Source organism: Pantoea sp. X-Soil-TKNS-1207 (genome assembly GCF_059730485.1).
Map to the genome: position 1 here is coordinate 746765 of NZ_AP035958.1, position 920216 is coordinate 1666980.

General features: G+C 56.4%; 836 protein-coding genes, 20 tRNA genes, 3 rRNA genes, 1 other RNA gene, 5 pseudogenes, 2 riboswitches and 1 other annotated feature (2 of these 868 running past the window's edge). Of the genes and pseudogenes, 503 read left to right on the plus strand and 362 right to left on the minus strand.

Going from position 1 to position 920216, the window contains the following annotated elements; translation table 11 throughout:
- The 3 genes from carB to folA form a co-directional block, all read left to right on the plus strand.
- Positions 1 to 2620, plus strand: the 3' portion of a protein-coding gene (gene carB / locus AC6I8V_RS03360; protein WP_497844514.1) for a carbamoyl-phosphate synthase large subunit. Its footprint begins 605 nt before the window's first position; only the last 2620 of its 3225 coding nucleotides appear in the window; the start codon falls outside the window, past its left edge; it ends in the stop codon at positions 2618 to 2620.
- A gap of 237 nt (positions 2621 to 2857) precedes the next feature.
- Positions 2858 to 4000: a porin gene (locus AC6I8V_RS03365; protein WP_497844515.1), complete on the plus strand. Its 1143-nt coding sequence runs from the start codon at positions 2858 to 2860 to the stop codon at positions 3998 to 4000.
- 285 nt (positions 4001 to 4285) lie between these two features.
- Positions 4286 to 4768, plus strand: a complete 483-nt coding sequence (gene folA / locus AC6I8V_RS03370) for a type 3 dihydrofolate reductase (RefSeq protein ID WP_497844516.1) — start codon at positions 4286 to 4288, stop codon at positions 4766 to 4768.
- 125 nt (positions 4769 to 4893) lie between these two features.
- Here folA and apaH read toward each other — a convergent pair whose 3' ends face one another.
- The 6 genes from apaH to lptD are packed head-to-tail and all read right to left on the minus strand — an operon-like array spanning position 4894 to position 11732.
- Complete coding sequence (gene apaH, locus AC6I8V_RS03375; protein ID WP_497844517.1) at positions 4894 to 5763, minus strand: bis(5'-nucleosyl)-tetraphosphatase (symmetrical) ApaH; 870 nt, start codon at positions 5761 to 5763, stop codon at positions 4894 to 4896.
- A gap of 50 nt (positions 5764 to 5813) precedes the next feature.
- A complete protein-coding gene (gene apaG / locus AC6I8V_RS03380; RefSeq protein WP_497844518.1) occupies positions 5814 to 6191 on the minus strand; it encodes a Co2+/Mg2+ efflux facilitator ApaG/CorD in 378 nt (125 codons plus the stop codon).
- Positions 6192 to 6195: 4 nt separating this feature from the next.
- A complete protein-coding gene (gene rsmA, locus AC6I8V_RS03385) occupies positions 6196 to 7020 on the minus strand; it encodes a 16S rRNA (adenine(1518)-N(6)/adenine(1519)-N(6))-dimethyltransferase RsmA (protein WP_497844519.1) in 825 nt (274 codons plus the stop codon).
- Positions 7013 to 8005, minus strand: a complete 993-nt coding sequence (gene pdxA / locus AC6I8V_RS03390) for a 4-hydroxythreonine-4-phosphate dehydrogenase PdxA (RefSeq protein ID WP_497844520.1) — start codon at positions 8003 to 8005, stop codon at positions 7013 to 7015. Before pdxA ends, rsmA begins: the two co-directional genes overlap by 8 nt.
- Entirely contained in the window at positions 7995 to 9290 is a 1296-nt protein-coding gene (gene surA, locus AC6I8V_RS03395) for a peptidylprolyl isomerase SurA (protein ID WP_497844521.1), read from the minus strand. The genes pdxA and surA overlap by 11 nt, the downstream gene beginning before the upstream one ends.
- 54 nt (positions 9291 to 9344) lie before the next feature.
- Complete coding sequence (gene lptD, locus AC6I8V_RS03400; protein ID WP_497844522.1) at positions 9345 to 11732, minus strand: LPS assembly protein LptD; 2388 nt, start codon at positions 11730 to 11732, stop codon at positions 9345 to 9347.
- A 182-nt stretch (positions 11733 to 11914) separates the two neighbouring features.
- Here lptD and djlA point away from each other — a divergent pair, with 182 nt between their 5' ends.
- On the plus strand, positions 11915 to 12730 hold the full coding sequence (gene djlA / locus AC6I8V_RS03405; protein WP_497844523.1) for a co-chaperone DjlA: 816 nt from the start codon (positions 11915 to 11917) through the stop codon (positions 12728 to 12730).
- Positions 12731 to 12812: 82 nt separating this feature from the next.
- Here the strand turns inward: djlA and rluA are convergent, their stop codons facing one another.
- The 3 genes from rluA to polB form a co-directional block, all read right to left on the minus strand.
- Positions 12813 to 13472, minus strand: coding sequence for a bifunctional tRNA pseudouridine(32) synthase/23S rRNA pseudouridine(746) synthase RluA (rluA, locus tag AC6I8V_RS03410; protein ID WP_497845754.1), 660 nt, complete (start codon positions 13470 to 13472; stop codon positions 12813 to 12815).
- A gap of 31 nt (positions 13473 to 13503) precedes the next feature.
- Complete coding sequence (rapA, locus tag AC6I8V_RS03415; RefSeq protein ID WP_497844524.1) at positions 13504 to 16410, minus strand: RNA polymerase-associated protein RapA; 2907 nt, start codon at positions 16408 to 16410, stop codon at positions 13504 to 13506.
- Positions 16411 to 16564: 154 nt separating this feature from the next.
- Complete coding sequence (gene polB, locus AC6I8V_RS03420) at positions 16565 to 18925, minus strand: DNA polymerase II (protein ID WP_497844525.1); 2361 nt, start codon at positions 18923 to 18925, stop codon at positions 16565 to 16567.
- Positions 18926 to 19100: 175 nt separating this feature from the next.
- Between polB and AC6I8V_RS03425 the strand changes: the two genes are divergently transcribed.
- Positions 19101 to 19862: a DedA family protein gene (locus AC6I8V_RS03425; RefSeq protein WP_497844526.1), complete on the plus strand. Its 762-nt coding sequence runs from the start codon at positions 19101 to 19103 to the stop codon at positions 19860 to 19862.
- Here AC6I8V_RS03425 and thiQ read toward each other — a convergent pair.
- The 4 genes from thiQ to sgrR form a co-directional block, all read right to left on the minus strand.
- Positions 19859 to 20560 carry a thiamine ABC transporter ATP-binding protein ThiQ gene (gene thiQ, locus AC6I8V_RS03430; protein ID WP_497844527.1) on the minus strand — a complete coding sequence of 234 codons (702 nt, stop codon included), beginning with the start codon at positions 20558 to 20560 and terminating at the stop codon, positions 19859 to 19861. The genes AC6I8V_RS03425 and thiQ overlap by 4 nt on opposite strands.
- Positions 20544 to 22154, minus strand: coding sequence for a thiamine/thiamine pyrophosphate ABC transporter permease ThiP (gene thiP / locus AC6I8V_RS03435; protein ID WP_497844528.1), 1611 nt, complete (start codon positions 22152 to 22154; stop codon positions 20544 to 20546). Before thiP ends, thiQ begins: the two co-directional genes overlap by 17 nt.
- Positions 22130 to 23116: a thiamine ABC transporter substrate binding subunit gene (gene thiB / locus AC6I8V_RS03440; protein WP_497844529.1), complete on the minus strand. Its 987-nt coding sequence runs from the start codon at positions 23114 to 23116 to the stop codon at positions 22130 to 22132. Before thiB ends, thiP begins: the two co-directional genes overlap by 25 nt.
- 47 nt (positions 23117 to 23163) lie before the next feature.
- Positions 23164 to 23261: riboswitch (TPP riboswitch) on the minus strand.
- Between the two features lie 35 nt (positions 23262 to 23296).
- A complete protein-coding gene (sgrR, locus tag AC6I8V_RS03445) occupies positions 23297 to 24958 on the minus strand; it encodes an HTH-type transcriptional regulator SgrR (RefSeq protein ID WP_497844531.1) in 1662 nt (553 codons plus the stop codon).
- Positions 24959 to 25213: 255 nt separating this feature from the next.
- Here sgrR and AC6I8V_RS03450 point away from each other — a divergent pair, with 255 nt between their 5' ends.
- Positions 25214 to 26392 carry an MFS transporter gene (locus AC6I8V_RS03450; RefSeq protein ID WP_497844532.1) on the plus strand — a complete coding sequence of 393 codons (1179 nt, stop codon included), beginning with the start codon at positions 25214 to 25216 and terminating at the stop codon, positions 26390 to 26392.
- 81 nt (positions 26393 to 26473) lie between these two features.
- Here AC6I8V_RS03450 and leuD read toward each other — a convergent pair whose 3' ends face one another.
- The 4 genes from leuD to leuA are packed head-to-tail and all read right to left on the minus strand — an operon-like array spanning position 26474 to position 31153.
- A complete protein-coding gene (gene leuD / locus AC6I8V_RS03455) occupies positions 26474 to 27079 on the minus strand; it encodes a 3-isopropylmalate dehydratase small subunit (RefSeq protein ID WP_497844533.1) in 606 nt (201 codons plus the stop codon).
- A gap of 3 nt (positions 27080 to 27082) precedes the next feature.
- A complete protein-coding gene (gene leuC / locus AC6I8V_RS03460; RefSeq protein WP_497844534.1) occupies positions 27083 to 28489 on the minus strand; it encodes a 3-isopropylmalate dehydratase large subunit in 1407 nt (468 codons plus the stop codon).
- 4 nt (positions 28490 to 28493) lie between these two features.
- The gene (gene leuB, locus AC6I8V_RS03465) at positions 28494 to 29585 is read right to left on the minus strand and encodes a 3-isopropylmalate dehydrogenase (protein WP_497844535.1); all 1092 of its coding nucleotides are present in this window, start codon (positions 29583 to 29585) and stop codon (positions 28494 to 28496) included.
- 2 nt (positions 29586 to 29587) lie between these two features.
- A complete protein-coding gene (gene leuA / locus AC6I8V_RS03470; protein WP_497844536.1) occupies positions 29588 to 31153 on the minus strand; it encodes a 2-isopropylmalate synthase in 1566 nt (521 codons plus the stop codon).
- 914 nt (positions 31154 to 32067) lie between these two features.
- On the opposite strand from leuA, the gene ilvI reads away from it, so the two are divergent.
- The 22 genes from ilvI to mutT all read left to right on the plus strand — a co-directional run bounded on the left by ilvI (position 32068) and on the right by mutT (position 57832).
- On the plus strand, positions 32068 to 33792 hold the full coding sequence (gene ilvI / locus AC6I8V_RS03475) for an acetolactate synthase 3 large subunit (protein WP_497844537.1): 1725 nt from the start codon (positions 32068 to 32070) through the stop codon (positions 33790 to 33792).
- Between the two features lie 2 nt (positions 33793 to 33794).
- Positions 33795 to 34286, plus strand: a complete 492-nt coding sequence (gene ilvN, locus AC6I8V_RS03480) for an acetolactate synthase small subunit (RefSeq protein WP_497844538.1) — start codon at positions 33795 to 33797, stop codon at positions 34284 to 34286.
- 197 nt (positions 34287 to 34483) lie between these two features.
- The gene (cra, locus tag AC6I8V_RS03485) at positions 34484 to 35494 is read left to right on the plus strand and encodes a catabolite repressor/activator (protein WP_497844539.1); all 1011 of its coding nucleotides are present in this window, start codon (positions 34484 to 34486) and stop codon (positions 35492 to 35494) included.
- A 491-nt stretch (positions 35495 to 35985) separates the two neighbouring features.
- Complete coding sequence (mraZ, locus tag AC6I8V_RS03490) at positions 35986 to 36444, plus strand: division/cell wall cluster transcriptional repressor MraZ (RefSeq protein WP_497844540.1); 459 nt, start codon at positions 35986 to 35988, stop codon at positions 36442 to 36444.
- Between the two features lie 2 nt (positions 36445 to 36446).
- Positions 36447 to 37388 carry a 16S rRNA (cytosine(1402)-N(4))-methyltransferase RsmH gene (gene rsmH / locus AC6I8V_RS03495; protein ID WP_497844541.1) on the plus strand — a complete coding sequence of 314 codons (942 nt, stop codon included), beginning with the start codon at positions 36447 to 36449 and terminating at the stop codon, positions 37386 to 37388.
- A complete protein-coding gene (gene ftsL, locus AC6I8V_RS03500) occupies positions 37385 to 37705 on the plus strand; it encodes a cell division protein FtsL (protein WP_497844542.1) in 321 nt (106 codons plus the stop codon). The genes rsmH and ftsL overlap by 4 nt, the downstream gene beginning before the upstream one ends.
- A gap of 16 nt (positions 37706 to 37721) precedes the next feature.
- Positions 37722 to 39488, plus strand: coding sequence for a peptidoglycan glycosyltransferase FtsI (locus AC6I8V_RS03505; protein ID WP_497844543.1), 1767 nt, complete (start codon positions 37722 to 37724; stop codon positions 39486 to 39488).
- The gene (murE, locus tag AC6I8V_RS03510) at positions 39475 to 40962 is read left to right on the plus strand and encodes a UDP-N-acetylmuramoyl-L-alanyl-D-glutamate--2,6-diaminopimelate ligase (RefSeq protein ID WP_497844544.1); all 1488 of its coding nucleotides are present in this window, start codon (positions 39475 to 39477) and stop codon (positions 40960 to 40962) included. Before AC6I8V_RS03505 ends, murE begins: the two co-directional genes overlap by 14 nt.
- The gene (gene murF, locus AC6I8V_RS03515; RefSeq protein WP_497844545.1) at positions 40959 to 42320 is read left to right on the plus strand and encodes a UDP-N-acetylmuramoyl-tripeptide--D-alanyl-D-alanine ligase; all 1362 of its coding nucleotides are present in this window, start codon (positions 40959 to 40961) and stop codon (positions 42318 to 42320) included. Before murE ends, murF begins: the two co-directional genes overlap by 4 nt.
- On the plus strand, positions 42314 to 43396 hold the full coding sequence (mraY, locus tag AC6I8V_RS03520) for a phospho-N-acetylmuramoyl-pentapeptide-transferase (protein ID WP_497844546.1): 1083 nt from the start codon (positions 42314 to 42316) through the stop codon (positions 43394 to 43396). The genes murF and mraY overlap by 7 nt, the downstream gene beginning before the upstream one ends.
- Positions 43397 to 43398: 2 nt before the next feature.
- Positions 43399 to 44715 (plus strand): UDP-N-acetylmuramoyl-L-alanine--D-glutamate ligase, encoded by a 1317-nt coding sequence (gene murD / locus AC6I8V_RS03525; RefSeq protein ID WP_497844547.1) that lies wholly within the window; start codon positions 43399 to 43401, stop codon positions 44713 to 44715.
- On the plus strand, positions 44715 to 45929 hold the full coding sequence (gene ftsW / locus AC6I8V_RS03530) for a cell division protein FtsW (RefSeq protein WP_497844548.1): 1215 nt from the start codon (positions 44715 to 44717) through the stop codon (positions 45927 to 45929). Before murD ends, ftsW begins: the two co-directional genes overlap by 1 nt.
- On the plus strand, positions 45926 to 46984 hold the full coding sequence (gene murG, locus AC6I8V_RS03535; RefSeq protein ID WP_497844549.1) for an undecaprenyldiphospho-muramoylpentapeptide beta-N-acetylglucosaminyltransferase: 1059 nt from the start codon (positions 45926 to 45928) through the stop codon (positions 46982 to 46984). The genes ftsW and murG overlap by 4 nt, the downstream gene beginning before the upstream one ends.
- 71 nt (positions 46985 to 47055) lie before the next feature.
- The gene (murC, locus tag AC6I8V_RS03540; protein ID WP_497844550.1) at positions 47056 to 48531 is read left to right on the plus strand and encodes a UDP-N-acetylmuramate--L-alanine ligase; all 1476 of its coding nucleotides are present in this window, start codon (positions 47056 to 47058) and stop codon (positions 48529 to 48531) included.
- A complete protein-coding gene (locus AC6I8V_RS03545; protein WP_497844551.1) occupies positions 48524 to 49444 on the plus strand; it encodes a D-alanine--D-alanine ligase in 921 nt (306 codons plus the stop codon). The genes murC and AC6I8V_RS03545 overlap by 8 nt, the downstream gene beginning before the upstream one ends.
- 1 nt (position 49445) lies before the next feature.
- Positions 49446 to 50285, plus strand: a complete 840-nt coding sequence (ftsQ, locus tag AC6I8V_RS03550) for a cell division protein FtsQ (protein ID WP_497844552.1) — start codon at positions 49446 to 49448, stop codon at positions 50283 to 50285.
- Positions 50282 to 51538, plus strand: a complete 1257-nt coding sequence (ftsA, locus tag AC6I8V_RS03555; RefSeq protein ID WP_013507861.1) for a cell division protein FtsA — start codon at positions 50282 to 50284, stop codon at positions 51536 to 51538. Before ftsQ ends, ftsA begins: the two co-directional genes overlap by 4 nt.
- Before the next feature lie 71 nt (positions 51539 to 51609).
- Complete coding sequence (gene ftsZ, locus AC6I8V_RS03560) at positions 51610 to 52764, plus strand: cell division protein FtsZ (RefSeq protein ID WP_497844553.1); 1155 nt, start codon at positions 51610 to 51612, stop codon at positions 52762 to 52764.
- Between the two features lie 101 nt (positions 52765 to 52865).
- Positions 52866 to 53783, plus strand: coding sequence for a UDP-3-O-acyl-N-acetylglucosamine deacetylase (gene lpxC, locus AC6I8V_RS03565; RefSeq protein WP_497844554.1), 918 nt, complete (start codon positions 52866 to 52868; stop codon positions 53781 to 53783).
- 272 nt (positions 53784 to 54055) lie between these two features.
- A complete protein-coding gene (gene secM, locus AC6I8V_RS03570) occupies positions 54056 to 54562 on the plus strand; it encodes a secA translation cis-regulator SecM (protein ID WP_497844555.1) in 507 nt (168 codons plus the stop codon).
- Between the two features lie 71 nt (positions 54563 to 54633).
- Positions 54634 to 57339 (plus strand): preprotein translocase subunit SecA, encoded by a 2706-nt coding sequence (secA, locus tag AC6I8V_RS03575; RefSeq protein WP_497844556.1) that lies wholly within the window; start codon positions 54634 to 54636, stop codon positions 57337 to 57339.
- A 97-nt stretch (positions 57340 to 57436) separates the two neighbouring features.
- Entirely contained in the window at positions 57437 to 57832 is a 396-nt protein-coding gene (mutT, locus tag AC6I8V_RS03580) for an 8-oxo-dGTP diphosphatase MutT (RefSeq protein WP_497844557.1), read from the plus strand.
- A 25-nt stretch (positions 57833 to 57857) separates the two neighbouring features.
- Here mutT and yacG read toward each other — a convergent pair whose 3' ends face one another.
- The 3 genes from yacG to coaE are packed head-to-tail and all read right to left on the minus strand — an operon-like array spanning position 57858 to position 59420.
- Positions 57858 to 58055: a DNA gyrase inhibitor YacG gene (yacG, locus tag AC6I8V_RS03585; protein WP_497844558.1), complete on the minus strand. Its 198-nt coding sequence runs from the start codon at positions 58053 to 58055 to the stop codon at positions 57858 to 57860.
- 8 nt (positions 58056 to 58063) lie between these two features.
- Complete coding sequence (gene zapD, locus AC6I8V_RS03590; protein ID WP_497844559.1) at positions 58064 to 58807, minus strand: cell division protein ZapD; 744 nt, start codon at positions 58805 to 58807, stop codon at positions 58064 to 58066.
- Between the two features lie 4 nt (positions 58808 to 58811).
- Positions 58812 to 59420 (minus strand): dephospho-CoA kinase, encoded by a 609-nt coding sequence (gene coaE / locus AC6I8V_RS03595; RefSeq protein WP_497844560.1) that lies wholly within the window; start codon positions 59418 to 59420, stop codon positions 58812 to 58814.
- A gap of 229 nt (positions 59421 to 59649) precedes the next feature.
- On the opposite strand from coaE, the gene AC6I8V_RS03600 reads away from it, so the two are divergent.
- Positions 59650 to 60690: a GMP reductase gene (locus tag AC6I8V_RS03600; protein WP_497844561.1), complete on the plus strand. Its 1041-nt coding sequence runs from the start codon at positions 59650 to 59652 to the stop codon at positions 60688 to 60690.
- Between the two features lie 33 nt (positions 60691 to 60723).
- Here AC6I8V_RS03600 and hofC read toward each other — a convergent pair whose 3' ends face one another.
- The 4 genes from hofC to nadC all read right to left on the minus strand — a co-directional run bounded on the left by hofC (position 60724) and on the right by nadC (position 64819).
- Complete coding sequence (hofC, locus tag AC6I8V_RS03605) at positions 60724 to 61923, minus strand: protein transport protein HofC (protein WP_497844562.1); 1200 nt, start codon at positions 61921 to 61923, stop codon at positions 60724 to 60726.
- Positions 61916 to 63304, minus strand: a complete 1389-nt coding sequence (gene gspE, locus AC6I8V_RS03610) for a type II secretion system protein GspE (RefSeq protein WP_497844563.1) — start codon at positions 63302 to 63304, stop codon at positions 61916 to 61918. Before gspE ends, hofC begins: the two co-directional genes overlap by 8 nt.
- A complete protein-coding gene (ppdD, locus tag AC6I8V_RS03615; RefSeq protein WP_497844564.1) occupies positions 63291 to 63746 on the minus strand; it encodes a prepilin peptidase-dependent pilin in 456 nt (151 codons plus the stop codon). Before ppdD ends, gspE begins: the two co-directional genes overlap by 14 nt.
- Before the next feature lie 176 nt (positions 63747 to 63922).
- Positions 63923 to 64819, minus strand: coding sequence for a carboxylating nicotinate-nucleotide diphosphorylase (gene nadC, locus AC6I8V_RS03620; RefSeq protein WP_497844565.1), 897 nt, complete (start codon positions 64817 to 64819; stop codon positions 63923 to 63925).
- Positions 64820 to 65001: 182 nt separating this feature from the next.
- Here nadC and ampD point away from each other — a divergent pair, with 182 nt between their 5' ends.
- Together ampD and ampE are read left to right on the plus strand one after the other, a co-directional pair.
- The gene (gene ampD / locus AC6I8V_RS03625; RefSeq protein ID WP_497844566.1) at positions 65002 to 65553 is read left to right on the plus strand and encodes a 1,6-anhydro-N-acetylmuramyl-L-alanine amidase AmpD; all 552 of its coding nucleotides are present in this window, start codon (positions 65002 to 65004) and stop codon (positions 65551 to 65553) included.
- Positions 65554 to 65569: 16 nt separating this feature from the next.
- The gene (gene ampE / locus AC6I8V_RS03630; RefSeq protein ID WP_497844567.1) at positions 65570 to 66424 is read left to right on the plus strand and encodes a beta-lactamase regulator AmpE; all 855 of its coding nucleotides are present in this window, start codon (positions 65570 to 65572) and stop codon (positions 66422 to 66424) included.
- Here ampE and AC6I8V_RS03635 read toward each other — a convergent pair.
- The 3 genes from AC6I8V_RS03635 to aroP all read right to left on the minus strand — a co-directional run bounded on the left by AC6I8V_RS03635 (position 66406) and on the right by aroP (position 70302).
- Positions 66406 to 67365, minus strand: a complete 960-nt coding sequence (locus AC6I8V_RS03635) for a glycoside hydrolase family 43 protein (protein WP_497844568.1) — start codon at positions 67363 to 67365, stop codon at positions 66406 to 66408. The two genes, ampE and AC6I8V_RS03635, sit on opposite strands and share 19 nt — an antisense overlap.
- Positions 67362 to 68774, minus strand: coding sequence for a glycoside-pentoside-hexuronide (GPH):cation symporter (locus AC6I8V_RS03640; RefSeq protein WP_497844569.1), 1413 nt, complete (start codon positions 68772 to 68774; stop codon positions 67362 to 67364). The genes AC6I8V_RS03635 and AC6I8V_RS03640 overlap by 4 nt, the downstream gene beginning before the upstream one ends.
- Before the next feature lie 172 nt (positions 68775 to 68946).
- Complete coding sequence (gene aroP, locus AC6I8V_RS03645) at positions 68947 to 70302, minus strand: aromatic amino acid transporter AroP (RefSeq protein WP_497844570.1); 1356 nt, start codon at positions 70300 to 70302, stop codon at positions 68947 to 68949.
- A 516-nt stretch (positions 70303 to 70818) separates the two neighbouring features.
- Here aroP and pdhR point away from each other — a divergent pair.
- The 4 genes from pdhR to lpdA all read left to right on the plus strand — a co-directional run bounded on the left by pdhR (position 70819) and on the right by lpdA (position 77878).
- Positions 70819 to 71583, plus strand: coding sequence for a pyruvate dehydrogenase complex transcriptional repressor PdhR (pdhR, locus tag AC6I8V_RS03650; protein ID WP_497844571.1), 765 nt, complete (start codon positions 70819 to 70821; stop codon positions 71581 to 71583).
- A 127-nt stretch (positions 71584 to 71710) separates the two neighbouring features.
- Positions 71711 to 74377, plus strand: a complete 2667-nt coding sequence (aceE, locus tag AC6I8V_RS03655) for a pyruvate dehydrogenase (acetyl-transferring), homodimeric type (protein WP_497844572.1) — start codon at positions 71711 to 71713, stop codon at positions 74375 to 74377.
- Positions 74378 to 74391: 14 nt separating this feature from the next.
- A complete protein-coding gene (gene aceF / locus AC6I8V_RS03660) occupies positions 74392 to 76278 on the plus strand; it encodes a pyruvate dehydrogenase complex dihydrolipoyllysine-residue acetyltransferase (protein ID WP_497844573.1) in 1887 nt (628 codons plus the stop codon).
- 175 nt (positions 76279 to 76453) lie between these two features.
- Positions 76454 to 77878, plus strand: coding sequence for a dihydrolipoyl dehydrogenase (gene lpdA / locus AC6I8V_RS03665; protein WP_497845755.1), 1425 nt, complete (start codon positions 76454 to 76456; stop codon positions 77876 to 77878).
- Positions 77879 to 78018: 140 nt separating this feature from the next.
- Here lpdA and AC6I8V_RS03670 read toward each other — a convergent pair whose 3' ends face one another.
- From AC6I8V_RS03670 to AC6I8V_RS03680, 3 genes are all read right to left on the minus strand, one after another.
- Positions 78019 to 78165 (minus strand): Hok/Gef family protein, encoded by a 147-nt coding sequence (locus tag AC6I8V_RS03670; RefSeq protein WP_497844574.1) that lies wholly within the window; start codon positions 78163 to 78165, stop codon positions 78019 to 78021.
- A gap of 470 nt (positions 78166 to 78635) precedes the next feature.
- Complete coding sequence (locus AC6I8V_RS03675; protein ID WP_497844575.1) at positions 78636 to 78782, minus strand: Hok/Gef family protein; 147 nt, start codon at positions 78780 to 78782, stop codon at positions 78636 to 78638.
- Between the two features lie 289 nt (positions 78783 to 79071).
- The gene (locus tag AC6I8V_RS03680; protein ID WP_497844576.1) at positions 79072 to 79971 is read right to left on the minus strand and encodes a LysR family transcriptional regulator; all 900 of its coding nucleotides are present in this window, start codon (positions 79969 to 79971) and stop codon (positions 79072 to 79074) included.
- 98 nt (positions 79972 to 80069) lie between these two features.
- Here AC6I8V_RS03680 and AC6I8V_RS03685 point away from each other — a divergent pair, with 98 nt between their 5' ends.
- The 6 genes from AC6I8V_RS03685 to yacL all read left to right on the plus strand — a co-directional run bounded on the left by AC6I8V_RS03685 (position 80070) and on the right by yacL (position 87191).
- Positions 80070 to 81065, plus strand: a complete 996-nt coding sequence (locus AC6I8V_RS03685; RefSeq protein WP_497844577.1) for an aldo/keto reductase — start codon at positions 80070 to 80072, stop codon at positions 81063 to 81065.
- Positions 81066 to 81303: 238 nt separating this feature from the next.
- The gene (gene acnB, locus AC6I8V_RS03690; protein WP_497844578.1) at positions 81304 to 83901 is read left to right on the plus strand and encodes a bifunctional aconitate hydratase 2/2-methylisocitrate dehydratase; all 2598 of its coding nucleotides are present in this window, start codon (positions 81304 to 81306) and stop codon (positions 83899 to 83901) included.
- 588 nt (positions 83902 to 84489) lie between these two features.
- Positions 84490 to 84732: a hypothetical protein gene (locus AC6I8V_RS03695; protein WP_497844579.1), complete on the plus strand. Its 243-nt coding sequence runs from the start codon at positions 84490 to 84492 to the stop codon at positions 84730 to 84732.
- A complete protein-coding gene (locus AC6I8V_RS03700; protein ID WP_497844580.1) occupies positions 84675 to 85760 on the plus strand; it encodes a fimbria/pilus outer membrane usher protein in 1086 nt (361 codons plus the stop codon). Before AC6I8V_RS03695 ends, AC6I8V_RS03700 begins: the two co-directional genes overlap by 58 nt.
- On the plus strand, positions 85757 to 86704 hold the full coding sequence (locus tag AC6I8V_RS03705) for a Csu type fimbrial protein (protein WP_497844581.1): 948 nt from the start codon (positions 85757 to 85759) through the stop codon (positions 86702 to 86704). The genes AC6I8V_RS03700 and AC6I8V_RS03705 overlap by 4 nt, the downstream gene beginning before the upstream one ends.
- A 124-nt stretch (positions 86705 to 86828) precedes the next feature.
- Positions 86829 to 87191, plus strand: coding sequence for a protein YacL (yacL, locus tag AC6I8V_RS03710; RefSeq protein ID WP_497844582.1), 363 nt, complete (start codon positions 86829 to 86831; stop codon positions 87189 to 87191).
- Positions 87192 to 87230: 39 nt separating this feature from the next.
- Here yacL and AC6I8V_RS03715 read toward each other — a convergent pair whose 3' ends face one another.
- The 6 genes from AC6I8V_RS03715 to AC6I8V_RS03740 all read right to left on the minus strand — a co-directional run bounded on the left by AC6I8V_RS03715 (position 87231) and on the right by AC6I8V_RS03740 (position 94106).
- Positions 87231 to 88274, minus strand: coding sequence for a cyclase family protein (locus tag AC6I8V_RS03715; protein ID WP_497844583.1), 1044 nt, complete (start codon positions 88272 to 88274; stop codon positions 87231 to 87233).
- Positions 88271 to 89608: an MFS transporter gene (locus AC6I8V_RS03720; protein ID WP_497845756.1), complete on the minus strand. Its 1338-nt coding sequence runs from the start codon at positions 89606 to 89608 to the stop codon at positions 88271 to 88273. Before AC6I8V_RS03720 ends, AC6I8V_RS03715 begins: the two co-directional genes overlap by 4 nt.
- Before the next feature lie 70 nt (positions 89609 to 89678).
- Positions 89679 to 90998, minus strand: coding sequence for an MFS transporter (locus AC6I8V_RS03725; protein ID WP_497844584.1), 1320 nt, complete (start codon positions 90996 to 90998; stop codon positions 89679 to 89681).
- 43 nt (positions 90999 to 91041) lie between these two features.
- The gene (locus AC6I8V_RS03730; RefSeq protein WP_497844585.1) at positions 91042 to 91995 is read right to left on the minus strand and encodes a phosphoglycerate dehydrogenase; all 954 of its coding nucleotides are present in this window, start codon (positions 91993 to 91995) and stop codon (positions 91042 to 91044) included.
- A gap of 60 nt (positions 91996 to 92055) precedes the next feature.
- Entirely contained in the window at positions 92056 to 92940 is an 885-nt protein-coding gene (locus AC6I8V_RS03735) for a dihydrodipicolinate synthase family protein (RefSeq protein WP_497844586.1), read from the minus strand.
- Positions 92941 to 92957: 17 nt separating this feature from the next.
- Positions 92958 to 94106 (minus strand): iron-containing alcohol dehydrogenase, encoded by a 1149-nt coding sequence (locus tag AC6I8V_RS03740; RefSeq protein WP_497844587.1) that lies wholly within the window; start codon positions 94104 to 94106, stop codon positions 92958 to 92960.
- 193 nt (positions 94107 to 94299) lie between these two features.
- Between AC6I8V_RS03740 and dtnK the strand changes: the two genes are divergently transcribed.
- From dtnK to AC6I8V_RS03755, 3 genes are read left to right on the plus strand one after another with little or no spacing between them, the layout of a single operon-like run.
- The gene (gene dtnK, locus AC6I8V_RS03745; RefSeq protein WP_497844588.1) at positions 94300 to 95571 is read left to right on the plus strand and encodes a D-threonate kinase; all 1272 of its coding nucleotides are present in this window, start codon (positions 94300 to 94302) and stop codon (positions 95569 to 95571) included.
- The gene (locus AC6I8V_RS03750; RefSeq protein WP_497844589.1) at positions 95564 to 96544 is read left to right on the plus strand and encodes a D-threonate 4-phosphate dehydrogenase; all 981 of its coding nucleotides are present in this window, start codon (positions 95564 to 95566) and stop codon (positions 96542 to 96544) included. The genes dtnK and AC6I8V_RS03750 overlap by 8 nt, the downstream gene beginning before the upstream one ends.
- 6 nt (positions 96545 to 96550) lie before the next feature.
- Positions 96551 to 97312 carry a DeoR/GlpR family DNA-binding transcription regulator gene (locus AC6I8V_RS03755; RefSeq protein WP_497844590.1) on the plus strand — a complete coding sequence of 254 codons (762 nt, stop codon included), beginning with the start codon at positions 96551 to 96553 and terminating at the stop codon, positions 97310 to 97312.
- Between the two features lie 149 nt (positions 97313 to 97461).
- Here the strand turns inward: AC6I8V_RS03755 and speD are convergent, their stop codons facing one another.
- The 3 genes from speD to AC6I8V_RS03770 form a co-directional block, all read right to left on the minus strand.
- Positions 97462 to 98271, minus strand: coding sequence for an adenosylmethionine decarboxylase (speD, locus tag AC6I8V_RS03760; protein WP_497844591.1), 810 nt, complete (start codon positions 98269 to 98271; stop codon positions 97462 to 97464).
- A 28-nt stretch (positions 98272 to 98299) separates the two neighbouring features.
- Positions 98300 to 99163 carry a polyamine aminopropyltransferase gene (gene speE, locus AC6I8V_RS03765; protein WP_497844592.1) on the minus strand — a complete coding sequence of 288 codons (864 nt, stop codon included), beginning with the start codon at positions 99161 to 99163 and terminating at the stop codon, positions 98300 to 98302.
- Between the two features lie 107 nt (positions 99164 to 99270).
- Positions 99271 to 99618 carry a YacC family pilotin-like protein gene (locus AC6I8V_RS03770; protein WP_497844593.1) on the minus strand — a complete coding sequence of 116 codons (348 nt, stop codon included), beginning with the start codon at positions 99616 to 99618 and terminating at the stop codon, positions 99271 to 99273.
- A 177-nt stretch (positions 99619 to 99795) separates the two neighbouring features.
- On the opposite strand from AC6I8V_RS03770, the gene cueO reads away from it, so the two are divergent.
- Entirely contained in the window at positions 99796 to 101415 is a 1620-nt protein-coding gene (cueO, locus tag AC6I8V_RS03775) for a multicopper oxidase CueO (RefSeq protein ID WP_497844594.1), read from the plus strand.
- On the opposite strand, the gene AC6I8V_RS03780 is transcribed toward cueO, so the two are convergent.
- Positions 101412 to 102692: a cystathionine gamma-synthase family protein gene (locus tag AC6I8V_RS03780; protein ID WP_497844595.1), complete on the minus strand. Its 1281-nt coding sequence runs from the start codon at positions 102690 to 102692 to the stop codon at positions 101412 to 101414. The genes cueO and AC6I8V_RS03780 overlap by 4 nt on opposite strands.
- Before the next feature lie 156 nt (positions 102693 to 102848).
- Between AC6I8V_RS03780 and hpt the strand changes: the two genes are divergently transcribed.
- From hpt to AC6I8V_RS03795, 3 genes are all read left to right on the plus strand, one after another.
- Positions 102849 to 103385 (plus strand): hypoxanthine phosphoribosyltransferase, encoded by a 537-nt coding sequence (gene hpt, locus AC6I8V_RS03785; RefSeq protein ID WP_497844596.1) that lies wholly within the window; start codon positions 102849 to 102851, stop codon positions 103383 to 103385.
- Positions 103386 to 103632: 247 nt separating this feature from the next.
- Positions 103633 to 104559: an ABC transporter ATP-binding protein gene (locus tag AC6I8V_RS03790; RefSeq protein ID WP_497844597.1), complete on the plus strand. Its 927-nt coding sequence runs from the start codon at positions 103633 to 103635 to the stop codon at positions 104557 to 104559.
- Positions 104556 to 105326, plus strand: coding sequence for an ABC transporter permease (locus tag AC6I8V_RS03795; RefSeq protein ID WP_497844598.1), 771 nt, complete (start codon positions 104556 to 104558; stop codon positions 105324 to 105326). Before AC6I8V_RS03790 ends, AC6I8V_RS03795 begins: the two co-directional genes overlap by 4 nt.
- Positions 105327 to 105397: 71 nt before the next feature.
- On the opposite strand, the gene panD is transcribed toward AC6I8V_RS03795, so the two are convergent.
- The 9 genes from panD to thpR all read right to left on the minus strand — a co-directional run bounded on the left by panD (position 105398) and on the right by thpR (position 112499).
- Positions 105398 to 105778, minus strand: coding sequence for an aspartate 1-decarboxylase (panD, locus tag AC6I8V_RS03800; protein WP_497844599.1), 381 nt, complete (start codon positions 105776 to 105778; stop codon positions 105398 to 105400).
- Between the two features lie 34 nt (positions 105779 to 105812).
- Positions 105813 to 106667, minus strand: coding sequence for a pantoate--beta-alanine ligase (gene panC, locus AC6I8V_RS03805; protein WP_497844600.1), 855 nt, complete (start codon positions 106665 to 106667; stop codon positions 105813 to 105815).
- Positions 106668 to 106682: 15 nt separating this feature from the next.
- Positions 106683 to 107477, minus strand: coding sequence for a 3-methyl-2-oxobutanoate hydroxymethyltransferase (gene panB, locus AC6I8V_RS03810; protein ID WP_497844601.1), 795 nt, complete (start codon positions 107475 to 107477; stop codon positions 106683 to 106685).
- An 83-nt stretch (positions 107478 to 107560) separates the two neighbouring features.
- Positions 107561 to 108046 (minus strand): 2-amino-4-hydroxy-6-hydroxymethyldihydropteridine diphosphokinase, encoded by a 486-nt coding sequence (gene folK, locus AC6I8V_RS03815; protein ID WP_497844602.1) that lies wholly within the window; start codon positions 108044 to 108046, stop codon positions 107561 to 107563.
- Positions 108043 to 109455, minus strand: coding sequence for a polynucleotide adenylyltransferase PcnB (pcnB, locus tag AC6I8V_RS03820; protein ID WP_497845757.1), 1413 nt, complete (start codon positions 109453 to 109455; stop codon positions 108043 to 108045). Before pcnB ends, folK begins: the two co-directional genes overlap by 4 nt.
- A gap of 38 nt (positions 109456 to 109493) precedes the next feature.
- Positions 109494 to 110423, minus strand: coding sequence for a tRNA glutamyl-Q(34) synthetase GluQRS (gluQRS, locus tag AC6I8V_RS03825; RefSeq protein ID WP_497845758.1), 930 nt, complete (start codon positions 110421 to 110423; stop codon positions 109494 to 109496).
- Between the two features lie 73 nt (positions 110424 to 110496).
- Positions 110497 to 110952, minus strand: a complete 456-nt coding sequence (gene dksA / locus AC6I8V_RS03830) for an RNA polymerase-binding protein DksA (RefSeq protein ID WP_013507920.1) — start codon at positions 110950 to 110952, stop codon at positions 110497 to 110499.
- A 302-nt stretch (positions 110953 to 111254) separates the two neighbouring features.
- Positions 111255 to 111959, minus strand: a complete 705-nt coding sequence (sfsA, locus tag AC6I8V_RS03835; RefSeq protein WP_497844603.1) for a DNA/RNA nuclease SfsA — start codon at positions 111957 to 111959, stop codon at positions 111255 to 111257.
- Entirely contained in the window at positions 111960 to 112499 is a 540-nt protein-coding gene (gene thpR, locus AC6I8V_RS03840; protein ID WP_497844604.1) for an RNA 2',3'-cyclic phosphodiesterase, read from the minus strand.
- Positions 112500 to 112535: 36 nt separating this feature from the next.
- Here thpR and hrpB point away from each other — a divergent pair, with 36 nt between their 5' ends.
- The 6 genes from hrpB to fhuB all read left to right on the plus strand — a co-directional run bounded on the left by hrpB (position 112536) and on the right by fhuB (position 123729).
- Positions 112536 to 115013, plus strand: coding sequence for an ATP-dependent helicase HrpB (gene hrpB / locus AC6I8V_RS03845; protein WP_497844605.1), 2478 nt, complete (start codon positions 112536 to 112538; stop codon positions 115011 to 115013).
- 97 nt (positions 115014 to 115110) lie between these two features.
- Positions 115111 to 117612 carry a bifunctional glycosyl transferase/transpeptidase gene (gene mrcB / locus AC6I8V_RS03850; RefSeq protein ID WP_497844606.1) on the plus strand — a complete coding sequence of 834 codons (2502 nt, stop codon included), beginning with the start codon at positions 115111 to 115113 and terminating at the stop codon, positions 117610 to 117612.
- A 206-nt stretch (positions 117613 to 117818) separates the two neighbouring features.
- On the plus strand, positions 117819 to 120029 hold the full coding sequence (fhuA, locus tag AC6I8V_RS03855; RefSeq protein WP_497844607.1) for a ferrichrome porin FhuA: 2211 nt from the start codon (positions 117819 to 117821) through the stop codon (positions 120027 to 120029).
- 42 nt (positions 120030 to 120071) lie between these two features.
- Complete coding sequence (gene fhuC, locus AC6I8V_RS03860) at positions 120072 to 120866, plus strand: Fe3+-hydroxamate ABC transporter ATP-binding protein FhuC (protein ID WP_497844608.1); 795 nt, start codon at positions 120072 to 120074, stop codon at positions 120864 to 120866.
- Between the two features lie 8 nt (positions 120867 to 120874).
- Complete coding sequence (gene fhuD / locus AC6I8V_RS03865) at positions 120875 to 121750, plus strand: Fe(3+)-hydroxamate ABC transporter substrate-binding protein FhuD (RefSeq protein WP_497844609.1); 876 nt, start codon at positions 120875 to 120877, stop codon at positions 121748 to 121750.
- A complete protein-coding gene (gene fhuB, locus AC6I8V_RS03870) occupies positions 121750 to 123729 on the plus strand; it encodes a Fe(3+)-hydroxamate ABC transporter permease FhuB (protein ID WP_497844610.1) in 1980 nt (659 codons plus the stop codon). Before fhuD ends, fhuB begins: the two co-directional genes overlap by 1 nt.
- A gap of 137 nt (positions 123730 to 123866) precedes the next feature.
- On the opposite strand, the gene hemL is transcribed toward fhuB, so the two are convergent.
- Positions 123867 to 125147 carry a glutamate-1-semialdehyde 2,1-aminomutase gene (gene hemL, locus AC6I8V_RS03875; protein WP_497844611.1) on the minus strand — a complete coding sequence of 427 codons (1281 nt, stop codon included), beginning with the start codon at positions 125145 to 125147 and terminating at the stop codon, positions 123867 to 123869.
- Positions 125148 to 125368: 221 nt separating this feature from the next.
- Between hemL and erpA the strand changes: the two genes are divergently transcribed.
- Complete coding sequence (gene erpA / locus AC6I8V_RS03880; protein ID WP_497844612.1) at positions 125369 to 125716, plus strand: iron-sulfur cluster insertion protein ErpA; 348 nt, start codon at positions 125369 to 125371, stop codon at positions 125714 to 125716.
- 36 nt (positions 125717 to 125752) lie between these two features.
- Here the strand turns inward: erpA and AC6I8V_RS03885 are convergent, their stop codons facing one another.
- The 3 genes from AC6I8V_RS03885 to mtnN all read right to left on the minus strand — a co-directional run bounded on the left by AC6I8V_RS03885 (position 125753) and on the right by mtnN (position 127614).
- Positions 125753 to 126004, minus strand: a complete 252-nt coding sequence (locus tag AC6I8V_RS03885; protein WP_497844613.1) for a hypothetical protein — start codon at positions 126002 to 126004, stop codon at positions 125753 to 125755.
- Positions 126005 to 126110: 106 nt separating this feature from the next.
- A complete protein-coding gene (btuF, locus tag AC6I8V_RS03890) occupies positions 126111 to 126923 on the minus strand; it encodes a vitamin B12 ABC transporter substrate-binding protein BtuF (RefSeq protein WP_497844614.1) in 813 nt (270 codons plus the stop codon).
- Positions 126916 to 127614, minus strand: a complete 699-nt coding sequence (gene mtnN / locus AC6I8V_RS03895) for a 5'-methylthioadenosine/S-adenosylhomocysteine nucleosidase (RefSeq protein ID WP_497844615.1) — start codon at positions 127612 to 127614, stop codon at positions 126916 to 126918. The genes btuF and mtnN overlap by 8 nt, the downstream gene beginning before the upstream one ends.
- Positions 127615 to 127713: 99 nt before the next feature.
- Between mtnN and dgt the strand changes: the two genes are divergently transcribed.
- The 4 genes from dgt (at position 127714) to AC6I8V_RS03915 (ending at position 133455) form a co-directional block, all read left to right on the plus strand.
- Positions 127714 to 129207, plus strand: coding sequence for a dGTPase (dgt, locus tag AC6I8V_RS03900; protein ID WP_497844616.1), 1494 nt, complete (start codon positions 127714 to 127716; stop codon positions 129205 to 129207).
- 137 nt (positions 129208 to 129344) lie between these two features.
- Positions 129345 to 130793 carry a serine endoprotease DegP gene (gene degP / locus AC6I8V_RS03905; protein ID WP_497844617.1) on the plus strand — a complete coding sequence of 483 codons (1449 nt, stop codon included), beginning with the start codon at positions 129345 to 129347 and terminating at the stop codon, positions 130791 to 130793.
- Between the two features lie 238 nt (positions 130794 to 131031).
- Positions 131032 to 132189: a CdaR family transcriptional regulator gene (locus AC6I8V_RS03910; RefSeq protein ID WP_497844618.1), complete on the plus strand. Its 1158-nt coding sequence runs from the start codon at positions 131032 to 131034 to the stop codon at positions 132187 to 132189.
- 18 nt (positions 132190 to 132207) lie between these two features.
- Positions 132208 to 133455: an alginate lyase family protein gene (locus AC6I8V_RS03915; protein WP_497844619.1), complete on the plus strand. Its 1248-nt coding sequence runs from the start codon at positions 132208 to 132210 to the stop codon at positions 133453 to 133455.
- A gap of 28 nt (positions 133456 to 133483) precedes the next feature.
- Here AC6I8V_RS03915 and AC6I8V_RS03920 read toward each other — a convergent pair whose 3' ends face one another.
- The 4 genes from AC6I8V_RS03920 to map form a co-directional block, all read right to left on the minus strand.
- The gene (locus AC6I8V_RS03920; RefSeq protein ID WP_497844620.1) at positions 133484 to 133876 is read right to left on the minus strand and encodes a DUF3461 family protein; all 393 of its coding nucleotides are present in this window, start codon (positions 133874 to 133876) and stop codon (positions 133484 to 133486) included.
- Between the two features lie 293 nt (positions 133877 to 134169).
- Positions 134170 to 134994, minus strand: a complete 825-nt coding sequence (gene dapD, locus AC6I8V_RS03925) for a 2,3,4,5-tetrahydropyridine-2,6-dicarboxylate N-succinyltransferase (protein ID WP_497844621.1) — start codon at positions 134992 to 134994, stop codon at positions 134170 to 134172.
- Between the two features lie 186 nt (positions 134995 to 135180).
- Complete coding sequence (gene glnD / locus AC6I8V_RS03930; protein WP_497845759.1) at positions 135181 to 137835, minus strand: bifunctional uridylyltransferase/uridylyl-removing protein GlnD; 2655 nt, start codon at positions 137833 to 137835, stop codon at positions 135181 to 135183.
- 75 nt (positions 137836 to 137910) lie between these two features.
- The gene (map, locus tag AC6I8V_RS03935; protein ID WP_497844622.1) at positions 137911 to 138705 is read right to left on the minus strand and encodes a type I methionyl aminopeptidase; all 795 of its coding nucleotides are present in this window, start codon (positions 138703 to 138705) and stop codon (positions 137911 to 137913) included.
- 315 nt (positions 138706 to 139020) lie between these two features.
- On the opposite strand from map, the gene rpsB reads away from it, so the two are divergent.
- From rpsB to AC6I8V_RS04045, 22 genes are all read left to right on the plus strand, one after another.
- A complete protein-coding gene (gene rpsB / locus AC6I8V_RS03940) occupies positions 139021 to 139746 on the plus strand; it encodes a 30S ribosomal protein S2 (RefSeq protein ID WP_497844623.1) in 726 nt (241 codons plus the stop codon).
- 183 nt (positions 139747 to 139929) lie between these two features.
- On the plus strand, positions 139930 to 140781 hold the full coding sequence (gene tsf, locus AC6I8V_RS03945) for a translation elongation factor Ts (RefSeq protein ID WP_497844624.1): 852 nt from the start codon (positions 139930 to 139932) through the stop codon (positions 140779 to 140781).
- A gap of 157 nt (positions 140782 to 140938) precedes the next feature.
- Positions 140939 to 141664: a UMP kinase gene (gene pyrH, locus AC6I8V_RS03950; protein ID WP_497844625.1), complete on the plus strand. Its 726-nt coding sequence runs from the start codon at positions 140939 to 140941 to the stop codon at positions 141662 to 141664.
- Between the two features lie 143 nt (positions 141665 to 141807).
- Positions 141808 to 142365: a ribosome recycling factor gene (gene frr / locus AC6I8V_RS03955; RefSeq protein ID WP_497844626.1), complete on the plus strand. Its 558-nt coding sequence runs from the start codon at positions 141808 to 141810 to the stop codon at positions 142363 to 142365.
- 126 nt (positions 142366 to 142491) lie between these two features.
- Positions 142492 to 143694 carry a 1-deoxy-D-xylulose-5-phosphate reductoisomerase gene (gene ispC / locus AC6I8V_RS03960; RefSeq protein ID WP_497844627.1) on the plus strand — a complete coding sequence of 401 codons (1203 nt, stop codon included), beginning with the start codon at positions 142492 to 142494 and terminating at the stop codon, positions 143692 to 143694.
- 166 nt (positions 143695 to 143860) lie between these two features.
- Entirely contained in the window at positions 143861 to 144613 is a 753-nt protein-coding gene (ispU, locus tag AC6I8V_RS03965; RefSeq protein WP_497844628.1) for a (2E,6E)-farnesyl-diphosphate-specific ditrans,polycis-undecaprenyl-diphosphate synthase, read from the plus strand.
- 18 nt (positions 144614 to 144631) lie between these two features.
- Positions 144632 to 145489 carry a phosphatidate cytidylyltransferase gene (cdsA, locus tag AC6I8V_RS03970; RefSeq protein WP_497844629.1) on the plus strand — a complete coding sequence of 286 codons (858 nt, stop codon included), beginning with the start codon at positions 144632 to 144634 and terminating at the stop codon, positions 145487 to 145489.
- A gap of 12 nt (positions 145490 to 145501) precedes the next feature.
- Positions 145502 to 146851: a sigma E protease regulator RseP gene (gene rseP / locus AC6I8V_RS03975; protein ID WP_497844630.1), complete on the plus strand. Its 1350-nt coding sequence runs from the start codon at positions 145502 to 145504 to the stop codon at positions 146849 to 146851.
- A gap of 51 nt (positions 146852 to 146902) precedes the next feature.
- Positions 146903 to 149314 (plus strand): outer membrane protein assembly factor BamA, encoded by a 2412-nt coding sequence (gene bamA / locus AC6I8V_RS03980; protein ID WP_497844631.1) that lies wholly within the window; start codon positions 146903 to 146905, stop codon positions 149312 to 149314.
- 96 nt (positions 149315 to 149410) lie between these two features.
- Positions 149411 to 149911 carry an OmpH family outer membrane protein gene (locus tag AC6I8V_RS03985; protein ID WP_497844632.1) on the plus strand — a complete coding sequence of 167 codons (501 nt, stop codon included), beginning with the start codon at positions 149411 to 149413 and terminating at the stop codon, positions 149909 to 149911.
- A 3-nt stretch (positions 149912 to 149914) separates the two neighbouring features.
- The gene (lpxD, locus tag AC6I8V_RS03990) at positions 149915 to 150940 is read left to right on the plus strand and encodes a UDP-3-O-(3-hydroxymyristoyl)glucosamine N-acyltransferase (protein ID WP_497844633.1); all 1026 of its coding nucleotides are present in this window, start codon (positions 149915 to 149917) and stop codon (positions 150938 to 150940) included.
- Positions 150941 to 151136: 196 nt separating this feature from the next.
- Positions 151137 to 151592 (plus strand): 3-hydroxyacyl-ACP dehydratase FabZ, encoded by a 456-nt coding sequence (gene fabZ / locus AC6I8V_RS03995; protein ID WP_013507953.1) that lies wholly within the window; start codon positions 151137 to 151139, stop codon positions 151590 to 151592.
- 3 nt (positions 151593 to 151595) lie between these two features.
- On the plus strand, positions 151596 to 152384 hold the full coding sequence (gene lpxA, locus AC6I8V_RS04000; RefSeq protein ID WP_497844634.1) for an acyl-ACP--UDP-N-acetylglucosamine O-acyltransferase: 789 nt from the start codon (positions 151596 to 151598) through the stop codon (positions 152382 to 152384).
- A 3-nt stretch (positions 152385 to 152387) separates the two neighbouring features.
- Positions 152388 to 153536: a lipid-A-disaccharide synthase gene (gene lpxB, locus AC6I8V_RS04005; protein WP_497844635.1), complete on the plus strand. Its 1149-nt coding sequence runs from the start codon at positions 152388 to 152390 to the stop codon at positions 153534 to 153536.
- Entirely contained in the window at positions 153529 to 154155 is a 627-nt protein-coding gene (gene rnhB / locus AC6I8V_RS04010; protein ID WP_497844637.1) for a ribonuclease HII, read from the plus strand. The genes lpxB and rnhB overlap by 8 nt, the downstream gene beginning before the upstream one ends.
- A gap of 31 nt (positions 154156 to 154186) precedes the next feature.
- A complete protein-coding gene (dnaE, locus tag AC6I8V_RS04015) occupies positions 154187 to 157669 on the plus strand; it encodes a DNA polymerase III subunit alpha (protein WP_497844638.1) in 3483 nt (1160 codons plus the stop codon).
- A 12-nt stretch (positions 157670 to 157681) separates the two neighbouring features.
- On the plus strand, positions 157682 to 158641 hold the full coding sequence (accA, locus tag AC6I8V_RS04020; RefSeq protein WP_497844639.1) for an acetyl-CoA carboxylase carboxyl transferase subunit alpha: 960 nt from the start codon (positions 157682 to 157684) through the stop codon (positions 158639 to 158641).
- A 261-nt stretch (positions 158642 to 158902) separates the two neighbouring features.
- Complete coding sequence (locus AC6I8V_RS04025) at positions 158903 to 161101, plus strand: hypothetical protein (RefSeq protein WP_497844640.1); 2199 nt, start codon at positions 158903 to 158905, stop codon at positions 161099 to 161101.
- A gap of 119 nt (positions 161102 to 161220) precedes the next feature.
- On the plus strand, positions 161221 to 163371 hold the full coding sequence (locus tag AC6I8V_RS04030; RefSeq protein WP_497844641.1) for a lysine decarboxylase LdcC: 2151 nt from the start codon (positions 161221 to 161223) through the stop codon (positions 163369 to 163371).
- A gap of 75 nt (positions 163372 to 163446) precedes the next feature.
- Positions 163447 to 163836, plus strand: coding sequence for a VOC family protein (locus tag AC6I8V_RS04035; RefSeq protein WP_497844642.1), 390 nt, complete (start codon positions 163447 to 163449; stop codon positions 163834 to 163836).
- Positions 163837 to 163889: 53 nt separating this feature from the next.
- A complete protein-coding gene (tilS, locus tag AC6I8V_RS04040; protein WP_497844643.1) occupies positions 163890 to 165191 on the plus strand; it encodes a tRNA lysidine(34) synthetase TilS in 1302 nt (433 codons plus the stop codon).
- A 14-nt stretch (positions 165192 to 165205) separates the two neighbouring features.
- Positions 165206 to 165514, plus strand: coding sequence for a c-type cytochrome (locus AC6I8V_RS04045; protein ID WP_497845760.1), 309 nt, complete (start codon positions 165206 to 165208; stop codon positions 165512 to 165514).
- A 40-nt stretch (positions 165515 to 165554) separates the two neighbouring features.
- Here the strand turns inward: AC6I8V_RS04045 and rof are convergent, their stop codons facing one another.
- Together rof and AC6I8V_RS04055 are read right to left on the minus strand one after the other, a co-directional pair.
- Positions 165555 to 165818: a Rho-binding antiterminator gene (gene rof, locus AC6I8V_RS04050; protein WP_497844644.1), complete on the minus strand. Its 264-nt coding sequence runs from the start codon at positions 165816 to 165818 to the stop codon at positions 165555 to 165557.
- The gene (locus tag AC6I8V_RS04055) at positions 165805 to 166005 is read right to left on the minus strand and encodes a YaeP family protein (protein ID WP_497844645.1); all 201 of its coding nucleotides are present in this window, start codon (positions 166003 to 166005) and stop codon (positions 165805 to 165807) included. Before AC6I8V_RS04055 ends, rof begins: the two co-directional genes overlap by 14 nt.
- A 216-nt stretch (positions 166006 to 166221) precedes the next feature.
- Here AC6I8V_RS04055 and arfB point away from each other — a divergent pair, with 216 nt between their 5' ends.
- Positions 166222 to 166632: an alternative ribosome rescue aminoacyl-tRNA hydrolase ArfB gene (arfB, locus tag AC6I8V_RS04060; protein WP_497844646.1), complete on the plus strand. Its 411-nt coding sequence runs from the start codon at positions 166222 to 166224 to the stop codon at positions 166630 to 166632.
- A gap of 33 nt (positions 166633 to 166665) precedes the next feature.
- On the opposite strand, the gene proS is transcribed toward arfB, so the two are convergent.
- From proS to metN, 6 genes are all read right to left on the minus strand, one after another.
- Positions 166666 to 168384 (minus strand): proline--tRNA ligase, encoded by a 1719-nt coding sequence (proS, locus tag AC6I8V_RS04065; protein ID WP_497844648.1) that lies wholly within the window; start codon positions 168382 to 168384, stop codon positions 166666 to 166668.
- 89 nt (positions 168385 to 168473) lie between these two features.
- On the minus strand, positions 168474 to 169181 hold the full coding sequence (gene tsaA / locus AC6I8V_RS04070) for a tRNA (N6-threonylcarbamoyladenosine(37)-N6)-methyltransferase TrmO (RefSeq protein WP_497844649.1): 708 nt from the start codon (positions 169179 to 169181) through the stop codon (positions 168474 to 168476).
- The gene (gene rcsF / locus AC6I8V_RS04075; RefSeq protein ID WP_497844650.1) at positions 169178 to 169579 is read right to left on the minus strand and encodes an envelope stress sensor lipoprotein RcsF; all 402 of its coding nucleotides are present in this window, start codon (positions 169577 to 169579) and stop codon (positions 169178 to 169180) included. Before rcsF ends, tsaA begins: the two co-directional genes overlap by 4 nt.
- 129 nt (positions 169580 to 169708) lie before the next feature.
- Positions 169709 to 170524 (minus strand): MetQ/NlpA family lipoprotein, encoded by an 816-nt coding sequence (locus tag AC6I8V_RS04080; protein WP_497844651.1) that lies wholly within the window; start codon positions 170522 to 170524, stop codon positions 169709 to 169711.
- 36 nt (positions 170525 to 170560) lie between these two features.
- Positions 170561 to 171214 (minus strand): methionine ABC transporter permease MetI, encoded by a 654-nt coding sequence (locus tag AC6I8V_RS04085; RefSeq protein WP_497844652.1) that lies wholly within the window; start codon positions 171212 to 171214, stop codon positions 170561 to 170563.
- Positions 171207 to 172238 (minus strand): methionine ABC transporter ATP-binding protein MetN, encoded by a 1032-nt coding sequence (gene metN, locus AC6I8V_RS04090; RefSeq protein WP_497844653.1) that lies wholly within the window; start codon positions 172236 to 172238, stop codon positions 171207 to 171209. The genes AC6I8V_RS04085 and metN overlap by 8 nt, the downstream gene beginning before the upstream one ends.
- A gap of 188 nt (positions 172239 to 172426) precedes the next feature.
- Between metN and gmhB the strand changes: the two genes are divergently transcribed.
- From gmhB to dkgB, 7 genes are all read left to right on the plus strand, one after another.
- Complete coding sequence (gene gmhB / locus AC6I8V_RS04095) at positions 172427 to 172987, plus strand: D-glycero-beta-D-manno-heptose 1,7-bisphosphate 7-phosphatase (protein ID WP_497844654.1); 561 nt, start codon at positions 172427 to 172429, stop codon at positions 172985 to 172987.
- A gap of 382 nt (positions 172988 to 173369) precedes the next feature.
- A 16S ribosomal RNA gene (locus AC6I8V_RS04100) occupies positions 173370 to 174911 on the plus strand.
- An 89-nt stretch (positions 174912 to 175000) separates the two neighbouring features.
- Positions 175001 to 175075: transfer RNA gene (locus AC6I8V_RS04105), tRNA-Glu, on the plus strand.
- 217 nt (positions 175076 to 175292) lie between these two features.
- Positions 175293 to 178197: ribosomal RNA gene (locus tag AC6I8V_RS04110) — 23S ribosomal RNA — on the plus strand.
- 104 nt (positions 178198 to 178301) lie between these two features.
- Positions 178302 to 178417: ribosomal RNA gene (gene rrf, locus AC6I8V_RS04115) — 5S ribosomal RNA — on the plus strand.
- Together the 16S, 23S and 5S rRNA genes with 2 tRNA genes alongside form the textbook arrangement of a ribosomal RNA operon.
- 72 nt (positions 178418 to 178489) lie before the next feature.
- Positions 178490 to 178566, plus strand: a tRNA-Asp gene (locus AC6I8V_RS04120).
- 170 nt (positions 178567 to 178736) lie between these two features.
- A complete protein-coding gene (gene dkgB, locus AC6I8V_RS04125; protein ID WP_497844655.1) occupies positions 178737 to 179540 on the plus strand; it encodes a 2,5-didehydrogluconate reductase DkgB in 804 nt (267 codons plus the stop codon).
- An 11-nt stretch (positions 179541 to 179551) separates the two neighbouring features.
- Here the strand turns inward: dkgB and yafC are convergent, their stop codons facing one another.
- Positions 179552 to 180460: a DNA-binding transcriptional regulator YafC gene (gene yafC, locus AC6I8V_RS04130; protein WP_497844656.1), complete on the minus strand. Its 909-nt coding sequence runs from the start codon at positions 180458 to 180460 to the stop codon at positions 179552 to 179554.
- A gap of 99 nt (positions 180461 to 180559) precedes the next feature.
- On the opposite strand from yafC, the gene AC6I8V_RS04135 reads away from it, so the two are divergent.
- Together AC6I8V_RS04135 and AC6I8V_RS04140 are read left to right on the plus strand one after the other, a co-directional pair.
- A complete protein-coding gene (locus AC6I8V_RS04135; RefSeq protein WP_497844657.1) occupies positions 180560 to 181738 on the plus strand; it encodes an MFS transporter in 1179 nt (392 codons plus the stop codon).
- Between the two features lie 146 nt (positions 181739 to 181884).
- Entirely contained in the window at positions 181885 to 182688 is an 804-nt protein-coding gene (locus AC6I8V_RS04140) for an endonuclease/exonuclease/phosphatase family protein (RefSeq protein ID WP_497844658.1), read from the plus strand.
- Between the two features lie 176 nt (positions 182689 to 182864).
- On the opposite strand, the gene mltD is transcribed toward AC6I8V_RS04140, so the two are convergent.
- Positions 182865 to 184247: a murein transglycosylase D gene (gene mltD, locus AC6I8V_RS04145; protein WP_497844659.1), complete on the minus strand. Its 1383-nt coding sequence runs from the start codon at positions 184245 to 184247 to the stop codon at positions 182865 to 182867.
- A 71-nt stretch (positions 184248 to 184318) separates the two neighbouring features.
- Entirely contained in the window at positions 184319 to 185074 is a 756-nt protein-coding gene (gene gloB / locus AC6I8V_RS04150) for a hydroxyacylglutathione hydrolase (RefSeq protein WP_497844660.1), read from the minus strand.
- Between the two features lie 40 nt (positions 185075 to 185114).
- On the opposite strand from gloB, the gene AC6I8V_RS04155 reads away from it, so the two are divergent.
- Positions 185115 to 185849: a class I SAM-dependent methyltransferase gene (locus AC6I8V_RS04155; RefSeq protein ID WP_497844661.1), complete on the plus strand. Its 735-nt coding sequence runs from the start codon at positions 185115 to 185117 to the stop codon at positions 185847 to 185849.
- Here the strand turns inward: AC6I8V_RS04155 and rnhA are convergent.
- Positions 185834 to 186301, minus strand: coding sequence for a ribonuclease HI (rnhA, locus tag AC6I8V_RS04160; RefSeq protein WP_497844663.1), 468 nt, complete (start codon positions 186299 to 186301; stop codon positions 185834 to 185836). The two genes, AC6I8V_RS04155 and rnhA, sit on opposite strands and share 16 nt — an antisense overlap.
- Positions 186302 to 186354: 53 nt before the next feature.
- Here rnhA and dnaQ point away from each other — a divergent pair, with 53 nt between their 5' ends.
- Both dnaQ and AC6I8V_RS04170 read left to right on the plus strand, forming a co-directional pair.
- A complete protein-coding gene (dnaQ, locus tag AC6I8V_RS04165) occupies positions 186355 to 187086 on the plus strand; it encodes a DNA polymerase III subunit epsilon (protein WP_497844664.1) in 732 nt (243 codons plus the stop codon).
- A gap of 134 nt (positions 187087 to 187220) precedes the next feature.
- Positions 187221 to 187297: transfer RNA gene (locus AC6I8V_RS04170), tRNA-Asp, on the plus strand.
- Between the two features lie 61 nt (positions 187298 to 187358).
- Here AC6I8V_RS04170 and AC6I8V_RS04175 read toward each other — a convergent pair.
- Positions 187359 to 188855 (minus strand): NCS1 family nucleobase:cation symporter-1, encoded by a 1497-nt coding sequence (locus AC6I8V_RS04175; protein ID WP_497844665.1) that lies wholly within the window; start codon positions 188853 to 188855, stop codon positions 187359 to 187361.
- Positions 188856 to 189000: 145 nt separating this feature from the next.
- On the opposite strand from AC6I8V_RS04175, the gene AC6I8V_RS04180 reads away from it, so the two are divergent.
- Genes AC6I8V_RS04180 through puuE form a run of 3 tightly spaced genes read left to right on the plus strand, consistent with a single transcriptional unit; the run spans position 189001 to position 191442 of the window.
- The gene (locus AC6I8V_RS04180) at positions 189001 to 189720 is read left to right on the plus strand and encodes a GntR family transcriptional regulator (protein WP_497844666.1); all 720 of its coding nucleotides are present in this window, start codon (positions 189001 to 189003) and stop codon (positions 189718 to 189720) included.
- Complete coding sequence (gene hpxA, locus AC6I8V_RS04185) at positions 189717 to 190448, plus strand: allantoin racemase (RefSeq protein ID WP_497844667.1); 732 nt, start codon at positions 189717 to 189719, stop codon at positions 190446 to 190448. The genes AC6I8V_RS04180 and hpxA overlap by 4 nt, the downstream gene beginning before the upstream one ends.
- 34 nt (positions 190449 to 190482) lie before the next feature.
- Positions 190483 to 191442, plus strand: a complete 960-nt coding sequence (puuE, locus tag AC6I8V_RS04190) for an allantoinase PuuE (protein ID WP_497844668.1) — start codon at positions 190483 to 190485, stop codon at positions 191440 to 191442.
- Between the two features lie 89 nt (positions 191443 to 191531).
- On the opposite strand, the gene hpxZ is transcribed toward puuE, so the two are convergent.
- Genes hpxZ through AC6I8V_RS04210 form a run of 4 tightly spaced genes read right to left on the minus strand, consistent with a single transcriptional unit; the run spans position 191532 to position 195095 of the window.
- Positions 191532 to 191915 carry an oxalurate catabolism protein HpxZ gene (hpxZ, locus tag AC6I8V_RS04195; RefSeq protein WP_497844669.1) on the minus strand — a complete coding sequence of 128 codons (384 nt, stop codon included), beginning with the start codon at positions 191913 to 191915 and terminating at the stop codon, positions 191532 to 191534.
- Positions 191916 to 191917: 2 nt separating this feature from the next.
- Positions 191918 to 193315 (minus strand): AtzE family amidohydrolase, encoded by a 1398-nt coding sequence (locus AC6I8V_RS04200; protein ID WP_497844670.1) that lies wholly within the window; start codon positions 193313 to 193315, stop codon positions 191918 to 191920.
- Positions 193312 to 193497: an oxalurate catabolism protein HpxX gene (gene hpxX / locus AC6I8V_RS04205; protein ID WP_497844671.1), complete on the minus strand. Its 186-nt coding sequence runs from the start codon at positions 193495 to 193497 to the stop codon at positions 193312 to 193314. The genes AC6I8V_RS04200 and hpxX overlap by 4 nt, the downstream gene beginning before the upstream one ends.
- An 11-nt stretch (positions 193498 to 193508) precedes the next feature.
- Positions 193509 to 195095 carry a gamma-glutamyltransferase family protein gene (locus AC6I8V_RS04210; RefSeq protein WP_497844672.1) on the minus strand — a complete coding sequence of 529 codons (1587 nt, stop codon included), beginning with the start codon at positions 195093 to 195095 and terminating at the stop codon, positions 193509 to 193511.
- Between the two features lie 121 nt (positions 195096 to 195216).
- On the opposite strand from AC6I8V_RS04210, the gene hpxU reads away from it, so the two are divergent.
- The 9 genes from hpxU (at position 195217) to uraH (ending at position 202432) form a co-directional block, all read left to right on the plus strand.
- A complete protein-coding gene (gene hpxU / locus AC6I8V_RS04215) occupies positions 195217 to 196056 on the plus strand; it encodes a MurR/RpiR family transcriptional regulator HpxU (protein WP_497845761.1) in 840 nt (279 codons plus the stop codon).
- Between the two features lie 192 nt (positions 196057 to 196248).
- Complete coding sequence (locus tag AC6I8V_RS04220; protein WP_497844673.1) at positions 196249 to 197034, plus strand: transporter substrate-binding domain-containing protein; 786 nt, start codon at positions 196249 to 196251, stop codon at positions 197032 to 197034.
- Between the two features lie 12 nt (positions 197035 to 197046).
- Complete coding sequence (locus tag AC6I8V_RS04225) at positions 197047 to 197715, plus strand: amino acid ABC transporter permease (protein ID WP_497844674.1); 669 nt, start codon at positions 197047 to 197049, stop codon at positions 197713 to 197715.
- A complete protein-coding gene (locus tag AC6I8V_RS04230; RefSeq protein WP_497844675.1) occupies positions 197712 to 198368 on the plus strand; it encodes an amino acid ABC transporter permease in 657 nt (218 codons plus the stop codon). The genes AC6I8V_RS04225 and AC6I8V_RS04230 overlap by 4 nt, the downstream gene beginning before the upstream one ends.
- Positions 198349 to 199080: an amino acid ABC transporter ATP-binding protein gene (locus tag AC6I8V_RS04235; RefSeq protein ID WP_497844676.1), complete on the plus strand. Its 732-nt coding sequence runs from the start codon at positions 198349 to 198351 to the stop codon at positions 199078 to 199080. Before AC6I8V_RS04230 ends, AC6I8V_RS04235 begins: the two co-directional genes overlap by 20 nt.
- Positions 199081 to 199101: 21 nt before the next feature.
- Positions 199102 to 200337, plus strand: coding sequence for a pyridoxal-phosphate-dependent aminotransferase family protein (locus tag AC6I8V_RS04240; RefSeq protein ID WP_497844677.1), 1236 nt, complete (start codon positions 199102 to 199104; stop codon positions 200335 to 200337).
- A complete protein-coding gene (gene hpxK, locus AC6I8V_RS04245; protein WP_497844678.1) occupies positions 200334 to 201593 on the plus strand; it encodes an allantoate amidohydrolase in 1260 nt (419 codons plus the stop codon). The genes AC6I8V_RS04240 and hpxK overlap by 4 nt, the downstream gene beginning before the upstream one ends.
- Positions 201594 to 201605: 12 nt before the next feature.
- Positions 201606 to 202100 carry a 2-oxo-4-hydroxy-4-carboxy-5-ureidoimidazoline decarboxylase gene (gene uraD, locus AC6I8V_RS04250; protein ID WP_497844679.1) on the plus strand — a complete coding sequence of 165 codons (495 nt, stop codon included), beginning with the start codon at positions 201606 to 201608 and terminating at the stop codon, positions 202098 to 202100.
- The gene (uraH, locus tag AC6I8V_RS04255) at positions 202097 to 202432 is read left to right on the plus strand and encodes a hydroxyisourate hydrolase (RefSeq protein WP_497844680.1); all 336 of its coding nucleotides are present in this window, start codon (positions 202097 to 202099) and stop codon (positions 202430 to 202432) included. The genes uraD and uraH overlap by 4 nt, the downstream gene beginning before the upstream one ends.
- Before the next feature lie 73 nt (positions 202433 to 202505).
- Here the strand turns inward: uraH and AC6I8V_RS04260 are convergent, their stop codons facing one another.
- A complete protein-coding gene (locus AC6I8V_RS04260) occupies positions 202506 to 203273 on the minus strand; it encodes an amidohydrolase (RefSeq protein WP_497844681.1) in 768 nt (255 codons plus the stop codon).
- A complete protein-coding gene (locus tag AC6I8V_RS04265; protein ID WP_497844682.1) occupies positions 203261 to 204421 on the minus strand; it encodes a pyridoxal phosphate-dependent aminotransferase in 1161 nt (386 codons plus the stop codon). Before AC6I8V_RS04265 ends, AC6I8V_RS04260 begins: the two co-directional genes overlap by 13 nt.
- A gap of 132 nt (positions 204422 to 204553) precedes the next feature.
- Between AC6I8V_RS04265 and AC6I8V_RS04270 the strand changes: the two genes are divergently transcribed.
- The 3 genes from AC6I8V_RS04270 to AC6I8V_RS04280 are packed head-to-tail and all read left to right on the plus strand — an operon-like array spanning position 204554 to position 206392.
- On the plus strand, positions 204554 to 205168 hold the full coding sequence (locus AC6I8V_RS04270) for a methylthioribulose 1-phosphate dehydratase (protein WP_497844683.1): 615 nt from the start codon (positions 204554 to 204556) through the stop codon (positions 205166 to 205168).
- Positions 205165 to 205848: an acireductone synthase gene (gene mtnC, locus AC6I8V_RS04275; RefSeq protein ID WP_497844684.1), complete on the plus strand. Its 684-nt coding sequence runs from the start codon at positions 205165 to 205167 to the stop codon at positions 205846 to 205848. The genes AC6I8V_RS04270 and mtnC overlap by 4 nt, the downstream gene beginning before the upstream one ends.
- A gap of 1 nt (position 205849) precedes the next feature.
- Positions 205850 to 206392 carry a 1,2-dihydroxy-3-keto-5-methylthiopentene dioxygenase gene (locus AC6I8V_RS04280; protein ID WP_497844685.1) on the plus strand — a complete coding sequence of 181 codons (543 nt, stop codon included), beginning with the start codon at positions 205850 to 205852 and terminating at the stop codon, positions 206390 to 206392.
- A gap of 40 nt (positions 206393 to 206432) precedes the next feature.
- Here AC6I8V_RS04280 and mtnA read toward each other — a convergent pair whose 3' ends face one another.
- Positions 206433 to 207452 (minus strand): S-methyl-5-thioribose-1-phosphate isomerase, encoded by a 1020-nt coding sequence (mtnA, locus tag AC6I8V_RS04285; RefSeq protein ID WP_497844686.1) that lies wholly within the window; start codon positions 207450 to 207452, stop codon positions 206433 to 206435.
- Positions 207453 to 207557: 105 nt separating this feature from the next.
- Here mtnA and mtnK point away from each other — a divergent pair, with 105 nt between their 5' ends.
- The gene (mtnK, locus tag AC6I8V_RS04290; protein ID WP_497844687.1) at positions 207558 to 208757 is read left to right on the plus strand and encodes an S-methyl-5-thioribose kinase; all 1200 of its coding nucleotides are present in this window, start codon (positions 207558 to 207560) and stop codon (positions 208755 to 208757) included.
- 94 nt (positions 208758 to 208851) lie between these two features.
- Here mtnK and fadE read toward each other — a convergent pair whose 3' ends face one another.
- Complete coding sequence (gene fadE / locus AC6I8V_RS04295; protein ID WP_497844688.1) at positions 208852 to 211296, minus strand: acyl-CoA dehydrogenase FadE; 2445 nt, start codon at positions 211294 to 211296, stop codon at positions 208852 to 208854.
- Positions 211297 to 211550: 254 nt separating this feature from the next.
- Here fadE and lpcA point away from each other — a divergent pair, with 254 nt between their 5' ends.
- Together lpcA and AC6I8V_RS04305 are read left to right on the plus strand one after the other, a co-directional pair.
- On the plus strand, positions 211551 to 212129 hold the full coding sequence (lpcA, locus tag AC6I8V_RS04300; protein WP_497844689.1) for a D-sedoheptulose 7-phosphate isomerase: 579 nt from the start codon (positions 211551 to 211553) through the stop codon (positions 212127 to 212129).
- A gap of 52 nt (positions 212130 to 212181) precedes the next feature.
- Positions 212182 to 212949, plus strand: a complete 768-nt coding sequence (locus tag AC6I8V_RS04305) for a class II glutamine amidotransferase (protein ID WP_497844690.1) — start codon at positions 212182 to 212184, stop codon at positions 212947 to 212949.
- Here the strand turns inward: AC6I8V_RS04305 and dpaA are convergent.
- Positions 212920 to 213666, minus strand: coding sequence for a peptidoglycan meso-diaminopimelic acid protein amidase (dpaA, locus tag AC6I8V_RS04310; protein ID WP_497844691.1), 747 nt, complete (start codon positions 213664 to 213666; stop codon positions 212920 to 212922). The two genes, AC6I8V_RS04305 and dpaA, sit on opposite strands and share 30 nt — an antisense overlap.
- Before the next feature lie 243 nt (positions 213667 to 213909).
- On the opposite strand from dpaA, the gene dinB reads away from it, so the two are divergent.
- Positions 213910 to 214965, plus strand: a complete 1056-nt coding sequence (gene dinB / locus AC6I8V_RS04315; protein WP_497844692.1) for a DNA polymerase IV — start codon at positions 213910 to 213912, stop codon at positions 214963 to 214965.
- A 69-nt stretch (positions 214966 to 215034) separates the two neighbouring features.
- On the opposite strand, the gene AC6I8V_RS04320 is transcribed toward dinB, so the two are convergent.
- The 4 genes from AC6I8V_RS04320 to pepD all read right to left on the minus strand — a co-directional run bounded on the left by AC6I8V_RS04320 (position 215035) and on the right by pepD (position 220353).
- On the minus strand, positions 215035 to 216105 hold the full coding sequence (locus AC6I8V_RS04320; RefSeq protein ID WP_497844693.1) for a sugar ABC transporter substrate-binding protein: 1071 nt from the start codon (positions 216103 to 216105) through the stop codon (positions 215035 to 215037).
- A 26-nt stretch (positions 216106 to 216131) separates the two neighbouring features.
- Complete coding sequence (locus AC6I8V_RS04325; protein WP_497844694.1) at positions 216132 to 217130, minus strand: ABC transporter permease; 999 nt, start codon at positions 217128 to 217130, stop codon at positions 216132 to 216134.
- On the minus strand, positions 217127 to 218632 hold the full coding sequence (locus tag AC6I8V_RS04330; RefSeq protein ID WP_497844695.1) for a sugar ABC transporter ATP-binding protein: 1506 nt from the start codon (positions 218630 to 218632) through the stop codon (positions 217127 to 217129). The genes AC6I8V_RS04325 and AC6I8V_RS04330 overlap by 4 nt, the downstream gene beginning before the upstream one ends.
- Positions 218633 to 218892: 260 nt before the next feature.
- Positions 218893 to 220353: a beta-Ala-His dipeptidase gene (gene pepD / locus AC6I8V_RS04335; RefSeq protein ID WP_497844696.1), complete on the minus strand. Its 1461-nt coding sequence runs from the start codon at positions 220351 to 220353 to the stop codon at positions 218893 to 218895.
- Between the two features lie 254 nt (positions 220354 to 220607).
- On the opposite strand from pepD, the gene gpt reads away from it, so the two are divergent.
- The 3 genes from gpt (at position 220608) to crl (ending at position 222894) form a co-directional block, all read left to right on the plus strand.
- Entirely contained in the window at positions 220608 to 221066 is a 459-nt protein-coding gene (gene gpt / locus AC6I8V_RS04340) for a xanthine phosphoribosyltransferase (protein WP_497844697.1), read from the plus strand.
- 121 nt (positions 221067 to 221187) lie between these two features.
- Positions 221188 to 222435, plus strand: a complete 1248-nt coding sequence (gene frsA / locus AC6I8V_RS04345; RefSeq protein WP_497844698.1) for an esterase FrsA — start codon at positions 221188 to 221190, stop codon at positions 222433 to 222435.
- A gap of 57 nt (positions 222436 to 222492) precedes the next feature.
- Positions 222493 to 222894, plus strand: a complete 402-nt coding sequence (gene crl / locus AC6I8V_RS04350) for a sigma factor-binding protein Crl (RefSeq protein ID WP_497844699.1) — start codon at positions 222493 to 222495, stop codon at positions 222892 to 222894.
- A gap of 63 nt (positions 222895 to 222957) precedes the next feature.
- Here the strand turns inward: crl and AC6I8V_RS04355 are convergent, their stop codons facing one another.
- Complete coding sequence (locus AC6I8V_RS04355; RefSeq protein WP_497844700.1) at positions 222958 to 224073, minus strand: porin; 1116 nt, start codon at positions 224071 to 224073, stop codon at positions 222958 to 222960.
- A 248-nt stretch (positions 224074 to 224321) separates the two neighbouring features.
- Between AC6I8V_RS04355 and proB the strand changes: the two genes are divergently transcribed.
- From proB to AC6I8V_RS04415, 12 genes are all read left to right on the plus strand, one after another.
- A complete protein-coding gene (proB, locus tag AC6I8V_RS04360; RefSeq protein WP_497844701.1) occupies positions 224322 to 225425 on the plus strand; it encodes a glutamate 5-kinase in 1104 nt (367 codons plus the stop codon).
- A 10-nt stretch (positions 225426 to 225435) separates the two neighbouring features.
- Positions 225436 to 226689: a glutamate-5-semialdehyde dehydrogenase gene (gene proA, locus AC6I8V_RS04365; protein WP_497845762.1), complete on the plus strand. Its 1254-nt coding sequence runs from the start codon at positions 225436 to 225438 to the stop codon at positions 226687 to 226689.
- Positions 226690 to 227042: 353 nt separating this feature from the next.
- On the plus strand, positions 227043 to 227774 hold the full coding sequence (locus tag AC6I8V_RS04370) for a S24 family peptidase (RefSeq protein ID WP_497844702.1): 732 nt from the start codon (positions 227043 to 227045) through the stop codon (positions 227772 to 227774).
- A gap of 411 nt (positions 227775 to 228185) precedes the next feature.
- Positions 228186 to 228464 carry a transcriptional antitermination N peptide gene (locus AC6I8V_RS04375; RefSeq protein WP_497844703.1) on the plus strand — a complete coding sequence of 93 codons (279 nt, stop codon included), beginning with the start codon at positions 228186 to 228188 and terminating at the stop codon, positions 228462 to 228464.
- 182 nt (positions 228465 to 228646) lie between these two features.
- Positions 228647 to 229114, plus strand: a complete 468-nt coding sequence (locus AC6I8V_RS04380; protein ID WP_497844704.1) for a glycoside hydrolase family protein — start codon at positions 228647 to 228649, stop codon at positions 229112 to 229114.
- Positions 229111 to 229452 carry a DUF7940 domain-containing protein gene (locus AC6I8V_RS04385; RefSeq protein ID WP_497844705.1) on the plus strand — a complete coding sequence of 114 codons (342 nt, stop codon included), beginning with the start codon at positions 229111 to 229113 and terminating at the stop codon, positions 229450 to 229452. Before AC6I8V_RS04380 ends, AC6I8V_RS04385 begins: the two co-directional genes overlap by 4 nt.
- Complete coding sequence (locus AC6I8V_RS04390) at positions 229449 to 229742, plus strand: hypothetical protein (RefSeq protein ID WP_497844706.1); 294 nt, start codon at positions 229449 to 229451, stop codon at positions 229740 to 229742. Before AC6I8V_RS04385 ends, AC6I8V_RS04390 begins: the two co-directional genes overlap by 4 nt.
- Positions 229743 to 229746: 4 nt before the next feature.
- Positions 229747 to 229887 (plus strand): hypothetical protein, encoded by a 141-nt coding sequence (locus AC6I8V_RS04395; RefSeq protein ID WP_497844707.1) that lies wholly within the window; start codon positions 229747 to 229749, stop codon positions 229885 to 229887.
- Between the two features lie 42 nt (positions 229888 to 229929).
- Complete coding sequence (locus AC6I8V_RS04400; RefSeq protein WP_497845763.1) at positions 229930 to 231678, plus strand: putative phage tail protein; 1749 nt, start codon at positions 229930 to 229932, stop codon at positions 231676 to 231678.
- 161 nt (positions 231679 to 231839) lie between these two features.
- Positions 231840 to 231915, plus strand: a tRNA-Thr gene (locus AC6I8V_RS04405).
- 120 nt (positions 231916 to 232035) lie between these two features.
- On the plus strand, positions 232036 to 232266 hold the full coding sequence (locus AC6I8V_RS04410; RefSeq protein WP_497844708.1) for a hypothetical protein: 231 nt from the start codon (positions 232036 to 232038) through the stop codon (positions 232264 to 232266).
- Between the two features lie 177 nt (positions 232267 to 232443).
- Entirely contained in the window at positions 232444 to 234399 is a 1956-nt protein-coding gene (locus tag AC6I8V_RS04415) for a putative phage tail protein (RefSeq protein ID WP_497844709.1), read from the plus strand.
- Positions 234400 to 234512: 113 nt separating this feature from the next.
- Here the strand turns inward: AC6I8V_RS04415 and AC6I8V_RS04420 are convergent, their stop codons facing one another.
- Positions 234513 to 235130: a YiiX/YebB-like N1pC/P60 family cysteine hydrolase gene (locus tag AC6I8V_RS04420; protein ID WP_497844710.1), complete on the minus strand. Its 618-nt coding sequence runs from the start codon at positions 235128 to 235130 to the stop codon at positions 234513 to 234515.
- Positions 235131 to 235389: 259 nt separating this feature from the next.
- Here AC6I8V_RS04420 and AC6I8V_RS04425 point away from each other — a divergent pair, with 259 nt between their 5' ends.
- The 5 genes from AC6I8V_RS04425 (at position 235390) to AC6I8V_RS04445 (ending at position 242084) form a co-directional block, all read left to right on the plus strand.
- The gene (locus AC6I8V_RS04425) at positions 235390 to 235854 is read left to right on the plus strand and encodes a DUF6130 family protein (RefSeq protein WP_497844711.1); all 465 of its coding nucleotides are present in this window, start codon (positions 235390 to 235392) and stop codon (positions 235852 to 235854) included.
- A 1183-nt stretch (positions 235855 to 237037) separates the two neighbouring features.
- A complete protein-coding gene (locus AC6I8V_RS04430; RefSeq protein ID WP_497844712.1) occupies positions 237038 to 238015 on the plus strand; it encodes a glycosyltransferase family 2 protein in 978 nt (325 codons plus the stop codon).
- A 19-nt stretch (positions 238016 to 238034) separates the two neighbouring features.
- Positions 238035 to 239342 carry an oligosaccharide flippase family protein gene (locus tag AC6I8V_RS04435; protein ID WP_497844713.1) on the plus strand — a complete coding sequence of 436 codons (1308 nt, stop codon included), beginning with the start codon at positions 238035 to 238037 and terminating at the stop codon, positions 239340 to 239342.
- The gene (locus tag AC6I8V_RS04440; RefSeq protein ID WP_497844714.1) at positions 239339 to 240334 is read left to right on the plus strand and encodes a glycosyltransferase family 2 protein; all 996 of its coding nucleotides are present in this window, start codon (positions 239339 to 239341) and stop codon (positions 240332 to 240334) included. Before AC6I8V_RS04435 ends, AC6I8V_RS04440 begins: the two co-directional genes overlap by 4 nt.
- Positions 240335 to 240794: 460 nt before the next feature.
- A complete protein-coding gene (locus tag AC6I8V_RS04445) occupies positions 240795 to 242084 on the plus strand; it encodes an HAAAP family serine/threonine permease (protein WP_497844715.1) in 1290 nt (429 codons plus the stop codon).
- Positions 242085 to 242119: 35 nt separating this feature from the next.
- Here the strand turns inward: AC6I8V_RS04445 and AC6I8V_RS04450 are convergent, their stop codons facing one another.
- The 3 genes from AC6I8V_RS04450 to dbpA form a co-directional block, all read right to left on the minus strand.
- Positions 242120 to 243694: a methyl-accepting chemotaxis protein gene (locus AC6I8V_RS04450; RefSeq protein WP_497844716.1), complete on the minus strand. Its 1575-nt coding sequence runs from the start codon at positions 243692 to 243694 to the stop codon at positions 242120 to 242122.
- Between the two features lie 468 nt (positions 243695 to 244162).
- Positions 244163 to 245125: a chemotaxis protein gene (locus AC6I8V_RS04455; RefSeq protein WP_497844717.1), complete on the minus strand. Its 963-nt coding sequence runs from the start codon at positions 245123 to 245125 to the stop codon at positions 244163 to 244165.
- A gap of 133 nt (positions 245126 to 245258) precedes the next feature.
- Positions 245259 to 246638, minus strand: coding sequence for an ATP-dependent RNA helicase DbpA (gene dbpA, locus AC6I8V_RS04460; RefSeq protein WP_497844718.1), 1380 nt, complete (start codon positions 246636 to 246638; stop codon positions 245259 to 245261).
- A 391-nt stretch (positions 246639 to 247029) separates the two neighbouring features.
- On the opposite strand from dbpA, the gene AC6I8V_RS04465 reads away from it, so the two are divergent.
- A complete protein-coding gene (locus tag AC6I8V_RS04465) occupies positions 247030 to 247227 on the plus strand; it encodes a hypothetical protein (protein WP_497844719.1) in 198 nt (65 codons plus the stop codon).
- Between the two features lie 77 nt (positions 247228 to 247304).
- On the opposite strand, the gene AC6I8V_RS04470 is transcribed toward AC6I8V_RS04465, so the two are convergent.
- Positions 247305 to 248666 carry an amidohydrolase family protein gene (locus AC6I8V_RS04470; RefSeq protein ID WP_497844720.1) on the minus strand — a complete coding sequence of 454 codons (1362 nt, stop codon included), beginning with the start codon at positions 248664 to 248666 and terminating at the stop codon, positions 247305 to 247307.
- 89 nt (positions 248667 to 248755) lie between these two features.
- Positions 248756 to 249616, minus strand: a complete 861-nt coding sequence (locus AC6I8V_RS04475; protein WP_497844721.1) for a LysR substrate-binding domain-containing protein — start codon at positions 249614 to 249616, stop codon at positions 248756 to 248758.
- Between the two features lie 87 nt (positions 249617 to 249703).
- On the opposite strand from AC6I8V_RS04475, the gene AC6I8V_RS04480 reads away from it, so the two are divergent.
- The 5 genes from AC6I8V_RS04480 to yniD all read left to right on the plus strand — a co-directional run bounded on the left by AC6I8V_RS04480 (position 249704) and on the right by yniD (position 253710).
- Positions 249704 to 250876, plus strand: coding sequence for a cyanate transporter (locus AC6I8V_RS04480; protein ID WP_497844722.1), 1173 nt, complete (start codon positions 249704 to 249706; stop codon positions 250874 to 250876).
- A 180-nt stretch (positions 250877 to 251056) separates the two neighbouring features.
- Positions 251057 to 251842 (plus strand): transcriptional regulator LldR, encoded by a 786-nt coding sequence (gene lldR / locus AC6I8V_RS04485; protein WP_497844723.1) that lies wholly within the window; start codon positions 251057 to 251059, stop codon positions 251840 to 251842.
- Positions 251842 to 253032: an FMN-dependent L-lactate dehydrogenase LldD gene (gene lldD / locus AC6I8V_RS04490; protein WP_497844724.1), complete on the plus strand. Its 1191-nt coding sequence runs from the start codon at positions 251842 to 251844 to the stop codon at positions 253030 to 253032. The genes lldR and lldD overlap by 1 nt, the downstream gene beginning before the upstream one ends.
- Before the next feature lie 61 nt (positions 253033 to 253093).
- Positions 253094 to 253522, plus strand: a complete 429-nt coding sequence (locus AC6I8V_RS04495) for an OsmC family protein (protein WP_497844725.1) — start codon at positions 253094 to 253096, stop codon at positions 253520 to 253522.
- 80 nt (positions 253523 to 253602) lie between these two features.
- On the plus strand, positions 253603 to 253710 hold the full coding sequence (gene yniD / locus AC6I8V_RS04500; protein WP_223300457.1) for a small membrane protein YniD: 108 nt from the start codon (positions 253603 to 253605) through the stop codon (positions 253708 to 253710).
- A 114-nt stretch (positions 253711 to 253824) separates the two neighbouring features.
- Here the strand turns inward: yniD and AC6I8V_RS04505 are convergent, their stop codons facing one another.
- Both AC6I8V_RS04505 and AC6I8V_RS04510 read right to left on the minus strand, forming a co-directional pair.
- Positions 253825 to 254055, minus strand: a complete 231-nt coding sequence (locus tag AC6I8V_RS04505; protein WP_497844726.1) for a hypothetical protein — start codon at positions 254053 to 254055, stop codon at positions 253825 to 253827.
- Between the two features lie 112 nt (positions 254056 to 254167).
- A complete protein-coding gene (locus AC6I8V_RS04510; protein WP_497845902.1) occupies positions 254168 to 254341 on the minus strand; it encodes a hypothetical protein in 174 nt (57 codons plus the stop codon).
- 212 nt (positions 254342 to 254553) lie between these two features.
- Here AC6I8V_RS04510 and AC6I8V_RS04515 point away from each other — a divergent pair, with 212 nt between their 5' ends.
- Complete coding sequence (locus tag AC6I8V_RS04515; protein ID WP_497844727.1) at positions 254554 to 254721, plus strand: hypothetical protein; 168 nt, start codon at positions 254554 to 254556, stop codon at positions 254719 to 254721.
- 57 nt (positions 254722 to 254778) lie between these two features.
- Here AC6I8V_RS04515 and AC6I8V_RS04520 read toward each other — a convergent pair whose 3' ends face one another.
- Complete coding sequence (locus AC6I8V_RS04520) at positions 254779 to 255429, minus strand: CPBP family intramembrane glutamic endopeptidase (RefSeq protein ID WP_497844728.1); 651 nt, start codon at positions 255427 to 255429, stop codon at positions 254779 to 254781.
- Between the two features lie 253 nt (positions 255430 to 255682).
- Between AC6I8V_RS04520 and AC6I8V_RS04525 the strand changes: the two genes are divergently transcribed.
- Positions 255683 to 258217 carry a bifunctional diguanylate cyclase/phosphodiesterase gene (locus AC6I8V_RS04525; RefSeq protein ID WP_497844729.1) on the plus strand — a complete coding sequence of 845 codons (2535 nt, stop codon included), beginning with the start codon at positions 255683 to 255685 and terminating at the stop codon, positions 258215 to 258217.
- Positions 258218 to 258504: 287 nt separating this feature from the next.
- Positions 258505 to 258804, plus strand: a complete 300-nt coding sequence (locus AC6I8V_RS04530; protein ID WP_497844730.1) for an I78 family peptidase inhibitor — start codon at positions 258505 to 258507, stop codon at positions 258802 to 258804.
- 134 nt (positions 258805 to 258938) lie between these two features.
- On the opposite strand, the gene AC6I8V_RS04535 is transcribed toward AC6I8V_RS04530, so the two are convergent.
- The gene (locus AC6I8V_RS04535; protein ID WP_497844731.1) at positions 258939 to 259190 is read right to left on the minus strand and encodes a biofilm development regulator YmgB/AriR family protein; all 252 of its coding nucleotides are present in this window, start codon (positions 259188 to 259190) and stop codon (positions 258939 to 258941) included.
- A 390-nt stretch (positions 259191 to 259580) separates the two neighbouring features.
- Between AC6I8V_RS04535 and AC6I8V_RS04540 the strand changes: the two genes are divergently transcribed.
- Positions 259581 to 260885: a multidrug efflux MFS transporter gene (locus AC6I8V_RS04540; protein ID WP_497844732.1), complete on the plus strand. Its 1305-nt coding sequence runs from the start codon at positions 259581 to 259583 to the stop codon at positions 260883 to 260885.
- Here the strand turns inward: AC6I8V_RS04540 and AC6I8V_RS04545 are convergent.
- Complete coding sequence (locus AC6I8V_RS04545; RefSeq protein WP_497844733.1) at positions 260824 to 263904, minus strand: beta-galactosidase; 3081 nt, start codon at positions 263902 to 263904, stop codon at positions 260824 to 260826. The two genes, AC6I8V_RS04540 and AC6I8V_RS04545, sit on opposite strands and share 62 nt — an antisense overlap.
- Before the next feature lie 633 nt (positions 263905 to 264537).
- Between AC6I8V_RS04545 and iraP the strand changes: the two genes are divergently transcribed.
- From iraP to AC6I8V_RS04560, 3 genes are all read left to right on the plus strand, one after another.
- Positions 264538 to 264792 carry an anti-adapter protein IraP gene (gene iraP / locus AC6I8V_RS04550; RefSeq protein ID WP_497844734.1) on the plus strand — a complete coding sequence of 85 codons (255 nt, stop codon included), beginning with the start codon at positions 264538 to 264540 and terminating at the stop codon, positions 264790 to 264792.
- 106 nt (positions 264793 to 264898) lie between these two features.
- Positions 264899 to 265201, plus strand: a complete 303-nt coding sequence (locus tag AC6I8V_RS04555) for a PsiF family protein (protein ID WP_497844735.1) — start codon at positions 264899 to 264901, stop codon at positions 265199 to 265201.
- A gap of 204 nt (positions 265202 to 265405) precedes the next feature.
- A complete protein-coding gene (locus tag AC6I8V_RS04560) occupies positions 265406 to 266932 on the plus strand; it encodes an FAD-dependent oxidoreductase (RefSeq protein ID WP_497844736.1) in 1527 nt (508 codons plus the stop codon).
- Between the two features lie 45 nt (positions 266933 to 266977).
- Here the strand turns inward: AC6I8V_RS04560 and AC6I8V_RS04565 are convergent, their stop codons facing one another.
- Complete coding sequence (locus AC6I8V_RS04565) at positions 266978 to 267736, minus strand: hypothetical protein (RefSeq protein ID WP_497844738.1); 759 nt, start codon at positions 267734 to 267736, stop codon at positions 266978 to 266980.
- Between the two features lie 192 nt (positions 267737 to 267928).
- Positions 267929 to 268741, minus strand: a complete 813-nt coding sequence (gene proC / locus AC6I8V_RS04570; protein ID WP_497844739.1) for a pyrroline-5-carboxylate reductase — start codon at positions 268739 to 268741, stop codon at positions 267929 to 267931.
- Positions 268742 to 268894: 153 nt separating this feature from the next.
- Here proC and AC6I8V_RS04575 point away from each other — a divergent pair, with 153 nt between their 5' ends.
- Entirely contained in the window at positions 268895 to 269338 is a 444-nt protein-coding gene (locus AC6I8V_RS04575; protein ID WP_497844740.1) for a YaiI/YqxD family protein, read from the plus strand.
- A gap of 1 nt (position 269339) precedes the next feature.
- Here the strand turns inward: AC6I8V_RS04575 and AC6I8V_RS04580 are convergent, their stop codons facing one another.
- Positions 269340 to 270041, minus strand: coding sequence for a DUF2076 domain-containing protein (locus AC6I8V_RS04580; protein ID WP_497844741.1), 702 nt, complete (start codon positions 270039 to 270041; stop codon positions 269340 to 269342).
- 284 nt (positions 270042 to 270325) lie between these two features.
- Between AC6I8V_RS04580 and aroL the strand changes: the two genes are divergently transcribed.
- From aroL to AC6I8V_RS04620, 8 genes are all read left to right on the plus strand, one after another.
- Positions 270326 to 270850, plus strand: a complete 525-nt coding sequence (gene aroL / locus AC6I8V_RS04585) for a shikimate kinase AroL (protein ID WP_497844742.1) — start codon at positions 270326 to 270328, stop codon at positions 270848 to 270850.
- Between the two features lie 114 nt (positions 270851 to 270964).
- Positions 270965 to 271156, plus strand: coding sequence for a YaiA family protein (locus AC6I8V_RS04590; protein WP_497844743.1), 192 nt, complete (start codon positions 270965 to 270967; stop codon positions 271154 to 271156).
- Between the two features lie 282 nt (positions 271157 to 271438).
- A complete protein-coding gene (locus AC6I8V_RS04595; RefSeq protein ID WP_497844744.1) occupies positions 271439 to 272191 on the plus strand; it encodes an IclR family transcriptional regulator in 753 nt (250 codons plus the stop codon).
- A 169-nt stretch (positions 272192 to 272360) separates the two neighbouring features.
- Positions 272361 to 273920, plus strand: a complete 1560-nt coding sequence (locus AC6I8V_RS04600) for an OPT/YSL family transporter (RefSeq protein WP_497844745.1) — start codon at positions 272361 to 272363, stop codon at positions 273918 to 273920.
- Between the two features lie 14 nt (positions 273921 to 273934).
- Entirely contained in the window at positions 273935 to 274867 is a 933-nt protein-coding gene (locus tag AC6I8V_RS04605) for a DUF1177 domain-containing protein (protein ID WP_497844746.1), read from the plus strand.
- 2 nt (positions 274868 to 274869) lie between these two features.
- Positions 274870 to 275547 (plus strand): AroM family protein, encoded by a 678-nt coding sequence (locus tag AC6I8V_RS04610; protein WP_497844747.1) that lies wholly within the window; start codon positions 274870 to 274872, stop codon positions 275545 to 275547.
- A gap of 105 nt (positions 275548 to 275652) precedes the next feature.
- Complete coding sequence (gene ppnP / locus AC6I8V_RS04615) at positions 275653 to 275937, plus strand: pyrimidine/purine nucleoside phosphorylase (RefSeq protein WP_034830521.1); 285 nt, start codon at positions 275653 to 275655, stop codon at positions 275935 to 275937.
- 225 nt (positions 275938 to 276162) lie between these two features.
- A complete protein-coding gene (locus AC6I8V_RS04620) occupies positions 276163 to 277395 on the plus strand; it encodes a hypothetical protein (protein ID WP_497844748.1) in 1233 nt (410 codons plus the stop codon).
- 54 nt (positions 277396 to 277449) lie between these two features.
- Here AC6I8V_RS04620 and rdgC read toward each other — a convergent pair whose 3' ends face one another.
- On the minus strand, positions 277450 to 278361 hold the full coding sequence (rdgC, locus tag AC6I8V_RS04625; RefSeq protein WP_497844749.1) for a recombination-associated protein RdgC: 912 nt from the start codon (positions 278359 to 278361) through the stop codon (positions 277450 to 277452).
- A 145-nt stretch (positions 278362 to 278506) separates the two neighbouring features.
- Between rdgC and mak the strand changes: the two genes are divergently transcribed.
- Positions 278507 to 279412, plus strand: coding sequence for a fructokinase (gene mak, locus AC6I8V_RS04630; protein ID WP_497844750.1), 906 nt, complete (start codon positions 278507 to 278509; stop codon positions 279410 to 279412).
- A gap of 79 nt (positions 279413 to 279491) precedes the next feature.
- On the opposite strand, the gene eat is transcribed toward mak, so the two are convergent.
- A complete protein-coding gene (eat, locus tag AC6I8V_RS04635; RefSeq protein WP_497844751.1) occupies positions 279492 to 280856 on the minus strand; it encodes an ethanolamine permease in 1365 nt (454 codons plus the stop codon).
- A gap of 263 nt (positions 280857 to 281119) precedes the next feature.
- Here eat and AC6I8V_RS04640 point away from each other — a divergent pair, with 263 nt between their 5' ends.
- Positions 281120 to 282124, plus strand: a complete 1005-nt coding sequence (locus AC6I8V_RS04640) for a phosphotransferase enzyme family protein (protein WP_497844752.1) — start codon at positions 281120 to 281122, stop codon at positions 282122 to 282124.
- Between the two features lie 161 nt (positions 282125 to 282285).
- The gene (qhpR, locus tag AC6I8V_RS04645; RefSeq protein WP_497844753.1) at positions 282286 to 283341 is read left to right on the plus strand and encodes an AraC-like transcriptional regulator QhpR; all 1056 of its coding nucleotides are present in this window, start codon (positions 282286 to 282288) and stop codon (positions 283339 to 283341) included.
- Here the strand turns inward: qhpR and AC6I8V_RS04650 are convergent.
- The 3 genes from AC6I8V_RS04650 to sbcD all read right to left on the minus strand — a co-directional run bounded on the left by AC6I8V_RS04650 (position 283301) and on the right by sbcD (position 288774).
- Positions 283301 to 283705: a cell envelope integrity TolA C-terminal domain-containing protein gene (locus tag AC6I8V_RS04650; RefSeq protein WP_497844754.1), complete on the minus strand. Its 405-nt coding sequence runs from the start codon at positions 283703 to 283705 to the stop codon at positions 283301 to 283303. The two genes, qhpR and AC6I8V_RS04650, sit on opposite strands and share 41 nt — an antisense overlap.
- A gap of 180 nt (positions 283706 to 283885) precedes the next feature.
- Positions 283886 to 287560 (minus strand): AAA family ATPase, encoded by a 3675-nt coding sequence (locus AC6I8V_RS04655; RefSeq protein ID WP_497844755.1) that lies wholly within the window; start codon positions 287558 to 287560, stop codon positions 283886 to 283888.
- Positions 287557 to 288774 (minus strand): exonuclease subunit SbcD, encoded by a 1218-nt coding sequence (gene sbcD, locus AC6I8V_RS04660; RefSeq protein ID WP_497844756.1) that lies wholly within the window; start codon positions 288772 to 288774, stop codon positions 287557 to 287559. Before sbcD ends, AC6I8V_RS04655 begins: the two co-directional genes overlap by 4 nt.
- A gap of 179 nt (positions 288775 to 288953) precedes the next feature.
- Here sbcD and AC6I8V_RS04665 point away from each other — a divergent pair, with 179 nt between their 5' ends.
- From AC6I8V_RS04665 to AC6I8V_RS04710, 10 genes are all read left to right on the plus strand, one after another.
- A complete protein-coding gene (locus AC6I8V_RS04665; RefSeq protein WP_497844757.1) occupies positions 288954 to 289859 on the plus strand; it encodes a hypothetical protein in 906 nt (301 codons plus the stop codon).
- A 238-nt stretch (positions 289860 to 290097) separates the two neighbouring features.
- The gene (gene phoB / locus AC6I8V_RS04670) at positions 290098 to 290787 is read left to right on the plus strand and encodes a phosphate response regulator transcription factor PhoB (protein ID WP_003852491.1); all 690 of its coding nucleotides are present in this window, start codon (positions 290098 to 290100) and stop codon (positions 290785 to 290787) included.
- A 14-nt stretch (positions 290788 to 290801) separates the two neighbouring features.
- Positions 290802 to 292115: a phosphate regulon sensor histidine kinase PhoR gene (phoR, locus tag AC6I8V_RS04675; protein ID WP_497844758.1), complete on the plus strand. Its 1314-nt coding sequence runs from the start codon at positions 290802 to 290804 to the stop codon at positions 292113 to 292115.
- Between the two features lie 121 nt (positions 292116 to 292236).
- Entirely contained in the window at positions 292237 to 293163 is a 927-nt protein-coding gene (locus AC6I8V_RS04680; RefSeq protein WP_497844759.1) for a PstS family phosphate ABC transporter substrate-binding protein, read from the plus strand.
- A 175-nt stretch (positions 293164 to 293338) separates the two neighbouring features.
- Positions 293339 to 294445 (plus strand): cobalamin-independent methionine synthase II family protein, encoded by a 1107-nt coding sequence (locus AC6I8V_RS04685; RefSeq protein WP_497844760.1) that lies wholly within the window; start codon positions 293339 to 293341, stop codon positions 294443 to 294445.
- Positions 294446 to 294847: 402 nt separating this feature from the next.
- A complete protein-coding gene (gene brnQ, locus AC6I8V_RS04690) occupies positions 294848 to 296167 on the plus strand; it encodes a branched-chain amino acid transporter carrier protein BrnQ (RefSeq protein WP_497844761.1) in 1320 nt (439 codons plus the stop codon).
- A gap of 67 nt (positions 296168 to 296234) precedes the next feature.
- Positions 296235 to 297587: a proline-specific permease ProY gene (proY, locus tag AC6I8V_RS04695; protein WP_497844762.1), complete on the plus strand. Its 1353-nt coding sequence runs from the start codon at positions 296235 to 296237 to the stop codon at positions 297585 to 297587.
- Between the two features lie 166 nt (positions 297588 to 297753).
- Positions 297754 to 298359, plus strand: coding sequence for a TetR/AcrR family transcriptional regulator (locus AC6I8V_RS04700; protein ID WP_497844763.1), 606 nt, complete (start codon positions 297754 to 297756; stop codon positions 298357 to 298359).
- Between the two features lie 111 nt (positions 298360 to 298470).
- Positions 298471 to 299151 carry a type 1 glutamine amidotransferase domain-containing protein gene (locus AC6I8V_RS04705; RefSeq protein WP_497844764.1) on the plus strand — a complete coding sequence of 227 codons (681 nt, stop codon included), beginning with the start codon at positions 298471 to 298473 and terminating at the stop codon, positions 299149 to 299151.
- A gap of 98 nt (positions 299152 to 299249) precedes the next feature.
- A complete protein-coding gene (locus tag AC6I8V_RS04710; RefSeq protein WP_497844765.1) occupies positions 299250 to 300017 on the plus strand; it encodes an alpha/beta fold hydrolase in 768 nt (255 codons plus the stop codon).
- Positions 300018 to 300065: 48 nt separating this feature from the next.
- Here AC6I8V_RS04710 and AC6I8V_RS04715 read toward each other — a convergent pair whose 3' ends face one another.
- The 4 genes from AC6I8V_RS04715 to AC6I8V_RS04730 form a co-directional block, all read right to left on the minus strand.
- Positions 300066 to 302018, minus strand: a complete 1953-nt coding sequence (locus tag AC6I8V_RS04715) for an acyltransferase family protein (protein WP_497844766.1) — start codon at positions 302016 to 302018, stop codon at positions 300066 to 300068.
- Between the two features lie 289 nt (positions 302019 to 302307).
- Complete coding sequence (locus AC6I8V_RS04720) at positions 302308 to 303576, minus strand: histidine-type phosphatase (protein WP_497844767.1); 1269 nt, start codon at positions 303574 to 303576, stop codon at positions 302308 to 302310.
- Between the two features lie 15 nt (positions 303577 to 303591).
- A complete protein-coding gene (locus AC6I8V_RS04725; protein ID WP_497844768.1) occupies positions 303592 to 304404 on the minus strand; it encodes an inositol monophosphatase family protein in 813 nt (270 codons plus the stop codon).
- 199 nt (positions 304405 to 304603) lie between these two features.
- Positions 304604 to 305185, minus strand: coding sequence for an ACP phosphodiesterase (locus tag AC6I8V_RS04730; protein WP_497844769.1), 582 nt, complete (start codon positions 305183 to 305185; stop codon positions 304604 to 304606).
- A 103-nt stretch (positions 305186 to 305288) separates the two neighbouring features.
- Between AC6I8V_RS04730 and queA the strand changes: the two genes are divergently transcribed.
- The 5 genes from queA to secF are packed head-to-tail and all read left to right on the plus strand — an operon-like array spanning position 305289 to position 310726.
- Positions 305289 to 306359: a tRNA preQ1(34) S-adenosylmethionine ribosyltransferase-isomerase QueA gene (gene queA / locus AC6I8V_RS04735; protein WP_497844770.1), complete on the plus strand. Its 1071-nt coding sequence runs from the start codon at positions 305289 to 305291 to the stop codon at positions 306357 to 306359.
- A gap of 33 nt (positions 306360 to 306392) precedes the next feature.
- Positions 306393 to 307517 (plus strand): tRNA guanosine(34) transglycosylase Tgt, encoded by a 1125-nt coding sequence (tgt, locus tag AC6I8V_RS04740; RefSeq protein ID WP_497844771.1) that lies wholly within the window; start codon positions 306393 to 306395, stop codon positions 307515 to 307517.
- A gap of 24 nt (positions 307518 to 307541) precedes the next feature.
- Positions 307542 to 307874, plus strand: a complete 333-nt coding sequence (gene yajC / locus AC6I8V_RS04745; RefSeq protein WP_497844772.1) for a preprotein translocase subunit YajC — start codon at positions 307542 to 307544, stop codon at positions 307872 to 307874.
- A 25-nt stretch (positions 307875 to 307899) separates the two neighbouring features.
- Positions 307900 to 309747, plus strand: a complete 1848-nt coding sequence (gene secD / locus AC6I8V_RS04750; RefSeq protein ID WP_497844773.1) for a protein translocase subunit SecD — start codon at positions 307900 to 307902, stop codon at positions 309745 to 309747.
- Positions 309748 to 309757: 10 nt separating this feature from the next.
- Positions 309758 to 310726, plus strand: coding sequence for a protein translocase subunit SecF (gene secF / locus AC6I8V_RS04755; protein WP_497844774.1), 969 nt, complete (start codon positions 309758 to 309760; stop codon positions 310724 to 310726).
- 58 nt (positions 310727 to 310784) lie between these two features.
- Here secF and AC6I8V_RS04760 read toward each other — a convergent pair whose 3' ends face one another.
- A complete protein-coding gene (locus tag AC6I8V_RS04760) occupies positions 310785 to 311348 on the minus strand; it encodes a SadB/YajI family lipoprotein (RefSeq protein WP_497844775.1) in 564 nt (187 codons plus the stop codon).
- 188 nt (positions 311349 to 311536) lie between these two features.
- Between AC6I8V_RS04760 and nrdR the strand changes: the two genes are divergently transcribed.
- The 6 genes from nrdR to pgpA all read left to right on the plus strand — a co-directional run bounded on the left by nrdR (position 311537) and on the right by pgpA (position 315584).
- Positions 311537 to 311986, plus strand: a complete 450-nt coding sequence (gene nrdR, locus AC6I8V_RS04765; RefSeq protein WP_013508107.1) for a transcriptional regulator NrdR — start codon at positions 311537 to 311539, stop codon at positions 311984 to 311986.
- A 3-nt stretch (positions 311987 to 311989) separates the two neighbouring features.
- The gene (ribD, locus tag AC6I8V_RS04770) at positions 311990 to 313093 is read left to right on the plus strand and encodes a bifunctional diaminohydroxyphosphoribosylaminopyrimidine deaminase/5-amino-6-(5-phosphoribosylamino)uracil reductase RibD (RefSeq protein ID WP_497844776.1); all 1104 of its coding nucleotides are present in this window, start codon (positions 311990 to 311992) and stop codon (positions 313091 to 313093) included.
- A 77-nt stretch (positions 313094 to 313170) separates the two neighbouring features.
- Positions 313171 to 313641 (plus strand): 6,7-dimethyl-8-ribityllumazine synthase, encoded by a 471-nt coding sequence (gene ribH, locus AC6I8V_RS04775; protein ID WP_497844777.1) that lies wholly within the window; start codon positions 313171 to 313173, stop codon positions 313639 to 313641.
- A 19-nt stretch (positions 313642 to 313660) separates the two neighbouring features.
- Positions 313661 to 314080, plus strand: coding sequence for a transcription antitermination factor NusB (gene nusB / locus AC6I8V_RS04780; protein ID WP_497844778.1), 420 nt, complete (start codon positions 313661 to 313663; stop codon positions 314078 to 314080).
- A gap of 45 nt (positions 314081 to 314125) precedes the next feature.
- A complete protein-coding gene (thiL, locus tag AC6I8V_RS04785; protein WP_497844779.1) occupies positions 314126 to 315103 on the plus strand; it encodes a thiamine-phosphate kinase in 978 nt (325 codons plus the stop codon).
- Positions 315090 to 315584 carry a phosphatidylglycerophosphatase A gene (gene pgpA, locus AC6I8V_RS04790; RefSeq protein WP_497844780.1) on the plus strand — a complete coding sequence of 165 codons (495 nt, stop codon included), beginning with the start codon at positions 315090 to 315092 and terminating at the stop codon, positions 315582 to 315584. The genes thiL and pgpA overlap by 14 nt, the downstream gene beginning before the upstream one ends.
- 35 nt (positions 315585 to 315619) lie before the next feature.
- Here the strand turns inward: pgpA and AC6I8V_RS04795 are convergent, their stop codons facing one another.
- From AC6I8V_RS04795 to xseB, 4 genes are all read right to left on the minus strand, one after another.
- Entirely contained in the window at positions 315620 to 316594 is a 975-nt protein-coding gene (locus AC6I8V_RS04795; RefSeq protein ID WP_497844781.1) for an aldo/keto reductase, read from the minus strand.
- An 87-nt stretch (positions 316595 to 316681) separates the two neighbouring features.
- On the minus strand, positions 316682 to 318547 hold the full coding sequence (gene dxs / locus AC6I8V_RS04800) for a 1-deoxy-D-xylulose-5-phosphate synthase (protein WP_497844782.1): 1866 nt from the start codon (positions 318545 to 318547) through the stop codon (positions 316682 to 316684).
- Between the two features lie 19 nt (positions 318548 to 318566).
- The gene (gene ispA / locus AC6I8V_RS04805) at positions 318567 to 319466 is read right to left on the minus strand and encodes a (2E,6E)-farnesyl diphosphate synthase (protein WP_497844783.1); all 900 of its coding nucleotides are present in this window, start codon (positions 319464 to 319466) and stop codon (positions 318567 to 318569) included.
- Entirely contained in the window at positions 319466 to 319708 is a 243-nt protein-coding gene (gene xseB, locus AC6I8V_RS04810) for an exodeoxyribonuclease VII small subunit (RefSeq protein WP_084873123.1), read from the minus strand. Before xseB ends, ispA begins: the two co-directional genes overlap by 1 nt.
- A 235-nt stretch (positions 319709 to 319943) precedes the next feature.
- Here xseB and thiI point away from each other — a divergent pair, with 235 nt between their 5' ends.
- Positions 319944 to 321392, plus strand: a complete 1449-nt coding sequence (gene thiI, locus AC6I8V_RS04815) for a tRNA uracil 4-sulfurtransferase ThiI (protein WP_497844784.1) — start codon at positions 319944 to 319946, stop codon at positions 321390 to 321392.
- 98 nt (positions 321393 to 321490) lie between these two features.
- On the opposite strand, the gene yajL is transcribed toward thiI, so the two are convergent.
- Positions 321491 to 322090 (minus strand): protein deglycase YajL, encoded by a 600-nt coding sequence (gene yajL / locus AC6I8V_RS04820; protein ID WP_497844785.1) that lies wholly within the window; start codon positions 322088 to 322090, stop codon positions 321491 to 321493.
- Entirely contained in the window at positions 322044 to 322964 is a 921-nt protein-coding gene (gene panE, locus AC6I8V_RS04825; protein WP_497844787.1) for a 2-dehydropantoate 2-reductase, read from the minus strand. The genes yajL and panE overlap by 47 nt, the downstream gene beginning before the upstream one ends.
- 126 nt (positions 322965 to 323090) lie before the next feature.
- Here panE and AC6I8V_RS04830 point away from each other — a divergent pair, with 126 nt between their 5' ends.
- Positions 323091 to 323582: a YajQ family cyclic di-GMP-binding protein gene (locus tag AC6I8V_RS04830; RefSeq protein WP_497844788.1), complete on the plus strand. Its 492-nt coding sequence runs from the start codon at positions 323091 to 323093 to the stop codon at positions 323580 to 323582.
- Here AC6I8V_RS04830 and AC6I8V_RS04835 read toward each other — a convergent pair.
- Positions 323579 to 325363: a sigma-54-dependent Fis family transcriptional regulator gene (locus AC6I8V_RS04835; protein WP_497844789.1), complete on the minus strand. Its 1785-nt coding sequence runs from the start codon at positions 325361 to 325363 to the stop codon at positions 323579 to 323581. The genes AC6I8V_RS04830 and AC6I8V_RS04835 overlap by 4 nt on opposite strands.
- A 291-nt stretch (positions 325364 to 325654) precedes the next feature.
- Here AC6I8V_RS04835 and exaC point away from each other — a divergent pair, with 291 nt between their 5' ends.
- The gene (exaC, locus tag AC6I8V_RS04840) at positions 325655 to 327175 is read left to right on the plus strand and encodes an acetaldehyde dehydrogenase ExaC (protein WP_497844790.1); all 1521 of its coding nucleotides are present in this window, start codon (positions 325655 to 325657) and stop codon (positions 327173 to 327175) included.
- A gap of 32 nt (positions 327176 to 327207) precedes the next feature.
- The gene (adhP, locus tag AC6I8V_RS04845) at positions 327208 to 328248 is read left to right on the plus strand and encodes an alcohol dehydrogenase AdhP (RefSeq protein WP_497844791.1); all 1041 of its coding nucleotides are present in this window, start codon (positions 327208 to 327210) and stop codon (positions 328246 to 328248) included.
- A 34-nt stretch (positions 328249 to 328282) separates the two neighbouring features.
- Here the strand turns inward: adhP and AC6I8V_RS04850 are convergent, their stop codons facing one another.
- The 8 genes from AC6I8V_RS04850 to AC6I8V_RS04885 form a co-directional block, all read right to left on the minus strand.
- Entirely contained in the window at positions 328283 to 329647 is a 1365-nt protein-coding gene (locus AC6I8V_RS04850; protein ID WP_497844792.1) for an MFS transporter, read from the minus strand.
- A gap of 132 nt (positions 329648 to 329779) precedes the next feature.
- A complete protein-coding gene (gene cyoE / locus AC6I8V_RS04855) occupies positions 329780 to 330667 on the minus strand; it encodes a heme o synthase (RefSeq protein WP_497845764.1) in 888 nt (295 codons plus the stop codon).
- A gap of 13 nt (positions 330668 to 330680) precedes the next feature.
- Positions 330681 to 331013 carry a cytochrome o ubiquinol oxidase subunit IV gene (locus AC6I8V_RS04860; RefSeq protein WP_497844793.1) on the minus strand — a complete coding sequence of 111 codons (333 nt, stop codon included), beginning with the start codon at positions 331011 to 331013 and terminating at the stop codon, positions 330681 to 330683.
- Complete coding sequence (locus AC6I8V_RS04865) at positions 331013 to 331630, minus strand: cytochrome o ubiquinol oxidase subunit III (protein ID WP_497844794.1); 618 nt, start codon at positions 331628 to 331630, stop codon at positions 331013 to 331015. Before AC6I8V_RS04865 ends, AC6I8V_RS04860 begins: the two co-directional genes overlap by 1 nt.
- Entirely contained in the window at positions 331630 to 333612 is a 1983-nt protein-coding gene (gene cyoB, locus AC6I8V_RS04870; protein WP_497844795.1) for a cytochrome o ubiquinol oxidase subunit I, read from the minus strand. Before cyoB ends, AC6I8V_RS04865 begins: the two co-directional genes overlap by 1 nt.
- A 4-nt stretch (positions 333613 to 333616) precedes the next feature.
- On the minus strand, positions 333617 to 334543 hold the full coding sequence (cyoA, locus tag AC6I8V_RS04875; protein WP_497844796.1) for a cytochrome o ubiquinol oxidase subunit II: 927 nt from the start codon (positions 334541 to 334543) through the stop codon (positions 333617 to 333619).
- Positions 334544 to 334980: 437 nt separating this feature from the next.
- The gene (gene ampG, locus AC6I8V_RS04880; RefSeq protein ID WP_497844797.1) at positions 334981 to 336474 is read right to left on the minus strand and encodes a muropeptide MFS transporter AmpG; all 1494 of its coding nucleotides are present in this window, start codon (positions 336472 to 336474) and stop codon (positions 334981 to 334983) included.
- 53 nt (positions 336475 to 336527) lie between these two features.
- Positions 336528 to 337106, minus strand: coding sequence for a lipoprotein (locus tag AC6I8V_RS04885; protein WP_497844798.1), 579 nt, complete (start codon positions 337104 to 337106; stop codon positions 336528 to 336530).
- Between the two features lie 267 nt (positions 337107 to 337373).
- Between AC6I8V_RS04885 and bolA the strand changes: the two genes are divergently transcribed.
- The 9 genes from bolA to AC6I8V_RS04930 all read left to right on the plus strand — a co-directional run bounded on the left by bolA (position 337374) and on the right by AC6I8V_RS04930 (position 347758).
- Positions 337374 to 337688 carry a transcriptional regulator BolA gene (gene bolA / locus AC6I8V_RS04890; protein ID WP_497844799.1) on the plus strand — a complete coding sequence of 105 codons (315 nt, stop codon included), beginning with the start codon at positions 337374 to 337376 and terminating at the stop codon, positions 337686 to 337688.
- A 304-nt stretch (positions 337689 to 337992) separates the two neighbouring features.
- On the plus strand, positions 337993 to 339297 hold the full coding sequence (gene tig / locus AC6I8V_RS04895) for a trigger factor (RefSeq protein ID WP_497844800.1): 1305 nt from the start codon (positions 337993 to 337995) through the stop codon (positions 339295 to 339297).
- A gap of 338 nt (positions 339298 to 339635) precedes the next feature.
- Positions 339636 to 340259: an ATP-dependent Clp endopeptidase proteolytic subunit ClpP gene (gene clpP / locus AC6I8V_RS04900; RefSeq protein WP_084873160.1), complete on the plus strand. Its 624-nt coding sequence runs from the start codon at positions 339636 to 339638 to the stop codon at positions 340257 to 340259.
- A gap of 129 nt (positions 340260 to 340388) precedes the next feature.
- Positions 340389 to 341660: an ATP-dependent protease ATP-binding subunit ClpX gene (gene clpX / locus AC6I8V_RS04905; RefSeq protein WP_084873162.1), complete on the plus strand. Its 1272-nt coding sequence runs from the start codon at positions 340389 to 340391 to the stop codon at positions 341658 to 341660.
- Positions 341661 to 341847: 187 nt separating this feature from the next.
- Positions 341848 to 344202 carry an endopeptidase La gene (gene lon, locus AC6I8V_RS04910; protein ID WP_497844801.1) on the plus strand — a complete coding sequence of 785 codons (2355 nt, stop codon included), beginning with the start codon at positions 341848 to 341850 and terminating at the stop codon, positions 344200 to 344202.
- Positions 344203 to 344415: 213 nt separating this feature from the next.
- Complete coding sequence (gene hupB / locus AC6I8V_RS04915) at positions 344416 to 344688, plus strand: nucleoid-associated protein HU-beta (protein WP_014606441.1); 273 nt, start codon at positions 344416 to 344418, stop codon at positions 344686 to 344688.
- Positions 344689 to 344926: 238 nt separating this feature from the next.
- Complete coding sequence (gene ppiD / locus AC6I8V_RS04920; RefSeq protein WP_497844802.1) at positions 344927 to 346795, plus strand: peptidylprolyl isomerase; 1869 nt, start codon at positions 344927 to 344929, stop codon at positions 346793 to 346795.
- A 139-nt stretch (positions 346796 to 346934) separates the two neighbouring features.
- Positions 346935 to 347258, plus strand: a complete 324-nt coding sequence (locus AC6I8V_RS04925) for a ComEA family DNA-binding protein (protein WP_497844803.1) — start codon at positions 346935 to 346937, stop codon at positions 347256 to 347258.
- 101 nt (positions 347259 to 347359) lie between these two features.
- On the plus strand, positions 347360 to 347758 hold the full coding sequence (locus AC6I8V_RS04930) for an acyl-CoA thioesterase (protein WP_497844804.1): 399 nt from the start codon (positions 347360 to 347362) through the stop codon (positions 347756 to 347758).
- Positions 347759 to 347799: 41 nt separating this feature from the next.
- On the opposite strand, the gene queC is transcribed toward AC6I8V_RS04930, so the two are convergent.
- Positions 347800 to 348495, minus strand: a complete 696-nt coding sequence (queC, locus tag AC6I8V_RS04935; protein ID WP_497844805.1) for a 7-cyano-7-deazaguanine synthase QueC — start codon at positions 348493 to 348495, stop codon at positions 347800 to 347802.
- A gap of 26 nt (positions 348496 to 348521) precedes the next feature.
- Positions 348522 to 350249 carry an SgrR family transcriptional regulator gene (locus tag AC6I8V_RS04940; protein WP_497844806.1) on the minus strand — a complete coding sequence of 576 codons (1728 nt, stop codon included), beginning with the start codon at positions 350247 to 350249 and terminating at the stop codon, positions 348522 to 348524.
- Between the two features lie 93 nt (positions 350250 to 350342).
- Between AC6I8V_RS04940 and cof the strand changes: the two genes are divergently transcribed.
- Positions 350343 to 351164 (plus strand): HMP-PP phosphatase, encoded by an 822-nt coding sequence (gene cof / locus AC6I8V_RS04945; RefSeq protein WP_497844807.1) that lies wholly within the window; start codon positions 350343 to 350345, stop codon positions 351162 to 351164.
- A gap of 34 nt (positions 351165 to 351198) precedes the next feature.
- Here cof and AC6I8V_RS04950 read toward each other — a convergent pair whose 3' ends face one another.
- A complete protein-coding gene (locus AC6I8V_RS04950) occupies positions 351199 to 352233 on the minus strand; it encodes a PLP-dependent cysteine synthase family protein (protein WP_497844808.1) in 1035 nt (344 codons plus the stop codon).
- Positions 352234 to 352348: 115 nt separating this feature from the next.
- Here AC6I8V_RS04950 and AC6I8V_RS04955 point away from each other — a divergent pair, with 115 nt between their 5' ends.
- The 5 genes from AC6I8V_RS04955 (at position 352349) to amtB (ending at position 358290) form a co-directional block, all read left to right on the plus strand.
- Positions 352349 to 352810, plus strand: coding sequence for an Lrp/AsnC family transcriptional regulator (locus tag AC6I8V_RS04955; protein WP_497844809.1), 462 nt, complete (start codon positions 352349 to 352351; stop codon positions 352808 to 352810).
- A gap of 22 nt (positions 352811 to 352832) precedes the next feature.
- Complete coding sequence (locus tag AC6I8V_RS04960; RefSeq protein WP_497844810.1) at positions 352833 to 354602, plus strand: SmdA family multidrug ABC transporter permease/ATP-binding protein; 1770 nt, start codon at positions 352833 to 352835, stop codon at positions 354600 to 354602.
- Entirely contained in the window at positions 354595 to 356370 is a 1776-nt protein-coding gene (locus AC6I8V_RS04965) for a SmdB family multidrug efflux ABC transporter permease/ATP-binding protein (RefSeq protein WP_497844811.1), read from the plus strand. Before AC6I8V_RS04960 ends, AC6I8V_RS04965 begins: the two co-directional genes overlap by 8 nt.
- 258 nt (positions 356371 to 356628) lie before the next feature.
- A complete protein-coding gene (gene glnK / locus AC6I8V_RS04970) occupies positions 356629 to 356967 on the plus strand; it encodes a P-II family nitrogen regulator (protein ID WP_007886947.1) in 339 nt (112 codons plus the stop codon).
- A 33-nt stretch (positions 356968 to 357000) separates the two neighbouring features.
- Complete coding sequence (gene amtB, locus AC6I8V_RS04975) at positions 357001 to 358290, plus strand: ammonium transporter AmtB (RefSeq protein ID WP_497844812.1); 1290 nt, start codon at positions 357001 to 357003, stop codon at positions 358288 to 358290.
- A gap of 72 nt (positions 358291 to 358362) precedes the next feature.
- On the opposite strand, the gene tesB is transcribed toward amtB, so the two are convergent.
- The gene (gene tesB / locus AC6I8V_RS04980; RefSeq protein ID WP_497844813.1) at positions 358363 to 359226 is read right to left on the minus strand and encodes an acyl-CoA thioesterase II; all 864 of its coding nucleotides are present in this window, start codon (positions 359224 to 359226) and stop codon (positions 358363 to 358365) included.
- A gap of 205 nt (positions 359227 to 359431) precedes the next feature.
- Here tesB and AC6I8V_RS04985 point away from each other — a divergent pair, with 205 nt between their 5' ends.
- On the plus strand, positions 359432 to 359989 hold the full coding sequence (locus AC6I8V_RS04985; RefSeq protein ID WP_497844814.1) for a YbaY family lipoprotein: 558 nt from the start codon (positions 359432 to 359434) through the stop codon (positions 359987 to 359989).
- A 56-nt stretch (positions 359990 to 360045) separates the two neighbouring features.
- Here the strand turns inward: AC6I8V_RS04985 and AC6I8V_RS04990 are convergent, their stop codons facing one another.
- The gene (locus AC6I8V_RS04990; protein WP_497844815.1) at positions 360046 to 360360 is read right to left on the minus strand and encodes an MGMT family protein; all 315 of its coding nucleotides are present in this window, start codon (positions 360358 to 360360) and stop codon (positions 360046 to 360048) included.
- A gap of 178 nt (positions 360361 to 360538) precedes the next feature.
- On the opposite strand from AC6I8V_RS04990, the gene ffs reads away from it, so the two are divergent.
- Positions 360539 to 360635: signal recognition particle sRNA small type (ffs, locus tag AC6I8V_RS04995), an RNA gene on the plus strand.
- 135 nt (positions 360636 to 360770) lie between these two features.
- On the opposite strand, the gene hha is transcribed toward ffs, so the two are convergent.
- From hha to AC6I8V_RS05010, 3 genes are all read right to left on the minus strand, one after another.
- A complete protein-coding gene (hha, locus tag AC6I8V_RS05000; protein ID WP_013508151.1) occupies positions 360771 to 360989 on the minus strand; it encodes a hemolysin expression-modulating protein Hha in 219 nt (72 codons plus the stop codon).
- A gap of 24 nt (positions 360990 to 361013) precedes the next feature.
- Positions 361014 to 361391 (minus strand): Hha toxicity modulator TomB, encoded by a 378-nt coding sequence (tomB, locus tag AC6I8V_RS05005; RefSeq protein WP_021185827.1) that lies wholly within the window; start codon positions 361389 to 361391, stop codon positions 361014 to 361016.
- 147 nt (positions 361392 to 361538) lie between these two features.
- Positions 361539 to 361892, minus strand: a complete 354-nt coding sequence (locus tag AC6I8V_RS05010; protein WP_497844816.1) for a hypothetical protein — start codon at positions 361890 to 361892, stop codon at positions 361539 to 361541.
- A gap of 351 nt (positions 361893 to 362243) precedes the next feature.
- On the opposite strand from AC6I8V_RS05010, the gene AC6I8V_RS05015 reads away from it, so the two are divergent.
- Genes AC6I8V_RS05015 through AC6I8V_RS05025 form a run of 3 tightly spaced genes read left to right on the plus strand, consistent with a single transcriptional unit; the run spans position 362244 to position 364637 of the window.
- Complete coding sequence (locus AC6I8V_RS05015; protein WP_497844817.1) at positions 362244 to 362900, plus strand: metal ABC transporter ATP-binding protein; 657 nt, start codon at positions 362244 to 362246, stop codon at positions 362898 to 362900.
- Positions 362897 to 363736, plus strand: a complete 840-nt coding sequence (locus AC6I8V_RS05020) for a metal ABC transporter permease (RefSeq protein WP_497844818.1) — start codon at positions 362897 to 362899, stop codon at positions 363734 to 363736. The genes AC6I8V_RS05015 and AC6I8V_RS05020 overlap by 4 nt, the downstream gene beginning before the upstream one ends.
- 22 nt (positions 363737 to 363758) lie before the next feature.
- Positions 363759 to 364637, plus strand: a complete 879-nt coding sequence (locus tag AC6I8V_RS05025; protein WP_497844819.1) for a metal ABC transporter substrate-binding protein — start codon at positions 363759 to 363761, stop codon at positions 364635 to 364637.
- Positions 364638 to 364680: 43 nt separating this feature from the next.
- On the opposite strand, the gene ykgO is transcribed toward AC6I8V_RS05025, so the two are convergent.
- The 4 genes from ykgO to AC6I8V_RS05045 all read right to left on the minus strand — a co-directional run bounded on the left by ykgO (position 364681) and on the right by AC6I8V_RS05045 (position 369629).
- Entirely contained in the window at positions 364681 to 364821 is a 141-nt protein-coding gene (ykgO, locus tag AC6I8V_RS05030; protein WP_008103894.1) for a type B 50S ribosomal protein L36, read from the minus strand.
- Between the two features lie 11 nt (positions 364822 to 364832).
- Positions 364833 to 365093, minus strand: a complete 261-nt coding sequence (locus tag AC6I8V_RS05035) for a type B 50S ribosomal protein L31 (RefSeq protein WP_497844820.1) — start codon at positions 365091 to 365093, stop codon at positions 364833 to 364835.
- 166 nt (positions 365094 to 365259) lie between these two features.
- The gene (locus AC6I8V_RS05040) at positions 365260 to 368409 is read right to left on the minus strand and encodes an efflux RND transporter permease subunit (RefSeq protein WP_497844821.1); all 3150 of its coding nucleotides are present in this window, start codon (positions 368407 to 368409) and stop codon (positions 365260 to 365262) included.
- Positions 368410 to 368426: 17 nt separating this feature from the next.
- Positions 368427 to 369629, minus strand: a complete 1203-nt coding sequence (locus tag AC6I8V_RS05045) for an efflux RND transporter periplasmic adaptor subunit (protein WP_497844822.1) — start codon at positions 369627 to 369629, stop codon at positions 368427 to 368429.
- A 141-nt stretch (positions 369630 to 369770) separates the two neighbouring features.
- Between AC6I8V_RS05045 and acrR the strand changes: the two genes are divergently transcribed.
- Positions 369771 to 370409, plus strand: a complete 639-nt coding sequence (gene acrR / locus AC6I8V_RS05050) for a multidrug efflux transporter transcriptional repressor AcrR (RefSeq protein WP_497844823.1) — start codon at positions 369771 to 369773, stop codon at positions 370407 to 370409.
- 25 nt (positions 370410 to 370434) lie between these two features.
- Here acrR and rsmS read toward each other — a convergent pair whose 3' ends face one another.
- The 3 genes from rsmS to priC are packed head-to-tail and all read right to left on the minus strand — an operon-like array spanning position 370435 to position 371408.
- Positions 370435 to 370590, minus strand: a complete 156-nt coding sequence (gene rsmS / locus AC6I8V_RS05055) for a pleiotropic regulatory protein RsmS (RefSeq protein WP_497844824.1) — start codon at positions 370588 to 370590, stop codon at positions 370435 to 370437.
- 8 nt (positions 370591 to 370598) lie between these two features.
- Positions 370599 to 370844 carry a GlsB/YeaQ/YmgE family stress response membrane protein gene (locus AC6I8V_RS05060; RefSeq protein WP_497844825.1) on the minus strand — a complete coding sequence of 82 codons (246 nt, stop codon included), beginning with the start codon at positions 370842 to 370844 and terminating at the stop codon, positions 370599 to 370601.
- A 51-nt stretch (positions 370845 to 370895) separates the two neighbouring features.
- A complete protein-coding gene (priC, locus tag AC6I8V_RS05065) occupies positions 370896 to 371408 on the minus strand; it encodes a primosomal replication protein PriC (protein WP_497844826.1) in 513 nt (170 codons plus the stop codon).
- 57 nt (positions 371409 to 371465) lie between these two features.
- On the opposite strand from priC, the gene AC6I8V_RS05070 reads away from it, so the two are divergent.
- From AC6I8V_RS05070 to htpG, 6 genes are all read left to right on the plus strand, one after another.
- On the plus strand, positions 371466 to 371852 hold the full coding sequence (locus AC6I8V_RS05070; protein WP_497844827.1) for a DUF454 family protein: 387 nt from the start codon (positions 371466 to 371468) through the stop codon (positions 371850 to 371852).
- A gap of 146 nt (positions 371853 to 371998) precedes the next feature.
- Positions 371999 to 372550: an adenine phosphoribosyltransferase gene (apt, locus tag AC6I8V_RS05075; RefSeq protein ID WP_497844828.1), complete on the plus strand. Its 552-nt coding sequence runs from the start codon at positions 371999 to 372001 to the stop codon at positions 372548 to 372550.
- Between the two features lie 194 nt (positions 372551 to 372744).
- The gene (gene dnaX / locus AC6I8V_RS05080; protein ID WP_497844829.1) at positions 372745 to 374697 is read left to right on the plus strand and encodes a DNA polymerase III subunit gamma/tau; all 1953 of its coding nucleotides are present in this window, start codon (positions 372745 to 372747) and stop codon (positions 374695 to 374697) included.
- Positions 374039 to 374100 (plus strand) — a sequence feature (DnaX frameshifting element). (Overlaps the previous gene by 62 nt.)
- Before the next feature lie 53 nt (positions 374698 to 374750).
- Positions 374751 to 375080, plus strand: a complete 330-nt coding sequence (locus AC6I8V_RS05085) for a YbaB/EbfC family nucleoid-associated protein (protein ID WP_031377860.1) — start codon at positions 374751 to 374753, stop codon at positions 375078 to 375080.
- On the plus strand, positions 375080 to 375685 hold the full coding sequence (recR, locus tag AC6I8V_RS05090; protein ID WP_497844830.1) for a recombination mediator RecR: 606 nt from the start codon (positions 375080 to 375082) through the stop codon (positions 375683 to 375685). Before AC6I8V_RS05085 ends, recR begins: the two co-directional genes overlap by 1 nt.
- A 99-nt stretch (positions 375686 to 375784) precedes the next feature.
- Positions 375785 to 377659 (plus strand): molecular chaperone HtpG, encoded by a 1875-nt coding sequence (gene htpG, locus AC6I8V_RS05095; RefSeq protein WP_497844831.1) that lies wholly within the window; start codon positions 375785 to 375787, stop codon positions 377657 to 377659.
- A gap of 111 nt (positions 377660 to 377770) precedes the next feature.
- On the opposite strand, the gene AC6I8V_RS05100 is transcribed toward htpG, so the two are convergent.
- Positions 377771 to 378640 (minus strand): LysR substrate-binding domain-containing protein, encoded by an 870-nt coding sequence (locus AC6I8V_RS05100; RefSeq protein ID WP_497844832.1) that lies wholly within the window; start codon positions 378638 to 378640, stop codon positions 377771 to 377773.
- Positions 378641 to 378826: 186 nt separating this feature from the next.
- Between AC6I8V_RS05100 and AC6I8V_RS05105 the strand changes: the two genes are divergently transcribed.
- From AC6I8V_RS05105 to AC6I8V_RS05120, 4 genes are all read left to right on the plus strand, one after another.
- Positions 378827 to 379717 (plus strand): DUF6024 family protein, encoded by an 891-nt coding sequence (locus tag AC6I8V_RS05105; RefSeq protein ID WP_497844833.1) that lies wholly within the window; start codon positions 378827 to 378829, stop codon positions 379715 to 379717.
- Positions 379718 to 379815: 98 nt separating this feature from the next.
- The gene (adk, locus tag AC6I8V_RS05110; protein WP_497844834.1) at positions 379816 to 380460 is read left to right on the plus strand and encodes an adenylate kinase; all 645 of its coding nucleotides are present in this window, start codon (positions 379816 to 379818) and stop codon (positions 380458 to 380460) included.
- A gap of 113 nt (positions 380461 to 380573) precedes the next feature.
- Complete coding sequence (gene hemH, locus AC6I8V_RS05115; protein ID WP_497844835.1) at positions 380574 to 381533, plus strand: ferrochelatase; 960 nt, start codon at positions 380574 to 380576, stop codon at positions 381531 to 381533.
- A gap of 57 nt (positions 381534 to 381590) precedes the next feature.
- Entirely contained in the window at positions 381591 to 382892 is a 1302-nt protein-coding gene (locus tag AC6I8V_RS05120) for an inosine/guanosine kinase (protein ID WP_497844836.1), read from the plus strand.
- A 131-nt stretch (positions 382893 to 383023) separates the two neighbouring features.
- Here AC6I8V_RS05120 and ybaL read toward each other — a convergent pair whose 3' ends face one another.
- Complete coding sequence (gene ybaL, locus AC6I8V_RS05125; RefSeq protein ID WP_497844837.1) at positions 383024 to 384712, minus strand: YbaL family putative K(+) efflux transporter; 1689 nt, start codon at positions 384710 to 384712, stop codon at positions 383024 to 383026.
- Between the two features lie 218 nt (positions 384713 to 384930).
- On the minus strand, positions 384931 to 386133 hold the full coding sequence (locus AC6I8V_RS05130; protein WP_497844838.1) for an MFS transporter: 1203 nt from the start codon (positions 386131 to 386133) through the stop codon (positions 384931 to 384933).
- Positions 386134 to 386338: 205 nt separating this feature from the next.
- Here AC6I8V_RS05130 and ushA point away from each other — a divergent pair, with 205 nt between their 5' ends.
- The gene (gene ushA / locus AC6I8V_RS05135; RefSeq protein ID WP_497845765.1) at positions 386339 to 388081 is read left to right on the plus strand and encodes a bifunctional UDP-sugar hydrolase/5'-nucleotidase UshA; all 1743 of its coding nucleotides are present in this window, start codon (positions 386339 to 386341) and stop codon (positions 388079 to 388081) included.
- 53 nt (positions 388082 to 388134) lie between these two features.
- On the opposite strand, the gene AC6I8V_RS05140 is transcribed toward ushA, so the two are convergent.
- On the minus strand, positions 388135 to 388569 hold the full coding sequence (locus AC6I8V_RS05140; RefSeq protein WP_497844840.1) for a multidrug/biocide efflux PACE transporter: 435 nt from the start codon (positions 388567 to 388569) through the stop codon (positions 388135 to 388137).
- Between the two features lie 90 nt (positions 388570 to 388659).
- On the opposite strand from AC6I8V_RS05140, the gene AC6I8V_RS05145 reads away from it, so the two are divergent.
- Positions 388660 to 389529: a LysR family transcriptional regulator gene (locus AC6I8V_RS05145; RefSeq protein ID WP_497844841.1), complete on the plus strand. Its 870-nt coding sequence runs from the start codon at positions 388660 to 388662 to the stop codon at positions 389527 to 389529.
- Here the strand turns inward: AC6I8V_RS05145 and ybaK are convergent.
- The 3 genes from ybaK to copA form a co-directional block, all read right to left on the minus strand.
- Positions 389526 to 390005 carry a Cys-tRNA(Pro)/Cys-tRNA(Cys) deacylase YbaK gene (gene ybaK / locus AC6I8V_RS05150; RefSeq protein ID WP_497844842.1) on the minus strand — a complete coding sequence of 160 codons (480 nt, stop codon included), beginning with the start codon at positions 390003 to 390005 and terminating at the stop codon, positions 389526 to 389528. The two genes, AC6I8V_RS05145 and ybaK, sit on opposite strands and share 4 nt — an antisense overlap.
- Positions 390006 to 390178: 173 nt before the next feature.
- On the minus strand, positions 390179 to 390982 hold the full coding sequence (locus AC6I8V_RS05155; protein ID WP_497844843.1) for a TraB/GumN family protein: 804 nt from the start codon (positions 390980 to 390982) through the stop codon (positions 390179 to 390181).
- A gap of 68 nt (positions 390983 to 391050) precedes the next feature.
- The gene (copA, locus tag AC6I8V_RS05160; RefSeq protein ID WP_497844844.1) at positions 391051 to 393558 is read right to left on the minus strand and encodes a copper-exporting P-type ATPase CopA; all 2508 of its coding nucleotides are present in this window, start codon (positions 393556 to 393558) and stop codon (positions 391051 to 391053) included.
- 96 nt (positions 393559 to 393654) lie between these two features.
- On the opposite strand from copA, the gene cueR reads away from it, so the two are divergent.
- Positions 393655 to 394071: a Cu(I)-responsive transcriptional regulator gene (gene cueR, locus AC6I8V_RS05165; protein WP_497844845.1), complete on the plus strand. Its 417-nt coding sequence runs from the start codon at positions 393655 to 393657 to the stop codon at positions 394069 to 394071.
- Here the strand turns inward: cueR and AC6I8V_RS05170 are convergent.
- From AC6I8V_RS05170 to tesA, 6 genes are all read right to left on the minus strand, one after another.
- Positions 394047 to 394505 (minus strand): NfeD family protein, encoded by a 459-nt coding sequence (locus AC6I8V_RS05170; RefSeq protein ID WP_497845766.1) that lies wholly within the window; start codon positions 394503 to 394505, stop codon positions 394047 to 394049. The two genes, cueR and AC6I8V_RS05170, sit on opposite strands and share 25 nt — an antisense overlap.
- Positions 394505 to 395419: an SPFH domain-containing protein gene (locus AC6I8V_RS05175; RefSeq protein ID WP_497844846.1), complete on the minus strand. Its 915-nt coding sequence runs from the start codon at positions 395417 to 395419 to the stop codon at positions 394505 to 394507. Before AC6I8V_RS05175 ends, AC6I8V_RS05170 begins: the two co-directional genes overlap by 1 nt.
- Before the next feature lie 121 nt (positions 395420 to 395540).
- Positions 395541 to 396395, minus strand: a complete 855-nt coding sequence (locus tag AC6I8V_RS05180; RefSeq protein ID WP_497844847.1) for a tetratricopeptide repeat protein — start codon at positions 396393 to 396395, stop codon at positions 395541 to 395543.
- A gap of 79 nt (positions 396396 to 396474) precedes the next feature.
- Positions 396475 to 397248, minus strand: coding sequence for an SDR family oxidoreductase (locus AC6I8V_RS05185; protein WP_497845767.1), 774 nt, complete (start codon positions 397246 to 397248; stop codon positions 396475 to 396477).
- 59 nt (positions 397249 to 397307) lie between these two features.
- Positions 397308 to 398399, minus strand: a complete 1092-nt coding sequence (locus AC6I8V_RS05190; RefSeq protein ID WP_497844848.1) for an acyltransferase family protein — start codon at positions 398397 to 398399, stop codon at positions 397308 to 397310.
- Positions 398400 to 398620: 221 nt separating this feature from the next.
- Positions 398621 to 399247 carry a multifunctional acyl-CoA thioesterase I/protease I/lysophospholipase L1 gene (gene tesA / locus AC6I8V_RS05195; protein WP_497844849.1) on the minus strand — a complete coding sequence of 209 codons (627 nt, stop codon included), beginning with the start codon at positions 399245 to 399247 and terminating at the stop codon, positions 398621 to 398623.
- Between tesA and ybbA the strand changes: the two genes are divergently transcribed.
- Together ybbA and ybbP are read left to right on the plus strand one after the other, a co-directional pair.
- The gene (gene ybbA, locus AC6I8V_RS05200; RefSeq protein WP_497844850.1) at positions 399215 to 399901 is read left to right on the plus strand and encodes a putative ABC transporter ATP-binding protein YbbA; all 687 of its coding nucleotides are present in this window, start codon (positions 399215 to 399217) and stop codon (positions 399899 to 399901) included. The two genes, tesA and ybbA, sit on opposite strands and share 33 nt — an antisense overlap.
- Positions 399898 to 402315, plus strand: coding sequence for a putative ABC transporter permease subunit YbbP (ybbP, locus tag AC6I8V_RS05205; protein ID WP_497844851.1), 2418 nt, complete (start codon positions 399898 to 399900; stop codon positions 402313 to 402315). The genes ybbA and ybbP overlap by 4 nt, the downstream gene beginning before the upstream one ends.
- A gap of 66 nt (positions 402316 to 402381) precedes the next feature.
- Here the strand turns inward: ybbP and purK are convergent, their stop codons facing one another.
- From purK to ppiB, 4 genes are all read right to left on the minus strand, one after another.
- Positions 402382 to 403446 (minus strand): 5-(carboxyamino)imidazole ribonucleotide synthase, encoded by a 1065-nt coding sequence (purK, locus tag AC6I8V_RS05210; RefSeq protein WP_497844852.1) that lies wholly within the window; start codon positions 403444 to 403446, stop codon positions 402382 to 402384.
- Complete coding sequence (purE, locus tag AC6I8V_RS05215) at positions 403443 to 403952, minus strand: 5-(carboxyamino)imidazole ribonucleotide mutase (protein ID WP_497844853.1); 510 nt, start codon at positions 403950 to 403952, stop codon at positions 403443 to 403445. Before purE ends, purK begins: the two co-directional genes overlap by 4 nt.
- 131 nt (positions 403953 to 404083) lie before the next feature.
- Positions 404084 to 404800, minus strand: a complete 717-nt coding sequence (locus AC6I8V_RS05220) for a UDP-2,3-diacylglucosamine diphosphatase (protein WP_497844854.1) — start codon at positions 404798 to 404800, stop codon at positions 404084 to 404086.
- Positions 404800 to 405294, minus strand: a complete 495-nt coding sequence (gene ppiB / locus AC6I8V_RS05225) for a peptidylprolyl isomerase B (RefSeq protein ID WP_497845768.1) — start codon at positions 405292 to 405294, stop codon at positions 404800 to 404802. Before ppiB ends, AC6I8V_RS05220 begins: the two co-directional genes overlap by 1 nt.
- A gap of 218 nt (positions 405295 to 405512) precedes the next feature.
- On the opposite strand from ppiB, the gene cysS reads away from it, so the two are divergent.
- Positions 405513 to 406898 (plus strand): cysteine--tRNA ligase, encoded by a 1386-nt coding sequence (gene cysS / locus AC6I8V_RS05230; protein ID WP_497844855.1) that lies wholly within the window; start codon positions 405513 to 405515, stop codon positions 406896 to 406898.
- Positions 406899 to 406932: 34 nt separating this feature from the next.
- On the opposite strand, the gene ybcJ is transcribed toward cysS, so the two are convergent.
- Together ybcJ and folD are read right to left on the minus strand one after the other, a co-directional pair.
- Entirely contained in the window at positions 406933 to 407145 is a 213-nt protein-coding gene (ybcJ, locus tag AC6I8V_RS05235; RefSeq protein WP_497844856.1) for a ribosome-associated protein YbcJ, read from the minus strand.
- A complete protein-coding gene (gene folD / locus AC6I8V_RS05240) occupies positions 407145 to 408011 on the minus strand; it encodes a bifunctional methylenetetrahydrofolate dehydrogenase/methenyltetrahydrofolate cyclohydrolase FolD (protein ID WP_497844857.1) in 867 nt (288 codons plus the stop codon). The genes ybcJ and folD overlap by 1 nt, the downstream gene beginning before the upstream one ends.
- A 179-nt stretch (positions 408012 to 408190) precedes the next feature.
- Here folD and AC6I8V_RS05245 point away from each other — a divergent pair, with 179 nt between their 5' ends.
- From AC6I8V_RS05245 to AC6I8V_RS05255, 3 genes are all read left to right on the plus strand, one after another.
- Complete coding sequence (locus AC6I8V_RS05245; protein WP_497844858.1) at positions 408191 to 408691, plus strand: DUF1198 family protein; 501 nt, start codon at positions 408191 to 408193, stop codon at positions 408689 to 408691.
- A 96-nt stretch (positions 408692 to 408787) separates the two neighbouring features.
- Positions 408788 to 408864: transfer RNA gene (locus tag AC6I8V_RS05250), tRNA-Arg, on the plus strand.
- Positions 408865 to 409029: 165 nt separating this feature from the next.
- A complete protein-coding gene (locus AC6I8V_RS05255) occupies positions 409030 to 410214 on the plus strand; it encodes a tyrosine-type recombinase/integrase (protein ID WP_497844859.1) in 1185 nt (394 codons plus the stop codon).
- Between the two features lie 132 nt (positions 410215 to 410346).
- On the opposite strand, the gene AC6I8V_RS05260 is transcribed toward AC6I8V_RS05255, so the two are convergent.
- The 8 genes and pseudogenes from AC6I8V_RS05260 to AC6I8V_RS05295 all read right to left on the minus strand — a co-directional run bounded on the left by AC6I8V_RS05260 (position 410347) and on the right by AC6I8V_RS05295 (position 415966).
- Positions 410347 to 410682 (minus strand): NIPSNAP family protein, encoded by a 336-nt coding sequence (locus AC6I8V_RS05260; RefSeq protein WP_497844860.1) that lies wholly within the window; start codon positions 410680 to 410682, stop codon positions 410347 to 410349.
- A 129-nt stretch (positions 410683 to 410811) separates the two neighbouring features.
- Complete coding sequence (locus tag AC6I8V_RS05265; RefSeq protein WP_497844861.1) at positions 410812 to 411423, minus strand: hypothetical protein; 612 nt, start codon at positions 411421 to 411423, stop codon at positions 410812 to 410814.
- 407 nt (positions 411424 to 411830) lie between these two features.
- Positions 411831 to 412868, minus strand: coding sequence for a helicase RepA family protein (locus AC6I8V_RS05270; protein WP_497845769.1), 1038 nt, complete (start codon positions 412866 to 412868; stop codon positions 411831 to 411833).
- A gap of 96 nt (positions 412869 to 412964) precedes the next feature.
- Positions 412965 to 413879 (minus strand): annotated as a pseudogene (locus AC6I8V_RS05275) (primase-helicase zinc-binding domain-containing protein); the annotation flags it as partial.
- Positions 413842 to 414333 carry an ash family protein gene (locus AC6I8V_RS05280; RefSeq protein WP_497844862.1) on the minus strand — a complete coding sequence of 164 codons (492 nt, stop codon included), beginning with the start codon at positions 414331 to 414333 and terminating at the stop codon, positions 413842 to 413844. The pseudogene AC6I8V_RS05275 and the gene AC6I8V_RS05280, both read right to left, overlap by 38 nt.
- 63 nt (positions 414334 to 414396) lie before the next feature.
- Positions 414397 to 414888, minus strand: a complete 492-nt coding sequence (locus tag AC6I8V_RS05285) for an ash family protein (RefSeq protein WP_497844863.1) — start codon at positions 414886 to 414888, stop codon at positions 414397 to 414399.
- The gene (locus AC6I8V_RS05290) at positions 414888 to 415085 is read right to left on the minus strand and encodes an AlpA family transcriptional regulator (RefSeq protein WP_416412991.1); all 198 of its coding nucleotides are present in this window, start codon (positions 415083 to 415085) and stop codon (positions 414888 to 414890) included. The genes AC6I8V_RS05285 and AC6I8V_RS05290 overlap by 1 nt, the downstream gene beginning before the upstream one ends.
- Positions 415082 to 415966, minus strand: coding sequence for an integrase domain-containing protein (locus AC6I8V_RS05295; protein ID WP_497844864.1), 885 nt, complete (start codon positions 415964 to 415966; stop codon positions 415082 to 415084). Before AC6I8V_RS05295 ends, AC6I8V_RS05290 begins: the two co-directional genes overlap by 4 nt.
- Positions 415967 to 417046: 1080 nt before the next feature.
- On the opposite strand from AC6I8V_RS05295, the gene AC6I8V_RS05300 reads away from it, so the two are divergent.
- A complete protein-coding gene (locus tag AC6I8V_RS05300) occupies positions 417047 to 417220 on the plus strand; it encodes a hypothetical protein (RefSeq protein WP_497844865.1) in 174 nt (57 codons plus the stop codon).
- 652 nt (positions 417221 to 417872) lie between these two features.
- On the opposite strand, the gene AC6I8V_RS05305 is transcribed toward AC6I8V_RS05300, so the two are convergent.
- The 4 genes from AC6I8V_RS05305 to AC6I8V_RS05320 form a co-directional block, all read right to left on the minus strand.
- A complete protein-coding gene (locus tag AC6I8V_RS05305) occupies positions 417873 to 419630 on the minus strand; it encodes an ATP-binding protein (protein ID WP_497844866.1) in 1758 nt (585 codons plus the stop codon).
- Positions 419627 to 420751, minus strand: a complete 1125-nt coding sequence (locus tag AC6I8V_RS05310) for a DNA cytosine methyltransferase (RefSeq protein ID WP_497844867.1) — start codon at positions 420749 to 420751, stop codon at positions 419627 to 419629. The genes AC6I8V_RS05305 and AC6I8V_RS05310 overlap by 4 nt, the downstream gene beginning before the upstream one ends.
- Positions 420752 to 420819: 68 nt before the next feature.
- Positions 420820 to 421815, minus strand: coding sequence for an O-methyltransferase (locus AC6I8V_RS05315; protein WP_497844868.1), 996 nt, complete (start codon positions 421813 to 421815; stop codon positions 420820 to 420822).
- The gene (locus AC6I8V_RS05320) at positions 421812 to 423218 is read right to left on the minus strand and encodes an ATP-binding protein (RefSeq protein WP_497844869.1); all 1407 of its coding nucleotides are present in this window, start codon (positions 423216 to 423218) and stop codon (positions 421812 to 421814) included. The genes AC6I8V_RS05315 and AC6I8V_RS05320 overlap by 4 nt, the downstream gene beginning before the upstream one ends.
- Positions 423219 to 423332: 114 nt before the next feature.
- On the opposite strand from AC6I8V_RS05320, the pseudogene AC6I8V_RS05325 reads away from it, so the two are divergent.
- Positions 423333 to 423738, plus strand: a pseudogene (locus AC6I8V_RS05325) (CatB-related O-acetyltransferase); the annotation flags it as partial.
- 150 nt (positions 423739 to 423888) lie between these two features.
- Here the strand turns inward: AC6I8V_RS05325 and AC6I8V_RS05330 are convergent.
- Positions 423889 to 424089, minus strand: a pseudogene (locus AC6I8V_RS05330) (tyrosine-type recombinase/integrase); the annotation flags it as partial.
- A gap of 79 nt (positions 424090 to 424168) precedes the next feature.
- On the opposite strand from AC6I8V_RS05330, the pseudogene AC6I8V_RS05335 reads away from it, so the two are divergent.
- Positions 424169 to 425008: pseudogene (locus AC6I8V_RS05335) on the plus strand (tyrosine-type recombinase/integrase); the annotation flags it as partial.
- 91 nt (positions 425009 to 425099) lie between these two features.
- Here the strand turns inward: AC6I8V_RS05335 and AC6I8V_RS05340 are convergent.
- From AC6I8V_RS05340 to AC6I8V_RS05355, 4 genes are all read right to left on the minus strand, one after another.
- Positions 425100 to 425711: a hypothetical protein gene (locus tag AC6I8V_RS05340; RefSeq protein WP_497844870.1), complete on the minus strand. Its 612-nt coding sequence runs from the start codon at positions 425709 to 425711 to the stop codon at positions 425100 to 425102.
- A gap of 628 nt (positions 425712 to 426339) precedes the next feature.
- Positions 426340 to 426723: a hypothetical protein gene (locus AC6I8V_RS05345; RefSeq protein WP_497844871.1), complete on the minus strand. Its 384-nt coding sequence runs from the start codon at positions 426721 to 426723 to the stop codon at positions 426340 to 426342.
- A gap of 213 nt (positions 426724 to 426936) precedes the next feature.
- Positions 426937 to 427068 (minus strand): hypothetical protein, encoded by a 132-nt coding sequence (locus AC6I8V_RS05350; RefSeq protein WP_497844872.1) that lies wholly within the window; start codon positions 427066 to 427068, stop codon positions 426937 to 426939.
- Between the two features lie 621 nt (positions 427069 to 427689).
- Positions 427690 to 429138, minus strand: coding sequence for an MFS transporter (locus AC6I8V_RS05355; protein ID WP_497844873.1), 1449 nt, complete (start codon positions 429136 to 429138; stop codon positions 427690 to 427692).
- A gap of 161 nt (positions 429139 to 429299) precedes the next feature.
- Here AC6I8V_RS05355 and AC6I8V_RS05360 point away from each other — a divergent pair, with 161 nt between their 5' ends.
- Positions 429300 to 429650, plus strand: a complete 351-nt coding sequence (locus AC6I8V_RS05360; RefSeq protein ID WP_497844874.1) for a gamma-glutamylcyclotransferase family protein — start codon at positions 429300 to 429302, stop codon at positions 429648 to 429650.
- 68 nt (positions 429651 to 429718) lie between these two features.
- On the opposite strand, the gene AC6I8V_RS05365 is transcribed toward AC6I8V_RS05360, so the two are convergent.
- Positions 429719 to 431113, minus strand: a complete 1395-nt coding sequence (locus AC6I8V_RS05365; protein WP_497844875.1) for an MFS transporter — start codon at positions 431111 to 431113, stop codon at positions 429719 to 429721.
- Between the two features lie 61 nt (positions 431114 to 431174).
- Positions 431175 to 432263, minus strand: a complete 1089-nt coding sequence (locus AC6I8V_RS05370) for a cellulase family glycosylhydrolase (RefSeq protein WP_497844876.1) — start codon at positions 432261 to 432263, stop codon at positions 431175 to 431177.
- Positions 432264 to 432463: 200 nt separating this feature from the next.
- Here AC6I8V_RS05370 and AC6I8V_RS05375 point away from each other — a divergent pair, with 200 nt between their 5' ends.
- Entirely contained in the window at positions 432464 to 433489 is a 1026-nt protein-coding gene (locus AC6I8V_RS05375) for a LacI family DNA-binding transcriptional regulator (protein ID WP_497844877.1), read from the plus strand.
- Positions 433490 to 433521: 32 nt separating this feature from the next.
- Here the strand turns inward: AC6I8V_RS05375 and AC6I8V_RS05380 are convergent, their stop codons facing one another.
- From AC6I8V_RS05380 to AC6I8V_RS05400, 5 genes are all read right to left on the minus strand, one after another.
- Positions 433522 to 434382 (minus strand): ketose-bisphosphate aldolase, encoded by an 861-nt coding sequence (locus tag AC6I8V_RS05380; protein WP_497844878.1) that lies wholly within the window; start codon positions 434380 to 434382, stop codon positions 433522 to 433524.
- Positions 434383 to 434385: 3 nt separating this feature from the next.
- On the minus strand, positions 434386 to 435798 hold the full coding sequence (locus tag AC6I8V_RS05385; protein WP_497844879.1) for a PTS fructose transporter subunit IIC: 1413 nt from the start codon (positions 435796 to 435798) through the stop codon (positions 434386 to 434388).
- A 22-nt stretch (positions 435799 to 435820) separates the two neighbouring features.
- Complete coding sequence (locus tag AC6I8V_RS05390; protein ID WP_497844880.1) at positions 435821 to 436294, minus strand: PTS sugar transporter subunit IIA; 474 nt, start codon at positions 436292 to 436294, stop codon at positions 435821 to 435823.
- A complete protein-coding gene (locus tag AC6I8V_RS05395) occupies positions 436284 to 437801 on the minus strand; it encodes a BglG family transcription antiterminator (protein ID WP_497844881.1) in 1518 nt (505 codons plus the stop codon). The genes AC6I8V_RS05390 and AC6I8V_RS05395 overlap by 11 nt, the downstream gene beginning before the upstream one ends.
- A gap of 384 nt (positions 437802 to 438185) precedes the next feature.
- Complete coding sequence (locus AC6I8V_RS05400) at positions 438186 to 438494, minus strand: hypothetical protein (protein ID WP_497844882.1); 309 nt, start codon at positions 438492 to 438494, stop codon at positions 438186 to 438188.
- Positions 438495 to 438994: 500 nt separating this feature from the next.
- Here AC6I8V_RS05400 and AC6I8V_RS05405 point away from each other — a divergent pair, with 500 nt between their 5' ends.
- The gene (locus tag AC6I8V_RS05405; RefSeq protein ID WP_497844883.1) at positions 438995 to 441727 is read left to right on the plus strand and encodes a cation-transporting P-type ATPase; all 2733 of its coding nucleotides are present in this window, start codon (positions 438995 to 438997) and stop codon (positions 441725 to 441727) included.
- Positions 441728 to 441759: 32 nt separating this feature from the next.
- Here AC6I8V_RS05405 and AC6I8V_RS05410 read toward each other — a convergent pair whose 3' ends face one another.
- Complete coding sequence (locus AC6I8V_RS05410) at positions 441760 to 442863, minus strand: AI-2E family transporter (RefSeq protein ID WP_497844884.1); 1104 nt, start codon at positions 442861 to 442863, stop codon at positions 441760 to 441762.
- A 184-nt stretch (positions 442864 to 443047) separates the two neighbouring features.
- Here AC6I8V_RS05410 and AC6I8V_RS05415 point away from each other — a divergent pair, with 184 nt between their 5' ends.
- Positions 443048 to 443287: a DUF1272 domain-containing protein gene (locus AC6I8V_RS05415; protein ID WP_497844885.1), complete on the plus strand. Its 240-nt coding sequence runs from the start codon at positions 443048 to 443050 to the stop codon at positions 443285 to 443287.
- Here the strand turns inward: AC6I8V_RS05415 and AC6I8V_RS05420 are convergent.
- Positions 443239 to 443751, minus strand: coding sequence for a 2-thiouracil desulfurase family protein (locus AC6I8V_RS05420; protein WP_497844886.1), 513 nt, complete (start codon positions 443749 to 443751; stop codon positions 443239 to 443241). The two genes, AC6I8V_RS05415 and AC6I8V_RS05420, sit on opposite strands and share 49 nt — an antisense overlap.
- Positions 443752 to 444621: 870 nt before the next feature.
- Between AC6I8V_RS05420 and AC6I8V_RS05425 the strand changes: the two genes are divergently transcribed.
- The 3 genes from AC6I8V_RS05425 to AC6I8V_RS05435 all read left to right on the plus strand — a co-directional run bounded on the left by AC6I8V_RS05425 (position 444622) and on the right by AC6I8V_RS05435 (position 448073).
- A complete protein-coding gene (locus tag AC6I8V_RS05425; protein ID WP_497844887.1) occupies positions 444622 to 445086 on the plus strand; it encodes an RcnB family protein in 465 nt (154 codons plus the stop codon).
- Positions 445087 to 445196: 110 nt separating this feature from the next.
- Positions 445197 to 446024, plus strand: a complete 828-nt coding sequence (locus tag AC6I8V_RS05430) for a Cof-type HAD-IIB family hydrolase (protein ID WP_497845770.1) — start codon at positions 445197 to 445199, stop codon at positions 446022 to 446024.
- A 120-nt stretch (positions 446025 to 446144) separates the two neighbouring features.
- A complete protein-coding gene (locus AC6I8V_RS05435) occupies positions 446145 to 448073 on the plus strand; it encodes a methyl-accepting chemotaxis protein (protein ID WP_497844888.1) in 1929 nt (642 codons plus the stop codon).
- Positions 448074 to 448104: 31 nt separating this feature from the next.
- Here AC6I8V_RS05435 and AC6I8V_RS05440 read toward each other — a convergent pair whose 3' ends face one another.
- The gene (locus AC6I8V_RS05440; protein WP_497845771.1) at positions 448105 to 449415 is read right to left on the minus strand and encodes an iron-containing alcohol dehydrogenase; all 1311 of its coding nucleotides are present in this window, start codon (positions 449413 to 449415) and stop codon (positions 448105 to 448107) included.
- A gap of 125 nt (positions 449416 to 449540) precedes the next feature.
- Here AC6I8V_RS05440 and gntT point away from each other — a divergent pair, with 125 nt between their 5' ends.
- Positions 449541 to 450857, plus strand: coding sequence for a gluconate transporter (gene gntT / locus AC6I8V_RS05445; protein ID WP_497844889.1), 1317 nt, complete (start codon positions 449541 to 449543; stop codon positions 450855 to 450857).
- Between the two features lie 39 nt (positions 450858 to 450896).
- Here the strand turns inward: gntT and AC6I8V_RS05450 are convergent, their stop codons facing one another.
- Together AC6I8V_RS05450 and AC6I8V_RS05455 are read right to left on the minus strand one after the other, a co-directional pair.
- Positions 450897 to 451979, minus strand: coding sequence for a malate/lactate/ureidoglycolate dehydrogenase (locus AC6I8V_RS05450; RefSeq protein ID WP_497844890.1), 1083 nt, complete (start codon positions 451977 to 451979; stop codon positions 450897 to 450899).
- A gap of 106 nt (positions 451980 to 452085) precedes the next feature.
- A complete protein-coding gene (locus AC6I8V_RS05455) occupies positions 452086 to 452331 on the minus strand; it encodes a hypothetical protein (RefSeq protein ID WP_084873357.1) in 246 nt (81 codons plus the stop codon).
- 259 nt (positions 452332 to 452590) lie between these two features.
- On the opposite strand from AC6I8V_RS05455, the gene AC6I8V_RS05460 reads away from it, so the two are divergent.
- From AC6I8V_RS05460 to AC6I8V_RS05475, 4 genes are all read left to right on the plus strand, one after another.
- Positions 452591 to 452674, plus strand: a complete 84-nt coding sequence (locus tag AC6I8V_RS05460; RefSeq protein ID WP_019105993.1) for a small membrane protein YohP — start codon at positions 452591 to 452593, stop codon at positions 452672 to 452674.
- A gap of 620 nt (positions 452675 to 453294) precedes the next feature.
- Positions 453295 to 453867, plus strand: a complete 573-nt coding sequence (gene pagP, locus AC6I8V_RS05465) for a lipid IV(A) palmitoyltransferase PagP (protein WP_497844891.1) — start codon at positions 453295 to 453297, stop codon at positions 453865 to 453867.
- Between the two features lie 150 nt (positions 453868 to 454017).
- Entirely contained in the window at positions 454018 to 454227 is a 210-nt protein-coding gene (gene cspE, locus AC6I8V_RS05470) for a transcription antiterminator/RNA stability regulator CspE (RefSeq protein ID WP_006118399.1), read from the plus strand.
- 347 nt (positions 454228 to 454574) lie between these two features.
- Entirely contained in the window at positions 454575 to 455000 is a 426-nt protein-coding gene (locus tag AC6I8V_RS05475) for a GNAT family N-acetyltransferase (RefSeq protein ID WP_497844892.1), read from the plus strand.
- On the opposite strand, the gene AC6I8V_RS05480 is transcribed toward AC6I8V_RS05475, so the two are convergent.
- Positions 454984 to 456339 (minus strand): aminotransferase-like domain-containing protein, encoded by a 1356-nt coding sequence (locus AC6I8V_RS05480; protein ID WP_497844893.1) that lies wholly within the window; start codon positions 456337 to 456339, stop codon positions 454984 to 454986. The two genes, AC6I8V_RS05475 and AC6I8V_RS05480, sit on opposite strands and share 17 nt — an antisense overlap.
- 137 nt (positions 456340 to 456476) lie before the next feature.
- Here AC6I8V_RS05480 and AC6I8V_RS05485 point away from each other — a divergent pair, with 137 nt between their 5' ends.
- From AC6I8V_RS05485 to tatE, 6 genes are all read left to right on the plus strand, one after another.
- Positions 456477 to 457436 carry an ABC transporter substrate-binding protein gene (locus AC6I8V_RS05485; protein WP_497844894.1) on the plus strand — a complete coding sequence of 320 codons (960 nt, stop codon included), beginning with the start codon at positions 456477 to 456479 and terminating at the stop codon, positions 457434 to 457436.
- Positions 457437 to 457438: 2 nt separating this feature from the next.
- On the plus strand, positions 457439 to 458233 hold the full coding sequence (locus AC6I8V_RS05490) for a deaminated glutathione amidase (RefSeq protein WP_497845772.1): 795 nt from the start codon (positions 457439 to 457441) through the stop codon (positions 458231 to 458233).
- Between the two features lie 21 nt (positions 458234 to 458254).
- Positions 458255 to 459142 carry an ABC transporter substrate-binding protein gene (locus AC6I8V_RS05495; RefSeq protein ID WP_497844895.1) on the plus strand — a complete coding sequence of 296 codons (888 nt, stop codon included), beginning with the start codon at positions 458255 to 458257 and terminating at the stop codon, positions 459140 to 459142.
- Positions 459139 to 460107 carry an amino acid ABC transporter permease gene (locus AC6I8V_RS05500; protein ID WP_497844896.1) on the plus strand — a complete coding sequence of 323 codons (969 nt, stop codon included), beginning with the start codon at positions 459139 to 459141 and terminating at the stop codon, positions 460105 to 460107. The genes AC6I8V_RS05495 and AC6I8V_RS05500 overlap by 4 nt, the downstream gene beginning before the upstream one ends.
- On the plus strand, positions 460104 to 460874 hold the full coding sequence (locus AC6I8V_RS05505) for an amino acid ABC transporter ATP-binding protein (protein WP_497844897.1): 771 nt from the start codon (positions 460104 to 460106) through the stop codon (positions 460872 to 460874). Before AC6I8V_RS05500 ends, AC6I8V_RS05505 begins: the two co-directional genes overlap by 4 nt.
- A gap of 118 nt (positions 460875 to 460992) precedes the next feature.
- Positions 460993 to 461196, plus strand: a complete 204-nt coding sequence (gene tatE, locus AC6I8V_RS05510) for a twin-arginine translocase subunit TatE (RefSeq protein WP_497844898.1) — start codon at positions 460993 to 460995, stop codon at positions 461194 to 461196.
- A 117-nt stretch (positions 461197 to 461313) separates the two neighbouring features.
- Here tatE and lipA read toward each other — a convergent pair whose 3' ends face one another.
- The 13 genes from lipA to leuS all read right to left on the minus strand — a co-directional run bounded on the left by lipA (position 461314) and on the right by leuS (position 474876).
- Entirely contained in the window at positions 461314 to 462279 is a 966-nt protein-coding gene (lipA, locus tag AC6I8V_RS05515) for a lipoyl synthase (RefSeq protein WP_497844899.1), read from the minus strand.
- 176 nt (positions 462280 to 462455) lie between these two features.
- Complete coding sequence (gene lipB, locus AC6I8V_RS05520; protein WP_497844900.1) at positions 462456 to 463109, minus strand: lipoyl(octanoyl) transferase LipB; 654 nt, start codon at positions 463107 to 463109, stop codon at positions 462456 to 462458.
- A gap of 69 nt (positions 463110 to 463178) precedes the next feature.
- Positions 463179 to 463442: a DUF493 family protein YbeD gene (ybeD, locus tag AC6I8V_RS05525; RefSeq protein ID WP_497844901.1), complete on the minus strand. Its 264-nt coding sequence runs from the start codon at positions 463440 to 463442 to the stop codon at positions 463179 to 463181.
- A gap of 98 nt (positions 463443 to 463540) precedes the next feature.
- Complete coding sequence (gene dacA / locus AC6I8V_RS05530) at positions 463541 to 464752, minus strand: D-alanyl-D-alanine carboxypeptidase DacA (protein WP_497844902.1); 1212 nt, start codon at positions 464750 to 464752, stop codon at positions 463541 to 463543.
- A 127-nt stretch (positions 464753 to 464879) separates the two neighbouring features.
- The gene (rlpA, locus tag AC6I8V_RS05535; RefSeq protein ID WP_497844903.1) at positions 464880 to 465989 is read right to left on the minus strand and encodes an endolytic peptidoglycan transglycosylase RlpA; all 1110 of its coding nucleotides are present in this window, start codon (positions 465987 to 465989) and stop codon (positions 464880 to 464882) included.
- A gap of 10 nt (positions 465990 to 465999) precedes the next feature.
- Positions 466000 to 467112, minus strand: coding sequence for a peptidoglycan glycosyltransferase MrdB (gene mrdB, locus AC6I8V_RS05540; RefSeq protein ID WP_497845773.1), 1113 nt, complete (start codon positions 467110 to 467112; stop codon positions 466000 to 466002).
- Positions 467113 to 467121: 9 nt separating this feature from the next.
- Positions 467122 to 469026, minus strand: a complete 1905-nt coding sequence (gene mrdA / locus AC6I8V_RS05545) for a peptidoglycan DD-transpeptidase MrdA (RefSeq protein ID WP_497844904.1) — start codon at positions 469024 to 469026, stop codon at positions 467122 to 467124.
- Between the two features lie 34 nt (positions 469027 to 469060).
- Positions 469061 to 469531 (minus strand): 23S rRNA (pseudouridine(1915)-N(3))-methyltransferase RlmH, encoded by a 471-nt coding sequence (rlmH, locus tag AC6I8V_RS05550; protein ID WP_013508252.1) that lies wholly within the window; start codon positions 469529 to 469531, stop codon positions 469061 to 469063.
- A 3-nt stretch (positions 469532 to 469534) separates the two neighbouring features.
- Positions 469535 to 469852, minus strand: coding sequence for a ribosome silencing factor (rsfS, locus tag AC6I8V_RS05555; RefSeq protein ID WP_497844905.1), 318 nt, complete (start codon positions 469850 to 469852; stop codon positions 469535 to 469537).
- 162 nt (positions 469853 to 470014) lie between these two features.
- Entirely contained in the window at positions 470015 to 470659 is a 645-nt protein-coding gene (gene nadD, locus AC6I8V_RS05560) for a nicotinate-nucleotide adenylyltransferase (protein ID WP_497844906.1), read from the minus strand.
- Positions 470652 to 471683: a DNA polymerase III subunit delta gene (gene holA / locus AC6I8V_RS05565; RefSeq protein ID WP_497844907.1), complete on the minus strand. Its 1032-nt coding sequence runs from the start codon at positions 471681 to 471683 to the stop codon at positions 470652 to 470654. Before holA ends, nadD begins: the two co-directional genes overlap by 8 nt.
- Positions 471680 to 472279 carry an LPS assembly lipoprotein LptE gene (lptE, locus tag AC6I8V_RS05570; RefSeq protein WP_497844908.1) on the minus strand — a complete coding sequence of 200 codons (600 nt, stop codon included), beginning with the start codon at positions 472277 to 472279 and terminating at the stop codon, positions 471680 to 471682. Before lptE ends, holA begins: the two co-directional genes overlap by 4 nt.
- Positions 472280 to 472293: 14 nt before the next feature.
- Complete coding sequence (gene leuS / locus AC6I8V_RS05575) at positions 472294 to 474876, minus strand: leucine--tRNA ligase (RefSeq protein WP_497844909.1); 2583 nt, start codon at positions 474874 to 474876, stop codon at positions 472294 to 472296.
- Positions 474877 to 475100: 224 nt separating this feature from the next.
- Here leuS and AC6I8V_RS05580 point away from each other — a divergent pair, with 224 nt between their 5' ends.
- Complete coding sequence (locus AC6I8V_RS05580; RefSeq protein WP_497844910.1) at positions 475101 to 475583, plus strand: zinc ribbon-containing protein; 483 nt, start codon at positions 475101 to 475103, stop codon at positions 475581 to 475583.
- A gap of 67 nt (positions 475584 to 475650) precedes the next feature.
- Here AC6I8V_RS05580 and AC6I8V_RS05585 read toward each other — a convergent pair whose 3' ends face one another.
- The 9 genes from AC6I8V_RS05585 to miaB all read right to left on the minus strand — a co-directional run bounded on the left by AC6I8V_RS05585 (position 475651) and on the right by miaB (position 484961).
- Positions 475651 to 476376 carry an amino acid ABC transporter ATP-binding protein gene (locus AC6I8V_RS05585; RefSeq protein ID WP_497844911.1) on the minus strand — a complete coding sequence of 242 codons (726 nt, stop codon included), beginning with the start codon at positions 476374 to 476376 and terminating at the stop codon, positions 475651 to 475653.
- Positions 476377 to 477054, minus strand: a complete 678-nt coding sequence (gene gltK / locus AC6I8V_RS05590; protein WP_497844912.1) for a glutamate/aspartate ABC transporter permease GltK — start codon at positions 477052 to 477054, stop codon at positions 476377 to 476379.
- Entirely contained in the window at positions 477055 to 477795 is a 741-nt protein-coding gene (locus AC6I8V_RS05595) for an amino acid ABC transporter permease (protein ID WP_497844913.1), read from the minus strand.
- Between the two features lie 157 nt (positions 477796 to 477952).
- A complete protein-coding gene (locus AC6I8V_RS05600) occupies positions 477953 to 478849 on the minus strand; it encodes an amino acid ABC transporter substrate-binding protein (RefSeq protein ID WP_497844914.1) in 897 nt (298 codons plus the stop codon).
- Between the two features lie 438 nt (positions 478850 to 479287).
- A complete protein-coding gene (gene lnt, locus AC6I8V_RS05605) occupies positions 479288 to 480814 on the minus strand; it encodes an apolipoprotein N-acyltransferase (protein WP_497844915.1) in 1527 nt (508 codons plus the stop codon).
- A 4-nt stretch (positions 480815 to 480818) separates the two neighbouring features.
- Complete coding sequence (corC, locus tag AC6I8V_RS05610; protein ID WP_497844916.1) at positions 480819 to 481703, minus strand: CNNM family magnesium/cobalt transport protein CorC; 885 nt, start codon at positions 481701 to 481703, stop codon at positions 480819 to 480821.
- 82 nt (positions 481704 to 481785) lie between these two features.
- Positions 481786 to 482259 carry an rRNA maturation RNase YbeY gene (ybeY, locus tag AC6I8V_RS05615; protein ID WP_497844917.1) on the minus strand — a complete coding sequence of 158 codons (474 nt, stop codon included), beginning with the start codon at positions 482257 to 482259 and terminating at the stop codon, positions 481786 to 481788.
- Positions 482256 to 483329 (minus strand): PhoH family protein, encoded by a 1074-nt coding sequence (locus AC6I8V_RS05620; RefSeq protein WP_497844918.1) that lies wholly within the window; start codon positions 483327 to 483329, stop codon positions 482256 to 482258. Before AC6I8V_RS05620 ends, ybeY begins: the two co-directional genes overlap by 4 nt.
- 207 nt (positions 483330 to 483536) lie before the next feature.
- The gene (gene miaB, locus AC6I8V_RS05625; protein WP_497844919.1) at positions 483537 to 484961 is read right to left on the minus strand and encodes a tRNA (N6-isopentenyl adenosine(37)-C2)-methylthiotransferase MiaB; all 1425 of its coding nucleotides are present in this window, start codon (positions 484959 to 484961) and stop codon (positions 483537 to 483539) included.
- A 161-nt stretch (positions 484962 to 485122) separates the two neighbouring features.
- Here miaB and ubiF point away from each other — a divergent pair, with 161 nt between their 5' ends.
- Positions 485123 to 486295, plus strand: coding sequence for a 3-demethoxyubiquinol 3-hydroxylase (ubiF, locus tag AC6I8V_RS05630; protein WP_497844920.1), 1173 nt, complete (start codon positions 485123 to 485125; stop codon positions 486293 to 486295).
- A gap of 91 nt (positions 486296 to 486386) precedes the next feature.
- Here ubiF and AC6I8V_RS05635 read toward each other — a convergent pair.
- The 12 genes from AC6I8V_RS05635 to nagB all read right to left on the minus strand — a co-directional run bounded on the left by AC6I8V_RS05635 (position 486387) and on the right by nagB (position 493292).
- A tRNA-Gln gene (locus AC6I8V_RS05635) sits at positions 486387 to 486461 on the minus strand.
- Positions 486462 to 486489: 28 nt separating this feature from the next.
- Positions 486490 to 486564 (minus strand) — tRNA-Gln (locus AC6I8V_RS05640).
- A 6-nt stretch (positions 486565 to 486570) separates the two neighbouring features.
- A tRNA-Met gene (locus AC6I8V_RS05645) sits at positions 486571 to 486647 on the minus strand.
- A 33-nt stretch (positions 486648 to 486680) separates the two neighbouring features.
- Positions 486681 to 486755: transfer RNA gene (locus AC6I8V_RS05650), tRNA-Gln, on the minus strand.
- A 34-nt stretch (positions 486756 to 486789) separates the two neighbouring features.
- Positions 486790 to 486864, minus strand: a tRNA-Gln gene (locus AC6I8V_RS05655).
- A gap of 21 nt (positions 486865 to 486885) precedes the next feature.
- A tRNA-Leu gene (locus AC6I8V_RS05660) sits at positions 486886 to 486970 on the minus strand.
- A gap of 7 nt (positions 486971 to 486977) precedes the next feature.
- Positions 486978 to 487054 (minus strand) — tRNA-Met (locus tag AC6I8V_RS05665).
- 216 nt (positions 487055 to 487270) lie between these two features.
- Positions 487271 to 488938, minus strand: a complete 1668-nt coding sequence (gene asnB, locus AC6I8V_RS05670) for an asparagine synthase B (RefSeq protein ID WP_497844921.1) — start codon at positions 488936 to 488938, stop codon at positions 487271 to 487273.
- A 323-nt stretch (positions 488939 to 489261) separates the two neighbouring features.
- Positions 489262 to 490014, minus strand: a complete 753-nt coding sequence (locus AC6I8V_RS05675) for an HAD-IIA family hydrolase (protein ID WP_497844922.1) — start codon at positions 490012 to 490014, stop codon at positions 489262 to 489264.
- 40 nt (positions 490015 to 490054) lie between these two features.
- Positions 490055 to 491275, minus strand: coding sequence for a DNA-binding transcriptional regulator NagC (gene nagC, locus AC6I8V_RS05680; RefSeq protein ID WP_497844923.1), 1221 nt, complete (start codon positions 491273 to 491275; stop codon positions 490055 to 490057).
- A 7-nt stretch (positions 491276 to 491282) separates the two neighbouring features.
- Positions 491283 to 492431, minus strand: a complete 1149-nt coding sequence (gene nagA, locus AC6I8V_RS05685; protein ID WP_497844924.1) for an N-acetylglucosamine-6-phosphate deacetylase — start codon at positions 492429 to 492431, stop codon at positions 491283 to 491285.
- Positions 492432 to 492491: 60 nt separating this feature from the next.
- Complete coding sequence (gene nagB, locus AC6I8V_RS05690) at positions 492492 to 493292, minus strand: glucosamine-6-phosphate deaminase (protein ID WP_497844925.1); 801 nt, start codon at positions 493290 to 493292, stop codon at positions 492492 to 492494.
- A 341-nt stretch (positions 493293 to 493633) separates the two neighbouring features.
- On the opposite strand from nagB, the gene nagE reads away from it, so the two are divergent.
- The 3 genes from nagE (at position 493634) to AC6I8V_RS05705 (ending at position 498118) form a co-directional block, all read left to right on the plus strand.
- Positions 493634 to 495667 carry an N-acetylglucosamine-specific PTS transporter subunit IIBC gene (gene nagE / locus AC6I8V_RS05695; RefSeq protein WP_497845774.1) on the plus strand — a complete coding sequence of 678 codons (2034 nt, stop codon included), beginning with the start codon at positions 493634 to 493636 and terminating at the stop codon, positions 495665 to 495667.
- Positions 495668 to 495818: 151 nt separating this feature from the next.
- A complete protein-coding gene (gene glnS, locus AC6I8V_RS05700) occupies positions 495819 to 497486 on the plus strand; it encodes a glutamine--tRNA ligase (RefSeq protein ID WP_497844926.1) in 1668 nt (555 codons plus the stop codon).
- 236 nt (positions 497487 to 497722) lie between these two features.
- Complete coding sequence (locus AC6I8V_RS05705; RefSeq protein ID WP_497844927.1) at positions 497723 to 498118, plus strand: hypothetical protein; 396 nt, start codon at positions 497723 to 497725, stop codon at positions 498116 to 498118.
- 62 nt (positions 498119 to 498180) lie between these two features.
- Here the strand turns inward: AC6I8V_RS05705 and fur are convergent, their stop codons facing one another.
- The 4 genes from fur to ybfF all read right to left on the minus strand — a co-directional run bounded on the left by fur (position 498181) and on the right by ybfF (position 500855).
- Positions 498181 to 498624 carry a ferric iron uptake transcriptional regulator gene (gene fur / locus AC6I8V_RS05710; RefSeq protein WP_497844928.1) on the minus strand — a complete coding sequence of 148 codons (444 nt, stop codon included), beginning with the start codon at positions 498622 to 498624 and terminating at the stop codon, positions 498181 to 498183.
- 355 nt (positions 498625 to 498979) lie between these two features.
- Positions 498980 to 499510: a flavodoxin FldA gene (gene fldA, locus AC6I8V_RS05715; RefSeq protein ID WP_497844929.1), complete on the minus strand. Its 531-nt coding sequence runs from the start codon at positions 499508 to 499510 to the stop codon at positions 498980 to 498982.
- Between the two features lie 136 nt (positions 499511 to 499646).
- Positions 499647 to 499922 (minus strand): LexA regulated protein, encoded by a 276-nt coding sequence (gene ybfE / locus AC6I8V_RS05720; RefSeq protein WP_128601335.1) that lies wholly within the window; start codon positions 499920 to 499922, stop codon positions 499647 to 499649.
- A gap of 168 nt (positions 499923 to 500090) precedes the next feature.
- On the minus strand, positions 500091 to 500855 hold the full coding sequence (ybfF, locus tag AC6I8V_RS05725) for an esterase (RefSeq protein WP_497844930.1): 765 nt from the start codon (positions 500853 to 500855) through the stop codon (positions 500091 to 500093).
- A gap of 247 nt (positions 500856 to 501102) precedes the next feature.
- Here ybfF and seqA point away from each other — a divergent pair, with 247 nt between their 5' ends.
- Positions 501103 to 501645 (plus strand): replication initiation negative regulator SeqA, encoded by a 543-nt coding sequence (gene seqA / locus AC6I8V_RS05730; RefSeq protein WP_497844931.1) that lies wholly within the window; start codon positions 501103 to 501105, stop codon positions 501643 to 501645.
- 25 nt (positions 501646 to 501670) lie between these two features.
- Positions 501671 to 503311 (plus strand): phosphoglucomutase (alpha-D-glucose-1,6-bisphosphate-dependent), encoded by a 1641-nt coding sequence (pgm, locus tag AC6I8V_RS05735; RefSeq protein WP_497844932.1) that lies wholly within the window; start codon positions 501671 to 501673, stop codon positions 503309 to 503311.
- A gap of 38 nt (positions 503312 to 503349) precedes the next feature.
- Here pgm and kdpE read toward each other — a convergent pair whose 3' ends face one another.
- Positions 503350 to 504024 (minus strand): two-component system response regulator KdpE, encoded by a 675-nt coding sequence (kdpE, locus tag AC6I8V_RS05740; RefSeq protein ID WP_497844933.1) that lies wholly within the window; start codon positions 504022 to 504024, stop codon positions 503350 to 503352.
- A 242-nt stretch (positions 504025 to 504266) separates the two neighbouring features.
- On the opposite strand from kdpE, the gene AC6I8V_RS05745 reads away from it, so the two are divergent.
- From AC6I8V_RS05745 to nei, 11 genes are all read left to right on the plus strand, one after another.
- Entirely contained in the window at positions 504267 to 504467 is a 201-nt protein-coding gene (locus AC6I8V_RS05745) for a DUF2517 family protein (protein ID WP_497844934.1), read from the plus strand.
- Between the two features lie 151 nt (positions 504468 to 504618).
- A complete protein-coding gene (locus AC6I8V_RS05750; protein ID WP_497844935.1) occupies positions 504619 to 505575 on the plus strand; it encodes a YbgA family protein in 957 nt (318 codons plus the stop codon).
- A gap of 13 nt (positions 505576 to 505588) precedes the next feature.
- Positions 505589 to 507016: a deoxyribodipyrimidine photo-lyase gene (phrB, locus tag AC6I8V_RS05755; protein ID WP_497844936.1), complete on the plus strand. Its 1428-nt coding sequence runs from the start codon at positions 505589 to 505591 to the stop codon at positions 507014 to 507016.
- 17 nt (positions 507017 to 507033) lie between these two features.
- Entirely contained in the window at positions 507034 to 507777 is a 744-nt protein-coding gene (locus AC6I8V_RS05760; protein ID WP_497844937.1) for a type 2 GTP cyclohydrolase I, read from the plus strand.
- 162 nt (positions 507778 to 507939) lie between these two features.
- Positions 507940 to 508596: a 5-oxoprolinase subunit PxpB gene (pxpB, locus tag AC6I8V_RS05765; RefSeq protein WP_497844938.1), complete on the plus strand. Its 657-nt coding sequence runs from the start codon at positions 507940 to 507942 to the stop codon at positions 508594 to 508596.
- Positions 508590 to 509522 (plus strand): 5-oxoprolinase subunit PxpC, encoded by a 933-nt coding sequence (gene pxpC / locus AC6I8V_RS05770; RefSeq protein ID WP_497844939.1) that lies wholly within the window; start codon positions 508590 to 508592, stop codon positions 509520 to 509522. The genes pxpB and pxpC overlap by 7 nt, the downstream gene beginning before the upstream one ends.
- Positions 509512 to 510249, plus strand: a complete 738-nt coding sequence (gene pxpA / locus AC6I8V_RS05775) for a 5-oxoprolinase subunit PxpA (protein WP_497844940.1) — start codon at positions 509512 to 509514, stop codon at positions 510247 to 510249. The genes pxpC and pxpA overlap by 11 nt, the downstream gene beginning before the upstream one ends.
- A 58-nt stretch (positions 510250 to 510307) precedes the next feature.
- Entirely contained in the window at positions 510308 to 511036 is a 729-nt protein-coding gene (locus AC6I8V_RS05780) for a DUF969 domain-containing protein (protein ID WP_497844941.1), read from the plus strand.
- A complete protein-coding gene (locus AC6I8V_RS05785) occupies positions 511036 to 512052 on the plus strand; it encodes a DUF979 domain-containing protein (protein WP_497844942.1) in 1017 nt (338 codons plus the stop codon). Before AC6I8V_RS05780 ends, AC6I8V_RS05785 begins: the two co-directional genes overlap by 1 nt.
- Before the next feature lie 7 nt (positions 512053 to 512059).
- Positions 512060 to 512707, plus strand: coding sequence for a pyroglutamyl-peptidase I (pcp, locus tag AC6I8V_RS05790; RefSeq protein WP_497844943.1), 648 nt, complete (start codon positions 512060 to 512062; stop codon positions 512705 to 512707).
- 11 nt (positions 512708 to 512718) lie between these two features.
- The gene (nei, locus tag AC6I8V_RS05795) at positions 512719 to 513507 is read left to right on the plus strand and encodes an endonuclease VIII (protein WP_497844944.1); all 789 of its coding nucleotides are present in this window, start codon (positions 512719 to 512721) and stop codon (positions 513505 to 513507) included.
- 95 nt (positions 513508 to 513602) lie between these two features.
- Here nei and AC6I8V_RS05800 read toward each other — a convergent pair whose 3' ends face one another.
- Positions 513603 to 514886 carry a citrate synthase gene (locus tag AC6I8V_RS05800; RefSeq protein WP_497844945.1) on the minus strand — a complete coding sequence of 428 codons (1284 nt, stop codon included), beginning with the start codon at positions 514884 to 514886 and terminating at the stop codon, positions 513603 to 513605.
- 594 nt (positions 514887 to 515480) lie between these two features.
- Between AC6I8V_RS05800 and sdhC the strand changes: the two genes are divergently transcribed.
- The 22 genes from sdhC (at position 515481) to AC6I8V_RS05910 (ending at position 535279) form a co-directional block, all read left to right on the plus strand.
- On the plus strand, positions 515481 to 515912 hold the full coding sequence (gene sdhC / locus AC6I8V_RS05805; protein ID WP_497844946.1) for a succinate dehydrogenase cytochrome b556 subunit: 432 nt from the start codon (positions 515481 to 515483) through the stop codon (positions 515910 to 515912).
- Positions 515906 to 516253, plus strand: a complete 348-nt coding sequence (gene sdhD, locus AC6I8V_RS05810; protein WP_497844947.1) for a succinate dehydrogenase membrane anchor subunit — start codon at positions 515906 to 515908, stop codon at positions 516251 to 516253. Before sdhC ends, sdhD begins: the two co-directional genes overlap by 7 nt.
- Positions 516254 to 518020 (plus strand): succinate dehydrogenase flavoprotein subunit, encoded by a 1767-nt coding sequence (gene sdhA, locus AC6I8V_RS05815; protein WP_497844948.1) that lies wholly within the window; start codon positions 516254 to 516256, stop codon positions 518018 to 518020. It abuts the gene before it with no gap.
- Positions 518021 to 518034: 14 nt separating this feature from the next.
- Entirely contained in the window at positions 518035 to 518751 is a 717-nt protein-coding gene (locus tag AC6I8V_RS05820; RefSeq protein WP_497844949.1) for a succinate dehydrogenase iron-sulfur subunit, read from the plus strand.
- Positions 518752 to 518955: 204 nt separating this feature from the next.
- Complete coding sequence (gene sucA / locus AC6I8V_RS05825) at positions 518956 to 521763, plus strand: 2-oxoglutarate dehydrogenase E1 component (RefSeq protein WP_497844950.1); 2808 nt, start codon at positions 518956 to 518958, stop codon at positions 521761 to 521763.
- Positions 521764 to 521778: 15 nt separating this feature from the next.
- A complete protein-coding gene (gene odhB / locus AC6I8V_RS05830; RefSeq protein ID WP_497844951.1) occupies positions 521779 to 522999 on the plus strand; it encodes a 2-oxoglutarate dehydrogenase complex dihydrolipoyllysine-residue succinyltransferase in 1221 nt (406 codons plus the stop codon).
- 76 nt (positions 523000 to 523075) lie between these two features.
- On the plus strand, positions 523076 to 524242 hold the full coding sequence (gene sucC / locus AC6I8V_RS05835) for an ADP-forming succinate--CoA ligase subunit beta (RefSeq protein ID WP_497844952.1): 1167 nt from the start codon (positions 523076 to 523078) through the stop codon (positions 524240 to 524242).
- Positions 524242 to 525117 (plus strand): succinate--CoA ligase subunit alpha, encoded by an 876-nt coding sequence (gene sucD / locus AC6I8V_RS05840; protein WP_003853148.1) that lies wholly within the window; start codon positions 524242 to 524244, stop codon positions 525115 to 525117. Before sucC ends, sucD begins: the two co-directional genes overlap by 1 nt.
- 659 nt (positions 525118 to 525776) lie before the next feature.
- On the plus strand, positions 525777 to 527348 hold the full coding sequence (gene cydA / locus AC6I8V_RS05845; RefSeq protein ID WP_497844953.1) for a cytochrome ubiquinol oxidase subunit I: 1572 nt from the start codon (positions 525777 to 525779) through the stop codon (positions 527346 to 527348).
- Positions 527349 to 527359: 11 nt separating this feature from the next.
- Positions 527360 to 528499 carry a cytochrome d ubiquinol oxidase subunit II gene (gene cydB, locus AC6I8V_RS05850; protein WP_497844954.1) on the plus strand — a complete coding sequence of 380 codons (1140 nt, stop codon included), beginning with the start codon at positions 527360 to 527362 and terminating at the stop codon, positions 528497 to 528499.
- 15 nt (positions 528500 to 528514) lie between these two features.
- Positions 528515 to 528628: a cytochrome bd-I oxidase subunit CydX gene (gene cydX, locus AC6I8V_RS05855; RefSeq protein ID WP_497844955.1), complete on the plus strand. Its 114-nt coding sequence runs from the start codon at positions 528515 to 528517 to the stop codon at positions 528626 to 528628.
- Positions 528628 to 528921 (plus strand): cyd operon protein YbgE, encoded by a 294-nt coding sequence (gene ybgE, locus AC6I8V_RS05860; RefSeq protein ID WP_497844956.1) that lies wholly within the window; start codon positions 528628 to 528630, stop codon positions 528919 to 528921. The genes cydX and ybgE overlap by 1 nt, the downstream gene beginning before the upstream one ends.
- Before the next feature lie 183 nt (positions 528922 to 529104).
- Positions 529105 to 529527, plus strand: coding sequence for a tol-pal system-associated acyl-CoA thioesterase (ybgC, locus tag AC6I8V_RS05865; protein WP_244989061.1), 423 nt, complete (start codon positions 529105 to 529107; stop codon positions 529525 to 529527).
- Positions 529524 to 530210, plus strand: coding sequence for a Tol-Pal system protein TolQ (gene tolQ / locus AC6I8V_RS05870; protein WP_480369466.1), 687 nt, complete (start codon positions 529524 to 529526; stop codon positions 530208 to 530210). The genes ybgC and tolQ overlap by 4 nt, the downstream gene beginning before the upstream one ends.
- Before the next feature lie 13 nt (positions 530211 to 530223).
- On the plus strand, positions 530224 to 530652 hold the full coding sequence (tolR, locus tag AC6I8V_RS05875; RefSeq protein WP_013508310.1) for a colicin uptake protein TolR: 429 nt from the start codon (positions 530224 to 530226) through the stop codon (positions 530650 to 530652).
- Between the two features lie 25 nt (positions 530653 to 530677).
- The gene (gene tolA, locus AC6I8V_RS05880; protein WP_497844957.1) at positions 530678 to 531991 is read left to right on the plus strand and encodes a cell envelope integrity protein TolA; all 1314 of its coding nucleotides are present in this window, start codon (positions 530678 to 530680) and stop codon (positions 531989 to 531991) included.
- 116 nt (positions 531992 to 532107) lie between these two features.
- Complete coding sequence (gene tolB / locus AC6I8V_RS05885; protein ID WP_497844958.1) at positions 532108 to 533403, plus strand: Tol-Pal system beta propeller repeat protein TolB; 1296 nt, start codon at positions 532108 to 532110, stop codon at positions 533401 to 533403.
- 62 nt (positions 533404 to 533465) lie between these two features.
- Complete coding sequence (gene pal, locus AC6I8V_RS05890) at positions 533466 to 533978, plus strand: peptidoglycan-associated lipoprotein Pal (protein WP_497844959.1); 513 nt, start codon at positions 533466 to 533468, stop codon at positions 533976 to 533978.
- A 9-nt stretch (positions 533979 to 533987) separates the two neighbouring features.
- Positions 533988 to 534800: a cell division protein CpoB gene (cpoB, locus tag AC6I8V_RS05895; protein ID WP_497844960.1), complete on the plus strand. Its 813-nt coding sequence runs from the start codon at positions 533988 to 533990 to the stop codon at positions 534798 to 534800.
- Between the two features lie 166 nt (positions 534801 to 534966).
- Positions 534967 to 535042, plus strand: a tRNA-Lys gene (locus AC6I8V_RS05900).
- Between the two features lie 53 nt (positions 535043 to 535095).
- Positions 535096 to 535171: transfer RNA gene (locus tag AC6I8V_RS05905), tRNA-Lys, on the plus strand.
- A 32-nt stretch (positions 535172 to 535203) separates the two neighbouring features.
- Positions 535204 to 535279, plus strand: a tRNA-Lys gene (locus AC6I8V_RS05910).
- A 102-nt stretch (positions 535280 to 535381) separates the two neighbouring features.
- Here AC6I8V_RS05910 and AC6I8V_RS05915 read toward each other — a convergent pair.
- On the minus strand, positions 535382 to 536839 hold the full coding sequence (locus AC6I8V_RS05915; protein WP_497845775.1) for an AlkA N-terminal domain-containing protein: 1458 nt from the start codon (positions 536837 to 536839) through the stop codon (positions 535382 to 535384).
- Between the two features lie 158 nt (positions 536840 to 536997).
- Here AC6I8V_RS05915 and AC6I8V_RS05920 point away from each other — a divergent pair, with 158 nt between their 5' ends.
- From AC6I8V_RS05920 to pnuC, 3 genes are all read left to right on the plus strand, one after another.
- The gene (locus AC6I8V_RS05920; RefSeq protein ID WP_497844961.1) at positions 536998 to 537483 is read left to right on the plus strand and encodes a methylated-DNA--[protein]-cysteine S-methyltransferase; all 486 of its coding nucleotides are present in this window, start codon (positions 536998 to 537000) and stop codon (positions 537481 to 537483) included.
- Between the two features lie 146 nt (positions 537484 to 537629).
- Positions 537630 to 538691, plus strand: a complete 1062-nt coding sequence (gene nadA / locus AC6I8V_RS05925; RefSeq protein ID WP_497844962.1) for a quinolinate synthase NadA — start codon at positions 537630 to 537632, stop codon at positions 538689 to 538691.
- 27 nt (positions 538692 to 538718) lie between these two features.
- The gene (gene pnuC / locus AC6I8V_RS05930; RefSeq protein ID WP_497844963.1) at positions 538719 to 539441 is read left to right on the plus strand and encodes a nicotinamide riboside transporter PnuC; all 723 of its coding nucleotides are present in this window, start codon (positions 538719 to 538721) and stop codon (positions 539439 to 539441) included.
- On the opposite strand, the gene zitB is transcribed toward pnuC, so the two are convergent.
- Genes zitB through AC6I8V_RS05945 form a run of 3 tightly spaced genes read right to left on the minus strand, consistent with a single transcriptional unit; the run spans position 539435 to position 543985 of the window.
- Positions 539435 to 540364: a CDF family zinc transporter ZitB gene (zitB, locus tag AC6I8V_RS05935; RefSeq protein ID WP_497844964.1), complete on the minus strand. Its 930-nt coding sequence runs from the start codon at positions 540362 to 540364 to the stop codon at positions 539435 to 539437. The genes pnuC and zitB overlap by 7 nt on opposite strands.
- On the minus strand, positions 540333 to 543419 hold the full coding sequence (locus tag AC6I8V_RS05940) for an ATP-binding protein (protein WP_497844965.1): 3087 nt from the start codon (positions 543417 to 543419) through the stop codon (positions 540333 to 540335). The genes zitB and AC6I8V_RS05940 overlap by 32 nt, the downstream gene beginning before the upstream one ends.
- Positions 543401 to 543985 (minus strand): response regulator, encoded by a 585-nt coding sequence (locus AC6I8V_RS05945; protein WP_497844966.1) that lies wholly within the window; start codon positions 543983 to 543985, stop codon positions 543401 to 543403. The genes AC6I8V_RS05940 and AC6I8V_RS05945 overlap by 19 nt, the downstream gene beginning before the upstream one ends.
- A gap of 140 nt (positions 543986 to 544125) precedes the next feature.
- On the opposite strand from AC6I8V_RS05945, the gene AC6I8V_RS05950 reads away from it, so the two are divergent.
- Positions 544126 to 544983, plus strand: coding sequence for a MurR/RpiR family transcriptional regulator (locus tag AC6I8V_RS05950; protein ID WP_497844967.1), 858 nt, complete (start codon positions 544126 to 544128; stop codon positions 544981 to 544983).
- A 166-nt stretch (positions 544984 to 545149) separates the two neighbouring features.
- Here AC6I8V_RS05950 and AC6I8V_RS05955 read toward each other — a convergent pair whose 3' ends face one another.
- Entirely contained in the window at positions 545150 to 545509 is a 360-nt protein-coding gene (locus AC6I8V_RS05955) for a YbgS-like family protein (protein ID WP_497844968.1), read from the minus strand.
- A gap of 292 nt (positions 545510 to 545801) precedes the next feature.
- Between AC6I8V_RS05955 and aroG the strand changes: the two genes are divergently transcribed.
- Positions 545802 to 546854, plus strand: a complete 1053-nt coding sequence (gene aroG / locus AC6I8V_RS05960) for a 3-deoxy-7-phosphoheptulonate synthase AroG (protein WP_497844969.1) — start codon at positions 545802 to 545804, stop codon at positions 546852 to 546854.
- Between the two features lie 63 nt (positions 546855 to 546917).
- Here the strand turns inward: aroG and gpmA are convergent, their stop codons facing one another.
- The 6 genes from gpmA to modE all read right to left on the minus strand — a co-directional run bounded on the left by gpmA (position 546918) and on the right by modE (position 553769).
- Entirely contained in the window at positions 546918 to 547670 is a 753-nt protein-coding gene (gene gpmA / locus AC6I8V_RS05965) for a 2,3-diphosphoglycerate-dependent phosphoglycerate mutase (RefSeq protein WP_497844970.1), read from the minus strand.
- 146 nt (positions 547671 to 547816) lie between these two features.
- On the minus strand, positions 547817 to 548851 hold the full coding sequence (gene galM / locus AC6I8V_RS05970) for a galactose-1-epimerase (RefSeq protein WP_497844971.1): 1035 nt from the start codon (positions 548849 to 548851) through the stop codon (positions 547817 to 547819).
- A complete protein-coding gene (gene galK / locus AC6I8V_RS05975; protein ID WP_497844972.1) occupies positions 548845 to 549993 on the minus strand; it encodes a galactokinase in 1149 nt (382 codons plus the stop codon). The genes galM and galK overlap by 7 nt, the downstream gene beginning before the upstream one ends.
- Entirely contained in the window at positions 549994 to 551037 is a 1044-nt protein-coding gene (galT, locus tag AC6I8V_RS05980; RefSeq protein WP_497844973.1) for a galactose-1-phosphate uridylyltransferase, read from the minus strand. It lies immediately after the preceding gene.
- Between the two features lie 391 nt (positions 551038 to 551428).
- Entirely contained in the window at positions 551429 to 552904 is a 1476-nt protein-coding gene (gene modF / locus AC6I8V_RS05985; RefSeq protein ID WP_497844974.1) for a molybdate ABC transporter ATP-binding protein ModF, read from the minus strand.
- Positions 552905 to 552980: 76 nt separating this feature from the next.
- Positions 552981 to 553769, minus strand: coding sequence for a molybdenum-dependent transcriptional regulator (gene modE, locus AC6I8V_RS05990; RefSeq protein WP_497844975.1), 789 nt, complete (start codon positions 553767 to 553769; stop codon positions 552981 to 552983).
- 121 nt (positions 553770 to 553890) lie between these two features.
- Here modE and AC6I8V_RS05995 point away from each other — a divergent pair, with 121 nt between their 5' ends.
- The 4 genes from AC6I8V_RS05995 to modC all read left to right on the plus strand — a co-directional run bounded on the left by AC6I8V_RS05995 (position 553891) and on the right by modC (position 556696).
- Positions 553891 to 554049, plus strand: coding sequence for an AcrZ family multidrug efflux pump-associated protein (locus tag AC6I8V_RS05995; RefSeq protein WP_497844976.1), 159 nt, complete (start codon positions 553891 to 553893; stop codon positions 554047 to 554049).
- Between the two features lie 129 nt (positions 554050 to 554178).
- On the plus strand, positions 554179 to 554952 hold the full coding sequence (gene modA, locus AC6I8V_RS06000) for a molybdate ABC transporter substrate-binding protein (protein ID WP_497844977.1): 774 nt from the start codon (positions 554179 to 554181) through the stop codon (positions 554950 to 554952).
- The gene (gene modB, locus AC6I8V_RS06005; protein ID WP_497844978.1) at positions 554949 to 555638 is read left to right on the plus strand and encodes a molybdate ABC transporter permease subunit; all 690 of its coding nucleotides are present in this window, start codon (positions 554949 to 554951) and stop codon (positions 555636 to 555638) included. The genes modA and modB overlap by 4 nt, the downstream gene beginning before the upstream one ends.
- Positions 555638 to 556696 (plus strand): molybdenum ABC transporter ATP-binding protein ModC, encoded by a 1059-nt coding sequence (gene modC / locus AC6I8V_RS06010; RefSeq protein ID WP_497844979.1) that lies wholly within the window; start codon positions 555638 to 555640, stop codon positions 556694 to 556696. Before modB ends, modC begins: the two co-directional genes overlap by 1 nt.
- On the opposite strand, the gene AC6I8V_RS06015 is transcribed toward modC, so the two are convergent.
- Positions 556697 to 557515: a pyridoxal phosphatase gene (locus tag AC6I8V_RS06015; RefSeq protein ID WP_497844980.1), complete on the minus strand. Its 819-nt coding sequence runs from the start codon at positions 557513 to 557515 to the stop codon at positions 556697 to 556699.
- A 144-nt stretch (positions 557516 to 557659) separates the two neighbouring features.
- Between AC6I8V_RS06015 and pgl the strand changes: the two genes are divergently transcribed.
- Positions 557660 to 558658: a 6-phosphogluconolactonase gene (pgl, locus tag AC6I8V_RS06020; RefSeq protein ID WP_497844981.1), complete on the plus strand. Its 999-nt coding sequence runs from the start codon at positions 557660 to 557662 to the stop codon at positions 558656 to 558658.
- 56 nt (positions 558659 to 558714) lie between these two features.
- On the opposite strand, the gene bioA is transcribed toward pgl, so the two are convergent.
- Positions 558715 to 560007: an adenosylmethionine--8-amino-7-oxononanoate transaminase gene (bioA, locus tag AC6I8V_RS06025; RefSeq protein WP_497844982.1), complete on the minus strand. Its 1293-nt coding sequence runs from the start codon at positions 560005 to 560007 to the stop codon at positions 558715 to 558717.
- An 86-nt stretch (positions 560008 to 560093) separates the two neighbouring features.
- Here bioA and bioB point away from each other — a divergent pair, with 86 nt between their 5' ends.
- From bioB to bioD, 4 genes are read left to right on the plus strand one after another with little or no spacing between them, the layout of a single operon-like run.
- Positions 560094 to 561125, plus strand: coding sequence for a biotin synthase BioB (gene bioB / locus AC6I8V_RS06030; RefSeq protein ID WP_497844983.1), 1032 nt, complete (start codon positions 560094 to 560096; stop codon positions 561123 to 561125).
- Positions 561125 to 562279, plus strand: coding sequence for an 8-amino-7-oxononanoate synthase (bioF, locus tag AC6I8V_RS06035; protein ID WP_497844984.1), 1155 nt, complete (start codon positions 561125 to 561127; stop codon positions 562277 to 562279). The genes bioB and bioF overlap by 1 nt, the downstream gene beginning before the upstream one ends.
- Positions 562260 to 563015, plus strand: coding sequence for a malonyl-ACP O-methyltransferase BioC (gene bioC, locus AC6I8V_RS06040; RefSeq protein ID WP_497844985.1), 756 nt, complete (start codon positions 562260 to 562262; stop codon positions 563013 to 563015). The genes bioF and bioC overlap by 20 nt, the downstream gene beginning before the upstream one ends.
- The gene (gene bioD / locus AC6I8V_RS06045; RefSeq protein WP_497844986.1) at positions 563012 to 563683 is read left to right on the plus strand and encodes a dethiobiotin synthase; all 672 of its coding nucleotides are present in this window, start codon (positions 563012 to 563014) and stop codon (positions 563681 to 563683) included. Before bioC ends, bioD begins: the two co-directional genes overlap by 4 nt.
- A gap of 120 nt (positions 563684 to 563803) precedes the next feature.
- Here the strand turns inward: bioD and AC6I8V_RS06050 are convergent, their stop codons facing one another.
- Entirely contained in the window at positions 563804 to 564520 is a 717-nt protein-coding gene (locus tag AC6I8V_RS06050) for an ABC transporter ATP-binding protein (RefSeq protein ID WP_497844987.1), read from the minus strand.
- A gap of 895 nt (positions 564521 to 565415) precedes the next feature.
- Between AC6I8V_RS06050 and uvrB the strand changes: the two genes are divergently transcribed.
- Positions 565416 to 567437, plus strand: coding sequence for an excinuclease ABC subunit UvrB (gene uvrB, locus AC6I8V_RS06055; RefSeq protein WP_497844988.1), 2022 nt, complete (start codon positions 565416 to 565418; stop codon positions 567435 to 567437).
- 79 nt (positions 567438 to 567516) lie between these two features.
- On the opposite strand, the gene AC6I8V_RS06060 is transcribed toward uvrB, so the two are convergent.
- Entirely contained in the window at positions 567517 to 568419 is a 903-nt protein-coding gene (locus AC6I8V_RS06060) for a gluconeogenesis factor YvcK family protein (RefSeq protein WP_497844989.1), read from the minus strand.
- 193 nt (positions 568420 to 568612) lie between these two features.
- A riboswitch (molybdenum cofactor riboswitch) is annotated at positions 568613 to 568746 on the plus strand.
- Here AC6I8V_RS06060 and moaA point away from each other — a divergent pair.
- The 7 genes from moaA to AC6I8V_RS06095 all read left to right on the plus strand — a co-directional run bounded on the left by moaA (position 568736) and on the right by AC6I8V_RS06095 (position 573369).
- On the plus strand, positions 568736 to 569722 hold the full coding sequence (gene moaA / locus AC6I8V_RS06065; protein ID WP_497844990.1) for a GTP 3',8-cyclase MoaA: 987 nt from the start codon (positions 568736 to 568738) through the stop codon (positions 569720 to 569722). Its footprint overlaps the riboswitch before it by 11 nt.
- Positions 569723 to 569738: 16 nt before the next feature.
- The gene (moaB, locus tag AC6I8V_RS06070; RefSeq protein WP_497844991.1) at positions 569739 to 570254 is read left to right on the plus strand and encodes a molybdenum cofactor biosynthesis protein B; all 516 of its coding nucleotides are present in this window, start codon (positions 569739 to 569741) and stop codon (positions 570252 to 570254) included.
- Between the two features lie 2 nt (positions 570255 to 570256).
- Entirely contained in the window at positions 570257 to 570742 is a 486-nt protein-coding gene (moaC, locus tag AC6I8V_RS06075) for a cyclic pyranopterin monophosphate synthase MoaC (protein WP_497844992.1), read from the plus strand.
- Complete coding sequence (gene moaD, locus AC6I8V_RS06080; protein WP_497844993.1) at positions 570735 to 570980, plus strand: molybdopterin synthase sulfur carrier subunit; 246 nt, start codon at positions 570735 to 570737, stop codon at positions 570978 to 570980. Before moaC ends, moaD begins: the two co-directional genes overlap by 8 nt.
- Complete coding sequence (gene moaE / locus AC6I8V_RS06085; protein ID WP_497844994.1) at positions 570980 to 571435, plus strand: molybdopterin synthase catalytic subunit MoaE; 456 nt, start codon at positions 570980 to 570982, stop codon at positions 571433 to 571435. Before moaD ends, moaE begins: the two co-directional genes overlap by 1 nt.
- A 73-nt stretch (positions 571436 to 571508) precedes the next feature.
- Complete coding sequence (locus tag AC6I8V_RS06090) at positions 571509 to 572603, plus strand: DUF1615 domain-containing protein (protein ID WP_497844995.1); 1095 nt, start codon at positions 571509 to 571511, stop codon at positions 572601 to 572603.
- A gap of 58 nt (positions 572604 to 572661) precedes the next feature.
- Positions 572662 to 573369: a Bax inhibitor-1/YccA family protein gene (locus tag AC6I8V_RS06095; RefSeq protein WP_497844996.1), complete on the plus strand. Its 708-nt coding sequence runs from the start codon at positions 572662 to 572664 to the stop codon at positions 573367 to 573369.
- 67 nt (positions 573370 to 573436) lie between these two features.
- Here the strand turns inward: AC6I8V_RS06095 and AC6I8V_RS06100 are convergent, their stop codons facing one another.
- The 3 genes from AC6I8V_RS06100 to AC6I8V_RS06110 are packed head-to-tail and all read right to left on the minus strand — an operon-like array spanning position 573437 to position 576413.
- A complete protein-coding gene (locus AC6I8V_RS06100; protein WP_497844997.1) occupies positions 573437 to 574411 on the minus strand; it encodes a lysylphosphatidylglycerol synthase domain-containing protein in 975 nt (324 codons plus the stop codon).
- Positions 574411 to 575655 carry a cardiolipin synthase ClsB gene (clsB, locus tag AC6I8V_RS06105; RefSeq protein ID WP_497844998.1) on the minus strand — a complete coding sequence of 415 codons (1245 nt, stop codon included), beginning with the start codon at positions 575653 to 575655 and terminating at the stop codon, positions 574411 to 574413. The genes AC6I8V_RS06100 and clsB overlap by 1 nt, the downstream gene beginning before the upstream one ends.
- The gene (locus AC6I8V_RS06110; protein WP_497844999.1) at positions 575652 to 576413 is read right to left on the minus strand and encodes an endonuclease/exonuclease/phosphatase family protein; all 762 of its coding nucleotides are present in this window, start codon (positions 576411 to 576413) and stop codon (positions 575652 to 575654) included. The genes clsB and AC6I8V_RS06110 overlap by 4 nt, the downstream gene beginning before the upstream one ends.
- A gap of 176 nt (positions 576414 to 576589) precedes the next feature.
- Between AC6I8V_RS06110 and AC6I8V_RS06115 the strand changes: the two genes are divergently transcribed.
- The 4 genes from AC6I8V_RS06115 to AC6I8V_RS06130 all read left to right on the plus strand — a co-directional run bounded on the left by AC6I8V_RS06115 (position 576590) and on the right by AC6I8V_RS06130 (position 580839).
- On the plus strand, positions 576590 to 576982 hold the full coding sequence (locus tag AC6I8V_RS06115) for a YbhQ family protein (protein WP_497845000.1): 393 nt from the start codon (positions 576590 to 576592) through the stop codon (positions 576980 to 576982).
- A gap of 226 nt (positions 576983 to 577208) precedes the next feature.
- Complete coding sequence (rhlE, locus tag AC6I8V_RS06120) at positions 577209 to 578588, plus strand: ATP-dependent RNA helicase RhlE (RefSeq protein ID WP_497845001.1); 1380 nt, start codon at positions 577209 to 577211, stop codon at positions 578586 to 578588.
- Between the two features lie 4 nt (positions 578589 to 578592).
- On the plus strand, positions 578593 to 579549 hold the full coding sequence (gene dusC / locus AC6I8V_RS06125) for a tRNA dihydrouridine(16) synthase DusC (protein WP_497845002.1): 957 nt from the start codon (positions 578593 to 578595) through the stop codon (positions 579547 to 579549).
- 75 nt (positions 579550 to 579624) lie between these two features.
- Positions 579625 to 580839 (plus strand): MFS transporter, encoded by a 1215-nt coding sequence (locus AC6I8V_RS06130; RefSeq protein WP_497845003.1) that lies wholly within the window; start codon positions 579625 to 579627, stop codon positions 580837 to 580839.
- Here AC6I8V_RS06130 and ppk2 read toward each other — a convergent pair.
- Together ppk2 and AC6I8V_RS06140 are read right to left on the minus strand one after the other, a co-directional pair.
- Positions 580836 to 581753: a polyphosphate kinase 2 gene (gene ppk2, locus AC6I8V_RS06135; protein ID WP_497845004.1), complete on the minus strand. Its 918-nt coding sequence runs from the start codon at positions 581751 to 581753 to the stop codon at positions 580836 to 580838. The two genes, AC6I8V_RS06130 and ppk2, sit on opposite strands and share 4 nt — an antisense overlap.
- A 12-nt stretch (positions 581754 to 581765) precedes the next feature.
- On the minus strand, positions 581766 to 583376 hold the full coding sequence (locus tag AC6I8V_RS06140; RefSeq protein ID WP_497845005.1) for an inorganic phosphate transporter: 1611 nt from the start codon (positions 583374 to 583376) through the stop codon (positions 581766 to 581768).
- 163 nt (positions 583377 to 583539) lie between these two features.
- Between AC6I8V_RS06140 and AC6I8V_RS06145 the strand changes: the two genes are divergently transcribed.
- Positions 583540 to 584565 (plus strand): CorA family divalent cation transporter, encoded by a 1026-nt coding sequence (locus AC6I8V_RS06145; RefSeq protein ID WP_497845006.1) that lies wholly within the window; start codon positions 583540 to 583542, stop codon positions 584563 to 584565.
- A gap of 59 nt (positions 584566 to 584624) precedes the next feature.
- Here the strand turns inward: AC6I8V_RS06145 and AC6I8V_RS06150 are convergent, their stop codons facing one another.
- Together AC6I8V_RS06150 and AC6I8V_RS06155 are read right to left on the minus strand one after the other, a co-directional pair.
- Positions 584625 to 585695, minus strand: a complete 1071-nt coding sequence (locus tag AC6I8V_RS06150) for a L,D-transpeptidase family protein (protein WP_497845007.1) — start codon at positions 585693 to 585695, stop codon at positions 584625 to 584627.
- Between the two features lie 198 nt (positions 585696 to 585893).
- The gene (locus AC6I8V_RS06155; protein WP_497845008.1) at positions 585894 to 587708 is read right to left on the minus strand and encodes a glycoside hydrolase family 15 protein; all 1815 of its coding nucleotides are present in this window, start codon (positions 587706 to 587708) and stop codon (positions 585894 to 585896) included.
- A gap of 118 nt (positions 587709 to 587826) precedes the next feature.
- Here AC6I8V_RS06155 and AC6I8V_RS06160 point away from each other — a divergent pair, with 118 nt between their 5' ends.
- Positions 587827 to 588609 carry an SDR family oxidoreductase gene (locus AC6I8V_RS06160; RefSeq protein ID WP_497845009.1) on the plus strand — a complete coding sequence of 261 codons (783 nt, stop codon included), beginning with the start codon at positions 587827 to 587829 and terminating at the stop codon, positions 588607 to 588609.
- Here AC6I8V_RS06160 and AC6I8V_RS06165 read toward each other — a convergent pair.
- Positions 588606 to 589181: a DedA family protein gene (locus AC6I8V_RS06165; RefSeq protein WP_497845010.1), complete on the minus strand. Its 576-nt coding sequence runs from the start codon at positions 589179 to 589181 to the stop codon at positions 588606 to 588608. The genes AC6I8V_RS06160 and AC6I8V_RS06165 overlap by 4 nt on opposite strands.
- 167 nt (positions 589182 to 589348) lie before the next feature.
- On the opposite strand from AC6I8V_RS06165, the gene AC6I8V_RS06170 reads away from it, so the two are divergent.
- The 3 genes from AC6I8V_RS06170 (at position 589349) to AC6I8V_RS06180 (ending at position 593707) form a co-directional block, all read left to right on the plus strand.
- Complete coding sequence (locus tag AC6I8V_RS06170) at positions 589349 to 589936, plus strand: Yip1 family protein (protein WP_036624497.1); 588 nt, start codon at positions 589349 to 589351, stop codon at positions 589934 to 589936.
- 218 nt (positions 589937 to 590154) lie between these two features.
- Entirely contained in the window at positions 590155 to 591105 is a 951-nt protein-coding gene (gene pbpG / locus AC6I8V_RS06175; protein WP_497845011.1) for a D-alanyl-D-alanine endopeptidase, read from the plus strand.
- A 160-nt stretch (positions 591106 to 591265) separates the two neighbouring features.
- Entirely contained in the window at positions 591266 to 593707 is a 2442-nt protein-coding gene (locus AC6I8V_RS06180; RefSeq protein WP_497845012.1) for a DUF3772 domain-containing protein, read from the plus strand.
- 90 nt (positions 593708 to 593797) lie between these two features.
- Here AC6I8V_RS06180 and dld read toward each other — a convergent pair whose 3' ends face one another.
- On the minus strand, positions 593798 to 595507 hold the full coding sequence (gene dld, locus AC6I8V_RS06185; RefSeq protein ID WP_497845776.1) for a D-lactate dehydrogenase: 1710 nt from the start codon (positions 595505 to 595507) through the stop codon (positions 593798 to 593800).
- A gap of 156 nt (positions 595508 to 595663) precedes the next feature.
- Here dld and bglX point away from each other — a divergent pair, with 156 nt between their 5' ends.
- Both bglX and AC6I8V_RS06195 read left to right on the plus strand, forming a co-directional pair.
- Complete coding sequence (bglX, locus tag AC6I8V_RS06190) at positions 595664 to 597961, plus strand: beta-glucosidase BglX (protein ID WP_497845013.1); 2298 nt, start codon at positions 595664 to 595666, stop codon at positions 597959 to 597961.
- 167 nt (positions 597962 to 598128) lie between these two features.
- Positions 598129 to 598992 carry an oxygenase MpaB family protein gene (locus tag AC6I8V_RS06195; RefSeq protein ID WP_497845014.1) on the plus strand — a complete coding sequence of 288 codons (864 nt, stop codon included), beginning with the start codon at positions 598129 to 598131 and terminating at the stop codon, positions 598990 to 598992.
- Between the two features lie 3 nt (positions 598993 to 598995).
- Here AC6I8V_RS06195 and AC6I8V_RS06200 read toward each other — a convergent pair whose 3' ends face one another.
- A complete protein-coding gene (locus tag AC6I8V_RS06200; RefSeq protein WP_497845015.1) occupies positions 598996 to 599289 on the minus strand; it encodes a hypothetical protein in 294 nt (97 codons plus the stop codon).
- 225 nt (positions 599290 to 599514) lie between these two features.
- Here AC6I8V_RS06200 and AC6I8V_RS06205 point away from each other — a divergent pair, with 225 nt between their 5' ends.
- From AC6I8V_RS06205 to idi, 3 genes are all read left to right on the plus strand, one after another.
- Positions 599515 to 600627 (plus strand): suppressor of fused domain protein, encoded by a 1113-nt coding sequence (locus tag AC6I8V_RS06205; RefSeq protein ID WP_497845016.1) that lies wholly within the window; start codon positions 599515 to 599517, stop codon positions 600625 to 600627.
- A gap of 188 nt (positions 600628 to 600815) precedes the next feature.
- Positions 600816 to 602711: a methyl-accepting chemotaxis protein gene (locus AC6I8V_RS06210; protein WP_497845017.1), complete on the plus strand. Its 1896-nt coding sequence runs from the start codon at positions 600816 to 600818 to the stop codon at positions 602709 to 602711.
- 197 nt (positions 602712 to 602908) lie between these two features.
- Entirely contained in the window at positions 602909 to 603442 is a 534-nt protein-coding gene (gene idi / locus AC6I8V_RS06215; protein WP_497845018.1) for an isopentenyl-diphosphate Delta-isomerase, read from the plus strand.
- 173 nt (positions 603443 to 603615) lie between these two features.
- Here the strand turns inward: idi and AC6I8V_RS06220 are convergent, their stop codons facing one another.
- Entirely contained in the window at positions 603616 to 605082 is a 1467-nt protein-coding gene (locus AC6I8V_RS06220; RefSeq protein ID WP_497845019.1) for an MFS transporter, read from the minus strand.
- A 230-nt stretch (positions 605083 to 605312) separates the two neighbouring features.
- Between AC6I8V_RS06220 and osmF the strand changes: the two genes are divergently transcribed.
- From osmF to AC6I8V_RS06240, 4 genes are read left to right on the plus strand one after another with little or no spacing between them, the layout of a single operon-like run.
- Entirely contained in the window at positions 605313 to 606221 is a 909-nt protein-coding gene (gene osmF, locus AC6I8V_RS06225; protein WP_497845020.1) for a glycine betaine ABC transporter substrate-binding protein OsmF, read from the plus strand.
- A gap of 42 nt (positions 606222 to 606263) precedes the next feature.
- Positions 606264 to 607391 carry an ABC transporter permease gene (locus AC6I8V_RS06230; protein ID WP_497845777.1) on the plus strand — a complete coding sequence of 376 codons (1128 nt, stop codon included), beginning with the start codon at positions 606264 to 606266 and terminating at the stop codon, positions 607389 to 607391.
- Positions 607384 to 608319, plus strand: coding sequence for an ABC transporter ATP-binding protein (locus AC6I8V_RS06235; protein WP_497845021.1), 936 nt, complete (start codon positions 607384 to 607386; stop codon positions 608317 to 608319). The genes AC6I8V_RS06230 and AC6I8V_RS06235 overlap by 8 nt, the downstream gene beginning before the upstream one ends.
- Positions 608319 to 609050: an ABC transporter permease gene (locus tag AC6I8V_RS06240; RefSeq protein ID WP_497845022.1), complete on the plus strand. Its 732-nt coding sequence runs from the start codon at positions 608319 to 608321 to the stop codon at positions 609048 to 609050. Before AC6I8V_RS06235 ends, AC6I8V_RS06240 begins: the two co-directional genes overlap by 1 nt.
- Here AC6I8V_RS06240 and AC6I8V_RS06245 read toward each other — a convergent pair.
- Both AC6I8V_RS06245 and AC6I8V_RS06250 read right to left on the minus strand, forming a co-directional pair.
- Positions 609031 to 609138: a YohO family small membrane protein gene (locus tag AC6I8V_RS06245; protein ID WP_497845023.1), complete on the minus strand. Its 108-nt coding sequence runs from the start codon at positions 609136 to 609138 to the stop codon at positions 609031 to 609033. The genes AC6I8V_RS06240 and AC6I8V_RS06245 overlap by 20 nt on opposite strands.
- Positions 609139 to 609221: 83 nt before the next feature.
- Positions 609222 to 609956, minus strand: coding sequence for a MerR family transcriptional regulator (locus AC6I8V_RS06250; protein ID WP_497845024.1), 735 nt, complete (start codon positions 609954 to 609956; stop codon positions 609222 to 609224).
- 150 nt (positions 609957 to 610106) lie between these two features.
- On the opposite strand from AC6I8V_RS06250, the gene AC6I8V_RS06255 reads away from it, so the two are divergent.
- Genes AC6I8V_RS06255 through AC6I8V_RS06265 form a run of 3 tightly spaced genes read left to right on the plus strand, consistent with a single transcriptional unit; the run spans position 610107 to position 611643 of the window.
- Positions 610107 to 610670, plus strand: coding sequence for a helix-turn-helix domain-containing protein (locus AC6I8V_RS06255; RefSeq protein ID WP_497845025.1), 564 nt, complete (start codon positions 610107 to 610109; stop codon positions 610668 to 610670).
- Positions 610667 to 611194, plus strand: coding sequence for a GNAT family N-acetyltransferase (locus AC6I8V_RS06260; RefSeq protein WP_497845026.1), 528 nt, complete (start codon positions 610667 to 610669; stop codon positions 611192 to 611194). Before AC6I8V_RS06255 ends, AC6I8V_RS06260 begins: the two co-directional genes overlap by 4 nt.
- A complete protein-coding gene (locus tag AC6I8V_RS06265; protein WP_497845027.1) occupies positions 611191 to 611643 on the plus strand; it encodes a GNAT family N-acetyltransferase in 453 nt (150 codons plus the stop codon). Before AC6I8V_RS06260 ends, AC6I8V_RS06265 begins: the two co-directional genes overlap by 4 nt.
- Before the next feature lie 728 nt (positions 611644 to 612371).
- Here the strand turns inward: AC6I8V_RS06265 and AC6I8V_RS06270 are convergent.
- On the minus strand, positions 612372 to 613343 hold the full coding sequence (locus tag AC6I8V_RS06270; RefSeq protein ID WP_497845028.1) for a LysR family transcriptional regulator: 972 nt from the start codon (positions 613341 to 613343) through the stop codon (positions 612372 to 612374).
- A 145-nt stretch (positions 613344 to 613488) separates the two neighbouring features.
- Between AC6I8V_RS06270 and argH the strand changes: the two genes are divergently transcribed.
- Genes argH through AC6I8V_RS06305 form a run of 7 tightly spaced genes read left to right on the plus strand, consistent with a single transcriptional unit; the run spans position 613489 to position 620498 of the window.
- Positions 613489 to 614916, plus strand: a complete 1428-nt coding sequence (gene argH / locus AC6I8V_RS06275) for an argininosuccinate lyase (RefSeq protein ID WP_497845029.1) — start codon at positions 613489 to 613491, stop codon at positions 614914 to 614916.
- 10 nt (positions 614917 to 614926) lie between these two features.
- Complete coding sequence (locus AC6I8V_RS06280; protein WP_497845030.1) at positions 614927 to 615799, plus strand: amino acid ABC transporter permease; 873 nt, start codon at positions 614927 to 614929, stop codon at positions 615797 to 615799.
- A 13-nt stretch (positions 615800 to 615812) separates the two neighbouring features.
- A complete protein-coding gene (locus AC6I8V_RS06285) occupies positions 615813 to 616577 on the plus strand; it encodes an amino acid ABC transporter ATP-binding protein (protein ID WP_497845031.1) in 765 nt (254 codons plus the stop codon).
- An 18-nt stretch (positions 616578 to 616595) separates the two neighbouring features.
- Positions 616596 to 617417 (plus strand): ABC transporter substrate-binding protein, encoded by an 822-nt coding sequence (locus AC6I8V_RS06290; protein WP_497845032.1) that lies wholly within the window; start codon positions 616596 to 616598, stop codon positions 617415 to 617417.
- A 13-nt stretch (positions 617418 to 617430) separates the two neighbouring features.
- Positions 617431 to 618276 carry a polysaccharide deacetylase family protein gene (locus tag AC6I8V_RS06295; RefSeq protein WP_497845033.1) on the plus strand — a complete coding sequence of 282 codons (846 nt, stop codon included), beginning with the start codon at positions 617431 to 617433 and terminating at the stop codon, positions 618274 to 618276.
- Positions 618269 to 619147: a polysaccharide deacetylase family protein gene (locus AC6I8V_RS06300; protein WP_497845034.1), complete on the plus strand. Its 879-nt coding sequence runs from the start codon at positions 618269 to 618271 to the stop codon at positions 619145 to 619147. Before AC6I8V_RS06295 ends, AC6I8V_RS06300 begins: the two co-directional genes overlap by 8 nt.
- Positions 619140 to 620498 (plus strand): MmgE/PrpD family protein, encoded by a 1359-nt coding sequence (locus AC6I8V_RS06305; RefSeq protein ID WP_497845035.1) that lies wholly within the window; start codon positions 619140 to 619142, stop codon positions 620496 to 620498. Before AC6I8V_RS06300 ends, AC6I8V_RS06305 begins: the two co-directional genes overlap by 8 nt.
- A gap of 9 nt (positions 620499 to 620507) precedes the next feature.
- On the opposite strand, the gene AC6I8V_RS06310 is transcribed toward AC6I8V_RS06305, so the two are convergent.
- The 3 genes from AC6I8V_RS06310 to speB form a co-directional block, all read right to left on the minus strand.
- Complete coding sequence (locus AC6I8V_RS06310) at positions 620508 to 621815, minus strand: trypsin-like serine protease (protein WP_497845036.1); 1308 nt, start codon at positions 621813 to 621815, stop codon at positions 620508 to 620510.
- 246 nt (positions 621816 to 622061) lie between these two features.
- Positions 622062 to 623150: an iron-containing alcohol dehydrogenase family protein gene (locus tag AC6I8V_RS06315; RefSeq protein WP_497845037.1), complete on the minus strand. Its 1089-nt coding sequence runs from the start codon at positions 623148 to 623150 to the stop codon at positions 622062 to 622064.
- Positions 623147 to 624106: an agmatinase gene (gene speB, locus AC6I8V_RS06320; protein WP_497845038.1), complete on the minus strand. Its 960-nt coding sequence runs from the start codon at positions 624104 to 624106 to the stop codon at positions 623147 to 623149. Before speB ends, AC6I8V_RS06315 begins: the two co-directional genes overlap by 4 nt.
- Positions 624107 to 624229: 123 nt before the next feature.
- Between speB and AC6I8V_RS06325 the strand changes: the two genes are divergently transcribed.
- Genes AC6I8V_RS06325 through ybiB form a run of 4 tightly spaced genes read left to right on the plus strand, consistent with a single transcriptional unit; the run spans position 624230 to position 628944 of the window.
- Positions 624230 to 625126 carry a LysR family transcriptional regulator gene (locus AC6I8V_RS06325; RefSeq protein WP_497845039.1) on the plus strand — a complete coding sequence of 299 codons (897 nt, stop codon included), beginning with the start codon at positions 624230 to 624232 and terminating at the stop codon, positions 625124 to 625126.
- Positions 625127 to 625182: 56 nt separating this feature from the next.
- On the plus strand, positions 625183 to 627333 hold the full coding sequence (gene dinG / locus AC6I8V_RS06330) for an ATP-dependent DNA helicase DinG (protein WP_497845040.1): 2151 nt from the start codon (positions 625183 to 625185) through the stop codon (positions 627331 to 627333).
- A gap of 2 nt (positions 627334 to 627335) precedes the next feature.
- Complete coding sequence (locus AC6I8V_RS06335) at positions 627336 to 627989, plus strand: FMN-binding negative transcriptional regulator (protein WP_497845041.1); 654 nt, start codon at positions 627336 to 627338, stop codon at positions 627987 to 627989.
- Entirely contained in the window at positions 627976 to 628944 is a 969-nt protein-coding gene (gene ybiB / locus AC6I8V_RS06340) for a DNA-binding protein YbiB (protein ID WP_497845042.1), read from the plus strand. The genes AC6I8V_RS06335 and ybiB overlap by 14 nt, the downstream gene beginning before the upstream one ends.
- A gap of 4 nt (positions 628945 to 628948) precedes the next feature.
- Here the strand turns inward: ybiB and AC6I8V_RS06345 are convergent, their stop codons facing one another.
- From AC6I8V_RS06345 to hutH, 3 genes are all read right to left on the minus strand, one after another.
- Positions 628949 to 630106, minus strand: a complete 1158-nt coding sequence (locus tag AC6I8V_RS06345; RefSeq protein WP_497845043.1) for a M20 aminoacylase family protein — start codon at positions 630104 to 630106, stop codon at positions 628949 to 628951.
- Positions 630107 to 630620: 514 nt separating this feature from the next.
- On the minus strand, positions 630621 to 632306 hold the full coding sequence (gene hutU, locus AC6I8V_RS06350; protein WP_497845778.1) for a urocanate hydratase: 1686 nt from the start codon (positions 632304 to 632306) through the stop codon (positions 630621 to 630623).
- A gap of 15 nt (positions 632307 to 632321) precedes the next feature.
- Positions 632322 to 633875, minus strand: coding sequence for a histidine ammonia-lyase (gene hutH / locus AC6I8V_RS06355; protein ID WP_497845044.1), 1554 nt, complete (start codon positions 633873 to 633875; stop codon positions 632322 to 632324).
- 318 nt (positions 633876 to 634193) lie between these two features.
- On the opposite strand from hutH, the gene hutC reads away from it, so the two are divergent.
- Positions 634194 to 634949, plus strand: coding sequence for a histidine utilization transcriptional repressor HutC (hutC, locus tag AC6I8V_RS06360; protein ID WP_497845045.1), 756 nt, complete (start codon positions 634194 to 634196; stop codon positions 634947 to 634949).
- Here the strand turns inward: hutC and AC6I8V_RS06365 are convergent.
- Both AC6I8V_RS06365 and AC6I8V_RS06370 read right to left on the minus strand, forming a co-directional pair.
- The gene (locus AC6I8V_RS06365) at positions 634933 to 635475 is read right to left on the minus strand and encodes a HutD/Ves family protein (RefSeq protein WP_497845046.1); all 543 of its coding nucleotides are present in this window, start codon (positions 635473 to 635475) and stop codon (positions 634933 to 634935) included. The two genes, hutC and AC6I8V_RS06365, sit on opposite strands and share 17 nt — an antisense overlap.
- Positions 635472 to 636827 (minus strand): formimidoylglutamate deiminase, encoded by a 1356-nt coding sequence (locus AC6I8V_RS06370; RefSeq protein ID WP_497845047.1) that lies wholly within the window; start codon positions 636825 to 636827, stop codon positions 635472 to 635474. The genes AC6I8V_RS06365 and AC6I8V_RS06370 overlap by 4 nt, the downstream gene beginning before the upstream one ends.
- Before the next feature lie 88 nt (positions 636828 to 636915).
- On the opposite strand from AC6I8V_RS06370, the gene hutI reads away from it, so the two are divergent.
- The 7 genes from hutI to AC6I8V_RS06405 all read left to right on the plus strand — a co-directional run bounded on the left by hutI (position 636916) and on the right by AC6I8V_RS06405 (position 643991).
- A complete protein-coding gene (hutI, locus tag AC6I8V_RS06375; protein WP_497845048.1) occupies positions 636916 to 638133 on the plus strand; it encodes an imidazolonepropionase in 1218 nt (405 codons plus the stop codon).
- A complete protein-coding gene (gene hutG, locus AC6I8V_RS06380; RefSeq protein ID WP_497845049.1) occupies positions 638130 to 638921 on the plus strand; it encodes an N-formylglutamate deformylase in 792 nt (263 codons plus the stop codon). Before hutI ends, hutG begins: the two co-directional genes overlap by 4 nt.
- A gap of 466 nt (positions 638922 to 639387) precedes the next feature.
- Positions 639388 to 640236, plus strand: a complete 849-nt coding sequence (locus tag AC6I8V_RS06385) for a transporter substrate-binding domain-containing protein (RefSeq protein WP_497845051.1) — start codon at positions 639388 to 639390, stop codon at positions 640234 to 640236.
- A gap of 12 nt (positions 640237 to 640248) precedes the next feature.
- The gene (locus tag AC6I8V_RS06390; RefSeq protein ID WP_497845052.1) at positions 640249 to 640968 is read left to right on the plus strand and encodes an ABC transporter permease; all 720 of its coding nucleotides are present in this window, start codon (positions 640249 to 640251) and stop codon (positions 640966 to 640968) included.
- Between the two features lie 11 nt (positions 640969 to 640979).
- Positions 640980 to 641708, plus strand: coding sequence for an ABC transporter permease (locus tag AC6I8V_RS06395; protein WP_497845053.1), 729 nt, complete (start codon positions 640980 to 640982; stop codon positions 641706 to 641708).
- Position 641709: 1 nt separating this feature from the next.
- Positions 641710 to 642504 carry an ABC transporter ATP-binding protein gene (locus AC6I8V_RS06400; RefSeq protein ID WP_497845054.1) on the plus strand — a complete coding sequence of 265 codons (795 nt, stop codon included), beginning with the start codon at positions 641710 to 641712 and terminating at the stop codon, positions 642502 to 642504.
- Positions 642501 to 643991 carry an HAL/PAL/TAL family ammonia-lyase gene (locus tag AC6I8V_RS06405; protein ID WP_497845055.1) on the plus strand — a complete coding sequence of 497 codons (1491 nt, stop codon included), beginning with the start codon at positions 642501 to 642503 and terminating at the stop codon, positions 643989 to 643991. Before AC6I8V_RS06400 ends, AC6I8V_RS06405 begins: the two co-directional genes overlap by 4 nt.
- Here AC6I8V_RS06405 and AC6I8V_RS06410 read toward each other — a convergent pair.
- Positions 643988 to 644620 (minus strand): flavin reductase family protein, encoded by a 633-nt coding sequence (locus tag AC6I8V_RS06410; RefSeq protein WP_497845056.1) that lies wholly within the window; start codon positions 644618 to 644620, stop codon positions 643988 to 643990. The genes AC6I8V_RS06405 and AC6I8V_RS06410 overlap by 4 nt on opposite strands.
- 123 nt (positions 644621 to 644743) lie before the next feature.
- On the minus strand, positions 644744 to 646855 hold the full coding sequence (locus tag AC6I8V_RS06415) for a TonB-dependent siderophore receptor (protein WP_497845057.1): 2112 nt from the start codon (positions 646853 to 646855) through the stop codon (positions 644744 to 644746).
- A 201-nt stretch (positions 646856 to 647056) separates the two neighbouring features.
- Between AC6I8V_RS06415 and AC6I8V_RS06420 the strand changes: the two genes are divergently transcribed.
- The 6 genes from AC6I8V_RS06420 to rlmF all read left to right on the plus strand — a co-directional run bounded on the left by AC6I8V_RS06420 (position 647057) and on the right by rlmF (position 652471).
- Entirely contained in the window at positions 647057 to 647962 is a 906-nt protein-coding gene (locus tag AC6I8V_RS06420; protein WP_497845058.1) for a LysR family transcriptional regulator, read from the plus strand.
- A 111-nt stretch (positions 647963 to 648073) separates the two neighbouring features.
- Positions 648074 to 649933: an FUSC family protein gene (locus tag AC6I8V_RS06425; protein ID WP_497845059.1), complete on the plus strand. Its 1860-nt coding sequence runs from the start codon at positions 648074 to 648076 to the stop codon at positions 649931 to 649933.
- A complete protein-coding gene (locus tag AC6I8V_RS06430; protein WP_497845060.1) occupies positions 649923 to 650117 on the plus strand; it encodes a DUF1656 domain-containing protein in 195 nt (64 codons plus the stop codon). The genes AC6I8V_RS06425 and AC6I8V_RS06430 overlap by 11 nt, the downstream gene beginning before the upstream one ends.
- A complete protein-coding gene (locus tag AC6I8V_RS06435) occupies positions 650110 to 651039 on the plus strand; it encodes an efflux RND transporter periplasmic adaptor subunit (protein ID WP_497845061.1) in 930 nt (309 codons plus the stop codon). The genes AC6I8V_RS06430 and AC6I8V_RS06435 overlap by 8 nt, the downstream gene beginning before the upstream one ends.
- Positions 651040 to 651069: 30 nt before the next feature.
- Positions 651070 to 651465 (plus strand): hypothetical protein, encoded by a 396-nt coding sequence (locus AC6I8V_RS06440; protein WP_497845062.1) that lies wholly within the window; start codon positions 651070 to 651072, stop codon positions 651463 to 651465.
- Positions 651466 to 651544: 79 nt separating this feature from the next.
- Positions 651545 to 652471, plus strand: a complete 927-nt coding sequence (gene rlmF, locus AC6I8V_RS06445; RefSeq protein WP_497845063.1) for a 23S rRNA (adenine(1618)-N(6))-methyltransferase RlmF — start codon at positions 651545 to 651547, stop codon at positions 652469 to 652471.
- On the opposite strand, the gene ybiO is transcribed toward rlmF, so the two are convergent.
- From ybiO to rhtA, 6 genes are all read right to left on the minus strand, one after another.
- Positions 652468 to 654735: a mechanosensitive channel protein gene (gene ybiO, locus AC6I8V_RS06450; protein WP_497845064.1), complete on the minus strand. Its 2268-nt coding sequence runs from the start codon at positions 654733 to 654735 to the stop codon at positions 652468 to 652470. The two genes, rlmF and ybiO, sit on opposite strands and share 4 nt — an antisense overlap.
- Positions 654736 to 654889: 154 nt before the next feature.
- Positions 654890 to 655612, minus strand: a complete 723-nt coding sequence (gene glnQ, locus AC6I8V_RS06455) for a glutamine ABC transporter ATP-binding protein GlnQ (RefSeq protein WP_497845065.1) — start codon at positions 655610 to 655612, stop codon at positions 654890 to 654892.
- Positions 655609 to 656268, minus strand: coding sequence for a glutamine ABC transporter permease GlnP (glnP, locus tag AC6I8V_RS06460; RefSeq protein WP_497845066.1), 660 nt, complete (start codon positions 656266 to 656268; stop codon positions 655609 to 655611). Before glnP ends, glnQ begins: the two co-directional genes overlap by 4 nt.
- A 74-nt stretch (positions 656269 to 656342) precedes the next feature.
- A complete protein-coding gene (gene glnH, locus AC6I8V_RS06465; RefSeq protein WP_497845779.1) occupies positions 656343 to 657089 on the minus strand; it encodes a glutamine ABC transporter substrate-binding protein GlnH in 747 nt (248 codons plus the stop codon).
- A 325-nt stretch (positions 657090 to 657414) separates the two neighbouring features.
- On the minus strand, positions 657415 to 657918 hold the full coding sequence (gene dps, locus AC6I8V_RS06470) for a DNA starvation/stationary phase protection protein Dps (RefSeq protein ID WP_036624544.1): 504 nt from the start codon (positions 657916 to 657918) through the stop codon (positions 657415 to 657417).
- 316 nt (positions 657919 to 658234) lie between these two features.
- Complete coding sequence (gene rhtA, locus AC6I8V_RS06475) at positions 658235 to 659143, minus strand: threonine/homoserine exporter RhtA (protein WP_497845067.1); 909 nt, start codon at positions 659141 to 659143, stop codon at positions 658235 to 658237.
- Between the two features lie 375 nt (positions 659144 to 659518).
- Between rhtA and ompX the strand changes: the two genes are divergently transcribed.
- A complete protein-coding gene (gene ompX / locus AC6I8V_RS06480; RefSeq protein ID WP_497845068.1) occupies positions 659519 to 660028 on the plus strand; it encodes an outer membrane protein OmpX in 510 nt (169 codons plus the stop codon).
- A 361-nt stretch (positions 660029 to 660389) separates the two neighbouring features.
- On the opposite strand, the gene AC6I8V_RS06485 is transcribed toward ompX, so the two are convergent.
- Entirely contained in the window at positions 660390 to 660584 is a 195-nt protein-coding gene (locus tag AC6I8V_RS06485) for a hypothetical protein (RefSeq protein ID WP_497845069.1), read from the minus strand.
- 265 nt (positions 660585 to 660849) lie between these two features.
- On the opposite strand from AC6I8V_RS06485, the gene mntR reads away from it, so the two are divergent.
- From mntR to AC6I8V_RS06525, 8 genes are all read left to right on the plus strand, one after another.
- Positions 660850 to 661308: a manganese-binding transcriptional regulator MntR gene (gene mntR / locus AC6I8V_RS06490; protein ID WP_497845070.1), complete on the plus strand. Its 459-nt coding sequence runs from the start codon at positions 660850 to 660852 to the stop codon at positions 661306 to 661308.
- Between the two features lie 21 nt (positions 661309 to 661329).
- The gene (locus AC6I8V_RS06495; RefSeq protein ID WP_497845071.1) at positions 661330 to 662439 is read left to right on the plus strand and encodes an SLC13 family permease; all 1110 of its coding nucleotides are present in this window, start codon (positions 661330 to 661332) and stop codon (positions 662437 to 662439) included.
- 185 nt (positions 662440 to 662624) lie between these two features.
- The gene (locus AC6I8V_RS06500) at positions 662625 to 663767 is read left to right on the plus strand and encodes an HlyD family secretion protein (RefSeq protein WP_497845072.1); all 1143 of its coding nucleotides are present in this window, start codon (positions 662625 to 662627) and stop codon (positions 663765 to 663767) included.
- Positions 663764 to 665332, plus strand: a complete 1569-nt coding sequence (locus tag AC6I8V_RS06505) for a DHA2 family efflux MFS transporter permease subunit (protein ID WP_497845073.1) — start codon at positions 663764 to 663766, stop codon at positions 665330 to 665332. The genes AC6I8V_RS06500 and AC6I8V_RS06505 overlap by 4 nt, the downstream gene beginning before the upstream one ends.
- Position 665333: 1 nt before the next feature.
- Positions 665334 to 666863 (plus strand): efflux transporter outer membrane subunit, encoded by a 1530-nt coding sequence (locus tag AC6I8V_RS06510; protein ID WP_497845074.1) that lies wholly within the window; start codon positions 665334 to 665336, stop codon positions 666861 to 666863.
- Between the two features lie 243 nt (positions 666864 to 667106).
- Positions 667107 to 668588, plus strand: coding sequence for a sugar porter family MFS transporter (locus tag AC6I8V_RS06515; protein ID WP_497845075.1), 1482 nt, complete (start codon positions 667107 to 667109; stop codon positions 668586 to 668588).
- Between the two features lie 379 nt (positions 668589 to 668967).
- On the plus strand, positions 668968 to 669369 hold the full coding sequence (locus AC6I8V_RS06520) for an H-NS family histone-like protein (RefSeq protein WP_497845076.1): 402 nt from the start codon (positions 668968 to 668970) through the stop codon (positions 669367 to 669369).
- A 186-nt stretch (positions 669370 to 669555) separates the two neighbouring features.
- The gene (locus AC6I8V_RS06525; RefSeq protein ID WP_497845077.1) at positions 669556 to 671148 is read left to right on the plus strand and encodes an ABC-F family ATPase; all 1593 of its coding nucleotides are present in this window, start codon (positions 669556 to 669558) and stop codon (positions 671146 to 671148) included.
- Between the two features lie 113 nt (positions 671149 to 671261).
- Here the strand turns inward: AC6I8V_RS06525 and moeB are convergent, their stop codons facing one another.
- The 3 genes from moeB to AC6I8V_RS06540 form a co-directional block, all read right to left on the minus strand.
- Positions 671262 to 672017, minus strand: a complete 756-nt coding sequence (gene moeB, locus AC6I8V_RS06530) for a molybdopterin-synthase adenylyltransferase MoeB (RefSeq protein ID WP_497845078.1) — start codon at positions 672015 to 672017, stop codon at positions 671262 to 671264.
- Positions 672018 to 673253, minus strand: coding sequence for a molybdopterin molybdotransferase MoeA (gene moeA, locus AC6I8V_RS06535; RefSeq protein ID WP_497845079.1), 1236 nt, complete (start codon positions 673251 to 673253; stop codon positions 672018 to 672020). It lies immediately after the preceding gene.
- Positions 673254 to 673338: 85 nt separating this feature from the next.
- The gene (locus tag AC6I8V_RS06540; protein ID WP_497845080.1) at positions 673339 to 673767 is read right to left on the minus strand and encodes a universal stress protein; all 429 of its coding nucleotides are present in this window, start codon (positions 673765 to 673767) and stop codon (positions 673339 to 673341) included.
- Between the two features lie 238 nt (positions 673768 to 674005).
- On the opposite strand from AC6I8V_RS06540, the gene AC6I8V_RS06545 reads away from it, so the two are divergent.
- From AC6I8V_RS06545 to gsiD, 5 genes are all read left to right on the plus strand, one after another.
- The gene (locus AC6I8V_RS06545) at positions 674006 to 674965 is read left to right on the plus strand and encodes an isoaspartyl peptidase/L-asparaginase family protein (protein WP_497845081.1); all 960 of its coding nucleotides are present in this window, start codon (positions 674006 to 674008) and stop codon (positions 674963 to 674965) included.
- A 9-nt stretch (positions 674966 to 674974) separates the two neighbouring features.
- Positions 674975 to 676831 (plus strand): glutathione ABC transporter ATP-binding protein GsiA, encoded by a 1857-nt coding sequence (gene gsiA, locus AC6I8V_RS06550; protein ID WP_497845082.1) that lies wholly within the window; start codon positions 674975 to 674977, stop codon positions 676829 to 676831.
- Positions 676832 to 676900: 69 nt separating this feature from the next.
- Positions 676901 to 678436, plus strand: coding sequence for a glutathione ABC transporter substrate-binding protein GsiB (gene gsiB / locus AC6I8V_RS06555; protein ID WP_497845083.1), 1536 nt, complete (start codon positions 676901 to 676903; stop codon positions 678434 to 678436).
- 71 nt (positions 678437 to 678507) lie between these two features.
- Positions 678508 to 679428: a glutathione ABC transporter permease GsiC gene (gene gsiC / locus AC6I8V_RS06560; RefSeq protein ID WP_497845084.1), complete on the plus strand. Its 921-nt coding sequence runs from the start codon at positions 678508 to 678510 to the stop codon at positions 679426 to 679428.
- Between the two features lie 9 nt (positions 679429 to 679437).
- The gene (gsiD, locus tag AC6I8V_RS06565; RefSeq protein ID WP_497845085.1) at positions 679438 to 680343 is read left to right on the plus strand and encodes a glutathione ABC transporter permease GsiD; all 906 of its coding nucleotides are present in this window, start codon (positions 679438 to 679440) and stop codon (positions 680341 to 680343) included.
- Between the two features lie 167 nt (positions 680344 to 680510).
- Here gsiD and AC6I8V_RS06570 read toward each other — a convergent pair whose 3' ends face one another.
- Positions 680511 to 682169: a methyl-accepting chemotaxis protein gene (locus AC6I8V_RS06570; protein WP_497845086.1), complete on the minus strand. Its 1659-nt coding sequence runs from the start codon at positions 682167 to 682169 to the stop codon at positions 680511 to 680513.
- Between the two features lie 137 nt (positions 682170 to 682306).
- Entirely contained in the window at positions 682307 to 683632 is a 1326-nt protein-coding gene (gene rimO / locus AC6I8V_RS06575) for a 30S ribosomal protein S12 methylthiotransferase RimO (RefSeq protein ID WP_497845087.1), read from the minus strand.
- A 306-nt stretch (positions 683633 to 683938) separates the two neighbouring features.
- On the opposite strand from rimO, the gene AC6I8V_RS06580 reads away from it, so the two are divergent.
- The 3 genes from AC6I8V_RS06580 (at position 683939) to AC6I8V_RS06590 (ending at position 686569) form a co-directional block, all read left to right on the plus strand.
- The gene (locus tag AC6I8V_RS06580; RefSeq protein WP_497845088.1) at positions 683939 to 684574 is read left to right on the plus strand and encodes a carbonic anhydrase; all 636 of its coding nucleotides are present in this window, start codon (positions 683939 to 683941) and stop codon (positions 684572 to 684574) included.
- A gap of 118 nt (positions 684575 to 684692) precedes the next feature.
- Positions 684693 to 685349 (plus strand): DUF3313 domain-containing protein, encoded by a 657-nt coding sequence (locus tag AC6I8V_RS06585; protein WP_497845089.1) that lies wholly within the window; start codon positions 684693 to 684695, stop codon positions 685347 to 685349.
- A gap of 83 nt (positions 685350 to 685432) precedes the next feature.
- A complete protein-coding gene (locus AC6I8V_RS06590) occupies positions 685433 to 686569 on the plus strand; it encodes a PQQ-dependent sugar dehydrogenase (protein WP_497845090.1) in 1137 nt (378 codons plus the stop codon).
- On the opposite strand, the gene AC6I8V_RS06595 is transcribed toward AC6I8V_RS06590, so the two are convergent.
- Positions 686570 to 687226, minus strand: a complete 657-nt coding sequence (locus tag AC6I8V_RS06595) for an HAD family hydrolase (protein ID WP_497845780.1) — start codon at positions 687224 to 687226, stop codon at positions 686570 to 686572.
- A gap of 278 nt (positions 687227 to 687504) precedes the next feature.
- Here AC6I8V_RS06595 and AC6I8V_RS06600 point away from each other — a divergent pair, with 278 nt between their 5' ends.
- Complete coding sequence (locus tag AC6I8V_RS06600; RefSeq protein WP_497845091.1) at positions 687505 to 688710, plus strand: serine hydrolase; 1206 nt, start codon at positions 687505 to 687507, stop codon at positions 688708 to 688710.
- 48 nt (positions 688711 to 688758) lie between these two features.
- On the opposite strand, the gene ybjG is transcribed toward AC6I8V_RS06600, so the two are convergent.
- The 3 genes from ybjG to AC6I8V_RS06615 all read right to left on the minus strand — a co-directional run bounded on the left by ybjG (position 688759) and on the right by AC6I8V_RS06615 (position 691996).
- Entirely contained in the window at positions 688759 to 689364 is a 606-nt protein-coding gene (ybjG, locus tag AC6I8V_RS06605; RefSeq protein WP_497845092.1) for an undecaprenyl-diphosphate phosphatase, read from the minus strand.
- A complete protein-coding gene (locus AC6I8V_RS06610; RefSeq protein WP_497845093.1) occupies positions 689364 to 690107 on the minus strand; it encodes a phosphatase PAP2 family protein in 744 nt (247 codons plus the stop codon). Before AC6I8V_RS06610 ends, ybjG begins: the two co-directional genes overlap by 1 nt.
- Positions 690108 to 690307: 200 nt before the next feature.
- Positions 690308 to 691996 (minus strand): aspartate:alanine antiporter, encoded by a 1689-nt coding sequence (locus AC6I8V_RS06615; protein WP_497845094.1) that lies wholly within the window; start codon positions 691994 to 691996, stop codon positions 690308 to 690310.
- Between the two features lie 255 nt (positions 691997 to 692251).
- Between AC6I8V_RS06615 and ybjM the strand changes: the two genes are divergently transcribed.
- The gene (gene ybjM / locus AC6I8V_RS06620) at positions 692252 to 692620 is read left to right on the plus strand and encodes an inner membrane protein YbjM (protein WP_497845095.1); all 369 of its coding nucleotides are present in this window, start codon (positions 692252 to 692254) and stop codon (positions 692618 to 692620) included.
- A gap of 41 nt (positions 692621 to 692661) precedes the next feature.
- On the opposite strand, the gene AC6I8V_RS06625 is transcribed toward ybjM, so the two are convergent.
- A complete protein-coding gene (locus tag AC6I8V_RS06625; protein WP_497845096.1) occupies positions 692662 to 692925 on the minus strand; it encodes a GrxA family glutaredoxin in 264 nt (87 codons plus the stop codon).
- 195 nt (positions 692926 to 693120) lie between these two features.
- Here AC6I8V_RS06625 and AC6I8V_RS06630 point away from each other — a divergent pair, with 195 nt between their 5' ends.
- The 10 genes from AC6I8V_RS06630 to rlmC all read left to right on the plus strand — a co-directional run bounded on the left by AC6I8V_RS06630 (position 693121) and on the right by rlmC (position 701843).
- Entirely contained in the window at positions 693121 to 693372 is a 252-nt protein-coding gene (locus tag AC6I8V_RS06630; RefSeq protein WP_497845097.1) for a DUF1418 family protein, read from the plus strand.
- Positions 693373 to 693384: 12 nt separating this feature from the next.
- Positions 693385 to 694107 (plus strand): oxygen-insensitive NADPH nitroreductase, encoded by a 723-nt coding sequence (gene nfsA / locus AC6I8V_RS06635; RefSeq protein ID WP_497845098.1) that lies wholly within the window; start codon positions 693385 to 693387, stop codon positions 694105 to 694107.
- A gap of 17 nt (positions 694108 to 694124) precedes the next feature.
- Positions 694125 to 695027, plus strand: coding sequence for a 30S ribosomal protein S6--L-glutamate ligase (gene rimK, locus AC6I8V_RS06640; protein WP_497845099.1), 903 nt, complete (start codon positions 694125 to 694127; stop codon positions 695025 to 695027).
- Between the two features lie 86 nt (positions 695028 to 695113).
- Positions 695114 to 695593: a YbjN domain-containing protein gene (locus AC6I8V_RS06645; RefSeq protein ID WP_497845100.1), complete on the plus strand. Its 480-nt coding sequence runs from the start codon at positions 695114 to 695116 to the stop codon at positions 695591 to 695593.
- Positions 695594 to 695964: 371 nt separating this feature from the next.
- Positions 695965 to 697074 (plus strand): spermidine/putrescine ABC transporter substrate-binding protein PotF, encoded by a 1110-nt coding sequence (gene potF / locus AC6I8V_RS06650; RefSeq protein WP_497845101.1) that lies wholly within the window; start codon positions 695965 to 695967, stop codon positions 697072 to 697074.
- Between the two features lie 119 nt (positions 697075 to 697193).
- Positions 697194 to 698327, plus strand: a complete 1134-nt coding sequence (gene potG / locus AC6I8V_RS06655) for a putrescine ABC transporter ATP-binding subunit PotG (RefSeq protein WP_497845102.1) — start codon at positions 697194 to 697196, stop codon at positions 698325 to 698327.
- Positions 698328 to 698336: 9 nt separating this feature from the next.
- Positions 698337 to 699299: a putrescine ABC transporter permease PotH gene (gene potH, locus AC6I8V_RS06660; RefSeq protein ID WP_497845103.1), complete on the plus strand. Its 963-nt coding sequence runs from the start codon at positions 698337 to 698339 to the stop codon at positions 699297 to 699299.
- The gene (gene potI / locus AC6I8V_RS06665) at positions 699296 to 700141 is read left to right on the plus strand and encodes a putrescine ABC transporter permease PotI (RefSeq protein ID WP_497845104.1); all 846 of its coding nucleotides are present in this window, start codon (positions 699296 to 699298) and stop codon (positions 700139 to 700141) included. The genes potH and potI overlap by 4 nt, the downstream gene beginning before the upstream one ends.
- A 66-nt stretch (positions 700142 to 700207) precedes the next feature.
- Positions 700208 to 700669 (plus strand): YbjO family protein, encoded by a 462-nt coding sequence (locus AC6I8V_RS06670; RefSeq protein ID WP_497845105.1) that lies wholly within the window; start codon positions 700208 to 700210, stop codon positions 700667 to 700669.
- Between the two features lie 49 nt (positions 700670 to 700718).
- Positions 700719 to 701843 (plus strand): 23S rRNA (uracil(747)-C(5))-methyltransferase RlmC, encoded by a 1125-nt coding sequence (gene rlmC / locus AC6I8V_RS06675; protein WP_497845106.1) that lies wholly within the window; start codon positions 700719 to 700721, stop codon positions 701841 to 701843.
- A gap of 84 nt (positions 701844 to 701927) precedes the next feature.
- Here the strand turns inward: rlmC and artJ (AC6I8V_RS06680) are convergent, their stop codons facing one another.
- The 6 genes from artJ (AC6I8V_RS06680) to AC6I8V_RS06705 all read right to left on the minus strand — a co-directional run bounded on the left by artJ (AC6I8V_RS06680) (position 701928) and on the right by AC6I8V_RS06705 (position 706438).
- Positions 701928 to 702659, minus strand: a complete 732-nt coding sequence (artJ, locus tag AC6I8V_RS06680) for an arginine ABC transporter substrate-binding protein (RefSeq protein WP_497845107.1) — start codon at positions 702657 to 702659, stop codon at positions 701928 to 701930.
- 124 nt (positions 702660 to 702783) lie between these two features.
- The gene (artM, locus tag AC6I8V_RS06685; RefSeq protein WP_497845108.1) at positions 702784 to 703452 is read right to left on the minus strand and encodes an arginine ABC transporter permease ArtM; all 669 of its coding nucleotides are present in this window, start codon (positions 703450 to 703452) and stop codon (positions 702784 to 702786) included.
- 1 nt (position 703453) lies between these two features.
- Positions 703454 to 704167, minus strand: a complete 714-nt coding sequence (gene artQ, locus AC6I8V_RS06690) for an arginine ABC transporter permease ArtQ (RefSeq protein WP_497845109.1) — start codon at positions 704165 to 704167, stop codon at positions 703454 to 703456.
- Positions 704168 to 704173: 6 nt separating this feature from the next.
- Positions 704174 to 704905, minus strand: a complete 732-nt coding sequence (artJ, locus tag AC6I8V_RS06695; RefSeq protein ID WP_497845110.1) for an arginine ABC transporter substrate-binding protein — start codon at positions 704903 to 704905, stop codon at positions 704174 to 704176.
- 15 nt (positions 704906 to 704920) lie between these two features.
- Entirely contained in the window at positions 704921 to 705649 is a 729-nt protein-coding gene (artP, locus tag AC6I8V_RS06700) for an arginine ABC transporter ATP-binding protein ArtP (protein ID WP_497845111.1), read from the minus strand.
- Between the two features lie 249 nt (positions 705650 to 705898).
- Positions 705899 to 706438 carry a lipoprotein gene (locus AC6I8V_RS06705; protein ID WP_497845112.1) on the minus strand — a complete coding sequence of 180 codons (540 nt, stop codon included), beginning with the start codon at positions 706436 to 706438 and terminating at the stop codon, positions 705899 to 705901.
- A gap of 108 nt (positions 706439 to 706546) precedes the next feature.
- Between AC6I8V_RS06705 and AC6I8V_RS06710 the strand changes: the two genes are divergently transcribed.
- Positions 706547 to 707386, plus strand: coding sequence for an N-acetylmuramoyl-L-alanine amidase (locus AC6I8V_RS06710; protein WP_497845113.1), 840 nt, complete (start codon positions 706547 to 706549; stop codon positions 707384 to 707386).
- Here AC6I8V_RS06710 and ltaE read toward each other — a convergent pair whose 3' ends face one another.
- From ltaE to AC6I8V_RS06725, 3 genes are all read right to left on the minus strand, one after another.
- Positions 707387 to 708388, minus strand: coding sequence for a low-specificity L-threonine aldolase (gene ltaE / locus AC6I8V_RS06715; RefSeq protein ID WP_497845114.1), 1002 nt, complete (start codon positions 708386 to 708388; stop codon positions 707387 to 707389).
- A gap of 68 nt (positions 708389 to 708456) precedes the next feature.
- Positions 708457 to 710178, minus strand: a complete 1722-nt coding sequence (gene poxB / locus AC6I8V_RS06720; RefSeq protein ID WP_497845115.1) for a ubiquinone-dependent pyruvate dehydrogenase — start codon at positions 710176 to 710178, stop codon at positions 708457 to 708459.
- An 87-nt stretch (positions 710179 to 710265) separates the two neighbouring features.
- On the minus strand, positions 710266 to 711165 hold the full coding sequence (locus AC6I8V_RS06725; RefSeq protein ID WP_497845116.1) for a LysO family transporter: 900 nt from the start codon (positions 711163 to 711165) through the stop codon (positions 710266 to 710268).
- Positions 711166 to 711303: 138 nt separating this feature from the next.
- Between AC6I8V_RS06725 and AC6I8V_RS06730 the strand changes: the two genes are divergently transcribed.
- A complete protein-coding gene (locus AC6I8V_RS06730; RefSeq protein WP_497845117.1) occupies positions 711304 to 712944 on the plus strand; it encodes a DUF2813 domain-containing protein in 1641 nt (546 codons plus the stop codon).
- 113 nt (positions 712945 to 713057) lie between these two features.
- On the opposite strand, the gene cspD is transcribed toward AC6I8V_RS06730, so the two are convergent.
- Complete coding sequence (gene cspD, locus AC6I8V_RS06735; protein WP_497845118.1) at positions 713058 to 713279, minus strand: cold shock-like protein CspD; 222 nt, start codon at positions 713277 to 713279, stop codon at positions 713058 to 713060.
- 323 nt (positions 713280 to 713602) lie between these two features.
- On the opposite strand from cspD, the gene clpS reads away from it, so the two are divergent.
- Together clpS and clpA are read left to right on the plus strand one after the other, a co-directional pair.
- Positions 713603 to 713923 (plus strand): ATP-dependent Clp protease adapter ClpS, encoded by a 321-nt coding sequence (clpS, locus tag AC6I8V_RS06740; protein ID WP_497845119.1) that lies wholly within the window; start codon positions 713603 to 713605, stop codon positions 713921 to 713923.
- A gap of 55 nt (positions 713924 to 713978) precedes the next feature.
- On the plus strand, positions 713979 to 716255 hold the full coding sequence (gene clpA / locus AC6I8V_RS06745) for an ATP-dependent Clp protease ATP-binding subunit ClpA (RefSeq protein WP_497845120.1): 2277 nt from the start codon (positions 713979 to 713981) through the stop codon (positions 716253 to 716255).
- A gap of 193 nt (positions 716256 to 716448) precedes the next feature.
- On the opposite strand, the gene infA is transcribed toward clpA, so the two are convergent.
- The 5 genes from infA to trxB form a co-directional block, all read right to left on the minus strand.
- Entirely contained in the window at positions 716449 to 716667 is a 219-nt protein-coding gene (infA, locus tag AC6I8V_RS06750; RefSeq protein ID WP_002211347.1) for a translation initiation factor IF-1, read from the minus strand.
- Positions 716668 to 717014: 347 nt separating this feature from the next.
- Positions 717015 to 717707, minus strand: a complete 693-nt coding sequence (aat, locus tag AC6I8V_RS06755; protein WP_497845121.1) for a leucyl/phenylalanyl-tRNA--protein transferase — start codon at positions 717705 to 717707, stop codon at positions 717015 to 717017.
- 33 nt (positions 717708 to 717740) lie between these two features.
- Entirely contained in the window at positions 717741 to 719471 is a 1731-nt protein-coding gene (gene cydC, locus AC6I8V_RS06760; protein ID WP_497845781.1) for a heme ABC transporter ATP-binding protein/permease CydC, read from the minus strand.
- Entirely contained in the window at positions 719471 to 721240 is a 1770-nt protein-coding gene (gene cydD, locus AC6I8V_RS06765; protein WP_497845122.1) for a heme ABC transporter permease/ATP-binding protein CydD, read from the minus strand. The genes cydC and cydD overlap by 1 nt, the downstream gene beginning before the upstream one ends.
- A 146-nt stretch (positions 721241 to 721386) precedes the next feature.
- Positions 721387 to 722352 (minus strand): thioredoxin-disulfide reductase, encoded by a 966-nt coding sequence (gene trxB, locus AC6I8V_RS06770; protein ID WP_497845123.1) that lies wholly within the window; start codon positions 722350 to 722352, stop codon positions 721387 to 721389.
- Between the two features lie 521 nt (positions 722353 to 722873).
- On the opposite strand from trxB, the gene lrp reads away from it, so the two are divergent.
- The 6 genes from lrp (at position 722874) to AC6I8V_RS06800 (ending at position 731842) form a co-directional block, all read left to right on the plus strand.
- Positions 722874 to 723368, plus strand: coding sequence for a leucine-responsive transcriptional regulator Lrp (lrp, locus tag AC6I8V_RS06775; RefSeq protein ID WP_006118610.1), 495 nt, complete (start codon positions 722874 to 722876; stop codon positions 723366 to 723368).
- 119 nt (positions 723369 to 723487) lie between these two features.
- Positions 723488 to 726844 (plus strand): DNA translocase FtsK 4TM domain-containing protein, encoded by a 3357-nt coding sequence (locus AC6I8V_RS06780; protein WP_497845124.1) that lies wholly within the window; start codon positions 723488 to 723490, stop codon positions 726842 to 726844.
- Positions 726845 to 727019: 175 nt separating this feature from the next.
- Positions 727020 to 727631, plus strand: coding sequence for an outer membrane lipoprotein periplasmic chaperone LolA (lolA, locus tag AC6I8V_RS06785; protein WP_497845125.1), 612 nt, complete (start codon positions 727020 to 727022; stop codon positions 727629 to 727631).
- A gap of 7 nt (positions 727632 to 727638) precedes the next feature.
- The gene (locus AC6I8V_RS06790) at positions 727639 to 728988 is read left to right on the plus strand and encodes a replication-associated recombination protein A (RefSeq protein WP_497845126.1); all 1350 of its coding nucleotides are present in this window, start codon (positions 727639 to 727641) and stop codon (positions 728986 to 728988) included.
- 94 nt (positions 728989 to 729082) lie between these two features.
- The gene (gene serS, locus AC6I8V_RS06795) at positions 729083 to 730375 is read left to right on the plus strand and encodes a serine--tRNA ligase (RefSeq protein ID WP_497845127.1); all 1293 of its coding nucleotides are present in this window, start codon (positions 729083 to 729085) and stop codon (positions 730373 to 730375) included.
- 315 nt (positions 730376 to 730690) lie between these two features.
- Positions 730691 to 731842, plus strand: coding sequence for an MFS transporter (locus AC6I8V_RS06800; protein ID WP_497845128.1), 1152 nt, complete (start codon positions 730691 to 730693; stop codon positions 731840 to 731842).
- 33 nt (positions 731843 to 731875) lie between these two features.
- On the opposite strand, the gene pflA is transcribed toward AC6I8V_RS06800, so the two are convergent.
- From pflA to ycaO, 4 genes are all read right to left on the minus strand, one after another.
- Positions 731876 to 732616, minus strand: a complete 741-nt coding sequence (pflA, locus tag AC6I8V_RS06805) for a pyruvate formate lyase 1-activating protein (protein WP_497845129.1) — start codon at positions 732614 to 732616, stop codon at positions 731876 to 731878.
- Positions 732617 to 732774: 158 nt separating this feature from the next.
- A complete protein-coding gene (gene pflB / locus AC6I8V_RS06810) occupies positions 732775 to 735060 on the minus strand; it encodes a formate C-acetyltransferase (RefSeq protein ID WP_497845130.1) in 2286 nt (761 codons plus the stop codon).
- A 68-nt stretch (positions 735061 to 735128) separates the two neighbouring features.
- Positions 735129 to 735989, minus strand: a complete 861-nt coding sequence (focA, locus tag AC6I8V_RS06815; protein WP_497845131.1) for a formate transporter FocA — start codon at positions 735987 to 735989, stop codon at positions 735129 to 735131.
- 350 nt (positions 735990 to 736339) lie between these two features.
- Positions 736340 to 738103 (minus strand): 30S ribosomal protein S12 methylthiotransferase accessory factor YcaO, encoded by a 1764-nt coding sequence (gene ycaO / locus AC6I8V_RS06820; protein ID WP_497845132.1) that lies wholly within the window; start codon positions 738101 to 738103, stop codon positions 736340 to 736342.
- Between the two features lie 347 nt (positions 738104 to 738450).
- Here ycaO and serC point away from each other — a divergent pair, with 347 nt between their 5' ends.
- From serC to AC6I8V_RS06880, 12 genes are all read left to right on the plus strand, one after another.
- Complete coding sequence (serC, locus tag AC6I8V_RS06825; protein WP_497845133.1) at positions 738451 to 739536, plus strand: 3-phosphoserine/phosphohydroxythreonine transaminase; 1086 nt, start codon at positions 738451 to 738453, stop codon at positions 739534 to 739536.
- Positions 739537 to 739730: 194 nt separating this feature from the next.
- Positions 739731 to 741017 (plus strand): 3-phosphoshikimate 1-carboxyvinyltransferase, encoded by a 1287-nt coding sequence (gene aroA / locus AC6I8V_RS06830; RefSeq protein ID WP_497845134.1) that lies wholly within the window; start codon positions 739731 to 739733, stop codon positions 741015 to 741017.
- A 198-nt stretch (positions 741018 to 741215) separates the two neighbouring features.
- Complete coding sequence (gene cmk, locus AC6I8V_RS06835; RefSeq protein ID WP_497845135.1) at positions 741216 to 741896, plus strand: (d)CMP kinase; 681 nt, start codon at positions 741216 to 741218, stop codon at positions 741894 to 741896.
- A gap of 123 nt (positions 741897 to 742019) precedes the next feature.
- Positions 742020 to 743693, plus strand: a complete 1674-nt coding sequence (gene rpsA / locus AC6I8V_RS06840) for a 30S ribosomal protein S1 (RefSeq protein ID WP_208714512.1) — start codon at positions 742020 to 742022, stop codon at positions 743691 to 743693.
- An 86-nt stretch (positions 743694 to 743779) separates the two neighbouring features.
- On the plus strand, positions 743780 to 744064 hold the full coding sequence (gene ihfB, locus AC6I8V_RS06845; RefSeq protein ID WP_497845136.1) for an integration host factor subunit beta: 285 nt from the start codon (positions 743780 to 743782) through the stop codon (positions 744062 to 744064).
- 201 nt (positions 744065 to 744265) lie between these two features.
- Positions 744266 to 746524, plus strand: coding sequence for a DNA internalization-related competence protein ComEC/Rec2 (locus tag AC6I8V_RS06850; protein ID WP_497845137.1), 2259 nt, complete (start codon positions 744266 to 744268; stop codon positions 746522 to 746524).
- A gap of 34 nt (positions 746525 to 746558) precedes the next feature.
- Entirely contained in the window at positions 746559 to 748307 is a 1749-nt protein-coding gene (msbA, locus tag AC6I8V_RS06855; protein ID WP_497845138.1) for a lipid A ABC transporter ATP-binding protein/permease MsbA, read from the plus strand.
- The gene (gene lpxK, locus AC6I8V_RS06860; RefSeq protein ID WP_497845139.1) at positions 748304 to 749305 is read left to right on the plus strand and encodes a tetraacyldisaccharide 4'-kinase; all 1002 of its coding nucleotides are present in this window, start codon (positions 748304 to 748306) and stop codon (positions 749303 to 749305) included. The genes msbA and lpxK overlap by 4 nt, the downstream gene beginning before the upstream one ends.
- A gap of 21 nt (positions 749306 to 749326) precedes the next feature.
- Entirely contained in the window at positions 749327 to 750544 is a 1218-nt protein-coding gene (locus AC6I8V_RS06865; protein WP_497845140.1) for a winged helix-turn-helix domain-containing protein, read from the plus strand.
- Positions 750545 to 750621: 77 nt separating this feature from the next.
- Entirely contained in the window at positions 750622 to 750804 is a 183-nt protein-coding gene (locus AC6I8V_RS06870; RefSeq protein ID WP_013508517.1) for a Trm112 family protein, read from the plus strand.
- Positions 750801 to 751550, plus strand: a complete 750-nt coding sequence (gene kdsB / locus AC6I8V_RS06875; RefSeq protein ID WP_497845141.1) for a 3-deoxy-manno-octulosonate cytidylyltransferase — start codon at positions 750801 to 750803, stop codon at positions 751548 to 751550. Before AC6I8V_RS06870 ends, kdsB begins: the two co-directional genes overlap by 4 nt.
- A 112-nt stretch (positions 751551 to 751662) precedes the next feature.
- Entirely contained in the window at positions 751663 to 752556 is an 894-nt protein-coding gene (locus AC6I8V_RS06880; protein ID WP_497845142.1) for a YcbJ family phosphotransferase, read from the plus strand.
- On the opposite strand, the gene elyC is transcribed toward AC6I8V_RS06880, so the two are convergent.
- Positions 752536 to 753321: an envelope biogenesis factor ElyC gene (elyC, locus tag AC6I8V_RS06885; RefSeq protein WP_497845143.1), complete on the minus strand. Its 786-nt coding sequence runs from the start codon at positions 753319 to 753321 to the stop codon at positions 752536 to 752538. The genes AC6I8V_RS06880 and elyC overlap by 21 nt on opposite strands.
- A 124-nt stretch (positions 753322 to 753445) precedes the next feature.
- Here elyC and cmoM point away from each other — a divergent pair, with 124 nt between their 5' ends.
- The 7 genes from cmoM to AC6I8V_RS06920 all read left to right on the plus strand — a co-directional run bounded on the left by cmoM (position 753446) and on the right by AC6I8V_RS06920 (position 764100).
- A complete protein-coding gene (gene cmoM / locus AC6I8V_RS06890; protein ID WP_497845144.1) occupies positions 753446 to 754216 on the plus strand; it encodes a tRNA uridine 5-oxyacetic acid(34) methyltransferase CmoM in 771 nt (256 codons plus the stop codon).
- Positions 754217 to 754227: 11 nt separating this feature from the next.
- Positions 754228 to 755550, plus strand: coding sequence for a chromosome partition protein MukF (mukF, locus tag AC6I8V_RS06895; RefSeq protein ID WP_497845145.1), 1323 nt, complete (start codon positions 754228 to 754230; stop codon positions 755548 to 755550).
- Positions 755531 to 756265, plus strand: coding sequence for a chromosome partition protein MukE (gene mukE, locus AC6I8V_RS06900; protein ID WP_497845146.1), 735 nt, complete (start codon positions 755531 to 755533; stop codon positions 756263 to 756265). Before mukF ends, mukE begins: the two co-directional genes overlap by 20 nt.
- Positions 756262 to 760728, plus strand: a complete 4467-nt coding sequence (gene mukB, locus AC6I8V_RS06905) for a chromosome partition protein MukB (RefSeq protein ID WP_497845147.1) — start codon at positions 756262 to 756264, stop codon at positions 760726 to 760728. Before mukE ends, mukB begins: the two co-directional genes overlap by 4 nt.
- Positions 760729 to 760884: 156 nt before the next feature.
- Positions 760885 to 762693: a L,D-transpeptidase gene (gene ldtD / locus AC6I8V_RS06910; protein WP_497845148.1), complete on the plus strand. Its 1809-nt coding sequence runs from the start codon at positions 760885 to 760887 to the stop codon at positions 762691 to 762693.
- 189 nt (positions 762694 to 762882) lie between these two features.
- Positions 762883 to 763434: a peptidoglycan L,D-endopeptidase MepK gene (gene mepK / locus AC6I8V_RS06915; protein WP_497845149.1), complete on the plus strand. Its 552-nt coding sequence runs from the start codon at positions 762883 to 762885 to the stop codon at positions 763432 to 763434.
- 36 nt (positions 763435 to 763470) lie between these two features.
- Positions 763471 to 764100 (plus strand): MBL fold metallo-hydrolase, encoded by a 630-nt coding sequence (locus tag AC6I8V_RS06920; RefSeq protein ID WP_497845150.1) that lies wholly within the window; start codon positions 763471 to 763473, stop codon positions 764098 to 764100.
- A 44-nt stretch (positions 764101 to 764144) separates the two neighbouring features.
- Here AC6I8V_RS06920 and AC6I8V_RS06925 read toward each other — a convergent pair whose 3' ends face one another.
- The 4 genes from AC6I8V_RS06925 to pncB all read right to left on the minus strand — a co-directional run bounded on the left by AC6I8V_RS06925 (position 764145) and on the right by pncB (position 769682).
- A complete protein-coding gene (locus AC6I8V_RS06925; RefSeq protein WP_497845151.1) occupies positions 764145 to 765335 on the minus strand; it encodes an amino acid aminotransferase in 1191 nt (396 codons plus the stop codon).
- Between the two features lie 200 nt (positions 765336 to 765535).
- On the minus strand, positions 765536 to 766618 hold the full coding sequence (ompF, locus tag AC6I8V_RS06930; protein ID WP_497845152.1) for a porin OmpF: 1083 nt from the start codon (positions 766616 to 766618) through the stop codon (positions 765536 to 765538).
- A 300-nt stretch (positions 766619 to 766918) separates the two neighbouring features.
- Positions 766919 to 768319 carry an asparagine--tRNA ligase gene (asnS, locus tag AC6I8V_RS06935; protein ID WP_497845153.1) on the minus strand — a complete coding sequence of 467 codons (1401 nt, stop codon included), beginning with the start codon at positions 768317 to 768319 and terminating at the stop codon, positions 766919 to 766921.
- Positions 768320 to 768476: 157 nt separating this feature from the next.
- A complete protein-coding gene (gene pncB / locus AC6I8V_RS06940) occupies positions 768477 to 769682 on the minus strand; it encodes a nicotinate phosphoribosyltransferase (protein WP_497845154.1) in 1206 nt (401 codons plus the stop codon).
- A 254-nt stretch (positions 769683 to 769936) separates the two neighbouring features.
- On the opposite strand from pncB, the gene pepN reads away from it, so the two are divergent.
- Positions 769937 to 772552 (plus strand): aminopeptidase N, encoded by a 2616-nt coding sequence (gene pepN / locus AC6I8V_RS06945; RefSeq protein WP_497845155.1) that lies wholly within the window; start codon positions 769937 to 769939, stop codon positions 772550 to 772552.
- Positions 772553 to 772639: 87 nt separating this feature from the next.
- Here the strand turns inward: pepN and ssuB are convergent, their stop codons facing one another.
- Genes ssuB through ssuE form a run of 5 tightly spaced genes read right to left on the minus strand, consistent with a single transcriptional unit; the run spans position 772640 to position 776903 of the window.
- On the minus strand, positions 772640 to 773431 hold the full coding sequence (gene ssuB, locus AC6I8V_RS06950; RefSeq protein WP_497845156.1) for an aliphatic sulfonates ABC transporter ATP-binding protein: 792 nt from the start codon (positions 773429 to 773431) through the stop codon (positions 772640 to 772642).
- Complete coding sequence (gene ssuC / locus AC6I8V_RS06955; RefSeq protein ID WP_497845157.1) at positions 773428 to 774213, minus strand: aliphatic sulfonate ABC transporter permease SsuC; 786 nt, start codon at positions 774211 to 774213, stop codon at positions 773428 to 773430. Before ssuC ends, ssuB begins: the two co-directional genes overlap by 4 nt.
- An 11-nt stretch (positions 774214 to 774224) precedes the next feature.
- Positions 774225 to 775370: an FMNH2-dependent alkanesulfonate monooxygenase gene (ssuD, locus tag AC6I8V_RS06960; protein ID WP_497845158.1), complete on the minus strand. Its 1146-nt coding sequence runs from the start codon at positions 775368 to 775370 to the stop codon at positions 774225 to 774227.
- Positions 775371 to 775380: 10 nt separating this feature from the next.
- Positions 775381 to 776340, minus strand: a complete 960-nt coding sequence (locus AC6I8V_RS06965; RefSeq protein WP_497845159.1) for a sulfonate ABC transporter substrate-binding protein — start codon at positions 776338 to 776340, stop codon at positions 775381 to 775383.
- A gap of 11 nt (positions 776341 to 776351) precedes the next feature.
- Positions 776352 to 776903: an NADPH-dependent FMN reductase gene (gene ssuE, locus AC6I8V_RS06970; RefSeq protein WP_497845160.1), complete on the minus strand. Its 552-nt coding sequence runs from the start codon at positions 776901 to 776903 to the stop codon at positions 776352 to 776354.
- Between the two features lie 768 nt (positions 776904 to 777671).
- On the opposite strand from ssuE, the gene AC6I8V_RS06975 reads away from it, so the two are divergent.
- The 4 genes from AC6I8V_RS06975 (at position 777672) to AC6I8V_RS06990 (ending at position 781879) form a co-directional block, all read left to right on the plus strand.
- Entirely contained in the window at positions 777672 to 778706 is a 1035-nt protein-coding gene (locus AC6I8V_RS06975; protein ID WP_497845161.1) for a glycosyltransferase family 2 protein, read from the plus strand.
- Positions 778707 to 778737: 31 nt separating this feature from the next.
- On the plus strand, positions 778738 to 780039 hold the full coding sequence (locus tag AC6I8V_RS06980; protein WP_497845162.1) for a flippase: 1302 nt from the start codon (positions 778738 to 778740) through the stop codon (positions 780037 to 780039).
- A gap of 133 nt (positions 780040 to 780172) precedes the next feature.
- The gene (gene pyrD / locus AC6I8V_RS06985; protein WP_497845163.1) at positions 780173 to 781183 is read left to right on the plus strand and encodes a quinone-dependent dihydroorotate dehydrogenase; all 1011 of its coding nucleotides are present in this window, start codon (positions 780173 to 780175) and stop codon (positions 781181 to 781183) included.
- A gap of 153 nt (positions 781184 to 781336) precedes the next feature.
- Positions 781337 to 781879 carry a cell division protein ZapC gene (locus AC6I8V_RS06990; protein ID WP_497845164.1) on the plus strand — a complete coding sequence of 181 codons (543 nt, stop codon included), beginning with the start codon at positions 781337 to 781339 and terminating at the stop codon, positions 781877 to 781879.
- Positions 781880 to 781883: 4 nt separating this feature from the next.
- On the opposite strand, the gene AC6I8V_RS06995 is transcribed toward AC6I8V_RS06990, so the two are convergent.
- Positions 781884 to 782993, minus strand: coding sequence for a YcbX family protein (locus tag AC6I8V_RS06995; RefSeq protein ID WP_497845165.1), 1110 nt, complete (start codon positions 782991 to 782993; stop codon positions 781884 to 781886).
- Positions 782994 to 783089: 96 nt separating this feature from the next.
- Between AC6I8V_RS06995 and rlmKL the strand changes: the two genes are divergently transcribed.
- The 6 genes from rlmKL (at position 783090) to rmf (ending at position 791048) form a co-directional block, all read left to right on the plus strand.
- Positions 783090 to 785204, plus strand: coding sequence for a bifunctional 23S rRNA (guanine(2069)-N(7))-methyltransferase RlmK/23S rRNA (guanine(2445)-N(2))-methyltransferase RlmL (gene rlmKL / locus AC6I8V_RS07000; RefSeq protein WP_497845166.1), 2115 nt, complete (start codon positions 783090 to 783092; stop codon positions 785202 to 785204).
- 5 nt (positions 785205 to 785209) lie between these two features.
- Positions 785210 to 787123 (plus strand): ABC transporter ATP-binding protein, encoded by a 1914-nt coding sequence (locus AC6I8V_RS07005; protein ID WP_497845167.1) that lies wholly within the window; start codon positions 785210 to 785212, stop codon positions 787121 to 787123.
- 17 nt (positions 787124 to 787140) lie between these two features.
- Positions 787141 to 788424 (plus strand): membrane integrity-associated transporter subunit PqiA, encoded by a 1284-nt coding sequence (gene pqiA / locus AC6I8V_RS07010; protein ID WP_497845168.1) that lies wholly within the window; start codon positions 787141 to 787143, stop codon positions 788422 to 788424.
- Positions 788396 to 790039: an intermembrane transport protein PqiB gene (pqiB, locus tag AC6I8V_RS07015; protein WP_497845169.1), complete on the plus strand. Its 1644-nt coding sequence runs from the start codon at positions 788396 to 788398 to the stop codon at positions 790037 to 790039. The genes pqiA and pqiB overlap by 29 nt, the downstream gene beginning before the upstream one ends.
- Positions 790036 to 790602, plus strand: coding sequence for a membrane integrity-associated transporter subunit PqiC (gene pqiC / locus AC6I8V_RS07020; protein WP_497845170.1), 567 nt, complete (start codon positions 790036 to 790038; stop codon positions 790600 to 790602). Before pqiB ends, pqiC begins: the two co-directional genes overlap by 4 nt.
- A gap of 278 nt (positions 790603 to 790880) precedes the next feature.
- Positions 790881 to 791048 (plus strand): ribosome modulation factor, encoded by a 168-nt coding sequence (rmf, locus tag AC6I8V_RS07025; protein WP_013508548.1) that lies wholly within the window; start codon positions 790881 to 790883, stop codon positions 791046 to 791048.
- Between the two features lie 132 nt (positions 791049 to 791180).
- On the opposite strand, the gene fabA is transcribed toward rmf, so the two are convergent.
- Positions 791181 to 791699: a bifunctional 3-hydroxydecanoyl-ACP dehydratase/trans-2-decenoyl-ACP isomerase gene (gene fabA / locus AC6I8V_RS07030; protein WP_497845171.1), complete on the minus strand. Its 519-nt coding sequence runs from the start codon at positions 791697 to 791699 to the stop codon at positions 791181 to 791183.
- 67 nt (positions 791700 to 791766) lie between these two features.
- Positions 791767 to 793628, minus strand: a pseudogene (locus tag AC6I8V_RS07035) (AAA family ATPase).
- Positions 793629 to 793681: 53 nt separating this feature from the next.
- Here AC6I8V_RS07035 and matP point away from each other — a divergent pair.
- The gene (matP, locus tag AC6I8V_RS07040) at positions 793682 to 794149 is read left to right on the plus strand and encodes a macrodomain Ter protein MatP (protein WP_497845172.1); all 468 of its coding nucleotides are present in this window, start codon (positions 793682 to 793684) and stop codon (positions 794147 to 794149) included.
- 69 nt (positions 794150 to 794218) lie between these two features.
- Here the strand turns inward: matP and ompA are convergent, their stop codons facing one another.
- Both ompA and sulA read right to left on the minus strand, forming a co-directional pair.
- The gene (gene ompA / locus AC6I8V_RS07045) at positions 794219 to 795289 is read right to left on the minus strand and encodes a porin OmpA (RefSeq protein WP_497845173.1); all 1071 of its coding nucleotides are present in this window, start codon (positions 795287 to 795289) and stop codon (positions 794219 to 794221) included.
- Between the two features lie 349 nt (positions 795290 to 795638).
- A complete protein-coding gene (gene sulA / locus AC6I8V_RS07050; protein WP_497845174.1) occupies positions 795639 to 796130 on the minus strand; it encodes an SOS-induced cell division inhibitor SulA in 492 nt (163 codons plus the stop codon).
- Between the two features lie 222 nt (positions 796131 to 796352).
- On the opposite strand from sulA, the gene AC6I8V_RS07055 reads away from it, so the two are divergent.
- Positions 796353 to 796952 (plus strand): TfoX/Sxy family DNA transformation protein, encoded by a 600-nt coding sequence (locus AC6I8V_RS07055; RefSeq protein ID WP_497845782.1) that lies wholly within the window; start codon positions 796353 to 796355, stop codon positions 796950 to 796952.
- Between the two features lie 24 nt (positions 796953 to 796976).
- Here the strand turns inward: AC6I8V_RS07055 and yccS are convergent, their stop codons facing one another.
- Both yccS and AC6I8V_RS07065 read right to left on the minus strand, forming a co-directional pair.
- Positions 796977 to 799115 (minus strand): YccS family putative transporter, encoded by a 2139-nt coding sequence (gene yccS / locus AC6I8V_RS07060; protein ID WP_497845175.1) that lies wholly within the window; start codon positions 799113 to 799115, stop codon positions 796977 to 796979.
- Positions 799116 to 799124: 9 nt separating this feature from the next.
- Positions 799125 to 799568: a YccF domain-containing protein gene (locus AC6I8V_RS07065; RefSeq protein ID WP_497845176.1), complete on the minus strand. Its 444-nt coding sequence runs from the start codon at positions 799566 to 799568 to the stop codon at positions 799125 to 799127.
- 122 nt (positions 799569 to 799690) lie between these two features.
- Here AC6I8V_RS07065 and helD point away from each other — a divergent pair, with 122 nt between their 5' ends.
- Positions 799691 to 801745 (plus strand): DNA helicase IV, encoded by a 2055-nt coding sequence (helD, locus tag AC6I8V_RS07070; RefSeq protein WP_497845177.1) that lies wholly within the window; start codon positions 799691 to 799693, stop codon positions 801743 to 801745.
- 4 nt (positions 801746 to 801749) lie between these two features.
- On the opposite strand, the gene AC6I8V_RS07075 is transcribed toward helD, so the two are convergent.
- Both AC6I8V_RS07075 and AC6I8V_RS07080 read right to left on the minus strand, forming a co-directional pair.
- Positions 801750 to 802211, minus strand: a complete 462-nt coding sequence (locus AC6I8V_RS07075; RefSeq protein ID WP_497845178.1) for a methylglyoxal synthase — start codon at positions 802209 to 802211, stop codon at positions 801750 to 801752.
- 68 nt (positions 802212 to 802279) lie between these two features.
- Positions 802280 to 802918 (minus strand): YccT family protein, encoded by a 639-nt coding sequence (locus AC6I8V_RS07080; RefSeq protein WP_497845179.1) that lies wholly within the window; start codon positions 802916 to 802918, stop codon positions 802280 to 802282.
- A 167-nt stretch (positions 802919 to 803085) separates the two neighbouring features.
- Between AC6I8V_RS07080 and AC6I8V_RS07085 the strand changes: the two genes are divergently transcribed.
- On the plus strand, positions 803086 to 803508 hold the full coding sequence (locus tag AC6I8V_RS07085; RefSeq protein ID WP_497845180.1) for a CoA-binding protein: 423 nt from the start codon (positions 803086 to 803088) through the stop codon (positions 803506 to 803508).
- A 33-nt stretch (positions 803509 to 803541) separates the two neighbouring features.
- On the opposite strand, the gene hspQ is transcribed toward AC6I8V_RS07085, so the two are convergent.
- Both hspQ and rlmI read right to left on the minus strand, forming a co-directional pair.
- Entirely contained in the window at positions 803542 to 803859 is a 318-nt protein-coding gene (hspQ, locus tag AC6I8V_RS07090) for a heat shock protein HspQ (RefSeq protein ID WP_497845181.1), read from the minus strand.
- A gap of 59 nt (positions 803860 to 803918) precedes the next feature.
- Positions 803919 to 805109, minus strand: a complete 1191-nt coding sequence (gene rlmI, locus AC6I8V_RS07095) for a 23S rRNA (cytosine(1962)-C(5))-methyltransferase RlmI (protein ID WP_497845182.1) — start codon at positions 805107 to 805109, stop codon at positions 803919 to 803921.
- An 85-nt stretch (positions 805110 to 805194) separates the two neighbouring features.
- On the opposite strand from rlmI, the gene yccX reads away from it, so the two are divergent.
- Positions 805195 to 805473 (plus strand): acylphosphatase, encoded by a 279-nt coding sequence (yccX, locus tag AC6I8V_RS07100; RefSeq protein ID WP_497845183.1) that lies wholly within the window; start codon positions 805195 to 805197, stop codon positions 805471 to 805473.
- On the opposite strand, the gene tusE is transcribed toward yccX, so the two are convergent.
- Together tusE and yccA are read right to left on the minus strand one after the other, a co-directional pair.
- Complete coding sequence (gene tusE, locus AC6I8V_RS07105; RefSeq protein WP_497845184.1) at positions 805474 to 805800, minus strand: sulfurtransferase TusE; 327 nt, start codon at positions 805798 to 805800, stop codon at positions 805474 to 805476.
- 99 nt (positions 805801 to 805899) lie between these two features.
- Positions 805900 to 806556, minus strand: coding sequence for an FtsH protease modulator YccA (gene yccA / locus AC6I8V_RS07110; RefSeq protein ID WP_497845185.1), 657 nt, complete (start codon positions 806554 to 806556; stop codon positions 805900 to 805902).
- Positions 806557 to 806779: 223 nt separating this feature from the next.
- On the opposite strand from yccA, the gene AC6I8V_RS07115 reads away from it, so the two are divergent.
- From AC6I8V_RS07115 to agp, 3 genes are all read left to right on the plus strand, one after another.
- Positions 806780 to 806867: transfer RNA gene (locus AC6I8V_RS07115), tRNA-Ser, on the plus strand.
- A gap of 36 nt (positions 806868 to 806903) precedes the next feature.
- Positions 806904 to 806991 (plus strand) — tRNA-Ser (locus AC6I8V_RS07120).
- A gap of 256 nt (positions 806992 to 807247) precedes the next feature.
- A complete protein-coding gene (agp, locus tag AC6I8V_RS07125; RefSeq protein ID WP_497845186.1) occupies positions 807248 to 808858 on the plus strand; it encodes a bifunctional glucose-1-phosphatase/inositol phosphatase in 1611 nt (536 codons plus the stop codon).
- 46 nt (positions 808859 to 808904) lie between these two features.
- Here the strand turns inward: agp and AC6I8V_RS07130 are convergent, their stop codons facing one another.
- Genes AC6I8V_RS07130 through wrbA form a run of 3 tightly spaced genes read right to left on the minus strand, consistent with a single transcriptional unit; the run spans position 808905 to position 811184 of the window.
- Positions 808905 to 810278, minus strand: coding sequence for an NAD-dependent succinate-semialdehyde dehydrogenase (locus tag AC6I8V_RS07130; protein ID WP_497845187.1), 1374 nt, complete (start codon positions 810276 to 810278; stop codon positions 808905 to 808907).
- A gap of 54 nt (positions 810279 to 810332) precedes the next feature.
- Positions 810333 to 810563: a YccJ family protein gene (locus tag AC6I8V_RS07135; protein ID WP_497845188.1), complete on the minus strand. Its 231-nt coding sequence runs from the start codon at positions 810561 to 810563 to the stop codon at positions 810333 to 810335.
- 21 nt (positions 810564 to 810584) lie between these two features.
- Positions 810585 to 811184 (minus strand): NAD(P)H:quinone oxidoreductase, encoded by a 600-nt coding sequence (wrbA, locus tag AC6I8V_RS07140; protein ID WP_497845189.1) that lies wholly within the window; start codon positions 811182 to 811184, stop codon positions 810585 to 810587.
- Between the two features lie 313 nt (positions 811185 to 811497).
- Between wrbA and AC6I8V_RS07145 the strand changes: the two genes are divergently transcribed.
- Positions 811498 to 811662 (plus strand): con-10 family general stress protein, encoded by a 165-nt coding sequence (locus AC6I8V_RS07145; protein ID WP_013508570.1) that lies wholly within the window; start codon positions 811498 to 811500, stop codon positions 811660 to 811662.
- A 111-nt stretch (positions 811663 to 811773) separates the two neighbouring features.
- The gene (locus AC6I8V_RS07150; RefSeq protein ID WP_497845190.1) at positions 811774 to 812691 is read left to right on the plus strand and encodes a DMT family transporter; all 918 of its coding nucleotides are present in this window, start codon (positions 811774 to 811776) and stop codon (positions 812689 to 812691) included.
- On the opposite strand, the gene rutG is transcribed toward AC6I8V_RS07150, so the two are convergent.
- The 5 genes from rutG to rutA form a co-directional block, all read right to left on the minus strand.
- The gene (gene rutG, locus AC6I8V_RS07155) at positions 812688 to 814016 is read right to left on the minus strand and encodes a pyrimidine utilization transport protein G (protein WP_497845191.1); all 1329 of its coding nucleotides are present in this window, start codon (positions 814014 to 814016) and stop codon (positions 812688 to 812690) included. The genes AC6I8V_RS07150 and rutG overlap by 4 nt on opposite strands.
- Positions 814017 to 814159: 143 nt before the next feature.
- On the minus strand, positions 814160 to 814945 hold the full coding sequence (gene rutD, locus AC6I8V_RS07160; protein ID WP_497845192.1) for a pyrimidine utilization protein D: 786 nt from the start codon (positions 814943 to 814945) through the stop codon (positions 814160 to 814162).
- Entirely contained in the window at positions 814945 to 815340 is a 396-nt protein-coding gene (gene rutC, locus AC6I8V_RS07165) for a pyrimidine utilization protein C (RefSeq protein ID WP_497845193.1), read from the minus strand. The genes rutD and rutC overlap by 1 nt, the downstream gene beginning before the upstream one ends.
- A gap of 50 nt (positions 815341 to 815390) precedes the next feature.
- Complete coding sequence (gene rutB / locus AC6I8V_RS07170) at positions 815391 to 816101, minus strand: pyrimidine utilization protein B (RefSeq protein WP_497845194.1); 711 nt, start codon at positions 816099 to 816101, stop codon at positions 815391 to 815393.
- Positions 816101 to 817192 (minus strand): pyrimidine utilization protein A, encoded by a 1092-nt coding sequence (gene rutA, locus AC6I8V_RS07175; protein WP_497845195.1) that lies wholly within the window; start codon positions 817190 to 817192, stop codon positions 816101 to 816103. Before rutA ends, rutB begins: the two co-directional genes overlap by 1 nt.
- A 308-nt stretch (positions 817193 to 817500) precedes the next feature.
- On the opposite strand from rutA, the gene rutR reads away from it, so the two are divergent.
- Positions 817501 to 818136 (plus strand): HTH-type transcriptional regulator RutR, encoded by a 636-nt coding sequence (rutR, locus tag AC6I8V_RS07180; protein WP_497845196.1) that lies wholly within the window; start codon positions 817501 to 817503, stop codon positions 818134 to 818136.
- A gap of 76 nt (positions 818137 to 818212) precedes the next feature.
- Here rutR and cycA read toward each other — a convergent pair whose 3' ends face one another.
- Positions 818213 to 819604 carry a D-serine/D-alanine/glycine transporter gene (gene cycA, locus AC6I8V_RS07185; protein WP_497845197.1) on the minus strand — a complete coding sequence of 464 codons (1392 nt, stop codon included), beginning with the start codon at positions 819602 to 819604 and terminating at the stop codon, positions 818213 to 818215.
- Positions 819605 to 819889: 285 nt separating this feature from the next.
- Here cycA and AC6I8V_RS07190 point away from each other — a divergent pair, with 285 nt between their 5' ends.
- A complete protein-coding gene (locus AC6I8V_RS07190) occupies positions 819890 to 820588 on the plus strand; it encodes an extensin-like domain-containing protein (protein ID WP_497845198.1) in 699 nt (232 codons plus the stop codon).
- Between the two features lie 2 nt (positions 820589 to 820590).
- Here AC6I8V_RS07190 and AC6I8V_RS07195 read toward each other — a convergent pair whose 3' ends face one another.
- The gene (locus AC6I8V_RS07195) at positions 820591 to 821265 is read right to left on the minus strand and encodes a DUF4396 domain-containing protein (protein ID WP_497845199.1); all 675 of its coding nucleotides are present in this window, start codon (positions 821263 to 821265) and stop codon (positions 820591 to 820593) included.
- 564 nt (positions 821266 to 821829) lie between these two features.
- Here AC6I8V_RS07195 and AC6I8V_RS07200 point away from each other — a divergent pair.
- Both AC6I8V_RS07200 and AC6I8V_RS07205 read left to right on the plus strand, forming a co-directional pair.
- Entirely contained in the window at positions 821830 to 822552 is a 723-nt protein-coding gene (locus AC6I8V_RS07200) for an autoinducer binding domain-containing protein (protein WP_497845200.1), read from the plus strand.
- A 122-nt stretch (positions 822553 to 822674) separates the two neighbouring features.
- Positions 822675 to 823286 (plus strand): autoinducer synthase, encoded by a 612-nt coding sequence (locus AC6I8V_RS07205; protein WP_497845783.1) that lies wholly within the window; start codon positions 822675 to 822677, stop codon positions 823284 to 823286.
- A 31-nt stretch (positions 823287 to 823317) separates the two neighbouring features.
- Here the strand turns inward: AC6I8V_RS07205 and AC6I8V_RS07210 are convergent, their stop codons facing one another.
- Complete coding sequence (locus AC6I8V_RS07210) at positions 823318 to 823542, minus strand: DUF2594 family protein (protein ID WP_497845201.1); 225 nt, start codon at positions 823540 to 823542, stop codon at positions 823318 to 823320.
- Positions 823543 to 823974: 432 nt separating this feature from the next.
- On the opposite strand from AC6I8V_RS07210, the gene uvrY reads away from it, so the two are divergent.
- The 8 genes from uvrY (at position 823975) to AC6I8V_RS07250 (ending at position 830355) form a co-directional block, all read left to right on the plus strand.
- Entirely contained in the window at positions 823975 to 824634 is a 660-nt protein-coding gene (uvrY, locus tag AC6I8V_RS07215) for a UvrY/SirA/GacA family response regulator transcription factor (protein ID WP_497845202.1), read from the plus strand.
- Complete coding sequence (gene uvrC / locus AC6I8V_RS07220) at positions 824627 to 826459, plus strand: excinuclease ABC subunit UvrC (protein WP_497845203.1); 1833 nt, start codon at positions 824627 to 824629, stop codon at positions 826457 to 826459. Before uvrY ends, uvrC begins: the two co-directional genes overlap by 8 nt.
- Before the next feature lie 68 nt (positions 826460 to 826527).
- A complete protein-coding gene (gene pgsA / locus AC6I8V_RS07225) occupies positions 826528 to 827076 on the plus strand; it encodes a CDP-diacylglycerol--glycerol-3-phosphate 3-phosphatidyltransferase (protein ID WP_497845204.1) in 549 nt (182 codons plus the stop codon).
- Positions 827077 to 827228: 152 nt separating this feature from the next.
- Positions 827229 to 827304 (plus strand) — tRNA-Gly (locus tag AC6I8V_RS07230).
- A 43-nt stretch (positions 827305 to 827347) separates the two neighbouring features.
- Positions 827348 to 827421 (plus strand) — tRNA-Cys (locus AC6I8V_RS07235).
- 11 nt (positions 827422 to 827432) lie between these two features.
- Positions 827433 to 827519 (plus strand) — tRNA-Leu (locus AC6I8V_RS07240).
- Between the two features lie 840 nt (positions 827520 to 828359).
- The gene (locus AC6I8V_RS07245; RefSeq protein ID WP_497845205.1) at positions 828360 to 829184 is read left to right on the plus strand and encodes a hypothetical protein; all 825 of its coding nucleotides are present in this window, start codon (positions 828360 to 828362) and stop codon (positions 829182 to 829184) included.
- 343 nt (positions 829185 to 829527) lie between these two features.
- Positions 829528 to 830355 carry a hypothetical protein gene (locus AC6I8V_RS07250; protein ID WP_497845206.1) on the plus strand — a complete coding sequence of 276 codons (828 nt, stop codon included), beginning with the start codon at positions 829528 to 829530 and terminating at the stop codon, positions 830353 to 830355.
- A gap of 462 nt (positions 830356 to 830817) precedes the next feature.
- Here AC6I8V_RS07250 and AC6I8V_RS07255 read toward each other — a convergent pair whose 3' ends face one another.
- From AC6I8V_RS07255 to AC6I8V_RS07265, 3 genes are read right to left on the minus strand one after another with little or no spacing between them, the layout of a single operon-like run.
- Complete coding sequence (locus AC6I8V_RS07255) at positions 830818 to 832116, minus strand: TolC family protein (protein WP_497845207.1); 1299 nt, start codon at positions 832114 to 832116, stop codon at positions 830818 to 830820.
- Positions 832117 to 832141: 25 nt separating this feature from the next.
- Entirely contained in the window at positions 832142 to 833371 is a 1230-nt protein-coding gene (locus AC6I8V_RS07260) for a beta-barrel domain-containing protein (RefSeq protein ID WP_497845208.1), read from the minus strand.
- Positions 833364 to 835565, minus strand: coding sequence for a type I secretion system permease/ATPase (locus tag AC6I8V_RS07265; protein ID WP_497845209.1), 2202 nt, complete (start codon positions 835563 to 835565; stop codon positions 833364 to 833366). Before AC6I8V_RS07265 ends, AC6I8V_RS07260 begins: the two co-directional genes overlap by 8 nt.
- Positions 835566 to 836225: 660 nt before the next feature.
- Between AC6I8V_RS07265 and AC6I8V_RS07270 the strand changes: the two genes are divergently transcribed.
- Positions 836226 to 841901, plus strand: coding sequence for an Ig-like domain-containing protein (locus tag AC6I8V_RS07270; RefSeq protein ID WP_497845210.1), 5676 nt, complete (start codon positions 836226 to 836228; stop codon positions 841899 to 841901).
- Positions 841902 to 841959: 58 nt separating this feature from the next.
- Here AC6I8V_RS07270 and AC6I8V_RS07275 read toward each other — a convergent pair whose 3' ends face one another.
- Complete coding sequence (locus AC6I8V_RS07275; protein ID WP_497845212.1) at positions 841960 to 843459, minus strand: SulP family inorganic anion transporter; 1500 nt, start codon at positions 843457 to 843459, stop codon at positions 841960 to 841962.
- A gap of 157 nt (positions 843460 to 843616) precedes the next feature.
- The gene (locus AC6I8V_RS07280) at positions 843617 to 843877 is read right to left on the minus strand and encodes a biofilm/acid-resistance regulator YmgB/AriR (RefSeq protein WP_497845213.1); all 261 of its coding nucleotides are present in this window, start codon (positions 843875 to 843877) and stop codon (positions 843617 to 843619) included.
- A gap of 478 nt (positions 843878 to 844355) precedes the next feature.
- Between AC6I8V_RS07280 and AC6I8V_RS07285 the strand changes: the two genes are divergently transcribed.
- The 24 genes from AC6I8V_RS07285 (at position 844356) to AC6I8V_RS07400 (ending at position 866100) form a co-directional block, all read left to right on the plus strand.
- Positions 844356 to 844787, plus strand: coding sequence for a MarR family winged helix-turn-helix transcriptional regulator (locus AC6I8V_RS07285; RefSeq protein ID WP_497845214.1), 432 nt, complete (start codon positions 844356 to 844358; stop codon positions 844785 to 844787).
- Between the two features lies 1 nt (position 844788).
- Positions 844789 to 846474, plus strand: coding sequence for an MFS transporter (locus AC6I8V_RS07290; RefSeq protein ID WP_497845215.1), 1686 nt, complete (start codon positions 844789 to 844791; stop codon positions 846472 to 846474).
- Positions 846471 to 847562, plus strand: coding sequence for an HlyD family secretion protein (locus AC6I8V_RS07295; protein WP_497845216.1), 1092 nt, complete (start codon positions 846471 to 846473; stop codon positions 847560 to 847562). The genes AC6I8V_RS07290 and AC6I8V_RS07295 overlap by 4 nt, the downstream gene beginning before the upstream one ends.
- Positions 847559 to 848929, plus strand: a complete 1371-nt coding sequence (locus AC6I8V_RS07300) for an efflux transporter outer membrane subunit (protein ID WP_497845217.1) — start codon at positions 847559 to 847561, stop codon at positions 848927 to 848929. The genes AC6I8V_RS07295 and AC6I8V_RS07300 overlap by 4 nt, the downstream gene beginning before the upstream one ends.
- Before the next feature lie 229 nt (positions 848930 to 849158).
- Positions 849159 to 849551, plus strand: coding sequence for a hypothetical protein (locus AC6I8V_RS07305; protein ID WP_497845218.1), 393 nt, complete (start codon positions 849159 to 849161; stop codon positions 849549 to 849551).
- A 192-nt stretch (positions 849552 to 849743) separates the two neighbouring features.
- Positions 849744 to 850472: a beta-ketoacyl synthase chain length factor gene (locus AC6I8V_RS07310; protein WP_497845219.1), complete on the plus strand. Its 729-nt coding sequence runs from the start codon at positions 849744 to 849746 to the stop codon at positions 850470 to 850472.
- Entirely contained in the window at positions 850465 to 851262 is a 798-nt protein-coding gene (locus AC6I8V_RS07315; RefSeq protein WP_497845220.1) for a lysophospholipid acyltransferase family protein, read from the plus strand. The genes AC6I8V_RS07310 and AC6I8V_RS07315 overlap by 8 nt, the downstream gene beginning before the upstream one ends.
- 2 nt (positions 851263 to 851264) lie before the next feature.
- The gene (locus tag AC6I8V_RS07320) at positions 851265 to 851522 is read left to right on the plus strand and encodes a phosphopantetheine-binding protein (RefSeq protein WP_497845221.1); all 258 of its coding nucleotides are present in this window, start codon (positions 851265 to 851267) and stop codon (positions 851520 to 851522) included.
- An 11-nt stretch (positions 851523 to 851533) separates the two neighbouring features.
- Positions 851534 to 851785, plus strand: a complete 252-nt coding sequence (locus AC6I8V_RS07325) for an acyl carrier protein (protein ID WP_497845222.1) — start codon at positions 851534 to 851536, stop codon at positions 851783 to 851785.
- 7 nt (positions 851786 to 851792) lie between these two features.
- The gene (locus AC6I8V_RS07330; RefSeq protein WP_497845223.1) at positions 851793 to 852353 is read left to right on the plus strand and encodes a COG4648 family protein; all 561 of its coding nucleotides are present in this window, start codon (positions 851793 to 851795) and stop codon (positions 852351 to 852353) included.
- The gene (locus AC6I8V_RS07335) at positions 852350 to 853678 is read left to right on the plus strand and encodes an AMP-binding protein (RefSeq protein WP_497845224.1); all 1329 of its coding nucleotides are present in this window, start codon (positions 852350 to 852352) and stop codon (positions 853676 to 853678) included. Before AC6I8V_RS07330 ends, AC6I8V_RS07335 begins: the two co-directional genes overlap by 4 nt.
- The gene (locus tag AC6I8V_RS07340; protein WP_497845225.1) at positions 853665 to 854012 is read left to right on the plus strand and encodes a 3-hydroxyacyl-ACP dehydratase FabZ family protein; all 348 of its coding nucleotides are present in this window, start codon (positions 853665 to 853667) and stop codon (positions 854010 to 854012) included. Before AC6I8V_RS07335 ends, AC6I8V_RS07340 begins: the two co-directional genes overlap by 14 nt.
- A complete protein-coding gene (locus tag AC6I8V_RS07345; RefSeq protein ID WP_497845226.1) occupies positions 854006 to 855700 on the plus strand; it encodes a glycosyltransferase family 2 protein in 1695 nt (564 codons plus the stop codon). The genes AC6I8V_RS07340 and AC6I8V_RS07345 overlap by 7 nt, the downstream gene beginning before the upstream one ends.
- On the plus strand, positions 855693 to 856109 hold the full coding sequence (locus tag AC6I8V_RS07350; protein WP_497845227.1) for an acyl-CoA thioesterase: 417 nt from the start codon (positions 855693 to 855695) through the stop codon (positions 856107 to 856109). The genes AC6I8V_RS07345 and AC6I8V_RS07350 overlap by 8 nt, the downstream gene beginning before the upstream one ends.
- A complete protein-coding gene (locus AC6I8V_RS07355) occupies positions 856106 to 856717 on the plus strand; it encodes a LolA family protein (protein WP_497845228.1) in 612 nt (203 codons plus the stop codon). The genes AC6I8V_RS07350 and AC6I8V_RS07355 overlap by 4 nt, the downstream gene beginning before the upstream one ends.
- The gene (locus tag AC6I8V_RS07360) at positions 856701 to 859001 is read left to right on the plus strand and encodes an MMPL family transporter (RefSeq protein WP_497845229.1); all 2301 of its coding nucleotides are present in this window, start codon (positions 856701 to 856703) and stop codon (positions 858999 to 859001) included. The genes AC6I8V_RS07355 and AC6I8V_RS07360 overlap by 17 nt, the downstream gene beginning before the upstream one ends.
- On the plus strand, positions 858998 to 859570 hold the full coding sequence (locus tag AC6I8V_RS07365) for a DUF3261 domain-containing protein (protein ID WP_497845230.1): 573 nt from the start codon (positions 858998 to 859000) through the stop codon (positions 859568 to 859570). The genes AC6I8V_RS07360 and AC6I8V_RS07365 overlap by 4 nt, the downstream gene beginning before the upstream one ends.
- Positions 859567 to 860724, plus strand: coding sequence for a beta-ketoacyl-[acyl-carrier-protein] synthase family protein (locus AC6I8V_RS07370; protein ID WP_497845231.1), 1158 nt, complete (start codon positions 859567 to 859569; stop codon positions 860722 to 860724). The genes AC6I8V_RS07365 and AC6I8V_RS07370 overlap by 4 nt, the downstream gene beginning before the upstream one ends.
- A complete protein-coding gene (locus tag AC6I8V_RS07375; protein WP_497845232.1) occupies positions 860717 to 861193 on the plus strand; it encodes a hotdog family protein in 477 nt (158 codons plus the stop codon). The genes AC6I8V_RS07370 and AC6I8V_RS07375 overlap by 8 nt, the downstream gene beginning before the upstream one ends.
- A complete protein-coding gene (locus AC6I8V_RS07380) occupies positions 861190 to 861921 on the plus strand; it encodes a 3-ketoacyl-ACP reductase FabG2 (RefSeq protein WP_497845233.1) in 732 nt (243 codons plus the stop codon). Before AC6I8V_RS07375 ends, AC6I8V_RS07380 begins: the two co-directional genes overlap by 4 nt.
- The gene (locus AC6I8V_RS07385) at positions 861918 to 863153 is read left to right on the plus strand and encodes a beta-ketoacyl-ACP synthase (RefSeq protein WP_497845234.1); all 1236 of its coding nucleotides are present in this window, start codon (positions 861918 to 861920) and stop codon (positions 863151 to 863153) included. The genes AC6I8V_RS07380 and AC6I8V_RS07385 overlap by 4 nt, the downstream gene beginning before the upstream one ends.
- A gap of 243 nt (positions 863154 to 863396) precedes the next feature.
- On the plus strand, positions 863397 to 865610 hold the full coding sequence (locus AC6I8V_RS07390; RefSeq protein ID WP_497845235.1) for a TonB-dependent receptor: 2214 nt from the start codon (positions 863397 to 863399) through the stop codon (positions 865608 to 865610).
- Between the two features lie 130 nt (positions 865611 to 865740).
- A complete protein-coding gene (locus tag AC6I8V_RS07395) occupies positions 865741 to 865884 on the plus strand; it encodes a hypothetical protein (protein ID WP_497845236.1) in 144 nt (47 codons plus the stop codon).
- A 42-nt stretch (positions 865885 to 865926) separates the two neighbouring features.
- A complete protein-coding gene (locus AC6I8V_RS07400) occupies positions 865927 to 866100 on the plus strand; it encodes a hypothetical protein (RefSeq protein ID WP_497845237.1) in 174 nt (57 codons plus the stop codon).
- Here AC6I8V_RS07400 and AC6I8V_RS07405 read toward each other — a convergent pair.
- On the minus strand, positions 866097 to 867257 hold the full coding sequence (locus tag AC6I8V_RS07405; RefSeq protein ID WP_497845238.1) for a glycoside hydrolase family 1 protein: 1161 nt from the start codon (positions 867255 to 867257) through the stop codon (positions 866097 to 866099). The two genes, AC6I8V_RS07400 and AC6I8V_RS07405, sit on opposite strands and share 4 nt — an antisense overlap.
- A gap of 153 nt (positions 867258 to 867410) precedes the next feature.
- Between AC6I8V_RS07405 and AC6I8V_RS07410 the strand changes: the two genes are divergently transcribed.
- Entirely contained in the window at positions 867411 to 868871 is a 1461-nt protein-coding gene (locus AC6I8V_RS07410; RefSeq protein ID WP_497845239.1) for a phospholipase D family protein, read from the plus strand.
- Between the two features lie 31 nt (positions 868872 to 868902).
- On the opposite strand, the gene mdoC is transcribed toward AC6I8V_RS07410, so the two are convergent.
- Positions 868903 to 870027, minus strand: coding sequence for a glucans biosynthesis protein MdoC (mdoC, locus tag AC6I8V_RS07415; RefSeq protein WP_497845240.1), 1125 nt, complete (start codon positions 870025 to 870027; stop codon positions 868903 to 868905).
- 266 nt (positions 870028 to 870293) lie between these two features.
- Here mdoC and AC6I8V_RS07420 point away from each other — a divergent pair, with 266 nt between their 5' ends.
- From AC6I8V_RS07420 to AC6I8V_RS07430, 3 genes are all read left to right on the plus strand, one after another.
- Entirely contained in the window at positions 870294 to 871829 is a 1536-nt protein-coding gene (locus AC6I8V_RS07420; protein ID WP_497845784.1) for a glucan biosynthesis protein G, read from the plus strand.
- Entirely contained in the window at positions 871822 to 874374 is a 2553-nt protein-coding gene (gene mdoH / locus AC6I8V_RS07425) for a glucans biosynthesis glucosyltransferase MdoH (RefSeq protein WP_497845241.1), read from the plus strand. Before AC6I8V_RS07420 ends, mdoH begins: the two co-directional genes overlap by 8 nt.
- A 430-nt stretch (positions 874375 to 874804) precedes the next feature.
- Entirely contained in the window at positions 874805 to 875044 is a 240-nt protein-coding gene (locus AC6I8V_RS07430) for a YceK/YidQ family lipoprotein (RefSeq protein WP_497845242.1), read from the plus strand.
- A 3-nt stretch (positions 875045 to 875047) separates the two neighbouring features.
- On the opposite strand, the gene AC6I8V_RS07435 is transcribed toward AC6I8V_RS07430, so the two are convergent.
- The 3 genes from AC6I8V_RS07435 to AC6I8V_RS07445 form a co-directional block, all read right to left on the minus strand.
- Positions 875048 to 875446 (minus strand): MysB family protein, encoded by a 399-nt coding sequence (locus AC6I8V_RS07435; protein ID WP_497845243.1) that lies wholly within the window; start codon positions 875444 to 875446, stop codon positions 875048 to 875050.
- A gap of 118 nt (positions 875447 to 875564) precedes the next feature.
- Positions 875565 to 875831 carry a hypothetical protein gene (locus AC6I8V_RS07440; protein ID WP_013508621.1) on the minus strand — a complete coding sequence of 89 codons (267 nt, stop codon included), beginning with the start codon at positions 875829 to 875831 and terminating at the stop codon, positions 875565 to 875567.
- A 562-nt stretch (positions 875832 to 876393) separates the two neighbouring features.
- Complete coding sequence (locus AC6I8V_RS07445) at positions 876394 to 877317, minus strand: Kdo(2)-lipid IV(A) acyltransferase (protein WP_497845244.1); 924 nt, start codon at positions 877315 to 877317, stop codon at positions 876394 to 876396.
- A 266-nt stretch (positions 877318 to 877583) separates the two neighbouring features.
- On the opposite strand from AC6I8V_RS07445, the gene trhO reads away from it, so the two are divergent.
- On the plus strand, positions 877584 to 878639 hold the full coding sequence (gene trhO / locus AC6I8V_RS07450) for an oxygen-dependent tRNA uridine(34) hydroxylase TrhO (protein ID WP_497845245.1): 1056 nt from the start codon (positions 877584 to 877586) through the stop codon (positions 878637 to 878639).
- A 40-nt stretch (positions 878640 to 878679) separates the two neighbouring features.
- On the opposite strand, the gene AC6I8V_RS07455 is transcribed toward trhO, so the two are convergent.
- From AC6I8V_RS07455 to mdtH, 10 genes are all read right to left on the minus strand, one after another.
- Positions 878680 to 879255: a YceI family protein gene (locus AC6I8V_RS07455; protein WP_497845246.1), complete on the minus strand. Its 576-nt coding sequence runs from the start codon at positions 879253 to 879255 to the stop codon at positions 878680 to 878682.
- Between the two features lies 1 nt (position 879256).
- Positions 879257 to 879829, minus strand: coding sequence for a cytochrome b (locus AC6I8V_RS07460; protein ID WP_497845247.1), 573 nt, complete (start codon positions 879827 to 879829; stop codon positions 879257 to 879259).
- A 295-nt stretch (positions 879830 to 880124) separates the two neighbouring features.
- Positions 880125 to 881240 carry an N-methyl-L-tryptophan oxidase gene (gene solA / locus AC6I8V_RS07465; protein WP_497845248.1) on the minus strand — a complete coding sequence of 372 codons (1116 nt, stop codon included), beginning with the start codon at positions 881238 to 881240 and terminating at the stop codon, positions 880125 to 880127.
- Between the two features lie 105 nt (positions 881241 to 881345).
- The gene (gene bssS / locus AC6I8V_RS07470) at positions 881346 to 881600 is read right to left on the minus strand and encodes a biofilm formation regulator BssS (RefSeq protein ID WP_497845250.1); all 255 of its coding nucleotides are present in this window, start codon (positions 881598 to 881600) and stop codon (positions 881346 to 881348) included.
- 288 nt (positions 881601 to 881888) lie between these two features.
- Positions 881889 to 882158: a hypothetical protein gene (locus tag AC6I8V_RS07475; RefSeq protein WP_497845251.1), complete on the minus strand. Its 270-nt coding sequence runs from the start codon at positions 882156 to 882158 to the stop codon at positions 881889 to 881891.
- Between the two features lie 146 nt (positions 882159 to 882304).
- Complete coding sequence (dinI, locus tag AC6I8V_RS07480) at positions 882305 to 882550, minus strand: DNA damage-inducible protein I (protein ID WP_497845252.1); 246 nt, start codon at positions 882548 to 882550, stop codon at positions 882305 to 882307.
- 68 nt (positions 882551 to 882618) lie between these two features.
- Complete coding sequence (gene pyrC / locus AC6I8V_RS07485; RefSeq protein WP_497845253.1) at positions 882619 to 883665, minus strand: dihydroorotase; 1047 nt, start codon at positions 883663 to 883665, stop codon at positions 882619 to 882621.
- Between the two features lie 136 nt (positions 883666 to 883801).
- Positions 883802 to 884365 (minus strand): lipoprotein, encoded by a 564-nt coding sequence (locus tag AC6I8V_RS07490; RefSeq protein WP_497845785.1) that lies wholly within the window; start codon positions 884363 to 884365, stop codon positions 883802 to 883804.
- Positions 884366 to 884478: 113 nt separating this feature from the next.
- Positions 884479 to 885126, minus strand: a complete 648-nt coding sequence (gene grxB / locus AC6I8V_RS07495; protein WP_497845254.1) for a glutaredoxin 2 — start codon at positions 885124 to 885126, stop codon at positions 884479 to 884481.
- 89 nt (positions 885127 to 885215) lie between these two features.
- Positions 885216 to 886418 carry a multidrug efflux MFS transporter MdtH gene (gene mdtH / locus AC6I8V_RS07500; RefSeq protein ID WP_497845255.1) on the minus strand — a complete coding sequence of 401 codons (1203 nt, stop codon included), beginning with the start codon at positions 886416 to 886418 and terminating at the stop codon, positions 885216 to 885218.
- A 248-nt stretch (positions 886419 to 886666) separates the two neighbouring features.
- Here mdtH and rimJ point away from each other — a divergent pair, with 248 nt between their 5' ends.
- The 4 genes from rimJ (at position 886667) to murJ (ending at position 890496) form a co-directional block, all read left to right on the plus strand.
- Positions 886667 to 887257 (plus strand): ribosomal protein S5-alanine N-acetyltransferase, encoded by a 591-nt coding sequence (gene rimJ, locus AC6I8V_RS07505; protein WP_497845256.1) that lies wholly within the window; start codon positions 886667 to 886669, stop codon positions 887255 to 887257.
- 18 nt (positions 887258 to 887275) lie between these two features.
- Positions 887276 to 887914: a DUF480 domain-containing protein gene (locus AC6I8V_RS07510; RefSeq protein ID WP_497845257.1), complete on the plus strand. Its 639-nt coding sequence runs from the start codon at positions 887276 to 887278 to the stop codon at positions 887912 to 887914.
- A gap of 1 nt (position 887915) precedes the next feature.
- Positions 887916 to 888836 (plus strand): Gfo/Idh/MocA family protein, encoded by a 921-nt coding sequence (locus AC6I8V_RS07515; protein WP_497845258.1) that lies wholly within the window; start codon positions 887916 to 887918, stop codon positions 888834 to 888836.
- A gap of 121 nt (positions 888837 to 888957) precedes the next feature.
- Entirely contained in the window at positions 888958 to 890496 is a 1539-nt protein-coding gene (gene murJ, locus AC6I8V_RS07520) for a murein biosynthesis integral membrane protein MurJ (RefSeq protein ID WP_497845259.1), read from the plus strand.
- A gap of 70 nt (positions 890497 to 890566) precedes the next feature.
- On the opposite strand, the gene AC6I8V_RS07525 is transcribed toward murJ, so the two are convergent.
- The 3 genes from AC6I8V_RS07525 to flgA all read right to left on the minus strand — a co-directional run bounded on the left by AC6I8V_RS07525 (position 890567) and on the right by flgA (position 892074).
- Positions 890567 to 890998, minus strand: coding sequence for a flagella synthesis protein FlgN (locus AC6I8V_RS07525; protein ID WP_497845260.1), 432 nt, complete (start codon positions 890996 to 890998; stop codon positions 890567 to 890569).
- Positions 890999 to 891003: 5 nt separating this feature from the next.
- Positions 891004 to 891309, minus strand: coding sequence for a flagellar biosynthesis anti-sigma factor FlgM (gene flgM / locus AC6I8V_RS07530; protein WP_497845261.1), 306 nt, complete (start codon positions 891307 to 891309; stop codon positions 891004 to 891006).
- Between the two features lie 105 nt (positions 891310 to 891414).
- A complete protein-coding gene (flgA, locus tag AC6I8V_RS07535; protein WP_497845262.1) occupies positions 891415 to 892074 on the minus strand; it encodes a flagellar basal body P-ring formation chaperone FlgA in 660 nt (219 codons plus the stop codon).
- Positions 892075 to 892228: 154 nt separating this feature from the next.
- Here flgA and flgB point away from each other — a divergent pair, with 154 nt between their 5' ends.
- The 11 genes from flgB to flgL all read left to right on the plus strand — a co-directional run bounded on the left by flgB (position 892229) and on the right by flgL (position 902138).
- On the plus strand, positions 892229 to 892642 hold the full coding sequence (gene flgB / locus AC6I8V_RS07540) for a flagellar basal body rod protein FlgB (protein ID WP_497845263.1): 414 nt from the start codon (positions 892229 to 892231) through the stop codon (positions 892640 to 892642).
- Between the two features lie 2 nt (positions 892643 to 892644).
- Positions 892645 to 893049, plus strand: a complete 405-nt coding sequence (flgC, locus tag AC6I8V_RS07545) for a flagellar basal body rod protein FlgC (protein WP_497845264.1) — start codon at positions 892645 to 892647, stop codon at positions 893047 to 893049.
- Between the two features lie 12 nt (positions 893050 to 893061).
- Positions 893062 to 893733, plus strand: a complete 672-nt coding sequence (flgD, locus tag AC6I8V_RS07550) for a flagellar hook assembly protein FlgD (RefSeq protein ID WP_497845265.1) — start codon at positions 893062 to 893064, stop codon at positions 893731 to 893733.
- A gap of 26 nt (positions 893734 to 893759) precedes the next feature.
- Positions 893760 to 894980: a flagellar hook protein FlgE gene (gene flgE / locus AC6I8V_RS07555; RefSeq protein ID WP_497845266.1), complete on the plus strand. Its 1221-nt coding sequence runs from the start codon at positions 893760 to 893762 to the stop codon at positions 894978 to 894980.
- A gap of 20 nt (positions 894981 to 895000) precedes the next feature.
- Positions 895001 to 895759 carry a flagellar basal body rod protein FlgF gene (locus tag AC6I8V_RS07560; protein WP_497845267.1) on the plus strand — a complete coding sequence of 253 codons (759 nt, stop codon included), beginning with the start codon at positions 895001 to 895003 and terminating at the stop codon, positions 895757 to 895759.
- Between the two features lie 16 nt (positions 895760 to 895775).
- A complete protein-coding gene (gene flgG / locus AC6I8V_RS07565) occupies positions 895776 to 896558 on the plus strand; it encodes a flagellar basal-body rod protein FlgG (RefSeq protein ID WP_497845268.1) in 783 nt (260 codons plus the stop codon).
- Between the two features lie 62 nt (positions 896559 to 896620).
- A complete protein-coding gene (locus AC6I8V_RS07570; RefSeq protein ID WP_497845269.1) occupies positions 896621 to 897331 on the plus strand; it encodes a flagellar basal body L-ring protein FlgH in 711 nt (236 codons plus the stop codon).
- A gap of 9 nt (positions 897332 to 897340) precedes the next feature.
- Complete coding sequence (locus AC6I8V_RS07575; protein WP_497845270.1) at positions 897341 to 898447, plus strand: flagellar basal body P-ring protein FlgI; 1107 nt, start codon at positions 897341 to 897343, stop codon at positions 898445 to 898447.
- Entirely contained in the window at positions 898447 to 899388 is a 942-nt protein-coding gene (gene flgJ / locus AC6I8V_RS07580) for a flagellar assembly peptidoglycan hydrolase FlgJ (protein ID WP_497845271.1), read from the plus strand. Before AC6I8V_RS07575 ends, flgJ begins: the two co-directional genes overlap by 1 nt.
- 120 nt (positions 899389 to 899508) lie before the next feature.
- Positions 899509 to 901155: a flagellar hook-associated protein FlgK gene (gene flgK, locus AC6I8V_RS07585; RefSeq protein ID WP_497845272.1), complete on the plus strand. Its 1647-nt coding sequence runs from the start codon at positions 899509 to 899511 to the stop codon at positions 901153 to 901155.
- 20 nt (positions 901156 to 901175) lie between these two features.
- Positions 901176 to 902138: a flagellar hook-associated protein FlgL gene (gene flgL / locus AC6I8V_RS07590; protein WP_497845273.1), complete on the plus strand. Its 963-nt coding sequence runs from the start codon at positions 901176 to 901178 to the stop codon at positions 902136 to 902138.
- A gap of 205 nt (positions 902139 to 902343) precedes the next feature.
- Here flgL and rne read toward each other — a convergent pair whose 3' ends face one another.
- Entirely contained in the window at positions 902344 to 905622 is a 3279-nt protein-coding gene (rne, locus tag AC6I8V_RS07595) for a ribonuclease E (protein ID WP_497845274.1), read from the minus strand.
- Between the two features lie 573 nt (positions 905623 to 906195).
- On the opposite strand from rne, the gene rluC reads away from it, so the two are divergent.
- Positions 906196 to 907152, plus strand: coding sequence for a 23S rRNA pseudouridine(955/2504/2580) synthase RluC (gene rluC / locus AC6I8V_RS07600; RefSeq protein WP_497845275.1), 957 nt, complete (start codon positions 906196 to 906198; stop codon positions 907150 to 907152).
- 59 nt (positions 907153 to 907211) lie between these two features.
- On the opposite strand, the gene AC6I8V_RS07605 is transcribed toward rluC, so the two are convergent.
- Entirely contained in the window at positions 907212 to 907793 is a 582-nt protein-coding gene (locus AC6I8V_RS07605; RefSeq protein ID WP_497845786.1) for a Maf family protein, read from the minus strand.
- 143 nt (positions 907794 to 907936) lie between these two features.
- On the opposite strand from AC6I8V_RS07605, the gene yceD reads away from it, so the two are divergent.
- From yceD to ptsG, 14 genes are all read left to right on the plus strand, one after another.
- Entirely contained in the window at positions 907937 to 908458 is a 522-nt protein-coding gene (yceD, locus tag AC6I8V_RS07610; protein ID WP_497845276.1) for a 23S rRNA accumulation protein YceD, read from the plus strand.
- Positions 908459 to 908472: 14 nt separating this feature from the next.
- Positions 908473 to 908643 (plus strand): 50S ribosomal protein L32, encoded by a 171-nt coding sequence (rpmF, locus tag AC6I8V_RS07615; RefSeq protein ID WP_013508656.1) that lies wholly within the window; start codon positions 908473 to 908475, stop codon positions 908641 to 908643.
- A 26-nt stretch (positions 908644 to 908669) separates the two neighbouring features.
- Positions 908670 to 909710 carry a phosphate acyltransferase PlsX gene (gene plsX / locus AC6I8V_RS07620; protein ID WP_497845277.1) on the plus strand — a complete coding sequence of 347 codons (1041 nt, stop codon included), beginning with the start codon at positions 908670 to 908672 and terminating at the stop codon, positions 909708 to 909710.
- Positions 909711 to 910664: a beta-ketoacyl-ACP synthase III gene (locus AC6I8V_RS07625; RefSeq protein ID WP_497845278.1), complete on the plus strand. Its 954-nt coding sequence runs from the start codon at positions 909711 to 909713 to the stop codon at positions 910662 to 910664.
- A 15-nt stretch (positions 910665 to 910679) separates the two neighbouring features.
- The gene (fabD, locus tag AC6I8V_RS07630) at positions 910680 to 911612 is read left to right on the plus strand and encodes an ACP S-malonyltransferase (RefSeq protein ID WP_497845279.1); all 933 of its coding nucleotides are present in this window, start codon (positions 910680 to 910682) and stop codon (positions 911610 to 911612) included.
- 10 nt (positions 911613 to 911622) lie between these two features.
- Complete coding sequence (gene fabG / locus AC6I8V_RS07635; protein WP_497845280.1) at positions 911623 to 912357, plus strand: 3-oxoacyl-ACP reductase FabG; 735 nt, start codon at positions 911623 to 911625, stop codon at positions 912355 to 912357.
- Between the two features lie 153 nt (positions 912358 to 912510).
- Positions 912511 to 912747, plus strand: coding sequence for an acyl carrier protein (gene acpP / locus AC6I8V_RS07640; protein WP_497845281.1), 237 nt, complete (start codon positions 912511 to 912513; stop codon positions 912745 to 912747).
- 86 nt (positions 912748 to 912833) lie between these two features.
- Positions 912834 to 914075 (plus strand): beta-ketoacyl-ACP synthase II, encoded by a 1242-nt coding sequence (gene fabF, locus AC6I8V_RS07645; protein WP_497845282.1) that lies wholly within the window; start codon positions 912834 to 912836, stop codon positions 914073 to 914075.
- 124 nt (positions 914076 to 914199) lie between these two features.
- Positions 914200 to 915012, plus strand: a complete 813-nt coding sequence (pabC, locus tag AC6I8V_RS07650; RefSeq protein WP_497845787.1) for an aminodeoxychorismate lyase — start codon at positions 914200 to 914202, stop codon at positions 915010 to 915012.
- Positions 915009 to 916028 (plus strand): endolytic transglycosylase MltG, encoded by a 1020-nt coding sequence (gene mltG, locus AC6I8V_RS07655; protein ID WP_497845283.1) that lies wholly within the window; start codon positions 915009 to 915011, stop codon positions 916026 to 916028. Before pabC ends, mltG begins: the two co-directional genes overlap by 4 nt.
- Entirely contained in the window at positions 916018 to 916653 is a 636-nt protein-coding gene (gene tmk, locus AC6I8V_RS07660) for a dTMP kinase (protein WP_497845284.1), read from the plus strand. Before mltG ends, tmk begins: the two co-directional genes overlap by 11 nt.
- A complete protein-coding gene (gene holB / locus AC6I8V_RS07665; protein ID WP_497845285.1) occupies positions 916650 to 917639 on the plus strand; it encodes a DNA polymerase III subunit delta' in 990 nt (329 codons plus the stop codon). The genes tmk and holB overlap by 4 nt, the downstream gene beginning before the upstream one ends.
- 16 nt (positions 917640 to 917655) lie before the next feature.
- Positions 917656 to 918447, plus strand: a complete 792-nt coding sequence (locus tag AC6I8V_RS07670) for a metal-dependent hydrolase (protein ID WP_497845286.1) — start codon at positions 917656 to 917658, stop codon at positions 918445 to 918447.
- 287 nt (positions 918448 to 918734) lie between these two features.
- Positions 918735 to 920168: a PTS glucose transporter subunit IIBC gene (ptsG, locus tag AC6I8V_RS07675; protein ID WP_497845287.1), complete on the plus strand. Its 1434-nt coding sequence runs from the start codon at positions 918735 to 918737 to the stop codon at positions 920166 to 920168.
- A 32-nt stretch (positions 920169 to 920200) separates the two neighbouring features.
- Here ptsG and bglB read toward each other — a convergent pair whose 3' ends face one another.
- Positions 920201 to 920216, minus strand: the 3' portion of a protein-coding gene (bglB, locus tag AC6I8V_RS07680) for a beta-galactosidase BglB (RefSeq protein WP_497845288.1). It continues 1124 nt past the right edge of the window; 16 of the gene's 1140 nt are visible here — the last part of the coding sequence; its start codon lies beyond the right edge, outside the window; its stop codon occupies positions 920201 to 920203.

Consider the following 920216-nt stretch of genomic DNA (forward strand, 5'->3'; position numbering starts at 1 on the left):
TGAGCTGCTGATTGACGAGTCGCTGATTGGCTGGAAAGAGTACGAGATGGAAGTGGTGCGTGATAAAAACGACAACTGCATCATCGTCTGCTCCATCGAAAACTTCGATGCGATGGGTATCCACACCGGTGACTCCATCACCGTGGCACCGGCGCAAACCCTGACCGACAAAGAGTATCAAATCATGCGTAACGCCTCGCTGGCGGTACTGCGTGAAATCGGCGTGGAGACTGGCGGTTCCAACGTCCAGTTCTCCGTCAACCCGAAAGATGGCCGTCTGATTGTTATCGAGATGAACCCGCGTGTGTCGCGTTCTTCCGCGCTGGCTTCCAAAGCGACCGGTTTCCCGATTGCCAAAGTGGCAGCGAAACTGGCGGTGGGCTTCACCCTCGATGAGCTGATGAACGATATCACCGGTGGTCGTACCCCGGCTTCGTTCGAACCCTCAATCGACTACGTTGTGACCAAGATCCCGCGCTTCAACTTCGAGAAGTTCGCCGGTGCCAACGACCGTCTGACCACCCAGATGAAATCTGTGGGTGAAGTGATGGCCATTGGTCGTACTTTCCAGGAGTCGATGCAGAAAGCGCTGCGCGGTCTGGAAGTGGGCGCGAATGGCTTCGACCCGAAAGTGGACCTCGACGATGCCGAAGCGCTGACCCGTATCCGCCGCGAGCTGAAGGATGCCGGTTCCGACCGTATCTGGTACATCGCGGATGCGTTCCGTGCGGGCATGTCGGTTGATGGCGTGTTCAATCTGACCAACATCGACCGCTGGTTCCTGGTGCAGATTGAAGAACTGGTGCGTCTGGAAGACAAAGTTGCCCGTGAAGGCGTGAAGGCGCTGGATGTCACTTTCCTGCGCGCGCTGAAGCGTAAAGGCTTTGCCGATGCGCGTCTGGCGACGCTGGCTGGCGTGGCAGAAGGTGAAATCCGCAAACTGCGTCAGCAGTTCAACCTGCATCCGGTTTACAAACGCGTGGACACCTGTGCGGCGGAATTCTCCACTGACACCGCGTATATGTACTCGACTTATGAAGAAGAGTGCGAAGCCAATCCGAACCAGGATCGCGACAAAATCATGGTGCTGGGCGGCGGTCCAAACCGTATCGGCCAGGGCATCGAGTTTGACTACTGCTGCGTACACGCCGCGCTGGCGCTGCGTGAAGACGGTTACGAGACCATCATGGTCAACTGTAACCCGGAAACCGTATCCACCGACTACGACACATCTGACCGCCTCTACTTCGAGCCGGTAACGCTGGAAGATGTGCTGGAAATCGTCCGTATCGAGAAACCGAAAGGCGTTATCGTACAGTACGGCGGCCAGACGCCGCTGAAACTGGCGCGTGCGCTGGAAGCCGCGGGTGTGCCGGTGATTGGCACCAGCCCTGACGCCATTGACCGTGCTGAAGACCGTGAGCGTTTCCAGCAGGCCGTTGATCGTCTGAACCTGAAGCAACCGGCTAACGCCACGGTTGCCACGCTGGAGCAGGCGGTTGAGAAAGCCGCAGGCATCGGTTATCCGCTGGTGGTACGTCCGTCTTATGTACTGGGCGGCCGCGCAATGGAGATCGTCTACGACGAAATCGACCTCAAGCGTTACTTCCAGAACGCGGTATCGGTTTCTAACGATGCGCCGGTGCTGCTGGACCGTTTTCTCGACGACGCGGTTGAAGTGGACGTGGACGCGATTTGCGACGGCGAGCGCGTGCTGATTGGCGGCATCATGGAACATATCGAGCAGGCGGGCGTGCACTCCGGTGACTCAGCCTGTTCGCTGCCGGCCTATACCCTGAATGCCGACATCCAGAACGTGATGCGCCAGCAGGTGGAAAAACTGGCGTTTGAGCTGAACGTCCGTGGTCTGATGAACGTGCAGTTTGCGGTCAAAGACAACGAAGTTTACCTGATTGAAGTGAACCCACGCGCTGCGCGTACCGTGCCGTTTGTCTCCAAAGCCACCGGCGTGCCGCTGGCGAAAGTGGCTGCGCGCGTGATGGCAGGGAAAACCCTGGCTGAACAGGGCGTCACCAAAGAGGTGATTCCGCCGTACTACTCCGTGAAGGAAGTGGTGCTGCCGTTCAACAAATTCCAGGGCGTTGACCCGATTCTCGGCCCGGAAATGCGTTCTACCGGTGAAGTGATGGGCGTGGGGCGTACTTTCGCAGAAGCCTTCGCCAAAGCGATGCTGGGCGCGCAGAGCAATATGAAGAAATCAGGCCGTGCGCTGCTGTCGGTGCGTGAAGGCGATAAGAAACGTATCGTCGACCTCGCGGCAAAACTGCAGAAGTTTGGTTTCGAGCTGGATGCGACTCACGGTACCGCTGTGGTGCTGGGTGAAGCCGGTATTAACCCGCGTCTGGTGAACAAGGTGCACGAAGGCCGTCCGCATATTCAGGATCGTCTGAAGAACGGCGAGTACACCTACATCGTTAACACCACCGCAGGTCGCCAGGCGATTGAAGACTCCAAGCTGATTCGCCGCAGTGCGCTGCAATACAAGGTGCACTACGACACCACGCTGAACGGCGGTTTCGCCACGGCGATGGCGCTGAACGCTGATCCTACTGAGAAAGTGATTTCCGTGCAGGAAATGCACGCGCAAATCAAAGGTTAATCCTTAGGCTCAGATGATAAAAAACGGCCCTATAATGGGCCGTTTTTTTTCGCTATTGTTAATCTGCGCATAACATTAGAATATTACAATAATATGATTTAATTCAATTTTAGCGCTTGATGCGGATTCCACTATCCCGGCCATTTATTAGCACAAATTTATAAATAGAAAGTGAGGTTGCTCGCTTTAGTATTTCGCTCGCTCATTTATCCGAGCGTAACTGGGATATATATAAAAATGAAAATGCGTGCTTTCACACTCACTGCCATAGCTGCGCTGGTCGCAGCGGCACCTCTCGCCAGCCAGGCTGAAATTACTCTCCTCAAGGCGGATCCGCAGGCTAACGATCCGCTTAGCCGTCTTAGCTTTCAGGTCGGCGGTAGTATCCGTCCGCAGTTCCTCCATCAAAATGGTGTGAACGATAAATCCTATAAGCGTAACGGCTATGACGGCGGGTCACGTTTCCGCTTCACCGCCAATTACTATCTGTTTGATGATGTCAGCTGGGTAGGTTACTACGAGCTGGGCGTTAACTTCCCGGCATGGTGGGGTTGGGATAACCACTATGCCGATGGCGCTAACAATACTACGCGTCGTCAGCTCTATACCGGCTTCAAGAGCGCCACCCTCGGTGAGCTGTACTTTGGTCAGCAAAACAGCATCTACTACGATGTGGTGGGTGTTAAGACCGATATCTGGGACTACGACATGCTGGCCCAGGCACCGGGTAACGGGATCAACGGCGACTACGACGGTTCCTACCGTTCACGTAAGCAGCTGAAATATAAAAACACCTTCGGCGACGTTGATGTTTATGCGGCTTACCTGTTCGAAGATGACGATTACCTGCCGGGCAACGGCCTGCGCTACAAGCGTAAAGGCGGCGGCTCACTGGGCGTGAACTACCACATCACCAAAAACCTGGCGTGGGGCACTGCGTGGAACTACACCCGCGCGGATATCCATGATGCCGGCAATGGCGACAGCAAATCCTACGACCAGAACATCTACGGTACGGCTCTGAGCTGGACGCCAGGCAACTGGACGCTGTCTGCGGGTGGTGGTTACTACCAGAACTTCCTGACCACTAAAAAAGTCGACGTTCACAACTACTTTGCGGATGATGCCTGGGGTCTGGAATATTTCGCAGGCTACAAGTTCCCGATCGGCCAGTATGCCGTCAAATCCATCCAGCCGTACTTTATGGGTGACCGTCTGGAGTACCTCAGCGGCCGCAACTACAAACGTATCGACAACGGTGTCGGCCTGTCATTCCAGCTCGACTACGGCTTCCGTGTTGATTACGAGTACGTCTTAACCTCGAGCACCGACAAATCACTGGGTAACGTTAACCTGGTGCGTCTGCGCTACGATTTCTAATCTGTACCAACGGCTCCTGCGGGAGCCGTTTTTTTTGCCGCACGCAGTGCGCTTTTCTTTACACTATGTACCCGCCTGAATGGCTTTTCACACTGCCTTGTAGCGTATCTCCACAGATTTATGGCGCCTCTTTCCGATATTGAAGGGAAACACGGTGTAAAACTCTGTCCAATAACAAAAATGCGGTGGCATAGGAGCTTTACGTAAATAGCGGGGCCGTCCTATCGACGAAAGTTTCGCCTTTACGTATCATTGCGCCAATTTTTTTCCTGTAGGTCTTTTAACATGATTAGTCTGATCGCGGCTCTGGCAGCGGATCGCATCATCGGTATGGAAAATGCCATGCCGTGGAACCTGTCTGCCGATCTGGCCTGGTTCAAACGTCAAACCCTGAATAAGCCGGTGATTATGGGTCGTCTGACCTTTGAATCTATCGGCCGTCCTTTACCGGGACGCCTGAATATTGTGGTCAGCAGCCAGCCGGGCACCCATGAGGGCGTGACCTGGGTGACGTCACTGGAAGATGCCGTTAACGCGGCCGGTGATGCCGAAGAGATTATGGTGATTGGCGGTGGACGTATTTACGCGCAGATGCTGCCGCGCGCCGATCGTCTCTACCTCACCCACATTGATGCGGAAGTTGAAGGCGACACGCAGTTCCCGGATTACGAGCCGGATGAGTGGCACTCCACCTTCAGTGAGTTCCATGATGCCGACGCGCAGAACTCGCACAGCTACTGCTTCGAGATTCTGGAACGTCGTCGTTAAGGTATTGGCCTGGTCGGCATAAATGCCGACCCTACAGGCAAGGTAAGGCGAATATGGCCTGGTTGGCATAAATGCCGACCCTGCGGTTCAGTGTAGGGTGCGAATTAATTCGCACCGGCGCACTGTTATTCGTGGTGGCTGAGTGGCGGATGTGGGTGAGTTTCGCTGGTCGCCATGGCCTGTTCGCGGTTGGAGTGCTGCACATAATATTGCTGCGTTTCCCAGTGCAGCAATGTCAGCGTACCGCCCCAGCAGCAACCGGTGTCCAGTCCGATAATCCCTTCCGGCGTCCCTTTGCCTTCCAGCGATGCCCAGTGCCCAAACACGATGGTGTAATCACGCGCCACCGGGCTGGCAATCTTAAACCAGGGCTTCAGCGGCGGCGGGGCGGATTCCGGGGTATCCTTGCAAATCATATCCAGCTGACCATTCGGGAAGCAGAAACGCATCCGCGTCAGAGCATTGGTGCTGAAACGCAGGCGCGACAGACCGCTCAGTTCCGGCGTCCAGTTGTTTGGCATATCACCGTACATGGCATCGAGAAACAGCGGGTAGCTGTCGCTGGAAAGTACCGCTTCTACTTCGCGCGCGCATATTTTTGCGGTGTCGAGATCCCACTGCGGCGTGATGCCGGCATGGGCCATCACCAGTTTTTTCTCTTCATCCACCTGCAACAGCGGCTGACGTCGCAGCCAGTTGATCAGCTCATCAGCATCGTCGGCTTCTAATAACTGCGTCAGGCGATCTTTCGGTTTATTACGACTGATACCGGCGAATACCGCCAGCAGATGCAGGTCGTGATTGCCCAGCACCAGCCGTACGCTGTCACCCAGCGACTTCACATAGCGCAGTACGTTGAGCGAGCTGGGGCCGCGCGCCACCAGGTCTCCGGTCAGCCATAGGGTGTCCTGCTGCGGATCAAAATTGACCTGTGCCAGCAGGGCACGAAGCTCATCATAACAGCCGTGAATATCGCCAATCAGGTATGTACTCATTACATCGTCCGGTTAAAACGCACCGCCCGGACAGGCCGGGCGGAGAAGGATTAGTGGATGTGGGTTTGCACCGCAAGTCGGAACACCGGAATTTCAACGAGGAACTCTTCACCTTCTTCGTCGACCATTACGTAGTGGCCCTGCATGGTGCCCATCGGCGTTTCGAGAATCGCGCCACTGGTGTATTGAAATTCGTCGCCGGGTGCCAGCTCTGGCTGTTCACCCACCACGCCTTCACCCTGGACTTCGGTGACATGGCCATTACCATTGGTGATCCGCCAGTAACGACCGCGCAGCTGAACGGTGGCGTGCCCCAGATTGCGGATGGTGATGGTGTAGGCAAACACGTAGCGCTCATCCTCGGGCGAGGATTGCGATGCCACATACAGGCTTTGTGCCTGAATACAGACGCGTGCCAGTTCACTCATGCACTCAGTTCTCCGGATTTTCTGCCTGATGGTTGCCGAGCCAGTTGGCCAGCTGGCAATACTGTGCCACCGAAACGTTTTCTGCACGCAGGGTGGGATCAATATTCAGTTCATCCAGTGCACCTGCTGCAAACAGGTGACCGAGGCTGTTGCGCAGCGTTTTACGACGCTGGCCGAACGCTTCGGTGGTGATACGGCTCAGCAGGCGCACATCGCTGACCGGATGCGGCGGCTGGGCGAAAGGCACCAGACGTACCACCGCAGAGTCGACTTTGGGCGGTGGTGTGAAAGAGTGCGGCGGTACTTCCAGTACCGGGATCACCTGACAATAATACTGCGCCATCACGGTGAGTCGACCATAGGCTTTGCTGCCCGGTCCAGCCACCAGACGATTGACCACTTCTTTTTGCAGCATGAAGTGCATGTCTTTAATCGAACCAGTATAGCTGAAAAGGTGGAACATCAACGGGGTGGAGATGTTGTACGGCAGGTTGCCAAATACGCGCAGCGGCTGGCCTTTTTCCTGCGCCAGCGCAGAAAAGTCAAAGGTCATCGCATCCTGCTGGAAGATGGTCAGTTTAGGGCCGAGGAAAGGATGCGTTTGCAAACGTGCGGCAAGATCGCGGTCCAGCTCTACCACGGTCAGCGCATCCAGACGCTCGCCCACCGGCTCAGTCAGTGCGCCGAGGCCAGGGCCAATCTCCACCAGGGCTTCACCCTTCTGCGGGTGAATGGCGGAGACGATGCTGTCGATAATGTACTGATCGTTCAGGAAGTTTTGCCCGAAACGTTTACGGGCGTAATGCCCCTGATGGACGCGATTATTCATTACTGCTCTTGATCATAGTGATGGCGAGGTTAAGCGCCGTAATAAAGCTGCCCGGCTCCGCCTGACCCAGACCGGCCAGTTCAAGCGCGGTGCCGTGGTCAACCGAGGTACGGATAAAGGGCAGGCCCAGCGTGATATTCACCGCACGGCCAAACCCCTGAAATTTTAGCACCGGTAAGCCCTGGTCGTGATACATCGCCAGCACCGCATCGGCATGTTGCAGATACTTCGGCTGGAACAGGGTATCGGCAGGCAGCGGACCGGTCAGCTGGATACCCTGCTGCCGCAATTCGTCCAGTGCCGGAATGATGGTGTCGATCTCTTCGCGACCCATATGGCCGCTTTCGCCCGCGTGTGGATTCAGGCCGCAGACGTAAATATGCGGGTTCGGCAGGCCGAACTTCTGCTGCATATCGCGATGCAGAATGGTGATCACTTCATGCAGGCTTTCACGCGTGATTGCTGCCGATACGTCTTTCAAAGGCAGATGCGTGGTTGCCAGTGCAACGCGCAGCTCTTCGGTGGCGAGCATCATAACAACGCGGTCACCGCCAGCGCGATCGGCAAAAAACTCGGTATGGCCGGTGAAGGGGATGCCGGCATCGTTGATGACGCCTTTATGCACCGGGCCGGTGATCAGCGCGGCAAACTCGCCGTTGAGACAACCATCACAGGCGCGTGCCAGGGTAGCCAGCACGTAGTGGCTGTTGGCGACGGCCAGCTCACCGGGTGTGACCGGCTCAGCAGTGTCAACCTGCAACAGCGTCAGCGTACCTGCCTGCTGCGGTTGTGCCGCGACGCCAGGCTGATAATCGCGCAGCGTCAGCGGTAAACCCAGCTGCGCCGCACGACGACGTAATAGCTCGCCGTCGGCACACACCACCAGTTCAACCGGCCAGTCACGCTGGGCCAGCTGCACGGTTAAATCAGGACCAATCCCGGCAGGTTCGCCGGGAGTGATAACCACACGATAATTACTGACCATTGTTGTCCAGAATCTTCACGTAAGCACTGGCGCGCTGTTCCTGCATCCAGGTTTGCGCTTCTTCCGCGAATTTACGGTTAAACAGGACACGGTAAGCACGCTCTTTCTGCGCTGCATCCGTTCTGTCAACCTGGCGGGTATCCAGCAGCTGAATCAGGTGCCAGCCGAAAGAGGAGTGCACCGGTTGGCTGGTCTGGCCTTTCTGCAGACGCATCAAGGCATCGCGGAATGCCGGATCGTAAACTTCCGGGGTGCTCCAGCCGAGATCGCCGCCCTGGTTCGCTGAACCTGGGTCGTCAGAATACTGCTTGGCCGCCGCAGCAAAGGTGGTCTTACCGGTGCTAATATCGGCTGCGATCTCTTCCAGCTTGGCGCGTGCCTGATCGTCAGTGAGGACCGGCGACGGCTTCAGCAGGATGTGGCGTGCGTGCACTTCGGTTACGGAGATGTTTTTGCTCTCGCCACGCAGGTCGTTCACTTTCAGGATATGGAAGCCAACACCTGAACGGATCGGGCCAACAATATCGCCTTTTTTGGCGGTTGCCAGTGCCTGGGAGAACAGGGTCGGCAGTTCTTCAATTTTGCCCCAACCCATGTTGCCGCCTTTCAGCGCCTGAGGGTCGGCAGAGTAGGTCACTGCCAGCTTGCCGAAGTCAGCGCCTTTTTTCAGCTCACCCACCAGCTGACGTGCCAGTGCTTCCTGGTCATCAACCTGTTTCTGCGTCGGGTTTTCCGACAGCGGCAGCAGGATCTGGCTGATATTCAGCTCGGTACCCTGGGTATTCTGTGAGCCAATCTGCGAGGCCAGCGTGTCGACTTCCTGCGGCAGAATGGTGATACGACGGCGTACTTCGTTGTTACGTACTTCAGCGATCATCATCTCTTTGCGGATCTGACCACGATAGTCGTTGTAGTTCACTCCGTCATAGGCCAGGCGGCTGCGCAGCTGGTCGAGGGTCATATGGTTCTGGCCCGCGATGTTCTGGATCGCCTGATCCAGCTGCTGATCGGTGATTTGCAGACCCGCTTTTTCGCCCATCTGCAGAATGATGTTATCCATGATCTGACGCTCAAGGATCTGATGACGCAGGGTGTTGTCATCAGGCAGTTGCTGACCGGCCTGCTGCGCCTGCGCTTTCACCGTGTGCAACATGCTATCAACGTCACTTTCCAGCACCACGCCGTTATTCACGACGGCGGCGACTTTATCTACCATTTGCGGGGCTGCGAACGCGGTGTTAGCGGCAATCGCCACACCAAGAATCAGCATTCTCCAGTTCTTCATACTTTATCCATTGTTGTTTCCGCACTGCGGGATAGCCTGTCAAACATCACAACATCAGAAAGCTCGCTGGTAAGGGATGATGCCCTGACGCAGCATGTCATGGGTGCCTAAGCCGTAGTTGGAGCTAAGGCCACGCAGCTCAATGTTGAATGAGATTTGGTTGTCATACTTACTCTGGTTGTTGGTAGTATTCCAGCCGTTGATTTTACGCTCGTAACCCACACGGATTGCATAGCAGCAGGAGCTATATTGCAGGCCCAGCAGCTGATCGGCCGGTTTGCTGTTGCGGGTGTCGTAGTAATACGCACCCACCAGCGACCAGGCGTCGACAATCGGCCAGCTGGCAGTGGCACCGACCTGTGAAATCCCGTTTTTATAGATCGGGTTAGTCAACAGCGTCGAGTCGTTCAGCGCCTGCGCCACATATTCCGGGCTGCTGTAGCGGTAGCTCAGCTGCACCATACGATCGGCATCCTGACGATACTCCAGCACCGCATTGCCCTGCGCGATGTTATCGAGGCGGGTATCGTATTGCAGCCCGCCGCGCACGCCCCAGCGATCGCTTACTTTCCAGTAAGTGTCACCAGCCCAGACCAGGCTGCCGGTGTCATCTTCATCGCTGGTCTGGTTAACACCGGTCCGCGATGGGGTAAACGAGAAGATTTGACCTACAGAAACGTTAAAACGTTCAACCAGATCGTTATCATAAATTCGTGTGGTCACACCGGTCGCCACCTGGTTAGCCGATGCGATGCGATCAAGGCCGCTATAAGTACGGTCACGGAACAGGCCGGTGTAGTCGGTTTGTAGCAGTGTGGAGTCGTACGGGTAGATATTACTCTGGTTGCGATACGGGATATAGAGGTACTGCACGCGCGGTTCCAGCGTCTGGGTGTAACCCTCCGCCCAGTTCATATCGCGGTCAAATACCAGACGGCCATCGACTTTAAACTGCGGCAGCGTACGGTTGACGGAGCTATCCAGCAGGCCACTGGAGGTTCTGTTACTTGCATTGGATGGGCTATTGTAAGCGTCGATACCGTCCTGCTGGTAATGCGTGGCAAGGAATTTGGCTTCAGTATCCAGGCTGGCCCAGCCATTTGACAGCGGCAGATCCAGCGTCGGTTCAACGTGCAGACGTGTCGCTTCCGGCATTTGGCTGTTGACGTTAGTAAACTTCACTGCCTGGGCATAAATATGCCCATCAAACGGCCCGATGTCGTTCTGATAGAAATTCAGATCGAGCTGCGGCATAGCGCGATAAACATTGGTGCTGCTGGTGGTACCAAACACCTGGAAATCTTTGGTGGAGAGCGTGGCGTCCCAGTTGGTATCCGCATAGCCCACGCTGAATTTCTGCGTCGCGTAACCATCCGTCGAGCTGTAATACTTCGATGACAAGTCATTGAAGTAATACGGGTCGCTGACTTTGGTGTAATTCGCATTGAAGCGCCAGTGTTGCTCGTAAACGCCCGCGTGGTTCCAGACAAACAACCAGCGATCATTGTTAGAATCATTGGCAACTATCGGGCGTGACGGCTTGTCTTTGTTGTATTGATTATCTGATGGCAGATAATCCAGTTCTAACAAACCACCGCCAAATTCGCTTAAATAACGGAATTCGTTCTGCAACTGCATGCCGCGATTACTCATGTAATGCGGCGTAATGGTGGCATCGGCCTGTGGCGCGATGTTCCAGTAGTACGGCAGCATGAATTCGAAGCCATTCGTGCTGCTGTATTTTGCATTAGGGATCAGGAAACCGGAGCGGCGACGATCGCCAAGCGGCAACTGCATATACGGGCTATAGAACACAGGTACGTTGCCGAGTTTGAAGCGCGCATTCCAGATCTCAGCCACTTCTTCCTGGCGGTCCTGAATGATCTCAGTACCGACCACGCTCCAGCTGTTGTAGCCGGGCAGACAGGAGGTGAAGCTGCCGTTTTCCATGATGGTATAACGATTATTGCCGCGCAGTTTCATCTGATCGGCATCACCGCGTCCCTGACGACCCACCATCAGATAGTTACCGTTCCAGACGTTGGTATCTTTGGTGTTCAGATTCGACCAGGCTTTCGGACCTTTCAGGATGACCTGATTGTCGTCATAGTGCACATTACCCAGCGCATCGACGGTACGAACCGGCGTGGTTTGCCCATCCTGCTGACGTTGATGCAGTTGCATTTCGTCGGCGGTTAAACGGCTATTACCCTGCTGAACCTCGACATTGCCGGTGAACACCGCGTCGTTGGGGTAATTACCTTTAGCCTTGTCCGAGTGAATCGTGACCGGCAGCGTATTCGTGTCGCCATTAACCACTGGACGGTTATAGCTCGGCACGCCCAGCATACACTGCGACATTAAGTCGTCGGCGAGAGAATGCTGACTATATAGCGCTGCACCAATCATGGTAGCCAGCAGGGTAGGTATACGTTTTTTCATACGCGGTTTCGATAATTCCATGAAAACTGGCATCATGCCGACAATCCGGTCAGAGACTAACTTACTGCCCGGCGTTGCGCCAGTGTTAATCCTTGTCTGTCCGCGTTGCCGTTAGGCGCTGAGATAAATGACAGGTATGATAATGCAATTTTCAGCCGCAAGCATGGCGAATTGAGGAGTTTATGCGCTACTGGGGAAAAGTAATTGGTCTGGCTCTGGGCTTGCTTTCCGGGCTAGGCTTTTGGGGCATTGTGCTTGGTCTTATTATTGGCCACATGTTTGATAAAGTGCGCAGCGTTAAGGGACAGGGCTACTTCGCCAACAACCAAACCCGCCAGACACTGTTTTTCAGTACCACCTTTCAGGTCATGGGCCATTTGACCAAGTCAAAAGGGCGCGTCACCGAAGCGGATATCCAGATTGCATCCTTATTTATGGACCGCATGCAATTGCACGGCGATGCCCGCAGCGCAGCGCAGCGCGCGTTCCGCGAAGGGAAACATAGCGCCTATCCGCTGCGTAATAAGCTACGGGAATTGCGCAGCGCGTGCTTCGGTCGTTTTGATCTGATTCGGATGTTTCTGGAAATTCAGATCCAGGCTGCTTTCGCTGACGGTTCGCTGCATCCCAACGAGCGTCAGGTGCTGTATGTGATCGCCGAGGAGCTGGGCATCTCGCGTATGCAGTTTGATCAGTTCCTGCGCATGATGGAGGGCGGTCAGCAGTTTGGCGGCGGCGGGTCATCTTACGGTGGCGCGGGTTATCAGCAGGCCAAACGCGGTCCGACGCTGGAAGATGCCTGTAGTGTGCTGGGCGTGAAAAGCAGTGACGACAGCACCACCATCAAGCGGGCTTACCGCAAGCTGATGAGTGAACATCACCCCGATAAGCTGGTGGCAAAAGGCTTACCGCCGGAGATGATGGAGATGGCGAAGCAGAAGGCGCAGGAGATTCAGTCGGCTTACGATTTGATTCGTAAGGAGAAGGGCTTTAAATAAATCCTTTCCCATTCCGTTATTGGTCAGGTCGGCATTGATGCCGACCCTATGACCGTCGGGTGCGCATTATGCGCACCGTCCGTTAAAAATCCGCCGGTTGCCGAAACGTCATACTGTTGCCAAACGCCGGATGGGTGATGGTGAGCGACTCCGCATGCAGCAGCAGGCGCGGTGCCATCGCCAGCGCTTCCGGCGGTGCATAAAAGCGGTCGCCGAGAATCGGATGGCCCAGCGCCAGCAAATGCACACGTAGCTGGTGCGAACGGCCGGTGATCGGTTTCAGCGCCACCCTGGCGCTGTTGTCATCGTCATACGCCAGCACCTGGTACTCAGTCTGCGCCGGTTTGCCGTGTTCAAAACTGACCATCTGCTTAGGCCGGTTCGGCCAGTCGCAAATCAGCGGCAGATCGATCAACCCCTTTTCCTCAGCCGGATGGCCCCAGACGCGCGCCACATACTGCTTTGCCGGCTCACGCTCCCGAAACTGTCGCTTCAGCTCACGTTCCGCCGCTTTGGTCAGCGCCACCGCGATCACGCCGCTGGTGGCCATATCCAGACGATGCACCGATTCAGCCAGCGGATAATCGCGCTGGATGCGCGTCATCACGCTGTCTTTATGCTCGTCAAGGCGGCCCGGCACCGACAGCAAACCACTTGGCTTATTGACCACCATAATATGGTCGTCCTGATACAGGATATGCAGCCAGGGTTCGAGCGGCGGGTTATAAGGTTCCATCAGCAGTTCCGTATTGGGGCCTGTCGGCCCCGGTCAGTTATTGGTGCGTCACGACAATCAGGCGCAGCGCATCGAGACGCCAGCCTGCATCGCTCAGGCTTGCCAGCACCTGGCTACGGTTGCTCTCCAGCGCCTCAACCTCGTCATCACGGATGTTCGGGTTAACGGCGCGCAGCGCTTCAAGGCGCGACAGCTCAGCGCTCAGTTTCTCATCGGCTTCGGCTTGTGCGGCGGCAATCACCGCCTGCGCTACCGGCACCACGGCGCTTTCGGCCAGCGTCAGAATCTGATGCACATCCTGCTGTACGGCGTTCACCAGCTTGCTGCCGGTATGACGATTCACCGCATTCAGCTGACGGTTGAAGCTTTCAAACTCCACTTTACCGGCCAGATTGTTGCCGCTGCGATCCATCAGCAGTCGGATCGGCGTTGGCGGCAGGAAGCGGGTCAGTTGCAGATGCTTCGGCGCCTGCGCCTCGACCACGTAAATCATCTCGACCAGCAGCGTACCGACCGGCAGGGCTTTGTTCTTCAGCAACGACAACGCACAGCTGCCGGTATCGCCGGAGAGGATCAGATCCAGACCGTTGCGGATCAGCGGATGCTCCCAGGTAATGAACTGGGTATCTTCGCGCGACAGCGCCTGATTACGGTTGAAAGTCACGGTGCAGCCATCTTCCGGCAGGCCTGGGAAATCCGGCACCAGCATATGGTCCGACGGCGTCAGCACGATCAGGTTATCGCTGCGATCCTCCTGATTGATACCGACGATATCGAACAGGTTGAGGGCAAAATTCACCAGCTCGGTATCGTTATCCTGCTCGGCGATGGCGTCGGCCAGCGCCTGGGCGGCATCGCCGCCGTTGGAGTTCTGTTCCAGCAGGCGATCGCGACCCTGCTCCAGCTGGGTCTTCAGATGATCATGCTGTTTGCGGCACTCGCCGATAAATTCATCCAGGCCCTGCGGATTTTCCGGCGCGGCCAGGTACTCAATCAGCTGGCTATAGACGTTGTCATAAATGGTTCGACCGGTCGGGCAGGTGTGCTCAAACGCATCCAGACCTTCGTGATACCAGCGCAGCAGCACCGCCTGGGCGGTTTTCTCCAGCCACGGCACCAGGATCTGAATGTCGTGCGCCTGGCCGATACGATCGAGACGACCAATACGCTGTTCCAGCAGATCCGGGTTGAACGGCAGGTCAAACATCACCAGACGGCTGGCGAACTGGAAGTTGCGCCCTTCTGAGCCAATTTCCGAGCACAACAGCACCTGCGCGCCATCTTCTTCCGAAGCAAACCAGGCCGCAGCACGGTCGCGTTCGATGATTGACAGGCCTTCATGGAACACCGCGGCACGAATGCCTTCGCGCTCGCGCAGCACCTGTTCCAGCTGCAGGGCGGTGGCGGCTTTGGCGCAAATCACCAGCACTTTCTCTTTACGATTGGTGGTGAGATACCCCATCAGCCACTCAACGCGCGGATCGAAGTTCCACCAGGTGCCGCTGTCGCCCTCAAATTCCTGATAAATCTGCTCGGGATACAGCATATCGCGCGCACGTTCTTCGGCGCTTTTACGGGTACCCATAATGCCGGAGACTTTAATCGCCGTCTGGTACTGCGCCGGCAGGGGCAGGCGAATCTGATGCAGCTCGCGTTTCGGGAAGCCTTTGACGCCGTTACGGGTGTTGCGGAACAGCACGCGGCTGGTGCCGTGGCGATCCATCAGCATGGAAATCAGCTCTTTGCGTGCGTCTTCCTTGCCGTCGCGGTCGCTGTTCGCCACCTGCAATAACGGTTCGATATCCTGTTCACCGACCAGGTCGTTAATCAGGTTCATCTCCTCTTTGGAGATGGACTTGTCAGCCAGCAGGGTGCTGACCGCATCGGCCACCGGGCGATAGTGCTGCTGCTCGGCGACAAACTGGCTGAAATCGTGGAAACGGTTGGGATCGAGCAGACGCAGACGCGCGAAATGGCTCTCCAGGCCGAGCTGTTCCGGCGTCGCGGTCAGCAGCAGCACGCCAGGCGTTTGTTCCGCCAGTTGCTCAATCACCTGATATTCGCGGCTTGGCGCGGCTTCGCTCCATGCCAGATGGTGCGCTTCATCGACCACCAGCAGATCCCAGGCGGCATCGGCCAGCTGCTCCAGACGCTGCTTGTTGCGGCGCACAAAATCGAGTGAGCAGATGATCAGTTGTTCGGTTTCGAATGGGTTATCGCTGTCGTGCTGCGCTTCGGTGTAGCGATCGTCATCAAACAGCGCAAAACGCAGATTGAAACGACGCAGCATCTCCACCAGCCACTGGTGTTGCAGGGTTTCCGGCACCACAATCAGCACGCGTTCCGCACGGCCCGCCAGCAGCTGCTGCTGGATGATCATCCCGGCTTCGATGGTTTTACCGAGACCCACTTCATCGGCCAGCAATACGCGTGGCGCGTGACGACGGCCAACATCATGGGCGATATGCAGCTGGTGTGGAATCAGGTTGGTACGCATGCCACGCAGGCCGCTGATCGGCAGGCGGTACTGCTCGCTGTGATATTTACGCGCGCGAAAGCGCAGCGCAAAGCGATCCATGCGGTCCAGCTGACCGGCAAACAGGCGATCCTGCGGCTTACTGAACACCAGTTTGCTGTCGAGCATCACTTCGCGCAGCACCACGTTCGCTTCTTCGGTATCCAGACGCGTGCCGACGTAAGCCATTAAATCGTTTTCGTTGCGCACTTCGTCAACGGTCATCTGCCAGCCTTCGTGGCTGGTGATGGTATCACCCGGATTGAAGATCACGCGGGTAACAGGAGAATCATTACGGGCATAGAGGCGGTTTTCGCCGGTTGCCGGAAACAGCAGCGTGACCATGCGCGTATCCACCGCCACTACCGTTCCCAGTCCCAGTTCACTTTCCGTATCGCTGATCCAGCGCTGACCCAGTGTAAAAACCATATATTTTCTGCTCGACTCTCTGTCATGTCATGAAGATGTTCACCTGCTCTCAGGCAATACCCAACCGCCAAACGAAAGGGTTCGGTCCGACTGTGGATGTGGTGAGATTCAGGAAGGGCGCTATGGTACTGGATGGCAGGGCTTTCGTCACCTGTCAAAAAAGCCCCAACTGCCCGGTAATAAGTGTAGCAAAGTCATCACCGACGAAAGGTAAAATGCCTTCGGCGACCGGCTGAAGCTGCTTCGTCACATAATGATCATAGTCGAGCGGCGTGCTGCGCGCCTCCAGAGGTTCCGGTCCTGAGGTGGCGATAACATAGCGGATCGCGCCGCCATTTTGATACTGCAACGGACGGCCCAGCTTGCGGTTGTGCTCATCGGCCAGCCGCGCGGCACGCACATGCGGCGGCACGTTGCGCTCATAATCTTTCAGCGGACGGCGCAAACGTTTTTTATACACCAGCTGATCATCCAGTTCGCCAGCCAGCAGCTGCGCGACGGTGTCGCGAATATAATCCTGCCAGGGTTCGCCGCGAAAAATATGGCCATATAGCGTCTGCTGGAACTGCTGCGCCAGCGGCGTCCAGTCGGTCCGCACCGATTCCAGCCCTTTAAACACCAGACGCTCGGTGCCGTCGCTGCGAATCAAACCGGCGTAGCGCTTTTTGCTGCCCTGTTCCGCGCCGCGAATGGTGGGCATCAGGAAACGGCTGAAATGGCTTTCGTACTCCAGCTCCAGCGCGCTGCTCAGGCCATAGGTCTGTTGCAGATGGCTCTGCCACCAGCGATTAACGTGATCGGCCAGCTGACGGCCAATGGCCGCCGCCTGCTCCTCGCTATGGGCGGATTTCAGCCAGACAAAGGTGGAATCGGTATCGCCGTAAATCACGTCATAGCCCTGCGCCTCAATCAGTTCGCGCGTTTGCTGCATGATGGCATGACCACGCAGGGTGATGGATGAGGCAAGACGCGGATCAAAAAAGCGGCAGGCGCTGGTGCCCAGCACGCCGTAAAAGGCATTCATAATAATTTTCAGCGCCTGAGACAGCGGCTTATTGTGCTGACGCTTGGCCTGTTCACGTCCCTGCCAGATCTGCTCGACGATGGCGGGCAGGCAATGGGTTTGACGTGAAAAACGCGCGCCGCGAAAACCCGGCACCGAGTCTTCATCGCTGGGGTGCGCCAGGCCTTCCACCAGCCCGACCGGATCGATCAGGAAGGTGCGGATAATTGACGGATAGAGGCTTTTATAATCCAGCACCAGCACCGAATCGTACAGGCCAGGGCGGGAATCCATGACATAGCCACCCGGACTGGCTTCCGGCGTCACTTCCCCCAGATTGGGGGCGACAAAGCCGGCGCGATGCATACGCGGAATGTAGAGATGGCCAAAGGCCGCTACCGAGCCGCCGTGGCGATCGACCGCCAGCCCGTTAACCGTGGCGCGTTCCAGCAGGAATGGCATGATGGCGGCATGGGCAAAGATACGCGTTACCAGCTCGCAATCTTTCAGGTTGTAGCGCGCCAGCGCCGGTTTATCGTGGGCGAAACGCCAGTTGATCTCCTCCATGCGCTGCCACGGATTGTCGATGGCTTTGCCTTCGCCCAGTAACTCACGCGACACCGCTTCCAGACTGAAAGAGGGGAAATCCCAGAAGGCGGATTTCAGCGCTTCGATGCCGTCGATAATCAGGCGACCGGTGGCCTGTGCGAAGAAGACGCCGGGTTTGAAACCGTGCTCGCGCCACTCCAGCGCCTGCTGCTGACGACCCAGGCGCAGCGGAATGCCATAGCGGTCGGCATGTTTCTGCAATACGCGCAGGTCGAACTGCACCAGGTTCCAGCCGATGACCACATCCGGCTCGTGGCGGGCGAACCAGGCGTTAAGCTGCTCCAGCAGCTGCGGGCGGCTGTCGACATAGATCAGCTCAAAATCCAGCTGGCTGGCATCCCCATTCGCAGGACCGAGCATGTAAACCTGACGCTGACCGCAGCCTTCCAGCCCGATGCAATAAAGTTCGCCATGTTCGGTGGTTTCGATATCCAGCGACACCCAGGAAAGCTGCGGGCGATAGTCGGGATTTGGCTTGAGGCGCGCGTTAACCACGCTGTCGCCGCGCACGTCGCCGCTGAACCATACCGGCGCGGTGATAAAGCGCTCCATCAGATAGCGTTCGGGAGGGCGAATATCGGCTTCATACACCGGGATGCCGTTTTCCCGCAGGCGCTTTTCCAGATTTTGCAGCTGGCGATAGCTGCGGCAGTAGAGGCCGAACACCGGGCGGCGGCGGAAATCTTTGAGCGTCAGGGATTGCAGGCGCGCATGGCGCTCGTCGCGCAGCAGGGTTTCAACCTGCGGCTGAAACTCGCTCGGGATAAATGCCACGGACTCCTGCGCGGGCAGCACCAGTCGCTGCGGGCCACTGTCGGTAGCCAGCCATAGCACCACTTCGCTGCCGGTAGGGGTGTCTCGCCAGTGGCGGGTAAGCAAAAAGCCTGCGCGTGGATCGGTCACGGTAACTCCGGAAGTAAAATCCCGTTAAGTATATCATGGATGTTTATACAGTGTCTGCCGCCACGGCAGTTGGTTATATTGTCAGCACTTTGTCAACATTGGCCTACAATTCTTGCCTTGACGGTGCGGCGCAGGCTCTGGACAATCCAGCCTTCATATTCCGCAGAGGATATTTATGGAAGCCTGGGTTCAACATCTGTTTACGCAATCACTGGAATGGGCGCTGTTTGCTGTCGCGCTGGTGACCTTCCTTGAGTCGCTGGCGTTCGTGGGATTGCTGCTGCCGGGCACGGTTTTGATGGCAAGTTTGGGGGCGCTGGTGGGCAGCGGGCAGATCGGTCTGTATCCTGCCTGGGCGGCCGGTATGGTGGGTTGCCTGATTGGCGACTGGGTTTCCTATGGCATCGGCTGGAAGTTCCAGGGGCCGCTGCATCGCTGGAAATATCTGAAAAAATATAAGGGCCTGCTGGATAAAACCGAACATGCGCTGTATCAGCACAGCATGTTCACCATCCTGGTGGGGCGCTTTGTGGGGCCGACGCGTCCGCTGATCCCGCTGGCTGCGGGTATGCTGGAGCTGCCGGTGCGCAAATTCCTGCCGCCTAACATTATCGGCTGCATCCTCTGGCCTCCGGCCTATCTGATGCCGGGCATTCTGGCGGGGGTGGCGATTGATGTGCCGCAGGCGGCGCAGAGCGGCAGCTTCAAATGGTTGCTGCTGCTGGTGGCGCTGCTGGTATGGCTGGGTATCTGGCTATGCTGGCGCTGGTGGCGCAGCGGGAAAACCACCGACTGGGCCACAGCGTATCTGCCCACGGCGCGCCTGCGCTGGCTGGCTCCGCTGACGGCGTTGATTGCGTTGGCGTCGTTTATCGCGATTCAGTTCCATCCGATGATGCCGATCTTCCGCCATCTGCTGTGGAAAGTGTTCTTTTAACGCGGCATAACCCCGAGGATGGCGGCAGCGGCGCTGTTGCCGCTGAGCAACTGCTCGGTGCTGCCATCCCAGAAAACCCGTCCATCGACAATCACCAGACTGCGCGGCGCAATTTGCCGTGCATCTTCCAGGCTATGCGACACCATCAGCAGCGTGATATTGCGCGCTTCACAGACGCTGCGCACCAGTTGCAGCATCTCATTACGCAGCGCCGGGTCGAGCGCGGAAAAGGGTTCATCCAGCAATAAAATCGGCTGATTGCGCAGCAGGCAACGTGCCAGCGCCACGCGTTGTCGCTGGCCGCCGGAGAGCTGTTCCGGCAGGCGTGCTAGCATCTCCTCCAGCCCGGTTTGCGCGGCGATCTCATGCACCTGCTGTTGCTGCGCGCGGCTCAGCTTCAGGCCGGGGTGCAGCCCGAGCCCCAGATTCTGTTGTACCGTCAGATGCGGAAACAGATTGTTTTCCTGAAACAGCATCGATACCGGACGCGCGGCGGGGGCGCTGTGGGTATGATCCTCACCATCCAGCAGCAGGGTGCCGCTGCTGACCGGCAGAAAGCCGCCAATCAGGCTGAGCAGGGTGCTTTTCCCGGCGCCGCTCGGCCCCAGAATCGCCAGACGTTCGCCGGGCTGCGCCGCAAGCTGGAAGCGCATCGGCAGATGCTGGTAAAGGTAAGTGAGGTTATTCAGTGTCAGCATGACGACCCGGCAATTTTTCCATCAGGGTAAAGAGTAGCAGGCACAGCAGCAGCAGCAGCAGGGCGGTGACCGCCCCATCTGCGCCGCGATAGGCGCCAATTTGCTGGAACAGGTAAAACGGTAGCGTACGGAAATCCGCGCTGCCAAACAGCGCCACTACGCCAAAATCGCCAATCGACAACACGCAGGCAAACGCCAGCGCCTGGGCAATGGGTCGTCTCAGGGCGCGCAGTTCGATCAGCCGTAGTCGGTTGAAGCCCTGCACCCCCAGCGAGGCGCATAGCCTGTTGTAGCGCAGGTTGATATCGCGCATCGGATTTTCCAGCACCTTCATGGCATAAGGAATGGCGATCAGCGCGTTGGTGAAAATCACCAGTCCATCGGCGGATTGCGGCAGGCCAACGGTGGCGTTGAATAGCAGGAAAAAGCCGCTGGCCAGCACAATACCCGGCATCGCGAGGATCAACATGCCGCTCAGCTCCATCGCCTGCGCCGGGATGATTTTATGGCGCTGGCGCAGTTCGCGACTGCTCCATAGCAGCATCATCGTCAGCACCACGCACAGCACGCCTGCGCCGATGGCAATGCGCAGCGACGTCAGGGTGGCCTGCCACAGGGCCGGTTGTTGCAGCGCCCCGGCCACGCCGCCCCGCAGCCCATCCGCCACTACCGCCAGCAGCGGCGGCAGCAACAGCAATAACGCCAGGCCAATCAACAGCGTATCGCTGAGGCGCGCCCGCCAGCCATCCTGCGGGTCGCGCCAGCCGCGTATTTGCTGGCTGCCCGCCGGAATCGCCTTGCTGAAGCGCTGGCTTAGCAGCACCAGCAGCAGGCAGCAACCCAGCTGGAGCAACGCCAGCAGCGCCGCGCGGCCAGGATCGTAATCAAAGTTCAGCGCCTGATAAATCGCCAGCTCCAGCGTGGTGGCCTGCGGGCCGCCGCCCAGTGCCAGCACGGTGGCGAAACTGGCAAAGCACAGCATAAAAATCAGCGCCGCGGTGGGCAGAATCTGCCGCCGCAGCCACGGCCACTCCAGCAGGCGGAACAGATTCCAGCCGCGTAAACCGAGCTGGGCCGCCAGCTGGCGTTGCTCGCCCGGAATGCTTTCCAGCGCCTGCAATAACATCCGTGTCGCCAGCGGCAGATTGAAAAACACATGCGCCAGCAGAATGCCGTGCAAGCCATAGGGCGAGAAGTGATAGTTGATCCCCAGCATGGCGCACAACTGCGCCAGCCAACCGGTGCGGCCATACACGCTCAGCAGGCCGAAGACCGCCACCAGCACCGGTAACACCAGCGTCATGGCGCACAGGCGCAGCAGCAGGTTACGACCGGGAAAACGCCGCCGGTACAGCGCGCGTGCCAGCGGGATCGCGGGCAGCACCGAGAGCAGCGCCGACAGCCACGCCTGCCAGAAAGAGAAGGCCAGCACATGGTGCAGATAGCTGTCGGCAAGCAGGCTGCGCCAGTCGCCAATCGGCGCTGACATCAGCAAGGCGCCAAAAGCCAGCAGCGCCACCGCGCACAGCAACAGCGCGGTGAAGCTGCCGGGTAACAGCCAGCCGGGGATTAACGGCTGACGGCGCGTTGCCATGCACTGATCCAGGCTTTGCTATGTTCGGCCACCTCGGCCGGGCTATATTGCAGCGCGGTTTGCGGCACGTTCAATGCCTGATATCCCGCAGGCAGGTCGCTCTTAATCACCGGATACATCCAGTTGCCGGTCGGGATGGTCTGCTGGAAAGCCGGGGAGACCATAAATTGCATAAACTGCTGCGCCAGCTGCGGTTGCTTGCTGCTGGCGAGCTGGGCCGCCACTTCGACCTGCAAATAATGGCCTTCGCTGAACGGCGCCGCGGCGTAGTTATCTTTCTTCTCTTCAATGATGTGATACGCCGGAGAGGTGGTGTAGCTCAGCACCAGATCGCTTTCCCCTTTCAGAAACAGGCCATAGGCTTCGCTCCAGCCCTTGGTGACGGTGACGGTTTTCTGCGCCAGCTTCTGCCAGGCATCCGCTGACTTATCGCCATAGACCTTTTGCATCCACAGCAGCAGGCCAAGGCCCGGCGTGCTGGTGCGCGGATCTTCATAGATAACGCGCCATTTTTCCGGGCTTTCGACCAGTTCTTTCAGGCTTTTCGGCGGGTTCTTCAGCTTGTTTTTATCGTAGACGAAGGCGAAGTAGCCGTAGTCGAACGGAATAAAGGTGTCGTTGTGCCAGCCGCCCGGCAGTTGCAGCGCCTGGGTATCAACCGGGCTTTTGGCGAACAGGCCGGTTTTTTCCGCAGCCTGCACCAGGTTGTTGTCGAGGCCCAGCACGATATCCGCTTTGCTGTTTTTGCCTTCCATCCGTACGCGATTCAGCAGCGACACACCATCTTCCAGCGCCACGTATTTCAGTTCGCAGCCGCACTGCGCTTCAAAGGCTTTTTTCACCGCCGGACCAGGACCCCAGTCAGCGGAGAAGGAGTCGTAGGTGTAGACGGTAAGCACGGGTTTGGCGGCAAGCACCGGGGCGGAGACCAGCAACAGCACGGGCAGAACTTTGTTTAACACTTTGCGCTCCTTGAGGAGAAGATAAGGTTGAGTCGCAAAGGATCTGAGCAGTGAGGCATCTCAAATCCCTACGCCGGTATTAGCCGGATCAGGTTCGACGGGTCTCTCTCAGCCCCTATAACGCCGGGCACCCCGTTGAGAACGGCTCATTCTAGACATTTCCGGGTCAGGGTGAAAGGTTCACAGCTCCGGTGGCGCAAACCAGGCGGATTTAAAATCAAACCAGCCGAGGGTGTTCATTCGCACGCCGCGCATACTGCGCTGACCTTCCAGTAATAACCAGTGATGGAACAGCGGATGCAGGTTATCGCTATCCACCAGCTGCTTACTCCATTCGGCAAGGGGCAGCGTCTTTTCGCGCCAGCGAGCCGCCGCCTCTTCCCAGTCGATCGGGATACAGTGGTGCATCAGCGGCAGTTCGTAGAGTTGGGCGAATAACGAGTAATCCAGCGGCAGGGTGAAGTTGACGCTGCCCAGCCAGATATCGCTCTCGCCCTCGCCGTTAAACCACTCTTCATAGCTCAGTTCGCGGGTGATCAGCTCGACGCCCTGTTGCGCCAGCAGGGGGCGCAGCGCGTTGGCGATGCCTTCGTGCTCCACATGATGGCTGTACCAGCTGATGGTGAGCTGCTTCAGGTTTTCCGGTTTGCTGACCGAGGTCAGGTCGCGGCGATGGTGCCAGCGCGGCAGCAGGCCATAGGCCGGGAACCAGTAGCGTTGATAGCCGACGCCTGCGTGACTCAGCAACGCGATGGGGTTGAACAGATAGCTGACCCAGCGGCGGAAATGGGCGTCGCGGCCTTTTTCTGAACGCTGGTCATACAGCAGGAAGTAACATCCTTCCTCCAGCCGACTCTCCTCCGATTTCTCATCGGCGGTTTCCCCTTGCAGCTTCACCCCGGCATACACCAGTTCGTCGCTGATTTCCGGCAGCACCCAGATCGACACATCGTCGATCAGCGCGCGATAGCCGAAGTAGTCATCGAAGGCGGCGATCTTCAGCTGGCTTTGCTGGTTGCGTACCACGCTGTATGGACCGGTGCCGATAGGCTGGCGGGCGAAGTCGCGCAGGGTTTGCCATTCACGCGGCAGGATCATGGCGCTGACGCTGCCGAGCAGCCAGGGTAGCCAGTTGTCGGGCTGGCTGAGCTGGATATCCAGCGTCCAGGGAGCGGAGGAGTGCAGCGCGGTGATATGGGAAAACAACGGCTGGCTGCGCACGCGCTCCAGCGTGCTGATCACGTCGGCCATCTCCAGCTCGCGACCGTGATGAAAACGAATTGCCGGGCGCAGGAAGAAGCGCCAGTGCAGCGGCGAGGTTTGTTGCCAGTGGTGGGCGATATCGGGTTCGATTTCCCCCTTTTCCTCATTTACCCGCGTCAGGCCGCTGAAGATTTGTCGCGCCAGATGGGTTTCCGAACGCCGCAGAGGGGAGCCGGGCAGCAGATTGGGCAGCGGACGGTAATAAAGTACGCGCAGAATATGTTTGCCCTGACGGAAGCTGCGGCCCAGATGGGCAGCGATCATTTGCCGCACCTGATTTTTATCGCCGACCAGCTGCACCAGCTGATCGATACGATCCTGCTCCAGCAGATCTTCGGCGCGCTGCTGCTGGAGCGCCAGGCCGGTGTAGCAGAAGCTGAGCAGGGAACGCTTGCCGCGCCCGGCCTCCGCCTGCCAGATTAACCAGCCCGCCTCCTGCATCGCATTCAGCAGGTTGCGCATATGGCGGCGCGAGCAGTGCAGCAACTCCGCCAGTTCGTTCAGCGTGGTTTCCTGATCCTGGCCCTGACAGTTTTGCCACAAGCGGATAAATTGCTGTTGCAGCCGTGAAGAGGACATAAAAGGGGAACTCCTTCTCGTAATCGCTCTGTTTTTCCTGCCTCATATTAGAGGCATAGTGGAGGGTAATGGAAGAGCGGGAGGCATTCAGTCATGAATGGCGCTCTGCCAGCGGTTCCGCCGACGTGGAACCTTTTCTGAGTAGGGTGCAATTTCCCCGCCAGCAGTGTTTTCTCTGCTGGCTTTTTTCGTTTTGCTGTGAAATCTTCTACCCTCTTTTTTGTTGTCCGCTTTCATCCGCAAAGGGATTTCAGTATGAAATCGCTGTTAACGCGTCAACGCCGCGCCAACCCGGTTTACCTGGCCTTTATGGCTGTCTCTTTTATGATGGGTGTGGCCGGTGCGCTACAGGCCCCGACGCTCAGCCTGTTTCTGACGCGCGAGGTGCAGGCGCGTCCGTTCTGGGTCGGCATCTTTTTTACCGTCAATGCCATCGCCGGCATCGTTATCAGCCTGCTGGTGGCGAAACGCTCCGACAACCAGGGCGACCGCCGTAAGCTGATCCTGTTTTGCTGCCTGATGGCGGTATTCAATGCGCTGCTGTTCGCCTTCAATCGCCACTACCTGACGCTGATTACCCTCGGCGTGCTGCTGTCGGCGCTGGCGAGCGTGTCGATTCCGCAGATTTTTGCTCTGGCGCGCGAGTATGCCGACCAGTCGGCGCGTGAAGTGGTGATGTTCAGCTCGGTGATGCGCGCGCAGCTGTCGCTGGCGTGGGTGATCGGCCCGCCGCTGTCGTTCGCGCTGGCGCTGAACTACGGCTTTGTAACGTTGTTTGTGGTTGCGGCGGTGATTTTTCTGCTCAGTATGCTGCTGATCTGGCGCACCTTGCCCTCGGTGCCGCGGGTAGCGGCCTCGCCGGAGCAGGTGCTGACGCAGCTCAGTCCGTGGAAAGATAGCCAGGTCCGGCTGCTGTTTATCGCGTCGGTGATTATGTGGACCTGCAACGTTATGTATATCATTGATATGCCGTTGTATATCAGCACCACCCTCGGCCTGCCGGAAAAGCTGGCGGGTCTGCTGATGGGGACCGCCGCCGGGCTGGAGATTCCGGTGATGCTGCTGGCCGGGCATTACGCCCGCCGCTTCGGCAAGCGCCGCCTGATGTTGCTGGCGCTGGTGGCCGCCATCCTGTTTTATCTCGGTCTGGGGCTGTTCCACTCGCGCACCGCGCTGATGGTGTTGCAACTGTTTAATGCGGCGTTTATCGGCATCATCGCCGGGATTGGGATGCTGTGGTTTCAGGATTTGATGCCGGGGCGTGCCGGCGCGGCAACCACCATGTTTACCACTTCCATCTCCACCGGCATGATTGTGGCGGGGGTGATTCAGGGTACGCTCAGCGAGCGTTTCGGGCATGAGGCGGTGTACTGGCTGGCGTTAGGGCTGGCGGTGCTGGCGCTGGTGATGTCGTCGCGGGTGCGGGATGTCTAAGGCAACTTAAGACTGCGCGCAATAAATTGCGCCGCTACGGGCCACTGCGTACCTGTAGCGGCGCGATTAATCGCGCGGGTTTTAACGTAAAAACGCGGGCTGGTTGGTCTCATAGCTGGCGATTGACGCTTCGTGTTGCAGCGTCAGGCCGATGCTATCAAGGCCATTGATCATGCAGTGGCGGCGGAAGCTGTCGATTTCAAAGCTGTAGCTTTTGCCACCGGCGGTGACGGTCTGCGCTTCCAGATCGACGGTAAAGCTGACGCCCGGCTGGCTGGCTACCAGCTTAAACATCTCATCCACTTCCTCATCGCTCAGTTTCACCGGCAGCAGCTGGTTGTTAAAGCTGTTGCCATAGAAAATGTCTGCGAAGCTCGGCGCAATTACGACCTGGAAACCGTAATCGGTCAGCGCCCAGGGCGCGTGCTCACGGGAGGAGCCGCAACCAAAGTTTTCACGCGCCAGCAGAATGCTGGTGCCTTTATATTCCGGGCGGTTCAGCACAAAGCTGGCGGTCGGCACGGTGCCGGCATCATCATCGAAACGCCAGTCGTGGAACAGATGCGCACCAAACCCGGTACGCGTCACTTTTTGCAGGAACTGCTTCGGAATGATGGCATCGGTATCAACATTCGCTGCATCCAGCGGAGTGACAATCCCGGTGTGCTGGGTAAATTTCTTCGCCATGGCTTAAGCCCCCTGAGTCAGTTCACGAATATCGGCAAAACGGCCAGTGATCGCCGCCGCAGCGGCCATCGCCGGGCTGACCAGGTGGGTACGTCCACCACGGCCCTGGCGACCTTCAAAGTTACGGTTACTGGTTGATGCGCAGCGCTCACCAGGGTTCAGGCGGTCGTTGTTCATCGCCAGACACATTGAGCAACCTGGCAGACGCCATTCGAATCCGGCTTCGAGGAAAATCTTATCCAGACCTTCCGCCTCGGCCTGCGCTTTCACCGGGCCTGAACCCGGCACCACCATCGCGACCACGCCCGGCGCAACATGGCGGCCTTTGGCAATGGCTGCCGCAGCGCGCAGATCTTCGATACGTGAGTTGGTGCAGGAGCCGATAAAGACTTTATCGATCGCCACTTCGGTCAGCTTGATGCCCGGCTGCAAATCCATATAGGCCAGCGCTTTCTCGGCAGAGGCGCGCTCCACCGGATCGGCGAAGGACGCCGGGTTCGGGATAGCCTGATCAACCGCCATCACCTGGCCTGGGTTGGTGCCCCAGGTCACCTGCGGCGCGATATCGGCGGCATCCAGCGTCACCACGGTATCGAATTTCGCGTCGCTGTCGGATTTCAGCGTGCGCCAGTAGGCTACGGCCTGATCCCACTGCTCGCCTTTAGGGGCAAACTGTTTGTCTTTCAGATAATTGAAGGTGGTGTCGTCCGGCGCAACCAGGCCCGCTTTGGCACCCATTTCAATTGCCATGTTACACAGCGTCATGCGGCCTTCCATGCTCAGCGCTTCAATCGCCGGGCCACAGAATTCCACTACGTGCCCGGTGCCACCGGCGCTGCCGGTTTTGCCGATAATCGCCAGCACGATATCTTTTGCCGTGATGCCCGGCGCTGCTGCGCCCAGCACTTCAATCTTCATGGTTTTGGCACGGCCCTGCTTCAGGGTCTGGGTGGCAAACACATGTTCAACTTCAGAGGTACCGATACCGAATGCCAGCGAGCCAAACGCACCGTGGGTGGCGGTGTGTGAGTCTCCACAGACAATCGTCATGCCCGGCAGGGTCATACCCTGCTCAGGGCCAATAACGTGAACGATGCCCTGGAACGGGTGGTTCAGGTCATACAGCTGGATACCGAACTCAGCACAGTTCTTGATCAACTCCTGCATCTGAATACGCGCCATCTCGCCAGACGCGTTGATGTCTTTGGTCTGGGTTGAGACGTTGTGGTCCATGGTTGCGAAGGTCTTCGACGGCTGACGGACCTGGCGGCCGTGAGCGCGCAGGCCATCAAAGGCCTGCGGTGACGTGACTTCATGGATCAGATGACGGTCGATATACAGTAACGGTGTTTCATTCGGCGCTTCGTGGACGACATGTGCATCAAATAACTTCTGGTATAAGCTTTTCATTTTTTTATTTTTCCTCGGCGATGAAACGGGCAATGATGCTGCCCATTTCATCGGTACTCACGGCCTGACCGTCACCGGCCAAATCACGGGTGCGATAACCCGCTTCCAGCGCGCGGTTGATGGCGCGTTCAATGCTGTCGGCAGCCTCACCAGCATTCAGGCTGTAGCGCAGCAGCAGGGACAGCGAGAGGATCTGCGCGACCGGGTTCGCGATGTTCTGACCGGCGATATCCGGCGCAGAACCGCCTGCCGGTTCGTACAGACCGAACTTCTCTTCGTTCAGGCTGGCGGAGGGCAGCATCCCCATAGAACCGGTGATTATGGCGCATTCGTCCGACAGGATGTCGCCGAACAGGTTAGAACACAGCAGCACGTCGAACTGTGACGGATCTTTAATCAGCTGCATGGTGGCGTTGTCGATGTACATATGGCTCAGCTGCACATCCGGGTAATCTTTCGCTACTTCGTTGACGATCTCGCGCCACATTACCGACGTTTGCAGCACGTTAGCTTTATCGACGGAGGTCACTTTGTTACGACGCTTACGCGCGGATTCAAAAGCGATGCGGGCGATACGTTCGATTTCGAAGCGGTGATACACCTCGGTGTCGAATGCACGCTCGTGCGCGCCGCTGCCTTCACGGCCTTTCGGCTGACCGAAGTAGATGCCGCCGGTCAGTTCGCGTACGCACAGGATGTCGAATCCGCGTGCGGCGATGTCGCTGCGCAGCGGGCAAAATGCTTCCAGACCTTTATACAGCGACGCCGGACGCAGGTTGCTGAACAGCTTGAAATGTTTACGCAGCGGCAGCAGCGCACCGCGCTCTGGCTGCTGTGCGGGCGGAAGATGTTCCCATTTCGGGCCGCCAACGGAGCCAAACAGGACGGCGTCGGCCTGCTCGCAACCAGCAACGGTCGCCGGGGGCAGCGGCTCGCCATGACGATCGATGGCGATACCGCCAACATCATATTCGCTGGTGGTGATACGCATGTCGAAACGCGCGCGAATCGCGTCGAGAACTTTCATGGCCTGCGCCATCACTTCCGGGCCGATTCCATCGCCCGGCAATACCGCGATATGAGAAGACTTAGACATAGTTACACCGTTTCCTTCTGCTCAGACTTAAATTTACGCTGCAATTCTTTTTCCACCTGCTTAGCACGCCAGATATTGTTCAGAGCGTTGACCATCGCTTTGGCGGAGGATTCGACGATATCCGTCGCCAGACCCACGCCGTGGAATTTGCGACCGTTGTAGTTAACCACGATATCAACCTGACCCAGCGCGTTCTCGCCGTGGCCTTTCGCAGTCAGTTTGTAGTTCATCAGTTCAGCATCAAAACCGGTGATACGGTTGATGGCCTGGTAAACCGCATCAACCGGACCGTTACCGGTTGCCGCGTCAGATTTGGTTTCTTCGCCGCAACCCAGATTAACCGAGGCGGTGGCGGTGATGCTGGAGCCAGTCTGAACGTTGAATTCGTTCAGCTGGAAATATTCCGGTTCTTCATTCTGCTTATTAATGAAGGCCAGCGCTTCCAGGTCGTAATCGAAGACCTGACCTTTCTTGTCAGCCAGCTTCAGGAAGGCGTCGTACAAAGTATCCAGGTTGTAGTCGGTCTCTTTGTAGCCCATCTCTTCCATACGGTGTTTCACCGCGGCGCGACCGGAACGTGACGTCAGGTTCAGCTGGATTTTGTGCAGGCCGATAGATTCCGGCGTCAGGATTTCGTAGTTTTCGCGGTTTTTCAGCACGCCATCCTGGTGGATACCGGAGGAGTGGGCGAAGGCATTAGAACCGACCACCGCTTTGTTGGCCGGGATCGGCATGTTGCAGATCTGGCTCACCGTCTGGCTGGTGCGGTAAATTTCCTGATGTTTGATATTGGTGTGGACGTTCATGATTTGCTGACGGGTTTTAATCGCCATAATCACTTCTTCCAGCGCACAGTTACCGGCACGTTCACCCAGACCATTCAGCGTACCTTCCACCTGACGCGCGCCGGCCATGACGGCGGTGATGGCGTTACCGGTCGCCATACCCAGGTCATCGTGGGTGTGCACCGACAGAATGGCTTTATCGATGTTGGGTACGCGGTTGACCAACTGGCTGATGATGTTGGCGTACTCGTGCGGCAGGGTGTAGCCCACGGTATCCGGGATGTTGATGGTGGTCGCACCCGCGTTGATCGCGGCTTCTACCATGCGGCACAGATCATCAATCGGCGTACGGCCGCCATCTTCGCAGGAGAATTCCACGTCGTTGGTGTAGTTGCGGGCGTGCTTAATCATATGCACCGCGCGCTCAATCACCTCAGGCAGCGTGCTGCGCAATTTGGTGGCGATGTGCATCGGCGAGGTGGCGATGAAGGTATGAATACGGAACGCTTCAGCGACGCGCAGTGATTCGTAAGCGGCATCGATATCCTTCTCAACGCAACGCGCCAGACCGCAGACACGGCTGTTTTTGATGGTGCGGGCAATGGTCTGGACGGATTCGAAATCGCCCGGTGAGGAAACCGGGAAACCGACTTCCATCACGTCAACGCCCATACGTTCCAGCGCCAGGGCGATCTGCAGTTTTTCTTTAACACTCAGGCTGGCCTGTAACGCCTGTTCGCCATCACGCAGAGTGGTATCGAAAATAATAACTTGCTGGCTCATCGTAATCTTCCTTATGCATTAACTTCGCCGGTGCTACGAGCATAAAAAAACCCGCGCAGGGCGCGGGTTTTTTTAAACTTTCTGCAGGTTCGAATCAGTTGCCGATTCCGCCCACGAGTCTACCGCGCAATGGGGATGCGATTAGTAGTAGACCAAGTAGACGGAAAGAACGGGACATGGATCAAACCTCGTAAATTGAGTGCTGCACATATTGATACTGAGAAAGGACAACGATGTCAACCATAAGTGAATGGTTATTTCTGCACAGCGCTAAGGGGGATCTGCTGTGATTAACCGCTTGTTCAGAGGAAAAACCAATATTAAGCCGCTGCGGATTACCTGAATCATCTTAAAAAATGTTTTAAAAATAAATAATGTTTTTAATTATATGATTTTTAAGGTTTTTAAGGGTGGTTTTTTTCAGGTGATTGAGCAACTTCTGGCAGGTTGTTTAGACGAATCTCATGTGAGATGAAGATTTTAAAGATAATCACGCCAGGAATTAATTGCCTGATGAGATTGTGGACTGAGTCGTGCGAAAATATGCAACGCATATTTCTTATAACACGCTGTAAATAATCTCCGGACCAGCATTATCCTCTGCGGTTCTGCACTGGCATTAGTTTAATCCTCGCGGGCAATTATCACGCCTCAGTGCCTTTTGTGCCGCCATCATCGTGGCGCCGACCTGCGGCGTTTGCCTGCCGGGTTTTCTGCGGTTATGGTAATCGACCTACTCTCAAAAGAATGAACTCAAGTAGATTCCCCTGTACCTGGAAGGCGGAAATGAATTCCGTCTTCTGAGCTTAAACATAAGGTTTTGATCTTAATTGGCGAATATGGGGCAGGATGCAAGTGGCGCAGCGCGAAAGCGAGCGCCAGTTGATTCAGTCCCTCAAGCCTGGAGGCAGAAAATGGAGATGTTGTCAGGAGCCGAAATGGTCGTCCGTTCGTTAATCGATCAGGGCGTAAAACAGGTATTCGGTTATCCGGGCGGAGCGGTGCTCGATATTTACGACGCTCTGCAAACGGTCGGCGGTATCGACCATGTATTAGTTCGCCACGAACAAGGCGCGGTGCACATGGCTGACGGCCTGGCGCGCGCAACGGGCGAAGTGGGTGTGGTGCTGGTGACATCCGGCCCAGGCGCTACCAATGCCATTACCGGGATCGCGACCGCGTATATGGATTCCATCCCGCTGGTGATCCTCTCCGGTCAGGTGCCGTCTTCGCTTATCGGCTATGACGCCTTCCAGGAGTGCGACATGGTGGGGATTTCTCGTCCGGTGGTGAAGCACAGCTTCCTGGTGAAGAACACCGAAGAGATCCCGACCATCATCAAAAAGGCATTCTGGCTGGCGGCAAGCGGCCGTCCGGGGCCGGTGGTGATCGATCTGCCGAAAGATATTCTTAATCCGGCGAATAAGCTGCCGTATGCCTGGCCGGAGTCGGTCAGTATGCGTTCTTATAACCCGACGATTCAGGGTCATAAAGGGCAGATTAAGCGCGCGCTGCAAACCCTGCTGGCGGCCCACAAGCCGGTGATGTATGTCGGTGGCGGCGCTATCACCTCCGGTTGCGAAGCGGAACTGCTGCAACTGGCAGAAACGCTGAATATTCCGGTGACGACCTCGCTGATGGGACTGGGCGCCTTCCCTGGCACCCATCGTCAGTGCGTCGGGATGCTCGGTATGCACGGCACCTATGAAGCCAACATGACGATGCACAACGCCGATCTGATTTTTGGTATCGGCGTACGTTTCGACGATCGCACCACCAACAACCTGGCGAAATATTGCCCGAATGCCACGGTGATGCATATCGACGTCGATCCGACCTCGATTTCTAAAACCGTGGCGGCGGATATTCCGATCGTTGGCGATGCGAAACAAACGCTGACGCAGATGCTGGAGCTGCTGGCGCAGACCGATGTGAAGCAGGAACTCGACAGCCTGCGCGACTGGTGGCAAAGCATTGATAGCTGGCGTGGCCGCAAGTGTCTGGAGTTTGATCGCACCAGCGATCAAATCAAGCCGCAGGCAGTGATCGAAACCATCTGGCGTTTGACCAAAGGCGATGCCTACGTCACCTCCGACGTGGGTCAGCATCAGATGTTTGCCGCGCTTTATTATCAGTTCGATAAGCCGCGTCGCTGGATCAACTCAGGCGGTCTGGGCACCATGGGCTTTGGCCTGCCTGCCGCGCTGGGTGTGAAAATGGCGCTGCCGGAAGAGACCGTTATCTGCGTGACCGGTGACGGCAGTATTCAGATGAATATTCAGGAACTCTCCACCGCGCTGCAATACGATTTGCCGGTGCTGGTACTGAACCTCAACAACCGCTTCCTCGGCATGGTGAAGCAGTGGCAGGACATGATCTACTCCGGCCGCCATTCACAATCCTACATGGAATCGCTGCCGGACTTCGTGCGTCTCGCGGAAGCCTATGGCCACGTTGGGATCGCCATTCAACACCCGGCTGAGCTGGAAGAGAAGCTGCAACTGGCGCTGGATACCCTGGCGAAAGGGCGTCTGGTGTTTGTTGACGTCACCGTTGACGGCAGTGAGCACGTTTACCCGATGCAGATTCGTGGTGGCGGTATGGACGAGATGTGGTTGAGCAAAACGGAGAGGACATAATTATGCGTCGCATTTTATCGGTATTGCTGGAGAACGAATCCGGCGCATTGTCCCGCGTGGTTGGGCTGTTTTCACAGCGCGGCTACAACATCGAAAGCCTGACAGTTGCCCCGACGGACGATCCCACGTTGTCGCGCATGACGATTCAAACCGTCGGCGACCAAAAAGTGCTGGAGCAGATCGAGAAGCAGCTGCACAAGCTGGTGGACGTGTTACGTGTCAGCGAGCTGGGGCAGGGTGCCTACGTTGAGCGTGAAATCATGCTGGTGAAAATCCAGGCCACCGGTTATGGCCGTGAGGAAGTGAAGCGCAGCGCGGAGATTTTCCGTGGTCAGATCATCGACGTCACGCCAACGCTGTACACGGTTCAGCTGGCCGGCACCAGCGACAAACTGGATGCGTTCCTCAACACCGTGCGTGATGTGGCGGAAATTGTTGAAGTGGCGCGCTCCGGTATCGTCGGCGTGTCGCGCGGCGATCGCATCATGCGCTAATTGCTGCAATCTCCATGGCGTCACGATGCTAACCCGGCGGAATGCCGGGTTTTTTTATTTTATGCGCTTGCACACCCTCGCGGATAAAAGCGGTTGCTCAGCATAGTTTTCTGCGGTTAGATGTTACAAATGTTTTACCCTTAGCTAATCTGCGGACTTTTTCGCCAGCAGGGCTTATCAGGAATTAAGGTGTCATCGTGAAACTGGATGAAATTGCGCGCCTGGCAGGCGTGTCGCGCACCACGGCCAGCTACGTGATTAATGGTAAAGCGCGGCAGTATCGTGTCAGCGACAAAACCGTCGAAAAAGTGATGGCGGTGGTGCGTGAATACAATTACCACCCGAATGCCGTGGCGGCAGGCCTGCGCGCGGGGCGTACGCGCTCCATCGGTCTGGTGATCCCCGATCTGGAGAACACCAGCTACACCCGTATTGCCAACTATCTTGAGCGCCAGGCACGTCAGCGCGGTTATCAGCTGCTGATCGCCTGCTCTGAAGATCAACCCGACAACGAAATGCGCTGCATCGAACATCTGTTGCAGCGTCAGGTCGATGCGATCATCGTCTCGACCTCACTGCCGCCGGAACATCCCTTTTATCAGCGCTGGATCAATGATCCGCTGCCCATTATCGCGCTGGATCGCGCGCTGGATCGTGAACACTTCACCAGCGTGGTGGGTGCCGATCAGGATGATGCCCAGGCGCTGGGGGCTGAATTGCGTCAGCTGCCGGTGAAAAACGTACTGTTCCTCGGCGCGCTGCCGGAGTTGTCGGTCAGCTTCCTGCGCGAGATGGGTTTTCGTGAGGCGTGGAAAGGCGATGAACGCCCGATCGATTACATTTACTGCAACAGCTTTGAACGCACTGCGGCGGCGGCCCTGTTCGAGAAGTACCTCGACGATCACCCGATGCCTGAAGCGCTGTTCACCACCTCGTTTGGCCTGTTGCAGGGCGTGATGGATGTGACGCTGAAACGTGACGGACGTCTGCCGACCGATCTGGCGATTGCCACCTTTGGCGACCACGAATTACTGGATTTTCTTGAATGTCCGGTGCTGGCGGTGGGCCAGCGTCATCGCGATGTCGCCGAGCGTGTTCTGGAACTGGTTTTAGCGTCGCTGGATGAGCCGCGGAAACCAAAACCGGGGTTAACACGTATCCGCCGTAATTTATTCCGCCGCGGTCAATTAAGTCGTCGGCCAAAATGAATCATGGGCAGCGTGCTGCCCATGTTTATTTAACCACCTTTTTATTTCCCCGGCCGCCCTTCACGTAAAAAAGCGTAAATTCTCAGCCTGCTGGCTAACAAATTAAGCCGACTACCTTTTCTTATTTGTTTACATCTTCAGCAACGAGCGGTAGCAGAGCTGCCGCGATGATGCTGGGCTTCCTTTCGGAAATCCCCTAAAATGCAGCCGTCGTCGCATATCGTGGGATATTTATCTTAACGAGCAAAAGCGCTTTATTTTTCACCATTTTTTATTGGGTGAAAATTTTTATTCCATTATTCATCAGGTTAATTTTTATTTTGCCATTCATCGCCTTCTTATTCCCTTCTCCGAATAATTTCACGCCCTGTAAAGAGTGATATTCACTCGCCGTTGCGGCTTGACAAGGATTTCCTCGGCTCCGTAAACTCGTTTCGTGGTAAAATGTGGGATAAAGTGGTGAAAAAGGGTATCTGAGGGGTGAGGCTGGCATGTTCCGTGGGGCAACGTTAGTCAATCTCGACAGCAAGGGACGACTGGCTGTACCAACACGCTATCGTGAATTGCTGATCGCAGAGTCTCAGGGTCAAATGGTTTGCACCATCGACCTCCATCAGCCCTGCCTGCTGCTTTATACCCTTCCCGAATGGGAAATCATTGAGAAAAAGCTGTCTCGCTTATCCAGCATGAACCCTGTCGAACGTCGCGTGCAGCGACTGCTGTTGGGCCATGCCAGTGAGTGTCAGATGGATAATGCAGGCCGCTTGTTGCTGGCGAATACCCTTCGTCAACATGCGAGTCTGAGCAAAGAAGTGATGCTGGTCGGCCAGTTCAACAAGTTTGAACTGTGGGATGAACAGACCTGGTATCAACAAGTTAAGGACGATATTGACGCAGAACAGTCGGCTCAGGAACCTTTATCTGAGCGGTTGCAGGACTTGTCGCTATAGCTATGCAGGAAAATTTCAAACACACCACGGTGCTGCTGGATGAGGCGGTAAACGCTCTCAATATCAGGGAAGACGGCATATACATTGACGGTACCTTTGGTCGCGGCGGTCACTCCAGATTGATCCTTTCGCAGCTGGGCGCGAACGGACAACTTCTGGCGATAGATCGCGATCCGCAAGCCATAGCCGCAGCCGCTGAGATAAACGATCCGCGCTTCTCGATCGTGCATGGGCCGTTTTCCGCACTGGCGGAATACGTTACCGAGCGCGGGCTGAGTGGCAAGATCGATGGCGTTTTGCTGGATCTGGGCGTGTCATCGCCGCAGCTGGATGACGCCGAACGCGGTTTCTCTTTCATGCGTGATGGGCCATTGGACATGCGCATGGACCCGACGCGCGGACAGTCGGCGTCGGAATGGTTGCTCAGTGCGGAAGAAGCGGATATCGCCTTTGTGCTGAAGACCTACGGCGAGGAGCGTTTCGCGAAACGCATTGCCCGCGCGATTGTCGAGCGCAATCGCGAGCAGCCGATGACGCGCACCAAAGAGCTGGCCGAGGTGATCGCGGCGGCAACACCGGTCAAAGATAAATTTAAACATCCGGCGACACGCAGTTTTCAGGCGATTCGTATCTGGATCAACAGCGAACTGGAAGAGATCGACATCGCGCTGAAAGGGGCATTGTCGGTACTGGCCCCCGGCGGCAGGTTGTCGGTGATCAGCTTCCACTCACTGGAAGATCGCCTGGTGAAACGCTTTATGCGCGACCAGAGTCGGGGTCCGCAGGTACCGGCCGGTATTCCGATGACCGAAACGCAGCTGAAAGCGCTGGGCGGTCGGGATCTGAAAACCCTCGGCAAACTGGTGCCGGGAGAAGCCGAAGTGGCTGATAACCCACGAGCACGCAGTTCGGTACTGCGTATCGCTGAGAGGACCGCGGAATGATCGGAAACGAGCGCCACAGTTTACCCGGAGTGATTGGTGGTGATCTGCTGCGCTTCGGCAAGATCCCGGTGCTGTTGCTGATAGCGGTGCTGGTTTCCGCGATGCTGGTGGTGACGACGACGCACAAAACGCGTCGTCTGACGGCGGAGCGCGAACAGCTGGTGCTGGAGCGTGACGCGTTAGATATCGAATGGCGCAACCTGATTCTGGAAGAGAACGCCCTCGGCGACCACAGCCGGGTAGAACGAATCGCAACGGACAAACTGCAAATGCAGCATGTCGATCCTTCGCAGGAAAACATTGTGGTGCAGCAATAAGGAAACGCGGAACCTAATGAGCGGCGCAAGCAAAACGCTGAAGTTAAAAAAACCGGAAGATAAGGCCAGCTTTGTAAGCTGGCGTTTTGCGTTGCTGTGCGGCTGTATTTTACTGGCGCTGGGTGGCTTGCTGTCTCGTGTGGCCTGGTTGCAGGTGATCAATCCTGACAAACTGGTGAAAGAAGGGGATCTGCGTTCGTTGCGCGTACAGGCGGTGCCCACGGCACGCGGCATGATCAGCGATCGTGCCGGTCGTCCGCTGGCGGTGAGCGTCCCGGTGAATGCTATCTGGGCCGATCCGAAAGAACTGAATGAACACGGCGGCGTCTCCCTCGACAGCCGCTGGAAAGCCCTCTCCGATGCACTGTCGATTCCCCTCGACCAGCTCTCTACCCGCATCAATGCCAACCCGAAAGGCCGCTTCGTCTATCTGGCGCGCCAGGTGAATCCGGCGATTGGCGAATACGTGAAGAAACTCAAGCTGCCGGGCATCTATCTGCGCGAAGAGTCACGCCGCTACTATCCGGCGGGCCAGGTCACCGCGCATCTGATTGGTTTCACCAACATTGATGGTCAGGGCATTGAGGGCACGGAAAAAAGTTTCGACAAATGGCTGACCGGTGAACCGGGCGAGCGTACGGTGCGTAAAGATCGCTTCGGCCGCGTCATTGAAGACATCTCCTCGGTAGATAGCCGTGCGGCGCATAACCTGACGCTAAGCATTGATGAGCGTTTGCAGGCGCTGGTGTACCGCGAACTGAATAACGCCGTCGCGTTCAACAAAGCGGAATCCGGCTCTGCGGTGCTGGTGGATGTCAGCACCGGTGAAGTGCTGGCGATGGCGAACAGCCCGGCCTATAACCCGAACAATCTTGCCAACACGCCGAAAGATGTGATGCGTAACCGCGCCATCACCGACATCTTTGAACCTGGCTCCACCGTCAAGCCGATGGTGGTGATGACCGCCTTACAGCGCGGTGTGGTGAAGGAAAACAGCGTACTGAATACCGTGCCGTATCGTATCAATGGTCATGAGATCAAAGATGTGGCGCGCTACAGCGAATTGACCCTGACCGGGGTTTTGCAGAAGTCGAGTAACGTCGGGGTTTCCCGTCTGGCGTTAGCGATGCCGTCCTCAGCACTCGTCGATACTTACGCGCGCTTTGGACTGGGTAAGCCGACCAATTTGGGGTTGGTCGGAGAAAGCAGTGGCTTATATCCTCAAAAACAACGGTGGTCTGACATAGAGAGGGCCACCTTCTCTTTCGGCTACGGGCTAATGGTAACGCCGTTACAGTTAGCGCGAGTCTACGCAACCATTGGCAGCTATGGCATCTATCGCCCGCTGTCGATTACCAAAGTTGATCCACCGGTCGCCGGTGAACGTGTTTTCCCGGAAGATCTGGTGAAAACCGTGGTGCATATGATGGAAAGCGTCGCATTGCCTGGCGGCGGCGGTGTTAAAGCCGCCATCAAGGGCTACCGCATTGCGATCAAAACCGGTACCGCGAAAAAAGTCGGACCGGACGGGCGCTACGTCAATAAATACATCGCTTATACCGCAGGTGTTGCGCCTGCCAGTCATCCTCGTTTCGCGCTGGTGGTGGTGATCAACGATCCCCAGGCCGGTAAATATTATGGTGGTGCGGTCTCCGCGCCGGTGTTCGGTGCCATCATGGGCGGCGTGCTGCGTACCATGAATATCGAACCCGATGCGCTGCCGGTGAATGATAAGAACGAGTTGGTGAAGAACAGAAGTGAGGAATCAAGTGACAGATCGTAACCTGCGCGACTTACTGGCCCCATGGGTGCCGGGCGCGCCGGCGCGTCCACTCCGTGACATGACACTGGATAGCCGCTCTGCGGCTTCTGGCGATCTGTTTATCGCCGTGGCGGGCCATCATGCTGATGGACGTCGATTTATTCCGCAGGCTATTGCCCAGGGCGTAGCGGCAGTGATTGCCGAAGCCGAGGGTGAGGCCAGCGATGGGGATATCCGTGAAATGCACGGCGTCCCGGTTATCTATCTGGCGCAGTTGCCGCAGCGTCTCTCGGCACTGGCTGGACGCTTTTATCAGCAGCCTGCTGAAAAGCTCAAATTAATCGGTGTCACCGGCACCAACGGCAAAACCACCACTACCCAGCTGATCGCCCAATGGGCCAATCTGCTGGGTGAAACCGGCGCGGTGATGGGTACGGTTGGCAACGGCCTGTACGGTCAACTGGCGCCGACGGAAAATACCACCGGTTCAGCGGTGGATGTCCAGCATGTGTTGCATGATCTGGTGAGCCAGGGGGCAACGCTGGCGGCGATGGAAGTCTCCTCGCATGGTCTGGTGCAGCATCGTGTTGCCGCGCTGCCGTTTGCCGCCGCGGTATTTACTAACCTGAGCCGCGATCATCTCGATTATCACGGTGATATGCAGAGTTACGAATCCGCCAAATGGCTGCTGTTCTCTGAACATCAGGTTGGCGTCGCGATTATCAACGCCGATGACGAAGTTGGACGCCGCTGGCTGGGAAATCTGCCGGATGCCGTCGCCGTCACCATGGAAGATAATCTGCAACCTGGCTGCCGTGGTCGCTGGCTGAAAGCCACCGACGTGAATTATCACGATGGCGGTGCGCACATCCGCTTCAGCTCCAGCTGGGGCGATGGCGAGTTCGACAGCCGCCTGATGGGGGCTTTTAACGTCAGCAATCTGCTGCTGGCACTGGCCTCGCTGCTGTCGCTGGATTATCCGCTCGATGCGCTGGTGAGCAGCGCGTCGCAGCTGCTGCCGGTGACTGGCCGCATGGAAGTGTTCACCGCGCCCGACAAGCCAACGGTTGTGGTTGATTACGCCCACACCCCTGACGCGCTGGAAAAAGCGCTGGAAGCGGCGCGCCTGCATTGCAAAGGCCAGCTGTGGTGCCTGTTCGGCTGTGGCGGCGATCGCGACAAAGGTAAGCGCCCACTAATGGGTGCCATCGCAGAACAGTTTTCAGACGTGGTGGTCATCACCGATGACAACCCGCGCAGTGAAGATCCGCAGGCGATCGTCAACGACATTCTGACCGGACTGCTCGATCCCGGCCGCGCCCGCGTCGTAGCAGGCCGCGCACAGGCGGTGACCAACGCCATTATGCAGGCCAAAGCCGATGACATCGTGCTGGTGGCCGGTAAAGGCCATGAAGATTACCAGATTGTCGGCAACCGCCGTCTTGACTACTCCGACCGCGACACCGTCGCCCGTCTGCTGGGGGTGATGGCATGATCCCGTTATCCCTCGCAACGCTGGCGGAAATCAGCGGTGGCACCCTCTACGGCAGCGACATCACCGTTGACGCAGTGGTCACCGACACGCGCAAAGTGACGGCAGGCTGCCTGTTTGTCGCGCTGGTGGGTGAACGTTTTGATGCGCATGACTTCGTTGGCGATGCGATTGCCAGCGGCGCGCAGGCGTTGCTGGTGAGTAAGCACTTGCCGGTCGCTGTGCCGCAGGTGGTGGTGGCGGATACGCGGATTGCCTTTGGCCGCCTGGGTGCCTGGGTGCGCCAGCAGGTGAAGGCGCGCGTGGTGGCGCTGACCGGTTCCTCCGGCAAAACCTCGGTCAAAGAGATGACCGCGGCGATCCTGCGTCAGTGCGGTGAAACGCTGTATACCGCAGGCAACCTGAATAACGATTTCGGCGTCCCGATGACGCTGCTGCGTCTCAGCAGCGAACATGATTACGCGGTGATTGAGCTGGGTGCTAACCACCAGGGTGAGATCGCCTACACCACCGATTTGGTGCGCCCGGAAACCGCGCTGGTGAATAATCTCGCCGCCGCCCATCTGGAAGGTTTCGGGTCGCTGGCCGGTGTCGCCAAAGCCAAAGGTGAGATTTTTGCCGGTTTGCCGCGCCACGGCACGGCCATCATCAACGCCGACAGCAATGACCTCGCCAACTGGCAGCCACAGCTGGCCGGAAAAACCCTGTGGCGCTTCTCGCCGCAACCGCAGGCGGAGGTGGAGTTCGGTGCCAGCGATATTGAGCTGCGCGCCGATGCGACCCTGTTCACGCTGCACACGCCGCGTGGCGATATCGCCATCACGCTGCCGCTGCCAGGACGTCATAACATCGCTAACGCGCTGGCCGCTGCGGCATTGGCGCTGTCGGTGGATGCGCCGCTGAGCGCCATCCAGGCCGGTCTGAAAACCTTGCAGCCGGTGCCGGGTCGTTTGTTCCCGGTCCGTCTGGCCGAGCGTCAACTGCTGCTCGACGACAGCTACAACGCCAATGTCGGATCAATGACTGCTGCCGCGCAGGTGCTGGGCGATATGCCGGGCTATCGCGTGATGGTGGTTGGCGATATGGCGGAACTGGGCGATGAGGCGGAAGCCTGCCATCGTCAGGTGGGCGACGCGGCCAAAGCGGCCGGTATTGATTGCGTGCTGAGCACCGGATTGCTCAGCCAGTTGATCAGCGAAAACAGCGGCAACGGCGAACATTTCGCCAGCAAAGCCGCGCTGATTGAACGTTTGCGGACGCTGTTGTCCGAACATCAGGACATTACCATTTTGATTAAAGGTTCGCGTAGTGCCGCCATGGAGCAGGTAGTACAGAGCTTACAGGAGAAAGGAACATGCTAGTCTGGCTGGCCGAGCATTTGGTCGCACTTTATTCCGGCTTTAACGTCTTTTCCTATCTGACGTTTCGCGCCATTGTCAGCCTGCTGACCGCTCTGTTCATCTCATTGTGGATGGGTCCACGCCTGATTGCCTGGTTGCAGAAGCTGCAAATTGGCCAGGTGGTGCGTAACGATGGCCCGGAGTCGCACTTCAGTAAACGCGGCACTCCGACCATGGGCGGCATTATGATCCTCTCCTCCATCACCATTTCGGTGCTGATGTGGGCTTATCCGTCGAACCCGTATGTCTGGTGCGTGCTGGTGGTGCTGGTGGGCTTTGGTGTGATTGGCTTTGTCGATGATTATCGCAAAGTGGTCCGCAAAGACACCAAAGGCCTGATCGCGCGCTGGAAATATTTCTGGATGTCAGTGATTTCGCTGGGCGTGGCGTTTGCGCTGTTCCTGGCGGGCAAAGACACCCCGGCTACCGAGCTGGTGGTGCCGTTCTTTAAAGACATCATGCCGCAGCTGGGGCTGTTCTACATCCTGCTGGCCTACTTCGTGATTGTCGGCACCGGCAACGCCGTCAACCTGACCGATGGTCTGGATGGTCTGGCAATTATGCCGACGGTGTTTGTCGCGGCGGGCTTTGCGCTGGTGGCGTGGGCGACCGGTAACGTTAAGTTCGCTGAGTATCTGCATATTCCGTATCTGCGCCACGCCGGTGAGCTGGTGATTGTCTGTACCGCGATTGTCGGTGCGGGTCTGGGCTTCCTGTGGTTCAACACCTACCCGGCGCAGGTGTTTATGGGCGACGTGGGTTCGCTGGCGCTCGGCGGCGCGCTGGGCACCATTGCGGTGCTGCTGCGTCAGGAATTTTTGCTGGTGATTATGGGCGGCGTGTTCGTGGTCGAAACGCTGTCGGTGATCCTACAGGTGGGATCGTTCAAGCTGCGCGGACAACGTATTTTCCGCATGGCACCGATCCATCACCACTATGAATTGAAAGGCTGGCCGGAGCCGCGCGTCATCGTGCGCTTCTGGATTATTTCGCTGATGCTGGTGCTGATTGGCCTGGCAACGCTGAAGGTACGTTAATCATGGCTGACTATCGGGGCAGAAAAGTCGTCATCATCGGGTTGGGCCTGACCGGCCTCTCCTGTGTTGATTTCTTTTTAGCGCAGGGCGTAACGCCCCGCGTGATGGACACCCGTGTCTCACCGCCTGGGCTGGACAAGCTGCCAGAACAGGTGGAGCGCTATGTGGGCGGCCTGAACAGCGACTGGCTGCTGGCGGCGGATCTGATCATCGCCAGCCCAGGCATTGCGCTGGCGCACCCGGCGCTGAGCGAAGCCGCGGATGCCGGTATCGAGATTGTGGGTGATATCGAGCTGTTCTGCCGCGAAGCGCAGGCACCGATTGTGGCGATTACCGGCTCCAACGGTAAAAGCACCGTCACCACGCTGGTGGGCGAAATGGCGCGTGCAGCAGGCTGGCAGGTGGGTGTCGGCGGCAATATCGGTTTACCGGCATTGTCGCTGCTGAAATCACCGGCGCAGCTGTATGTGCTGGAACTCTCCAGCTTCCAGCTGGAGACCACGCATAGCCTGAAAGCCGCCGCGGCGACCATCCTCAACGTGACAGAAGATCATATGGATCGCTATCCGCTGGGGATGCAGCAGTACCGTGCTGCCAAGCTGCGCGTGTATGAAAACGCCAGCGTCTGCGTGGTGAATGCCGATGATGGCATGACCATGCCGGTGCGCGGCGCGGATACCCGCTGCGTCAGCTTTGGCATCGATATCGGTGATTACCATCTCAACCGCCAGCAGGGCAGTACCTGGCTGCGGGTGAAGGGCGAGAAAGTGCTGAACACCGACGAAATGAAGCTGGTGGGTCAGCACAACTACACCAACGCCCTGGCGGCGCTGGCGCTGGCCGATGCGGTTAACATCCCGCGCGCGTCCAGCCTGAAAGCGCTCACCACCTTTACCGGGCTGGCACACCGTTTTCAGCTGGTGCATGAAGCCAACGGCGTGCGCTGGATTAACGATTCCAAAGCCACCAACGTCGGCAGCACCGAAGCCGCTCTGAACGGTTTGCAGGTGAAAGGCACGCTCTGGCTGTTGCTGGGCGGCGATGGCAAATCGGCCGACTTCAGCCCGCTGGCACCTTACCTGCAGGGCGACAAGGTGAAGCTGTTCTGCTTTGGCCGTGACGGCGATGCGCTGGCAGCGCTGCGCCCGGAAATCGCCACACGCACCGAGACCATGCAGCAGGCGATGACGCAAATCGCCGCGCAGGTTCAGGCGGGCGATATGGTGCTGCTGTCTCCGGCCTGCGCCAGCCTTGACCAGTTCCGTAATTTTGAACAGCGCGGCGACCAGTTCGCGCAACTGGCGAAGGAGTTGGGCTGATGCGAATTCCCGGTCTCGGTGTAGCCAGCTTCCTCTCCCTTCGCCTGAAAGATTGGGTGATGGGCGCCCGTGAGAATGAAGACGCGCCGGTGGTGTTGTATGACCGCACGCTGTTGTGGCTGACCTTAGGACTGGCGATTGTCGGTTTCATTATGGTGACCTCGGCGTCCATGCCAGTGGGGCAGCGTCTGAATGAAGACCCGTTCTACTTCGCCAAGCGCGACGCTTTTTATATCGTGCTGGCGCTGGGTATGGCGCTGGTTACGCTGCGCGTACCGATGGATTTCTGGCAGCGCTACAGCAACGTGATGCTGGTAGTGACGGTGCTGATGCTGCTGGTGGTGCTGGTGGTGGGTAGCTCGGTCAACGGCGCATCGCGCTGGATTGCGCTGGGACCGCTGCGTATCCAGCCCGCCGAGCTGTCGAAGTTGTCACTGTTCTGCTACCTCGCCAGCTATCTGGTGCGCAAAGTGGAAGAGGTGCGTAATAACTTCTGGGGCTTCTGTAAGCCGATGGGCGTGATGGTGGTGCTGGCGGTGTTGCTGCTGGCGCAACCGGACCTCGGTACGGTGGTGGTGCTGTTTGTCACCACGCTGGCGATGCTGTTTCTGGCCGGTGCCAAGCTGTGGCAGTTCCTTGCCATCATCGGTTCCGGCATGTTCGCGGTGGTGTTGCTGATTATCGCGGAACCCTACCGTATGCGTCGTGTGACCTCGTTCTGGAATCCGTGGGAAGATCCCTTCGGTAGCGGTTACCAGTTAACCCAGTCGCTGATGGCGTTTGGTCGCGGTGAATTCTGGGGCCAGGGGTTGGGAAATTCGGTGCAGAAACTCGAATATTTGCCGGAAGCGCACACCGATTTTATCTTCTCCATCATCGGTGAAGAGTTGGGTTATGCCGGTGTGGTTTTAGCGCTGTTAATGGTATTCTTCGTCGCTTTTCGCGCGATGTCGATTGGCCGCCGCGCCCTTGAGATTGACCAGCGTTTCTCCGGCTTTTTGGCCTGCTCCATCGGCGTGTGGTTCAGCTTCCAGGCGTTGGTTAACGTCGGTGCTGCCGCCGGTATGCTGCCGACCAAAGGTCTGACGCTGCCGCTGATCAGTTACGGTGGTTCCAGTCTGATTATCATGTCGACGGCGATCGTGTTTTTGTTGCGCATAGATTATGAAACGCGTCTGGCAAAAGCCCAGGCGTTTACCCGAGGTGGTCGATGAGTGGGAAGCGACTGATGGTGATGGCAGGCGGTACTGGCGGGCATGTGTTCCCCGGTCTGGCTGTCGCCCATCATCTGATGGAGCAGGGCTGGCAGGTACGCTGGCTGGGAACCGCGGATCGTATGGAAGCCGATCTGGTGCCGAAACACGGTATCGAGATTGAGTTTATCCGCATCAGCGGTTTGCGCGGAAAGGGTGTGAAAGCGCTGCTGCTGGCACCGCTGCGCATCTTCAATGCCTGGCGTCAGGCGCGCAGCATTATGAAAAAGTGGCAGCCGGATGTGGTGCTGGGTATGGGCGGTTATGTTTCCGGTCCTGGCGGATTGGCAGCCTGGAGCTGCGGCATCCCGGTGGTGCTGCATGAACAGAACGGCATCGCGGGTTTGACTAACAAATGGCTGGCGAAAATCGCCACCAAAGTGATGCAGGCGTTTCCCGGCGCGTTTCCCAAAGCGGACGTGGTCGGCAATCCGGTACGTACTGATGTGCTGGCGCTGCCATTGCCAGCCGAGCGTCTGACCGGTCGCACCGGTCCGGTACGTGTGCTGGTGGTGGGGGGCAGCCAGGGGGCGCGCATCCTTAACCAGACGCTGCCGCAGGTGGCTGCTGCTCTGGGTGATGCGATCACCCTGTGGCATCAGACCGGGAAAGGCGCACTGGAGACGGTGCAACAGGCGTACCGCGATGCGGGGCAGCCGCAGCATAAAGTCACCGAGTTTATCGATGATATGGCCGCTGCCTACGCCTGGGCTGATGTGGTGGTTTGTCGCTCCGGCGCACTCACCGTGAGTGAAGTGGCTGCCGCAGGTTTACCGGCGATTTTTGTGCCTTTTCAGCATAAAGATCGTCAGCAGTACTGGAATGCGTTGCCGCTGGAGAAGGCGGGCGCAGCCAAAATTTTTGAGCAGCCGCAGTTTACCGCGGCTGTGGTCGCGGAGACACTGCGCCACTGGGATCGCACCACGTTGCTGACGATGGCGGAAAAGGCCCGTCAGGTGGCGATTCCTGATGCAACCGAGCGGGTTGCAAATGAAGTGGCGCAGGCCGCGAAGTAAGTTAATCGGCCAGTGAGGCTGGCCCGTACCTGGTTCAGGTACAAACAGGAAAAAACAGGTAACAGAGACAGATGAATACACAGCAATTGGCAAAACTGCGTTCTATCGTGCCCGAGATGCGTCGCGTCCGGCACATCCACTTTGTCGGCATTGGTGGTGCTGGCATGGGCGGTATTGCCGAAGTGTTAGCGAACGAAGGTTATCACATTAGCGGTTCCGATTTGGCACCCAACCCGGTTACGCAGCATCTGGCGGCACTGGGCGCAACCATCTATTTCAACCATCGCCCGGAAAACGTGACTGATGCGAGCGTGGTGGTGGTCTCCACCGCCGTTGCCCAGGACAACCCGGAGCTGGTTGCGGCCCGTGAGCAGCGTATCCCGGTGATCCGCCGTGCGGAAATGCTGGCCGAACTGATGCGCTTCCGTCACGGCATCGCGATTGCCGGTACCCACGGTAAAACCACGACCACGGCGATGGTCGCAAGCATTTACGCCGAAGGCGGCCTCGATCCGACCTTCGTTAACGGTGGCCTGGTGAAAGCGGCGGGTACACATGCGCGCCTGGGCAGCAGCCGTTACCTGATTGCGGAAGCGGATGAGAGCGATGCGTCGTTCCTGCATCTGCAACCGATGGTGGCAATTGTCACCAATATTGAAGCGGATCATATGGATACCTATCAGGGCGACTTTGAGAACCTGAAACAGACATTCATCAACTTCCTGCACAACCTGCCGTTTTACGGCCGTGCGGTGATGTGTGTGGATGACGTGGTCATCCGTGATCTGATCCCGCGCGTTGGGCGTCAGATCACCACCTATGGTTTTAGCGACGATGCGGATGTCCGCATTGAAAATTACGAGCAGCGCGGTGCGCAGGGGCATTTCACCCTGGTACGCCATGATAAGCCGGTGCTGCATGTCACGCTGAATGCGCCGGGCCGTCATAACGCGCTCAACGCGGCCGCAGCGGTAGCGGTTGCCAGCGAAGAAGGCATTGATGACAACGCCATTCTGGCCGCGCTGGAGAGCTTCCAGGGCACAGGTCGCCGCTTTGACGTACTGGGTGAGTTTGACACCGCCCCGGTGAACGGCAACCCAGGCAACGCCATGCTGGTAGACGATTACGGTCATCATCCCACCGAAGTGGATGTGACCATCAAGGCGGCCCGCGCGGGCTGGCCAGAGAAAAAGCTGGTGATGGTGTTCCAGCCGCATCGTTACACCCGTACCCGCGATCTGTTTGACGATTTCGCCAACGTCCTGTCGCAGGTGGATGTGTTGCTGATGCTGGATGTCTATCCGGCAGGAGAAACGGCGATCCCCGGTGCCGATAGCCGTTCGCTGTGCCGTGCGATTCGTAGTCGCGGCAAAGTTGATCCGATTCTGGTGTCTGAACACGAGGCGTTGCCGGAAGCACTGGCACCGTTGCTGAGCGGGAACGACCTGGTGATTGTTCAGGGTGCGGGTAATATCGGCAAAATCGCGCGCAAGCTGGCGGAAATCCGTTTGCAGCCCGCAGCAAAAGCGGAGGTGCGTAATGGCTGAGAAGGTTGCGGTTTTATTCGGCGGCACCTCGGCGGAGCGTGATGTTTCGCTGATGTCTGGCAGCGCGGTACTGGCTGGGCTGCGCGAAATGGGCATTGATGCTCATCCGGTCGATACGCGTGATGTTTCGGTGCTGAACCTGAAACAGCTTGGATTTGATAAAGCCTTTATCGCGCTGCATGGGCGGGGCGGTGAAGATGGCACGTTGCAGGCGGTGCTGGAATTTCAGCAGATACCCTACACCGGCAGCGGCGTGATGGCGTCGGCCATTACCATGGATAAACTGCGCAGCAAGCTGCTGTGGCAGGGCAGGGGACTGCCGTCCGGGAAATTTGTCTGGCTGACGCGTCAGCAGCAGGATAACGGTCTGGATGCGCAGACGCTGGCTTCGATTCACGCGCTGGGCCTGCCGTTATTCGTCAAGCCGAGCTGCGAAGGCTCCAGCGTTGGCATCAGCCGCGTTAATACGCTTGATGCGCTGCCCGCCGCGCTGGAAGAGGCGTTTCGTCACGACAATGACGTGCTGATCGAAGCATTTTTGAGCGGCGCGGAATACACCGTCGGCATTTTAGGTGACCAGCTGCTGCCTTCGATCAGAATTAAAAGCGCCAGCGAGTTCTATGACTATGAAGCAAAATACATTTCTGACGATACTGAATACTTCTGTCCAAGCGGATTGAGCGCCGAACGTGAAGCAGAATTGCAGACGCTGGTGCGTTCAGCCTGGCTGGCATTGGGTTGCAGCGGCTGGGGACGTGTTGATGTGATGGTCGATGGCGATGGCAATTTCCAGCTGCTGGAAGTGAATACGTCGCCGGGTATGACCAGCCATAGTCTGGTGCCGATGGCAGCGAAACAGGCGGGTCTCAGCTTCCCGCAGCTGGTCGCACGTATTCTGGAGCTGGCCGACTGATATGTCACAGGCGGCGCTGAACGTACGCAACCGCGAACCCCAGGAGCGTATCCGCACCGGGCGTAGCAACGGCGCCCGACTTTTCGGCATCGTGTTCCTGCTGATCGTGTTGGGCATTATGGTAGCGGGTGGACTGGTGGTGCTGAAGTGGATGAACGATGCATCCCGTCTGCCATTATCGAAGCTGGTGGTGACCGGTGAAACGCATTACACCACGCACGATGACATTCGCCAGGCGATTTTGTCACTGGGCGCGCCGGGCACCTTTATGTCGCAGAATGTCGACATCATCCAGCAGCAAATTGAACGTTTGCCGTGGATTAAGCAGGTCAGTGTGCGTAAGCAGTGGCCTGATGAGCTGAAGATTAACCTGGTGGAGTACGTTCCGGTGGCTCGCTGGAATGACCTGCACATGGTGGACGCCGATGGCGTTTCCTTCAGCATCCCGGCCAGTCACGTTGGCAAAGAAACTATGCCAATGCTGTACGGGCCGGAAGGCAGTGAGCAAGAGGTGCTGGCCGGTTATCACACCATGAGCGATGTGCTAAAGGCCAGCAAGTTTACCCTGAAGGTCGCGTCGATGACGGCGCGGCGCTCGTGGCAGCTGGTGACCAGCGACGATGTCCGCATCGAACTGGGACGCAGCGATACCATGAAGCGTCTGAACCGTTTTATTGAGCTCTACCCGGAACTGCAACAGCAGGCCCAGAGTGGTAACAAGCGCATTAGCTATGTCGATTTGCGCTATGACTCGGGTGCTGCCGTAGGATGGGCGCCGGCACCGTTAGAGCCACAGGACAGTAATCAGCAACAGAACCAGGCACAGGCTAAACAACAATGATCAAGGCAACGGACAGAAAACTGGTAGTAGGACTCGAAATCGGCACCGCGAAGGTTGCCGCCCTGGTTGGGGAAATTCTGCCCGATGGTATGGTCAACATTATTGGGGTGGGCAGCTGCCCGTCTCGCGGTATGGATAAAGGTGGCGTGAATGACCTTGAGTCGGTAGTGAAATGCGTACAGCGCGCTATCGATCAGGCTGAACTGATGGCAGATTGCCAGATTTCATCCGTCTACCTTGCTTTATCGGGCAAACATATCAGTTGTCAGAACGAAATCGGGATGGTTCCGATTTCCGAAGAGGAAGTCACTCAGGATGATGTAGAGAACGTTGTGCATACCGCGAAATCGGTCCGCGTACGTGACGAGCATCGTATCCTGCATGTGATCCCTCAGGAATATGCCATCGATTATCAGGAAGGGATCAAGAATCCGGTTGGGCTGTCAGGCGTGCGTATGCAGGCAAAAGTACATTTGATCACCTGTCACAACGATATGGCGAAAAATATCGTTAAAGCGGTTGAACGATGTGGCCTGAAAGTGGACCAACTGATTTTTGCCGGACTGGCGTCCAGTTTCTCAGTGCTGACTGAAGATGAACGTGAGCTGGGTGTCTGTGTTGTTGACATCGGTGGCGGTACAATGGATATCGCGGTTTACACCGGCGGCGCGCTGCGTCACACCAAGGTGATCCCTTATGCAGGGAACGTGGTGACCAGCGATATCGCGTACGCCTTCGGCACACCGCCGACCGATGCCGAAGCGATTAAAGTGCGTCATGGTTGCGCGTTGGGTTCCATCGTTGGCAAAGACGAAAACGTGGAAGTGCCCAGCGTAGGTGGACGTCCACCTCGCAGCCTGCAACGCCAGACGCTGGCTGAAGTGATTGAGCCGCGTTACACCGAATTGCTGAATCTGGTGAATGACGAGATTCTGCAACTGCAGGAACAACTGCGCCAGCAGGGCGTGAAGCACCATCTGGCGGCCGGCATTGTGCTGACCGGTGGCGCGGCGCAGATTGAAGGTCTGGCGGCATGTGCCCAGCGTGTTTTCCACACGCAGGTGCGTATTGGTCAGCCACTGAACATCACCGGCCTGACGGATTATGCGCAGGAGCCGTACTACTCAACGGCCGTTGGCCTGCTGCATTACGGCAAAGAGTCACATATGAACGGTGATGCTGAAACGGAAAAACGTGCTTCAGTGGGCAACTGGTTTAAACGAATCAATAGCTGGCTGAAGAAAGAGTTTTAATTTTTGTAAAAGGAGATCATGCTGGCAGTGTTTATGATCTCCAGGCGACAGGCACATAACGGAGAGAAATCATGTTTGAACCTATGGAATTAACCAATGACGCGGTGATTAAAGTCATCGGCGTCGGCGGTGGCGGTGGCAACGCCGTAGAGCACATGGTACGCGAACGTATCGAAGGTGTGGAATTCTTCGCTGTGAATACTGACGCGCAAGCGTTACGTAAGACAGCGGTCGGCCAGACTATCCAGATCGGGACCAACATCACCAAAGGTCTGGGTGCGGGTGCAAACCCGGAAGTCGGTCGTACCTCAGCGGAAGAGGATCGCGAAGCACTGCGTTCTGCGCTGGATGGGGCAGACATGGTGTTTATTGCTGCGGGTATGGGCGGCGGTACCGGTACCGGTGCAGCACCTGTAGTCGCGGAAGTCGCGAAAGATTTGGGTATCCTGACGGTTGCGGTTGTCACTAAGCCGTTCAACTTTGAAGGCAAAAAGCGTATGGCTTTTGCTGAGCAGGGTATCGCTGAACTGTCGAAGCATGTCGATTCACTGATCACCATTCCGAACGACAAGTTGCTGAAAGTGCTGGGTCGCGGCATCTCTCTGCTGGATGCATTCGGTGCGGCTAACGACGTGCTGAAAGGCGCGGTGCAGGGTATCGCTGAACTGATTACCCGTCCGGGTCTGATGAACGTTGACTTCGCCGACGTACGTACGGTGATGTCTGAGATGGGCTACGCCATGATGGGTTCAGGCGTGGCTTGTGGTGAAGACCGTGCCGAAGAAGCCGCAGAAATGGCGATCTCCAGCCCGCTGCTTGAAGATATCGACCTGTCTGGCGCGCGTGGTGTGCTGGTTAACATCACCGCAGGCTTCGACCTGCGTCTGGACGAATTCGAAACCGTGGGTAACACCATCCGCGCCTTCGCTTCTGACAACGCTACCGTGGTTATCGGTACTTCTCTGGACCCAGAGATGAACGACGAACTGCGTGTGACCGTGGTCGCAACCGGCATCGGTATGGACAAGCGTCCGGAAATCACCCTGGTAACCAATAAACCGGCCAGCCAGCCAGTGATGGATCATCGCTACCAGCAGCACGGCATGTCGCCGCTGCCGCAGGAGCAAAAACCGGCTGCGAAAGTGGTTAACGACCAGGCGGCATCGTCCAGCAAAGAGCCTGACTATCTGGATATTCCGGCGTTTCTGCGTAAGCAGGCCGACTAAGAATACCCCGATAATTGGGATTCTCCGCTCTTTGTGCTAAAGTATTCGCCCGCCGGTAATTTATACTGGCGGTCGGATGGGTAATATTGCGAGATAATGCGATGATCAAACAAAGGACATTAAAACGTATTGTTCAGGCGACTGGTGTCGGTTTACATACCGGCAAAAAAGTCACGCTGACATTACGCCCTGCGTCGGCTAATACCGGGGTCATCTATCGTCGCACTGACTTGAATCCACCGGTTGATTTCCCGGCTGATGCAAAATACGTGCGCGACACCATGCTGAGTACTTGCCTGGTGAATGATGAAGGCGTGCGTATTTCGACCGTTGAACACCTGAACGCCGCTCTGGCTGGGCTGGGTATCGATAACATTATTGTTGAAGTCGATGCGCCAGAAATCCCGATCATGGATGGCAGTGCTGCCCCCTTTATCTATCTGCTGATGGATGCGGGCATCGAAGAACTGAACCGCGCGAAGAAATTCGTACGTGTTAAGCAAACGGTGCGCGTTGAAGATGGTGACAAATGGGCTGAGATCAAACCGTACAACGGTTTCTCGCTTGATTTCACTATCGATTTCAAACATCCGGCAATTGATTCCAGTTCGCAGCGCTATCAGCTCAACTTCTCAGCCGAGGCGTTTGTGCGCCAGATCAGCCGTGCGCGCACGTTCGGCTTTATGCGTGAAATCGAATATCTGCAGTCTAAAGGCCTGTGCCTGGGCGGTAGTTTAGATTGTGCGATTGGCCTTGATGACTTCCGCGTATTGAACGAAGAAGGTCTGCGTTTCGAGGATGAGTTCGTTCGTCACAAAATGCTGGACGCGATCGGCGACCTGTTTATGTGCGGCCACAACGTTATTGGCGCGTTTTCTGCCTTTAAGTCCGGCCATGCACTGAACAACAAATTGCTGCAAGCAGTACTGGCGAAACAGGAAGCCTGGGAATGGGCGACCTTCGAAGACGAAGCTGAACTGCCGCTGGCATTCAAAGCACCCAATCTGGTCCTGGCGTAAGTCAGGCACAAAACGGCGGGTTTCCCTGACACTCTCTCCTGTCAGTGATACCTGCCGTTTTTTATTGTCCTCTGCTATTTCTGCGTAACGACCCTCATTTCACTGCCGACTCTGGTTAAACACTCTACAAAAAAGCGTGAAATTGCCCCGCAGCCGTTTAATCACTGATGTGGAAGCCGCACATAAATGCTATTATCGTGCGCCTGTATTGGCAGGGTACCGCAGTTTAGCGCGGTCTATTTATTACTTTACTGAAGCATTGTGGACGGGCTGTGATCGGGATTTTTTCACGCTGGCGACAATTTGGCAGACGCTACTTCTGGCCGCATCTCCTGTTGGGGATGGTTGCAGCTGGCTTTGGCCTGCCCGCCTGTGCCCAGACATCTGACCCTGCTTCCGCCGATACCCCTGTCAGCAGCCTGTTTATTGGCAATGTTGTCCATTTCGACCATCTGATTCGTTTGCAGGAAACGGCACGTCGCCCCAGTTTCGCTGTTGATTACTGGCATCAGCATGCCATTCGCACCGTTATTCGCCACCTCTCGTTCAGCATGACGCCACCGGCGCAGGCCGAGAGCGATCAGGCGGCTCCGCTGGCGGCACAAAAGCTGGCGTTGATTGATTCATTACAGGCATTGCTCACCTCACCAGCGATGCCACAGGTTGCCTCCGAACCGCAGCGTGCTGTTCGTGTTTCAGAACCACAAATTAATACCCCCGCATTCTGGCTGGCCGCGCTTCATGGCATCCGCGCCGGACCTTCATTGCTTAACTGCTAACTTTTTTTCCGCACTCTGTTTAGATTTCGCAGTCCGTGGGATGCCACGGCTGAATTGAGAAAATATTTATCATGTTAATCAAATTGTTAACTAAAGTTTTTGGTAGCAGCAATGATCGTACTCTGCGTCGTATGCGCAAAGTGGTGGACGTCATCAACAAGATGGAGCCGGATTTTGAAAAGCTCTCTGATGATGAACTGAAGGCGAAAACGGCGCTGTTTCGTGAACGTCTGGCCAAAGGCGAGAGCCTGGAAAGCCTGATTCCGGAAGCCTTTGCGACGGTACGTGAATCGAGTAAGCGTGTGTTTGGTATGCGCCACTTTGACGTGCAGTTGATTGGCGGCATGGTGCTTAACGAGCGCTGCATCGCCGAGATGCGTACCGGTGAAGGTAAAACCCTGACGGCAACGCTGCCGGCTTACCTCAACGCTCTGACAGGCAAAGGCGTTCACGTCGTAACCGTGAACGATTACCTCGCCCAGCGTGACGCCGAAAACAACCGCCCGCTGTTTGAGTTCCTGGGTCTGACTGTCGGCATCAACCTGCCAGGTATGCCATCGGTAGCCAAACGCGAGGCCTATGCTGCCGATATTACTTACGGCACCAACAACGAATACGGTTTTGACTACCTGCGCGACAACATGGCTTTCAGCCCGGAAGAACGTGTTCAGCGTAAACTGCATTACGCGCTGGTGGATGAGGTGGACTCCATCCTGATCGATGAAGCGCGTACTCCGCTGATCATCTCTGGTCCGGCGGAAGACAGTTCAGATCTCTACATCAAAGTTAATAAAATCATCCCACACCTGAATCGTCAGGAAAAAGAAGACTCCGAAACCTTCCAGGGTGAAGGCGATTTCTGGGTGGATGAAAAAGGGCGTCAGGCCCATATGACCGAGCGCGGTCTGGTTAAGGTTGAAGAGTTGCTGGTCAGCCAGGGCATCATGGAAGAGGGTGAGTCACTTTACTCGCCGACTAACATCATGCTGATGCATCACGTAACGGCGGCACTGCGCGCCCATGCGCTGTTCACCCGCGATGTCGATTACATCGTTAAAGATGGTGAAGTGGTCATCGTTGATGAACACACCGGTCGTACCATGCAGGGTCGTCGCTGGTCAGATGGTTTGCATCAGGCGGTTGAAGCCAAAGAAGGTGTCGAGATCCAGAACGAGAACCAGACGCTGGCGTCCATCACCTTCCAGAACTACTTCCGTATCTATGAAAAACTGGCGGGTATGACCGGTACTGCTGATACCGAAGCCTTTGAATTCAGCTCAATCTATAAACTCGATACCATCGTGGTGCCAACCAACCGTCCGATGGTACGTAAAGATATGGCCGATCTGGTCTACATGACCGAGAAAGAGAAGATCGATGCCATTATCGAAGATATTCGCGCCTGTACTGCCAATGGTCAGCCGGTGCTGGTGGGTACCATTTCGATTGAAAAATCAGAAGTGGTGTCCAATGAACTGACGCGTGCGGGCATTAAGCACAGCGTTCTGAACGCCAAATTCCACGCGCGTGAAGCCGATATCGTAGCGCAGGCGGGTCAGCCTGGCGCCGTCACCATCGCCACCAACATGGCGGGCCGTGGTACTGACATTATGCTGGGCGGTAGCTGGCATGCCGAAGTGGCTGAGCTGGAAGACCCGACCGAAGCACAGATCGAGACGATCAAAACGGCCTGGCAGCTACGCCATGATGCAGTACTGGCCGCAGGCGGTCTGCATATTATCGGTACTGAACGTCATGAATCGCGTCGTATCGATAACCAGCTGCGTGGCCGTGCGGGTCGCCAGGGTGACGCCGGCTCTTCACGCTTCTATCTGTCGATGGAAGATGCGCTGATGCGTATTTTCGCCTCGGATCGCGTCTCTAATATGATGCGTAAGCTGGGGATGAAACCGGGCGAAGCCATTGAGCACCCGTGGGTGACCAAGGCGATCGCCAATGCGCAGCGCAAAGTTGAAAGCCGCAACTTCGACATTCGTAAACAGCTGCTTGAGTACGATGATGTGGCTAACGACCAGCGTCGCGCCATCTACAGCCAGCGTAACGAGCTGCTGGATGTGTCCGATGTGTCAGAGACCATCAACAGCATCCGTGAAGATGTGTTCAAAGCTACCATTGATACCTATATTCCGCCGCAGTCGCTGGAAGAAATGTGGGATGTGCCGGGCCTGGAAGAACGTCTGCGCACCGATTTCGATCTGGAACTGCCGATTGCAGAGTGGCTGGATAAAGAGCCGGATCTGCATGAAGAGACGCTGCGCGAACGTATCATGAAGCACGCTACTGACAGCTATGCCGCCAAAGAAGAAGTGGTGGGCATCGAGATGATGCGTAACTTCGAGAAAGGCGTGATGCTGCAAACCCTGGATTCACTGTGGAAAGAGCATCTGGCGGCGATGGATTATCTGCGTCAGGGTATCCATCTGCGTGGTTACGCGCAGAAAGATCCGAAGCAGGAGTACAAACGCGAATCCTTCTCCATGTTTGCGGCGATGCTGGAATCACTGAAATATGAAGTGATCAGCACCCTGAGCAAAGTTCAGGTGCGTATGCCGGAAGAAGTGGAAGCGATGGAGCAGCAGCGTCGTGAAGAAGCTGAGCGCCTGGCGCAACAGCAGCAGCTTAGCCATGTTGATGATGAAACCGCAGCGACAGCCGCGTTAGCTGCCCAGGGTGGTGAACGCAAAGTTGGCCGAAACGATCCTTGCCCATGCGGTTCGGGCAAAAAATATAAGCAGTGTCACGGCCGCCTGGCCTGATAATAAAGGAGCCTGTTGGCTCCTTTTTCTTTGGTTAACATCTGCCATTGACTGCTTTAAAATCAGCGGCTCATTCATCTTTAGCGGAATCCAGCTTATGAAACACCTGCAGGTCGCGGTGGGCATCATCCGTAATGCCAGTCACCAGATCTTTCTTGCCCAGCGTGCGGCAAGCTCTCACATGGCGAACAAATGGGAGTTTCCTGGCGGGAAAATCGAACAGGGTGAAACCGCTGAACAGGCGCTTAAGCGCGAATTAATGGAAGAGACCGGAATAGAGGTTACGGTGGCGCAGGCCATTGGCCAGGCTGACCACAGCTATGAAGATGTGCGCGTGACGCTGCATTTCTTTTTGGTGGAAGGCTGGCACGGCGAGCCGTGGGGCAAGGAAGGGCAACCGCAGCGCTGGGTTGACCAAAAATCGCTGGTCGCGAGTGAGTTTCCGCCAGCCAACCATGCGCTGATTGCGCGTCTGATTGCTGGCGAAATCTGACCTCAGGGGCGATTGCCCCTGAGCGTTACTGCTGTTCTTCGCTCCAGTCATCGCTCTCTGTCAGGTCGCCATTGCTGGGAATCCGTTTCTCTTCGGCCGCCCATTCACCTAAATCAATCAGCTGACAGCGTTTGCTGCAAAACGGACGCCACGGGCTAAGCTCATCCCATATCACGTCTTTGCCGCAGTTGGGGCAGGGAACCATAATCATCTCTTCCGGCATAACATCCTCTAACAACAGGCCAGTTCAAAATTCAGTCGGGCAGGGACTTCGCCGCGCTCGCTATCCAGCGGCAGAAAGCGAATGGCGTAGCGGCTCTTGTGGCCGGACACCTGCGGGTAAAGCGCGTCTTCCAGCGTCAGCTGCAGACGCAACAAATCAGCACCTTCAGCATTATCCTGATAAAAACCATTCAGGCTGGTTTGATTGCGGAATACGCCGGACTGGCGAATTAAATCAAGGATAATGACCAGGCTATTCCGCAACGGATTGAGTGACTCCAGCCAGCCGTTTACCTGCTCATCGCGCATCGATTGCTCAAGGTGCAGCCAGATATGCAGCCCGGGTAAATCAAAACTGCAGCAACCACCGGGAATGCTCAGACGCTGACGAACCAGCGCCACCAGTCGATCCTCGCGCAACTGCTGACCCATACGGGGCGCCTGCATCAGCTCAGATGATTGCTGTTTCAACTGCTCACGCAGGGCATCCACACGCTGCAAATCGACGCCGGGCACATCAAGCCAGGCGCGTAGCTTCTGCTGCTGCCGCTCAAGTTCTTTCAGCAATTCAGTGCGCATATCGCCACGTTCGAAGATATCCAGCAAATCGCCAATAATGCGAAAAACGCCCAGCGCAGAAACGGAGCTGGTGACGGGCACGGTGTCATGCAGCTGATTGATCAGAAACTCGACGCGCAGCCAGGTGCGCATCTTTTCATTCAGAGGATGTTCAAAAAGAACGATTGTACTCATGATGTTAATCCTGTCCCGCTGCTGCCAGTCGCAAATAACGCTGGTGAAGTTCAGCAACGCGCGGCAGCGCGTCATCAGGCGTGCCGCTGTTATCAATGATGTCATCCGCTACGGCCAGGCGCTGTTGTCGGCTGGCCTGAGCGGCAAGAATGTTTTTGGCCTGGGTGAGAGAGATGCCATCGCGCTGTTGAGTGCGCTGTAGCTGGGTAGCTTCATCCACATCCACTACCAGCACCCGATCCGCCTGATGCTGCAATCCATTTTCCACCAGCAGTGGTACCACCCATACGACATAAGGGGAGGTTGCGAGTGTCTTCAACTGTTGCGTGCGCGCGTTAATCAACGGATGCAACAGCTGGTTTAACCAGTTTTTTTCTTTCGGCTGCTGAAAAATAATTTCGCGCAGCCGGGCACGATACAACGTGCCTTCTGCCGTCAGGATCGATTCGCCATGGCGTCTGACGATCGCCTGCAAAGCGGACGTGCCTGGTTCCACCACTTCTCTGGCAATGACATCGGCATCAATAATATCGACACCCAGCGCCGCGAAGGCATTGGCTATAGTGGATTTTCCACTGCCAATGCCGCCCGTTAGCGCAACTGTAAAAGGCATAGCGTTATCCCGGCGTTCGCACTGGCATGCTGTAACACCTTGCGTTTTATCAACGGCAAGATGAGAGCACGATCACAATCGATTTTCTCAGCTAAATTTAACGGATTGTAGCTTAAATAAAGTGAAATTCGCAGTCTTGTCGCGGAACGAATGGCGCGTATGATAACGACACTGGAGCCGTGAGCGCTACCCGAACCGCGGTTCGAAGCCACTAACCAGGACACTTGTGATGCGTATTGAAGAAGATTTGAAACTGGGTTTTAAGGATGTGTTGATCCGCCCGAAACGCTCCACCCTCAAAAGCCGTTCCGAAGTTGAGCTGGAACGCACTTTCACCTTTAAACACTCAGGTCTGAACTGGACAGGCGTGCCGGTGATTGCCGCCAATATGGATACGGTCGGCACCTTCACCATGGCGCAAGCCCTTGCCAGCTTTGGCGTGCTGACGGCGGTGCATAAACATTATAGCGTTGCCGACTGGCAGGCATTTATTCAGCGCGCACCTGCATCGGTGCTGGGACATGTCATGGTTTCCAGCGGAACCTCAGACGCAGATTTCAGCAAACTGACCGACGTTCTGGCGCTCTCGCCGCAGCTGAACTTCATCTGCATTGATGTTGCCAATGGTTATTCCGAGCATTTCGTCGCGTTTTTGCAACGTGTCCGCGAGAGTTTCCCCGGTAAAACCATCTGCGCAGGCAATGTGGTCACCGGCGAAATGGTCGAGGAGCTGATTCTCTCCGGCGCTGATATCGTAAAAGTGGGGATTGGTCCCGGTTCGGTTTGCACTACCCGCGTCAAAACCGGCGTTGGCTACCCGCAGCTTTCTGCGGTGATTGAGTGCGCGGATGCGGCCCATGGCTTAGGTGGACAGATCGTCAGCGATGGCGGCTGTTCAGTGCCCGGCGATATCGCCAAAGCCTTTGGCGGCGGTGCCGATTTTGTGATGCTTGGCGGTATGCTGGCGGCACATGATGAGTGTGAAGGCACGATCGTTGAGGATCAGGGCGAGCAATTTATGCTGTTTTATGGCATGAGTTCAGAGTCTGCCATGAAACGCCACGTCGGCGGCGTGGCTCAGTACCGCGCCGCAGAAGGTAAAACCGTGCGCTTGCCGTTGCGCGGTCCGGTTGAAGAAACGGTGAAAGATATCCTCGGTGGCCTGCGTTCGGCCTGTACCTATGTCGGGGCCGAGAGACTCAAGGAGCTGACTAAGCGCACTACCTTTATTCGTGTGGCTGAGCAGGAAAATCGCGTGTTCACACGCTAATGTTGTGCAACGGGTGCATGTAATATGCACCCGTTAACGTATTGCATCGCCCAGTCCGAAAACCGGCAGATACATGGCAATCACCAGCGTGCCTACGATGCCGCCAATCACCACCATCATCATCGGTTCCAGTGCTGCCGCCAGTGATTCAGCACGCTCCAGCGTATCTCCCTCGTGCCATTCCGCCAGCCGCGCCAGCATCACATCCAGCGCACCCGCTTCTTCACCCACTTTGATGAGCTGAGCACAGAGGGGCGTAAACAACAGATGTTGCTGCAATGCCTGATGCAGCGGCGCACCACAGGCAATATGCTGCTGCAACCCGACGATGGCATCGCGCCAGAGCCGGGATGCCATCGTCACTTCAACGGCCTGCAAACTTTGCAGCAAGGTCAAACCGGCCTGCTGCGTCAGCCGCAAAATAGCATAAATCTGGCTGAGCTGGCTGCCGCGCCACAACGGTGAAAGCAGTGGCAAACGCAATAGCCAGCGATGGGCACGCCGTTGCCAGTCAGCCGATCGTCGATAGATCTGTCGCGCGAGGACAATGAACAACGCGCTGGCGACCAGTAGAGGCCATGCGGCTTGTTGCAACAGGGCAGAAAACGCCATCACACTGGCGGTAAGCGCGGGCAGCGGCGCATCGAAGCTGGCATAAACCGACACAAACTCTGGCAACACAAACAGCAGCATACCGGCGCTGACCGCGATGGCAACCAGCAAAATGAACAACGGATAGCGCAGCGCTTTGACCACTTTCCTGCGCAAATACTGTTGTCCGGTTTGCTGCTGCGCCAGCTGACGACAACATTCATCCAGCTGCCCGGTCAGTTCCCCTACCTGCATCAGTGCCGGAAACAGCGGCGGGAAAATCTGCGGCCAGTCGCGTAATGCCTGGGAAAAAGGCGTTCCGGCAATCACGCGTTGTTGCAACCCCCGCAATAACGCACGCCAGCCGGAATCCGGATGCCCCTCGGCAAGTAAGGTCAGGCTCTCTGCCAGCGGCAGGCCCGCCTTCAGCAAGGTCGCCAGTTGTCGTATCAGATCTATTTTCTGCTGCCATTTCCAGTCGCGTGCGCGCCTGCATTTGCCGCGCCGCCAGCTGATGGCCAGCAAGCCCCGATGTGAAAGGTGCAGTAATAGCGTCTCCTGGCTGTCCATCAGCGACTCGCCGCTGTGCAACACTCCCTGGGCGTCCAGCGCCTGCCAGCGAAAATGATAGAGATTAGCCATCACCTAACCCGATTACGCGCTGCATCTCTTCCAGCGAGGTCTCACCACGGCTGACGGCCTCCAGGCCAGCGGCAACCAGCGTTTTCATCCCCTGTTGATTCGCCAGCGACAGCAGGTGCTCCAGCGGCATATCGGCAGATATGGCATTTTGTAATTTGGTGGTCATCGGCAACAGTTCGAATAGCGCAAGACGGCCATAATAGCCGGAAAAGCAGTGATCGCAGCCGGGTGCGCGCCATGTCTGAAGGGTGCCAGGCCACAGGTCCGTCGGCAGATGCGCGACCGCTTGTCCGGGCTGCCGACAATGTATGCACAGACGCCTCACCAGCCGCTGCGCGACGATCAGCTGTAACGCCGGACCGAGCAGATATCCGGGGATGCCCATTTGCCGCAAACGCGTCAGCGTTTCTGCTGTAGAGTTGGTGTGCAGGGTGGACAGTACCAGATGGCCGGTCTGCGCCGCTTTCACCGCAATCCCGGCCGTTTCCGCATCGCGGATTTCGCCGACCATGATGACATCCGGGTCCTGGCGCAGAAGCGCGCGCAGCACGAGATTGAAGTCCAGTCCGCTACGTGGTTGGATCTGCGTCTGGTTAATGCCTTCCAGTGGGATCTCCACCGGATCTTCGACGCTGCAAACATTCTTCTCCGGCACATTGAGCGCGCTTAATCCGCTGTACAGCGTAAATGTTTTGCCGCTGCCGGTGGGGCCGGTAACCAGAATTAATCCCTGTGGCTTTGCCAGCGCCCTGCCGAACTGGCGCAGCTGCGCCAAAGGCATACCGAGTTTATCCAGTGCGATCGCGCTGTTTTCGCTCTGCATCAGGCGTACCACCGCTTTTTCGCCGTGGCTCACTGGCAAGGTGGAAAGCCGAAAGGCGGCCGTTTTGCCTTCGTTCTCCAGCGTAAACTGACCATCCTGTGGCAGTCGGCGTTCGGCAATATCCAGCCCACCCAAAATTTTCAGCCGGGCCAGCACCGCAGCCGGTTGCGCATCCGGTAACTGTGTCAGTTTCTGGAGCACGCCATCGATACGTAACCGGACACGTAACAGATGGCGCTGCGGTTCAAAGTGGACATCGGAGGCCCGACGCTGGATAGCTTGTTGCAGAATCTGTTCCACTGTGTGAATGGCGGACTCCGCTGATGCCTGCTCCCGGGGTGTGTCCGGGCTGTCCGGTTCATGCAATAGCTGCTCAAGCCGCGCGGCAGGCCAGCACTCCACTTCAACCTTGCACTGACTGGCAAACCGCAGGGCTTCCAGCAGCGCGGGTTCCGCAGCCCCGGCAACGGCTACGCGCAGCAGCGTGGCGTCATGATGCAGGATTATCGCGTGGTGGCGTTTGCACAGCGCCGGTAATATCTCATCACGCTTCTCCATTGCGCGCCCCTTTGTCAGCAAACCGGAACTGCTCGAGGCAGTTATCGCGCAGGCTGCTGTTATCGCTGGTACAGCTGCGCTGCCAGTCGATCATGCCTTCCGTGCTGTTCCAGATGGGTAGCATTTCCACCGTCAGGCCCGCCAGACTCTCCTGCCCGCTCAGGGTAATCACGCCATTGATAACCGAAAGAGAGGCGACATAACGCGATCCTTTTGCCGCAGGGATTCCGCGATCGCCCGCCTGGCACTGCGCCGGGCCGCTGCGTTCAATGGCACAGAGTTCGACTGCCGTTTTGTAGGGCACCATGGTTTGCAGCATGTCGGTCAGCGCCGCACGCCGCAGATAGTTTTGATAGGTTGGTACACCGATTGCGCTGAGGATGGCGACGATGCCAATCACAATCATCAATTCGATGAGGGTAAAACCCCGTTGTCGTTCCATAAGCGGTCTCCTTGTTGTGGAGGCGCTACGGTAGAAAAGGGTGGGGCGAAGCGGAAGCAGTGAAAGCGCGCGGCTGGAAGCCGTGCGCAGAAAAGTTTCAGGTTTGCAGCCGATTAAACAAAAAACTGGAAGCGGTCACGCAAATCCGCCGTGCAGTTGCCCGGCGGAAAAGAGGTTCAGGCGTCGCGAAAGCGCATGGAGAGATCGAGGGCGCGTACGTGTTTAGTCAGCGCGCCGACCGAGACATAATCTACCCCGGTCTGGGCAATCTGCGGCAGGGTGTCGTCTGTCACGTTACCGGAGACTTCAAGCAGCGCCTGCTTTTGCGTTAGCGTAACGGCTTCACGCATCATTTCCAGACTGAAATTATCGAGCATCACGATGTCGGCCCCGGCCGCCAGCGCATCCTGCAATTCGCTAAGCGTTTCCACTTCGACTTCCACCGGCACATCGGGTTGTAACCACAGCGCTTTCTCTACTGCCTTGCGCACCGAACCACTGGCAATGATGTGATTCTCTTTAATCAGGAAAGCGTCAGAAAGACCGAGACGATGGTTACTGCCGCCGCCGCACAGCACCGCGTATTTCAGCGCCGTCCGCAGGCCCGGCAGCGTTTTACGGGTATCCAGCAGTTGGGTGTGGCTACCCGCCAGCAGGGCGACATAGTGGCTGACCTGCGTGGCGACGCCGGAGAGGGTTTGCACAAAATTCAGCGCAGTGCGTTCTGCCGTCAATAGCAGGCGTGCCGGGCCTTGTAGCTCAAATAACAGCTGATCGGCCACTAACGTCTGGCCGTCTTCAACATGCCAGGTCAGGGTCACTTTGTTGCCTAACTGGATAAAGACTTCCTCAACCCAGCGTTTACCACAGAAAACACCCGCTTCACGCGTAATGACCTGGGCGACCGCCTGCTTCTCTTCAGGCAGCAACAGCGCTGTGATGTCACGATCGGCATCCACTTCGCCACCTAAATCCTCCCGTAGCGCGCGTTCAACGGCTTCGGGAATATCTCCTTCGATGCGTTTAATCAATGCCTGACGGCGATTATCGGGATCGTAACGACGGGATGCCATGCTATTCCTGCTCCAGATGACGAGAGAATGAGCGCACACCTTAGCCTGATTTCACGGCTTTTGCCAGTTCACTCACCTGAAATGTTTAGTATCCTTAACTTCCATGGTCTTTCGCATTTACTCACAAGCGTACTCAGATATTCATGTTATTCTCAGCCAGGTGTAAATGCAGGAAAAATGGCATGAAACTGGAAGATGGCTGGATCTCCAGCGCGCGTAAAGTGCCGTCACCGCACTTTAATCAGCGGCCGGAAAATGAAGTTCCTTCAGTACTGATTATTCACAATATCAGTTTGCCGCCGGGAGAATTTGGCGGTCCGTGGATTGATCGGCTGTTTACCGGCACCTTGCCCGCCGATGCCCATCCCTATTTTGCTGATATTGCCCATTTGCGCGTCGCGGCGCACTGCCTGATCCGCCGTGATGGTGAGCTGGTGCAGTATGTCTCGTTTGATCAGCGCGCCTGGCATGCCGGGGTATCGCAATTCGACGGGCGGGAAAACTGTAATGACTTTTCCATCGGTATTGAGCTGGAAGGCACCGATACCCTGCCTTATACCGATGCGCAGTATGCGACGTTACACGCGGTGACCGCGCTATTGATGCAGCACTATCCGCTGACGCCGGAACGCATCACCGGGCACAGCGATATCGCCCCGGCGCGTAAAACCGATCCGGGTCCGGCATTTGACTGGATGCGCTACAAATATGCCTTAATGCAGGAGAATCCCTGAAACAGCAGGAGCGGTTATGACGTTGTTTAGCTTGTTATTGGTTTTAGGTTGGGAACGGCTGTTTAAACTGGGTGAGCACTGGCAGCTTGATCACCGCCTGGAGCCGCTGTTTCGCGGACGGCAGCGTTTTTCGCTGTTCCGCACCTTAGTAATGACCCTTGTTGCGATGCTGATTGTCTGGCTGCTGGTGTGGAGCCTGAAAGGTCTGCTGTTTGGCGTGGCGCAACTGCTGTTCTGGATTGTGGTCGGTCTGTTGTGTATCGGCGCGGGTTCCGTTCGTCTGCATTATCACGCCTACCTGAAAGCGGCGAGCCATGACGATCAGGCGGCACATCAGGCCATGGCCGCCGAGCTGACCCTGATTCACGGGGTGCCGGTTGAGTGTTCCGAACGCGAGTTTCTGCGTGAGCTACAAAACGCGCTGATCTGGATAAACTTTCGCTTTTATCTCGCACCGCTGTTCTGGTTTGTGGTGGGTGGCCCATACGGGCCGGTGTTGCTGGTGGGCTATGCTTTTCTGCGCGCCTGGCAAAGCTGGCTGGCGAAACATCATTCGCCGCTGGAGCGCGCGCAGTCTGGCGTTGATCGTGTACTGCATCTGCTGGACTGGATCCCGGTGCGTCTCGCCGGCGTCGCCTATGCGTTACTTGGTCATGGCGAGCGGGCGCTGCCAGCCTGGTTTGCCTCATTAACCGACTGGCATCGTTCACAGTACCAGGTGCTGACCAGCCTGGCCCAGTTCTCGCTGGCGCGCGACCCACATGTGGATAAAGTAGAAACACCGCGCGTGGCCGTTGCCCTGGCGAAACGCATCTCTCTGGTGCTGGTCGTGGTGGTCGCGCTGTTGACCATCTACGGCACGCTGGTGTGATCGGCAGGCGGCACGCCGAAATCCGGTGTGCCGTCTTCGCGCCAGTCAAAATACTTCAGCCGCGTATGGCGGTTTGGATCCCACAACGGATCGCCCTCAATTTCTGTGTAATTACGCGCATGATAAACCAGCACATCGCGGCCCTGTTCATCAACGGTAAAGCTGTTATGACCGGGGCCGTATTGGTGGTTATCCCAGCTGCTGGCGAACACCGGACGCGCTGATTTTTGCCAGGCGCCAGCCTGCAACGGATCGGCATCGGCATCGATGCTCAGTATCCCCAGACAATAGTTTTCATCCGTGGCGCTGGCTGAATAGGTGACAAACAGCCTGTCGCCGTGACGGATCACCGCCGGTCCCTCGTTGACACTAAACCCTGCACATTCCCACTCATATTCCGGGCGGCTCAGCATCAGCGGCGCACTTTTCAGCGTCCACGGATTAAGCAGTTCCGCAAGATAGAGATTCGAGTTGCCCGGAATAGCCGGATCTTTCTGCGCCCACAGATACCAGTTTTTTCCCTGATGGACGAAGTGCGTGGCATCGAGTGAAAAGCTATCCAGCGGCGTATGGACGCGGCGTACCGGCTGCCAGTGGCCGGTCAGCGGATCGGCATCGCCGCACACCAGTGCGTACATACGGTGCTGGAACAATCCCTCTTTGATTTCACGCGTGGGCGCCGCGGCAAAGTAGATCACCCACTGGCCTTTGATGTGATGCAACTCCGGTGCCCAGATAAGCGAACTAAACGGGCCGGTATCGGGTTTCCGCCACACCACCACCGGCTCGGCGTCGGGCAGATCGGCCAGTGTGGTCGCATAGCGAATTTCCAGCCGGTTATATTCCGGCACGGACGCCACAAAGTAATAACCGTCACCATAACGAAGAATAAAAGGGTCGGCGCGCTGGGTGATAAACGGATTAGGCCATGGTTGGTTCATTTTATTTCTCCGGGTTCGACGGCGGCGGAAGGCGCAGGGCGGGGAGCCTGCAAATCACGGAAGTTAGCGCGGCGCAGTGCCAAATCGTCCTGAATGGTGCGCATCAGTTTGCGGTCCACTTTCAGCAGACGTACCACGCCCGCGGTGATCAGATAGCCAACGCCGGGGATGACGGTAAACAGCAGCATGATGCCGTTTAGCGCGTCGGGTGCTTGCTGTTTCGCTCCCGCGTCATAGCCATAGATGGAAAGCAGAAAGCCCACCATCGCGCCCGCAACCGCCAGCCCCACTTTGAGGAAGAACAGGTTGCCGGAGAAGCTCATCCCGGTGATGCGTTTACCGGTTTTCCACTCGCCGTAATCGTCAACATCGGCCATCAGCGACCAGTGCAGCGGTGAGGGGATCTGATGCAGGATATTCAGCAGGAAATAGGCGATCACTACGCTGAGGGTGGCGTGCGGATCGATCCAGTAAAAACCGCTGGAGAATAGCGCCAGGGCGATGTTGGTCCAGAAAAACACCTTTAATTTGCACCAGCGATCGGTCAGCACTTTCGCCAGCGTGCTGCCCAGCATCATGCCAATCACGCCGAGGCTGATAAACAGGGTGGCAAAATGAGTCGACTGGCCCATCACCCAGGTCACGTAATACATGGTGGCGGCCATGCGGATAAATCCGGGGCAGACGTTGCAGAAGGTCAGCAGCAGAATGCGCACCCACTGGTCGTTTTTCCACACGTCACGCAGATCGTTTTTCAGATCGTCGTTGCTCGGCACCGCCGGGCGAATACGTTCACGTACCGTGGCAAAGCAGAACAGAAACATCGCCAGGCCAATCAACGCCAGCACGCTCATGGCCAGCTGATAACCGCGTGCTTTGTTATCGCCGCCGAACCACTCCGCCATCGGCAGCAGCGATAACGATAAAATCAGTGTGGCGACACCCACCATGACAAAACGGTAAGACTGGCAGGAAACGCGTTCACCGGGGTCATTGGTGATCACGCCACCCAGCGAGCAGTAGGGAATGTTGATGGCGGTGTAGGTCAGCGACATCAGGAAGTAGGTGATAAAGGCCCAAATGACCTTGTTGTCGTAGCTCCAGTCAGGCGTGGTGAACATCAATACGCTAAACAGCACGTAGGGTACGGACACCCACAACAACCACGGGCGGAAACGTCCCCAGCGGCTTTGCGTACGGTCCGCGATGGCACCCATGATGGGGTCGGTCACCGCATCCAGTACCCGCACCGACAGCAATAAGGTGCCGACCAGCGCCGGGGCCAGGCCAAAGACATCGGTATAGAAATAGTTGAGGAACAGCATGATGGCACCGCCAATCATGTTGCATCCGGCATCGCCCATGCCATATCCCAGTTTTTCTCTGAACGAGAGTGCTGCTCCTTTCATTTATCGTCTCCAGCGACAAGTAGAGCAAAAATTATTAGCGGAAAATCAGCAACCTGGCTGGGAACAATTGGTCACGATGATGGACAAAATGCCTGGGCGGGGGAAAGTGTGATGCGGATCGTAAGACGGGAACATTCTGCCCGGGCGTTAGCGCCGGGCAGAAGGGGCAGACTTATGCCTGCTGTGTTTTGTTTTTAATCGCGTAACCGATGGCCAGAACGACCAGCCACACCGGAATCAGCCATACGGAGATAGCCATGCCCGGGGTAATCGCCATGATCACCAGAATACCGGCGAGGAACAGCAGGCAGATCCAGTTACCCAGCGGGTAGAGGATGGCCGGGAAGCGTGTTGTCACGCCCTGCTGGTCTTTCTTCTTACGGAATTTCAGGTGTGCGAGGCTGATCATCGCCCAGTTAATCACCAGCGCAGAAACCACCAGTGACATCAGCAGACCGAAGGCTTCACCCGGCATCAGGTAGTTGATCAATACGCAGAGCGCGGTGGCTACGGCAGAGACCAGAATGGTGGCGACCGGTACGCCGCGTTTGTCGACTTTCAGCAGCGCTTTTGGCGCGTTGCCCTGTTGCGCCAGACCGAACAGCATACGACTGTTGCAGTATACGCAGCTGTTATAGACCGACAGCGCTGCGGTGAGGATCACCACATTCAGCGCATTCGCGACCAGCGCATCACCCAGTTCGTGGAAGATCAGCACGAACGGGCTGGTATCTTCGGTGACACGGGTCCACGGCATCAGCGACAGCAGCACCGCCAGCGAACCGATGTAGAAAATCAGGATACGCCACAGCACCTGGTTGGTCGCTTTAGGAATGCTCTGCTCCGGGTTGTCGGCTTCCGCAGCGGTGATACCCACCAGCTCCAGCCCGCCAAACGAGAACATGATAATCGCCATCATCATCACCAGCCCGCTGACGCCATGCGGCAGGAAGCCGCCCTGGTTCCACAGGTTGCTGACGCTAGCCTGCGGGCCGCCGTTGCCGCTGAACAGCAGCCAGCCGCCGAACAGAATCATGCCGATAACCGCGACGACTTTAATGATGGCGAACCAGAACTCCATCTCACCAAACACTTTAACGTTGGTCAGGTTGATGGCGTTGATCACCACGAAGAAGATGGCGGCGGTGGCCCAGGTGGGAAAGTCCGGCCACCAGAACTGGATATATTTACCTACGGCGGTCAGCTCGGCCATCGCGACCAGCACATACAGCACCCAGTAGTTCCAGCCCGAGGCGAAACCGGCAAAGTTGCCCCAGTATTTGTACGCGAAATGACTGAAGCTGCCGGCAACCGGCTCTTCGACTACCATTTCGCCTAATTGACGCATAATCAGAAAGGCAATAAACCCGGCAATGGCATAGCCGAGAATAACGGCCGGGCCGGCAGATTTAATCACCGATGCGCTGCCCAGAAACAGACCGGTACCCACGGCACCACCCAGCGCAATCAGCTGAATATGGCGATTCTTTAAGCCGCGGTGCAGCGTGTCGCCATGCTGTTGTTCCATACGAACCTCGTGATGTTGTTATTGTGCGCCCACAGTGACGCGCACTGTAAGGCTGTTATTACATAACGTACTAATTTATTTACGGTATCTGGCGTGTTGTGTGTATACGTGAGCTACCATGGCGACCAGAATAGTGTTAAGCGCAACGCTTTGCACCTGCTTTTGCTTTTTGTGCTGAGAGATGACTGAAAAAGCAGCAGCATCCACTGCCTGTCCGCCGGGTTATTTCTGACATGAATTGGTAATAAACACGAATAGCTTTCCCTTATGGTTGCGAGGAAACAGAGAGGCTAAACCTGTGTAAGGTTTGGTAAAAGTGCAACCTGTTAACAATTCGGTCCGTCGGTCTTTTTGCGTCTTAATCCTCGTTATTTAGCGCATTTCACCCCTGATAATCCCCTGATATGTGACGGTTGCCATATAGACACAAGGTGAATACTTTGTTACTTTACCGGCACCTTTTTGGAATTGGTATTACCAATTTACTCCGGACGTCTGGCACAATAAGAAGGGAAGATGGCTTACAGTAAGATTCGCCAACCAAAGCTCTCTGACGCCATTGAGCAACAGCTTGAATCCCTCATTATGGAAGGGACGTTGCGGCCGGGAGAGAAGCTGCTTCCCGAGCGCGAACTCGCCAAACAATTCGATGTCTCACGTCCTTCTCTTCGTGAAGCTATTCAGCGGCTGGAAGCGAAAGGATTGCTGCTACGCCGTCAGGGCGGCGGCACCTTCGTACAGAAGCATCTCTGGCAAAGCCTGAGCGACCCACTGGTCGGCCTGCTTGCCCAACATCCGGAATCTCAGTTTGACCTGCTGGAAACCCGCCACGCGCTGGAAGGCATCGCTGCTTATTACGCGGCGCTGCGTGGCACCGATGAGGACTTGCAGCGTATTCGCGACTGCCATGTTCTGATCCAGCAGGCACAGGACAGCGGCGATCTCGACGCCGAAGCAGACGCAGTGATGCAGTATCAGATCGCTGTCACAGAAGCAGCCCATAATGTGGTGCTTTTACATTTGCTGCGTTCCATGGGCCCTATGCTGGAACAAAACGTCCGTCAGAATTTTGAATTGCTCTACGCTCGCCGGGAAATGCTGGCGAAAGTGAGCGGTCACCGCGCCAGTATCTTTGAGGCGATTGTGGCTCGTGAGCCAGAACAAGCACGCGAGGCATCACACCGTCACCTGGCGTTCATTGAGGAAATCTTGCTGGACAGAAGTCGGGAGCAGAGCCGTCGTGAACGCTCCCTGCGTCGTTTACAGCAACGTAAGGAATAACGCGCGGCAACGAACGTGCGGATAAAAAGCGACGGGCCTGTCTTCTTGTGCTGTGAACAGAAGCAAAGCACAAGCAGACAGGCTCCTGACAATTCAACGTATTAGACACAGATAAGGAATACACCCCATGTCAGAACGTTTACACAATGACGTGGATCCGATCGAAACTCGTGACTGGCTACAGGCGATCGAATCGGTCATCCGTGAAGAAGGTGTTGAGCGCGCGCAGTATCTGATTGACCAGGTATTAAGTGCTGCACGCAAGGGCGGTGTGAAAGTTGCAGCGGGTTCCTCTGCGATCAGCAACTACATCAACTCCATTGCCACTGAAGATGAGCCGGACTATCCGGGCAACACCTCTCTTGAGCGTCGTATCCGTTCCGCAATCCGCTGGAACGCCATCATGTCGGTGCTGCGTGCGTCGAAGAAAGATCTGGAGCTGGGTGGTCACCTCTCTTCATTCCAGTCTTCCGCGACTATCTATGAAGTGTGCTTCAACCACTTCTTCCGCGCGCGTAGCGACAAAGATGGCGGTGACCTGGTTTACTTCCAGGGCCATATCTCTCCGGGCATCTATTCTCGTGCGTTCCTTGAAGGCCGTCTGACTGAAGAGCAGATGAACAACTTCCGTCAGGAAGTGCATGGCAACGGTCTGTCTTCTTACCCGCACCCGAAACTGATGCCGGAATTCTGGCAGTTCCCGACCGTATCAATGGGCCTGGGTCCGTTGAATGCGATCTATCAGGCTAAATTCCTGAAATATCTGGAACACCGTGGTCTGAAAGATACCTCTGGTCAGACAGTTTACGCCTTCCTCGGTGATGGCGAGATGGACGAGCCGGAATCCAAAGGTGCGATCACCATCGCCACCCGTGAAAAACTGGATAACCTGGTCTTCATCATCAACTGTAACCTGCAGCGTCTGGATGGCCCGGTCACCGGTAACGGTAAGATCATCAACGAACTGGAAGGCATCTTTGCAGGTGCTGGCTGGAACGTGATTAAAGTGATCTGGGGCGGACGCTGGGATGAGCTGCTGAAGAAAGACACCAGCGGCAAACTGATCCAGCTGATGAACGAAACCGTCGATGGTGACTACCAGACCTTCAAATCACGCGATGGCGCCTATGTGCGTGAGCACTTCTTCGGTAAATACCCGGAGACCGCAGCGCTGGTGAAAGACTGGTCAGACGAAGAGATCTTCGCCCTGAACCGTGGTGGTCACGATCCGAAGAAAATCTACGCTGCACTGAAAAAAGCGCAGGAAACCAAAGGCCAGCCAACGCTGATTCTGGCGCATACCATTAAAGGTTATGGTATGGGCGACACCGCGGAAGGTAAAAACATTGCCCACCAGGTGAAGAAGATGAACATGGATGGCGTTCGCTACATCCGCGATCGCTTCAATGTGCCGGTAGCCGATGAGAACATCGAAAAACTGCCGTACGTGACCTTTGAAAAAGGTTCCGAAGAGTATAACTACCTGCACGGTCAGCGTGAAAAACTGGGCGGCTACCTGCCGACGCGTCAGCCGCAGTTCAGCGAGAAGCTGGAAATGCCGGCGCTGGAAGAGTTCAGTGCGCTGCTGGAAGAGCAGAGCAAAGAGATCTCTACCACCATCGCCTTCGTTCGTGCCCTGAACGTGATGCTGAAGAACAAGTCGATCAAAGATCGTCTGGTGCCGATCCTTGCGGACGAAGCCCGTACCTTTGGTATGGAAGGTCTGTTCCGTCAGATTGGTATCTACAGCCCGAACGGCCAGCAGTACACCCCGCAGGACCGTGAGCAGGTTGCTTACTATAAAGAAGACGAAAAAGGCCAGATTCTGCAGGAAGGGATCAACGAGCTGGGCGCAGGTTCATCCTGGCTGGCTGCGGCGACCTCTTACAGCACCAACAACCTGCCGATGATTCCGTTCTACATCTATTACTCGATGTTCGGCTTCCAGCGCATCGGTGACCTGATGTGGCTGGCTGGCGACCAGCAGGCGCGCGGCTTCCTCGTCGGCGGTACCTCCGGTCGTACTACCCTGAACGGTGAAGGTTTGCAGCACGAAGATGGTCACAGCCACATTCAGTCGCTGACTATTCCGAACTGTATCTCTTACGATCCGTCTTACGCGTACGAAGTGGCAGTCATCATGCATGACGGTCTGGTGCGTATGTACGGCGAAGCGCAGGAAAACATTTACTACTACATCACCACGCTGAACGAAAACTACCACATGCCTGCAATGCCGCAGGGTGCGGAAGAGGGTATCCGTAAGGGTATCTACAAGCTGGAAACGGTGGAAGGTAGCAAAGGCAAAGTTCAGCTGCTGGGTTCAGGCTCTATCCTGCGTCACGTACGTGAAGCTTCGCAGATCCTGGCGAAAGAGTACGGTATCGGTTCTGACGTCTACAGCGTCACCTCGTTCACCGAACTGGCACGTGATGGCCAGGATTGTGAGCGCTGGAACATGCTGCACCCGACGGAAACGCCGCGCGTACCTTACATCGCTCAGGTGATGAACGAGGCTCCGGCCGTTGCATCTACTGACTACATGAAACTGTTTGCTGAGCAGGTTCGCAGCTATGTTCCGGCCAGCGATTACCGCGTGTTAGGCACCGACGGTTTCGGCCGTTCAGACAGCCGTGAGAACCTGCGTCACCACTTCGAAGTGGATGCATCTTACGTAGTGGTTGCAGCGCTGGGTGAACTGGCTAAACGCGGCGAAATCGATAAGAAAGTGGTAGCGGAAGCCATCACCAAATTCAATATCGATGCCGATAAAGTTAACCCGCGTCTGGCTTAAGAGGTAAGAGAGTAATGGCTATCGAAATTAAAGTGCCGGATATCGGGTCTGATGAAGTTGAAGTCACCGAGATCCTGGTCAAGGTGGGCGACAAGGTAGAAGCCGAACAGTCGCTGATCACCGTGGAAGGCGACAAAGCCTCGATGGAAGTGCCTTCGCCGCAGGCGGGCGTGGTGAAAGAGATCAAAATTGCCACCGGCGACAAAGTCGAAACCGGTTCGCTTATCATGATCTTTGACGCAGAAGGTGCAGCAGCCGCTGTACCTGCCCCTGCTGCTGAAGAGAAAAAAGCGGCACCGGCGCCGGCAGCTGCGGCTGCCGTCAGCAAAGACGTCAACGTGCCGGACATCGGCGGTGATGAAGTTGAAGTCACTGAGATCCTGGTCAAAGTGGGCGACACCGTTGCGGCGGAACAGTCACTGATCACCGTTGAAGGCGACAAAGCCTCAATGGAAGTGCCAGCACCGTTCGCGGGCGTGGTGAAAGAGATCAAAATCGCTACCGGCGATAAAGTGAATACCGGTTCACTGATCATGGTGTTCGACGCTGAAGGCGCTGCTCCGGCAGCGTCTGCTGCGGCAGAACAACCTGCTGCGGCAGCAGCACCGGCGGCTGCGGCTGGCGCGAAAGACGTCAACGTACCGGACATCGGCGGCGATGAAGTTGAAGTCACTGAAGTGCTGGTCAAAGTGGGCGACAAAGTTACCGCTGAGCAGTCCCTGATTGTGGTTGAAGGCGATAAAGCCTCGATGGAAGTGCCGGCACCGTTCGCGGGCGTGGTCAAAGAGCTGAAAGTGGCCACTGGCGACAAAGTTAAGACTGGCTCGCTGATCATGGTATTTGAAGTAGAAGGCGCTGCGCCTGCTGCTGCGGCACCGGCTGCGAAACAGGAAGCGGCTCCGGCACCTGCTGAGTCTAAAGCTGCTCCGGCTGCGGCAAAAGCGGATGCGAAAAGCGAATTCGCTGAGAACGATGCTTATGTCCACGCAACCCCGGTGATTCGTCGCCTGGCGCGCGAGTTCGGTGTTAACCTGGCGAAAGTCAAAGGCACCGGCCGTAAAGGTCGCATCCTGAAAGAAGACGTGCAGACGTATGTGAAAGACGCGGTGAAACGCGCTGAAGCTGCGCCTGCGGCCGCTGCAAGCGGTGGTAGCCTGCCAGGCCTGCTGCCATGGCCGAAAGTTGACTTCAGCAAATTCGGCGAAATCGAAGAAGTGGAACTGGGTCGCATCCAGAAAATCTCTGGCGCTAACCTGAGCCGTAACTGGGTGGTTATCCCGCACGTTACCCACTTCGATAAAACCGATATCACCGATCTGGAAGCGTTCCGTAAGCAGCAGAATGCCGAAGCTGAGAAACGTAAACTGGATGTGAAATTCACGCCGGTGGTGTTTATCATGAAAGCAGTTGCTGCGGCGCTTGAGCAGATGCCTCGCTTCAACAGTTCACTGTCCGAAGACGCGCAGAAGCTGACGCTGAAAAAATACATCAACATCGGTGTGGCGGTAGATACGCCAAACGGTCTGGTGGTTCCGGTGTTCAAAGACGTGAACAAAAAAGGCATCACCGAGCTGTCTCGCGAGCTGATGGCGATCTCGAAAAAAGCGCGTGATGGTAAGCTGACCGCTGGCGACATGCAGGGCGGATGCTTCACCATCTCCAGCCTGGGTGGCCTGGGTACAACGCACTTCGCGCCGATCGTTAACGCGCCGGAAGTGGCGATCCTCGGTGTTTCCAAGTCTGCAATGGAACCTGTGTGGAATGGTAAAGAGTTTGTGCCGCGTCTGATGATGCCTATCTCTCTTTCCTTCGACCACCGCGTGATCGATGGTGCTGATGGTGCGCGCTTTATCACCATCATCAACAACACGCTGTCAGACATCCGCCGTCTGGTGATGTGAAGTTAATCAAGGCCGGCGAATGCCGGCCTTGTTGTAAGCATTCGGAGTTGCCGCGGTTGGCAGTTTATTAACAATTCTGTAAACTCTTGCGGTGAAATGTCCCGGTGGAAAAAGGGCATACAGAGCCTGGGATAGGCTCTACGTCTGGCCGCCGGAAATCTAATAAGAGGTCATGATGAGTACAGAGATTAAAACTCAAGTCGTGGTACTTGGGGCAGGTCCTGCAGGTTACTCTGCAGCCTTCCGTTGCGCTGATTTAGGTCTGGAAACCGTACTGGTAGAGCGCTACAGCACCCTCGGCGGTGTATGTCTGAACGTGGGCTGTATCCCGTCAAAAGCGCTGTTGCACGTCGCGAAAGTGATTGAAGAAGCGAAAGCACTGGAAGAACACGGTATCGTGTTTGGCCAGCCGACAACCGACATCAACAAGATTCGTACCTGGAAAGAGAAAGTTATCACTCAACTGACCGGCGGTCTGGCTGGTATGGCCAAAGGCCGTAAAGTGAAGGTGGTAAATGGTCTGGGTAAATTTACCGGTGCTAACACGCTGGTGGTAGAAGGTGAAGGCGGCGCGACCACCATCAACTTCGATAACGCCATCATCGCTGCCGGTTCTCGTCCGATTGAACTGCCGTTCATTCCGCATGAAGATCCGCGCGTGTGGGATTCCACAGATGCGCTGGAACTGAAAGAAGTACCGAAGCGCCTGCTGGTTATGGGTGGCGGCATCATCGGTCTGGAAATGGGTACGGTGTACCATGCGCTGGGTTCAGAGATTGACGTGGTTGAGATGTTCGACCAGGTGATCCCGGCAGCCGATAAAGATGTGGTGAAAGTATTCACCAAACGTATCAGCAAGAAATTCAACCTGATGCTGGAAACTAAAGTGACTGCCGTTGAAGCGAAAGAAGACGGTATTTACGTTTCCATGGAAGGTAAAAAAGCACCAGCCGAAGCTCAGCGTTACGACGCCGTGCTGGTAGCGATTGGCCGTGTACCGAATGGTAAAGGTCTGGATGCCGGTAAAGCAGGCGTGGAAGTGGACGACCGTGGCTTTATCCGCGTCGACAAGCAGATGCGTACCAATGTGCCGCACATCTATGCAATCGGTGACATCGTGGGTCAGCCAATGCTGGCGCACAAAGGCGTGCACGAAGGTCACGTAGCGGCAGAAGTTATCGCCGGTATGAAGCACTACTTCGACCCGAAAGTGATTCCGTCCATCGCTTACACCGAGCCAGAAGTTGCATGGGTGGGTCTGACCGAGAAAGAAGCCAAAGAGAAAGGCATCAGCTACGAAGTCTCCACCTTCCCGTGGGCGGCATCGGGTCGTGCTATCGCTTCTGACTGCGCTGACGGTATGACCAAACTGATTTTCGACAAAGAAACTCACCGTGTCATCGGTGGTGCGATTGTCGGTACTAACGGCGGCGAGCTGTTGGGTGAAATCGGTCTGGCAATCGAAATGGGCTGTGATGCGGAAGACATCGCGCTGACCATCCACGCCCACCCGACGCTGCACGAATCCGTCGGTCTGGCGGCTGAAGTGTTCGAAGGTAGCATTACCGACCTGCCGAACCCGAAAGCGAAAAAGAAATAAGCGCTAAGAAATAAATAAACGGCTCCTTATGGGAGCCGTTTTTTATTACAGGCTTCGGTAAGTTGAAGAATGGAATGGGCGCCTGAGCTGACACGCTAACAGTGACGGAATAGCGGGGGCGAACCCCCACTAATGAAGTTTTACGAACTGACCTCGCAAGCCATAACCGCGGATAATTCAGCAGTGAATATCCGTAATCGCAACTCACACAACGAATTGCGATTAACCAGATAAAGCCCTAATAAGATGAGCCCACTAATAATCAGCTTGCTGAATATTGACTTCATTGTCACTTACTCCTTGATTTAAAGCGAGCAAGCGACTACCCTGACATTGTTAGGTGTTTTGGGGTAGTCGCTCGCTCGCGGTGGTTAAGTAAAATTAATCCCGCGAGCAAACTCTCCACAATCCACCCAATATCATTTCTGATGCTTAAGGCAGATTGCCTCAAGCGCCCGCAGGCAGTCTAATCTGATTTAAATTAAATTCACCTGTTATTTTAAATTATTTTATATGCTGTTATTTGTTTCGATGATATATTTACTTAATACGTTATACTAACGTAATTGATTATGTATATCTCTGGTCGCGCCAGATGGTCGTCTTCCTGAATTCGCCTGCTGCGGCAGTGTTCGCGCCGGGTGTGGCCATCCTGCCTGTCGCGAAAGCAATGAATAAGATGAAGAATGAAATGGGCGCCTGAGCTGACACGCTAACAGTGACGGAATAGCGGGGGCGAACCCCCGCTAATGAAGTTTTACGATCTGACCTCGCAAGCCATAACCGCGGATAATTCAGCAGTGAATATACGTAATCGCAACTCACACAACGAACTGCGATTAACCAGACACAGCCCTAATAAGATGAGTCCACTAATAATCAGCTTGCTGAATATTGACTTCATTGTCACTTGCTCCTTGATTTAAAGCGAGCAAGCAATTACCCTGACATTGTTGTGTGTCTTGGGTAGTCGTTCGCTCGCGGTGGTTAAGTAAAATTAATCCCGCGAGCAAACTCTCCACAATCCACCTCAATATCATTTCTGATGCTTAAGGCAGATTGCCTCAAGCGCCCGCAGGCAGTCTAATCTGATTTAAATTAAATTCATCTATTATTTTTTAATTATTTTATGCGCCGTTATGCGCTTAAGTAAATAGTTTATTTAACGCGTTCTATTAACGTGATCAACTAATTTAATCTCTGATTTCTTTAAGCCAGTCAATAAAATAGCGCAATGGTGTCGAAAGATATTTCCGGCTCGGATAATAAAGCCAGAAGCCTTCTTCCACCTGAGTAAATTGCGGCAAAATTTCCACCAGTTCACCGTTATGCAGTGCTTCAGCCACCGTACCCTGATGCAAAAACGCGATGCCCGCCCCCGCCAGTGCCGCCTGCAAAATACGTTCGTTATTATCGAGTACCAGCGTACCGCTGACCGCCACTTCCTGCCGCTGCCCATCCTGCCAGAACTCCCAGCGATAACGACGACCGCTGGGGAAGCGTCGCTCGATGCAGGGAAATTGCAGCAGTTCGGCGGGAGCCTGTGGGGTACCGTGGCGGGAGATAAACGCCGGGCTGGCTACCGCCAGCGCCCGCATCGGCGCGCCAAACGGCACTGCCACCATATCCTGCGCCAGCACATTGCCGTAACGCACCCCGGCATCAAAACCGGCAGAGACAATATCCAGCAGCGTATCGTTGCTGTCGATTTCCAGCGTGATTTCCGGATAGCGCTGCATAAAAGGCAGGATCAGTGAGTGAAAAAATAACCCCTCCGCCGAACGGGGCATACTGATACGCAAACTGCCGCGTGGATCGCTACGCCAGTCATTCAATTCATCCACCGCCTGTGACAAATCCTGCAACGCGGGCTGGATGCGCTGAAGAAAGCGTTCCCCCGCGGCCGTCAGCGCCACTTTACGCGTGGTTCGATTCAGCAGGCGCACGCCGAGCCGTTCTTCAAAATTGCGCATCGCGTGGCTCAGCGTCGAAGGGGTGACATTGCGCTCCTCGGCGGCTTTGCGAAAGCTCAGGTGCTGCGCGATGGCCGCAAACATCTCCAGTTCCTGTAGGGTTGCGCGATATTGGCTCATTGCTGAATTTCACTCACTAAATCGACGAAAATGACGCAATTGTTGCCGTCATTGCTGAGGGTTATAACAATAACATCAACAACGAAGAGGAAGAAACAATGCAACAACGTCAATTAGGCAAACAGGGATTACAGGTTTCAGCATTGGGTCTCGGTTGCATGGGGATGTCATTTGCTTACGGTCAAAACGATGAACGCCAGGCGTTGAACACGCTGGCCCGCGCTTTTGAGCTGGGCGTCGATTTTCTCGATACCGCCGAAGTCTATGGTCCCTTCATTAACGAGACGTTGCTGGCGAAGGCGTTGCAGGGACGTAAAGACATTAAAATCGCCACCAAATTTGGTTTCCGCATCAGTGAAGAGGGTGAGGGCTGGGAACGCGTGAAAGGTGTGACCAGTGACCCGGCCCATATTCGCCGTGCGGTAGAGGGTTCGCTTCAGCGTTTAGGTGTTGAAAGCATCGATCTGTTGTATCAACACCGTCTCGATCCTGCGGTGCCCATCGAAGATGTGGTGGGCGTGATGGCCGATCTGGTGCGCGAAGGTAAAGTGCAATATCTCGGTTTATCTGAAGTTTCGCCGGCCACATTACGTCGTGCCTGCGCGGTGCACCCGATTTCTGCCCTGCAAAGTGAATACTCGTTGTGGTCGCGCGATCCTGAGCAGGCGATCTTCGCGACCTGTCGCGAACTGAATGTGGGTTTTGTTCCCTACAGCCCGCTGGGACGCGGTTTTCTCACCGGTAAATTCCCGAATGCGGCAGCTCTGCCGGAAGATGATTTCCGTCGTTACCTGCCGCGCTTCCAGCAGGATGCTCACGCGCATAACCAAAAGTTAGTAAACCAGCTGACTGAGATGGCTACAGGTTATGGCGCGACGGCCGCACAGCTGGCTCTGGCATGGGTGCTGGCGAAAGGGGAATTCATCGTCCCGATTCCGGGTGCCAGTAAAGTTGCCCATCTGGAGCAGAACTGCGCTGCCGCCGAATTGCAGTTGAGCAGCAACGATGTCAGCGCCCTGGATACGCTATTTGATCCGCAACAGATTGCGGGTGAGCGCTATAACGAAGGCGAGTTTGTGCTGGTCGATCGTTAATTATCGCTGGCTGTTACCCCACAAAGCAGGCATCTGATGCCTGCTTTTTTTTCGTGACGCGGTTCAACTTCAGCGGAATATGCTGCTTAACCAGAGGATGTTGCTTTTTTGTAAACAGATTAACAATCAGACGAAATGCTGCTATGCTGGCCGACGCGGAACCGGGCACCTCACCCTACTGTTGGACTGCGTCATAGGGTGCACCGGAAAGCTATACAATGAGAGCGAGGAGAACGTCGTGCTAGAAGAATACCGTAAGCACGTTGCCGAGCGTGCTGCCCAGGGAATCGTACCTAAGCCGTTAGATGCTTCCCAGATGGCCGCGCTGGTTGAACTGCTGAAAAGCCCGCCAGCGGGTGAAGAAGAATTCCTTACTGACCTTTTGGTCAACCGAGTCCCGCCGGGTGTTGATGAAGCGGCCTATGTAAAAGCCGGTTTCCTGGCGGCTGTCGCCAAAGGCGAAACGACCTCTCCTCTGGTATCCCCCGAAAAAGCGATTGAGCTGCTTGGCACCATGCAGGGCGGTTACAACATTCACCCGCTGATTGACGCGCTGGACGATGCAAAACTCGCCCCCATCGCTGCTAAAGCCTTGTCTCACACGCTGCTGATGTTCGACAGCTTCTACGACGTAGAAGAAAAAGCGAAAGCAGGCAATGAGCATGCACAACGGGTTATGCAATCCTGGGCGGATGCTGAGTGGTATCTGTCGCGTCCTGCGCTGGCGGATAAACTGACCGTCACCGTGTTCAAAGTGACCGGCGAAACCAACACCGATGACCTGTCTCCTGCGCCGGATGCATGGTCACGTCCTGACATCCCACTGCACGCACTGGCGATGCTGAAAAACGCCCGTGAAGGCATTGAGCCGGATGAGCCGGGCAACATTGGTCCGATTAAACAAATCGAAGCATTGCAGGCCAAAGGTTTCCCGCTGGCGTATGTGGGTGATGTTGTCGGTACCGGTTCATCACGTAAATCCGCCACCAACTCGGTGCTGTGGTTTATGGGCGATGACATCCCGAACGTACCGAATAAAAAAGGCGGCGGCCTGGTACTGGGCAGCAAAATTGCGCCGATCTTCTTCAACACGATGGAAGATGCCGGTGCGCTGCCGATCGAAGTGGATGTGGGCGAGCTGAATATGGGTGACGTGATTGACGTTTACCCGTTCAAAGGGGAAGTGCGCAATCACGAAACCGGCGAACTGCTCGCCAGCTTCGAACTGAAAACCGATGTGCTGATTGACGAAGTCCGCGCCGGTGGCCGTATTCCGCTGATTATCGGTCGCGGTCTCACCAGCAAAGCGCGTGAATCTCTCGGTCTGCCGCATAGCGATGTGTTCCGTCAGGCAAAAGACGTGGCGCCGAGCACGCGCGGCTTCTCGCTGGCGCAGAAAATGGTGGGACGTGCCTGCGGCACTGACGGTATCCGCCCTGGCGCGTACTGCGAACCAAAAATGACGTCAGTCGGTTCTCAGGACACCACCGGTCCGATGACCCGTGATGAACTGAAAGACCTGGCGTGCCTCGGCTTTTCCGCCGATCTGGTGATGCAATCCTTCTGTCACACTGCCGCTTACCCGAAACCGGTAGACGTGACCACGCACCACACGCTGCCAGACTTCATTATGAACCGTGGCGGCGTGTCGCTGCGTCCGGGTGATGGCGTTATCCACAGCTGGCTGAACCGTATGCTGCTGCCGGATACCGTGGGTACCGGTGGTGACTCGCATACCCGTTTCCCGATCGGTATTTCGTTCCCGGCCGGTTCAGGCCTGGTTGCCTTTGCCGCCGCCACCGGCGTAATGCCGCTGGATATGCCGGAATCGGTACTGGTGCGCTTCAAAGGCGAAATGCAGCCGGGCATCACCCTGCGCGATCTGGTGCACGCGATCCCGTTGTACGCCATCAAACAGGGCCTGCTGACCGTTGAGAAGAAAGGCAAGAAGAACATCTTCTCTGGTCGCATCCTCGAAATTGAAGGTCTGCCGAAACTGAAAGTGGAGCAGGCATTCGAACTGACCGATGCCTCTGCTGAGCGCTCAGCAGCCGGTTGTACCATCAAGCTGGACCAGGAACCGATCGTTGAGTACCTCAGCTCCAACATCGTGCTGCTGAAGTGGATGATTGCAGAAGGTTATGGCGATCGTCGTACGCTGGAGCGTCGAGTTGAAGGGATGGAGAAATGGCTGGCCGATCCGCAACTGCTCGAAGCCGATGCGGATGCGGAATACGCTGCGGTGATCGACATCGATCTGGCTGAAATCAAAGAGCCGATTCTGTGTGCGCCAAACGATCCGGATGATGCGCGTCTGCTGTCTGATGTTGAAGGTGAGAAGATCGATGAAGTATTCATCGGTTCCTGCATGACCAACATCGGCCACTTCCGTGCTGCCGGTAAGCTGCTGGACAGCCACAAAGGCCAGCTGCCGACCCGTCTGTGGGTGGCTCCGCCTACCAAGATGGATGCCGCGCAGCTGACCGAAGAAGGCTACTACAGCGTGTTCGGTAAAAGCGGGGCGCGTATCGAGATCCCAGGTTGCTCGCTGTGCATGGGCAATCAGGCGCGTGTAGCAGACGGTGCGACGGTGGTCTCCACCTCTACCCGTAACTTCCCGAACCGTCTCGGCACCGGCGCTAACGTCTACCTGGCGTCTGCGGAGCTGGCGGCGGTAGCATCGCTGCTGGGCAAACTGCCGACGCCGGACGAGTACCTGCAATTTATGTCTCAGGTTGATAAGACGGCGGCGGATACCTACCGCTACCTGAACTTTGACCAGCTGCATCAGTACACCGATAAAGCAGACAACGTGATCTTCCAGACCGCGCTGTAATCGACTGAAATTGTAGTAAGAGGGGACGATAATTATCGTCCCCTTTTTTATTGGTAATTTTCAGTCACTCTTTCCAAAAGTATAAAAATAATCACTGATTTCAGAGTGGGAATAATCATCATTTTTCACTGATTATCGCAGGTAAAAGCAGAGTGATAATCACCTGAGAAGCATTACCGTTTCGCTTCGTTATTTCTCCTGCCGATGAATTCCCCGTGGTTTTGGGCAAAAGATTCACTAAGTGCCTGACCCAGGATATTTTTTCAAAACAAAATATTAGCGCAACGTGCTGCCAGAAATGGATTTCATAGCAACACAAAACCAGACAATATCGCAAATTGAGAGGATAAAATTTTTTTAGGATTATTCCTAGTTTTCACCTTTCCTAAGTCGATTAGCCCGGTGTATGTTTTAAAAAAGTAACAGGCTGGAGATTCTCAGCCAATTGTCATAACAACTATCCTGTGCGTCTTCGGTAATTAAATCTGAATAATTGTCTGAAAAACGATCGTGCGTTTGCGCGTCGATTTTTAGCAGGATTGAACTATTCGGGATGCAGAAACATCATCGCTATCGTGTGGGGTCAGAATGGAATTCAAGTCCGCCGTTTTTGCTTTATCCGTCGTCGCTGCTGGTTTTGGTCCGGTGTTTTCCGCCAGTGCCGCCGGTACGCTGACCGGGCAGCTGGGCATTCAGGTGATCATCAGTGAAGGCTGTACCGTGGGCAATAATGACTCCAGCGGCTCCACCAACAATTGGGGTTCCATCAACTTTTGCAGCGCACCGCCGGTTTCAGCGATCTGTCGGTTTACGACACCAGCGCCAGTCTGAGCCGCCGTTCCGAGCAGGGAACGCTGAGCATCGCGCCTTTTGGCAATCTGCTGGGCACCTTCGGTCTTGGCTACTTCGACATCACCGCCTACGACGGCACCCGCACCCGGCTGGCAAACCTGTCGTGGAGCCGTGGTCTGTGGGGCAGCAGCAGCCTGCATCTGGCGCTGAACAAAACCCTCGGCGGCAGCGGGGTCAGCGGCCAGTTGCAGTTAATTATTCCGTTCGATCAGGCGGGCGCGCTCACCTTAAGCAGCCAGCGCAGCAGCAGTGGCGAGCTGGCGCAGGTCGCCAGCTACAGCCGCGCCGCGCCGACTGCCGGGGGGTTCGGCTGGAACCTCGCCGCCTCGCAAGGGGATGACGGTTATCGCCAGGCCGATCTCAGCTGGAAGACGCGCTACACGGTATTAAGCGGCGGCACCTATGGCGCGGCGGGCGACCGTACCAATTGGTTTGATGCCAGCGGGGCGCTGGTGTGGATGGACAACGCGTTGTTCGCCAGCAGCAAAGTAAACGACGCCTTTATCGTGGTCAGTACCTCGGGCTACCGCGATATCCCGGTGCGTTATGAGAACCAGTTACTGGGCAACACCGACAGCAGCGGTCATCTGCTGGTGCCGTGGGTCAGCGCCTGGTATCCGGCCAAACTGACTATCGACCCGCTCAATCTGCCCGTCAATATCGAAACGCCGCAGGTGGAGCAGCGCGTGTCGGTGCGTGAGGCCAGCGGTGCGCTGGTCAATTTCCCGCTGCGTCAAACCCGGCCATTGCTGCTAACGCTGGTGGATCAACATCATCATCCGCTGCCGCCAGGTACGCTGGTAACCGAAACCCATAGCGGGCAGACCGCGCAAATGGGCTATGGCGGCGAGGTGTGGTTTGACAATGTGCCGCAGAAAAGTGATATCGCGGTGTCGCTGCCGGGCGGCGTGTGCCGACACAGCATCACGCTGCACGGCACGCAGACGCAATTTAAAGTGGGGCCGCTGCTGTGCGCAACCACACCTGTTCAGGAGAAGGGTGGATGAAACGGATTATCGCGCTGCTGGCGTTATTGCTGAGCGGCTGGAGCAGTATGGCGCTGGCAGCCTGTACGGCCGGTTCGAGCAGCACCAGCTTTGGTAGCGTCAGCTCATTTACCCTCGCCAGCACGGCGCAGGTGGTGGAGTCGGGCACCGGATTTACCTGTTCGGGCAGCCTGCTGTCATTGCTTAGCACCAACACCGTAACCGGCACGCTGAGCGGTTCCGCCAATGCCTCCGGCACGACGCCCCGGCTGTATAACAGCAGCAGCGGCAGCTATGTCCCCTACACCATCTGCACCGACAGCGCCTGTAGTACCAGCGCCAGCATCGGCGGCAGCAAGACCTGGAGTTCCACCTCGCTGCTGGGTCTGCTGGGGCTGTTCAATGCCAGCGATGGTTCGCTGCCGTTGTATATGAAAACCACTGCCGGAGTGAATGTTCCTGCGGGGATCTACACCGATACCCTGACGCTGAACTGGAACTACAGCATCTGTTTCGTCGGGCTGCTGGGTCTCTGCGTCTACACCACCGGCACGGCCACCTCCACCATTGTGTTAACGCTGGTGGTGACCAATGATTGCGCCATTGATAGCGCGCCTGACGTTGATTTCGGCAGCGCCTCGCTCCCCGCCAGTTTCAGCAGCGTTGCCTCGGCTCTGGGCATCCGTTGCACGCTGAATGCCGCATACCGCGTTGATCTCGCCAGCAGCAATGCCAGCAGCGGCGACTGGCGGCAGATGTCAGCGGCGACCAGCGCCGGCACCTCGCTGCTGCAATATCAACTCTATCAACCGAATGGCACGGCCTGGAGCGCCAGTAACGATCTGAGTGAAACCGGCACCGGCACCACTCAGAGCCTCAGCTATACCGCGAAGGTCAATCCGGACCAGACCAACCAGCCTGCGGGCAGTTACAGCGACACAATAACCGTCACTGTCAGCTATTGAACGGCTGCTTTTGGCGGCGTGGCCTGGCATAATGCGAGCGCGATCCCACTTTATTCAGCGTGCTGCGCACAAAATGTTACTCAGACAGTGCCACGCGGCGCGCCATCAGTAAGAGGTTAGACTCATGGAGTATGAATTTTTGCGCGATCTGACCGGTAAGGTCAGGGTGCGCATGTCGATGGACCACGAAGCGGTGGGGCACTGGTTCAACGAAGAGGTGGATGAAAACCTGGCCCTGCTGGATGAAGTTGAAGCGGCTGCGGTGCAGGTCAAAGGCACCCATCACCAATGGCAGCGGGTGGGGCATGAATACACACTCTGGCTGGACGAAGAAGAGGTGATGATTCGCGCCAACCAGCTGGCGTTAGAGGATGACGGGCTGGAAGAGGGGATGACCTACTACGACGAGGAGAGCCTGTCTTTCTGCGGCGTGGAAGATTTTCTCGCGGTGATTACGGCGTATCGGCAGTTTCTGGCGGGGAAGTAATACAACCGGTCGGCATTGATGCCGACCGGGTAAACAGGATTAAACCGTAGCAATCGGCGTCGCAGGCGATCCCACTGCGCCTGGCAGCCGCAACGGAGGCGCGGTCAGCAGAAACGCATGACGCTGATGGTGCGCCAGCCAGTCAGCCAGCGGACTCAGCAGCCACAGCTCACCAAGATAGACGCCCAGCCGGAACAGGCAGAGATCGTGCAGCGGATGCGACGGATAAAAATCATCATTCAACGGTCGTGCCGGTAATATCTCCACCGCCGGATTATCGGCGATCAACGCCACTACGCCACTTGCCACAATCCATTCCCGCAGTTGCGCATCGCTGCCATCCAGTCCGGCAAAATGGCTGTTCAGAAACGTCATATCCGGTTCGCCCTGCATCGCCAGAATCGCTTCATCCATTCCGGTGCGGAAGCACACCAGATCGCCGGGGCGCACCTCAATGTCGTCGGCCTGTAGAATCTGTTGCAGATGCTGATAACCAAAGGCAAAACGTTCAGTCCCGAAGTGGCGCTTGATATCAATCATCACCGCGCGGCCCTGGATGCCGTGCTGCGCCATATTTTCGATACCTAATGCTTTGGCACCCATGTGGCTGCCATGGTGGCAACCACAACCGGCGCGATAGTCGGTCTCGCCAATGATATCGACATTGGCCTTGTAGCCGTTGTAGAACACCATCTCCGGCTCGCCGCTGGCATTGACGTCAAACCATTGTCCCATATGCGCCAGGCTGTCCCACTGGGTGGAATATTGCAGCGCCAGCGTCACGGTATCGTCGCAAATCACATCGCTGAGCTGCGGATTATCGCGCGACAGCGGGTAGGTCATATTGGCGTGTTCGCCGCGGCGCGTGGCATTGAGCTGGGGCGGCGGACGACGCGGGTTCATCGCCGTGCCGCCGGGCAAATCAAGTGGCAGACTCAGGCAAAATGTTTCTCCGCTCTGCACCTCTGCTACGCCCTCACGCACTTTTTGCGGCGTCAGCAGATTGAGGCGTCCCAGCTGATCGTCCGGCCCGAAATCGCCCCAGGTGGATTGCGCCGGGCGTTGTTTCCAGCGGCTATTCATACTTCTCTCCTTAACGCGCCATCCGGCGCGGCGGCGTCTGTCAGGCCCATTGGCTGCACGCGCGGCAGCCAGAAGGCGTAAACCAGCGCACCGACGACACCGATCACGCCCGCGATCTCGAGCGGAATGACAAACGAATGGGTGAACTGCATAAGCACGCCGATCAGGATCGGCGAGATGATCCCGGCAAGGTTGGCCGCCATATTCTGGATACCGCCGATGGTTGCCACATTGGCGCGGTTCGGGGCGACATCCGACGGCAGCGCCCACAGGGCCGCTGAGGCGAAGGTGGCCGCGAAGTTGGCGAAACACAGCGCCGACAGCGCCAGTCCCACCGTCGGAGAAAAGGCCGCCAGACCGATGGTGGCGCTGCCGAGCATACCGCCAACCAGCGGGATCTTACGCGCCACGCTCAGCGAATAACCACGACGCACCAGCGAATCCGATAACAAGCCGCCGCACCAGCCGCCGACAATCGCGGCGATGCCGGGCAACATACCGAGCAGGCCGAACTTCATCAGCGACAGATGGAAGGTCTCCACCAGATAAGTCGGGAACCAGGTAAAGAAGAAATAGGAGACGAAGTTGATACAGAAGAAACCGGCCATCATCGCCTGCACGGTACGCTGGGCGAGCAGCTGGCGCACGCTCATCGGCGAGCCGGTTTGTGGGTCCTGATTGGCTTCGATAAACGCCACTTCTTCAGCCGACACGGTTTTGTGCTCGCGCGGGTCGCGATACCACAGATACCAGGCCAGCGCCCACGCCACCGCCACGAAACCGGACAGCACGAAGGTCATGCGCCAGCCCACCAGCGCAATCAGAAACGAGATGATCGGGATTGCCAGCGTGCCGCCAATTTTGCTGCCGTTGTTGAAGGTGGCGGCGGCGAAGCTGCGTTCCTGACGCGGGAACCAGCGCGTCACCGTTGATGAACTGGCGGGATAACTCGGCGCTTCGACGGCGCCGAGCACAAAGCGGAATCCCACCAGCGCCGCGATGCTGCTGGCCAGGCCGCAGGCGGCGGTCGCCAATCCCCAGCCGAGGCTGCTGAGCGCAAAGGTGATGCGCGGGCCAAGTTTATCCACCAGCCAGCCGCCCGGCAGCTGGAACAGCACGTAACTCCAGAAGAAGGCGGAGAGCAGCAAGCCGCTGTCGGTGGGCGAGAAGTGCAGCTCCTGGCTCATAAACGGCATGGCGACGCTCATCGCGGCGCGGTCGATATAGTTGATGGCGATGCCGACGGACAGCACCGTAAGAATGACGAATCGAAATTTCCCTTTCGCTTTACTTGCCGCTATGGCCGTAGGTGATCCATTGGAATTCAGCGACATCATCGCCTCCAATTGTTGTTATAGGGTGCAGGAAACCGCCGCATCAGGACGATGCGGCGGGTCAGGGCGCTTATGCGCCGCTGGTCAGAGTGTGCGGATGATGAACCTGTTCCTCATCCACGATGGGTTCAACTTTGCCCATCAGGAACAGGTAGTTAAGGATGCCAATCACCACCAGCACGGCGGAGAACACCAGCGCCCAGGTGAAGTGGCCGGTGGCGCCAACAATGACACCGGTAATGATCGGGCCAACGGCGCCGCCCAGGTTAGAGACGGTGTTCTGCAAACCGGCGACAATTGACACGCTGTTTTGCGGTGCCACGTCGCCCGGCAGCGCCCATACCTGGGAGGCGGCGACGGTGGTGCCGGATTTGGCGATGCACAGCAGCAGCACGGTCATAAATACCGAGTCGGTGAAGGGGGCGAAACCGATGCACAGCGCCATCAGCAGACCAATGGTCAGGAACAGTTTGCGCGTGGCGGTCAGCGACAGCACCTTATTGTGCACCATACGATCCGAGGCCCAGCCCGCCAGCACTTCAATCACCATGCCGCAGATCAGCGGCAGTGCCGCCGCCATCCCCATCTTGAGGAAATCCATGCCTTTATCTTTCACCAGGTAGGTCGGCAGCCAGGTGATAAAGAAATAGGAGGTGTAGTTAATGGTGAAGAAGCCAATGCACATCGCCCAGATATTGCGGTAGCGCAGCAGCTTGTACCATTTCATCGGCAGCACGCTTTTATCGCCATGCTTCTGTGCCTGGCCGTGGCGAATCAGGTGCACTTCATCTTTACTGATCGCCTGATGATCTTCCGGGTTCTCGGCGTAGATAAAGTACCAGGCGATAACCCAGAACAGGCCAAGGGCGCCGATCGCGAGGAAGGTGATGCGCCAGTCAAACATGGCGATCATCCAGACGATCAACGGCATTGCCACGGCACCGCCAAATTTGGAGGCGCTGTCAAACAGGCCTGAGACGGTGGCGCGTTCGCGATCCGGGAACCAGCGAGCGGTGATGCCGGCGTTGCTGGGATAGGCGGCGGCTTCACCCACGCCCAGCGCCAGACGCAGCGCCAGCAGCGATTTAAAGCCGGTCGCCAGACCCATCGCCATGGTGGCAATCGACCACCAGCCAACCGCAATGCCGAGGCCTTTTTTCTGACCGAAACGGTCAGCAAACCAGCCTGCCGGGATTTGCAGCAGCGCGTAGGACCAGAAAAATGCGGCCATGATAAAGCCCATCATCTCTGGATTGATCGACAGTTCTTTGATCAGGTGTGGGGCAGCGGCAGAGAGTACAGTACGGTCAATATAGTTAATGGCGATAGCCAGCCACATCAGGCCAGCGATCCACCAGCGAATACGGGTCGAGCGTGAGGTGCTATTCATAATAATTTTCACTCGATTCAGAGATTACAAAGCAGGGCGGCCCTTAGGCCAGCCCGTTCATCACGTTCACCGGACGTTCGCCCTGGGTCACGCACTGCACAATCTGCGTCACGCAGCGTTCGCCGATGGCGCTGATGGCCCCGTCGGTGTAGCCCGCGATATGCGAGGTTGGAATAAAGTTGCTGAGGGTGAACAGCGGATGCTCCGCCAGCGGCTCCTGCTCGAATACGTCGGCGGCAGCTCCGGCAATGACGTTGTCCTGCAACGCATGGAACAGATCCTGTTCATTCACCACGCCACCGCGCGATACGTTGATCAGGAAGGCGCTTTTCTTCATGCGTCTGATGCGAGCGGCATCAAACAGGTTGCGCGTTTCATTGGTCAGCGGGGTGTGCAGGGTGATGAAGTCGCTCGCCTCGGTCAGCTGGTCCATGCTGACGAATTCAATGCCGTGTTGCGCAGCGAATTTCTCGTCCGGGTAAAAATCGAAGGCGATGACGCGCATGTTGAAACCTTTGGCGCGCAGCGCGACCTGCTTACCTATATTGCCCAGCCCCACGATGCCGAGGGTTTTGCCATACACATCGGTGGCAAAAATGCGCGGCCAGTTGCCTGCACGGGTTTCGACCGCCGCCTGGGTAACCTGGCGCGCGCTGTTAAGGATGAGCGCGAAGGCAAAATCGGCCACCGCGTGTTTGTTGGCATCCGGCACGTTGGTGACGTAAATGCCGCGCGCGCGCGTGGCGTCGAGATTGATGTTATCGACGCCGACCCCATGCTTGCAGACGATCTTCAACTGCGGCGCTTTGCTCAGCAGCTCTTCATTGACGTCGGTAAAGGCAACAATCATCGCCACGGTGTCAGCCAGATGCGGCTCCAGCGCGCTGAGCGGGGCATCGGCGGGCAGAGCGATCAGCTCAAAACCCTGCTGTTGCAGCGTGGTGATTGGTGTTGCGTCATATTTAGCGAACGAGGGTGAGGTACAGATGACTTTCATAACGCTTCCCGGTGTAAAAAGTGGATCAGGCAAGGGCAGCAGCCGCTGCCCTGACGGCCGTTACTGCAAATACTGGTTTACGATCTGGCGAATCTTCTGCTCTTCAGCCGCGCTGAAGCGTACCGCGTAGCGACTGTCGCCCACGTCATAACCGAGCAGGGAGACGGCTTTTTTCACCGCCGCCGGCGAGAAGCCCACGCTGTAAAGGTCGGTACGCAGGCCAGTAACGTTTTCCTGCGCCAGGCGCGAACCTTCGATGTCGCCCGCGTGGAAGCGCGCCCAGATGGCGTTGATCTCTTTCGGCGCCACGTTAGCGAGGCCGGAGATGCAGGCGGAGCAGCCATCAACGAAGCCCTGATGGATCAGCGAATCCGGGCCATTCAGCACGTCAAAGTTGTCGATCCCTTCCGCCGCTTTCAGGAAGCCGCTCAGGCTTTCATAGCTACCGGCGCTGTCTTTGATGCCGATAATGTTCGGGTGCGCGGCCAGCGTGCGCACCGTTTCCGGTTGCAGCGTGTTGCCGGTACGCGCCGGGATGTTGTAAAGGAACAGCGGTACGCTCAGGGCATCGGCGACGGTCTGATAGTGATAAATCAGCTCGTCCTGTTTCAGCGGCACGAAATACGGGGTGATCACCGATACGGCATCCACGCCCAGTTTTGCAATCTGCTGGCCGAGACGGATGGTTTCACGCGTCGAGATTTCGCCAATATGGGCCACGACCGGCGCGCTGCCGTTGACTTCATCAACGCAGGTTGCGGTGACCGCCACTTTTTCCTGATCGTTAAGGACGAAGAACTCGCCGTTGGTGCCGCCGCAGAAAATACCGTTACCGGCGCTCAGCTGGCGTTTCACCTGCTCACGCTGAGTGGCGGGATTGAACGTGCCGTCGCGATCAAAGGTGGTGACAATGGCGGTCAGTACGCCCTGGATTTTATTACTCATAATTTCCTCGATAGTCCTTAGTGATTCAGAGCCGGAAACAGCGTCAGGTAGACGTTTCGCACGTCATCGGCGCTGACTTTCATCGGTACATTCTTCATCAGGCGCTGCACGTCGAGCGCGGCTTCCACCAGGTAGGGCAGGTGATCCGGGGCGATGCCCAGCTCTTCCAGGCTGGCAGGCAGCTTCAGGCGTTGCACCAGCGCGGCAAAGTAGTCCACCAGCGCGTGCGATTTCGCTTCTTCATCCAGTTTGAGATCGGCATCGGGCAGCAGATCGTAAGCCTGAGCGAATTTGCTCACTGCCGCCGGACGGACAAAACGCATACACGGCGCCAGCAGAATGGCGTTCGCCACGCCGTGTGGGATGTGATACTTGCCGCCCAGCGGGTATGACATGGCGTGCACCAGATGGGTACCGGCATGGGCAATCGAGGCGCCGCCGTAGTAAGAGGCCCACAACATATTCAGACGCGCTTCCAGATTGCCCGGCTCGGCGACGGCTGTTTCGAGGCTGGCGAACAGTTTCTTCATGCCAATCAGCGCATAGTTGTCACTCACCGGGTTGGCAACCGTAGCGGTGAAGCACTCAATCAGGTGGCAAAGGGCATCAATGCCGGTGGAAGAGGCGATATGCGGCGGCATACTGGTGGTCAGTTCCGGCACCAGCGCCACGTAATCCGGCAGCATCACCGGCGTGATAATGCCGACCTTGGTTTCTTTCTCCGGAATCGCCAGAATGGCGTTCGGCGTGGCTTCAGAGCCGGTGCCCGCGGTGGTTGGAATCAACAGCGAGGTGGTGCGGCTCAGCGGTTTTTCCCCTGCCAGCAGCGCGTCCAGCGACGGTGCGCCGTTAACGCACAGCACAGACAGCAGCTTGGCCACATCCAGCACGCTACCGCCGCCAATACCAATTACCAGATCCACATCGGTGGTTGGCAGAGCGGCAACAATCGCGGCCACATCATGCTGGCTTGGTTCCGGCGGCACGCTGTTCACCACGCTGAGGCTGGCGATCTGCTGCTTCAGCTGCGCAATTAAGGTCTGAACCGCGGGGATGCCCTCTATATTCTTATCGGTGACCAGCAGAGCTTTCTGCTTGCCTTGCAGCAGGTAGCTGAGGTCATTAAGTGCCTGATAGCCGCTGATCACGGTGCTGTTGATATTCATTTCGTACCCTTTTCCCGGTGTTATCGCGCCAGATTGATTAGTTCTGCTCAATGGATTGCGATGTCTGTCACTAACTGTGCCTGAATTTATAGGGCATATTGATTTCAATTAATTTGATCTTGCTCACATATAATCAATCATGATTGAATATAATCAATCTCAACACGGCACGCTGCCCGTTACAGGAGAGAGAATGCGTTCACAACCATGGAAAACGCCGGTTCTGGTGATTGCCGATGATTTTACCGGCGCTAACGATGCCGGAAGCGGACTGGCCCGGGCAGGGGCGCGCGTACATGTGCTGTTCAATAGCGAGACGCCGCACGATGCCTCCGCTGCCGATGTGCTGGTGATAAGTACCGACAGCCGGGCGGTGAGCGCCGACGAGGCGGCTCAGCGCACCCGCGCCGCCGTGCAGCAATATCAGGCGATCGCCCAGGATGGCTGGCTGTTTAAAAAGATGGATTCCACGCTGCGTGGTAATCCGGGCGCGGAAATTAGCGCGGCATTGCAGGCCAGCGGCAAAACGCTGGCGCTGGTGGTGCCTGCGGTGCCGAAGCTGGGGCGCACCACGCGCCACGGTGAAGTCTGGATCAATCAGCAGCGGCTGACCGATACCGAGTTCGCCAGCGATCCCAAAACGCCGGTTCCCAGCAGCAACGTACTCGAACGGTTGCAGATGCAAAGCGCGTTACCGGGTGAGGTGATCGATCTCGCGACCCTGCGCAGCGGCACGCTTCCGCAGGTGCTGGCGGGCAAGCGCGGGCTGGTGGTGATTGATATCGAGCAGGATGCGGATCTCGCCTTATTGATGCAGGCCGCCGCCACGCTGGCAACGCGTCCGCTGCTGGCGGGTGCCTCTGGTTTGGGTGACGCGCTCGGTGAGTTTCTTGCCGCACGCCCGGCGCGCCCGGTGCTGGCGGTAGTCGGTTCGATGAGCGCCATTGCCCGGCAGCAGATCGACCGTCTCGCCAGCCAGCGCGCCATCCGCATTATCGATATTGATATCCGCCAGCTGTTTGCCCAACCGGCGTGGCCACAGGCCAGTGACTGGCAGCAGACGATGCAGCAGGCGCTACAGGCCGGGACGCACTGCGTGGTACGAACCACGCAACATGCCGGACAGCGCCACGATATTGACGCGCTGTGTCAGCAGCATCAGGTTTCCCGCCAGCAGCTGGGTGAGCGTATTTGCCAGTTCCTGGCGCAGCTGACCGAAGCGGTGTGCCGCACCGTCCAACCCGCCGGGCTGTATCTTTCCGGCGGCGATGTGGCGATTGCCGTGGCGCAGGCGCTCGGCGCCAGTGGTTTTCAGATTCAGGGCCTGGTGGCGGGCTGCGTGCCGCACGGGGTTTTGCTTAATAGTGAGTTACACCTGCCGGTGATGACCAAAGCGGGTGGCTTTGGCGACGAAAACACCCTGGTAGAAGCCATTCGTTTTATTGAGGAGAAGTCGAGTGAATAAAATTATTGCGGTGACCATGGGCGATCCGGCGGGCATCAGCCCGGAGATCATCATTAAAGCGCTGGCGGAAGGCGAACTTGCGGGCGTGCCTGCGGTAGTTGTCGGCTGCGCCAGCACGCTGCGTCGGGTGATGGGATTGAACATTACGCCGCAGGTGGAACTGCGCGTGCTGGATCAGGTGAAAGATGCGCATTTCGCACCGGGCATCATCAACGTGATTGATGAGCCGCTGGCGAACCCGGAAGCACTGAAGCCGGGCGTGGTGCAAAAAGAGGCGGGCGATCTCGCCTGGCGCTGCGTGAAACGCGCGACCGAGCTGGCGCTGGCGGGGGAAGTCCAGGCGATTGCCACCGCGCCATTAAATAAAGAAGCACTGCACTCGGCGGGTCATATCTATCCGGGCCACACCGAACTGCTGGCGCAGCTGACCAATACCAAAGATTACGCCATGGTGCTGTACACCGACCATCTGAAGGTGATTCACGTCACTACCCATATCGCGCTGCGGAAATTCCTCGACACCCTGAACCGTCCGCGTATCGAAACGGTGATCGGCATGGCGGACACCTTCCTGCGCCGCGTCGGTTATGACCACCCGCGCATTGCGGTGGCCGGGGTGAACCCGCACGCCGGTGAAAACGGTCTGTTCGGTGATGAAGAGATCACCACCGTTGCGCCTGCAATCAAGGCGATGAAGGAAAAAGGCATCGACGTTTACGGCCCTTGCCCGCCGGATACCGTGTTCCTGCAATGCCAGCAGGGGCAGTACGATATCGTGGTGGCGATGTACCACGATCAGGGGCATATCCCGCTGAAATTGCTTGGTTTTTATGATGGTGTCAATATCACCGCCGGACTGCCGTTTATCCGTACGTCGGCTGACCACGGCACCGCTTTTGATATCGCCTGGACAGGTAAGGCGAACTCTGCGAGCATGGCGATCTCCATCAAACTCGCGATGCAACTTGCATAGGGAAATATGAAGGGACAAAGTCGCCTCGACCAGATTATGGACTATCTGAAAAGCCATAATCTGGTTACTGTTGAACAGCTGGTGAGCGCCATTTCCGCCTCACCGGCCACCATCCGCCGTGACCTGATTAAGCTGGACAAGGAAGGCGTCATTAGTCGTAGCCATGGCGGCGTCACGCTGAACCGGTTTATTCCCGCCCAGCCGACCACACTGGAAAAAATGCAGCGTAACCTGGCCGAAAAGCAGGCGATCGCGCATTTTGCCGCCAGCTATGTTCAGTCGGGGGATGCGGTGGTGCTGGATGCCGGTACCACCATGCTGGAACTGGCGCGTCAGCTCACGCATCTGCAATTACGGGTGATCACCGCAGACCTGCATATCGCGCTGTTTTTGTCGGAGTTCAAACAGATTGAGGTGACCATTATTGGTGGCCGTATCGATGATTCCAGTCAGTCGTGCATTGGCGAACATGGGCGTCGTCTGCTGCGCAGCATCAACCCGGATGTGGCTTTTGTCAGCTGTAACTCATGGAGCATCGAGCGTGGCATCACCACGCCAACCGAAGAGAAGGCCGGTCTGAAGATGGATCTGCTGGCGAACGCGCGCCGTCGGATCCTGCTGGCCGATAGCAGCAAATACGGTTCCTGGTCGCTGTTCTGTGCGGCACCGATTGAGAATCTGACCGATATCGTGACCGATGCGCGTCTGGATGAGACGGTGTGCCGCAGCCTGCGCGAGCGCGGGATTGCGCTGCAACTGACCGAGTAGATTTTTGCGGTCGCCATTAATGGCGACCCTGGGGTGCGGATTTCGGGCTGGTCGCCATTAATGGCGACCCTACACTGTAGGGTGCGCATTTATGCGCACCTGGCCGCAGATCGCACGAACCAATGACGCATGTATGCGCATTGACCCGATTACAGCGTCTTCATCCCCACCGACGGAATATTGCGGCCGTAATAAATTTCCCGCATCTCTTTCCATAGCAAGTCGGTAATCCGCTTATGCTCCTGCGGGCTGAGATCTTCCGGTTTGGTGTTGAACAAGTAATGCTTCAGGTCAAACTCTTTCAGCAACATCTTGGTGTGAAAGATATTTTCCTGATAAACGTTCACATCCAGCATGTCATACATCGACTTCATATCGTCCGACATAAAGTTCTGGACCGAGTTGATCTCATGGTCGATAAAGTGCTTCACCCCATTCACATCGCGGGTAAAACCACGCACACGATAATCAATGGTGACGATGTCGGATTCCAGCTGGTGAATCAGATAATTCAGCGCTTTCAGCGGTGAAATCACGCCGCAGGTCGACACTTCAATATCGGCGCGGAAGGTGCATAATCCGCCTTCCGGGTGACTCTCCGGATAGGTGTGGACGCAGATATGGCTTTTATCGAGGTGGGCCACTACGGAGTTTGGCAGCGGGCCGGGATGCTCTGAGTTATCGATGTCTTTCGGATCGATCGGCTCCTCGCTCACCAGAATGGTCACGCTTGCGCCCTGCGGTTCATAGTCCTGACGCGCGATATTCAGCACGTTGGCGCCAATGATTGAGCAGGTTTCCGTCAGGATTTCGGTCAGACGGTTGGCGTTGTATTGCTCATCGATATAGGCGATGTACCCATCGCGCTCGGCTTCAGTATTCGCATAGCAAATATCGTAAATACAAAAACTCAGGCTCTTTGTCAGGTTATTGAAGCCATGTAGTTTTAGCTTTTGCAATTTTGTTCACCCCCTTATAAATGTCCGATCAGCGCGCGTCTGAAAGGGCATTCAGCAGATATTGCGGCAGGGCAAAGCTGCCAGTATGGATTGCTGGATTGTAGTAACGGCAGTTCAGGCCAGCGGCCGCAAAACGTGATTGCAGCGTCGCGCTATCCAGTTGACGCAGCGCCGGATTGTCGCTTGCCCAGGCAAAGGTCATGATGCCGCCATAGTAGGTCGGGATCGCGGCCTGATAGAAGCTGACGTCGGAAAAGTAGTGGCTGAGTTTGCGATGGCTGTTGACCGCTTCATCCTGCTGCAAAAAGCATACGCCATTCTGCGCCACAAAAATGCCACCTGGGTTAAGGGCGTTTTTGCAACCGGCATAGAATTCCGAGGTGAACAGGCTTTCTCCCGGACCGATTGGGTCGGTACAGTCGGAGATGATCACATCGAATTTTTCCTGCGTCTGATTGACGAAGTTCACGCCGTCATCAATCACCAGGGTTAATCGCGAGTCGTCATAGGCGCCTGCGCTGTGGTTCGGCAGATACTGTTTGCAGAAGCTCACCACGCCTGCATCGATCTCTACCATGGTGATCTGCCCGATGCTTTTGTGTCGCGAAACTTCGCGCAGCATGGCACCATCGCCACCGCCAATGATCAGCACGCGTTGCGCCGCGCCGTGCGCCAGAATCGGCACATGGGTCATCATTTCATGGTAGATAAATTCATCACGTTCGGTGGTCTGTACCACACCATCCAGCGCCATGACGCGACCGAAGGCGGCATTTTCAAAGATGACCAAATCCTGATGCGCAGTCTTTTCGCGGTAGAGTTCCTTTTCAACCGTGAAGTACTGTCCGAAACCGGCATGAAGGGTTTCATACCACATTTCATTTTGGGCCATGATAAGGCTCTCCTGTAATGACATCGCCATGAAAATGGGCGGCAAATCATAGCGAATTATGACCGTGGTTGCACGGTCAAATGTTCAGCAGGAGAGCGGGCGGCGGGTTATTTCACGTAGGCGAGCAGGCTTAATGAATCGCGTGCCAGTGACTTACATTTCTGAGCATTGGCGATAGCAATGCCGCTCAGATCTTTGTAACTATCTTCGCCAAGCGCTTTCATGTTGAAGGTGCTGTAATTACTTAAATCCCAACGGTTTTGCTGGGCGAAAAACACCAATGCTTTGCGAATCTGCGCATCGGGGAGATCCTGATAGCCGCAATCATTCTTCAGATAAACAAACACGGCGGTCAAATCAGCCAGATCTTCCGCTTCGGATTCGCTCAGGGCAAAGCTGGTGGAGGAGAAGCCAAGGAGTCCCGCCAGCAGCAGGATCTTGATGCTTTTCGTCATAATCATTCTCAACAAGGGACAATTAAATTGACGTTAGCATAGTTATTGGCAGGATTCCGCTAAATTTGCCACCTCGATGTGCCGCACACTTTTTTTCGGTGCATTCTGCCGCAGGGCTTGACCCTCCCGCAGGGGCAAGGTTTACCCTTAGCCCTCATGCACAATAAGGATATCAACATGCAACGTCGTCATTTTCTGAAGCTGACTGCCGCCCTGGGCGCGGCAGGCGCCTTGCCGCTCTGGAGCCGCTCACTGATGGCGGCGACACGTCCTTTATTACCGATCCCTGCGCTGCTGGAAGCCGACGCTCGGGGTCAGTACAGCCTTTCCGCCACGGCGGGCAGCAGCCAGTGGAACGGTAAATCGGTGCCAACCTGGGGTTACAACGGCAGCCTGCTGGGGCCGGTGTTGACGTTGCAGCGTGGCAAACCGGTTACCGTCAACATTCATAACCAGCTGCCGGAAGCCACCACCGTACACTGGCACGGGCTGGAGGTGCCGGGAGCGGTCGATGGCGGCCCGCAGGCCAGCATTGCGCCCGGCGCATCGCGTCAGGTGACCTTCACCCCGGATCAACCCGCCGCAACCCTCTGGTATCACCCCCATTTGCATGGCAAAACCGGCCATCAGGTAGCGCAGGGGCTGGCCGGATTGATCCTGTTGCAGGATAACGAATCCGGCCAGCTGCGTCTGCCGACCCAATGGGGCGTCGACGATGTGCCGCTGATTTTCCAGGACAAACAACTGACGAAAGATGGCAGCCGCATCGACTATCAACTCGATATCATGCGTGCGGCGGTGGGCTGGTTTGGCGACATGATGTTGACCAACGGCGTACAGTACCCGCAACACGCGGTGCCGCGCGGCTGGCTGCGTCTGCGGCTGCTGAACGGCTGTAACGCGCGTTCGCTGCATATCGCCACCAGTGATAAACGCCCGTTGTATGTGATTGGCAGCGATGGCGGCCTGCTGGCTGAACCGGTCAAAGTGGACAGCCTGCCGCTGCTGCCCGGCGAGCGGTTTGAGGTGATGATCGATACCTCCGACGGCAAAAGTTTTGATGTGCTGACCCTGCCGGTGACGCAGATGGGGATGACGCTGGCCCCGTTCGATCAGCCGCTGCCGCTGGTCAATATCCTGCCGCTACGCGTGATGGCGAGCGCCACGCTGCCGGATAAGCTGGTGGATGTCCCGCCTGTGCCTGCCACCGAGGGACTGCAAACCCGCTGGCTGCAACTGATGATGGACCCGCAGCTCGATCAGCAGGGAATGCAGGCATTGATGACCCGCTACGGCGCCAAAGCGATGGGTGGCAAAGGCGATCACCACGGCATGGCGATGCCGCAGGGCCAGAAGCCGGCGGAGATGAATATGGATATGGGCGGTATGCAGATGGATCACGGCAAGATGGCGATGGACCATAGCAGCCACGGCAAGCCTGCCGGTTATGACTTCCACAGCGGCAACAAAATCAACGGTATGGCGTTTGATATGACCAAACCGATGTTCGATGCGAAGCTCGGCAGCCAGGAGAAGTGGACTATCTCCGGCGAAGGCGACAGCATGTTGCATCCGTTCCATATCCACGGCACCCAGTTCCGCATTCTGTCAGAAAACGGTAAGCCGCCAGCGCCGCATCGCCAGGGCTGGAAAGACATGGTCAGCGTTGACGGCTGGCGCAGTGAAGTGCTGGTGCGCTTCAACTATGCCGCCAGCGCCGAACACGCTTATATGGCGCACTGCCATCTGCTGGAACATGAAGACACCGGCATGATGCTGGGCTTCAGCGTAACCTAACTGGCCAGCGCCAGGCGAATATCCTCAATCAAATCATCGGCATGTTCAATGCCGATCGACAACCGCACGGTGGCGTCAGTGATACCAATGCGCTGACGCACCTCGGCGGCCACCCCCGAATGGGTAGTGCTGGCCGGATGGCTTGCCAGCGATTCGGTGCCGCCGAGGCTTACCGCCAGCTTAAACAGCGTCAGGGCATTGAGGAAACGGAACGCCGCCGGTTGCCCGCCGCGAATATCAAAGGAAAAGGTGGAACCGGCACCGAGACACTGGCGACGGAAAGTTTCGCCTGCGTTGCTGTGTTTATCCAGATAAGGCAGCCAGTGCAACTTCTCAACCTGCGGTTGATCGCGCAGAAAGGCCGCCACCGCCGCCGCATTTTGCGCCGCTTTCTCCATCCGCAGCGACAGCGTCTCCAGCGAGCGGCCAATCATCCAGCTGGAGTGCGGGTCAAGCTGGGTGCCGATGGCGCTGCGCAGCGCCCGTACCTGATTGATCAACGCCTTGCTGCCCAGCACCGCGCCGGCAATCAGATCGGAATGGCCGCCGACGTATTTGGTCAGCGAGTAGAGCGACAGATCGGCGCCGTGCTCCAGCGGGCGCTGAAACAGCGGGCCGAGCAGGGTGTTATCGCAGGCGATAATCGGCCGCGATCCCTGCTGCTGGGCGATCACATCGGCCACCTGCACCATCAATTCAATATCCACCAGACTGTTGGTCGGGTTAGCGGGGGTCTCAATCAGGATCAACGCCACGCGACCGCGTTGCCACGCCAGTTTCGCCGCTTCGTGCACTTTCTCCTCATTGGTGCCGTCGCTGAAGCCAACCGCCTTGATTTCAAGGTTATGCAGCGTTTTGCTGAGCAGCGTTTCGGTGCCGCCATACAACGGCTGTGAATGCAGAATCACTTCGCCCGGTCGGGCAAAGGTCAGCAGGGTGGTGGCGATGGCTGCCATGCCGGAGGAGAACAGCGCCGCGCGTTCCGCACCTTCATAAATCGCCAGCCGATCTTCAACAATTTCGCTATTGGGATGGTTGAAGCGTGAATAGACCAGCCCGCCGCTTTTTCCCTCCGGCGGTTCACGACGCCCGGCGACAAAATCAAAAAAATCCTGCCCCTCTTCAGCGCTGTCGAAGACAAAGGTGGAGGTGAGAAACACCGGTGGCTTAACGGCCCCTTCCGACAGGCGCGGATCGTAACCGTAATTCAGCATCTGGGTTTCGGGGTGGAGTGGATGATTGCCGATCTGCGTCTTTTTGCTGGATGAAGAGGTCATAACGTCTCCGGTTTGGCAGGGGGGCTTGCTATACAGTTAACGCCAGCGCAATATTTTTCGCCACGGTAACGTTTGCGTTGTGTGCGCGGCGTCAGCACGCAAATGGACTATGATAGACTTCGTGGCTTTCTGAGACACCTAACCGGGCTGAATGCAATGAAACACACCGTCGACGTGATGATCTCTGAGCAGGAGATCGCAACCCGTATTGCTGCACTGGGCAAGCAGATTAGCGACCATTACCGTGACAGCGGCAGCGAAATGGTGCTGGTAGGGCTGCTGCGCGGTTCCTTTATGTTTATGGCCGATCTGTGCCGCGCCATCGAGGTGCCACACGAAGTCGACTTTATGACTGCCTCCAGCTATGGCAGCGGCATGTCCACCACCCGTGATGTGAAAATCCTGAAAGATCTCGACGAAGATATTCGCGGCAAAGACGTGTTAATCGTCGAAGACATCATCGACTCCGGCAACACCCTGAGCAAAGTGCGCGAGATCCTGCGCCTGCGTGAACCGAAATCGCTGGCGATTTGTACCCTGCTGGACAAGCCGGAACGCCGCGAAGTGGATGTGACCGTGGAGTACGTCGGTTTTGCGATTCCGGACGAATTTGTGGTCGGTTTTGGTATCGACTACGCCCAGCGCTACCGCCATCTGCCGTACGTCGGCAAAGTGGTGTTGCTGGATGAATAACCGCACAATCTTCCAAGGCTAAACTTTCCCGCCTGCGATAAGATGCGCAGCCCGTCAGCCAGCTGACGGGCTAAGTATCGTCACTCGGCCCGCGTTTCCCTGCGGCGCACAGAGTGGTAGACTCTGCTCAACTCCTTTGATTTCACAACCTTTATCGCTGAATGTCCCGGCGACCGCGCAGGGTCCATCCGCGCACACTATCATTTCAAATGGCAATGATGTCACTACAACAGGGTATGGATTCGCAATGACTTATGCACTGGAACTTTCCGGGCTGACCAAGACCTATCCCGGCGGCGTACAGGCGCTGAAAGGGATCGACCTCAGCGTGGAAGCAGGCGATTTTTATGCCTTACTGGGGCCGAACGGTGCCGGTAAGTCCACCACCATCGGCATTATCAGCTCGCTGGTGAATAAATCCGGCGGCAGCGTGCGCGTGTTTGGCTATGATCTGGAAAAAGATGTGGTCAATGCCAAGCGTCAGCTTGGCCTGGTGCCGCAGGAATTTAACTTCAACCCGTTTGAAACCGTGATGCAGATCGTGGTCAACCAGGCTGGTTACTACGGTGTGGAACGCCGCGAAGCCAATGCGCGGGCGGAAAAATACCTGAAACAACTCGATCTGTGGGGCAAACGTAACGAACGCGCCCGGATGTTATCCGGCGGTATGAAGCGTCGTTTAATGATTGCCCGCGCCCTGATGCATGAACCTAAGCTGCTGATCCTCGATGAGCCTACCGCTGGCGTCGATATTGAGCTGCGTCGTTCCATGTGGGTGTTCCTGAAAGAGCTGAATATCAAAGGCACCACCATCATTCTCACCACCCACTACCTCGAAGAAGCGGAAATGCTGTGCCGCAATATCGGCATTATCCAGAGCGGTGAGCTGGTGGAGAACACCTCAATGAAGGGGCTGCTGTCCAAACTGCAATCGGAAACCTTTATCCTCGATTTAGCGCCGCGCAGCCCGCTGCCGCAGCTGGAAGGTTTCCAGTATCGCTTAGTCGATACCTCGACGCTGGAAGTTGAAGTAATGCGTGAGCAGGGGCTGAACAGCGTGTTCAGCCAGCTGAGCGCGCAGGGTGTGCAGGTGCTGAGTATGCGTAACAAAGCTAACCGCCTTGAGGAGCTGTTTGTCAGCCTGGTGCAGGGAAAAACAGGAGTGAAAGCATGACGCATTTGTACTGGGTGGCGCTTAAGAGCATCTGGACCAAAGAGATCAACCGCTTTGCCCGCATCTGGATCCAGACGCTGGTGCCGCCGGTGATCACCATGACGCTGTACTTTATTATCTTCGGCAACCTGATCGGTTCGCGCATCGGTGATATGCATGGCTTCAGCTACATGCAATTTATCGTGCCGGGACTGATCATGATGGCGGTGATCACTAACGCCTACGCGAACGTGGCTTCCTCGTTCTTCAGCGCTAAGTTCCAGCGCAACATTGAGGAGCTGCTGGTGGCGCCGGTGCCGACGCATATCATTATCGCTGGCTATGTTGGTGGTGGTGTGGCGCGCGGCGTGTGCGTCGGGATTCTGGTCACGGCGGTGTCGCTGTTCTTCGTCCCTTTCCATGTTTACTCATGGTCGATGGTGGCGATTACGCTAGTGCTGACGGCGATTCTGTTCTCGCTGGCCGGTCTGCTCAACGCGGTATTTGCCCGCACTTTTGATGATATCAGCCTGATCCCGACGTTTGTGCTGACGCCGTTAACCTATCTGGGTGGGGTTTTTTACTCGCTGACGCTGCTGCCGCCGGTATGGCAGGTGGTGTCTAAGCTGAACCCGATTGTGTATATGATCAGCGGCTTCCGCTTCGGTTTTCTCGGTATCAATGATGTGCCGCTGGAGCTGACGCTGTCGGTGCTGGTGGCGTTTATCGTGGCATTTTACGTGCTGGTTTACGTATTGATTCAGCGCGGCAGGGGATTGCGGAGCTAAGGCTTGCCAGGGGCACCATAAATGGCGACCCTGCGAAGTTGTAAGGGCGGGATAAATCCCGCCCTTTTTGATCAGGCAACCTGAACCGGCAGCGCTTTGGCTAACCGCTTCATCTCGTTGTCGCCTTCAAAATAGGCCACTTTCGGCTGCCAGCTGCGGGCCACTTCATCTTCCACCTGCACATAAGAACAGATGATCAGAATGTCGCCTTCGCAGGCGCAGCGTGCGGCGGCGCCGTTGACGGAAATAATCTTCGAGCCACGTTCGGCAGCAATGGCGTAGGTGGAGAAACGCTGGCCGTTGGTGACGTTGTAGATGTCGATGGCTTCATATTCCAGAATGCCTGACGCCTCAAGGAAGTCCTGGTCAATGGCGCAGGAACCTTCGTAGTTCAAATCTGCCTGGGTCACTTTGACGCGATGCAGTTTGCCCTGTAACACGGTACGAATCATGGCGGTATTACCTTGCTCAATAACGACCCACGGATTACTGGGTCAGATCCACTTGCTGATTATCGATCAAACGGGCGTTGCCAAGCCAGGCGGCCATTAAAATGACCGCGCGCTGGCTGTCGACGGTCAGCGCCTGCAAGGTGTCGGCATCGCAAATCGCCAGGCCGTCCGGGCGGAAACCCTCCTCGCGTAACGCCTGTTCAGCGCTCTCGATAATCTCTTCCACATGACGCTCGCCGTTGTTCAGGCGCTCGGCCATGCTGTTCATTACCTTGCTTAAAGCCGGAGCCAGTTTACGCTCCTCGGCGGTGAGATAGCCATTGCGCGAGCTGAGCGCCAGGCCATCTTTCGCACGGACGGTTGGCACGCCGACAATCTCGATGTCGAAGCCCATATCCGCCACCATTTTGCGGATGATCGCCAGCTGCTGAAAATCCTTCTCGCCAAAGCAGGCGGTGTCCGGCTGGACCAGGTTAAACAGCTTGCTGACAATGGTCGACACGCCGCGGAAATGGCCGGGACGACTGGCCCCTTCCAGCAGCGACGACAGACCCGGCACCTCGACGAAGGTTTGAGTGTCGAGACCTTTGGGATAGACGTCCGCCGGGGCAGGGGCAAACACCAAATCCACGTTGTGGCGATTGAGTTTCTCGCAGTCGTCCTGCAACGTGCGCGGATAGCGCGCTAAATCGTCAGGGCGATCGAACTGCATCGGGTTGACGAAAATCGACACCACCACGATATCGGCGCGTTCGCGCGCTTCATCGACCAGGGTTAAGTGTCCATCGTGCAGGTTGCCCATAGTAGGCACCAGCGCGATACGTTTGCCTTCCTGCCGCCAGCGACGGATCTCGCGACGCAGCATCGGCAGTGTTTCAATGATCAGCACTGCACATCTCCTGATTTACTGGAAACTGTGTTCGGCGGCCGGATAGCTGCCCGCCTCAACTTCGGCAATATAGTGGCGAATCGCGGCGCGAATGTCGCCGGTTTCCGCGAGGAAATTTTTGGCAAATTTCGGGATATGGCCGCCGGTGATCCCAAAGGCATCGTGCATCACCAGGATCTGTCCGTCGGTCACGTTACCAGCGCCGATGCCAATCACCGGAATGGTCAGTGCCTGCGTCACGCGCGCAGCCAGCGCCACCGGTACGCACTCCAGCACCAGCAGCTGCGCACCGGCCGCTTCCAGCGCCAGCGCATCGGCCAGCAGGCGCTCCGCACTCGCGTCATCACGCCCCTGGACTTTGTAGCCGCCGAAGATATTGACCGACTGCGGCGTTAAGCCGAGATGACCACAGACCGGCACTGCGCGCTCGGTAAGCATCTGCACGGTTTCCGCCAGCCAGGCACCGCCTTCCAGCTTGACCATATTGGCCCCGGCGCGCATCAGTTCGGCCGCGTTAGCGAAAGTTTGCTGTGGGGTGGCGTAACTCATAAACGGCAAATCAGCCATGACCAGCGCCAGCGGTGCGCCACGACGCACGGCGGCGGTGTGGTAAGCGATATCGGCGACCGTCACCGGCAGGGTTGATTCATGGCCCTGGACGGTCATGCCCAGCGAGTCGCCAATCAGCAGCACCTGAATGCCTTCATCCGCAAACAGACGGGCAAAACTGAAGTCATATGCCGTCAGCGTGGCGAACTTGCGGCCACTGGCTTTCCACTGGCGTAAATGGGAGATAGTTGTGGGTTTCATCGCACTCTCACTCAGTATTTTCTGATGGGCGCAGTGTACTGGATTGGCAGGGTGGGCGATATGACTGGCGTGCGATTCTGGGGCTACTCAGCCCACAATCGAATCGCACTTTGATCGAGCGCTGCCAGCAGCGGAGCCAGCGGTTTTCCGCCCGGCAGGGTCAGCTGTGGCGCGATTTCCAGCAGCGGCAGCAGCATAAATGCACGGTTGTGCATGTCGTAATGCGGCACCGTCAGGCGCGGGGTGTTAATCACCGCGTCGCCGAACAGCAGGATATCCAGATCCAGGGTGCGCGGCCCCCAGCGTTCGGCTTTACGTACCCGGCCATGTTCCAGTTCGATGCGTTGGGTATGGTCGAGTAAAGTTTCCGCCGCGAGCGCGGTCTCCAGCGCGACCACCGCATTGAGGTAATCCGGCTGATCCGGTGGACCATAGGGTGGGGTGCGATACAGTGACGAGGTGGCTACCCGCGTGGTGTGCGGCAGTGCATCCAGCGCGGCGAGCGCTGCATCAACCTGATGCAGCGGATCGGCGAGGTTACTGCCTAACGCGAGGTAAACACGGGTCATGACGCGCTGTTGCTGCGCGGTGCGGTCGGACGGCGACGTGGGCGGCGCGGTTTGCGACGCGGGGCCGGATCGTCGCCCAGCGTATTCAGCATGTTTTTCTGCTGCGTCGGCGCGGCAGCCTGGAACTCGCCCCACCATTGGCTCAGGCGTTGCAGCTCCGGGTTATTCTCCACATCGGCACGCAGCGCCAGCAAATCGTAAGCGGCGCGGAATTTCGGGTGCTCCATCAGCTTCCACGCACGTTTGCCGTGGCGACGTGACATGCGCAGCTGCAACTGCCAGATATCGCGGATCAGCGTGGTGATACGCTTCGGAATCGCCAGCGCGCGGCAGGCTTCATCCAGCGTTTCGTTCATCGCCAGCGCAAAGGCGTCGTAGTAGGTCAGGCCGCTCTCCTGGGCAATCTGCTCGGCAGATTCCAGCTGCGGATACCAGAACATCGCGGCAAACAGGAACGCCGGATTGACGCGCATATCATTGTGAATGCGGGTATCGGTGTTTTTCAGCACCTGCGCCAGCATCCGCTCCATCGGGCTGTCGCTGTGCTCGGTGAAGCCGCGCGTCAGCGTTGGGAACAGCGGCTGGAACAGCTGATATTCCCGCATCATCTGATAGGTGCGGAAGCCGTAACCGGCCTGTAGCAGCTTCAGCGACTCTTCGAACATACGCGCTGGCGGGATGTCATTCAGCAGGGTCGCGAGGCGCGGGATCGGCTCCGCGGTCTCTGCGGCGATGCGCATCTCCAGCTTGGCGGCAAAACGCACCACGCGCAGCATACGCACCGGATCTTCGCGGTAGCGCGTTTCCGGGTCGCCAATCATGCGGATGATGCCTTGTTGCAGGTCCTGCAAACCACCGACGTAATCGCGTACCGTGAAATCCGCCACGCTGTAGTAGAGGCTGTTGATGGTCAGATCGCGACGCTGGGCGTCATCTTCAATGTTGCCGAAGATGTTGTCGCGCAGCAGCATACCGCTTTGCGCACGCTGCGAACTGTTACGATCGTCCTCTTCGCTCTCTTCAATCTGGTGATGACCACGGAAGGTGGCGACTTCAATCACCTCCGGGCCAAACATCACATGGGCCAGGCGGAAACGGCGTCCAACCAGACGGCAGTTGCGGAACAATTTACGCATCTGCTCCGGCGTGGCGTTGGTGGTGACATCGAAATCTTTCGGTTTTTTACCTAACAGCAAATCGCGCACGCCGCCGCCTACCAGATAGGCTTCGTAACCGGCTTTATTCAGGCGATACAGCACTTTGAGGGCATTTTCGCTGATATCTTTGCGTGAGATGTTGTGGCTTTCACGGGGAATGACGGTCATCAGACTTTCGGTTTCCACCTCTTCAGGCGCCTCCTCGTCACGCTTGAGGACTCTCCGGCAAAAATTAGCGACTCGGGTAAAAATGGGACACCTCGACAGTGACATTAATGGTGTTGGTAAAATCAGCGGCTAATCATAGCCTGTTGCGAACCATTTGAGAATGGCGATGTCGCCTCATCCGGCTTCAGGGCGTTTTCCAGCGGGATCAAACGGATATTCCACTGCGCGATGGCCTGTTTCAGCAGGGTTTCCAGCGATTCATCCTGCCATCCGGTTGCAACCGGCTGACCTAAAAAGCGTAGCGCCTGCACCAGCAGCGGCCGGGCATCGCCCGCAGGCAGCGCAGGCGCGTGGTTTTGCTTCGACAATTTGTTGCCATCCGCGTTCACCGCCAGCGGCAAATGCAGGTACGCCGGTAGCGGCCAGCCAAACTGCTGATAGAGCGCAATCTGACGTACCGTGGGTTCAATCAAATCGGCGCCACGCACAATTTCCGTGACGCCCTGAAAATGGTCATCCACCACCACCGCCAGATTGTAGGCGAACAGGCCATCGCGGCGATGAATAATGAAATCTTCCTGCGCCAGCCGTGTATCGGCCAGCAGATGACCACGCAGGCGATCGTCAAAGCCGTATACCGGCGTATGCTGACGCAGGCGCAGCGCGGCGTTTTCCGCGCCGAGCTGCAAATCGCGGCAGTGACCATCGTAAAAGCCGCCCAGCTGCTGAATGCGACTGCGCGTGCAGCGACAAAAATAACTTTGCCGCTGTTCACGCAGCCAGTTCAGCGCCTCACGGTACGCCTCATGACGTTGCGACTGCCACAGCACCTCACCATCCCAGAGCAATCCATACTGTTCGAGCTGTTGCAGAATGCGTGTGGCGGCACCCGGTACTTCACGGGGCGGATCGATATCTTCGATACGCACCAGCCAGCGACCCTGCTGCGCACGCGCACTCAGGTAACTGCCTAACGCGGCAATCAGCGAGCCAAAATGGAGTTCACCAGAGGGAGAGGGGGCAAAACGCCCAATACAGGGAAGGGTCGACATCGTCATAAGGTGCACCGCACGGCGGGAAAACAGTGGTTTTCCCTGCTGTGCGGCGACAGTCTGTTCACGGCCATTAGCCAGCCATCTGCTTCTCGCGGATTTCTGCCAGCGTCTTGCAGTCAATGCAGAGATCGGCAGTCGGACGCGCTTCCAGACGACGAATACCAATTTCCACACCGCAGGATTCGCAGTAGCCGAAATCGTCATCTTCCACTTTCTTCAGCGTCTTCTCGATCTTTTTGATCAGCTTACGCTCACGATCGCGGTTACGCAGTTCCAGGCTGAATTCCTCTTCCTGCGCGGCACGGTCAACCGGGTCCGGGAAGTTAGCGGCTTCATCCTGCATATGCGACACAGTACGGTCGACTTCATCCCTGAGTTGATTGCGCCAGGCTTCCAGAATCTTGCGGAAATGGCTCAGCTGGGCTTCGTTCATATACTCTTCGCCCGGTTTCTCCTGATACGGCTCCACCCCAGCGATGGCGAGGATACTCAGGGACGATGTTTTACGGTTTTGCCCTTCTTGCATGTTGTTTCTCCTGGATAACACGCACTACCCGTCATATTTCAAGCTGCATGCGCGTTGGCTGCGCTCATTCACCCCCGTCGCTTACTGATGTAAGCGCAGGGATTCACTCCCTTGCCACCTTCCTGCAACTCGAACTCTTCAGGGTTTATCGATTCCCAACAGGGAAAAAAACAGGCCGCTATAAATAGCAGAAGCAGTCAACGTTGGCAATTATTCATGATCGCACCTTGACAAGCCTGTGAGGAACAGCGTATTTAGCGCACCGCTCGGAACATTCCTATCACAACAAATTGCTAAGAATATTACAACTCTACCCTTATCGGTTGTGTCAGTAACATTTTTAGCGGGGAGATGTGAGCCTGATACGCCAATACTTCCACGCCACACCGCTGCGCCTGCACCAGTAGTTCTGCGTATTGCGCGTCAATATGGCGCGCCGGGGAGACGTCCTCAATCCCCGTATGCAAAACGGCAAACAACAAAACGGCCCGATGGCCTTCTGCCGCGATTTGACTCAGTTCGCGCAGATGCTTTTGCCCCCGAACCGTCACCGCATCCGGAAAATAGCCTTTACCATGCTGTAAAAGGGTGACGGACTTGACTTCAATATAGCAGTTCGATCTACCCTCCGCCCGCAACAGGAAGTCAATTCGGCTTTTTTCCGTGCCATATTTCACCTCAGGCTGGCAGTGGCTATAAGCGGATAATTCCGGAATCGTATCCGCCATCAGCGCCTCTTTAACCAGCTGATTGGCGCGCAGCGTGTTGACGCAGATCCAGTGCCCCTGCCGGGTCTCGGTCAGTTCCCAGCTGTGGGGATATTTACGCGTCAGGCTGTCCGAGGTGGAGTACCACACGGTATCGCCTGGCGTGGCACAGCCGGTCATCGCGCCAGTATTGGCACAGTGGATGGTCAGGGTTTCGCCTTCGGGGGTGATCACATCCGCTAAGAAACGCTTATAGCGGGCAATTAAACGGGCCGGTTTCAGCGGCGGGGAGAAAAGCATTCAGTCTCCTGTCGGGGCAGATAACGGCCAGCGCGCCAGCGCCTGGTAGCGGGTGCGGCCTTGCTCAAAGCGCGAGGCAAAGAGCGCAAAATGGCTGACATCAATGCGCCAGTGAAAACCGCGCGGCGGCAGCGCCACTTTATGCATGGCGTTGCGCAGCAGGGTGATATGCGGATGAAACGAAGGGCCGTTCTGCGCACAGCCATGCCGTGCCGCCTGCGCGCGCAGCAGATTCGCCAGTTGCAGCAAACCGCGTGGCGGGCGCTGGCAACCGAGCCATACCACGCCTGGTCGCGGCCAGTGACCGGCATCATCTAAATCGACCTGAAATCCCGGTTGCGTAATGCGCGCCGCCAGCTGTTGCAGGCGCTGCGAGGTTTCATCGCTAACGTCACCGAGAAACGCCAGCGTCAGGTGCAGATTCGCCGCCGCAATCGGTCGGCCGGCATCCTCGGCAAAGGTCTCCGCCCGCCAGCGCACCAGCTGCTGTTGCAGCGGGGCGGGCAGTTCAAGAGCAAAAAACAGGCGTTGCGTTGCCATAGAGGCCTCCGGTAATACGCGCCGGGGAGTGCTACAATGCGCGCCATCTTAGCACAGGCGGAAACGGAGTTGAGTGTGAGTGAGTTACCGGTAAGTGAGGTGCTGCCTGAACTGCTGGCCGCGCTGGCGCAGTCGCCGCAGGTGCTGCTGGCGGCGCCGACCGGCGCAGGCAAATCCACCTGGCTGCCTTTACAGCTGCTGCAACAGGCGCAGCTGCCCGGACGCATCATTATGCTGGAGCCGCGTCGGCTGGCGGCGCGCAACGTGGCGCAGCGGCTGGCTGAGCTGCTCGGCGAGCAACCGGGCGAGACCGTCGGCTACCGTATGCGCGGTGAAAACTGCTGCGGCGCCCATACCCGGCTGGAGGTGGTCACCGAAGGCATTCTGACGCGGATGCTGCAAAACGATCCGATGCTGGATGGGGTTGCGCTGGTGATCCTCGATGAATTTCATGAACGCAGTTTGCAGGCCGATCTGGCGCTGGCGCTGCTGCTGGATGTGCAGCAGGGATTGCGTGATGACCTGAAAATTCTGCTGATGTCGGCAACCTTAGATAACCAGCGCCTGCGCACCCTGCTGCCGGACGCCCCCTTTATCGCTTCGCAGGGCCGCAGTTTTCCGGTTATGCGTCGCTACGCTTCGCTGAATAATCAGCTGCGATTTGAAGAAGCGGTGGCACGGGAAGTGGCGCAGCTGCTGCGCGAAGAGAGCGGTTCACTGCTATTGTTTTTGCCGGGCGTGGCGGAAATCGAACGGGTAAAACGCGAGCTGGAAGCGCGGGTTAGCGAAGATGTTGACCTTTCTCCTTTATATGGGGCGCTATCGCTGGATGCGCAGCGCCGGGCGATTCTGCCGTCGCCAGCGGGCCGCCGTAAAGTGGTGCTCGCTACCAATATCGCGGAAACCAGCCTGACCATTGAAGGTATCCGGCTGGTGGTGGATAGCGCGCTGGAGCGTGCGGCGCAGTTTGATGCCCGCAGCGGCGTCACGCGTTTGCAGACGCAGCGCATCAGCCAGGCGTCGATGACGCAGCGCGCCGGACGTGCCGGGCGCCTGGAGCCAGGCATCTGCCTGCATCTGCTGCCGCAGGAGCAGGCGTTACGGGCGGCGGCGCAGAGCGAACCGGAAATCCTGCACAGCGACCTCGCCGCGCTGCACATCGAGCTGCTGCAATGGGGCTGCCAGGATGTGGCGCAGCTGAGCTGGCTGGATGTGCCACCTGCGCGCCATCTGCGCGCCGCGCGTGAGCTGCTGACCCGACTGGCGGCGCTGGATGAGGCCGGACGGTTAACCGCCACTGGCCGCAAAATGGCGCAGCTTGGCAGCGATCCGCGTCTCAGCGCGATCTTATGCGCCGCCGGGCAGGATAAAGAGGCCATTGCCAGCGCCGCGCTGCTGGTGGCGATTCTGGAAGATCCGCCTCGCAGCGGCAGTGCCGACCTGCGTGATGCGCTGCATCGACCGCAAGCGCACTGGCAGCGCCGCGCGCGCCAGTGGCAAACGCGCCTCAATGCCAGCGGCGGCAAGCCCGATGCTGACCGGTTTGCGGCGTTGCTGGCGGCGGGATTTGCCGACCGGCTGGCGCAGCGCCGTGGCAACAGCGCGCGTTATCAGCTGGCGAACGGCATCGGCGCGATGCTGGATGAACAGGATGGCTTAAGCCGCAGCGAATGGCTGATTGCCCCGGCCCTGTTGCAGGGGGCCAGTGCGGCGGATGCGCGGATGCTGCTGGCGTTACCGGTCGATATTGATCAACTGCGCCAGCACTCCCCGCAACTGGTGGAGCAACGCACCGATGTTGAATGGGATGAAGAGAAAGCCACGCTGCGCGCCTGGCGGCGTGAGGTGATTGGCGCGCTGGTCCTGAAAGCGCAGCCGCTGGCCCGTCCGGAAGCGGAGGTGTTACACGCGGCGATGCTACGCTGGATCCGTGAAAAAGGGTTGTCGGTGCTGGGCTGGACGCCGGAAGCGGAGCAGCTGCGGCTGCGTCTGCACTGCGCCGCACAGTGGCTGGCGGAGGATAACTGGCCGTTGCTCGACGACGAAACCTTACTCGATTCGCTGGAAAGCTGGCTGTTGCCGGAGATGGGTGCGGTGCGAGATTTGAAAGGCTTGCAGAGCGTCAATCTTGTCAGCGCATTATTACATTTGCTGACATGGTCACAACGTCAGCGGCTGGATAGTGTGCTGCCAACTCATTACACTGTGCCGACCGGAAGTCGCCTGCCGATCCGCTATGACGCGGAGAAGCCGCCCGCGCTGGCGGTGCGTATTCAGGAGATGTTTGGTGAAGCGCGCAATCCGGCGGTCGCCGAAGGGCGAGTGCCGCTGGTGCTGGAGTTGCTGTCACCGGCGCATCGACCGTTGCAGATCACCCGTGATCTGGCCGCGTTCTGGCGCGGTGCCTGGCCCGAAGTGCAGAAAGAGATGAAAGGGCGTTATCCCAAACACCTCTGGCCGGATGATCCGGCCAACGCCTTACCAACAAGGCGGACCAAAAAATTTTCATCGTGACGCCAACTGGAGAGAATTCAGAGGGTTCTGCCATGCGCAGCACGAGAAAGCAGTTAGAGTAACGGCGCAGCCGTAGCTATGCCTGGAGAATAAAAGCATGTCTGGGAACGATCGCGAACCGATTGGGCGCAAGGGAAAACAGCCCAAACCGCCGCGCAGCACCGCGCGCCGGGGTCGCCGCAGGGAACTTGATGATGATATCGATCAGGACGATTTTGATGATGACGAGGAGAGTGAGCCAGTGCCACGTAAAGGTAAAGGAAAGCGTCCGCCACGCGGTAAACGTCGCTGGTTAGGCTGGTTCATCAAGCTTTTCCTGGTATTTGTTGTTGTGATGGCGGCCTGGGGCGTCTATCTCGACTCCGAAATCCGCAGCCGTATCGACGGTAAAGTGTGGCAGCTGCCTGCCACCGTATATGGCCGTATGGTCAGCCTCGAACCGGGAATGGCGTACGACAAAAAAGAGATGATTGCGCTGCTGGAAGGCACGCAATATCGCGAAGTGTCGCGCATTACCCGCCCTGGCGAGTTCAGCGTGAAGGGCAACACCATCGACCTGCTGCGTCGTCCGTTTGATTTTCCGGACAGCAAAGAAGGGCAGATCCACGCGCGTATGACCTTCAGCAGCAGCGAGCTGAGCGAGATTAAAAACCTCGATACCGGACGTGATTTTGGCTATTTCCGCCTCGATCCCCGTCTGATCACCATGTTGCAGTCGCCGAACGGTGAGCAGCGTCTGTTTGTGCCGCGCGCCGGTTTCCCGGATCTGCTGGTTGATACGCTGATCGCCACCGAAGACCGTCACTTCTATGAGCACGATGGCATCAGCCCGTACTCTATTGGTCGTGCGTTCCTCGCGAACATCACCGCCGGTAAAGCGGTGCAGGGCGGCAGTACGCTGACGCAGCAGCTGGTGAAAAACCTGTTCCTCACCAACGAGCGTTCGCTGTGGCGTAAAGCGCGTGAAGCCTATATGGCGGTGATCATGGATGCGCGCTACAGCAAGGATCGCATTCTGGAGCTGTACCTCAACGAGGTGTATCTCGGCCAGGCCGGTAACGATCAGATCCGCGGCTTCCCGCTGGCGAGCCTGTACTACTTCGGGCGTCCGGTGGAAGAACTGAGCCTCGACCAGCAGGCAATGCTGGTGGGGATGGTGAAAGGGGCGTCGCTGTACAATCCGTGGCGTAACCCGCAGCTGGCGCTGGAGCGTCGTAACCTGGTGCTGCGTCTGCTGCAACAGCAGAAGATCATCGATGAAGATCTGTACAACATGCTGTCGGCCCGTCCGCTTGGCGTGCAGCCGAAAGGCGGGGTGATCACGCCGCAGCCGGCCTTTATGCAGATGGTGCGTAACGAGTTGCAGGCCAGGCTCGGCGATAAAGTGAAAGATCTCTCCGGCGTGAAGATCTTCACCACCCTCGATCCGATCTCGCAGGATGCGGCGGAAAAAGCGGTTGAAGACGGTATCCCGACGCTGAAAAAACAGCGTGGCCTGAAAGATCTGGAAACCGCGATGGTGGTGGTGGATCGTTTCAGTGGTGAAGTCCGCGCTATGGTTGGCGGCTCCGATCCGCAGTTCGCGGGTTACAACCGTGCGTTGCAGGCGCGTCGTTCCATCGGCTCGCTGGCAAAACCGGCAACCTATCTGACCGCGCTGAGCCAGCCGAATTCTTATCGTCTCAACAGCTGGATCGCCGATGAACCTATCGCGCTGAAACAGCCGAACGGCACCATCTGGAAGCCGCTCAATGACGATCGTCGCTTCAGCGGCAAAGTGATGCTGGTGGATGCGCTGACCAACTCCATGAACGTGCCGACGGTTAACCTCGGTATGACGATGGGGCTGGATTCGGTGGTGGATACCTGGAGCAAACTCGGGGTGCCGAAAGATCAGCTGCATCCGGTACCGGCGATGCTGCTCGGGGCGCTTAACCTGACGCCGATTGAAGTGGCGCAGGCGTTCCAGTCCATCGCCAGTGGCGGCAACCGTGCTGAGCTGTCGGCGGTGCGTTCGGTGATTGCGGAAGATGGCACGGTAATGTACCAGAGCTATCCGCAGGCCCAGCGTGTGGAACCGGCGCAGGCGGCGTATCTGACGCTGTATACCATGCAGCAGGTGGCGGATCACGGTACGGCACGGGCGCTGGGCGCGCGTTTCCCGAATGCGCACCTGGCAGGCAAAACCGGTACCACCAACGACCTGATCGACAGCTGGTTTGCCGGTGTTGATGGCAAAGAAGTGGCGATCACCTGGGTTGGCCGCGACAACAACCAGACCACCAAACTGTACGGTGCCAGCGGTGCGATGCAGCTCTATCGCCGCTATCTGGATAACCAGGCGCCGATGCCGCTGGTGCTGACGCCGCCGGAAGATATCACCCAGATGAACGTCGATTCCGCCGGGAACTTTGTCTGCGGCAGCGGCAGCAGCACCTGGCGCTCGCTGCCGGTGTGGACGCTCGATCCGAACTCGCTGTGCCAGCAGCAACAACAGCAGGTCCAGCAGCAGCAACAGTTGCAACAGCAGCAGCAACAAGAGCAGAAAGACAGCAACGGTGTCGCTGGCTGGATCAAAGAGATGTTCGGCAACAACTAAGTGGCTGAATCTTAAAAAAGGGTGCTCCGGCACCCTTTTTTTATGTCTGTTTTTCCTGAAACAAAATGAGCGAACTTGCGCCAAACGCACCGCCATCAGGCATTACATCTTGCGGATCTTGCAGCGTTTCGCCTAAAATCCAACCTTCATAATAATCATTCTCGTTTACATTCGCCTGCACCGATAACTTTTCGAGAGATCCTCAAATGAATGCGCGTACTACCTTTCCTTGTTACCTGCGTGGCGTCCCTACCAAACGCCCGCTCGCTTTATTAATTTCCTTAACCCTGGGCACCCTTAGCGCCCATGCGCTGGCAGAAGATACCGTGGTGGTTAGCGCTGATGGCGGCAATGCCGTCACTCAGGAAAGCGCCTGGGGACCGGCACCGACTATCGCCGCGAAACGCAGTGCGACCGGCACGAAAACCGATACGCCAATTGAGAAAAACCCGCAGTCGGTTTCTGTGATTACACGGCAGGAATTAGACACTCGCCAACCCAACTCAGTTAAAGAGGCGCTGGCTTACACTCCGGGCGTAATGAGTGGCACGCGTGGTTCATCTAACACTTACGATCAAGTGATCATTCGCGGTTTCTCATCCAGCGGGCAGAACCAAAATAACTATTTAGATGGCCTGAAGATGCAGGGCAACTTCTATAACGATGCGGTCATCGATCCCTATATGCTTGAGCGTATAGAAGTCCTGCGTGGCCCAACGTCTGTCCTGTACGGCAAGAGTAATCCCGGTGGCATTATCACCATGGTCAGTAAGCGTCCAACCACTGAACCGCTTCGCGAAGTGCAGTTCAAAATGGGTACGGACAATTTGATGCAAACCGGCTTCGACTTCAGCGATGCGCTGGATGATAACGGCGAGTTTTCTTACCGTTTGACAGGTATGGCGCGTTCTAATAACGACCAGCAGGTGAATGCGAAGCAAAAACGCTATGCCATTGCGCCGTCTTTTACCTGGCGTCCAAATGATCGTACCAGCTTCACCTTTCTTTCATATCTGCAAAATGAACCGGAAACCGGTTACTACGGCTGGTTGCCGGTAGAAGGCACGGTAAAACCTCTGCCTGATGGCAGCCGTCTGCCAACGAATTTCAATGAAGGCGCCTCTAACAATACCTATTCCCGCTCTGAGCGAATGGTTGGCTACGCCTTTGAGCATAGTTTTGATGATACTTTCACGGTCAGGCAGAACCTGCGTTTCACCGAAATGAAAACCGCGCAGAACAGTGTTTACGGCCAGGGCATTTGTACTGCGTCGAGTTGCCCAACGGTACCGGTTGCCGAACTTGACCATACCTTAGTTCGTAATACCGTGGTTGATCATGAACGTTTGCAGAACTTCGCTGTGGACACGCAGCTGGAGAGCAAGTTTGGCACTGGCGATGTACAGCATGTGTTGCTGACCGGGGTAGATTTCCAGCGTATGCGTAATGATATCAGCGCAACTTTCGGATCTGCCACGCCAATGGATCTTTATAATCCCCAGCATGACGATTTCGATTTCGGATCTGCCGCACCTTATCAGCTCAACGAAATGAAGCAGACGGGTCTTTACGTGCAGGATCAGGCGGAATGGAATAAGTGGCTCCTGACCCTGGGTGGTCGTTATGACTGGCTGGAGCAAAACAGCGTTGTGCGTAGCGACAACGGTAGTGTCTCTCGCAACGACAGTCAGTTTACCTGGCGTGGCGGTATTAACTACCTGTTTGATAATGGCATCACGCCATACTTCAGCTATAGCCAGTCCTTTGAGCCGAATGACTTCGATCTGTTTAGCACTCCACGCCAGAGCTTCGCGCCTTCCAAAGGCGAACAATACGAAGTGGGCGTGAAATACGTGCCAAAAGATCGTCCGATTGTATTGACTGCCGCACTCTATAATCTGACGAAAACCAATAACCTGACTGCAGATCCTAATAATGGTTTACAGCAGGTTCCGGCTGGCGAAATTCGCGCACGAGGCGCGGAGCTGGAAGCAAAAGCCGCTGTCAGTTCTAACGTTAACATGACCGCCTCTTACACCTATACCGATGCGGAATACACCAAAGACACCACCCTGAAAGGGAATACTCCCGTGCAGGTGCCAAAACAGATGGCATCACTGTGGAGCGATTATACCTTCCACGAAGGGGCGCTGAGTGGACTGAGCGTTGGCGCTGGTGGTCGCTTCATTGGTTCAAGTTATGGCGACCCGGCAAATACCTTTAAAGTCGGCAGCGCCACCGTCATGGATGCGATGGTGAAATATGATTTGGGCCGCATTGGGCTTTACGGTTCAAGTGTTGCCTTAAACGTTAATAACCTGCTCGACCGTGAATATGTCGCAAGCTGCTTCCAGACATACGGTTGTTTCTGGGGCGCAGGCCGCCAGGTGGTTGCTACGGCGACCTTCCGTTTCTGATAGAAAAGGGCGCGATCTGCGCCCGTAACTCCAGGGATTACCATGCAGCATCCGCACCACGAAGAGACCACCTTTACGCTCGAAAACGTCAGCTTTAGCGTGCCCGGACGCACGTTGCTGCATCCGCTCTCTCTCACCTTCGCGCCGGGCAAAGTGACGGCCTTAATTGGTCATAACGGGTCCGGGAAATCCACGTTGCTGAAAATGCTGGGACGCCATCAGGCCGCCAGTGAAGGCCGCGTGTTGCTGAATGGTGAGGCGGTGGAGCAGTGGGGCAGCAAGGACTTTGCCCGTCAGGTGGCCTATCTGCCACAGCAGTTACCGGCGGCGGAAGGGATGACGGTGCGCGAGCTGGTGGCGATTGGTCGTTATCCGTGGCACGGCGCGCTGGGTCGCTATGGTCAGGAAGATCGTGACCGCGTAGAAGAGGCGATTGCCCTGGTGGGGCTGAAGCCGTTTGCCGGGCGTCTGGTGGATAGTCTGTCCGGCGGCGAACGTCAGCGCGCCTGGCTGGCGATGCTGGTGGCGCAAAACAGCCGCTGCCTGCTGCTGGATGAACCCACTTCGGCGCTGGATATCGCGCATCAGGTTGAAGTGCTGGCATTGATTCAGCGTCTCAGCCAGCAGCGGGGCTTAACGGTGATCGCGGTGCTGCATGATATCAATATGGCGGCACGCTATTGTGACCAGCTGGTGGCGTTACGGGGCGGTGAAATGATTGCCGAAGGGGGACCGGAGGTGATCATGCAGCCTGAGGTGCTGGGCAGTATCTACGGTATTCCAATGGGGATTCTGCCCCATCCGCAGGGCGGTGCGCCCGTCAGTTTCGTTTACTGAGGCACGCGATGCTCGATATTTCACGACGCCGCCTGCTGGCGGCGCTGGCGCTCTCGCCATTACTCAGGATGGCGCCGCTGGCTGCCGCGCTGCCGGATACGCAGCGCATTCTGGCGCTGGAGTGGCTGCCCACCGAGTTGCTGATGGCGCTCGGAGTGGCACCGCTGGGTGTCGCCGATATGCCTAACTATCGCATCTGGGTCGGCGAACCAGCGCTACCGGCTGGCACCGTCGATCTCGGTCTGCGTACCGAACCCAATCTGGAGTTGATGACTCAGCTCCAGCCCTCGCTGATTCTGCGTTCCAATGGTTACGGCTCGGCGGAGAATCTGAGCCGTATCGCGCCAGTGATGGGATTTGATTTGAACAGCGGCGACGGCAAACCGCTCAGCACTGCGCGCACTTCGCTGCACGCGCTGGCTGCGCGCATTGGTCGTGAGGCACAGGCGGTGCAGCATTTGCAGTATGTCGATGGCGTGCTGGCTGCGGCGCGCGAGCGTCTCAGGCCGTGGGCGGGCCGACCGATTCTGCTGATGTCGCTGCTCGATAGCCGCCATGCCATTACCTTCGGTAAGAACAGCCTATTTCTTGAAGTGATGGAGCACCTCGGGCTGCAAAGCGCCTGGCAGGGGGAAACTAACTTCTGGGGCAGCGCGGTGATCGGGCTGGAGCGGCTGGCGGCGGTTGGTGACGTGCCGGTGATCTGCTTCGGCCATGACAATGAGATGCAGATGCAGGAAGTGATGGCCACGGCGCTATGGCAGGCGCTGCCGTTTGTGCGCGCCGGGCGTTTTCAGCGCGTACCGGCCGTCTGGTATTACGGCGCCACTTACTCGGCACTGAAATTTGTCCGCGTGCTGGAACACGCGCTGGAGTCGCACTGATGCGCAATCGTCTTTTTCCTGTCGCGCTATTGAGTGCGCTGTTTCTGCTGGCGCTGGCCTTAACCGTGGTGAACCTGCGTCAGGCGCTGCCGATGGCGCAGTGGGCGCAGGCGTTTGTCGCGCCGGACATCAACAATATCCAGCAGGTGGTGTTTCATCACAGCCTGTTGTCGCGGCTGGCGCTGTCGCTGCTGGTGGGGGCCGGACTGGGCCTTGCCGGTTTGCTGTTTCAGCAGGTGCTGCGGAATTCGCTGGCGGAACCCACCACCCTTGGCGTCTCATCCGGCGCTCAGCTTGGCTTAACGGTCGCGACCCTGTGGCAGCTGCCCGGCGGTGCGCTGACGCAGCAGTTTGCGGCGTTAGGCGGCGCAGTGGTGGTTGGCATTCTGGTATTTGGCGTCGCCTGGGGCAAACGTCTGTCGCCGGTGACGCTGATTCTGGCGGGGCTGGTGCTCAGCCTGTATGCCGGAGCGGTTAACCAGATCTTCGCCATCTTCAATCATGACCAGTTGCAGAATATGTTTCTGTGGAGCACTGGCGCGCTCAACCAGCTGGATGGGCACAACGTTGCTCTGCTGTGGCCGCGTCTGCTGCTGGCGTTTGTGCTGGCGCTGGCCTTGCTGCGTCCGCTGACGCTAATGGGGCTGGACGATGGCGTGGCGAAAAACCTCGGCCTGGCGCTATCGCTGGCGCGTGTCGCGTCGCTGGCACTGGCGATCCTGCTCAGCGCCCAGCTGGTGAACGTGGCGGGGATTATCGGTTTTATCGGCTTGTTTGCGCCGCTACTGGCGAAGATGCTGGGCGGCCGCCGTCTGATCAGCCGGATGTTTCTGGCCCCGCTGATTGGTGCGCTGCTGCTGTGGCTGGCGGATCAATGCGTGGTGTGGCTGACTCAGCACTGGCGTGAAGTCTCCACCGGGACAGCGACGGCGCTGATTGGCGTACCGATTCTGCTGTGGCTGCTGCCGCGCCTGCGTACCGGTTCGGTGCCTCCGCTGCTCAATCAGGGCGATAACGTCCCCGCTGAACGTCAGGCCGTGCTGCGCTGGTGTCTGTGCGGCGTGCTGGTTCTGGCGCTGCTCAGTCTGGTGGGGGTGACTTTTGGTCGCGATGCGCACAGCTGGGTATGGGTGAGCGGCGATATGCTGCACCAGCTGCTGCCGTGGCGTGCACCGCGCGTGCTGGCTGCGCTGGTGGTGGGCCTGATGCTTGGCGTGGCAGGCGCGCTGATTCAGCGCTTAACCGGCAACCCGATGGCCAGCCCGGAAGTGCTGGGCATCAGTTCCGGTGCGGCCTGTGGCGTTGTCGTTATGATGTTTTTCGTGCCGGGCAATGCGGTTGCCTGGCTGCTGCCCGCTGGCGCAATCGGCGCTGCGGTCACCCTGCTGACCATCATGCTGGTGGCCAGCCGGGGCGGCTTCTCGCCGGAGCGGATGCTGCTGGCGGGGATGGCACTGAACAGCGCCTTTGTGACTTTGCTGATGCTGTTACTGGCGAGCGGCGATCCGCGTATGGGCGGTTTGCTGAGCTGGATTTCCGGATCGACCTACAACATCACGATGACGCAGGCGATACAAAGCGCGGTCTGTGCCGTGGTGCTGGTGGCGCTGGCTCCGCTGGCAAGCCGCTGGCTTACGCTGCTGCCGCTGGGTAGCGCGACGGCGCGATCGGCGGGTATGAGGCTGACGACTTCGCGTCTGAGTCTGCTGCTGCTGGCGGCGGCGCTGACGGCGACGGCCACCCTGACTATCGGGCCATTGAGTTTTGTGGGGCTGATGGCGCCGCATATCGTGCGGATGCTCGGCTTCCGCCGTGCGCTGCCGCAGGTGCTGATGGCCGGTCTGCTGGGGGCGGGTTTGATGGTGTTTGCCGACTGGTGCGGACGTATGCTGGCGTTTCCGAATCAGATCCCGGCCGGGTTGATGGCGACCTTCTTTGGCGCACCGTACTTTATCTGGTTGCTGCGGCGGGTAAGGTAAACGTAGCTACCGTCATGATCGTCAATTGCGGCGGTGCGGATAAATCCGCCCCCTACGACAGGGGCGTAGGGGGAGGCATGAAAATCGTGCCGCGACGGATCAGTGCAGATGAGGGCGCCTTGCGGCGCCCTGTTTACTTACAGCTGGGCAAAGCAGCGACGCGCGGCATCGATGGTGCGCTGAATATCTTCCTGGCTGTGCGCCAGCGACATAAAGCCCGCCTCGAAGGCGGAAGGCGCGAGATAGACCCCCTCCTGCAACATCAGATGGAAGAAACGCTTAAAGCGCTCCACATCGCACTGCGTCACGTCCTGATAGCAGGTCACGCTGTCGGCATCGGTAAAGAACAGACCAAACATGCCGCCAACGTGGTTAACCACCAGCGGGATGTTTTCAGCCTGCGCCGCCGCCAGCAGGCCTTCCGCCAGCTGAGTGGTCAACCCGGTCAGGGTTTCATGCGTACCCGGCTGGGCAATCTGCGTCAGGCAGGCAATACCGGCAGCCATGGCAATCGGGTTGCCGGACAGCGTACCCGCCTGGTAAACCGGGCCGGTGGGTGCCAGCGCTTCCATCACGTCACGACGACCACCAAACGCGCCCACCGGCATACCGCCGCCGATGATTTTGCCCAGGCAGGTCAGATCCGGCGTGACCTCGTAGTACGCCTGCGCGCCGCCCAGCGCCACGCGGAAGCCGGTCATCACTTCGTCGATGATCAGCAGCGCGCCGAACTCGTCGCACAGCGCGCGCAGGCCTGGCAGGAAGTCCGGCTGCGGCGGAATGCAGTTCATGTTACCCGCGACCGGCTCCACGATGATGCAGGCGATATCCTGCGGATACTGTTCGAACGCGCTGCGTACCGAAGCCAGATCGTTGTAGGTGCAGGTCAGGGTATGTTTGGCGAAATCCGCCGGTACGCCCGGTGAGTTTGGCTGGCCGAGGGTCAGCGCGCCGGAGCCGGCTTTTACCAGCAGGCAGTCGGCATGGCCGTGGTAGCAGCCTTCAAATTTGATGATCTTGTCGCGATGGGTAAAACCACGCGCCAGACGAATGGCACTCATGGTGGCTTCGGTGCCGGAGTTGACCATACGCACCATGTCCATGCTCGGCACCAGCTCGCAAACCAGCTGCGCCATTTTGACTTCCATCTCGGTCGGTGCGCCAAAGCTCAGGCCGCGTGAGGCCGCTTCAATCACCGCGTTACGGATGGTGGCGTTGTTATGACCCAACACCATCGGACCCCACGATCCGACATAGTCGATATAGGCTTTGCCATCGGCATCATATAACCAGGCGCCCTCAGCGCGTTCAATGAACAGCGGCACGCCGCCCACACCGGTAAAGGCTCGTACCGGGGAGTTCACACCGCCAGGGATTAGGCGTTGCGCTTCGGCATACAGGTTTTCTGACTTACTCATTCTTCGGCTCCTGCTGTTCTGGAAAAAATCTGGCGTCATTCTACGGGAAGATCCGCCTGGGGTGAAAGGCAGCTGGGCGCTAAAGCCGTCTCATGGCTATACTTTAATACATAACAGGCGGCACGCAGTGCGAAGGGCAGCACTTGATTGCACTGTGCGGCTGGCAGATAATAGCGTAATTGAGGTCGTTTTCTGACCTGGACGTTTACCCGGAGTAAAAGATGAGTGACGATGTAGCAGCACTGCCTTTGCAATTCACCGATGCAGCAGCCAAAAAAGTGAAAAATCTGATCGCGGATGAAGAGAATCCCGAACTGAAACTGCGTGTATACATCACCGGTGGCGGTTGTAGCGGCTTCCAGTACGGTTTCACTTTCGACGATCAAATGAATGACGGCGATATGACCATCGAAAAACAGGGTGTGTCGCTGGTGGTAGACCCGATGAGCCTGCAATACCTGGTGGGGGGTTCGGTGGATTACACCGAAGGCCTGGAAGGTTCACGTTTCATTGTTACCAACCCGAACGCCAAAACCACCTGCGGCTGCGGTTCTTCCTTCAGTATCTGATTTCCCTCTGGCCGCCGTCCTGGCGGCCATTTACTGCTACCACTCAATGGTCACTAAGCGCGACGTTTCGTGGCGCTTTGCATCACTGGTTAACGTACTTTGCGTCACGCGTGGCTGCGTACTGAAATGGCGACCGCAATCAATGGCAGGCAGGGATTGCACGCCAGGGCGGGAGATATTGCAGCGAGAGAATAGCGTTAGCGAGACGGCAATAGAGCCGGTGGTTGATGCCGCACCGAGAGGTCCGGCGATCACAAGCCCTATGGCCAGCAGCATAGCTCTGGTCATGATGAATTCCTGGTGAAGTCAAAAATGCGCTTTGCGCAAAAAGGGCACAGAGCATACGTGGCCGCCGTGCCTTGTTACTTGATTAACGACAATCTTTGCTGATTCTTTAGTCGTTTTTGGTGCTGATTTTCGCCGGATGCAGTGTCGCACACAGCTGTTGCGCCGCCAGGAGCAACCGCGGGCCGGGTCGGCTCAGCCAGTCATCATTAATCGCAATCACCGGCACCTGTAACTGCGGTTGCCAGAATTGCGCGATGCTCTTTGCCTGCGCGGCATTGCCGCCCATAACGATTGCCTGTGGATGGCGCATCAGTACCTGTTCGCGGCTGACCTGCGGCCAGCTCACCGTGCTGTCGGCGAAGATATTGCGTCCTCCGCACAGTTCAATCACTTCATTTTGTAGCGTGTTGCGTGACGCGGTAAACAGCGGCTGCTGACCAAATTGCAAAAATATCCGGACCGGCGTTTGCTGTTGATATTGCTGACGCAGACGATGCTCCTCGTTGCGCAGCGCCTGAGCGGCCTGTACCGCCTGCTGGGGCTGCGGACTCCAGCGTTGCAGATCGCTCAGCGCATCAATCATCTGATCAATGGTCTGCGGATCGATCCACGCCACCTTAATACCTAAGCGTTGCAGTTGTTCGACCTGGCGTTGCGGGTTGCCGCCGCGCCAGGCCAGCACCACATCCGGCTTGAGCTGCGCAATGCGTTCAATGCGGATGCCCTGCCAGTTCGCCACCTGCTCCAGTGATTTTGCCCCGGCCGGATAATCGGACCAGGCGCTGACCGCCACCGGCGTAATACCGGCGGCAAAAGCCAGTTCCGTCAGATGCGGCGCGAGGGTGATAACGCGCGGCGCGGCGGCCAGCCCGCTGCTGCAAAACAGCAGCAGCCCGGCCAGCAGAACCGATTTAACCATGTGCCAGATGAGCCAGCAGATTTTCAACCATCAGGGATGATTGCTGCGCGGCGACGCTGAGGAACTCGTCGAAGCTGAGATGCGATTGCTGATCGGCAACGTCAGAGATGGCGCGAACCACCACAAACGGCACCCCGAACTGATGGCAAACATGACCAATCGCCGTGGCTTCCATCTCTACCGCAATCGCCTGTGGGAAGGTGCTGCGGATGCGGGCCAGGGGGGCCGCACCGTTAATAAAGGCATCGCCGCTGACTACCAGGCCACGTACCGCATTGAGATCCAGCTGTTTGATCACCTGCTCGGCGGCGGCGATCAGTTTCTCGTCAGCAATAAAAGCGGGCGGGCAACCGGCCATCTGACCCGGCTCGTAACCGAAGGCGGTGACGTCAGCATCGTGATAACGCACTTCGTCAGAGACCACGATATCACCCACTTTCAGGGTGGAGGCCAGGCCACCGGCCGAACCGGTGTTGATCACCACGTCCGGTTTGCACAGCTCCAGCAGCAGCGTGGTGCCGAGTGCGGCGGCGGTTTTACCAATGCCCGATTTCAGCAGAGCAACCTCAACGCCATTCAGCGTGCCAGTGTAAATTTCGCACCCGGCCAGCGTCAGCGTCTGACGGTTTTCAATTTTGTCACGCAGCAGGGTAACTTCCTGCTCCATCGCGCCAATAATGCCTGCTTTCATAGAAGAGTCTCGCTAATGTTGTGGATGTAAACCGCAAAAGTGAGGCATAGTCTATCATGGCTGTCTGAGGAAGAATTCACGAAAAAATAAGGGGTAATTATGGCGACGATCAATTTCAGGAAGAAGATCAGTTTCACGCGTCCATATACCAGCCGCAAAGATCCCGAAGGGGAATACTTTATTACCCGCCATTTTGAGAGCGATCGCGGACGTATTATTAACTCCGCCGCGATTCGTCGTCTGCAACAAAAAACCCAGGTATTTCCGCTGGAGCGAAATGCGGCGGTGCGTTCGCGCCTAACCCATTCGCTGGAAGTGCAGCAAACCGGACGTTATATCGCGAAAGAGATCCTGCAAACCCTGAAAACCCAGGGTGGCGGGCTGGCGAATTACGGGCTGGATGAACTGGAAGGCGCGTTTGAAAGCCTGATTGAGATGGCTTGTCTGCTGCACGATGTCGGCAATCCACCCTTTGGCCACTTTGGCGAAGCCGCCATTAACGACTGGTTCGATGATAATTTACCGGCTGAACTGGTCGATCCGCTGGTGGCCGGGGTGGAAGATGATGAACAACGCGCCGATTTTGACCGCCTGAATGCAATGATTCGTCAGGATTTGTGCCACTTCGAGGGCAATGCGCAGGCGATTCGCATGGTCCATACCCTGTTGCAGCTGAATCTCAGCTACGCACAGGTGGCCTGTATTTTAAAATATACCGCCCCGGCCTGGTGGCAGGGCGATAAACCGGCCGAATTCAGCGTATTAATGAAAAAGCCGGGATTCTATTTATCCGAAAGGGAATATGTCGCTGATCTACGAGAGGCGACCAATATTAAAGAACATCATCGCTATCCGCTGACCTGGATAATGGAAGCCGCCGACGATATCTCTTATTGCATCGCCGATCTGGACGACGCGGTAGAGAAAGATATCTTTAATGTCGACACGCTGTACGATTATTTACTGAAAGCCTGGGGACCAGTAAAAACCGGTGATGCGTTCAGTCGTACCATTGGTGAAGCCTGGCGAGAGTCCTGCCAGAAAAAACGGCGCAGCAAGGGCGATCAGTTCTTTATGTCGCTACGTGTTAACGTGCAAAATGTGTTAGTCGGCCATGCGGTACGCCGTTTTATTGATAACTTACCGGCTATTTTTGAAGGGAATTTTAACCACGCCTTGCTCGAGGATGATGGTGAAGAAGGGCGTCTGCTGAAGTTATTTAAGACCGTAGCGCGTCAGCAGGTGTTTAATCACCCGGAAGTCGAGCAACTGGAATTGCAAGGCTATCGGGTAATTAAAGGGTTACTGGAAATTTATCAGTCATTGATGGCGCTGGATTATGAACAGTTCACCACCCTAATGAATGATGACTTTTTGCCTAAACATCCGATTGAAACGCGGCTGTTCCATAAACTTTCTGGAAAACATCGCAAAGCATATCAGCAAAAAATGCGCGCGCTGATTGTGGCGCACAAATATGAACGCCTGCTGTGGGAGCGTTATTATCGCTCGCGTCTGATTCAGGACTATATCAGTGGCATGACCGATCTTTATGCCTGGGATGAGTACCGTCGTTTGATGGCGGTGGAATAAGCGAAGTTTTGTAAAGGCGCAGAATAATTTTTTACTTTTACCCAAAACTTTATCAGGAACTTCGCGCTAAAAATTTAATCTCACCATCACGACCACAGCAATGGTCTGGACGTAAATCTTAAATGAGACACAGACGAATGAAAAAAAGCACATTAATGTTGAGTGCGCTGGCGCTTAGTCTGGGCATGGCGTTAAGCCCTGTCAGTGTTTTCGCGGCGGAGACAGCTTCCTCCTCCAGTCAACAGTTGCCCAGCCTTGCACCGATGCTGGAAAAAGTGATGCCTTCCGTAGTGAGTATCAGTGTGGAAGGGAGCACCACGGTGAAGACGCCGCGTATGCCGCAGCAATTCCAGCAGTTCTTTGGTGATAACTCACCGTTCTGCCAGGACGGCTCGCCGTTCCAGAATTCACCGATGTGTCAGGGCGGTGGCGGCGATAGCGAAGGCGGTGGCGGCGGTGGTGAAAACACCCAGCAGCAGAAATTCCGCGCACTGGGTTCTGGCGTGGTGATCAACGCTGAGAAAGGCTATGTGGTGACCAACAACCACGTAGTTGATAACGCCACGAAAATTCAGGTGCAGCTGAGCGATGGCCGTCGCTATGACGCGAAGGTGATTGGCAAAGATCCGCAGTCGGATATTGCCCTGATCCAGCTGAACGATGCGAAAAACCTGACGGCGATTAAGATTGCCGATTCTGACGAACTGCGCGTCGGCGATTATACCGTTGCGATTGGTAACCCGTACGGCCTCGGCGAAACCGTAACCTCGGGCATTGTTTCGGCGCTGGGTCGTAGCGGCCTCAACGTCGAAAACTACGAAAACTTTATCCAGACCGATGCCGCGATTAACCGTGGTAACTCTGGTGGCGCATTGGTGAACCTGAACGGTGAGCTGATTGGGATCAATACCGCGATCCTGGCGCCGGACGGCGGCAACATCGGCATTGGTTTCGCCATCCCAAGTAATATGGTGAAAAACCTTAGCGCGCAGATGGTGGAATACGGCCAGGTGAAACGCGGCGAGCTGGGCATTATGGGTACCGAGCTGAACTCCGAGCTGGCGAAAGCGATGAAAGTCGATGCGCAGCGCGGTGCCTTTGTAAGCCAGGTGCTGCCAAACTCGGCCGCCGCGAAAGCCGGTATCAAAGCCGGTGATGTGGTGGTATCGATGAATGGCAAGCCGTTGACCAGCTTCGCGGCGCTGCGTGCTGAAGTCGGCTCACTGCCGGTTGGCACCAAGCTGCAACTTGGCCTGCTGCGTGACGGCAAACCGGTGAGCGTCACTGTTGAGCTGCAACAAAGTACCCAGGCTAAAGTGCAGTCCGCCACCATCTACACCGGCATCGAAGGTGCGGATCTGAGCAACGTTGACAGCAACGGCCAGAAAGGCGTGCGTGTTGATAGCGTGAAACCGGGTAGTGCTGCGGCGCGCATCGGCCTGAAAAAAGGCGATGTGATCCTCGGCGTGAACCAGCAGGCGGTGGCGAATCTGGGCGAATTACGCAAGATCCTCGACACCAAACCCTCAGTGCTGGCTCTGAACGTGCAGCGCGGCGACAGCAGCCTGTACCTGTTGATGCAGTAATCTCTGTAGCGTTAAGCAAAAGCGGACTTCGGTCCGCTTTTTTTTGGGGCTTTCTGCGCATCAATTCGCATCTTGCGTCATTGATAAATCTGTCGGGGCGGTATTGATGCTGACCTGGCCCTGAATGTGACCTCTCCCGCAATTCCCGCATTCTCCATCTGGCTATGTGCAGTTGCACAATGTCAGTGACCAGGTGGACGCGTATTCTGGCTCCTCATCCTTTTCCCTGGAGTGATTGATGGCCACCTATCATCTCGATGCGCGACTTGCGCAGGATATTGTTGCCCGCACCATGAAAATTATTGATAGCAATGTCAACGTGATGGATGCCCGTGGCCGCATTATCGGCAGTGGCGATCGTGAGCGTATTGGCGAATTGCACGAAGGTGCGTTGCTGGTGCTGTCGCAGGGGAGGGTGGTGGATATTGACGAAGCGGTGGCAAAACATCTGCATGGCGTTCGGCCGGGCATTAACCTGCCGCTGCGCATCGATGGTGAAATCGTTGGGGTGATTGGCCTCACCGGGCAGCCGGTGGCACTGCGCCATTACGGCGAACTGGTCTGTATGACGGCAGAGATGATGCTGGAGCAGGCGCGGTTGCTGCATATGCTGGCTCAGGATAGCCGTCTGCGTGAGGAGCTGGTGCTCAATCTGGTGCGGAGCGAAACGCTGTCGCCAGCGCTGAGCGAATGGGCGCAGCGGCTCGGCATCGATCTCAACCAGCCCCGTGTGGTAGCGGTGGTGGAGGTAGATAGTGGTCAGCTCGGCGTGGATAGCGCTATGTCTGAGTTACAGCAGCTGCAAACGCTGCTCACCACCCCCGAACGCGATAACCTGATCGCCATCGTCTCGCTCACTGAAATGGTGGTGCTGAAACCGGCGCTGAATACCCACGGTCGTTACGATCAGGACGATCATCGCCGCCGGGTAGAACAACTGTTGCAGCGTATGAAGGAGAGCGGCCATCTGCGGATGCGCATTGCGCTCGGCAACTATTTTACCGGACCTGGCAGCATCGCGCGTTCGTATCGTACCGCCCGCACCACCATGATGGTCGGCAAGCAACGTATGCCGGAGCAGCGCAGCTATTTCTATCAGGACCTGGTGCTGCCGGTGCTGCTCGATAGTCTGCGTGGGGGCTGGCAGGCCAATGAACTGGCCCGTCCGCTGGCGAAGCTGAAGAACATGGATAACAATGGGTTACTGCGTCGCACCTTAATCGCCTGGTTCAGCCATAACGTGCAGCCCAGCGCGACGGCTCGCGCGCTCTTTATTCACCGCAACACGCTGGAATACCGCCTGAACCGTATCTCCGAGCTGACCGGTCTGAATCTGAGCAACTTTGACGATCGTCTGCTGTTGTATGTCGCGCTGCAACTGGACGAGCAAGCCTGATTTAAAGGGGATTAACGGGTGAAACTGGCGGGTGTATTGGCGGTTGCGTTGTGGTTGTACAGCGGTGTTGGTCTGGCGGCGGAACTGGCGTTTCTCTCCCTGACGAACTTACAACAGGTGCGGCAACAGCTGGCGCAGCATAACGCGGCACCGCCAACCCTCGACGCATGGCAGCATATGCAGCAGCAGGCGAATCGGGCGCTGAAGCATCCCAATCCCAGCGTCACGGATAAAGGGATGCTGCCGCCGAGTGGCTCAAAGCACGACTATCTCAGCCTTAGCGCCTACTGGTGGCCGGATAACACCCAGCCCAATGGCGTACCGTGGCAGCGGCGCGATGGCGAGGTCAATCCCGCCAGCAAAAATGATCAGAGCGATGGTCTGCGGCTGGCGCGTTTTACCGCCGATCTTCAGACGCTGACGCTGGCATGGTATTTCTCGGGTGAACAACGCTATGCCGACAAAGCTCAGGCGATGGTGCGTCACTGGTTCATCAATCCCGGTAGCCGCATGAATCCCAACCTCAATTTTGCCCAGGGTGTACCGGGCAGGGCGGAAGGACGTCACACCGGCGTGCTGGACGGACGGTATTTTGCCACCCGCGTAGTGGACGCGTTGCAGCTGCTGCGCAGCGCGCCGGGCTGGCAATCCGCGGATGAACAGGGCGTGCAGCAATGGTTTCGCGATTATTTGCACTGGTTGCAGCATAGCCCGCTGGCGCAACAGGAAGCGGCGGCGGCCAATAATCACGGTAGCTGGTATTGCACGCAGGTGGCGGGAATTGCCTGGTATCTTGGCGATCGCGCGACGGTGCAGGCGATGGTTACGCTGGCACGTCGCAAAATCGATCAGCAAATCCGTGCGGATGGCACCCAGCCTGCCGAGCTGGCACGCACGCGATCGTTTCATTACAGCTACTTCAACCTACAGGCGCTAACCGCGCTGGCACAGCTGGCGCAGAAAAATGGCAGCGACGATCTCTGGCATTATCAGAACGCGCAGGGGGGATCGCTCTCCGGCGCGCTGGAGGCGATCGCCCCTTACAGCGATCCGGCTAAACCCTGGCCGTGGAAAAATCGCGATCGCGTCAGTGTTCGTCTCATTCCTTTGCTGTCGCTGGCGGATAACAGTTTGCACCAGTCGCGCTGGCAACAGCGTATTGCTCAGGCTGACTGGGCAGCCGATGCTCACGATCGTGGGGCGGTGGAGCAGGCGCAGATTGATACCTGGCTGCTTTCGCTGCCAGACAAAAAAGGCCAGCATTAAGCTGGCCTGAGTAAAGCAGGAGGGGGAATTAACGACCGCCGCGGGTCAGTTTGTCGAGGTCTGATTCGATTTCAGTAATTTTATTAGAGACCACGTTTTCCAGATGACGCAGATCCGCGAGGATTTTGCGTTTCAGATCCACTTCAACCTGATCGCGCTGGCAAATCTGATCCAGCTCATCAATCACATAACGCAGGTTAGGGCTGATTTCCTGCACTTCTTTGTAACCCTGGCTGTTGTGATCGGCCACGACGGTTTTACGCTGACGCGGGTATTTGAATTTCACGCTTTTCGCGAAGAATTCGCCTTTGTCTTTGCGGAAGTAGATTTTCAGAATGTCGTTGTTAGCTTCCTGACGCAGGCTGTAACGGTCAATGTCGTCGGGGTTGCTAATACCTAAGCTCTTCAGGTTGTCATACATAGCGTTATATTCCATCAAAAGTGGGGGAGCGCGCAGGACTATCATCATCATTCCGGCTACGGCGAGAGCGCAGCAACCAAAACGCTTACGGCATACTTAAACAACTGTAGACACAAAAACCAGGATGAAAAGTGCGCGGCCTGAGTTAACTGGCGCGGATTATGACCTGTTTGAAAAATAAACGCACTTGTTAATTCGCGGAGAGAATCAGGTTATCGGGCGGGGGGTGTAAATAAAAAATTACGGGCCTCGTAAAAGGCCCGTCGGATAAGTTTTTTTAAGGCAAATTCGCCTTAGTCGATGGTGCGCAGCAGTTCGTTGATACCGACTTTGCCACGGGTTTTCGCATCAACTTTCTTCACGATGACCGCGCAGTACAGGCTGTAGCTACCATCTTTTGACGGCAGGTTGCCGGAAACCACGACCGAACCAGCCGGTACGCGACCGTAATGCACTTCGCCGGTTTCGCGATCATAAATTTTCGTGCTCTGGCCGATGTAGACGCCCATGGAGATCACGGAGCCTTCTTCCACAATCACGCCTTCAACGATTTCTGAACGCGCACCGATGAAGCAGTTGTCTTCGATGATGGTCGGGTTAGCCTGCAACGGCTCCAGCACGCCACCGATACCCACACCGCCAGACAGGTGGACGTTTTTACCGATCTGCGCACAGGAACCCACGGTCGCCCAGGTATCCACCATGGTACCTTCGTCAACGAAGGCGCCGATGTTCACGTAAGATGGCATCAGCACGGTGTTGCGGGCAATAAATGCACCCTGACGTACCGCGGCCGGTGGCACCACGCGGAAACCTTCTTTTTTGAAGCGCGCTTCGTCCCAGTTGGCGAATTTCATCGGAACTTTGTCGTAGAAACGCGTTTCTGCGCCTTCCATGACCTGGTTGTCATTGATGCGGAACGACAGCAGCACAGCTTTCTTCAGCCACTGATGCGTTACCCACTCTCCGTTGATCTTTTCAGAAACGCGCAGTTCACCGCTGTCCAGCAGACCGATGACCTGGTTGATGGCGTCACGAGTGGCGCTGTCCACGCTGGTTGGCGTGATGTCGGCGCGGCGCTCAAAGGCAGATTCAATAACGCTCTGTAACTGTTGCATAATTAATTCCTGATTCTCTCATAGCGGATGCCCGGAAAATGCCGGGCATGAGTCTTAGTTATACCCTAAATCATTCAGGTTGCAGGAAGGCGGCAACGCAGCAAATCCCCAGGAGCATACATGAGTATGTGACGGGGGTGAGCGAGAAAAGCCAGCGCACCTGCAGCTTGGATGATGACGGGTAGGTCACACTTTATCGTTTGGATTAAGTGCCTCTGTCAACCGTTGTTGCAATACATTGCGCATTTCGGCATCAAGCGCGCGCCGTTCACTGTTGGCAAGGATGAAAAGATCCTCAACCCGTTCGCCAATTGTACTGATGCGTGCGCCGTGTAGCGAGACACCTAAATCCGCAAACACTTCCCCCACCCGTGCCAGCAGGCCTGGCTGATCCAGCGCGATCAGTTCCAGATAGCTGCGGCGATCGGTATGCGTTGGCAGGAAGTTGACTTCGGTATCGACGCTGAAGTGCTTCAGGCGCGCCGACTGACGGCGTACGCGTGGCGGTACCCACTGGGTTTGGGTGATCGCCTGCTCCAGCGCTTGGATAATCATCGGATGGCGATCGGCCGCCAGCGGGCTGCCATCCGGCTCCAGCACAATAAAGGTATCCATCGCCATGCCGTCGCGGCTGGTAAAGATCTGCGCGTCATGCACGCTGAGGTTGCGGCGATCCAGTTCGCCAGCCACCGCAGCGAACAGATAGGGGCGATCCGGACTCCAGATAAAGATTTCAGTCCCGCCGCGTGTCGCCTGCGGGCTGACCAGCACCAGCGGCTTGCTTAAATCGTGGTTGATCAGATGGCGCGCATGCCACGCCAGCTGATTAGGCGTGTGGCGCAGGAAATAGTCGGAGCGGCAGCGGCTCCAGATGTGTTGCAGCCGCTCCTCGTCGAGGTTTTCCATACGCAGCAGCGCCAGCGCCTGTAGCCGGTGATGGCGCACGCGTTCGCGCAGGTCCGGGCTGTTTTCCATGCCGCGACGCAGCTGTTTTTCGGTGGCGAAGAACAACTCGCGCAGCAGACTCTGCTTCCAGCTATTCCACAGGCTTTCGTTAGTGGCGCAGATGTCCGATACCGTTAAGCACGCCAGATAACGCAGGCGGTTTTCGTTCTGCATCACCTCGGCGAATTGCTGGATAACGGTGGGGTCCTGAATATCACGGCGCTGAGCTGTCACCGACATCAGCAGATGATGGCGCACCAGCCAGGCAACCAGCTGGGTCTCGCGCGAGTTGAGGCCATGCAGCTCGGCAAAGTCCAGCGCGTCCTGCGCACCCAAAATCGAGTGATCGCCGCCGCGCCCTTTGGCGATGTCATGCAACAACGCCGCCATCAGCAGCAGCTCCGGCTGTGGCAGGCGCGGCCAGAGTTCCACGCACAGCGGATGCATCGGGCGCGTGGCTTCGTCGGCAAAACTCTCCAGCTTTTGCAGCACGCGAATGGTGTGTTCATCCACGGTGTAGGCATGGAACAGGTCAAACTGCATCTGCCCGACGATATTGCCCCACAGCGGCGTGTAGGCCCACAACACGCTGTGGCGATGCATCGGCACCAGCGCGCGGCTTACCGCGCCAGGATGACGCAGAATCGCCATAAAGGTCTGACGTGCTTCAGGAATCTGGCACAGCGGCTGTTTGAGATGACGCCGCGCATAGCGCAGCTGACGCAGCGTGGTGGAGTAGATGCCTTTGATGTTCTCGTTGCGTACCATCACGTAGAACATACGAATAATCGCCTGCGGTTCGCGATCGAACAGCGTTGGGTCGCGCAGATCAATTAAATCGCCGCGCAGCTGAAAATCGTCATCGATGCTGCGCGGTTTTTCGGTGGTGGAGAGCGCCAGAATCGCTTCATCAAACAATTGCAGCAGCATCTGATTCAGCTCGCCGATGCGCCGCGTGACGCGGTAAAAATCCTTCATCATGCGCTCAACCGGCTCGTTGCCTTCGCCGAGATAGTTGAGGCGCTGCGCCACATTCAGCTGACGATCAAACAGCAGGCGGTTGTCGTAACGCGTTAACGTCAGATGCAGGGCAAAACGGATGCGCCAGAGAAACTCCTGACACTCGTTGAGTTCGTTACGTTCGGCTTCGGTGAGAAAGCCAAAACCGACCATCTCATCCAGCGTGGTGGCGCCGAAATGGCGACGCGCCACCCATTGCAGCATATGGATATCACGCAGGCCGCCGGGGCTGCTTTTGATATCGGGTTCCAGGTTGTAGCTGGTGCCGTGATAGCGTTTATGGCGCTCCTGCTGTTCTTCAATTTTGGCAGCAAAGAAGCGCGCCGAAGGCCAGAAGCCGTCGCTGAAAATGTTCTTTTGCAGTTCGAGAAACAGCGCGACATCGCCGGTGAGCATCCGTGATTCGATCAGGTTGGTGGCGACCGTCAGATCCGACAGGCCTTCCAGCAGACACTCTTCCAGCGTACGCACGCTGTGGCCCACTTCCAGCTTCAAATCCCACATCAGCGTCAGCAGCTCGCTGGTTCGCTGGGCCGCCTGCTCATCCAGCGGCTGACGGCTGAGGATTAGCACATCGATATCCGACAGCGGATGCAGTTCGCCACGGCCATAGCCACCGACCGCCAGCAGGGCGATCTCTTTCATCTGATCAAAACCGAAGAAACGCCACAGGCGACGCAGCAGCCGATCGATAAAAAGCGTACGTACATCTATCAACGATTCGACATCGGTGCCGGCATCAAAGGCGACGCCCATATGCTGCTGGAACTGTTCGAGATAGAGTTTGAGTTTCTCGCGGGTTAAGGCTTCATCAGGCCAGTTGGCAGGGGAATCCGTCAGGCCTTTGTGTACTGCTTCGGTCACGCTACCACTCATCGACATCGTCTCTTCTTCGCGCCATAGACATAAAAAAGCCGACTTAACGTCGGCCTGGTACTGTTGGGAAAAGATTTACGCGACGTTTTCCAGCACCGCAGGGAGGGTGTCGTCTTCACGTAGCGTCAGAATCTCACAGCCGTTCTCTGTCACCACAATAGTATGCTCGTACTGCGCGGACAAGCTGCGATCTTTGGTTTTCACGGTCCAGCCATCCTTCATGGTGCGGATGCGGTAATCACCGGCATTGACCATCGGCTCTACGGTGAAGGTCATGCCCGCCTGCAACACTACGCCGCCGTCATCAGCATCGTAATGCAGCACCTGCGGCTCTTCGTGGAAACCTTTGCCAATGCCGTGGCCGCAATATTCGCGGACGACGGAGAAATCCTGGGCTTCAACATACTTCTGAATCTCCCGGCCCAGTTCGCGCAGGCGAATGCCTGGCTTCACCAGACGCAGCGCCAGATACAGGCTCTCCTGGGTGACGCGACACAGGCGCTCGCCCTGGATGGTCGGCTTGCCGACGATAAACATTTTGGAGGTGTCGCCGTGGTAGTCATCTTTGATTACCGTGACATCAATGTTGACCACATCGCCATCTTTCAGCAGACGGTCATCGCTGGGAATGCCGTGACAGACCACTTCATTGATGGAGATACACACTGATTTCGGGAAACCGTGGTAGCCGAGACAGGCGGAGATCGCCTGCTGCTTGTTGGTGATGTGATCGTGACAAATACGGTCCAGTTCTCCGGTGGAGACGCCCGGAACCACATGCGGTGCGATCATTTCCAGCACCTCAGCGGCCAGGCGGCCAGCAACACGCATTTTTTCGATTTCTTCAGGGGTTTTAATTGAGATAGCCATTAAATTAATCCGCGGCTGTCGAAAATTTCGACAATAATTGAGTTCTGTGCAGTCATGTTAGCAGCACCCATTTAGGCTGCCAAATCGGGAAGCGAAGCACCGTTTTCCGGTAACTACTATTGGCGTATTCCTGCGCATTGTGATATAAAGCGCGCCGACGATTCTCTGTCAGCCCCCTGGGCTACAGGAAACGCATAAATCTCATTATGTGTACTAAAACACACATGTATCGACACATACGCCGGGGTGCCTTGTAAGAGGTCGGTTGTATGGGATACATGGAGGCCCAACCCCAATCAAACTTTAGAGGTAATCATGGCAACTGTTTCCATGCGCGACATGCTCAAGGCTGGTGTTCACTTCGGTCACCAGACCCGTTATTGGAACCCGAAAATGAAGCCGTTCATCTTCGGTGCGCGTAACAAAGTTCACATCATCAACCTTGAGAAAACCGTACCGTTGTTCAACGAAGCTCTGGCTGAGCTGAACAAAATTTCTTCCCGTAAAGGTAAGATTCTGTTCGTCGGTACTAAGCGCGCTGCGAGCGAAGCTATCAAAGAGTCTGCACTGAGCTGCGACCAGTTCTTCGTTAACCACCGCTGGTTGGGTGGTATGCTGACTAACTGGAAAACCGTTCGTCAGTCAATCAAGCGTCTGAAAGATCTGGAAACTCAGTCTCAGGACGGTACTTTCGAAAAACTGACCAAAAAAGAAGCGCTGATGCGCGCTCGTGAACTGGCCAAGCTGGAAAACAGCCTGGGCGGTATCAAAGATATGGGCGGTTTGCCGGATGCACTGTTCGTGATCGACGCTGACCACGAGCACATCGCAATCAAAGAAGCAAACAACCTGGGTATTCCGGTATTTGCTATCGTTGATACCAACTCTGATCCGGACGGCGTTGATTTCGTTATCCCTGGTAACGACGATGCAATCCGTGCTGTAAGCCTGTACCTGACTGCCGTCGCTACTACCGTGCGCGAAGGTCGTTCTCAGGATCTGGCAGAGCAGGCTGAAGACGCATCTTTAGAAAACGCCTGATAAGGTTTGCTCTTACGCAGAGCCCTTAGACATCAGATGTAATCTGTTAAGGGGGCCGCACAGGCCCCTTTATTTTATCTAAGTTTGTCACGCTCATCCGATGGGCGGGCGGGGCAGAGTAAATTTTCCGCAACAAGTTTCTGGCAGTGTGCAAGCACTGAGAAACGAATCGAGGATTCTGGAATGGCTGAAATTACCGCTGCACTGGTAAAAGAACTGCGCGAGCGTACTGCCGCTGGCATGATGGACTGCAAAAAAGCGCTGACTGAAGCGAATGGCGATATCGAGCTGGCCATCGAAAACATGCGTAAGTCTGGCGCGATCAAAGCGGCGAAAAAAGCCGGTAACGTGGCTGCTGACGGCGTGATCAAAACCAAGATCGCTGACGGTTTCGGCGTGATCCTGGAAGTTAACTGCCAGACCGATTTCGTCGCAAAAGATGCCGGTTTCCAGGCGTTTGCTGACAAAGTGGTTGACGCTGCTGCCGCTGGCAAAGTGACCGACGTTGACGTTCTGAAAGCGCAGTTCGAAGAAGAGCGCGTTGCACTGGTTGCAAAAATCGGTGAGAACATCAACATCCGTCGCGTTGCAATTCTGGAAGGTGCTGAGCTGGGTAGCTACCTGCACGGCGCACGTATCGGCGTTCTGGTTTCTACCACTGGCGCAGACGAAGAACTGATTAAGCAGGTTGCAATGCACGTTGCAGCAAGCAAGCCGGAATTCGTTAAGCCGGAAGACGTGTCTGAAGACGTGGTCGCTAAAGAGTACCAGGTTCAGCTGGACATCGCGATGCAGTCTGGTAAGCCGAAAGAGATCGCAGAGAAAATGGTTGAAGGCCGTATGAAGAAATTCACCGGCGAAGTTTCTCTGACTGGTCAGGCTTTCGTGATCGATCCGAGCAAAACTGTTGGCCAGGCGCTGAAAGAGAAAAACGCTGACGTCATCAACTTCATCCGCTTCGAAGTGGGCGAAGGCATCGAGAAAGTTGAGACTGACTTCGCAGCAGAAGTTGCTGCAATGTCCAAACAGTCTTAATGTTCCGAAAGAACCGCCGGAAGGCGGTTCTTTTTTGTCTGCGTTTTGTCGCAGGCACTTTTTCAGTCACTTCCCAATAGCTTTTCTCTCTCGCTAAGCGGATGATTGATCAGATTTAACTTCTCCTTTTCATCATATCTTCCAGGAAGAATTGACCATGGCGACCAACGCAAAACCTGTATATCAACGTATCCTGCTAAAACTGAGTGGCGAAGCACTGCAAGGTGCCGAAGGTTTTGGTATTGACGCGAGTGTGCTTGACCGCATGGCGCAAGAGGTGAAAGAGCTGGTTGAGCTGGGTATCCAGGTAGGTGTGGTTATTGGTGGCGGTAACCTGTTCCGCGGTGCGGGCCTGGCACAGGCAGGCATGAACCGTGTGGTCGGCGACCATATGGGTATGCTGGCAACCGTAATGAATGGCCTGGCGATGCGTGATGCGCTGCACCGTGCTTATGTCAACGCGCGCCTGATGTCGGCGATTCCGCTGAATGGCGTCTGTGACAACTACAGCTGGGCTGAAGCGATTAGCCTGCTGCGTAATAACCGTGTGGTCATCTTCTCCGCCGGTACCGGCAACCCGTTCTTTACCACCGACTCTGCAGCCTGTCTGCGCGGCATCGAAATCGAAGCAGACGTGGTACTGAAAGCCACAAAAGTAGACGGCGTCTACTCATCCGATCCGGTGAAAAACCCGGATGCGACGCTGTATGAACAGCTGACCTATGCCGAAGTGCTGGATAAAGAACTTAAGGTGATGGATCTGGCGGCCTTTACGCTGGCTCGCGACCATCAGCTGCCGATCCGCGTCTTCAACATGAACAAACCTGGCGCCCTGCGCCGCGTCGTGATGGGTGAAAAAGAAGGTACCCTGATTACGCATTAATACCCGACGCAAGGTAAAATAGGGTATATTCTGTTGGCGCGACGCCTGGTCGTCGCGCACCATTCAGGATGATCGATGTTTATCGATACCGCTTCCGGCGCGTCCGGAAATGGCCAGGTCAAACCGAATCCAAGGGTTTCAACGTGATTAACGACATTAAAAAAGATGCTGAAACGCGCATGGACAAATGCGTGGAAGCATTCAAAAACACTATCAGCAAAGTGCGCACCGGTCGTGCTTCGCCTTCACTGCTCGACGGCATTGTTGTTGAATACTACGGCACACCGACGCCGCTGCGTCAGCTGGCTAGCGTCACTGTAGAAGATTCTCGCACGCTGAAAATCAACGTCTTTGATCGCTCGCTGGGTCCAGCGGTTGAGAAAGCGATTATGGCATCAGATCTGGGTCTGAACCCAAGCTCTGCCGGTAGCGACATCCGTGTTCCGCTGCCGCCGCTGACGGAAGAACGCCGTAAAGATCTGATCAAAATCGTCCGTGGTGAAGCGGAACAGGGTCGTGTAGCGGTACGTAACGTACGTCGCGACGCCAACGACAAGATCAAAGCGCTGCTGAAAGATAAAGAGATCAGCGAAGACGACGAACGTCGTTCGCAGGACGAGATCCAGAAAATGACCGATGCACGCATTAAAAATGTTGATGCTGCACTGGCAGAGAAAGAAAAGGAACTGATGGAGTTCTGATTCCATCGTTGCCTGACCAACGCCGTCAAGAGAGGTATACCCGTTCGGGAATGCACTATCTTGCGGCGTTTTATTTTGGTCCCTGCGGAAGATGCCCATCTTCTTTGACATCACACGGAAAGCGTCATGAAACGATTAACTCTGCTCGGTTCCACCGGCTCAATTGGTACCAGTACGTTAGCGGTGGTGCGGGAAAATCCTGAGCAATATCAGGTAACAGCGCTGGTCGCTGGTCAGAATGTGGCGTTAATGGCTGAGCAATGCCAGCAGTTTCAGCCGCGTTATGCGGCGATGGCGGATGATGCCTCCGCGCAGGCGCTGCGTGAGCGACTGAGAGCACTCAAGGTTACTACCGAAGTGCTCTCCGGCGTTCAGGCTGCCTGTGAACTGGCGGCGCTGGATGACGTCGATCAGGTGATGGCGGCGATTGTCGGTGCCTCGGGTCTGCTGCCGACGCTGGCGGCCATCCGCGCCGGTAAAACCGTGTTACTGGCGAATAAAGAATCTCTTGTCACATGCGGCCGCCTGTTTATGGAGGCGGTACGGCATCATAAGGCACAGCTGCTGCCGGTCGACAGCGAGCATAACGCCATTTTTCAGAGTTTACCGGCTTCCATACAGCATCAGTTGGGGTACGCTGATCTGCGGGATAACGGCATCGAGTCGATTATCCTCACGGGATCAGGTGGTCCTTTTCGTGACACGCCATTAACCGAGCTGGCCGCTATGTCGCCAGACCAGGCATGTGCGCATCCGAACTGGTCAATGGGGCGTAAAATCTCCGTTGATTCAGCCACCATGATGAATAAAGGTCTTGAATACATTGAAGCCCGCTGGCTGTTTAACGCAACCGACGCCCAGATGGAGGTGATCCTGCACCCGCAGTCGGTCATCCATTCGATGGTGCGTTATTGCGATGGTAGCGTGCTGGCGCAACTGGGATCACCCGATATGCGGACCCCGATTGCCCACAGCATGGCATGGCCAGCACGTATTTCTGCCGGCGTCACACCGCTCGATTTCACCCGAATGAAAGCGCTGACCTTCGCTGAGCCGGATTACGCGCGCTATCCCTGCCTGAAGCTGGCAATTGACGCCTGTGCAACTGGCCAGGCCGCTACGACGACGCTGAATGCAGCCAACGAAGTGGCGGTCGCCGCATTTCTGCAGCATCAGATCCGCTTTACCGATATCGCTGCGCTCAACAGTGAAGTGTTGGCGTCGCTGAGCTGCGGAGAGCCAGACAGCGTTGAGGCGGTAATGGAGATCGATCGGTTAGCGCGGGTGTGTGCCACTGAAATGCTGCCACGTTTACGCATAGCAGGTTGATTGTCCCCGCTATTTGTTAGCTCTGGGTGAAAATGGTATAGTCGCTCGCTCGCGTTTCACGGCCTGACATTGTTTCGATGTCAGCCGGCCGGAAGGCCGGTGTTTGCTGCAGGCGCAATGTATTCAGAAACCACAGCATTTCTGATGAAAGGAATTATTACGCGTTATGTCGTCCAACAATCACAACACATTCGATGACCGGGCTGATTGCACGCCGCGTCACGTGGCCATCATTATGGATGGTAATGGTCGCTGGGCAAAAAATCAGGGCAAACTGCGTATTTCAGGCCACAAAGCCGGGGTAAAATCAGTACGCCGGGCCGTCAGCTTTGCGGTCAGCCATAAGCTGGAAGCGCTCACGCTTTATGCGTTCAGCAGTGAAAACTGGAGCCGACCGGTACAGGAAGTGACGGCCTTAATGGAATTGTTTGTCTGGGCGCTCGACAGCGAAGTCAAAAGCCTGCACAAGCACAATGTGCGTTTGCGTGTTATCGGCGATATCAGCCGTTTCAATACCCGAATTCAGGAACGCATTCGTCGCGCCGAGGAACTGACTCAGCAAAATAATGGACTGACGCTCAACATTGCTGCCAACTATGGCGGACGTTGGGATATTATCCAGGGTGCCAGAAAACTGGCTGAACAGGTTCAGGAAGGGCTGTTACGTCCTGACCAGATAACCGAAGAGAGTCTGGCTCCGTATCTGTGTATGAACGAGCTGGCGCCGGTGGATTTAGTGATAAGGACCGGGGGAGAGCATCGGATTAGCAACTTCCTGCTGTGGCAGATCGCCTATGCTGAGTTCTGGTTTACCGATGTTCTTTGGCCTGATTTTGATGAACACGTTTTTGAAGGTGCACTGAATGCTTTCTCTCTGCGGGAGCGTCGCTATGGCGGCACTGCACCAGGCGGCGCCTGAGCAACCTGGGGGTAACCTTTGCTGAAGTCTCGTTTAATTACCGCGTTTATTTTAATTCCGCTGGTGATTGCTGCGCTGTTCTGGTTACCGCTATCCGGTTTTGCGATTACGACCATCATCATCTGTATGCTTGCCGCCTGGGAATGGGGGCAATTTGCGGGTATGGCAACCCGTCAGCAACGCATCTGGCTGGCTGTGCTGTGTGGTTTGTTACTTGCCCTGATGCTGTTCACGCTGCAACCCTATCAACGCGATTTACATCAGGTCCAGATGGAAAGCTCTTTGTGGGCCTCTCTGGGTTGGTGGGTCGTCGCTCTGCTGCTGGTGCTGTTCTATCCCTCATCTGCTGCCGTCTGGCGCAATTCACGTCCGCTACGCCTGATTTTTGGCATCCTCACCGTAATCCCCTTCTTCTGGGGCATGATGGCATTGCGCCAGTATCACTATGACACCGACCATTTCGCCGGTGCCTGGTGGCTGCTGTTCGTGATGTTCCTGGTGTGGGGCGCTGACTCGGGTGCCTACATGTTTGGCAGGCTATTTGGTAAGCACAAACTGGCGCCGAAAGTCTCGCCGGGTAAAACCTGGGAAGGATTTTTTGGCGGATTGCTGTCGTCAGCGATTATCGCCTGGCTGTTTGCCACCTTCGCACCGCTCACCGTCGATGCTTCAACGCTGATTATCTGCGCCGTCATCGCCGCGCTGGCTTCGGTACTGGGTGATTTAACGGAAAGTATGTTTAAACGTGAGGCCGGTATCAAAGACAGCGGTAACTTAATACCGGGTCACGGTGGTATCCTCGATCGCATTGATAGCCTGACAGCGGCGGTGCCGGTCTTTGCCTGCCTGTTGCTGCTGGTGTTCCGCACCCTCTGAGGATAGGCGACGATGTTGAGTATACTCTGGAGTTTTGCAGCCTTTATTGTGGCGCTCGGCGTGCTGATTACCGTGCACGAGTTCGGCCACTTTTGGGTTGCGCGCCGCTGCGGTGTCAAAGTTGAGCGTTTTTCGATTGGTTTCGGTAAAGCGCTGTGGCGTCGCAGCGACCGTCAGGGCACGGAATACGTCATTGCCCTGATCCCCCTTGGCGGCTACGTCAAAATGCTCGATGAACGTGTTGAAAGCGTTCCTGCCGAGCTTCGTCATCAAGCCTTCAATAACAAAGCGATTTGGCAGCGTGCCTCGATTATTGCCGCAGGTCCGATCGCGAACTTCATTTTTGCCGTTATTGCGTACTGGGCGGTGTTTATTCACGGCGTGCCTGGTGTGCGTCCGGTGGTTGGTGAAATTCTGAACGGTTCCGTCGCGGCAGAAGCGCAAATTACCTCCGGCATGGAACTTAAAGCAGTAGATGGTATCGAAACGCCTGATTGGGATGCAGTTCGTATGGCGCTGATCGGTAAAATCGGCGACCAGAATGCCACGCTAACCGTCTCGCAGTTTGGTGAAAATGCCACGCAACAGAAACAGCTGGATTTGCATGACTGGCAGTTTGAGCCAGACAAGCAGGACCCGGTAGTGGCACTGGGGATACGCCCACGTGGACCGCAGATCGAAACGACGCTGGCTGAAGTTCAGGCTAACTCGCCGGCAAGTGAAGCCGGTTTGCAAGCAGGCGACAGGATCGTTAAAGTCGATGGTCAGCCGTTAACGCAATGGCAGACTTTTGTGGTGCAGGTGCGGGATAACCCCGGCAAAAATATGGCGCTCGAAGTCGAGCGAAATGGCGAATCTCTGGCGTTAACGCTGACGCCCGAAGCGAAACCAGGTGATAAAGCGGAAGGCTTTGCGGGGGTGATACCTCGTGTGATTCCGTTACCTGATGAGTACAAAACGGTAAGGCAGTATGGACCTTTTGCCGCGATCGGCGAAGCCAGTGTAAAAACCTGGCAGTTGATGAAGCTGACGGTTTCCATGCTGGGCAAGTTGATAACCGGGGATGTGAAGCTGAATAACCTGAGCGGGCCGATCTCGATCGCGCAAGGTGCCGGGTTATCAGCAGAATATGGGGTGATTTACTACCTGATGTTCCTGGCGCTAATCAGCGTCAACTTAGGGATAATTAACCTGTTCCCACTGCCGGTATTAGATGGTGGGCATTTGCTCTTTCTGGCGATCGAAAAGATCAAAGGTGGACCGGTGTCCGAGCGAGTTCAGGACTTTAGTTATCGCATTGGCTCAATTCTGCTGGTGCTGTTAATGGGGCTTGCACTTTTCAATGATTTCTCACGTCTGTAATAGCTGGAATGCAGGCAGACGTGGGATGTGTTAGGAAAACGCATAACAACGATGGCGATGAAAAAGTTGCTCATAGCGTCGCTGCTGTTTAGCAGCGCCACCGTTTACGGTGCAGACGATTTCGTGGTGAAGGATATTCATTTCGAAGGGCTACAGCGAGTCGCCGTCGGCGCGGCTCTGATTAGCATGCCGGTACGTGTCGGCGATACGGTGAATGATGATGACATCAGAAACACCATTCGCTCGCTGTTCGCCACCGGCAACTTTGAAGATGTTCAGGTCCTGCGCGACGGTACTACGTTGATTGTCCAGGTGAAAGAACGTCCAACGATTGCCAGCATCACTTTCTCCGGCAACAAAGCGGTGAAAGAAGATCAGCTGAAGCAGAACCTTGAGGCTTCCGGGATCCGCGTAGGTGAAGCGCTGGACCGCACCACCCTCTCCTCAATTGAGAAGGGGCTGGAGGATTTCTACTACAGCGTCGGCAAATACACTGCCAGCGTCAAAGCGATTGCCACGCCGCTGCCGCGTAACCGCGTAGATCTGAAATTCGTTTTCCAGGAAGGTGTCTCCGCACAGATTCAGCAGATCAACATCGTGGGCAACAAAGCGTTCACCTCAGATGAATTGATCTCCCGCTTCCAGCTGCGTGATGAAGTGCCGTGGTGGAACGTGGTCGGCGATCGTAAATACCAGAAGCAGAAACTGGCCGGGGACCTCGAAACCCTGCGCAGCTTCTATCTGGATCGCGGTTATGCGCGTTTTAACATTGATTCAACTCAGGTGAGCCTGACGCCGGACAAGAAAGGCATCTACATCACCGTGAACATCACCGAAGGCGATCAGTACAAGATTGCCGGTGTGATCGTGAACGGCAGCATGGCAGGCCATTCGGCGGAAATCGAACACCTGACCAAGATCCCATCTGGTGAGCTGTACAACGGCACCAAAGTCACTCAGATGGAAGATGACATCAAGAAACTGCTGGGCCGCTACGGTTACGCTTATCCGCGTGTCGTCACGCAGCCGGAAATCAATGACGCCGACAAGACGGTAAAACTGCACATCAACGTGGATGCCGGTAACCGTTACTACGTGCGCAAAGTCCGTTTCGAAGGTAACGACACCTCGAAAGATGCGGTACTGCGTCGTGAAATGCGTCAGATGGAAGGTGCCTGGCTGGGCAGCGACCTGGTAGAGCAGGGCAAAGAGCGTCTGAACCGTACCGGTTATTTTGATACCGTCGACGTCGATACGCAGCGCGTGCCCGGTTCACCGGATCAGGTAGACGTGGTCTACAAGGTGAAAGAACGTAACACCGGTACCTTTAACTTCGGCGTGGGCTACGGCACAGAAAGTGGCGTGAGCTTCCAGGTCGGCGTGACCCAGGATAACTGGCTCGGCACCGGTAATACCGTTGGTATCAGCGGTACCAAAAACGATTATCAGACCTACGCTGAATTCTCACTGACCGATCCGTACTTTACGGTGGACGGTGTCAGCCTGGGTGGTCGTGTCTTCTATAACGACTTTAAAGCTGATGATGCGGACCTGTCTGACTATACCAACAAAAGTTATGGTGTAGACGGTACGCTGGGCTTCCCGATTAACGAGAACAACACCCTGCGCGTTGGTTTAGGTTATGTACATAACGACCTGTCCAACATGCAGCCGCAGATTGCGATGTGGCGTTATCTCGATTCGGTAGGACATCATCAGGGCCTGAATGATGATGGTGATTTCTCTGCGAATGACTTCACCTTCAACTACGGCTGGACGTATAACACCCTGGACCGCGGGTTCTTCCCAACGTCGGGTAACCGTACCAACCTGAATGGTAAAATCACCATCCCAGGTTCAGATAACAGCTTCTACAAAGCAACGCTTGACAGCCAGCAATACGTTCCGCTGAACCGTGATCGCACCTGGGTGCTGCTCGGCCGTGGTCGTGTTGGATATGGTGACGGAATCGGTAGTAAAGAGATGCCGTTCTATGAGAACTTCTACGCCGGCGGTTCCAGCACTGTACGTGGCTTCCAGTCCAATACCATTGGTCCGAAGGCGGCGTATCTGAACGATGGTTCGTCAACCTGTAAACTGACCGATCCGAACGGTGTGTGTAAGTCGGATGATGCGGTCGGTGGTAACGCGATGGCCGTGGCCAGCCTTGAGCTGATCACCCCAACGCCGTTCCTGAGTGATAAGTATGCCAACTCAGTACGTACTTCGCTGTTCGTCGATGCAGGTACGGTGTGGGATACGAAATGGCAGAACACCGCAGAAACTCGTGCGGCGGGGATTCCGGATTACAGCGATCCAAACAACATTCGCGTCTCCAGTGGTATTGCACTGCAGTGGATGTCGCCGTTGGGGCCGTTGGTATTCTCGTATGCCCAGCCGGTTAAGAAAGTCGAGGGAGACAAGTCAGAGCAGTTCCAGTTTAACATCGGTAAAACCTGGTAAGGCTCTGAGCAGGGAAGTGTAAATAGCGTCTTGCATGCGTGTGGCTTTGTGAAGCTACACGCTGCAAACACACATGTTGAGGGTAAGGAGTTTATAGTGAAAAAGTTGTTCTGTGCCGCTGCTCTGGGTCTTGCAATCGCCGCTTCTGCTGGTGCCCAGGCGGCCGATAAAATCGCCGTTGTTAACCTGAGCCAGGTTTTCCAGCAGTCTCCGCAGCGTGCTGCTGTTGCTAAGCAACTTGAGAGCGAGTTCCAGGGCCGTGCCTCTGACCTCCAGTCTCAGCAGCAGAAAATCCAGCAGGAGATTCAGGATCTGCAACGCAATGCTTCAACCATGAAAGCAAGCGACCGTACCAAGAAAGAGAAGCAGATCGCTTCTGAGCGTGCTGCATTCGAATCAAAAGCTCAGGCTTTTGAGAAAGATAACCAGACCCGCCAGATGCAAGAACGTAACAAGCTGCTGGGTAAAATCCAGACTGCTGTACAGTCTGTAGCGAAAAGCGAAGGTTATGATCTGGTTCTGGACTCTCAGGCCGTGCTGTACTCTTCTTCCGATGCTAAAGACATCACTGCTGACGTTGTAAAACAGGTTAAATAATCGATGTCATCTATTCGACTGGCTGATTTAGCCCAGCAGTTGGATGCAGAATTGCACGGAGATGGCGATATCGTCATCTCCGGCATTGCTTCTATGCAATCCGCCACAACTGGCAAAATCACTTTTCTTGCAAACAGCCGTTACCGCGAGCAGCTCGCCCAGGTGCAGGCTTCGGCCGTGGTGCTGACGGAAGCGGATCTGGAGTGGTGTAAAACTGCTGCGCTGGTGGTGAAAAATCCTTACCTGACTTATGCCCGCATGGCACAACTGCTGGACACCACGCCGCAGCCCGCGCAAAATATCGCGCCCAGCGCCGTCATCGATCCGACAGCGAAGCTGGGGAACAATGTATCGGTAGGCGCGAATGCGGTGATCGAGTCCGGTGTTGAACTGGGTGACGATGTTGTTATCGGTGCCGGATGTTTTGTTGGTAAGCAGACGCGTATTGGTCGTGGTTCACGCCTGTGGGCTAACGTGACGATTTACCATGAGATCCAGATTGGTCAGGATTGTCTGATTCAGTCGGGCACGGTCATCGGTGCGGATGGTTTCGGGTATGCTAACGATCGCGGAAACTGGGTGAAAATCCCGCAGCTGGGAACGGTGTTGATTGGTGATCGGGTGGAAATTGGCGCCTGCACTACCATCGATCGCGGTGCGCTGGATAACACTCTGATCGGCAATGGTGTTATCATAGACAACCAGTGTCAGATTGCGCACAACGTTGTGATTGGTGATAACACCGCGGTTGCCGGTGGTGTGATCATGGCGGGTAGTCTGAAGATTGGACGTTACTGTATGATTGGCGGCGCCAGCGTCATTAACGGACATATGGAAATCTGTGACAAAGTGACCGTGACCGGAATGGGCATGGTAATGCGCCCAATCACAGAGCCTGGGGTATACTCTTCGGGTATTCCATTGCAACCCAACAAAACCTGGCGTAAAACGGCCGCGTTGGTGATGAATATAGATGACATGAGCAAACGTCTCAAAGCCATCGAGCGTAAAGTCGGCAAAGACGATTAACGCCATCCCACGAGACCGGCTTTCATAATAAGCAGCGTACCTTCTTTTCGCCTCAGACCTTGTCTGAGGGTGTGCAGCAGGTATCGCAGGGAAGCGAAACGCCACCGAACTGATTTGCGGCCTGCGGATGATCATTTTGATCGGTGCAGGCCGTGTTATTGTTGCCATCAGAATTTTTTAGGACAGGAAGAGTATTTTGACTACTGAAACGCATACTCTGAAAATTGAAGAGATTTTAGAACTGCTGCCGCACCGCTATCCATTCTTGCTGGTTGACCGCGTGCTGGAATTTGAAGAGCATAAATATCTGCGTGCGGTGAAGAACGTTTCTGTTAACGAACCGTTTTTCCAGGGACACTTCCCTGGTAAACCGATTTTCCCAGGCGTTCTGATCCTGGAAGCGATGGCGCAGGCAACCGGTATTCTGGCGTTCAAAAGCGTTGGAAAACTGGAACCGGGCGAACTTTACTATTTCGCCGGTATTGACGAAGCCCGTTTCAAGCGTCCGGTGGTGCCGGGCGATCAGATGATCATGGAAGTAACCTTCGAGAAAACCCGTCGTGGTCTGACGCGCTTCAAAGGCGTGGCGACCGTGGACGGCAAAATTGTCTGTGAAGCGACCATGATGTGTGCCCGTAGCCGGGAGGCATAATTAGTGATTGATTCAACCGCCAACATCCATCCCAGTTCCGTCATTGAAGAAGGTGCCGTCATCGGCGCCAATGTTCACATCGGCCCATTTTGTTTTGTTGGCGCTAACGTGGAGATTGGTGAAGGTACGGTGCTTAAATCGCACGTAGTGGTGAATGGCCATACGCGTATCGGTAAAGACAACCAGATCTATCAGTTTGCTTCCATTGGTGAAGTAAACCAGGACCTGAAGTATGCCGGTGAGCCAACCCGCGTGGAAATTGGCGATCGCAACCGCATCCGCGAAAGCGTCACCATCCACCGTGGAACGGTGCAGGGTGGCGGTTTGACCAAAGTCGGCAGCGACAACCTGTTGATGGTGAATGCGCACATTGCCCATGACTGCGTGATTGGCAACCGTTGTATTTTCGCCAATAACGCCACGCTGGGCGGTCACGTCACCGTTGATGACTTCGCTATCATCGGCGGTATGACTGCGGTACATCAGTGGTGCACCATTGGCGCCCATGTGATGGTCGGCGGTTGTTCTGGCGTTGCCCAGGACGTGCCACCTTACGTCATCGCTCAGGGCAACCATGCGACGCCGTTTGGTATTAACATCGAAGGTCTGAAGCGTCGCGGCTTCAGTAAAGAAGCGCTCCATGCGATTCGCAACGCCTACAAATTGTTGTACCGCAGTGGCAAATCGCTGGATGAAGTGAAGCCGGAAATCGAAGAACTGGCTAAGCAGCACAGCGAAGTGCAGCCCTTCTATGACTTCTTTGACCGATCTACCCGTGGGTTGATTCGTTAATCCATGTCAGTGCGTCCCTTAACGATTGCCCTGGTCGCCGGAGAAACCTCCGGCGATATTCTTGGTGCCGGTCTTATCCGCGCGTTAAAAGCGCGTCATCCCGATGCCCGCTTTGTTGGCGTTGCCGGTCCGCGTATGCAGGCCGAAGGCTGTGAAGCCTGGTACGAGATGGAAGAGCTGGCGGTGATGGGCATTGTCGAGGTGCTGGAACGTCTGCCGCGACTGCTGAAAATCCGCCGTGATCTGACCCAGCGCTTTACCGAGCTGAAACCGGACGTGTTTGTCGGTATCGATGCGCCAGATTTCAATATCACGCTGGAAGGCCGTCTGAAACGCGTCGGGATCCGCACAATTCATTACGTCAGCCCGTCGGTGTGGGCCTGGCGTCAAAAACGTGTTTTCAAAATCGGCCGCAACACCAATCTGGTGCTGGCGTTTTTGCCGTTTGAAAAAGCGTTCTACGATCGTTTCAACGTGCCTTGTCGTTTTATCGGTCATACCATGGCGGATGCGATGCCGATGCAGCCCGATAAGCTGGCGGCGCGCCGTAGCCTGGGGATCGCCGATGATGCGATTTGCCTTGGCCTGCTGCCTGGCAGTCGGGGTGCGGAAGTGGAAATGCTCAGCGCTGATTTTCTGCGCGCGGCACAGCTGCTGCGTCAGCGCTACCCGACACTGGAGATCGTCGTGCCGCTGGTGAACGCCAAACGCCGCGAGCAGTTTGAGCACATCAAAGCAGAAGTGGCGCCGGAATTGCCGATGCATCTGCTGGATGGCAAAGGGCGCGAAGCGATGATCGCCAGCGACGCAGCCATTCTGGCATCGGGAACCGCCGCGCTGGAATGTATGCTGGCAAAATGTCCGATGGTGGTGGGTTATCGTATGAAGCCTTTCACTTTCTGGCTGGCGAAACGTCTGGTGAAAACCCCGTACGTATCGCTACCGAATTTGCTTGCCGGGCGTGAACTGGTGAAAGAGCTGTTGCAGGATGAATGCCAGCCGGAAGCGCTGGCTGCCGCGCTGGAGCCGCTGTTGCATGCGGGTGCGGAGCGCGACGCGCTGCTCAGCACCTTCAACGAATTACATGCACAGATTCGCTGGAATGCTGATGAGCAGGCCGCAGATGCCGTACTGGAGATTGCCCATGGCTGAGTTTATTTATCCGAACGCAAGGTTGATTGCCGGTGTCGATGAAGTCGGGCGCGGCCCGCTGGTGGGTGCTGTGGTCACTGCCGCGGTGATCCTCGATCCGGCTAAACCGATCGTCGGCCTGGCTGACTCAAAAAAACTGTCGGAAAAACGCCGTCTGGCGCTGTACGACGAGATCAAAGAGAAAGCGCTGGCCTGGAGTCTGGGGCGTGCCGAACCGGAAGAGATCGATCAGATCAATATCCTCCATGCCACCATGCTGGCCATGCAGCGTGCGGTCGCCGGCCTGCCGCTGGTGCCGGACTTTGTGTTGATCGATGGCAACCGTTGCCCGGCGTTACCTATGCCGTCGCAGGCGGTAGTGAAGGGCGATAGCCTGGTGGCGGAGATCAGCGCCGCGTCGATCCTCGCCAAAGTCACGCGCGATCGTGAAATGGCCGAGCTGGATCTGCTGTTCCCGCACTACGGTTTCGCCCAGCACAAGGGCTATCCGACGGCGCTGCATATGGAAAAGCTGACGCAGCATGGCGTCACTCCTCATCATCGCCGCAGTTTTGCGCCGGTGCGTAATGCCCTGATTGATGCCGACGTGCTGGCCGCGCGCCAGCCGACTACGCTTTAATAGCCTGACGCTGTTTTAACCGGAAACTGATATGGCTGAACCTCGATTTATACATCTGCGCGTCCACAGTGACTACTCAATGGTTGATGGCCTGGCGAAGACCGGACCGCTGGTTAAGAAAGCCGCGGCCTTAGGTATGCCAGCGATCGCCATTACCGATTTCACCAACCTGTGTGGGCTGGTGAAATTCTATGGCACAGCGCACGGTGCCGGGGTGAAACCCATTATTGGGGCCGATTTCAACGTTGCCAGTGAGCTGATGGGCGATGAGCTGACGCAGCTCACCGTACTGGCCGCTAACAATACCGGTTATCAGAATCTGACATTGCTGATCTCGCGCGCCTACCAGCGTGGCTACGGCATTGCCGGGCCGACTATCGATCGCGACTGGCTGATTGAATACCAGGACGGTTTGATTCTGCTCTCCGGTGGCCGTCGTGGTGATGTTGGCCGCAGCCTGCTGCGCGGCAATAATGCCCTGGTGACGCAGTGTCTGGCGTTCTATCAGCAGCACTTCGCCGATCGCTACTATCTCGAACTGACGCGTACCGGTCGCCAGGATGAAGAGAGTTACCTGCATTCCGCCGTGGAGCTGGCCATTGCCGAAGGCGTGCCGGTAGTGGCGACCAACGAAGTGTGCTTTATCAATGAAGAGGATTTCGATGCCCACGAAATCCGCGTGGCGATCCACGATGGCTATACGCTGGACGACCCCAAGCGCCCGCGTAACTACAGCCCTCAGCAATATATGCGTAGCGAAGCGGAGATGTGCGAGTTGTTCTCGGATATCCCGGAAGCGCTGGAAAACAGCGTAGAAATTGCTAAGCGTTGTAACGTCACCGTGCGCCTCGGCGAATACTTCCTGCCACAGTTCCCGACCGGCGATATGACCACCGAAGACTTCCTGGTGGCAAAATCACAGGAAGGGCTGGAAGAACGTCTGGAGTTCCTGTTCCCCGATCCCGAAGTACGCGCCGCGAAGCGCCCGGAATACGATGAACGTCTGGAGATTGAACTCAACGTTATCAACCAGATGGGATTCCCCGGTTACTTCCTGATCGTAATGGAGTTTATTAAGTGGTCGAAGGATAACGGGGTGCCGGTGGGGCCGGGCCGTGGTTCCGGCGCCGGTTCGCTGGTGGCTTATGCGCTGAAGATTACCGACCTCGATCCGCTGGAGTTTGACCTGCTGTTCGAACGTTTCCTTAACCCGGAACGTGTCTCGATGCCCGACTTCGACGTCGACTTCTGCATGGAAAAACGCGACCAGGTGATCGATCACGTCGCCGAGATGTATGGCCGTGATGCGGTATCGCAGATCATCACCTTTGGTACCATGGCGGCGAAAGCGGTTATCCGTGACGTGGGCCGCGTGCTGGGCCATCCCTATGGCTTCGTTGATCGTATCTCCAAACTGGTGCCGCCCGATCCGGGTATGACGCTGGAAAAAGCCTTTGCCGCCGAACCGCAGCTGCCGGAAATTTATGAGGCGGATGAAGAGGTTAAAGCGCTGATCGACATGGCGCGTAAGCTGGAAGGCGTCACGCGTAACGCCGGTAAACACGCCGGTGGTGTGGTGATCGCACCGACTAAAATCACCGATTTCGCTCCGCTGTACTGCGATGAAAACGGCCAGTATCCGGTAACGCAGTTCGATAAAAACGATGTGGAATACGCCGGTCTGGTGAAGTTTGACTTCCTCGGCCTGCGCACGCTCACCATTATCGACTGGGCGCTGAAGATGATTAACCCGCGCCGTGAGAAGCAGGGGCTGGAACCGATCGATATCGCCGCCATTCCGCTCGATGACAAAAAGAGCTTCGACATGCTGCAACGCGCGGAAACCACGGCGGTGTTCCAGCTTGAATCGCGCGGCATGAAAGATCTGATCAAACGTCTGAAGCCTGACTGCTTCGAAGATATGATCGCACTGGTGGCGCTGTTCCGTCCGGGACCGCTTCAGTCCGGCATGGTGGACAACTTTATTGACCGTAAACACGGCCGTGAAGCTATCTCGTATCCGGATATTCAATGGCAGCACGAGTCGCTGCAACCGGTGCTGGAACCGACCTACGGCATCATTCTGTATCAGGAACAGGTGATGCAGATCGCCCAGGTGCTGTCCGGTTACACCCTCGGCGGTGCGGATATGCTGCGTCGTGCGATGGGTAAAAAGAAACCGGAAGAGATGGCGAAGCAGCGCTCCGTATTCCAGGATGGCGCGGAGAAGATGGGCGTCAACGGCGAGCTGGCGATGAAGATCTTTGACCTCGTAGAGAAATTCGCGGGTTATGGCTTCAACAAATCGCACTCCGCCGCCTATGCGCTGGTCTCCTATCAAACGCTGTGGCTGAAAGCCCACTACCCGGCGGAGTTTATGGCGGCGGTAATGACCGCCGATATGGATAACACCGAGAAAGTGGTCGGCCTGGTGGATGAATGCTGGCGTATGGGCCTTAAGGTGCTGCCGCCGGATATTAACTCCGGGCTGTATCCGTTCCATGTGAATGATGAAGGTGAAATCGTTTACGGTATCGGCGCGATCAAAGGGGTAGGCGAAGGCCCGATTGAAGCGATCCTTGAAGCGCGTAACCGTGACGGCTACTTTAAAGAGTTGTTCGATCTCTGCGCGCGCACCGACACCAAAAAGATCAACCGTCGTGTGATGGAAAAGCTGATCATGTCCGGTGCCTTTGATCGACTCGGTCCGCATCGTGCGGCGCTGATGAGCTCGCTTGGCGATGCGCTGAAGGCCGCCGATCAACACGCTAAAGCCGAGGCGATCGGCCAGGCCGATATGTTTGGCGTGCTGGCTGAAGAACCGGAGCAGGTGGAGAAATCCTACGCCAGCGTTACGCCGTGGCCGGAACAGATTCAGCTGGATGGTGAACGTGAGACGCTCGGTCTGTATCTCACCGGCCATCCGATTAACCAGTATATTAAAGAAATCGAACGTTACGTCGGCGGCATGCGCCTCAAGGACATGCATCCGACCGATCGTGGTAAGGTGACCGTCGCGGCGGGGCTGGTGATTGCCGCCCGTGTGATGGTGACCAAGCGCGGTAACCGCATTGGTATCTGTACTCTTGATGACAGATCGGGTCGTCTTGAGGTGATGTTATTTACCGATGCGTTGGATAAATACCAGCAGTTGCTGGAGAAGGACCGTATCCTGATCGTCAGCGGACAGGTCAGCTTTGATGACTTTAGCGGCGGCCTTAAAATGACCGCCCGCGAAGTGATGGACATTGATGAAGCGCGGGAAAAATACGCGCGCGGACTTGCTATCTCGCTGACGGACAGGCAAATTGATGACCAGCTTTTAAACCGTCTCCGCCAGTCTCTGGAGCCTCATCGCTCAGGGACCATTCCGGTGCATCTCTATTATCAGAGAGCAGATGCGCGGGCGAAGCTGCGCTTTGGTGCAGCGTGGCGAATTTCGCCCAGCGATCGTTTACTCAACGATTTGCGGTCGTTAGTAGGATCGGAACAGGTGGAACTGGAGTTTGACTAAAACAGGAACATTATGAGTCTTAATTACCTGGATTTTGAACAGCCAATCGCAGAACTGGAAGCGAAAATCGACTCGCTGAAATCGATTGGCCGTCAGGATGAGAAACACGATATTAATCTGGACGAAGAAGTGCAGCGTCTGCGCGAAAAAAGCGTTGAGCTGACCCGTAAAATCTTCTCCGATTTAGGCGCCTGGCAGGTCGCGCAGTTAGCGCGTCACCCGCTGCGCCCTTATACGCTGGACTATGTCCGCAATGCCTTTGACGATTTTGACGAACTGGCTGGCGATCGTGCCTATGCGGATGATAAAGCCATTGTTGGCGGCATCGCCCGTCTGGATGGTCGTCCGGTGATGGTGATTGGCCATCAGAAAGGTCGTGAAACCAAAGAGAAAATTCGCCGCAACTTCGGTATGCCAGCACCAGAAGGCTACCGTAAAGCGCTGCGTCTGATGGAAATGGCTGAACGCTTTAAGATGCCGCTGATCACCTTCATCGATACACCGGGTGCTTATCCGGGAGTTGGTGCGGAAGAGCGCGGTCAGTCTGAAGCGATTGCCCGCAACCTGCGTGAGATGTCTGGCCTGAAAATCCCGGTGATCTGTACCGTGATCGGCGAAGGCGGCTCCGGCGGCGCGCTGGCAATTGGCGTGGGCGATAAAGTGAACATGCTACAGTACAGCACCTATTCGGTGATTTCACCGGAAGGTTGTGCGTCGATTCTGTGGAAAAGCGCCGACAAAGCGCCACTGGCTGCGGAAGCGATGGGCATCACCGCCGATCGTCTGAAAGAGCTGAAGCTGATCGACTCCATCATCCCGGAACCGTTGGGCGGCGCGCATCGTCATCCGCTCGATATTGCTGCATCGCTGAAAAAACAGCTGCTGGCCGATCTGGCGGAGCTGGATGTGTTGAGCACCGAAGAACTGCTGAACCGTCGCTATCAGCGCCTGATGAGCTACGGCTACGCCTGATTTAAAGGGTGACTCTGCATTAAGAGTCACCAATTAAGTCGCCTGATAAGTGGAGCGTGTCGCAAGGTACGCTCCACTACTATTACACCCCATACTCCCTGCTCTGATTTCAGGCTAACGGCCTGAACTCCCGCTATCATCATTTATTTTCAGCAAAATCACCGAACAGCCGCAGTCCCCAATTGCTATGATTTTCTGGATTAAAAGAAGGCTTTCGCTGCTCTTTGATCTTCATAAAAGAATGTGCAAAGGATTGGGAAATTGCTAAAGAATAATTGTATTAATTCCAGCTCGCAGGTGAGCATTCCGTCGACATCGTTAACAAAACCCACAGCGCCAGAAACTATTCGCGCTGTTACATCTTTATCGAATGCGCCAGCATTGCCTAAAAGTATAAATTTAGCACCACCCGCAATTAACCTCTCCTCTGCACAGAAAGGAGAAGGACGTTGTTCTGTTTTATCTGGCCATGAAAAAATGAAAAATCTTGCCGTGGGATTACCTCAGACGATTGATAAACATCTCAACGGTGCAGATGCCGGTTGTTTTTCTGATAAAAACAAACAACGTAATCTGGCTACGATAACATCGGACTCTTACTCATCCAGTAAAGCCAGGCAACGACCTGACTATCGCAGTAAAGAAATCAATGTCGCGCAGATAAAAATGGTCCATCCGAAAACCTCACTCATGGCTCCTGAAATAGATAATTACGACCAGAGAAAAGAGAATAGGGTGAGTACCCCAGGAGATCCGGATATCCTGAATCAGGATGCAATGGATATCGGCACGGGTGCGCGTTTGGATAAATCAGCAGCAGAAAAACCGACATTCAAATATTCATTCGATGATATGTCAGTATTCAATTTCAGCTTTCCGACGATCAGAGATGAGATTCTTGACAACATTGCCAGGGTTATGCAGCGCGAACTTAATTCCTGCCTCAGCCCGTCGCTCACCGCAGAGGAAAAGTTTTCTGAAAATAACAAGAAGAAAATAAAAAACATTCTTAATCATTTTTTGGCGAGGAAGGATGATAATAAAATCAGAGAAATAACAAACGTCATCTCCAGCGATAAATCATCCCCGACAGTTAAAGAAAGGATTGCGAGCTTACAGCGTCTTAATCACTCTCTGGAACGTTATCGTTCCCGTTACTATGGCATTCCCCCTTCTCGTGTAGGGCAGGCAGATTTTAATGTATGGGAAGCGTTGTTTGACACGGCCAATACAGAAATGAGTTATATTTTAGGGAGGGTGGGTGCGACTCATGATCAATTTACATTTTTCCTGGCACTCTCTGAAGAAACGATGTTAATTCAGCAGGCTCAGCGTGAACGTCTCAATTTGTTCAGGTTACAGAATACTGAGCATCGCCATGAGCTAAAACACCTTATCCAGACGATAAAAAACAAATTAATGATGCCATTGATAAAGATAATTAACTATGACTTTAATCAGATGGCCAAAAAATTAAAGTGTCATGACGGTTTTTTTTCAAATTTATCTAATGCTGATATTTTAGTGGCCCAGGACGCCTCTTACTATACTGATCATTTCGATAATGTTGCAAAGCGATGGCAACAGAGTATTGATGCGATTAAAAAGGATCGGGTTTACCGATTAATCGTGGAGCGTTTTTATGATCGTGTGCCCGTTATCGCGTTTTACCAGTCTACCATAGACAATACAGCGCTGGTGCTGAGCCGGAGTGAAATTAACGCTGAACAAAGGCAGCTTGTTAGCGTATATGACGGTCAACTTATTGCCACGGCTATTGATCCTTTACTTCGTATTAACCGGCGGGAAAGAGCAGATATTCTCTTCAACAATATGCATATTGCCGCGCTGGTTATGGGGGACGGATTCTCAGTGACCAGCGTTAATCTGGACGATCTTCCTTATGGCGCCAGAGGGTTAAGTTTTGAGAAAATAGATCGGGAGTTTATTGATAACCCCTCAATTTCTGATGAACGGCTTACCGCTATTTTTCGCTACAGCAATCGGTTACTGAAAGAAATTACAAACGCCGGGGAGCTTAACGATTATGTGCAGTGGATGAACCCTTTCAAAGACAGAACCCTCGTTGAGTTATTTCCTGACATGCCGGTCAATGCAGGTCATCGTGTTTTTAATTATTTTTTCAAAGCGGATAAACTGCAACTTATTGCGCAAAAAATGCATGGTCATAAATCGTATGGCGAAGATATCGTGACATTGCTGGAAAATAGTCTTCCCTTCTGTTTTGACAAACGTATGAATGTTGATGATCTGGCTTTTTTACTTATTACAACCGAACGCAGCTGGAAACTGATTACGGGTATCGCCGAAAGGATAAACACACCGATCGCTGAAGGTGAGTCTCCCTATCATCCTTATTCTGACTGGCGAAGAATGGTGGAGGTTATTACTGAGGCTGACTACCGACAAAAAGCATCGGTAGAAATGACTAAAAGCTGATATCGCCTGCGATCTACAGAAAATTATCATCTATCGCTGCGCAACGGAGCATTCTGACGGTCAGGCACCCCTGCTTTTCGCTATCCTTATTCAGTGCCAAACACCACAGGAGGTGAGCATTGAATATTATTGCGATCATGGGAGCGCACGGCGTTTTCTACAAAGATGAACCGATTCGCGAACTGGATGCTGCTCTCCGGTTACAGGGGTTCCAGACCGTCTATCCCAACAATGCCAGCGACCTGCTGAAGCTGATTGAACAGAATCCGCGCATCTGCGGGGTGATTTTTGACTGGGATGACTACAGCATGGCGCTGTGCAGCGATATCAATCAGCTCAATGAACATCTGCCGCTTTACGCCTTTATCAACACCCATTCGCAAATGGATGTCAGCATCAACGAGATGCGCATGGCGCTGCATTTCTTCGAATACGCGCTCAGTGCGGCCGACGATATCGCGCTGCATATTCGCCAGTATACCGATGAGTATATCGACCACATCACGCCGCCGCTGACCAAAGCGCTGTTTACTTACGTTAAAGAGGGCAAGTACACCTTCTGTACGCCCGGCCATATGGGCGGCACCGCGTTTCAGAAAAGCCCGGTCGGCAGCCTGTTCTACGATTTTTTTGGCGCCAATACTCTTAAAGCGGATATCTCCATCTCGGTGACAGAGCTGGGATCGCTGCTCGATCACACCGGCCCGCATCTGGAAGCGGAAGAGTACGTGGCGCGTACCTTTGGTGCTGAGCAGAGTTACATGGTGACCAACGGCACCTCGACTTCCAATAAAATCGTCGGCATGTATGCAGCACCTGCGGGCAGCACGGTATTAATTGATCGCAACTGCCATAAGTCACTGACGCATTTGCTGATGATGAGCGACATTATCCCGCTGTGGCTGAAACCGACGCGCAATGCGCTGGGGATTCTGGGCGGCATCCCGCAACATGAATTCACCCGCGACAGCATTCAGCGCAAAGTTGACGACACGCCGCGCGCCAGCTGGCCAGTCCATGCGGTGATCACCAATTCAACCTACGACGGCCTGCTGTACAACACCCAATACATCAAACAGACGCTGGATGTACCGTCGATCCATTTCGACTCTGCCTGGGTGCCTTATACCAACTTCCACCCGATCTATGCCGGTAAAAGCGGTATGAGCGGCGATCGCGTGCCGGGTAAGGTTTTCTACGAAACCCAGTCAACGCATAAACTGCTGGCTGCCTTCTCGCAGGCTTCGCTGATTCACATCAAAGGCGATTACGACGAACAGACGTTTAACGAAGCCTACATGATGCATACCACCACCTCGCCGAATTACGCCATTGTCTCGTCAATTGAGACGGCGGCGGCAATGTTGCGCGGCAATCCGGGCAAACGCCTGATCAATCGTTCGGTGGAGCGCGCGCTGCATTTCCGCCGTGAGATCCAGCGTCTGCGCGAAGAATCCGATGGCTGGTTTTTTGACATCTGGCAGCCGGAGCGGGTGGATGAAGCCGAATGCTGGCCGATCCAGCCGGGTGAAGAGGACTGGCACGGCTTCACCCAGGCCGATCGCGATCATATGTATCTCGATCCGATCAAAGTCACCATCCTGACGCCGGGCATGAGTGAGCTGGGCGAAATGGCAGAGGAGGGGATCCCGGCGGCGCTGGTGGCGAAGTTCCTTGATCAGCGCGGCGTGGTGGTGGAGAAAACCGGCCCTTACAATCTGCTGTTTCTGTTTAGCATCGGCATTGATAAAACCAAGGCGATGAGCGTGCTGCGCGGCCTGACTGAGTTTAAACGCGCCTACGATCTCAATCTGCGGGTGAAAAACATGTTGCCGGATCTCTACGCTGAAGATCCCGATTTCTACCGCAACATGCGTATTCAGACGCTGGCGCAGGGGATCCATCAGCTGGTCCTGCAACACGATCTGCCGCGCCTGATGCTCAGGGCGTTTGACGTGTTGCCGGAGATGAAGATGACGCCGCATCAGGCGTTTCAGCAGCAGGTCAAAGGGCGGGTGGAAACGGTGGATATCCGCGAACTGGTGGGACGCATTTCGGCAAATATGATTCTGCCGTACCCGCCGGGCGTGCCGCTGGTGATGCCAGGGGAGATGATCACGGAGGAGAGCCGCACGGTGCTCGATTTTCTGCTGATGCTCTGTACCATCGGGCGGCACTATCCCGGCTTTGAAACGGATATCCACGGCGCAACGCTGACCGAAGATGGGCGCTATCTGGTGCGGGTCCTCACCGACGAAAACGATGATTAACTTCGGACAAATGCCTCTTTTCAGCGGGCCGCCTGCCAGCTAAGGTAAGCGGCTTAATCGACAACCGGAGTCGCTATGCTGCACATAAAACAGATCCACCACATTGCCATTATCGCCACCGATTATGCGCGCAGTAAGGCGTTCTATTGCGATGTGCTGGGCTTTGAATTGCTCGGGGAATTTTACCGGGCGGAGCGCGACTCATGGAAAGGTGATCTTGGTCTGAACGGCGTTTACACCATTGAACTCTTCTCCTTCCCATCGCCGCCTGCCCGCGTCAGTCAGCCGGAAGCCTGCGGTTTGCGCCATCTGGCGTTTTGCGTTGAGGATGTGGAGCAGTCAGTGGCGGCGCTGGCGGAGAAGGGCGTGGTATGTGAGCCAATCCGCATCGATGCTCTGACCGGCAAAGCCTGCACATTCTTCCCCGACCCGGACGGTTTGCCGCTGGAGCTGTATCAGGCGTAAAATAGCCGCCGTTGCGAGCCACAATTGGGTGGTTCGCCTTCACGGAATGCGCCATGTCCTTGTCCCACCTCGCTGCACTGCTGACACCCGACGCCCGCTGCGTGCTGGCGTTCAGCGGTGGGCTGGATTCTACGGTACTGCTGCATCAGTTAGTTTGCTGGCAGCAACAGCATCCGCAGGCTCGCCTGCGCGCCATCCATATCCATCACGGTTTAAGCCCCAATGCCGATAGCTGGGCAGCGCATTGCCAGCAATATTGCCAGCAGTGGCAGATTCCCTGCGACGTTTTGCAGGTTAAGGTTGATGGGCGCGAGCAGGGGATTGAGGCGGCAGCGCGCGAGGCACGTTATCAGGCGCTGTTTCAGCAGCTGCAACCCGGTGAGTGCTTACTTACCGCCCAGCACCTTGATGATCAAAGCGAAACCCTGCTACTGGCGCTAAAGCGCGGCAGTGGTCCAGCCGGACTGGCGGGAATGCCATTACAGCGCGCCGTGGGCGAACATCGCCATCTGCGTCCGCTGCTGGGCATCCGTCGTCAGCAGCTGGAAAGCTGGGCGGCAGAACATCACCTCAGCTGGATTGAAGACGAGAGCAATAGTGATAGCCGCTACGACCGTAATTTTCTGCGCCAGCAGGTGCTGCCGCTGTTGCAGGCGCGCTGGCCACATTTCAGTGCCGCCGCCGCGCGCAGTGCCGTCTTGTGTGGTGAGCAGGAACAGTTGCTGGATGAATTGCTGGCGGAGCAGCTGGCCCAGCTGATGGATGAACAGGGGGCGCTTCATTTCCCTCCGTTGCTGAGCATGACGGAAGCACGGCGTCATGCGCTGTTGCGTCGCTGGATTGCCCGGCAGGGCGGCACCATGCCGTCGCGCGATGCGCTGCTGCGTATTACCCGTGAAGTGATGCACAGCCGGGAGGATGCGCAGCCGTGCCTGCGTTTTGCCGCTTTCGAGCTGCGGCGCTTTCGGCAGAAACTTTACTGGCTGCCGCCGCAACCTTCACTCAGTCAGCACTCACTTACCTGGCATGACCGTTCGCAACCGCTGCCATTGCCCGATCGGCTGGGAGAGTTACGGGCAGACAGCGATCGCCCGCAACTGCGTTTCCCCACGCCGGATGAGCAGGTGATGGTGCGTTTTCAGGCGCAGGGGCATTACCATATTCAGGGCCGCGCAGGTGGCCGCGAGATAAAAAAACTGTGGCAGGAATTGAGCATCCCGCCGTGGCAGCGCGAGCGTATTCCGCTGATTTACTACAACCAGACGTTGATCTGCGCGCCGGGTTTACTTATCACCCGCGAAGGTGCAGCCAGTAATGAGCAAGGCTGGCAGGCGATCTGGTTAAAACAAAAATAAAACGGAGAGCAATGATGAAACACTGGATCGCTGCGGCGTTGTTCGCTGCGGCACTGCCGGCATTTGCCGACGGTGATGTTAACGCGGGGGCGCAGAAAGCCGCCAGCTGTCTGGCCTGTCACGGTGCTGAGGGCAAAAGCGCGGTGCCGTTATATCCCAATCTGGCCGGACAGCATGCGCCTTATCTGCTGCACTCCTTACAGGCTTACAAAAAGGGTGAACGCAGCGGTGGGCAGGCGGAGGTGATGAAAGCCTTTGTGGCCGGGTTGAGCGATCAGGATATGGCGGATTTGGCGGCGTACTACAGTTCGTTACAACCTTAAGCGAGGGGGGCGGGAGTGTCATTTCCCGCCCAATGGAAGGTTACTCGTCTTCGCTGACAATGACGGTGCCCAGCTCAGGATGACTGAAGCTGGCGATGTGATCGAGCCGCAGCTCGCGCGTTTCACCGGAGAGGTCGACAGCAAGATACTCGACGTTTTTACGCGAAACCATGTCCACAGCTTTCGCCTTCAGCTGATCGCCGTTTTTTAATTCCAGCGACAGCGTCCAGTGTTTTTGGCAGGCGAGTTCCAGGTTGTCGTAATCATCGCAGTTGATGGGTTTGTAGGCTTCATTCGTCAACATAGTCGCTCACCAATAAGTTCGCAGCGGCGTACGCTGCCTGTTCCCTGACAGAAGAGTTTAGCGCAGAATTAGCGGCAATATCATTGAGTGCTTTCAGCGCACATCCAATGGCGTCTGGCACATAACCCAGGTCGCCGCTGCCAATCTCGGCATATTTCTGGCGAACTAACTCACAATACGTTTGCACATTCACCTCCTCAGCAGAGTATGAATACTCTGGTTGATAGGCGACTATATCACAGGCATTTCATTGAAATCAGCCTGGCTGCATGGCGAAGAAGAGAGAGAAAAGCAGAAAAGTGACAAAACTCGCTGGTCTTAAGCCTCAGTAAAGAGCACAAAAGGTTAAGTTGATGAACAGGTTATTACGCGGCATCCGCCGCCAGACTCCGGCAGGTGGCAGATGATTGTGTTGTCACGTTCCGTTTCACTGCCGGAAAATGAAGTCGAGCTTAGTGCCATCCGCGCCCAGGGCGCCGGTGGACAGCATGTGAATAAGACTTCCACCGCCATTCACCTGCGTTTTGATATCGCAGCGTCATCATTACCGCCGTTTTATAAGGAACGCCTGCTGGCGGCACGGCATCATCTCATCACCCCGGATGGCGTGGTGATCATCAAAGCTCAGGAGTACCGCAGTCAGGAGATGAATCGCGAGGCGGCACTGCAACGACTGATCAATTTGATTCGTGAACTGACCACAGTCGAAAAAGTACGACGGGCGACAAGGCCGACACGGGCATCAAAGGAGCGGCGACTGGAAGGTAAAACGCGGCGGAGTAATACGAAAGCGTTGCGCGGGAAAGTGCAGTAAAACAAGCGCCTCCCGAGGGAGGCGCTGACGGTATTACTTGTTGAGGGCTTTCGCGAGGAAATCGACGATGTCGCTCTGCTTAATCATCTCTTTCTCACTGGCGGAACGCGCCTTGTATTCGATCTCGGCGTTATCGAGGTTACGATCGCCAATCACGATGGTGTGCGGCACGCCAATCAGCTCCATATCGGCAAACATCACGCCCGGACGCTCTTTACGGTCATCCAGAATCACGTCGATGCCTTTGGCACGCAGGGCCTGGTACAGCTCATCCGCCACTTCTTTCACGCGGAAAGATTTGTGCATGTTCATCGGCAGAATCGCCACTTCGAACGGTGCCAGTGCCGCAGGCCAGATGATGCCGCGATCGTCATGGTTCTGCTCAATCGCCGCCGCCACCACGCGGGTGATACCGATGCCGTAGCAACCCATGGTCATAACCTGGTTACGGCCATCTTCACCCTGGACTGCGGCTTTCATCGCGTCTGAGTATTTGGTGCCGAGCTGGAAGATGTGACCCACTTCGATACCGCGTTTGATTTGCAGCGTGCCTTTACCGTCCGGGCTTGGATCGCCTTCCACCACGTTACGGATATCTTCCACGCGCGGTTCCGGCAGATCGCGTCCCCAGTTAATACCGGCGAGATGCTTGCCATCAATGTTGGCACCGGCACAGAAATCGCTGGTTTTCGCTACGGTGCGATCAGCAATCACCGGCATGGTCAGGCCAACCGGGCCGAGTGAGCCAGGGCCTGCGCCCAGCAGCGCACGAATTTCTTCTTCGCTCGCCATCTCCAGCGGAGCCGCCACGATATCCAGCTTTTCGGCTTTTACTTCGTTCAGCTGATGGTCGCCGCGCAGCAGCAGGGCAACCAGCGCATGGCCGCTCTCTTCGGTGCCTTTAACAAACAGCGTCTTAACGGTTTTCTCAATCGGCAGCTGATGTTGTTCAACCAGCTCGGCAATGGTTTTGGCATTCGGGGTATCGAACTGCACCATCGCCTGCGTCGCCTGCGGACGCTCACCGGCCGGTGCTAACGCTTCCGCTTTCTCGATGTTGGCCGCGTAGTCAGATTCGCTGGAGAAAATCACATCATCTTCGCCGCTCTGCGCCAGTACCTGGAATTCGTGTGATGCGCTGCCACCGATAGAACCGGTATCCGCCTGCACGGCACGGAAATCCAGACCCATACGGCTGAAACTCTGGCTGTAGGCGCGGTACATCGCGTCGTAGGTTTCCTGCAGGGATTCCTGGGTGGTGTGGAACGAGTAAGCATCTTTCATGATGAACTCGCGAGAACGCATCACACCAAAGCGAGGACGTACTTCATCACGGAATTTGGTCTGGATCTGATACAGGTTGAGCGGCAGCTGCTTGTAAGAGCTAAGCTCGTTGCGGATCAGGTCAGTGACCACTTCTTCATGCGTCGGACCCAGCACGAACGGACGCTCGTGACGGTCTTTAATACGCAGCAGTTCGGGACCGTACTGCTCCCAACGGCCACTCTCTTCCCACAGATCGGCGGGCTGAACCACCGGCATGGAGATCTCAATCGCGCCTGCGTTGTTCATCTCTTCACGCACGATGTTTTCAACTTTTCTCAGCACGCGAATCCCGGTCGGCAGCCAGGTGTAAAGTCCGGAAGCCAGTTTGCGGATCATCCCGGCACGCAGCATCAGCTGGTGGCTGATGACTTCCGCATCGGAGGGTGTCTCCTTCAGAGTGGAGAGCAGATATTGAGTAGTACGCATTGATTACGATTCCAGTTATACGGAAGGTCACTGACAAAAATTTGCTGGCGGCTAGTGTACCAGCGAGATCCGCCACTCAAAAGCGCGTTTTAGCGTGGATCGAGCGCGATCACCTCGGTGCCGCGCTCATCGATGCGCCAGCGCACATTAAAATCGAGTAGCCAGGCGGCATACTCGCGATCTGTTGCTTCGCCTTTGCGATAAGCCGGACGCGGGTCCTGGGCCAGCACCTCGCTGATAAAACGCGCCAGGTGCGGGTAGCTTTGTTGCTGCTGCTGGATTTGCGCCATTGCCTGGTCAGAAAAACGGACCGGCATCGCAGCCTCAGGGGCTGACTGAGCAAAACCGGCGCGCGCATCCGGCAGCGCTTCGGCAAACGGCAGATAGGGTTTGATATCCACCACCGGGGTGCCATCCACCAGATCCAGACTGCCAAGCTGCAAAATCACCTGCTGCTTTTCACAACGGATGCCTTTCAGTTCAACCAGCGACATGCCAATCGGGTTAGGGCGAAAGGTGGAACGGGTGGCGAAGACGCCCATGCGCGCATTGCCGCCAAGGCGGGGCGGACGCACCGTGGGACGCCAGCCGCCCTCCATGGTCTGATGGAAGACAAACAGCACCCACAAATGGCTGAACGCCTCCAGGCCGCGTACCGCTTCAGGCTGATTGTAGGGGAGCAGCAGATGCAGCTCGCCAACCCCATCCTGCACCAGGCCCGGCTGGCGCGGCACGGCAAACTTCTCTTTCCACGGCGAACGGATCACGCCGATTTGCGCAAAGGCAAATTCACTCATTGATTAGCGACTTTCAGTGCAGAACCCTGGCAGATAGCCTGGCGGTAGCAGCCTGGCGTACTGCTGACGATTTCACACTTATGCAGCAACACGGCGTTCGCTTTCATCCCTGCGGCTTTCAGTTGCAGGCGTTTACGCGCGGTGTTGATGTTCGGAGGAGAATCCTGGTTGCTGCTCTGGCAATCGTCGGCGGAGACTTCGCCAAGATCGCGGAACGGTTTGCTGACCAGATCGGTCGCATCCGTATAAAGTTTCACCGGTGCCGGACGCGGTGTCGGTTTACGTTGCGGTTCGCTGGGTTGCTGCTGCGGGTGCGACGAAGCACTGCTTATCGGGTGATATTCACGTACACACCCGGTCAGCATCAATGCTAACAAGCAGAGCGGTAAAAAACGCATGGCAACATCCTCATGTTTTAAAAAGTGGCGTTATTGAAACAAGGACAACAATAAATAACAAGTCAGGTGCCACAACAGGCAAAAGAAAGGGCGGCCGAAGCCGCCCTGCAAGGCAAGAGAAGGGGAGGATTACCAGCCCTTCACTGCGCCGCCGTTGAAGATTTTGTTCGCGGCTTCAGCCACTTCGTCAGACTGGTAAGCCTCGACGAATTTCTTCACGTTTTCAGCGTCTTTGTTATCTTCACGGCTGACGATCAGGTTCACGTACGGTGAATCTTTATCTTCCACGAAGATACCGTCTTTAGCCGGAGTCAGGCCGATCTGGCTGGCGTAAGTGGTGTTAATCACGGCCAGAGCAATCTGCTGATCGTCCAGTGAGCGCGGCAGCTGCGGCGCTTCCAGCTCAACAATCTTCAGGTTTTTCGGGTTATCGGTGATATCCAGCGCGGTCGGCAGCAGGCCAACACCGTCTTTCAGTTTGATCAGACCCACTTTCTGCAGCAGCAGCAGTGAACGGCCGAGGTTAGTCGGGTCATTCGGGATGGCGATCTGTGCGCCGTCCTGGAGATCAGCCAGCGATTTGATTTTCTTTGAATAACCGGCGATCGGGTAGACGAAGGTGTTACCAACCGGAACCAGTTTGTAGCCACGGTCTTTGATCTGCTGATCCAGATACGGTTTGTGCTGGAAGGCGTTCACGTCGATGTCGCCTTTGCTCAGCGCTTCGTTCGGCAGAACGTAGTCGTTGAAGGTCACCAGTTCAACGTCGAGACCGTATTTCTCTTTCGCCACTTTCTGTGCCGCTTCAGCAACCTGCTGCTCAGCACCGACGATCACACCCACTTTGATGTGGTTTGGATCTTTTGCTTTCTGATCGCATCCTGCCAGCGCAATCACGCCAATCAGAGCGCCCACAGCGGCAATCTTTTTAAATGTAAAAGACATATCCTTTCCTTAATAGAGAATATTGATATTGCTTGCTTACTTATGGGACACGCCACGCACGATGCGGTCGCCACAGAATTGGATTAAATAAACCAGGACTACCAACAGCACCAGCACGGTATTCATCACGGTGGCGTTATAGCCGATGTAGCCGTACTGATAACCAATCTGTCCCAGGCCGCCAGCCCCTACCGCACCACCCATCGCGGAGTAGCCGACCAGCGTAATCAGGGTAATTGTAGCGGCATTCACCAGTCCCGGAAGCGCTTCCGGCAACAGCACTTTACGCACGATCTGTAGCGGCGTTGCGCCCATCGCACGGGAGGCTTCGATTAAACCGGTAGGCAGCTCCAGCAGGGCGTTCTCCACCATACGCGCAATAAAAGGCGCGGCGCCGACGGTGAGCGGCACGATAGCAGCCTGCAGGCCGATAGAAGTGCCGACAATCGCGCGGGTAAATGGAATCATCCATACCAGCAGGATAATGAACGGGATAGAACGGAAGATGTTCACCAGCGCGGAGAGCACGCGATACAGCGCGTTGTTCGCCAGAATCTGTCCTGGGCGCGTCACGTAAAGCAGCACGCCAACCGGCAGACCCAGTACAAAGCCAAAGAAGCCGGAGACGAAGGTCATCATCAGCGTTTCCCAAATGCCACGTCCCAGTAGCCACATCATCGCTTCAGACATAACCCAGTACCTCTACTTTAACGTGGTTCTCTTTCAGCCAGGCAATTGCGGCTTTGGTATCATCTTCAGTGCCATCCATTTCGGCCAGCATGATGCCGAACTTCACGCCACCGGCGTAATCCATCTGCGCACTGATAATATTGTTGTTGACGTTAAAACGGCGCGCCGCTTCCGACAGCAGCGGCGCATCCACCGACTTGCCGGTAAATTCCAGACGTAATAAAGGTACGCTTTCTGCGCCTTGCTGCGCAGACATACGCTGCTGATAGTCGTCAGGAATATCGAGATGCAGGGTGGATTGAATAAACTGCTGCGCCAGTGGCGTTTTCGGATGGGAAAACACTTCGCTGACGGTGTCTTTCTCAATCAGCTCGCCATTGCTGATAACCGCGACCTGATCGCAGATGCGTTTCACCACGTCCATCTCATGGGTGATCAGCAGGATGGTCAGACCGAGGCGACGGTTGATATCTTTCAGCAGCTCAAGGATGGAACGGGTAGTCGCCGGATCCAGCGCGCTGGTGGCTTCGTCGCACAGCAGCACTTTGGGATTGCTGGCCAGCGCACGGGCGATAGCAACACGTTGCTTCTGACCGCCGGAGAGATTGGCAGGCCAGGCATCATGCTTGTCGGCCAGACCGACCAGATCCAGCAGCTCGCTGACGCGCTGTTTAATCTGGTCGCGTGACAGATTTCCCAGCTCCAGCGGCAGAGCCACGTTGCCGGAAACGGTGCGCGAGTTCATCAGGTTAAAATGCTGGAAGATCATGCCAATCTGACGGCGTGCCAGCGTCAGCTGACCTTCCGACAGGGCAGTCAGATCCTGGCCATCAACCAGGACACGCCCGGAAGTCGGACGCTCCAGCAGATTGACGCAGCGAATAAGTGTGCTTTTACCGGCACCGGATGCCCCGATGACGCCGTAAATCTGTCCCGCCGGTACATGCAGGCTGACGTTTGACAACGCCTGAATGCTGCGTGCGCCTTGCTGGAACACTTTGCTAATATTTTCGAGTTTAATCATTAGGTTAATTATTATCGTGTTGCGTTGTCCGTGGTGTATCGTGTTTCACCCGGTCAGGCCGGGCGAAATGTGGATGGATGTTAAGATATCCAGACGTCTAAATCAATCAAAGTCATTCAATCTGCCATTCTCTCATTATGCGCAATCATGCGATACTGAGCGGCAATTTTTGCAGCAGGAGTTTCTACGTGGCGAACAAAGTCCCGGCTATTTTTCTTGATCGTGATGGCACCCTGAATGTCGATCACGGCTATGTCCATGAAATCGATAATTTTGAGTTTATCGATGGCACCATCGAGGCGCTGCAGGCGCTGAAAAAAATGGGGTTTGCGCTGGTGCTGGTCACCAATCAGTCAGGCATTGCTCGCGGCATGTTTACTGAAGACCAGTTTATGCAGCTGACTGAATGGATGGACTGGTCGCTGGCTGACCGTGAGGTTGATCTCGACGGCATCTATTTCTGTCCTCATTTACCGGATGCAACGGTCGAGGCGTATCGCCAGCAGTGTGATTGCCGCAAACCGCAACCGGGTATGCTGCTGTCGGCGCAGGAACATCTGCACATTGATATGGCTTCTTCTTATATGGTTGGCGACAAACTGGAAGATATGCAGGCGGCGCTGGCGGCTGGCGTGGGGACCAAAGTGCTGGTGAGAACCGGTAAACCTGTCACCGCTGAAGGCGAAGCCGCGGCCGATTGGGTGATTGATAGCCTGGCTGACCTGCCTGCACGCATTAAAAAGGGCTAAAAACCGGCCTTTTGTGCAAATTTCAGCCGAACAGTTAAAAAGTTGAAATTTGCTCTTGCGCTTCGTCAGAGTCTCCCTATAATGCGCCTCCACTGACACGGGAAAGCGGCAACGCAGACGGTCAGCGAGGGACGAAGTGATTCATCCCGCCAGAGAAAATCGCTGAAAAAAGTGATTGACTCTGAAGGAGGAAAGCGTAATATACGCCACCTCGCGACAGCAGCGTAAAGCACTGGTCGCACTGCTCTTTAACAATTTATCAGACAATCTGTGTGGGCACTCGCAGGATTGATATCAAAAGTCTACGGACTTAAAAAAATATCAAGTCTCAAGAGTGAACACGTAATTCATTACGAAGTTTAATTCTTTGAGCATCAAACTTAAATTGAAGAGTTTGATCATGGCTCAGATTGAACGCTGGCGGCAGGCCTAACACATGCAAGTCGAACGGTAGCACAGAGGAGCTTGCTCCTTGGGTGACGAGTGGCGGACGGGTGAGTAATGTCTGGGGATCTGCCCGATGGAGGGGGATAACTACTGGAAACGGTAGCTAATACCGCATAACGTCGCAAGACCAAAGTGGGGGACCTTCGGGCCTCACACCATCGGATGAACCCAGATGGGATTAGCTAGTAGGTGGGGTAACGGCTCACCTAGGCGACGATCCCTAGCTGGTCTGAGAGGATGACCAGCCACACTGGAACTGAGACACGGTCCAGACTCCTACGGGAGGCAGCAGTGGGGAATATTGCACAATGGGCGCAAGCCTGATGCAGCCATGCCGCGTGTATGAAGAAGGCCTTCGGGTTGTAAAGTACTTTCAGCGGGGAGGAAGGTGTGACGGTTAATAACCGTCGCAATTGACGTTACCCGCAGAAGAAGCACCGGCTAACTCCGTGCCAGCAGCCGCGGTAATACGGAGGGTGCAAGCGTTAATCGGAATTACTGGGCGTAAAGCGCACGCAGGCGGTCTGTCAAGTCGGATGTGAAATCCCCGGGCTTAACCTGGGAACTGCATTCGAAACTGGCAGGCTAGAGTCTTGTAGAGGGGGGTAGAATTCCAGGTGTAGCGGTGAAATGCGTAGAGATCTGGAGGAATACCGGTGGCGAAGGCGGCCCCCTGGACAAAGACTGACGCTCAGGTGCGAAAGCGTGGGGAGCAAACAGGATTAGATACCCTGGTAGTCCACGCCGTAAACGATGTCGACTTGGAGGTTGTTCCCTTGAGGAGTGGCTTCCGGAGCTAACGCGTTAAGTCGACCGCCTGGGGAGTACGGCCGCAAGGTTAAAACTCAAATGAATTGACGGGGGCCCGCACAAGCGGTGGAGCATGTGGTTTAATTCGATGCAACGCGAAGAACCTTACCTGGCCTTGACATCCACGGAATTCGGCAGAGATGCCTTAGTGCCTTCGGGAACCGTGAGACAGGTGCTGCATGGCTGTCGTCAGCTCGTGTTGTGAAATGTTGGGTTAAGTCCCGCAACGAGCGCAACCCTTATCCTTTGTTGCCAGCGATTCGGTCGGGAACTCAAAGGAGACTGCCGGTGATAAACCGGAGGAAGGTGGGGATGACGTCAAGTCATCATGGCCCTTACGGCCAGGGCTACACACGTGCTACAATGGCGCATACAAAGAGAAGCGACCTCGCGAGAGCAAGCGGACCTCATAAAGTGCGTCGTAGTCCGGATCGGAGTCTGCAACTCGACTCCGTGAAGTCGGAATCGCTAGTAATCGTAGATCAGAATGCTACGGTGAATACGTTCCCGGGCCTTGTACACACCGCCCGTCACACCATGGGAGTGGGTTGCAAAAGAAGTAGGTAGCTTAACCTTCGGGAGGGCGCTTACCACTTTGTGATTCATGACTGGGGTGAAGTCGTAACAAGGTAACCGTAGGGGAACCTGCGGTTGGATCACCTCCTTACCTGAAGATACCTTCCTCCGAAGTGCTCACACAGATTGTCTGATGAAAACGTAATGAGCAAGACGGCTGCGAAGTCGTGACACATTCGTGTCCCCTTCGTCTAGCGGTTAGGACTCCGCCCTTTCACGGCGGCAACAGGGGTTCGAATCCCCTAGGGGACGCCACTTGCTTGGTGACAGGTGAAAGGTGTCTCCACGAAGTATCTCAAAACTGACTGTAAAGTCATGTTTGAGATATTTGCTCTTTAACAATCCGGAACAAGCTGAAAATTTGAAACGACGCGCAGTCGTATTCCTCCGTAATAAGGAATACAGCACGGCGCGTTCGAGTCTCTCAAATGCTTGCAGTCTGCACGCGTTGCAAAACGCCTGTGGGTTGTGAGGTTAAGCGACTAAGCGTACACGGTGGATGCCCTGGCAGTCAGAGGCGATGAAGGACGTGCTAATCTGCGTAAAGCGCCGGTAAGGTGATATGAACCGCTATAGCCGGCGATGTCCGAATGGGGAAACCCGGTGCACTCAGTGCATCATCGTTAACTGAATACATAGGTTAACGAGGCGAACCGGGGGAACTGAAACATCTAAGTACCCCGAGGAAAAGAAATCAACCGAGATTCCCCCAGTAGCGGCGAGCGAACGGGGAACAGCCCAGAACCTGAATCAGTTTGTGCATTAGTGGAAGCGTCTGGAAAGTCGCAGGGTACAGGGTGATACTCCCGTACACAAAAATGCACCTGCTGTGAGTTCGATGAGTAGGGCGGGACACGTGGTATCCTGTCTGAATATGGGGGGACCATCCTCCAAGGCTAAATACTCCTGACTGACCGATAGTGAACCAGTACCGTGAGGGAAAGGCGAAAAGAACCCCGGCGAGGGGAGTGAAACAGAACCTGAAACCGTGTACGTACAAGCAGTGGGAGCCTACTTGTTAGGTGACTGCGTACCTTTTGTATAATGGGTCAGCGACTTATATTCTGTAGCAAGGTTAACCGTATAGGGGAGCCGCAGGGAAACCGAGTCTTAATTGGGCGTTAAGTTGCAGGGTATAGACCCGAAACCCGGTGATCTAGCCATGGGCAGGTTGAAGGTTGGGTAACACTAACTGGAGGACCGAACCGACTAATGTTGAAAAATTAGCGGATGACTTGTGGCTGGGGGTGAAAGGCCAATCAAACCGGGAGATAGCTGGTTCTCCCCGAAAGCTATTTAGGTAGCGCCTCGTGAACTCATCTCCGGGGGTAGAGCACTGTTTCGGCTAGGGGGCCATCCCGGCTTACCAACCCGATGCAAACTGCGAATACCGGAGAATGTTATCACGGGAGACACACGGCGGGTGCTAACGTCCGTCGTGAAGAGGGAAACAACCCAGACCGCCAGCTAAGGTCCCAAAGTCATGGTTAAGTGGGAAACGATGTGGGAAGGCACAGACAGCCAGGATGTTGGCTTAGAAGCAGCCATCATTTAAAGAAAGCGTAATAGCTCACTGGTCGAGTCGGCCTGCGCGGAAGATGTAACGGGGCTAAACCATGCACCGAAGCTGCGGCAGCGACACTATGTGTTGTTGGGTAGGGGAGCGTTCTGTAAGCCGTCGAAGGTGGACTGTGAGGTCTGCTGGAGGTATCAGAAGTGCGAATGCTGACATAAGTAACGATAAAGCGGGTGAAAAGCCCGCTCGCCGGAAGACCAAGGGTTCCTGTCCAACGTTAATCGGGGCAGGGTGAGTCGACCCCTAAGGCGAGGCTGAAAAGCGTAGTCGATGGGAAGCAGGTTAATATTCCTGCACTTGGTGTTACTGCGAAGGGGGGACGGAGAAGGCTAGGTTATCCGGGCGACGGTTGTCCCGGTTTAAGCGTGTAGGCGTGTGCTCCAGGCAAATCCGGTGCACTTTAACGCTGAGGCGTGATGACGAGCCACTACGGTGGTGAAGTAACTGATGCCCTGCTTCCAGGAAAAGCCTCTAAGCTCCAGGTAACACGAAATCGTACCCCAAACCGACACAGGTGGTCAGGTAGAGAATACCAAGGCGCTTGAGAGAACTCGGGTGAAGGAACTAGGCAAAATGGTGCCGTAACTTCGGGAGAAGGCACGCTGGCGCGTAGGTGAAGGGACTTGCTCCCGGAGCTGAAGCCAGTCGAAGATACCAGCTGGCTGCAACTGTTTATTAAAAACACAGCACTGTGCAAACACGAAAGTGGACGTATACGGTGTGACGCCTGCCCGGTGCCGGAAGGTTAATTGATGGGGTTATCCGCAAGGAGAAGCTCTTGATCGAAGCCCCGGTAAACGGCGGCCGTAACTATAACGGTCCTAAGGTAGCGAAATTCCTTGTCGGGTAAGTTCCGACCTGCACGAATGGCGTAATGATGGCCAGGCTGTCTCCACCCGAGACTCAGTGAAATTGAAATCGCTGTGAAGATGCAGTGTACCCGCGGCAAGACGGAAAGACCCCGTGAACCTTTACTATAGCTTGACACTGAACATTGAGCCTTGATGTGTAGGATAGGTGGGAGGCTTTGAAGCGTGGACGCCAGTCTGCGTGGAGCCAACCTTGAAATACCACCCTTTAATGTTTGATGTTCTAACGTAGGCCCGTGATCCGGGCTGCGGACAGTGTCTGGTGGGTAGTTTGACTGGGGCGGTCTCCTCCCAAAGCGTAACGGAGGAGCACGAAGGTTGGCTAATCCTGGTCGGACATCAGGAGGTTAGTGCAATGGCATAAGCCAGCTTGACTGCGAGAGTGACGGCTCGAGCAGGTGCGAAAGCAGGTCATAGTGATCCGGTGGTTCTGAATGGAAGGGCCATCGCTCAACGGATAAAAGGTACTCCGGGGATAACAGGCTGATACCGCCCAAGAGTTCATATCGACGGCGGTGTTTGGCACCTCGATGTCGGCTCATCACATCCTGGGGCTGAAGTAGGTCCCAAGGGTACGGCTGTTCGCCGTTTAAAGTGGTACGCGAGCTGGGTTTAGAACGTCGTGAGACAGTTCGGTCCCTATCTGCCGTGGGCGCTGGAGAATTGAGGGGGGTTGCTCCTAGTACGAGAGGACCGGAGTGAACGCACCACTGGTGTTCGGGTTGTCATGCCAATGGCATTGCCCGGTAGCTAAGTGCGGAAGAGATAAGTGCTGAAAGCATCTAAGCACGAAACTTGCCCCGAGATGAGTTCTCCCTGACTCCTTGAGAGTCCTGAAGGGACGTTGAAGACGACGACGTTGATAGGCCGGATGTGTAAGTGCAGCGATGCATTGAGCTAACCGGTACTAATGACCCGTGAGGCTTAACCTTACAACGCCAGAGGCGTTTTGGTTGAGAGACCAGAGAATTTTCAGCTTAGTTCAAACGGATTGGTTCGCATGGCCTGAGAGGGCGGTGCGGATAAACAGAATTTGCCTGGCGGCTGTAGCGCGGTGGTCCCACCTGACCCCATGCCGAACTCAGAAGTGAAACGCCGTAGCGCCGATGGTAGTGTGGGGTCTCCCCATGCGAGAGTAGGGAACTGCCAGGCATCAATTAGGTATTTACCTGAAAAGGTAACACCGGTTATCAGCGAGACCCCGCTGGTAATGCAGTATTCGGTGGTGCGGTAGTTCAGTCGGTTAGAATACCGGCCTGTCACGCCGGGGGTCGCGGGTTCGAGTCCCGTCCGCACCGCCACTCTATATGATTAGCCCTGACTGAAAAGTCAGGGCTTTTTCATTTCTGCGATTTAACGCTCCATTGTTGACTAAAACGCAAAATTCCTCTGCCTGTAAGAGGATTTTTCAGCAACAATGAAGCTGTCACAATGTACTCATCGAAACAATCCAGTCACCGATGAGGAAATCATGACAATCCCTGCTTTTGGTTTAGGTACTTTCCGTCTGCAAGACGACGTTGTTATCCATTCAGTTAAAACTGCGCTTGAGCTTGGTTATCGTACTATCGATACTGCGCAAATCTATGAAAATGAAGCTGCTGTAGGGCAGGCGATCGCGGAAAGCGGTGTTGCGCGCAGTGAGCTTTTCATTACTACCAAAATCTGGGTAGAAAACCTTTCCGCCGAAAAACTGATCCCCAGCCTTAAAGAGAGCCTGGCAAAACTGCGGACCAGCTACGTGGATCTCACCCTGATCCACTGGCCATCACCAGGCGCAGCCGTTTCAGTAAAAGAAAGCATGCAGGCACTGCTGGCAGCGAAAGAAGCCGGGTTGACGCGTCAGATTGGTATCTCCAATTTCCCCATCGCGCTGATGAAAGAGGCGATTGCAGCGGTTGGCGTGGAGAACATTGCCACCAACCAGATCGAACTGCACCCTTTCCTGCAAAATGAACAGGTAGTGAAGTTCGCGCAAGAGCAGGGAATTCACATCACTTCCTATATGACGCTGGCTTACGGCGACGCATTGAAAGATGAGGTGGTGAAAGCCATTGCGCAGAAACATCAGGCCACTCCGGCACAGGTTGTGCTGGCATGGGCGATGCAGCTGGGTTATGCGGTGATCCCATCATCCACCAAACGCGAGAATCTGGCTGGCAATCTGCACGCACAGGATCTGACGCTAGATCAGGATGATATGGACAAGATCCACGCTCTGGATCGCGGCCACCGTCTGGTCAGCCCGGAAGGTCTGGCTCCTGACTGGGATTAAGCGAACGGGGATCAGTTCTGGTTACGCCAGGGCTGATCCTGCACCCACTCGCTGAGAAAATCGATAAACGCTCGCACCCGCTGGCTCACGCCAAGGTCGCTGTAATAAACCGCATTGAACGGCATTTCGACGGGCAGGCGCTGCTCCGCCAGCAGTTCCACAAAAGTCCCATCCGCGATTTCCTTATCCACCATATAGTCAGACAGGCAGGCAATGCCATTATCGTTCAGGCAAAGCTGTTTGATCGTTTCGCCACTGTTCGAAGACATAGCCACCTTAATATCATAAAGTTCCCCATTCTCCTGCGGCACTGGCCAGCGATTCAGACGCAAAGGTTCCACAAATCCCAGACACTCATGATGAGCCAAATCCGCCACTGAGGTGGGTACGCCATATTTCGCCAGATAGGCTGGCGTTGCGACCAGTTTGCGATAGCTGATAAACAGCAGACGGGCGCGTAACGTCGAGTCCGTAAGATTGCCGGCACGAATCGCCACATCGACTTTCCGTTCGATCAGGTTGATAAAACTCTCCGAGGAGATCAGCGAAAGCGTGACATCAGGATAGCGCGCACGGAAAGGTTTAATCATCGGTAGCAACAAATGCAGAATCACCGGTGTCGCTGCATCAATGCGCAACAACCCCTGAGGCGCCTGCTGGCGATCGATCAACTCACTCTCGGCAGTCGACATCTCCTGCATCAACTTCTGGACGCGGCGGAAATAGTGCTCGCCCTCATGCGTCAGTGCCAGCTGACGGGTGGTGCGGGTCAGCAAAGCGACGCCCAGCTTCGCCTCCAGTTTTTTAACCGTGCGGCTGACCGCCGAGTTGGCCATATGCAGCTGCTCTGCGGCACGGCTAAAGCTGCAACTTTCCACCACCGCGATGAAAACTTTTAATTCGTCTGATGACGCCTTCATTATATCTCCAGTGGCAAAAGTCTATTGTTACTTTGCATCTTTTTGTTATTAAACCATAAGCAGATACTGACGCCCATCAAAACTCAATGGGAGTCAATCATGCCACTTGCACTCTGGGCGCTGACCATCAGCGCCTTTGCTATCGGAACCACCGAATTTGTTATCGTCGGGCTGATTCCAACCATCGCCGAACAACTGACTATCACGCTGCCTTCCGCCGGGATGCTGGTCTCCATTTACGCACTTGGCGTCGCAGTTGGCGCGCCGGTCCTGACTGCGCTGACCGGGAAACTGCCGCGTAAGCATTTGTTAATGGGGCTGATGGCGCTGTTTACCCTGGGCAATCTGGTTGCCTGGCAGGCACCCAACTACGAAACGCTGGTGATTGCCCGTTTGCTTACCGGTCTGGCACACGGGGTGTTCTTCTCGGTCGGTTCGACCATTGCCACCAGTCTGGTCAGCAAAGAGAAAGCGGCCAGCGCCATCGCGATTATGTTTGGCGGGTTGACCGTGGCACTGGTGACGGGGGTACCGCTGGGAACGCTAATTGGGCAGCATTTTGGCTGGCGTGAAAGCTTCCTCGCGGTATCGATGCTGGGCGTAATCGCCCTGATTGCCAGTATGCTGCTGGTTCCGCGTAATATTGCACAGGCCCCGGCCACCTCGTTATTACAACAGGCGCGGGTGCTCACCAACCCGCGTCTGCTGCTGATCTATGCCATCACGGCATTGGGCTACGGTGGTGTATTCACCGCCTTTACCTTCCTGGCGCCCATGATGCAGTCTCTGGCGGGGTTCTCCCCGGCGGCGGTGAGCGTTATTTTGCTGGGATATGGTCTCGCCGTAGCGATAGGCAACATCTGGGGCGGCAGACTGGCGGATCGTCATGGCGCGGTGCCGGCACTGACCCTGATTTTTGCCGCGCTGGCGATTTTGTTGGCCATCTTCCAGTTCACGGCGAGTATGCACTATCTGGCGTTAACGACCGTGATCATCATGGGTGTCTTCGCCTTCGCTAATGTGCCCGGCTTGCAGGTTTACGTGGTACAGAAGGCGGAGCGCTACGCGCCGGGAGCCGTGGATGTAGCTTCAGGGCTGAATATCGCGGCCTTTAATATCGGTATTGCGCTGGGTTCTACGGTGGGTGGGCATATCGTACAGCATTATGGATTAGCACAAACGCCATGGGTGGGAGCGGTGATCGTCTTTATCGCACTGCTGCTGGTCCGTCTGAGTGGGATGCTGGATAAGCCACGCACCGTGATTGCCGTGGAATAACCGGTGCAAACAGCCTGCCATTAAGGGGGCTGTTTTACGTTTTGCTATTAAGTCCATTCCGACAATCGAGAACACCAATTGAAACCCCGCGCTAAAATCCCTATAACAGACAGGTGAAGTTTGTATGTTACTAGCCAGGCGGGAAAGTGCGGAAAAAAACTTATGCAATGCGTTATGTAGCAGGACAGCCTGCTGAGCGGATCTTTCCGCCAGGGGCGATGCTGCATCTTGGGCAGGCTTTGCCGCCCGGCGCACCACTACCAGCCGATCCAACATTACGGGTATTGGTCTGGAATATCTTCAAACAGCAACGTGCAGACTGGATGTCAGTGCTGCAGGGCTTCGGCAAAGATGCTCATCTGGTGCTGTTACAGGAAGCGCAGACGACCCCTGAGCTGGTGCAGTTTGCCACTAGCAATTATCTTGCCGCCGATCAGGTGCCTGCGTTTGTTCTGCCGCAGCATCCGTCGGGGGTTATGACACTGGCCTCCGCGCATCCGGTGTATTGCTGCCCGCTACGTGAGCGGGAGCCGTTGCTGCGCCTGGCGAAATCGGCGCTGGTCACCGCCTATCCGCTGCCTACGGGTGAAATGCTGATGGTGGTGAACATCCATGCGGTCAATTTTAGTCTTGGCATTGATGTCTACAGCAAGCAGCTGGGGCCGATTGGCGAGCAGATCCAGCATCACCGTGGCCCGGTGATTATGGCGGGTGATTTCAACGCCTGGAGCCGCCAGCGTATGAACGCGCTGTTTCGTTTTGCCCAGGAAATGGCGCTGCGCGAGGTCACCTTTACTGATGATCATCGACGCAAAGCCTTTGGGCGCCCGCTGGATTTTGTTTTCTACCGCGACATGAAAGTCAGTGAGGCGTCGGTGCTGGTGACGCGCGCCTCGGACCATAACCCGCTGCTGGTTGAATTTAACTCCACCCTGACGACTGCGCGCTAATCCTCAATCAGCGCAATCGCGCACACCAGCGAAGCGCAGCCTGCCGCCAATATCCATAGTTTCGAACTCGCTGAGCGTTGTGCCGGGTCGGTAGCCACGGCGGTGAGAAGGGGAATGCAGATTTTTTCAAAAGCCGAAAATGAAAAAGGCTGACAAATGTCAGCCTTTTCGCGCCATTAGGTATCTGGCGTTGCGCTATTATTCACATACAACGTGAGCTTATCGCCCGGCTGAATGTCTTTAGCATCGCTTAGCACACTGTTCCAGCGCATAACGTCTTTGATGTTAACACCATGACGTCGCGCGATACTGGCCAGAGAATCACCCTTACGAACACGATAGGTGATGCTGTTGCCGTTATCGGCCAGCTGCGAACCTTTGTCGCCAACGGTCAATTTCTGACCGGTACGTACCGAGGCACCGCGCAGGTTATTCTGCTGTTTCAGTGTATCTACGCTAACGCCGAGCTTGCTGGCAATACCAGACAAGGTGTCGCCCTTGCGAACCGTGTAGCTGTTACCCGCAGCGCTGGCTTTAGCCAACTGGGTAGGCTGCACGGCGACAATATCACCGGATGCCAGTGAATTGCGCAGCTGAGCAACGTTGGACTTAGGCACCATGATGTAGTGCGGTCCATTCGGCGCTGTCGTACCGTGTTTATAACCGGCATTGAAGCTTTTCAGCTTACTTAAAGACATGCCAGCCATATCCGCGGCTTGCGTCAGCTCGATCTGCTGACCCACTTCCACGCGAGCCAGTGCACGGCTCTCATTCGGGGTCGGCAATCTGATGCCGTAGCGCTTGTTGTTCTTGAGAATATCGCTCAAGGCCAACATTTTCGGAACATAAACCGTGGTTTCACGTGGAAGCGACAAATGCCAGAAGTCGGTCGGCTTACCGCGCGCCTTGTTCTGTTTAATCGCCTTGAGCACACGCCCTTCACCGCTGTTGTAGGCGGCGATGGTCAGTAACCAGTCACCGTCAAACATGGTGTTGAGACGCTGCATCATATCCAGCGCAACCTTGGTAGATGCCACCACATCGCGGCGACCGTCATACCATTGGTTCTGTTTCAAACCATAGTTTTTGCCCGTAGTTGCAACAATCTGCCAGATGCCTGCGGCATTCGCAGAAGATGTTGCATGTGGGTCAAAAGCGCTCTCCACTATGGGTAGCAGTACCAGTTCCATCGGCATTTTACGTTTCTGTATCTGCTCGACAATCCAGTACATGTACGGCTCTGCCCGTAATGTTACATCGTGGAGATAGCTCTTATTACTTAAGTACTTTGTTTTTTGTTCGCGGATCCGGGGGTTATCCGGAATCCCCATCTTCAACTCGTCGCTGATGTGATTCCAGAGATCTGTGTCTTCTGCGAGGCTTGTTCCATCATCCTGCCAACGCGGCGACAACAAGCGATCTCCGTACTTTCCATTTTCACCTTGACCAGCTGAAGACAAGCTCTGGGCATGCTGTTGCGGGATAGTGGCGTCATTCCTTGATGCCTGACAACCTCCCACCAGCAGGACCGAGGCGATTAATATCGCTTTAGCCTTCATGTGTGTGTCAATAGTTCGCTTAAAAGACGAGCAATCATACGTGACGGTCTGACACAACACAACCAGAAATATCAAAAACGATCTTTCTTCTCGCGTAGATCAGCAAATACCTGCCATAGCGGGGCAGATGTAAAGTTACCGCCTAAAGCTCTTTGTAAATCAGGATCTTGCGTGCGAAGAAATAAATTTATTTCCCTTTCCAGAGCCAGATTTGTTGGCAAAGTAATGCGATTTTCTGCGCGTAAGTCCTTAATTTGCTGATACCTTGCCAAAATTTTCGGGTCATGGGGCAGAATAGCCGCAGCAAACTTCATATTGGATAAAGTGTACTCATGGGCGCAGCAAATTAAGGTGTCGGCAGGGAGTTCGTTAAGCTTCTGAAATGAATCAAACATTTGCTGCGGAGTGCCTTCAAATAATCTGCCGCAACCGCCGGAAAACATCGTGTCACCGCAGAAAAGATAAGGTGAACTGAAATATGAGATATGTCCTAAAGTGTGTCCGGGGGTGGCGATAACACGGAAATTTTTCCCCAGCAGGGTAAATTCATCACCATCGGTGACAATCTGTTTTGCCCCTTTATCTGCAGTTTCCTGTGGACCGAAAACCGCCATGTCGGGGAAGTGCTGCAACAGTTCCTGTACGCCGCCGACGTGATCCTGATGATGATGGGTGAGTAAAATGGCCACCGGACGCCAGCGATTGGCGTTAATTTTATCCAGCACCGGCTGGGCTTCGCCGGGATCGACAATCAGACAGTCGTGGTGGTCATCGGTCAGTGTCCAGATGTAGTTATCCTGCAACGCGGGAATACTGGTAAGATTCATAAACACCTCTCAGGCCGTAGAAAAAGGAAGATGGTAAAGCATGAAGCCGGCTAAAACACGCCAAATCCTGACTGCGCCGCGCGCCTGGCGCGACATGCCCTGGGGCGACTATTTTCGCGACGCGCTAACACAGCAATTGCAGCCTTACCTCGGAAAGCTGTATGGCTTTCATATGCTTAAAATTGGCAGCCTCAGCGCAGAAATCAACACCAGCCACTGTTCGATCTCACATCAGGTGAACGTGGGCGACGAAGGTGAAGAGTTGCAGGTGATAGCCAAAGCCACGCAGCTGCCGTTTGAATCGAAGTCGATTGATGCCTGCCTGCTGGCACATACTTTAGCCTGGAGCCAGGACCCGCACCGCATTTTGCGCGAAGTGGATCGGGTGCTGATCGACGATGGCTGGATGATTATCAGCGGCTTTAATCCCTTCAGTCTGCTTGGCATCAGTAAAGGCATTCCTGGTCTGCATCGACGCGCGCCCTGGAGCGGTCGCATGTTCAGCCAGATGCGTCTGCTCGACTGGCTCAATCTGCTCAATTATGAAGTCGTTTATCGTACACGTTTTCAGGTGGTGCCGTGGCACCGGCAGGGCGGTAAGGTGATCAGCGCCCATCTGCCGGCGCTGGGCTGTCTGAATGTGGTGGTGGCGCGCAAACGGACCTTCCCGTTAACGCCCACCAAGGCGAAAAAAAGCCTGAGCAAAGCCCAGCTGCGCCAGACGGTGAACGCCACGCGTCAGTTTCGGAACATCAAGGATCAGGATTCGGGCTGATAGCCGATATCGTCCTGCGTGGGATTGCCCGCGGCGCTGCGGGCCAGTTCGTCGCAGCGTTCGTTTTCCGGGTGACCGGCGTGGCCCTTCACCCATTCCCACGATATCTGATGCGAACTCAAAGCCAGATCAAGCCGTTTCCACAGATCGACATTCTTCACCGGTTTCTTTTCTGCGGTTTTCCAGCCGCGCTTTTTCCAGTTATGGATCCAGCTGGTAATGCCCTGGCGCACATACTGGCTGTCGGTGCTGATCACCACGTCACACGGCTGTTTCAGCGCTTCCAGCGCGACAATGGCCGCCATCAGCTCCATGCGATTATTGGTGGTGAGACGATAACCGGCGCTGAAGGTTTTTTCATGCTCGCGGTAACGCAGGATGGCACCATAGCCGCCGGGACCAGGGTTGCCGAGACAGGATCCATCGGTGAATATTTCTACCTGTTTACTCATCTCTGGTAGACTTCCTTACTGACAAAACGCCAAGTCTGACATAAACGAGTCCTATGAGCACTGCAAATAACCGCCAGATCGTCCTCGATACCGAAACCACCGGCATGAACATGATCGGTGTGCACTACGAAGGACACCGCATTATTGAAATCGGTGCGGTAGAAGTGATCAACCGCCGCCTGACCGGTAACAATTTCCATATCTACCTCAAGCCCGATCGGCTGGTGGACCCGGAAGCCTTCGGTGTTCACGGTATTGCCGATGAGTTTCTGGCGGATAAACCGAGTTTTCGCGACATCGCTGATGAGTTCCTCGACTACATCCGCGGCGCCGAGCTGGTGATCCATAACGCATCGTTCGATATCGGCTTTATGGATTACGAATTTGGCATGTTGAAACGCGACATTGGCAAAACGGACACCTTTTGTCAGGTGACCGATAGCCTGGCAATGGCGCGTAAGATGTTCCCCGGCAAGCGTAACAGCCTTGATGCGTTATGCGGTCGTTATGAGATCGACAACAGCAAGCGTACGCTGCACGGCGCATTACTCGATGCCGAAATCCTGGCGGAAGTGTTCCTGGCGATGACGGGCGGCCAGACCTCGCTGGCGTTCTCCATGGAAGGCGAGCAGAACAACCAGACGGATGGGGAATATATTCAGCGCATCGTTCGCCCCTCTTCGGGCCTGCGCGTGGTCAGCGCCAGCGATGATGAGTGCGCGGCGCATGAGAGTCGGCTGGATTTGGTGATGAAAAAGGGCGGCAGCTGCCTGTGGCGTGCCTGAACCCGCTGATTTAGCGTGGAAAAGCAACGTTAAGCTGAAAAAAGCAGCAAACGAAACAAACCCACAGAAAAAGCGTTGACGGCTGATCGCCCTGCCATTAATATGCGCCTCGTTCCCGACGGGGAACACAGCGCGGTGCGGTAGTTCAGTCGGTTAGAATACCGGCCTGTCACGCCGGGGGTCGCGGGTTCGAGTCCCGTCCGCACCGCCAATCTCTTTAAAGAAGCCGATTCAGCAATGAATCGGCTTTTTGCTTTTTGGCATTCAGGCCATTAATCCTTCTGCACTGCCACCTTGCCACGATACGTTGCGCTTACCGCTACTTCACGCTCAGCACGCGCCAGCCAGCGGTAGCAACCTGCGCCAAGCGCCACACCGATAAACCAGCTGAAGTTCGCCACCGCATGCAGCGACGGAATAAAGCTGATAATCAGGCCAATCCCCACTGACGGCACCAGCGCGGCGATCGCTTTCGGGTTAAAACCACCGCTGTACCAGTAGCGGCCTTTCGGTGTGTCATCGAACAGATCGTCGACATACACCTTGCTACGTTTGATCAGATAGAAATCGGCGACCAGGATGCCAAACAGCGGCCCGATAAAGGAACCCAGCACATCCAGCGTGTAGTGGATCAGCTCAGGCGACTGGAACAGGTTCCACGGCGTCAGCAGCACTGAACCTACCGCTGCGATCATACCGCCGGCACGGAAACTGATTTTCTGCGGTGAGCAGTTAGAGAAGTCGAACGCCGGAGACACAAAGTTCGCCACAATATTGATCCCGATGGTGGCGGTGATCATGGTCAGCAGGCCAATCGCCACCGCCACATCGTTGCCCACCATGCTGACGGTCTCAATCGGGTCCGTAATCATGCGACCAAACAGCGAGTTGGAGCCTGACACAATCACCACGGTGACAATCGAGAACAGCAGGAAGTTGAACGGCAGCCCCCAGCGGTTGCCACGGCGAATCTCGCCCATGCTTTTACCGTACCGGGAGAAGTCGCCAAAGTTGAGCAGCGGGCCGGAGAAGTAAGACACCACCAGCGCGGTGGCGGTGATCATCTGCCAGGTCTGCTCACCGGCGCTCAGCTGCTTGCTGGCGAGGGTAAAGGAGATACCGTCAAAACCGGTTTTGTATACAATCCAGCCTGCCAGCGCCAGCATCACCACATACACCGCCGGACCGGCGACATCGATAAAGCGTTTAATCGCGCTCATCCCGTGCCAGAACACCAGCGCCTGTAGGAACCACATCACCCCGAAGCAGCACCAGCCGAGCAGGGACAGCCCGAGCCAGCTGCTGTGCGTCATGCTGGAGAGCGTGGGGAAAAACTTCAGCAACACCAGCATTAACGCGTTAGCCGCCAGGTAAGTCTGAATACCGTACCAGGCAAAGGCGATCAGACCGCGGATCACCGCCGGGATATTGGCGCCGAACACGCCGAACGCCTGACGCGAAATCACCGCGTAGGGCACGCCCGCCGCCTGGCTGGGTTTCGCGACCAGGTTGGCGCACAGCTGGACAATACAAATCCCCGCCAGCAGACACAGCAGCACCTGCCAGCTGGCCAATCCGAGGGTAAAGAAGCTGGCGGCCACCACATAGCCGCCCATGCTGTGCACATCCGACATCCAGAAAGAAAAAATGTTGTACCACGACCAGTTCTGGTCACGCGTGGGGGCCAGATCCTCGTTGCAGAGGCGTGGACTGTAATGGGCGTTGGCTTCAGAGGCCACCGCAGAGGTCACTTCAGAATGATTTGGCATGAAACCTGCTCCTCTCTAAATAATGAAAAAATAATCACAGCGTGAAACGGTATTGCAGGATCCAGGCCAGATTTGATTTCTTGTATACAAAAATTGTTTTTCGCGTATACGATGTGCTGCGCACAGACATTTACCGGAGCAGGTAATGAAGAGTGAAACAGGCCAGAGAACGGCCGCAGATCTGTATGATAGAGACGAACCCATCTACCAGGCGTTGCTGAGCGCCATTGTCGAACACCAGTTGCCGCCGGGCAGTAAATTGCCGGAAGAAGCGCTTTCTGAGGCGTTTGGCGTCAGCCGCACCGGCATTCGCAAGGTGCTCCAGCGCCTCGCCGCGGTGCAAATGATCACGCTCTCGCCCAGACGTGGTGCACAGGTCGCCACGCCTGGCGTAGAAGAGGCGCGCGATATCTTCGCCACCCGCAGTTTGCTGGAGTGCGCCAACCTGCCTGCGGTGCTGGCCCATGTGCAGCCACCGCACCTGGCGGCGCTGGCGGGGCTGATTGCGGAAGAACAGCAGGCGCATGAACAGCACGATGGCGCGGCGGCGATCCGTCTGTCGGCGGCGTTTCATATTCAGTTGCAGGCCATTTCCGGCAATCAGGTGCTGGCCGAGATGGTGACGCGCCTGACGCAGCGTTCCTCGCTGGTGATCGCCGCCTGGGGCGCGCCCTGGCAACGCGGCTGCCGTTGCGATCATCACGATCGGCTGGTGGAGCTGCTGCGGCAGAAAGATCTGCCTGCGCTGACTGCTGCCTTGCAACATCACTTCGAGCATATTGTCGCGAGCCTGCATTTTGAACGCAGCGGTGAAACCCTTCCCGATTTTGCCCGGCTGTTTGCCGGTAAAGGAGCGCCGTCATGAGCCTGATTCAGGTCATCAACCCCAACACCAGCCTGGCGATGACCGCAACCATCGGCCAGGCTGCACGCGCGGCGGCGGCCCCCGGTACTGAGATTCTCGCGGTATGCCCGAGCCAGGGCGTGCCCTCGATTGAAGGCCATTTTGATGAAGCCATCGCGGCGATCGGCGTGCTGGAGCAAGTGAAGCTTGGCAAGGCGCAGGGCGTCAGCGGTCATGTCATTGCCTGCTTTGGCGATCCGGGGTTGCTGGCGGCCCGTGAACTGGCGAGCGGCCCGGTGGTGGGGATTGCGGAAGCGGCGATGCACACCGCCACGCTGCTGGCGACGCGTTTTTCAATTGTCACCACGCTGCCGCGCACGCTGGTTATCGCGCGTCATCTGTTGCAGCAATACGGTTTTACCCATCACTGCGCCGGATTACACGCTATCGATCTGCCGGTACTGGCGTTAGAAGATGGCAGCGGGGTGGCGCAGGAAAAAGTGCGGCAGCGTTGTATACAAGCGAAGCGGGAAGACGCGAGCGGTGCGATCGTGCTGGGCTGTGGCGGTATGGCGACGCTGGCTCAGGATCTGACCCGGGAACTCGGTCTGCCGGTGATCGACGGCGTTGGCGCGGCGGTCAAAATGGTGGAATCGCTGGTGGCGTTAGGCTTTGGCACCAGCAAACATGGCGATCTTGATTACCCGCTCGAAAAACCGCTCACAGGTGCCTTTCAGCACCTAAACTAAGCACTGGTTGAGGTTTACGACAGGAATTTACAGAATGAGTGATGTATCTGAAAAGAAAGAGTACAGCTTCAACAAAAACTACCCGCGCGACCTGATTGGTTATGCCGGAAACCCCCCACATGCGCGCTGGCCCGGCAAGGCGCGTGTCGCGGTGCAGTTTGTCCTCAATTATGAAGAGGGCGCTGAGAACAACGTGCTGCACGGCGATGCCGGTTCCGAGCAGTTTCTTTCCGACATCATCGGTGCGGCCAGTTATGCCGATCGCCATATGTCGATGGACTCGTTATACGAGTACGGCTCGCGCGCCGGATTCTGGCGCATTCACCACGAATTTCAGAAACGCGGGCTGCCGCTGACTATTTTTGGCGTAGCCATGGCGCTGGCGCGTCACCCGGAGATCGTCGAGGCGATCAAAGCCGCCGACTACGACGTCGTGAGCCACGGCTGGCGCTGGATCCATTATCAGGGCATGGATGCGAAAACCGAGCGCCAGCATATGCAGCAGGCGGTGGATGTGCTGCGCGATCTGTTTGGCAAAGCCCCGACCGGCTGGTACACCGGCCGCGACAGCCCGAACACCCGCCGTCTGGTGGTGGAGCAGGGCGGCTTCAGCTACGACAGTGATTATTACGGCGATGATTTACCGTTCTGGACGCAAGTCACCTGCCAGGATGGTACGGTGAAACCGCATCTGATCATTCCTTACACGCTGGAATGTAACGATATGCGCTTTGCCTCACCGCAGGGCTTCAACACCGCCGAGCAGTTCTTCACCTATCTGCGCGATACCTTTGATGTGCTGTATGAAGAGGGCGAAACCGCGCCGAAGATGATGTCGGTGGGTATGCACTGCCGTCTGCTGGGGCGTCCGGGCAAATTCCGTGCGTTGCAGCGTTTCCTTGATCATATCCAGCAGCATGACCAGGTGTGGGTATGCACCCGCCAGCAAATCGCCGAACACTGGGTGGAGACGCATCCGGCTCCTGTGGCGTAATCGCAATGACACGTAGGGTGCGCATTTATGCGCACCTGGTCTTTCCAGGTCAGCATAAATGCTGACCCTACGCTTTGCGTGGCTCAACGTTAAATCATCAAACTCACCTGCGCCGCCACGATGCGCCAGCCGCATGGCAGCCGCACCCAGGTCTGCTGCTGACGACCAATCTTCTCCGTCCCTGCGCGGGTAAATTCGGTGCTGCACACGGCATAATCATCGCCAAAGGTGGTGATCACCGTATGGCGCAGGGCGCGATCCAGCCCGGCCGAGGGACGCGCGGCGCGGAACGCACGGATCTCCTCAATACCATACAAATTCTCCCCGGCGCCCAGCCGCACGGTGCGGCTGTCATGCCAGAACAACTCATCCAGCACCGTCACGTCATTGGTGACCAGCGCCTGTTCGTAGCGATAAAACGCGGCGGTGACTTCGGCGACAATCGCCGGGCGATCAATATGTTCAGGCGTCATGGTTATGCGTCCATCAGAGTGGTTTGCGGCAGAGTCAGACCTTGCTGTTGCAGCGCCCAGGCGGCGCGCAGTGCCAGGTGTTCTTTAAACGGGGCGGCGATCAGCTGCAAACCAATCGGCAAGCCGCTGGCAGTGGGCAGCGGTACGGTACACACCGGCAGACCGAGGAAGGAGATCGGCTGCGTCAGCATCCCCATGCTGGCCCGCGTCGGCAGCGCCTGGCCGTTGATCCGGATGTTTTCCTGGCCGATGGTGGTGGCGCAGCAGGGCGTGGCCGGGGCGATCAGCACATCAAACTGGTCAAACAGCGGCCTGACCTGCTGCTGGAAATGACGACGGAAACGCTGGGCCTGCACATACCAGGCGGAGGGCAGCATCGCGCCCGCCAGCAGGCGTTCGCGCGAGTTCGGTTCAAATTGCTCCGGCATCTCACGCAGTTTCGGCAGATAGTGGTTGCCCCCTTCGGCGGCGGTGAGGATAAAGGCTGCCGAACGCGCAATTTCGGCGTTGGGCATGGTCACTTCATCGCTGGCCGACAGGGCTTTGGCGACCACTGCCAGCGCGGTGCGCGCATCCTCATCGCACCAGGTGGAGAAGAATCCGCCCAGCACGCCGCAGCGCAGCCCCTCCAGCCCGCGCGACAGCGTGCCGCTGACGGGTGACACCGTCTGATCGGCCTGAAACGCATCGCTGGCGTCAGCCCCTTGCAGGGTGTCGTACACCAGGCTGAGATCTTCCACCGAGCGGGCAAACGGACCGATATGATCGAGGCTGGCGACAAACGGATGGCTGCCGCTGCGCGACAAGCGACCAAAGGTCGGTTTCAGGCCGAAAATGCCGCACAGCGATGCCGGTACGCGGATGGAACCGTTGGTATCGCTGCCGAGCGAGAAATGCACCAGCCCGGCCGCTACCGCCGCCGCCGAGCCACCTGAGGAGCCACCCGCAATACGCGTGAGATCGCGCGGGTTGTGCGTCGGGCCATAGTGGGTGTTTTCGGTGGTAAAACCGTACGCGTAAGCATCCATATTCAGCATCCCGGAGAGCAGCGCGCCGGACTGGCGCAGGCGGCTCACCGCCCAGGCATCCTCTCGGGCCACCGGGCGTTCGCTGAACAGGCTGGCACCGGCCAGCGTGCTGTGCCCGGCGACGTCAAACAGGTTCTTCACCGCATAAGGAATGCCCGCCAGCGACGGCAGGGTCTCGCCGCGCTGACGCTGGCTATCCAGCTGCTCCGCCTCTTTCAGCATCCGCTGGCCGGTGACTTCGGTCCAGGCGTTGATCGCCGGGTTGTGTTGCTCAATCGCGGTTAATGTCTGTTCGGCAATCTCACGCGCGCTGATATCGCCGTTGCTCAGCGCCTGTTGCAGCGCGGTGATCGATAACGCAGAAAGTTTCATGGCTTAAACACTCCCGCCACTTCCAGACGATCGTCGAGCGGTAAGGCCATCAGCGGTTCGGCCATCGCGGCGATACGGTTAAATTGCGTCAGCAGCTCCGCGCGACGCGCCTCATCCAGCTCCAGCGCCAGAATCTGTTCCATCTGGGCGATATAGGCCGCCCAGTCCGGTTGTGTACTCATGCGTTATCTCCTTAGAAACCGGCTGCGCTGCCGTTGCTGCGCGGGTCAAATGCCCCTTCCAGCATACCGTTGTTATGACGGACGATGGCGCCAGCATGGCCGACGACCTCGCTAAAATCGGGGAGTAGCTCCACCTCATGGCCGAGGGCGCACAGCTGCTGTACCGTCTCCGGCGCGATGCGCGCTTCCAGTTTGAGCGAATCGGACGACTGTCCCCAGGTGCGGCCCAGCAGCCAGCGCGGGGCGCTCACCGCCTGTTGCAGCGGCAGTCCCTGAATTACGTGACGGGTAAAAATCGCTGCCTGGGTTTGTGGCTGACCGTCGCCGCCCATCGAGCCGTACACCAGGGTGCGGCCATCTTTCAGGCGCGCCGCCGCCGGGTTAAGGGTGTGGAACGGCTGTTTACCCGGCGCCAGCGCCAGCAGATGACCCGGCTGTAAGCTGAAGGCGGCGCCACGGTTCTGCCAGGTAATGCCGGTGCCCGGCAGCACCACGCCGCTGCCAAATTCATGATAAATGCTCTGGATAAAGGAGACGGCTAGTCCGCTGCTGTCCATTACCCCCATCCACACGGTGTCGCCTGGGCCTTTGCCGGTACCCCACGGCGCCGCCGCGTCATCATCAATCTGCGCCGCTAAACCGGCGAGGTGCTCGGCATCCAGCAGGCTCTGCACATCAATGTCGATATGACGCGGATCGGTAATATGCTGGTCGCGCAGGGCGAACGCTTTCTTGGTGGCTTCAACGATACGGTGCACGGTCTGCGCTTCATCGGCATCCGCCATATTCAGGCGATCGGTAATGCCCAAAATCGCCAGCGACACCAGCCCCTGGGTCGGCGGCGTCATATTCCAGATATCGCCTTCGCTGTGGGCGAGATGCAGCGGGGTGCAGCGGCGTGCCTGCTGACGCTGCAAATCTTCGAGGGTGATTGGCATCCCCAGCGCCGACATTTCGCGCGCCAGGTGGAGCGCCAGTTCGCCGCGATAAAAACTCGCCAGACCCTGCTCGCTCAGCAGGCTGAGGGTATTCGCCAGCGCGGGTTGGGTGAAGCGGCTGCCTGCGGCAGGCACGTCGCCATCGGGTAAAAATGTGGCGGCAAAACCGGGCTGATGCTGGAGTTCATGGCGTTTGGCCGCGGTAGCGGCCGACTGGGACGCCGTGACCGGAATGCCATCGGCGGCATAACGGATGGCGTCACGCAGCAGGCGTGGCAGCGGCAGCGGCGTCGCGCCCAGTTCGGCAGAGAACGCCAGCGCTTCCTGCCAGCCGCTGACGGTACCGGCCACGGTCAGTGCCGCTTTCGGTCCGCGATGTGGAATTTTCGTTGCGCCGGGATAGAAATCGAAATGCGCCAGCGAACCAGCCGCACCGCTGGCGTCAATGGCGACCGGATCGCCGTTGGGCGGCACGATCAGCCAGAAGCCATCGCCCCCCAAACCGTTCATATGTGGATAAACCACGGCGATAGTGGCGGCGGCAGCCACCATGGCTTCAATGGCGTTGCCACCTTCACGCAGCACGGCTAACGCGCTTTCACTGGCGAGATGATGCGGAGTTACGGCCATGCCTAACGGGGCCATATTGCTTTGTATCATAGTGAACTCTTTTCTCGGGTACGTGGGAAAGATGTAGCAAGAGCTGTTCCAGTTTTGGTCGGACATCATTGTGGATCGATTTATGCTAGCTTGTGGTGAAACGAAAGTTACAGGATAAATGATGAAACAGCTTGATGAACGCCTCCGCAGCCACTATCCGCAGCTGTCGCCGCAAGAGCAGCGCATTGCCGATTTTGTCTTTGACCATTTCGATGATCTGATCAGCTACAACAGCGCCGAGCTGGCGCGTCTGAGCGGCGTGTCGAAAGCCACGGTGAGCCGTCTGTTTAAGCACCTGGGCTACGAAAAATATAAAGACATGCGCGATGAGCTGCGCACGCTGCGCCAGAGCGGGATGCCGTTGACCGATAACCGTGATGCGGTGCAGGGCAACACGCTGCTGTCACGCCATTACAAGCAGGAGATGGCCAATCTGACGCAGTGGGTCAACAGCATCGATCCGCAGCAGTTTGGCGAAGTCATTCAGGCGCTGGCCCAGGCGAAACGCTTGTTTATCATTGGGATGCGTAACGCCTATCCGGTGGCGCTGCACCTGCGCCAGCAGCTGATGCAGGCGCGTACTCAGGTGCATGTGCTGCCGCAGCCCGGCCAGACGCTGGGGGAGGAGCTGGTGGATATTACCCCGGAGGATGTGGTGGTGGTGATGGCGTTTCGCCGCCGCCCGCGCATCATTCGCCCGCTGATGCAGCAGCTGCAACTCAGCAACATCCCGGTGCTGGCGCTGTGCGAACCCCAGGCACAGGGCATCATTAACCTTGCGCGCTGGCAGCTGTGCGCGCCGCTGGATAGCGTCTCCGCCTTTGACAGCTACGCCTCCGCCATGAGCCTGATTAACCTGCTGGCGAACGCGTTGCTGCACGAAATGTTGTCGCAGGGACGCCAGCGCATCCATCAGATCGCCGACCTTTACCAGCATCTTGACGAGCTGGAACACCGTTAAAGGGCACCGTTTTGGTGCTTTGCACCTTTTTTGATCGCATTCTGTGACGGGCGCTGCGCCCGTTTTTTTCGCCCTGATAAAGCAGACGCCCTGATTTATCGGCCAACTGCCGTTTTCGTTGCGGTTGGCACATTAGTTGCAGAACGATTCATCAAGAATCTTTTGTTTCACATAATCTCACCGGGGTGCATAATGAAAAAAGTGTTGATGGCAGTGGCGGGTGCAGCATTGATGATGGCGCAGGTCGGCAGCGCAATGGCCGATCAGTTGCAGGATATCCAGAAACGCGGCGTTATCCGCATTGCTGTGCCGCAGGACTTCCCGCCGTTCGGTTCTGTGGGTACCGATTTGCAGCCGCAGGGCTACGACATCGACATGGCGAAGTACCTCGCAAAACAGCTGAAACTGAAGTTGCAGCTGGTGCCTGTCTCCAGTGCTAACCGCGTGCCTTATCTGCAAACCGACAAAGTCGATCTGGTGATCTCCAGCATGGGGAAAAACGCCGAACGTGAAAAAGTGATCGACTTCAGCCGCGCCTACGCCCCGTTCTTCCTCGGCGTGTTTGGACCGAAAGGTGAAGAAGTGAAAGATGCCGCCGCGCTGAGTGGCAAATCCATCGGCGTAACGCGCGGTGCGGTAGAAGACATGGTCCTGAGCGATGTGGCACCGAAAGATGCCGAGGTGAAACGTTATGAAGATAACAACACCACGCTGTCGGCTTATCTCTCCGGTCAGGTGCAGTACGTCGCCACCGGTAACCTGGTGGTCGCGGCGATTGCGCGCCAGAACCCGGAAAAAGCGCCGGTTGCCCAGTTTATGCTGAAAGACTCGCCGTGCTTTATCGGTCTGAAGAAGAACGAGCCAGCGCTGAAAGACAAAGTGAATGCGCTGATTGAGCAGGGCATTAAAGATGGCACCCTGAACAAGCTGTCCGAAGAGTGGCTGAAAGCGCCACTGCCGGCTAGCCTCGGCGCATAAGAAGGACGGCCAATGATTGGGCAACTTAACTTTGCTGAGCTGTGGCCGCACTGGCCGGAACTGCTGGCAGGGCTGTGGGTCACCATCCAGTTGACGGTGCTGGCGACCGTTGGCGGGGTTGCGCTGGGGATTCTCGGCGCAGCGCTGCGCAGCGGCAAACCCAGCTGGCTGAGCCGCATCTGGGGCATTTACGTCGAGCTGATTCGTAACACGCCGTTTGTGGTGCAGCTGTTCTTTATCGTCTTTGGTTTGCCCAATCTTGGTCTGAAACTGACGGCGGGCGAAGCGGCGCTGCTGGCGATGCTGATTAACCTCGGCGCCTACAGCACCGAAATCATCCGCGCCGGTATTCAGGTGACGCCAAAAGGCCAGTGGGAAGCCGGGCGCGTGCTCGGTCTGACCCGCAGCCAGACGTTTATCCGCGTAGTGCTGCCGCCGTCGCTGCAACGTATTTATCCGGCGCTGGTCAGCCAGTGCATCATCGTGATGCTGGGGTCGTCGGTGGTGTCGCAGGTCTCCTATGAGGAGCTGACTTTCGCCGCGAACCTGATTCAGTCGCGCACCTTTTTGAGTTTTGAAGTCTATCTGGTGACCACGCTGATCTACCTGGCGTTGTCGATTGCCATGCGTCAGCTGCTGCTGGCAGTGGGACGTAAATGGTTTGGAGCGCTGCCCTCATGACGACCTTTACCGACTGGGACATCCTGCGCAACCTGCTACTGGCGGCGCGCTGGACCATTTTGCTGTCGCTGGTGGCCTTCTTCGGCGGCACGCTGGTGACGCTGCCGCTGCTGTTTTTGCGTCTGCTGCGCAAGCCGTGGCTGACGCGCACGATTCGCTGCTACACCGAACTGTTTCAGGGCACGCCGCTGCTGATGCAGCTGTTCCTGGCGTTCTTCGGCGTCGCGCTGTTTGGTATCGATGTCGCCCCCTGGACCGCCGCCTCGCTGGCGCTGACGCTCTACACCAGCGCCTTTCTGGTGGATATCTGGCACGGCAGCATCCGCGCCTTACCGAAAGGGCAGTGGGAAGCCTCGCGCTGCCTCGGTCTGACGTTCGGTCAGACGCTGTTCCGCGTGATCGCCCCGCAGGCGATCCGTATCGCCATCGCCCCGACCGTCGGCTTTGCCGTGCAGGTGGTTAAGGGCACGGCGCTCGCCTCTATCATCGGCTTTATTGAGCTGACCAAGGCGGGCACCATTCTGAACAACGTGACTTATCAGCCGTTTAAGGTGTTTGGCCTGGTGGCGTTGGGTTACTTCCTGATGTGTTATCCGCTGTCGCGTTACAGCCAGTACCTGGAGAAAAAATTCAATGCCGCTCATCACCATTAATCAGGTACAGAAGTACTACGGCGACAATCATGTGCTGAAAGGCGTTGATCTCGATATCGAAATGGGCGAGGTGATCTCCATCATCGGCCGCAGCGGATCGGGCAAAAGTACGCTGCTGCGCTGCATGAACGGGCTGGAAGGCTATCAGGAAGGCAGCATTAAACTGGGTGGCATGACCATCACCGACCGCGAATCGCAGGCGCGTGATATCAGCCGCTCGGTTGGCATGGTGTTCCAGAGCTTCAACCTGTTCCCGCATATGACAGCGCTGGAAAACGTGATGCTGGCGCCGCGCCGCGTGCTGAAAAAGAGCGAAGCGGAGTGCCGCGCGCTTGCCACACAGATGCTGGAAAAAGTCGGCCTCGGTGAACGTATCGACTATTACCCGGCCAATCTCTCGGGCGGTCAGCAGCAGCGCGTGGCGATTGCCCGTGCGCTGGCGATGCAGCCTAAAGTCTTACTCTGTGACGAGATCACCTCAGCGCTCGATCCCGAGCTGGTGGGGGAAGTGCTGAAAGTGCTGGAGCAGCTGGCTGCCGAAGGCATGACGCTGATTCTCGTGACGCATGAAATGAACTTCGCCCGCGACGTGGGCGATCGTGTGGTCTTTATGCATCAGGGACGCGTCTGGGAGCAGGGCGACAGCAAAACGCTGTTCGCTAATCCGCAAACTGCGGAGCTGAAGCAGTTTATCTCGACGGTTCGTCTCTAAGCCATTTACAAGGAACTCACCATGGACATCACGCAATTTTCGCAAATCAATCCGCCGCAACGCCTGCTGATGGGGCCGGGACCGATCAACGCCGATCCGCGCGTGCTGCGCGCCATGTCGAGCCAGCTGATTGGTCAGTACGACCCGGCCATGACGCACTACATGAATGAAGTGATGGCGCTGTACCGTGGTGTATTCCGCACCGAAAACCGCTGGACCCTGTTGATCGACGGCACCTCGCGTGCCGGGATCGAATCGATTCTGCTGTCGGCGATCCGTCCGGGCGACAAAGTGCTGGTGCCGGTCTTCGGCCGCTTTGGGCATCTGCTGTGTGAAATCGCCCGCCGCTGCCGCGCCGAGGTGCACACCATCGAGGTGCCGTGGGGCGAAGTGTTCACCCCGGACCAGGTTGAAGATGCCATCAAACGTATCAAGCCGCGTCTGTTGCTGACGGTGCAGGGCGACACCTCCACCACCATGCTGCAACCGCTGGCGGAGCTGGGCGCGATTTGCCAGAAATATGGCGTGCTGTTCTACACCGATGCCACCGCTTCGCTCGGCGGCAACGCGCTGGAAACCGATGCCTGGGGACTGGATGCGGTCTCGGCCGGGATGCAGAAATGCCTCGGCGGTCCGTCTGGTACTTCGCCGATCACCCTCAGCCCGCAGATGGAAGCGGTGATCCGCAAGCGTAAGTGCGTGGAGGAGGGCATCCGTACCGCCGCCCATCTGGATGGCGACGACGAGATGATCTACTCCAACTATTTCGATCTCGGCATGATCATGGATTACTGGGGACCGGAGCGGCTCAACCACCATACCGAAGCCACCACCGCGCTGTTTGGCGCTCGTGAGTGCGCGCGCCTGATGATGCAGGAAGGTCTGGATAACGGCATTGCGCGCCACAAGCTGCATGGCGATGCGCTGCTGAAGGGCATTCAGGGGATGGGGCTGGAAACCTTCGGCGATCTGCAACATAAGATGAATAACGTGCTTGGCGTGGTGATCCCGCCGGGCGTGAACGGCGACCAGGTGCGCAAGCTGGTGCTGGAAGATTTCGGTATCGAAATCGGCACCTCATTCGGTCCGCTGCACGGCAAAGTGTGGCGCATCGGCACCATGGGTTATAACGCGCGCAAAGATTGCGTGATGCAGACTCTGACCGCACTGGAAGCGGTACTCAACCATCTTGGCTTCCGCAGCACTCAGGGTGCGGCGTTGCAGGCGGCCTGGGATCATTACGGGAGCCACGCATGAGCGAAAGCCTGATGACTGCCAGCGAGGCGCAGTCGGCCGCCGCTCGTGTCATGGCACGCTGTGATGCGCTGGCTGAGATCAGTGAAAGCGCCGATGGCCTGACGCGTGTCTACCTTTCCCCGGAGCAGCTGCGCGCCAATCAGCGCGTGGGCGAGTGGATGCAGGCGGCCGGGATGACGGTATGGCAGGATGCGGTTGGCAACATTTGTGGTCGCTATGAATCCGCCACGCCGGGAGCCGCGGCGCTGCTGCTTGGGTCGCATCTCGACACGGTACGCAATGCCGGACGCTATGACGGTATGCTTGGCGTGCTGAGCGCCATCGAAACCGTACAGTGGCTGCACGATCGTCAGCTGCGTCTGCCGCTGGCGATTGAAATCGTCGGTTTTGGCGATGAAGAGGGAACGCGTTTCGGTATCACGCTGCTGGGTAGCCGTGGCATTACCGGCAGCTGGCCGGAAAGCTGGGTGACGCACCCGGACGGCAACGGCATCACCGTGGCACAGGCGATGCAGGATGTCGGGCTGGATGCGGAAAAAATCCTCACTGCCGCGCGTGATGTCAACGATATCGTCGCGTATCTGGAGCTGCATATCGAGCAGGGGCCTTGCCTGGAGCAGGAGGATCTGGCGCTCGGGGTGGTCACCGCCATCAACGGCGCGCGCCGCCTGAATTGCAGCTTTGTTGGCGAGGCGGGCCATGCGGGAACGGTGCCGATGACGCACCGTAAAGACGCGCTGGCTGCCGCTGCCGAGTGGATGGTGTTTATCGAACACACCACTGCACATATGGACCCACAGCTGGTGGCGACGGTCGGAACCCTGCATTGCGCGCCAGGTGCCGTGAATGTGATCCCCGGCGAGGTGCAGCTGTCACTTGATGTGCGCGGCCCGCAGGATGAACCCCTGGCGCGTTTGCTCTCAACCTTACTGACGCAGGCGGAAGCCATCGCGTCGCGTCGCGGGCTGACCTTCAGCGCCGACGAGTTTTACCGTATCAATGCCACGGCCTGCGATGCGCGGCTGCAACAGGCGTTGAGTCAGGCGCTGGAAGGGGTGCAGGGGCGCAGCCTGTCGCTGCCGAGCGGTGCCGGGCACGATGCGATTGCCATCGCTGAGCGTTGGCCGGTCGGCATGTTGTTTGTGCGCAACCATCGCGGCATCAGCCATCATCCGGCGGAGTCGGTACAGGCAGCCGATGTGGCGCTGGGCGTGCAGGCGTATTTGCAGGCGGTGTGCGATTTGGCCAGAGCATAAAGGAGCGCGGCTATGAATCTGGCGCATTTTAATCAGCTGTCGCCTGCTGACGCGCAGGCGGCGATTGCCCACTGCGTCGCCATTCCCGCCTGGCAGCAGGCACTGGTGGCGGCGCGCCCGTTTACCGACAGCGCGCAGCTGATGGCGCAGGCAGCGCAGCTGGCGCAGCAGTGGCAGGGCGCGGAGCTGGATCAGGCGCTGAGCGCGCATCCACGTATTGGCGAGAAGGCGCAGGGCGAAGGCAAAGAAGCCACTTTTTCGCGCAGTGAGCAGTCGGCGATGCAGCAGGCCGACGGGGCGTTGCAGTTTGCCATGCTGGCGGGCAATCAAAACTATGAACAACGCTTTGGCCGGGTGTTTCTGATCCGTGCCAAAGGGCGTAGCGGCGCGGAGATGCTGGCGGAATTACAGCGCAGGCTCAACAATGATGCGGAAACCGAGCGGCAGGAAGCGCTGACGCAGCTGCGGGAAATCACTTTGTTACGGCTGAAGGAGAGCATCACATGAGCACCATCACCACGCATATTCTGGACACCGCGCTGGGCAAACCGGCCATCGGTGTGGCGGTATCGCTGGAGCAGAACAGTCCGGAAGGCTGGCTGCCGCTGGCACAGGGCGAAACGGATGCTGACGGGCGGATTAAGGATTTGACCCCTGAACCGCTGGCGCCGGGGCATTATCGCCTGGTGGCGGAGATTGGTGATTATTTTGCGGCGGCGGGGCGTGATGCGCTGTACGTCAGCGCGCAGATCGATTTTGTGCTTAGCGCGACCGGCAGCCACTACCATCTGCCGTTTCTGATTTCACCCTGGTCGTGGTCAACGTATCGCGGCAGCTGAAAACAGGTCGGCATAAATGCCGACCCTATGGGTAGGGTGCGCCTTTATGCGCACCTGGCCCATGGCCGCACCATCACAACGAAAATGCATCCGCATCGCGCCACGCCGGGAAGCGCTCGCGATACGCCCGCAACTCCTCCAGTGACAGCTCGGCATCAATGCGCGCCCGCGCAAACGGCTCGGCTGCGGCCAGAATCTCACCCTGTGGCGAAATAATCCGGCTGTCGCCGCTGTACTGATGCTGATTGCCATCGCTGCCTACGCGGTTACAACCCGCCACATACGCCTGATTCTCAATCGCCCTTGCCAGCAGCAGCGACTGCCAGTGCAGCGCGCGCGGCGCCGGCCAGTTGGCGACAAACAGCGCCAGGTCGTAATCATTACGATTGCGGGCAAACACCGGGAAGCGCAGGTCATAACAAATCTGCGGCAGAATGCGCCAGCCGCGCCAGCTGAAGACTTCGCGCGTCTCACCCGCCACATAATGCTGATGCTCGTTCGCCATGCGGAACAGGTGACGCTTGTCGTACTGGTGCAGCGTGCCGTCCGGTTCAACCAGCAGGAAACGGTTTACCGCGCCTTTTTCCGTCTGAATCGCGGCACTGCCGCCCACCAGCGCATTGCTGGTTTTGGCATGTTGATGCAGCCAGGCTACCACGTCTTCCTGCGGCAGCGAACTTTCCGCCGCTTCCATCGCGAAACCGGTGGTAAACATCTCCGGCAGCAGGATCAGATCGCGCCCTTCAATGCCTTTCAGCACGCCATCAAAGTGGCGCAGGTTCGCCGCGCCATCCATCCAGCTCAGAGTTTCCTGCAACACGGTGATTTTTAAAGCTGACATAAGCGCTCCGCTGCGGCGTCGAGCGTCGCTTCCTGTTTGGCAAAGCACAGGCGGATCAGCTTATGCGGGAAAGGATCGGCGCAGAACACCGACAGCGGAATCGCCGCCACGCCGACTTCTTTCGTCAGCCACTGGCAAAAACTCACGTCATCAAGATCGGAAATCGCGCTGTAATCCGCCAGCAGGAAGTAGGTGCCTTCACAGGGCAGCACGTTAAAACGGCTTTTCGCCAGCGCCTGCACCAGACGGTCGCGGCGGGCGCGGTAAAATTCCGGCAGCTCACGATAATGCTCTGGCTCGGCGCGCAGCATATCGGCAATCGCCAGCTGGGCCGGGGTATTCACCGAGAAGGTCAGATACTGATGCACCTTGCGGATCTCTGCGCTGATCGCCGCAGGCGCCACGCAGTAACCCACTTTCCAGCCGGTCATATGGAAGGTTTTGCCAAAGGATGACACCGCAATCGCCCGCTGACGCAGTTCCTCATGCGCCAGCACGCTGGCGTGGCCCTCTTCGGCAAAACAGATGTGTTCGTAAACTTCATCGCTCAGCACATAGATTTCCTGCGCGGCGATGGCCTGCCACAGCTCGGCATAATCGCTCTTGCGCCAGACGGTGGCGGAGGGATTGTGCGGCGTGTTGAGGATCACCAGACGGGTTTTGCTGCTCAGCAGATCGCGGAATTGTGCCCAGTCAACGCGGAAACCCGGCGGTTGCAAGGCAATGCGTTTCAGTACACCACCGGCCAGCTGCACGGCAGGGGCGTAGCTGTCATAGCTGGGATCGAAGCAGATCACTTCATCGCCCGGACGTACCAGCGCGGTGATGGCGGCGTACAGCGCCTCGGTAGCACCGGCGGTGACGGTAATGTCGCTGTTGACATCTGGCTGGTGGCCATAGAGTTCAGCCGTTTTCGCCGCGATGGCTTCGCGCAGTGGCAGTGCGCCGGTCATCGGCGCATACTGGTTCGCCCCCTGGCTAACGTGATACGCCAGGCGCTCCTGTAAATAGCGCGGACCGTCGAAATCAGGAAAACCCTGCGACAGGTTAATTGCGTTATGCTGCTGCGCCAGGGCGCTCATCTGGGTAAAAATGGTGGTGCCGAGCGCGGGTAATTTGCTCTCGGGAATCAGGTTGTGCTGCGTCATTGTTCCTGGCCTTAAGCGCGAATGTCGTTGCGAAGTGAACCCTGTGTTGCTGCCACTATAAACAGGATGTTAATATTTGGCAATCGAGACGCTTAGACGGCTAAACCTAACCTGCGGGATACCAACATCGCTATGACCGATTTTCTTCCACTGGAACAGTTGGTGGCTGCCTGCCACTGGATTGGCGCGAAAGGCTGGGCACCGGCCACCGGCGGCAATATGTCGGTGCGTCAGGATGCGGAGTATTGCCTGCTGAGTGCTTCCGGCAAGGATAAAGGCCGCCTGACGCGCGATGACTTTATTCAGGTGGAGATTGCCACCAATGAGGTGCCGTCCGGGCGCAGACCGTCGGCGGAGACCGGGCTGCATACCCTCATCTATCGCCTGTTCCCGGAAGCGGGCGCGGTGCTGCATACACACACGGTGAATTCGACGGTGCTGTCGCGCGTTGAAAAGGGCAGTGCGCTGCTGCTGAGCGGTTACGAGATGCAGAAGACCCTCGCGGGTCAGGATAGTCATCTCAACACCGTGGCGATTCCGCTATTCGATAACGATCAGGATATTGACGCGCTGGCGCAGCGTATTGCCGACTTCGCGGCCGCAACGCCCCTGCGTTACGGTTTTTTGCTGCGCGGCCACGGCCTGACCTGCTGGGGCAAGGATGTCAATGAAGCCCGCCGTCATCTGGAAGGGCTGGAATTTTTATTTGAATGTGAAGTACAACGTCGGCTGCTGGAGGCCAGATGATTCGCGCAATTGTTACCGATATTGAAGGCACCACCAGCGATATCCGCTTTGTTCACAACGTATTGTTCCCTTATGCCCGCCAGCATCTGGCGGCTTTTGTTCAGCAGCATCAGGCGGATGCGCCGGTGGCGGCGGCACTCGACGCGGTGCGTCAGGAATCAGACGCCCCCCAGGCCACGCTGGCGGCGGTGATCGATACGCTGCTGAGCTACATCGACGCGGATCGCAAATCGCCGGGCCTGAAAGCGTTGCAGGGCATGATCTGGCGCGAGGGTTATGTCAGCGGCCAGTTTACCGGCCATCTCTACCCGGACGTGCTGCCCGCCTTTGAACGCTGGCAGCAGCAGGGCAAAGCGTTGTACGTTTATTCCTCCGGATCGGTGGCGGCGCAGAAATTGTTATTTGGCTACAGCGATGAAGGTGATTTAACGTCGTTGTTTAGCGGCTATTTTGATACTGGCGTCGGCGCCAAGCGTGAAACCCAGTCCTACCGCAATATCGCTGAACAGATTGGCGTTGCGCCGTCCGAGCTGTTGTTCTTGTCCGATATTCATCAGGAACTGGACGCGGCAGCCGAAGCGGGCTGGCATACGTTGCAGTTAATTCGCGGCGAGGCGGACAGTGACAGTCGCCATCGTCAGGTAAACGATTTTTCCCAGATTAACCCGGAGTCGATTTAGGATGAGTGCACTGACCATTTTTACCGATACTGAAGCCAGCCAGCCGGTATGGCACAGTACCGATGCGGAAGCGATTCGTGAGCGTCTGAACGCGAAGAACGTGCGTTTTGAACGCTGGGAAGCGGATCGCGATCTGGGTGCCAACCCGGATTCTGATACGGTGATCAAGGCGTACCAGCATGCGATCGATCGTCTGGTGGCGGAAAAGGGCTATCAGAGCTGGGATGTGCTGAGTATGCGTGCGGATAACCCGCAGAAAGAAGCACTGCGTCTGAAGTTCCTCAATGAACATACCCACAGTGAAGATGAAGTGCGTTTCTTTGTGGAAGGTTCAGGCCTGTTCTGCCTGCATCTGGATGGTCAGGTGTATCAGATCCTGTGTGAAAAGCAGGACCTGATCTCCGTGCCCGCCGGTACGCCACATTGGTTCGATATGGGTTCTGAGCCGCACTTTACCGCGATTCGTATTTTCGACAACCAGGAAGGCTGGATTGCGAATTTCACCGGCGACAGCATCGCCGATGCTTATCCGCGCCTGGCGTAGTTGGGTGCGGAAGTTGACCCGGTCGGGGTAACTCCCGACCTTACGGTTGAAAAATCCCTGCCTCAACCTGCGCTGGCGTTACTACGCCGGTATCCAGCACCCAGCCACTGATCAGTTTCGCCGGTGTGACGTCAAACGCCGGGTTATACACCGCCGCATTTTCCGGCGCCCACTGCACGCTACCAAAGCTGCCTGCCACGCCGGTCACTTCGCTGGCGGCGCGCTGCTCAATCGGAATCGCGGCGCCGTTCGGGCACAGACGATCCAGTGTGGTGTGCGGGGCCGCGACATAAAATGGGATGCCATGATAATGCGCCAGCACCGCCAGGCTGTAGGTGCCGATTTTATTCGCCACATCGCCATTGGCGGCAATACGATCCGCCCCGACCCAAATCGCATCCACCACGCCACGCGCCATCAGGCTGGCCGCCATCGAATCGGTGATCAGCTGGTAAGGGATCTTCAGCTCGCCCAGCTCCCACGCGGTCAGACGGCCGCCCTGCAACAGCGGACGGGTTTCATCCACCCAGACATTCTTCACCTTGCCCTGCTGATGCGCACAGGCAATCACGCCCAGCGCGGTGCCGACGCCTGCGGTCGCCAGACCCCCGGTGTTGCAGTGGGTCAGCAGCTGGCTGCCCGGCGTCACCAGCTCGCTGCCCGCGCGTGCGATGTTGTCGCACAGCTGTTTATCTTCCGCCACCAGACGCAGGGCTTCAGTCGTCAGCGCCGTAACGAAATCACTCTGCGCCAGCGCGCCTTTCATCCGGTCCAGATTGTTCATCAGATTGACCGCCGTCGGGCGTGCCGCGCGCAGCACCTCCAGCGCCTCGCCCAGTTCGGCCTGATTCAGTCCCTGTTCGGCCAGCAGCGCCAGCAGCAGGCTGGCGGAGAGACCAATCAGCGGCGCGCCGCGTACGCGCAAGGCGTGGATATGATCAACCAGTTGCGCCACCGTGTGGGCGGGCAGCCAGTTTTTCTGCTGTGGCAGCGCCTGCTGGTCGAGGATCCAGAGTGCGTTGTCGCGAATTTCCAGGCTGGTGGTGCGAAGTGCTTGCATGGTATGAAATCCCTGTTGCGTTATTGGCGGCTATTGTGCCAACATGCGTGACGGATGTATAGACGTCTGAACGGCTTATTACTTATGATTCTCGAGGAACAGGCAATGTCGCAATACCGTACGTTCACCGCTGCCGATGCTGTGGAATATGCAAAACAATTTGGCGGTGTGGACGATCCGTCAGCGCTGGTGAGCGCCGAGGAGATCGGTGATGGGAATCTCAACCTGGTGTTCAAGATTTACGACAACCAGGGTGCCAGCCGCGTGGTGGTGAAACAGGCGCTGCCTTATGTGCGCTGCGTCGGTGAATCCTGGCCGTTAACGCTGGATCGCGCACGTATTGAAGCCGAGACGCTGGTGGAGCACTACAAATATTGCCCGCAGCATACCGTACACGTCACCCATTATGATGCTGAGCTGGCGGTGATGGTGATGGAAGATCTCTCCAGCCATCGCATCTGGCGCGGCGAGCTGGTGAAAGGCGTTTACTATCCGCAGGCGGCGACGCAGCTGGGCGAATATCTGGCGCAGACCCTGTTCCATACCTCGGATTTCCACCTGCATCCGCACACCAAAAAAGCCGAGGTGGCGCGCTTTATCAACCCGGAACTGTGTGAAATCACCGAAGATCTGTTCTTCAACGATCCCTACATGGATCATGAGCGCAATAAATACCCGGCCGCGCTGGAGCCGCTGGTTGCCAGCCTGCGCACAGACGACGCGCTGAAAATTGCGGTCGCCAGCCTGAAACACCGTTTCTTTGCCGATGCCGAAGCGCTGCTGCACGGTGATATCCACAGCGGCTCGATCTTTGTGGCTGACGGCAGCCTGAAGGCGATTGACGCCGAGTTTGGCTACTTCGGACCGATTGGTTTTGATGTCGGCACTACGCTGGGCAATCTGCTGATTAACTACTGCTGTCTGCCGGGCCTGCTGGCACCGCGTGAAGCGGCTGAAGGGCGTGAGCGTCGTCTGAGCGATGTGCACCAGGTCTGGAGCACGTTCGCGACGCGCTTCCTCGAACTGGCGGCCGCCAAAACCAGCGATGTGGCGCTGGCGTATCCGGGCTATGCCGCGGCCTTCCTGCGTAAGGTATGGCGCGACACCATCGGTTACTGCGGCACCGAACTGATCCGCCGCACGGTGGGCATGTCTCACGTAGCTGACTTTAAACAGATTGGCGATGACGCGATGCGCACCGAATGCATCCGTAGCTGCATCACGCTGGGCCGCACGCTGATTCTGGCGGCAGACCATATCGACGATGTGGATGCGCTGATTGCGCGTATTCGTCAGGCGGGATAAATCTTCTGGCACCTTCCGTAGCGGCGCGATAAATCGCGCCGCTACAAAAAGACGTAGGGTGCGGTTTTATCCGCACCGGGGACGGTCGCTACATTTACGCCGCTTCGCTGGCGCGGGCTGGCGTTTTACTCTGCGGTTTTGGCACCGCCAGCGCTTCCGGCGCAAACTCATCAACGTTGATGGCGCGCAGGCGGCTGGCTTCGGCACGGGTCAGGATCTGCGCTTCAGCCTCATCAATCCAGCCCTCTTTCAGACCACGCTGTGCCAGCGCATCCAGCCGGGTGAAGGAGAGATGTTTCTTCAGCTGCGTGCACAGACGATCATGAATCACCTCCGCCGCCATCACATCCTGCAATGCCTGCTCCAGCTGGCCCGCCGGGTTATGCGCGCTCGGCGTCAGATACTGACCGCGACCAAGGCGGGTACGCGTGGCTGACGGCAGTTGCAGCAGTTTCGCCAGCTTATGGTCGAGCTTATCAGACGGTGCCGGGCAGTGGTGGCCGCCGATAAAGATCACCATACGCAGCGCGCCAGCGACAAAGCGGTTCGGGAAGTTGCGCAGCAGCGCATCCATCGCCATTTCGGCCTGATGCAGCGCATCCTGCACGCCCCAGTGCACCAGCGGCAGATCGGCTTCATTGCGGCCTTCATCGTCATAGCGTTTCAGCGTGGCAGAGGCCAGATAAAGCTGGCTCAGCACATCACCCAGACGCGCGGAGATACGTTCGCGGCGTTTCAGGCTGCCGCCCAGCACCGCCATTGAGACATCCGACAGCAAGGCCAGGTTGGCGCTCAGACGGTTGAGTTGCTGGTAATAGCGGCGCGTCACGTCACGGGTTGGCGTGGCGCTGGTACGGCCACCGGTCAGACCCAGCCACAGGCTGCGCACCTTGTTGCTGCCGACGTGACCAATATGGCTGAACAGGGCGCGGTCAAAGGCCGGTAAATCGTTCTTCGCGGCGGCGTTCATCTCTTCCAGCACCCACGGATGGCAGCGAATAGCGCCCTGGCCGAAGATAATCATGCTGCGCGTCAGAATGTTGGCGCCCTCGACGGTAATGGCGATCGGCGCACCCTGATAGGCGCGGGCGAGGAAGTTGTTCTCGCCGAGCATGATGCCTTTACCCCCGGCGATATCCATTGCGTCGATGATCGACTGCTGGCCGCGATGGGTGCAGTGATATTTAACAATCGCCGACAGCACCGCCGGTTTTTCGCCCAGCATAATGCCGCTGGTAATCAGCGTGGCCGCCGCATCCATGACGTAAGCGTTACCGGCGATACGCGCCAGCGGCTCCTCAATCCCCTCCATCTTGCCGATGGAGACTTTGAACTGACGACGAATGTGCGCATAGGCTCCGGTCGCCAGCGCGATGCTTTTCAGGCTGCCGGTGGAGTTGGACGGCAGGGTAATGCCGCGTCCGACCGACAGACATTCCACCAGCATACGCCAGCCTTGTCCGGCCATGGCCGGGCCGCCGATGATGTAATCAATCGGTACAAAGATATCTTTGCCGCGCGTCGGGCCGTTCTGGAAAGGCACGTTGAGCGGGAAGTGGCGATGACCAATCTCCACGCCCGGCGTGTGCGTCGGGATCAGCGCACAGGTAATGCCCAGTTCTTCGGTGTCGCCCAGCAGGTGCTCCGGATCGGAAAGTTTAAACGCCAGACCGAGCACGGTCGCAATCGGCGCCAGCGTGATGTAACGCTTGTTCCAGCTAAGGCGCATACCCAGCACCGGTTTGCCCTGCCACTCGCCCATGCACACCACGCCGGTATCGGGGATGGCACCGGCATCGGAACCCGCTTCCGGGCTGGTCAGGGCAAAGCAGGGGATTTCGTCACCACGCGCCAGACGCGGCAGGTAATGATCCTTCTGCGCATCGGTGCCGTAATGTTGCAGCAGCTCGCCGGGGCCGAGTGAGTTCGGTACGCCGACGGTGATCGCCAGAATGCCGGAGACGCCCGCCAGTTTCTGCAATACGCGCGCCTGGGCATAGGCGGAGAATTCCAGTCCGCCGTACTCTTTTTTAATGATCATGGCGAAGAAGCGATGTTCTTTCAGGTACGCCCACAGTTCCGGCGGCAGGTCGGCCAGTTCATGGGTGATCTGGAAGTCATTCGCCATCCGGCAGGCTTCTTCCACCGGGCCATCAATAAATGCCTGTTCTTCCTCCGTCAGCCGCGGCTGCGGATAGTTGTGCAGCTTTTGCCAGTCCGGCTTGCCGCGAAACAGATCGCCTTCCCACCAGGTGGTACCGGCATCAATCGCCTCTTTTTCGGTGCGCGACATCGGCGGCATCACTTTCTGGAAGCTGTGCAGCATCGGTCGGGAGAACATCGCACGGCGCATCGCAGTCAGGTTAAACGGCAGCAGGATGATGGCGAGTGGCAGCAGCAGCCACGGCGTCCACAATCCGGCGATCGCCAGCGCTGCGGTCCATAGCAGCAGGATGGCGCTGCTCAGTCGCAGGGAGAGTTGATGATAGAAGAGGGCGCTAACCAATATCAGCGTCGCAACGATTGAGGCAACCAGCATAATGAACCGCTCCGTAAGTTGTAAGAGGTCTGACCTGTTATGTATAGAGGTTTAGAGCAGCGGCGCAAATTTATCAATCTGTTTACAACGCAATTACAACCGATCTCACAAAATCGTCAGGCAAGGTTGATCTGACACAGGACCTGACGTTTTTTCCCGCCCGCCGTCTGGCTTTCGCCGCTGCGGGCGCTTTGCGCCCCGGCGCCATTCCGTTAAACTTGCAGGGTCAATCTTTCCCTCTAAAGGACATCCCTATGTATCAGGACATTATCCGGTCAGAACTCAATGAAGCCGCCGATACGCTGAACAATTTCCTCAGCGATGAAGCCAACATCCATGCCATTCAGCGTGCAGCCGTGTTGCTGGCAGACAGCTTCAAAGCGGGCGGCAAAGTGCTTTCCTGCGGTAACGGCGGCTCGCACTGCGATGCCATGCACTTCGCCGAAGAGTTGACCGGGCGCTATCGCGAAAACCGTCCTGGCTATCCGGCGATTGCCATCTCAGATGTCAGCCACCTCTCCTGCGTCAGCAACGATTTTGGCTACGATTATGTGTTCTCCCGCTATATCGAAGCGGTGGGCCGTCCGGGTGACGTGCTGCTGGGGCTGTCCACTTCCGGCAACTCCGCCAACATCATCAAAGCGGTGGAAGCGGCGCGCGCGCAGGGCATGAAGGTGATCACCCTGACCGGCAAAGACGGCGGTAAAATGGCGGGCAGCGCGGATATCGAGATCCGTGTGCCGCACTTCGGCTATGCCGACCGCATCCAGGAGATTCACATTAAAGTGATCCATATCCTGATGCTGCTGATCGAAAAAGAGATGGTGAAGTAAGTCGTGGCTTCTCCTCCCGCGTTAGTGGGAGGATTTTACTAAGGCGGTTGCTATGTGCGAATTGCTCGGGATGAGCGCCAATGTCCCCACGGATATCTGTTTCAGTTTTACCGGTCTGGTGCAGCGGGGCGGCGGAACCGGTCCGCACAAAGATGGCTGGGGCATTACCTTTTACGAAGACAAAGGCTGCCGCACCTTCAAAGATCCGCTGCCGAGCTTCAACTCGCCGATCGCCCGTCTGGTTCAGGAATACCCGATCAAATCGCATTCGGTGGTGGCGCATATTCGCCAGGCGAACCGGGGTCAGGTGTCGCTGGAGAACACCCATCCGTTTACCCGTGAGCTATGGGGCCGCAACTGGACCTATGCCCACAATGGGCAGCTGAAAGGTTATCGCCAGCTGGAGACCGGCCATTTCCGCCCGGTGGGGGAAACCGACAGCGAAAAAGCGTTCTGCTGGATCCTGCACAAGCTGACCGAGCGCTATCCACGCACGCCAGGTAACTGGCCGGCGGTGTTTCGCTATATCGCCGAGCTGGCGGCAGAGCTGCGCCACAAAGGGGTGTTCAACATGTTGTTGTCCGACGGGCGCTATCTGATGGCGTTCTGTTCGACCAATCTGTACTGGATCACCCGCCGTGCGCCGTTCGGCAAAGCCAAGCTGCTCGATCAGGATGTGGAGATTGATTTCCAGCAGCAGACCACGCCCCAGGATGTGGTGACGGTGATTGCTACGCAGCCGCTGACAGGGAATGAAACCTGGCACCGGATAGTGCCAGGCGAATGGGTACTATTTTGCCTGGGTGAGCGCCAGGAATGATTTTGAGGCAGCGTCTGGCGCGGTCATCACCGCCGGACTGCTGTTTACCGCGTACTGACCTGACGCCGTGACGTTTACCGTCGGCGGCAGATGGTACTTCTCAAAATAGGCATAACCCGGTTGCAGCTGACGCCAGAAGCTGGCGTAAGTTGAATAGCGGTGACGCTGCATGTTGCTGTCGGTCATATGGAACGGATAGATGTTAACGGGCACCTCTTCCTGTCCATTACGCAGCGCGGCGTTAACGTAGGTGTAAATCTCATCCATATAGGCGTTGGTCATGGCATAGCAGCCAATGGATTTACAGTCGCCATGGATCATCAGGTATTTGCCGCTGTAACCATTGTCGCGGTCGAATTGGTTCGGGAAACCGGTATTGATCGCGCGATAATAATGGCTATCCGGGTTTAACTGATTCAGCCTGACGCTATAAAACCCTTCCGGACTTTTAAAATCCCCCTCGCGGCGCTTGGGACCCAAACCGCCAGAGAAATTACAAATGCGGTAGCTATCCAGCAGACGATATTCATTACCGATCTTGCCGTACAGTTCCAGCGTGCGTTCTTCCTTGAAAATCTGAATATAAACCGGGGTGCCAAGTAATTGTTTTTTTAGTTCTTTGCTCACCGGAGCCTGGGGATTAACTGGCTCTGGCGTGATTGCCCAGCTGAGTACCGGCATAAAAATCATCGCAAGCAATAATGCGATTCTGCCCATTCTGTGTGTACCTTGAAGTGAAGAGGAACTGTGACGCTTAACGTCTCTGTATTGCATTATCGGAAATATCCGCTACCGCAGCGCAACATTAACATTGTCTGGCGTTTAATCAATACGGAGGTTGAGAAATTAGCCATTTCTTCATCAGATTACGCCCATAAATTTGTAAACTTTAATGCCCTGTTCGACAGAGATTGCCGATAATTTGCCGTGCTGTATACTTATCCAGTGTCTGGAGGGGGTATGCGCAAAATCATTCATGTCGATATGGACTGCTTTTTCGCGGCAGTGGAAATGCGCGATGATCCCTCTTTGCGCGATATCCCCATCGCCATTGGCGGCAGCCGCGTCCAGCGTGGCGTGATCAGCACCGCTAACTATCCGGCACGCGAATATGGCGTACGCAGCGCGATGCCCACCGCGATGGCGCTGAAGCTCTGCCCGCACCTGCGCCTGCTGCCTGGCCGCTTCGATGCCTACAAAGAAGCCTCACGCCAGATCCGCGATATTTTCTCGCGCTATACCTCGTTGATTGAACCACTGTCGCTGGATGAAGCCTATCTCGATGTCACCGACAGCCCGCATTGTCAGGGGTCGGCGACGCTAATGGCGCAGGCGATCCGCGCGGATATCCTGCGTGAAACCCAGCTGACCGCCTCGGCCGGTATCGCGCCGATTAAGTTTCTCGCCAAAATTGCCTCGGATTTGAATAAACCCAATGGGCAGTACGTGATCACCCCGCAGGTGATGCCGGATTTTCTGCTGACGCTGCCGCTGAGTAAAATTCCCGGCGTGGGCAAGGTGTCGGCGAAAAAGCTGGAGGAGATGGGGCTGCTGACCTGCGGCGATGTGCAGCAGACGGATCTGGCGCGGCTGCTTAAACGCTTTGGTAAGTTTGGCCGGGTGCTGTGGGAACGCAGCCACGGCGTTGATGAACGAGGCGTGGTGGTGGAGCGGGAGCGTAAATCGCTCGGCGTGGAGCGTACCCTAATGGAGGATATTCACAGCTGGGAGCAGTGCCTGGAGATCATTGATTATCTTTACGAGGAGCTGGATCGCCGCCTGACGCGCATCCGTCCGGATAAGCTGATCGCCCGTCAGGGCGTGAAGCTGAAGTTCAATGATTTCCAGCAGACCACGCAGGAGCATATCTGGCCGGTGCTGAATAAAGAGGACATGATTGCCGTAGCACGCAAGACCTGGGACGAACGCCGCGCGGGGCGTGGAGTCAGGCTGGTGGGATTGCATGTGACGCTGGTGAATCCGCAGCTGGAGAGGCAGTTGCTGTTAGGGTTGTGACAAGGTGCGTATAAATACGCACCCTATGTGCAGGGTCGGCATCTATGCCGACCTGGTCACACCGATACGTTATTTCTTACCGTACTTCGCTTCCAGCGTGGCGAACCACGGGGCCACGAAATCGCTGTTTTCACCCCAGCCTGGAATGATCTTATTCAGCGACGCCACATTCACCGCGCCCTGCTGGCTGTTCAGCTGCTGCTGAGAAATCGAAGCCGCTTTAAACTCATAGCTGGCAGGGGTGGTTTCACCGGCGATTTTATTCGCCACCAGGCGCATATTCACCGCACCGATGGTTTTCGGATCGACCGCCACCGTCTGCACCCACGGGCTGTTCTTCTCGCGCATCAGTTGCAGATCCTGGTTCGAGACATCAATGCTGTACAGCTTGATCTCAGTACGGCCATTCTCCTGCAAGGCTTTGTACGCGCCCTGGCTGAAGGCATCCCATGAAGCCCAGATCGCATCGATCTTGCCTTTCGGGTATTTCGCCAGAATGGCGCCGATCTTGTTGGCGGTATCGCCCTGTACGTCAGTAGAGACCGCACCAATCGACTCCAGCTGATGGATACCGCTGTTCTCTTTCAGCAGCTTCTCATACACCACCTGACGACGTTCCTGCGGCGGGAAACCTGCGACCCACAGCTTGATGATATTGGCTTTGCCGTGGAAATCCTTGATCAGCTGACCGAGTGATTCCTGCGCCAGCGAGGCGTCATCCTGGGCTGTTACGGTCACGCCCGTCACCGGCGTATCCACCGGCGTATCAAACACCGACAGCTTGATACCGGCATCGACGATGCGTTTCACCAGTGCGGTGGAGTAGGGTTCTTTACCGTGCGACAGAATGATGCCGTCATATTTCTGGCTGATCGCCTGGTTAACGAAGTCCTGGAAACGCGCGTCGTCCCCGTTGCTCAGAAAAGTGCTGACTTTAAAGCCCAGCTGGCGGCCCTGCTGGATGGCCCCGGCGACAAACTGGGTGGTGTTATCGTCAGAACCGAGGTTACGGATAATGGCGATGCGTACCGGGCCATTATGATTAGCGATGGCGGCAGGTACCGGCACCACGGTGTCGGCGAAGGCGGCGCTGGCGTTCAGCAGGCTTAAGGCCAGCAGCGAAAGGGTGATTTTTTTCATTTTGTTCTCTTTCTGAAGGAAGCGCCTTAACGGCGCTGGATATAGGTGATCGCCAGGGCCAGAGCCAGCACCAGGCCTTTGATAATGTCCATGGCGTAGTAGGGCACGGAAAGCATGACCAGCCCGTTTTGCAGCACACCGAGGATCACCGCGCCCACCAGCGTACCGAGCGCGTTAGGTTTGCCGGAACCGGCCAGCGAGAAGCCGATCCATGCCGCGGCAACGGCATCCATCAGGTAACCGCTACCGGCATTCACCTGGGAAGAACCAATACGTGAGGCCAGCAGAATGCCGCCCAGACCCGCCAGCAGCGAGGCGATCACATACGCCAGCACGCGATAGCGCGTGGTGCGAATGCCCGACAGGCGCGCCGCTTCCGGGTTGCCGCCCAGCGCATACATGCGCCGACCGTGTTTGGTCAGCGACAGCGCCAGCTGCGCCACCACGGTGACCACCAGCATAATGATCACGATGGTCGGCACCTGGCCGAGCAGGTTAAAACCTGCCGGAATGGTCCCTTCGGCCATGTCGCCGTTCGGCATCACCATGTTTTCGGTAATCGAGCCGCCGAAACTGTAGGTCATCGCCACGCCCTGAATCACAAACAGCGTGGCCAGGGTCGCCAGCATGTCGGGAATGCGCAGAATCACAATCAGGAAGCTGTTTACCAGGCCAACCAGGGTGCACAGCAGCAGGGTGATGACGATGGCTTCAGTGGTATTAAAGCCGTACCAGACGAACAGCGAAATCACCAGCGCATTGGCCAGCGAGGCGGTGGAGCCGACGGAGAGATCAAAGCCACCTACCGTCAGAGATATCGACACGCCAATGGCAATCACCGTCACAATCGCGATGGAACGCAAAATGTTGATGATGTTGGTTGGCTCAAGGAAGCTGTCTGAAGCGAGGCCAAACGCGGCGATCAGGATCACCACCGTCAGCAACATGCCCCATTTATAGAGAAAATCAAACAGCTGATGACGCAGAGAAGGCTGCGGATTCAGGGATAGTTCTTTGCTGCTCACGCAGGGGTTCCTCCGGTGGAATAAAGCAAAAGCGTCTCTTCTGTGGCCTCACGCCCCTCCATTTCTGCCACAATGCGCCCGTCCCAGAGCACACAAATACGGTCGCACAGGCCCACCAGCTCGGAAAACTCTCCCGAGGCGTAGATGATGCCTTTGCCTTCCCGCGCCAAACCGTCGATCAGACTGAACAGATCGGTTTTCGCCTTGATATCGACCCCTTTGGTCGGTTCATCAAAAATCAGTACGTCAGCGTTATTGCGCAGCCATTTGCCGATCGCCACTTTTTGCTGGTTGCCGCCTGACAGGCGACGCAACATCTGAGCCGGTCCGGTGGTGCGCACGTTGAGGCGCTGAATTACCTCTTCCGCCCAGCGCCATGCCTGACGATGGCCGAACAGGCTCCAGCGCGAAAAACTGTCGTCGGCGCTGACGCTCAGGTTCATCGCCACCGACTCATCAATAAAGATGCCTTCTTTACGGCGCTCTTCCGGTACCAGCGCCATGCGGTTTTCCACCGAATCATGCGGGGAACGCGGTCGCCACGGTTTGCCATGCAACTCGCCTTTGCTGACGCGGCTTTTGCTCGCGCCAAACAGCGCTTTGCACAGCTCGGTTTTACCGGCGCCAGCCAGCCCGGCAATGCCAAGAATCTCGCCTTTATGCAGGCGCAGCGAGATATCCTGCAACAGCTGCTCGTCGTGCAGACCTTCCACCGCCAGCAGCAGCGGCTGTGTCTGGCGCTCGCGACGCGGCGGATAGATATCGGTCAGCTGGTGGCCGAGCATCTTCTCGACGATCTGTTCACCGCTCAGCGCGGCCATCGGGGCGGTTTCAATCAGACGCCCGTCGCGCAGCACCGTCAGCTGATCGCAAATCGCTTTCAGTTCGTGAATACGGTGAGAAATAAACACCACGCCAATGCCGCTGCGCTGCAACCGGCGCACCACCTTAAACAGACGCTCGCTTTCGTGCTGGTCGAGCGGCGCGGTCGGCTCATCAAGAATAAGAAAACGGCAGTGGTGGGAGAGGGCGCGCGCCAGCAAAATCTGTTGTTTCTCCGCCAGCGAACAGCGTTCCACCAGGCGGTTGACGTCAATATTCACTTCCAGCTGCGCCAGCAGCGTGCGCGCCTGGCGGCGGATATCGCTCCAGCGGTAGCCGTGGCCCGGTTCCGCCAGTTGGTCGAGCAGAATGTTTTCCGCCACGCTGAGCTGCGGCACCAGCGCCACGTCCACTTCCTGCTGGACCAGATGGATACCGAGTTTTTTGGCATCACGCGGCGAGCGGATGGTGACCGGCACCTCATCAAGCAGGATTTCGCCGTGATAATGGCTATGGGCGCCGGACAGCACCGCCATCAGCGTTGATTTGCCCGCGCCGTTAGCGCCGGTCAGCGCATGCACCGAACCGCCGTCGGTGACAAAATCCACCTCGGTCAGCGCGGCGAAACCGCCAAAAGCGATGGAGATATTACGCATCTCCAGGCGGTTAATCGCACTCATGGGGCCGGGCCTTTAATAGAGAGAATTGGGCGCATTTTTTCCTGAACATCCAGGCTGAGCAACAAACGAAAGCGCATAAGCTAGCACAAAATCTTATTAGCCATCCAGACATCCGGGCGTAACGGCGGCTAAAACTGGCTGGGGGTGAGAGTCTGGTGAAAGGGAGAGGTAAAACCGCGTGTTTCCAGGGGATTATGCTGCACCTGGCGGCAGGCATAAAAAAACCAGGCCGCAGCCTGGTTGATTATCACGCGAAGAAATTACGCTTTTTCCGGCACGACGCTGAGCAGTGAGGTCAGCAGCTGCCAGTACAGACCCACGCTGGCGATATGCACCTGCTCATCCGGTGAGTGCGGGCCAGTGATGGTCGGGCCGATGGAGACCATATCCATGTTCGGATAAGGTTTCTTGAACAGACCACACTCCAGACCGGCGTGAATCACCTGGATGTTCGGCGTTTTGCCAAACAGCGCTTCATAGGTTTTACGCGTCAGCGCCATGATCGGCGAATCGGCATCAGGCTGCCAGCCTGGGTAGCCGCCTTTCGGTGCGGTTTTCGCCCCTGCCAGCTCACCCAGAGAGGTCAGCACTTCCACCACGTAATCTTTACCGGTGTCGATCAGTGAACGAATCAGGCAGATGATTTCGGCGTTGTCCTGATCCATGGTCACCACACCGACGTTGAGCGAGGTTTCCACCACGCCTTTGGCGACGTCGGAGTTGCGGATCACACCATTCGGGGTGGTATTCAGCAGGTTAAGGAAACGATCGCGGCTGTCGGCGTTTAATGCCTCGCCCTGATGCGCCAGCGGCTCGCTCAGCAGCGCGATGTTTTTCTCTTTAATACCCAATTCGTTTTGCAGCGTGGCCTGGAAATGCGCCGCCGCCGATTTCAGCGCATCGATTTTGTGGCTGTCGACGGCCAGGGTAGCGAAGGCTTCACGCGGGATAGCGTTACGCAGTGTGCCGCCGCTGAATTCGATCAGGCGCAGGTCGAGATCGCGGGCGTGCGCGGCGAGGAAGCGCGCCAGCAGCTTGTTGGCATTGCCGAGGCCGAGATGAATCTCCGCGCCAGAGTGGCCGCCTTTCAGGCCTTTCAACGTCAGCTTCAGGGTCTGATAACCGGCTGGCACCGCTTCACGCGTCAGCGGCAGGGTGGTGATAAAGTCGATACCGCCCGCGCAACCCATGTAGATCTCACCTTCTTCTTCTGAGTCGGTGTTGATCAGGATATCGGCCTGCAACCAGTTCGGCTGTAAACCAAAGGCGCCGTCCATGCCGGACTCTTCCGTCATGGTCAGCAGCACTTCGATCGGGCCGTGGGTCAGGCTGTTGTCAGCCAGTACCGCCAGCGCCGACGCCATACCGATACCGTTATCGGCACCGAGGGTGGTTCCGCGCGCTTTCACCCATTCGCCATCCACATAGGGCTGGATCGGGTCTTTGGTGAAGTCATGCACCGTGTCGTTGTTTTTCTGCGGCACCATGTCGAGGTGGGCCTGCAACGCCACTGGCGTGCGTTTTTCCATGCCTTTGGTGGCCGGTTTACGCATCAGGATGTTTCCGACCTGATCGCGTTCAACCCACAATCCCTGCTCTTTGGCCCAGCCAACAATGTGTTCGGCCAGCGCTTCTTCATGATAAGAAGGGTGGGGAATGGAGCAGATCTTAGCGAAAATATCCCACAGAGGCTGGGGTGAAAGTTGAGACAATTCAGACACAACGCGTCTCCTGTGTCAGCGTGGCGGACAGGCCGCTCGCACGCGGGGTTCCAGTGAAAGATCGCCGTCAGCTCATCTGACGTGATGGGGCTGAGAATATCACTGTTTCTCACCGGTTGCGTAATCAGGCGCGCTAAAAAGCCGCAACCAGTGTGTCAGATGCTGGTTTTTAACGCGCCAGATCCTTATAATCTCGCGCAACCTTTTCCCCCTTGCATATTTTTAAGCCAACTTTGTTGGCCGGGACTCCTTTTATGAGCGAAAAATACGTCGTCACCTGGGACATGTTGCAGATCCATGCCCGTAAACTGGCCCAGCGCCTGCTTCCTGTGGAACAGTGGAAAGGCATCATCGCGGTGAGCCGTGGTGGTCTGGTTCCGGCATCGCTGCTGGCGCGTGAACTGGGTATTCGCTACGTCGATACCGTCTGCATCTCCAGCTACGATCACGATCATCAGCGCGAAATGAAGGTGCTGAAGCGTGCGGAAGGCGATGGTGAAGGCTTTGTGGTGATTGATGACCTGGTCGATACCGGCGGCACCGCACAGGCAATCCGTGATATGTATCCCAAAGCACGTTTTGTTACCATCTTTGCTAAGCCTGCTGGCCGTACCCTGGTGGATGACTACGTGGTGGATATTCCGCAGAACACCTGGATTGAACAGCCTTGGGACATGGGCGTGGTGTACATTCCACCCATCGTCAAAAGCTGATTGATGTAACGCAAACAACGCCCGGTTTCGCCGGGCGTTGTGCTTTCTGCGTCTCGCACCGAACGTGCGGGTGCAGTAAACTTATCCTCGCCGCCGCGAACGTCGCAGGAGAGAGTTTACGATGCCCAGCAAGAACCTCAGCGAAGAGTTATTTAAACCGCGTTTCAAACACCCTGAAACCTCGTCATTGGTGCGCCGTGAGCACAATAGCCCCATCCAGGTCCATACCGCGCTGGAGGGCGATACCCAGCCCTGCTGGTACCGTATGCTGAACAAACTGCTGTGGACCTGGCGTGGCCTGTCCCCGCAGGAAATCAGCGAAGTACTGGCGCGTATCGCCATCAGTAACCTTGAACATACCAATGACACGCTGCTCGATACCGTGATTGGTTATCGGGGGGGCAACTGGAATTTCGAGTGGTCGAAGCAGGCGGCGATCTGGCAGCAGGAAGCGATGCAGAGCGACGACCACAACCTCGCGGGTCAGCACTGGCTTCATGCGTCGAATCTGTTTAGCCTGGCGGCGTATCCCTATATCAAAGGCGACGAACTGGCCGATCAGGCGCAGGTGCTCGCCAATCGTGCCTATGAAGAAGCCACGCAGCGACTGACCGGTGAACTCAAAGCGCTCACCTTTCCCATCAGCGGCGGCAGCCCGGTTACCGGCTTCCTGCATATCCCAGCCCAGACCAGCGCGCCTTATCCCACCGTGATGTTGTGCGGCGGGCTGGATTCCCTGCAAAGCGACCATTATCGCCTGTTCCATGATTACCTCGCGCCGCGCGGCATTGCGATGCTCACGCTGGATATGCCGTCGGTGGGCTTCAGCAGCAAGTGGACGCTGAATCAGGATACCAGCCAGCTGCATCAACAGGTGCTGCGCGAGCTGAGCAACGTGGCGTGGATTGATCACACCCGCGTCGGGCTGTTTGGTTATCGCTTTGGCGCCAATGTGGCGACGCGGCTGGCCTATCTCGAGGCGCCGCGTCTGCGCGCGGTTGCGACGCTCGGGCCGATGGTGCACAGCGTGTTTGTCGATACTCAGCGTCAGGATCAGCTGCCGGATATGTATATGGATATGCTGGCGAGCCGCCTGGGTATGTCGTCCGCCTCGGACAGCAATCTGCGCACCGAACTGAATCGTTACTCGCTGAAAGTGCAGGGTCTGCTGGGCCGTCGCACGCCGACGCCGATGCTGGCGGCCTACTGGAGCAACGATCTGTTTGGGCCGGAAGAGGACGCGCGCCTGATTGTCAACTCCTCTGCCGAGGGCAAAGCGCTGGCGATCCCAACCGCGCCGGTGTTCAGCAGTTTCGATAAAGCGTTAAATCAGATTTGCGACTGGCTGGCAAAGCAGTTAAAAAGCTAGTGGTGAATGTTAAAGGTTTGCTTATACCAGTATGTGTTTACCCAAGGGAGAAAAAGCATGACGTTACCGAGTGGTCACCCCCGTAGCCGCCTGCTTAAGCGCTTCAATGAGCTGGGGCCGTACATCCGCGAAGGGAAATGTGAAGAAACACGCTTCTTTTTTGATTGCCTTGCCGTGTGCATCAATGTGAAACCTGCACCGGAGAGCCGCGAATTCTGGGGCTGGTGGATGGAGCTGGAAGCGCAGGAAGACCATTTCACCTACCAATATACCTTTGGTTTGTTTGACAAGGCGGGTAACTGGAATGCGTCAGCCATTAAAGGCAAAGACAACAACGCGAAAGTGGAAGATACGCTGCGTAATTTCCATGAGCGTCTGAAAGCCACGCTGCATGAGCTGAAACTGGATCTTAAACCCGCTGCCGGATTTGATGAGCAGCCGGTGAAGCTGAGCGCATAAATAAAAAAGGGCAGGTGATGAATCCTGCCCTTTTGTTTACAGACACATTGAGGGTAAAGCGTTTTAGAACTGGTAAGTCATGCCCACTGCCACCACGTCGTCGGTGTTCAGCGCCAGTTTGTTGTCGTCGTTCAGCTGGTTGATTTTGTAATCCACCATCACAGACATGTTTTTGTTGAAGTAGTAAGTCGCTGCCACGTCGATGTATTTCACCAGGTCGGCATCGCCGATACCATTCTCGATATCTTTGCCTTTGGTCTGGACATAGCCCAGTGACGGACGCAGGCCGAAATCAAACTGATACTGTGCCACCAATTCGATGTTCTGTGCTTTGTTCGCTGCACCAGAAACTGACGCACCCTGATAGGTTCCGCTGATCGGGGTCATGTTGCGGGTTTCGGTGTAGATAGCCGCCAGGTAGACGCTGTTGGCGTCATACTTCAGGCCTGCACCCCATGAATCCGCTTTGTCGCCTTTGCCGTAAGTACGCGCCTGCTGCTGGTTGGTACGGTCAGATGAGGTGATAGCACTGATCGCGCTAATACCCGTATCGCCAAAGGAGTAACCCAGTGACGCACCGTAACCGTCGCCGTTCTGGCGAGACGTATCGGTTGCGCTACCACGGGCGTTGGCGCTGGTTGAGTCGTTTTTGCCCTGGTATTGCAGCGCGAAGCGCAGACCATCAACCAGACCAAAGAAGTTGTTGTTGCGGTAAGTCGCCACGCCGGTTGCGCGCTGGGTCATGAAGTTATCCGCACGCGCGGTACCGTCACCACCGAATTCCGGGAATACGTCCGTCAGGCCTTCAACGTCATACAGCACGCCGTAGTTACGACCGTAGTCGATTGAACCGTACTGGCTGAATTTCAGACCGGCAAAGCCCAGACGGGTTTTGTTACCGGTGTTGGCATCGGAGCCTTCAGAGTTGTTGACGTTGTACTGATATTCCCACTGACCGTAACCGGACATCAGGTCGTTGATCTGCGTCTGACCTTTGAAACCGATACGAACGTAAGATTTGTCGCCATTGGAGCTGGCGTTGTCGCTGATGTAGTTCTCAGCTTTTACCTTGCCGTAGAAGTCCAGTTTATTACCATCTTTGTTATAAACTTCGGCGGCGTGAGCGCCTGAGGCCAGAGCCAGCGCAGAGACGACTAATGCCAGTTTGCTTTTCATCATTTTGCTATCAATCCCAATGAGTAAAATTTGTTGTACCCGTGAAAGGGTTTGTAAAACACGGGACTTTTTACCGGGTTGCGATGAAAGTTTTATGACAGTTTTTCTGATTTCTTGTTAATTGCGAACTTTTGGTCTACCGCATTGTCCGGGGATTTTTGTGCTTTTCCCCCGGTGGTGGTTGGCTTCCTTGCTGACTCCTGATAAAACGTCCCTTCGCAGATATTTTTTTCTTATATGGCAGGAAAAACATGAGTGGCAGTCAGACCCTTGTGGTCAAGTTGGGTACCAGCGTCCTCACTGGCGGTTCACGTCGGCTGAATCGGGCGCACATGGTGGAGCTGGTTCGTCAGTGCGCACAGCAGCACGCGGCGGGCCATCGCATTGTTATCGTTACTTCCGGCGCAATGGCGGCCGGGCGCGAGCACCTTGGTTACCCCGAATTGCCACCTACCATCGCCTCAAAGCAGCTGCTGGCTGCGGTGGGGCAGAGCCGTCTGATCCAGCTGTGGGAACAGCTGTTCTCCATCTATGGCATTCATATCGGCCAGATGCTGCTGACGCGCGCTGACATGGAAGATCGCGAACGCTTCCTGTACGCGCGCGACACCCTGCGCGCGCTGCTTGATAACCATATCGTGCCGGTGATTAACGAAAACGATGCGGTTGCCACCGCCGAAATTAAAGTCGGCGATAATGACAACCTGTCGGCGCTGGCCGCAATGCTGGCCGGGGCAGACAAACTGCTGCTGCTGACCGATCAGCAGGGGCTGTTCACCGCCGATCCGCGCAGCAACCCGGAAGCGGAACTGATCAGCGACGTGCACCAGATCGACGATGCGCTGCGCACCCTGGCGGGCGGCAGCGTCTCAGGCCTCGGCACGGGCGGCATGGCCACTAAACTTCAGGCGGCGGATGTCGCCTGTCGCGCCGGTATTGACGTGATTATCGCCGCTGGCAGCCGCAGCAACGTGATTGGCGAAGTGATCGACGGCAAGCCGGTCGGCACCCGTTTCCACGCCCAGCAGTCGCCGCTGGAAAACCGCAAACGCTGGATCTTTGGCGCACCACCGGCCGGTGAAATCACCGTCGATGACGGTGCGCTGGCAGCGATCCTGGAACGTGGTAGTTCGCTGCTGCCCAAAGGGATTCGTGACGTGCAGGGCAACTTCTCGCGCGGCGAAGTGATCCGCATTCGCAGCCTGCAAGGGCGCGATATCGCCCACGGCGTGACGCGTTATAATAGCGACGCGATGCGTATGATCGCCGGACATCACAGCCAGCAGATCAGCGAGATCCTCGGTTACGAATATGGTCCGGTTGCCGTGCACCGTGACGATATGATCGTCAGTTAAGGAGTGCATGATGTTAGAAGAAATGGGTAAGGCGGCGCGTGCTGCGTCGTACAAGCTGGCGGAACTCTCCACCGCTGAAAAAAACCAGGTGCTGCTGACCATTGCCGATCGGCTGGAAGCGGAAAGCGCCGATATCCTCGCGGCCAATGAACAGGATCTGGCGGATGCGCGTCACAACGGCATGAGCGAAGCGCTGCTGGATCGCCTGACGCTCAACCCGCAGCGCCTGAAAGGCATCGCTGACGATGTGCGTCAGGTGTGCCGCCTGGCCGATCCGGTGGGACAATTGATTGATGGCGGGCTGCTCGACAGCGGCCTGCGTATTGAACGCCGCCGCGTGCCGCTTGGCGTGGTGGGGGTGATCTACGAAGCGCGCCCCAACGTCACCGTGGATGTCGCCTCGCTGTGCCTGAAAACCGGCAACGCGGCGATTCTGCGCGGCGGCAAAGAAACCTATCGTACCAACGCCGCCACGGTGCGGGTGATCCAGAATGCGCTGATGCAGCATGGCTTACCGGCGGGTGCCGTGCAGGCGATTGAGAACCCGGATCGCGAGCTGGTGAATCAGCTGCTGAAGCTGGATCGCTACGTCGATATGCTGATCCCGCGTGGTGGGGCTGGTCTGCACAAGCTGTGCCGCGAGAACTCCACCATTCCGGTGATCACCGGCGGTATCGGGGTTTGTCATCTGTACCTTGACGAAACCATGGCAACCGAAGCGGCGCTGACGGTGATCGTCAACGCCAAAAAACAGCGTCCCAGCGCCTGTAACTCGCTGGAAACACTGTTAATTCATCGTGCCCAGATCGCCGCATTTATCCCGGCCTTCCTGCAACGTATGGCGCAGGAGAAGATTACGCTGCACGCCGATGAGAACATCCTCGCGCTGCTGAAGGACGGTCCGGCCAGCGTGGTGGCGGTAAAGGCCGCTGAGTATGACGATGAGTGGCTGTCGAACGATCTCAACGTCAAACTGGTGGACGGCATCGATGACGCCATCGATCACATTCGTGAGCATGGCACCCAGCACTCCGACGGCATCCTGACGCGCAGCATTGGCAACGCCAACCGTTTTGTTAACCAGGTCGATTCCTCGGCGGTTTACGTCAACGCCAGCACCCGTTTTACCGATGGCGGCCAGTTTGGTCTCGGTGCCGAAGTGGCGGTCAGCACGCAGAAGTTACATGCGCGCGGACCCATGGGGCTGGAAGCGTTAACCACCTACAAATGGATTGGCTGGGGCGACGACACGCCGCGTGGCTGATGTTTACTCAGGCTGAAAAAGGGCACCCTCTGACGGTGCCCTTTTTTTTCGCTTCCGATCCAGGTATTTCCAGAGCTTTTTGATTTGTTTCCCTCATTAATGGCATGAAACCCTCTTTTCACCCATTTTTTCCTTTGAGCACTGGTCTCAGTGTTGCAGAACAATCCTGAAAATCCTTGTCAGAACAAGCTGCCAGCCATTCATTGCTGGTCTGCGACGCAGTGAAGGGGATAATGATCATCCAGCTTCATTGATAAAAGCGGTTGGGTAGTAAACTACCGGTAATATAAAATGAACTGGTAGCAAAAACGAAAATAACATTCAGTCTTTTACTGATGGCAGATTATTAACTGATGGTTAAAAAAGAGAGTACGAGACAAGCTTTTACTGCCAGGCTCATTGCCGCGTGTGATAGCGCGGGGATTGTCGGACACGGACGGAACAAACAGGTTGCGAAAGCATTGCAGGAGCGGGGATGCCAGATCTCAACACCAGGGGTCTGGAAGTGGTTTAACGCCCAGTCAATTCCGGATGATGGCAACCTGCTGGCGCTGAGCCAGTTTTTAGATGTGCGCGTGGAGTGGTTACAGTTTGGCATGGAGAAACCGGCTGTCACGGTCACACGCCAACCGCTCAGCGATCAGCAGCCAATGTTCCGGGTGGAGAGCCTCGATATCGGGCAGCGCAGTGCCAATGGCATTGTGGCAAGTGGTCAACTGGTTGAGACCATTCAGGCGATTGAATTCGGTCTGGATGAAGCGCGCGTGCTGTTTAACGGGCGACCGGCGGAAAACCTCCGGTTGATAGCGCTGAACAACGATTCGATGGCGGGCACCTTCGCCCCGCGCGACCAGCTGTTTCTTGATATCAGCGTGCAGCGCTTTGACGGCGACGGTATCTACCTGTTCGCGCTGGATAAGCAGCTCTATCTGAAGCGTTTGCAGTTGCAGCACCGCAAGGTGGCGGTGATCTCCGACAACAAGCGCTATGAAACCTGGTATCTGACGCTGGAAGAGGCGACCACCCTGCATGTTATTGCCAGGGTGATCATGAGCCAGGCGCGCGATTATCAGTTTCCTGGCTAATCCGCGCTGTCTGTAAGGGGATAAAAAAATATTCCAGCTGAAATCAAAAATTTAACCGATGGTAAATAAAAAATTAACTGTCGGTGTTTGATAATGCATTAGAACCTGTTAATAATTTGAGCATGGAAGGACAACTTCTCAGCTCCCGGATGAGCTCGCTCTTAAACAATTTAGGCGCTGCACAAGCGCGATACATACCACCCAAAGTCAGTGGATTTTGGGATGGGGTGGATGCGCATTTTGCAGCGTCGTCAGCTGCCTCCTGTTATCACTCTCCTCTGCTTTTACCTGGCCGTCTCCACGGTCGGGCGGGCCGATTGCGAGCGATTTCAGGTGGCAACGGACGCTTCGGCTGAGCCGAAACGTCATGCCTGCCACCCCATCGCCAAAGACTCATTCACAGGAGGAGTTATGGCGATTATCCAATATGGCAAATCCGTCTTTAGCGGAAATGCTCGCACCCGCCGCCACCGGCGCCGTCAGTCCTTTAGTCGTCTCAAGCGCAGTATCGATAGCGCGCTCGGTCTCGAGCCTGTCAATCTCACGCTGCGCACTGCCGAGCGCATCTGCCAGCGTCAGATTTTGTCGCGGGTTGACCGTGCCGTGATGGCACCTTCGCCTGCCCGCGGCGACGTTGCTTCCTTCGATAACTGCTGCCTGCCCCATGTTCATCTCTACGCCGTGCGCTAACGCCTGCGCCACGGATCTTTTCCAGATTTAAGCGGAACGCCTGATTTGTCCCACTGTTTAGCCCTGCTTGAGCGTGGCGCGCCTGCGGCGTTGCGCTTCGGCCGGTCACTGAGCAGCGGAATTTATGTTTTTGCTACAAACGCCACCATTTTTGCGTTTGTGCTCGTCAAAGAGGACCGGTTATGAGCCAGATTATTGCGATTCTGAACTTTGAAGAGGGCTATCGGGAAGCGCCTTACCTCGATACCCAGGGCTTCCCGACGGTAGCGGGGGGGATTCGTATCGGGCCGAAAGGGGCCTCGCTCAGCAACTATATCTTCCAGGTGCCACGCGCCGTGGGCGACACCTGGAAGCAGAGCATTGTGGCGGGAAAGGTTCAGGAGATGCAGAGCCGCCCGCTGCTGCAACAGGCGCTGGCCCAGTGCAATGACGCCCGCAGCGATGTGCTTTACAGCATGGCCTATCAACTGGGGGTCGATGGGCTGACGCTGTTCAGAACCCTGCTCACCGCCATCACCCAGGCCGACTTTAATGACGCTGCGGATGCGATGCTGAACAGCCTGTGGGCGCGTCAGACACCTGGCCGCGCCCGCCGCCATGCGGAAGTGATGCGCAGCGGCACCTACGACATCTACCGGGGGCTGCTATGAGATGGTTACTTTTTATGATCGCCGTGCTGACGCTGGTCATCATCCTGCTTCTGCTCCAGCGCTTTACCACCCTGCAATTTGTCTCCCATGCCCGCCTGCTGTTTAAAACCTGGTCGGTATGGCTGGCTTCACTCGGTTCGATGCTGAGCGCCTGGGTGCAGTCGTTCCCGTCTTCCGCCGTTGATGCCTGGAACACCCTGCCGGAAGACGTCAAAGCGATTCTGCCGCACAACTACCTTGGCCTGATTGGCGCCTTTATGGTCGCCATGGGGGTGATGGCGCAGTTTGTACGGCAGAAAAACCTGCTGAAAGAGAAACAACAGGAGGGCAAATCATGACGTTGATCACCGCGCTGCTCGGCGGCAGCTGGCACTGGCTCGCCGCGCTGGGCGCTGTAATGGCGGCGCTGGCAGCCAGCTATTTCGGCGGCAGGAAGATTGGCAAGGTGCAGCAGCAGGCGAAGGCTGACACCGCCAGTGCGCAAAAAGAGGCAGCGCAGGTTGCGGCTGTCGCCCATCAACAGCAACAACACCGCGAGGAGGCGAAACGTGTGGAGACCAGCAACAGTAATCTTGATGATGCTGCCGCTCGTGACAAGTTGCAGCAGTCGAAATACAACCAACCCTGAACCGGTGGCCATCACCGATTCAGCCTGCACGATTTTTTCCCCGATCTACACCCACGGCGCTGATGCACAGCGGATGGATATCCGTACCGTGCGCGCCATCAACACCCATAACGAACTCTGGGATCAGCTCTGTACCCAACGCTGATCGCGCAGCTTTGTAAAATCTGCAATGCCTGAGGAGGCTATGATGATCGAAGTTAATTCATTTGCTGAACTGCGGACCACCTCGCCCACCAAAGCGGGCGACGTCGCCATGCTAAAACGCTACTACGACAAAGATTCCAGCTTCCGCGGGGGCGGGGATTTTGTCGGCTTTTTGGGCACCACTACGGCGAAGGACGATGGCGGTACGCTGGCGGTCGGTAGCGGTTTCTACTGGAAACGCACCATCAACGATCCGACTGAAGTGAATATTCTGCACTTTGGCGCGAAAGGGGACGGTACCACCGATGACACCGATGCGTTCAAACGGATGCTGAGCTGGACGCAGACCTACAACACCAACATCGTCGATATGTCGATCCGTTTCCCCGGCGGGAAGTTCCTGATCTCCCCCATCGACCTGAGCGCGACACAAATTGCCTTCTTTGGTTTGCAGGGCGATGACGTCGAGCTGGGCGCGCTGCCGCGTACCACCATCATCTCGGACAAAAGCGCCAGCACGGTGTTTAAGGTGCAGGCCCGTCGCACGGCGATCCAGGGGATTGCGTGGAATGGTCAGGCGACCGCCGACGTCACCACCAACACCGGGACCATCACCGCCGCCATGTGCAGCAACGTGCAGCCCTTCTTCGAAAACACCTGTATCGAAGGGGAAACGGTCAATATCCACTGCTTCCGCGCCCAGGGCACCGGCGGCACCGTGTTCAAACTTGTCGATACCCTCGACAGTAAGTTTGACCAGATCTACACCCTGAATACCTATTCACGCGTGTTTGATGTGAGCTGGTCAAACTCACCCAACGGCGTCTGGGATCACTCGACGGCGATAGAGATCTCTAACTGTAGCTTCCTCACCGGTTATGGGGATGCCACCCTGTATATGCCTCGGGTGACGCAGGGGATTCTGCGCAACGTGTGGATTGAACACACCCGCAACCCCGGCGATCTCTCGGACGGTGGCTGGACCATCGATACCCTGAACATTGAGGATTGCGGCAATCCGTTCAACCTGAATAATGCGCGCGTGATTATGCGGCAGATTAACCTGCAATCCGGCGGGAAGATCTCCAACGATCTGGTCGCCGGTAAATGGCTCTCAACCTTTGAATATGGCTATCGCCGCGATGAGAGCTACGGCAGCTTCTTATCCGGCTCGCTGCGCGCCGGTTATTTCAGTGGCTACAAGGTGACCAACAATACCGCGACCGATAACTGGTATCGCCTGGGGCAGCTGTTCTTCCCCAACGCCAACCAGCAATGGGTGATGGAGCTGATCGGTAAAGCCGATGCCACGCAGCCGACCGGCACCGCCGGTTCACCGGTGAACATGGCCGGTACCGGTAAGACCTGGATCAACCTGCAACGACTGGAGACGGTGTGGGCCGATGCCTGCCATATGGGGCAACCGGCGGTGCAGGATATTCGCTACAACCGGGTTGGCACCACCTATGCGGTGGTGTGGGTGAAGCTGAAAGCCAACAGCGGCGACACGCTGCTCAACCTGACCTGTACCGGACCGACGCGCTTCGATACCGGCTCCTGTTCGCTGTTCCAGTCGGACCTTTCCGTGGTGACGGATACCACCACGCTGGGTCCGTACAAACCGGCGGCCCGTTTTGGTCTGCATAACGGGCTGGCGGGTGTCGGTGCGAATGAAAAAGGGGTGCTGACGGTGGCGACCGCAGCTGGCACACCCACTAACGCAACCACGCCGACAGGCTTTGTGCTGGTTAACATCAACGGCGTCGACCATAAGGTCGCTTATTACGATTGATGGGCAGCACCTTTTTGACGAGGCTTCGGCCTCGCCTTTTTTTGCGTGTGGCGTGAGCGTTTTTGTCTGCGGGTGCGGAGAAAATCGGCCGCCAGCGGGCTGGCTCTTGACTCGTTTAGCGGTTTTTTTTAAGTTATTGCCCCGTAGTTCCCCGTCTCAATGCCGGTATAGCTCAGTCGGTAGAGCAGCGCATTCGTAATGCGAAGGTCGTAGGTTCGACTCCTATTACCGGCACCAGTCACGCGAATTCATTCTGCATTACCCGGTTACCGCTTTTACTGTTCGAACCCATAACCCCGTAGTTCCCCCTCTGAAGTCAATACGTTAGTCAATCCCACCTAAATCAAGGATATAACCATGCAAACAATCTCTATTGCTCTGACAAGCACCTGGACCCAACTCGCTTCCGGCACTGGCGTCGTCACCGCACAGCTGCGCGATGAGGGTTTCGCTGTTCTGTATATTGGCGACTCGGCGCCAACTGATACTTCTCCGTGTCTGCGTATACCTGCCGACGGCATCACGCTGGCGAGCGGAACCCAGGCGTGGGTGAAAGGTTCGGGTACGCTGGTCGCCGCCACCGTATAAGAGAGACAAACCTTTCCCCCTCCTGAATACACTGAAGTTGCACAAGATGCGCACCCGCGCGTACCTCCTGACGCTGCGCTGAACCCCCCGGCAAATTAACCCCCATCCCTCTACGTTCCATCACCGGCTGTGGTGAGGCTCACGCGCGTCTGAATTTCAACTGAGTAAGGACTGAGCATGTTAAAAATTGGCAATATTGAAGGGCTTACCGCACAGGAAGCCACCACCATCTCCCGGACAAATCTGGCTGGAGTGAGTACCTTCGCATCACTCAGAACCCGACAACCTGCATTTGAGGGTGAGCGTGTATGGATTAGCGGCCACACCAACGTCGGCTGGGGCGCTGGCTGGTTCAGGGGCCACCTGAGCACGGGCACGGATGACGGCGGTTACACGGCCGCCGGCAGTGGCTGGTACTGGGCGCGTGAGTGTGACCTGAACGATCTGACCGTTTGTGATTTTGGCGCGATTCCGGACGGCGTGACCGACGCAGGCCCGGCATGTACCGCGATGCTGGAGTTTATGCTGAGCGGCGTGGCGGTGGCGGTAGCTGGATTGAGCACCATCAAGCAGGCAGGCATCAAGTTTCCGGCGGGCACCTTCTACATTAAGCCCCTTGACTGGCGCAGGTACGGCACGCGCATCGCTTCGGGTTCGGCTGATCTCAAGTACTATCCCTCAGGATATACCGCCCACGGCGGCATCCGCATCCAGGGGATGAGCACGCCTTACGGTAAGCAGATCTTCACGCGGATTATCAGCGACGGTTCAGCCAGCACCGTGTTTCAGCTGAACCACCGCCGGATGATTGTCGAAGGCATCGCCTGGGACGGCCAGCAGACCACCGGCTACGACACCAGTACCTACCTGCTCAAAGGGGCAACCCTGGGGGTATTCAATGACACCGCCTCGAACAAACAGGGCTTTATGTCGAATGAGTGCGTGGCTGGCTGCTATATGTATCTGAAGAACTGTTCAGCCACCAACACCGGCTCCTACATGTTCTATGTGCTGGACACGCTGGACAGCATTGTTGAGCAGGTGTACGGCTCCGTAACCGCTGGTCCGGTGGTGCAGGTCGGCTGGTCGAACTACCCGACCGGCGTATGGGACCACAGCACCTCGCTGGAAATCCGTAACTGTAACTTCCTGACAAACCTTGCCCCGGCAATCTGGGCGCCGCGCTGCCAGCAGGCCATTATGCGTAACGTCTGGTTTAGTGGCCCTGGCACTACCCCGTTCGATATTAATAACGGTCAGTGGATTCTGGACATGGTGTGTATTGAAGGGTGTATGCAAAACCCGACGCTGTACGCCTGCAAGGGGCAGGGTAACGTAATTTCTGTTCCGACAGGCAATGCGCTGGATTACGACACCACTCCGAGCGGCGGCAGCTGGCAGAGTTACAGCGCAAACCCGGATGGCTCCAGCATTACGTCCTGGCTGAGCACTTACGAGCGTGGACACATCCGAGTGGAAAACCACGGTGTGGAACTGTTCGGCACGCTCAAGACGAAATGGACCTCAGGCGTGCTGCGCGGTACCAACAACTCAGCAAACCCGCTCTGGCTGAATATTGGGGCATTCTCTTTCCCGACGGTTGGGCAAATCTGGGAGATTGAGATTATCTGTCGCAACGGGTACAGCACCATCGGCAGCGGGAACTACAGCCCTGCGGGTGCGGACCGCACCCCCGGCAAGACGATCATCAAGTTGCAGAGAACCAGCGCGACCCAGCAGATTGTTCAGTACTGGCATGAGGGGGCCAGTGGCGTGACGGCGGTGCAGTATCCGAACAGCGCGTACAGCACCGATCTGACCGCGTTGTGGGTACGATTTGCCGCTTACACGGGCGAGTACGTCATCAACGCGAAAAGCACCGGCCCGACCCGGTTTGATGCCGGTACCTGCTCGCTGTTCACACCGGGCGGGGCAACGCAGGCCGCTTCGCCAGGTTTGAATGACGCTACGGCCCGCTTCAGTCTGCACAACGGCAGTGCCGGGGTCGGCGCTCAGGGTGCGCTGCTGGCGCTGGCTTCGGCGACAGGAACCCCTGCCAGTTCCGCGGCGGCTGGCGGATATCTCCAGGTGGTGATTAATGGGAATATTGTGTTTCTGCCGTACTACACGTAATCCCGCGCTAGCCCTGTCAGGCTCTGATGTCGCCGTCTGACAGGTTTTTTGCCTGGTGCACATGGATGCGCGCCAGGCAGCAACCCCCATCATTTTTCCGGCTGAACGGGATATTAAAGCTCGCCAACCTTGACCAGCACTGGCGCATTCGACATATCATTCGGGTTGGTTCCCGGCACGCCCTGCGGCACCTCTAATCCCTGTTTTTTATACAGCTCAATCCAGTAATCCGAAATCTGGCCGGTCTTTTTGTCTTTAAAATTCATCGGCTGGAGCGCAAAGACGTGGTGGCTGCGAAACGCGCGCTCAATAAAATCAGAACAATAAAAACTCTGTTCGTTGGGAATATAGGTGAAGTTGTAAGGGCGGCCCAGCATGGTTTTCGCTTTGGCGATAGCGGCCGGAATAAAGGGCTGGTAAGGCGCTTTCAGTCGATAAACCCAGATCTGCTTGTTGTTGTGCTGCTGATGTTGTTTAAACGCCGCCAGTGATTGCTGTTGTGAGCCATCGGTATCGGCGTGCAGCACGCTAACGCCGCTGGCGTCTTTTTCCAGCAGTCCGACGTGGTCAAAACTCAGCGCGGCCCCGGTATTGGTGGCGCTGTCGATTGCGCCACTCAACCCCTGCTGGCTGGCGGTAACAAAAAGCAGGTCGCCGTTTTCTAAGGTGACCGATGCCAGCGCAAGATGGCAGAAAAACAGACTAAACAGGGACAGGATAATTTTTTTCATTGGGATTTTTCTTTGAGTGAGCAGATAGGTTGAGCGAATCAACGCCCGGTGAAGGGTCCGGGATTTTTAGCGGATTTTCAAGTGTTCCCGCCAGGAGAGAATTGATAAACCCCACCCGCCGCCACATTTTTGTATCCCACTGTATCTCTCCGCGCCTCTCTTACAGCGCGATGCAGAACGCCCGTTAACGCAAACAAACCCTATACATCCGCGTGGTCTCCTGTGCAGGTCGTCATTTTGACCCAAAGGAGAAACCCCCATGTTACGTAAACTGATCCTTATCTCCCCAATTCTGTTCTCTTCCGCGACCTGCGCGTGGGCAGAGGCGTCAGGCGGCCTCAGCGCCGGCGATGTGCTGGGACCGGCTGGCGTGGCGCCACTCGAAAAACCCCAGCCGCCGGCGAGGTTGATTGTCGATGCGCCGCTGGCGGGGCCGCTGCGCAAAGGCGCGGTATTTATCCAGTACCGGGCAGAAAACCTGCGCATCGAACCGGTGTTCGGCCCGGAAGCAGTAAAGGTTACGCCACGCATTGGTCACATCCACGTCATCGTGGATGACAATCCCTGGCACTGGGCGGACGCCAGCGGGGAACCGGTGATTCTGGTGGGGTTGCCTGCGGGCAAACACAAAGTCACCCTCATCCTCGCGGACCCCACCCACAAGCCGCTGGATAGCAAAACCGTAGAATTTATCGTGCCCGAACATGCCGCTGCGCATCAGTAAGGCTGACAACGTTCGCTGACCCCTGATGGGTTAATCTCCCCGCGACCGGCCGCAGCGATGAATATTCGCGCTGCGGCATTTTATTGGGTCGAATAAAGTCATTCACGCGTTGTTGAAGTAGAGGCGCGTATAAGTGGAGAGGGTGAGATCGGGGGAAATAAGCGCGATAGCGCAATGGCTGGAGTTAGCTGGCACATCGCGCTGCATTTCCTCACACTTTTCCTGGTAAACCCACTGCGCAATGCTAATCAATCGGCAAATTCTCAATTCATTGCGGCTAATCTGTCGATAAAATTTCCGGTCTTAAATCCGCTGCGGAAATTCCGTTTTGGTCTTGCAGCCATTGATCTTATAACCGCCACCGGTAAGATTGCCGGGAAAGTTATGAATTAGATCGCATATTTTAGGTTCTGAGCCTGTTGCAGCGCGCATACGATATCCGCGCTGAATTAACGCCACCTGCCGTGCCGGGTAAAACATCACTCGCTGACGTAATGAAAGAGCAGGGCATACAGCAAGATCATTAATGTCATGATAATCGATGAGAAGGCCCGTCTATAGATGCACCTTTTCATCCCGGCATGACATCTCGGTAAAACCAGCCCGCACTGCCGCATCCGCATCTGATGCGGCGGCGAAATGAAGCCAGAAAAAAGTAAAGATAACCAACGCATTATCAGGTTGATAGAGATTGTCTGCTGCCCACCACGCGTGCATAGCAGGAATTTCAAGTGGCTGAAAATTAACTGAACCGTAAAAAGTTCAGCGAGCTTTCTATTGCCAGAAAATTGCGAATAAACGTTTTCAGTGCACTGGTAGCTGTAAGCCAGGGGCGGTAGCCTGTGTTATTTTCATCCCGAACAAAATAATTAACCTGTCCTGAATGGCTGGCGAAATTCTTAATAACGCTATGCGCAACGTTTTATTTTATCCCTGTGTTTATTTTGCTGAGGAAACTCCGAAATAAAGCTGAAATAAATGATTAGCCCGCTGCAAGCATCCTGTTTTATTCCTGACGGCCAGGTTATCAGGGGTTCATCGATGATGAATGTCAGCCAGGCAAAAGTCGTAAAGTGTACCCTTGCCTGGCCCGACGCTGGCTTTTTCCCCCTGAAAGGGGGATTCTCAGCGGGAACTGCCCGCTTTTTCACCTTCCATACGGTTTAAACGGTCCAGAGGTCACATGCTAAATCCTGTAAACGACGTTCTGCTGAGCGTCATTGTGCCGGTGTATAACGCCGCAGCTTATCTGGAGAGATGCATTGATAGCCTGCTACAGCAGGACGAATCGCGGTTTGAAGTGATCTTCATTAATGATGGCTCAACCGATAATTCCCTGTCTTTATTGCAAAATTACTCACATTGTTCGCACTTTCAGATTATCGATAAAGCCAATGGCGGTGTCTCCTCGGCGCGTAATCAGGGGATTCGCGCTTCGCGGGGCCGCTATCTTTGCTTTGTTGATGCCGATGATTTTCTGCCCGCCACGGCGTTTTCGACCTATATCCGTCTGATGCAGCAAGATATCTGCATGGTCGTCGGGGAGTCGCAGCACTTTACGCCGCAGGGCCAGCCGCTGGATTTTCCTGCTGCCTCGGCCCAGACGCGTGAGCTGGCCGTATCGGCGGCGATTAACGAGCTGCTTTATTTCAATCCGCGCCACGGCATTTGCGATAAGGTGTTTCGCGCCGATGTGATTCGTGAGCACCAGCTGCTCTTTAATGAAGAGATTTATAACTTCGAAGATCTGCTGTTCGTGATGAATTACCTCCACCTGCAACAACATCGTCAGGTGATCTTCACCAAAGAGGTGGTTTATCACTACGTGAAATCGGCGAACTCCGCCACGCGCTCGTCATTAAAGGAAAAGCATTTCTCCTTTGCGCGCTCGTTTAGCGGAATGAAAGATTTTTTATCTGCTCAGCATAATCGTTGTTATTACCATCTCTATCTGAAAGTGACCTCATCCTATATTTATAAGGCAATTCATAGTGATGGCTTCAGTCGCGCTTTTATTGATGAATATATTGCGCTCTATCGCCGTAGCTTTAAATCCTATTTCTCATCGGGGCTGATGATAAATCCCTGGAGCCTGTACTTCACGCTCTTTTTCCTCAGCCCGCGCCTGGTTTCGCGTCTGCGTAAGCTGGCAAAGAAATAATCTCCTCTGAGGTTACGTTGTGAAAGACAAATTAAAAAATTCCCTGTGGATGATTGCCGAAAAACTGATTGCGGTATTTGGTCTGATTTTCGTCACCTCCTATGTGGCGAAATACGTGGGACCAACCACCTTTGGCATTATCTCCATCTCGATGCTGGTGTTTCAGTTTGTGCAAACCATCGCCATTATGGGCAGCGATGTGATTCTGCTAAAACGTATTTCGCAGAACCGCCATTCCGGTATCCGGCTCATGATGTCGACGTTCTTCCTCGTGCTGGTGTTGTACTGCCTGCTGTCGCTGGCGGGCCTGCTGGTGATGCAGGAAGAGTTGAGTTCAGACGCGCTGGTATTTATCTGTGCTGCCGCCATCGCCTGTCTGTTTTCATCGATCGACCTGGTGAATATCTACAACGAGGCGATGCTCAATGCGCGCCTTAACGTGATGGCCAACGTCACCGGTCTGGTGATTAGCCTGACGGTGCGCTTCTTTATTTCGTACTTTTCGCTCGACCCTAAATATCTGGCGATCCCTATTGTGCTGGCGACGCTGATTCCCTTTGTTATCAAGACGACCGTTTTCCTGCTGTTCGACCAACATGCGCCGTTGCCGGCATTAAAACAGGTGAAGAAGTATTCGCGCTATATGGTGGCATCGGGTATTTCACTGATCTTTTCGGTGGTGGCGGTGGCGCTCTATACCCGCGTGAATCAGGTCAGCGTCTCTTATTTTCTCGGGGTGAAAGAGGCAGGAATTTTCTCGGTCGCCCTGACCTTATCCACCGCCTGGGTGTTTTTACCCAGTGCGTTACTGGCGTCATTTTATCCGTCGTTTTTTGCCGAGCGCGATCCCGACGAGGCGATTGTCAAAGCACAGAAGCTGCATCTGCTGGTGATTGGCGTGTCTGCGGTGGTGATTTTCGCTATCTGGTTATTGTCGGGCTGGTTTATTCGCGACTTCTACGGCGAGCAGTATCTGGATGCCGTTGCGCCGACGTTGTTTCTCAGCTTTGGCGCCCTGTGCGCGGTGCTGAGCAGCGTGATGGATCGCTTTATTATTAAGTACAACGGCTACCGCTATCTGGTGAAAAAAACCTTTGTCGTTTTAGTCATCTGTGTTGCGTCATCGGTATTACTGGTGCCGCATTTCGGTCTGACCGGTGCCGCGTTTAGCGTGGTATTGACCGAGTTTTTATCCTTTACGCTGCTTAATTACTTTTTCCCTGCGCAGCCGGTAATGCGTATTCATCAAATATTTTTCAACCCCAGGAAACTATGGCTGTTATTTAGCAATATTAAAACCTCAGACAGTAAAGAGAGTTTATCATGAATAAAAAGCCGTTATTTAGTGTAATCATCCCTGTTTATAATTCGCAAAAAACCATTAAACGAACCTTGCTGAGCGTGCTAAATCAGACGTTCAGCAATTATGAAATTGTGGTCGTTAATGATGGCAGCAATGACTTAAGCCAGAACATACTGGAAGAGTTTCGCCATTACCCGCAGGTTACCCTTATTCACCAAATGAATGCTGGCGTCAGTGCGGCGCGTAATAGCGCCCTGCAACTGTGCCGGGGTGAATATGTATTATTCCTTGATGCCGATGATTGGGTGGATGATAACTTCCTGATGGTCTTTAAACAGAACCTCGGTGCCTGGCCAGCACAATCCATCGACCTGATGGTCGGGAATCTGCATGACGACCGCGTTGGCAAAGTTTCGCAAGCCGGTTTCTTTGAGCATGAAGACATTCCCTTTGTGCTTGGCGAACTGGAGATGAGCGACAACATCGGCTATCTGCATAACAAATGTTATCGTCGCCAGATCATTGAGGATTTAGAACTGCGTTTTATGGAGGGGATCTCCATGAGCGAAGATTTGCTGTTCAACCTCCGGTTCTTTAGCTGCGTCAGCAACTTCCTGGTGATGCCGGGCACGGCCTATCACTACGAAGATGTTGAAGGGTCTCTCTCCAAACGTAAGGTGAATTACAATGAGCTAAAGGTGAGAAAAAAATCACTGACGGCCCTGTATGACGCCATCGTGGATAAATATAAGGAGAGCAACCTCGATTATTTCCTGAAAGGTATTTCCAAACGCGTATTAGCGCTGGATATGCAAATTGTCACCGCGATGTACCATTCATCCTTTTCACCCGGCGATATTGCCAGGGAAATTAATGAAATTAAGCGGGGGAGGTACTCAAAAGGTATTTTTATCCTGCTGAATAAAAATGAAAAGATGAAGTATATGATTATGAATTTGAATACTATCACAGCGTACTATTTTCTTTATGCCCTTTACAGAATGCGCGCATTCTGACCCTTTTTCCCCCGGCGTAGTCCTCTTCTGATTCTCTTTTATTTCACACCCGTTAAGGGCGTGATGCCACGTCTTGCTGTGGCTCAGAAGAGGGCTGCCTGCCGTGGGAGACCCACCTCTGGGATTACCCTGCTTACCCGCGTGGCGGCCCGACCGGGCTGCCATGCCTTCCCCATTCCCCTGCGATTTTCCTGCTTTTCCCTGCGTGTTCTTCCTTGCACTCTCTCTGCGTCTCAGGTCAAATAGCGCCCCAGGCAAACGGTTGCGTGCATGTTGTGTGCATAAATTGATGATTTATGCAGCATGTCGCGCGTAAGTTGCGCCTTAATGCGCGGTTTTTTGCGTTTAAACCATTGGTGGCGATGAAAAACGTATAGCATAAGGTCGTCGCGCCAACCGCGCCATGATTCGCAGCCGTTGCCGGCTGCGCTTTTGATCAAGAGTAATTCTGGAGAGACAGATGGAAACCTCACAAACTGGCACGCTTGAGGCCAGTGATGCGCCCGCGAAGGGCTGGCGTAAAAGTGACACCGTGTGGATGCTGGGTCTGTACGGGACGGCGATTGGCGCAGGCGTGCTGTTCCTGCCGATTAATGCCGGGGCAGGTGGTTTGATTCCGCTGATCATCATGGCGATCCTCGCCTTTCCGATGACGTTTTATGCTCACCGCGCGCTGACGCGCTTTGTGCTCTCTGGAAAAAATCCCGGCGAAGATATCACCGAAGTCGTGGAAGAACACTTTGGCGCTGGCGCGGGTAAGATCATCACGCTGCTCTACTTCTTTGCCATTTTTCCCATCCTGCTGATGTACAGCGTTGCTATTACTAACACCGTCGATAGCTTCATTGTGCACCAGCTGGGTCTGGTGTCGCCGCCGCGCGCGGTACTTTCGCTGGTGCTGATTGTTGGCATGATGACGGTGGTGCGTTTTGGCGAGCAGATGATCGTCAAAGCGATGAGCGTGCTGGTGTTCCCGTTTGTGGCGGTGCTGATGCTGCTGGCCTGTTACCTGATGCCCCACTGGCATGGCGCCGCGCTGGAGACTTTGTCATTCAGCCAGGGCAGCGGTGACAGCAATATCTGGATGACGCTGTGGCTGGCAATTCCGGTGATGGTGTTCTCCTTCAACCATTCCCCCATCATCTCCTCCTTTGCCGTCGCGAAACGCGAAGAATATGGCGCCGGTGCGGAGCCGAAGTGCTCCCGCATCCTGGCCAGCGCCCATCTGATGATGGTGGTGACGGTGATGTTTTTTGTCTTCAGCTGCGTCCTCAGCCTGTCGCCATCCGATCTTGATGCGGCCAAAGCGCAGAACATCACTATTCTGTCTTACCTGGCGAACCACTTTAATGTGCCGATGATTGCCTGGCTGGGACCGATTGTGGCGATGGTGGCGATCACCAAATCGTTCCTCGGTCACTACCTTGGCGCGCGTGAAGGCTTTAATGGTCTGGTGATTAAATCGCTGCGCAGCCGTGGCAAAAGCGTTGCGCCGCAGCGTCTGAATCGTCTCACCTCGCTGTTTATGCTGCTGACCACCTGGCTGGTGGCAACGCTGAATCCGAGCATTCTGGGGATGATTGAAACCCTGGGCGGGCCGGTGATTGCGATGCTGCTGTTCCTGATGCCGATGTATGCCATCCAGAAAGTCCCGGCGATGCGTCAGTTCAGCGGGAAGATCAGCAATGTGTTTGTGGTGATTATCGGTCTGCTGGCGATCTCTTCGATTTTCTATTCGCTGGTGAATTGATGGGTACGGTGGCGGATGGCCCGCCACCGTGCAACTTACGCAGCATTGAACTCCATGCTGCGACCGGTTTTAAACACGCTCATCGACTGCGCCAGGCGCTCCGCCTGATCCTGCAACGCCTGCGAGGCCGCTGAGGCTTCCTGCACCAGCGCCGCGTTCTGCTGCGTCACCGCTTCCATCTGAGTAATCGCCAGATTGATTTCACTGATGCCGCTGCTCTGCTCGCTGCTGGCGATGGTGATTTCACTCATGATGTTCGCCACGCTTTTCACGCTATTCACCACCTCGCCGATGGTTGAACCGGCGTGCGACACCAGACGGCTGCCTTCATCCACTTTCGCCACGGAATCTTCAATCAGCACCTTGATCTCTTTCGCTGCCGAGGCTGAGCGCTGCGCCAGGTTACGCACTTCGCTGGCGACCACGGCAAAGCCGCGTCCCTGTTCACCGGCACGCGCCGCTTCCACCGCCGCATTGAGCGACAGAATGTTGGTCTGGAAGGCGATGGAGTCAATTACGCTGATGATATCGACAATCTTCTTCGAGGAGAGCGCAATGGCTTCCATCTTCTCAATCACCTGTTCCATCACTTCGCCGCCTTCTTTTGCCACGTCTGAGGTGGTCGCGACCAGCTTATTGGCTTCGCGCGCGTTGTCGGCGTTGTGTTTCACCGTGGAGGTCATCTGTTCCATGGCGGAAGCCGTTTCTTCCAGCGAGCTGGCCTGCTGTTCGGTACGGGAGGATAAATCGAGGTTGCCGCTGGAGATTTGATTGGAGGCGACGGCGATGGTATCGGAACCGGCACGCACATCAGAAACGATGGTCAGCAGGTTGTCATTCATGGCCTGTAAGGCGCCCATCAGCACGCCGGTTTCATCTTTGCTGCGGACTTCAATATGCGAGCTGAGATCACCTGCGGCGACTTTTCCGGCAATCTCCACCGCTTCATTCAGCGGGCGGACAATCGAACGTGTCAGTATAAAGCCGAGGATAATCGACGCCACAATCGCGATGGCGGAGAATACCAGCGTCACCATAATGGCGGTGGAGCCATCCGCGATGATGTTAATCCCTTCTTTCTGCAACTGTTCCGACTGTGAATTCGCGAAGGCGTTCGCGTTATCGAGATAGGTGTTCTGCGTGGGGGTGATCGATTGCAGGACAAAGCTGCTGGCCGCTTCGGCATTACCGGCGCGCACCAGCTCCACCAGCGCATTTTTCTGCTGCTCAAACTTATGGCTGGCTTCAAGCAGACCGGCGATCTTCTTCTTACCGACTTCTGTTACCTGAATCGCTTCGATTTTCTGCATCGCCGCGTTAGTGCGATCGGTGGCTTCAGCCAGCTGCTGATAGCGTTTGACGTTGTACTGCGGACGCGTGGTATCGATAACGATGCCGCGCAGATATTTGATCTGATCGTTAACGCCATCGCGCACGTCAAAAGCCAGCCGGACTTTCACATAGCGATCTTCAACGATCGAGCTGATGCCGTTTTTGATGTTGCTGATTTTGCTGATGGAGGTAATCCCCACAATCACCAGCAGCGCCACGACCAGGCCAAAGGCGATGCCCAGCCGGACACCGACCTTCATATTCTTAAAGCTCAACATAGGTTTCTCCCCGTAATGCCAAAAAGTGTTGCGTTCAGGACGGAAAAGCAGATGAGGTATCTGCATCAGGTTGATGTTTTTTCAGTAAAAAAATGCCTGCTCGCTCCGGCGGGACCAGCCTGACACCGCACGCGCAAGCGCTATGTGTTATCGGATGTTAAATTTTTTACTTTAATTTTTTAGAGGTATGTCACAAAGCTGCGCTAAAAACTTAAGGTTTTCTTGAGGGATGTTCTGGCGCGGTTGGCCGGTGCGCATTAATGCGCACCCTACGAAAAGGCATGTGCAGACACAGGAAAGCGAGCCCGGAGGGGCGGCATATATGCCGACCGAGCCGAGGCACGCACAGGAATTGATAAATACGCGGATTCGTAGGGTCGGCATATATGCCGACCAGGCCAAAGCAGGCACAGGATAGCGGGGTCGGCATTTATCCCGACCCCGGTCATTGCGGGCGCAAACTCGGTTTTATCGCTTCGCTTCTAGCACGCGATAAATCACATTCGACAATTCGTTGATCTCGAACTTCGCCACATACCCATCGGCACCCACTTTGCGTACGTGATCTTCGTTGGCGCTGCCGGAGAGCGAGGAGTGGATCACCACCGGGATATGGCGCAGCACGTCGTCGCGCTTAATGTTGCGCGTCAGAGTAAAGCCATCCATCTCCGGCATCTCAAGATCGGTCAGCACCAGCGCAATTTTGTCGTGGATCGACTCGCCGGCCGCCTGAGCTTCCTGCTGCATCTGGTTAATTTTCTGCCACGCTTCCAGCCCGGTATTGTGCATAAGCGCCGGGATGCCCATGCTTTGCAGACCCTGCTCCAGCAGCTGACGCGCCACTTTCGAGTCTTCCGCCACAATCGCCACCTGACCCGGCTTAAGATTGAAGCTTTTCACCGTCTCTTCACCCGGTTCAACGCCGCGGACCGACGGAATGATGTCATACAGAATCTGTTCCACATCCAGCACCAGCGCCAGATTGTTGCTCTCGCCGTCGCTATCGAGACAGGCGATGCTGGTGATATTACGGCTGCCGATACCCGCTTCGGCGGTATGCACCTGGTTCCAGTCGAGACGCACAATGTTCTCCACCGATTCCACCGCAAACGCCTGAGTGCTGCGCGCATATTCGGTGACCAGCAGCAGGTTAAGGCCGGTTTCCGGGGTACAGCCGGTTACCGCAGGCAGATCGATCACCGGGATAAACTGATCGCGGATACTGGCCATACCCAGCAGCGGTGACTGCATCCCGGCGGCGCGGGTGATGTTGGGCATAGGGACGATTTCACGCAATTTAAAGACGTTAATGCCGTACAGCTCAGATTTGCCTTTCCGTTGATCGGAGCCGAGGCGGAACAACAACAGTTCGAATTTGTTTGATAACGCCAGGTTGGCGCGTTCATCGATCTCTTTCTGGAAATTATCCATCCTGGCCTCGCTCAGGGCTACGTTAAGGGCATGGCGGCATCGCCGTGATGGAGTTATCGGCAGGGTGGTTAAAAAATAGAGAGCGGAAGGTGGAAATTTAGCGTGAGCGCGATCGCCCTCACGCTAAGCAGCGTTATTTCAGCAGAATGGCGCGCACGCTTTTGCCTTTGATCTTGCCTTCTTTCAGCTTGATCAACGCCGTTTTGGCCTGTGCCGCGGCAATCGCCACATAGGCATGGGTTGGGGTAAGTACGATCTTACCGATCTTGTCAGCGCTGAAACCGGCTTCACCGGTCAGGGCGCCGAGAATATCACCGGGGCGGATTTTGGCCTTACGACCGCCATCAATACATAGCGTCATCATCGCGGCCGGGAGCGGTTTGGCCGCGGTGCCTTTCAGCGTGCTGGCGGGCACCCAGTTGAGTGACTGTTGCAGGTAATCTTCCAGCGCATGGGCGCGCGCCATTTCGTCCGCCGCCACCAGGCTTACCGCCAGACCGGTTTCACCGGCGCGACCGGTACGACCAATGCGGTGCAGATGCACTTCCGGGTCCCACGCCAGCTGGAAGTTCACCACCATCGCCAGCGCTTTAATGTCCAGTCCGCGCGCCGCCACGTCGGTGGCGATCAGCACGCGGATGCTGCCGTTGGCAAAACGGATCAGCACGCGTTCACGATCACGCTGCTCCAGATCGCCATGCAGCGGCAGCGCGCTGATCTGGCGATCGTTGAGCGCGGCAGCAATGTCATCGCATTCGCGTTTGGTGTTGCAGAACACCACGCACGAGGCCGGTTGCTGCTGGCTGAGCAATGCGCTCAGCAGATTGATACGGTCGCTGGCGCTGGCTTCAATAAATTGCTGCTCAATGGCCGGTAATTCCACTTCGGTTTCGGTCGCCACCGCCAGCGCATCACGCTGATAGCGTTCGCTCAGGCTGGCGATGGTGGCAGGCCAGGTGGCGGAGAACAGCAGCGTCTGGCGTGATGCCGGGGTGAAGTCAAAGATCGCTTCCATATCGTCACGGAAACCCATCTCCAGCATCCGATCCGCCTCATCCAGCACCAGGGTTTGCAGCTGGCTGAGATCGAGGTTGTCGCGCTTCAGATGATCAAGAATACGGCCCGGCGTGCCGACCACGATATGCGGGGCGTGCACCAGCGAATCGCGCTGGGCGCTCATTGGCTGGCCGCCGCACAGCGTCAGGATCTTAATATTGCGCGTGAAACGGGCCAGCTGACGCAGCACATTGCTGACCTGGTCGGCCAGCTCGCGCGTCGGGCACAGCACCAGCGCCTGCGTGTGAAACTGGCTGTTATCGATCCGCTGCAACAAGCCGATACCAAAGGCGGCGGTTTTACCGCTGCCGGTTTTCGCCTGCGCACGCACGTCGCGCCCCTGCAAAATGGCGGGCAGGGCGGCGGCCTGGATTGGCGTCATGGCGTCAAAACCCATCTCGCGCAGGTTGTCGAGTTGGCTGGCGGGCAGTTGCGTCAGGGTAGAAAAAGCAGTCACGGAACGGTCTCTGATATCGGGCGGAGTTGCGGCGGCCAGTCTGGCAGAAAGGGCCTGTATCGGCAATGGTAAATCGCGTGCGGCGCTGCTGAGTGGTCACCGGTAGCAATCAATAAGCATTTGGTAATATTTGGTGTATTTTTCAACAACAACTGTCGCGAAATTCTAATGTTTTTTAGGATTTTTCCCGGTAAGGAAAAGCGCGCTCTGAACAGAAAGTTGAATCCGAATACGGAGATAGCTGCAAATTTACCGAAAGTTACTGCCTGTTTACTGATGATGCGCTTATGTGTGCAATCTGTTACAGGAAATTCCGATTAAAATCCGCCTTTACTTTGCTTTATATTTAGCGCGCCATTTGGCGATTATAACAACTTCAGAGGTCACTTCATTGAGTCATTACGTCCAGGGACAAAACGAAGACATTCTGAAAATCGTCGGCCGCGCCGTATTAACGCTGCATATCCATGGGGAGACGTTGTCATCTGACAAAGTCAGTTCCATGATTGCCTGTTACGCGGAAGAAGAGCCTGCCAGCGACGAAGAAAACCAGCGCCTGTATGCGCTGGCCATTCAGATGTTATCGTAACAATCCAGCATGGCGTCGGACGCAGTTGGTCGATGCCTTTACGTTCATAAAGCCTCCTTCCCGGAGGCTTTTATGTTTCAGGCGGCATACACCGCGACGCCGCGGCGGAAGGTCGCCCGCACCGGCGCTATGCGCGCCACCGCTTCGGCGGAGCAGCTGGCCTGTACCAGCATCATGCTGGCCTCATCCTGCACCTGAGGCCACTGGCGAACGCCCAGACTGGACAACGGCAGGATGCCGCCGGTGGCGATATGCAACGCGCGACTCAGGCCAAACTCGTCGGAACCGCGATACAGCTGAGCATAGAGATTGGCTTTCTCCAGCATACTGCCGCTGCCAAAAGGCGACCAGTGATCGATCACGCTGTCGGTGCCGGTCATCACCCGGATCCCCGCCGCCTGCAACTGCGGCAGCGGCATGATCAGTTTGCCGATCGGAAGGGTGGAAGCCACGCTCATCTGCTGCTCGGCCATGGCGGCGATCATCTGATCCAGCGCCTTGCCCTCCAGCGTGCCGAGCGCAAAGCCGTGGCTGAGCGTCACCTTGCCTTTTAGCGTCGGGTTGCGGGCAATGGTGTCCACCATGTACTGGATTGCCGCGACACCGGCCGGGGAGGTTTCATGCAGATGAATATCGACGCCGCGCTGGTAGTCGAGGGCGATCTGGAACATGGCATCCAGCGAAGCCTGCATCGCGCCGTCCACATTGGTCGGGTCCAGCCCGCCGACGTACTGCACTCCCAGCGCCATCGCTTCGCGCATCAGGCTATCCACCTGCGAATGCAGCAGGCCGTGCTGCGGGAAGGCAACAATTTCACAGTCAAAATCGGGATGATTCGCCAGCGCCAGCTTCAGGTGTTCGAGGCTTTGCAGGCCGCTGACCGGATCGATATTGCAGTGGCTGCGCGCTTCGGTGCTGCCTTTGCTCTGCAACAGGCCGATCAGGGCTTCAGCGCGCGCCTGCGAGGTTGGCAGCAGCTGCGGGATCAGCACCTGCTCGCGGGCGATCATATCCATAATGGTTTTCCCCTGGCGTGGACGCGGCGCCTGCCACGGGCCGCCATAGAAGGTTTTGTCCAGGTGGATATGCATATCACGGGTGCGCGGCAGCAGCAGCAGACCCTGCGCATCCCAGCCGGGCAGGGCGCTGTTGCGTGCGCTGCCTGCGGCGTCGATAGCGGTAAATCTGCCTGCGTTGATGGTGATGTCGTACAGCGCGGTGCGGGTGGCGATCACCTCGGCGCCGTCGCGTTCAAACCCCTCCTCCAACCGCACATTCAGCAGCTGGTAGTGGCTGGCGCGCGGCAGGGGCGGGCGCTGTGGCTGGCTGGCGATCGGCTGGCTGGCGTGGCTGATACCGGCAGCCAGCAGGCTACCGGCGGCGGTCCAGCGCACGCCCTGGCTGAGGAAATCACGACGGCTGGGGGAAGAGAGTGGCATCAGAGGCTCCAGACAAATGGGAAAAACCTAATCTGGCAAAACCCCGCGCGCTGCGCTGCGATATTTGCCACTGGCTGGCAGTGGAAAAATCACTGCCTTTTCAGCTGGCAAAAATCGACCAGCGCGGCCGCTAACGCCTGTTGCAGATCGTCCTGCGGCTGGCGGCAGAACAGCGCCAGCTCAAAATGGCTGATAACCGGCAATCCCTCGGCTTCACCTAATACGCGATGGCCGGGCTGACAACAGCTGGCGGGCAGCAACGTCAGCCCAAGGCCCGCCGCGCTGGCGCTGGCTAACGCCACCAGACTGGCGCTGCTGTAGCTGATGCGCCAGCTGCGGCCGAGGTTATCCAGCGTTTGACACATCTCCTCGCGATACAGTCCGAGCTGGGGAAATACCACCAGCGGCACCGGAGTTTGTTCGAAGCAGGGATGTTCCGCGCTGTCGAGCCACAGCAGCGGCTCCGGCCGCGCCGCCAGCGGACGTTCACCGCCCGGCTGCTTAATCAGCATGATGTCCAGTTCTTCGCGCTGCCAGGCGCGGTGCAGATCGACATACATGCCGCTCATCACATCCAGTCGCAGTTGCGGATGCTGGCGGCTAAACTCAGCCAGCAGGCTGGCGGTGGGCGCGGCGAAATCTTCCGGTACGCCGAGGCGCAGAATGCCGTCGCGCCATTTGTCGCTCAGCACGTCATGCGCTTCGCCGTTCAGCGCAATAATGCGGCGCGCGTAGCCGAGCAGTTTTTCCCCCTCCTCGGTGAGGGCGACCTGATGCGAGGTCCGTTCCAGCAACGCTTTGCCCACCATCTCTTCCAGCCGACGCACCTGCTGGCTGACGGTGGATTGTGATAAATGCACCCGGTCGGCGGCGCGGGTAAAGCTGGCGGTTTCGCACACCGCCACGAAGCTCAGTAGCTGCTGCGGGGTAAACATCGGCTGACGATTCATTTTTTCACTGATCGCTATGGTGTTATTTCATTTCCAAATAGTAACGGCCGCTGTCATCCTGACAACCTTTTCCCGACAGGATTGTGTATGACCCGACATTCCAACGGACTGACGCTCGCCGCCCTGGTGCTGGCCGGGCTGAATATGCGTCCGTTACTGACCTCCGTCAGCCCGCTGCTCGGCCAGCTGCGTCAGACCATTGGCTTATCACCGCTGGCGGCCTCGTTGCTGCCCGCCGTGCCCATGGTGATGATGGGCGCGGTGGCGCTGCTCAGCGCGCCGCTGATGCAACGTTTGCCGCTGCGCCGCCTGCTGCTGGCGGGTTTAACCTTGCTGCTGCTGGCGCTGGCGGCGCGTGGCCTGATCCACGACGGTCGTTTGCTGGTGCTGAGCGCGCTGTGCGGTGGCCTGGGCATTGGCGTGGTGCAGATGGCGATGCCGGGGCTGATTCGTCAGCGCTTCACCCGGCAAAGCGCGCCGGTGACCGGTTTGTGGGCGGGCGCGCTGATGGGCGGCGGCGGTTTAGGGGCGGCGATTTCGCCGTGGCTCAGTGCGCAGTTTGGCTGGTCGCTGGCGCTCACCGGCTGGGCATTGCCGGTGCTGCTGGCGATCCTTTGCTGGCTGTGGGTACGCGTTCCTCCGGCCGCGCAGGCGCAGCATATCGCGCTGCCGTCGCTGTGGCGGCGGCAGCGGGCGTGGACGCTGGCGCTGAGCTTTGGTCTGGTGAATGGCGGTTACGCCACCTGCGTTGCCTGGCTGCCGGATGCCTATCATCAGCTGGGATGGTCAGCTCAGGCTGGCGGGTCGCTGCTTGGCGTGATGATTGCCTTTCAGGTGGCGGGCGCGCTGCTGATGCCACTGCTGGCGCGTGGCGCCGATCGTCGTCCACAGCTGATTATCAGCCTGGTGTGCCAGCTGGCGGGTATGAGCGGATTTCTGTTTGCGCCGCTGCTGGCTCCCTGGCTGTGGGCGGCGATTGCGGGTTTTGGTCTGGGCGCGGCCTTTCCGCTGGCGATGGTGCTGGCGCTGGATCATCTGCCGCACCCACAAGCCGGGGCGCGGCTGGTGGCTTTTATGCAGGGCGTGGGGTTTATCATCGCGGGCAGTATGCCGTTTATTGCCGGTCAGCTGCATGTTTTCACCCACAGCTTCAGCAGCGTATGGCTGATGCAGGGCACGGTCACTCTCGGACTGATCCTGCTGAACTGGCGCTTCCATCCCCACAGTTACCGTCGGGCTTTTGGTCAACCGGAAGCCTGATTGGTCCTACCAAAGTGGCCAGGTATTACGGTGGCGTCACATAACGCGAAAAAGTCACCCTGATAACGTTGCTTCGGTTTAACAATGCATTAACCATGTGACACATCAGCTCGGCAGCGCTGAATTTTGGTCAGACCAATTCGTGATGCTACCGACTTATGTCTTAACCTGGATATTGCCATGATCGAAAACACGCCGCGCTTAGCGGATACGCTGCGGGTGCGGCTATGCGCCTGGATTGATGAGCACCAGCTGCAACCGGGGATGCGTCTGCCTGCCGAGCGTCAGCTGGCCGCCACCCTCGGCGTCTCGCGCTCGTCATTGCGCGAGGCGATTCAGCAACTTATCAGCAGCGGCCTGTTAATCAGCCGACGCGGCGGCGGCACCTGGCTGCGTCAGCCACAGGCGCCGTGGTCAGAACAGCGTATTGTCGAACCGATTCGCCAGCTGCTGGCTGACGATCCCGATTATCGTTATGACATTCTTGAAGCGCGCCATGCCATTGAGGCCAGCACCGCATGGTATGCGGCGTTACGCGCCACCGAGGCGGATAAAGAGAAGCTGCAATACGCCTTCGACGCCACCCTGAAACTCAAGGAGAGCGACGATCCCGATCTTGCCGCGCAGGCGGATGTGCGCTTTCACCTCGCCATTGCCGAAGCCTCGCACAACGTGGTGCTGTTGCAGACCATGCGCGGCTTTTTCGATCTGCTGCAATCCTCGGTGATGCAAAGCCGCCAGCGGATGTACATCCAACCGGCGATTTTCGACCGCCTGACCGGGCAACATCTGGCGTTGCTGAACGCCATTCTGGCAGGGAACGCGGAAGCGGCACGTCTCGCGGCGATGGACCACCTCGGCTTCGTCCACACCACGCTAAAAACCCTGCATGAAGATGAAGCGCGACAGGCGCGGATTACCCGTCTGCCGGGCCATAACCTGGATAAACGCAAGGAAAAACCCTGATGATCATTTCTGCTGCCAGTGACTACCGCGCCGCGGCGCAACGTATTTTGCCGCCGTTCCTGTTCCATTATCTCGACGGCGGCGCCTACGCGGAACATACGCTGCGACGTAACGTGTCGGATCTGTCCGATGTGGCGCTGCGCCAGCGCGTGCTGAAGAACATGTCCGATCTCAGCCTTGAAACCAGACTGTTCAACGAAACCCTGTCGATGCCGGTGGCGTTAGCGCCGGTTGGCCTGTGCGGCATGTATGCCCGCCGGGGCGAGGTGCAGGCTGCCCGCGCCGCTGCGCTCAAAGGCATCCCCTTTACCCTGTCGACCGTATCGGTGTGCCCGATTGAAGAAGTGGCTCCGGCGATTAATCGCCCGATGTGGTTCCAGCTGTATGTGCTGCGTGACCGGGGTTTTATGCGCAATGCGCTGGAACGCGCCAAAGCGGCGGGTTGCTCGACGCTGGTGTTTACCGTGGATATGCCGACGCCGGGCGCACGCTATCGTGATGCGCACTCCGGTATGAGCGGCCCAAATGCGCCGCTGCGCCGTTACTGGCAGTCGGTCACGCATCCGCAGTGGGCGTGGGATGTGGGCCTGCATGGCCGTCCGCACGATCTTGGCAATATCTCAACCTATCTCGGCAAACCTACCGGGCTGGAAGATTACATCGGCTGGCTGGCGAAAAACTTTGACCCGTCGATCTCGTGGCAGGATCTGGAGTGGATCCGTGAGTTCTGGGATGGCCCGATGGTGATCAAAGGGATTCTCGATGCTGAAGATGCGCGCGATGCGGTGCGCTTTGGCGCGGACGGCATTGTGGTGTCGAACCACGGCGGTCGTCAGCTGGATGGCGTGCTATCGTCGGCGCGAGCGCTCCCGGCGATCGCCGATGCGGTGAAGGGCGATATCACCATTCTGGCCGACAGCGGCATCCGCAACGGACTGGATGTGGTGCGCATGATTGCGCTGGGCGCTGACAGCGTGCTGCTGGGACGGGCTTTTATCTATGCACTGGCCACCCACGGCCAGCGCGGCGTGGAAAATTTGCTCACCCTGATCGAGAAAGAGATGAAGGTGGCGATGACGCTGACCGGGGCGAAAACCATCGCGGATATCACGCGTGATTCGCTGGTGCAGGCCAATGCGCTGCTGTCCGAAGCCGGACTGGCCCCGGCCCGCCCGCGTGCCGTGAGCTGATCCGGCAGAGTGAGTGGCGTTGTCTATACTTACTCCCTGTCTGTCTAACCGGAGGAACGCTATGACCATTCACAAGAAAGGATCGGCCCATTGGGAAGGTGATATCAAAGGGAAAGGAACGGTAAGTACCGAAAGCGGCGTGCTGAACCAGCAACCTTATGGCTTCAACACCCGCTTTGAAGGGCAGAAGGGGACCAACCCGGAAGAGTTGATCGGCGCCGCACATGCGGCCTGTTTTTCCATGGCGTTGTCGCTGATGCTGGGCCAGGCCGGCCATCCGCCGAAAAGTATCGATACCACCGCGGATGTATCGCTGGACAAGCAAGGCGAAGGGTTTGCCATCACCAAAATTGCACTCACCAGCAGCATCTCGCTGCCGGGCATCGATAAAGACACCTTCGATGAAATTATTCTGAAAGCCAAAGCCGGATGTCCGGTTTCTCAGGTGCTGAATGCCGAGATCACTCTCGACTACACGCTGAATAATTGATCGCCTCAACGGCGTACCAGAGCTAAAATCGACGATGCGCCAGTTGGCGCATCGTTGCTTTCGGCCGTCTGGGAGGATGCGTGGCAAAATATCTGGCTGCAAAAAAACACTGGAAAATGGTTTTGGTGCTGCTGTGTATCTGTGGAGCGTTGCTGCTGATTCGCTGGGCAGCAATGATTTGGGCGTGAAGGCGTGGATCAGTCGCCACAAGCTGGGCGTGCTGCTGATGGTGATTCTGGTGCTGGAGGTGGTGCACTATCTGCTCACCGCCACCTGGCTGCCGTGGCAGCAGGTCTGACGATTCAGGCGTATTCGCTGTCTGGTCGGGCGACGCGCACGTTGCTGCGCGCAATGCGATAGGCTTTGCGTGGGTCACCAACAACAAACTCAAAGGTTGGCGAGTAGTAAAACGGCAGCCAGCCGCCATAACCACTCTCCCACTCCCAGCGCACCGGGCAGGGCCAGAGAATGCCATCATACAAAATGTAATAAACCCAGCGTCCGTTCGGACGACGGGGGCGAGTTGTTTTCATGGGATTCACAACGGTAATAGTGTAAAGCAGCTTATATTTTGGACGTTAAGCGGCGCGCTTGCAATGGCGTCTGGCGATTTTTTGCGCAGTCGACTTATCTGCTGGCAGCAAATCAACGGTGAACTTCACCGCAAATCAGCACCACTTTTGGCCGTACTTTATGAATGCGCGCCGCCATTTGCTCACAAACCACTTTGGTTGGATAGATCTGTTCCGATACCGGCAATGCATCACAGGCATCATGTCCGCACGCGCTCACTAACAATACAAATCCAATCAGCATCATCTGGCTCCTGATTCACATTTTCGGTGGTACGGAAAGTGTGGCTGTTTGTTCCTTTTTTACGATCCAGTATAGCTAAACGCAGCGGGAGCGGGTTATCACCCTGAGCGGCTTTTTTTTGCCCGAATACAACGATTATACCCATGCTGTGACCCAACAGCAGAGCAATCTGAGCTAAACTGTGCGGCCCTGAAAAAATGATGAGTGAATAAATTATGTCGACTGAAATTGCCCATCCGGCCAGCAGCCCAAAACAAGCCGCCCTGCAACTGGTGATTGAACTGGTGCGCGCGGGAAAACTCAGCCCGCTGCACGGCGATGCTTCTAATATGATTTCTATCTACGAACAGTTCAAAAGCCACTTCGAAGCGGAAAAAGAGTAACCTCAGGGGCGCAGGGTCGGCATCAATGTCGGCCGTAGCCTGGTGATGCGCTGCGATTTATTGCGCGTAATACCACACCGGTAAAATCGCAATCAGGTTATTCAGCGTATGCAGAAACACCGGTAGCGCCAGGCTATTGCTGCGCAGGCGCGCATAGCAGAGCAGCAGTGAGAACAGCGTCAGCGCGGCGATGGTTTCCCAGTGCACATATTGGGTATGCATCGCGGCGAACAGCAGCGAGGTCAGCAACATGCAGGCGAAGCGGCTTTTCGGCGCCCACAGCAGAAATCCCTGCAACAGAAATCCCCGAAACAACACCTCTTCAAACACCGGTGCCAGCAGCACCGCCGTCAGCAGCAGGATCAGCATCGAGCTGCGTCCCTGCTGGGTTTGCGCCACCAGCCAGCCTTCCGGTTGCAGAAACTGCGTTTGTGCCGCCATCAGAATAAACAGCGCGCCGATAAACAGCAGCGTCTGACCAGGGCGCAGATAACCGAGCGGAATATCAGTACGCCGCTGGCAGTAGAAACGGTAGAGCGGGTAGATCACCGCGAATTCGAACAGGCAGAGCACCGGTACCAGCAAACCATCGTTACGCAGCACGCCGTAGTTGGGAAACAGCGTAATCAGCATGGTAACGAGGTAATAGACCACAAAGCTGCCAACGTAGAACAGCGTTAACGTAACTTTGTCGGATTGGGTATCCATAGGCGACTCAGCGAGCAGAGGAATCCGCATAGTAGCAATGGCGATTATCGCTGTCGAGGCCGCGGCGCGCAGATTTCTGCTGCTCAAATATTCTGCCATTGGGCTAAATCTGCCGCTTACCGAGCCGATAACCGAAAAAACCATTACAGGGTGCAGCTGCATCATTAATCCGCGGCCTGTGCCCCCATTCCGTTGTCCGTTTTCGCGAGCATTGCGCATGAATTCTGAGTTACACCGTCATACCAGGGCCAACATGGAAGCACATACGGTACGGGTGACGCGTCGCAGCCTGCGTACGCTGACTGCCCTATTGTTTGGTGTACTGATGCTCTCAATGCTGATGGTGCTGATGATCGCCCATCATCAAAACAACGAATCGATCGTGCATGACGAGATGCTGATGCGCCAGGCATGGCGGGCAGAGCAGCAGGAGATGATGATCGACGTTCGCGACTATGCCTTCTGGGGGGATGGTTATAAGAACCTGCATCTGAAGGTCGATAAAGTCTGGGCGTATGACGAGGAGAACTTCGGGCCGGGGCTGTACAAAGAGTACCACTATGACGGGGTATTCGTGATCGATGGCAGCGGCAAGACGCGTTATGCGGTGGTTAACGGCGAGCTGGTGGATATTACGCTGGAAAGCTGGCTGGGGGCGCAAACCTCAGCGCTGCTGGCGACGGCGCGCAAGCTGTCGCACGATGCCATCGCGCGCAACGCGCTGGTCAATCATCAGCCCGCGCTGGTGGTTGCCGCACCCATTACCCCCGGCAAACTTCCCAACCTGCCGACGATTCCCGGCCCGCCATCGGTGATGGTGTTCGTCAATATCTTTACCCCATCCAAGCTCCAGACGCTGGGCAAAGCGCTGGATGTGCTTGAGCCGCGTGCGCCTCTCAATGCGGACGATGCGTTGAGTGAACCGCGCATGGTTGAACCGGTATTCGGCGGTGAACCGGTGGTGATCCGCTGGCAGGGCAAATATCCAGGCATGAGACTGATTTGGCTGCTGCTGCCGCTGCTATTGCTGACGGCGCTGGCGATTGCGCTGGTGACGCGCCGGGTGATCCGTCATGCGCTGTATAACGCGGTACTTTCCGATCGTCGCTTTGAGATGCTGGCCATCAGCCAGCGCGAACTGGCCAACAGCGAGGAGCGTTTTCGCGACCTGGCGGAAGCGGCGTCCGACTGGATTTGGGAAACCGACGATCAGGGCCGCCTGTGTTATCTCTCGGCGCGTTTTACCGAGGTCACTGGTCATGAGGTGAGGCGCTGGCTTGGGCGCCATCTCGACCATCTGCTCAGCCATCCCAGCCATTCGCTGGTGGCGTGGCTGATGCGCCAGCAGGAGGATGTGCAGCGTGTGCCGCTGCGCTGCCAGTTTATGTCGGCTGCGGGCGATCGTCGCATCGGGCAACTGATGGCGAAACCGATTCGTCGCAACGGGTTGCGTTCCGGCTTTCGCGGCACGGTTTCGGACATCACCACTGAAGTGGATGCGCAGGCGCGCATTCAGTTCCTGTCGCGCCACGACATGCTGACCGGGCTGGCAAACCGTATGCAGTTGCAGGAGTACCTCACGGCGCATCTGCTTCAGGCGACGGATGACGATCCGCTGATTGTCATCAGCCTCGATCTCGATCAGTTCAAACCGATCAACGACACCTGGGGCCATACGGTGGGGGATGCGGTGCTGAACCAGGTCTCGCAGCGTTTACAAAGCCTGATGGGGGCGCATGAACTGGCCGCGCGGCTGGGCGGTGACGAATTTATCTTAATCATGCGTGAAGCCTCGCGTGCCGGGGTGGAGTATCGCTGCCGTGCATTGCAGCGCGCGGTGCATCAGCCGGTGCTGAGCGGATCGCATCAGCTGAGTCTGACGGCCAGTATGGGCATCGTGTGCGCGCCGCAGGATGCCAGCCATCCGGAAGCGCTGCTGCGGCTGGCGGATATCGCCCTCGGACAGGCGCGGGCTGCCGGGCGCAATCAGTGGGTATGGTACTCCAATGAGATGGCGAGCCATTTGCAGTCGAAACGCGAGATGGTGCAGGCGATTGAAATCGCACTTAAAGACGAGGCGTTCAGCCTGCATTACCAGCCGCGCTATCAGTTGCAGACGGGGCAGCTGGCGGGCGCTGAAGCCTTGATTCGCTGGCAGGTGGCAGAGGATAAGTGGATCACCCCGGACCGCTTTATCCCGCTGGCGGAAGAGAACGGTTTGATTATGGCTATCAGCGATTGGGTGCTGATGCGCGCCTGTCTGGATGCGCGAGACTGGGGCGATCAGCGTTATGTCTCCGTCAATATTTCGCCGGTGGAGTTTCGCACCAGCGATCTGGTGCAGCGCGTGGCCTGTGCGCTGGAAGTCAGCGGTTTATCAGCCACCCGGCTGGAGCTGGAGATCACCGAAAACATCACCTTTGAGAACCCGGTACGCGCTCTGGAGATTATGCAGGGGCTGCGCGCGCTGGGGGTGCGTTTGACCGTCGATGATTTCGGCACCGGCTATGCGGCGCTGGGCTATCTGAAAACCTTCCCGTTTAACGGCCTGAAGATTGATCGTTCGTGGATGAAAGAGTTCCCCGAATCGCAGCAGGCGCAATCGGTGGTGGCGGGGATTGTGGCGCTGGCGCGCGCCTTCGCGTTAACCATCACCGCCGAAGGTATTGAGACCGAAGCGCAGTTGAACGAGCTGAAAGTGCTGTCGTGCGAAGAAGGGCAGGGCTACTTTCTTGGGCGGCCAATGCCGCTGGCGGCGTTCAAAGCGCTGCTGACTGAACAAGGATAAGTGTGCGGGCTTAACGGACTCTGACGGCCACCCAGGTCATCACAATCGCAAAGCCGATAAAAATTGCCAGTTCCATCATTATCACCTCAGAATAATCTTAGGTAATTATCACAACTGGCGGCGGCAAAAGCGGGGCAAATTGTGTGATTAATCCGAGAACTTGTGCAGGAAATCGCCGTTTGACGCGCTTTTTGTGCGACATATCTGATAGAAAAATTTTTGTATCGCAGGCACGCTTTGCTACTCTCGGGCACCCGGTTGTCTGAATTATCCAGGAGGAGAAAAACGTGAAACATTATGGAAAAGCGCTGCTGGTGATGGGACTTTTTGCCCTGACCGCCTGCCAGTCCGCGACCAAACCCGACACCCACGCCAGCACATCCCAGGACGCGGAAAACGATATGTGTGGCGCATCCCAGTACCAGAACTATGTCGGCCAGCCGTTATCGGCGCTGAGCGACAAGCGTTTTGACGTGCCGGTGCGCGCCATTCCATGGAATTCTGCGGTCACCATGGATTTCAATCTGCGTCGCATTAATTTTATGGCCGACCAGAGTGGCAAGATCAGCAAGGTCTACTGCGGATAACATCAAACAGACATGGCATTGTCATCGGGCTGTCACAGCGCCGGGCGAGGATAGCTGCGCATTAAGGAGATTTCCTCGTCACTCTCGAATATGCAATGCTCGTCTTGTTTCTTCCCGCTTCGGCGGGAATTTTTTTATTCTTTGGTGCGCGATTCCAGCAGTTGCGTCAGCAGATTGCGATAGCTTTGCAGCCGTTGCTCATCCCCTTCAAATTCCAGTTTGGCAATCACCCTGGCAATCACCGCTTTACTGGTGGCGGGCTGCCCGTCATCCATCAGCTCGCGCATAATGGCTGCCAGCAGGTCGCTCTCGTGCGGCGCATGCCATGCCGGGCTATTAAAATAATCGGTAATTGCCCGACTGGCGCTATTGGGATGCACTCTCATGGCTGACCTCCGCAGAGACAACGATGCCCGCCGCCGGTGACAGGCAACCGCGGGAAGATGTTAGGTTAAGCATCAAACTGCCCAGAACGGGCAGCGATCCGCCAGCGGCAGCTGGTGGTTTTTTAAACATAGATGCGTGATGAAAAAATGTCAGTAACCGGCCGTAATATTTTTTCACGTTTTGAGCCGTGCATAATGAGGGAAAGTGAATCCCACAATGTTTTTGCACATTAACCGGCTGTGAATCGTACTCTGCGTAATATTTGCTGTGCACAGAAGCTGGCTGCACAGCAAAAAACTGCGTTTTTATCCCTATGCCATGTTTTGCCGTCCAGCAATGTTATGGGATTGTTAGACTGAACCCTCATTTCATTTTTGATGTGCTCTCTCATGTTACGCTCCGTCGAACCCTGGAAAATCAACCTGATCTCGGTCTGGTTTGGGTGTTTTTTTACCGGACTGGCGATTAGCCAGATCATCCCGTTTCTGCCGCTGTATATCGAACATCTCGGCGTCAGCGGGGGGAACGCGCTGAGCCTGTGGTCGGGGCTGACCTTCAGTATCACCTTTGTCATTTCTGCGGCGGTCGCGCCGTTGTGGGGCAGCCTGGCGGATCGCAAAGGACGCAAGCTGATGCTGTTGCGTGCCTCCTTCGGTATGGGGGCGGTGATTCTGTTGCAGGCCTTTGTAACCCACGCCTGGCAACTGCTGCTGCTGCGTGCGCTGATGGGGCTGACTTCCGGTTATATTCCTAATGCCATGGCGCTGGTGGCGGCGCAGGTGCCGCGCGATCGCAGCGGCTGGGCGCTGAGCTGCGTGGCAACCGGTCAGATTGGCGGGGTGATCCTCGGGCCGATGATTGGCGGCCTGCTGGCGGACTGGCTCGGCCTGCGCCTGGTGTTTATCGTCACCGCGGCGCTGCTGCTGATCAGCTTTCTGGTGACGCTGTTCCTGATTAAAGAAACCGGCTACACCCCGGTCAGCAAACAGGACAAGCTGAGCGGCCGCGAGGTGTTTCGCAGCCTCGACAATCCGCGTCTGATGGTGTGCCTGTTTGTCACTACTATGGTGATCCAGATGTGCAACGGATCGGTAAACCCGATTCTGACGCTGTTTGTCCGCGAGCTGGCCCCTGACGCACAAAATATCGCCTTCCTCAGTGGATTTATCGCTGCGCTGCCGGGCATTTCGGCGCTGATTTCCGCGCCGCGTCTCGGCAAGCTGGGGGACCGCATCGGCACCCAGCGCATTCTGATCGCCACCATGATCACCTCGCTGGTGCTGCTCACCGCCATGTCGTTTGTTACCAGCGCCACCCAGCTCGGCGTGCTGCGTTTCCTGCTGGGTTTTGCCGATGGCGCGATGATGCCTGCGGTGCAAACGCTGCTGGTGCGCCATTCACGCGATAACGTTACCGGGCGGATCTTCGGTTATAACCAGTCGTTTATGTACCTGGGGAATGTGGCGGGTCCGATGCTCGGGGCCGCCGTTTCTGCGGCCGCCGGTTATCGTTGGGTGTTCTTCGCGACGGCGATGGTGGTGCTGATCAATGTGCTGCTGCTGCGCCGCTTCTATCGTCGCCCAAAAACCACGCTGACCCAGCCGGTGAGTCAGCGTGATGCGGAAGACCAGACTACTGACGCAACGTCAGCGCGTAATGCCAGCGCTGCCGGGAAAGCAAAAACTCCGGGCTGACGCTCGGACTCCAGGAATCATCACCGCCCACTCCCATGTGGAAGCCGTCGAGATGCAACCAGCAGCCCGCTTCCGGCCGCAACAGATGGCGATGCGAGCAGCTGCGCAGCTGCTCCAGGCTGTGCGGGCTGAGCGAAAAGGCAAAATCTCCGCTCACCTGCCAGCTGCCGGTATCGAGCTGACGGGTGCCGCCGCGTAAACCATTTTCCCCCGGAAACACGTAGTCGGTGCGCATCGCCGCCAGCGGCAGCTGCCAGCGCGAGAACTGCGCCGCCAGCTGGCGATCGGGATAGTTTTCATGCGGTCCCAGCCCCAGCCAGCTTACCTGTTGCGGGACGTGCGCCAGCTGACAGCGCAAGCCAATGCGCGCCGGAGGCGGCAGACCAGCCGCCTGCGTCACATCGCTTTCGATAGTCAGCTCGCCGTTGCCGCGAATCTGGTAGCGTTTGCGGCTGGTAAATATCAGCTCTCCGTTAAACAGCCACTGATGCAGCGTTTCAATCTGCACGCTGTGCTTCAGGCTATCGATCTCCATCTCAATCAGCTGCGGTTCCAGCTGGTCATACCCGGCGCGTTTCCAGCGCTCGACCCAGGCATGAGGATCGACGTTGGCGGCCTCGCTGGTGCCAATGTCGTTATCCAGCGGGGCGCGGATAAAGCAATCCTGCAACGGCGTCAGCAGCGTCTCCTCATCATTGACAAACCACTGCACCAGCTCGCCGCTGCGGCGGGAAAAATGCCAGCGCTGGGCAGGCAGGATCACCGCAACCAGATTGTGATTGGATTCAATCAGCGGCGCCGGTTCGCTGTTGGCCAGCGTGCGGGCGGGCAGGGCCGACGGCAGCGCCCATTGCTGCCAGGCGACGCGCGCATCGGCTTCTGACCAGGGCGTTGCCTGCACCTGATACACCGCCAGATTGAGCCAGCAATCGCCCTGCAAATCCGTCATCTCCGGCAGGGTGAAGGTCTGGCTGCCGCGTGGCGCAAGATCGAGGGGCAGTTCGCCCTGCGCGCGCGGCTGACCATCCTGCTCAATCGACCAGCGCAGCACTTCGTTGTCGCTATGGCGGAACAGATAGTCGCTACTGACGGTAAAACGGTAAGGATCGCGTTCGTCTGGCGCGAACTGGAAGAACTGCTGTGCACGCTGCGCTTCGAACAGCGCCGGATGCGGCGAGCGGTCGGCAAACACCAATCCGTTCATGCAAAACTGACGGTCATTCGGCGTGTCACCAAAATCACCGCCATACGCCTGCCACGGCTGGCCCTGCTCATCGTAGCGCGTCAGGCTCTGGTCAACCCAATCCCAGACGAAGCCGCCCTGCAAACGCGGGAACTGACGAAATGCCTGCCAGTATTTGGCGAAGCCGCCAAAGCTGTTGCCCATCGCGTGGGCGTATTCGCACAGAATCAGCGGACGGGTTTCGCCCGGCAGACCAATCCACTTTTTCAGCGACCATTTCGGCACCGCCGGGAAGGGCTGATCCTGATCGACGCGGGCATACATCGGGCAGACAATATCGGTGGCGGCGGTATTCGCGCCGCCCCCTTCATACTGCACCGGCCGTGTGGGATCGCTACTTTTCACCCACCGGTACAGCGCATCGTGGGTGCTGCCGTGGCCGGATTCATTGCCCAGCGACCAGATAATGATGCAGGGATGATTGCGGTCGCGCTGCACCATGCGCGTTACGCGTTCGCTCCAGGCCGCGAACCAGCGCGGATCGTCCGACAGGCGATTCATCGGCTGCATACCGTGGGTTTCGATATTCGCCTCATCAACCACATACAAACCGTATTCATCGCACAGGCGATACCACAGCGGATGGTTAGGATAATGGGCGCAGCGCACGGCGTTAAAGTTGTGGCGTTTCATCAGTTCGATATCGCGCCGCATACTGGCTTCATCCACCACCTGACCGTTTTCCGGGTGGTGTTCATGGCGGTTGACGCCGCGAATCAGCAGGGGCTGACCATTCAGACACAGCAGGCCGTTCTCAATCGCCACCCGACGGAAGCCGACATCATAGGCCTCCGCCTCCAGCAGATTGCCCTGTTCATCAAGCAGCGACACCACGGCGCGATAGAGATGCGGCGTTTCGGCGCTCCACAGCAGCGGCTGGCTGACTGGCAGCACCAGCAGGGCGCGCTCCGGGTAGTGACCGCGCTCATCAATAACGGCGCTGCCCGGTGCCTGCTGATGTTCGCCAATCAGCGTTGCGCCACGCCACAGACTGAGGCGCAACCGGCACTGGCTCAGGGGACGGGGGGCGGCATGGATCTTCACGCTGACGCGCAGGTCGCCACGGATATATTCCGGGCTAAGCGCGGTTTCAATCTGTACATCGGCCAGTTGCGTGCTGGGCTTATGCAGCAGGGAGACGTCGCGGAAAATACCGCTCATCCGCCACATATCCTGATCTTCCAGATAGCTGCCGTCGCTCCAGCGCAGCACCATTACCGCCAGCCGGTTATCGCCCGGTTGCAGTACCGCGCTGAGATCGAATTCGGCGGGCAGGCGGCTGTCCTGTGAATAGCCGATCCACTGGCCGTTGCACCATAGAAAGAAGGCTGAGTTGACGCCATCAAAAATGATGCGTGTCTGTCCCTGGCGCAGCCAGCTGTCGTCCACCCTGAATGTGAGCGAGTAACATCCGGTGGGGTTTTCTGCCGGAACGAACGGTGGATTGACCGGGATCGGGTATTGAACGTTGGTGTAGATCGGCGCGTCATAGCCATGCAGCTGCCAGTTTGCCGGTACGGCAAGGGTGGCCGCATCGGGCAGATCCTGCAACAGCCAGCCAGGCGGTACGGCTTCCGGCCGGTTGAAATAGCTGAAGGTCCATGCACCATTCAGACACTGGCGCGAAGGAGAGGGGCGATCGTCGCGCGCCGCCTGTTCATCGCGCCAGCTGGAAAACGGCGGGTGCGCATCCAGCCGGTTCAGACTGGTGATAACCGGGTTTTCCCAGTCACGACGCGCCAGAATATCACTGAGGGCAACAGCAGCAGATGTCATAAGGGTATCTCATTAATTGTAATGCGCTCACATTGCGTGAAATCGCGGCAACTGTAAAGCGCTGCGGTGCACTATCGGGCAGGATTTAAGCGCACACTCATTGCGCATCTGTTTGTTTTCTCCTGGTGTAGTGCCAGTTATTTGTTAAGCATGGTGAGCGGAGATGAATAGCGCCGGGATGCGGAGAATTCTGTATTGTCGGGCGCCGCGGCGGCTCATACACTCAGCCCGATTTTTCCATCCTGAGGTAATTATGGTCCGTATTATTAAACTCGCAGCCGTTGTGGCATTGGTGACCGCGCTGAGCGGTTGTATCTTCCCGCCTCCGGGTGGTGGTGGCGGTTGGGGTGGTCATGGTGGTGGCTGGGGCGGTCATGGTGGTGGTCCGGGTCATTGATTTATGGATCATGACGTAATTAGCGTCTGACGTTAATTAGTGCTTTACGCGCGAAACGTTTCACTCAAGTGTTATTTTTCAGAGAAACGTTTCGCCGTTTAATAATAAAATTCTGCGCTGAGTTTTACCGCCTTCCTCTTTTTTCATCGTGTTATCAGGATCCCGCAAAAATCCCTGTTGTTTTATTCTGCTCAATGCTAACGTCAGCATTTCCCTCAACTAATTGAGTTGGTCGCATGAAAAATCTGATTGCGGAACTCCTGCTTAGGCTGGCTGAAAAAGAAGAAGAGTCTAAAGAGTTAGTGGTCCAGGTTGAGGCACTGGAAATTGTGCTGACGGCAATGTTGCGTAAACTTGAACCGGAACAGTTAAATGCCATAGCGACAGGTATTGAAAGCGCAATGGCGCCAGTTGTGCAGCAGGAGGTATCGCCCGATGTTACCTTGCTGCGTAATTATGTTGAGAGGCTGCTTAACCACCCCCGCGTCTGATTTCACCCGCGCCTGTGATCGCCACAGGCGTTTTTCATTATATTTTTTTCTGCTTTGCTTATCTCATGCCAGACTTATCAGGCGATAACTCTATGGAGAAGGTGCAATGAAATCGTATCTTTTGGCAATGATGGCAGCAGGTCTGCTGCTGGCTGGTAGCGCGGGTGCGGCAGAGAAAACCGCGCAGCAGGAAAAAATGACCATGTGTAATCAACATGCGTCGTCGCAAAATCTGAAAGGCGATGCACGTAAAAGCTTTATGAGCAGCTGTCTGAAAAAAGACAGCAAGATGGGCAGTATGACCCCACAGCAAATGAAGATGAAAACCTGTAACACCGAAGCCGGTGATAAAAAACTGAGCGGTGATGCACGTAAAACCTTTATGAGCTCGTGCCTGAAAAAGAGTTAATTTCTCCGCAGCGGCCTGCGGGCCGCTTATTAATCCCCCAGCATATTCGTTTTATTACATTTTAATTCCCTGCAAAAATAACGGGTAAACAGCACGTTATCCGTCGCACTATTTTATTCTGCCTGCCAACTGGCTGAGTTTTGCCACACTTACTCTTTGTATGGATTTAGCTGAATAAGTCTGAAACCCGCAAGGAGGTCATCTGTGAGCTATCAAACTGTCGTCGAACTTAAGGCGCTGAAAGAGCGCAAACCGAGCAAATTTACCGTCGGGGATACCGATGTGTTGCTGATCCGCGAAGGCGATCGCGTCCATGCGTTGCAGGCCAAGTGCCCGCACGCCGGGGCGCCGCTGGAACAGGGCGCGGTGTGCGGCAACAAGCTGGTATGTCCGTGGCACAAAGCGGTGTTTGAGTTGCAGGACGGGAAAATGTGCGAGCCGCTGGCGCTGGCGGATTTAAAGAACTATCCGGTACGTATTGAACAGGGCAAGGTGCTGGTCAATCCCCAGGCGATGTCGTCAGCCAGCACACCCGCCGCCGCCGCTGACACGCCGGTGTGCGTGGTGCTGGGTGCCGGTGCGGCAGGCAGCGCGGCCATCTGGACGCTGCGTCAGGAGGGATTTAAAGGCAAGCTGGTGCTGGTCGAGCGTGAGGCCGATGCCCCTTATGATCGCACCGCGCTGAGTAAATTTGTGCCGTCCGGCAAAATGGCGCTGGAAGATGTGCCGCGCCTGCTGAAACCTGAGGTGCTGAAATCGGTTGTGCGCGTTAGCGGGCAGGTGGAAGCACTGGATGTCGCGCAGCAGCAGCTTAAGCTGGCGAACGGCGAGACGCTGGCTTTTGACCAGTTGCTGATTGCCAGCGGTGCATTCCCGCAGCCGCTTGATATTCCCGGTCACGATCTCGGCGGTGTGCATCTGCTTCGTACGCGGACGCAGACCGGGGAGCTACTCAATGCCGTCGATGACAGCCAGCAGCTGGTGATTATCGGCAACAGCTTTATCGGCATGGAGATGGCTGGTGCGCTGCGCAATCGCGATATTGATGTCACGGTGGTGGCGCGCCATGCGCTGCCGTTTGCGGCGCAGTTTGGTGAGGAGATTGGCCGCCATTTTTACGAGTTGCACCGCAGCAATGGGGTGAAATTCGTTGAGGGTGAACCGGCAGCGCTGGAGGGCGAAGGTCAGGTCAGCGGAGTGCGGCTGAAAAGCGGCAAAACCCTTGCGGCGCAGCAGGTGTTGTTTGCCACTGGCGTGCAGCCCAATAGCGGATTCGTGCACGATCTGCCGCAGCTGAAGGATGGCAGCCTGAAAACCGATAGCCAGCTACGCGTGGCGAAGAATATCTGGGCGGCGGGCGATATCGCCAGTTACCCCACCCAGCAGGGGCCGCAGCGCATTGAGCATTTTCGCGTCGCGGAACAGCAGGGGCGCATTGCCGCGCTGAATATGCTGGGTAAAGGGGTGTTATACGACCGCGTCCCGTTCTTCTGGACGGCGCACTACGGCACGCGCTATGAGTATCTTGGTCATGCCGACGAGTGGGATGACATGCGTCTGCTGGGATCGCTACAGGACAAACGCTTTATCGCTTTTTACGTTCAGCAGGGCAGGCTGGCGGCGGTATGTTCAGCTGGGATGTATACCCTGACGGCGGCTTTGGTGGAGCATATGCAGCATCCGATGACGCTGGGGCAGGGGATCGCGTTATTTGAGGCGTATCAGGGATAGGTTATCAACACGCCTGCGTGGCGAACCCGCCACGCAGGGTAGCGGTTAAATCAGGGGGCGGAGCTTTTCTGCGTCCTCGGCTAGCATCTCGTTAAATTTTGCGATTCCGACAGGCGTCAGTCTGACTCTTTCATGTCCACACTCGGCAGTCACCAGCCCGGCATAGATCAATCGATCAACAAACAGGTCAAAACTCTTTATTGCCATCCGCTTCCCGTCGACCTTGGGAATATTGTCATGACTAAAACCAAACACACCGGCATTATAGTGTCCGATAATTTTCAACAGCTTCAGATGCTCATCGGATTCTGTCACCAGACGATTGATATCTTTTTCGGTTAAATCCGGCCCTGGGTTTTTTTCTGCCGGCATAACAAATTTTCTTGGGGGTTTATAATCTTCGTCGTCTTTGAAATTAATGCTCTTTTTGGGCTTAACGCATTTGATAGCCCCGGTTTTTCTCAGCGGCCTGGTTTTATCAGGACAGGGTATCTGCGCGCGACTGCTGGACGCCAATGCCAGAGGAGGTGACATCTGATCATGCATTCTTTTGGGCTGCACCAGCATGGGACTTATCGGCGCATAATTCGTCAGCGAGCTGGGTGCATTTCTGGTGAGTGAGGGGATGAGTGTTGACGTTGCAGAACGCTGGCGGGTGGGTTGCGAAGACAGACTCAGCGGCGTCGTTGGCGTGCGTTGCAGGGATTGGATATTTCGCGCAACGGTCGTGGGTTGGGGGGATTGGCTTGAAGTGAAAGAGATACGGGCAGTAACCTGTTTACGGATCGCATTTCCTGAAATCATGGGCTTTTCCTTCCGACTGGTCGCATTTTCCGGCTGCCGGTGAAGGCAGCCATCATAATCATCGTATCCTGACGATGCCCCCCGATATTACACCTTCACTTCAGCCGTTGTCAGCTGGCTGAAAATTCATCGGCAGGGTCCAGTTCTGAGTCTCTGCGACGCGAGCATCGCGTATCAAAGCCTATGAAAAAACTAAAGTTTACTCAGCGCTTCCGACTTTTTCATGCACTGCTGCATCGCCTCGATCACGGCCGCACGGAACCCTTTCTCTTCCAGCACTTTCACCGCCTCGATGGTGGTGCCGCCCGGTGAACAGACCATATCTTTCAGTTCGCCAGGGTGTTTGCCGGTTTCCAGCACCATCTGCGCCGATCCCTTCACCGCCTGCGCCGCAAACTGATACGCCTGCGCACGCGGCATCCCGCCGAGCACAGCCGCATCGGCCATCGCTTCAATAAACATAAACACATACGCCGGGGCGGAACCGCTGACGCCAACCACCGCGTGAATCAGATATTCGCTCACCACGGCGGCTTTACCGAAGCTCTCAAAAATCGCCACCACTTCGTCGATTTCAGGCTGCTCAACCAGCACGTTGGGCGTTACTGACGTCATGCCTTCATTGACCAGCGACGGCGTATTCGGCATCACGCGGATGATTTTACGATCGTGGCCCAGCACCGTCGCCAGTGAATCCAGCGTCACGCCAGCGGCAATCGACACCACCAGCGCCTCTTTCTTCAGCTGGCCTGACAGATCTTTCAACACCTTGAGAATCACATTGGGTTTCACCGCGCCGAACAGGATGTCGACTTCCCGCGCCAGGCTTTCTGCGCTGTCGGCGGCGGTCACGCCGTACTGTTGCGGCAGCGCCTGATTGGTGGCGGGTTTGCGGTCAAAAACCCAGATGTTGGCTGGCGCGATTTGCCCGCTGTTCACCAGTCCGCTGATGATCGCTTTCGCCATATTACCGGCGCCAATAAACCCAATTTTCTTCTCCAGCATCGCGTTATCCTTTAGATGGTTCGATTTTCTGTAGCGGTTAGCTTACGTCAGCCAGCCTGAATAACAAGGTATCGCGGGATACGAACAAATTAAATTTGCCATTCCGGTCAGGAACGGCAAGATCACCGTTAACTACCGCGGAAAGGATAAAACATGTCGATTTGGGTTGATGCCGATGCCTGTCCCACTGTCATCAAAGAAGTGCTCTACCGTGCTGCTGAGCGCACGCAAACCCTGGTGACCTTTGTCGCGAACCAGCCGTTGCGCGTGCCGCCCTCACCCTGGCTGAAAACCGTACAGGTTGCGGCGGGATTTGATGTGGCCGATAACGAGATCGTCAAACGTGTGCAGCCGGGGGAACTGGTGATTACCGGGGATATCCCGCTGGCGGCGGAAGTGCTGGAGAAAGGTGCTGCGGCGCTGAATCCACGCGGTGAACGTTATTCACCGGATACCATTCGTCAGCGGTTAACCATGCGCGATTTTATGGAAACCATGCGCGCCAGCGGAATTCAAAGCGGCGGCCCGTCGGCTCTCAGCCCACGAGACCGCCAGCAATTTGCTAACGAACTGGATAAGTGGCTACGCCAGCGTTAACTCAGACAAAGCTGTCGTCGTCGTCGAAGTCGTTACCGCCACCGAAGTCGCTGAAATCATTGTTGTCGGCAAAGTTGTTATCCCAGCCGCCAGCATTGTCATTCAGGAAGGCGTTATCGCCGTTGTTAAAGGTGTTCAGGCTGTCATCAACCTGCGGCAGTGGCGGCTCATTGATGATGTTCACGATCTCTTCCGGCTGTGAATGGTGGAACATGCTGGTCAGCATATCCGCCATCACCACCCCACCGGCCACACCGACGGCGGTCTGCAATGCGCCGCCAAGGAAGCCAGTGCCGCGTGCCGGAGGCGGCGCGCTGGCGTACTGCGGCTGCTGCGGTGCCTGAGGCTGTTGCGGCGGCGCGCTGTTCCATACCGGCTGCTGCTGTGGCTGCTGCGCCGGGCGCGAACCGCCGCCAAACAGACTGGAGAGGAAACCGCCGCTGCTCTGCTGCGGAGCCTGCTGCTGTTGCTGCTGGGCCTGCGCCAGACGATTTTCCAGCTCACCGATTTGCGCATTGAGCTTTTTCATCGCCGCTTCCTGAATCAGGATCGCCTGCGACATGTAATAAGGCGCAGCGGGCTGCGACTGCAAATACTGTTTGATTAACTGATCAGCGCCGGCATCACGCGGGCCGCTCTGGCTCTCGGCCTGTTTCAGACGGCTGAACAGGCTTTCAATTAACTGTTGTTCTTCGCTCTGCATGGTAAACCTCCGTTTGCGAGTTACCCCACTATATGCGGGCGAGATGACAGAAAGTAAATCAACGCCCTGGTAAGCAAATGTTGCTCAGGCTTACACTTTTGATGATGCACAAAACTCGCATGATTTTTTGCTTATAAATTAATGCGATAGAGATTTGTATGGGCAAAATGCGCGTAAATCGTGCTTCGCCGGTGGCTGATGAAAAGAAATCCAGGTATCATGCGACGCAATATTGACCTGATGACGTTGCCCGTGCGGCATAAAACGGCGGAGGATGAGCCAGGATGTCATTACCCATCTATCTGATCGGCGCACGCGGTTGCGGTAAAACCACCATTGGCCAGGCGCTGTCGCAGGCGCTGGGTTACGCCTTTCGCGATACCGATCATCACCTGCAACTTACCACCCAGCGTAGCGTCGCAGAAATCGTCGCGGCCGAAGGCTGGGACAGCTTTCGTGCGCGTGAAAGTGAATCACTGCAAGCGGTCACCGCAGCCTGCACCATTATCGCCACCGGTGGCGGCATGGTGCTGGCGGAACCGAATTGTCGCTTTATGCGCGATCACGGCCAGGTGATCTGGCTGAATGCGCCATCGACGGTACTGGCCGATCGTCTGGAACGGCAGCCGGAAGCGGCACAGCGTCCAACCTTAACTGGTCGTCCGATTGCCGAAGAGATGGATGATATCCTGCGTCAGCGTGCGCACCTTTATCGTCAGGCCGCCCACCATGAAGTGAATGCGATGCAGTCGCCGGAACTGGTGGTTGAAGAGATTTTGCAGTCGCTTTCGCTCGCCCGCGCCAGCTAACTCCCTCAGAATTCTCCCTCTTTTTATTGCAGCGATCCTCGTTTGTCTATACTTAGGCACGGGCAGGGGATTACTGCTGCCTGTGTGGAAACCTGATACATAAGAGGGATACGTATGCCAAGCAGACCACCTTATCCGCGACAAGCCCGCATTGTTGCCGTCGAAAAAGGCACGCCGGGTAACAGCGTCACCTGGTACGAATTACGCGCCGATCATCCACGTCCGGATTCGCTGATTAGCGAACATAAAACTGAAGCTGAAGCGCAGGATGCCAAACAACGCTATGAAGACGTGGAAAAAGAGTAATATCGGCTGGCAGGGACGCCAGTTATTACTTCCCGTGGTTAACCGTTTTTTTCTCATGCCGTAAATTCGCTGCAAAGACGCGACAAACTTATCAGCTTTTCTGCGCTTCATTCATCCTGCCCGATAAAATAATTGGCTTTTAACTTTACGCCTCATTTTATTCTGCCTTAATTCCCGGTGAATTTTACCCGGTACAAAATTTGCGCTTGACCATAAAAACCTGACGTTTTAATTTCGGGGTATTGATTCAGGAACTTAGTTCCACATAATGAAACTACCCTCATGACCACACTCGAAAATGCCGCCGCCGTGCTTAAGTTGTTCCAGCGCTTTGGCGTGACACAGGGGCATCCCGGCCTCACCTTTACCGAGGTGGTTGAGGCGCTGGATCTGCCAAAAAGCACCGTCTCCCGCCTGCTGGCGACCATGGAGAGCCAGGGGCTGCTGGAGCGCGATCCCGACAGCCGCTGCTTCCATATTGGGCGCGTGCTGCTGTCGGTAGCCGGTCACTATCTCTCCACGCCGCTGGTGGACAGCGCCTCGGCCGCGATGGCGCGGCTGGCCGCCAGCACTGGTTGCATGGGCTACATCTCCATGCTGGACGGGCACGATATTCTGGTGATGCGCATGTATCACGGTCGCCTGTTTACCCAGCTGATTACGCCGCCGGGCACCCGTATGCCCGCCGCGGGGACGTCAACCGGGCGCGCATTGCTGGCCCTGAGCAGCGATGAGGCGGTGCGCGACCGCTTTGCCGATGAATGGTCTGCCGCATCGCTCAATTCACCGCTCAACCTCGACGCGCTGTGCGCCGAGCTGGCGACCATTCGCCAGCAGGGCTGGGCACTGGCGCGCAACGAGGCGCTGCCAGGTATCAGCTCAATGGCCGTCGCCGTCACCAATAAGCACCGTGGTGAAAGCGTTGCGCTCTGCCTCTCTTTTCTTTCGCAGGAAGCCGCCCCTGGATATCCAGAGGCGCTGCTCAATGAATTACGCGCAACCGCGGCCGTGATGGCCGAAAAATATGGCGCATAACCTGTTTTGATTTAACGGCGTAATACTTCGCGCCACACCAGGGAAATAGCAGGTCTGCGGACCTGTCTATTTCAACAGTCAGGGAACGATTATTAAAACAACGTTGTCGTTCCGCGTGTCGGACGTTGCGTAATAACGTTTTTGCCAGGGTGAAAATACGGGGAATACTATGCGTCACCATAATTCAATAAAAAGTATCGGCGTCGGTTTAATGCTGGTGTTGCTGTCCGTTGCGGGCGCGATCATTGGCGTACAATTAATTACCACCATCGGGGTCACCCCCAATACCTCAATTATCGGCGCGCTGTTTGCCATGTTGCTGGCGCGTATTCCGTTGCAATGGTTTCGCCGCTACCGCTCGGTGGAAGTGCAGAATCTGGCGCAGACCGCCATCTCTTCCGCGACCTTTGGCGCCGCCAATAGCCTGCTGATGCCCATTGCGGTGCCCTGGGCGCTGGGCGAGCCGCAGCTGGTGCTGCCGCTGTTTGTCGGCGTCAGTGCGGCGATGCTGCTGGATGCGTATCTGCTGTATCGCCTGTTCGATACCCGCGTGTTTCCCGCCAGCAATGCATGGCCGCCGGGTGTGGCGGCAGCGGAGGCGATCAAAGCCGGAGAAAAAGGCGGACGCCAGGCGTGGCTGCTGGTGGTGGGCATTGTCGGCGGTATCGTCGGTTCGATGCTGAAGATCCCGATGTCGGCCTTTGGCACCGCGTTTATTGGAAATATCTGGGCGCTGACCATGCTCGGCGTCGGCTTTCTGCTGCGCGCTTATGCCCAGCCGGTGGCCGGGATTGATATCAACGCGCTGTATATTCCGCATGGCGTGATGGTCGGCGCCGGTCTGGTGGCGTTGATTCAGGTGGTACAGGTGATCCGCAGCCGCCGTAACGATGAGGTGAATGTCAGCCGCAGCGACAGCGAGGTCAAACGCTCACTCGGCTTCGGCACCGCAGGCTATATCGTGATTTCGGCGCTGCTGGCGCTGGCGGGCGGGCTGTGGAGCCAGATGGGCCTGCCGATGCTGGTGCTGTTTATCGTTTATGCCGCCTTTGCTGCCTTTGTTCACGAGATGATCGTCGGTATCGCCGCGATGCACTCCGGCTGGTTCCCGGCCTTCGCCGTGGCGCTGATTACCCTGATCCTCGGCATTTTGCTCGGCTTCCCGCCGCTGGCGTTGTGCCTGCTGTGCGGCTTTACCGCCGCCACCGGCCCGGCGTTTGCCGATATGGGTTACGACCTGAAAGCGGGCTTTATCCTGCGTGGCAACGGTGCGGATGTGCAGCAGGAGCTGTGGGGCCGCCGTATTCAGCTGATTGCCGCGATGATCGCCTTTGTGATTGCTATCCCGGTGGTGTGGTACGCCCATAACCTGTTTTTCGCTGAGAACCTGCTGCCGCCCGTGGCACGCGTATACGCCAAAACCATTCAGGCCGGGGCCGAGCCGGGTATTGCCGTCAACCTGCTGTTCTGGGCCATTCCGGGCGCCATCATCCAGCTGATTGGCGGACCGAAGCGTCAGCTCGGGGTGTTGCTGGCGACGGGCCTGTTGATTAACAACGCGGCTGCCGGTTGGGCGGTGCTGGTGGGGATTGCGTTGCGCATCCTGATCCTGCGCGTGTGGGGCGAACGTGGGCGCTCACCGATGGAGGTGATGGCCGCCGGATTTATCGCCGGCGACGCGCTTTACAGCTTCTTCCATTCACTTTTTGCCAGTAGCAGTAAGAAATAACCAGGGAATCCAACATGAGTTTACAGCAGACATTGCAGGTCTTTGAGCTACTCGATAGCGCCTTTGTTGATGGTCAGCAGGTGGTGGATTTGTTCGCCGCTTATCCGGGCGTCAGCGCCACGACGAAACGCGTCAGCGGCCCGAAAGGGCGTACCGACTTCATGCGCATCGCTATTCCCGGCGCGCAGGGTAAAAGCCAGGGCGGCAATGCGCCGACTCTCGGCATTATTGGCCGTCTTGGCGGCATTGGCGCGCGCCCGACGCGGATCGGCATGGTGTCCGACGCCGATGGCGCGGTGGCGGCGATCAGCAGCGCGCTAAAGCTGGCGCAGATGCAGACCAAAGGCGATGTACTGGCCGGTGATGTGATCGTCACCACCCACATCTGCCCGAATGCGCCTACCCGCCCGCATGAGCCGGTGGATTTTATGGATTCGCCCATCGACGACGTCACCATGAACGATAACGAAGTGGTCGCTGGCGTGGATGCGATCCTCTCCATCGATACCACCAAAGGCAACCGCATCCTCAACCACAAAGGGTATGCGCTGTCGCCGACGGTGAAAGAGGGCTACATCCTGCGCGTGTCGGAAGATCTGCTGCGCATCATGGAGATGACCAGCGGCCGCCCGGCGGTGACTTTTCCGATCACCACTCAGGACATCACGCCTTACGGCAACGGGGTTTATCACCTCAACAGCATTTTGCAGCCCTCAACCGCCACTGACGTGCCGGTGGTCGGCGTGGCGATTTGCGCCGAGTCGGTGGTGCCGGGATGTGGCACCGGGGCCAGCCATGAAGTGGATATCGCCAGTACGGTGAAATTTGCCGTGGAAGTGGCAAAAGAGTTTGGCCGCGAAACCTGCCAGTTCTTTGACGCGCAGGAATACGCTCTGCTGCTATCTTTGTATGGTAGTCTCAGCCACCTGCGTTCCCGGAAATCGTAAGTATGAAAGCATCCCTGGTTACCCTGACGATTGGTCAGTCACCGCGCAGCGACATTCTGCCGCTGTTGCAGGCCCATCTGCCGACAGAGCAGGTGGATCACGCCGGTTTACTCGACGGCCTCACCCTGGCGGATGTGGAGCAGCGCTACACACCGGCCGCCGGTGAAAAAGTGCTGGTATCGCGGATGCAGGCGGGGCAGCAGGTGCGCCTGTCGGCGCGTCAGGTGGAGCAGGGATTGCAGCAGAAGATTTACGCGCTGGAGGAGCAGGGATACGACACCATCCTGCTGCTGTGCACCGGAGAGTTTGGTGCGCTGCATACCCGCCATGCGCTGCTGCTGGAGCCGGACCGCATCATACCGCCGCTGGTCAAAGCGATTGTTGATGGTCACAAAGTGGGCATCGTGGTGCCGGTGGAAGAACAGATCGCCGAACAGGCCAGCAAATGGCGCAATCTGAGCACGCCTCCCTGTTTCGCCGTTGCCAGCCCCTATCTGGCGCAACAGGCGGATCTGGTGGAAGCCGGGCTGTCGTTGCAGGAGCAGGGCGCGGATGTGGTGGTGCTGGATTGCATCGGGTATCACCAGAAACACCGCGATTTTCTGCAAAAGATGCTGGGCATTCCGGTGCTGTTGTCTAACGTGCTGGTGGCCAAGCTGGCGGCGGAATTGATCGTCTGACGCAGACGCGATCACAACTTGTGATCGCCGTCGTCATTTTACGTGACAGATCAGCGAGTTCCCTTGTAATCTGCCAGTCACCTTAATGTGCTGTGAGGAAGTAACATGCTCAACGTGAGTGAGTATTTTGACGGAAAAGTGAAATCCATTGGTTTCGACAGCGTCACCATTGGTCGCGCCAGCGTAGGCGTGATGGCGGAAGGTGAATACACCTTCGGCACCGGCCAGCCGGAAGAGATGACGGTGGTTAGCGGCGCGCTGAAAGTGCTGCTGCCTGGTGAAACCGAGTGGAAATGGTATGAAGCGGGTAGCGTGTTCAACGTTCCGGGCCACAGCGAATTCCATTTGCAGGTTGCCGAGCCAACGTCTTATCTGTGCCGCTATCTGTAAGCATTCCCCCCAGGCCGCGCGTCCCGCTGCGGCCTTGTTAATAAACTATTTTTCCCCTTCTATTAATTCATAATTTTCAGCAACATGAACGCTATTTTTATTACTAAGCCTAGTAATTAGATAATAATATTTTTCTGTTGTAGATCATCACCGAGGTTGCAAATTCATTTTGTTTGCCTTAAAAATGGGTTGTCCACAGGATGAATAATTTATAAGGAGATAAATATGACCATCGGCATTCTCTATTCTCGCCCTACAAATTTGCCGGAACCAAATTTTCGCTCTTTTAGTGAGCGTGCTAAATATAACGTCAGCGAATCTATCAATTGCGTCACCTGCAAAAATAAGGCGCCTTCTTCAAATAAGGAAAAGACGTTTACCGTTAATAAAAACCAGGGGGTGTATTTTGTTCCTGCGCCCAATACGCATTGGTTTAACTCTGACTCTCGGACCGAGGTTCGCCCGAATGCCAGGCCAGCGCCGGTTAAGTTAACGGGTTCCGCGTACGCGCCCTGTATCAAAAATGACGAATTTACCAGGATAGAGAAATTAAACCGATTTGGTTCTTATTATTTCGCGCAGGCCGTGGAATATACCACACCCGCCGCCGGGTATAAGCGTGCGAAATTTACGCCACCGGCGGAAGACGATATGAGTCAGACTTCAATGATATTACGCAGCAAAATGCGGTCGGGCGGACATACGATTGCAAATAAAATTAATAATTTTGAAGGTATACAACCTCTGCCTCGCCAGTATCAGCGTGCGATCACGAAGGCAGTGGATGCGAAGCCCGATGATAAATTTGATGACGCAGACTCCGCAATTGGGAGCGCGCCATATTCACGCGCCAACAGCAGGGAATCCCTCGACAATCGTTCAGAAAATGCGTCTTCAGGTAAGCACTCAGGAGATGAGTCATCAGGCCACTATTCAGAAAAAGAGGCGTCTGATGAGTTCGCAATCAATGTCACCAAAGAGGCTTTGCTGCGTTCTCGCCAGCAGACATCGGTCAAGATGCTTTGGGTTAAAGACGCTCCAGTAATGCAAAGTTTAAATAGCCAGCCTGAGGAAAAGGAATATAACTTTGGCACCATGAGTTTTAGCGAATTAAAAAGTTATCCGTTAGTAAAAAAAGCGCTGGAAGATATGAAGATTAAATTCGCCAATAAAAAAGCGCTAGAGAAAAAACAAGAGGAGCAAAAAATACAACCTCCGGCGGTATATACCGTCAGTCGGGAGGATGAAGTGGCGTACTGGAAAAAAATTGATGCGCAAAGGGCCGCCCAAAAAGCTATGCCGAAAATAAGCGACGAAGAACGGAAGACGCAGGAAAATAACGTTATTGTCCCGGTGAAAAAAAACAAACGGGTGCAACTGCCGGAAGCCGTAGCTGGTTTTAGCGGTAAATACTACCGCAGCGTTCCGCTGCGTGAGATTAACCAACCTGAGTATTAGTACCTTCCACATCTTATCCTGCACCGGCCTTACGCGCCGGTGCAGGATATTTTTTTAGCGTTGGGCTTCGCCGCCTAAGGCTTCCACCAGATTGCTAATCAGCGCGGCCAGTTCGCTGGTCATCAGAATAAAATCGGCGTCGAAACGCTGAGCGAAATCGTCGCGGTCGATGTCGTCATTCTGCTCACGCAGGGTATCGCTGAATTTCAGACGCTTCACCGAGGCATCATCGGCGATAACAAACTGAATGCGTTCCTGCCAGTCGAGCGCCAGCTTGGTCACCACTTTGCCCGCCTCGATATGGGTGGCAATTTCGTCGGAGACCAGATCCTGTTTTTTACAGCGGATCACGCCACCTTCTTCCAGAATCGCTTTCAGCTCGGCTTCGTCCATCAGCGCAAATCCGGCCGGCAGTTCGCCTGAACGCACCCACTCGGTCAGCGTCAGCTCGATTGGGCTTTCCAGCGTCAGCGGCACCACCGGCAGCGAACCGAGGCTTTTACGCAGCAGCGCCAGGGTGTCTTCCGCTTTCTTCGCGCTGGCACAGTCGACGATGATCAGGTTGTTGACGGTGTCGATCCACATAAAGGTCTGGCTGAAACGACTGAAGGCGCGCGGCAGCAGGCTGTGCAGCACTTCATCTTTCAGCGAATCTTTTTCGGTCTTCTTCAGCTTGCGGCTTTGTTCCGCTTCCAGCTTATCGATTTTGGCTTCCAGCGCCTGCTTCACCACCGGCGAAGGCAGAATTTTCTGCTCGGTACGTGCGCAGATAATGATCTGACCATTAATCACATGCGTCAGCGCTTCGCTGCGGTTGCCCATCGGGGAAACCCAACCGGTTTTCGCCATATCCTGGCTACCGCAAGGCGAAAAAGTGAAGGCGTCGAGCTGTTTTTCCAGATCGTCTGCGGACAGCGGAATGTCACGATTCAGACGATAAACCATCATATTTTTAAACCACAACATCGGGATTCCTTACCGGGGGTGCGATCGGGCGCACAAGTCTATGAGTCAGCGCGCATGATAGCGAAACATCGGATGGGTTTCATTGCCTTTACCGAAACGCCCCTCTACTGTATCTCTCACCCGAACGAATAATGAGGAATAAAACGTGCGTATAGGTATCGATTTAGGCGGCACGAAAATTGAGGTGATCGCGCTGTCAGACCAGGGGCTGGAACTGTTTCGTCATCGTGTGAACACCCCGCGTGACGACTACGGTGCGACGGTACAGGCGATTGTTGACCTGGTGCTGCTGGCGGAAGAGAAAACCGGGCAGCAGGGCACGGTGGGGCTGGGCATTCCGGGCACCATTTCGCCTTATACCCAGCGGGTGAAAAACGCTAACTCCACCTGGCTGAACGGTCAGCCGCTGGACAAAGATCTGGCGCAGGCGCTGAATCGAGACGTGCGTATCGCCAACGACGCGAATTGTCTGGCGGTATCCGAAGCGGTGGACGGCGCGGGTGCCGGTCAGTCGCTGGTGTTTGCGGTGATTATCGGCACCGGATCGGGCGCCGGGGTGGCGATTAACGGCGCGTCACGCATTGGCGGCAACGGTAACGCCGGTGAATGGGGCCATAACCCGCTGCCGTGGATGGATGAGGACGAACTGCGTTATCGGGCGGAGGTTCCCTGTTATTGCGGGTTGCAGGGCTGCATCGAGACCTTCGTCTCCGGCACCGGTTTTGCCATTGATTATCAGCGGCTGAGCGGAAAATCCCTGAAAGGCGCGGAGATTATTACCCTGATTGAACAGCAGGACCCGGTCGCCGAACTGGCGATGAGCCGCTATGAAATGCGTCTGGCAAAATCGCTGGCGCAGGTGGTGAATCTGCTTGATCCGGATGTCATCGTATTGGGCGGCGGTATGAGCAATAACGATCGTCTGTATCAGACCGTACCGACGCTGATGAAGCAGTGGGTGTTTGGCCGCGAGTGTGAAACGCCGGTATTAAAAGCGGTGCATGGCGATTCCAGCGGGGTGCGCGGCGCGGCATGGCTTTGGCCATTGTAATTGCGAAGGTCGGGATTCATCCCGACCCTACGTGGCAGGGTCGGGATGAATCCCGACCTTCCAGCAACCGCAGTTTCTGTTATTCCCCCACCAGCATCGAATCCTGCGGCGCGTTGTCGCGCTGCGATTTAGTGGCCAGGAAATAGATGTAGCCCACCACCATAATCCCCACGAACAGGCCGCCAATCACCGGGTTAAACCACAGCATCGCCACCAGGCATACCAGCGACAGCACCAGTGCGATACCCGGTACGATCGGGTAGCCTGGCGCGCGGAAGCTGCGCTCCATCTCTGGCGCGATACGACGCAGTTTGAACAGGCTCAGCATACTCATCAGGTACATCACAATCGCGCCAAACACCGCCATGGTGATCATCGCAGCCGTCAGGGTCATTCCCTGCAAATTAATCAGGCCGTCGCTGTAGATCGCGGCGATCCCAATCACGCCACCGGCGATAATCGCGCGATGCGGGGTCTGGAAGCGCGACAGTTTCGCCAGGCCTTGCGGCAGATAACCGGCACGGGCGAGGGCAAAGAACTGCCGCGAATAGCCGAGAATAATGCCGTGGAAGCTGGCAACCAGGCCAAACAGGCCAATCCACACCAGCATATGCATCCAGTTGGAGTGCTCGCCGACAATCATCTTCATCGCCTGCGGCAGTGGGTCGTTGATGTCTGAAAGTTTACGCCAGTCGCCCGCGCCACCCGCCAGCAGCATCACGCCGATCGCCAGTACCACCAGCGTCAGAATGCCGGTGATGTAGGCTTTGGGAATGGTACGTTTCGGATCTTTGGCTTCTTCTGCCGCCATCGCCGCGCCTTCAATGGCGAGGAAAAACCAGATGGCGAAGGGGATCGCAGCAAAAATACCGGACAGGGCCGGCATCCCGAAATGCTCGCTGCCAGCCCAGCCGTTGGCGGCAAAATTGGCAATGCTAAAGCCCGGTGATACCACGCCCATAAACACCAGCAGCTCAATCACCGCCAGCACCGTTACCACCAGTTCAAACATTGCCGCCAGTTTCACGCCGAGAATATTCAGCGCCATAAACACCAGATAGGCTGCCACCGCCGCCGTTTTCGGGTTGAGCTGCGGATACTGCACGTTGAGATAGGCGCCAATCGCCATGGCAATTGCAGGCGGGGCGAACACAAACTCAATCAGCGTCGCCAGACCGGCGATCAGGCCGCCGGTTTCGCCAAAGGCGCGGCGGCTATAGGCAAACGGGCCACCGGCATGTGGGATCGCGGTGGTCAGTTCGGTAAAGCTGAAAATAAAACAGGTGTACATGGTGGCGATCAGCGCCGTGGTAATGAGAAATCCCAGCGTCCCTGCTACGCCCCAGCCGTAACTCCAGCCGAAATACTCCCCGGAAATGACCAGGCCAACCGCGATACCCCACAGATGCAGGGTTCCCAGGGTGGGTTTGAGCTTGCTCGTCATAATCTTATCCCCGTCGTTTTTGTTGAGTGCGGTAACTTCACCGCGCCGGTTTATCGTTTGCGCTACAGTGAAGGGGATAATGCCGCTGCCTCTCACGGGAAAACTTGACGCAGGCGCAGTGAGTTTTGTCCTCCACGGTCAACTCTGACGCAAGAAAAGTGCCAGATGTACGCTGCGGTCAACTTTGGGTCATCTGCGGTCAAGCAGTCAGGACGACGTCATCCCATGCTGATAACACTGTTGTCATCCCTGGAGCCTGATGAATGAGTGCCAAACAATCCGACACCCTGACAAATGCTGAAATCACCGTGCTGGCGCAACAGGCGCTGGCCTGCTACTCCGCTGCGTTGCAGGGCGAGCTGAAACTGCTGTGCCGCTCAGAAAACGCCACCTTCCTGTTGCTGGCGGGCGGAAAACGTTACGCGCTGCGTCTGCATCGCCCGGATTACCACAGCAAAGCCGATATCCTCAGTGAACTGCTGTGGCTCGACGCGCTGCGCGACATCGGCATCATGGTGCCGGAAGCGATTCCGGCCAGCGATGGCGAAACCGTGTTGTCGCTGCGCCTGCCGGATGGCGGCGTGCGTCATGCGGTGCTGTTCCACTGGATCGAAGGCGACATGCCGACGACCGATGTCGATCCCAAAGCCTTCCAGCAGCTTGGCCACATCACCGCGCGTCTGCATCAGCACAGCAAAAACTGGCAGAAGCCGCAGGGCTTCCAGCGCATCATCTGGGATCATCACACCATGGTGAGCGAGCAGAGCCACTGGGGCCGCTGGCAGGATGCGCCAAACCTCAATCCCGCCGATCACCGCGTGGTGGAAGAGGCGGTCGCGCGCGTCGGGCAGGAGCTGCGCGACTTCGGCAAAGGTGAAGATCGTTACGGTCTGATCCATGCCGATCTGCGTCTGACTAACCTGCTGCTGCATAAAGGCGAAACCCGCGTGATCGATTTTGACGACTGCGGTCTTGGCTGGTATCTGCACGATCTGGCGGCGGCGATCAGCTTTGTTGAGCACCATCCGCGTGCCGAAGAGTGGCTGGATAACTGGATCCGCGGCTACGAGCAGGTCGCGCATATCAGCGACGCCGAGATGGCGCTGGTACCGACGCTGCTGATCCAGCGACGTATCCAGCTCACCGCGTGGATGGGTTCCCATGCCGACACCGAAATGGCGCTCAGCCTCGGGCCGCGCTGGGCCGATCATTCGGTACGCCTGTGTCGTCGTTATCTGGAGAACAGCCAGCTGCCTGTCGGTGCCTGATGCACCACCAGTGGGCGTGGTTGCGCTGTTTCGGTGCCCGCCACGCCCGCCTTCCCGTTTAACCGCCGATTTCCGCGCGTTGCCCGCCTGGTACGAAAATTGCTGGATACGGTAATTCGATTCACTCCTGCGTATCCTGTGAGGTCAGCATGAATTCACTGATGAGACAGCCCGAGGCCTTTAGCGCCTTGTCAGCCCAGGCCAGCGCCAGCAACCGTGGCGTTTTGGCGGCGGCGGCGACCGGCCTGAGCGACTTTATCACCGTCAAAGGCGGCGATGTGGATCGCATCTTCGGCATTAGCGGCATCGACTCCGAACTGCTCGCCAGCCCAACGCTGAGCCTTGGCCTGGTGAACTATTGTCGCGTGATGGAAGAGGCGGCACGACATTCTGGTTTTGATAACTTCGGTTTGCACTACGGCAGGCAGTTCAAACCGCAGTCATTAGGGCTGATTGGCTATATCGGGCTGTGCTCGCCGACGCTGGAACAGGCGCTGCATAACGTGGTGAATGCCTTTCCGTGCCATCAGCACGACACCCTGACGCGGCTGATCGATAAAGGCGACTGCTGGCGGCTGGATTATCAGGTGCGCCACGGAGCGATCCTGTCCCGTCGCCAGGATGCGGAACTGACGCTCGGCATGTTCCTGAACCTGATTCGTCATGTGGCCGGGAAGAACTGGGCGCCGCGCGAAGTGCATTTCGAACATCCGCGCCCGGAGCAGTGGCATGAGCACTGCAAAGTGTTCGATGCGCCGGTGTGGTTCGATCAACCCTTCAACTCGCTGCTGATCCCGAAACGCGATCTGCTGCGCGCCATGCCCGATCATGATCCGATGTTGCTGATGGTGATGCAGGATGCGATCCGCCGCCTTAACAGCAGCGCCAGCCAGCAGAGCGTGGTGGAGCAGGCGCGTTCGCAGGTGAATCTGGCATTGATACAGGGCGAACCGGTGCTGGATGAGATTGCGGACAAAATGGGGCTGTCGAGCTGGTCGTTGCAGCGCCGTCTGCGCGAGGAGGGCATCAGCTTTACCACGCTGGTGGATAAAGTGCGTTGCGAAATGGCGACCCATTATCTGCAACAAAAGCAGCTGCCGATTTCAGAAATGGCGCTGCTGCTGGGTTACTCTGAGGTCAGCGCCTTTTCGCGTGCGTTTCGGCGCTGGTTCGGCATCAGCCCGCGCCAGTGGCGGCAAGATGGACTGGTAAATTAGCCTGCTGCGGCGCAAAGCCAAACCACACCGGCTGCCCGCGATCGGGCGGCGGTGGTAATCCCTTCGACTGACCAATCAACTGCCAGGCACGCAGACACAGCGGCTCATCGCCCTGAGTCTGGGTGACCGCATAGCGGCCACTTTTTTCCCACTCCAGCCGTACCAGGCAAAGCTGCCCGGCGTAATGGCTGGCATCGTGGAACTGCTGCGCCAGCGTCGCCTGCATTTCTGCCGTCCATTTGCAGGAGGCGCTGGTGGGCGATTTATCCGGCTGGCACAGGTTCGCCTGCGCACTCTGCTGCGGCGCGGAGTGCTGACAGGCGCTGAGCGCCAGCGTGAGGGTGAGCAGGCCAATTCGGGTCATTACATTCATTGCTGTGCCGTTTGATGATCTTTATGCATCCAGCAGACAGTCTATCGGCTGAACCACAGAATGCTATGGCATTACTCTGACTGTCGCTAAAACCAGAATTTGCCGCCCGGCAGGCCGGGCCGGCATATATGCCGTAGGGTGCGAATTCATTCGCACCGCTGCACCGGTTATTTAGGACGGCAATTCCAGCTTGCTGTATCCCAGCCCGTTCATCTTACGCACCTTGATCTGCACCGGGATACGTTCCTTCATCGCTTCCACATGGCTGATAACGCCGATGGTTTTGCCGCTGGCGTTAAGCGCATCCAGCGCATCCAGCGCGGTGTCCAGCGTTTCGGCATCCAGGGTGCCGAAGCCTTCATCGAGGAACAGCGACTCGATACGCGTCTTATGGCTGACCAGATCCGATAACGCCAGCGCCAGCGCCAGGCTGACGAGGAAACTCTCGCCGCCCGACAGGGTGCGGGTATCGCGCGTGGCATCCGCCTGCCAGGTATCAACCACATCCAGCTCCAGTTCGTCACTGGCGCGCCGCTGCAACAGATAACGACCATGCAGGCGGTCGAGCTGACGGTTCGCCAGCCATACCAGATGATCAAGGGTTAAGCCCTGGGCGAAACGGCGGAATTTGTCGCCTTTGGCGGAACCAATCAAATCATTCAGCTGGCCCCACTGCGCCAGCGTCGCTTCGTTGCTGCTGATGTGTTCCAGCAGGGATTGCTGCTGCTGGCGCTGCTGCGCGTCGCTGTGCAGCTGCTGCTGCGCTTCGCCCTGCTGGCGCGCGTTGTCGCGCAGCGCCAGGCGCAGATACTCCAGATGCGTAGCGATTTCCGCTGCCGGCGTTTCGCTCAGTGCAGCCGGACGCTGCTGCTGATGGCTCGCCAGCCGCTGCGCCAGCTGCTGGCTGAGGGTGAGTTGCTGCTGGCGCTGTTGCTCCAGCCCCTGTAAATGCTGGCGCAGCTGCTGCACGTCCTGTTCGTCCAGCAGGGCGGCGCGCAGTGCCGTTTCGTCGGCAAAATCGCTGTGCTGCAAGGCGCTGAGGAACGCGCTTTCTGCCGCGTCGACGCGCGCCGTCAGGGCCTGTTGTTGCTGATCGATTTGCGCGCGCTGGCCGTTAAGGCTGTGCAGCGCGCTTTGCGCCTGCTGCCAGGCCTGCAACTGCTGCGCCAGCAGCTGTTCGCACTGCTGGAGCGCCGCCTGATGAGCCTGGCGCTCGGCCTGAACCTGACGATCGCCAAACAACTGCTGACGCAGCTGTTGTTGCATCTGGCGTTGTTGTTGCAGCGCGTTTAGCGCCTGTTGCAGCGTCTCCAGCCGCTGCTGCTCGCGGGCGAGGTTTTGTTGCAGGTTGTGGCGTTCGCTATCCGCCTTCGCCAGCTGCGGTTGCAGGTTGGTGAGTAACCGCTCACTTTCCTGCCATTGTTGCCAGCGCTGTTGCAACGTGCGCAGCCAGCCGTCGCGCGCCTCACGGTCGGGCAGGGCCAGCTGATGCTGCGCCAGCTGCTGTTCCAGCTGCCGGGTTAATTGCTGCCAGGCGGCACGCTCGGTCTCCACGCGCTGGCTGATATCGTTCAGCGTCTGCTGAACGCTGGCGATCTGCTGCTGTGCCAGTTGCTGCTGCTGTTGCTGGTCCTGCCACTGCTGCTGTTGCTGCTGCTGGGCATCTTTCGCCTGTTGCAGATCGCGCGCGGCGGCTTCCAGCGCCTGCAACTGCCGCTGTTGCTGGTTTTCCTGCTGATCCTGCTGTTGCTGCCACAGGCTGAAATCATCCTGCTGCTCCAGCGTGAAGGTAAGCGCCAGCTCACCGCTCAGCTCCTGCCATTGCTCGCTTAGCGCGGTGATTTGCTGGTCGAGATGGCTCAGCTCCTGCTGCAACGCCTGCTGTTGCAGCAGCGACAGCCGCTGCTGCTCACCTTTGGCGGTACCGGATTCTTTTAACTGCGTTTCCTGAGTTTGCAGGGCGACCAGCCGCTGCTGATTCTCGTCCGGCTCCAGCTGGCGATATTGTTCAATTGCCGGGTGCTGGCAGGAGCCGCACAGCGGGCAGGGCTGATCCGGTTGCAGCCGCGCGCGTTCATCGGCGAGCTGGGCGATGGTGCGCTCCAGATCGCAAATTTTCTGCACATCAACTCGTGCCTGATTGACGCGTTTCCACTCGTCGCGCAAGGCCTGCAACGCCAGTTCTTCCGTCTGATGCTGCTGTTGCAGCGTGGTGAGCTGCTGCTGACGCTGCTGGCGCTGCGGCTGGAGCGAACGCCACTGCGCGGCCAGTAAGGTCAGTTGCTGGCGCGCTGCACGCTGGGCCTGATGCTGTGCCAGGGCGTCGCGCAGTTGCTGAGCCGGATGTTGTGTTTCCAGCGCCGTCAGCGCCTGCTCCGCCTGCTGACGGGCCTGGCTGGCGGCGGTCGCGGCCTGTTGCAGTGGTCCGGCCGTCTGCTGACGTTCCGCGAAGGCCTGTTGCAGCTGGTCATGTTGCTGCTGCTGTTGCTGCTGCTGGGTGTTCAGCCCGTTAACCGCCTGCTCGCGTTCGTCCAGCCGCGTAATGTCGGCCTGCCATTGCGTGAGATGCTCACCCCAGTGCGCGACGCTGGCTTCGCGGCTGCGCCACTGCTGCTGCTCATCCCACTGCTGTTGTAAGCGTTCACTTTCCTGTAACTGCTGACTCAGCGCAGCGCTGCTGTGCTGCACCAGCTGTTGTTGCTGCGTGTGCTGCTGCTGTTGCTCACTGATCTGCTGATCGAGAGTGGCGATCTGCTGATCAAGCGGAATCACCTGTTCGGTCAGCAACGTCTCCAGCTGCTGATGCTGCGTCTGCGCCTGCTCGCGCGCCTGCTGTGCCGCCTGGTAACGGGCCTCGCCCTGCTGCTGGGCGCTGTGGGCCTGCTGTTGCTGATCCTGTAAACGCTGCGCCTGCTGCGCCAGGGCGTTCTGCTCCTGTTGCAGCTGTTCGCGCTGTTGCAGTTTGTCGCGTAGCTTTTCCGCCGGTTCGGCGCGCGCCAGTCGCAGCCGCTCGGCTTCGGCCTGCTGCCACGCATTTTCCGCCGCCTGCTGCGCCTGTTGCGCCTGCTGCTGCTCCTGCGCCAGCTGCTGCGCCTGGTGCAGCCATTGCTGCTGCTGCTGTGCTTCGGTCAGCTGCTGGTTGAGCGTCGTTTCCGTGGCGGTGAGTTGTTCCAGCTGTGCCGTCAGTTCTGCCCGGCGCGCCTCATCCAGCAACATCATGCCGCCAGCGCGGGCGCGCAGGGTATCCAGATCGGCGCGCGCGGTTTTGTAGCGCTCAAAAATCTGCATCGAAATCTGGCCGTAAATCTCGGTGCCCGTCAGCTCCTCCAGCAGTTCGGCGCGTTCGCCGGGTTTGGCATTGAGGAAGGCGGCGAACTGGCCCTGCGACAGCATCATTGAGCGGGTGAAGCGGGCGAAATCGAGGCCGGATAAGGTTTCGATCAGCCTGAGTTTGTCACTCACTTTGTCCGCGACGATCTGATTATCAGCGCAGCGCGCCAGCTCGACGCGCGGAGCCTGTAATTTACCGTCGGCCTGACCGCGCGCCCGGTTCTGGCTCCAGAAGGCGCGCCATGATTCGCCCTTGATTTCAAACTCCACCTCCGCCAGACATTCGGCGGTATCACGGGTGATCAGTTCGTTCTGGGTTTGCGACAGCACGCCGAGACGCGGCGTCTGGTGATAAAGCGCCAGGCAAATGGCATCGAGCAGGGTGGTTTTACCGGCACCGGTTGCGCCGGTGATGGCAAACAGCCCATTGCTGGCAAAAGGTTCACGGCGAAAATCGATAAACCATTCACCGCGCAGGGCGTTGAGATTTTTAAATCGCAGCGTGAGGATTTTCATGCTGAGGGGTTCTCCAGCGCGGCAAGGGTGGTGCGAAACAGCTGGGTCAGTTGCTCAGCCTGATCGGCATCCAGCTCTTCTTCCAGCGCCAGGCGGCGGGCAAACACCTCTTCAACCTGCAATTCGCTCAGGGTTTCATTATCCAGCCGCGCCAGGCTGCGCTGACGCTGCTCGCGGCTGCGGCGCACCAGCAGGACCTCCACCGGTAACGCCTCGGTCAGTTGTTCGATGCGGCGTTGCAGATCGCTGAGATATTCCTGCGTGGTGATCTCAATATCCAGCCATACCGGCTGGTCGGCATCGCCCTCTTTAAAGACCGCCAGCTGCGATTCGATCTCCGCCAGCGAGCCTTTCAGCATCTGCATCGGCTGAAATAACGGGATAGTCAGCGGCGTTACCGCATCAAGACCGGCGCTGAACTCAAGCAGGAACACGCTTTTGTCACGCCCCAGTTCGTCAAAGCTGAGCGGGATCGAGGAGCCGCTGTAGCGAATATGGTCGCTATCGGCAATGCGCTGCGCGCGATGAATATGGCCGAGGGCGATGTAATCCGCCGGGGGAAACGCCTGCGCCGGGAAAGCATCCAGCGTGCCGATATAGATATCGCGTACCGAATCGCTTTTAGTCACGCCAACGGTGGTGAGATGGCCGGTGGCGATAATCGGCAACGCGCCGCCCAGGGCTGCACGCTGCGCCTCGGCGGCGGCAAAGCAGTGCTGATAATGTTGTTCGATGGCTTCCAGCAGCGACAGCTGTTTTTCACGCCCGGACTGCCCGGCCTGGCTGCGCAGAATATCGCGCGGACGCAGGTAGGGGATGGCGCACAGCAGCGCGCCCGGCGTGCCATCACGCTGGTTCAGGGTCAGTACCTGCTGCTCGCCCTGCGGCGTGGCGCTGGTGATCACCCGGGTATTGAGGCAGGCGAGTAACTCGCGCGATTCATTCAGGGTGGCGACGGAATCATGATTACCGGCCAGCACAATCAGCTGGCAGTGGCTTTGCTGCAACGCCACCACAAAGCGGTTAAACATTTCACGGGCGTAGCTCGGCGGCGAGCCGGTATCAAACAGATCCCCGGCGACAATCAGCGCATCCACCTGATGCAGTTCAATTTGCTGGCGCAGCCAGTCGAGAAACGCCTGATGTTCCGGTGCGCGACTTTTACTGTAGAAGAACTGGCCCAGATGCCAGTCTGCCGTATGGATAATGCGCATGGATGCTCCCTGCCAGATTTAGCGTGGGGGGATTATATACGTTTGCTGCCGGGCTGGCATATCTCGTGACCGGGTTATATATCAGAGAGAAATTTCATCAATTCATCATGCCTCAGCTATTTAACCGCAGAGGAGAGCATGATTTAACTGAGTCTCTTTTTTATCAGGAGACGTAAAATATGATTAATCTATCAGGCATTGCTGGTTCCAATACCAGGGTGGATGCGGCGGGTAATAATGATCGGCCTGCGACTGCCGTTGCGGAGAATATAAATATAGTACAGAATTCCAGTGGCGGAATGGCATCATTTTTCGATTTAACATCCTTTGTTTCTCAACTTGAAGAGCGTGTTTTAAATATAAATCCCCGGCCGCTGCTGGAGGTGGGTGAATTCTTTGATACCCTTATTTATAACGAGAATAGAGGCAGCAAGATATTGATCAGACCTTTCGACCATCAGGTTCCTCCCGCCGGTGAGTTAGTTAAATTTACGCAGGCGGTGCAGGCGAAAATCAACGAAGCCAGAACGCGTCAGGATGGCGAATATTGTATGGCTACCGGCCGATTCTTTATTCTGCCTGCGCAGCAACGCTATTCCAGACGTACACCTGATAATCCGCAATTCTCAGCGTGTTTACAGCAAGGTCTGTTGTCGATGGTAATAAAGAAAGATTTTAATTACGATGCGCGTAATTGCCTGCCGGATTTTGTCGTAATGACAACGTTAGCAATGTCGTCAATAACGCGAGGGGAACACGTTGTTGAACGTGCGCATGTGTTTTACCTTGATGCATTCAGACCGAAGAATGTGAAAGAATTCCTGAATGTATTTGTCGATGTCATGCATCAAACCTGGCAGAAAGGGGATGAATTTGAAAAAATGGCGATAGTATTCGCTCTGGCGAATCTCGATGATGCCTGGCATCTCTCTAACGCGGCACCGGATTTTGCAGAGAAGATGTCGCATGAGGAATTCCTTGCTATACGTAATGAGGTGCTGGGGAAAGCGGAATTTGCTGACCTGAAATCTGCCATGGCGGTGGTAAGCGCATCAAATTACGAAACGGATCGCCCGTCGCCATAAGCCAGGAAACGGCCTGCCCGGCTGGCGCCTGCGTTGGTCCGGCCGGTAAAGAACAGTTTTCCTTAACAATCACCTGCCTGTCCTTTTCCCTCAGTCAGACTAAAATCCTGTTTCGGCTGTCACAATTCTCTCTTTGTGCGCAATTTTACCCGTTGGTTTTTTCATAAAAGTGTCATAAAACTGACGCATAATGACGCCGCAAATCCCAGTGACAGCCGTCATATCAGCAGGAGTAATAATGGCTAAGCGCATTTTGGTTGTGGAAGACGAAGCTCCCATCCGTGAAATGTTATGTTTCGTACTGGAACAAAATGATTACCAGCCAATTGAGGCAGAAGATTATGACAGCGCAGTGGGGAAGCTTATCGAACCCTGGCCTGATTTGATTTTGCTCGACTGGATGTTACCCGGCGGGAGCGGCATCCAGTTTATTAAGCATCTGAAACGTGAAGCGATGACGCGTGATATCCCGGTGATGATGCTGACAGCGCGCGGCGAAGAGGAAGATCGCGTACGCGGACTCGAAGTGGGCGCGGATGATTACATCACCAAACCGTTCTCACCCAAAGAGTTGATGGCACGTATCAAAGCGGTGATGCGCCGTATTTCACCGATGGCGGTGGAAGAGGTGATTGAGATGCAGGGGCTGAGCCTCGACCCTTCATCACACCGGGTGATGTCTGAAACCACGCCGCTGGAAATGGGGCCGACCGAATACAAACTGTTGCACTTCTTTATGACCCACCCGGAACGCGTTTACAGCCGCGAGCAGCTGCTGAACCATGTCTGGGGCACCAATGTGTATGTCGAAGATCGTACTGTCGATGTGCATATCCGTCGTTTACGTAAAGCGCTGGAGGTCTCCGGCCACGATCGCATGGTACAAACCGTACGCGGAACAGGGTATCGTTTCTCTGCCCGCTACTAAACGGAGTCTTTACCGTGCTGGAACGACTCTCCTGGAAGAGATTACTGACCGAGCTGGTGCTGGCTTGTCTGCCAGCATTGATTCTCGGTCTGCTGTTTGGTTATCTTCCCTGGCTGCTGCTGGTGACGGTGCTTGGCGTGTTGCTGTGGCACTGCTGGAACCTGATGCGGCTGTCGCACTGGCTGTGGGTCGATCGATCCATGACGCCGCCCGGCGGGCGCGCCAGCTGGGAACCTCTGTTTTACGGGCTGTATCAGATGCAGCTGCGCAACCGGCGACGCCGTCGCGAGTTGGGCAACCTGATCAAACGCTTTCGCAGTGGGGCCGAGTCGTTACCGGATGCGGTAGTCCTCACCACGGAAGAGGGCACCATTTTCTGGTGTAACGGTCTGGCGCAGCAGCATTTGGGTCTGCGCTGGCCGGAAGATAACGGTCAGAACATCCTTAACCTGCTGCGTTACCCGGAATTCTCCCGCTATATTCGCCAGCGCGATTTCAATAAGCCACTGACGCTGGTGCTGAACAATCAGCACCATATGGAGTTTCGCGTCATGCCCTACAGTGAAGGGCAGTGGCTGATGGTGGCGCGCGACGTCACGCAAATGCACCAGCTGGAAGGCGCGCGGCGTAACTTCTTCGCCAACGTCAGCCATGAGCTGCGCACGCCGCTGACCGTGTTGCAGGGCTATCTGGAGATGATGAACGATTCGGTGATGAACGAACGTTCCCGCAGCAAAGCGCTTCAGACCATGCAGGAGCAGACGCGACGCATGGATAGCCTGGTGAAACAGTTGCTGACGCTGTCACGCATTGAAGCGGCACCCGCCATCGATATGAAAGAAACCGTTGATGTGCCGACCATGCTGCTGCTGTTGCAGCGTGAAGCGGAAACCCTCAGCCAGGGCCGTCATGAGATCCATTTCCATACCGATCCGCATCTCAGGGTGCTGGGCAATGATGAGCAACTGCGTAGCGCCATCTCTAACCTGGTGTATAACGCGGTGAATCATACGCCGGATGGCACCCGTATCGACATCAGCTGGCTGCGTAATAAGCAGGGTGCCGAGTTTAAAGTGTGCGACAACGGACCCGGTATCAGTGCTGAACACCTGCCACGCCTGACTGAACGCTTCTACCGCGTGGATAAAGCGCGTTCGCGCGCCACCGGCGGCAGCGGTCTGGGACTGGCGATCGTTAAACATGCGCTCGGCCATCACAACACCCGACTGGAGATCACCAGCGTGCCGCATCAGGAGACCTGCTTTAGCTTTATCCTGCCGCCACGGTTGATTGTCGCCAGCGGGATACGGGAGAATGTGACGCAATAACTGTCGTAATGTCATTCAGTTAAGGCTCCTTCCGTAGCGGCGCGATTTATCGTGCCGCTACGCATAAGGTGAACGCTTTAACAGATCCAGATTACTCAAAAAACCGTCACGGAAATCCTGCATGAAATCGTTGTTGCTGTTCATTTTGCTGTCGTTCTCTGTGCTGGCGCAGGGGCAACAAACCATGCTGGCTGGCAATCTGAGCAGCGTTGGCTCCGATACCCTCGGTTATCTGATGACGCTGTGGGGCGAGGATTTCAGCCGTCAGTCACCTGGCGTCAATGTGCAGGTGCAGGCGGCGGGTTCCTCCACCGCCCCGACTGCGCTGGCCGCTGGCGCAGCGCAACTCGGCCCCATGAGCCGCCCGATGCAGGCTGATGAACGCCAGTTATTCACCTCACGTTATGGCTATCCGCCGCTGGCGGTGCCGGTGGCGCTGGATGCGCTGGTGGTGGTGGTTAACCAGGACAATCCGCTGACGCGTATCGATCCGCAGCAGCTCGATGCGCTGTTCTCGGTGACGCGTCTGTGCGGCGCGCAGCGGGTGCCGCAGCGCTGGGGCGATCTGGGGCTGAGCGACCCGCACTGGGCCACGCGTAGCATCCAGCGTTACGGCCGCAACTCCGCCTCCGGCACCTGGGGCTTCTTCAAGCAGCAGGTGCTATGTAAAGGGGATTTCCGCGCCGACGTGGCTGAGTTTCCCGGTTCTGCCGCCGTGGTTCAGGCGGTGGCCGCCGCGCCAGGCAGCATTGGCTACGCCAGTTTTGGCTTTCATCTCAGCGGCGTGAAGACGTTACCGGTGGTGACCGCCAGCGGCGACAGCGTTATGCCCGATGCCGATTCGATTCGCAGCGGCCGCTATCCGTGGTCGCGTCCGTTGTTTATCTACGTCAATAAAGCGCCCGGCAAACCGCTGCCACCACTGGTCTCGGCCTTTCTGCATCGGGTGTTATCCCCCGAGGGACAGCGCCGGGTGAGCGAAGCCGGGTATCTGCCGCTGTCTGACAGCCAGATGGCGGCGGCGCGCGCCGCCATTGAGGAAAATTGAAGAACGAGCATCTGAACATGAATTTTCTTCATGACAGCTGAATTTTCTTCGTTTGCCCATTTCGTCACAGCATGTCACTCTCCTTAGCCATATAGCCATCCAGATGGCTAAAGATAACCAAGCGAAATTATACCCTGACGCAACCATGCGTTTACGGCTTTAGCCAGGAGTGATCATGCAACGAGTAACCGCCCCGTTCCGCGCCGATACCGTCGGCAGTTTTCTGCGTCCCGCTGCCATTAAGCAGGCGCGCGAGCAGTTTGCTAATGGTGAAATTGATGCCGCTCAGCTGCGTCAGGTTGAGGACGAGGCGATCCGCCATGTGGTCGATCAGCAGCGCGCCAATGGCCTGCAAGTGGTTACCGACGGCGAATTCCGTCGCGCCTGGTGGCACTTCGACTTCTTTGACGATCTGATTGGCGTGGAGCGTTACGAAGCGGATCAGGGCATTCAGTTTAACGGTGTGCAGACTAAAGCGCGCGGCGTGAAAGTCACCGGTAAAGTGGCCTTCAACCCGAACCATCCGATGCTGGAGCATTTCCGTTTCCTGAAAAGCATCGCCGGTGATGCGGTGCCGAAGATGACCATTCCCAGCCCAAGCGTGCTGCACTTCCGCGGTGGCCGTAAGGTAATCGACGCCACCGTGTACCCGGATCTGAAAGCCTATTTCGCCGATCTGGCGCAGACCTATAAAGACGCTATCCAGGCGTTTTACGCTGCGGGCTGCCGTTATCTGCAACTCGACGATACCGTCTGGGCGTACCTGTGCTCCAGCGAGCAACAGCAGCAGATCCGCGAGCGTGGTGAAGATCCGCAGGAACTGGCGCGCACCTACGCTCAGGTGCTGAATACTGCGCTGGAAGGTAAACCGGCGGATCTGACCGTGGGCCTGCATGTTTGTCGCGGCAACTTCCGCTCAACATGGATTTCAGAAGGCGGCTACGAGCCGGTGGCGGAGGTGCTGTTTGGCACCGTCAATATCGATGCCTTCTTCCTCGAATATGACAACGAACGTTCCGGTGGTTTTGAACCGCTGCGCTTTATCAAGCCGGGCCATCAGCAGGTGGTATTGGGTCTGATCACCACCAAAACCGGAGAGCTGGAAGATCCGGCGCAGGTGAAGGCTCGTTTACAGGAAGCGGCACAGTTCGTCAGCCTGGAACAAATCTGCCTCAGCCCGCAGTGTGGCTTCGCCTCTACCGAAGAGGGCAACAGCCTGAGCGAAGATCAGCAGTGGCAGAAGATTCGTCTGGTGGTCGACATCGCAAATCAGGTGTGGTGATGCTGTAAAGTTGTGCAAACAGGCGCGTAAATCGCGCCTTTTGTGCATATTAAAGGGCGCTTATGCAAGGATATCTTTCGTGATGGAGAAAGTTTAAACAAATCATCTGATGCGTTTTCGAGCTTATCTATATTGATTCACTGCTTTTTATCGCTTTAGTGCTATATCCTTCTGGTTTTCCGATCCCGTATTGCCTTTCTTCGCTATAAACGTTTTACTACGCGCCGTTGTCAATTCATCCCTCTGTGAACAGAAGAAAAGCAGTTTAAATCACCTGCGCTTTAACGATTCGGCGAGCATAACGCGCTGGCATTGCCTGTTAAGCCGTTGTTTTTGGCGTGGTCAGGGGACAACACAAACTCAACTTTCACCGCAACATCAGCTACAGGCAGTACAGAAGTTATGACACATCGTTTAACCTCGAAAGATATCCTCGCGCTGGGCTTCATGACGTTTGCCCTGTTTGTCGGCGCAGGCAACATTATTTTTCCACCGATGGTGGGTATTCAGTCTGGCGAACATGTCTGGATTGCCGCCCTTGGCTTCCTGATCACTGCGGTGGGTCTGCCGGTGATGACGGTTATCGCGCTGGCGCGCGTGGGTGGGGGGATCGATGCCCTCAGCTCGCCGATTGGCAAAGCTGCGGGTCTGCTGCTGGCGACTGTCTGCTATCTGGCCGTTGGCCCGCTGTTCGCCACGCCGCGTACTGCGACCGTATCATTTGAAGTGGGTATTGCCCCGCTGACCGGCGACGGCGCGCTGCCGCTGTTTATCTACAGCCTGATTTACTTCTCGCTGGTGATCGTCATTTCCCTCTATCCGGGCAAACTGCTGGACACCGTAGGACACTTCCTTGCGCCGCTGAAAATCGTCGCGCTGACGGTGCTCGGTGTCGCTGCGCTGCTGTGGCCGGCTGGTGGTCTCTCACCAGCGACCGCCGATTATCAGCGTGCCGCCTTCTCCAGCGGTTTTGTTAACGGCTATCTGACCATGGATACGCTGGGCGCGCTGGTGTTCGGTATCGTTATCGTCAACGCAGCCCGCTCACGCGGCGTGGAAAATGCCCGCCTGCTGACGCGCTATACCATGCTGGCCGGTATCATCGCCGGTGTCGGCCTGACGCTGGTTTACCTTTGCCTGTTCAAACTCGGTTCTGACAGCGGCGCGATTGTCGATCAAAACGCGAACGGCGCGGCGATTCTGCATGCTTACGTGCAGCAGACCTTTGGCGGCATGGGCAGCTTCTTCCTTGCCGCGCTGATCTTCGTCGCCTGTATGGTTACTGCTGTCGGCCTGACCTGTGCCTGTGCAGAATTTTTTGCGCAATACCTGCCGTTGTCGTATAAAACGCTGGTCTTTATCCTGGGTCTGTTCTCAATGGTGGTGTCGAACCTCGGCCTGAGCCATCTGATTCAGATTTCGATCCCGGTGCTGACGGCGATTTATCCGCCGTGCATCGTGCTGGTGGTCCTGAGTTTCACCCTGAACTGGTGGAACAAAAGCAGCCGCATCATCGCCCCGGCGATGCTGGTCAGCCTGCTGTTCGGTATTGTTGATGCCATCAAAACCACCAGCTTTAAAGACGCGCTGCCGCTGTTCAGTCAGCATCTGCCGCTGGCCGATCAGGGACTTTCCTGGTTGCCGCCGTCGCTGGTGATGCTGCTGATTGCTGCGGTGGTGGATCGCGTGAAAGGACGCGAACAGGTCGCCGTTCACCAGTAAGCGATATTGCTGTTAATTTCGACCACGGGCCTGCCCGTGGTTTTTTCATTTTCAAGGTACTGTTGTTATGCAAGAAACCAATAAGCTCAAACGCGGACTGAGCACGCGCCATATCCGTTTTATGGCGCTGGGATCGGCGATTGGCACCGGGTTGTTCTACGGCTCAGCCGATGCGATCAAAATGGCGGGTCCCAGTGTGCTGCTGGCGTACATTATTGGCGGCGCGGTGGCGTATATCATCATGCGCGCGCTGGGTGAAATGTCGGTCAACAACCCGCAGGCCAGCTCCTTTTCACGCTATGCGCAGGATTATCTTGGCCCGATGGCGGGTTATATCACCGGCTGGACTTACTGCTTCGAAATTCTGATTGTCGCTATCGCTGACGTGACCGCTTTTGGTATCTACATGGGGGTGTGGTTCCCGGACGTGCCGCACTGGGTTTGGGTGCTGAGCGTAGTGCTGATTATCGGCGCCATCAACCTGATGAGCGTCAAGGTGTTTGGCGAAGTGGAGTTCTGGTTCTCCTTCTTCAAAGTCGCCACCATCATTATCATGATCGTTGCCGGTTTCGGGATGATTTTCTGGGGCATCGGCAACGGCGGTCAGCCCACTGGCATCCATAACCTGTGGAGCAACGGGGGCTTCTTTGCCCACGGCGTGGTCGGCATGTTGCTCTCCCTGCAGATGGTGATGTTTGCCTATGGCGGCATCGAAATTATTGGTATCACCGCCGGTGAAGCCAAAGATCCGAGCAAATCGATTCCTCGCGCCATCAACTCCGTTCCCTGGCGTATCCTGGTGTTCTACGTCGGCACGCTGTTTGTGATTATGTCGATCTACCCGTGGAACCAGGTGGGTACCTCTGGCAGCCCGTTCGTGCTGACCTTCCAGCATCTCGGCATTGCCGCAGCGGCTTCCATCCTGAACTTTGTGGTGCTGACGGCTTCGCTGTCGGCCATCAACAGTGACGTGTTTGGCGTAGGGCGTATGCTGCACGGTATGGCGCAACAGGGCCACGCGCCGAAGATATTTATGAAGGTATCCGCGCGCGGCATTCCGTGGGTGACGGTGCTGGTGATGATGCTGGCGATGCTGATTGCGGTGTATCTCAACTATCTGATGCCGGAGAAGGTGTTCCTGGTGATCGCCTCGCTGGCGACCTTTGCCACCGTCTGGGTGTGGATCATGATTTTGCTGTCGCAGATTGCCTTCCGTCGCAAAATTGGTAAGCAGGAAGCCGGTAAGCTGCAATTCGCGCTGCCGGGCGGCAGTGCGACTGCGGTGGTGGGGGTGCTGTTCCTCGGCTTTATCATCGCCCTGATTGGCTACTTCCCGGACACGCGCATATCGCTCTATGTGGGCTTTGCATGGATTGTGCTGCTGTTGCTGGCCTGGCCGCTGGCGCGGCGTAAAGGCTAAGCCTCTCTTCGGTTAACAGGCCCTCGCCAGTTTAATGGCAGGGCCTTAATTTTTTGCTTAAGCGATGGCTGGCCAGTCTGAATAGCAAAGCAACCCAGGATATCATCGAAATCTTAAGACAAAAAAACACTAGACGACCGGTCGGATTCGGGGTAGTTTACATCATATGAACAACACGACTGTTTCAGATACACATAATGTACGTGACCGTATTCTGGCTCTTGGCAGGCAGATAATCGGCGCGAAAGGCTTTTCCGCTGTGGGGTTAAAAGAGATCCTTGATGCCGCAGGGGTACCGAAAGGGTCGTTTTATCACTATTTCGGTTCGAAGGAAGAGTTTGGTGAAGCCTTGCTGGAAGCCTATTTCCTCGAGTATCTGCACGAACTTGATATCGTTTTAGGTCAGCCCGATTTAACGATGGCGCAGAAGCTCACCCATTATTGGTGTGGGTGGCAGCATAATCAGTCTTTCCAGGATTGTCAGGGTAAATGTCTGGCGGTGAAACTGGGGGCCGAAGTGGCGGATCTGTCGGAGCCGATGCGTTTATCATTGCAGCGCGGGACATCACAGATTGTGGAACGTCTGGCGCACGCGATTGAGAAAGGCGTGGCAGAAGGCTCCATCTCCATTGAGGGCCTGCCACAGGATGTGGCGCAGAGTCTTTATCAGTTATGGTTGGGGGCCAGCATTATGGTCAAAATTGTTCGTCACACTCAGCCTTTTGATAAAGCGATGGCGACCACCAGGCAAATGCTGAAACTGCCTGATTGAGTGTCAGCCACCACGAGATGCACTTCTGTATGAAGTGCTTTTTTTAGGACTTTTATGTAGACGACCGGTCTACTCCATGCAAACCAATTTAGTCATCTCAGGAGAACTACCATGAAAGTATTACTCGTACTGACTTCACACGATCAACTGGGCAACACCGGCCGCAAGACGGGTTTTTGGTTAGAAGAACTGGCCGCACCTTATTACACCTTTAAAGACGCTGGCTTTGAGGTGGTACTGGCCTCGCCGCAAGGAGGGCGTCCGCCGCTGGATCCCAAAAGTAACGAACCGGACTTCCAGACCGATTTAACGCGTCGCTTCGAAGCCGATGCGGCCGCCAATGCGCAACTTGATACCACCGTCCGTCTGGACTCCGTCTCTCAGGCTGAATTTGACGCCGTGTTCTATCCTGGCGGTCATGGCCCGCTGTGGGATCTGGCAGAAGACAAACATTCCATTGCGCTGATCGAATCTTTCATTGCGGCTGAAAAGCCGACGGCACTGGTCTGCCACGCGCCTGGCGTTCTGCGCGATGTTAAAGCCAGTAATGGCCGCCCGCTGGTGGAAGGTAAACACGTCACCGGCTTTACCAATAGCGAAGAAGAAGGCGTGGGTCTGACCGACGTGGTGCCTTTCCTGGTGGAAGACATGCTTAAAGCCAGTGGCGGTGTCTATTCCCGTGGGCCTGATTGGGGTTCATACGTCGTTGCTGACGGTTTGCTGATTACCGGCCAGAATCCGGCGTCTTCTACCGCAACGGCTGTCCGTCTTATTGAAGCATTATCACGCTGATAAAAGGGCAGGGGATGGCGATCTCCTGCTACCTACTTAAGCCGGGTAACGTTTCCATCCCCGGAGGCTGTTAGTCAACGATAATCAGGATAAACATCATGAAAGCGTCTTTTCGTTTTGCTCGTGCTGTCGCGTTATTTTCGCTGGTACTGACCGCTTATGGCGCCAGTGCCGCTCTCACTCAGCCGGTTAAAAACATCGTGCTGGTACATGGTTATTTCGCTGATGGTTCCGGATGGCAGGGGGTTTCCAACATTCTTACCCGCGATGGCTATAAGGTTTCCGTGGTTCAGGAGCCTGAAACCACGTTTGCTGATGATGTGCAGGCGACGCAGCGTGTGGTGGATATGCAGCAGGGCCGCAGCATTCTGGTTGGGCATAGCTATGGCGGCGCAGTAATCACCCAGGCGGGTAATGATCCGAAGGTTGCCGGCCTGGTGTATATCGCCGCATTTGTTCCCGAAGTGGGGGAAAGTCTGGCGACCCTGACCAGCAAAATCCCGGCGGCGTCGAAGGCGATCAAAAAGACCGCTGATAACCATCTGTACATCGATCCGGCACAGTTCCGTGCTGAATTTGCCGCCGATATCGCTCCGGCGGAAGCCGCCTTTATGGCCAGCTCCCAGGTGCAGCCGTCGGTCGCCACATTTACCGCACCGGTTACCGCCGCAGCCTGGAAAACCAAACCCAGCTGGGCGCTGGTAGCAACATCTGACCAGACGGTGAATCCTGCGCTGGAGCGGTTTATGTATAAACGTGCGGGCAGCACCAGCGTCGAAGTGAATGCCAGCCATGTGGCATTTCTGTCACATCCGAACGAGGTAGCCCGACTGATTGAGGAGGCAGCGGTGCATTCCGCCAACTAATCTCAGCGTGCGATAGCAAAGCGGCCACCGCTGGCCGCTTCCCCCTCTTTACCAGTTCTTCCCTAACGCAATCTCGCCGCCATAGGGGCTGAGGTGGTTGTTGTCGTAGTACAGCGGCAGGCCATCATTGGTGATCATGCAGCCGTGGTCATTGCACAGATTCTCCCGCAGCGACATCACCCGCACCCCGGCCTGGGCATAGCTTTTCAGCAACCTTTCTACCGCTTCTTCCGGCAACTGAAACTGGCTGGTGCGTTCCGTCAGCAGCGGCGGGGCCTCCCATTGGCTCAGCCAGGCGCTCAGCTCGCGGCGGATCGGGATATTACGGTTATTGCTGAAGCGCAGCGGATCGACATCCAGCGATGGCGCGTCCTCAATCACGGTGATTTTCTTCCCGGCCTGACGCAGCCGGGCGATGACCTTATCCATGCCGCTTCTCAGCGCCTCCAGATTGCTTTTTTCCGGATGCGCCAGTTCACGGAAGCCAGATCCGGGCAGGATACTCATACCGGATGCCCAGTAGGCGCTGATCACCACCTCATCAACCTTATCGCTTAACACCATCTTCAGCACTTCGCGATTAAAATCAACGCACTGCTGTGCATGGTTTGGCACCTGATGAACCACGCGTGTCACGTCGATCAGGAACGGGCAGGAGGCTTTGGTCAGCTGGAACAGCGGTTTATGCTGACGCACCGCATAGCCTGCCACCGAGGTACGCAGCGCGGCGGCGTGACTGTCGCCGATTAATGCGACGCCGGGGCGATCGGTCTGCGGATGACACTCGGCATTCAGCGACGGCAAATTGGCGCCGTAATCCAGCAGGCAGGGGTTACGTTGCGCCGCAATCTTCCAGGATTCGCCGTTGACCACCTGCTCACTGACGCGATATTTCATGCCGCCGGTCTGCCACAGCACCAGCATGGCGCCCGCCGCCAGCACCGATGAGGCACAGTAAACCGGGATCACCAGGCGCGTGGCGCGTTGTGGGTGACGGAACGGCTGCTCAACAAAGCGCCAGGAGAGCCAGGCAATAAACAGGGCGAGGGCGCTGATGGCGATGCCCTGCCATGCGGTTAACGGATGATCGCTACAGATGCGGGCCAGGCTGAGCAGAGGCCAGTGCCATAAGTACCAGGAGTAGGAGACGGCACCGATAAAGCGCATCACACGGTTTTCCAGCAGCAGCTGGTTGAGGCGACCGCGTGCGCCGATCATCAGGCAACCCGCGACCACCGGGATAATGGCGAGCCAGCCGGGAAAATTATCTTCTTTGGTCATCAGCACGGCGGAAGCGGCAATCAGCAGCCAGCCAAGCAGGTTACAGCCACTGGCGACCCGGCCTGCCAGCGGCTGCGGTAGCCACAGCGCCAGCAGCACCCCTGCGCCCAGCTCCCAGGCGCGGGTCGGCAGCAGATAAAATGCATGGGTGCTGGCGAAAGGCGTCACCCACAGGCAGGCCAGCAGCGAGGCGGCACTGATGATCACAATCACCCCGGCCATCGAACGCCGGAAGCGCGCGGCCAGCAACAGGATAAACGGCAGCACCACGTAGAATTGTTCTTCGATGCCGAGCGACCAGGTCATCAGCAGCGGGTTGAGATCGGAATCGCTACTGAAATAGTCACCGCTTTTCAGCAGCAACATATTGGGCACCGAGATGAAGACCGCGACGCTATATTTCGCCAGCTGGCTGAATTCGAGCGGCGACAGCAGGATGTAGCCGAGCAGCAGCAATACCGCCATCATAAAAAATAGCGCGGGCGCGATACGGCGAATACGGCGTAAGTAGAATTGATAAAAAGAGAAGCGTCCTTCGGCTATTTCCCGGCTGATGATGCCGCCAATTAAGAACCCGGAAATAACAAAGAACAGGTCAACACCAATAAATCCCCCCGGCAGGGAGGTGACACCAGAATGGAATAATACAACCAGCAGAATAGCGACGGCACGCAGGCCGTCAATGTCCGCGCGATAGCGGTGAATACCCGGTTTAGTCATAATGCGACCCAGAGATATTTTCGCAGGAATATAATTTCCTGACGCGAATAAATAAAAATAAATCGGCGAATCCTGTCGCCGAAAAACAAGGGTAAAAAAATAAGAAATAAAGGGATGTTTGACGGTTACAGGTTAACCCGGAGGGACGAAAATGCGTATCACTGACGAGAAATATAGAAAATCCTCAGGTACTGCGGACCAAAAGCTGACGAAATCTTTAAGGTTGTGATGTTGTTAGTTAAGTGCGCATAGGGTTGTCATAAAGGGTGACCCTATGCGCAGCGAACAATCAGTGCGGGTAATCGACGGGAATTATCGCCTGCTTATCCAGCGCCTGGCTGAAGCTATTCAGGGTCGATTGATAAGGGCATAGCGTGCCGACCGTGGTAATCCGACAGTTTTTCTCATGCCACTCCTGGCGCAGCAGCGGGTGATGCGCGTCCACCGGCGTTAATTGTCTCAGATCATCCAGACTTTGTGCCTGGAAATAGATACGCAGGAAACGTTCGCCGGTTTGCCGATCGCGCCAGCGTTCAAATACCAGGCTGCTGCCCGGCGGGATATTACCGCGGGTATAGCCCGGCAGCTGCCAGCTAAAGTTCATCAGGGTGCGGACCATAGCGATATTGGTGTCATGCGCCACCAGCAGCAGCCAGCGGGTATCCGGCGTGGCATTGCTTTGCGTGCTGACGCCTTTCTCCAGTCCGTTAAGCACGGCCTCCAGCAAGATCGAGCCGCGGCGCTGAGCCACGTAGGGAACGTCATTGCTGAGATCGTAGTTGGCGGTCAGCAGCGGCAGGATCGCGGTAATCTGGCTGGCCGAGGTGATATTGCCCCACGCCAGCTGACTGAGCGGCAGATTTTCGCTCCAGCCGAGGCGCAGGGTTTCCGCCATATTGGCCATCACGCTCAGCCCCTGCACGTAAGTGTGGCCGCTTTTGGTTTGCTTCAGCTGCCAGGGGCGGGCGAAGAATGCGCAGTCGTCACCGTGGGCGCAAACCGCCTGCTTCAGCAGCTGCACCGCGGGCTGGAGCTGTTGTTGCAGGGCCGCCAGATCGCCCGCTTTAGCGGCAATCGCCGCCTGTTCTTTGTCTGGATCGGGGCGGGCGAACGCCAGGTTGTCGGTCTGAAACAGCGGATCAGTGTCACCGTCCACATGATGAATGGCCACGCCGCAGCCGGGAAACGCGCCATCAACCAGCGCTTCTGCGGTGGCGCGGGTGCGTTGCAATGGGCTGGCGCGCACGTAAATGTCCGTGCTGGTCGGGCAGCCGTGCGTCAGCAGGCCGAGCTGGCGATAATGCTCGCCCTCCCAGCGCCCTTTGTTCACCACCGCCGCATAGCCGTGGCCGGTGAGTTCGCCGTCGGCGGTGCTCCACTGCGGCCAGGCGCGCTGGGTGGCTTGTTCCATATCTTTGCGGTTGCCGGGAGTGGGAGGACGCACACCGTGGCGGCTGATTTCCACCACTTTTTCCAGCTGGTAAGTATCGGCAGCCTGACTTTGACCCGCCAGCAACCACAGCGTGCTGGCAAGCAGCAGGGAAGAACGTACTGACATTAACGCATCCTTTCTTTACAGGTGGGGAGAAGAGGCGGGCAGCATCGCTTTCAGCTGCGGATAAAGCACCGCATTGGCGAGCAGCACCGGGTTGCCGTGTTTCAGCCCGTCATTGCCGAGATAATCATTGGTGACGCCGCCCGCTTCGCGCATCAGCACGATCCCCGGCAGACCATCCCACGGATTCATATGCGCTTCGTAGTAGCCAATCAGGCGACCGGCGGCGGCCCAGGCGCTCATCAGCGCGCCAGAGCCGGTGCGGATAAACATCCCGCCCTGTTGCAGCAGGGCTGAGATAAAGGTAGTCAGCGGTTCGGCTGGCTGGCTATTGGCGCTGCTGATGCCAAGCACGCCCTGATTCAGCTGTTGGGCGCTGTGCGCCTGAATACGTTTGTCGTTAACCCAGGCCCCTTTCCCGCGGCAGGCATGGAAAAGTTCGTGGTGATTGGGATCGCACACCACGCCAATCACCGCTTCATCCTCACAGACGATTGCCAGCGATACGCACCAGTTATGCAGGCCATTGATGAAACAGCTGGTGCCGTCAATCGGGTCCACCACCCAGATAAAGCGCGCGCCCTGAGTATCACCGCCGCTCTCTTCGCCCAGCACCGCGTCTTCCGGGAAGCGTTCGGCGATCAGGGTTTTAATCAGCTGCTCCACATTGCGGTCGGCTTCGCTGACCACATCCTGAAGATCCTTCTTATGTTCAATCACCAGTTGATGGCGTTGCTGGTACCAGGACAATGCGCGACTGGCCGCCGCTTTGGCGACATCGCAGGCATAGTGGTAACGCGCGTCAAGTTCAGTAAGTGATGCTGATGACATCTTTCCCTCTTATGATTTTGTGACAGGCGCAATGGCATAAAACGCCCGGACAGGCGAAATGGCTGTGTGATCCAGGTAACGAAAGTTAAGAAAGACTTCATTAAGCCGCAGATGTTTGCGGCTGGCAAGAGCGGGGAAGGCGGGGCGGCAGGAAATTTCGGACTCGCCGCAGACGAAGCGGCGAATGTCTCTGTAAAAGTTACAATTGTTGCGTGCGGGCCAGCGCCATCAGGCGTGGATAGAAGCGGAAAAACTGCTGCTCCAGCCCGTCGTAGTGGGTGACGAAATCCTCGTACGAATCACGTAACGCGGCGAGACGCGGGCGGCGATGCGCCATGCCGTTCAGCACTCGCGCCAGGCGCGTTGGCTCGGCGTAATGTTCAAACCAGCGCTCACGCCACATCACCGAATTTAACTCAATAAACCCTTCCGGCGTGCCGCTCAGCTGCGGCATGATTTCCCGTTCGGCGGCGGCGGTAAAGGCGGTCAGCGACTGTTCAGGATGCATCTGATCCCAGTGACGGGCGAGGAAATGATCCCAGATGACGTCCAGCGTAATGGGGGCCACGCGACGGGTTTCCGCGCGAAACCACTGCCGCGCCTCGCGGACTTCCGGCAGGCTATCGGTCATACCGTCCAGACGTCGATGCAGCATAATGCCGTCGGCAATCGGTGCAGACCACTGTTGATGCGGGTTTCCGCGCACAAAGTCAGCCATTAAGTTGCCGAGCAGTGAGCTGTTAGCCAGATGGGCCAGATGAAGGTGAGCAAGAAAGTTCATGGCGCATTATAGGCAGAATCAACGGGGCGCAGCCAGTTGTTCAGAATTGGTCGCTTTTCCGCTAAACTATGCCGCCTGTTTTTTAGTCCTGAAGAAGTGAAGCATGCGTGTAGCCGATTTTGCCTTTGAGTTGCCGGAATCTTTGATCGCCCATTACCCCCAGGCGCAGCGTAGCGGTTGCCGCTTGTTGTCGCTGGATGGCCCGAGCGGTGCGCTGAGCCACGGCGTATTTACCGATGTGCTGGAGAAGCTCAACCCCGGCGACCTGCTGGTGTTCAATAACACCCGCGTTATTCCGGCACGCGTTTATGGCCGTAAAGCCAGCGGCGGCAAAATTGAGGTGCTGGTGGAGCGTATGCTGGACGATAAACGCGTGCTGGCGCATGTCCGTGCCTCAAAAGCGCCGAAGCCGGGCGCTGAACTACTGCTGGGCGATGACGAAAGCGTTAAAGCCACGATGGTGGCGCGCCATGATGCGCTGTTTGAGATCGCCTTTGAGGACGATCGCGCGGTGCTGGATATCCTTAACAGCGTCGGCCATATGCCGCTGCCGCCCTATATCGATCGCCCGGATGAAGAAGCGGACCGCGAGTTGTACCAGACGGTGTACAGCGCCCGCCCAGGTGCTGTGGCCGCGCCGACGGCGGGTCTGCACTTCGACGAGCCGCTGCTCCAGGCGTTGAAAGCCAAAGGGGTTGAGATGGCGTTTGTCACGCTGCACGTCGGCGCGGGGACTTTCCAGCCGGTGCGGGTGGAAACCATCGAAGATCACACCATGCACGCCGAATACGCAGAAGTGCCGCAGGAGGTTGTGGATGCGGTGCTGGCCTGTAAAGCGCGCGGCAACAACGTGGTGGCTGTAGGCACCACCTCGGTACGTTCGCTGGAGAGCGCAGCAAAGGCCAGCAAAGACGCGCTGATTGCGCCGTTCTTTGATGACACGCAGATTTTTATCTATCCCGGCTATCAGTATCAGGTGATCGACGCGTTGATCACCAATTTCCATCTGCCGGAATCGACCCTGATTATGCTGGTGTCGGCGTTTGCCGGTTATCAGCACACCATGGCGGCGTATCACGCGGCGGTGGCGGAGCAGTACCGTTTCTTTAGCTACGGGGATGCCATGTTCATTACCCGTAATCCCAATGCACCCGACGAGAACGTTGGGGTTTAAACGTCAGACTGTTTCTCTGATGATGAGGTCAATGTGAAATTTGAGTTAGATACTACCGACGGGCGCGCGCGCCGTGGCCGTCTGGTTTTTGATCGTGGCGTGGTAGAAACCCCGGCGTTTATGCCCGTGGGCACCTACGGCACGGTAAAAGGCATGACGCCGGAAGAAGTTCAGGATACCGGGGCGCAAATCATTCTCGGCAACACCTTCCATCTATGGCTGCGTCCGGGCCAGGAGATCATGAAGTTGCATGGCGATCTTCATGATTTCATGCAGTGGAAGGGACCAATCCTGACCGATTCAGGCGGTTTCCAGGTGTTTAGCCTGGGCGATATCCGTAAGATTACTGAAGCGGGTGTGCATTTCCGTAATCCGATCAATGGCGATCCGATTTTCCTCGATCCGGAAAAGTCGATGGAGATTCAGTTCGATCTCGGCTCCGATATCGTGATGATCTTCGACGAATGTACGCCTTACCCGGCGGACTGGGATTACGCCAAACGTTCGATGGAGATGTCACTGCGCTGGGCAAAACGCAGCCGTGACCGCTTTGACGCACTCGGCAACAAAAATGCGTTGTTTGGCATCATTCAGGGCAGTGTTTACGAAGATTTACGAGATGTGTCCGTTAAAGGTCTGGTAGAGATTGGCTTTGATGGGTACGCTGTGGGCGGCCTGGCGGTGGGTGAACCGAAAGAGGACATGCACCGTATCCTTGAGCACGTCTGTCCGCAAATTCCGCACGACAAACCGCGTTATTTGATGGGCGTTGGCAAGCCGGAAGATCTGGTGGAAGGCGTTCGTCGCGGTATCGATATGTTTGACTGCGTTATGCCGACGCGTAATGCGCGCAACGGCCACCTGTTTGTCACCGATGGCGTGGTGAAAATCCGCAATGCGAAGCATAAAGATGATACCTCACCGCTCGATGCCGAGTGTGATTGTTACACCTGTCGCAATTACAGTCGTGCTTACTTGCATCATCTCGATCGCTGTAACGAAATATTGGGCGCACGTCTGAATACTATCCACAATCTGCGCTATTACCAGCGTCTGATGGCGGGTTTACGCCAGGCCATCGAAGAGGGTAAATTAGAGCACTTTGTTAGCGAGTTCTACCAACGGACGGGCAAAGCGGTTCCGCCGTTAAACGTCTGATAATTCATCAATGAGGGAAATTTAATGAGCTTTTTCATTTCTGACGCTGTGGCTGCAGCAGGCGCACCGTCGCAGGGAAGTCCTTATTCTCTGGTGATCATGCTGGTGGTCTTTGGTCTGATCTTTTACTTCATGATTCTGCGTCCGCAGCAGAAGCGTTCCAAAGAGCACAAGAAGTTGATGGATTCCATCTCCAAAGGGGATGAAGTGCTGACCAACGGTGGTCTGGTAGGTCGCGTGACCAAAGTGGCAGAAACCGGCTACCTCGCTATCGCACTGAACGACACCACTGAAGTAGTAATCAAACGTGATTTCGTGGCTGCCGTTCTGCCGAAAGGCACCATGAAGGCGCTGTAATTTTTTCTTCCCGAAGGAAACTGCCGTGTTAAACCGTTATCCTTTGTGGAAGTACATCATGCTGGTCGTCGTGATTCTCGTCGGCCTGCTCTATGCGCTTCCCAACCTTTATGGTGAGGATCCGGCCGTTCAAATCACTGGTGCGCGCGGTGTCGCCGCCAGTGAGCAAACGTTGGATCAAATCCAGACTGCATTAAAACAAGATAATATCCCGAGCAAATCCCTCGCTCTGGAAAATGGCGCGATTCTGGCGCGTTTTGCGAACACGGATGTGCAGCTGCGCGCCCGTGAAGCGATTGTAAAGTCTCTTGGCGAGAGCTACGTTGTGGCGCTTAACCTGGCGCCGGCTACCCCGCGCTGGCTGAGCCTGCTGGCCGCAGAGCCGATGAAACTCGGTCTTGACCTGCGCGGCGGCGTACACTTCCTGATGGAAGTGGATATGGATACCGCACTGAGCAAACTGCAGGAGCAGAATGCCGACGGTCTGCGCAGCGATTTGCGCGATAAAGGCATCCCTTACGTCAACGTCAATAAAATTGCTAACTATGGCGTGGAAATTGGTTTCCGTGACGGCACCAGCCGCGATGCGGCGATCAGCTATCTGTCGTCACGTCACCAGGATCTGGTGATCTCCAGCCAGGGCGCCAACACCCTGCGTGCGGTGATGAGCGATGCGCGTCTGAGTGAAGCGCGTGAATATGCTGTGCAGCAGAACATCAACATTCTGCGTAACCGTGTAAACCAGCTCGGCGTTGCGGAACCACTGGTTCAGCGTCAGGGTTCTGACCGCATTGTGGTTGAACTGCCGGGTATCCAGGATACGGCGCGTGCCAAAGAAATTCTGGGCGCAACGGCGACGCTGGAATTCCGTCTGGTCAACACCAGCGTGGATCCGAGTGCTGCGGCCAGTGGCCGTGTTCCGGGCGACTCTGAAGTGAAGCAGACGCGTGACGGCCAGCCTGTGGTGCTGTACAAACGCGTGATTCTGACCGGTGACCACATCACCGATTCCACGTCCAGCATGGATGAGTACAACCAGCCGCAGGTGAACATTTCACTGGATGGCGCGGGCGGTAACATCATGTCGAACTTCACCAAGGACAACATCGGTAAGCCGATGGCGACCCTGTTTGTGGAGTACAAGGACAGTGGTAAGAAAGACGCGAATGGCCGTGCGATTCTGGTGAAAGAGGAAGAAGTGATTAACGTGGCGAACATTCAGTCGCGCCTCGGTAACAGCTTCCGTATCACCGGCATCAACAACCCGAACGAAGCCCGTCAGCTGTCGCTGCTGCTGCGTGCCGGTGCGTTGATTGCGCCGATTCAGATTGTCGAAGAACGCACTATCGGCCCAACTATGGGTCAGCAGAACATCACGCAGGGTCTCGAAGCCTGTCTGTGGGGTCTGATTGCGTCCATCATCTTTATGGTGGTGTTCTATAAGAAATTCGGTCTGATCGCCACCAGCGCCCTGCTGTGTAACCTGGTGCTGATTGTCGGCATCATGTCACTGCTGCCGGGGGCAACGCTCACCATGCCGGGTATTGCCGGTATCGTGCTGACGCTGGCGGTAGCGGTGGATGCGAACGTACTGATTAACGAACGTATTAAAGAAGAGTTGCGTAACGGACGTTCCGTGCAGCAGGCGATTCACGAAGGCTACAAAGGCGCCTTCTCCAGTATCGTCGATGCCAACGTCACGACGCTGATTAAAGTCATCATTCTTTATGCGGTCGGTACCGGTTCAATCAAAGGTTTTGCGATTACCACAGCTATCGGTATCGCGACCTCCATGTTTACCGCTATCGTCGGCACCCGTGCCATCGTTAACCTGGTGTACGGCGGCAAACGCATCAACAAGCTGTCTATCTAAGGAGTGCGTTGTGGCACAGGAATACAGTATTGAACAGCTGAACCACGGGCGTAAGGTCGTTGACTTTATGCGCTGGGACACGCTGGCCTTTATCATCTCCGGCTTGCTGATTGTGGCGGCTATCGCCATCGTTGGCGTGCGAGGCTTCAACTGGGGCCTCGACTTTACCGGCGGGACGGTGATTGAGATCAACCTGGAAAAACCGACCGAGCTGGACAGCCTGCGCGTAGCGCTGGTGAAAGCCGGTTTCCAGGAACCGCTGGTACAGAACTTTGGCAGCAGCCGTGACGTAGTGGTGCGCATGGCGCCGGTTCAGGGCCCGGCGGGTCAGGAACTGGGCAACAAAGTGGTCTCGGTGATTAACGAAACCGCGCAGCAGAACGCAACCGTCAAGCGTATCGAGTTCGTCGGCCCAAGCGTGGGCAGCGATCTGGCGCAGGCGGGGGCGATGGCGCTGCTGTCGGCGCTGATTGCGATTCTGATCTACATCGGTATCCGCTTTGAGTGGCGTCTGGCACTCGGCACCGTACTGGCGCTGGCGCATGACGTGATCATCACCTGCGGCCTGCTGGCGTTGTTCCATGTCGAGATCGACCTGACCATCGTGGCATCGCTGATGTCGGTGATTGGTTACTCGCTCAACGATAAAATCGTGGTTTCCGACCGTATTCGTGAGAACTTCCGCAAAATTCGTCGCGGTTCGTCTTACGATATTACCAACGTGTCGCTGACCCAGACGCTGAGCCGTACCCTGATCACCTCGCTGACGACGCTGGCGATGATCCTGATCCTGTTCATCTTCGGTGGTGCGTTGCTGAAAGGCTTCTCGCTGACCATGCTGATTGGTGTGACCATTGGTACCATCTCATCAATCTACGTCTCTTCAGCGCTGGCGCTGAAGCTGGGCATGAAGCGTGAACATATGCTGGTGCAGAAGGTAGAGAAAGAAGGCGCCGATCAGCCTTCAATCATGCCGTAACAGTTTGCAGAAAGCACAACGGGCTGCCTCAGGGCAGCCCGTTTTTTTTGTCTGTCGATCAGCGGGTTGTGCTGCTGGCGGCAACGCCGGTGACGTCATGAATACGTACATAGCCGAGCTGCTCAGGCGTCAGGCCACTGAGGCGCAGCGGCACGCTGACCTCGCTGCGTGGCGTCAGGCTGGCGGGCACGCTGATGGTCTGGCTGAGGCTTTCCGCATTAAGCGGTTTGCCGCTGGCCGGGTCCAGCTCGCCCCAGACCACGGTGGCGCTCAGCGCCGGAACCGGTTGGTCATTGGTCGAGCGGATATTCAGGCTGGCGCGGCTGCCACCGGCCTCAACAGCCACATTCGTCAGCGACAGACGCAGTTTGCCGAGCTGGGTTTGCAGCTCCACTGGCGTGCTGGCTTGCGGCAGCAACCATGCGCCCTGGCTGGATTGCCCGTTAAGCTGACCCTGAATTTCCAGCGCGCTGGCCTGATTCGTCAGCTGACGCATTTGCTGATTCAGCTGACTGACTTCCTGATGCAGCTGAGTAACCTGCGGTGAAACCGGCGTTGAACTACAACCGCTCAGAACCAGCAAAGAAAGCGCTGCCGGCGCCCATAACATCCTGATCGTCATGCAATGTCCTTTCCGTTGTTGGGAAATACGTAAAATTTGTCCGGCGGCGATCTTATCAGGATGCGCTGGCATTGGCTTGTTTGCTGTGACAACGGCGAGGAAACATAAGCTTGTTACATGAACACATTTTGTTGAAACCGAGATCGCGCTACACTGTGTGGCCCCTTTATCTCGCGACAGGAAACCTCATGCATTGCCCATTCTGCTCCGCTGTGGACACCAAAGTGATAGATTCGCGCCTGGTTAGTGAAGGATCATCGGTGCGTCGTCGCCGCCAGTGTCTGGTGTGTCATGAGCGTTTTACCACCTTTGAAGTGGCTGAGCTGGTGATGCCGCGCGTGGTAAAAAGCAATGATGTGCGTGAACCCTTCAACGAAGATAAGCTCAGCAGCGGCATGATGAAGGCGCTGGAGAAGCGCCCGGTGAGTGCCGATGCGGTGGAGAGCGCCGTCAGCCATATCAAAACTCAGCTGCGCGCCACCGGCGAGCGCGAAATCCCCAGTAAGCTGATTGGCAACCTGGTGATGGACGAACTGAAGAAGCTCGACAAAGTAGCTTATATTCGCTTCGCCTCGGTTTACCGCAGCTTTGAAGATATTCGTGATTTTGGCGAAGAGATCGCCCGCTTACAGGACTAATCCATGACCGACGAACGCTATATGGCGCGCGCGCTGGAGCTGGCGCGTCGCGGACGTTTTACCACCACACCGAACCCTAACGTCGGTTGTGTGATTGTGCGCGACGGCGAGATTGTTGGCGAAGGCTACCATCAGCGTGCCGGTGAGCCGCACGCCGAAGTCCATGCGTTACGCATGGCGGGCGACAACGCGCGTGGCGCGACCGCCTATGTCACCCTTGAACCCTGTAGCCATCATGGCCGCACGCCACCCTGCTGCGATGCATTGATCGCTGCCGGTGTCAGCCGGGTGGTGGCGGCGATGCAGGACCCTAATCCGCAGGTCGCCGGGCGCGGTCTCTATCGTCTGCAACAGGCGGGGATTGAGGTCAGCCACGGTCTGATGATGAACGACGCGGAAGCACTCAATCGCGGCTTCCTGAAACGGATGCGCACCGGTTTCCCGTGGATCCAGCTCAAGCTGGGGGCCTCACTGGATGGCCGTACCGCAATGGCGAGCGGCGAAAGCCAATGGATCACTTCTTCAGCCGCAAGGCGCGATGTGCAACGTTTACGTGCCCAGAGTTCGGCTATTCTTACCACCAGCGCCACGGTGCTGGCGGATAACCCGTCACTCACGGTGCGCTGGAACGAACTGAATGATGACGTGCGCCAGCAGCTCGACGAAACCCAGCTGCGCCAGCCGGTCCGCGTGGTGATCGACAGCCAGCAGCGTGTTACGCCACAGCATCGTCTGATCGATCAGCCGGGCGAAACCTGGCTGATGCGCAGCCAGCCGGACCAGCAGGCCTGGCCGCAGAGCGTCACGCAGATTGCCGTGCCGCAGCATGAAGGGCGGCTGGATCTGGTGGGGATGATGATGTTGCTCGGTCAGCGCCAGATTAATAACGTCTGGGTTGAAGCGGGGGCGTCACTGGCCGGAGCGTTATTGCAGGCCGGACTGGTCGATGAACTGATTGTTTATCTGGCGCCGAAGCTGCTGGGTAACGCCGCGCGTGGCCTGTGCGAACTGCCTGGACTGGAGCGTCTCGCTGCGGCCCCGGCCCTGAATTTTAGCGATGTGCGCCAGGTAGGCGAGGACCTGCGTCTGACCCTGACGCCGCGCTGAAAAGCCTGAGCGCGTCGCCAAATTGTATGATAGAATCCGCCCCCCTGCGGGGCTATAACAACTCCCAAAGGATATGTATGAAAGTTATCGAAGCTCCTGTTGCCACGCCTGATGCTAACGTTGCCATCGTAATTGCGCGTTTTAACAACTTCATTAATGACAGCCTGCTGAACGGTGCGGTTGATGCGCTGAAGCGTATTGGCCAGGTGAAAGACGAAAATATCACCATTGTCTGGGTTCCGGGCGCCTATGAATTGCCACTGGCTGCGCGTGCGCTGGCCAAAACCGGTAAATATGACGCTATCGTAGCGCTGGGTACCGTGATCCGTGGCGGCACTGCACACTTCGAATATGTGGCCGGTGAAGCCAGCTCGGGTATCGCGGACGTCGCTATGAACAGCGATATTCCGGTCACCTTTGGCGTGCTGACCACTGAAAACATCGAGCAGGCGATTGAACGCGCCGGCACGAAAGCAGGTAATAAAGGTGCCGAAGCGGCCCTGACTGCACTCGAAATGATTAACGTATTGAAAGCCATCAAAGCCTGATTTTTGTAAGGGGAATTTTGTGAAACCTGCTGCTCGTCGTCGCGCCCGTGAGTGCGCTGTCCAGGCGCTTTACTCCTGGCAGCTGTCCAGGAACGACATTGCCGATGTGGAATACCAGTTTCTGGCGGAACAAGACGTCAAAGACGTCGATATCAGCTACTTCCGCGAACTGCTGTCCGGTGTGGCGACCAACAGCGCGTACCTGGATGGTCTGATGAAACCTTACCTGTCGCGCCAGCTGGAAGAGCTGGGCCAGGTCGAGAAAGCCATCCTGCGCATTTCGCTGTATGAACTGAGCAAACGTGATGATGTGCCCTACAAAGTGGCCATCAACGAAGGTATTGAGCTGGCAAAAGTATTTGGCGCTGAAGACAGCCATAAATTTGTCAACGGCGTACTGGATAAAGCCGCTCCACAAATCCGCCCCAACAGAAAATAAGTGCAAAAGGCCGGCTTCCCGGCCTTTTTTCATTGAGACCTGACTATGCCCTGTGGTGAATTCGAACTGATCGCACGTTATTTTAACCGCGTCACCAGCTCCCGCCGCGATGTTGAGAAAGGAATTGGTGACGACTGCGCCTTACTTAACGTGCCAGAAAAACAGACGCTGGCCATCAGCACCGATACGCTGGTGGAAGGCGTGCATTTCCTGCGAGATATCCATCCGGCCGATCTCGGCTACAAAGCCGTCGCGGTCAACCTGAGCGATCTGGCTGCGATGGGTGCCGATCCCGCCTGGCTGACGCTGGCGCTGACCTTACCTGAAGTGAACGAAAGCTGGCTGGCGGCGTTTAGCGACAGCCTGTTTGAGTTGCTTGATTACTACGATATGCAGCTGATTGGCGGCGACACCACCCGTGGTCCGCTAAGCCTGACGCTGGGTATTCATGGCCTGGTGCCGACGGGCCGGGCGCTGAAGCGCTCTGGCGCTAAACCGGGCGACTGGATTTTCGTCACCGGTACGCTGGGCGACAGCGCGGCCGGACTGGCGCTGTTGCAGCATCGCTTCCGCCTGTCGGATCCGGCCGTGCATGAAGCGCTGATCAAACGCCATCTGCGTCCGATGCCGCGCGTGCTGCAAGGGCAGGGGCTGCGCAATCTGGCCAGCTCGGCCATCGATTTATCGGATGGCCTGATCTCCGATCTCGGCCATATTTTGCAGGCCAGCCGCGTTGGCGCGCGTATCAATCTTGAGGCGCTGCCGCTTTCGCCAGCCCTGCGTGACCATTTCGAGCTGCCCCAGGTGCAGCGCTGGGCGCTGAGCGGCGGTGAAGACTACGAGCTGTGCTTTACCGTGCCGGAAGTGAATCGTGGCGCACTTGATGTGGCGCTCGGCCATCTTGGCGTGCCTTACACCTGCATTGGTCAGATCGCACCGGAAGCGGACGGACTCACCCTGCTGGAAAACGGCAAACCGGTGAGTTTTCATCACAAAGGATTTGATCACTTTGACGTTAAATAAAGATGTAGCCCGCGGTCGCCTGCGCATGTCCAATCCGTGGCATCTGCTGGCGACCGGTTTTGGCAGTGGCTTAAGCCCGGTGGTGCCGGGCACCATGGGATCGCTGGCGGCGATCCCGTTCTGGTGGCTGATGACCTTTCTGCCGTTGCAGATCTATACCCTGCTGGTGCTGATCGGCATCAGCGTCGGCGTCTATCTGTGCCATCGCACCGCCAAAGATATGGGTGTGCACGATCACGGCAGCATCGTCTGGGATGAGTTTATCGGTATGTGGATCACCCTGATGGCGATCCCGATGATGAGCTGGCAGTGGGTGCTGGCAGGCTTTGTGATCTTCCGTATTCTGGATATGTGGAAGCCGTGGCCGATCCGCTGGTTCGATCAGAACGTCCATGGCGGCATGGGAATTATGGTCGACGATATTATCGCTGGGGTGATTTCAGCGGTGATTTTGTATGGCTTAGGGCACGTAATGTTGTGATTTGCCGGGTGGCCGTAAATGGCCACCCTACAAAATTATTCAAATCCCACTACCGGATGCGGCTGATACACCGACTCCAGCTCGGCGATATCCACTGAACTCAGCTCGACATCCACCGCTTTCACCAATTCATCGAACTGCTGCGCGCGGGATGCGCCAATAATCGGCGCGGTCACCGCCGGTTTATGCAGCAGCCATGCCAGCGCGATCTGCGCCCGCGTTACGCCCTTATCGGCGGCCAGCGTCTCAATACGCTGGGCGATGGCGGCATCGTTCTCTTCGGTGCTGCTGTAGAGTTTTTCCATCACCTCATCTGAGACCGAACGCGCGGTGGTTTCTCCCCACGGACGCGTCAGTTTACCGCGCGCCAGCGGACTCCACGGCAGCACCGCAATGCCTTCACGCAGACATAGCGGATGCATTTCGTTCTCTTCTTCGCGCTGAATCAGGTTGTACTGATCCTGCATACTGACAAAACGCGTCCAGCCTTCGCGGGCCTGCAAAGCTAGCGCCTGTTCGAATTGCGCCGTATGCATCGAAGAGGCGCCGATATAGCGCGCTTTACCGGACTGAACCACGTCGTGCAGGGCTTCCAGCGTTTCCTCAATGGGCGTGTCGTAATCCCAGCGGTGGATCTGCAACAGGTCGACATACTCCATGCCGAGCCGCTCCAGGCTGTGTTCAATCGATTGCAGGATATTTTTGCGGGACAACCCCTGCGATAGATTACTCAGCGGAAAGTAGACCTTGGTGGCCACCACCACGTCGTCGCGGCGGGCAAAATCTTTCAGCGCGCGGCCGACAATTTCTTCGCTGCTGCCGTCGGAATAGGAGTTGGCGGTATCAAAAAAGTTGATGCCGGCCTCCAGCGCCTGTTTGATCAGCGGTCGGCTACTCTCTTCCGGTAATGTCCAGGCGTGCTTGCCGCGCATCGGGTCGCCATAGGTCATGCAGCCTAAGCAGAGACGCGAAACCTGTAAGTCGGTCTGGCCTAAACGGATGGTTTTCATGGGGGCTCCTGCTCTTATGCTTAAGGGAAAATCATCCCTTAAGCATAGCAGCAGGCTCGCTCACCGGGCGGTGAGCGAGCAAGGGGATTACTGCGCGAGCCAGCTGGCGATTTGCTGCTGAATACCGGCGGCATCCAGCTGGTAGTCATGGCGCACTTCTTCCTGGGTACCCTGCGGGATGAACTCATCGGGCAGGCCGAGGTTCAGCACCGGGACGCGCAGGCGTTTCGCCATGACAAATTCGTTCACGCCGCTGCCTGCGCCGCCCATGATCGCCCCTTCTTCCAGGGTAATCAGCGCGTCGTGGCTGGCCGCCAGTTCAGCAATTAACGCTTCGTCCAGCGGTTTGACGAAACGCATATCAACCAGAGTCGCATTCAGCGCTTCAGCCGCGGCGGCGGCTTCCGGCAGCAGGGTACCGAAGTTGAGGATCGCCAGCTTCTCGCCCTGACGTTTCACCACGCCTTTGCCAAGCGGCAGGCTGGCCAGCGGATCCAGCGTGGCGCCGGTGCCGGTGCCGCGCGGATAGCGCACCGCACTGGGGCCATCCTGATAATGGTAACCGGTGTACAACATCAGGCGACATTCGTTCTCGTCGCTTGGCGTCATAATGACCATGCCCGGAATGCAGCGCAGATAGGCCAGATCGAACGCGCCCTGATGGGTTTGTCCGTCAGCACCCACGATGCCGCCACGATCGATGGCAAACAGCACGGGCAGCTTCTGAATCGCGACATCGTGGATCACCTGATCATAGGCGCGTTGCAGAAAGGTGGAATAGATCGCCACAATCGGTTTATAGCCGCCAATCGCCATGCCCGCAGCGAAGGTCACTGCGTGCTGTTCGGCAATGGCAACGTCAAAATATTGCTGCGGATAGTCGCGGGAAAAACTCACCATTCCCGAGCCTTCACGCATCGCCGGGGTAATGGCCATCAGGCGCGCATCGTCAGCGGCGATCTCACTCAGCCAGCTGCCGAACACTTTTGAGTAGCTCGGCAGACCACCGGCGCTTTTCGGCAGCGAACCGCTGGCCGGATCGAATTTCGGCACTGCGTGCCAGGTAATCGGATCTTCTTCCGCGGGCGCGTAGCCTTTGCCCTTTTTGGTCATGATATGCAGGAACTGCGGCCCTTTCAGGTCACGCATATTCTTCAGCGTATTCACCAGCGCCAGCACGTCATGGCCGTCTACCGGGCCGATATAATTAAAGCCGAGTTCTTCAAACAGCGTGCCCGGCACCACCATCCCTTTCAGATGTTCTTCGGTCCGTTTCACCAGCTCTTTGATCGGCGGCAGGCCGCCCAACACGCGCTTGCCGCCTTCGCGCAGGCGCGAATAGATTTTACCGGAGAGGATCTGCGCCAGGCGATTGTTCAGCGCCCCCACGTTTTCGGAGATCGACATCTCGTTGTCGTTGAGGATCACCAGCATATCCGGTTTGATGTCGCCCGCGTGGTTCATGGCTTCAAACGCCATACCGGCGGTGATCGCGCCATCGCCAATGATCGCCGCGGTGCGACGACCTTTGCCTTCACGCTCGGCGGCAACGGCCATGCCCAGTGCCGCGCTGATGGAGGTCGAGGAGTGGCCAACGCTCAGCACGTCGAATTCGCTCTCTTCCCGCCATGGGAACGGATGCAGGCCATTTTTCTGGCGGATGGTGCCGATGCGATCGCGGCGTCCGGTCAGAATTTTATGGGGATAAGCCTGATGGCCTACGTCCCACACCAGATGGTCAAACGGGGTGTGGTAAACATAATGCAGCGCCACGGTTAGTTCGACGACGCCCAGACCCGAAGCGAAGTGGCCGCTGGAGCGGCTGACGCTGTCCAGCAAATACTGACGCAGCTCGTCACAAAGAACCGGAAGTTTTTCTTTCGGCAGTAAACGTAATTCCTGTACCGAGCTTGCCAGCGCCAGTGTCGGGTATTTTGCAATATCAAAACTCATCAGAGACTCATTATGAAAGTTATTTATCGCGTTCAATTATGAAGCTAGCCAGCGCTTGTAATGCTGTCGTGTTAAATGATTGCGCGGCCAGAATATCCAGCGCGCCCAGCGCCTCCTGATAGAGGTCCCAGGCTTTTTGGCGGGCTTGATCCAGCCCCATCAGTGCCGGATAGGTGCTTTTGCCGAGCGCCTGATCGGCGCCCTGGGTTTTGCCCAGCACGGCAGTGTCACCCACGACATCCAGGATGTCATCCTGCACCTGAAACGCCAGTCCGATGGCGTTGGCATACACATCCAGTATCGGTAAGGCTTTACGACCCGGCTCGCCCGCCGTCAGTGCACCAAGACGCACTGCGGCGCGAATTAATGCGCCGGTTTTATGGCGGTGGATTCGCTCCAGCAGCGCCAGGTCAATGTCTTTGCCTTCGGCGGCGAGATCCAGCGCCTGACCACCGCACATCCCCGCGACGCCGCTGGCCTGAGCCAGTTCAGAAATCATCGCGATACGCGCTTCTGCACTGACGCCGGGCATCGGCTGGTCAGCCAGTATGGAAAACGCCAGAGTTTGCAGGGCATCGCCGGCGAGGATCGCCGTGTCTTCACCATATTTGATATGGCAGGTTGGCTGCCCGCGGCGAAGCGCATCGTCATCCATCGCAGGCAGATCGTCATGAATCAAAGAGTAAGCATGAATGCATTCGACCGCCGCAGCGGGCGCATCCAGGCTGGCCGGATCGGCCTTCAGCATCTCACCGGTGGCGTAAACCAGAAAAGGGCGCAGACGCTTACCGCCTAATAGTGCCCCATATTGCATGGCATTCACCAGAGGAGAACTCTGAAAAGGAAGTGGATCTAACAGGCGCGTCAGCGCAAGGTTCACTCTTTCGTGATAGGCGCTCAGCAGTTTGGCAAAATCCATCAGTTATCTTCCGGGGTAAAAGGGGCGAGCGCGGCATCTTTATCGTCGCTGAGCAGAATCTGCACGCGCTGCTCTGCCTGTTGCAGGGTTTGCTGACCGCTGCGTGCCAGCTGGACGCCACGTTCGAACTCTTTCAGCGCCTCTTCCAGCGGCAGTTCGCCACTCTCCAGACGGCTGACGATCTGTTCCAGCTGCTGTATTGCGCTTTCAAAACTGGCGGGCGCTTCGGCTTTTTTCGGCATAATCAGTGTCGACTCACAGGTTGGGTCATCATCTTGCAGTCGGTCATGGTAGCCGACGAGGATTAATTAGCAAAATAATGAATGTGACTGCGGATGCAGAAGCAGTCACCTGACAAAGGTGATATACTCTCGCGCCTCGGATGCGGACGCTCCTGCTCATGCCCGCAATTATGTGATTTTACCAGCTAAGTGCCGATGCTTTTAGCACTTATTTGCCCAACGAACCTGTGTCGCCATGAAGTTTATCATCAAGCTTTTCCCCGAAATCACCATCAAGAGTCAGTCGGTGCGACTGCGCTTTATCAAGATCCTGACCGGGAACATTCGTAACATTCTTCGTACCTTAGATGATGACGTCGCGGTCGTGCGTCACTGGGACCACATTGTGGTGCGGGCGAAGAACGAGTCGCTGCGTGAAACGGTTATTACTGAACTGACCCGCATTCCTGGCATTCACCATGTGCTGGCGGTGGAAGATCGTGAATACACCGATATGCATGACATCTTTGAGCAGACGCTGGCGCAATATCGCGAACGTCTGGAAGGCAAAAGTTTCTGCGTACGCGTGAAGCGTCGTGGTAAACACAGCTTCAGCTCGCAGGATGTGGAGCGTTACGTCGGCGGCGGTCTGAACCAGCACATCGAAACCGCGCGCGTGCAGCTGAACAATCCTGATGAAACCGTGAATCTGGAGATTGAGAACGAACGCCTGCTGCTGATCACTGGCCGCTATGAAGGGCTGGGCGGTTTCCCGATCGGTACCCAGGAAGATGTGCTGTCGCTGATTTCCGGTGGTTTCGATTCAGGCGTTTCCAGCTATATGCTGATGCGCCGTGGTTGCCGCGTGCACTATTGCTTCTTCAATCTCGGCGGTGCCGCCCATGAGATTGGCGTGCGCCAGGTGGCACATTATCTGTGGAACCGCTTTGGCCGTTCGCATCGCGTACGTTTCGTCGCCATCAATTTTGAACCGGTGGTCGGTGAGATCCTCGAGAAGGTTGATGATGGTCAGATGGGCGTGGTGCTGAAGCGTATGATGGTACGCGCGGCGTCAATGATTGCCGAGCGCTACGGCGTGCAGGCGCTGGTTACCGGCGAAGCGCTGGGCCAGGTATCGAGCCAGACGCTGACTAACCTGCGTTTGATCGACAACGCTTCCGATACGCTGATTCTGCGTCCGCTGATTTCCCACGACAAAGAGCACATCATCAAGCTGGCACGTGAGATTGGCACCGAAGATTTTGCCCGCACCATGCCGGAATATTGCGGCGTGATTTCGAAAAGCCCGACGGTAAAAGCGGTGAAGGCGAAGATCGAAGCGGAAGAACAGAACTTCGATTTCACTATTCTTGAACGTATGGTGCAGGAAGCCAGCAACGTGGATATCCGCGATATCGCTGAGCAGACGCAGGAAGACGTGGTGGAAGTGGAGACTGTCGCATCGTTCACGGACAATGACGTGGTGCTGGATATCCGTTCGATTGATGAGCAGGATGATACGCCGCTGGCATTGGAAGGGGTTGAAGTGAAGTCGCTGCCGTTCTACAAGCTGAGCACCCAGTTTGGCGATCTTGACCAGAGCAAAACCTGGTTGCTGTACTGCGATCGCGGCGTGATGAGCCGTTTACAGGCGCTGTACCTGCATGAGCAGGGCTTTACCAATGTGAAGGTATATCGACCTTAAGGTCGATATACCCGGTAGCGGCGCGATTTATCGCGCGGGTTTTTCCGGCAACGCACACGGAATTGCGTGATAAATCGCGCCGCTACAGGTTTTACGCGTTACGATTCCTCGTAATTATAAATTCCTGCCGCCAGCACCAGCTGCGATGCCACATCGCGCGCTTTCTCTTTATCCACCAGCAGATCAATCAGCTTCAGCGCAAAATCAATCGAGGTGCCTGGTCCCTGGCTGGTCAACAGATTCACGCGCGGGTCCCATACCACCCGACGTTCCATCCATTTTCCTTCCGGGATGGTCTCTTTCAGACCGGGGAAGCCGGTCATATTCCCCACCGGGAACAGATCGTGCGGGATCAGCACCGTGCCAGGCGCGGCGCAAATCGCTGCCACGATGCGACCGGAGAGATGAAACTGGCGCACGGTTTCCACCAGCAGCGGGCTGTCGCGGAAGGTTTCTGCCCCTTTTAAACCCCCTGGCAGGACGATGGCAGCAAAATCGTTATCCGCCACTTCTACCAGCGGTGCGTCGGCCAGCAAACGCACGCCGCGCGAGCAGACGATTTCCCGGCTGCCATCGCTTTCGACACTGGCGGTAGTGACCTGCAAACCGCCACGCACCAGCAAATCGATGGTGGTGACCGCTTCGGTCTCTTCACTGCCATGTGCCAGGCAAACCAGAACCGATGCGTTCGTGCTCATATTGGGACTCCTTGCGTTTAATCAGGTCATACAAACGGGTGTTTTCCGGCACCGCAATGCCCTGCGCCCGCGCGCGGCGCAGCAGGTAGCCGGTAATGTAATCAATTTCAGTCTGGCGCTGCGCCCGCACGTCCTGCAACATTGAGGAGACGTTGGCGGCGGTGTTGTCGATCACGTCATAGATGATGTCGCGCAGATTATCGACGGCAATATGGTGGCCTTCACGCTCCATCACCCAGGCGATCTCTTCGCAAAGTCGGGCAATCTGCTCCGGCCAGGCGCGCAGGGCGCCGTTCTGGCAATCATGTTCTACCGTCAGCGGGTTAATCACGCAGTTCACCGCCAGCTTGCGCCAGCAGGCGGCGGCAATGTCGTTATGCCAGGCCACATCGGGCAATGCCTGATGCAGGATGTCAGCGATGTCGCTCATCGCTTCACTCTCGCGGCTGGCCGGGCCAATATGGGTTACCCCCTGCGCCACATGTTTGATCACGGTACCATCGCGCATGGCGGCATGGGTGGTGATGCCGCGCAGCAGTGGCTGCGGCACATCCTTCAGCTCATCCAGCGTTCCCATGCCGTTGTGCAGCAACAGAATGGGCGCATGGGCAGGAAACACGCTTTGCAGGTTCTTCACCGATGGCGACACCTGCGGGGCTTTTAACGTCACCAGTAATAACTGGCTCTCCGCCAGAAACAGCGGGTCATTGGCAATAAAGGTGTGGTTGCTGACGTGGCCTTCCGGATCAACGACATTCACCGAGCAGTACGGCTGCGGCACACGCAACCAGCCCTGTACATCGTGCCCCTGGCGTGCGAGAGCAGCGAGCCAAATCTGACCCAGGGCGCCGCAACCCAACACGGTAATTTTCATTTTGCCTCCCGCTGGCGGGTTATCATTTTTACAACACACTTACAGTATAGCTTTCGGTGTATCGTGTTTTATTAGCGCGACAAGACGCGTATTATGCATGTCACTTTAGCGTCAGGAGAAGACAAGATGCCATCTTTCGATATCGTTTCTGAAGTCGAATTGCAGGAAGTCCGTAATGCGGTGGAAAATGCCAGCCGTGAACTGTCTACCCGCTTTGATTTCCGCAACGTCAGCGCCAGCATTGAGCTGAACGAAAAGAATGAGACCATCAAAATCAGCACCGAATCTGATTTTCAGGTTAAACAGCTGGTGGATATTTTAAGGGAAAAACTGCTGAAGCGCGGTATTGAAGGGGCGGCAATTGACGTCCCGGAAGAGATCGAACACAGCGGTAAAAGCTGGAGCGTCGAAGCCAAACTGAAAAAAGGCATCGAAAGCGACGTGGCGAAGAAGCTGGTTAAGCTGATTAAAGACAGCAAGCTCAAAGTCCAGACCCAGATTCAGGGCGATGAACTGCGCGTGACCGGCAAGTCACGCGACGACCTGCAAAGCGCCATGGCGCTGGTGCGCGGCGGCAACCTCGGCCAGCCGTTCCAGTTCAAAAACTTCCGCGATTAATCGCGTTTGTCGCGCGCAGCACGGCGATACAGCGTGCTGCGGGCGATACCTAACGCCTGCGCCGTTTTGCTGATATTGCCGTTAAAGCGTTGCAGGGTATCGGCAATCAGCCGTTCATCATGACTCTGCATATCTTCTGCCACCGCCACGGGCGCCGCGCGACGATATTCGGCCGGCAGATGCACTTCACTCACTTCTTCCCCTTCATCGGCCAGCGCCAGCAGTACGCGCAGCAGGCTGCGTAACTGACGCACATTGCCCGGCCAGGGCAGCTGCGCCAGCGCGTCCAGCAGCGACGGTGTCAGCTGAATATCGCGTTCCGCGCCGCCCAGCTCCAGCCACAAACGGTAAATAAACCCTTGTAAATCAGGCCAGTCGCGCAGCGGCGGGATGGTCATGGAAAATTCCTGTAACCGGTAGAGCAAATCCTCACGGAATTCGCCCTCGGCTACACGCAGCGCCAGATCGCGATGGGTCGCGCAAATAACGGCAAAGTTGACCGGCCAGCTGCGGCTGGAGCCGAGCGGCGCCACTTCTTTTTCCTGCAACACGCGCAGCAGGCGGGTTTGCAGCGCCAGCGGCATGTCGCCAATTTCGTCGAGGAACAGCACGCCGCCGTCGGCCTCACGGATTTTGCCGATGTAGCCATTTTTGCTCGCGCCGGTAAAGGCACCGGGCTGATAGCCAAACAATTCGGACTCGATCAGCGATTCCGGGATGGCGGCACAGTTGATGGCGACAAACTTACCTTCGCGCCAGCGGCTCTGCTGATGCAGCGCGCGGCTGACATACTCTTTACCGCTCCCGGTTTCTCCGAGGATGCACAATGAAACGCCCGCATTAAGCAGACGCACCATTTTTTCGCCATCGCGACGCAGGGAGAAGGGCAGGTCGCTGGCGGTGTCGGCTGGGGTGGCAAAATGGGTGCGGGTAGGGGCGCGCAGGCGGAAATACCAGGTTTGCGCGCCGTGATTCAGCGGCAGCGGGATGGTGTTGGCGGCCTGGTTCTGCTGCGGGAACAGCTGCTGGAAGGTCAGCGTACCGAGCTGTTCCGCGCTGAGCGCCAGCTCGCGCATCGCCAGACGATTGGCCGCCGTCAGCACATTATCGGAGAACACCAGCAGCAGCTCGTCGCTGGTATCGATGCCCTGCGGTTCCCCGTGCAGGCTCATCAGCCATTGTTGCGGATGCAGGCTCTGCTTCACCCACAGGTATTCAATCTGCTTAGCGGCGGCTTTGACCCAGCTGAAAGTCTGCGGATGGGGGAAGTGGGCCGGGCCGGAGATATCAATCACGCCAGCAATCTGGCCGTTCGGCATTTGTAGCGGCATGGCGGCGCAGTACAGGCCCTGATTCAACGTCAGGAAGTGCTGCTGGCCATCAATTTCACAACCATCATCGATCGCCAGCGCGGTGCCGATGGCGTTGGTGCCGCGTCCGCATTCGCTCCAGAGGTTGCCGGGTGACAGCGCATAACGCTGGGCTTTTTCCATCGACTGCATATCGCCAAAGGTATGCAGCACCATACCGCTGGCATCGGAGAGGATCACCACCGATTGTTTCCCGGCCATCTTCTGCGCCAGCTGATTGATCACCGGCTGGGCAAATTGTTGCATGCCACTGTTGCTGGCCAGCAAATCCGCCAGCTCTCCCTGGCGTACACGAGGAAAGTCATCAGCGGTGCGATCAAGGCCGTAAAGCTGGCTGCGAAACCAGGAATCACTTAAGAGCGGATTGGTATTTACGGCTGATGCAAACGCGGCGGATGAATTTCCCTGCATTGGTAACCTCATGCCTTAGCAAAGTGTTGCGACATTGTAGCTTTTAGGTTTTTGTGGTGTTGCGATATGCAACACAGATGGCGATTTTTATCGCTCAATCCCTCGCCAGTTACAGGGTTATGTTCTTGGTAACCGACTGATTAGTATTACCATTTATTGAATAATCGCAAGCTGAAAAAAACTGGCACGTCTGCTGCAATAACTTCCCTGGCAGCGGGCTGTTCAATCTGTTGACCCTCAGGTTGCCGCTGCCAGCTTCAGAACATCTGACCCTACATTAAGGAGTTTGCGATGCGTTATGCACATCCCGGCACGCCCGGCGCTTTGGTTTCCTTTAAAGCGACTTACGGCAACTACATTGCGGGCAAATTCATAGAGCCGCTCAGCGGCCAGTACTTTACTAACACCTCGCCAGTTGATGGCAGTGAGATTGCGCAGTTCCCGCGTTCCGACGCGCGCGATATCGATCTGGCACTGGATGCCGCTCACCAGGCCGCTGACGCCTGGGGGAAAACCAGTGTTCAGCAGCGTGCCAATCTGCTGCTGCAAGTGGCGGATCGGATCGAAGCCAATCTGGAAATGCTGTCCGTTGCCGAAAGCTGGGACAATGGCAAACCGATCCGCGAAACCCTGAATGCGGATCTGCCGCTGGCGGTGGATCATTTCCGCTACTTTGCGGGTTGCCTGCGCGCCCAGGAAGGCAGCACGGCGGAAATTGATGAGCACACCGTGGCTTACCATTTCCACGAGCCGCTGGGCGTGGTGGGGCAAATTATCCCGTGGAACTTCCCGCTGCTGATGGCGGCGTGGAAACTGGCGCCCGCGCTGGCTGCCGGTAACTGCGTGGTGCTAAAACCCGCCGAGCAGACGCCGCTGGGTATTACGCTGCTGATGGAGCTGGTCGGCGATCTGTTCCCGGCAGGGGTGCTCAATGTGGTGCAGGGCTTTGGTCGTGAGGCGGGTGAAGCGCTGGCCACCAGCAAACGCATCGCCAAAATCGCCTTTACCGGCTCCACTCCGGTGGGGCGTCATATCATGGCCTGCGCCGCAGAAAACATCATTCCCTGCACCGTCGAGCTGGGCGGCAAGTCGCCGAATATCTACTTTGCCGATGTGATGGACGGGGAGCCGGAGTTTATTGAGAAGGCGGTGGAGGGGCTGGTGTTGGGCTTCTTCAACCAGGGCGAAGTTTGTACCTGTCCGTCACGCGCGTTGATCCATGAATCGATCTACGCGCCGTTTATGGAGCGCGTGATGGCGAAGATTGCCACCATTCGCCGCGGCGATCCGCTGGATACCGACACCATGATTGGCGCGCAGGCGTCACGTCAGCAGTTCGACAAAATTCTCTCCTATATTGATATCGCGAAGCAGGAAGGGGGACAGATCCTCACCGGCGGCGAGCGCGCCAGCATTGCACCGGCGTTCGACAATGGCTTCTACATCCAGCCGACGTTGATTAAAGGCGACAACCAGATGCGTTGTTTCCAGGAGGAGATTTTCGGGCCGGTGATCGGCGTCACTACCTTTAAAGACGAAGCCGAAGCGCTGGAGATCGCCAATCAGACGCAGTTTGGCCTCGGTGCGGGCGTCTGGACACGGAATACTAATCTGGCGTATCGCATGGGGCGTAGTATCAAAGCAGGGCGCGTCTGGACCAACTGCTACCACATCTACCCGGCTCATGCTGCGTTCGGGGGGTATAAGCAATCCGGCGTGGGACGCGAAACCCATAAGATGGCGCTCAGCGCTTATCAACAAACCAAGAACCTGCTGGTTAGCTACGACATCGCACCACTGGGCTTGTTCTAAGCCCGCATCCGACCCTTTTGGAGAGTGAATTGATGAACATGAAGATCAAAACCACCATGAAAGCGGCAGTTGTGAAATCATTCGGTGAACCCTTAGTGATTGAGGACGTGCCGGTACCTTCGGTGGGGCCAGGTCAGATTCTGGTGAAAATCGCCGCCACCGGCGTATGCCATACCGACTTACATGCTGCCGAGGGTGACTGGCCGATCAAGCCGAATCCGCCGTTTATTCCCGGTCATGAAGGTGTCGGTCAGATTGTGGCGCTGGGTGAGGGTGTGAAGCATCTTAAGCTGGGCGATCGTGTGGGTGTGCCCTGGCTCTACTCGGCCTGCGGTCACTGTGAATATTGTCTGGATAGCTGGGAAACGCTCTGTCTGACGCAGCAAAATGCGGGCTACTCGGTGAACGGTAGCTTTGCGGAATATTGTCTCGCCGACGCCAATTATGTCGGGGTTCTGCCCGACAATATTGAGTTCAATGAAATTGCGCCCATTCTGTGTGCCGGCGTAACGGTGTACAAAGGGCTGAAGATGACCGATACCAAACCAGGCGACTGGGTGGTGATTTCTGGTATCGGTGGACTCGGGCATATGGCGGTTCAGTATGCCGTGGCGATGGGGCTGAACGTGGCCGCCGTCGATATTGACGACGAGAAGCTGGCGTTTGCCAAACGCCTGGGCGCCAGCGTGGTGGCAAACGCCAAAAACGTCGATCCGGCCAAACTGTTCCATGAAAGTTTTGGCGGTGCGCACGGTGTGCTGGTGACGGCGGTTTCGCCCAAAGCCTTCGAGCAGGCGCTTGGCACGATGCGTCGTGGCGGCACCATGGTGCTGAACGGTCTGCCACCGGGTAAATTCGACCTGTCGATCTTTGATATGGTGCTGGACGGCATTACGGTGCGCGGTTCGATTGTTGGCACCCGCAAAGATTTGCAGGAAGCGCTCGATTTCGCCGGTCGTCATAAGGTGAAAGCTAACGTGGCGGTCGAGCCGCTGGTCAATATCAACGACATCTTTGCCCGTATGCACGCCGGTAAAATTGAAGGGCGTATCGTCGTGGATATGTCGCTGTAAATAATAAGCCCGACGCAATGGTCGGGCTTTTTTTTTAACAGCTGGCGAGCAGCGCCTCCAGTTCGACGCGGCTCGTCACCTTACTGTCGATCTTGATGTAAGCGCTTTTCTCTTCCGGCACGATAAACACCGACGCCACGCCCGGTTGCGCCTTCAGGCGTTTCTCAAGGTTCGGCACCGCCAGCACCGCATCACTCAATACAATACGCAGGCTGCTGACATAAGGCGGTTCCTGCATCGACATGCTGATAAACAGCCAGATCGCGGCGACCACCGCACCCACCAGAAACACGGTCTGCGCGTCAAAATGCCCGAATACCCAACCGCCCATGCTGCCGCCAATCGCCACGCCCAGGAACTGGCTGGTGGAATAGATGCCCATTGCGGTGCCTTTGTAGCCCGGCGGGGATTCTTTGCTGATCAGTGACGGCAGAATCGCTTCCATCAGGTTGAAGGCGAGGAAGAACAGCTGCACGCCGACCACCAGCGTCCAGAAGTGATTGCCCGCGCCCCACAGCACGATTTCGGCGATCACAATTAAACCGACGCAGCCGACGAATACGCGCTTCATGCGACGCTTCACTTCGGCATAGATGATGAACGGCACGACGCTGACAAACGCAATCAGCATGGTGACCAGATAGATTTTCCAGTGTTCTGAGGCGGGGAAGTTGGCTTGTTCAAACTGACCCGGCAACGCGACGAAGCTCGACATCAGCAGAATATGCAGGCAGAGGATGCCGATATTCAGTTTCACCAGGCGCGGATTGGTCAGTACCGCGCGAATGCTGCCTTTGACCATGCCGGATTCGCGGTTCAGTACGTGATTCGGGGCCGCAGGCACCACCAGCAAAGTAATGACAATGCCGCTGCTGGCAAGAATCGCAATCATCCAGAACAATGCGTGCAGACCAAGTGCATGGGTGATAATCGGGCCAATCACCATGGCGATGGCGAAGGTGACGCCAAAACTGATGCCGATAAACGCCATCGCTTTGGTGCGGTTCTGTTCACGGGTTAAATCCGACAGCAGCGCCATCACGGCGGCAGCAATCGCGCCGGAACCCTGCAACGCACGGCCGAGGATCACGCCCCAGATGGATGTGGTAGTGGCGGCAATCACGCTGCCCAGCACAAACACCAGCAGTCCGCCGACGATCAGCGGTTTACGACCGATACGGTCCGAGAGTAACCCGAAGGGAATCTGGAAGATTGCCTGCGCCAGGCCATAGATGCCAATCGCCAGGCCAATCAATGTTTCACTGGCACCCTGTAAGGCCATGCCGTAGGTGGTGAGCACCGGCAGAACCATAAACATTCCCAGCATACGCAGGGAAAAAACCGTACCCAAACCCCATGTAGCGCGCAGCTCTACCGGAGTCATTTTATTATCTTTCATTCCAACCTCTGTAAGTTTGCAGCACTTATTTTAGGGAGCAGGGCAGGGCGGGTAAAATAATAGTTTTTAAGCAGTGGTAACAAAAAGAAAGGGCGCGAAATTCGCGCCCTTTCATGGATTTGCGGAGCTGAATTACCAGACGTAAGTCAGCAGGTCTTTTGACGCCGGGGTCATAAAGTCCACCGACATCATCACGCTCAGTGCCGTGACGGCGATAATCGAGAAGACGAACAGTTTACGCGCCCAAACTTTATCGTTTGAGGTTTTGTAACCTGAAAGCGCCATTCCGAGCCACCAGACACTCACTGCCGCAGCAACCACCAGATATTTGTAGCCAGCGTAGCCGCCCAGCGACAGCATCAGGGTGGCAATCATAAACGCCAGGATGTAGAGCGTAATATGATTTTTTGCCACGGAGATGCCTTTCACCACCGGCAGAACCGGGATGTTCGCTGCCTGGTAATCTTTAAAGCGGAAGATGGCAATCGCATAGGAGTGCGGCATCTGCCACAGGCTAAAGATAGCCAGTAAAATCAGCGCGCCAGCATCAAACTCGTTGGTTACCGCGCAGTAGCCAATCACCGGCGGCATTGCGCCGGAGAGGCTGCCAATCAGCGTGCCGTAGACCGAATTACGCTTCATGTAGAGGCTGTAAATGCCGACGTATACCACGAAGCCCATCACCGCCAGCCACATGGCCAGCGGGTTAGCTCCGAAATACAGCAACGCAAAGCCAGCAATACCTAAAGCGGTTGCATAAACCAGGCTTACTTTCGCCGAGATCAGGCCTTTCACCAGCACTCGGTTCCGCGTTCTCTCCATCTTGATGTCGATATCACGGTCAATCACGTTGTTGAAAACACAACCTGATGCAACGACCAGCGACACGCCAACCAGTGAGATGAGAAACAGGGTGTAATCAATGCTGCCTTTCGAAGCCAGCAGGAATCCACCGATCACAGAAATTAAATTGCCGAAAATAATTCCTGGTTTTGTTACTTGCAGGTATTGCTTAATCATCACAGGCGACTCTTTAGTGGGCCATCATGTTGTAGTTGAGGTTCCACATAATCCACAGTGAGCCAACGACGACAATCAGGATAATGAGTGCCGCAAAGACAATGGCTACCATGTTCCAGCCACCCTCGGATTTGCTGTCCAGGTGGAGGAAGTAGACCAGGTGCACCAGCACCTGAACCACCGCACACACCAGAACCACACCCAGAATGGTGCCGTGGGAGGCGCTGCCATCCATCACCATCCAGAACGGGATTGCCGTCAGGATGATCGACAGGATGAAGCCAATCATGTAGGACTTCACGCTACCGTGAGATGCACCACCATGGTCGGTTACAGAATGACTCATTACATGGCCCCCATCAGATAAACAATGGTAAATACGCAGATCCACACCACATCCAGGAAGTGCCAGAACAGGCTCAGGCACATGATACGGGTGCGGTTAGTTGCGGTCAGGCCACGTTTGGAGACCTGGAACATCATCACTGCCATCCAGATCAGGCCAGACGTAACGTGCAGACCGTGCGTACCAACCAGGGTAAAGAATCCGGACAGGAAGCCGCTACGGTTTGGACCGAAGCCTTCCATGATCAGGTGATGGAATTCATAGATTTCCATCCCGATAAATCCGGCACCGAACAGGAAGGTCAACGCCAGCCAGCTGATGACCGCGCCCTTGTTCTGGTTGTTCATCGCGATAACTGCCATACCATAGGTAATGGAGCTGAGCAGCAGCAGCGCGGTTTCTACCAGGACAAACGGCAGTTCGAAGATGTCTTTACCTGCCGGGCCACCGGCAGTGTTATTGACCATAACTGCATAGGTCGCAAACAGGGTTGCGAAGATAATGCAGTCACTCATCAGGTAGATCCAGAAGCCAAAGATTTTATTGGCTCCTGCATCGTGATGCCCATGCTCCGCATGGGCGTCGTGGTGGTGTTTAGTCAGAGTTTCAGTTGACATTATTTCAGACCTGCTTTGCTGATTTCGTCAAAGTGCTTCTTCTCGATCTGCTCGATTTCGGCAACCGGTACGTAGTAATCCACGTCTTCATCGAAACTTTTCACAATCCAGGTCACGATCATGCCCAGGAAGGCGACAACAACCAGCCACCAGATATGCCAGATCGCAGCGAAACCGAAAATCGTACCGAAGGCAGCGATAACAATGGCAGCACCACTGTTTTTCGGCATATGAATTTCTTCATAGTGTGCCGGCTGTTGGTACGCTTCGCCTTTCTCTTTCATTTCCCAGAAAGCATCACGCTCATGAATCTGCGGGATTACAGCAAAGTTGTAGAACGGCGGCGGTGAAGAGGTTGCCCACTCCAGCGTACGGCCACCCCACGGATCACCGGTCAGATCGCGGTTCTGATCGCGGTCACGTACAGAGACGTAGAACATGATCAGCTGGCACAGGATGCCACAGGCAATCAGCGCAGCACCGCAAGCGGCAACGACCAGCAGTGAGTGGAACTGTGGGTCGATGTCCTGGCTGATACGACGGGTCATACCCATGAAGCCCAGCGCGTAGAGCGGCATAAAGGCAACGAAGAAGCCAATGATCCAGAACCAGAACGCGCGCTTGCCCCAGGTTTCGTTCAGCGTGAAGCCGAACGCTTTCGGGAACCAGTAGGTCACGCCAGCCATACAACCGAACACCACACCACCGATGATAACGTTGTGGAAGTGCGCAATCAGGAACAGGCTGTTGTGCAGGACGAAGTCCGCACCCGGTACCGCCAGCAGAACACCTGTCATACCACCGATAGAGAAGGTGACCAGGAAGCCGATGGTCCACAGCATTGCTGAGTGGTACTCGACACGACCCTGATACATGGTGAACAGCCAGTTGAAGATTTTCACGCCGGTCGGAATGGCGATGATCATCGTCATAATACCGAAGAAGGCGTTAACGTTCGCGCCCGCACCCATGGTGAAGAAGTGGTGCAGCCAAACGATGAACGACAGTACGGTAATGGCGATAGTCGCCCACACCAGAGAGGTGTAACCAAACAGACGTTTTTTCGAGAAGGTCGCGGTGACTTCAGCAAAGACACCAAATACCGGCAGGACGAGGATGTATACTTCCGGGTGACCCCAGACCCAAATCAGGTTGACGTACATCATCATGTTACCGCCCATTTCATTGGTGAAGAAATGGAAGCCGAGGTAACGGTCGAGGGTCAACAGTGCCAGCGTTACGGTCAGCACCGGGAACGCAGCGATGATCAGGACGTTAGTACACAGAGATGCCCAGGTGAATACCGGCATTTTGAACAGGTCCATGCCCGGAGCACGCATCTTCAGAATGGTTACGAAGAAGTTGATACCGGTCAGCGTGGTCCCGATACCGGATAGCTGGAGACTCCAGATCCAATAATCGACCCCGACGCCAGGACTGTATTCCGCACCCGAAAGCGGCGGATACGCCAGCCAGCCAGTCTGCGCGAACTCGCCCACACCCAGAGACAGGTTAACCAGGATCACACCGATCGCAGTGAACCAGAAGCTCAGGTTGTTCAGGAACGGGAAGGCAACGTCGCGTGCGCCAATTTGCAGCGGAACCGCGATGTTCATCAGACCAACAACGAAAGGCATCGCCACGAAGAAGATCATAATCACGCCGTGCGCGGTAAAGATCTGATCGTAGTGGTGCGGTGGCAATATACCGGCTTCCCCGGCGGATGCCATCACCTGTTGGGTACGCATCATCACCGCATCGGCGAAGCCACGCAGCAGCATGACAAACGCCATGATGATATACATGATACCCAGTTTTTTGTGGTCAATGGAGGTGAGCCATTCTGACCATAGATATTGCCATTTACCAAAGTAGGTGATGGCAGCGATAACTGCCAGACCACCTATGATGATACCGGCAACCGTAACCATGATAATCGGCTCATGGTACGGCACTGCATCCAGTGTTAATTTTCCGAACATCGTATTATTCCTCGGCTCCCGCGGAAGCGGTGTGACTCATGTCCATGCCTTCGTGCTGAGACATGTCCATCTTCCCGTGGCTCATCTTGAACTTGTCAATAACTTGCAGGAACAGTTCAGGATTGGCTGTAGAGAAATATTCCACCGGGTGATTTTCGCTTGGCGCAGCCAGTTTCTCGAAATCATCCATGGTGGACAGCGTGTTAGGAGCCGCTTTAACTTTGGCTACCCACTGCTGGAATTCCGCGTCGTCTTTGGTTGCAATGGCTTTGAACTTCATGCCAGAGAAACCGCGACCACTGAAGTTCGCAGAGATACCGTCGAAAATTCCCGGCTCGTTGGCGATCAGGTGCAGTTTAGTCTGCATGCCCGCCATCGCGTAGATCTGACTACCCAGCGTAGGAATAAAGAAGGAGTTCATGACGGAGTTGGACGTGATCTTGAAGTTGATTGGCGTGTTTGCCGGGAAGGCAATCTGGTTGACCGTTGCAATACCCTGTTCCGGGTAGATAAACAGCCATTTCCAATCCAGCGCTACAACGTCGATCTCAACCGGTTTCACGTCAGAGGCCAGCGGTTTGCTCGGCTCCAGCGCGTGGGTTGATTTCCAGGTCAGAACGCCGAGGAAGATGATGATCAGGATTGGAATAGTCCAGACCACGGCTTCCACTTTGTTAGAGTGCGACCAGTTGGGGCTATACTTCGCTTCGGTATTGGTCGCCCGATATTTCCAGGCAAAGAATACCGCCATAAAGACTGCGGGGATAACGACGATCAACATCAAGCCGAAAGCTGTCAGAATCAACGAACGTTGCTCCAGTGCAATCTGTCCCTTGGGATTTAACAATGCACTATCGCAGCCACTGAGTAATACAGCGCCTGCAATTAATGACAAAATCCCCAAACTTTTATTGTATTTCCTGAGTCTCATTTAACGACCTCAATGACAAAGGGCTCTATTGTCGTTTAAGTGTGCGCGCATTTTACGGGAAGGTTTATGCAGTGTAAACCAGCTTAAGGATGTGTCAGAAGGCTGTTGACACCTTTTGCTAAGGGTGTCACAGATGTTGCGCAGGGTGACAAATTATTAACGGAGACAAGCAATTAGCATTAATATAACAAAAACCAATAGTAGAAACCGTAATAAAATCAGGGAAAGCATAAACCGTACTTTTAATGCCCATTTATTTAACAATTTTGCATCATTTTTGCGATGAGTTTTCTACAAGATAATTGCTCACCGGTTTTTAATATTCACCGTGCTTGTTAATTTAATGTTTCTTTTTATCGTTGCTAAAAAATGCGATCTGCTAAAATTTGGTAACTGCTATTTTTTCGTCAATTATTTCTGCGGCGACAATATACCCATTAACTCGGGTGGTGTTTTACCCGTGGGTGTTTTCGTAATGCCATGCAATCCAGTATCACCCCAAGCGCAACGCCGATCAACGCCAGTGCCATTCCCGCCTCAAACAGATGTGCGACCAGGTTGCCTGGCTGCCACCAACCCGCCGCACTCAGAGCCAGCGTCAGCAACCACAGCGCCAGCAGCGCGCAGCCGAGGCCAAACAGACGTACCGTCCAGCGATAACCCTGCTGCCACTGGCTGCGGGCAACAAATTCGCCACTTTGCTGGATCGCCTGCAACGTGTTGCGACACACCCACAGCAGCAACAGTCCCGGCACGCCAGCGAAGACGGTAAAGGCATAAAAGGTCGGCCAGCCCCAGAGTTCAACCAGCCAGCCGGCGGCGGGTCCCACGTAGACGCGCCCGACAGCGGAAAGGGCGGAGAGCAGGGCGAACTGCGTGGCGGAAAATGATTTGTTGCACAGCGTCATCAGCAGTGCGACAAACGCCGCGGTGCCCATGCCGCCGCACAGATTTTCGATAAAGACGGCGCCCGCCATGCTCCACAAATGGGGCGGCGTGACGGCGAGCAGCCAATAGGCAAAGTTGGATACCGCCTGAAGTACGCCAAAGATCATCAGCGCGCGGAACAGGCTCAGGCGTTGCATCAATACCCCGCCGTATAACGCGCCAATAATGGTAGCCAGTAATCCCAGCGTTTTGTTCACCAGCCCAACATCACCCGCGTTAAAGCCAACGCCGCGGATCAGAAAGGTGGTGGTGAGCGAGGCGGCGAAAGCATCGCCCAGCTTATAAAGGATGATCAGGGTGATGAGCAGCCAGGCGTTGTTACGCAGGAAGAAATCTTTCAGCGGCAAAGAGACGGCCTGGCGCAGGCTGTGAGGTTCGGTGGCCGGGGCGACCGGCTCCTTTGCCAGCAGGGTGGCGATCAACCCTGGCAGCATCAGCAATGCCATCAGCCAGTAAGTCGCCCGCCAGCCCAGATAACGATCGGCGAGCCACAACGCCAGGCCGCCGGAGATCAGCATCGCCAGTCGGTAACCCAGCACGGTAATCGCCGCGCCGCTGCCGCGTTCTTCCGGCGGCAATACGTCGGTTTTCCAGGCGTCAAACACGATATCCTGCGACGCCGAACAGAAGGCGACCAGCACCGCCAGCGCCGCCAGTAAGGTTAAATCGCGCGTGGGCTGCATAAAGCCCATCGCCACGATACCCGCAATCAGCGCCAGCTGCGTGAGCAGTAACCAGCCACGACGGCGGCCGAGAAAAGGCAGCGTGTAACGATCCATCATCGGTGACCACAGGAACTTAAACACATAGGCCTGGCCGACAAGGGAGAAGAAACCAATGGTTTTCAGGTCAACATTCTCTACCGTCATCCACGCCTGTAAGGTGCCGGCGGTTAACGCCAGCGGCAGCCCGGAAGCAAAACCCAGCAACAACAAAACGGCGGCGTTACGTTGGGTAAAAATGCGCAGATAATGAGAAGTCATAACCAACCTGAAATGAAGCCCGGCCAGGGATGGCCGGGCAAAGAACGGGAGAATTAACGGGCGTTCTGTTTAATGAAGTTATGTACGCTGGTGTCCTGCGCCATATCGGAGATGACGTCGCTCAGGGTTGAGTTCACCGCGTTGGTGATTTTCGCGTTGGTGGCGGTAAATGCGCCTTCTACGCTGTAAGTCTGGCGGTAGTTTTTAACCTGCTTGTTGCCGTTTTTCGCGGTAGCAATAATAGAAATGTCCGCTTTGGTGGTGATGCTGTAACGCACATTACCCTGGGTGACATCGGCATACAGGTTGTTGACCACGATTTGCAGATCCACGGTGCCATTCGGACCCACCATGTAACCGCGTGCGGTCATCTGTTTCTCCAGCACTTCCTGTAACAGGAAGCGCAGATCGCGGGATGGGGTCAGGGTAATCAGCTGGCCATCGCGGTTCACTTTCGCCAGCGCCTGATCGCTACGCTGGTCGGCGCCATTGATGCTGACCGTTACACCCATCAGGCTCGGGTCTTGCTGCGGCAGCTGAATTTTCGGTTCAATATTCAGCGTTGTGTTGTTGCTGGCACAGCCGGCCAAAATAAATGCAGCCAGCAGAGGGAATAACAGTTTTTTCAACATATTGATTCTCGTTAGCGTATTAGGTTGGTTTGCAAACTGCGGCCATCATAGCATTGCATGACAGTGAAAAAAGCCCTGGGCCAGTGGAAATTGATTGTAAAGGCTTTTTTCAGAGCGGATGAGAGAATGTGCGTTGACCTCAGTACCAGGCAGGTTAAGATGCGCCGCTGAGGATTATTTTTTTCCTGCTTCCCTGCGGAAAAGGTCAAAAACCTACTAATATTTAAACAGATGGGGCACAGCGCTCGCCGTAGAGGAGTGTTAACAATGATTCGCGAAGAAATCGAAGAAAAGCTGCGTAAGGCGTTCGAACCTGCACACCTCGAAGTGCATGATGAGAGCTACCGTCATAACGTGCCTGCTGGTTCTGAAAGTCACTTTAAAGTGGTGATCGTCAGCGATCGCTTTACCGGTCAGCGTTTTCTGGCCCGGCATCGCGCTATTTACAGCGAACTGACTGCCGAGTTAGCCGGAAGCGTTCACGCGCTGGCGCTGCATACCTACACGCAAAAAGAGTGGGACGGATTACAGGATACGGTACTGGCATCGCCAAACTGTCGTGGTGCCGGTACGCTCGCCTGATTTTGCTTACTTTTCCCGCTAAAAAACGGCCTGCGGGCCGTTTTTCTTTCCTTATTTATCCCTAAACGCGATCTGCGGCGCAAAAAAGCAGCAAAACCGTTTAAAAGTGGTGACTTTGCAGCCTCGACTCGCCCCGGTGATGCCGCTATAATGCGGCGTCTATTTTTCCGGAATGTCTTCGGGATGCTTCTGATAACAGGGAACAGGTTCTGTCAGCAGAGGCCCTCCCGGTTGTTGGATACGGCGCATTTCATATGTGTGGTGTCTGAAGTTGACCGAGCACGTGATTTTTTGAGGTAGCAAGATGACAGTTTCAGTAGAAACCACTCAGGGTCTGGGTCGTCGCATTACGATTACTGTTGCAGCTGACAGCATCGAAAGCGCAGTGAAGAAAGAACTGGTGGATGTGGCGAAGAAAGTCCGTATCGATGGTTTCCGTAAAGGCAAAGTGCCGATGCATATCGTAGCACAGCGCTACGGTGCATCTGTTCGCCAGGACGTGCTGGGCGATCTGATGCAGCGCAACTTTGTTGACGCCATCATCAAAGAGAAAATTAATCCGGCTGGCGCACCGAACTACGTGCCGGGCGAGTACAAGCAGGGTGAAGATTTCACCTACGCTGTTGAATTTGAAGTGTATCCGGAAGTTGAGCTGAAAGGTCTCGACACCATCGAAGTTGAGAAGCCGGTTGTTGAAGTGACCGACGCTGACGTCGATACCATGCTGGAAACCCTGCGTAAGCAGCAGGCCACCTGGAAAGACAGCGATGCAGCGGCGACCGCTGAAGATCGCGCAACTATCGACTTCACCGGTTCTGTTGACGGCGAAGAGTTCGAAGGCGGCAAAGCGTCTGACTTCGTGCTGGCGATGGGGCAGGGTCGTATGATCCCCGGCTTCGAAGAGGGCGTTGTCGGTCACAAAGTTGGTGAAACCTTCACCATCGACGTGAAATTCCCGGACGACTACCACGCGGAAAACCTGAAAGGTAAAGACGCGAAGTTCGAAATCGTACTGAAGAAAGTTGAAGTACGTGAGCTGCCGGAACTTACTGAAGAGTTCATCAAGCGCTTTGGCGTGGAAGATGGTTCAGTTGCTGGTCTGCGTACCGAAGTGCGTAAGAACATGGAACGCGAGCTGAAAGGCGCAATCCGTAACCGTCTGAAATCTCAGGCGATCGACGGTCTGGTTAACGCCAACGCCATCGACGTGCCGGCAGCCCTGATCGACAGCGAAATCGATGTTCTGCGTCGCCAGGCGGCTCAGCGTTTCGGTGGCAACGAGAAGCAAGCGCTGGAACTGCCGCGCGAGCTGTTCGAAGAGCAGGCGAAACGCCGCGTTGTTGTGGGTCTGCTGCTGGGCGAAGTGATTCGCACCAACGAGCTGCAGGCTGACGAAACCCGCGTTAAAGCGCTGATCGAAGAGATGGCTTCTGCGTACGAAGATCCGCAGGAAGTTATCGAGTTCTACAGCAAAAACAACGAGCTGATGAACAACATGCGCAACGTTGCGCTGGAAGAACAAGCGGTTGAAGCGGTACTGGAAAAAGCAAAAGTTACCGAAAAAGCCACCAACTTCCAGGAACTGATGAACCAGACCGCTCAGGCCTGATTCGTTCGTTAACACGAAGTGCGAAGCCCGCGACCAAAAATGTCGCGGGCTTTTTATTTTCCGCGCAAAAGTACTCAGATTTGTCCTCTATTTGATTAATTAATCGGCAAATTATCGGCTAAGCTCTTTTTCCGTGTTAGCGAATAGGGAAAAGGTTGTTATGCTTGAAATAACTGGGCAGCATCCCCAGATACAGGGAGAATGCATGAAGACAGTGAGACTGGCTGATTAACCGTCCTGATGATGTCGGAGTGAGGAGGCAGCGCATAGTTTTTGTCGCGCGCCTCACGTAAAATCGGTACAGAATGTTGCCAATGAAATTTATCCAGGAGACGGTAATGTCATACAGTGGCGATCGTGAATTTACTGCACCGCAGATGGCGCTGGTGCCTATGGTGGTCGAACAAACCTCGCGCGGCGAGCGTTCTTACGACATCTATTCCCGCCTGCTCAAAGAGCGTGTGATCTTCCTGACCGGCCAGGTTGAAGATCATATGGCTAACCTGATCGTGGCGCAGATGCTGTTTCTGGAAGCGGAAAATCCTGAGAAGGACATTTACCTCTACATTAACTCGCCTGGCGGCGTGATTACCGCCGGTATGTCGATTTATGACACAATGAAATTTATCAAGCCGGACGTGAGCACCATTTGTATGGGCCAGGCCTGTTCAATGGGCGCGTTCCTGCTGACGGCAGGGACCAAAGGCAAACGCTTCTGCCTGCCGAACTCCCGCGTAATGATTCACCAGCCGCTGGGTGGCTATCAGGGCCAGGCAACGGATATTGAGATTCATGCGCGTGAGATTCTGAAAGTTAAACAGCGTATGAATGAGCTGATGGCTGAGCATACCGGTAAATCGCTGGAGCAGATCGAGCGCGATACCGAGCGTGACCGTTTCCTCTCTGCCAGTGAAGCGGTAGAGTATGGCTTAGTCGATTCCATTTTGACGCATCGCCAATAAGACACATCTGCCTGGCTCCTGGGCTATAGTTAACAGGATGACTGGCAGGTGGGTTGAATGAATATCGGCCGTAAACGTACGGCCAGCGCCGTACGCCGGTATGGCCTGAGAACGAAAAGAGGTTAGCTGATGACAGATAAGCGCAAAGACGGTTCAGGTAAGTTGCTGTACTGCTCTTTTTGCGGCAAAAGCCAGCATGAAGTGCGTAAGCTGATTGCCGGGCCGTCAGTGTATATCTGCGACGAATGTGTCGATTTATGTAACGACATCATTCGCGAAGAGATTAAAGAGGTCGCCCCGCATCGCGAACGTAGTGCTCTGCCGACGCCGCATGAAATCCGCCATCATCTCGATGACTATGTTATCGGTCAGGAAAAGGCGAAAAAGGTGCTGGCTGTGGCGGTTTACAACCACTACAAACGCCTGCGCAATGGCGACACCAGCAATGGCATCGAACTGGGCAAAAGTAACATTTTGCTGATCGGTCCTACCGGTAGCGGGAAAACCTTGCTGGCGGAAACACTGGCGCGTTTACTGGATGTGCCGTTTACCATGGCCGACGCCACCACGCTGACCGAAGCCGGTTACGTAGGCGAGGATGTGGAAAACATCATTCAGAAACTGTTGCAGAAGTGCGATTACGATGTGCAGAAAGCACAGCGCGGCATTGTCTACATCGATGAAATCGATAAGATTTCTCGCAAGTCAGACAACCCGTCCATCACCCGTGACGTATCGGGCGAAGGCGTGCAGCAGGCGTTGCTGAAACTGATCGAAGGCACTGTGGCTGCTGTGCCGCCGCAGGGTGGCCGTAAGCACCCGCAGCAGGAATTTTTGCAGGTTGATACCTCGAAAATCCTGTTCATCTGTGGTGGCGCTTTTGCCGGTCTCGATAAAGTGATTTCCCAGCGTGTGGAAACCGGTTCAGGTATCGGTTTCGGCGCGACGGTGAAAGGCAAATCGCAGAAAGCGAGTGAAGGCGAGCTGCTGTCGCAGGTCGAGCCGGAAGATTTAATTAAGTTTGGTTTGATTCCTGAGTTTATTGGCCGTCTGCCGGTGGTGGCGACCCTGAATGAGCTGAGTGAAGAAGCGTTGATTCAGATTCTGCGTGAGCCGAAAAACGCACTGACCAAACAGTACCAGGCGCTGTTTAACCTGGAAGGTGTTGAGCTGGAGTTCCGTGATGAAGCGTTGACGGCGATTGCCAAAAAAGCGATGTCACGTAAAACCGGTGCGCGTGGTCTGCGTTCGATTGTTGAAGGCGCATTACTCGAAACCATGTACGACCTGCCATCAATGGATGACGTGGAGAAAGTGGTGATTGATGAATCGGTTATCGATGGTCAATCCGAGCCAATGCTGATTTACGGTAAGCACGAAGCCCAGGCTTCTGGCGAATAAATAAACAATTAAACCACGTTGTTATCTTAAAAAAGGGGAAAATCTTTCCCCTTTTGTTTTTCTCACGCCTGTGACATTGAATGTCGGATAAGCATCCCCATATACTCAATATCCTGTGGGTTTAACTGCAAAACCTGTCTTAAGCGGTTCCCATCACCTGGCGGACATTAAACTAAGAGAGAGCTCTATGAATCCTGAGCGTTCTGAACGCATTGAAATCCCCGTGTTGCCTTTGCGCGACGTGGTGGTTTATCCGCACATGGTAATTCCGTTGTTTGTTGGTCGGGAAAAATCGATTCGGTGCCTCGAAGCCGCGATGGATCATGATAAAAAGATCATGCTGGTTGCACAGAAAGAGGCTTCAACGGATGAACCTGGTATTAACGATCTCTTCTCTGTAGGGACCGTCGCTTCCGTATTGCAAATGCTGAAGCTGCCGGACGGCACGGTTAAAGTGCTGGTTGAAGGTTTACAGCGTGCGCACATCACCACGCTGGCGGATAACGGCGACCACTTTGTGGCCCAGGCTGAATATCTGATCTCGCCCGAAATTGAAGAACGCGAGCAGGAAGTGCTGGTCCGTACCGCCATCAACCAGTTTGAAGGCTACATCAAGCTCAACAAGAAAATTCCGCCTGAGGTTTTAACCTCACTCAACAGTATTGACGATGCAGCCCGTCTGGCTGACACCGTGGCGGCGCATATGCCGCTGAAACTGGCTGACAAACAATCGGTGCTGGAGATGTCCGACGTGAACGAGCGTCTGGAATATCTGATGGCGATGATGGAGTCTGAAATCGATCTGCTGCAGGTTGAGAAGCGTATTCGCAACCGCGTGAAAAAGCAGATGGAGAAAAGCCAGCGCGAGTATTACCTCAATGAGCAGATGAAGGCGATTCAGAAAGAATTGGGCGAGATGGATGATGCGCCTGATGAGTATGAAGCGCTGAAACGCAAAATTGATGCGGCAAAAATGCCGACCGAAGCGCGCGAAAAAGCCGAAGCCGAACTGCAGAAGCTGAAAATGATGTCGCCGATGTCGGCTGAAGCCACCGTGGTACGTGGCTACATCGACTGGATGGTGCAGGTGCCATGGAATGCGCGCAGCAAAGTGAAAAAAGATCTGCGCAAAGCGCAGGAAACGCTGGATACCGACCATTACGGTCTGGAGCGCGTGAAAGATCGCATCCTTGAGTATCTTGCCGTGCAGAGCCGCGTCAGCAAAATCAAAGGTCCAATCCTGTGTCTGGTGGGACCGCCGGGGGTAGGTAAAACCTCGTTGGGTCAGTCAATTGCCAAAGCCACGGGCCGTAAATATGTCCGTATGGCGCTGGGTGGGGTACGTGATGAGGCGGAAATCCGCGGGCATCGTCGTACTTACATCGGTTCAATGCCGGGCAAACTGATCCAGAAAATGGCGAAAGTGGGGGTTAAAAACCCGCTGTTCCTGCTGGATGAGATCGACAAAATGTCGTCAGACATGCGTGGCGATCCGGCTTCTGCGCTGCTTGAGGTGCTGGACCCGGAACAGAACATCGCATTTAACGATCACTATCTGGAAGTGGATTACGATCTGTCTGACGTGATGTTTGTGGCGACGTCAAACTCGATGAACATCCCGGCACCGCTGCTGGACCGTATGGAAGTGATTCGTCTCTCCGGTTATACCGAAGATGAAAAACTGAACATCGCGAAACAGCACCTGCTGCCGAAACAGATTGAGCGTAACGCGCTGAAGGATAAAGAGATCAGCGTAGACGATAGCGCCATCATCGGCATCATTCGTTACTACACCCGTGAAGCGGGCGTGCGTAGCCTGGAGCGTGAACTCTCCAAACTGTGCCGTAAAGCGGTGAAAGCGCTGCTGATGGACAAAGCGAAAAAACATATCACCATCAACGGTGATAACCTCAAAGATTTCCTTGGGGTTCAACGCTTTGACTATGGCCGCGCCGACAGCGAAAACCGCGTTGGTCAGGTGACTGGTCTGGCCTGGACGGAAGTGGGCGGCGATCTGCTGACCATCGAAACCGCCTGTGTGCCGGGTAAAGGCAAGCTGACTTATACCGGTTCGCTGGGTGAAGTGATGCAGGAGTCAATCCAGGCAGCACTTACTGTGGTGCGTGCGCGTGCCGAGAAACTGGGTATCAACGGCGATTTCTATGAAAAACGCGATATCCATGTTCACGTCCCAGAAGGGGCGACGCCGAAAGATGGTCCGAGCGCTGGTATTGCGATGTGCACCGCGCTGGTTTCCTGCCTGACGGGTAACCCGGTACGTTCTGACGTGGCGATGACCGGTGAGATCACTCTGCGTGGTCTGGTACTGCCAATCGGTGGCTTGAAAGAGAAACTGCTGGCAGCGCACCGTGGTGGTATCAAAACGGTACTGATCCCGGATGAAAACAAACGCGATCTGGAAGAGATTCCGGAGAACGTGATCGCCGATTTGACCATCCATCCGGTGAAGCGCATCGAAGAGGTGCTGAGCCTGGCGCTGGAGAATGCGCCGTACGGGATGCAGGTAGCTACGGCAAAATAGTGATTAGTGGCATAAACCGCTAAAAAGCAGAGCTGGCAGGCGAAATGGTGCTTGCCAGCTTTTTTTTGTGCCGCTAAGTTAAGTAGCTGCTGGATCAGCGATTAAGATGAATACCGTTGTTTCGGCTCAACAGGCTTGATATAACTGGCTGCGCGTTCGTATCCGGCGGGAAGCGCGGATACGATGTGAATAATAAAAGAGGGGATGAATAGAGTGAATAAGTCACAGTTGATCGACAAAATTGCTGCGGATGCGGACATTTCTAAAGCAGCAGCGGGACGTGTATTAGATGCATTCATGGGCTCCGTTTCTGACGCGCTGAAAGGCGGTGATGAAGTGGCACTGGTTGGTTTCGGCACTTTCTCTGTGCGTGAGCGTGCTGCTCGCACCGGCCGTAATCCGCAAACCGGTAAAGAAATCACCATTCCGGCTGGTAAAGTGCCGGGCTTCCGTGCTGGTAAAGCACTGAAAGACGCTGTTAATTAATGACTGCTGTCACATCCGTTGAAGCATTTTCTTTGATGGATTGAGGACGCAAAAGCCGTTCTCATGTAACATACGGGCACATCATTTTTGATGTGCCTTTTTTTATTCTGTTGCGCAGTAAACGGCCGTTGGCTGTTGTCTCCGCAGGGTTGCCAGCTGCCAGCCTGAACTGCAGCTGCACGATGATGACATCGTGTCTGAGCTTTACATCCACACTACAGCGGAGTGTTGTCATACCATGATGGACAATTTACGCGCGGCGGGAAATCATGTCGTGCTCAAAATCATTCTGGGATTGATCATCCTGTCCTTTGTACTGACCGGGGTAGGCAACTACCTGATCGGCGGTAGCAGTGATTACGCTGCCAAAGTTAATGGCCGCGAGATCAGCCGTGCAGAGCTGGAGCAGGCTTACAACAATGAGCGTAATCGTCAGCAGCAGATGCTGGGCGATCAATTCTCACAGCTGGCCAGCAACGAAGGCTACATGCAGCAGATGCGCCAGCAGGCGCTTTCTCAGTTGATCGATCAGGCGTTGCTTGATCAGTACATCAAAGATCTGCACATTGGCATCAGCGATGATCAGGTTAAGCAGGCGATTTTCACTCAGCAGGCTTTCCAGACTAACGGTAAGTTCGACAACGCCAAATATAACGGTCTGATCACCAGCATGGGGTTCACGGCCGATCAATACGCCGAAGCGCTGCGCAAGCAGCTGGCGACGCAGCAGCTGATTAATGCCGTGGCGAACACCGATTTCATGCTGAAAGGCGAAACCAGCAAACTGGTTGATCTGGTGGCGCAGCAGCGTGAAATTCGTCAGGCTGTTATCGATGTGAATGCGCTGGCAACCAAACAAAGCGTCACCGACGCCGAAATCAGCCAGTATTACCAGCAGCATCAAAACAGCTTTATGGCGCCGGAGCAGTTCCGCGTCAGCTACATCAAAATGGATGCCGCCAGCCTGCAGGAAAACGCCAGCGAAGCGGATATTCAGAGCTGGTTCGATCAGCACAAAGCCGATTACTCACAGCCACAACGTAACCGTTACAGCGTGATTCAAACCAAAACCGAAGCGGATGCCAATGCAGTTCTGGATGCGCTGAAGAAAGGGGAAGATTTCGCAACCCTGGCGAAGAGCAAATCCATTGACCCGATCTCGGCCCGTAAAGGCGGCGATATGGGCTGGCTGGAGCCGAACACCACGCCTGACGAACTGAAAAACGCCAATCTGACGCAAAAAGGTCAGCTTTCTGGCGTAATCAAATCGTCGGTTGGCTTCCTGATTGCGCGTCTGGACGATATCCAGCCGGAGCAGGTAAAACCGCTGGCGGAAGTGCACGATGCCGTTGCTGATAAAGTGAAGCAGGAAAAAGCGGTGGATGCCTTCTACAAAATGCAGCAGAAAGTCAGCGAAGCCGCCAGCAACGATAACGAATCACTGGCGGGTGCCGCACAGGCTTCGGGTCTGAAAGTGGTGGAAACCGACTGGTTTAGCCAGGATACCCTGCCGCAGGATCTGGATTTCGATCCGGTTAAGCAGGTGATCTTTAACGGTGGTTTAGTGGGCCAGAATGGTGCGCCGGGTAATAACTCCGACATCATCTCTGTCGATGGCGACCGTGCGTTTGTGCTACGCATCAGCGAACACAAACCGGAAGCGGTGAAGCCGCTGGATCAGGTTAAAGCGCAAATCGCCGATACCCTGAAGCATGATAAAGCCACTCAGCAGGCAAAAGAGCAGGCCAACAAACTGCTGGCCGATCTCAACGCCGGTAAGCAGGATGTGCTGCAGGCGGCGGGTCTGACCCTCAGCGCCAGCAAATCGGTTGATCGCAATGCGCAGGATCCGGTTGCGCAGTCAGCATTTAATCTGCCACAGCCGGCTGATAACAAACCGTCATGGGGCGTGAGCGAAGACATGCAGGGCAATGTGGTACTGGTGGCGCTGGACAAAGTCAGCACCGGCAGTATGCCGCAGGCGCAGATTGACCAGATGGTGAAAGGTGTGACGCAGAATAACGCGCAAATCGCCTTTGAAGCGCTGCTGGAAAACCTGCGTAAAGACGCCAAAATTAAGTACGGTGCCGCTGCGCAAACGCAATAAGCCTCGCAAAAAAATCAGCACCGCTGAAACAAACAAAGGCCGCTTATGCGGCCTTTTCCATTTCTGTGATTCGCCTTTTGAGCCGTGGTTTTGGCTGTGACACTCTTGGTCCGCTGTTAAACACAAGGAGAAACACAGCATGGCTAAACAAACTTTTCAGGCTTTACTCTTCTCACTGGCGCTGGGCGGCACAGTCTGCACAACGGGTCTGGCGGCAGCGGAAAGCCCCAGTGAAACTCAGGCAACACAGGTATCTTCCGCGGCAGAGGGGCAGATCAGCATCAATGAAGCCAGCGCCGAACAGCTCGCAGCGGCAATGAATGGCATTGGTCTGAAGAAAGCCCAATCCATTGTGAGTTATCGCGAACAGTACGGGCCTTTTACCGCCATTGAGCAATTAAAGGAGGTGCCGGGCATCGGCAGCGCGCTGGTTGAACGTAACAGCGGTCGTCTGAAATTGTGAGATAGTTCGCGACTATGAAAGGTCAGGCAAATCTGTGTTTATGCTGTGCTATGCTCAACAGGTCCAACCAGTTGTCATTCTCAGCGTAATCAGGAGCAACAATGTATACCACGATTAAAGTGCGCGGCTATCATCTTGATGTCTATCAGCATGTGAATAACGCGCGTTACCTCGAGTTTCTTGAGGAGGCGCGCTGGCAATGGCTGGAAGATGTCGATGCGTTCAACTGGCTGGTGCAGCAGAAACTCGCCTTTGTCGTGGTGAATATCAACATCAATTATCGCCGCCCGGCTGTGCTGGGCGACGTGCTCACCATCGAAAGCGAAATTTCACAGCTGAACGGTAAGAGCGGTGTTATCGCGCAGCGGGTATTGCTGGCCAGCGATGGTACGCCGGTTGCCGATGCGGCATTAACCTTTGTTTGTATTGATCTGGGTACACAGAAAGCGGTGCCAATGGAAGGGGAACTTCGTGAGCGCCTCTCTGCATTAATGGTGTAACTGGCAGGCTGGCGTCAGTGACGCCAGCAGGTTGCGCGGTATCAGACCAGACCGGATTTTTGCTTCATCTGCGCCATAATCGCAGCGGCATTCGCCTGGTAATCTGCCAGTCCACGCGCGCGTAAATGGCAGGCCGCACATTCGCCACAGCCATCGCCTTTCACGCCGTTGTAGCAGGTCAGCGTCTCAGCGCGCACCAGCGGCAGCTGCTGCCAGTAATCGGCCAGTGCCCAGGTTTCCGCTTTATTCAGCCACATCAGCGGCGTTTCGAAGCGGATATTGCGCGCCATGCCGAGGCTGACCGCGTTATTCAGCGCTTTGACGAACTCATCACGGCAGTCGGGGTAGCCAGAGAAATCGGTTTCGCACACGCCCGTAATCACCGCTTCGGCTTCAACCTGATAAGCATAAATCGACGCCAGCGTCAGAAACAAAATATTACGGCCCGGTACGAAAGTACTTGGCAGGCCGCTGGCATCCGGGTCATACGCCGGTACTGGAATGTTATCGCGCGTCAGGCTGCTGACGGCTAATTCGTTCAGCAGCGTCACATCCAGCACTTTATGGGCGCGCGCGCCAAGTTTATGCGCCAGTTCAGCCGCCACCTCGATCTCTTCGCGATGGCGCTGGCCATAATCAAAGGTGACGCAATGGACTTCATCATATTGCTGCAGTGCCTGAATTAAGCAGGTGGTGGAGTCTTGTCCGCCACTGAACACGACAACGGCTCTTTTCATCTTCTCTTCCCTATAAAACTGAGCGCTTATGGTAATGGCTCAGAAGTGTGATGAACAGTATTGACTGCGGCGGGTGGAGGGATCCACGCACGCGTAAAGTCAAACCAGCCCAGGCTGTTAAGTTGAATGCCTTCCACGCCAGGCGGTGCTGAAATCTGGTAGCGATAATTAAACAGCGGTAGCAGATAACCGGCGCGCATCAGTTGCTCAAACAGCTGGTGGCTAAGCGTAGCACGCTGTTCAGGATCGGCATGTTGGGCGATCTCACGCAGCTGACGAGTTAAGGCTATCCGGCCGTCGCTATCGCGCAGCGGCTGCCACAGCGGATCGTTCTCCAGCCAGCTAATCAGGGTAAACAGCGGCGCATCGCCAATCAGACGATCGCCCATGATCACGTCAGCGTTGGCCAGTTCAGCTTCATCGCGCCAGCTTTTGCTGTCATGAAATACGCAGATCAACCGGCAGCCGTGCCGGGCCAGCAACGGTTTAAGCGCCTGAGCCATAACGTGTAACTCGACGGGCAGATGATAATGCAGCGTCAGCGTGGCAGGCAGCGGCGCGGCCTGCTCCTCCGGCAATGGCACGGGCCAGCCGGGCAGCAACTCCTGACTGGGGGTGATCAACCCTTCATCCAGCGGCAGTTGTTGGATCATGCCGCTGCGCTGGATCAGGGACATCAGTGTCTTCGCCTGAGCGGCACTGAAGTGGGCCGAGATCCGCGGGGCGAGGTAGCAGAACCCCAGGCTGATGCTGCGATCGACCGGACGCAGGGTATCCAGTTCATCAGGATCGCCAATGGCGATTTGCACCGGATGACGACAGCTGGTGCCAAGGGTGCGATCAAACAGCTGGGGCGTGATCCAGTATTCCACCGTCTGAATCAGCGGCCGTTGCAGGTGCCAGCGCGGATGGCTTTCCAGTCGCACCAGTTCATCGGTGAAATGCGCCAGTTGCCACGGGCCGCTGCCGATAGTCCCACGCTCTGGGTGCGGCAGCAGGCAATGCTGATGCGCCAGACGCTGTGGCAGCCAGTAATCACTGTGGCGCAGGCGAATACGCAGCGCCAGCGGATGCGGCGTGCTAATCGTTTCCACCGAAGCGAGCAGGCGGCGGCCTGGCGTGCTTTGCTGGATGTGGCGTAGCTGAGTTGCCAGCTGCGCGGCATACAGCGGTTCGTCGTGATGCCAGCTGAGCTGGGGGCGCAGCCAGAAAAACCAGTCGCAGCCGCTTGCATCATGTTGCCAGTGATGCGCCAGATCGCCGACGACATCATCGCCCTGCAAGCGCGTCAGCCCGGAAAAAATCTGACGCGCCAGATGTTGTTCTGCGCGCCCGGTCAGCGTTAACGGGTTGAGTGCCTCGAGTGGACGATAGTAGGGGATACGCAGTACCGGCGCCTGGTTCAGCCACTGACCGCCCATCAGCGGACGCAGCATGTTGAGCAGATGTTCCGGCTGCATATCCAGCACCTGCAAAGCCTGAACCGCTTCGCCTGCCGCCAGTTGCTGCTGTAAAAGCTGCTGGCGCAATTGTTCCGGCGAAGTCAGGAAGGTGAGGGTTCCCTGTTTACCGCGCCCGGCGCTACCCTGCCAGCACAACCATCCCGCCTCCTGCCACTGGCGCAGCAGCGTACGAATATGGCGTTCACTGCAAAAACAGTGCTGCGCCATTGCCGGAACGCTCAAATGTTGCGGTGCGCCCTGGCTGAGCTGCCACAGCCGCTGAAATTGGTTGACCCGATGAAGCTGACGCATAGCAAAACCCGGAACAGTTTTCTAAAAGTATTCACTATTAGTTCCGTAATTACCAGGCGATAGTAAAGGCCTCACACCGACAGGAGAATTCGCATGGCCCGCCTCGCGGCATTTGATATGGACGGTACGCTGCTGCTGCCGAATCATCGCTTAGGCAAAGAAACCCTCGCCAGTCTGCACGCCTTACACCAGCGTGATGTCACCCTGGCTTTTGCCACCGGACGTCATTTAATGGATATGCAGGTGGTATGCGAACAAATCACGCTGCCCGCATGGCTGATCACCGGCAACGGTACGCGAATTCACGATCTGGATGGCAAGCTGTTGTACGGCTGCGATTTGCTGCCTTCCATCGCCGAAGAGGTGATCCATAGCCACTGGCAGACGCCCGCCTCTATCCACATTTTTAACGACGAAGGCTGGTTTACCGATAAGCCGCTGCTGGGGGCGCTGGAAGCGCATACGATGAGCGGCTTCCGTTATCAGCTGCGCGATCTGCGCCAGATGTCGGCGCATGAAGTGACCAAAATCTGTTTTATTGCGCCGCATGAGATGTTGTGTGCGCTGAAAACCGAGCTGCACGCCGCATTGGGTGAGCGGGCGAATATCTGTTTTTCTGCCTGGGATTGTCTGGAAGTGTTGCCGCTGGATTGTCATAAGGGCGCCGCGCTGGCACGGTTGTGCCAGCATCTTTCCCTGTCCTTAGCGGACTGTATGGCGTTTGGTGATGCCATGAACGATCGCGAAATGCTGGAGCGGGTGGGCAACGGCTTCATTATGGGCAACGCCATGAATCAGTTGAAGGCGGTGTTGCCCCATCTGCCGGTTATTGGTCATTGCGAGACACAGGCGGTGTCTCATTATTTAAATCACTGGATGACCACACCACACCTCGATTATTCCCCCGAATGCTGAGGGTTACAGTGAGCCGGACAGGATGTCCGGTTTTTTATTGCATCTCACGCTGCCACGGCTGAATATCCCCAATATGCTGCGCCACCCATTCCGGGTTGTAATAGGTGTCCGGGTAGCGATCGCCGCTGTCGCATAGCAAGGTGACCAGCGATCCCTGTTCGCCCAGTTCACGCATGCGTTTTGCCACCTGCAACATGCCCCAGAAATTGGTGCCGGTAGAGGCGCCCGGACGGCGACCCAGAATCTGCTCCAGCTTCAGCATCGCGGCAACCGTTGCGGCATCAGGCACCTTGAGCATCTCATCAATCACATCCGGTAAGAACGACGGTTCAACCCTCGGACGGCCAATGCCTTCAATCATGCTGCCGCGATCGCTGCGCAGCGCGCTGTCGCGGCTGTGCCAGTAATCAAAAAACACCGAATGCTGCGGGTCCACCACCAGCAGGCGGGTGTCGTGCCCCTGATAGCGAATATAACGGCCCAGCGTCGCCGAGGTGCCGCCCGTGCCCGCGCTCATAATTAAGGTATGCGGCACCGGGAAAGGCTCATGCGCCATCTGGCGGAAGATGCTTTCGGCGATATTGTTATTGCCGCGCCAGTCCGTCGCACGTTCGGCATAGGTGAACTGGTCCATAAAGTGGCCGTTAAGTTCACGCGCCAGCCGTTCGGATTCGCTATACAGCTGACAGGGATCTTCGACGAAATGACACTCGCCGCCGTAGAAGCGGATCAGTTCGATTTTACGTTTGGCGGTGCTGGCGGGCATCACGGCGATAAACGGCAGCCCGAGCAGGCGGGCGAAATAGGCTTCCGATACCGCCGTGCTACCGGAGGAGGCTTCAATAATCGGCGTGTCGGCGCGGATCCAGCCATTCGCCAGACCATACAAAAACAGCGAACGCGCCAGGCGATGCTTCAGGCTGCCGCTTGGATGGGTGCTTTCGTCTTTCAGATAGAAACGAATGCCGGGAAAATCATCCAGGGTAAAGCGAATCAGGTGCGTATCGGCAGAACGTTGAAAATCAGCGTTAATTTCGTTGATCGCGTGGCGAATCCAGGGCGTTTGCATGGGGTATTTCCGCAAAAATGAATGGCCTCAGTGTAAGGCACTGGCAGGAAAAAGAGGTTGCTTTAATCCGGCTATAATGGCCCGATGAGAGAAAATTTTTCTCCCGGAGAGACAAATGCTAGATAAAACTGACCGTAAACTGCTGGCGTTATTGCAGCAGGATTGCACCCTGTCGTTGCAGGCGCTGGCGGATGCGGTCAATCTTACGACAACACCGTGCTGGAAACGCCTGAAAAAACTCGAAGATGATGGCATTATTCGTGCGCGCGTGGCGCTGCTGGACGGGGAAAAAATCGGCCTGTCCCTGACGGCTTTTATGTTTGTCAAAACCCAGCAGCACAGCAGCGAGTGGTATCAGCAGTTTGTCAGCGTGGTTCAGCAGATGCCGGAAGTGATGGCCTTCTATCGCATGGCCGGTGAATACGACTATCTGCTGCGTATTCAGGTGGCCGATATGAAAAGTTATGATGGCTTTTATAAGCGGCTGGTGAATGGCGTTCCCGGCCTGATCGATGTGACCTCCAGCTTCGCCATGGAAGAAATTAAATATACAACCGCATTGCCGGTGGCACCCTGACGGGTAAAAAAGAGACACACTTGTGCGATTATTCAGCCAGTTAAGTTGGTATTTTCTGCGTGAGTGGCGGCGATATCTGGGCGCGGTCACTCTGCTTATCATTATTGCGCTTCTGCAATTACTGCCGCCACATGTGGTGGGCGTGGTTGTCGATGGCGTTACCCAACATACGCTAAGCACCGGGCGGCTGCTGATGTGGATCGGCGTGATGCTGATTACCGCCGTGGTGGTCTATCTGCTGCGCTATGTCTGGCGCGTGCTGCTTTTTGGCGCCTCCTATCAACTGGCGGTGAAGCTGCGTGAAGATTTTTATCGTCAGCTGAGTCGCCAGCATCCGGCGTTTTATTTGCGTCACCGTACCGGCGATCTGATCGCCCGCGCCACCAATGACGTTGATCGCGTGGTGTTTGCCGCCGGGGAAGGGGTGCTGACGCTGGTGGATTCCCTGGTGATGGGCTGCGTGGTGCTGGTGGTGATGAGCGTACAAATCAGCTGGCAGCTCACCCTGCTGGCGCTGGTGCCAATGCCGATCATGGCCATTGTCATCCACCGCTACGGCAACCAGCTGCACGATCGCTTCAAACTGGCGCAGGCGGCGTTCTCCAGCCTGAACGATCAAACGCAGGAGAGCCTGACCAGTATCCGCATGATCAAAGCCTTTGGTCTGGAAGATCATCAGTCGCAGCAGTTTGCCGCTATCGCCCGTGATACCGGCGAGAAAAACCTGCGCGTGGCGCGCGTCGATGCGCGTTTCGATCCCACCATTTATATCGCCATTGGCTTCTCCAACCTGCTGGCGATTGGCGGCGGCAGCTGGATGGTGTGGCATGGCACCCTGACGCTGGGGCAACTGACCAGCTTCGTTATGTACCTTGGCCTGATGATCTGGCCGATGCTGGCGCTGGCATGGATGTTTAACATCGTTGAGCGCGGCAGCGCGGCCTGGAGCCGTATCCAGGCCCTGCTGGCCGAAGCGCCAGCGGTGGAGGATGGGCAGAAAATCCTGCCGCCGGAAACGGGTAATTTGCAGGTGGCGATTCGTGAGTTCAGCTATCCCGGCAGTGGCGGCGTGGCGCTCAGCCACGTTAATTTCCAGCTGAAACCCGGTCAGATGCTCGGACTTTGCGGCCCAACCGGCTGTGGCAAAAGCACCTTGCTCAGCCTGATCCAGCGCCATTTTGACCTCGAGCAGGGCGATATTCGCTATCACAACACGCCGTTGCCGCAACTGCGCATCGACAGCTGGCGCAGCCGGTTGGCGGTCGTCAGCCAGACGCCTTTCCTGTTCTCCGATAGCGTTGCCAATAACCTCGCCCTGGGCCGCCCGAATGCCAGCCAGCAGGAGATTGAACGTGTGGCGCAGATGGCCTGTGTCCACGAGGATATTCTGCGCTTACCCCAGGGTTACGATACCGAGGTGGGAGAGCGTGGCGTGATGCTGTCAGGCGGGCAAAAGCAGCGTATTGCGATTGCCCGTGCGCTGCTGCTGAACGCGGAGATCCTGATTCTTGATGATGCGCTGTCGGCGGTGGACGGGCGGACCGAGCACGATATTCTGCATAACCTGCGGCAGTGGGGCAAAGGTCGCACCCTGATTATCAGCGCGCACCGACTGTCGGCGCTGACTGAAGCCAGCGAGATTCTGGTATTACAGCAGGGCGTGGTGACACAGCGGGGCGATCACGACAGCCTGGCGGCGCAAAGCGGCTGGTATCGCGAAATGTACCGTTATCAGCAGCTGGAAGCCGCGCTGGATGAGGATGAAATCACCGAAGGAGCGAGCCGTGGCTAAATCAATACGTCTGTGGCCGACGCTAAAACGTCTGCTGGCCTACGGCAAACCCTGGCGTAAATCGTTATGGCTGGCGGTGGGCATGTTATGGATTGCGGCGGCGGCGGAAGTCACCGGGCCGGTGCTGGTCAGTTATTTCATTGATCATCTGGTGGCGCGACATCAGATGCCCTGGGGGATTGTCGCCGGGTTGGTGGTGGGGTTTATCCTGCTGCAATTGCTGGCGGCAGGCCTGCACTATTTTCAGGCGTTGCTGTTTAACCGCGCGGCGATTGGCGTGGTACAGCAGCTGCGCTGCGATGTGATGAATGCCGCGCTGCGCCAGCCGCTCAGCGCCTTTGATACCCAGCCGGTCGGGCAAATTATCTCGCGTGTCACCAACGATACCGAGGTAATCCGCGATCTCTACGTCACGGTGGTGGCAACGGTGCTGCGCAGTGCCGCGCTGATTGGCGCGATGCTGGTGGCGATGTTCGCCCTTGACTGGCGCATGGCGCTGGTGGCGATGGTGATCTTCCCGCTGGTGCTGACGGTGATGCTGATTTATCAGCGTTACAGCACGCCGATTGCCCGCCGGGTGCGCAGCTATCTGGCGGATATCAATAATGGCTTCAATGAAGTGATCAACGGCATGAGCGTGATCCAGCAGTTCCGCCAGCAGGCGCGATTTGGCGAACGCATGGGCGAAGCCAGCCGCTCGCACTACGTGGCGCGCATGGAGACGCTGCGGCTCGACGGTTTTCTGCTGCGTCCGCTGCTCAGCCTGTTCTCTGCACTGATTTTGTGCGGTCTGCTGATGCTGTTCAGCTTTACCACGCCAGGCGTGTTCGAAGTTGGTGTGCTCTACGCCTTTATCACCTATCTGGGGCGTCTGAATGAGCCGCTGATTGAACTCACTACCCAGCAATCGATGCTGCAACAGGCGGTGGTGTCCGGCGAGCGTATTTTCGAACTGATGGATGCGGCACAGCAAGGCTACGGCGCAGACAACCGTCCGCTGTCATCGGGGCGCATCTCGCTGCGCGACGTCAGCTTTGCCTATCGTGCCGATCGCGATGTGCTGAGTCAGGTGGATCTGGAGGTGCCTGCGCGCGGTTTTGTCGCGCTGGTCGGGCATACCGGCAGCGGCAAAAGTACGCTGGCGAACCTGCTGATGGGGTACTACCCGGTTACGCGAGGCAGCATCGAGCTGGATGGGCGTCCGCTGCCTCAGCTGACGCACCAGGCGTTGCGTCAGAGCGTGGCGATGGTGCAGCAGGACCCGGTGGTGCTGGCTGATACCTTCCTCGCCAATGTGCGTCTTGGCCGTGATATCCCGGAAGAGGCGGTATGGCAGGCGCTGGAAACGGTGCAGCTTGCCGAGCTGGTGCGTACTCTGCCGGACGGTATCCATACCCGGCTGGGTGAGCAGGGCAATAATCTGTCGGTTGGCCAGAAACAGTTACTGGCGCTGGCGCGGGTGCTGGTGTCGCTGCCGCAGATTCTGATCCTCGACGAAGCCACCGCCAATATCGATTCCGGCACCGAGCAGGCGATCCAGCAAGCCCTGCGCGCGTTGCGCCAGCACAGTACGCTGGTGGTGATTGCGCACCGTCTTTCCACCATTACCGAAGCGGATCAGATTCTGGTGCTGCATCGCGGTCAGGTGGCGGAGCGCGGAACCCATAGCGAGCTGCTGTCCCAGCAGGGGCGTTACTGGCAAATGTACCAGCTGCAACAGGTGGGTGATGAACTCGCGGCGGGCATCCCCGTGCAGGCTGAAGGGTGAATTGCACCTTTTTTGCGCAAATTTATCGGAATCTTCTGTATAAATGCACTTCTTTGAGGCTCGAAGCACCAAAGAAGTGCAAATAATCCACTCCTTTCTTCCTTTCCCACTCCCATTTGTGTTGTGCATCACATAACGAAGCGCGCTGCGACGCGGCTAATCTGCTGACCACGCGCTTTTTTTATTTATGGCACACCCTTTGCTTATATCCCTGCGTGTCCGGTAAGACTCAATCATTTTATACCTGGAGGGGAACGTATGAAGCTGGTTACCGTGGTAATCAAACCATTTAAGCTGGAGGACGTGCGTGAAGCCTTATCCTCTATTGGCATTCAGGGACTGACAGTTACCGAAGTGAAGGGTTTCGGTCGCCAGAAAGGTCACGCAGAGCTTTATCGCGGTGCCGAGTACAGCGTGAACTTCCTGCCAAAAGTAAAAATTGATATCGCCATTGCTGATGATCAACTCGATGAAGTGGTGGACGTTATCAGCAAAGCAGCCTACACCGGCAAAATTGGCGACGGCAAAATTTTCGTTGCGGAACTGCAGCGCGTTATCCGTATTCGTACTGGCGAGACCGACGAAGCAGCACTGTAACTGGGGCTATGTATTGTGATGGGATGGAAAGAAATGAATAAACTAATGACGAAGTTGGGCCTGACCAGCCTGGCGCTGTTACCGTCTCTGGCCATGGCGGCAGCTCCTGCCGTTGCGGATAAAGCCGATAACGCGTTTATGATGATCTGCACCGCGTTGGTGCTGTTCATGTCGATTCCGGGTATTGCCCTGTTCTACGGCGGTTTGATCCGCGGTAAAAACGTGTTGTCGATGCTGACCCAGGTTGCCGTAACCTTCTCCCTGGTGTGTGTGCTGTGGATGATCTATGGCTATTCACTGGCCTTCAGCGAAGGCAACGCGTTTTTCGGTAGCTTCCAGTGGGCGATGTTGAAAAACATCGAGCTGAAAGCGCTGATGGGCACGTTCTATCAATACATCCACGTCGCGTTCCAGGCTTCCTTCGCCTGTATCACCGTGGGTCTGATTGTCGGTTCCATTGCTGAACGTATTCGTTTCTCTGCCGTGCTGATTTTCGTTGCCGTGTGGCTGACGCTGGCTTACCTGCCGATTGCGCACATGGTCTGGGCGGGCGGCTTGCTGGCGACAGATGGCGCGCTGGACTTCGCAGGCGGTACTGTGGTGCACATCAACGCCGCGGTTGCTGGCCTGGTGGGTGCTTACCTGGTAGGTAAACGTGCTGGCTTCGGTAAAGAAGCATTCAAACCGCACAACCTGCCGATGGTGTTTACCGGTACGGCGATCCTGTACGTGGGCTGGTTCGGCTTTAACGCCGGTTCTGCCTCTGCCGCTAACGAAATCGCTGCGCTGGCCTTCCTGAATACCGTGATTGCCACTGCCGGTGCGGTGCTGTCATGGACCTTCGGTGAGTGGGCGCTGCGTGGCAAACCTTCTCTGCTGGGTGCTTCTTCCGGCTTTATCGCAGGCCTGGTGGCGATCACCCCGGCGTGTGGTTATGTCGGTGTCGGCGGTGCGCTGATTATCGGTCTGGTGGGTGGTCTGGCTGGCCTGTGGGGTGTAACCACCCTGAAGAAATGGCTGCGCGTTGATGACCCGTGTGACGTGTTCGGTGTGCACGGCGTGTGCGGCATCGTCGGTTGTATCCTGACCGGTGTGTTTGCTTCCTCTTCTCTGGGCGGCGTAGGTTATGCAGAAGGCGTGACCATGGGCCATCAGGTGTGGGTACAGCTGTTCAGCGTGGGTACGACTATCGTCTGGTCCGGTGTGGTTGCCTTCATTGGCTTCAAACTGGCCGATATGATTGTGGGCCTGCGTGTTCCGGAAGATCAGGAACGTGAAGGTCTGGATGTGAACAGCCACGGCGAAAACGCTTACAACCAGTAAGCGTCAGGCTGAAGAAGAGCAGTGCGCTAAAACAATAAAAAGCAGAAGGGGCGATAATTATCGCCCCTTTTTTTATGCGTCGCGCTGGCGCATAACCCCTTCCTGCACCGTGGTCGCCACCAGGGTGCCATCCTGAGTAAAGAACTCGCCGCGGACAAATCCACGCGCACCCGACGCCGAGGTGCTGACCACGTTGTACAGCAACCATTCAGTCAGGTCGAAGGGACGGTGGAACCACATCGAATGGTCGATGGTCGCCACCTGCATATCCGCTTCAAGGAAGCCTTTGCCGTGCGGCTGGAGCGCGACCGGCAGGAAGTTGAGGTCCGACGCATAGCCAAGCAGATACTGATGAATCCGTCGATCCTGCGGCAGCTGGCCGTTGGCACGGACCCATACCTGACGAACCGGCTCATCAACCCGGCCTTTCAGCGGATTGTGGATCTGGACCGGACGGATATCGAGCGGGCGCTCGGAGAGGAATTTTTCCCGCAGTTTAATCGGCAGATGCGCCGCCAGCTGCTGCGCCAGATCCTGCTCGGAGGGCAGGTTATCCGGCGGCGGCACCTGCGGCATACTGTTCTGATGCTCAAAACCGCTTTCCGGCGCCTGGAATGAGGCTGTCATATAGAAGATGGGTTGGCCGTTTTGCACCGCGCTGACGCGGCGGGCGCTGAAACTTTTACCGTCGCGCAGGGTTTCGACATCATAGATGATGGCTTTCTGGCTATCGCCCGGACGCAGGAAGTAGCTGTGAAAGGAGTGGATGATGCGTGCTTCCGGCACCGTCTGTTTGGCGGCATAAAGAGCCTGGCCCACCACCTGGCCACCAAACACCTGACGTAGGCCGAGGTCTTCGCTCTGGCCGCGAAATAATCCCTCTTCCAGTTTTTCCAGATTCAACAAATTAAGCAGGTTGTGCAGTGCCTGGCTCATAACGGATTCCTCAGTGATACCGGTCGGGCAAGTGTGAAAGATCCGACCAGTTTCCGTCAATCTTTTTGCCGTGATTTCAGCGATCTGAGACCCGTCTCAGGCGAAACGCGGATTTTTGTGCCAGAATTAAAGGCATTCGGCGGTTGAAAAGCTGCACATTATTTTTGCCGCCGACAATCATAGTGTTCATAAGGAGACGACATCGATGAAACTCTGGCAAGTAATCAGCGGAATGACGCTGGCCGTGGCAGTTGTCGGGTGCGCAGACCATAGCAAACCCGTGCCGACCCCAACGTTAGGCGCAAGTGTGGCAGGGCAGCCATCGACCATTGCGCAGCCGAATGTGAGTGGTTCCATTTATATTCGCCAGCGTATTGCATTGCCACCGGATGCGGTGCTGACCGTAACGCTGTCGGATGCCTCGCAGTCCGACGCGCCATCAAAAGTGCTGTCGCAGCGGGTGGTGCGTACCGAGGGCAAACAGGCGCCGTTCCAGTTTGTTCTGCCGTTTAATCCGGCAGACATTCAGCCAAACGCCCGCATCCTGTTAAGCGCGGCCATTGCCGTCGACGGTAAGCTGGCGTTTATCACCGATACCGTGAAACCGGTGATCAATCAGGGTGGAACCAAAGCAGAACTGCTGCTGGTGCCGGTGACCAATATGGCGATGCCAACCCAGCCGGGTGCGGCAACCACCGTACCGTCAACGTCACCGACGCAAATCACCCCGTCGGCTTCGGTACCGGCACCCACCAGCATGTAAATGATGTGCTGCGGCGCTAAGCGGTACACGTCAGGGATGGCGTGTACCGGTTGTCGCTAATTCTGATCCCAGCGATAACGGGCCAGTTCAATTTCCCCGGCATCGCTGACTTCAATGCCTTCGGCTTCCAGCGCATCACGCTGACGAAACAAATCATCGCCCTGCAACGAAATCCGACCATGACGATTAAGCACGCGATGCCAGGGTAACTGGCTGCTTGGCGGTAAGCGCTTTAGTACGCCGCCCACCTGACGCGCCGCGCGCGGTGAACCGGCTAAACGGGCGACATCGCCGTAAGTCATCACTTTGCCGGGCGGAATGGCGGCGATAATCTGCCATACGCGCTGCGGAAAGCTGTCGTGTTCGCTCATGGAGGAGATCCTGAATAACCGCAAAGGGCAAACTTTAGCATGTGCGTGGCGAACGAAGCAGCGGTTAGCCGCTTGTCTGTTCAAGAAAACAACGGTCATCCGGGGTTTGCTTGCAATTGCCGGGGGCTTACTTGATAATGCCAGCGCTCTCGTAACGAGGGCACTTCAATGGAGGCCCTGTTGGTTCTCCCGCAATGCTAACTTGTGAACTCGGTCAGGTCCGGAAGGAAGCAGCCGCAGCAGGCGACGCGTGTGCCGGGATGTAGCTGGCAGGGCCTCCACCAATTTCAGCCCACCCAAAAATCCCTATTATTCAGACAATAGCGTAACGCTGGCACTCCTTTGCCGGTGTGGAAGTCGATCCCTGAAAGTCGGTTATGCAGCGGGCCGGAGATACAGAGGGGAATAACTTAGCGGACAAATTTCCAGACAGAACCGGGCACTTTATCATAGAGCTTATTCATCGTCAGCTCTGCAAGGCGGTGATCGGCGGCGGAGTAAAATACCGCTAACTCGTCATCGGACAATTCATACTTGTTCTTTTCAATCACCCGTTCAAGGGTGTCGATTGAGCGACAGCGGCGCAGTCGCATCAAATAATCGGTTTTAGTTAAGGCTTGATTGCTCATAAATAGGTCGTTCTCACTCTGATGCTAAAAGGAATGGCTGGGTTGCTGTAGAAAAGCGCACTCTTCGGCAAACAGATTAAATAAGCGTCGGGCTGATCGTTGCCAACGTTGAAGATCCTGAGTATTGATTCCGTAACTGCTAAACAGCATAAAGGTATCATCAAGATATTCATCGATTTGCGTTATCAGTGCTTCATCTTCAACATGCTTAATTTTGTAATTCATCGTGAAAGACGCGATATGCTCAATCAAATCGTTGAGCTGTAAATTGCTTTCCGAAGTTGGATCATTAACCCAGCCATGATGGCTGTCAGTTAATGTTGCCATACTTTCGTCAAACAGATTCTCACACAGGAATTTAAGCTGAGCAATATCATGCCGTTTCGGTGAGTATTCGTCCATCTTTTTCCCCTCCATAGCTAGCACAGTTACCGCAGCGCGGCGAGATTAGGAAAAGCTACCAGGAAGCGATCACGAATAAAAATGAATTCAGCGACTCCTTAAATATAATCCACAATCATTAGTTTTGCTCACCTCCATTACCAAATATTACAATTCATCGGCAGGAGAAGGGCGGGTATTGTCTATCACCTCGAACACCAGCGCACCCGTCTGGATATGAAACAGAACATCTTCCTGGCGCGTAAAGGTTTCATTTAAATCCTGACAGGGACTAAATAAATTCCACCTGAAATCGTAAAGCATTTTAAATCGATTATTCGTCACGGACGTTATGGATATAATGCGAAAACTCTCGGGAACTAATCGCGCATTCTGTGAATACCATTGTAAATCACCTGCCAGCGCTTCCGCTATTTTGAGAATATTCCCTTGTATTATTGCCTGTAACTTTGCGTAGTCATCCTCACCTACAGCAATATCACAATGAATAATGGCCTGCATGATCTGTCCGGTAAAAAGGTGATGTTTATATCATTGGGGTTTCATCCGAACATTGCAAGCTTGCCTTAACCAGAAATAGCTATTGTTGTGATGGATTGCATCACGCAAAGGTTAAGAAAGGAATACCGACCCCCGCCATCCCCGCACGACGAACCTGAATTGGTTAACTTTTGAAACACTTTCTCCCAAGCCTGCCAGCCGGATCATCAGGTAGTATAGTTGTTATGTTATAACATTTTGGTTGTCGGGTATGAATCACAGTGGATTACTCCTCTCACTTGGCGGGCGGCTGCTGGTCGCGCTGCTGCTGGTGGCCTTCCTCGCGTTGGCTATTGTCTGGGGAGTGCAAAAATGATGCGTTTTCATCAGTTAAAGGCCGGTTATCAGGGGCAGACGGTTACGCCGACTATTAATGGCGAACTGCTCGCTGGCAGCATGACGGCGCTGATCGGGGCTAACGGCAGCGGTAAATCGACGTTGCTGAAAACCATCGCCGGATTACTGACGCCCATCTCAGGCCGTTGCGAACTTCAGGTGGCGCGTAAAGAGCTGGGCTGGCTGCCGCAGCGCACCGAGCTGGAGACGCGTTTCCCTATTACCGCGTATGAGCTGGTCGCGATGGGGTGCTGGCCGCGCTGCGGTTGGTTTGGATCGATCAATCGTGCGTTGCGTAAAGAGATCGATGCGGCGCTGGACGCCGTGCAGATGCGCGACTTCGCCGAAGCCCAACCTGCCACCCTGTCCGGTGGGCAGTTGCAGCGCGTGCTGTTTGCCCGCCTGATGCTACAGCGCAGCAAATTGTGGCTACTGGACGAACCTTTTAATGGCATCGACAGCCAGACCGTGACGCTGCTGATGTCGATCCTGCAACAGCAGCAGCAGGCGGGCACCACACTGCTGGTGGTTCTGCACGATCGCCCGTTGGTCGCGCGCTATTTCGAAGATGTGCTGTCGCTGGATGAACCTGAATCCGCCCATGCGCCGTTGCTGCGGAGAGTGGCATCGTGACTTTACTGCAACCCTTTATCGAATTTGGTTTTATGCGCCGCGCGCTGGTGGCCTGTGTGGCGCTGGCGCTGAGTGCCACGCCGCTGGGCGTTTTCCTCTCATTGCGCCGCATGAGTCTGATTGGCGATGCGCTGTCACATGCCGTGCTGCCCGGTGCGGCTATCGGTTATCTCATCTCGGGTCTGTCGCTGGTGGCGATGGGGATCGGCGGCCTGATTGCCGGTCTGGCGGTGGCTCTGCTCTCCGGCGCCGTCAGTCGCTACACCCCATTAAAGGAAGATGCCAGCTTCGCCGGTTTTTACCTCGGCTCCCTGGCGCTGGGCGTCACGCTGGTATCGCTGCGTGGCTCCAGCGTTGATCTGCTGCATGTGCTGTTTGGTTCTCTGCTGGCCGTGGATAACGCCGCCATTGTGCTGGTGGGCGGCATCGCTGCTTTCACCTTGCTGATGCTGGCTGTCATCTATCGCCCACTGGTGATCGACGCGTTCGATCCTGATTTCCTGCGCGCGCAGGGCAAATGGAGTGCGCCGCTGGTGCACGGCATTTTTCTCACCCTGGTAGTGCTTAACCTGGTGGCGGGTTTTCAGGTTCTGGGCACGCTGATGTCGGTGGGATTGATGATGTTGCCCGCCGCCAGCGCCCGCTTCTGGAGTCGTCATCTCGCCTGCATGTTAGGTATCGCCATGTTGCTGGCGATGGTGGCGTCGCTGATCGGGCTGATGTTGTCGTGGCACTACTCACTGCCTGCCGGACCGGCGGTGGTGCTGAGTGCTGCCGGACTTTTTTTACTTTCTATTGTGGCAGGACCCTGTGGCGGCTTACTGCGCCGTCGCTGACTAAACCAATAAGGGGATGTGTATGAAGAAGTTACCGATTAGCCTGGCGATTGGGGCCATGTTGATCAGCCCGCTGGCGCTGGCGAAAACCGTGGATGTTGTGGCGAGCTTTACCGTGCTGGCTGACATCGTAAAACAGGTTGGCGGCGACCATGTGCGTGTGAAATCGCTGGTGGGACCGAACGGCGATCCGCACACCTTCGAACCGACACCGCAGGACAGCCAGGCGCTGGCGCAGGCCGACGTCGTATTTGTCAGCGGCCTGGGCCTTGAAGGCTGGATGGACCGTCTGGTAAGCGCATCAGGCTACAAAGGCTCGCTGGTGGTGGCATCGGAAGGCATCAACACGCGCAAAATGGAAGATGATGGCAAAACCATTACCGACCCTCATGCGTGGAACAGCATGGCGAACGGCGTGATCTATGCCACTAACGTGATGAATGCGCTGATCAAGGCAGACCCTGAAGATGCGGCCGCGATTCGCAGGCAGGGTGAAAACTACATTCAGCAACTGCAAAAACTGGATAGCTGGGCGAAAACCGCCTTTGCCGCCGTGCCGCAGAGTAAGCGTAAGGTGCTGACCAGCCATGATGCGTTCGGCTATTTCGGCCAGCGTTATGGTGTGACGTTCCTGGCGCCGGTGGGCTTCTCAACGGAAGCGGAGGCCAGTGCCAGCGATGTGGCGTCGATCATCAATCAGCTCAAGGCTGAGCACATTAATACCTACTTTATGGAGAACCAGACCGATCCACGCCTGGTGAAACAGATTGCCAGCGCGACGGGCGCAAAACCGGGGGGCGAGCTGTATCCGGAAGCCCTGTCGGAAGCCAATGGTCCGGCTGCCAGTTATGAAGCGGCGTTCAGACACAACGTTGATGCCATGCTGAAAAGTATGAAATAAAAAAAAGGCCGGGTATTAACCCGGCCAATTATCACGACACATCCTAACGTTTTTTCTTTCTTCCCTGTACCGCTTTAAAGCGCGGATTCGTTTTACAGATCACATAGATGCGACCTTTACGCCGCACGACTTTGCAATCTTTATGACGGGTCTTCGCTGACCGCAATGAACTCAATACCTGCATGTTGTGCTCCGTTATGACTGGCTGCGGCCGAGGAAACGACCGAAGCGCTGATTAAAGCGCGCGGCACTGCCTTCCTTCGCGAAATCTTTCTGTTTGCCGGTGTAGTAAACGTGCGATTTCGAGGAGACATCGAGCGTGACGTACGGCAACACTTCACCTTCAAATTCAATGGTACGTTCGGTTTTGATGGTGGAACCGACTTTGAAGTATTCATTTGCCGTGGTGTCGTGGAACACCACCGGACGGTAGAAAGGGTGGATATCAGGTTTCATAATCATTCGCCTTATGTAATGTTATAATATAACAATATTATGAACCCGACGACGCAACAATGCAACCGCATAGGATGCAGGGATTTGAACCGGAGAGTTAAAGCGCATTGGTGCGCAGAAGGATAAAAAAAGGCCGCATCAGCGGCCTTTTGAAGAAGGGAAAATCTTAGTGGTTGTGGTTAACCGGATGTCCTTGCTCCAGCTCGCCTTTTTGCTTACTGAAACGACGACGTACCACCACAAAGAACACCGGAACGAAGAAGATCGCCAGCGCGGTTGCGGTCACCATGCCGCCCATAACGCCGGTACCTACCGCGTTCTGTGCGCCGGAACCGGCACCGGTACTGATCGCCAGCGGCAACACGCCGAGGATAAAGGCAAGGGAGGTCATCAGAATCGGACGCAGACGCATACGGGATGCCTCCAGCGTCGCTTCCACCAACCCTTTACCTTCTTTCTCCATCAAATCCTTGGCGAATTCGACGATCAGGATGGCGTTCTTCGCCGACAGACCGATGGTGGTGAGCAGACCTACCACGAAGTAGACGTCATTGCTCAGACCACGCAGGGTGGTGAACAGCAGCGCACCGACCACGCCGAGCGGTACCACCAGCATAACGGAGAACGGAATCGACCAGCTCTCGTACAGCGCCGCCAGACACAGGAACACCACAATCAGCGAGATGGCGTACAGCGCCGGTGCCTGGTTACCGGACAGACGTTCCTGATAAGACATACCCGTCCAGTCATAGCCGATACCGGCTGGCAGTTTCGAGGCCAGCTGCTCCATCAGGTCCATCGCGTCACCCGAGCTTTTGCCCGGTGCCGCCTGGCCGAGGATCTCCATGGATGGCAGACCGTTGTAGCGTTCCAGACGCGGTGAACCGTATTGCCAGTTCGCGCTGGAGAAGGCCGAGAACGACACCATCTCACCGCCGCTATTGCGGACATACCATTTGCTGATGTCATCCGGCAGCATACGGGAATTCGCCTGGCCCATTACGTATACCTTCTTCACACGACCACGGTCGATGAAGTCGTTAACGTAGGAGCCACCCCATGCTGCACCCAGCGTGGTGTTGATGTCAGACAGCGACACGCCCAGCGCCGAGGCTTTTTCCTGATCGATGATCAGTTTGTACTGCGGCGTATCTTCCATGCCGTTTGGACGCACGCCCACCAGGGTGTCCGGGTGCTGTGCCACCATGCCGAACAGCTGGTTACGCGCTTCGGTCAGCTTCTCATGACCAAGGTTACCCTGGTCGATCAGCTGGAAGTCGAAGCCGGTGGCGTTACCCAGTTCGATAATCGCGGGCAGGTTGAACGGGATAACCATCGCATCTTTGATGGCACCCAGGGCTTTCATGGCGCGACCTGCAAGCGCTGGCACTTTCAGATCGGCACTGCCACGCTCGTCCCACGGCTTCAGACTGACGAAGGCGATACCGGTGTTCTGTCCGCGACCGGCAAAACCGAAGCCGTTAACGGTAAACACCGAATTCACGCTGTCTTTCTCTTTGGTGAGGAAGTAATCCGTCACCTGATCCAGCACTTTCTGGGTACGTTCCTGGGTGGCGCCAGCAGGCAGCTGTGCCTGAGCCAGCAACAGACCCTGATCCTCTTCCGGCAGGAACGAGGTTGGGAGTCGCAGGAACAGATACGCCATGCCCACCACAATGATCAGATACAACACCAGATAGCGGCCGGTGCTGCGTACGATGTGGCCCACGCTGTCTACGTAGTGGTTGGTGCTCTTATCGAACAGGCGGTTAAACCAGCCGAAGAAACCGGTGGTTTTACCGTGGCTGCCTTTCTCAATCGGCTTCAGCATGGTGGCACAGAGCGCAGGCGTCAGGATCAACGCCACCAGCACCGACAGCGCCATGGCTGAAACAATGGTGATTGAGAACTGACGATAGATAACCCCGGTGGAGCCACCGAAGAACGCCATTGGAACAAATACCGCCGAGAGCACCAGCGCAATACCGACCAGCGCGCCCTGGATCTGCTCCATTGAGCGTTTGGTCGCTTCCTTCGGTGGCAGTCCCTCTTCGGCCATGACACGCTCAACGTTCTCCACCACCACGATGGCGTCATCCACCAGCAGGCCGATGGCGAGCACCATCCCGAACATGGTGAGCGTGTTTATCGAATAGCCGCAGGCGGCAATGATAGCGAACGTCCCCAGCAGTACCACCGGTACAGCGATGGTAGGGATCAGCGTGGCGCGGAAGTTCTGCAGGAACAGATACATTACCAGGAACACCAGCACGATCGCTTCGAACAGGGTTTTCACCACTTCGAAGATAGAGATTTTCACGAACGGCGTGGTGTCATACGGATACACCACTTTCAGGCCCGCCGGGAAGAACGGTTGCAGCTTCGCCAGCTCGCCTTTCACCGCATCGGCGGTATCCAGCGCGTTAGCACCGGTTGCCAGTTTGATACCAATACCGGATGCCGGTTTGCCGTTATAACGGGCGATGATCTCGTAGTTTTCACCACCGAGTTCAATCTTCGCCACGTCACGCAGACGCACCTGCGAGCCGTCAGTATTCACTTTCAGCAGGATATTGCCGAACTCGGCGGTTGAGGTCAGACGCGTCTGCGCAATGATCGAGGCGTTCAGCTGCTGACCCGGCGCTGGCGGCGTGCCGCCTAACTGACCGGCTGCGACCTGGGTGTTCTGGGTGCCCAGCGCGCTGATCACATCTACCGGCGTCAGCTGATAGTTGTTGAGTTTGTGCGGGTCCAGCCAGATACGCATCGCATACTGCGCACCAAACACCTGAGTATCACCAACCCCTGGGGTACGACTGATCGGGTCTTTGATGTTCGAGGCGACGTAGTCCGAGATATCGTTCTGCGTCATGTTCGGATCATCACTGACAAAACCCGCCACCATCAGGAAGCTGCTGGAAGATTTTTTAACCTGAATCCCCTGTGACTGAACTTCCTGCGGCAGCAGCGGCATCGCCAGCTGCAACTTGTTCTGCACCTGTACCTGCGCGATATCCGCGTCCGTACCGGATTGGAAGGTCAGCGTCAGGGTCAGGGTACCGGACGAGTCACTGCTCGAGGACATATACATCAGTCCGTCGATGCCGTTCATATTTTGTTCGATGACCTGGGTCACCGAATCCTGCAGCGTTTTCGCATCAGCACCCGGATAGGTGGCCTGGATCTCAACCGCCGGCGGAGCAACATTGGGATATTGCTCAATCGGCAGATTGATAATCGATAGCGCACCGGCCAGCATAATGATGATGGCGATTACCCACGCAAAGATGGGGCGATCGATAAAAAACTTAGCCATGTATTAACGGCTCCTGTTTATGAAGACGATTTTTGAGACTGCGCCTGAGACTGTGATTCGGGTGCGGCTTTGGTATCGTCTGAGACTTCCTGCGGTGTCACCTGAGCACCCGGCTTGACGCGTTGCAGGCCAGTGGTGATCACGCGGTCGCCCGCTTTCAACCCTTCAGTCACCAGCCATTTATCACCAATGGCCTGAGGCGCTGTCAGGTTGCGTGCTTCAACTTTATTGTCGGCGCCGACCACCATGGCTGTGGCCTGTCCGGTTGGCGTGCGTGTCACGGCCTGTTGTGGCACCAGCAGCGCATTCGGGTTGGTTCCCTCATCCAGACGCGCGCGGACAAACATACCTGGCAGCAGGCGATTGTCCGGGTTCGGGAAGATGGCACGCAGGGTAATGGAGCCGGTGGTCTCGTCTACGGTGACATCAGAGAATTCTAATGTGCCTGACTGGCTGTATGCGCTACCGTTTTGCATCAGCAGCACGACATTGGCTTTACCATCGTTCTGTTTCAGCTGACCGGATTCCAGCTCCGCGCGTAAACGCAGGAAGTCATCGCTGGATTGGGTCACGTCAACATACATCGGATCGAGTTGCTGCACGGTGGCCAGCGCCGTGGTTTGCGCACTGGATACCAGCGCCCCTTCGGTCACGGACGATTTACCAATACGACCGCTGATAGGTGAGGTCACTTTGGTGTAAGCGAGGTTGATACGCGCGCTTTCCACATTCGCCTGTGCAGCTTTCACGGCGGCATCATTTTGTGCTGCGGTGGCGACTGCGGTGTCATAATCCTGCTGACTGATGTATTTGGTACCCAGCAGCGGCTTATAACGTTTAACGGTCAACTGCGCGATGTTGGCGTTAGCCTGAGCCTCTGCCAGCGCGCCTTTGGCGTTATCATAAGCAGCCTGATACGTTGCTGGATCGATCTGATACAGGGAAACTCCTGCCTTCACATCACTGCCTTCAACAAAATTACGCTTCAGAATGATGCCAGAGACCTGAGGACGAACCTCTGCCACCCGGAAAGCTGAAGTACGACCTGGCAGCTCAGTAGTGATTTTCAGTGGTTCGTTTTTTAACGTCACAACACCCACTTCTGGGGGCTGCTGCTGGGCGGCTTGCTGGGATTTATTATCATCACATCCTGTTAACAAAAAGCTGCCTGAAAGCATCAGGACGGCCGCCAGAGGCGCTAATCCTCTGTTTTTATTCATAAATAAACCTCTAGTGTCCGATATCAAATGATCAATGGATCACAAACCGTTAAACCCATTGTGCGTTAAAACACGGGTCGTGCTATGGTACATACATTCACAAATGTATGTAAACTTGCCAGTTTGTAAAAACTGTCCTCTATGGCACGAAAAACCAAAGCGCAAGCGCTTGAAACACGTACTCAAATTCTCGACGCCGCGTTAGCCCACTTCTCTGAACACGGTGTTGCCGCTACTTCGCTGGCGGATATTGCTGCGGCTGCCGGCGTAACGCGGGGAGCCATCTACTGGCATTTCAAGAATAAAGCTGACCTGTTACATGAAATCTGGCTGCAATGTGACGCTGGGCTTGATGATGTGGAACTTGAGTATCAGACAAAATACCCCGACGATCCACTATCTGTTATGCGTTCAATGGTGATCTATATCCTTGAAGCCACAGCAAAGGATCCACAAAGACGCGCATTGATGGAGATCATTTTTCATAAATGTGAATTTGTCGGTGAGATGGCGACCTTGCAAAACATTCAGCAGAGTTTGCTGTTGGAGTGTTACGACAGAATAGAAGACGTATTGCGGTTATGCATTGATGCCGGTCAGTTGCCCGCAACCCTCAATACGCGCCAGGCGGCTTTAATTATGCGCGCCTATATTAACGGGATGATGGAGAGCTGGCTGTTTACCCCGGAAAGTTTTGACCTGGCGGCGGATGCGCCGCGTCTGGTGGATGCACTGCTTGATATGCTGCGGTTCAGCCCTACGCTGGTGAATCCGGGGTGAGGTGCCGGTTCGTAACGGCGCGAGCTTAGCGGGTTTTTTCCACGGCCTGTTTTTGTTCATAGTCGCGCTGGACAATCGCCAGCGCTGCCAGCACCGTAGAGGCGGGAATATGGTTTTCTTCCAGCAGCTGAATTAGATCCACCGCCAGTTTGATCTCATCCGAAGCAGTTTCCAGTGACATCTCTTCTCCTAAATTCGTAGTTTCGCAACAACCAGCAGCATCAGCAACGCCCCCGCCAGCGCTGTAGCCCAGGCGGCAGGATGCAGCGTCAGCATATCGCCCGCATCAAAGTAGCTGGCGATATATCCGCCCACCAGCGCACCAATTACCGCCAGCACCAGGGTGGCGACAAAGCCGCCGGGCCGTCCGGGAAAAATCAGGCGTTTCAACCAGCCTGCGGCAAGACCGGTCAGAATCCAGATGACAAAAGCCATTCTCCGCTCCTCTTATCAGCAGAGGAGAGTATAGAAGAAAGATCGTTGTGCTTAACGTGCAGGGTATTGCAGTTCCAGCTTATGCAACGCCTGGCGGCAACGTCCCAGCCGTCCCTGTAGCTGTTCCAGTTCACGAATCAATTGCTGCTGCACGCTGAGGGTCTCGGCGCGTTTCAGATGCAGCTCGCGCTCGGCGATCATCGCCAGCAGGCGGGTTTCATAGCCCTGATACTCCTCGCGTTTCTGCTGTCGGAAGTCGCCGCGCGGACGTTCGCGCGCCACCCGCAGCTGCTGACTCTCGCATTCGCGTTGCAGGGCGGCGATTTGATCCACGACTTTGTCCGCCAGCCACTGACGGCGCGCCACATCCTGGTCAGCGGCGGTTAGCTGGGCGACATTATGTTCCAGCTCGCGCAAATAGTCGGCCAGTCGTGTTCCCTTGCAGTGAAATAATTGCGCATCAAAGCGCGGCTGACGACAGCTGCCATCCGGCTGCTGTGCGATTTGCTGGCGCAGCAGGTTGAGGGTGGCCTGAAGACGTTGTTGTGGGCGCGGTAAGGGCATCACTCATTTCCCGACTGTGTTAACGTAACGCGGTATAGACTCAATCAGGCATCAGGTATGCAACGCATTTTATTACTGAGCCTTGGCTGGCTGGCGATCGTGCTGGGCACGCTGGGCATTGTATTACCTTTATTACCTACCACGCCATTCGTGTTGCTGGCGGCCTGGTGTTTTGCCCGTTCGTCGCCGCGTTTTCATCATTGGCTGTTGTGGCGCTCACCTTTTGGCCGTTATCTGCGCCACTGGCAGCGTCATCGTGCGATGCCGCCCGGTGCGAAAGGGCGGGCCATGCTGCTGATAATTATCACCTTTGCCGTCTCCCTCTTTCTGGTTCATCTGCTGTGGGTGCGCATTATGCTGGCGCTGATGCTGTGCCTGTTGCTGCTGTTTATGTGGCGCATCCCGGTGGTGGCAGAAAGTACAGACGAACGCGAAGCGGGCTGACAGGGTTGCATTTAGCCGACCATTTGCTTAGATTTGGGCGTCTTTGTGCGTGGCTTCCCTCTGTGAACTGACTTCGCTTAACCCGGTCTCCGGGTGATGGCGCTATGGGAGCTGCGCGAAACCGGGATTTCACCAGGCGTAACACTATGACCGCAACTGCCGAGCAGCTTGAACTCATCAAAAACAGTATCAAAAGCATTCCTGACTACCCGAAGCCGGGTATTTTGTTCCGTGACGTCACCAGTCTGATGGAAGATCCGCAGGCTTATGCCGCGTCGATCGCCATTCTGGTTGAGCGTTATCGCGACAAAGGCATCACCAAGGTGGTGGGAACGGAAGCGCGTGGCTTTCTGTTTGGTGCGCCGGTCGCACTGGGTTTAGGTGTGGGTTTTGTGCCGGTACGCAAGCCGGGCAAACTGCCGCGTGCGACTTACAGCGAAAGCTATGAGCTGGAATACGGCACCGATAAGCTGGAACTGCATCAGGATGCCATCCAGCCGGGTGATGTGGTGCTGGTGGTGGACGATCTGCTGGCAACCGGCGGCACCATTGAAGCCACGGTGAAACTGATCCGCCGTGCGGGCGGTGAAGTTAAAGACGCGGCTTTCGTTATTAATCTGTTTGATCTGAGTGGTGAAGCTCGCCTGACTGCGATGGGCCTCAACTGCTTCAGTCTGGTCAATTTCCCCGGCCACTAAGGCCTGTGCGCTCCGCTGTCTGGCGGGGCGCCGTCTCCGCAAAATGATAGGCATATCCGGTTGTGGCTGTTAGACTACTGCCAAAATAAACAGGGTTTGCAAAGCAGCATTTTTCCCCTTTTTTCTGACGGCGGGCCACGGCTCTTAAGCCGAGCCGCTGTGCCAACTCAACCAAATCCAGTGATCGAATCCACATGAGCTATCAGGTACTTGCGCGAAAATGGCGTCCCCAGGCTTTCGCTGACGTAGTCGGTCAGGAACATGTGCTGACTGCGCTGGCCAACGGGTTGTCACTGGGACGAATCCATCATGCTTATCTCTTTTCCGGCACCCGCGGCGTGGGCAAAACCTCGATTGCGCGTCTGCTGGCAAAGGGTCTCAACTGCGAAACCGGTATCACCTCCACCCCATGTGGCGTGTGTGATAACTGCCGGGAAATTGAGCAGGGCCGTTTTGTTGATCTGATTGAGATCGATGCGGCGTCACGAACTAAAGTCGAAGATACGCGCGATCTGCTCGACAACGTCCAGTACGCACCGGCGCGCGGGCGCTTCAAGGTCTATCTGATCGATGAAGTGCATATGCTGTCGCGTCACAGCTTCAACGCCCTGCTGAAAACGCTGGAAGAACCGCCTTCACACGTCAAATTCCTGCTGGCGACCACCGATCCGCAAAAGCTGCCGGTCACCATTCTGTCGCGTTGTCTGCAATTTCATCTCAAAGCGCTGGATGTTGAACAAATTCGCCAGCAGCTGGAGCATATTCTGCAACAGGAGCAGATCGCCGCCGAGCCGCGCGCGCTGCAACTGCTGGCGCGCGCCGCCGATGGCAGTATGCGTGATGGGCTGAGCCTGACTGACCAGGCGATTGCCATGGGACAGGGCAGCGTCACGCGCGATACTGTGGCGCAGATGCTCGGTACGCTCGACGATGAACAACCGCTGGCGCTGATTGAAGCGCTTAGCGACGGCAATGGCGAGCAGGTGATGTCGCTGCTCAATCAGGCCGCGTCACGCGGCGTGGAGTGGGAAGCGCTGCTGGTGGAAATGCTGCGCCAGCTGCACCATATCGCGATGGTGCAACTGCTGCCTGCCTCACTTAACGATGATGAATTTAGCCAGGCACAGCGTCTGCGCGAGCTGGCGCGCGTACTGCCGCCAGCCGATGTGCAGCTCTATTATCAGACGCTGCTGATGGGGCGCAAAGATCTGCCGCTGGCACCGGATCGTCGGCTCGGCGTTGAAATGACGCTGCTGCGCGCGCTGGCGTTCCATCCGCAGGCGCAGATTGCCGAACCGGTTGCGCGTCCGGTGTTGACGCCACAGGCGATCCCGGCAGCGGCCCCTGTTGTGGCGGCACAACCACAAATGGCGCCGCCCCAGACTGAAGCTCCGCCAATCCCTGCCGATTATCCTGATATGGCCCCCGCGCCGGAGAATATGTCTGACTCCACCAGCCAGCTGTTGCAGGCCCGTACGCAACTGCTGCGCCAGGGAGCCAGTAAAGCAAAAAAGAGTGAGCCGGCAGCGCGTTCCGCGCGGCCGGCTAATCCGGCGCTGGAACGCCTCGCCAACGTCACCGAACGGGTGCAGCAACGTGCCGCTGAACCCGCAGTAAAACCGGCAGCGAAGCCGGAAGCGTATCGCTGGAAATCGCAAACGCCGACCGAAGTCGTGGTTGCGCCGGTGGCAACGCCAAAAGCCTTGCGTTCCGCGCTGGAGCATGAGAAAACGCCAGAGCTGGCGCAGCGTCTGGCGGAAGAAGCACAGCAGCGTGATGCCTGGGCGGCGGAGATCGCCGCGCTGGCGCTGCCAAAACTGGTGCAGCAGCTGGCGCTCAACGCGTGGAAAGAGCAGAACGATAACGGTATCTGCCTGCATTTGCGCAGCAGCCAGCGCCACCTGAATTCCGGTTCAGCGCGCCAGGCTTTAGCGGAGGCGCTGAGCAAGGCGGCCGGTCAGGCGGTTGAACTGACCATCATTGAAGACGATAATTCCCCGGTATTGACGCCACTGGAATGGCGTCAGGCCATTTATGAAGAGAAACTGGCGCAGGCGCGTCAGTCGATCGACAGCGATACCCACATTCAGACGCTGCGTCGCTTTTTTGACGCTGATCTGGATGAAGAGAGTATTCGACCCGTTTGAACATGCTGCCGCGCGATGTGCGCGCGACGCAGCCCCAGCAGAGAGAGAGAACTATGTTTGGAAAAGGCGGTTTGGGCAATCTGATGAAACAGGCCCAGCAGATGCAGGACAAAATGGCCAAAGTTCAGGAAGAGATCGCCGCGCTGGAAGTTACCGGCGAATCAGGTGCTGGCCTGGTCAAAGTCACGATCAACGGCGCGCACAACTGCCGTCGTGTGGAAGTCGATCCCAGCCTGCTGGAAGATGACAAAGACATGCTGGAAGATCTGATCGCCGCTGCGTTCAACGACGCTGCCCGTCGTATCGACGAAACGCAGAAAGAGAAAATGGCCTCCGTCTCTTCCGGGATGCAGCTGCCGCCTGGCTTCAAGATGCCGTTCTGATGCAAACCAGTCCACTGCTTGAATCTTTGATGGAGTCGCTGCGTTGTCTGCCGGGCGTAGGTCCGAAGTCGGCGCAGCGGATGGCGTTTCATCTGTTGCAGCGCGATCGCAGCGGTGGCATGCGTCTGGCGCAGGCGTTAACCCGCGCCATGTCGGAAATCGGCCACTGCGCCGATTGCCGCACCTTCACCGAGCAGGAAATCTGCACCATCTGCGCCAATCCACGCCGTCAGCAAAACGGTCAGATTTGTGTGGTGGAAAGCCCGGCGGATATCCATGCCATTGAGCAGACCGGCCAGTTTGCCGGACGCTACTTTGTGCTGATGGGTCATCTGTCGCCTCTCGACGGTATTGGCCCGCAGGATATCGGGCTGGATCGTCTGGAGCAGAGGCTGGAGCAGGAACGTTTGCAGGAAGTGATTCTCGCCACCAACCCGACGGTGGAAGGGGAAGCGACCGCGAACTACATTGCTGAGCTGTGCGGTCAGTATGGCGTCGACGCCAGCCGCATTGCGCACGGTGTGCCGGTGGGCGGTGAGCTGGAGATGGTTGACGGCACCACGCTGTCACATTCGCTGGCCGGACGTCACAAGATTAAATTTTAATCACTTGCTGGTGTTGTCACTGACACCAGCTTGAAATTCTCTGCACCACCCCCATCTCTTCCTCAACGTTTGATCAACCCCGATTCAGTTGAGGTAGCAATGACCATGAAAGGACAAGAGACGCGTGGCTTCCAGTCAGAGGTAAAACAACTTCTGCACCTGATGATCCATTCCCTCTATTCAAATAAAGAGATTTTCCTGCGTGAACTGATCTCCAACGCCTCCGATGCGGCTGACAAACTGCGCTTCCGCGCGCTGTCGGCACCGGATCTGTATGAAGGCGATGGTGATTTACGCGTGCGTATCTCGGTCAACAAGGAAAATCGCACGCTGACGCTGAGTGATAACGGCATCGGTATGCGTCGTGATGAGGTGATTGAGAACCTCGGCACCATCGCTAAATCTGGCACCAAAGCGTTTCTGGAATCCATGGGTTCCGACCAGGCGAAAGACAGCCAGCTGATTGGCCAGTTTGGCGTCGGTTTCTACTCGGCATTTATCGTGGCTGATAAAGTCACGGTGCGCACCCGCGCCGCAGGCGCCAGCGCCGACGAAGGCGTGTTCTGGGAATCTGCCGGTGAAGGCGAATACACCCTCGCGGAGATCGAAAAAGCCGATCGCGGCACCGAAATTACCCTGCATATGCGTGAAGGCGAGGACGAGTTCCTTGATGCCTGGCGTGTACGCAGCATCATCGGCAAATACTCCGATCACATCGCGCTGCCGGTTGAAATCGAAAGCAAAGATGAAGAGAGCGACACCACCAGCTGGGAAAAGATCAACAAAGCTCAGGCGCTGTGGACGCGTAACAAGGGCGAAATCAGCGACGAAGAGTACAACGAGTTTTACAAACATATCGCCCATGATTTCAGCGATCCGGCGATCTGGAGCCACAACCGGGTGGAAGGGAAGCAGGAGTACACCAGCCTGCTGTACATCCCGGCGCGCGCGCCGTTCGACATGTGGAATCGCGACCATAAACACGGCCTGAAACTTTATGTGCAGCGCGTGTTTATCATGGACGATGCCGAGCAGTTTATGCCGAACTACCTGCGTTTCGTGCGTGGCCTGATTGACTCCAACGATCTGCCGCTTAACGTCTCGCGTGAAATTTTGCAGGACAGCCGTGTGACCCAGAGCCTGCGTGGCGCGCTGACCAAGCGTAGCCTGCAAATGCTGGAGAAACTGGCAAAAGACGACGCCGAAAAATATCAGCAGTTCTGGAAAGAGTTCGGTCTGGTACTGAAAGAAGGCCCGGCGGAAGATCAGGCTAACCAGCAGGCGATTGCGAAGCTGCTGCGTTTCGCCACGACGCAAAGCGAAGGTTCCGAGCAGACCATCTCACTGGATGACTACCTGAGTCGTATGGTGGAAGGTCAGGACAAGATTTACTACATCACCGCCGACAGCTATGCCGCAGCGAAGAGCAGCCCGCATCTGGAGCTGTTCCGCAAGAAAGGTATCGAGGTGCTGCTGCTGTCCGATCGTATCGACGAATGGATGATGAGCTACCTGACCGAGTTCGACGGCAAAACCTTCCAGTCGGTGAGCAAAGCGGATGAATCGCTGAGCAAACTGGCCGACGAAGAGACCGAAGAACAGAAAGAAGCGGAAAAAGCGCTGGAGCCGTTTGTTGATCGCGTGAAAACCCTGCTGGGCGAGCGCGTGAAAGAGGTGCGTTTAACCCATCGTCTGACCGATACCCCGGCGATTGTTACCACCGATGCCAACGAAATGAGCACCCAGATGGCGAAGCTGTTCGCCGCAGCGGGCCAGGAAGTGCCGGATGTGAAGTACATCTTCGAGCTGAACCCGGATCACACGCTGGTGAAACGCGTGGCGGATACCCAGGATGAAAGCCGCTTTGGCGAGTGGGTGGAGCTGCTGCTCGATCAGGCGCTGCTGGCTGAGCGCGGTACGCTGGACGATCCGAACCAGTTTATCCGTCGCATGAACCAGTTGCTGACGGCGTAATGATCACCCGGTCGGCATCAATGCCGACCCTCCCTGTACGGAGCGCATTTATGCGCTCCTTTTTATCGCCCGCACTGATCCCCGCCCGCATTGATTCATATCCTAAACTGGCTAACTCTGCGCTTCATCCCGCAACCAATCACGAAACAGGGTAATCTCCGCATCATGCTGGCGTGACGCTTTGGTCATCATCCAGGTGGCGCGATCAACCCGCACAAAACCTAACGGCGCAATCAGCGTGCCGTCGCGCAGTTCCTGACGCACCAGCAATCGCGGCGCCATAATAATGCCCAGCCCATTTTTCGCCGCCTGAATGCCCAGCGTCAGATTGTCGAAATGCTTTCCGACCCAGAAATTGCCGCGCGCACCGCTGGTTTTCGCCCATTCGGCCCAGGCGTGCAGCCGCGTACCGGCATGGAGTAACGGCAGCGTGGCGAGATCCTGTTCCTGCTGAAAACGTCCCGCAAATTGCGGGGCGCATAACGGACCGATGTAATCATCGCTGATCAACGTGGCATCGATATCGTCGTCGGGTGACTGTTCGTAGCTGAGGATCAGCACATCGGTGTGTTCGCTGCGCAGCAGATCGATCTCCACCAGCGGCTGAAACTGGATCTCGATATCGGGATAGCGCAGGTAAAAGCTGCTGATGCGCGGGATCAGCCATTGCGAAAGAAAACTCGGCGCGCAGGAGACGCTGAGGTGATGGCGCATACCGGTACGAATACTTTCACAGGTGGTGGAAAGTTCGCTGAAGGCCTTCTGACAGCTGACCAGCAATCGCTCACCATGTGAGGTTAATTTGACGCGTCCATTGGTGCGGACAAACAGAGGCTTACCCATCCAGCTTTCCAGCTGTCGAACCTGATGGCTGATGGCGCTGTGGGTCACATGCAGACGTTCGGCGGCTACGCTAAAACTGCTGTGCAGTGCCGCCTGGTGAAAATAATGCAGTGCACGTAACGAAGGTAGCCCGGTCATACTCGTCCCCTGTGTAAAAACCTAACAGGGATTGTCAGTTTATATCATTTCAAAGTCCAGCCGCATTGGCCTAACCTTTCCCCCTGATTCTGGCGGGTTGACGGGCAGGCATCTCTGTGTTTCCCCTACAGATTTGAGCGTTACCCGCAGTCACTCACAGCACAATAAATAGAGAATAATCACGCGATGGCTCCACAGAATACTTCTGCCAGGGCGGCGGCGCGCGATCGGCTTCGCGGCTTGCTTTCCCGCCACTACCGGCTTGAACAGTACGACCTCTTTTTTGCACCTTCATTGCATATTGCGCGGGTGCTGCTCTCTCAGCTGTTTTTACGGCAGGAGCAGGCGCGCAATCAAACCCGTTACGCTTCTCAATACCCGGTCAGTGAATTAAGCGTATTACCTGCGCTCCCCGTTATGGCGGGCAATATCTCGCTGGTTGAACATGTTGATGTGATCTACGGTCGCGTGCGCCCCCTTAGCGAGTGTCAGAGCCAGGGCGTCACCGATGCGTCAGAATCCTTTGCCACGCTGCTGCACCGACGTCTGATCAGCGATGCGCGGCTGTTTATCACCCGGCTCGATCGTCATGCCGGGTTAGGCACCGACCTGGTATTGATCGCGCTTCGTACCCATGATTTCAGCACCCTGGTGCGCAGCGAACTGCGCCTGTTCGAGCAGGGACTGGCGCTGGGCGATGCGCCGGAACAGGCGCTGGCGCAGATGGAGGCGGGGGAGTGGCGGCCCTATAATATCGCCAGTGTCGATAGCATCGCGCTGGAGTCGCCGCTGCTCCTTAATTCGTTACATCAGCCAGGCCTGCCTTTCGCTATTTTTCCCTTGCCGCCAGGCATGATGCTGGCGGAACCGCATCACGATCTGCGATTGTGGCCGGCTCAGGGCCTGATGCAGTTGCGCGCCAATGTGCGGGGTGGCGCAACCAAAAGCCAGAACGCCACCGCGGCGCTGGTACGGCGTCTGCGCACATTGTTGAGTGGTGGCAGCAATTCCGAAAAAGGGGGAAAAACCGGCACTGGGCTGGTGTCTGTGGCAAAAGGCAGTAAAGTAGGCCATTAGTCCGTAACCGCGCCCGTTTCCTTGTGGTGTGCGGGTCATAGTGGTATGTTCTTCGCCTTCTCAGATTGATCAATGCGATTCGCAAGGGGAATTACGCAATGCGTATTATTCTGCTCGGGGCACCGGGCGCAGGTAAGGGCACTCAGGCTCAATTTATCATGGAGAAATACGGTATTCCGCAAATCTCCACGGGCGACATGCTGCGTGCGGCAGTTAAAGCGGGCAGCGAGCTGGGCCAGCAGGCGAAAGCCATCATGGATGCCGGCAAACTGGTGACCGACGAGCTGGTTATTGCGCTGGTTAAAGAGCGTATTACCCAGGAAGACTGCAAAAACGGTTTCCTGCTCGATGGCTTCCCGCGCACCATTCCACAGGCCGATGCGATGAAAGAGGCGGGTATCAACGTCGATTTCGTGCTGGAGTTCGCCGTACCGGATGAACTGATTGTGGATCGCATTGTTGGCCGTCGCGTTCATGCGCCGTCTGGCCGCGTTTATCACGTCAAATACAATCCGCCAAAAGTGGAAGGTAAAGACGACGCGACCGGCGAAGAGCTGACCACGCGTAAAGATGACCAGGAAGAGACCGTGCGTAAGCGTCTGGTGGAATACCATCAGCTGACCGCGCCGCTGATCGCTTACTACAGCGCAGAAGCCGCAGCCGGTAACACCAAATATCACAAAATCGACGGTACCCGCCAGGTTGCTGAAGTGAGTGCACAGCTGGCGACCATCCTCGGTTAAGCCATGTAGGGCCGGTTTACCGGCCCTTTTGCAGCAATTGCTTTCCCCTCCCGCTTTTTCCGCTACAATTTCCCACGATTTTGACCCATTCGTTTCGACAGCAAGGAAATACAATGAGGCAAGAAAAGCCCGGGGTTTTACTGGTTAATTTAGGCACACCAGATGCACCTACCACGCCAGCGGTTAAACGTTATCTGAAACAATTCCTTAGCGATCCGCGCGTGGTGGATACGCCACGCTGGCTGTGGTGGCCGATCCTGAATGCGGTTATTCTGCCGTTCCGATCGCCACGCGTCGCCAAACTCTATGCGTCGGTGTGGATGGAAGAGGGATCGCCGCTGATGGTCTTCAGCAAACGGCAGCGTGAGGCGCTGGCGCAGAAGATCGATATGCCGGTGGAGCTGGGCATGAGCTACGGCCAGCCGAGCCTCGAGGGCGCGGTGCAGCGTTTGCTGGCGCAGGGCGTGACCAAACTCATCGTGCTGCCGCTTTATCCGCAATTCTCCTGCTCAACCGTCGCCGCAGTATGGGACGGCCTGGCCGCCAGCTTTAAACCGCTGCGTTCACTGCCGGAAGTGGCATTTATTCGTGATTACGCCGAACATCCGGCCTATATCGCGGCCCTGAAAGCCTCAGTGGAGCGTTCGTTCGCTCTGCACGGCGAACCTGACCTGCTGGTCCTGTCGTATCACGGTATTCCCCAGCGTTTTGCAGACGAAGGTGATGATTATCCCCAGCGCTGTAAAGATACGACCGCGCGTCTGGCTGCGGCGCTGGGCATTGCGCCGCACAAAATTATGATGACCTTCCAGTCGCGCTTTGGTCGTGAGCCGTGGCTGACGCCCTATACCGACGAAACCATGCAGGGGCTGCCCGCCAAAGGTATCAGGCATGTGCAGGTAATGAGTCCAGGCTTTGCGGCAGACTGTCTGGAAACGCTGGAGGAGATCAGCGAGCAAAACTGCGAATTCTTCCTCCATGCGGGTGGCGAGAAGTTTGAGTACATTCCCGCCCTCAACGCCGAAGAAGCGCATATTGAGATGATGGTGCAGCTGGTCAACGCGCGCCGTTAAAGGAGCGGCAGAGAATGTGCTATCATTCTCTGCCTGATTTTCCTGACGGCATCCTCCATGAAATTTCCCGGCAAACGCAAATCCAAACACTACTTCCCCGTTAGCGCACGCGATCCGCTGCTCCAGGCGACCCAGCAGGAGCAGGAAGAGGGCAGCTGGGTGGTTGGTATCGACCAGACGCTGGTGGATATTGAAGCCAAAGTCGATGATGAGTTCCTGCAACGCTACGGCCTCAGCGCCGGTCATTCGCTGGTGATTGATGATGCCACCGCCGAAGCGCTGTATAACGAACTGATGCGCGACGCGTTAATTACGCATCAGTTTGCCGGTGGCACTATCGGCAATACCCTGCACAACTACTCGGTGCTGGCGGATGACCGCTCGGTGCTGCTTGGCGTGATGTGCAATAGCATCCAGATTGGCAGCTATGCCTATCGCTATCTGTGCAACACCTCCAGCCGGATGGATCTCAACTATTTGCAGGGCGTCGATGGCGCCATTGGCCGCTGCTTTACCCTGATTGGTGAGCAGGGCGAGCGCACCTTTGCCATCAGCCCAGGCCTGATGAACCAGCTCCATGCCGACAGCATCCCGGAAGCGGTGATTGCCGGTGCGTCAGCGCTGGTGCTGACCTCCTATCTGGTCCGTTGCCAGCCGGGTGAACCGATGCCGCAAGCCACGCTGCGCGCCATCGAGTATGCCAAACGGCACAACGTGCCGGTGGTGCTGACGCTCGGCACCAAATACGTCATTCAGGATAACCCGCAGTTCTGGCGCGATTTTTTGCGCGACCATGTGTCAATCGTGGCCATGAATGAAGAGGAAGCCTTTGCCCTGACCGGTGAGGCCGATCCGCTGCTGGCGTCCAATATGGCGCTGGAGTGGGTGGATTTGGTGCTGTGCACCGCCGGGCCAAGCGGGTTGTATATGGCGGGCTTTACCGAAGACGAATTTAAACGCAAAACTAACCATCCGCTGCTGCCGGGCGCGATCGCCGAGTTCAATCAATACGAATTCAGCCGCGCCATGCGTCAGCAGGATTGCCAGCAGCCGCTGCGTATCTTCTCGCATATTGCGCCTTATATGGGCGGACCGGAGAAGATTATGAACACCAATGGCGCAGGCGATGCCGCCTTAGCGGCGCTGCTGCACGACATCACCGCCAATAATTTTCACCGGCAGAAAGTGCCGAACTCCAGCAAACATGCGCGCGAATACCTGAGCTATTCGTCGCTGGCGCAGGTGTGTAAATACGCTAACCGCGTGAGTTATCAGGTGCTGAACCAGCATTCACCCCGTCTGATGCGCGGCCTGCCGGAGCGGGAAGATAGCCTGGAAGAGTCGTACTGGGATCGGTAATGTGCGGGCACCTGAACGGTGCGCATAAATGCGTCATTGGATGGGGTGCGGTTATCTAAACGGTGCGCATAAATGCGCACCCTACGGTTTTGTAGGGTCGCCATTTATGGCGACCGGGGAGAAGGGGGAAGTTAAATCGGGCATTCCCGCACAATCGGGTGCTGCGCAATCTCTTCCTCCAGCATATTCAGCATACTGTTGGCGATCTCACGTTCGCCCATCACCACGCGGTTGGCGCCGCGTTCAAGGATATACTCGACCTCATCATCGTAATGCGCCCTGGCGATAATCTCGATATTGTCGCGCTTCTCACGCGCGGCGGTGACGATCTCACCGGCCTCATAACCATTGGGGATGGTCAGCAACAGCCAGCGCGCGCAATCCAGTCGCGCCAGCTCCATAATATCGGCACGCGCGGCATTGCCCAGCACCGCCTTGATGCCCTGCTCACGCAGCGCCTCCACGCGCGGGCGTGAATTCTCCACCACGACCAGCGGCACATCGGCTTCCAGCAGTTTCTGCCCCAGCAGGCTGCCGACGCGGCCATAACCAACAATCACCGCGTGATCGCAGATATCCATCGGAATCTGTTTCTCTTCCTCGATGGCATCGATCAGCGTCTGTTCTTCCATGGTCTCGGTCTTCTCGAGATAACGCTCCAGCAGCGTGAACAGAATCGGGTTGAGCATAATCGACAGGATCGCGGCCGCCAGCACCAGATTGCGTCCCTCTTCGCTGAGCAGGCCGAGCGAAATGCCCAGACCGGCCAGGATAAAGGCAAACTCACCAATCTGCGCCAGACTCACCGAAATGGTCAGCGCGGTGCGGCGTGAATGGCCGAGCCAGGTTACCAGCAGCCAGGCGGCGACCGATTTACCCACCACGATAATCACCAGCGCGCCCAGCACTGCCAGTGGCTGGTGGATCAGAATCATCGGATCGAACAACATGCCAACGGAGACAAAGAACAGCACGGCAAAGGCATCGCGCAGCGGCAGGGTATCGTGCGCGGCACGGTGGCTCAGTTCGGATTCGTTCAGAACCATCCCGGCGAAGAAGGCGCCGAGGGCAAAGGAGACATCAAAGAATTCCACTGCGCCAAAGGCGATGCCGAGCGCCAGCGCCAGTACCGCGAGGGTGAACAATTCGCGCGACCCGGTGGCGGCGCTTTTCGCCAGGATCCACGGCACCACGCGGCGACCGACCACCATCATCAGCACCATAAAGGCCACCACTTTGCCGATGGTCAGCAGCAAATCCCACACCAGCATCGTCGGACTGGCGTTGCCCTGTTCCAGCATCCCGGCGATGGCCGGCAGCAGCACCAGCGTCAGCACCATCACCAGATCTTCCACAATCAGCCAGCCGATGGCGATTTGCCCGCGCTGGCTGTCAATCAGCTGACGCTCCTCCAGCGCACGCAGCAGTACCACGGTACTGGCGGTGGAGAGACAGAGGCCAAACACCAGCCCGGTCATCATTGACCAGCCCAGCGCCCACGACAGACCCATCCCCAGCAGCGTCGCTACGGCTATTTGCGCCACCGCGCCGGGAATGGCGACCGACTTTACCGACATCAAATCCTTCAGCGAAAAGTGCAAGCCGACACCAAACATCAGCAGGATCACACCTAACTCGGCCAGTTCAGGCGCCAGATTGGTGTCGGCGACAAAACCGGGGGTGAAGGGACCGGCCATAACGCCCGCCAGCAAATAACCGACCAGCGGGGAGATGCGCAGGCGATTTGCCAGCATACCAAGGAGAAATGCGAGGACCAGCGCCCCGACAATGGTGGTGATCAACGGTGTGGTGTGATGCATGCCTGTCTCCTTGTGTGCAAATGTATCCGCTTGTAACAATCGAGTTTACTGCACAATGCGCATCGCGTTTAGACATTTGGGCGGGATAAACGGAAAAAAATGAAAAAATGAGATAAAAACACAGTCGAAACGTTATTTTCGTCAGTTATCTCATGCTATCGCCAGGAAACATGCTGAATAAAGGGGGCTGCGAAAAATAATTGCCCCCCGAAAATGACTCAGGCGTGACGATTATCCGGCAGGAAAGCGGTTAAAAGCCCGATCAGAGGCAGCCAGGCACAGATTTGATACACCGATTCAATGCTGGAGTGATCCGCCACTACGCCGAGTACCGCCGCGCCCAGTCCGCCCATACCGAAGGCAAAACCGAAAAACAGCCCGGAAACCATACCGATACGCCCCGGCAACAGCTCCTGGGCATACACCAGAATGGCGGAGAACGCCGAGGCAAGGATCAGGCCGATAATCACACTCAGCACGCTGGTCCACATTAATGACGCATGGGGCAACAGCAACGTGAAAGGCGCTACGCCCAGAATTGAACCCCAAATCACATATTTACGGCCGATTTTGTCCCCAATCGGACCGCCAATAATGGTGCCCGCCGCCACAGCGCCGAGAAAGGCAAACAGATGAAATTGCGATGCCTGCACCGAAAGACCGAACTTCTGCATTAAATAGAAGGTGTAATAACTGCTCAGGCTGGTGAGGTAGAAATACTTGGAGAAGATCAGCAGCAGCAAAATGGTAATCGCCTGCGCCACTTTTTTGCGAGGCAACGGGTTGGACGGCACCACGGCGGGTTTGGCTTTGCTGGCGCGTTGCTGGTGGCTATACCAGCGGCTGACCTGCAACAACACGATAATGCCGAGCAGGGCGGCCAACACAAACCAGCCCAGATGGCCTTTGCCATAGGGAGCGACAATCATTGCCGCCAGCAGCGGGCCGAGCGCGCTGCCAAAGTTGCCGCCTACCTGGAACAGCGATTGCGCCAGGCCGTGGCGTCCTCCGGAGGCCATGCGCGCCACGCGTGAGGATTCCGGGTGAAACACCGAGGAGCCACTGCCGACCAGCGCCGCCGCCAGCAGCACCTGCACATAATCACTGGCAAACGTCAGTAGCACCAGGCCGCACAGGGTAAAGCCCATGCCGACCGGCAGCGACCAGGGTTTCGGGTATTTGTCGGTGTAATAACCCACCAGCGGTTGCAGCAGCGAGGCGGTCACCTGGAAGGTCAGGGTAATCAGGCCGATCTGCACAAAGTTAAGGCTGAAGTCTTTTTGCAGCAGCGGATAAATCGCCAGCAGCAGCGACTGCAACATATCATTCAGCAGATGGGCGAGGCTGATGGCCCCTAAAATGCCAAACGCGGTGCGCGCCGGGGCGCGTGCCGGGGCGGAGAGGGTCTGTTCACTTGCCATAAAAGTCCTGAAATATTGAATTATCGTTATCAGCTTGTTACGTCTCACATGACTCTATAAGCCTTTCATCTTGAGTTAAAGTGCGAACTGTGCGACACAGGAGGGCGATAAAGCACAATAAGTCCACTGGTTAGTGGAGAAACGCAGAATAAGGAGATCGGCTTTGTTGTTATTACCGCGCAAAAAGCGCTGGCTGGCGCTCATCATGTTGCTGCTGCCGATGCTGGCACAGGCATGGCAAACCGACCGGACCTATCGCCTCACCATTCTGCATACCAACGATCAGCACGGCCATTTCTGGCCCGATGCGCAGGGCGAGTATGGCCTGGCGGCGCAGAAAACCCTGATGGATCAGCAGCGTTACGATGTACAGGCCAAAGGGGGCGGTGCATTGATCCTCTCTGCCGGGGACGTCAACACCGGGGTGCCGGAGTCTGATTTACTGGATGCGGAACCGGATATTCGTGGCATGAACCTGGTAGGCTATGACGCCATGGTGCTGGGCAATCATGAGTTTGATAAGCCGCGCAGCGTGCTGGAAAAGCAGCAAAAGTGGGCCAAATTCCCGTTTATCTCCGCCAATATTTACGTCAAAAGCAGCGGTAAGCGGCTGGTTAAGCCGTGGGCGATTTTCAACCGGATGGGGCTGAAGATCGCGGTGATCGGCCTGACCACGCCCGATACCCTGCGCATCGCCAATCCGGCCAGCATGGCGGGTCTGGAGATCCGCGATCCGGTCAGCGAGACTGAAAAGGCGGTGGCGGAACTGCGTGCCAGCGAGAAACCTGACGTGATCATCGCGCTGACCCATATGGGCCACTACGACGATGGTCAGCATGGCAGCAATGCGCCGGGCGACGTCGAACTGGCGCGTCGCCTGCCGCCGGGCACCATCAACCTGATTATTGGCGGCCATTCGCACGATGCGGTATGCATGGCGAAAGATAATCTCAGCGTAGCGGATTATCAGCCGGGGCAGCCCTGCCAGCCCGATCGCCAGAACGGGGTGTGGATTATGCAGGCGAAGGAGTGGGGCAAATATGTCGGGCGCGGCGATTTCACTTTCCGCAACGGTGAACTGTCGCTGGATAATTATCAGCTGATTCCGGTCAATCTGAAGCATAAGGTGAAGAACGCCGATGGCAGCGAAATCTGGCTTACCTGGCAGGAAGAGATCCCGCAAAACAGCGCGATGATGAAACTGCTGACGCCGTTCCAGAAGCGCGCAGAGGCTAAGCTGGAGGTCAAGGTGGGCAGCAGCGACGGGGTCTTCGCTGGCGAGCGCGATAAGGTGCGTTTTGTACAAACCAATCTGGGCCAACTGATCCTGCGCGCGCAGATGGCGGCCACCAAAGCGGATTTTGCGGTGATGAGCGGCGGCGGCATCCGTGCCTCGCTGGCGCAGGGGGCCATCAGCTGGCGCGATTTGCTTCAGGTACAGCCGTTCAGCAATCAGGTGGTATCGGTAACCCTGACCGGCAATCAGTTGCTGGCTTATCTGGCGACGGTCGCCAATATCAAAACCGATACCGGGGGTTTTGCGCAGTTTGCCAATATCAGCCTGGTGGCGGATGGCAGTGGCGTCAGCGAGGTAAAGATTAATGGTCAGCCGCTGGAGAAGGATAAAACCTACCGCATGGCGACCAACAGCTTTAACGCCACCGGTGGTGATGGCTATCCGCGTATTGATACCGAGGCGGGCTACGCCAATACCGGCCAGCGCGATGCGGATGTACTGCGTGACTGGGTGAGCCATCATTCACCGCTTAAGGTGAGCGATTACGCGCCGGGCGAGGGGATTGTGCATCTGACGGACGCGCAGAAACAGCAACGGGATAAGGCGCAGGAAAAATCGCAGGAAAAACCGAAGAAACGCAGCTACCCGCAGGCGATACTGGCGTGGATTCTGCCGCACGCGGTAGAAAATCAGGGAAAACGGTCGCCATAAATGGCGACCCTACAGATGCCCGTTTGGGTAGGGTGCGCATTGATGCGCACCGATTATGCCTGGCAGGCTTTGCGCGTCATCCAGCGCTGACGCAGTTTATCCCACACCCAGTTATAGGCCACGGTATAGGGCAGGAAGAACAGGAAAAACGCCACTTCCAGCATAAAGGCCTCTAACAGGGAAATACCCAGCATCCAGGCGGCGATCGGCAAACCAATGACGATAAAGCCGCCTTCAAATCCCAGCGCGTGCATCACACGCAGCCCCAGGCCGCGCTGCACCTTGCCGGGCGGGTACAGACGGTCGAAACCGGCGTTGTAAATCATGTTCCATAGCATGGCGACGGTCGAGAGCATGATCGCCAGCGCTCCCATCTGAAACAGCGGCTTTTCCATCGCCCAGGCCGCCAGCGGTGCAACAGTCACAATCGCCAGAACTTCAAAGCCTGCGGCGTGATAAAAACGTTCTTTCAGTGAACGGGTACGCATAAAAACCTCCTGATTCGTTATGCGGAGCATTTTCTCATTCGCCAATGCTAAGATAAAATGAACACCTATCGATAAAAGCGATGGTTCACTATGAAATACTCCCCGGAATCCCTTGAGGCTTTTGTCCAGACCGTCGCCAGCGGCTCCTTTTCTGCCGCCGCGCGGGCGCTGGAGAAAAGTCAGTCCACCATCAGTAGCGCAGTGGCGAATCTGGAAGATGATTTAGGGTTTGTGCTGTTTGACCGCCAGGGGCGGCAGCCGGTATTAACCGAGCAGGGCCAGCGTGCGCTGGCGCAGGTGCAGCAAATTCTTGCCGCCAGCCAGCGGCTGGATGAGCTGGCGGTGCGGCTGGCGCAGGGCGTGGAACCGCGTCTTAGCCTGGCGATCTCCGACTTCTGGCAGGCGGATCATCATGAAACGCTGCTGACACGTTTTGAGGCGCGCTATCCCGAGGTCGAGTTTGAATGCATGATTGCCGAAGACGCCGACGCGCTGGATTTGTTGCAGGCCGGACGCGTGCATCTCGGCGTGGTGCGCGCCCAGCCAGCGCTGCCGCCGGATATTGCCGTGGCGCGGTTGCAGGTTGAAGCGCAGATGGGGATCTATCTGCATCGGGATCATGCGCTGGCGCAGTGTCCACAGGTAACCGAAGCGCAGCTGGGCGAGTTACGTCAGCTGCGGCTGAATACCTGGGTACAGACGCGCGAACCGATGCCGGTGGGCAGGGTATGGTCGGCCCCGTCGTATCTGTTATTGCTGGAAATGGCGGAGCAGGGATTTGGCTGGAGCGTGCTGCCGCGCTGGCTGGTGCAGCAGTTTGGTCATCAGGTGTTGCAGGAGCTGGCGGTGCCGGGCTGGCCGCAGCGCATTGCGGTGGAAGCGATCTGGTCAACGCGAAATCCACCCGGACCCGCCGGGCGCTGGATGATCGATCAACTATGCGCCCAGCGGCCTGATTAATCGCGCCGCGCCACGTCGGCCAGGCTGGCATCCAGCAGACGCGCCAGATCCTGCGCCGCCAGTTCGATATCCAGCCCGCGTTTGCCGCCGGAGATAAAGATGGTGGCAAACTCCGCCGCCTGCTGATCAATCACCGTCGGCAGACGCTTTTTCTGTCCCAGCGGGCTGATACCGCCCACCAGATAGCCGGTAACGCGTTGCGCCAGCAGTGGATCGGCCATATCGGCTTTTTTCGCGCCTAACGCTTTGGCGACCTTTTTCAGATCGAGCTGAGAGGAGACCGGCGTCACCGCTACTGCCAGCAGCCTGGCATCGCCGTTGAGCGCGACCAGCAGAGTTTTGAAGACCTGGCGCGCATCCAGATTGAGCTTTCGCACCACTTCGTCGCCAAAGTTGGTTTCATGGCTGTCGTGATCGTAAGGATGCAGGGTAAACGTGACTTTTTGTTTTTCCAGCAATTTTACCGCGGGCGTCATTTTTCAATCCTTGCTAAGAAAAATCTTATTTAAGATACGGTGAATAATACTGGCGAAATTCTGAACTTTGCGCGAGAATTGGCCCCGCGCCAGCCAGTAATGGTTGGTGATAACCAAAATCATAAACAAATTCCTCTTTGACGGGCCAATAACAATATTGGCCTTCTTTTTTTTCAGCGCCCCTTCAGCAGCCCCGGTAAATGATCATCCCCGTAAAGATGCAGCGCCCCGACGGCCACGACGTAACGACCCGGCGGTAAGGCCAGCAGCAACTCGCGCCAGTGTTGATTGCGATTGCGCATCAGGGTGTCATTCAGTTCATTGCTAAAGGTGGTAGGCAACGCCACTGGCTGCTGTCGCGGTGGGGCATCCAGCCACCAGCTGATCATGGTTTGCAGCAGGCGCGCATTGGTGTGCCAGTGCTCCAGCGTATCGAGCAATAGCGACAGGCCATCCTCCGGCAGTGATTTCAGCAGTGCGATTTGCGTATCCGGGCCTTCCAGCTCAATCACCTGCTGGTGGGCGGTTTTGGCCGCCTGTAACAGCTGATAATCGATGCCGTATTGCGGCCGCAATCCCAGGCGTTGCGCCTGCTGCGCCTGTAGCATCAAGGCGATTTGCCACAGCGGCAGGTTGTCAAACAGGTTGATCGATAGCGTCAGCTCATCACACAGCGCCGTCAGCCTGCTCAGCACCTCATCGGAAAGGCGCTCCGCCAGCGGCGCCAGGTTCTCACCCTCGGCAAAAGGCGATGCGCCCTGGGTAATGTCCGCTTCGACGATTAGCGCATCCGCTTTCGCCAGCTGGCGCAGCAGGCGTGCCGGTAACGGCTGCATATCCTGCGTGCCCATATGAATACTGCCCACCAGATGTAACCGGCGATCGCCCAGCTGAATATCCATCGCGGGCCAGGGATAGCTGGCCGGAAAAAGCAGCGATGTCAGCTGTGTTACGCGTTGCCAAAGGCTGCGTCTCATTCCCTGTCCTTTTTAAGTCAAAAATCCATGCTAGCGATTTCGCCGCCTGAAAAACAGGGCAGGGCTTGCTATTCACGCGCTGGCGGCGTAAAGCGCAGCAGGCGGTTGGCGTTGCTCACCACGGTAATGGAGGAGAGCGCCATGGCAGCGCCAGCCACGATAGGGCTGAGCAGCATACCGGTGAACGGATAAAGCACACCCGCAGCAATCGGAATGCCGAGGCTGTTGTAAATAAATGCCCCCAACAGGTTCTGACGCATGTTGCGCAGCGTGGCGCGCGATATCGCCAGCGCATCGGCGACGCAGTGCAAATCATTTCGCATCAGCGTCATGGCGGCGGTTTCTACCGCCACATCGCTGCCACCGCCCATCGCAATGCCCACATCCGCCTGGGCCAGCGCGGGCGCATCATTGATGCCGTCACCCACCATCACCACTTTGCGACCCTGCTGTTGCAGCTGCGCAATCGCCTGCGCTTTGCCTTCTGGCAGCACGCCCGCAATGACCTGATCAATACCTGCTTCGGCTGCAATGGCGCGTGCGGTTTTTTCATGATCGCCGGTCAGCATGATTAGCTGATAACCCTGCTGATGCAGACGTTGCAGCGCTTCGCGGCTCCCGGCACGCAGGCTATCGCGTAGCGCGATCAATCCCAGCAGCCGATGTTCATCCGCCAGCAGCACCGGCGTGGCGCCCTGCGCGGCCAGACGTTCGATATCGTCGCGCGCGGCGCGGCAATCCACCTGCTGCGTCTCCATCAGCGCCAGGTTGCCCAGCAGCCGTGTGCTGCCTGCGACTGTAGCGCTGACGCCCTTGCCGCGTATTGTACGAAATTGCTCAACTTCGGCGCCGGGATGGTCCGGGGCGGCAGCAACAATGGCTTTCGCCAGCGGATGGCTGGAACTTTGCTCCAGCTGCGCGGCGGCGTGCAGCACCTGCTGCCGGTCCCAGTCGGCATACAGCAGAACATCGCTGACCTGCGGCGCGCCCTGCGTCAGGGTGCCGGTTTTATCAAATACCAGCGTATCCACTTCGCTGGCGCGCTGAAGCGCATCCGCATCCCGTACCAGCACACCAAGCTCGGCGGCGCGGCCGACCCCGGCGATCACCGACATCGGTGTTGCCAGCCCGAGCGCGCAGGGGCAGGCGATAATCAGCACCGTGGTGACAATCACCAGCGTATAAGCCAGCTGCGGCTGCGGCCCTGCCAGATACCACACCAGCCCACTCAGCAGCGCAATCGCTACCACCACCGGCACGAACACGGCGGAAATGCGATCGGCGAGGCGTCCGATATCGGGCTTGCTGCTTTGCGCCTGACGTACCAGATTGATGATGCGCGCCAGCGTGGTGTGGCTACCGGTGGCGCGGGCGATAAAGCGTAGCGTGCCATCCTGTACCAGGGTTCCAGCATAGACTTTCTCTCCCGGCTGCTTGCTTTGCGGCACCGCTTCACCGGTCAGCATCGCTTCGTCACACCAGGCTTCGCCGCTTTCCACAACGCCATCGACCGGAACGCGATCGCCGGTCACCAGTTTCAGGCGCATACCGGGCTGTACTGCGCTAAGCGGCAGCAGGGTTTCGCCCTGATCGCTGATGACGCGGGCCTGCGCCGGGGTTAAATCCAGCAGGCGTTCCAGCGCTTTGGAGGCGCGCTGTCGTGCTCGCTGCTCGAGGGCATGGCCGAGATTGATCAGACCGATAATCATCACGCTGGCTTCAAAATAGAGATGGCGCGCCTGATGCGGGAAAAATTGCGGCCATAGCGCCACGCTGATGGAATAGAGCCAGGCTGCACCGGTGCCGAGCGCCACCAGCGTGTCCATGGTGGCGGTGCCGTGACGCAGGCTACGCCAGGCGCTACGGTAGAAGTGGCCGCCAGCAATCACCATCACCAGCAGCGTGATCACCCCGAGGGTGCGCCATAAGGTGATGTTGCTGTCGCTGAGCATCATGTTGTCGCCCAGCATCCCCCAAATCATCATTGGCACGCCGAGCAGCAACGCCAGCGCGGATTGCCAGCTAAAGCGACGCATCGCCTGCTGAGCGCTTGCCTGCTGGCGCTCCCGGCGGGTTTGCTCATCGCCGATAACTTCGGCTGAGTAACCGGCCTGATCGACGGCGCCGATCAACGCATCAGGCTGCGCATCGCCCAGTACCAGCGCGCTGCGTTCGCCAAGATTCACGCGTGCCTGGCTGACGCCGGGCACTTTTTGCAGGGCCTGCTCGACGCGACTCACGCAGCTGGCGCAGCTCATGCCGCCAATCAGCAGGTGATGGACGGGCAGGGCGTCATCCGCCGGGGAGGTGAGTGGCTCCGTTGTCAGCGCCTCCGGCTGCGGCTCTGATGCTGTCAACGGTTCAGACTTTGGGCTGTCTTTCAACGCTGCGTGGTAACCCGCCTGTTCCACGGTTGCGATCAGATCGCTGGCGCTGGCCGCACCGGTCACGCGCGCTTCCTGCTGGGTCACTTCAGCCTGTTCAACATCGCTGCGCTGTTCCAGCGCCTCTTTAACCCGTTTGACGCAGTGGCCGCAGGAAAGGCCATCCAGCGCCAGCAGCTGTGTCTGTGACATGTTTAACTCCTTATGCATGAAGGTTTGACTGTATGCGGACTTTGCATTAGTTATAAAGCCTAAACCTTCCATTCAGGGGAAGGTCAAGGGGACAATATGAACATTAGCGACGTAGCAAAAAAGACCGGACTCACCAGCAAAGCCATTCGTTTTTACGAAGAGAAGGGCGTGGTGACGCCGCCGCTGCGCAGTGAAAATGGGTATCGTAGTTACAATCCTCACCATATTGATGAACTCAATCTGCTGCGCCAGGCGCGTCAGGTGGGGTTTACCCTCGAAGAGTGCCGTGAGCTGGTGACGCTGTTTAATAATCCCGCACGCCATAGCGCCGATGTGAAAGCGCGTACTTTACAGAAGGCGGATGAGATCGCGGCGCATATCGAGGAGTTACACGCGATGCGCGCGCGTTTGCTGGCGCTGGCGGAAGCCTGTCCGGGCGACGACGGCGCGGAGTGTCCGATCATCAACCATCTGGCGGGCTGCTGCCATCAGGGCGAGGGAAAGCGCGGCTGAACCCGCAGCGTAATACCGACCACGCCAGTGACAATGACCTGCGTACCGGCAGGCAGATCGCTTTCCGCCTGCACGCGCCAGCTGCTGTCGCCAATGCGCACATGGCCGAAGCCGTCTTTCAGGGCGCTTTCAAGCGTCAGATGCTGCCCGATAAGCTGTGTCCCGCGTTGATTGAGGGAATTCGGTTGTTCGGCGGATTCGCGATAACGCATCCAGCGATACCACAGAAAGACGCACAGCAGCGTTAATACCGCAAACAGCACGCCCTGACTTTTCCACGAGAAGGGAAAGAACCACTCAATGATGCCGACCAGCACCGCCGCCAGCCCGCTCCACAGCAGGTAGCCGCTGGTGCCGAGCATCTCAGCGGCCAGCAGCAGACCGCCGAGCGTCAGCCAGAACCAATGCGGATGTGCGATCAGCTCCACGAGGATCACGGTTTGCGCTCCCGACCGCCTTCTTTCAGCAATTCAGCGATCCCGGCAATCGAACCGAGCAGGCTGCTGGCATCCAGCGGCATCATCACCACTTTACTGTTGGTGCCTTCACCAATTTTCTGCAACGCATCGGTATATTTCTGCGCCACGAAGTAGTTGACCGCCTGGATATCACCCGCAGCAATGGCTTCAGAAACCATACGCGTCGCCGTGGCTTCGGCCTCCGCCTGACGTTCGCGCGCTTCGGCCTGCAAAAACGCGGAGGTTCGCTCCCCTTCGGCTTTCAGAATGCGTGACTGCTTGTCCCCTTCGGCACGCAGGATCGCCGCCTGACGCACCCCTTCTGCGGTGAGAATGTCGGCACGCTTGGTACGTTCCGCTTTCATCTGCGCATTCATGGCGGCAATCAGTTCCTGCGGCGGGCGCACATCGCGGATTTCGATGCGGGTGATTTTTACTCCCCACGGATTGGTGGCTTCATCGACAATGTGCAGCAGGCGGGTATTGATGTTATCGCGCTGCGACAGCATCTCATCCAGCTCCATGCCACCCAGCACGGTACGGATGTTGGTCATGGTGAGATTGATGATCGCCAGCTCAAGATTACTGACTTCGTACGCCGCACGGGCGGGATCGACCGCCTGAATAAAGCAGACGGCATCGATGGTGACGTTGGCGTTGTCTTTGGAGATCACTTCCTGGGAGGGAATATCCAGTACGCGTTCCATCATATTGATCTTGCGACCAATGCGATCCATGAACGGCACCACTAAACTCAGGCCGGGTTGCAGCGTCCGGGTGTAACGACCAAAGCGTTCCACCGTCCACTGATAGCCCTGCGGCACAATTTTTACCCCGGCCCACACGGTGACCAGCGCGAGCACGATGATTACGGGAATCACAGTTAACATATAACCTCCTGGTTGTCAGATTGGCGGGCCGAGTCGCTTCGTCCCCCTTTTACCCGTCATACTTCGGGTTGCCGCTGCGTTGGCTGCGTGCAACCCGAATTATTTAGGGTATAGCGCGTGATCAATACAGCAGCGAATACAACTGGCGGCGATAGCGTGCGGCCAGCGCATCACCGGTGCCAAGCGCGGCCAGAATTTCCTGTAGCATCTTACGTACCTGGCCGTCAGCGGCGTTGAGATCGCTTTTCAGGAAGCCATACAGCAACTCCAGCGCTTCCTCATTGCGTCCCACCTGATGCAGTTGTAACGACAGTTTAGCAGCCAGCTCGGCGTTCGCCGGGTCATTCGCCAGCTGCTCCTGCAACTGCTGAATTTCCGGGGTGTCGGCGGCCTGTTTCAGCAATTCGATTTGCGCCACCAGGCTCTGATAGCGGGTGTCCTGATCCTGCAACGGCACGGCGTTCAGTACCGCTTCCGCTTCTTCGCTGCGGTTCAGGGTGATCAGCACTTCTGCCAGCAGAAAGCCAATTTCACTCGCCTGATGACTTAATGCCCAGGCGTCTTTCAGCAGCGGCAGCGCATCAAGGGGTTTGCCTTCCTGCATCAGGGCCATCGCCTGCTGCGCTTTCAGTTCTTCTTCACGCGGCAGCACTTTTTCCAGCAGGGCGCGAATCGCCTCTTCGGGTTGCGGTCCCTGGAAGCCATCGACCGGCTGACCGTTCTGGAACAGATACACCGTTGGCAGAGAACGCAGACCAAATTGTGCCGCCACCATCTGCTCTTTATCGCAATCCAGTTTTGCCAGAATGAACTGCCCGGCGTATTCCTGCGCCAGATGCTCCAGCACCGGCGTCAGTTGCTGACAGTGCTGACTGCGATCGGACCAGAAATAAAACAGCACCGGCAGCTGTACGGATTGCTCCAGCGTTTGATGCAGGTTGGATTCGTTGATGTCGATAATCAAAGCGTGTGACATGAATACGTCTCTTTGCAGAAAGTGTGTTGAGGATATGGGGGCAAGCCGCCCGGCTTCAAGTTCAAAACGGACTTGCAGGCTATTTGCTGCGCAAAATGCGATCCAGCATCCAGCCCGGTAGCACGCGTTTTAACAGACTCATGCTCCAGGCCACCAGCGTTACCGGATAACGCAAACGCGGATGCTGGCTCTCAAGTGCATGGCGCAGCTTCGGTAAAATCGCTTCGGGAGGCAGAGTAAAACGCGCGGCGATGCCCGGATTGCGCACCGGTTTATCGCTCTCGCCCTGATGGACGTTGTCGGTAAAACGGGTGCGAATCGGCCCCGGTTCGATCAGGCTGACACGGACGCCTGAACCGTGCAATTCCATGCGCAGCGCATCACTCCAGGCTTCCAGCGCATATTTGCTGGCCGCGTAGGCACCGCGACCCGGCGTGGAGATGATCCCCAATACCGAACTGGTATTGATGATACGCCCGTTGCCGCTGGCTTTCAGGGCAGGCAGCAGACGCATGGTCAGCTGATGAGTACCAAAGAAATTGGTGGAGAATTGCTGCTCCAGCTGCTGGCGCGACAGGCTGGCGAGCGGCCCGTAAATCCCAAAGCCGCCATTGTTGAACAGGCCGTGCAGGCGGTTATCGGTCAGCGCTAGCACCTGGTCGGCGGCGGCATCGACGCTGGCCGGATCGTCCAGATCAAGCGCAATCCCGATAAAGCCCAGCGCATGCATACGCTCGACATCTTCTGCCCGACGACAGGCGGCAAGAACGCGATAACCGCGCGCCAGCAGGTCATTAGCGGCCACCAGGCCAATGCCGCTGGAGCAACCGGTGATAAGAATGTTTTTTTGCATAATCATTAAAAATAACCGATTTAGATTATTATCAGATTCAATGATTTGCCGGGTGTGAGTCAACCCTTAGTTATAACGGTTCCTGCTTTGTCGCTGTGGTTGCTGTACAGGGCATAGCCTAGTTTTTCAATAAATCGCCATGAAAGCCAGGCAAGTAGTAGCGACAGCACGATGGACAGGGTGAAGCGTAGCAGACCGGGTTCGATACCGAGATTTTCAAAACGTTTACCCAGCCCGCTGTTCATCAGCGTGTGGATAAGATAGAGCGAGAAAGAAATATCGCCGAGTTTAAGCAGCCACCACGGAATCCATTTACTCAGGGTTTTTTCCGCGCCAATGACGGTCAGCAGGATGAGGGCATAAAGCCAGCCGCAGCTTAGCAGGCCATGATCGACGAATCTCCAGCTACTGAACTGGCTCCAGGCAAAGGCGACTGAGGCAAAAAAAAGGACAGCCATCAGGCGGCTATTTAGCCGCTGTAACCACGGCGTAAGGGCGCCAATGATCATTCCCACGAGAAATAGCAGAATAATGGGGTTAGTGATCAGATTAAGCTGTCCGTTGCTAAAGGCGTAGCCGGTCGGCTGGAGCGTCAGCGTTTTACCGGTGATCCAGGGTAAGGCTATCAGGGTAGCGGCAAACCACAATCCGGTTAGCAACCAGCGGAGTGGCAGCGCAACTAACAAGCCAACGACAAGATAAAAATACACCTCATAATTCAATGTCCAGCGAATGCCATACATGCCGCTGTCATCAACATAAAAGGGGCCGTGATCGTGATAAGCGGGCTGAAAAAGTAACGCGCTGATAAAATTCAGGGTTTTATCTATATAGTGAAAGGTACTCATCGCGCCGGAGAGGAAAAATGTCACGACGAGAATGGCGTAGTAGGCGGGCAGAATACGCAGTGCGCGCCGTTTGAGGAAATCGATAGTGCCGGCAAAGCTGGCGGGCGTATTTTTTGCGGTCAGCATAATGACAAATCCGCTGATCAGAAAAAACAGATCAACACCTGTCGCTCCCCAGCCAAAAAGAGCCTGACCCCATCCCGGGCATGCTTCATTAATATTCCAGCGAAAATGGAACAACATTACGCTGAGGGCTGCCAGTCCCCTGAGTGCCTGAACACCCTTAAAATATCCCTGATTCATTTTTTATTTTCTTAATAGCAGCGTGGGTTGCGACCGGGCAACCCCAAAAGAAGCGTTTTATATCACTGCGTTAAGAGACTATCTATGAAAAGATAAGAGGGTCAGGCTTTTGTCGGTTTATATCATTTGGGCGATTTGAGTATTGACCAGAGCAAACTCTGATTAGTGCCTTACCGCGCCAGGTTTGCATAACTTTACCTGTTAAAAATCACGCGCCTGCGTTAATCATGCTTTACTAACGGAGCCAGTTCCTTCGCCATTAGTTCGGCAATAAAGGGCTGCGCATCTGGATTCGGGTGAATACCATCCTGCTGCATCCACTCCGGTTTCAGGTATACCTGCTCCATAAAGAAGGGCACCAGAGGAATGTCGTACTGTTGTGCCAGCTGCGGATAAATCGCGCTAAACGCCTCCGTATAACGACGTCCATAATTTGCCGGCAGACGAATCTGCATCAGCAGCGGCTGCGCCTTTGCGGCTTTTACGTCATTGATGATTTTGCTCAGATCCTCAGCGATATTCTGCGGCGGGAAACCGCGCAGGCCATCGTTACCGCCCAATTCGATTAACACCCAGCGAGGTTGGTGCTGTTTTAATAACGCCGGTAAACGCGCCAGCCCCTGTCCGGCGGTATCGCCACTGATGCTGGCGTTGACGATTTTGGGCTGCTGTTGCCATTGTTTATCCAGCAGGCTTGGCCAGGCCACGGTGGCCGACATCCGGTATCCGGCACTCAGGCTGTCACCCAGCACCAGCAGGGTATCAGCCGCAGCAAGACGTGACACCAGCAGCAGTAATAACAACAGGAAGGGATAATGCCAGCGGAAAACATTGTTGAAGTTCATCATCTTACTAAGTCCGTCGGTCAGGGAGAGCATCAGCTGACCATCCTTACCGGAGTTGAGCTGGTTGTCAAACCAGCCGAGACCATCGCGCTGATTGGCGAGTCCGGATCGGGGAAATCGACCCTGCTGGGGATTCTCGCCGGGCTGGATGATGGCAGCAGCGGCGAAGTGCATCTGCTGGGTGAGCCGTTACATAGCATGAACGAGGAGCAGCGCGCCGCCCTGCGCGCACGCGAAGTCGGCTTTGTTTTTCAATCCTTTATGCTGGTCCCGACGCTGAATGCGCTGGAAAACGTGCAGCTCCCGGCGTTGTTACGTGGGGTCAGCGATCGTGAGAGCCGCACCCAGGCGATCGATTTACTGACGCAGCTGGGACTCAAAGCGCGTCTGCAACATCTTCCCGCCCAGCTTTCCGGCGGTGAGCAGCAGCGTGTGGCGCTGGCGCGTGCCTTTAATGGACGTCCCGGTTTGCTGTTTGCCGATGAGCCGACCGGAAACCTGGATCGTCAGACCGGCGATCGCATCGCTGATCTGCTGTTTTCCCTTAACCGTGATTTCGCCACCACGCTGATCCTCGTGACGCACGACGAACAGCTGGCGGCGCGCTGCGATCGTCGCCTGCGACTGCGCGATGGCAAGTTGTGGGAGGAGTCATGATCTGGCGCTGGTTCTGGCGCGAGTGGCGTTCGCCCTCGCTGTTGATCGTCTGGCTGGCGCTGACGCTGGCGGTGGCCTGCGTGCTGGCGCTGGGATCGATCAGCGATCGCATGGAAAAAGGCTTAAGCCAGCAGAGCCGTGACTTTATGGCCGGTGACCGTACCTTACGCAGCAATGCGCCGGTGCCGGACGCCTGGCTGGCGAAAGCGCGTGAGGAGGGCTTGTCCGTCAGCCGTCAGCTGAGTTTTATGACCATGACCTTTGCCCAGCAGACGCCGCAGCTGGCGGATGTGAAGGCGGTTGATGACGCTTATCCGATGTTTGGGACGTTGCAGACCGCGCCAGCTGGCCTGCGTCCGGCGGCGGGGACGGTGCTGGCGGCTCCACGGCTGCTGGCGTTGCTGAATCTGAAAACCGGCGATCAGATTGACGTCGGGGATACCACGCTGCGCATCGCCGGTGAGGTGATTCAGGAGCCGGACGCCGGTTTTAACCCGTTTCAAACCGCGCCGCGTTTGCTGATGAACCTCGCGGATGTAGACAAAACCGGTGCCATCCAGCCTGGCAGTCGCCTGAGCTGGCGCTACAAATTCTCAGGCGATCCTGCTCCGCTGGCGCGTTATGACAGCTGGATCCAGCCGCAACTGAAGGCCGGCCAGCGCTGGATCAGCGTGGAGAACTCGGAAGATGCGTTAGGGCGATCGATGCAGCGCGCTCAGCAATTTTTGCTGCTCTCCGCCCTGCTGACGCTGCTGCTGGCGATTGCCGCAGTGGCGGTGGCGATGAGTCACTACTGTCGCAGCCGTTATGATCTGGTGGCGGTGCTGAAGACGCTCGGCGCGACGCGCAGGGTGCTACAACGGCTGATCATCGGCCAGTGGCTGGCGGTACTGCTGCTGGCGGCGCTGGCGGGCAGCGTGCTGGGGCAGGGGATTGAAGTCATCCTGCTATTGATGCTGAAACCGGTGCTGCCCGCGGCGTTACCGGCTGCCAGTTTCTGGCCGTGGCTGTGGTCGCTGGGGGCGATGTTTGTGATTTCGCTGCTGGTGGGGCTGCGGCCCTACCGTCTGCTGCTGGCAACCCAGCCGCTGCGGGTATTGCGCCGCGACGCGGTGGCGGCAGTCTGGCCGCTGCGTTTCTATCTGCCGGTGATGGCGCTGGTGGTCATTGGCCTGCTGGCGCTGCTGATGGGCGGCAGCAAAATGTTGTGGGCGCTGCTGGCGGGTATCGTGTTGCTGGCCCTGCTGCTGGCGCTGCTTGGCTGGGGCACGTTGCTGCTGTTGCGGCGTCTGGTTGTGCGCAATCTGGCGATGCGGCTGGCGATCAATCGCCTGCTGCGCCAGCCAGCCATGACCCTCAGTCAGCTGGCGGCCTTTTCGCTCTCCTTTATGTTGCTGGCGCTGCTGCTGGTGATGCGCGGCGATCTGCTGGATCGCTGGCAGCAGCAATTACCGCCGGATAGCCCCAACTATTTTCTGCTGAATATGACGCAGGAGCAGGTGCCGCAGGTGGCGGATTTCCTCACCGCGCATCATGTCAAAGCGGAAACCTTCTATCCGATTATTCGCGCCCGTCTGACGCAGCTTAATGGCAAAGATGCCGATCCGAAGATGGATAACGCCTTAAACCGTGAGCTGAATCTGACGTGGCAGGCGGATCGCCCGGATCATAATCCGCTGGTGGCGGGCGTCTGGCCGCCAAAAGCCGGGGAAGTGTCGATGGAAACCGAGCTGGCGGATCGTCTCGGGGTGAAACTGGGCGATACGCTGACCTTCAGCGGCGATACCCAGCAGTTCAGCGCCAAAATTACCAGCCTGCGTAAAGTGGACTGGGAAAGCCTGCGGCCGAATTTCTTCTTTATCTTCCCGCCAGGCGGGCTGGATGGACAGCCACAAACCTGGCTGACCAGCTTCCGTATGGAGAACAATCCGGCGTTACTGGCGCAGCTTAATCGGGCCTTTCCCACGTTAAGCCTGCTGGATATTGGCGGCATGATGCGGCAGATCAGTCAGGTGCTGGCGCAGGTCAGCCAGGCGCTGGAAATTATGGTGGTGCTGGTGACGATTTGCGGCGTGCTGTTGTTGCTGGCGCAGATTCAGGTGGGGATGCGCCAGCGACGTCAGGAACTGGTGGTGTATCGCACGCTGGGGGCAAGTAAGCGACTGCTACGCGGCACGCTATGGTGCGAGTTCGCCTTGCTGGGCGTGGTGTCGGGGATAGCGGCGGCACTGGGCGCGGAGGCGGCGCTGTGGGGGCTGCAACGCAAGATCTTTGATTTCCCGTGGGAACCTGACTGGAGTTTGTGGCTGGCGCTGCCGATCGCGGGCGCGCTGCTGCTCTCGCTGTGCGGCGGCTGGCTGGGAGTGCGGTTGCTGAAAGGGAAGGCGCTATTCAGACGGTTTGAGGCGGCGTGATGATTCGGGTGCGCATGCATACGCACCCTGCAACGCTAAGGTCGCCATTGATGGCGACCTTTACCATTACAATTTCTCGACTGCCCAGGCGATGCCGCTGGCATACTCCGGCGGCAACAGGGGCACCAGCGCGTTTAACGCAGCGGCCAGACGTGACTGATCGCTATCGGTCAGATTCAGGTGACCCACTTTACGCCCCGGACGGACTTCTTTGTCATACCAGTGCAGATGCACCAGCGGCTGATTCAGCCACGCCAGATTCACGTCCGTACCAATCAGGTTGACCATCACCGATGGCGCAAACACCACCGGCTGCGGCAGCGGTAAACCCAGCACCGCGCGCAGATGCAGCTCGAACTGGCTGATTGACGCGCCATTCTGCGTCCAGTGTCCGCTGTTGTGCACGCGTGGAGCCAGCTCGTTGATCAGCAGACCCTGCGGCGTGACAAAACACTCCATCGCCATCACGCCCACGTAGTTCAGCTCATGCATGATCGCGCTGAGCATCGTCTCGGCCTGTTGCTGCTGGGCAGCATCCGCCTGCGGGAAGGCGACGCTGGTGCGCAGAATGCCATCCTGATGCAGGTTATGCGTCAGCGGATAGAACACCGTGCTGCCATCCTGAGCGCGCGCCCCCACCAGGGAGACTTCACCGCTGAAGTTGATGCCCTGCTCAACAATGCATTCACCGTAGCACTCGTCCGGCAGCGTGTCGGTTTCACCGGCGCGTAAACGCCACTGACCACGACCGTCATAGCCGCCGGTACGACGCTTGACGATGGCAAGCTCGCCGAGTGAACGGAATACCTGCGGCCACTCGCTTTTGTCGGCCAGCAGCTGCCACGGTGCGGTGGCAAGATTCAGCTGATCGAGCAGCTGTTTTTGCGTCAGACGATCGGCCAGACGCGGAAAAATATCGCGATTCACAAACGCCGGATGGCTCGCCAGTTCGCGGGTCAACGCGGTTTCCGGCCAACGTTCAATCTCGGCGGTGATGACGCTCTGCGCGATCGGCAGGGCGGCGGGTTCCGCATCAAGACCTACCGGATAGACGGCAATGCCCAGCGGCTCACCGGCCTGACGCAACATACGACCTAACTGACCATTTCCCAGTACGCAAACCGGCTTCATGCATCCCCCCGCGGGTCCGGGTTGTTCAGCACTTCATCGGTCTGGGTCTGACGCCAGGTTGCCAGGCGAGTTGCCAGCGCGCTGTCGTGGATGGCCAGAATCTGTGCCGCCAGCAGTGCCGCGTTAGCTGCGCCCGCTTTGCCGATGGCCAGCGTCCCGACCGGGATACCGCGCGGCATCTGCACGATGGAGTACAGGCTATCGACACCGCTCAGCGCGGCGCTTTGTACCGGCACGCCCAGCACCGGCACCAGCGTTTTGGCGGCCAGCATACCCGGCAGGTGCGCTGCACCGCCAGCACCGGCGATAATCACCTGGTAACCGTTCTGCGCGGCGTTTTCGGCGAAGCTGAACAGTTTGTCCGGCGTACGATGAGCAGAAACCACTTCAACGTGGAAGGGGACATCCAGGCTGTTAAGAATTTCCTCGGCGAACTGCATGGTAGCCCAGTCACTTTTAGAACCCATGACGATGGCGATACGAGCCGGGGCGGCGTTGGATGACATGCGGTCAACTCCTGTGAATAGACAATCGAACCTGGCCGGGCGGGCAGGTGAAGAAGGGCACAGAGAATAGCATGAGATGGCAGCAAGGAAAACGGTTGCGTAGCCGGAAAACGGGCAAGGTTGCCCGTTAATCAGAACGGGAATTCGATCAGTTGGACGCCGCTGGCATCAACCTGAATCATCGATCCTTGCTGGTGCCAGGCACCGAGAACCACGCGCTGCGCATTTTCACCCTGCAAAACAAAATCATGGATGGCCGGACGATGGGTATGACCGTGAATTAACAGCCGCACCTGCTGGCGCGTCATGGCATTCGCCACCGCCTGTTGATTCACATCCATGATGCTCAGCGATTTATGCTGATTGGCCTGCTTGCTGTTGGCGCGCATTCTGCCCGCGATGCGCATCCGCAGGCGCAGCGGCAAGGCGAGGAATAGCTTTTGCAGCCAGCGCTGATGCACTTTGGCACGAAAGCGTTGATAGCCTTCATCATCGGTGCAGAGCGTATCGCCGTGCATAATCAGCAGGCGATGACCGTAAAGCGTTAGCACCTGTTCTTCCGGCAGCAGCGTCATGCCACAGGCAGCGGCGAAGCGCTGGCCGAGCAGGAAGTCGCGATTGCCGTGGATGAAATAGGTTGGCACCGGCAGCGCCTGAAGGGCGCTGGCGATTTGCTGATGCAGCGGATTGGGATCGTCATCGCCAATCCAGGCTTCAAACAGATCGCCGAGGATATAAAGCGCATCGCATTGATGCGCTTCACGCTGCAAAAAATGCAGAAAACCGGCAGTGATTGCCGGTTCCTCCTGACACAGATGAAGATCTGCGATAAACAGCGTGCGCGACATTACTCGCTAACGGTCACTTTCTGGATGACGACGTCATCTTTCGGTACGTCCTGGTGCATACCGCTACGGCCGGTCGCCACGGCTTTGATTTTGTCGACCACGTCCAGACCCTCAACCACTTCAGCAAACACGCAGTAACCCCAGCCTTGCAGGCTTTCGTCGCGGAAGTTGAGGAAGTCGTTGTCGGCGACGTTGATGAAGAACTGGGCAGTCGCTGAGTGCGGAGCCTGAGTACGCGCCATTGCCAGGGTACCACGGGTGTTTTTCAGACCGTTGTTGGCTTCGTTGCGGATATCTTCTTTGGTGGCTTTCTGCTTCATGCCCGGCTCAAAGCCGCCGCCCTGAATCATAAAGCCATTGATAACACGGTGGAAAATGGTGTTGTCGTAGAAACCTTCACGGCAGTAATCCAGGAAGTTCTTTACGGTTGCCGGCGCTTTGTCATCGAAGGTTTTAATTACGATATCGCCATGGTTCGTCTGGAAGGTGACCATCATTCTCGTCCTGTAAAGGTTGTCGTCGGTATCAATCGCCGCGCCTGCAAAGCGGCGGGCCATTTTAGTAGACGCTTCTTATATCACAAATTGTGATGACGAGTCAGCAAGGCGGCCGCAGTTGACATGCTGGCGTCGCACTGGCACAAAAAATACGGCACAATGTGCCGCTAGCCTGGAAAGGCCTTTCCTGCACACGTATATAACGGAACCGTTCAATGCTAAAGATTTATAACACCCTGACCCGACAGAAAGAGGAATTCAAACCTATCCATGCTGGTGAAATCGGCATGTACGTGTGCGGCATCACGGTTTACGACCTCTGTCATATTGGTCACGGGCGTACCTTTGTGGCGTTTGATGTTGTCGCGCGCTACCTGCGTTATATCGGCTATCAGCTGAAATATGTGCGTAACATCACCGATATTGACGATAAAATCATCAAGCGTGCCAATGAAAATGGCGAAAGTATCGAGACCCTCACCAATCGCATGATCGGTGAGATGCACAACGATTTTGCCGCGCTGGGTATTCTGCCGCCGGATCTGGAACCGCGCGCGACGCGCCATATCGATGAGATCATCGAGCTGGTGGGCCGCCTGATTGAACGCGGCCATGCGTACGTCGCCGACAATGGTGACGTGATGTTTGATGTGCTCAGCGACAAAGAATACGGCGTGCTGTCACGTCAGGATCTGGAGCAGTTGCAGGCGGGCGCTCGCGTGGAAGTGGCTGAAGTGAAGCGCAACCCGATGGACTTCGTGCTGTGGAAGATGTCGAAAGCTGACGAACCCGCCTGGAGCTCGCCGTGGGGCAATGGCCGTCCGGGCTGGCATATTGAGTGCTCGGCGATGAACTGCAAACAGCTGGGCACCCATTTTGACATCCACGGTGGTGGTTCAGATCTGATGTTCCCGCATCATGAAAACGAAGTTGCGCAGTCCACCTGCGCCCACGACGGCCCCTACGTCAACTACTGGATGCACTCCGGTATGGTGATGGTTGATCGTGAGAAGATGTCAAAATCCCTCGGCAACTTCTTCACCGTGCGCGATGTGCTGCAACATTATGATGCGGAAACCGTGCGTTACTTCCTGATGTCAGGCCACTATCGCAGCCAGCTCAATTATGGCGAAGATAACCTCAATCAGGCGCGTGCTGCGCTGGAACGTCTCTACACCGCGCTGCGTCATACCGATGCCAGCGCCGTGGCCGCCGGTGGCGAAGAGTTTGCAACGCGTTTCCGTAGCGCGATGGATGATGACTTCAACACCCCGGAAGCCTACTCGGTGCTGTTCGATATGGCGCGTGAAGTGAACCGTCTGAAAGCGGAAGATAAAGCGGCGGCTGATGTGCTGGCGGCGAAGCTGCGTCAGCTGGCTGAAGTGCTGGGCATTCTGCAACAGGACCCGGAGCAGTTCCTGCAAAGCGGTGCGCAGGCTAATGATGACGAAGTGGCGGAGATCGAAGCGCTGATCAAAATGCGTAACGATGCGCGTAAAGCGAAAGACTGGGCGCAGGCCGATGTGGCGCGCGATAAGCTCAATGCGTTGGGCATCGTGCTGGAAGATGGCCCGCAGGGCACCACCTGGCGTCGTAAGTAATCAAAAAGGGCGAACCGATGTTCGCCCTCGTTTTTTATGCCACTACGGTAATGCGCTGACCGGCGAATTCCACCGTCTGACCCGCAAGGATCTTGCAGCGTTTACGCGTTTCCACCGCGCCATCAACGCGCACTTCGCCTTCAGCAATCACCGCTTTAGCCTGCGCGCCGCTCTCCACCCAGCCTTCGAGTTTCAGCAGATCGCACAGATCAACGTGCGGGTGTTTACCCAGAGAAAAACTGGCCATTATGCGTCCTCACCATCGTGGTACTCTTCACACGCTTGCAACGTGTTTTGAATCAGGGTTGCTACCGTCATCGGGCCAACACCGCCCGGCACCGGCGTAATATAAGCGGCGCGTTCAGCAGCGGCATCGAAATCCACATCGCCGACCACTTTGCCGCTTTCCAGACGGTTGATCCCCACATCGATCACAATCGCGCCCGGTTTGATCCAGTCGCCCGGAATAAAGTTCGGTTTACCCACGGCAACAATCAGCAGATCGGCATGTTCGATATGGTGACGCAGATCTTTGGTAAAGCGGTGGGTAACGGTGGTGGTGCAACCGGCCAGCAGCAGCTCCATGCTCATCGGGCGGCCAACAATATTTGAGGCGCCCACCACCACGGCGTTCAGGCCGTAGGTATCGATATTGTAGCGCTCCAGCAGCGTTACAATGCCGCGCGGCGTGCAGGGACGCAGCTTCGGCGCGCGCTGGCACAGGCGGCCCACGTTATATGGATGGAAACCATCGACGTCTTTGTCCGGCACGATACGCTCGAGCACTTTGACATTATCAATGCCTGCCGGCAGCGGTAGCTGCACCAGGATGCCATCGATTTCGCGATCGTTGTTCAGGGCATCGATCAAATCCAGCAGCTCGGCTTCGCTGGTGGTGGCTGGCAGATCGTAAGAACGGGAAATGAATCCCACTTCTTCACAGGCGCGGCGTTTGCTCGCGACATAAATCTGCGAAGCGGGGTTTTCACCCACCAGAACGACTGCCAGGCCCGGCGCGCGTTTACCTGCTGCCAGACGCTGCTGGACTTTTTCAGCAACCTCAAGGCGCACCTGCTGCGCAATCGTTTTACCGTCAATAATTTTTGCTGCCATCAGAGAGGAAATCCACTGTGTAATGTTGAATCGGGGAAAGGCGCCTATTCTGTCAGAAGCGCGCCGCGCTGTCAGGCACAGATTGATCCCGGCGAGGGCTTTCCCGAATTTTTCGATGTGACTTCAGATTGCCAGCGTTAGCCCTTATCATGCCTGGCAATGAATTGAGTGGAATGCATATGATCTGGATAACTCTTGCGACTCTGGTGGTGGTGTTTGTGGTGGGATTTCGCCTGCTGACGGCCGGTTCGCGCCATGCGGCGCAGTCGCTCAGCAAACGGCTGCAACTGCCGCCGGTGCATGTTGAATCGATGCTTTCGCTGATGGGCAAAGAGGCGGCGAAGGAGTTCACCGACTACATCACCGGCGAAAACGAGAGCCATTTGCAGAATGCGGCGGCGGTGCTGCTGATCTGGCAGGTGTTTATCGTGGATGGCGCGGAAGGGAATATGCGGCGCTGGCACCAGATTCTGAGTCGCGCGCATTTTTCTCCGCTGATCACGCATCAGCAGGTGTTGCTGGCAATGGGTTTTCTGCGTGAGCTGGAGCCGGACAGCCAGGAGATGAACGCGATGCGGGAACGCTTCAATGCCAGTTTTACGCACGGGATTGAGCTGGAAGGCGAGGCGACGGAAGAGACAAATCTGATCTCGCTCAGCACCTGGCGCAAGCATCATTAAGGGCGGATTGCTCATATGATCAGCACTCTGCACCCGGTGGGTGCAAAAACGTTGACGCGACTGCGCGCGGACGTATAATTCGACGCAACCGCATATGCGCCCTTAGCTCAGCTGGATAGAGCACCGGCCTTCTAAGCCGTAGGTCACAGGTTCGAATCCTGTAGGGCGTGCCATCTCCTCTTCTTCTCATATCCTTTTTAGTCTGCAAAATCCCCTGCAACCCGCATCAATACTGCATTCCTGATCTTTTAACTTCTATTCAGTTCCGCTAAAAACTTTACTTATCCGGGGGCATCATTGGGGGCACTGGCCTGTTCAATGGAGTGAAATGCCCCCAAATGAAGCTCAACGTCCGTCAAATCGAGACTGCCAAGCCGAAAGAGAAAGCCTACAAACTGGCTGACGGCGGCGGTCTGTACCTCGAAATCTTCCCCACTGGTGGTAAAAGCTGGCGTCTTAAATATCGCTTTGCAGGAAAAGAAAAGCGTGTGGTGTTCGGCCTCTATCCTGCGGTGACGCTGGCTCAGGCGCGCGGAAAGCGCGAAGACGCGAAAAGGGTGCTGGCAGCCGGTGGTGATCCCGGAGCGGCCAAGCAGGAAGCGAAGCAGGCCAAAATCCTCGCGGTGAACAACAACTTTGAAGCGATGGCGCGAGAATGGCATGAGACCAAGCGGGCTAACTGGTCGCAAGGCTATGCTGACGACATTCTGGAATACCTGCGCAAAGATATTTTTCCCCATATCGGCAAAATGCCGGTCACTGAAATCACACCAATGTTGATGCTGGCGGTGCTGCGGAAAATGGAACAACGCGGCGTGCTGGATAAGCTGAAGAAAACCCGCCAGGCATGTCGGCAGATTTTCACTCACGCCATCGTAACGGGCAGGGCGCAGAATAACCCCGTGACTGATCTGGCGGCGGTGCTGAAACCCCCGAAGCAAAAACATTTCCCTTATCTGCTGAATAACGAGTTGGGCGCGTTTATGCGCGCGCTGTGTGGCTATAGCGGCAGTAAGGTGACTCAGTACGCTACGCGGTTGCTGATGCTGACAGGAACGCGAACCATTGAGTTACGGGCGGCGGAGTGGGCTGAGTTTGATTTAAGTAAAGGACTTTGGGAGATCCCCGTAGGACGCATGAAGATGCGGCGTAAGCATTCTGTACCGCTGTCGCGGCAGGCTGTTGAATTGCTGGAGGAGATCCAGCAGCTCACCGGGCGCGGCAAGTATGTGTTTCCGGGCAGGAGCAATGCCGGGAAGCCGATGAGTGAAGCCACGATTAATCAGGTAATTAAACGGGTTGGGTACGATGGGAAGGCTACTGGGCATGGGTTCCGGCATACCATGAGCACCGTTTTGCATGAGCAGGGGTATAACTCGGCATGGATTGAAGTGCAGCTCGCGCATGTGGACAGGAATTCGATTCGCGGCACGTATAACCATGCGCAGTACCTGGATGGAAGGAGGGAGATGTTGCAGTGGTATGCGGATTATTTGGATGGGTTGCGGGATGGGGGGAGTTGAAAGGGGTGATTATGGCGATGGTAACTGTTTATCTTTCTGATTAATTGTATTAGCTCAGGCTTAATCAGACACTTTTGATAGCCCGAGCCAGACCTGATATGACAATTAGTCCTTAATTGTCACGGGATAGATTTAGGAGCACACTCGTAGCCCATCCACACTTATCGATGGCAGGTTCATCACTGTTTTAATACTGGTTTCGATACTACGAATTATGTCTTCGCGCGGGCCACTGCGCCAATCAGAGCTTGCATAAAAGGCATCAAGAACCGTAGCCATGCTTTTGGCGCTGTCAAAGGCGCGAATCAGATAGTAGCAATCCGGATCATGCAGTGAGTTACCAAACGAAACAACATCGATCCCGTGGCGTTGATGAAGGGGAACGCTAATTTCCTGCATGATGGCGTGAAAAGCGGCTCCGGTGCCTTTTTGTAATTTGTATTGCAGTATCTCGACTGTTTTTGTCACCGTTATTTTCCCTATGTTGGTTCTACGAAAAAATCCTATTGTCAGATTTTATGGTTTTCTACTAAGCATGACTGTCAGTTCAAGTTTCAGCTAATACAGCCTCAGTTCTGAGGCTGTATTTAAAATCGTTTAAGGAAGTGACTCGGTTTTTTTCTCTTTTGCATACTTCTCAAACAGCGATTCGTATTCTTCTATATCCTTGCGATTGGGATGCTGTTTCCATATAAGTGCCATGACAGTAAACAAATTGTATAAGAAAAAACCTGCTAATGCGGAGAGCGCGATTGAGAATACCTGCAAGTATAGATTTGAGTTTTTTTCATATACAATTGAAAAAAAGATAAAAAGTACAAAGGTCATAAATTGAATGAAATAATTTACATTACCCATCTTGCTTGAGAATGAAGTTTTAATGGTTTGTAGTCTAGTCATTTTTTTGATGGTAAAGAAGTAAGGTTGAGTTAGCTCCATGCGTGAATCGAGCTTGCAGAAATATCCTATTGGTTTGTTCTCTCTCGCCATTATATCTAATAAATGTTCATGGAAAGAATTGTCTCTTATACCTGTAATATAAGAGTTTATTTCATTTTTGATGATCTTGAAATGTACTGATGGCTCAATTTCTTGATAGGGAATTTTAGCAAACTCGATAAGTTCATTTACGCGTGAATCCTTATCTTTGAATATCACAGCTGCTAGTGCTGCTGATGCACCAATTAAAGCTATAGAAGAAAGTAACATAGTATCCATACCTGTTTTCTAGTTTGATGAATTGAAAGGAATTATCATATAATAATGGTTGTAGTCAATCACTCAAAGTAATTATGTCTTCTGATAAATGGGTAAATTTACCGACGACATCCTGGTCAAAGGCTCCTTATTGATTCGAGTCAGAATTTACCGAGTTTGGGTTTTAAAATTTGTCAGTTTAAGCGGTAGCCAATCCATGTATCCCCCATCTTGCCCCCACTTTGAAGACCTTCAACGCTTCCCCCACGGTGGTTTTCCATTTTTAATTTAATTCTATGTTTTTAAATGATTTCTTTGATCTCCCCCATATAGCACCTATATACAGATGGGAAGTGGGGAAAATCAGCCAAAATTGCAATTGCTGCTCCTGCTTCCCCCACTTTTACCCCACTTAATGCTTACTTTGTGTGTAATGTTACTGGAGTGATGATTTCACCGTCGCAAACAACAGCACCTTCTTTCTCCAGCTTTTCCAGCCAGCGGGTCATTTTTCTGGAAGCGTCAAAACCCATCGCATTCATATCATCCCGAATCAACGTGCGGGTACAAATTTCCCCTTTGGCTGCCCGCGCTCGGATAGCTTTCCACAATGCCATATGATTTTCCGTCAGGCGTGAAATACCAATCAGTTCCGTTTCCTCATCGCTCTCCCTGACAGACCTCCCTTCATCGTCCAAAACTAATGAACTGATCTGGTCGCCATCATTATCGATATAGAGGTCTACAGGGAGCAGGTCGTATGCCTGGCGCTGCGGCTCCTCGGCATCTTTCATTTTGGTACAGCTGAGGATCAACGCACCGCCTTCACCCTCACGACGCACGTTAAACTCTACATCCAGCGCCGCACGGAACGCACTGGAGCCGCGCGCGCCTTTCTCCTGATCTTTCCCGGAATGATGAATAATAAGTACGGTAGCCTGTGTCGCAGCTTTGATTACGTCACAGCCCTGGATAAAAGCGCCCATATCCTTTGCCGCATTTTCATCAGAGCCGCCAAAACAGCGGGCGAGGGTATCCAGGATAATCAGCCGCACCGGCATGCCGGTTGCGGCTTTGACGTCATTAGCCGCTTTGATCACTTGCTGCACGCTGTCAGTGCTGGCCGGGAAGATGGGACAATCGACCCGATAAAGTAAATCAATCGGATTCCCGTTATTCATCATGACTTCCCATGCCCGGATACGGCGGGGAACACCAATCCCGCCTTCGCCTACGACGTAGATCACCGCACCCTGAGTTACCGGCTTACCCGCCCAGGGTTTCCCGGTCGCAATATGGCAACCCCAGGATACAGCCAGGAACGATTTATATGATCCGCTGGCACCATAAGCGCTGGTGACGGACAAATACGGCAGATAACCTTTAATCAAATAGTCCTGGCTGGTGTCGAAACCATCGGAACCTTTGCGCAAGGGCAGTGCGGTACTGAACTCCATGTTAGTTTGCTCCTTCCGGGTGAGTGGGTTTTCAGTGCATTCAGGCTTATACATCTGCTCGTTGAAGGTGGTTTTGAGGGCATCGATACCGTACTGTTGGCGATAATCATCCCAGTCGCAGGCAATTTCTCCGGGTGGAAAGGATACCCAGCCATTAACCGCTTGGGCTGCTTTTACCGCCTGAGTCATACCAGTATTCGCGGTGCCATCAGAATGCAGGTCATGATCGCCAGCCAGGATAATGCAGCTCTCGGGATATTTGGTCCTCATTACCCGCGCGACACTGTTCAAATTGTTGGCCGACATTGCTGCAACCACCATACCGTTAGCGATCTGGCTGAGAGTTAATGCGGTGGCATAGCCTTCAGCAATGATGATGGTTGTGACTTCATGGGACTGATTGACAGTGATAAATGCCTCAGCCATTTGCGAGCCAGGCAACAACCGTTTCTCTCCGCCAGCGTTTATCAGATGTGCACCAACTAATTCCCCGCTGATCTTATGAACGGGCAGAATCACAGAATCGTGGCCAAACGTAGCGCCCCCTACCGTCAGGGGGCTATTAGCGGTAAACAATGGAACCGTGTTCAATAAGCCTTTGCCAGTCAAATAAGGGCTTTTCCCCTCGCGAGCGGCGGAGATAAATTCCTGCGCTCGCTCCGAAATCGGGCGGAATGGAGCCTTTTCCCTGGCTGGCGCAGTTGATGGCGCTAAGGTCAAACCGGAAACCAGCCTTGCAGCGGATAACAAATCACAGGCATTGACCCTGGCAACCAAATCAAGGCCATCACCGTTACGGCACTGATTACAAATCCAGGTGCCTCGTCCCTGTTTATCATCGAAGCGGAAACGATCTTTACCGCCACAGATAGGACAGGGGCCATGTTTATTGTTTTCAGGCACTGAAATGCCTAACTCGCTGAGAATCTGCGGCCAGTGATGACGGGAAGAGGAAGCAGTGGCTGATACAAAATTATTCATCGCCTGCCTCCGTTTTCCCCAATGCCTCATTGAGCAGATTCAGGCGTTCCCAAAGAATGTACATGAGCAATTCTTTGGCGAGAGCATGATCCAACTCGACGATGGCAAATGCCAGAGCACGGCAGTGATCAAGAATTTCTTCAGCAGAAAGTGGCGTTGAGTCATACATGCAGCACCCCTTGGTATGGACGGGTGTACTGCGGGCACAGATAAGGAAAGAAAGAAGCCATTTGGCCGCCTCTGTCGTGAGTGAAGAAAAGCTATCACGAGAGGCATCGGGGTTGATGAAACTGGTCAGCACAGAACCCGGCGCCTTTTGCGAAGCCCCCGCCTGAGCAACCATTGAATGGTATGCGCAAGCATTGCCCGAATATTCAGGCACCAAGAAGATTCGCAGAACGCTAATTCCGGCTACGGATTTTGCCGCAGCGCGCTGATTATACTGAAAAGCGCCAGCCAGGGAAAAAGATGAATTCAGCATCATTGCTCTCCATCACACTGGTTGTTTTTATTGAAGATCCATTCATCGACGGTTTCAGTAACGAAATTACCCACGGCTGACCTCCGCTTTCATTGTTTCATTCAGCAGATTCAGACGTTCCCACAGGACGTACATGAGCAATTCTTTAGCGGATGCTTGATCCAGCTCGACGATAGCGAACGCCAGAGCACGGCAGTGATCGAGAACTTCTTCAGCCGAGAGTGGGGTGGGGTCATACATATTGCACCCCCGGAAACGGAGGGGGGCAATGAGGATAGAAATCAGGAAGGATGCTAACCATTTGGTTGCCTCTGTCGTGAGTAAAGTAAAGCCATCACGAGAGGCATCGGGATTGACGTAATCGGCCACTACAAAACCCGGTGCCTCTTGCGAGGCCCCTGCCTGAGCGACCGAAAGATCTGCACAAGCACAGCCCAATAAAAAGTGATTACCGGGCACTGTAGGGTTTTGCGGAACGCCAATTCCGACTGCGGATTTTGCCGCAGCGCGCTGATTATAATGAAAAGCGCCAGCCAGGGAAAAAGATGAATTCAGCATTATTGCACTCCATCACGCTGTTTGATTTTGTTTGAGATCCATTCATCAATTTCGCTTTCAACCCAGGCAACAGAACGGATACCCAGTTTCACAGACTGAGGAAATTCATTCCTGTCCATCAGCTTGTAAATCCATGCGCGTTTGAAACCAGTTTTAGCCATGACGTCTCTGAGGCGGATAAGTGTTGGTCTGTTCATGATCTTTCTCCCTGAAGGCCGTATACACGTTCAACATAGCGGCCCCGGCCATCGCCGTGCCCTAAATCCATTGAGGTAAGCGCATTGGCTTCTTTGCGACTGAAGCCCTGATCCAGATAAAAACGAATGGCATCTTGTGCCCATGCATAACGCAGGCTGTGAGGGGAATAAGGCCCGGTCAGGCCAATGCGCGTGGTGGCTGAGCGCCAGAAATTCATGGCTGATTTCAGGTCGCTTTTATCGATAAGTTTGCCGTTACGTTGCCCGGCAACGCTAAGAGCATGATTTACAGCGTTACTGACCTCCTGATGATTCAAGATCCGCGTTTCCCGCGGCCTGCCTCCTTTGGTGCCAAAAACGATGCTCAACCGCTCAGCCCCCTGACTCAGTTGCTTCTGCCACGTTTTGAGGGATGCGCAGCACTGAACGGCTTCCTGCGACCGCAGCCCCAACACACGAGAAAGCAGCAAAGCAGCTGCCAGCCCTGCATCAAGCTGGCGGGCTTCGTGCAGGGATTGCTGATATTTTTCTGATGAAATCGCGCATTTCGTCCCTGCGCGACTGCAACCACCAAGACCTAATGCCCGGTTCGTCAGCCTGTCAGAGGCCATCAGTTTTTCCCGTCCGGCCTGATGCAATACGGAACGCAATGCCGCCATCTCGTTTTGCAGGGTACGAGGAGCAATTCCCTGTGAACGCCGGGCGTCGATATAGCTTTCGATATGCCTGGCTTTCAGGTGTTTGATGCTGCGTACCTGAATATTGAGCGCCAGCAAATGACGGCTAAACCGCTCGGTGATCCGAATCCGGTCATGCACCGTTTTATGGCTACCTCCGGCCTGCTTCGCCAGTTGCTTCATTTCTTTATCTGTCTGACTCATCCGTTTTTCCTTTTTAAAATTCAATACCGATTTGCTTCCCTGGCGCATGGCAAATAACGGAAACAGCGATGCTGTATCCGTGCTGAACGTTGCCTGTGCGCCAGGGCGGTGCAGTTGAGGTATTGCGGGGTGTCAGTGGTGCACTCGGTGCAACTGCCTGCGTTTGCAGGTAATCCCCAGGCTTAAGCCTGCCTCGGCAACAATTCAGATCTCCTGTAAAAATTGGATATTTAGCGCTTAAAGCGCGGTGTCAGATTCAGTGCCCCGGATGTAGAGGGCAGAAGTAAACAACTGGCGGCGGGGTATGCTGTGGCGTCACTTTCATGCGCTTACGCGCAAAAAGTGACGCCACGTATTAATACGCAGCAAGGCAGGCGCATGCTGCAGATGCCTGACGGCATAGCAAGGCGCAGCCAGCAGCGTTTAATACGCGCCAGAATTCAGGTAAATAGCAGTCCTAAGCACGAAAAAGTGCCTATAGAAGTGATGGTGGCTTGCCGGAGCGCTTTGGCTTAAGGCCAAAACATTGCTGACAGTAAGTCAGTCACTGAGGTAGTAAATAACCGATAACAACATCTTTAAGGGATGCTGTCAGAGGGTAGAAACGCTCGTTATTAGCCGTCTCGAAGTGTGATATAAGAATCAAGCCTTAACCGTCGTTATTACAGACGATATCTACTTCCAAAGGCGGGCAGATGTACCACACCGTCATACGGTGTGCTCCCTTTCAGGCTACGGAGGCTTTTTGTCACTACCCGAAGGCGATCCTCGCAAGCGACAGGATCATTGGTGGCTGTCGGTTAACAGCTGGGCCACCCGAAGGCGTTTCTCACAGGTCACTCGTATCATACTGATACTGGAAACATTGGTGGCTGTCGATGACAGCAGGTTTTCGTGGTGAAATTTACGACAACGTTATGTAAGGTTCAAGTACCTTATTGTAAAGGGAATATATAGGGTTTTGATTTTGCTGAGTTGAGGTTAACCACGTAACTTGAAATCCAGTTGTTCTTTTATCGTTTTTGAGGTGGTTGTTATCTGAGGGGATCAACTAAGGTTGGGGGCTAAAGGAGGGGCATTATGATCCGGCAAAGTAAAACAATTGATTCTGCTAAAGCGATGGCTGCTGCAAAACGCGCTGTAGAGTTCTGGGGCACAATCGACGGTAATAAACTTGCCAAAATCGGTAAAAAAGAAAAAAACATGGATTTAGTCGGAGCAAGAAAGAAGCAAAGATTGGCTTTATTCACATAATCAGACTAACACATACTAAACGATCAGACATCCGAAAGGGCCATATTTTCTGATCGTATCCATGCTGAGAAGTCGGCTTTAACTGGATGATAAATGTATTAGATAAGCTTACAAAGCTACAGGAGATTGTTCAGGTATACCATTAGTTCTATTATGCATGAATAGAAGTGCAATATTGCGTGGACTGAAAATCAGCTGACGCATGCGGATAAAAATACGATTGTCATTACCCGCAACCATGGGCAGTATTTTGAGCAGCTTGCAATGCTGTGGTGAAAATATTCTACCTCAAAGTAAATTTATTTTCCTAACTGTACGGATAGTGTTGATCATTGATTGTTTTTTAGCTGAAATCGTTGTGCTATGATAGCTTCTAATTGTAACATTAGGGAGTTATATTGTTTATGGAAGTTTTTCTATGATCGCATGATGTTAGTTAGTGTTAAAATTAATTCGGCTGTATATAACTAGGCAGAATAGGTAAATCATTTTACTGATGTTTAAATAAAAGGATTTAGAATATAAGTAATTAAACCTGTTAATGAAGTGTTTTTATGGTTCAGTGAGTGAGGTAATTTGTTGCATCCGGATAGAAGTTAAACTAGTAAAATATGGCTCTCCGTTATATTTTAATCTATGAAGAGCCATGTTATTACATGTTCCGTTCTAATATCAAGTACTCTAAAAACTTATAAGTATCATTCCTAATAGGGATCAGCTTTTCACTTGTTATAATCTGATGGCAATGAACAACACCATTTATATATGACTTGTGATTATCTAAATGTCGTAATGCTGTATTTAACCTTTTGCGGTCATTGCTAGAAAATAAATTATTCCCGTTCGCCTTAAACCATTTTATCATCATATCTAAACTGACATCCATGATCTCTTTTTGCTCGGCAGAAATTATTTTACGTTTTCCATCGGTTTGAAAATAAAGCTCTTTAACTTCAGCTGTTTTATTGTTTTTTCGTATGAAATATAAAGCTGATGCCTCCATGATGGCTCTATATAACATTGCTGCTGCATGAGATGATTTTGAGATAACGATGCATTTTGCTTCTTTTATAAATGCATCTAAAATATCATCTCCTGAAAAAGGAAAGTGTTCTGGAAGAAGTGTTTTCCAATTTTCTGGATGTTCTACTCTTTTGTTTTCAATTTTTAATTTTTCGTCTTTTTCTTTATTTTGTTCTTTTGTCTTATTTTGTATGCTGATGTCAATATTGTTTTTATTATCCTGTTGTGTAATCAGGCTGGATTTTGGTTGCGCTGTTATTAACGGTGAGAAGTTTTTAGTCTTCTTTTTTATATATCTTTCTTTAATGTCTTTTCTATATTGTTTTGTAATTGGCTCAATGATTTCTTTAACTTGAAGAAACATAGTTGAGTCTAATCTAAGACCAGTTTTTGCTGTATTCCAGGGAAGTTTACCTGGTGAACGTGATACAAATTTTATCCAGCATATAAAACCATTATATTCGGAGTGCCATTTTGCATCACCCCAACCATATTCTTTTGATGTGCTTGCCGAAACAATGATTCTATCATTGCAAGTAAAATATAAACCAAATTGTTCTGTAAGCTCTCTGTTTTTGCTTAAAGAATGACCCTTTTCGCCTGGGAAAAGATAGTTTTCATGTATTCCAGATTCTATATAAACCTCAACATCACCCATGTTTATTTGTTTTTTAAATGGCATGACAAGAGCGTTTTCTCTGATGGTAGGGATGAAAACCGAAATTTTTCTCGTGATTCCTTTAATTGTATTTACAACTTTAATATTTAAGCCTTTATTAATAAAGACAGCATAACGGGCGGAGATTCCCTTGATGAAGTTATCAAACCACATTTCGTTAGATATATCATATCTAATTTCTTTCTTTAGATCAGATACTGAAAATAATGCTTTGTGTTTCCCTGTGGATTCAATCTCCTTAGCTAATAGTGCATTATTATCATTACCAATTTGATTGTTTTCAAAACTCATTCGAAATGAATAGTCTCCATTATCCGATAACATAGAATACTTGTTACCTAACTTTAACAGAGAACGCTTTAACCCTATACCGTAATGGCCAATTCCATACAAATGGGCCGAACGTTTTGCAACGACAAACATACCATCCCTGATCGTTTTTTCGTCAATGCCAGAGCAGTTATCAAGAATCCTGATGCTATCGGAATCAATTCTAATTGTGATATTATATTTTGAGTAGTCTGCAGGCAAGCCATAAAGATCTTTATTTCTATCGCTTTCTAAAATACACGATCTTGCAGCATCAATCGAATTATCGATCAAATCATATATGCTCTCAACTGTGCTTATATCTTCAGTGAGCGTTGATTCAATAAAGGCAGTCGTAACACCGGAGTGTACTGTAAACTCCCTTATTACATTGTTCATCCAATTAATCCTTTATTTAATATTTTAAAAATTTCTCTAAATATTGCCTCTGATACAAATGGGCTTACACTATTACCAATTTGCCTAAAGCTATGCCATTTGGTTTTATGAAAAGCAAACCAATCAGGAAAACCTTGCAATCTTGCTGCTTCTCTAGGGGTAATAACTCTTGGTTCCGCATAATGTATTGGTCTTACAGCTTGAAAGCTACCTTTGTCACTTCCTGTACCAGCTCGTAGAGTTGGGCATAAACCTTCAGGGTTTAATCTCACTGATTTCGAAATGCGATCTACTTCATTATATTTGAGTCTGGCATAACGGCTCTGTACTTCGGGTGTATGTCTTGTGCCTTGACAAGATGTTATTACATTATCATCAAGTAACTTACGGATTGTTTCATTATGACCAATATTTCTGGGTATGTGATCTATAAGCCTTTTATAGAAATATTCGTTTGCAATGTTTTCACCCAGTAACTTTCTATTTCCTTGCTCTTCGCTAAGCCAAGAAGGATCTATTTGGATTGGTAATCTTGATAAGGCTTCTTTTACAAATGTTGGCTCTATGATTTGAGGTGAGATTTCAGTAGGAATGTTTTTTACTAATTTTGTATTAAACCCAACGAAGAAAATTCTAGTTCGTATCGTGGGAGCACCAACATCAGATGCTTTAAGTTTCAGTGGAGAAAGAATAGTATATTCATCTTTTACTAAAGAGAATGCCTTACTTCTAAGAGAATTATATCTTTCATCCATTATTCCAGGTACGTTTTCAGCAAGAAAAAAAAGAGGCTTGATATTTTGGACTAAGCGGAAAAAATCTATGAAGAGATTATTTCTAAGATCATCTGGATCTTGTTTGCCGATCGTACTGAAACCTTGGCAAGGTGGGCCACCAACTAATCCTGCTAACTCACCGGATTTTAAATTGCTCAGTGTTAGCAAATCATTACCCGTAAGTGTACTTACATCTTTATGAATATGTTGCGTTAATGGAAAATTTTTAATATGCGTTTCCATTGCAAAAGGGTCTAGTTCAGCTGCTGAAGCTACGGTAAAGCCTCCTCTTGCTGCACCGAGACTCAAACCACCTGCACCTGAAAAAAGATCTATTAACTTCATAATTACCTGATAAATAATGTTTTTTCTAATGTTAGCATAAGGGGACAATTTTGTCGACCGCTAAGTTTTCAGAGTATAACACGCCCAAACCAAGGTGTTGTCCGATAATAATCAACAAAATTTTTCATCGATTCAACAGCTTCGCGCTCTTTATCTCCGATCCAATAGCCTAGTTCTTGAACAATGTCTTCATGAGATAAATCTGGTAAACAACTCTCAATGAAAAGTCTTTCCTTTGTTGATAATGCCGGTAGGTCAATATAGTCTTTCTTAGTCCAGGATTTATTAAAGTAAGGCCATTCTGCTAAATTCGCTTCAGTTAATAATTTCTGTTCTTTTTCTGGGTTAATTAAAATCCCGGATAATGTAACCATTTGTTGCCCATCAGAGTAAGAAAAAATACTTAGCGGTAGGAATTTAATACTGTTTGCTCCATTGAGACCTTTATGCACGGCTCTCTGAATACTTTTTATGATTACATTAGGGAAGTGTTTTGGAGTGATATCTGTCTCTTTAATATCATAAGGACAATAATCTTCAGTCAGTATTTCTTTGATTTTATTAAATCTGTAAGTAGGTAGCTCTACTTTTTCTTCATTAGTTGGTTTTCCAAGATTAGCTGGATTGGCATTCATTGTTATTTTAACAATGTCATATTCAGATAGTTTTGCCATCAAAGACTCAATATCTGAAAGTTGATTCGGTATATCATTAAATGATACATAATCAAGCCAAAATATGGTTCTTTTGTCGAAGTTATGTTGAGCTATGAAATCACTTGAATTAGTTGCTTTATCTAAAAAATCAACACATGATACAGGTTTGTTAAATATCTGCCTTTTTCTAACGTTTTCATCTTTCTCTAAGGAGATCATGTCATTAATTTTTAATTCTCTATGTAAATGTTTGAAGTCTTCTAAGAAAGGTCCGCCAAACCCAATGTACTGATAGTCTGAAACGTTAGTCACCTTATTTAATTTTCTTAATAAGTAAATGAAAAGTGATCTTTCGACAGCTTTGTTTTGCCGTAAATGATACGGTATGGAGATTCCAGTTCCCATCATTTAATCTCCTGAAGAAGATAATCAAAACACTTTTCGCCTACCTCATTTGGAGACATGTCTATCTCTCCAAAAAGAAATTCTGACAGTGTTTCGATTTCGGTTACTTTCTTTGAATATCTAATTTGCCTTGTTGGGGTTCCAGTCTTTGGAACTGGTAAGTTTGGTCTGAAAACTTTTCCTCCTGACGCTTTTCTAATGCTGCTCCATTTTTCGCTAGGGAAATCATCATATATCTCTTTGCTTGTTTTAGTTGTGGTCGGGATCTGTAAAATTGTTGATTCAGATTCTTGTCTGTATTTTTTCCATTTATTTGTAAAGGATGTGAATATTTTAAGTCCTTCGCGCATATATTCTTTTACTGTGAGATAAAGATCTGAATTTCCCTCTATGCCTCTTTTAGTCGTAGTCAAAGGTAATTTTGAAGGGTCTGTACTTTCAAATACTACTACACCACTGATTGCAATGAACTGCGTGTGGTACTGTGGAACGCCTGCTTCACCCCATCCTGTTTTTCGACTTTTATCACCAAATAGAACAATACGATCATTACAAATCACAGTCAATCCAGCTCTTTCTGTTGTTGCTTTGCCGCTGTTTAAATCATCCTCTTCTCCCTCAGAAGTAAACCCTCGGTAAAAACCTACACTAAGTTTAATTTTCACCCCATCAATTACATTTTCATATAAGTACGGAGCCATAGCTTCATTTTTGTTAAAAAATGATGGGTCTATTACTAACTTATTAGTGTTTGGTTTTATAGTTATGCCGTTAATTCTTACAGTAAATCCTTTTTCAATTATATAAGAATAATATGAAGAAATAGAATTCATCAAGTCATTTATAAAATCATTCTCATTTGAAAATAACCTAGATATCCCTGGCCTTAATTCTTCTATTTTAATTTCTGTTCCGTTTGATGCTAATTCTCTTAACGGAGGTGTTGTTATTGGTAGATGCCAGTCATCATCAGTTTCTAACCATTCTTTTTTAATGCTTACGGAAAAGCTATCATTTGTTGTTTTTGTTATGATGTCTGATTGAGAACCTATTTTGAATATAGCTCTTTTCATTCCAATCCCATAAACGCCAACTGTTGGTAAGTCTTCATCTATATCTTTTGCTGGTCGTCCCATCCGAAATGCAGATTTTTGAGCTATATATCTAGGGATTCCACCGCAGTTGTCTCTTATAGTAAAAGAATTTTCATTAATATTTATTTCTGTTTGGAATCCAGCATAAGGTGCTTCATTGGTTAAATGGGATTTACCTATTGTTCTAATGGCTCCATCCAAACAATTATCAATCAGGTCTAATATTGCATCAATTAACTCAATGTCTCTAGTGAGCATTTCAACGAAAAACCTTTTTGCGGGGAAAGCATCAACATTTTGAAGTTCTGACATGCTATTTCCTTTCTATATAGGTAACTGTTTAATAGTCTTGACTATATATCATGTTTATGAAAGAGGGAATGGAAACTAACTGGTTTCATGTCTATTAATGAATACTGATCTACCCAATTCATAATGAACGGAGCCAACCACAAACTCTCTGGTTTCTCCACGTTCCCGTTTTATATTTTCGGTAATGGATGGGAAAAATCGATGCCAAAGGCTGGGGATTTGCCTTACAAGGGGGGATACAGTGATTGGTAACGATGTGTGGATTGGGTATCAGGCATTAATCATGCCCGGTGTGAAGATCGGCGACGGAGCGATTGTCTCCTCGCGTTCAGTGGTGACTTCCGATGTACCTGCTTATACGGTTGTGGGCGGTAATCCTGCGAAAGTGATTAAGCAACGCTTTTCAGATGAAACCATAGCGGCGCTGCAAAAGCTGGCATGGTGGGATTGGCCTGTAGAAAAGATCACTGAAAACCTCTCTGCAATAATGTCCAGTGACGTTGAAGCATTTCGCGATTGATGGCTTCTGCTACCAGACGTGTTGAATGTCCCGCTTTTAGCAGTGTGTTTTGTGCGATAACCACTATCGCACAAAACCAGCGGGGGCACTTCCGGGGGCATTAAAAGTAAATTGAACAGGATTTATGATTAAAAATCATCAAATTACGCCTTACCTTTCAATCCTGTAGGGATTTTCCCCATGGGACAGATTTGGGAGACGACTACCAAAAATCGCATCAATTTGCCTCGCATGTTCCGTTAAATGATTCGGTGCCAGGTGAGCATAGCGCTGTACCATTTCTATGCTTTCCCATCCTCCCATTTTCTGCAAAGCCGACAGCAGAACTCCGGCCTGAATAAGCCAACTCGCTCCTGCGGTCACGCTTGCTGAGACGCAAGGAAAGTGCGAAGGAGCGAAAAGATACTGGCAGCCGGTGGTGATCCCGGCGCGGCCTGACTGGTCACAGGGCTATGCTGAAGACATTCTGGAATACCTGCGTAAAGATATTTTTCCCCATATCGGCAAACTGCCGGTCACTGAAATCACACCAATGTTGATGCTGGTGGTACTGCGGAAAATGGAACAACGCGGCGTGCTGGATAAGCTGAAGAAAACCCGCCAGGCGTGTCGGCAGATTTTCACCCACGCCATCGTAACGGGCAGGGCGCAGATTAACCCGGTGACTGATCTGGCGGCGGTGCTGAAACCCCCAAAGCAAAAACATTTCCCTTATCTGCTGAATAACGAGTTAGGCACGTTTATGCGCGCGCTGTGTGGTTATAGCGGCAGCAAAGTGACTCAGTACGCGACGCGGTTGCTGATGCTGACAGGCACGCGAACGATCGAGTTACGCGCTGCTGAGTGGCGTGAGTTTGATTTAAGTAAAGCACTCTGGGAGATCCCCTAAGCACGCATGAAGAAGCGCCGTAAGCATTCCGTACCGCTGTCGCGTCAGGCTGTTGAGTTGCTGGAAGAGATCCAGCAGCTCACCGGGCGCGGGAAGTATGTGTTTCCGGGCAGGAGCAATGCCGGAAAGCCGATGAGTGAAGCCACGATTAATCAGGTGATCAAACGGGTTGGCTATGATGGCCGGGCAACGGGGCACGGGTTCCGGCATACCATGAGTACACTTTTGCATGAGCAGGGGTATAACCCGGCGTGGATCGAAGTGCATGTGGACAGGAATTCGATTCGCGGGACGTATAACCCTGCGCAGTACCTGGATGGGCGGCGGGAGATGTTGCAGTGGTATGCGGATTATTTGGATGGGTTGCGGGATGGGGTTTGATTAAAGGGGAGAAGGTTATGGTAACGGTATATTTTTCTGCGAGATAATTAAGTTAATACAGCCTCATTTCTGAGGCCGTATTTGAAATCACTTAAGGAAGTGACTCGGTTTTTTTATCTTTTGCATACTTCTCAAATAAAGACCTATATTCCTTTATGTCGTTGCTATTAGGATGCTGTTTCCATATAAGTGCTATAACAGTAAACCAATTGTATAAGAAAAATCCTGCTAATGCGGAAAGTGCGACTGAAAATGCTTGAAAATATAGATTTGTGCTTTTCCCATATTCAATTGAAAAGCAGATAAAAAGTGCGAAAATAACTATATGCATCATATGATTTAAATTACTCATCTTGCTTGAGAATGATGCCTTAATGGACTGGAATAGAGTTATTTCTTTGATGTTAAAAAGATAAGGCTGCTTGAGTTCCAGGCGTGAATCGAGCTTGCAAAAATATCCTATAGGTTTGTTCTCTCTTGCCATTATATCTAACAGGTATTCATGGAAAGAATTTTCCCTTATACCTGTAATATGAGAATTTATTTCATTTTTAATAATCTTATAATGTACTGATGACTCAATCTCTTTAGAGGGAAGTTTAGCAAACTCGAGGAGTTCATTTACGCGTGAATCCTTATCTTTGAATATGACTGCTGCAAGTGCTGCTGATGCTCCAACTAAAGCTATAGAAGAAAGTGACATAGTATCCATACCTGTTTGCTAGTTTGGTTATTTGAATGCGATTATCGTATAAAATTTGTTGTAGTCAATCACACAAAGTAATGATGGTCATTCTGATAAACGGTAAATGTGCTGGCAACATCCTGGTCAAAGATTCCTTGTATCTTTAAGTCAAATTTTATCGCGTTTGGGTTTTCAAATACGTCAGTTTAAGCAGTAGTCAATCCATGTATCCCCCACTTTTACCCCACTTAATGACTTACTTTACGTGTAATGTTACTGGTGTGATGATTTCACTGTCGCAAACAACAGCACCTTCTTTCTCATGCTTTTTCGGCCAGCGAGTCATATTTCCGCCATGAAAAATGTGCTGCCCATGGAAGAAAAAAAACCTTTGATACCTTTTTCCCTGATTTTAATCTCTGGCTCTGGCCATGAAATTTCTATTACTAGCCTTACCAGATGTTTGAATGCGACTTACCAGTAGGCAGGGGATGTTTTGTCGCGAGAACCCAATCGGCGTGAACACAACTCAAAAGGCTACGCGAGAAGAGTAAAGAGACAATTACAAAAACCTCACATCCATGAACGCACTCACCAACCTAACTGAGATCGATATGAAAATCCGGCACTGACGCCGGATTTTTTATTAAAATTTACTCCAATATCCTTGTTGGCTGGCATAAGTAGCGGAGTCTCCCATCAGAATCCTGAAGCGTGTACCGTCACTCAACTTTCCACTGCCCGAGCCATTATCAAGATTGACTCCTGTTCTTATCACCTGGGCACTGCCGGTGCGGCCATCGTTACACACAAAGTTAACCTTCAAAACCGGGGATTGTGTGAACTGGTTATAAGTGCCGTTGCAGGACATGCCAGAGAGGTTCTCAACAGCAAAATCACCTCTGATAAGTGAAGCTGTCGCTGTTCCCATTAGTGGTTCTTTTTGATCTTCGGTTTGAACAACCAAAGCCGTTGATACTGAGCATCCTGTAAGAGTCAAAACCATCAAAATGAGTGATAAACGCTTCATGCTGGTTTGTCCTTTTTATGCATAGAATTTTAGAAACATGACATTCAAAAATCCCTTCATCAAACGGTTAAAATTAAAGGGTATTTAAATTTATAAATGTTTGTAGTTAGGGGTGTATTGCTTTGAATATTAGAATGTTTTTTATCATGTCACCGTGCTAACGGGGGCGCGCTTATCCAGAAATAGATGGCCCACAGAAGTGGGCCACGCACATTAGTAGCAAGTGCCACCGGCATGATGAGAGCCTGTGCCGCCATGCGGATGTGTTCCTTTAGGGCAGGCCATAGCAGAAGATGAGAATGCGAATACTGTGATGAGCATGACTAATGCTGCGATCTTTTTCATTTTTATTCCTGTCTTTTATTAAGAAGTGTGTGTAATCCTTGCACGACAATGCTATCAGAATATTCCTATGGCACCATCCTGACAGATGATCAGTGCTATGCGACTTTATCGCCTCCAGCAGCACTAATAGCATCGCTTAATTAGGCAGGCACACGAAATGTTACGGACAGGGATGTGCTCATAGGCCGCCAGCTTTAGGGAAATAGCGGCATTTCATCATCGTAATACACTGGATTTTGTTGGTTCGCAGGACTGTGTTGGTTCACCTTTTAAGAAACATTCCTTTCAAAACAGTTCCATTTATAAATGGAATCAATATACCGACATGTTTTTGCTTATATAGAGAGAATGAAGAGTGGTAACAGCCAATCGGGTTTGGGAGCCATTTTTCTCAACCCGAAGCGAAAGGGTATTCATTAGTGCATTATCCATGCTGGTATCCTCAAATTGCGCCCCCGTCATCTGATACCGGCCATCAATGTGTTCTGAATTTGCAGTTACCTTGATATTCACTTTTACACATTCGCGGTGCGGATTGAGGCAATCACCAGACGTAGCAAGCCAGTCAGGTAAATATGCTGGTACGCAGAGAAAGTACGCATCCATGAGTTACCCTAGCCCCTATTTCCTCCCCTCCGAAACGCTCCTCCCTGCATCCGTCGCCAACCGCGTCATATCCCAAACGCCCACCGCGGTCACCAGCGCAATCACCGCAAATCCCACCCGAAACCCCATGCCGGGTACCATTGCATAGCCCCACTTATCCGCCATTATCGTCCCCAGCCGAATACTCAGTGCTCCCAGCGTCACTCCCAGCCCATTAGCCAGTTGCAGGGACGTGCTAAACAGCGTATTGGCCGAACTCATCTCCTTCGCTGGCACCTCGGCAAAAGCCAGTGAGCTAATCCCGGTAAACTGCATCGATCGACTCAGTCCCCCGAGAAACAACAGCAACAGCGTTATCACCTGCGGGGATCTCGGTGTCAGGAACGCGCAAAATAATAGCGTCAACACACAGGCTACCCCGTTGCCAATCAGCAACTTACGAAAGCCAAAATAGCGGATCAGCGGTGTGGTCGCCGGTTTCATTGCCAGATTGCCGGCAAACACCGCCAGCACCAGCGAACCGGCCTGAAACGCGTTCATGCCGAAGCCTACCTGGAACATCAGCGGCAACATAAAGGGGGCGGAGCTGATGGTGGCACGCAGCAGAAAACCGCCGCGCATGGTGATACGAAAAGAGGGGACAGCGAGTGACGACAGACCAATCAACGGCGTTTTACTTCTCAGCAAATGCCGGATGCTCCAGGCCAGCGTTGCCAGCCCCAGCGCCATCGTCAGCAGCGCGCCCGTCAGGCTCCCCCTTTGCTGGCTGAGCATTTCCAGCCCCGCCACCAGGCACAGCATAGTGGCGCCCGTCGCCACAAACCCGACGAAATCAAACGGACGCCGCTCGTGAGCTGACTGATTCGGCATGATCCGCAGTGCCAGCACGATGGCGATCAGACCGAGCGGCACATTGAGGAAAAAGATCCAGTGCCAGCTGGCGTAAGTGGTAATAAATCCGCCCAGCGGCGGCCCGATAATCGGAGCCACCAGCGCGGGCCAGGTCAGGGTGGCGATAGCTTTTATCAGCTGATCTTTCGGCGTGTTGCGCAGCACCACCAGACGTCCCACTGGCACCATCATCGCGCCACCCACGGCCTGAAGGATGCGCATCAGGATGAATTCGGTGACATTATGCGTCAGGCCGCAGAACAGCGAGGAGAGGGTAAAAATCAATAACGCGAGGCTGAAGACGTTACGCGCGCCAAAGCGCTCTGCGACCCACCCATTCGCCGGAATCAGCACCGCCAGCGTCAGTAAATAAGCACTGATGCCGATGTTGAGATCGATGGCGGAAACACCAAAGGCTTTCGCCATATCCGGCAATGCGGTGGCGATTACGGTGCCATCGAGAAACTCCATAAAAAAGGCGCTGGCAACCAGCAGAGCCAGCCCGGAGATATGACCGGAACGGGAATGTGTCCGTTGTGGGATTTCTTCTTCGGTTGAATCAGATAACGCCATGCGCTGTCCCCGGCATAACAACATCCACTGAAAGGGCAGTGGTGTAACAGGAATGAAAAGTTGTTATACCAAAAAAATCCATTCGTAACCGAATGCTCAAAAGTATCTTTATATTTCCTGCTATCATCAGCCGCACAACATCATGATGAATAGAGGGAATTATGCAATCCACCACCACCGAACGTCTTTTCTCCTACGGCACCCTGCAGCTGGAATCGGTACAAATGGCGAACTTTGGCCGCCTGCTGGCAGGCACATCCGATGCCATGGTGGGGTGGCGCACGGATAGGGTCGAAATTACCGATCCGGAAGTGCTGGCCGAAAGCGGTGAGCGCTTCCATCCCATCGTGCGTCAAAGTGAAAGTCTTAGCTACAGGGTCGAGGGCACGGTGTTCTATGTTTCTCCGGCAGAACTTCTCAAAGCCGATGCTTACGAGGTGTCCGACTACCACCGCATCAACGTCACCCTTGCATCCGGCGACAACGCTTGGGTCTATGTCGCGAAAGTTTAAGCCCTAAACTCAGACTCGCCGCATCGGTCGCCATAGCTGGCGACCCTGCAACTCTTCGGACGGGAGGCTTAGTTCTGCGATACCGGCCTGGTGGTCAGTTCCGGCGTCGCTTCCTCCACCACCGCTGCGCCACGCCGTTCCGCCAGCAGGCGGCAGATCTCGGCATGTTTATCCTCAGTGAAGGTAAAGCGCGACATAAAGCCGAGGCGAAGCAGCGAACCGATGGCGGGCAGCAGGCAGATGCCGAAGAACAGTCCGTTAAGCACCGCATCGCTCTGGCTCTGCGCCTGTGGCACGTAGCCTATCATCGTCAGAAATACCCCAATCAGGCCGCCGCCAACCGCCACCGACATCTTGCCGGTAAAGGTTTGTCCCGAGAAGGTGATTGCCGCGCAGCGTCGGTGGGTGTGGTACTCGGCATATTCGATGGTGTCGGCAATCATCGACGAGGTGAGGATATTGGTCATCATCACAAACAGGGTGCTGAGGCCAAGCAGAATAAACAGCAGCGCGGTGTGCTGGTATCCCGCCACCCACAGCACGCCACGGACCACAATATCCAGCGCGCAGAGGATCATAAACAGCTTACGTTTCTGCATCCGGCGGGTCAGCATCGGCGCCACCAGACAGACCACGGCGGCGATAATCCCCATCAGGCCAATCGCCATTTGCAGGCTGCCGTCGCCGAGGTTGTAAATAAAGAAGTAGATATAAATGCCGTTGGCGACGTTATGGAACACGCAGAAAAAGAACGACAGCAGAATAATAAACAGCGGCTTGTTGTGCTTTAAGTTGCGGAAGGTGTCGCGCATGGTGACTTTTTCCGGGCTGGGTGGCACGCGTTCTTTGATTTGCAGAAAGCCGTTAAGCATCAAGGGCAAACCAATCAGCATCATCACCAGCGCCGCCATAAAGTAACCTTTATCGTTGCTGTAGTGGGCGAAAAAGGCCGCCAGTTTGGGGAAAAAGATATTGGCGCAGGCAATCCCGGCGTTCACGCCAAGCATCGCGGCGGTGACGGCGCGCGTGCGCTGACCGGAGTCATTGGTCATCACCGATGACATCGACCAGAACGGAATATCCGAGATGGCGTACAGCGTGCCCCACAGAATATAAGTCACCCCGGCGTAGAGAATTTTGGTGGTGGTGTCGGCCTCGATTTTATAAAACGCCAGCAGGGTGACGCCGGTAATCAGCAGCGGGGCGATCAACATAAAATGGCGGAACTTCCCGAAGCGGCTGTTGATGGTGTCCATAATGCTGGCGAATAGCGGATCATGGATGGCATCCCAGGCGCGGGCAACCAGGAAAATGGTGCTCGCCGCAAGGGCGGAAATGCCCAGCACGTCGGTATAGAAATAATTAATAAATGAACCCACTAACCCAAAACTAAAACACTGGCCTAAGCCATAGCCAAAATAGGACCACAGCTCGCGGGACGGTATTTTCATGGTATTTGCCATAGTGCGTACCTTCTAAATAACCCAGCAGCGCGCCGCCGGGTTGATGCTGTTATTGATTTTATTAGCGTGCCGGGTGCAGACCAATGCGGCTGAGTTTGCGTACCAGATCCATCTCCGCCTGCGAGAACGGAATGCCATTCTCTTCAAACACATCGTGGAACCACAGACGGCAATAGTCCGTGGTGCTGGTCATCACCACCGGCCACGGCAGCCACGTCTGGGTTTTACCGCGCACCAGTCCCCACTGGTAAGGGGCGACGTTAGCCGCGTGCATCAGAGGCAGCTGTTCTTCGATGGTGCTGCCCACATGGCGCGCCAGCCACTCGGTACAAAATATCGGGCGGCCAGCCTGCTGCAACTGATGAATAATCGCCACCATGCGTGCGGTGTTGGTGTAGGCGTGGAAGCTGATCACATCGGAGAGCGCCAGCGCGGTCTGATCCAGCGGATGCTGATAGAAGGTTTCGTTGTCGCTTTCTGGATCCAGACGCCATGCGCAGACGGTCAGCGGCTGCGCGGGATCTTCTGCGCGCGCCCAGTCGAAGGCGAGGCGCATCAATTCATGCGCGTACGTCTCCAGTTTTTCGTCGTACAGCTCCTCAACCGTGCCGGTGGCGAAGATGCCGCGGTTGCCAGGTTCATTGTAGAGATCCCACAGCAACACCCGTTTATCGTTGCGAAATTCACTTACGATATCGCGGACATAACGCTCGATCTGCGGCCAGCTGTCGCGATCGCAGACTTTAGCGCGACCCGGACTGGCAGCAGCCTGGCTGTTATGTTTGCCGGGAACCGGCGCTTTCTGCGCGCCGAGATAGGGTTCGTCACCGGAAAAGCCACAGTCGTCCATCAGGGTCAACATGCTGCGAAAACCCTGTCCCTCAGCCATCGACAGAAACTGATCAATCCGTGCAATCAATCCATCACGATCGTGCTGCCAGACGATAAACGGCAGGTTGATGCGCAGGGAGTTGTAGCCAGCCTCGGCCGCCCAGCCCAGCTCGCGCTGAATGGTTGCGGCATCAAAGGTTTCTGCCTGCCAGATATCGGTCCAGTTCACCGCCGTTGACGGCAAATAGTTAAAGCCACATAGCCAGCCCTGCTGCTGATACCACGCCTGTGCCTGTTCGCGACTCCACTGCTGTTTCATGGTTTTCTCCTTACTGATAATATTTAGCTAATAAATATTAGTTGTGCGTGAAGCGAGCAAATATCGCAGCGTGAAAAAGAGAAGAGGGTCACAAAGCGGGATGATGTGGCGCACAGAAACGTGATCAAAAGCGCACTGCGCTGCCGAATCTGGCGCAGGAAAGGTATGATGCGGGTTCACCAGACCGTGAGAAAGGGAATATGAAGCGGAAAAATAAGGTCACCATGAACGATATTGCGCGCACCGCTGGCGTTTCACAGGCCACGGTGTCGCTGGTGCTCAACCAGTCGCGCAATATCAAACTCAGCGACGAGACGCGCCAGCGGGTGATGGGCGTCGCCGCTGAGCTGGGCTACGATCGTTTGCCCGCGATTCACTCTCCACGTAATCAGGAAGAGATCGCGCTGCTGGTCAACTCCCTGCAAAGCTATGATCCCTTTATCGATGCCATTAGCCAGGCGCGGGAAGCGGCGTGGCGCAATGAAGTGCTGCTGACGGTTTACGATTTTGGTGATGATAACGAGCTGGCGCTGAACATTATTCGTCAGCTGGAAAAGCGTAATTGCGTGGGGATTATTCTCGCCTCGCCGGTCACGGCGGTTATTGATATGTCGAACTTTCGCAGCTGTACCACATTGCCGCTGGTGCTGCTGAATCAGCGCGACCCGGACTCGCCGCTGCTGCCATCATTTGTCCCGGATGATTATGCCAACGCCTTTCAGGTCACCCGTCATTTGATCAGCCAGGGGGCGAGGCGCATCGCCCATATCACCGGGGAAGAGTGGATGGAAGCGACGCGGCAGCGTCTGGCCGGTTATCAAGCTGCGCTGGCCCAGGCGGGCATCACGCCGCTTGCCGGGTGGGTGCATCAGACCAACTGGCAGTTCAATGAATCCTGGCAGGCCACCGCAGCGCTGCTGGCGCTGGAGGAGCGTCCGGACGCGATTTTCTGCGCCAGCGACTGGCTGGCCATCGGCTGTTATCAGGCGCTGGCGGCCAGCGGGGTTCGCGTGCCGGAAGATATGCTGGTGGCGGGTTATGACGATCAGAAAATCTCAGAGCAGATGACGCCACCGCTCACCAGTATCCCGCTGCCCTATGGCGAGCTGGGGCGGCTGGCGGTGGAATATTTATGTCATGAGGAAGATACCGCAGCGCACGTTACGCTGGCTGGGCGGCTGAAAACGCGACGTTCATCGATCCGCGATGCGGATGACGCGCAATAACGGGCTGCACCTGAGGTGCAGCCGGGTATGCATCAGTGATAAAGCTCCGCCTTACCTACCGATGAAAACAGCTTCATTTTATGTTCAACCACCGCGCGCGCCGACGCCATCGGTTGAATAAACAAACTGCTGGGTTCATGGCTCGGCGACTGCAACGCAGTTTCCAGCGCAACGAAGAAGGCTTTTTTCATATCGCTCGAAATATTGATTTTCCCGACGCCATATTTAATCGACTCCGCCACTTCGCTGTCCTTATTGCCCGAGCCGCCATGCAACACCAGGGGAATGGAGAGGCGCTGCTGGATCTCTTTCAGACGATCAATATCCAGTTTCGGCTGCTTGCCGGGCGGATAGAGGCCATGCGAGGTGCCGATGGCCACGGCCAGCGTGTCCACGCCGGTCTCTTTAACAAAGCGCTCAGCCTGGGCCGGATCGGTATATAAGATCTCGTTGTGTCCGCCTTCGGCACTGCCCTGCGCCACGCCAATGGTGCCCAGTTCGGCTTCCACCGACACGTTCACGGTGTGCGCCACTTCCGTCACTTTGCGGGTGATCGCGATGTTCTCTTCCAGCGGCAGTGCGGAAGCGTCAATCATCACGGAAGTGTAGCCGGTGCGGATCGCACGCATCACCTGCTCCAGCGTCTGACCATGATCCTGATGGATCACCACCGGCACCGTGGCATTGCTGGCCAGTTCACGCAGATAGAGAATAAATGCATCACCGACAAACTCATGTTCATCAGGGTGTACCTCTAAAATCACCGGAGAATGCAGTTTTTCGGCCACCTCAATCACCAGGCGGGCAAACTCCGCCGAGGCAATATTAAACGCCCCCACACCAAATTTATTTTGCTGCGCAACCTGGAGTAACTCTTTCATATTCATCAACATTACTTAACCCTCTTGTGGAAGTTCCTGACTGTCTTTTTTGACAAAACGAAGAATCAGCGCGGTCAGAATCGAACCGGCGGCAATGGCACATACGTAGGCAAAAACATGGGTAATCACGTTGGGGATAAACATCACGAAGATGCCACCGTGGGGGGCGCGGGAACCGCAGCCCAGCGCCATGGAGATAGCACCGGCCAGGCCGGAACCGGCGACGATGGCCGGGATCACGCGCAATGGATCGGCAACCGCATAGGGAATGGCGCCTTCGGTAATAAATGACAGGCCCAATACGTAGGTTACTTTTCCGGTTTCTCTTTCCTGGTGGGTAAATTTCTGTTTAAACAACGTGGTGGCGAGCGCAATGCCTAACGGTGGCACCATCCCGGCGGCCATACAGGCGGCAATCGGCTCATAAATGCCGGTAGACATTAAGCCGATGGCGAACATGCACACCGTCTTGTTGAGGGGGCCGCCCATGTCGAAGGCCACCATCATGCCAATCAGCAATCCCATGATGGCGGCGTTGGTGTTCCCGAGGTTTTCCAGGAAGGAGGTTAATGCCTGCAACAGGATTTTGATTGGTTCGCCGACCACGAAGATCATCAGGGCGCCGGTTAACAACACGCTGAGCAACGGCACAATCAGAATCGGTTTCAGACCCGCGAGCGACTTCGGTAAATTGATATATTTCACAATGGCAAAGGTGATGTAGCCCGCCAGAAAGCCCGCCAGCAGCGCACCGAGGAAGCCAGAGCCGGTATGAATGGCCAGCATCCCGCCCACCGCGCCCGAAACGATCCCCATATTGCCGCTGATGGATTTACTGATGCCCAGTGACAGAATAGGCAGCATCAGCGCAAAAGCCGCACCGCCGCCGATATCAGAAAACATCTTCGCCAGCGGACTGAAATGCGCGTCACCCGGTGTCGCTGCGGTGATGCCGAACGAAAAACTCAGCGCAATTAAGATGCCGCCCGCCACCACAAAGGGGATCATCAGGTTTACGCCGGTAATCAGATGGACATAGATTTGCGATAACAATGAACTGTGGTGATCAGCCTGTGCGGATTCAGCGCTGGCCGGTTTATTTTTGAGTTCGAGTAATTCGGCAGATATTTTGCCGGAGAGAATATCCGTTAATAATCCCTGCGCGTCTTTCGCTGCGCGGGTTACCGGAACACGAATGATTCTCTTGCCGCTGAAACGGGAAAGATCAATCACTTTATCAGCGGCGATTAATACGGTGTCGGCATTTTTAATATCATCCGGCGTCAGGGTATATTCACTCTCAATTGCGCCTTGCGTTTCGACAAGGATATCAACACCCATCTTTTTGGCATTCTTTTTCAAATTCGCTTCGGCAAGATAGGTGTGAGCGACGCCTGTAGGGCAGGCGGTAATGGCTATGATGTTCATTATGCTCTCCTGATGAATATTATTATTCTTCGCTGTTATTAACGATCAAATCATACAGTTCCTCCTGCGTGCGGGAATTAATTAACTTTTCCACGGTGTCATCGTCGCCCAGCGCGATCGATATTTTTGCCAACACCCGGATATGGCCTGCGCCACTGTCCGCATCTTTCACCGCAAACAGAATCACCAGCTTCACATCGGAACTGTCCATAGTTTCCCAGTCCACCGGGGAACTGAGTTTGGCAACGGCAATCCGCGTTTCTTTGACCCAGGATGATTTACCGTGCGGGATGGCGATTTGGTTTTCAAATCCGGTTGAACCCAGCTGTTCCCGCGCCAGCACATCATTAATAAATCCGGCCTTATTGGTAATAACCTGTTCGGAATAAAGGCAGTCGGTCATTTTTTCAATCACTTCAAGTTTGTCTTTCGCCACCAGATCGGTCAGCACACAGGAGCGACTTAATAAATCAGCGACCACAATTTTATCTAACATCACATTTCTCCTTACTGTTCAAATCGGTTCCCAGACATTCAACCACGCGGGCAATATCATTGCGTGAAAACAGTGCCGATACGTAGGCTACCGGCAGTTCAATGTCGTCTAAGCGAATGGTGGAAATAATCAAGTCGCAGCTCTGACTCTGCAATGTCTGTTTAAGTCTGGCGCCTGGCACAATGTCGATAATTTCCCACTCCGGAAATGCCCGGTTAATTCTGCTGGACAATAATTGTGAGGTTCCGATACCGCTGGAGCAGACTAAAATAACGCGTTTTTTCGCTTTGGTATTTTCCAGCGCATTCTGGATATAGATGGTCAGCCAGGCGATTTCGTCATCGGAAGGTGGCGTAAGGCCTTTTTCATTATTTATCGCCAGGGCAACCTTTTTTACCGCCGCAAACACCGGGCCGAACTCACTGCGAATCTCTTCCAGCAACGGATTGTGGATCACGATTCCGTAGGTCAACCGGTTCAGCATCGGCTTGATATGCGAGGCCAGCGCCTTCTTTAGGCCTGCGTCACGGGAGAAATCGATATCCAGCGAGGCTGAAAGGCGGCTGACCAGCAAACCGGCATATTCCATGGCAACCGAATCAGGGTGGTTTTTATCTGTCTCTTCCACTGTAACCGGATGCATCCCGGAGGAAATAATATATTGATAGATATAACTGATTTCGATCGCCGGAAAACGGGTTTGATATTCATTTTCCAGCCAGCGGATCGCGCGCTCCGCAATACGCCATTCACGATTGTCGTAGCGGGAAAAATCATCCTGTCCGGCAAGAGTGCGGTCATGATGCAGATTTCGCCGCAGGGTCACCAGTAAATGAGAAAATAAGTTGGTGTAATAAGGCTCACTGATGGAGCAGCGTAATTCCTCTTCAATAATGGCTATCAGGCTCATGCAATTGGCCACATTTTCTTTGCCGAATTCCGCGATCAGTTGTACGCGAGAGAAGCGATCGATACGGCTATCGGTCATCTGATAATTGCTCAGTACGCTATGGGTGATGATCTCTTTCAGGGCCATTCTGATGTTATAGTCGCTGCCGGAAATAAAGGTGCCGCAATGATTTTTGCTGATCAAAAGAGAGAATTTTTCGATCCAAAATTCAATCTTTTTCAAATCCTCGACGATAGACGAGCGACTGATAAAATATTTTTCTGCCAATGCGCTGATAGATAAAGGTTCAGGTGAATCTGAAAGCAAATCAGTGGTCATGCTGATTAAACGCTTACTTTTCAGGATGCCCATCATGGCATCATCGCCAGTATCATGTGGTACGGCGATGGTATTGTTCACCTCTAATTTCAAACCCAAACCAGGCTTGCTGCTTATTTTATTTTTTCCCAGATAAAACAGGTTAATCACATCCACATCACGGCGAATGGTACTAATGGAGATATTCAGTTGTTCAGCTACGCGGGTCATGGGCAACCACGCATTCTCCAGTGCCAGTAAGTTAACTAACCCGATCTGTCTTTTGTTAAGCACTTTCATCTTTTTCCTCTGCGCAGAAGTTATGTCGGTGCTGGCTGTCAGTGAGTTATAGCCAGTTATAGCGGTGGGAGAAATACCAAAACCTGAACGTAATATGTTCATGGCGATGAACACATTTAATTGAGAGTAATAATCTACGGGCCATCGTTGATAGATGGATAAAAACGATCAGCGGTTAATTGCAGGGAGGATCACATAAAATGGCGAATAAGTAATTTGAAATGGGATTCACTTCACAGAATATTTAATTGAATTTTGATGCAGGGATAAATAGGCAGGGGCAGCGCTTTTTGTCGGGTTAGCGCTGCGGCATCGGCCTGAACATGATGTTCCTTATGCTGTGCGTGAAATGAGGGACGGGCAGGGCAGGGCATTGAGGCTGACTTATGGCCGATAGCTGGCGTTCTGTCTGTCCAGGCTGATAAACAGGTTTTCCGGCATGATAAACATCGTATCCAGCGGGTTGCTACGCTTCATCAGCGTGCCTGACTCTCCGATTCGTTTAAAGGCGAGTTCGGGATGATTACCCGCTTCAACACGCACCGGAAAGACACGTAGTTTTTCGGTGTTATTATCGCCTGTCGGGACTGTTTTGATAATGTGCGGGACTATAATCTCGGTGAGGTTTTTATTATCGCAACCGATGAGAATCAAACAGCATAATAGGGCTGACAACACGGGCCAGTTGTTCATTTTTCCTGCCTCCATCAATTAACAACCGCGGGAATATGCCAGCGTCTCATGATAAATGTATTGATAACCCGCAATGCTAATGCTGATAATTGAATTTTTCTGCTTTCGTTTAACTTTCGTTAAATTTTTTTTCCCTATGCAGCCAGCCTGGAAACAATATAAAAGGTCAGCAGCCCTGCCAGCGTAGTGACGACAACGGCACCGATAACAAAGAGTGTGACTAATCTAATTGTCTGTTTTTGCATAATTTATCCTTGATGTAATTTCTATGGAGAAAAGGGAAATAAGTCTGATCATCGCCCTGCTAAATTCAGGTTTAAGGATCTTCTTATCCTGATAATAATTTACCCTTGTGATTAAAGGGATATGAATTAGCGTCTCAGCTTTTAACTGATAAAAACATGATGTCGGTCATCACGACGGCGGGAAATATTATTAAAGTATGCTTTTAATTTCTGTCGTTATTTATTGATTTAACATTCAGTCGTGCGAGGTTAATTATGAGCATCATTCCTTTTGCAGGCAGGCGAACGGCGTCGACCGATCGGCCCTGGTATCAGCAGGAGAGTACGGCGGTATTCTCCGCATTAAACAGTTCACCGCATGGATTAAGTGCGGAAGAAGCACAAATCCGCCTGCAACAGCATGGGCCGAATGTGCTGCCGCAAAAGCGCGAGAAGTCTGCTTTTATGCGCTTTATCGCCCACTTTAAAGACATGCTGATCTATATCCTGCTGGCCGCCGCGGTGATCACCGCGCTGATGGGCCATTGGGTGGATACCTTTGTCATTCTCGGCGTTGCTGTCATCAACGCACTGATTGGATATATCCAGGAAAGTAACGCCGAGAAGTCATTGAAAAGCATTCAAAATATGCTGTCGAGCGATGCCATTGTGCTGCGGGAAGGAATGCAGGCGACCATCGCCACGCAGAACATTGTGCCTGGCGATGTGGTGCTGCTGCGTCCGGGGGACAAAATCCCCGCTGACCTGCGCCTGTTCGATGTTCACAATCTGCGCGTGGAAGAAGCCATCCTCACGGGTGAATCCACCGTGGTGTCGAAAAACACCGCTGCGCTGGACGGTGAAAAATCGCTGGGCGACCGGCTCAACCTGGCGTTTTCCGGTACCACGGTGAGCGCCGGTACGGCGGCTGGAGTGGTGATTGCCACCGGCGGTGCTACCGAACTGGGCCACATCAATGCGATGATCGCCGCCATTGAGGAGGTCAAAACGCCGCTGCTGGTGCAGATTGATAAACTCGGCAAAGCCATCTTTGCCATCATCCTGCTGATGATGGTGGCGTTGTTTGTGTTTGGCTATCTGCTGCGGGATATTCCGCTGGGGGAGCTGTCACTGTCGGTAATCAGTCTGGCCGTAGCGGCAGTGCCGGAAGGGTTGCCGGCCATTATCTCCATCATTTTGTCACTGGGTGTGCAATCCATGGCGCGCAATCAGGCCATCATCCGTAAATTGCCGACGGTGGAAACCCTTGGGGCGATGTCGGTGATTTGCTCCGATAAAACCGGCACCCTGACCATGAACGAGATGACGGTTAAAGCGGTGGTGCTGGCAGACAGCCAGTGGCGCATCAGTGGCGACAGCTACGAACCGCGCGGTGAATTTCATGCCATTGTTCACGCCAGCGGGCTGGCTGCGCCAGAGGACAGCTTGCTACAGGGCTTTTTACGCACCGTCGATATCTGCAATGAAAGCCAGCTGCGTCAGGACGACGCGGGTCACTGGGGCATTATCGGCGGCCCTACCGAGGGCGCGCTGAAGGTGCTGGCGGCAAAGGCAGGCATCAAAACGGATGATGTTGAGATCGTCCGTAAGCTGCCGTTCGACTCGCTGTATAAATACCAGGCGGTCATTGCGGTGATGGCGGGCAAACCCTGCCTGTTACTCACCGGCGCACCGGATGTGTTGCTGTCGCTGTGCCAGCAGCAGCAGAGTCGCCACGGCGCAGAGCCGCTGGATCGTGCCTGGTGGGAAAGTGCCATCAGCACTTATGCCAGCGAAGGTTTGCGTACCGTGGCCGCCGCATGGCGCTGGCTGCCGGACGTGCCGCAGACCCTCGACCATGACGATCTGCGTGATGGCATGATGTTGCTGGGGCTGGCCTGCATGATGGACCCGCCGCGCCCGGAAGCCATCACCGCCATCCATGACTGCCAGCAGGCAGGCATTCGCGTGAAGATGATCACCGGCGATCATCAGGAAACCGCCATGGCGATTGGTCAGATGCTGGGGATTGGCAACAGCACCTCCGCCGTAACCGGCTATCAGCTGGAGCATATGGATGATGCTGAGCTGGCTCAGGCCGCGCAGGAATACGATATTTTTGCCCGCACCAGCCCGGAGCATAAGCTGCGACTGGTGAAAGCACTGGCGGCGAGTGGGGAAATCGTCGGTATGACCGGTGATGGCGTCAATGATGCCCCGGCGCTGAAGCAGGCCAATGTTGGTATCGCCATGGGCATCAAAGGCACCGAAGTGACCAAAGAATCGGCGGATATGATCCTCGCCGATGATAACTTCGCCACCATCGCCGCAGCGGTGAAAGAAGGGCGCCGCGTCTACGATAATCTGAAGAAAACCATCCTGTTTATCATGCCGACCAACCTCGCGCAGGGGCTGTTGATCATCATCGCGATTCTGATGGGCAACCTGCTGCCGCTCACCCCGGTACAGATTTTATGGATGAACATGGCAACCTCCGCCACCCTGTCGTTTGGCATTGCTTTTGAACCGGCGGAGAGGAATATCATGCGTCGGCCACCGCGCAACGTACGCAGCCCTGTGATGGACGGTTATGCCATCTGGCGCGTGTTGTTTGTTGGTCTGCTGATCTCCATCAGCGCCTTTATGCTGGAAGCCTGGCTGCAACCGCGCGGCTACAGCCCGGAGTTTATTCGCACCGTGTTGTTGCAGATGCTGGTGACGGCACAGTGGGTCTATATGCTGAACTGCCGTAACAACGAGGGCTTTTCGCTCGATGCCGGGCTGCTGAAGAATCGCGGTATCTGGCTGGTAACCGGCGTGCTGATTTTGTTGCAGGCGCTGATCATCTACGTGCCGCTGATGAACACGCTGTTTGGTACCGAACCGCTGCCGCTGAAATACTGGCTGATTTCCCTGGCGGTCAGCGCAGCTATTTTCGTGCTGGTGGAAATAGAAAAACGCCTGACGCGCGGCTGGCGCACATCAGGCGATAGGAGAGTTGCGGGTTAACCACTCAGGCTGGCGTCACAGGGCGGCAGCCATCATTCACGTTGTTTCCCTTCCTCAATAAACTCTTCATCGATCTCTTCGACGTTTTCACGGTTATCGCGACCGGAAAGCAGATTCCAGCAGGCGATAAACAGCGCGGCAATCAGCGGGCCGACCACGAAGCCATTGATGCCATAAACCTCCATGCCGCCGAGGGTCGCAATCAGGATCAGATAGTCCGGCATTTTGGTGTCTTTACCCACCAGCAGCGGACGCAGAATATTGTCCACCAGACCGACCACGACCACGAAGAAGCCGATAAGGAAAAAGCCTTTCCACAGCGCACCAGTCGCGAAGAAGAAAATGGTGGCGGGCACCCAGACAATGGCGGAACCAATGGCGGGCACCAGCGACAGAAAGCCCATCAGCGCGCCCCACAGCAGGCTGCCGTCGATACCGGTAAACCAGAATGCCAGTCCACCCAGTACTCCCTGCACCACCGCCACGACCACGGTGCCTTTCACCGTCGCGCGTGATACCGCGGCAAACTTCATCATCAGATGATGTTTTACGTGTTTGGACAGCGGCAGCGCTTCCAGAATCAGGTTCACCAGCCACGCGCCATCTTTCAACAGGAAAAAAAGCAGATACAACATCACGCCAAAGCCGACGGTAAAGCTGAAGGTGCCTTTACCGATAATAAATACGCTGCCCGCCATGTACTGGCCGCCCTTAAGCGCGAAGCCGGAAAGCTTCTGCTGGATCTGCTCCGCATTGTTCAGGTGGTGATCGGCAAGATAATTGCGCGCCCACGCCGGCAGATGCTGCAACAGGTCGGCAAATACGGCAGGGAACTGTGAGGAGTTGTTTTGCAGTTTGGTATAGACGGTGTTGATCTCCACGACCAGCGAAGAGGTGACGATAACCAGTGGCGTGAAGACGATCAGACAGATGATCAGCAGCGTCAGCAGTGAAGCCAGCCCGTTGCGATCCCCCATTTTTTGCCGCAGTAATGATTTGAGCGGATGGAAAATTACCGCCAGAATCGCCGCCCAAAAAATGGCGGAGAAGTAGGGTGTCAGCACATCAAAAAACGCCACCGTGACAATCGCCAGGATGACAATGAAGAAGCCGATATTCAAACCTTTAACTTGCATTAACACGTCTCTCAGATATAGGGGGCGAATGAACTATAGAAGGTCTGACAGTAAATGTTGAAAATTCGGATGATTTGACCGGCGGCGCGATGTCCCGATTTGTCCCTGCTGTGTCCGCGTGCGGGCTGTCATGATGCAGTAAAGGTAGCGATGATGGTTTATCGGTCACTCACTGGAGAACACCATGCTGGAATTACGTCCCAACTGCGAATGCTGCGATAAAGATCTGCCACCGGAATCGCCGGACGCGCGTATCTGCTCATTCGAATGTACATTTTGCGTGGTATGCGCCACGCAGGTGCTGCATGAACAGTGCCCGAACTGCAATGGGGAACTGGTGCGGCGACCAATCCGGCCAGCCGCCGCGTTGCTGCGTCATCCGGCGTCGACTGAACGCCATTTATCCTCTTCGGCGACACGGTAAATCAGCTGCGGCAACTGCGCTTCGGCGAACACCTCAATGCCATGCTGACGCAACAGGGCGGCGGCAACACCGCTCCCCGGCAGCTTCTGGCCGCTAAAGGTGCCGTTGTAGATGTGCTGGCTCCCGCAGGTGGGGCTGCCATCGGTCAGTAAGGCAAAGCGACACTGCGCCGCCTGGGCGGCACGTAGCGCCAGCCACGCGGCCAGCACATAGTACTGCGTCACGTCGCGACCATCAGATTCGACGATCTGCGCATCACCATGCAGCACCGCTTCGGCATCTCCGCCACGAATTTCGGCGGGCAGACGTGGCGTCGCCAGCCCGGCGGCCAGTTCCGGACAGTGCACCACCAGACGCTGCTCGCTGCGCCAGCGGGTGAGGGTATCCGACACCAGCGCTTTATCGCTGCCGTTATAGCGCACCGCAAAGCCCATCAGGCAGGCACTGACTAATATCTTTTCCATGTGCAGATTTCCCTGAGTTAATCCTGAGTAAATACTGAAGCAGAAGTATTACACAGGGCCTTATTCGCTTCACCTTTCCGGTAAAAAAAGAAAGAGCAATCGGGATGACGAAAAATTAGTTGTTTCGATCAGGTTTGCTAATAACGCTAATATTGAACTCTGTATTAATCACTGTTGTGTATTAAATCGATTTTCTGCCGGTTATAGAGGGGAATGCAGAAGGAAATTAACCGTTGGTGGCAGGGAGTGTCGCGGGCTTAACGGGTCTTTTCTGCCGGATTAACTAAGAATTTTCTTTATACTATTGATTAGTAGCTATTTTTTAAGTCTGTGCAATTTATCGCCGCTTCATTCTTTGATAATTCTTAAGTAACGATAAATATCCCGTCTTGCGTGCTGGTCAGAGCACAGACCTTATTCACGCCAGCACTCTTCATTGCAAAACATTATTTTCTTTCGCCGCTTAATCTTTACGTATTTTTCCGAAAAATGGTCATTTTTAAAAGAATTTTGCATTTTAAAATGGTATGGTTTACCGGCAATGCTAGTGATGTGGTGTTGTGTGCTTCAGTTTTTACCCTCATTTTTGTAGGGTTTACCCTCTTTATGCAATAAATGGATATTAATTCCTCCCGATCCCCGCGATCGGGTTTTCTTTTTTTTCCTCTCAATTCAGCTACCCTTAAAACACGCCATTTTCGGTCCAGTTAATGTCAGGACTGACACAACTGTTAAGAAAGTGATAATTCGAGGTAATTTATTGTAAGTCTGCGGTTTTTAAGAGTTTTGGATATGCTTTTTTGCTTCCATATCATTAATAGTTACGCTTAACGGCGCAACCACTGCCGTTATCATTGGAGGTAACACAGCATGAAAAAAACAACATTGACGGTAGTCGCTTCGCTTATTGCATGCAGCACACTGATTTCCAGCGTTTCCTGGGCCGACGGTCCGGGTGACCAACACTGGCAGCCACACGGTGGCAACCAGCATCAGGACCACGGTAATGGTCCTGATCACGGCGGCAATCGCGGCCCCGATCACGGTGGTAACCGTGGCCCGGATCATGGACATGATCATTACGCGGGTCGCCCGATGCCGGAAGGCCATCACGGTGGTGACCGCTTCGCGTGGAATGGTCATGATTTCCGTCGTGGCTACCCGGCACCGCCGGAATTCCGTGGCCCGCATTATCGTGTAGACGACTGGCGTGCACGCGGCCTGTATGAGCCGCCGCATGGTGAACATTGGGCGTATATTGATGGTAACTATGTGCTGGTTGCTGCCGCCACCGGCATCATCACGGCAATTTTGCTGAATAGCGCCTTCCATTAATCCCTCCCGGACGGATGGCTCCCGCCATCCGTCTTTTCGCTGTTTTCTCCTCCCCACCAGGCTATCCTGTTAGCGATCTGTTTTTCCTTTCAATACGCTAAGGAGTCATGATGACCGTGGTAAAAATGGTGGCGGTAGATATGGACGGCACCTTTCTCAACGATAAAAAACAGTACAACCGCGCGCGCTTTCAGGCCTGTTACACCGAGATGAAACAGCGTGGCATCAAATTCGTCGTCGCCAGCGGCAACCAGTATTATCAGCTCAAATCCTTCTTCCCCGAGATTGCCAGTGAGATCGCCTTTGTGGCGGAGAATGGCGCCTGGATCATCGACCGTGATGCAGAGTTATTCTGCGGCGCGTTTTCGCGTGATGACATCCATGCGGTGATTGATACCTTGCAGCGGGGCCATTATCCCGACCTGAAGTACCTGATTTGCGGACGCAACAGCGCCTACCACTTCCCCAACGCCGATGAACAATGGCTCACCAAAATGCGCCATTACTGCCATCGGTTGAAAGCCATCGACAGCCTTGAAGAGACCGGCGATGACAAACTGTTCAAGTTCGCCCTCAATTTGTCCGACGACTATGTCGCGATACTGATGGCCGATATTGAGCGTTTACATCACGGCGCGGCGGCGGCCACCTCGAGCGGCCACGGCTCGGTGGATTTGATTGTCCCTGGCCTGCACAAAGCCAATGGTCTGCGCCTGTTGCAACAGCGCTGGGACATCAGCAGTGATGCGGTGCTGGCGTTTGGTGATGGCGGCAATGACCTCGAAATGCTGGCGCAATCCGGCTTCAGCTTTGCGATGCAGAATGCCCCCGAACGTGTAAAAGAGGCGGCGCGCTATCAGGCACCGGCCAACAACGACGAAGGCGTGTTGCAGGTGATTGAACAGATGCTGGCCGGTCAGGGGCCGTTCCACCGCTAAGCCCTGAATTTATCCGCTACCTTGCCGATAGTGATGTTGAAGGAACGTTATTTACAACGCCGCAGGCGCGCACTTTCTTATCTCCGTCATTATCGTTGTTCTGGTAAGTAAGGATAAATTATGGTTCCAACCCGTTTGGCTGCCCGGATGACTCTGGGTGGTCTGTTGCTGTTGTGCGTAACAACGGCGATTGTCTTTTCCGTTTTGCTTCTGCGCGGGCAGCCGCGTGTCATCGATGCCAGCCATACGCTGATCGAGCAGGCTGGCAACAACCTGGTCAGCCAGCTCAACCAGCAGTTGTTACGTATTGAAGGCGAGGCCGTCAGCATGGCGCGTCTGGCTGAAGTGTTGCCGCACGATGTGACGCTCTGGCAACACAGCTTCCCGCAAATCATCAACAGCAACGGCAATAAAACCATTGCGGGCGGCGGCGTCTGGCCGGAGCCGGATGCTTATACCCCGGGCATTCAGCGCCGCAGCTTTTTCTGGGCGCGTCAGGCCGATGGATCGCTGGATTATTCGGATGGTTATAACCAGCCGGGTGGTAACGGCTACCAGCAGGAAAGCTGGTACAGCGCAGTGCGTAACGGTCCGCGTGATCGCTGCGGTTGGTCGGAGGTTTATCAGGACCCGGTTTCCGGGGTGAATATGGTCACCTGTAGCGTGCCTTATACCGCAGGCGACCGTTTTGCCGGGGTGGCCACGCTGGATGTGCAGCTGGATAACCTGGCGGGCTTTATGCAGCAGAAAGGGCAGGTGACGGGCGGTTATGCCTTTGCGCTGGATAGCGCCGGGAATCTGCTTTATTACCCCGGCCAGCAGGTGAAATCCCTCACCACCCTGAGCAGCCTGGCGCAAAAGACGCCGTGGCTGGCGCCGCTGGCTGAGCGCACTGCGCAGCTGAAAAATTACGGTGGCGTGGTGACGCTGAATGATTTCGATGATCAATACCTGCATACCCCTGCCGACGTAACGCTGTTTCGTATGCCGGGTACCGACTGGATTATCGGTCTGGTGACCCCGGAAACCGTCGTGACCGGACTGGCGCGTAATATGATGCGCGACATCTTCACCTTCCTGATCCCGGCAATGATTGTGCTGCTGTTGCTGACCTGGGCCTTTACCAAACGTATCGGTCAGCGTCTGAAAGCCACTCATACCGCGCTGGATGCCATTGCCCATGGTGATGGCGATCTGACCCGTCGTCTGACCAAAAGCGGCCGCGACGAACTGGCGGATATTGCCGGTGCCTTTAACAGCTTTGTCGATAAGATTGCTGGCGTGATTATCCGCGTGCAGGGCAGCGGTGAAAACGTGGCGGCGAATGCCTCAGGGTTGGCAAACAGCAACCACGCCCTGTCGGAGAAAATCGCCGAACAGGCGGCAGCGCTGGAGCAAAGTGCGGCGGCGATGGAGCAGCTCAACGCCACGGTGCAGCAAAATGCCGAGAACACCCGGCTGGCCGATGCGGCAGCAGAACAGACGGCGCAGATTGCGCGCAACAGCAGCGCAGTGATGAACGAGGTAGTCAGCACCATGGGGGCGATTCAGTCGTCGTCACGCCGCGTGGCGGAAATTCTCACGGTGATCGACAGCATTGCCTTCCAGACCAACATCCTGGCGCTGAACGCCGCAGTGGAAGCGGCACGCGCTGGCGAGCAGGGCCGTGGCTTTGCCGTGGTGGCGTCTGAAGTGCGGGCGCTGGCGCAGCGCAGCGCCACGGCGGCGCAGGAGATCAAAGCGCTGATTGCGGATTCGGACAGTAATGTGCTGGCGGGCAGTAAGCTGGTGGAAGGGGCCGGGCAGCAGTTACATCAGCTGGTTAACGACGTGCATAAAGTGAAGCAGGTGGTGAGCGAAATGCGCGTGGCGGGTGATGAGCAGAGTAAAGGCATTGCGGAGGTTACGCTGGCGGTGTCGCAGATGGAGCGCGGCATTCAGCAGAACCTGATGCTGGTGACGCAGACTGCTGAAAACACCCAGGCGTTGCGCGATGAAGCAGCGCAGCTGGCGCAGGAGATCGCCATGTTCAAAGTGGTGCAGCAATAAAATAACGGGCAGCGCAGGCTGCCCGTCGTCGTTATGCCAGCGGCCAGGCGGCGGCAATCATCTCGCGCAGGATCTCTTTGTCGTAACTGATCCAGCCATTTTTGCTGTTGGCGCGCGCCACAATCCACTCCACTTCGGCCTCCGTCAGGGCAGGGCCGTCCAGCCAGAACGGCATAATGGCATGGTGCTGTAGCCAGGCTTTCAGCGCCAGGGCGGGTGGTGCCGGATCGTCCGGTAACAGCTGCTGCGCCAGTTGCGCCATCAGACGTTGCTGCTCGGGATGTTCGCTTTCGGCCAGCACATCAAGGAAGGGGAACAGCAGTCGCCCGCACACCTCACCATGATGGAAAGGCTTAATCGCCCCCAGCTCGCCGGCAATCCCGTGGATCACCCCTAATCCGGCGCTGCTCAGACAGACGCCACCCAGCCAGGAAGCCATCATCATCGCTTCACGCGCGTCATCCCCGGATTGGTCGTCACGATTGAGCGCTGGCCAGGCTTTGCAGAACAGTTGCAGCCCGTTGAGTGCCATTTGCTGACTGAACAGATTGCCTTTGCGTGACAAATACGCCTCAAACAAATGGGTAAAGGCGTCAATGGCGCAGGTTGCCAGCACGCTGTCCGGCGCCCCTTTCAGCAAATCCGGGTCAAGAATCGCCACCTGAGGCACAAACACCGGATGACGCAATGAGGCTTTCACCTGGATGTTTTGCTGGTCGGTCACCACGGCGTTTTGCGTCGCTTCACTGCCGGTACCGGCGGTGGTGGGGATGGCAATCAGCGGCAATGTCACCGGTTGTACTGGCGTATCGCCCACTTTTTCCAGATAACGCGCGGTAGGCAGCGGATGCTGCATCATGGCGCTGAAGGCTTTGGCCGCATCCAGCACGCTGCCGCCGCCAATCGCGACTACGCGATCCACATGGCCGCGCCAGCGGGTGACCCAGCGATCGATCTCATCGGGCGAGGCTTCGTGGCTGACGATTTCATAGCCGAGGATGTGGTCGTTGAGCGCCGCGCCGAGGCGTTGCCAGGCCGGGCCATTCAGAAACGAGCGACCGCAAAACAGCAGCGTCGGCTGCGGACTGGCCGCCAGCAGTGGCACCAGCCGGTCAATGCTGCCGCGGGCAAACAGGGTTTGTTGATTACTGTACAGCTCGATCAGATTCTCACTCACCTGCAGATCCTTTTTCATGGGCGGAAAGACCCTAGTGTAACCAAAAGCCTGGGCACTGCCGGGGCAAACATTCTGATAACCGGCGAACAAAAAGTTGATCACCTTCTCAAAACAGAAATTCACCCGGCGCGGCAGGTGATTTATTTGTCGTGTTACCCTTAACATGATACCGGTAACAAGATGCGTCACGATGTAACAACATGTCGAACGTGGCTGTACCCATCGTCTTCTGGACTTATCACAACAAACCGCTGCCGGTAGCAGACCGTGCAACAAGGTGGAGAAAAACTATGCCATTACTCTACGTGGCAATTGGCGTGGCGTTACTGCTGCTGCTGATGATTCGCTTTAAATTGAATGGATTTATTGCCCTGATCCTGGTGGCGCTGGCGGTCGGTATGATGCAGGGGATGCCGGTCAACAAAGTAATTGGCTCGATTAAAACTGGCGTCGGTGGCACGCTCGGCAGCCTGGCGCTGATCATGGGATTTGGTGCCATGCTGGGCAAACTGCTGGCTGACTGCGGTGGCGCGCAACGGATCGCCACCACGTTGATTGAGAAATTCGGTCAAAAGCATATTCAGTGGGCGCTGGTGCTGACCGGCTTTACCGTGGGATTTGCGCTGTTCTATGAAGTCGGCTTTGTGCTGCTGCTGCCGCTGGTGTTCAGCATTGCGGCCTCAGCGCGCGTGCCCCTGTTGTATGTGGGTGTGCCGATGGCGGCTGCGCTCTCCGTAACGCACGGCTTTCTGCCGCCGCATCCGGGTCCGACCGCCATTGCCACGCTGTTCAATGCCGATATGGGTAAAACCCTGCTGTTTGGCACGCTGCTCGGCATTCCGACCGTTATTCTGGCGGGGCCGGTGTACGCGCGTTTCCTGAAAGGCATTGATAAGCCGATCCCGGAAGGATTATGGAACCCGAAAACCTTCAGTGAAGCGGAGATGCCGGGTTTTGGCGTCAGCGTCTGGACGTCGCTGGTGCCGGTGATCCTGATGGCGCTGCGCGCGGTGGCTGAAATGGTCCTGCCGAAAGGCCATGCCGTGCTGCCCTACGCCGAGTTCTTCGGCGATCCCATCATGGCAACGCTGATTGCGGTGTTGATTGCGATCTTCACTTTTGGTCTGAATCGCGGCCGCAGCATGGATGAGGTGATGGGGACGCTGAGCGATTCAATCAAAATCATCGCTATGATGCTGCTGATTATTGGCGGCGGCGGGGCGTTCAAGCAGGTGCTGGTGGACAGCGGTGTCGATAAGTACATCGCCAGCATGATGCATGAAACCAACGTTTCTCCGATCTTTATGGCGTGGTCAATTGCGGCGGTGCTGCGTATCGCGCTTGGCTCTGCGACGGTGGCTGCGATTACCGCGGGTGGCATCGTGGCGCCGCTGATTGCCACCTCAGGGGCCAGCCCGGAACTGATGGTGATTGCGGTGGGATCCGGCAGCGTCATTTTCTCCCACGTTAACGATCCTGGCTTCTGGTTGTTCAAGGAGTACTTCAACCTGACCATCGGTGAAACCATTCGCTCCTGGTCGGTGCTGGAAACCATTATTTCGGTCTGTGGCCTGGTGGGTTGCCTGCTGTTGTCGATGGTGATTTAAGGTAAAAAACGCTGAGGCGGTGTGCCTCAGCGTGGCGGTCTATTGCGCCAGCGCGCGGAAGGCCGCCAGTTCTTCCTCGGGCATTCCTGCCTGTAACGCCGCCTGGCAAATCTGCTCCCAGCTATTGCTATCCAGCGGAATGCCGTCGCGCTCGCGTTCACGACGATTGTTCTCTTCCCATTCCCCCGGCACCATAATCGGTGCATCACCGCTTTGCGGTGAACGTTTCACCCAGCTGAGGAAAGCCTCCGCTTCCTGCTGCATCGCCGGTGCGTCGAATGCCTCCGGGTTAACAATAATGGTGGTCATGCAGTTGAAGATCGCATCGTGGCAGGTCGTCAGGGTTGCATCATGGGTCGTGCGGCCACCGGACAGCGCGCCGCCAAGGATTTCACACATGGTCGCCAGCGCATAACCTTTGTGCAGACCAAATGGCAGCAGTGATCCGTGGGGTTCCTGATGCATCACGCCCGGCTCGGTGGTGGCGTTGCCCTGATGGTCGATCAGATAACCCGGTGCAACCTGTTGTCCTTTATTCCATGCCACGCGGGTTTTACCAAAGGCGATACCGCTGGTGGCGAAATCAAGCAGCAGCGGTTTGCCGTTGCTCCGGGGGAACACCGCGCAGAAAGGGTTGGTGCCGAAACGACGGTCGCTGCCGTTAAACGGCGCCACCATCGGATCGCCAGGAACGTTGACGAAGTGAAAAGAGACAAACCCTGCCGCAGCACACTGCTCCGCCCAGTGGCCGATGCGGCCAATATGGTGCGAATGATGCAGGCCCACGGCGGCGATGCCAAATTTGCCCGCACGCTCAATCCCCAACTGCATGGCTTCCCAGGCAGCCACCTGGCCAAAACCGTTCTGTCCGCTGACGGTAATCACCGCACCGACATCTTTTACAATGGTGGTGTGCTGGTTAAGTTGCAGAAAACCCTGCGACAGCGAAATCATGTAGGACGGGATCATGCCCACGCCGTGGGAATCATGGCCAGCAAGGTTCGCCGCCACCAGATGATCGGCCACCAGCCGCGCTTCGTCGGCGCTGCTGCCAGCATGTAACCAGATAGCCTGCACGAACTGATGGAGCCGGGAAGAAGGGATACGATGAAGGGCACTCACGGGGTTGATCTCCTTTCAAATTGGGATATCCATCCTGCGACTATTGATTAATAACGGCAAGTGAGTGTTTCAAAAAGCAAAGGGCCACAAAATGTGGCCCAAAAACTCAGTGCGGTTGTTCAAAACCCGCTTTGACCATCTGGTCGCGCAAGGCGCGGGTAATCTCACGGTTCCCACCCGTGACGGGATAAATGACATTGTTGACGACATCGTCAAGATAATGCTCTTCAAACTCCTGCATGGTCAGCTGTGTGCCACCTTCGTCATTTATGGCAATGCTTCCGCGTATGTGATTGCCATAGTCCTTTGCCTTAAGGCTATAACGTCCCATGCTGGTATTTATCGTGCTCATAAAATCTCCTTGTTACTTAGGCAGTGATAACAATTGAGGCCTGCTACAGGCGCTGTAAGTTTAGACAGTGCGTAGTTGAGGAACGAAGCGGCAAGGTTAAGAAAAATCCGTAGCTGCGACCTGTCTCGCAGAAATAATCCTGAAGTAAGCGAAGTGGCAGCAGGGGGCCGTGATGGTTCTCGCAAATGGCGGCAGACGCAGGATGTTCATCTATACTGGAGTGAACAGACGCTATTAATAACGCAACAAGGAGCGGAAAATGAAAATAATCCTGTGGATCATCGCAATCATATTTATTGTTGGGCTGTTGACGCTGACTGGTGTGTTTAAACTGATTTTCTGACAAGTTCAGGCACCCGAGGGTGCCTGATAATGCTTACTTTGCATTAGTGAAAAGATTTTCGAAGGTGCGTGAGATGGGAAGATTCAAATCGCGCAGATTTAGCGGTTTCTGGCAGCCTGCGCAGCAGGCACCATGGTGGCTCTGCTCCCTGGCGTGTTTGGTGCCTGGCCGCGTATAAAAAAACCTGGCACATCCACAACGGCTACAACGGATAGTCATCAGCATTCCTCTTCATCTCCCTCCTGGAACACTGAGATTTATCTCATTCATCCCTTTAGTTCAAACGATAAATTTCATTAATTTATTTACGTAATTAATAATGAGATTCAGGTAACTGAAAATTAAGTAATTTCTTAAGGTGATTAAGAAGAAGGGAGTGCACTTTTTGTCTTTTCCGCTAATGCGTATTTCGTTTATCCCTCGTTCCAGAAGCCTTTCTTCATTGCGGTAAAATTAATCATCTGCATGTCTGATTATCCAGACAATGCCTGGGGAGTTTTCCGGTGCGTTTCATTAAACTTTTCAGGTAGTAGCGTTGAATCAGGTAGATATGGGGTGTTCACCCTGCGCGATAAGCAGCGTTCTGCCCTCTCAGAAATTGTTTTACAGGAATAATTGTTGTGAATCGGTACATTGCTGCAGCCTGTGTTGGCTGCATGTTGACCTTTGGCGTCACTTTTTCTGCCCAGGCAGACTCCGCTGTTCAGACTATCAAGTCAGGCTGGAACACCTTCAGTAACAATGTGGCTGAGACCTGGTCGCAGCCGCAAAATTATGATTTTTATCTGCCCGCGATTACCTGGCATAACCGCTGGACCTACGACGACGAGCATATCAATAAATACAATGAACGCCCGTGGGGCGCGGGTGGTGGCGTCTCGCGCTGGGATGAGAAAGGCAACTGGCACGGCCTCTATCTGATGGCGTTTAAGGATTCTTTCAACAAGTGGGAGCCGATTGGCGGCTACGGTTGGGAAGCGACCTGGTGTCCGTTGAGTGATGAGAATTTTCACATCGGCGCAGGCTACACTGCGGGGGTTACTGCCAGAGATAACTGGAATTATATCCCGATTCCGGTTTTATTGCCGCTGGCATCCGTAGGTTATGGGCCAGTAACCTTCCAAATGACTTATATTCCAGGCACTTATAACAACGGCAATGTCTATTTTGCCTGGTTAAGATTCCAGTTTTAGCGGATTAAGACGTGCTGAAAGTGTAAAGGCTGACGAAAAAGACGATATTTATCACTTTTTCATCAATTCGCACTGGACAAATGTCACCGCAATTGCTGTACTAGACGCCGACACAGTTTAGTGTCCATTTTTCATGTAAAGGTAATATAGATGTCCAAGATCAAAGGTAACGTTAAGTGGTTTAATGAATCCAAAGGATTCGGTTTCATTACTCCTGAAGATGGCAGCAAAGATGTATTCGTACACTTCTCTGCGATCCAGAGCAACGGCTTCAAAACTCTGGCTGAAGGTCAGCGCGTTGAGTTTGAAATCACCGACGGCGCTAAAGGCCCATCTGCTGCTAACGTTATCAGCCTGTAAGTTAACACGCAGAATTCTAAAAACCCGCCTCTGGCGGGTTTTTTTATGCCTGCCACCAAATCGTGGCCCATGCGATAACGGCTAAGGTGCTGATGGCTAATGCCAGCATCTCATCCAGGGTGCGTGGGATCATTCTCTTCATTGCGCTTGCCTCCTGATTCATTCAGGCCAGCATGGCAAAGCAACATTAACCCTGCCTTAAGCCCTGATGACAGAGGCATGACAGGGCACAATCTGCGGGGCAACTCACAGATAATCCTTGTAACATCCCCATAACAATCCTTACTTGCAGCTTTTTTGCTGACAACGCTATATAACAGCAGGAAATGGATTACTGAGGAGGCAGGATGAATATACGTCAGGCACAGGCGCAAGACAGTTTTGCTCTGAGCGCGCTGCTGACCGAACTGGGTTATGCAGGCACGGAAGAGTTTATTGAAACACGTTTAGCACAGCTTTGTAGTCATCCGGATGAAGTATTGCTGGTGGCCGAACATGGCAGTCAGGTGCTCGGTTTTCTCTCGCTGCACTTTATCCCGCAGCTGGCGCTGGCCGGGGATTTTGCCCGCATCAGCTACTTTTGTATTGCCGAAGGTGAACGCAGCAAAGGCAGCGGCCAGCAGCTACTCAGCTATGCCGAACAGCTGGCGCGCGCGCGCGGCTGCAACCGTATGGAAGTGCATTGTCACGCCTCGCGGCTGAAAGCGAACCAGTTCTATGCACGCGAGGGTTATGTCGAATCCCCGCGTTATCACATCAAAGATTTGGGCTGAGGTTAATCTCCCGCCCGGAAGCAATCACCAGCGCGTCAGCAATGCTGTCGAGTTGTTGCAGCGGCAGCAGCGCGGTACTGACGCGAATGAATTGTTCGGCATTGATACTGTAGCGCTCACCCGGCACGACGGCGATACCCCGCGCCGCCAGGGTGATCATCGCGTATTGTTCCGAGGCAACAGGAATATACAGGCTCAATCCATCACGTTCCTCCAATGGCATACCGCGCGCCAGCAGGGCATGGCGTAGCTTCTGACGACGTTCCGTATAGAGGATTTTGGCCTGCTGCACTTTTTGTTGTGTATCGACGTCAGTCAGCATCCAGGCAACCGCATCCTGCAAAATGCGACTGGTCCAGCTCACGCCGAAGTTGCGCCATGCCTGAATGCGTTTCACCAGTTCACTGGTGGCGGAAAGGACGGCGAGGCGCAGATCCGGGCCATAGGCTTTGGAGAACGAATGCACATGCACCACGCGTTCCGGATAATAAAACCCGAGGCTCCACACCGGCCAGCGTGACAGATCGCCAATGCCATCATCCTCAACAATTAACGTCTTACTGTTGGCCAGCACCCGCGCCAGTTCAGCACTGCGCTGCTGTGTCACCGTATGTCCCGTGGTTGAATGCGTACGCGGCTGGTAGATAAACATCGCCGGCGATTTAAGCAGCTGCGCCGCCAGTGCGGCCGGAATCGGCCCCTGATCGTCACAGGGTAGCGGCAGAATTTCCGCCCCGATGTTATCCAGCATATCAAGCAGACGAGTGGCGGTAGGATCTTCAATCATCACCCGGTCGCCCGGCGACAGCAGCGTCTGCACGATCAAATTCATCGCATCGAAGCCCCCGTCCGTGGCAAGCCACGCCTCAGCCGGGTAGGGCCAGCGCGGAGCAATGGCGGCCAGCAGCTGTGGTGAGATGGCCTCACGCTGGTAGCTGTTAAGCTGGGGCGACTGGATGCCCGCCAGCATGGCCTGTTGCAAATCCGGCAGCAGCGCCGGATCGGGCGAGGCCATCGCCAGATCCGCCTGAATGTTATCGCCATAGTTGCCGATTTTTTCAAAACGAATAGGCCGCGGCATCACCGTGTTGCCGCACACCCACACGCCACTGCGCCCCTTACCGGCCAGCACCTTCTGTTTTTTCAGCTGCGACCAGGCCGCCGACACCGTCGCCGGACTTACTCCCAGCAGCTCTGCCAGCTCGCGCACCGCGGGCATTTGCATCCCCACGGCAATCTGACCGTCGCGAATTAATGTTGAAGCGACAAGCGTAATGCCCTTCACCGACGCATCGGTAATTTGCGCGCTGAACCACTCGATATCTACCGTTTGCGTCATAAGAAAAACCTTTGTTCAGTAACAAAGAATTTATTGTTCAGATTAGTATTCCCGATTTAGTATCAAATTCAAGCACTATTTGCTGAATAAATAAACGCAGCCTGACTGCACACAGGAAAGACGGGGAAACGACAACTATGGTAACCATCAGACTGGCGGTTCGTGACTGGGATTACTTCACGCCGCTGGCGCTCGGCGACATCAAGCCGGAAGGCTTTCAGCTGGAAATTGACCGCGTTGGCACGCTGGTTGATAACCTTGGCAGCAGTGAAAAATACGATGCTGGCGAAGTTTCGTTCAGCCGCTATGCTCAGGCACGCGCCAAAGGCGATACCTCGCTGCTCGGTCTGCCGCACTTTCTGATGCGCGGCTTTCGTCAGCGCTGCATCATCACTACCGCCGACAGCCCGATTACCACGCCTGCGCAATTGAAAGGCAAAAAAATCGGCGTCACCGGCTGGCAGGACTCCGGTAACACCTGGACGCGTACCGTACTGCGCGAAGCGGGTGTCGATATCGACGATGCTTACTGGTTTGCCGGACGGCTGACGGAGGAGCATCCGATCGTTGATCGTCTTGCCGGATTTGGTCGTCCGGGGCGTATCGACGTGGCGCCAGGTGAACGCCCGCTAATTGAGCTGCTGAAAGCCGGTGAGCTGGATGCGGTGTTCACCCCCTTTATGCCGGAGGGTTTTTTCCTGCCGGAATCGGGTCTGCGTCAGTTGCAGCTGGATTTTGTCAGCGCCGAGCGCGACTACTTCAACCGGGTAGGCTATGTTCCGGGTATCCATATCCTGGCGATCAAACCGGCGCTGGCCGCCGAACATCCATGGCTGCCTCAGGCGCTGAGCGACCTTATCGATCGTTCGTATGAGTTGTGGATGAAGAAACGCGAGAAATACGCCGACACCACGCCGTGGTTACTGGATGATTTGCGACGCACCGCGCAGGAATTACCGGCCGACTGGAATCAAAACGGTTTTATCGCGAATAAAAAGATGATTGCGGATTTCGCCAGTGAACTGTTCGAACAGGGCTTAACCAAAACGTTGCTGACGCCGGAGGTGATTTTCCCGGCAGCGGCGCAGGGGGAGTAATGATGAAAGTAGCAATGGGACAATTTGCGGTCAGCCGCGAATGGCAGGAAAACGCCGATATCTGTATCGGCCTGATGAACAAGGCGCTGGCGGGTGGCGCCGATTTGCTGGTGCTGCCGGAAGGCGTGCTGGCGCGTGATATCGCCGATCCTGACCTGGTGCTGAAAGCGGCCCAGCCGCTGGATGGCCCGTTCCTGACGCAACTGCTGGCGGTGAGTAAAGGTAACGCCCTGACCACCATGATGAGCGTGCATGTACCGACCGAAGGGCAGAAAGCGCTGAACGTGCTGATTGCCATACGCAATGGTGAAATCATCGCTGAATACGTAAAACTGCACCTGTACGATGCGTTCGCCATGCAGGAGTCGCAGCGCGTCAACCCTGGCGATGTCATTCCGCCGCTGGTTGAGGTGGCAGGAATGCAGGTTGGGCTGATGACCTGTTATGACGTGCGTTTCCCGGAGCTGGCGCGTCGCCTGGTGCTGGATGGCGCCGATGTGCTGGTGCTGCCTGCCGCCTGGGTGAAAGGTCCGCTGAAGGAGATGCACTGGGAGCTGCTGACCACGGCACGCGCGCTGGAAAACACCTGCTATATGGTGGCGGTGGGGGAATGTGGCCCGCGCAATATCGGTAACAGCCTGGTCATCGACCCGCTCGGCGTGGCGATTGCCAAAGCGCCGGAGTCGGCGGCGCTGGTGTTTGCGGACCTCGATCCACAACGTATTGCTTACGCGCGCAGCGTTTTGCCGGTTCTCGAGAACCGACGTTTTGCCCGACCGGAATTAAAAACACACTGACAGCTCTGGGGAAATCACCGCATGAAAAAAATCACTACCGCCATTGCGCTGGCACTGGGTCTGACGGCCACCTTCGCCCAGGCTGCCGATGCTATCCCGACGCAAAAAGTGGATCAGGCGCTGCACGATCGTCTGCCCGCTGATATCAAAAGCGCGGGCAAAATGGTTGCTGTTAACAACGGTTCTTTTCCGCCGTATGAGATCGTCAATGGTCCGCATTCAATGGACGGTGCCTCAGCCGATCTCTCCGAGGCGCTGGGTCAGTTGCTGGGCGTAAAGATTGAACACGCCACCGTCAGCGGCCTGTCTGGCGTGCTGACCGGGATTAACTCGGGTCGCTACCAGCTGGCGATTGGTCCGATTGGCGACTATCCGGACCGTCAGGAGAAGGTCGACTTTATCGACTTTGTGCAGGAATTCGTGGTGTTCGGCGTGCAAAAAGGCAATCCGGCGAAGATTAACGGTCTGGATGACACCTGCGGTAAGCGCATTGCGGTAATGGCTGCCGGTTCCGCCGAGCAGGTGATTCGCAAGCAGTCCGATGCCTGCGTGGCAGCGGGTAAACCGGCGGTGGTAGTGCAGTCGTTCACCGATCAGCCTTCATCGATTCTGGCGGTGCGTTCGAAGCGTTCTGATGCGTTCTTCTCGTCACAGGCGCCGCTGACTTACTTTGTTGAGCAGGCCCATGGCCAGCTGGAATTGTCTGGCAAAGGCCAGAAAAATGGTTTCGGCGATATCTTCCAGGGCACCGTGGTGCCAAAAGGCTCTGAGCTGGGCAGCGTGGTGCTGGATGCCTATAAAGAGTTGTTCAGCAACGGCACCTATGCCGCCATCATGAAGAAGTGGAAGCTGGACGGGAACATGTTGCAGGCGCCGGGCCGTAACCTGGCGAAAGGGGCGGCTAAATGAGTTTAAACACCAACGATTCGCGAGCCAGGGATAAGGCCGACGTGCAACAGCGCGACGTGGCTTTTGCCCGCAGCGCACCCACTTATGGACGCTGGGTCTCATGGATTGTGGTGCTGGTGATCGCCTCCAACTTTCTCTGGCTGGTGGCGACCAACCCAAACTTTGAGTGGCAGGTGGTGCTGAAATGGTTCACCGAAGGCTCGGTGCTGAAAGGGCTACAGGTGACGCTGGGGCTGACCGTGGTATCGATGATCCTGGGCACGCTGCTCGGCCTGCTGCTGGCGGTCTGGCGGCTATCGGAGAACAAACTGCTGAGCGGCCTGTCGTCGCTCTACATCTGGTTTTTCCGTGGGACGCCGCTGCTGGTGCAGCTGATCTTCTGGTATAACCTGTCGACGCTGTTTCCGACGCTATCGATCACCATCCCCTGGACCGGGATCACCTTCGCCAGCTGGAACACCAACGATCTGATCACCCCGTTAACCGCGGCGATTGCCGGCCTGGCGCTGAATGAAGCGGCCTATATGGCGGAGATTATCCGTGCGGGCCTGCTGTCGGTGGATAACGGCCAGGTGGAAACCACCCAGGCGTTCGGGATGAGCCGTAGCCGGGCGCTGCGCCGTATCATTATCCCGCAGGCGATGCGTTCCATCATTCCGCCCACCGGCAACCAGTTGATCAGCATGATCAAAGCCACCTCGCTGGTGAGCGTGATCGCCATGGGCGACCTGCTCTATTCGGTGCAGGCGGTGTACAACCGCACCTTTGAAATCATCCCGATGCTGATGGTGGCGGTGATCTGGTATCTGATCATCACCTCGATTCTTAACGTCGGCCAGTCAGCAATCGAACGCTACTACGCGCGTGGCACCAAACGCACCGTGATGGCGACTAAGCGCCGCGCTCCCGGCGACGATGCTGCGGTTTCAGGTCATCGTCAGCTGTTGCAGAAGGAGGATGTATGAGTGCCGTTCAGCCGCTGGTGCGCGCCCGCAATGTACAGAAAAGTTATGGCGACAATGAGGTGCTGAAAGGCATCGATCTGGATGTGTTTCCCGGTGAGGTGGTGGTGATCCTCGGGCCGTCCGGTTCGGGTAAATCGACCTTTCTGCGCTGCATCAACCATCTGGAAGATATGAACGCCGGTTCGATTATGGTCGGCGAGGAACAGGTTGGCTACGCGCTGAAAAAAGGCATTCTGCATCGCCTGTCGGCGCGTAAGATCGCCCATCAGCGTCAGAAAATTGGCATGGTGTTTCAGCAGTTCAATCTCTATCCCCATATGACGGTATTGCAGAACATCATTGAAGCACCGATTGGGGTGCACAAGTTTCCCCGCCAGCAGGCGTTGCAGCACGCGCGTGAGTTGCTGGCGACGGTGGGACTGAGTGATAAAGCCGATGCCTGGCCGCGCCATCTGTCGGGCGGTCAGCAACAGCGGGTGGCGATTGCCCGCGCGCTGGCGATCAAACCTGCCCTGATGTTGTTTGATGAACCAACCTCAGCGCTGGACCCTGAGCTGGTGGGGGAAGTGCTGGCTACCATGCGGACGCTGGCCGATCAGGGCTTAACCATGATTGTGGTGACGCACGAGATTGGCTTTGCCCGCGAAGCCGCCGATCGGGTAGTATTTATGGATGGTGGCGTGGTGGTGGAGCAGGGCAGCCCGGAGCAGGTGATAGGCAACCCGCAACATCCGCGTACCCAGGCTTTTTTAAGCCGTTTTATCTGATATCGTGCCGTCGCTTTCCGGCGGCCGATCTTACTCTGTTACAGATTGCAGTTGAGCTGGTCAGCGATCTGCGCGTAAATAACAGTCACCGTTTTTCGCTAAGGTTGAAAGGTTAATTATGGAAGGTATCAGTATTGCCAAACTGCTGATCATCGGTGCTCTCATCGTACTGCTTTTTGGCACCAACAAGTTACGTTCACTGGGTGGCGATCTGGGTTCCGCAATCAAGGGCTTCAAAAAAGCCATGAAAGATGATGAATCCGCCGCAACCAAAAGCACTGCCGAAGAAGCACCGGCCGAACGTGTCAGCCACAAAGAGTAATCTCTGCGGCGAACGTCAATAAGTGTAACAATTTATTACGTTAGAAAAAACCAGACTGCTGCCAGTCTGGTTTTTTGTTTTGCAGGATGAGCAGTGCCGTCCGTGGCACGGGAAGGGTTATTTTACTTCCAGCCCTTTGGCCTGCATATCCGCATGGTATGAGGAGCGTACAAACGGGCCACAGGCCGCGTGAGTAAAGCCCATCGCCATCGCTTCCGCTTTCATCTCATCAAATTCCGCCGGGCTGACATAGCGTTGCACGGGCAGGTGATGACGACTCGGTTGCAGATACTGACCCAGGGTCAGCATCGTCACCCCGTGACGACGCAGATCGCGCATCACTTCAACGATTTCTGCATTGGTTTCGCCCAGACCGACCATCAGACCGGATTTGGTCGGCACTTCCGGATGCGCTTCTTTAAAACGTTCCAGCAGCTTGAGTGACCATTCATAGTTGGCACCCGGACGCACCTGACGGTAAACGCGCGGTACGTTTTCCAGGTTGTGGTTAAACACATCCGGCGGGGTGGCGGTGAGGATTTCCAGCGCGCGATCCATACGGCCACGGAAATCCGGCACCAGGGTTTCAATTTTGATCGACGGGCTTTTTTCGCGGATGGCGCTGATGCAGTCGGCAAAGTGTTGAGCGCCGCCGTCACGCAGGTCATCGCGGTCAACCGAGGTGATAACCACATAACGCAGCGCCATATCGGCGATGGTCTGGGCCAGTTTCACCGGTTCGTTGGCATCGGGAGCCGTCGGGCGGCCGTGCGCCACATCGCAGAACGGGCAGCGACGGGTACAGATAGCCCCAAGGATCATAAAGGTGGCGGTGCCGTGGTTAAAACATTCTGCCAGGTTGGGGCAGGACGCTTCTTCACAGACTGAATGCAGGCCGTTTTTGCGCATGGCGGCCTTGATACCCTGAATGCGGCTGGAGTCCGCAGGCAGTTTGATCTTCATCCACTCCGGCTTACGCAGAATCTCCTCGCGTTCGGTTATCACGGTTTTCACCGGGATTAGCGCCATTTTATCGGCATCGCGATACTTGACGCCACGTTCCATCTGAATTGGTTTACTCATAAATCTGCAGGTTCCGGTCGGGATTGCGATTTGAAAGCTTCCTCACTCAAACTGAGAACCAGGCTTTCAACTTTATTTGAAAAAATTGCAAAAATTATATCATCTCGCAGCGAGGGAAGCAGCCGCTAAGGATGTCGTTAGGTTACAAATTTGTAAATGAGCACATACAGACAAGGTCAGACGGGCAGCGCATCGTTCAGCCACTCGCTGCTGGCGAAGCCGGTCAGACGGGCGAAATGCAGCACCAGCCGTGACTGCACATCCGCCATGGTTACGCCGGTGTGAAACTGGCTCAGCTGCGCCATGCGCATCCCCGCATATCCACAGGGATTGATGCGCAGGAACGGAGCCAGATCCATCGCCACATTCAACGCCAGACCGTGAAAGGAACAGCCTTTGCGGATGCGCAGTCCCAGCGAACAAATCTTCTCATCACCGACATACACGCCGGGCGCGTCAGGACGTGCACGCGCGCTGACACCGTAATCTGCCAGCGTGCCAATCACCGTCTCTTCCAGCGCCGTCACCAGCTGACGCACCCCCATTTTCCGGCGCTTCACGTCAATCAACACGTACATCACCTGCTGACCCGGTCCGTGATAAGTCACCTGACCGCCGCGGTCGCTCTGCACCACCGGAATATCGCCTGGCATCAGCAGATGCTCGGCTTTGCCTGCCTGGCCCTGAGTAAATACCGGGTTGTGCTCCACCAGCCAGATTTCATCCGGTGTGTCGCTGTCGCGTTGATCGGTAAAGCGGTGCATGGCGTCAGAGATGGGTTGCCAGTCGCGCTGGCCCAGTTGACGAACAAGAAGCGTATTAGCTGACAAAACGAAGATCCGCTAGAGAGTGAGAGGCTGAGTATAACGCTGGCAAAGAACCCTTTGCCAGCGTCAGCATTACAACACCATACGAACGATGTCGATATTGCCCAGCTCTTCGTACAGGGTTTCAACCTGTTCAATGTGTGTGGCAATGATGGTGATAGAAACGGAGTGATAGTTGCCTTTGCTGCTCGGCTTAACATCAGGGGTATAGTCGCCGGGCGCATGACGTTGCACCACTTCAACCACTTGATCAACCAGCTCCGGTTGCGCCAGACCCATCACTTTGTAGGTGAAGGGAGTAGGGAATTCGAGCAGTTCATTCAGTTTGGTTTTCATATTGACTCCGGTGCATAAAAAAACAGGCTCCCGCCGAAGCGGGAGCAATTATATTAGCTTATATCAGGACGGAATGGCGTTTTTTCAACCACCGCGCCTTAGCCGAACCAGTGGTGGAACATCAGTTTGATGTAGTCGATGATACGGCTGATGAAGCCGCCTTCCTGCACTTCGTTCAGCACCACCAGCGGACGCTGTTCAATGGTTTTGCCATCCAGCTGGAAGTTGATGCTGCCCACGACCTGATTTTTCTGTAGCGGTGCGTGCAGTTCGGTGTTGGTCAGCACGTAGCTGGCTTTCAGGTCTTTCATGCGGCCACGCGGGATGGTCAGATAAGCATCTTTCTCCACGCCGAGCTGCACGCGGTCGCTGTTGCCGAACCACACCGGCTCGGAGGCAAATTCTTTGCCTGCCTTCAGCGGCGCCACGGTTTCAAAGAAGCGGAAGCCCCAGGTCAGCAGCTTTTTGCTCTCGGTCTCACGGCCTTTGTAGGTATGGCCGCCCATCACCGCGGAGATCAAACGCATCTGACCTTCTGTCGCGGAGGCTACCAGGTTGTAACCTGCGGCGTCGGTGTGACCGGTTTTGATGCCGTCAACGTTCAGGCTGGTGTCCCACAGCAGACCGTTACGGTTCATCTGGCGGATATTGTTGAAGGTGAATTCTTTCTCGTGGTAGACGGCGTACTCATCCGGCACATCACGAATCAGCGCCTGGCCGATCAGCGCCATATCGCGGGCTGAGCTGTACTGGCCGTCGGCATCCAGGCCGTGCACCGTCTGGAAATGGGTGTTTTTCAGCCCAATCGCCTGCACGTAGTTGTTCATCAGGTTAACAAACGCATCCTGGCTGCCAGCCACATAATCGGCCATCGCCACGCAGGCGTCGTTACCGGATTGCAGCACGATGCCACGGGTCAGCTGAGAAACCGGCACGCGGTCGCCCGGCTTGAGGAACATCAGCGAGGAGCCTTTGAACACCGGGTTGCCGGTAGCCCAGGCATCTTTACCCACGGTGACGATGTCATCCTGATGGATTTTACCGGCCTTGACCGCCTGACCAATAACGTAGCTGGTCATCATTTTGGTCAGACTGGCGGGGTCACGGCGTGCATCGGCGTTCTTTTCCGCCAGCACTTTGCCAGAGTTATAGTCGATCAGCACATAAGCTTCGGCGTCGATCTCCGGTACGCCGGGAATCATGGTTTTGAGGTTAACATCATCCGCAAAGGCGACATGGCTGAGAGAAAGGGCGACCAGTGATCCCACTGTCAGGCGTTTCAGAAAACGAGAAGGTTTCAGCGTATTCATGTTCAGGACTACAACATCCGTGGGTTTAGAGTTAAAAAAAGTGCCTTACTATAGCAAACGCCTGATCTGGCGGCATCCTGCTTTGCAAAACTGTTTAAGCAGGGATCACTATACCTGCCGGTAACCGTCACATCTCGTGACGGGTGGTGATAAAGGAACTCATCTGCGCTTCGGTATTCAGGCGTTGCTGCAAGGCTGCCGCTTCCGCACGGCTTTTATAGCCGCCGAGCTGCACGCGATAGACATTGCCACTGGTTTCAACCGAACCCGGTACGCCAAAGCGTTTGCCCAGGCTGGTGGCTAACTGACGTGCGCGGGCGGCATCGTTCAGCGCGCCGACCTGCACCACATAACCGCCAGCGGCAGGTTGGGCGCTATGGCTGACGGGAGCCGATGATGCGGCCACCGGCGCGGCGGCCGCCGCTACCGCGGGCGCAGCAGCAGGCTGCGGTTCGCTGCCTTCCAGCACGCCACTGGCCAGCGGCTGCGGCGCACCCAGGAAACCGCTGCTGCGCACGGGCGCACCCATGCTGTCGTTGCTTTGCAGCGTGCTGTTATCTACCGCACGGACATCCTGCGCGGGCGGCGCGCTCGGGGTACTGGCGCTGCTGCCACCCATCATCACCATGCCGCCGCCGCTGCCGCCGAGGTCCGGACGGGCGGGCAGGGCGTAGCTCTGCTTAGCCACGGTGGTGCCGATGGTGCCAGGGCCGGATAAGGTGCCGTCCGGCGCGACATTGATGATGTCGACACGTACACGGGTGTTATTGGAGATGTTCAGACGATCGCCAGCGGCGCGCGACAGATCGATAATGCGACCCGGCGTATAAGGGCCGCGGTCATTGACGCGCACCACAATCTGACGGCCATTCGCCAGGTTGGTGACGCGGACATAGCTGGGCAGCGGCAGCGTCGGATGTGCTGCGGTCAGGGCGTCCGGATCGTAGGATTCGCCAATCGCGGTGCGATTTCCCTGCGCTTCTTCGCCGTACCAGGTCGCTAAGCCCACTTCGCTGTAGTTGGAAGGATCTTTGATGACACGGTAGTTTTTGCCGTTAACGCTGTAATCCTGGCTGGTCGACGGATTAATCGGTTCATAGCGAGGTTCAACCCCCGGAATTTCCACCACCGGGCCATTGTAAGCCGGTTGTGGTGGGGCGGTATTCTGCGGTTCCTGAGAGGAACAGGCAGCCAGTACCAGTGATGCCAGAGCAACCCCAAGCCAGTCCTTACGCATGTGCAGCCTCTTAAACGCTTTTTGATAACATTTTTCGATGAGTATGGATCGACATCACGATGCCAAATCCGGCCATTAACACAATCAATGCCGATCCGCCGTAGCTGACCAGCGGCAGCGGTACGCCAACCACCGGTAAGATACCACTTACCATGCCAATGTTAACGAAAACATAAACGAATAAAATCAGCATCAAACCGCCCGCCATGACGCGGCCAAACGTAGTTTGCGCCCGTGCGGCGATAACCAGGCCGCGCATAATCAGCAGCAGATACAGCACCAGCAACAGCAATACGCCAACCAGCCCCAGCTCCTCGGCCAGTACCGCGAAGATAAAGTCGGTGTGTCGTTCGGGCAAAAACTCCAGCTGTGACTGGGTGCCATGCATCCAGCCTTTACCGCGCAGGCCACCCGAACCGATGGCAATTTTCGATTGAATAATGTGGTAACCGGCACCGAGCGGATCGCTCTCCGGGTTGAGCAGCATCATCACGCGCGCGCGCTGGTAATCATGCATCAGGAAGAACCACAGAATGGGGATAAAGGCGGCGACCAGCAGCACGGCGACGCCGATCAGCTTCCAGCTCATACCCGACAGGAACAGCACGAACAGACCGGAAGCGGCGATCAGAATCGCGGTGCCGAGGTCAGGCTGCGCTGCCACCAACAGGGTCGGGGCGAAAATCAGGATCAACGCAATTCCGGTGTTCTTCAGCGTCGGCGGACACACGTCGCGGTTGATAAAGCGCGCCACCATCAGTGGTACGGCGATTTTGGCGATTTCCGACGGCTGGAAGCGCACCACGCCAAGATCCAGCCAGCGCTGCGCCCCTTTACTGATATGGCCGAAGGCGTCCACCGCGATTAGCAATATCATACAAATAATGTAGAGATAGGGCGCCCAGCTCTCATAAACGCGCGGCGGCACCTGCGCCAGCACGATCATCATCACCAGCCCCATGACGATCTGGCCGATTTTACGTTCCATCATGCCCGGATCCTGACCGCTGGCGCTCCAGATAACGAACGCGCTATAAACCAGCAGGCCGAGGATCACCAGCATAAACAGCGGGTCGATATGGATACGCGTCCAGATCGTTCTTTTCTGCGGACTATCGTTCATCGACATGCTTTATTCACCTTCGTAACCGGGTGGCGTCGGTGCTGCTTCAGGCAGGACCGTGTTGTTGTCGCCTAACATAATGTGGTCGAGAATCTGGCGCATCACCGAGCCGACCGCCGGGCCTGCGCCGCCGTTCTCCAGGATCATGGTGACGGCCACGCGCGGTTTGTCATAAGGCGCGAAGGCGGTCATCAGTTTGTGGTCGCGCAGACGCTCAGCAATTTTGTGTGCGTTATAGGTTTCGTTCTCTTTCAGCCCGAAAACCTGTGCGGTACCCGATTTAGCGGCGACTTTGTAGGGCGCATCGGCAAAGCTCTTATGCGCCGTGCCGTTCGGACGGTTGGCAACGCCGTACATGCCATCTTTGGCGATCTCCCAGTAGCCGGAGTGGATATCGCCAATCGGCGCGTCCGGCGGCTGGCGATACGGCACCATGGTATGGCCCTCACGCGTGGCGCGCAGCAGGTGGGGCACTTTGATCACGCCATCGTTAATCAGAATCATCATCGCTTTATTCATCTGTACCGGGGTGGCCGTCCAGTAACCCTGGCCGATCCCCACCGGGATAGTGTCACCCTGATACCAGGGTTTTTTAAAGCGTTTCAGCTTCCAATCTCGTGTCGGCATGTTACCGGGACTCTCCTGCGGCAGGTCGATGCCGGTGCGATGACCATAACCAAATTTGGTCATCCACTCGCCCAGGCGATCGATGCCCATGTCATAAGCGACCTGATAGAAGAAGGTATCGGCGGACTCTTCCAGCGCTTTGGTGACGTTGAGGCGGCCGTGGCCCCATTTTTTCCAGTCACGATAACGCTTTTCCGAGCCAGGCAACTGCCACCAGCCGGGATCGAACAGGCTGGTGTTGCGGTTAATGACGCCGGCGCTCAGCGCGGACACGGCAACATATGGTTTCACGGTGGAAGCCGGAGGATACGCGGCCTGCAACGCGCGATTGTACAGCGGACGGTTTTCGTCGTTGAGCAACGCTTTGTAATCTTTACTGGTGATGCCATCAACAAACAGATTCGGGTCGTAGCTTGGCGTCGAGACCAGCGCAAGGATTTCGCCGGTACGCGGGTCACTAACCACCACTGCGGCACGGCTGCCGGCCAGCAGGGTCTCGATGTATTGCTGTAACTTGAGGTCGATGGTGAGGTAGATATCGCGACCCGCCTGCGGCGACTCTTCGTGTAGCTGACGGATCACGCGGCCACGGTTGTTGACTTCCACCTCTTCGTAACCGGTTTTGCCGTGCAACACGTCTTCATAATAGTTTTCGATACCGAGTTTGCCGATATCGTGGGTGGCCGCATAGTTCGGCCATTTGCCTTCCTGATCGAGGCGGGTGACATCACGATCGTTAATTTTCGAGACGTAGCCAACTACGTGCGTCAGCGTCTGACCGTAGGGGTAGTAACGGCGCTGATAGCCTTTCACTTCCACGCCGGGGAAACGGTACTGATTTACGGCAAAACGCGCCACCTGGACGTCGCTCAGCGCGGTTTTTACCGGAATGGAGGTAAAGCGTCGTGAACGCTTGCGCTCTTTTTCAAACGCATCGAGATCGTCATCAGTGAGGTCCAGTACCGGACGCAGATCCTGTAGCGTTTGCTTCAGATCATCGACTTTTTCCGGCACCAGTTCAGCCTGATAGATGGTGCGGTTGAGGGCCAGCGGCACGCCGTTGCGATCAAAGATAATGCCGCGGCTCGGGGCCACCGGCACCAGCTTGATGCGGTTTTCATTGGAGCGGGTGCTGTAATCGGTAAAACGCAGAATTTGCAGGTGGTACAGGTTGACCACCAGAATGCCGGAAAGCAGCAGGATACCGAAAAAGGCGACTAAAGCCCTACGGACAAACAATTTTTGTTCGGCAGTGTAATCGCGAAAGGCGTTGCTTTGTAATTTCATCCGCTGCGTTTAATGTCCGGGGTTGGCCTGGCGTTTATTCACGATGATAAGGATGATTGGCGGTAATGCTCCAGGCGCGATAGAGGCTTTCGGCCACCAGCACGCGCACCAGCGGGTGTGGCAGCGTCAGCGCCGACAGAGACCAGCTCTGCTCTGCCGCCGCCTTACAGGCAGGCGCCAGACCTTCCGGTCCGCCGATCAGCAGGCTGACATCGCGTCCGTCCTGCTTCCAGCGTTCCAGCTGCTGCGCCAGCTGTGGGGTTTCCCACGGCTGTCCGGGAATGTCCAGCGTCACAATGCGATTGCCTTTACCCACGGCGGCCAGCATCGCTTCGCCTTCTTTTTCGAGAATGCGTTTGATGTCGGCATTCTTGCCGCGCTTGCCTGCTGTCACTTCGGTAAGTTCCAGCGGCATATCTTTAGGGAAACGGCGCAGATACTCGGTAAATCCGGTCTGAACCCAGTCGGGCATTTTGGTGCCGACGGCCACAAGCTGCAGTTTCACCGCTTAGCTCCAGAGCTTTTCCAGCTCATACAGCTGGCGGCTATCTTCCTGCATGACGTGCACAATCACTTCGCCGAGATCCACAACCACCCAGTCGGCTGCCGCTTTACCTTCGACGCCTAACGGCATCAGGCCAGCGGCGCGTGATTCCTGCATGACGTGGTCAGCGATGGAGGTCACATGACGGGTTGATGTGCCGGTGCAGATAATCATGCAATCGGTGATGCTGGATTTGCCCTGAACGTCGAGTGCGACGATATCCTGGCCTTTGAGATCATCAATCTTATCAATAACGAACTCTTGGAGTGCTTTACCTTGCAAAAGGTTCCCCCCTCAAAACAGGTGATTACGGGCAGGCTGAACGCCCAGGAATGCAGCCAAAAATGAAGCGGCGCAGTATAGCACGCCGCCATCAGTCGCGATATATACCTGTCATACTTCAGGCTGCATCTGCGTTAACTGCGCGCGTTCCTGCAAGCCGAATTATTTAAGGTATAAGCCGACGCGATCGATATAGTCGATAACCGCCGCAGGCAGTAAATCCGCGACAGACCCGCCCGCGTGGCGGCGCTGGCGAATTTCCGTGGCGGAAATGTCGAAAAGCGGCGTATCGGCCAGCCAGATAAGGCCAGCCGGAAGACGATGCAGCTGTTGTGCATCGCGCGCGAGATGCTGATCCAGCCACTGTTGCATCTCAGGGGTGTCCATCTGCGCCGGGTAACCCGGACGCTTGCACACCAGCAGATGGCACAGCGACAGCAAATCCTGCCAGCGATGCCACTTTGCTAACGTTAGCAGAGAATCCTGACCGATGATAAATCCGAGAGGCTGGTGCGCACCGCGTTCCGCACGCAATGCTTCCAGCGTGTCCACTGTCCAGGACGGCGTTGCGCGTTGCAGCTCGCGCGTGTCGATATCAAACAGCGGGCGCTGCGCAATGGCGCAGCGCAGCATCTCCACGCGTTGCTGGGCACTGGCTTCGGGTTGCGGGCGATGCGGCGGCACATTGTTGGGCAGCAGCGTGACCTTCTTCAGGCCGATCTGCTGCGCCAGCGCTTCAACCGGGCGCAGGTGGCCATAATGGATCGGATCAAAGGTGCCGCCAAACAGGGCGTAAAGTTCAGACATCAGCAAAGCTCATTGGGAAATCGCGGTGGCACAGCAGCAGCGACAGGGTTTCCAGCTGCGGCCACAGGTTTTGACCGTAATCCTGTTTCAGCGACAGCTCCAGCTCGGCCAGCAGATGAATGGCTCGCTGTAAGCGGCGGGCATCCAGCCGTTGCAGGGCTTCCATAAACAGCGCACGGCGGTTCTGCCAGATACGTTGTTGATCCATCAGGGTGCGCAGCGGCTGCTTTGCCTGATGACGTTGCAGATGCAGCAACGTCAGCAGATCGCGTTGCAGGCTGCGCAGCAGGATCACCACTTCGCTGTCTTCTTTCTCCAGCTGATGCAGGATATGCAGCGCGCGTTTACTTTTTCCGGCCAGCAGGGCATCAACCCAGTGGAACGGGGTAAAGTGTGCGGCATCGTTCACCGCTTCTTCCACCCGCGGCAGCGTCAGCTTACCATCCGGCCATAACAGCGAAAGCCGCTCCAGCGCCTGCGCCAGCGCCAGCAGATTGCCTTCATAACAGTAGCAAAGCAGCTGAATGGCGGCGTCATCAACGTTGAGTTTCATCGCTTTGGCCCGCGTCGTCACCCAACGGGGCAACTGCGCCTGCTCCGGCGTCTGGCAGGGTACCAGCACCGCCTGAGCACTCAGGGCCTTAAACCAGGCGCTGTTTTCCTGCGCTTTGGTCAGTTTCGCCATGCGCAGCACCAGCAGAATATCGCTGTGCAACAGGCTGGCGAGTTTGATCAGCTGCTCGGCCATGGCGGCATTGGGGCCATTTTCCGGGAATTGCAGCGTGAGCGTCTGGCGCTGGGTGAACAGGCTGAGGGACTGACAGCTGGCGAACAGGCTGTCCCAGTCGGTTTGCGCATCCAGCGTGGCGCTAAAATGTTCTTCGAATCCCTGCGTGGTCGCCGCCGAGCGAATGGCGTCGGCGCTCTCCTGAATCAACAGCGGTTCATTGCCGGTGAGAAAATAACAGGCGCGCAGCCCCTCACGGAGCTGCGCGCTGAGTTGCTCAGGATAAATCCTGATCATTGCAGACTGGTGGCTGACGAGGAGGACACTTCCGGTGAGTTTTCGCCGGGTGCGATAACCTCAGGCTGCGGCAGGGTATCTTTATGACTTTCCTGCGCGGCATGCACCACCAGCAGTTTACGCACTAACTGCTCGGCCGCACGCTGACGCATCTCCTGAATGATCTTGTCCTGCTCAGCATCCTTCGCCAGCGCGGCGTTCGGGTTATCGAAGAACGAACGATACACCGTGGTGCTGATCGGATAGATCCCTTTGCCAGGCAACAGCACCTGGGCGGTGAGCGACAGGTACAGTGAATATTCGGCGGTGGTGCCGCTGATAAACACCGATGCGGTATCGCGCCCCTGCGCTTCCACGCCCAGACGCAGCGTCGGAATGGTGGCACGCGTCTCTTTGGTATCATCAACAATGCGTACGTTATTAAGACGCAGCTGCTGACGTACAGTTCGCGCCAGCGGCCCATACGGGTCGCCGGTAGAAACGATCAGCGTTTTCATTTCGGCAGGCACCTGAGTGGTGCCGCGCGGATGAAAACCACAGCCAGCGGTGATCATCACCGCCAGCAGGACAAACAGCCTGATAATCAGTTGTCGCACAGTTCCTCCTGAACTTAACCTACGACCAGGTTAAGCAGTTTGCCGGGGACATAAATCACTTTACGAATGGTGACGCCATCCAGATATTTCGCCACCAGATGCTCCTGCGCGGCACGCGCCTGCACCTGCTCCTGAGTCGCATCGGGCGCAACGGTGATCTTGCCGCGCACTTTGCCATTAACCTGAACTACAACCAGCAGTGAATCTTCAACCATGGCGGCTTCATCGGCGACCGGCCAGCTGGCGTCGTCGATGTTACCTTTACCGCCCAGCGCTTCCCACAGCGCGTAGCTGGTGTGCGGCGTGAACGGGTAGAGCAGACGGGTGACGGCAACCAGCGCTTCCTGTAGCAGAGCGCGATCCTGCTCGCTCTCCTGCGGCGCACGGATCAGCTTGTTCATCAGCTCCATAATCGCCGCAATCGCGGTGTTGAACGTCTGACGACGGCCAATATCATCCGCCACTTTCGCGATGGTTTTGTGCAGATCGCGACGCAGCGCTTTCTGATCGTCATTCAGGCTGTCGACATCCAGCGCAACCGTTGCGCCTTTAGCCACATGATCGTAAGCCAGTTTCCAGACACGTTTCAGGAAGCGGTTAGCCCCTTCCACGCCTGATTCCTGCCACTCCAGCGTCATCTCTGCCGGGGAGGCAAACATCATAAACAGACGAACGGTATCCGCACCGTAGCGCTCAACCATCAGCTGCGGGTCGATGCCGTTGTTTTTCGACTTCGACATTTTGCTCATGCCCGCGTAAATCACTTCGCGGCCCTGATTGTCGATGGCGTTCACGATACGGCCTTTATCGTCGCGCTCCACGTTCACGTCAACCGGAGATACCCAGTTACGCTCGCCGTTGGCGCCCACGTAGTAAAACGCATCAGCCAGAACCATGCCCTGACACAGCAGACGTTTTGCCGGTTCGTCAGAGTTGACCAGGCCAGCATCACGCAGCAGCTTGTGATAGAAGCGGAAATACATCAGGTGCATGATGGCGTGTTCGATACCGCCCACATACTGATCGACCGGCAGCCAGTAGTTCGCTGCGGCCGGGTCCAGCATGCCTTCATTGTAGTTAGCACAGGTATAACGCGCGTAGTACCAGGATGACTCCATAAAGGTGTCGAAGGTGTCGGTTTCACGCAGCGCAGGCTGACCGTTAACGGTGGTTTTCGCCCACTCCGGATCGGCTTTGATCGGGCTGGTGATACCATCCATTACCACGTCTTCCGGCAGGATCACCGGCAGCTGGTCTTCCGGCGTCGGCATCACGGTGCCATCTTCCAGCGTGACCATCGGGATCGGGGCGCCCCAGTAGCGCTGACGGGAAACACCCCAGTCGCGCAGACGATAGTTCACCTTACGAACGCCCACGCCTTTGGCGGCCAGCGCGTCAGCGATGGCGTTAAAGCCTGCCTGGTGGTCGAGACCGTCGTATTCACCCGAGTTGAACAGCGTGCCTTTTTCGGTCATCGCCGCCGTGCTCAGATCGGGGGCTGAACCGTCGCTATTCAGGATAACCGGTTTGATCGGCAGATCGTATTTAGTGGCAAATTCCCAGTCGCGCTGGTCATGGCCCGGAACCGCCATCACGGCGCCGGTGCCGTATTCCATCAGGACAAAGTTAGCGACCCATACCGGGATCTCTTCGCCGGTCAGCGGATGGATGGCAAACAGGCCGGTGGCCATGCCTTTTTTCTCCATCGTCGCCATATCGGCTTCGGCCACTTTGGTGTTGCGGCATTCCGCGATGAAATCCGCCAGCGCCGGGTTGCTGGCTGACGCCTGCGTTGCCAGCGGGTGACCAGCGGCCACAGCCACATAGGTGGCGCCTAAGAAGGTGTCGGGACGCGTGGTGTAGACGGTGACTTTTTCGGCGCTGTAGGCCACGTCGAAGGTGATCTCCACGCCTTCAGAACGACCAATCCAGTTACGCTGCATGGTTTTGACCTGCTCAGGCCAGTCTTCCAGCTTGTCGAGGTCGTTCAGCAGTTCTTCCGCGTAGTCAGTGATTTTCACGAACCACTGTGGGATCTCTTTACGTTCAACTTTGGTGTCGCAGCGCCAGCAGCAGCCGTCGATAACCTGCTCGTTAGCCAGTACCGTCTGATCATTCGGGCACCAGTTCACCGCTGAGGTCTTTTTGTATACCAGACCCTTTTCGTACAGTTTGGTGAAGAACCACTGCTCCCAGCGATAGTATTCCGGCTGACAGGTCGCCAGTTCACGGCTCCAGTCGTAGCCAAAACCCAGCAGCTTGAGCTGGTTTTTCATGTATTGGATGTTGTCGTAAGTCCACGGAGCCGGCGCGGTGTTGTTTTTTACCGCGGCGCCTTCAGCGGGCAGACCAAACGCATCCCAGCCAATCGGCTGCAGGACGTTTTTGCCGAGCATACGCTGATAACGGGCAATCACATCACCGATGGTGTAGTTACGCACATGGCCCATGTGCAGGCGGCCAGAAGGATAGGGCAGCATAGATAGGCAGTAGTATTTCTCTTTGCCTTCCTGCTCGGTCACTTTGAAGGTTTCATTTTCGTCCCAGTGCTGCTGGACGCGGGATTCTATCTCTTCCGGGCGGTATTGCTCTTGCATGGCTGCCAGTGGTCCTTAATGAATATCGCTCTAAGCGTACTTTTAGATCCGCATAGCATACCCATAAGGCTGCCCCTCAACAACACTTCGCGCCTTTGCCGCCGCGATTTCTGCCGAATGCGCCGCCGCATTCACCCTTTTGCGATTTACCCGGACAGCGCGCCTGCAAATGTTGCAGAGAGACTAAACTTACTCTGAGCATCCGCAGCAGAAAGGAGAACAAAATGAATAACGTGGCGCAGGTGTATCGTGCAACGGTAGCGGCATTAACTCAACGGCTGGAACGCGGCGAGCGTAATATTGATGTGCTGGTGGCTGAGGCCCGGCAGCGCCTGCTAACGGAGGAGTCGCTGACCACGGCAGAGGTCGATCAGGTGATGCGTGCGGTTCGACGGGATCTCCAGGAGTTCGCCCTCAGCTATGAAGAGTCTTCCGATGTGCTGGGCGATTCGATATTTATGCGTGTGATTCGCGAGAGCCTCTGGAAAGAGTTGGCCGATATTACCGATAAGAGCCAGCTGGAGTGGCGAGAGGTGTTTCAGGACCTGCGCCATCACGGCGTATATCAAAGCGGAGAGGTGGTGGGGCTGGGAAATCTGGTGTGCGAGAAGTGCCATTTTATCCGCGCCATTTATACCCCGGAAACCTTAACCCGTTGCCCGGAGTGTGGGCACGATCAGTTCCAGCGCCAGCCGTTTGAACCCTGATATTATTGTGATTCCCTCATCCCGACCTTCTCCCGCAAGCGGGAGAAGGTGGTGAGTGGGTGTGATTTTAATGCAGAATCTTCGCCAGGAAGTCTTTGGCACGATCGGACTGCGGGTTATTAAAGAAGTCATCTTTGTTGGTGTCTTCGATAATTTTACCTTCATCCATAAAGATCACGCGGTTGGCCACTTTGCGCGCAAAGCCCATTTCGTGGGTGACCACCATCATGGTCATGCCTTCCTGCGCCAGTTCCACCATCACATCCAGCACTTCATTGATCATTTCCGGGTCGAGCGCTGAGGTCGGTTCATCGAACAGCATCGCTACCGGGTCCATACAGAGCGCACGGGCAATGGCTACACGCTGCTGCTGGCCGCCGGAAAGCTGACCGGGAAACTTATCTGCATGGGCGGATAACCCCACGCGCGCCAGCAATTTCAGCCCTTTCTCGCGCGCCGCTTTTTTATCACGCTTCAGCACTTTTACCTGCGCCAGCGTCAGGTTGTCGACGATGCTGAGATGCGGGAACAGTTCGAAGTGCTGAAACACCATGCCGACCTTGCTGCGCAGCTGCGCGAGGTTGGTTTTCTTGTTGTTCACTTCAATGCCTGTGACCTGAATGCTGCCCTGCTGAATCGGCTCCAGGCCATTCACCGTTTTAATCAGCGTCGATTTGCCGGAACCGGACGGACCGCACACCACCACCACTTCGCCGGTTTTCACCTCAGTGGAGCAGTCGGTCAGCACCTGAAAGTGCCCATACCACTTAGAAACATTTTTCAGGCTAATCATTTAAACCGTCCTTTTTCTTTTCAGATAGCTAACCAACAGCGAAGCGCTCAGGCTGATCACGAAATAGACCAGACCGGCAAACAAAATCATTTCTACCTGGGTACCGTCACGCTCACCAATGGTGGAGGCGGTGCGGAAGAAGTCCGCCAGGCTGAGTACATAAACCAGCGACGTATCCTGGAACAGCACGATCCCCTGAGTGAGCAGCAGCGGCACCATGGCGCGAAACGCCTGCGGCAACACGATCAGCTGCATCGATTGCCAGTGGGTCATGCCCAGCGCCAGCGCGGCATTGGATTGCCCACGCGAGATGCTCTGGATACCGGCGCGAATAATCTCTGAATAGTAGGCGGCCTCAAACAGCGCAAACGCCACCATGGCGGAGATCAGGCGGATATCGGTTTTGGGCGAGATGCCCAGTACCTGCTGCAAAAAGCTCGGTACCACCAGATAGAACCACAGCAGCACCATCACCAATGGCACAGAGCGGAACAGGTTGACGTACAGTTTGGCGAACCAGCGCACCGGCGCGAGCGCCGACAGACGCATCACCGCCAGAATGGTGCCCCAGATAATGCCAAACACCACCGCAACCGCGGTGATTTTCAGGGTAATCACCATCCCGCTTAACAGGTAGGGCAGGCTGGGAGGAATCGAACTCCAGTCAAAATCGTACATTTACTTGCCTCCCAGATTGCCGGGCAGGCGAATTTTGCGTTCTACCAGATTCATGATCAGCATAATCACCAGGTTAATACCCACGTAAGCCAGGGTGATGGCGGTGAAAGATTCGTAAGCATGGGCTGAATAGTCCAGCAGCTTACCGGCCTGCGCGGCCATATCGACCAGGCCGATAGTGGAGGCAATGGCCGAGTTTTTCACCAGGTTGAGCATTTCCGAGGTCATCGGCGGAACAATGACGCGATAGGCATTCGGCAGCAACACATAGCGGTAGGTCTGCGGCAACGTCAGGCCCATCGCCAGTCCCGCGTTTTTCTGGCCGCTGGGCAGCGACTGGATCGCCGCGCGGACCTGCTCGCACACGCGTGCGCCGGTGAACAGCCCCAGACAAATCACGGACGCCGAGAAGAACTGAATATTGGGGTCCAGTTCCGATTTAAACCACATGCCAAGGTTTTGTCCCACCAGTTCCGGCGCCACCAGATACCAGAAGAAGAACTGCACAATCAGCGGAATATTACGAAACAGTTCTACGTAGCAGGTACCGAGGGTCGAAAGCCAGCGGTTCGGTACGGTACGCAGAATGCCAAATAAGGAACCTACGAGGAAAGCGATAATCCAGGCGCAGCAGGAGACGGCAACGGTCACCTGAAATCCGGACCACAGCCAGCCGAGGTAGGTCGTATTGCCGAACGGGGCCTGTTGTAAAAAAATGCCCCAGTTCCAGTCGATACCCATAACAAGCTCCGGTAAAAAAAGGGTAGCGGAAGCTACCCAGAAGATTGATGAGCGGTGTCTTATTGCCCTTCTCAGGGGAACGACCTGAGAGAGTCTGTCTGTCCGCACCGCGTGTTCAGCAATCGAGAGGGCAGCGCGGCTGCCCTTGTTGTTGTCGTTAGTTCAGTGCTTTGTCGTTAGGTGATTTGAACAGCGCTTTCATGTCGTCAGACAGCTCGAAGTTCATGTTCAGGTTTTTCGGCGGAATAGGTTGTTTGAACCAGGTATCGAACCATTTCGCTGCGTCACCTGAGGTCTGTGCTTTGGCGATGGTATCGTCCACCAGAGTTTTGAACTGCGGATCATCTTTACGCAGCATACAACCGTAGGCTTCTTTCGATTGCGGCGTGCCGACGATTTCCCAGTTGTCCGGTTTCTTCGCTTTCGCGCGCTCGCCTGCCAGCAGGGCATCATCCATCATAAAGGCAACGGCACGGCCGGTTTCCAGCGTACGGAACGAATCGCCGTGGTCTTTGGCGCTGATGATGCGCATATCCATTTTTTTCTCATCGTTCAGCTTATGCAGCAGAACTTCAGAGGTGGTACCCGAGGTCACCACGACGGTTTTGCCTTTCAGATCGGCGAAATCTTTAATCGGGCTGCCTTTCTGGACCAGCAGACGGGTGCCGATGACAAAAATAGTGTCAGAGAAGGCCGCCTGTTGCTGACGCTCAAGGTTGTTGGTGGTGGAACCACACTCAAAATCGTAGGTGCCGTTTTGCAGCAGCGGAATACGGTTTTGTGAGGTGATTGGCAGCATTTTGACCTGCAAATCCGGCTTGTTCAGCTTGGCTTTAATCGCGGCCACAATGGCGTTGGAGTAGTCCTGTGAATAGCCGACCACTTTTTGCTGGTTATCATAATAAGAAAAGGGAACTGATGATTCACGGTGCCCGACGACAATCACGCCGTTGTCGCTAATTTTTTTCAGGGTGCCGCTGAGATCTTCCGCCTGGGCCGCCCCCGCTGCTGCACCTAACAGCAGAAGAGATAATGCCACTTTGCGCATCTGCATGTTCCAACTCCTTCGTATGGATGTCGCGCAGCATATTTACTACGCAGATTTGTGATGTTGTGTGTATTTCCTGCTGCTTTTCTGGTTATCCCCGCGCTTAATGGCGCGCAGTTCAGGATTAACATAGCGAATTGTTAACGCAATGAAACAAAGAAGTTTCTTTTTTGCGAGCCGCGCCGCACCAATAAAAGGCAATATTTGACCACTGCGCCAGAATGGTGCGGATTGGTGCGTTGTTATGGTGCGGATAAATCCGTATTACGCTGACAATCGCTGATGTTTACGAAAAACACTGAAATAAATAGCAATGATCGTGCCAAAGCGATTAATGAGTGTAAAAAAGCAGCAGAGAATGTGGGAAAGGTGAGAGAAGGGAGCGGAAAAGCGCGATAAAAAAAGGCGAAGGGTCAGCTTCGCCTTGGAGGATATCTGTCGCGGTTAACGGCGGCGGCGGATAAATGCCAGCATCACACCCAGCAGGGTAAGTACCCAGACCGGCCAGACGCCCGCTTTATCATAAGGCGTGATGCCGCTGGTCGGCGTGACTTTGGCTGTCAGCACGTCCTGGGTAAACTGCGGCAGCATCTTGTCTATGTCGCCATTGGCATTGACCACGGCGGTGACGCCATTATTAGTGGAACGCAGCAACGGACGTCCCAGCTCCAGCGCACGCATCCGCGCCATTTGCAGATGTTGCCACGGGCCGATGGAGTGACCAAACCAGGCATCGTTTGATACGGTGAGCAGGAAATTGGTATCCGGACGGAAATTGGCTCGCACCTGTTCGCCCAGCACGATTTCATAGCAGATGGCGCTGGTCAGGTTGTAGCCCGACACTTTCAGCTGCGGCTGGATGTAAGCCCCACGGCTGAAGGACGACATCGGCAAATCAAAGAACGGCGCCAGCGGACGCAGTAAATCTTCCAGCGGCACAAACTCACCGAACGGCACCAGATGGTTCTTCTGATAACGATTCTGACTCTGGTAGCTGTAAGGCTGCTCTCCGCCCAGCACAATCACCGAATTGTAATCGTGATAACGGTTGTCGCCTTCCAGACGTGAATCGACGATGCCGGTGATAAGCGAGCTGCCTCTGGCGCGTAATTCGTCATCAAGCGCGTGCAGGAACGGCTGCTGATTGCTTTCCAGGTCGGTAATCGCCGATTCTGGCCAGATGATGATCGGGGCTTTCCCCATCCACGGCTGGCTGGACGAAGTGTAGATACGCAGGGTATTCAGCAGCTGCTGCGGGTCCCACTTCATCGACTGCGGGATATTTCCCTGCACCATTGCCACATCAACGCTGCGTTCTGGCAGCGGCTGATACCATTGCAGCATCCGCAACGGCCACGGCAGCAGCAGCAGGATCGCGGCAGCCACCAGGCTTTTTACGCTGCGCTGATGCAGGGCATACACCAGCAGACCAGCAATCACCATCAGCAGGAAGGTGATGGTTTCCACCCCCGCCAGCGGCGCCAGGCCTTTGAGCGGACCGTCAATCTGGCTGTAGCCGAACTGCAACCACGGGAAGCCGGTGAGGATCCAGCCGCGCAGGAATTCGGTGATCTGCCACAACGCCGGTGCCGCCAGCGCCAGACGCCACAGGGTCGCGCGCGGCCACAGGCGATTCAGCAGGATGGCAAACAGCATCGGATAGAGCGACAGATAGGCGGCCAGCAGGATCACCAGGAACACGTTGACCGGGCCGGGCATACCACCAAAGGTAGCGATGCTGACGTATACCCAGTTGATGCCACTGCCGAACAGACCAAAACCCCAGGCGAAACCAATGGCTGAAGCCTGCGCGGTACGGCGATCCAGCAACAGCAGTTGCAGGCCGCACAGCGAAATCAGGGCCGCTGGCCAGAAATCATAGGGGGAAAAGGAAAGGGTGCCGATGGCACCCGTTATCAACGCCAGCAGCAGGCGGACCCGCTGCCGCGAGTAGAGAGAGGCTAAAGCCATAAACTTATTCTTCGTCATCCAGTTGGGGGAGCGGCGAGTCTTCCGGAATTTTTACATGCACCTGGATGATACGGCGACTGTCAGCCATGGCGACCTTGAATTGGTAACCATCAATTTCAATGCTTTCGCCGCGCGCGGGAAGGTGGCCGAATCCCTGCATCACCAGACCGCCAATGGTATCGACTTCGTCGTCGCTGAAGCCGGTGCCGAATACCTCATTGAAGTCTTCAATCTGCGTCAGCGCACGCACCGTATAGGTGTGGCGGTTTAACTGACGGATATCACGATCCTCTTCATCGTCATATTCGTCTTCAATCTCTCCGACAATCAGTTCGAGGATGTCTTCAATGGTCACCAGACCCGACACGCCGCCAAACTCATCAATCACAATCGCCATATGGTAGCGCTGTGAACGGAACTCTTTCAGCATACGGTCAACGCGCTTGCTTTCCGGCACCACCACGGCGGTGCGCAGCACTTTCTCGATGCTGAACGGCTCTGAGGCGCTGCTCATAAAGGGCAGCAAATCTTTGGCCATCAGAATGCCTTCAACATGATCTTTATCTTCGCTGATCACCGGGAAGCGTGAGTGGGCGGATTCGATAATCACCGCCAGGCACTCTTCAAGGCTCTGATTACGTTTCAGGGTAATCATTTGCGAGCGGGGGATCATGATGTCGCGGACGCGCTGTTCGGCAATATCCAGTACGCCTTCCAGCATGTCGCGCGTGTCCTGGTCAATCAGTTCTTTTTGCTCAGAATCGCGGATTAGCCCCAGCAGTTCATCACGGTTTTTAGGTTCGCCGTGGAACAGTTGGTTGATTAACAGGGAAAAAAATCCCTTTTTACTACTGGGTGCGTCGCTGTTTTGAGAATGGTCGTCGCTCATGGCGTTTTTATTTAGTTCTCTCGAATGAGGGAATGGAACTACCGGCTTCCAGGCCAGCAGCGGAAATACCTGAGCCAGAGGCTCAGGCGTCTTCTTTCTCCGAAATGTACGGATCAGGATAACCAAGAGCAAGCATTATCTCGGTCTCCAGTGCTTCCATCTCTTCGGCTTCTTCGTCTTCGATATGGTCATAACCCAGCAGATGCAGCGTGCCGTGAACCACCATGTGCGCCCAATGGGCCTCCACGGTTTTTCCTTGCTCAGCAGCCTCTTGCTCCACCACCTGACGGCAAATAATCAGGTCGCCAAGTAGCGGCAACTCGATGCCCGGCGGTGCTTCGAAGGGGAAGGAGAGCACGTTGGTCGGCTTGTCTTTGCCACGATAAGTCAGATTTAGCTCATGACTTTCCGCTTCATCCACCAGACGAATGGTGACTTCGCTCTCCGGCTGGAACGGCGTTACCGCCGCTTCCAGCCAGCGCTGAAATGCGGCTTCGTCGGGCAATCCCTGGCTACTGGCGCAGGCGAGTTGTAAATCAAGAATCACCGCGCTCATGAAGGCTCCTGCGGGCTGGGTTGGGAAGCAAGCTGTGTAGCCAGCGCTTCGCGTTTACGTTCTTCGGCCTGTTTGTCGCGGCGTTTCTGATCCGCTTCTTCCCAGGCTTCATAGGCGATAACGATACGCGCGACCACCGGATGGCGCACCACGTCTTCGCTGTGGAAGAAATTGAAGCTCAGCTCATCCACTTCCGACAGCACTTCAATCGCGTGGCGCAGGCCGGATTTGGTATGGCGTGGCAGGTCAATCTGCGTCACGTCACCGGTAATCACCGCTTTCGAGTTAAAACCAATACGCGTCAGGAACATCTTCATCTGTTCGATGGTGGTGTTCTGGCTCTCATCAAGGATGATAAAAGCGTCATTCAGCGTACGACCGCGCATATAGGCGAGGGGCGCAACTTCAATGACGTTGCGTTCCATCAGCTTTTCCACGCGCTCAAAGCCGAGCATCTCGAACAGCGCGTCGTACAGCGGGCGCAGATAAGGATCGACCTTCTGGCTGAGATCGCCCGGCAAGAAGCCAAGTTTTTCCCCGGCTTCCACCGCCGGACGCGTCAGCAGAATACGGCGAATTTCCTGGCGCTCCAGCGCATCGACTGCCGCCGCAACCGCCAGATAGGTTTTACCGGTACCGGCCGGGCCGATGCCGAAGGTGATGTCGTGATCGAGGATATTGGCGATGTACTGCGCCTGGTTCGGCGTACGCGGCTTAATAACGCCACGCTTGGTCTTGATGTTTACCGCCTTGCCGAATTCCGGCACGCTTTCGGCGGTTTGTTCCAGTACGCGACTCTCTTTGATCGCTAAATGGATCTGCTCCGGCTCGATATCCGGGATCTGGCCGCGTACCGGCGCCGTATCCACATACAGGGTGCGCAGAATATCTGCCGCCGCATTGACGCACAGGGCGCGGCCAACCAGCTTAAACTGGTTGTCACGACGATTGATTTCGATCCCCAAACGTCGTTCAAGCTGTTTCACATTGTCATCAAACGGACCGCACAGGCTGAGCAGTCGGCGGTTATCTACCGGTTCAAGGGCGATTTCACGAGTTTCGATATTCAAATGAATCCTTTGGGTCACTCAGGGCCAGTTGAAAAAATGTGTCCGACGCGTGGCAGCAAGCCTGACGCATCATTACGGAATTATTTATGGGGCAACGCCTGGGCGCAAGCTTCAGGGGAGATATTTGGGCAGCACCTGCAGAAACCAAGTGCTGCCTGAGGTAACAGGCGACAGCGTTTTGTGCGCTGTCGCTCAAAGGTCGGGGGTTCAAGGCTGGAAGGTACCCACGCCGATTTCGTTCTCTTTACGCGTACGCGCAATGACCGAAGCCGGACTTTCCACCACGCGCAGGCCCATTTCGGCTTCAGTACGCACCACTTTACCGCGCAGCGAGTTGGTATAAACATCGACGATTTCCACGTCAACGAACTTACCAATCATCGCCACGGAGCCTTCGAAGTTCACTACGCGGTTGTTGGCGGTACGGCCCGACAGCTCCATCACGTTTTTACGTGAGGTGCCTTCCACCAGAATACGCTGTACCGTGCCCAGCATACGGCGGCTAATCGCCATCGCCTGTTGGTTGATACGGTCCTGCAGGATGTACAGACGCTGTTTCTTCTCCTCTTCCGGCACATCGTCCGGCAGATCGGCCGCCGGGGTACCCGGACGCGCGGAGTAGATGAAGCTGAAGCTCATATCGAAATTGATATCACCAATCAGTTTCATGGTCTGTTCAAAATCCTGCTGGGTTTCGCCAGGGAAGCCGATGATGAAGTCCGAGCTGATCTCAATATCCGGGCGTGCTACGCGCAGCTTACGGATGATCGCTTTGTACTCCAGCGCGGTGTGTGCGCGTTTCATCAGCGTCAGGATACGGTCAGCGCCGCTCTGTACCGGCAGATGCAGGAAGCTCACCAGCTCCGGCGTATCACGATAAACATCAATGATGTCGTCGGTGAACTCAATCGGGTGGCTGGTGGTGAAACGAATGCGGTCGATACCGTCAATCGCCGCGACCAGGCGCAGCAGCTCGGCAAAAGTGCAGATGTCACCGTCAAAGGTTGCGCCGCGATAGGCGTTTACGTTCTGTCCCAGCAGGTTGACTTCACGGACACCCTGCGCCGCCAGTTGGGCGATCTCCAGCAGAATGTCGTCGCTCGGGCGGCTCACTTCTTCGCCACGGGTGTAAGGCACCACGCAGAAAGTACAGTATTTGTTGCAGCCTTCCATGATGGAGACAAACGCGGTGGGGCCTTCGGCGCGCGGTTCGGGCAGACGGTCGAATTTTTCGATTTCCGGGAAGCTGATGTCAACGATCGGGCTTTTGCTGCCGCGCACCGTGTTAATCATCTCCGGCAGGCGATGCAGCGTTTGCGGGCCAAACACGATATCAACGCAAGGCGCGCGCTGACGAATATGATCGCCTTCCTGGGAAGCCACGCAGCCGCCCACGCCAATGATCAGGTCGGGATTACGCTCTTTCAGCTTTTTCCAGCGTCCTAACTGATGGAAAACCTTCTCCTGCGCCTTCTCACGGATAGAGCAGGTGTTGAGCAGCAGAACATCCGCCTCATCAGCTTCCTCAGTCAGGGTGTAGCCGTGCGTGCTGTTCAGCAGGTCAGCCATCTTCGATGAATCGTACTCATTCATCTGACAGCCCCAGGTTTTGATATGCAGTTTTTTGGTCATCGAGCTAGCCATTAATTCAGTGCAGGTAAGTGCTGGGCGCGTATTGTAATGCTTTGATGCTGTTGTGACCAGTATAAGGGTAAGGGCTTTTCTGATCGTGATACGAATTTCCGGTACACTTCGCAGAATAAGCACGGCGTCAGGAAGAGGGATAACAGGCAATGCAGGATTCACAGTTTGATGTGGTGGTGATCGGCGGTGGCATGGTCGGAGCGGCACTGGCCTGCGGCCTTGCGCAGCAGCAGTTTCGCGTGGCGGTGGTGGAACGTGCCGAACCCGCGCCTTTTGATGCTGAGCGCGCGCCAGACGTGCGTATTTCGGCGATAGGCGCCTCCTCGGTGGCGCTACTGCAACAGCTTAACGTCTGGCCGCGAGTGCAGGCGATGCGCTGCGCGCCGTACCGCAAGCTGGAAACCTGGGAGTGGCAAACCGCCCATGTCACCTTCGATGCGGCCTCGCTCGGCCTGCCTGAGCTGGGCTACATGGTGGAAAACAGCGTGCTGCAACGCGCGCTGTGGGAAAAGATGCAGGAAGACGGGGTGACCTTATGTTGCCCGGCGAGTCTGGAGAATCTGTTGCCCCACAGCGGCGGCTGGCATGTGCAGCTGGATAACGGCACCACGCTCGATGCGCGGCTGGTGGTGGGGGCGGATGGCGCCAACTCACGCGTGCGGCAGCTGGCCGGTATTGGCGTGCATGGCTGGAACTACGCGCAATCCTGCATGTTAATCAGCGTGGAGTGCGAGCACGAAGTCGGTGATGCCACCTGGCAGCAATTTACGCCGGAAGGGCCGCGCGCCTTTCTGCCGTTGTTCGATCATCATGCCTCGCTGGTGTGGTATGACGCGCCGTCGCGTATTCGCCAGTTACAGAGTCTGCCCCTGCCGCAGCTGGAGAAGGAGATCCACGCTCATTTCCCGGCGCGTGTCGGACGTTTCCAGGTGAAAGCGGCGGCATCTTTCCCGCTGGTACGGCGTCATGCCACCCGCTATGTCACCGGTGGGCTGGCGCTGGTGGGGGATGCGGCGCATACCATCAACCCGCTGGCCGGGCAGGGGGTGAATCTCGGCTATCGTGATGTCGATGCGCTGCTGGATACGCTGGTGGAAGCGCGTCGTCAGGCCGAGTCGTGGTCATCGGCGGCGGTATTGCAGCGTTATCAGCGTCAGCGCCGCAGAGACAATCTGCTGATGCAGGGCGGGATGGATCTGTTTTACTTCGCCTTCAGCAATAAATTGCCGCCGTTACGCTTTGCCCGCAATCTCGGGCTGATCGCGGCGGAACATGCGGGGGCGTTAAAACGGAAGGTGTTGCGTTACGCCCTGGGGCTGTGATTGTAGGGAGCGCATTGATGCGCTCCTGGTCAGGCAAATAATCAAACGCAAAAACAACAAAGCCCGCAAAAGCGGGCTTTATTGTGCAATTTGGCTGGGGTGCAGGGATTCGAACCCCGGAATGCCGGAATCAGAATCCGGTGCCTTACCGCTTGGCGACACCCCAATAGGTGTTTAATCAAATTGTCTTTGTATGGCTGGGGTGCAGGGATTCGAACCCCGGAATGGTGGAATCAGAATCCACTGCCTTACCGCTTGGCGACACCCCAATAATATGGTGGCTACGACGGGAATCGAACCTGTGACCCCAGCATTATGAGTGCTGTGCTCTAACCAGCTGAGCTACGTAGCCAAATTGTACTTCTTACTGCTTAGCACCCGATGATGGCTGGGATACCTGGATTCGAACCAGGGAATGCCGGTATCAAAAACCGGTGCCTTACCGCTTGGCGATATCCCAATAGTCGACTCGTATCCACGAGAGTGCATCGGATTGGCTGGGGTACCTGGATTCGAACCAGGGAATGCCGGTATCAAAAACCGGTGCCTTACCGCTTGGCGATACCCCATCCGGCTGCCGAAGACTGAAATGGTGCGGGAGGCGAGACTTGAACTCGCACACCTTGCGGCGCCAGAACCTAAATCTGGTGCGTCTACCAATTTCGCCACTCCCGCAAAAAGATGGTGGCTACGACGGGAATCGAACCTGTGACCCCAGCATTATGAGTGCTGTGCTCTAACCAGCTGAGCTACGTAGCCATCTTTTTTCGCGTTACCTTCATCGGCGTTGCGGGGCGCATTATGCGTATTGAGCCTTTTAGCGTCAACAAATTTTTTACCGTTTTTTGCCTTAATGCACCTGTTTGTCTGGCTTGTAACCAGGCTGATGATTTATTCGGCAATTTTCGATCGAAACAAGTGCAATTGCAAAAAAAAGGGACCTTTTCAGGTCCCTTATTCACCACGGAAAAAACCTTATTTGTAGGCTGACTGATGCACACCGACCGCACGGCCTGATGGATCATCCATGGATTTAAACGCCTCATCCCACTCAATCGCTTTGGCGGAAGAACAGGCCACTGACGGACCGCCAGGCACACATTCGGCCGCGCTGGCGATCGGGAACAGCTCCTCAAAGATCTCACGGTACAGATACGCCTCTTTTGAGTTCGGCGTGTTGTACGGGAAACGGAAGTGGGCGGTCGCCAGCTGCTGATCGCTGACCTGTTGCGCCGCAACTTCTTTCAGCGTGTCGATCCAGCTGTAACCTACGCCGTCAGAGAACTGCTCTTTCTGACGCCAGGCCACGCTTTCCGGCAGATAAGAGGAGAAGCATTCGCGCAGGATGTGTTTTTCCATCTTGCCGTTGCTGCCACATAATTTATCTTCCGGGTTGATGCGCATCGCGACATCAAGGAATTTCTTGTCGAGGAACGGCACGCGCGCTTCCACGCCCCAGGCGGACATCGCTTTGTTGGCACGGGCGCAGTCATACATATGCAGGGCCAGCAGCTTACGTACGTTCTCCTCGTGGAACTCTTTGGCGTTCGGCGCTTTGTGGAAGTAGAGGTAGCCACCAAAGACTTCATCCGCACCTTCGCCTGACAGCACCATTTTGATGCCCATCGCTTTGATTTTACGCGACATCAGATACATCGGCGTGGAGGCGCGAATGGTGGTCACATCATAGGTTTCGATGTGGTAAATCACATCACGGATCGCATCCAGGCCTTCCTGCACGGTGAAGTGAATTTCATGGTGCACGGTGCCAAGATGTTCAGCGACAGATTTCGCCGCCTTGAGATCCGGTGAACCTTCCAGACCCACAGCGAAAGAGTGCAGCTGCGGCCACCAGGCGTCGCTCTTGTCATGATCTTCTACGCGTTTCGCCGCAAAGCGTTTGGTTACCGCAGAAATGATCGAGGAGTCCAGACCGCCAGACAGCAGCACACCGTAAGGTACGTCTGACATCAGGTGGCTTTTCACGGATTCTTCCAGTGCGTGTTTCAGGCCAGCCGCATCAGTGACGTTGTTCTCAACGCTTTTGTAATCCATCCAGTCACGCTGCCAGTAACGACGGATTTCGCCATCGGTGCTGGAGAGGTAGCTTCCCGGCGGGAATTCTTTGATGGAACGGCACACCGGCACCAGCGCTTTCATTTCTGAAGCGACATAGAAGTTGCCATGCTCATCGTTACCCATATACAGCGGGATGATGCCGATATGGTCACGACCAATCAGATATTGCTGCTTCACGCTGTCCCACAGAATGAAGGCGAACATGCCTTGCAGATCGTCAAGGAAATCAACGCCTTTTTCCTGATACAGCGCGAGGATGACTTCACAGTCAGAGCCGGTCTGGAACTGGTAGCGGTCGCTCAGTTCAGCACGCAGCGCCTGATGGTTGTAGATTTCACCGTTTACGGCCAGGACATGGGTGTGATCGGCGTTGTACAGCGGCTGTGCGCCGTTGTTGACGTCAACAATCGACAGGCGCTCATGCGCCAGAATGGCTTTGTCATCGGCGTAAACGCCTGACCAGTCCGGGCCGCGGTGGCGCATCAGACGGGAACATTCCAGCGCTTTCTTGCGCAGTTCAATTGGATCGGTTTTCAGATCCAGCACACCAAAAATCGAACACATAACTGACTCCTGATCTCACCCTGCGGGGATGTTATTTCTACGTTTGTCCGGCAGCATCGGCTGCGTGATGTATAAGAAAATGCGCTATTTGATGGTGGTAATGCAAGCAAATAAACGATTAGTTGAGAAAAAGAATGTTGGTGAGGCAATAAAATTGAATTTAATTCAATTAAATCGCAATTTTATTAGATGCCATCTAATGAATTCATATTTTCGCTGGTTTTGTGAGCGATACGGCACGAGGGGCAAACGCGCGGGGGACGGGGAAGGGGAGCAGCCCGGCTAAGCTCAGCGCTCAGACGGGCCATAAGTTGTGGTGATAATCAGAACAGGTCGATATCGGCAACGGACGGGTAGATCCAGTCCGGACGGAATGGCATGGCGTCAATATCGCTCAGGGTTGATACGCCAGACAGCACCAGCACGGTCTCCAGACCGGCCTGGAATCCTGCCAGGATATCGGTACGCAGATTATCGCCAACAATCACCGTCTCTTCTGAATGCGCCTGCATCTTATTCAGTGCCGCTCGCATAATGTAGGGGCTGGGCTTGCCGACATAGAACGGCTTGCGACCGGAAATTTTCTCAATCCCGGCGCACAGCGCACCGCAGGCAGGGACGAAATTACGCGCGTGGGTATCCGGGTTGGTGGCAATAAAGCGGGCGCCGTTGGCAACAAAAAACGCCGCCTTATGCATCATGTCCCAGTTGAAGGAGCGGGTTTCACCGACAATGACAAAATCAGGATTGATGTCAGTGATGGTGAAACCGGCTTTATATAGCTCATGGATCAGCGCACCTTCACCAATCACATAGGCTTTTTTGCCTTCCTGACGCCGCAGAAAATCCGCCGTGGCCATTGCCGAGGTGTAAAACACCGAATCCGGCACTTCAATCCCGGCAGAGGCGAAACGGTTCGCCAGATCCTGCGCGGTTTGCGATGGATAGTTGGTCAGCACCACCAGCGGCATCTTTTTTTCAAGGATGCGTTGCAGAAACTCGCGGGCGCCGGGAACGGCGGTATTGTCGTGCATCAACACACCGTCGATGTCACAGATTACGCTTTTGATAGTCATAGATTGCATCCGGTCTGGCCTGCCGCGTGGCAGGCATCGTTTACTCTTCCAGCAGATGTTGCAGCAGAATGCCGTTCAGCATCGCACGTTTCGCCAGCGCAAAAGCGCCGATAGCCGAACGATGATCCAGCTCTGAGCGTACCACTGGCAGATTTTTTCGAAACGCATTCAGTGCCTGGGTGTTGATACAGCTCTCAATCGCCGGAAATAACACCTTGTCTGCCTCGGTGATTTCACCGGCCAGCACCACTTTCTGCGGGTTAAACAGGTTAATAGCGATCGCAATGGCTTTACCGAGATAACGGCCCACATATTCAATCACCTCGCACGCCAGGGCATCGCCATGATTGGCGGCGCGGCAGATGTGCGTCATCTGGCAATCATTGAGCGTCAGCGTGCTCGGGTAGCCCTGATTAAGCAGATGGCGCACCCGGTTTTCAATCGCGCCATTGGCGGCGATGGTTTCCAGACAACCAAAGTTGCCGCAATGGCAGCGCTCGCCAAGCGGGTCCACCTGAATATGGCCGATCTCGCCTACGTTTCCGTTGCTGCCGAGAAAAATATGTCCATTGGCGATGATACCGGCGCCCGTACCACGATGCAGACGCACCAGAATGGAGTCTGCGCAGTCGCGACTTGCACCGAAGTAGTGCTCGGCAAGGGCCAGGCTGCGGATATCATGGCCAACAAAACTGGTCACGTTGAAACGTTTTTGCAGGCTGGCGACCAGCGGCCAGTGGCTGACGGCAATGTGCGGCATATAACGAATGATGCCGTTAATCGGATCCACCAGCCCCGGCAGAATCACCGCAATAGCGATCAGTTCATGAATTTTGCGTTGATGCGCCGCCATAAACCCGCTGATGGCGTTGAACAGCGCATTTTCCAGCGTTTCCTGAGTGCGCTCCGGCAGCGGATAGTCTTCCTGCGCCAGCGATTTACCACTGAGATCGAACAGCGTCAGCGTGGCATCGTTACGTCCGAGGCGCACGCCGATGGTATGAAAATGGCGGGTTTCTGTGATGATGGAGATGGCGCGGCGGCCGCCGGTGGACGCTTGCTGGTCCACCTCTTTTATCAGGCCGCGCTCAATCAACTGGCGGGTAATTTTGGTAACACTGGCGGGCGCAAGCTGGCTGACTTCGGCTATCTGGATGCGCGAAATAGGCCCTTGTTGATCAATCAACCGGTAAACGGCTGCACTATTGAGTTGCTTGACAAGATCGACATTTCCTATTTGAGTCTGGCCGCCAGTGGTCATTCAATGCTTACTCGCTGAGGACGTTGTCTCCATTGACGAACGTCTTAATGATTTGATAATCGCGGGTAAAGACCGTCAGGTTGGCGATTTTTCCTGCCTCGACCGTGCCTAACTGTTTCTCTACACCCATCGCCTTTGCCGGATAAAGCGTTGCCATGCGCAGGGCTTCATCGAGCGCAATGCCGCAATGTTCTACGCAATTCTGTACCGTTTCGATCATCGTGATAGCGGAACCACTTAAGGTACCGTGCTCATCCACACAAAGGCCATTGCGATAGTATATTGTTTTACCTGCAAAAATAAATTTATCAATCGACGCGCCAGCCGGTGCAGTGGCATCAGTAACCAGCACCAGTTTGTCGCCTTTGATTCGTTTTGCATTGCGCACGTTAGCGTAGTGGACATGTAAACCATCCGCAATGATGCCGCAGTATACATCAGGCGAATCGAACAGCGCACCGATCAGACCCGGTTCGCGTCCGGCGAAAGCAGGCATGGCATTATACAGATGGGTAGCAAAACTGACGCCAGCCGCAAAACCGGTTTTGGCTTCGTCATAGGTGGCGTTGGAGTGACCGGCAGAAACAATAATGCCGGCATCGCGCAACTGGCGAATAACCGCGCTGCCGGCATTTTCCGGCGCCAGCGTGACTTTGGTGATCACATCGGCGTTAGCGCAGAGAAAATCCACCAGTTCCGCATCGGGCAGGCGAATCAGCGCGGGATTATGGGTGCCTTTCTTCACCTTGTTCAGCCACGGACCTTCAAGGTGCAGGCCCAGCGCCTGATTCTGATGCTTCGCGAGGTAAGCGCGCATGGTTTCAATCGCGCGCTTCATCAGTTCGTCAGTGCTGGTGATCAGCGTCGGCAGGTAACTGGTGCAGCCCGATTTCTCGTTAGCGCGCTGCATGATTTCCAGCGTTTCCACGGTCAGCGCATTAATATCATCGTTAAATTGCACGCCGCCACAGCCGTTCAGCTGTAAATCGATAAAACCGGGAGCGATAAACGCACCAGCAACATCCTGTTGCGGCAGCGAGGGGTCCAGCGCCTCGCGCGGGCAGACGCGTTCAATCAGGCCATCTGCAATGACTACCGCGTGGTCATCCAGAATCTCATGACCGGTAAAAATCCGGCCGTTTACTAATGCGTACATCGTTTTTCTCTCCCGGCTAAGCCCGCTGCGCACGGGCAGCGGGATCTTTACAACGTGGTCTTACACACCTTTCATATTTTCCGCTTCCATTTCGCGGAAATATTTCACGGTTTTCACTTTCAGTTCCATGGTGGCGGGTTCGTCACATACCACGACAGATTTTGCATGCAGCTGCAGACAGCTGATGGTCCACATATGATTCACGTTGCCTTCAACGGCGGCCTGCAATGCCTGAGCTTTCACATGGCCAGTAACCAGAATCATTACTTCTTCGGCATCCAGCAAGGTGCCCACGCCGACGGTCAGGGCGTATTTAGGCACCTGATCCACATCGCCGTTAAAGAAACGGGAATTGGCGACGCGGGTGTCGTGCGTCAGCGTTTTGATGCGGGTACGGGATGCCAGCGAGGAGGCGGGTTCGTTAAAGGCAATGTGGCCATCGTTGCCCACGCCACCCATAAACAGATGGATTTTGCCCAGCGCGCGGATCTTCTCTTCGTATTGGCGACATTCTGCGTCAATATCTTCGGCATTGCCATTCAGAAGATTGATATTTTCCGGTTGAATATCAACGTGATCGAAAAAGTTGCGGTACATGAAACTATGGTAACTTTCCGGGTGCTCCTTCGGCAGGCCGACATATTCGTCCATGTTGAAGGTGACAACGTGTTTAAAGCTAACCTGGCCCGCTTTATGCATCTCGATCAGGTGCTTGTACGCTTCCAGCGGTGTACCACCGGTGGGCAGACCTAGCACGAAGGGACGATCTGGGCCAGGATTAAACGCGTTAATGCGGTTAACAATATGGCGTGCGGCCCATTTACCCACCTGGGTAGGTGTGGCTAAAGGGATCAGTCTCATGTCTTCACCTCAGTTAAAGATTGGAAATGTGGGGTCGCGATTTTCTCTACAGATTGTTCTTAAGCGTAATCCGTTTAAGCTCAACCATGAGGGGAAAAGTGCGTCCTGATATTTTTCATCATAAAATAAGTTTGTGGTGAAGGCTAGCAGATCGGGTAACGAAACGTCATTTTTGGTGATAAAAGTCACAGTTGTTGTGGTTTTAATTTGCGAGGCGAATTAATTTATCTTTACACTGCGCCTCGTGGTGAGTGTGTCATCAAGGTACCGGGTGCCGGGATAATAAAATCAACCCGCACTACGGCAAAACGCCAGTCTCATAGGGGGAGAAAAAGGTGAGTATTCTAGGATATCTGCAAAAGGTTGGCCGAGCGCTTATGGTGCCGGTAGCAACCCTGCCGGCAGCGGCAATATTGATGGGGGTAGGGTATTGGATCGATCCAGACAGCTGGGGGGCAGGTAACGCTCTGGCTGCGTTGTTGATCAAGTCCGGTTCCGCCATCATCGAACACATGTCGGTGCTGTTTGCCATCGGTGTGGCCTATGGCATGTCAAAAGATAAAGATGGCGCTGCTGCGCTGACCGGCTTCGTCGGTTTCCTCGTGGTGACGACGCTGTGTTCGCCAGCCGCCGTCGCCATGATTCAGAAAATACCGTTAGATCAGGTTCCTGCCGCTTTCGGTAAAATCGAAAACCAGTTTGTCGGCATTCTGGTGGGGATTATCTCCGCGGAAGTGTATAACCGCTTCAGCCATGTCGAGCTGCCAAAAGCGCTGTCGTTCTTTAGCGGCCGCCGACTGGTGCCGATCCTTGTCTCCTTCCTGATGATCGTCATCGCCTTTATCCTGATGTATATCTGGCCGGTGGTCTTCAACGGTCTGGTGGGCTTCGGTGAGGACATTCAGAAACTGGGTTCAGCCGGCGCGGGCATCTATGCCTTCTTTAACCGTCTGCTGATTCCGGTTGGTCTGCATCACGCGCTGAACTCGGTATTCTGGTTCGACGTTGCCGGTATCAACGATATTCCGAAATTCCTTGGCGGCGCACAGTCGATTGCCAATGGCAGCGGTATCCCAGGCATCACCGGTCGTTACCAGGCGGGCTTCTTCCCGATCATGATGTTCGGCCTGCCGGGTGCGGCGCTGGCGATTTATCATTGCGCCCGTCCGGAAAACCGCGCCAAAGTGGGCGGTATCATGCTGGCGGCAGCCTTTGCAGCCTTCTTCACCGGTATCACCGAACCGCTGGAATTCTCCTTTATGTTCGTGGCGCCGGTGCTGTATGTCATCCATGCGGCGCTGACCGGTCTCTCTGTCTTTATCGCCGCCAGTATGCACTGGATTGCCGGTTTCGGTTTCAGTGCCGGTCTGGTGGATATGGTGCTGTCGACGCGTAACCCGCTGGCGGTGCACTGGTGGATGCTGATCCCACAAGGTCTGGTGTTCTTCGCTATCTACTATGTGGTGTTCCGCTTCACCATCCAGAAATTTAACCTGATGACGCCGGGCCGTGAGCTGTCTGCGGATGATGAAACCGACGGCTATGACGTCAATGTCGATCACAGCGGCAGTGGCGAAAGCCAGACGGAATCTCTGGCGCGTCGCTATATTGGCGCTCTGGGCGGTTCTGAAAACCTGACTAACATTGATGCCTGTATTACGCGTCTGCGCCTTAACGTGAAGGACTCTTCACAGGTGAATGACAGCGTGGCGAAACGCCTCGGTGCCTCAGGTGTGATCCGTCTGAACAAGCAAAGCGTGCAGATCATCGTCGGTACCCAGGCGGAAAGCATCGCCACCGCGATGAAAAACGTGCTGACCAAAGGCCCGGTTGCTGCGACCTCCGCACCTGCCGCCGCGGCACCCGCAGCAGCAGCAGCGGCGCAACCGCAGGCCGTGCTCAACAGCGAAAAAGCCGTGATTGCAACGCTGCTGGCACCGGTTTCCGGTGAGGTGGTGGCGCTCGATGCGGTACCGGATGAAGCCTTCGCCAGCAAAGCGGTGGGCGATGGTCTGGCGATTAAGCCCACCGGTAAAACCGTGGTGGCGCCGATTGCCGGTACTATCGTGAAAATCTTCAACACCAACCATGCATTCTGCCTCGAAACCGCAAATGGCGTAGAGATTGTGGTGCATATGGGGCTGGATACCGTGGCGCTGGAAGGTAAAGGCTTTACGCGTCTGGTCGAAGAGGGCGCGACGGTGGCCGCAGGTCAGCCGGTGCTGGAGATGGATCTGGAGTTCCTCAACGCCAATGCGCGTTCGATGATCAGTCCGGTGGTGATCAGCAACAGCGATGATTTCTCCGGCCTTACTCTGCTGGCAAGTGGTTCAGTGGTGGCAGGCGAAACCCGTCTGTACGAGGTTAAAGGCTAAGTCCTTGTGATGTACCCGGAAGGCAGGAAGCAATTCCTGCCTTTTTTGTTTTAAAACGGCCAACAAACGGTTGTTTCCCTTCTGCGCTTTGTGGATCATACTCCGTTACTTCGTAGTACAAATCACCCGTATTGTATTTGAGGATTTTGAGATGAGTGAGGCTGAAGCCCGCCCAACGAACTTTATTCGTCAGATTATCGACGAAGATTTGGCGAGCGGTAAGCACAACAGCGTGCATACCCGTTTCCCGCCTGAGCCGAATGGTTACCTGCATATTGGTCATGCGAAATCGATCTGTCTGAACTTTGGTATCGCACAGGATTACCAGGGTCAGTGCAACCTGCGCTTCGACGACACCAACCCGGTGAAAGAAGATATGGAATTCGTCGAGTCCATTAAGCGCGATGTGCAATGGCTGGGCTTTGAATGGAGCGGAGACGTTTGTTACTCCTCAGACTATTTCGACCAGCTGTACAGCTACGCGGTTGAGCTGATCAATAAAGGCCTTGCCTATGTTGATGAGCTGACGCCGGAAGAGATCCGTGAATACCGTGGCACCCTGACCGCGCCGGGCAAAAACAGCCCGTATCGCGATCGCACGGTGGAAGAGAACCTCGCGCTGTTTGAAAAAATGCGTGACGGCGGTTTTGCCGAGGGGAAAGCCTGTCTGCGCGCCAAAATCGATATGGCCTCCAGCTTTATCGTGATGCGCGATCCGGTGCTGTACCGTATTAAGTTTGCCGAGCATCATCAGACCGGCAACAAATGGTGCATCTACCCGATGTACGATTTCACCCACTGCATTTCCGATGCGCTGGAAGGCATTACCCATTCGCTGTGTACGCTGGAGTTCCAGGACAACCGTCGTCTGTACGACTGGGTGCTGGACAACATCAGCATTCCGGTGCACCCGCGTCAGTACGAATTCTCGCGCCTGAATCTGGAATATGCCGTGATGTCGAAGCGTAAGCTGACGCAGCTGGTGAGCGAGAAGATCGTTGAAGGCTGGGATGACCCGCGTATGTTGACCGTTTCCGGTCTGCGTCGTCGTGGTTACAGCGCCGAATCGATCCGCGAATTCTGTCGCCGTATTGGTGTGACCAAACAGGACAACATCGTCGAGATGGCGTCGCTGGAGTCATGCATCCGTGACGATCTCAACGAGAATGCACCGCGTGCGATGGCAGTGCTTGATCCGCTGAAAGTGGTGATTGAGAACCTGCCAGCCGGTCATGAAGAGATCATCACCATGCCGAACCATCCGAACAAACCGGAAATGGGTACGCGTGATGTGCCGTTCAGCCGTGAAGTGTGGATCGATCGCGCGGATTTCCGTGAGGAAGCCAACAAGCAGTACAAACGTCTGGTGCTGGGCAAAGAAGTGCGTCTGCGTAACGCCTATGTGATTCGTGCTGAGCGCGTGGCGAAAGATGATGAAGGCAACATTACCTGCATCTACTGTACCTGCGATGTCGATACGCTGAGCAAAGATCCGGCAGATGGCCGTAAAGTGAAGGGCGTGATCCACTGGGTTTCTGCCATTCATGCGCTGCCGGCGGAATTCCGTCTGTACGATCGCCTGTTCAGCGTGGCGAATCCGGGTGCGGCTGAGGATTTCCTCACCACCATCAACCCGAATTCACTGGAAATCAAACAGGGCTTTGTCGAGCCGGGACTGCGCGATGCAGAAACGCAGGCGCCGTATCAGTTTGAGCGTGAAGGGTATTTTTGTGCAGACAGCGTGTACTCGCAGCCGTCTAAGCTGGTGTTTAACCGCACCGTAGGCTTGCGCGATACCTGGGCGAAAATCGGCGATTAATTCTTTTTGTCGTTTTCACCATATCATCATGTAAGGGCGAGCAATCGCCCTTTTTTATTGGCGATAAATCACGGCTGGCAACCATTTATGCTACGGCATAAAAAATGTGTTTGTTACCGGTATTTGCGACAAATCTGACTTTAGTAAAATTAATCCATTTACGAGTGTTAAAAACTGTATTTCAGGTAGGCTATGCGCTCTCCAGCGTTGCTCCGCGGGTTATCTAAGGAAAAAAAATGACAAGTCTCGCTCAGGAAGCCAAACACAGCGTCGTGGTTTTACATCAGCTTATCGAACGTATTTTTAATCAGTCGGATAGCACTGACGACAGCATTGAATTGTTTCTCTCGCACTTTCACCCCGACTTCAAAATGGTGACGCCGCAGGGGAAACAATTCGATTTGAACTCAATGGAGGTGCTGTTCCGCCAGTTGCGCGGCCAGCGTGAAGGGATGCGCATCGCCACCAGTGAACACACCATCATTTCGCAGCAGAGCGAGGAGGTCACCATTCAGTATCGCGAGTTGCAGATGATGAATGGTAACAACCAGAGCCGCATTTCGCTGGCGGTGCTGGATTGCAGTACCTTGATTCCTCGCTGGCGATATTTGCAGGAAACGCTGGTGCAGTGATATCCAGAAACAAAAAAACCGGTGCCAGGCACCGGTTTTTTTATACTGCATAGCACACTTCGTTACTTATCGTGGAGCGTCTCGTCTTCGCGGCAGTCTCCCAGCGCACAGTGGCCGTACAGGTACAGGCTGTGGTTGGTGAGTTTGATACCGTGACGGGTTGCAATTTCACGCTGACGGGTTTCAATCGATTCATCGCTGAACTCGATCACTTTGCCACAGTCCAGGCAGATCAGGTGGTCATGATGATGCTGCTGCGTCAGTTCAAAGACGGATTTACCGCCTTCGAAGTTATGACGGGTAACGATGCCCGCGTCATCGAACTGGTTAAGAACGCGATATACCGTTGCCAGACCAATCTCTTCGCCCATATCAATCAGGCGTTTGTACAAATCTTCCGCACTGACGTGATGGCACTCGGGTTCCTGAAGCACTTCCAGAATTTTAAGTCTGGGCAGCGTGACTTTCAGGCCAGCCTTCTTCAATGCGGAGTTGTTGTCAGTCATGCGGATATTGTCCTGTTACTTTGCTAGTCACTTGCGGCGCAGGGCCTTGAATGTCGATCACGCGCATTCTCATTTGCGTCTCATTATAGAACTCAAGCAGTGAAATGAAAACCAAGGTAACGTCCTGAAATCACCAGTGGCTGTAAGGATAAGTGTCACTAACGCCGGCGGGGATCGTGCAGGTCTTTGTTTCCATTTCACTCAGCCTCATTCTGATGCCAGAGGAATAAGCGGATGACCGTTACGGGTATTCTACAGATTTGCGGGAAAAAGTTAAAAAACAGTAGCTATTATTTTTATAGGAAATTCCTTTAACTCAATGTGAGCCAGCGCCCACATTGAGGAGGGCAGGGGATCAGGCTTCGATGATCGCCTGTAATTGCAGCTCATCAAAAATCTGTTTCACCCATTTTTCAACACGTTCGTTGGTCAGTTCCGGCTGACGATCTTCGTCAATAGCCAGTCCCAGGAAGTGTTTGTCATCGGCCAGACCTTTAGAGGCTTCAAAATGGTAGCCTTCCGTTGGCCAGTGGCCAACAATCACCGCACCATTCGGCTCGATGATGTCACGGATGGTGCCCATCGCATCACAGAAGTATTCCGCGTAGTCTTCCTGGTCGCCACAGCCAAACAATGCCACCAGTTTGCCGTTGAAGTCGATCTCTTCCAGCGTCGGGAAGAAATCATCCCAGTCACACTGCGCTTCGCCGTAGTACCAGGTCGGGATGCCCAGCAGCAGGATATCGAATGCTTCGAGATCTTCTTTGGTGCTCTTGGCAATGTCATGCACTTCAGCAACGTCTTTACCCAGTTGTTTCTGGATCATTTTTGCAATGTTTTCAGTGTTGCCGGTATCGCTGCCGAAGAAAATGCCTACGATTGCCATGGGTCAAGTAACCTCTTAAATCCTGATTGTGAAAGTAAGTCAGTAGAATGCACAGTTAAGCGAATGATAGCAGACCGGGCAAAGTGGCGGAACTTGTAAAGCGGTCACTTTTGTTCGTGCGTGCGGTCTGCGTGCGTTACGACAGTTTGAGCTGCGCCAGCAGCATTTGTTCAATCAATTCGCTGCGACTGATGTTTTGTTGCTCAGCCAGGGTGTTGAGGGCATCAACCGCCTCGCCGGACATTTTCAGCTCGACACGACGCAACCCACGCACCTTGTCGCGTTTCAGCTGGTTGCGTTTGTTAATCCGCAACTGTTCGTCACGCGTCAGCGGACTGGTTTTGGGGCGACCCGGACGCCGCTCATCAGCGAAGAGATCGAGCGTGGTACGGTCAGTCTGTTCTTTTGCCATGGTTTGTAAAACTGAGTGGGCGCGAACGGCGGAAAGGCGCTGCGCGATTTATACATTATCGGCCCGACCACGGTGAAAAAATCATCCGCGGCAAATTTTTAGCGCGACATCATACTCCAGCGCCATCCACGACGCCAACCCTAAACGGTTTGCGGCAAGCTTTTGCTTTTACAGTACAAAAAAGCGCCGGACTGCGCGCAAAACCGCCTCAGGTTTCTCCGCATGAACCCAGTGGCCTGCGCCGCTGATCACATGCGCATGCGCCTGCGGGAACTGACGCAGCAGGGCATCGCGGTGCTGATTATCCAGATAGGGCGAGTCACCGCCGCGAATAAACAGCGCCGGGTGCGGCCATGCCGGTACGTCTTCCCAACCGGAAATGGTGCTGTAGTTGTCCCACAACACCGGCACGTTAAAACGCCACTCGCCTTCATGGAACGATTTGAGGATGAACTGAATCACCCCTTCTTCCTTCAGCAGCGTACGCATCACCTCAGCGGCTTCGCTGCGGCGCGTCACCCCGGCGGCGCTCACCGCGCGGATGGCCGCGAAAATCTCGTCATGGCGGCGCGTCTGATAATCCACCGGCGCGATATCAATCATCACCAGTTTTTCAATGCGCTCCGGGGCGATAGCGCTTAACGCCATGGCAATTTTTCCCCCCATGGAGTGACCGATGACGCTCGCGCGCGCAATGTCGTGCGCATCCAGGGTGGCGACGATATCCTGCGCCATCACCTGATAGTTCATGACGTCACTGCGTCCGGACTGACCGTGATTACGGACATCCACCTGCAAGGTGGGACGGGCATCGCGCAGGCCGCGCGCCAGCACGCCGAGGTTATCCAGGCTGCCAAACAGGCCATGAATTAACAGAATTGGGGTGGCATCAGGGGCAGATTGTTCAGTTTGCAGACGGGCGTTCAAAATCATGGCAAAGTTCTTACGGTTGTGGGCTGCGCTTAGGTTATCATGGATTCACCTCTTCAGGAGCCAGCGAGCCAGGCATTAGGGCATATTCCGACTTTTGCCCTGAAACGATGCCAGCGCTATCGGCCACCTGGGATTTAACTTTATAATCCTCATGTTAGAGCCAGCTCACATTTTGCACGGCAGGATTTTGCTAAGGCCGGTACAGAAAAGCGTGGTTCTGTCATTTGCCAGAATCGTACGGAAAAAGATGAAAACGATTGAAGTTGACGAAGAACTCTACCGTTATATTGCCAGCCACACCCAGCACATTGGTGAAAGCGCCTCCGAAATTTTGCGCCGTATGCTGAAATTCACGGCAGGTCAGAGTGCCCCTGCTGCCCCGGTTGCGTCTCAGGCCGCAGCCAAAGACGCGCAGCCGGTCGCGGCTAACGCCCGTCCTCAGGATCGCGTTCGCGCGGTGCGTGAACTGCTGCTTTCCGATGAGTATGCGGAGCAGAAAAAGGCGGTTAACCGCTTCATGCTGGTATTGTCAACGCTCTATCGTCAGGATCCCGCAGCCTTTGCTGAAGCCACTGCCTCGTTGCAGGGCCGCACCCGCGTCTATTTTGCCGGTGACGAGCATACGCTGTTGCAAAATGGCACCCATACTAAGCCGAAGCACGTACCCGGCACGCCGTATTGGGTGATCACCAATACCAATACCGGTCGCAAATGCAGCATGGTGGAGCACATCATGTTAGCCATGCAGTTCCCGCAGGAACTGACAGAGAAAGTTTGCGGCACCATTTAAACCGAAGCGTCAGGGAGAAGCGCCAATGGCCAATCACCCCCGTGCCGGGCAACCTGCCCAGCAGAGCGATTTGATTAACGTTGCACAATTAACCTCGCAGTATTACGTCCTGCAGCCTGATGTGGCCAATCCGGAACATGCGGTGAAATTTGGCACCTCCGGCCACCGCGGCAGCGCCGGACGTCAGAGCTTCAACGAAACGCATATCCTGGCTATCGCGCAGGCGATTGCCGAGGAGCGTAAAAAGAACGGCATCACTGGCCCGTGCTATGTCGGTAAAGACACGCACGCGCTGTCTGAACCGGCGATTCTGTCGGTGCTGGAAGTGCTGGCGGCGAATGGCGTGGATGTGATTGTGCAGCAGGACAACGGCTACACGCCGACGCCCGCTATCTCCAACGCGATCCTTGAGCACAACAAACGTGGTGGCGCGCAGGCTGACGGTATCGTCATCACGCCATCGCACAACCCGCCGGAAGATGGCGGGATCAAATACAATCCGCCGAACGGTGGTCCGGCCGATACCAACGTCACCAAAGTGGTGGAAGATCGCGCTAACCAGCTGATGAAAGCGGGTCTGAAAGACGTGAAACGTCTGCCTCTGGATCAGGCGTGGGTCAGCGGCCATATCGTCGAACAGGATCTGATTCAGCCGTACGTCGAAGGTCTGGCGCAGGTGATTGATTTCCCGGCGATCCAGAAAGCCGGCCTGAAAATTGGCGTCGATCCGCTCGGCGGCTCCGGCATGGCGTACTGGCAGCGTATCGCTGAGCATTACCAGCTGGACATCACCATCGTTAACGATGCCATCGATCAGACTTTCCGCTTCATGCATCTGGATAAAGATGGCGTGGTGCGCATGGACTGCTCGTCAGAATGCGCGATGGCGGGCCTGCTGGCCTACCGCGACAAATTCGACCTGGCCTTCGGCAACGACCCGGATTACGACCGTCACGGCATTGTGACGCCAGCCGGTCTGATGAACCCGAACCACTATCTGGCGGTTGCGATCAACTACCTGTTCCAGCACCGTCCGCAGTGGGGCAAAGATGTCGCCGTCGGCAAAACGCTGGTATCCAGCGCGATGATTGACCGCGTGGTGAACGACATCGGTCGTAAGCTGGTGGAAGTGCCGGTGGGCTTCAAATGGTTTGTTGATGGCCTGTTTGACGGCAGCTTCGGCTTCGGCGGCGAAGAGAGCGCAGGGGCATCCTTTCTGCGCTTCGACGGTACCGCCTGGTCTACCGATAAAGACGGCATCATCATGTGTCTGCTGGCCGCGGAAATCACCGCGGTCACCGGGAAAAACCCGCAGCAGCACTATGATGAGCTGGCGGCACGCTTTGGTGCGCCAAGCTACAACCGTTTGCAGGCAGCAGCGACCTCAGCCCAGAAAGCGGCGCTGTCTAAGCTGTCTCCGGAAATGGTCAGCGCCGCGACGCTGGCAGGCGACCCGATTACCGCGCGCCTGACGGCTGCGCCGGGCAACGGTGCGGCGATTGGCGGTCTGAAGGTGATGACGGAAAACGGTTGGTTTGCCGCCCGTCCATCCGGCACTGAAGATGCCTACAAAATCTACTGTGAAAGCTTCCTCGGCGCTGAGCATCGCCAGCAGATCGAGAAAGAAGCGGTGGAAATCGTCAGCGAAGTGTTGAAAAACGCCTAAGCGAAGCGAACAGAAAAAGGCGCGTAAAGCGCCTTTTTTTATGGCATAAACCGATAGCCGATGCCGGTTTCGGTCAGCAAATGGCTGGGTTGCGTCGGATTGGCTTCCAGCTTCTGGCGCAGATGGCCCATATAGATGCGCAGATAATGACTGTGCTCCACCGCATTTGGCCCCCATACCTGATTCAGCAACTGACGTTGCGTCAGCACCTTACCGGCATTGTTCAGCAGCAGGCTGAGCAGACGAAACTCCGTCGGCGTCAGATGCACCTCTTCACCGCCACGCAGCACGCGGCGCGCCGCCAAATCGACACTGACATCACCAAAACTCAGCACCGGCTCTGGCTGGCTGCTCTGATGACGGCGCAGCGATACGCGCACACGCGCCAGCAGCTCTCCAATGCCAAACGGCTTGGTGAGATAGTCATCCGCACCGGCATCCAGCGCATCGATCTTATCCTGTTCATCGGTACGCGCCGATAACACAATCACCGGCATACTGCTCCACTGGCGCACCTCGCGGATAAAGTCATTGCCGTCGCCATCGGGTAAACCCAGATCGAGGATCACCAGATCGGGCTTGCGGGTTGCGGCTTCGATCAGCCCACGTTGCAGCTGCTCGGCTTCCACAATCTTTAGCCCTTCGCCTTCGAGCGCCAGGCGCACGAAACGCCGGATCTCCTTTTCATCTTCGACGATCAAGATGGTGGTCACACGCACTCCTGCGGCAAAAAATGGATAACGCTTCACTTTAACAATAAATCGCGCTGGCGTCCGTGCGGAAGTTTGTCACCCGAAAGGAACTAAAAATTTACATATATGTAACTTAATTTCAGGCGGGTGAAGAAATAGCCAAAAAAAGATCAATAAAGTGGTCGGAGGAGTAGTAAAATTACACTATCAGCAGTAAAATCTGCGACAGATCACATTTTTAAGCGTTTCACCAGGAGGCAACCATGTATCAGGCATATCCGTTCTACAAAGTTGTGCTGCGCCGTGCGCTGGTGGTGTTACTGGGCGTGCTGGCGCTCCCCGTGATGCTGTTCCGTGCCGATCGTGCACGTTTCTACAGCTATCTGCATCGTATGTGGTGCAAAACCAGCGCGAAACCGGTCTGGCTGGCGCAATCCGAAGCGGCAGCGGGCATTTTCTGGTAACGCGGCTCCGCACGCCAATCACCCGGTGACTTCCCTGAAGCACCGGGTTTTTTTATCGCAATTTTCCGCTGCCGGACGCCGGTGACGCTGTTATTGGCCGTCATTTCCGCTACACTTAAAACCTCTACAAGATTTCGGAGGTTGTACAAGTATGAGCGAAAGAATTCCTGTAGGAATCAGCGCCTGCCTGCTCGGGGATAGCGTCCGGTTCGATGGCGGCCATAAGCGTTTTGCCTTTGCGACAGACGAACTCGCCCCCTTTGTGCGTTTTGAGCCGGTGTGTCCTGAAATGGCGATTGGCCTGCCCACGCCGCGCCCGGCGCTGCGTCTGGTCAAAGAGGGCGATGAAAGCGTGCACCTTTGTTTCAGCAAAGAGGGCGGCCAGGAGGTGACAGACGAAATGGCGCAGTGGTCCGCGCAACGCGTCAAATCGCTGCATCATCTGTGCGGCTATATTCTGTGCGCCAAATCGCCCAGCTGTGGCCTGGAGCGGGTGCGGGTGTATGAACCGGATACCAACAACAACCGCAAAGCGGGCACCGGCGTGTTCACCCGTTTTCTGCAACGCGAGATGCCGTGGTTGCCGCTGGAAGAGGATGGTCGTCTGCACGATGCCGACCTGCGGGAAAATTTCATGGGTCGCGTCTATGCGCTGCATGAGTTTAATCAGATGTGGCGTAACGGGCTGACGCGCCATCAGCTGGTAGCTTTCCACAGCCGCTACAAATTGCTGCTGCTGTCCCATGCGCAGGATGAATATCGTGAAATGGGGCGCTTTGTCGCCGCCATGGATGAGTGGTCATCACTGGAGGATTACGCTTTTGAGTATCGTAATCGTCTGATGCAGCTGCTGTCGCATCAGGCCACCCGGCGCAATCACACCAATGTGCTGATGCATGTGCAGGGCTATTTCCGTCGTCAGCTGACCTCGCCGCAGCGCCAGGAACTGGCACAGCTGATTGATCGCTATCGTCGCGGCGTGCAGCCGCTGCTGGCACCGATCGCCATGCTGAAGCACTACATGGCGGAGTTTCCGCACCCGTGGCTGACTCAGCAACGCTACTTCGATCCTTACCCGGAAGCGCTGCGTCTGCGCTACGGCCAATAATGCCTGGAGTGTTATGACCACCCATCTCGTCTGGTTGCGTAATGATCTGCGTATCAATGACAACAGCGCGCTCTATGCCGCCTGCCGCGACAGTAAAGCGCAGGTGCTGGCGCTGTTTATCGCCACCCCCGGCCAGTGGCAGCAACATCATATGGCGCCGAAGCAGGCGGCATTTATTTATCAAAGCCTGTGCCTGCTACAGGCATCGCTGGCGGAGCGGGGTATCAGACTGCACTATCACCAGTGCGACGACTTTTCCGACTCGGTGGATTATCTGGCGCAATTCTGTGAGCAGCACCAGGTTGACCAGCTGTTTTACAACTATCAGTACGAAATCAATGAGCGCCAGCGCGATGCGGCGGCGGAAAAACGCCTCGACGATCAGGGGGTGATTTGTCAGGGCTTTGACGACAGCCTGCTGCTGCCGCCCGGTAGCGTGCAGACCGGCAATAACACCATGTTCAAAGTGTTTACGCCGTTCAGCAAAGCCTTTGTGCGTCGCCTGCATCAGGGGCTGCCGGAGTGCCATATGGCGCCGCGCGCGCGTGAAGGCGCCCCGGTCAGCGCCGGTAAAAAGATTCCGGCCTTTGATTATCCAATGGAAGAGTTCGACACAACGCTGTTTCCGCCCGGCGAAGACGCGGCGTTAAAACAGCTGCGTCATTTCGCCCAGCAGTCGGTTGCGGCCTATCCGACCGAGCGTGACAAACCGGCGGTGGATGGCACCAGCCGACTGTCGGTGTATCTGGCGACCGGGGTGCTGTCACCGCGCCAGTGTCTGCATCGCATTGTTAAACAGCACCCGGATGCGCTGAATGAGGGCAAGGCTTTTGTCTGGCTGAACGAACTGATCTGGCGCGAGTTCTACCGCCATCTGATGGTGGCGTATCCGGCGCTGTGCAAACATCAACCGTTTGTCGACTGGACGCGCAACGTGCGCTGGCAAAAGAACCCAGGCCATCTCGAAGCCTGGCAGCAAGGCAGGACCGGCTATCCGATTGTCGATGCCGCGATGCGCCAGCTGAATGCGCTGGGCTGGATGCACAACCGGCTGCGCATGATTGTCGCCAGCTTCCTGGTGAAGGATCTGCTGATCGACTGGCACGAAGGCGAGCGCTATTTTATGCAGCAGCTGATGGATGGCGATCTGGCGGCCAACAACGGCGGCTGGCAATGGGCGGCCTCCACCGGCACCGATGCCGCTCCCTATTTCCGCATCTTCAATCCGACCACCCAGGGCGAGCGCTTTGATAAGCAGGGTGAGTTTATTCGTCAGTGGCTGCCGGAGTTGCAGCATGTACCGGACGCGCACATCCATCAGCCGCACGCCTGGGCGCAGAAAAATAACAAGACACTCGATTATCCCGCGCCAATCGTGGAACATAAGGACGCACGTAAAAAGACACTGGACGCCTTCGAGCGCGCGCGCAGCGCGGCCTGATGGGTCAGGGAGCCATTATGAATCATGTCGAGTTAGAACATATCGTTAACCAGCAGCTTAACAGCAGCGCCTTCAGCGACTACGCGCCCAACGGTTTGCAGGTGGAAGGCCGTGCCGAGGTGAAGACCATTATCACCGGCGTTACCGCCTGCCAGGCGTTGCTGGACGAAGCGGTAAAACGCAACGCCGATGCGGTGATGGTGCATCACGGCTATTTCTGGAAAAGCGAAGCCCCGGTGATTAAAGGGATGAAGCGTCAGCGCCTGCGCACGCTGCTGGCGAATGACATCAACCTGTATGGCTGGCATCTGCCGCTGGATGCGCATCCGCATCTGGGGAATAACGCCCAGCTGGCGCGCCTGTTCGGGATTGAGGTGCAGGGTGAGATCATGCCGCTGGTGCCGTGGGGCGAGCTGGCGGAACCGCTGAGCGGTGACGCCCTGGCGCAGCGCATCACCCAGGCTCTGGGACGCACGCCGCTGCATTGCGGCGATAACGCGCCGGAGAAGATCAAACGTATCGCCTGGTGCAGCGGCGGCGGCCAGGGCTTTATCGATAGCGCTGCCGCCTTTGGCGTGGATGCCTTTATCACCGGTGAAGTGTCCGAACAAACCATTCACAGCGCGCGCGAGCAGGGGCTGCACTTCTTTGCTGCCGGCCACCACGCCACCGAGCGCGGCGGTATCAGGGCGCTGGGCGAGTGGCTGGCGCAAAGCTACGGCCTCGACGTAACCTTTATCGATATCGACAATCCTGCCTGATTTTTCTGCTATTGCGCCCTTCGCTGCCGCTGAGGGCGCAAATCGGTTGACACATCTCCGTCACTTTCGCATAACTGATCGGCTTAAAAGCATAAGCGACACGCGTTTTCGGGCCGCCGCCTTAGCGGGCTGCCCGTTTTGATGACGATCGGGAGGTAGGTTTTGCAACGAGCACGTTGTTATCTGCTGGGTGAACGCGCGGTAGTGCTGGAACTGGAGCCACCGGTTTCCTTAGCCAGCCAGCAACGCATCTGGGGATTGTGCCAGCGTCTGCAGGGGAACGATCAGGTAGCCGAAGCGATCCCCGGCATGAACAATCTGACGCTGCTGCTGCGCGATCCGCAACATAATGCGCTGGATGCCATCGAACGGCTGCAACGCTGGTGGGAAGAGAGCGAAGCGCAGCAGCCGGAATCACGTCTGGTGGAGATCCCGGTGATTTACGGCGGCGCAGCCGGGCCGGATTTGTTGGTGGTGGCGGATCATGCAGGTATGACGCCGCGCCAGGTAGTGGAGCTGCACAGCAGCAGCGATTATGTGGTTTATTTCATTGGCTTTCAGCCAGGATTCCCTTATCTCGGTGGCCTCGATAGCCGCTTACACACGCCGCGTCGTGCGGAACCCCGCGTTATTGTTCCGGCCGGTTCGGTGGGCATCGGCGGCAGCCAGACGGGCGTCTATCCGCTGGCAACGCCCGGCGGCTGGCAGCTGCTGGGGCAAACCACCCTCAGCCTGTTCGATCCCCAACAGCAACCGCCCACGCTGCTGCGTCCTGGCGACAGCGTACGCTTTGTGCCGCAAAAGGAGGGCGTATGTTAAAAATTCTTCGTGCCGGATTGATGACCTCAGTGCAGGACCAGGGCCGCAACGGCTGGCGGCAGTTTGGCATCAGCGTCAGTGGCGCGCTCGATCAACCCGCAATGCGCACCGCCAATATGCTGGTGGGCAATGCGGAAGAGAGCGCGGTGCTGGAGATCGTGCTAGGGCAGTTTAAGGCGCAGTTTCAGCGTGATGGCTGGTTTGCCCTCACCGGCGCAAGCTGCAATGCCGATCTGGATGGCAAAGCGGTATGGACGGGCTGGCGGCTGCCGGTGAAAAAGGGCCAGGTGCTGAGCCTGTCGATGCCGACACGCGGGATGCGCAGTTATCTGGCGGTGAATGGCGGCTATGACGTGCCGACGATGCTGGACTCCACCAGCACCGATCTCAAAGCCGGGTTTGGCGGTTTTGCCGGGCGCAAATTGCAGGATGGCGATCTGCTGCCGCTCGGCAAAGCCACCCGTCAATTCACTCATAAGGCTGGGGTGCGCCAGCTGCTGTGGGGCAACCGCATCCGCGCGCTGCCTGGCCCGGAATACAGCGAATTTACCCGCGAAGCGCAGGAAGGCTTCTGGCGCAGCGCCTGGAAACTCAGCCCGCAGAGTAACCGTATGGGCTACCGTTTACAGGGGCGTACGCTGCATCGCAAAGCGACGCGCGACCTGCTGTCGCACGGACTGGTGCCGGGTGTGGTGCAGGTGCCGCCCAATGGGCAGCCGATTGTGCTGATGGCCGATGCGCAGACCACCGGCGGCTATCCGCGTATTGCCTGCATCATCGAAGCCGATCTCTACCATCTGGCGCAGATGCGCCTCGGCGAACCGATCCACTTTATCCACTGCACGCTGGAAGAGGCGATGCAGGCGAAACAGCAACAACAACGGGTATTTGATCAAATGAACTGGGGGCTGGCACATGAAAATTGATCTCAACGCCGATCTTGGCGAAGGCAGCGCCAGCGATCAGGCGCTGCTGCAACTGGTCAGCTCCGCTAACATCGCCTGCGGTTTCCATGCCGGTGATGCGACCACCATGCTGCAATCGGTGCGCTGGGCGAAAGCGGCAGGCGTGGCGATCGGCGCGCACCCCAGCTTCCCCGATCGCGAGAACTTTGGCCGCAGCGCCATGCAGCTGCCGCCGGAAACGGTGTATGCGCAGATGATCTACCAGATCGGTGCGCTGAAGAGTCTGGCGGAAAGCGAAGGCGAGCGGCTGGTGCACGTTAAGCCGCACGGCATGTTGTATAACCAGGCGGCGGCCGATCCGCTGCTGGCCGATGCCATTGCGCGCGCGGTCAAAGCGGTGGATGCGCAGCTGATTCTGGTGGGACTGGCGGGCAGCGAGTCGATTCGCGCGGCGGCCCATCATGGCCTGCGCACGCGTGAAGAGGTGTTTGCCGATCGCGGTTACCAGGCCAGCGGCGCGCTGGTGCCACGCAGCCAGCCGGGGGCGTTGATCGATAACAGCGCTCAGGCCATCGCCCAGACGCTGGCTATGGTGCAGCAACGTAAAGTGCAAAGCGTCAGTGGCGCATGGGTGGCGGTGAACGCGGAAACGGTTTGTCTGCACGGCGACGGGGCGCACGCGTTGCAATTCGCCCACGCGTTGCGCGCGGCGTTTGCAGCACAGCAGATAGCCGTCACCTGCGCATAAGGTTTGACTGATTGCCCGGCTCTGTGCCGGGCTTTTTATTTTCTGAAGAGGGGAAAACATGGAACAGGTGGTGAATCTTTGGCCGCTGCTCGGCATCGCGACCATCGTGCTGGGCTTTGTGCTGCGCTTCAATCCGGTGCTGGTGGTGATTGTGGCCGGTTTTGTGACCGGGCTGGCTGCGCATATGCCGCTGGCGGATATTTTAGAAAAACTGGGTTCCGGCTTCCTCAATACCCGTAACCTGCCGTTGATCCTGTTGTTGCCGCTGGCGGTGATTGGCCTGCTGGAACGTCATGGCCTGAAGGAGCGGGCGCAAAGCTGGATTGCGCAGATCAAAACCGCCACTGCCGGACGTCTGCTGATTGTTTATCTGTTTGTGCGTGAGATCACCGCCGCGCTCGGCCTGACCAGCCTCGGCGGCCATCCGCAAATGGTACGCCCGCTGCTGGCGCCGATGGCGGAGGGCGCTACGGAAAATCGCTATGGCGACGTGCCCGCGGAGGTGCGCCATCGCCTGCGCGCCATGTCGGCTGCCACCGATAACGTCGGTCTGTTCTTTGGTGAAGACATCTTTGTTGCCTTCGGTGCCATTATCTTTATGCACAACTTTATGCAGGAGTCGGCGGGAATTCAGACTGAACCGCTGCATATCGCGTTGTGGGGCATTCCCACCGCCCTCTGTGCCTTCCTGATCCACTCCGCCCGTCTGATTCGCCTTGATCGCCAGCTGGCCCGCGAGCTGGGTGCGCTAAACCACCAGGCGCTGCAAGCCAAAGGAGGGGAGTGATGTTTCAGCAACAATATCTGATGTGGCTGGCGGGGATCATCCTGCTGGTGGTGGCATGGCTGTCATGGCGCGATCGCGCCAATCCGCGACGCGTGACCACCGGGCTGTTCTGGGCGTTGTATGGCCTGATCTTCCTGATTGGCGATGGGGCTTATCACCTGATGGGGCAGATGGCTGGCAGCGCCGAACTTGGGCAGCGCTGGCTGCATATCGCCGTCGGCGTCGCGGTGGTAGTGATGGCGTTGATCGCCGGCTTTGGCGGCGTGCGCCTCGGCAGCTATCACCAGCGTAGCTCGGAAGAAAAACAGGCCAGCGCAAAGCGCCTCGGCAACAGGCTGTTTATCCCCGCGCTGGCGATCCCGGTGGTTACCGTGGTTGGCGTACTGGCGTTTAACAATCTTCCCGGTCTGCAACAGGCGGTATTCGGTGCGGGTAATCACTCTACGCTGATCACGCTGTTCTCTATGATGCTCGGCTGTCTGCTTGGCTGGCTGGTGGCGTTAAAAATGACCCATGAGCAGCCGTTGCAGTCGATGCAGGAGACGCGCCGCCTGCTGGATGCCGTCGGCTGGGCGTTTATTCTGCCGCAGATCCTCGCCACCCTGGGCCTGTTGTTTACCAGCGCGGGAGTGGGTAGCGCGATATCGCATCTCACCGAACAGTATCTGGCGGTGGATAACCGCTTTGTGGCGGTGGCGGTCTATGCCATTGGCATGGCGTTACTGACCATGGTGATGGGCAACGCCTTCGCCGCCTTCCCGATTGTGACCGCGGGTATCGGCATCCCGATTCTGGTGCTGCAACATGGCGGCAATCCGGCAGTGATGGCGGCGATTGGCATGTTCTCAGGCTATTGCGGCACGCTGATGACGCCAATGGCGGCCAACTTTAACCTCGTACCGGCCCGTTTGCTGGAGCTGCCAGACCGCAACGCGGTGATCAAAGCTCAGGTGCCAACCGGTGTGCTACTGTTGATCGTAAATATTTTCCTGTTGTGGTTCATGATGTTTTTGTGAGGATGCAATGAAAACCGTGTTAATGACCGCTTTCGAACCCTTTGGTGGCGAGAGCATCAACCCCTCGTGGGAAGCCGTACGGACTTTTGATGGCAAAGTGATCGGCGACGCCCGCGTGGTGGTACGCCAGCTGCCGGTGGTATTCAGCCGCTGCGGCGAGGTGCTGACGCGTGCGCTGGATGAACTGCAACCGGATCGCATTCTGTGCGTGGGGCAGGCGGGTGGCCGCAGCGATATCACCGTGGAACGCGTCGCGATCAATGTTGATGATGCGCGCATCCCTGACAATGACGCCCAGCAGCCCATTGACCAGCCGATTGCCAGCGATGGCCCGGTCGCCTACTTCTCCACCTTGCCGATCAAAGCCATTGTGGCCGCGGTGCGGGAGGCAGGTATCCCGGCATCGGTATCGCAGACCGCAGGCACCTTTACCTGCAACCATGTGATGTATAGCCTGCTGCACTGGCTGGCGACGCAGCAGAGCAAGGCGCGCGGCGGTTTTATCCACATTCCCTATTTGCCGGAACAGGCGGTGCAGCATCCCGGTGCGCCCAGCATGGCGACGGCCAGCGTGATTCAGGCGCTGGAGATTGCGTTGCAGGTGACGTTAAGTGTCGATAAGGATTTGCATGTCGCCGGTGGCGCGACGCATTAACAGGAGCAGTCATGCCAGAAGGACCGGAGATCCGCCGTGCGGCGGATCAGCTGGCGGCGGCGATGATCGGCAAACCGCTCACCGATGTGTGGTTTGCCTTTCCGCAGCTAAAAACCTATGAACCGGCGCTACTGGGGGAGACGGTCACCGCCATCGAAACCCGGGGAAAAGCGCTCCTCACCCATTTCTCCAATGGCCTGACGCTGTACAGCCACAACCAGCTGTATGGCGTCTGGCGCATTGTGCCGACCGGCACCGAACCGCAAACCACCCGCCAGCTGCGCGTGCGACTGGCCAATGCTGAACAGGCGATTTTGTTATATAGCGCCTCCGATATTGAACTGCTCAACGCTGCTACCCTGGCGGCGCATCCTTTTCTGCAACGGGTCGGGCCGGATGTGCTGGATGCCAGCCTGACGGTAGACGAGGTGCAGGAGCGGCTGCTGTCAGCGCGTTTCCGGCGGCGGCAATTCAGCGGTTTGCTGCTCGACCAGGCGTTTCTTGCCGGACTGGGGAATTATCTGCGGGTGGAGATTCTGTGGCACGCGCAGCTGCTGGCGCAGCATCGGGCGCAGGATCTGGATGCCGGGCAGCTGCGGGCGCTGAGCGAGGCGATGCTGGCGGTGCCGCGTCATTCGTATCAGATGCGTGGCAGCATGAAAAAATATCACGAGGATGCGGCGTTTCGTTTTGAGGTGTTTCATCGTCAGGGAAAACGGTGTCGGCGCTGCGGGACGGTGATTGAGAAGGGCGTGCTGTCATCGCGGCCTTTTTACTGGTGCCCGGGATGTCAGATGTAGGGAAGGTGCGGTTGGTATCAATGACGACCCAGGGTGGCAGGGGCGGAATTTATCCCGACCGTGCCACCAACGGCACGGAACGGGATGCTGGAGCGTTATTTTTTCAGCGCAGAGGTGAAAGGACGCTCGGTATAACCGGTGTACAGCTGACGCGGACGGGCAATCTTCATGCCTTCGTCGTGCATCTCTCTCCAGTGTGCAATCCAGCCCACGGTACGCGCCATGGCGAAGATCACGGTAAACATGGAAGAGGGAATGCCCATCGCTTTCAGAATAATGCCTGAGTAGAAATCGACGTTCGGATAGAGTTTACGCTCGATAAAGTACGGGTCGTTCAGCGCGATATGTTCCAGCTCCATCGCCACTTCCAGCAGGTCATCTTTCATACCCAGCTCGTTCAGCACTTCATGGCAGGTTTCACGCATCACGGTGGCACGCGGGTCGTAGTTCTTATACACGCGGTGACCAAAGCCCATCAGACGGAACGAATCGTTCTTGTCTTTAGCGCGGCGGACAAATTCCGGAATGTGATCCACGGTGCTGATCTCTTCCAGCATACGCAGCGTCGCTTCGTTTGCACCGCCATGCGCCGGTCCCCACAGGGAGGCGATACCCGCCGCGATACAGGCAAATGGGTTGGCGCCCGAGGAACCCGCGGTACGTACGGTAGAGGTGGAGGCGTTCTGTTCGTGGTCGGCGTGCAGAATCAGAATACGGTCCATGGCGCGTTCCAGCACCGGGTTGACTTTGTACTCTTCGCACGGCGTGGCGAACATCATATGCAGGAAGTTACCGGCATAGGAGAGGTCGTTGCGCGGATACACAAACGGCTGGCCGATGGAATATTTGTAACACATCGCGGCCATGGTCGGCATTTTTGACAGCAGGCGGAAGGCTGCGATTTCACGATGACGCTCAATATTGACGTCCAGGGAGTCGTGATAAAATGCCGCCAGCGCGCCGGTCACACCGCACATTACCGCCATCGGATGTGAATCGCGACGGAAGCCGTGGAACAGGCGGGTAATTTGCTCGTGGATCATGGTGTGGCGGGTAACGGTGGTGCAGAATTCTTCGTACTGCTGCTGGGTCGGCGCTTCGCCATTTAGCAGGATGTAACACACTTCGAGATAGTTGGAGTGCGTTGCCAGCTGATCAATCGGGAAACCGCGATGTAACAAAATGCCTTCGTCACCATCGATAAAGGTGATTTTCGATTCGCATGACGCTGTAGACGTGAAGCCGGGGTCGAAGGTGAAAAGGCCCTTAGAGCCGAGAGCGCGGACATCAACAACATCCTGTCCCAGCGTGCCGTGCATCACGTCCAGTTCAACAGGCGTATCGTCTTGTAGGGTTAGCGTCACTTTTTTATCTGTCATTTTTCGTCTCCATAGCGCCTTGGTAGGTAAGGATCTTAGACACCAGAATAGCCTTCATGTTGCGTAAAACCACAACCTTCACAGTATCACTCTGCGGTCATGTTTGTCGTGCAGGGTAGAGTACAGAGTGAACGAGGCGTTGGGCCAGTGGTGTCCGGGCATGACATGCTGCAAATCGCGGATGTTAAAGATCCTGTCACGACATAACTTCTTGGTAACCAATAACCTGATGCTTTGTAATGCTCATAGTTGCAATGTTACATAACTTCAGCTTAGGGGAAAGTGTATCCCCATAACTTTTGTGCATCATAGGGCTTTAATGCGTTTGTTTGTAACCGAATTGTTGAACTTTTGTCAAATCAGATAATTAAAAATGTATGAAATGTGAAATTCGTGAGGAGGATCACTGTTCAGCTTAAATGTGACCAAAGAGATTGTAGGGGAATTGTAATCAGAATGTGATCCTCCTATACTGCCGCCAGGTCTCCGGAATACCCTGACACCAGGAGCCACCCAGCGTTTTCCCCGCGTCATTTAACACTGGATGTTGCTTCTTTGGTGACGGTTGCAGTCTGAACACTCACTGTGTCTCTGATGCGACTCAGGACCGGAGGAAGCAAAATAAAAAAGAGCTGTGTGGGCAAAACCGTGAAAAAACAAAGACCTGTTAACTTGGATCTCTCGACGATCCGGTTTCCCGTTACTGCAATATCGTCCATTCTCCACCGCGTCTCCGGCGTGATCACCTTTGTCGCTCTCGGAATTCTGCTCTGGTTACTGGGTCTCTCGCTCTCTTCTCCGGAAGGTTTCCTGCAAGCCGCATCCATCATGGATAGCTTCTTCGCCAAATTCATCATGTGGGGCATTTTGACTGCGCTGGCGTATCACGCCGTGGGCGGCATTCGCCATATGCTGATGGATTTCGGATTTTTGCCTGAAACCCTGGAAGTGGGCACCCGTTCCGCTCAGGCGGCTTTTGGTATCACTGTCGTGCTTTCAATTTTGGCTGGAGTCCTCGTATGGTAAGCAATGCTTCTGCATTAGGACGCAACGGTATTCATGACTGGCTGTTACTGCGTGCTGCTGCAATCTTAATTACGCTCTACATTATCTACATTCTCGGTTTTGTGGTGATGACAGGCACGCTGACGTATGACGTCTGGCGCGGCTTCTTCGCTTCCTCCTTCACGAAAGTGTTCACGTTGCTGACGCTGTTCTCCATTCTGGTCCATGGCTGGATTGGGATGTGGCAGGTCCTGACCGACTACGTGAAACCGCTGGCTATCCGTCTGGTGTTGCAGCTGGTGATTGTGGTCGCGCTGTTGTCCTATGCAATTTATGGAACCGTTGTGGTGTGGGGTGTGTAAATGAGTTTGCCAGTCAGAGAGTTTGATGCCGTGGTGATCGGCGCGGGTGGTGCAGGTATGCGTGCCGCTCTGCAAATCTCCCAAGCAGGCCAGACCTGCGCGCTATTATCTAAAGTCTTCCCAACCCGTTCCCATACTGTGTCTGCGCAGGGCGGTATTACCGTTGCGCTGGGTAACACCCATGAAGATAACTGGGAATGGCACATGTACGACACCGTCAAAGGGTCCGACTACATCGGCGACCAGGACGCGATCGAATATATGTGTAAAACCGGCCCGGAAGCGATTCTGGAGCTGGAACATATGGGCCTGCCATTCTCCCGTCTTGATGACGGCCGCGTGTATCAGCGTCCGTTTGGTGGTCAGTCGAAAAACTTCGGTGGTGAGCAGGCGGCGCGTACCGCGGCGGCTGCGGACCGTACTGGCCACGCCCTGCTGCATACCCTGTATCAGCAGAACCTGAAAAACAAAACCACCATCTTCTCCGAATGGTATGCGCTGGACCTGGTGAAAAACGCGGACGGCGCCATCGTGGGCTGCACCGCCATCTGTATCGAAACCGGCGAAACCGTCTACTTCAAAGCCAAGGCGACCATTCTGGCGACTGGCGGCGCAGGCCGTATTTATCAGTCCACCACTAACGCCCATATCAACACCGGTGACGGCGTGGGTATGGCGCTGCGCGCGGGCGTGCCGGTGCAGGACATGGAAATGTGGCAGTTCCACCCAACCGGTATCGCCGGTGCGGGCGTGCTGGTTACGGAAGGCTGCCGTGGTGAAGGTGGTTACCTGCTGAATAAGCATGGCGAACGCTTTATGGAACGTTACGCGCCGAACGCCAAAGATCTGGCGGGCCGTGACGTGGTGGCGCGTTCGATGATGATCGAAATCCGTGAAGGACGCGGTTGCGATGGCCCATGGGGTCCGCATATCAAGCTGAAACTCGACCATCTGGGCAAAGAGGTGCTGGAGTCCCGTCTGCCGGGCATCCTCGAACTGTCACGCACCTTTGCGCACGCTGACCCGATTAAAGAACCGATTCCGGTTATCCCAACCTGTCACTACATGATGGGCGGTATCCCGACCAAAGTCACCGGCCAGGCGCTGCGCGTCAATGAGCAGGGTGAAGACGTGGTGATCCCTGGCCTGTTCGCGGTGGGCGAAATCGCCTGCGTATCTGTGCACGGCGCCAACCGTCTGGGCGGTAACTCACTGCTCGACTTGGTGGTGTTTGGTCGTGCTGCCGGTCTGCATCTGCTGGAGTGTATCCAGGAGCAGGGTGAACTGCGCGATGCCACTCAGGACGAAATCGACGAAGCGATGGCGCGCTTCAACCGCTGGGAAAACAACACCACCGGCGAAGACCCGGTTGAGATCCGCAAGGCGCTGCAACGCTGTATGCAGAACAACTTCTCGGTATTCCGTGAAGGCGACGCCATGGCGCAGGGTCTGGAAGAACTGAAGGTGATCCGTGAGCGCCTGAAATCAGCGCGTCTCGACGACCGTTCCCCGGACTTCAACACGCAACGTATCGAGTGTCTGGAACTGGATAACCTGATGGAAACCGCGTACGCCACGGCCGTCGCGGCCAACTACCGTACCGAAAGCCGTGGTGCCCATAGCCGCTTCGACTATCCGGATCGCGATGATGAAAACTGGCTGTGCCACAGCCTTTATGTTCCGCAAACGGAAAGCATGACGCGCCGTGAGGTGAACATGCAGCCGAAATTGCGCGCGGCCTTCCCGCCGAAAGTGCGTACCTATTAATTGCGGAGATCATCATGAGACTCGAATTTTCAATCTATCGTTATAACCCGGAAGTCGATGACGCGCCGCGTATGCAGGAGTACAGCCTGGAAGCGGAAGATGGTCGCGACATGATGCTGCTGGACGCGCTGATCAAGCTGAAAGAGAAAGATCCGACGCTGGCGTTCCGTCGCTCCTGCCGTGAAGGCGTGTGCGGGTCAGATGGCCTGAACATGAACGGCAAAAACGGTCTGGCGTGCATCACCCCGGTTTCGGCGCTGGGCAACGGCAAAAAGAAAATTGTTATCCGTCCGCTGCCGGGTCTGCCTGTGATCCGCGACCTTGTTGTGGATATGGGGCAATTCTACGCACAATATGAGAAGATTAAGCCTTACCTGTTGAATAACGGGGAAAACCCGCCAGCGCGCGAGCATCTGCAAAGCCCTGGCGAGCGTGAGCATCTGGATGGATTATACGAATGTATTCTCTGCGCCTGCTGCTCAACCTCGTGTCCGTCGTTCTGGTGGAATCCGGACAAATTCATCGGTCCGGCGGGTCTGCTGGCCGCTTACCGTTTCCTGATTGACAGCCGCGATACCGAAACCGACGCGCGTCTGGACAATCTGAACGATGCTTTCAGTGTATTCCGCTGTCACAGCATCATGAACTGTGTGAGCGTGTGCCCGAAAGGACTAAACCCGACGCGCGCCATCGGCCATATTAAGTCGATGCTGCTGCAACGCGGGGCGTAAGAAGTACCACTGTCCGGGAACCTCAGGTTCCCGGCAGTTTACGGAAGCCTCTATAAGCGCGGTTAACACCACGCTTATAAAGGTTCCCTTACGAGTCGGGCGCCGATAGCGCAAGGGCTCGTATCGCTGAACTCACTACGGCAAGCCGTGAAAGCGGCAACAATGAAACCTCAAAAAAAGCATACTAATGCTTAAGGGATCACAATGCAGAACAGCGCGATGAAGCCCTGGCTGGACTCCTCCTGGCTGGCCGGCGCGAACCAATCCTACATAGAGCAACTCTATGAGGATTTCCTGACCGATCCTGACTCTGTTGATGCAGTGTGGCGCGACATGTTCCAGCAACTGCCCGGCACAGGCGTGAAACCTGAGCAGTTTCACTCCACAACGCGTGATTACTTCCGCCGCCTGGCTAAAGATGCAACGCGTTACACCTCCACAGTCACCGATCCGGCCGCTAATTCCAAACAGGTTAAGGTGCTGCAGCTGATTAACGCCTTCCGCTTTCGCGGACACCAGCACGCTAACCTCGACCCGCTTGGCCTGTGGAAGCAGGACACCGTACCCGATCTCGACCCGGCCTATCACGATCTGACCGACGCCGATTTTCAGGAAAGCTTTAACGTAGGCTCGTTTGCTATCGGCAAAGAGACGATGAAGCTGGCCGATCTTTACGACGCACTGAAGCAGACCTACTGCGGCTCCATCGGTGCCGAGTATATGCACATCACCAACACTGACGAAAAACGCTGGATTCAGCAGCGCATCGAATCGGTTGTCGGTCATGCCAGCTTCAGCACTGACGAGAAAAAAGGTTTCCTGAAAGAGCTGACCGCGGCAGAAGGCCTGGAAAAATACCTTGGCGCAAAATTCCCTGGCGCGAAGCGTTTCTCGCTGGAAGGCGGCGATGCGCTGGTACCGATGCTGCGCGAAATGATTCGCCATGCCGGTAAGAGCGGCACGCGTGAAGTGGTGCTGGGTATGGCGCACCGCGGTCGTCTCAACGTACTGATCAACGTGCTGGGTAAAAAGCCGCAGGATCTGTTCGACGAATTCTCCGGTAAGCACAAAGAACATCTCGGCACCGGTGACGTGAAGTACCATATGGGCTTCTCGTCAGACGTGGAAACCGAAGGCGGCCTGGTCCACCTGGCGCTGGCATTTAACCCGTCGCACCTTGAAATTGTTAGCCCGGTAGTGATGGGGTCGGTGCGCGCGCGTCTGGATCGTCTGGCTGAGCCGAGCAGCAATAAAGTGCTGCCGATCACCATCCACGGCGACGCCGCTGTCACCGGGCAGGGCGTGGTGCAGGAAACCCTGAACATGTCGCAGGCGCGTGGTTATGAAGTGGGCGGTACCGTTCGCATCGTGATCAACAACCAGGTCGGCTTCACCACCTCGAATCCGCTGGACGCACGTTCTACGCCATACTGTACCGACATCGGCAAAATGGTTCAGGCGCCGATCTTCCACGTAAACGCGGACGATCCGGAAGCTGTGGCCTTTGTAACCCGTCTGGCGCTCGACTATCGCAACACCTTCAAGCGCGACGTGTTTATCGACCTGGTGTGCTACCGCCGTCACGGCCATAACGAAGCCGACGAGCCGAGCGCAACCCAGCCGCTGATGTACCAGAAAATCAAAAAGCACCCGACGCCGCGTAAAATCTACGCCGACCGTCTGGAAGCGGATGGCATTGCCAAGCTGGAAGATGCCACTGAGATGGTTAATCTCTACCGCGATGCGCTGGATGCCGGTGAATGCGTGGTGCCGGAATGGCGTCCGATGAGCCTGCACTCCTTTACCTGGTCGCCGTATCTCAACCACGACTGGGATGAAAGCTACCCGGCTACCGTCGAGATGAAACGTTTGCAGGAACTGGCGCGCCGCATCAGCCAGGTGCCGGAAGCGGTTGAAGTCCAGGGACGTGTTGCCAAGATTTACAACGATCGTAAAGAGATGGCCGAAGGCAATAAAGCCTTTGACTGGGGCGGCGCCGAAAACCTCGCCTACGCCACGCTGGTGGATGAAGGCATCCCGGTCCGTCTGTCTGGTGAAGACTCCGGCCGCGGCACCTTCTTCCATCGCCATGCGGTGGTTCACAACCAGGCGAACGGTTCAACCTATACGCCGCTGCATCACATCCATCACGGCCAGGGCCAGTTCAAAGTCTGGGACTCCGTGCTGTCAGAAGAAGCGGTACTGGCCTTTGAATACGGTTATGCCACCGCAGAACCCCGCGTGCTGACTATCTGGGAAGCGCAGTTCGGTGACTTCGCCAACGGCGCGCAGGTGGTGATTGACCAGTTCATCAGTTCCGGCGAGCAGAAGTGGGGCCGTATGTGTGGCCTGGTGATGCTGCTGCCGCACGGTTACGAAGGACAAGGCCCGGAGCACTCCTCCGCCCGTCTGGAACGCTATCTGCAACTCTGCGCCGAGCAGAATATGCAGGTGTGTGTGCCGTCCACGCCGGCTCAGGTTTACCATATGCTGCGTCGTCAGGCGCTGCGCGGTATGCGCCGTCCGCTGATCGTGATGTCACCGAAGTCACTGCTGCGTCACCCGCTGGCAATCTCCACGCTGGATGAGCTGGCGAATGGCAGCTTCCAGCCCGCTATCGGCGAGATCGACGCGCTTGATGCGAAACAGGTGAAACGCGTGGTGATGTGTTCTGGTAAGGTTTATTACGATCTGCTGGAACAACGTCGTAAGAGCGAGAAGAACGACGTCGCCATTATTCGTGTTGAGCAGTTGTATCCGTTCCCGCATAAAGCAGTACAGGAAGCATTAAAAAGCTATGCCCATGTGCAGGATTTCGTCTGGTGTCAGGAAGAACCGCTGAATCAGGGCGCATGGTATTGCAGTCAGCATCATTTCCGCGAAGTGATTCCGTTTGGTGCGTCACTGCGCTATGCAGGCCGTCCGGCTTCTGCTTCACCGGCCGTGGGCTACATGTCCGTACATCAAAAACAGCAGCAAGACCTGGTTAATGACGCGCTGAACCTTGGTTAATAAAAAGGAAAGATAATGAGTAGTGTAGATATTCTCGTTCCCGATTTGCCTGAATCCGTAGCGGACGCAACGGTAGCAACCTGGCATAAAAAACCCGGCGACGCGGTCAGTCGCGATGAAGTGATTGTCGAGATCGAAACCGACAAAGTGGTACTGGAAGTGCCTGCTGCCGCAGACGGCGTGCTGGATGCCGTGCTGGAAGATGAAGGCGCTACCGTTACCTCTCGCCAGATCCTGGGCCGACTGAAAGAAGGCAACAGCAGCGGGAAAGAGACCTCCGCGAAAGTGGAGAGCAAGGAATCAACGCCTGCTCAGCGTCAGACCGCTTCTCTGGAAGAGGAAAACAATGACGCGCTCAGCCCGGCGATCCGTCGCCTGATTGCTGAGCATGACCTCGATGCCAGCCAGATCAAAGGCAGCGGCGTTGGCGGTCGACTCACCCGTGAAGATGTGGAAAAACATCTGGCGAAGAAATCAGAAGCTAAAGCCGCGCCGCAGCCAGCCGCTGCCGCTGCACCGCAGGCCGCTGTGGCCAATCGCAGCGAGAAGCGTGTGCCGATGACCCGTCTGCGCAAACGCGTTGCCGAGCGTCTGCTGGAAGCGAAAAACAGCACCGCCATGCTGACCACCTTCAACGAAGTGAACATGAAGCCGATCATGGATCTGCGTAAGCAGTACGGCGATGCCTTCGAGAAGCGTCACGGTGTGCGTCTGGGCTTTATGTCCTTCTACATCAAAGCCGTGGTTGAAGCGCTGAAACGCTTCCCGGAAGTGAACGCGTCCATCGACGGTGAAGACGTGGTGTATCACAACTACTTTGACGTCAGCATCGCGGTATCTACCCCGCGTGGCCTGGTGACGCCGGTGCTGAAAGATGTTGATGCGCTGAGCATGGCTGACATCGAGAAGAAAATTAAAGAGCTGGCGGTGAAAGGCCGTGACGGCAAGCTGACCGTGGAAGAACTGACCGGCGGCAACTTCACCATCACCAATGGTGGTGTGTTTGGTTCGCTGATGTCCACGCCAATCATCAACCCGCCGCAGAGCGCAATTCTGGGTATGCACGCTATCAAAGATCGTCCGATGGCGGTGAATGGCCAGGTTGTGGTCCTGCCGATGATGTATCTGGCGCTCTCTTATGACCACCGTCTGATTGATGGCCGCGAATCCGTGGGCTACCTGGTGGCAGTGAAAGAGATGCTGGAAGATCCGGCGCGTCTGCTGCTGGATGTCTGATTTTTACCGGGCGCGTCAGGTTTAAGGGCGCGCCCAACACTCATTAGTCTTTTCAGACCTGAATGGATAGAACATCATGAACTTACACGAATACCAGGCGAAACAGCTGTTTGCACGGTATGGTATGCCGGCACCGACTGGCTACGCCTGCACTACGCCGCGTGAAGCAGAAGAAGCCGCCTCAAAAATTGGCGCTGGCCCGTGGGTAGTGAAATGTCAGGTTCATGCCGGTGGCCGCGGTAAAGCGGGCGGTGTGAAAGTCGTTCACAGCAAAGAAGAGATCCGTGCCTTTGCTGAAAACTGGCTGGGTAAACGCCTGGTGACCTATCAAACAGATGCTGAAGGTCAACCGGTAAACCAGATCCTGGTTGAAGCGGCAACTGACATCGATCAGGAACTCTATCTGGGTGCGGTTGTTGACCGTGCCACCCGTCGTGTGGTCTTCATGGCCTCTACCGAAGGCGGTGTTGAGATCGAGAAAGTGGCGGAAGAGACCCCGCACCTGATCCACAAAATGGCGCTGGATCCGTTAACCGGTCCACAGCCGTATCAGGGCCGTGAGCTGGCGTTCAAACTGGGCCTGACCGGTAAGCAAGTCAGCCAGTTCACCAAAATCTTTATGGGTCTGGCGAACCTGTTCCTGGAGCGCGATCTGGCGCTGGTTGAGATCAACCCGCTGGTGATCACCAAGCAGGGCGATCTGATCTGTCTCGATGGCAAACTGGGTGCCGACGGCAACGCCCTGTTCCGTCAGCCGGAACTGCGTGAAATGCGTGACCCGAGCCAGGAAGATCCGCGCGAAGCGCATGCTACGCAGTGGGAACTGAACTACGTCGCACTGGAAGGCAACATTGGCTGTATGGTCAACGGTGCTGGTCTGGCGATGGGTACGATGGACATCGTGAAACACCACGGTGGTCAGCCTGCAAACTTCCTTGATGTCGGCGGCGGCGCAACTAAAGAGCGCGTAACCGAAGCGTTCAAAATCATCCTGTCTGACGATGCGGTTAAAGCCGTATTCGTTAACATCTTCGGCGGCATCGTGCGCTGCGATCTGATCGCAGACGGCATCATCGGTGCAGTGGCAGAAGTGGGTGTGAACGTGCCGGTTGTGGTACGTCTTGAAGGCAACAACGCCGAGCTGGGCGCTAAGAAACTGGCGGACAGCGGTCTGAACATCATTGCAGCAACCAGCCTGACAGACGCGGCACAGCGTGTTGTTGCTGCTGCGGAGGGTAAATAATGTCCATTCTGATCGACAAAAACACCAAAGTCATTTGCCAGGGTTTCACCGGCGGCCAGGGGACTTTCCATTCTGAGCAGGCGCTGGCCTATGGTACGCAGCTGGTTGGCGGCGTGACCCCAGGTAAAGGCGGCACCACCCATCTCGGTCTGCCGGTGTTCAACACCGTGCGTGAAGCAGTAGAAGCGACTGGCGCGACGGCTACCGTGATCTACGTTCCGGCACCGTTCTGCAAAGACGGCATCCTGGAAGCGATCGAAGCGGGCATCAAACTGATCATCACCATCACTGAAGGCATCCCGACGCTGGATATGCTGACTGTGAAAGTGAAGCTGGATGAAGCCGGCGTGCGCATGATCGGCCCGAACTGCCCAGGCGTAATCACCCCAGGCGAATGTAAAATCGGTATCATGCCGGGCCACATTCACCAGCCGGGCCGCGTAGGTATCGTGTCGCGTTCCGGCACCCTGACTTATGAAGCCGTTAAGCAGACCACCGATATCGGTTACGGTCAGTCTACCTGTGTGGGTATCGGTGGCGACCCGATCCCTGGCTCTAACTTTATCGACATCCTGAAAATGTTCCAGGATGACCCGCAGACTGAAGTGATCGTGATGATCGGTGAGATCGGCGGTAGCGCAGAAGAAGAAGCCGCCGCGTTCATCAAAGAACACGTAACCAAGCCGGTTGTTGGCTACATCGCGGGCGTGACTGCGCCGAAAGGCAAACGTATGGGCCATGCTGGCGCCATTATTGCCGGTGGCAAAGGTACTGCGGATGAGAAATTCGCTGCGCTGGAAGCGGCTGGTGTGAAAACCGTACGCAGCCTGGCTGATATCGGCGACGCCGTGAAAGCGGTACTGCCTGCTAAATAAGCCTTCACCTCGTGAATGCACTAAGCCACCTTCGGGTGGCTTTTTTTATGTCTAATGTCGCGTAAAAAGTGGGGAAAAATCCTGCGCGGTCAAAATAGACGGCTATGCTTATTTTGTCAGAAAGGTAAAGAAGGGCAAATGCGATGGCGTTCTCTTTGAAAATTAAGAAGGTCTTGCCTGCCGCTGCGTTAAAAAATTACGGCAAAGGTAATTATTTTCTTAATTACGACATCGTCCTATGACATCTAATTAACAACAACCACCACAATACATATCTGGAAATTTCATGCGTTAATCCAGATCAATAAATACGAAGTTATAACAAACTTTACCACTGGCAAAGCGCAACCCAACCGGTTTAAATTGCGCTACATCAATTCAATCTTTTTCGCGTGTTTTCAGGAGTTTGTGCCAGGCGCTGTTATATCAATTCTTCCGCCTCCTCTCTCACTCCTGTCTGAAATCGGTTGTTTCGATGCGTTTTCAGGGAATTTTCGTCACTGTTACTCGCTCACTTCGGGCAGCAGATTTCTCTGTTCTGTCGGTAACAAAACTGGAATCAATAATCAGTCGTTCCTGACTCTTATTCTGCACGCCAATGCCTGTCGTTCGCCGTTGTCGCCCGCAGAGAGAGTTCATGCGAGGAGCAAGGAGTCATCATGTTAGATATTGTCGAGCTGTCGCGTTTACAGTTTGCCCTGACGGCGATGTACCATTTCCTGTTCGTCCCATTAACGCTGGGTATGGCGTTTTTGCTGGCGATCATGGAAACCGTGTACGTCCTGACGGGTAAACAAATCTATAAAGATATGACCAAATTCTGGGGCAAGTTGTTTGGTATCAACTTTGCGCTGGGTGTGGCTACCGGTCTGACGATGGAATTTCAGTTCGGGACTAACTGGTCTTATTACTCACACTACGTCGGCGATATCTTCGGTGCGCCGCTGGCCATCGAAGGCCTGATGGCGTTCTTCCTCGAATCCACCTTTGTTGGCCTGTTCTTCTTCGGCTGGGACCGTCTCGGTAAAGTGCAGCACCTGACGGTGACCTGGCTGGTGGCGCTCGGCTCAAACATGTCCGCGCTGTGGATCCTGGTGGCGAACGGCTGGATGCAAAACCCGATTGCTTCCGAGTTCAACTTCGAAACCATGCGTATGGAGATGGTGAGCTTCTCCGAGCTGGTGCTGAACCCGGTGGCGCAGGTGAAATTCGTGCACACCGTGGCTGCCGGTTACACCACCGGTGCCATGTTTATCCTGGGCATCAGCGCCTGGTACATGCTGAAAGGGCGTGACATCGCCTTTGCCAAACGCTCCTTCGCCATTGCAGCCAGTTTCGGTATGGCCGCGGTGCTGTCGGTGATCGTGCTGGGTGATGAATCCGGTTACGAAATGGGTGACGTGCAGAAAACGAAACTGGCTGCCATTGAAGCCGAGTGGGAAACGCAACCGGCGCCCGCGTCCTTCACGCTCTTCGGTATCCCGGATCAGGATTCGCAACAAAATAAATACGCCATCCAGATCCCGTATCTGCTCGGGTTGATTGCGACCCGATCGGTCGATACGCCGGTGACCGGTTTGAAAGAGCTGCTGGCTCAGCATGAAGTACGTATCCGCAACGGTATGAAAGCTTACGCGCTGCTGAACGAACTGCGTGGCGGCAGCAAAGATCCAGCGGTACGCACCGCGTTTGAACAGACCAAACAGGATCTTGGCTATGGCCTGCTGCTGAAACGTTATACGCCGGATGTGGCAAACGCCACTGAAGCACAGATTCAGAAAGCAACGCAGGATTCGATCCCGCGTGTGGCTCCGCTCTATTTCGCCTTCCGTATCATGGTGCTGTGTGGCGTCCTGTTGCTGGCGATCATTGCGCTGTCGTTCCTGAGTGTGCTCCGCAATCGCATCGGCAAGTGGCCGTGGCTGCTTAAAGCGGCGCTGTACGGCATTCCGCTGCCGTGGATCGCTATCGAATCAGGCTGGTTCGTCGCCGAGTATGGCCGTCAGCCGTGGGCGGTAGGTGAGGTGTTGCCGACGGCGGTCGCCAACTCGTCGCTGACCACCGGAGATGTGCTGTTCTCAATGATTCTGATTTGCGGTCTCTACACCCTGTTCCTGGTGGCGGAGATGTATCTGATGTTCAAATTTGCCCGCCTTGGTCCAAGCAGCCTGAAAACCGGCCGCTATCACCATGAGCAGATCACTGCATCGACTCAACCGGTACGTGGATAAGGAGAGCTACCATGTTTGATTATGAAGTGCTGCGCTTTATCTGGTGGCTGCTGATTGGCATTCTGCTGGTCGGGTTTGCCGTCACCGAAGGCTTCGACATGGGGGTAGGGATGCTGGTCCGCATTATGGGCCGCTCCGATACCGAACGTCGCATCATGATTAACACCATCGCCCCGCACTGGGACGGCAACCAGGTGTGGCTGATCACTGCCGGTGGCGCGCTGTTTGCCGCCTGGCCAATGGTGTATGCCGCCGCGTTTTCCGGCTTCTATGTGGCGATGATTCTGGTGCTGTCGTCCCTGTTCTTCCGTCCGGTCGGTTTTGATTACCGCTCCAAGATTGAAGATGTGCGCTGGCGCGGTATGTGGGACTGGGGCATCTTCCTCGGCAGCTTCGTTCCGCCGCTGGTGATTGGCGTTGCGTTCGGCAACCTGTTGCAGGGCGTACCTTTCCATGCTGACGAATATCTGCGCCTGTTCTATACCGGCAACTTCTTCCAGCTGCTGAATCCGTTTGGTCTGCTGGCGGGTGTGATCAGCGTGGCAATGTTCCTGGCGCAGGGGGCGACCTATCTGCAAATGCGTACCACCGGCGACCTGCATGTCCGTTCCCGTTCGGTTGCGCAGATTGCCGCGTTAGTGATGATGGTGTGCTTCATTCTGGCTGGCGTGTGGGTGAAATACGGTATTGATGGTTATGTGGTGAAAAGCGTTATCGATCACCATGCCGCGTCTAACCCGCTTGGTAAAGATGTGGTCCGTGAAGCGGGCGCCTGGCTGGTTAATTTTGAGCAGACGCCAATCCTGTGGATCTTCCCGTTACTGGGTGTGGCAATGCCGCTGCTGACCGTTCTGTGTTCACGCGCGGAGAAGGGTGCCTGGGCATTTATCTTCTCTTCGCTGACCTTAGCGGGTGTGATCATGACGGTCGGTATTGCGATGTTCCCGTTCATCATGCCGTCAAGCACCGTGCCGGGTACCAGCCTGACCATGTGGGATGCGACATCAAGTGCGCTGACGCTGAAAATCATGACCTTTGCCGCCATCGTGTTTGTCCCACTCATTCTGCTGTACACCACCTGGTGCTACTACAAAATGTATGGCCGCATCACCAAAGAACACATTGAGAGCAATACGCACTCACTGTACTGATTAAGGAGAAAGACCATGTGGTATTTTGCCTGGATTCTTGGCACCCTGCTGGCCTGTTCGTTCGGTGTGATTGCGGCACTGGCGCTGGAGCGTGCTGAAGATAGCGCTGCACAGGATAAGAAAGCCTGATGCGCCAACTGTTTCAGACACTGTATCGTCTGATGGATAAGGGCCCGTTACGGGCCCTTTCACTGCTGCTGGCGCTATGGCTCGCGGGTTGTGTGTTCTGGGATCCGAAGCGCTTCGCAGCGCACACCAGCGCGCTGGAAGTCTGGCATGGGTTGGTCCTGATTTGGGCGGTGTGTACCGGGGTGATTCACGGCACCGGTTTTCGCCCGCAACGCTTGCGCTGGCAGGCGTTGTTTACCCCGTTACCGGCAATGATTGTCTTGCTGGCGGGGATTATCTGGTTTTATCATTAACACCAGGACGAATCCTGCCCATTTTTGCTGCGATTTCAGGCGCTGATGTGAGCTTTTGTCAGCGTCTGGTCAAGAAATCTGCCGAAATTCCTTCCGGTTGTTACCGTGTGATAATTATTTTCTCCTGACTCTGGCGGACCATTCCAAAGCCGATCCCACTTGCGTATAGTAGCAACGTTTAAAATGATACCGGGATGTAGAGTGAGTACAACGCTGTTTCGCTGGCCGGTTCGGGTCTATTACGAAGACACCGACGCCGGTGGTGTGGTTTACCACGCCAGCTATATCGCTTTTTATGAACGAGCACGTACCGAAATGTTGCGCCAGCACCATTTTAATCAACAGACCCTGCTGGAACAGCAGATCTGTTTTGTGGTGCGGCGTATGACGGTGGACTATCTTGCGGCAGCACGTCTTGACGATCTTCTGGAAATCCAGAGCGAAGTGAGTTCAATGACGCGAGCCACCATGACGTTCTCGCAGCGTATCGTGAATGCAGAAGGCAAAGTGCTCAATGAAGCAGAAGTCCTGATTGCCTGCATCAACCCACATCTAATGAAGCCGATTGCGCTTCCCAAGTCTATTGTCGCGGAGTTCAAGCAGTGACTGACATGAATATTCTTGATTTGTTCCTGAAGGCGAGCCTTCTGGTCAAACTTATCATGTTGATTTTGATCGGCTTTTCCATTGCCTCCTGGGCAATCATCATTCAGCGCACCCGCATTCTTAATGCTGCCGGGCGTGAAGCCGAAGCGTTCGAAGATAAATTCTGGTCAGGTATTGAACTGTCTCGTCTTTATCAGGAGAGCCAGGGACGTCGTGATGAATTGAGCGGCTCTGAGCAGATTTTCTATTCTGGCTTTAAAGAGTTCGCGCGTCTGCATCGTGCCAACAGCCACGCCCCGGAAGCGGTGGTGGAAGGGGCGAGCCGTGCGATGCGTATCTCAATGAATCGTGAGCTGGAAGCGCTGGAAAACCATATTCCGTTCCTCGGCACCGTCGGTTCCATCAGTCCTTATATCGGTCTGTTTGGTACGGTGTGGGGGATTATGCACGCCTTTATCGCCCTCGGCGCTGTAAAGCAGGCCACGTTGCAGATGGTTGCACCGGGTATTGCCGAAGCGTTGATCGCCACGGCGATTGGTCTGTTTGCCGCAATTCCGGCAGTAATGGCGTACAACCGTCTGAACCAGCGCGTGAATAAGCTGGAGCAGGGCTACGACAACTTTATGGAAGAGTTTACGGCTATCCTGCATCGTCAGGCTTTCTCCACCGACAACACGAAGTAAGCCGAGGTAAACGATGGCCAGAACCCGTGGTCGCGGGCGCCGCGATCTCAAGTCGGAAATCAACATTGTTCCGCTGCTGGACGTGCTGCTGGTGCTGCTGCTCATCTTTATGGCAACGGCGCCGATCATTACCCAAAGCGTGGAAGTGGATCTGCCGGATGCAACCGACTCGAAAACGGTCTCCAGCGACGATAATCCGCCGGTGATTGTTGAAGTGTCTGGCGTAGGTCAATACAGCCTGGTGGTGGATCACGATCGTATGAATCAGCTCCCGCCTGAGCAGGTAGTGAGCGAAGCGCAGCGCCGACTGGAAGCCAATCCGAAGACGGTCTTTCTGATCGGTGGCGCGAAAGATGTGCCTTACGACGAAATCATCAAGGCGCTTAACCTGCTGCATCAGGCTGGCGTGAAATCTGTCGGTTTGATGACGCAGCCGATTTAAAGCGAACCGTTTTTGGGAACCGAGAGTGTCGAAGGCAACCGAGCAAAACGAGAAGTTAAAACGCGCGATAATCATTTCGGTGATTCTGCACATCGTGTTGATCGCCTTGCTGATTTGGAGCTCGTTTAACGAAAAGATCGAATCGAGCGGCGGCGGTGGCGGTAGTGATATCGACGCCGTGATGGTCGACCCCGGTGCCGTGGTCGACCAATACAATCGCCAGCAGAATCAGCAGAGTGATAGTCAGCGTGCCGAGCAGCAGCGTCAGAAACAGTCGCAGCAGCAGGCCGAAGAGTTGCAGCAGAAGCAGGCCGCCGAACAACAGCGTCTGAAAGAGCTGGAGAAGGAGCGTCTGCAGGCGCAGCAGGAAGCGAAAGAGCAGGCGCAGCAGCAGGCTGAGCAGCAGAAAGCTGCCGAAGCCGCCGCGAAGCAGGCGCAGGAACAGCAGAAAGCAGCGGAAGCCGCGGCAGCGCAGGCGAAAGCCGATGCCAAAGCCGAGGCGGATGCGCAGGCCAAAGCGGCCGCTGATGCGAAGCAGAAAGCTGCGGAACAGGCCAAACAGGCAGCGGCGGAAGCGAAGAAGCAGGCGGAAGAGCAGGCTAAGCAGGCTGCCGCAGAAGCGAAGAAAGAGGCGGATCAGCAGGCGAAAGCGGCCGCAGCCGCAGCGGCGAAAGAGAAAGCCGCTCAGGAAGCGAAAGCCGCAGCGCAGGCCAAAGCCAAGGCTGATGCGGAAGCGAAAGCGCAGGCCGCGGCCGATGCGAAGGCGAAAGCCGCGCAGGAAGCCAAAGAAGCCAAAGAGGAAGCGGCGGCAGCAGCGAAAGAAAAAGCCGCAACCGAAGCCAAAGAGAAAGCAGAAGCGGCCGCCAAAGCGAAAGCGGATGCTGCGGCGAAAGCAAAAGCCGCCGCTGACGCGAAGAAGAAAGCCGCGGCAGCCGCAGCGAAGAATGAAAGCGACGTTGACGATCTGTTAGGCGGACTCTCGTCTGGTAAGAATGCGCCGAAAAGTGGCAACGCCTCAGGTGGCGGTGCCGCAGCAGGGCAGGGCAACCAGAAGAAAGCCGGTGCTTCAGGAGCTGAAATTAACTCCTATATGGGCCAGATTGTCGGCGCGATTCAGAGCCGCTTCTATGATGCTGATTCCTACAAAGGCAAAGAGTGTAACCTGCGCATCAAGCTGGCACCGGATGGTCTGCTGATTGATGTGAAATCTGAAGGCGGTGACCCGGCGTTGTGTCAGGCGGCAATCGCGGCAGCAAAACAGGCCCATATTCCTAAGCCGCCTTCACAGGCGGTGTATGAAGTGTTTAAAAACGCCCCGATGCGTTTCAAACCGGAATGATGCAGTATCGTACGGCAGGTTGAACTAAGGTTAGCTTGCCGTACTCTATGAGTACTCGTGTTTTTTCAGGAACAGTGCGAATTATCATGAACTCAGGTTCAGATAAGGGAGAGAAGATGAAGCAGGCACTTCGTGTAACCTTAGGTTTTTTTGTACTGCTGTGGGCGGCGATGCTGCACGCGGAAGTGCGCATTGAAATTACGCAGGGCGTGAATACTGCGCGCCCTATTGGTGTTGTTCCCTTCCAGTGGGCCGGTCCGGGCGCTGCACCAGAAGATATTGGTGGCATCGTCGCAGCCGACCTGCGCAACAGCGGTAAATTCAATCCGCTGGATCGTTCTCGTCTGCCGCAGCAGCCGGCCAGTGCGCAGCAGGTTCAGCCTGCCGCCTGGAGCGCGCTGGGTATTGATGCTGTCGTTGTGGGCCAGGTGACGCCGAACCCCGATGGCAGCTACCAGATCGCTTATCAGCTGGTGGATACCGGTGGCGCACCAGGTACAGTACTGGCGCAGAACTCTTACAAAGTGACCAAGCAGTGGCTGCGTTATGCAGGACACACGGCCAGTGACGAAGTGTTTGAGAAGCTGACCGGTATCAAAGGCGCATTCCGTACCCGTATCGCTTATGTGGTGCAGACCAATGGCGGTCAGTTCCCGTATGAGCTGCGCGTGTCGGACTACGATGGCTACAACCAGTTTGTGGTTCACCGTTCGCCGGAGCCGCTGATGTCGCCGACCTGGTCGCCAGACGGCAGCAAAGTGGCCTACGTAACCTTCGAGAGCGGCAAATCGGCGCTGGTGATCCAGACGCTGGCTAACGGTGCCATCCGTCAGGTCGCTTCTTACCCGCGTCACAACGGTGCACCGGCATTCTCGCCGGATGGTTCTAAACTGGCGTTCGCGCTGTCTAAAACCGGTAGCCTGAATCTGTACGTGATGGATCTGGCTTCTGGTCAGGTACGTCAGGTGACTGATGGCCGCTACAACAGCACCGAACCGACCTGGTTCCCGGATAGCCAGACGCTGGCTTATACCTCGGATCAGGCGGGAGCGCCGCAGATTTACAAGATTGGTATTAACGGCGGTGCGCCGCAACGTATTACCTGGGAAGGTTCTCAGAACCAGGATGCGGATGTGTCTACCGACGGTAAAACAATGGTGATGATCAGCAGCGCCGGTGGCGCTCAGCACGTCGCCAAACAGGATCTGGAAACGGGAGCCGTTCAAACGTTAACGGACACGTTCCTGGATGAGACGCCAAGTCTGGCTCCTAACGGCACGATGGTAATCTATAGCTCTACTCAGGGGATGGGTTCCGTGTTGCAGTTGGTTTCAACCGATGGGCGTTTCAAAGCGCGTCTTCCGGCAACTGATGGACAGGTGAAATCCCCTGCCTGGTCGCCGTATCTGTGATGCATCAATCCCCCGCTGAAGTGGGGGAATATGTATGGCAAACAATATAATAGGATAAAGAAATGCAACTGAACAAAGTGCTGAAGGGTTTGATGCTGGCTCTGCCGATCATGGCTGTGGCTGCATGTAGCTCACACAAAAATAACAACAACGACCAGACCGGTATGGGTGCTGATGGCGCTAACGGTGCTGGCCAGAACGGCAACATGTCTTCTGACGAGCAGGCGCGTCTGCAGATGCAGCAGCTGCAGCAGAACAACATTGTTTACTTCGGTCTGGACAAGTATGACGTGCAGTCTGACTATGCTCAGATGCTGGATCAGCACGCTGCTTTCCTGCGTAGCAACCCGTCTTACAAAGTGACCATCGAAGGTCATGCGGATGAGCGCGGTACGCCGGAATACAACATCGCCCTGGGCGAGCGTCGTGCTAACGCAGTTAAAATGTACCTGCAGGGTAAAGGCGTGTCAGCTGATCAGATGTCTATCGTTTCTTACGGTAAAGAGAAGCCGGCAGTTCTGGGTCATGACGAAGCGGCTTACGCCAAAAACCGTCGTGCCGTTCTGGTTTACTAAGATAATCACATGATGAGTAACTTCAGACTTCATATCTTGAGTCTGTCGTTACTGGTTGGTGTAGCGGCCCCCTGGGCCGCTAATGCCCAGGCGTCAATCAGTAGCGTTGGCTCAGGCTCGGTCGAAGACCGTGTCACCACTCTTGAACGTATCTCCAATGCCCAGGCTCAGCTTCTGCAACAATTGCAGCAGCAGATGAGCGACAACCAAAGCGATATCGATTCGCTGCGTGGGCAAATCCAGCAGAACACCTATCAGCTTAACCAGGTGGTTGAGCGCCAGAAGCAGATCTACCAGCAGATTGACAGTTTGAGCAGCGGTAATAACGGCGCTCAGGCCAGTGGTGGTGGTGATGCGGCAGCAGCGGCCGGTGCAGGCGCAGGTGCAGGTGCAGCCGCCGCTGATGCGGGCAGCAGTGGTAGCGCGAATGCAGCACCGACGCAAAGCGGTGATGCCAATAGCGACTACAACGCGGCAGTTGCGCTGATTCTGGAGAAGAAGCAGTACGATCAGGCCATTACTGCGTTGCAGGCATGGGTGAAGCGTTATCCGGATTCTACCTATCAGCCGAATGCCAATTACTGGCTGGGACAGTTGTTTTACAACAAGGGCAAAAAGGACGATGCGGCCTATTATTTTGCCACTGTGGTAAAAAACTACGGCAAATCGCCTAAAGCGCCCGAAGCGTTGTTTAAGGTTGGTGTGATCATGCAGGAGAAGAACGACACGGCGAAAGCCAAGGCGGTCTACCAGCAAGTGATCAAACAATTCCCAAACAGCGAATCTGCCAAACTGGCTCAGAAACGTCTCGCCGGGTTGTAATTGATGCAGTAAAGACCGGATTTCGTGTGATTTCTGGTCTTGCCGCATGAAAGGTAAGCAATTGAGGCAGTTGGTGGAAAATAAGGGTTGCGCTACCCCGCTAAATCAGTAATATATGCCGCCGTTGCCGGGACATATCTTAATAAGTGTCGGCAGCACTGAAGATGGGTCGTTAGCTCAGTTGGTAGAGCAGTTGACTTTTAATCAATTGGTCGCAGGTTCGAATCCTGCACGACCCACCATCTCAACCTCCAGTCGGTTCAGTGTTTTCTTCAGTTCGCTTTACAACCACGATGGGTCGTTAGCTCAGTTGGTAGAGCAGTTGACTTTTAATCAATTGGTCGCAGGTTCGAATCCTGCACGACCCACCATCTGGTAGTTCTGGTTGTAAGCCTCATCGAGCGGGTCGTTAGCTCAGTTGGTAGAGCAGTTGACTTTTAATCAATTGGTCGCAGGTTCGAATCCTGCACGACCCACCAGTGTAGAAAGGCGCCCTAAAGGCGCCTTTTTGCTTTTCTGGTGCGAATGCATTCGCACCCTGCGAAATAACGTAGGGGCGGCATTAATGCCGACCGGGCCAATTAGCGCACTGCGCTCAGACTCTTCCAGATATGCAGCACCGCATAGCTGCGCCACGGCCGCCACACCTGCGACAGCTGCTCCGCCTCCTTCGCACTCACACCGCCAAGATTATTACGAATCGCGATATCCTCTTTAGGAAACGCATCCGGCCAGCGCAGGGCGCGCATCGCGATATAACTGGCGGTCCACGGCCCGATACCTTTCAGCGCCAGCAGCTGCTGCTGTACAACATCCGGATTTACCGCACCGTTAAAACGTAACGCGCCAGAGGCACAGGCCTGCGCGAGGGCGAGGATTGCCTGCGCGCGTGCGCTGACAATCCCCAGGCTGGCGATATCATCCTGAGTGGCGACAGCCAGCGTCTCCGGACTGGGAGAGAGGCGCGACAGCGCAGGCCAGGGAGTAACGATCGCAGCGCCGAAACGTTGCGCCACGCGACTGCTCAGCGTGGTGGCGGCTTTTACCGTCACCTGCTGGCCGAGAATCGCCCGCACACCTAATTCGAAACCGTCGAACGCCCCAGGGACGCGCAAACCCGGATAGTGCGTCAGACTGGGCGCCAGCAGCGGGTCCTGGGACAGCTGATCGGCAATGCGCTGTGGCTGCGCATCTAAATCGAACAAATCGCGCAGACGGCGCAGCAGGGCGGGCAGCACCGGGGTCAGGCTGGTGGTGAATCGCACCTTCAATGCCTGCTTCTCAGGATAATGGCTGACGCGTATCCAGCCATGATGGCCTCCCAGCGCCACGGTACGGTGATAAGCGCCCTCGGCCACCCATTCCACCTCCTGCATCACACGTTGCTGGAGAAACCCAAGGATAGCGTCCCAATCGTAAGGGGGGCGGTAGCTCAGCCGCAGCTCGGCGCTGTCGTCCAGCTGAGCGTCCGGCGAGGGGGTGCTTTGCTTGCGCAGACGGGTAGGGGTCATACGATAGCGCGCCTGAAACACATCATTAAAACGCCGCAGGCTGCGAAAGCCGCTGGCATAGGCAATCTCGGTCACTGGCAGCGAGGTCTCCGTCAGCAGCTGTTTCGCCAGCAGCATACGTCGCGTCTGGCGCAGCTCCAGCGGCGATACGCCGAGTTCCTGCTGCACCACGCGGCGCAGCTGCCGCTCGCTCAGGCCAAATTCGGTGGCGATCTCCGCCAGCGTCTCCTGCTCCTCCAGCAAGCCTTCCTCAATGCGGCGAATCAGGCGATCGGCGATGCGGTGATGGCTATCGACCGGCGCGAAGCCTGGGGCCAGTTCGGGGCGGCAACGCAGGCAGGGGCGAAAGTGGGCCTTCTCCGCCGCTTCGGCGCTGGAGAAAAACAGGCAATTCTTCTGCATGGGCGCTTTAACCGGGCAGATGGGGCGACAATAGATGCCGGTGGAGGTCACGCCGACATAAAATAAGCCGTCGAAACGGCTATCGCGCGACGTCAGCGCCTGGTAAGCAATGTCGGGATCAAACATCATCATCTCCATCAAATAAACCGCATCCTCGCGCAGCCGGGGTAAGAAAACTCGCTGCTTTCGGACAGATAACCAGTTTATCCGCATGACCGAAAACAGCCAGTTTATGCTGGCAAAAGTGCGATAATGGCCGCCAGATATCACGCCGGAGGCGCACCATGTATCATGCAAAAATTGTTTCGACCCCGGTCGGGGACCTTACGTTAATCGCCAGCAATCAAGGGCTGTCGGCGATTCTGTGGGAAAATGAGGGTTCGCAACGCGTCCCGCTTAGCCCGATCAGCCGCGATGATCAGCATCCCATCCTGTGCGAAACCGAACGTCAGCTGCGGGAATATTTCGCCGGCCAGCGTCAGCATTTCGAGCTGCCGTATGACACGGTGGGCACCGAGTTCCAGAAAAAAGTGTGGCAGGCGTTAATCACCATCCCGTTTGGCGAGACCCGTAGCTATCGTCAGATTGCAGAGCAAATCGGCAATCCGAAAGCGGTCCGCGCGGTGGGTGCCGCCAACGGCAAAAATCCGTTGTCGATTGTTGCCCCCTGTCATCGGGTGATTGGCAGCAACGGTAAACTTACCGGGTTTGCGGGTGGCCTTGGGGTTAAGGCATTCCTGCTGGAACTGGAAGCCACGCCAAAACGCTGAGCGGCTCACAGCCGGATAAAAAAAGCACGACACTCTCGCGCATTTCCGCTATCGTGTTTAGCATATAAAACACGATGGCGGATTTAACGTCGTCTTATTACCGTAAAAGGTAATTTTGTTAAATTGAGAAAACCGAGAGCCGTGTCATGAGCCTGATGTTTGATCCTGAAAGCGCAATCTATCCTTTTCCTCCCAAACCGGCGCGTCTCAGCGAGGATGAAAAAGCCTTTTATAAGTCTGAAATCAAACGGTTACTAAAAGCGCGTGATGCGGTGATGGTGGCGCACTACTACACCGATCCTGAAATCCAGGCGCTGGCGGAAGAGACCGGCGGCTGCGTGGCTGACTCGCTGGAAATGGCGCGTTTCGGCAGTACCCATCCCGCCTCGACGCTGCTGGTGGCGGGGGTGCGTTTTATGGGCGAAACCGCCAAAATCCTCAGCCCGGAAAAAACCGTACTGATGCCGACGTTACAGGCGGAGTGCTCGCTCGATCTCGGTTGTCCGATTGAAGAATTCAACCGTTTCTGTGATGCGCACCCGGATCGCACCGTGGTGGTGTATGCCAACACCTCGGCCGCGGTGAAAGCGCGCGCTGACTGGGTTGTCACCTCCAGCATCGCGGTGGAGCTGATTGAACACCTCGACAGCCTCGGCGAGAAGATCATCTGGGCGCCGGATCGCCATCTTGGTCGCTACGTCACGCAGAAAAGCGGGGCGGATGTGCTGTGCTGGCAGGGCGCCTGCATCGTGCATGATGAATTCAAAACCCAGGCGCTGCAACGCATGAAAGCGCTCTATCCCGAAGCGGCGGTGCTGGTGCATCCCGAATCGCCGCAGGCGATTGTCGATCTGGCCGATGCGGTGGGTTCCACCAGCCAGCTGATCCAGGCGGCGAAAAGCCTGCCGCATCCGCAGATGATTGTCGCCACCGACCGTGGCATCTTCTACAAAATGCAGCAGGCGGTGCCGGAAAAAGAGCTGCTGGAAGCGCCGACCGCCGGGGAAGGGGCAACCTGCCGCAGCTGCGCGCACTGTCCGTGGATGGCGATGAACGGCCTGAAGGCCATTGCAGAGGGGTTGGCGCAGGGCGGCAGCGAGCATGAGATCCATGTCGATGCCGGATTGCGTGAGGCGGCATTGCTGCCGCTCAACCGCATGCTATCCTTTGCAGCGGAACTTAAACTCAAGGTGAAAGGGAACGCCTGATGCGCACCTTTCCCACAGGTGCCCGTTATGGATTTCTTTAGCACGCAAAATATTCTGGTTCATATTCCTCTCGGCGTCGGCGGTTACGATCTCTCGTGGATCGAAGCGGTCGGCACCCTGGCTGGCCTGCTGTGTATCTGGCTGGCCAGTCTGGAAAAAATCATCAACTACCCCTTCGGCCTGATCAACGTCACCCTGTTCGCGGTGATTTTCTTTCAGATCCAGCTCTATGCCAGCCTGCTGCTGCAACTGTTTTTCTTTGTTGCCAACGTCTATGGCTGGTATGCGTGGAGTCGGCAAAATGCCGCCCAGGAAGCTGAGCTGAAAATTCGCTGGCTGCCGCTGCCCAAAGCGCTGGGCTGGGCCGCCGCGTGCATTATCGCCATTGCGCTGATGACGCTGTATATCGACCCGGTATTTGCCTTCCTGACGCGCATCGCGGTGAATATCATGCAGAGCCTGGGTCTGCATGTGGCGATGCCGCAATTGCAGCCGGACGCCTTTCCGTTCTGGGATTCCTGCATGATGGTACTGTCGATTGTGGCGATGATTCTGATGACGCGTAAATACGTCGAGAACTGGCTGCTGTGGGTGGTGATCAATGTGATCAGCGTGATGATTTTCGCCCGTCAGGGGGTGTATGCCATGTCGCTGGAGTACGCCATCCTGACGTTGATCGCGTTAAATGGTTCGCGTCTGTGGATGCAGAGCGCCCGCGAACATGGCTCGCGCGCGCTCTCCTCTCAATGATGGTGGTGATGCGCGTGGCCTGAGTCAAAGCAGAGTTCGCAATCCGGCCCGTTACAGGGCTGGTACTCCATCTGCACGGTGGCGTGTTCAATCTGATAGTGCTGATGCAGATAACGATGGATACGCTGCAACAGCGCGTCATGATCGTAAGGCGGGATCACCTGCACATGTAACGTCAGCACCGGTTTCTCGCCCACCTGCCACAAATGCACATGATGGACATTGCGCACTTCCGCGATATTCAGCGTCAGCTCGCGCTTCAGCTTATCGACATTGATATTGCACGGCGCGCCTTCCAGCAGCTCATGCAAACTTTCGCGCAGCAACCCCCAGGCGCTGCGCACCACCAGCAGCGACACCAGCAGTGACAGAATCGGGTCAATCGGCGTCCAGCCGGTGAGCATAATGATCACCGCGGCGATGATGGCGCCGACCGAACCCAGCAGGTCGCCCAGTACGTGCAGCGCCGCAGCGCGCACGTTGAGATTCTTTTCCTCGCTGCCATGATGCAGCAGCCAGAACGAGAACATATTCGCCAGCAGACCGGCAATGCCGATGCCCAGCATCAGCCCGCCCGCCACCGGCTGCGGCTGATAAAAGCGGTGCAGCGCTTCCCAGACGATCATCACGGTAATCACCAGCAACACGATGGCGTTAACAAAGGCGGCCAGCGTGGTGAGACGCAGCAAACCAAAGGTGTGGCGCGCATTGGGTTTGCGCTGGGAAAAATGCACCGCCAGCAGCGCCATCAACAAGGCGGCGGTATCGGTGAGCATATGACCGGCATCGGCGAGCAGCGCCAGCGAGCCGGAGATCCAGCCGCCAATCGCTTCCACCAGCATAAACAGGGCGGTGACGCCAAATGCCGCCGCCAGGCGCGTACGGTTGCCATCATGCCCGCTGTGAGAATGGGTGTGTGCCATAACTTTCCAGTTGTTTCAGTAACCTGTTAGTTAATGATATCAGTAAATTGAGGGAGTCTGGCTCCTGCCGGTGCTGTTTTGCGGCATCCGCCAGCTGCTGACAACGGGCCGCGACCTCATCAATGCCGAGCAACAGCCAGCTGCCTTTCATACGGTGCGCGGCGCGCGCCACCGCAGGCCAGTCCTGGCTGTCACTGGCGGCCAGCAGCGCATCGCGGTCCTGTTGCAGGGTGCGCTGCAACGTCTGACAGATGCGCGGAATAAAGGCGTCGTTATGCTGCGCCAGGATATGCAGGCTCTCCGCCAGCGTACCGAGCACATCCTTTCCACTGCGCGCCAGCAACGGCGCGATGGCGCTCAGGGTGATCGGTTTAATCAGCACCGCCTCATCCGCCTCGGGCGCCAGCTTCACCAGCTGCGCATCGGCGGAACACAGCACCCGCAGCGCCGGTTTGCCGCGCTGACGCTGGCGACGCCGCAAAATTCGTAGCAGCGTGAGGCCGTTGGGGCGCGGCATCATCTGGTCGATAAACAGCACATCAAACGGCTGCCGGGCGTCGGCGCGCAGTAACGCCCGTCCTTCATCGAACACCTCCGCGCGGATGGCAAAATTCGCCAGCTGCTGCTGCATCACCAGCAGATTGGTGGGATGGTCGTCGACAATCGCTACGCGTAAATGTGGGTAGCGCGGCCAGTCCGTGCTGTTGCTCTCCGGTACGCTGTCGGCCAGCGTCAGGGGCAGCCTCACCTGAACGGTGGTGCCTGCGCCGGGCGCCGAGGTTAGCGTCAGGGTGCCGTCCATGCGCTGCACAATCTCGCGGCAGATAAACAGACCCAGGCCGCTGCCCTGTACCGCGTGGGTCTTGCCCGAGGGCGCCTGATACCATGCCTCAAACAGCTGCACCTGCTCCGCCAGCGGGATGCCGCTGCCGCTGTCGGCGACGGTCAGGACGAGGCTATCGTCCACCGCCAGCGTCAGACGAATATCCCCCTCGCGGGTAAACTTCAGCGCATTGGCGACCAGATTGTTCACCACCTGTTGCAGTCGATCGCCATCCAGCAGCACCGCCGCCGGCAGCGGGGTCAGCGCCTCTACCCGCAGCTGCGGGCCGGATTCACGCATCAGCGGATGATAAAATTGCTGCTGCTGCTGAAGCCACTGCGCCAGATGCAGCGGACGCGGCGACAGCCGGAAGCTGTGGTTTTCAATGCGCGCGTGATCCTGCAAATCATTCAGCAACGCCATCAGCGCCCGTGCACTGCTGTGCATCAGCGCCAGCCGTGGGCTGGGATGCTGCTGCTGCTCCAGTTCCAGTAAGCCGAGAATTGCCTGCATTGGGGTGCGCAGCTCATGGCTGGCGGTGGCAAGGAACTGGCTTTTCGCCGCGTTGGCGCGCTCCGCCTGTTCGCGTTGCAGCCGTTCACGCCGTTGTTGCAGGTAACGACGCACCAGCAATGCCAGCAGCAGCAGAATGGCGACACCGGCGGCGATCAGCACCATCAGCGGGATATTGCGCATCGTCATGGTGGTGCCGGGTTGCGGCGGCATCGACCAGTTATCACGCATCTGATTCAGGGTTTCCGGCGGGATCTGCTGCAACGCGCGATCGAGCAAGCCGCGTAATACCGGCTGTCGATTGCTAACCTGCGGCGCCAGCGGCCAGGCAATATCGCTGGCGGCAAAAGCCAGATGCACCTGATTGCCCGCGTGGCTGGCGATGCGCCAGCGCGCTGACAGCACATTATCCACCAGCGCCGCGATCTGGCCGCTGCTTAGCGCCTGCCACAGCTGGGCACGATCGTCGTAGATCTGCACATTAACCTCGGCGGGCAACATGCGCTGCGCCAGATCGGCGCGCAGCACGCCGATGCGCTGCCCCTGCAAGCCCTGCCAGTTCATCGGCTGCTGCGAAGAGAGGGTGTAAATCCCCCAGATGGCGCGCCAGACCGGCAGGGTGTTCGTCATGGCATTCTCGCCGCTCAGCGGCGGCAACACGCTCAGCATCACCTGTTGCTGTTGCAGCAGGGTCAGCGCCTGCTGCGGGTTGTTCACCCAGCGCGGCGTAAAGCGCAGGCCGGTGCTTTGGCTCAGGGCGTTTAACAGATCGATAGCGAAGCCGCGCGCATTGCCGCTGGCGTCGCGATAGCTCCAGGGCGCGTTGTCCGCCTCGGCGGCGTAGGGGATCTGCGGATGCTGCGCCAGCCACTGCTGCTCAGCGCCCGACAGCACCAGCGTTTGCGTGTCCTGATAGCGCAGCAGCGGCGGACTCCAGCGTTGCCGGACGCGGTTGCTGAACTCAGCAGGCAGCAGACGCAGCTGCTGATTCAGCCACGCGATCAGCGCCGGATCGCGCGCCATCGCCCGCAGGCTGAGTTCCCCGGCGCCGGGATCGGCGGTGATTTGGTAAATCTGCCCCTGCTGTAGCTGGCTAAGCAGAAAACCCGCGCTGGCCTCATCCGCCACCAGATAGTCGCTTTGCTGATTGAACAACGCATACAGCGCCTGCAAATCCCCCGGTAAGCTGCGCCAGCGGTGCGCATGGACAAAATCGTCCGGCAGCTGCGCCAGCGTCGATTGGGCGATGGTGAGCTGGGCATTGTGGCTGTTAAACATCACCGCGCGCTGATTTTCACGGTTGCGATAGATACGCACCGGGCTGCTGTACCAGCTGTCACTCAGCTGCACCCCGGCGGGCAGCGGCGCGTGTTCGGTGGTCAGCACCAGATCCACCTCACCCCGCGCCAGCGCTGCCAGCTGCTGATGGCGATCGGCATAGCTTTGCAGCACAAAGTGGGTGCCGGTGAGCTGGCTCAGCGCGCTGAGATAATCCGCATCGATGCCCCAGATTTGATCGCCGATGCGCATGGCCCAGGGCGCGCTGTTTTGCGCGGGCAACGCCACGCGCAGGGTGGCGGTCGGCCAGGGCGTACTGTGCGGGGCAGGCATCATCGCGGGCAGCATCACGCTGCTGGCGGGCTGTAAATCGGCATGCGCCAGGACAGTGAACAGCAGGATGAAAAGAAAAAGCAGACGCCTCACTGCTGCGCTTTCCACAGTTCAGCCAGTTCCACCACGGAGTGCACCCCGGTTTTCTCAAGGATGTTTTTCTTGTGGGTACTGACGGTTTTGTTGCTGATATGCAGCTGTTCGGCGATTTGCAGGTTTGACAGGCCGCGCGCCAGCAGGGCGACGATCTGCTGCTCTTTCTCCGTCAGCGGCAGATCAATACGTTCGGGCAGGGCGGGAAAGGCCTGCTGGCCGCCCAGCACCGCGAGGATGGCACTCAGCAACTGCGCCATGCTCTGGCTTTTCACCACGTAACCGGCCGCGCCGAGTGACGCCGCGCGTAATAAGGTGTGACGGCTCTGCTCCGCCGAGTAGATCAGCACCGGGCATTGTGGCAGGCGCACGCGCAGGCGGCGCAGCAGCTCCAGCCCATCGCTATCGGGTAAACCGATATCCAGAATCACCAGGTCGATGGCGTGTTGCTGCAACAGCTGACGTGCCTGCGCTTCATCGCTGGCGGCGAACAGGTGCAGAGGAATGGGGGATTTGGCGCAGGCGGCCTCCAGTGCGACTTCAACTAACGGATGATCATCAATAAGTAACAGCGAAGCCATAACCCTATCCTTTCGTTTTCGTTGCTTCAGCATAGCGGAAAAGGGGGGCAGTATTCATTATGCCATCCAGTATTGAACGTATGAGTGCTAACATCGGCATTCTGCACTGCCGTATCCATTTTTTATGATGACGAAACGCCATGAATCTTCGGGAAAATATTGTCAGCCAGTTCAGCCTGCTCTCGCCAGAGCTACAGCGCGCTGCTGAGTTTTCGCTGCAACATGCCAATCAACTGGTGGTGTTGTCGATGCGCGCGTTTGCCGCCCAGGGAGGCGTCAAGCCCGCCACGCTGCTGCGTCTCGCGCAGCGCCTCGGTTATAACGGCTGGGGAGAGTTGAAAGATGCCATGATCGACGATCTTGGCCTGCGTAATGATACCTATGTCTCGAAAGCGGAAAAACTGATCGCCAAAGGCACGCAGCCGGCGTTGTACGATGAAGTCTTTCTGGCGCATCAGGCTAATCTGGCGTTCACCCAGGCTGAAAATCAGCAGGCGATGCAGCAGGCGGTGGCGTTACTCGATGAGGCCGACAGCGTCTATATCTGCGGCTTTCGCGCCAGTTTCCCTATCGCCTGGTCGCTGTTTTACGTTTACCGGCTTTTCAACCGTCAGGTCTCGCTGATCGACGGTCTCGCGAGCAACATCGAAGTGTTTACCCGCGAATTAACCGCCCGCGACTGCATCCTGCTGACCAGCTTTGCCCCGTATTCGCGCGAATCACTGGATGTGCTTCATGCGGCGAAGCAGGCCGGTGCGCGCATTATCGCCATTACCGACTCGCCGGTTTCTCCGCTGGCGCAGGCGGCGGATTGCTCCCTGTTATTCTCCGTCGACAGTCCATCCTTTTTCCCCTCGGTGGTCTCCGGCATGGGGCTGGCGGAGTGCCTGCTGGCGATGCTGGTGGCGAAGCATGGGCGCGAAGCGGTCAGCAAAATCGAGAACGCAGAGCGCTACCTGATTGAATCGGGCGCTTACGTTATTCCCGGCAAACCCTGAGCACGGAACCTTTGCCTGGGTCATCGGATCCCCTGACATCCTGCTCAATACCCGCCGCCATCCCCGGCGGAGAGAATGCCTGCAACAGATTTCCTCAATTCTACGCAGCAAAAGGCCGTCATTAATAAAAATGACGGCCCGATAAGGCTGGCAACGTTAAATCAGCTTACTGGCTGGTACCATCCGTTTTGGTATTCACATGGCCACCACCTTTTTTGGTGTGGACTTTTTTGTTGATGTTCGGACATTTACCGTCTTTACACTGGCTGTTTTTATCAATTTCGCTGGCGGACATATGACTACTGCTACCGCCCGATGTTGCTGCTCTATTGGTATTTACGTCAGTGTTATTAATTTTGCTGTTATCCACGTTATTTGGTGGCAGGTTCTGTTTGGCGCCACCGGCCGCTGCACCGGCATCTGCTGCCTGGTTGGTGGTACCGTTATTTTCCGATGCCGCCATTGCTGCCCCACTACCCAGAGTCATCGCTGCCGTCAGAAAGATAATTGCAAACTTATTCATCATTATGCTCCTGTAATTAATGGACAGTTGCCGTCTTAAACCCGATGGTGCGGTTTGACGAAAACAAAGCACCCCAACGGAATATAATTCCATCGAAGATGTGTCGTCTGAATATAAATAGCGAAAGCACTACTTTCCTCAGTGCTTACTATTAAAAGCTTAGTTCAAAACCAGATAAATGCAAATTTCACTTATACCCTTTCCCGGCGTGGGTAATTTACAGCGCTAGTCTGACGGGCTACATTGGACGGGTTGCGTCCGGCGCGCGCCGGGCCAGAAATTGAATGGAATAAGCATGAATTACCAGAACGACGATTTACGCATCCGAGAAATCAAAGAGTTATTACCTCCTGTTGCGCTGCTTGAGAAATTCCCCGCGACTGATAACGCCGCCCAGACCGTTGCCAATGCACGTCAGGCGATCCACCGTATTCTGCATGGCGAAGATGACCGCCTGCTGGTGGTGATTGGGCCTTGCTCCATCCACGACACCGCTGCGGCCAAAGAGTATGCCGAACGTCTGCTTAAGCTGCGTGATGAGCTGAGTGGCGAGCTGGAAGTGGTGATGCGCGTCTATTTTGAAAAGCCGCGTACCACGGTGGGCTGGAAAGGGCTGATTAACGATCCGTACATGGATGGCAGCTTCCAGATTAACGACGGCCTGCGCCTGGCGCGTAAGCTGCTGGTGGATATCAACGACACCGGCCTGCCTGCGGCGGGTGAGTTCCTGGATATGATCACCCCGCAATACGTCGCTGACCTGATGAGCTGGGGCGCGATTGGCGCACGTACCACCGAATCTCAGGTGCACCGTGAGCTTTCCTCCGGCCTTTCCTGCCCGGTTGGCTTCAAAAACGGTACCGATGGCACCATCAAAGTGGCGATTGACGCCATCAATGCCGCCAGCGCGCCGCATTGCTTCCTGTCAGTCACCAAATATGGCCATTCGGCGATTGTCGAAACCAGCGGTAACGAAGATTGCCATATCATCCTGCGCGGCGGCAAAGAGCCGAACTACAGCGCGCATCATGTGGCGGCGGTGAAAACCGGGCTGGAGAAAGCCGGTCTGGCACCACAGGTGATGATCGACTTCAGCCACGCCAACAGCAGCAAACAATTCCAGCGCCAGATGGTGGTGGCGGAAGACGTTGCGCAGCAGATTGCGGGTGGCGAGCAGGGCATTACCGGCGTGATGCTGGAGAGTAACCTGGTGGAAGGGAATCAGAGCCTCGACAGCGGTGAACCGCTGGTCTACGGCAAAAGCGTTACCGATGCCTGCATCGGCTGGGAAGATACCGACAAAGTGCTGCGTCAGCTGGCACAGGCGATTAAACAACGTCGCGGTTAAGCGTGTTGGGTTAAACCCCGCGCGATAAAGAGAAAGGCCAGACTTGCGTCTGGCCTTACTTTTTTACTTCGCTTTACCCTGGTTGGCGACGGCTGCGGCTTTCGCTGCGATCTCGTCGGCATCACCCAGATAGTAACGTTTGGTCGGCTTGAAGTTTTCGTCGAACTCATACACCAGCGGCACGCCAGTTGGGATGTTCAGTTCGAGGATCTCGTCTTCGCTCAGATTGTCGAGGTATTTAACCAGCGCACGCAGGGAGTTACCGTGTGCGGCAACAATCACTTTCTCACCGCTTTTGATACGCGGCAGAATGCTCTCGTTCCAGAAAGGAATCACGCGCTCGATGGTCAGCGCCAGGCTTTCGGTGGTCGGCAGCTGGGCATCGGTCAGTGAAGCGTAACGCGGGTCGTGGCCAGGGAAACGCTCATCGTTGCGATCCAGCTCAGGCGGCGTTACCGCGAAGCCACGACGCCACTGTTTAACCTGATCGTCGCCATATTTGGCAGCGGTTTCTGCTTTATCCAGGCCTTGCAGCGCACCGTAGTGACGCTCGTTCAGACGCCAGGTTTTTTCTACCGGCAGCCATGCCTGATCCAGCTCGTCCAGCACGTTCCACAGAGTGTGGATGGCACGTTTCAGCACGGAAGTGTAGGCAAAATCAAAAACGAAACCTTCTTTCTTCAGCAGCTGACCGGCTGCTTTGGCTTCGGTGCGACCCTTGTCGGACAGATCTACGTCATACCATCCGGTAAAGCGGTTTTCCTGATTCCACTGGCTTTCGCCGTGGCGCACCAGAACCAGCTTAGTTACGGCCATAGCTTAACTCCTTAATGTTTCGATGATTATTGAAACCGGCTGCGACCACCCGATTAAGTGGTTCACTAATAGCGCCATACCATAGCGGAAAATATCGCACGGCGTAAGCCTGTCGCTTACGCAGTGCGCGTTTTTCATCCGGCTGGTCAGTGCGGGGTGAAGCGATAACGCGTCACGGACTGCCAGCTGTCGCCGGGCTGTAACCAGCAATCCGGCTGCGGCCAGTCGGTATGGTTGGGCGAATCCGGTAAAAATTCACTCTCTAAGGCGATGCCCTGGAAAGCAGTATAGCTCTCCTGCTCACGGGCGCGCGTTCCGTCCAGGTAGTTGCCGGAGTAGAACTGCAGCGCCGGAGCCGCGGTAAAGACGCTCAGCTCTAGCTTGCCGTCGGCCGACCAGAGTCGGGCGGCGGGCTGGCTGCTGTCACCTGCGGTGTTCAGCAGATACGCATGGTCATAACCTTTTACCGCGCGTTGATCGTCATCGGCGAGGAAGTCCTGCGCGACGGTTTTCGGCTGACGAAAATCGAAGCTGGTGCCGTCCACCGCTTTCAGCGGCGCATTAGGGATACCTGCGCTATCAACCGGCAGATAACGATCCGCCAGCAGTTGTAAGCGATGCTGGCGCGCATCGCCATGATGCGCATCAAGGTTGAAGTAGGCGTGGTTGGTCAGGTTGACCGGGCAGGGCTTATCGGTGCTGGCGTCATACTGGATCGACAGACAATTGTCGTCGTCGAGGTGATAGCGCACATCGGCAATCAGATTGCCTGGGAAACCCTGGTCGCCATCGGGCGAATCGAGGCGATAATGCACCTCGCTTTCGCTCTGGCTGAGGATCTGCCAGCGGCGTTTGTCGAACCCTTCCGGCCCGCCATGCAGCTGATGCGCGCCCTGGTTGGCGGCCAGCGCCAGGTTGAGCGGTTTGAGCGTGGCGTTAGCGATACGGTTGGCATAGCGTCCGACGGTCGCGCCGAGATAAGCGTCCTGATGCAGATAATCGGACGGTGTAGCGCAGCCGAGCAACGCTTCACGCACGGTGCCATCCTGCATCGGTACACGCGCCGACAGCCAGGTGGCGCCCCAGTCCATAAAGGTCACCACCATGCCGTTGCGATTACGTAACACGGTAATACGCCACGGTTGTCCGTCCGGTGCGTGCGATTGCACATCTTTTACCATTGGCCAGCTCCTTCAGAGGCTTTGCATACGTAGAAGGTCTCTTTGATACCGGTTTTGGCTTCGTATTTCTCTGCCACCGCCGCTTTCACCTGATCCACCAGCTCGGTTGGCATCAGCGCCACGATGCAGCCACCAAAGCCGCCACCGGTCATGCGTACACCACCGCGGGTGCCAATCTCAGCTTTGACGATCTCTACCAGTTGATCAATCGGCGGCACGGTGATTTCGAAATCGTCACGCATTGAAGCATGGGACTCCGCCATCAGCTTACCCATAAGTGTCAGGTCACCGGCGCTCAGCGCATCCGCAGCTTCCAGCGTACGCGCGTTTTCGGTGATAACGTGACGGACACGTTTCGCCACCAGCGGATCGAGCCGATCTTCTGCGGCGGTAAACTCCGCCAGCGTGACATCGCGCAGCGCCGGTTTGTTGAAGAAGCGCGCGCCGGTTTCGCACTGCTCGCGGCGGGTATTGTATTCACTGCCCACCAGAGTACGGCGGAAGTTGGAGTTAATGATCACCACCGCCACATTCTCAGGCATGGAAACCGCGCGCGTGCCGAGGGTACGGCAATCCAGCAGCATGGCGTGATCCTGTTTGCCCAGCGCGGAAATCAGCTGATCCATGATGCCGCAGTTACAGCCGACGAACTGGTTTTCCGCTTCCTGACCGTTCACCGCAATGGCGGCACCATCAAGCGGCAGCTGCCACAGCTGCTGGAACACGGTGCCGACCGCCACTTCCAGCGACGCCGAAGAACTCAGACCCGCTCCCTGCGGCACGTTGCCGCTGATCACCATATCCACGCCGCCAAAGCTGGCATCGCGTTTTTGCAGATGTTTCACCACGCCGCGCACATAATTGGCCCACATCGGCTCTGTTAGCGGTTCAATAGGCGCATCGAGTGAGAAGCTATCCTGCTGGTTGTCGTAATCTACGGCGACCACGCGCACCTGACGGTCTTCGCGTCTGGCGCAGGCAATCACGGTTTGATAATCGATCGCGCAGGGCAACACGAAACCATCATTATAGTCGGTGTGTTCACCGATCAGGTTAACGCGTCCCGGCGCCTGAATGCTGTGGCTCGGCTGATAACCAAATGTCTCAACGAACGTCTGTTGGGTGATGGATTTTAATGACATTTATTGCGCCTCGCGGAAATGGATATCGCTGACAGAACGCAGACGCTCTGCTGCCTGTTCCGCCGTTAAATCACGTTGGGTTTCGGCCAGCATTTCATAGCCAACCATAAATTTGCGTACCGTTGCTGAGCGCAGCAGCGGGGGATAGAAGTGCGCGTGCAGCTGCCAGTGATCGTTGGCTTCGCCGTTAAATGGCGCGCCGTGCCAGCCCATCGAGTAGGGGAAGGAGCACTGGAACAGGTTGTCGTAGCGGCTGGTCAGCAGCTTGAGCGCCAGCGCCAGATCGGTGCGCTGCGCGTCGGTGAGATCGGTCAGACGTTTGATATGCGCCTTCGGCAGCAGCAGGGTTTCGAACGGCCACGCTGCCCACCACGGCACCACCGCCAGCCAGTGATCGGTTTCCACCACCGTGCGGCTGCCATCTTCCAGCTCACGCGCCACGTAATCCACCAGCATCGGCGTGCCTTTTTCGGCAAAGTAGCGGCGCTGGTTTTCGTCTTCTTTCTGCGCTTCGTTAGGTAAAAAGCTGTTGGCCCACACCTGGCCGTGCGGATGCGGATTGGAGCAGCCCATCGCTGCGCCTTTGTTTTCGAACACCTGCACCCACGGATAGTGCTGGCCGAGTTCGGCGGTTTGCGTCTGCCAGGTGCGCACGATATCTTCCAGCGCGCTGAGCGGCAGCTCCGGCAGGGTTTTGCTGTGATCCGGCGAGAAGCAGATCACCCGACTGGTGCCGCGCGCGCTTTCACAGCGCATCAGCACATCGTCGCTCTCGGGCGCGTCCGGCGTATCGGTCATCAGCGCGGCAAAGTCATTGGTGAAAACGTAGGTGCTTTTATAGTCGGGATTTTTATCGCCGGTAATACGGGTGTTACCGGCGCAAAGGAAGCAATCGGGATCGTGCGCGGGCAGCGTTTCCAGCGCAGGGGTTTCCTGCGCGCCCTGCCACGGACGTTTAGCGCGATGCGGCGAAACCAGCACCCACTGATTGATCAACGGGTTATAACGGCGATGCGGGTGATCGACCGGGTTGAATTTTTCCATGTTGAATCCTGGTAAACGACAAACAGATAAAAATGACTTCGATCAAAGTAGCACAAAGGCCAGACTGAAAGCGTGATCCAGTCTGGATAAATGGTATCGTTTACACAAGGTGACGATTCTCATTTTGTGGGGTTATCAGGCGAGTTTGCTGAATATGTGGGCGACGGAATGGTAGCGGTTACATTTGGAACCCGATGCGCATAAATGCGCACCCTACAGCGTCGGGTCGCCATTGATGACCGTATCCCATGTATGACGCCATTGTCGGGTCGCCATTGATGTCGGCCGTATTAATGACCGAATCCCATGTATGACGTCATTGTAGGGTCGCCATTAATGGCGACCTTATGAAGGGCCGCACCCCATGTGCGATGGCGGCCTGTGGGGGCTGTTAACGCAGCGCTTCCTGCTGATAACCGTAGCCGCCGCCGTCCTGCGCGACAAAACTCAGGCGATGGGTGATGCACTGCGGCGCATCTTCCGCATGATGGGACACGAACAGCAACTGGGTGCGGCCTTCGCCGATCAGCACATCAACAAAGCGACGCACCAGCTGGCGGTTAATGGGGTCCAGCCCCTGCAACGGCTCATCAAGGATCAGCAGTGCCGGATGTTTCACCAGCGCGCGGGCAATCAATACCAGCCGCTGCTGGCCCCATGACAGGCTGTGGAATGGCGCATCGGCCAGTGCGTTATCCATTCCCAGCAGCGCCAGCCACTGCCGCGCCAGCGATTTTTGCCGATCCGACGCCGCCTGGTACAGGCCAATAGAATCAAAGAAGCCGGAGAGCACCACGGTGCGCACATTAACGCTGACCCGGTAATCCAGGTGCAGGCTGCTGCTGACGTAACCAATATGTTGTTTGATATCCCAGATAGTTTCCCCGCTGCCGCGGCGGATACCGAACAGCGTTAAATCGTTGCTGTAACCTTGCGGATGGTCGCCGGTCACCAGGCTGAGCAGGGTGGATTTGCCGGCGCCGTTTGGGCCGACAATCTGCCAGTGCTCGCCCGGATTAACCTGCCAGCTCAGCCCATTGATCACCGGTTTATCGTTATACGACACCACGCCGTTACGCAGGATCACGCGCGGGGCATCATCCGCCAGCTGCGGCAGCTGATCCGGTGCGTCCGGTTCCGGCAACGCCATCCCGTCCAGCGTTTCGCTGTGCGCCAGCTGCGCCACCAGCGCCTCCGCCAGAATCGCGCGGCGCTCGCCAACGTGCGTCAGAGTGCATTCCGCCAGCACGCCCACCTGTCCGACAAAATCAGGAATATCATCAAAGCGATTCAGCACCAGCACCACGGTATAGCCCTGCTGATGCAGGTCGCTCAGGGTCTGCGTCAGGCTGGCACGCGACAGCACATCAAGGCCATCAAAAGGTTCGTCGAGGATTAGCAGGTCCGGCTGCGCCATCAGCGCCTGGCACAGCAGCGTCTTGCGCGTTTCGCCAGTGGAAAGGTATTTGAAGCGGCGATCCAGCAGATAGCTGATGCCAAACTGCTGCGCCAGCGCCTGGCAGCGCGCCTCATCCTGCACCACATCCTGAATGATCTGCGCAGCGGTGCGGCCGGTGTCATCTTCGCCTTCGCTCAGCAGATCGGTGTTGTTGCGCTCCCACTCTTCGCTGACCAGCTTTTGCAACTGCTCCAGCGATAAACGCGTCGGACGCCGAAAGTTGTGACTGACGCTGCCTTTACCCGGCGGCAGTTCACCTGACAGCGCGCGCGCCAGTGAAGACTTGCCGCTGCCGTTGGCGCCAACGAAGGCCCAGCTTTCACCGCTGTTGAGGGTTAAATCATTGAGGGACAGCACTCGGGTGTCGCTAAGACGAAACGTGCCTTGCGAAATTTGCAATGAAGCCATGATCTATTCCATTTTATGCATCGTGTCACTCAGTTGTAGCGAGCGTCGCCGATGAAGTCAAATCATGGCCGGGATTTCAGAGCAGTGTCGCGATAATGGCATGTTCGGCATTAAAACTGGCGGTGACGCTATTGCCAGGCTGAAGATTCAGCTGTGTCACCTGGCTGTTGGGCACCGTGGCGCACAGGATTTCTCCGCCCGGCAGCGTCATCAGCACTTCGCTTACCTGCTCACCGGGTTCGATGGTGGTGATGTTGACCGCCAGCTGGTTATCGTAGTCGGCGTCGCTGGCTGTCCGGCTGACCTGCACCCACGGCGCTTTGACCAGCACCAGCACCTCTTTACCTGCTTCCAGCTGCAAACGCTCGGCGCTGCGCTGGGTGATCGCCACCTGCAACCGGGTCACGCCATCGGCCAGCAGCACCTCCAGATGCTGCACCACCTGCTGATGATCGCGCGCCAGCACCGTACCAAAAAGCTGGTTACGCGCGCTGGTTTGCAGGGAAAAGCGGGCAATCGCCGCCAGCAGACTATCGAGCGGCAGGCTGTCGTTTTGCAGCACGTCAAAGGCTTTCTGCTGAATCTGCTCCATCAGCTGGAACAGCTGTAGCAGCCGCTCGCCATAGCGCGTCAGCAGCGCACCGCCGCCGCCTTTGCCGCCGGTGGCTCGCTCCACCAGGGTTTGATCCGCCAGCTGATTCATCTCGTTGATGGCGTCCCAGGCGCTTTTGTAGCTGATACCCGCCAGTTTCGCGCCCTGACTGATGGAGCCGGTTTGCCTGATGCGTTTCAGCAGCTCAATGCGCCGCGGATCGGCAAATAACTTCTGTTGCAAACGAATTTGGAGAGAGAGTTCAGCTTGCATGTCAGCTCCTTAGGTTAACAAATTGATTGTAATGAGGGTGTCAGGTAAAAGCACGAAAAGGTGAGTGCACTTTTTTCCCTAACCGTTACAATCACTTTTTTATTTTCTGCGTGAGGTTTCCATGCTGGACCTGCTAAAAAGCCTGGCCGTAGCGATTATTATGGTGCCGATTGTGATGGCTATCATGCTGGGCCTGATTTACGGCCTGGGTGAAGTGTTTAACGTTATCTCTAAATTTGGCCGTCGCGACGATCGACCCGCTAACAGCTCACAACACTGATTTCCCCCAACGCCCGCTTTTGCGGGCGTTTTGCTCTCAACTTCCCGCTTTTCCCGCCGATATAAAGCTCATGACAGCATCGAAGCTTGCGTTGTAGTATTCCGTATATAACGTAACAAGGAGCTAAAAATGCTATCAAAACATTACCGCTGGGGTGCCGTTGCCGTTCTGTCCTTTTCGCTGACCGCACCGGCACTGGCCGCAGATAAAATTACCGTGTTTGCCGCCGCATCGCTGACCAATGCGTTGCAGGATATTGCCACGCAATATCAGAAGAAAACCGGGGTTGAAGTGGTCTCGTCGTTCGCTTCGTCATCGACGCTGGCGCGCCAGATTGAGCAGGGCGCACCGGCGGATCTGTTTATCTCTGCCGATCAGCAGTGGATGGACGATGCGGTGCAGAAGAAAAGCATGATCGACAACACGCGCTATACCTTGCTGGGTAACGACCTGGTGCTGGTGGCGCCGAGCAGCGTCAGCGCCAAACCGGTGACCATCAATGCGCAGACCGACTGGAAAAGCCTGCTGAAGGGCGAGCGTCTGGCGGTGGGCGACCCGGATCATGTCCCGGCTGGGATCTATGCCAAAGAAGCGTTACAGAAGCTGGGCGCGTGGGACAGCTTATCGCCGGTGATGGCGCGCGCGAACAACGTGCGAGCCGCGCTGGCGCTGGTGGAACGTAACGAAGCGCCTTATGGCATCGTCTACGGTTCCGATGCCGTAGCCAGCAAGAAAGTACAGGTAGTCGGTCGCTTCCCGGATGACAGCCATAAGCCGGTGGAGTATCCGATGGCGATCGTTAAAGATCGCGATAGCGCGCCGGTGAAGGCCTTCTTCCAGTATTTGCAGGGGCCGGATGCCGCCGCAATTTTTAAACAGTATGGATTTACGCCGAAGAAATGATACTGAGTGATCCCGAATGGCAGGCGGTGATTCTGAGCCTGAAAATATCCTGCGTGGCGGTGCTGTGCAGCCTGCCGTTTGGCATCCTGATGGCCTGGATTCTGGTGCGTTGCCGGTTTCCGGGCAAAACGTTGCTCGATAGCATCATTCATCTGCCCCTGGTGCTGCCGCCGGTGGTGGTGGGTTATCTGCTGCTGATTGCGCTGGGCCGACGCGGTTTTATCGGCGAATGGCTGTACGACTGGTTCGGCTTCAGCTTTGCCTTTAGCTGGCGTGGTGCCGCGGTCGCCTCGGCGGTGATTGCTTTCCCGCTGATGGTGCGCGCCATTCGGCTGGCGCTGGAGGCGGTGGATACCAAACTGGAGCACGCCGCCCGTACCCTCGGCGCCGGTCGCTGGCGCGTGTTTTTCACCATAACTTTACCCCTGACGCTGCCAGGCATCATTGTCGGCACGGTGCTGGCGTTTGCCCGTTCGCTGGGCGAGTTCGGCGCCACCATCACCTTTGTTTCCAATATTCCCGGCGAAACGCGCACCATCCCGCTGGCGATGTTCACCCTGATTGAAACCCCTGGCGCAGAAGGCGCGGCCGCACGGCTGTGCGTGATCGCCATTGTGCTGGCGCTGTGCTCGCTGGTGGCATCGGAGATGCTGTCACGCTGGGGCCGTAAGCGGTTGGGGGCCTGATGCTGACGCTGAATTTTTCTCAATTACTGGGTACCCATCAGCTGGATGTCGATGTTCGCATTCCGGCTAACGGCATCACCGCGATTTTTGGCGTATCCGGCGCAGGTAAAACGTCGCTGATCAATGCGATAGGGGGTCTGACCCGGCCGCAGCGCGGGCTGATCCAGCTTAACGATCGCGTCCTGTTCGCGGCGGAAAAAGGGATCTGTCTGCCGCCGGAGAAGCGCCATATCGGTTATGTTTTCCAGGATGCGCGCCTGTTTCCGCACTATCGCGTGCGCGGCAACCTGCAATACGGCATGGCCGCCAGCATGAAGCCGCAGTTCGATAGTCTGGTGAATCTGCTGGGGCTGGAGCCGCTGTTGCGCCGCTTCCCCGGTTCGCTGTCCGGCGGCGAAAAACAGCGTGTGGCGATTGGTCGCGCGCTGCTGACTGCGCCGGATATCCTGCTGATGGATGAGCCGCTGGCTTCACTCGATCTGCCGCGCAAACGCGAACTGATGCCTTACCTGCAAAAGCTGGCGAAGCAGGTGGATATTCCGCTGCTGTATGTCTCGCACAGCCTCGATGAGATCCTGCAACTGGCGGATAACGTGCTGGTGCTGGATAACGGCCAGGTCAAAGCCTTTGGTTCGCTGGAGAAAGTGTGGAGCAGCGCGGCGATGCGTCCGTGGCTGCCGCTGAGCGAGCGGACCAGCGTGCTGCGCGTGCAGGTACTGGAACAGCATCCCGACTATCCGATGACCGCGTTATCGCTGGGCGATCAGCATATCTGGGTGAGCCGGGTGAATCAGCCGCTGAAAAGCGTGCTGCGCATTCGCATCGCGTCGGCGGATGTCTCGCTGGCATTGCAGCCGCCGCAAAACACCTCGATTCGCAATATCCTGCCTGCGCAGGTGGTGGAGCTGCTGGAGATTGACGATCAGGTTGAAGTGAAGCTGCGCATTGGCATCAGCGAGCTGTGGGCGCGCATCTCGCCGTGGGCGCGGGATGAGCTGGGCATCCGGCCGGATCAGTGGCTGTATGCCCAGATTAAAAGCGTGTCGATCACCGCCTGATTACAGGATTTCCTGATAAATCACTTCGGCAATGCCGGGTTCCAGATTGGTGCCAATCACTTTTCTGGCGCGCGCCTTAATGGCGTCATCGGCATTGCCCATCGCCACGCCCAGACCGACTTCTTCCAGCATACTGAGATCGTTGTAGTTATCCCCGAACGCCAGCACGTCTTTCATGCTCAGCCCCTGGCTCGCCACCCACTGCGCGAGGCGTTTGCCTTTGCTGTTGCCGCGCTGGGCGATATCCACCTGATCGTGCCATGACCATTCACAGGCCAGTCCCAGCTCGGCTTCGGTCTGTTCGGCAAACTGTTGCAGCGCACGGGTGTCCGGGTGGGAGAGGGCGAATTTCCAGATCGACTGTGCATCATGGGCGGCCTGCACCAGGCTCGGTACCTGCAAAAAGGTCGGACGCTGTTGCGGCGGCAGGGATTCTGCCCAGTTCAGGGTGCGCGTCACATGGCCGGTCGGTTCCTGGTACAGCATGGCGTCATCAACATATAACAGACCGTGGATATTCTGCTGCTCAAGCATTTCAATCACGCGTACCGCCTGTGATTGCTCCAGCGGATCGGATGCCAGCACCTTTTTTGCCTGATAATCATACAAATAGGTGCCATTACAGCAGATTGCGGGTGTATCCAGATTCAGCGCCTGATAAAAAGGGTGGATGGCACAATGGTGGCGACCCGTGACGATCAACACTTTGACGCCAGCCTGCTGCGCGCGGGCCAGCGCTTCAAGGGATTCAGGCAGAATGGTTTTACGCGGGGTCAGCAGGGTGCCGTCGAGGTCAAGGGCGATTACGCGGTAGCTCATTACTCTTTCCGTCTGGAGTTGCAAAGCAATCAGTCTACACCTGGCAACGGTCCTGAGACAAAAAACAGGGCACAAATGATTCCTGCGCGCCAAAATGAAACGCGCTACAGTGATACCCTTTCAGCCAGCGAACAAGGAGAACGCATGAAACAAGTCGTGTATACCGCCAGTCCCGAGAGCCAGCAGATCCATGCCTGGCAGTTGCAGGAAGATGGCGCGCTGACGTTATTGCAGGTGACGGATGTCGCCGGTCAGGTGCAGCCGATGGTGGTCAGCCCGAAAAAAGATTTCCTCTATGTCGGCGTGCGTCCGAATTTTCGCGTGCTGGCGTACCGCATTGCTGCCGATGGCAGCCTGAGTGAAGCCGGTGAAGCGCCGCTGCCGGGCAGCCCGACGCACATCTCCACCGACCGTCTCGGTAACTACCTGTTCTGTGGTTCCTACAACGATGCCTGTGTCAGCATCAGCCCGATTGGCAGCGATGGCGTGCCGCAGGCGCCGAGCCAGGTGATTGGCGGACTGGACGGTTGTCATTCGGCCAATATTGATGTGAACAATCAGACGTTGTTTGTTCCAGCGCTGAAACAGGACCGCATCTGTTTGTTCCAGCTGAACAGCGACGGCAGCCTGACGCCACGTCCGCAGGCGCAGGTCAGCACGGTCGACGGTGCCGGTCCGCGTCATATGGCGTTCCATCCCAACGGCAACTACAGCTACTGCGTCAATGAGCTGGACAGCACCGTCGATGTCTGGGCGCTGAGCAACGCGCACGGTGACGTGGAACGTGTGCAGAGCCTGAACATGATGCCGGCCGATTTCAGCGGCACACGCTGGGCCGCCGATATCCATCTGACGCCGGATGGCCGTTTCCTTTATGCCTGCGACCGCACCAGCAGCACCATTACGGTGTTCAGCGTCAGCGAAGATGGTGGCCTGCTGAATATTGAAGGTTTCCAGCCGACGGAAACCCAGCCGCGTGGCTTCAACATTGATCATAGTGGCCAATACCTGGTGGCGGCGGGACAGAAATCCCACCATATCGAGGTATACAAAATCAGTGACGATCGCGGTCTGCTGACGCCGCTGGCCCGTTATGCGGTAGGGCAAGGTCCGATGTGGGTGGTGATTCACCCGCTGGATTGAACCTCTGCCCGATAAATCGTGCCGCTCCGGGGCGGCGCGATTTACCGCGCGCCGTTTTATGGCTGAAAATGGTGCGAAAAATCCAGCGCATCCCGGACTGCCGACGTCAGCGTTGCCAGCTCCGCGGCCGTTATCACATACGGCGGCATCAGGTAGATCAAGCGTCCGAACGGACGAATCCACACGCCTCGCTCGACAAAGAATTGCTGTAGCGCCGCCATATTCACTGGCTGGTGCGTCTCAATCACGCCAATCGCGCCGAGCACCCGCGCATCCGCCACCGCCGGATGGCTGCGCAGCGGCAGCAACGCAGCGCGCAGCTGCTGCTCAATCCGCGCCACCTGCGCGGGCCAGGCGCCTTCGTTAATCAACGTCAGGCTGGCCACCGCCGCCGCACAGGCCAGCGGATTGCCCATAAAGGTCGGGCCGTGCATAAAGCACCCGGCGGCGCTGCGGCTGATGGTATCGGCAACTGCACGGCTGGTCAGCGTGGCGGAGAGCGTCATGGTGCCGCCGGTCAGCGCTTTGCCAAGACACAGAATATCCGGGGTGATGCCAGCATGTTCGCAGGCAAACAGCTTGCCGCTGCGGCCAAATCCGGTGGCGATCTCGTCAGCAATCAGCAGCAAACCATAGCGATCGCACAGTTCCCGCACCTGTTGCAGATAACGCGGATGGTAAAAACGCATTCCGCCCGCGCCCTGCACAATCGGCTCAAGAATAACGGCGGCAATCTCCTGATGATGCTGTTCGGCGAGGCGGGCGAAATCGGCAAAATCCTCCTCCTGCCAGCGCTCATCAAATCCCACCTGCGGCGCGGCGGCGAACAGATGCTCCGGCAGATAACCCCGCCACAGGCTGTGCATGGAGTTTTGCGGATCGCACACCGACATCGCGGCGAAGGTATCGCCGTGATAGCCGCGCTTCAGGGTGAGGAATTTTTGTCGCGTTTCGCCACGTCCCAGCCAGAACTGTAACGCCATTTTCATCGCCACTTCGACGGCGATCGAACCCGAATCGGCGAGGAATACGCACTCCAGCGCCTCCGGTGTCATCGCTACCAGTTGACGGCACAGCTCCACCGCCGCCGGATGGGTGATACCGCCAAACATTACGTGCGACATCTGCGTCAGCTGGGTTTGCAGCGCCTGGTTGAGACGCGGGTGGTTATAACCGTGGATTGCCGCCCACCACGATGACATGCCATCCACCAGTTCACGTCCATCCGCCAGCTGCAACTGACAGCCGTGTGCCGCTACCACCGGGTAGCAGGGCAGCGGATCGCGCATCGAGGTGTAGGGATGCCAGATATGCTGGCGGTCGAAATTGAGATCGTCCTGAGTGAACATGGGTATTGTAAACCAAAATTAAAAGATTTAGTTTACAAGTATAACCACGTTAATCGTCAGGATGAACCCTTTTCTGGAGCGAAGCAATGGCACACCGCTGGACACTGGCACAAGCCCAGGCACTTTTCGATAAACCTTTCCTTGAGCTGATGTTTGAGGCGCAGCAGGTACACCGTCAGCATTTCGACCCGCGTCAGGTGCAGGTCAGCACGCTGCTGTCGATCAAAACCGGCGCCTGCCCGGAAGACTGTAAATACTGCCCGCAGAGCGCGCGTTACAAAACCGGGCTGGAATCGGAACGCCTGATGGAAGTCGAGGCGGTACTGGAATCGGCGCGTAAAGCGAAGGCTGCTGGCTCCAGCCGCTTCTGCATGGGCGCGGCGTGGAAAAACCCGCACGATCGCGATATGCCCTATCTGGAGCAGATGGTGCAGGGCGTAAAAGCCATGGGCATGGAAACCTGTATGACCCTCGGCACGCTGGACCAGAGCCAGGCACAGCGTCTGGCGCACGCCGGGCTGGATTTCTACAACCACAACCTCGACACCTCGCCGGAATTTTACGGCAGCATCATCACCACGCGCAGCTACCAGGAACGTCTGGATACGCTGGGCAAAGTGCGTGATGCGGGCATTAAAGTCTGTTCAGGCGGTATCGTCGGACTGGGTGAAACCGTCAAGGATCGCGCCGGTCTGCTGGTGCAGCTGGCGAACCTGCCGACGCCGCCGGAAAGCGTGCCGATCAACATGCTGGTGAAAGTCAAAGGCACGCCGCTGGCCGATAACGAAGACGTCGAGCCGTTCGATTTTATCCGCACCATCGCGGTGGCGCGCATCATGATGCCGTCTTCGCATGTGCGTCTGTCCGCCGGACGCGAGCAGATGAGCGAACAGACGCAGGCCATGTGCTTTATGGCCGGGGCCAACTCGATCTTCTACGGCTGTAAGCTGCTCACCACGCCGAACCCGGAAGAGGACAAGGATCTGATTCTGTTCCGCAAACTGGGCCTCAACCCGGAGCACACCGCCACCTCACACGGCGATAACGAGCAGCAGTATCAGCTGAGCGAACAGCTGCTGCACGCCGACACCCCGCAGTTCTACAACGCGGCGGTGTAATGAGCTGGTCACAACGCATCGATCAGGCGCTGGCGGCGCGGCGTGCTGCCGACGGCTGGCGTCAACGGGTGCGCGTTGAACACAACAGCGTACGCGAGCTGACCGTCGCCGGGCAGCGCTATCGCCACTTCTCCAGCAACGACTATCTTGGCCTAAGCCAGCATCCGGCGGTGATTGCCGCGTGGCAGCAGGGCGCGGCGGAGGCGGGCGCCGGGGCAGGGGCGTCAGGCCATGTTACCGGCTACAGCCGCCATCATGCGCAGCTGGAAGCGGAACTGGCCGACTGGCTGGGCTACCGACGCGCGCTGCTGTTTATCTCGGGGTTTGCCGCTAATCAGGCGGTGATCCATCTGCTGGCGGAAAAGCAGGATCGCATCTTTGCCGATAAGCTGGCCCACGCTTCGCTGCTGGATGCCGCCAGCCACAGTCCGGCCACGCTGCGCCGCTTTGCCCACAATCAACCGTCGAGCCTGGCGAAACTGCTGGCGACGTCCGCCGCAGGCGGCACGCTGGTGGTGACCGAGGGCGTATTCAGCATGGACGGCGACAGCGCGCCATTGGCGCAGATCGCGGCGGAAACGCAGCGCGCCAACGGCTGGCTGCTGGTGGATGATGCGCACGGCATCGGCGTCACCGGTGCACAGGGGCGCGGCAGCTGCTGGCAACAGCAGGTGTGGCCGGAATTACTGATCGTCACCTTTGGCAAAGGCTTTGGCGTCAGCGGGGCGGCTCTGCTGTGCGATGACGCCACTGCGGATTATGTTGAGCAGTTTGCCCGTCATCTGATCTACTCCACCGCGATGCCGCCGGCGCAGTGCTGCGCGCTGCTGGCGGCGCTGCACCAAATCCAGCAGGGCGATGAACTGCGCGCCCGGCTGCACAGCCATATCGCGCGTTTTCGCGCCGGAGCGGCGGATTTGCCGTGGCAGCTGATGCCCGCGGCCAGCGCCATTCAGCCGCTGATCATTGGCGAAAACCACGCGGCGCTGGCGCTGTCGCAGCGGTTGCAGGCCGCAGGCTGCTGGGTCAGCGCCATTCGTCCGCCGACTGTACCGCCGGGCACCGCGCGGCTGCGCATCACTCTGACCGCTGCGCATCGTCCTGACGATATCGACGTTCTGCTGGAGGCGCTGTATGACGCTGCACGTCAATAAACAGGCGGTTGCTCAGACGTTTGGCCGGGCGGCGCAGCATTACGAACAATATGCGGACCTGCAACGGCAGAGCGGCGAGGCGCTGCTGGCGCTGGCACCGGCGGGGTTTGGCCCGCATCTGCTGGATGCCGGTTGCGGCACCGGCTGGTACAGCCGCTACTGGCGCGATCGCGGACGTCAGCTTACCGCGCTCGATCTGTCGCAAACCATGCTGGATACCGCTGCACAGCAGCACTCGGCGCACCATTACGTGCAGGGCGATATTGATGCGTTGCCGCTGCCGGATGCCTGCGTCGATGGCGTGTGGAGCAACCTCGCGGTGCAATGGAGCAGCGATCTGCGCACCGCTTTGCAGCAATTTTTGCGCGTTACCCGCGCTGGCGGCACGGTGTTGTTCTCGACGCTGCTGGCCGGATCGTTGCAGGAAGTGCATCAGGCGTGGGCGCGCCTCGATGGACGTTCGCACGCCAATCGCTTTCTCAGCGCGGCGCAGGTGGCCGCAGCGGCTCGCGGGCTGACGCTGCGCAGCGAGCAGCAGGTTATCACGCTGCATTTCCCCAGCGCGCTCAGCGCGATGCGTTCACTGAAAGGCATCGGCGCGACCCATCTGCATGATGGCCGTCAGGGCGGATTGCTGACGCGGGCGCAGCTGGCGCGGCTGGAACAAGGCTGGCCGCAGGATGAGGCGGGTTATCGCCTCAGTTATCACCTGATGTATGGAGTATTAACGTCATGAAACGCTGGTTTATTACCGGTACCGATACCGAAGTGGGCAAAACGGTAGCCAGTGGCGCGCTATTGCAGGCGGCCAGCGCCGCCGGATTCACCACGGCGGGCTACAAGCCGGTGGCCTCCGGCTGCGAGATCACCGCGGAGGGCATCCGTAACAGCGATGCGCTGGCGTTGCAGCGTTACAGTTCGCTGGCGCTGCGTTATGAGCAGGTCAATCCGCTGGCGTTTGTTGAGCCGACTTCGCCGCATATTGTCAGCGCGGAAGAGGGCAGGCCCATTGAGTTCGCCCAGCTCTCCGCCGGATTGCGCGCGCTGGAGCAGCAGGCCGAATGGGTGCTGGTGGAGGGGGCGGGCGGCTGGTTTACCCCGTTGTCGGAGACACAAACCTATGCCGACTGGGTCATCGCCGAGCAGCTGCCGGTGATTCTGGTGGTGGGGGTGAAGCTGGGTTGTATCAACCACGCGATGCTGACTGCCGCAGCGGTACGCGCCAGTGGGTTACGGCTGGCGGGCTGGATTGCCAATACGGTTCAGCCGCCGGGGAAACGCCATCAGGAATACCTGACCACGCTGGCTCAGCGCCTGGCGGCGCCCTGCCTCGGTGAAATCCCGTATCTGACGGATGACGCGCAGCAGGCAGAGTGCGGGCGTTATCTGACGCTGCCAGAGTAAGAGGCAGTTTCAGGACATCGTAGCGGCGCGATTTATCGCGCTATCTTCAGCGATTCTCAGGCCCGAAGGCGCGCAATAAATTGCGCCGCTACGGAAGGTGCAAAAATTAACCCGGCATACTCAGGTCACCGTCAGCCATTTGTTGACGGTGACATCATCCAGCTGCGCCATTTTGCCCTGCGCCACATTACGACCGCGATGCAGCAGCAAAAAGTAGTCGGCAACGCGGCGAATAAACGACACATGCTGTTCCAGCAGCAGAATGGTCAGGCCGTAGTCGCGGTTCAGGCGACGGATCAGGTTGCCCATCTCCTCCTCCAGCCAGGGTGACATCCCCTCAGTCGGTTCATCAAGGATCAGCAGCTTCGGTTGCAGCACTAGCGCACGCGCCAGCGCCAGATGCTGTTGCTGATCCATCGGCAACTCGCCGCTGCGTTGATGTCGCAGCGAATAGAGCGCCGGGAACAGATCGAACACCATCTCCGGGATGGCGCGGCTGCGATCGTCATGCGCCGCCATCAGGGCAATCAGCAGGTTATCCTCCACGCTCATCTGCGAGAAGATATGACGTCCCTGCGGCACATAACCAATACCCATCCGCGCGCGCTGTTCCGCTGGTTGCAGCAGCAAATCCTCAGGCGGCGAGCCGTCTTCCTGCCAGGTCATCGAGCCGCTGTTAATCGGCAGCCGCCCCATGATGCAGTTGACCAGCGTGGTTTTGCCCATCCCCGGACTGCCCAGCACGCCAGTGCAGGTACCAGGCGGCAGATCCAGATCCACATCCCACAGGATATGGTTTTGACCGTAGAATTGATTCACGGAACGTAAACTCAGCATCTGACATTCTCCTTCCAGATTATTAGCCTGAATGCTTCCGCTCTGTGTCGTCTGGCAAACAGTCAAACACGATTTATCACTGCCACTCTCGGCATCAGCGAGCTAATGCTCATGCGTTATGGATAATCTTGCAATTCCCAGGCCAGGTTACTGATGTGGCGAAAAAATCACCAACACCCGGCAAATACAGACTTAAAAGTTGAGAAATGCTTAACAATCACACGACGTGATAAACAGGCTGCACTTTAGCGGTGCTGAATGCTTAACGTTTCTGGTGCAGTTGATCTTTCATAAGGCAGAACCGACAGGAATAAGTGGCCTTAATCCCTGGCATTTTTACGGTAATGGCAGCCTTAACTCAGCAAAAGAATAGTTAACGCGCGGTGGGCTGATGGAAAAATAAGCGCAAAAAAAAATTTTTTCGCACGGCTGGATAAGCGGCAGAAAATTATGCACAGGCGATGGGGGCAGGGCTGCCATCAGTTATCCACTATTCCTGTGGATAACCTTGTGCATTAGGGACTGAAAACAGAGCGCAAGCGAGGAAATCCGCGGCCTGCATACATTATGATGAGAAACTGGGCTTTTCTTTCATTTATTAATAAATCAATACGTTAGTTAAAATCAAGCCTGAGATTTGTCTGGCTGGTCATCAGACTGCAATTTTATGACGCTCTATTGACAAATGTTAAAACCGTCACTTATCTGGGGATAACCTTGCGCAACAAAATTTTGGACGATGCCGTATAAATTGCACTGAAGCGAGTCATCGCACCTCCCCTTAATCGTGCAAGATATCTGTAAATATATCCAGTATTTTTTTCTGGCAAAATCGCCATAGCAGAGTAGAATTAGCAGCCTGCCAGTCGACTTCTCCAGCAGGAACCGCAAAACCATGAGTAAAGCCTTTAAACTCAACTCCGCATTTAAACCGTCAGGGGATCAGCCTGAGGCCATACGCCGTCTGGAAGTGGGACTGGAAGATGGGCTGGCGCATCAGACGCTGCTGGGGGTAACCGGTTCGGGAAAAACCTTTACCATCGCCAATGTGATTGCCGATCTCAACCGGCCGACCATGGTGCTGGCACCGAACAAGACGCTGGCGGCACAACTTTATGGCGAGATGAAGGAGTTCTTCCCGGATAACGCGGTGGAATTCTTCGTTTCCTACTACGACTACTATCAGCCCGAAGCCTATGTGCCCAGTTCCGACACCTTTATTGAAAAGGATGCGTCGGTGAATGAACACATCGAGCAGATGCGTCTGTCGGCGACCAAGGCCTTGCTGGAACGGCGTGACGTGATCGTGGTGGCTTCGGTGTCGGCTATCTACGGTCTCGGCGATCCCGATCTCTACCTGAAAATGATGCTGCATCTGACGCGCGGCATGATTATCGACCAGCGCAGCATTCTGCGTCGTCTGGCCGAGCTGCAATATAGCCGCAACGATCAGGTGTTCCAGCGCGGCACCTTCCGCGTGCGCGGTGAGGTGATTGATGTCTTCCCGGCGGAATCCGATGACATTGCGCTGCGCATCGAGCTGTTCGATGAAGAAGTGGAGCGGCTGTCGCTGTTTGATCCGCTCACCGGCCAGGTGGTTTCGGTGGTGCCGCGTTTCACCGTCTACCCGAAAACCCACTACGTCACGCCGCGTGAACGAATTTTGCAGTCGATGGAAGAGATTAAAAAGGAGCTGGTGATCCGCCGCCAGGTGCTGCTGGAGAACAACAAGCTGCTGGAAGAACAGCGCATCAGCCAGCGTACCCAGTTCGACCTCGAAATGATGAACGAACTCGGTTACTGCTCCGGTATCGAAAACTACTCACGCTACCTCTCCGGGCGTGGGCCGGGCGAGCCGCCGCCGACGCTGTTCGACTATTTACCGGCCGATGGCCTGCTGGTGGTAGATGAATCCCACGTAACCATTCCGCAGATTGGCGGCATGTATCGTGGCGACCGTGCGCGTAAAGAGACGCTGGTGGAGTACGGTTTCCGTCTGCCGTCGGCGCTGGATAACCGTCCGCTGCGTTTTGAAGAGTTTGAAGCCTTAGCGCCGCAGACCATCTACGTCTCAGCGACGCCGGGAAATTATGAGCTGGAGAAATCCGGCGGCGACGTGATCGATCAGGTGGTACGTCCGACCGGGCTGCTCGATCCGATCCTCGAAGTGCGCCCGGTAACCACTCAGGTGGATGATTTGCTGTCGGAAATCCGCAAACGCGTTGCGATCAACGAACGCGTGCTGGTCACCACCCTGACCAAACGCATGGCGGAAGATCTGACCGAGTATCTGGAGGAGCATGGCGAGAAGGTGCGCTACCTGCACTCGGATATCGACACCGTGGAACGTATGGAGATCATTCGCGACCTGCGCCTCGGCGAATTTGATGTGCTGGTGGGGATCAACCTGCTGCGTGAAGGGCTGGATATGCCGGAAGTGTCGCTGGTGGCGATCCTCGATGCCGATAAAGAAGGCTTCCTGCGTTCCGAACGTTCGCTGATTCAGACCATCGGGCGCGCGGCGCGTAATATCAACGGTAAAGCGATTCTCTACGCGGACCGGATTACCAACTCAATGGCGCGCGCCATTGAGGAGACCGAACGTCGTCGCGAGAAGCAGCAGCGCTACAACGAAGAAAACGGCATCGTGCCGCAGGGTCTCAATAAAAAGATCACCGACATTCTCGAACTGGGCAAAAACGTGGTCAAAACCCGTGGCAAGGGTAAAACCGCCACGCGTATCGCCGCCGAGACCGAGGCCAGCTATCTGGCGCTGACGCCGCAGGCGATGCAGAAGAAAATTCACGAGCTGGAAGGGCAGATGCAGCAACATGCGCAGAATCTGGAGTTCGAAGAGGCGGCACGGGTGCGCGATCAGCTGCATGAGCTGCGCGAACTGTTTATTGCCGCATCATAATTCGACGGCGTGGTCGCCATAAAAGGCGACCCTGCGGTTACGTCGGGTACGCATTGATACGCACCAGCAAAGATGACGATCAGAACGCCTGAATGGCATGTTCCAGCGCCACCCGCAGCAGCTGGCGGTCGTGACGATATTTAATGTCGGCGGCTTCCAGCGGTTCGCGTACGATCAGGCGATCTTCAACGTCACTGATATCCGCCGCCGGGCTGACCACCACCGCATCAATCACCCGCTTACCAATGGCTTTCTCCATCATCGCCAGCTTGTCGGCCACCGTCAGACTGGCGGCTGCCGGGCTGAGTTCGCGGCCCAGGTTGCCGATAAACACCATGGTGGCAGGCGTGCGACGCAGGGCGCGCGCCATCTCTTCCATCAGCAGAATCGGCATCAGGCTGGTGTAGAAACTGCCGGGACCGATCAAAATCAGGTCTGCTTCAGCGATCGCGTCCAGTGCTTCGCGCGTCGGCGCCACGTTGGGGTGCAGCATCAGCTCCTGCGGCGGCTGCTTCATCTCATCAATCGCCGTTTCGCCGTACACCATATTGCCTTCGCTATCCTGCGCCACCAGATCGACCGGCTGCTCCGACATCGGAATCAAAAACGCATCGACCTTCAGCAAATTACGGATAATGTTGATGGCTTCCAGCGGGCGCACGCTGAGGTGATCGAGCGCTTTGAGGATCAGGTTGCCAAGGTTGTGCCCGGCCAGTTCACCATTGCCGGTGAAGCGATATTCAAACATCGCTGAGGCGACACTCGGTTCCGTGATCAGCTGGTTGATACAATTACGCATATCACCCCAGGCGATGCCGCCCTCGGATCGACGAATGCGCCCGGTGGACCCGCCGTTATCGGTGGTGGTAACGATACCGGTCAGGCGCGAGCCGAGCGGCGCCAGCGCGGACATTACGCGGCCCAGGCCGTGTCCGCCACCCAGTGCCACCACGCGATCCAAATCTGCCAGGGTACGATTCATGTTGCTCCTTATCACTGCTGCTCACCCGTTGAACGCCGGTTCAACTGATATGTATCAAAATTTGTCGACTATTTTAACGTATCCTGTCGCGAAAATGCGGTGAAAAGACGTTATATATCAACATATATAGCGAAATTCCTTCATGGTAGCGAATTCAAAATCGCGTTACCATGAAGGCAACCACGTTGCTGTTATCGACAACGTACACTCAAGCCTCAATACCTAAGTCTACCGATAGGGTGTTCAGGCCGCAGCGTTATGCTGCCAGGGTGCAGAAAGAAATGACTGCATCTCCCGTTTTTGGAAAGGTGTTCAGGTGCCACAATTTACAGATGCATACGCGCGCAGCTTCTATTATCTGCGGCTATCGGTCACGGATGTGTGTAACTTCCGATGTACCTATTGTCTACCCGACGGCTACAAACCGCAGGGTACGCGCAATAAAAGTTTTCTCTCACTGGATGAGATCCGTCGCGTGACGCGTGCCTTTGCGGCTGCGGGCACCGAAAAAGTGCGCCTGACGGGGGGCGAACCCTCGCTGCGACGTGATTTCACCGACATCATCGCGGCGGTGCGCGAAAATGCCGCCATCCGGCAGATCGCCGTCACCACCAACGGTTACCGCCTCGCGCGTGATGTGCGCGAGTGGCGTGCCGCCGGACTCACCGCCATCAATGTCAGCGTCGATAGCCTCGATGCGCGCCAGTTTCATGCCATCACCGGACAGGACAAATTTCATCAGGTGATGGCGGGGATTGATGCCGCCTTCGCTGCCGGTTTCGAGAAGGTTAAAGTCAACAGCGTGCTGATGCGCGATCTCAACAGCCATAGCCTCGATACCTTTTTGCAATGGATTCGCACCCGTCCGATTCAGCTACGCTTTATCGAGCTAATGGAGACCGGGGAGGGCGGCGATTTGTTCCGTCGTCATCATATCTCCGGCGAGGTGATCCGCGATCAACTGCTGCTGCAAGGCTGGCAACCTCAGCCGCGCGGGCGCAGCGACGGTCCGGCGCAGGTGTTTCGTCACCCCGATTATCAGGGCGAAGTGGGCCTGATAATGCCGTACGAAAAAGATTTCTGCGCCAGCTGCAATCGCCTGCGGGTGTCGGCTATCGGCAACCTGCATCTGTGCCTGTTCGGCGACGGCGGTGTGCCGCTGCGCGATTTGCTGGCATCGGACGATCAGCAGGCGGCGCTACAGGCGCGCATTGCCCATAGCCTCGGACAGAAAAAGCAGACGCATTTTCTCCATCAGGGCAACACCGGTATTACCCAAAATCTTTCCTTCATTGGTGGCTAACACAGGAGTTATGGCCATGGGCAAATCTTCCGGCGACTTTGTTGCCATTAATGTGGCGGTGATGACGGTATCCGACAGCCGCGATGCCAGTAACGACACTTCAGGCGATTATCTGCGCGAAGCGCTTAGCGAAGCCGGACATCAGGTGGTGGATCACGCCCTGCTGCCGGATAACCGCTATCGCATCCGCGCCACGGTATCGCGCTGGATCGCCAGCGACGACGTGCAGGCGGTGATCATCAACGGCGGCACCGGCTTCAACAGCAAAAACAGCACGCCAGAAGCGCTGCTGCCCTTGTTTGACCGTGAAATCGACGGCTTTGGCGAACTGTTTCGCATGATCTCGTACGAAGAGATCGGCAGCAGCACGCTACAGTCGCGCGCGGTGGCGGGTATGGCGAATCAGACGCTGATTTTCGCCGTGCCAGGCTCCACCAACGCCTGCCGCAGCGCCTGGGAGCGCATCATCGCCGATCAGCTGGATGCCCGTACCCGCCCCTGTAATTTTGTCTCTCATTTGAAGAAGTTGTAAGTATGTCCTCGTTAACCCATATCAATGCCGCCGGTGAAGCCCACATGGTGGATGTCTCCGGCAAAACCGAAACGGTGCGCGAAGCCCAGGCGGAAGCGCTGGTGCTGATGCGCGCGGAAACGCTGCAAATGATCATCGACGGCAGCCATCACAAAGGGGATGTGTTCGCCACCGCGCGTATCGCCGGGATTCAGGCGGCGAAACGCACCTGGGAACTGATCCCGCTGTGCCATCCGCTGATGCTCAGCAAAGTGGAGGTCACGCTGGCGGCCGAACCGGAACATAACCGGGTGCGCGTCACCGCGCTGTGCCGTCTGACGGGCAAAACCGGCGTGGAGATGGAGGCGCTCACCGCGGCCTCGGTCGCCGCGCTTACCATCTATGACATGTGCAAGGCGGTACAGAAAGATATCGTCATTGACCAGCTGCGTTTGCTGAGCAAAAGCGGCGGCAAATCCGGCGATTTTCGGGCGGTGTCCGATGATTAAGGTGCTGTTTTTTGCCCAGGTACGTGAACTGACCGGCACCAGCTCGCTGGAGCTGGCACCCGAATACGCCGATGTGGCGACACTGCGCAGCGCGCTGGCGGCGAAAAATGATCGCTGGGCGCTGGCGCTGGAGTCCGGCAAATTGCTGGCGGCGGTCAACCAGACGCTGGTGCCGATGAGCCATCCGCTGCGTGCCGGTGATGAAGTGGCCTTTTTCCCGCCGGTGACCGGAGGTTAATGATGGATACCCGTATTCGTGTCGGGAGCGAGGCGTTCAGCGTGGCTGACGAGTACGCCTGGCTGTCGGCGCATGACAGCGACGGCGCGGTGGTGACTTTTACCGGCAAAGTCCGCAATCACAATCTCGGTGCCAGCGTGGCGGCCCTGACGCTGGAGCACTATCCCGGCATGACGGAAAAAGCGCTGGCGGAAATCATCGCGGAAGCGCGTCAGCGCTGGGCGTTGCAGCAGGTGTCGGTGATCCATCGCGTCGGCGAGCTGTTTCCCGGCGATGAAATCGTGTTTGTCGGCGTCAGCAGCGCCCATCGCAGCAGCGCCTTTGCAGCGACGGAATTCATCATGGATTACCTGAAGACCCGCGCGCCGTTCTGGAAGCGTGAAGCCACCGGTGAGGGCGAGCGCTGGGTAGAGGCGCGCGCCAGCGATCATCAGGCAGCGGAACGCTGGAAGTAACGCACCCTACACCGCATGGCTTATGGCGGCTGAAAACGTTAAGGTAGCGTTTTTGTTTGTATCAGGGAGCGAGATGAAATCCACTGTGAAACTGCGCCGCGCAGCCCTGCTGGCCGCGCTGGTGCTGGCCGGTTGTAGCACCAGGCGAGAACCGCAGGCGCCCGCCAGCCAGCCTGCCGATGTGAAGGCGCAAATCCGTCAGCTATTACCCAGCCATGTCAGCCAGAAAGCCGACTGGGCTGACGATATCTATACCGCTTTTCGTACCCAGCAGCTTGATCCCAGCGTCAGCAACCTGTGCGCGGTGATTGCCGTGGCCGATCAGGAATCGAACTTCAACGTGGATGCGCCCGTGCCCGGCTTGCCGAAAATCGCCTGGGGCGAAATCGACCGGCGTGCGGCCAAACTGCATATCCCGGCCTTTGTGGTGCGCACCGCGCTATTAATTAAGTCGCCCACCGGCGAAAGCTATGCCGCCCGGCTCGATAAGGTGCAGAGCGAGAAAGCGCTGAGCGCCATTTTTGATGATTTCATCGACATGGTGCCAATGGGGCAAAAACTGTTCGGCAACCTCAACCCGATTCACACCGGCGGCCCGATGCAGGTGAGCATCGATTTTGCCGAAGCGCACGCCAAAGGCTATCCGTGGCCGATTGATGGCACCATTCGTCGCGAAGTCTTTACCCGTCACGGCGGTATGTATTTCGGTATCATGCATCTGCTGGGGTATCCGGCGGATTACTCCGCGCCGCTCTACCGTTTTGCTGACTTTAACGCGGGCTGGTACGCCAGTCGCAACGCCGCATTCCAGGCGGCAGTGGCGCGCGCCAGCGGCATCAAACTGGCGCTCGACGGCGACGTGATAATGTATGGCAGCGATGCCGCCGGGGCGACCGAGCTGGCGGTGCGCAGTCTGAGTAAACAGCTGGATATGAGCAACCGCGAAATCCGCCGCGACCTGGAGAAGGGCGAAACCGCCAGCTTCAGCGATAGCGTGCTGTGGAAGCAGGTGTTCACCCTGGCGGACAAAATGGCCGGTAAACGCCTGCCGCGTGAAATGCTGCCGGGCATCAAACTGGAAAGCCCGAAAATCACCCGTAATCTCACCACCGCGTGGTTTGCCCAGCGCGTCGATAGCCGTTATCAACAGTGTTTAACCCGCCGTTGACGCGGCAGGGTGTAGACTCCACACTTACTGAGTTTGTCTAACTACTAAGAGGTGCATCATGGACCGATATCCACGTAACGATTCAATCGTGCAGCAGGCCTCGGCCGGGCTGCAAACCTATATGGCGCAGGTATATGGCTGGATGACCTGTGGCTTGCTGCTCACCGCATTCGTCTCGTGGTTTGCCGCACGCACACCTGCTGTGATGGAGTTGGTGTTTGCTAACCGTATGACCTTTTTCGGTCTGATCATTGTGCAGCTGGCGGTGGTATTTGTGCTGTCGGGAATGGTGCATCGCCTGAGCGGCACGCTCGCGACCGGGCTGTTTATGCTCTATTCGGCGCTGACGGGCCTGACGCTCGCCAGTATTTTCCTCGTTTATACCTATTCGTCGATCGCCAGCACCTTCTTTGTTACCGCCGGTATGTTTGGTGCCATGAGCTTCTATGGCTACACCACCAAACGTGATCTCAGCCGTTTTGGCAGCCTGCTGTTTATGGCGCTGATTGGGATTGTGCTGGCCTCGCTGGTTAACTTCTGGCTGAAAAGCCCGGCGCTGATGTGGGCCATCACCTATATCGGCGTGGTGGTGTTTGTGGGCTTAACCGCTTATGACACTCAGAAGCTGAAAGAGATTGGTGAGTCGGTGAATGTGAATGACAAAGAAAATATGCGCCGCCTCTCAATTATGGGCGCGCTGCGGCTGTATCTGGACTTCATTAACCTGTTCCTGATGCTGCTGCGGATTTTTGGTAACCGCCGCTAGAATGTAACCAGGTCGGCATTAATGCCGACCCTACCTTCCGTAAGGTGCGCATTTATGCGCACCTTCGTCACGACGATGTCGATTTCTCCATCTTGCGTTCATTCTTCTGCCGTAAATGTTTTGCGCGGCTCTCCAGCCACAGATACAGCACCAGCGCCAGCAGCAGCGGCAAAATAAAATACAACACGCGATACGCCAGCAGCGCGGCGATGATGGTGCCGTGCGACGCATGTTGCCCGCTCAGCAACGCCAGAAAAACCGCTTCCAGCACGCCAATCCCGGCAGGGATATGGATGATCACCCCGGCGATACTGCTGATCAGCAGCACCCCCAGCACCACCGGATAGTCCACCTGATGCCCCAGCAGCAGCCAGATAATCGCGCCCATCACCATCCAGTTGGCGCAGGATACGGCGAACTGAAACAGCGCCATACGCAGCGAAGGCAATTGCAGATGCTGCCCTTTCACCGTCCACTGGCGCTTTTTCGCAAAGGCGCAGGCCCACAGGTACACCACCACCGCCACCAGCAGGCACCCGCCGATAATGCGCAGCGTGGTTTCCCCGATAAACCAGCCGCGGGGAATCGGCACCATGCCTGCAACAAACACCACCCCGGCCAGTAAAATGTAGCCAAGCCAGTTGGTGGCAATGCTCAGGGAGAAAATACGCGTGATGGTGCCACCGGGCAGGCCTAGCCGGGAATAGAGGCGATAACGCATCGCCACGCCGCCGACCCAGGTGCTAAGCGTCAGATTGAAGGCATAACAGATAAATGAAACCAGCATCACCTGACGTTTTGCCAGCTTGTGCCCACAGTAGGCGCGGCCAATCAAATCGTACACGCCATAGGTGAGATAGCTCACCACCACCAGCGCGATGGCGCTCAGCACCACCGTACGGTTGTAGTTGACGATGACGTGATAAACGTCGTCCCAGTTCACTTTGCGCGCATACACCACCAGCAGCACAATCACGGCGATAAAGAACAGCCCGGTGAGGATTTTCTTCACGCGCTGCCAGCGGGAATGTTTTTTACTCATCAGGGCTTCGCTCCTTCGTTGTCCGTCTCTACCCGATCCTGGGTCTCCATTTCCGGCTGTACCGGGGGATCGACCTGCGCCAGTTGTGGCGTATGCGCGGGCAGCCAACCGGCAATGGCCGGGAAGTGACGCAAAAAGTGGAACACAATCACGCTCTTGGTCAGCTGCCACCAGGTGCGCGGCGGCAGTTTTTCATCCTCGACCCGGACACAATCCTCAGCGATCAACTGTTCGAGGTTAGCGCGCAGCGTCTGATTGAAGGCGCGATCGTGCACCATCAGATTGGCTTCGAGGTTGAGCGACAGACTCAGCGGATCGAGGTTGCTGGAGCCAACGGTTGACCATTGCTGATCCTGCACCGCAATCTTGCCGTGCAGCGGGCGGCGGCAATATTCGTAGACCTCCACCCCGGCATCGACCAGATAGTTGTACAGCAGCTCCGCGCCGACTTTGACGATCGGCATATCCGGCTCGCCCTGCACGATCAGCCGTACCCGAACGCCGCGCTGGGCGGCGTGGCGCATCTCGCGCAGCAGGCGGTAGCCAGGGAAGAAATAGGCGTTGGCGATAATCACATCCTGTTTCGCCTTACGCAGCATCTCGAGATAATGTTGTTCAATATCATCACGATGATCATCATTATCACGAAATACGAACAGCACCTGAGCATCGCCGGGCAGGGCATTCAATGCCGGACGGTGGGAACGATGGCCCCACCAGCGGCGTGTCACCTGTTCGCTGCCGATGGCCTGCTGGACATAGCGCGCAATATCCAGCACCACCGGGCCTTTTACCTCCACCGCGTAGTCCTGCTTGGCCTGGGGGCCGTAGCTGGTGTTGTGCTCATCGGAAAAATTGATGCCGCCGACGAAGGCGATAAGGTCGTCGATCACCACGATTTTACGATGCAGGCGCCGGAAGACGTTGGTACGCATACCCAGCACCAGCGGGCGTGGATCGTAATAAATAAAGCGCACCCCGGCGGCCGTCAGGCTGTTGACGTAACCATCGGACAGATCGGGCGAGCCATAGCCATCGACCATCACTTCAACCTTGACGCCGCGCTGCGCCGCCGCCAGCAGTTCGCGATGCAACGCGTTGCCGACCTGATCCTCAAACAGGATAAAGGTCTCCAGCAGCAGCGTACGTTCCGCGCGCTGAATGGCGGCAAACACGCGGGGGAAGAAGGCATCGCCGTTTTCCAGCAGATGCAGCTGGTTGCCATCACGCCAGCTAAAATTCACAGGAAGATCTCCACAGCCAGTGGCGCATGATCGGACAGATGCGACCAGGGTTTCACCGGTAACGCCCACGGCTGACTCACCGAGGCATTGCGGACATAAATGCGGTCGAGCCGCAGCAGCGGAAAACGCGCCGGGAAGGTTCGTGCCGGACGACCGGTTTTGAGGCTGAACACCTCTTCCAGCCCGGCATGGCGTTTGAGGAATTTGTTGGCGCGAATTTGCCAGTCGTTAAAATCCCCGGCCACCACCAGCGGCGCATCGGGCGGCAGCGAGGCGATCATGTCGCACATCATCTTCATCTGCGCATGGCGATGCTGTTCGCGCAGCCCCAGATGGACGCAGATAACATGCAGCGGCTGTGGCTGGCCGGGCAGGGTGATTTTGCAGTGCAACATGCCGCGCTTTTCGCTTCCGGCGACAGAAATATCGCGATTTTCGTACTCAACGATGGGAAATCGTGACAATATCGCGTTCCCGTGATGTCCTTCGGGATAGACGGCGTTGCGGCCGTAGGCATAATCGTGCCACATGGTGTCGGCAATAAACTCGTAATGTGAGGTTTCCGGCCAGTTTTCAATGTGTAATGAGTGGATGGCGTGCGTGCCCATCACCTCTTGCAGGAAGACAATATCCGCCGAGGTGGCGCGTGCGGCGTCGCGCAATTCCGGCAGGATAAAGCGGCGGTTAAAGCTGGTGAACCCTTTGTGGGTATTGATCGTCAGGACTTTAAATGAAAATCCGTGCGTGTTTTGTGGCATACTCTGACGCGCTCCTTTTCATCATCAACAGGATAAAGTGTAGTCTTTGTCACAAATGGGTGGCGATGAGAGCAGAAAATTAGGGTGTTATCCGAAATTTGCTTTACATTGAGGAAATCCGTCTGGCTGCGGTCAGATACACTTGGGCGACCTGTTGGGTCTGCCAGGAGAAGAGAATGAAATGGTCTAATCGTGTTCAGATTGTTACCGGACAAACCTGTCTGCACATTGCGATGCACCTTCTGGTGATCGCTGCGCTGGTTTGGGGCTGGAAACATAAGGCGCTGGTTGAAGTGAGCAGTACCCTGGTGGCGGCCTATGTCGTGGTGTTTATCACCATGCTGGTCACGCAGCGTAGTGCCCGTTTGCGTTGGCTGGGCGACACTCTGGAAGAAGTGACCACCACTTACTATTTCGGCGCCGCCATGCTGACGCTGTTCCTGGTATCACGCATTATCCACAATAACCTGCTGCTGGGTTGTCTGGGCGTGGTGATGCTGGTGGGACCGGCGCTGGTTTCGCTGCTGGCGAAAGAACCGGCGCAGCGCGTACAGAAGAAACGCAGCTGACGCTGCGATGATGTGCCAGGTTCGCATCGATGCGAACCCCACGCAAGGGAGCCAACCGGCTCCCTTTGTTTTGCTGGTCGCGATGTCGCCGGAAAGCTGCTACACTCGCGCCCTTACGCATGGTAGTTTGTGCCCTTTTCACACGTGAGCCACGCGCTTGCGTCATATCCCCCCTGAAAACTACATCGCCCACGGCGATCAGGGCGGTTCGGAGTAATACACCTGCATGTCATTTGACTCTCTCGGCCTGAGTGCCGATATTTTGCGTGCGGTAGCAGAACAGGGCTATCGCGAACCGACGCCAATTCAGCGTCAGGCTATTCCCGTGGTGCTGGCTGGCCGTGACCTGCTGGCGAGCGCCCAGACCGGCACCGGTAAAACCGCCGGTTTTACGCTGCCGCTGTTGCAGCGTCTGTCCACCAGCACACCGGCACGCGGACGTCGTCCGGTACGTGCGCTGATCCTCACGCCGACCCGTGAGCTGGCCGCTCAGGTTGGCGAAAACGTGCGTGACTACAGCCAGTACCTCAACCTGCGTTCGCTGGTGGTATTTGGCGGCGTCAGCATCAACCCGCAAATGATGAAGCTGCGCGGCGGCGTGGATGTGCTGGTGGCGACACCGGGCCGTCTGCTCGATCTGGCGCACCAGAATGCGGTTGATTTATCTCAGGTTGAAATCCTGGTGCTGGACGAAGCGGATCGTATGCTCGACATGGGCTTTATCCACGATATCCGTCGCGTACTGGCGAAGTTACCGGCTAAACGTCAGAACCTGCTGTTCTCCGCCACCTTCTCGGATGAGATCAAAGGGCTGGCGGAAAAGCTGCTGACTAACCCGGAGCAGGTGGAAGTGGCACGCCGCAACACCGCATCCGAGCAGGTTTCCCAGCAGGTGCATTTTGTTGATAAGAAACGCAAGCGCGAGCTGCTGTCGCTGATGATCGGTCGCGACAACTGGCAGCAGGTGCTGGTGTTCACCCGTACCAAACACGGCGCGAACCATCTGGCTGAACAGCTGAATAAAGATGGCATCACCGCCGCCGCGATCCACGGCAACAAGAGCCAGGGCGCACGTACCCGTGCGCTGGCTGACTTTAAAACCGGCGGCATTCGCGTGCTGGTGGCGACTGACATCGCTGCGCGTGGTCTCGATATCGAAGAGCTGCCGCACGTAGTGAACTACGAGCTGCCGAACGTCGCAGAAGACTATGTCCACCGTATCGGTCGTACCGGTCGTGCTGCGGCAACCGGCGCGGCACTGTCGCTGGTGTGCGTTGATGAGCACAAACTGCTGCGTGATATCGAACGTCTGCTGAAGCGTGAAATTCCGCGCATTGCGCTGCCAGGCTTTGAGCCGGACCCCAGCATCAAAGCTGAGCCGATTCAGAATGGCCGTCAGCAGCAGCAACAGCCGCGCGGTCGTGGCCGTGGACAAGGTCAGGGCCAGGGTGGCAACCCGCGTCCGCAGGGTGAAGGCCGTGGGCCGCGTCCGCAGGGTGAAAACCGTGCACCGCGCCGTCAGGGCGCAGCGGGTCAGGGACAAGGGCAGGGTGCTAAACCAGCTCGCCCACGTCGTCCGGCGGCGAACAAGAGCGGGAATCACTAAAAGAATGAGGGTGTTACTGGCGCCGATGGAGGGCGTGCTCGATTCGCTGGTGCGCGAGCTGCTCTCTGAAGTGAATGATTACGATCTGTGCATTACCGAGTTTTTGCGCGTGGTCGATCAATTGCTGCCGGTAAAATCCTTCTACCGTCTCTGCCCGGAACTGCAACACCACAGCCGCACGCCGTCAGGAACGCGCGTGCGGTTGCAGCTGCTCGGGCAATATCCCGAGTGGCTGGCGGAAAACGCCGCGCGTGCGGTGGAGCTGGGTTCCTGGGGCGTCGATCTCAACTGTGGTTGCCCGTCAAAGCTGGTCAACGGCAGCGGCGGGGGCGCTACCCTGCTGAAAGATCCCGAACTGATTTATCGCGGCGCGAAAGCGATGCGTGAGGCGGTGCCGGATCATCTGCCGGTAACGGTCAAGGTGCGTCTCGGCTGGGATTCCAGCGAACGCCGCTTTGAGATTGCCGATGCGGTGCAGCAGGCCGGTGCCAGCGAGCTGGTGGTTCATGGCCGCACCAAAGAAGAAGGCTATCGCGCCGAAAGCATTAACTGGCAGGCGATTGGTGAAATCCGCCAGCGTCTGCGCATTCCGGTGATCGCCAATGGCGAAATCTGGAACTGGCAGGATGCGCAGGAGTGTCTGCGTGTAACCGGCTGCGATGCGCTGATGCTGGGACGCGGCGCGCTTAACGTGCCGAATCTGAGCCGCGTCGTGAAGTACAACGAAGCCCCGCTGGCGTGGCCGGATGTGGTGACGCTGTTGCAGAAATACACCCAGCTGGAAAAGCAGGGCGATACCGGGTTATATCACGTTGCGCGCATCAAGCAGTGGCTGGGCTATCTGCGTAAGGCGTATCACCAGGCCGATGGCTTGTTTAGCGAAATCCGCACCCTGAAAGTGTCGGGGGAGATCGCCGCCGCCATTGACCGTCATGCAAAACGCTTACATATTCTGGCATAAAAAATCCGCGACCCGTTAGCAGGCTAAGGGTATAGTAGCTGTCCAACTTCACAAAAGTCCACGACGCCACTTGACATGTCTGACGCCGCTGTACTGAGTAATGCTCAGTTAAATAAACGCATTCTTTCCGTTCTCGTCTTCACCTTCTTTTGCTATCTCTCCGTGGGTCTGCCGCTGGCGGTACTGCCGGGATTCGTGCATAACCAGCTTGGCTTTAGTTCATTTATGGCCGGGTTGATCATCAGCTTTCAGTACTTCGCCACCTTAATGAGCCGCCCGCACTCCGGACGTCTGGCAGACCGCTTTGGCCCGAAACGGGTGGTGATGCTGGGTCTGATCTGCTGCGGCATGAGCGGCGTGCTGACGATTATCGCCGCGCTGTGCCGTGAGGTGCCGATTCTGAGCCTGCTGCTGCTGGCGCTGGGGCGCATCTTTCTCGGCGTCGGTGAGAGTTTCAGCAGCACCGGTTCCACGCTGTGGGGCATGAATATCGTCGGACCCTTGCAGACCGCGCGCGTGATCTCGTGGAACGGCGTCGCCACCTACCTGGCGATGGCCGTCGGTGCGCCGCTGGGCGTGCTGCTTAATCAATGGTTTGGCATCAGCGGCTTTGCCGGGCTGGTGGCGCTGATGGGCATCGCTGGCTTTTATATGGCGAGCCGCAAACCGGCGGTGAGCGTCTCCACCGGGGTGCGCATTCCGTTCCATCGCGTGTTTAGCCGCGTCTGGATGTTTGGCCTGGCGCTCGGTTTCGGCACCATCGGTTTTGGCGTTATCTCCACCTTTATCACCCTCTACTACGCCAGCCGCGACTGGAGCGGGGCGGCCTTTGCGCTGACGGTGTTCAGCCTTGGGTTTGTTATCGTGCGTATGGGTTTTGGTCGTTACATCACCCGCTTTGGCGGCCTGAAAGTGTCGCTGGTCTCCTTTGTGCTGGAGTTTGCCGGTCTGCTGCTGATCTGGCAGGCCGACAGCGCCTGGCTGGTGGATCTTGGGGCGTTTCTCACCGGCTCAGGCTTCTCGCTGATCTTCCCGGCGCTGGGAGTCGAAGCGGTGAAGCAGGTGCAGCAGCAGGATCAGGGATCGGCGCTCGGCACCTATTCGGCGTTTCTTGATTTTGGGCTGGGGCTGACCGGACCGGTGGCGGGGTTACTGATTGGTCACTGGGGAATGCAGTCGGTGTATCTGGCCGCGGCGCTGATGGTGCTGGGCGCGTTTCTGCTTACGTTTCGCTTGCAGCAGCAGCACGGCCGTCGCGCGACCGTGCAAACTGCCAGCGAGCGAAATTAGTACTTCTCCGGCACGATCATATTTTCCGGTACCGGCGCGCGACGATAATCGTCATGACGTTCGCGCGGCGGTAACGCAATCGCCTTCTGCTCGCTCTCCTCGTAAGGCACCTGTTGCAGCAGATGGCTGATGCAGTTGAGGCGGGCGCGTTTCTTATCGACGCCCTGAACCACCCACCACGGCGCTTCGTCGATGTGGGTGCGTGCCAGCATCTCCTCTTTCGCCTCGGTGTAATCTTCCCAGCGGCGGCGGCTCTCAAGGTCCATCGGGCTGAGTTTCCACTGCTTCAGCGGATCGTGAATACGGCTGAGGAAGCGTAATTCCTGCTCATCATCGGTGATGGAGAACCAGTATTTGACGATCTGGATGCCGCTGCGCGTCAGCATTTTTTCGAACTCCGGCACGCTGCGGTAAAACTCCTCCACCTCGTCATCGCTGCAAAAGCCCATCACGCGTTCGACACCGGCGCGGTTGTACCAGCTGCGGTCAAACAGCACCATCTCGCCTGCGGCAGGCAGATGGGCGATATAGCGTTGAAAATACCACTGGGTTTTCTCACGGTCGTTGGGCGCCGGGAGCGCCGCCACGCGGCAGGTGCGCGGATTTAGGCGCTGCGTGATACGTTTGATCACGCCCCCTTTTCCGGCCGCATCGCGTCCTTCAAACAGGATCACCATGCGATGTCCGGTGCGCATCACCCAATCCTGCATCTTGACCAGTTCGCCCTGCAAATGCAGCAGCTCGCGGAAATAGCGACGACGCCAGGCTTTGTCGTCGTCAGCCTGCGGCTGGCCGTCGCCAAACCGCAGGTCATCAAGTTCCATCTCCAGCTCCTCGTCGTAGCTATCGTAGAACTCCTGCAACAGGCGTTGATTAAAGGTCTCGCTGTGAAACGAATTGTCGTGTGTTGCCATAGCCAATCACCATTAAAGATGGATAAACAGGGCGTAAAGCAGGCCCGAAAGAAGAATGGATACCGGCAGCGTCAGAATCCACGCGACCGCCAGATTGCGTAAGGTGGCGAGTTGCAAGCCGGAACGGTTGGCCGCCATGGTGCCGGCCACGCCGGATGAAAGCACATGGGTGGTGGAGACCGGCAGGCCGAAGGCGTCGGCGGCCCCGATGGTGGCCATCGCCACCAGTTCGGCGCTGGCGCCCTGGGCGTAATTCAGATGGGTTTTGCCGATACGTTCGCCCACCGTCACCACGATGCGCCGCCAGCCAACCATGGTGCCGAGGCCCAGCGCGATGGCGACCACCACTTTCACCCACATCGGGATAAAGCGCGTGGCGCTATCCAGTTCGCGTTTCACCGCCGTCAGATTGCGATCGGTTTCTTCCGGCAGCGTCACGTTGGCGTTTTGCAGATGCTTGATCGATTCCGAAGCCAGATACATATCATTACGCGTGTTGGTGACCGACTGCGCCGGGATATTCTCCATTGAACCGTAGCGACGGATCTGATCGCCGATATCGCCCAGCATCATGCCGAGCGCAGGCAGCACCTGCGGGCGCGTCTGGCCGGTCCGCACAAACTCGGTCAGAACCGCACGCGGTGCTGGCATGGCTGACGGCGCCGGTTGCAGCGCCAGCAGCTGTTGTTCGGTCACTTGGGTCAAAGCGGCGACGCGCGGGATTTGATCCGGCGGCAGCGAGCGGTTCAGCGCATAGGCAATCGGCATGGTGCCGACCAGAATCAGCATGATCAGACCCATGCCTTTCTGGCCATCATTGGAGCCGTGGGCGAAGGAGACGCCGGTGCAGGTGAGGATCAACAGGCCGCGGATCCAGACCGGCGGCGGCTGGTTGCTTTTCGGCGCTTCATACAGCTGGCGGTTGCGCACCAGCGCCTTCATCGCCAGCAGCAGCAGGGCGGCGCAGATAAAACCGATAATCGGCGACAGCAGCAGCGAGTAGCCCACTTTCAGCGCCTGATCCCAGTCAACGCCGCTGGTGCCGCTGCGGCCATGCAGCAGGGCGTTGGCGACGCCGACGCCGATAATGGAGCCAATCAGCGTATGTGACGACGAGGAGGGCAGGCCAAAGTACCAGGTGCCGAGGTTCCAGATAATTGCCGACACCAGCAGCGCATAGACCATGGCAAAGCCGTTGCCGCTTCCGGCCTGTAAAATCAACTCCACCGGCAGCAGCGAGATGATGCCAAACGCCACCACGCCGCTGGAGAGCAGCACGCCGAGAAAGTTACACAGGCCGGACCAGACCACCGCCACGCCAGGCGTCAGGGAGTGGGTATAGATCACCGTGGCGACGGCGTTGGCGGTGTCGTGAAAGCCGTTGACGAACTCAAAGCCCAGCGCGATCAGCAACGCCAGACCGAGCAGCAGAAAAGGGGTATAGCTGGTGACCGGCGCACCGGTATCGCTGACATCGTTAAACAGGTTGATGGCGGTGAAGGCCAGACCGGCCAGCACCAGTAACAGAAACAGCGGGCGGGAAAAGCGGCCGCCGCGTTGTTGCAGATTCGGACGTCCGCCGGCTGATGACGACGCTGATGCAGGTAAACTGTTATCGCTCATAACACACCCCGGTGGTGGATGACGATGCCGAATGGCATACGTTACCCGCAGTGTGATACCGGCTTTGTATGACAGAATGATGATGCCCGCGCTGGCTGTCATCATTCTGCAATAAAGCTGTCGCAGGCTGTGGATCTGTCCGCAGCCGGATCTCCTTATCGCTATGCTCCAGCCTGTTCTGCCGCTCACCACGCTGCCCGACTTCAATAATGAAGTGGCCGGGTTGATTCACGGTTACCTGTTCTCCCCTGATCTGCCGCCCCAGCGCCTTAACGCACGGGAAGCGGCACAGCTGGCGCGTCAGGCGTTGCCGGAAGCGCACTTTCTCTGGCTGCATATCAACCTCAATCACGCGCGCGCTGAGCGCTGGGTTCAGGTCCACTTTGATGTTGATAGCGATTTCTTCGATGAGATCCACTCCGCATCACCGCGCACCCGTCTGGCGCAGCAAAATGATGCGCTGCTGGCGGTGCTGAATGACGTCACCTTCAGCCAGGAAGAACGCAGTGCGCAGAACGCCACCCTATGGATTTGGTGTCGCCAGCAGGTGATTGTCAGCGCACGCTATCGGCCGGTTGGCATGATCGAACGTATGCACCAGCAGCTTGAACGGTTGCAGTTTCGTCAGCCGGACGCGGTGCTGCTGTGGCTGCTGGGCGAGCAGGAGGCGCAGCTGGAGCAGGTGGTGCGCCGTTCCAGTGGGGCAGTGGATGCGATTGAAGAACGGCTGCTGAGCCAGGCGATCAAAGCCAACCGCAGCGAGCTGGGGCGTCTGCGCCGTATGCTGCTGCGGATCCAGCGCTTGCTGGCGCCGGAACCGGCGGCGCTGTTCCGCCTGCTAAACCGGCCACCGGGCTGGCTGAAGCGTGAACCCCTGGCGGAACTGCGTATTTTTACCGAGGAGTTCAGCGTGGCGCTCAACGATCTGGCCGGTCTGATGGAACGTATTCGCCTGTTGCAGGAGGAGATCGCCGCCCGGCTGATGGAGCAGAGCAACCGCACGCTGTTTTTACTGACGGTGATCACCGTGCTGGCGCTGCCGATCAACATTGTGGCGGGATTTTTTGGTATGAACGTCGGCGGCATTCCGCTGGCGAGTAATCCGCACGGCTTTTTGCTGCTGGTGCTGGTGGTGCTGGCCTTTACCCTGGTGGCGGGCTGGCTGGCGCTGCGGCGACCCTATGATTAAGCTCGCGGCGGACAAAAAAAAGCCAACCCGCAGGTTGGCTTGATCGTCTTCCTGAAAAATCAGGAGTTGTTATTAGCAACGGCGGGCGCGCTATTGGCGGCTGCCGGCGCACCGATGTTGGCGCCCTGCGGCGTCAGCGGTTCTTCTTTCGGCAGCGCATCCGGGGTTTCCTGAACCGGGATCGGCGCAGGCTGCGCTTCACCAGCCGGACCGTTGATTTTGGTCGGCATACCGGTACGCGCCTGGATCGCGTTGTTTACCGCATCCTGGTTGGTGCTGGCATCGGCAATCACTTTGGTCACGGCCGCAGTCAGATTAATCGGCACCACTTCGCGCGAGTTAAACTGTTCTTCGGTAGTAGACAGCGGGTTATGCACTTCAACGTAGCGCGAACCGTCCGGCTCAACCGTGGCTTTCACCGGCTGGTCGATAAACTGGACGCGGGTACCTACCGGTACGTGGTCAAACAGCCATTTGATGTCGTCAGCACGCAGACGCACGCAACCGTGGCTTACGCGCAGGCCGATACCGAAGTTGGCGTTGGTGCCGTGAATCGCATACAGGCGGCCGATATAGAGCGCATACAGGCCCATCGGGTTATCCGGGCCAGCCGGGAACACTTCCGGGATGGTTTCGCCGCGTGAAAGATACTCGGCGTGCATGGCTTTGGTCGGCGTCCAGGTTGGGCCGTCTTTCTTGCGCTCAACGCTGGTGGTCCAGTTGATCGGGGTATCTTTACCCAGCTCACCGATACCGATCGGCAGCACTACCACGGTTTTGCTGCCTTTCGGGTAGTAGTAAAGACGCATTTCAGCACTGTTGATCACAATGCCTTCGCGCGGAGCGTCAGGCAGGATCAGCTGCTGCGGGATCACCATTTTGGTACCGACTTTCGGCAGATAGACGTCAACACCCGGATTGGCTTCCAGCATGTTGCTGAGGCCCATCTGATATTGCGCGGCAAAGGCTTCCAGCGGAAGTTTGCTGTCTTCAGGCACGGTGATTTCAAGATTTTCGCCGATCAGACGGCTGTTAGCCGGCGGCAGCGGATAAACCACCGCAAAGGCCGACTGGCTGAACGCCGCCAGTACGAGGGCGAGTGAAGCGAACGCGCGAATGCTCTTTTTCATGTTTTTCAAGTCATTATGGCCGTGTTTCAGGCTTGTCAGTGTGTCGAATCCATCTCGGTCGGGGTGACCCGCTGCGCATTATATGTGCATAGAAGCGGTGATGGGAATCACGATTTTAACAGCTTGAGGATACTTTACGTAAATAGCTGTAATAACCCGACCACTCTGTTTACGTTTGGCGGTAAAACAGGCGGGTTTTCAGGGCTGCCATAGCGTCACCTCTCCGCTCAGCTTACGGTTGAGAAAGAAGGCCGCACTGATCAGCGCCAGATGAGTCAGCGCCTGTGGCATATTCCCTAACGCCTTGCCGTGATTAGTAAATTCTTCGGCATACAGCCCCAGCGGATTGGCATAGCTCAGCAACTTTTCAAACTCGAAATGCGCCTCATGCACCCGCCCGGCGCGTGCCAGACACTCAACATACCAAAACGAACAGGCGGCGAATGATCCTTCTCCGCCTTTTAGCGCATCGGCGGGGGTTTCGCTGATGTTGTAGCGCCGTACCAGGCCATCGCTGACCAGCTGGGTTTTGATCGCGTCCAGCGTGGCGATCCAGTCGGGATCGGTTGCGCCGACAAAGCGCACCAGCGGCATCAGCAGCATCGAGGCATCGAGGAACTTGCCGCCGCGCGTGGCGGTGAAATGGCCCAGCTCGGGGTTCCAGAAGTTCTGCCAGATATCATCGCGGATTGCGCTGCGTACCCGATCCCAGCGCTCATACGGCATCGGCAGCGAACGCTTCATGCCGAGGCGCAGCGCGCGATCCATCGCCACCCAGCACATCAGACGTGAATGGAGAAAATGTTCCGGCTCGCCGCGCATCTCCCAGATACCCGCATCGGGCTGCTGCCAGTTATCGCAGACGTAGTTGATCATATTGACGACGTGCTGCCAGCCGCGCTGGGAAATGGCTTCGCCATATTTATTCGCCAGATAGATGGCGTCCATCAGCTCGCCATAAATATCCAGCTGGGTCTGGCGCCAGGCGTCATTGCCGATGCGCACCGGACGTGAATTGGCGTAGCCGGAAAGATTCAGCAGCTCGGTTTCGTGCAGCTCGGTGCCGCTGTCGAGGCGATACATCACCTGCAAATGCGGGGTGTCGTCATGGCTGTGCTCGACGCAGCGGCCCACCCAGTGGGTAAAGTGCTTCGCTTCGTCGACGTAGCCCAGCCGCATCAGCGCATACATGCTGAACGACGCATCGCGGATCCAGGAGGCGCGATAGTCCCAGTTGCGCTCGCCGCCCAGCTCCTCCGGTAAACCAAAGGTGGCAGCGGCGGCAATAGAACCATGTTTGTGCGAGGTCAGTAGTTTCAGCGCCAGCGCCGATCGCGTCACCATCTCCTGCCAGCGGCCGCGATAGGAGCTGTGGCGGCTCCAGCGTCGCCAGTAGTGCAGCGTGTCACGGAAGCAGTGCTCGGTCGCGATCGTATCCAGATGGGGATCGTCATCGCTGCCGAAAACAAATTCGGCGTGTTCACCGGCTTGCAGGGTGAAATTGGCCGTGGCGCTGCGGTTTTCACACGTCATCACCACGCTGGCGCTAAGGCGTAACGAAGGCTGCCCGTCAGCATGAAAGGCGACACCGCCGGGCCGGACCTCGGTGCGGGTATCCGCGCGGGCGTAGTCGTGACGCGGCGCGCACAGCATATTGAAGCGCGCCGAACCGCGCACCATTTTTACCCGGCGCACCAGGCGCGGCAGCTTGCCGCTTTCATCGCAAATCGGCATGTAATCGGTGATTTCCGCCACCCCGTCGTCGCCGAGCCAGCGGGTTTGCAGAATATTGGTATCAGGCAGGTAAAGCTGCTGCTGGCGCGCATTTTCCCACTGCGGAGCGAGGGAGAACAGGCCCGCATCGTCGCTATCGAGCAGCGCGCTAAACACCGAGGGACTGTCCAGTTCCGGCCAGCACAGATAGTCGACAGTGCCGTCGCTGGCAATCAGGGCGCAGGTGCGTAAATCACCAATGACGCCGTGGTCTTCAATCTTGCGTTTGATTTCACTCATCCTGCCTCCATTGCATTATTCAGCTGTTAACTATAGCCGAAACGGTATTTGCAGCCGCAGCGAGGCACAGATCGATAACTTCTATACTGTACAGACACCCTTGATGCAGGAGAACGTTATGGTACGGACTAAACAGAAAGTGGCGGTGGTTACCGCTTCCGATTCAGGTATCGGGCGCAGCTGCGCGTTGATGCTGGCTGAGGCCGGTTTCACCCTCGGCATTACCTGGCGTTCGGACGAAGAGGGCGCGCAGGAAACGGCGCGTCTGGTGGAGAGCCGCGGCCAGCAGGCGCAGGTGCGTCAGCTTGATCTCTCCGATCCGCAGGCCGGGGGCCAGCAGCTGGCGCAGCTGATTGCGTCGCTCGGGCGCATCGATGTGCTGGTGAACAACGCGGGGGTGATGACCAAAGCCGATTTCCTCGACGTCACCTTTGAGGACTGGCGCAAAGTGTTTGATGTGGATGTCGACGGGGCGTTTATCTGCGGCCAGATTGCCGCGCGCCATATGGTGGATCAGGGCGACGGTGGGCGCATCATCAATATCACCTCGGTGCATGAACACACGCCGCTACCCGATGCCACCGCCTACACCGCGGCAAAACATGCGCTGGGCGGCCTGACCAAATCGATGGCGCTCAGCCTGCTGCCGCATAACATTCTGGTCAATGCGGTGGCGCCCGGCGCCATTGCCACGGCGATGAACCATATGCGCAATGAAGACGCGCGCAGCACGCGGATGCCGGAAATTCCCATCGGGCGACCCGGTGATACGCGTGAGGTCGCCAGTCTGGTCGCCTGGCTTTGCTCCGAATGGGCCAGCTACACCACCGGACAATCTTTTATCGTCGACGGGGGTTTTATGCTGGCGAATCCGCAGTTTAAGGGGTACCACAGCCATTAACTGGCGCGGTGGCGGTTCCAGCGACGGATGACGTAGCGCAGCAGGAAGGCAAATACCACCGCCGCCACCAGCCATAGCAGATGCTTAACATGCTGGTCGAGCTTGTGCAGCCACGGGGTGATGATCTCGCCTGCGAAGTAGCCAAGGGTGACAAAAATCACCGACCAGATAGCGGCGCCCAGCACATTCAGCAGGAAAAAACGCAGCGGTTTCAGGCGACTGGTGCCAATGATGATTGGCCCGACAATGCGAAACCCGTACATAAAGCGCACGCCAATCACAAACAGGCTGGGGTGGCGCTGGATCAGGTGGTTAGCTTTGCGGATGGTGTCCTGATGCTTACGAAACCGGCGCAGGATACGCGTGCCGAAGCGACGTCCCAGCCAGAACAGCAGCTGATCGCCAATAATCCCGCCTGCCATCGCCGCCAGCATCACGCCGCCGAAGTGCAATAACCCTTCATGCGCCGCCACGCCGCCCAGCAGCGTAAAGGTTTCCCCTTCGGCAATGCAGCCCAGCAACAGCGCGAGATAGCCGTACTGGCTAATTAATCCGTTGATATCAAGATGCAAATCTCCCTCCCTGTTGTTATCAAACCTTGTAACAGTCTACACCCGATGGCGTTTTTTTGTGCCGCTTGCCGCAAAAACGACAGCGCCGATTATACTTGAAGTGAAGCTGTCCACGCTGGCAAGCCTGACGTCTGAAGGGCAGCCCGTCGCATCAGAGGAGTGATTTTATGAATCATGTCTGGGGACTTCTCGCGCATCCTAATCAGGAAATGCGCGATATCAAGCAGGAAAACGAGAGCGTTTCGCACCACTACACCCACCATGTATTGTTGATGGCGGCGATCCCGGTGATCTGCGCCTTTATCGGCACCACACAGCTGGGCTGGAATCTGGGCGAAGGGCAATTTGTGCAACTCAACATGCTGACCGGCATCGGACTCGGCATTCTGTTTTACCTGATCATCCTGGGCGGGGTGGCGGTGATGGGGCGTGTGATCCACTGGATGGCGCGCAATTATCCGCAACGGCCCAGCATTCAGCGTTGTACCGTGTTCGCCGGTTATGTGGCGACGCCGCTGTTTATCAGCGGCCTGGTGGCGCTCTACCCGCTGGTGTGGCTGTGTCTGCTGGTGGGGACGCTGGCGCTGGTTTATACCGGTTATCTGCTGTTTGTCGGCATTCCGGTGTTCCTGAATATCGATAAAGAGGAGAGCCTGCGTTTCTCTGGCTCGACGCTGGCGATTGGGGTGCTGGTGTTTGAAGTGCTGCTGGCGCTGACCGTGATTTTGTGGGGCTATGGACCGAAGCTGTTCTAGCTCAGACGCATGATTTCCGAAGGGAGCCGTTTCTGGCTCCCTTTTTTATGCGCATGATTGATCCTGCACCGGTTTTTAACGCCCGGAAACAATCTCTCCAGGAAATTTCTCAGTGAACCGCGTATGATGCTGTCGCCAGCCCGCATCCCGTCTGGCCTGATGCGCGCGGCCTGTGTACTTACACAGCGCAAAACTCCTTACCGGATTTTTTTGACACGATGTCTGTAAAAATACGTATTTCTTTGCTGTCGCTGGCGCTGTTGATCGGTGCACCGGCAGTTACGACCCCGGTTCTGGCTGCGCCTGCTGCGCTGTCAAATCTGGCTCCTATCGCACAGCCGCAGATTGCATCCGGCAGTGCGATGATTGTCGATCTCGACAACAATAAAGTGCTGTTCTCCAGCCATCCCGATCGTGTGCGTCCGATCGCCTCGCTCACCAAGCTGATGACCGCGATGGTGGTGCTGGATGCCAAACTGCCGATGGATGAAATGCTGTCGGTGGATATCAGCCACACGGCAGAAATGCGCGGCGTGTTCTCCCGCGTCAAGCTGAACAGCGAGATCAGCCGTCGTAACATGCTGCTGCTGGCGTTGATGTCGTCGGAAAACCGTGCTGCCGCCAGCCTGGCGCATCACTATCCGGGCGGCTACGATGCCTTTATCCGCGCCATGAATGCCAAAGCGCGCGCGCTCGGTATGACGCACACCCGCTATGTGGAGCCGACCGGTCTGTCGATTCACAACGTCTCCAGCGCGGAAGATCTGATCAAGCTGGTGAAGGCGACCCGTCAGTACCCGCTGATCGGTCAGCTCAGTACCACCAAAGAAGATACCGCGGTGTTTAAGCACCCGAACTATGCGCTGCCGTTCCGTAACACCAACCACCTGGTGTACAAAAACGACTGGCGTATCCAGCTGACCAAAACCGGTTATACCGACGAAGCGGGCCACTGCCTGGTGATGCGCACGGTGATCAACAACCGTCCGGTGGCCCTGGTGGTGCTGGATGCGTTCGGTAAATATACCCATTTTGCCGATGCCAACCGCCTGCGCGACTGGCTGGAAACCGGCAAAGCGGCACCGGTGCCGGCCGCCGCTCTGGCGTATAAAAAGCAGAAAGCCTCACAGACGGCGAGTAATGGCGCTCAGAGCCAGAACGTCGAGTAATCTGTCGCAGATGCCACTCCGGTGGCATCTGCAAAAAGTCTTATCGTTAGCGCCAATGTTTTACACCCTCATTCCTATAGTTTCACCGTTGCCAAAGGCCTACACTAGCCGCCATCTGAGAAGTGTCTGATGACTGTTATTGCGCTGGAACCTCACTCTTATGTTTAAGTTTCGATCCCTTTTTGCCCCTTGTTTGCTGCTGCTGGCGTTGCTGGCCCCGGCAATCAGCTTTGCGGATGACAGCAGCACCGCCACCGCGCAGCAGGAGGAGGCCGCCCCGAAGGTAAATGCTTCGGTTGAACTGCCTAAGATGCAGAAAATTCTCGACAAAATTAAAGGCCAGGTGTCGGGAAATACCAATGAAAACCAGCTGAATCAGCTGAACGAGATGGCGCTGGAACTCTCCGGCAATGCCGATACGCTCGGCCAGGCGTTAATCCCGCAGCGTCAGCAGCTGGATGCGCAGCTGGCGGTGCTTGGCCCGGTGCCAAAGCCGGACAGCGGCATGAAAGAGACGCCGGAAGTGACGCGTAAGCGCAGCACGCTGGAGAGTCAGAAAAGTAAGCTGGACGATCAGATCAAGCAGGCCGATGGCATCAAAAACGGTGCGCTGCTGCTGTCATCGCAAATCGTCAACCTGCGTCGTGACCAGCTAAAAAGCCAGCTGGCGCTGAACTCAGGCAGTATCCTTGGCCCGCGTTTCTGGGCGCCCATCGTCAGTACCCAGGATCTCGATGGCGAGAAGATCAGTGACTTCCTCAGCGAGTTACAGGACACCGCCGCGCTGTCGTGGGAGCCAGGCTGGCGCTTCGGCACCATCGGCTGGCTGATTGCCGCGATGCTGGTGATGACGCTAGGCCGTCGCTACGGTGAAGAGTCGCTTGCCTGGGTCAGCATCCACAAAATGCCGGAAGGGCGCCTGCGCCGCAGTTTCCTCGCGGCGACCATCGCGCTCACCACGCTGGCGGCGGTAGTGCTGACCTTTAACTTTATCGCGCTGGCATTTACCCGCCGCGATGAGGTATCGACCGATGTGCAGGATTTCGTTCAGCGTCTGGTGCAGCTTAGCGTCTACTGCGGCCTGATCGCCGGGTTAGGGCGTGCGTTCCTCTCCACGCGACGTCCGAGCTGGCGTTTGCCGAGTATCTCGAACGAGGTTGCGCAGGCGCTGCGACCCTTCCCGCCGATTACCGCGGTGCTGGTGTTTATCTTCCAGACGGTCGAGTCGTTTAACTACAGCGTCGGCACCAGCCTGAATACCACCATCTTTGCTAACGGCCTGACGGCGTTGCTGATTGGCAGCACCGGGCTGGCGATCAGTATGCGTATCAATCGCGTGCGCCGCCGTCTGGTTCAGGAGGGGAACCCGCCGGAAACGCGTTCCACGCTGGTCGGCCTGGTACAGATGGCGCTGACCCTGACGGCGCTGGCCATTCTGGCGTCGCTGGTGATTGGTTACGTTACCCTTGGCCGCTTCCTCAGTTATGAAGTGATCTGGTGCGGCATCCTGTTTGGTTCGTTCTATTTCCTTAGCCATCTGATCAGCGATGGTTGCGAAAGCCTGTTCTCAACGCAGACCACCACCGGTAAACGCATTCAGAGTTCGCTCAATATTGACGAACGCCATCTGCAACAGGCGGCAACGCTGCTGGGCGCGGTGGGCAAAACCGTGCTGATTGGTTTTGTGGCGCTGGCGCTGCTCAACGGCACCTTCGCCTCGTCCACGCCGATTGAACTAATCCAGAAGGTGATTGAGTTCTGGGGCGGGAAAGGGCTGGAGTCGCTGAATATCGTTCCGGCGCATATGGTGAACGCCATTCTCTGCCTGGTGGTGGGCATTTATGTGCTGCGCTCGGTGCGTCGCTGGCTGGATAAAGATTTCCTGCCCAAAACCACCATGGATGCGGGGATGCGCGTGTCGCTGGTGACGCTGTTCAGCAATATCGGTTACGTGCTGATTATCCTGCTGACGCTGTCGATTATGGGCCTGCAATGGAACAAGCTGGCGTGGATCGTCAGCGCCCTGTCGGTTGGTATCGGTTTTGGTTTGCAGGAGATTGTGAAGAACTTTATCTCCGGCCTGATTCTGCTCACCGAACGCCCGGTCAAAGTGGGCGATCTAGTGACCATCAGCGGCATTGAAGGGGATATCCGCCGTATCAATGTGCGCGCCACGGAAATTCAGCTCAGCGATAAATCGACGGTGATTGTGCCGAACTCGCAATTTATCTCTCAGAACGTGCGTAACGCCACCATGGGCAATGCGCAGGGCGTAGTGACCATCCTGCTGACCTTCCCGCTGGATATTGATCCGGTGCGGGTGCGCGAGATTCTGCTGGAAGTGTATGAGGAGAATGAGCGTATCCTGGAAACGCCGACGCCGTCGGTGTCGTTCAAGGATCTGACCCCAGCCGGGATTGTGCTGAGCGTCACCGGCAACGTCGCCAGCCAGCGCCAGATTTCCAGCGCCAAAAGTGATTTGCTGTTCGATATCCTGACGCGCCTGCGCAAAGAGGGCATTGTGCTGTCTACGCCGCAGACGATGATTATCGAACGCCGCGTTCAGCAGGCGCTGGCAAACGACAGCGAGCAGCTGCCATAACCCTGTAGGGCATGTGCGGTAATTGACACGGTCGGGATAAATCCCGACCCTACGGGTTGTAGGGTGGCCATTAATGGCCACCTTTTTTATTCACACCTTTACCGCCCAGCCCTTCAGCTTACTGGTTTTGCCAATCCCCGGATTAAAGGAATTGGTAGGATCGAGCTGGCGATAAAACGCCTGCAACTGCGGTTTGGCGGCATACAAATGTCCGACGTTATGCTCCGCCGGGTATTCCGCGCCGCGCTGGCTGAGCATCGCCAGCATCTTCTCTTTCAGCGCATGGACATCGACCCCTTTCTTCACGATGTAATCCTGATGGAAAACGTGGCAGAAAAAGTGGCCGTAGTAGAGACGATGGATCAGATCGTTGTCGAACTCCGGCGGCAGCCGCTCAAACCAGTCGTTATCGTTGCGGCGCAGCGCGATATCCAGCGCCAGAATATCTTCCACTTCATCGGCATGGACGGCGTGATAACGCACCGCGGCACCGGCAGCGGCAAAGCGATGCAGAAACGCGTGCGCGCCCTCTTTGGCGTCACAGGCAAAAAACTCCCCGCCGCCTTCACGGAAAAAGTCGTGCAGATATGTCTGCGCTTCGGCCACGCCATCGCCGGACATCTTCAGCATCAGATGATGTTCATACCTGTCGCGATACTGCTTCAGTCGGGGCGGCAGATGCGCCGGGAACAGAGCGCTGAGGCGTTGGAGCACACGGTCGGTGAAATGTGGTTTGAACGCGCTGCGCTTCGCCAGCCAGGCATCAAGTCGGCCTTTCAGGGTGAAAAACTGCGGCATTTTGTCGGTGCCGAGCCGGTCGATCATCAGAAAGGTATCTTTGCCGTACACCTCGGCGATATCGAAAATATCGCGATGCATATATTCCCCGGCCACCGGCAAATGGCGGAAATTGGCCAGAATATGACGACGGATCTCGCCCAGCTCCGCCGGATCGTTACTGCCGATATAGAACACCTGCTGCGTGGGTTCGCTGGCGAAGGTGTCGAGGCGCACGGCAAACACCGCCAGCTTTCCGGCACAGCCGGAGGCTTCAAACAGGCGGCGCGCATCGGCATTGAAACGTGCCGGGGTGTCGGCGTGGATATCGCGGACGCGATCGGCATATTCATGATCCGAAGCGTGACGATCATCCCAGATTACATCGTTCTGCTGCCAGCGATCGTCATCGAGACGGCCCAGCATCTCCTCCGGCGAATGGCCGAGTTCGATGCCGAGATGGTTAACCAGACGCAGCTTACCGGCGGCATCAATCTGCGCATACAGCGCCATTTCGCTGTACGCCGGGCCGCGTTTGATCAGCGAACCGCCGGAATTATTGCAGATGCCGCCCATCACCGAGGCACCGATACAGGAAGAGCCGATCACCGAATGCGGCTCGCGTCCCAGCGGTTTCAGCGCTTTTTCCAGCTGATACAGGGTGCTGCCGGGGAACGCCAGAACCTGTTTACCGCCATCAATCAGTTGCAGCTTGTCCAGCCGCAGCGTGCTGATGATCACCACCGGGCGATCATAATCGCCGCCCTGCGGCGTAGAACCTTCCGTCAGCCCGGTATTGGCGGCCTGCATCAGGATAATCGCGTCGGCGTTCACCAGCGCCTGGAGCACGCGCCACAGCTCCAGCAGCGAGCCGGGAAACACCACCGCCAGCGCGTCGCCCTCCCCGGAACGGAAGCCTTTGCGGTAGCGTGCGGTCTGTTCAGCGTCGGTCAGCAGCTGCGACGGACCGACCAGACGGCGCAGTTCACCCAGCAGGGCAGAGTCAGAGGAGGCGTTTTTCATTGGCTTATCCTTGTCATTAACGTTGCGCAAATACTGTAGCACGCCTGCAACCAGGCGGTGGCGATGTGACATAGGTGGCTACCTGCTATCCTCATCTTATGGCACACTTCCCTGGCTATTCTGATATTGCGCAGTCACTTAAGAGAACCCGACCTGATGAAATGGATTTACTCTGTTAGCCTCGCTGTTTCCCTCGCCATTCAACCCGCGCTTGCGGATGACATGTTTGGCAACCACCCGATGACCGAACAGGCGCGTGACGCCTTCGTTAACCATTTGCTTGGCGAGATGACCCTCGATGAAAAGATTGGTCAGCTGCGCCTGATTAGCGTCGGACCGGATAACCCGAAAGAAGCCATCCGTGACATGATTCAGCATGGGCAGGTCGGGGCGATTTTTAATACCGTGACGCGTCAGGACATTCGCGCCATGCAGGATCAGGTGATGCAGCTCAGCCGCCTGAAAATTCCGCTGTTCTTTGCCTATGACGTGGTGCACGGCCAGCGCACCATTTTCCCGATTCCGCTTGGCCTGGCGTCCAGCTGGGATCTGGATGCGGTGGCCAGCGTGGGGCGCATCTCCGCGTATGAAGCGGCCGACGACGGCCTGAACATGACCTGGGCGCCGATGGTGGATGTCAGCCGCGAGCCGCGCTGGGGTCGCGTGTCAGAAGGTTTTGGTGAAGACACCTTCCTGACCTCGCAAATGGGCAGCACCATGGTCAGGGCGATGCAGGGCAAAAACGCGGCGGATCGTTTTTCCATCATGACCAGCGTTAAGCACTTTGCGCTCTACGGCGCGGTGGAAGGGGGGCGGGATTACAACACCGTCGATATGAGTCCGCAGCGTATGTTCCAGGATTATATGCCGCCGTACAAAGCCTCGCTGGATGCCGGCAGCGGCGGCGTGATGGTGGCGCTGAACTCGATTAACGGCACACCGGCTACCGCCGATGGCTGGCTGCTGAAAGATCTGCTGCGCGGCGAGTGGAAATTCAAAGGCATTACCATCAGCGATCACGGCGCGATCAAAGAGCTGATCAAACATGGTGTTGCCAGCGACCCGCAGGATGCAGTGCGTATCGCGCTGAAAGCGGGCGTCGATATGAGTATGAGCGACGAATATTACAGCAAATACCTGCCGGGCCTGGTGAAAAGCGGCCAGGTGAGCATGGCGGAAATTGACGATGCGGCGCGTCACGTACTTAACGTTAAATACGATATGGGGCTGTTTAATGATCCCTACAGCCATCTGGGACCGAAGGGCAGCGACCCGCAGGATACCAATGCCGAAAGCCGTTTGCATCGTGCTGAAGCCCGTGACGTTGCGCGTAAGAGCATCGTACTGCTGAAGAACTGGCGCGAAACCCTGCCGCTGAAGAAAGCGTCGACCATGGCGCTGGTTGGCCCGCTGGCCGACAGTCAGCGCGACATTATGGGCAGCTGGTCTGCCGCCGGTGTGGCGAAACAGTCGGTCACCCTGCTCCAGGGGATGCGAACCGCGATGGCGGGCAAAGGCACCGTGCTGTACGCCAAAGGCGCGAATATTACCGATAACAAAGGCATCCAGGATTTCCTCAATCTGTATGAACCGGCGGTGAGCGTCGATCCCCGTACCCCGCAGCAGATGCTGGATGAAGCCGTGGCGAACGCGAAAAAAGCCGATGTGGTGGTGGCGGTGGTCGGTGAAGCGCAGGGCATGGCGCACGAAGCCTCCAGCCGCAGCGATCTGGTGATCCCGCTGAGCCAGCAAAAACTGCTGGCGGCGCTGAAGGCGACCGGCAAACCGCTGGTGATCGTGCTGATGAATGGCCGTCCGCTGGCGGTGGTGAATGAAGATCGCATGGCTGACGCGATGCTGGAAACCTGGTTCAGCGGCACCGAGGGCGGCAATGCCATCGCCGATGTGCTGTTTGGCGACTACAACCCATCGGGTAAACTGCCGGTCTCCTTCCCGCGCTCTGTCGGCCAGATCCCGATTTACTACAACCATCTGCCGACCGGTCGTCCCTATAACTTCGAGAAACCGAACAAATACACCTCGCATTACTACGATGCCATCAACGGGCCGCTCTATCCGTTTGGCTATGGCCAGAGCTACACCACCTTTACCGTCTCGCCGGTGAAGATGTCAGCGAAAACCATGCCGCGTAACGGTACGGTGGAAGCCAGCGTGACGGTGACCAACACCGGCAAACGCGCGGGCGCGACCGTGGTGCAGATGTACCTCAACGACCCGGTGGCCAGCATCAGCCGTCCGGTGCAGGAGCTGCGCGGCTTCAAACGCATCATGCTGAAAGCGGGTGAGTCGCAGACGGTGAGCTTTAAGATTGATGTCGATGCGCTGAAGTTCTGGAATCAGAAAATGCAGCAGGTGGCTGAGCCGGGCAAGTTCAATGTGATGATTGGACTGGATTCGGTGCGCACCCAGGATGCGCAATTCGATTATCTTTAAAGCGGGCAGATCGGCATAGCGGCGCGATTTAACGCGCAATGTGCAGGATGGCAGCGGATGTCTAACAGCACGCTCAATCGCGCCGCTACAATTCTCAGCACTATCCTTAACCAGGTCAGCATTGATGCTGACCTGGTCCTCCACCGCCCAAACGCAAACCCAAAACCATGAATCTGCGCAACCGCATCCAGCAACAAGTCTTTCGCCTGAACGGCCTGTCACTCAACGAATTCGACATCTCGCAACCGCCTGGCGATCCCGGCCTGTTCGGCCCGGATAGCGTGATCTGGCAGGTGCATGGCGATTTCAGCGCCATGATGTGCGGCGGCATCAGCGCGCTGCTGTTGCAGATGCTGCACCCGGCGGCGCTGGCGGGGGTGTGGGACCACTCCAACTTTCGCGACGATATGATGGGGCGTCTGCGTCGTACCAGTCAGTTTATCGCCGTCACCACCTTTGGTAATCGCCAGGATGCGCACACCCTGATTGAACGCGTCAAACGTATTCATCTGCGCGTCAGCGGCGTCGACAGTGCTGGCCATCCCTATGCCGCCAGCGATCCGCATCTGCTCACCTGGGTGCATGTGGCGGAAACCAGCCGCTTTCTTGCGGCGCATCTGCGTTACAAAAATCCCGGTCTCAGCCTGGCGCAGCAGGATCGCTACTATCAGGAAGCGGCGCTGATTGCCGAATCGCTTGGGGCTGAGCAGGTACCGAAAAGCGTGGCGGCGGTCGAGGCGTATTTACAGGCGATGCGGCCGCAGCTGCTGTGCGATGCACGCACGCGCGAGGTAACGCAGCTGTTGATGAACGCGCCAGCGCCGAGCTGGCAGGCAAAACCGGTGATGCGGGCGATGATGAAGGCAGGGATAGGTTTATTGCCGGACTGGGCGCAGCAGCTGGGCGAACTGCCCATCAGTCCGCTACAGCAGCGGCTGGTGGATGGACAGATCGCGGTGATTGCCGGTTTGCTGCGCTGGTCGATTCAGCGCGGTGCCTATTCGCGCGCCATGGCGCGCATGGGGCGCTAAGCGTTACAGGCGAAACTCATCCTGAGATTTGGTGTAAGTACGCGGGGTGCGGGCTTCGCGCCGCAGCGTCAATTGCCGTTGCTGGTAATGATGCAGCAGCATTCCCAGCCCGAGGCCAATCAGCGCCAGCGGCAGCAGGCTGTAGTAGAGATCGGCGGGCAACAGGATCAGCAGGGCAATGCCCGCCAGCATCAGCGTCAGTGCAGACATCACCCAGGTGTAGCGAATAAACAGCCATACCAGCAGGGCGAAAATCACCACATCGCGCAGGTTCAAATCCAGGTTTTGCAGCACCATTGCGGTAACTCCTTTGATGCGAATATGCTGACAATACCATGCGTTACGGCGAAAGAATCGCGAATTAATTTGAAGCATGGCAGCGCAGCATCAGGCAAATCTTCAGCATTCCTCATCTTTCGTCTCTGGCACTTTGAGAGTTTTACCCTTGTGTCGCGTGGCACGAGTGCCGATCCTGCTCTATTCTCGGGGGAAATGGATCCCTCCAGGCATTGTTGAGGCGTTATGACACACCAACCTCTGATTGCTGAGGTACCAAATCAGCAACATACGTTAACGGCCATCGTCGAGCAGGACGCGCGCACAGCCTATTTTTATATCTGGCCGAGCGACCTGTTTCGCAGCCAGTACGCGGTGCGCGGTTGCTGGTTACGCAACCTGCTGCCCGCTCCCGCCAGCGAAGATCGCGCGGCGATGGAGCAGGGCATAGCGCCGCTGCTCAGCGCTGAATATTGCCGCACGCTGGAAGCGGAACCGCCGCTCGATCCGGCCGGATTGCAGGTGCTGTGGGAGCCAGGCGACAACGGTGCCGCGTTGTGGTATTACGGCCAGCTGCTGGCGGTGATCCCTGGCTGGAGCCTGTATCAGGACAAGCAGGTGAGCTTCTCGGCGGGCTGCATCAAACAAAATCGCCTGACCGCGCCGCTCGGTTCTGCCTCGACCAATGATTACTACGCCCGTGCCGAGCAGCAGCGTAATTTCTGGCGCGACTGGCATGACGGCCATCTGTGGGATGTGGTGCAGCGCGAGCTGATGCAGTGCTATCAGGCGCAGTTTGGCGAGTCGGTGAAGTATTACGCCATCGATCAGGGCAGCTGGCCGCCGATGGCGATTTCGCAGCACTGGCACCAGGGCGTCTGGTATTTTCTCACCCTTGGGATGGGCATCCGGCCGATGCCGCAGGTGGATTACCTGTTCGATGAGCTGGCGCCGCAGTACCGCCGCATTGAGCTGGCGATGGCGGTGGATGGCGAAGTGATGAACGAGTCCAACGCGGTGCAGATGGCGAGCGCGCTGGCGGAGTTTGCTCATCTGCCGTGGGCGCGACTCACCTGGCTTGGCGAAGGGCATACGCTGGCATCAGAAGTGGCGCCGGTGGGTTTTGAAAGTTTCCTGCTGGCTAACGGGCTGGCGCCCGAGTCGGCGCAGTTCCGCCTGCCGAAGCGTGATGGCGATCGAGTGAATCTGTTGTGGTCAACGCCGATCACCGAGGCGGAGCGCCAGTTTGCCCAGGCCGATGAACGCGGCGGGCAGCAGCTGTTGCAGCGCCTGCTGGCGGAGGGCAACGATCACATTTTTCGTCCACGGCAGGAAGTGGTGGAGCTTCCCGCTCCGTAATGGTAGCGGCGCGATTTATCGCGCTGTTTTTTAAGCTGAAATTAAAAGCACGCGATAAATCACGCCGCGACACCATCACCGGCATTAACTCTATTTTCTGCTTTGTGATCTGACTCACCTCAAGTTCCTCCTTAACAAGCCGTTAACCCGGATCATGCATCTCGTCACTCCAGGGTAAGGGCATTCTTATGTTAAAAACTACACAGTCACGCTTCACCGCGACCCTCGTCGCCTTTTTCGTTGTCCTGATGCTGGTTACCGTGCTGGTGATCAATCAGTTTATTGCGCCACAGCTCACTGAGAATGAGAGCCGCCTGGTGCGTTACGAGGTTGATAATCTGGCTGGACGCATTGTCGAGCAGATGAACCGCGTACAGGCGCAGCAGCGTGCCATCACCGAAGCTGCGGGCGTTATGGACAGCGCCACCATTGATACGCTGTTGCCGGCGATGGTTAACCAATATCAGGACAGCAACGTCTTCGGCGGCGGTATCTGGCCGTTGCCGAACCTTCGCGATCCGGCGAAAGAGAAAGACAGCTCGTTCTTCGCGCGTAACGCCAGCAATCAATTGCAGGTGAACACTTACTGGAACTCCGACGCTGCCGACAAATACTGGGTACAGCCGTGGTACAAAGACGGCATGGCCGCCGCCAAAGGGCAGTGCGCCTGGGCGAAAGCCTACCAGGATGCCGCCAGCCCGCAGCCGCGTACCAACTGTGCGATGGCGATCTATCGCAATGGCACCGCCTGGGGTGTCGCCACCATTGACGTCACCCTCGGATTCTTCAACCAGCTGGCCAAACAGATGGGTGAGGCGATTCAGGGCCGGGTGCTGATCGTTGAAGCCGATGGCAAAGTGGTGGGCAACGCCGCGCTGGTGGATGCTGCACCGAAACTGGAAAACCTCTCCGATACCCAACTGCCGGTGGCGGCTACGCTGAAAACGCTGTTAAGCCAGGCGGGCAGCCAGCCGACGCAGGCGACCTACAAGGCGGACGATGGCGAGCATACCCTGTTCCTGCAAGCGATCCCCGGTAGCCCGTGGTATCTCGCCAGCGATGTGCCGTCGAGCCTGCTGGATGCGCAAACCCACAGTATGCTGACCCGACTCGGTCTGGTGCAGATCCCGCTGGCGGTGATCCTGCTGCTGGTGCTGCTCGGTTTTGTGCGCGCCATGATGAAACGTCTCAGCGTGCTGAACCGCAATATCGAAGCGCTGTCGACCGGCGGTGCCGATCTTACCCAGCGTCTGCCTGCCAGCAACAGCCCGGAATTTAACGCCGTGGCGCAGAGCTTCAACCAGTTCATTGCCTATTTACAGGGGCTGATGCGTCAGGTAGGCGACAGCGCGCTGGCGATCACCGCAGCGTCGCGTGAAATCGCCAGCGGCAACGCCGATCTCTCGGCACGCACCGAATCGCAGGCCAGCTCGATTGTCGAAACCGCGGCCTCGATGGAGCAGCTGACCGGCACGGTACGTCAGAACGCCGATAACGCCACCCACGCCAACCAACTGGCTGATGGCGCCTCGCAGGTGGCGGCGCGCGGCACCGAGGTGGTTCGTCAGGTGGTGAGCACCATGGGCGAGATTCATCACTCCTCGCGTAAAGTGGTGGATATCATCAGCGTGATCGACAGCATCGCCTTCCAGACCAATATCCTGGCGCTGAACGCGGCGGTGGAAGCGGCACGCGCCGGTGAGCAGGGCCGTGGTTTTGCCGTGGTGGCGTCGGAAGTGCGCAATCTGGCGCAGCGCTCGGCTAACTCGGCGCGGGAGATTAAGAAGCTGATTGAGGAGTCGGTGGCGAATATCGATACCGGCAGCCAGCTGGTAGAGCAGGCCGGACAAACCATGGATGAGCTGATGCAGGGCGTCAGCAGCGTGACCACGCTGATGGGCGAAATCATGTCCGCCAGCCGTGAGCAGAGCATGGGTATCGACCAGGTTAACGTGGCCATCACCCAACTTGACGGCAGCACCCAGCAGAACGCGGCGCTGGTGGAACAGGTTTCTGCCGCTGCGCGCGCCATGGAAGAACAAAGCGTGCAGCTGGAGCTGGTGGTACAGAGCTTTAAACTTTAATCACATCCCCACGGTGGCCCCTGCCGGGTCACCGTTTTCTCCTTTCCTGACGCCAATTCCCCATTTTTTATGCTGCTGTGCCGTCTGGCTGCTAAGATTACTTTTCCCCTGCGCAAGCGCACGGAATGTACGCTATTTTCCCCGCCAGCGGCGCCGGGATTGTGTACAATGGTTGAGATTTTTCTGAAGGAGTTGTCATGTCCGCCATAGAAGTTATTCTCGTCGACCACCTCGATCGTCCCACCGGTAAAATGGAAAAGCTGGAAGTGCATGAAAAGGGATTGCTGCATCGTGCAGTAACGGTTTACGTTTTCAACTCGCGGCATGAACTGCTGTTGCAACGCCGTGCCAGCGGTAAATATCACTGCGGCGGTTTGTGGAGCAACACCTGTTGCGGGCATCCGTATCCACAGGAATCGACCCGAGGCGCTGCCGAACGTCGTTTGCGTGAAGAGATGGGCCTGTCGCTGTCGCTGACCCCGGTGTTTGAGCTGAGCTACAATCTGCCGCTCAGCAACGGTCTGACCGAACATGAATACGGCCACGTCTTCTTTGCCATCAGCGATGAGCAGCCGGAGCTGAATCCGGAAGAGGCCGATGCCTGGTGTTACCGGTCGGTGGCGCAGATCCAGCAGGAAATTGCGCAGCATCCGGAGCAGTTCACGCCGTGGTTTCTTTACACCTTCGCACGGATTCCGGCCACGCTGGGCGCGTTTCAGCTCACGGCCTGATCGCGTCGCTTGCCAGGTGCGTATAAATACGCACCCTACGATGTATCGGCATTCACGCCGACCAGGCGAAAATACGCACCCCGCAATGTAGGGTCGGCATTGATGCCGACCAAGCGAAAATACGCACCCCGCAGTGTAGGGTCGGCATTAATGCCGACCTATGCCGACCGGTATTAACGATTAAAATCCTCCGCATCCACATCGTAACCCGAAGGTTCCCAGCGAATCGCCAGCAGCGCCAGCAATCCAGCCAGCGGTGCTAAGAAGATCACCCAGAACACGCCGGTGCCGAATGCGGCCACCAGCAGCGGGAAGAGAAACAGCGACACGGTGGAGCTGCCACGCATCAGCGTCTGGTTAAAACCCACGCCCACGCCGCGCAGGGAAGCCGGGTAGCTGAGCGAGGCGAAGGTCATGGTATGCGAACCAGGGCCAAAACCCTGACCGAACAGGAACAGCGCCAGCATGGCAATCGCCAGCGCCGCCTGCTCGCCACCCACCGGACGACCAATCAGCGCCAGACCCAGCAGCGCCACGCACTGACAGGCGTAACCCGTTACCGACATCTTCCACGCGCCGAGACGCGGCACCAGCCGCACCGCCAGCAAACCGCCGACAAAGGCAAACAACAGATTCAGCGCCAGCGACACCAGAATGGTGGTGAGCATCGACTGGGCAAAGAAGCTGGAGATAATCACCGGCAGGCCAAACGCCACCGCGTTATAGGCAAAGGAGGAGGCGATAGAGGTCACGGTCGCCAGCACGGTTCGACGGCGATACACCCCCTGCAACAACGCGCCATAGTTGCGCCAGCTGGCTTTACGCACCACCGGCTGGCTCAGATCGGCATCGCTCGCCACCTGGGCATTGATATTGTAGGAACGGCGCAAAATCTCCGCCGCCCCATTGAGATTGCCCTGATTGGCGGCCCAGATTGGCGACTCACTCATATAACGGCTGCGGATAGCGATAATCAGCAGCGCCGGAACCGCACCGAAGCCGAGAATTAAGCGCCACAGCCAGTCGGTATGGCTCTCCGGCAGCACCGCGTACAGCAGCAGCACCAGCAGGTAGGAGATACTGATCGCCGCATACCAGGTGGGACACCACATCGCCACGCTGGCGGCCTTGTTGCCCTGGCCGCGCAGCTTCGAGAACTCGGCCAGAAACGCCATCGCCACCGGTAAATCGATACCGACGCCCAGGCCCATCACAAAACGCGCGCCGCCCAGCACATATTCGTTCGGCGCAAAGGCACAGGCCAGCGCCGCCACCACGAAGAAGAACATATCGGCCATAAACACGCGATAACGGCCAATTTTATCGGTCAGATAGCCGCCGATCAGCGCACCGACGATGGCACCGAAGGTAATCGCCGACGCCACCATGCCGGTGCCGGTGGGGGTCAGATGGAACTCGCGAGCCACATCTTTGATACCAAACGCCAGCGCGCCGAGATCGTAGGCATCGAGAAACACGCCGCCCAGCGCGATAGCGATAACGATGCGCGCGTTGCTGCGCGACTGCTCGCTGTTATTAACCAGGTTGGTGACGTTGGCCGCGCTGCGGATCCATTGCGTTTCACCCTGAGGTTGATTCCCTGCCAGCGCCACATGGGCGGGAGAAGTTAAGTCGGACATGATGTTGTTGTCTGTATTTTTGTAAATATGGGTGATTGAGAATAATCCTCAGGCAGCGGCTGAAAAATTCCATTTGGTTATATGACCTGTCGATTGGTTATAAACAACTTGAAGTGAATAGCAGAAATTGACTGAAGCGGAAGTGCTAAGCGCACTTGACCGCGCCCATCCCGGTTCGCCAGGCTACGCTTGTAACTCACCATACGATAACAATACCGAGGGCGAACAGCATGATTAAGCAGGGTTTACTGGGAATGGTAGCGCTGGCATTGAGCATCAGCGCAGCGCAGGCGGCCGATCCGGTGCGCGTGGGGTCGAAGATTGATACCGAAGGTTCGCTGCTCGGCAATATCATCCTGCAAGTGCTGAATAAGCACGGGGTGCAAACCGTTAATAAAATTCAGCTCGGCACCACCCAGGTGGTGCGCGGCGCCATCACTGCGGGCGCGCTGGATATCTATCCTGAATACACCGGCAACGGGGCATTTTTCTTTAATGATGAGAAAGACCCGGCGTGGAAGAATGCGCAGCAGGGCTATGACAAGGTGAAGACCCTGGATGCCGAAAAAAACCACCTGGTGTGGCTGACCCCGGCGCCTGCCAACAACACCTGGACCATTGCGGTGCGTAACGATGTCGCGCAGCAAAACAAACTGACGTCGCTGGCGGATCTGAGCCAGTACCTGAAAAAAGGCGGCACCTTCAAACTGGCGGCCTCGGCGGAGTTTATCGAACGCAGCGATGCGCTACCGGCATTTGAAAAAGCCTACGGCTTCAAGCTCGATCAGGCGCAGTTGCTGTCGCTGGCGGGCGGCGATACGGCGGTGACCATCAAAGCGGCGGCGCAGCAGACATCCGGCGTCAATGCGGCGATGGCTTACGGCACCGACGGTCCGGTAGCGGCGCTTGGCCTGCAAACCTTAACCGATCCGAAAGGGGTACAGCCAATTTATGCGCCGACCCCGGTGATCCGCGAGGTGGTGCTGAAGCAGTATCCCGAGATCGCCACCTGGTTAAAACCGGTGTTCAGCAAACTCGACGAGAAGACGCTGCAACAGCTTAATGCGCAGATCGCGGTTGACGGTCAGGATGCCAGCCAGGTGGCGCAGCAGTGGCTACAGCAGAATAAGTTGCTGTAACGCGTGGCGTCATTGTTGGGGCGACCGCGTCAGCAGCCGGTCATGCTGACGCTGCTGGTGCTGCTGAGCCTGGCGCTCGCCGCGCTGCCGCTGCTCAGCTACGCGGCAAACCGGCTGGTATCGGGGCAGCCGCTGATGCTGTGGCAGATCCCGCAGAGCGCGTTGCTGCTGCTGCCGCTGCTGGCGCTGTGGCTGCTGTTGTGGGCGCGGCCGGGCCGTCGCAGCGCGCTGTTGTTGCTGGCCGCTGCCGAATGCCTGTTTGCGTTACTGATCTGGCTGGGCGGCCATCAGGCGACGCTGCTGGCGCAAAGCGGCAGCCGACTGGCACGCACCGCCTTCGGCAGCGGCCTGTGGAGTGCGGCCGCGCTGACGCTGCTGCTGGCGGCGGAAGCGGTTCGCCAGATCAGCCGCCAGACGGCGTGGCGCATTGTGCTTAACCTGCAAATCTGGCTGATCCCGGTGGGTCTGCTGCTGAGCGGCCATCTTAATCAACTCTCCCTGTTAAAAGAGTACGCCAACCGCACCGCGGTGTTTGACGCTGCTTTCAGCCAGCATCTGACGCTGCTGGGCGGCACGCTGTTGCCGACGCTGCTGATTGGCCTGCCGCTCGGCATCGTGATCGCCCGGCGCACGCGCTGGCAACAGGCGGCGTTCAGCGTCCTCAACCTGATTCAGACCGTACCGTCGGTGGCGCTGTTTGGCCTGCTGATCGCGCCGCTGGCCGGGCTGGCGGCGCACTTTCCCATCCTGGGACGCTGGGGTATTGGCGGGATCGGCATGGCGCCCGCGCTGATTGCGCTGGTGCTGTACGCGCTGCTGCCGCTGGTGCGCAGCGTGGTGGCCGGTCTGCAACAGGTGCCGCAGGAGGTGCGCGAAACGGCGCGCGGCATGGGGATGAGCCGCTGGCAGCAGTTCTGGTATGCCGAGCTGCCGCTGGCGCTGCCGGTGTGGCTCTCGGGGCTGCGCGTGGTGGTGGTGCAGACGCTGGGACTGGCGGTGGTGGCGGCGCTGATTGGCGCGGGCGGTTTTGGTGCCATCCTGTTTCAGGGGTTGCTGAGCAGCGCGCTGGATTTGGTGCTGCTGGGAGTGATTCCGGTGGTGGCGCTGGCGGTGATTGCCGATGCGCTGCTGCGCTTACTGGCCGCGTTGCTGGAGAGACAACATGATTGAATTCAACCAGGTAAACAAAGTCTTCGACGGCAAAGCGGCGATCCGCAATCTGTCGCTGCAAATTGAAAAGGGCAGCTTTACGGTGCTGATTGGCACCTCCGGCTCGGGAAAATCGACCACGCTGAAGATGATCAATCGGCTGGTCGAACATGACAGCGGTGAAATCCGCTTTGCCGGTGAAGCCATTGAACGTATGGATGCGCGCGCGCTGCGGCGCCGTATCGGCTATGCCATTCAGTCGATTGGCCTGTTCCCGCACTGGGACGTGGCGAAAAACATCGCCACCGTGCCGTCGCTGCTCGGCTGGCCCAAAGCGCGTATTCGCGAGCGGGTGGCTGAACTGCTGGCGTTGCTCAATCTGGACGCTCATCTGGCGACGCGCTACCCGCACCAGCTCTCTGGCGGGCAGCAGCAGCGGGTCGGCGTAGCGCGCGCGCTGGCGGCCGACCCCGAGTTGTTGCTGATGGACGAACCCTTCGGCGCGCTCGATCCGGTCAACCGCCAGGCGCTGCAACAGGAGATGCTGCGTATTCACCAGCTCTCCGGTCGTACCATTGTGCTGGTGACGCACGATATTGATGAGGCGCTGACGCTGGCGGATCAGCTGGTGCTGATGGACGGCGGCGAAATTGTCCAGCAGGGCAAACCCATCGAACTGCTGACCCAGCCCGCGACGGATTTCGCCCGCCAGTTCTTTGGTCATAGCGAACTCGGCGTACGGTTGCTGGCGCTGGGCCGGGCGGGCAGCGTGGTCCGGCGTGGCGAGTGGCTGGAGGCGGAACCCATCGCCGCCGCGTTAACGCTGCGCGAGGCGCTGTCGCAGTTTATCGCCCGACGTACCGACAAGCTGCCGGTGGTGGATCAACATCAGCAGCCGTTAGGCGTGCTGCACTTCAGCGATCTGCTGCGTCAGCGCGAGGCGACCTGATGCGCTGGCTGAAAGATCCGCTGTGCTGGCTGCTGGCGCTGTTTCTGCTGCTGCTGTGGGGACTGCCGCATAGCGCGCCGCTGTTTGCCCATTGGTTTCCGCAGCTGGAACGGCCGCTGTATCAACAGGATAGCTTCTGGCGCCTGGCGCTGGCGCACCTGCTGCTGGTGGTGAGCGGCAGCGTGCTGGCGGTGGTGGTGGGGGTGAGTTGCGCGGTGTTTGCCACGCGCCGCCACGGTCGGGCATTTCGCCCGCTGCTGGAAACGCTGGCGGCGGCCGGGCAAACCTTTCCGCCGGTGGCGGTGCTGGCGATTGCCGTGCCGGTGATGGGGTTTGGCGCTACGCCTGCGGTGATGGCGCTGTTTCTCTATGGCCTGCTGCCGATTTTGCAGGGGACGCTGGCCGGGCTGGATAGCGTTCCCGCCAGCAACCGTGAAATTGCCAGCGGATTAGGGATGGGGCCGTGGCGGCGTTTGTGGCAAATCGAACTGGCGCTGGCAGCGCCGGTGATCATGGCCGGGATTCGGACCTCGGTGATGATCAATATCGGCACCGCCGCGCTGGCCTCTACGGTAGGCGCGGAAAGCCTCGGGTCGCCGGTGATTATCGGCCTCAGCGGCTTTAACACCGCGTATGTGATTCAGGGGGCGTTGCTGGTGGCGCTGCTGGCGCTGGTGTGTGACCGTGTTCTGGAGCGGGTGCAGCGCTGGCTTAGTTGGCGTGAAGAATAAGGCTGTAGCCGACCAGCATCAGGCCGCCCATGCCGCCAATCGCCATCACGGCAAACAGGGCGCAGATGATAATTTTTTGCCAGTTCATATCAAAACCTGAGAAAAGTCATTGAGGGCGGCATGATAACGCGCACAACGGCCAGGGCAAAGGCCGATGTGTGCGTTTTTTACTTAGGCGGGTTCGTGCAGACGAATGGTAAAACCCTGCGCCTGCCAGTGCTCCAGCTGTTCATGCTGACGGCGGGTGAGTTTTTTGCCGGTCCAGACAAACAGGTTCTGGCCGGGGAATAACTCCGGGCGCGGCAGTTCCAGCGGCTCTGCCAGCACATCCATTCGCCAGCCGTGCTGCGACAGACGCCAGGCCTCCAGCCAGATGCGGGTGCGATCGTCCACGCCCCAGCCAATCATCAGCGCATCTTTGCCCGCCTTTTTACGCGAACCGGCGAGACAAAACGCCACGTAATCAATCAATGCGCCGTCGAGCAGGCTGCACATGGCGCGCGCGGTGTTTTGATCCAGCCCGAGACGCTGGCGTACCGGGACAATGACGTGATCGATCAGCGCATCCACCGGATGTTCGCGGCCGATAGTGGCGATTTTTACCCGCAGCTTGGAGGGTTTTACATGGCGCAACACGCTCATTAACTCTTCCTGTAGCGTGTTCCAGCCGTCGTGTTCATTAACGCTTTCCCCTTCCAGCAGGGCTTTCACCTTGCCGACGGGCACGCCGCTTTCTATCCAGCGTTTGATCTCCTCAATGCGCTGAACATCTTCGTCATCAAACTGCCGGTGACCACCTTCGGTGCGCTGGGGCTTTAACAGACCGTAACGTCGCTGCCAGGCGCGTAGTGTTACCGGGTTGATTCCACAGCGCTCGGCAACGTCGCCGATACTGTATAAGGCCATAACTTCCTCAATATACTGACCTGCATCGCAACACCATAACCGTGCTGCTTAAGTTGTACAACGATTTTTTTTGTGTACAACTTGACCTGTGACGCGGTTTCAGGCTTTATTTCATATATGAGATTTAATTCCCATAAGTGAGAAAACACCATGTCTGAACCGGATACTGAAGATCGGCTGGCCGCACGTCTGGCTGAACTACGTTTGCAACGCGGCTGGTCGCTGGACGAACTGGCAATGGCCACCGGCATCAGTCGGGCCACATTGTCGCGCATTGAGCGCGCCGAGACCAGCCCAACCGCAGCGCTGCTCAATCGACTGTGCGTCGCCTACGGTCTGACCATGTCGCGCTTGCTAAGCGAAGTGGAAGACGAGGCGCCATTGTTGCTGAAACCGGAGCAGCAGCCAGTGTGGCACGATGAGCTGAGCGGTTTCACGCGCCGTAACGTTTCACCGCCTGCCACTCATTTTAGAGCAGAAATGGTTGAAGGGATGCTGAAACCGGGATCGCGTATCGATTATGACGCACCGCCGGTGCAGGGGCTGGAGCAGCATATCTGGTTACAGTCCGGCGAGCTGACCATCAGCATGGAATCACAGCGCTGGACGTTACAGGCGGGCGATTGTCTGCGCTTTCATCTGACCGGCAAATCCTCTTTCACCGCCCACCCGGAAGGGGGAGCGCGTTACATTCTGGTGGTGTGCAAACCATGATCGAAATCGAACAACTTAGCGCCAGCCAGGCGCAACCCCTGGTGGGGGCGTTGTGTGATGTGTTGCAGGGGTGTGTGGCGGACGGCGCCAGCGTCGGTTTTATCGATGCCAGCGATCGCGCCGTGATGGAGCGTTTCTGGCAGGACAAAATTTTCAGCCTTGCCAGCGGCGATAATCAACTGCTGGTGGCGCGCCAGCAGGGCGCAATCGTGGCGACGGTGATGGTGGGGTACAGCGCGATGCCGAATGGCCGCCATCGTGCGGAGATCAGTAAGCTGCTGGTTCACCCGCGCGCGCGACGTCAGGGCATTGCCCGACGGCTGATGCAGCAGGCGGAGCGGCTGGCGGCTGAGAACGGCAAAACGCTGCTGGTGCTGGACACGCGCAGCGGCGATGTCGCCACCGACCTCTATCTGTCGCTCGACTGGCAGATTGCCGGTTCGATTCCTTACTATGCGGAATCGACCGCAGGGGTGCTCGACGCCACTACCGTGATGTTTAAGATGTTACGGGTCTCCGCATGATTGTGGTGGCGCAGGAGCCGATTCAGCAGCCGGATGCCGAATGGCTGCTGGATCGCCTGTCAGCCTCGCTGGCGCAGCTTACCGGGAGCAGCGGGCGCGCCAGTTTTGATCCTGAAGTCATGCAACAGCCAGGAAGTTGTTTTGTGTTGGCGCGAGATGCGCAGCAAAGCCCGGTCGGCTGCGGTGCCTTCCGACCGTTGCTGCCGGGCATTGCTGAACTGAAACGTATGTATGCGCTACATGCCGGGGCGGGCATAGGGGCGGCGATTCTGCAATTTCTGGAACAGCGGGCGCGGGCGCAGGGATATCAGGCGATGTGGCTGGAGACGCGTAAGGTAAATCAGCGCGCGCTGGCGTTTTATGCGCGTCAGGGGTATCAGCCGATTGAGCCATTTGGCGGGTATGTCGGCAATGCGGCGGCGCAGTGTCTGGGGAAAGTTCTGGTTTAAATCCTGTTGCTACGCCAGGTGCTGACGCAGGGTTATCCCCCCGGTGCGCATCAATGCGCACCCTACGGGTCCAGGGTCGGCATTAATGCCGACCAGGCCGATGGCCGCGGGATTGTTCCCCGGTGCGCATTAATGCGCACCCTACGGGTAGGGTCGGCATTAATGCCGACCGGGCCGATGGCCGCAGGATTGTTCCCCGGTGCGCATCAATGCGCACCCTACGGGTGTAGGGTCGGCATTGATGCCGACCAGGCCGATGGCCGCAGGATTGTTCCCCGGTGCGCATTAATGCGCACCCTACGGGTGTAGGGTCGGCATTAATGCCGACCAGGCCGATGACCGCAGGATTGGTCCCCGGTGCGCATCAATGCGCACCCTACGGGTAGGGTCGGCATTAATGCCGACCAGGCCGATGGCCGCAGGATTGTTCCCGGTGCGCATTAATGCGCACCCTACGGGTGTAGGGTCGGCATTAATGCCGACCAGGCCGATGGCCGCAGGATTGTTCCCCGGTGCGCATCAATGCGCACCCTACGGGTAGGGTCGGCATTAATGCCGACCAGGCCGATGACCGCACGGCTCCGTAGCGGCGCGATTTATCGCGCGGGATTGTTCCCCGGTGCGCATCAATGCGCCCCCCACGGGTGTAGGGTCGGCATTAATGCCGACCAGGCCGATGACCGCACAGTTCCGTAGCGGCGCGATTTATCGCGCGGGGTTGCCCCATTTTAGTGCGCGGCCTCAGCCTCCGGGATCGCCAGTGCCTGCATAAACAGCCGGATAATTGGGTTTATTTTGCGCCCCTTCTTCATCATCAGGCAGAACGGGTTCTCCATACGAATCGATTCATCACCCAATTCACACAACTGGCCGCGGGCAATAAAGGCTGCCGCATAATGTTCCGGTAAATAACCAATAAAGTGCCCGGTAAGAATCAGCATAGCAACCGACTCAACCTGTACCGCCTGTACTCCGCTGTCCTGCAATGGAATTAGCCGTCGCGCATCGCGCGGGGTAACATACAAATGATTAATTACTTTCTGCTCACGTAATAATTCCAGCGATATTTTATTATCGCAGCTGCCGGAATAAAGCGGATGCCCCGCTGAGCAATAGAGTTTTGAATATTCTTTATATAACGGGAAGTAATCGAAATCACTTTTCATTTCATAGACCGGCGCAATGCCGCAATGAAAACGCCCTTCGCTAATACCGCGTTCAATATCATCTAATTGAGCCGTTTGCAGGCGTATTTGTACCTTTGGTGCATTCTGGTGCAACTGTTGCACCGCGCTGGTGACCGGGGAGTGCGGATCGGAAATGGTATTATCCACCACGCAGATGGCGATATCGCCCAGCAGCTCATTACGGCTGTTATGCAGGCGTTCGCGGAACAGATTCAGCGACACGAACAGCTCCAGCGTCGCCTGATAGACATTGATGCCGTACTGCGTCAGTTCAAAGCCTTCCCGCCCGCGGCTGCACAGCGTCATGCCGAGGCGAATTTCCAGATCGGAAACCTGTTTACTGATCGCCGCCAGACCAATATTCAGCTCATGACTGGCGGCGGTTAATCCGCCGGCCTCCACCACGCATTTAAATACGCGCAGCAATTTTAAATCGATATTACTTAACGCCAGTACCGCATTATCGCCGCGATTAACCGCATTGTTTCCAGACTGGGAAACTTTACTTTCCATCTTTGCTATTCAACTCCGGAATTATTGCGGTGAAAGTGTAGTGAACCTGAAATGAGCCACATTTACCAGCGCAGGAATAAAATAAGTTTTTATTATCGCTGGTGCCCAATTCATATCGCTATTGAATATTTGAAGGGGAAATTGCATGTCTGAGAAAGCCGAATTGTTATGGGGCGCGCGTTTTAAAGCGGCTCCGGCGGCCAGCTTAACCGCGCTGTCGCGCAGCCCGGATTACTACTTTGCGCTGGCGCCCTACGATTTCGCCGGTTGCCGTGCTCATGCGCGCGAACTGGCGCGTGGCGGCCTGCTGAGCGACGCGGAACTGAGCACCATGCTGGAGGCGATTGACGCGCTGGATGCTGATTTCCGCGCCGGTCAGCTGCACCCCATCGCGGCGGATGAAGATGTGCATACCTTTGTTGAACGCGCGCTGACCGAGCGCTTAGGGCCACTGGGCGGCAAGCTGCGCGCCGGACGTTCACGTAACGATCAGACCGTCAACGACCTGCGCCTCTACCTGCGTGACAACGGCCGTAACGTGGTCACCGCGCTGCTGGGGCTGCAACAGGCGCTGGTGGAGCAGGCGGCGCAACATACCGAAAGCGTGGCGCCGGGCTTTACCCATCTGCAACAGGCGCAGCCGATTGTATTTGGTCATCAGCTGCTGGCCCATGCGCAATCCTTTGCCCGCGATATCGAACGTATGCAGGACTGGGATCGTCGCAGCGCGCGCTGCCCGCTGGGTGCGGCGGCGATGGCCGGTTCCGCCATTGCACGCCAGCCGGAACTGGCCGCAGCCGATCTGGCCTATCTTGCGCCGTGCGAAAACTCGATTGATGCGGTTGCCAGCCGCGACTACGCCGCCGAATTCCTGTTTGTCACCAGCATGATCGGCATCAACCTGTCACGCCTGTGCGAAGAAGTCTGCATGTGGGCGTCACGCCAGTTCCGCTGGGTCGAACTGCACGACAGCTACGCCACCGGCAGCTCCATTATGCCGCAGAAAAAGAACCCGGATATCGCCGAGCTGACGCGTGGCCGCTCCGGTCGTCTGGTCGGCAACCTGATGGCGCTGCTCACCACCATGAAAGCCATGCCGCTCTCCTACAACCGCGACCTGAGTGACGACAAGCGCAACGTGATTGACGCCGTCGATACCCTGCTGCTGGTGCTGCCAGCGATGGCGGGCATGATGGCGACGCTGAAATTCAATACCGACGTGATGCGCGAGCAGGCCCCGGACGGCTTTACGCTGGCGACAGAAGTGGCCGACTGGCTGGCGATGCGCGGTGTGCCATTCCGTGAAGCCCATGAAATCACCGGCCAGCTGGTGCAGCTGTGCGAGCAGCAGGGATGCGGCCTGTCCGACCTCAGCGATGCGCAATTGCAGGCGGTCGATAGCCGTCTGACTGCTGAGGTGCGCGCTGCATTAACGCTGGAATCGGCGCTGGCGGTGCGCAACGGCTACGGCGGCACCGCACCGGTGCGGGTGCGCGAGCAGCTGGCGCGTCTGCAAACCCTGATGCAGGCCCAGCAGCAGTGGGCTGATGACTACGCTGGCCCGCGTGCCTGAGGAGAGGCTTATGTCGCAATCGACACCGACCGCACTGAACAATAGCAACAGCCAGCCGCATTACGATCTCGATCGTTATCAGGTGGTGCCGCGCCGTTATTACGGCCGCATCACCGCCTCGGCCGTGATCCTGATCCTGCTGGCGCTGCTGGTAAATGCCTTTGCCCACGGCAATATCGAATGGTCGTTTGTCGGCCAGTTCTTTACCGCCAAAGCGATTCTCGACGGGGTGGTCAACACCCTGATCATGTCGGTGCTGGCGATGGGCTTTGGCGTCCTGTTCGGGGTGATCACCGCCATCATGTATATGTCGCCCAATCCGGTGCTGCACTACATCGCTGTCGGTTACGCATGGATCTTCCGCGGCACCCCGCTGATTCTGCAACTGCTGCTGTGGTTCAACCTCGCGCTGGTGTTTCCCACCATCAGCATTCCCGGCGTGTTCAGCGTGCAGACCGTCACCATTATGACGCCGTTCCTTGCCGCGCTGCTCGGTCTGAGCATCAACCAGGGCGCTTACACCTCGGAAGTGGTGCGCGCCGGATTGCTGTCGGTGGATACCGGCCAGTATGAGGCGGCGAAAGCCATCGGGATGCCGCGTTTGCAGGCGCTGCAACGCATCATTCTGCCGCAGGCGATGCGGGTGATCCTGCCGCCGGTCGGCAACGAATTTATCAGCATGATCAAAACCACCAGTCTGGCGAGCATGATCCAGTACTCGGAACTGCTCTACAACACCCAGAACATCTACTTCGCCAACGCGCGTGTGATGGAGCTGCTGTTCGTGGCGGGCATCTGGTACCTGATTGTGGTGACGGTGCTGTCGTTTGGTCAGAGCCAGCTGGAACGCTACTTCTCACGCGGCCATCGTCGCCGTAATTAAGGGAGGGAGAGAGATGAGAAACATCGTGCGCGCCGTCAAGGTGAACAAATATTTTGACCAGTTCCACGCGCTTAAGGACGTCAGCCTTGAGGTGAATTACGGCGAAGTGATGTGCATCCTCGGGCCATCCGGCTCCGGTAAAAGCACCTTCCTGCGCTGCATTAACCAGCTGGAGAAAGTCGATCAGGGCGGTATCTGGATCGACAACGAACTGGCGGGCTACCGCATCGCCGGGAACAAACTTCATCCGCTCAGCGATAAGCAGATTGCGCGCCAGCGTTTGCAGACCGGCATGGTATTTCAGCGTTTTAACCTGTTCCCGCATAAGACCGCGCTGGAAAACATTATTGAAGGGCCGTGCCGCGTGCTGCTGCGTCCGAAGCGCGAAGCGAGTGAAGAGGCGATGGCGCTGCTGGATCGCGTGGGTCTGGCGCACAAAGCCCATGACTATCCGCAATCACTCTCCGGCGGCCAGCAGCAGCGTGTGGCGATTGCCCGCGCGCTGGCGATGAAACCCAAACTGATGCTGTTTGATGAACCCACCTCGGCGCTTGACCCGGAAATGGTCGGTGAAGTGCTGGCGGTGATGCGTCAACTGGCGAAAGAAGGCACCACCATGCTGGTGGTTACCCATGAAATGGGCTTTGCCCGTGAGGTAGCCAACCAGGTGGTGTTTATGGACGAGGGACGCATTATCGAGCAGGGCGCACCGGAAGACATTCTGCTGAACCCGCAAAACCCACGGATGAAAAACTTTATCAACGCGATTCTTCTTTAACTGACCGGGGTGAATTGAATGAAAAAATTGTTACTGAGCGCCGTAAGCGCCGCGCTGCTGCTGCAATCCTCTGCCTGGGCGGCCGCTGCCGTGCCTGCGGCGATCAAAGAGAAAGGTCTGACCGTGGCGATCATGCCGAACTATCCGCCGATGGATTTCAAAGATCCCGCCACCAATCAGCTGACCGGCGTGGATTACGATCTCGGCATGGCGATTGGTCAGAAGCTGGGCGTGAAGATCAACTGGCAGGAGATCGCGTTTGAACAGATGGTCAACGCGGTAGTAACCAAACGCGTCGATATGGTGATGTCCGGTATGACTGACACCAAAGAGCGTCAGAAAGTGGTCAGCTTTATCGATTACTTCAAAACCGGTCCGCAGTTCTACACCTTATCGGCGCGCAGCGACATCAACAGCGCGATGGATCTGTGCGGCAAACGCGTCGGCACCAGCCGTCGTACCACCTTCCCGCAGGAGATTGCCAACTGGAGCAAAGAGCACTGCGAATCTGCCGGTAAACCGGCCATCGTGGTGGTGGGCGCGGAAGGGACCGCCGATGCGCGTACTCAGCTGCGTCAGCGTCGTCTGGATGCCGCTGTGCAGGGCAGCGAAACCCTGCCGTACATCATGAACCTGGAAAAAGGCACCTTTAAACCGCTTGATAAAGCCTTCTCCTTCCAGTTCACCGGCATGGCGATCGGTAAAGATGCGCAGGATCTGACCAGTGCCGTGCAGGGCGCGCTGGATGCGATGATTGCCGACGGCAGCTACCAGAAAATCCTCAGCAAATGGGGTCTGAACGACAACGGTGTGGCGAAAGCGACGTTGAACCAGGGCTAACAGGAGGCCTTTCATGCGACAACCGGGCGCAGTACGCTGGCCACAGGGCAAGCGCGGCTGTATGGCGCTGGCGTTTGACCTCGATGGTCCCACCGGTGATGCCATGCTGAATGGCAGCCTGTGGTCCACGCCAGAGTATTTTACCTTCGGCGCTTACGGACCGTACCGCGCGCTCGGGCGTCTGCTCGATCTGCTGCGGGCGTTTCATCTGCCCGCCACCTTTTTTGTTCCCGCCTGGGTGGTGGAGCAGTGGCCGCAGCAGTGTCAGGCGATTGTCGATCAGGGCCACGAAGTGGCCTATCACGGTTATCGCCATGAATCCTTCTGGGCGATTTCGCCCGAGGAGCAGCGGGCGGTAATGGCCAAATCGGCCGCCATCTTTAAACAATATCTCGGCATCACCGCCTGCGGTTTCCGCACGCCGTCAGGCGACTGGCATACAGAAACGCCGCAGATCCTGCGTGAGGCGGGGGTGATCTACTCCAGCAGTATGCGCGGCGACGATCGCCCTTACAGCATTCCGGTTAACGGCCACACGCCGCTGGTGGAGATCCCCGGCAAATGGGAGATGGATGACTACGCCTCGCTGGCCTATACGCGCCAGCCGGACTTCCCGAAAGGCGGCGATCGCATTGCCAGTTATGCCCATACGCGGGATAACTGGCAGCGTGAATTTGATGGCGCAATGGATGAAGGTTTATGTCTGACCACGCTGTTCCATCCGAAAATCTCCGGGCAGCCGGGGCGACTGCTGCTGCTGGAGCAGCTGTTTGAACATATGACGGCGCGCGATGACGTGTGGTTCGCGCGCTGCGACGCGGTGGCGCAGTGGTACCTGCAGGAGCAGCAGCATGACTGAATCTTCCCGCTGGCCGCTGGGCTTCCAGTCGGCGGCAATCCTCACCCTCGATTTTAACGATATTCACGGCATTCTCACCCAGGCACCGGCCGTCGCCGGGCGCGACAAAACCCTGTCGGTGTGGCGCTACGGCACGCTGCGCGGCGTCGATCGTCTGCTGGCGCTGCTGGCGGAAAAACAGCTGAGAGCCAGCTGGTGCTTACCGGCGATTGTGGCCGAAGAACAACCCGAGCTAGTGCGACGTATTGTCGCCGCCGGGCATGAAATCGCCTGTAGCGGCGATCGGCATGAAGATTTCTCGACGCTGACGCTGGAGCAGCAGATCGCAAGCGTGACGCGCGGCTGCGACAAACTGGCGCAGATTACTGGCCAGCCCATTCAGGGGTTTCGCACCCCGGCCGGGCAGTGGAAACCGGGGCTGGCGCAGGCGCTGGTGGCACTGGGTATCCGCTGGTCATCAAGCTGGCGCGGCGACGATCTGCCGTATTTCCACCCCGGCACCCGGCTGGTGGAGCTGCCGATGCACTACACGCTGGAAGATGAACCCTATTTTGCCTTCAACCTCAGTCCGGCGATCCCGCCGGGGCAGTCGCGTATCGCCCCGTACGGCGAAACCCTCGATAACCTGACGCAGGATTTCCACGGTTTCCACCGCTTTGGCTTGTGCTATCTGCTGCGCCTGCACCCGGAAATTATTGGCACCGCCGGGCGTATTGGCCTGCTGCGATCGCTGCTCGACACGCTACAGCAGCACAACGTATGGATTGCCACCGCACAGCAGGTGGCGGCGCACTGGCAGAGCCAGCCCGACAATGGAGCGGACCATCCGGCCGAGGTGTTCAGCCGGGTTAGCGGAGAGATCAATGCTTAATCAACTGGCGCAGTTTATCGCGGAAACGCGCTTTGACTCGTTGCCCGCTCCGCTGGTGGAGCAGGCGAAACGTCACTTTCTCGATACCCTCGGCGCGTCGCTGGCCGGGAGCGACAGCCCGATCTGGCGCGCGTGTCTGGCGCTGGTCGACGAGGAGGGCGGCAACGCTCAGGCGCAGCTGTGGGGCAGCGCGAAACAGGTGACTATCCGTCAGGCGGCGTGGCTGAACGGTGTGGCGGCCCATATGTACGAGCTGGACGATACCGGTGGCTGCGATCATTCCGGTGCGGTGGTGATTCCGGCGCTGCTGGCGGTGCTGGCGCGCGCGCCGCAACCGGTGAGCGGCCAGGCGCTGCTTACCGCTATGGTGATCGGCTATGACATTGGCCGTCGCGTGCTGGAGGCCTGCGGCGGTTATGCGGCGCATAATGGCGCGGGCTGGCACTCCACCGCCACCTGCGGCGTGTTTGGCGCGGCGGCAGCGGTGTGCTCGCTGCTGCAACTGAATGCAGCGCAGTGCGCTTCGGCGCTCGGCATCGCCGCCAGTTTCAGCGGCGGGTTGTGGGGCTTTATCCACGATGGATCGCACACCAAAAAGCTCCATGCCGCGCGTGCGGCGGAGGGCGGGGTGCAGGCGGCGCTGCTGGCGCAGCGGGGCATCAGCGGTCCGGCAGCGGTGTTTGACGCACGCTGGGGCGGCTTCCTGCAAACCCTGGCGGCAGACACGCAGCAGCCCGAGGCGCTGGTCGCCGATCTTGGCGTGGTGTGGAAGCTGGCGCGTTGTTCCATCAAACCCTACGCCGCCTGCCGTGGCACCCACTCGGCGATTGATGCGCTGGGTATGCTGCTCCAGCAGCAGCCGGTCGCGATCACCGATATCGCGCGTATTGTGGTGGGCCTGAACCCGTTCCTGCTGGAGATGTGCGGGACGCGTGATGTCGCCAGTCTGGCGGCGGCGCAGATGAGTCTGCCTTATGCGCTGGCGGCGCGTGCGCTGTATGGCGCGGCGGATCTCGCCAGCTATGATGATGCGAAGCGCCTGCATCCCGATGCGGAAGCGCTGATGGCGCGTATTGAGCTGGAGATCGATCCAGAGCAGGACCGCGATGCCGAACCCTGGGTGCGGCTGGAGACGGTACAGGGTGGGGTGTGGCAGCAGCATGTGCCGGTGCCCTCCGGTGCGCCAGCCAATCCGCTCAGCCAGCAGGCGCTGCTGGCCAAGTACCGCAGCCTGGCGCAACGCGTGTTGCCACAGGCGCAGGTCGCCCGGCTGGAGACGGTGTGTCTGGCGCTGGATACCTTAGGTGATGCCAGTGAAATCAGCGCGTTGTTAGCGGCCAGCGGCGCATAAATACGTCCCCTATGGTTGGCTGACAATCGTTGAGATGACACCTTCATATAAAGGCGAGGAGAGCGTGGCGCCAGGGTGATGCTTATCCGCATGTCGCCACTCAATCTGCACCCATTCCGCGACGGTGTTGGGATTGCCGGGCGTAAATTGCACGGTGGTCGAGTTTTTATCCGCAGAGATCACTCTGCCATAATAAACTTTACCCCTTTGGATTTCCCCGGCGTACTTACCCTTGAAGCTGATGACGGTTCTTTCAGCAGAATTAAACAGCGCGGTGCTAAGTTTCACATTGATAGATTGCGCATGACGATCCCGGCTGACTGACTGCACGCCATCGAGCATTTTTGCCACAATAATGCCTGAGTCCTCTGGCTTTCCCGCATTGTCGTGGTCAAGATCGCCGGCAACAACGCCGATCTGAATATAACTCAACCCCGTATAAGGCTGTTTCTTCCCGGCCAGTTTAATAATTCGATTGTCACCAGCATTCTCAATGTCAGCAATATATCGGGTTTGCCCATTTTGTATGGCAGCACGATATTCACCATCAACCCAGATAACAACCTTGTTTTTCGAGTTGAAAAGTTTGTTGCTGACTTTAAATTCTATCTGCTGTTGCGCGTTGAGCTTAACGTCATAGATCCCCGTGACGCCATTTTCTTCAAAAACACTTTTTGCGGCGGATAATGTTGTTGCGCCTGCCAGATATTGCGGGCCGCCAAAATGGATAGCCACAACTTTTCCATTTATTATCATCGGCGAACCTGAATCCCCCCCGATTGCGTCGCCATTGATGAGCTTTGCGGTGATGCTATTGGCATAGGCGTTTTCCCATATTACTTTTCCATTCAGCTGCGAAAGATAACGATTGCCGCCGTAGCCATAGATAGTGGTGACATCCTCCAGTTTTGGGTGATTATTGGGATCAAATTCCGGGTAGGACCATAAGCGTTTGGGCTGCGCAAGACGGATTAGCTGAATATCATCAGGGGAGGGGATATAACGCTGAACCGCAACCTCATCATAACCCGCCGAGCCTTGCTGGGGAAAATAAACGCTTTTAGGTTCGGTACAATGTTTGGCGGTGACCACCCACCACGGGTTATAAGCAGTTCCACTACAGCGACCTTTGGTACCCTGAATCCAGACTACCCAGGGAACAAAAACAGATTCGCCATCGACCAGCCGTACTTCAGGCAGATCTTTATTCTCAAAATAGGTCTTTTCATTGGCGCAGGCATGGCTGGCGGTAAAGAAAAGCGCGCCTAAGCAGGTCGTCATAATTAACGGAGTTTTCGTCGATTGAGTTTTTTTCATTAAAAAGTCATCCTTGTAATGAATTAAATTATAAAGAGCAGGTCCGGCTCTTATCTGTCAGTGGCGTCAACGCACATCTTGCCAACGGGTAAATATTATCGGCGTTCAGATTAACCATATAACAACGGGGAGAGGATAAAATGGCAGGCTTAAATAAAAGGTCGTTCAGTTAATCATTATTTACCGGGTGCGCATAAATGCGCACCGGGTAACATTGGGGCCAGACAAGCGCCGCTACGATTGCGATCACATCACGCGCTGCGCCAGCCCCTCAACGCGCTGTATCGCCGCCAGCAAGCGCGCTTCCGTCACCGCGTCCGCCATATTCACCATATCCGGCGCATCTACCGACTCACGCACAATCAGCGCCAGTTCCGCCGCGTCCAGCTCAGCAATCTCTGACAGTTGCAGCGGCACGCCGCACTCACGTGCCAGCCGCATCTCGGCCAGCACCTCGTCGTCGCTGCGCTGCTCCAGCGCCAGCAGGCACAGGTTGCCGAATCCGACCAGCAGACCATGACCAAACTCACGCGTCTTATCGCAGAAAGTAAAACCTTCATAGATGGCATGGGAGGCCGCCGCGTGTGCGCCATTGCTCATCAGCGAAGTTAAACCGGCCCAGGTGAAAATCGCGTCCAGCACCTGATCCAGCGCGGCGCTGCTCTCGCCACGCAGCACGGCGGCATAGGCGGTCGGGCCATGTTCGGCGATCACGTCATAGCAAATTTTGCTGTGCGCCAGCGACGACAGCGCATTGCCTTCGCGCGCCGGGTGGCGGGTGCTGACGGCGCGAAACTCATACCATTTCGCCAGCGTATCGCCCAGCCCGGCGGCCAGCCAGCGCGCAGGCGCTTTGGCCAGCAGATCGCTGTCGATCACCACCGCGGCGGGTGCCTGCGGCAGCGGGAAGATATCGAAGAAATTGCCGTTATCATCGTAGCGAATGCTCAGCGGCGTCACCGCTGAGCAGGTGGCGGCGATGGTGGGCAGGGTGATCACCGGCAGACCCAGCTGTGCCGCGACGGCTTTACAGGTATCGAGCGACTTGCCGCCGCCAGCAGCGATAATCACCTCCGCCTGCAATTCGGTGGCGATGGCCGCCAGCCGGTTGATATGGTTGATCGACGTCTCGCCGCCAAACCACTCCTGCGCCAGCAGCGTGACGTCCGACGCCAGCAGCTGGGCGCGCACCTGCGCTTCCACCGCGCGCAGCGCCTGATGGCCGCCAATCAGCAGCGCGCGTTTACCGAGGCTGGCGCACAGCTCACCCAGCTGATTGATCACCCCTGCGCCGCGCAGCACGCGCGCCGGAAACACCAGATTCATTTGTGTCATTGCTTCTTCTCTGTATAGCGGACGCCGGGCAACACGCACAGCATCTCATAAAGGATATTGGCCGCCAGCTGCGAGGTCATGCCGCTGAGATCATAGGGCGGCGATACCTCCACCAGATCGCCCCCCACCAGGTTCAGGCCACGGCAGCCGCGCACGATCTCCAGCCCCTGTATCGAGGTCAGACCGCCCACTTCCGGCGTACCGGTGCCGGGCGCCCAGGCGGGATCAAAGCTGTCGATGTCATAGGAAAGATAGACCGGGCCGCTGCCGATACGCGCCCGCACCTCGGCCATCAGCGGTGTCAGGGAGCGATGCCAGCACTGCTCGGCGGGGATCAGATGGAAGCCCTGATCGACGCCCCATTGAAAATCATCCGCGGCGTAACCCTGCGCACGTTGCCCAATCTGTACCACGCGCTGGCAATCAAGCAAACCTTCTTCCACCGCACGGCGGAAGGTGGTGCCGTGGGCGATTTTTTCGCCAAACATCTCGTCGTTGGTGTCGGTATGGGCATCAACGTGGATCAGCCCCATTGGCCCGTGTTTTTTCGCCAGCGCGCGCAGGATCGGCAGCGTCAGCGTATGGTCGCCCCCCAGCGTCAGGGGGATCAGCGGCCAGCGATTCAGCTCGCTGTAGTAATCCTCGATAATATCCACCGATTTCAGCAGGCTGTAAGTATTGATGGGCACATCCCCAAGATCGCCCACGCGCAGTGAATCGAAGGGCGCAGCGCCGGTCGCCATGTTGTACGGACGGATCATCACCGAATCAGCGCGAATGGCGCGCGGTCCGTAACGGGTGCCGCTGCGCTGCGAGGTGCCGATATCCAGCGGAATACCGACAAAGGCCACATCCAGATCGGCGGGGGATTCGGCAGCCGGTAAACGCATCATGGTGCCGCGTCCGGCGAAACGCGGCATCTCATTGCCGCCCTGCGGTTGGGGAAAATGGGTCATGACCGACTCCTTAGCTGAACAGATCCCCATCATCACCCGTCTGGCTTAGGGGAAAAATCCTTGACAGCAGATAATCACTTCAGGGATTACTTAACTTTAGCCAGCAATCACTGAAGGAAGACGGTGCAACCTTTACCCAATCTCAAACTGCTCCAGGTATTCGCCAGCGTGGTGGAAAATCAGGGCTATTCGCGCGCGCAGCAGGCGCTGAATATGACCACACCGGCCATCAGCGCCTATATGAGCGAGCTGGAAAGCCAGCTGGGTTTTATTCTGTGCCAGCGCGGGCGCGGCGGCTTTACCCTGACCAGTAAAGGCGAGCAGTTTTATCGCTACAGCCAGGAGATGCTGGCGACGCTGGCGGGCTGGCAGGAGCAGGTGGAGACGCTAAAAAGCGCGCAGGGCGGTACCTTTTCCCTCGGCGTGGTGGATGCCACCGTCACCGACAACACGCTGGATCTGCCCGCCGCCATCGCCCGTTTTAATCAGCGCTTCCCGGCGGTGTTTTTCAACCTCAGCGTGCGCGATCCCAACGAACTTCAGCAGCAGCTGCTTGAAGACAGGCTCGATCTGGCGATTGGTCACTTCCCGCTGCGCGCCAGCAATCTGGTCACCATTCCGTTGTATGAAGAACAGCACTGGCTCTATTGCAGCCCGCAGCATGTGCTGGCGCAGGGGACGCCGGACGTGCGCACCGTGCAGCAAACCGGCATGGTGACGCGCCGCTACTGGAACCAGCAGGAGCTGAATAAACGCGGGTTTCGCCAGAGCAATGCCTCGGTGGAGAGTATCGAAGCGCAGCTGACGCTGATCCTCAGCGGGCGCTTTATCGGTTATCTGCCGGAACACTACGCCCGCAGCTGGGAACAGCAGGGCGTGCTGCGTCGCCTGCTGCCGCAGCAGTTCCACTTTCGTGCGCCGTTCTCCTTCGCGTTTCGGCGCGGGAGAACGCGCGAAACCTTGATCCGCGCGATGCGTGAAATTCTGAATCCAGCGCGAAAAAATAGCAGCGAAAGCTGACGCTGTGGCGATACTGTGTAAAAATACAGGCCATTTTCCCGCAAAAAGTAATAACGATGGCCCTGACAGCAGCGATAAAAAGCCAGATTGCGCAATGGTATAAGGCGCTGCAGCAGCAGGTTCCTGACTTTATCCCGCGCGCGCCGCAGCGCCAGATGATCGCCGAAGTGGCGAAAAGCCTCTCCGGTGATGAGGGACGGCATCTGGCGATTGAAGCCCCGACCGGCGTTGGCAAAACCTTGTCCTATCTGATCCCCGGCATTGCCGTCAGCCGTGCCGAAGAGAAGCGGCTGGTGATCAGCACCGCCAACGTGGCGTTGCAGGACCAAATCTTCAGCAAGGATCTGCCGCTGCTGAAGAAAATCATTCCCGACTTAACCTTCACCGCCGCCTTTGGGCGCGGGCGCTATGTCTGCCCGCGCAATCTGGCGGCGCTGGCGGCCAGCGAAGATCAGCAGGGCGATCTGCTGCTGTATCTCGACGATGAGGCGGTCACCGGCTCGAAAGAAGAGCAGAAGCTGTGTGCCGGGCTGGAAAAACAACTCAGCCGCTACCAGTGGGATGGCCTGCGCGATCATACCGATGTCGCCATCAACGACAGCCTGTGGCAACGCCTCTCCACCGACAAAGCCAACTGCCTCGGCCATCACTGCCGCTGGTATCGCGAGTGCCCGTTCTTTGTCGCGCGCCGCGAGATAGAGCAGGCGGATGTGGTGGTGGCTAACCACGCGCTGGTGATGGCGGCGATGGAGAATGAATCGGTGCTGCCGCCGGCGAAACACCTGATGCTGGTGCTGGATGAAGGCCACCATCTGCCGGAAGTGGCGCGTGATGCGCTGGAGATGAGCGCCGAGATCACCCCCGGCTGGAGCAGCCTGCAACTGGATTTGTTTGTGCGTCTGGTGGAAACCATCATGGCGCAGTTCCGTCCCAAATCGCCGCCGCCGCTGAGCAACCCGGAGCGGCTGAAAGGCCACTGCGATGAAATGCGCGAGCTGTTGCAGACGCTGTGCAACGCGCTCACCCCGCTGCTGCCCGATAACAACCAGCCGGGCGAGTTTCGCTTTGTGCTGGGTGAACTGCCGGAAGAGCTGCTGACGCTGTGCGCCCGACTGTTCAAGCTGAGCGATGCGCTGCGCGGTCTGGCTGAAGGGTTGCTGAATGAGCTGGGCGATCAAACCGGCAAAGCCGACATTATGCGGCTGCACAAGGCGATTTTGCAGCTCAACCGCCACTTTGGCTGGTTTGAATCCATCAGCAAGCTGTGGCGGCTGGCGGCGATGGAGAAAGCCTCTAACGCGCCGGTCTCCAAATGGGTGACGCGCGAGCTGCGCGACGGCCAGGCGCATCTGCTGCTGCACTGCGCCGGGATTCGCGTCAGCGATCAGCTGGAAAAACTGCTGTGGCGCAAGATCCCCCATGTGGTGGTGACCTCGGCGACGCTGCGTTCGCTTAACAGCTTTAGCCGCTTGCAGGAGATGTCGGGGCTGAATGAAAAAGCCGGTGACCGCTTTGTCGCACTCGATTCACCGTTCCAGCATGTTGACCAGGGCAAGCTGGTGATCCCGCAAATGCGTTTTGAGCCGCTGATGAGCCATGAAGCGGAGCATATCGCCGAGATGGCGCGCTTTTTCCGCGCCCAGATGCAGCAGGAGAAGCACAAAGGGGTGCTGGTGCTGTTCGCCAGCGGGCGTGCCATGCAGCAGTTTCTCACCCATGTCACCGATCTGCGTCTGACGATGCTGGTACAGGGCGATCAGCCGCGTTACCGGCTGGTGGAGCTGCATCGGCAGCGGGTGGAGCAGGGCAAAACCAGCATCCTCGTCGGCCTGCAATCCTTTGCCGAAGGGCTGGATCTGAAAGGTGATTTGCTGTCGCAGGTGCATATCCACAAAATTGCTTTTCCCCCGGTAGACAGTCCGGTAATTTTGACCGAAGGGGAGTGGCTGAAGAGTCTCAGGCGCTACCCGTTCGAAGTGCAGAGCTTACCCAGTGCCTCATTTACCCTGATCCAGCAGGTGGGTCGTTTGATTCGCAGCCATCAATGCTTCGGCGAGATCGTGATTTACGATCGACGCCTGATCAGCAAGCCGTATGGCAGCCGCCTGCTGGCCGCATTGCCGGTGTTCCCGATTGAACAGCCGCCGATGCCTGAGGCCATTACCGAGGCCGCGCCGCGCAGACGGCGTGCCAGCAGAAGGAGTTGAGCATGTTGTACACGCCACGGGCGTTTAATCAGCCGGATGCCGAGGCGCAGCGCCAGCTGGTGCTGCGCCATCCGCTGGGATTACTGGTTTCCAACGGCGCTGATGGCCCGCTGGCGACGCCATTGCCCTTTTTGTTGCAGGTCGATGAGCAGGGCGAGTGGGTGTTGCAGGGGCATTTATCCCGCGCTAACCCGCATCTGAAAGCGCTGGACGCGGGCGCGTCGGTGCTGGTGGTGTTTCAGGGCGAGCAGGGTTACATCACCCCGGCCTGGTATGAAGAGAAGGCGCGCAGCGGCAAAGCGGTGCCCACCTGGAACTACCTGACGCTGCACTGCCGGGGCGTGCTCACCCGCCATGACAACGCGCAGTGGCTGCACGCGCAGATAACCGCCCTGACGGCCCAGCAGGAGCAGGGGATGCCGCAGCCGTGGGCGGTGAGCGATGCGCCGGAAGCCTATATCGACAGCATGGTGAAAGCCATTGTCGGCGTGGAAATTCGCGTGACCCAGCGCGAAGGCAAGTGGAAACTCAATCAAAATCGCAGCCTGACGGATCGCCAGCAGGTGGCAGACGGTTTACAGCAACAGCAAAATACCCCTTTAGCCGCCGAGATGCGGCGTGCTCTGGACGCGGATACCCCTGATGGAACTGAATAAAATTATCAAAGAGATTGGGCGCGGCAAAAATCACGCGCGCGATCTCGATTTCGACACCGCCGTGGCGCTGTACAGCGCAATACTGGCGGGCGAGGTGCCGGATCTGGAACTGGGCGGCGTGCTGATCGCGCTGCGCATTAAAGGCGAAGGCGAGGATGAGATGCGCGGCTTTTATCAGGCGATGCAGCAGCAGATGATGCGCCTGCAACCGCCTGCCGGGCGTCCGATGCCGATCGTCATTCCCAGCTATAACGGCGCGCGTCGCCAGGGAAATCTGACCCCGCTGCTGGCGCTGCTGCTGGTGAAGCTCGGCTTCCCGGTGTTGATGCACGGTATCAGCGACGATGCCACCCGCGTGACCAGCGAAGCGGTGCTGGCGGCATTGGGCATCCAGCCGCTGACCCAGCGCGAGCAGGCGCAGGCGGCGCTGGATAACGGCGAGCTGGCGTTTATCACCATCGATCATCTCTGCCCGCCGATGGCGAAACAGCTGGCGCTGCGCTGGCGCATGGGCGTGCGTAACAGCGCGCATACGCTGGCAAAACTGGCGACGCCGTTTGCCGAACGCGCCGCATTGCGGCTGGCCAGCGTGTCGCACCCGGAATATGTGCCGCGCGTCGGTAAATTCTTCCAGCATATCGATGCGCCGGGGATTTTACTCAATGGCACCGAGGGCGAGGTTTACGCTAACCCGCTGCGCTGTCCGGCAATCAACTATATTCAGGGCGCGGACGGCGAGGCGGAGGTGTGGATCGATCGCCAGCCGGAGTGCGACGTGGCGCTGCCGGCGTCAAAAAGCGCGGCTGATACCGCCAGCTGGATTCGTCAGGTGCTGGCCGGGGAGCGTGCGGTGCCGCAGGCGTTGCGTCTGCAACTGGCGTGCTGTCTGGTGGCGAGTGGGGAAAGCACCAGCCTGGCGCAGGCGGAACAGCGTCTGCAACAGGCCGGGATCTGACGCGTCAGGCTTTCGCCAGCGCGTTTTCCACTAACTGCTGCCAGAAGGTGATGCCAATCGGCAGCAGTTCATCATTGAAGTCGTAGCAGGCGTTATGCAGCGGTGCGGACGGCGTAGCGCCATCGGCGCCCAGCCAGAAATACGCGCCGGGACAACTTTCCAGCATACAGGCGAAATCTTCGGACGCCATCGATGGGTTAACCTGCCAGTGCACCTGGGCATCGCCCAGCAGCTGGCTGGCAACCTGCCGCACCTGTTCCGCCGGTGCCGCATGGTTGGCGGTAACCGGATAGCCCGGATACCAGTGGATTTCGCCGCTGACGCCGAACGGGCGCGGTAGCGTGCTGACAAAATCCTCAATTAAGCCACGCACCCGGTTGCGTACCTCGGTTTGCAGGCAGCGCACCGTACCGCGTAACACGATCTGCTCAGGGATGACGTTAATCGCCTCACCGCCGTGAATCTGCGTCACGCTCACCACCGCTGACGCCAGCGGCGACAAACGGCGCGACGGGATGGTTTGCAGCGCCATAATCAGCTCCGCCGCCACCACCATCGGGTCGGCGCCGCTTTCCGGCATCGCCGCATGGCAGCTTTTGCCGTTAAGGGTGATTTCAAACGAATCGAGCGATGCCATCATCGCGCCGGAATTGACGGCCAGCGAACCCACCGGCAGACCCGGCCAGTTATGCATGGCGTAGATGGCATCCATCGGGAAGCGCTGGAACAGGCCTTCTTCCACCATTTTGCGCGCGCCGCCGAGATTCTCTTCCGCAGGCTGGAAAATGAAGTGCACCGTGCCGCTGAACTGGCGGGTGGCGGCAAGCTGGCAGGCCGCGGCCAGCAGCACCGCGGTGTGACCATCATGGCCGCAGGCGTGCATCACGCCCGGCTGAGAAGATTTCCACTGCGGTTCGCCTTTTTCGGTGATCGGCAGCGCATCCATATCGGCCCGCAGGCCAATCACCGGCCCCGGACCGTTTTCCAGCGTACCTATGACGCCGGTGCCCGCCAGGCCGCGAAACACCTGCAAACCGGCATCGTTCAGCACCCGCGCCACCAGCTCGCTGGTGTGCTGTTCCTGGTAACCGAGTTCCGGGTGTTGATGTAACTGGCGGCGCCAGCGCAGGGCGTTTTCCAGCAGGGCGGCAGGCAGGGTCATAGGGAAGGATTCTCCATCAGCTGCGGTACGTCCGTTAGCCTGTACCGCGGGAAATTGAGTTATCACTGTAGTGGTAAGCGCAGGGTGGCGTCTATCGCAGAACGGGATAATTTGGCTATAGGGTATAGCCAAATGGAATAAATAAATCAGGGCCGTGGTCCTGTGCCGTGTCTGACACGGTCGGCATAAATGCCGACCCTACGGCGAAGGGTGCGCATCAATGGACGTACGCCACCCTTTTTGACACGGTCGGCATAAATGCCGACCCTACACCGTAGGGTGCGCGTCAATGGACGTATGCCACCCCTTTTGACACGGTCGGCATAAATGCCGACCCTACACCGTAGGGTGCGCGTCAATGGACGTATGCCACCCCTTTGACACGGTCGGCATAAATGCCGACCCTACACCGTAGGGTGCGCGTCAATGGACGTATGCCACCCCTTTTGACACGGTCGGCATAAATGCCGACCCTACACCGTAGGGTGCGCATTTATGCGCACCTGACTAACCCTTATCTCATCATCGGCAGATTCAGGCCATGCTCCTTCGCACACGCCTGGGCCTGCTCGTAACCCGCATCGGCATGACGCATAACGCCGGTGGCCGGGTCATTCCACAACACGCGGGCCAGACGCACATCCGCTTCGGCGCTGCCGTCGCAGACAATCACCACGCCAGCATGTTGCGAGAAGCCCATGCCCACGCCGCCGCCGTGATGCAGGCTGACCCAGGTGGCGCCGCCTGCGGTATTCAGCAGGGCGTTGAGCAGCGGCCAGTCGGAGACCGCATCGGAGCCATCTTTCATCGCTTCGGTTTCACGGTTCGGCGAGGCCACCGAGCCGCAGTCGAGATGATCGCGGCCAATCACAATCGGCGCTTTCAGCTCGCCATTGCGCACCATCTCATTAAACGCCAGCGCCGCCTTATGACGTTCGCCTAATCCCAGCCAGCAGATACGCGCCGGTAAGCCCTGGAACGCGATGCGTTCCTGCGCCATATCCAGCCAGCGATGCAGGTTCTTGTGATCCGGGAACAACTCTTTCAGTTTGGCGTCGGTTTTATAGATATCTTCCGGATCGCCCGACAGCGCCACCCAGCGGAACGGACCTTTGCCTTCGCAGAACAGCGGACGAATATAGGCCGGGACGAAGCCAGGGAAATCAAAGGCGTTCGTCACACCTTCATCCAGCGCCACCTGACGGATATTGTTGCCGTAATCGACGGTCGGCACGCCCATATGGCAAAAGTCGAGCATCGCCTGTACGTGGGTCGCCATCGAGGCGCGCGCCGCTTTTTCTACCGCTTTCGGGTTGCTGACTTTCTCCGCCTGCCAGCGATCCACATCCCAGCCAATCGGCAGGTAGCCGTTAATCGGGTCATGGGCTGAGGTCTGATCGGTCACGATATCCGGCTTCATGCCGCCCGCTTTGGCACGTTTCACCAGCTCCGGCAGAATTTCCGCCGCATTGCCCAGCAGGCCAACGGAAATGGCTTTTTTCGCTTTGTTCGCCTCGTCGATCAGCTGCAACGCCTCGTCGAGGGTATAGGCTTTGTGGTCGACATAGCGGGTGCGCAGACGGAAATCGATACGCGATTCCTGGCACTCAATCGCCAGCACGCTGGCACCGGCCAGCACGCCCGCTAGAGGCTGCGCGCCGCCCATGCCGCCCAGACCGGCGGTAAGGATCCAGCGGCCGCTCAGGTCGCTGTCGTAGTGCTGGCGACCGGCTTCAGCGAAGGTCTCGAACGTACCCTGCACGATGCCCTGCGCACCGATGTAGATCCAGGAACCGGCGGTCATCTGGCCGTACATCATCAGTCCGGCTTTATCCAGCTCGTGGAAATGATCCCAGGTGGCCCAGTGCGGCACCAGGTTGGAGTTTGCCAGCAGCACACGCGGCGCATCGGCATGGGTACGGAACACGCCCACCGGCTTACCCGACTGGATCAGCAGGGTTTCTTCCGGTTGCAATGCGCGCAGCGAACGCAGGATCTGCTCGAAGCACTCCCAGTTACGGGCCGCTTTACCAATGCCGCCGTACACCACCAGATCTTCCGGGCGTTCGGCCACGTCAGGATCGAGGTTGTTCTGGATCATGCGGTAAGCCGCTTCAATCAACCAGTTGGCGCAGTGCAGTTCAGTACCGTGCGGAGCACGGATCTCACGGGCAACCGCCTGGGTCAGAGTTTCGCTCATCATCAGTTCCTTAATTCAACATTGGGTGGTGCGCATGCTCGGCAGCAGCGCTGAAAGGGCTTCCGGCCAGGCGTTATTGCTGGCCCACTGGCGCATGGCATCGATATCTGGCGCCAGTAAACGGTCTTGATCGAGGAAGGCGACCTGCGCGCGGATGCGGCCCATCTCCTGCTCGATCAGGGTGGAGCTTTGCAGCGGGCGATGGAAATCGATGCCCTGGGCGGCAGCCATCGCTTCAATCCCCACCACGGCGGCGGTGTTGAAGCACATGCTGCCGAGACGGCGCGCCGCATAGGTCGCCATCGAAACATGGTCTTCCTGGTTGGCGGAGGTCGGCAGGCTGTCCACGCTGCCCGGATGGGCCAGCGATTTGTTTTCTGAGGCCAGCGCCGCCGCTGTGACCTGGGCGATCATAAACCCGGAGTTGACACCCCCGTCGCGCACCAGGAATGGCGGCAGGCCAGACAGGCCGGTATCCAGCAGCAGCGCCAGACGACGCTCGGAAATCGCACCCACTTCGGCAATCGCCAGCGCGAGGATGTCGGCGGCGAATGCCACCGGCTCGGCGTGGAAGTTGCCGCCGGAAATCACGTCGCCGCTGTCGCTGAACACCAGCGGGTTATCCGAGGCGGCGTTAGCTTCAATCTGCAATATGCGTGCGGCATGGCTGAGGTTATCAAGACAGGCGCCCATCACCTGCGGAACGCAGCGGATGGAGTAGGGGTCCTGCACCCGGCCGCAGTTAGCGTGCGAGCCGAGGATTTCGCTGCCTGCCAGCAGCGTGCTGACCGCAGCGGCAACGGCAATTTGCCCCTGCTGGCCGCGCGCCTGATGAATTCGGGCATCGAAGGGTTTTACCGAGCCTTTGATCGCTTCCAGCGACAGCGCACCGGCCATCAGTCCGGCGGCAAACAGGTTTTCCGCTTCGAACAGGCCACGCAGCGCCAGCGCGTTGGAAACCTGGGTGCCGTTGAGCAGCGCCAGACCCTCTTTTGGACCGAGGACAAACGGCGTCAGGCCGACGCGCGCCAGCCCTTCAGTGGCCGGGATCAGCGCGCCATCAACCCGCACATGGCCTTCGCCCAGCAGCATCAGCGACAGATGCGCCAGCGGAGCCAGATCGCCTGAGGCGCCTACCGATCCCTTCTCCGGGATGCACGGCATCACACCGGCGTTGAACAGGGCCAGCAGCGCTTCAATCAGGGCGATACGCACGCCGGAATGGCCGCGCGCCAGGCTGATAATCTTGGTCGCCACCACCAGACGGGTCACGTTGTCAGGCAGCAGATCGCCCAGACCCACGCTGTGCGACAGCACCAGGTTACGCTGCAACTCCGCCAGACGCGCGGCCGGGATTTGCGTCTGCGCCAGCTTGCCGAAACCGGTGTTGATGCCGTACACCACGTTGCCCGATGCGACGATGGCATCGACGGTGGCGCTGGCACGATCGATGGCGGCACGCGCTTCATCAGCCAGCGTCAGTGCGACGCCACCCTGGTAAATCGCACGCAGTGTGGCGAGGTCCACTTCACCGGGAACGAGGCGAATGTTCTGAACCGAACCTGACATAGTCTACTCCTGTCTATACAAGTAAAACGGCACTCACCGGGTAAAATCAGACTGTGGAAGTTTTTCCGGTGACACCCTGAATGATGCGAGTGAAGCATAAGTGTCTATTCTTGTCTATACAAGTAGCAAGCGCTGTGCCAGATTGATCACATTCTGTGAATAGCGCCGCAGCGCGGATTGGCAAACAGATCGCGTGCAGCGTTGCACCGTAATAAGGCGCAGACTGCACAAGCGGCGGGCGGTTTGCACGCTGGGATGTATATACATTTGCGGCCTGAGACAGTAAACTCGGGACACTATCAGGAAAAGGAACAGGATATGGTTGAGCAAACGGCAATAGCACAACTGGCTGCGGCCATGGGTGATGAGCCTGCGCCGATTTACCAGCGCGTTAAACAGGCGATTATCAGCCAGATCCGTGACGGTCACTGGAAGGCCAATCAGCGCGTACCTTCGGAAAGCGAGCTGGTGAATGAGCTTGGCGTCAGCCGCATGACCATCAACCGTGCGCTGCGCGAACTGACCAGCGAAGGGTTTCTGGTGCGGATGCAGGGCGTCGGCACTTTTGTCGCCGAGATGAAGGGCTACACCGCGATGCTGGAAGTGCACAACATCGCCGATGAAATCGCCCAGCGCGGCCATACCCATAGCTGCAAAATTTTGTCGCTGGGACAGATGAAGGCGGACCCGGAGCAGGCGGCGGTGCTGGGGTTATCCACCGGCCAGACGCTGTACCATTCGCTGATCGTCCATTATGAAAACGAGTTGCCGGTGCAGCTGGAAGATCGTCTGGTCAACCCGCTGGTGGCGCCGGATTATCTCAGCCAGGATTACCACAGCCTGACGCCGTACACCTACCTGATGCGCGTGGCGCCGCTCACTGCCGGTGAACATATTGTGGAAGCGGTGCTGCCGGATCTGCGCCAGCGTAAGCATCTGGCGCTGGATGAGCACGAACCCTGCTTACTGATCCGCCGTCAGACGTGGAGCGACACCAAAATCGTGACCTATGCGCGTCTGCTCTATCCCGGCTCACGTTACAAGCTGCTGGGTCGCTTCAGAGGACACGGCTAAGCGCGGTAAACAACAGGCTGGCATCGACTGAGCGCGGTGCCAGCTGCGTGATCTCATCCAGCCACCACATCCCCTGATTCACCCGCAAAATCTCCCCGTCTGCGCACTGCCACTCTCCCGCCAGCACCCAGGCCACGCCGTGTTCACTGCTTATCGCCTGCTGCTGCACTCTGACATCAGCCTGCCAGCGGCCGCGCCGCGTCATGATATTGAAGTCCTGACAGGCGTGCTGCCCGATACGGGCTTCAATTGCCCATTCGCCGGGAAATGGCCACGGCTGATGCGGCTGCAATTGCTGCTGCGCGTGTTCGCAGCTGAGCAACACGCTGTCGCCGTGCAGCAGGGTGATCACCCGATCGATGCCGGGGAAGGGCGAAAACGGCCCGTCGGCGGCAATGGTCGCGATACTGGCGCGCCAGGCAAAATCCGCCTCGCCGGGCGGATAGCTGATGATTTCGCGCGTCTCGCCGCCGCCATTGCGCCAGCGGCTGACCGGTAAGGTGTCGTAGTCGAAGCGGGTTATCATCGCAGCGCCCTCATCGCCGCAGCGAAGCGTGCGGCGCAGGCCTCTTCCGCCGGGTGATGGCCTTGTTCGATCACCGCCTTGCCCGCCACATAGACATCACGGATCTGATCCCGCTGCCCGGCAAACAGCCAGCGATTGAGCAGCGCGGCGTTATCCACGCTGCTTAACCATGCGTCCTGTTGCAGCACCAGCCAGTCGGCGCGTTTGCCCGGCGCCAGCTCACCGGCGTTGACGCCACAGGCCTGCGCGCCACCCTGCGCCGCCTGCTGCCACAGCAGGTCGCCTACCGAGGACTGAGAGGCGGTGGTGATGCGGTTGCGTCGCCGATCGCGCAGTCGCTGACCGTACTCCAGCCAGCGCAGCTCCTCCAGCGCGCTGAGCGACACATGGCTGTCGGAACCGATGCCCCAGCGTCCGCCTTGTGCGATGTACGCCACCGCCGGGAAGATACCATCGCCGAGGTTGGCCTCGGTAGTCGGGCACAGGCCCGCCACCGCACCGCTGGCCGCGAGACGGCTGATTTCGTCTTCATCAAGATGGGTGGCGTGAATCAGGCACCAGCGCGCATCGACAGCAAAGCGATTCAGCAGCCACGCCACCGGACGTTCGCCGCTCCACGCCAGGCTGTCATTGACCTCTTTCTCCTGCTCGGCCACATGGATATGCACCGGCAGATCATTCGGGCTGGCCGCCAGCACCGTCTGCATTTGCGCCTCATTCACCGCGCGCAGTGAGTGGAAGCACAGGCCGCGATTCAACAATGGCTTGTCTGCCACCCAGCCGGCAAGGCGCTGCTGCTGGTGCAGGTACGCATCGGTCTGCTGGATAAAACGGCGCTGGCCGTCGCTGGCCGGTTGCGAACCAAAGCCGCTGTAGCTGTACAGCACGGGCAGCAGGGTCTGGCCGATACCGGCGGTCTCCGCCGCCGCCATCAGCTGTTGCAACATATCATCGTGCGGATAGGCCTGACCGGCGGCATCGTGGTGCAGATAGTGGAATTCCGCCACCTGGCTGTAGCCGCCTTTCAGCATCTCGATATACAGCAAAGCGGCGATATCACCCACCTGCTGCGGCGACAGCCGCTGCACCATGCGGTACATCAGATCGCGCCAGGTCCAGAAGCTGTCCTGCGGATCGCCCGCCACTTCCGCCAGCCCGGCCATCGCGCGCTGGAAGGCATGGGAATGCAGGTTGGCAATCGCCGGGATCACCGCTCCGGCCAGACGCGTGGCATCATGGGGTTCGCTGTTCGGGGTCAGGGCGGTGATAACACCGGCCTGATTAACAGAAATCAGCACCTGCTCATGCCAGCCATCAGCCAGCAGTGCTCTGGGGGCAAAAAAAGTCGCCATGGTTGATCCTCAACGGCTGTTAGTTGTATATACATATACATACTTTAACCAGCAGTGTAAATCGCCAAAGGCGAAGGGGACACGGGGGATGGCAGAAGCGAAGCAGATCGACAGCCTGTGGCTGGGCGCGGATATCGTGACCATGCGTGAAGGCCGTTACAACCTGATTGCTGACGGGGCGCTGGCCGTCGATCAGGGCAGGCTGGTATGGGTCGGGCCGCGCAGTGCGCTACCCGCGTTTGTCGCGCGTCAGCAGCATGAATTTAACGGCGGCATCATCACGCCGGGGCTGGTGGATTGCCACACCCATCTGGTATTTGGCGGCGATCGCAGCGAGGAGTTTGAACAGCGTCTGAACGGCGTCAGCTATGCCGAGATCGCAGCAAAGGGCGGCGGAATTCTTTCCACGGTGCGCGCTACCCGCGCGGCGAGCCAGGCGGAGCTGGTGGCGTCAGCGCGCTGGCGCTTAGCGCGTCTGCTGGCGGAGGGCGTCACCACGGTGGAGATCAAATCCGGCTACGGGCTGGATGAGGCCAGCGAGCTGACCATGCTGCGGGCCATTCGTGAACTGGCGCAAACGGTGCCTGCGGATGTGCAGGCCACCTGTCTTGCGGCACACGGCTTCCCGCCGGAGTTTAAAGACAACCCACAAGGCTGGATCGATATTATCTGCGATCGACTGCTGCCGCAGGTTAAGGCGGCAGGGCTGGCGGATGCGGTTGATGCCTTCTGCGAACATCTGGCGTTCTCGCCTGAGCAGGTCAGCGCGGTGTTTGATAAAGCCAAAGCGCTGGGAATGCCGATCAAGCTTCATGCCGAGCAGCTATCCTCTCTGGGGGGCAGCGCGCTGGCGGCCCGTTATGGCGCGCTGTCTGCCGATCATCTGGAATATGCCACCGAGAGCGATGTGCAGGCGATGGCTGAGCATGGCACCGTGGCGGTGCTGCTGCCGGGGGCTTTTTATCTGCTGCGCGAAACCCAGCGGCCGCCGGTCGGCTTGTTCCGGCAGTATGGTGTGCCGATGGCGCTGGCCAGCGATGCCAATCCGGGCACCTCACCGGCGTTGTCGCTGCGTCTGATGCTGAATATGGGCTGCACGCTATTTGGCATGACGCCGGAGGAGGCGCTGGCGGGTGTGACCCTGTGGGGCGCGCAGGCGCTTGGTCTGCAACAGACGCACGGCTCGCTGGAGTCGGGCAAAGTGGCGAATTTTGTACACTGGCCGCTGGCCCGCCCGGCGGAACTGGTTTACTGGCTGGGCGGCGAATTGCCGTGCCAGGTTATCTATCGTGGAGAAGCGCAATGACACCGTTTCATTTTACTGCGGGCCGACTGCCGCTGCTGGTCAGCATTCCGCACGCCGGAACGCAACTGACGCCGGAAGTTGATGCCGGTTTAAGCGACGCCGCCCGCGGCCTGCCGGACACCGACTGGCATATTCCGCTGCTGTATGATTTTGTGCGCGACCTGGGTGCCAGCGTGCTGATTGGCCACTTTTCACGCTTTGTTATCGATCTTAATCGTCCACCGGACAACCAGCCGCTCTATACCACCGCGACCACCGGGTTATACCCGGAAACGCTGTTTGACGGCACCCCGACCTTTGCGCCGGGCAAAACCCCGACGGCGGAGCAGCGCCAGGGCTATCTGGATCATATCTGGCAGCCGTATCACCAGCAGATCCAGCAGGAGCTGGCGCGCCTCAAAGCCGAGCATGGTTATGCGTTGCTGTTTGACGCGCACTCAATTGCTTCGGAGATCCCGCGCCTGTTTGATGGGCGATTGCCGGATTTGAATATCGGCACCAACCAGGGGGCCAGCTGTTCACCGGCGGTAACGGCGGCGATTGAAGCGGTGTGTGAGGCGCAAAGCGATTACAGCTGGGTGGTTAACGGACGCTTTAAGGGCGGCTATATCACCCGCGCCTATGGGCAGCCGGAGCAGGGCGTACAGGCGGTGCAGCTGGAGCTGGCGCAGATTAATTATATGGATGAAACCCCGCCGTTCGCCTGGCAGCAGGCGCGCGCCGCGCAGTTGCAGAAGGTGCTGAAGCCGCTGTTGCAGGCGTTTTTGCAGCAGGGTAAACCCGCCTGAAAAGAGTGCGGTTTTCTATAGGGTCGGCATAAATGCCGACCCTACATGGTGTAGGGTGCGCATTCATGCGCACCGTTTCAATGGCCGCACGACAGGGATGACGCATTCATGCGCACCGGATTAAGTGCGGTTTTCTATACGGCACCCTTAATGGCGTCCCTCCATCCCCAACACAGGTCTTGCGCCAGCAAAGTGCACCTGCTGCCGCTTGCCGGTGCAACGCGATAATCTCTCTCCGCTTAACCCTCTGATTTCCCCCATCCCGCGAGCTGGCACAGCCCTTGCTTGGTTGTATGTACAAGTAAAGACCGCGTGCTGATTACCACGATTTATTCTGTCTGGCTCACAAAAAGCTCAAGCCGACAATGATCTGGCGCACGCTAACTTGTATATACATGAAATGTCATCTGCAAAAAAATACCTGAGCAGAGGCAGCCCATACCGATTACCGACCAGGAGAAGCCGCATGACGACCCGCATCACATTTCGCCGTTTTTGCCTCACGACCCTGTTTTCCAGCCTGCTGCTGAGCGGTGTTGCCGCACAGGCCAAAGAATGGAAATCGATCACCATTGCCACTGAAGGCAGTTACGAACCCTGGAACCTGACGCTGCCGGGCGGCAAGCTCGGGGGCTTTGAGCCGGAACTGATGGCCGACCTGTGCAAACGTATGGGGGTTCAGTGCAAGCTGGTGGTGCAGAACTGGGACGGAATGATCGCCGGACTCAACGCCGGAAAATATGACGTGATCATGGATGCGATTGTTATCACGCCGGACCGGAAAAAAGTGGTCAGCTTCACCACGCCCTATGCCTCAACGCCTGCCACCTTTATCACCGTGAAGGACACGCTGCTGCCGCCGGATAGCCACATCATCAAGCTGCACGACGATGCCAAAGAGATCGAACCGGCGATTGCAGCGCTGAAAGCGGCGCTGAAAGGCAAAACCATCGGTATCGCCTCCGGCACCGTCTATACGCCGTTTATCGATAAATACTTCAAAGATGTCGCTGACGTGCGCGAGTACACCACCTCTGCTGATGCCATTCTTGATTTGCAGGCCGGGCGCATCGATGCGGTGTTCGATGACGTCACCTTTGCGCAGTCCATGCTGGCACGTAAAGAGAACAGCAACCTGACCTTCAGCGGCCCACAGCTCGGCGGCCCGATCTGGGGCGAAGGGGAGGCGATGGGGGTGCGCATGGCGGACAGCGATCTGAAAGCCAAACTCGATGCCGCCATTCATGCGGCGCTGGCGGATGGCACCGTGAAAACCCTGAGCGAGAAATGGTTTAAAACCGACGTAACCCCGTAAGTGAGGTCAACCATGATGAGCCTGCTGAGTTTTGGTGCTGACGGCTGGGGGCGCCTGATCCTGAGCGCCACGCTAACCACCTTGCTGCTGTCGCTGGCGGCGCTGCTGATTGGGGCGCTGGTCGGCGCGGGTGTGGCGGCGGCCAAACTCTCCCATCAACGCTGGCTGCGCTGGCTGGGCGAAGCCTATTCCACGGTGTTTCGCGGCATCCCGGAACTGCTGGTGATCTACCTGTTCTACTTCGGTGGTTCCGGTCTTATCACCCTGGTCGGTCAGATGTTTGGCGCGGATGGCTTTATCGAAGCGCCGCCCTTTCTGATTGGCGCACTGGCGATCGGGCTTATCTCGGGTTCCTATCAGGGCGAAGTGTATCGGGCGGCGCGGCTGGCGCTGGCGAAAGGCGAGATTGAAGCCGCCGTGGCTATCGGGATGCCGCGCTGGCGCATTGCCCAGCGCATTCTGCTGCCGCAGGTGGTGCGCTATGCGCTGCCCGGCATGTCCAATGTCTGGCAGATGAGCCTGAAGGATTCGGCGCTGGTGTCGGTGACCGGGATTGTCGAGCTGATGCGCGCCAGCCAGATTGCCGCGGGATCGACCCGCGATTACTTCACCTTCTATCTGGTGGGCGGCGCCTGTTACCTGGTGCTGACCCTGCTTTCCAATCATGCGTTTCGTCGCGCGGAATCGCGCCTCGGACGTGCCTGGCAAAGTCGCACTGCGGCACAGCATTAAGGAGCAGCAGCATGATCGATTTCGCCTTTCTGAGCGACACCTTTCTCAAGCTGAGCGCCGCGCTGCCGGTGACGCTGGGCCTGTTTATCAGCGCATTTCTGTGCGGCGGCGTGCTGGCGCTGGGCATTCTGGCGCTGCGTATGAGCCGCTGGCGGGTGCTGAGCGGGTTCGCCCGTGGTTACATCCTGGTGTTTCGCGGCTCGCCGCTGCTGATCCAGCTGTTTCTGATCTACTACGGTCTCGGCCAGTTCGGCGTGATCCGCCATAGCTTTGTCTGGCCGTTCCTGCGCGAACCCTTCAGCTGCGCGGTGCTGGCGCTGGCGCTCTGTACCGCTGCCTACACCGCTGAGATTTTACGTGGCGCGCTGCTGGCGGTGCCGCCGGGTCAGGTTGAGGCCGGGCTGGCGTGCGGTATGTCGCGCGGCCTGCTGCTGCGGCGCATTATCGCGCCGATCATGCTGCGCTATGCCCTCCCGGCGTACTCCACCGAAGCGATTCTGCTGGTGAAATCCACCGCGCTTGCCAGCCTGGTGACGGTATGGGACGTCACCGGCGTGGCGCAGCAGATTATTCAGCGCACCTACCGCACCATGGAAGTGTTCCTGTGCGCCGCCGCTATCTATCTGATTCTGAACTTTATTATCGTCCAGCTTTACGCGCTGCTTGAGCGCCGTCTGACACCGGTGCATCGCGTCGAAAAAAAGCCGTTGCCCGCCGTTAAACCGATTGCCGGAGAGTGATATGCAAGACTTACCCCCGATTACCTTATCCGCCACCGACATCCATAAATCCTTTGGCGCGATGGAGGTGTTAAAAGGCATTAATTTGCAGGCGCGCAAAGGCGACGTGATTTCGATCCTCGGGGCCAGCGGCTCGGGCAAAAGTACGCTGCTGCGCTGCATTAACCTGCTGGAGACGCCGGATGCGGGCGTGGTCAGCGTCGGTGGCGAAACCATTGCGATGAAGCGCCACGCCCATGGCCATCAGCTGGCCGCCAACCCGAAACAGATTGAGCGTCTGCGCTCGCGGCTCGGCATGGTGTTCCAGAGCTTCAACCTGTGGTCGCATATGACGGTGCTGCAAAACGTGATTGAAGGCCCGCACTATGTGCTGAAGCGCGACAAAAAAAGCTGCATCGCTCAGGCGGAGCAGCTGCTGGATCGCGTTGGCCTGCTCAATCGCAAAGACTTCTACCCGGCGCAGCTGTCGGGCGGCCAGCAGCAGCGGGTCGCGATTGCCCGTGCGCTGGCGATGGACCCGGAAGTGATGCTGTTTGATGAACCCACCTCCGCGCTCGATCCGGAACTGGTGGGGGAAGTGCTGAAGGTGATGCGCAGCCTGGCGGAAGAGGGGCGCACCATGCTGGTGGTCACCCATGAAATGGGCTTTGCCCGCAACGTGTCGAACCGCGTGGTGTTTATGCATCAGGGCACCATCGATTGCGAAGGCGCACCGGACGCGTTGTTCGGCGATCAGGGTTCGCTGCGTTTTCAACAGTTTATCTCCAGCCATCAGCGTACGGAGCAACCGGCATGAGCGGCACAGTCATCTGGGGCGACAGCCCCGTAAGCTGGCAGGAGGTGGTGCAGGTGGCGCGCCACGGGGCGGAACTCACCCTCAGCGCCAGCGCCTGGCAGCGCATTGCGCAGGGGCGCGCGATCGTCGGCAGCATTGTCGCCAGCGGCCATATCGCCTACGGCATCAACACCGGGCTGGGCGCGCTGTGCAACATCACGCTGCCGGAAGCGCAGCTTAGCCAGCTGTCGCGCAATACGCTGCTCAGCCATGCCTGCGGCGTCGGGCCGCTGCTGCCTGCGGCAGAAGTGCGGGCGATTATGTGCGCCGCCGTCGCCAACTACAGCCACGGTAAATCCGGCGTGTCGGTTGCGCTGGTGCAGCACCTGCTGGCGCTGCTCAATCAACAGATCACCCCGCAGGTGCCGTCGCAGGGATCGGTCGGTTATCTCACCCATATGGCGCATATCGGGCTGGCGCTGATTGGCGTCGGCGAGGTGACGTATCAGCAGCAAATTATGCCTGCCGAACAGGCGCTGGCGCAGGCGGGATTAGCGCCGTATCGGCCAGGCGCGAAAGAGGGGTTGAGCCTGGTAAACGGTACGCCATGCATGACCGGACTCGCCTGTCTGGCGCTGGATGATGCCGCACGTCTGCTCGCCAGTGCCGACGTTACCGGCGCGATGAGCTTTGAAGCGCTGCGTGGTCAGCTGGCGGCATTTGATGCGGAGGTCATCGCGCTGAAAGCCAGTCCGGGGATGCAGCTCAGCGCCAGCCGGCTGCGTCAGCTGTTAAGCGACAGCCCGCTGTTGCGAGCCAGCGAAGGGGTGCGTACTCAGGATGCCCTCAGCCTGCGATCGATGCCGCAGGTGCACGGTGCCTGCCGCGATCAGTTCGATCATGCGCAGCGTCAGGTCAACACCGAACTTAACGCCTGCACCGATAATCCCCTGGTGCTCGGCACGCCGGATAACTGGCGCGTGGTGTCGCAGGCCAATCCGCACGGTGAATCGGTGGCGATGGCCTGCGATCTGCTGGCGATAGCGATGGCGGAGCTGGGCAGCATGGCGGAACGGCGGCTTGATCGACTGGTGAATCCGCTGGTCAGCGGGTTACCGGCGTTTCTGGTGGCGCAGCCGGGCGTCAACTCCGGCATGATGATCGCGCAGTACGTGGCGGCGTCGCTGTGTGCGGAGAACCGTCAGCTGGCGCAACCGGCGGTGCTGGATAACTATGTCACGTCCGGCTTGCAGGAAGATCATCTTAGCCTCGGCACCGGTGCGGCGCTGAAGCTGCTGAAGCTGACCGGCAATGTCTGGCAGATTCTGGCGATTGAGTATCTGCTGGCGGCGCAGGCGCTGGATTTCCACGGCGCCGACCAACTGGCGAGCGGCACGGCGCAGGCGTTAGCTCGCCTGCGTGCGGTGGTGGCGAACTGGCAGGAGGACCGCTGGCTGGCACCGGAAATGGCACGCGCCGTGCAGGTCCTCAAAAGTCACGCCGCTTAACCGCGACGCGCATCCGGGCGTACTAAATCAAAGCGCAGCGCTTCGCTGATGCCGTAATAGGCCGACGGGCCACCGGCACGCAGGATTGGCTGCGCTTTTGCGGTTTGATAGATGCCGTTCTCCAGCAGTTGCTCATCAATATGAATCGCCACCACTTCACCCAGCACCAGCCAGCTCTCCAGCGCGTTGCCGTGCGCATCCTGTAAATGAATGCACTGCGTCAGACGACACTCAAAATTGACCGGGCTTTCCGCCACCATGCTGACGTTGACATGCGAGGCGTTGATCGGGGTTAAGCCCGCCAGGGCGAACTCATCCTGCTCCGGCGGCACCGAGGCGGAGCTTTCGTTCATCGCTTCCGCCAGCGGACGGGTTGCCAGGTTCCAGACAAACTCTTTGCTCTCGCTGATGTTGCGCACGCTGTCCTTCCAGCCGCTGCTGGCGAAACCGATGATCGGCGGATGGTAGTTGAAGCAGTTAAAAAAGCTATAGGGCGCAAGGTTGCGCTGGCCACTGGCGCTTTGCGAACTGATCCAGCCAATCGGGCGCGGGCCGATGATGGCGTTGAGGGGATCGTGCGGTAAGCCGTGACCGGCGCGCGGTTGATAGGAATAGCGTTGACGCGTCATAACCTCTCCTGGGTGGGATAATCCTCTATCTTAGCGGTTTAGCCTCAGGCGAAACGGCAGAATTTGTGTAAGCGGATTGTGCGGTTGCAGGCCAGGTCAGCATCAATGCCGACCTGGTCAAACTCAGAAGCGATAACTCAGGGATACGGTCACATTGCGCGGTTCACCGTACAACACCTGATTATAAAAACCGTTCATCACCGTATAACGCTCATCAAACAGGTTGTTGAGATTAACGGTCACATCGGCGTGCGCGGTTAATGCATAGCGCGCCATCAGCGACGCCAGCGTATAGGACTGTTGTACCGTCTGGGTTGCCCCTGATGGGCCGGTGGCCGCCAGCCAGCTGCTGCTTTGCCAGGTGACGCCGCCGCCCAGCGTCAGATTGTCCAGCGCGCCGGGCAGCCGCCAGCTTGTGAACAGCCGGGCGGTGGTCCGCGGAAGCTGCGGGTTGAGGCGCGCACCGCTGCTGTCGGCGGCGGCAAAATTGGCGATGCCCAGCGCCATATTCCAGCCCGGCGTTAGCTCACCCTGCACATCCAGCTCCACGCCTTTCGAGGTGGTGCCATTAACGGCTTTATACGCCTGGCTGCCATCCGGCAGCAGATAGCCGCTGTCGGTGGTGGCGACATGGTCGAGATGGGTATCGAACAGCGCCAGCGAGGCATTAAGACGGCCATCCAGATAACGTCCTTTCAGCCCGATCTCACGGTTGTTGCCGTTGGTCGGTTTCAGCACCTGATTGTTGCGGTCGCGGTAGGTTTGCGGGTTAAAAATGGTGGTATAGCTGGTGTAGACCGCATAGGTGGGTGAAAGGGTATAAATCAGTCCGGCATAAGGGGTGATAGCGGCATGTTTTTCATAATGGAAATCGGTGCTGCCATCGGTTTGATCGATTTCGTACTGGTTAAGACGCGCCCCGACGATCAGCTTCAGCGGATCGGCCAGCGACAGGCGTAACGCGCTATACAGGCCGCGCTGGGTCGTTTCAGTGTGGGTGCGCGTCCAGGTCGCACTGGAGAAATCCGCTTCGGGATAATCGCCGTTCCACTGAAAAATATCGCCGATGGGGGTGGCGGGAAAAACGAAGCCGCTGCTGTCGGCATCTTCGATGCGTTTCGAGGCCATTACGCCCGCCACCAGCTCATGCTGACGGCCAAACAGTTCAAACGGCCCGCTCGCCATCGCGTCGATGCTGTTCTGGCGTGATTTGTCACGGCTGGCCAGCGCCACCGGCAGTAGTCCTTCACCGCTGCTGGCATCCGGGTAGCCTAAGCCGGAGAACAGCTCAGCATCGGATTTGGTGCGTTGCTGACTCAGGTTCGCGCGCACCTGCCAGCCATTATCAAAGCGTTGCTCAAGGTTGGCGAACAGGGTGCGCAGGTTGTTGTTCCAGTGGCTCCAGTTGGCGGCCAGACTGGCGGATCGCGGCCAGTTGGCTTGTTCACCATTGCTGAACCAGCGTGGCATCCCGCCCCAGGTGGAGCCTGTCGGTTTGATATTCTGCATATCGTAACCGACGCTCAGGGTGGTGTTGTCCGTCACATCGGCCTCGACCACGCCGTAAAACGCCTGTTTCTTTTGCTGGTAGCGATCAAGCCATGAGTGGCGCTGCTGCAAGGTGCCCACCACGCGGGCGCGCACCCGTCCATCGTCGGTTAGCGGGGCGGAGACATCCAGCATACTGCGATAGTTATCCCATGAACCGGCGCTGACCGCTGCCTGCGCCTGGAAGCTGTCCGTCGGCCGCTTGCGCACCAGATTGACGGATGCGCCGGGATTGCCTGCGCCGGTGAGTAAGCCGGTGGCGCCGCGCACCACTTCAATGCGGTCATAAAAGGCGGTGTCGATGAAACTGGCCCCGTCAACAAAGCTGGTGGGGATGCCATCGAACTGGAAACTGTCGATGCTGAAGCCACGGGAGAAGAAATCAACACGCTCGCTGTCGAGGGTGCGTGATTCGACGCCGGTGGTCGCCTCCAGCGCTGACTGCACGCTGTTCAGTTGCTGGTCGTCCATACGCTGACGGGTTAATACCGTCACCGACTGCGGCGTCTCCTGCGGAGACAGCGTTAAACCGGTGGCGGCCCGCGTTTCACCGGTGGTGTAGGACTGGGTCTCTTCCGTGGTGGCGCCGAGCGAGCCACTGCTTTCCACCAGCAGGGTGTTGTCATCGGCTGTCGCCAGCAGCGTGGTCAGTCCGGCGGCGAGGGCCGTGACGCGCGATAAGGTCATTAAAGGTTCCATGAGGTAGTGGTTTCTCTGCCAGTTATCATTTTTCGCATTCAAACGAGAATCATTTTCATTTACACTCCACCTTCGGTAAATGCCGCCGCACGCACTTTATCCGTGCGACAAACGCACGCCTCCACACAGGTTGTTAACCACAACGCGATGGGGGTAGGATGCGTTTTTTGCACTGATGCTGAGGCCACCATGAAACAACCGGATTTAAATCTGCTGCTGGCGCTGGATATTTTGCTGGAGGAGGGCAGCGTGGTGGCGGCGGCGCGGCGCATGAACCTCAGCGCGCCCGCCATGAGCCGCACGCTGGGACGTATCCGCGATACCCTGGGCGACCCGGTATTTGTGCAGGCCGGACGCAAGCTGGTGCCGACGCCGCGCGCGCTGGCGTTGCGCGAGCAGGTGCGCAGCGCGGTGGAGCAGGCCACGCAGGTGCTGGCCCCGGCCGGGGAAGTGGCGCTGGCGACGCTGGAACGGCGCTTCAATGTGCGCGCCAATGATATTTTTGTCGGGATCTATTCCGGTCGCCTGCTGGAGGCGATGGCGGCTGAAATGCCGCGCGCCATGCTGCATTTCTCCCCCGAAGCTGATGATGTCGATGATGAAACGCTGCGCAGCGGCCGTATCGATCTGTTTATCAGCGCGGCGCGTCAGCTGGGGCCGGAAATCCGCGTGCAGCCGCTGTTTACTACCCGCTTTGTCGGCATGGCGCGCGCCGATCATCCGATCTTTGACGCCGATATCACGCCGCAGCAGCTGACGCGCTGGGGCCATATCAGCATCTCCCGGCGTGGCAAATCCAGCGGGCCGATTGACCAGGCGCTGGCGCAGCTGGGCCTGCAACGTCAGGTTTCCCTGATTGTCGCGACGCCGTACACCGCGATCTTCTCGCTACAGGATTCGGATCTGCTGCTGCCGCTGCCGGAACATCTTGGGCGGCGCGCGCTGGCTGCCGGATTGCGTGTCCGGTTATTCGAACTGCCGGTGCCACTGGAAACCGTGCTGCTGACGCAGGCATGGCATCCGCGTTTCCAGCATGATGCCGCGCATCGCTGGCTGCGCCAGACCCTGCGCCAGCTCTGTTCCGCCGACGATTAAGCCTCAATGCCATGCGTGCGTCTGACGCACGTATCGATTCAAAAAAGGTCACTTCTCTGCACGCATCGCCAGATTTACAGTGAGCGCAAATTCACTGTAGAAGGGGGCGCCATGCGTTTCTGGCAACGTTATTCCTCGCTGGCCGGGTTCGATCTCACCACGCCGCGCGCAACCTATATTCTGCGTGCGCTGCTGGCCGCCAATCTGGCATTGGTCATCGCTTACTGGCTGCAACTGGATATGCCTTACTCCGCCGCCAGCACCGTGCTGCTGGTGCTGAATCCGGTGCAGGGCGCGGTGCTCGGCAAGGGCAAATGGCGCTTAATCGGTACCCTGGTGGGCATGGTGATGGCGTTAACCCTGATGGCCGCTTTCGCTCAGCAGCCGTGGCTGTTCGTATTAACCGAAAGCCTGTGGCTGGGGTTGTGCGTACTGGCGATGAGCGTACTGCGGCATTTTCGCGCGTCGGGGGCGGCAGTGGCGGGTTACACCATCGGCCTGGCGACGCTCGGCGCGATTCAGCATCCCGATCTGGCGTTTGAACATGCCATTGGGCGTGCCTCAACCGTGGCGGTGGGGGTGATCACTCTGGGGCTGGTTTCCGCCTTGTTTAGCCGCCGCAGCCTGGCAGGCAAGCTGGAAGCGCAGCTGCTGCGTCTGGCGACGACCACCGCGACACTACTGCACAGCGCGCCAGCGGTGGCCGGGCTTGCCCCGCAGCAAAAGCAGCTGCTGGCGGAGATTTACAGCCTTGACGATCTGCTGGCGGCGGGCCGTGCGGAGTCGCCGGTGCTGGCGCAGCAGGCGCAGGCCATTCGCCACGCGATGGAGCTGCTGTTTGTTATCGTTTCGGATCCCGCGCCGCACCCTGTATGGCAGCCGGTCGCGCAGGCGTTATCCACGGGTCTATCGGGGGTGAGCCACGCGCGACAGCTGTTGCTTCAGGCGCAGCCCGCCGATCTGGCGCAGCAGATGCAACGGGATAATTTTCTCACTCTGCTGCGGGTGGTGCAGCAGGTGGGACGCACGCCGCTGCGTCACAGCTGGCCGTCAGTCGGGTTTCATCGCGACTGGCCCGGTGCGCTGCGCAATGGCGCGCGCGCCTGCGTGACGCTGCTGCTGGCGGCCAGCATCTGGATCGTCAGTGGCTGGAGCAACGGTGACATCATGTTGCTGGTGATTGCGCCTTATTGCGCACTGCTCTCCACCGCCCCTCATCCGGCGGCGGGCGCGCAAAAATTCCTGCGTGGCACCCTGTATGCCATTCCGCTGGCGCTGATCTGTGCGTTTGTGGTGTTGCCGCTGATCAATGGCCTGCCGCTGTTGCTGCTGGTGCTGAGCCTGTTCTGGCTGCCGGGGATTTATGCCACCAGTTTTCCGCAGCATATGCTGAGCGGACTGGCGTATCTGGTGGGATTCAACACCCTGACGGCGGCCAGTAACCCGATGGTGTATGACGTCGCGCAGTTCTTTAACTGGTCGCTGGCCTGGCTGATGGGCACCGTACTGACGCTGCTGGCGTTTCAGCTGATGCCGCGTCGGCCGGAACGTTCACTGGCGCGGCTGCGTGAACATATCCGCCACAGCAGCTGTCAGCTGCTGGCCGGGCATCGGGCGCCGCTCGCCCGCTGGCAGCAGCACCAGCAGCACCGCATTGCGCAGCTGGGCACCCTGATGCGCGCCGATCCGCAGCAGGATCGGGTGCTGCAACAGGCGTTAGCCAGTCTGCATCTGGGACGTGAGCTGCTGCGCTTACAGCAGCTGTCCCATGACCCGATCATCGGCCTGACGCTGCAACGGATGGCGCGCCGTGCGACCAACCCGCGCCAGGCCGCGCGCCATGCGCAACGCGCAGCACAGCGGCTAAGCAACGTGCCCAACCCACCGCGCCAGGTCGCCAGCTTAACCGGGATCGCCGCCCTGTTAACCACCCATGCCCGCTATTTCGCCGGAGAACACCATGTTGAGTGAAGTGACGCTGGCGGGGCTGTATCTGCCGCCGCTTTTTGTCTACCTGTGTTTCACCTTTCCCCTGTTTATCGCGCTGCGTTTTTGTCTGCTGCGCTGCGGCGTGCTGCGTCTGGTGTGGCATCCCGCGCTGTTCGAGTTCGCCTTATCTTTTATTTTGCTGGCGGGGTTAATGCTGTATGTCTGAACTGAAGTGGCCGGTGAAAACCAGCCTGAAAATGTTGTTCACCCTGGTGGTGGTGGCAGTGGCGCTGTGGCTGGCCGTGGTGCTATGGCGCGCCTATGTGCTGGCGCCCTGGACGCGTGACGGGCGCGTCAGCGTGCAGGTGGTGCGGATTGCGCCGGAGGTCTCCGGTACGGTCACGGCAGTGCCGGTGGCGGATAACCAGTTTGTGGCGCGCGGTGCGCCGCTGTTCCAGCTCGATCCCGCACGTTTCCAGCTGGCGGTGAGTCAGGCCGAAGCGCAGCTGGCGCAAGCCAACGTCACCCTGACGCAGAAGCGCGATGAAGCGCAACGGCGGCAGAGCATGGCGGCCCTGATGGCGAAAGAGGAGTTGCAGCGCGCGCAGCAGGCGGCGCTGATTGCCCAGGCGGAGCAGCAGGAAGCGAGTGTGGCGCTGGCGGTGGCGCGGCTCGATTTGCAGCGCGCGACGCTGCGCGCCCCGGTGGATGGCTACGTCACCCATCTGCGCTTGCAGCAGGGCGATTTTGCCGTGGCGGGTACGCCAGCCATGGCGCTGGTGAATGCGCACAGCTTCTGGATCACCGGCTATTTCGAAGAGACCAAACTCCAGGCCATTCGGCCCGGCAGCCGCGCCACCATACATCTGATGGGCGATGCGCGCACGCTGCGCGGGCATGTGGTCAGCATTGGCCGTGGCATCACCGATGCCAATGAACTGGTCGATGCCCAGGGATTACCGAGTGTGGAACCGACCTTTAGCTGGATCCGACTGGCGCAGCGCATCCCGGTGCGCATCGCGCTGGACGCGCTGCCGCCCGATGTGGTGCTGGCGGCGGGCATGACATGCAGCATCACCGTGGACTCGGCGCAGTTTGACCAGCAGCCGCAAGGGCGTCTGACCGCGCTGCTGGCGCGCTGGCTGTAATTCCCCCTTTTATTAACCGGAGTGAACACCATGCAACTTAACCCTCAGGATTTTATTGTGTTTGATATCGCGGCCTTTCCGCTGGTGGGCTTTAATCAACAGGCAGTGCAGCCAGGCTATGCCGAACAGTGGCAACAGGAGATGATGGCGCTGCTGCTTAACGGCAAATCTTTTGTGGTGCTTTACGATCATATGCGGGTGGAGGAAACGCGCGATGACCGTCAGCAGCGTGGCGACTGGCTGATCTGCCACCGCGTGCCGCTTAGTCAGGTATGCAAAGGGATGATCAGCATCGAAAGCGATACCGAACGCGCTGAGACGCTGCAAAAGGTGCGTAAAATGTTTGGCATCCCGCATCAGGTGGTGAGTTCACGCCCCTACGCGCTGGCGCTGATGCGTCAGTGGACGCAGGCGGCGGCGAGCTAACCCCCGTCGACCGGCGGCAGAAATTTTCTTTTTTGTCCGGGGCGGAGTATCTTACGCCGCGTTATTTATCGGAGAATCTATGAACAAGCCTGCCGCTGCCGCCCTTTTTCATCCACGTAACCGCCATCAGGGCCGTTATGATTTTGCTGCCCTTACGGCTGCCCATCCGCCGCTGTCGGCCAAAGTGCGCCCGAACGGCTATGGCGAGCTGTCGGTGGATTTCGCCGACCCCGAAGCGGTGGTGCTGCTGAATCAGGCGCTGCTGAAGTTGTTTTATGGCCTGAACTGGCAAATTGCCGACGGTTTTCTCTGCCCGCCGGTGCCGGGGCGCGCCGATTACGTGCACGCGCTGGCGGATCTGCTGGCGCTTGATAACGGCGGGGCGATCCCGCGCGGGCTGGATGTGATGGATATCGGCTGCGGCGCCAACTGCATCTATCCGCTGATTGGTCAGGCGGAGTATGACTGGCGCTTTACCGGCACCGATATCTCTGCCGAGGCCATCACCTCCGCCAGCCAGATTGTGGCGAGCAATCCGGGCCTGCAACGCACGGTACGTCTGCGTCGGCAGAAACAGCCGGCGGCGATTTTTGCTGGCGTGGTGCATAAGAATGAACGCTATCACGCGGTGATGTGCAATCCGCCGTTCCACGCTTCCGCGGCGGATGCCGCCGCCGGGAGCCAGCGCAAAGTGCGTAATCTCGGCCTGAAAAAAGCGGCTCCGCTCAATTTTGGCGGCCAGCATCATGAGTTGTGGTGCGAAGGGGGCGAGATGGCGTTTATCGGCCAGATGATCGCCGAGAGCGTTGACTACGGCGATCGCGTGCTGTGGTTCACCACCCTGGTGTCGCGCAAAGAGCACCTGCCAGCGCTGCGCGCGCAATTGCAGGCGCTGGAGGCGGAGGAGGTGCGGGTGATCGACATGGCGCAGGGGCAGAAGCAGAGCCGCTTCCTTGCCTGGAGTTTCCTGCCGCGCGTCACCCGCGCGAAACGCCTGACGCGCTAAGCACTCCCCGGTGGCAACGCCGGGAAGCTGGCGGCGGAGGCCACATCGGCGCCGGTTTGCATCACTTCCACCGTTTGATGCGGCGCTTTGATCCCCGCCGCATCAAAATGCTTTTTCACCTTCTCATCCAGCGCAAAGCGTACCGACCACTGCTTCAGCGGCTGGGTGGTGAAGGAGACGCGCACGGTAAAGGATTGGTTGGTCAGCCCGACCAGCCCGGCAAAGCTGGGTTCGCCAATCACCATGCCGCGAATTTCCGGGTTCTCCAGCAGCTCACGCACCGCGGCCTGTAAGGTGGCGTTGACGCGTTCGGTCTCCTCGCTGCGATCCACATCGTAATTGGCCACAAATGAGCCGATGCCGCGTACAAAGTTGGCGAAAGTGGTGATCGACGACCACGGGATAATATTGAGCGCGCCGGTATCCTGACGAACCCCTACTGAGCGGATCGACATCCGTTCTACGGTGCCGGTGATGGTGCCGATGGTCACCAAATCGCCGGTATTCATGCCGTTTTCAAACTGAATAAAGATGCCGGTAATGATGTCCTTCACCAGCGTCTGCGAACCAAAGGAGACCGCCAGACCCAGCGCCCCCGCACCGGCCAGCAGCGGGGCGATATTCACACCGACTTCAGACAGTAAAATCATAATGGTGATGGTGCTGATCACCACCGCCAGCGCGTTGCGGAATAGCGTCAGCAGCGTGCGGGTGCGCGCGCTCGGCATTGGCCGACCGTGGGAGTCCGACGCCAGGCGGCTCTCGATCAGGCTGGCGAGCAGTGTCCAGCCAATCGCCGACAGCAGCAGAATCATCACGATACGAATCAGCACGTCCACCATTTTCTGTCCGGCACCGATGGTCAGCCAGTGCCAGAGATCAAACAGGTTCCAGGCGCTGAGCAGCAGCAGCACGGTAGCGAGCACCGTGAGCACCCGCGCCAGTTTCAGCATCGCCTTCACCCAGTCGTTGACGCGTTTTTGCAGTTCCGGGTAGTTGCGGCGCAGATCGGGGGAGAGCGTCAGGGTTTTGCCGATCCAGCGCGTCAGAATGCCGGAAACCAGCGCGGCGATGCAGATGATCGCCAGGCTGCGCACCGTGGCGGACATCATAAACTTCAGGCTGTCGCCGGGGTTGAAAATGGATAACAGGAACAGCGCGATAAAGTACGCGCTAGCCAGCCAGTGCCATACCATGGCGTAAGCGCGGATAAACAGGGCGAAGAAGCTCAGGCTGCGATCCGCCAGGCGCGATAGCGCATCGTGAATTTTGCGTTTGTTGCGAAATATCAGCCACAGCGCCCAGCCGGTCATAATCCCCATTACCAGCACATTTACCAGCGCCGCCACCTGCACGTTGACCTGATTGGAGACAATCGGCACTACCACCAGCAAACCATAACCGATGATGCCGCTCAGCCAGCTCAGGCGCGTGCTCCAGTAGCGCGCGCGGTCATCCGGCAGATGGAAAAAGCGCAGCGTCGGATGGCGCGGACAGAAGATTAAGCGCAGCACCGCTTTAAAGAATTCAATCAGCGCAAAGGCGTTGAGAAACAATCCCTGCTGATAGGCGATGGTGTGATTATCGCCGTGGTAGTTGTCGCTGATGATCTGGCCGATAAACAGCGCCAGCGCCAGCAACAGCAAATCGATGATAAACGCCAGCGCGATGGTGGCGGGGAGGTGCAGCCAGTTGGTGTGGTCGCGGTTTTTGTTACGCGCCCAGTCGCCCATGCGATGCCAGATGGGTGACATCAGCTGACGCACCAGCCAGTAAAAGGCGAACACCGCCGCCGCCAGCGCCACAAAATGCGTCAGCGCATTCAGAAAGGTTTGATGGTTAAAGGGTTTGTGCGGCGCGTTGGCGATGGTGTCGTGCAGCTGGACAAACTGTGACGCCACTTCGCCGCCATATTGGCGGGTGACGTTGGTGACGCTCTCCAGCACCGTGGGATCGTCGGCTTCGGCCTGCGGCGGCGCCAGCACCGGATCCTGGCTGGTGGATTTGCTGTTGGCCGCCTGGCGCAGTTGATCGATCAACTCCTGACGCGAGTCGTTATTTTCCAGGATGTTAGCCAGCGCAGCGTAAGCCGCTTTTTTCTCTTCCAGCGTCGGCGCGCTACTGGTGGCGGAAGGCGATTGCTGCGCGGCAACCGCCGCCTGTGGCAGGGTGACCGCCTGGGAGACTGGCATCAGCCACGGCAGACAGATAAGTAACAGGCTCCAGCAGATGGCACGAGGCCATTGTGGGCTGGCAAACGACATGGCTTTCTCCCTGATCAACGCACAGCGGCACAAGGGAGAAGTATAGACAGTGGGGAAGAGGGAAGAGTCTGAAAGGCCAGATTGCGGCGCGCTGGCCCCTCAATCCAACCTTCTCCCGCAAGCGGGAGAAGGCGGTGTGCAATATTTTGCCAGGTCAGGAAACGTGCTGCAAAAACTCGCGCAGACGGTCGCTCGGCGGGTTGGTGATCAGCTCATCCGGGTTGCCATCTTCAGCGATGGTCCCTTTATCGATAAAGATCAGACGTGACGCCACTTTCTGAGCAAAGCCCACTTCGTGGGTAACGATAACCATGGTCATGCCTTCTTCGGCCAGGTCCTGCATCACTTTCAGCACTTCGTGGCGCAGTTCCGGGTCGAGAGCCGAGGTTGGCTCATCAAACAGCATCATTTTCGGCTTCACCGCCAGCGCGCGGGCAATCGCCACACGCTGCTGCTGGCCGCCCGACAGCTCTGACGGGAAGTGGTGCGCACGCTCGGCGAGACCCACTTTACCCAGCAGCTCACGCGCCAGTTTCTGCGCTTCGTCTTTCTTCGCGCCACGGACGCGAATCGGACCGAATGCCACGTTGTCCAGCGCGCTCATCTGCGGGAACAGATGGAACTGCTGGAACACCATGCCCGCTTCCTGACGGATCAGGCGTTCGTCGACTTTCGGGTCGTTCACTTTCAGACCATCGACGATCAGCTCGCCGCTGGTGATCTCTTCCAGCTTATTGATGCAGCGCAGCAGGGTCGATTTACCGGAGCCAGACGGCCCGATAATCACTACGACTTCACCCTGATTAATCTTCAGGTTGATGTCGTGCAGTACCTGCGTTTGGCCGAAGTTTTTAGAGACGTTTTTAAATTCAATCACAGGATTTTCACCCTTTTCTCAATACGGCGCAGCACAAAGCTCAACACCAACGTAATAACCAGATAGATAATGGCAACGGCGCTCCAGATCTCCAGCGCGCGGAAGTTTCCGGCGATGATCTCCTGGCCCTGACGGGTCAGTTCCGCCACGCCAATCACGATAAACAGCGAGGTGTCTTTGATGCTGACGATCCACTGGTTACCCAGCGGCGGCAGCATACGGCGCAGCGCCAGCGGCATAATCACGTAGCGCAGGGTTTCGCGGCGCGACAGACCCAGCGCCAGACCCGCTTCGCGGAAGCCTTTGTTGATCGACAGCACGGCGCCACGGGTGATTTCCGCGATATAGGCACCGGAGTTGATCATAATGGTCACCACCGCGGCGGTGAACGGATCGATACGTAAATCCGGGAAGGCCATCGGCAGGGCAAAGTAGATAAACATAACCTGCACCACAATTGGCGTACCGCGAATCAGCTCAATGAAAACCAATGCGATGTTGTTCGCGATCCAGCCGCCATAGGCGCGGGCAAAACCGGCGACGACGCCGATAATCAAACCGCCGACCAGGCCGAGGACCGAAATAAGCAGAGTCATTTTGGCGCCTTCCAATAAAATTGGCAGGGCTGGCCAGATGACGCTCCAGTCAAACTCCATGGTGTAACTCCAGAATCTGTTGCGATGGAAAAAGCAGGGCCGAAGCCCTGCTGTAAATTAGAATAGTAACTGAATTATTTAGGTTCGCTTCCGAACCATTTTTTATAGAGGGTGTTATAGGTGCCGTTCTCACGCAGGGTTTTCAGCGCGCCGTTCACTTTTTCACGCAGATCGTCGCTGCCTTTCGGGAACGCGATGCCGTACTGCTGTGCTTCGATAGAGTCGCCAACCGCTTTGAAGCGGCCTTTGCCTGCGGTGTGGATGAAGTACAGGATGTTCGGGGTGTCATGCAGCACAGCGTCAGCACGGTTAGTGCCTAACTCCATGTAAGCATTGTCGATGTTCGGGAACTGACGCAGATCTTTGGATTTGATATGCGCTTTGGCGTAATCAACAGAACCGGTGCCGCTTTTCACTGCCACGACTTTGCCGTTCAGATCGTCGATACCTTTGATGTTGTTCTCGTTGTTACGCACCATCACCAGCAGACCACTTTTGTAGTAACCGTCTGAGAATTCGATGGCTTTCTTACGCTCATCGGTAATGGTGATACCGGCCAGCGCCAGGTCAACGTTACGGGTTTGCAGTGCCGGGATGATACCGCTGAAATCCATCGGCTTCAGGGTGTAATCCAGTTTCAGTTCTTTCGCAATGGCGTCCCAAAGATCGATATCGAAGCCGACGTACTGGTCGCCCTGCTTAAATTCGAATGGAACGAAGGCGGTGTCGGTAGCGACAACCAGTTTTTTATCTGCTGCGGTGGATGAAAGAGAGAAGGCCAGCGCGAGGGCTGCCACGGAGACTTTAATTAATGACTTCATCATTTTTCCTTATTACCTTCCAGACCTGCTGGCCTGATTTGCGACTGAGTATATGAAAAAATTATGCCAACTTTTCATTTTTCGCGAAATCAGCAGGTTACATGACGTTGCTGACACGATTTTGCTTGTGTGTGATGTTTTGCACCATGGTGAGGCACCAAAATAGTGCGTGGTGCCGTGGTGGTGCAGAGAGCAGTGTGCACCAAGGCGCAGGGCAGGGGAAAGCAGGGATTAAGAAATTGTTAGCGATGTCAAAAAAAGCACCATGATGTTACATGGACATAAAAAAAGGCGGGATTAGCCGCCTTTTTTAAGAAAATACTGATTATTCGATATTGGATTCGATAAACCACAAGAACTTATCGAGATCGCGTGAGGCGGCGGTGAAAATATCCGCACTGTCTTCGTCACTCACTTCGCTGATGGCTTTACGCACGTCGTTCGCCACGATGGCGTAACGGTCAGCCAGCGCTTTCAGATGATCCTGCACGCTATGGATATTGAGCGGATAGCTTTTCAGCGGGGTTTTATCATTAACCACCTGAGTGGTACCCAGCGCCACGCCGCCCAGCTGCACAACACGTTCAGCGATGGTGTCCTGATGATCGGTAATTGCGGTACGGAAGCCATCAAGCATTTCATGAACCGCAATGAAGTTCGCGCCGCGCATGTTCCAGTGCGCCTGTTTGGTGATCAGCGACAGGTCAATAAACTCCACGACCAGACGGTTGAGCACCTCAATGGTGGCTTTCTTCTCGCTATCAGCCACATCGTTACGGGTGTAAATCAGATCGGAAGATTTAGTTTTAACCAGTTTTGCGGTACTCATCATTAAATTCCTCTCGTTGATGGGTTGTCCTAATCAAGCACGGGACTAAGTATAGCAGCAGTTATCGGCTCTGCGGGATTGATTCAGTCAATTCCAGGAATAGGTGGACACAAATGGATAACGCGAGGGATTAAACGTTGGCTGAAGGGTTTTGTGAGAAAATCGATATTTATCATGATGATAAAATAAAGCTGTTAATTGTCTTTCATCAATGTTGCAAAATAATAACAAAGCCGCGGAAACGCCACATAAAAAGTGATAATGAGAATGGTTTATATATTCAGCCAGCCCTCTGACCAGCTGAATATAGCGAAATTTATTGGGGAGGATTTAAATCGACTTCATTAATTTGTGCACTTTTCTGCTTCATGGTCAGCGTGGAACCGGCAGAAGCGATAATAATCGCCAGCAGAGCAACCCATTGTTTTAACGTCAGCAATTCTCCCAGGAACAACATGCCGGAAAGCGCTGCCATCGCCGGTTCCAGGCTCATCAACGTGCCAAATATACGGGCGGGCAACCGGGTTAACGCCATCATCTCCAGCGAATAAGGAATCGCACTGGAGAGCAGGGCGATAACCAGCGCGAGGGGCAAAATCTCCCAATGCCAGATGCCGCTGTGGGCGAAGGTCAGCCCCAGGGGCACAAAAATCACCGAGGCGATCAGCGAACCCATCGCCACCGTTGCCGGACCGTGCTCCGCTCCGGCTCGCTGTCCGGCGAGGATATAGATCGCCCAGCAGGCACCGGCACCCACCGCCAGCAGCGCGCCGAGCGGATCGATATGGCTCATCCCTTCACCAATCGGCAGCAGGAACCAGAGTCCGGTCACCGCCAGCAACACCCACAGGAAATCGAGCGGACGGCGCGACCCCAGCAACGCCAGCGTCAGCGGCCCGGTAAACTCCAGGCCAACCGCCACGCCAAGCGGCACGGTGCGGATGGAGAGATAGAACAGGTAATTCATGCAACCCAGCGCCAGGCCGTACATCAGCAATGGCTTGCGCTGCGCGCGGCTGAAGCGCAGACGCCAGGGTTTAAAGATGGCGCAGAGGATCAGGGTGCCCAGCCCGAGACGCAGCGCGGTGATGCCTGGCGCGCCGACGGTGGGAAACAGCGATTTCGCCAATGATGCACCGCCTTGTAGCGAGAGCATGGCAATAAGCAGCACGGCGATGGGGAAAATCACCGGCGTCATTTTTTTTGCAGTCAGAGGTACGGACATCCTGGAATCAATTCCTGTTTTTTTAACATCAAGGTAACAGTCAGCAGTGTAAAGGAATCTGAGACAAATAAGGAGGCGACCCGGAGGCAAAAAAAGCGTAACGACATAGGAAAAAGCGACTACGGCAGGTCCATTTCAGTAAAGAAATGTCAGGTTAGTTTAGGAATTTACTTAAAGGTATTACTGAGAGAAAGAAATTTCATTGCAGAAATATGACGTTTTTTATAAGAAAAATGAATGACATAGGAAACTTCATTAACTTTCTGTTACACCAAACAATCTGTTAGACAACAAAATAGCGGCAGAGTTTCCCGCTATTTTTTGTTATATTTTCAGCGTTGTCAGGAGAGAAGTTTTATCACATTTGAGGTGGTTATGAAAAAAATTGCATGTCTTTCAGCACTGGCTTGTGTACTGGCAGTATCTGCAGGTTCTGCCATGGCGCAGAGCACTGTCACCGGTGGTTACGCTCAGAGCGACTACCAGGGTGTTGCCAACAAAGCTAACGGTTTCAACCTTAAGTATCGTTACGAAGACGGTACTGATCCGCTGGGTTGGATCGCTTCTTTCACCTACACCGCTAAAAATAGCACTGATGCTGGCGTGTACAACAAAAGTCAGTACTACGGCATCACCGGTGGTCCGGCTTACCGTCTGAACGACTGGGCGAGCATCTACGGCGTAGTAGGTATCGGTTACGGTAAATACCAGCTGAATGGTGCTGACCGTGACAAAACTGACACCAGCGACGTAGGTTTCTCCTACGGTGCAGGTATGCAGTTCAACCCGATTCAAAACGTTGCACTGGACGTGGGCTACGAGCAGAGCCGCATCCGCAGCGTTGACGTTGGCACCTGGATTGCTGGCGTAGGCTACAGCTTCTAAGTTTTTGCTTAGACCAGAGTAGCAAACGAAACGGCCCTTGATGGGCCGTTTTTTTTATCTTCTTTCACCGGGTGGCGTGGTCAGGCATCACGGTTTTCCCTGTGCGCCAGTGCTAGGATTTTCTATCCTGAACTGACCAGTCTTAGCCCCCGCATCCTGTTTGCCGCTTTCCTCTGTATATCAGCAGCCGGTAGAAATCGTTCAGGGAAGAGGGGAGAGGCAAAAGGATTCCGTCCCTCGTTTCATCAGAGAGTTAACGCGTTCAGTCACATCAGAATGATAAAGCGAGACAAAGTGCGGGACATAATCGAAGGACCCGCCGGGCAGCGGATCCGCAATGGGCATTATCAGGCAGGAAAAATCAGCCGCGCCAGATCAGATTCGGGCAGGGGCGCTCAGCGATTTTTTTGCCGGTCAGCTTTTCAATCAGCATCAGACGAAGGGCAAAGGGTGAGCGGGTAAACAAGCACAGCAGAGATTTCAGCTCGAAAGCCGATGCGCTTTTTTCCGCCTGGAAGCATTTGCCACAGTCGAGGCAGCTTTTCATGGTGGTCATGTTTACCTCCCGATTATTGACGACGTAACAGCAAGCACAATCCTGCGATAAACAACAGGAAAAGGAGCAACAGCAAATAGGGTTCATGCATGGTTTGCCTCCTTTGTGAGCATTGCTGCTTACATTATCAACGAATATAGCATCGGCTATACCCTTTAGCCAAGGCTATTTAGGAAAATTTTGTGCTTATTTGTGCCTGGTTTACAATAGGCGCAGCCAGCCCGTACCGCAGTTCTGGTACGGCAAATAATAAAGAGGAAGCTGAATGAGTCGTCGTGCCAAAAGCGCCATTACCCCGCCCCAGGGACCGCTTAAAGATATAGAGGAGCATGTCGAAGGATTTCGCCAGGTGCGCGAAGCGCATCGTCGTGAGTTGATTGATGACTATGTTGAGTTAATCTCTGATTTAATTCGTGAATTTGGTGAAGCACGCCAGGTGGATATGGCTGCACGCCTCGGCGTTTCTCAGCCTACCGTGGCGAAAATGCTGAAACGTCTCGGCAGCACTGGCCTGGTGGAACAGGTCCCCTATCGCGGCGTTTTCCTGACGCGTGAAGGTGAAAAGCTGGCGGAAGAGAGCCGCGCGCGCCATCACATCGTGGAAACTTTCCTGCTGGCGCTGGGCATCAGCCCGGAGACCGCGCGCCGTGATTCGGAAGGTATTGAACACCATGTCAGCGATGAAACCCTTGCTGTTTTCCAGAAATTTTCCGAGAGTCGCTAACTTTTAAGGCCCTCCGCTATCATGCCCATCGTGCTTCGCTCTTTAATGCGTGACCGTATTTTGCATTTGCTGTTGTTGTTGGGTGTGATTCTGTTGCCGCTGGCGGATTTTCGCTGGTCGCAGCTACCCGCCGCGGTTGACTGGCACACCATCATGACCCTGACCGGGTTATTGATGCTGACCAAAGGGCTGGAAAACAGCGGCTATTTTGATGTGCTGGGCGCGCGCCTGATTCAGCGTTTCCAGCATGAACGCGCGCTGGCGCTGTTTATGGTGTGCGCCGCGGCGCTGCTCTCCACGTTTCTGACCAATGATGTTGCGCTGTTTATTCTGGTGCCGCTCACCCTGACGCTGCGCAAATTCTCCCGGCTGCCGATCTCCCGCCTGATCATTTTTGAAGCGCTGGCGGTGAACGCCGGATCCCTGCTGACCCCGGTCGGTAACCCGCAAAACATCCTGCTATGGAGCCACGGTTCGCTGAGCGTTCCCGCGTTTATCTTACAGATGCTGCCGATCGCCGCCTGGCTGATGCTGACGCTGATGCTCCTCACCTGGTGGAGTTTTTCCGGGCGCAGCATTCAGAAACATGCGCAAGGCGAGGAGCAGCAGTGGCAGAAGCCGCTGTTTATCATCAGCGTGCTGCTCTACATCCTGTTTGTGGTGGCGCTGGAGCTGAAGATGACGGGCTGGGCGCTGCTGCTGGTGGCGGGCTGTTTTCTGGTGTTGGCGCGTCAGGTGCTAATCAGCATCGACTGGAGCCTGCTGCTGGTATTTGTCGCGATGTTTATCGATGTGTTTTTGCTGATGCATCTGCCCTTACTGCAACCGCATATCGCCGCCATCGGCCAGCTGAGCGAAGGCGGGTTATACCTGCTGGCGATCGGCTTGTCGCAGATTATCAGTAATGTGCCCGCCACCATTCTGTTGTTGCAGAAAGTCCCGCCGTCCGATGTGCTGGCCTGGGCGGTCAATATCGGTGGCTTTGGCCTGTTGCCGGGATCGCTGGCAAACCTGATTGCGCTGCGTATGGCGAAGGATCGCCGCGTCTGGTGGCGTTTTCACCTGTTTTCGCTGCCGATGCTGGCATGGTCGATGATCAGCGGCTGGCTGCTATTGCTCTGGCTGCGCTAAGCCAGCGAATTCTCCTCGCCGTAAGGCAACAGACAGCGGATTTTCAGTCGCTTATCACGCATTTTAGCCGAAAATGCGTGTTTTTATCGCTTATGTAAAGATATGCTGGAATTTGTCAGTTTCTTATCTAAGGTTAACTTGACCGTTTACGCCCGGGGATCGGGGCCAGCCTAAGATGACAATTTATGAGTGATAACGAAAATCAGCCGTCAGCGCGCGACTCGCGCGAGCCGCAGGACCCACACCAGACAACAGATACCCATTCAGCCGAAAAAGATGAGCCAGAACGTAAGCGCCCCGGTAAAAAGCCGCTGATTATTCTCGCCATTGTGGTGGTGATCATGCTGCTGGTGATTTTTTTCTTCTGGTTCATCAACCGCAATATTGAAACCACCGACGATGCCTTTACCGAGGGCAACGCGGTGACCATCGCCCCGAAAGCCGCTGGCTACGTCGTTAACCTGCTGGTCAGGGATAACCAGCGGGTGAAAAAAGGCGATTTGCTGGTGGAGATCGATCCGCGTGATAACATCGCGCAGCGCGATCAGGCACAAGCCCAGCTGGGACTGGCAAAGGCGCAGCTGCATCAGGCGCAGGCCCAGCTGGCGTTGTCGCGCGTACAGTATCCGGCGCAGCGCGATCAGGCGTTAGCCGATCAGGCTAAAGCGCAGGCCAGTTTGCTGAATGCGCAGGCGGATTACCGCCGCCAGCGTGGCGTTGATCCACGCGCTACCTCGCAGAGCAATATCGATACCTCAGCCGCGCAATTGCGGTCTGCCGAAGCTCAGCTGCAAAGCGCCAAAGCGCAGGTGGAAGTGGCTTCGCAGGTGGCGTTGCAGATTCGTCAGCAGGAAACCAACGTCGAAGCCCGCCAGCAACAGGTGGAGCAGGCACAGGCGCAGTTAAACACCGCCAACCTTAATCTCTCCTATACCGAGGTGCGCGCGCCCTACGATGGTTTTGTCACCAAACGCAATGTGCATATCGGTTCGCTGGTGCAGGCGGGCACGGCGCTGTTCTCGCTGGTGTCACCGGAGATCTGGATCACCGCGAACTTCAAAGAGTCGCAGCTGGAACGGATGAATCCGGGCGATAAGGTGGACATCAGCGTCGATGCCTGGCCGAGCCTCAAACTGGAAGGGCATGTGGACAGCATTCAGATGGGCACCGGCTCGCGCTTCTCTACCTTCCCGTCGGAGAACGCCACCGGCAACTACGTGAAAATTGTGCAGCGCGTTCCGGTGAAAATCGTTATTGATAAAGGTCTCGATCCGAATCATCCGCTGCCGCTGGGGCTGTCGGTTGAACCTAAGGTGACGGTGGAATGAGTGCGAGCGACAGCTGGAAACCCGCCAGCAATCCCTGGTTAGTGGCGATCACGGTAACGCTGGCGGTGTTTATGGAGATCCTCGACACCACCATCGTTAACGTGGCGCTGCCGCATATCGCCGGGTCGCTCTCCTCCAGCTACGACGAGTCCACCTGGGTGCTGACTTCGTACCTGGTGGCAAACGGCATCGTGCTGCCGATCTCTGCCTTCTTTACCCGCCTGTTTGGCCGCAAACAGTTCTTTATGATCTGTATCGTGATGTTCACCGTCTGCTCATTTTTGTGCGGCATCGCCACCGAGTTATGGCAAATCATTCTGTTCCGCGTGTTGCAGGGCTTTTTCGGCGGCGGGTTGCAGCCGACCCAGCAATCGGTGCTGCTCGATTACTTCAAACCGGAAGATCGCGGCAAGGCATTTGGCCTCTCTTCGATTGCGATTATCGTCGCGCCGGTCATTGGCCCGACGCTGGGCGGCTGGATCACCGATAACTACAGCTGGCGCTGGGTATTCTTCATTAATATTCCGGTGGGGATTCTGACGGTGCTGGCGATTTACCAGCTGCTGGAAGATCCGCCGTGGGAAAGTAAATGGAGTAAAGGCCGCCTGAAGATCGATTACATCGGCATTGGGCTGATTACCCTCGGGTTGGGCTGTTTGCAGGTGATGCTGGACCGGGGTGAAGACGCCGACTGGTTCGCTTCGCACTTTATTCGCCTGTTTGCGATGCTGGCGGTGATCGGCATTGTCGGAGCTATCTACTGGCTGTTGTATGTACGCAAACCGGTGGTGGATCTTACGGTGATGAAAGATCGCAACTTCTGGGTAGCCGGGCTGTTGATGGCTGGCATGGCGATGATCCTGTATGGCAGCTCGGTGGTGCTCCCGCAGCTGGCGCAGCAGGATCTCGGTTATACCGCCACCTGGTCCGGGCTGGTGCTGTCGCCCGGCGCGGTGCTGATCGTGCTGACCATCCCGCTGGTGCTCAAATTGATGCCCATCGTTCAGACACGCTACATCATCGCCTTTGGCTTTAGCTGCCTGGCGCTGGCGTTCCTGTATTCCACCCGGCTGACGCCGAACGTTGATTTCACTACCCTGGTGATGATGCGCAGCGCGCAGTCGATTGGCCTCGGGTTCCTGTTTGTGCCGCTCACCACCATTGCGTTCATCACCGTGCCGCAGCGCCTGAATGCCGATGCGGCGGCGCTGTTTACCATGTTCCGTAACGTGGCGGGATCGATCGGTATTTCGCTGTCGACCGCGGCGATTACCGAACGGATGCAGACGCAATCGGCCAACATGGTGCATAACATGTCGCCGCTCAATGAGCCGTTTAATCTCACGTTGCAGCATTGGGCGCAGGCCATCCGTGATTACACCACGGCGGTGGGCGATCCGCTGACGCTGGCCAGCGGTCAGCTGTATCAGGAGATGATTGCCCAGTCGCGCATCCTCGCCTATATCGACGTGTTTATGGGCCTGAGTATTGTGGCGTTGCTGTTGATTCCTTTTTGTTGGTTGCTTTCGCCGATCAAGAGCGAAGGCAGTGCAGGAGCACATTAAAATGAAAAAGCCTTCGCGCCTGGCGCCGTCACTCAGCCTGTTGACGCTGGCGCTGCTGCTGGCCGGTTGTGCGGTCGGGCCTGATTATCAGCCGCCGCACGCGCAAACGCCGGGTAGCTATCGCGATCTGCCTTCCCAGGAAACCTCGAAACCTCTGTCAGCGGCGATCAATCCGCTGTGGTGGAAAACCTTTAATGATCCACAGCTTGATAGCCTGATCACCCGCGCCATTGCCGATAACCTGACGCTGCAACAGGCGGTGTTACGCATTGCCGGGGCGCGTGAACAGCTGGCGCAGGCGCGTGGCGGATTGTTCCCCTCTGTTAACGGTTCCGCCAAAGTGACGCGCCAGCAGCTCGGCCTGAAAGGGTTGCTGGAATCGAACGGCGTGTACGATCAGGTGGATAGCGATGTGGCGAGCCAGCTCAATAGCCTGACGCAGCCGGTCACCTTATATCAGGGCAGCTTCGATGCCAGCTGGGAGCTGGATCTGTGGGGCAAAGTGCGGCGCCAGATGGAGATGGCCAACGCGCAGCAGCAGGCGGCGATCGAACAGCGCAACGATGCGCTGGTATCGCTGGAAGCGGAAGTGGCGCGCGCTTATCTGCAACTGCGCGGTGCGCAGGCGGTATTGCAGACGTTGCAGCAGCAGATCGATGTGGCGCAGCAGACTTCAGAACTCACGCAAAGCAGGCAGCGTAACGGGCTGGCCCCGCTGACCGATGTGGAGAATGCCCACGCTCAGCTGTCATCGCTACAGGCGCAGCTGCCGCAGTATCAGTCACAGGAACGACAGGCGATGAACGGTCTGGCGGTGCTGCTGGGGAAAACCCCCGGCGCACTGGATGAGGAACTGACAAATCTAAAACCGTTGCCCACGCTACCGAAAATGGTGCCGGTAGGCATTCCTGCTACCCTGGCGCGTCGGCGCCCGGATATCCGTGAGGCCGAGGCCCAGCTACACGCGCAGACCGCCAATATCGGCGTGTCGGTGGCGGAGCTGTTCCCCAGCCTGTCGCTGACCGGGCAACTTGGCGTGCGTAATACCGATGCCAGCTACCTGGATAACTGGAGCAGCCACTTCTACAGCGTCGGCCCCTCGCTGTCGATTCCGATCTTTCAGGGCGGACAGCTGGTATCGAGTGTGAAACTGGCCCGCGCGCAGCAGGCCAGCGCGGCGTTGCAGTATCGTCAGACGGTGCTTACCGCCTTGCAGGATGTGGAAAACGCGCTGGTGAGCTACCGTGCCGATCAGCAGCAGGTTACCGCGCTGGATGAAACCACCGGGGCGCTGCAACGCGCCTTCGATTTGGCCAGCGACAGCTATCGCCAGGGCATCTCGACATTCCTTGAGGTGCTGGATGCGCAGCGTCAGCTGGCGCAGGCTGAGGCGCAATCGACGCAGGCGCGGATGCAAACCGCGCTTGATCTGGTGGCGTTATATAAAGCCCTCGGCGGCGGCTGGGAACCTTACCAGAACGTCAATCTGCCGGAATATTCGGTGTTTGGTCCAGCCACCGACGTGAAATAGCGCCCCGCAGCACGCCGCACACATCGATGTGCGGCGCTCGCCATTTTGAAATAAAAATTTTCCTTCCGGCACGAATGCAAAGCGTTGATTGCGTATTTTTCCGCAATCGCCAGGTGTAATTGGTTGTTTTGTGATCGGCTCCGCATGTTAATACCATGTTACGCAAAACTTAAGTTTCATATTTATTCCTTTCGGCAGAAATAATCTATTTTTACCCTATCTCTTATCTGCGAAGGAGTCACTATGTCCCGGGAAACTTACCTCACGCCCAACAAAGCATCAGGGCCGAACAGTTCGACGCGCACAGAACCCTTTGTGAAGGTGATCGCGCTGGTTGCCACCCTGGGTGGCTTGCTGTTCGGCTATGACACCGGCGTTATTTCGGGTGCGCTGCTGTTTATGGGCGATGACCTGCATCTCACGCCTTTTACCACCGGTCTGGTCACCAGTAGCCTGCTGTTCGGCGCCGCGTTTGGCGCCCTGGCCGCCGGTCACTTTGCCGCTGCCGCCGGGCGGAGAAAAATCATTCTGGTGCTGGCCGTTATCTTCGCGACTGGCGCGATCGGCACCGCCATGGCACCCGATGTCGACTGGATGATTTTCTTCCGCCTGGTGCTCGGCGTGGCAGTCGGCGGCGCATCGGCGACGGTGCCGGTGTATATCGCCGAAATCGCCCCGGCGAATAAGCGCGGGCAGCTGGTGACGATTCAGGAACTGATGATCGTCTCCGGCCAGATGCTGGCCTATATCTCCAATGCCGGTTTCAACGCGGTGTGGGGCGGGGAGACCACCTGGCGCTGGATGCTGGCGGTGGCGACGCTGCCTGCCGTGCTGCTGTGGTTCGGTATGCTGTTTATGCCGGATACGCCGCGCTGGTATGCGATGAAGGGCCGTCTGGCCGAGGCGCGTCAGGTGCTGGAGCGTACGCGTGCGTCGCGGGATGTGGAGTGGGAACTGACGGAAATCGAGGAAACGCTCACCGAAGAGCAGCAAACGCAGCGTCCGCGTCTGCGCGATTTGCGTAAGCCGTGGCTGATCAAGTTGTTCCTGATGGGGATCGGGATTGCAGTGATTCAGCAGCTGACCGGCGTAAATACCATTATGTATTACGCGCCGACCATGCTGAAAGCCGTTGGCATGAGTGATAACGCCGCGCTGGTTGCCACCATCGCCAATGGGGTGATTTCGGTGCTGATGACCTTTGTTGGCATCTGGTTGCTGGGACGTATCGGGCGTCGCACCATGACGAAAATCGGTCAGTTTGGATGTACTGCCTGCCTGGTGTTTATTGGCGCTATCAGTTATCTGATGCCGGAAACGATTCATGGTCAACCGGATGCGCTGCGCAGTTATATGGTGCTGCTTGGCATGTTGATGTTTTTGAGTTTCCAGCAGGGGGCATTATCGCCGGTGACCTGGCTGCTGCTGTCGGAAATCTTTCCTACGCGGTTGCGCGGTATTTTTATGGGCGGCGCGGTTTTTGCCATGTGGATTGCCAATTTCTTTATCTCGCTGATGTTCCCGATTCTGCTGGCCGCGGTAGGATTATCCGGTGCGTTCTTTATTTTTGCCGCCATTGGTATCGGTGGGGCGATTTTTGTTATTCGTTGCGTACCGGAAACACGTAACCGCTCGCTGGAACAGATTGAACATTATTTGCACGACTGGCTCTCTGATGATGAAGAAACTGCGACATTAACCCCAGCCATGAAGAAAAGTTCCTGAACAGCGGCGCTAAAAAGCGTGTCACAGGCCGGTGAGAACCCGGCCTTTTTTATGTCGGCGTTAAGTAAAAAAAGAGCATAGAGTTGTCATGGATAAAAAATAAAACGTGCAGTGAAAACATGTTTTAGTACGCTCATTAATCTTTGTTTACCATTGTGTTCACTTCTGCGGCAGGAAGGATTATCCACTAAACGAAAGTTCAGCTCGCCGGTGTTAATTCAGGGTTAATTAAAGCGAGCGGCCTGGTTTAATGAAGTGCGCGATGAATATCTTCATCACTTAAGAATTATCCCTGCTATAAAATTAATTTATTTTTTTATTTGAATTGGGTAATCTTGCCACTACAGTTTATTTAAACCCCTTAAGCAAGGACATTGTGATGAGTGACGCATTTAAAGTTCTGAACAACATTCGCACATTACGTGCACAGGCTCGTGAACTGCCACTGACCGATCTGGAAGAAATTCTGGAAAAATTAACCGTGGTAGTGACTGAGCGTCGTGAAGAAGTACAAGCTGAAGAAGCACAGAATCGCGAAAAAGAAGAGAAACTGTCTAAATACCGCGAAATGCTGCTGGCTGACGGCATCGATCCTAACGAATTACTGGGTGCGCTGGAAACCGGTAAAAAACGCGCTAAGCGTGCGCCGCGCCCGGCAAAATATTCTTACACTGATGAGAACGGCGAAGTGAAATCCTGGACCGGCCAGGGCCGTACCCCAGCTGCCATTAAAAAGGCGCTGGACAGCGGCAAAAGCCTGGATGATTTCCTGATCAAATAAGCTGCACAATCCTTGTAAGCGGGAGCCGGAGGTGGATGTCACCTCCGGCTTTTTTATTTCTGTATTGGCAACAACACGCTGCCGCGCAAACCGCAGGTCCGGCAGGCGCAGAGGTGGCGTCCGGGTGCCTGCTTCTGGCATAATGCCCGCTGTTTTTTCCTCCACTGCGTAACAAAGGTCAATGCCGTGTTAGTTTCCAGCAATATCACCATGCAGTTCGGCAGCAAGCCGCTGTTTGAGAATATCTCCGTTAAATTTGGCGGCGGTAATCGTTACGGTTTAATCGGTGCGAACGGCAGCGGTAAATCGACCTTCATGAAAATACTGGGCGGCGACCTGGTGCCATCGGCGGGAAATGTTTCCCTCGACCCGAATGAGCGTATCGGTAAGTTGCGTCAGGACCAGTTTGCGTTTGAGCAATATAGCGTGCTGGACACCGTCATTATGGGTCACCATGAATTATGGACCGTCAAGCAGGAGCGTGACCGTATATATGCTTTGCCGGAAATGAGCGAAGAGGAAGGCTATAAAGTCGCCGACCTTGAAGTGGAATACGGTGAGATGGATGGTTACAGTGCCGAATCCCGCGCAGGGGAGTTATTACTGGGTGTTGGCATTCCGGTTGAGCAGCATTACGGCCCGATGAGTGAAATTGCTCCCGGCTGGAAATTACGTGTGTTGCTGGCGCAGGCATTATTTGCCAATCCGGATATTCTGTTGCTCGATGAACCGACCAACAACCTGGATATTGACACCATCCGCTGGCTGGAGCAGGTACTGAACGAACGCAACAGTACCATGATCATCATTTCGCATGACCGTCATTTCCTGAATATGGTTTGTACGCATATGGCGGATCTCGATTATGGCGAACTGCGCGTTTATCCGGGTAACTATGACGAATATATGACCGCGGCGACCCAGGCGCGTGAGCGTTTATTATCGGATAACGCGAAAAAGAAAGCGCAAATTGCCGAGCTGCAATCCTTCGTCAGCCGTTTTAGCGCTAACGCCTCTAAATCACGTCAGGCGACTTCACGCGCCAAACAGATTGATAAAATCAAACTGGATGAAGTGAAAGCCTCCAGCCGTCAGAACCCGTATATCCGTTTCGAGCAGGATAAGAAACTGTTCCGTAATGCGCTGGAAGTGGAAGCCATCACCAAAGGTTTTGATAACGGTCCGCTGTTTAAAAACCTCAATCTGCTGTTGGAAGTGGGCGAGAAAATGGCGGTGCTGGGTGCCAACGGTATCGGTAAAACCACGCTGCTGAAAACGCTGGTGGGTGAACTGACGCCAGACAGCGGCACGGTGAAATGGTCAGAGAACGCGCGCATCGGTTATTACGCGCAGGATCACGCGGCAGATTTTGCTGATGACCTGACGGTGTTTGACTGGATGAGCCAGTGGAAGCAGGACGGCGATGACGAGCAGGCGGTGCGCGGCATCCTCGGTCGTCTGCTGTTCAGCCAGGACGACATCAAAAAGCCAGCGAAGGTGCTGTCCGGGGGTGAGAAGGGCCGGATGCTGTTTGGTAAACTGATGATGCAGAAACCGAACATTCTGATCATGGACGAACCGACCAACCACCTCGATATGGAGTCGATTGAATCGCTCAATATGGCGCTGGAGATGTATGAAGGCACGCTGATCTTCGTTTCACACGACCGTGAGTTTGTCAGCTCGCTGGCAACCCGTGTGCTGGAGATGAGAGGCGATCGCCTGGTGGACTTCACCGGCAACTACGAAGATTATCTGCGTAGCCAGGGGATTGTGTAAGGCTGCATGGATACGGTGCGCATCAATGCGCTGGCGTTTCATGCATACATCCAAACGGTGCGCATTAATGCGCACCCTACGGTGTAGGGTCGGCATTGATGCCGACCAGCCCATCACTTCACCCCGCACACCTCGCAATGCGCATCCTGCGCCACCTTCATATTACGGAACTCCGCGCTGAACGCATCGTACATCAGCAGCCGTGCGCTGGCCGGTGTGCCAAATGCTGCCAGCACTTTTAACGTCTCCATCGCCTGCAATGAACCCATCACCCCAACCAGCGGCGCCATCACGCCTGCCTCGACGCAGCTCAGCGCCTGTTCGCCAAACAAGCGGCTGATGCAGCGATAGCAGGGCGTGCCGGGCTGCCAGGTAAATACGCTAAGCTGGCCTTCCATGCGGATGGCGGCGGCAGAAATCAGCGGCACCTTGTGCTGCCAGCACAGACGGTTGATCTGTTCACGGGTACTGACGTTATCGGTGCAATCCAGCACCGCATCGTGCCGGGCAATCAGCGCAGCCAGGGCGTCATCGTCGAGCCGGGCATTGATCGCCTCCAGCTGACAGTGCGGATTGATCGCCGCCAGTTGCTGCGCCGCCGAATCCACCTTGGCCCTGCCGAGAGTGTCGTCGTGATGCAGGATCTGGCGTTGCAGATTACTCAGCGCGACGGTATCGAAATCGAGCAGCGTCAGCTGGCCGACCCCGGCCGCCGCCAGGTAAGGCGACGCGGCACAGCCGAGACCGCCAAGGCCGATCACCAGCACGCGTGCGGCTTTCAGCCTCTCCTGACCGTCAAAATCGAAGCCGCGCAGTACGATCTGCCGGTTGTAGCGCAGCATCTCTTCATCGCTCAGCTCGGCGTGCATTTATCCCTCCAGCAAACTGTTGAACGGCTCGACCTCAACCCATTCGCCAGCCTCAACATCGCCGCGCTCACGCTCCAGCACGATAAAACAGTTGGCTAAGGCAAAAGAGCTGAATACGTGGGAGCCTTGCGGGCCGGTGCTGCGCACTTCTATCATGCCATCCTCGCCGCGACTAAAGATGCCGCGTTGAAAATCGAGTCGTCCGGGGGATTTTTTCAGCCGCTGCGCCGCGCGTGCGCGCAAACGCGGAGGCATGATGCGGGTTTTCTGCCCGGTCAGCGTGGCCAGCAGCGGCTGCACCAGCTGATAAAAAGTGGCGGCGGCGGAAACCGGATTGCCGGGCAGGCCGCAGAACCAGCTGTTGGCCAGGCGGCCAAAGGCAAAGGGTTTGCCGGGTTTGATGGCCAGCTTCCAGAAGGTAATGGCGCCCAGCTCCTCCAGCATCGCTTTGGTGAAATCGGCTTCACCCACCGACACCCCGCCGGTGCTGATCACCACGTCAGCCTGACGATCGGCTTCGCTAAAGGCCTGGCGCAGTGCCTCTGGATCGTCCGCAATCACTCCAAGATCGATCACTTCACAGCTGAGTTTGTTGAGCATCAGCCGCACGGTGAAGCGGTTGGTATCGTAGATCTGCCCGGCAGCCAGCGGCTGGCCCACCGCCTGCAATTCATCGCCGGTGGAGAAGATTGCCACGCGCAGTTTGCGCAGCACGCTCACTTCGGCAATGCCGAGCGAAGCGAGCAGCGGCAGCTCCGCCGCACCCAACCGCACGCCCGCATCCAGCACCTGCTTGCCGGCCTGAATATCTTCGCCGCTGCGACGGATATGCTGCCCGGCGCTGACCGGCGCAGTGATCACAATGCCGTCGTCACGTTGTTCAGTCTCTTCCTGCATCACCACCGCGTCACAGCCCGCAGGCACCGGCGCCCCGGTCATAATGCGCACCACGCTGCCAGCGGGCCACTCGCCGCTGAATGGCGCACCGGCGAAGGCCTTACCGGCCACCGGCAATACGCGCTTGTCGCTCAGGTCGGCCAGCCGCACGGCATAACCGTCCATCGCGGCATTATCAAACGGCGGCACATCCAGCGGCGAGAGTACCGGCGCAGCGGTGATGCGTCCGGCTGCTTCAAACAGCGGCACCTGGAGTGAGTCGGTAATCGGGGTGAGTTGCGCCAGCATTTTTTGCTGCGCGTCTTCGAGGGAGATTAAGCCTGCGGTAAAAGGTTCCATGTCCATATCAGCCTGGTTATGTCAGATGCCGTCTATTATGGTGGCATTTGTCCGCCGAGTCACATGCGGGCAAATGCCCGTCACCCTATTCGTATGGCAAATGTTTAATCAGCACATCAATGCTTAATCGGTTGATGTACTCCATTGATTTTGAGGTAAGGACACCCATAAAGCGGTTGCGGTGTCCGGCAATCACTAAATCGATATGTTTTTCCGCAATGCATTTTGCAATATCGTTAAAGCGGTGCAGAGTGACCAGCTGGTAGCATTTAATCGGCATGGTTACGCTGGCTGCGAGCTTACTCATCAGCGCTTTCGCCCGGATAACCTCGTCCGATACCACATCGTTCATCAGGCTGTCCGCGGCATAGTTCATTTCCCGGTAGTCATCGCTAATGTGCGCCAGCGTAATGGTCATTTGCAGTTGCTCAGCCAGCGTGACGGCCTCGCTGAGCAGCAGTGCGCCATCTTCTTTACCCTGAACCAGCACCAGGGCATGGGTATAACTGTTCATAGGTAGCTCCGGCATCATCTTTGCAGTGAGTATAGTGTTCTGCACCTGCGTAACCGGACACCGCTCACGCTTTTGTCAAACTTAAAGGCATAAACCACAATAAAAGGTTATGACCCGGCAGCACAGTTTCTGCTTTACAAGGCTGGATGGCCTTTCTATAGTCGAAAATTGCCAAAAAATAATGAAAACCATTCTAAATCAGTGTTTTTGGTTCGGATTCCTTGACAGGGTAATGGGTATGACTAAAGCAGTAATCGCCATTCACGGCGGTGCGGGAGCGATCACCCGCGCGGCGATGAGCGCCGAAAAAGAACAGTATTATCGTCAGCAACTGGCGGCGATTCTCGCGACCGGTCAGCAAATTCTTGCCGACGGCGGCAGCGCGCTGGATGCGGTGACCGAAGCGGTACGCCTGCTGGAAGAGTGTCCGCTGTTTAACGCCGGTAAAGGCGCGGTGTTCACCCATCAGGGGACGCACGAACTCGACGCCAGCATTATGGATGGCCGCACCCTGGATGTCGGCGCGGTGGCGGGGGTTAACCGTATCCGCAATCCTATCCTTGCGGCGCGCGCAGTGCTGGCAGCCAGTCCGCATGTGATGTTTATCGGCGCAGGCGCAGAAGCCTTTGCGCAGCAGCAGGGGCTGGAACAGGTCGAGCCGGATTACTTCTCCACACCGGAACGCTGGGAGCAGCTGCAACGCGCGCTCAGCAGCCAGCAGATGGTGCTGGACCACGATGGCGCCGCGCAGAGCGACGACCCGCTGGACCCCGATCGTAAATTCGGCACCGTGGGAGCGGTAGCGCTCGATCTGGATGGCAACCTGGCGGCGGCCACCTCCACCGGCGGCATGACCAATAAACAGGCCGGGCGTGTGGGTGATTCACCGCTGGTGGGCGCGGGCTGCTACGCCAGCAACGACAGCGTCGCGGTCTCCTGCACCGGCACCGGCGAGGTCTTTATCCGCACGCTGGCGGCTTACGATGTGGCGGCGCAGATGCGCTATGCCGGACGTTCGCTGCAACAGGCCTGCGCCAGCGTCATCCACGATAAAGTGCAGGAGCTGGACGGCAGCGGCGGGCTGATTGCCGTCGATTGTCACGGTAACGTGGCGCTGCCATTTAACAGCGAAGGCATGTACCGCGGATTCGCTTACGTCGGTGGCGAGGTAGAGGTAGCCATTTACCGCGACAGCTAAGGAGCAGGCATGACGGATCGAAAGCTGCAATTGGCCGACGAACAGGTTCTGGCAGTCCGTGACCTGAACGTGCGGTTTCAGCATGAAGGACGTATCACTGAAGCGGTGCGTCAGTTGTCTCTTGATCTGCATCGCGGCGAGACGCTGGCGCTGGTGGGGGAGTCGGGTTCCGGTAAATCGGTCACTTCACTGGCGCTGATGCGGCTGATTGAGCAGGCGGGCGGCGACGTCAGCGGCGAGATCACCCTGCGGCGGCGTAACGGCGAGTTGCTGGATGTGATGCAGGCCTCGGCCAGCCAGATGCGCCGCGTACGCGGTGCCGACATGGCGATGATCTTCCAGGAGCCGATGACCTCGCTTAACCCGGTGTTCACCGTGGGTGAGCAGATCGCCGAATCGATCCGACTGCATCAGGGCAAAAGCCATCAGCAGGCGCTGGCGGAAGCGCGGCGTATGCTGGATCTGGTACGTATCCCCGAAGCGCAAAACGTGCTGACGCGCTATCCGCATCAGCTCTCTGGCGGGATGCGTCAGCGCGTGATGATCGCCATGGCGCTCTCCTGCAAACCGGCGTTGTTGATTGCCGATGAACCCACCACGGCCCTCGACGTCACCATTCAGGCGCAGATCCTGCAACTGATTCGCGTGCTGCAAAAAGAGATGCAGATGGGGGTGATTTTCATCACCCACGATATGGGCGTGGTCGCCGAGATGGCCGATCGCGTGCAGGTGATGTATCGCGGCGATGTGGTCGAGCGCGCGCCGGTGCAGCAACTGTTTGACCAGCCGCAGCAACCCTATACCCGCGCGCTGCTGGCTGCCGTCCCAAGGCTGGGCGCGATGAGCGGGCAGGCATTTCCCGCCAAATTCCCGTTGCTGCATAACGATGGCCGCACCGAAGTGCAGACGCCGCAGGACACGGTACGTCATGATCGCCCGCCGATTTTGCAGGTGCGCGATCTGGTGACGCGCTTCGATATTCGCGGCGGTTTGCTCAATCGGGTTAAACGCCGCGTTCACGCGGTGGAGAAGGTCAGTTTTGATCTCTACGCCGGAGAGACGCTGGCGCTGGTGGGGGAGTCGGGCTGCGGTAAATCCACCACCGGGCGTTCCCTGCTGCGTCTGGTCGCCAGCCAGGGCGGCACCATCACCTTTGATGGGCAGCGTATCGACGCGTTGCAGGGACGCGCGCTGGCGACGCTGCGCCGCGATATTCAGTTTATCTTTCAGGACCCTTACGCCTCGCTCGATCCCCGTCTGACGGTGGGATTTTCCATTATGGAACCGTTGCTGGTGCATCGGGCGATGAGCCGCCGCCAGGCCGAGCAGCGCGTCGCCTGGCTGTTGGAGCGGGTCGGGCTGCTGCCGGAACACGCGCAGCGCTACCCGCATGAATTTTCGGGTGGTCAGCGTCAGCGCATCTGCATTGCGCGCGCGCTGGCGTTAAATCCCAGAGTGGTGATCGCCGATGAATCGGTCTCGGCGCTGGACGTGTCGATACAGGCGCAAATCATCAACCTGATGCTCGATTTGCAGCGCGAATTCGGCATCGCGTTTCTGTTTATTTCCCACGATATGGCGGTGGTGGAACGCATCAGCCATCGTGTGGCGGTGATGTATCTCGGACAAATTGTGGAGATGGGGCCGCGTCAGGCGGTGTTTGAGCAGCCGCGCCATCCCTATACCAAAAAACTGATGGCCGCGGTGCCGGTGGCCGATCCGGCGCACCGGCGCCGCGAGCGGGCGTTGCTGGTGGATGAAATCCCCAGCCCGATTCGTCCGCTGGGCGATGAGCCGGAAGTGGCGCCATTACTTGAGGTGGCGCCGGGGCATTTTGTCGCCCGCCACGCCATCAGCGGCACCTGAATAGCAGCAACTCATCCGCGTCACCAGGCGGTGTCGCGTACAGACAGGGACTACAGGAGAATGATAGCGATGCACAATTTTATGCGTAAAGGGGTTATCACTGCCGGGTTGTTAAGTTCGGCGCTGGCGCTACCGGCCTGGGCGGCGAAAGATGCGGTGATTGCCGTGGCTTCAACGTTCACCACGCTTGACCCTTACGATGCCAACGACACGCTGTCGCAGGCGGTGGCGAAATCTTTCTATCAGGGATTGTTCGGTTTCGATAAAGATATGAAGCTGACCAATGTGCTGGCGGAAAGCTATCAGGCCAGCAGCGATGGTCTGACCTACACCATCAAACTGCGCCCGAACGTCAAGTTCCAGGATGGCACCGATTTCAACGCCGAAGCGGTTAAAGTTAACCTCGATCGCGCCAGCAACCCGGATAACCATCTCAAGCGCTACAACCTGTTTAAGTACATTGCCACCACCGAAGTGGTTGATCCCACCACGGTAAAAATCACCCTGAAGCAGCCGTTCTCAGCCTTTATCAATAACCTCGCCCATCCGGCGGCGGTGATGATTTCTCCCACCGCGCTGAAAAAATATGGCAAGGATATTGGTTTCCACCCGGTCGGCACCGGCCCGTTCGAATTTGTGACCTGGAACCAGACCGACTTCGTTAAGGTGAAGAAGTGGGACGGTTACTGGAAGAAAGGCTACCCGAAACTCGACAGCATCACCTGGCGTCCGGTGGTGGATAACAACACCCGCGCGGCGATGTTGCAGACCGGCGAAGCGACCTTCGCCTTCCCGGTGCCGTTTGAGCAGGCCAAACTGCTGGAGAAAAACAGCAAGCTTGATGTGGTCACCACGCCGTCGATTATGCAGCGTTATATCAGCCTGAACGTGACCCAGAAACCGTTCGACAACCCGAAGGTGCGTGAAGCGCTGGAGTACGCCATCAACCGCCAGGCGCTGGCGAAAGTGGCGTTTGCCGGTTATGCCACCCCGGCGACCGGCATCGTGCCGCCTGCTATCGACTTTGCGCAGAAATACCCGGCCGTTGCCTACGATCCGGCGAAAGCGCGTGAATTGCTGAAAGAAGCGGGTTTCCCCAACGGTTTCGAGACTACGCTGTGGTCGTCGCATAACCACAGCACTGCGCAGAAAGTGTTGCAGTTCACCCAGCAGCAGCTGGCGCAGGTTGGCGTGAAAGTGAAAGTCACGGCGATGGATGCCGGTCAGCGTGCGGCTGAAGTGGAGAGCAAAGGCCAGAAAGAGAGCGGCGTGCGGATGTTCTACACCGGCTGGTCGGCCTCTACCGGCGAAGCTGACTGGGCGCTGACGCCGCTGTTCGCCACCACTTCATGGCCGCCAGCCATCTTTAACACCGCGTTTTACAGCAATCCGCAGGTGGATAAAGATCTGGCCGACGCGCTGAAAACCACCGATCGCGACCAGAAGGCGAAGCTGTACAAAGATGCTCAGGATCGTATCTGGAACGATCATCCGTGGATTCCGCTGGTGGTGGAGCAGCTGCTCTCTGCCAACAACAAAAATCTGAGCGGTTTTTACGTCATGCCTGATACCTCATTCAGTTTTGATGAGGCTGACCTGAAGTAACCGATACCCGGAACGATAACGGGTAGATAAGGCCAGCCTTCAGGGCTGGCCATTGCCGTGCAGGACGATGAATGCTGAATTATTTTCTCAAACGATTACTGGGACTGATCCCCACGCTGCTGATTGTGGCGGTGCTGGTGTTCCTGTTTGTGCATCTGCTGCCGGGCGATCCGGCGCGCCTGGTGGCCGGGCCGGAAGCGGATGCGTCGGTGGTGGCGCTGGTGCGCCAGGAACTGGGGCTGGATCAGCCGCTGATTAAGCAGTTCTGGCATTTTATGCTGAATGCGGTGCAGGGCGATTTTGGTCAGTCGATGGTATCGAAGCGTCCGGTTTCCAGTGAAATCGCCTCACGCTTTTTGCCGACCCTGTGGCTGACGCTCAGCAGCATGGTGTGGGCGGTGCTGTTCGGCATGGCGATTGGTATCGTCTCGGCCGTGTGGCGTAACCGCTGGCCGGACCGTATCGGCATGACGCTGGCGGTTTCCGGCATCTCGTTTCCCGCCTTTGCCCTCGGTATGTTGCTGATGCAGGTGTTTTCCGTCGATCTCGGCTGGTTGCCGACCGTCGGCGCCGACAGCTGGCGACATTATATTCTGCCGTCCATCACCCTCGGCGCCGCCGTGGCGGCGGTGATGGCGCGCTTCACCCGCGCCTCGTTCGTCGAGGTGATGCAGGAAGATTATATGCGCACCGCGCGCGCCAAAGGGGTGCGCGAATCGCTGGTGGTAGTGAAGCACGGGCTGCGCAACGCGATGATCCCGGTAGTCACCATGATGGGGCTGCAATTTGGCTTTCTGCTCGGCGGCTCGATTGTGGTGGAGGTGGTGTTCAACTGGCCCGGCCTTGGCCGTCTGTTGGTGGATTCAGTGGAGATGCGCGATTACCCGGTGATTCAGGCCGAGGTGCTGCTGTTCTCGCTGGAGTTCATTCTGATTAACCTGATTGTCGATATGCTGTACGCGGCGATCAACCCGGCTATTCGCTACAGGTAAGGAGTCGCAATGAAAAACTGGCGACGCGAAGCGGCATTGAAAACCATGCCGATGATGACGGAGAACCGGGTACGCACACCGTGGCGCGAATTCTGGCGGCGTTTTCGCCGACAGCACGTTGCGATGCTGGCCGGAGTGTTTGTGCTGCTGCTGATTGTGGTGGCGTTTGTTGCCCCGTGGATTGCTCCGTTCGATGCGGAAAACTATTTTGACTACGACCGGCTGAATGAAGGCCCGTCATTAATCCACTGGTTTGGCGTTGATTCGCTCGGACGCGATATCTTCAGCCGGGTGCTGGTGGGGACGCGTATCTCGCTGATTGCCGGGTTTTTCTCGGTGGCGATTGGTACGGTGATCGGCACGGTGCTGGGGCTGCTGGCGGGTTATTACGAAGGCTGGTGGGATCGAATCACCATGCGCGTGTGCGATGTGCTGTTTGCCTTTCCCGGCATCCTGCTGGCGATTGCCGTGGTGGCGATTATGGGCAGCGGCATGAGTAACGTGATTGTCGCGGTGGCGATTTTCAGTATCCCGGCGTTTGCGCGTCTGGTACGCGGCAATACGCTGGTGCTGAAGCATCAAACCTATATTGAATCGGCGCGAAGCATTGGGGCAACGGACTGGACCATCATCATGCGCCATATTCTGCCGGGGACGGTGTCGTCGATCGTGGTGTATTTCACTATGCGCATCGGCACCTCAATTATCACCGCCGCCAGCCTGTCGTTTCTCGGCCTTGGCGCGCAACCGCCGACGCCGGAGTGGGGCGCGATGCTGAATGAGGCGCGGGCCGATATGGTGATTGCGCCTCATGTGGCGATTTTCCCCAGCCTGGCGATTTTCCTGACCGTGCTGGCGTTTAATCTGTTGGGAGATGGGCTGCGCGACGCGCTGGACCCGAAGCTGAAAACCTGAGGGCAGTAGAAGGGTGCGCATAAATGCGCACCCTACACGTAGGGTCGGCATTAATGCCGACCGTTTTAATACCGGTTCAGATTTTATGCCGACCGTTTTAATACCGGTTGAGATTTTATGCTGACCGTTTTAATGGCGGTTGAGATCTTATGCCGCCCCGGCTTTTATCAGAACGTCTCCCAGTTATCGTTACCGCTCACCGCAGCCGCGCGGGGGGCAGCGATAGCTTTCGTCTGACGCACCAGCGGCGCGGCAGCCGTGACCTGACGCACGCCGGTATTAAAACGTGCCACCGCCGCCGCCAGGCGGCTGGCCTGCTGCTCCAGCGAGACGGACGCATTGGCGGATTCCTGCACCAGCGTGGCGTTCTGCTGGGTCACGCGATCCATTTCGTTCACCGCCTGGCCAATCTGGTCAATACCGCGACTCTGCTCATCCGAGGCCGAGGCGATCTCGCCCATAATGTCGGTGACGCGGGTTACGGCGCTGACGATCTCCTGCATGGTGTCACCGGCGCTGCCGACCTGCTGTGAACCGAGGTTCACGCGCTGCACCGAGTTTTCAATCAGCAGTTTGATCTCTTTCGCCGCCTGGGCGCTGCGCTGGGCAAGGTTACGCACTTCGCCAGCCACCACGGCAAATCCACGTCCCTGTTCCCCGGCGCGCGCCGCTTCCACCGCGGCGTTCAGCGCGAGGATATTGGTCTGGAAGGCGATGCCATCGATCACGCTGGTGATATCGGCGATCTTTTTCGAACTGTCGGCAATGTCGTGCATGGTTTTCACCACACCGGCGACCACATTGCCCCCCTTGTCGGCGGTGTCGGAGGCTGTTTTTGCCAGTTGCGTAGCCTGACGGGCGTTATCGGCATTCTGCTTCACCGTCGCGGTAAGCTGTTCCATGCTGGCGGCGGTCTCTTCCAGCGAGGCGGCCTGTTGCTCGGTACGTGAGGAGAGATCGTTGTTGCCGCTGGCGATTTCGCTGACGCTGCTGAAAATCGCGTCGGCGCTGTCCCGCACGTTGCTGACGGTGCTCAGCAGCGCCTGCTGCATATGGTTAAGGCTGGCGGCCAGCGCGGCCATTTCGCTATGGCCTTCCACCTGTAAGGTGGCGGAAAGGTCGCCTTCGGCAAAGCGTTCCATCTGCTTTTGCAGCTGCTTCATCGGCGTCAGCAGAATGTGGCGCACCAGTACCCACACCGCCACCAGCATCAGGACCACCACCACCGCTATCACCGCCACCATCACCATCATGTGATGGTAGGTGCTTTGATTGCCGGCGCTGGCCTTGGCCAGCAGCTGCACATTCTGCGCACGCCACTCTTTGTAGGCGGCTTCAAGATCGTCCTGCGCCTGCTGGGCATCAAGATTGCCGTAGGAAGGATAATCGTTGGCTTTAAGAAACGCCGCGGATTGCTGCATCAGATCGGCCATCGCGCTAAATTTTGCCTCAACCAGCGTGGCTGCGGCATCGCTTTGGCCTGCAATGCGCGGCAGGCTTTTATACTGGTCAAAGTGCTGGCGCGCTTCGTCGAGTGAGGCACCTGCCGCCACCAGTAATTGATCGATTGCCGCCAGCGATGCCGCATCGGTCTGTTTCTTCAGGATGCGGATGGCAACGCGGTTAATGGTGACGCGGGTTTTCACCAGCGTTTGCCAGCCGTCGGCCAGTTCGCGCTGCTGATGGGATAATTGATCGCTGGTGGTGAAGTTACGCTGACCGGCGATCAGCGAGGTTAAAAACAGCGAGCCGGAAACGGCCTGCATGGCTGTAAAGACCACCAGAATGACGATGATGGCGGTCACGACTTTCATTCTTTTCAGCATCCGGATATCTCTTTGAGGAAGGGCGTGTAAAGAGGTTATCGGTGTAAAAGAAGGACGCTTTACTGTCGCAGGAAAATAATTACCACGTAAAATAATGTGCAGATGTTTCCCCCATGACGGGCATGGGGGAGGAGAGATTAAACCCGGCTACCCCACAGGTCATACTCATCGGCGTGCTCGACTTTAACGCGCACCACATCGCCGACTTTCACCTGACGGTCGCCGTTCAGATAGACCGCACCGTCGATTTCCGGCGCATCGGCCATGCTGCGGCCCACGGCACCTTCTTCGTCCACTTCATCGATGATCACCAGAATTTCGCGACCGATCTTCTCCTGCAGGCGCTCTGCGGAGATCTGCTGTTGCAGCTGCATAAAGCGTTCGAAGCGCTGCTGTTTCACCTCGTCCGGCACCTGGTCCGGCAGCTGGTTGGCAGTGGCGCCTTCAACCGGGCTGTACTGGAAGCAGCCGACGCGGTCGAGACGCGCTTCTTTCAGGAAGTCGAGCAGCATCTGGAAATCTTCTTCGGTTTCACCGGGGAAGCCGACGATAAAGGTGGAACGCAGCGTCAGTTCCGGGCAGATTTCACGCCAGCGCTTGATGCGCTCCAGCGTACGTTCAACGGCACCCGGACGCTTCATCAGCTTAAGAATACGCGGGCTGGCGTGCTGTAACGGAATATCCAGGTAGGGCAGGATTTTGCCTTCCGCCATCAGCGGGATCACATCATCCACATGCGGATACGGATAGACATAGTGCAGACGCACCCAGACGCCGAGCTTCGCCAGCTGCTCGCACAGGCTGACCATGCTGGTTTTCACCGGCGAACCGTTCCAGAAACCGGTGCGGTGCTTCACGTCCACGCCATAGGCGGAGGTGTCCTGCGAAATCACCAGCAGCTCTTTAACGCCGGCTTCCACCAGGCGTTTGGCTTCGTCGAGCACCGCGCCAATCGGACGGCTGTCGAGATCGCCACGCATTGACGGGATGATGCAGAAGGTGCAGCGATGGTTGCAGCCTTCAGAAATTTTCAGGTAGGCGTAATGGCGCGGCGTCAGCTTCACACCCTGCTCAGGCACCAGGCTGAGGAACGGATTGTGTTCCGGCTTCGGCACATAATGATGAACGTGCGACAGCACCTGCTCATAACTGTGCGGGCCGGTAATCTCCAGCACCTTAGGATGCACTTCGCGGATCTGATCCACTTTGGCACCGAGGCAACCGGTGACGATCACTTTGCCGTTTTCGTTCAGCGCTTCACCAATCGCTTCCAGGGATTCCTGCACGGCGCTGTCAATAAATCCACAGGTGTTAACGATGACGATCTCCGCATCATCGTAGCGTGGTACCACGTCATAGCCTTCAGTGCGCAGTTCCGTCAGGATGCGCTCAGAATCGACGAGGTTTTTTGGGCAGCCGAGTGAGACAAAGCCCACGCGAGGAGGATTGGTGACATGGCTCATAAGAATAATAATTCATCATAATTAGTGTGGATAGGGGTGCGATTGTACAGGGGTCCGCGGTGAAATTGTATAGTCTGATGTAAGGCCAGAATGCATAATTTTTGCCAGACTATTGAAGCGCGCGGCGACGCGTCAGGCGGCGAAACAGCGACGCCTGAGGTGCTGACAGGGTTGTCTTCAGCGGGCGATTTTGCTTAAATGCCCGGTTGGAACTTGTAAGTTACTATCGATACTGGAAAAAATACGCAGTGCTGACGGTGAATCCTTCACTGGCGGGGCAGAAGTGGATAATGTGAGAGCAGAGAAATGCAAGAGATCATCAAAGGTTTTCTGAGTTTTCAACAGAATGTGTTCCCTGAAAGGAAGGATCTTTTCAAAAGCCTGGCGTCCAACCAAAATCCCAAAGCCCTGTTTATCTCCTGCTCAGATAGCCGTCTGGTGCCGGAACTGGTGACGCAGCAGGAGCCGGGACAGCTGTTTGTGATCCGTAACGCGGGCAACATTGTGCCGTCGTTCGGGCCGGAGCCGGGCGGTGTATCCGCGACCATCGAATATGCGGTAGTGGCGCTGGGCGTGACCGAAATCATCATCTGCGGCCACTCCAACTGCGGTGCGATGAAAGCGATCGCCGAATGTTCCTGCATGGACACCATGCCAGCGGTTGAACACTGGCTGCGCTATGCTGATGCAGCGCGCGCGGTGGTCGAAGGCAGAAAGTACGACTCCCCGGAAATGAAGCTGACCGAGATGGTCAAAGAGAACGTGATCGCCCAGCTCAACAATATCAAAACACATCCTTCGGTAGCGGTTGCGCTGCGTAAAAAGGCGCTGCGCCTGCATGGGTGGGTTTACGATATTGAAAGCGGCAAGATCATGGCGCTGACCAAAGGCGGCGACGCCTTTATTTCGCTGTCTGAAAATCCGGAAACCTGCTTCGAATAATCCTGCTAACCACCTGCGCCCGCAGGTGGTTATCTTTCACACTTCATTAAATTTTCTCACCTTTTATCATCGCCACAACTAAGCTTGAGAAGCAATTACCTCTCATAAGGGCTCACCTATGCGTTCACTTGTTTGTGTTCCTGTGTTGACGCTGGCATTGCTGGCGACGGGCTGTACTTCTCATGTGGCTGATAAAAAACAATATTCGGGCTTCCTCGGTGATTACAGCCAGCTGCAACCGACGCAGTCACCCAGCGGTAAGCCGACGTTACGCTGGATTTCACCTGATTATCACAGCGCAAATTACTCCGCCGTTGTTTACACGCCAGTGGTCTTCTATCCCGCCGCGCATCCTACGGCGCGTATCAGCCAGGAGACGCTGGACGGAATACGGCAATATACCGATCAGCAGCTGAAAACCGCGATTACCGTGCACAAACCCATCGTGACCCGCAAAGGACCGAAGACCCTGGTGGTGCGAAGCGCCATCACAGCGGTGACGGCGGAGGACGAAGGCGTCCAGTTCTATGAAGTGGTGCCGATTGCGGCGGTCGTGGCCAGCACCATGGCGGCCACCGGGCATCGTACCCAGAATAGCGCGCTGTTCCTGGAAGTGGAGGCCAGCGATGCAGAGACGGGCAAGCCTTTGATCAAAGTGGTGCGTAAAGCCTTTGGCAAAAACCTGCCGAATAGCGGCACACCTATCACCCTTAACGACCTGCGTCCGGGCATTGATGAGATGGTGCGTGATGTGGTGGCGTTCTCGGTCCCCTGAGGGCCAGATCTTTTGTAAATCCTGCACCTCCTTTTTTACCGGCTGACTACCCTTAACGTCTGACTGTGAAAAAGGAGAAGCCCATGCGTTTGTTGCGAGCCGCGCTGCTTTTAGGTAGCGCGCTGAGCTGTTCCCTGCCAGCCCTGGCGGCGGATGTGCAGGTCCAGGTTTTACAGGATAAGCTGGATCATCCCTGGTCGGTGGCGTTTCTGCCCGACAATCACACCCTGTTAATCACCGAACGATCGGGCCAGCTGCGCAGCTGGCAGCCGGGTAAAGGCTTGTCCGCGCCGATTGGCGGTGTACCGAACGTATGGGCGCACCGTCAGGGCGGGCTGCTGGATGTGGCGCTGGCGCCTGACTTTGCCAGCAGCCGCCGCGTGTGGCTGAGCTATACCACCGCCGACGAGGCGGGCCATGCCGGTGGCGTGGTCGGCTATGGACGCCTGAGCGAGGATAATCGCCAGCTGACGGGTTTTAAGGTGGTGCTGGAGCAAACGCCGAAGCTTTCCAGCGGCGCCAATCTCGGGACGCGGCTGGCGTTCGATCGCGCCGGCTTTCTGTGGATCAGCTTCGGTGACAACTTTGCCAGCAGCAGTGCGCAGGATCTCGACAAACTCTCCGGAAAAATCGTGCGTTTAACCGCTGACGGCCAGATCCCGCCGGATAACCCGTTCGTAAGCCGTCAGGGGGCCAGAGGCGAGATTTGGGCCTATGGCGTGCGCAATCCGCAGGGGCTGGCGCTCAATCCGTGGACGCAGCAGATGTGGGAGAGCGAACACGGTCCGCGCGGGGGCGATGAAGTGAACATCCCGGAAAAAGGGAAAAACTACGGCTGGCCGCTGGCGACCTGGGGCATTGATTACAGCGGGCAGAAAGTGCCGGAATCCAAAGGGGGCGAAGTGCCGGGCACCGAACAACCGGTATTCTACTGGAAGGTTTCGCCTGCCGTCAGCGGTATGGCGTTCTACAACAGCGCGCGTTTCCCGCAGTGGAAAAATTCGCTGTTTATTGGTGCGCTGAAGGAAAAAAGCCTGATCCGCTTGCGGGTGAATGGCGAAAAAGTGGTGGAGGAGCAGCGCCTGCTGACTCAGCGTGGTGAGCGCATTCGCGATGTTCGTCAGGGGCCGGATGGCTTTTTGTATGTGCTGACCGACGAGAGCAACGGCAAGCTGCTGAAAGTGGGGCTGGCGGAGAGCGCCAGCGCCACACGCGGGTAATTAACGCACCCAGTTACACACTTCCCAGCCGCGCTGCTGTGCTTCCTGTTGCAGCAGCGTGTCCGGATTGATCACCCAGGCGTGATCGGCATGGGCCAGCAGCGGCAAATCATTCATCGAGTCGCTGTACGCCCAGGTGCGGTCGAAGCGGCTATCCTGCTGCAACGCTTTCCAGTCCCCCAGCCGCGTCACTTTGCCTTCTTTATAAGTCATGGTGCCGTAGGTCTGGCCGCTGTAACGGTCATCAACAATCTCCACGCCGATAGCCAGCGCGCCATGTACGCCGAGGCGTTCAGCAATCGGCACCGCCAGATGTTCGCCACTGGCGGTGATGATCATCACCGTGTCGCCGCGTTGCTGGTGCCAGCGGATACGTTCGCGTGCGGCGGGAAACACGCGCGGCATAATGTCGCGGTGAATAAAACGCCGTACCCAGCCAGACACCGTCATGGTCGCCAGGCCGGCCAGCGGGGCGAGCGTGGTATTCATATATTCTTCAATCGAGAGCGTTCCGGCGTGGTATTGGGTCATTAGCGACTGTTCTTCGCTAATCAGGGCATCGGGGGCAAAACCCTGCGAAACCAGCCAGCGCAGCCACAGGCTGGTGCTGTCTTCACAAATCAGGGTTTCATCCAGATCGAATACGGCTAAGTCCATCATGATTCTCCTCAGGCTGACTGAAATCAGGTTAGCGGAAATTTGTGACTGGCTTAACTGATCTGCGAAAAATCGGAATTTCTCGCAATTTTTCACAACTGGCGACAGATCAAAGCTGGCAGCGCATCAGGGTTGGTGCCAGGGTTACTCTAATAAACTCTATAAAACTTTACGGTTTGACGGTTTTTTTCGCAGGCGCGAACCGTTAGCGTTTTGGTCTACGTGCGTCTTGCTGGCAAAGAACCACGATTTAACAAGGACAACATCTGGTTACGCTCATGAGAAAACTCGCTATCGCTTCTGCCTGGCGGCCTTTGGCTGCATCCTCTTTATTATTACTGCTGGTTCCGGTTTCTGCCCTGGCCGAGGAGGCGCCTGCTGCGCCGCAGCTCGATGCCAAAGCCTGGATTTTGATGGACTACAACAGCGGTAAGGTGCTGGCGGAATCGAACGCCGATCAGCGCCTCGATCCCGCCAGTCTGACCAAAATGATGACCAGCTATGTGGTGGGTCAGGCGCTGAAGGCCGGTAAAATCCACAACGACGATTTGGTCACCATCGGCCAGGATGCCTGGGCGACCGGTAACCCGAAACTGCGCGGGTCGTCGCTGATGTTCCTCAAACCCGGTGACCGCATCCCGGTGTCAGAACTCAATAAAGGCGTGGTGATCCAGTCCGGTAACGATGCCTGTATCGCGCTGGCCGACTATGTGGCAGGCAGCCAGGATTCGTTTATCGGCCTGATGAACAACTATGTAAAAGCCTTCGGCCTGCAAAACACCCACTTTATGACGGTGCACGGGCTGGATGCGGAAGGGCAGTACAGTACCGCGCGCGATATGGCGATTATTGGCCAGGCGCTGATCCGTGATGTGCCGGATGAGTATGCCCTGAATAAAGAGAAAGAGTTCACCTTTAATCACATCAAGCAGATGAACCGTAACCGTCTGCTGTGGAGCAGCAACTTAAACGTCGACGGTATCAAAACCGGCCATACCTCAGGCGCGGGCAATAACCTGGTGGCCTCGGCGACTGACGGCGATATGCGGCTTATCTCCGTGGTGCTCGGCGCGCAGACCGACGCGATTCGCTTCCGCGAGAGTGAAAAGCTTCTCACCTGGGGTTTTCGTTTTTATGAAACCGTCACGCCGATCAAATCCGATAAGCCCTTTGCACAGCAGCGCGTCTGGTTTGGCGACCGCAGCCAGGTGAATCTTGGCGTGGCTAAAGATGCCGCTATCACCATCCCGAAAGGGCAGATGAAAAACCTGAAGGCAAGTTTCACCTTAACCTCGCCGCAGCTGGAAGCGCCGCTGAAGAAAGATCAGGTGGTTGGCACCATTGATTTCCAGCTGGATGGCAAAACCGTGGAGCAGCGCCCGCTGGTGGTGATGGAAGATGTGCCTGAAGGCGGCTTTATTGGCCGTATCTGGGATTTCATTATGATGAAATTCAACAGCCTGTTCGGTAAGTGGCTTAACTAGTCAGCTTCGCTGCCAGGTCGGCATCCGTGCCGACCTGTTACCCGCCATTTAATCGCGGATCCACCCTTTACGAATCGGCATGGCGAACAGCGCGCGGTAGACCTGGTGCGTCAGCGCCAGCATACGCTCGCCATACAGCTGCCACGCCAGATGCGACGCCAGACAGCCAAGCATACCCACCAGGAAACCACCCAGCATATCCAGCGGCCAGTGCACGCCGAGATAGACGCGTGACCAGGCGATGGCGCTGCCGACCAGCAGCAGAACCACCCCTGACCACAGTCGATGCCAGAACACGAACGCCAGCGCGAAGGTGAAAATGGTGGTGCCGTGATCGCTGGGATAGGAGTCATCGGCAGCATGCGACAGGAACTGATGACCGAGGCCGATAACAAACGGGCGCGGATGCGGCAGCAGCTGGCTGATGCACCAGGCGATACCCAGCGCATAAATCAATGCCATACCGGTTTTCAGCACCAGCGCGCGCTGGGAATGCACCTGATCGCGCGGTCCCCACAGCCACAGCGCCACAATCAGCAGCGGCACGATCGCAATCAAATCGCGGGCAATAAACGTTGCCAGGCTTAGCAGCCACGCGGGCGAATCCGGTGTGGCGTTGATCCATAAAAAGAGTGTGCGGTTTAATTCTTCCATTACGCTCTTCGGTTCCTCGTCTTGTTTACCCAAAAAGAAACACCAGCAAAAATCAGCATCTGCGTCAGCCACACCCACCAGCCCGCCCACAGGTTGTGGGAGAAGAAATGGGCGCCGCGCATCACCTGGCCGTAGCCCATCAGCAGACCAAGGGCGATACCGGCCAGCAGCGCCAGAACCGCGCGGCGCGGCTTCTCAGGCCACCAGAGAAAAAACAGCCCCATTACCGCAAAGCCGCTCGACGCATGGCCGCCGGGAAAGCACTGGCCTGGACCACTGTCGGCCGGAACCGCGCTCAGCAGGGGAAAGCTCGCCGCTTTGCCACCAAACATCGCCAGATCCCACGGACAGGAGTGCGCGCTGTGCGCCTTCAAAATCCCGATCACCAGCGGACCCAATCCGAGCAGCAGGGCGACCAGCACCCGTCGTCCATCGCGCAGCTGGATACCGCGCAACAACATCAGCACGCCGCCCGCGATAATCACATCCTTCAACAGGCGATGGTTTATCAGGTCCAGCCAGCGATTGTGTTGCAGCGGAAAACGCTGCGTCAGCGGATCAAACCACATCTGACTGATGGCGATATCGAGGCTTTCATGGCGCGACCATAGCAGGAAGACACAGCCTAAAAATGCCAGCAAAATAAAGTTGATAGCGTAAAAGGTGCGCGTCAGCGGGTAAATAGCAGGGTTCTTAATCCTGGGGCGGGTTGTTGAATTGTTTAATTTAGATGACAGTTGCATGACCATTTGCATAGAGCGAAACCAGAGTGGCAGGGTCGCAACTTGCGCTTAAGAGAACCTTAAGCCACGATCGACAGGCATAAAAAAACCCGTCAGTCAGTGACTGGCGGGCTCCTCAATTTGGGGATTTCAAAGAAAAGCAGTGGCAATAATTCAGACTGCACCCTGGGAAAAAAGTTCTGGACTCGGACAAAAAATTTTTATAAGGGCAAAATCGGCCAAATTATCACGATCAACGTACCCGCCAGCGTCAGTAAGACGTTGGCGATGGCGTAGGTTCCGGCATAGCCGAGCGCCGGAATATTGCTGCGTGCGGTATCGCTGATAATCTCCATCGCCGGGGCGCAGGTGCGGGCGCCCATAATCGCGCCGAACAGCAGCGCGCGGTTCATGCGCAGGACATAAGCGCCAAACAGATAGCAAATCACCACCGGCACCAGGCTGACCAGCAGACCGCTCAGCAACATCAGGGCGCCCGCGCTGCCCAGCCCGTGTTGCAGGCCGCTGCCGGCACTCAGGCCGACGCCTGCCATAAACACCATCAGACCAAACTCTTTTAGCATGGTCAGCGCCCCCTGCGGAATGTAGCCGAAGGTCGGGTGGTTGGCGCGCAGGAAGCCAAGCATGATACCGGCGAACAGCAGGCCAGCCGCATTGCCAATACCAAAGCTGAAGTTGCTGAACTGGAAGGTAATCATGCCGATCATCAAACCGATAATAAAGAAGGCGCAGAAGGCCAGCAGATCGGTGATTTGGCTGTGAATAGCGATAAAGCCGATGCGGTCTGCCAGGCTTTTTACCCGGCGTGCTTCGCCGCTGACCTGCAACACATCGCCCTTATTCAGCATGATGCTGTCATCGATCGGCATTTCAATCTGGCTGCGGATCACGCGGTTAAGGAAGCAGCCGTGATCGGTCAGCTTCAGGTGGTTCAGGCGTTTATTCACCGCGTTATGGTTCTTTACCACAATCTCTTCGGTGACGATGCGCATATCCAGCAGATCGCGATCGAACACTTCTTTGCCGTTGCGGAAGCTGGGATCGAGGCGCGCATGGGCGTCGGGATAGCCGACCAGCGATATTTCATCGCCCAGTTGCAGCTGTGCATCGCCATCCGGGCTGGCCAGAATGCCGTTGCGGCGCAGACGCTCGATATAACATCCGGTCTGGCGATGGATGCCCAGCTCACGCAGGTTTTTGCCGCCGCTCCATGCCACCAGCTCCGGTCCGACGCGATATGCACGGATCACCGGCAGGAACACTTTTCGCTGGCTGTCGGCATCCAGGCCGCGTTCACGGGCGATCTGCTGGGCGCAGGTCGGCAGATCCTGATGTTGCAGGCGCGGCAGGTAGCGCGCGCCAAAAATCAGGCTCACCAGACCCACCAGATAGGTCAGGGCATAACCGAGGCTGAGATGGTCCTGCATCAGGTTGAGTTGCTGACTGTCGCTGACGCTCTGGCGCAGCGTATCGCCAGCGCCCACCAGCACTGGCGTTGAGGTCATCGCGCCTGCCAACATGCCTGCGGTTAAGCCAATATCCCAGCCAAATACTTTGCCGAGGCCAAGCGCGAGCAGCAGCGCACTGACCACCATCACGATCGCCAGAATGAAATAGTTTTTACCGTCGCGGAAAAAGATCGAAAAAAAGTTGGGTCCGGCTTCGACTCCGACACAAAAAATAAACAGCATAAAACCCAGGCTTAATGCGTCGGTATTAATCGCGAAATGTTGCTGACCTAAAATAAGCGAGACAACTAATACGCCAATGGAATTTCCAAGCTGGACAGAACCCAGGCGTAATTTACCCAGGCAGAGACCGAGCGCTAAAACGACAAATAATAACAGAACGTCATTTCCGCTTAACAATTCTGCGACGTTAATATTCACGGTTTAACTTCTTATTTACTTGTAACTGGTTGATGAAAAGGTCGTTTTTCGCTATCTTGTGCCGACCGCAGGTGCTCTTTTTGCCAGGCTGGCAGGGACCAAATTCTGAAGCGGCGTCATTCTAATCATAATTAACACCCTCAGCTATCGGCAGTTTTCATTCCTTCCGCATCCAGCTGTTTCTTTTTATTTCCACCCAGGTGAACAGGGCAGTTAAAAGTTTCAATATTGTTAACGACGAAGTTGAGGATGGTTATGTCGCAGCGCAATAATCGCTGGCCTGCATCATTGCTGGGCGTGATTTTATATACGCTGGTGTTTATTTTTGCTCATCACTTTTGGGTTTCGGCCAGTAAACATACGGTGGGTGGTCAGCCGGAATTGTTGCTGTTTTTGCTGCCGGGGATGGGGATAGCGCTACTGCAACCGGAAAGTCCGTTGAAAAGCACGCTGTGGGCAGCGCTGGCAGGAACCTTGCTGGGCGCGTTGTGGGTCGTGCTGGTGCAGAATCTGAGCCATAGCGGCTGGCTGATTTTTGCCTGGGGGCTGAGTGCGTTGTTCTGGGCGGGCTGCGGCGCGTTGCTGGTTCGCCTGCTGCGTATCATGCTGGCGATGCGGATGTAGCATGTCGGCAGCAATAAAAACGGGCCTGCTGGCCCGTTTTTTTATACGGCGAAGTCCAGATTCTCTTTGGTCCAGGCGGCAAACTCGGTGTAGCCACCGATGTGCTGCTGGTCGAGGAAAATCTGTGGCACGGTGGTCACCGGCTTACCGGCGCGTGCTTCCAGATCGGCTTTGGTGATGCCTTCCACCTGAATGTCGACATATTGATAGTTAAAATCGTCGCGTTCGGTGGTCAGTTTGGCGGCCAGCTCCTGGGCGCGAACGCAGTAAGGGCAGCCGGGACGACCAAAAATCACTGCAAACATTGCTTCTCTCCTTTCCGCTGCTGTTATGTGATCTATCTCACATCTCAGCGTGAATAATGGCTCACATGATGCCCGCCCGTCCTGCTTAAAGAAAGAAGAAAATGCCTGTTACTCTGATGCGCGCCGTCTATGCAAGTGCGCCAGTGTTCGCTATAACAGACGGCTTAACGGATTGAAACAAGGGAGAGTCATCGTATGCGCAACCTCGCCAGATTACCGAAGCCCGTGCTGGTGCTGGAGACCCTGGGGGTGGTCGCCGTGATTGGCGCACTGCTGCTGATCAATGACTGGATCGCTGCCCCCGCAGCCATCAGCAAAAAAACGCTGGCAACCCTGCTGTTCTTTGCTGGCATTGCGCTGATGCTGCCCGCCGCCTGGCTGATGATATGGCGAACGGCGAAAGCGATGGCCCCGCAGTTGTTCAATTCACATGACAAAAAGAAATAAACGGAGAGGATTATGACGCCGACCATTGATTTACTGTGCAGCCACCGTTCCATTCGCGCCTTTACGGAGCAGGGCATCGACGAGGCGCAGCGCGACGCCATCATTGCAGCGGCACAAGCGGCTTCAACCTCCAGCTTTTTACAGTGCTCCTCTATTATTCGTATCACCGATCGTGAAAAACGTGAGCAGCTGGTTAAACTGACCGGCGGCCAGCCGTGGGTCAGCGCGGCGGCCGAGTTTTGGGTGTTCTGCGCCGATTTTAATCGTCACCTGCAAATCTGTCCGGATGCACAGCTGGGGCGTGCCGAACAGCTGCTGCTCGGCTGTGTCGATACTGCGCTGATGGCGCAGAACGCCATGGTCGCGGCAGAATCGCTGGGTCTGGGCGGTGTGTTTATCGGCGGTATCCGCAACAGCATTGCGGAAGTCACCACGCTGCTTGGTTTGCCAAAATTTGTGCTGCCGCTGTTTGGCTTCTGCATCGGGCATCCGGCCGCACTGCCGGAGGTGAAACCGCGTATTCCGCAGGCGATGCTGGTGCATGAGAACAGCTACCAGCCGGTGGATACCGCGGTGCTGGCCGAGTACGACAGCCGTACCAGCATCTATTATCAACAGCGCGACAGCAACCAACGCTCTGAAACCTGGAGTGAGCTGATTCAGCGACTGATCATCAAAGAGACGCGCCCGTTTATGCTCGATTATCTGCATCAGCAGGGCTGGGCAACCCGCTAAGCACAAGGAACTCTGCAATGAAAATGGCCATTCTCTCTCGTGATGGATCGCTCTATTCGTGTAAACGACTGCGGGAAGCCGCGGAAGCGCGTGGTCATCTGGTGCAGATCATCGATCCACTCTCCTGCTATATGAACATCAATCCGGCGTCACCGGCGGTGCATTATCGCGGTGAGCCGCTTGGGCATTTTGATGCGGTGATCCCGCGCATCGGCTCCGCCATCACGTTTTATGGTACCGCGGTGCTGCGCCAGTTTGAGCTGTGCGGCAGTTATCCGCTCAACGAATCGGTGGCGATTACCCGGGCGCGCGACAAGCTGCGCTCGCTGCAACTGCTGGCGCGGGAAGGCATCGATATGCCGGTGACGGGCTTCGCCTCATCGCCGGATGATACCGATGATCTGATCGCCATGGTGGGCGGCGCGCCGCTGGTGGTGAAGCTGGTGGAAGGCACGCAGGGCATTGGCGTGGTGCTGGCGGAAACCCGTCAGGCGGCGGAGAGCGTGATCGATGCCTTTCGTGGCCTCAACGCGCACATTCTGGTGCAGGAGTTCATCAAAGAAGCCCAGGGGCGCGATGTGCGCTGCCTGGTGATTGGCGATGAAGTGGTAGCGGCGATTGAGCGCGAAGCCAAAGAGGGCGATTTCCGTTCCAATCTGCATCGCGGCGGCAAAGCGCATCCGGTGGTGATTACCGAGCAGGAGCGTGAAATTGCGGTGAAAGCCGCCAGCACGCTGGGGCTGGCGGTGGCGGGGGTGGATATTCTGCGCGCCGGACGCGGGCCGCTGGTGATGGAGGTCAATGCCTCGCCAGGCCTTGAAGGAATTGAGTGCACCACCGGGCTAAATATCGCTTCGATGATGATTGACTGGATTGAGGAACATGCGCGCCCCGGCTTTCGTCTTAAAACTGGCGGCTGAACCGCGCTTTTCAGCGGTTTTCGTGGCATCGCCGAACATTTTTCCGTAAGCTAAGGCGCTTATTTATTCGCCCTTAGGATATGACGATGGATTCACTGGTCGTTCCTGACATCGACGTGCTGCGTCGCTGGCTGGATCAACAAAATATCACCTGGTTCGAATGTGATGCCTGCCAGGCGTTACATCTGCCGCATATGCAGAATTTTGACGGGGTGTTTGATGCAAAAGTCGACCTTGTGGATAACGTGATTCTTTTCTCCGCGCTGGCTGAGGTCAAACCGACCGCGCTGATCCCGCTGGTGGGTGATCTGTCCCAGATCAACGCCAGCTCCCTGACAGTAAAAGCCTTTATCGACATTCAGGACGACAATCTGCCGAAGCTGATAGTCTGCCAGTCCATCAGCACTACCGCCGGGTTAACCTTTGGTCAGTTCTCGCATTTTATGAAGCAGAGCGAGGAGCAGATTTCCATGGTGATCATGGAAGCCTTCGCCAATAATTTGCTGGTGATGGGCGAGGAAGAGGACCGACAACCCAGCTCATTCGGCCGCGCTATGCTGCACTGATTCCCCCATCGTTTTAACTGCCGCTTTTTGCGGCAGTTTTCATTTCAGGCCCACCACTTTTTATTCTGCATTTTGCCCTTAATTGCCAGATATTTGTCATGCTTTATGCCATGCATGCCGAACCCCATAGCAGAAACATGCATAACTTATCGCAAAAAGGCGTTTTTTACGCTGGGATCTGGTGCACCTGAAGCCGGGGGGCTATTCTTGCGGGGCTGCCAGAGACGTGCAACCTCAGCGCAGGCATAGGTTTTTACTATTAAACTCCCGCTGAATATTGATTCATTGTGTGTCTGTAAATAAACAGAAAACGCAACGTCCGGATCGCGTGTATGCAGCGTTGTGATGACCCGCTCAGGAGGAAGGAAAACATGTTCAACCAACGTAAAAAATGGTTGTCAGGTGTGGTTGCTGGTGTGCTGATGACGGCATCTGCCGGCACGCTGGCTGCAGATAAAACGCTGCACGTTTATAACTGGTCCGATTATATCTCGGCTGACACAGTACCGAATTTCGAGAAACAGACCGGTATCAAAGTGGTCTACGACGTGTTTGATTCCAACGAAGTGCTGGAAGGCAAACTGATGGCGGGTAGCACGGGCTACGATGTGGTGGTGCCATCTTCCAGCTTCCTCGCGCGCCAGCTGCAATCCGGCGTGTTCCAGGAGCTGGATAAGAGCAAACTGCCGAACTACAAAAACCTCGATCCGGCGCTGATGGCCAAAGTGGCGCAGCACGATCCGGGCAACAAATTCGCGATTCCTTACCTGTGGGGCACCACCGGTATCGGCTATAACGTCGATAAAGTGAAAGCGGTACTGGGCAAAGATGCGCCAGTCGACAGCTGGGATCTGGTGCTGAAGCCGGAAAACCTGGAAAAACTGAAAAGCTGTGGTGTTTCCTTCCTCGATGCGCCGGAAGAGATTTTCGCCACCGTGCTGAACTACCTCGGTAAAGATCCGAACAGCTCTGATCCGAAAGATTATTCCGGTGCCGCGACCGATCTGCTGCTGAAACTGCGTCCGAGTATCCGCTATTTCCACTCGTCTCAGTACATCAACGACCTGGCAAACGGCAACATCTGCGTGGCGATTGGCTGGTCAGGTGACATTCTGCAAGCGAAAGATCGCGCCGCGCAGGCGAAAAACGGCGTGAACCTGGCGTACAGCGTACCGAAACAGGGCGCACTGGCGTTCTTCGATATGATGGCGATTCCGAAAGATGCCAAAAATCTCGACGAAGCCTACCAGTGGCTGAACTACATCATGGATCCGAAAGTGATCGCCGACATCTCTAACAAGATGAACTATGCCAACGGCAACAAGGCGTCACTGCCGCTGATCAATGCGGATGTACGTAACAATCCGGGCATCTTCCCGCCAGCGGAGATCATGTCCAAGCTGTTCGTGCTGAAAGTCCAGGATCCGAAACTCGATCGTGTACGTACCCGTGCATGGACTAAAGTTAAAAGTGGTAAGTAATTCGTTCTGAACGGATTCACTTGTAATAAGACGACAACAGAGGCGCGGTGATGGCCTCTGTTGTGCCATTTTAGCGGCTGACGTTGCTGCGTCAGCCGCTAAGCGCCGGAGATATGTGAGTGAACGACGCGATTCCCCGCCCCCAGAATAAAAATGCAAAGGCGTTAACGCCGCTGCTGGAAATCCGCAATCTGACCAAATCCTTTGACGGCCAGCACGCCGTGGATGATGTCAGCCTGACCATTTACAAAGGTGAGATTTTTGCGCTGCTCGGACCTTCGGGCTGTGGCAAATCGACCCTGCTGCGTATGCTGGCCGGTTTTGAAGTGCCAAGCAGCGGTCAGATTGTGCTGGATGGGCAGGACCTCTCCCATGTGCCGCCGTATCAGCGGCCGATCAATATGATGTTCCAGTCTTATGCCTTGTTTCCGCATATGACGGTGGAGCAGAACATCGCGTTTGGCCTGAAGCAGGACAAACTGCCGAAAGGCGAAATCACCAGCCGCGTGGCGGAAATGCTGGCGCTGGTGCATATGCAGGAATTTGCCAAACGTAAGCCGCATCAGCTTTCTGGCGGCCAGCGTCAGCGTGTGGCGCTGGCGCGTAGCCTGGCAAAACGCCCGAAACTGCTGCTGCTCGACGAGCCGATGGGCGCGCTGGATAAAAAACTGCGCGACCGTATGCAGCTGGAAGTGGTGGATATCCTTGAGCGCGTCGGCGTGACCTGCGTGATGGTGACCCATGACCAGGAAGAAGCGATGACCATGGCGGGCCGTATCGCCATTATGAACCGCGGCAAATTCGAACAGATTGGCGAACCGGAAGAGATCTACGAGCATCCGACCAGCCGCTACAGCGCGGAGTTTATCGGCTCGGTGAACGTGTTTGATGGTCTGCTGCGTGAGCGGCGCGAAGATGGTCTGGTGCTCGACAGCCCCGGCCTGCTCCATCCGCTGAAAGTGGATACCGATGTGTCGATCGTCGATAACGTGCCGGTGCATGTGGCGCTGCGCCCGGAAAAAGTGATGCTGTGCGAGGATGTCCCGGCCGATGGCTGTAACTTTGCCGTGGGTGAAGTGGTGCATATCGCCTATCTCGGCGATTTATCGATTTACCATGTGCGGCTGCGCAGCGGTCAGATGATCAGCGCGCAGTTGCAGAACGCGCATCGCTACCGCAAAGGCACGCCCACCTGGGGCGACGAAGTCCGTTTGTGCTGGGATGCCGACAGCTGCGTGGTTCTGACGGTTTAAGGAGGCGGAATGAGCCAGATTTCTCAAAACGGCGCGCCACAAGCCGAACAGCATGGCACGCCGCTACAACGCTGGGCCACGCGGGTGAAAATGCAGCATGGCCGCAAACTGGTGATCGCGCTGCCGTATCTGTGGCTGGTGCTGTTCTTCCTGCTGCCGTTCCTGATCGTGCTGAAGATCAGTTTCGCCGATATCGCGCGCGCTATCCCGCCGTATACCGATTTGATCACCTGGGCTGACGATCAGCTCAATCTGGTGCTCAATCTCGGCAACTATCTGCAACTGACCGACGATCCGCTGTACGCCGATGCCTATCTGCAATCGCTGAAAGTGGCGGCGATCTCCACGGTGATCTGCCTGGTGATTGGTTATCCGCTCGCCTGGGCGGTGGCGCACAGCAAGCCGTCAATGCGTACCATCCTGCTGCTGCTGGTGATCCTGCCGTCATGGACCTCGTTCCTGGTGCGTGTTTACGCCTGGATGGGGCTGCTGAACAACAACGGCATTATTAACCGCTTCCTGCTGTGGCTGGGCGTGATCGATCATCCGCTGGTGATCCTCTACACCAACACGGCGGTGTATATCGGTATCGTCTACTGCTATCTGCCGTTTATGGTGCTGCCAATCTATACCGCGCTGACGCGTATTGATTATTCGCTGGTGGAAGCTTCGCTCGATCTGGGCGCGCGTCCGCTGAAAACCTTTTTCAGCGTGATCGTGCCGCTGACCAAAGGCGGGATTATCGCCGGTTCGATGCTGGTATTTATCCCGGCGGTGGGGGAGTACGTCATCCCGGAACTGCTGGGAGGCCCGGATAGCATCATGATTGGTCGTATCCTGTGGCAGGAGTTCTTTAACAACCGTGACTGGCCGGTGGCGTCTGCGCTGGCGGTGATTATTCTGTTGATCCTGATCCTGCCGATTGTCTGGTTCCACAAACATCAAAACCGTGAACAGGGAGAGAAGGGATGAATCAGTTACCTGCAATCCGCTCTCCGTGGCGCACCGCGATTCTGGTGCTGTGCTTTATGTTCCTGTACGCGCCGATGCTGCTGCTGGTGGCCTACTCCTTCAACAGTTCACAGCTGGTGACGGTGTGGGAAGGCTTCTCGTTTCACTGGTATGGCGTGCTGTTCCAGGACAATGCGATGATGGATGCGGTGCTGCTCAGCCTGAGTATTGCCGCGCTCTCTGCCACCATGGCGGTGGTGCTCGGCACTATCGCGGCGGTGGTTATCGTGCGTTTCGGCCGCTTCCGTGGGCATAACGGTTTTGCTTTTATGCTTACCGCGCCACTGGTGATGCCGGATGTGATCACCGGTCTGTCGCTGTTGCTGCTGTTTGTGGCGATGGGCAACACCCTTGGCTGGCCGAGTGACCGTGGCATGCTGACCATCTGGCTGGCGCACGTCACCTTCTGTACCGCCTATGTGGCGGTGGTGATCAACTCGCGCCTGCGTGAGCTGGATCGCTCGATTGAAGAGGCGGCAATGGACCTCGGCGCGACGCCGGTTAAAGTGTTCTTCGTGATTACCGTGCCGATGATCGCGCCAGCGATTGTAACCGGCTGGCTGCTGGCGTTTACCCTGTCGCTCGACGACCTGGTGATCGCCAGCTTTGTGACCGGTCCGGGCGCGACCACCTTGCCGATGGCGATTTTTGCCACCGTGCGTCGTGGGGTGAACCCGGAAATTAACGCGCTGGCATCGCTGATTCTGTTTGTCGTTGGCCTGGTTGGTTTTATTGCCTGGCGCTTTATGGCGCACGAAGAAAAGCAACGTTTGCGCGATATTCAGAAAGCAAACCGTGGCTGAAATCCGTAACATTTGCCAATATAAGTAAAGCTGGCGATGCCAGCTTTTTCTTATGGAGTCTGGTCGATGTCGGAAACCCTGAAAAATACCCCGTTTGTCACCCCGGCAGCCGTTACCGTGGCGGGTATCGCCATAATCGCCACGCGCTGCCTCAGCGTGCTGATGCTGGCCAATGAGCTGGGTTACGACGAAATCGCTAACTTTGTGCATCGCAGCGCCCAGGCGTGGGATTCCACCCTGATCTTTATCGCCAGCCAGCTGATTTTTTTGTTCGAACTGCGCTGCGCCTTCACCCTGATGCGCGGCAGCAACCGGGGACGCTGGGGTTATGTCGGCACTCAGGTCATCGTGTTGTTGTATATGCTGATGGCGTCGATGGGATGGATCTACCCGGAAATTTTCAGTATCCACGGTGAGACCAATGCGCAGATTATCCACCATACGCTGTTGCAAAAACTGCCGGATTTCGTGGTGCTGTTGCTGCTGTTTGTCCCGGCCAGCAGCCGCGCTTTTTTCCGCCGCCGGTGATACAATCTGCCCCCGTTTTTTCTCCCGATTCTGAATACAGGCTTTTCCCATGCATTGCGCGCTTTATGACGCCGGTCGCTGCCGTTCCTGCCAGTGGCTGGAAAAACCCTATCCGCAACAGCTGAGCGAGAAACAGTCGCTGCTGGAACAACTGCTGGCCCGGCAGGCGGTAAGCGAATGGCTGCCGCCGATGACGTCGCCTGCGCAGGGGTTCCGTAATAAAGCCAAGATGGTGGTCAGCGGCAGCGTCGAGCGCCCGGTGTTTGGCATGTTGTCACGCGAGGGGGAGCCGGTCGATCTCTGCGCCTGCCCCCTTTATCCCGCCAGCTTTGCCCCGGTGTTTGATCTCCTGAAGCCATTTATCGCTCGTGCCGGTTTAACCCCGTATAACGTGGCGCGCAAACGGGGCGAGCTGAAGTTTCTGCTGATTACCGAAAGCAGCCAGGGCGGCATGATGCTGCGTTTTGTGCTGCGCTCCACCGCGAAGCTGGACCAGCTGCGTGCCGCGCTGCCGTGGCTGCAACAGCAGCTGCCGCAACTGAAGGTGATCTCCGCCAATATTCAGCCGGTGCATATGGCGATCCTCGAAGGGGATGAAGAGATTGCGCTGACGCCGGAGCAGGCGCTGGCGGAAAATTTCAATAACGTGCCGCTGTATATTCGCCCGCAAAGTTTCTTCCAGACCAATCCGCAGGTCGCGGCGTCGCTGTATGCCACGGCGCGCGACTGGGTGGCGCAACTGGGTATCCACAGCATGTGGGATCTGTTTTGTGGCGTCGGGGGATTTGGCCTGCACTGCGCGACGCCGGATATGCAGCTGACCGGCATTGAAATCAGCGCAGAAGCTATCGCCTGTGCGCGTCAGTCGGCGCAACAGCTGGGATTAGAGAAGGTGAGTTTTGCCGCGCTGGATTCGACACAGTTCGCTCACCAGCGCGATCAGGTGCCACAGCTGGTGCTGGTCAATCCGCCACGGCGTGGTATCGGTGCGGCGCTGTGTGATTATCTGAGCCAGATGGCGCCGGAGTACCTGCTGTATTCCAGCTGCAATCCGCACAGCATGGCGCAGGATATCGCGCGTCTGGCGGATTATCACGTCAGCCGCGTGCAGCTGTTTGATATGTTTCCGCACACGGCGCATTTTGAAGTGCTGACGTTGCTGACCCGGCGCTGAAAAGGGCGGGGCGGCATAGCGCGCATCCTGAACTGAGGACGATGCAGAACCTGTCAGGTTACGCACTACGCCGACCCATAATGCTTATTGTGGGAACCACTTCTGATTGATTTGCTGATAAGTCCCGTTGGCTTTGATGGCCGCCAGCGCGCCGTTCAGCTGATCGCGTAATTCGGTATTCCCTTTACGCACCGCAATGCCCAGCCCGGTGCCGAAGTATTCAACGTCGGTGATGTGCGCGCCGACAGGCGCCAGGTCGACATTGGTTTTCAGCCACTGGTTCACCACCGCGGTATCACCAAACACCCCATCCAGACGGCCATTTTTCAGGTCGAGAATCGCGTTCTGGTAGCTGTCATAAGCCACCGCCACCACTTCCGGATGCTGCTCCAGCAGGTATTTCTGGTGGGTGGTGCCGTTTTCCACGCCAACGCGTTTGCCTTTCAGCTGGGTGAAATCAGCGAACTTGCCTTTACGGGCAATCACCACCGCCGAGTTGGCGTAATAGGGCTGGCTGAAGTCGACCTGCTTGCTGCGATCGGCGGTGATGTCCATGCCGGAGATGACGGCGTCATAACGGCGGAACTTAAGCGATGGGATCAGGCTGTCAAAGGCGTTATTCGTGAAGCTGCAATCAGCCTTCATCTGCTGACAGAGCGCTTTAGCCAGATCGATATCGAAACCAACGATTTGATTTTCACGGTCCAGAGATTCAAACGGGGGATAAGTCGCAGAAGAGGCAAAACGGATTTTTTCCGCTGCAAAGGCATTCATTGCCAGAGTTGCCAGTGCCGCAGCAACGATCCATTTTTTCATTTCGAAACTCCTGTAAATCACAAACGCCCTAAGGGGTGAACGCGTTACACGATGCCACTAAATGAATCTTTATGCAACATAATTGGATAAATAATTAAAAAAGGCGGAAAAATCCGCCTGGATATTAATTTCTGCGTTCAAATGCCAGCGCGCGGCGTTCAATCAGACGCATCATCAGCGTCAGCAGGCCATTGACGCACAGGTACACCAGACCGGCGGCAGCGAATACCGTGACATCGTAAGTGCGTCCATACAGCAGCTGGCCGTGTCCCATCACCTCCATCAGCGTGATGGTGTAGGCCAAAGAGGTACTTTTGAACACCAGCACCACTTCGTTGGAATAGGACGACAGCGCGCGTTTAAACGCGTACGGCAGCAGGATGCGCAGCGTATCTTTGCGGTTCATCCCCAGCGCGGCGCAGGATTGCCACTGACCGGCGGGAATGGCGCGCACCGCACCGTAGAACAGCTGGGTGGTGTAGGCTGCGCTGTTAAGCGACAACGCAATCATGGCGCATAACCAGGGTTGCGACAGCAGATGCCACAGCCAGGGTACATTCTGAATGCTGGGAAACTGGCCGGGACCGTAGTAGATCAAAAAGATCTGCACCAGCAGCGGCGTACCGGTGAACACGGTGATATAGCCTTTAACGAGGCCATTCAGCACCGGCACCTTCAGCGACAGCACCACGGTGAACAGCAGCGACAGCACCAGCGCGGTGATAAGTGCCGCCACGGTGAGCGTCAGGCTGGTATGCAGTCCTTTCAGCAGTTCGGGTAAATATTGCAGCATGTCAGGCCCCCCGCTCGAAGCGCGTGGTGCGCGATTCAATACGGCGTAGCACCGCCTGACTGAACAGCGTGATAATCAGATAGATCGCGGCGGCCACCAGATACCAGGTAAACGGCTCCTGGGTGCGGGTGGCGATGCTTTTGGTTTGCAGCATCAGATCGTTAACGCTAATCAGCGACACCAGCGCGGTATCTTTCAGCAGCACCAGCCATTGGTTACCGAGGCCCGGCAGCGCATGACGCCACATCTGCGGCATAATCAGGCGGAAGAAAATCGCGGATTTCTTCATTCCCAGCGCCTGGCCCGATTCCCACTGACCCAGCGGCACCGCCTTTAACGCGCCGCGCAGGGTTTGCGAGGCGTAAGCAGAGTAGAGCATCGCCAGCGCAATCACGCCGCACAGAAACGGGCTGACGTCGAAGTTCTCAATCTGCACCTGCACCGGAATGCTGAACAGGCCGAGGTTGATGTGGAAGCCGTCGGACAGCGTCAGCAACAGCTGCGACGCGCCGAAATAGATAAACAGCACCACCAGAATTTCCGGCAGGCCGCGAATCAGCGTCACCAGCCCGGTGCCGACCCACGCCAGCGGTTGCCAGCGTACCGATTCCCAGCCAGCAAAAATCATCGCCAGCACAAGGCCGGCGATCAGTGCACAAACGGCAAGGCCGACGGTCATACCGGCGGCGCTTGCGAGTGGAATCATTTCATTCATCAGAAATTACTGCTGGAACCATTTGCTGTAGATGGCTTTGTAAGTACCGTCGGCCTTCACTTTATCCAGCGCGGCGTTGAACTTGTTTTGCAGATCGGTGTTGCCCATGCGCACCGCAATGCCCAGGCCGGTGCCGAAGTAGGCTTTGTCGGTCACTTTCTCACCCAGCGGCGCCAGGTTAGCGTTCTGCTTCAGCCATTCGTTAACCACGGCGGTGTCACCGAATACCGCATCGATACGGCCATTTTTCAGGTCGAGGATCGCGTTCTGGTAGCTGTCGTACGGCACCACGGTGATGTCGTTATGTTTGTCAGAGAGGTATTTCTGATGGGTGGTGCCGTTCTGCACGCCCACGCGCTTGCCTTTCAGCGCGGCAACATCGGCCAGCTTGCCTTTCTGCGCGATAAAGATGGCGGAGTTGTCATAGTAAGGCTTGGTGAACAGCACCTGCTTTTCACGCTCCGGCGTGATGTCCATACCGGCCATCACCGCGTCAAAACGACGGAATTTCAGGCTCGGGATCAGGCTGTCAAATGCCTGGTTGGTGAAGGTACAGGTCGCATCAATCTCTTTACACAGCGCATTCGCCAGGTCGACGTCAAAGCCCTGGATCTTATTGTTTGAATCCACAAATTCAAACGGAGGATAAGACGCCTCGGTAGCGAAACGCAGGGTCTGCTCAGCTGAAGCGCTCAGGCTCAGACCAGCAAGCAGTGCAGCAAGTACGACTTTTTTCATTAGAAACATCCTGACTTAGTGCGAGAGATAGTTTGCAAACGCCTCGGTTTGCGGCTGTGTAAAGCGGCTGGCGTCGCCCTGTTCCACAATGTGGCCGTTTTCCATGTACACCACACGGCTGGCGGTTTTACGCGCCACTTCCACTTCATGGGTGACGATCACCTGGGTGATCTGCGTTTGTGCCAGCTCGCGAATAATGCTGACGATCTGCGCGGTAATTTCCGGATCGAGCGCCGCGGTCGGTTCGTCAAACAGCAGCACCTGCGGTTCCATCATCAGCGCACGGGCAATCGCCACGCGTTGCTGCTGACCACCGGAGAGGTGCAGCGGGAAACGATCGCTATAAGGTGTCAGGCGCAGACGTTCCAGCAGTTTGTCGGCGCGGGCATGAGCCTGATCCTTGCTTAAACCCAGCACGCGGCAGGGCGCTTCGATCAGGTTCTGCATCACCGTCAGGTGCGGCCACAGATTGTATTGCTGGAACACCATGCCAACGTTTTGCCGCAGCTCGCGGATCGCGCTGTCAGAAGGTGACTTGCTGAAGTCGAAGTGGTTACCGGCGATCTGCAAACTGCCGGAACGCGGTTGTTCCAGCAGATTGAGCACGCGCAGGAGTGAACTTTTCCCCGCGCCGCTCGGACCGAGCAACACCAGCGTTTCACCCTGCGGGCAGGCCAGGTTGATATCGAACAGCGCCTGGTGGGCACCGTAAAAACAGTTAATGCCGTTTAGTTGAATACTCATGCGCAAAAAATGAATAGCAATTGATGCCGCGAATCTTAACGTCACCAGAATAGTTATGCAATTGAGGTGGGTTAAAATTTATGAAAGAGCAGTTTACCCTCAAAAGCGTAGCACAATATCTCGCCATGCATGGCTCAGAGCGCCGACAGGATGCAATTTCTTCATATGACGTTAACAAACAGTGGCAGAGTCAGTTCTGTAGCGGCGCGATAATCGCGCCGCTACAGTAGCGAGTGGACGCAGCCAGACTTACTGGCGCTCCTCCATCAACTGGCTAAGGGAGCCGCCGCCTGGGTGCGGCCAGTCGGCGACGTAGCGCACATCATCCACCACCCAGCAGGTGCCTTCATGGATCATCAGCACTTCGTCCTGCCATTTTTTATCACCGCGGCTGAGATCAACCCGCAGCGGAATATTGCGCGCGTCGCGGTTAGGAATGGTGGAGGCGTCGGCCACCGTGGCGGCGGTCGGTCCCTGCGGCAGGCTGGAGAACAGGTCGCCATTGCGCCAGTCAGCCGGTTTGTTGCTCAGACCATTCGCCTGCAACAGCTTCTGATACAGACGATCGCTCAGGTAGGGGCGATATTTCGCCAGCGTCAGGTTATCCGGCACGCCTTGCGTTGGCTGGCTGAGGCGTAAATCATAGAACTGCTGGGCCACGCTATCCGGGCCACCCTCAACACAGGCCGCAGTACGTGGACCATTATCCTTAATAACCGGCTCAACGGTGGTACAGGCGCTGAGCAGCAGAGCAGCGGGAACAAGCAGCGCAAAGGCTTTGTTTCTCATCTCGATTTCCTTATTGTTCACTGGCAAAGCGCCATTTTTAGCATAGAGTATAGCCGTGCTTTTACGCCGTACGAGCTATCATGGACAAGATAAGACAAGGAGAGAACGATGGCATTTCGACATCGTCGCTTTTTTTTGCTGCTGCTGGCGTGGTGGTTGCTTAGCGGCTGCCAGTCATCGATGGAGGCGCGCCACGGTTATTGGGTGGATACTTCACATCCGGCGCAGGGCGCACGACCGCGTATCAAAGTGGTGGTGATCCACTACACCGCCGAAGATTTCCCGTCGTCACTGGCGACGCTGACCGATCGTGACGTCAGCGTTCATTATCTCATTGCGGCCCAGCCGCCGCAGCGCCGTGGTCAGGGGGTGATCCTGCAACTGGTGCCAGAGAGCCAGCTGGCGTGGCATGCCGGAGCGAGTTACTGGCGCGGCGCCACGCGTATCAACGACACCTCAATCGGTATCGAACTGGTGAACAGCGGCTATCAACGCACCCTGGTCGGCCTGCGCTGGCAGCCGTTCACCCCAACGCAGATTGGCGCGCTGGAGGCGTTAGTGAAGGACATCACCCACCGTTACGCCATCCCGCCGGAAAATGTGGTGGGGCACAGTGATATCGCCCCGCAGCGTAAACAGGATCCCGGCCCGTTATTCCCCTGGCAGCAGCTGGCGCAGGCCGGTTTGGGCGCCTGGCCTGATACGGCTACGGTACAGCGTTATCTGGGGGCGCAGGCGGCCGATGCGCCGGTGGATCAGGATGTTTTGCTGGCGGAACTGGGGCGTTATGGTTACGACGTGACGGCGGCGACCACGCCCGCGATGCAGCGCAAAGTGATTGCGGCGTTTCAGATGCATTTCAGGCCACGCGATTATCGTGGCCTGGCAGATGCGGAGACGCTGGCGATTGCCCGCGCTTTGCTGGCGAAATACGGCGCAGCGGGCTGATTATTGTTGCAGGAAAGCCTGCCAGTGAGCGACCAGCTGGGCCAGATCGTCGCGGCTGACGTCCAGATGGGTAACGATGCGCGTTACCGGGCCGACGCTGATCAACACATCACGCTCGCTGAACCACGCTTTTAATTCCTCAATCTGCTGCGGCGGGACGCGGACGAACAGCATATTGGTTTGCTGACTCACCACTTCCACGCCCAGCGCCTGCAACTGTTCGCCGAGCCACACGGCGTTGTCGTGATCCTGTTGCAGGCGGGCCACGTTATGTTGCAGCGCGTACAGACCGGCTGCCGCCAGAATGCCCGCCTGACGCATACCGCCGCCGGTCATTTTGCGCCAGCGGCGCGCCTGCTCGATATAGGCGGCATTGCCGCACAGCAGCGATCCCACCGGCGTACCCAGCCCTTTCGACAGGCAGATAGTCAGGGTGTCGCAGTAGCGGGCGATGGCTTCCAGCGTGGTGTTTTGCGCCACCACGGCGTTAAAGATACGCGCGCCATCGATATGCAGCGCCAGCTGACGTTCGCGGGTGAATTCCCACGCCTGTTGCAGATAGCTGAGCGGCAGCACTTTGCCGTGATGGGTGTTTTCCAGGCTCAGCAGGCGGGTACGGGCGAAATGAATATCATCCGGTTTGATGGCGGCGGCGATATCCGCCAGCGGCAGCGAACCGTCTTCCGCGTGCTGAATCGGCTGCGGCTGGATGCTGCCCAGCACTGCGGCGCCACCGGCCTCGTATTTGTAGTTATGCGCCTGCTGTCCGACGATATATTCATCGCCGCGCTGGCAGTGGCTGAGCAGGGCGACCAGATTCGCCTGGGTACCGGTGGGGAAGAACAGCGCGGCCTCTTTGCCGCTCAGGCGCGCGGCCTCGGCTTCCAGGGCATTGACGGTGGGATCGTCACGGTAGACATCATCGCCGGTTTCGGCCGCCATCATGGCGTCGAGCATGGCGGAACTCGGGCGGGTTACGGTATCACTGCGTAGGTCGATCACGTCGCTCTCCTGAAAGAAAAAGCGGGCTGAGCGCCCGCGTATTATTTTGATTGGCCTGCCTGAACGTTTTACCTCAGCCAGTTGGTTTTCGCCAGTTCCACGACTTCATCGCCGCGACCATTCAGAATCGCCCGCAGCATATACAGGCTGAAGCCTTTGGCTTGTTCCATCTTGATTTGCGGCGGAATCGCCAGTTCTTCTTTGGCGGTGATCACATCCACCAGCACCGGGCCATCATGGGCGAATGCCTGCTCCAGCGCGCTGTCCAGGTCTGAGGCTTTCTCCACCCGAATACCTTTGATGCCGCAGGCGGTGGCGATAGCCGCGAAGTCCGGGTTTTCCAGTTCGGTGCCATCGGTGAGATACCCCCCGGCCTTCATCTCCATGGCGACAAAACCCAGCACGCTGTTGTTAAAAATCACCAGTTTCACCGGCAGCTTCAGCTGCGCTACCGAGATAAAGTCGCCCATCAGCATACTGAAACCGCCGTCGCCGCACAGCGCAACGACCTGGCGATGGCGGTCGATCGCCTGCGCGCCAAGCGCCTGGGGCATGGCATTGGCCATCGAGCCGTGATTAAACGAACCCAGCAGCCGACGGCGGCCATTCATTTTCAGGTAACGCGCCGCCCACACCGTGGGCGTGCCGACGTCGCAGGTAAAAATGGCATCATCAGCGGCGAAATGGCTGATTTGTTGCGCCAGATACTGCGGGTGAATTGCCTGTTTATCGTTGGCGTTGGCCAGCTCATCCAGCCCTTTGCGCGCATCGGCATAATGCTCAAGCGCGCTGTCGAGGTGGTGACGATCGTTTTTGCTGTTCAACTGCGGTTGCACGGCTTGCAGGGTCGCTTTGATATCGCCAACCAGCGCCATATCAACGTGGCTGTGCGCGCCCAGGCTGGCCGGGTTGATATCAATCTGAATGATTTTGGCGTCCGCCGGATAAAACGGGCGGTAGGGGAATTGCGTGCCGAGCAGCACCAGGGTGTCGGCGTTCATCATGGCGTGGAAACCGGACGAGAAACCAATCAGGCCGGTCATGCCGACGTCGTACGGGTTGTCGTATTCGATATGTTCTTTGCCGCGCATCGCGTGGACCACCGGCGCTTTTAGCGTCTCTGCCAGTTTCACCACCTCGGCATGGGCGCCGGCACAGCCGCTGCCGCACAGCAGGGTGATGTTCTGCGCGCCATTCAGGGTTGCGGCCAGCCGCGCCACTTCAGCGGCGGAGGGCACCACATGCGGCAGCTGCGGTGGATACCACTCCGCCCGTGCGCTTTCCGGGGCCGGTTTCAGCGCCACATCCCCCGGCAGCACGATCACCGACACGCCACGGTTGAGGATCGCTTTGCGCATGGCAATCCCCAGCACCTGCGGCAACTGCTCCGGGTTCGACACCAGCTCGCAGTAGTGGCTGCATTCGCGGAACAATTCCTGTGGATGGGTTTCCTGAAAATAGCCGCTGCCGATTTCGCTGGACGGAATGTGCGCGGCAATCGCCAGCACCGGCACATGGTTACGATGGCAGTCAAACAGGCCGTTGATCAGATGCAGGTTGCCCGGCCCGCAGGAGCCGGCGCACACCGCCAGCTCACCGCTGATTTGTGCTTCTGCTCCGGCGGCAAAGGCGGCGACTTCTTCATGGCGGGTTGGCATCCACTGGATGGTGCCCATGCGATTCAGGCTGTCGTTCAGCCCATTCAGGGAATCACCTGTGACCCCCCAGATCCGCTTCACACCCGCGTTTTCCAGCGTTTTTGCCAGCAGCGCCGCAACAGTTTGCTTCATCGTTCACTCCTTTCCGGGAAATTGACTCAGAGAGAAGCGTAGACGATGAGATTCCGGCGCAGCCGTGAAAAAATGCGCTGCGCCGGGTCAGGCGGAGAACAGGGCGATAAGAATCGGGGCCAGCAGACTCATAATAAAGCCATGCACGATGGCCGCCGGGACAATCTCGATGCCGCCTGCGCGCTGCAAAATCGGCAGGGTGAAATCCATCGAGGTCGCGCCACTCAACCCCAGCGCGGTACAGCGATGACGGGCCACCAGCAGCGGGATCAGCATAACGGCGAATAACTCACGCAGCAGATCATTGAAGAAAGCCGCGCTGCCAATCACCGGACCAAAGGCTTCGGTCATCAGGATGCCGGAGAGCGAGTACCAGCCAAAACCGCTGGCCAGCGCCAGGCCCGTTTTGACCGGCAGACCCAGCAGCTGCGCCGCCAGCGCCCCGCCGATCAGGGCGCTCAGCAACGACACCGCTGCCACCAGCATCCCTCGTCGGTTGAGGATGATTTGGCGCAGCGTCATCCCGTTGCCGCGCAGCTGAATACCCACCAGAAACAGCATCAGGATCAGCGCATATTCGCTGCCGGTGGCCGCGTGACGTAACGGTGCAAAGTGGGTTAATCCCAGCAGAAAACCGGCGGCGACCGTGACGCATAGCCTGAGCGACTCCAGCGCCATCTGCCAGCGCGAAGGCAGCGTTTGTGGACGATGGTTATGTTGCCAGGGGGCGCGTTTTTCCAGCAGCCACAGCGCCAGCAGCGAGCAGGGCAGAATGCACAGCGTGCTGATCAGCGCGGTATGGAAGATGGTCAGCAGATTGCTGCCCAGGTTGTCGAGAAACGCCAGGCTGATGCCCATAAAAAACAGGATCAGGTAGATAATGCGGCTGAGCAGACGATTGACCGTTTTCAGCAGTCGCGGTCCGCGCAAAGGCAGCAACCAGCCGAGGATCAGCGGCAGCAGGATGATAATCAATCCGGTATACATGAGGTGGCGACGTGTCCATGAAAATGAGGCGCCACGCTAACCAAAAACGCCTGAAGTGTAAACCTTTTCTCCGCCGGATGACTTGACCAGGCTGGCGCGGGAGACCATGCTCAGGCAAAGAACAGGATGGATGCTGCGATGATTCTGGAACATATCGATATTCATGGTTTTCGCGGAATTAATCGGCTCTCGCTGCCGTTGACCGCCACCAATCTGCTGATCGGCGAAAACGCCTGGGGTAAATCGAGCCTGCTCGATGCCCTGACGCTGTTGCTGTCTCCTGCCGCTGAGCCTTATCAATTCACCGAACACGACTTTCACTTCCCGCCTGGCGATCTCGATGCGCGGATGCATCAGTTGCAGCTGGTGTTTCGTTTTCGCGCCGAGGCGCATGATGATGAACCGCTGTTTCAGCCGTTCTGGCAGCGTGATGAGGCCGGGCGCTATATCCGTTTCAGCGCACGCGGCAAGCGTCAGGACAATGGCGTGAAAACCACGCTGCGCTTTATCGATAGCCAGGGTGACGTATTGCCGCTGGAGGGAACGATGCCGGCGCTGGCGCATTTGCGGGCATTTTATCCGGTGCTGCGGGTGCGCGATGCCCGCTTCAGCCGTCGGGCGCGGCAGGCGGAGAGCGATCCGACGCGCCGCGCCGCCACCCTGAGTGAACTGGCGACGGAAGTGGATAAGCTGACGCGTGATTTGGTGGTGCGGCCGCAAAATCTGAGCGACGATCTGCTGCGCCAGGGATTGCATACCATGCAGCAATTGCTGGAGCACTATTTTCTGGTGCAGCAGCCCGGCGGCAGCCTGGCGCGCGTCTCCCCGGAGGTGCGCAATGGCGGGGAGGGCTGGCGCTCGCTGGATCAGCTCAACCATCTGATCGCCGGCACCGAGTCGCGCAGCCGTCAGGTGATCCTGCTGCGGATGTTTTCCCTGCTGATTCAGGCGCACGGTAACGAAGCCTTACCGGTCGGCGCCCGGCCGCTGCTGCTGGTGGAGGACCCGGAAACCCGTCTGCATCCCATTATGCTGGCGGTGGCGTGGAATTTGCTGGATCTGATGCCGCTACAAAAAATCGCCACCACCAACTCGGGCGAGCTGCTGTCTCAGGTGGCGGTGGAGAATGTCTGCCGTCTGGTACGTGAGTCGTCGCGCGTCGCCGCCTGGCGCATCGGACCGGAAGGGCTGAGCGCCGAGGAGAGTCGCCGCATTGGTTTTCATATTCGCGTCAACCGTCCCTCGGCCCTGTTCGCGCGTTGCTGGTTGCTGGTGGAAGGGGAGACCGAGGTGTGGATCATCAATGAACTGGCGCGCCAGCGTGGACATCACTTCGCGGCGGAAGGGGTAAAAGTGATCGAGTTTGCCCAGTCGGGACTCAAACCGCTGCTGAAATTCGCCCGACGGATGGGCATTGCCTGGCATGTGCTGACCGATGGCGACGATGCCGGGAAAAAATATGCCGCCAGCGCCCGCAGCCAGTTGCAGCCGCACGAGCATGAAGCCGATCATCTGACCCAGCTGCCCGCGCTCGATATCGAGAATTTTTTCTATAAGCAGGGATTTAGCGATGTTTATCATCAGACGGCGCATCTGCCGTTAAACGTGCCGATGAATGCGCGGCGTATTATTACCAAAGCGATTCATCATAGTTCGAAGCCAGAGCTGGCGATTGCCATCGCCTTAGCCGCTGCCGAACGCGGACCCGAAGCCATCCCTCCGTTGCTTGATGCGCTCTTTTCCCGCGTGCTGTGGCTGGCGCGTGGTAAGGCCGATTGATTTGACAGGAAAATATTGTCGCGTCAGGCTGTAAAATTCTCAAAAGAAAAATGCCAGCGTCACTGGCTGGCATTTTTTTTCGGGAGTGGTCAGAATGGATGAAGTGGCGCAGATTAGGCTTGAACCGATGACTCCACCGGCACAATCAAACTGGCATGATTGCCTTTTGGCCCTTCATGGACATCGAACTGAACCTGCTGGCCGGCCTTCAGCGTTCTGTATCCCTCCATCTGAATCGTGGAGTAGTGTGCGAAGATATCGTCGCCGCCGCCAATCGGACAGATAAAGCCGAAGCCTTTGGCGTTGTTGAACCATTTAACAGTACCCGTCTCCATGCTTTTACTTCCCTCGCAAGACATTTTGATAAGTAGGTGAGGTCATTGAAGCTGTGAGTCGAGCTTGTTTAAAACTCAATCAGCTTGTGTAAGTAGAATGTAGAGAAACGGACCTTATCGTCAAGCAAACGACCCTGGCGCGCGGGGGGAAATTCATCAAAATTTGAGGCAGTTAACGCTATTGCAAATTTTGTGATACAGGTCGCGCATGTACTTTCAGGTCCAGTTTTTCCTGTTGAGAAAGCGGCTTGACAGACATGTTAAACTTTAGGTGTGGGTGCAGAAATGCGCGCAACCGTAACGCAGAATTTCGACGGAACATTATGGCAAACACAAACGACTGGCTTAACTTTGAACATCTGGCAGAAGATAAAGTACGCGAAGGGTTAAAGCCGCCTTCAATGTATAAAGTCATTCTGAATAATGACGATTATACACCTATGGAATTTGTTATTGACGTTCTGCAAAAGTTCTTTTCTTATGATGTAGAACGTGCAACGCAGCTGATGTTGAAAGTTCACTACCAGGGAAAGGCGATCTGTGGTGTATTTACTGCAGAAGTGGCGGAAACCAAAGTCGCTCAGGTGAACCAATACGCACGAGAGAATGAACATCCGTTGCTGTGTACGCTGGAAAAAGCCTGAAACCGTCTCCATATAGGGGAGAGGTCGTCAGAGCGATAATTGGGGGAGGTGCCTAATGCTCAATCAAGAACTGGAACTCAGTTTAAACATGGCTTTCGCCAGAGCGCGTGAGCACCGTCATGAGTTTATGACCGTCGAGCATCTGTTGCTGGCTCTGCTCAGCAACCCGTCGGCCAGAGAGGCACTGGAAGCCTGTACGGTGGATATAGTGGCTCTGCGGCAGGAACTCGAAGCCTTCATCGAACAAACCACACCGGTGCTGCCAGCCAGTGAAGAGGAGCGCGATACGCAACCGACGCTCAGCTTCCAGCGCGTGCTGCAACGTGCGGTTTTCCATGTCCAGTCATCCGGGCGCAGTGAAGTCTCTGGTGCCAATGTGCTGGTCGCCATCTTCAGCGAGCAGGAGTCGCAAGCGGCTTATCTGCTGCGCAAACACGAAGTAAGCCGCCTTGATGTGGTGAACTTTATCTCCCACGGTACGCGTAAAGACGAGCCTGGTCAGGCACAGAATGCGGAAAATCCGGTCAACGAAGAGCAAGCAGGCGGGGAGGAACGTATGGAAAACTTCACCACCAATCTTAATCAGCTTGCTCGTGTCGGCGGAATCGATCCGCTGATCGGCCGCGATAAAGAGCTGGAGCGTACCATTCAGGTGTTGTGCCGTCGCCGTAAGAACAACCCGCTGCTGGTGGGTGAATCGGGCGTGGGTAAAACGGCGATTGCCGAAGGTCTCGCCTGGCGTATTGTGCAGGGCGACGTGCCGGAAGTGATGAAAGATTGCACCATCTACTCGCTGGATATCGGCTCGCTGCTGGCAGGCACCAAGTATCGTGGTGACTTCGAAAAACGTTTCAAAGCGCTGCTGAAACAGCTGGAGCAGGACAACAGCAGCATTCTGTTCATCGACGAAATCCACACCATCATTGGTGCGGGTGCGGCGTCGGGTGGCCAGGTGGATGCGGCAAACCTGATTAAACCGTTGCTCTCCAGCGGTAAGATTCGCGTGATGGGTTCAACCACCTATCAGGAATTCAGCAACATCTTCGAGAAAGACCGGGCGCTGGCGCGTCGTTTCCAGAAAATCGACATTACTGAACCGTCGGTGGAAGAAACCGTGCAGATCCTTAACGGTCTGAAACCGAAATACGAAGCGCATCACGATGTACGCTATACCGCGAAAGCGGTGCGTGCGGCAGTGGAGCTGGCGGTGAAATACATCAACGATCGTCATCTGCCTGACAAGGCAATTGACGTGATTGATGAAGCCGGTGCGCGTGCGCGTCTGGTGCCGGCCAGCAAGCGTAAAAAAACGGTCAACGTCTCGGACATCGAAACCGTGGTAGCGCGCATTGCGCGTATTCCGGAACAAAGTGTCTCGGCGACCGATCGCGATACGCTGAAAAATCTCGGCGACCGTCTGAAAATGCTGGTATTCGGTCAGGACAACGCCATTGAGGCGCTGACGGAAGCCATCAAGATGAGCCGCGCTGGCCTCGGCCAGGATCGCAAACCGGTGGGTTCTTTCCTGTTTGCCGGTCCGACCGGTGTCGGTAAAACCGAGGTAACGGTACAGCTGGCGAAAGCGCTGGGTATTGAGCTGCTGCGTTTCGATATGTCGGAATATATGGAACGTCATACGGTCAGCCGTCTGATTGGTGCGCCTCCGGGCTATGTTGGTTTTGACCAGGGTGGTCTGCTCACCGATGCGGTGATCAAACATCCGCACGCGGTGGTGCTGCTCGATGAAATCGAGAAAGCTCACCCGGATGTGTTCAACCTGCTGTTGCAGGTGATGGACAACGGTATGCTGACGGATAACAACGGCCGTAAAGCTGATTTCCGCAACGTGGTGCTGGTGATGACCACCAACGCCGGTGTGCGTGAGACCGAGCGTAAGTCGATTGGTCTTATCCATCAGGACAACAGCACCGATGCGATGGAAGAGATCAAAAAAATCTTTACGCCGGAGTTCCGTAACCGTCTCGACAACATTATCTGGTTCCGTCACTTGTCGCCTGAAGTGATTCATCAGGTGGTGGATAAATTTATTGTTGAGTTGCAGGCGCAGCTGGATGCGAAAGGCGTGTCGCTGGAAGTCAGCGATGATGCGCGCGACTGGCTGGCTGAGAAAGGTTACGACAAAGCGATGGGTGCACGTCCGATGGCGCGTACCGTGCAGGAAAACCTGAAAAAACCGCTCGCCAACGAACTGCTGTTTGGTTCTCTGGTGGATGGTGGCTCAGTGTCGGTGGCGCTGGATAAAGAGAACAACCAGCTGACTTACCACTTCCTGAGTGCGGAAAAACGCAAAACCGAAGGTACTGTGCATTAATCCCCGGTGGTAATGAAATGAAAACCCCCTGGTGCCTGGCATCAGGGGGTTTCTTTTTTTATACCCGCTTATCTACGTAGCGGCGCGATAAATCACGTCGTTCAGATTGTGATAAACGGATTAAAATGAAAAAGGCCGGATGCGAATCCGGCCTTTTTTTCGCGTTTAGCTAACGCGAGACATGAACAGCAACTTAGCGACTACGGAAGACAATGCGGCCTTTGCTCAGGTCGTACGGGGTCAACTCGACAGTCACTTTGTCGCCCGTCAGGATGCGGATGTAGTTTTTACGCATTTTACCGGAGATATGAGCGGTAACCACGTGCCCGTTTTCAAGCTCTACGCGGAACATGGTGTTAGGTAACGTATCCAGTACGGTACCTTGCATTTCAATATTGTCTTCTTTGGCCATCGAATCCTCTGGGTGAACTACCAAACTGTTGAACCGGCAAGATAATGCCGAATTCCGTGATTTATGTAAAGAAACGTTGGCGATTTTGCCAACACTTCGCCGTGCGTCGCGCCATTGCGCGTGCATTACGGATAAATTCGGGTGTTTTTTGACGTCTGCGGGGGATTAGCGGGCTAAAGAATCTGTAGCAATCGGCATCAGGAGCACAACTGAAACAGCTTCGGGAAAACAGTCTTTTTCCCAGCCTGGCAATTCCGGCTCGCCACAGCGAAGCGCGGACGACATACCAAACTCGACTATTATATCACTTTCGCCACGTATTGTGTGCAAAACATCTGCGCCAGCGGTCAAAAAAGGGTTTGTGTTTGCCAGCAACCCGGTAAAACCGGTTGCCATGCCAGGGTTTGGACATACTGCAAATAATCGACGCGCGGGATTTCCACCGCACCTAAGGAGGCGGTATGGGGATTCAGCACCTGGCAATCAATCAGCCGTCCATGATGTTGCAAAAAATGCTGACAAAAAACCCACAGCGCTGTTTTCGAGGCATTTTCCTGACGGGTGAACATCGATTCGCCGCAAAAAATTTGTCCCAGCGCCAGACCATACATGCCGCCAACCAGCCGCTGCTCATTCCAGACTTCAACCGAATGGGCGTGGCCCAGTTCGTACAGCCGCAGCCAGGCGCGCTTCACTTCGAAGGTAATCCAGGTGCCTTCCTGACGATTGCTGGCGCATCCTTCCAGTACCTGGGCGAAGGCGTGATTCATGGTGACGCGAAACGGTGAACGACGATGAAAACGCGCCATGCTGCGGCTGAGATGGAAAGATTCCGGCAGCATCACCGCACGCGGATCGGGTGACCACCAGAGAATCGGGTCACCCGGCGAAAACCAGGGAAAAATGCCGCGCTGATACGCATTCATCAGGCGGGCAGGGGAGAGATCGCCGCCCATCGCCAGCAAGCCGTTTGGCTCGCGTAGCGCCATTTCCGGAGGCGGAAAATGCAGCGAATCGCGTGACAGTTGTACCAGTCTCATTGCGTGGATCACCCTTACGGCAGTTCGCTAAGACTATAGCGCAAACCGCTGGTGGAAACGCCAGTAGCGTCCTGCTTTTGAGATTAATTCGTCATGGGTGCCGGATTCAATAATCTGTCCCTGATCCATCACGCAAATGCGATCCATCTGCGGCAGACCGCTCAGGCGATGCGTCACCATAATCATCGTCCTGCCCTGGCTGACGCGTTGCAGCAGCGCGAGAATTTGCTGCTCGGTCGTGGCGTCTAAGCCTTCGGTCGGCTCATCCAGCAGCCACAGATCACCGTTATGTAATAAGGCACGGGCAATCGCCAGACGACGCAGTTCGCCGCCGGAGAGCGGGCGACCGCCTTCACCCATCCAGGCATTCAGCCCTTCGCTGTGATCCGCCAGATGGTCGAGGCCGACCTGATGCAGGGCGTCGGTAAGTTGCTCATCACTGGCCGCAGGCGCCGCCAGCAGCAGGTTATCGCGCAGCGTCTGGCTAAACAGATGCACCCGTTGTGTAACCACGCTGATGCGCTGACGCAGCGTGGCTTCATCCCAGGCGGCGAGCGGGATCCCATTCAGGGCAATGCTTCCCTGCTGCACTTCCCAGCCACGGGTAATTAATGCCAGCAGCGAAGATTTGCCACAGCCGGTTGGTCCCAACAGCGCCAGATGTTCGCCTGCCGATAACGTCAGGGAGAAGTCGTTAAGCACCGCCTCCGGGCGTTGAGGATAGCTGAAGTGAATATTTTCTATGGTCAGGCTGATGCCAGCCGCCGTCTTGACGGCCGCGCTCGGGAAGCGAATCGCCGGAGGCTGATCGATGATCTCCTGCACGCGCTGCGCCGCACTGGTCACCTGCGCCAGCGGCAAAAATGCCCCGGCGACCGGTGCCAGCGCTTCAAAGGCGGCGAGTCCGCAGAAAACAAACAGGGCAATAAAGGCACCCGGCGCGCTATCGCCGCCGACACCGCCCGCCGAAACCCATAACAGCAGCGTGACCGTCGCCCCGCTGATGAGCAGCAACATGCTCTGGGAGAGCGCCTGCAAACGGTGTTGTTTCCGTTGCGCCTGTTGCCAGTCACCTTCTTCGTTATCCAGCTGTGCGCGCCACTGCGGCGCGACGCCATAGATTTGCAGCTCAGCCAGACCGGTGAGCCACTGCGTCAATTGCAAACGCCAGCTGGCCTGGTGCTGCGCAATACGCTGACCCGCGCTGGCGCCGAGACGCCAGAACAACGGCGGCATCACCAGCAGCGTTGCCAGCATGATGCCGCCGAGCAGCAGCGCCAGCGGTACATCCAGCCAGGATAAGCCGAAGGTGACTGCGAGGATCACCACCAGAGCGCCGACCAGCGGGGAGATGACGCGCAGGTACAGGTGGTCGAGCGTATCGACATCACCGACAAAACGGTTAAGCAGATCGCCCTGGCGGAACTGCGCCAGCTGCTGCGGAGCCAGCGCGATCAGTTTGCTGAAGGTGAAGACGCGCAAATGCTGCAACACACGGAAGGTGGCATCGTGGCTCACCAGCCGCTCAAAATAACGCGCGGCGGTGCGGATAATCGCCGCGCCGCGTACCCCGGCAGCGGGCAGCATATAGTTAAAGCTGTACAGGCCTGCCGCGCCTGCCACCGAAGAGGCGGCGAGGAACCAGCCGGATAAGGTCAGCAGGCCGATGCTGGCCAGCAGGGTGGCGATGGCCAGCACCATCCCCAGACCGAGACGCCACGGATGACGGCGCCACAACCGTAAAAAAGGCATCAGGCTATGCATCACGCAATCTCCTTCTGACGATGCTGCACCATCTCGCGCAGCGGGCCTTCCTGCTGATGCAGCTGCTGCCAGTCACCCTGCTGCACCAGCTGACCGTCCTGCATCACCCAGATTTCATCCCAGCTGGCAAGATCGCTCAGCTGATGGGTAATCATCAGGGTCGTTTGCTGCGTGGCCGCCTGTTTCAGTGCGGTCATCACGCGTTGTTCGCTTTGGCTGTCGAGACCGGAACCAGGTTCATCCAGCAACAGCAGCTGCGCCGGTTTCAGCATGGCGCGCGCCACCGCCACGCGCTGCGCCTGACCTACGGACAAGCCGGTGGCGCCATCGCCGATCGGCGTGTCCAGCCCCTGCGGTAAGCGCGGCAGAAATTCCGCCACGCCGGCCAAATCCAGTATCTGTTGCAGCTCCACCTCAGTGACGTTACGGCCCATCAGCACATTGTCGCGCAGGGTCGCTGCGGGCAGCTGAGGGTTTTGTCCCACCCAGGCAAGCTGCTGCTGCCAGCGATCGCGACTGATGTCGCGCAATTCGCAGCCGTTGACCCTGAGCGAACCCTGATAGGGCAGGAAGCCGAGCAGCACATTCATCAACGCCGTTTTTCCGGCGCCGCTTTGTCCGACCAGCGCTACGCGTTTCCCCGCGGCGAGAGTGAAGGTCAGCGGCTGGGACAGCACCGCGCCACTGGCGGTCATCACCACCAGTCCATCGGCTTCCAGCTGGAGCGGCGTGGAGAAATCAACCGCCGTAGCGGCAGCGACAGGCTGCACATCCGGGCTTTCCGTCATAAAACGATCCAGCGCATCCGCGCCGCCAACGGCCTGCGCTTTGGCATGGTAGAAGACACCCAGGTCGCGCAGCGGCTGGAAGAACTCAGGGGCGAGGATCAACGCGAGGAAACCGGCAAACAGCGTCACGCCGGTGTGGTAGTGACCAAAGTTCAGCTCGCCAAGATAGGAAAAGCCGAAATACACCGCCACCACGGCAATCGCCAGCGAGGCGAAAAATTCCAGCACTGCCGATGAGAGAAAGGCGAGGCGCAGCACTTCCATGGTGCGCTGACGAAAATCGGTGGTGGCGCGGGCAATGGCCTGTTGTTCGGCGCTGGCGCGATGGAACAGACGCAGCGTTTCACGGCCACGCAGACGGTCATAGAAATCCCCGCTGAGCCGGGCCAGCGCGAGGAAGTTACGCCGGTTGGCGTCGGCGGCGCCCATGCCGACCATCGCCATAAACACCGGGATCAGCGGCGCGGTGACCAGCAGAATCAGGCCTGCCGCCCAGTTGATCGGGAAAATCGCCACTAAAATGGCGCAGGGAATAAACACCGCCAGCGACATCTGCGGCAGATAGCGTGCGTAATACTCCTGCATCTCCTCGATCTGTTCCAGCAGCAGGGTAGCCCAGCTACCGGCCGGTTTGCCCTGAATCCAGGCGGGACCGAGCGCGTTCAGGCGATCCAGCACCTGCTGGCGTAGCGCCCGGCGGATAGCCATTCCGGCGCGCTGACCAGCCATTTCGCGGCCATAATTCAGCGCGGCGCGCAGTGCAAAGCACAGCAGCAGCAGAGCAAACTGGCTCAGCAATTCGGCACGGGATTGATGGGTGATAATCAGCGCCTGGAGTAGCGAGGCCAGCAGCCAGGCCTGGGCAATAATCACCAGCGCGCTGGCAAAACCCAAATGCGATGCAAGACGCAAGCTGCGTGCGCCGTGGTGACGTTGCTGGCGGAGCCAGCGAATTAGTTCCTGTTGTCGCGATTTGTTCATGCGAAGCCGTTCGATCACTCAGAAGAGAAGCGGTTCAGGGGAGAAAAACCCCATGCAGGTCAGGCGCATGAACTGTAGCACGCAGGTAATAAAAAAGGCGACCAAAACAGGTCGCCTTCAGCAATTATGATCAGGTAATTAACAACTTACTTATCGTTTTTAACCAAACCATCCAGGTAACGTTCGGCATCCAGCGCCGCCATACAACCGGTGCCGGCGGAGGTGATCGCCTGGCGATAGATATGGTCCATCACATCACCGGCAGCAAAGACGCCTGGAATGCTGGTCTGGGTGGCGTTGCCGTGCAGACCGGACTGAACTTTGATGTAGCCATTTTCCAGCGCCAGCTGACCATCAAAAATAGCCGTGTTCGGGCTGTGGCCGATTGCCACGAACAGGCCAGCTACTTCCAGCGAGAGCGCTTCTTCGCCTTTGGTCGACAGCAGCTTCAGACCGGTGACGCCCATCTGGTCGCCAACCACTTCTTCCAGCGTACGGTCGGTATGCAGCACGATATTGCCATTGCGTACTTTTTCCATCAGGCGGTCGATAAGAATTTTTTCCGCACGGAAGCTGTCGCGACGGTGGATCAGATGCACTTCCGCAGCGATATTCGCCAGATACAGCGCTTCTTCCACTGCGGTGTTGCCGCCACCGATGACCGCGACTTTCTGGTTGCGATAGAAAAAGCCGTCGCAGGTGGCGCAGGCAGAGACGCCTTTGCCTTTGAACGCTTCTTCAGAAGGCAGGCCGAGGTAACGGGCAGAAGCGCCGGTGGCGATAATCAGCGCGTCGGCGGTGTATTCGCCACTGTCACCGGTCAGGCGGAACGGACGGTTCTGCAGATCAACGGTGTGAATGTGGTCGAAAATGATCTCGGTGTTAAATTTCTCGGCATGTTCGTGCATGCGTTCCATCAGCGACGGACCCGTCAGATCGTGCGGGTCGCCAGGCCAGTTCTCCACTTCGGTGGTGGTGGTGAGCTGACCGCCTTTTTCGAGACCGGTAATTAATACCGGATTCAGGTTGGCGCGTGCAGCATAGACTGCAGCGGTGTAACCGGCAGGGCCGGAGCCAAGAATGAGCAGCTTACTGTGTTTGGCCGTACTCATGCGTTCCTCAGTTTTTTGTCTGACAACATAGCTAGCGATTGTAGGGAAATTAGCACCGCAAAAAAAGTCTTGCGCAATTTTGTTAACAATCGCTGCAAGCGGCGTAGACGATGAGCGGCAATTCTGCACGCTGTTTGCGCCAAAAGGGGGCAATCATCGGTAATTTGTGGTGCAGCTGTATAAAAATTCTCATTTAAAAACAGGAACCCAGAACTTACTCTGGCATCTTGTACTGAATTTGGATGTTTTACTTTGACAATCGCCTGCGCATTTGCGAAAACATTATCAGAAGCAGAGAAGATTTAGCGATTCGAAACAGAATTTCATTCCTGTTTTGGTTCCTTTCGCCAAATAAACTCAGCCTGCATTGGTAGTGACGCATGATGTGGACAGACAACATGCGTCATACGGATGGTCGCATTACTGCACAGGCTTATCGTCTTCGCTTAAGTAAGGCCCTGAACAATGAACGTTTTCAGGGTGTGGCAGGTAAAGGGAAGGAATTAAGAGAGACAATAATAATGGTAGACAATAAAAAACGCCCCGGAAAAGATCTGGATCGTATCGACAGAAACATTCTGAATGAACTGCAGAAAGACGGTCGTATTTCCAATGTGGAGCTGTCGAAGCGTGTCGGACTATCGCCGACGCCGTGTCTTGAGCGTGTTCGTCGTCTGGAACGTCAGGGTTTCATTCTTGGCTATACTGCACAGCTCAACCCGCATTACCTTGATGCCTCACTGCTGGTATTTGTTGAGATTACTCTGAATCGTGGCGCGCCAGATGTGTTTGAGCAATTTAACGCCGCAGTACAAAAACTTGAGGAAACTCAAGAGTGTCACCTCGTTTCCGGTGACTTTGACTATCTGCTGAAAACCCGTGTGCCGGATATGTCTGCTTATCGCAAACTGTTGGGTGAAACCTTGCTGCGCCTGCCAGGCGTAAACGACACCCGTACCTATGTGGTAATGGAAGAGGTCAAACAGAGCAATCGCCTGGTGATCAAAACCCGTTAATGCAGGGCAGGTGCAAAGCTTACAGGATTTCGGTACACTCCTGTGAATTCATACAGGACCAGCGTCGGGCTTGCCCGGCGCTGTTGCCTTCTTAATTTACAGGCACCTGGAGAGTTCTCTTGAGCCAGGAATATACAGAAGACAAAGACGTTTCATTACAACCGCTGAGCAGCGGACGTCGGCTGCTTGAAGCGTTGCTCATCCTTGTGGCCCTGTTTGCCATCTATCTGATGGTCTCGCTGGTCAGCTTTAACCCTTCCGATCCCAGTTGGTCGCAGACGGCCTGGCACGAACCTATCCATAATCTGGGTGGCAGCGTGGGCGCGTGGCTGGCCGATACCTTGCTGTTTATCTTCGGCGTGATGGCCTATGCCATTCCTCCGGTGATCATCGGCTTGTGCTGGATTACTTTCCGTCAACGCGATCGCCATGACTACATCGACTACTTTGCGGTGGGGCTGCGCCTGATTGGCGTGCTGGCGCTGGTGGTCACCACCTGTGGTCTGGCGGCGCTGAATGCTGATGATATCTGGTACTTCGCCTCGGGCGGCGTCATCGGCAGCCTGGTCAGTAACGCCATGGCGCCGTGGTTCAGTTCCGCAGGCGGCACCTTAACGCTGCTGTGCGTCTGGGCGGCGGGCATCACCCTCTACACCGGCTGGTCATGGCTGACGATTGCCGAAAAAATCGGTGGTGTGGTGATGGGCGTGCTGACTTTTGCCAGCAACCGTTCGCGCCATGATGAACCCTGGCAGGAAGAAGACGAGTACGAGGATGAACCCGAACATTCACCGGACGCAGAGAGCGTGCAGCCGCTGCGTGCCGCCTCGTCGGAGGACGATGATGTTCTGCTGACCAAACCGCGTAAGGTCGTGGAAGCCCCGTTAGGGGATGCTGAGGATGATCCGCTGCTGGCGAAAGCCAGTGCCGCAACGGCCGCCGCCATTGCGGTCAGCAGCGAGGCCGCGCGTCAGGAACCAGTGGTACCGCAGCCTGCCGTGGTCGCGCCAGTGCAACCTGTTGCGCCGCCGCCGGTGACACCGCCGGTTCAGCCGACAGCCGTTACCCAGCCTGCTCCCGCTCCGGTGGAAGCGCCGCCGCCGCCGTTATATCGCTTTGAAGTCCCCGCTGAGGCGCCTTCATTCTCTCCGGTGGACGACGATGATGGCCCGAAAATGGGGAACTGGCAGGATGCTGCCCAGACCCCAGCCGCGGTCACCGCCAGCGTGGCGCTGGCCGCCGGTGCCGCGCAGGTTGCGTCATCCAGCGCGCCTTATACGCCCGCCTTTGACGTGGTGCCGGAACGTGATTACAACCCGCAGGTTAAGCAGGGCATTGGCCCGGCACTGCCACGTCCTAACCCGGTAAAATTGCCTACGCGACGTGAGCTGGCCTCTTACGGCATCAAACTGCCATCGCAGCGGATGGCGGAAGAGAAGGCCAAAGAGTCAGAACAGGTTGCTGCGCCAGAGATCAACTCGCTTGCTGTTGAGGATGAGACTGCATTGCAGGAAGCGCAGCTGCGCGACGCTTATCAGTCGCAGCAACAGCAGCGCTATGGCGAAAGCTGGCATACTGACGCGGAAGATGAAGAGGCGCTGCAACAGGCGCAGCTGGCGCGTCAGTTTGCGGAGCAGCAGCAACAGCGTTACGGCGAGGAAAATGAATCCGTGCCTGATGAGGGACCGGTATTCAATCTCGATACCTCGGCAGCGTTTGATTTCTCACCGATGAAAGATCTGGTGGATGACAGCCCGAGCGAGCCGCTGTTCACCATTGCCGCCACGCCGGAGCCTGAAGTTCCTGCCCCGGCGCAGTGGCAGCAGCCGGTTGCGCCGCAGCCCGAGGTGGTGCCTTCCTTTGCTGAAGAGACCAGTCCGTGGTCGGCAGCGGAACCTGACGTGGTTGAGGAAGAGAAACCGGCCAAATCGGTGCACGATAGCCTGTTCCATCCGTTCCTCGTGCGTCATGAACAGCCGCTGGAGCGGCCTTCGACGCCATTGCCGACGCTCGATCTGTTAACCCAGCCGCCGGCGGAAGAAGAACCGGTGGATATGTTTGCGCTGGAGCAGACCGCACGTCTGGTGGAAGCGCGCCTGGCGGATTACCGCGTTAAAGCGGAAGTGGTTGGGATCTCTCCGGGTCCGGTGATCACCCGCTTCGAACTGGATCTCGCACCGGGGGTGAAAGCCGCGCGCATTTCCAACCTGTCGCGCGATCTGGCGCGTTCGCTGTCAGCCGTCGCAGTGCGTGTGGTTGAAGTGATTCCGGGCAAACCTTATGTCGGTCTGGAGTTGCCGAACAAACATCGCCAGACGGTTTACCTGCGTGAAGTGCTGGATTGCGCGAAGTTCCGTGATAATCCGTCACCGCTGGCCGTGGTGCTGGGGAAAGATATCGCGGGTCAGCCGGTGGTGGCCGATCTGGCAAAAATGCCGCACCTGCTGGTTGCCGGTACTACCGGTTCCGGTAAGTCAGTCGGCGTTAACGCCATGATTATCAGTATGTTGTACAAAGCCACGCCGGAAGAAGTGCGCTTTATCATGATCGACCCGAAAATGCTGGAGCTTTCGGTTTATGAAGGCATCCCGCATCTGCTGACGGAAGTGGTCACCGATATGAAAGACGCCGCCAATGCGCTGCGCTGGAGTGTGGGTGAGATGGAGCGTCGTTATAAGCTGATGTCTGCACTGGGCGTGCGTAACCTCGCCGGTTACAACGAGAAAGTTGAGCAGGCCGAGGCGATGGGCCGTCCGATTCCCGATCCGTTCTGGAAACCGGGCGACAGTATGGACACCACGCCGCCGGTGCTGGAAAAACTGCCTTACATCGTGGTGATGGTGGATGAGTTTGCCGACCTGATGATGGCGGTGGGCAAGAAAGTGGAAGAGCTGATTGCCCGTCTGGCGCAGAAAGCGCGTGCCGCGGGGATTCACCTTGTGCTGGCTACCCAGCGTCCATCGGTGGATGTGATCACCGGCCTGATTAAAGCCAACATCCCGACGCGTATCGCCTTTACCGTGTCGAGTAAAATCGACTCGCGTACCATCCTCGACCAGGGCGGTGCGGAATCGCTGCTGGGGATGGGTGACATGCTGTATATGCCGCCTAACTCGTCACTGCCGATGCGTGTACACGGCGCCTTTGTCCGCGATCAGGAAGTACATGCGGTAGTACAGGACTGGAAAGCGCGTGGACGTCCGCAATATATCGATAGCATCACCGCGGGCGAAGAGAACGAAGGTGGCGCAGGCGGTCTGGATGCCGATGAAGAGCTGGATCCGCTGTTCGATCAGGCGGTCGCCTTTGTGGTTGAGAAACGTCGTGCCTCGATCTCGGGCGTGCAACGTCAGTTCCGTATTGGCTACAACCGCGCCGCGCGTATCATCGAACAGATGGAAGCGCAGGGCATTGTGTCGGAACCCGGCCACAACGGTAACCGCGAGGTGTTGTCGCCGCCGCCGCATGAGATGTAACGCTTTGCCGTCAATACATTAATCCCGGGCCAGTATTTACTGGCCCATTGTTTATCTGGCAGTCGATCCCCATATCACAGGGAGCTTTCGGCTTTTTCTCCTGTCGAAGAGACAGAGCGGCAACTACGTTTAATGCAGTAAGTGTCGGGAAACAATGAATAAGGAATCGAATCAGATGAAATTACGCGTTATTGCCTGCGGTCTGCTGGCCGCTTTTGTTTCTGCTTCCGCGCTGGCAGATGCGTCCAGCGATTTACAGCAGCGTCTGAATAAAGTGAGCAGCTTCCATGCCAGTTTCAGCCAGAAAGTGACGGATGGCAGCGGTGCCAACGTGCAGGATGGTGAAGGCGAGCTGTGGGTGAAGCGTCCCAGCCTGTTTAACTGGCATATGACCGCGCCGGATGAGAGCGTAATCATTTCTGATGGTAAAACCCTGTGGTTCTACAATCCGTTTGTTGAGCAGGTGAGCGCCAGCTGGCTGAAAAATGCCACCAGCAACACGCCGTTCATGCTGATTGCCCGTAATCAGCCGAGTGACTGGCAGCAGTACAATATCAAACAGCAGGGCGATAATTTTGAGCTGACGCCGAAAAGCAGCGACGGTAACCTCAAGCAGTTCACCATTACCGTAACGCCGTCTGGCACCATCAATCAGTTCAGCGCCATCGAACAGGACGGCCAGCGCAGCAGCTACCAGCTGAAAAGCCAGAAAAATGGCGAGATTAGCCCGGATAAATTCACCTTTACGCCGCCTAAAGGGGTAACGGTGGACGATCAACGTCAGTGAGGTCACGGTGAGCAACCTGTCCCTGGATTTCTCCACAACCAATGAGTTTCAGCCGCTGGCCGCGCGTATGCGGCCGGTAACGCTGCAACACTACATCGGCCAGCAGCATCTGCTGGCAGTCGGCAAACCGCTACCGCGTGCGATTGAGGCGGGGCATCTGCATTCGATGATTTTGTGGGGGCCGCCAGGGACCGGGAAAACCACTCTGGCTGAGATTATCGCGCACTACGGCAAAGCCGATGTGGAACGTATCTCAGCGGTGACGTCCGGGGTGAAAGAGATTCGTGAAGCGATCGAGCGCGCCAGACAAAATCGTCAGGTGGGCCGACGCACCATTCTGTTTGTCGATGAAGTGCATCGCTTCAACAAAAGCCAGCAGGATGCGTTTTTACCGCACATCGAAGATGGCACCATCACCTTTATTGGCGCCACCACGGAAAACCCCTCGTTCGAGCTGAACTCAGCGCTGCTGTCACGGGCGCGCGTCTATCTGCTGAAATCGCTGACCACCGACGATATTGAACAGGTTTTGCAGCAGGCGATGCAGGATAACGATCGTGGTTACGGCAACAGCGACATTGTGCTGCCGGATAACACGCGTCGCATGATTGCGGAACTGGTCAACGGCGATGCGCGCCGGGCGCTCAACACGCTGGAAATGATGGCGGATATGGCGGAAACCAACGCGCAGGGCCAGCGTGAACTGACGCCTCAGCTGCTTAACGAAGTCTCGGGGGAGCGGGCTGCGCGCTTTGATAATAAAGGCGATCGCTTTTATGACCTGATTTCCGCCCTGCACAAGTCGGTTCGTGGTTCTGCGCCGGATGCGGCGCTGTACTGGTATGCCCGTATTATCACGGCCGGTGGCGATCCTTTATATGTCGCGCGCCGTTTGCTGGCTATCGCCTCGGAGGATGTCGGCAATGCCGATCCGCGTGGTATGCAGGTGGCCATTGCAGCCTGGGATTGTTTTACCCGCGTGGGTCCGGCGGAAGGGGAGCGGGCCATTGCCCAGGCGATTGTTTACCTTGCCAGCGCCCCGAAAAGTAACGCCGTTTATACCGCCTTTAAAGCAGCGATGCGCGATGCCCGCGAGTTCCCGGACTACGATGTACCCGAGCATCTGCGCAACGCGCCCACCAAACTGATGAAAGAGATGGGGCTGGGCAAAGAGTATCGCTATGCCCATGACGAAACCAACGCCTATGCTGCCGGGGAAGTCTACTTTCCGCCTGAAATGGCACAAACACGCTACTATCATCCCACCAACCGCGGGCTTGAAGGGAAAATTGGCGAAAAACTCGCCTGGCTGGCTGAGCAGGATCAAAATAGCCCGATAAAACGCTACCGCTCATAAAGACGTTACGGTAAGGTGAGCAAGGAATTCAATGCATTCCATAGGGATGCATCCCTCCATTCGTTCAATCAACCTTTAATTACACAGGATAAGCATGCTCGATCCCAATCTGCTGCGTAACGAGCCAGACGCAGTCGCAGAAAAACTGGCACGCCGGGGATTTAAACTGGATGTGGAAACGCTGCGCTCCCAGGAAGAGCGTCGTAAAGTATTGCAGGTAGAGACTGAAAATCTGCAGGCTGAGCGTAACTCCCGATCCAAATCCATCGGACAGGCCAAAGCACGTGGGGAAGATATCGAGCCGCTGCGTCAGGAAGTGAACGCGCTGGGCGAACGCCTGGACGCCGCTAAAGCAGAACTGGATGCCCTGCAGAACGAAATCCGTGATTTTGCCCTGGCCCTGCCAAACCTGCCGGCAGACGAAGTGCCATTGGGTAAAGATGACACCGAAAACCTCGAAGTCGCACGCTGGGGCGAACCGCGCCAGTTCGATTTTCAGGTAAAAGATCACGTTGAACTGGGCGAAATGGCGAAAGGATTAGATTTTGCCGCAGCGGTGAAACTGACCGGTTCGCGCTTTGTGGTGATGCAGGGGGGAATTGCCCGTCTGCACCGCGCGCTGAGCCAGTTCATGCTCGACCTGCACACCCAGCAGCACGGTTATCTGGAAACCTATGTGCCGTATCTGGTGAACCACGATACGCTGTATGGCACTGGCCAACTGCCGAAATTTGGCGAAGATCTGTTCCATACCAAACCGCTGGATGAAGAAGCGGGCAGCAGCAACTACGCATTGATCCCGACTGCGGAAGTGCCGCTGACCAACCTGGTGCGTGATGAGATCGTCGAAGAAGAAAATCTGCCGCTCAAACTGACCGCGCATACGCCGTGTTTCCGCTCTGAAGCGGGTTCTTACGGACGTGATACTCGTGGTTTGATCCGTATGCATCAGTTCGACAAAGTGGAGATGGTGCAGATCGTCGCACCGGAAACCTCGATGCAGGCGCTGGAAGAGTTAGTCGGCCATGCGGAGAAAGTGCTGCAGCTGCTGAATCTGCCATACCGTAAAGTGCTGCTGTGCACCGGCGATATGGGCTTTGGTTCCGTTAAGACTTACGACCTGGAAGTGTGGCTGCCTGCGCAGAACACCTACCGTGAAATCTCCTCCTGCTCCAACATGTGGGATTTCCAGGCGCGTCGTATGCAGGCGCGTTGCCGTAGCAAGACGGAGAAGAAACCCCGTCTGGTGCACACGCTGAATGGTTCTGGTCTGGCGGTGGGTCGTACCCTGGTTGCCGTGCTGGAAAACTATCAGCAGGCAGATGGTCGCATTGAAGTGCCTGAAGTTCTGCGTCCTTATATGGGCGGCCTTGAATTTATTGGTTAATCTTCAGCGCCAGTAAAAAACCCGGCAATGCCGGGTTTTTTTATTTCTTAACCACAAAGCGATTTATTTTTTAGTAAGAATTAATCAGAAATAAACGTTATCGATAGTATCCCCGATCTGTTGCTCAAAAATATGCAAATTCATAGAGATAGCGGGTGGCCCTGGAATGTTCTCCAGGCGCGTAAGCTACTGAAGATAAAAAAATTAAATTGTTGAGCGGCAAATTGTGCGACGGTGTTTTTTTGCTCATTGACTTTAAAATCGCAAATGGCAAACTGCGCGCAATTCTCTCCATTTCCTGTGGTTTCTATCCCTATGTCAACCTGGTCGCGCCCCGTCCTGCTGCTGCTCTGCGGTTTGCTGCTTCTGACGGTGTCTATTGCTGTGCTTAATACGCTGGTGCCGTTATGGCTGACGCACGATCAACTGCCCACCTGGCAGGTTGGTATGGTCAGCTCTTCGTATTATACCGGCAACCTGGCGGGCACCTTATTGGCGGGCTGGCTGATCGCGCATTACGGTTTTAATCGTTGCTACTATCTGGCAACGCTATTGTTTGCGTTTGCTACGGTCGGGATGGTGTTGCTGGACGGTTTTTACAGCTGGACCCTGCTGCGTTTTATCGCGGGCGTCGGCTGCGCGCTGATGTGGGTTGTGGTCGAGAGCGCGTTGCTGTGCAGCGGTACGGTGCGTAACCGCGGCCAGCTGTTAGCGGCGTATATGATTATCTACTATCTCGGCACGGTGGCCGGGCAGCTGCTGGTCAGCCGCGTTTCTACCGAATTGCTGCACGTTATTCCGTGGGTAACCGCGCTGGTGCTGTGCGCGGTGCTGCCGGTGGTGTTTCTGCGTGTTAACGCGGGAGCGGCTTCGGAAGAGGCCTCGCCTGGCCGTATCTGGCCAATGCTGCGTCGCCGCAGCTCCCGTCTCGGTATCAATGGCTGCATCATCTCCGGCATCGTGCTGGGGTCGCTGTATGGCCTGATGCCGCTCTATCTTTCGCATCAGGGCATGAGCGATGCCACGGTAGGTTACTGGATGGCGTTGCTGGTCAGCTCCGGGATTGTCGGCCAGTGGCCGGTAGGGCGTCTGGCGGATCGCTTTGGCCGTCTGCTGGTGCTGCGCGTGCAGGTGTTTGTGGTGATTCTGGGCGCGATTGCGATGCTTAGCGACGCCGCGATGGCTCCGGCATTGTTTGTGCTCGGCCTGGCCGGTTTCACCCTCTATCCGGTGGCGATGTCCTGGGCTTGTGAAACCGTGGCGCATCATGAACTGGTAGCGATGAATCAGGCGCTGCTGTTCAGCTACACCCTTGGCAGCCTGGTGGGACCGGGCATGACCGCCATGCTGATGCAGAGCTATTCGGATCGCGTGCTGTTCGTAATGATTGCTGCGGTGGCGCTGGTGTATCTGGTGATGCTGCTGCGCAAAGCCGACCAGCAGGCTACGCCGGTGGCACACGCCTGAACAAAAGAGGGGGAGCTTTGGCTCCCCCGCGTTTTAATACATCACTTGATGACCGTAACCGGCGAGAATGTTTTTCACCCGCTCCATGGTTTCTTTGTTCGGAGGGCTGACTCCCTCCAGCTTGTACTCTTCTCCCATCGCAATCCATTTATGCTTACCTAACTCGTGGTAGGGCAGCAATTCAATCTTCTCGATGTTATCCATATCTTTGGTAAATTCACCCAGCCGATGCACCGAGTCATCATCATCGGAATAGCCCGGCACCACCACAAAACGAATCCAGGTGCGGATACCTTTCTTCTGTAAATAGCGGGCGAAATCCAGCGTGCGATGGTTGGAGACGCCCACCAGGATCTGATGAACATCGTCATTGATTTGTTTCAGATCGAGCATCACCAGATCGGTCACCTCAAGTAATTCGTCGATCACCGGATCGTAGCGGCGCACAAAGCCGTTGGTGTCGAGGCAGGTATGAATGCCTTCGGCGCGGCAGGCGCGGAACCAGTCGCGCACAAACTCAGCCTGCAAAATGGCTTCGCCACCGGAGGCAGTGACGCCGCCGCCAGACGCATTCATAAAGTGGCGATATGCCACCACATCTTTCATTAACTCTTCAACGGTGATCTCTTTGCCGCCGTGGGTATCCCAGGTATCACGGTTGTGACAATAGAGGCAGCGCATCAGGCAGCCCTGGAAGAAGGTAATAAAGCGGATTCCCGGACCGTCAACGGTGCCGCAGGATTCGAAGGAGTGAATACGACCGATGGCTGACATTGCGATGAGTTCTCCGGTTTGGCCTGATATATCAGGCGGCACAATCTTTGTTGTGCTCTGAGGTTTTAAGTCGGTTTTGCCAGAGGGCCTGTCAAAGCTATCTGGCAAAACGACCTGGAGAAAAGGCTCCCGCAGGAGCCTTTTACTATCCGGAAGGATTACAGTGACTTGGTGAAAGTACGTGTAATCACATCCTGTTGCTGCTCTTTAGTCAGCGAGTTGAAACGTACTGCGTAACCTGAAACGCGAATGGTCAGCTGCGGATATTTTTCCGGGTGCTCCATCGCATCCAGTAACATCTCACGGTTCATCACGTTAACGTTCAGGTGCTGACCGCCCTCAATGTTGTTGGCTTCATGATGGAAGTAGCCATCCATCAGGCCAGCGAGGTTGGTTTTACGCACGTTATCGTCTTTACCCAGCGCATTCGGCACGATGGAGAAGGTATAAGAGATACCATCTTTAGCGTAGGCGAACGGCAGTTTAGCGACGGAGGTCAGTGAAGCTACAGCACCTTTCTGATCGCGGCCGTGCATCGGGTTCGCACCCGGACCGAACGGCGCACCGGCACGACGACCATCTGGGGTGTTACCGGTTTTCTTACCATAAACCACGTTAGAGGTGATGGTCAGCACGGACTGCGTCGGTACGGCATTGCGATAAGTCGCCAGTTTCTGAATTTTCTTCATGAAACGTTCAACCAGGTCACACGCCATATCATCAACGCGGGCATCGTTGTTACCGAACTGCGGGTATTCACCTTCGATTTCGAAGTCGACAGCCAGGCCATCAGCATCACGCACCGGTTTCACTTTGGCGTATTTGATCGCAGACAGGGAGTCGGCAGCCACCGACAGACCGGCGATACCACAAGCCATAGTACGGTAAACATCACGGTCATGCAGTGCCATCAGCGATGCTTCGTAGCTGTATTTGTCGTGCATGTAGTGGATGACGTTCAGCGCGGTGACATACTGTTTGGCCAGCCAGTCCATGAAGTGATCCATGCGCGCCATGACGGTGTCGAATTCCAGCACATCATCAGTGATCGGCGCTTCTTTCGGACCGACCTGCATTTTCAGTTTTTCATCAACGCCGCCGTTGATTGCGTACAGCAGGGTTTTTGCCAGGTTGGCGCGAGCGCCGAAGAACTGCATTTGTTTACCGACGATCATCGGGCTGACGCAACAGGCGATGGCGTAGTCATCGTTGTTGAAGTCAGGGCGCATCAAATCATCGTTTTCATACTGCAGTGACGAGGTATCGATGGAGACTTTCGCCGCGTATTTTTTAAAGTTAATCGGCAGTTTTTCTGACCACAGAATGGTCATGTTAGGTTCCGGTGACGGACCCATGGTGTACAGCGTGTTCAGGAAACGGAAGGTGCTTTTGGTCACCAGCGTACGACCATCAACGCCCATACCGGCCAGTGATTCAGTTGCCCAAATCGGGTCGCCAGAGAACAGCTCATCGTATTCCGGGGTACGCAGGAAGCGCACCATACGCAGTTTCATGACCAGGTGGTCAATCAGTTCCTGCGCGTCGTCTTCGGTTAGTTTGCCCGCTTTGATGTCACGTTCGATATACACATCAAGGAAGGTAGACACACGACCAAACGACATCGCTGCACCGTTCTGCGATTTAACCGCAGCCAGATAGCCGAAGTAGGTCCACTGTACGGCTTCCTGCGCGCTGGTCGCGGGTACGGAGATGTCGTAGCCATATTTGGCGGCCATCTCTTTAATCTGGCCCAGCGCACGATGTTGTTCAGAAATCTCTTCACGCAGGCGGATAGTGGCTTCAAGGTTGACGCCGTTTTCCATGTCGCTTTGCAGAGAGTTGAACTGAGCAACTTTGTCTTTCATCAGATAGTCGATGCCGTACAGCGCGACACGACGGTAGTCACCAATGATACGACCACGACCATAGGCATCCGGCAGACCAGTCAGCACGCCTGATTTACGGCAGCGCAGAATGTCCGGGGTGTAAACGTCGAACACGCCCTGGTTATGGGTTTTACGGTATTCGCTGAAGATTTTTTTCAGTGACGGGTCCAGCTCGCGGCCATAAACCTTACAGGAGCCTTCCACCATTTTGATGCCGCCAAACGGGATGATGGCGCGTTTCAAAGGGGCTTCGGTTTGCAGACCAACAATTTTTTCCAGTGATTTGTTGATGTAACCGGCGTCATGCGACGTGATGGTCGATGCCAGGTCGGTATCGAAGTCGACAGGGGCATGGGTGCGGTTTTCAATCTTGATACCATCCAGCACGTTGTCCCACAGTTTTGCGGTGGCCGGAGTGGCACCTGCGAGGAATGACTCGTCGCCTTCATACGGGGTGTAGTTTTTCTGGATGAAATCGCGCACGTTGACACTGTTCTGCCATTCGCCCGCGCTAAATCCTTCCCAGGCTGCCGCCAGTTTTTCATTCAGTTCGGTCATGATATACCTGCCTTATTTAGGGAGACTTTGACGTTCAGCGCGCGATAAAGCGCGCCCGTACTAATTACTTAATGCACCGGGTCATCACCGCGCAGATAGATAACCCAGTAGGTCAATCCAACTAACAACCCCCCGCCAATGATGTTGCCAATGGTGACCGGAATGAGGTTGTCGACAATAAAGTTACCGACACTGAGCGCCGGGAATTGCGCGGCGCTGGCTCCTGCCATTTGCCAGAACTCAGGGCTGGCGAAGTCGCGGATGACGATAGCCATCGGAATTAAAAACATGTTGGCGATGCTGTGCTCAAAGCCACTGGCCACGAACATGGCGACCGGCAGAATCATCGCCACCATTTTGTCGAGCAGGCTGCGGCCGGAATAACTCATCCATACCGCCAGGCACACCATCAGGTTGGCGAGGATGCCGAGGCTGACCGCCTCAATAAAGGTATGGTGCATTTTATGGTCGGCAGTTTGCAGAATATTCAATCCCCATGCGCCATTGGCGACCATGTGCTCGCCGGCAAGCCAAATCAGGACCACAAAGAACAGCGCACCGAGCAGGTTGCCGATATACACGTTCATCCAGTTGCGTGCCAGCTGCGTCCAGGTGATGCGACCGCTGGCTTTCGCCACCACAATCAATACCGTTGATGTGAACAGGTCAGCACCGCAAACCACCACCAGCATCAATCCGAGCGAGAAGCAGATGCCGCCAATCAGTTTTGCCATGCCAAAAGGCATCGTTCCACTGCCGGTTGTGGCGGTGATATAGAAAACAAAAGCGATAGAAATAAATACGCCAGCGGTTATGGCAAGAAAGAAGGTGGTTAAGGGGTGTTTTGTTGCTTTATAGACCCCGGCATCTTCAGCGACTTTTGCCATTGCGGCCGGTAATAATGAATTAAAAGGGTTGTCAGCTTTCACACTAACGCTCTCCAAAAATTGTCTATAAAGATACTAACAAAGGAGTATAGGACAGGAATTGATATGGATCATATTTGCCAGGAGGGGTGGGGGTGGCGAGGGGAGTGTTCTGAGATTTTATCAATTAACTCATTGAATATAAACAAATAAACATTTTTTAAAATATATAAAAAATGTTGAAATTGATTTTTTTCACTAAGCTAAATTGTAAGGCAATCTAATCGATTGGGTTGGAATTGTTATTTAATAATTTAGCCACCGCGCCGCGTAAGACGTGATAAAAAAATGGCGCTGAGGTCATTCAGCGCCATTTTGCCCGTTAGCCGGAAATTATTAGCCAGTAATGATATTTATTTCGCTAACCAGTAGCGGCGTTTCGCAGCCTGCAGTTTTTCATAGGCGGCCAGCAGAGACTGGTGTGCCGGGAAGGCTTTTAAATCCAGATCAACGGCTTGTAAGCCATAGAACGGGACTTCACCGCTGATGGCAGCAGAGGCTGCTTCAACTGCCGCTTCGCCATACATACGCACAAATGCGCGGTGATATTGCAGCGGGTCACGTTCTTCTTCCATCGCCAGCAGCAACAGAGTTTGCAGGCAGCGATAGTAGTTAGCCCGTTCAGCGCTGAAGATGGACTGGTTAAATTCCATCGTCCATTCGGTCCAGATCAGCGCCTGATCGAGGTCACCACCGGCTAAGGCCAGCATCGCTTTTAGTTCGCCAATACGCAGCGTAAACCAGCCGTTGTCTTTACCGGTCGCCAGGCCCAGCAGTTCACGAACACGGGTAAAGTCATCGTGTCCTTCTTCATCCAGCTGGTTGATCAGTTCCAGATAGGCTTCGGGTTCCCACTGGCTTTCCGGCAGCGCCAGCAGGGTTTCACGCAGAGGGGCGCCCATGCTGTTGTTCGCCAGCAGCAGATCTTCTGCCGGGTAGATGTCTGACATGCCCGGCACAATGATACGGCAGGCATAGACGCTCAGGTGTTCGTAATCCGCGATGTACACTTCTTTATCTTCGGCGCGGAAAATCGCCATCAGGGTATCGAACTCTTCCTGAGTGCTGCCAGCAAAGCTCCAGTCTACAAACGGATAGTCAGCATCGTCTTTGAACATATCCCAGGAGATCAGGCCGCTGGAATCGATAAAGTGGGTTTCCAGGTTGGCATGTTCCGCCACTTCTTCGTCATCGAAGGTCGGTGGGGTAAAGACGTCGAGATCTTTCAGGCTGCGACCCTGCAACAGTTCGGTCACGGTACGCTCCAGCGCCACACCAAAATCAGGATGCGCGCCGAACGAGGCGAAACAGGTGCCATTTTCCGGGTTGAACAGCACGACGCAGATGACCGGGTAGTTGCCGCCAAGGGAGGCGTCATAAGCGAAAATTGGGAAACCTTCCGCTTCCAGACGCGCGATGGCTTCAATAACGCCCGGATAGCGCTGCATTACCGCATCAGGAATCTCAGGCAGGCTGATGGATTCTGCGATAATGCGGTTTTTAATATGACGTTCAAAGACTTCAGACAGACCCTGAACGCGCGCTTCGTTAGCGGTGTTACCCGCAGACATGCCATTCGAAACGTACAGATTGCCGATAATATTCATCGGGATGTAAACCGTCTGCTGATCGGACTGACGGGTAAATGGCAGGCCGCAGATGCCGCGTTCCGCATTACCGGATTGCAGATCGATCAAATCGCCCGCGCTCAGGCTATCGTCAGGATCGTAGAATTTACGCAGACGGGCATCGAGGATGCCGGCTGGCAGGCTATCGTCTTCCGGCAGCGCAAACCACTTTTCGTTGGGATAGTGAACAAACTCGCCATTGGCGATGGATGCACCCAGCCAGAAGTCGGCAAAGAAGTAGTTAGTCGAGAGACGCTCAAAATACTCGCCCAGCGCGGAAGCCAGCGCGGCCTTTTTGCTGGCACCTTTACCGTTGGTGAAACACAGCGGGCAGTCGCGGTCGCGAATATGCACGGACCACACATGAGGAACCGGGTTCAGCCATGAGGCTTCTTCAATGTTAAAACCCAAATCCTGCAATTTGTGCTGGAAGCGTGAAATGGAGTCTTCCAGTGCGGCGTCTTTACCTGGAATAAAAGTTTGCGTCATGATGGCGCTCTCTCGTCAATGGGGTGGGCGTAAAGCGCGCAATAGTACGGGTTTTGCGCGGCCAGCGCTATACCCGTCATACTTCAGGCGCTCACGGGACCTGAACTACGTTGGCGAATTTTCTGTCGGCTGATGCTACCGCTTTTTATCTCTCTGGCGGCAATCCGATTTTACTTCATGAATAAGCCTCACAAAATTCCGTTACCGATTGCATTTATGACATAAGCTGCGGTGGAGCTGGCTCTGGAAATGTGATCCCGGCAGGATTTATGATTGCAGCCGTCGGGAGGCAATGATAAAACCGGTAGGGTATTCATAACCGTTCGATATGACAGTGGTGAGGGGAAATGACGCAGGTTTACAATTTTAGCTCCGGTCCAGCGATGCTGCCGGTTGAAGTGCTCCGTCGTGCAGAACAAGAACTGACAAACTGGCACGGGTTAGGCACCTCGGTGATGGAAATCAGTCACCGTAGTAAAGAATTTATGCAGGTGGCGGAAGAGGCTGAGAAAGACTTTCGCGATCTGCTGAAAATCCCTGCCAACTACAAAGTTTTATTCTGTCATGGCGGTGCGCGTGCGCAATTTGCCGCTATTCCGGGCAACCTGCTCGGCGCAGCTAAAACCGCAGACTACATCGATGGCGGATACTGGGCGCATAGCGCCATCAAAGAAGCCGAAAAATTCTGCTCGCCAAATACCATCGACGTTAAAACCACCCTTGATGGTAAACGCGCTATTCTGCCGATGCGTGAATGGCAGCTGAGCGATGACGCGGCTTATGTACACTTCTGTCCGAACGAAACCATTGATGGCATTGCGATCGATGAGCAGCCTGACTTTGGCGACAAAATTGTGGTGGCCGACTACTCGTCAACCATCCTGTCGCGTCCGATTGACATCAACCGTTATGGTTTGATCTATGCGGGCGCGCAGAAAAATATCGGCCCTGCCGGTCTGACACTGGTCATCGTGCGTGAAGATCTGCTGGGCAAAGCGCACAGCTGGGTGCCTTCCATCCTGGATTACAAAGTGCTGGCGGACAACGACTCCATGTTCAACACCCCGCCGACTTTCGCATGGTATCTCTCTGGCCTGGTGTTCAAATGGCTGAAAGAGAATGGCGGCGTTGCTGAGATGGACAAAGTGAATCAGGCCAAAGCTGACCTGCTTTATGGCGTAATTGATAACAGCAGCTTCTACCGTAACGAAGTGGCGGCAGCAAACCGTTCACGTATGAACGTGCCTTTCCAGTTAGCGGATGCCGCGCTGGATAAAGTGTTCCTTGAGGAATCACTGAAAGCGGGCCTTCATGCGCTGAAAGGACATCGCGTGGTTGGCGGTATGCGCGCCTCGATTTACAATGCGATGCCGCTGGAAGGTGTGAAAGCCCTGACCGAATTTATGGTCGATTTCGAACGTCGTCACGGCTGATTATTCATATCCCCAAAATAATTTGGGTTGCAGGAAAGCGGCAAGCGTGTCAATCCCCGGAAACCTACCGGAGTAAATAAACGCAGCTAACGCAGAAGCAACCTGAAGTATGGCCGGGAAAATTGCCAGTCTGGCTGGTAACAGACCCCCGTTGATTCAACGGGGTTTCGTCTTTTCTGGAGATTTGGTTTCACATGCAGGACTCCCTGACTTTACAACCGATTGCCCGCGTTGATGGCACGGTAAACTTACCGGGCTCAAAAAGTGTCTCTAACCGCGCGCTGCTGCTGGCTGCGCTGGCCAAAGGCACCACGCGCCTCACCAACTTGCTGGATAGCGATGACGTTAAGCATATGCTTAATGCGCTGAAAGCCCTGGGCGTGAGCTATACGCTGTCTGCGGATCGCACCGTCTGTGAAGTGATCGGTAACGCCGGCCCGTTGCAGTCACAGCAACCGCTGGAGCTGTTTCTCGGCAACGCCGGAACCGCAATGCGTCCGCTGGCGGCTGCACTGTGCCTTGGTCAACAATCTATCGTGCTGACCGGTGAGCCGCGCATGAAGGAGCGTCCGATTGGGCATCTGGTCGATGCACTGCGTCAGGGCGGAGCAAAGATTGATTATCTTGAGCAAACTGACTACCCACCATTACGTCTGCACGGCGGCTTTAATGGCGGCGAAGTCAGCGTAGATGGCAGCGTCTCCAGCCAGTTCCTGACCGCGTTGCTGATGACAGCGCCGCTGGCACAGCAGGACACCACCATCACCATTAAAGGTGATCTGGTATCGAAGCCTTATATTGATATCACGCTGCATTTAATGCGCTGTTTTGGCGTGGAAGTGGATAACCAGAACTATCAGCGCTTCGTGGTAAAAGGACAGCAGCAATACCAGGCGCCAGGAGATTACCTGGTGGAAGGCGATGCGTCTTCCGCGTCTTATTTCCTCGCCGCTGCGGCCATTAAAGGCGGTACCGTACGCGTAACCGGTATTGGTCGTAACAGCGTGCAGGGCGACATTCGTTTTGCTGATGTGCTGGAGAAGATGGGCGCGGTGATTGAGTGGGGTGATGATTACATCGCCTGCACGCGCGGTACGCTGAATGCCATCGATATGGATATGAACCATATTCCGGATGCGGCCATGACTATCGCCACCACGGCGTTGTTTGCCCAGGGCACCACGTTGATGCGCAATATCTACAACTGGCGTGTGAAAGAGACTGACCGTCTGGCAGCGATGGCGACCGAGTTGCGTAAAGTCGGTGCTGAAGTTGAAGAGGGCCATGATTTTATTCGCATTACGCCTCCGGCGCAGCTGCAACATGCGGATATTGGCACCTACAACGATCACCGTATGGCGATGTGTTTCTCGCTGGTGGCGTTGTCAGATACGCCGGTGACCATCCTTGATCCGGGCTGTACCGCGAAAACTTTCCCTGACTATTTCCAGCAGTTAGCGAAAATCAGCCAGGCTTCCTGATGGGTTAACCCGGTGCGGGATGCACCGGGTCACTGCGCTTTACACTGGCCTTAGTGCCGGAAATTCCTCCGATTTTGTCCAAATTTCTAACGCCGTCTGCGCTAAGGGGTAACTAACCTGGCGCGGTCAGCGTATAATGTTGCGCAATCTATAAAGCCGCGAAGGCTGAAAATAAGCATCCAGCAACAGGAGAAGACAATGACGGCAATCGCCCCGGTTATTACCATCGATGGGCCTAGTGGTGCAGGGAAGGGAACCTTGTGCAAAGCGATGGCGGAGTCGTTGCAGTGGCACTTGCTGGATTCTGGCGCTATTTACCGCGTATTGGCTCTGGCGGCAATTCACCATCAGGTGGATATTGAGTCCGAAGAAGCATTGGTACCGATGGCTGCCCATCTCGATGTGCGCTTTCTCTCGGTTGAGGGTGAGATGCAAGTGATTCTTGAGGGTGAAGATGTTACCGGCGAAATCCGTACTCAGGATGTGAGCAACACCGCGTCGCGCGTGGCGGCTTTTCCTCGTGTACGTGAAGCGTTGTTGCGTCGTCAGCGCGCGTTCCGCGAGGAGCCGGGATTAATCGCTGACGGCCGCGATATGGGGACGGTGGTTTTCCCTGACGCGCCCGTAAAAATCTTCCTTGATGCCAGTTCTGAGGAGCGTGCTCATCGCCGTATGCTACAGTTGCAGGAGAAGGGCTTTAGTGTTAACTTTGATCGCCTTTTAGCCGAGATAAAGGAACGTGACGACCGCGATCGTAATCGCGCCATCGCGCCTTTAGTGCCTGCTGCCGATGCTCTGGTGCTGGATTCTACCAGCATGTCCATTGAGCAAGTTATTGAAAAGGCACTTGATTATGCCCGTCAGAAGCTGGGCATTTAATATTTTCGGCTACCGAATTGATGTAACCCTGTACCAGGGACCGGGTGCAGGGCATGTGAAACAACCCCATCCGACAATGACGTCAGGTGGACGTTAAATTGAAGAATCCTGAAGATTATCAATATGACTGAATCTTTTGCTCAACTCTTTGAAGAGTCCCTGAAAGAAATCGAAACCCGTCCGGGTTCCATCGTTCGTGGCGTTGTTGTCTCTATCGACAAAGACGTCGTTCTGGTTGATGCGGGCCTGAAATCTGAATCTGCAATCCCTGCAGAGCAGTTCAAAAACGCAGCCGGCGAACTGGAAATCCAGGTTGGTGACGAAGTTGACGTTGCTCTGGACGCAGTAGAAGACGGCTTCGGTGAAACCCTGCTGTCCCGTGAGAAAGCTAAACGTCACGAAGCTTGGATCACGCTGGAAAAAGCTTACGAAGACGCTGAAACTGTTACCGGTGTTATCAACGGCAAAGTTAAAGGTGGCTTCACAGTTGAGCTGAATGGTATTCGTGCGTTCCTGCCAGGTTCACTGGTAGACGTGCGTCCGGTTCGCGACACTCTGCACCTGGAAGGCAAAGAGCTTGAATTCAAAGTAATCAAGCTTGATCAGAAACGTAACAACGTCGTGGTTTCTCGCCGCGCAGTTATCGAATCTGAAAACAGCGCTGAACGTGATCAGCTGCTGGAAAACCTGCAGGAAGGCATGGAAGTCAAAGGTATCGTTAAGAACCTCACTGACTACGGCGCATTCGTGGACCTGGGCGGCGTTGACGGCCTGCTGCACATCACTGACATGGCCTGGAAACGCGTTAAGCATCCGAGCGAAATCGTCAACGTGGGCGACGAAATCACTGTTAAAGTGCTGAAGTTCGACCGCGAACGTACCCGTGTATCTCTGGGCCTGAAACAGCTGGGCGAAGATCCGTGGGTAGCTATCGCTAAGCGCTATCCGGAAGGCACCAAGCTGACCGGTCGTGTTACCAACCTGACTGATTACGGCTGCTTCGTAGAAATCGAAGAAGGCGTTGAAGGTCTGGTACACGTTTCTGAAATGGACTGGACCAACAAAAACATCCACCCGTCTAAAGTTGTTAACGTGGGCGACGTGGTTGAAGTTATGGTTCTGGACATCGACGAAGAGCGTCGTCGTATCTCCCTGGGTCTGAAGCAGTGCAAATCTAACCCATGGCAGCAGTTCGCCGAGACCCACAACAAGGGTGATCGCGTTGAAGGTAAAATCAAGTCAATTACTGACTTCGGTATCTTCATCGGCCTGGACGGCGGCATCGACGGTCTGGTTCACCTGTCTGACATCTCCTGGAACGCGACTGGCGAAGAAGCCGTTCGTGAGTACAAAAAAGGCGACGAAATCGCTGCCGTTGTACTGCAGGTTGATGCAGAGCGTGAGCGCATCTCTCTGGGTGTGAAACAGTTGGCTGAAGATCCGTTCAACAACTACATCACCCTGAACAAGAAAGGCGCTATCGTGACTGGTAAAGTCACTGCAGTTGACGCGAAAGGTGCTACAGTAGAATTAGCTGATGGCGTAGAGGGTTACCTGCGCGCTTCTGAAGCTTCACTGGACCGCATCGAAGACGCAACTCTGGTTCTGAGTGTAGGTGACGACGTTGAAGCTAAATTCACCGGCGTTGACCGTAAGAACCGCGTTGTAAGTCTGTCTGTGCGTGCTAAAGACCAGGCTGACGAGAAAGAAGCTATCAACACTGTTAACACCAAACAGGAAGAAGGCAACTTCTCTAACGCTATGGCTGAAGCGTTCAAAGCGGCTAAAGGCGAGTAATCGACCCGAGGCACCGGGTGGCGAGAGTCACCCGGTTTCGGTAAAAGCTGTCATACCTTTCCAAACAGGGATTAACCGGAGGTTACATGACCAAGTCAGAACTGATTGAAAGACTTGCTGGCCAGCAGACTCATATTCCGGCGAAAGTCGTTGAGGATGCGGTTAAAGAGATGCTCGAGCATATGGCCACAACCCTGGCTGAAGGCGAGCGCATTGAAATCCGGGGATTCGGCAGCTTTTCTTTGCACTACCGCGCACCGCGCACTGGCCGTAACCCGAAAACGGGTGACAAAGTGGAACTGGAAGGTAAATACGTTCCCCACTTCAAGCCGGGCAAAGAATTGCGTGACCGTGCGAACATCTACGGTTAAGCCGTTACCGAACGTCGAAAACGACACCTCAGGGTGTCGTTTTTTTTTGCCTGCCGCGCAGCCAGAGCCTGCTTCCATATAAATGTAACGCGACTGCAAACCTGCCGTTATCTCTGAATCTGCCGCAGCGAACGCAACTTCTCTTCCCGCAGCTTCCCGCCGCCTCTGGCACACTCTTTCCTCCTTTCACGGAGACGAAAGATGCAACTCTCATGGATCGTACTGGCGAGATTGATGATTTTGGCCGCACTGCCACTGGGTGTGCTGCCACAGGTGCCAGAGAATGGCACGCTGGCGGCGCTGGGCGCAGCCGCGTTGCTGCTGAGTTTACAACCTCTTACCTCGCTGCGCGTCGCCGGACCGGCTTTGCTGCTGATGCTGTGGGCACTGGCTGAGGCCCGACAGATCACCAACAGCATTAATACGCTAACGCTGGCCCCGGTGGATGCCATCGTGCGGGTCACTGAGGTGCGGCAGGACAATAAACAGCTGACCGTGCAACTGTTACAAATCAACGGGCGATATCAGTTCCCACCGCTCTTTGCCACGCTTAATGATAAGGATGAGGGAGAGCCATTCTGTGTCGGACAGCGCTGGCAAATGCAGCTGCGTCTGCGAGCCATACACGCGCGTCTTAATGAGGGGGAGTTTGATTTGCAGCGCTTTGCAGTGGCACAGCATACGCCGTTGCAGGGAACCATTGCTAAACGTCAGGCAGCAAACCTGGCATGTAGCTGGCGCACACGTCTGATTCATTACCACCTTCCCGCATTCAGCCAGATGTCATCCCCGGCCATCGTTAGGGCGCTGGCATTTGGTATGCGCGATGCCATGACCGAAGCACAGCGGCGGATATTACGTGAAACGGGAACGGCGCATCTGATGGCGATTTCCGGGATGCATATCGCGCTGGCGGCGAGTGTCGGCTGGCTACTGGCGCGTATGCTGCAACGGGTATTTCCTGCCAGGCGCATCAATTACCTGTTTCCGCTGATCGCCAGTTGGCTTACCGCCGCAATTTACTGCTGGATTTCGGGTAGCCATCCCCCCGCACAACGAGCCATGCTGGCATTGACGCTGTGGATGGCGTTGCGCATTGCAGGCTGGCAGCTCAGCGGCTGGCAGGTCTGGACATTCTGTGTCGGCCTGCTGCTGCTGATGGACCCCCTGACGGTGTTATCGGAAAGCTTCTGGCTGTCGGCGTTAGCGGTAGCGATGCTGCTGATTTGGTATCAATGGTTCCCTTTACCCGTACGCTTCCGCACGCGCCGTCGCTGGCTATGGTTGCAGCTGCTGCATTTACAGTTGGGGATGATGCTGTTAATGGCACCCCTGCAAATCTTTCTGTTTCAGGGGATTAGCATCAGCGCCTTGCTTGCCAATCTGCTGGCGGTCCCGGTTGTCTCCTTTATCACCGTGCCACTGATACTGCTGGCGATGCTGATTCCGGTGCCGGCACTCTCCAGCGGCTTATGGCAGCTGGCTGATTTGTCGGTAGATAAGGTGATGCAGGGGCTGGGGCTGCTGCCGTCAGGCTGGCTGACATGGAGCGATGCATTGCCCGCAATGGTATTGCTATGGGGCGGGGGAGTGGCCTGGCGCAGCGGCATTCTTTATCGCGCGCCGCTGCAGTGTGGCAGCATAGTGGTCGCTTTGCTGCTCTGGCGCGCCAGCACCGGGCGCGATGACTGGCAAATCGACATGATCGATGTCGGTCATGGCCTCGCTGTGGTGATAACCCAGGGGGACGAGGTGGTGTTGTATGACACCGGACCGCGCTGGACCCAGGGCGATGCCGGTAGCCGGGTAATACTTCCCTGGCTTCAGCGTAAAAACAGAACGCTTCACGCGGTGATTTTGAGCCACAGGCATCTGGACCACCGCGGCGGGCTGGCGTCGATTATCGCAGCCAATCCCACCGCAACGGTACGCAGCGCGCTGGCCGAAGCCGATCATTTGCCCTGTTTCCGGGGCGAGTCATGGCAGTGGGGTAAGCTGCATTTCACTGCGTTATGGCCGCCACCCGGTGCCACGCAGGGCGAAAACAATGACTCCTGCGTAGTACGTGTTGACGATGGCAAGGTGAGCCTGCTGCTCACCGGCGATCTTGAACAGGAAGCCGAGCGAAAACTGGTCGCGCAGCAAAAACAGGCGCTGGCCGCGACAATTTTACAGGTGCCTCATCATGGCAGCCGCACTTCCTCCACGCCGTTGCTGCTGCGTAGTGTGGCGGGAAAGGTGGCGATTGCCTCGCTGGCGCGCTACAACGCGTGGCGGATGCCTGCAAAGACGGTGCTCTCGGCCTATCATCAGTACGGCTATCACTGGTATGACACAGCGCAATCCGGGCAGATTCAGATCGGCATTCGCGCAGGCCATTGGCAAATAAAGGGCTTAAGAGAACAAATAATGCCTCGCTGGTATCATCAGTGGTTTGGCGTCAAACGTGAATCCAGGTAGAATGAGCGGCTATTTCAAACAGCGTGAATAAATAATGCATCAAGACAAAGATCTCTCAACGTGGCAGACATTTCGCCGACTCTGGCCGATGATTGCGCCCCACAAAGCCGGTTTGATCGTGTCGGCAGTGGCGCTGATACTCAACGCGGCAGGCGATACCTTAATGCTCTCCCTGTTGAAACCTTTACTGGATGACGGCTTTGGTAAAGCCGACAAATCCGTACTGTTGTGGATGCCACTGGCTGTTATCGGTTTAATGCTGGTGCGTGGTGTAACCAGCTACATTTCGAGCTACTGCATTTCCTGGGTCTCCGGCAACGTGGTGATGAACATGCGCCGCAGGCTGTTCAGCCACATGATGGGGATGCCGGTTGCCTTCTTTGATCAGCAATCGACCGGTACGCTGCTGTCGCGCATTACCTATGACTCAGAGCAGGTGGCGTCGTCGTCATCCAGCGCCCTGGTCACCGTGGTACGTGAAGGCGCGTCCATCATTGGCCTGTTCATTATGATGTTTTATTACAGCTGGCAGCTGTCGTTGATCCTCATCGTGCTCGCGCCAATCGTGTCATTTGCGATTCGTAACGTTTCCAAACGCTTCCGTAATATCAGCAAAACCATGCAGAACACCATGGGCCAGGTGACCACCAGCGCAGAACAGATGCTGAAAGGGCACAAAGAAGTGCTGATCTTCGGCGGTCAGGAAGTGGAATCCGAACGCTTTGCGCGCGTCAGCAACAAAATGCGCCAGCAGGGCATGAAGCTGGTATCCGCATCGTCAATCTCCGATCCGATTATTCAGTTAATCGCTTCGCTGGCGCTGGCTTTTGTCCTTTACGCCGCCAGCTTCCCGAGCGTGATGGATACGCTGACTGCGGGTAGCATCACCGTGGTGTTCTCGTCGATGATCGCTCTGATGCGTCCGCTGAAGTCGCTGACCAACGTTAACGCCCAGTTCCAGCGCGGTATGGCTGCGTGCCAGACGCTGTTCAGCATTCTCGATAGCGAGCAGGAGAATGACAACGGCACGCGTGAAATGGGACGTGCGAAAGGCGACGTTGAGTTCCGCAATGTCACCTTCACCTACCCAGGCCGCGATATTCCTGCGTTACGCAATATCAACCTGTCGCTGCCAGCCGGAAAAACCGTGGCGCTGGTTGGGCGCTCTGGTTCGGGTAAATCCACCATGGCGAGCCTGCTGACCCGCTTTTACGATATCCAGCAAGGCGAAATTCTGCTGGATGGTCATGATTTGCGTGAATATACCCTGAGTTCATTACGTAATCAGGTCGCGTTGGTGTCGCAAAACGTGCACCTGTTCAATGACACCATCGCCAACAACATTGCATACGCTCGCAACGAGCAGTACAGCCGTGAAGAGATTGAGCGCGCCGCCACAATGGCTCACGCCATGGATTTCATTAAGAAAATGGATAATGGCATCGACACCGTTATTGGTGAAAACGGTGTTCTGCTCTCCGGTGGTCAGCGCCAGCGTATCGCTATCGCCCGTGCTTTGCTGCGCGATTGTCCCATCCTGATCCTCGATGAAGCCACCTCGGCGCTGGATACGGAATCTGAACGTGCTATCCAGGCTGCGCTTGATGAGTTACAGAAAAACCGTACCTCACTGGTGATTGCGCACCGCCTCTCTACTATCGAGAAAGCGGATGAAATCGTGGTGGTTGAAGATGGTCATATCGTTGAGCGCGGCACCCACGACGTTCTGCTGGCGCAGAAAGGCGCTTATGCACAACTTCATAAGTTGCAGTTTGGCCAATGATTGAACGCATCTGGAGTGGGCGATCGCCGTTATGGCTGCTGCTGTGGCCGCTCAGTCTGTTGTATGGGGCAATCAGCGGGCTGATTCGCCTCAGTTTTCAGCGCGGCTGGCGTAAAAGCTGGCGCGCGCCCTGTCCGGTGATTGTGGTGGGAAACCTCACCGCAGGCGGGAACGGTAAAACGCCGGTGGTGATCTGGCTGGTGCAGGCGTTGCAGCAGCGTGGCTTACGTCCGGGGGTGGTATCGCGTGGTTACGGGGGTAAAGCGGAGCGTTATCCGCTGCTGGTCACCGCGCAGACCGCCACGGCGCTGGCGGGTGATGAGCCGGTATTAATTGCCCAGCGTACTCAGGCGCCGGTAGCCGTAGCCCCCAAACGGCGCGCTGCCGTTGAAGCATTGCTGGCACAGCAGCCGCTGGATGTCATCATCACCGATGATGGCCTACAGCATTATGCCTTGCAGCGCGATCGCGAGGTGGTGGTGGTTGACGGTGTGCGCCGCTTTGGCAATGGCTGGTGGCTACCGGCCGGGCCAATGCGCGAGCGTGCATCGCGTCTCGACGGGGTTGATGCAGTGATCGTCAATGGCGGCGAGGCCACCGGCAGAGAAATCGCCATGACCCTGCAGCCAGGGCTGGCGGTTAATCTGGTGACGCGCCAAACCGTGTCGCTGGAACAATTGCCACCGGTTGTGGCGATGGCCGGTATCGGTCATCCGCCGCGCTTTTTCACCACCCTGAAACAGCAGGGATTACAGCCGGTTGCCGAGATTGCCTTTGCCGATCATCATGCTTATAGCGCAGACGAACTGAACCGCCTGACCCAGCGCGATCAATGTCTGCTGATGACGGAAAAAGATGCCGTTAAATGCCAGGCGTTTGCCCAGGAAAACTGGTGGTTCCTGCCTGTCGATGCCCATCTTGCGGGTGCGGCGCTGCCCGCGCTGCTGGATGACCTCACACAACTCTGTCTCACCGCGCGCGATTCTGATTTGCGCTAATCGCTTCAGGGAAACCGAGTCATGACCCACGTTGCTTCCCTCTCATTACAAACTGCCCGTCACCTCCACCTTGCGGCTCAGGGGCTGCTCCGGCCGCCGACGCGACGGGCGCGTTTTGCCGATATCCATGCCACCATTCGTCAGATGTCGCTGCTGCAAATCGACACCATCAATGTGGTGGCGCGCAGCCCTTATCTGGTGCTGTTTAGCCGTCTCGGCAGCTATCCAACCGCGTGGCTGGAAGAGACGCTGGCATCGGGGGCGTTGTTTGAATACTGGGCGCACGAAGCCTGCTTTATTCCGCGCGAAGATTACCCGCTGCTGCGCCATCGGATGCTGGACCCCTCGCGTCTGGGCTGGAAATACAATGCGCAGTGGGTGGAGGAGCATCAGGAAGAGATCGCCGATTTACTGGCGCATATTAATGCCAATGGCCCGGTCCGCGCCGCCGATTTTGCGGCGGACAAGCAGGTCAAACCGGGCTGGTGGGCGTGGAAACCGCATAAACGCCATCTGGAAAACCTGTTCAGCGCGGGGGAGTTGATGGTGGTTGAGCGGCGCAATTTTCAGCGCGTCTACGATCTGCAACAGCGGGTGATGCCGGAATGGGTAGATGCCGACCATGCGCTTAGCGAAGAGGACGCGGTAATCGCTATGCTGGATCATAGCGCCCGCAGCCTGGGCATTTTCCGCGCCAGCTGGCTGGCGGATTACTATCGGCTGAAACGCGCGCCATTAAAATCCTGGCTAACCGATGCTGAAGCGCGTGGTGCTATTGTTCCGGTGCAGGTGGAGCAGCTGGGCGAGATGTGGCTGCATCGCGACCTGCTGCCGTTACTGGACAAACCGCCGTCGGCCACCCATACCGCGCTGCTTTCCCCTTTCGATCCGGTGGTGTGGGATCGACGCCGCGCGCTGGAGCTGTTCAATTTTGATTACCGCATCGAATGCTATACCCCGGCGGAAAAGCGTAAATATGGCTATTTTGTCCTGCCGATTTTGCATCGCGGCAGCCTGAAAGGGCGGCTGGATGCAAAAATGGATCGTCAGGCACAACAGCTGGTGATCCGCGCCTTGTGGCTGGAAGCAGACACGCGCGTGACCGCGGCATTGATCAATGATGTTCAGCGCGCCATCACGCGATTTGCCCAATGGCAGGGCGCCAGTGAAGTGGTGATTGAACAGGCACCGTCAGCGTTGCTTGCCGCCTGGTCGGATCGCTGGCACGTAACTGAGTAACAAGATGCGGCACGCTGCCTGGCCGTGCGCTATGGTATGCTAACTGCCTGACGATTCGATCCGGTATGGAGGAGATTATGGATCACCGTTTACTTGAGATTGTGGCCTGTCCGGTCTGCAATGGAAAACTGTATTACAACAAAGAACAGCAGGAATTGATCTGCAAACCTGATGGACTGGCCTTTCCTGTCCGTGACGGCATCCCGGTATTGCTGGAAAACGAAGCGCGTACCCTGTCTGTTGAAGAGATTCATCCATGAGTTTCGTCGCTATTATTCCTGCGCGCTACGCATCGACGCGTCTGCCGGGTAAACCGCTGGTCGATATTCTCGGTAAGCCGATGGTGGTGCACGTTATGGAGCGTGCACGCGAGTCGGGTGCCGATCGTGTGATTGTTGCCACCGATCATCCGGACGTAGCGGCAGCGGTCGAGGCGGCCGGTGGTGAAGTCTGCATGACGCGTGCCGATCACCACTCCGGTACTGAGCGTCTGGCGGAAGTGATCGAGAAATACCAATTCCCGGACGACACCATCATTGTCAATGTTCAGGGCGATGAGCCGATGATCCCACCGGCAATCGTGCGTCAGGTCGCGGCTAATCTGGCCCAGGCTGACGCTGGCATGGCAACGCTGGCGGTGCCTATTCACGATGCAGAAGAAGCCTTTAACCCCAACGCGGTGAAGGTGGTGACCGATGCGAAGGGGTATGCGCTCTATTTCTCCCGCGCGACCATTCCGTGGGATCGCGAGCGTTACGCCAAATCGCGTGAGCAGGCGGGTGATACGCTGCTGCGCCATATCGGTATCTATGCTTACCGTGCCGGCTTTGTTCGTCGCTACATCGACTGGGAACCCTGTCCGCTGGAGCAGATTGAGCTGCTCGAACAGCTGCGCGTGTTGTGGTACGGCGAAAAGATCCACGTTGCTGTTGCCCAAACCGTGCCGAGCGTCGGCGTTGATACCCCGGAAGACCTGCTGCGCGTGCGCGCTGCCATGCAGGGCTAACCTCGCAGGGCCAGCTTCTGTCGCTGGTCCTGCTGTTCTTTGATCTGGCGCATCGCTCTGCGCTGCCGTGACCTCCAGGATAACCCAGTCACTTTACTCGGGAGGAAAACGCATGGAACAGCTCCGTTCAGAACTCGCGCTGGTGCTTGGCGAAAGCGTTGGCCGTCTCGAAACCATCAGTGAGCAGCCACAATCGCGCCTCTACGCCTTGTACGATGCCGCCGATAAACCGATGCCGCTGGTGGCCAAATATTTTCGTCATCAGGGACGCGCTGCGCTGGAAGCCAAAAAACTGGCGATGCTTGGCCGTGATGGCCTGATTGCGGTTCCGGCGGTATTTGGCCTGGTGCTGAGCCAGCAGAAACCGGTGCATGAAATGCTGCTGATGGCGCGTCTGAATGGCGTCTCTGCTGAGGCACCGGCCCGCACTGCCGCCCGTTGGGAGCAGCTGTGCGAGCAGGTGGTGGAAGGTTTACTGGCCTGGCATCGCATTGATAGTCATGGGCTAGTGGGCAACATCGACAGCATTCAGGAAAACAGCTGGCCCGCGTGGTATCAGCAACGGGTGGAGGTGCTGTGGTCAACCCTCGGTTATCTTTCTCCGCCGTTTTTCACCCTCGACGATCGACAAATCCTGTTTCGCAGCCGCCAGCAACTGCCGCGTTTGCTGGCCGGTTTTGACGATCCCTGCGTACTGATTCATGGCAATCTGCGGCTGTCGAGCATCATGAAAGATGCGCGCAGCGATCAGCTGGTAGCGATGATGCAGCCCGGCAATGTGCTGTGGGCGCCGCGCGAGTACGAGCTGATGCGACTGGCGGACAGCGGTGCCGAGGCGTCGTTATTGCAACATTATCTGCAACGCGCGCCTGTCGCAGAAGACTTTGTCTGGCGGCGCTGGCTCTATCAGCTGTGGGATTGCATTGATAGCCTGGTCAGCACCGGTCAGTTTGATCGCCCGCGCTTTGATAACGCGCGTGAGCAACTACTCCCCTGGCTGGGCTGATGTCAGGTCATCACCGCGCAGCTTCTGCCACGCCTGGCCCAGTGTTTCATAAATCGCCCGTTCGCTATGGCTCAGCCACAGCGGTGAAGGGATGGCGCGTTCCCACCAATTTAATGGCGAGGTGATTGCCAGCTGATTAGCGGGTGCTGCCAGCGGATTCAGCCCGGCGCTCTGGAAGAAATGCATCGCCCGTGGCAGATGATTGGCGGAGGTCACCAGCAGGAACGGGTGCTGGCCCACGGCGATTTTGACTGCCTGCGCCTCCTGTCGGGTGTCTTTAGGTTGATCCAGCACGATAATCGCCTGTTGCGGTACGCCAAGGCTTTCCGCGACCTGGGCCGCCACCTGCGCGTTGCTCATCGGGTTGCTGCCCGCCGCCGCGCCGGTAAAAATCATCTTCGCCTGCGGGTAGCGTCGCCACTGGCGCACCCCTTCGGCCACGCGTGGCAGGCTGTTGCCAATCAGATTCGAACCCGGCGCCCAGTCAGGGTTAAAGGTGTAGCCGCCGCCCAGCACCACGATATAATCGACATTCTCGCTGCCGTTCCAGGTGGGATAGTGGTTTTCCAGCGGCAGCAGCAGGCGATCGGCCACCGGTTGCAGGCTGAGTAACAACAGCATCAGCCAGCTGATTGATATCAGGATTTTGCCGCTTTTTTGCCAGCGGGTGAGCCAGAGCAATAAAAGTCCGGCTGCCATCAACAGCAGCAGCAGTGGCAAGGGCAGTAACATCCCGCCGATCACTTTTTTTAACGTGAAAAACATCGAAAATAGTTCCTTTTGTCCGAAAAAACAGCAGCCAGACACTTAGCGCGGGATGAAAGGTTCATTCTTGTTGAGCCTGTGACAAAATAGCACAAGTTGAATGCAGCAGAGCGGAGCCACCACCATGCAGGATCGTAACTTTGACGATCTGGCGGAGAGATTCTCCAAAAACATTTATGGCACCAAAAAAGGCATGGTGCGTCAGGCGATCCTGTGGGATGAGCTGGACGCGCTGATGCCAACGCTGCCCGCCGGGCCATTATCGGTGCTGGATGCCGGTGGCGGACTGGGACATATTTCCTGTGGCCTTGCCGCGCGCGGCCATCAGGTTCTTCTGTGCGACCTTTCAGCGGAGATGCTGAAACGCGCCGAAGCGCACGCCCAGGAAGAGGGTGTGAGCCACAACATGCAATTCAAACAAATTAGCGCGCAACAGGTCGGCGAACATTTGGATAAGCCGGTTGATCTGGTATTGTTTCACGCTGTGCTGGAATGGGTAGCGCAACCCGAGGTGGTATTGCAGGCGTTATGGCACACCCTGAAGCCCGGCGGCGTATTGTCGCTGATGTTTTTCAATCGTAATGCCTTAACCATGCGCTTGCTGACCCTCGGTAATTTTGGCTACCTGCAAGCCAATATGACCAAACGCAAAAAGCGTACGCTGTCGCCCGATTACCCCCGCGACCCGGAAGAGGTCTATCGCTGGCTGACAGACTGCGGCTTCGAGATTGAACAGCGCGCTGGCATCCGCGTCTTTTGTGACTACATGAAAGAGCAGGCTGCGGCCCTGAAAGACGTTGAGTCCATTATTGAGATGGAACGGCGCTACTGTCGCCAGGAGCCATTTTTGAGTTTAGGGCGCTATATCCACGTGACCGCGCGCAAACCCAGGTAGAAGGACCAACTATGAGCGAATTTTCCCAGACGGTGCCCGAACTGGTGGCATGGGCGCGCAAGAACGACTTTTCGCTTGCGTTGCCGGTTGAACGTCTGGCTTTTTTGCTGGCTATCGCCACCTTAAACGGTGAGCGGATGGACGGCGAGATGAGTGAAGGTGAGCTGATTGACGCATTCCGTCATGTCAGCAAAGCGTTCGAACAAACCAATGAAACCGTACAGGTTCGTGCCAACAACGCCATCAACGATATGGTGCGCCAGCGCCTGCTTAACCGCTTTACCAGCGAACTGACGGAAGGCCATGCCATCTACCGTCTGACGCCGCTGGCCATCGGCATCACCGACTATTACATCCGCCAGCGCGAGTTCTCCACTTTGCGTCTTTCGATGCAGCTGTCGATTGTGGCGCAGGAACTGAAACGCGCCGCCGATGCTGCCGAAGAGGATGGTGACGAGTTCCACTGGCATCGTAACGTCTTCGCGCCGCTGAAATATTCGGTGGCGGAAATCTTCGACAGCATCGATATGACGCAGCGTCTGATGGATGAGCAGCAGCAGGCGGTAAAAACGGACATCGCCGATCTGCTGAACAAAGACTGGCGCGCGGCGATCTCCAGCTGTGAAATGCTGCTGTCAGAAACCTCCGGCACGCTGCGTGAGTTGCAGGATACGCTGGAGGCGGCGGGCGACAAGTTGCAGGCCAACCTGCTGCGCATTCAGGACGCGACGCTCAGCAGCCCGGATCTCGGTTTTGTCGACAAGCTGGTGTTCGATCTGCAAAGCAAGCTGGACCGCATTATCAGCTGGGGACAGCAGGCCATCGATTTATGGATCGGCTACGATCGCCATGTCCATAAATTCATTCGTACCGCCATCGACATGGACAAAAACCGCGTGTTCGCTCAGCGTTTGCGTCTGTCGGTGCAGAACTATTTCGACCAGCCGTGGGCGCTGACCTACGCCAATGCCGACCGTCTGTATGATATGCGCGACGAAGAGATGACGCTGCGTAATGACGAAGTCATGGGCGAATTGCCGCCGGAAATGGAGTACGAGGAGTTTAACGAGATTCGTGAGCAGCTGGCCGCGATGATCGAAGAAGCTCTGCAAATTTATAAGCTGGAACAAAAACCGCTTAACCTCGCCACGGTGATGCGCGACTACCTGTCGCAATATCCGCGCGCGCGCCACTTCGATCTGGCACGCATCGTCATCGATCAGGCGGTTCGCCTCGGCGTGGCCGAAGCCGATTTAGCCGGTTTGCCTGCGGAGTGGCAGACCATTAATGAATACGGAGCCAAGGTGCAGGCACATGTCATCGACAAATATTGAACAAGTGATGCCAGTCAAACTGGCACAGGCACTGGCAAACCCGATTTTTCCCGCGCTCGATAGCCAGTTACGCGCGGGCCGCCATATTGGCATCGAAGAACTGGATAACCACGCTTTCCTGATGGATTACCAGGAATATATGGAAGAGTTTTACGCGCGTTACAACGTGGAACTGATCCGTGCGCCGGAAGGATTTTTCTATCTGCGCCCGCGTTCAACCACGCTGATCCCGCGTTCGGTACTCTCCGAGCTGGATATGATGGTGGGCAAAATCCTGTGTTACCTCTATCTCAGTCCGGAACGCCTGGCCAACGAAGGTATCTTCACCCAGCAGGAGCTGTATGACGAGCTGCTGTCGCTGGCGGACGAGAGCAAACTGCTCAAGCTGGTTAACCAGCGCTCCACCGGTTCAGACCTCGACCGCGCCAAGTTGCAGGAGAAGATGCGTGCCTCGCTGAGCCGTCTGCGTCGTCTCGGCATGGTGTGGTTTATGGGCAACGACAGCAGCAAATTCCGCATTACCGAATCGGTATTCCGCTTCGGCGCGGATGTGCGTAGCGGCGATGATGCGCGTGAAGCACAGCTGCGCCTGATTCGCGATGGCGAAGCCATGACGCTGGAAACGGCGCCGGTGGCCCAGGAAAGTGATGAAAGCGACAATGAAAACGACGCCGATAGCGAAGCGAATGATAACGCGGAGGATGAACAGGCATGATTGAGCGCGGTAAATTTCGTTCGCTAACCCTGATTAACTGGAACGGCTTCTTTGCCCGTACCTTTGATCTCGATGAGCTGGTGACCACGCTGTCTGGCGGTAACGGTGCCGGTAAATCCACCACTATGGCGGCGTTTGTCACGGCGCTGATCCCGGATCTGACGCTGCTGCATTTCCGTAACACCACCGAAGCCGGGGCAACCTCCGGTTCGCGCGATAAAGGCCTGCACGGTAAGTTGCGCGCCGGCGTCTGCTATGCGGTGCTTGACGTGGTCAACTCCCGTCATCAGCGCGTGGTGGTGGGGGTGCGTCTGCAACAGGTGGCCGGACGCGATAAGAAAGTCGATATTAAGCCGTTCAGCATTCACGGCCTGCCGACCGATACCCAGCCTACCGATATGCTGACCGAGATCCTCAACAGCCGTCAGGCGCGCGTGCTGCCGCTGAACGAAGTGAAGGATCGGGTTGAAGCGCAGGAAGGGGTGCAGTTCCGTCAGTACAACTCGGTGACGGACTACCATGCCATGATGTTTGAACTTGGCGTGGTGCCGCGTCGTCTGCGTACCGCCAGCGACCGCAGCAAGTTCTATCGTCTGATCGAAGCCTCGCTGTACGGCGGTATCTCCAGCGCCATTACCCGTTCGCTGCGTGATTACCTGCTGCCGGAAAACAGCGGGGTGCGTAAGGCGTTCCAGGATATGGAAGCCGCGCTGCGTGAAAACCGTATGACGCTGGAAGCAATTCGCGTTACCCAGTCGGATCGCGATCTGTTTAAGCACCTGATCTCCGAAGCCACCAGCTACGTGTCGGCTGACTATATGCGTCACGCCAATGAACGCCGCATCCACCTGGATGGCGCGTTGCAGCTGCGCAATGAACTGTTCACCAGCCGTAACCAGCTGGCGTCGGAACAGTATCGCCATATTGAGATGGCACGCGAGTTGTCTGAGCACAGCGGTGCTGAAAACGATCTGGAAACCGATTATCAGGCCGCCAGCGATCACCTCAACCTGGTGCAGACGGCGATGCGTCAGCAGGAGAAGATTGAGCGCTACGATGCCGACCTCGAAGAACTGACCTACCGCCTCGAAGAACAGAACGAGGTGGTGGCTGAAGCTCGTGAAGTGCAGGAAGAGAACGAAGCGCGGGCCGAAGCGGCCGAAATTGAAGTCGATGAGCTGAAAAGCCAGCTGGCCGACTTCCAGCAGGCGCTGGATGTGCAGCAAACCCGCGCTATCCAGTATCAGCAGGCGTTGCAGGCGCTGGAAAAAGCGCGTGCCCAGTGCCAGCTGCCGGATCTGAATATCGCCAACGCCGACGAATGGCAGGCAACATTCCAGGCGCGTGAAGAAGAAGCCACCGAACACCTGCTGCGTCTGGAACAGAAACTGAGCGTGGCGGAAGCGGCGCACAGCCAGTTTGAACAGGCGCTGGCGCTGGTCACCAGCATCGCCGGTGAGGTCAATCGTCAGGACGCCTGGCAGGTTGGCCGCGAACTGCTGCGCGATGCCGCCAACCAGCGCCATCATGCTGAACAACTCTCCTCGCTGCGTCTGCGTCTCAACGAGCTGGAGCAGCGTCTGCGCGAGCAGAATGAAGCGGAGCGCCTGCTGGCCGAGTTCTGTAAGCGCCAGGGGCAGCAGTATGACGCCGATGCGCTGGAAGGTCTGCAACGTGAACTGGAAGCGCAGATTGAACAGCTGAGCGCCAGCGTAGCGGATGCCGGCGAGCGCCGGATGCTGATGCGTCAGGAGCTGGAACAGCTGCGTGAACGTATTACTGCGCTCACCGCCCGCGCGCCGCACTGGCTGGCAGCGCAGGAAATCCTCACCCAGCTGAGCGAGCAAACCGGCCAGCAGCTGACCAGCAGCCAGCAAATCACCGAATTTATGCAGCAGCTGCTGGAGCGTGAACGTGAAACCACCGTTGAACGCGACGAAGTGGCGGCGCGTAAACGTGAAGTTGAGAAGCAAATTGAACGTTTCAGTCAGCCTGGCGGTGCGGAAGACGCGCGTCTGACTCAGCTGGCCGAGCGCTTTGGCGGCGTGCTGCTGTCCGAGATTTATGATGACGTCACGCTGGACGACGCGCCGTACTTCTCGGCGCTGTATGGCCCGTCGCGCCATGCGATCGTGGTGCCGGATTTGTCGCTGGTACGCGAGCTGCTGGATGGGCTGGAAGATTGCCCGGAAGATCTCTATCTGATCGAAGGGGACCCGCAGTCGTTTGATGACAGCGTGTTCGCCGTCGATGAGCTGGAAAACGCGGTGGTGGTGAAGGTGGCTGAGCGTCAGTGGCGCTACTCCCGCTTCCCGAAAGTGCCATTGTTTGGCCGCGCCGCGCGTGAAAACCAGCTGGAGTTGCTGAATAACGAACGCGAGCAGCTGGCGGAGCGCTTCGCTACGCTCTCCTTCGACGTGCAGAAAACCCAGCGCCTGCATCAATCTTTCAGCCGCTTTATCGGCAGCCATCTGGCGGTAGCCTTCGATGAAGATCCGGAAGCGCTGATCCGTCAGCTGAATAGCCGTCGCGGTGAGCTGGAACGCGCGCTGAGTCAGCATGAAAACGATAATCAGCAGCAGCGGATGCAGTATGACCAGGCGAAAGAGGGCGTGGCCCAGCTTAACCGCCTGCTGCCGCGCGTGACGTTGTTGCTGGACGATACGCTGGCTGACCGCTGCGAAGAGATTCGTGAGCGCGTGGACGAAGCCCAGGACGCGGCCCGTTTCCTGCATCAGCACGGCAACAAACTTGGCAAGCTGGAGCCGCTGCTGGCGGTATTGCAGAGCGATCCGCAGCAGCATGACCAGCTGGAACGTGATTATCAGCAGGCGCAGCAGCTGCAACGTGAAGCGCGTCAGCAGGCGTTTGCCCTGACTGAAGTCGTACAGCGTCGCGCCCACTTCAGCTATGAAGATTCAGCCGGGATGCTGACCGGCAACAGCGATCTGAACGAGAAGTTGCGTCAGCGCCTGGAGCAGGCAGAAGGCGAGCGCAGCCGCGCCCGTGAGCGTCTGCGTGAACATCAGGCGCAGCTGACGCAGTATTCTCAGCTGCTGGCGTCGCTGAAAAGCTCCTATGACGCGAAACGCGACATGCTGAAAGAGTTGCAGCAGGAGATGCAGGATATCGGCGTACAGGCCGATGCCAGCGCGGAAGAACGCGCGCGTATCCGTCGTGATGAACTCTATACCGCGCTGAGCCATAACCGCGCGCGCCGTAATCAGCTGGAGAAACAGCTGACCTTCTGCGAAGCGGAAATGGACAGCCTGCAAAAGAGATTGCGTAAGCTGGAGCGTGACTATCATCAGCTGCGCGAGCAGGTGGTCACTGCCAAAGCGGGCTGGTGCAGCGTGTTGCGTCTGGTGAAAGATAATGGCGTCGAGCGCCGTCTGCACCGTCGTGAGCTGGCTTATCTGAGCGGCGATGAACTGCGCTCGATGTCGGATAAGGCGCTGGGCGCGCTGCGTCTGGCGGTGGCGGATAACGAACATCTGCGCGATGTGCTGCGTATGTCGGAAGATCCGAAACGCCCGGAGCGTAAGATCCAGTTCTTTATCGCTGTGTATCAGCATCTGCGCGAACGTATTCGTCAGGACATCATTCGTACCGATGATCCGGTCGAAGCCATCGAGCAGATGGAGATTGAGCTGAATCGTCTGACGGAAGAACTGACGGCGCGCGAGCAGACGCTGGCGATCAGTTCACGCAGCGTGTCCAATATCATTCGTAAAACCATCCAGCGCGAGCAGAACCGTATCCGCCAGCTCAACCAGGGCTTGCAGGCGGTGAGCTTCGGCCAGGTGCGCAGCGTGCGCCTCAACGTTAACGTGCGTGAAGCGCACGCGACGCTGCTGGATACGCTGTCGGAAGAGCATGAACAGCATCAGGATCTGTTCAACAGCAATCGCCTGACCTTCTCTGAAGCGCTGGCGAAGCTGTATCAGCGTCTGAATCCACACATTGATATGGGCCAGCGTACGCCGCAAACCATCGGCGAAGAGTTGCTCGACTACCGCAACTATCTGGAGATGGAAGTGGAAGTCAACCGTGGCTCTGATGGCTGGCTGCGTGCGGAAAGTGGCGCGCTGTCGACCGGTGAAGCGATCGGTACCGGTATGTCGATTCTGGTGATGGTGGTGCAGAGCTGGGAAGAGGAATCACGCCGTCTGCGCGGCAAAGATATCTCTCCGTGCCGTCTGCTGTTCCTTGATGAAGCGGCGCGTCTCGATGCCCGTTCCATCGCCACGCTGTTTGAGCTGTGCGAGCGACTGGAGATGCAGCTGGTGATCGCCGCACCGGAGAACATCAGCCCGGAAAAAGGTACCACCTATAAGCTGGTACGTAAGGTGTTCAACAACACCGAACACGTACATGTGGTCGGTCTGCGCGGCTTTTCGGCCGACCCGACGCCAGCGCAACGCGAGAACAGCGGCATAGATCTGGAAACAGAAAATTCCTAGTTCCAAATCTGGTTAAAAAACACCGCGACGTTTAATCTGTAAACGGCATTTGCAGCGAGAGGCAAATGCCGTTTTTGTTTGTATACTCAAAAATATGAGTAAGGCAGTACACAGCGTATAGCAGGCGGCTGTGTCTTAGGCGAGAAGGGGGCAGGGATGTTGCTGAACAATAAAAGCAGATTCAATCGTGCTGCAATAGCACTCAGTTTGTCACTGGCATTGTCACCGCTGGCGGTAAGCCATGCTGCGATCATCGCAGCGCTCCCCGGCACCACACACAGCACCATGTCGGTTGCGGCCAGTCAGCATCAGATTCAGCAGGCTTTCAGCCCCAGCGAACAACCCTTCTATCTTCCGGGCCTGGCGGGCATTTATGCCGCCCGCAATATGGCGCCGTTGTGGCAGGACCGCGGTGCGGTGCAGGCATTTCAGCAGCAGCTGGCGGAAGTGGCGCTCTCGGGCGTACAGCCGCAGTTCACGCGCTGGGTCGGGTTGTTGACCAATCCGCAAATCAAAGGCCTGGCGCGCGATATCGTGCTGAGCGACGCCATGCTGGGGTATCTGCAATTCGTCTCGAATGTACCGACCCAGGGTGAAACCTGGCTCTACAGCAATGTGCCTTACAAACTGTCGATGCCGACGCTGGCGGTGGTGAATCAGTGGCAGCGTGCGGTGAACGCCGGTGGCAGCCGCGCTTTTGTGCTGTCACTCGAACCGCAACATCCGCAATACGCACCGATGCACAGCGCGCTGAAAACGCTGCTGACGGACAACCGTCCGTGGCCGCAGCTGCGCGACAGCGGTACCTTGCGCCCAGGCCAGATCAGCAATGATGTGCCCGCGCTGCGCGAGATTTTGCAGCGCACCGGGATGTTAACCGGCCACAGCGCCACGCCGACGCCGGCCGATGATGCGGTGCCAACTGCGCCGGTGCCGGTCAGCCAGAGCGATCAGCCGGTTGCGGTCAGTCCGTCGGCGACCAGCGTCAACGATCTACCTGCGCAGGCGCCACAACCGGCAGGCAATGTGGCGGCGAATCCGGTCCAGTCGACGGGAAATGTCTACGATGCGGCGCTGGTGGAAGGGGTGAAACGCTTCCAGCACTGGCAGGGGCTGGACGATGATGGTTCGATTGGTCCGCGCACCCGCGAATGGCTGAACGTTTCGCCACAAATGCGCGCCGCGCTGCTGGCGCTGAATATCCAGCGTTTGCGTCTGCTGCCGGATGATATGCATAACGGCATCATGGTGAATATTCCCAACTATTCGCTTACTTATTACAACAACGGCGCCACTATCCTGTCATCACGGGTGATTGTTGGCCGCCCGGATCGCAAAACGCCGCTGATGCGTAGCGCGCTGAACAATGTGGTGCTCAATCCACCGTGGAATGTGCCGACATCGCTGGTGCGCAAGGACATTGTGCCGAAGGTGAAACAGGACCCGAGCTATCTCTACAAGCATGGTTATACCCTGCTGTCGGGCTGGACGTCGGATGCTGAAGTCATCGATCCCTCGATGATTGACTGGCACATGGTGTCGGCCGACAGCTTCCCGTATCGGATCCGTCAGGCACCCGGTGCGATGAACTCGCTGGGTCGCTACAAATTCAATATGCCCAGTTCGGATGCGATTTATCTGCACGATACGCCGAACCATAACCTGTTCCAGCGTGATATCCGCGCGCTCAGCTCCGGCTGCGTTCGCGTGAATAAAGCGTCGGAGCTGGCGGATTTGCTATTGCAGGACGCGGGCTGGAACGACAGCCGCATCTCCGACACCCTGAAAGAGGGCAACACGCGCTACGTGCCGATTCGTCATCGTATCCCGGTTAACCTCTACTATCTGACGGCCTGGGTCGCTGATGATGGCAAGCCGCAATATCGTACAGATATTTACAATTATGATAATACGGCGCGCTCCGGCAGCCAGGTGCTGGTGAAGGCAGGCCAGCTGCTGCTCTAGTGATTGATTTATCGGTACTCCTCAGCCATTAAAACCGCCAGGGCCAGCCCGGAGTTGTGACATCCGCGCTGGTTTTGGCTTTTCTGTGCCTGACCACGGGTTGACTGCGTTTAAAGCTGCGGTTAATGTTCCGCCTTGTGTGCTTTTTACACATTTTTTTATCGCTTTAATCTCAGGTAAACCCGCGTAATGGCTAATTTTGATTCACAGCGTCGTAAATTACTCCTGATCGGAGGCGCAGCGGCAGGTCTGGCACTTCTTCCCGGCACAGCACTGGCATCGCTTTCCACCGCCCGTCCACGTATTTTGACGCTCAATAACCTTCATACCGGTGAAACCCTTAAAACGGAGTTTTTTAACGGCAAGAGTTATGACAAGGACGAGTTAGCACGGTTAAACCACTTTTTCCGCGATTATCGCGCCAATCAGGCGAGAAAGATCGATCCGCATCTGTTTGATCAAATCTACCGTCTGCAGGCGATGCTGGGTACGCGTAAGCCGATTCAGTTAGTTTCCGGCTATCGCACCATCGCCACCAACAATATGTTGCGTGAATCCGGCCCTGGGGTGGCGAAGCACAGCTATCACACCAAAGGTCAGGCAATGGATTTCCACATCGAAGGCATTTCCCTGAGCAATGTTCGCAAAGCGGCGTTATCTATGCGTGCAGGTGGTGTAGGATATTACCCGCGCAGCAACTTTGTTCACATTGACACTGGTCCTGTAAGGCACTGGTCCTAACACCGACAGCGCTGCGTGTGTCGGTCATGGAGCGCTATGAACTACCTCATTATTCCGGTAACGGCATTTTCTCAAAACTGTTCAGTGATCTGGTGTGAAAACACGCAGCAGGCCGCGCTGGTCGATCCGGGTGGTGATGCTGAAACCATCATTGCGGTGCTGGCCGAGCGGGGCATTACCCCGGCACAGATCCTGCTGACCCATGGCCATCTGGATCATGTGGGTGCGGCGGCTGAGCTGGCGGTCCATTACCAGGTGCCGATTGTCGGGCCTCAGCTGCGTGATGCGTTCTGGCTGGATGCATTGCCGACGCAGAGCCGGATGTTTGGTCTGCCGGAATGCGCGGCGCTGACGCCCGATCGCTGGCTGGAAGAGGGTGAGACGGTGCAGGTGGGCGAGGTGACGCTGGAGGTGCTGCATTGCCCCGGCCATACACCAGGTCATATCGTGTTCTTTGATCGCGCTGGCCGTCTGCTGATCTCCGGCGATGTGATCTTCAATGGCGGCGTGGGGCGTACCGATTTTCCTCAGGGCAGCCATAGCGATTTGATTGACGCCATCAAAACTAAACTGCTGCCGCTGGGCGATGATGTGACCTTTGTGCCAGGGCACGGTCCGATATCGACGCTGGGGCGTGAACGCATCAGCAATCCGTTCCTGCAATAAAAAATGGGCCATTAAGGCCCATTTTTTTATTGACGGCGAGCGGCTCAGAGCACGGCGACAATCGCTTCGCACAGCTGCGACATATTGTCTGGCGTCATACCGGCAACGTTAACGCGACCGGAATTTACCGCGTACACCCCAAACTCTTCACGCAGACGCACCACCTGATCTTTCGTCAGGCCGCTGAACGAAAACATGCCATTCTGTTTGATGATAAAGCTGAAGTCCTGCTGTGCGCCGCTCGAAGCCAGGGTATTCACGAACAGCTGACGCATACGCTGAATACGCTGACGCATATCCGTCAGTTCCTGTTCCCAGATAGTGCGCAACGCATCGTTGCCGAGAATGGTCGCCACCACGGCAGCGCCATGGGCAGGCGGGTTGGAGTAGTTAGCACGAATGCTGTACTTCACCTGGCTGAACGCGGTTTTTGCTACATCGCTGGTCGCCGCGACTACCGTCAGGGCGCCGACACGTTCGTTATACAGGCCAAAGTTTTTCGAGTATGAGCTGGCAACAATCAGCTCCTGATGAGACGCCGCAAAAATACGCAGACCTTCCGCATCTTCATCCAGACCACGGGCAAAGCCCTGATAGGCGAAGTCAAACAGCGGCAGCCAGCCGTTAGCCTGTGACAGCGCAGCCAGCTGCTGCCATTGTTCAGCGGTAGGATCGATACCGGTAGGGTTGTGGCAGCAGCCGTGGAACAGCACCACATCGCCCGCTTTGGCTTCACGCAATGAAGCGACCATGCCGTCGAAGTCCAGCGTATGGTTGGCTGCATCGTAATACTGGTAATCACACACTTCCAGGCCAGCCGCGTTGAACACATTTTTGTGGTTCGGCCAGCTCGGATTGCTCACCCACACCCGCTTCACGCTGGTCTGATTGGCAAGAAAATCTGCCGCGACACGCAGCGCGCCGGTACCACCAGGCGTTTGTGCGGTGCAGGCACGTCCAGCGGCGATGAGCGCGCTCTCTTTACCAAACAGCAGCTCCTGCGTGACACGCGCGAAATCCGCCAGGCCATCAATGCTGAGATAATTTTTGGTGGTTTCGTTTTCCAGCAAATAGTGCTCAGCTTTTTTTACACTGGTGAGGACCGGGGTTTTACCGGTTTCATCTTTATAAACACCAATGCCAAGGTTGATTTTATTCGGGCGGTCGTCGGCGCGAAACAGGTCGGCCAGACCAAGAATAGGGTCAGCGGGTGCGGCAGAGATCGATTCAAACATGTGTCAGGTCCAGTTGCGTGAACTTTAGCGAAATGAGCTATCAGGTTAGCGTCAGACGGCGCGCTTGCCAACCGCTGAAACGAAAAAGAAATGACAGGACGACGGGGATTAATGCTACTTATTGCGGAGTGGATCACTGAAAAGCAAAACGGAGCCAGAAGGCTCCGTTTCTAAGGTATTACGCGTTGCTAATCGACAGATTAGAACTGGTAAACCAGACCAACAGCTACGATATCGTCGGTGTTCAGACCCAGCGGGTTGTTGTCGTCCAGCTGGTTGATTTTGTAGTCGACGTAGGTAGACATGTTTTTGTTGAAGTAGTAGGTTGCGCCCACTTCAACATATTTGTACAGGTCAGCATCGCCGATACCTTCGATGTCTTTGCCTTTAGACTGAACGTAGGCGATAGACGGACGCAGGCCGAAGTCGAACTGGTACTGTGCTACGAACTCGATAACCTGAGATTTGTTAGCAAAACCGTCAGCGCCGTTGTTGCTGTTGCTGATGTAGGTCGCGTTCTGAGTTTCGCTGTACATTGCTGCCAGGTAAACGTTGTTCGCGTCATATTTCAGCGCAGTTGCCCACTGCTGAGCTTTGTCGCCGTTACCGTAAGTCATCTGGTTCTGCTCAGTGATACGATCACTTGAAGCATAAGAACCTACGATGCCGATACCGATCGGAGAGGTATAGGAGATTGAAGTACCCCAGCCGTCGCCGTTCGCACGACGCGGGTCAGTAGTACGGTCGTTTTTGCCCTGGTATTGCAGAGCGAAGTTCAGACCGTCAACCAGACCGAAGAAGTTGGTGTTACGGTAGGTCGCCAGACCGGTAGAACGGCCAGCCATGAAGTTGTCAGAGTAACCTGAGTCACCGCCGTATTCCGGCAGCATGTCGGTCCAGCCGATTGCGTCGTACACAACGCCGTAGTTACGACCGTAGTCGAAAGAACCTGCGTCAGCGAATTTCAGACCAGCAAAGCCCAGACGGGTTTTGTTGCCTGACTGCGCGTCAGAACCGCCTTCAGAGTTGTTTGCCTGGATGTTGTATTCCCACTGGCCGTAACCGGTCAGCTGGTCGGTGATCTGAGTTTCACCTTTGAAGCCGAAGCGCACGTAAGACTGGTCGCCATCGCTACCTGAGTCGTCAGAGAAGTAGTGCAGACCATCAACTTTACCGTACAGGTCTAATTTGTTGCCATCTTTGTTGTAGATTTCTGCTGCGTTTGCTGCACCAGCAGCTAACAGAGCAGGGATAACCACTGCAAGAATGTTGCGCTTCATCATTTTTTATTACCCTCATTGGAGTTATTTGGACACCTGCCACTGCCGTCAAGAAACCTTTACGGGAACCTTGAAAGAAGTTTGGTGTCTCCTGTGTCTGCACGCATCTTTCCATTCCGGGGTTGTTAATTCTACCCCGAAAATGCTACTAAACTCGCAATTAGGTATCAAAAAGAAAATATGTATTACAAGATGTAAAATATCGGGAACTTTGTGAGAGAACTCAAAATTTACAAAAATAAAAAAAGGCCGGCAGGGCCGACCTCGTTATATATATGAATTACTTATAATTAATCGCGGATTTTAGAAATTGGCATTGCGCGGTGTACGTGGGAAGGGGATAACATCCCTTACATTTTGTACACCGGTGACATAGGCGATTAATCGTTCGAAACCTAAACCGAAGCCGGAGTGCGGCACGGTGCCGTAACGGCGCAGGTCACGATACCACCAGTAATCTTCTTTGTTCAGACCCATCTCCGCCAGACGCGCATCCAGCACATCCAGGCGCTCTTCACGCTGTGAACCCCCGATGATTTCACCGATTCCTGGTGCCAGCACGTCCATTGCGGCGACGGTTTTTCCGTCTTCATTCATACGCATATAGAAGGCTTTGATGTCTTTCGGGTAGTTCTTCACCACCACCGGCGCTTTGAAGTGCTTCTCGGCGAGATAACGCTCATGTTCGGAGGAGAGATCCACGCCCCATGACACCGGGTTTTCGAAGCTCTGGCCGCTTTTCAGCAGAATGTCGATGGCATCGGTGTAGTCTACCTGGGCGAAATCTGCTTCAACAAAACGTTCCAGGCGAGAAATCGCATCTTTGTCTACGCGTTCTGCGAAGAACGCCAGATCGTCGGCGCGCTCGGCCAGCACCGCTTTAAACACGTATTTCAGCATGGCTTCAGCCAGCGCAGCGGCATCGTCCAGCGTGGCGAATGCCACTTCCGGTTCCAGCATCCAGAACTCAGCCAGATGGCGGCTGGTGTTGGAGTTTTCCGCGCGGAAGGTCGGACCAAAGGTGTAGACCTTGGACAGCGCACAGGCGTAGGTTTCGCCGTTCAGCTGACCAGATACCGTCAGGAAGGCTTCTTTACCGAAGAAATCTTTATCGAAATCGATTTTACCCTGCGGATCGCGCGGCAGGTTTTCCAGATCCAGCGTCGAAACGCGGAACATTTCACCGGCACCTTCGGTATCGGAGGCGGTGATCAGCGGCGTGGAGACCCAGAAATAACCATTTTCATGGAAGAAACGGTGCAGCGCCTGCGCCAGGGTATGACGTACACGGGCAACCGCGCCAATCAGGTTGGTGCGCGGACGCAGGTGCGCCACTTCACGCAGGTATTCAATGCTGTGACGTTTTGCCGCCATCGGGTAGGTGTCGGGATCGTCAACCCAGCCCACGACTTCAACTTTTGTCGCCTGCAGTTCAAACGCCTGGCCTTCACCCGGTGACTCCACCACTTTGCCGGTAACAATAACCGAGCAGCCGGTGGTGAGACGCAGCACTTCGTCCTGATAATTATTCAGAGAATTATTGACGACAGCCTGAACGGGATTAAAGCAGGAACCGTCATAAACGGCGATAAAGGAAAGACCGGCTTTGGAATCTCTTCGGGTACGCACCCAACCACGTACGGTGACTTCACTGTCAACCGCGACACGGCCGTGTAGTACATCCGCTACAGGCACTACGCTCATAAATATCTCTCTTTATATAGAAGAAGTAATTTTACACATTCCCCGGTTTGGGGTTTTGCTATGTTACTTGCGAGCCAACAGGAAACAAGAAAAATTGGCGGGTTAAGCGGAGATTTGTTGCAGAACAGCAGGGTGCAGGCACCCTGCTGCGGGGGGATTAGCTGGCTCTTTTCACCAGCGGCAGGTCAAAGGCTTTACGCAAGGCGCGTACAAAGGCTTTATCCTGGCAGATGGTTTTGCCTGGGCTGTCTGACAATTTCGCCACCGGTTTACCGTTGCAGCTCACCAGTTTGATCACAATATTCAGCGGCGTGACGCCGGGGATATCGCAGGTCAGGCGCGTGCCGATGCCGAACACCACGTTGGCGCGCTGGCCAAAATGCCGGTACAGCGCCAGCGCTTTGTCCAGATTGAGGTTATCGGAGAACACCAGCGTTTTGCTCTTTGGATCAATATCCAGTCGCTGATAGTGGGCAATGGCTTTTTCGCCCCATTCAACCGGGTCACCCGAATCGTGGCGCAGCCCCTGATAGCGGTGAGCAAAACCGGGGCCGAAATCACGCAGGAAGGCATCCATGGTGATGCAATCAGTCAGCGCGATACCCAGCTGATCATCATATTCATCGAGCCAGGATTGCAGTGCGGCACGCTGGCTGTTGGCCAGCACCGGGCTAATCTGCTGATGCGCCTGGAACCATTCGTGTGCCTGGGTACCCACCGGATTGAGTTGCAGACGGCGCGCCACGTCGTAGTTACTGGTGCCGACCAGCCACGGGAAATCCTGTTTCAGCGTGCTGACAATCGCTTCCTGTACCGCCTGTGAATAGCGACGACGGGTGCCGAAGTCCATCAGATGGAAGCGCGACATATCCAGATCGTCCACCTGCTGACGAAAATCGTTCAGTTTGAGTTGCAGATGGGCGACCGCCTGTTCCACACCGATCTGCGGCGTGCGATGACGGTGCACCACTTCGCTGATCAGCGCCAGCAGCGGCACTTCCCACAGAATGACTTCGCGCCAGGGGCCGCTAATCTGGATGGCGAGTTTGCCGTGATCGTTGCGTACCACCACCTGGGCCGGGTCGAAACGAAAATCGCGCAGCCAGCTGAGATAGTCAGCATCAAAGAATGGCAGGGCGGAAAGGTAGCGATACTCCTCCTCGGTCAGGGCGAGCGATTGCATCGCATTGATGTGGCTGCGAAGTTCATCCGTGTATACGCCGAGCAGTTCATCGCCGCGGCAGCGGAATTCCGCCGTGACCGGGACATCGTAATAACGATGATATACGGCCTGCTGCATATGAAGCTTGTAGGCATCGGTATCAAGCAGCGTGGTCAAAATCGGGGAAGCGTGTCCAGTCATGGTGCGTTTCAGCATCCTCTTCCGCGGAGCAGAGCCCGGTGTTCATCAAAGTCATAAAGACGCAGGAGTATAAAACAGTAATAGACCGCGATCACACCATATTTACGGGGGGCAGGTCGAGGGTCATTTGTGCCATTGTTAATGAATTGTAGCATTTTCTGCTAAGGCACGCATTGTGCGTGGCAAGTGAGGCGCAACACGCTTAGACTTTGACGGGTAAACATTTTAACGATTTAACGATGTGAGAAGGACTTATGACGCAACAGCCGCAAATTAAATATCGTCACGACTACCGTGCGCCGGATTTCACCATCACCGATATCGATTTGACGTTTGACCTTGATGCAGCCACTACGCGCGTCACTGCGGTCAGCCAGGTGAAGCGTTTAGGGGATAGCCAGGCGGAGCTGCGTCTGGATGGGGAAGATCTCACGCTGGTATCGCTGGCGGTGGATGGCAACGCCTGGTCGCACTATCGCGAAGAAGAGGGCGCTCTGGTGCTGAGCCAGCTGCCGGAAAACTTTACCCTGACCATCATTAATGACATCCACCCGGATAAAAACACCGCGCTGGAAGGCCTGTACAAATCGGGCGATGCGCTCTGCACCCAGTGTGAGGCGGAAGGTTTCCGTCATATTACCTGGTATCTGGATCGTCCCGACGTGCTGGCGCGCTTCACCACCACCATTATTGCCGACGCCGCACGCTATCCGTTCCTGCTCTCCAACGGTAACAAGCTGGAGAGTGGTCGCCATGAAGATGGCCGTCACTGGGTGAAATGGCAGGACCCGTTCCCGAAACCCTGCTACCTGTTTGCGCTGGTGGCCGGTGATTTTGATGTGCTGCGCGACAGCTTTACCACCCGTTCCGGGCGCGACGTGGCGCTGGAGATCTTCGTCGATCGCGGCAACCTTGACCGTGCTGACTGGGCGATGACCTCGCTGAAAAACAGCATGAAGTGGGATGAGGAGCGCTTCGGCCTCGAATATGACCTCGACATCTTTATGATCGTTGCGGTGGATTTCTTCAATATGGGCGCGATGGAGAACAAAGGCCTCAACGTCTTTAACTCCAAATACGTGCTGGCGAAAGCGGAAACCGCCACCGACAAAGATTACCTCGGTATTGAGGCGGTGATTGGTCACGAATATTTCCACAACTGGACCGGCAACCGCGTCACCTGCCGCGACTGGTTCCAGCTCAGCCTGAAAGAGGGTCTGACGGTGTTCCGCGATCAGGAGTTCAGCTCGGATCTCGGTTCCCGCGCGGTGAATCGCATCGATAACGTGCGCATCATGCGGGGGGCGCAGTTCGCCGAGGATGCCAGCCCAATGGCGCATCCGATCCGTCCCGATCAGGTGATTGAGATGAACAACTTCTACACCCTGACGGTGTATGAAAAGGGTTCAGAAGTGATTCGTATGATGCATACGCTGCTGGGCGAAGAGAATTTCCAGAAGGGGATGCAGCTCTATTTTGAGCGCCACGACGGCAGCGCCGCGACCTGTGACGATTTTGTCCAGGCGATGGAAGATGCCTCCAACGTCGATCTGTCGCAGTTCCGTCGCTGGTACAGCCAGTCCGGCACGCCGGTGCTGACGGTGCGTGATGATTACAACCCGGAGCTGGAACAATATACGCTGCACGTCACCCAGCGCACCCCGGCCACCGCCGAGCAGAAAGAGAAGCTGCCGCTGCATATTCCGCTGGATATCGAGCTGTACGATGGCGAAGGCAAGGTGATCCCGCTGCAACATAACGGTCACCCGGTGCACCACGTATTGAACGTGACCGAAGAGTTCCAGAGCTTTGTGTTTGATAACGTCTATTTCCAGCCGGTGCCGTCACTGCTGCGTGAATTCTCTGCGCCGGTGAAGCTCGACTATAAATGGAGCGACGCACAGCTGACCTTCCTGATGCGTCACGCGCGCAACGATTTTTCCCGCTGGGATGCGGCGCAAAGCCTGCTGGCAACCTATATCCGCCTGAACGTGGCACGTCATCAGCAGGGGCAGCCGCTGTCGCTGCCGCTGCATGTCGCCGATGCCTTCCGTGCGGTGCTGCTGGATGAGCAGGGCGATCCGGCGCTGATGGCGCTGATTCTGTCGCTGCCTTCAGAGAACGAAATCGCCGAGCTGTTTGAGGTGATTGATCCGCAGGCGATTGCGGAGGTGCGTGCAGCGCTGGTGCGTACGCTGGCGAAAGAGCTGAGCGATGAGTTCCTCGCGGTGTATCTGGCTAATCAGAGCAGCGTTTACCAGGTTGAACATGGGGAAATTGGCAAGCGTACGCTGAAGAACGTGTGCCTGGGCTATCTGGCGTTTGCCGATGCGGCACAGGCCGACAAACTGGTGCAGGCGCAATATCAGCACGCCACCAATATGACCGATGCGCTGGCTGCACTGGCGGCGGCGGTTGCGGCTCAGCTGCCATGCCGCGATGCGTTGCTGGCGGCGTATGACGAGCGCTGGCATCAGGATGGTCTGGTGATGGATAAATGGTTTGTGTTGCAGGCCACCAGCCCGGCAGCCGATGTACTGACCAAAGTGCGCGAACTGCTGCATCATCGCTCCTTCACCATGGGCAACCCGAACCGCATCCGCTCCCTGATTGGTGCCTTTGCTTCTGCTAATCCGTCGGCGTTCCACGCCAAAGATGGCAGCGGCTATCAGTTCCTGGTGGAGATGCTGACCGATCTCAACACCCGTAACCCACAGGTTGCCGCGCGTATGATCGAGCCGCTGATTCGTCTGAAACGTTATGATGCAGGCCGACAGGCATTGATGCGTCAGGCGCTGGAGACGTTGAAAGGGCTGGATAAGCTATCCGGCGATCTGTACGAGAAGATCACTAAAGCGTTGAATGCGTAATTAATCTGTACAACCGGGTCGCCATAAATGGCGACCCTGCTGGAGAAAGACCGTCGTAGGGCGGCATGGATGCCGACCCGGTTCTGCTTAACGCTGCTGCACAAACCGCAGCGGCTGCTCGCTGGTGCCGCGTTTCATCACCCGGTCCAGCACTTCGGCTTCCAGTTCCGCCAGTCGGACAGAACCACGGCGACGCGGGCGCGGTAAATCCACCGTTAAATCCAGTCCGATTTGTCCCTCTTCAATCAGCAACACCCGGTCGGCCATCGCCACCGCCTCACTGACATCATGGGTTACCAGCAGCACGGTAAAGTGATGTTGCTGCCACAGCGATTCAATCAATCCCTGCATCTCAATACGCGTCAGCGCATCCAGCGCGCCGAGCGGTTCATCCAGCAACAGCAAGCCCGGACGGTGGATCAGCGCGCGCGCCAGCGCCACACGCTGCTTCTGTCCGCCGGAAAGTGCGGCAGGCCATTCATTGGCGCGTTCCGCCAGCCCCACGGCTGCCAGCGCTTCCAGCGCGTTTTCGCGCCAGGCGCGACCTTTCAGCCCCAGGCCAACGTTATCAATCACCTTCTTCCACGGCAGCAGGCGCGCATCCTGGAACATCAGACGGGTATCTTCGCGCGCCTCCGCCAGCGGAGCGTTACCCGCCAGCAACTCACCGCGCGTGGTGGATTCCAGACCGGCCAGCAGACGCAGCAGGGTACTTTTGCCGCAGCCGCTGCGTCCCACCACCGCGACAAATTGCCCGGCCGGGATATGCAGGTCGATATTATTCAGGATGGTACGGTCGCCATACTGCTTACTGACGCCGTTAACGCCCACCGGTGTGCCGCTATTGAGACGCGCCGGGGTGAGGGTTGCAGTGCTCATGCGTTCTCCTCCTTCAGTTGATAAGCCGGATGCCAGCGCAGCCAGACGCGCTCCAGCAGTTGCGCCGCCACATCGGCCAGTTTGCCGAGCAGGGCATAAAGAATGATGGCGACCACCACCACATCGGTTTGCAGGAACTCACGCGCGTTCATCGCCAGATAGCCAATGCCGGAGTTGGCGGAAATGGTTTCGGCGACAATCAGCGTCAGCCACATCAGGCCGAGGGCAAAACGCACCCCCACCATAATTGACGGCAGGGCGCCGGGCAGAATCACCTGGATAAACAGGCTCCAGCCGGAAAGGCCATAGCTGCGCGCCATCTCCACCAGGCCGCGATCGATATTGCGGATGCCGTGGTAGGTATTGAGGTAGATCGGAAACAGGGTGCCGAGGGCAACGAGGAAAATTTTCGCCGATTCATCAATACCAAACCACAGGATCACCAGCGGGATCAGCGCCAGATGCGGCACGTTACGCAGCATCTGCACTGAGGTATCGAGCAGACGCTCGCCGAGGCGCGAGGTGCCGGTGATCAGCCCCAGCACCAGGCCAATCGCGCCGCCGATACTGAAGCCAATTGCCGCACGCCAGCTGCTGATGGCGAGGTTCTGCCACAGTTCGCCGCTGACGGTGAGATGCCAGAAGGTGATGAGGATATTTTCCGGCGAGGGCAGAATGCGTGTCGACAGCAGCCCGACTTGCGAGGCCAGCTGCCACACCACCACCAGCAGCACCGGTAGCAGCCATGGCAGCAGCAGGTTGTTCAGCTGTTTCTTTAACATGATGCGTTTCCTCAGCTCTGGGACACTTTCTGCGGCGTGAAGTCATGGGCGACGGCTTCACCATGGGCCTGAACGACGCGCGGCTGCGGAATCTGCGGGATCGCCAGGTCGAGATGCGGGAACAACAACTCACCAACGCGATAGGCCTCTTCCAGGTGGGGGTAGCCGGAAAGAATAAAGGTTTCGATTCCGAGGTCGGCATACTCCTGCATCCGTGCGGCGACCGTCGGGCCATCGCCAACCAGCGCGGTACCGGCTCCGCCGCGCACCAGACCCACACCAGCCCACAGGTTCGGGCTGATCTCCAGCTTGTCACGACGGCCGCCGTGCAGCGCCGCCATACGTTGCTGGCCCACGGAGTCGGTACGCGCTAACGCCGCCTGCGCTTTGGCGATGGTGGCATCATCCAGATGGGCGATCAGCCGATCGGCGGCGCGCCACGCCTCTTCATTGGTTTCGCGCACAATCACATGCAGACGAATGCCGAAACGGACTTTGCGTCCCTGGGCTTCCGCTTTGGCGCGTACCTGGGCAATTTTTTCTTTGACCTGCGCCGGTGGCTCTCCCCAGGTGAGATAGACATCAACCTGTTCTGCCGCCAGATCCTGAGCGGCATCCGAGGAGCCGCCAAACCACAGCGGCGGACGCGGTTGCTGCACCGGCTTAAACATCAGGCGAGCGCCGCGCACCTTAACGTGTTTGCCTTCGTAATCGACGGTTTCGCCTTCCAGCACGCGCCGCCAGACACGGGTAAACTCGGCGGATTCGGCGTAGCGTTCGCGGTGATCGAGAAACACGCCATCGCCCGCCAGTTCCTCAGGATCGCCGCCGGTAACCAGGTTAAACAGCGCACGACCGTTCGACAGACGATCGAGGGTGGCCGCCTGACGCGCCGCCTGAGTCGGAGAAATCACGCCTGGGCGCAACGCCACCAGAAAACGCAGACGCTGGGTAACCGGGATCAGTGAGGCCGCTACCAGCCAGGCATCTTCACAGGAGCGACCGGTGGGGATCAGCACGCCGCCAAAACCGAGGCGATCAGCCGCCTGAGCAACCTGTTGCAGATAAGCATGGTCAACCGGACGTGCGCCTTCGGCTGTACCGAGATAGTGACCATCGCCATGGGTCGGGAGAAACCAGAATACGTTCAGGCTCATTATTCACTCCTTAATGCTGGGCGGACTGTGGTTGCCAGATGCGGTCGGTGATATTCACCTTCACCGGCATCAGATGGTTGGCATAAAACAGATCGGCGGTTTGCTGTTGGGCCTGCGCAGTATGGGCGCTGACCGGCGTAATCGGGGAGGGTGGACGATGGTCCAGATAGCTGGTAATCACCGGCTTCGGCAGGCCCATCGCCTGCGCCAGCAGGTCAATGCTTTGATCGCGCTGGCTACGGGTCAGCACATCGGCATCGCTGAAGGTCTTCAGCACCTGCTGGACAAAATCGCCATTGGCTTCGGTAAATTTGCGGGTGGCCAGATAGAACGAACCGGTCTGGTTCAGCTTGCTGCCATCCGCCAGCACGCGCACATTGCCCTGCAACAGCGCGGCAGAATAGTAAGGGTCCCAAATCGCCCAGGCATCGACATCCCCCTGCTGGAAAGCGGCACGGGCATCGGCCGGGGTCAGATAGGTGGGTTGAATATCGTTAAAACTCAGGCCAGCCTGCGCCAGCGCACGCAGCAGCAGATTGTGCGAGCTGGAGCCTTTCTGGAACGCCACTTTATGGCCTTTCAGTTCCGCCACGCTGTGAATCGGGCTGTCTTTCGGCACCAGAATCACTTCCGCCTGCGGCTTGGGCGGTTCTGCGCCGACATACAGCAGATCCGCGCCAGCGGCCTGAGCAAAAATCGGCGGGATATCGCCAGTGCTGCCGAGGTCGATACTGCCGACATTCAGCGCCTCCAGCATTTGCGGACCGGCAGGAAACTCAATCCATTGAATATGCGTGTGCGGGAAGCGCTGCTCCAGCATCTGATGCGACTTCGCCAGCACCATGCTGACCGAGCCTTTCTGATAGCCGATGCGAAACTGCGCAGGCGCATCAGCGGCATGCGCGCTCAGGTTCAGGGTAAACAGGGCAGCAAGGCTAACCAGCAGCCAACGCGATAACGTCCTTTTCATACTTCTTTCCTTTATACGGCTTGAGCGTAAGGTTGATGGCGGCGGTGCAGCGCATGCCAGAAGGTATCCAGCGCTTCATCAATTCGCGAGGCCAGCAGCTGATCCAGCTCCGGCTGGCGGTCGTAGTGGCGAATCTGGCTGTCATCTGCAAAGACACCGTGCAGAACCTCCTGCGCTTTGAGCGCATTTAGGACCGGTTTCAATGCATAATCCACCGCCAGCATATGCGCCACGCTGCCGCCGCTCGCCAGCGGCAATACCACTTTGTGTTCAAGCGCGCGCTCCGGCAGTAGATCCAGCAGGGTTTTCAACGCACCCGAAAATGACGCTTTATAAATCGGGGTGGCAACGATCAGCCCATCGGCGCTGACCAGATCCTCTTTCAGCGCCTGCAATGCCGGGGAGTCAAAACGCGCGTAGAGCAGATCTTCGGGTTGAAAGTTGTGAATATTCCAGGGGATCACTTCGACGCCGCGTGCTTCCAGCGCGTGCTGGCACAGGCTCAGCAACGCGGTGGAACGGGAAGGGAATCGTGGGCTGCCTGCCAGCGTAATAACCCGCATAGTCACTCCTTATAACTGAAAGTTATTGATTATCTGATATTGAGAACTGATGGCTTAATCCTGACAGAGCGGGGGGCAGGGCTTAAATGATTTATCCGGCAATGGTAAGCCGGAATCTGCAAATGACCGAAAGCGGTCAATAATAAGGAAGTGATGAAAAGTTACGACTATTCCGAAAACCCGAATGTCACAAATCAGAAATCATTCACTCTTTTAAAGAAAGAAACAGGCCTGAGAGCGATTCATTAATGTGCGGAAGGATAAAAAGTGTATCTGCGCCTGGCAGAGTGAATGTCTGCACCATACCAGCAGGAAATAAATTCGCGGTTACGCTTGCAGGATAATTTCCAGTAAAAACAATCCTGCAACCTCAGTCACGCCGGTTGCATTTATGTCTGATTGTATCCGGCGGTATCAATTCTGCCAGGGGGCATTGAAGTCAGAAAAAACTCAGCCAGGCGGTTTTTTACGGTTTTTTGTCTTAAATTACAAATGGCAAGATTTAAGGGCGGGGAGATAACTAAACCACAACTCAACAAATTAAAAATAATAATTTAATAGTTCATAGCTGATAACCAATGCTTTTCGTTTTGTCAGATTCAGTTATAAATTGGAACTGTCAAAAAAATGGCGCTCTGATTAAGCTAAGTCCAAATGAAATTTTAATTGATGCATTCTGTGCGTTCTTAACTATTCGGGCGCGCTTGCTGCCTTGTGCGGCAGATATCGCTGTATTTCTTTTTGCCAGGCTGAAAAAAGAGAGTGCTTATGTCAGAGAAATTACTGTCCGTTATCATCCCGACCTATAACGTAGAAAAATATATTGTTGAATGTGTGGATTCTCTGGTGCAGCAAATACCTGTGCCCAATGAAATCATTATTGTTAATGACAGCTCAACCGATGGCACCCTGACTCTGCTTCGCCAGCGCTATGCCCATTTTCCCCAGGTACAGATTATTACGGTGCCCAACGGCGGCGCCGGACGCGCGCGCGATAAAGGCATTGCGCTGGCTCAGGGGGATTACCTGTTCTTCTGCGATCCGGATGACCGCGTAGCGCCAGGCCTGTTCAGCGAATTACAACAGGTGGTGCAGGCGCACCCGCAGGTGGAGCTGTTCTGCTTTAACTCCGTGACCTTCGACCATGAAGAACCGCAGCGCGTCTCGCATAAAGTGAAGCATGACCTGACAGGATTGCAGCCGGCGCAAAACGTTTTATCGTCTTTATTACGTAATGGGACATATACCTCGGCGGCGTGGAGTTATGTGCTGAAGCGTTCGGTTATTGATGACCATCAGTTACGTTTTGAACATCGCGTGCATGAAGATCACTGTTTTAGTCTTGGCGCTTTTCTGAAAAGTCGCCATGCCTGGGTGAGTCAGGAGCGATATTATCAACAGCGCGTACGCCCTGGCTCCTTAACCAATGACAGCAAAAATAGTGATTATTTTCTGCAACGTTACAATGCGTTTATGAAGGCTTACCACAATTTAATGACCTCGCTGGAGAAAAATAGCTGGCGTAATCAGTTACAAAAAGAGTATTTGTTACATTCTTTCCGTTTAATGATTTATCTCTCTTTGTATAACCGCACGCCGGTGCCACATTACGTCACCAACGCGATTCGTTTTCTTGGGCGTGAGATCAAACCGGATAATTTTAAAGAGTGGTTGTTGTTGAATCAGCCGGAGCTGTTTATTCGTTTGCAGAATTACAAAGTGATGAAGGAAATGAAGAAAAACGGCGTTATTCCGAAAAGCGTTCCGGCTGTTTGCCTGAACCAGGGAGAAGTGCGAAAGTAATCACAGGTATTAGCATTAAGGTTGTTGCGTCATGGCAAAAACACTCGATAAGAGTTTAGTGATTAATATTTTATCTTTACTGGCCTATCGGGGAGCGTCATTTCTCTTTCCTTTAGTCACCTTGCCCTATCTGGCGCGAATTCTGGGCGTCAATCAAATGGGGGTGCTGGCGCTGGCAATTGCCTGCGTACTGTATTGCAGCACCATCTCAGACTGGGGCTTCAACGTTTATACCACCAAGGACATTGCGCATCATCGGGAAGACAAAGTTCGCGTCACCCAGATCTTCTGGTCGACCTTTAACGCGAAACTTCTGTTGATGCTCTCCACCAGCGGGACATTGTTGCTTGCCACCTGGCTGAACCCGGCCTGGCACTATCTGTTCTGGGTGGTGCTGGCAAACTGCACCACGCTGCTGGGGTCGCTGTTCTCCTTCGGCTGGCTAATGCAGGGATTCGAGAAACTCGGCAAGACGGCGGTGATCGCCACCTTCGGCAACTTCTGCGCCATTCCGCTGACGTTTCTGCTGGTCAAAACCCCGGACGATACCTGGCTGGCGGCGCTGATCCCTGGCGTGGTGTCGATCATCAGCGCCTTAATTACCCTCAGATACGTGCTGAAGATGCAGGTGATTGGCCGCTTCCGTTTTGAACCCAGCGAAATTATGCAGCGTCTGAAGGACAGCGTGCATGTGTTTGTCGCCATCGCCGGTGCCAATCTGTTTAACAGCGTCAACGTGGTGATTCTGGCGGCCTTTACCTCGCACTATGCCATCGGGATTTACAACGGGGCTGACCGCCTGCGTAAGGCGGCGAACTCGGTGCCGGAGCAGATCGGTAACGCCTTCTTCCCGCGCGTCAGTTACCTGTTTTCGCGTGATAAAGCGGCGGCGATTGCGGCGACGCGCAAAAGTTTGCTGATTTCGTTCCTGCTGAGCTTTGGCATCGTGGTCTTTACCTACTTCTTTGCTGATGACGTGGTGCGCATTCTGCTGGGTAAAGAGTTTGTGGCATCTGCGGACGTGCTGCGCGTGTTTGTTCTGTGCTTCCTGTTCGGCAACATTGCCTATCCGGCGGGGTTGCAGGTGCTGATCCCACATGGTCTGGCGCGCCAGCGTATGCTGGTGATGTTGGGGCCTGGGGTGGTCAATATCCCGGTCTGCGCCTTTCTGGCGTGGAAGTACGGCGCGATTGGCGCAGCCTGGTCCATGGTGATTGCCGAGTTTCTCGTCTGCGTGGGGATCTTCTGGGTGATGGCGCGTCACGGCATTCTGCGTGAGTATCTGCGCAGCCCGTCGTCAACTTCTGCGCCACTCAAAGACGCCGCAAGCTAATGATGACGCAGGTCAATTCGGCCTGCGTTTCCTCGCACTGCAATTTACTTTTGTGCCAGAGGCCTTTACCATTCTGGCGCACATTTCCCGTGCACCCCGACTTTCACCAGGCTTCCGCTATTCAGGAGAGTGCATGTTATACCCAATCATCCGGCCGGCGCTGTTTAAGCTCGATCCTGAGCGTGCGCACGAACTCACTTTTCAACAACTGCGTTTTATTAGCGGCACACCGCTGGAAGGGCTGATCCGCCAATCGCTGCCTGCGCGCCCGGTTAACTGCATGGGGCTGACCTTTCCTAATGCCCTGGGGCTGGCTGCCGGTCTCGACAAGAATGCGGAATGTATTGATGCCTTCGGCGCCATGGGCTTTGGTTTTGTCGAAGTCGGCACCGTAACGCCACGTCCGCAGCCAGGTAATGATAAACCGCGTATGTTCCGTCTGGTGGAAGCGGAAGGCATTATCAACCGCATGGGTTTTAATAATCTCGGTGTTGATCACCTGGTTGAGAACGTTAAAAAGGCGCGTTTTAAAGGTATCCTTGGTATCAATATTGGCAAAAATAAAGATACGCCGGTGGAGCAGGGTAAAGAGGATTATCTGACCTGTATGGAAAAGGTCTATGCCCATGCCGGTTATATTGCCATCAATATTTCGTCGCCGAACACCCCAGGATTACGCTCGCTGCAATATGGCGAAGCGCTGGATGATCTCCTTGCCGCGATCAAATTAAAACAAAAAGAGTTGCAGGAACGGCACCTTAAATATGTGCCGGTGGCGGTGAAGATCGCGCCGGATCTTTCTGAAGAAGAATTGATCCAGGTGGCCGACAGTTTAATGCGCCATGAAATTGATGGCGTGATTGCCACCAATACCACCCTGGATCGAACGCTGGTCAGCGGACTGAAATACAGTGAAGAAGCTGGTGGTTTAAGTGGTCGTCCGGTACAGGCGCGCAGCACTGAAATCATCCGCCGCCTGTCGCAGGAGCTACAGGGCCGTCTGCCGATTATTGGTGTCGGTGGTATTGATTCGCTGGTGGCGGCGCGGGAAAAAATCGCCGCAGGCGCTTCGCTGGTGCAGATATACTCCGGATTTATTTATAAAGGCCCCGGATTAATTAAAGATATCGTGACCCATCTCTAAGACATTTCCCACATTCCCGCGCCAGGGGGTTTATTTATCCCTCTGGCTCGTTTATATTTTGTCCTGCTGGTGCATTTTTCAGCTTTTCCTTAGCGTTATTTTTCCTTTGCTGTGAACCGCAATTTTGCGCAGCGTAAAACCACAGGGCACATCATGAAAATCAAACCCGATGATAACTGGCGTTGGTATTTTGACGCAGAGCATGACCGGATGATGCTTGATCTGGCTGATGGCATGTTATTTCGCTCGCGCTTCTCACGCAAAATGCTCACCCCGGATGCCTTTAATGAAAGCGGTTTTTGCGTTGATGATGCTGCGCTTTATTTTACCTTTGAAGAACGTTGTCGTCAGAGTGGATTAAAAGGCGATCAACGTGCCGAGCTGGTATTAAATGCATTGGTCGCCAGCCGTTTTCTCAAACCGTTAATGCCGAAAAGCTGGCATTTTACCAGCCATGCCCATAGCTGGCAGCCGACAGCTGGCGATATGGTGGCGGTGACGCTGGCCGACAGCGGCGAGCAGGCGAAGTTGCTGGTGGTGGAGAGCGGCGAAAATGCGGCGCTGTGTCTGCTGGCGCAACATGCGCTGACGGTGGCGGGCAAAGGTATGGTGCTGGGCGATGCCATTAAAGTGATGAACGATCGTTTGCAGCCCAGCCAGCAGGAAACCGCTTCCTCCTTCGCCCGCGCGGTTTAACGCGTTACGCCAGTTCAATATCCCCGGCGGGAATACAGCTACAGCTCAGGATGGTGCCATCCTGACGCACCGCGCTTTTCTTCAACGCTTTCACTTCGCCTGAGACCAGCGTCATTTTGCAGCTGCCACAGATGCCAGCCCGGCACGAGTAGGGAATGCGAAAACCCTGCATTTCCAGCTGCTCCAGCAACACCTGCTGATTATCGCCGGTAAAAGCGCTGCCCTGATAGCCGATGGTGATATTGCTGTGGCTGCTGACTGTGGGAGCCAGCGTCTCCACTACCTGACCCGCACCGTAAGCGCGCGCAGGCTGTCGTTCGACGATGGTGACCTGATCGCCCACGCGGATCACGCCGCTGTTAAGCGCGATTAAATTCAGGCCGAAATCGATATCGCCGCTGCCATCCTGGGCACTGCGAAAGCGTTGCAGCGTCGCCAGCGGTTCGCCCTGCGGATGCTTCCGGCCGCTTTCGGTGCCGACAGTGGTGAACACGCAGCGGCTGCACGGTTTTGGCATTTCAAAGCGGATGTCGCCGATTTTCAACGTTTTCCAGCTATCTTCCTCCCAGGCCGCCGCGCCGCTCACCACCAGATTGGGGCGGAACTGTTCAACGCGGACGCTGGCCGGGCAGCGCTGTTGCAGATCCTGCAACGAGGCCATATTGACCAGCAAATAGGGGAAGCCATCGGCGAAACTGAGCGGCACCTCGTCAAACCGTTTAACCCGGCGCGTCGGTTGCAGGCCGGTCCAGCGCAGTTGCACCGGGCGCGGAAAAAAGCCGCTTAGCCATTGGTTGATCTCTGCCGGAGCAATGCGTGACGTAAAGCTATTGCCCCACACTTCGGTCGGGGCGTCATCGGCGGCGAAATCGGTAAAGCGAATCAGCGCCTGGCTGCCGTCCGGGGCCTGCAAATACAAACCATCGGGCAGCAGCGCCGGGGTAAAACGCACCATCTCCGGATACTGACGCGCGGTGATAAAAGTGCCATCGGTTTCGGTGACCATAAAGATACGATCAAAGGCCAGACCACTCTCCAGCACCTGCGCGTGCGACAGCTGCAAACCGCGCATGGATTTCACCGGATGAATAAACAGACGGGACAACGTAATCATCACCACTCCCTGCAAGCAAAAAGAAGCTAACTTTAGGATATAGGACGCTGATTCGCTATAATGCGCAACAATTTTAGCAAGAGTAAAAGTGACGATATGAATTCTCTGTTTGCCAGTACGGCGCGTGGGCTCGAAGAACTGTTAAAAACTGAGCTGGAAGCGCTGGGTGCGCAGGATTTGCAGGTGGTGCAGGGCGGTGTCCACTTCGAGGCCGACGACCGCGTAATGTACCAAAGCCTGCTGTGGAGCCGTCTGGCTTCACGTATTTTACTGCCGCTGGGAGAATTCGGCGTCTGGAGCGATCTCGATCTGTACGTCGGTGCCCAGAGCATTCCGTGGACTGAGATCTTCGACAGCAACACCACCTTCGCCATCCATTTCAGCGGCACCAACGAGGTGATCCGTAACAGCCAGTTCGGCGCGTTGCGAATTAAAGATGCCATCGTTGACAGCTTTACCCGCCAGAATCTGCCGCGTCCCAATGTGGATCGTGAGCAGCCGGGCATTCGCATCAACGCGTGGCTGAACAAAGATCGCGTCAGCATTGCGCTCGATCTGAGCGGCGATGCCCTGCATCAGCGCGCCTACCGCCAGCAAACCGGCCAGGCTCCGCTGAAAGAGAACCTGGCGGCGGCGATTGTGCTGCGCTCCGGCTGGCAGAGCGACACGCCGCTGATCGACCCGATGTGTGGTTCCGGTACGCTGCTGATTGAAGCGGCGTTGATCGCCTGCGATCGCGCACCGGGCCTGCTGCGTTCACGCTGGGGCTTTAACGGCTGGAAAAAACATAATCAACCGCTGTGGCAGGAGCTGCGTAGCGAAGCGCAGCAACGCGCGCGTCTGGGCACCGAAGCCGCCAGCGCCCGTTTCTTTGGTTACGATAACGATAGCCGTGTGCTGGAGTGGGCGCGGGCCAACGCGCGTCGCGCTGGCGTGGCCGACCTCTTTACCTTTGCCCAGCAGGATGTGCTGAAGCTGCACAACCCGCTGCCTGCGGACGTGACCGGCACGGTGCTGAGCAACCCGCCGTATGGCGAACGTCTGGAGAGCGAACCGGCGCTGATCGCTCTGCACAGCCAGCTGGGTCGCCTGATGAAACAACACTTTGGCGGCTGGAATCTGTCGCTGTTTAGCGGCTCGCCGGAACTGCTGAGCTGCCTGTCGCTGCGCGCCGATCGCCAGTTCAAAGCGAAAAACGGTCCGATCGACTGTGTGCAGAAGAATTATCAGCTGGCCGCCAGCAGTGGCGAAGGCAGCGCGCAAATTGCAGAAGATTATGCCAACCGTCTGCGCAAGAATGTGAAAAAGCTGGAGAAGTGGGCGCGTCAGTCGAATATCGAATGTTATCGCCTGTACGATGCTGACCTGCCGGAATATAACGTGGCGGTGGACCGTTACGCTGACTGGGTGGTGATTCAGGAATATGCGCCGCCAAAAACCGTGGATGCCAACAAAGCGCGTCAACGCCTGTTCGACGTCATCAGCGCGACGCTGAGCGTGCTGGAGATCCCGGCCAATCGCCTGGTGCTGAAAACCCGTGAACGCCAGAAAGGCACTAACCAGTATCAGAAGCTGGGCGAGAAGGGCGACTTCTTTGAAGTGCAGGAGTTTAACGCGCGCTTCCTCGTCAATCTGACCGATTATCTCGATACCGGCCTGTTCCTCGACCACCGTATCGCGCGCCAGATGCTGGGTAAAATGAGCCAGGGCAAAGATTTCCTCAACCTGTTCTCGTACACCGGCAGCGCCAGCGTGCACGCCGGTCTGGGCGGCGCGAAGTCAACCACCACCGTCGATCTGTCGCGCACCTATCTTGAGTGGGCCGAGCGCAACTTACGGCTGAATGGTCTGACGGGTCGCCAGCACCGCCTGATGCAGGCCGACTGCCTCAACTGGCTGCGTGACAGCGACGAACAGTTCGACTTGATCTTTATCGATCCGCCAACCTTCTCTAACTCGAAACGTATGGAAGACGACTTTGACGTGCAACGCGATCATCTGATGCTGATGCAGAACCTGAAGCGTCTGCTGCGTCGCGGCGGCACCATTATGTTTTCCAACAACAAGCGTGGCTTCAAAATGGATCTCGACGGGTTACAGCGCCTGGGCTTACAGGCTCAGGAGATCACCCAGAAAACCCAGTCGCAGGATTTCGCCCGCAACCGTCACATTCACAACTGCTGGCTGGTGAGCCACGCCGGTAAGGAATAAGTTTTATGTCACTGATCAGTATCCATGGCGCTTACCTCTCATTCAGCGATGCGCCGCTGTTGGATAACACCGAGCTGCACATTGAAGAAGGCGAGCGCGTCTGTCTGGTGGGGCGCAACGGTGCCGGTAAATCGACGCTGATGAAAATCATCAACGGCGAGCAGCCTCTTGATGACGGCCGTATTATTTATGAAACCGATCTGGTGGTGGCGCGTCTGCAACAGGACCCGCCACGCAACATTACCGGTTCGGTGTATGACTTCGTCGCAGAAGGGGTGGAGGAGCAGGCGGAACACCTGAAGGCCTACCACGCCATTTCCCATGTGGTGATGGAAGACCCGAGCGAGAAGAATCTCAATGAGATGGCGCGTTTGCAGGGCATTCTTGACCATCACAACCTGTGGCAGCTGGAAAGCCGCATCAACGATGTGCTGGAAAAAATTGGTTTACAGGCCGATACCGAGCTGTCGTCACTTTCCGGCGGCTGGCTGCGTAAAGCGGCGCTGGGCCGCGCGCTGGTCAGCAACCCGCGCGTGCTGATGCTGGATGAACCGACTAACCACCTCGATATCGAAACCATCGACTGGCTGGAAACCTTCCTCAAAACCTTCACCGGCAGCATCGTGTTCATTTCGCACGACCGTTCCTTTATCCGCAATATGGCGACGCGCATTGTCGATCTCGATCGCGGCAAGCTGGTCTCCTGGCCGGGCGATTACGACCAGTATCTGCTGGGCAAAGAGGAAGCGCTGCGCGTGGAAGAGATGCAAAACGCCGAATTCGACCGCAAGCTGGCGCAGGAAGAGGTGTGGATCCGTCAGGGGATCAAAGCGCGTCGTACCCGTAATGAAGGCCGCGTGCGTGCGTTGAAAGCGTTGCGTCGTGAGCGTTCTGAACGTCGTGACGTGATGGGCAAAGCCAATATGCAGGTGGGCGAAGCGTCGCGCTCCGGCAAGATTGTGTTTGAACTGGAAAACGTCGATTACGCCGTGGATGGCAAAGTGCTGGTGAAGGATTTCTCTTCTCAGGTCCAGCGCGGTGACAAGATTGCCCTGATTGGTCCTAATGGCTGCGGTAAAACCACGCTGCTGCGTCTGATGCTGCAACAGCTGAAGGCGGATAGCGGCCGCGTCCATTCCGGTACTAAACTGGAAGTGGCCTATTTCGACCAGCACCGCGCAGAACTCGATCCCGATCGCACCGTGATGGATAACCTGGCGGAAGGTAAGCAGGAAGTGATGGTGAACGGCAAGCCGCGCCATGTGCTGGGCTATTTACAGGACTTCCTGTTCCATCCAAAACGCGCCATGACGCCGGTGCGCGCCCTGTCCGGCGGTGAGCGTAACCGTCTGCTGCTGGCGCGTCTGTTCCTCAAGCCCAGCAACCTGATGATCCTCGATGAACCAACCAACGACCTCGATGTGGAAACGCTGGAGCTGCTGGAAGAGTTGATTGATGGCTATCAGGGCACGGTGCTGCTGGTTAGCCATGATCGTCAGTTCGTCGATAACACCGTGACCGAATGCTGGATCTTCGAAGGCAACGGTGAAATCGGTACCTTTGTTGGTGGTTATCATGATGCGCAGCAGCAGCGCGCCGCTTATAAACAGCAAAAGGCGGCACCGGCAGCGAAATCATCCGCTGCGGCAAAACCCGCCGAGAAAAATGATGCCACCAAACGTGCGGCGGGCAAACTAAGCTATAACCTGGCGCGTGAGCTGGAGCAGCTGCCGCAGCAACTGGAGCAGCTGGAAGCGCGCATTGGCGAGTTGCAGGCGAAGATGAGCCACCCGGACTTTTTCAGCCAGCCGCATGATCAAACGCAGCCGGTGCTGGATGCTCTGGCGAAAACCGAGCAGGAGCTGGAGACGGCCTTTGAACGCTGGGAAGAACTGGAAGCGCTGAAAAACGGTGCTTAATACTGAAGGAAACCGGCATGTGTGCAGCGGATGATGCGCAGTCGTGGATCTTGTGTCCACAGTGCGATTTAACGGTAAAACTGCCAGCAGTGCCGGTCGGCAGCCGGGCGCGTTGCCCGCGCTGTCATACAACATTGACCGCCAACTGGCACGAACCGCGTAAACGTCCCACCGGGTATGCACTCGCTGCCCTGTTTATGTTGGTGCTGGCCAATTTATTCCCTTTCATCAATATGCATGTCGCCGGTCTGAGCAGCGAAATATCGCTGCTGGAGATCCCGAATGTGATGGTGCGCGAGGATTACGGCAGCCTCGCGACGCTGTTCATGCTGTTCGTCCAGGGCATCCCTGCATTCTGCATGGTTACCATTATTTTGCTGGTCAACCGCGCCAAAATGCCGCACCCGTTGAAGCTATGGCTGGCGCGCATTCTGTTTCAGCTGCGGAACTGGGGGATGGCGGAAATCTTTATGGCGGGCGTGCTGGTTAGCTTCGTCAAATTGATGGCCTACGGGGAGATTGGGCTGGGCAGCAGTTTCTGGGCCTGGTGTCTGTTCTGCCTGCTGCAACTGCGGGCGTTTCAGTGCGTCGATCGTCGCTGGGTATGGCAGCGTATTGCGCCATTGCCCGCGCTTCCCCATGCGCCACAGGCAGGCATTAGCGGTTTGCAGCAGGGGATGCGCCGTTGTCCATGCTGTACCGCGATCATGCCGGTCGATCGCGTTGTCTGTAGCCGTTGTGGGGTGGTCGCTCATGCGCGGCGACGTCACAGTATGCAGTGGACGCTGGCGCTGCTCGTCACCTCCATCATGCTGTATATCCCGTCCAACATTATGCCGATCATGGTGACGGAGACCTTAGGCACGCAGTATCCCTCCAACATCATGGCCGGGGTGATTTTGTTGTGGAGCGATGGCTCCTGGCCGGTCGCGCTGGTGATTTTTATCGCCAGTATTATGGTGCCCTCGCTGAAAATGCTGGCGATTGGCTGGCTGTGCTGGGATGCCAGCGGACGCGGGCAGCGTGACAGTCAGAAGATGCATCTGATTTATGAGGTGGTGGAGTTTGTTGGTCGCTGGTCAATGATCGATGTGTTTGTTATCGCCGTTCTCTCTGCGCTGGTGCGTATGGGGCGGCTGATGAGTGTTTACCCGGCGCCAGGCGCGCTGCTGTTTGCCATGGTGGTGATTCTCACCATGTTTGCAGCGCTGGCTTTTGATCCGCGTCTGACCTGGGATCGTGTACGGAAAACCGAACGTAAGGAGCCGCGTCTTGACGGACAACCATCACGGGATTGCTAACGTCGACCAGATTAAACGCTGGTCGCCAGTCTGGATTGTACCCATCGTCACGCTGTTAATCGGCGGATGGATCCTGTTTTATCACTTCAGCCATCAGGGGCCGGAAGTCACCCTCATCACCGAAAATGCCGAAGGTATTGAAGCGGGCAAAACCACCATCAAAAGCCGTAGCGTGGATGTCGGCGTGGTGGAAAGCGCGGTACTGACCGACGATCTGCACCATGTGGAGATCAAGGCCCGGCTCAATGCCGGCATGGAAAAACTGTTGCACGGCGATAGCGCCTTCTGGGTCGTCAAACCGCAGATCGGCCGTGAGGGCGTAACGGGCCTCAGTACCTTGTTGTCGGGTGCCTATATCGAATTGCAGCCGGGTACCAAGGGTGACCAGCCGGAAAATTATCAGCTGCTGGACGCGCCGCCACTGGCGCCGCCCGATGCGAAAGGTATCCGTATTACGCTCGACAGTAAAAAATCCGGGCAGCTTAATCCGGGAGATCCGGTGCTGTTTCGTGGTTATCGCGTCGGTTCGGTGGAGACCAGTACCTTCGATACCGATAAACGCATGATGACCTATCAACTGTTTATTGCCGCGCCCTATGATCGGCTGGTGACCACCAACGTGCGCTTCTGGAAGGACAGCGGCATCGCGGTGGATATGTCCTCGTCCGGGATGCGGGTGGAAATGGGATCGCTCACGACGCTGTTCAGTGGCGGTGTCAGTTTCGATATTCCTGATGGTTGGGAACTGGGGCAGGCGGCGCAGAACAAAGCGGATTATCACCTGTTTGACGACCAGCGTAGTATCCAGGATTCGCTGTACACCAACCATATTGATTTCCTGATGTTCTTCACTGACTCGATTCGCGGTTTGCAGGCGGGTGCGCCAGTGGAGTTCCGCGGTATCCGTCTGGGCACCGTCGCGCAGGTCCCCTATATGATCCCGGGTGTTAATCAGGCGCTGGATAACGATTATCGTGTGCCGGTGCTGATTCGCATTGAACCGGATCGTTTCCTCAGTCGCCTTGGCGGAGATTTCAACCTTGAGCAGCATTTAGAGGACGGTAAAAAACGCGGTCTGCGCGCCACGCTGAAAACCGGCAATCTGCTCTCCGGGGCACTGTATATCGACCTGGATTTCTACGATAACGCCGCCGCGTATCAGGGACCGAATAAGGTCGCGGGCATTGAAGTGATCCCAACGGTCAGCGGTGGTCTGAGCCAGATTCAGCAGAAACTGCTGGCGGCGCTCGACAAGATCAACAACCTGCCTCTGAACCCGATGATCAACCAGGCGACCGGTACGCTGAGAGAGAGCCAGCGGACGTTGCAGCAGTTGCAGAAAACGCTGAACAATCTCAATCAGATTACCGCCAGCCCGGCGATGAAGACGCTGCCGGCCGATATGCAGCAGACGCTGCGCGAACTGAATCGCAGCATGAAAGGGCTGCAACCGGGATCGCCAGCCTATAACAAGCTGGTGGGCGATATGCAGCGACTCGATCAGGTACTGCGTGAATTGCAGCCGGTATTGAAGACCCTGAACAGCAAGAGCAACGCGCTGGTGTTTGAGGCGAAACCGGGTGAGGATCCACAGCCAAAGAGGGCGAAACAGTGAAAAAAGGGCTGATGATTGGGGCGATGCTGCTGCTGGCAGGATGCAGCAGCAAGATTGATACCACCTACTATCAGCTGCCAGCGGGCGCCACTATGGCGCCTGTCAGCAGCGATGCCAGCAGCGCGCAGCCGATGCTGTGGGTGCAGCAGGTCAGCGTGCCGGATTATCTGGCGGGCAATGGCCTGGTGTATCAGACCAGCGACGTGAAATACGTAATTGCCGCTAATAATCTTTGGGCCAGTCCGCTCGACCAGCAATTGCAGCAAACGCTGGTCAGCAACCTGAGCCGTGCGCTGCCAGGCCGTCTGGTATCGGGTTCACCCCTTGGGGAGACGCACGATACGCTGACCGTCAACGTCACCGGTTTTCAGGGCCGCTATGATGGTAAAGCGATCGTCAGCGGTGAATGGGTGCTGCAACATCAAGGAAAACTTATCAAACATGGCTTTAATCTGACGCTGCCGCAGCAGGAAGATGGCTATGATGCGCTGGTCCGAACCCTGGCGCTCGGCTGGCAGCAGGTCGCTCAGAAAATAGCCGATGGTGCGATCGCCTCAAATTAAGATTTGTTCGAAGCTTATGCTAAGTCCCTGATTTGTCATTATGGATGACAAAAAAATCAGGGGCTTTTTTTTTCGGCTTATCAGCCAGATAAGCGATTTTTCTGAATCTTTACCTCATTCTGTGATGGCGGTTTCAGGTCATTTTTATGACATTGGCGTGAATTTTGCGCATTGACCTTTTCGTCGCAAGGCGTTAGAACGTTAGAGTGGTTGAACATTAATTCGCCACTCTATCTTTCCACCAGATTCCACCAGACCTGAAATGAGGGAAACGAGGTATGAAGAGACAGAAACGAGACCGCCTGGAACGAGCACATTCACGTGGCTATCAGGCCGGCATTACGGGACGCTCAAAAGAGATTTGCCCGTATCAAATGATCGACGCACGGTCTCACTGGTTGGGAGGTTGGCGACAAGCCATGGAGGACAGGTCGGCGGTGGCGTAAGCCCGCCGGATGTCTATCGATAAGGAACAAACCTCCGCATTATGCGGAGGTTTTCGTTTTACCCGTCATAACTTTCTCCCCGGTCACTCACTGATGTAAGCTCCCAGGGACGCACGTCAGGGTAAAGGAGGATCAGAACGCGGTGGTGTCTTTGAACAGACCCACTTTCAGGTCAGTTGCCGAGTAAATCAGGTTACCGTCAACAAACACTTCGCCGTCAGCCACGCCCATCACCAGTTTGCGGTTGATGACGCGTTTAAAGTGAATTTTATAGGTCACTTTTTTCGCGACCGGCAGTACCTGACCGGTAAATTTCACTTCGCCCACGCCCAGCGCGCGGCCTTTACCTTCTGCACCCAGCCAGCCCAGATAGAAGCCAACCAGCTGCCACATGGCGTCCAGACCCAGACAGCCTGGCATTACCGGGTCGCCGATGAAGTGGCAGTCAAAGAACCACAGGTCAGGGCGGATATCCAGTTCGGCTTCCACGAAGCCTTTGTCGTATTTACCGCCGTCTTCGGTCATTTTGACCACGCGGTCCATCATCAACATATTGCCTGATGGAAGCGGCGGTCCGTTTTCGCCGAACAGTTCACCGCGACCTGAGGCAACCAGGTCTTCTTTGCTATAGGATTCGCGTTTATCTACCATGTTCTCAATAAGCCTTCTTTTAGTGAAGCCCGAATATTAGCGAACAGTTGTACGCCGGGCAATGCTATCAGCTGTGGTTAAACCAGTTAAGCCAGCGTAATGGCCACGGGCGCTGACGCGTTTCCTGTTGATTCAGCTGAGTGATGCGATCCTGGATGGTGCGCAGCAGTGAATCACCGCTTTCGCTTTGCCATGCCACGCCGGTCAGTAACGGCAGCGCTTCGTCGACACGCTCAATGGCCCAGATATGGAACTGGCCCTGCTGCACCGCCGCAACGACCTCCGCATTCAGACTCAGATGACGCACGTTACTGGCGGGAAGAATCACGCCCTGCTGGCCCGTCAGGCCGCGTTCATTACAGATGCTGAAGAAGCCTTCAATTTTCTCATTGAGGCCGCCAACCGGCTGTACATTGCCAAACTGATCCACCGAACCGGTGACCGCGATTTGCTGATTCAGCGGCTGGTTAGCCAGGGCGCTAATCAGGGCGCACAACTCAGCCAGCGAGGCACTGTCGCCATCGACTTCGGAGTAGGATTGTTCAAACACCAGCGAAGCAGAGAAGGGCAGCTGTTGTTCCAGCTCCAGCTCAGAAATCAGGTAGGCCTGCATGATCATCATGCCTTTCGCATGAATATTGCCGCCCAGTTCCGCCTTGCGTTCAACGTCAGTGAATTCGCCATCGCCAGGGTGCACCACGCAGGTAATACGTGATGGTTCGCCCCACGGACGTGGGTGGCCGGGAAATTCAATCACCGACAGACCATTAATCTGACCGACCACTTCGCCTTCAGTCTCAATCATGATCTGGTTTAGCAGAATTTCATCACGCATGCGATCGGCGAGGAAACTTTCACGCCACTGACGCGCTTCCAGCGCATCTTTCAGCGCTTCAGCATTGAGTGAGTCACCGTGCAATGCCGCTTCCTGCAACTGGCGACGCAGCCAGCGCGGGCACAGTGGCAACGTGTCCTGATCGCCGGTGGTGCGCACAGCTTCATTAATCAGTGGCAGCCAGAAATCTTCTTCGGGGTCTGACAAGCCTGCCTGACGCGCCTGAGTCAGCGTCCACTGGCACCAGGCCGTCATCTCATCTTCGTCGAGGATCTGCAGGTTCTCTTCAAACTCGCTGTACAGCGCCATCTCATGCGCTTCCGGGTCCAGCGCCTGGAAATCAGCCAGCGCATCGCGTTCGCCGCACAGGATCAGACGCAGCTGCAACGGCAGCGCAGGGATGGCTACCGGCAATGGCTGGCGTTCATCCTGCGAGTACCACTCAAAACGGCCCTGCTCGATGCATTTTTTCAGGCGCAGCCACATCAGGGGTTGCGCCAGCAGCGTGTTGACGCTGAGGATCAGGGTGCCGCCGTTGGCGCGATGCAGCAAACCTGGTTCCGGCTGGACACGATCTTTATACTGACGGACACAGCCGAATAGCTGCTCGAATTCGATCCAGTCGGCGTAATGTACGCCGCCCTGGCTGGTGAAGGGGCGGTTGCTGTCGGTTGGCGGCAACAGGCTGACGTTGTCACCCATCACCAGGTAATCACCGCCAAACAGGGCTTCAGCGTCAGGCTGAAAACGTTGTGCGGCGCTGGCAACCCAGGCGAGGTAGTCGCTGTTTTCCTGACTGCGTAATAGCAGCAGTGGGAAACCCTGTTGTTGATGATGCAAATGCGCCAGCGCATTCAGCAGACGCGGCTGAACCGCGGCTAGACTATCGCTATCTTCCAGTGAGACGTTTGAGAAAATGGATTGGTAGCGGGTGCTATCCGGCTGCAGGGCTTGCCACGTAAGTTGAGAGCTGGTCAAAATATTCCATTCGTCAGATTCGGGAAAAGCGCGATTATACAGGAATCAACCGGGTTAAGCACTGCGGAGTTCCGGCCCGAATTGTGATGGCCGCAACATGTTTTTCCTTGCTGCATCCAGGAAAAAAGCTGTTATTCTTAGTTTGTTACGTGATCACGATGAGATTCCGATGAAATACCAGCAACTCGAAAATCTTGAAAGTGGATGGAAGTGGAAATACCTGGTGAAAAAGCATCGGGAGGGTGAACTGATCACTCGTCATCTTGAACTGAGTGCCGCCCAGGTTGCGGTAGACGCGCTATTGATGATGGAAAATAGCCCGGTTGAGGTTAACGAGTGGATTGCTCAGCATATCCATCCGGATCTGGAAAACCGTCTGAAGCAGACCATTCGTGCACGTCGTAAACGCCATTTTAATGCTGAGCATCAGCATACCCGGAAGAAATCTATCGACCTGGAATATCTGGTGTGGCAACGTCTGGCTGGGTTAGCGCAGCGCCGTAATAGCACGCTTTCTGAGACCATCGTGCAGCTGATTGAAGATGCCGAACGTAAAGAGAAGTATGCCAGCCAGATGTCGACGCTGAAGCAGGATCTGCAGGCGATTCTCGGCAAGGGTGAAACGGATAGCGAATAATTCTCGCTTTACTGACAATCAGGTATAAAAAAAACCCCGCCTGAGCGGGGTTTTTTACTGCGTGAAAACTTAAGCCTGCGGCTGAGTTACCACGTCTTTAACACCTTTCACGTCGATTTCAACGCGACGGTCCGGCGCCAGGCAGTCGATCAGGGCATTGCGGCCTTTCACGCTGTCACAGGTGTTGCCAGTAACCGGGTTAGATTTGCCCATGCCACGTGCGGAGATTTTGTTAGCCGGGATACCTTTAGATACCAGGTAGTCGACAACAGACTGAGCACGTTTCTCAGACAGTTTCTGGTTGTACTGCTCTGAACCGATACGGTCGGTGAAGCCCAGGACTACAGCAGAACCGTCTTTCGGATCCATTGAGCTCAGCTGGCTGTACAGCTGATCCAGAGCCTGCTGGCCTTCTGGCTTCAGGGTCGCTTTGTTGAAGTTGAACAGGACGTCAGACTTCAGGGTGAAACGCTTGGTTTCAACAACCGGAGCCGGTGCCGGAGCTGGAGCAACAACTGGTGCAGCAGCTTCATCCTGACCGAAACGGTAAGAAACGCCGACGCTCAGCATGCTGTTGTCAGGGCGCGCGCCAACGGTGCCTGCGTCGCCGATGTTGTTAACCCACTGATAGTCCAGGCGAGTTGCCCAGTTTTTGGTCAGTGCATATTCAACACCAACAGCAGCCAGCGGAGAAACGCCGGTGTCGTGGTCGCTGATACGGCCGGTGGTCGGGTTAGTCTGAGTGGAATCAGCACGCCATACCATGCCGCCCAGACGGGTGTACACGTCCAGATCGTCAGTAATCGGGTAGCTCAGTTTAGCAGCCAGCTGAACGCCTTGTGCTTTGAATGCGCCGTTAGTTACGGTGCCTTTGTAAGGCATACGGCCCAGCCAGTCGTAGCCCAGCTCGAAGCCCAGGTACGGGTTAGCCTGGTAGCCCAGGAAAGCGCCTGCGCCAAGCTGATCCTGATGAGTCGGACCATTGTTGTTCTCATAATCGTTACCGTAGTAACCTTTATCGTGGTACTGAGACCAACCCAGCTTAGCACCGGTATACCAGGTGTTATCTTTAGGAGCGGCCTGCGCTACGGTAGCGAAGCCAGCCAGTGCCACTGCAATTGCGATAGCTGTCTTTTTCATTTTGCGCCTCGTTATCATCCAAATAGGCAATGAGCAAAAATAGTTTGCTCTTGGTTTAATCCTTCGCCGGGTCAAAATGCTCGCTTATGACTCTACCGAAAAAACGGAGGTTATTGAGCACCCTGGCGAGGTAAAGTCTACAACGAGATTGGAAAGTTACAAGTATGATGTGAGGCCAGGCGATAAAAAAACAGGGGTTTATACACACATTTTAACAATTGACATGGCATAATCTTCGCGATCAGAAATGAAAAAAGTGGCTAAGCCATTGTCTAAGCTGGCTGGACAAGAATCAGTGGCTTAGCGTCAACTTCTGAGAAACGAGGTGCAAGAAAAATCCTAATTTTACTTAATGAAACAAATCTGAGGGAATTTTTGACGCTAATCGTTGTCTGGACAAAACCCCATCCTGTCCTTGTGGACGCATCACCAGACCCAGCGCATCACCTTCGATCGCAGCCTGTTTCAGTTCCCAGCGCTCTTCATCGTTCAGTTCGTAAGGAATCCACGCCAGAACCACACTGTAATTACCAGTGCGCAGCGCTTTGACCATACTTTCCACCGTGCTGTAACGCTCGCTCTCCGTGATATGCATACTCTTTTCCAGCGGCAATCCTGACTGCTGCATCCAGTGACGATTCAGCTTGTGCGCGGGAGTTAACCACAGCTGCCAGCGTGATTGCAGGCTCAACTGCTTCAATACCGGCAGCAGCATAAGCTGCATCATGCCAGGTTGTTCGCTGTAATGCAGCTCAGTAATGCCACCTAAAGAAGGTTGCGCTACATCTGAAGTCGCAAAACGATGAGAACGGTCAGCGGTGCCAGAGAATTGAGTACGCATAATTTAATCACTCAGTAATGAACTGTATGAATATACAGTAATGGCTTCCTGGATAAAGATCAACCTCAATTTCTGAAAACACCTCGCAAATTCTGCACATTTTTTCGCCGCACAGCATTTATTCATTGAACAGCCAGATCGTTTTTCATATCTTCTAACCTGATGAATACATGGATATTTATTAGGATGTTTCTGGTAAAAGGACTTCAGGAAGGTGTCAGGATGAAAAAGTATCACCCGGTTGTTGAGCAAACAAAATTGCAGCTGTCAGCGCTAGGTAAAATCGAATCCCGCACGCAGTTTGGTGGTTACACACTGGCGGTGGAGAAGGTGGTTTTTGCGTTAATTAATGAAGATGCGCTTTACCTGCGCGCCTGTGAAGCTGTCGCTGATTATGCGGCGCTTTGTCCCATGGAGCCGCTGATTTACCACAAGCGCGGCATCCCGGTTACCCTGAGTTACTTCAAAGTCGATATGCAACTCTGGCAGGAGCCGGAACAGTTAATCCTACTGTCGGCCAGCGCATTACGCACGGCGCGCGATGAGCTGAAGACAAAATATATCTCATTGCGTCTCAAAGACTTGCCCAATCTGAGTATGCGCATGGAAATGCTGCTGCATAAGGCGGGTATCTGCTCGGTAAAGCATTTGTGTGAAATTGGCGCGAAGCAGAGCTGGCTGAAACTGCGCCTGGTGAATAAACACATCGGCCTGAAAACATTGCTGGCACTGCAGGGCGCAATTTCGGGGCATCATGAGGCGGCGCTGCCGAGGGAGGTCAGAGCTGAACTCTGCGCGTGGTATCAAAAAACGCTCCGCTGACCAGCAGCAGAGCGTTGATGGGTTTTAGCCTGTCGCAAGGATACGGCGTAGACGTGCAATTTCCGGCAGCAGTGAGATCAATAACCCCAACTGCTGCAACACCAGCGGCGCCTGCGTTTCCGGGCTGGTTTTCATTTCCGACAGGCGCTGCATCAGCGCCTGCTGCATGTGTGTCGCCTGGCTATCGCTGACACGCTCAATCTGCAATACGTCTTCAACGAAGCACACCGCATCATCGAGCAGGGCCAGTAGCGCGGTGTCATCCAGCCTGACGCGATGGGCGCCCAATGCTGAGATATAACTGAGAAAAGAGTGATTAAGGCACAACAGCCTGAACGCGTTCTCCCGTAATGGCTGCTGGTAGTGAACTTCGCTGCTCATATTGGAAACGACCGAAGCCAGTTCAGCATCCGCATTATGGGCATCACGTCGCGCCACACGGTACGCCAGCCGATTATCCTTGCCCTGGTGATATTGCTCCATAATCGCATCAAGATAGCGGCAGTTAGCATTCAGCGTGCGATCGGCTACGGTTGGCAACTGACGGAAACGCCAGTCCGGCCAGACAAAGGCGACGGCCAGCCACGCCAGACCGCAGCCCAGCAAGGTATCGACCACGCGCGGCAGCGCCACTTCAAAGCCTTCACCGAGCAGATTGAAGCACAGCAACACCAGCAGGGTAATGAACAGCGTTGCCTGGGCGTACTGGATCTGCCGGAAGGCGAAAAACAGCACCCCGCTAAGCACAATCAGAATCAGTTGCCCTTCGATTGAAGGCACCAGCCACAGCACCGGCAGGCCGATGGCAATCCCCGCCAGCGTACCGCCGATACGCAGCGCCAGACGCCGCCGGGTGGCGTTATAGTTCGGCTGACATACAAACAGGCTGGTGAGCAGAATCCAGTATCCGCGATGCACACCAGTGATCTGAATAAATCCATAGCCAACGCACAACACCAGCGACATGCGCACCGCATGACGGAATAACGCCGAGGAAGGCGTGAGATGACGGCTGATGCGCAGACGAATATCAGCCCAACCGCTCAGCCCTTCGCTGGAAAGATTGTCGTCACTGGAGGCGGCGGGTTGCGCCAGCATCTGTTCGGATTCAATGGATGCCAGCTGGGCATCCATGGCGCGCAAATTGCGCAGCAGCCAGAACAGCGCGCGGATATTGGCTTCCTCCGGCGCACTTTGTTGCAGGCGGGTCAGCGCCGTTTCCAGCCGCTCAAACACGCGTTCAAAGTGGGGATCATGATGCCAAGGCTGACGTAATAATATTGTCTCTGCCAGCTGACGACAGGCGTGTGCCTGCATGTTCAATAAACGCTGGAAACGGAACAGCACTTCGTTGTAACGCCAGTCATCGCGTAATTGATGATATTGCAGATGTGACGAACTGGCGCGCTCATGGATATCCTGCGCGACAAAATAGTAATGCAGGCTGCGCCGCGTACTGCGCGAACCCCGGTCGCCGCGCAGACGGCTCTGGATGGTGCTTTTTGTGAGGTTAAGCTGGGCCACCAGCTGGCTGTTGACCATGGCGGTGGCAATCAGCGCGGCGTCATCCTGCTCGCCGCCATCGGGATCGAACAGGCTGGCTTTGGCATCAAGGTAACGCGCCAGTTGCGAAAAACTGGCCGCCAGCTGCTCCTGCACCGGGCGCACCGGAAATATCAGGTGGCCGATTAAGGTCAGCAGGTTGTACCACAAAGCGCCAATCAACAGCAGCGACGGCTGCATCCACCATTGCAGGAACAGACCGCTGCCCAACATGGTGTAGACCGCAATCAGCAGGGCGCCGAAGGCAATGGTAGCGTAGCGTTGCCCCAGTGCGCCCAGCAGAATAAATCCCCAGGTTGAGAGGGCCAGACCGGCGATAAATGCCCAGGGATGCGGGAACAGCAACTCGACGGACACCGAGGCGATACAGAAACAAATCAGCGTAATCAGCAGATTCCGCAGGCGTCCGGTCCAGCGATCGTCGAGATCGGCCAGCGCTGCGGCAACCACCCCCAGCGTCAGCGGAATGGTCCACTCAATTTTCTGTAGCCACCAGGGCACGGCGGCACAGCCTGCCAGTGCGAAAAAGATGCGCAGTAAATAGCGCAGGCTGCTGTTGAACAGATAACGCCGCCAGCCCGGCAAAGCCTCATGCATCATGGCTTAGCCTCAGTAACGGCGGCGGGCATTCGCTTCCCGCGCGGCCTGCGCTTCTTCCACCGAAACCACACGGCGGCCGACCGGCCACAGGGCAATGGCGGCAATTTTGAAATTGGCGATGCCAACCGGTATGCCGATGATGGTGAGGCACTGCACAATTCCGGCAGAAATATGCATCAGACACAGCCACCAGCCGAAAAACACCAGCCAGAACAGGTTGAGGAAAGTGCCGCCAGCGTTCAGAACCGGGCTTTTGCTATCCGGGCGCAGCACGTCCACATGCACCGCTTCATTGCCAAACGGCAGCAGAGAGAGTTTAGTAATTTCCCAGCAGGAGCGCGTTAACGGCAGCGTGAAAATAAGTACGATGCTGACCAGCGTCGCCAGTAGCCAGCTGAGGGTGGTAAAAAAGCCGCCCAATACAAAGTTGAGAATGTTGAGCACGGTGCGCATAACACGATTTTCCTTTTGCAATCCGCAATATGTGCCGCCAAGTTTAGCCTGTTTTAAGGCTGGAGCGCCAAGGGTCTGGCAGGTAAACTGCGCGATAATCTATTCCTGAAGACGGTGCGGACATGGAACTGAAAGCAACATCAATGGGTAAACGTCTGGCACAGCACCCCTATAATCGCGTGCGCCTGCTGGCGGCAGGGGTGGAAGTTAGCGGCGATCGCCACGAATATCTCATTCCCTTCAACCAGTTATTGGATATTGCCTGTAAACGCGGCCTGGTATGGGGCGAGCTGGAATTTTTGCTGCCGGAAGAAAAAGTGGTGCGGCTGCACGGCACGGAATGGCAGGAGACGCAGCGCTTTTTTCATTATCTGCAACAGGCCTGGCAGCAGTGGAGCCAGGAGATGAGCGTGGTGTGCGCTGAGGTGTTAACCGCGTTGCAGCAGGAAATCTTCGCCTTTACCCAACAGGATCGCTGGCTCAAACGCAGCGAGCTGAGCGCGGTGAAAGAGAACATCACCCGTCAGTTTTCCGCCTTGCCGCTCCCCACATCCCGCCTCGAACAGTTCGATAATTGTCGTGAACTGTGGCAATTCTGCCAGCAATGGCTGGAACAGGGTGACGCCGCCATTCGCCAGCGCAATCGCACATGGACGACAAAAATCCTGGCGGAATATCAGGAATTTTTCTCCACGGTGGAAACCACGCCGCTTAATCCCTCGCAGTGTGAAGCGGTGGTCAACGGTGAGGATGCGCTACTGGTGCTGGCAGGTGCGGGTAGTGGCAAAACCTCGGTGCTGGTGGCGCGTGCCGGCTGGTTGCTGAAGCGCAAACTGGCGCAGCCGGAACAGATTTTGCTGCTGGCGTTTGGTCGTCAGGCGGCGGAAGAGATGAACGAACGCATCCAGCAGCGGCTCGGTGAGAGCGCGATTCAGGCGCGTACCTTCCATGCGCTGGCGCTGCATATTATTCGCGAAGGCAGCAATAAACAGCCCGCCATCAGCAAACTGGAGAGCGATAGCAAAGCGCGTCGGCAGCTGTTGATTGATACCTGGCGCGAACAGTGCAACAGCAAAAAAGCGCAGGCCAGCGGCTGGCGTCAATGGTTGCAGGAGGAGCTGGAGTGGGAGGTTGCCGAAGGGCCATTCTGGCAGGATGACAAACTGGCGCAGCGCCTGGCCTCGCGGCTGGAACGCTGGCTGGGACTGATGCGGATGCACGGCGGAGCCCAGGCGGCGATGATTGCCGATGTACCGGAAGATCAGCGCGATCAGTTTAGTAAACGCGTTAAGTTGATGGCGCCGATTCTGAAAGCATGGAAAACCGCGCTGAAAGAGGAAGGGGCGGTGGATTTCTCCGGCCTGATCCATCAGGCGATCGCCATCCTGGAAAAAGGACGTTTTATCAGTCCGTGGAAGCATATTCTGGTGGATGAGTTTCAGGACATTTCACCGCAGCGTGCGGCGCTGCTGACTGCGCTACGTCAGCAAAACAAACGGACTGCGCTGTTTGCCGTCGGCGACGACTGGCAGGCCATTTATCGCTTCAGCGGCGCGGAGATGAGCCTGACCACCGCCTTCCATCACTATTTCGGTGAAGGCGACCGCTGCGTACTCGATACCACCTATCGTTTTAACGATCGCATCGGTGAGATTGCCAATCGCTTTGTTCAGCAAAACCCGCATCAGCTGCGTAAGCCGCTGAATAGTCTGACCAAAGGGAATAAGAAATCGGTGACTCTGCTGCCGCAGGAGCAGCTGGAGCCGTTGCTCGATAAGCTGAGTGGCTATGTGAAGCCGGATGAGCGCGTGTTGCTGCTGGCGCGTTACCACCATTTGCGACCAGCGTTACTGGATAAAGCCAAAACCCGCTGGCCAAAGTTGCGGCTGGATTTTATGACCATTCACGCCAGTAAAGGGCAGCAGGCGGATTTTGTCATTATTCTCGGTCTGCATGAGGGGCGGGATGGTTTTCCCGCTGCGGCGCGTGAATCGATTATGGAGCAGGGATTGTTGCCGCAGCCGGAAGACTTCCCGGATGCCGAAGAACGTCGACTGGCCTATGTGGCGCTGACGCGGGCGCGTCAGCAGGTATGGCTGTTATTCGATAAGGATCGGCCTTCCGTGTTCGTCGATCACTTCCGCGACCTCGGCGTAGCGCAGAGCCGGAAGGCCTGAGACATCACGATTTCAGACGTTCCGCCAGATAACGCGGATAATCCGGGATCTGAATCTCGACTTCTCTTGCAAACAGCGGCGACTGAATCAGGAAATCTGCGGTGGAGCGGTTGGTGGCCACCGGGATATTCCACACCGTTGCCAGACGCAGCAGCGCCTTAACGTCCGGGTCATGCGGAACCGCGTTCAGCGGGTCCCAGAAGAAAAACAGCACGTCAATTTTGCCTTCCGAAATCAGCGCACCGACCTGCTGATCGCCGCCCAGCGGGCCGCTCAGCATGGCGTTCACATCCAGACCGGTATGACGGTTGATCAGATTACCGGTGGTGCCGGTGGCGTAGAGTACATGGGAGGCGAGCGCGGGTTGGTTCTTCTGTACCCAGTCCAGCAACGAGGCTTTGCAGTGATCGTGGGCGACAAGGGCGATATGTTTTTGCATCTTTAGGGTACGAACGGTCTGCTCCATAGGGCTTCCTGATTCTTCTCGGGCATTGTTAGTTAATGCACGAGTTTACCCCTGGCGTTTCATTCCTATCAACTTGCGCGTAAGGTTTTCATCCAGCTAAGAAAACGCAGGCGGGTGGCGGCATCAAAACGCTGAAACCAGCGTTGCAGCGAGGGCAGGTCACTGACTTCCTGCCAGGCGAAGTCGGCATCGATCTGGGCGTCCGGTACGCTGGCGGCCTGCACCGCGAATCGCGGCACGGAGGCGGCCAGACCATTACGGTTATAATTCAGCATGGCCTGCTCAAGATCGCCGCTCTCTGGCACAGGCAAATGGTCGCGAACGCTGGCGATCTCCTTGCCCTGTTCATCAACCAGCTGGAAATTGAGGGTCTGATCAAAGGTGTTGCGCTCACGCCGGTTATCCAGCGCGGGCAGGCGAATGGTGACGGTTTTGGCGCTGGCGGTAAAAGTGACGATCATCGGCACCGACTGATAATGCGGGCCGTTGTGAGGCGCTGAGTCCGGGAATTTTTCCACGCGAAACAGAAACTGATGCTGGCCGCGATCCAGTTCGAGACTGTCCGCGCCTTTAAGCAGCGAGCCGGAAATTTTGCGCCCATCCAGCACCAGAAGATCGATATCCGGATCGAGTTTCAGACTAATGGCGTGGCAGGATGCTGAAACGAGCAACATCAGTAAACCCGTAACAGCGTAAAACAGCTTCATTTCAACTCCAGAAAGTAGGGCGCAAACCAGTGATGTGTAGCAAATTATTACATTATGGCAGTTAATTTACATTTTAACATATTTATTCGTGCTGCCGCGCAAAGTTTTCCATTGCGCCAGGCGGCCTGATGCCATCTACACTCAGGCGAGTGAAAAAGGAGAGATGCATGAACGATCAAACAATTCGTGATGTTTTGACCCATACCAAACGCATTGCGCTGGTGGGTGCCAGCGATCGGCCTGATCGCCCCAGTTATGGTGTGATGAAGTTTTTGCTCGATCAGGGATACGAGGTGGTGCCGGTTAGTCCGAAACTCGCCGGGCAGCAGTTGCTGGGGCAGACTGCCTACGCCACGCTGGCGGATATTCCGGGCAGCGTGGATATGGTGGATGTGTTCCGTAATGCGGAAGCGGCGTGGGGCGTGGCGCAGGAAGCGATTGCCATTGGCGCGAAGACGTTGTGGTTGCAGCTGGGCGTGATTAATGAACAGGCGGCGGTGCTGGCGCAGGATGCAGGCATGACGGTGGTGATGGATCGCTGCCCGAAGATTGAGATCCCAAGGCTGGGGCTGTCTCAGCCGGTGCACTAAAACAAACGGCGACCTCAGGTCGCCGTTTTTTAATCAATGCCGCAGGCGGGGAGCCTGTAGCTGCTGGCGGATTGAAGCCGCCAGCTCATCCATCGAAGGTTGTTCGGGATGTTCAAAGGACGTCTCACCGGCCAGTTGAATTTCGGCAACGTAAGTGTGGACCTGCTCGCCCTCATCATCTTCCATCACCACATGATACCAGGGCGCTGCGCGCAGCGTCTCAGTAGCCCCCACTTCTTCCAGCTTAGGCTCATCGAGCGAATACTCCGGATCGACATCAACAATCACGCCGAGCACCCCGGAGAGACGGTGACGGACCTGCTGTCCAATTCCAAATTTACTGGCAATCATAGTGACCTCCCAAAATACTGCCCTGCATCAGATATGGAGGCAGGGACAGTTTTTTCAAGTCACAGCACGCGGCAGGCAAAACCTTTCAGATAAAGCCCTTCAGGGTAGCTGGCAATCACCGGATGGTCGGCTGCCTGACGGAACTGCTCAATAAATTGTACATCACGACCGGCATCTACGGCGGCGTCCGCGATGATCTTCTGAAACAGATCGGTCGCCATCAGCCCGGAGCAGGAGAAAGTCATCAGGATGCCGCCTGGATTCAGCAACTGGATCGCCAGCATATTGATATCTTTATAGCCACGGCAGGCACCGGCCAGCTGGTTTTTGTTCTCAACAAATTTCGGCGGGTCCATGATGATCAGGTCAAACTTCTCGCCGCTGTCGCGGTAGCGACGCAGCAGTTTAAACACGTCATCACGCTGGAATTGCGCCCGCGATACGTCCAGGCCGTTAAGTTCCACGTTCTGTTTCGCCACATCGAGCGCATCCTGCGAGGTATCGACGCTGATCACTTCACGGCAGCCGCCCATCAGCGCCGAGACAGCAAAGCCGCCGGTATAGGAGAAGCAGTTCAGTACGCGCGCGTTGTCGGCATAGCGACGGGTGGCGAAACGGCTGTCACGCTGATCGAGGTAATAACCGGTTTTATGGCCGCCCTGAATATCCACCAGCAATTTCATGCCATGCTCGGTGATCGGTAACAGCGGCGGCGGCAGTTCGCCACTGACGGGGCCTTGTGCCAGCTCCAGCCCCTCTTTCTTACGTACGGCAACGTCGGAACGATCGTAAATCGCGCATTCCGGAAAGCACTGTTGCAGGGCGGCGATAATCGCCGGGCGCTGATACTCCGCACCGGCCGACAGCAGTTGCAGCACAAGGAAATTGCCGAAGCGATCAATGGTGACGCCGGGCATACCATCGGATTCACCGGCGATCAGGCGATAGCTATCCAGCCCATCGCGCTGCGCCAGCCAGGCACGCCACTGCTGCGCCTGAGTGAGACGGCGAACAAAGAAGGCAATGTCGATTGACTCATCCTGTTGCCAGCTCCAGACGCGCGCCCGAATTTGTGATTGCGGTGAATAAGCGGCACGACCCAGCCATTTGCCATTGCTGTCGCATACATCAATGGTTTCCCCGGACTGGGCTTTGCCTTCCATACGGGCAACAGCACCAGAAAAGACCCAGGGGTGGCGGCGGAGCAGGGATTTTTCACGTCCCTTAGCGAGAATCAATCGAACGGTCATAGTTTGCTATGCTTACCTGAAAAAATGAGGCGCCATTTTCCGGTGGATGGCAGCAAAATGCAATGAACAGTGACGGGAGAGCACCATGGCCACAACCTGCTTCAAAATCTGGGTGCACGGAAGGGTGCAGGGCGTGGGATTTCGTTACAGCACCCAAATGCAGGCCCGACAGCTGGATGTGAAAGGATATGCGCGCAATCTGAACGATGGCAGCGTGGAAGTGCTGGCCTGGGGCGAAGAGCCACAGGTCACAGCCTTGATCGATTGGTTAAAAGCAGGCGGGCCGCGCAGTGCGCGCGTGGAAAAAGTGCTGGTGGAACCGCATCAACCGGCTGAAGCGCCCGGTCGTTTTACCACGGGCTGATTAGAGACATTTCGCCGGTTTCGGCAATCCGGCAATTTTCGTTGCCTGCTTAGCCGGGCCTTCCGGGAACAGGCGGAACAGATAACGGCTGTTGCCTTTCTCCTCGCCATACTTCTGCGCCATCGCTTTCACCAGCATACGAATCGCCGGTGAGGTATTAAATTCCAGATAAAACGTGCGTACAAAATTGACCACTTCCCAGTGCGCCTCGCTCAGGGTGATGGCTTCGGTGGCGGCAATGGCTTCCGCCAGCGGCTCACTCCAGTCGGCGCTGTTTTTCAGATAGCCTTCCGCATCGGTGGCGATCTCTTTACCGGCAAAAATCACGGTGACTCCTCAGGTTCAGTTTGCGGGTATTGTAGGTCGGCGCAGCCAGAAAAAGCAAAACCCCGCCAGAGCGGGGTTTGGGAGATAACCTGGTTGAGGTTAATTGCTGCGGGCGAAGCCCAGCAGGCTCAGCAGGCTGACAAAGATATTGTACAGCGACACATACAGGCTCACGGTAGCGCGGATGTAGTTGGTTTCACCGCCGTGGATGATATTACTGGTTTCCCACAGGATGGCACCGGCTGAGAACAGGATAAACAGCGCGCTAATCGCCAGGTGCAGCGCTGGCAGGTGCAGGAACAGGTTAGCGACCACCGCCACCAGCAGTACCACAAAACCCGCCATCATCATGCCGCCAAGGAATGACATATCGCGGCGCGTGGTCAGCACGTAGGCCGAGCAGCAGAAGAACACCAGCGCGGTACCGCCCAATGCCATGCCAATCACATCCCCCATGCCTGCCGAGAGGAAGGAGTTCAGAATCGGGCCAAGGCAGTAACCAAGGAATCCGGTAAAAGCAAACGCCGCCAGAATCCCTGTCGGGCTGTTCGCCAGGCGGTAGGTCAGGAACATCAAACCATAAAAGCCGACCAGCATCAGGATCAGACCCGGCGCAGGCAGGGCGAAGACGGTGCTGAGGGTGGCGGTGACGGCGGAAAACGCCAGGGTCAGGCCAAGTAAGAAGTAAGTATTACGCAGCACCTTATGGGTGCTAATCAGCGACTGTCGCTGTGACGTCGAAATAATTCTATCCATACATGCGCTCCTTAAATAGAAAGAACACTAAACTGCGGCAAGAATACGCAGCGGGGGTGGGACATAAAAGGCGTTTTACCCTTCTTTACGCGATAAATTGCTGTTTCCCTGAGCGGAATGGCGAATATGACGCCGAATAAATAGTTTTTGACTGTTTTTCAGGCGAATGAATCGCTACAGGCTTTACATCTTTCAGGGGGATGTTTATAGTGCGCGTCATTGCGGAGGGGTGGCCGAGCGGCTTAAGGCAGCGGTCTTGAAAACCGCCGATGGGAAACCATCCGAGAGTTCGAATCTCTCCTCCTCCGCCACTTAACGCTTTTAGCGTCGAGATATATGTAGTTCACGGAGGGATGGCCGAGCGGCTTAAGGCAGCGGTCTTGAAAACCGCCGATGGGAAACCATCCGAGAGTTCGAATCTCTCTTCCTCCGCCAAATTTAAGAAGCCCGCAGCGATGCGGGCTTTTTGCTTTTCCGCTTCCGAGATTCCGAAAAACATCCCGTTGCTTTTCAATCTGCTGCCTGCACCCGACGGCAGCGCCCAGGTCTGCTATAGTCCATTCACGGTTTTTGCAAACATCTGGCGATTTTCCCAGGCAAGCTGAGTTACACTGTGGAGCAATTCGCTCTGTGGCCGAGCTAATCGTTTGAATGCCAGAGTGTTTCACTGATGAATTATGGAATAGGCACAATGATCAAGAAACTGAGTCTTTGCGCGTTGTCAGTCATCGCTGCATTACCAATGGGCATGGCGGCGCAGGCTGCGGAAGGGGATATGCAGCTGCAACAGGTGCTGATGCTTAGCCGTCACAATCTGCGCGCGCCGCTGGCGAATAACGGCAGCGTTCTGGAGCAATCAACGAAGAAAAGCTGGCCGCAGTGGGATGTACCCGGTGGACAGCTCACCACCAAAGGCGGCGTGCTGGAAGTCTACATGGGGAATTACACCCGTCAGTGGCTGGCACAGCAGGGCCTGGTTGAGAACGGCACTTGCCCGGACAGCAGCAACGTCTTTGTTTACGCCAACAGTCTGCAACGTACCGTTGCTACCGCCCAGTTCTTCATAAATGGCGCCTTCCCGGGCTGCGACATTGCCGTCACCCACCAGGACGCGATGGGCACCATGGATCCGGTATTTAATCCGGTGGTGACCGACGGCAGCGACGATTTCAACAAAAAAGCGCTGGCAGCCATGACGGCCGCTAACGAAAAGCTGGCCCTGAAACCCGCCTTCCAGCATCTGGAAAAGATCGTTGATTACAGGAACGCGCCAGCCTGCAACGGCAAAAAGCAGTGTGATCTGAGCAGCGGCCAGAACACCTTTACCGCTGACAACGGCCAGGAGCCAAACGTCAACGGCCCGCTGAAGGTGGGCAACTCGCTGATTGATGCCTTCACGCTGCAATATTATGAAGGTTTCCCGCTGGACCAGGTTGCCTGGGGCCAGATCAAAACGCCTGAGCAGTGGAAAGAACTGGCCGCGATTAAAAACGGTTATCAGGATGCATTGTTCAGCACGCCAGAAGTGGCGCGCGAAGTGGCAGCACCGCTGGTGGATTACATCCGCAGCCAGCTGGTCGATCAGGACAAAGCTAACGCGCCGAAAGTGACGCTGATGGTGGGTCATGACTCCAACATCGCTTCGCTGCTGAGCGCGTTGCAGGTGAAGCCGTATGAGCTGCCAGGCAATGACGAGAAGACGCCTATCGGTGGTCAGGTGGTGTTCGAACGCTGGCACGATGCGAAGAACAACAAAGATCTGCTGAAGGTGGAATATGTTTATCAGACCAGCGATCAGCTGCGTAATGCAGATGTGCTAAGCCTGAAAAACCCGCCCAAACGCGTCACTCTCCAGCTGGCTGGCTGTGATGCCGATGCTAACGGCTACTGCAGCTGGGATCAGTTCGCCAGCGTGCTGAACGCTGCCCTGCAAGGCACGCCGTTGCAACCCGCAGCGCCGGAACCGGCCGCTCAGCCTGCGCAGCCGCAACCCGCCGCTGCGACCACGGCTGACGACGATAAAGTGAAAGCCGATCAGGCGGCGGCAGATAAAGCGGCTGCCGATAAAGCAGCGGCAGACAAAGCCGCCGCGCAGAAAGCAGCAGACGCCAAAGCGGCGGAAGATAAGGTGAAAGCCGATAAAGCCGCTGAGGATAAAGCGAAGGCCGAAAAAGCCACCGCGCAGAAAGCTGCGGAAGCCAAAGCGAAAGCCGATGCGGCCGCAGCGGAAAAAGCCAAAGCCGATGCGCCTGCGGCCAAAAGCGATGACAGCAATAAACAACCCGCGGCCACCAGCAACTAAGTTGCCGCCAGTAAAAACCCCGCCGCGGCGGGGTTTTTTATGCGCCTTATCCGGCTACCACCACCAGTTTCTGGTTGGCAAACTCCTTCAGGCCGAGGTCTGAAAGCTCACGGCCATAGCCCGAACGTTTCACGCCGCCAAACGGCAGCTCTGCCGCGGTATCGCTCTGCGAATTGATAAACACCATGCCGGTTTCAATCTGCGAGGCCATTTTGCGCCCGCGCGCAATATCGCGCGTCCATACCGAACCGCCAAGGCCATAGTGTGAATCGTTAGCCAGCGCTACCGCTGCGCTGTCACTCGCCACCACGTACACCTGCGCCACCGGACCAAAAAATTCCTGATAGTAGGCCGGGTTGTCCGGAGTCAGACCGGTCAGCAGCGTGGGCTGGTAGTAGCATCCGACGCCATCGATAGCTTTGCCGCCGAATTCCACCCGCGCGCCGTGTTGCACCGCTTCATCCACCTGTTTGATCAGCCGTTCACGGGCCTCGCGTGATGACAGCGGGCCGAGGGTAGTTTTCTCATCAAGCGGATCGCCCGGCGCGGCGGATTGCAGCGCGGCACTGAATTTCGCCATAAAACGATCGGCAATTTTTTCATGCACGATAAAACGCTTAGCGGCGGTACATACCTGGCCGCAGTTGCTGAGACGCGCCTGCGCGCCCTGGCGTACCGCTTCATCGAGATCGGCATCGTCCAGCACCACAAACACATCATTACCGCCCAGCTCCAGCGTCGATTTCTTCAGGTATTTACCGGCCTGCTGCGCGACGGCGCTACCGGCGCGTTCTGAACCGGTGAGCGCCACGCCCTGTACGCGTGGATCGGCGATCACATCGGCGACCTGTTCATTGGAAATAAAGAGGTTGGCCCAGGCCCCCTTCGGCGCACCCGCTTCCAGTACCAGTTTTTCGAAGACATCCGCGCAGTGCGGCACGATATTCGCGTGTTTTGCCAGCACCGGGTTGCCCAGCGCGAGATTCGGCGCCAGTACGCGCATCAGCTGGTAATAGGGGAAGTTCCACGGCTCCACCGCCATAATCACGCCGATTGGGTGATACTCCAGCCAGGCATCGCCGACATCGCTGGGATAAGCCTGAGGTTTTAACAAGGTTTCCGCATGTTCCGCGTAGTAGCGTGCGATTTGCGCGCAGATCTTCACTTCGCCACGACTTTGACCAATCAGCTTGCCCATCTCCTGGCTGGCGATGGTGGCCAGTTGCTCAACGCGCGCATCAATCAGGTCCGCCAGGTGTTTCAACACCTGCAAACGCGGCTGAATATCGCCTTTGCTCCATGCGGAATGGTAAAGATGATCGGCCGCCTCCAGCGACTGCTGCACATACGCGGCATCGTGCGAGGGCCAGGCTTTCAGCAATTGGTTATTGGCGGGATTGATACTTTGATAGGAAGACATACATCGCTCCTTGGTCAATTAAAACGACAAAGGCGGGACTGGCCCGCCTGAGATTCAAATGTTTTTGCGCTCGACCGTCTTATCGTCCCACGTCAGGACGTCCTGATCGGTCTTATCAAAGGCGCGAAACAGCACTTCGTCGCTGCCTTGCTGGCGCCAAATCTCCTCTGCCAGACGCTCGTCATAGTTAGCGACCTCAAATATCGCTTCCGCGATTTCGGTCGAGGTGTGGCGCAGGCTTGCCCATTCGCCCACGTGGTGAGCTTTAGACTGTTCTGTTGCCATAAAAGGTCTCCTGTTGTGGATTTATCCTTTCAGTTTTATCGCCAGACCGGCGACATGTTCACCCTGAAAACGGGCGATATCGAGTTCTTCAGCGGATGGCTGACGCGATCCATCGCCCCCTGCCAGCGTAGTCGCACCATAGGGGGTGCCGCCGCGCACATGGGAGATATCGAAAAGTTCTTTGGTGCCGTAACCGATAGGGACAATCATCAGGCCGTGGTGGGCGAGGGTGGTCCAGACGGAGGTAATGGTTTGTTCCTGGCCGCCGCCGGTGCCGGTGGAGGCGAAGACGCTGCCGAGCTTGCCGTACAACGCGCCCGAAGCCCACAGGCCGCCGGTGCGATCGAGGAAGGTGCGCATTTGGCCCGCCATGTTGCCGAAGCGGGTGGGCGTGCCGATGATGATGGCATCATAGAGGGGTAAATCTTCAGGGGTGGCTTCTGCCGCCGCCTGTTGCACTTTGCCGCCGACCTGCGCAAAGCGCTCGGCATCCATGGTTTCCGGTACGCGTAGAATCGTCACTTCCGCACCGCTTACACGCCGCGCTCCCTCGGCAACCGCCTGCGCCATCGTTTCGATATGTCCGTACATGGAGTAATAAAGCACCAGAATTTTCGCCATCTTTTGCCATCCTGCGGGATATGAACACGTAATCCTCAGTATAGAAGAGCCTGCGTGACCTGCTGGTTAGCCGCTGACCAATGTCGACACGGCTTCGCTTAATCCACCGCTAAGCGCTTGTCATCTGGAGTAAAATGCCAACCGGCAGTAAAAAATAAGTGGAATATGTGTTTCAAAGTATAAATATTAGCCAGAAACGCAACGCCATTGGCTACTCTTTAGTCAGGTGGCCCGGAAACGTACCACCTTGCTTTTCACCCATTGCATGTGAAAAGTCCTGACCACAGATGCGAAAACTCTCTCGGAGGAAATGATGGCCCAACATCGTGGAGGATCGGGTAATTTCGCGGAAGATCGCGAAAGAGCCGCGGAAGCAGGCCGTAAAGGCGGTAAGAATAGCGGCGGTAATTTCAGAAATGACCCGCAGCGCGCTTCCGAAGCAGGTGAAAAAGGGGGACGCAGCCGCAACAAAAAATAAGCCGGCTGTGCTGTTTTTCCCTCCGCCGCCGGGTTCGCCCGGCGGTGACAAGCGTTGCAATTCCCCCTCACTCTGCGCAAAATGGCGCCCGAATCCTGATAGTGGTGCCCTATGTCTGCTTCCCGTCTTACCCTGCGCCTGACGCGCCAGGAATTAGTATTGATCTTCATTACCATGGTCTGGGGTGGCACCTTTCTGGTGGTTCACCGGGCGATGGCGCATTCAGGCCCGTTCTTCTTCGTTGGCCTGCGCTTTGCGACGGCTGCGCTGCTGCTGGCCTTTTTCTTTCGCCGCGCCCTGAAACATACCACCTGGCTGGAGTGCAAAGCCGGTGCGCTAATCGGCATCGCGATCGCGGGCGGCTATGGCCTGCAAACCTGGGGTATGCAAACCATTTCCAGCAGCCAGTCGGCGTTTCTGACCGCGCTTTACGTGCCGGTGGTGCCGCTGTTGCAGTGGCTGTTTTTACGTCGTCCGCCGGGGTTGATGGCGTGGTTGGGCATTCTGCTGGCGTTTGTCGGATTACTGCTGGTGGCGGGTCCGCAGGATGGACGTATTGCCCTGAACGCCGGTGAAATCGCGACCTTATTAAGTACGCTGGCGATTGCCGCAGAGATCATCCTGATCAGCCGCTTTGCCGGTCGGGTGGATGTACGCCGCGTGACCCTGATCCAGCTGGCGGTGGCATCGGCCTGCGCCTTTATCTTTATGGTGCCGAACGGGGAAACGGTTCCCACGCTGAGTCTGCCGCTGCTGCTGAGTGCGCTGGGGCTGGGCGCCGCCAGTGCGTTGATTCAGGTCACCATGAACTGGGCGCAGCGTAGCGTCTCCCCGACGCGGGCGACGGTGATTTATGCCGGTGAACCGGTGTGGGCTGGCGTGGTGGGGCGACTGGCGGGTGAGCGCTTACCCGCAGCGGCGCTGCTCGGCGGTGCCTTGATTGTCTGCGGGGTGATCGTCAGTGAACTGCGTATCCGCCGCAAGAAAGCGGTGCCGCAACCGACACCGCAGGAGATGCAGGAACCTTAACTGTTCTGGCGTGCCGCCTGATTGTCTCCGAGGGCGGCACCGCGACGGCGCAGAATGGCGTTGAGAATGATGGCGCCAAAGGTTGCCGTTCCGATACCGCCGAGGGTGAAGTTGCCGATCTTCAGCGCAAAATCCCCGGCACCCAGCACCAGCGTGGTCGCCACCATAATCAGATTGCCGTTCTGGCTAAAATCGACGTGGTTCTGCACCCAGATGCGAGCGCCCGCTACCGCAATCAACCCAAACACCACAATGGACGCGCCGCCAATAACCGGACCGGGAATGGTGTGGATCAGCGCACCAAATTTCGGTGAGAAACCCAGCACCAGCGCGATCAGCGCCGCCGCGACAAACGCCAGCGTGGAATAGACCTTGGTCACCGCCATCACGCCGATGTTTTCCGCGTAGGTGGTCACGCCGCTGCCGCCGATCGAACCGGAGAGCATGGTCGCCAGGCCGTCACCGACAAAAGCGCGCCCCATCCAGGGATCGAGGTTGCGCCCGGTCATGCCCGCCACTGCTTTGATGTGTCCGAGGTTTTCCGCCACCAGAATAATGGCGACCGGGGCGATCATCACAATCGCCTGCATATCAAATACCGGCGTGGTGGTATGCGGCAGACCCAGCCAGGGCGCGTTCGCCACGCCGCTGAAATCCACCGGCTTACCGAAGCCAAGCACGTTAGTCAGCAGGGCGTAGATCGCCCAGGCGACGATCAGCCCGACGAGGATCAGCAAACGCTGCACCATGCCACGGGTAAACACCGCCACCAGCCCGATACACAGCACCGTCATCACCGCCATCCAGCTATCGAACATTGACGACGACACGCCATGTACCGCAATCGGCGCGAGGTTAAGGCCAATCGCCATCACCACCGCCCCGGTCACCACCGGCGGCATCAGCCGCTCAATCCAGCCGGTTCCCACCTTCATCACCACCAGGCCAATCAGGGTATACAAGGCACCACAGGCGATAACCCCACCGAGCGCCAGCGCGAGGTTGGCATTCAGTCCCTGACCGTTGAAGCCGGTGACGGCGATAATCACCCCGACAAAGGCGGCGCTGGAGCCGAGATAGCTGGGTACGCGTCCGCCGGTGACAACAAAAAACAGCAACGTACCGATACCGGACACCAGAATCGCCAGGTTGGGGTCCAGCCCCATCAGCAACGGCATCAGCACCGTTGCACCAAACATTGCCACTGCATGTTGCAGGCCGAGAATCACCGTCTGCCCAAGCGGCAGCGTTTCATCCGGCGCAATCAGCCCATTTTCAGTTAAGGCTGACTTTTTCTGCCAGCGGGGAAACCAGGAACTCGCCATCGTCTTCTCCAGAGTGTCAGTGGAACCGGACTTGCAATCATTAAGCGTCAAATGCGGCGGTGCGGATGAATCCGCACCCTACATCTTTCCGTAGGGGCGGCATTTATGCCGACCAAAGAGCGCACCGCTATGCCGCGCGGGTTTCATCTATGAGCTGTGTCAGCCAGCCATTGCAGCAGTAAGGCGTTAAAGTTTTCCGCATCGGTCACGCTCATCGCATGTCCGCCCCAGACCATTTCGATCACGCTGGCATTGGGGAGCGCGGCCGCTAAGCGCGGTGAGCAGCTCCACGGCACCAGCAGGTCATCCTGGCTGCAAATCGCCAGCACCGGCTGGGTAATCTGTGCGGCATAAGGGCGAAAATCGGCGCTTTTCAACGCGTGCAAACGGCGCAGCAGGTTTTCCATCCCCTGAAAATGTGTGACGTGATGTGCGTCTTCCGCTTCGATGCGCGTCTGATGGCGCGCCAGCCATTCGGCCGGATAGAGGAACAGCGGCTGAGCGCGCACAAAGGCCTCCACACCGACGTTAAGCAGCAGGTTCTGCCGCACCTCAAAGCAGCGCTGGGTGTGGGCGTCAAGCGACAGCCAGCCGTTGATCACCACCACGCGTCCGACGCGCTGGGGAAAATCGAGCGCCAGTTGCAGGCCAATCAGGCCACCCAGCGCGTGCCCAATCAGGTCAAAATGTTCGATGCCGTGTTGCGTCAGCGCTTCCGCCAGTTCGGCCGCCATCATCGCCATGCTGTAGCCTTCCGGCAGCGTATCGGCGCTGCGGCCGGTGCCGCGCTGGTCGTAGGTCACGACACGATAATGCTGCCCGAGCGCCGCCAGCTGCGGTTGCCAGAAGCCCGCGACGCCGCCGAGACCGGACGACAACACCAGCGTCGGGGCGTTTTCCGCCGGTAATCCCTGGATGTCCAGCTGCATCACGCCTCCTGTTGGCCGATATGCGCAACCGTCGCAATCTCAACCAGCGCATCCGGTTTCACCAGGCCGCACTGGATACAGAAGCGCGCCGGTTTGTCGCCGGGGAAATACTCGGCGTACACCTGGTTTATGGCCGCGTAGTTGCTCCAGTCGGTGAGGAAAATGGAGTTGAAGGTGACGTCATCCATGCTCCCGCCTGCGGTGGTGATGACCTTTTTGATGGTCTCCAGCACATGGCGGGTTTGCGCGGCGGCATCTCCGACGTGCACCACATTGTTTTGCGCATCAAACGGCAGGGTGCCGGAGACATACACCACGCCATCGGCGAGGGTGCCGGGGACAAACGGCGCGATCGGCGTGCTGGTGCCGGGCGGAATAATGACACTTTTTGGCATAGCGAATGCGTCCTTTTATAAGTTTTTGCAGGTGAAACTGGCCTGAAATATCAGGCTTTTAGCGTTTCGCAGAAGGTATCGGTGTCGCTGACCCAGCCGAAAAAAGTTTCGATATTGAAGATCGCCGCCTGCTGCGCGAACGGCGGTCCGGCCTGGTAGGTGGCGTCTTCCAGCACCACGCCGAAATATTCCAGGAAGAACCCATCGCGCAGCGTCGATTCGACGCAGACGTTAGTGGCGATGCCGGTGAACACCAGATGACGGATACCGCGGCTGCGCAACATACTGTCGAGCGGGGTGTTGAAAAAGCCGCTGTAGCGCGGTTTGGGCAGCACGATATCGCCTGGCTGCGGCACCAGTTCATCCACCAGCGCGTAATCCCAGCCGCCTTTGGAAAGCAGCGTGCCCTGCAACTCCGGGCGTTTGCGCATGGTTTTCAACGCATTGGATTTGTGGAAGTTGGGCGATCCCGCATCGCCGGCTTCGACATATTGATCGTCCCAGCCGTTCTGGAACCAGATGATTTGGATACCTGCCGCGCGTGCGGCGGTCACTGCCTGGTGAATTCGGGCAATCACCGGTTTGGTGGCGGAGACATCAAAACCGGCCAGATCGAGATAGCCCCCTTCGGTGGCATAGGCATTTTGCATATCCACCACAATCAGCGCGCTTTGCGCCGGTGGCAGCGCAATGGCTTCCGGGCGCGCGGGCAGAGTGACCTGCGGCAGGGTGGACGTATGGGCACATACAACGGTAGTCATCAGGCAACCTCCTTCTGCGATTCAATTAATGCATGGCGGCACTGCATCAGCGGCTGAATATGCTGACCAAAATCCTCAATCCCCTGCAGGAAATCATCAAAGGTCAGCAACACGCCCTGAGTGCCATCGACCTCAGCAACCTCATCCAACATTCGTGCCACATTGGCGTACGACCCCACCAGCGTGCCCATATTAATGTTCACGGCTGAGGTGGGATCGGCCATCTGGCGTACGTTGGTGTCGCTGCCGGATTTGGTATCCTGCTGACTTTGCGTGGTCAGCCAGGCGAGCGCATCTTCATCAGCACCGGCTTTGTAGTGCTCCCATTTGGCGCGGGCGGCATCATCACTTTCGGCGGCGATGATCATAAACAGCACATAGGAACCGACATCGCGTCCGGCCTGGTCTGCCGCCTGTTTCATCCGCGCGGCGGTGGGGGCGAAGGCGGCGGGGGTGTTGACACCTTTACCGAAGCAGAAGTTGTAATCCGCGTGCTGCGCCGAAAACGCCATACCGGCATCGCTTTGTCCGGCGCAAATCACCTTCATCGGTTTTTGCGGTTGCGGGCTGAGGCGGCAGTCGTTCATGGTGAAAAACTCGCCCTTAAAATCGCTCTGACCGCTGCCCCACAGGTCACGCAGCACGGTGACGTATTCGGTCAGGTATTGATAGCGGCTGGCGAAATAGTCATCCCCCGGCCACAGGCCCATCTGCTCATATTCCGGCTTCTGCCAGCCGGTCACCAGGTTGACGCCGAAACGCCCGTTGGAGATAGAGTCGATGGTGGAGGCCATACGTGCGACAATCGCCGGTGGCAGGGTCAGTGTGGCGGCAGTGGCGTAGATCTCAATGCGCGAGGTGACGGCAGCCAGCCCGGCCATCAGGGTGAAGGATTCGAGGTTATGGTCCCAGAATTCAGTTTTGCCGCCGAAGCCGCGTAGTTTGATCATCGAAAGCGCGAAGTCGAAATGGTAATGCTCCGCCTTTTGCACAATGGCTTTATTCAGCTCAAAGGTCGGCTTGTACTGGGGGGCATGGGTGGAGATTAACCAGCCATTGTTACCAATCGGGATAAAGACGCCAATTTTCATGTGAAACCTCTCTGCATTGAACGGGGGGGGTGTTTCACGCGCTGCGCTGCGTCCTGCGGCATCCCTGCGGGCGGCGCTCCGTCACAATTCTGCAAAGCCTGTGCCACATTTTTAAATGTCTTGTACAACAATATGTTAAAAATAAGCGTTCAGATAAGTTGGAGTGAACGGTCCGTTTTGGACCATCTGGTCAAAACTATCTGCACATTTTTCATGCGCTGATGGGCAAAAAAGGTGCAGGGGCAGCATTAGGCAGGGACCGGGGCCTTTGTTATGATGCGTTCACGCAGTATGTATGAGGTAACAGTGTGAAAAGCGATGAAAAAAAGCCGACGCGCCGTTCGCGCGCGGTGGCAGCTAAACGGGCAGCGATTCTTGAAGCGGCGCTGACCTTCTTTTCGCAATTCGGTATTCATGGCACCAGCCTCGATAAGGTGGCGGAGCGTGCCGATGTGTCCAAAACCAATCTGCTTTATTACTATCCGTCGAAAGAGGCGCTGTATATCGCCGTGCTGAAAGAGATCCTTGATGTCTGGCTGGCGCCGTTGCGCGCGTTACGCCATGACCAGGAGCCGCTGACGGCGATTCGCCGCTATATCCGCCTGAAACTGGAGGTGTCGCGCGACCATCCGCAGGCATCGCGCCTGTTCTGTCTGGAGATGTTGCAGGGCGCGCCGTTGCTGAAAGGGGAGCTGGCGGGGGACTTGAAAAGCCTCGTCGATGATAAGGCAGCGATCATTGAGCAGTGGATTGACGAAGGACGACTGGCGGGCGTGCGGCCGCAGCATCTGTTCTTTCTGCTGTGGGCGACCACCCAGCATTACGCCGATTTCGCCTCGCAGGTTGAGGCCATTACCGGGCAGACGCTGAGCGATCCGGCGTTCTTTGAACAGACGGTGGATAACGTGCAGCGCATGATTATCGAAGGGATCCGCGTGCGCTAAATGCGGCGTGGCGGAAATGGCGCGAAAGGTTATAAACCATCAGGCCCGGAAAACCGGGCCTGATGGTTTAGGGCGATTAGGCTTTGCGACGACGCAGCAGCCAGCCCATGGTGAGGATAACGAACCACAGCGGCGTTACCATCAGCGCCTGGCGGGTATCTTCCTGCAACGTCAGCAGCACCAGCACAAAGGCGAAGAACGCGATACACACCCAGCACATAAATTTACCGAGCGGCATTTTGAAGGTCGACTCCGCGTGACGCTGCGGATGCTGTTTGCGGTAGGCCAGATAGCTGCACAGGATGATGGTCCAGACGAACATAAACAGAATCGCCGACACCGTCGTCACCAGGGTAAATACCGTCATCACATCCGGGATCAGATAGATTAACGCCACACCGCCGAGCAGGCACAGGCAGGAGAAGAACAGGCCGGTGGTCGGTACTGCGCGCGCCGACAGGCGACCAAACGCCTTGTGCGCCACGCCCTGTTCAGCCAGGCCAAACAGCATACGGCTGGTGGAGAAAATACCGCTGTTGGCGGAGGACGCCGCGGAGGTCAGCACCACAAAGTTAACGATGCTGGCCGCCGCAGGCAGACCAATCAACACAAACATCTCAACGAACGGGCTGCGATCGGGCAGCACCTGATCCCACGGCGTTACCGCCATAATCACCATCAGCGCCAGCACGTAAAACATAATCACACGCAGCGGAATGGCGTTAATGGCGCGGGGCAGCACCTTGTGTGGATCGTGCGTTTCGGCCGCGGCGGTGCCGACCAGTTCAATACCCACGAAGGCAAATACTGCAATCTGGAAGCCAGCAAAGAAGCCGCTCAACCCTTTCGGGAACATGCCGCCGTGATCCCAGATATTGCTCAGCGAGGCCGTACCGCCGCCCGGTGACGGGTAATGGAGGCTCACCAGCACCACGCCGGTAATAATCAGCGCGACGATGGCGACAATTTTGATAATCGCGAACCAGAACTCCATCTCACCGAATAATTTAACGGTGGCGATATTCAGCGTCAGGAACACGACGATGCAGAGCAGGGCGCTCATCCAGATGGAGAAGTCGGGGAACCACAGCTGGAAGTAGGCGCTGATCGCCACCACATCGGCGATGCCGGTCACCACCCAGCAAAACCAGTAGGTCCAGCCGGTGAAATAACCCGCCCAGGGGCCAAGCAGATCGGCCGCAAAATCGCTAAAGGATTTATATTCCAGATTGGAGAGCAGCAGCTCGCCCATGGCGCGCATAACAAAGAACAACATAAAACCGATGATCATATAGACGAATATGATCGACGGCCCGGCCAGACTGATGGTTTTGCCGGAACCCATAAACAGCCCGGTGCCGATAGCACCCCCAATGGCGATAAGCTGAATATGGCGGTTGTGGAGATTGCGCCGAAGTTTGTCCGGCTGCTCCGCAGTGACGAGAGCGTCTTTGGATTGATCAACCATAAAAATATCTTTCCTGTCTTGATGTTGTGTCAGCTCTGCTGGCTGTTAGATGACGTGCTGTTGCACAGTGCAAGATGGCATAAGATAGTGGAATAGCGGCAACTCTCGGTAATTGTTTTTTAACATCTGTGACCTTTTGCGTGCTTTGCACTGTCAGTAAATATTTACATGGCACAATCTCTCGTCGGTATGGGTGAAAAACCAGCAATTTCAGCGCTGATACCCCGTTTTCCCCCAACAGCAGCTACCTTAATGACATCCCCTGTTAGCGGAAAGTGAGGTGATGTGCGCGTATTGCTGCTGGTTGTTGTGCTGACTCTCGTCGGCTGGTGGAGCCTGCCGTGGTTAAAGCAGAATTTGCCTCCCGGCTGGAATCCGTTTACCCCGCTGGCTGTGACCGATCCACCAGGCTGGCTAACGCGTTATAAACTGAAGCGGCTGGCGAGCGACCCTGCCGCCTGCCTGGCGGTGATGCGTCAGGCGCAACAAAGCGGCCTGGTCCAGTTTCGCGAGGTGCCTGCGGTAAAGGGGGAGTGTCCGGTGGCGCAGCCGCTGCGCATTAGCAGTTTCGGCGCGGTGACGCTGAGCAGCAGCTTTCTTGCCAGCTGTCCGCTGGCGGTGGCGAGCACGATGTATGTGCTGCAAAGTGAGACTCAGCTACAGCAGGCGGGTATCACCAGCCCTTTGCAACGCATCGCGCACGTCGGCAGCTACGCCTGCCGCAATATTTATCATCGTCAGGAAGGGCGTTTAAGTGAACATGCTACGGCCGATGCCTGGGATGTCACCGGATTTGAGCTGGCCGATGGTCGCTGGTTGCAGGTGGCTAAGAACTGGCAACAGCCGCAGGATGCCGCTGCGGCCCTGCATCTGTTATGGCGCAACGGCTGCGCTAATTATGGAAATGCGCTTGGCCCGGATTATAACGCCGCGCATACCAGCCATTTTCATTTCGGGATGCGCGGAGCGGGCTATTGTCGCTGAGATTACACTGCGGGATTAAGCCCGCGTTTTATCAGGAAATGATTCGCGGGCCAGGAGAAAAGAAAGCCAATCATCATGGCGAGTTGCAGCATAAACCAGAACCCGATCAACAGCGGATTGATTTGCTGATTTAGCACAAATTTTAGGGCCAGTCCCATAAAGATAAAGATGCCCAACTGATAAATCAGCAGCGGAAAAGTTTCAGTTTTCAATGCTAATAATAACGCGCTGCCAAATGAACGTTTTTCACGTTGGCGAATTGCCAGGAATTGGAAAAATAAGCCAATTAGCAATGATATCGCCACGCAAATAATGGCTTCTATCCATAATGCCGGATTTATCGCAAATTGGTTTAGCAAAGTGATTATCGGGATTGTGATTAAATCACCAAATATACAGGCGGCAGCTGATAACGACGTAGAAATAAAAATGGTTTGCCAGCCTGCGTTGCGATGTATTTTTTGTGGAACCAGCAGGGCGAGTTTTACCTGACGCGAGGGCTTTCTGCCCAGATACCACCAGGCCAGCCAGCCAATGAATGGCATATATAGCCCGGTTAATGGCCAGATGATATTCATCACCGCGACCGGGTGAGGGTGACGGAAGAGGTCTTTTAAGATCATCAGGGCGGTGCAGCCACCCAGAACAAGTAAGGGTAATGCCAACTGGTTCAACATAGTCAGTCCCGCTTAGCTTCTCGAATACGCGCGACAATGCGGTCAGCCCGGCTGCGGCATTGTCTACCCCTGCAAATCACCGTTGCGTGTTACGCCGCTCACAGCTAAGAGTAGCTGGAAACGACCGTGACGGGAATCACTGCGAGGGGTGAAAAAGCAACCTGATGGCAGAAATAATTGGGATTAAGAATAAGGTGAATCGGGAAAACTGCATAAATTAACCCAGCGAATAAAGTTAAAACACTGTAAAGAATCGATTTCGGTTAATGATGATGCTGAATACTCATCAATCTATTGAAAATTTTCGATGAATGGGGAGATTGAAACCGACTCGGAAAAATCCTATTCTAATCGGCAGTGACATTAAAAGTTGTGATGATGTTAACAAAGATGCAAAGCCCAAACCATTCCATTAAGGTAACGCATTGACAACCGGATGTTTATGATCGTTGCCAAACGGCTGGCTCTCTTTTCAATCAATATTTTTTCTCTAGCTAATTTATTTTTTGTGTTAACCGGACAGAATAACAAGGTGCACAAGCGTTGGACGGCGCTGAGGCAATAATGACAACCGATAATTATTTCGTCTGGCGAGGCGAGACTGAAATTCAATTTCAGGCAGTAACCGCAGTGATGCAATTGAAATCGTTGCTGCAAAAGCACATTGAAACCCTGGGTTTTGATCACTTTGCTTTTTTGATCCAGCATCCGGTACCTTTTACCCGGCCGCGGATCTTTTTGTTCAGCACTTATCCGGAAAACTGGGTAAAACATTACGAAAGTCAGAACTATTTTGCCGTTGATCCGGTGCTGTTACTTTGTCAGCGGCCAGGATACGGCGTGGAATGGACCCGTGATCTTTTTACCGGGGCGGGTAATTTATGGACAGAAGCTAATGCATTTGGCCTGATGAGTGGATTTTCCTGCTCGGCAATGGCGTCAAATCGTGCCATTGGTATATTATCTATTGCATCTAAGCAACATAGTAAGACCCAACACTTACGCGTTGAGCTGGAGGTAAAACTGCATCTCCTGGCGGAACTGAGCTTGCGTGTTCTGGAACGTCTCAATGACAGCTCAATGGTGGTTTTATCTAATGATTTTAGCCAGCGTGAGTTGGAAATTTTGAAATGGACAGCAGAAGGAAAAACCTCTGCGGAAATTTCGCTTATTTTAGCGATTTCTGAACATACGGTGAATTTTCACCAAAAGAATATGCAAAAGCGCTTTAATGTTTCCAATAAAACGCAGATTGCCTGTTATGCCGCAGCAATTGGCCTGATATAGCGAAAAGGCAACTACTAATTCTGGTAGTTCCATGCCAGGGACCAGTTGTCTACCCTGCGCCGGAACTTTGCCAGGCTGGCGCAAAGAAATCATTGCAAACATGGGGAAGTCAGGGGCGCATGATGAAAATAATTCAAACCCAGCTAAAGGATATGCCTTCCTCACTGCTGGCGGAATTGGGAACCTATCGCTACAGCGTATTCGCGCGTGGTGAAGGCTGGTCGATTCCACCAAGATTAAGCACCCCCGGTCAGGAGTATGATCGCTTTGATCGTTCGGATGTCACCTGGATGATTGCCTGGGAGCCACGGCAGGGCATTTGCGGTTGTGCCCGTCTGATGCCCTGGCAGCAGCCTGAGGTGCCTGAAGGCCTGGTATTGCCGTTCAGCCATGAAAAAGTATGGGAAATGTCGCGTTTCTCTGCCCGGCTGGAAGTGGATGCCGAATTGCCACTCAACATTCTCTGGCATTCCGTACAACTGGCGGAATTGAGTGGTATGGAGTTTCTTATCAGCTCTGCGACACCGATGCTGGAAAAGATGTTTGAACAACATCAGGTGGTGTATGAACCTTTGTCGCCGGGGTTGATTCAGTCGGAAGACAATCTGTTCGCGATTCAGATTCCGGTTCAGCAACCGGCGCTGGCAGAGAAGTACCGCGGTACGCGGCGCTTTAGCCCGGAAGAGGTGCTGCCGTCATTGGGTGTTTCTGTTAACTGGCAATCGCACAGCTAATTCCCCGCGCGCGCTGCGCGGGGCAGGCCGCTTACTGACGGTAAGCGGTTTTGATTTGACGAATGGTATTGCTGAATACCTCCGCCTGCGGTTTATCCCCCAGCGTCTTCACATAACGTTCCATGTTGATGATCACTTTCCCGGCGTCAGCCTGACCCATTCCTTTCAGAATCAGGGTTACCATCATTTTCAGACAGGCGACTTCATCCGCCAGCGCCTGAGTTTCCTGCGAAGTTACAAAGTCTTCATCACTCATAATTGACTCCCTGGTTGTGTTACACGGCCTTGGCACATTCTTCCAGTGCGCAAAAATCAGAGTATATCATACGGTTGTCAGAACAATTTATTAGTACTGAAATCAGGAATTCATGCTAAAGGTGAAATGATAAATTGCTGTATTTATCGTCAACAAAAAATGACGAAAGCAATTATTTGTTTTTCATGATACGGCGCTAAAGCGAAGCGCAGAATAAATTATAACATAATGATATTAGTCACAATTTTACTTTTTCATTCTCACATGTTATTGCATTCGGCTAAAAATTAGTGGCCCGTGACCTCTATTTGACTTGTGTCATTTGACCGGGGATTTATCTGCGTTCGACGATGTTCTTTCAGGGTAAAACCCGGTAAGATGATCCTCCTGAAAATATATTCCCCCCATCACTAACCTGCGGAGTACGTCCCGTTGATCAGCCTGCTTCTTGTTGATGACCATGAACTGGTACGCGCCGGTATTCGTCGCATACTGGAAGATATGAAGGGACTGGTAATTGCCGGGGAAGTGGCTTGTGGCGAGGACGCGGTGAAGTGGTGCCGCAGCAATCCGGTGGACGTGGTGCTGATGGACATGAATATGCCCGGCATTGGCGGCCTGGAAGCAACGCGCAAAATCGTCCGCTACAATCCCGATATCCGCATCATTATGCTCACCATCCACACGGAAAATCCGCTGCCTGCCAAAGTGATGCAGGCGGGCGCCGCGGGCTACCTGAGCAAAGGTGCTGCACCGCAGGAAGTGGTAAGCGCCATTCGCCAGGTCCATGCCGGGCAGCGCTACATTGCGTCGGATATCGCTCAGCAGATGGCGCTGAGCCAGATTGAGCCGCAGAAAGCCGAATCCCCCTTCAGCTGTTTGTCGGAAAGGGAATTGCAGATTATGCTGATGATTACCCGCGGGCAGAAAGTGACGGAAATTTCCGAACAACTGAGTCTTAGCCCGAAAACCGTTAACAGCTACCGTTATCGTATGTTCAGCAAGCTGAACATCAGTGGCGATGTGGAGTTAACGCATCTGGCCATTCGACATGGCCTGTTTAATGCGGAGCCGTTAATCAGTAGTGAGTGACGTTTTCAATTCCAAAGCCTTTCTCAGCACCGTGACCAGTCAGCCCGGCGTCTACCGTATGTATGACGCGACAGGCACGGTGATCTATGTTGGCAAAGCCAAAGACCTCAAAAAACGCCTTAGCAGCTATTTCCGCACTCAGGTTGGCAGTCGTAAGACCGAAGCGCTGGTCAGCAACATCCAGCAAATCGATGTCACCGTGACGCATACTGAAACGGAAGCGCTGCTGCTGGAGCATAATTACATCAAGCTGTATCAGCCGCGTTATAACGTGCTGCTGCGTGATGACAAATCATATCCTTATATCTTCCTCAGTGCCGACAGCCATCCGCGGCTGGCGATGCATCGCGGTGCGAAACATGCCAAAGGCGAATACTTTGGCCCGTTCCCGAACGGCTATGCGGTGCGCGAAACCCTGGCGCTGTTGCAGAAGGTATTTCCGATTCGCCAGTGTGAGAACAGCGTATATCGCAACCGCTCGCGCCCGTGTCTGCAATACCAGATTGGGCGCTGCCTCGGCCCCTGTGTGTCGGGTCTGGTGAGCGAGGAAGAGTACGCGCAGCAAACCGACTACGTACGGCTATTTCTGGCGGGTAAGGACGATCAGGTTCTGAATCAGCTGGTAAAAAGGATGGAAGCCGCCAGCCAGGCGTTGCGCTTTGAAGAAGCGGCGCGCTTGCGTGACCAGATTCTGGCCGTACGCCGCATCACAGAGAAGCAGTTCGTTTCGAATCAGGGTGATGACCTGGATGTGATGGGCGTGGCGTATGATGCCGGTATGGCCTGTCTGCACGTATTGTTTATCCGTCAGGGTAAAGTGCTGGGCAGCCGTAGCTACTTCCCGAAAGTCCCGGCCGATACCGAACTGGCGGAAGTGGTGCAGACGTTCCTCGGTCAGTTTTATTTGCAGGGCAGTGAGGCACGAACCTTACCCTCTGACATCCTGCTGGATTTCAGCCTGCCAGAACGTGAACTGCTGGCGGAATCGCTCAGCGAACTGGCCGGACGTAAGGTCAACATCCAAAGCAAGCCGCGCGGCGATCGCGCCCGTTATCTCAAGCTGGCGCGCACCAATGCTGCGACGGCGCTGACCACGCGTCTGTCGCAGCATTCGACCATTCAGCAACGGTTAGCCGCGCTGGCTTCCTTCCTTGAGCTGGATCAGATCACGCGTATGGAGTGCTTCGACATCAGCCATACCATGGGTGAGCAGACCATTGCCTCCTGCGTGGTGTTCGATGGCAATGGCCCATTACGCAGCGATTACCGGCGCTACAACATTGAAGGCATCACGCCGGGTGATGATTATGCGGCGATGAACCAGGTGCTGCGCCGCCGTTACGGTAAAGCGCTGGAAGAAGACAAGATCCCGGACGTGATCCTGATTGATGGTGGTAAAGGGCAGCTGGCACAAGCTAAACAGGTGTTTGCTGAACTTGATGTGCCCTGGGACAAAGATCGTCCGATTCTGCTCGGCGTAGCCAAGGGGAGCGATCGCAAAGCGGGTCTTGAAACTCTGTTTTTCGAAGCGGAAGGAGAGGGCACATCGTTGCCACCGGACTCCCCCGCGCTGCATGTCATCCAGCATATTCGTGACGACGCTCACAATCATGCGATTTCGGGTCATCGAAAAAAACGGGCCAAAGTGAAGAACACCAGTGCGCTGGAAAGCATCGAAGGGGTAGGGCCAAAACGCCGCCAGCAGCTGCTTAAGTACATGGGCGGCCTGCAACCGCTGATGAACGCCAGCGTCGACGAGATCGCAAAAGTGCCGGGCATTTCCTTTGCGCTGGCAGAAAAAATCTTCTACTCCCTGAAACACTAACATTGAAACAGGGGGGGCAATGTAGGAACATACGTTAAATTCTACCCATACCAGACAGTTACTGGCATATGCAATTTAACATTCCGACATGTCTTACCCTGTTTCGAGTCGTCCTGATTCCTTTCTTTGTGCTGGCGTTTTATCTGCCATTTCAATGGGCGCCTTTTGTAACGGCCTTCATTTTTGTGGTTGCCGCCGTGACAGACTGGTTTGATGGTTTTCTGGCACGCCGCTGGAAGCAAACTACGCGTTTTGGCGCGTTCCTCGACCCGGTGGCCGATAAAGTGATGGTGGCGATAGCGCTGGTGCTGGTGGCGGAATATTTCCACGCCTGGTGGATTACCTTGCCTGCGGCCACCATGATCGCCCGTGAAATCATTATCTCCGCGCTGCGTGAGTGGATGGCGGAAATTGGCAAGCGCAGCAGCGTGGCCGTCTCCTGGATTGGCAAAGTGAAAACCACGGCGCAGATGTTGTCGCTGGTGGCGCTACTGTGGCGTCCGGACGCGACTGTCATCGGTGTTGGTGTGGTTGCCTTGTACATCGCGGCGGTGCTGACTTTCTGGTCAATGTTCCAGTATCTCAACGCGGCACGCGGTGATTTGTTCGAACGGTGATCGATGCGACTTAAAAAGCAGCAAACGGACGCAGTGTGAGGATAATTTTATTGACTCATTGCGCCAGTTCAGTAGAATGCATCGCATCGAACGGCAGCGAGGCTGCTAAAAGCTAAATAAAATCAGCAAGTTCGGTAAATTTGTTGTGAAATGCGGGAATAGCTCAGTTGGTAGAGCACGACCTTGCCAAGGTCGGGGTCGCGAGTTCGAGTCTCGTTTCCCGCTCCAGATTCAGCACTCTGTTTGTAACGGAATGCACATCAGATTAAAAGGCGCGTTGGCAGAGTGGCCATGCAGCGGATTGCAAATCCGTCCACCTCGGTTCGACTCCGGGACGCGCCTCCACTTTACACCCTGCCCGGGTGGTGAAATCGGTAGACACAAGGGATTTAAAATCCCTCGGCTTTATGGCTGTGCGGGTTCAAGTCCCGCCCCGGGCACCATATTTACTACCGATTAAAACCGAATAAAATCAAAGCAATAAGCAGTGATGTCGTGACCGCCCAAGGGCGGTTTTTTTGTTTTCTCCCCGCGTTTACTGATACCCCTTCCTGATATCCGTAGTTCTATTTTTGACCACCGACGACAGGGACAACTGCAATCTTGCTATTGTAGCGAGCAGTTTGCTCAACATTGTTATGCCCGGACATTGCCCGCTTCACCTGAATATCGACACTCACATCAGAAACCCCCTTTTGCTTTTAAATCCTGATGAAACCCAGTTCCGGGAATTTCTCCTTCAGGTTTATTCGCTTCGACGCCGAGCCTGTCGCTGCGGCTGTTGGCTGTTTCGCTACCGGCATAACAAAGCAGGGCAATGCTGTCGCCAGCTGGACGCGAAGTTCTGTCAACAACTGTACGAGGCATCAGGGGAAACAGTGAAGAATGTAACCGCTGGCCCGGCCAGGCTTCTCACTGGAGGGTGATCCAGCGTGGCACGCCATTGGTTGTCATGCGACTCCTGTTGCATTGTTTGAGTTAAACGAGACGTTGTTTTTTGAACTGCAAAAAACGGGCAGCAGGGCAGAACCGTGCGATGATTCGTGGCGGACAAGTCCTTTTTTTTGGGGATGACTATGATTTCCCGAACGATGAAAAGGGACTTATTTAGAGTGATGCAGGTCTTTGCGACAATTAATAAAGCCATTTTTTCAGGCTTTAAACATGAAAATGCCATGATTTCATTTGATGAGCCAACTTCTTCAGGTGATCTGAGGTCCGAACTATTTTAATGTGGGTTAACTAAATGGCCTGAACGCGTTTCCTGTACAAGGAGTTTGTGTATGATTGAATCTACGATAATAAATAAACCCCTGCCAGAAAACGTTAATAGCGATGAAGAACAGAAAGCATTATCAGCATTAGGCGGCCAGATTCTTGGGGTGAACAATGCTCTTGCCTGTTCTCAGGTTGAAAGTAATTTTGCCATACAGGGCAGCGAAAAAAATAAAGTGCCGGCTGATGTCGTTGCGTCAATCGAAAAGTATACATCAATTTCCGAAAAGCAAGGTCATTCACTGTTTCCAGCGTTGCCTGGGACGTTTAGAGAGTTCCTGGATTGCGCTATCGCGCATAAACTTGCACCAGCAAGATACGATTATCTTATGGAGTTGTTTGCGGCAGTGCCTGAAGAATATAAATCGTATGCGGCTGATGCGATTTCTGTTCATGTAATTAATACTGTTAGATTTCCTGAGTTATTTAAACTGCTTTATGATGGCTTCTCAAATGATAGCAGGTTATCAAAAGATTTAATTGAACGGTATCAATGGCAAATGATAGGTGCCATAGGCAATTTATCGAAATCCCACAGGCATCAGATGTTGAGGCATATTGCCTCTTCGGCAACATGCACTCCATCAATTTTAAACCGGCTGGCTAAAACACTTGATGTCGATTGTTATGCTTTCCCCTATATATGTTTGAATATAGTGGCAGCTAAAATGGAAGCGTTCGCAAAAAAAGATTTAGATATCTCTGAGGTCCCTGTAAGTTTAAAAGAGTTCATTAACACCATTCCAGAAAACATGGAGTATGTATGTCGCCGGTTAGATATACTATCATCGTTCTGTCAGGGAATATTACTCGACATAAATAAAAGAAGTTGAGTTTTTAAAAAAGAACCCCGCATCGCAAGTGTGCGTCAATGGCCGATAGCCATTTTTTGTGAATTTGAGTTAAACACAACGACGACAGCGGTTGATAGTAACGTGATGTTATAATGGCCTGCTGTAGTTTTACTAAGACAAGGATGGCTTATGACTGTACTGAGTATAATTATCGGATTGCTGGTGGTTGCTGTCATCGCACTGGGATTCGAAGTCCGCTATATCAGACGGAAATTGAAGAAATACGATTTATATGATTATAACTAAACCCGCGCTGCGGGTTTTTTTACAGCACAAACCTGACAGACACCGTTAAAGCGCATTTGCAGGGAGGAATTAAACGATGTTAGACAGCATAGGATTGAAAATATCTTCGACACCGATAGCCGCATCTTCGGAATCTGAACGTTCTTCCGGCAATAGTAAAATAAAAATCCGTAAAGTAGAAAACAGCAAAGAATCCGAAGCGATAAGAAGTAATGCAGCGTCAGATCAGAGCAATATTCCACAACTCACTGATGATGTGTTTCCTTTAATCGCTAAAAATTTGCCATTTCCTGAGCAGCGCGATAATGCTTTGTTTCGTTATTTTCCTAAAACTTATAGGGTTTTTTGTAATAATGCCGCAACGATAAAAGAGAATCCTGAAAAGTTTCCTTATCTATTATGGATGTTGTCGAAATTATCAAAAGGTTATCAGAACAATGCTTTTGACGTGATGGAAAAATTTGTTATGAGAAATATTAAGGATGATAAAGAATTCATGGTTTTCTTTATGGCCATTTCAGATAAAAAAACAACAGCAGAGAAACTTATCGAAAAGTTACAATTGCAAATGATTAACTCGATAGAATACCTCCCGGCTTCCTGCCGCAATCGTGCCCTGAATGGGATGATTTCATCTGATGTATGCACTCCCGTTCTTTTGCAAGCGCTGGTCAACACACTGCATGAAAATATTTATCAAAGTCGATATGACCCTTTGTCTGCATTCGCCAGGAAAATTGAGAATTTTAAAGATGAAGGATTTGATGTTTCCAATATTGTCATAACATTTAAAAATTATATTGATACATTAAATCCTGAGGTTAAAGATAAACCATATCGGCCAGAGATGGTTTCTCCATTTTATCGTTTGGATCAGACGAGTGATTCCATTCCGATGCCTTGATGATTGCAACGTGGGAAAACTTGCCAGCAAAGGTGTGGGTATTTCTTATAATGACATATTTTAAAAATATTTATTGCAACTGTTGCTGATGATGTTCGCGGTATTTATCGCTACTAGGATGCTGTCAACCTTTGGTCAGGAAAAATTGTGGTGAGAACAGGCGTTGAAAAAGAAGTGTTCCAGGCCAGTTTTATCCCGGTCATGATATAAACTTATCCGCATACAGGTGATGGTTGTAAATTGACTGGGTAATCAGAAAGATTGCTAAAATAATTGAAAAAACTCTGCAAGGCATCACCTGCCAAAGAGGCGATAAGATTCATAGCATTATTGCTTTAAAAATATCTGAAAATTTTAACCCTCTGAATTTATAGTTGCTCCCATCTGAGGACAGTGTTTTATATGTCATAAAAAAGGGGTAAATAGCTGCTATTTACCCCTTTGCCTGCTCAGGTAGCAAAACTACACGCGTGGTTGCAGATCAAACCACTCAAAAATCATACTGGCCGTCGCCACCAGCTTAACGTTATCGCTATAAACGTCATGCCGGGCATTTACCACCGCGATTTCATTGTTATAACGATCGTTTTCCGCTGTCAGCACATCCAGCAGCGTTCGTTTCCCCAGGCGCAGCCACTGCTCGTAGTAAATTTTGCTCACCTGATCGGTCTCTCTACTGAGCTTCAGGTATTCGCGGCTTTGCTTCTCAGCGGAGTCCCGGCTCTGGGTCAGATTTTGCACCTGATACTCCATATCCATACGCGTCTGGGCATATTGAGACTTGCGTGCCGCAGCCCTGGCGCCGGATGCCTGTTCAGCGGCCTTTTGTGAGCCGCCGGTAAACGCATTCCACTGCACATTTAGCCCGGTGTACCACTGTCCAGGGTTGCCATAGCTGTCTTTGGCGGTGCTTTTGGAAACCACCCAGTTGAGCTGCGGCAGACTGCCTGCCTTGACCGCTGCCACCTCATGTTCAGCCGATTGCGCTTCAGCCTGGGCTTTCAGCAACGTCGGATGCTGATTCACCCGGCTCATCACCAGAGACGAGGAGATGGGTTTCATCGTCCAGTCGAGGTTTCTCGGCAGTTTGATCGTCTCACCCGTCAGGCGATACAGGGTGATTTCAGATTGCCGGTGCTGTTCGGTGATGCGTTGCAGCGTGGTTTCTGCCGCCAGAAGTTTCGCCCTTGCCTGAATCAGTTCGCTATATCTGCCTGAGTCGGTTTGGGTGATCTCCACCAGCATATTGACCAGTTCCCTCATGCGCTTTACATAAGCCTGCGTAATTTCCTGATTTTGCTGATAACGGCTCAAATCAATCAGCTGGCTCAGGGTGCTGTAGGCAATCTGTTGTTTTTGATTATCATATTGATAAGTCGCCGCATTTGCCTGCTGCGTCACGCTGGCAATCGCTTCACTATTTTTGCCCCAGTCGAACACGGTGGTGGTGACGTTCAGCGCGAGGCTACTGTCTTTCAGACGGTTGCTCTCCCGCTCGCTGCCTTTGCCGAACGACGCCATCGGGGCGGTTGAGCCGATCTGAACCTGAGGCCAGCGCTGACCTTTCACCTGATCGATATCGTATTGGGCGGCGCTTCTGTCGGAGCCAGCCGTTTTAATCTCCGGGCTGAAATTCAACGCCTGATGAACCGTCTGCGCCAGCCAGGTGCGGGTGGCGCTGCTCATTACTGTATCCTGGCTGCTGGCGTTACTGGCGCCAGGCGCGGCCATGGTATCGAGGCTGATGGCCAATATAGCCATCGTAAGAAGTGTTTTGCGCATACTATTATCTCTCTCTGAAGGCTTCGCGCGCTTTTAGAACTGGCTTGAGCAGGTAAGACAGGATGGTTTTTTCACCTGTTTTTATTTCTACGCTGGCCGTCATCCCTGGAATAATCGGGAAGCTTTTGTCTTTAACGTGTAACTCAGTGCCGTGGGTGCGGATGTAGACCCGGTAGTAGGTCGAATCCTCACGGCCTGAGCGTGCTTTGGTTTCATCAATAATGGTGTCGGGGCTGATGCTTTCGATAACGCCGTTGAGGCCGCCATAAATGCCGAAGTCATAGGCTGAAATCTTGACCGTTGCGGGCAGACCAGGGCGTAAAAAGGCCACTTCGGCAGGTTTGATCCGGGTTTCCAGCAGCAAATTATCTTCTGATGGAATAAGGGACATAATCTGTTCCCCGCGTGAGATCACCCCATCGATGGTGGTGATTTTGATGCTGTTGATGGTCCCTTTTACCGGAGCGTTAATCAGCGCATGTTTAATCACGTCCCTACGTCCCACCAGACGCGCCTCTACCTGGGCCAGCTCAGACTCCAGACGGGTCAACTCGCTGTTGGCCTCAGAGTGGTACTTGTTGGTGCGGTCGGCGATCTGCAAGCGAAGATCGTTAGCCTGACGTCGCAAATGCAGAATCTCCATATCCGAGATCAGCCCGCGCTTCGCCAGCGGTTCTGACAGATTCACCTCTTTTTCCGCCAGATGCAGGTTGTGAGACAGGGAGCTGATGCTCTCATCCAGCAATTTGCGTCGCGTCTCATAGGCTTTGGTTTCGTCCTGAACGATGCGATGAAAATCTTTGATGCCTTCCGGGAAATCCAGAGGTAAATCATAGGCTTCTGCACGGGCACGGGCGATAGCGCCCTTCAGACCGTAAGATTTCGACAACTCTTCCTGGTAGTTGGCTTCAGAACGGGTCGAGTCCAGTTTGAGCAGCGGTTGTCCTTTTTCCACCAGCTCGCCTTCTTTGACGAACAGCGCTTCCAGCGTGCCATCCTCAAAACTTTCGATGATCTGTTCATGACTGGCGGGGATCACCTTGGCTTCGCCTTTGGTGACCTCTTCGACCACGGCGAAATGCGCCCAGACCAGCGCCGTCACCACCACAATCAACAGCAGCCAGAGAACCAGCATACTTTTGGGTGTCTTCTGCAAAATAATCGCGCTTTGCAGATCGTCGAGGAAAGACATGTCCTCAGCCTTCAGATGAGTCTTGTGATTTTTATTACGCATGAGTTGTCTCCTCGCGTGGGGTGGTTACGGTGCGGGAGGACGCCTTGTGCGCTGCGGTGGCCATTTTCGCCATAATCTGTGCCTTTGGCCCATCCGCCAGAACCTTGCCGTCTTCCAGCACAATAATGCGGTCGACGAGGCTCAGTACCGGCGTACGGTGGGTGACGACCACCAGCGTTTTCCCTTCAGTCACCTTTTTCAGCTGCGCAATAAACTGGGCTTCTGAGCCGCTATCCATTGAGCTGGTCGGTTCGTCCATCAGCAATATGGAGGGATCAAGCAGTAAGCATCTGGCCAGCGAGACCTGCTGCCTTTGTCCGCCGGATAGCCCCTGGCCCATCTCGCCAATCGGCATGTCGTAACCGGCCGGATGACGGCGGGCGATGGCATCGATCCCGGTCAGTGCCGTCACCTGTAAAAAGTGTTCGGTGCTCACGGCGGGATTTCCCATCACGATGTTTTGCCGTAACGTTCCCTGGAATAAGCGGTTGTCCTGACAGACATAACCACAGGCGGAACGCCAGTCAGCGGGATCGATCTGGTTAACGTCGAGGCCGTCCATCGTCATCTGACCCTGGGTTGGCAGATAGAGACGGGCGAGCAGTTTCAACAGCGTCGATTTGCCGCTGCCAATGCTGCCCAGAATCGCCACGCGCTCACCCGGACGGATCTTGAGGTTTAACGGATGCAGAATAGTCTGTGGGTCCTGCATCCCGGTTTTGGGATAATGGAAGCCGACGTGGCGCAGTTTGATGTCGCCTTTAAGCGGTGGCGACGGTAAAAAATTCGCCTGTTTGTCGCGCTCGGTCGGCATCGCCATCAGCTGATTCAGTGACTTTAAGGCGGTTTTCGCCTGCTGGTAGCGAATCGCTAAGCCGACTACGGCTGCCAGCGGTGATAAAGAACGCCCGGAAAGGATCACCATCCCCACCAGCGAACCCATTGTCAGATCACCGGCATGAATCAGATACACGCCCCACAGCACGATCAGCACGGTGCAGATCTGCTGCACGTAGCTGACAAAATTGCTGGTCAGGGTGGAGAGGTAGCGGGTTTTCATCGAGGACGCCGCTGCCAGCGCGCTGTAGTCATTCCAGCGTTTTTGCATCACGCCTTCACCCTTCGCCGCCTTGAGGGTTTCAAGTCCGACGATGGTCTCGATAACCAGCCCCTGTTTTTGCGAAATCTCGCTGATGTTCTCTTTCATATAGCGCGACAACGGCCACTGAATGGCAATCCCGGCAATGATAATGACCGGAATCGCCAGCAGCGGAATCACCGCCAGCGGGCCGCCAATGGCGAACATAATGCTGAGAAACAGCGCACAGAAGGGCAGGTCGGAAAGAGTGGCCAGCGTGGCCGAGGAGAGAAAGTCCCTGACCGACTCAAACTCACGCAGCTGGTTAGCAAACGAACCCGCTGAGCGCGGTTTGCACTCCATGCGAATCGCCAGCGTTTTACGAAACAGCAGCGAACCGACCAGCAGATCGGCTTTTTTCCCGGCGGAGTCCACCAGCCAGGTGCGTATCTGCTTGGTAATGAATTCGAAGCTGATGGCGATAAGCACGCCGATTGCCAGCGACCAGAGCGTGGCATACGCACCCGTTGGCACCACCCGGTCATAGACGTTCATGGTAAAAAAGGTGGTCGATAAGGTCAGAATGTTGGCAAGCAGCGCGGCCAGAGCGGCACTGTAAAAGTACTGACGATAGCGCCAGAGATTGGAGAACAGCCAATGCCCCGAGCGTTCGGCATCCGGCAGGATATCCGTTTCACTGCGCGCGGCAGGCTGCACCTTCAGCTTTGACAGCAGCGCAAAGCCAGCCGACTCGGTTGCCAGGGCGTCAGCAGCGAGATGGCGCAGGGTGCCGTCAGCAGGGGCCAGCAGCGTATAGAGTCCGTCCTGCTTTTCCTGCAGGATCAGATACTCGCCGCTTTGGGTGGCAATAATGACCGGATACAGGTTTTCCGACAGCGTCAGGACATCGCGTTCCATCCAGCCAGCCTGAATCCCTGCCTGTTCCAGCATTCTCACCGCAATATCGGGCGTCAGACGCTCGCCGCGCGGCAGTCCCGCATAGAGGACGTCCTCACTGGCTGCTTTCCCATGGTAGTTAACCAGCCAGGTGACGCTATTAAGTAGGGTATCGGTCTCCGGGCGTTCAGCCGGAGGCGAGTTCGTGTTCTCTTTCATATAAATATTTTTCCAATCCTGGAGGGTTGAAGGTTTTCTGCCTTTATTTATTGGTTTATTTATCAGGTAATTTATCGGGCGGTTATTTTGGCGCGAATACGAAAAACAATATCATTGATGCATTTCTTAAATTACGCGAAACATCTTTTTACAATTAAGGAATTTCTCTATGTGTTCGTTTTTTTCTGATCTTTTATTTACGTCTTTTGCTTTCTGTTTTCTCGTTTTTTTGAAGGGTTAAAAAAGATGCGTAATAATAATAAGGAAAGGGTTTTGCTGCCTGTGATTAAGTTATGAGATCTGATAATGTGCAAATGTTTACAAATAAATTCCTTTAAAATCATATGATTGGATTGTATTTTCCAGTTAATTTATTCCTGATTTTCATTGTTTTACTCAGATCTATTTCATATATAAAGCTGGGCCTTAATATATCTTTCCCGTAACTCAGCATTTATCATTTGTCGTAAGTTGCTTCTTTATCAAGGCAACGCGAAAACCGGGTTGCTTACCCATGTGTGAAGTCGCACAACGAAATGAAATATTGAAATACGAAACCAGGAAATGAAAATGACAGCTCCATCGTTAACGGGTAGTACGCAGAGTCACGCAGCTGACATCACTGCCAACAAAAATAACGTTATCCTCCAGGTTGAACCGTTGACACAATTAACGATTCAATCGCCACCTCATGGGCAGATTGTAATAAAAGCAGGCGAAAGCATTGCTTCAATCAAAAGCCTGAAATTTGTTCGTCACGGCGACAATCTGGAGATCTTCACTGAAGATGGCAAACAGCCAGCGGTGATTATCGAGGATTACTATTCCCAGCAGACGCCGCCGGACATTTACGGTATCGACGACGAGGGTCGTCTCTACAGCTGGTCCTCTGCCGGAGCGGCCTCGCAGGTCAGCGCGCTGACCGAGGGTGATAGCAGCGTTCAGGAAGCCGCGCCCGCTCAGGAAGGCGACATGGCTGTTAAGGCAGACGCCGACCAAAAAGAGGATGACAACGACGATAAAGGCGCCGCAGGCCTGTTTGGTCTGTCCACGGGTTGGGCGGCAGCAGCGGCAGGTCTTGCCGCGGCAGCCATTGCTGGCGGCGCCATTGCCGCTTCCCATCATAGCGGCGGCGGTTCGGACAATAACAACAGCAGCGCGGGCGGTTCTCCGACGCCTGACAGCGGCCGTCATCCCGAGCCAGCCTATGGCATCGTGATCGCGGATAAAGACGGCAATCTGCTGGAAGCAGGCCAGGCGACTAACGACTCAACCCCAACCATTCACGGCAAAGCAGAGCCGGGCACCACCGTCACCATTAAAGATGGCGATACCGTTATCGGTTCAGCAGTGGTTGATGGCAACGGTGACTGGCAGATCACCCCGGATGTTCCGCTGGCTGAAGGCGGCAGCAATCTGGAAGTCGCAGTGACCAACCCAGCCGGTAACAGCACCTCCTCTGATATCACGGTCACCGTTGATACCACACCGCCGACCGGCACCCTGTCTGATATTCAGATCATCAATGACAACGATCCCGCGAATCCGTCGCAGGTGACCAACGGCGTGACTAACGATTCCACCCCGGTGCTTACCGGTACCGTTTCCGGTGCCGAAGCAGGCGATCGCGTGGTGATCAAGGATGGCGATACGGTTCTCGGTTATGCGGACATTGATGACAATGGCAACTGGACCTATACACCGGATCAGGATCTGAGCGAAGGTTCGCATCAGATTTCTGCTGAACTGCAGGATGCGGCTGGCAACACGGGTGATTCACAACATGTTGATCTGACTATCGATACCACCCCGCCGAATGCGGCAGGCAATATCACCGTTGATGGCCGTCCGGTGGACGATAACACCACCACCAATGACAGCACGCCAACCATCGGTGGCGATGCTGAGCCGGGCAGCACCATCACCATCACCGATGGCAATGGTAATGTTATCGGCTCTGCGGTCGCGGATGGCGACGGTCACTGGGAGATCACCCCGGATGCCCCGCTGGGCGAGGGTGACCACGATATGGGCATCACCGTGACCGATCCGGCCGGTAACAGCACCTCCTCCGATCTGCCGATCAACATCGATACCACGCCACCGAGTGGCACCACCAACGTCACCATTACCAACGACGCTGGCGATATCATTGACGGCAGCAAACCGACCAACGACAGCACGCCGACTTTCAGCGGCAATGTCGATGGCGCGGAGCCGGGCGATAAAGTGGTTATTAAAGACGGCGACAATGTACTGGGGTCTGCGGTGATTGAAGCCGACGGCAGCTGGACATATACGCCGGAGAATGAACTGGGTGACGGTCCTCACGACATCACTGCGACGGTAACGGATAAGGCGGGCAACGAAGGTACGCCGTCTGACACCGTTCATTACGAGCAGGACACCGTGCCGCCATCGGGCACCACCACTATCGAGATCACCAACGATGATGGCGTTGTGATTGACGGCTCCCAGCCGACCAACGACAGCACGCCGACCATCAGCGGTACGGTGTCAGGCGCGGACGAAGGCGATATCGTCATTATCAAAGATAAGGGTGAAGTGATTGGCTCTGCGGTGATTGACGCTGACGGTAACTGGACGTATACGCCGGATCAGGAACTGAGCGATGGTGACCACGAAATCACCGCCACCGTAACCGATGCCGCAGGCAACCAGGGTACGCCGTCCAACAGCGTGGATTATAACCAGAACACGCTGCCGCCAGACGGTTCCAGCACCATCAAGGTCACTGACGATGCTGGCAATACAATCGATGTTAACCACCCGACCAAAGACAACACCCCGACCTTTAGCGGCAAAGTGAACGGCAACAAGCCGGGCGATACGGTGCTGATCAAAGATAAAGGTGTAGTGATTGGCAGCGCCGAGGTTGCCGACGATGGCAGCTGGAGCTACACGCCGACCGAGCCAATGGAGGACGGTCCGCATGAAATCACCGCGACGGTGCAGGATCAGGCGGGCAACGAAGGCGCGCCGTCCGCTACCGTATCGTATGACCAGGATACCGTGCCGCCGCAGGGTAACACCACTATCGAGCTTACCAACAATGATGGCGTGGTGATTGATGGCAGCAAACCGACCAACGACAGCACCCCGACCATCAGCGGCAAGGTCACACCTGCGGAGAAGGGCGACATCGTCATTATCAAAGATAAGGGCGAGGTAATCGGTTCGGCTGTGGTTGATGATCAGGGCGACTGGAACTTCACGCCGACAGAAGCGCTGGGCGAGGGTGACCACGCGATCACCGCCACCCTGACGGATGCGGCGGGCAACGTCGGGATGACTACCAACCCGGTGGAATACGTTCAGGACACTGAAGCACCGACGGGAACCACCACCATCGCCATCACCGATGGTGAGAACAATGTGATCGACAGTGAGCACCCGACCAACGTCAAAAAGCCGACCATCAGCGGGCAGGCAACGGACGCGAAGGAAGGCGATCTGGTCATGATCAAAGACAAGGGTGTAGTGCTGGGGAGCGCAGTGGTTGGCGCCGACGGCAGCTGGACATTCACGCCTGAGCAGGATCTGGGCGAGGGTGATCACGCGATCACTGCCACCCTGACCGATGCCGCTGGCAATGACGGTGCGACGACCGATCCGGTGAACTACAACCAGGATAATACCCCGCCTGTCGCTGCCTCGGATATCGTGGTTACCAATGATCAGACCAATGTGGCTGTGCCAGCTGGCGGTAAAACCAACGATAACACGCCGACCATTAGCGGTAAGGCGGAAGCGGGCAGCACCGTCTACATTCTCGACAAAGACGGCAATGTCATGGCCAGCACCACCGCCGATAGCGATGGCGTGTGGAGCACGGCGATGCCTGAGATGGGAGACGGGGCCTACCAGGACCTGCAAACCCAGGTAGTCGATGCAGCAGGCAACCATTCCGCTGCGGCGCCGATTCCTGCGTTCACGGTGGATACGACCAACGACAACACCACCACCATTGTGACAGATGCGGATAAAACCGACACAATGCCGACCTTCACCGGCAAAGTCACGCTGGCGGATGGCGACACCTACGATAAGGTGACCGTCACCATCAAAGATAAGGATGGCACGGTTATTGCGGAAGGTATCTCTGTCAAAGCCGACGGCAGCTGGGAATATACCCCGGATGCAAATCACGCGTTAGGAACTGGCTCGCACCAGATCAGCGCGGTGGTGGTGGATGACGCCAATAACGAATCACAGCCGGGCTACCTGAATGGCTCAGCGGACGGCGACTGGACGATCACGCAACCGCCTGCGGTGCTGTTCTCTGAGGAAGTCGGAGGGGGCGGTGATACGTTTGGCTATGCCATCATGGTCAGCGATAACTTCATCTATATCAGCGCACCGATGTCGGGGACAAACAACAACAAGCAGGGGACGGTTTACGCGGTTAACAAAGACTTTGCCTACCTGTTAGATGGCAGCGCCAGTATGGAAGCGTTGTTCGCTGCGCACCCTGAGATGGGTGTGATTATGACCAACAACACCAGTGATGCTGATTTTAACGGCAGTCCTGATACCACGGCCTATGAAGGTTACGGTATCAGGGATTTAGGCAATGGCTGGGTAACGATCTATTCTCACCAGCTTGACTGCACTTACATCATTAAAGAAGAAGCGTTGACGAAGAACTTCGATCTGGGAGAAATCACCAACGCCCCAGGAGGACACAGCCCCTATGGCTTCATGATCAATGATGACTCATGGAGTCACTGGCTTGGCTACAACGTGAACTCCATCATGAATGGTGATGGCACCATGACCATCCTGATCAGCGACATTTCCGCGCCGCGTGGTGAGAGGGGGGTGATTTCGACCATTACCTTCGACCCGAAGAGCGAGAATTGGGGCAACATCACGATGACGGCGGGTCCGGTTCCTGCGGGTAGCACCGCTGAACATGCGGTCTGGGTGCCAAAAGGGGACGTTCCTGATGGTATGACGGTGGGCAGTATCAACCACGGAAATACCAGCAATAGCGATACGACAGGTACCGTCTACAGCTATAACTTTGGCTCTGATATGCAACTGGTCGGAGATATTTTTGGCGACGGCTATCAATACCTCGCTATTGCCGATCCGGAAGCGCTGACGGTGGGGTCAAATACGCGCGGTGCCTGGTATTTTTATCAGATCCCGGAAGGCGGCCTGCCACAGAACTTCGGTCTCGATGATATTGATCCCTCGCAGTTGATCACTATCAGTAACATTGGCTCTAACTTCCTTAATGAGTCTCCAATCGCACCGGCTGGAGCTGACAAGGTGGGTAACCAGGAATGGCATCCGCATACGCATAATATTGCCAACCTGGGTAGCTTCGGTGACGAGACCAGCATTGCGATTGCTGCGTCATCGGACAACTACAACAATACCAATGGTAAGGTCTGGATTCTGCATACCAACCAAATCAAAGATGACGTCACTATTGGTATCAACGGAACGGTTCCGGACTTTGATACCAGTTATGGTTACGGCATTGTCAGTAGCAATCATAAAGGCGGTTATGGTTTTGGCCTGAATGTGGTTGGCGGCTATGACTTTAATGGCGACGGTACCCAGGATCTGATCATCACCGACCCGCTGGCAGTAAACGCCAACAACCAGGTGGTTGGTGCGGTGTATGTGGTTTATGGCGGTCATGAGGCGGATTACCAGCAATATATGGTAAATGGTCAGATTGATATCCAGGCCATCCTCGATCACGGCTGGGGTGAAGTGACCTACGGTACCGTGCCAAATCAGTATTTTGGCTGGTCTGTTGATGTGGCGGATATGAATGGTGATGGTATGCCGGATCTGCTGGTGGGTGCGCCATCTCAGATAGGAAACCAGAACTCAGCCACGACCACTAACCCGCAGTACAACGGTCAGGTGTATGTGGTTTACAACAGCCATGAAGCCCCTGCTGATGATACAGCGCCGGCATCGCGCGCGTTCAGTCTGGGTGAAGAGTCGGATCAATATGATGATCATGCCCTCGCGCTGATGCTCGACGGGGACCACATGAACATCGATCTGGCTGCGCTGACCGACTCCCTGAAGGCGACGCATAACATCGATATGTCCAACGGCAACAACACGCTGAAGGTGGATAACCAGACGCTGGATACGCTGGAGGCCGACAACCACGACGCCCTGATGGTTAACGGCGAAAATGGCAACGTCGAGTTAAGCGGCGGCGCTGACAACTGGCAGGATAACGGCACCGTCACCGTTGACGGTAAGGTTTATCACGAGTACCAGAGCAGCGGTCAGTCGGAGGTGCTGATTGACGACAGGATCCATGTAACCATCCTGTAATCTGTCGGAAAAAGAAAAAAGGCCAGTCGCGGTAACGCGGCTGGCCTTTATTGCATTCTTAGCCCAGCGTTCCGGTCAGGCGGCGGTGGAAATCGCTGCTGCGGTTATCCAGTCCGATAAAGGTCACCGTTGCGCCGTGACGCTGATAACGATATTCGATGGCATCCAGCGCCGCCACACTTGAGGCGTCCCAAATCTGCGCATGGGTCAGATCGATAGTCACCTGCTGCGGATCGTGACCGTAGTCGAAATGTTCAAACAGGTCATTGCTGCTGCCAAAGAACAGCGGGCCGCGCACGATATAATGTACCTGCTCACCATCCTCACTCAGCTGACGCTCGGCGTGGATCACATGGGCGATGCGGCGTGCGAACAGCATCATGGCGATAATCACGCCGATCAATACCCCGAGCGCCAGGTTGCCGGTCCAGACGGTGACCACCACCGTTAGCACCATCACCAGCGTTTCTGACCACGGCATCCGCTTCAGCGTGGCCGGTTGCAGGCTATGCCAGTTCAGGGTTTTCACCGCCACCACCATCATAATTCCCGCCAGCACCACCATCGGGATCTGCGCCATGATCTGACTTAACCCGGTGACCAGCAGCAGCAACACCAGCCCGGCGGCCACGGTAGAGACGCGGGTGCGGGCTTTACCCAGTTCAACGTTAACGATGGTCTGACCGATCATCGCACAACCGGCGATGCCGCCATAAAAACCCGCCAGGATATTGGCGATGCCGAGACCCCAGGATTCGCGGCGTTTGCTGGAAGAGGTATCGGTGATGTCATCGACCAGTTTGGCGGTCAGCAGCGACTCCATCAGCCCGACAAACGCAATGCTGAGGGCGGTGGGCCAGATAATGTGCAGCGTTTGCAGGTTAAGCGGTACCAGCAGCGTGGTGAAACCCGGCAGTCCGGCGCTCATCGGCCCTTCATCGCCGACGTTCGGTACACGATAGCCCATCAGCAGGGCGATGGCGGTAACCACAACAATCGCCACCAGCGGGGAAGGGACGCTTTTCAGCACCTTCGGCAGCAGCAGGACAATCGCCAGCGTCACGGCGAAGAGTACCCACACCAGGCCGGACTGGCCCCAGACATGCGGCACCTGAGCAAAAAAGATCAGGATGCCGAGCGCGTTGACAAAACCGATCATCACCGAGCGCGGAATATAACGCATCATGCGCGCCATACCGGCGAGACCGAAGACAATCTGAATTACGCCGCCCATCACTACGGCGGGTAAAATATATTCCACGCCGTGAGCGTGCACCATCGGCCCAATCACCAGCGCGACCGACCCCGCAGCGGCAGTGACCATCGCCGGGCGACCGCCGAGCAGCGATAACGTCAGGCACAGCACCACCGAGGCCACGAGGCTGACTTTCGGGTCGACACCGGCAATCACCGAAAAGGAGATCACTTCGGGGATCAGCGCCAGTGCGGTGATCACGCCAGCCAGGCATTCGCGGGTTAATAAAGCAGGCGAGCGCAAGACGCGGCCCACCGTGATATCGCTCTCCACCGCAGTGGCGCGTTCAGTTGGATGGCTCATAACTTCTGCAGGCTCTTTTATTATGTTGCGCTTACCGGAGCGGCAAGGCAGTAACCAGATGAGAAACAGACAGGGAACAGGATGTTACCGGGCAAAATGTTTTGATGCCAGCCAAAGGAATGAAAAGGGGGGAGGATTCCATCCGTGGAATCACTGATCACACCGAAATATCGTCAGGTGTTTTATTCACCACCATTTCCAGCAACTGGCGATAGATATCCAGTTGAACGACGTCACTCTCCTGCTCCAGGCGTGAAATAAGGACGGAAATAATGGCCTTATTGGTCACGGGCATACCGGTTTGCAGGATTTCAGCAATGATCTGACCAAACACTTCCATATCATTGCCTGCGTTGTTGCTCGCCAGATTAAAATACTCGGCGATGGCCTGATCGCTCTTCATTGCGGCGTTTTGCATGTGTAAAGCCCTAAGGTTCAGTCTGCCCACTCGATGGAGATCAGACCTGCGATGATATAACCCTCACGCGGACAGGCGTGAGAGACCCCAATCCATCAAACTCACACAAAAAAGACACCTCTGAAGGTGGAAATCCACTGACACCTTCAGAGGCGACGCAAAGTGCATCATTCGTTACGGGACCGTTAACCGGCCCACGGGGAGTAAACTTATACAATAAGGATTAATCTGTACAAGGAAAATCATGATCATTTTGTGCTAATCTTTAGCTTACAGGCGGATAAATAGCGTTTTCTTCAGGATAACTTATACAAACAGGCTGTACAGCTTCACCCTTCAGCGCCAGTTATGGCCAGGATTACGCGAGGTGAAGACCCTGGGACTTTGCCTGTCACGCGAACACTTTTCATTCACAACCGGCTCTGCGTATAATAACGTTACCATTTAGTTAGATATCTAACCATTAGGCCGCTACGATTTGACCGACTACCCGCAACCCTTTTCCCGTCTCTTGCACCTCACCGCCCACGCATGGCGGCTGGCAGTCGATCGTCGTCTGAAAGAGAGTGGCCTGAGTATGAGCAGCTGGATGGCGATTGCCACGGTCGCCACCGCCAGTGAACCGCCGACGCAAAAAGCGCTGGCGCAGCTGCTTGGGCTGGAGGAGGCCAGCGTCGTGCCGCTGGTGGACAGGCTGGTAAAACAGCAGCTGCTGGCGCGCGTGCAGCCGCCGGAAGACCGCCGCAAACGCCTGCTGGTGCTGACGGAACAAGGCAACGTCGCATTCGAGGAAGTGAAAACGCAGGCAGACGCGCTGCGTACGCAATTGCTGGCGGATATCGATCCACAAGCGCTGGCCATCACCGAACAGGTGTTGCAGCAACTGCTGACGCGGTTGGGAACCCTGTAACGTGACGAAGCGCAATCCCTATGCTCAGCGGGAGTGGTTGCCGCATGAAAAACCCATGCTGCCGGGATCGCCCTCGACACCGTTACATTCACCGTCGAAACGCATCGCGTTTGGCCTGATCGGCCTGCTGATCTCAATTACCGGCGCGCTGAGCAATGCGCTGGTCACCGCTAACCTCACCAATCTGCAAGGCACATTCGCCGCCTATTCCAATGAAATCGCCTGGCTACCGGCGGTGTATGTAATGGGCAATATCTCCATTAACCTGCTGCTGGTGAAGTTTCGTCAGCAGTTTGGCCTGCGCCTGTTTACCGAAGCCTTTCTGGTGCTGTACGTGCTGGTGGCGTTTTTCCATCTGCTGGCGAACGATCTCAGTTCCGCGATTATCGTACGTACCGCGCACGGCATGGTGGGCGCTGCGCTCAGTTCGCTGGGCATTTATTACCAGATCCAGGCATGGCCGGCGAAACACCGGCTGAAAGCGCTGGTGATTGGTCTGACCGCCTCGCAGCTGGCGATCCCGCTGGCGCGGCTGTTCTCCACCGAGCTGTTGCAGCTGGATGAGTGGCGCGGGTTATACCTGTTTGAACTCGGGCTGGCGATGATTGCGCTGGGGTGTGTGCTGGTGGTGAAACTGCCGCCCGGCGACCGCATCAAAGCGTTTGAGAAACTCGATTTCGTCACCTTTATATTGCTGGCGCCCGGCATGGCGCTGATCTGCGCGGTACTGTCACTGGGCCGTATCGAATGGTGGTTTACCACGCCCTGGCTGGGGGTGGCGCTGGCGATCGCGCTGGTGCTGATTGTGGCGGCGGCGGTGCTGGAGCATAACCGGAAAAATCCACTGATTAACACCCGCTGGCTGAGTAACGGCATGATGATCCGGCTGGGTATCGTGATGATTATGATGCGCATCGTGCTGGCCGAGCAGAACACCGGTGCGGTGGGGTTCCTGCAACAGCTGGGTCTGCTTAACGATCAGATGCGCGGCATGGCGCTGGCGATCATTCTCGGGGTGATTGCCGGGATTGCGTTAAGCGCGCTAACTATCCGCCCCAATCACCTCAGCTGGCCGATTGTTATCTCGCTGGTGGTGATGATCATCGCCTCGCTAATGGATGCGCAGGCCAGTCCGCTGACGCGCGGCGACAACATGTACGTCAGCCAGTTCCTGCTCGGTTTCAGCAGCGCGTTCTTTATGGCCCCGGCGATGTTGCTGGGCATCGGTAGCGTGGTGACTCAGCCGAAAAATCTGGTGAGTTTCGTGGTGCTGTTTGGCATGAGCCAGAACCTCGGCGGTTTAATTGGCGCGGCAATCCTCGGCACCTTCCAGACGTGGCGCGAAAAATATCACTCCAGCCTGCTGGGCGATCAGCTGTCGCAGCTGAATCCCAACGTCACCGAACGCCTCAGCCAGTACAGCGCGCTGTTTAACAGCCAGCTGCCGGATGGCACCTTACTCAGCGCGCAGAGCAGCAGTCAGCTGCAAACCGTCGCCACGCTGCAATCCAATATCCTGGCCTACAACGATACCTATTTACTGACCGCTGGCCTGGCGCTGGTGACGCTGATGTGGGTGCTGTGGCGCCTGACGCGTCAGCGTTACCTCAACTGGCGGCAGGCACGACGTAATCTGGCGGAGCAGCGCCAGCAGGCTTTATCAGCAAACCGAACGGAGACCCCATGAGTCAACAGGACGATCTTCAGGCCGCAGAGCGCGAGCGTACCAACCGCCGCCGCATTCTTTCGATTGCCACCGGCAGCGGTATCGTGCTGGTCGGGGTGCTGGTGATTTTGTATGCCTGGCAGCTGTGGCCCTTCACCAGCGCCATTCAGTCCACCGAAAACGCTTATGTGCGCGGCCAGGTAACCTTTATCAGCCCGCAGGTCAGTGGCTATCTGACGGCGGTGAATGTGGTGGATTTGCAGCCGGTGGAGAAGGGGCAGCTGCTGATGACCATCGACGATCGCATCTATCGTCAGCGTGTCCACCAGGCCCAGGCGCAGCTGGCAATGAAACAGGCGGCGCTGAATAACAACCAACAGCAGCGTAAAAGCGCGCAGGCCACCATCCTCAGCAATCAGGCAGCGGTGGACAATGCCAAAGCGCAGGCGCTGAAAAGCGGTTTTGACCTCAAGCGAGTGGAGAATCTGACCGCGGATGGATCGCTATCGGTGCGCGAACGTGACGCCGCGCGTGCCGCCAATGCCCAGGCGCAGGCGCAGGTGCGTCAGGCTGAGGCTCAGCTGGCGGTATCGCAGCAGAATCTGCAAACGGTGATCGTCAATCGCGCTTCGCTGGAGGGCGATGTCGCCAGCGCCCAGGCCGCGCTGGAACTGGCGGATATCGATCTGGCCAACACGCGAATTATCGCGCCGGACCACGGACAGCTGGGCCAGCTGTCGGTGCGTAAGGGCACCTTCGTCACGGCAGGTACGCGCCTGACCTCGGTGGTGCCGGATAACAAATGGGTGATTGCCAACCTGAAGGAGACGCAGCTGGCGCGCATCCAGCCGGGTCTGCCGGTGACCATCCGTGTCGATGCGCTGGATGGCAAGCGCTTCGACGGCAGCGTGGAATATATCTCGCCCGCCGCCGGTTCTGAATTCAGCGCCATTTCGCCGGATAACGCCACCGGCAACTTCGTCAAGATTGCCCAGCGCATCCCGGTACGCATCAAAATCCACGGCGATGACTTACGTGAACTGCGTCCTGGCATGTCGGTGGAGGTGGCTATTGATACCGCAGCCGCACCGCGCGAGGCTGCGCCATGAGCCGTTTACTGCTGGCAACGCTGACTGCTCTGCTGTTGAGCGGCTGTGCCACCGAAGTGGAAAAAGCCCCGGCGTCGCTGCCGATCCCCGACGGCTGGCGGCAGCAGGTGGGGCCGGGCGCTGCGCCGGAAGCGCAATGGTGGCGCGCGTTTGGTGATGACAACCTGAACCGGCTGGTCAGCCAGGCGTTGCAGCACAACAGCGATATTCTTACCGCGCGCGCCCGTGTCGATCAATATCGTGCCGAATTACGCGCGGCGCAGGGGGATAACTTCCCGACGCTGTCAGCGGGCGTTGCTGCGACGCACCAGCGCACGCTTTCGGCCGTTACCGGACAACCCTATGAAAACGCGGTTTTTCAGGGGCTGTTGCAGGCCAATTACGATGTTGATTTGTGGGGCAGCCGCAGCAACAGCATCAGTGCCGCCGAGGCTTCCCTCGACGCGCAACGTGCCGCCGCCGCAGCAGCAGAATTAACCGTGGCCAGTTCGGTGGCGTCCGGTTATCTCAGCCTGTGCGCGCTGGATGAACAGCTGCGCGTCACCCAGGCGACGCTGGCGACGCGAGAAAATTCGCTGAATCTGGCGCAGCGTCAGTTTGAAACCGGTTATACCTCGCGGCTGGAGTGGATGCAGGCGGCCTCGGAATACCAGACGGCAAAAGCGCAGGTGCCGCAGTTGCAGCACCAGATTGCCCAGCAGGAGAACGCGCTCAGCGTGCTGGTGGGGATGAACCCGCGTCAGATCGCCCGTGTCGATCATTTCGGTCAGATCCAGCCGCAGACGTTACCGACGCTGCTGCCGTCGCAGCTGCTGAATCGTCGTCCGGATATTGTGCAGGCGCAGCGCCAGCTGCTGGCCGCCAACGCCTCGCTGGCCTCAGCCCAGGCGCAACTGCTGCCTTCACTTAACCTCACCGCCACCGGCACGCTGGAAAGTTATCAACTGCACCAGCTGATGGATAATCCGTTCCGCCTGTGGAGTATCGGCGGCAGCATTCTCGCACCGATCCTTAACCGTGAAGCCTTGACCGCGCAGGTGGATGTGGCGATGGCGACGCGTAATCAGACCTTATATGGTTATGAAAAAGTTGTGAGAAATGCCTTTGCCGAGGTGGATACCGCGCTGGATGCCATTCGCCGCAATCAGCAGCAGCTGACGGAGCTGGAAAAACAGCAAACCTTCGTCAGTGAAGCGCTGCGCATTGCGCGTAACCGTTATCAGAATGGCTACGCCTCCTATCTGGATGAACTGGATGCGCAGCGCACCCTGTTCAGTACCCAGCTCAGCGTGGTGAGCGTGAAAAACACCCTGCTGCTGGCACAAATTGATCTTTACCGCGCGCTGGGCGGCGGCTGGCAAGGATGATGATCATAGCGCCACTGAATTTCATGGCAGATGCGCAGGCAATATCAGAGATTTATCTGATTTTTCATGGTCAGATGCGGATAACAAAGCGCTTCATGCTTTTTTTTACTTGTCTTTACAAAAAGTGGTATTATCCGCACCGCTTTACACAGTCTGAACGGAATAGTGCGGGTAATTTTACGCGCGACCGCCTGAGTTGCGGTTTGCCATGACAGGGGAAAAAAAGGAAATGAAGAAGAATTTATTGGCTGTTGCTTTCGTTATTACCGCCGCGTTGTTGACGGGTTGTGCTTCACGTACAGCGCCGATCGATAACATCAATCAAACGCTGAGCCAGAACTACAGCGACAGCCAGATGAAAAACGCCATTATTGAAGCTGGCATCAGCCGTCAGTGGATCATGACGCCGGCGGGTCCGGGCGTGATCAATGGCCGCCTGGCGCAGCGTGGTCATTCTGCGGATATCCGCGTGACCTACACCCCTCATGGCTACAGCATTCAATACGTGGGCAGCCAGAATCTGTTAGCCAGTGGCGGCCAGATCCACCGTAATTACAACCGCTGGGTGCACAACCTTGACCAGGATATCCAGCTGCGTCTTGCCGCCCAGGCTGCCAAATAACGGCGTCCGCGCAGGATTGTCGCCAGGTTGTAAAGTTAGCCAGTATACTGCCGAAATAACGTCTGACGGGCCGGTTGTCCGTCTGGCGCCCCGGCAGTCATCCGTCGTTGGCGAATGACTGGAACCAGGCAGGGAAGGGATGCCGTACAGTGAAAATCTGACCATCCCTGAGGCTTATGAAAGAATGCAGGTATGAAACTCGCTTACACGCTCATCGACTGGCACGCCGCTGCGCCTGGCCTTGCTACTGCCAGCGCCTGGCAGCAGTGGGGCCAACAGGCTCCGCTGATTGATGCCACCCAACCCATCGCTAAACCGCAATTTCTGCCGATGATGACGGCGCGACGTCTCAGCGTCGGCAGCCGGGCGGCGGTGGAGTGTGGGCTGGCGTTACTGGCGCGTCAGCAGGTGGATGCCGTGGTATTTACCAGCCGCCACGGTGAACTGGAGCGTAACCTGCGCATTCTCACCACGCTGGCGCAGCAACAGGCGCTATCGCCGACCGATTTTGCCATGTCCGTGCACAACTCCGCGGTTGGCAGTCTGACCATTGCGGCACGTCAGCCGCTGGTCGCCAGCTCGCTGTCAGCGGGGATCGACAGCTTCCAGCAGGGATTAATTGAAGTCACATCCTTGCATCAGGCGGGCTATCGTCAGGTGCTGCTGGTGGATTTTGACGGCCAGGTGCCGGATTACTATCGCCCGTGGCTGGCTGATATGCCGTTCAATGCCCCCTACGCGGTCGCGCTGCTGCTGGGTGCGGGCGATGACTGGCGCTGTCAGGCGCAGGCCCGGTCTGACCCCCAACCTGATGCGCTACCCCAAAGTTTGCTCTGGCTGCACGCGATGCTGAGCCAGCAGCGCACCTTTAGCGTGCAGGGCGAACGCCATCAATGGCTGTGGGAACATACGCATGGCTGACAACACCTTGCCGCTCGGACGCACGGCGTTCAATTATTACTGGCGACTGGTGATGACCGCCGTCTGTTTTACCCTGTTCAGCGTCGGCGGGCTGCTGCTGTCGTTGATCTGGTTCAACCTGCTGCTACTGGTGCAGGGCGATGCGGTGCGCCGCCGTCAGATCGCCCGTCGTAGCATCGCCTTCAGCTTCCGCTGCTTTTTGCGTTTTTGCCGCTTTGTGGGCGTCTATGACTATCACATCGAGGGGGCGGCGCTGCTGCAACAGGATCGTGGCTGTCTGATTGTCGCTAACCATCCGTCGCTGATTGATTACGTGATGATTGCCTCGGTGATGCCGGAGATGGATTGCCTGGTGAAAGCGGACCTGCAACGCAATCTCTTTCTGCGCGGGGTGATTCGCGCAGCGGATTATCTGATTAATAGCGAAGCGGAGACGTTGCTGCCGGATAGCCAGCAGCGACTGGCGCGCGGCGATACCATCCTGATTTTTCCCGAAGGCACCCGTACCCGTTACGGCGAGCCGCTTAAGCTCCAGCGCGGCGCGGCGAATATCGCCGTGCGCGCCGGATGCGATCTGCGCGTGGTTCATATCAGTTGCAGCCAGCGTATGCTGGATAAACAAAGCCGCTGGTATCAGATTCCGCCGGTTAAACCGCTTTTTACTGTGCGCGTACAATCGCGTATTGATAGCCAGACTTTTAGCGAAGCAGATGAAGATGCGCAGCCGCTGGCGGCGCGTCGCCTGACGCGTCATCTGCAACAGGCGCTGGTCCCAGAAGAGATGAAGTAAGTATGCAAGCACTGATCAACGATATTAAACATATGATTATCGACACGCTGAATCTGGAAGATATCAGCCCGGACGATATCGACACCGATGCGGCGCTGTTTGGCGAGGGTCTGGGACTCGACTCCATCGACGCGCTGGAACTGGGGCTGGCGGTGAAAAATCGCTTTGGCGTCCAGCTCTCCGCCGAGAGCGAAACATTGCGCGCGCACTTTTTTTCCGTGGCCACGCTGGCCGCGTTTATTGAACAACAGCGAGCCTGAGAGCGGCAAAAATGACGAATAAAGACGAGATTTACCAGGAAGTTGCGGCGCTGCTGACCTCACTATTTGAAATCGATGCTGACGACATCCGCCCGGATGCGCGTCTGTATGAAGACCTTGAACTCGACAGCATCGACGCCGTTGATATGGTGGTGCACCTGCAAAAGCGCACCGGCCGTAAAATCAAACCGGAAATCTTCCGTTCGGTACGCACCGTGCAGGATGTGGTGGATGCCGTTGACCAACTGATGCGCGAAGTCTGAGGACGGGATGCGAGCGGCATTGCGACTGCTGAACGGCATTGCGCTGCTCGCCTGGCCGTTTCTGGTATGGCTGGCGCTAAGCTATCCGCAATGGCGTCCGCTGTTGCTGCTGCTGGCGCTGCTGTTTGTGTTACGCGGCTGGAGCTTACGCAAGTCGCATGGCGCACTGGCGCGTGTTGGTCTGCTGCTGGCGCTGGTGGGCTGTCTGTTGTGTCTCGCCAGCCTGTGGCTGCGCGGACAACATTTGCTGCTGTGGTATCCGGTCGTGGTCAACGCGCTGATGCTGGCGCTGTTTGGCAGCTCGCTGTGGAGCGCCATGCCGCTGGTGGAACGTCTCGCCCGGCTACGTGAACCGCAACTTCCCGCGCGCGCGGTGCGCTATACCCGTCGCGTAACCCAGGTCTGGTGCGGCTTTTTTCTCTTCAATGGCAGCGTGGCGTTGATCACCTGCCTGCTGGCGGATCTCTCGCTATGGACACTCTGGAATGGATGCATCAGCTATCTGCTGATGGGGACGCTGATGGGCGGCGAATGGCTGCTGCGTCAGCGGATGAGGAGACAGGCATGAAGGTACAGGCCATCGCCCACTGGCTGCGCGCCGACGATCGCACCGTCGCCTGGCACGGGCAGCAGCAATATCGCTTAACCAGCCTGCGCCAGCAGGTGATCGCCTTGTGCGCGCGCCTGCAAACGCAGCCAGGGCAGCATTGGGCGCTGTGTTTTGACAACAGCTATCACTTCACCGCGGCGTTGCTGGCGTTATGGCATCTGGGAAAAACCCCGGTCATTCCCGGCCATTGCCGCGCCGCACAGCTGAATGAGATGGCCGCCAGCCTTGATGGGGTGATCAGCGATATGCCGCTGGACATCACGCTGCCGCATCTGCGCTGGGATGGCGCGCAGGCGGAGGGCACGCTGCCGGATATCGCGCCCGATGCCACCCTGGTGCTGTTCACCTCCGGTTCCACCGGCAACCCACGCCGGGTGGTGAAGTCGGTGCGCGCGCTGGACCTCGAAGCGCAATGGCTGGCGACGCTGTGGGGCGCACGCCTGCAACAAAGCCACATCATTGCCTCGGTCAGCCATCAGCATCTGTATGGCCTGAGCTTCCGTATCGTGTTGCCGATGGCGCTCGGTTTACCTTTCGCCGCGCAGCAGCTGTTTTACAGCGAACAGCTGGCCGATCAACGCCCCGATCGGCGTTATAGCCTGATCAGCAGCCCGGCGTTTTTACGTCGCCTCGACCCGGATCTCCCGTTGCCGCACTGCGAACTGATTGTTTCGGCAGGCGGCGCGCTGCCGTGGCCGGATGCCGAACGCACCCGGCAGCGTTTAGGCTGTGCGGTGGATGAAATCTACGGCAGCACCGAAACCGGGGTTATCGCCTGGCGTCACCTCAGCGCGGCGCAGACGCCGTGGCACTGTTTTCCGGCGGTGCGGCTGGCGGCGCTGGCGGATGACAACTGGTGCGTCTTTTCACCGTTGCTGGAAACCGCCGACGGCTGGCCGCTGGACGATCGCCTGGTGCAGCAGCCGTCCGGCCATTTTCAGCTGGCCGGCCGTCAGGATCGGGTGGTGAAGATCGAAGACAAACGCGTCTCGCTGAGCGAGATTGAACGCCGCCTGCTGGCGCTGCCGGGGGTTGATGATGCCGCCGCGCTGGCGATCCAGCGTCATGGCCGTCAGGCGATTGGCGTGGTGCTGGCGCTGCCGCAAACGCTGGATGCCGCCGATCTGACGCAACGTAAACAACAGTGGAAACAGGCATTGCAACCCTGGCTGGAGCCGGTGGCGATGCCGCGCTACTGGCGTGTCGTCACCGCCATCCCGGTGACCGCGCAGAGTAAACGCGCGTGGCCGCAAATTGAGGAGCTTTTTCATGTTGCCGGTTGAACTTGATGCGCAGCAGCACGACGACACGCTGACGCTGCGCCTGCATGTGGCTGACGACCTGTTCTGGTTTCGCGGCCATTTCCCCACGCTGCCGATCCTGCCGGGCGTGGCCCAGCTCGACTGGGTGATGCACTACGGTCTGACGCGTCTGGCGCCGGGCAAAAGTTTCGCCTCGATTGACAACATCAAATTCCAGCAGCCGGTGCCGCCGAATGCGCAGCTGGAGCTGCAACTGCACTGGCAGGCGGAGAAATCACTGCTCAGCTTCACCTATAGCCTGCTGGCTGATGGCGGCCCGTCGGTTGCCAGCAGCGGGAAGATTCGCCTGTGCTGAGTCCGCATTTTGCGCCCTGCGTGCTGATCCCCTGCTATAACCACGGCGCGATGCTGGCGTCGGTGCTGCAACGTCTCGCGCCCTTTAATCTGCCGATCATCATTGTCGATGATGGCAGCGATGCGCAGACGCGCCAGCAGATTGACGCGCTCAGCGCGCCGCAGCTGCAAATCCATCGGCTGGCGACCAATCAGGGCAAGGGCGCGGCGGTGATCGCCGGAATGCGCGTGGCCGCTGCCGCCGGATTCAGCCACGCGTTGCAGCTGGATGCCGATGGTCAGCATCAGGTGGAAGACACGCCGCAGATGCTCGACGAAGCGCGCCGCTATCCCGATTGTCTGATCTCCGGCCAGCCGGTTTACGATGCCTCGATTCCCAAATCGCGTCTGTATGGGCGCTACATCACCCATTTCTGGGTGTGGGTCGAAACCCTGTCGCTGTCGCTGAAAGACAGCATGTGCGGCTTCCGCGTCTATCCGCTGGGGCCGTCGCTGGCGCTGTGCGATCGTCAGCCGATCGGCCAGCGCATGGATTTTGATACCGAAATCATGGTGCGTCTCTACTGGCAGGGCACGCCGAGTCGCTTCCTTGCGACGCGCGTCACCTATCCGGCGAGCGGGTTGTCGCACTTCGACGCGCTGCGCGACAACCTGCGTATCTCCTGGATGCACACCCGGCTGTTCTTTGGCATGTTGCCGCGTATGCCGCAGCTGCTCAGGCAGCGCCGTCAGACGCAGCACTGGGCGGCAACGCCGGAACGGCGGGGGCAGTGGGGGCTGCGCTTTATGCTGTGGCTGTATCAGCGCGCCGGGCGGCTGCCGTTTTTGCTGCTGCTATGGCCGGTGGTGGCGGTGTACTGGCTGAGCGGCCGCCAGGCGCGCGCCGCGTCGCAGCAGTGGCTGACGCGGGTGCGGCAGTGCGCGCAGCAGGAAAATCGTCGCCTGACCGGGCCGCTGACCAGCTATCACCACTTTCTGCGTTTCGGCCACAGTATGCTGGACAAAGTCGCCAGCTGGCGCGGCGATGTGCAGTGGGGACGGGATATCGATTTTGCCCCCGGCGCAGAGGCGGTGATCCGCGCGGCCGATGGCACCGGGCATCTGATCCTCGCCTCGCATCTGGGGGATATCGAAGCCTGCCGCGCGATGGCGAAGCAGGTGAGCGGTCTGGTGATTAATGCGCTGGTGTTTACCGACAACGCCCAGCGTTTCCGCGCGGTGCTGGAGAGCATTGCGCCGCAGGCCGGGGTCAATCTGATGCCGGTCACGGATATTGGCCCGGATACCGCTATCCTGCTGCAACAGAAGCTGGATGCGGGCGAGTGGGTGGCGATTGTCGGCGACCGCACGGCGGTGCATCGGCAGCGCGGCGGCGAGCGCCGCGTCGTCTGGAGCGAATTTCTCGGGCAGCCCGCGCCCTTTCCGCAGGGGCCGTTTTTACTGGCGGCCGCGTTGCGCTGCCCGGTGCTGCTGATGTTCGCGCTGCGCGAACAGGGCAAGCTGCGGGTACATTGCGAAGCCTTTGCCTCACCGCTGCTGCTGCCGCGTGCCAGCCGTCAGCAGGCGTTGCAGCAGGCGGTGGATCGCTATGCCCGGCGGCTGCAACATCATGCGTTTCTTGCGCCGCTGGACTGGTTTAATTTTTACGATTTCTGGACGTTGCCCGAAGAGGAGAACAGCGATGAGTGAGCAGAACCACCGTGCCGAGGTGGAGATTGTGGTTTCGTTTCACGACTGTGACCCGATGGGCGTGGTGTGGCATGGCAACTATTTCCGCTTCTTTGAAGTGGCGCGCGAAGCGCTGCTGCGCGGCGTCAACTACAGCTACAGCGAGATGGCGGCCAGCGGCTATGTCTGGCCGGTGGTGGACGCGCGGGTGAAATATCGCCTGCCGCTGCGTTGCGAAGAGGCTATCCGCGTCGCCGCCTGGATCAGCGAATATGAAAACCGCCTGCGCATTGATTACGCCATCAGCAACGCGGCGGGGCAGGTGACCACCAAGGCCCACACCATTCAGGTGGCGGTCAGTCAGGCCACGCAGGAGATGTGTTTTGTCTCGCCTGACATTTTGTTTGAACGTCTGGGAGTGCAACCATGAAACGAATTGTGATGACGATACTGCTGCTGTGGAGCGTCAGCGCCAGCGCAGTCACCCTTGAGCAGCTGCAACAACGTTTTGCCAGCCAGCCGGTGATCCGCGCTAACTTTGTCCAGGTGCGCACCATTGCCGGCATGTCGCAGCCGCTGGTCTCGCGCGGCCAGTTACTGATCGCCCGGCAGCAGGGGTTGTGGTGGCAGCAAAATACGCCATTCCCGATGACGCTGCTGCTGGATGATAAACGCATGGTGCAGAGCCTGAGCGGCCAGCCGCCGCAGGTGATCACCGCCGATAGCAACCCGCAAATGTTCCAGTTTAACCATCTGCTGCGCGCGCTGTTTCAGGCCGACGAAAAGGTGTTGCAGGAGAATTTCACCCTCAATTTTCAGGATAAGGGCGGCGATAACTGGCAGCTGGATCTGACGCCGAAAGCGGCACCGCTGAATAAAATTTTCGAGCGTATCGAATTGCAGGGCGCAGCCTTCCTCAATCACATCACGCTGGATGATAAACAGGGCGATAAAACCGATATCACCCTGAGCGACACCCGCACCACGCCTGATCATCTCACCGACGAGGAGCGCGCGCGTTTTGCTGCGACACAGTGAAAAAACGCTGGCGCTGCTGTGGCTGGCGGTGTGCCTGGCGCTGGCAATTGCGCTGGCCTGCCTGTTGCCGCGCAGCCAGCTGAACAGCAGCGTGCTGGCCCTGCTGCCGCAGCAGACGCTCGGCCAGGCACCGGCGGATATCCAGCAGGGATTTATGCAGCGCCTCGATCGGCAGCTGGTATGGCTGGTCAGCGCCAGTGATCAGGATGGCGATGCCGCCGCAGCCTGGTGGCAAGCGCAGCTACAGGCCCTGCCGATGCTGCGCCAGGTCAGCGGGGCGATGGACGACCAGCAGATGGCGCGCTGGGGCAGCTTCGCCTGGCAGCATCGTAATGGTTTGATCGACGATGCCACCCGTGCGCGTCTGCAAAACGGCGGGGCAGGGCAGGCTGACTGGATTCTGGCGCAGCTGTTCTCCGCCTTTGCTGGCGTCAGCAGCAAAGAGTTGCAGCACGATCCTTTGCTGCTGGTGCGTGGCGCGCAGCTGGCGCTGCAACAAAACGCCAGCAAAATGGTGCTGCATAACGGCTGGCTGACGGTGAACGATCAACAGCAGCGCCGCTGGTATTTTCTGCATGGCGAACTGGCGAGCAATGCGTTCAGCATTCAGCAAAGTCATCAGCTGGTCAGCGCGCTAAACCAGCTGGCGCAGCAACTGAAAACCCGCTGGCCGGATGCGCAGCTGCTGACGCGCGGCACCGTGTTGTTCAGCGATGATGCCAGCCAGCGCGCGCAGCATGATGTGGAAACCCTCGGCAGCGCCACGCTGGTCGGGCTGCTGTTGCTGATTTGGCTGGTGTTCCGCTCGCTGCGTCCGCTGGCGCTGTGCGCTTTGTCGGTGGCGATCGGCGCGATGGCCGGTACGGTGGCGACGCTGTTGTGCTTTGGCGAGCTGCATCTCACCACGCTGGTGATGAGCCTCAGCATTGTCGGCATCTCGGCCGATTATACGCTCTACTATCTGACCGAACGTATGGTGCACGGCGATCAATCCACCCCGTGGCAAAGCCTGCACAAGGTGCGCGCCACGCTGCTGCTGGCGCTCGCCACCACCGCCATTGCCTGGCTGCTGATGCTGCTGGCACCGTTCCCCGGTTTACGCCAGCTGGCGGTGTTTGCCGCCTGCGGCCTGAGCGCCTCCTGCCTGACGGTGATCTGTTTCTATCCGTGGCTGGTGCGCGGCCTGCCGGTACGTCCGGTGCCGGGCATGGTATGGCTGGCGCGCTGGCTGGCTGCCTGGCGCCGCAATCGGCTGCTGCAATGGGGACTGCCCGCGCTGGTGGCGCTGTATGCGCTGACCGGGATGCTGCAACTGAAGATTGACGACGATATCGCCCATCTGCAAAGCGCCCCGGCCCAGCTGCTGGCGCAGGATCGTCAGCTGTCGCAGCTCACCGGCCAGCAGGCGGATCAAACCTGGTTTGTGGTGTGGGGCGATAACGAACAACAAACGCTGCAACGGCTGAGCGCGCTGGCTCCCCGGTTGCAGCAGGCGCAGCAGCAGGGCTGGCTGGCGGGCTATCGCCTGCTGCCGCTCAGCGCGCTGGCGCAGCAACAGCAGGATCTGGCGCTGCTGCGTCAGGCGGCTCCGACCGTCGCCGCGCGCCTGAAACAAGCCGGCGTCACCCCGGCAGACCCCGATCTCAGCGCTATGCCGGTCACGCCAGAAAACTGGCTGGCAAGCCCGCTGAGCGAAGGCTGGCGATTGCTGTGGCTGTCGCTGCCGGACGGGCTCAGCAGCGTGCTGGTGCCGGTCAATGGCGTGCGCGACAGCGGCGCGTTGCAGCAGCTGGCCGGGAAACAGCCGGGCGTCAGCTGGGTCGATCGCAAGGCCAGCTATGATCAGCTGTTTGCCTTCTGGCGCAGCCTGCTCAGCGGCCTGCTGGCGCTGGCGCTGCTGCTGATCACCCTGAGCTATCTGATCCGGCTGGGGCTGAAAGCGGGGCTGCGCAGCGCGCTGCCGTCGTGGCTGTCGCTGGCGGCGGCACTGGCCACCCTCGGCTGGACGGGTGCCAGCCTCAATCTGTTTGCTTTGCTGGCGCTGATTCTGGTGCTGGGCATCGGCATCAATTACACGCTGTTTTTCAGCAACCCCCGCGGCACGCCGCTTACCTCAATGCTGGCGGTGACGCTGGCGATGATGACCACGCTGCTGACGCTCGGTATGCTGGTATTCAGCAGCACCGCGGCTATCAGCAGCTTTGGTATCGTGCTGTGCAGCGGCATCTTCTGTGCATTTTTGCTGGCGCCGCTGGCGCTGGTGCAGAAAAGGAAGCAACGATGAATAAGGGCATGATTCTGCTGCTGATCAGCCTGCTGCTGGGCGGTTGCGCGCAGCACAACAGCCAGGCCAATCGACCAACCGCCTGGCTGAAGCCGGGGGTGCGCGTGACGCTGCCCGCGCCGGGTATTGCGCCCGCGTTCCAGCAGCAGCAGCTGTTAACCGGCCACGCCCAAGGGAAAACCCAGTCGCTGCTGGTGCTGCTGGCGGCGGATGGACAGCAAATCAGCCTGGCCGGGCTGTCGTCGCTCGGCATTCGTCTGTTCCGCGTCACCTATGACAGCAATGGCATCCATACTCAGCAGATGATGGCGCTGCCGGAAATGCCGCCCGCCAGCCAGGTGCTGGCTGATATTATGCTCAGCCACTGGCCAATCAGCGCCTGGCAGCCCCAGCTGCCGCCGGGCTGGCAGTTAGAGGATATTGGCGATCGACGCGAGCTGCGCGATCCGGCGGGCAAGGTGGTGACGCTGATTCGTTACATGCAGCGCGGCAGCCAGCGCACGCCGATCAGCATCGATCAGCGCGCCTTTGGTTATCAGATACAGATTCAACAGCTGGACGCATCATGATCTACATCTCGGCATACGGCATGGTTAACGCGCTGGGCAACAGCCTGGCGCAGATCGCCACCCAGCTGCAACGGGGCGTCGCACCCGGTATGCAGCTGCGCGAGGGCTGGCTGGCGGGCGACAAACCGTGCTGGCTGGGTGCCGTGCAGGGCGCTTTGCCGCCGGTTCCCGCTGCGCTGGCGGCGCATAATAGCCGCAACAATCAGCTGCTGCTGGCGGCGCTGGCGCAGATCCGCCCGGCGGTGGAGGCGGCCATCGCGCAATACGGTCGCGACCGCGTGGCGGTGATCCTCGGCACCAGCACCTCGGGCGTTGATGAAGGCGATCGTCAGGTGAGCGGCGGCGTGGCGGGTTACGATTATCGTATGCAGGAGATGGGCGATCCCTCGCGCTTTCTGGCGCATTATCTTGAGCTGGATGGCCCGGCCTATACCCTGTCCACCGCCTGTTCCTCCAGCGCCCGCGCCATTATCAGCGGCGAGCGGTTGATTGCGGCTGGCCTCGCCGACGTGGCGCTGGTGGGCGGCGCCGACTCACTCAGCCGAATGCCGATTAATGGTTTCGCCAGCCTGGAGTCGCTCTCGGAACGCCATTGTGCGCCGTTCAGCCGCGATCGTGACGGGATCTCGATCGGTGAAGCGGCGGCGCTGCTGTTGCTGACGCGTGAACCGCAGCCGCTGGCGTTGCTGGGTGCCGGTGAATCCTCGGACGCCTGGCATATGTCGGCACCGCACCCGGAGGGCGTCGGGGCCGAACGCGCCATGCTGATGGCGCTGCAACAGGCGGGGTTAGCCCCGCAGCAGGTGGGGTATATCAATCTGCATGGCACCGCGACGCCGCTCAACGATCAGGTGGAGTCGGCGGTGGTGCACCGCCTGTTTGGCAACAGCGTCCCCAGCAGTTCAACCAAGCATCTTACCGGTCATACGCTGGGCGCGGCCGGTGCCACCGAAGCGGCGCTGTCCTTGCTGCTGCTGGATCACCACTTACCTTTGCCGCCGCAGGATTTCTCGCAGGCCGAGCGCGATCTCACGCTGCCGGATTGCGGTCTGATTACCGAGGCGCAGCCGCTGGCGCGTCCGGTGATTGCGTCTAATTCTTTTGCTTTTGGCGGGAACAACACCTGCCTGATTACAGGACGAGTCGATGGCTGATTTTCTGCCGGTAAGCGCGTATTTACCGCACCAGGCCCCGATGCTGCTGCTGGATCGCGTGATTGCGGTAACCGCAGACCGCGTGATCTGCGAAGTAACCATTGACGCGCAGGGCGTGCTGGCGCCGTTTCTCACCCCGCAGGGCGAATTGCCCGCCTGGTTTGGCGTGGAGATCATGGCGCAGACGGTGGGCGTCTGGTCTGGCTTTCATGCCAGGCAGCAAGGCGCAGACGCCATCCGCCCCGGAATGCTGCTGGGCGGGCGCGGCTACCGCGCCGCCACTGCCGCCTTTGCCGCAGGCATCACTTTGCAGGTGGAGATGCATCTGCTGATGCGTGATGAGCGACTGGGCAGTTTTGAAGGGGAAATCCGCCACGCTGCCGCGCAGCTGGCCAGCGGCCGCCTCAACACCTATCAACCGAACGACGATGAATTACAACGATTATTGCCACAAGGAAATCAGCCATGACACGTAGCGTATTAGTGACCGGCGCGAGCAAGGGAATCGGACGTGCCATTGCTCTGCGCCTGGCACAGGATGGTTTTAATGTGGTGGTGCATTATCACCGTGACGCGGCGGGCGCCAGCGCGACGCTGGCGCAGCTGGCGGCGGCGGGCGGTACCGGGCGCACGCTGCAATTCGATGTCGCGCAGCGTGATGCCACGCGTGCCGCGCTGGAACAGGATATCGCCGCGCACGGCGCCTATTATGGCGTGGTCAGCAATGCGGGCATCACCCGTGATGCGGCGTTTCCGGCGCTGAGTGACGAAGAGTGGGACAGCGTGATCCATACCAATCTCGACAGCTTCTACAACGTCATTCACCCCTGCGTAATGCCGATGATTGGCCTGCGTAAAGGCGGACGCATCATTACGCTCTCTTCAGTGTCGGGCATTATGGGCAATCGCGGCCAGGTCAACTACAGCGCGGCGAAAGCGGGCATTATCGGTGCCACCAAGGCGCTGGCGATTGAGCTGGCGAAACGCAAAATTACCGTCAACTGCATCGCGCCAGGGCTGATCGACACCGGCATGACCGATCTGGAGCCGCAGGTGATTGACGAAGCCATGAAGATGATTCCGATGAAGCGTATGGGCGCGGCGGAAGAGGTGGCCGGACTGGCCAGCTATCTGATGTCGGATATCGCGGGCTACGTCACGCGTCAGGTGATTTCAATCAATGGAGGTATGCTGTGATACAGCGCGTTGTCGTAACCGGGATGGGCGGCGTCACAGCCTTTGGCGAGAGCTGGTCGGCAGTGGCCGCCCGCCTGAAACAGGGGCAGAACGCGGTACGCAAAATGCCGGAATGGCAGGTGTACGACGGGCTGCATACGCTGCTGGGCGCACCGGTGGATGACTTTACGCTGCCGGATCACTACACGCGCAAGCGTATCCGTGCCATGGGGCGTGTGTCGCTGCTGGCGACCCGCGCCACGGAGCTGGCGCTGACGCAGGCCGGGCTGATCGACCATCCGGTCCTGACCAGCGGTGAGACCGGCATTGCCTATGGTTCCTCCACCGGCAGCACCGGTCCGGTGAGCGAATTCGCCACCATGCTGACGGAAAAACACACCAACAACATCACCGGCACCACCTACGTGCAGATGATGCCGCACACCACGGCGGTGAATGCCGGGCTGTTTTTTGGTCTGCGCGGTCGGGTGATCCCAACCTCCAGCGCCTGTACCTCGGGCAGCCAGGCGATTGGTTATGCCTGGGAAGCGATTCGTCACGGCTATCAAACCGTGATGGTGGCGGGGGGCGCGGAAGAACTCTGTCCCTCCGAGGCGGCGGTGTTCGACACGCTGTTCGCCACCAGCCAGCGCAACGATGCGCCGCACACCACGCCAGCGCCCTTCGATCAGCAGCGCGACGGGCTGGTGATTGGCGAAGGGGCAGGGACGCTGATTCTGGAGTCGCTGGAACATGCGCAGGCGCGCGGCGCCACCATTTACGCCGAGCTGGTGGGTTTTCACACCAACTGCGACGCGGCGCACATCACCCAGCCGCAGCGCGAAACCATGCAAATCTGCATCGAGCGCGCGTTGCAGATGGCGGGCGTTAGCGCGGATCAGATTGGTTACGTCAATGCCCACGGCACCGCCACCGATCGTGGCGATATTGCGGAAAGTCAGGCGACTGCGGCGGTATTTGGCGCCAATACGCCGATATCGTCGCTGAAAAGCTACTTCGGCCATACCCTTGGCGCCTGTGGGGCGCTGGAGGCGTGGATGAGTATTGAGATGATGCGCGAAGGCTGGTTTGCCCCGACGCTGAACCTGACGCAGCCTGCGGCGGAGTGTGGCGAGCTGGATTACATCATGGGTGAAGCGCGTCAGCTTGAGACCGATTATATCCAGTCAAACAACTTCGCTTTTGGCGGCATCAATACCTCGCTGGTGTTCCGCCGCTGGCGTGATGCCTGACGGTAAAACCGGACGGTTTCAGCGCGACTGTAACCGTCCATCCGCGCTACCTGATTGAAAACCCTGCCTTTGTCCTGCCGCTGCGCAACCCTGTTCCGTCATCCCTGCGATCGCGCTGCTCAAACGCTGCCTGAATGATGCCAGTCACCTGGCAGGATTTTGCTTGCATTAAGAACGGCGCTAAGCATAATCGCAAACCGCAATAATAATGATTCTCAGTAAATTTTGCATCAGGGGATATCCATGCGCAAAACAACGCCTTTCAATCCCGGACTGAAACCGACACTGCTGGCAGTAATGGTCAGTGCCGGTTGTTTGCCAGTGATGGCTGCTACGACCAACACCACGACGACTACCGCCGCTCAGGCGGCAAAAAATGAACAGCAAACGCTGACGGTGGTGGCAACACCGCAAACCGATTTTAAACCGGGCGGCGATCAGCTGGTGCCGGCCTATCTCGATGGTCAGATCGCCCACGGCGGCCGTCTCGGTATGCTGGGTGAACAAAATGCGATGGACGTACCGTTCAACGTGATTGGCTTCACCTCCAAAATGATTCAGGACCAGCAGGCGAAAACCATCGCTGATGTGGTGCGTAACGACGCCAGCGTGCAGAACGTGCAGGGTTACGGCAACTTCGCTGAAACCTATCGTATTCGCGGTTTTGAATTAGACGGCGACGATATGACGTTCGGCGGCTTGCCGGGCGTGATGCCGCGTCAGGTGGTTGATACCCAGTTAATTGATCGCGTTGAAATTTTCAAAGGGGCCAACGCCCTGGTGAATGGTGCGGCCACGTCCGGCGTGGGTGGGATGATCAACCTCGAACCCAAACATGCAGAAGATACGCCGATGGCGCGCGTGGGCCTCGACTACACCTCGTCTTCTCAGGTGGGAGCCTCGGTCGATGCGGGTCGTCGCTTTGGTGATAATAACCAGTTCGGCGTCAGGGTGAATGTGCTGGATCGTGAGGGGGATACCGCGGTTCACGGTGAAAAACGCCGCACCACCGCCGCTTCACTGGGTCTGGATTACCGCGGCGATCGCCTGCGCACCTCGCTGGATATGGGTTATCAGAAACAGACCTTCCACGGCGGTCGCATCGGCATTAACGTCTCTGGCCTGGATTTCATTCCTGCCGCGCCATCGGCCACGCATAACACCAGCCAGCCGTGGGTCTATAGCGATATCGAAAGCCAGTTCGGTATGGCGAAGGCAGAATATGACTTAACCGATAACTGGACCTGGTATGGCGCAGTCGGTGGTCAGCACTCCCATGAAATGGGCCTGTATGCCAGCCCGACGGTGCTGGATGCCAGCGGCGATGCGCAGTATGGCCGTCTGGATACTAACCGTATTCTTGATTCCTTCAGCGGCATGACCGGCATTCGCGGCAATTTCACCACCGGATTTATCACCCATAAAGTGAACTTCGGTTACTCCGCCGTGGTTAAGCGCGATAAAATTGCCTGGCGTTATGGCGGCCCGTCGGTCGATACCAATATTTACGACACGCCGACAACCGCCGTGCCGGAAAATACCTCTGGCAGCGGGGATTACAATGATCCGCTGACCACCAACAGAACCCGCACTCAGGGTTATCTGCTGAGCGATACGCTGGGCTTCTTCGACGATACCCTGCTGTTTACCGCTGGCGCCCGCCATCAGAAAGTGGTGGTGCGTAGCTACGATAACGACACCGGTGCCGAAGAGAGCGATTCCAATTTCGATGCCAGCCGCTGGATGCCAACGTATGGCGTGGTCTATAAGCCGTGGAAAGAGGTCTCTTTCTATGCGAACCATACCGAAGCCCTGCAACCAGGCAGCGCCGCACCGAACACCGCAGCGAACTACGGCAAGACCACCGGCATCGCCCATTCCAAACAGAACGAAGTGGGCGTGAAGGTCGATTTCGAACGCGTGGGCGGGGCGCTGTCGCTGTTTGATATCCGTAAGCCGAATGCCATCACCAACAGCGACAACGTCTATGCGCTGAATGGCGAGCAGCGTAACCGTGGCGTGGAGCTGAATCTGTTTGGCGAGCCGGTACTGGGCTTCCGCCTGAATGGCAGCGCCACCTGGGTGGATGCGCAGATTACCGAGTCCGCCAACGGCACGCTTAACGGTAAACAGGCGATCGGGGTGCCGCGTTACTACTTTGTGCTGGGCGCGGAGTACGATATCAAGCCGGTGGACGGTCTGACGGCCACGGCGTATGTGAACCATTCCGGCTCACAATATGCGGATGCGCAGAACACCAAATCGCTGGATAGCTATACCACCCTCGACCTGGGAATGCGTTACCGAACTAAGGTTAACGATCATGATATGGTCTGGCGTGTTGGTATGGATAACGTGACCAATGAGAAATATTGGGCCAGCGTAGAAAGCTACGGCTATTACATCTTCCAGGGCGAACCGCGTACCCTGAAAGTGTCAATGAGCTACGATTTCTAATCCTCCCTGCGGGGCGCATCTGCGCCCCGTTGTTAACGCATCCAGAAATAATTCTTCATCTTTTCCACTATTCCATTACACTCGATGCGGTAATCCTGCTGGTCGACCCCTTAATTTCTGTTGAGTTAACATGAGTTCACCTGCTCCACCCGACGATCACGACGAACCTATGCGGCAGCCGCTCGACGATGCGCAGTTTGCCATTGTGGTACTTGCAGTGACCTCGGTTACCCTTATAATCTTTGTCCTGATGATGACGTTATGGATGAGCTAAGGTCAGCTACGACGGGGATTGGAAGCCTGCAAGGAGATGTCGATGGAATCCAGAGATGACAAACTGATCGCCATTATCGGACTGCTTTCCGCCTGTCTGATTGGTGTGGTATTCCTGTTTACCATGACCTGGCTTACCGATGTGCGCCATCCCGCCGAACAATCGCTGGATGTCCAGACCTGCCCGCCGAAACACGCCACCACTCAGCAATCCTAATTCTGCTGACGCTTTTGCCACTTAATCTGCTGACTGCGTAACTCCAGCGCCAGGCCTTCGTGCAGCGTACGGTTGCCATTGGGATCGCCCAGCCCGAACAACGCGCCGGGTGAACGCCGATCGTCGGCCCACGCCGGATACTCCACCACCGGATAAAGCGAAATCCCCTCCAGCGCCACCCCCTGTTCCAGCGCGAGCATCGCCTCTTCACTTACCTGACGCAGCCAGGGGGCACGGGCATCGCCTTCGGCACCGGTTTCGGCCAGCAGCATCGGACGCTGATAACGTTGCCAGCACTGCAATAACAGACGATGCAGCGGCAGACGCGAGGGGTGATCAACCGGCAGCGGTTCGCCAGGGAAAAACCAGTGGTTATCCGGGTAGTAGTTCAGCCCAAGAATATCGAGAAAATCCTCGCTGCCGCCGAGTTCCGGGGCGTCCCGGCCAGCCAGCCAGTCCCAGGCTTCAAATTGCGCCTGATGCTGCGCATCGGCATAGGGTTTGCTGTCGGGTTTGGCCGGATCGGTAGCGACCTGCACCAGCGGATCGGTCAGCACAAAGCGCGCGTCCGGGTAGATCTCGCGAATCGCACGCATCGCCGCCAGAGACGCGCGCACCAGCTGACGCTTCAGCTCTTTGCCGCGATCGCTGGCATAGGGATTGAGCCAGGCTACATCGGCTCCGGCCCACGACCAGAAGGAGATCTGATTGATCGGCGTGAAAAAGGGCTGCTGCACCCCTTCGTCGCGCATCAGCTGGGCCATAGCGCGCGCGAAGCGTTCAAAATGATCAACAAACGCGGCGCTCCAGATATCGAGGTGGTCGGGATAACCAAAATGCGCCAGCTCCCAGATGATTTGCAGATCGTGACGCACCGCGGCATGGACCATCGGCAGAAAGGATCGCCAGTCATACTCACCAGGCGTGGCTTCAATCAGATACCAGCGCGCCCCATCGCGTGCGGTGCGCAGGCCTTCCTGCGCCAGGGCGGCATAATCTTTGTCCAGCAGCATGTCATGGCCGCTGCTGATCACCATATCCAGCCGCCGCCCACCGGCGCGACCAGCGGTGGAACAGGGAAAGCTGCCCTGAAAAAAGCTGCGAAACAGCCGGGGCTGATAGCGCGGGGATGGCGGATCAAGGGGATGCTGCGCCATTTTCCTCTCCTCACGGCGAATGTCGAATGCAGAAGGTTCCGCTAAGTCTAGACTAATTTAACAGCCTGCCTGCGACCGCAACCGGAAGCCTCTTATTGCGCTGCCCGGCACAGCCACCAACAATAAAAGAACGATTGGATTCAGGGAAAACGCATGAGCGAAGTCGCACCACGCCATTCTGAGGAACACAACCAAAACTGGCTCAATGATATTGCTGAGGCGCGTTGCGCGCGCCATCCGGGAATGAGCGGCATCCATCCCCTCAATGATGGGCTGGACGCCTTTGCGGCGCGCTATTTGCTGATGGGCATGGCCCAGCGCACGCTGGATGTGCAGTACTACATCTGGCAAAACGACATGTCTGGTCGCCTGCTGTTCAGCGCGCTGCTCGATGCGGCAGAACGCGGCGTTAAAGTGCGACTGCTGCTGGATGACAACAATACGCCGGGATTGGATGAAACCCTCGCCGAGCTGGATCGTCATCCCAACATTGCCGTCCGGCTGTTCAACCCTTTCTCCTTCCGCACGCTGCGGATGCTTGGTTATCTCACTGATTTTGCCCGCCTTAATCGCCGTATGCATAACAAAAGCCTGACGGTGGACGATGCCGCGACGCTGGTGGGCGGGCGTAATATTGGCGATGAGTATTTTGGCACCGGCGATGAACCGCTGTTTACCGATCTGGACGTGCTGGCGATTGGCCCGGTGGTGCAGGAGGTGGCGCAGGATTTCGACCGCTACTGGCACAGCAAAGCGGTGTCGCCGCTGCGCAGCGTGGTGGAGGTGAGCGGCGACCGGCATCAGGCGGTGCGCCTGCCCACGGCATGGCAGCACAGTGAGCCGGTGCAGCGCTATATGGCGCGGCTGGAACATTCGTCTTTTGTCAGTCAGATGGCGGAAGGTTCGCTGAGTATGACCTGGGCCGCCGCCCGTTTGCTGAGTGATGATCCGCGCAAAGGGCTGGGCAAAGCCAAACGATCCTCCCTGTTACCGCAGCGTATGCTGGAGGTGATTGGTACGCCGCAACAGCAGTTCGATATTATCTCCGCCTATTTTGTCCCGACGCGCGCAGGTGTGGCGCAACTGCTGGCGCTGAAGCGGCGCGGGGTGAAAATCGCCATTCTGACCAACTCGCTGGCGGCTAATGACGTCAGCGTGGTTCATGCCGGTTATGCCCGCTGGCGCAAAAAACTGCTGCGCCACGGTATCGCCCTGTACGAACTGAAGCCGCAGGCCAATGCCAGCGAAGCGCCGCACGACCGTGGTCTGACCGGTAACTCCGGCTCCAGCCTCCATGCCAAGACCTTCACCGTCGATAACCGCAAAGTGTTTATCGGTTCGTTCAATTTTGACCCGCGCTCCGCGGTGCTGAATACCGAGATGGGGCTGGTGATTGAAAGCGACGAGTTGGCGCAGAAAACCCATCAGCGGTTTATCAAAGGGATGCGCGATCGCGCCTGGAGCTTAACGCTGGATGGCTGGGGCAGGGTGAACTGGGTGGAGTATCCCGGTGAAGCGGGGGAAGTGGTGCATATCCACGAGCCGCAATGTACCTGGCTGCAACGTCTGCTGGTACGGCTGGTGTGGCGCTTACCGGTGGAGTGGCTGCTGTAAATAAAACGGGCCAGCTGAGCTGGCCCGACGGTTATTTGCGCTGAGGTTTCCCCGAGAACAGGAAGCGCAGCACCGGGATGCGCAGATGGATTTCATACAACGCAAACGCCACGCCAAACACCATCAACAGGCCGAGGAAAAAGCCCAGCGTATCGCTGCTGATCAGCGGGGTGATAAAGATCCCGTACAGCAGGGTGAGCGGATGGTGCACCAGATAGATAAACAGCGAGGCATTCACCAGATACATGATGCGGGGTGAGTGGCTGTTCAGCAGTTTATGACCGAAGCAGAAGCAGACATTCAGCATACACAGGCCCATCAGCGTTGAAATCACCGTGTCGATTTCGTACAGCCAGCCGTCGCCGCTGCTGTAACGCTGGTTCAGACTGTAGGCGATAAAGACCAGAATCGCGCCGAAGCACATCACCGGGTTAAAACGCACGAACAGTTTTTTCAGCGCCTGGTGTTTCCAGCTCAGCGCGCCCAGCATAAAGAACGGCAGGAAAAACAGCATCTGCATCACGGCGGTGCTGAACAGGGCGTCCATCAGCAGGTTGGGCTGGAAGAGAAAAATGAGGCGACGGAATACGCACCACACCAGCGCCCAGGCCAGCAGCGCCAGCGTCAGCTTGCCCCAGCCAACACGTTCATAATCAATGCGTCGCTGCTGACCACGCAGCCAGCGGAAGGTGATCATCCCCAGCGTGGTGAGGATCACCAGCACCACCAGAAACCACAGATGGGAGATCAGATCCCACATCACCGCATTGTATTTTTGATAAAGCGTGAAGCTGCCCCAATCTCCTACTTTGTCCGTGAGACTTTTCAGCATAAAAAACTGCGGCAGGGTGATAAGCGGCACGGCGGTCAGCAGCGGGATACCCACGCGCTCCAGACGCACCTTCAGCCAGCGCTGAGGTTGATAGCGCAGGTAAAGCATGTAGGAAAAATAGCCGGATATGACAAAAAACACCTGCATACGGAAGGCGTGAATAAAATCATTCAGCACCGTCAGCCACATCGAGGCGTCCTGGCTGTTCACCGACCATCGTTGTGTGGAGTAGATCAGAGAAACGTGGAAGGGCACGCCCAACAACATTAGATAAGCTCGAATCGAATCGAGAAAATATTCGCGTTCGGGTTTTGCTGCACTCATAAGCATCCAATAGTTTTTGTCCTGGCCGGTTTCGCCCTGAAACCGGATTATGCCGGAGTAAAATTCTACCTGCTGTAAACAGGGTATACTATCAGTTGATTCTGTATCGTTTAATTATCCGAAAAGCGCATTTTCAGCTTCCCAATGCGGGGAACAATCTTTTACATAAGCTGTCGGAAAACCGAATAATCCTTTAAGATAAGCGGGTTTGATCTAAGCACACGAAAGGGGGGGATGTGCTGACTAAAGTGAAAAATAAGGCCGGACTGATGAAGATGCGCTGGGTAGGTGCAGCAGTTCTGCTTGCGTTGTACGCGAACAATAGCTGGGCGTTCAACCTTGATGATGTAGCAAAACAGGCCAAAGCGCTGGCAGGTAAAAGTTTTGAAGCGCCAAAGAGCAACTTACCCTCTCAGTTTCGTGAAATGAAATTTGCTGACTATCAGCAGATCCAGTTTAACCACGACAAAGCCTATTGGGGCAAACTGCGTACGCCGTTTAAACTTGAGTTTTATCATCAGGGTATGTATTTCGACACCCCGGTAAAAATCAACGAAGTAACCGCGTCGACGGTACGTGAAATCAAGTACAACCCGGACTATTTCAACTTCGGCAACGTCAAACATGACGCTGACTCGGTGAAAAACCTTGGTTTTGCCGGATTTAAAGTACTTTATCCGCTGAACGAAAAGGGTAAAGACGACGAAATTACCAGCTTCCTCGGTGCCAGCTACTTCCGCGTCATTGGCGCAGGCCAGGTATATGGTCTGTCGGCTCGTGGCCTGGCGATCGATACCGCGCTGCCATCAGGCGAAGAGTTCCCGCGCTTTAAAGAATTCTGGATCGAGCGACCTAAACCGCAGGACAAGCAGCTGGTGATCTACGCACTGCTGGATTCACCGCGCGCCTCCGGGGCATACCGTTTTGTGGTACGTCCGGGCAAAGAGTCCACCGTTGACGTGGAATCCAGAGTTTATCTGCGTGACACCGTAGGTAAACTGGGCATTGCACCGCTGACCAGCATGTACCTGTTTGGTGCTAATCAGCCATCGCCGGTCACCAATTTCCGTCAGGAACTGCATGATTCCAACGGTCTCTCCATCCATGCCGGCAACGGCGAGTGGATCTGGCGTCCGCTGAATAACCCGAAACATCTGGCGGTGAGCACCTTCACCATCGAAAGCCCGAAAGGTTTTGGCCTGCTGCAACGTGACCGTGATTTCAGCCACTATCAGGATCTCGACGATCGCTACGACCTGCGCCCAAGCGGCTGGGTAGAGCCGTTGGGTGACTGGGGCAAAGGTCGTGTTGAGCTGGTGGAGATCCCGACCGCCGACGAAACCAACGACAACATCGTTGCCTTCTGGACACCGGAGAAGCTGCCGGATCCGGGCAAAGAGATGAACTTCAAATACCGTCTGCACTTCACGCGTGATGAGAACCTGTTGCACTCCGACGATATCGCCTGGGTGAAAAACACGCTGCGTTCTGCCGGTGATGTTAAACAGTCGAATCTGGTGCGTCAGCCGGACGGCACCATCGCCTTTACCGTCGATTTTGTCGGCAGAGCGATGAGCAAACTGCCGGAAAACACGCAGGTGGCACCACAGGTTAGCGTGGGCAATAACGCCGAAGTGGTTGAGCAGAGCGTGCGTTACAACCCGGTGACTAAAGGCTGGCGTCTGGTTCTGCGTCTGCGCGTGAAAGATAACAAGCAGCCGACGGAAATGCGTGCGGCGCTGGTTAGCGGCGACAAGACATTGACGGAAACCTGGAGCTATCAGTTACCTGCCAATGAATAAATCGACTTTTACACCTCAATCTTACGTGGAAGCCCTGCCGCTGGATGCGGCGGGGCGCGCACGTCTGAGTGCATCGCTACAAAATGCCCAGGCGTTCCACGCTATTCATTCGTCGCTGGGGCATGATAATGCCGCCAGCGAGCGCCCGGATGACGCGCCGCTCAAATCGGTGTCGGCCCGTGTGCAGATGGCCTGGCCGGATTCACTGGCTGAAGGTCAGCAGTTAAGCAAAGATTATCTCGACCGCACCACGCTGAAGGCGATGCCGAAGGTGAAGCGTTCGCTGATGTTCCCGGAAGCCTGGCGCACCAACCCGCTGGCACGCGCCTGGGATTCGCTGCGTGGCCATAAATCCACGCCGCGCTACACCACCGCCGAGGAGCAGAAGGCCGAGGAAAAATGGCGTCATGTGGGTTCGATGCGCCGTTATGTGCTGCTGATCCTGACCCTGCTTCAGACAGTGGTCGCGACCTGGTACATGAAAACCATTCTGCCGTATCAGGGCTGGACGCTGCTCGATCCGCTGGAGTTGTTCAACCAGAACTGGCTGCAATCGGTGGAGCTGATCCTGCCGTATATTCTGCAAACCGGCATTCTGTTCCTGTTTGCCATCCTGTTCTGTTGGGTGTCCGCCGGTTTCTGGACCGCGCTGATGGGCTTCCTGCAACTGCTGATTGGCCGTGATAAGTACAGCATCTCCTACTCAACGGTGGGCGATGAAGCGCTGAACCCGGAACATCGCACGGCGTTGATCATGCCGATCTGTAATGAAGACGTCGAACGCGTGTTCGCCGGTCTGCGTGCGACCTGGGAATCGGTCCAGCGCACTGGCAACGCCGAGCATTTTGACGTCTACATTCTCAGCGACAGCTACGATGCCGATATCGCCATCGCGGAACAGAAAGCCTGGATGGAGCTGGTTCGTGACGTGGGCGGCGCCGGCAAGATTTTCTATCGCCGTCGTCGTCGTCGCGTGAAGCGTAAGAGCGGCAACATCGATGACTTCTGTCGTCGCTGGGGCAGCAACTACAGCTACATGGTGGTGCTGGATGCGGACAGCGTGATGAGCGGTGAGTGTCTTACCGGTCTGGTGCGCATGATGGAAGCCAATCCGAACGCCGGTATTATCCAGTCGTCGCCGAAAGCCTCGGGTATGGATACGCTGTATGCGCGTTGCCAGCAGTTTGCCACCCGTGTCTACGGGCCGCTGTTTACCGCGGGTCTGCACTTCTGGCAGCTGGGCGAATCGCACTACTGGGGCCACAACGCCATCATCCGCGTGAAGCCGTTTATTGAACACTGTGCGCTGGCACCGCTGCCGGGCGAAGGGTCTTTTGCCGGTTCGATTCTGTCGCATGACTTTGTAGAAGCGGCGCTGATGCGTCGTGCCGGTTGGGGCGTATGGATCGCCTACGATCTGCCGGGTTCCTATGAAGAGTTGCCGCCGAACCTGCTGGATGAGCTGAAGCGCGACCGTCGCTGGTGTCACGGCAACCTGATGAACTTCCGCCTGTTCCTGGTGAAAGGGATGCACCCGGTGCACCGTGCGGTGTTCCTGACCGGGGTGATGTCGTATCTGTCGGCGCCGCTGTGGTTTATGTTCCTCGCGCTCTCCACTGCCTTGCAGGTGGTGCACACGCTGATGGAACCGACCTACTTCCTGCAACCACGCCAGCTGTTCCCGGTGTGGCCGCAGTGGCGTCCGGATCTGGCGATTGCGCTGTTCTCAACCACCCTGGTACTGCTGTTCCTGCCGAAACTGCTCAGCGTAGTGCTGATCTGGTTCAAAGGCGCGAAACCTTACGGCGGTGCCGTGCGGCTGTTCTTCTCGCTGCTGCTGGAGATGCTGTTCTCGGTGCTGCTGGCTCCGGTACGTATGCTGTTCCACACCGTGTTCGTGGTCAGCGCGTTCCTCGGCTGGGAAGTGGTGTGGAACTCACCGCAGCGTGATGATGATGCGACGCCGTGGAGTGAAGCTTTCCGTCGTCACGGATCGCAGATGCTGCTGGGCATTGTCTGGGCTGCCGGTATGGGCTTCCTCGATTTGAACTTCCTGTGGTGGTTGTCGCCGATTGTTTTCTCGCTGATTCTGTCGCCGTTTGTCTCGGTCATGTCGAGCCGCGCTACCATCGGTCTGAAAAGCAAACGTGCGAAACTGTTCCTGATCCCGGAAGAGTACGATCCGCCGAAAGAGTTGCTGGATACCGACAATTACCTGCAACTGAACCGCGAACGTGCGCTGAAAAACGGCTTTATGCATGCGTTGTTCAACCCGGCGTTTAACGCGCTGGCGACGGCAATGGCGACATCACGTCACCTGCATAGCCCGATTATCGACAATGCGCGCGATCGCCGCGTGGATCATGCCCTGAGCGAAGCACCGGAAAAGCTGAATCGCGAGCAGCGTTTGCAGCTGATTAGCGACCCGGTGGTGCTGGCGCGAGTGCATACCCGTCTGTGGGAAAATGCAGAGAAGTATCAGCAGTGGGTGGAAAGCTATAAAAAACTGAAGATTAACCCGCTGGCGTTGCAACAGCGCGCGTGATCTGACGGAGCTTAAACCCGGTTAAAAGCCGCTATCGTGTGCCGATAGCGGCTTTTTTCTTTGGTGCTGCGGAGAGCGGTGCCTCCAGGTGTGTATAAATACGCACCCTACAACGTCAGGTGCGGGGGATAAATACGCACGCGCTAATGCTACGTCCGGTTATAAATACGCGCGCGTCAATGTGACGTTCGGTTATAAAAATTGCACCCGGCAACGTCACATCCGGTTATAAATACGCGCCCAACAACAATCACATCCGGTTATAAATACGCACCCTGATGCGTAGGGGCGCCATTTATGGCGACCAGGCCGAAAAAACATGGCCTTTCGCTTACCGTTGCTCCGACTAACGCAATCTTTACGCTACCGGGTGTAGTTATTCACCCCCGGTGACGGTTAAAATAACGTCAGTCCATTGTGAGTAATTGTTGTGAATCGTTTCCTGAAATTAACTGTATTTAGCGCCGCCATTGTCATGCTTAGCGGCTGTGGCAGCATCATCAGTCGTACCGTGCCTGGTCAGGGGCACGGCAATCAGTATTATCCGGGGGTGCAGTGGGATGTCCGCGATGGCGCCTGGCGTATGCTGACCATCCTCGATCTGCCGCTGTCGCTGGTGATGGACACGCTGTTATTGCCGGTTGATGCCCATCACGGCCCGTACGAATAAGCCTTACGCCCAGCGGTCCGAATCACTGTTATCGTCTTCCCACTCGGCTGCTGCGGCTTCACCTTCTTCGGTGTCCGTCGGCGGCTCGAGCTGAAACTCCCCTTCATCCCACTCGTGCAGGGTATTTTCTGCCTGCCACTCCTGACGCAACTCCACTTCGTCAAAGTCGTCATCAAAAATCGCCTGGGCCGCCTCACCGCTGCGGATCGGCAGGCATTCACCTTGCTCATCCTCATCAGCAAAAAATTCGGCCTGCCACATGATGTCGCCATCCTGCATCACATATTTTTGCAGCGCGAACTGGCTGACTACGGCATCAGCCTCATCCAGTCCGGGCTGGCTGGAGAGAAACTCCTCACGCGCTGCATCAATGGCCTCTTCTAAGGTGGTAAACATGCTCATCGCAATCTCCTTGTCTGTTGAGTAGGGATTTCACAGAAGGATAGACGAAAAATCAGCGGGGGAGGGAAAGGGAAGAATAACGTTTGGGCGGATGAGGTGAAGCACCCGCCCAAACGGGTCAGTGCATTTTTTGTGGAAAATGCAGCACAGGACGCACCGATTCGCGAATAATAGGCGCAGAGTAGCGAATACAACATTTAATACAGGGTTTCACCTTTTTGAAATTAATACGCGCAATAGATAAAGCCTGATTCAAATTATAGAGTGTACCGATGAAGACCATATCCTCCTTCTCGGGCAGACGTTTACACTCTTTGCGGTGCAGCAGATGGTAATTATCCTGATCAGTACTTACCGTCACATAATAATAGATGCCTTTATTCATATTATGAGTTCCTGCGTATATTTGCTGTGTGTAATCTTTTTTATTTTTTTACGAGCAGTTATTGAACTAACTGTCACTGTCGAAACTAACTGGAATCGTTTTCCTGGACAAATTCCAGAAAGGTATAAAGAGGCTGTATCTTTTTTAGAAACGGAATAAGAGTGCCTGATATTCAGATAATACCTTGTAAATTAAGTTAATTTTGTTGCATTGATTAGCGAATTCAAAGAATTTAGTAATATTAAATAGGAAAATGCCTGGAATTGGGATTATTCAGGACCGAAAGGGTATATTTCAACCCGTAAATTTTACTTTCAGACATTGACGCTAAATCAAAGGGATGGCAGGAATACCGTTTACAATTGGTTAACAGAATTAAATATTCGTCACCATTGTCAGATATCGGTGGGAGAAGACTCCAGAAATAACTGGCCTGAGAATATGCAACAGCTTTAATTCAGCCTGGTACAGTTTTAACTAAATTTTAACGGATAATGTCATGAATTAAGGCAAATTTCACTGTGGCGGGAGCGGAACACGTAATGTGTCCCGCTTCACATTATTAATAGCGGGAGGGTTGACCTTCCGGTCGGGTTTTAAAGCGACGGTGCAGCCACATGTATTGTTCCGGTGCCAGCAATACGCTCTCTTCCACCACCTTATTCATGCAAATTGCCGTGTCGAGTTCACTCTCCAGCGAGAATTTGTCACGGATGTCCGGCATGATTTTCAGTTCGTAACCGCGACCGTGCGGCAGGCGACGTGCCAGAAACGGCACCACGCTGGGATTCCCGAGGCGGATTAGCATATGTGTCCCGGTGGTGGTTGCGGCGTCTTCAACGGCAAAAAAAGGTGCGAACACGCTGCTGCGCGGGCCGTAATCGTGGTCCGGCGCATACCAGATGATGTCGTTATTTTTCATCGCGCGGATCATGCCCTTGAGGTCTTTGCGATCCAGCATACTTTTATTCGAGCGCATACGGCCCCAGGTTTGCAGCCAGTCGATCAGTTTGTTGTCGTTCGGGCGATAGACGCCAATACCCGGATTGTGCATACCGAAAACGCGAGCGCCCAGCTCCAGCGTCAGGAAATGCATACCAATCAGCAGGATGCCGCGCCCGGCTGCCAGCGAGGAATCAATATGTTCCAGCCCGGTGCAGGCAACCCATTTGCGAATACGCCAGTCCGGCCAGAACCAGGCGATCCCGGTTTCGATCAGCCCCATGCCAACCGATTCAAAATTATGCTTCACCATCGCATCGCGTTCGCTCAGCGGCATATCCGGAAAGCAGAGTTCCAGGTTGCGCTGCGCGATTTTGACGCGACGCTTGAGGAAACGCATGGCAATGCGACCCAGACCGCAGCCAATAACATACAAAACCGGGTAAGGCAGCAGCACCAGTAAATAGAGAATGCCAATGCCCAGCCAGGTGAGCCAATAGCGCGGATGAAGGAGTTCACGGGAAAATTGGGGAAGTTGAGTCATTGAAATGTCAGTATCCTGCGTCTTGTACCAGAGGTACCGGTTCCTGTTATTTGTCGCTATTGTGCCATTTTTTCTGTCTGACTGAAATCAAGCATAGCCGGGTTGCGAACGCGCGAATTCACGCAATCGCATTAAAATATAATGGCGGTATAGAAATTCGCCAGTGGCTCTGCCGGGCGATATTCGTGGCAAAGGCTTCGCATCGCAGTGAATTCATGTATCATGTGCGCGCTCATTTTTCTTGATTGCTAACAGGAACGAACACCATGCCAGTGTTACACAACCTTGTTTCCAATAAAGAGCTGAAGGCGCGTATGCTGGCTGAAACCGAGCCGCGCACCACTGTCTCTTTTTATAAATACTTCCAGATTGCCGATCCCAAAGCGTTTCGTGATGCCCTGTATATTGAGTTAACCAAACTCAAGGTATTTGGCCGCGTTTATGTCGCTCACGAGGGTATTAACGCGCAAATCAGTGTCCCCGCCAGCCAGTATGAAAACATGAAAGCGTTTCTCTACGGCTTCGACCCGGCGCTGAGCAATCTGCGAATGAATATTGCGCTGGATGATGATGGCAAATCTTTCTGGGTATTGCGCCTGAAAGTCCGCGATCGCATCGTGGCTGACGGTATTGAAGACAGCAGCTTTGATGCCAGCGATGTCGGCAACTATCTTAAAGCGGCTGACGTCAATGCCATGCTGGACGATCCGGACGCGGTATTTGTCGATATGCGTAACCACTACGAATTTGAAGTGGGGCATTTCGATAATGCGCTTGAGGTGCCTGCGGATACCTTCCGCGATCAGCTGCCGATGGCTATCGATATGCTGAAAGACCAGAAAGATAAGAAAATCGTTATGTACTGCACCGGCGGCATTCGTTGCGAGAAAGCCAGTGCCTGGATGAAGCACAACGGTTTTGACGACGTCTATCACATCGAGGGTGGCATCATTGAATACACCCGTCGTGCGCGTGAGCAGGGCCTGCCAGTCCGTTTTAAAGGCAAAAACTTTGTCTTTGATGAGCGTATGGGCGAGCGCATTTCTGAAGATGTGCTGTCGAACTGCCATCAGTGCGGCACCCCCTGCGACACCCATACCAACTGTGTGAACGACGGTTGCCATCTGTTGTTTATTCAGTGTCCGAGCTGTGCGGAGAAATTCCACAATTGTTGCAGCCCGATCTGCATGGAAGAGTCGACATTGTCGCCGGAAGAACAGCGCGCCCGCCGCGCCGGTCGTGAAAACGGCAACAAAGTGTTCAACAAATCGCGTGGTTTGCTGAATATGACGATGGCGATTCCCGTGCCAGAGAAGAAGTAACCGGCGGGCAGCCTGCGTTTCATGGCAGGCTGCCCTGGTTTTACTGACGAACCCCTTCGACAGAAATGATCAGCTCTGCCTTCTGCGCAGCGGGTCCCAGATCTTTATTGATATTAAACGTCTTCAGCACGATCTCTCCGCTGGCCTCGAATCCGGCCCGATAACCGCCCCAGGGGTCTTTCCCTTCACCGATCAATCGTGCATCCAGCGTCACCGGGTGGGTCACGCCGTTGAGCGTCAGGTCACCGGTGATTTTATACTGCTCGCCCTCTTTCTTTACCGCAGTGGAGACAAACGTCGCCTGCGGGAACTTGCCGGTATTGAGGAAATCGCTGCTGCGCAGATGCTTATCCCGCTCGGCATGGTTGGTATCCAGGCTGTTGGTGTTGATGGTGACGTTCACCTTGTCAGCGGCCGGATTGGCCTCATCGAAGGTAAAACTGCCGTCGAAATCCTTAAAGCTGCCGTACAGCCAGCTGTAGCCAAGATGCTGAATGCGGAACTGCACAAAAGCATGTTGACCCTGTTTATCAAATTTGTAGTCCGCCGCGGCGGCCTGAAGGCTGGCCGCCAGTAACGCGGCACCGGTCAGCATCCGCAATGATTTCTTGAGCATGTTACTTTTCCTTTTCAGAGGTTAATGGGATGCGGCAACCCAACATCCTTTTCAGTGTGCTATCACCATCAATAACGTGGTGTTTGAGCGCGGCAAGCCCGTGCAGTACCGAAAGCAGCACCAGCGTCCAGGCCAGCCATAAATGAATATCGCCTGCCACATCTGCCTGAACAGCGGCCCCGGCCAGCAGGGCGGGAACCTCAAACCAGCCGAAAAGCGAAATGGGTTTGCCGTCGGCGGTAGAAATCAGATAGCCGCTCAGCAAAATGACCAGCAACAGGGCGTAAAGAAGCCAGTGCGCGGTGCTTGCGGCACGGCGAACCGGCGTGGAATAACTGGCGAGGGGGGCGGGTGGCGGCGACAGAAAGCGCCATGCCAGACGCAGCAGCAGGGCGATAAATAACAGCAGGCCAATGCTTTTGTGAATGTCCGGTGCCGTGTGATACCAGCCGTCATAGTAGCCCAGCCCGACCATCCACCAACCAAGCGCAAACATGGCATAAATGGCGAAGGCCATTAGCCAGTGTAATAAAATCGAAATTGCTCCAAACCGCTGTGGGGAATTACGCCACATTCTCTGAAATCCCTGGTCAGAAATAAGTGGTAATGAGCATCTACATCCTGAAATAAAAAATCAATCACACTTACTTTTCTATAAATAAGCCAATAATTATTCGGAATTTATGGGGATATGTTGTCTGGATACTCAGAAAGAGTGAATAACTACGCGGGGAATAGGGTGTGAGAAACATCTAAGGTTAATTACTACACCTTTTGCGCTTTTATTTAGCGGCAGAATTAAACCTTTGTGAGTTTATGTCAGGGAGTGTCAGGCGGGCCGGCGCGAGTGGCGCACCGGCCGGGTTATATCAGGCGAAACGCGACAAGGAAAAGGGAGAGATATCGAAAGAAAACGCTTTTTCCTGCGCAAATTCGCTGGCCAGTTCGCCCAGCACGCTGGCGAATTTAAAACCATGACCACTTAAACCGGTAATGATCAGGCGGTTCGGTTCACCGGGCAGGGTGTCGATGATGAAATCTTCATCCGGCGTATTATCGTAGCTACAGGCTTCACCATGCAGACAGACACCAACGCCAGGCAGAAACTGACGCAGGAAGCTAAAGGCTTCGCTGCCATCCGCAGCCACGTTGCCGAAGGGCTTACGATCGGCGGGGGTCTGCATCACCTGACCGCCATCGTGACGGCCTACCTTCAGCGCGTTATTGTCTGCCGGGAAACCGTAAAAGTGGGTGCCATCAGGCATCTCCACGGTAAAGCCGGGAAACTTGTTATTTTCGCTGTAGCGGCCATCCGCCTGATGCCAGGCAAACACTTTACGCACCGGCGTGACGGGTAAATCCGCCACCAGCTGGCTGACCCAGGTGCCTGCACTGACCAGCATCTTGCGCGCGCGAAATACGCCTTCGCTGGTGGTGACCTGTTGCAAATCACCCGTGCGGCCAATGCTGGTCACCGGGCAATTAAACAGCTGGGCGCAGCCCGCTTTTTCCGATAGATCGATCCAGCTACGTACCGCCTGTTCGCATTTGAGAAAGCCGGAATTGGGTTCGAAGACGCCAATGTAGCCATCCGGCACCGAGAACTGCGGCCAGCGCTTGCGGACTTCATCCGCCTGCAAAATCTGCACATCCAGCTGCCAGACGCGGGCGCTATCGATAACGTTTTGAATAAAGGGAGAGGTGATGGGGGCCAGATTGAGAATACCGCTGCGGTGCATAATGCGTTCGCCGCCCTGACGTTCCAGCTCATCCCACAATGTCTGCGCGCGCAGCACCAGCGGGACGTAGCGCTCGCCTTCGCCATAGGCATGGCGAATCAAACGCGTTTCACCGTGATGGGTGCCCTGAGTATGGGGCGGGTGGGCGCTGTCGATCATCAACACCGCTAAGCCCGCCTGGGTAGCGTAGAATCCGGCGGCGGCTCCGACCGAACCACTGCCAACCACAATCAGATCATAAACCATACGACATCACTCCTGAAAAACGGTGAATTTTTTCAGTAGCATAGCAAAAGATAGCGCCCATGAAAAAGGCACCCTTGGGGGTGCCCTTTCACGCGATGGCAGAAATTAATGCTTTAAATTATCGCGTTGGTATTGCTCTGTGGACTCAATTTTTGCAATGCCAGCTTCGAGTATGGAGATAAATTGTCTCGCCACGTCCGTGGTCAGCCAGTAAGTAGGGCCCACATCAGCTTCTTCTTCTTTCTGATCCTGCGATGATAGCGAGTGCAGGCGGATCATCATGGCGTCATAACTGTCTACGGTGCTAATGTCCCATCCTACCAACGGATGAGTCTGAATGACGTCTTTATTTCTGTCCATTATAACCTCCTTTTTACTCGTTAAACGAAGTGCTTCTTGAGGTTCAATGCGGCTTTTTCTTGCACTAGCGAGATAATTATAACATGAAACGAACGGTACAATAGTTAAAAAATGTGGTGAGCAAATTTCTGGCAAAAATAAAGGCTAACGAAATACGAGTTAAAAAAATAATTAATAGCCCGGCGAAACGGGCATTTTATCGCGCCAACCTTAACGGCGGCTGAAGAAGTTATCGGCAGAGAAGTCGCATAACTTTAGGAGGACTCTGGAACCGCTTACGCGGCGGAATTATCCCTGCGAGTTATCGGGCAACACGCCAATACGTTTCTGGATCTCTTCCGCCAGGCGTGAAAACTGCTGCTGTAACTGCTCGTCATGATTCTGGTTTTGCGCTTCCAGCGACAGATTGTGCACCAGCAACTGGTTGGCGCGATCGTCCAGGCAGAACGTCAGGCTGGCAAAAGCATTCTCCAGCACGGTTAAACGGCGCTGCTGCTCGCTAATTAATGCCAGCAATTCACCAAACGTCATCGCCTCTTCGGGTTTTTCGTGAGTCATGGGTAAAACGTCTCCTGTTAGCATGACGCGGACAAAAAAAAGGGGATCACTATGGATGATTCTAGATGCAGCGACTTTTTCTGGCGAGGGGAATTAAAAACAAAAAAGCCGGGTGGCGAAACCCGGCAAAAACTGCGCAGTGGCGGTTAATCGGTAATAAACCAGTCGTCGGCGCTTTCCCAGGTTTCCTGCAGGATATCGCTAATGCGTTCGCGATTTTCTTTGCAGCCGCCAAAAACGCTCAGCTGATTGCCGCTGGCATAGCGGACTTTGACATGGTGTTCGTCATCAGGGAAATCGCGCGCGATGCGGCGGGTAAGCTCTGCGCTCAGGGCATCAAGTGCGCCCGCAGGAAGGGGCTGAGTTTTTGCTACGGTAATTTCAACACGCATAAACGCCTCCGGAATAATATACTGGTTATTTGTACAGTAAAATTATCCCGAAGGCAAGCATCAGCGCGTTATTGCTTTACGCGCCAGTTGAGAGTCTCACCGGCGAGGAAGGGCACGAGGCTGTCATCGGCGACGGCGACAGTTTGCTCCACGGTCCACGGCTCACGTACCAGCGTCAGCGTTCCTTCGTTAAGCGGCAGGCCGTAGAAGTTCGGGCCATTCTCAGAACAGAAGGCTTCGAAATGTTGCAGCGCATCCAGCTCCTCAAATACCGTGGCATAAGCCGGTAACGAAGTCGGCGCGTTAAACACCCCGGCGCAGCCGCAGCTGGCTTCTTTCAGATGGCGCAAGTGCGGCGCCGTATCGGTACCGAGGAACACGCGACGGTTGCCGCTCGCCACCAGCTTACGCAGCGCTTCCTGGTGAATATTGCGTTTCAGGATCGGCAGGCAGTAGAGATGCGGGCGCACGCCGCCAACCAGCATATGGTTGCGGTTGAACATCAGATGCTGAGGCGTAATGGTCGCGCCCAGCAGCGCATTACCTGCTGCCAGGTATTCAGCCGCTTCTTTGGTGGTGATGTGTTCCATAACCACTTTCAGAGCAGGGAACTGCTGACGCAGCGGCTCCAGCACCGTCTCAATAAAACGTGCCTCACGGTCAAAAATATCAATGTGCGAGTCGGTCACTTCACCGTGTACCAGCATCGGCATCCCGATCTGCTGCATACGTTCCAGCACGCGGGCGATGGAGGCGATATTGGTCACGCCATGGCTGGAGTTGGTGGTGGCGTGCGCCGGATAGAGCTTCGCCGCGGTGAAAACGCCTGCGCGGAAACCCTGCTCGATCTCATCGGGATCGAGGGAGTCGGTGAGATAGCAGGTCATCAGCGGCGTAAAGGCATGTGCGGCCGGTAAGGCGGCGAGAATGCGATCACGATAGGCAATGGCCGCAGCGACGCTGGTAACAGGCGGAACCAGGTTTGGCATGACAATGGCACGACCGTTCACTGCACTGGTGTAAGGCAAAACCGCCTCAAGCATCGCGCCATCGCGCAGATGGATATGCCAGTCGTCAGGGCGGCGAATCGTGATTTGCTGGGGTTGGGCTGTCATTCAAAAAGGCTCCGGCTGAGTAGAAAACGAAAGGCACGTTTAGGCCGGGGAGTAATCATAAGGATGTGGGCAACCGTTTGCACGGGATTTTATGCGCAGAAAGCAAAACCGCGCCAGTGAGGCGCGGTTGCGGGGGTTAGTCGGTGAAAGGAATCACCAGCTGGCCAGGTTTCACTTCCAGACCTTTGGCAAATTTCTTCGCCAGCGCTTCGCCTTTGCTGCGATCTTCGCTTAACACGTAGGCGGGTTTTTCATTGAAGTAACGTTTCAGCGATTCGTTGAGGTACGGCGTCAGCGTTTTCATGATCGACGCCATTTTTTCCGGCTGTACCTGGGCATCGACAATCTCCATGTCATGCAGATAAATCGCCCCTTGCTGGGCATTGAACACCGGCTGCGCCTTCATTTTCAGCTGCATTTCCGCCTGTTGCGGACCAAACAGCGAGCTGACATTAATTGTGGCTTTGCCCGTCAGGGTGATTTTGCCGGGTTCTTCGCGGCCAATCTGGCTGCTCAAATCGCTCAGCACGATATGCGCATTCACCAGCCCGGAAACACCCACATCTTTCTCAAAATTGTTGTGCTTCTGGAGCGCCTGATTTACTTCCTGCTCGCTAATGGTGTATTGGGTTAATTGATTACAACCGGCCAGCAGCATGGCAAACAACAGGGCCAGCAGCCCGGCAAACGCCTTCTTCATACTTTCCTCGTCCTGATCGATACGGCATATACCGGCCATAGCGTGCCTGAATCAGGGCTGGGTGTCACCAGGAGAGAGATGAGAAACGTCTGGGCGCTTCTCATCAGGCAGGGTCAGGCAGCGATGGAGGAGAGCAGATTGACCTGGGTCTGTTTCGCCATATTGTCGCGATAATCTGCCACGCGGCTCGGCCATTCGATACCGGCCACCAGCGTCAGCGAACGTAACAACGGAAACAGGTTGATATCATCTTCCGACAGCTCGCCGTTCACCGCATTGGGTTTGACGATCAGCTTATCCAGCTGACGCAAATCGTCGCTGATGTTCTTGATCAGCCCCGGCGCGTGTTTGCGCAGTTCGCTGAAGTCACCGATGTTGGCCTGCTTTTTCTCGCGGAAATAGTTGCGCGCTTCCGGCGTGGCAAATTCGGCGAAAGCGGCATCGGCAATGCGCGGCAGCAGCAGCTTGTTCACATAACCATTTACGTGCCGCAGCCAGTCCCTGATGGCCGGGTTCGCTTTGCCGTTCAGCAACGTCTCGCCATCCTGCTTATCCACCAGACGCACGATATCCATGCTTTCCGGCATGGCGCTGCCATCGGCTTTTTGCAGGATCGGCGCCATCTTCTGACCAATAAGTTTTTTTGGTGTGCTCTCGTCGTCATTGAGCATCACGACCAGCTCGACGGGCAGATTTTTCAGCCCAAAAATCATGCGCGCTTTGACGCAGAAAGGGCAGTGATCGTAGATGTAGAGTTTCATCCCGTTTCTCCATTGGTTCTCAGGGTGACAGACGTCACCCTTTCTACAGACGTGCGGGAAGTATGGGAGAGATTAGCGGCAGGGGCAAATTAGCTGCTGTAAAGCGCCGGGGCCACTTCGCGCGGCTGGAACTGCCACCACAGCGCCAGCAGCGTCACGCCACCCACCGTACTGAGCAGTATCCAGGGCAATTCCGGCAACGCCAGCTGCTGGCCTAAATCGAACATCCAGCCGCCGCCGGAGTAGCCAATCAGGCCGCCGATTGCCAGCCCGAGACGGCTGAAACCCATATAACTGCCACGGGCGCGTGGACTGGCGAGTGACGCGCTGAGGGTTTCACGCGCCGGTTCAGCGATGATTGAACCGAAATAGAACACCGCAATGAGCAAAAACAGCGACGGCAGGGTGGTGGTCATGCCCACCGGCAACAGGCTGATGGTCATCAGCAGCAGACCGGCCATCAGACGCGTTTCCAGGCGGAAGCGCTTCTCACTCCAGCGCGCCAGTGGATACAACAGGCTGAGCGACAGCAGCGCTTCGATGGCATACATCCACTTCACCGCCGCCGGTGCGCCAGCGACCTGATTTACCATCACCGGCAACATCAGCATCACCTGCACGGCGAGAATGTAGTAGCCGGTCAGCGTCAGAACATAGAGACGAAAACGCTTGTCCTGCCAGACGCGTTGCATCCCTTCACGCATCGCTACCCGTTCGGTGGATAGGCGCCAGGCCGGCAGCCAGATGGCGTTAAATAACGCGGCACAGACAAACACCGCCGCGCCCACCCAGCACACCAGACGGAAATCCCACGCCAGCAACCAGCTGCCGATCAGCGCGCCCAGCACCGCACCGGCGCTGTCCTGCATCATCAGCAACGAGAAGAAGCGACCGCGCTCAGGGGGACGCACCAGTTTCACCACCATGGCGCTGCGCGGGGGATCGAACAGGGTGCCGCCGAGGCCCGACAACAGACACGCCAGCCACAGCAGCCAGGGTTCGTGCGCCAGTGCCATACAGGCAAAACCGGCCGCACGCATCAGCATACCGGTAACGATCAGCGGGCGTGCGCCGAAGCGATCGGCAATCGCGCCGCCAAAAATACCGAAGCCCTGCTGCACAAACTGGCGCAGACCGAGCGCAATGCCAACCATCAGCGCGGCCCAGCCAAGCTGTTCGACGAAGTGAATAGAGATGAGGGGAAACACCACGAAAAATCCCAACACCACCAGCATGTTATCGACCAATAAAAATGTTTTACCGAGGCGTCGTGCCTTTGCAACCCGAGACATGCTAGATCCTGAGCAAGTTAAGAGAGGAGAAAAGAGACCAGTTGGTCCATTTTCCGCCTGCGCAGAGGGGAAAGACAGGATTCTCAGGATGATATTTTTTCATCGAATCCGCAGGAAAATTTATCCTGAACCAGGATGAATTCAGCAGACTGCGGCGTGGGGTTTTACCGCAGGCAGGGTGGCGGTTATAGTGAGAAGTATCGCCGCTGGCGTACTTCCTTCTTAAGCCATGGATTTCAGGAGTCAAGATGTTTGGCTATCGTTCTGCTGGGCCGCGCGTGCGCCTCACTACCGATCGTCTGGTGGTCCGTTTAGTTCATGAACGTGATGCCTGGCGGCTGGCGGATTATTACGCGGAAAACCGCGTATTTCTCAAGCCCTGGGAGCCGGTGCGTGACGAAAGCCATTGCTATCCGTCCGGCTGGCAGGCACGTCTGGGGCTGATCGCCGACATGCACAAGCAAGGCTCGGCGTTCTATTTTGTGTTGATGGACCAGGAGGAGCGCGAAGTGCGTGGCGTCGCCAACTTCAGCAACGTGCTGCGCGGTTCATTCCACGCCTGCTATCTCGGCTATTCCTTGGGGGAAAAGTGGCAGGGACAGGGCATGATGTTCGAGGCGCTGCAAACCGCGATTCGTTATATGCAGCGTCAGCAGCATATTCACCGCATCATGGCGAACTATATGCCGCACAACCAGCGCAGCGGCAATCTGCTGGCGCGGCTGGGATTTGAAAAAGAGGGTTATGCCAAAGATTATCTGTTAATCGATGGCCGCTGGCAGGATCACGTACTGACAGCCTTAACCTGGCGCGAGTGGACCCCGGACCGCCGCGGATAATAAAAAGGGAGCAATTCGATGAAAATGGCCTTATCGGCGCAGGCGCTGCGCGTTATTGGGTGCCTGCTGGAAAAGCAGGTCACCACCCCGGATCAATATCCGCTATCGCTTAATGGCGTGGTGACTGCCTGTAATCAGAAATCCAACCGCGAACCGGTGCTGAATCTGAGCGAGAGCGACGTGCAGTCTCAGCTGGATGAGCTGGTGAAAAAGCATCTGGTCACCGCCAACAACGGCTTTGGCCAGCGCGTCAGCAAATATGAACAGCGTTTTTGCAACTCAGCGTTTGGCAATCTGCAACTCAGCAGCGCCGAAGTGGCGGTGCTGACGCTGCTGTTTTTGCGCGGCGCGCAGACGCCTGGCGAGCTGCGCACCCGCAGTGGTCGTCTGCATGAATTCAGCGATATGAATGAGGTCGAGTCGACGCTGAATGGTTTGATCACCCGCGATGATGGCCCGATGGTGGTGCGACTGGCCCGAGAACCCGGCAAACGCGAAAGCCGTTATATGCATCTGTTTGGCGGTGAAGTGGCGGAAACCCCTGCTGACGCCAGCGAGACGGATAGCCCCGGCCTTGAAGCGCGTGTCGCGCAACTTGAAGAAACCGTGGCCCAGTTGCAGGCGCAGCTGGAACAGCTGCTGCAAAAGGAGTATTGAGATGACGCTGCGTATTGGCATTGTTGGATTAGGTGGCATCGCCCAAAAAGCCTGGCTGCCGGTGTTATCACAGGCGGAAAACTGGCAGCTGGCCGGTGCCTTCTCCCCTAATCAGGCCAAAGCGCGGCCCCTTTGTGACCGCTACCGTATTCCCTGTTTTGACCAGCTGGCTGCCCTGGCGGCCGCCAGCGATGCGGTGTTTGTCCACAGCAGCACCGCCTCGCATTACGAGGTGGTAAAAGCACTGCTGCTGGCGGACAAAGACGTCTGCGTCGATAAGCCGCTGGCCGAGACCCTACAGCAGGCCGAGGCGCTGGTGACGCTGGCGGAGAAACGCAAACGTAAACTGATGGTGGCGTTTAATCGTCGCTTTGCGCCGCGTTATCAGCAGCTCCGTTCACAGATGTCGCGCGCGGCGTCGTTGCGTATCGAAAAGCACCGCGCCGACAGCGTCGGGCCGCAGGATCTGCGTTTCACTCTGCTGGATGACTATCTGCATGTGGTGGATACCGCCTTATGGCTGGCGGGTGGCAAGCTGACGCGTCAGCACGGCCATATCGAGACCAGCGAACAGGGCGCGATGCTCTATGCCGAGCATCATTTCACTGCCGGATCGCTGCAAATCACCACCAGTATGCATCGTCGCGCCGGTACGCAGCGCGAAGTGGTGAGCGCCATTTGCGACGGCGATTATATTCAGATTGCCGAGATGCGCGACTGGCAGCAGGAGAATCAGGCAGGCTTACGGCTGGAGGCGCCGCCCGCATGGCAGAGCCATCTCACCCAGCGTGGTTTCAGCGGTGCGGCCCATCATTTTATTCAGTGCGTGCAAAATCAGACGATGCCTGAAACCAGCGGCGAACAGGCGCTGGCTGCGCAGCGTCTGGTGGAAAAACTGTGGCGCGACGCTGAACAGGAATAATCCCTTGTAACACTCAATGCTGGTCATTTCCCGCCGTGGCAGTAGACTATCGCCGGACATCATCGGATGTCCGCGCTAAGTAGCTCATTTATCCGACACTTTTCAGGATGCGCCGCCAATTATGAATTTGTTGAAATCGCTGGCAGCGGTCAGTTCAATGACCCTGTTTTCCCGCGTGCTGGGCTTTGCCCGCGATGCCATTGTGGCGCGGGTGTTTGGCGCCGGGATGGCGACCGACGCCTTCTTCGTTGCCTTCAAGTTGCCCAATCTGCTGCGACGTATTTTCGCCGAAGGGGCGTTCTCGCAGGCGTTTGTGCCAATCCTCGCCGAATATAAAAGCAAGCAGGGCGAAGAGGCCACGCGGGTATTTGTGGCCTATGTTTCCGGTTTATTAACTCTGGTGCTGGCGCTGGTCACGGTGCTGGGCATGATTGCCGCGCCCTGGGTGATTGTGATTACCGCGCCGGGTTTTGCCGACACTGCCGACAAATTCGCGTTAACCAGTTCGCTGCTGCGCGTGACCTTTCCCTATATTTTGCTGATCTCGCTGGCGTCGCTGGCCGGGGCGATCCTCAATACCTGGAACCGCTTTTCGGTACCGGCGTTTGCCCCCACTTTGCTTAACGTCAGCATGATTGGTTTTGCGCTGTTTGCCGCGCCGCATTTCCATCCACCGGTGATGGCGCTGGCGTGGGCGGTGGTGGTCGGCGGCGTGTTGCAGCTGTTTTACCAGCTGCCGCATCTGAAGAAAATTGGCATGTTGGTGCTGCCGCGTCTCAACCTGCGTGATGCCGGGGTGTGGCGCGTGATGCGTCAGATGGGACCGGCGATTCTCGGCGTCTCCGTCAGCCAGATTTCGTTGATTATCAACACCATTTTTGCCTCCTTCCTCGTCTCCGGCTCGGTCTCCTGGATGTACTACGCCGACCGCCTGATGGAGTTTCCTTCCGGCGTGCTGGGCGTGGCATTGGGCACCATCCTGCTGCCGTCGCTGGCGAAAAGTTTTGCCAGCAGCAATCACGATGAATATTCGCGCCTGATGGACTGGGGTCTGCGTCTCTGCTTCCTGCTGGCGCTACCGAGCGCGGTGGCGCTGGGTATTCTCTCCGGCCCGCTGACGATCGCGCTGTTCCAGTACGGTAAATTTACCGCCTTTGACGCAGCGATGACGCAGCGCGCCCTGATTGCCTACTCTGTCGGGTTGATGGGGTTGATCGTGGTGAAAGTGCTGGCGCCGGGTTTCTATTCCCGCCAGGACATCAAAACGCCGGTGAAGATCGCCATCATTACCTTAATCCTGACGCAGCTGATGAACCTGGCGTTTATCGGTCCGCTGAAGCACGCGGGTCTGTCGCTGTCGATCGGTCTGGCCGCCTGTCTCAACGCCGCACTGCTTTACTGGCAGCTGCGCAAGCAACAGATTTTTCAGCCGCAGCCGGGCTGGTTTAGCTTTTTACTGCGTCTGGTGATTGCGGTGGTGGTGATGGCCGCGGCATTGCTGGGTTTGCTGTATGTCATGCCAGCGTGGGAAGTAGGGCATATGTGGTGGCGTTTGCTGCGTCTGGCGGCGGTCTGCGCCGTCGGTGGTGGGGCGTACTTTGTTATGCTTGGCCTGTTGGGCTTCCGCCCGCGCGACTTCGCACGCCGCACCCAGGCCTGACAACGGTCGGCATTTATGCCGACCCTACTACAGATGTAGGGTGCGCATTCGTGCGCACCGTTTCAAACAATTACCCTTTGCGACTCAGCGTCGCCTGACCTTTACCCAATCCGTCCGGGCCATAAAATGCCTGGGTCTGATGCGGTTTCAGCACCGATAATGCCTGTTCGTTAAAACGCATCTGATGTTGCAGCAGGATGCCATTATGGGTATTGGCATCTTTCAGGCGCTGCGTATGCTGCTGAATGCTCGTCCAGCGACGAGACATATCCGTGTGACCACGATAAGGCGCTTGCGTGCCGAGGCTTTTCTCGGTGGTGCGGCGCATTTCATCCAGATAATTCAGCGTCGAGAGCAGCGCGCTCTTATCTTCAGTAATACGCTGCAACAGGTTGCCGTTAATCATGCCGGTAGCCAGTTGTTGCTGCTCCTCATTCATCACGGTATCGAGTGAGGAGAGCACTTCCTGCATCTTATCTAAGGTGGTCAACAGATTGTTCATCGGGATTAATTACCCTCTAAATACGCCTTCGTATCGGCAATCAGCGCGTCGGCGATCTTGCCGGTATCCATTTTCAGATCGCCATTGCGAATGGCGGTTTTCAGCTGCTCAACACGCGCGGTATTGATATCGTTGCTGGCAGGTTGCATCAGCTGTGACTGGGCTTCGCTCAGTTTCACCTGCGCACCGCTTTCGCTGGTGCTGGTTGCGGCGGCGCTGCTGCTCTGACGCACTTTGCTGCTGCTGTCATTGCTGTCACGGGTCTGAACAGTGCTAACCGGTTGTAAAGGCTGCGTTCTTTCGATGGTCATGGTCTTGCTCCTGTAAAGTCAGTTGGGGGTGAGCCAACTGAGTAAGCATAGGGTAATCTCTTTGATGTTTTCACTATCGGCAAAACAACAGGGTTCTTTAGCGCTTTATAGCGATATAAGAATATTCCCATCCTCGCCGACGCGACCACTGATCACCTGACCATTTCCCATTCGTACCCGCACCATCTGCGCGGTCCCGGCGTTGTTCAGCGCCTGGCCCTCGCTGCTGGCATCAAAACCATTGCCGCTGGCAACCACAATCACATTTTGCCCGGCTTTTACCCGCCACGGCAGACGGACCATCGCGGCGGTCACCGGCTGCCCTGGGTTGATGTCGCGCATCACGATCGCATCGGCCACGCTCTCCGGGGTGAAGAGGGTGCGTGCGGGCAGCGTGTCCAGCCGTCCGGATTGCAGACGAAAATCGCTGGCGCTGACGTTGCTGCCGCGTGCCAGCTGGTGATTCGCCACCAGATATTGGCCGGTGACCTGCACCTGCACCTGTAAATAACGACGATTCTGCCCGCAGTTGGTGGCGATGCTCATATTGCCCCACTGGCGACTATTGCCGGGTAACTGAAACTGCGGCGCATCACAATCGGGCCACTGATCTTTTGGCGTGCGGATTGCCACCGTCATGCCTGCGGCATGTTGCGGGTCGCGCGCCTTGAAAAACTGGGTCAGCTGCGCGTCGAGATCCGCAGCATAGCCGGGCAGTACCAGCACCATCAAAAGTGAGGACAGTAAGGTTGGGATTCTGCGCATCACACGCCTCCTGACTGAAGATGGCACTGAGTCTACTCCTCGCGCGAAAAATTCAATGTCAAAAATAGCCAATGTTTTTGGCGCTATTCAGACGATAGCCCTTGCTTTTGCCGAATTAAGCTGTCAGCTCGAAATTCTCATTCGCGGAGGAAGCATGCTCGACAAACTCGATGCCGCGCTGCGATTTGGTACAGAAGCCCTTAACTTGCGTGCGGAGCGTCAGGAAATCCTGGCATCCAACATTGCCAACGCCGATACCCCAGGCTACCAGGCCCGGGATATCGACTTTGCCAGCCAGCTCAGCAAGGTGATGGAAAACGGCCGTGCCGAGGGCAGCAGTCTGGCGCTCAAGGTGACGTCGTCGCGTCACATTGAAGCGCAGACCAACTCTCAGCCGTCGATGGATCTGCTGTACCGCATTCCCGATCAGCCTGCCGCGGATGGCAACACCGTGGATATGGACCGGGAACGCACGCAGTTCGCCGACAACAGCCTGAAGTATCAAACCGATCTCACCCTCATCAATAGCCAGATCAAAGGCATGATGAGCGTTCTGCAGGGGCAATAAGCATGGCATTGCTAAATATCTTTGATATCGCCGGATCGGCAATGACGGCGCAGTCACAGCGTCTCAACGTCAGCGCCAGTAACCTGGCCAACGCCGACAGCGTCACCGGGCCGGATGGTCAGCCCTATGTGGCGAAGCAGGTAGTGTTCCAGACCGATGCCGCACCGGGTATGGCGACCGGTGGCGTAAAAGTGGCCGGGGTAGTGAACGATCCCGCACCGGCAAAACTGGTGTATGACCCCGGTAACCCCATGGCTGACGAGAAAGGTTACGTCAAGATGCCCAATGTGGATGTGGTGGCAGAGACCGTTAACACCATGTCGGCATCACGCAGCTATCAGGCGAACGTGGAAGTCCTGAACACCGTGAAATCAATGATGATGAAAACGCTGACGATGGGTCAGTAACGGAGAAACAGAATGGGTATCGCGGTAGGCGTTAACGAAAACCTGGACCCCTCAGTCCTCAGCTCCTCCAGCAGCAGCACTGCTGACAGTGCGCAGGATTTACAGAACCAGTTCCTGACCATGCTGGTGACGCAGTTACAGAACCAGGATCCGACCAACCCGATGGACAACAGCCAGCTCACCACGCAGCTGGCACAGATCAACACCCTGAGCGGCATTGAAAAACTCAATACCACGCTGGGTTCGATCTCCGGGCAGATCAGCACCAGTCAGAGCCTGCAAAGCACCACCCTGATTGGGCATGGTGTGATGGTCGATGGCAGCCAGATCCTCGTGGGCAGCGGCACCACCACGCCATTTGGCGTGGAACTGACCACGGCTTCAACCGCCACCACTGCCACCATCAAAGATTCAACCGGTGCGACGATTCGCACCATCGATCTGGGTGCGCTGTCATCCGGGGTCCATACCTTCTCGTGGGATGGCACCCTGACCGACGGTTCTACCGCACCGGATGGCAAGTACAGCGTTTCAATCGCCGCCAGCAATGGCAGCACCCAACTGGTGGCGCAGCCGCTGAATTACGCCTACGTCAGTGGCGTGAGCACTGCGGACGACACCTCAACACTGGACCTCGGCACCATGGGCAGTGCGACCCTTGATGAAGTACGTCAGATTCTCTAATCAACCTGTAAATCGGAGAAATTAACATGTCTTTTTCCCAAGCGGTGAGTGGCCTGGGTGCTGCCTCCAGCAACCTGGACGTCATTGGTAACAACATCGCCAACTCCGCCACAGCGGGCTTTAAATCCAGCACCATCGCCTTTGCCGATATGTTTGCCGGTTCAGACGTGGGCCTTGGCACCAAAGTCGCGGCGGTTATTCAGAACTTTAACGACGGCACCACCACCACCACCAGCCGTGGTCTGGACGTGGCGCTGAGCGGCAACGGTTTCTTCCGTATGACCGACAGCAGCGGTGCGGTGTATTACTCGCGCAACGGCCAGTTCACGCTGGATGAAAACCGTAACCTGGTGAACACCCAGGGCCTGAATGTGACCGGTTATCCGGCCAGCGGTTCACCGGCGACCATTCAGACCGGCGCATCGCCGGTGGCGCTGAGCATTCCGACCACGCAGATGTCAGCCAAGGCGACCGGCACCGCGACTCAGGTGGCGAACCTTAACTCCACCAGCACCACGCCGACCGTGACCACTTTTGATGCCTCTAACGTTGACAGCTACAACGCCAAAAGCACCATGACGGTATACGACTCGCAGGGTAACGATCACACCCTCGACATGTACTACGTCAAAACGGCTGACAACAGCTGGACGGTCCATGCGGTTGACTCCACCACCGGCACGTCGGCTGGCGATTTCACCATGGGCTTTGATAGCAGCGGCAACCTCACCAGCCTTGGCGGTGTGGCCGGTGCGACCACGACAAATCTGACCATTGCCGGCACCAACGGGGCGGCGGCAGGCCAGACTATCACCCTGAGTATGCAGGGCAGCCTGCAACAGAACACCGGCACCACCACCTTCGGTAACCCGGTTCAGGATGGTTATGCGCCGGGCGACCTGAGCAGCTACACCATCAACGACGACGGCACCATCACCGGTACCTACTCCAACCAGAAAACCCAGCTGCTGGGCCAGATCGCGCTGGCGAGTTTCTCCAACCCGGAAGGTTTGCAGTCTGAAGGTGACAACGTGTGGAGCGCCACCAGTGCATCGGGTCAGGCGGCGATCGGCACTGCCGGTACCGGCACCTTCGGTTCACTGACCGCAGGCGCGCTGGAAGCTTCCAACGTCGATCTGAGTAACGAGCTGGTCAACATGATCGTCGCGCAGCGCAACTATCAGGCGAACGCGCAGACCATCAAAACTCAGGACCAGATCCTCAACACCCTGGTCAACTTGCGTTAACTCACTAACGGGATTGCATTATGGATCACGCGATATATACCGCGATGGGCGCCGCCAGTCAGACGCTGGAGCAGCAGGCCGTCACCGCCAGCAACCTCGCCAACGCCTCCACGCCGGGTTTTCGTGCCCAGCTGGACGCGTTCCGCGCGGTGCCGGTTAATGGCTGGTCACTGCCGACGCGTACTCTGGTCACGGCGTCTACGCCGGGTGCCGATATGACAGCGGGGGCGATGGATAACACCGGCCGCGCACTCGACGTGGCGGTGCAGCAGGATGGCTGGCTGGCGGTGCGAACCGCTGACGGCTCCGAAGCCTATACCCGCAACGGCAACATGCAAATCAGCTCCACCGGCATCCTGACAATCCAGGGCAATCCCGTGATGGGCGATGGCGGGCCGATTGCCGTGCCGCAAGGCGCTGAACTGACTATCGCTGCGGATGGCACCATCACCTCGCGTAACGCCGGTGATGCCCCCAATGCGACGGTGCAGATTGGTCGCCTGAAGCTGGTAAAAGCCACTGGCAAGGAGCTGCAACGCAGTGACGACGGGATGTTCCGCCCCACCGCACAAACCCAGGCGACCCGTGGTGCAACGCTGGCGAATGACGCCACGGTGCAGGTGTCATCTGGCGTGCTGGAAGGCAGTAACGTCAAACCGGTGCAAACCATGGTCGATATGATCGCCAACGCCCGACGCTTCGAAATGCAGATGAAGGTCATCTCGAACGTCGATGAAAACGAACAAAAAGCCAACCAGCTGCTCAATATGAGCAGCTAAGGCTGAGGAAAAAACAATGATTCGTTCCTTATGGATTGCGAAAACCGGTCTTGATGCCCAGCAAACGAACATGGACGTCATCGCCAACAACCTGGCGAACGTCAGCACCAACGGCTTTAAGCGTTCGCGTGCGGTGTTTGAAGACCTGATGTATCAGACCGTCCGTCAGCCGGGCACGCAGTCATCCGAACAAACCACCTTACCGTCTGGCTTGCAGATCGGTACCGGTGTGCGTCCGGTAACCACCGAACGTCTGCATACGCAGGGCAACCTGTCGCAGACCAGCAACTCAAAAGACCTGGCGATCAACGGTCAGGGCTATTTTGAGGTTCAGCTGCCGGATGGCACATCTGCCTATACCCGCGACGGTTCATTCCAGGTTGACCAGAATGGCCAGCTGGTGACCAACGCCGGTTATCCGGTGCAGCCGGGCATCACCATTCCTGCCAACGCCACCAGCATTACCGTGTCGCGTGACGGCGTGGTGAGCGTGACGCAGCAGGGCCAGACCAATGCGGCGCAGGTGGGACAGCTGACGCTCAGCACCTTTATGAACGATGCCGGTCTCGACAGCATGGGTGAAAACCTCTACCAGGAGACGCAGGCTTCAGGCGCGCCGACTCAGAGCACGCCGGGTCAGAACGGCGCGGGTCTGCTGTATCAGGGTTATGTGGAAACCTCCAACGTCAACGTGGCGGAAGAGCTGGTGAGCATGATCCAGACGCAGCGTGCTTACGAGATCAACAGCAAAGCGGTCAGTACCTCTGACCAGATGCTGCAGAAGTTAACCCAGTTATAAATCTGGTGTCTTTGGGCCAGCCTCGCTGGCCTGATTAAGAACATGAATAAGGTCAGAACTCCGTGGCGAAGCAAGTGATCCTCAAGCCTGGGCATTGGTTAGTAGCCTTGTCGCTACTGACGTTAAACGGTTGTGCGCTGATACCACGCACGCCACTGGTACAAGGCTCGACAACGGCTGAGCCTACGCCTTCTGCGCCGCCGGTGGTCAATGGTTCCATTTTCCAGGGCGTCGCGCCGCTGAACTACGGCTATCAGCCGCTGTTCGAGGATCGCCGTCCACGTAATATTGGCGATACCCTGACGATTACCCTGCAGGAAAACGTCAGCGCCAGCAAAAGTTCGTCAGCCAATGCCAGCCGCGATGGCAGTGGCAGCTTCGGTCTGACTACCGTACCGACCGGTCTTAACGGCCTGGTAGGCGCCAGTGGTCAGAAAGTGGGTCTGGATGGCGAAGGTAAAAACGATTTCGCTGGCAAAGGGGGCGCAACCGCCAACAACACCTTTACCGGCACCATCACCGTCACCGTCAACCAGGTGCTGTCAAACGGCAACCTGCGCGTCGTGGGTGAGAAACAGATCGAGATTAATCAGGGAACCGAATTTATTCGTTTCTCCGGTGTGGTTAACCCGCGCACCATCAGCGCCAGCAATGCGGTGCTGTCAACCGCGGTGGCCGATGCACGTATTGAGTATGTCGGCAATGGTTATATCAATGAGGCGCAGACCATGGGTTGGTTCCAGCGCTTCTTCCTGAACGTCTCGCCGATGTAAGAGGTTACGATGAAAATGAACACTCTGCTGCGTCTGAGCCTGAGCCTGCTGCTCGGTTTCAGCCTCATTGCGCATGCTGACCGCATTCGCGATCTGACCACCGTGCAGGGCGTGCGCGACAACCAGCTGATTGGTTATGGTTTAGTGGTAGGTCTGGATGGCACCGGTGACCAGACCACCCAGACGCCGTTTACCACGCAAACCGTCAGCAACATGCTGTCGCAGCTGGGCATCACCGTACCTACCGGCACCAACATGCAGCTGAAAAACGTGGCGGCGGTGATGGTGACGGCGAAGCTGCCGTCGTTTGCGCGCCAGGGGCAGAACATCGATGTGGTGGTCTCGTCACTGGGTAACGCCAAAAGTCTGCGCGGCGGCACCCTGCTGATGACGCCGATGAAAGGGGTGGACAACCAGGTCTACGCCCTGGCACAGGGCAACATTCTGGTTGGCGGTGCGGGTGCGGCGGCAGGGGGCAGCAGCGTGCAGGTCAACCAGCTGAACGGCGGCCGTATTACCGGCGGTGCCACCGTGGAGCGTGAGCTGCAAAGCAACTTTGGCAGCCAGAACACCATCAACCTGCAACTGAACAACGAAGATTTCACCATGGCGCAGCTGATTGCGGATGCCATTAACCGTGGCGGTTACGGCAGCGCCCAGCCGCTGGATGCGCGTACCGTGCAGATCCGTGTGTCTCCGAACAATAGCTCGCAGGTCCGTCAGCTGGCGGAAATCCAGAACATTGAGGTTAACGTACCGTTGGAAGACGCCAAAGTGATCATCAACTCACGTACCGGGTCGGTGGTTATGAACCGTGAAGTGAGCCTGAACACCTGTGCGGTGGCGCAGGGCAACCTGTCGGTGACGGTGAACCAGCAGCAGAACGTCAGCCAGCCGAATACGCCATTGGCCGGTGGGCAGACGGTGGCGACTACGCAGACGCAGATCGATCTGCGCCAGAGCGGCGGAGCGCTGCAACGCGTCAACGCCAGTGCCAACCTCAACAATGTGGTGCGCGCGCTTAACGCCCTTGGCGCTTCACCGATTGATCTGATGTCGATCCTGCAATCGATGCAGAGTGCGGGCTGTCTGCGCGCCAAACTGGAAATTATCTGATGAGTGATACGCAATCGCTGATGAATGCGGCTTATGACAGCCGCTCGCTCAATGACCTGAAACGCGAAGCCAGTACCGACCCGAAAGGCAAAGCCTTACAGGTGGCGAAGCAGGTTGAAGGGATGTTCGTACAGATGATGCTGAAGAGTATGCGTGAGGCGCTGCCGCAGGATGGCCTGCTGAGCAACGATCAAACGCGACTGTTTACCTCGATGTACGATCAGCAGATTGCGCAGGAGATGGGGAAACGCGGACTCGGACTGGCGGACACCATCGTTAAACAGATGCAGCCCGCGCAGGAACCGGATGAAACCGCGGGCACCGTGCCGATGAAGCTGGATAACAGCTTCATTATCAGCAGCATGGCACCGATGCAGCTGGAGCAGATGGTGCGCAAGGCGATGCCGCGCCTGCCGGTGTCACCGGGCAGTTTATCCGGCGACAGCAGCGACTTTATTGCCCAGCTGGCGCAGCCCGCCAAAGTGGCGAGTGAAGAGAGCGGCATTCCTCATCACCTGATTTTGGCGCAGGCTGCGCTGGAGTCAGGCTGGGGCCAGCGCCAGATCCTGACGCGCAGCGGCAAGCCGAGCTACAACGTATTTGGTATCAAGGCCGGGGGCGACTGGAAAGGGGAGACCACCGACATCATGACCACCGAATACGATCACGGTGAAGCGAAAAAAGTGCGGGCCAGTTTCCGCGTCTACGGCTCCTATGTCGAAGCGCTGACCGACTACGTCAAACTGCTATCGAACAACCCCCGTTATGCCGCCGTGGCCAACGCCCAGACCGCCGAGCAGGGCGCGCAGGCGTTGCAGGCCGCCGGATACGCCACCGATCCCAAATATGCGCAAAAGCTGGTGGGAATGATTCAGCAATTCAAAAACATGGGCGAAAAAGTCGTGAAGGCTTACGGCCAGGATTTGAGCGATTTGTTCTGATTTTTTACCTCAAGTTTCACTTAAGCACGCCGATAACCATCATAGTCCTCGGGCGTTCCGACGCCCTGGAAACCGCACTGATGACAGCCAGCCCGGTGAACGGGAAATTAAGGAACCGAGATGTCCAGTATAATCAACTCAGCGATGAGCGGGCTGAGCGCCGCACAGGCCGCATTAAGTACCACCAGTAACAACATCAGTAACTACACCGTGGCAGGTTACTCGCGGCAAACCACTATTCTGGCGCAGTCGAGCAGTACTCTGTCGGGCAACAGCTATTACGGCAACGGCGTGACGGTGACCGGCGTGCAGCGTGAGTATGATGATTTCATCACCGCGCAGTTACGCAGCGCCAGCGCTACCTATAGCGCGGCGAATACTCAGTATTCACAGGTTTCCAATATCGATGACCTGCTGTCGACGTCCACCACCAGCCTGTCCGATTCGTTACAAAGTTTCTTTACTAACGTGCAGAACGTGGTCAGCAACGCCAACGACCCCTCTGCGCGTCAGTCGCTGCTGAGCTACGCCCAGGGGCTGGTGAACCAGTTCCAGAGTTCCTCGCAATATCTGACGAATATGCAGAACAGCGTGAACACGGATATCACCTCCAGCGTTGATCAAATCAACACCTACACCAGCCAGATTGCCGATCTGAATACTCAGATTGGCAAGCTGACCACCGGTGGCGGCACGGCACCGAACGATCTGCTGGATCAGCGCGATCAGCTGGTCAATAGCCTGAATAATATCGTCGGCGTGAACGTGTCGCAGCAGGATGGCAGCTATATCGTGACCATGGGCAGCACCACGCTGGTTAACGGCAAAAACAGCACCTCGCTGGTGGCGATGCCCTCCAGCAGCGACCCGTCACGTATCACCGTGGGTTATGTTGATAAGCAGGCGGGTAACGTAGAAATTCCTGAAAAAACCCTGACGACCGGCTCGCTTGGTGGCCTGCTGGCATTCCGTTCTCAGGACCTGGACAACGCGCAGAACCAACTGGGCCAGCTGGCGGCAGCCTTCACCACCAGTTTCAACGCCGTACAGACCGCCGGTTATGACGCCAATGGCGATCAGGGGACTAATTTCTTCAACATCGGCAGCCCGGAAGTGCTGAACAACACCAAAAACACCTCCACGGCGTCATTGACCGCCAGCTGGACAGATACCAGCGCGGTGAAAGCCTCGAACTACACCGTGAGCTATGACGGCAGCAACTGGTCGGTGGTCCGTGCTTCGGACAACGTCAGCGTGACGCCGACGCAGGGTACCGATGCCGATGGTAATACCACCCTGAGCTTTGACGGCCTGCAACTGACCGTAAGCGGGACGCCTGCTGCCAAAGACAGCTTCCTGGTTAAACCGGTGCAGAACGTGATTGGCGATATGTCTGTCGCCATCACCGATGAATCACAGATTGCCGCTGCGGGTACTGCCGACGGCGGTGAAAGTGATAACACCAATGCCCAGAAAATGATGGATTTGCAGGATGCCAATCTGGTCAATGGCAACGCTACCCTGACGCAGGCTTACGCCAGCCTGGTGAGTACCGTCGGTAACAAAACCAGCACGCTGGAAACCAAGAGCACTACTCAGGAAAACGTGGTGAACCAGCTGAGCGATCGTCAGCAGTCCGTATCGGGCGTCAACCTCGACGAGGAGTACGCCAACCTGACTAAATATCAGCAATATTACACGGCGAATGCGCAGGTGCTGCAAACGGCGAGCACCATTTTTAACGCGCTGATCGATAGCCTCGGCTAAGCAGAGAGAGGATAAAAAACATGCGTCTTAGTACCAATATGATTTTCAACCAGCAGGTGCGCGGCATTACCGATTCGCAATCCTCCTGGCTGAAAGTGGGTGAGCAGCTCTCCAGCGGCCGCCGCGTTAACAATCCGTCTGATGATCCGATTGCCGCCTCGCGTGCCGTGGTGTTGTCGCAGTCACAGGCGAAAAGCACCCAATATGCCACCGCGCGGAGCTTTGCCAACCAGAGCCTGTCGATGGAAGAGAATTCGCTCTCCAGCGTCACCAGCAGTATTCAGGATGCGCAGACCCTGATCGTCTACGGTTCCACCGGTACGCTGAGCGATGATGACCGCGCGTCAATCGCCACCCAGCTGGAAGGGATCCGTTCGCAGTTACTGGGCGAGGCCAACAGCAAAGACGGTAACGGCAACTATATCTATGCGGGCTACAAAACCGAAACCGCGCCTTTCACCGATGATGGTACCGGCGTCGCCTATGTAGGTGGCAGCGATGCGATTACCCAGAAGGTGGATGACAGCCGTACGATGGCGGTTGGCAACACTGGCTCCTCGGTGTTTATGTCGATCACCAGCAACGCCAAAGCCGAGCCGGACGGCAGCGCCAGCGAGACCAACCTGTTTAACATGCTCGATAGCGCGATTGCGGCGCTGAAAGTTCCGCAGGATGACGCTGACGATGCAACCAAAGCCACCTTCCAGGCGACGATGGATAAGACCAACCGTGGCCTGAGCAACTCACTCAACAACGTGCTGGCCGTGCGTTCTGACGTGGGTACCAAGATGGATGAGCTGGACACGCTGGATGCGCAGGGTGATGACCGCGATACCATTATGTCAACGCAGATGAGTGACCTGGTCAACGTCGATTACACCTCGGCGATCTCCAGCTACACCATGCAGCAGACGGCGTTGCAGGCGTCCTACACCGTGTTTACCCAGATGTCGAAGATGTCACTGTTCCAGATGAATTCGTAACCTGACCGACAAATTTGAGCGTACTTAAACCGGGTGCGCTTCTTTTTTCCCACTGCCTTCACCGGCCGTGGGATTTTTTTTGCCTGTAAGGTCGGGGGGCATATCGGGCGCTATCCGGCACCTGACCCGCGCGATAAATCGCGTCGCCGGTACGGCAATAAAAAAACCCCGGACTGGCCGGGGTTTTCACTGTGGAACGAATCGCTTAGATGCTTTCCGGTTTGGTTGCCGGTGCGGTGGCCTGCTGGGTGGCGCTGTGGCCGCCCGCAGAACCTCTGCCTGCGAAGGCGAACGGCGGACGTACCCAATCGCTGTGGCGAGCCGGTTCAGGTTCCCATGCCGGTGCCGGTGCTTTGGTCATCGGCGCAGAGGCGAAATGTTTCCAGCGCGTTTCTGCATTGTTCACCGCAGTATCACGAGCGGCGACAGGTGCATGAGGTTCGCTCACCGCTGCCGGCTGCGCTTCCGCTGTGACCGGAGCCGCCAGCACTTCTTCCACTTCAGCGGCGATTTCCGGTGCCACGTCGGCAGGTTCCTGCGCGGCGACGGCGACGGCTTCGTTCACGACAGGAGTGGCCTCTTCAGCTACGCTTGCTGCCGGTTCGGCTTCCGCCGCAGTGGCTTCAGCCACCACTTCATCCGCCGCAGAAATCACCGCAGGTTCCTCATGGACCGGCGCTTCAATCGCGCTGGTGTCATCAGTGTTCACCACCGGCACATCGGTGTGTGCCTGCGGTTCAGCCTGATGCACGGCGGCTTCTGCGTGTTGCTCAGCCACCACTTCCTGCGCCAGTTCGGCGCTGGCGGGCAGCGCAACGGCAGCAGCGGTCTCTTCGCGGCTGTAGTCCGGCGTCTCGTTCAGCGCATCCTGCGTGGCCAGCTCTTCGTTAGCCTGTGCAACCGGGTAACGCACCCACACTTTACCGGATGCCATTTCCGGTGACGCAGCAGCGGCAGCCAGCGGCATCGCGGATTGGGTTGGATAACGCTCGTCACGGTAACGACGACGACGCTGGCCGCTAACGCGCAGGTGACGTGGCGAACGACGTGAACGGCGCGGCATATTGGCGCTGTCACGGTTATCAACGTCATCCTGTTCATCGTTAACCGCTTCCGGTTCGTCGTACTGCGGCGCGCGCTGTGCGGTTTCGACCGGCGCTTCGTTAACTACCGGCGCTACTGCGTCAGTGGCTGACTCGCTGTTGTCACCAAAACGCACTTTCTGCGTCAGCTGACGTTGCTTGCGACGCGGCATCACCTGAACGCGTTCATCTTCCTGCTCTACCGCCTCTTCAACGATATCGGTCTGAACGATCGGCTCAGCGGCTTTCTGCTCCTGCTGCTGGGCGCGTTTCTCTTCCTGACGACGACGCTGACGCTCAGCACGCTGCTCGCGACGCTGTTGCTGCTGTTCTTCACGCTGCTGACGGGCTTCTTCCGTCTGCGCCGGGCTGCGTTCTTCACGCGGCTCGTTCTGACGTTTGTTGCGACGGTTCTCGCTGGTTTCACGCGGTTCGCGCGGCTCGCGGGCTTCGCGTGGCTCACGCGGTTCGCGGGCTTCGCGAGCTTCACGTACCGGTGCGTTCTCCTCGTTGCGCGGCGTGCGTTCACGACGGTTGTTGCGACGGTTATTACGACGATCGCCACGCGGTTGGGTGTTTTCACCTTCAGCCGCTTTGCTTTCCGCTGGTTCACTGGCCGCAGGAGCCGTTGCCGGTGCATCACCCGCAAACAGTTTCTTCAGGCCGCCCAGCAGGCGAGACATAAAGCCGGTGGTGGTGGCCGGGGCTGCGACAGTGGCGGTAGCTTTGGCTTTCGGCTCCGCTTTCGCCACAGGTTTGCTTTCTTCGTCCACTTCAACCGGCGCAGGTGGCGCATCCGGCATCACAAACGCGGCGAGAGCTGGCTGCTCAGGACGACGACGCTCCGCCTGTTCTTCTTCCGAAGGCAGCGCCATTTCGGCCTCATGCAGCTTCGGCAGATGGTAGCTCAGGGTCTGAGTTTCTTCGCCTTTACGCACGCGCAGGACGGAGTAGTGCGGGGTTTCCATCTGATCGTTCGGCACGATGATGGCGCGCACGCCACCCTGGCGCTTCTCAATGGCGCTTACCGCATCACGTTTTTCGTTCAGCAGGTAAGAGGCCACCGGTACCGGAACAATCGCGTGGACTTCTTTGGTGTTGTCTTTCAGCGCTTCTTCTTCAATCAGACGCAGAATGGACAGCGACAGCGATTCGTTATCACGGATGGTGCCGGTACCGCTACAGCGCGGGCAGACGTGATGGCTGGATTCACCCAGTGACGGGCTGAGGCGCTGACGCGACATCTCCAGCAGACCAAAGCGTGAAATATGGCTGATCTGAATACGCGCACGATCCTGACGCACCGCTTCACGCAGACGGTTTTCCACGGCACGCTGATGGCGTACTGGCGTCATGTCGATGAAGTCGATAACAATCAGGCCACCAAGGTCACGCAGACGCAGCTGACGTGCGATTTCGTCGGCGGCTTCGAGGTTGGTGTTGAACGCGGTCTCTTCGATATCGCCACCGCGGGTCGCGCGGGCGGAGTTGATATCGATAGCGGTCAGGGCTTCGGTGCTGTCGATAACAATCGAACCACCGGACGGCAGACGCACTTCGCGCTGGAAGGCGGATTCGATTTGCGATTCGATCTGGTAGTGGCTGAACAGCGGGATTTCACCGGTGTACAGTTTGATTTTGCTGCTGAAGTCCGGACGGCCCAGCGCAGCGATATGCTGACGCGCCAGCTCCAGTACTTTCGGGTTATCGATAAGGATTTCACCGATATCCTGACGCAGATAGTCGCGGAAGGCGCGCACGATCACGTTGCTTTCCTGATGGATCAGGAACGGCGCCGCACGGCTCTCGGCCGCTTTTTTGATCGCTTCCCAGTGCTTCAGACGGAAGCTGAGGTCCCACTGTAAGGATTCGGCAGATTTGCCGACGCCCGCGGTACGGACAATCAGGCCCATGCCTTCCGGCAGTTCCAGGGCTGACAGCGCTTCTTTCAGTTCGGTACGATCATCGCCTTCAATCCGGCGTGAAATGCCACCCGCACGCGGGTTGTTCGGCATCAGCACCAGGTAGCTACCGGCCAGCGAAATAAAGGTCGTCAGTGCTGCACCTTTATTACCGCGTTCCTCTTTATCTATCTGAACGATGACTTCCTGACCTTCACGCAGCACATCTTTGATGTTGGGACGTCCATGCGCGTTGTAATTGGCGGGGAAATATTCGCGGGAAATTTCTTTCAGAGGGAGAAAACCGTGACGCTCAGCACCGTAATCAACAAACGCAGCTTCAAGGCTGGGTTCAATACGGGTGATTTTACCTTTATAGATGTTGGCTTTTTTCTGCTCGTGTCCGGGGCTTTCGATATCCAGATCGTACAGACGTTGTCCGTCAACCAGGGCAACGCGCAACTCCTCCTGCTGAGTTGCGTTAATTAACATTCTTTTCATCGTGACTTACTCGTTATTCTCTCATGAGTGACAAAGCTGCGGGCATCGTTACCCTGGACGAGAATCAACCGATGGCCCCGTGTCTTTAATGCACTGACGTCAACCTCACGGTTGTCGGCGGCTAAAGGGGCGCAAATCTTGTCGGTGGCCTGTTTTTCATAAGGAAATCCAGCGCCTGAAGGTGGAAATGCTACAGAGTATTCAAAAATCCACACATCCCAGTCTGTCGTCCAGGCCGCAACCCGCAGCCCGCTAAGTGCCTGATTTAACATTACGTCTTACGCCATTGCTGCGTGTCCGTTTAATCCGGCAAAATGACTTATTTCGCTCTTTTTCTGGCCTGAATCTTTCCAGGGCAGAAACCCCTGCATTATTCCATTGCTAACCTTCATATAGCAAGGCGACTTTTGCCGAGCTGTGAAGTTTATTCATCCTTAACCTGTTCATTTGCAGGGGTAATCATTGCATCGCTGAAAAAGTCAGCATTTTGACGCTTCAGTAACACAACAAAGAGAGAGTTAAGCACAGAAAAAGGGGTGGCGCTATCCAGGGACACTATTTAGAATCGCCGCCATGAAAACAGAGAATCCTGGCGTACAGTTTGTCGCCATTACGGCTGAAAATGCCGGACAACGAATTGATAACTTTTTGCGCACCCAATTGAAGGGTGTGCCGAAAAGTATGATTTATCGCATTCTGCGTAAAGGCGAAGTGCGGGTTAATAAAAAGCGCATCAAACCCGAATATAAACTGGAAGAGGGCGATGAAATTCGTATCCCGCCGGTCAGGGTTGCCGAACGCGAAGAACAGGCGGTATCACCGAAGCTGGAAAAAGTGGCGTCGCTGGCCGATGCCATCCTGTATGAAGATGATTATCTGCTGGTGCTGAATAAACCGTCGGGGACTGCGGTACACGGCGGCAGCGGCCTGAGCTTTGGCGTGATTGAAGGATTGCGCGCGCTGCGTCCGGAAGCGCGCTTCCTTGAACTGGTGCATCGACTGGATCGCGACACTTCCGGTATTTTGCTGGTGGCGAAAAAACGCTCCGCGCTGCGTTCGCTGCACGAACAGCTGCGCGAGAAGGGGATGCAGAAAGATTATCTGGCGCTGGTGCGTGGTGACTGGCCATCGCATCTGAAAGTGGTGCAGGCGCCGTTGCTGAAAAATATCCTGCAAAGTGGCGAGCGCGTGGTGCGCGTCAGCGCGGAAGGTAAACCTTCGGAGACGCGTTTTAAAGTCGAAGAACGCTTTGGCTTCGCCACGCTGGTCAAAGCCAGCCCGGTAACCGGTCGTACCCATCAGATTCGCGTTCATACCCTGCATGGGGGGCATCCCATCGCTTTTGACGATCGTTACGGCGACCGTGAGTTTGATCGTCAGCTGGCAGCAACCGGGCTGTCCCGTCTGTTCCTCCATGCGGCCGCGCTCACCTTTACCCATCCCAACAGCGGGGAAACCCTGCGGATGGAAGCGCCGCTCGATGGCGCTCTGAAGCATTGCCTGGCACAGCTGCGGCTGAAAAAAGCGTAAGTCACCTCCGATAGCAGCGCGATAAATCGCGCTGCTACGTTTGCGTGCGAAGACTGGCCTCAGGCTAATGGATTGATGCCCGCCTGTCGCAGCATTGCATTCAGCGCAATCAGCGGTAAGCCAATCAACGTATTGGGATCGCGACCTTCCAGCCGTTCAAACAGACAAATCCCCAGACCTTCGCTTTTGAAGCTGCCTGCACACTGCAATGGCTGCTCTTTCTCGACATAACCGGCGATCTCAGCGGCGCTGAGGGCGCGAAAATGCACGGTAAAGGGTTCGCAACAGAGAAATTGCTGGCCGCTTTGCGGCTGGATCAACGCCAGGCCAGTATAAAACGTAATGGCTTTGCCGCTGGCTGCCGCCAGTTGCCGTCGGGCGTTTTCGGCGGTCAGCGGTTTGCCGGTGATGTTGCCATCCAGCACGCATACCTGATCGGAGCCAATGATCCAGTGCTCCGGGTACTGGGCAGCCAGCGCCTGCGCTTTCGCCAGTGCCAGCCGCTGCACTAACGTTTCAGCCGCTTCACCGGGCTGTGGCGTCTCATCAGTGTGCGGCGCGGCACAGATAAAAGGAAGGCCAAGTTTGCCGAGCAAAGCCTGACGGAAGGGGGAGGTTGAAGCCAAAATCAGCGGTGTCATCATTTTTTTTCAGAATTGATAGCGTAAAGAAGACAGTCATTTTAAACTGTGCGCCGCACTGGATGCGACTAACGGGTGAAAGATGCCGTAAAACGGCCTTTTTCTTTGACTCTATGACGTTACAAAGTTAATATTCGCGCCCTATGCAAAAGGTAAAATTACCCCTGACGCTCGATCCGGTACGCGCCGCGCAGAAACGCCTTGATTATCATGGCGTTTATACACCTGAACTGGTGGCGCGCGTGGCCGACTCGGTCGTGAGTGTGGACAGTGATGTGGAATGTGCCATGTCGTTTGCGGTTGACAACCAGCGCCTCGCGGTTCTGCAAGGAACAGCTGAAGTGCAGGTTACGTTGTTATGTCAGCGCTGCAACCAGCCGTTTCCGCATCATGTCCACGTAAGCTATTGCTTCAGTCCTGTCTCTACGGAGGAACAGGCCGAGGCACTGCCGGAAGCCTACGAACCGGTTGATGTCGATGATTTTGGCGAGATCAGCCTGTTGGCGGTGATTGAAGATGAAATCATCCTCGCACTGCCCGTGGTTCCGGTGCATGATTCTGAACACTGTGAAGTGTCCGACGCGGACATGGTCTTTGGAAAGTTGCCTGAAGAGGCAGAAAAACCAAACCCATTTGCCGTATTAGCCAGTTTAAAGCGTAAGTAATAGGAGTAAGGTCCATGGCCGTACAACAGAATAAACCCACCCGTTCTAAGCGTGGCATGCGTCGTTCTCATGACGCTCTGACCACCACCACTCTGTCTGTAGATAAAGTTTCTGGCGAAACTCATCTGCGTCACCACATCACTGCGGATGGTTACTACCGCGGTCGCAAGGTTATCGCTAAGTAATTCTTGCGGTTACGCAAGGCGATACTTTGACACGTTTGACCCTGGCGATTGATGCCATGGGCGGGGACTTCGGTCCCTGCGTGACAGTGCCTGCAGCCTTGCAGGCACTGGCCTCTCATTCGCAACTGATTCTTCTTCTGGTCGGTAATCCCGACATCATCACGCCATTACTTGCCAAAGCGGATTCCTCGGTAACGGGGCGTGTGCAGGTCATCCCTGCCGAATCGGTTATTGCAAGTGATGCCAGACCTTCTCAGGCGATTCGCAACAGTCGCGGCAGTTCGATGCGCGTTGCGCTCGAGCTGGTAAAAGAGGGTAAGGCGCAGGCCTGTATCAGCGCGGGAAATACCGGTGCGCTGATGGGCCTGGCTAAGCTGTTGCTGAAACCGCTGGACGGGATTGAACGTCCGGCGTTAATGACCGTGCTGCCGCACCAGCAGCACGGTAAAACTGTGGTGCTGGACCTGGGCGCGAACGTCGACTCCGACAGTGAGATGCTGGTGCAATTTGCCGTGATGGGCGCGGTCGTAGCCGAAGAAGTGCTGGCTATTCCGCAACCGCGCGTCGCACTGCTCAACATCGGGCAGGAAGAGAGCAAAGGTCTGGAAAGCATCCGTACAGCAGCGGCGGTGCTGCGGGAATCCCCGCAAATCAACTATATTGGTTATCTTGAGGGGAATGATCTCCTCACCGGCAAAACGGATGTGCTGGTTTGCGATGGCTTTGTCGGTAACGTCACGCTGAAAACCATGGAAGGCGTGGTAAGAATGTTTCTTTCGCTGTTGAAATCGTCAGGGGAAGGAAAAAAACGGGCCTGGTGGCTGAAATGGCTGGGACGCTGGATTCAAAAGCGTCTGGCGAAGCGTTTCGGTCATCTCAACCCCGACCAGTACAATGGCGCTTGTCTGTTAGGATTGCGCGGGACGGTAATCAAAAGCCACGGTGCGGCGAATAAACGCGCGTTTGCCGTGGCGATAGAGCAGGCAGAGCAGGCGGTGCGGCGGCAAGTCCCAGAGCGGATTGCGGCGCGCCTGAACACTGTATTAGCCAGGAGTGACAAAGCGTAGATGTTTACCAAAATTCTCGGTACGGGCAGTTATTTGCCCAGCCAGGTGCGTAGCAACGCGGACCTGGAAAAAATGGTGGAGACTTCGGACGAGTGGATTGTCACCCGTACCGGCATCCGTGAACGCCGCATTGCAGCGCCGGATGAGACCGTAGCCAGCATGGGTTACACTGCTGCACAACGCGCGCTGGAGATGGCGGGTGTGGCGGCCAGTGACGTTGGCTTGATCATTGTGGCGACGACCTCTTCCAGCCACGCCTTCCCCAGTTCAGCCTGCATGATCCAGCAAATGCTGGAGATCAATGATTGCGCCGCGTTTGACCTTGCGGCAGCATGCGCAGGCTTTACCTACGCCCTCAGCGTGGCCGATCAATACATCAAAAACGGTGCAGTGAAACATGCGCTGGTGATTGGTGCGGACGTGCTGGCCCGTACGCTGGACCCGGAAGATCGCGGCACCATCATCCTGTTTGGTGATGGCGCGGGCGCGGTCGTACTGGGGCAGAGCAGCGAGCCGGGGATCATTTCTACCCATCTGCACGCTGACGGTCGCTACGGCAAATTGCTGACGCTGCCTTACCAGGATCGTGAGAACCAGGCGCAGCCGGCTTACCTCACCATGGCAGGCAACGAAGTCTTCAAAGTGGCCGTGACCGAACTGGCGCACATTGTCGATGAAACGCTGCAGGCGAATAATCTCGATCGTGAAATGCTCGACTGGCTGGTGCCGCATCAGGCTAACCTGCGCATTATCAGCGCGACAGCGAAAAAGCTCGGCATGGGGATGGATAAAGTGGTGGTGACGCTGGATCGTCACGGCAACACCTCTGCCGCATCGGTGCCAAGCGCGCTGGATGAAGCCGTACGTGATGGCCGCATCCAGCGAGGACAACTGATTCTGCTGGAAGCCTTTGGTGGTGGTTTCACCTGGGGTTCCGCGCTGGTTCGCTTTTGATTACAGGAACGAAAGATGACGCAATTTGCTTTTGTGTTCCCAGGACAGGGATCGCAGACCGTCGGTATGTTGGCCGATCTGGCTGCTGAATACCCGCAGGTAGAAGCCACTTTCCGTGAAGCTTCTGATGCGCTGGGCTATGACTTGTGGCAGCTGGTGCAACAGGGACCGGCTGAAGAACTGAACAAAACCTGGCAGACTCAGCCCGCGTTGCTGGCCGCTTCCGTCGCGATTTATCGCGTCTGGCAGAGCAAAGGCGCGGCGCAACCGGTGCTGATGGCAGGTCACAGCCTGGGTGAATACTCGGCGCTGGTGTGCGCGGGCGTGCTGAATTTTGCTGATGCCATCAAGCTGGTTGAACTGCGCGGTAAGCTGATGCAGGAAGCGGTGCCGGAAGGTACGGGCGCCATGCAGGCGATTATCGGCCTTGATGACGCAGCCATCCGCAAAGCCTGTGAAGAGAGTGCACAGGGCCAGGTAGTTTCACCGGTTAACTTCAACTCGCCGGGTCAGGTAGTGATTGCCGGTAACAAAGAAGCCGTTGAACGTGCTGGCGCGGCCTGTAAAGCAGCCGGTGCCAAACGTGCGCTGCCGTTGCCGGTCAGCGTGCCGTCTCACTGCGCGCTGATGAAGCCTGCCGCCGAGAAACTGGCCGTGGCGCTCGAATCGATCACCTTTAATGCGCCGTCAGTGCCGGTGGTCAACAACGTTGACGTGAAATGCGAAACCAGCCCGGAAGCGATCCGTAGCGCGCTGGTTCGTCAGCTTTACAGTCCGGTACGCTGGACGGAAGCGGTTGAATTTATTGCCACGCAGGGTGTAACCCAGTTGCTGGAGATGGGTCCAGGCAAAGTGCTGACCGGTCTTACCAAACGTATTGTGGACAGCCTGACCGCCGCAGCGGTGAACGATCCCGCGTCACTGACTGCTGCGCTTACACAGGAATAAGAGGAAAATCATGAGCTTTGAAGGTAAAGTTGCGCTGGTTACTGGCGCGAGCCGCGGCATTGGTCGCGCCATTGCGGAAACGCTGGCAGCGCGCGGTGCTAAAGTGGTGGGTACCGCCACCAGCGAAAGCGGCGCGGAGGCAATCAGTGCTTACCTCGGCAACAGTGGTAAAGGTCTGCTGCTGAACGTGACCGATCCTGCTTCCGTTGAGAGCGTGCTCGAGAAAGTGCGCGCAGAATTTGGCGAAGTGGACATTTTAGTCAATAATGCAGGCATTACGCGTGACAATCTGTTGATGCGCATGAAAGACGATGAGTGGGCGGATATCCTTGATACCAACCTGACATCGGTCTTCCGTCTTTCTAAGGCGGTTATGCGTGCCATGATGAAAAAACGCGTGGGCCGTATCATCACCATCGGTTCTGTAGTTGGAACCATGGGTAACGCGGGTCAGGCAAACTACGCTGCAGCAAAAGCAGGTTTGATTGGCTTTAGCAAATCACTGGCGCGAGAAGTCGCGTCACGTGGCATTACCGTGAACGTCGTGGCACCGGGCTTTATTGAAACGGACATGACGCGTGCACTGAACGAAGATCAGCGCTCGGGCATTCTGGCCGAAGTCCCGGCAGGTCGCTTAGGTGACCCGCAGGAAATCGCCAATGCTGTTGCATTCTTAGCCTCTGACGAAGCAGCCTACATCACGGGTGAGACGCTGCACGTCAATGGCGGCATGTACATGGTCTGATAATCACGAAATCATTTGCATTATTCGCGGTATTAACCGCAGAATAGCGTAAAATCGTGGTTCGACCAGCCGGGATTTTGTTGCATCTTTTTCAACATTTTATACACTACGAAAACCATCGCGAAAGCGAGTTTTGATAGGAAATTAAATAGTATGAGCGATATCGAACAACGCGTTAAGGCAATCATTATTGAGCAGCTGGGTGTGGATGAAGGACAAGTTACAAACAACGCTTCCTTCGTTGATGACCTGGGCGCCGATTCTCTTGACACCGTTGAGCTGGTAATGGCTCTGGAAGAAGCGTTTGATACTGAAATTCCAGACGAAGAAGCTGAGAAAATCACTACCGTTCAGGCAGCGATCGATTACATCACTAGCCACAAAGGCTAATGAATATCTTCAGGCGGTCGCTCGACCGCCTGAGTTTTATGGTTTGTCCCACATAGCTTATTTTTATCCCTCCCTGGAGGACGAACGTGTCTAAGCGTCGTGTAGTTGTGACCGGTCTTGGCATGTTGTCTCCTGTCGGCAATACCGTAGAGTCTACCTGGAGTGCTCTCCTTGCCGGTCAGAGCGGCATTAACCTGATCGACCATTTTGATACCAGTGCCTATGCAACGCGTTTTGCAGGTTTGGTAAGAGATTTCAATTGTGATGATTTCATCTCGCGCAAAGATCAGCGCAAGATGGATGATTTCATCCAATACGGCATCGTTGCCGGTATACAGGCTATGCAGGACTGCGGTCTGGTCGTGACTGATGAAAATGCGGGTCGCGTCGGAGCGGCTATTGGTTCTGGCATTGGCGGCCTGGGTTTGATTGAAGAAAACCACAGCTCGCTGGTCAATGGCGGTCCACGCAAAATCAGTCCGTTCTTCGTGCCTTCTACCATTGTCAACATGGTCGCGGGTCATCTGACGATTATGTATGGCCTGAAAGGTCCGAGTATCTCTATCGCGACGGCCTGTACCTCTGGTGTTCATAACATCGGTCACGCTGCACGCATCATTGCATACAACGATGCCGATGTGATGCTGGCCGGTGGCGCAGAAAAAGCCAGTACGCCGCTGGGCGTGGGTGGCTTTGGTGCCGCACGAGCTCTCTCAACCCGTAACGAAAATCCGCAGGCGGCAAGCCGTCCGTGGGACAAAGATCGTGACGGTTTTGTGCTGGGCGACGGCGCAGGCATCGTGGTACTCGAAGAGTACGAGCACGCGAAGAAACGCGGCGCGAAAATTTATGCTGAAGTCGTTGGCTTCGGTATGAGTAGCGATGCTTACCACATGACGTCACCGCCGGAAAACGGTGCAGGCGCGGCGCTGGCGATGGCCAATGCACTGCGTGATGCGCAGCTCGACCCGGAGCAGATTGGTTACGTCAACGCGCATGGCACCTCGACGCCAGCCGGTGATAAAGCGGAAACGCAGGCAGTGAAATCGATCTTTGGTGCTGCGGCCAGTTCAGTCATGGTCAGCTCAACCAAATCGATGACCGGCCACCTGTTGGGTGCTGCGGGCGCGGTAGAGTCAATCTACTCGATTCTGGCGCTGCGCGACCAGGCGGTTCCGCCGACCATCAACCTCGACAATCCAGACGAAGGTTGTGATCTGGACTTCGTGCCCCATACGGCACGTCAAGTCAGTGGTCTGGAATATACGCTGTGTAACTCCTTCGGCTTCGGTGGAACCAACGGTTCGCTGATCTTCCGCAAGGTGTAATTCACACCGCTGTGAAAAAAGGCCCGCATTGCGGGCCTTTTTTATATTTTGTCACGCAGTGGCGTGGAATCTTACGACCTTCAATGGTATTTCAAAGCAAGGTCAACTCGCTGAGGTCGCTATGATGTGGATAAATGGAACGGAACAGACGCAGCTGGATGCGCGCGATCGCGCCGTGCAGTTTGGCGATGGCTGTTTCACCACGGCGGCGGTCAATGCCGGACAGATTCAGCTGCTGCCGGATCATCTGCAACGTTTAAAACAGGGCTGTGAACGGTTGCTGATGGCCGAGCCAGACTGGCCGCAGCTCGAAGCGGAAATGCGCGCGGCCGCGCAGGGGCAGAATCAGGCGGTGTTAAAAGTGATTCTGACGCCGGGAGCCGGTGGTCGCGGCTACAGCCGGGCGGGATGCAGCAATCCAACGCGTCTGCTCTCGCTTGCGCCCTGGCCGCACCATTATCAGAGCCTGCAACAGCAGGGCGCGCGCCTGGTGACCAGTCCGGTGCGGCTGGCGCGCAACCCGCTGCTGGCGGGGATTAAACACCTTAACCGTCTGGAACAGGTGCTGATTCGCCACCATCTTGACCAGACGGACGCTGACGAGGCGCTGGTGCTTGACACTGAGGGGACGGTGGTGGAATGCTGTGCGGCCAATTTATTCTGGCGCGAAGGCGATAACGTGTTTACGCCGCGCCTTGAACAGGCTGGCGTGGCAGGCATTATGCGGCGTTATCTGCTAGCGCAGATGGCTGCTTCAGGCCAGGCTTGTCAGCTGATTGACGGCAGCAGGGAGAGAGTACTCGCCGCTGATGAAGTGGTGATTTGCAACGCCCTGATGCCGGTTTTACCCGTGCGTAGTATTGACGACATTTCGTTCACCGCACGTTCGCTGTACCAGCAACTGCTCGCCAGTTGCCAGAAAATGGAAGCACCATGACTCGAATGAAAAAAATTATCGCCGGCGTCACGGTGATTGTGGGCCTCGCTGCGGCCTTTAGCTATTGGCAGATTGAACGGTTCGCCGATACGCCTTTAACCCTGAATCAGGAAACCATTTTCACCCTGCCCGCAGGCACTGGCCGGGTGGCGCTGGAAGCGCAGCTGGAAAGCCAGCATGTCATTGCGCCGAGCCTGTGGTTCGGTCCGTTGCTGAAACTGGAGCCGGAACTGGCGCGCTTTAAGGCCGGTACCTATCGGCTGGAAAGCAACATGACGGTACGTCAGTTGCTGACGTTGCTCGCCAGCGGGAAAGAAGCGCAATTCCCGGTGCGTTTTGTCGAAGGTTCGCGTCTGAAAGAGTGGCTGGCTGAGCTGCGCGCGGCCCCTTATGTTAAGCACACCCTGAAAGATGATCAGTTCGCCACCGTTGCTGAGGCGCTGAAGCTTGACGTCGGTCAGCTGGAAGGCGGCTTTTATCCCGATACCTATCTCTATACCGCCAACACCAGCGATGTGGCGCTGCTGGAGCGTGCACATGCGCGCATGGATAAGCTGGTGGATGAGATCTGGCAGGATCGTATGGATAATCTGCCGTACAAAAAAGAGCAGGATCTGGTTACCATGGCCTCGATCATTGAGAAAGAGACCGGCGTCAGCGAGGAGCGCGCCCGCGTGGCGTCCGTATTTATCAATCGTCTGCGCATTGGCATGAAGTTACAAACCGATCCGACGGTTATTTACGGCATGGGCGACAGTTACGCGGGTACGCTGACACGTAAAGATCTCGACACGCCGACCGATTACAATACCTATACCATTAGCGGGATGCCGCCAGGCCCCATCGCCATGCCTGGCCGGGCTTCGCTGGAAGCGGCGGCACACCCGGAAAAAACCAATTACCTCTATTTTGTTGCGGATGGTAAAGGTGGTCACACCTTCACTACCAACCTGGCCAGCCACAATAAAGCCGTGCAGGTGTATCGGCTGGCAATGAAGGAAAAAAATGAAAAGTAAGTTTATCGTCATTGAAGGCCTTGAAGGGGCGGGCAAAACTACCGCGCGTGATGCGGTGGTGGCGGTGCTGCGCGAGCAGGGCATTGATGATCTGGTGTTCACGCGTGAGCCGGGCGGCACCCCGCTGGCTGAGCAACTGCGCGTGCTGGTCAAGCAGGGCATTGAGGGCGAGCAGGTCACCGACAAGGCCGAACTGCTGATGCTGTACGCTGCCCGCGTGCAGCTGGTGGAAAACGTGATCAAACCGGCGCTGGCCCGCGGCGCCTGGGTGATCGGCGATCGCCACGATCTCTCTTCACAGGCGTACCAGGGGGGCGGACGGGGTCTTGATACCGCCCTGATGAGCACCTTACGTGATGCGGTGCTGGGCGAGTTTCGCCCGGATCTCACCCTCTATCTCGACGTCACGCCAGACATTGGTCTGCAACGCGCCCGCGCCCGTGGCGAGCTGGACCGTATCGAGCAGGAGTCACTGCGCTTTTTTGAACGCACCCGCGAGCGTTATCTGGCGCTGGCGGCGGCGGATCCGACCATCGTCACCATCGATGCCACCCAATCCCTGCAACAGGTGACCCAGTCGTTGCAATCAGCGCTACGCAACTGGCTGGCAGGTCAGAACGCATGAACTGGTATCCGTGGCTGAACCAGCCCTATCGGCAAATCATTACCCGCCATCAGAGCGGCCAGGCGCATCATGCCTTGCTGATCCAGGCCATCAATGGCATGGGCGACGATGCGCTGGTGTGGGGCGTCAGCCGCTGGCTGATGTGCCAGCGACCAGAAGGGCTGAAAAGCTGCGGCCAGTGCCACGGTTGTCAGCTGATGCAGGCGCAGACGCACCCCGACTGGTATCGGCTGGAAGCGGAAAAGGGCAAATCCTCGCTGGGGATTGACGCGGTGCGCGACGTCAGCGAAAAACTGTATCACTTTGCCCAGCAGGGCGGCGCGAAAGTGGTCTGGCTGCCGGATGCCGCGCAGCTGACCGAGGCCGCCGCCAATGCGCTGCTGAAAACGCTGGAAGAACCGCCCGCCAACACATGGTTTTTCCTCAGCACACGGGAGCCTTCACGCCTGCTCGCTACGCTGCGCAGCCGCTGTATGACCTGGCATCTGTCGCCGCCCGATGAGATCCACAGCCTGCAATGGCTACACAAGCAGATTTCACAGCCGGACGAGACGCTGCGTGCCGCGTTGCGGCTGAGTAACGGTGCGCCAGCGGCGGCGCTGACGGTGCTGCAACCGGCGCGCTGGCAACTGCGTCAGGCGTTATGCGACGCACTGCCCGGCGCGTTGCAGCAGGATGTGTTGCAGCTGCTGCCTGCGTTAAACAGCGAGGATGTGGCTGATCGCCTGAACTGGCTGCTGTCGCTGCTGGTGGATGCCATGAAAGTGCAGCAGGGCGCGAGCCGCTGGCTGAGCAACGGCGATCGCCCGGATGTGGTGACGCTCCTGGCGCAACAGCTTAACAGCAGCGCCCTGAATGCCAGCGTGCAGCTGTGGATGCAGTGCCGTGAGCAGTTGCAGCAGGTGGCGTCACTCAACCGTGAATTAATGTTGACCGACCGTTTGCTGAGCTGGGGCCGCCTGTTTGCCCCGGCAACGGTCGGATAACCGAAAAGAGAAAAGTATGTTTATTGTTGATTCCCATTGCCACCTTGATGGCCTGGATTACGAAAAGCAGCACCGCGATTTGGATGATGTGATCGCCAAAGCCGCCGCGCGTGATGTGAAGTTTATGCTGGCGATTGCCACCACGCTGCCGGACTACCATACGCTGAAAGCGCTGGTCGGCGACCGCGAGAATATCGCGCTGGCCTGCGGCGTCCATCCGCTGAATCAGGAAACCCCGTATGATGTCGCGGAGTTTCGTCGTCTGGCGGCGGAAGACCGGGTGGTCGCGTTGGGTGAAACCGGGCTGGATTATTTTTATCAGCAGGAGACCAAAGCGCAGCAGCAGGCGTCGTTCCGCGAGCATATTCGCACCGGGATTGCACTCAATAAGCCGATCATTGTCCATACCCGCGATGCGCGTGAAGACACGCTGGCGATCCTGCGTGAAGAACAGGTTGAAAAGTGCGGCGGCGTGCTGCATTGCTTCACCGAAGATAAAGATACCGCAGCGAAGCTGCTGGATATGGGCTTCTATATCTCGTTTTCCGGCATTCTGACCTTCCGCAATGCCGAGCAAATTCGTGATGCCGCACGTTACGTGCCGCTGGATCGGATGCTGGTGGAGACCGACTCGCCGTATCTGGCACCGGTACCGCACCGGGGTAAAGAGAATCAGCCCGCGTTTACCCGTGATGTGGCCGATTATATGGCGGTGCTGAAAGGGGTGGATATTGCCACACTTGCCGCCGCCACCACTGAGAACTTCTCACGTCTTTTTCACATTCCGATGAGCCGTCTTGGCGGCTAGCGCCTTTTATTTCAAACTCTGTAATTAATCAGAAATTCATCAGTTGCGTTGCGCCCGCAGGGGCGCAGCCAGTTATTTGTTGCTGAAAATCCCGGCAAGTCAGTAAGAAATACCTGAAAGGCTGAGGATGTCATGAGCGAAACGTGATAGCCGTCAAAGTAACAAAAATCGATTTATTTTACCCTTCGTAATAAATCAAAAGACGCCAAGCGTCATCCCGGTAAAGGACCTCCCCCTTTGCCACGCGCACTGCGCGAAAATGCACTCATACTCAGGAGCTTCACGCTATGTTCAAGAACGCATTTGCGAACCTGCAAAAAGTAGGTAAATCGCTGATGTTACCGGTGTCGGTGTTGCCGATTGCCGGTATTTTATTAGGTGTTGGTTCAGCTGAATTTAGCTGGTTGCCTGCCGTAGTTTCGCATGTGATGGCTGAAGCGGGCGGTTCGGTGTTTGCCAACATGCCGCTGATTTTTGCCATTGGTGTGGCGCTCGGCTTTACCAATAACGACGGCGTTTCCGCGCTGGCGGCCGTGGTGGCCTACGGCATCATGGTGAAAACGCTGGCCGTGGTTGCACCGCTGGTGCTGCATCTGCCTGCGGCAGAGATCGAAGCGAAACATCTGGCCGATACCGGTGTGCTGGGCGGGATTATCGCCGGTGCCATCGCGGCGTATATGTTTAATCGCTTCTACCGCATCAAGCTGCCGGAATACCTCGGCTTCTTTGCCGGTAAGCGTTTTGTGCCGATTATCTCCGGCCTGACTGCGATTTTCACCGGTGTGGTGCTCTCCTTTATCTGGCCTCCGGTCGGTACTGCGATTCAGGACTTCTCACAGTGGGCGGCTTATCAGAACCCGGTAGTGGCGTTTGGTATCTATGGCGTGGTTGAGCGTGCGCTGGTGCCGTTTGGCCTGCACCACATCTGGAACGTTCCTTTCCAGATGCAGATTGGTGAGTTCACCAATGCCGCAGGTCAGGTGTTCCACGGTGATATTCCGCGCTATATGGCGGGTGACCCGACCGCGGGCAAACTGTCTGGCGGCTTCCTGTTCAAAATGTATGGTCTGCCTGCGGCTGCCATCGCTATCTGGCACTCCGCTAAACCGGAAAACCGTGCCAAAGTGGGCGGTATCATGATCTCCGCCGCGCTGACCTCGTTCCTGACCGGTATCACCGAGCCGATCGAGTTCTCCTTCATGTTCGTCGCGCCGATCCTGTATGTGATCCACGCTATTCTGGCTGGCCTGGCATTCCCGATCTGTATCCTGCTCGGTATGCGTGATGGCACCAGCTTCTCGCACGGTCTGATCGACTTTGTCGTGCTGAGCGGCAACAGCAGCAAAATCTGGCTGTTCCCGATTATCGGTATCATTTACGGTCTGATTTACTACACCGTGTTCCGCGTACTGATCGTCAAACTGAACCTGAAAACGCCGGGTCGTGAAGAGACTGCGGTTGAGCAGAGCACCGCCAGCGGCAGCGAAATGGCCGGTAAACTGGTCACTGCGTTCGGTGGCAAAGAGAACATCACCAACCTGGATGCCTGTATCACACGTCTGCGTGTAAGCGTGGCTGATGTGGGTAAAGTGGACCAGACTGAACTGAAAAGCCTCGGCGCGCGTGGCGTTGTGGTGGCAGGTTCCGGTGTGCAGGCGATTTTCGGCACCAAGTCGGATAACCTGAAAACCGAAATGGATGACTATATCCGTAGCATGTAATGCACAGTGGCCCCCGAATGGGGGCCATTTTGTTATAGATAGACCCGC

What these genes read in the sequence shown, in the direction of transcription:
- ftsA (WP_013507861.1), top strand. Translation starts at nt 50,282, where the DNA reads ATGATCAAGGCAACGGACAGAAAACTGGTAGTAGGACTCGAAATCGGC.
- AC6I8V_RS04830 (WP_497844788.1), top strand. Translation starts at nt 323,091, where the DNA reads ATGCCATCTTTCGATATCGTTTCTGAAGTCGAATTGCAGGAAGTCCGT.
- AC6I8V_RS06220 (WP_497845019.1), bottom strand. Translation starts at nt 605,082, where the DNA reads ATGTCCGACTTAACTTCTCCCGCCCATGTGGCGCTGGCAGGGAATCAA.
- AC6I8V_RS05035 (WP_497844820.1), bottom strand. Translation starts at nt 365,093, where the DNA reads ATGAAACCTGATATCCACCCTTTCTACCGTCCGGTGGTGTTCCACGAC.
- AC6I8V_RS06430 (WP_497845060.1), top strand. Translation starts at nt 649,923, where the DNA reads ATGTTGAGTGAAGTGACGCTGGCGGGGCTGTATCTGCCGCCGCTTTTT.
- AC6I8V_RS03885 (WP_497844613.1), bottom strand. Translation starts at nt 126,004, where the DNA reads ATGACCAGAGCTATGCTGCTGGCCATAGGGCTTGTGATCGCCGGACCT.
- serC (WP_497845133.1), top strand. Translation starts at nt 738,451, where the DNA reads ATGACGCAGGTTTACAATTTTAGCTCCGGTCCAGCGATGCTGCCGGTT.
- rnhB (WP_497844637.1), top strand. Translation starts at nt 153,529, where the DNA reads ATGGCTGAGTTTATTTATCCGAACGCAAGGTTGATTGCCGGTGTCGAT.
- AC6I8V_RS06880 (WP_497845142.1), top strand. Translation starts at nt 751,663, where the DNA reads ATGGAACAGCTCCGTTCAGAACTCGCGCTGGTGCTTGGCGAAAGCGTT.
- AC6I8V_RS07200 (WP_497845200.1), top strand. Translation starts at nt 821,830, where the DNA reads ATGACAACCGATAATTATTTCGTCTGGCGAGGCGAGACTGAAATTCAA.
- serS (WP_497845127.1), top strand. Translation starts at nt 729,083, where the DNA reads ATGCTCGATCCCAATCTGCTGCGTAACGAGCCAGACGCAGTCGCAGAA.
- aat (WP_497845121.1), bottom strand. Translation starts at nt 717,707, where the DNA reads ATGAGACTGGTACAACTGTCACGCGATTCGCTGCATTTTCCGCCTCCG.
- AC6I8V_RS05085 (WP_031377860.1), top strand. Translation starts at nt 374,751, where the DNA reads ATGTTTGGAAAAGGCGGTTTGGGCAATCTGATGAAACAGGCCCAGCAG.
- secA (WP_497844556.1), top strand. Translation starts at nt 54,634, where the DNA reads ATGTTAATCAAATTGTTAACTAAAGTTTTTGGTAGCAGCAATGATCGT.
- AC6I8V_RS07325 (WP_497845222.1), top strand. Translation starts at nt 851,534, where the DNA reads ATGACGAATAAAGACGAGATTTACCAGGAAGTTGCGGCGCTGCTGACC.
- AC6I8V_RS06160 (WP_497845009.1), top strand. Translation starts at nt 587,827, where the DNA reads ATGGTACGGACTAAACAGAAAGTGGCGGTGGTTACCGCTTCCGATTCA.
- AC6I8V_RS07245 (WP_497845205.1), top strand. Translation starts at nt 828,360, where the DNA reads ATGATTGAATCTACGATAATAAATAAACCCCTGCCAGAAAACGTTAAT.
- pabC (WP_497845787.1), top strand. Translation starts at nt 914,200, where the DNA reads ATGTGGATAAATGGAACGGAACAGACGCAGCTGGATGCGCGCGATCGC.
- AC6I8V_RS06400 (WP_497845054.1), top strand. Translation starts at nt 641,710, where the DNA reads ATGCAAGACTTACCCCCGATTACCTTATCCGCCACCGACATCCATAAA.
- pyrC (WP_497845253.1), bottom strand. Translation starts at nt 883,665, where the DNA reads ATGACAGCCCAACCCCAGCAAATCACGATTCGCCGCCCTGACGACTGG.
- cpoB (WP_497844960.1), top strand. Translation starts at nt 533,988, where the DNA reads ATGATGAGTAACTTCAGACTTCATATCTTGAGTCTGTCGTTACTGGTT.
- hemL (WP_497844611.1), bottom strand. Translation starts at nt 125,147, where the DNA reads ATGAGTAAGTCAGAAAACCTGTATGCCGAAGCGCAACGCCTAATCCCT.
- nadA (WP_497844962.1), top strand. Translation starts at nt 537,630, where the DNA reads ATGAGCCTGATGTTTGATCCTGAAAGCGCAATCTATCCTTTTCCTCCC.
- ykgO (WP_008103894.1), bottom strand. Translation starts at nt 364,821, where the DNA reads ATGCAGGTATTGAGTTCATTGCGGTCAGCGAAGACCCGTCATAAAGAT.
- yajL (WP_497844785.1), bottom strand. Translation starts at nt 322,090, where the DNA reads ATGAGCACGAACGCATCGGTTCTGGTTTGCCTGGCACATGGCAGTGAA.
- AC6I8V_RS07335 (WP_497845224.1), top strand. Translation starts at nt 852,350, where the DNA reads ATGAAGGTACAGGCCATCGCCCACTGGCTGCGCGCCGACGATCGCACC.
- proB (WP_497844701.1), top strand. Translation starts at nt 224,322, where the DNA reads ATGAGTGGCAGTCAGACCCTTGTGGTCAAGTTGGGTACCAGCGTCCTC.
- rlmI (WP_497845182.1), bottom strand. Translation starts at nt 805,109, where the DNA reads ATGACCGTTCGATTGATTCTCGCTAAGGGACGTGAAAAATCCCTGCTC.
- cspD (WP_497845118.1), bottom strand. Translation starts at nt 713,279, where the DNA reads ATGGAGACGGGTACTGTTAAATGGTTCAACAACGCCAAAGGCTTCGGC.
- adhP (WP_497844791.1), top strand. Translation starts at nt 327,208, where the DNA reads ATGAACATGAAGATCAAAACCACCATGAAAGCGGCAGTTGTGAAATCA.
- bioF (WP_497844984.1), top strand. Translation starts at nt 561,125, where the DNA reads ATGAGCTGGTCACAACGCATCGATCAGGCGCTGGCGGCGCGGCGTGCT.
- nagC (WP_497844923.1), bottom strand. Translation starts at nt 491,275, where the DNA reads ATGACCACTGGCGGCCAGACTCAAATAGGAAATGTCGATCTTGTCAAG.
- thiQ (WP_497844527.1), bottom strand. Translation starts at nt 20,560, where the DNA reads ATGCTGACACTGAATAACCTCACTTACCTTTACCAGCATCTGCCGATG.
- AC6I8V_RS07435 (WP_497845243.1), bottom strand. Translation starts at nt 875,446, where the DNA reads ATGAGCATGTTTACCACCTTAGAAGAGGCCATTGATGCAGCGCGTGAG.
- fhuD (WP_497844609.1), top strand. Translation starts at nt 120,875, where the DNA reads ATGCTCGATATTTCACGACGCCGCCTGCTGGCGGCGCTGGCGCTCTCG.
- artP (WP_497845111.1), bottom strand. Translation starts at nt 705,649, where the DNA reads ATGAGTATTCAACTAAACGGCATTAACTGTTTTTACGGTGCCCACCAG.
- dgt (WP_497844616.1), top strand. Translation starts at nt 127,714, where the DNA reads ATGGCGACGATCAATTTCAGGAAGAAGATCAGTTTCACGCGTCCATAT.
- eat (WP_497844751.1), bottom strand. Translation starts at nt 280,856, where the DNA reads ATGACGAGCAAGCTCAAACCCACCCTGGGAACCCTGCATCTGTGGGGT.
- modC (WP_497844979.1), top strand. Translation starts at nt 555,638, where the DNA reads ATGCTGACGCTGAATTTTTCTCAATTACTGGGTACCCATCAGCTGGAT.
- pdxA (WP_497844520.1), bottom strand. Translation starts at nt 8,005, where the DNA reads ATGGTCAGTAATTATCGTGTGGTTATCACTCCCGGCGAACCTGCCGGG.
- AC6I8V_RS04990 (WP_497844815.1), bottom strand. Translation starts at nt 360,360, where the DNA reads ATGAGCGAACACGACAGCTTTCCGCAGCGCGTATGGCAGATTATCGCC.
- AC6I8V_RS06495 (WP_497845071.1), top strand. Translation starts at nt 661,330, where the DNA reads ATGCCCATCGTGCTTCGCTCTTTAATGCGTGACCGTATTTTGCATTTG.
- AC6I8V_RS04410 (WP_497844708.1), top strand. Translation starts at nt 232,036, where the DNA reads ATGCAAACAATCTCTATTGCTCTGACAAGCACCTGGACCCAACTCGCT.
- AC6I8V_RS06500 (WP_497845072.1), top strand. Translation starts at nt 662,625, where the DNA reads ATGAGTGATAACGAAAATCAGCCGTCAGCGCGCGACTCGCGCGAGCCG.
- tesA (WP_497844849.1), bottom strand. Translation starts at nt 399,247, where the DNA reads ATGATGAACTTCAACAATGTTTTCCGCTGGCATTATCCCTTCCTGTTG.
- accA (WP_497844639.1), top strand. Translation starts at nt 157,682, where the DNA reads ATGAGTCTTAATTACCTGGATTTTGAACAGCCAATCGCAGAACTGGAA.
- AC6I8V_RS07350 (WP_497845227.1), top strand. Translation starts at nt 855,693, where the DNA reads ATGAGTGAGCAGAACCACCGTGCCGAGGTGGAGATTGTGGTTTCGTTT.
- lon (WP_497844801.1), top strand. Translation starts at nt 341,848, where the DNA reads ATGAATCCTGAGCGTTCTGAACGCATTGAAATCCCCGTGTTGCCTTTG.
- dnaQ (WP_497844664.1), top strand. Translation starts at nt 186,355, where the DNA reads ATGAGCACTGCAAATAACCGCCAGATCGTCCTCGATACCGAAACCACC.
- AC6I8V_RS06240 (WP_497845022.1), top strand. Translation starts at nt 608,319, where the DNA reads ATGCGCTGGCTGAAAGATCCGCTGTGCTGGCTGCTGGCGCTGTTTCTG.
- nadD (WP_497844906.1), bottom strand. Translation starts at nt 470,659, where the DNA reads ATGTCTGAACTTTACGCCCTGTTTGGCGGCACCTTTGATCCGATCCAT.
- AC6I8V_RS03770 (WP_497844593.1), bottom strand. Translation starts at nt 99,618, where the DNA reads ATGACGAAAAGCATCAAGATCCTGCTGCTGGCGGGACTCCTTGGCTTC.
- AC6I8V_RS04925 (WP_497844803.1), top strand. Translation starts at nt 346,935, where the DNA reads ATGGCTAAACAAACTTTTCAGGCTTTACTCTTCTCACTGGCGCTGGGC.
- ldtD (WP_497845148.1), top strand. Translation starts at nt 760,885, where the DNA reads ATGTTGCTGAACAATAAAAGCAGATTCAATCGTGCTGCAATAGCACTC.
- erpA (WP_497844612.1), top strand. Translation starts at nt 125,369, where the DNA reads ATGAGTGACGATGTAGCAGCACTGCCTTTGCAATTCACCGATGCAGCA.
- flgL (WP_497845273.1), top strand. Translation starts at nt 901,176, where the DNA reads ATGCGTCTTAGTACCAATATGATTTTCAACCAGCAGGTGCGCGGCATT.
- AC6I8V_RS05995 (WP_497844976.1), top strand. Translation starts at nt 553,891, where the DNA reads ATGCTGGACCTGCTAAAAAGCCTGGCCGTAGCGATTATTATGGTGCCG.
- rhlE (WP_497845001.1), top strand. Translation starts at nt 577,209, where the DNA reads ATGTCATTTGACTCTCTCGGCCTGAGTGCCGATATTTTGCGTGCGGTA.
- AC6I8V_RS05285 (WP_497844863.1), bottom strand. Translation starts at nt 414,888, where the DNA reads ATGCTGAATTCATCTTTTTCCCTGGCTGGCGCTTTTCATTATAATCAG.
- bioD (WP_497844986.1), top strand. Translation starts at nt 563,012, where the DNA reads ATGAAACGCTGGTTTATTACCGGTACCGATACCGAAGTGGGCAAAACG.
- trhO (WP_497845245.1), top strand. Translation starts at nt 877,584, where the DNA reads ATGCCAGTGTTACACAACCTTGTTTCCAATAAAGAGCTGAAGGCGCGT.
- AC6I8V_RS07395 (WP_497845236.1), top strand. Translation starts at nt 865,741, where the DNA reads ATGAGTTCACCTGCTCCACCCGACGATCACGACGAACCTATGCGGCAG.
- AC6I8V_RS04850 (WP_497844792.1), bottom strand. Translation starts at nt 329,647, where the DNA reads ATGAAAGATAATAAAATGACTCCGGTAGAGCTGCGCGCTACATGGGGT.
- osmF (WP_497845020.1), top strand. Translation starts at nt 605,313, where the DNA reads ATGATTAAGCAGGGTTTACTGGGAATGGTAGCGCTGGCATTGAGCATC.
- AC6I8V_RS06625 (WP_497845096.1), bottom strand. Translation starts at nt 692,925, where the DNA reads ATGTTTGCAGTGATTTTTGGTCGTCCCGGCTGCCCTTACTGCGTTCGC.
- rutG (WP_497845191.1), bottom strand. Translation starts at nt 814,016, where the DNA reads ATGGCGAGTTCCTGGTTTCCCCGCTGGCAGAAAAAGTCAGCCTTAACT.
- AC6I8V_RS07305 (WP_497845218.1), top strand. Translation starts at nt 849,159, where the DNA reads ATGAAGAAGAATTTATTGGCTGTTGCTTTCGTTATTACCGCCGCGTTG.
- dusC (WP_497845002.1), top strand. Translation starts at nt 578,593, where the DNA reads ATGAGGGTGTTACTGGCGCCGATGGAGGGCGTGCTCGATTCGCTGGTG.
- dxs (WP_497844782.1), bottom strand. Translation starts at nt 318,547, where the DNA reads ATGAGTTTTGATATTGCAAAATACCCGACACTGGCGCTGGCAAGCTCG.
- hutI (WP_497845048.1), top strand. Translation starts at nt 636,916, where the DNA reads ATGGCAGAAGCGAAGCAGATCGACAGCCTGTGGCTGGGCGCGGATATC.
- AC6I8V_RS05060 (WP_497844825.1), bottom strand. Translation starts at nt 370,844, where the DNA reads ATGGCTTTTGTCATCTGGATTCTGACCGGTCTTGCCGCAGGCTGGTTG.
- AC6I8V_RS05350 (WP_497844872.1), bottom strand. Translation starts at nt 427,068, where the DNA reads ATGAAAAAGATCGCAGCATTAGTCATGCTCATCACAGTATTCGCATTC.
- AC6I8V_RS06580 (WP_497845088.1), top strand. Translation starts at nt 683,939, where the DNA reads ATGCAAGAGATCATCAAAGGTTTTCTGAGTTTTCAACAGAATGTGTTC.
- AC6I8V_RS05675 (WP_497844922.1), bottom strand. Translation starts at nt 490,014, where the DNA reads ATGACTATCAAAAGCGTAATCTGTGACATCGACGGTGTGTTGATGCAC.
- sucC (WP_497844952.1), top strand. Translation starts at nt 523,076, where the DNA reads ATGAACTTACACGAATACCAGGCGAAACAGCTGTTTGCACGGTATGGT.
- proY (WP_497844762.1), top strand. Translation starts at nt 296,235, where the DNA reads ATGCAAGAAACCAATAAGCTCAAACGCGGACTGAGCACGCGCCATATC.
- moaD (WP_497844993.1), top strand. Translation starts at nt 570,735, where the DNA reads ATGATTAAGGTGCTGTTTTTTGCCCAGGTACGTGAACTGACCGGCACC.
- pepN (WP_497845155.1), top strand. Translation starts at nt 769,937, where the DNA reads ATGACGCAACAGCCGCAAATTAAATATCGTCACGACTACCGTGCGCCG.
- lpcA (WP_497844689.1), top strand. Translation starts at nt 211,551, where the DNA reads ATGTATCAGGACATTATCCGGTCAGAACTCAATGAAGCCGCCGATACG.
- AC6I8V_RS07475 (WP_497845251.1), bottom strand. Translation starts at nt 882,158, where the DNA reads ATGACTCACGAAAAACCCGAAGAGGCGATGACGTTTGGTGAATTGCTG.
- hha (WP_013508151.1), bottom strand. Translation starts at nt 360,989, where the DNA reads ATGAGCAATCAAGCCTTAACTAAAACCGATTATTTGATGCGACTGCGC.
- AC6I8V_RS06285 (WP_497845031.1), top strand. Translation starts at nt 615,813, where the DNA reads ATGAGAAACATCGTGCGCGCCGTCAAGGTGAACAAATATTTTGACCAG.
- AC6I8V_RS06440 (WP_497845062.1), top strand. Translation starts at nt 651,070, where the DNA reads ATGCAACTTAACCCTCAGGATTTTATTGTGTTTGATATCGCGGCCTTT.
- ssuD (WP_497845158.1), bottom strand. Translation starts at nt 775,370, where the DNA reads ATGAGCCTGAACGTATTCTGGTTTCTCCCGACCCATGGCGATGGTCAC.
- AC6I8V_RS04415 (WP_497844709.1), top strand. Translation starts at nt 232,444, where the DNA reads ATGTTAAAAATTGGCAATATTGAAGGGCTTACCGCACAGGAAGCCACC.
- ilvN (WP_497844538.1), top strand. Translation starts at nt 33,795, where the DNA reads ATGCGTCGCATTTTATCGGTATTGCTGGAGAACGAATCCGGCGCATTG.
- AC6I8V_RS07250 (WP_497845206.1), top strand. Translation starts at nt 829,528, where the DNA reads ATGTTAGACAGCATAGGATTGAAAATATCTTCGACACCGATAGCCGCA.
- bioB (WP_497844983.1), top strand. Translation starts at nt 560,094, where the DNA reads ATGGCACACCGCTGGACACTGGCACAAGCCCAGGCACTTTTCGATAAA.
- uraD (WP_497844679.1), top strand. Translation starts at nt 201,606, where the DNA reads ATGAATCTGGCGCATTTTAATCAGCTGTCGCCTGCTGACGCGCAGGCG.
- AC6I8V_RS04430 (WP_497844712.1), top strand. Translation starts at nt 237,038, where the DNA reads ATGCTAAATCCTGTAAACGACGTTCTGCTGAGCGTCATTGTGCCGGTG.
- brnQ (WP_497844761.1), top strand. Translation starts at nt 294,848, where the DNA reads ATGACACATCGTTTAACCTCGAAAGATATCCTCGCGCTGGGCTTCATG.
- AC6I8V_RS07275 (WP_497845212.1), bottom strand. Translation starts at nt 843,459, where the DNA reads ATGAGCCATCCAACTGAACGCGCCACTGCGGTGGAGAGCGATATCACG.
- AC6I8V_RS06130 (WP_497845003.1), top strand. Translation starts at nt 579,625, where the DNA reads ATGTCTGACGCCGCTGTACTGAGTAATGCTCAGTTAAATAAACGCATT.
- lptD (WP_497844522.1), bottom strand. Translation starts at nt 11,732, where the DNA reads ATGAAAAAACGTATACCTACCCTGCTGGCTACCATGATTGGTGCAGCG.
- puuE (WP_497844668.1), top strand. Translation starts at nt 190,483, where the DNA reads ATGAGTGATGTATCTGAAAAGAAAGAGTACAGCTTCAACAAAAACTAC.
- cycA (WP_497845197.1), bottom strand. Translation starts at nt 819,604, where the DNA reads ATGGTTGATCAATCCAAAGACGCTCTCGTCACTGCGGAGCAGCCGGAC.
- msbA (WP_497845138.1), top strand. Translation starts at nt 746,559, where the DNA reads ATGCATCAAGACAAAGATCTCTCAACGTGGCAGACATTTCGCCGACTC.
- thiL (WP_497844779.1), top strand. Translation starts at nt 314,126, where the DNA reads ATGCCCTGTGGTGAATTCGAACTGATCGCACGTTATTTTAACCGCGTC.
- murC (WP_497844550.1), top strand. Translation starts at nt 47,056, where the DNA reads ATGAATACACAGCAATTGGCAAAACTGCGTTCTATCGTGCCCGAGATG.
- mntR (WP_497845070.1), top strand. Translation starts at nt 660,850, where the DNA reads ATGAGTCGTCGTGCCAAAAGCGCCATTACCCCGCCCCAGGGACCGCTT.
- AC6I8V_RS06335 (WP_497845041.1), top strand. Translation starts at nt 627,336, where the DNA reads ATGTTGTACACGCCACGGGCGTTTAATCAGCCGGATGCCGAGGCGCAG.
- AC6I8V_RS04610 (WP_497844747.1), top strand. Translation starts at nt 274,870, where the DNA reads ATGAAAGCATCCCTGGTTACCCTGACGATTGGTCAGTCACCGCGCAGC.
- pgl (WP_497844981.1), top strand. Translation starts at nt 557,660, where the DNA reads ATGAAACAAGTCGTGTATACCGCCAGTCCCGAGAGCCAGCAGATCCAT.
- AC6I8V_RS05155 (WP_497844843.1), bottom strand. Translation starts at nt 390,982, where the DNA reads ATGAGACGCAGCCTTTGGCAACGCGTAACACAGCTGACATCGCTGCTT.
- AC6I8V_RS07085 (WP_497845180.1), top strand. Translation starts at nt 803,086, where the DNA reads ATGAACGATCAAACAATTCGTGATGTTTTGACCCATACCAAACGCATT.
- AC6I8V_RS06870 (WP_013508517.1), top strand. Translation starts at nt 750,622, where the DNA reads ATGGATCACCGTTTACTTGAGATTGTGGCCTGTCCGGTCTGCAATGGA.
- djlA (WP_497844523.1), top strand. Translation starts at nt 11,915, where the DNA reads ATGCGCTACTGGGGAAAAGTAATTGGTCTGGCTCTGGGCTTGCTTTCC.
- sulA (WP_497845174.1), bottom strand. Translation starts at nt 796,130, where the DNA reads ATGCGTACTCAATTCTCTGGCACCGCTGACCGTTCTCATCGTTTTGCG.
- AC6I8V_RS06850 (WP_497845137.1), top strand. Translation starts at nt 744,266, where the DNA reads ATGCAACTCTCATGGATCGTACTGGCGAGATTGATGATTTTGGCCGCA.
- AC6I8V_RS04860 (WP_497844793.1), bottom strand. Translation starts at nt 331,013, where the DNA reads ATGAGTCATTCTGTAACCGACCATGGTGGTGCATCTCACGGTAGCGTG.
- rlmC (WP_497845106.1), top strand. Translation starts at nt 700,719, where the DNA reads ATGCATTGCGCGCTTTATGACGCCGGTCGCTGCCGTTCCTGCCAGTGG.
- AC6I8V_RS07150 (WP_497845190.1), top strand. Translation starts at nt 811,774, where the DNA reads ATGTCTGCTTCCCGTCTTACCCTGCGCCTGACGCGCCAGGAATTAGTA.
- AC6I8V_RS04085 (WP_497844652.1), bottom strand. Translation starts at nt 171,214, where the DNA reads ATGTCTGAAGCGATGATGTGGCTACTGGGACGTGGCATTTGGGAAACG.
- moaE (WP_497844994.1), top strand. Translation starts at nt 570,980, where the DNA reads ATGATGGATACCCGTATTCGTGTCGGGAGCGAGGCGTTCAGCGTGGCT.
- yacG (WP_497844558.1), bottom strand. Translation starts at nt 58,055, where the DNA reads ATGCCGGAAGAGATGATTATGGTTCCCTGCCCCAACTGCGGCAAAGAC.
- AC6I8V_RS05375 (WP_497844877.1), top strand. Translation starts at nt 432,464, where the DNA reads ATGAAGCGGAAAAATAAGGTCACCATGAACGATATTGCGCGCACCGCT.
- queC (WP_497844805.1), bottom strand. Translation starts at nt 348,495, where the DNA reads ATGAAAAGAGCCGTTGTCGTGTTCAGTGGCGGACAAGACTCCACCACC.
- AC6I8V_RS04370 (WP_497844702.1), top strand. Translation starts at nt 227,043, where the DNA reads ATGGTTAAAAAAGAGAGTACGAGACAAGCTTTTACTGCCAGGCTCATT.
- potH (WP_497845103.1), top strand. Translation starts at nt 698,337, where the DNA reads ATGAGCCAGATTTCTCAAAACGGCGCGCCACAAGCCGAACAGCATGGC.
- elyC (WP_497845143.1), bottom strand. Translation starts at nt 753,321, where the DNA reads ATGTTTTTCACGTTAAAAAAAGTGATCGGCGGGATGTTACTGCCCTTG.
- ybgC (WP_244989061.1), top strand. Translation starts at nt 529,105, where the DNA reads ATGATACCGGGATGTAGAGTGAGTACAACGCTGTTTCGCTGGCCGGTT.
- AC6I8V_RS04955 (WP_497844809.1), top strand. Translation starts at nt 352,349, where the DNA reads ATGCTAGATAAAACTGACCGTAAACTGCTGGCGTTATTGCAGCAGGAT.
- cspE (WP_006118399.1), top strand. Translation starts at nt 454,018, where the DNA reads ATGTCCAAGATCAAAGGTAACGTTAAGTGGTTTAATGAATCCAAAGGA.
- AC6I8V_RS03685 (WP_497844577.1), top strand. Translation starts at nt 80,070, where the DNA reads ATGCAACAACGTCAATTAGGCAAACAGGGATTACAGGTTTCAGCATTG.
- AC6I8V_RS06315 (WP_497845037.1), bottom strand. Translation starts at nt 623,150, where the DNA reads ATGACACAAATGAATCTGGTGTTTCCGGCGCGCGTGCTGCGCGGCGCA.
- dksA (WP_013507920.1), bottom strand. Translation starts at nt 110,952, where the DNA reads ATGCAAGAAGGGCAAAACCGTAAAACATCGTCCCTGAGTATCCTCGCC.
- rpmF (WP_013508656.1), top strand. Translation starts at nt 908,473, where the DNA reads ATGGCCGTACAACAGAATAAACCCACCCGTTCTAAGCGTGGCATGCGT.
- AC6I8V_RS05320 (WP_497844869.1), bottom strand. Translation starts at nt 423,218, where the DNA reads ATGTCAGAACTTCAAAATGTTGATGCTTTCCCCGCAAAAAGGTTTTTC.
- hpxK (WP_497844678.1), top strand. Translation starts at nt 200,334, where the DNA reads ATGAGCGAAAGCCTGATGACTGCCAGCGAGGCGCAGTCGGCCGCCGCT.
- wrbA (WP_497845189.1), bottom strand. Translation starts at nt 811,184, where the DNA reads ATGGCGAAAATTCTGGTGCTTTATTACTCCATGTACGGACATATCGAA.
- dacA (WP_497844902.1), bottom strand. Translation starts at nt 464,752, where the DNA reads ATGAATACGCTGAAACCTTCTCGTTTTCTGAAACGCCTGACAGTGGGA.
- aroP (WP_497844570.1), bottom strand. Translation starts at nt 70,302, where the DNA reads ATGGAACAACAGCATGGCGACACGCTGCACCGCGGCTTAAAGAATCGC.
- infA (WP_002211347.1), bottom strand. Translation starts at nt 716,667, where the DNA reads ATGGCCAAAGAAGACAATATTGAAATGCAAGGTACCGTACTGGATACG.
- fhuA (WP_497844607.1), top strand. Translation starts at nt 117,819, where the DNA reads ATGAATGCGCGTACTACCTTTCCTTGTTACCTGCGTGGCGTCCCTACC.
- mraZ (WP_497844540.1), top strand. Translation starts at nt 35,986, where the DNA reads ATGTTCCGTGGGGCAACGTTAGTCAATCTCGACAGCAAGGGACGACTG.
- AC6I8V_RS05010 (WP_497844816.1), bottom strand. Translation starts at nt 361,892, where the DNA reads ATGCAGGCCATTATTCATTGTGATATTGCTGTAGGTGAGGATGACTAC.
- rpsA (WP_208714512.1), top strand. Translation starts at nt 742,020, where the DNA reads ATGACTGAATCTTTTGCTCAACTCTTTGAAGAGTCCCTGAAAGAAATC.
- AC6I8V_RS04540 (WP_497844732.1), top strand. Translation starts at nt 259,581, where the DNA reads ATGTTACGCTCCGTCGAACCCTGGAAAATCAACCTGATCTCGGTCTGG.
- dnaX (WP_497844829.1), top strand. Translation starts at nt 372,745, where the DNA reads ATGAGCTATCAGGTACTTGCGCGAAAATGGCGTCCCCAGGCTTTCGCT.
- metN (WP_497844653.1), bottom strand. Translation starts at nt 172,238, where the DNA reads ATGATTAAACTCGAAAATATTAGCAAAGTGTTCCAGCAAGGCGCACGC.
- acpP (WP_497845281.1), top strand. Translation starts at nt 912,511, where the DNA reads ATGAGCGATATCGAACAACGCGTTAAGGCAATCATTATTGAGCAGCTG.
- AC6I8V_RS04525 (WP_497844729.1), top strand. Translation starts at nt 255,683, where the DNA reads ATGGAAGCACATACGGTACGGGTGACGCGTCGCAGCCTGCGTACGCTG.
- agp (WP_497845186.1), top strand. Translation starts at nt 807,248, where the DNA reads ATGATCAAGAAACTGAGTCTTTGCGCGTTGTCAGTCATCGCTGCATTA.
- moaB (WP_497844991.1), top strand. Translation starts at nt 569,739, where the DNA reads ATGGGCAAATCTTCCGGCGACTTTGTTGCCATTAATGTGGCGGTGATG.
- AC6I8V_RS04605 (WP_497844746.1), top strand. Translation starts at nt 273,935, where the DNA reads ATGAGTTTACAGCAGACATTGCAGGTCTTTGAGCTACTCGATAGCGCC.
- AC6I8V_RS07310 (WP_497845219.1), top strand. Translation starts at nt 849,744, where the DNA reads ATGAAACTCGCTTACACGCTCATCGACTGGCACGCCGCTGCGCCTGGC.
- glnK (WP_007886947.1), top strand. Translation starts at nt 356,629, where the DNA reads ATGAAGCTGGTTACCGTGGTAATCAAACCATTTAAGCTGGAGGACGTG.
- hpt (WP_497844596.1), top strand. Translation starts at nt 102,849, where the DNA reads ATGAAACACACCGTCGACGTGATGATCTCTGAGCAGGAGATCGCAACC.
- sbcD (WP_497844756.1), bottom strand. Translation starts at nt 288,774, where the DNA reads ATGCGCATTATCCATACGGCAGACTGGCATCTGGGCCAGTTCTTCTAC.
- nfsA (WP_497845098.1), top strand. Translation starts at nt 693,385, where the DNA reads ATGACGCCGACCATTGATTTACTGTGCAGCCACCGTTCCATTCGCGCC.
- panD (WP_497844599.1), bottom strand. Translation starts at nt 105,778, where the DNA reads ATGATTCGTACCGTGTTACAGGGCAAACTGCATCGCGTCAAAGTGACC.
- AC6I8V_RS05015 (WP_497844817.1), top strand. Translation starts at nt 362,244, where the DNA reads ATGATGCGTTTTCATCAGTTAAAGGCCGGTTATCAGGGGCAGACGGTT.
- AC6I8V_RS05505 (WP_497844897.1), top strand. Translation starts at nt 460,104, where the DNA reads ATGAGTGCCGTTCAGCCGCTGGTGCGCGCCCGCAATGTACAGAAAAGT.
- modA (WP_497844977.1), top strand. Translation starts at nt 554,179, where the DNA reads ATGCTATCAAAACATTACCGCTGGGGTGCCGTTGCCGTTCTGTCCTTT.
- cmoM (WP_497845144.1), top strand. Translation starts at nt 753,446, where the DNA reads ATGCAGGATCGTAACTTTGACGATCTGGCGGAGAGATTCTCCAAAAAC.
- AC6I8V_RS03425 (WP_497844526.1), top strand. Translation starts at nt 19,101, where the DNA reads ATGGAAGCCTGGGTTCAACATCTGTTTACGCAATCACTGGAATGGGCG.
- AC6I8V_RS07355 (WP_497845228.1), top strand. Translation starts at nt 856,106, where the DNA reads ATGAAACGAATTGTGATGACGATACTGCTGCTGTGGAGCGTCAGCGCC.
- hutG (WP_497845049.1), top strand. Translation starts at nt 638,130, where the DNA reads ATGACACCGTTTCATTTTACTGCGGGCCGACTGCCGCTGCTGGTCAGC.
- apt (WP_497844828.1), top strand. Translation starts at nt 371,999, where the DNA reads ATGACCGCAACTGCCGAGCAGCTTGAACTCATCAAAAACAGTATCAAA.
- AC6I8V_RS04705 (WP_497844764.1), top strand. Translation starts at nt 298,471, where the DNA reads ATGAAAGTATTACTCGTACTGACTTCACACGATCAACTGGGCAACACC.
- gluQRS (WP_497845758.1), bottom strand. Translation starts at nt 110,423, where the DNA reads ATGTCGACCCTTCCCTGTATTGGGCGTTTTGCCCCCTCTCCCTCTGGT.
- uraH (WP_497844680.1), top strand. Translation starts at nt 202,097, where the DNA reads ATGAGCACCATCACCACGCATATTCTGGACACCGCGCTGGGCAAACCG.
- gpmA (WP_497844970.1), bottom strand. Translation starts at nt 547,670, where the DNA reads ATGGCCGTAACTAAGCTGGTTCTGGTGCGCCACGGCGAAAGCCAGTGG.
- leuB (WP_497844535.1), bottom strand. Translation starts at nt 29,585, where the DNA reads ATGTCTAAGTCTTCTCATATCGCGGTATTGCCGGGCGATGGAATCGGC.
- AC6I8V_RS04665 (WP_497844757.1), top strand. Translation starts at nt 288,954, where the DNA reads ATGATTAATCTATCAGGCATTGCTGGTTCCAATACCAGGGTGGATGCG.
- yacL (WP_497844582.1), top strand. Translation starts at nt 86,829, where the DNA reads ATGGAGTATGAATTTTTGCGCGATCTGACCGGTAAGGTCAGGGTGCGC.
- mraY (WP_497844546.1), top strand. Translation starts at nt 42,314, where the DNA reads ATGCTAGTCTGGCTGGCCGAGCATTTGGTCGCACTTTATTCCGGCTTT.
- AC6I8V_RS04795 (WP_497844781.1), bottom strand. Translation starts at nt 316,594, where the DNA reads ATGAAAACCATCCGTTTAGGCCAGACCGACTTACAGGTTTCGCGTCTC.
- fhuC (WP_497844608.1), top strand. Translation starts at nt 120,072, where the DNA reads ATGCAGCATCCGCACCACGAAGAGACCACCTTTACGCTCGAAAACGTC.
- flgA (WP_497845262.1), bottom strand. Translation starts at nt 892,074, where the DNA reads ATGCGCAGAATCCCAACCTTACTGTCCTCACTTTTGATGGTGCTGGTA.
- ompA (WP_497845173.1), bottom strand. Translation starts at nt 795,289, where the DNA reads ATGAAAAAGACAGCTATCGCAATTGCAGTGGCACTGGCTGGCTTCGCT.
- cof (WP_497844807.1), top strand. Translation starts at nt 350,343, where the DNA reads ATGGCCCGCCTCGCGGCATTTGATATGGACGGTACGCTGCTGCTGCCG.
- AC6I8V_RS07575 (WP_497845270.1), top strand. Translation starts at nt 897,341, where the DNA reads ATGAAAATGAACACTCTGCTGCGTCTGAGCCTGAGCCTGCTGCTCGGT.
- AC6I8V_RS03450 (WP_497844532.1), top strand. Translation starts at nt 25,214, where the DNA reads ATGAAATCGCTGTTAACGCGTCAACGCCGCGCCAACCCGGTTTACCTG.
- tig (WP_497844800.1), top strand. Translation starts at nt 337,993, where the DNA reads ATGACAGTTTCAGTAGAAACCACTCAGGGTCTGGGTCGTCGCATTACG.
- AC6I8V_RS06180 (WP_497845012.1), top strand. Translation starts at nt 591,266, where the DNA reads ATGTTTAAGTTTCGATCCCTTTTTGCCCCTTGTTTGCTGCTGCTGGCG.
- flgD (WP_497845265.1), top strand. Translation starts at nt 893,062, where the DNA reads ATGGGTATCGCGGTAGGCGTTAACGAAAACCTGGACCCCTCAGTCCTC.
- leuS (WP_497844909.1), bottom strand. Translation starts at nt 474,876, where the DNA reads ATGCAAGAGCAATACCGCCCGGAAGAGATAGAATCCCGCGTCCAGCAG.
- mrdB (WP_497845773.1), bottom strand. Translation starts at nt 467,112, where the DNA reads ATGAACGATAGTCCGCAGAAAAGAACGATCTGGACGCGTATCCATATC.
- AC6I8V_RS07065 (WP_497845176.1), bottom strand. Translation starts at nt 799,568, where the DNA reads ATGCGCACCGTGCTCAACATTCTCAACTTTGTATTGGGCGGCTTTTTT.
- aroL (WP_497844742.1), top strand. Translation starts at nt 270,326, where the DNA reads ATGTCATTACCCATCTATCTGATCGGCGCACGCGGTTGCGGTAAAACC.
- AC6I8V_RS06200 (WP_497845015.1), bottom strand. Translation starts at nt 599,289, where the DNA reads ATGGTGCTGCAAAACCTGGATTTGAACCTGCGCGATGTGGTGATTTTC.
- rlmKL (WP_497845166.1), top strand. Translation starts at nt 783,090, where the DNA reads ATGAATTCTCTGTTTGCCAGTACGGCGCGTGGGCTCGAAGAACTGTTA.
- ybaK (WP_497844842.1), bottom strand. Translation starts at nt 390,005, where the DNA reads ATGACGCCCGCGGTAAAATTGCTGGAAAAACAAAAAGTCACGTTTACC.
- AC6I8V_RS04355 (WP_497844700.1), bottom strand. Translation starts at nt 224,073, where the DNA reads ATGATGAAAAGCAAACTGGCATTAGTCGTCTCTGCGCTGGCTCTGGCC.
- hemH (WP_497844835.1), top strand. Translation starts at nt 380,574, where the DNA reads ATGAGGCAAGAAAAGCCCGGGGTTTTACTGGTTAATTTAGGCACACCA.
- AC6I8V_RS06280 (WP_497845030.1), top strand. Translation starts at nt 614,927, where the DNA reads ATGTCGCAATCGACACCGACCGCACTGAACAATAGCAACAGCCAGCCG.
- AC6I8V_RS07320 (WP_497845221.1), top strand. Translation starts at nt 851,265, where the DNA reads ATGCAAGCACTGATCAACGATATTAAACATATGATTATCGACACGCTG.
- artJ (WP_497845110.1), bottom strand. Translation starts at nt 704,905, where the DNA reads ATGAAAAAAGTCGTACTTGCTGCACTGCTTGCTGGTCTGAGCCTGAGC.
- AC6I8V_RS03600 (WP_497844561.1), top strand. Translation starts at nt 59,650, where the DNA reads ATGCGTATTGAAGAAGATTTGAAACTGGGTTTTAAGGATGTGTTGATC.
- AC6I8V_RS06145 (WP_497845006.1), top strand. Translation starts at nt 583,540, where the DNA reads ATGCTCCAGCCTGTTCTGCCGCTCACCACGCTGCCCGACTTCAATAAT.
- AC6I8V_RS04555 (WP_497844735.1), top strand. Translation starts at nt 264,899, where the DNA reads ATGAAATCGTATCTTTTGGCAATGATGGCAGCAGGTCTGCTGCTGGCT.
- AC6I8V_RS04760 (WP_497844775.1), bottom strand. Translation starts at nt 311,348, where the DNA reads ATGACGATCAGGATGTTATGGGCGCCGGCAGCGCTTTCTTTGCTGGTT.
- rlpA (WP_497844903.1), bottom strand. Translation starts at nt 465,989, where the DNA reads ATGCGTAAGGACTGGCTTGGGGTTGCTCTGGCATCACTGGTACTGGCT.
- hspQ (WP_497845181.1), bottom strand. Translation starts at nt 803,859, where the DNA reads ATGATTGCCAGTAAATTTGGAATTGGACAGCAGGTCCGTCACCGTCTC.
- matP (WP_497845172.1), top strand. Translation starts at nt 793,682, where the DNA reads ATGAAATACCAGCAACTCGAAAATCTTGAAAGTGGATGGAAGTGGAAA.
- rpsB (WP_497844623.1), top strand. Translation starts at nt 139,021, where the DNA reads ATGGCAACTGTTTCCATGCGCGACATGCTCAAGGCTGGTGTTCACTTC.
- rmf (WP_013508548.1), top strand. Translation starts at nt 790,881, where the DNA reads ATGAAGAGACAGAAACGAGACCGCCTGGAACGAGCACATTCACGTGGC.
- tsaA (WP_497844649.1), bottom strand. Translation starts at nt 169,181, where the DNA reads ATGAGTGAATTTGCCTTTGCGCAAATCGGCGTGATCCGTTCGCCGTGG.
- AC6I8V_RS07365 (WP_497845230.1), top strand. Translation starts at nt 858,998, where the DNA reads ATGAATAAGGGCATGATTCTGCTGCTGATCAGCCTGCTGCTGGGCGGT.
- holB (WP_497845285.1), top strand. Translation starts at nt 916,650, where the DNA reads ATGAACTGGTATCCGTGGCTGAACCAGCCCTATCGGCAAATCATTACC.
- AC6I8V_RS04590 (WP_497844743.1), top strand. Translation starts at nt 270,965, where the DNA reads ATGCCAAGCAGACCACCTTATCCGCGACAAGCCCGCATTGTTGCCGTC.
- mrcB (WP_497844606.1), top strand. Translation starts at nt 115,111, where the DNA reads ATGTCTGGGAACGATCGCGAACCGATTGGGCGCAAGGGAAAACAGCCC.
- kdsB (WP_497845141.1), top strand. Translation starts at nt 750,801, where the DNA reads ATGAGTTTCGTCGCTATTATTCCTGCGCGCTACGCATCGACGCGTCTG.
- dinI (WP_497845252.1), bottom strand. Translation starts at nt 882,550, where the DNA reads ATGCGTGTTGAAATTACCGTAGCAAAAACTCAGCCCCTTCCTGCGGGC.
- AC6I8V_RS07135 (WP_497845188.1), bottom strand. Translation starts at nt 810,563, where the DNA reads ATGGCAACAGAACAGTCTAAAGCTCACCACGTGGGCGAATGGGCAAGC.
- AC6I8V_RS04425 (WP_497844711.1), top strand. Translation starts at nt 235,390, where the DNA reads ATGTTACGTAAACTGATCCTTATCTCCCCAATTCTGTTCTCTTCCGCG.
- aceF (WP_497844573.1), top strand. Translation starts at nt 74,392, where the DNA reads ATGGCTATCGAAATTAAAGTGCCGGATATCGGGTCTGATGAAGTTGAA.
- AC6I8V_RS06710 (WP_497845113.1), top strand. Translation starts at nt 706,547, where the DNA reads ATGGCATTTCGACATCGTCGCTTTTTTTTGCTGCTGCTGGCGTGGTGG.
- pbpG (WP_497845011.1), top strand. Translation starts at nt 590,155, where the DNA reads ATGTCTGTAAAAATACGTATTTCTTTGCTGTCGCTGGCGCTGTTGATC.
- leuA (WP_497844536.1), bottom strand. Translation starts at nt 31,153, where the DNA reads ATGAGCCAGCAAGTTATTATTTTCGATACCACTCTGCGTGATGGCGAA.
- lpdA (WP_497845755.1), top strand. Translation starts at nt 76,454, where the DNA reads ATGAGTACAGAGATTAAAACTCAAGTCGTGGTACTTGGGGCAGGTCCT.
- AC6I8V_RS04235 (WP_497844676.1), top strand. Translation starts at nt 198,349, where the DNA reads ATGCCGCTCATCACCATTAATCAGGTACAGAAGTACTACGGCGACAAT.
- AC6I8V_RS04730 (WP_497844769.1), bottom strand. Translation starts at nt 305,185, where the DNA reads ATGAACTTTCTTGCTCACCTTCATCTGGCCCATCTGGCTAACAGCTCA.
- fadE (WP_497844688.1), bottom strand. Translation starts at nt 211,296, where the DNA reads ATGCTGGTTGCCTCAATCGTTGCGACGCTGATATTGGTTAGCGCCCTC.
- AC6I8V_RS05490 (WP_497845772.1), top strand. Translation starts at nt 457,439, where the DNA reads ATGAAAGTAGCAATGGGACAATTTGCGGTCAGCCGCGAATGGCAGGAA.
- AC6I8V_RS04680 (WP_497844759.1), top strand. Translation starts at nt 292,237, where the DNA reads ATGAAATCGTTGTTGCTGTTCATTTTGCTGTCGTTCTCTGTGCTGGCG.
- sucA (WP_497844950.1), top strand. Translation starts at nt 518,956, where the DNA reads ATGCAGAACAGCGCGATGAAGCCCTGGCTGGACTCCTCCTGGCTGGCC.
- ybjG (WP_497845092.1), bottom strand. Translation starts at nt 689,364, where the DNA reads ATGGAAGAATTAAACCGCACACTCTTTTTATGGATCAACGCCACACCG.
- AC6I8V_RS05365 (WP_497844875.1), bottom strand. Translation starts at nt 431,113, where the DNA reads ATGGCAAATACCATGAAAATACCGTCCCGCGAGCTGTGGTCCTATTTT.
- sgrR (WP_497844531.1), bottom strand. Translation starts at nt 24,958, where the DNA reads ATGTCCTCTTCACGGCTGCAACAGCAATTTATCCGCTTGTGGCAAAAC.
- AC6I8V_RS05585 (WP_497844911.1), bottom strand. Translation starts at nt 476,376, where the DNA reads ATGATTAGCCTGAAAAATGTTTCTAAGTGGTATGGGCACTTTCAGGTG.
- AC6I8V_RS05430 (WP_497845770.1), top strand. Translation starts at nt 445,197, where the DNA reads ATGACCGTGGTAAAAATGGTGGCGGTAGATATGGACGGCACCTTTCTC.
- ompF (WP_497845152.1), bottom strand. Translation starts at nt 766,618, where the DNA reads ATGATGAAGCGCAACATTCTTGCAGTGGTTATCCCTGCTCTGTTAGCT.
- fur (WP_497844928.1), bottom strand. Translation starts at nt 498,624, where the DNA reads ATGACTGACAACAACTCCGCATTGAAGAAGGCTGGCCTGAAAGTCACG.
- fabA (WP_497845171.1), bottom strand. Translation starts at nt 791,699, where the DNA reads ATGGTAGATAAACGCGAATCCTATAGCAAAGAAGACCTGGTTGCCTCA.
- ppk2 (WP_497845004.1), bottom strand. Translation starts at nt 581,753, where the DNA reads ATGGCAACACACGACAATTCGTTTCACAGCGAGACCTTTAATCAACGC.
- ftsZ (WP_497844553.1), top strand. Translation starts at nt 51,610, where the DNA reads ATGTTTGAACCTATGGAATTAACCAATGACGCGGTGATTAAAGTCATC.
- ybaL (WP_497844837.1), bottom strand. Translation starts at nt 384,712, where the DNA reads ATGCATCACACCACACCGTTGATCACCACCATTGTCGGGGCGCTGGTC.
- odhB (WP_497844951.1), top strand. Translation starts at nt 521,779, where the DNA reads ATGAGTAGTGTAGATATTCTCGTTCCCGATTTGCCTGAATCCGTAGCG.
- AC6I8V_RS07380 (WP_497845233.1), top strand. Translation starts at nt 861,190, where the DNA reads ATGACACGTAGCGTATTAGTGACCGGCGCGAGCAAGGGAATCGGACGT.
- ompX (WP_497845068.1), top strand. Translation starts at nt 659,519, where the DNA reads ATGAAAAAAATTGCATGTCTTTCAGCACTGGCTTGTGTACTGGCAGTA.
- AC6I8V_RS03675 (WP_497844575.1), bottom strand. Translation starts at nt 78,782, where the DNA reads ATGAAGTCAATATTCAGCAAGCTGATTATTAGTGGACTCATCTTATTA.
- holA (WP_497844907.1), bottom strand. Translation starts at nt 471,683, where the DNA reads ATGATCAGGATTTATCCTGAGCAACTCAGCGCGCAGCTCCGTGAGGGG.
- gloB (WP_497844660.1), bottom strand. Translation starts at nt 185,074, where the DNA reads ATGAATCTTACCAGTATTCCCGCGTTGCAGGATAACTACATCTGGACA.
- ybiB (WP_497845042.1), top strand. Translation starts at nt 627,976, where the DNA reads ATGGAACTGAATAAAATTATCAAAGAGATTGGGCGCGGCAAAAATCAC.
- AC6I8V_RS04330 (WP_497844695.1), bottom strand. Translation starts at nt 218,632, where the DNA reads ATGAGTGCGATTAACCGCCTGGAGATGCGTAATATCTCCATCGCTTTT.
- dkgB (WP_497844655.1), top strand. Translation starts at nt 178,737, where the DNA reads ATGACAATCCCTGCTTTTGGTTTAGGTACTTTCCGTCTGCAAGACGAC.
- fabD (WP_497845279.1), top strand. Translation starts at nt 910,680, where the DNA reads ATGACGCAATTTGCTTTTGTGTTCCCAGGACAGGGATCGCAGACCGTC.
- AC6I8V_RS03735 (WP_497844586.1), bottom strand. Translation starts at nt 92,940, where the DNA reads ATGAGTAATAAAATCCAGGGCGTACTGACCGCCATTGTCACCACCTTT.
- AC6I8V_RS05190 (WP_497844848.1), bottom strand. Translation starts at nt 398,399, where the DNA reads ATGAATCAGGGATATTTTAAGGGTGTTCAGGCACTCAGGGGACTGGCA.
- ampD (WP_497844566.1), top strand. Translation starts at nt 65,002, where the DNA reads ATGAAACTGGAAGATGGCTGGATCTCCAGCGCGCGTAAAGTGCCGTCA.
- galT (WP_497844973.1), bottom strand. Translation starts at nt 551,037, where the DNA reads ATGGAAAAATTCAACCCGGTCGATCACCCGCATCGCCGTTATAACCCG.
- AC6I8V_RS04580 (WP_497844741.1), bottom strand. Translation starts at nt 270,041, where the DNA reads ATGCAGAGCGAAGAACAACAGTTAATTGAAAGCCTGTTCAGCCGTCTG.
- rsmS (WP_497844824.1), bottom strand. Translation starts at nt 370,590, where the DNA reads ATGTCACTGGAAACTGCTTCGGATGAGATCAAACTGGCGGTGGATCTA.
- rimK (WP_497845099.1), top strand. Translation starts at nt 694,125, where the DNA reads ATGAAAATGGCCATTCTCTCTCGTGATGGATCGCTCTATTCGTGTAAA.
- AC6I8V_RS07340 (WP_497845225.1), top strand. Translation starts at nt 853,665, where the DNA reads ATGTTGCCGGTTGAACTTGATGCGCAGCAGCACGACGACACGCTGACG.
- modB (WP_497844978.1), top strand. Translation starts at nt 554,949, where the DNA reads ATGATACTGAGTGATCCCGAATGGCAGGCGGTGATTCTGAGCCTGAAA.
- zapD (WP_497844559.1), bottom strand. Translation starts at nt 58,807, where the DNA reads ATGAGTACAATCGTTCTTTTTGAACATCCTCTGAATGAAAAGATGCGC.
- AC6I8V_RS07130 (WP_497845187.1), bottom strand. Translation starts at nt 810,278, where the DNA reads ATGTCTTCCTATCAAAGTATCAATCCCGCCAATAACCAATTGCTGAAA.
- AC6I8V_RS04045 (WP_497845760.1), top strand. Translation starts at nt 165,206, where the DNA reads ATGAAACACTGGATCGCTGCGGCGTTGTTCGCTGCGGCACTGCCGGCA.
- cueR (WP_497844845.1), top strand. Translation starts at nt 393,655, where the DNA reads ATGAACATTAGCGACGTAGCAAAAAAGACCGGACTCACCAGCAAAGCC.
- AC6I8V_RS05705 (WP_497844927.1), top strand. Translation starts at nt 497,723, where the DNA reads ATGACAAGTCTCGCTCAGGAAGCCAAACACAGCGTCGTGGTTTTACAT.
- asnS (WP_497845153.1), bottom strand. Translation starts at nt 768,319, where the DNA reads ATGAGCGTAGTGCCTGTAGCGGATGTACTACACGGCCGTGTCGCGGTT.
- ppdD (WP_497844564.1), bottom strand. Translation starts at nt 63,746, where the DNA reads ATGGAACGACAACGGGGTTTTACCCTCATCGAATTGATGATTGTGATT.
- rutC (WP_497845193.1), bottom strand. Translation starts at nt 815,340, where the DNA reads ATGCCAAAAAGTGTCATTATTCCGCCCGGCACCAGCACGCCGATCGCG.
- AC6I8V_RS07145 (WP_013508570.1), top strand. Translation starts at nt 811,498, where the DNA reads ATGGCCCAACATCGTGGAGGATCGGGTAATTTCGCGGAAGATCGCGAA.
- AC6I8V_RS06600 (WP_497845091.1), top strand. Translation starts at nt 687,505, where the DNA reads ATGAGAAAACTCGCTATCGCTTCTGCCTGGCGGCCTTTGGCTGCATCC.
- AC6I8V_RS07560 (WP_497845267.1), top strand. Translation starts at nt 895,001, where the DNA reads ATGGATCACGCGATATATACCGCGATGGGCGCCGCCAGTCAGACGCTG.
- AC6I8V_RS06245 (WP_497845023.1), bottom strand. Translation starts at nt 609,138, where the DNA reads ATGAACTGGCAAAAAATTATCATCTGCGCCCTGTTTGCCGTGATGGCG.
- tilS (WP_497844643.1), top strand. Translation starts at nt 163,890, where the DNA reads ATGTCCTTGTCCCACCTCGCTGCACTGCTGACACCCGACGCCCGCTGC.
- AC6I8V_RS03715 (WP_497844583.1), bottom strand. Translation starts at nt 88,274, where the DNA reads ATGAATAGCCGCTGGAAACAACGCCCGGCGCAATCCACCTGGGGCGAT.
- pflB (WP_497845130.1), bottom strand. Translation starts at nt 735,060, where the DNA reads ATGACCGAACTGAATGAAAAACTGGCGGCAGCCTGGGAAGGATTTAGC.
- flgJ (WP_497845271.1), top strand. Translation starts at nt 898,447, where the DNA reads ATGAGTGATACGCAATCGCTGATGAATGCGGCTTATGACAGCCGCTCG.
- AC6I8V_RS04575 (WP_497844740.1), top strand. Translation starts at nt 268,895, where the DNA reads ATGTCGATTTGGGTTGATGCCGATGCCTGTCCCACTGTCATCAAAGAA.
- tomB (WP_021185827.1), bottom strand. Translation starts at nt 361,391, where the DNA reads ATGGACGAATACTCACCGAAACGGCATGATATTGCTCAGCTTAAATTC.
- moeB (WP_497845078.1), bottom strand. Translation starts at nt 672,017, where the DNA reads ATGCACGCCGAGCTGAGCGATGAAGAGATGCTGCGCTACAACCGGCAG.
- cydX (WP_497844955.1), top strand. Translation starts at nt 528,515, where the DNA reads ATGTGGTATTTTGCCTGGATTCTTGGCACCCTGCTGGCCTGTTCGTTC.
- fldA (WP_497844929.1), bottom strand. Translation starts at nt 499,510, where the DNA reads ATGGCAATCGTAGGCATTTTCTTCGGCAGCGATACCGGCAACACTGAA.
- ubiF (WP_497844920.1), top strand. Translation starts at nt 485,123, where the DNA reads ATGCAGGATTCACAGTTTGATGTGGTGGTGATCGGCGGTGGCATGGTC.
- hutH (WP_497845044.1), bottom strand. Translation starts at nt 633,875, where the DNA reads ATGTCAGGTTCGGTTCAGAACATTCGCCTCGTTCCCGGTGAAGTGGAC.
- AC6I8V_RS05915 (WP_497845775.1), bottom strand. Translation starts at nt 536,839, where the DNA reads ATGTTTGATCCCGACATTGCTTACCAGGCGCTGACGTCGCGCGATAGC.
- AC6I8V_RS06155 (WP_497845008.1), bottom strand. Translation starts at nt 587,708, where the DNA reads ATGAGTGAAATCAAACGCAAGATTGAAGACCACGGCGTCATTGGTGAT.
- AC6I8V_RS06420 (WP_497845058.1), top strand. Translation starts at nt 647,057, where the DNA reads ATGAAACAACCGGATTTAAATCTGCTGCTGGCGCTGGATATTTTGCTG.
- moaC (WP_497844992.1), top strand. Translation starts at nt 570,257, where the DNA reads ATGTCCTCGTTAACCCATATCAATGCCGCCGGTGAAGCCCACATGGTG.
- mtnA (WP_497844686.1), bottom strand. Translation starts at nt 207,452, where the DNA reads ATGCAAGCACTTCGCACCACCAGCCTGGAAATTCGCGACAACGCACTC.
- nagB (WP_497844925.1), bottom strand. Translation starts at nt 493,292, where the DNA reads ATGAGACTGATCCCTTTAGCCACACCTACCCAGGTGGGTAAATGGGCC.
- AC6I8V_RS05340 (WP_497844870.1), bottom strand. Translation starts at nt 425,711, where the DNA reads ATGTCACTTTCTTCTATAGCTTTAGTTGGAGCATCAGCAGCACTTGCA.
- htpG (WP_497844831.1), top strand. Translation starts at nt 375,785, where the DNA reads ATGACCATGAAAGGACAAGAGACGCGTGGCTTCCAGTCAGAGGTAAAA.
- AC6I8V_RS05045 (WP_497844822.1), bottom strand. Translation starts at nt 369,629, where the DNA reads ATGAATAAAAACAGAGGATTAGCGCCTCTGGCGGCCGTCCTGATGCTT.
- dtnK (WP_497844588.1), top strand. Translation starts at nt 94,300, where the DNA reads ATGCGTTCACAACCATGGAAAACGCCGGTTCTGGTGATTGCCGATGAT.
- AC6I8V_RS04470 (WP_497844720.1), bottom strand. Translation starts at nt 248,666, where the DNA reads ATGCCACTCTCTTCCCCCAGCCGTCGTGATTTCCTCAGCCAGGGCGTG.
- proS (WP_497844648.1), bottom strand. Translation starts at nt 168,384, where the DNA reads ATGCGTACTACTCAATATCTGCTCTCCACTCTGAAGGAGACACCCTCC.
- AC6I8V_RS06585 (WP_497845089.1), top strand. Translation starts at nt 684,693, where the DNA reads ATGCGTTCACTTGTTTGTGTTCCTGTGTTGACGCTGGCATTGCTGGCG.
- rimO (WP_497845087.1), bottom strand. Translation starts at nt 683,632, where the DNA reads ATGAGCCATGTCACCAATCCTCCTCGCGTGGGCTTTGTCTCACTCGGC.
- AC6I8V_RS06800 (WP_497845128.1), top strand. Translation starts at nt 730,691, where the DNA reads ATGTCAACCTGGTCGCGCCCCGTCCTGCTGCTGCTCTGCGGTTTGCTG.
- rdgC (WP_497844749.1), bottom strand. Translation starts at nt 278,361, where the DNA reads ATGTTGTGGTTTAAAAATATGATGGTTTATCGTCTGAATCGTGACATT.
- AC6I8V_RS06410 (WP_497845056.1), bottom strand. Translation starts at nt 644,620, where the DNA reads ATGACGCGTCAACGCTATTCCTATCAACCGCGCGCCGGTCACGGCTTA.
- aroA (WP_497845134.1), top strand. Translation starts at nt 739,731, where the DNA reads ATGCAGGACTCCCTGACTTTACAACCGATTGCCCGCGTTGATGGCACG.
- AC6I8V_RS07080 (WP_497845179.1), bottom strand. Translation starts at nt 802,918, where the DNA reads ATGAAGCTGTTTTACGCTGTTACGGGTTTACTGATGTTGCTCGTTTCA.
- AC6I8V_RS06365 (WP_497845046.1), bottom strand. Translation starts at nt 635,475, where the DNA reads ATGATAACCCGCTTCGACTACGACACCTTACCGGTCAGCCGCTGGCGC.
- AC6I8V_RS04715 (WP_497844766.1), bottom strand. Translation starts at nt 302,018, where the DNA reads ATGACTAAACCGGGTATTCACCGCTATCGCGCGGACATTGACGGCCTG.
- yccA (WP_497845185.1), bottom strand. Translation starts at nt 806,556, where the DNA reads ATGGATAGAATTATTTCGACGTCACAGCGACAGTCGCTGATTAGCACC.
- yccX (WP_497845183.1), top strand. Translation starts at nt 805,195, where the DNA reads ATGGCCACAACCTGCTTCAAAATCTGGGTGCACGGAAGGGTGCAGGGC.
- btuF (WP_497844614.1), bottom strand. Translation starts at nt 126,923, where the DNA reads ATGGTTAAATCGGTTCTGCTGGCCGGGCTGCTGCTGTTTTGCAGCAGC.
- lolA (WP_497845125.1), top strand. Translation starts at nt 727,020, where the DNA reads ATGAAATTACGCGTTATTGCCTGCGGTCTGCTGGCCGCTTTTGTTTCT.
- lrp (WP_006118610.1), top strand. Translation starts at nt 722,874, where the DNA reads ATGGTAGACAATAAAAAACGCCCCGGAAAAGATCTGGATCGTATCGAC.
- phrB (WP_497844936.1), top strand. Translation starts at nt 505,589, where the DNA reads ATGACCACCCATCTCGTCTGGTTGCGTAATGATCTGCGTATCAATGAC.
- lnt (WP_497844915.1), bottom strand. Translation starts at nt 480,814, where the DNA reads ATGGCTTTAGCCTCTCTCTACTCGCGGCAGCGGGTCCGCCTGCTGCTG.
- AC6I8V_RS04545 (WP_497844733.1), bottom strand. Translation starts at nt 263,904, where the DNA reads ATGACATCTGCTGCTGTTGCCCTCAGTGATATTCTGGCGCGTCGTGAC.
- AC6I8V_RS06230 (WP_497845777.1), top strand. Translation starts at nt 606,264, where the DNA reads ATGCTGACGCTGCTGGTGCTGCTGAGCCTGGCGCTCGCCGCGCTGCCG.
- AC6I8V_RS05395 (WP_497844881.1), bottom strand. Translation starts at nt 437,801, where the DNA reads ATGAAAGTGCTTAACAAAAGACAGATCGGGTTAGTTAACTTACTGGCA.
- AC6I8V_RS03545 (WP_497844551.1), top strand. Translation starts at nt 48,524, where the DNA reads ATGGCTGAGAAGGTTGCGGTTTTATTCGGCGGCACCTCGGCGGAGCGT.
- lpxB (WP_497844635.1), top strand. Translation starts at nt 152,388, where the DNA reads ATGTCAGTGCGTCCCTTAACGATTGCCCTGGTCGCCGGAGAAACCTCC.
- rsmH (WP_497844541.1), top strand. Translation starts at nt 36,447, where the DNA reads ATGCAGGAAAATTTCAAACACACCACGGTGCTGCTGGATGAGGCGGTA.
- AC6I8V_RS05500 (WP_497844896.1), top strand. Translation starts at nt 459,139, where the DNA reads ATGAGTTTAAACACCAACGATTCGCGAGCCAGGGATAAGGCCGACGTG.
- fabG (WP_497845280.1), top strand. Translation starts at nt 911,623, where the DNA reads ATGAGCTTTGAAGGTAAAGTTGCGCTGGTTACTGGCGCGAGCCGCGGC.
- AC6I8V_RS05385 (WP_497844879.1), bottom strand. Translation starts at nt 435,798, where the DNA reads ATGAACATCATAGCCATTACCGCCTGCCCTACAGGCGTCGCTCACACC.
- yafC (WP_497844656.1), bottom strand. Translation starts at nt 180,460, where the DNA reads ATGAAGGCGTCATCAGACGAATTAAAAGTTTTCATCGCGGTGGTGGAA.
- AC6I8V_RS05370 (WP_497844876.1), bottom strand. Translation starts at nt 432,263, where the DNA reads ATGAAACAGCAGTGGAGTCGCGAACAGGCACAGGCGTGGTATCAGCAG.
- AC6I8V_RS06645 (WP_497845100.1), top strand. Translation starts at nt 695,114, where the DNA reads ATGGATTCACTGGTCGTTCCTGACATCGACGTGCTGCGTCGCTGGCTG.
- glnP (WP_497845066.1), bottom strand. Translation starts at nt 656,268, where the DNA reads ATGGAGTTTGACTGGAGCGTCATCTGGCCAGCCCTGCCAATTTTATTG.
- galK (WP_497844972.1), bottom strand. Translation starts at nt 549,993, where the DNA reads ATGTCATTAAAATCCATCACCCAACAGACGTTCGTTGAGACATTTGGT.
- rsmA (WP_497844519.1), bottom strand. Translation starts at nt 7,020, where the DNA reads ATGAATAATCGCGTCCATCAGGGGCATTACGCCCGTAAACGTTTCGGG.
- AC6I8V_RS05400 (WP_497844882.1), bottom strand. Translation starts at nt 438,494, where the DNA reads ATGAACAACTGGCCCGTGTTGTCAGCCCTATTATGCTGTTTGATTCTC.
- AC6I8V_RS03720 (WP_497845756.1), bottom strand. Translation starts at nt 89,608, where the DNA reads ATGTCGCTGAATTCCAATGGATCACCTACGGCCATAGCGGCAAGTAAA.
- potI (WP_497845104.1), top strand. Translation starts at nt 699,296, where the DNA reads ATGAATCAGTTACCTGCAATCCGCTCTCCGTGGCGCACCGCGATTCTG.
- argH (WP_497845029.1), top strand. Translation starts at nt 613,489, where the DNA reads ATGTCTGAGAAAGCCGAATTGTTATGGGGCGCGCGTTTTAAAGCGGCT.
- adk (WP_497844834.1), top strand. Translation starts at nt 379,816, where the DNA reads ATGCGTATTATTCTGCTCGGGGCACCGGGCGCAGGTAAGGGCACTCAG.
- AC6I8V_RS05120 (WP_497844836.1), top strand. Translation starts at nt 381,591, where the DNA reads ATGAAATTTCCCGGCAAACGCAAATCCAAACACTACTTCCCCGTTAGC.
- AC6I8V_RS03730 (WP_497844585.1), bottom strand. Translation starts at nt 91,995, where the DNA reads ATGAAAGTCATCTGTACCTCACCCTCGTTCGCTAAATATGACGCAACA.
- AC6I8V_RS07490 (WP_497845785.1), bottom strand. Translation starts at nt 884,365, where the DNA reads ATGAAGAAGGCGTTTGCCGGGCTGCTGGCCCTGTTGTTTGCCATGCTG.
- AC6I8V_RS05485 (WP_497844894.1), top strand. Translation starts at nt 456,477, where the DNA reads ATGGTAACCATCAGACTGGCGGTTCGTGACTGGGATTACTTCACGCCG.
- asnB (WP_497844921.1), bottom strand. Translation starts at nt 488,938, where the DNA reads ATGTGTTCGATTTTTGGTGTGCTGGATCTGAAAACCGATCCAATTGAA.
- AC6I8V_RS05345 (WP_497844871.1), bottom strand. Translation starts at nt 426,723, where the DNA reads ATGAAGCGTTTATCACTCATTTTGATGGTTTTGACTCTTACAGGATGC.
- thiI (WP_497844784.1), top strand. Translation starts at nt 319,944, where the DNA reads ATGAAGTTTATCATCAAGCTTTTCCCCGAAATCACCATCAAGAGTCAG.
- AC6I8V_RS06570 (WP_497845086.1), bottom strand. Translation starts at nt 682,169, where the DNA reads ATGCTGAAAAGAATGAAAGTCGTGACCGCCATCATCGTCATTCTGGTG.
- sdhD (WP_497844947.1), top strand. Translation starts at nt 515,906, where the DNA reads ATGGTAAGCAATGCTTCTGCATTAGGACGCAACGGTATTCATGACTGG.
- AC6I8V_RS07405 (WP_497845238.1), bottom strand. Translation starts at nt 867,257, where the DNA reads ATGGCGCAGCATCCCCTTGATCCGCCATCCCCGCGCTATCAGCCCCGG.
- potF (WP_497845101.1), top strand. Translation starts at nt 695,965, where the DNA reads ATGTTCAACCAACGTAAAAAATGGTTGTCAGGTGTGGTTGCTGGTGTG.
- AC6I8V_RS04420 (WP_497844710.1), bottom strand. Translation starts at nt 235,130, where the DNA reads ATGAAAAAAATTATCCTGTCCCTGTTTAGTCTGTTTTTCTGCCATCTT.
- pgsA (WP_497845204.1), top strand. Translation starts at nt 826,528, where the DNA reads ATGCAATTTAACATTCCGACATGTCTTACCCTGTTTCGAGTCGTCCTG.
- recR (WP_497844830.1), top strand. Translation starts at nt 375,080, where the DNA reads ATGCAAACCAGTCCACTGCTTGAATCTTTGATGGAGTCGCTGCGTTGT.
- arfB (WP_497844646.1), top strand. Translation starts at nt 166,222, where the DNA reads ATGATTGTGTTGTCACGTTCCGTTTCACTGCCGGAAAATGAAGTCGAG.
- seqA (WP_497844931.1), top strand. Translation starts at nt 501,103, where the DNA reads ATGAAAACGATTGAAGTTGACGAAGAACTCTACCGTTATATTGCCAGC.
- AC6I8V_RS07390 (WP_497845235.1), top strand. Translation starts at nt 863,397, where the DNA reads ATGCGCAAAACAACGCCTTTCAATCCCGGACTGAAACCGACACTGCTG.
- AC6I8V_RS06435 (WP_497845061.1), top strand. Translation starts at nt 650,110, where the DNA reads ATGTCTGAACTGAAGTGGCCGGTGAAAACCAGCCTGAAAATGTTGTTC.
- AC6I8V_RS05040 (WP_497844821.1), bottom strand. Translation starts at nt 368,409, where the DNA reads ATGGCTAAGTTTTTTATCGATCGCCCCATCTTTGCGTGGGTAATCGCC.
- nrdR (WP_013508107.1), top strand. Translation starts at nt 311,537, where the DNA reads ATGCATTGCCCATTCTGCTCCGCTGTGGACACCAAAGTGATAGATTCG.
- tolR (WP_013508310.1), top strand. Translation starts at nt 530,224, where the DNA reads ATGGCCAGAACCCGTGGTCGCGGGCGCCGCGATCTCAAGTCGGAAATC.
- AC6I8V_RS06965 (WP_497845159.1), bottom strand. Translation starts at nt 776,340, where the DNA reads ATGAAAAGGACGTTATCGCGTTGGCTGCTGGTTAGCCTTGCTGCCCTG.
- AC6I8V_RS07400 (WP_497845237.1), top strand. Translation starts at nt 865,927, where the DNA reads ATGGAATCCAGAGATGACAAACTGATCGCCATTATCGGACTGCTTTCC.
- AC6I8V_RS06515 (WP_497845075.1), top strand. Translation starts at nt 667,107, where the DNA reads ATGTCCCGGGAAACTTACCTCACGCCCAACAAAGCATCAGGGCCGAAC.
- ybeY (WP_497844917.1), bottom strand. Translation starts at nt 482,259, where the DNA reads ATGAGCGCGGTGATTCTTGATTTACAACTCGCCTGCGCCAGTAGCCAG.
- queA (WP_497844770.1), top strand. Translation starts at nt 305,289, where the DNA reads ATGCGTGTAGCCGATTTTGCCTTTGAGTTGCCGGAATCTTTGATCGCC.
- AC6I8V_RS05945 (WP_497844966.1), bottom strand. Translation starts at nt 543,985, where the DNA reads ATGGCTTCGCTGTTACTTATTGATGATCATCCGTTAGTTGAAGTCGCA.
- AC6I8V_RS06095 (WP_497844996.1), top strand. Translation starts at nt 572,662, where the DNA reads ATGGACCGATATCCACGTAACGATTCAATCGTGCAGCAGGCCTCGGCC.
- AC6I8V_RS07205 (WP_497845783.1), top strand. Translation starts at nt 822,675, where the DNA reads ATGAAAATAATTCAAACCCAGCTAAAGGATATGCCTTCCTCACTGCTG.
- AC6I8V_RS05360 (WP_497844874.1), top strand. Translation starts at nt 429,300, where the DNA reads ATGCAATCCACCACCACCGAACGTCTTTTCTCCTACGGCACCCTGCAG.
- hutU (WP_497845778.1), bottom strand. Translation starts at nt 632,306, where the DNA reads ATGAGCGAAACTCTGACCCAGGCGGTTGCCCGTGAGATCCGTGCTCCG.
- AC6I8V_RS04280 (WP_497844685.1), top strand. Translation starts at nt 205,850, where the DNA reads ATGAGTGCACTGACCATTTTTACCGATACTGAAGCCAGCCAGCCGGTA.
- AC6I8V_RS05355 (WP_497844873.1), bottom strand. Translation starts at nt 429,138, where the DNA reads ATGGCGTTATCTGATTCAACCGAAGAAGAAATCCCACAACGGACACAT.
- flgM (WP_497845261.1), bottom strand. Translation starts at nt 891,309, where the DNA reads ATGACCATCGAAAGAACGCAGCCTTTACAACCGGTTAGCACTGTTCAG.
- galM (WP_497844971.1), bottom strand. Translation starts at nt 548,851, where the DNA reads ATGGTAAAAGATGTGCAATCGCACGCACCGGACGGACAACCGTGGCGT.
- pflA (WP_497845129.1), bottom strand. Translation starts at nt 732,616, where the DNA reads ATGTCAGCCATCGGTCGTATTCACTCCTTCGAATCCTGCGGCACCGTT.
- AC6I8V_RS06090 (WP_497844995.1), top strand. Translation starts at nt 571,509, where the DNA reads ATGAAATCCACTGTGAAACTGCGCCGCGCAGCCCTGCTGGCCGCGCTG.
- hutC (WP_497845045.1), top strand. Translation starts at nt 634,194, where the DNA reads ATGGTTGAGCAAACGGCAATAGCACAACTGGCTGCGGCCATGGGTGAT.
- AC6I8V_RS05220 (WP_497844854.1), bottom strand. Translation starts at nt 404,800, where the DNA reads ATGTCGCGCACGCTGTTTATCGCAGATCTTCATCTGTGTCAGGAGGAA.
- AC6I8V_RS03365 (WP_497844515.1), top strand. Translation starts at nt 2,858, where the DNA reads ATGAAAATGCGTGCTTTCACACTCACTGCCATAGCTGCGCTGGTCGCA.
- sdhC (WP_497844946.1), top strand. Translation starts at nt 515,481, where the DNA reads ATGCGACTCAGGACCGGAGGAAGCAAAATAAAAAAGAGCTGTGTGGGC.
- AC6I8V_RS06260 (WP_497845026.1), top strand. Translation starts at nt 610,667, where the DNA reads ATGATCGAAATCGAACAACTTAGCGCCAGCCAGGCGCAACCCCTGGTG.
- pyrH (WP_497844625.1), top strand. Translation starts at nt 140,939, where the DNA reads ATGGCGACCAACGCAAAACCTGTATATCAACGTATCCTGCTAAAACTG.
- AC6I8V_RS05405 (WP_497844883.1), top strand. Translation starts at nt 438,995, where the DNA reads ATGAGCATCATTCCTTTTGCAGGCAGGCGAACGGCGTCGACCGATCGG.
- AC6I8V_RS06485 (WP_497845069.1), bottom strand. Translation starts at nt 660,584, where the DNA reads ATGACCACCATGAAAAGCTGCCTCGACTGTGGCAAATGCTTCCAGGCG.
- AC6I8V_RS04035 (WP_497844642.1), top strand. Translation starts at nt 163,447, where the DNA reads ATGCTGCACATAAAACAGATCCACCACATTGCCATTATCGCCACCGAT.
- ptsG (WP_497845287.1), top strand. Translation starts at nt 918,735, where the DNA reads ATGTTCAAGAACGCATTTGCGAACCTGCAAAAAGTAGGTAAATCGCTG.
- bamA (WP_497844631.1), top strand. Translation starts at nt 146,903, where the DNA reads ATGGCGATGAAAAAGTTGCTCATAGCGTCGCTGCTGTTTAGCAGCGCC.
- mdtH (WP_497845255.1), bottom strand. Translation starts at nt 886,418, where the DNA reads ATGTCTCGGGTTGCAAAGGCACGACGCCTCGGTAAAACATTTTTATTG.
- AC6I8V_RS06980 (WP_497845162.1), top strand. Translation starts at nt 778,738, where the DNA reads ATGGCAAAAACACTCGATAAGAGTTTAGTGATTAATATTTTATCTTTA.
- ppnP (WP_034830521.1), top strand. Translation starts at nt 275,653, where the DNA reads ATGCTCAACGTGAGTGAGTATTTTGACGGAAAAGTGAAATCCATTGGT.
- dpaA (WP_497844691.1), bottom strand. Translation starts at nt 213,666, where the DNA reads ATGGGCAGAATCGCATTATTGCTTGCGATGATTTTTATGCCGGTACTC.
- AC6I8V_RS07445 (WP_497845244.1), bottom strand. Translation starts at nt 877,317, where the DNA reads ATGACTCAACTTCCCCAATTTTCCCGTGAACTCCTTCATCCGCGCTAT.
- modF (WP_497844974.1), bottom strand. Translation starts at nt 552,904, where the DNA reads ATGGCTTCATTGCAAATTTCGCAAGGCACGTTTCGTCTTAGCGACACC.
- aceE (WP_497844572.1), top strand. Translation starts at nt 71,711, where the DNA reads ATGTCAGAACGTTTACACAATGACGTGGATCCGATCGAAACTCGTGAC.
- AC6I8V_RS05600 (WP_497844914.1), bottom strand. Translation starts at nt 478,849, where the DNA reads ATGCAGATGCGCAAAGTGGCATTATCTCTTCTGCTGTTAGGTGCAGCA.
- AC6I8V_RS04450 (WP_497844716.1), bottom strand. Translation starts at nt 243,694, where the DNA reads ATGTTGAGCTTTAAGAATATGAAGGTCGGTGTCCGGCTGGGCATCGCC.
- mltG (WP_497845283.1), top strand. Translation starts at nt 915,009, where the DNA reads ATGACTCGAATGAAAAAAATTATCGCCGGCGTCACGGTGATTGTGGGC.
- AC6I8V_RS06250 (WP_497845024.1), bottom strand. Translation starts at nt 609,956, where the DNA reads ATGGCCTTATACAGTATCGGCGACGTTGCCGAGCGCTGTGGAATCAAC.
- AC6I8V_RS06100 (WP_497844997.1), bottom strand. Translation starts at nt 574,411, where the DNA reads ATGAGTAAAAAACATTCCCGCTGGCAGCGCGTGAAGAAAATCCTCACC.
- ribD (WP_497844776.1), top strand. Translation starts at nt 311,990, where the DNA reads ATGACCGACGAACGCTATATGGCGCGCGCGCTGGAGCTGGCGCGTCGC.
- AC6I8V_RS04230 (WP_497844675.1), top strand. Translation starts at nt 197,712, where the DNA reads ATGACGACCTTTACCGACTGGGACATCCTGCGCAACCTGCTACTGGCG.
- AC6I8V_RS05295 (WP_497844864.1), bottom strand. Translation starts at nt 415,966, where the DNA reads ATGAGTCAGACAGATAAAGAAATGAAGCAACTGGCGAAGCAGGCCGGA.
- AC6I8V_RS07265 (WP_497845209.1), bottom strand. Translation starts at nt 835,565, where the DNA reads ATGAAAGAGAACACGAACTCGCCTCCGGCTGAACGCCCGGAGACCGAT.
- AC6I8V_RS07300 (WP_497845217.1), top strand. Translation starts at nt 847,559, where the DNA reads ATGAGCCGTTTACTGCTGGCAACGCTGACTGCTCTGCTGTTGAGCGGC.
- AC6I8V_RS03680 (WP_497844576.1), bottom strand. Translation starts at nt 79,971, where the DNA reads ATGAGCCAATATCGCGCAACCCTACAGGAACTGGAGATGTTTGCGGCC.
- mukB (WP_497845147.1), top strand. Translation starts at nt 756,262, where the DNA reads ATGATTGAGCGCGGTAAATTTCGTTCGCTAACCCTGATTAACTGGAAC.
- AC6I8V_RS06725 (WP_497845116.1), bottom strand. Translation starts at nt 711,165, where the DNA reads ATGTATACCGGATTGATTATCATCCTGCTGCCGCTGATCCTCGGCTGG.
- AC6I8V_RS06395 (WP_497845053.1), top strand. Translation starts at nt 640,980, where the DNA reads ATGATCGATTTCGCCTTTCTGAGCGACACCTTTCTCAAGCTGAGCGCC.
- AC6I8V_RS04725 (WP_497844768.1), bottom strand. Translation starts at nt 304,404, where the DNA reads ATGTCATCAGCATCACTTACTGAACTTGACGCGCGTTACCACTATGCC.
- artM (WP_497845108.1), bottom strand. Translation starts at nt 703,452, where the DNA reads ATGCTGCAATATTTACCCGAACTGCTGAAAGGACTGCATACCAGCCTG.
- AC6I8V_RS06310 (WP_497845036.1), bottom strand. Translation starts at nt 621,815, where the DNA reads ATGAAAAAAACTCAATCGACGAAAACTCCGTTAATTATGACGACCTGC.
- cmk (WP_497845135.1), top strand. Translation starts at nt 741,216, where the DNA reads ATGACGGCAATCGCCCCGGTTATTACCATCGATGGGCCTAGTGGTGCA.
- panB (WP_497844601.1), bottom strand. Translation starts at nt 107,477, where the DNA reads ATGAAACCCACAACTATCTCCCATTTACGCCAGTGGAAAGCCAGTGGC.
- dapD (WP_497844621.1), bottom strand. Translation starts at nt 134,994, where the DNA reads ATGCAACAGTTACAGAGCGTTATTGAATCTGCCTTTGAGCGCCGCGCC.
- AC6I8V_RS06865 (WP_497845140.1), top strand. Translation starts at nt 749,327, where the DNA reads ATGACCCACGTTGCTTCCCTCTCATTACAAACTGCCCGTCACCTCCAC.
- phoB (WP_003852491.1), top strand. Translation starts at nt 290,098, where the DNA reads ATGGCTAAGCGCATTTTGGTTGTGGAAGACGAAGCTCCCATCCGTGAA.
- AC6I8V_RS04700 (WP_497844763.1), top strand. Translation starts at nt 297,754, where the DNA reads ATGAACAACACGACTGTTTCAGATACACATAATGTACGTGACCGTATT.
- rimJ (WP_497845256.1), top strand. Translation starts at nt 886,667, where the DNA reads ATGTTTGGCTATCGTTCTGCTGGGCCGCGCGTGCGCCTCACTACCGAT.
- bssS (WP_497845250.1), bottom strand. Translation starts at nt 881,600, where the DNA reads ATGGACAGAAATAAAGACGTCATTCAGACTCATCCGTTGGTAGGATGG.
- hpxU (WP_497845761.1), top strand. Translation starts at nt 195,217, where the DNA reads ATGAAACAGCTTGATGAACGCCTCCGCAGCCACTATCCGCAGCTGTCG.
- ybjM (WP_497845095.1), top strand. Translation starts at nt 692,252, where the DNA reads ATGTCGCAGCGCAATAATCGCTGGCCTGCATCATTGCTGGGCGTGATT.
- AC6I8V_RS04650 (WP_497844754.1), bottom strand. Translation starts at nt 283,705, where the DNA reads ATGACCCGAATTGGCCTGCTCACCCTCACGCTGGCGCTCAGCGCCTGT.
- pal (WP_497844959.1), top strand. Translation starts at nt 533,466, where the DNA reads ATGCAACTGAACAAAGTGCTGAAGGGTTTGATGCTGGCTCTGCCGATC.
- ampE (WP_497844567.1), top strand. Translation starts at nt 65,570, where the DNA reads ATGACGTTGTTTAGCTTGTTATTGGTTTTAGGTTGGGAACGGCTGTTT.
- AC6I8V_RS07510 (WP_497845257.1), top strand. Translation starts at nt 887,276, where the DNA reads ATGAAAATGGCCTTATCGGCGCAGGCGCTGCGCGTTATTGGGTGCCTG.
- AC6I8V_RS06050 (WP_497844987.1), bottom strand. Translation starts at nt 564,520, where the DNA reads ATGCTGAGTTTACGTTCCGTGAATCAATTCTACGGTCAAAACCATATC.
- rutD (WP_497845192.1), bottom strand. Translation starts at nt 814,945, where the DNA reads ATGCAGCTGGACATCCAGGGATTACCGGCGGAAAACGCCCCGACGCTG.
- apaH (WP_497844517.1), bottom strand. Translation starts at nt 5,763, where the DNA reads ATGAGTACATACCTGATTGGCGATATTCACGGCTGTTATGATGAGCTT.
- murF (WP_497844545.1), top strand. Translation starts at nt 40,959, where the DNA reads ATGATCCCGTTATCCCTCGCAACGCTGGCGGAAATCAGCGGTGGCACC.
- AC6I8V_RS04475 (WP_497844721.1), bottom strand. Translation starts at nt 249,616, where the DNA reads ATGAATCGTCAGCCGATGTTTACCCCGCAGCAGCTACTGAGCTTCGTG.
- speB (WP_497845038.1), bottom strand. Translation starts at nt 624,106, where the DNA reads ATGACCCATTTTCCCCAACCGCAGGGCGGCAATGAGATGCCGCGTTTC.
- AC6I8V_RS07295 (WP_497845216.1), top strand. Translation starts at nt 846,471, where the DNA reads ATGAGTCAACAGGACGATCTTCAGGCCGCAGAGCGCGAGCGTACCAAC.
- AC6I8V_RS04220 (WP_497844673.1), top strand. Translation starts at nt 196,249, where the DNA reads ATGAAAAAAGTGTTGATGGCAGTGGCGGGTGCAGCATTGATGATGGCG.
- mltD (WP_497844659.1), bottom strand. Translation starts at nt 184,247, where the DNA reads ATGAAGGCTAAAGCGATATTAATCGCCTCGGTCCTGCTGGTGGGAGGT.
- AC6I8V_RS05255 (WP_497844859.1), top strand. Translation starts at nt 409,030, where the DNA reads ATGAAGCTCAACGTCCGTCAAATCGAGACTGCCAAGCCGAAAGAGAAA.
- AC6I8V_RS04270 (WP_497844683.1), top strand. Translation starts at nt 204,554, where the DNA reads ATGACCGATTTTCTTCCACTGGAACAGTTGGTGGCTGCCTGCCACTGG.
- AC6I8V_RS04520 (WP_497844728.1), bottom strand. Translation starts at nt 255,429, where the DNA reads ATGGATACCCAATCCGACAAAGTTACGTTAACGCTGTTCTACGTTGGC.
- AC6I8V_RS06630 (WP_497845097.1), top strand. Translation starts at nt 693,121, where the DNA reads ATGCGCAACCTCGCCAGATTACCGAAGCCCGTGCTGGTGCTGGAGACC.
- AC6I8V_RS05820 (WP_497844949.1), top strand. Translation starts at nt 518,035, where the DNA reads ATGAGACTCGAATTTTCAATCTATCGTTATAACCCGGAAGTCGATGAC.
- ilvI (WP_497844537.1), top strand. Translation starts at nt 32,068, where the DNA reads ATGGAGATGTTGTCAGGAGCCGAAATGGTCGTCCGTTCGTTAATCGAT.
- mdoC (WP_497845240.1), bottom strand. Translation starts at nt 870,027, where the DNA reads ATGAGTGCAGCAAAACCCGAACGCGAATATTTTCTCGATTCGATTCGA.
- AC6I8V_RS05595 (WP_497844913.1), bottom strand. Translation starts at nt 477,795, where the DNA reads ATGGGTATCGACTGGAACTGGGGCATTTTTTTACAACAGGCCCCGTTC.
- flgE (WP_497845266.1), top strand. Translation starts at nt 893,760, where the DNA reads ATGTCTTTTTCCCAAGCGGTGAGTGGCCTGGGTGCTGCCTCCAGCAAC.
- cysS (WP_497844855.1), top strand. Translation starts at nt 405,513, where the DNA reads ATGCTAAAGATTTATAACACCCTGACCCGACAGAAAGAGGAATTCAAA.
- lpxD (WP_497844633.1), top strand. Translation starts at nt 149,915, where the DNA reads ATGTCATCTATTCGACTGGCTGATTTAGCCCAGCAGTTGGATGCAGAA.
- lpxC (WP_497844554.1), top strand. Translation starts at nt 52,866, where the DNA reads ATGATCAAACAAAGGACATTAAAACGTATTGTTCAGGCGACTGGTGTC.
- cydA (WP_497844953.1), top strand. Translation starts at nt 525,777, where the DNA reads ATGTTAGATATTGTCGAGCTGTCGCGTTTACAGTTTGCCCTGACGGCG.
- AC6I8V_RS05265 (WP_497844861.1), bottom strand. Translation starts at nt 411,423, where the DNA reads ATGTTACTTTCTTCTATAGCTTTAATTGGTGCATCAGCAGCACTAGCA.
- AC6I8V_RS05185 (WP_497845767.1), bottom strand. Translation starts at nt 397,248, where the DNA reads ATGCAAAAAAACATTCTTATCACCGGTTGCTCCAGCGGCATTGGCCTG.
- AC6I8V_RS06595 (WP_497845780.1), bottom strand. Translation starts at nt 687,226, where the DNA reads ATGGACTTAGCCGTATTCGATCTGGATGAAACCCTGATTTGTGAAGAC.
- tolB (WP_497844958.1), top strand. Translation starts at nt 532,108, where the DNA reads ATGAAGCAGGCACTTCGTGTAACCTTAGGTTTTTTTGTACTGCTGTGG.
- AC6I8V_RS05270 (WP_497845769.1), bottom strand. Translation starts at nt 412,868, where the DNA reads ATGGAGTTCAGTACCGCACTGCCCTTGCGCAAAGGTTCCGATGGTTTC.
- AC6I8V_RS04390 (WP_497844706.1), top strand. Translation starts at nt 229,449, where the DNA reads ATGACGTTGATCACCGCGCTGCTCGGCGGCAGCTGGCACTGGCTCGCC.
- dld (WP_497845776.1), bottom strand. Translation starts at nt 595,507, where the DNA reads ATGAAAAACGCCTCCTCTGACTCTGCCCTGCTGGGTGAACTGCGCCGT.
- cyoA (WP_497844796.1), bottom strand. Translation starts at nt 334,543, where the DNA reads ATGAGACTCAGGAAATACAATAAAAGTTTGGGGATTTTGTCATTAATT.
- AC6I8V_RS06920 (WP_497845150.1), top strand. Translation starts at nt 763,471, where the DNA reads ATGAACTACCTCATTATTCCGGTAACGGCATTTTCTCAAAACTGTTCA.
- cueO (WP_497844594.1), top strand. Translation starts at nt 99,796, where the DNA reads ATGCAACGTCGTCATTTTCTGAAGCTGACTGCCGCCCTGGGCGCGGCA.
- mutT (WP_497844557.1), top strand. Translation starts at nt 57,437, where the DNA reads ATGAAACACCTGCAGGTCGCGGTGGGCATCATCCGTAATGCCAGTCAC.
- leuC (WP_497844534.1), bottom strand. Translation starts at nt 28,489, where the DNA reads ATGAAAAGCTTATACCAGAAGTTATTTGATGCACATGTCGTCCACGAA.
- AC6I8V_RS04940 (WP_497844806.1), bottom strand. Translation starts at nt 350,249, where the DNA reads ATGCGTCAGCTTCATCGGGTCAACCAATTTCAGCGGCTGTGGCAGCTC.
- AC6I8V_RS03695 (WP_497844579.1), top strand. Translation starts at nt 84,490, where the DNA reads ATGGAATTCAAGTCCGCCGTTTTTGCTTTATCCGTCGTCGCTGCTGGT.
- AC6I8V_RS06115 (WP_497845000.1), top strand. Translation starts at nt 576,590, where the DNA reads ATGAAATGGTCTAATCGTGTTCAGATTGTTACCGGACAAACCTGTCTG.
- ybfF (WP_497844930.1), bottom strand. Translation starts at nt 500,855, where the DNA reads ATGATTTTGAACGCCCGTCTGCAAACTGAACAATCTGCCCCTGATGCC.
- AC6I8V_RS05750 (WP_497844935.1), top strand. Translation starts at nt 504,619, where the DNA reads ATGAGCGAAAGAATTCCTGTAGGAATCAGCGCCTGCCTGCTCGGGGAT.
- AC6I8V_RS04720 (WP_497844767.1), bottom strand. Translation starts at nt 303,576, where the DNA reads ATGTCAGTACGTTCTTCCCTGCTGCTTGCCAGCACGCTGTGGTTGCTG.
- rluC (WP_497845275.1), top strand. Translation starts at nt 906,196, where the DNA reads ATGAAAACAGAGAATCCTGGCGTACAGTTTGTCGCCATTACGGCTGAA.
- AC6I8V_RS03795 (WP_497844598.1), top strand. Translation starts at nt 104,556, where the DNA reads ATGACGCATTTGTACTGGGTGGCGCTTAAGAGCATCTGGACCAAAGAG.
- AC6I8V_RS05175 (WP_497844846.1), bottom strand. Translation starts at nt 395,419, where the DNA reads ATGTTAACTGTGATTCCCGTAATCATCGTGCTCGCGCTGGTCACCGTG.
- AC6I8V_RS07055 (WP_497845782.1), top strand. Translation starts at nt 796,353, where the DNA reads ATGAAAAAGTATCACCCGGTTGTTGAGCAAACAAAATTGCAGCTGTCA.
- AC6I8V_RS04595 (WP_497844744.1), top strand. Translation starts at nt 271,439, where the DNA reads ATGACCACACTCGAAAATGCCGCCGCCGTGCTTAAGTTGTTCCAGCGC.
- AC6I8V_RS05760 (WP_497844937.1), top strand. Translation starts at nt 507,034, where the DNA reads ATGAATCATGTCGAGTTAGAACATATCGTTAACCAGCAGCTTAACAGC.
- rcsF (WP_497844650.1), bottom strand. Translation starts at nt 169,579, where the DNA reads ATGCGTTTTTTACCGCTCTGCTTGTTAGCATTGATGCTGACCGGGTGT.
- flgB (WP_497845263.1), top strand. Translation starts at nt 892,229, where the DNA reads ATGCTCGACAAACTCGATGCCGCGCTGCGATTTGGTACAGAAGCCCTT.
- AC6I8V_RS04865 (WP_497844794.1), bottom strand. Translation starts at nt 331,630, where the DNA reads ATGTCAACTGAAACTCTGACTAAACACCACCACGACGCCCATGCGGAG.
- AC6I8V_RS05420 (WP_497844886.1), bottom strand. Translation starts at nt 443,751, where the DNA reads ATGGAAAAGATATTAGTCAGTGCCTGCCTGATGGGCTTTGCGGTGCGC.
- AC6I8V_RS05390 (WP_497844880.1), bottom strand. Translation starts at nt 436,294, where the DNA reads ATGTTAGATAAAATTGTGGTCGCTGATTTATTAAGTCGCTCCTGTGTG.
- idi (WP_497845018.1), top strand. Translation starts at nt 602,909, where the DNA reads ATGTCCGCCATAGAAGTTATTCTCGTCGACCACCTCGATCGTCCCACC.
- AC6I8V_RS05785 (WP_497844942.1), top strand. Translation starts at nt 511,036, where the DNA reads ATGTTTCAGCAACAATATCTGATGTGGCTGGCGGGGATCATCCTGCTG.
- AC6I8V_RS04240 (WP_497844677.1), top strand. Translation starts at nt 199,102, where the DNA reads ATGGACATCACGCAATTTTCGCAAATCAATCCGCCGCAACGCCTGCTG.
- modE (WP_497844975.1), bottom strand. Translation starts at nt 553,769, where the DNA reads ATGCAAGCTGAACTCTCTCTCCAAATTCGTTTGCAACAGAAGTTATTT.
- AC6I8V_RS07075 (WP_497845178.1), bottom strand. Translation starts at nt 802,211, where the DNA reads ATGGAGCAGACCGTTCGTACCCTAAAGATGCAAAAACATATCGCCCTT.
- ftsL (WP_497844542.1), top strand. Translation starts at nt 37,385, where the DNA reads ATGATCGGAAACGAGCGCCACAGTTTACCCGGAGTGATTGGTGGTGAT.
- artJ (WP_497845107.1), bottom strand. Translation starts at nt 702,659, where the DNA reads ATGAAAAAATGGATCGTTGCTGCGGCACTGGCAACTCTGGCAATGAAT.
- AC6I8V_RS03755 (WP_497844590.1), top strand. Translation starts at nt 96,551, where the DNA reads ATGAAGGGACAAAGTCGCCTCGACCAGATTATGGACTATCTGAAAAGC.
- AC6I8V_RS05455 (WP_084873357.1), bottom strand. Translation starts at nt 452,331, where the DNA reads ATGAGCACGATAAATACCAGCATGGGACGTTATAGCCTTAAGGCAAAG.
- grxB (WP_497845254.1), bottom strand. Translation starts at nt 885,126, where the DNA reads ATGAAACTCTACATCTACGATCACTGCCCTTTCTGCGTCAAAGCGCGC.
- AC6I8V_RS04985 (WP_497844814.1), top strand. Translation starts at nt 359,432, where the DNA reads ATGAAACTCTGGCAAGTAATCAGCGGAATGACGCTGGCCGTGGCAGTT.
- AC6I8V_RS03635 (WP_497844568.1), bottom strand. Translation starts at nt 67,365, where the DNA reads ATGAACCAACCATGGCCTAATCCGTTTATCACCCAGCGCGCCGACCCT.
- bioA (WP_497844982.1), bottom strand. Translation starts at nt 560,007, where the DNA reads ATGTTCACTCAGGACGATCTCAATTTCGACCGCCAGCATATCTGGCAT.
- folA (WP_497844516.1), top strand. Translation starts at nt 4,286, where the DNA reads ATGATTAGTCTGATCGCGGCTCTGGCAGCGGATCGCATCATCGGTATG.
- AC6I8V_RS07370 (WP_497845231.1), top strand. Translation starts at nt 859,567, where the DNA reads ATGATCTACATCTCGGCATACGGCATGGTTAACGCGCTGGGCAACAGC.
- AC6I8V_RS06195 (WP_497845014.1), top strand. Translation starts at nt 598,129, where the DNA reads ATGAATCTGCGCAACCGCATCCAGCAACAAGTCTTTCGCCTGAACGGC.
- AC6I8V_RS05245 (WP_497844858.1), top strand. Translation starts at nt 408,191, where the DNA reads ATGATCTGGATAACTCTTGCGACTCTGGTGGTGGTGTTTGTGGTGGGA.
- clpS (WP_497845119.1), top strand. Translation starts at nt 713,603, where the DNA reads ATGGCAAACACAAACGACTGGCTTAACTTTGAACATCTGGCAGAAGAT.
- AC6I8V_RS04455 (WP_497844717.1), bottom strand. Translation starts at nt 245,125, where the DNA reads ATGGATAATTTCCAGAAAGAGATCGATGAACGCGCCAACCTGGCGTTA.
- ssuB (WP_497845156.1), bottom strand. Translation starts at nt 773,431, where the DNA reads ATGAGCACTGCAACCCTCACCCCGGCGCGTCTCAATAGCGGCACACCG.
- ybfE (WP_128601335.1), bottom strand. Translation starts at nt 499,922, where the DNA reads ATGGCAAAAGAACAGACTGACCGTACCACGCTCGATCTCTTCGCTGAT.
- AC6I8V_RS05305 (WP_497844866.1), bottom strand. Translation starts at nt 419,630, where the DNA reads ATGAACAATGTAATAAGGGAGTTTACAGTACACTCCGGTGTTACGACT.
- AC6I8V_RS04710 (WP_497844765.1), top strand. Translation starts at nt 299,250, where the DNA reads ATGAAAGCGTCTTTTCGTTTTGCTCGTGCTGTCGCGTTATTTTCGCTG.
- tesB (WP_497844813.1), bottom strand. Translation starts at nt 359,226, where the DNA reads ATGAGCCAGGCACTGCACAACCTGCTTAATTTGTTGAATCTGGAAAAA.
- AC6I8V_RS06235 (WP_497845021.1), top strand. Translation starts at nt 607,384, where the DNA reads ATGATTGAATTCAACCAGGTAAACAAAGTCTTCGACGGCAAAGCGGCG.
- dinG (WP_497845040.1), top strand. Translation starts at nt 625,183, where the DNA reads ATGGCCCTGACAGCAGCGATAAAAAGCCAGATTGCGCAATGGTATAAG.
- map (WP_497844622.1), bottom strand. Translation starts at nt 138,705, where the DNA reads ATGGCTATCTCAATTAAAACCCCTGAAGAAATCGAAAAAATGCGTGTT.
- pgm (WP_497844932.1), top strand. Translation starts at nt 501,671, where the DNA reads ATGGCCAATCACCCCCGTGCCGGGCAACCTGCCCAGCAGAGCGATTTG.
- AC6I8V_RS06150 (WP_497845007.1), bottom strand. Translation starts at nt 585,695, where the DNA reads ATGAAAAAGAGCATTCGCGCGTTCGCTTCACTCGCCCTCGTACTGGCG.
- AC6I8V_RS05415 (WP_497844885.1), top strand. Translation starts at nt 443,048, where the DNA reads ATGCTGGAATTACGTCCCAACTGCGAATGCTGCGATAAAGATCTGCCA.
- clpA (WP_497845120.1), top strand. Translation starts at nt 713,979, where the DNA reads ATGCTCAATCAAGAACTGGAACTCAGTTTAAACATGGCTTTCGCCAGA.
- AC6I8V_RS05480 (WP_497844893.1), bottom strand. Translation starts at nt 456,339, where the DNA reads ATGACGCAAACGGTAGATATCGAGTGGTTCAGCGCGCAAATTACCGAT.
- hpxA (WP_497844667.1), top strand. Translation starts at nt 189,717, where the DNA reads ATGAGCCTGATTCAGGTCATCAACCCCAACACCAGCCTGGCGATGACC.
- AC6I8V_RS06385 (WP_497845051.1), top strand. Translation starts at nt 639,388, where the DNA reads ATGACGACCCGCATCACATTTCGCCGTTTTTGCCTCACGACCCTGTTT.
- AC6I8V_RS05290 (WP_416412991.1), bottom strand. Translation starts at nt 415,085, where the DNA reads ATGAACAGACCAACACTTATCCGCCTCAGAGACGTCATGGCTAAAACT.
- AC6I8V_RS04655 (WP_497844755.1), bottom strand. Translation starts at nt 287,560, where the DNA reads ATGAAAATCCTCACGCTGCGATTTAAAAATCTCAACGCCCTGCGCGGT.
- AC6I8V_RS04930 (WP_497844804.1), top strand. Translation starts at nt 347,360, where the DNA reads ATGTATACCACGATTAAAGTGCGCGGCTATCATCTTGATGTCTATCAG.
- AC6I8V_RS06995 (WP_497845165.1), bottom strand. Translation starts at nt 782,993, where the DNA reads ATGATTACGTTGTCCCGTCTGTTTATTCATCCGGTGAAATCCATGCGC.
- AC6I8V_RS06295 (WP_497845033.1), top strand. Translation starts at nt 617,431, where the DNA reads ATGCGACAACCGGGCGCAGTACGCTGGCCACAGGGCAAGCGCGGCTGT.
- AC6I8V_RS04510 (WP_497845902.1), bottom strand. Translation starts at nt 254,341, where the DNA reads ATGATGCTGATTGGATTTGTATTGTTAGTGAGCGCGTGCGGACATGAT.
- AC6I8V_RS03505 (WP_497844543.1), top strand. Translation starts at nt 37,722, where the DNA reads ATGAGCGGCGCAAGCAAAACGCTGAAGTTAAAAAAACCGGAAGATAAG.
- ftsW (WP_497844548.1), top strand. Translation starts at nt 44,715, where the DNA reads ATGCGAATTCCCGGTCTCGGTGTAGCCAGCTTCCTCTCCCTTCGCCTG.
- helD (WP_497845177.1), top strand. Translation starts at nt 799,691, where the DNA reads ATGGAACTGAAAGCAACATCAATGGGTAAACGTCTGGCACAGCACCCC.
- AC6I8V_RS06290 (WP_497845032.1), top strand. Translation starts at nt 616,596, where the DNA reads ATGAAAAAATTGTTACTGAGCGCCGTAAGCGCCGCGCTGCTGCTGCAA.
- AC6I8V_RS05955 (WP_497844968.1), bottom strand. Translation starts at nt 545,509, where the DNA reads ATGATGAATAAGTTTGCAATTATCTTTCTGACGGCAGCGATGACTCTG.
- AC6I8V_RS06265 (WP_497845027.1), top strand. Translation starts at nt 611,191, where the DNA reads ATGATTGTGGTGGCGCAGGAGCCGATTCAGCAGCCGGATGCCGAATGG.
- rnhA (WP_497844663.1), bottom strand. Translation starts at nt 186,301, where the DNA reads ATGAGTAAACAGGTAGAAATATTCACCGATGGATCCTGTCTCGGCAAC.
- AC6I8V_RS04265 (WP_497844682.1), bottom strand. Translation starts at nt 204,421, where the DNA reads ATGACGCAGCACAACCTGATTCCCGAGAGCAAATTACCCGCGCTCGGC.
- AC6I8V_RS06425 (WP_497845059.1), top strand. Translation starts at nt 648,074, where the DNA reads ATGCGTTTCTGGCAACGTTATTCCTCGCTGGCCGGGTTCGATCTCACC.
- pyrD (WP_497845163.1), top strand. Translation starts at nt 780,173, where the DNA reads ATGTTATACCCAATCATCCGGCCGGCGCTGTTTAAGCTCGATCCTGAG.
- dinB (WP_497844692.1), top strand. Translation starts at nt 213,910, where the DNA reads ATGCGCAAAATCATTCATGTCGATATGGACTGCTTTTTCGCGGCAGTG.
- clpP (WP_084873160.1), top strand. Translation starts at nt 339,636, where the DNA reads ATGTCATACAGTGGCGATCGTGAATTTACTGCACCGCAGATGGCGCTG.
- AC6I8V_RS03640 (WP_497844569.1), bottom strand. Translation starts at nt 68,774, where the DNA reads ATGAAAGGAGCAGCACTCTCGTTCAGAGAAAAACTGGGATATGGCATG.
- AC6I8V_RS05300 (WP_497844865.1), top strand. Translation starts at nt 417,047, where the DNA reads ATGATCCGGCAAAGTAAAACAATTGATTCTGCTAAAGCGATGGCTGCT.
- dps (WP_036624544.1), bottom strand. Translation starts at nt 657,918, where the DNA reads ATGAGTACCGCAAAACTGGTTAAAACTAAATCTTCCGATCTGATTTAC.
- AC6I8V_RS05800 (WP_497844945.1), bottom strand. Translation starts at nt 514,886, where the DNA reads ATGACAGATAAAAAAGTGACGCTAACCCTACAAGACGATACGCCTGTT.
- gsiB (WP_497845083.1), top strand. Translation starts at nt 676,901, where the DNA reads ATGCACAATTTTATGCGTAAAGGGGTTATCACTGCCGGGTTGTTAAGT.
- AC6I8V_RS03920 (WP_497844620.1), bottom strand. Translation starts at nt 133,876, where the DNA reads ATGTATGACAACCTGAAGAGCTTAGGTATTAGCAACCCCGACGACATT.
- mtnN (WP_497844615.1), bottom strand. Translation starts at nt 127,614, where the DNA reads ATGAAAGCAGGCATTATTGGCGCGATGGAGCAGGAAGTTACCCTGCTG.
- purK (WP_497844852.1), bottom strand. Translation starts at nt 403,446, where the DNA reads ATGAAGCCGGTTTGCGTACTGGGAAATGGTCAGTTAGGTCGTATGTTG.
- rof (WP_497844644.1), bottom strand. Translation starts at nt 165,818, where the DNA reads ATGTTGACGAATGAAGCCTACAAACCCATCAACTGCGATGATTACGAC.
- AC6I8V_RS06730 (WP_497845117.1), top strand. Translation starts at nt 711,304, where the DNA reads ATGATTCTGGAACATATCGATATTCATGGTTTTCGCGGAATTAATCGG.
- moeA (WP_497845079.1), bottom strand. Translation starts at nt 673,253, where the DNA reads ATGGAACCTTTTACCGCAGGCTTAATCTCCCTCGAAGACGCGCAGCAA.
- AC6I8V_RS04400 (WP_497845763.1), top strand. Translation starts at nt 229,930, where the DNA reads ATGATCGAAGTTAATTCATTTGCTGAACTGCGGACCACCTCGCCCACC.
- cydD (WP_497845122.1), bottom strand. Translation starts at nt 721,240, where the DNA reads ATGAACAAATCGCGACAACAGGAACTAATTCGCTGGCTCCGCCAGCAA.
- AC6I8V_RS04835 (WP_497844789.1), bottom strand. Translation starts at nt 325,363, where the DNA reads ATGCAGGGAAATTCATCCGCCGCGTTTGCATCAGCCGTAAATACCAAT.
- fhuB (WP_497844610.1), top strand. Translation starts at nt 121,750, where the DNA reads ATGCGCAATCGTCTTTTTCCTGTCGCGCTATTGAGTGCGCTGTTTCTG.
- AC6I8V_RS05440 (WP_497845771.1), bottom strand. Translation starts at nt 449,415, where the DNA reads ATGTTAAGGGTAACACGACAAATAAATCACCTGCCGCGCCGGGTGAAT.
- nadC (WP_497844565.1), bottom strand. Translation starts at nt 64,819, where the DNA reads ATGGCATCCCGTCGTTACGATCCCGATAATCGCCGTCAGGCATTGATT.
- bglX (WP_497845013.1), top strand. Translation starts at nt 595,664, where the DNA reads ATGAAATGGATTTACTCTGTTAGCCTCGCTGTTTCCCTCGCCATTCAA.
- yceD (WP_497845276.1), top strand. Translation starts at nt 907,937, where the DNA reads ATGCAAAAGGTAAAATTACCCCTGACGCTCGATCCGGTACGCGCCGCG.
- trxB (WP_497845123.1), bottom strand. Translation starts at nt 722,352, where the DNA reads ATGAGTACGGCCAAACACAGTAAGCTGCTCATTCTTGGCTCCGGCCCT.
- AC6I8V_RS05950 (WP_497844967.1), top strand. Translation starts at nt 544,126, where the DNA reads ATGAATCTTCGGGAAAATATTGTCAGCCAGTTCAGCCTGCTCTCGCCA.
- AC6I8V_RS04305 (WP_497844690.1), top strand. Translation starts at nt 212,182, where the DNA reads ATGTGCGAATTGCTCGGGATGAGCGCCAATGTCCCCACGGATATCTGT.
- clpX (WP_084873162.1), top strand. Translation starts at nt 340,389, where the DNA reads ATGACAGATAAGCGCAAAGACGGTTCAGGTAAGTTGCTGTACTGCTCT.
- pcp (WP_497844943.1), top strand. Translation starts at nt 512,060, where the DNA reads ATGAAAACCGTGTTAATGACCGCTTTCGAACCCTTTGGTGGCGAGAGC.
- cyoE (WP_497845764.1), bottom strand. Translation starts at nt 330,667, where the DNA reads ATGATTAAGCAATACCTGCAAGTAACAAAACCAGGAATTATTTTCGGC.
- AC6I8V_RS07195 (WP_497845199.1), bottom strand. Translation starts at nt 821,265, where the DNA reads ATGTTGAACCAGTTGGCATTACCCTTACTTGTTCTGGGTGGCTGCACC.
- ppiD (WP_497844802.1), top strand. Translation starts at nt 344,927, where the DNA reads ATGATGGACAATTTACGCGCGGCGGGAAATCATGTCGTGCTCAAAATC.
- sdhA (WP_497844948.1), top strand. Translation starts at nt 516,254, where the DNA reads ATGAGTTTGCCAGTCAGAGAGTTTGATGCCGTGGTGATCGGCGCGGGT.
- AC6I8V_RS07525 (WP_497845260.1), bottom strand. Translation starts at nt 890,998, where the DNA reads ATGAACAATCTGTTGACCACCTTAGATAAGATGCAGGAAGTGCTCTCC.
- AC6I8V_RS06305 (WP_497845035.1), top strand. Translation starts at nt 619,140, where the DNA reads ATGCTTAATCAACTGGCGCAGTTTATCGCGGAAACGCGCTTTGACTCG.
- AC6I8V_RS05410 (WP_497844884.1), bottom strand. Translation starts at nt 442,863, where the DNA reads ATGCAAGTTAAAGGTTTGAATATCGGCTTCTTCATTGTCATCCTGGCG.
- AC6I8V_RS05140 (WP_497844840.1), bottom strand. Translation starts at nt 388,569, where the DNA reads ATGCGTACCCGTTCACTGAAAGAACGTTTTTATCACGCCGCAGGCTTT.
- gsiD (WP_497845085.1), top strand. Translation starts at nt 679,438, where the DNA reads ATGAAAAACTGGCGACGCGAAGCGGCATTGAAAACCATGCCGATGATG.
- hrpB (WP_497844605.1), top strand. Translation starts at nt 112,536, where the DNA reads ATGCGCGCCATCTTAGCACAGGCGGAAACGGAGTTGAGTGTGAGTGAG.
- flgG (WP_497845268.1), top strand. Translation starts at nt 895,776, where the DNA reads ATGATTCGTTCCTTATGGATTGCGAAAACCGGTCTTGATGCCCAGCAA.
- rutB (WP_497845194.1), bottom strand. Translation starts at nt 816,101, where the DNA reads ATGACTACCGTTGTATGTGCCCATACGTCCACCCTGCCGCAGGTCACT.
- zitB (WP_497844964.1), bottom strand. Translation starts at nt 540,364, where the DNA reads ATGGCACACACCCATTCTCACAGCGGGCATGATGGCAACCGTACGCGC.
- coaE (WP_497844560.1), bottom strand. Translation starts at nt 59,420, where the DNA reads ATGCCTTTTACAGTTGCGCTAACGGGCGGCATTGGCAGTGGAAAATCC.
- lldD (WP_497844724.1), top strand. Translation starts at nt 251,842, where the DNA reads ATGATCATTTCTGCTGCCAGTGACTACCGCGCCGCGGCGCAACGTATT.
- apaG (WP_497844518.1), bottom strand. Translation starts at nt 6,191, where the DNA reads ATGAGTGAACTGGCACGCGTCTGTATTCAGGCACAAAGCCTGTATGTG.
- AC6I8V_RS05460 (WP_019105993.1), top strand. Translation starts at nt 452,591, where the DNA reads ATGAAAATAATCCTGTGGATCATCGCAATCATATTTATTGTTGGGCTG.
- AC6I8V_RS07515 (WP_497845258.1), top strand. Translation starts at nt 887,916, where the DNA reads ATGACGCTGCGTATTGGCATTGTTGGATTAGGTGGCATCGCCCAAAAA.
- AC6I8V_RS06590 (WP_497845090.1), top strand. Translation starts at nt 685,433, where the DNA reads ATGCGTTTGTTGCGAGCCGCGCTGCTTTTAGGTAGCGCGCTGAGCTGT.
- nei (WP_497844944.1), top strand. Translation starts at nt 512,719, where the DNA reads ATGCCAGAAGGACCGGAGATCCGCCGTGCGGCGGATCAGCTGGCGGCG.
- AC6I8V_RS06345 (WP_497845043.1), bottom strand. Translation starts at nt 630,106, where the DNA reads ATGACCCTGCCTGCCGCCCTGCTGGAAAACGCCCTGCGCTGGCGCCGC.
- AC6I8V_RS05280 (WP_497844862.1), bottom strand. Translation starts at nt 414,333, where the DNA reads ATGATGCTGAATTCATCTTTTTCCCTGGCTGGCGCTTTTCAGTATAAT.
- miaB (WP_497844919.1), bottom strand. Translation starts at nt 484,961, where the DNA reads ATGACCAAAAAACTGCATATCAAAACCTGGGGCTGTCAGATGAATGAG.
- AC6I8V_RS06505 (WP_497845073.1), top strand. Translation starts at nt 663,764, where the DNA reads ATGAGTGCGAGCGACAGCTGGAAACCCGCCAGCAATCCCTGGTTAGTG.
- acrR (WP_497844823.1), top strand. Translation starts at nt 369,771, where the DNA reads ATGGCACGAAAAACCAAAGCGCAAGCGCTTGAAACACGTACTCAAATT.
- ppiB (WP_497845768.1), bottom strand. Translation starts at nt 405,294, where the DNA reads ATGGTCACCTTCCAGACGAACCATGGCGATATCGTAATTAAAACCTTC.
- tmk (WP_497845284.1), top strand. Translation starts at nt 916,018, where the DNA reads ATGAAAAGTAAGTTTATCGTCATTGAAGGCCTTGAAGGGGCGGGCAAA.
- gsiA (WP_497845082.1), top strand. Translation starts at nt 674,975, where the DNA reads ATGACGGATCGAAAGCTGCAATTGGCCGACGAACAGGTTCTGGCAGTC.
- yccS (WP_497845175.1), bottom strand. Translation starts at nt 799,115, where the DNA reads ATGATGCATGAGGCTTTGCCGGGCTGGCGGCGTTATCTGTTCAACAGC.
- AC6I8V_RS05745 (WP_497844934.1), top strand. Translation starts at nt 504,267, where the DNA reads ATGTATCAGGCATATCCGTTCTACAAAGTTGTGCTGCGCCGTGCGCTG.
- AC6I8V_RS06670 (WP_497845105.1), top strand. Translation starts at nt 700,208, where the DNA reads ATGTCGGAAACCCTGAAAAATACCCCGTTTGTCACCCCGGCAGCCGTT.
- crl (WP_497844699.1), top strand. Translation starts at nt 222,493, where the DNA reads ATGACGTTACCGAGTGGTCACCCCCGTAGCCGCCTGCTTAAGCGCTTC.
- folD (WP_497844857.1), bottom strand. Translation starts at nt 408,011, where the DNA reads ATGGCAGCAAAAATTATTGACGGTAAAACGATTGCGCAGCAGGTGCGC.
- lldR (WP_497844723.1), top strand. Translation starts at nt 251,057, where the DNA reads ATGATCGAAAACACGCCGCGCTTAGCGGATACGCTGCGGGTGCGGCTA.
- AC6I8V_RS07605 (WP_497845786.1), bottom strand. Translation starts at nt 907,793, where the DNA reads ATGACACCGCTGATTTTGGCTTCAACCTCCCCCTTCCGTCAGGCTTTG.
- hpxZ (WP_497844669.1), bottom strand. Translation starts at nt 191,915, where the DNA reads ATGACGCCTGAACATATTGATCGCCCGGCGATTGTCGCCGAAGTCACC.
- iraP (WP_497844734.1), top strand. Translation starts at nt 264,538, where the DNA reads ATGAAAAATCTGATTGCGGAACTCCTGCTTAGGCTGGCTGAAAAAGAA.
- AC6I8V_RS06705 (WP_497845112.1), bottom strand. Translation starts at nt 706,438, where the DNA reads ATGAGAAACAAAGCCTTTGCGCTGCTTGTTCCCGCTGCTCTGCTGCTC.
- cydB (WP_497844954.1), top strand. Translation starts at nt 527,360, where the DNA reads ATGTTTGATTATGAAGTGCTGCGCTTTATCTGGTGGCTGCTGATTGGC.
- gpt (WP_497844697.1), top strand. Translation starts at nt 220,608, where the DNA reads ATGAGCGAAAAATACGTCGTCACCTGGGACATGTTGCAGATCCATGCC.
- AC6I8V_RS07005 (WP_497845167.1), top strand. Translation starts at nt 785,210, where the DNA reads ATGTCACTGATCAGTATCCATGGCGCTTACCTCTCATTCAGCGATGCG.
- AC6I8V_RS04640 (WP_497844752.1), top strand. Translation starts at nt 281,120, where the DNA reads ATGAGTGCCAAACAATCCGACACCCTGACAAATGCTGAAATCACCGTG.
- AC6I8V_RS05130 (WP_497844838.1), bottom strand. Translation starts at nt 386,133, where the DNA reads ATGGCAAGTGAACAGACCCTCTCCGCCCCGGCACGCGCCCCGGCGCGC.
- mdoH (WP_497845241.1), top strand. Translation starts at nt 871,822, where the DNA reads ATGAATAAATCGACTTTTACACCTCAATCTTACGTGGAAGCCCTGCCG.
- ribH (WP_497844777.1), top strand. Translation starts at nt 313,171, where the DNA reads ATGAAAGTTATCGAAGCTCCTGTTGCCACGCCTGATGCTAACGTTGCC.
- AC6I8V_RS04135 (WP_497844657.1), top strand. Translation starts at nt 180,560, where the DNA reads ATGCCACTTGCACTCTGGGCGCTGACCATCAGCGCCTTTGCTATCGGA.
- mukE (WP_497845146.1), top strand. Translation starts at nt 755,531, where the DNA reads ATGTCATCGACAAATATTGAACAAGTGATGCCAGTCAAACTGGCACAG.
- tsf (WP_497844624.1), top strand. Translation starts at nt 139,930, where the DNA reads ATGGCTGAAATTACCGCTGCACTGGTAAAAGAACTGCGCGAGCGTACT.
- corC (WP_497844916.1), bottom strand. Translation starts at nt 481,703, where the DNA reads ATGAGCGACGACCATTCTCAAAACAGCGACGCACCCAGTAGTAAAAAG.
- AC6I8V_RS06270 (WP_497845028.1), bottom strand. Translation starts at nt 613,343, where the DNA reads ATGGAAAGTAAAGTTTCCCAGTCTGGAAACAATGCGGTTAATCGCGGC.
- AC6I8V_RS07460 (WP_497845247.1), bottom strand. Translation starts at nt 879,829, where the DNA reads ATGTGGCGTAATTCCCCACAGCGGTTTGGAGCAATTTCGATTTTATTA.
- proC (WP_497844739.1), bottom strand. Translation starts at nt 268,741, where the DNA reads ATGCTGGAGAAGAAAATTGGGTTTATTGGCGCCGGTAATATGGCGAAA.
- ybiO (WP_497845064.1), bottom strand. Translation starts at nt 654,735, where the DNA reads ATGTCGTTTGCCAGCCCACAATGGCCTCGTGCCATCTGCTGGAGCCTG.
- rhtA (WP_497845067.1), bottom strand. Translation starts at nt 659,143, where the DNA reads ATGTCCGTACCTCTGACTGCAAAAAAAATGACGCCGGTGATTTTCCCC.
- AC6I8V_RS06610 (WP_497845093.1), bottom strand. Translation starts at nt 690,107, where the DNA reads ATGCAACTGTCATCTAAATTAAACAATTCAACAACCCGCCCCAGGATT.
- priC (WP_497844826.1), bottom strand. Translation starts at nt 371,408, where the DNA reads ATGCCCTTACCGCGCCCACAACAACGTCTTCAGGCCACCCTCAACCTG.
- folK (WP_497844602.1), bottom strand. Translation starts at nt 108,046, where the DNA reads ATGACCCGTGTTTACCTCGCGTTAGGCAGTAACCTCGCCGATCCGCTG.
- lipA (WP_497844899.1), bottom strand. Translation starts at nt 462,279, where the DNA reads ATGAGTAAACCAATTCAGATGGAACGTGGCGTCAAGTATCGCGATGCC.
- mukF (WP_497845145.1), top strand. Translation starts at nt 754,228, where the DNA reads ATGAGCGAATTTTCCCAGACGGTGCCCGAACTGGTGGCATGGGCGCGC.
- AC6I8V_RS05315 (WP_497844868.1), bottom strand. Translation starts at nt 421,815, where the DNA reads ATGATGGGAACTGGAATCTCCATACCGTATCATTTACGGCAAAACAAA.
- AC6I8V_RS07280 (WP_497845213.1), bottom strand. Translation starts at nt 843,877, where the DNA reads ATGCAAAACGCCGCAATGAAGAGCGATCAGGCCATCGCCGAGTATTTT.
- poxB (WP_497845115.1), bottom strand. Translation starts at nt 710,178, where the DNA reads ATGAAGCAAACTGTTGCGGCGCTGCTGGCAAAAACGCTGGAAAACGCG.
- AC6I8V_RS07455 (WP_497845246.1), bottom strand. Translation starts at nt 879,255, where the DNA reads ATGCTCAAGAAATCATTGCGGATGCTGACCGGTGCCGCGTTACTGGCG.
- glnH (WP_497845779.1), bottom strand. Translation starts at nt 657,089, where the DNA reads ATGAAGTCATTAATTAAAGTCTCCGTGGCAGCCCTCGCGCTGGCCTTC.
- AC6I8V_RS04380 (WP_497844704.1), top strand. Translation starts at nt 228,647, where the DNA reads ATGAGCCAGATTATTGCGATTCTGAACTTTGAAGAGGGCTATCGGGAA.
- mrdA (WP_497844904.1), bottom strand. Translation starts at nt 469,026, where the DNA reads ATGAAATTACAAAGCAACGCCTTTCGCGATTACACTGCCGAACAAAAA.
- tatE (WP_497844898.1), top strand. Translation starts at nt 460,993, where the DNA reads ATGGAAGGTATCAGTATTGCCAAACTGCTGATCATCGGTGCTCTCATC.
- AC6I8V_RS06140 (WP_497845005.1), bottom strand. Translation starts at nt 583,376, where the DNA reads ATGAGCGATAACAGTTTACCTGCATCAGCGTCGTCATCAGCCGGCGGA.
- thpR (WP_497844604.1), bottom strand. Translation starts at nt 112,499, where the DNA reads ATGGCAACGCAACGCCTGTTTTTTGCTCTTGAACTGCCCGCCCCGCTG.
- AC6I8V_RS04565 (WP_497844738.1), bottom strand. Translation starts at nt 267,736, where the DNA reads ATGATTTCAGGAAATGCGATCCGTAAACAGGTTACTGCCCGTATCTCT.
- rlmF (WP_497845063.1), top strand. Translation starts at nt 651,545, where the DNA reads ATGAACAAGCCTGCCGCTGCCGCCCTTTTTCATCCACGTAACCGCCAT.
- ybeD (WP_497844901.1), bottom strand. Translation starts at nt 463,442, where the DNA reads ATGAAAACCAAACTGAATGAACTGCTCGAATTCCCTACTCCCTTCACC.
- surA (WP_497844521.1), bottom strand. Translation starts at nt 9,290, where the DNA reads ATGAAGAACTGGAGAATGCTGATTCTTGGTGTGGCGATTGCCGCTAAC.
- AC6I8V_RS05380 (WP_497844878.1), bottom strand. Translation starts at nt 434,382, where the DNA reads ATGTTGATGAATATGAAAGAGTTACTCCAGGTTGCGCAGCAAAATAAA.
- rseP (WP_497844630.1), top strand. Translation starts at nt 145,502, where the DNA reads ATGTTGAGTATACTCTGGAGTTTTGCAGCCTTTATTGTGGCGCTCGGC.
- AC6I8V_RS07260 (WP_497845208.1), bottom strand. Translation starts at nt 833,371, where the DNA reads ATGCGTAATAAAAATCACAAGACTCATCTGAAGGCTGAGGACATGTCT.
- AC6I8V_RS07670 (WP_497845286.1), top strand. Translation starts at nt 917,656, where the DNA reads ATGTTTATTGTTGATTCCCATTGCCACCTTGATGGCCTGGATTACGAA.
- qhpR (WP_497844753.1), top strand. Translation starts at nt 282,286, where the DNA reads ATGAGACAGCCCGAGGCCTTTAGCGCCTTGTCAGCCCAGGCCAGCGCC.
- ssuC (WP_497845157.1), bottom strand. Translation starts at nt 774,213, where the DNA reads ATGTTAAAGAAACAGCTGAACAACCTGCTGCTGCCATGGCTGCTACCG.
- AC6I8V_RS05475 (WP_497844892.1), top strand. Translation starts at nt 454,575, where the DNA reads ATGAATATACGTCAGGCACAGGCGCAAGACAGTTTTGCTCTGAGCGCG.
- AC6I8V_RS04385 (WP_497844705.1), top strand. Translation starts at nt 229,111, where the DNA reads ATGAGATGGTTACTTTTTATGATCGCCGTGCTGACGCTGGTCATCATC.
- AC6I8V_RS04375 (WP_497844703.1), top strand. Translation starts at nt 228,186, where the DNA reads ATGGCGATTATCCAATATGGCAAATCCGTCTTTAGCGGAAATGCTCGC.
- AC6I8V_RS04600 (WP_497844745.1), top strand. Translation starts at nt 272,361, where the DNA reads ATGCGTCACCATAATTCAATAAAAAGTATCGGCGTCGGTTTAATGCTG.
- AC6I8V_RS04515 (WP_497844727.1), top strand. Translation starts at nt 254,554, where the DNA reads ATGTCGACTGAAATTGCCCATCCGGCCAGCAGCCCAAAACAAGCCGCC.
- sucD (WP_003853148.1), top strand. Translation starts at nt 524,242, where the DNA reads ATGTCCATTCTGATCGACAAAAACACCAAAGTCATTTGCCAGGGTTTC.
- ftsQ (WP_497844552.1), top strand. Translation starts at nt 49,446, where the DNA reads ATGTCACAGGCGGCGCTGAACGTACGCAACCGCGAACCCCAGGAGCGT.
- AC6I8V_RS06415 (WP_497845057.1), bottom strand. Translation starts at nt 646,855, where the DNA reads ATGACCTTATCGCGCGTCACGGCCCTCGCCGCCGGACTGACCACGCTG.
- AC6I8V_RS04200 (WP_497844670.1), bottom strand. Translation starts at nt 193,315, where the DNA reads ATGAAACTTTCTGCGTTATCGATCACCGCGCTGCAACAGGCGCTGAGC.
- AC6I8V_RS04685 (WP_497844760.1), top strand. Translation starts at nt 293,339, where the DNA reads ATGCAACGAGTAACCGCCCCGTTCCGCGCCGATACCGTCGGCAGTTTT.
- AC6I8V_RS07440 (WP_013508621.1), bottom strand. Translation starts at nt 875,831, where the DNA reads ATGAATAAAGGCATCTATTATTATGTGACGGTAAGTACTGATCAGGAT.
- AC6I8V_RS03790 (WP_497844597.1), top strand. Translation starts at nt 103,633, where the DNA reads ATGACTTATGCACTGGAACTTTCCGGGCTGACCAAGACCTATCCCGGC.
- AC6I8V_RS04480 (WP_497844722.1), top strand. Translation starts at nt 249,704, where the DNA reads ATGACCCGACATTCCAACGGACTGACGCTCGCCGCCCTGGTGCTGGCC.
- AC6I8V_RS06205 (WP_497845016.1), top strand. Translation starts at nt 599,515, where the DNA reads ATGACACACCAACCTCTGATTGCTGAGGTACCAAATCAGCAACATACG.
- flgC (WP_497845264.1), top strand. Translation starts at nt 892,645, where the DNA reads ATGGCATTGCTAAATATCTTTGATATCGCCGGATCGGCAATGACGGCG.
- murJ (WP_497845259.1), top strand. Translation starts at nt 888,958, where the DNA reads ATGAATTTGTTGAAATCGCTGGCAGCGGTCAGTTCAATGACCCTGTTT.
- ybbA (WP_497844850.1), top strand. Translation starts at nt 399,215, where the DNA reads ATGCCAGCGGAAAACATTGTTGAAGTTCATCATCTTACTAAGTCCGTC.
- artQ (WP_497845109.1), bottom strand. Translation starts at nt 704,167, where the DNA reads ATGAATGAAATGATTCCACTCGCAAGCGCCGCCGGTATGACCGTCGGC.
- pxpC (WP_497844939.1), top strand. Translation starts at nt 508,590, where the DNA reads ATGTTAAAAATTCTTCGTGCCGGATTGATGACCTCAGTGCAGGACCAG.
- AC6I8V_RS04180 (WP_497844666.1), top strand. Translation starts at nt 189,001, where the DNA reads ATGAAGAGTGAAACAGGCCAGAGAACGGCCGCAGATCTGTATGATAGA.
- bolA (WP_497844799.1), top strand. Translation starts at nt 337,374, where the DNA reads ATGATTCGCGAAGAAATCGAAGAAAAGCTGCGTAAGGCGTTCGAACCT.
- ispC (WP_497844627.1), top strand. Translation starts at nt 142,492, where the DNA reads ATGAAACGATTAACTCTGCTCGGTTCCACCGGCTCAATTGGTACCAGT.
- pncB (WP_497845154.1), bottom strand. Translation starts at nt 769,682, where the DNA reads ATGACTGGACACGCTTCCCCGATTTTGACCACGCTGCTTGATACCGAT.
- AC6I8V_RS04155 (WP_497844661.1), top strand. Translation starts at nt 185,115, where the DNA reads ATGAAGCCGGCTAAAACACGCCAAATCCTGACTGCGCCGCGCGCCTGG.
- xseB (WP_084873123.1), bottom strand. Translation starts at nt 319,708, where the DNA reads ATGCCGAAAAAAGCCGAAGCGCCCGCCAGTTTTGAAAGCGCAATACAG.
- AC6I8V_RS05145 (WP_497844841.1), top strand. Translation starts at nt 388,660, where the DNA reads ATGAAATACTCCCCGGAATCCCTTGAGGCTTTTGTCCAGACCGTCGCC.
- AC6I8V_RS06405 (WP_497845055.1), top strand. Translation starts at nt 642,501, where the DNA reads ATGAGCGGCACAGTCATCTGGGGCGACAGCCCCGTAAGCTGGCAGGAG.
- AC6I8V_RS06300 (WP_497845034.1), top strand. Translation starts at nt 618,269, where the DNA reads ATGACTGAATCTTCCCGCTGGCCGCTGGGCTTCCAGTCGGCGGCAATC.
- AC6I8V_RS04320 (WP_497844693.1), bottom strand. Translation starts at nt 216,105, where the DNA reads ATGAAAAAAATCACCCTTTCGCTGCTGGCCTTAAGCCTGCTGAACGCC.
- AC6I8V_RS05070 (WP_497844827.1), top strand. Translation starts at nt 371,466, where the DNA reads ATGCAACGCATTTTATTACTGAGCCTTGGCTGGCTGGCGATCGTGCTG.
- speE (WP_497844592.1), bottom strand. Translation starts at nt 99,163, where the DNA reads ATGGCCCAAAATGAAATGTGGTATGAAACCCTTCATGCCGGTTTCGGA.
- leuD (WP_497844533.1), bottom strand. Translation starts at nt 27,079, where the DNA reads ATGGCGAAGAAATTTACCCAGCACACCGGGATTGTCACTCCGCTGGAT.
- AC6I8V_RS06925 (WP_497845151.1), bottom strand. Translation starts at nt 765,335, where the DNA reads ATGTTTGAATCGATCTCTGCCGCACCCGCTGACCCTATTCTTGGTCTG.
- glnD (WP_497845759.1), bottom strand. Translation starts at nt 137,835, where the DNA reads ATGAGTGGTAGCGTGACCGAAGCAGTACACAAAGGCCTGACGGATTCC.
- AC6I8V_RS06110 (WP_497844999.1), bottom strand. Translation starts at nt 576,413, where the DNA reads ATGCCACAAAACACGCACGGATTTTCATTTAAAGTCCTGACGATCAAT.
- AC6I8V_RS04445 (WP_497844715.1), top strand. Translation starts at nt 240,795, where the DNA reads ATGGAAACCTCACAAACTGGCACGCTTGAGGCCAGTGATGCGCCCGCG.
- AC6I8V_RS05180 (WP_497844847.1), bottom strand. Translation starts at nt 396,395, where the DNA reads ATGTCACACGCTTTGATTATCGACATCAACGAATCCAACCTGCATCAA.
- AC6I8V_RS07255 (WP_497845207.1), bottom strand. Translation starts at nt 832,116, where the DNA reads ATGGCTATATTGGCCATCAGCCTCGATACCATGGCCGCGCCTGGCGCC.
- AC6I8V_RS05025 (WP_497844819.1), top strand. Translation starts at nt 363,759, where the DNA reads ATGAAGAAGTTACCGATTAGCCTGGCGATTGGGGCCATGTTGATCAGC.
- AC6I8V_RS05495 (WP_497844895.1), top strand. Translation starts at nt 458,255, where the DNA reads ATGAAAAAAATCACTACCGCCATTGCGCTGGCACTGGGTCTGACGGCC.
- ybgE (WP_497844956.1), top strand. Translation starts at nt 528,628, where the DNA reads ATGCGCCAACTGTTTCAGACACTGTATCGTCTGATGGATAAGGGCCCG.
- thiP (WP_497844528.1), bottom strand. Translation starts at nt 22,154, where the DNA reads ATGGCAACGCGCCGTCAGCCGTTAATCCCCGGCTGGCTGTTACCCGGC.
- AC6I8V_RS05310 (WP_497844867.1), bottom strand. Translation starts at nt 420,751, where the DNA reads ATGAAGTTAATAGATCTTTTTTCAGGTGCAGGTGGTTTGAGTCTCGGT.
- flgK (WP_497845272.1), top strand. Translation starts at nt 899,509, where the DNA reads ATGTCCAGTATAATCAACTCAGCGATGAGCGGGCTGAGCGCCGCACAG.
- AC6I8V_RS06060 (WP_497844989.1), bottom strand. Translation starts at nt 568,419, where the DNA reads ATGAATCGTACCCTGGCAGATTTGGATCGCGTGGTGGCACTGGGTGGC.
- AC6I8V_RS04225 (WP_497844674.1), top strand. Translation starts at nt 197,047, where the DNA reads ATGATTGGGCAACTTAACTTTGCTGAGCTGTGGCCGCACTGGCCGGAA.
- AC6I8V_RS07625 (WP_497845278.1), top strand. Translation starts at nt 909,711, where the DNA reads ATGTTTACCAAAATTCTCGGTACGGGCAGTTATTTGCCCAGCCAGGTG.
- pqiA (WP_497845168.1), top strand. Translation starts at nt 787,141, where the DNA reads ATGTGTGCAGCGGATGATGCGCAGTCGTGGATCTTGTGTCCACAGTGC.
- sfsA (WP_497844603.1), bottom strand. Translation starts at nt 111,959, where the DNA reads ATGCTTTTCTCCCCGCCGCTGAAACCGGCCCGTTTAATTGCCCGCTAT.
- amtB (WP_497844812.1), top strand. Translation starts at nt 357,001, where the DNA reads ATGAATAAACTAATGACGAAGTTGGGCCTGACCAGCCTGGCGCTGTTA.
- rutA (WP_497845195.1), bottom strand. Translation starts at nt 817,192, where the DNA reads ATGAAAATTGGCGTCTTTATCCCGATTGGTAACAATGGCTGGTTAATC.
- AC6I8V_RS03670 (WP_497844574.1), bottom strand. Translation starts at nt 78,165, where the DNA reads ATGAAGTCAATATTCAGCAAGCTGATTATTAGTGGGCTCATCTTATTA.
- AC6I8V_RS04210 (WP_497844672.1), bottom strand. Translation starts at nt 195,095, where the DNA reads ATGATACAAAGCAATATGGCCCCGTTAGGCATGGCCGTAACTCCGCAT.
- rapA (WP_497844524.1), bottom strand. Translation starts at nt 16,410, where the DNA reads ATGGTTTTTACACTGGGTCAGCGCTGGATCAGCGATACGGAAAGTGAA.
- pdhR (WP_497844571.1), top strand. Translation starts at nt 70,819, where the DNA reads ATGGCTTACAGTAAGATTCGCCAACCAAAGCTCTCTGACGCCATTGAG.
- AC6I8V_RS06540 (WP_497845080.1), bottom strand. Translation starts at nt 673,767, where the DNA reads ATGAACAGTTATACCCATGCCCTGGTGCTGGTTCAGGGTAAAGAAGAT.
- AC6I8V_RS03705 (WP_497844581.1), top strand. Translation starts at nt 85,757, where the DNA reads ATGAAACGGATTATCGCGCTGCTGGCGTTATTGCTGAGCGGCTGGAGC.
- ampG (WP_497844797.1), bottom strand. Translation starts at nt 336,474, where the DNA reads ATGACTTCTCATTATCTGCGCATTTTTACCCAACGTAACGCCGCCGTT.
- pnuC (WP_497844963.1), top strand. Translation starts at nt 538,719, where the DNA reads ATGGATTTCTTTAGCACGCAAAATATTCTGGTTCATATTCCTCTCGGC.
- AC6I8V_RS06990 (WP_497845164.1), top strand. Translation starts at nt 781,337, where the DNA reads ATGAAAATCAAACCCGATGATAACTGGCGTTGGTATTTTGACGCAGAG.
- AC6I8V_RS06390 (WP_497845052.1), top strand. Translation starts at nt 640,249, where the DNA reads ATGATGAGCCTGCTGAGTTTTGGTGCTGACGGCTGGGGGCGCCTGATC.
- AC6I8V_RS06975 (WP_497845161.1), top strand. Translation starts at nt 777,672, where the DNA reads ATGTCAGAGAAATTACTGTCCGTTATCATCCCGACCTATAACGTAGAA.
- AC6I8V_RS04495 (WP_497844725.1), top strand. Translation starts at nt 253,094, where the DNA reads ATGACCATTCACAAGAAAGGATCGGCCCATTGGGAAGGTGATATCAAA.
- AC6I8V_RS03740 (WP_497844587.1), bottom strand. Translation starts at nt 94,106, where the DNA reads ATGAATATCAACAGCACCGTGATCAGCGGCTATCAGGCACTTAATGAC.
- mepK (WP_497845149.1), top strand. Translation starts at nt 762,883, where the DNA reads ATGGCTAATTTTGATTCACAGCGTCGTAAATTACTCCTGATCGGAGGC.
- ycaO (WP_497845132.1), bottom strand. Translation starts at nt 738,103, where the DNA reads ATGACGCAAACTTTTATTCCAGGTAAAGACGCCGCACTGGAAGACTCC.
- AC6I8V_RS03910 (WP_497844618.1), top strand. Translation starts at nt 131,032, where the DNA reads ATGGCCACCTATCATCTCGATGCGCGACTTGCGCAGGATATTGTTGCC.
- hpxX (WP_497844671.1), bottom strand. Translation starts at nt 193,497, where the DNA reads ATGAGTACACAACCGGACTGGGCGGCCTATATCGCCCAGATGGAACAG.
- ushA (WP_497845765.1), top strand. Translation starts at nt 386,339, where the DNA reads ATGTTGCTGCTGCCGATGCTGGCACAGGCATGGCAAACCGACCGGACC.
- AC6I8V_RS06210 (WP_497845017.1), top strand. Translation starts at nt 600,816, where the DNA reads ATGTTAAAAACTACACAGTCACGCTTCACCGCGACCCTCGTCGCCTTT.
- ybbP (WP_497844851.1), top strand. Translation starts at nt 399,898, where the DNA reads ATGATCTGGCGCTGGTTCTGGCGCGAGTGGCGTTCGCCCTCGCTGTTG.
- frsA (WP_497844698.1), top strand. Translation starts at nt 221,188, where the DNA reads ATGCCCAGCAAGAACCTCAGCGAAGAGTTATTTAAACCGCGTTTCAAA.
- gsiC (WP_497845084.1), top strand. Translation starts at nt 678,508, where the DNA reads ATGCTGAATTATTTTCTCAAACGATTACTGGGACTGATCCCCACGCTG.
- AC6I8V_RS04260 (WP_497844681.1), bottom strand. Translation starts at nt 203,273, where the DNA reads ATGTCAGCTTTAAAAATCACCGTGTTGCAGGAAACTCTGAGCTGGATG.
- AC6I8V_RS04535 (WP_497844731.1), bottom strand. Translation starts at nt 259,190, where the DNA reads ATGAGAGTGCATCCCAATAGCGCCAGTCGGGCAATTACCGATTATTTT.
- AC6I8V_RS06370 (WP_497845047.1), bottom strand. Translation starts at nt 636,827, where the DNA reads ATGGCGACTTTTTTTGCCCCCAGAGCACTGCTGGCTGATGGCTGGCAT.
- AC6I8V_RS04885 (WP_497844798.1), bottom strand. Translation starts at nt 337,106, where the DNA reads ATGTTGAAAAAACTGTTATTCCCTCTGCTGGCTGCATTTATTTTGGCC.
- copA (WP_497844844.1), bottom strand. Translation starts at nt 393,558, where the DNA reads ATGTCACAGACACAGCTGCTGGCGCTGGATGGCCTTTCCTGCGGCCAC.
- AC6I8V_RS05105 (WP_497844833.1), top strand. Translation starts at nt 378,827, where the DNA reads ATGGCTCCACAGAATACTTCTGCCAGGGCGGCGGCGCGCGATCGGCTT.
- AC6I8V_RS07210 (WP_497845201.1), bottom strand. Translation starts at nt 823,542, where the DNA reads ATGAGTGATGAAGACTTTGTAACTTCGCAGGAAACTCAGGCGCTGGCG.
- AC6I8V_RS06255 (WP_497845025.1), top strand. Translation starts at nt 610,107, where the DNA reads ATGTCTGAACCGGATACTGAAGATCGGCTGGCCGCACGTCTGGCTGAA.
- pxpA (WP_497844940.1), top strand. Translation starts at nt 509,512, where the DNA reads ATGAAAATTGATCTCAACGCCGATCTTGGCGAAGGCAGCGCCAGCGAT.
- aroG (WP_497844969.1), top strand. Translation starts at nt 545,802, where the DNA reads ATGAATTACCAGAACGACGATTTACGCATCCGAGAAATCAAAGAGTTA.
- bioC (WP_497844985.1), top strand. Translation starts at nt 562,260, where the DNA reads ATGACGCTGCACGTCAATAAACAGGCGGTTGCTCAGACGTTTGGCCGG.
- AC6I8V_RS06545 (WP_497845081.1), top strand. Translation starts at nt 674,006, where the DNA reads ATGACTAAAGCAGTAATCGCCATTCACGGCGGTGCGGGAGCGATCACC.
- AC6I8V_RS07410 (WP_497845239.1), top strand. Translation starts at nt 867,411, where the DNA reads ATGAGCGAAGTCGCACCACGCCATTCTGAGGAACACAACCAAAACTGG.
- ybcJ (WP_497844856.1), bottom strand. Translation starts at nt 407,145, where the DNA reads ATGGCCAGTTTTTCTCTGGGTAAACACCCGCACGTTGATCTGTGCGAT.
- AC6I8V_RS07375 (WP_497845232.1), top strand. Translation starts at nt 860,717, where the DNA reads ATGGCTGATTTTCTGCCGGTAAGCGCGTATTTACCGCACCAGGCCCCG.
- purE (WP_497844853.1), bottom strand. Translation starts at nt 403,952, where the DNA reads ATGTCATCCAACGCCGCCCCGGCTCGTATCGCCATCGTCATGGGTTCT.
- AC6I8V_RS05435 (WP_497844888.1), top strand. Translation starts at nt 446,145, where the DNA reads ATGGTTCCAACCCGTTTGGCTGCCCGGATGACTCTGGGTGGTCTGTTG.
- yajC (WP_497844772.1), top strand. Translation starts at nt 307,542, where the DNA reads ATGAGCTTTTTCATTTCTGACGCTGTGGCTGCAGCAGGCGCACCGTCG.
- AC6I8V_RS04175 (WP_497844665.1), bottom strand. Translation starts at nt 188,855, where the DNA reads ATGCCAAATCATTCTGAAGTGACCTCTGCGGTGGCCTCTGAAGCCAAC.
- murD (WP_497844547.1), top strand. Translation starts at nt 43,399, where the DNA reads ATGGCTGACTATCGGGGCAGAAAAGTCGTCATCATCGGGTTGGGCCTG.
- uvrB (WP_497844988.1), top strand. Translation starts at nt 565,416, where the DNA reads ATGAGTAAAGCCTTTAAACTCAACTCCGCATTTAAACCGTCAGGGGAT.
- hofC (WP_497844562.1), bottom strand. Translation starts at nt 61,923, where the DNA reads ATGGCTAATCTCTATCATTTTCGCTGGCAGGCGCTGGACGCCCAGGGA.
- rne (WP_497845274.1), bottom strand. Translation starts at nt 905,622, where the DNA reads ATGAAAAGAATGTTAATTAACGCAACTCAGCAGGAGGAGTTGCGCGTT.
- exaC (WP_497844790.1), top strand. Translation starts at nt 325,655, where the DNA reads ATGCGTTATGCACATCCCGGCACGCCCGGCGCTTTGGTTTCCTTTAAA.
- AC6I8V_RS06520 (WP_497845076.1), top strand. Translation starts at nt 668,968, where the DNA reads ATGAGTGACGCATTTAAAGTTCTGAACAACATTCGCACATTACGTGCA.
- AC6I8V_RS07315 (WP_497845220.1), top strand. Translation starts at nt 850,465, where the DNA reads ATGGCTGACAACACCTTGCCGCTCGGACGCACGGCGTTCAATTATTAC.
- dnaE (WP_497844638.1), top strand. Translation starts at nt 154,187, where the DNA reads ATGGCTGAACCTCGATTTATACATCTGCGCGTCCACAGTGACTACTCA.
- AC6I8V_RS04440 (WP_497844714.1), top strand. Translation starts at nt 239,339, where the DNA reads ATGAATAAAAAGCCGTTATTTAGTGTAATCATCCCTGTTTATAATTCG.
- AC6I8V_RS06015 (WP_497844980.1), bottom strand. Translation starts at nt 557,515, where the DNA reads ATGAGCTACCGCGTAATCGCCCTTGACCTCGACGGCACCCTGCTGACC.
- lpxK (WP_497845139.1), top strand. Translation starts at nt 748,304, where the DNA reads ATGATTGAACGCATCTGGAGTGGGCGATCGCCGTTATGGCTGCTGCTG.
- ihfB (WP_497845136.1), top strand. Translation starts at nt 743,780, where the DNA reads ATGACCAAGTCAGAACTGATTGAAAGACTTGCTGGCCAGCAGACTCAT.
- AC6I8V_RS06510 (WP_497845074.1), top strand. Translation starts at nt 665,334, where the DNA reads ATGAAAAAGCCTTCGCGCCTGGCGCCGTCACTCAGCCTGTTGACGCTG.
- ispU (WP_497844628.1), top strand. Translation starts at nt 143,861, where the DNA reads ATGTCGTCCAACAATCACAACACATTCGATGACCGGGCTGATTGCACG.
- AC6I8V_RS04950 (WP_497844808.1), bottom strand. Translation starts at nt 352,233, where the DNA reads ATGCAAACGCCCTGGATTCGCCACGCGATCAACGAAATTAACGCTGAT.
- nagA (WP_497844924.1), bottom strand. Translation starts at nt 492,431, where the DNA reads ATGTACGCATTAGTAAACGGCCGGATTTTTACCGGTCATGAGATTCTG.
- mtnC (WP_497844684.1), top strand. Translation starts at nt 205,165, where the DNA reads ATGATTCGCGCAATTGTTACCGATATTGAAGGCACCACCAGCGATATC.
- AC6I8V_RS05920 (WP_497844961.1), top strand. Translation starts at nt 536,998, where the DNA reads ATGTATCATGCAAAAATTGTTTCGACCCCGGTCGGGGACCTTACGTTA.
- ispA (WP_497844783.1), bottom strand. Translation starts at nt 319,466, where the DNA reads ATGGATTTTGCCAAACTGCTGAGCGCCTATCACGAAAGAGTGAACCTT.
- proA (WP_497845762.1), top strand. Translation starts at nt 225,436, where the DNA reads ATGTTAGAAGAAATGGGTAAGGCGGCGCGTGCTGCGTCGTACAAGCTG.
- cydC (WP_497845781.1), bottom strand. Translation starts at nt 719,471, where the DNA reads ATGCATAGCCTGATGCCTTTTTTACGGTTGTGGCGCCGTCATCCGTGG.
- solA (WP_497845248.1), bottom strand. Translation starts at nt 881,240, where the DNA reads ATGGTTTATGATCTGATTGTGGTTGGCAGTGGTTCGGTCGGAGCCGCC.
- AC6I8V_RS04080 (WP_497844651.1), bottom strand. Translation starts at nt 170,524, where the DNA reads ATGTCTTTTACATTTAAAAAGATTGCCGCTGTGGGCGCTCTGATTGGC.
- AC6I8V_RS04620 (WP_497844748.1), top strand. Translation starts at nt 276,163, where the DNA reads ATGACCATCGGCATTCTCTATTCTCGCCCTACAAATTTGCCGGAACCA.
- AC6I8V_RS06170 (WP_036624497.1), top strand. Translation starts at nt 589,349, where the DNA reads ATGAATCATGTCTGGGGACTTCTCGCGCATCCTAATCAGGAAATGCGC.
- AC6I8V_RS05100 (WP_497844832.1), bottom strand. Translation starts at nt 378,640, where the DNA reads ATGACCGGGCTACCTTCGTTACGTGCACTGCATTATTTTCACCAGGCG.
- AC6I8V_RS03780 (WP_497844595.1), bottom strand. Translation starts at nt 102,692, where the DNA reads ATGACCTCTTCATCCAGCAAAAAGACGCAGATCGGCAATCATCCACTC.
- gntT (WP_497844889.1), top strand. Translation starts at nt 449,541, where the DNA reads ATGCCATTACTCTACGTGGCAATTGGCGTGGCGTTACTGCTGCTGCTG.
- gspE (WP_497844563.1), bottom strand. Translation starts at nt 63,304, where the DNA reads ATGGAGAAGCGTGATGAGATATTACCGGCGCTGTGCAAACGCCACCAC.
- panE (WP_497844787.1), bottom strand. Translation starts at nt 322,964, where the DNA reads ATGAAAATTACCGTGTTGGGTTGCGGCGCCCTGGGTCAGATTTGGCTC.
- AC6I8V_RS04505 (WP_497844726.1), bottom strand. Translation starts at nt 254,055, where the DNA reads ATGAAAACAACTCGCCCCCGTCGTCCGAACGGACGCTGGGTTTATTAC.
- mtnK (WP_497844687.1), top strand. Translation starts at nt 207,558, where the DNA reads ATGTCGCAATACCGTACGTTCACCGCTGCCGATGCTGTGGAATATGCA.
- glnS (WP_497844926.1), top strand. Translation starts at nt 495,819, where the DNA reads ATGAGTGAGGCTGAAGCCCGCCCAACGAACTTTATTCGTCAGATTATC.
- gltK (WP_497844912.1), bottom strand. Translation starts at nt 477,054, where the DNA reads ATGTACGATTTTGACTGGAGTTCGATTCCTCCCAGCCTGCCCTACCTG.
- AC6I8V_RS05580 (WP_497844910.1), top strand. Translation starts at nt 475,101, where the DNA reads ATGAATAACGTGGCGCAGGTGTATCGTGCAACGGTAGCGGCATTAACT.
- AC6I8V_RS05425 (WP_497844887.1), top strand. Translation starts at nt 444,622, where the DNA reads ATGAAAAAAACAACATTGACGGTAGTCGCTTCGCTTATTGCATGCAGC.
- AC6I8V_RS07330 (WP_497845223.1), top strand. Translation starts at nt 851,793, where the DNA reads ATGCGAGCGGCATTGCGACTGCTGAACGGCATTGCGCTGCTCGCCTGG.
- degP (WP_497844617.1), top strand. Translation starts at nt 129,345, where the DNA reads ATGAAAAAAAGCACATTAATGTTGAGTGCGCTGGCGCTTAGTCTGGGC.
- AC6I8V_RS05780 (WP_497844941.1), top strand. Translation starts at nt 510,308, where the DNA reads ATGGAACAGGTGGTGAATCTTTGGCCGCTGCTCGGCATCGCGACCATC.
- cyoB (WP_497844795.1), bottom strand. Translation starts at nt 333,612, where the DNA reads ATGTTCGGAAAATTAACACTGGATGCAGTGCCGTACCATGAGCCGATT.
- ssuE (WP_497845160.1), bottom strand. Translation starts at nt 776,903, where the DNA reads ATGCGGGTTATTACGCTGGCAGGCAGCCCACGATTCCCTTCCCGTTCC.
- murG (WP_497844549.1), top strand. Translation starts at nt 45,926, where the DNA reads ATGAGTGGGAAGCGACTGATGGTGATGGCAGGCGGTACTGGCGGGCAT.
- AC6I8V_RS03725 (WP_497844584.1), bottom strand. Translation starts at nt 90,998, where the DNA reads ATGAATAGCACCTCACGCTCGACCCGTATTCGCTGGTGGATCGCTGGC.